We start from the raw sequence: 901,716 nt of genomic DNA, 5'->3' as shown, positions 1-901,716 counted from the left end.
CGCAGCTGGCGGAAGAACAGCCAGAACATTGATCTCTTCGGCCGCACATGCGGCGCGGCGTTAAGGATGACGCCGGATCAACACCGTTTTACTCTCCTCCGGCATCGCATAAATGCGATAAAACCCCGGGGTAAATTTCTGGCATGATAGGCGTTTACCGGCAAGAGACCGCGCCCACACGGCGCCCGCCACTGCGGCGGCCGGCTTTTGCCATGGCATCATTTTAATCGGTGTTAGCGGGGTCAGCACTAACATCGTGTAATGCAATTAATTGAATTTAAAGGTTATACGCGATATGGCTACTGTAGGCATTTTCTTTGGCAGCGACACTGGCAATACCGAAAACATTGCCAAAATGATCCAGAAAATTCTCCAGAAACAGTTTGGCGACGAGGTGTCTGAAGTGCACGACATCGCCAAAAGCAGCAAAGAGGATCTGGAAGGTTTCGATATCCTGCTGCTGGGTATCCCAACCTGGTACTACGGTGAAGCGCAGTGCGACTGGGATGACTTTTTCCCGACGCTGGAAGAAGTCGACTTCAACGGCAAGCTGGTTGCGCTGTTCGGCTGCGGCGACCAGGAAGACTACGCGGAATACTTCTGTGATGCGATGGGCACCATCCGCGACATCATCGAACCCCACGGCGCCGCCATCGTCGGCCACTGGCCAACCAAGGGCTACCATTTCGAAGCGTCCAAGGGCCTGGCGGACGACGACCACTTCATCGGCCTGGCTATCGACGAAGATCGCCAACCGGAGCTGACCAACGAACGTGTCGAAGCCTGGGTCAAACAGATCGTCGAAGAACTGAGCCTGGCCGACATCGTCGGCTGAGGCCATTGTTGCCTAAAGGTTGAACAAAGGCCCTGCAAAGTGCATAGTGTGGCCAGCAGGGCCGTCATCGGCAGCATGGATTGCTGCAATAGAAGCTACATATTGGTAACTTCCCACATCGTCACGGTAGACTGAGATATCGGTTTATCCCATCCATCAAGGCGTTGCATGTGTACCATGCAATAGTGCAATTATATCTTTGTTAACAACCGGCGGTTTCCATTTAGGGCAACCGGTTCTATAATGAGACGCAATTAACTCTTTGTGCCGACCGATGCCACAGGCGAGAACGCCTCAACTTGATTAGCATAGTAACAGGACTGAATCCGCATGACTGACAACAACACCGCATTGAAGAAGGCCGGCTTAAAAGTCACGCTTCCGCGACTCAAAATCCTGGAAGTACTGCAAAATCCGGAATGCCATCACGTCAGTGCGGAAGATTTGTATAAAAAACTGATAGATATGGGCGAAGAAATCGGACTGGCGACGGTTTACCGCGTGCTGAACCAGTTTGATGATGCGGGCATTGTGACTCGTCACAATTTCGAAGGCGGCAAGTCCGTATTCGAACTGACCCAGCAGCACCACCACGATCACCTGATCTGCCTGGACTGCGGCAAAGTGATCGAATTCAGAGATGAATCGATCGAAGCGCGTCAGCGCGACATCGCCAAGCAACACGGCATCAAACTCACCAACCACAGCCTGTACCTGTACGGCCACTGTGAAACCGGTGACTGCCGCGAAGACGATACGCTGCACGACGCCAAGTAATCCTCCGGGATTGAACAACCGCCTCAGGGCGGTTTTTTTGTGCCCGTCGCCGGCGGGAAAAAAAGCCCCGGCAGCGCCGGGGAAGGTTCACTTGACGAAATACCACAATTGCAGCGGCGTAACTCCACCGACTTCTCTCACTTCACCCTCGGCCCGCCGCCGACACGCAGCGGGCCGCATCAGCCGGCTTAAACCTTCTCGGCGCGGCTGTAACGCTTGCCGTCCGGGCTGACCGCACGCACCAGCACCTCGCCGGAGACCGCCGGCCCGGCGTTGGCGTCATAGCGCTGCCATTGCTTACCGCCGTCGGTGGAGTACTCGATGCCCAGCCCCGGCAGAGAGATATTCGCCTCCAGCTTGCCGCCGGTGACGCGCGCGCCCGGCACCGGCAGGCGATAGCTGACGCCGCCCTTGTCCAGCTTGGCCAGCTCGCGCTGGCCGAGCAGGTTGGCGAAGCGCAGCCAGTCCTGATCCAGAGCCTTGCCGTCGACAAAGTGCGTTTTCCCGCCCCGGTACTCGCGGCCGGCCCGGTAATCCTGCTCCCAGGAGGCGCGATGCCAGGCGCGTTCGGCTACCGACAGCGAACGCGGGAAGATCATGTATTCCATTTGCGGGTCGGTGCGCTGGGTTTCGCTCCACAGCTGGGCGGAGATGCCGTAGGCGCCCGGCCAGGGTTTGTCGCTTCTGGCGGTGAAGCGATTGCCGTCGCGGTCCACCGAGGTTTCGGCGTTCTGCGGCAGGTTGTCCGGCGCGAAGCTGAACATCTTCCGTTCGTCGCTGAAGCGGGTGCCCCAGTAATAACCGCGCTCGTCCGGATTCACCTCGTAAGGGAAGTCCATATAAACGTAATCCGGGTTGGAGATGATCACCTCGTAGCCCTTGTTCGCCCAGTCATTGGCGCTGTCGAAACCGCCCCAGTACAGGGTGTCCCAGAAGTTCACGCCCACGCGCGGCGTGGCGAACGCGCCGGCGTCCTGCGCATCTTTCAGGCCATCCTGCCAGGCCTGCATTCTGCCGATGCCGTGCGCCTTCACCAGTTGGCTGACCTCCAGCCCGAAGTAGCTCGGCAGATGCGCCATATCGGCCACCTTGCCGTCTTCGATCATCGCCTGGCACACCCGGGATTTCGCCCAGGGCTTGTCTTCCTTGCTCTGGTCGATTATGCCCTTGCCCGCTTCAGGTTTCAGGCGATCGGTATACCCCGCCCCCAGGCGAATATTTTTCGCTTCGTCACCGCCGAAATGCCAGGTGTTCAACGGCTGGCCGGCCTCTCGATGCATTTGGGCAATCTCGCCGATCACCTTGTCGACAAAGCGTTTGGAGGAGTCCAGGCACGGGTTCAGATAGCTCTGGCGGTTGAAGTACTGCACCGAAGTCGTGTTGGAAGTATCGGTCGGATCGACCAGGCGGAACTCGTTGGCCTCGCGCTCTTTGCCCGCCGCATGCAGTTTTTTGTAACGCGCCTCCATGGAAACCACCGCCGCGCGCGCGTGCGCCGGCATGTCGATTTCCGGGATCACCTCAATCTGGCGCGCCTGCGCGTATTTGACGATGTCGATATAGTCCTGCCGGGAGAAGAAGCCGCCGTATGCCTCCGGCCCCTGGCCATACTGCGGCAGCAGGCAGGCGGTTTCGCTCAGGTCGTGGCAGCGCCGGCCCCCGACGTCGGTCAGTTCAGGCAGGCCCGGGATTTCGATGCGCCAGCCTTCGTCGTCGCTCAGGTGGAAGTGGAATTTATTCAGCTTGTAGGCCGCCATCTGATCCAGCAGGCGCAGCACCGCGTCTTTATGATGGAAGTTGCGCGCCACGTCGAGAAAGATGCCGCGATACGGGAAACGCGGCGCGTCTTTGGCGTCCAACGTGGCGATGTCGCTGCCGCCATCGCTCGGCACCAGCGACAGGATCGACTGCAGCCCGTTGAATACCCCCGCCTGATCGAAGCCGATCACGCGCGCTTCCTGCCTGCCGATTTTCAGCTCATAGGCGCCCGACACCGCCAGCGGGCCTTTGAACCTGCCCGGTTGGATCGCGGTGTTGATCGGATAGCCCTGCGCGTTAGCGGCCACGCCCAGCAGCGCGAAGCGCTGGCCTACGGCCTCGGCCGCCGGTTTGGCCAGCGCGCTCAAATCCAGCGCCACGCCCTTGCTCAGGTCGACATCCTGCGGATGCACCTTCACCTCCCGCGGCGTCGGCACAATCTGGCCGCGCAGCGCGGCGGCCGGCAGGGTTTTCAGCGCGGCGTTGTTGATAAAGCGCGAAGCCGGCGTCATCAGAACGTTGTTGTCGTCCTTGGTGCGCTTCCACTGGTCGCCGGTAAAGGGCGCCACGAAGCGGCTCAGATCTTCGGTATCGGTATTGCGCAGAATTTTCGGTTTGGCGTCGCCGGACGCGGCGTACCAGCGCGGTACGAAATCGGTTTTAAACAGTTGCCAGTATTCGGCGACGATCGGGATGGTCACCGCCTGCCCTGCCGGGAAACCGCTGAACGTCGCGGTCGGCTCCAGTTTGTACAGATCGCCGGTCAGGTGCGTTATCCTGAATTGTTCGTTATCCACCTGCAGGGTTTGGCGCGCGCTGTGGAAATAAATCGCCCAGTCGCCGCCGGTGATCGCCTGGCCGTCGTTGCTCAGGGTGATCAATACCCGATTGCACGCCGCCCAGTCGGCGCCCAACGCGGCGCAGTCCAGGCCGCCGTCGGCGGCGCGGTTGTCGACCATTTTCACATTCAGCTTCAGCTGGCTCAGTTGATCCACCAGCTGCTGATTGGCCAGCGCATTCCCCGCGCCGCCAAACAGCCCAAGGGTTGCCGTCAGCGCGGCAAGCGCACTCAGTTTGAATCGGTTCATCTGCTTCATCCTTAATTGTTGTTGTCGCGGATCTCTTGCCAAATCTTGCCGCACCTGGCGTCATACGCCTGACCGTTGCCGCTGTGCACCGCCTGAAGGCAGTTCTGATAATCCATCACCCGCACCGTTTCTTTCTCGGCGAACTGCCGGTGCCGTTTCTCTTGCTTCAGCACGTTCAGCACCGCCCGGCACGACTGCAGTTTTTCCGGCGATCCCTCTGCGGTATTGATGCAGGCGCTGTAGGCCTGTTTCAGTTTGGCGTCTTCCGGCGGCGCGGCCGGTTGCGCGCAGGCGCTCAGCGCAGCGGCGGCGGCCAATATCAGCATGATTTTTTTCATCGTTATATTCCCGTTCAGTTGCCCCGGCGCAATCGCCGGGGAACGCATCAGAAAATGGTGAATGGCGCGATGACCATAAATTTGACGTCTTTCTCGTCCTGGAAGATGTTGCCGTAACCGCCGCCCCAGCTCGGGATATTGGTGTGGTTATCGTATTGGGTGTAGTGCAGCTTGAGCAGCGTGCCTTTGGCGCGCCCTTCCTGGATGGTGTACAGCGCGTCCAGGCTCCAGGCGCTCTCTTTCAGGCGCTGGCTCTGATCGTAAATCGGGTTGGTGCTCGGCTTGGCGTCCCAGGCGTAGACGTAGGAGCCGCCGACCGCCATGCCCGGCAGGTTCCAGTTGCTCAGGTCGTACATCACGCCGGCGTAGACCGCCTTCTCGCCGTTGGCGTTGAAGTCGGAGCGGTTATCCCACCACACGTCGAGGCGGCCGTTGGAAGAGGCGTAGGTCGGCGTCATGCGCTGCAGGAAGAAGCCCTGATTGCCTTCCGCCTTGACCATGGTGCCTTCCAGACGCCAGTTGAACTGACCGGTGGTATAGCCGAAGGTCAGTGCCTGCAGCCAGGCCAGGCCGTCGTAGATGCTGTTCGGATCGTTCTTGTCGCCGATGCGGTCTTCCGCACCGTAGAACTGGTAGCTGGTGGTCAGCGGATTGCCCAGCAGGTCGAATTTGTAGGATGCCTTGGTGAAATACTGATTCACATAGCCTTCCGCCTGACCAAAGGCGGCTTCCAACACCAGATCGTTTTTGAAGTCGTACTTGGCGCCCAAAGAGTGCAGATAGGAGACGCCGGTTGTTTTATCGTTTTGGCGGAAGTCATCCATCTCGATATGCCACGGCGCCTTGTATTTGTCCGCCCACATGTAGGAGAAGCTCAGAGCGCCGGCGTCGCCGTAGTCAAAGTTGGCGCCCGCCTCCGCGCCGCGATAGGTTCCCGGCATAAAGCTCCAGTGCGGGGCGATCAGCGTCTGGCCGCTGGGTTGGATGTAACCGGCGCGCGCCCAGATCGGGCCGTATTTGAATTTACCGGCGGCTTTATACAGGCTGATGCCGCCTTTATCGCCGGAATAGTCTTCGTCGTAGGTCCGGTTTTTCGAGGAAAAGGCGATTTCATTCGGGTGGCCGCTGGCGCTGGACTCGGCCAGCTCGATAGCGGTAAAGGCCCCGACGTCCAGACCGAACATGTCCCAGGCGTAGCCCGAGGCGAAGTCCAGGCTCAGGTTGGCGGTGGAGTGCGACAGGTTGGTGGTGTATTTATTGTAATCGTCGCTGGTCGGGTCGAGATCTTTGCGGTCACGCTCACGTTGCCAGTAATAAATGCCGCCGGTCAGCGTGGAATCATCGATAAACCCTGCGGCTTTCGCCCCAGGGGCCATGGCAAACCCTGTTCCCAACAGCGCGCCCGCGACAGCGAGCGCCAGCGTTTTACGCTGAGCACCGTGCGTACCCATATGAAATTCCTCTTTGACTTAACTTTAAAAGTTGCAGCCGCCTGTGTTTACCACTGCCCTGCGCGACCGCTAATAAAAAACCCAACCGGGTAAAAAATATCGCCGCAGGGTTGAATCCCCACAGCACTTATTGCTACAGACAGACTATTTTTCGCGTCGCGAATTATCAAATGAAAAATGACAGAGATTTGTCAAACTATGACAAGGAGCACATATCGATGAGATTTTGTTACGACATTGTGCAAACAGAGTGTTGAATAAAAAATTCAATAAAATCAGAATAAAAATCAATATCAGGTCAACCAAAGACGATTAATGGTTTCAGCCCGTTAAATATTGTCAGCCAGAAGAAAAAATATGAGAGCGCTCTCCAAATGACATTAATTCGCATCGCGAATATATAAAAAAGGATTATGCAAATCACGCCATGTATCAAGCAATTGATGATTAAAATGACGAAGGGGAATGAAGCGGCAGAAAGGAAAATAAAGCGCGAAAAACAATACCGGCTGATGAAATAAAAAAAGCGCAGCCTAAGCTGTAATGCTTGTCAGTTAGCGTTTTCTGCAGGCGTCCGTGAAATTTTCGGTCGATAAAGGGGAGATGCGCCATGAGGATCACGCGCCTCGACCGAGCAAGGGACCGTGGGCGCGGCCCCTTGCAACCCGCGCCTTTGCCCAATCAGACGGTTGGCTGTGCCAACGTTACTCGGCCCATCCTGGGCCTCGCCCCTTCGGGGCCGCTGCAAGCAGCGTTCAAATCTGTTCCTGACAGATTTGTCCTCCCTCCGTCTCAGCGCATCATGGCCGGCTACGACAGGCGTCCCTGCCTGTCTCGCCTGAAACCGCCGTCCTTGGCGGTTTCGCCTATGCGCCGCTCCTGCGTTCGGCGTCTTCAAGGGCGCCTAACATCGTGCTCATCCCATCATTTTCACTGTCTTCCATAACGCAATATCAAACGGAGGGGACAAGTTGCCCGGTGGCTGCAGATTCGGGTGTTGACCTTGGGCGCGCATCGCCGGCTGCCGAGCAAGACGGCGTTGTCAGGGGCAACCGGCCAGGGAAGGCCGGTTGAGGCGAGACTAACAGGGACGTTTGTCGTAGCCGACCCGCCCGACAACGCGGGTGCAGCGAGGACAAATCTGCCGGGAGCAGATTTGAACGCTGCTTGCAGCGGCCCCGAAGGGGCGAGGCCCAGGACGGGCCGAGTAATTCCCGCAGGGCAGACGGTGTTAAGCGAAGGCGCGGGTGGAGGGGTCGCGCCTTCGGCCCCTCCAATTGCCGTACATTGCGGTAGCAGAGAAATGCAGGGTATTTACGGCAATTCCGCCTGCACGGAGCGTACAGAAATTGGATAAAAAAATGCCAGTCAGGCTTAACTGACTGGCATTACAGCCTAAGCTGCGCTTCCATGCATTACCGGGACGACGTTAAGGCTCAGGCCCCAATTTTAGCCCAGGTGTCGCGCAGGCCGACGGTGCGGTTGAACACCAGATGCTCGGCCGAAGAGTAACGGCTGTCGGCGCAGAAATAGCCTTCGCGCTCGAACTGATAGGCTTTCTCCGGCTGCGCCGTCGCCAGGCTCGGCTCGACGAAGCCGTGCTTGATAATCAGCGATTCCGGGTTGATGGTGGCGAGGAAGTCTTCCGCCGCCGCCGGGTTCGGCACGCTGAACAGGCGATCGTACAGGCGGATCTCGGCCGGCAGCGCGTGCGCGGCGGAAACCCAGTGGATCACGCCCTTCACCTTGCGCCCGTCGGCCGGATCCTTGCTCAGCGTCTCGGCGTCGTAGCTGCAGAAGATGGTGGTGATTTCGCCTTCGGCGTCCTTTTCGACCCGCTCGGCCTTGATCACGTAGGCGTTGCGCAGGCGCACTTCCTTGCCCAGCACCAGACGCTTGTACTGCTTGTTGGCTTCTTCGCGGAAGTCGGCGCGGTCGATATAAATCTCGCGGCTGAACGGCACTTCGCGGCTGCCCATCTCCGGCTTGTTCGGGTGGTTTGGCATGGTGACCAGCTCCACGCCTTCGCGCATGTTCTCGATGACGATTTTCACCGGATCCAGCACCGCCATGGCGCGCGGGGCGTTCTCGTTCAGATCGTCGCGGATGCAGGATTCCAGCGCCACCATTTCGACGTTGTTGTCCTGCTTGGTCACGCCGATACGCTGGCAGAACTCGCGGATCGAAGCGGCGGTGTAGCCGCGGCGACGCAGGCCGGATACGGTCGGCATGCGCGGATCATCCCAGCCTTCGACAATCTTCTCGGTCACCAGCAGGTTCAGCTTGCGCTTCGACATGATGGCGTATTCAAGATTGAGGCGCGAGAACTCGTACTGGCGCGGGTGGCAAGGAATGGAGATGTTATCCAGCACCCAGTCATACAGACGGCGGTTGTCCTGGAACTCCAGGGTACACAGCGAATGGGTGATCCCTTCCAGCGCATCGGAAATGCAGTGGGTGAAATCGTACATCGGGTAGATGCACCATTTGTTGCCGGTCTGGTGGTGTTCGGCGAACTTGATGCGGTACAGCACCGGATCGCGCATCACGATAAACGGCGAAGCCATGTCGATCTTGGCGCGCAGGCAGGCGGTGCCCTCGGCGAATTCGCCGTTGCGCATTTTCTCGAACAGCGCCAGGTTTTCTTCCACGCTGCGGCCGCGGTACGGGCTGTCTTTGCCCGGCGAGGTCAGGCTGCCGCGGTATTCGCGGATCTGCTCAGGCGACAGTTCGTCGACGTAGGCCAGCCCCTTGGCGATCAGCTCCACCGCATACTGGTGCAGCTGGTCGAAATAATCGGAAGAGTAACGGACGTTGCCGCTCCACTCGAAGCCCAGCCACTCCACGTCGTGCTTGATCGAATCCACGAACTCGATGTCTTCTTTCACCGGGTTGGTGTCATCGAAACGCAGGTTGCACTGACCCTGATAGTCTTTGGCGATGCCAAAGTTCAGGCAAATGGATTTGGCGTGGCCGATATGCAGGTAGCCGTTAGGCTCCGGCGGGAAACGGGTATGGACCGACGTATGTTTCCCTGACGCCAGATCTTCATCGACGATCTGACGGATAAAATTGGTTGGGCGGGCTTCAGCCTCACTCATTTCACTATTCCTCAATGCAAAGCGCTACACATAACCGCCTATGATCCAACAAGCCACGCCCGGAAACAACCGTTTGTTTCACGAAAAATGCGCCGTGCTGCACCGCCATCGCGCAACGCCCCCTAATGGGGCGCGCACAGATAAAAAAAGCGGGAAGAGATTGCTCTCTTCCCGCCAAAATAAGGGTGAACGCCGTCATGACGCGTGAACACCCCGGGCACTGCTCAGGTAAAACCCGTTACTTCTGGATCTCGAACAGCGTGGTCTGGCCGGCGACTACGGAGCCGCTCGCCAGCGCCGCCAGGCCGGCATAGTCGTCGGAATTGCTGACCACCACCGGGCTGATCATCGAACGCGCGTTGGCGTTCAGGTACTCCAGATCCAACTCCAGGATCGGCTGGCCGGCTTTCACCTCCGCGCCCTCTTCCACCAGACGTTTGAAGCCCTGGCCGTTCAACGCCACGGTATCGATGCCCATGTGCACCACGATCTCGGCGCCCTTGTCGGTTTCCAGACAGAACGCGTGGTTGGTGTTGAAGATTTTCACCACGGTGCCGTCGGCCGGCGCCACCACGGTCTTGTCGGTCGGGCGGATCGCCAGACCGTCGCCGACCGCTTTGCTGGCGAAGGCTTCGTCAGGCACCTGATCGAGCGCCACCACTTCACCGGTCACCGGCGCCACCAGCGTTTCGAAGGCCGCTTTAGGCGCATTAGGCACCGCCTGCGGCCTGGCTTCTGCGGCCGGCGCAGCGGCTGGAGCGGCGGCGGCCGCGACCGGGCCGGCGGCGACCACGTTGCGCATGGCGCTGGCGATCAGTTCGGCGCGGGTGCCGACAATCACCTGTACGCTCTGTTTGTTCAGGCGGATCACGCCGGATGCGCCCAGGCGTTTCGCCAGCGCGTCATTCACCAACGCGGAGTCTTTCACGTTCAGGCGCAGACGGGTGATGCAGGCGTCGATGCCGGTCAGGTTGTCGGAACCGCCGATGGCGCCCACGTAGCGACGCGCCAGGGTGGTGGTTTCGTTTTCGTCTTTACCGGTCTGGGTATCGACGTTGACGTCGTAACCGTCGGTTTCGTCGCCGGCTACCGCCAGTTCACGGCCCGGGGTCATCAGGTTGAACTTGTTGATGGTAAAGCGGAACACCAGATAGTAGATAACGAAGAACGCCAGGCCCTGCGGGATCAGCATGTACCAGTGGGTCGCCAGCGGGTTGCGCGACGACAGCACCATATCCACCAGGCCGGCGCTGAAGCCGAAACCGGCGATCCAGTGCATGCTGGCGGCGATGAAGACCGAAATCCCGGTCAGCACGGCGTGGATCACGTACAGCACCGGCGCCACGAACATGAAGGAGAATTCCAGCGGTTCGGTGATGCCGGTGAAGAAGGCGGCGAAGGCGGCGGCCAACATGATGCCCGCCACTTTGGCTTTGTTTTCCGGACGCGCGCAGTGATAGATGGCCAGCGCCGCACCCGGCAGGCCGAACATCATGATCGGGAAGAAGCCCGCCTGATAACGGCCGGTGATGCCCACCACCGCCTTGCCGGCTTCGATAGACTGCTGGCCGCCGAGGAAGTTAGGGATATCGTTAATGCCGGCCACGTCGAACCAGAACACCGAGTTCAGCGCATGGTGCAGACCGACCGGGATCAGCAGACGGTTGAAGAAGGCGTAAATGCCCGCGCCGACGGAGCCCATTTTCTGAATGTATTCGCCGAAGCTCACCAGACCGTTGAAGATGACCGGCCAGATGTACATCAGGATAAAGGCCACCAGGATCATCAGGAAGGAGATCAGGATCGGCACCAGGCGGCGTCCGCTGAAGAACGACAGCGCCTTCGGCAGCTCAACGCTGCTGAAGCGGTTGTAGATCTCGGCGGAGATGATGCCCACCAGAATACCGACGAACTGGTTTTGGATTTTGCCGAACGCGGCCGGGACCTGATCGAGAGGGATTTTTTGAATCATCGACACGGCGGCCGGCGAACAAAGGGTGGTCAACACCAGGAAACCGACGAAGCCGGTCAGCGCGGCGGCGCCGTCCTTGTCTTTCGACATGCCGTAGGCCACGCCGATGGCGAACAGCACCGACATATTGTCGATGATGGCGGAGCCGGACTTAATGAAGAAAGCGGCGAGCGCGTTGTCGCCGCCCCAACCGACAGGGTCGATCCAGTACCCGATCCCCATCAAGATGGCGGCGGCGGGCAGCGTGGCGACCGGCACCATCAGGGCCCGCCCCACTTTTTGCAAATAACTAAGAATGTTCACCTTTTCCCCCTATGTCGTCCGCGGACGGACCCTATTAGTAGTTTATTTGACGCTCTCACTACCTTTTAGAAAAAACGCATGGCACGTATCACTCATGCGGAGTGTAAAAAAATTATTTTGTATCGCAAATTAAAACCTCCTTTTTTGTGATTTATATCACCAAAAAGTAGTCTTAAACTGCCAGATTGCTAGCCATCACACAAAACTTATTTTATCATTCAAAAAATCAACTGGACGGACGATTCACGCGAGAATCATAAAGCTGGTTTACGCTTAGGACTCTCCATCAGGCCCGTACAGTATAGCTTTAGTTTACTTACCCAAAGAGGTGTTAGATGAGACTTATCCCACTGAAAGATACCGCACAAGTCGGCAAATGGGCCGCCCGCCATATCGTTCAACGCATCAACGCATTCAAGCCAACCGCAGAGCGTCCGTTTGTCCTCGGCCTGCCAACCGGCGGCACGCCGCTGGAAGCGTACAAACATCTGATTGCGATGCACAAAGCAGGTGAAGTAAGCTTTAAGCATGTTGTGACTTTCAACATGGATGAATACGTTGGCCTGCCGCAGGAACACCCGGAAAGCTATCATACCTTCATGTACCGTAATTTCTTTGATCACGTTGATATCCCACGTGAAAATATCAACCTGCTGAACGGCAACGCCGCCGACGTCGACGCCGAATGCCGCCAGTATGAAGAGAAGATCAAGTCTTACGGTAAAATTAACCTGTTTATGGGCGGCGTCGGCATCGACGGCCACATCGCGTTCAACGAGCCGGCGTCTTCACTGGCTTCGCGCACCCGCATCAAAACGCTGACCGAGGACACCCGCATCGCCAACTCGCGCTTCTTCGGCGGCGACGTCAGCCTGGTGCCGAAATATGCGTTGACCGTCGGCGTGGGCACGCTGCTGGATGCGGAAGAAGTGATGATTCTGGTGACCGGCCACGCCAAGGCCCAGGCGCTGGAAGCCGCAGTGGAAGGCAATATCAACCACATGTGGACCATCAGCTGCCTGCAGCTGCACGCCAAGGCGGTGGTGGTATGCGACGAACCGGCCACCATGGAACTGAAAGTCAAAACCGTTAAATACTTCCGCGAGTTAGAAGCGGAAAGCGTTAAGAGTCTTTAATCTTTGCAGGGGGCTACGATGTTCGCTTTAACCCAAGGCCGGATTTTTACCGGCCACGACGTACTTGATGACCATGCAGTGATTATCGCTGATGGGCTGATTGAAAGAGTCTGCCCGGTGGCCGAATTGCCCGCCGGCATCGAAACGCGCGATCTGGGTGGCGCTATCCTGGCCCCCGGACTGATCGACGTGCAGCTGAACGGCTGCGGCGGCGTACAGTTCAACGATTCGCTGGAGGCCATTTCGGAAGACACGCTGGAGATCATGCAGCGCGCCAACGAAAAGTCCGGCTGCACCAGCTATCTGCCGACGCTGATCACCAGCAGCGACGAATTTATGAAGCACAGCATCGAAGTGATGCGCGCTTATCTGAAAAAGCACCGTAACCAGGCGCTCGGTTTGCACCTGGAAGGGCCATACCTCAGCCCGGTGAAAAAAGGCACCCACAACCCGGCGTTTATCCGCAAGCCGACCCGGGAAATGATCGACTACCTGTGCGCCAACGCCGACGTGATAACCAAAGTGACGCTGGCGCCGGAAATGGTGGAGCCGCACTTTATCAAGCAGCTGACCGAGGCCGGCATCATCGTCTCCGCCGGCCACTCGAACGCCACCTACGATCAGGCCCGCACCGGCTTCGCCGCCGGCATCAGCTTCGCCACCCACCTGTACAACGCCATGCCGTACATCACCGGCCGCGAACCGGGGCTGATGGGCGCGATCTTCGACACGCCGGAGGTCTATACCGGCATCATCGCCGACGGCCATCACGTGGCCTGGGCGAGTATCCGTAACGCCAAACGCCTGAAAGGTGATAAGTTGGTGCTGGTCACCGACGCGACCGCTCCGGCGGGAGCCGATATTGACCAATTTATTTTCGCCGGTAAAACAATATACTATCGTGACGGGCTGTGCGTGGATGAAAACGGCACCCTGAGCGGCTCTGCGCTGACCATGATCGAAGCGGTGCGGAACAGCGTGGAACACATCGGCATCGCGCTCGACGAAGCGCTGCGCATGGCGACGCTGTATCCGGCGCGCGCGATCGGCGTTGACCGCCTGCTGGGCACCATTGAAGCCGGCAAAGTGGCTAACCTGACCGCCTTTACCGGTGATTTTAACATCACCAAAACGCTCGTTAACGGTAACGAGGTTTAATTCAATGAACAGCGAGTAAAATTATTGATGAGCACCGGCGGACAAGCACAGATAGGGAATGTTGACTTAGTCAAACAACTCAACGGCGCGGCAGTTTATCGCCTGATCGACCAGCAGGGTCCGATCTCGCGCATTCAGATTGCCGAACTCAGCCAGCTAGCGCCCGCCAGCGTCACTAAAATTACTCGCCAGCTGTTGGAGCGCGGGCTGATCAAGGAAGTCGATCAGCAAGCCTCCACCGGCGGCCGCCGCGCCATCTCCATCGTTTCCGAAACCCGTCATTTCCATACCGTCGCCGTGCGCCTCGGGCGCCACGACGCCACCATTACCCTGTACGACATGAGCGGCAAATCGCTGGGCGAGGAACACTACCCGCTGCCGGAGCGCACCCAGGAAACGCTGGAAAACGCGCTGTTCGCCGCCATCGCGCAGTTTATCGAGAGCAACCAGCGCAAGCTGCGCGAGCTGATCGCCATTGCGGTGATCCTGCCCGGCCTGGTGGATCCTGCGCTGGGCGTGGTGCGCTACATGCCGCACATCAGCGTCAACAACTGGGCGCTGGTGGACAACCTGCAGCAGCGCTTTAACGTCACCAGCTTCGTTGGCCACGATATCCGCAGCCTGGCGCTGGCGGAACACTATTTTGGCGCCACCCGCGATTGCGAAGACTCTATTCTGGTGCGCCTGCACCGCGGCACCGGCGCCGGCATCATCGTCAACGGCCAGATCTTCCTCGGCAACAACGGCAACGTCGGCGAGATTGGCCATATCCAGATCGATCCGCTGGGCGAGCGCTGCCACTGCGGCAACTTCGGCTGCCTGGAAACCGTGGCCGCCAATGCGGCGATCGAGCACCGGGTGCGTCAGCTGCTGACGCAGGGCTACCCGAGCAAGCTGACGCTGGACGACTGCAGCATCGCCGCCATCTGCAAGGCCGCCAACCGCGGCGACCTGCTGGCCGGCGAAGTGATCGAACACGTCGGCCGCTACCTGGGCAAGGCGGTGGCCATCGCCATCAACCTGTTCAACCCGCAGAAGGTGGTGATCGCCGGTGAAATCACCGAGGCGGAAAAAGTGCTGCTGCCGGCGATCCAAAGCTGCATCAACACCCAGGTGCTGAAGGACTTCCGCAAAAATCTGCCGGTGGTCACCTCCGAACTCAATCATCGCTCGGCGATCGGCGCTTTCGCCCTGGCCAAGCGGGCGATGCTCAACGGCGTGCTATTGCAGCGATTGCTGGAAAGCTGATCCGCCGCTTCTGGCAGGTGTGCTATCGTCGCTTTTTGCCTGCCGCAATCATGAGAAACAGCAACAATGACAATCAAGAACGTTATATGTGATATCGACGGCGTGCTGCTGCATGACAACACGCCGGTTCCCGGCGCCGATCTGTTCCTGGCGCGCATTCAGGAACAGGGCATGCCGCTGGTGGTGCTGACCAACTATCCGTCGCAGACCGCGCAGGATCTGGCGAACCGCTTCGCCGCCGCCGGCCTTGAGGTGCCGGAAAGCGCGTTTTACACCTCGGCGATGGCCACCGCCGATTTCCTGCGCCGTCAGGAAGGCAAGAAAGCCTATGTGGTGGGCGAAGGCGCGCTGATCCACGAACTGTACAAGGCCGGTTTCACCATCACCGACATCAACCCGGACTTCGTGATCGTCGGCGAAACCCGTTCCTACAACTGGGACATGATGCACAAGGCCGCCTACTTCGTGAACAACGGCGCGCGCTTTATCGCCACCAATCCCGACAGCCATGGCCACGGCTTTACGCCGGCCTGCGGCGCGCTGTGCGCCCCGATCGAAAAGATCACCGGCCGCAAGCCGTTTTACGTCGGCAAGCCCAGCCCGTGGATCATCCGCGCCGCGCTGAACAAAATGCAGGCGCATTCGGAAGAAACGGTGATCGTCGGCGACAACCTGCGTACCGATATCCTGGCGGGCTTCCAGGCCGGTCTGGAAACCGTGCTGGTGCTGTCCGGCGTCTCCACGCTGAACGACGTCGAAACCATGCCGTTCCGCCCGAGCTATATTTTCCCTTCGGTCGCCGATATCAATATCTTTTAATGGCGGCGGCGGCGCCGGCCGCCCTGCCCATTCGCCCTTCCGTTTGAATTTAATTTATTATTGGCCGCCAAAGGTTTCATTCTCCCCTCGTTAAAAAACCGCACTATGTATTTACGCCCCGCCAATAACCGTATCGGCGGCGTGTGGAAATACTCTTACCCCAAAAATAACGAGGCCACTATGAGCACCCATAATATTATCAATGCGCAAGCCGCAGACGACGCAGCCGCCATGCCGGACATGGCCAACAAAAAAATCATGATGGGTTTCTGGCATAACTGGGCCGCCGGCGCCAGCGACGGTTATCAGCAAGGCCAGTTCGCCAATATGAACCTGACCGACATCCCGCCCGAGTACAACGTGGTGGCGGTCGCCTTTATGAAGGGCCAGGGCATCCCGACCTTCAAGCCGTACAACCTGTCCGACGCCGAATTCCGCCGCCAGGTAGGGGTGCTGAACGGCCAGGGGCGCGCGGTGCTGATTTCTCTGGGCGGCGCCGATGCGCATATCGAACTGAAAACCGGCGACGAAGAGCCGCTGGCCAATGAAATTATCCGCCTGGTGGAAACTTACGGCTTCGACGGGCTGGATATCGATTTGGAACAGGCGGCCATTGGCGCGGCCAACAATAAAACCGTATTGCCGGCCGCGTTGAAAAAGGTAAAAGCGCACTACGCCGCACAAGGCAAAAACTTTATTGTCAGCATGGCGCCGGAATTCCCTTATTTGCGCACCAACGGCAGCTATCTCGATTATATTAACGCGCTTGAGGGATATTATGACTTTATCGCGCCGCAATATTATAACCAGGGCGGCGACGGCATCTGGGTGGATGAGCTCAACGCCTGGATCACCCAAAACAACGACGCCATGAAGGAAGACTTCCTGTACTACCTGACGGAAAGTCTGGTGACCGGCACCCGCGGCTACACCAAAATCCCGGCGGCGAAATTCGTCATCGGCCTGCCGAGCAACAACGACGCCGCAGCCACCGGCTATGTGGTCGACAAACAGGCGGTCTACAACGCCTTTGCGCGGCTCGACGCCAAAAATCTGTCGATCAAGGGATTGATGACCTGGTCGGTGAACTGGGACAACGGCAAAAGCAAGGCCGGCGTGGCCTACGGCTGGGAATTCAAAACCCGTTACGCCGCACTGATCCAGGGCGGAGTCACCCCGCCGCTGCCGGGAAAGCCTGAGGCGCCCACGGCGTTGAGCGCCAGCGCCCTCACCTCGAGCTCGCTGACGCTGAACTGGCGCGCCGCCGCCGGCGCCAAACCGATAAGCCACTACAGCGTTTATCGCAACGGCGCCGCCATTGGCCAAACCGCCGGCCTGTCGCTGCAGGACAGCGGCCTGACGCCGGCTACCCAGTACAGCTATTTTGTCACCGCCACCGACGGCGAGGGCAATACCTCGCTGCCGAGCGGCGCGCTGGCGGTGAAAACCGCCGACGGCGGCACGCCGCCCGATCCGGGCGTGGCCGAGTGGCAGAATAACCACGGCTATAAAGCCGGCGACCGGGTGAGCTATAACGGCAAAAAGTATGCCTGCCTGCAGGCGCATACGTCTAACGCCGGCTGGACGCCGGACGTCGCCTTCACCCTGTGGCAACCGACCGTCTGATAGTCGGCAATGAGTTGCCGGTAAAATTGGCCGGCAACTCATCCATTACGGAAAAAATTGAACAATCGATAATTTTTAACGCCATTAACTGAAAATCCGCTAAAAAACGCATCCCCCCTGACAACTATTTTTCAGCGCCACGTTAAAACGCTTGCATCCCCCGCGGCTTTTGACGCATTTTCATAAACACAGCGCGGCAACGCCGGCTCGTCATTGATAAACCGGCAATGCTGCCCATAACAGCAAAAACAACATCACAGTCAAAAAAGTCGTTAGGAGAGTGGTATGTGTTCTATTTTCGGTGTGCTCGATCTGAAGTCCGATCCCGTTGAACTGCGTAAAAAAGCGCTGGAGCTGTCGCGTCTGATGCGCCATCGCGGCCCGGACTGGTCCGGCGTTTACGCCAGCGATAAAGCCATTCTGGCGCACGAGCGCCTGTCGATCGTCGACGTCAACAATGGCGCCCAACCGCTGTACAACGCCGCGCACACCCACGTTCTGGCGGTCAACGGCGAAATCTATAACCACCAGGCGCTGCGCCAACGGCTGAGCGAGCGTTATGAGTTCCAGACCGGTTCAGACTGTGAAGTGATCCTGGCGCTGTATCAGGAAAAAGGCCCGGACTTCCTCGACGACCTGCAGGGCATGTTCGCCTTCGCCCTGTACGATACCGAGAAAGACGCCTACCTGATCGGCCGCGATCACCTGGGCATCATCCCGCTGTACATGGGCCACGACGAACACGGCAACCTGTATGTCGCCTCTGAAATGAAAGCGCTGGTGCCGGTGTGCCGCACCATCAAGGAATTCCCGGCCGGCAGCTACCTGTGGAGCCAGGACGGCGAGATCCGCGAATATTACCAGCGCGACTGGTTCGACTACGACAACGTCAAAGACAACCTGACCGACGCCAACGCCCTGCGCACCGCGCTGGAAGACTCGGTGAAAAGCCACCTGATGTCCGACGTGCCTTACGGCGTGTTGCTGTCCGGCGGGCTGGATTCTTCGGTGATCTCGGCGATCACCAAGAAATACGCCGCGCGCCGGGTGGAAGATCAGGAACGCAGCGAAGCCTGGTGGCCGCAGCTGCACTCCTTCGCCGTCGGTCTGGAAGGATCGCCGGATCTGCGCGCCGCGCAGGAAGTGGCTAACCATCTGGGCACCGTGCACCACGAGATCCACTTCACCGTGCAGGAAGGCCTGGACGCCATCCGCGACGTGATTTATCACATCGAAACCTACGACGTCACCACCATCCGCGCCTCCACGCCGATGTACCTGATGTCGCGCAAGATCAAAGCGATGGGCATCAAGATGGTGCTGTCCGGCGAAGGGGCGGACGAAGTGTTCGGCGGCTACCTGTACTTCCACAAGGCGCCGGACGCGCGCGAATTCCACGACGAGACGGTGCGCAAACTGCTGGCGCTGCACATGTTCGACTGCGCCCGCGCCAACAAGGCGATGTCCGCCTGGGGGGTGGAAGCCCGCGTGCCGTTCCTGGACAAGAAATTCCTCGACGTGGCGATGCGCATCAACCCGAAAGACAAGATGTGCGGCAATGGCAAAATGGAAAAGCATATCCTTCGCGAATGTTTTGAGTCCTATCTGCCGGCCAGCGTGGCCTGGCGCCAGAAAGAGCAGTTCTCCGACGGCGTGGGTTACAGCTGGATTGACACGCTGAAAGAGGTCGCTGCGCAGCAGATCAGCGATCAACAGCTCGAAACCGCACGTTTCCGCTTCCCGTACAACACGCCGACCTCGAAAGAAGGCTATCTGTACCGCGAAATTTTCGAAGAGCTGTTCCCGCTGCCGAGCGCGGCCGAATGCGTGCCTGGCGGCCCGTCGGTGGCCTGTTCTTCGGCCAAGGCCATCGAGTGGGACGAATCGTTCAAGAAGATGGACGATCCTTCTGGTCGTGCAGTTGGCGTGCACCAGTCCGCCTACCAATAATCGCGCTGCGGTTTATCACCCGGGCGGGCCTTTCGGCCCGCCTTTTTGTTGATGTTTTCTACCGACAATTGCCTGAATTGATGCTTTTATCGCCATAATGTTCACAACCCAGACAAACGGCACTTCTGCCCGCTTTTTCGGGAAAAAACTTGTTGACGCAAATCGGTCATATACGCATAATGCGCCCCGCAACGCCGATGAAGGCAAAGCAAAAAAAGATGGCTACGTAGCTCAGCTGGTTAGAGCACATCACTCATAATGATGGGGTCACAGGTTCGAATCCCGTCGTAGCCACCATATTTTTGCGGGAGTGGCGAAATTGGTAGACGCACCAGATTTAGGTTCTGGCGCCGCAAGGTGTGCGAGTTCAAGTCTCGCCTCCCGCACCATTTCTCTTCATCGTCGATGCCTATGTTGATGGGGTATCGCCAAGCGGTAAGGCACCGGTTTTTGATACCGGCATTCCCTGGTTCGAATCCAGGTACCCCAGCCATATTCCTTCGGGAAGGGGTGTTCAGCATAAGATTTGTCAGCAGGTGGGGTATCGCCAAGCGGTAAGGCACCGGTTTTTGATACCGGCATTCCCTGGTTCGAATCCAGGTACCCCAGCCATAACAAACTGCTTGCAGATCAAATAAGTAGATAGTAACATCGGCTACGTAGCTCAGCTGGTTAGAGCACATCACTCATAATGATGGGGTCACAGGTTCAAATCCCGTCGTAGCCACCAACTATTGGGGTGTCGCCAAGCGGTAAGGCTCTGGTTTCTGATACCAGCATACCCAGGTTCGAATCCTGGCACCCCAGCCACATTTAGAAAAGCCCGCTTCGGCGGGCTTTTTGCTGTCTGTCATTCGGCGAGGCGAACGGGTCCAGCTGGCTGAACCCGTTTCCGTTATAAGCCCAGCGCGTATTTCAACGCATGCTCCTTCAGCTTGCCGGCCCGCTGCGCCGCCATCAGCGCGAAGTTGCGCGCCACGCTCAACGGCGCCAGATTATTGCTGAACGCGGTGTAGAACAGATCCATGCCGCTCTGCATCAGCAGATTGTCGGTGCGGCGGCGGCGCTGATAGCGCAGCAGTACGGACTCGCTGCTGCCGTCTTCGCCCTGCTCCCGCGCTTCGCTCAACACGTTCAGCAAGGCGTCCACGTCGCGATAGCCCAGGTTGACGCCCTGCCCGGCCAACGGGTTGATGGTATGCGCCGCATCCCCCACTAACGCCAGCCCCGGCAACACGTAGCGCTGCGCATGGCGGCGCGCCAGCGGGAAAGAACCGGCGGCGTGCACCTTGACCGGCCCCAGCCGCGCCGGGAAAGCCGCGGCGATTTCACGCTCCAGCTGCGCCGGCGGCATCGCCTGCAGTTGGCGGATGCGCTGCGGGCTGTCGTACCACACCAGCGAAGCCCATTGATCGTACAGCGGCAGAAAGGCGCGCGGCCCCGACGGGAAAAACCGCTGCCAGGTGACGTCCTGCTGCGGCGCGCCGGTATCCACGGTTATCAGCATGCATGACTGGCGGTATTGCCAGCCGTTGGTGCCGATGGCGGCCAGCTTGCGCACCTGCGACTGCGCGCCGTCGGCGCCGACCACCAGACGCGCTTCAAGCGTCTCTGCGCCGTCGAGCGTCAGCTGCCAATGTTCGTCAACCCTCTGCAGCGACTGCAGCCGGGCCGGGCAGCGGAGCGTCAGGTTGGGGCACTGCTGCAGCCGTTGCCACAGCGCCAGCTGCAGCACGCGGTTTTCGACCATGAATCCCAGCTCCGGCAGGCCGAGGGACGCCGCATCGAACGCCACGCGCGACGATTCCCATTCCCAGGTTTCCAACCGGCGGTACGGCGCCATGCGCATCGCCTGCACCGCCGGCCAGGCGCCCAGCTGCTTCAGCAGCCCCACCGAGGTGCAGCCGATGGCGGAGATGCGCAGATCCGGCGGGCTTTGCGCGTCGAATGCCTGCGGCGCCTGATGTTCCAGCAGCGCCACCGTCCAACCCGCCTGCGCCAGCCCCAGCGCGGCCGCCGCGCCGACCATGCCGCCGCCCACCACCACTGCGTCATACCGTTCTAGAGATGTCTTCATATTGGCTATGTTTTCTTTGTGAATTATCGCCATCCCACCCGGCATGGCGTTTCCCAGCAGTGTACCGGATTTTTGATTCGGCTTCAGGTCGCATGCCGTTTTCCCCGCGCTGGTCACCGCGGCGCCAAATGATTACAATACGCGTCCTGCATGTCGCGTAACGCAACTTTCGCTCCGCACTGAGTAATGGCAAGTCAATGACGAAAAAACTACATATCAAAACCTGGGGCTGCCAGATGAATGAATACGATTCATCAAAAATGGCCGACCTGTTGAACAGCACGCACGGCTTCGAGTGGACCGAAAACGCCGAAGACGCGGACGTGCTGCTGCTGAACACCTGCTCCATTCGTGAAAAGGCGCAGGAAAAAGTTTTCGCCATGCTGGGACGCTGGAGACTGCTGAAAGAGAAAAACCCGGCGCTGATCATCGGCGTGGGCGGCTGCGTGGCTTCGCAGGAAGGCGAACTGATCCGCAGCCGCGCGCCCTGCGTCGACGTGGTGTTCGGCCCGCAGACCCTGCACCGCCTGCCGGAAATGATCAACCACGTGCAGGGCACCCGCAGCCCGGTGGTCGACATCAGCTTCCCGGAAATCGAGAAATTCGACCGCCTACCCGAGCCGCGCGCCGAAGGCCCGACCGCCTTCGTTTCCATCATGGAAGGCTGCAACAAGTACTGCACCTTCTGCGTGGTGCCTTACACCCGCGGCGAGGAAGTCAGCCGCCCGAGCGACGACGTGTTGTTCGAAATCGCCCAGCTGGCGGCGCAGGGCGTGCGTGAAGTGAACCTGCTTGGCCAGAACGTCAACGCCTACCGCGGCGCCACCTACGACGGCGGCATCTGTTCGTTCGCCGAACTGCTGCGCCTGGTGGCGGCCATCGACGGCATCGATCGCATCCGCTTCACCACCAGCCACCCGATCGAATTCACCGACGACATCATCGCGGTATATGAAGATACGCCGGAGCTGGTCAGTTTCCTGCATCTGCCGGTGCAGAGCGGCTCGGACCGCATTTTGACCATGATGAAGCGCGCGCATACCGCGCTGGAGTACAAGGCGATCATTCGCAAGCTGCGCAAGGCGCGGCCGAATATTCAACTCAGCTCTGACTTCATCATCGGCTTCCCGGGCGAGACCCAGGCCGATTTCGAGCAGACCATGAATCTGATCGCCGAGATCAACTTCGACGCCAGCTTCAGCTTCATCTACTCGTCGCGCCCGGGCACCCCGGCGGCGGATATGGTGGACGACGTCAGCGAAGAAGAGAAAAAACAGCGGCTGTATATCCTGCAGGATCGCATCAATCAGCAGGTGCTGCAGTTCAGCCGCCGCATGCTGGGCACCGTGCAGCGCATTCTGGTGGAAGGCACTTCGCGCAAGAGCCTGATGGAGCTGGCCGGGCGCACCGAATGCAACCGTATGGTGAACTTCGAAGGCACGCCGGACATGATCGGCCAATTCGTCGATGTGGAAATTACCGAGGTGCTGACCAACTCGCTGCGCGGCGCAGTGGTGCGCACCGAGCAGCAGATGGATCTGCGCGTACATGAATCCCCGCAGTCGGTGATCGCCCGTACCCGCAAAGAGAACGCGCTGGGCGTCGGCATTTACCAGCCCTCCCTTCATACTTGAAGCTGCATCACAACAAACCGTTGGTTTTGTTGTGATGCAACGCCAATTATTTGGGATGGCATCCAGCACAAATACATTATTTCTCCGGCGGGCGCTTGCGCCCGTTGATGTTCTTTTTTCTATTTAAGAGGCGACATAACATGCAACTGCCACACTGCCCGAAGTGCAATTCCGAATACACCTATCAGGACAACGCGATGTTTGTCTGCCCTGAATGCGCCCACGAGTGGAGCGACAGCGCGCCGGCGGAAGACGCGGACGCGCTGATCGTCAAAGACGCCAACGGCAACCTGCTGGCGGACGGCGACGCGGTGACCGTGGTCAAGGATCTGAAGGTCAAGGGCAGCTCTTCGATGCTGAAGATCGGCACCAAGGTGAAGAACATCCGCCTGGTGGAAGGCGATCACAACATCGACTGCAAAATCGACGGTTTCGGCCCGATGAAGCTGAAATCCGAGTTCGTGAAGAAGAACTGATCCCCGCCCGGCTTTCCCTGCGATGACGCGGCCCCGGCTGGCCGCGTTTTTTCCTTCCCACCCTTGAATTACGCCGTCGGCGCACAGATAGATCATGGGTAAACTTGCGCCAGTGCGGCGCACCATGAATAATTCAAGAAAGAGCACTCAGGTTCGCCCTGACCAACGACAGGCATCCCCCGTAAATTTCGGTTTGCAGCGTTGTTACCTGCGGCTTGAAAGACGACGGGGATTAACGTGACATCAACCAGGCCCGATGTGACCTAGAGGATTAGTTTGAACGTCGCAACACAAGAAATTTTGTTAGAGCCCGCAGACAACAAGCGTTTGCTCAGCCTGTGCGGCCCGTTTGATGACAACATCAAACAGCTCGAGCGCCGGTTGGGCATCGAAATCAACCGCCGCGACAACCGTTTCAAGCTGGTCGGCAAGAACCCGTGCGTGGTGGCCGCCGCCGATATCCTGCGCCATCTGTACGTGGATACCGCGCCGATCCGCGGCGCGATCCCGGATATCGATCCGGAGCAAATTCACCTGGCGATCAAAGAAAGCCGGGTGCTGGAACAGGTCGCCGAAAGCGTGCCGGACTACGGCAAGGCGGTGACCATCAAGACCAAGCGCGGCATGGTGAAGCCGCGCACGCCGAACCAGGCGCAGTACATCGCCAATATTCTCGACCACGACATTACCTTCGGCATCGGCCCGGCCGGCACCGGCAAGACCTATCTGGCGGTCGCCGCCGCGGTGGACGCGCTGGAGCGCCAGGAAATCCGCCGCATTCTGCTGACCCGCCCCGCGGTGGAGGCCGGCGAGAAGCTCGGCTTCCTGCCGGGCGATCTGAGCCAGAAGGTCGACCCTTATCTGCGCCCGCTGTACGACGCCCTGTTCGAAATGCTGGGCTTCGAGCGCGTGGAGAAGCTGATCGAGCGCAACGTGATCGAAGTTGCGCCGCTGGCCTACATGCGCGGCCGCACGCTGAACGACGCCTTTATCATTCTGGATGAAAGCCAGAACACCACCATCGAACAGATGAAGATGTTCCTGACGCGCATCGGCTTCAACTCGAAGGCGGTGATCACCGGCGACGTCACCCAGATCGACCTGCCGCGCAACCAGAAATCCGGCCTGCGCCACGCGGTGGAAGTGCTGTCGGACGTGGAAGAGCTGAGCTTCAACTTCTTCCACAGCGAAGACGTGGTGCGCCACCCGGTAGTCGCCCGCGTGGTTATCGCCTATGAAGCCTGGGAAGCCGCCGAACAAAAGCGCAAAGACGCCATTGCCGAACAACGTAAACGCGAGGCGAACGCCGCCTCCGAGCAGGAGACGCCATGAGCCGGGTGATTTTGGACTTGCAGATCGCCTGTGAAGACGGCAACGGCCTGCCGGATGAGGCCGCCTTCCAGCGCTGGCTGGAAGGCGTGCTGCCGCAGTTCCAGGCAGAGGCCGAAGTGACCGTGCGCCTGGTGGACGAAGCGGAAAGCAACGAACTGAATCTGACCTACCGCGGCAAGGACAAACCGACCAACGTATTGTCCTTCCCGTTCGAAGCCCCGCCGGGCATCGAGCTGCCGCTGCTCGGCGATCTGATCATCTGCCGCCAGGTGGTTGAACAGGAAGCCGCCGAACAGGGCAAGGCGCTGGAGGCGCACTGGGCGCATATGGTTGTCCATGGCAGTCTTCATCTGTTAGGGTATGACCACATCGAAGACGATGAAGCCGAAGAAATGGAGTCTTTGGAAACCGAAATCATGCACGGACTGGGCTACCCTGATCCGTACCTGGCGGAAAAAGACCCCGTCTGACGTCGGCCGTTTACCTCACAGCCCCTCGCGGGGCTGTCGCTGACGCCCCTTAACTCTGACATGAGTGACATTAACTAAAACGCCATGAGCGACGACCATTCACAAAGCAATGACAGCCCCAGTCCCAAGAAGGGGTTCTTTACTCTTATCCTTAACCAGCTGTTCCACGGCGAACCCAAAAACCGTGGCGATCTGGTAGAGCTGATCCGTGATTCAGAGCAAAACGACCTGATCGATCCCGATACCCGCGACATGCTGGAAGGCGTGATGGATATCGCCGAGCAGCGCGTGCGCGACATCATGATCCCGCGCTCCCAGATGGTGACGCTCAAGCGCAACCAGACGCTGGAAGAGTGCCTGGACGTGATTATCGAATCCGCCCACTCGCGCTTCCCGGTGATCAGCGAAGACAAAGATCACATCGAAGGCATCCTGATGGCCAAGGACCTGCTGCCGTTCATGCGCGCAGACTCCGAGCCGTTCAGCATCGACAAGGTGCTGCGCACCGCGGTGGTGGTGCCGGAAAGCAAGCGGGTCGACCGGATGCTGAAAGAGTTCCGCTCCCAGCGTTATCACATGGCGATTGTCATTGACGAATTCGGCGGCGTGTCCGGCCTGGTCACTATCGAAGACATTCTGGAACTGATCGTCGGCGAAATCGAAGACGAATACGACGACGAAGAAGATCTGGATATCCGTCAGCTCAGCCGCCATATGTACACCGTACGGGCGCTGGCGCCGATCGAAGACTTCAACGAAGCCTTCGGCACTCATTTCAGCGACGACGAGGTCGATACCATCGGCGGTCTGGTGATGCAGGCCTTCGGCCACCTGCCTGCGCGCGGGGAAACCATTGAAATCGAAGGTTACCTATTTAAAGTTGCGATGGCCGATAGTCGACGTATCATCCAGGTTCATGTAAAAATTCCGGACGATTCTCCGCCACCGAAACTGGAAGACTAAATCCAACATGGCTAAAGCCTCATTACTTGAACGCCAGCGGGTTCGCGCCCTGCTGGCGCTGTTGTCTGGTGCCAGCGGGACGCTGGCGTTTTCCCCTTACGATTTCTGGCCCGCGGCCATCGTTTCCCTGTTCGGCCTGCTGGCCGTCACCCTGAACCGCACCACCAAACAATCCGCCCTGCTCGGCTTCTGCTGGGGCTTCGGGCTGTTCGGCAGCGGCATCAACTGGGTATACGTCAGCATCGCCGACTTCGGCGGCATGCCGTTCGCCGTCAATATCTTCCTGGTGGCGCTGCTCGCCGCCTATCTGTCGCTGTATACCGGGCTGTTCGCCGGGCTGCTGACGCGCCTGTGGCCGGCCACCCGCTGGTGGCGGCTGGCGATCGCCGCGCCGGCGCTGTGGCAGGTGACCGAGTTCCTGCGCGGCTGGGTGCTGACCGGCTTCCCGTGGCTGCAGTTCGGCTACAGCCAGATTAACGGCCCGCTGAAGGGCGTGGCGCCGCTGCTGGGCGTGGACGCCATCACCTTCATGCTGATGGCGATCGCCGGCCTGCTGGTGTACGCCGTCAATCAGCGCCGCATCGCGCCGGCGGTGATTGCCGCCGCGCTGCTGCTGCTGCCGTGGCCGCTGCGCCAGCTGCACTGGTTCACCCCGCAGCCGGACAAGGCGGTGAACGTGGCCATGGTGCAAGGCAACATCGCCCAGTCGATGAAATGGGATCCCAATATCCTGGTCAGCACGCTGCAGACCTATCTGGACGAAACCCGCCCCTATATGGGCAAGGCGCCGATCATTATCTGGCCGGAGTCCGCCATTCCGGACTTTGAACCCCGCCAGAATGGCTTCCTGACCATGATGGACGACCTGATGCGCGCCAAGAACAGCAGCCTGATCACCGGCATCGTCGATGCGCGCGCCACGCCGCAGGGCGTGCAGGAGTACAACAGCGCCATCGTGCTGGGCGAGCCGACGCCATACCGTTATCCGGCTAAAAACCGCTACAACAAGCACCACCTGGTGCCGTTCGGCGAGTTTGTGCCGTTGGGCAACCTGCTGCGCCCGCTGGCGCCGTTCTTCAACCTGCCGATGTCCGGCTTCAGCCGCGGCGATTATGTGCAGCCGCAGTTGAGCGTGCGCGGCTATAACCTGACGGCCGCCATCTGCTATGAAATCGTGCTGGGCCAGCAGGTGCGCGACAACTTCCGGCCGGATACCAACTTCCTGCTGACCATTTCCAACGACGCCTGGTTCGGCCACTCCATCGGCCCGTGGCAGCATTTCCAGATGGCGCGCATGCGGGCGCTGGAGCTGGGCCGCCCGCTGTTGCGCAGCACCAACAACGGCGTCACCGCCGCGGTGGACGCCAACGGCGAGGTGATCGCCGAGCTCCCGCAGTTCACTCGCCGGGTGCTGGAAGTGAAGGTCACCCCAACCACCGGCATTACGCCATACGCCCGCTTTGGCGCCACGCCGCTGTGGGTCGTCACCCTGCTGCTCGGCGGCATCGCGCTGATGCTCGGCCTGCGCCGCAGGTGATCCCCCGGGGCGCGGCAGCCGCTGCGCCCCTTCATCCCCTTTCCTAAAAACCATTGCCAAATCAACGCTTCTGGCACACTCCTTGCTTTATTACTCCGGTGATCTGTTGCTGATTTACTTTTACTGACGTTTTGTCGCACTTGTGCGCAATTCGGGAGCGCCGGGCGCACCAGAGGGGTGCAGCGCCATTTTATTGCATTAATTTGGTGCGCGTGGCGTCTCAAAAAAAGAAACATTTTAGTTTCAATCCGTTCACAATCGGCTATTTTCTAACGGCAATCAGTTCTAAGACTATCTTTATAACTTGAGCAACAAATAGTCGTTTTAAACCTGACGCTCTTTAGTCAGAGCCACCACAACAGCAAAGGAGTTGGACCATGCAAATGCGTAAATTGGCGTTATCGTTACTGCTGATCGGTATGGCAGGTAACGTAGCCCATGCGGAAGAACTGACCGGTACGCTGAAAAAAATCAAAGACAACGGCGTGATCGTTGTCGGCCACCGCGAATCGTCAGTGCCTTTTTCCTACTACGATAACCAACAGAAAGTTGTGGGCTACTCCCAGGATTACTCCAACCAAATCGTTGAAGCAGTTAAGAAAAAGCTGAACCTGCCGAGCCTGCAGGTGAAAATGCTGCCGATCACTTCGCAGAACCGCATTCCGCTGCTGCAAAACGGCACCTATGACTTCGAGTGCGGCTCCACCACCAACAACGTCGAGCGCCAGAAACAGGCCGCCTTCTCCGACACCATTTTCGTGGTCGGCACCCGCCTGCTGGTGAAAAAAGGCTCCGACATCAAAGATTTCAAAGACCTGGCCGGCAAGCCGGTCGTCGTCACTTCCGGCACCACCTCTGAGGTGCTGCTGAACAAGCTGAACGACAAGGATCAAATGAAGATGCGCATCATCAGCGCCAAAGACCACGGCGACTCTTTCCGCACCCTGGAAAGCGGCCGCGCGGTAGCCTTTATGATGGATGACGCCCTGCTGGCGGGCGAGCGCGCCAAGGCCAAGAAGCCGGATCAGTGGGAAATCCTCGGCACGCCACAGTCGAAAGAAGCCTACGGCTGCATGATGCGTAAAGACGATGCCGGGTTCAAAAAGCTGGTCGATGACACCATCGCCCAGGCCCAGACCTCCGGTGAGGCCGCCAAATGGTTTGATAAGTGGTTCAAACAGCCTATTCCACCGAAAAACCTCAACATGAACTTCGAATTGTCCGACGACATGAAGCAACTGTTCAAAGAGCCTAACGATAAGGCACTGAACTAATAGCAAGAGAGCTGGGACGGCCGCCAGGCCAAACCAGCCCTGTTGATGACTGGGACAGACAGGAATGAGGGGGGCCGTTCCCCTCCCTCATTTTCCCCAGAGCGCATCGCCGACATCCGCAGACAAAAGCCAGCAAGACTGGCCGCGCGGCGATCGGCGCTGATAAGTCATCAATCTTAGGGGCGCCCTGCGTCCGCTTAACGGAGTTTGTTATGTCAATAGATTGGAACTGGGGTATCTTCCTGCAGCAGGCCCCGTTTGGGAATACCACCTACCTCGGCTGGATCTGGTCCGGCTTTCAGGTCACGGTGGCCCTCTCCGTCTGTGCATGGATTATCGCTTTTTTTGTCGGTTCGCTGTTCGGTATCCTGCGTACCGTGCCTAACCGTTTTCTTTCCACCCTCGGCACCTGCTACGTCGAACTGTTTCGTAACGTGCCGCTGATCGTGCAGTTCTTTACTTGGTATCTGGTGATACCGGAGCTGCTGCCGCTCGACATCGGCATGTGGTTCAAGACCGAACTCGACCCCAACGTGCAGTTCTTCGTCTCCTCCATGCTGTGCCTCGGGCTGTTTACCGCCGCCCGCGTGTGCGAACAGGTGCGCGCCGCCATTCAATCCCTGCCGCGCGGCCAGAAAGCCGCCGGGCTGGCGATGGGCCTGACCCTGCCGCAAACCTACCGCTACGTGCTGCTGCCGAACGCCTACCGGGTGATCGTGCCGCCGATGACCTCGGAGATGCTCAACCTGGTCAAAAACTCCGCCATCGCCTCGACCATCGGGCTGGTGGACATGGCCGCCCAGGCCGGCAAGCTGCTGGACTACTCCGCGCATGCCTATGAGTCCTTTACCGCCATTACGCTGGCCTATATCGGCATCAACGCCGTGATCATGCTGTTTATGCGTCTGGTTGAGAAGAAAGTGCAGTTGCCCGGCAATATGGGGAGTAAATAATGTACGAATTTGACTGGGCATCGATTGTCCCTAGTTTCCCTTATCTGCTGCAGGGCATGGTGATTACGCTGAAGATCACCGTTACCGCCATCATCGTCGGCATTCTGTGGGGCACCATCCTGGCGGTGATGCGCCTGTCGCCGATCAAGCCGATCAGCTGGTTCGCCACCCTGTACGTCAACCTGTTCCGTTCCGTGCCCCTGGTGATGGTGCTGCTGTGGTTCTACCTGGTGGTTCCAAGCTTATTACAACAGGTTCTAGGGCTGTCGCCGAAAACCGATATTCGCCTGATCTCGGCTATGGTAGCCTTTTCCCTGTTTGAAGCGGCCTATTACTCGGAAATTATCCGCGCCGGCATTATCAGCATTTCGCGCGGCCAGTCCTCCGCCGCGTTGGCGCTGGGCATGACCCACTGGCAGTCCATGAAGCTGGTGATCCTGCCGCAGGCGTTTCGCGCCATGGTGCCGCTGCTGCTGACCCAGGGCATAGTGCTGTTCCAGGATACCTCGCTGGTGTACGTGCTGAGCCTGGCCGACTTCTTCCGTACCGCCTCGACCATCGGCGAGCGCGACGGCACCCAGGTCGAAATGATCCTGTTCGCCGGCTTTGTCTACTTTGTTATCAGTCTCGCCGCCTCGGCGCTGGTAAGCTATTTGAAGAAAAGGACTGTTTGATGATATCCCTGAAAAATGTTTCTAAGTGGTACGGTCACTTTCAGGTTCTGACCGATTGCACCACCGAAGTGAAAAAAGGCGAGGTGGTGGTAGTCTGCGGTCCTTCAGGCTCAGGCAAGTCCACCCTGATCAAAACCGTTAACGGCCTGGAACCGATCCAGCAGGGCGATATCCTGGTGAACGGCACGCCGGTCAACAACAAGAAAACCAACCTGGCGCAGCTGCGTTCCAAAGTCGGCATGGTGTTCCAGCATTTTGAACTGTTCCCGCACCTGTCGATCATCGACAACCTGACGCTGGCGCAGGTCAAAGTGCTCAAACGCGACAAGGCCGCCTCGCGCGACAAAGGGCTGAAGCTGCTGGAGCGCGTCGGCCTTTCCGCCCACGCCAACAAATTCCCCGGCCAGCTGTCCGGCGGCCAGCAGCAGCGCGTGGCCATCGCCCGCGCGCTGTGCATGGATCCGATCGCCATGCTGTTCGATGAACCGACCTCGGCGCTCGACCCGGAGATGATCAACGAAGTGCTCGACGTGATGGTTGAGCTGGCGAACGAAGGCATGACCATGATGGTGGTGACCCACGAAATGGGCTTCGCCCGCAAGGTGGCGAACCGGGTGATCTTTATGGACGAAGGCAAAATCGTCGAAGACCGCAACAAAGACGACTTCTTCAACAATCCGGAATCCGACCGCGCCAAAGACTTCCTGGCCAAGATCCTGCACTAATCCCGCTTAATGCGCCCCGCCCGGGGCGCATTCTCTCCCCCCGCCCGGCACTAAAAGCGCTTGTGTCTCCCCGGTTTTGATCCGATCCTCGCGGGATAACAACAGAGGAGATAGACCATGCCCCGCCCTATAATCATCGATTGCGATCCCGGCCTGGACGACGCCATCGCCCTGGCCATGGCGCTGCGCTCGCCGGAGCTGGAGGTCCGCGCCATCACCACCTCCGCCGGCAACCAAACGCCGGAGAAAACCCTGCGCAATGCGCTCGGCCTGCTGACCCTGATGCGGCGCGAAGACATCCCGGTCGCCGCCGGCGCCTCCGGCCCGCTGATGCGCGAGCTGGTGATTGCCGACTATGTGCACGGCAAAACCGGCATGGGCAACACCCATTTGCCGACGCCCGCCATCAAACCGAGCGCCCACGGCGCCGTCGAGCTGATCGCCTCTCTGCTGCGCGCCGGCCCGGAGCCGATCACCCTGGTGGTGACCGGGCCGATGACCAATATCGCCCTGCTGCTGGCGCAGCACCCCGAGCTGAAAGGCAGCATCGAACGCATCGTATTTATGGGCGGCGGCATGAACGCCGGCAACACCACGCCGGTGGCGGAATTCAATATCTTCGTCGACCCGGAAGCAGCGGAAATGGTGCTGAAGTCCGGCGTGCCGCTGACCATGGCCGGGCTCAACGTCACCCACCAGGCGCTGGTGCTGCCGCAGGATATCGAACGCATCCGCCAAATCGACAATCCGGTGGCGCAGGCGGTGGCCGAGATGCTCGACTTCTACCTGCCGCTGTACCTCAGCCACCCGCGCGGCCTGCCCGGCGCGGCGATGCACGATCCCTGCACCATCGCCTGGCTGCTGGCGCCACAGCTGTTCACCAGCGTAGAGCGCTGGGTCGGCGTAGAAACCAAGGGGGAGTATACCCTCGGCATGACGGTGGTGGATTACTTCCAACAGAGCGGCAAACCGGCCAACGTGGAAGTGCTGACCGGCATCGACCGCGAAGGCTTTATCGCGCTGCTGACCGAACGCGTCGCACGCTATTGATCGCCGGGGCGCGCCCGGCGCCCCAACATTCAATTTTTTTGATTTAACTCAGCGAATTTTTGCGCTATCACTGCCCCAGGCTTGTCTCTAATATGCGGCTAAACGAGATTGAACGCTACAGCTTAGCATTAGCCTGGAGATAACCCAATGAGTCGCATACTGGTCCTGAAATCGAGTATCCTGGGTGATTATTCCCAGTCTGGAAAATTAGTCGATTTTTTTGTTGAACAATGGCGTGAAGCCCGCCCGGCAGACGGCTTTACGGTGCGCGATCTGGCCAACCCAACGCTGCCGGAGCTGGATGGCGAAGTGATTGGCGGCTTTAACGCCGGCGATACCCCCCTGACGCCGCGCCAGCAAAGCACTCTGGCGCTGTCCGACGAGCTGATTGCCGAACTGAAAGCGCATGACACCATCATCATCAGCGCGCCGATGTACAACTTCAATATTCCCACCCAGTTGAAAATCTATTTCGATCTGGTGGCGCGCGCCGGCCAAACCTTCCGCTATACCTCGGCGGGCGCGGAAGGCCTGGTGACCGGCAAGAAGGCGATCGTCATCTCCAGCCGCGGCGGCGTCCACGCCGGTACGCCGACCGATCTGATCACGCCTTATCTGAAGCTGTTCCTGGGCTTTATCGGCATCACCGACGTCGAGTTCGTGCTGGCCGAAGGCTTTGCCTACGGACCGGAAGCGGCGGAGAAAGCGGCGCAGGACAGCCGCAACGCCGTCGCGCAAAAGGTGCCGGCAGCAGCGGTATTGGCGGCCCCTCAGGCCACGGCGCCTGCCGCACCGGCCAGCGGCGGTTTCCTGAGCAATCTGCTGAAAAAATTGTTCGGTTAATGACGATGGCTCCCCACGCCGTCGGGCGCGGGGGTAAAACAATCAGGGCTCGAACGGCCGGCGCTGGAACTGGTCATGGCCGCATTTCGGGCAGCGCGGCAGCACTTCCGGCGTGTAGAACGCCAGATGATGATGGCACTGCTCACACACCAGATTGCCCAGCCCGACCACCTCGCCGCTGTGGTAAACCCCGTGGTGGCTGACGTCCTTGAACACCTCACGCCATTCCAGCTGGGTTTTGTCGGTGATGTCCGCCAGCTCCTGCCACAAACTTTCCTTAATCACCCGCATGAAAACGCTGTCGGTGAACTCATTCTGGCTCTCCTGATAGCTGCGCGCGAACTCCTCCAAATCGCGCCGCACCGCCTGCGTGACCTGCTGCACTTCCTCGCGCGTCAGCTCGCCCACCTCATTCAGCCGGTGTTCTGCGCTGGCGACCAATTCGTCGATGTCTCGTTCGCCGTTCTTCAGGCGTTCGGTCAGTGATGCCACCAATTCGCGGTAATACTGAGCAACCTTGTTCATAATCTCTCCTCGATGAACGTGCGTGACCGGGCTTGCCTTTAAGCTACCTGTTCTTATTTTAGCCGTAAATGCCTGATGTCAGTGCGAGATCCGCAGGTTGTGAGCGATATCATGCCGAGGTTTTTTTAAATGCGTCGAGTCGGGCGCTTGGTGTTGTTGCCGGGAGGTCTTATCAGCTATGCTATGCGGATCTACGAATACTAAATCTTCATTGCGTTATCTCTGACCGGGATAACGGTTTACACCTACAGGACCACCGGCCGCCATGCAAGAGCAATACCGTCCAGAAGACATAGAATCGAACGTACAGCTTCACTGGCAAGAGAAGCAAACTTTCAAGGTTACCGAAGACGCCAGCAAGGAAAAGTACTACTGCCTATCCATGCTGCCATACCCGTCCGGGCGTCTGCACATGGGGCACGTTCGTAACTACACTATCGGCGACGTGATCTCGCGCTATCAGCGCATGCTGGGTAAAAACGTGCTGCAGCCGATCGGCTGGGATGCGTTCGGCCTGCCGGCGGAAGGCGCTGCGGTGAAAAACAACACCGCGCCGGCCCCGTGGACCTACGACAACATCGAATACATGAAGAACCAGCTGAAACTGCTGGGCTTCGGCTACGACTGGGATCGCGAGATCGCCACCTGCCAACCGGAATACTATCGCTGGGAGCAGTGGTTCTTCACCAAGCTGTACGAAAAAGGCCTGGTCTACAAGAAAACCTCCGCGGTGAACTGGTGCCCGCACGATCTGACCGTGCTGGCCAACGAACAGGTTATCGACGGCTGCTGCTGGCGCTGCGACACCAAGGTCGAGCGCAAAGAGATCCCGCAGTGGTTCATCAAAATCACCGACTACGCCGATCAGCTGCTGAACGATCTGGATACGCTGGAAAGCTGGCCTGAGCAGGTCAAAACCATGCAGCGCAACTGGATTGGCCGTTCCGAAGGGGTGGATATCACCTTTAACGTGGCGGACAGCGACGAAACGCTGACGGTTTACACCACCCGTCCGGACACCTTCATGGGTGCCACCTATGTGGCGGTGGCCGCAGGCCACCCGTTGGCGCAGCAGGGCGCGCTCAACAACCCGGCGCTGACCGAATTCATCGAAGAATGCCGCAACACCAAAGTCGCCGAAGCGGAAATGGCGACGATGGAGAAGAAAGGCATGCCGACCGGCCTGTTCGTTATCCACCCGCTGAGCGGCGAAAAGCTGCCGATCTGGGTGGCCAACTTCGTGCTGATGGAATACGGCACCGGCGCCGTGATGGCGGTGCCGGCCCACGACCAGCGCGACTGGGAGTTCGCCACCAAGTATCACCTGCCGATCAATCCGGTGATCCTGAACCTCGACGGCAGCGAGCCTGACGTGCACGCCGCGGCGATGACCGAAAAAGGCGCGCTGTTCAACTCCGGCGAGTTCGACGGCCTGGACCACGAGGCCGGTTTCAACGCCATCGCCGACCAACTGGTCGCCAAGGGTGTGGGCCAGCGCAAGGTAAACTATCGCCTGCGCGACTGGGGCGTTTCCCGTCAACGTTACTGGGGCGCGCCAATCCCGATGGTGACGCTGGAAGACGGCACCGTGATGCCGACGCCGGAAGATCAACTGCCGGTGATCCTGCCGGAAGACGTAGTGATGGACGGCATTACCAGCCCGATCAAGGCCGATCCCGAGTGGGCGAAAACCACCGTTAACGGCCAGCCGGCGCTGCGCGAAACCGACACCTTCGATACCTTTATGGAATCCTCCTGGTATTACGCGCGCTACACCTGCCCGCAGTACGACCAGGGGATGCTGGATCCGGCCGCCGCCAACTACTGGCTGCCGGTCGATCAGTATGTCGGCGGCATCGAGCACGCCATCATGCACCTGATGTACTTCCGCTTCTTCCACAAGCTGATGCGCGACGCCGGCCTGGTGGATTCCGACGAGCCGGCCAAGCGCCTGCTGTGCCAGGGCATGGTGCTGGCCGACGCCTTCTACTACACCGGCAGCGGCGGCGAACGCGTTTGGGTTTCTCCGGCGGACGCCAGCGTTGAACGCGACGATAAAGGCCGCATTATCAAAGCCACCGATCCAGAAGGCCGTGAACTGGTCTATGCTGGCATGAGCAAAATGTCGAAGTCGAAAAACAACGGCATCGACCCGCAGGTGATGGTGGACAAATACGGCGCGGACACCGTGCGTCTGTTCATGATGTTCGCTTCCCCGGCGGAAATGACGCTGGAATGGCAAGAGTCCGGCGTGGAAGGGGCTAACCGCTTCCTGAAACGCGTCTGGAAACTGGCCTACGATCACGTTGAGAAAGGCGCGGTATCGCCGCTGGATGTAGCGGCGCTGAACGAAGACCAGAAAGCGCTGCGCCGCGATCTGCACAAAACCATCGCCAAGGTGACCGACGATATCGGCCGCCGTCAGACCTTCAACACCGCGATCGCCGCCGTGATGGAGCTGATGAACAAGCTGGCGCGCGCGCCGCAGGACAGCCAACAGGATCGCGCCCTGCTGCAGGAAGCGCTGCTGGCGGTGGTCCGCATGCTGTATCCGTTCACTCCGCACGTGTGCTTCACGCTGTGGCAGGCGCTGGGCGGCGAAGGCGACGTGGACACCGCAGCCTGGCCGATCGCCGATGAGCAGGCGATGGTCGAAGACTCCAAGCTGGTGGTGGTGCAGGTTAACGGCAAGGTTCGCGCAAAAATCACGGTAGCGGCCGATGCAACCGAAGAGCAGGTGCGCGCGCGCGCCGCCGAGGAACATCTGGTGGCTAAATATCTGGACGGGGTTACTATTCGTAAAGTGATCTATGTTCCGGGCAAACTGCTTAACCTGGTTGTGGGTTAACACAAGGAGGAGTTGTGCGACAACGTATTCTGACGCTGTTGCTGGGGTTGGCGGTGCTGGTCACCGCCGGCTGCGGTTTTCACCTGCGTGGCACCACGCAGGTCCCTCAGGAAATGAAAACGCTGATACTGGACAGCTCGGACCCTTACGGCCCGCTGACCCGTGCGGTGCGTGAACAGCTGCGCCTGAACGACGTAACCATCGTCAAAGATCCGAAGCGCAAGGACGTTCCTTCTCTGCGCATCGTCGGCGCGACCGAGAGCCAGGACACCGCTTCGATCTTCCAGGACGGTAAAACCGCCGAGTACCAACTGGTGCTGACCGTACAGGCGCAGGTGCTGATCCCTGGCCACGATCTGTATCCTTTGTCGGTGAAAGTGTTCCGCTCGTTCTTCGACAACCCGCTGACCGCGCTGGCCAAGGATTCCGAACAGGATATCATTCGCCAGGAAATGCGTGAGCAGGCCGCACAGCAACTGGTGCGCAAACTGCTGACCGTGCATGCGGCGGAAGAAGAAACCCAGCAGAAAGCCGCTGCCGCCGGTGAAAAAGCGGTCAGTGCCGACGCGCAATGATCCGTCTTTACCCTGAACAACTTGCCGCGCAGCTCCGAGAGGGGCTGCGCGCTTGTTATTTATTGAGCGGCAACGAGCCGCTGCTGCTGCAGGAAAGCCAGGATCTGATCCGCCAGGCGGCGCAACAGCAGCAGTTCAGCGAGCACTACAGCATTGCGCTCGACGCCCACACCGACTGGGATGCCATTTTCAGCATCTGCCAGGCGATGAGCCTGTTCGCCAGCCGCCAGACGCTGCTGCTGATCTTCCCGGAAAACGGCCCGACGGCGCCGATCGGCGAACAGCTGGTCAAGCTGTCTGCGCTGCTGCATGAGGATATCTTGCTGATCCTGCGCGGCCCGCGTTTGACCAAGGCGCAGGAAAACGGTGCCTGGTTCAAGGCGCTCAGCCCGAACGGCGCCTGCGTCAGCTGCCAGACGCCGGAGCAGGCTCAGCTGCCGCGCTGGGTGGCTTCTCGCGCCAAGGTCCTGAAGCTGGAGCTGGACGACGCGGCCAATCAGCTGCTGTGTTATTGCTACGAAGGCAACCTGCTGGCGCTGTCGCAGGCGCTGGAAAGGCTGTCTCTGCTGCATCCGGACGGCAAACTCACCCTGCCGCGCGTCGAACAGGCGGTTAACGATGCCGCTCACTTTACGCCGTTCCATTGGCTGGACGCCCTGCTGGCGGGCAAGAGCAAGCGCGCCTGGCATATCCTGCAGCAATTGCGGCAGGAAGACGTCGAGCCGGTGATCCTGCTGCGCACCCTGCAGCGCGAATTGCTGCAGCTGCTGACCCTGCAGCGCCGCATGGCCTCGGTGCCGCTGCGCACGCTGTTCGATCAGCACAAGGTCTGGCAAAACCGCCGCAGCCTGATTACCCAGGCGCTGCAGCGGCTGTCGGGCGCTCAGCTGCAACAGGCGGTGCAACTGCTGACGCAGATTGAACTGACCCTCAAACAGGATTACGGCCAGTCGGTTTGGCCGGAGCTGGAAACCCTGTCGATGCTGCTGTGCGGCAAACCCCTGCCTGCGAGTTTTACCGATGCCCACTAATCCGGCAAACGCCACCGTACTGCACGCCCTGTTCGGCGGCACCTTTGATCCTATCCACTACGGCCACCTGCGGCCGGTTGAGGCGCTGGCCGCCGAGGTGGGCCTGAACCGGGTCACCCTGCTGCCGAACCACGTGCCGCCGCACCGCCCGCAGCCTGAAGCCAATGCGCAGCAGCGGCTGAAAATGGTCGAGCTGGCGATCGCCGGCAACCCGCTGTTTGCGGTGGACGATCGCGAACTGCACCGCACCACCCCCTCCTACACCATCGAGACGTTGGAAACGATTCGTAAAGAGCGTGGCGCCGCGCAGCCGCTGGCGTTTATCATTGGCCAGGACTCGCTGTTGACGCTGCATAAATGGCACCGCTGGCAGGCGCTGCTGGACGTATGCCACCTGCTGGTGCTGGCGCGCCCGGGCTACAATGACCGGATGGATACGCCGGAGCTGCAGCAGTGGCTCGAACGCCATCGCGTCACCGACGCCGCGTCGCTGAGCCGGCGCCCGCACGGCCACATCTACCTGGCCGATACGCCGGAGCTGGAGATTTCCGCCACCGAGATCCGCCAGCGCCGCCATCGGGGGCTGAACTGCGACGATCTGCTGCCGCGCTCGGTGCAGCGCTATATCGAGTTACAGGGTTTATATCGCTAGCGGGAGCCGCATGATATACTGCGCCGCTATTTTTCAGGTATCCGCTGAAAGCCCCGGAAACCTTAGCCGGCCGGGCCGTCATCAGAAGGCGCAACAGCGGCATCCTGCCGACACCATCATCAGGTTGAGCTGCACGCGGGCATTGGCCCGCCGCCGCCGACTGAACAGAACACACCCGAGGGGGAACCTTTGCAAGGTAAAGCGCTCCAAGATTTCGTCATCGATAAAATTGATGACCTGAAAGGCCAAGACATTATCGCTCTGGATGTACAGGGCAAATCCAGCATCACCGACTGCATGATCATCTGCACCGGCACCTCTACCCGTCACGTGATGTCGATCGCCAATCACGTGGTGCAGGAATCCCGCGCCATCGGCATGGAGCTGTTCGGCATGAAAGGCCAGGAAGCCTCCGACTGGATCGTGGTTGATCTGGGCGAAGTGATCGTGCACGTGATGCAGGAAGAGAGCCGTCGCCTGTACGAGCTGGAAAAACTCTGGAGCTAAGCGGTGAAACTGCAACTGGTGGCGGTCGGCACCAAAATGCCAGACTGGGTGCAGACCGGCTTTATGGATTACCTGCACCGTTTTCCCAAAGACATGCCGTTTGAGCTGACCGAAATCCCGGCGGGCAAGCGCGGCAAGAATGCCGACATCAAACGCATTCTGGAAAAGGAAGGCGAGCAGATGCTGGCGGCGGTGGGCAAAGGCAACCGCATTGTCACGCTGGATATCCCCGGCACCCCGTGGGAAACGCCGCAGCTGGCGCAGCAGCTCGAGCGCTGGAAGCAGGACGGCCGCAACGTCAGCCTGCTGATCGGCGGCCCGGAAGGGCTGGCCCCGGCGTGCAAAGCCGCGGCGGAACAGAGCTGGTCGCTCTCGCCGTTGACATTACCGCATCCTTTGGTGCGCGTCCTGGTGGCTGAAAGCCTCTATCGCGCCTGGAGTATTACGACCAATCATCCTTACCACCGGGAATAATAGCCGGTGGTGACCGTGACAGAGTGAAATAAAGCAGCGGGATGAAAATAGAACGTAACCCTTTTCGCGACTATACGGCTGAATCCGCCCTGTTTGTACGCCGCGCCCTGGTGGCGTTCTTGGGCATCCTGGCGCTGACCGGCGTCCTGATCGCCAATCTGTATAATCTGCAAATTGTCCGCGTTGAGGATTATCGCACCCGTTCTAACGAAAACCGCATCAAGCTGGTGCCCATCGCGCCCAGCCGCGGCATCATCTACGATCGCAACGGCACCCCGCTGGCGCTCAACCGCACCATCTATCAGCTGGAGCTGATGCCGGAAAAGGTCGACGACCTGAAGGGCACGCTGCAGGCGCTGCGGCCGGTGGTCGATCTGACCGATGAAGACATCGCCAACTTCGAAAAAGAGCGCAAGCGTTCGCGCCGCTTCGTCTCGATCCCGGTGAAAACCGCGTTGAACGAAGTGCAGGTCGCCCGCTTTGCGGTCAATCAGTTCCGCTTCCCCGGCGTGGAGGTGAAAGGCTACCAGCGCCGCTATTACCCTTACGGCTCCGCCCTCACCCACGTCACCGGCTACGTCTCGAAGATCAACGATCGCGACGTCGAACGGCTCGACAAGGACGGCAAGCTGGCCAACTACGCCGCTACCCACGATATCGGCAAGCTGGGCATCGAACGCTATTATGAAGACGCCCTGCACGGCAAAACCGGCTATGAAGAGGTCGAGGTCAACAACCGCGGCCGGGTGATCCGTCAACTGCACGAACAGCCGCCTTCCGCCGGCCAGGACGTTTACCTGACGCTGGATCTCAACCTGCAGCGCTACATCGAACAGCTGCTGGTCGGCAGCCGCGCGGCGGTGGTGGTGAGCGATCCGCGCACCGGCGGCATTCTGGCGATGGTATCCAACCCCAGTTACGATCCGAACCTGTTCGTCGACGGCATCTCCAACAAGGATTATCAGGGGCTGCTGAACGATCCGAACCGCCCGCTGATCAACCGCGCCACCCAAGGGGTCTACCCGCCGGCGTCGACGGTAAAGCCTTATATCTCCGTCTCGGCGCTCAGCGCCGGGGTGATCACCAAGAATACCGTGGTGTTCGATCCCGGCTGGTGGCAATTGCCCGGCTCGGAAAAACGCTTCCGCGACTGGAAAAAATGGGGCCACGGCCGCCTGAACGTCACCAAGGCGCTGGAGGAATCCGCGGATACCTTCTTCTATCAGGTCGCCTATGACATGGGCATCGACCGGCTGTCGAGCTGGCTGACCAAGTTCGGCTACGGCGAATATACCGGCATCGATTTGTCCGAAGAGCGTTCCGGCCTGATGCCGACCCGCGAGTGGAAGCTCAAGCGCTATAAAAAGCCGTGGTATCAGGGCGACACCATCCCGGTGGGCATCGGCCAGGGCTACTGGACCGCTACGCCGATCCAGATGTCCAAGGCGCTGAACACCCTGATCAACGACGGCAACGTCAAAACGCCGCATCTGCTGCAGAGCACCCGCATCAACGGTGCCCTGGTGCCCTTCCGGCAGGAAGAGAGCACCCAGATCGGCGATATCCATTCCGGCTTCTGGGAAATAGCCAAAGACGGCATGTATGGTGTCGCCAACCGCCCTAACGGGACGGCGCGCAAGTATTTTGCGGACGCACCCTACAAAGCCGCGGCGAAATCGGGTACCGCACAGGTATTCGGCTACGAAACCTACAACGCCCATAAACTGGCAGAACACCTGCGTGACCATAAGCTGATGACCGCCTTTGCGCCGTACAACAACCCTACGGTGTCGGTCGCCATCATTCTGGAAAACGGCGGCGCCGGTCCGGCGGTCGGGACGATTACCCGTCAGATCCTCGACCACATCCTGCTGGGCGACAACAATACGCAATTACCAGCCGAGGCCCCGCTGCCGCCTGGTGTAGAAGGTGATTAAGGTAGAACATGACTGAAAGCCAACAAAAAGGCTCGATCTGGACCAAAATTCACATCGACCCCACGTTCCTGTTATTCATCCTGGCCCTGCTGGTGTACAGCGCGTTCGTGATGTGGAGCGCCAGCGGCCAGGATATCGGCATGATGGAGCGCAAAATCGGCCAGATCGTGATGGGCCTGATCGTGATGGGCGTGATGGCGCAGATCCCGCCGCGGGTCTACGAAAGCTGGGCGCCCTATCTGTATATTTTCTGCGTGATCCTGCTGATCCTGGTGGACGCCTTCGGCCAGATCAGTAAAGGCGCGCAGCGCTGGCTGGACCTGGGCTTCGTGCGCTTCCAGCCGTCGGAAATCGCTAAAATCGCCGTGCCGCTGATGGTGGCGCGCTTTATGAACCGCGACGTTTGCCCGCCTTCGCTGAAGAACACCGGCATCGCGCTGGTGCTGATCTTCCTGCCGACCCTGCTGGTGGCCGCGCAGCCGGACCTGGGCACCTCGATCCTGATCGCCGCCTCCGGCCTGTTCGTGCTGTTCCTGTCCGGCATGAGCTGGAAGCTGATCGCGGTCGCCGCCCTGTTGCTGGCGGCCTTTATTCCGGTGCTGTGGTTCTTCCTGATGCACGGCTATCAACGCGATCGCGTAATGATGCTGTTGGATCCGGAAAGCGATCCGCTCGGCGCCGGCTATCATATTATTCAGTCGAAGATCGCCATCGGCTCCGGCGGTTTGTCCGGCAAGGGCTGGCTGCACGGCACCCAGTCCCAGCTGGAGTTCCTGCCGGAACGCCACACCGACTTCATCTTCGCGGTTTTGGCCGAGGAGTTGGGCCTGGTGGGGGTATTGGTGCTGCTGGCGCTCTACCTGCTGGTGATCATTCGCGGGCTGATGATCGCCGCCAAGGCGCAAACCACCTTCGGCCGGGTGATGGTCGGCGGCCTGATGCTGATTCTTTTCGTTTATGTGTTTGTTAACATTGGTATGGTCAGTGGCATTTTGCCGGTAGTTGGCGTACCTTTGCCTCTGGTCAGTTACGGGGGGTCGGCGCTGATCGTGTTGATGGCCGGCTTCGGCATCATCATGTCGATCCACACGCATCGGAAAATGCTGTCTAAAAGTTTATAAGGGGTGAGAAATGCGTAAGGAATGGCTTTGGGTCGGCGTAGTGGCTGTGTTGCTTTCCGCCTGTACCGCCCCGACCACGGAACAGCAGGCGCCGCCGCAGCCGTACAACGGGCCGGTGGTGGAAATCGGCGGCGTCGAGCCTCAATATGAACCCTATAACCCTAATAACATGCAGGATTATAAGGTTAATGGCGATACTTACCGCATCGTGAAAGACCCGCAGAACTTCTCGCAGAGCGGCCTGGCCAGCTGGTATGGCGAAGAAGCCAGCGGCAACACCACCGCGCTGGGCGAGCAGTTCGATCCCAATGCGTTGACCGCCGCGCATCCGACGTTGCCGCTGCCAAGCTACGTGCGCGTCACCAACCTGGCCAACGGCCGGCAGCTGGTGGTGCGCGTCAACGATCGCGGTCCTTACGCCAAGGGACGCATCATCGACCTGTCGAAAGCCGCCGCCGATCGCCTCAACCTGTCCAACAACACCAAGGTCAAGGTTGATTTCATCAACGTGGCGCCGGACGGTACGCTGAGCGGCCCCGGCACCATCGGCACCACAGTCGCGAAACAGAGCTATGCCCTGCCGGCGCGTCCGGATCTCGGCGCCAGCGGCATGGGCACGCCGATGCAGCAGGAAACCCCGGTCGCCAACGGCGCGGCGGTGCGCCCAATCGATAACGGCAGCCTGAACGCCGGCGACGATGCCCCGGCTACGGCCGCGGGCAACGGCCGCAGCGGCTTCCTCGGCGCGCCAAGCGCGGTGCCGGCCGGCGTGCTGGAAGGTGCCGAAGCCGAACCCGCCGCTGCCGCGGCGGTCGCCGCACCGGTCGCCGCCACTGCGGTGGCGGCAGGCAGCGTCGCCTCAGCCGGCGGCTACGTGGTGCAGGTCGGCGCGCTGAGCAGCGCCGAACGCGCCCAAAGCTGGCAACAAAGCCTGAGCCAGCAGTTCGGCGTGCCGGGCAAGGTCGCGGCGGGCGGCAACGTCTATCGCGTACAGCTTGGCCCGTTCAGCAGCCGCCAGCAGGCTAGCCAGCTGCAGCAGCGCCTGGCTACCGAAGCGCAACAACAGTCTTTCGTCACCGCTGCACCCTAAACCTGAAACCCCGGCGGGTATTCATGGCCGATAAACGCTTATTTAGCTGTAACGTTTTCTTGCAGCTAAAATGTCATTAAGCGCAATTAGTCAGATGAATGGATAATGCCTGCCGGGATCTCATCTGTTATAGTGTGGCTCGATTTTAACTTTACCCTCACGGATGTTGTAGTCCCGATCATGAAACATGTAACTTCTTTTCGCTTAATCAAGAGCATAGCGCTCGGCACCGTTATCGCGATGAGCGCAGCTACCGTTGCGCATGCCGATGACGTTAATATCAAAACCATGATCCCAGGTGTTCCGCAGATCGATGCGGAAGCGTACATCCTGATTGATTACAACTCCGGCAAGGTTCTGGCTGAAATGAACGCCGACGCGCGCCGCGATCCGGCCAGCCTGACCAAGATGATGACCAGCTACGTCATCGGCCAGGCGCTGAAAGCGGGCAAGATCGGCCAGGAAGACCTGGTTACCGTGGGGCAGGACGCGTGGGCGACCGGCAACCCGGTATTCAAAGGCTCTTCGCTGATGTTCCTGAAGCCCGGCGATCGCGTACCGGTCTCCAAGCTGACCCGCGGCATCAACCTGCAGTCCGGCAACGACGCCTGCGTGGCGATGGCCGACTACGTGGCCGGCAGCCAGGACGCGTTCGTCAACCTGATGAACACCTACGTCAGCAAGCTGGGCCTGCAGAACACCCATTTCCAGACGGTTCACGGTCTGGACGCGCAGGGCCAGTACAGTTCGGCGCGCGATATGGCGCTGATCGGCCAGGCGCTGATCCGCGACGTGCCGGACGAATACGCGATTTACAAAGAAAAAGAATTCACCTTCAACAATATCCGCCAGATGAACCGCAACGGTCTGCTGTGGGATAACAGCCTGAACGTCGACGGCATCAAAACCGGCCACACCGACGCGGCGGGTTACAACCTGGTGGCTTCGGCGACCGAAGGCCAGATGCGGCTGATCTCCGCCGTGATGGGCGGCCGTACCTACAAGGGCCGCGAAGCCGAAAGCAAAAAACTGCTGACCTGGGGCTTCCGCTTCTTCGAAACCGTCGCGCCATTGAAAGTCGGTAAAGAGTTCGCTTCCGAGCCGGTCTGGTTCGGCGACGCGGACCGCGTCGAGCTGGGCGTGGACAAAGACGTTTACCTGACCATTCCGCGCGGCCGCATGAAAGACCTGAAGGCCAGCTACGTGCTGAACACCCCGGAAATTCACGCGCCGCTGGCGAAGAACCAGGTGGTCGGCAGCATCAACTTCCAGCTGGACGGCAAGACCATCGATCAGCGCCCGCTGGTGGTGATGAACGAAGTGAAAGAAGGCGGTTTCTTCAGCCGCATCGTGGACTACATCAAACTGATGTTCCATCATTGGTTCGGTTAACGGTTGAATCGGGCGAAATCGCCCCCATATACTGAATAACATTAACTCCCGCTCAGGCGGGAGTTATAATTTATAGATTAGCTATACCCATAGCAGCACTACCCATAGCAGCACTCTGGAGCGCACATGCAAAAAACCAAACTGAACGAACTGCTCGAATTCCCTTGCTCGTTTACCTACAAGGTAATGGGCCTGGCGCAGCCGGAGCTGGTTGACCAGGTGGTTGAAGTGGTGCAGCGCCATGCTCCCGGGGATTATAACCCGCAGGTTAAACCGAGCAGCAAAGGCAACTACCACTCAATTTCCATCACCATCAACGCGACCCATATCGACCAGGTGGAAACCTTGTACGAAGAGCTGGGCAACATTGAAATTGTCCGCATGGTGCTGTAATTCCAGCACAAACCTCTACTTATCGACCCGGGACAGCGGATCCTCTGCCCGGGTTGCGCATTTTTGGTCAGCTATAGCCAAAATGATTGGAGCTGCATCAAGGCGGCAAGCGGTCGAATCCCGCTGAGCTTACTTAAGTAAGTGATTCGGGTGAGAAAGCGTAGCCAACACAGAGGCAGCTTCAAGCATGAAGGGTATAAATGCTGGCCGCAGGCCGGGGCGCTCGGTATAATGGCTTTACCACTTCTGTAACCTGACGATGACTCTTTTGCAACCAGACAAGATCATTTTGCGTCAGCTGGGGTTGCAGCCCTATGAGCCTGTATCCCAAGCCATGCACAACTTCACCGACAACCGCAGCGAAACCACGCCCGACGAGCTGTGGCTGGTGCAGCATCAGCCCGTGTTTACCCAGGGGCAGGCCGGTAAGGCGGAGCATCTGTTGATGCCGGGCGATATTCCGGTGATCCAGAGCGATCGCGGCGGCCAGGTGACCTACCACGGTCCGGGGCAGCAGGTGATGTACGTGATGATCGATCTGAAACGCAACAAGGTTGGCGTGCGCCAGCTGGTCACGGCGATAGAAGATACCGTTATCAATACCCTCGCCCATTTTCGCATCGAATCGCGCGCCCGTCCGGATGCGCCCGGCGTGTACGTGGGTGAGCAAAAAATCTGTTCGTTGGGTTTGCGGATCCGCAAAGGCAGCTCATTCCACGGCCTGGCCCTGAATGTGGCGATGGATCTCACCCCCTTCCAACGCATCAATCCCTGCGGTTACGCCGGCATGCAGATGGCGCAGGTCAGCGCGCTGGCGCCCGGCGTTGGCATTGAAGACGTACACCCAGTCCTGGTACAGGAATTTGTTCATTTACTCGGCTACCAGAGGGTCGAGCTTCGTAACTGGAACCTGCACGATTATGAGTAAACCAATTCAGATGGAACGCGGCGTCAAATACCGCGATGCAGACAAAATGGCGCTGATCCCGGTGAAAACCGTGGTCACCGAACGGCAGGAGCTGTTGCGTAAACCCGAGTGGATGAAAATCAAACTGCCTGCCGACTCAACGCGCATTCAGGGCATTAAAGCCGCGATGCGTAAAAACGGCCTGCATTCGGTGTGCGAGGAAGCCTCTTGCCCGAACCTGTCTGAGTGCTTCAACCATGGCACCGCTACCTTCATGATCCTCGGCGCCATCTGTACTCGCCGCTGCCCGTTCTGCGACGTGGCCCACGGCCGCCCGGTCGCCCCGGACGCCAACGAACCGGAAAAGCTGGCGCAGACCATTGCCGATATGGGCCTGCGTTACGTGGTGATCACCTCGGTTGACCGCGACGATCTGCGCGACGGCGGTGCTCAGCACTTTGCCGACTGCATCGCCGCCATTCGCGCCAAGAACCCGACCATCAAGATAGAAACCCTGGTGCCGGACTTCCGCGGCCGTATGGACCGTGCGCTGGAGATCCTGACCGCAACGCCGCCGGACGTGTTCAACCACAACCTGGAAAACGTACCGCGCGTTTACCGCCAGGTCCGCCCGGGCGCCAACTACGAGTGGTCGCTGAAGCTGCTGGAACGCTTTAAGGAAGCACATCCGCATATTCCAACCAAATCCGGCCTGATGGTCGGCCTGGGGGAAACCAATGCGGAAATCGTCGAAGTGATGCGCGACCTGCGCCGCCACGGCGTCACCATGCTGACGCTGGGCCAGTACCTGCAGCCAAGCCGCCACCACCTGCCGGTGCAGCGTTACGTCAGCCCGGCCGAGTTCGATGAGATGAAAGAAGAAGCGATGGCGATGGGCTTTACCCACGCGGCCTGCGGCCCGTTCGTTCGTTCGTCCTACCATGCCGATCTGCAGGCGAAAGGGATGGAAGTGAAATAAAAGCGGTAACAGTTTGTTACGCTTCAAACGGCGGAAACGCCAAAAAACGGATGTCCTGATGGCATCCGTTTTTTATTGCTCAACCTGAGGCGGGTTTAAACGTCTTTCTTCTCGACGCTCTGCTGCTGGGCGGACTGGCTTTCCGCAGCGTTATTGGCTGCCGGCGGCGTGCTGTCGTCGCCGACCGCTTTTTTGAAGCCCTTCAGCGCCGCGCCCAGATCGGCGCCCAGCGTGCGCAGTTTGCTGGTCCCGAACAGTAAAATGACCAACACCGCGATCACCAGAAGTTTGGTAATGCTAATACCTTCCATACTCACCTTCTTATTCATATAGCGCTGCGTATGCAGCGAGAAAAACAAAGCTTGCCTGCAAATATTTAGCTACTTTCCCTGGGCTAAAACAACAACAACATGTAACAGAGTGAGATCTTTCGGCACAGCCGCCGGTTAAAGACCCGGCGCGCGGCGGGCCAGACGTTGACGACCTCAGCCAGCCAGCTTAATCACTTAATAACTTGGCAAAATACTTGGGCGCCTCAAAAAAGCCTTCTCGCTGATAGAAGGCGTGCGCCCGTTCACGCCGGCTGTGGCAATGCACCTCCAGACGATCGCAGCCGCGCCGCCGCGCCAGCGCCTCGCCCTCGGCCAGTAAACGTTGGCCAACCCCCGCCCCGCGCGCCCGATCGTCCACGCAAAAATAGCTGATGCGGCAAATATCGCCGGCCAACGCCAACTGCGGCAGAAAATGCAGCGACAATACGCCCAGCACGCCTTCTTCATCGGCGGCCACCAGCACGGCTTCGTCCGGATGCGCCAGCAGCTGCGCCAGGCGCGCCTCGATAAACGCTTCGGTTCCGGCGTAATCCAGCGCCGCCATCAGCGCCGCGATAGCTTCCCGGTCCGCCATGACGGCGTTTCTGATTTCCATTTTGCACTCTCCAATATTTGCAGATACTACAAAATAGGCCGGGTTGGGTGTAACATCCACCTGCGCGGCAAAAAAACGCGCAAAGCCATGGAGATGACATTCCTCCCGAACCGCCTTTGCAGGCTGATGATGTCTACGTAACCTCTCAGAGAGGGGAGCGTAGCATTGCGCCTGAACCTTTCTGAGTATTCTCTATCCCGTTTATGAAAGGGTAATGCACCATGTTGAGTTCTTTAGTGGCCGTGTTTATTGGCGGCGGCATCGGCAGCGTATTGCGCTGGGCGGTTAGCATGAAGATGAACCCGCTTAATGCGCATATTCCGCTCGGCACGCTGACGGTCAACCTGGTCGGCGGCTTTGTCATTGGGCTGGCTATCGCCATATTTACCCGCATGACGCATCTGGACGCCGGCTGGAAACTGTTGATCACCACCGGTTTTTGCGGCGGCCTGACCACCTTCTCCACCTTTTCGCTGGAGGTGGTGTACCTGATGCAGGATGGGCGCTTCGCCTGGGCGTTGGCGAATATGCTGCTTAACCTGGCCGGCTCGCTGGCGATGACCCTGCTGGCGTTTATGCTGGTGACCTGGGTAAGCGGCCGATAATGTCTTCCCGCCTGCCGTCTTAATGTTTCCTTAATCTTGCATGCGCATAATCTCATCCAGTACCCCTGACTGGATGAGAGCCTTTGATGTTTAGCCTGCCAAAAACCGCCGCTGAAATTATCGCCACTCTGCTGTGCGTATTGATTATCGCCGCCTTTATCAAGGCCTATCTGTTCGCCTGATCCTTCCCACGCGCCCTGCCCGCATTAAAATTTCCTTTGCCGCTACTTCTGCATTACAATTGAGAATGAACGTTCACACCCAGACCAGAATGAACAACCCTCACTGTTGGCAAAGGATCGGGGATATGGCAACCACTCTCGACGGCAGGCAAGCCAAAGCGCAGGCCCGCCGGGATCAGATCGTGTCGGCGGCGAAAATATGCTTTCGCCACCGTGGCTTCCACGCCGCCAGCATGGCGGAAATCGCGCAGGGCTCCCAGCTCAGCGTCGGCCAGATTTATCGCTATTTTGCCAATAAAGACGCGATCATCGAAGAAATCGTTAACCGCATCATCGCCAATAAAATGCAGCGGCTGGAAAATCTCGGCGATCACATCAACCTGATCGCCGACACGCTGGCGGCGCGCACCCTGTTCCAGCAGCCGGGCGAAAACGAAACCGACCATATGCTGATGCTGGAAGTCACGGCCGAAGCCACGCGCAACCCGGTGGTGGCCAAGATGCTCAGCGATGCGGAGGCACGGCTGTTCCGCCACGTCTGCCATAACCTGCAGCGGCTGTATCCCCACTTCAGCGCGGAAGAAATCGCCGCGCGGGTGGAGTTTATCGCCGTGATGAGCGAAGGCACCGGTTACCGCATCCTTACCACGCAAAAAGCCGATGTCACCCTGTTGCGCGAGCTGTATCAGCAAGCAATCTCCCACCTGTTCAGGAAACCTTGACTCCCCATGACCAGACACTTGGCCAGACAACGTCTGGTGTACGCCGTAGTGCTTGGCCTGCTGGCCGCACTTGGGCCACTGTGCACCGATCTTTACCTGCCCGCCCTGCCGGAGATGGCCGGCGAGCTGAATACCTCCACCGCCAGCGCGCAGCTTAGCCTGACCGCCGGCCTGCTCGGCCTGGGGGTCGGGCAGCTGATTTTCGGCCCCTACAGCGATAAGCTGGGCCGCATGCGTCCCTTGCTGCTGTCGCTGGTGCTGCTGCTGGCCGCATCGCTGTGGTGCGCGCTGGCGCCGACTATCGATCAGTTGCTGATAGCCCGCCTGCTGCAGGGATTGGCCGGCGCCGGCGGCGCGGTGATTTCACGCGCCATCGCCCGCGATCTGTATGCCGGCCATGAGCTGACCCGCTTCTTCGCCCTGCTGATGCTGGTCAACGGCCTGGCGCCGATCGTCGCCCCGGTGCTGGGCGGCGCCATGCTGCAGCTTATGGACTGGCGCGGCATCTTCGGCGTGCTGGCGGCCATCGCCGTGCTGCTGTTCACCCTTTCCAGCCTGAAGCTGAGCGAGTCGCTGCCGCCGGAGCGCCGCAGCCAGGGCGGCATTCTGGCGATGCTGCTGTCGCTGGGCGGGCTGCTGACCCAGCGCCAGTTTATGGGCCTGTGCCTGACGCAGGGCTTCGTGATGGCCGGCATGTTCGCCTATATCGGCGCCTCCCCTTTCGTTCTGCAGCAGATCTACGGCCTTAGCCCGCAGATGTTCAGCCTGTGTTTCGCCATTAACGGCGTGGGGCTGATTATCTCCGCGCAGCTGGCCAGCCGCCTGAGTTCGCGTTGGGGGGAGATCCGGGTGCTGAAAGGCGGTTTGACGCTCGCCGCCGCCGCGTCGCTGCTGCTGTTGCTGGCCGCCCTGCTGCAGGCGCCGCTGGTGTTGCTGCTGGTGCCGCTGTTCTTCTCGGTAGCGGTGATCGGCATCGTCGGCCCGACCGCGTCTTCGCTGGCAATGCAGAGCCAGGGGGATAAAGCGGGCAGCGCCTCGGCGCTGATCGGCGTATGCATGTTCGCGCTCGGCGCCTGCAGCGTGCCGATTACCGGGCTGGGCGGCACCTCGAGCGTATCGATGGCGCTGACCATCGTCGGCTGCTACGCCATCGCCATCCTGCTGTTCAGGCTGCTGGCGCGCAAAACGCCGGCCTGAGGCGCGGCAAAAAACGGCAATAAAAAACCCGCTCGGTGAGCGGGTTTTAAGAATTTCGGCTACTGTAGCTTAGATAGCGATAACGTTAGCAGCAGATGGCCCTTTGGCACCGTTCGTGATTTCAAATTCTACACGCTGGCCTTCAGCAAGAGTTTTGAAACCATTGCTAGCGATGGCAGAGAAGTGAACGAAAACGTCCTTGCTACCATCTTCCGGAGTAATGAAGCCGAAACCTTTGGATTCATTAAACCACTTAACGCTACCTTTAATCTTAGACATCAAACTTACCTTTAACGTGAATGTAAGACACAAGAAGTGTGTCCATTACAGTACAGCAATTGGGCCGGTTTTTGTCCACAACCTGGATCACATAAAACCGATAAAAAGTGAAAAAATCCGTATGGCGCGCTGTAAATTGCCCGCACCGCTTGCCATCGCTTTGCGCAGCAGCCCAATCCACTGGCAACGCCGGCAAACAACGGTCGAACGCCTGTCGCACCCCGCCAAACGTCGCATTGACGGCCCGATGCAGACGCAATCGCTATGAAATATAACCAGATGGTCTTTTTGCTTCGGCCCGCCCTGCACTAGGGTTAATGATTATTTACCACTGTGAGCCAAGCCTATGACCAGCCAACTGGCCGAGAAGATTGTCGCCTACCGTCGCGAACTGCATCAGAACCCGGAACTTTCCAACCGCGAATTCGCCACCACCGCCCGTATCACCCGCTGGCTGCAAGAGGCCGGCATCCGCATCCTGCCGCTGGAACTGAAAACCGGCGTGGTGGCGGAGATCGGCAGCGGCCAGGGACCGATCATCGCGCTGCGCGGCGACATTGACGCCCTGCCGATCGAAGAAATTTCCGGCGTGCCCTTCAGCTCGCAAAACAGCGGCGTCATGCACGCCTGCGGACATGATTTTCACACCTCGGTGATGCTCGGCGCCGCGCTGCTGCTGAAGGCGCGCGAGGCCACCCTGCCCGGCACGGTGCGCATCTTCTTCCAGCCGGCCGAGGAAACGTTCAACGGCGCGCAGCACCTGATCGACGCCGGCGCATTGGATAACGTGGCCGCGGTGTTCGGCCTGCACAATGCGCCGGAGCTGCCCACCGGCACCTTCGCCACCCGCGCCGGGCCGTTCTACGCCAACGTCGACCGATTCCAGATCCTGATCACCGGCAAAGGCGCGCACGCCGCCAAACCGGAGCAAGGCGTGGACACCATCGTTACCGCCGGCCAGATCGTCGGCGCACTGCAAACGCTGCCGAGCCGCAGCTTCAGCTCCCTCGAGTCGCTGGTGGTCAGCGTCACCCGCATCGAAGGCGGCAATACCTGGAACGTGTTGCCGCAAACCGTGGAGCTGGAAGGCACGGTGCGCACCCACAGCGACGCGGTGCGTCGCCAGGTGCCGGAAAAAATCCGCCAGGTGATCGGCGGCGTCGCCGCCTCGCTGGGCGCCCAGGCCGAGTTGCGCTGGCAGCCGGGGCCGCCGGCGGTCATCAACGACGCGCGCTGGGCCGCCTTCAGCAAAACCGTCGCCGCCGAAGCCGGCTATCGGGTGGAGGAAGCCGACCTGCAGATGGGCGGGGAAGACTTCGCGCTCTACCTGCATCACGTGCCGGGGGTCTTCGTCAGCATCGGATCCGCCAGCGAGTTCGGCCTGCATCATCCGCGTTTCAATCCGGACGAGCGGGCCATCTTCCCGGCTTCGCAATATTTTGAACTGCTGGCCGAACGTACGCTGCAGCAATTAACCGCCACAGTAACGGAAAAAGCCACCAGCAACGCCTGAATATCGGCAATTATTATTTCCTCGGCGCGGTAAATACCGTGCCGGGGTTTATTGTTTTCTTCGCCTGGATATTTGCTGTTTTCAACATTTGAATATGCTGTTTTGTTGTTTTACATCCCGCCAGCGCTCATCAATAGTGTTGACATCAGACGCAGCGCGCCCCTGCGGCGCATTACAGGATGAAAGCAATGAGCAACAGCGCTAACCCCCAACGGCAACTTCGCCTTGGCGCCATTCTGCATGGCGCATCGGGAAATATGTCCGCCTGGCGGCACCCGGACGCCACCGCCGACGCCAGCATTAATCTCGATTTTAATATCGCTGCGGCTAAAAAGGCCGAACAGGGTAAATTCGACTTCGTGTTCGTGGCCGACGGGTTATATATTAACGAGAAGTCCATTCCGCATTTTCTTAACCGATTCGAACCGCTGACCCTGCTGGCCGCGCTGTCCGCCGCCACCGATAAAATCGGCCTGGTCGGCACCCTGTCCACCTCCTACAGCGATCCCTTTACCGTGGCCCGCCAGTTCGCCAGCCTGGATCACCTGAGCAAGGGGCGCGCCGGCTGGAACGTGGTGACCTCGCCGCTGGAAGGATCGGCCAAAAACTTCTCGCGCGACGCGCATCCGGAGCACAGCCTGCGTTACCGCATCGCCGGCGAATTCCTCGACGTCGCCAAAGGGCTGTGGGATTCCTGGGAAAACGACGCCTTCGTTCGCGACAAAACCAGCGGCGAATTTTTCCGCGCCGGCAAGCTGCATACCCTGAATCATCAGGGCGAGTTTTTCTCGGTGCAGGGGCCGCTGAACATTGGCCGCACCCCGCAGGGCCGCCCTATCCTGTTTCAGGCCGGCGCCTCCGAAGACGGCAAACGGTTGGCGGCCGCACATGCCGACGCCATTTTCACGCATCATGAAACCCGCGAACTGGCGCAGGCGTTTTATCAGGATGTGAAGCGCCAACTGGCGGAACAGGGGCGCGAACCGGACGACCTGCGCATCTTCCAGGGGGTCAGCGTGATCGTCGGCGACGACCAGGAAGACGTCGAGCGCCAATATTGGGAGACCGCCCGCCTGGTCAGCATCGAGAACGCCCTCAACTACCTCGGCCGTTACTTCGAACATTACGATTTCTCTCGCCACCCGCTGGATGAGCCTTTTCCGGATATCGGCGAGCTGGGGCAGAACAGCTTCCGCAGCACCACCGACGCCATCAAGCGCAATGCGCGCGAGCGCAATCTGACCCTGCGCCAAGTGGCGCTGGAAGCCGCTTCGCCGCGCCCGGTATTCGGCGGCACGCCGGAGGCGGTGGCGGACGGCCTGCAGAGCTGGTTCGACGGCCGGGCCGCCGACGGCTTTATCATCAGCGGCGGCACGCCGAATTCGTTCGGCCACTTCGTTGATCGGGTGGTGCCGCTCCTGCAGCAGCGCGGCCTGTTTCGCAGCGATTATCACGGCGAGACGCTGCGTGAACACCTTGGGCTGAAACAGCCGCTGAACCGCTTTACCCAATAATAAGAATATTTTTCGGGGATATCCGCTATGCAGAGAACCTTTACCGCCACGGTATTGCCGGCTGCGCTGGACGATTAGGGGAACATGTCGATGGCTAATGACGTTTTTATTCAGACGCTGCCGGACGATCCGCTGATCGCGCCGGTGATTGAGGGGTTGTTCGGCGAATATCGCCGGCGCTACGGTGACTATTTCGGTGACCAGGAGCAGGAATCGCTCGACCTGTACGCCCCGCCGCAGGGTGCCTTTATCGTGCTGCTGCGCGGCGGCGCGCCGATCGCCATGGGCGCTTTCAAACGCTATGACCCGCAAACCGCCGAACTGAAGCGCATCTGGACGCGCAGCGATCTGCGCCGCCAGGGGCTGGCGCAGCGGGTGCTGCAGCAGCTGGAAACGCTGGCGCTCGGGCAAGGCTACCGCCAGCTTTATCTGACCACCGGCTTTCGCCAGCCCGAGGCGGTGGGCCTCTATCTGAACAACGGTTATCAGCCGCAGTTTGACCCGAGCATCGACAGCGAGATCTACAGCCGCCCGCCCTACGATGGCCGGCTGCCGTTTCGCAAAAACCTGATAACAGAGGACGCGCTCTGTTGCGCGTCCGAGAGGAAGATCGCCTAAGGCCCCGTTATCTGTTTCAGGAGAATTGAGATGTCCAAACAAGAAGTATTGAAAGTGGTGCCCGCACGCTACCCGCTGCGGCTGGTGGGCGCGCTGTTTTCGCTGTTTATTCTGGCGGCGATAATACAATCGGTAGCGGCCAACGAACGTTGGGAATGGCCGGTATTCGCCGAGTGGTTCTTCGCCCCCGCAGTGCTCTCCGGGCTGGGGCAAACCTTGTTGCTAACGCTGCTCGGCACGCTGTTCAGCATCATCTTCGGCACCCTGTTGGCGCTGGCGCGGCTGTCGCGATCTTACCTGCTGGCCTCGCTGGCCTGGGGCTATATCTGGCTGTTCCGCTCGCTGCCGCTGATCCTGGTGCTGATCATTCTGTACAACTTTTCATACCTGTACGATTCTATCTCACTGGGTATCCCCTTTACCTCGCTGGCGTTCGCCAGCTACCCGACCATTGATATTCTCGGCCAGTTTTCCGTCGCGGTGCTGGGCCTGACCCTGGTGCAATCGGCTTACACCGCCGAGATCATCCGCGGCGGCATTCTCGGGGTGGATTACGGCCAGCACGAAGCGGCGGCGGCGCTCGGCCTGCCCGGCTATCGCCGAACCTTCCGCATCATTTTGCCGCAGGCGCTGCGCTCAATCATCCCGACCGGCTTCAACGAAATCATCAGCCTGGCGAAGGGCACCTCGATCGTCTACGTGCTGGCGCTGCCGGAACTGTTTTACACCATTCAGGTTATCTATAACCGCACCCAACAGGTGATACCGCTGCTGATGGTCGCCACCGTTTGGTACCTGTTCATCACCACCGCGCTGTCGGTGATCCAATATTACATCGAACGCTACTTTGCCCGGGGCGCAGTGCGCGAATTGCCGCCGACGCCGTGGCAGCGTCTGGCCGGCTGGCTAAAACGTTAGGAGAGTCTCTATGTCTGAAGCCATTGATTATTATGCATTACGCGAACAACCGGTGCGCCACGTCAACCCGGTGCCGGCGCGCGGCCTGATTGAAATCAGCAACGTGAGCAAGTATTTCGGCAAGCACAAGGCGCTGGACGACGTCAGCCTGACGCTGCAGCCGGGCACGGTAACGGTGATCCTCGGCCCCTCCGGCTCCGGCAAGTCGACCCTGTTGCGGGCGATCAATCACCTGGAGCGCGTCGACGAAGGCTTTATCCGCATCGACGGCGACTACGTCGGCTACCGCCGCAAGGGGGATCGGCTGTACGAGCTGAAGGAAAAGGCCATCCTCCGCCAGCGCATCAACGTCGGTTACGTATTCCAGAACTTTAACCTGTTTCCGCACCTGACGGTGCTGGAGAACATTATCGAAGCGCCAGTAGTGCATAAGATCCACCGCCGCGAACGGGCGAAAGAGGTGGCTTATGAATTGCTGGACACCGTCGGCCTGCGCCACAAGGCGGACGCCTATCCGCGCCATCTGTCCGGCGGCCAGCAGCAGCGCATCGCCATCGCGCGCGCGCTGGCGCTGAACCCGAAGGTGATCCTGTTTGACGAGCCGACTTCGGCGCTCGATCCCGAGCTGGTCGGTGAAGTGCTGGACGTGATCAAGGGGTTGGCGGATCTGGGGGTTACCCTGGTGGTGGTGACGCATGAGATCGGCTTTGCGCGCGAGGCGGCGGATCGGGTGGTGTTTATGGTCGACGGTCAGGTGGTCGAACAGGGCGACGCCCGCCAGGTATTGAACCACCCGCAGCACCAGCGCACCGTCAATTTCCTCAACAAAGTGCTGTAACCGGCGGGGGCGCCGCAGCGCCCCGGCAGATTAGACCGCGAAGCGGCGTTTTTCAGCGGCGTATTCCCATCGATTTTCCCTTTCAGCATTGAATGAAATCAGGATGAAAAATAGCCTGTGGCGGAAACCCCGTTAAATGCCGTTATCGCATGATCAAATGCCGCTGCGCGCAATCTGTCGCTGACGGGCATTCCGCGCTATCATAGGCAGCATAAATATTGTATCGAACGAACCTACGAGAATGACGATGAACGGCAAGATAACGACTTTTTTTGAAGACAAAGGCTTCGGCTTCATTACCGACGAGAACGGGGAAAATCGTTACTTTCACGTGATTAAAGTGCAGAACCCAGAGCTGATCAAGAAAAACGCAGCGGTGACCTTCGAACCGACCAACAACACCAAGGGCCCCTCCGCCTATGCGGTTAAAGTGCTGGCCGCGAGCAAATACATCATCATCGCCAACGAAAGAATCAAGATTTCCAGCATCAAGTCCTTCAATACCTTCACCAGGGAAGTGCCGGTGAAGGCCGAGGTGGACAAGGAAAACACCGTGCTGTCGGTAGGCCTGTTGATGAACCGCATTCGCCCGCAGTCCGAAGACGCGCCACAGGCCATGCAGACGCTGCGCATGCTGACCATCACCACCTTCCAGAATGCGACCCATACCTTCTCCGAGCATGAGATCGATATGGACGAAACCGTCAAAGCGCTGAAAAGCCTGTAAGCCCGTCGGTATAAAAAACAATCGGGGCTATTTGATACTGCCTGTGTTAGCGTGGGTTTTCACCTGACACAGGCCGCCGATATGTCTGACACCCCTAGCGTTAAAGGCTTTATCAACCGCTCCACCCAAATCGCCTGCCCCAAATGCGCCTACGTCACCCACCAGAAATGCGCGACGCTGCAGCAGAAAGTCATGCTGATCTGCCCTAACTGCGGCGCCGAATTCGAACCCCGACAGGGTTAAAGCGCTTAGCGGAACATGATGTGCCCGACGCTGTTGCCGCTCACCACGTTGAACGACTCCACCCGGTTGCGCCCCTGCGTCTTGGCGCGATAAAGCGCGATATCCGCCATATTCATCAGCTGCTCCAGCGACTTCACCTCGTTCATCGCCAGGCTGGCGACGCCGACGCTGATGGTGATCTTCTGCGGCGCTTTGCCGCCCGGCAGCAGATCGGCCTTTTCCACCAGCTGGCGCAAATGTTCGCCCAACGCCACGCCCTGCGCCGCCAATGCGCGCGGCAGCATGATGGCGAACTCCTCGCCGCCCAGCCGGCCGAACAGCTGATCGTGCCGCAGCTCGCGCCGCACGATATGGGCGAACGACGCCAGCACCTGATCGCCGAGCACATGGCCATGGGTGTCGTTAATCAGCTTGAAGTGATCGATATCGATCAACAGCAGCGAAACCGCCTCTTTGGACCGGTGCTTATGCTCCAGCAATTCGCCGGCCTTGCGCGTCAGCGCGCTGCGCGACAATACCCCGGTCAAAAAATCGTGATTGGCGCTGTGCTCCAGCCGCCGCATCAGTTTGCGGTTGCCGGCGATGGAGCTGGCGAGGATCAGCGGCCCCATCACCAGCATGGCGATCCCCAGCCGGGCGGACATCAGGGTATCGAGGAAGGCATTGTGGTTGTTCGGCGTTTCATACAGCATCAGATTGGCCGAGATGCTGCTGATCTCGGTCATGCCGGTCAGTAACGTCAGCAGCGTTACGGTAAACAGCTGGTAGCGCACCGCGCACCACAGCAGCGCCGGAATGGGGAACGCGATAGCGCCGGGGCCGCCGATATACACGCTGAACACCAGGGACAGCAACAGCGCCAGCAGCGGCATGCCGGCGCGCAGCCGCCAGTTTATCTGCAGGCTCAGCAGCTGTTTCAGCCGCGGCGCCGCCAGGATCACCGGCAGCAACAGCAGGTTGGTGGAAAACTGCTCGCTGAACCACGCCAGCCAGGCGACGGCCACGGTGTTGTTGTACAGGCTGTCGTTGCGCAGTATCGACAGCGTCGACGCCACCGCCGCGCCGGCCAGGCTGGCGCTGAACATATAGAGTATCGCCTGGGGCTTGCCCATCCGCCGCTGCGACTGCGGCAGCATCAGCATGATGCCGTAGCCGGTGGCGATCAGCGACATGTTGCAGGCGTTCAGCCACATCGCCAAAGCCAGCCCTTCGCCGGCGCTGAGATCGGCGGCGATCATGCCCAAATAGGTGGTCAGCCACCCCAGGGGCGTGGCGTAAGCGGGTTTGCGCAGTAGCAGGCCGAGCAGAATAGTATTCACCGGCCAAAACAAGGAAAGCGAACCTATTGGCCGGGTAAGTATACCCAGCAGAGAAAGCAAAAAGGCCAGCATGAAAAGATTGATCAGCTGGACGGTGACCGGCAAGCCATGTTTGGCATTTATTCTGGCGCTCATCGCCGTGCCCATATATTGATAATAACCAGAATAATAATATGCATACTCTCTCGCCCGGCATCATGAGGGGATGAACAATCCAGATTTCAACCAAAAAAGCCAGACAAATCAATAATAAAACGTATTAACCTTTATTTAACGGAATCTTCTTACGCCATAACGCCCCAAGTTTAACCCGCAGCCTCATAACGGAAAATACGGTTAGCTTCTCTGACAGCATAGCGTAAACGACGGCGCACCTGCGCAAAGATAATAACAACAAAAAATAAATGGTTATTAATCTTTATGGTTTTGATCGGGTTGCCGGCTATTATTTTCCTGCAACTGACTCGCCAGCGCAATTGGAAGCAAAAAAAGCCCGCACGGAGCGGGCTTGCTTGAACAACAGCAAATTGACAGTGACGACACAGCCATTGCATGTCTGTGCTGCCGTTCAGTGTATCGATAAAGGCTTAAGTGAACCTTAGCAACAAAAAACCCGGTCTAGGAACCGGGAATATTCGTACGAAATGCAGTGTTAGCCCAAGCGGGCTAATAACACATCGCAATATACGCGCCAATTGTGCAGAAAAAATGAACGGCGGGAGGCCCGGGCGAGGAAAACCTCTGGGAATATTCCCCCCATCGCGGCGGATGAGGGGAGCGGCATCACGCCAGCTTGGCGGCGAAACCCGCAACGCGCTGGCCATAAAGCCTGGCGGTATCCAGATCGCCAGACAGCATTTCGTCCACCCCGGCGTCGGCCGGCGTTTGCACCAGCAGGCCCACCGAACCGCCCAGGTTATTGACGTCGGTACGCTGCGCCGATTTGGTATTGGCCGGCAACAGCCCCAGGCTGACCCATAGGCCGCCGTGCTGCGACGCCAGGGTCTGCAATGCAATCAGCGTCACCTGTTTGTCGCCGTTCAGGCTGGCGCTGTTGGTGAAACCGCCGAACACCTTATCCTGCCATTTGCGGCCGAACCACGCCTTGGAGCTGGCGTCGGCAAATTTCTTGAACTGCCAGGACGGGCCCCCCATGTAGGTCGGCGAGCCAAAGATGATGGCGTCGGCCTCATCCAGTTTTTGCCAGGCTTCATCGCTGATATTGCCTTCCTGATCGATGGCGATCAGTTCCGCTGCGGCGCCTTCCGCCACCACTTTCGCCAAACGTTCGGTATGGCCGTAGCCGGAATGAAAAACAACTGCTGTCTTCGCCATAGAAACTCCCCGGTAGCTGCATAAGGGCGCCGACGGCGCCCATGGAACCTCCAATCTAGTCAACCTGCCGGCGGCTGAATACCAAATTTAACTGACGGTGTTATTCAAAAAAACCGCGCTACGGCTCCGCCCGCTGTTGCTGGCGGGCAAAATCGATAAAGGCGCGCAGCGGGCGCGGCATTTGACGGTTGGCGGGGTAATACAGATAGAACCCGGGAAACGGCGGCGACCAGGCTTCCAGCAGCGGCAGCAGGCGCCCCTCGGCCAACCCGGCGGCGACCTGATGCTCAAACAGATAGGCGATGCCGACGCCGTCCAGCGCCGCCTGCACCAGGATTTCCGGCTCATCGACAATCACCGGCCCTGCCACCGCCACCTCCAGCGCTTCGCCGTCGCGCTCAAATTCCCATCGGTACAGAGTGCCGCTGGTCGGCCAGCGGCAGTTGAGACAGCGATGATCGCGCAGTTCGCGCGGCGTTTGCGGCCGACCGTGACGCGCCAGATAGTCCGGCGACGCCACCACCCGCATGCGCAGGTCGCCGCCGAGTTTGATCGCCACCATGTCTTTCGGCAGCTTTTCATGCAGGCGCACGCCGGCGTCGAAACCGCCGGCGACGATGTCCACCAGCCGGTCCTCCACGTTGAGATCGAGGGTGATGTCCGGATATTGCCGATGAAACGGCCCGATCATCGGCGCCAGACAGTGCAGCGCGGCGACGCGGGTGACATTGAGCCGCAGCCGGCCGGTGGGCTGCTGGCGCTGATTGACCGCCTGCTCGACCGCCGCATCGATTTCGGCGATGGCCGGCAGCAGGCGCGCCAACATCTGCGCGCCGGCCTCGGTGGGCGCCACGCTGCGGGTGGTGCGGTTCAACAGGCGCAGCCCCAGGCGGCTTTCCAGATTGCGCAGCGTCTGGCTCAGCGCAGAAGCGGACATCCCCAGCTGTGCGGCGGCGCGGGCGAAGCTGCCATGTTCGACAATGGCGGCAAAGGCGCGCAATTCGGCGAACTCACTGCCTCTCATTATGCTCTGCTCCCTTAATAATTCATGAAGATTATAGCGTATTCCGTGAACTGGCCGCCGGGACTATCTTGAGATCGACATCAACAGGAGAACGCCAATGAACACCGCTTTATCGCTGGACAGTTACCGCCTGCTGGGCCGTTCAGGCCTGCGCGTTTCGCCGCTGGCGCTCGGCACCATGACCTTCGGCGCCGACTGGGGTTGGGGGGCGGAGCAGGCCGAGGCCCGCCGCCTGTTCGACGCCTATGTCGATCGCGGCGGCAATTTTATCGATACCGCCAACCGCTATACCGAAGGCAGCGCCGAGCGCTTTGTCGGCGAGTTCGCCGCCGGCCGCCGCGATCGGCTGGTGATCGCCACCAAATACACCCTGCCGACGCAGCCCGACAATCCGAACTCCGGCGGCAACCACCGCAAGAGCATGGTGCGCTCGGTCGAGGAAAGCCTGCAGCGGCTGAACACCGATTACATCGACCTGCTCTATCTGCACGCCTGGGATTTCACCACGCCGGTGGAGGAGATTATGCGCGCCATGGACGATTTGGTGCGGGCCGGCAAGGTGCTGTATCTGGCGGTATCCGACCTGCCCGCCTGGCAGGCATCGAGAATGCAGATGCTGGCGGATTTGCGTGGCTGGTCGCCGCTGATCGCCCTGCAGATCGAATACAGCCTGCTGGAGCGCACCGTAGAGCGCGAACTGATGCCGATGGCGCAGGAGCTGGGGCTGGGCGTGATCCCCTGGTCGCCGCTGGCGGGCGGGGTATTGAGCGGAAAATACCGCCGGCGGGATCTGCAGGCGACGGGCGATGAAACCGGCACCCGACGCGAAGTTGTGCGCACCAAGGGAACGCTGACCGCGCACAACCTCGACATCGCCGACGCCGTGGGCGATGTCGCCCGCGAAAGCGGCTATAGCGCTTCGCAGGTTGCGCTGGCCTGGACGCTGCGCAATACGGCGGTCACCGCGCCGATCGTCGGCGCCCGCACGCTGCCGCAGCTGGAAGACAACCTCGGCGCGCTGGAGGTGCGGCTGGCGGAAGAACACTGGCAGCGGCTGGACAACCTCAGCGCGATAGAACTGGGGTTCCCGCATGATTTTCTGGCGCTGTCGACCACCCGCAACATCATGTTCGGCGATCTGAACATCGCCAGGCGCAGATAAAAAAAATCCCGCACAAGGCGGGATAAACTTAACAGGGATGGGGTACTGCACTACAGGGAATGGATAACACACAACATCATCGGGTAGAGCTACAGTACCAATCCCAATGTATAGAACTGTCATCCCTGAGTAAGTTTGCTCCGGCAGATGTAACGCCGAATGGGAAATATGACATTCTTCGCCGCCGCGCCGCGCGGGCAGATCTTGCGCGCTGCGCGGCGCCCTCGCAAAAATGATTGATAAATAAACTATTACCCGCATTAGGTGCTAGTCTGAGGGTTCACGCATCTCACCGGTAAAAGATATGTCTATCTTCGATGCCTTCAAGATGTTCAGCGCCTCAACGGTAAAGGTCACCTGCCCGCAGTGCGCTTATGTTTCTACCCAGAGCCGCAGCAAGATACGCCAGAATGTCACCCTGATCTGCCCTAAATGCGGGCATTATTTCCTGCCAAAAGAAAAGTAGCCGAACGTCAGCGCGCCCGTTGAGTGGTGTAATTGGCGGCGACCCAATCGCCCTCGCGCGCCACCTGCGCCAAAAGGCCTCGCGCTGGCTGCAGGAGACCATCCGGGCATTGACGCAGTGACGGGCCTTAGCGGATTTCAATGCTGATATCGGGGTAGGCTTTCTCGCCGTCGCTGAGGTAGTGGCCCAGCGCCCGATAGGCCAGCACGTAGAGCGCCGCCGCGGCGCACAGGCAGAGTAAGGTCACAAACAAGAATCTTGATTTACGCACCATGAGCTCCAAATTTGCATTTGGGCCTATTTTAACGCGGCGGGATAAACCAAGGCTCAATTGCCCGCACATCGGGCAAAAACGAAAAGCCCCGGCGCGGTGCCAAGGCTGCAACGGCGGATTATTTCTTCAGCATGTAGATAAACGCATCGAACTAACAATTACTTTCCGGGCATTGCATATCCACCAATGATGAACCAAGCCAGAAGCACTACAGCCGCTACGATGATAGCGACGGGAAACAGGTATCCAATTTTCATATTGTTCTCGTTGTTGGAGCCAACTCAGACTCTGCTTAACAACCACCCTCACCCTGCATTCTGCTCAAAGTATGCTCATACTGATGGCCGCATTTATGACAGATGAAATCATAAAGACACAACCCAAGATGAGGAAGGTTTTTTCTTTCTTATTCACTGCAAAAAAAAACATAATCACAGATAGGATCATGAAAGGGGTAGAACGAGATTCTTGGAGAATACTAGGATTACTGGGGATGAGCGGACTTTAGTAGACGTTGGGGCCCTACAGGAGTCGATAAAAGAATGTAAACAACTATTATAAATTGATATTTTTAAGTTCATTATCAATACATACCCCCAAATGTACCCCCATATGTTTTTGCGCACCTGGTTTACGCTTAGAAAACACCCAAATAAATTGGCGTGCTAACTTACTTTTCGTTTCTTACTGTTACTTAGTAATACGTCGGCGGATCGCCGGTCTTTGTCTCTCAATCCATTGGTCTATCGCTTCTCTGTTGTACATGATGGGATTGTTCATCTTTGGGTTTAGGTCAGGGGCTACATGTCGGTACTCGCGCCCCTCAAGCCATGTGGTTCTTCGTGCATGCTGGATCATGTGCTTGCTCATACCACTCAAAGCCATCAGTAACTGCTCTGAAACCCATTTGTTTGGTACAAGTTGAAATATGCGGTTCTCATCCATATCTGGCTCTCAATTCATTAGTGATAGGAATAATGCGTTGCTCTTATTGAAGCTCACCACGTGGGGCTTCTTGGAGCGTCTATACCTGTCGCATTTTTCATCGAAGAGATCCAGCTCAAAATGCCAAAAGCATCGAAGATGAGCCGTAGCCCAACTCACGAAACGTGTATATATACAGAAAATGTGTCAGTTCAGTTGGTTCAGTTGGTTCACGGGCATCTAGCCCTTACCACGCCTGGGTTTGACTGAACCAACACACACGAAAAAATGTTGGTTCAGTCCATAGAGATGTTGGTTCACGGGGTTCACATATGCTTTTCTCGCCTAGGAATTGCGGTAGGTAACCCCTCAATCCACCTATCAATGGCCTCTCGATTGTAAAAACACATGCTGTTGCTCCTTGGGTATCCGTCGGGAGATAGATGCTTATATTCTCGCCCCTCCATCCAAGACTGCTCTCACGCCGTTTTGATTGTGTTTTTCTTCAGACCGGTGATGGACATTAAAATTGATTCAGATACCCACTTATTGGGCACTAATTGAATTATTTGCATCTCGCCCATATCAACTCCTTAGCCCGATTAGTACCAGTGACGATGGTAGAACCTTTAACATGCTCCATCCCCTTACCGTAACCTTACCGTCATGCATTTTTGCACTCTTGCCCCTCCCCCAAAAACCTTGCTGTAATCTTGCTGTACTCATGGGGTAAGTATTTTAGAAAGAGCGTTTTGGGGCGTACCGAACGTAGTATGGCCTTAGGGCAATCTTAGGATGGTTTTATTGCGTCCAGTCGGATGAGGCGTGAGTTTTCGGACCCCATAAAAAAGACGAGTTACCCCTCCGTCCCCCTCATCTTGGATCGCGAACAACTAAAGTGAAAAGTCAGGTTTTGTGAGGTTCTCACCCAAGTTTTATACGCTACCTAAAATGCTTTTTTATGGACTCGCAAAACTCTTTGACAACCCACCAGCGCAACTACACGTAAGAACTCGTCCCTAATGAGATGGTCACCCCCACCCTGTGAGCGGTACGCTGGCAGGGTGTTTTTCTTTTCGAAGGGGATCATCATGCAAAACATCACACTTATCGGTATCGACCTCGGCAAGCATACCTTCCATGTCCACGCTCAGGATAAAAACGGCCACGCTCTGTTGCGCAAGAAGTTTTCCCGTACCCAGCTCACCGCTTTTCTTTCCACCTGCAGCACAGCCACCGTCGTCATGGAGTCCTGCGCCGGCGCTCACTTTATGGCGCGCCATATCACTCAGCTCGGCCATCAGGTTAAACTCATCTCGCCCCAGTTTGTCCGGCCATTCGTCAAGAGCAACAAGAACGACTTCATCGACGCTGAAGCCATCTGCGAAGCCGCTTCACGCCCCTCTATGCGCTTCGTGACGCCGAGAACCGAAGACCAACAGGCGATGGCGGCGCTGCATCGCGTCCGGGATCCTCTTGTCAGAGAACGGGTCAAAACCACCAATCAGATGCACGCCTTTCTGCTTGAGTTTGGCATCAGCATGCCGCGAGGAACGGCCGTTATCCGACGCCTGGCTGCGGTACTTGAAGAGCATTCACTCCCGCCTTATTTAACCCGGCTGCTTATGCGCCTCCAGCAACATTACACCTATCTCAGCGAGCAGGTTGAGGGACTCGAACAAGAGTTAAAAACGCATATGGCGGATGACGAGGCTACGCAGCGTCTGCTGACCATCCCCGGTGTCGGCATGATAACCGCCAGCCTGCTGGCCACAAAGCTGGGCGACGGGAAAAACTATGTCGGCAGCCGGGACTTTGCGGCATCGACGGGATTGGTCCCGCGGCAATACAGCACCGGCGGGAAAAATACGCTGATGGGCATCAGCAAGCGGGGAGATAAAAATCTGCGCCGCCTGCTGGTTCAATGTGCGCGGGCCTTTATGCAGCGACTTGAACATCACCCGGGGCGTCTGGCTGAATGGGTGAAGGTCCAGTTGACACGGCATCACTCGAATGTGGTGGCCTGTGGACTGGCGAACAAGCTGGCACGGATAGCCTGGGCGGTGACGGCGCATCGCACCGTATTTAGCCAATAAAAAGCGCCGACAGTTAGCCGCTGTCAGCGCTTTGGATAACCCAGTTACGACCTGGTTTTGCGACGACTGATGATGATGACATGAACGGCACAGCGACCTGCTGATGAACCTGACATAAAAAATGGCTCTTTGAAGCCGGGACCCTTTTCAGGTTCAGCAGGTGCGGACTTCATCGTGGCGCGGGTAACGCAGTGTTACCCATCAGACGCCGTATAGATTTACGCAAGCCCATCATAAATCAAAATCGGTGTTGCAAAAACGGGGGTGACCATAGATTTTTTATGGCCTCCGAAAACTCGTCCTAACTTCGCCATTCCGTTATGCGTACTACAGCAGCACGGCTTCACGGTAAGTCTAGCCATTTTCACATCAGTATAACGAAAAGGTAGTTAGCCAGTATCATGATACATGCGGGCACTTATATCCAGTGCATAAGGAAATCGGTCCCCCATCGTTGAAGTATTATAGATAGCAAAATAGAATTCCACTCATGTGGGTTTGTTATGCTTAATACTAGTTTTTGGTGCTATTCTGTCGCTATGTGATTATTTTTGCAAAATATAGGTGTTATAAACCCTTTCCATTTCTTGTTGAATGATTAACTAGCATAACATCTTATTTATATTTACGACTAAAAAAAACCGACAAATCAGCATGCATATAACAATCAATAATAATTTAAGAAAACCTACACTCACACACAAAACGCTTCCAGTTGATACCCAAAGCCAATAAAAATAGGATGCTCCATGTTAAAAAAGAAACATGTATTGAATCAGCCATAATTAAAACTCAATTCGCTGAGCGGGAATTGAGTTCAAAATCCAACATTCTTGGTGAACATAATGTGCAGAAAGACTATTTTGATATTTATTATGTGCTGCCTCTAAGTTGAGTTGATTATCCATATCTATACTTGGATCTCCTGTGGGGGCTTGAACTCTTTCATGCAGTACTTTGTATGCCTGATGCTGATCTAACATATCGATGAAGCTTTGAGTTTTGAACTGCTTATTATGCATATTCGCATGAACACCTGCATATTTATAAGAATCCATCACCGTCACTCGTCCATCACCGTCTACATCAGTAGGGGAGGAAATCCATTTAAATACATGTAGCAAAAACAGGTTGGCAGGCCAAGGAAAGGGACCGGAGATGAAATCTTCTGAAGTTGGGTGGCTAAGGCTTTCATGAAGGTTTGTTGCACCAATAAAAATTATATCAACACCTTCTTTACCTTTAGCCGCATTGACATAATTAAATAGCCCCGCAAAACACTGCCCTAGATATACAATTGCGTTATTCAGACCAGGGATATTTTTTAAAGTACTAACAAGTCTATTGGGCGTGATGTCTTCACCAGCATCAATACCATTGGGGCTACCATGACCAGTGATAAACATCACTAAGTTTTCATATACATTTTGTGTCGAGTCGTTGAAAAATTCTTCGGAAGATTTAATCTCATATCGGTTTACCGTTCCTAGTGAAAAAACCTTTTCCAAAAGGTCAGTTGGCCCATCAACATAAATAAATATATCCTGAGGACGAACACCCGAACGCTCCAAGCACATTAAACCGAATACAAGATCAACTACGTGTCGAAACTCTGGAACAGCATTTGAACTTGATAAAAACAAGATCCACTTTGTTCTTTGACTTCTTAATTTCATAAACAGCCCCTTTTACAACGCTACACATTAAGAAATCAATGTTTAAATGCAATAGCATTACTCAGGGAAATTGGTTTAGGTATATCAGAGAAATAATATAATTCATTCATTTCAACACCTTCTACAGGAGTTGATGTCAAAACTTTCCCACTCTTACCTAAAGCATATAGATCTTTATCTGTTTTAAGATAGAAAAAAACATTAGCATCCTCAGAATGCGCCTTAAAAAGCAACCACTGCCCGAGGTTCACACACTCTTTGACAAGCTCCGTGATTTCCGGCAGCGCTGACGACTGTATAGTTACAAATTTCATAATTAATCCTCAACAACGCAAGGCTCTTCAGTCCATTAGGTATGAGAGTGACCTTCCAATCCCCCCTCTCTTTTTTGTGAAGTGTATTACCTTAATGGTAATCTTTCAACGTAGACCGTTCGTTTTGTTTACCGTAAATTGTCTTAAAATGCGCTCAATGGCTTTGTAGTGCGTCAAACAACACCACCATACACCTACATGGACAGAAAAATCGTTTTCTGAATCGTTTTCTGTTTCGCTTATGCGGTATCGTTTTTTTTTCCACGCCTTATAATTATTACAAAAAAATCAATCCATTAAACGAAACTCATCTTAAACTCCCTGACTTCTTCCAATGGTATGTCGGTGAGTTCATCCTCTGGCGATGTCGCTCCTTCGCTGCCAATGTCATAGCAACCCTTGTGCGCAGCTCTAGCATGTCCTTCCGATCCAAGGTGACGCCGTTCTCTTTGGCCAAAAGGGCAATGGTCTGTTCTATAGTTTTATGGTCTAGCATGGTGTGCCACCTTTTGCTTTCTTAGCTTCTAACCAGCGATAGAAGCCCTCTAACTGCCTCGCCTTACCATCGACAGTCTTTGCGCCAGTTGAGAGGCCGCCATGGAGCTTGCATCGTCCATTAGCGTATATAGCGCGCATCTTGCAGGGTGTGCCTGCTCGCGTTTTTGCACCACACGTCTGCTCTGCCAGTTCTGTGGGAAATTGGCACGCTGGTGGCGGTGGATAGCGATAACCGCGATCTGCCCACGCCTGAAATTCTGCCTCTTTTAGCTCGAACCACGTATTCCGACGCTTTAGTCGCTCTGCTTTGTCACTCATGGAAACGCCCACCAACGTTAACTTTTATCAACATCTCATGGGGTAGGCTCCAGACAGAACCATTCCCCCTGCCAGCCTACAGTTAGATCCCGGAGGTTTGTGCCTTGCTGATCATCCTCTGGTTGTAGTTATGGACGGTGATCAACTCCAGGAAATCCCATAGGTCCTCCGTACCATAGATAGTGTCGAGCTCGTACTTTGTGGCGAGCCTGAGTTTGTGCTCGAGGATGGCACTGATCGTCTTGGGAATGTTAACGCACTCAATCAAACCAGACGGACCATCACTCATCATTGGCGGAATGTCTAAGCGGCATCTGCGAAAAAAAAATCGACATGCAATTTCAGCGTTTCAGCTTTGAGCTTCAGACGCGTGGCCACTTCTTCGATATCCGACTCAATGAGCGGACGTGCCACCTTCCTGTTACTCGGGTCTGGTACATACTGAATACAGGACATCAATTCTTCCATCAGGGGCTTGGCGTCCTCCGGGTTCATTTTGGAAAGTAGAGAGAAACCAAATGTGGCTAACCCAACCAGCCCCATATCCTTCAGATTATCAGGCACCTCAAAACCACTTTTTGACATACCCATAAACGCCCGGACAGCCCACCACTCGCCCTGAGAGGAAGTCATCTCCTGGATATAGAACACCTTGCCTTCATCACGCCCCTTAGTACCACTAATGGTGTAGAACAATTCTTTGCGTGCCATGTTGTCGTCTCTCCGTAATCGGCTTTATTGTTGCCTATTTGACGCTGTTGTAATCGCTCAGGTAGTTCTCTGGCTCTTCCAGACAATTCCTGTAGTAAGGCATGATGAAATCAACGTCGCCTGTATCTCTGAAAAGGCGGCGAAAATTCTTATCCTTGTAGACTCGGTCAATAACGCTTTGAGCAAAGCGTTTACCCGCTTCAGGTGGGTTGGTTTCTGGCGCATAGGGCAGCAATTGCTGCTCTGACATTTCCTTATTGGGGTAAAAACCTGCCGCAGTATTAGCAATGATGTGGAATGCCCGCGCATGCGACATGCAATCCTGCTGAATTTCAACCTGCCCGGCATGAGCCAAGGCAGGGAAAGTTAACATGAATACGCAAAGTAGCTTTTTCATTGTAATAACCCCACCAACTCCTTCACCGCAGCATCTAACTGAGCTTTACCGCCCTGCCCCAATACAGCTTTCTCGACAGTTGTTGCAACCTTGGTGGCCGCTGCCGGGATTTGCTTCTTGATAGAGGCAATTGCCGCGTTCACTTCATCGAGAGTGGCATCTGGCGTCCCTGCGCGACCGCCATCCTGCGTAATGAGATTCGGGGATTTGGCGTCCTGACTCGGATCAACCTTATTTGACTTGGCTGTGACCTGGACAGCCTGAAAAACCAAGTTCACCGTCAATAGCGTAATGCCATCTTGAGAGTTGACCTTGTAGTCGTATCGCGACAAGTCGTAGCTCTCGTAAGTGGTATCCGGAGTCTCTATGTCATAGATTTCAGTGCTGGATATCATCTTATCCAGAGTCGCTAAAAACTCAGTCCGGCTGCCGGTAGTGAAATTGGTGAGATTGGGGACTGAACCACTGAATCCCGTCCAACCTTCAAACACGACAATGGCGTTAATCTCAGCAGGTCGCTGGACCTTGTTGTAGCTCTCATAATCCCCCTTCTCAAGCGGAGCCGTCGTGATGGACGCTTCTTTCACGCGTGAAACGTCGATGAAACTGGTTGGTTCCAGAGCGTAGGAGCTTGCCTTGGATTTTGTCTTCGTCAACGGGCTGTAGTAGACACCATAACTCGGAGACAAAGAGCTGTTGATAACGGACAACAGGCCGCCGCCACTGATAGCGTTGAGCAATGTTGTTTCGTTTAACGATATGGCCATAAGGTTCTTAGCTCCTCTGCTCGCCGACAGGGAAGACGAGCATGGACGTTAACCATGCACCCCCAGGCGTTTTAGTTGAAATGTTATGTTCCATCGTTCTGATGGTGAAAAGACCATTGGCAGCCTTGTTACCGCTCTTAATATTCACGCGGTTCAATCGACGCAATTTGGGGCTGAACACCATGTTCACCAACACTCCCGAATTAGTTACCGTGGGGTATCCAATAAGACCTGTCTCCGGGGAGATTTCGGTTACGACATCACTGAGGAAATCCCCTTTCCTGGATATCTCTACTACCCCGTTATGGATGGTACAGCCAATATCAGCGGCATCGACGCAATCCATAATCTGCTCAATGGCGCTACCGCACAGGTACATATCCTTCAAAATCACACTTACCCCGTGATTTACGAATGTGTAGTTACATGCCTTAGCCAGCCCCTTGATCACCTCAGCAACGTCAACACCGTTGATATAGCTGTTGGGAGCCGCAGGCTTGACCCGGTAAAAATAAGTGCTGGTGGATTTGATGCGTAAAGGCACGTCTGGCATCTGGTTGTAATCGACAAAGGCATCGTAAATAGTCCCTTGGTAAATCTGAGTTTGCTCGTTCGCTGCCCCCGCTAATACAGAAACAACAGCATTGGTAATCCGTGGCGTACTGAACCCCTGACCGACTATCATCTGAGTCAGATCCTGGTTAACGTTGAAAATCGAAAGGTCGATTTGGCTTTGGCTCCTGCCGCCAGCATTACTCATTGACAGGGCGCAACGATAATCAGAAAGGCGAACCGGCTCCTTCTGGTTATAGAGTTTAAACTCGACGGTGATCAGCTTTTCAGAGTATGTGTTCATTACTATTCCTCTTAAGCCACCGGTTTCCCAGTATTAAAACCGCCAGACTCCACACCACCATGTTCATGCTCAGACAGTGGGATCCCCTTACCCGTCACTTCGCCAATAGCGGTAACATCACCACTCACACTTAAATTGCCTACCAGCTCGACCTCAGGAGCCTCAATGGTGACTTTTGATGGAGAGTGAATGACGATCCCCCCATTTTTGAACCATAGGTATTGAGACGGCGTACCATTGAGGAAGCCGCCAACATACAGTCCATCAGAGAAGTGATTACGGCGCTTTGAACCAGGCGCACCAGCTTGACGAGTTTCTTTCACAACCGAGATATCTCGATCGGCGAATATCGCCACGCCGATATCACCGACAACCGGATCAATCACCACGGCATTAACTCCACCCTGCAGGCGAAAATATGGAAGGTTGTAGATTTTGTTATGAGGCATCACTGCCCCATCCGCCTGGACCTGATGAACCATCGGTTTAACTGTCACCATACCGACAGGCGACAGGGCGTCTGGCACGGTAATGGACTCCACAACTACCAGCCCAGAGAAGCACTTCTGGCCGATGAAACGTCGCATCATGGCAAAGAGCACGTTCTCTTCAGTAGCCATGTCTTCGACACTCAACTCCCCCTGAAAGCTTTCCTGATCACTCATGACTGCCCCCCGTTCATCGCGCCAATAAGTGGATTCTTACCCAGCTCCCGACGCGCATCGTTAACAATCCCTTGGGCGTCTGTAGCCTGCGTGTAGATATTCAGATTGCCGATATTGGTTTCGGTTTGAACATTGCCCAAACCTCGCGTATTAGTACCGCCCCAGGCTGCGCCAGCGCCTAACTGAATACCGCCGGCGATATCATTGTCACTGACATACCCCTTCCCATTCTCATGGTTGATGATGCCCTTCATGAGGCTAAAGATTGTGGTCATGTCGTCAGAGCTCAGTAATTCGTTCGCTCCCTTGCCGGTGGCTTTAACAAGTGACTGGATATAGGCAGCAACGTTATTGTTGTCACCCTCTGGCGCATACTTTCTGATGATCTCGTCAATGGTGTCCGTGCCACGCTGGAAATACATCATGAGTTGGCGATAGAGCGCGGCAACCCCTTCCGTCATCGACTGGAATACAGCAAAGCGACCATTCGGGCCCTCTTCTTTCGTAGCTCCACTCTGCTTTGCATAATTGAGATTACCCGGGTTGTTATTACGCACACCGCGCGGCAATGCTTTGTCTGGAAGACGCTGCCAGTTACCCTGGGCATCTTTAGAAAGATGATTTTCACCGTTAAGAGAATCCCAGAACTCCCCCCAGTCTTTTGCCGTACGGACGTTCTGGAACCACTGATTCTTACCAAAGGCCGCATTCATGGCTTTATCAATGTAAGGTTCGCTTAGGTAAGCCGCCGCGCCAGCAACCCCAGCTTTACCGACAATCCCGCCACCAGCCCTGAGGGCAATACTGTTCACCATCCCCGTCAGCGCCACACCAACACCCACGATGCTAGAAATGAGCCCTGACGCCCAACTGGCCAGAGAGAAGCCAATCAGAATTTTTATCGCGTTGCCCCATCCGCCCACAGCCTCGACGGCTTTCTCGATATCTTTTTCAAGCTCATTAAAGAACGTGGTGATCTCCGCCTGATGTGCGTTAACCCAGTCGCTAAATTTCCCCAACAGCTTGTTCAGAGATTCCAGCACCGGCATTAAACCAATGAGGATTTTCTGCTTAGTCACATCAAAGCGCGCAGACAAGTCAGCCAGCTGCTGCTCGTACTTTTGCGCTTTCTTCGTCGACTCTTCAGTGGCGTTGGAAAGGTTGGTGTAATGCTTCACCTGCTGAGAAACAGACTGACCGCCTTGCGACAGCATGTTCACCATTTCTGGGGATAAGCCGATATCACGTCCATACATGGTGCGTGTTGCCGCATCCATGTTTTTAAAACGCTCCGCCAGCTCCAGGTAGATGTCCTGGACGTTTTTGAACTCACCCTTGGCATTCTGCAGGTTGATACCAAGACGCCCTGTCAGACTGACTAGCCCTTCGCTCAGTTGACCTTTGTTGCGGAACAATGCCAGATCGTTCTGCAGACTCAACATTGAGCCACGAACCTGTTCTGCCGAGACACCAAAACGGGAAAACGATTTCTGCCAACCATCCAGCTCTTTCGAACTCATCCCTAAGGTCTGGGACGCATAACCGAGTTTGCTGAGCGAATCCGCTGTGCCGGTAATGAAGTTTTTCACTCCCTGAGCAGTTAACGCTACGCCTGCAAGAGCCAGGATTTCATTACGGATAGAACCGAAGAAGCTCGCAGCACGTTTACCGGCAATCTCCATATCCTTGCCGGTTTTGTCTGCATCCTTTTTGGTCTTATCAAGACTTTCCCGAGCCTGCTCTTGCCCCTTCTTAAACTCAGAAGCATCAAGCCCAAGCGTGACTACCAGAGCGTCGATAATGGTCGCCATTATCTAGCCTCCAGAACCAGCGCCTTGTTCATCAGCTCACGGGCTATGGCGTGGATGCTTGGAGCCAACCCAAGTGGCGAACTCTTCCGTTCCCGCTCTTGGATTTCACGCAGAATCTCTATCTGCTCGGTACTGAGTAGTACTGGCTTCATATTATTTTTAGTTGTCATAGCCACCACCCTACTGATTATTTATACAGCAACCATTATTTCACATGTGGGGATGATTACAATTTATATTGCATTTTTTGAAATGATATTTTTCGATCGTAACGATCGAGATTGCTGGTGGTTTAAGGAGTTAATCAGGCGGAAGAAAAGAAAAATACACTACTTAAGTGCAAGCCAAATCTTGGTGGGAAAGACTTTATAGATGAGATGAGCAGAGAAGCCATCTCTAAGGCCGCCATGGCAAAGCGAAAATCTCTAGAGCGACTTTTTTACTTGAACCAGGTACAGGTCGGGTAGAAGCAAACTAAATATAGGGGAGCAGGTCAGCCCGGCCATCATAGAAATGACCGGGCCTTTTTCAAAGCGGGTTACTTGTTAAAATTACTGAGTACCTTGTACCGAATCGACTGATTGGTAGCCTCTAATACTTCGAGCCTCGCCCCTTTATAACCAATGACGTTTGACTCAGAGAGATCATACTCGACATCATTGTTGAAGGCTGGGCGCGCCACACTGTTACTAGACTCGCGATAGCCAATATTGATTTTTTTTCCAACCCTACCGTTATAAAGCAATGTTTGCTGGAAATCGCTTTCGGCACTCATGTTCAACTTTATACGTTGGAACGGCATGCCATTTTCGCATGTTGAAATGGAGAAAACCGTTATAACACACAGCGTTTGAGAGCCTTTCTTGGCCATAACAGCTTGCCACATATCAGCCAGCACTGCCTTATCCACTCCCCCCGAAGAGGCCCCAGGAGTCGGCATATAAAACTCATTCTGCCCATCCTCTCCAATTTTCTTGAACTCGCCAGGAGTTACTGTATACCCCCAAGAAACTCGGGCAGGAGCAGTGACCTTAATACCATCCAATTGCGCAGAAATCCCCTGTCTTAACAAAGAGTCCCCCACATAGGCTGTATTGGTACTACCGATAGGTGGCTCGCTAATTTGCTGTGTAGCTGGTGTGTAGTTGTATTTTGGTGATGTGCATCCTGCAAGCACGAGAGCTGCGGCACATACAATAGTCATTTTTTTCATTTTAAGATTATCCCCAAAGACCAGTAACAAGCCGTCCCATCGAAAAGTACACGCTGGACAAAGCAATGGAAAAAACGCCCAACGAGCAAGCGGAAAAGTGACGATAAGAAGATTTGTAAACGTTACGAAGGTAGCCACAAGGACGCTATCGGCCTATATGTCACAAAGTCAGGTTATCTCCAGCATGAAACGCAAACAAGGGTTACGGACAGTTACATACTGAAATGAGATTTTCCTCAGACAAATAGAGTTCCAAAGCGAGGTAAGATATCAAGAAAGGTTGGCTTTGAAACTGGACGGTGGGTATGTATTCGAGGATTGTTGATCTTGATGATGATATTTATCTAGCCATTGGGCGTGCTGTTTTTGAAGTGATTAAAGTCGGCAACCAAATCCATACTGCTACCGTGATGGATGCTATAGAAGGTTTCATCGAACGCCAAACAGGAAGTGAGTATGCAGTGGCTATGGCTGACGACGCACTTGATTTGATAGCTTATTTATCAAACAAGAAGTAAGCACTTCACAGTTTTGAAGCACAAAAAACCCGGCTCGGTGGCCGGGTTGGGCATTTCTAGCATCCCGAATTAGTTCGGGTAAGAGCGGAAGTGTTGGCGAACATTTTCTACTTCACCGAAACGAATTCGACAGTAACTGCGTACATATACTGGCTTATCGTGTTCATAGATGTAGTCATCGCGATTAACGTCATGAATCATCATGATGTCATATCCTCAAACGTCAACAATCCTGTAATCCTATACAGTCTTGTATTGGCCCCGGATAGCCGCTATCCTAAGTGTGCTTAGTACAAAGGTGTAGCGGGTTTTCCTGCCACCAAGAAGAGAGTCCAATCTCTTCCCCCTATGAAGCCCCGCTGCAAACGGGGCTTTATTCTTTTCCAAACCCTTCTGGCAGTGCGAACGATTCGACAATATTGCTGATTCGCTTCGCTTCTTCTTGTGTGAGATCGCGCGGTAGATTACCGATAGTCACGATGATGTCGCCTCGCAAGGGAATAGGTAACTCAAATGTTTTAACCTCACCTTCACTAGAAGTATTTGCCTTTTTCTTAAGGACCAATTTCCTGCGCTCCTTTTTCAACTCGGGTTGAGTGGGGGTGGCATTCGAGGTATTCCCTGTCTGGTAAGCCAGAAACTTATCAATAGCGCTTTGCATACGGCTCTTGTAAGCGTTCAGAGTGGCCTCTGAAGGAATAGGATCGGCATTGTCGCTGTAACTGTCGAGTAGCGTGTCAATTTTAATATCACGGATATCCATGTGCGTTTGGTTTTGAATTGATGAAATCAAACGCATTGATGCATCCTTAAGATTCCTGGCCGTAGCATCATTATTAACAATGTTGAGTTCTGGTAGGCACTGTAAGAAGAGGATGAACTCTCCCAGAGTGAAATTGTTATCTTGCATAGCATTCCCCTAATAAGTCCTCTAACCAAATACTACGATCGATCGGCCATCTCTATCAAGAAGATTTTAACGATCGTTGGATTCTTTTTTAAAAAAACACCAAAATGGTAATTTGGATGGGTCATTGCTGGATTCATTTTGATTCATTTGGCTTCGTTGTGATTTATTCCACTTAATTATCATTGACTTACATTAATACCAATAGATTATCCCACACTATCGGACTTGAACTTGGTGTTTTTCACTCAATCACCAATGTACTGGACATAAAAAAAGGCCGCATCTCTGCGACCTTACCCAGCCATCACCAACTCGGCCAAGATAACCCCTACGGCATGACGTCCTGCATAACGAACGGCTTACACCCCGAGCCCATGACTAGCATGATTACGAACATGATGGCTAGTGTGATATGTAGAGCATATTTATCCATTGCTGCCTCAAGCTTTGATTGCCCGTAGCGTGCCACCCAGCTCATCAGCCCACTGGCTACCCGAAGAAGCAGCCATGCTTGTCAGTACGTACAATCTCCAGCGCATCGGCTAGCGTCTTGGCTTTCTCGTACAGCTCCCACTTAAGGCTTGCTCGCATCCAGTAGACATTCCATGTCTTCTGAGAGCGGACATAGGTTATCTTAGCTGTGGCGTGCTCCACCATTTCACCAGGCTCGCCATTCCATAGCGGGCGTACTTCCAAGATTTCGATGGTCTGGTCATCAATTTTGTAGGCGATATCCAGCTCAGGCCTGATATGTATTGGCGGACGTCTGCTTTCCACAAACGCCTCGACTTCCTTTTTGACTGCGTGAAATTCTAAATCGTTAAATGCCATTATCCCTCCCTACCCATCTCATCAGGCCATTGGAATACTAAGACTAACGATCCCAGTAGTGACAGGTTCCACAAATACCAGAGGTCATCAACGACAAATCTTCTTCGACTTGCTGATCGAACCATCTTTGCAGACGAACTTCTCTCCGGAGCAATGAGATATACCGCCCTTCTTACCAGAGCATGGTTTGTTTGCTGCGGTTGCTGTGAATGCAAAAAGTGACAAGCATGCCACCAAAATAACTTTCTTCATGATTTGCCCCTCTATGGGCCCATAGATTTGTTTTATGCCTACTATGCTCAGCTGGCGTTCACATAGCTATACCAAAGTGATCAACGTTCGATCAATGCCACATAAACAAAAGCCTGCTAAAAAACAGGCCTCATCATATAGCTAGCTAATATTTAATAACCAACATCATTTAGTATTCATCTATTATTCCTATCCGCTTAAAGAACTCCATAACCTCTTTGTAACGATACTGCTCACCGCCCCTGATTGGATTAGTGCCAGGGGCTGGGGAAGGGAATGGCGTTCCCTGAGCCTCCCATTGCTGGCGCCGACGCCAGAAGGTAGTTTTCGACATTCCGCCAAGAAGAAACTGAACAGTTTTACGGGTAATCAGTAATGGCTGAAGATTTGTCTGGGTCATCTTTCCCTCTTCTGGTCGGTTTAAAACCCAACGTTGTGTGGGTATAGGAAAGATTAGCCATGAATATTCATAGTGGGAGCGCTGCTTTTGCGGAGAGAATCACGAATTTGTTGGTTCAAAACGCGTATTTTTTGGTTCAGTGTTGGTTCAGAACATAAAATAATTATTATATAGAACAATTACTTTAACATAATGAACCAACTGAACTGACTGAACCAACACACTTACTACGTACGTGAGAAATTACTCTTCTGGTTGTTTCTCCTCGGGCATGTAGTGCAGGACATAGACGTTAACCTGTTGGCCATTCACTCTTGGAGACTTCCTCTGGTAACCACGGCCACTGCTTGGCGGTGTGAGCATGCCGGACTCCAGTAAAACCTTGGCAAAGTGCTTCGCATTGAACCCGGCTGCAATCTCTTTTTCAAACGCAGATTTGAAGGTATGGAACACCATCTTGTCTGTATCGTGCTTGCCACGCTCTCTGTAGCCAGCCATATCGCGAATCATCAGACTTTGCGGATCATAGGGTAACGGTGCAAACCGACTCATGCCAAAGGAGTTCAAGAACGCCTCCGCCTGATCAACGATTTGTTGATGCTCCTTGTTACCCGTGCCGAACTCCTTCACCCAGGCATTAAAGCTGTACTGGATAGCGTCCTGGCAAGTCTTATCATCCCATCCAGTGATGACGCGCCCAAAGCTCAAAGCCGCTTCAAGAATGGCGAACCTCGCTGCTACACGATGAACCTGTTCACCATAGTCACTAGGGACTAATGACCTCCAGCGCTCCTCAGCAGCCCTTACAGCCTCGACCGCTTCCTGCTGGTGGTTGGCCAAATATTTAATCCATTCTCGCCCAGCAGCTCCGTAGTGGCTCTGGTAGGCATCTTTGAGAGCATCAGCATGTTGCTTCCCGGTGTGGAATTCATGAAAGCGTACAGTCTTGCTTAGTGGAATATTCAGCAAGCGCACCAACTGGCCAGCTTTGATACGTCTTCCTGCAGACGCAATGAAAGTTTCCATATCCATTTCACCAGTGCTGATCGCCACCGTACGCCAGCGCTTCAAATCGCGGTTACCGCCTTCTTTGGCTCCCTGGAGCTTCCCTACACCGTTAAACAGGGCATAGGCGGACTGAGCCACACCTGCAGGATCTGCGCCCTGTCCGACCTCATCCAGTGGCATCAACGCATCATTGTGGGCTGCAGCCTCATTGGCTAAGCCGAGAGCAGTTCCGTACCAAGTCAGGCGTAGTAAATCCGGATTACCGTAGAGGCTACTAGCTACGTTGGCGGTAGTGGTTTTACCGGCACTAGACTGCTCGTAGAAATGGATGCCAAACCCATCGGTACCAGACAAGCCAATTAGCGGAGCGGCCAGTGAGGCTGCGATACCCGTCATCATGGAGTAATTGCCAAAAGCCAGGCGAGCCACGTTATCACGCCAGCTATCTGCGGAACCTTTGATGGTATAACCTGCAGCGGCTGAACTTCGGCCATTGAATAACACTGGCATTGTCGGTGCGCCGATGATTTCGCCATCCGGCATGATGTATGCCCCGCACTGCCAGCCAGTCGCATGCGCTACACGCCAAACCTCCCGAGAGCCACTACGCTGTAGCCAGTCAGCCAGGATGGCGCGTAGTGAACCCGTAGTAACGACGTTCACGCCACCAGCCTTGAGAGCTCTCCAACCCTCACGCTCACCAATATCAGCCAGTGGAATAGCTTGGGTCGTTTCAGTCTCAGAACCCTGAGCCAGCCAGCGGAGGATCATGTATTGGTCTTTATCATCACGACCAATACCAACCACACCCAATGGCGAGCATAACCAGCGTTCGTTACTGGTGGTTTTGCCGCTGTCGTTGTCTACCTTTGAGGTGACGTAGAACACGCCACCCTCTCGGCTGATTACGCGTGGTTTTAACGGGTCCTCATCCGGTTGAGCATCGTTACCTCCGTGAATCACTTTTAGCTGTACGGCGACCCCTTCTCCACGCTCAGCCTCCGCCTTAAGTCGAGGAAGTTGATTCGTCCAATCCTCCAGTAGTTCGTAGCTTTCGGAGTAGAGATGCGCCTGAGTCACCCCGGCTAATGCCAAACGTGTCGCAATGGCTGTAACCTGCAGCTCACTTAGCCTCCCTGCACGATAGACACGCACAAAGCGACGCCCCTCATCAACGATACGGATAGCTCCGAGGGAAGAAAGCTCCTTATCAGACAGAACAACAGGAGGAGTAGTATCACGAGCTGGATTCCCCGCCTGCCAATGCTTGGCATGGATCCACGCATCTGAGCCTGCAAATATGACCGCCTCAGTGAAGGTATCAACTGGGATATGCTTGACGTTCGGAGCATTTCTCATGATTGCCCCTCCAGTTTACCGTGAGCCCTTTGCGCATTGAGATCGTCATTAACAACCTTTTCTAAAGCCCTAATAGCATCATGAACAATGCTATGAGCTGTCGAAATTGCCCATCCGTAATCTTCATTTTCGGCATCATTAGGGAGAGCATCAACGACCAGACTGAGCACTGCACGCGCTTTTTTTAGCTGACTTGCCTGCGAGTCGATATCAGTGAAGGAAATAGCCATTATTTGTTCTCCTTCAGTGCTAACTCTTCCACCAGCCAAGCTGCCACATTGCCGGTCAGCTTACCGAGCAGTGAAACAATCGCATCAATCTCATAGGTATCCATCGGGTTTGGGTAATGCTCCAAGATCCGACATATAACTTCCGCCTGACGCGCACGCTCAGTCGCCTGTTCTAAAGTGATATCAGCCATGGCTCACCGCCTGTGCCGCAATACGACTAGCTAGAACAAGGACAAAATCACGCACAAGAATTTTGCGGGCCTCACGCTCAGTACAAGCGGTAACTCGACGTTGTTCGTGCTTCAGTTGTGGGGAGGTACGGCGAATGGCCACGAAAACATAGGTAAACGATGGCTGAGTTTGGGTATGCGTATTCCGCCCTTGCGGGTGTGTGGTATGATTTAACATAGCTGCCTCGATACTTTCTCTATCGTTGGTAGTAAGAGGCCCGGTTAGTGTTGACGCACTGCCGGGCTTCGTTATTTTATGTATTTCTTGTGCCTTACCTGTGGATAAGGTGTGCGCCCACCTTACATTTTGGTGTGCTCCCACGTCAAGAGTTTTACTATGTCTTTTTTTGTTGTATGGTGTGCTACCACCACAAACAGAAATATGAGCACTAGCAATGGCTACAGGAAACACAAATAACAAGTCAGATAAAAAGGCTATACGCTTCCCGCATGAACTTATCGCTGACATAGAGGCCAGCGTAGAACGCGAGAAAGAAGAAAATCCCGGTGCTAGTTTCTCCTCTTGGGTACTAGATGCATGTGGGCGTAAGCTCAAGAACGAACAGCGAAAGAAGCCTAAAGAGTAATTTACCCGCCCGCGTAGCCAACGAGCAGCATTCACTGTGCTGCCCTTTTTTATGGACTCGCAAAACTCTCGACACTTATTGGTCGCGAAACTCGACTGATAAACATTTGTCGCTTCGCCTTTTTTTATGGCCTCCGAAAACTCTGCGCGTGTATTGGTCGCGAAACTCCCCCCATCAAACGAAATGACCGCCGAAAAACCTCCTGCAGTGCCAGCAACATATTTCCCAATGTCTGGTTTTGTGAGGTTCATAGCGCTGAGAACGTCATCATTTGTCATCATTCTCGCTCCCCAAGCGCTTGGTTAACCAACGTTGTGATAGGCGCATTAACTCGGCTTTACGTGGCTCGTAATCCATACCCATATCAATCAGAGTGATGTTGGTACTTTCCAAGTAGGAGAGGTGCTCTAGCTGTTCGGCACTCATGTTGTCACGAGGATCGCCATCTAATCCGTTAGCCAACACCCACTGCTTGGCAGTAATACCTCCCAGGACGATACGAGCAATCATGTTGCTTTCGTTAGTGTAGTGATTCTGAGAGGTTTGCTTGCCCTGTTCGGCACGAGCAGCCTCTAAGGCTGCACACATCGCTTTAAACATATTGGCTGCCCCAATGCGCGTCTTAAGCTGGTGGCGTAAACGTGCGGCTACCTCTGGAACGCTGCGGTATAACTCTTCCTCACACTGGATGAAGTAACGGCGAATGGCTCGGCCCTGGTCGTTGCGCTCAACCATAGCCAGCTCTTTAGCCATGTTCAGAGTGATAGCGTAATCTTTGCTACGTCTGTCGCCACCCCGAGATGTTTGCACTCGCGCCGACTTTACTTGATCGATATTTGGACATTGAAACACCGAAATGGGTGTATCAGACTCAACATAATCAACCGCGCTTTTGAAGTCGTATTCTTCCACTCGCGCATTAAACCAGCTGGAAAAGACGCGCCCTACCCCTAGCGATTTATGCAATGCCTTGGCGCTCACGATATTACTTTCACGCCCACCTATCTGACCGGCAATAACCGGGACCAGAGACGCAAAGTCATTGCTGTTAATAATGCCGAGGCTTTCTTTGGGGTGAGTTTGGCCCCGACCAGTGTTGGCCGTATTTTTCATGTTCATATTGTCAGGCTCCGTTAAGCGGCGGTGAAGGCTTCAGGGTACAAGGTCAGGATGTTGGCTATGTCGCTCTGAGATAGGCCGTGATAGCCACCAGCAGCGGCGTTATGGTTGACCAACTGGATCACGCGCAGAACGTCAGCACAGCTCACAAAGCGATATCGGAAATGGCTGTCGATGCCGTCTGGATTCTTCTCGTCGATACGCTCCAGTTGAATATCAAGACAGCGCTCCAGCTCACTTGCGTAGTTGCGGCCAGATGAGAGGTGGCAATACTTAAGAATGTCATTCTCTGTCCAGCCATTGATGCCGGTTTTCAGCATATAGACGCGAGCACGGTGCTTTTTCGGTGCTGGCTTGATGGTGGGGATAGCTCTATTTTCAGAGGTACCAACCTTCTGACTAGCCTCCTGCTGTACGGGGCGGTTTTTTATTTCCATTACGCGGCCTCCCCACGAGACTCAGCGATACGCTGATTAATCCAGGCATCTACCTCACTTTCGATGAAGGCAATTGAGCGAGTGCCAATCTTAACGGTTGACGGGAAGCGTTTCTGACTGATAAGACGATAAATCCACGCCTTGCTGTAACCTGTACGACGTTGAACTTCTGATATACGAATAAGAGATTGCGTATCTTTCAGCATTCTGCCCACCTGTTTCTGTTAAACGCCCTGAGTGGACGTAAGTAGATGACATGGACATATTCTCTTTAATCGGTATTTGGTGGAAGGCAACATTTTTTATTTTTTTCATACCGGAAAGAAAAAAATCAATTTTCATTCCGGTAATTATTTTGGAATCTTGTCTTCCGCAATAACTTTCTGCATCAGATTATCAAGGCAGTCTCCATCCACAACATCCTGCACTATCGGAATCAGCGTTTTCCTAACTTTTTCGGTAGTATCGACATCATATTCATCAAAGTATAAAGCATCACCGTACTGCTTTAGAGTCGGGCTTTGATGAAAAAATGAAGACAAAATTTTCATATCAAAGTAAGCTAATACACGAAGAACCTTCCATCTTTTTATAAGGGATGGTTTGAAATTACTTTTCACCTTACCTTTACTTACTTTTTTATCAAATACATTCCCATGCATTTCTCGTGCATGACCAATCCAGTTTTTGAAACCTTCAAATAGTATTTCATCGGGGGCGCTAAGATCAATTTCAGCCCAAATTGTAGACTTTCCTATGCCTCCTTCTTCCCATCCATATCCAAAGGGTATCTCTCTAGCTTTCTTCACAGTTTCAATGCTGGCGTTTTCCTTTAGCACATCTCCAATGACCTCATTGTACTCCTTATTATCCATCCCTCCCATAAAACCACCGTATCTATTTAAAAAAGCTATACGAGACATATCAATTGCATTTATTGTCGTCTTAGCTCTCCAATCATTTGCATACTTTAAGTCATCGCTCGTGATTTTTACGGCATCACCATAAAAAATTTTTTCTAAAAATATAGATGTATCCATCAGTTCACGTCTAACATCATCCTTTATTCCATCATAAAAATCCTCTTCTGGAACAGGGTAGGATGTAACATCATCTAAAATTTCATCATCAGTGAAATCAGACAAATACATTTCGTAACTCTCAGAGTCAAGTCTTTTAGCATATTCAATAGATGCTAATATTTCTATTCTTTTCTTAAATGCCACATAAAACTGGATTCCATCAAAATCCTTAGTAATCTCATCATACCTAATGACATCTATATTCTTCAAAACATCCTTTACACCAAAATCAAAACCTCTGATGTAATCAAAAAAATCATAGCTTTCAGTTATATTTTTGCAAACTCTTTCTATTTCCAGGTCCAGTTCTTCTGTACTTCTGAGTTCTGATTTCATTACGCCACCTCACGCCCTCTGAGTTTGGGGGCTATGTCAGCCAGTAGAGGTGTACTGGTTTTCGGGGATCAGCCTAGGCATAGCCTTATTCTTTTACTGTATACCAAAGTCTACTACCGTCCATAGATACTGTCTATTTGTACAGTTACGCACTCTTACCGAATGTGCCGTGAACCACATTATCGCCACGCTCCAGCGCATCCATATAATTGGCATACCATTGGAGCATGTCCCGGCGACCATCCAAGTACTGGGCATGATTGTAGGTACCACGGATAGAGTTTTTATCAACGTGCGCCAGCTGAGTTTCAATCCAGGCGGTGTTATACCCCTGCTCGTGGAGAATAGTACTCATTGTGTGGCGGAAACCGTGCCCGGTAGCGCGTCCGTGATAACCAATACGTTTTATTACCTGGTTGATGCTCGCTTCGCTCATCGGTTTTGTGCTGTCATTCCTCCCTGGGAAGACTAATTTGAAGCGACCAGTTATTTCTTGAAGCTGGTGGAGAAGCACCAGAACCTGCTCTGAAAGCGGCACCAAGTGCGGTCTGCGCATTTTCATTCTGCTTTTAGGCACTTCCCAGAGCCCTTTATCCAAATCGAACTCAGCCCACTCGGCAGCACGGAGTTCAATCGTGCGCACACCCGTCAGCAGGAGCAAACGTGTCGCTATTTTGGTGACAGAACTACCGGTGTAATCATTGAGGCACTGTAGAAACTCAGGAAACTCTGAGGCAACGAGATGGGGGTAATGCTTATGCTTCTGGATAGCCAACGCACCGGCTAATTCGCTGGCCGGGTTATTCTCCGCTCTTCCGGTAACGATGGCATAGCGGAAAGTCTGACTGCAGGCTTGGCGGATCTTACGCATCTTATCCAGAACGCCACGCTTTTCTAACTTGCGTAGCGCCTCCAAAACTTCAAGCGGCTTAATATCAGCGACAGGTCTTCTACCGATGTAAGGGAAGATATCTTTCTCGAAAGACTCCATCAGGTCTTCGGCATAGCCTTTGGACCAGTTGGGTTCTTTATAGGCATGCCATTCTCTGGCCAGCGCTTCGAAGGTGTTTTCAACGCTAACCTTCTTTGCCTGTCTCTCGGTTTTCTTTTCTTCCCCCGGATCTCCACCAGCAGCCAAAAGACGTTTCGCTTCATCTCGTTTGGCCCTGGCATCAGCGAGAGATACATCTGGATATACCCCCACGGCTAAAAGCTTCTCTTTGCCAGCAACGCGGTATTTCAAGCGCCAATAGCGGGCACCGGTAGGGTTAACCAATAAATAGAGGCCACCGCCATCAGAGAGCTTGTAAGGCTTATCCTTCGGCTTGGCAGTATCGACTTGCCTGGCATTGAGCTTCATCTGGGGGTATCTCACTTTATTGAACCTGCGAATACCCCCAAATGTACCCCCACTTGAGTGTAGATTTCAATAGACGTTAGGAGACATTGGTAGAATGAGATTTTTGGAGAATACTAGGATTACTGGGGATGAGTGGACTTTAGTAGACGTTGAGAGAAGTGAAAATGGTACGCCCTACAGGGCTCGAACCTGTGACCTACGGCTTAGAAGGCCGTTGCTCTATCCAACTGAGCTAAGGGCGCATTGGGATGCGGCAACCTGGGGTTGCGGGTGGGATTATACGGTCAGAGATCATTGAGTCAATGCCTTTTCATGACGTTACGGCGGCAGCCGTGCTTTATGGCGTTTTTTCAGCCAGCGGCCGCGCGCCGCCGGGTTAACGCCGTCATTTCACCCAGGCGAAATCCGGCGGCAGGCCAGTTTATTCATCCGCGCAGCCTGCGGCGCAGCGCGTTCAGGCGCATTCGCCATGCGGGCTTGGCCGCGTGCCTGCCGAGCGGGCGCAAAAGCGTCGACTGCGCCGCCTCCGCCGGGTGCAGCGACGAGTCGAACACCGTTTCCCCCACGTGCTTAGGCGGTTCCGGCGGGCTATCCGCCGGGTGATGCAAAGGGTAAAGCCGGGTGATGAGCATCATGATTTGTCCCCCATGACCTTGATGGCAACGATCTCAGCCTACCCAGCCGCAGGTAAAAAAGACGTAGAGGATCATTCTGTTGGTATAAAAAAAGCGTAAATCGACGCCGGCAAACGGCGCCGGGGATGATTCAGAGCCTGACAGCGCGCTCAGCTTCTGACAAAATAGCGCCATCCCCGCTTTTCTTAATTGATGGATTTCCTCACCGATGGCAGCAAAGATTATTGATGGTAAAACGATTGCGCAGCAGGTTAGAAACGAAGTGGCTGAGCAAGTTAAACAACGTCTGGCGGCCGGTAAACGCGCCCCGGGCCTGGCGGTAGTGCTGGTCGGCGAGAACCCGGCCTCGCAGATTTACGTCGCCAGCAAGCGCCGCGCCTGCGATGAAGTGGGCTTTCTCTCCCGCTCCTACGATCTGCCCGCCACCACCAGCGAAGCCGAGCTGCTGGCGCTGATCGACCAGCTGAACGCCGATGCGGAAATCGACGGCATTCTGGTGCAGCTGCCGCTGCCGGCCGGCATCGATAACGTCAAGGTGCTGGAGCGCATCCATCCCGATAAAGACGTCGACGGTTTCCACCCGTACAACGTCGGCCGCCTGTGCCAGCGCGCGCCCAAGCTGCGCCCCTGCACCCCGCGCGGCATCGTCACCCTGCTGGAGCGCTATGACATCGACACCTACGGCCTGAACGCCGTGGTGGTTGGCGCATCCAATATCGTCGGCCGCCCGATGAGCATGGAGCTGCTGCTGGCCGGCTGCACCACCACCGTCACCCACCGTTTCACCAAGGATCTGCGCCATCACGTCGAGAACGCCGATCTGCTGGTGGTGGCGGTTGGCAAGCCGGGCTTTATTCCGGGCGACTGGATCAAACCGGGCGCCATCGTGGTGGACGTCGGCATTAATCGCCTGGAAAGCGGCAAAGTGGTCGGCGACGTGGATTTCGAGGCCGCCAGCGAACGCGCCGCCTACATTACCCCGGTTCCGGGTGGCGTTGGCCCGATGACCGTTGCTACACTGATCCAAAATACCTTGCAGGCCTGCGAGGAATATCACGACGTTCAACCTAAATAAGTAAGGCAGTATGGAAATTTTTAATCTGGATAATCACCCCCACGTCGAACTCTGCGATCTGCTGAAGTTCCAGGGCTGGTGCGAAAGCGGCGGCGCCGCGAAAGAAGTGATTGCCGAAGGGCAGGTTAAGGTCGACGGCAAGGTCGAAACCCGCAAGCGCTGCAAGATCGTCGCCGATCAGGTGGTGGAATTTGCCGGCGGCAAGGTTGTGGTCAAACCCTAATCCCCTGCCATAGAAAAAGGCGCTGAATTCAGCGCCTTTTTTGTTTGCCTGCCGCGCCGAATTACTTGCGGCGCCAGGTGGTGCCCTGCGGGCCGTCTTCCAGCACGATGTTCATCTCGTTCAGCCGATCGCGCGCGGCATCCGCCAGCGCCCAGTCTTTGGCCTTGCGCGCGTCGTTGCGTTGCTTGATCAGCGCTTCGATTTCCGCCACTTCGCCGTCGTCGACCCTGGCGCCGCTTTGCAGGAACTGTTCAGGCTCCTGCTGCAGCAGGCCGAGCACCTTCGCCAGCTTGCGCAGCTCCGCCGCCATGCCGTTGGCCGCCGCCATGTCTTCGTTCTTCAGGCGGTTAACTTCACGCGCCAGATCGAACAGCGCCGAGTAGGCTTCCGGGGTGTTGAAATCGTCGTCCATCGCCTCGCGGAAACGGGCCTCGAAGGCTTCGCCGCCGGCCGGCTGCGCCGTTGCGTCGGTGCCGCGCAGCGCGGTGTACAAACGCTCCAGCGCGGTGCGCGCCTGCTTCAGGTTCTCTTCGCTGTAGTTCAGCTGGCTGCGGTAATGGCCGGACATCAGGAAGTAACGCACCGTTTCGGCATCGTAATGGCCGAGCACGTCGCGGATGGTGAAGAAGTTATCCAGCGATTTGGACATCTTCTCTTTGTCGATCATCACCATGCCGGAGTGCATCCAATAGTTGACGTACGGGCCGTCGTGCGCGCAGCTGGACTGGGCAATCTCGTTCTCGTGGTGCGGGAACATCAGGTCGGAACCGCCGCCGTGGATGTCAAAATGGGTACCGAGCTGCTTGCAGTTCATGGCGGAGCACTCGATATGCCAGCCCGGGCGCCCTGCGCCCCACGGCGACTGCCAGCTCGGTTCGCCCGGCTTGGACATTTTCCACAGCACAAAGTCCATCGGGTTGCGCTTCACGTCGTCGATTTCAACGCGCGCGCCGGCCTGCAGCTGGTCCAGATCCTGGCGCGACAACAGGCCGTATTGCGGATCGCTGTCGATCGAGAACATCACGTCGCCGTTGCTGGCCACGTAGGCGTGATCGCGGTCGATCAGCCGTTGGGTGATCTCGATGATTTCGGCGATATGCTGGGTGGCGCGCGGCTCCAGATCCGGGCGTTCAATCAGCAGCGAATCGAAGTCGGCGTGCATCTCCGCCAGCATGCGCCCGGTCAGTTGATCGCAGGTTTCGCCGTTCTCCGCCGCGCGGCGGATAATTTTGTCGTCGACGTCGGTGACGTTGCGCACGTAGTTCAGCGAGTAACCGAGATAGCGCAGGTAGCGCGCCACCACGTCGAAAGCGACAAAGGTACGCCCGTGGCCGATATGACACAGGTCATAGATGGTTACCCCGCACACGTACATGCCGACTTTTCCGGCATGAATGGGTTTGAATTCCTCTTTTTGACGACTCAGGGTATTAAAAATCTTTAGCATCGGGACATTCCGTGGTGTGCGTGATAACAAAAATGGTAACCAGGCTCAGGTTGTTCACCCGGTAGCGTATTGAAACCCGAAGCCTGATCTAATGCAAGGTTAAGGCCATGCTTTGCCGACTCTGCCGATGGAAAACGGTGAAAAATCAGCGTTCGGCATGAGTGTTATAATATAACAAATTTAGTTTTTCCACAGCCGGCGCGCGGTTTAGCCGCTGCTGACTCGCTCTGGGAGATATGTTATAAGGTCGGTCTGAATGTTCACTCGCTCTACGTGACGTCTCACTTCATCTTGTTAGGACTAAAACTATGGTTACTTTCCACACCAATCACGGCGACATCGTTATCAAGACCTTTGCTGACAAAGCGCCGGTTACCGTTGAAAACTTCCTGAACTACTGCCGCGCAGGCTTCTACGACAACACGATTTTCCACCGTGTCATCAATGGCTTCATGATCCAGGGCGGCGGTTTTGAGCCTGGCATGAACCAGAAAGCCACCAACGCGACCATCAAGAACGAAGCCAACAACGGTCTGAAAAACACCATCGGCACCCTGGCAATGGCGCGCACCAACGATCCGCACTCCGCCACCGCGCAGTTCTTCATCAACGTGGCAGACAACGACTTCCTGAACTTCCGCGGCGAAAACGCGCAGGGTTGGGGCTACTGCGTATTCGCAGAAGTGGTTGAAGGCATGGACGTGGTCAACAAGATCAAAGGCGTGAAAACCGGCCGCAGCGGCATGCACCAGGACGTGCCGGTAGAAGACGTCGTGGTCAACAGCGTTACCGTCAGCGAGTAATCGCGGCTGCATGAGTACGCTGTTCATCGCAGATCTGCACTTGTGCGCACAGGAACCGGCAATCACTGCCGGTTTTCTGCGTTTTTTACGGCGTGAAGCCGTCCACGCCGACGCGCTGTACATCCTCGGCGACCTGTTTGAAGCCTGGATCGGCGATGACGATCCGGAGCCGCTGCACGGTGAAATCGCCGCGGCGCTGAAGGCGCTGCAGCAGACCGGCGTGCCCTGCTACTTCATCCACGGCAACCGCGATTTTCTGTTGGGCAAGCGCTTTGCCCGCGCCAGCGGCATGCAGCTGCTGCCGGAAGAAAAAGTGCTGGAACTGTACGGCCGCAAAATTCTGATCCTGCACGGCGACACCCTGTGCACCGACGATCAGGCCTACCAGCAGTTCCGCCGCAGGGTGCACAATCCGCTGATCCAAAAGCTGTTCCTGGCCCTGCCGCTGCGCTGGCGCCTCAAGATCGCCGCCAAAATGCGCGCCCGCAGCCAGCAAACCAACCGGTACAAGTCGGAAGCCATCATGGACGTCAACCCGCAAGCGGTTGAGCAGGCGATGCGGCGCCACGGCGTGCGCTGGATGATCCACGGCCATACCCATCGGCCGGCGGTGCATCGGCTGAGCCTGAACAACGGCGAAGCCCACCGCGCGGTGCTGGGCGCCTGGCACGTTGAAGGCTCGATGATCAAAGTCAGCGCCGACGCCGTCGAACTGATCCAATTCCCGTTCTAACTCCCTGACTTGCCGCGCGAGTGAAAAAATTCGCGCTTTCGACGGCGAAAACCGGCGACGCAACCGTTTTCCTCGCCGTGCGCTCATGGTATGCTCTACGCCCTCATTCGGCCCCTGCGGCCGACGCTTGCACAATCACAGGAGCCTTACACCCATGGGAGCCAACGCCGCTTCAGCCACCCCCGCTGAGGTTAAAATCGCAATTGTAATGGGATCGAAAAGTGACTGGGCCACCATGCAGTTTGCCGCCGAAGTCCTGACCATGCTCGATGTCCCCTTCCATGTCGACGTCGTTTCCGCTCATCGCACGCCAGATAAACTGTTCAGCTTCGCCGAACAGGCCAGCGCCAACGGTTTTGACGTGATCATCGCCGGCGCGGGCGGTGCGGCGCACCTGCCGGGCATGCTGGCGGCGAAAACCCTGGTTCCGGTGCTGGGTGTGCCGGTACAAAGCGCCGCGCTGAGCGGCGTGGACAGCCTGTATTCCATCGTTCAGATGCCGCGCGGCATCCCGGTCGGCACCCTGGCGATCGGCAAAGCCGGCGCGGCCAACGCCGGGCTGCTGGCGGCGCAGATCCTGGCGCTGCACGACGGCGCACTGGCGCAGCGTCTGGCGGACTGGCGCCGCGCGCAGACCGAAGACGTGCTGAACAACCCGGATCCGCGGGAGGAAGCATGAAGCCGGTTTGCGTACTGGGCAACGGCCAGCTGGGGCGCATGCTGCGCCAGGCCGGCGAACCGCTGGGCATCGCCGTTTATCCGGTCGGCCTCGACGCCGAGCCGGAGGCGGTGCCTTATCAGAACAGCGTCATCACCGCCGAGATCGAGCGCTGGCCGGAAACCGCCTTAACCCGCGAGCTGGCGACCCACGGCAGCTTCGTGAACCGCGACATCTTCCCGCGTCTGGCCGATCGCCTGACGCAAAAACAGCTGCTCGACCAGCTCGGCCTGGCCACCGCGCCCTGGCAACTGCTGGCGAGCGCCGCCGAGTGGCCGCAGGTATTCGCCACCCTGGGCGAACTGGCGATTGTCAAACGCCGCGTTGGCGGTTACGACGGCCGCGGCCAGTGGCGCCTGCGCCCGGGCCAGCAGGCTGAACTGCCGACCGACGCCTACGGTGAATGCATCGTCGAACAGGGCATCAACTTCTCCGGCGAAGTGTCGCTGGTCGGCGCGCGCGGCCACGACGGCAGCGCGGTGTTCTATCCGCTGACCCACAACCTGCATGAAGACGGCATCCTGCGCGCCAGCGTGGCGCTGCCGCAGCCCAATCCGGCGCTGCAGCGGCAGGCCGAGCAGATGCTGGCGGCGATCCTGAACGAGCTGAACTACGTCGGCGTGATGGCGATGGAGTGCTTTATCGTCGGCGATCGCCTGCTGATCAACGAGCTGGCGCCGCGGGTGCACAACAGCGGCCACTGGACGCAAAACGGCGCCTCCATCAGCCAGTTCGAGCTGCACCTGCGCGCCATCCTCGGGCTGCCGCTGCCCAAGCCGGTGGTGAGCACCCCTTCGGCGATGGTCAACCTGATCGGCACCGCGGTGGATCCGCAGTGGCTGGCGCTGCCGCTGGTGCATCTGCACTGGTACCAGAAAGAGGTGCGCGCTGGCCGCAAGGTGGGCCACCTGAACCTGAACGATCCGAGCGCCGCCGCCCTGCGCCAGACGCTGCAGGCACTGGCGCCGCTGCTGCCGGACGAGTATCAGAGCGGCCTGGCCTGGGCGCAGCGGAAGCTGGCTTAAGGTCGGTCGCCGACGAAAGGAAAAGGGTTCAGTTCGCATTCAGAACTGAACCCTTTTTTGTTGCCGCAGAGATCAACGCGAGCCGATTTTACGCAACGGTTTGCCGGCCATCAGATTGCGTTCGATATGTTCCAGCGAGATATTTTTGGTTTCCGGGATCAGCGCCAGCGTGATGAAGATAAACAGCACGTTGAGCGCCGCGTAAACCCAGAAGGTGCAGGCGCTGCCCAACGAATTGAGCATGGTCAGGAAGGTCGCCCCGACGATCATGTTGGCGATCCAGTTGGTGGCGGTAGAACAGGTAATGCCGAAATCGCGGCCTTTCAGCGGCTGGATCTCCGAGCACAGCACCCAGATCAGCGGGCCGGCGCTCATGGCGAAACCGACGATAAACATCAGCAGCATGATGATGGCGAAGTATTGCGTCGCCGGCGTGCTCATGCCGAGGCTCATCATGGTCCCCAATGCGCCCATGCCCACCGCCATTACGATAAAGCCGAGGATCAGCGTCGGTTTACGGCCCCAGCGGTCGACCAGGCCAATCGCGATAAAGGTGGCCAGCACGTTGACCAACCCGACGATCACCGTCCCCCACATCTGCTGCTCGGTGCTGGCGAAGCCCGCCAGGCCAAATATTTTCGGCGCGTAATACATGGTGACGTTCATGCCGGTGAACTGCTGCATCACCTGCAACAGAACGCCAAGGAACACCGCGCGGCGGAAGTTTTTATTGTCTTTGAACAGCGCCCAGCCGCTCTGCTTCAGCTTGAGGCTTTCGCGAATTTCATTCAGCTCATGCTGGGCCTGCGCGCTGCTGTCGCGCAGCTTTTCCAGCACCTGCCGCGCCTGTTCATGGCGATTGCGCGAGGCCAGCCAGCGCGGGCTGTCCGGCAGGAAAAACACGCCGACCAGCAGCAGCCCGGCGGGAATGGTGATGACCCCCAGCATCCAGCGCCAGGCGCCGGTATAGCTGAAGGCGGTGTCAGACAGATAAGCCGCCAAAATGCCGATGGTGATCATCAGCTGATACATGGAAATCATGCTGCCGCGAATTTTCTCCGGCGCAATTTCAGACAGGTAAATCGGCGCGGTATAGGAGGCGATGCCCACCGCCAACCCCAGCAGCACGCGGGAAACGATCAGTATTTCCACGTCGGGCGCGAACGCCGAACAAAGCGACCCCGCCACAAACAGGATCGCGCCGATCATCAGGCTGTATTTGCGCCCCAGGCGGAAGTTCATCCAGCCGCTGCCGACCGCGCCGACCGCCGCCCCAAACATCATTGAGCTGACCACCCACTCCTGCTGGGAGCTGGTGATATTAAACGACTCGGTAATAAACGGCAAAGCGCCCGCAATCACGCCGATATCCAGGCCAAACAGCAACCCGGCTAGCGCAGCCAGAAAACAGACGAAAAAAGTCATACCGGCATTAGCCTGGCCTTTTGCAGCCGGTGCAGCTTTGGCGGTAGCACTCATACAGCCTCCAATAGGTAACGTTCATCAGTTAACGCCATGATAGGAGGCAATCGCCCGACGGTAAGTGAGTGCGATCACATTAGTGGAAACGGTTACATTATTTTTTCTTTGCAAAAAAAACGCCGCATCGGCAAAAAGTAGCCGTAAGTCACTAATAAAATGCCACTTACTTTACTCATGCGGTTTGAAAAATAAACCCCGCGGAACGTCAATCCGGGGCGATTAGCGTATTCCCGGGGCCGATTTCGGTAAACTTGTAAGCGATTTCACTCACATTCCAAGGGCTGCCGGCAGGAAGAACCTGGGATCGGGGGACTCGGGGCGACGGAGCGGAAAGAGGAGCTGAAGCGGATCCGGCCTGGCGACGGGCCGGATCCATGCCGAGGGCGGTTACCCGTCGTAGCTGCGGAACAACGCCCGCCCGCGCAGCAGGCGCACGCCAAGCCAGCCACCGCACAGCGACAGCAACAGCGCGCTGAACAGCGGCAGCGCCCACCACAGCACCGGCGTCGGCGCCCAGGGGAAATCAAACACCTGGCTTTGCAGCAGCCACAGCGCCGCTTCCGCGCCAACCGCCGCGGCGACGCCCGCCACCAGCCCCAGCAAAGCGAATTCACACCACAGCGTGCTGCGCAACAGACGCTTGCCGGCACCCAGCGTTCGGTACACCACCAGCTCCTGTCGCCGCTGCCGCATGCCGACCTGCACCTGCGCCATCAGCAACAGGCCGCCGCACAGCACCACCAGCACCACCATCACCTCCAGCGCACGACTGACCTGCTGCAGCACGCCGCCGACCTGTTTCAGGATCGATCCGATGTCCAGCAGGCTGAGCGTCGGGAACTGGCGGTTAAGCTGGGTCAGCATCTGGCCGTCGCCGTCATAACGGAAGCTGGTCAGCCAGGTTTGCGGCTGGCCGTCCAGCGCGCCCGGCGGGAAAATGAAGTAAAAGTTCGGCTTCAGGCTTTCCCAGTCCACCTGGCGCAGGCTGGTGACTTTGGCGCTGAACGACTGGGTATCGCCGCTGAAGGTCAGCGTGTCGCCCAGCTTGATCTTCAATCGTCCGGCGATGCCTTGATCCATCGACACCTCCCCGGCCTGCGGCGGCCAACTGCCGGCCTGCAGCGGGTTGTGATCCGGCAGCTGCGCCAGCCAGGTCAGGTTCAGCTCGCGGTTGACCGCCTCGCCGCCCGGATCGTCCTCATGCACCCGTTCGGTAGCCACCTGCTGGTTAATCTCGGTCAGACGCACCCGCACGATCGGGTAGTACGTCTCCGGTTTGATCTGCCGTTGCTGCAGGAAAGCCTGCACCTGCGGCACCTGCGCTTCGGTCATGTTGAGCAGGAAGTAGTTCGGACTGTCCGGCGGCAGCTGCTGCTGCCAGCGATCCAACAGATCGCCGCGCAGCACCAGCAACAGGGCCAGCAGCATGAACGACAGCGAAAACGCCGCCAGCTGGCTGACCGTCACCCACGGCTGATGCAGCAAACGGTTAACCGCCAGCCGCAGCGCCAGGTTCTTCAGCTGGATGCGGCGCAGCAGCAACAGGCTGCCCCAGCCAATGCCGCCCAGCAGCAACGCCAGCACCAGAATGCCGGCCAAAATGGCCCACAGCAGCGTGCTGGCGCCCATCAGCGCGGTCAGCAGCGCCACCACGATCACCGCCGTGGCCGGCAGGAAATAGCGCAGCGGCCAGACGTTGGCCACCACGTCGCGGCGCAGCACGCGCAGCGGCTGGGTGGCCAGCAGTTGTCGATACGGCCGCAGCCCGACCAGCAGCGAAATCAGCACCAGCGCGCCCAGCGCCCACAGCCACGGCCAGCCCCCGGCGGCGGGCAACGCCGCCGGCAGCACCGGCGCCAGCAGGCGGATCAGCGCCGCCTCGAAGGCCAAACCTATCGCCCCGCCGCACGCCGCCGCCAGCAGCATTACCGCCAGCCACTGGCCGACGATCAGCTTGCGCAGCGCGCCGCGGCCGGCGCCGAGCGTTTTCAGCACCGCAATCAGATCATAACGGCTGCGGCAGTAGTGGCTCATCGCCACCGCCACCGCGGCGATCGACAGCAGCAGCGTCAATAACGCCGACAGCAGCAGGAACTGTTGAGAACGCTGCAGCGATTTGCCCAGCGCGCTGCCGGACTCCTGCAGCCCGAACCAGCGCTGGTCCGGCTGCAGCTGCGGCGTCAGGCGCGTTTCGTAACCCTGGAGATCCTGCGCCGCACCGGCGAACATGTAACGATAGGTCAGGCGACTGCCCGGCTGCACCGCGCCGGTTTTATCGACGTCCGCCAGGTTGATCATGATGCGCGGCGCGGTCTGGAACGGATTGAAGCCGGAATCCGGCTCCTGAATGATTTCACCGGCGATGCGCAGGCGGGTGTCGCCGACCTCGAGCATGTCCCCGACCTTCACGTTGAGCAGCGCCAGCAGGCGCGGCGCCACCAGCACGGAGCCCGGCTCCGGCTTGACGTTGGCCGGTCGCGTTTCCAGCTTGCCGTACAGCGGATAGGCCAGATCGGTAGCCTTAACGTCCGCCAGCTGCGGCCGATCGCCGGCGTAGGTCATGGTGGTGAACGACAGCTGGCGGCTGAGTTTCAGCCCTTCCTGCTGCGCGTCCAGCAACCACCCCTCCGGCACCGGCCGGGCGCTGCGCAGCACCCGATCGCCGGCGATAAAGTCGCGGCTCTGCTGGCTCAGCCCCTTGTCCATGCGGTCGCTGATGCTGCCCAGCGCCAGCACGCAGGCGACCGACAGCGTCAGCGCCAACCAGACTATCAGCAATGACGGGGAGCGCCATTCCCGCCAAAACCAGCGCCAGATCATGCTTCCTCCCACAGCTTGCCTTCGCGCAGCCGCAGCCGCCGCTGGCAGCGCGCCGCCAGCGTTTCGTCGTGAGTCACCAGTATCAGGGTGGTGGCGAAATCCCGGTTGAGGGTGAACAGCAGGTCGGCGATGCGTTCGCCGGTCTGGCGATCGAGGTTGCCGGTCGGCTCATCGGCGAACAGCACCCGCGGCCGGCCGCTGAAGGCGCGCGCCAACGCTACCCGCTGCTGCTCGCCGCCGGACAGCTGCGCCGGCAGGTGATCGAGCCGCTTGCCCAGCCCCAGCTGTTCCAGCAGTTGCACCGCCTGCTCGCGGCTTTGGCGGTCGCTCTCGCCGCGCAGCAGCGCCGGCAGCTGCACGTTTTCCAGCGCGTTCAGCGTCGGCACCAGCATGAACGACTGGAACACGAAGCCGACGTTTTTGGCGCGCAGCGCGGCGCGGCCCTCTTCATCCAGCGCGGTCAGCGACTCGCCCAGCAGCTGCACCTCCCCTTCGCTGCCGTCGTCCAGCCCGGCGAGGATGCCCAGCAGCGTCGATTTGCCCGAGCCGGATTCGCCGATCAGGGCGATCGTCTGCGCGGGTTTGACAACCAGCTCGACTCCGGTAAGGATGGAGAGCCGATGCTCACCCTGACCAACGTGTTTACTAAGATGATGAACTTCAAGAACGTTTTCCGCTGGCATCTTCCCTTCCTTTTGCTGTTGGGATTATTCAGTTTACGCGCCGTCGCCGCCGATACCTTATTGATTTTGGGCGACAGTTTAAGCGCCGGCTATCGCCTGCCGGTGGCGCAGGCCTGGCCGACGCTGTTGGCCGATCAATGGCAGAAAAAACCGGGCGAGCCGCAGCTGGTCAACGCCAGCATCAGCGGCGACACCGCCGCGCAGGGCCTGGCGCGTCTGCCAGCGCTGCTGAAACAACATCAGCCGCGCTGGGTGCTGATCGAGCTGGGGGCCAACGACGGCCTGCGCGGGTTCCCGGCGCAGGATGTGCAACGCGATCTCGGCCAAATCATCACCCTGGTGCGGCAGGCCGGCGCCCAGCCGCTGCTGATGCAGATCCGCATTCCGCCGAACTACGGCCGCCGCTATACCGAGGCGTTCAGCGCGATTTACCCGACGCTGGCCAAGCAGTTCGATATCCCGCTGCTGCCGTTCTATATGGAGCAGGTGGTGGTGAAAGCGGAATGGATGCAGGATGACGGATTGCACCCCAATCGGGACGCCCAGCCGTTTATCGCCACCTGGATGGCGGAACGTCTGGAACCTCTAGTAAAACATGAGTCTAACTAAATAGGGTTGTACACTAGGTAAAGTTATGCAAAAAGCGGTATTGATAACCGGCTGTTCCAGCGGGATTGGACTGATTGCGGCGCAGGACTTGCGCAACCGCGGTTACCGGGTGCTGGCCGCCTGCCGCAAGCCGCAGGACGTGGAAAACATGCGCCAGCTCGGGCTGGAAGGCATCGAGCTGGATCTCGACGACAGCGCCAGCGTCGAACGCGCCGCGGCGCAGGTGATCGCGCTGACCGAAGGCCGCCTGTACGGCCTGTTCAACAACGGCGGCTTCGGGGTTTACGGCCCGTTGAGCCGCATTTCCCGCCGCCAGCTGGAACGGCAGTTCGCCACCAACCTGTTCGGCACCCATCAGCTGACCCAGCTGCTGCTGCCGGCGATGCTGCCGCACGGCGAGGGGCGCATTATCCAGACCAGTTCGGTGATGGGGCTGGTGTCCAGCGCCGGCCGCGGCGCCTACGCCGCCAGCAAATTCGCGTTGGAAGCCTGGTCCGATGCGCTGCGCATGGAGCTGCACGGCAGCGGCATTCAGGTGAGCCTGATCGAACCGGGGCCCATCGCCACCCACTTTACCCAAAACGTCAATCAGGCGCAGAGCGACAAACCGGTGCATAACCCCGGCATCGCCAAACGCCTGACGCTGCCGCCGGAGGCCATTCTGCCCAAGCTGCGCCACGCGCTGGAAAGCCCGAAGGCCAAATTGCGCTATCCGGTCACCCTGCTGGCGCACGCGCTGAGCGTGCTGCGCCGCATTCTGCCGGGGCGCTGGCTGGACTGGCTGCTGCGCAGCAACGGTTAATTTGGCCGTCGGGGTTGAAGAATGCCGGCGCGCCCCCATCTACAAGCCAATGGCTCCGCAAGATCAGAGAGAAAATACATGCTAGCTCAAGCTGTTGTTGATATTAACGAAACTAACCTGCACCAGACGCTGGAACAGTCGATGTCCATCCCGGTGCTGTTCTACTTCTGGTCGGAGCGCAGCCAACACTGCCTGCAGCTCACCCCGCTGCTGGACAAACTGGCGGCGGAATACGCCGGGCAGTTCGTGCTGGCCAAGGTCGACTGCGACGCCGAACAGATGATCGCCTCCCAGTTCGGGCTGCGATCCATCCCGACGGTGTACCTGTTCAAAGACGGCCAGCCGGTCGACGGCTTCCAGGGCCCGCAGCCGGAAGAGGTGATCCGCGAATTCCTGCAGCGTTTCCTGCCGAAGGAAGAAGATCTGAAGCTGGCGCAGGCGATGGAACTGCTGGCGGACGATAAGGCCGCCGAAGCGCTGCCGCTGTTGAAAGACGCCTGGCAGTCAAGCCAGCAACGCAGCGACATCGGCCTGACGCTGGCCGAGACCCAAATCGCGCTGAACCGCAGCGAAGACGCCGAAGCGGTGCTGGCGACCATTCCGTTGCAGGACCGCGACACCCGTTACCAGGGCCTGGTGGCGCAGATTGAGCTGCTGAAGCAGGCGGCCGACACCCCGGAAATCCAGCAGCTGCAGCAACAGGTTCAGCAGCAGCCGGACAACGTGGATCTGGCGGTGCAGCTGGCGCTGCAGCTGCATCAGGTCGGGCGCAACGAAGAAGCGCTGGAACTGCTGATCGGCCATCTGAAGAAAGATCTGGCCGCCGCCAACGGCAACGCGCGCAAGACGCTGATGGATATTCTGGCCGCGCTGGGCACCGGCGACGCGCTGGCGGCCAAGTATCGCCGTCAGCTGTATTCTTTATTATATTAACCCGCCATCCCCAATGGATTTTTCGTCGCATTTAGGCGGCAAACGCGAGAAGCCCTGGGAGCTTAGATAACTAAGTGACCAGGGTTCGAACGTGCAGCCAACAACGATGCGGCGGGAAAGACGAGGGGGATTAGCGGTAAACCCGAACACCGCCTTCTATACCTTTCGGGCTGAACACCACCTGCCACAGCTGAATGTTGCGCGAGCGAAACGCGCCGGCGCAGGCATTCAGATAGTAAGTGAACATCCGCTCGAAGCGTTCGGAATAGCGCCCTGACAAGGCCGGCCACGCCTGCTTGAAATTCGCCAGCCACGCCATCAGCGTGCGGTCGTAATCCGCGCCGATATTGTGCCAGTCTTCCATCACGAAACGCCCTTCGCTGGCTTCGGCGATGTGCCGCACCGACGGCAAACAGCCGTTGGGGAAAATGTATTTGTCTATCCAGGCGTCGACGTTGAGATCGGTCTGGTTGGAGCCGATGGTGTGCAGCAGGAACAGGCCGTCGGGCTTCAGGTTGCGCGCCGCCACCCTGAAGTAGGTGTCGTAGTTTTTCGGCCCGACGTGTTCGAACATGCCGACCGAAACGATGCGGTCAAACTGACGGTTCAAATCGCGATAATCCTGCAGCAGGATCTCGACGTCCAGCCCGCGGCAGCGTTCCTGCGCCAGCTTTTGCTGCTCGGCCGAAATGGTCACGCCGTGCACCGAAACCCCATAGTGCTGCGCCGCATACTGCGCCAGCCCGCCCCAGCCGCAGCCGATGTCCAACAGCGACATGCCCGGCTTCAGCTGCAGCTTCTCGCAGATCATCTTCAGCTTGTCCTGCTGCGCCTGCTCCAGCGTTTGGGCCTCTTTCCAGTAACCGCAGGAATATTGCATATAGGGATCGAGCATCGCCCGAAACAGGTCGTTGCCGATATCGTAATGCTCTTTGCCCACCTGCCAGGCGCGTTTGCGCGACTGGCGGTTGAACAGCCGGGCATAGGCGATGCGCGCGATGTCGCTCAGGCTTTTCGGCAGCCGCTCATCGACGCCGGCCTGCAATATGCGGGTGAATAACGCATCCAGCCGATCGCAGTCCCACCAGCCGTCCATATAGCTTTCGCCAAAGCCGAGCGAGCCTTCCTGCAGGATGCGCTTGAACAGCGCGGGATTATGCACCCGGATGTCACAGGCGCGATTGCCGTTGATGGCGACGCCGGCTTCCGCCAGCATTTCTTCCACAATGCGATACCAGCGATCTTTTTTTGAGGCGAGTTCATCAACACTGATCGAATCCATAACAATCCTTGGCGCGAGATGTCATTTCAAAAAGCATAGTCGCAAATAAAAATGACAAATATTTGAAGTTAAAAGCGGCGAGACTTTTACTCTAACCAAGCCGGACAACGTCATGAAATGAATTAAAATTATTGGAAACATGCCAATTTGGCATATTCACCGCCAACTCCCCCCTGAATGATTAGTCTTTACCCGGCCGCTGGCGTAATATTCGTTTACATATGTCTGACAGGAGGTTTGCCATGTTTACTTTTATTCCGATCGTGATTGTCGTCGCGCTGATCGTGGTGTTCGCCGGCGTCAAAATTGTGCCGCAGGGGTTCCAATGGACGGTGGAACGCTTCGGCCGCTACACCAAAACGCTGATGCCCGGCCTCAATCTGGTGGTGCCGTTTATGGACCGCATCGGCCGCAAGATCAACATGATGGAACAGGTGCTGGATATTCCTTCGCAGGAAATCATCTCGCGCGATAACGCCAACGTCGCCATCGACGCGGTGTGTTTCATTCAGGTGGTCGATCCGGCGCGCGCCGCCTACGAGGTCAGCAACCTCGAGCAGGCGATCGTCAACCTGACCATGACCAACTTCCGCACCGTGCTCGGCTCGATGGAGCTGGACGAAATGCTGTCGCAGCGTGACAGCATCAACAGCCGCCTGCTGCACATCGTCGACGAAGCCACCAATCCCTGGGGCGTCAAAATCACCCGCATCGAGATCCGCGACGTGCGCCCGCCGGCCGAGCTGATCGCGTCGATGAACGCCCAGATGAAGGCCGAGCGTACCAAACGCGCCGATATTCTGGAGGCCGAAGGGGTACGTCAGGCGGCGATCCTGCGCGCCGAAGGCGACAAACAGTCGCAGATCCTGAAGGCCGAGGGGGAGCGGCAGTCGGCGTTTCTGCAGGCAGAGGCGCGCGAACGCGCGGCCGAAGCCGAAGCGCGCGCCACCCAGCTGGTTTCCGACGCTATCGCCAGCGGCAACATTCAGGCGGTGAACTACTTCGTGGCGCAGAAATACACCGATGCGCTGCAGAAGATCGGTTCGTCCAATAACAGCAAGGTGGTGATGATGCCGCTGGACGCCAGCAGCCTGCTCGGCTCCATCGGCGGCATCGCCGAGCTGTTGAAAGAAAGCAAGGGCAAATAACCATGGTCGAGCTCATTGCGGCAAATCCGCACGGGTTCTGGCTTTCCCTCGGCGGGGTGCTGCTGGCGGCGGAAATGCTCGGGGCCGGCGGCTATCTGTTGTGGAGCGGCGTGGCGGCCCTGCTCGTCGGGGCGCTGGTCTGGCTGCTGCCGCAGCTGCCCTGGGCATGGCAGGGGGCGATCTTCGCCGCGCTGACCGTGCTGGTCGCCTATCTGTGGTGGTACTGGCTGCGTCGGCGGCCGGCCGCCGCCGCCAACGGCTCGCAGGTGCTGAACCAGCGCAACCGCCAGCTGATCGGCACCCGCGCCACCCTGACCGAAGCGATGCACAACGGCATGGGGCGCATCAACATCGGCGACGGCAGCTGGCGCGCGCAGGCCACTGAAGATCTGCCGGTCGGCACCGAGGTGGAAGTGATCGCCGTAGAAGGCGTCACCCTGGTGATCCGCGCCGTCAGCCGTTAAGCCTGCCGGCAGCAACCCGCCAGGTTATCGATGATCGGGCAGTCGGCGCCGTCATCGCCCGGGCATTGTTCCGCCAGCGCCAGCAGGCGTTGGCGCATCTCGCCCAGCTCGCCGATGTGCTTTTCGATTTCCGCCACCTTCTGCAGGGTGCGGGTCTTCACGTCGGCGCTGTGGCGGGCCGGATCGTTGAACAGCGCCACCAGTTCGCGGCACTCGTCCAGATTAAAACCCACCTGCCGCGCCTGGCGCAGCAGCGTCAGCTCTTCGATATGCTTGGCGGAATAACTGCGATAGCCGTTATCGGTGCGGATAGGCGCGGTCACCAGCCCCTTCTCTTCATAAAAACGGATCGCCTTGCTGGTTAAACCAGTTTTTTTCGCCACGTCGCTGATATTCATTTTCGCTCCTTGACCTTCCCCTTGCCGGAAGATCCATTAACCATCAACCAGTTGATTTTAAATCAAATAATCAATTTAGATACTTTAAAGGTCCCCATAAAGACCTCCAAATATGGCGCCGCGTATTTTCATTAACTCGCCAAAATACGAAACGCTACAGGAGACCTTCCACAGTCTCTGCGGCATGAACATTGTAACTTCGCGTTTGTTTCGTTATAACCATTAAAACCACTATCTATCAAGGGATTGAAATTTTGCGGTTAATTTATTTAATTTCAGATGCACTAGAGCCAGAAAAATTCTCACGAATACTCTCACCGCACGATGCGCGATATGAATTAAGTCGAGGTTATCTCTTTGGCGGTACCGCTGGCATGTCAATATGCAGCCGACGGCATATCACGCGCAACACTCAATCCGGCATCGGTGTGTCAAGCTACCAAGAGGACACCCAAATGAAAAGGGCCGTCTTTGACGATATAAACCAGGGAAGTCTGCTTGCTATTGGCAATAGCTTCGGCGCGTGGTCATCTGCAAAACATGTTTTTTACATCGACGCCGACGGCAAGCTGCAACGCTATCCCGGCTCCCACCTTCCTGCGCTATACCCTGTAGCACACGTCATCGAACGCTATGAAGACATGGTACACCGCTACGGGCAACGCCCCAAGCCCACAGTACTCCCCCCACGTCAGAACATCACCCGCCGCCCGCCACTGCAACAGGCGATTGCTACGGCGGCTGCAACAGTAACGGCAACCTTGCAAGCAATGCGTCCCATGACCAAGGCCGAACGCTGGCAAGAACGGCAATACCTGATTGGACGCGGGAAACGCAGTATCTACCCCGATGCCCGTATTGCCGCACAACGGCTGGCCGATAACAACATCGCCGTAGAAAAAGCCAAACTAGCGGAAAACATCTACAAAACCACCGGCCCGCTACAGACAGTGCCAAATGTGCCCGAAGGCTGGAAAGACATCAGCAACAATGAGGCCAGTCTGAATAAAATGGGGTTAAGCAGTAAAATGCTTTATGACGACGATCTTTCACCTGATTTTTTGGCCCGCGTGTACCAGCCGGATGAAGAGATCTTTGGCAAGGCGATGAATCCAACCGTCGTTTTTCGGGGATCCAGAGCTCCGGAATTTCCCGGCCTCAAGGATGCCGCCATGGCACTCGCCAAAGGTGATACACCGGACATCAAGAACTTTGCAGACTGGAGTAATAACCTGACTCAAGGAGGCGGAATGCACTCCGAATACTATAAACGTGCTGTTGAGATTGGCGATAGTATATCGAAGTATCCTGACGTTGACATTGCCGGGCATTCGCTAGGTGGTGGAATGGCGTCCGCCGCGTCCATTGCCAGTGGTAACCCCGCGTGGACCTTCAACGCCGCCGGGCTGCATAAAAACACCGTAGAAATGTACAGTGGTAGCCGGCTCGGCGACACCAGCAATATCCACGCTTACCGCGTCGAAAATGAATTACTCACCACAATTCAGGAAGTGAATTTACCGGCTGATTATCGCCTCGTAAAAGGTAATCTTTTTGCTCTCGCGGCCAAAGAAGCTGTTTCCGTAAACACCCCTAACGCCGCAGGGATAACGTATGCTCTTCCCGGCGGAGCTGGCTCCCTGTTAGATAAGCACGGTATCGACCAAGCCATTAACTGCATTGAAGAACAGAAAGACGATGATATAGCCACCATTAAAGGCCGGATATGAAAAATTTAATCAGTATTGCAGTAATGTTATTTTCAGTGTTAATACTACAAGGATGTAAAGAGGGTATGGATTTGAAACCGCAGGATTATTTTGAAGGTAAGCAGTTAACTATTGCCGAAGTGATTTATCACGGGGATGAAGCAACATTAAAAAAAATACTTCCGACCTTCAGCAAGGAGGAGCTTAACCGTCCGGCGAAAGAAGACATAACGCTGTTATTCTGGGCGCTCAACAATGCAATCTTCGAAAAAAAGACGCCAGAGTACTTGCGGATCATTACAGCATTAGTCAAAGCTGGGGCCGACCCGTTGCAACCCCGTCCAAATGGAGGAAGCTGTCCAGCAGAATTTATGCTGAAAGCCGATGATGGCATCTGGATCAAGGCGATGCTAGACGGCGGGCTATCGCCTAATGCGCTGGATAAAGTTCACAACCAGCCCATTATATTTGAAGCATTCAAAGCCAAAAACATCGAGACACTCAAAGTCATGCTGGAATACGGCGCCGATATTAACACCAAAAATTCATTAGGTAATTCATTGCTTATTGACGCCCTTGATTCCCGAGCCTATGACCATGTTATTTACCTGCTAGACAAAGGGGCTGACAGTAGTATACAAGGCAACTCAGGCTGGACAATGGGCAACCAGTTACAACGTTTTATTAACCGAACCCAAGAAGGGACGGAAACTTGGGATAAACTGGAAGAAATAAAAACAACCTTAATCAAACACGGCGGAGAATGGCCGCCAAAGCCAGTAAAAAAATAACCCCCATTATCTTAAATACAGCAACCAAACTCACCGGTTGCTGTACTCCCCTATGCTCCTTTTAAAAAAACCATTGTAAGTATCTCGCCTAACCGAACTTTACCCGCCCGATACCCGGCGTGATGAACCGGTGATCCTCCATAGGGGCAATCTCAGTAGACAAAAGTAGAATGGTAAAGGGTGTGGTTCCAGTTCTGGCGGGCTTTAAAAGGTAACAAGGTCGACAGTGAATGACGTAGAGATATTTATTTGACCTTCCCCTTGCTGGAAGGTTTAAGCTTCATTCTTAGTGAAAACGGGTCAAGCGGTCAACCTTTAAACACCGCCCTTGAGCGAGGAATCGAATCATGTCACAAACTACCGTGTTGGCATTGCAGGGGCTGTCCTGCATGAACTGCGCGCAGCGGGTGAAACAGGCCCTGGAAAGCCGCAGCGACGTCGAGCAGGCCGAGGTTAACGTGCATTACGCCAAGGTGACCGGCGACGCGCCGGACAGCGCGCTGATCGACAGCGTGGCCGCCGCCGGCTATCAGGCCGAAATCGCGCAGCGGCCCGATACCGCGCTGCAGTTGAGCGGCCTGAGCTGCATGCACTGCGTCGGCAGCACCCGCAAGGCGCTGGAAGCGGTGCCGGGCGTGATCGCCGCCGACGTCAGCCTCGACGCCGCCAAAATCTATGGCGAGGCCGAACCGCAGGCGCTGATCGCCGCGGTGGCGCGGGCCGGCTATCAGGCCAGCCTGGCGGGCGCCATCGCCCCAAAATCTGAGCCGTTGACTGAAGCAACCCCTGAGTTGCCGGACGTTCAGCCAGCGGCGCAGCCTTCCCTTCCGGCAACCGACAGCGATGACGACAGCGTGCAGCTGCTGCTCAGCGGCATGACCTGCGCCAGCTGCGTCAGCAAGGTGCAGCACGCCCTGCAGGGGGTGCCCGGCGTCGAGCAGGCGCGGGTCAACCTGGCGGAGCGCAGCGCGCTGGTGACCGGCGGCGCCGATCCGCAGGCGCTGGTGGCGGCGGTGGAAAAAGCCGGCTACGGCGCCGAGATGATCCAGGACGAAACCGAACGCCGCGAACGCCAGCAGCAGACCGCGCGCGCCAACATGAAGCGCTTTAGCTGGCAGGCGGCGCTGGGGTTGGCGCTGGGCATCCCGCTGATGGCCTGGGGGCTGTTCGGCGGCAGCATGTCGCTGACGCCGGAAACCCAGCGCCCGTGGCTGGTGGTCGGCATTATCACGCTGGCGGTGATGGCGTTCGCCGGCGGGCATTTCTACCGCAACGCCTGGCGCGCGCTGATGAACGGCAGCGCCACCATGGATACCCTGGTGGCGCTGGGTACCGGCGCCGCCTGGCTGTATTCGATCGGCGTCAATATCTGGCCCGATTTCTTCCCGATGGAGGCGCGACACCTGTATTACGAGGCCAGCGCGATGATCATCGGCCTGATCAACCTCGGCCACGCGCTGGAGCAGCGGGCGCGCCAGCGTTCTTCGCAGGCGCTGGAGCGGCTGCTGGATTTGACGCCGCCCACCGCCCGGCGGGTGACCGACGACGGCGAGCGCAATATTCCGCTGGCGGAGGTGCAGTTGGGCATGACGCTGCGCCTGACCACCGGCGATCGGGTGCCGGTCGACGGCGAGATCGTGCAGGGCGAAGCCTGGCTCGACGAAGCGATGCTGACCGGCGAAGCGGTGCCGCAGCAGAAAGGCGCGGGCGATACCGTGCATGCCGGTACGGTGGTGGACGACGGCAGCGTGCTGTTCCGCGCCGCCGCCATCGGCAGCAAAACCACCCTGGCGCGCATCATCAAGCTGGTGCGGCAGGCGCAAAGCAGCAAGCCGGAAATCGGCCAGCTGGCGGACCGCATCTCGGCGGTGTTCGTTCCGACGGTAGTGGCGATCGCGCTGTTCAGCGGCGCCCTCTGGTACTTCTTCGGCCCGCAGCCGCAGCTGGTTTACACGCTGGTGATCGCCACCACGGTGCTGATCATCGCCTGTCCTTGCGCGCTGGGCCTGGCGACGCCGATGTCGATCATTTCCGGCGTCGGCCGGGCGGCGGAGTTCGGCGTGCTGGTGCGCGACGCCGACGCGCTGCAGCAGGCCAGCCAGCTCGACACCCTGGTGTTCGATAAAACCGGCACCCTGACCGAAGGACGCCCGCAGGTGGTGGAGATCCTGACCTTCAATCAGGTCAGCGAACAGCAGGCGCTCGGCTGGGCCGCCGCGCTGGAACAGGGCTCCAACCACCCGCTGGCGCGCGCCATCGTCGAACGCGCCGCCGGGCAGACGCTGCCGCCGGTGGAGCAGTTCCGCACCCTGCGCGGCGCCGGCATCAGCGGCGACGTGGGCGGCGTGAAGCTGCTGCTGGGCAACGCCGCGCTGCTGCAGCAGCATCAGGTGGCCATCGGCGCGCTGGAAGCGCAGATGCGCAACCAGGCCGAACGCGGCGTGACGCCGGTGCTGCTGGCCGCCGACGGCCAACCGGCGGCGCTGTTCGCCATCCGCGATCCGCTGCGCGGCGACAGCGTTGAGGCGTTGCGACGCCTGCACCGCCAGGGCTACCAGTTGGTGATGCTGACCGGCGACAATCCGCTGACCGCCAACGCCATCGCCAAAGAGGCCGGCATCGACCGGGTGATCGCCGGCGTGCTGCCGGACGGCAAGGCGGAAGCGATCAAACGGCTGCAGGCGCAGGGGCGGCGCGTGGCGATGGTCGGCGACGGCATCAACGATGCGCCGGCGCTGGCGCAGGCCGACGTAGGCATCGCGATGGGCGGCGGCAGCGATGTCGCCATCGAAACCGCCGCGATCACCCTGATGCGCCACAGCCTGCACGGCGTGGCCGACGCGGTGGAGCTGTCGAAAGCGACGCTGCGCAATATGAAGCAGAACCTGTTCGGGGCGTTTATCTACAACAGCCTGGGCATCCCGATTGCCGCCGGCCTGCTGTATCCGCTGACCGGCACCCTGCTCAGCCCGGTGGTGGCCGGCGCGGCGATGGCGCTGTCCTCGATTACCGTGGTCAGCAACGCCAACCGGCTGCTGCGCTTCAAACCCAAAGGGTAACCCTCCCGGGGCGCCGCGCGCCGCCGTGGCGCCCCGTTCGTTTTGACATAATTGCTTCACTCTTCAGGCTTTCTTGTGCGGCGGATAGCGTTTAGCATGGGGTTGTCGATATGCCCTCACCTTTCCCCCCGAAAGGCGAACACGTTATTCAGGAGCCACGCCGTATGGGTCAACTGTTACGCCGCATCGCCGCCTTTCTCGGCCTGATCGCCCCGATGCGCTATGCCTACCCGGCGCTGGACATCAGCCTGCCGGGCGATCGTCGGCTGCATCTGGTCGGCAGCATTCATATGGGCACGGTGGACATGTCGCCGCTGCCGGCCAGGCTGGCCGCTCGCCTGCAGCAGGCCGACGCGCTGATCGTCGAGGCCGACATCACCGGCTCCGCCTCGCCGTTCGACCATGCCGAACTGCAGCCGACGCTTGAAGAGCGCCTGTCCAGCGAGGAATTCCACCGGCTGCTGGCGCTGTGCCGGGAGCTGGGCGCCGACGCCCGGTCGTTCTCGACCCTGCCGGGTTGGCAGGTGGCGCTGATGATGCAGGCGCGCCAGGCTCAGCGGCTGGGGCTGCGCGCCGAGTACGGCGTGGACTACCAGCTGCTGCAGGCGGCCAGGGCGCAGGACAAAAAGGTGATAGAACTGGAAGGCGCGCAGCAGCAGCTGGCGATGCTGGAACAGCTGCCGGAAGGCGGCATCGCGCTGTTGCGCGATACGCTGGAGCACTGGCACACCAATGCGCGGCTGCTGCAGACCATGGTGAGCTGGTGGCTCGACGCCAAGCCCAGCGGCGGGTTGGAAACGCTGCCCGCCACCTTCAGCGCCGGGCTGTACGATGTGCTGATGCATCAACGCAACCGCGACTGGCGGCAAAAGCTCGAGGCGTTGCCGGCCGGCGACTACGTGGTGGCGGTAGGCGCATTGCATCTGTACGGCGAGGATAACTTGCCGGCGATGCTGCAGCCGCAGCCGCAGCCATAAAAAAGTGGCCAATATCGCTATTGGCCAGTCAAAGAGGAATTTCTTGTATTCTAGTTATACGCATAGCAACCGTGTTAACGGTTACAAGAGACAGGGTAGCAACCCGGTGAACACCTTGGCAACTCGCTTTATGTAACAGCCGCCCAGCTTGCCGACCGGACGCTATTTTTGTATTTTTACCCTTTACCGCCGCAAGCCCCCCTCGCCGGGGACATTTTGGAAAAAACATCATGACGCCCGCAGTGGTTCTGCTCGAAAAACAACAGGTCGCATTTACCCTTCATCCCTATCACCACGACAGCGACGAAACCCACTTCGGTGACGAAGCGGTGCGCAAGCTGGGGCTGGATGCCGATCGGGTCTATAAAACCTTGCTGGTGGCGCTGAACGGCGACGCCAAGCGCCTGGCGGTGGCGGTCACGCCGGTCGCCACTCAGCTGGATCTGAAAAAGGTCGCCCGCGCCCTCGGCGCCAAGAAGGCCGACATGGCCGATCCGCAGCTGGCGCAGCGCGTCACCGGTTACCTGGTGGGCGGCATCAGCCCGCTGGGGCAGAAGAAACGGCTGCCGACGGTGATCGACAGCCCGGCCCAAACGTTCGCCACCATCTATGTCTCTGGCGGCAAACGCGGGCTCGATATCGAACTGGCGGCCGAGGATCTGTGCCGGCTGTTGGCCGGCAGCTTCGCCGACATCGCCAAGCGCGACTGACCGACGTTAAATCACGCCCGCGCCGCTTAGCGGCACACTACCCTGGCGTCGCAGGCCGCCAGCGTCTCCACCATGCGGTCCTCCAGCGCTTTGATTTCCGCGCCGGATGTCAGGTAGTTGTTATTGATGATGGAAAAGACCAGCGGCCGTCCGGTTGCCGAATCGACATAGCCGCTGAGCGACGACACGCCGGTCAGCGAACCGCTTTTCGCATAGGCTCGCCCCGCGGCCGCGGTCTTCACCATGCGGTTGCGCAGCGAGCCCCCCACCATCAGGCCCGGTTCGCCCGCCACGGGCAAGGCGTTATGCCAGGCCGCAAACCAGGGTTGTTTTCTGGCGGCCAGCAGCAGCGTCGTCAATTGATGCGGCGTCACCTGGTTCATCCGCGACAGCCCGGAACCGTCCACCTGCCGAAACGCCGCCGGGTCAACGCCCAAGCCTTGCACAAAATGGCCGATCGCCCGCAGCCCGCCAGGCCAATCGCCCTTGCCCTGCGTTTTGCGCCCCATGGCCTTGGTGAGGACCTCGCCATAGCCGTTGTTCGACACCTTCAGGAAGGTGACCGCCAACCGGGAAAGCGGCGCCGAGGTTTTGCCGGCCAGCGCCCAGGCCCCGGCAGGCGCCGTCCCCTCGCCCACCCCGCCGCTCAGCGTAATGCCGTGGGCGCGCAACGCCGCCTGCAGCAGCGCGCCCACCGCCTTGGCCGGCGCGTCGATGGTGACAAGTTTTGAATCCGTTGCGGCCCGCATGCCAATGGTACCGCTGACCACAATCCGGTTGCTGCCCGGCCGCCGTTCGAACGCCAGCGCAGTCGTCTCGCCGGTGGTGGTGTCATTGACGATTTCCACCGGGCTGGCGGCGGGATAAAACGCCACCTTGCCCGGCGCGCCCTGCCGGCTGCCCGGCTGCACGTCAACGCGCACCACGTTGATGTCGCCGCCGGGGGTAAAGGCATAGTTCAGCGCCGAGACCGGCGCGGCGAAGGCGAAGGTTTCATCGTCCCAGCTCCAGCCTGCGCCGAAGGGGGCGTTATCGAACGCGCTGGCGTCCAGCATCAAACGCCCGCGGATATGCCTGATGCCGCGCTGCGCCAGCGCCGCGGCAAACCCGTCAATATCGTCCGGATGCAGGCTGGGATCGCCGCTGCCCTGCAGATAAATATCGCCCAGCAGCCGGTCTCCGCGCTGTTTGCCCAGCGTCAGCACGCGGGTTTCGAAACGGTAATCCGCGCCCAGCACCCCAAAGGCCGCCAGAGAGGTGAGCAACTTCATGTTGGAGGCCGGTACCAGACGCCGATCGGCATCGGCCTGATACAGTACGCTGCCGCTGGCGGCGTCGCGCACCATAATGCCGCTCGAAGCCCCCGCCAGCGCCTTATTCTGGCCGATGGCCGCCAGCGCCTCGTTCAGGGTTTGGCCGCGCTGGCCTCCAGGCCCGGAGGCGGAGCACCCCGCCAGCATCATGATGGCGGGCAACAGCCATCCTGCGGTTTTCAACATGTTATCTTCCTGTTTCCTTTATCAAAACGTCGCTATTTATCAGGCTATCACAGGAAGGCGTTGGCGGCGGCGTTTCACTCCGCCTGACGAACAATTTTTTGGTGGCGACAGCGGGCGGTTTATCGCGCGTCGGGCAAGATAAACCGCCTTGGTGGGCATTACTGATAGACGATCTCGCCCTTCGGCTCGTAGGCCGCCGCGTCCAGCGGCGAGTGTTTCTCAATGTATTGCTTCAGCACTTCGGCGTCGATAAAGCCGGTGTTGACGTAGCTCGGCAGCCCATCCAGCTTCGGATAGCCGTCGCCGCCCAGCGCGTTGAAGTTCAGCGTCGCCATGCGGTAGGTTTTGTCCGCCTGCAGCGGCTGGCCGTTGATCTTCACGTTGCGCACGCCCTGGCCGTCCGCCACCAGGCTGACGTTGGCGAACTGGGCGTAGGCGCCGGAATCCACCTTCATATTGGCCACCACCGCCAGATACCGCTCAACCTCGCGGCCTTGCATATCGACATGCACCAGGGTATTGCCGAACGGCTGCACCTTGAGCACGTTTTTGTAGGTGATGTCGCCGCTTTCGATCGAATCGCGCACCCCGCCGCCGCTCATCACCGCGAAGTCGGCGTCGGCGCGCTCCATCTGCGCCGCCAGCATCACCCGCGCCAGATTGGTTTGCACAAAGCGCACCTTGCTGCGGTCGCCCTCCAGCTTGCCGTTAACGCTGCCGATCTTCACTTCCAGCTGCGCTTTGCCTTTATCCTGGAACGGCGTCAATAGCTTCATCATCCCCGGATCTTCCGCAATCCGCTGGGTATAGTAGACGCGTTCGCTGGTGCCGTCGGCCTTCTCCACCTTCTTCTTCAGGTTCACCGGGATCAGCTGATAGTGCACCAGCTTCAGCTCGCCGTTGCGGAACTGGAAGTCGGCGCGACCGACGTATTTGCCCCATTCGTGGGCCTGCACGATCCAGGTGCCGTTCTGACGATCCGGCGAACACGGGGTGCCCGGCACGTAATCGACCTGCTTGTGATTTTCGCCGGCCATGCACACCGGATCCTGCGAGTGGCCGCCGACGATCATATCCAGGTAGCCGGCGGGCAGGCTGCGCGCCATCTCGACGTCGCCCGGCGCGTTGGAGCCGTGGTTGCCGTCGTCGTAGTGGCCCATGTGGGTGGCGGCGATGATCACATCCGGCTTCTCGTCCTGACGCAGCTGTTCCACCACCTGCTTCGCTTCCTGCGCCGGCACGCGGAATTCGATGTCGGTGAAGAATTCCGGGTTGCCGATCTTGGCGGTGTCGTCGGTGGTCAGGCCGATCACCGCAATCTTGATGCCCTGCCTGTCGAACAGCGCATAGGGTTTGAACAACCGCTGCCCGGTGCTTTTCTGATAGATGTTGGCCGACAGCAGCGGGAAGGTCGCCCATTTTTCCTGCTGACGCAGTACGCTGAGCGGGTTGTCGAATTCATGGTTGCCGATCGCCATCGCGTCGTAGCCCACCAGGTTCATGCCGCGGAAATCCGGCTCGGCGTCCTGCAGATCGGACTCCGGCACGCCGGTGTTGATGTCGCCGCCGGAGAGCAGCAACAGGCTGCCGCCCTGGGCCGCCACTTCCTGGCGAATGCCGTCCACCAGCGTTTTCTGCGCGCCCAGGCCATATTCACCGTGATCGTTCTGCCAGAAATGGCCGTGATGATCGTTGGTGTGCAGGATGGTGATGGCGTAGGTTTTATCCTTTTCCCAGGCACTGGCGGTTCCCGACAGGAAAGTCAGGGAAACGGCCAACGCGCATGCGGTGGTCTTCAGCGAAAAGCGCATGGCGGATCTCCGTGTAATTAAGTGACTTTTTTGATGTGGCCGAAATTGTAGCGCGAATCAATAACATCTGATTTCAAATTTTTGCGATGTACGTCAGATTATTTCGGATATGGTAAAAATTGAACAAGCTGCCTAAGATGTCAACTCGGTACTCAACAACTTATCAGGCTAATAATAATATGACCGACAGTAGCCAAAGCGCTGCACCGCCGGCCAAGGGCAGTGCGGTGAAAGGCACCGCGTTTTCCATCCTTGGCGCCATCAGCGTGTCTCACCTGCTCAACGACATGATCCAGTCGCTGATCCTGGCGATTTACCCGATCCTGCAAGCCGACTTCCACCTGAGTTTCGTGCAGATCGGCATGATTACCCTGACCTATCAGCTGACCGCGTCCCTGTTGCAGCCGCTGATCGGTCACTACACCGACAGGCACCCGCAGCCCTACTCCCTGCCGATCGGCATGGGCTTCACCCTGTCGGGCCTGCTGCTGCTGGCGGTCGCCAACACCTTCCCGCTGGTGTTGCTGGCGGCGGCGCTGGTGGGCACCGGTTCCTCGGTGTTCCATCCGGAGTCCTCCCGCGTGGCGCGCATGGCCTCCGGCGGCCGACACGGCCTGGCGCAGTCGTTGTTCCAGGTCGGCGGCAACTTCGGCAGCTCGCTCGGGCCGTTGCTGGCGGCGTTGATCATCGCCCCTTACGGCAAAGGCAACGTCGCCTGGTTCTCGCTGGCGGCGCTGCTGGCGATCGTGGTGCTGCTGCAGGTCAGCAAATGGTATCAGCAACAGCACCGGGCGGCGAAAGGTCAGCCCAAAAGCCCTTCCGCGTTGAAAGCGCTGCCAAAACGTACGGTCGCCTACTCGCTGGGCATCCTGCTGGTGCTGATTTTTTCCAAATACTTCTACTTGGCCAGCATCAGCAGCTATTACACCTTTTATCTGATACATAAGTTCGGCGTTTCGGTGCAGAACGCCCAGATACACCTGTTCGCCTTCCTGTTCGCCGTCGCGGCCGGAACCATCATCGGCGGGCCTCTCGGCGACAAGATAGGGAGAAAATACGTAATTTGGGGCTCAATCCTTGGCGCAGCGCCGTTCACGCTCATTTTACCCTACGCATCGCTCTACTGGACCGGCATTCTGACGGTGATCATCGGGGTAATTCTCGCCTCGGCCTTCTCGGCGATCCTGGTCTACGCACAGGAGCTGATCCCCGGTAAAGTCGGCATGGTTTCCGGTTTATTCTTCGGTTTTGCTTTCGGTATGGGCGGTTTAGGTGCGGCGGTTCTTGGTTATGTCGCAGATTTGACCAGCATCGAGCTGGTCTACCAAATCTGTGCTTTCCTGCCGTTAATCGGCATCATCACCGCACTATTGCCTAATATGGACCATAAAGCGCAGTAATCTCGCAGACGGCCCGGGAGAAATACATTATTCACCCGGGTTATCTACCAGATAAATCAATGTTATTTTAGTTATATAGTGGTAAATCCCCTTATTGGCCCCCGCCAAGTGAAATCCTCTGCCTTTTCACAAAAAGGCTCAATTTAGCCAAGCAAGACGCGAACAAATGCAATAAACTAAATGTATCTTTTCGTAACTTTGTTGCGTTTCTCCCTTGCCGCGATGCATAGCTAGAAGGAGTCTGGATGCATAATTCAACACCGCTAATCACCACCATTGTCGGAGGGTTAGTATTGGCCTTCCTCCTCGGCATGCTGGCGAACCGCCTGCGCATTTCCCCCCTGGTGGGGTACCTGGCCGCAGGGGTGCTCGCCGGCCCGTTTACCCCCGGTTTCGTCGCCGACACCTCACTGGCGCCGGAACTGGCGGAAATCGGTGTGATCCTGTTGATGTTCGGTGTTGGCCTGCATTTCTCTCTGAAAGACCTCCTCGCAGTAAAATCTATCGCTATCCCCGGCGCCGTGGCGCAGATTGCCGTCGCCACCCTGCTCGGCATGGGCCTGTCGAAGCTGTTGGGCTGGGATTTGGTCTCCGGGCTGGTGTTCGGCCTCTGTCTGTCCACCGCCAGCACCGTGGTGCTGCTGCGCGCGCTGGAGGAACGCCAGCTGATCGACAGCCAGCGCGGGCAGATCGCCATCGGCTGGCTGATCGTCGAAGACTTGGCGATGGTGCTGACGCTGGTGTTGCTGCCGGCCTTCGGCAACATGATGGGCAACGACAACGCCAGCAGCGGCCAACTGCTGATCGAGCTGGCGATCACCATCGGCAAGGTTATCGCCTTTATCGCGCTGATGATCGTGGTCGGCCGCCGCCTGGTGCCGTGGATCCTGTCGAAAACCGCCAGCACCGGCTCGCGTGAGCTGTTTACCCTGGCGGTGCTGGCGCTGGCGCTCGGCATCGCCTATGGCGCGGTGAAGCTGTTTGACGTCTCCTTTGCGCTGGGCGCCTTCTTCGCCGGCATGGTGCTGAACGAATCCGAGCTGAGCCACCGCGCCGCCCACGACACGCTGCCGCTGCGCGACGCGTTCGCGGTGCTGTTCTTCGTCTCGGTCGGCATGCTGTTCGACCCGATGATCCTGATCAACGAGCCGCTGGCGGTGCTGGCGACGCTGGCGATCATCGTGTTCGGCAAATCCGCCGCCGCGTTCCTGCTGGTGAAGATGTTCGGCCACTCCAAACGCACCGCGCTGACCATCTCCGCCAGCCTGGCGCAGATTGGCGAGTTCGCCTTTATCCTCGCCGGGTTGGGCATTTCGCTGGGCATGATGTCGGAACACGGCCGCAATCTGGTGCTGGCCGGCGCCATCCTGTCGATCATGCTCAATCCGCTGCTGTTCACCCTGCTGGAGCGTTACCTGGCCAAGACCGAAACCATGGAAGACCAAATCCTGGAAGAGGCGGTGGAGGAAGAAAAGCAGATCCCGGTCGACATGTGCAATCATGCGCTGGTGGTCGGCTATGGCCGCGTGGGCAGCCTGCTGGGCAGCAAGCTGGCCGAGGCCGGCATTCCATTGGTGGTGATCGAGAACTCCCGCCCGCGGGTCGAGGCGCTGCGCGAACAGGGCATCAAGACGGTGCTGGGCAACGCCGCCAATCCCGAGGTGATGGACCTGGCGCGGCTGGACTGCGCGCGCTGGCTGCTGCTGACCATCCCGAACGGCTACGAAGCCGGCGAGATCGTCGCCTCGGCGCGCACCAAGCGGCCGAATATCGAAATCATCGCCCGCGCCCACTACGACGACGAGGTGTCTTACATCTCCGATCGCGGCGCCAATCAGGTGGTGATGGGCGAACGGGAGATAGCCAACAGCATGCTGAATATCCTCAAGCTGGATACGCTGAGCGAAGAAGAGAAATTGGGCGGCTGCCCGATCTGAAGCGGCAATCAATAATCAAAAAGGTCCGGCTTGCCGGACCTTTTGCTTTTAACGTTCCCAGTAAGACTCTTCCAGGCTGTCTTCCCGCTCGGGCAGGCCGCGCGTCAACCGCGGCGAATGCTGGTTCAACACCTGATAGCTGACGCGGTTGGCGTATTTGCACACCTGCGCCAGCGAGGAATAGGTCAGGTAGCTGCGCACGTGCTTGCTGGAATTCGGCACGTTGTTGCGGTGGAAGCCGTTGGCGGCGATATCGTGCAGCAGCGCCGACAGCGCGCCGTCGCCTGCGCCGTTGGTGTTCATGATTTTTTCCGGCCCGCCCATATAAGGGGCGATGTGCGAATAAACGCGGAACGGATTTTCGCAGCTTTCGCGGCGCATGGCGCGGCTGAACTCGTAGCGGTTGAATTCGGCGATATGCCCCGGCAACAGCGGATGCTGGGTTTCGCGCTTGTTGGCCTCTTCGGTGTAGCCCGCCATATACAGGCCGCTCGGCCCGGCGGTGCACAGCACCAGATCCACCCACTCCAGCGCCATATCCGAGGCGGTGAGCGGATCGCTCAGCCCGGTCAGCTCCAGCGCCTCATCTTCGTTCATCGCCAGAATCGACACGTGCTGTTTCAGGAAGTCGCGCCACCACTGCGGGTTGTCGGCAATCACGTATTTGGTGCCCAGCGTCAGCACCACCGGCACGTCGTGCTTTTTGGCGTATTCGATCGCCTGCATGGTGGCGGCCGGCATCGGCTCCCCTTCCTTGCAGCGCACCAGATAAGAGGTCAGCACCAGCGCCGATGCGCCGGCAATCACCTCTTCCGGCACGCTTTCCGGCCGCAGCTGGTTCATCTGCCCGGGGCTGATGGCGAAGGTGCGCTCGCCGCTTTCGTTAATCAGCGTAAAGCAGCGGCCGATCGCGCCATCCACCGCCTGCAGATAGTTGAGGTCGGTGCGGCTCGAGGTGTTGCACAGATAGCGGTAGGCGTAACTGCCGATTTTGACGTTGCTGCACATCACGCCGAGCAGCACCGAGCGGTCGTCCGCCAGCACCGAATAGTTGTGCAGGGTATTGCCGATGGTGCCGCCGGCAAACTGATGGGCGATCAGGTTGTTTTCACTCAGTTCCTGGTACAGCGCCTCGGCGACGGCGTCCTCAATCACCAGCGAATGCCCCAGGCTCAGGCCGTAGCGCTCGACAAAGGCGTCGTCCACCCTGGCCTCGATATCCACCAGCGTCTGGTCGATGCCGACGACATAAGAGGTGCTGACCTCGCTTTCGGGCTGCGTCTGCTGCAAAAGCGGATCGCGGGCGTTCACCGGAAAATAGTGTTTGGACTTGCGTTTACCAGGAAATTTCATGTGATTGGCGGTTGTGGCAGTTAACAGGCAGAGAATGTTAACACATTCCTGCCTGATGATGATGAATGCAATTATGTAGATTATTAGTGATTAAAAACGCTGCGCCACCAGCTGCTGCATCATATCAATATGCGCCGGCTCGTCGTTCAGCGCGGAAATGTACTCAAACTTCTCGCCGCCGGCCTCGAGGAAGATCTCGCGGTTCTGCTCCTTGATCTCCTCCAGCGTTTCCAGGCAATCCGCCGAAAAACCGGGGCAAATGAGCTGAATATGCTTCACGCCCTGCGCCGGCAGGCTTTTCAGCGTTTCGTCGGTATAAGGCGTCAGCCAGGGTTCGCGGCCGAAGCGCGACTGATAGGTCATCATTACCCGGTCCGGCGACAGCGGCAGCGCGGCGCTCAGCGCCCGCAGCGTATCTTCGCAGCGCTGCGAATAATCGTCGCCCAGCCGCACATAACGCTTGGGAATGCCGTGGAACGACAGCACCAGCCGGTCCGGCTGGCCGTGCTCGGCAAACGAACGCTCGACGCTCTGCTGCAGCGCGGCGATATAGGCCGGGTGTTCGGCGTAGTCGCGGATAAACGCGGTCGACGGCAAGCGGCGATACCCCTTGAGGACGCGCGCCACGCCATCCCATACCGCGGCGCTGGTCGAGCACGAGTATTGCGGGTACAGCGGCAGCACCACCAGGTTGGTCACGCCCTGCGCCAACAGCTTGTCGATGGCCTCCGCCAGGCTTGGCGAACCGTAGCTCATGCCCAGCTCCACCGGGGTGTTCGGCATGCGCGCCGCCAGCGCCCGCTGCTGACGACGGCTGTATACCAGCAGCGGCGAGCCTTCCTCCATCCACACCGACTGATAGAGTTTGGCGACGCGCGGCGAACGGATCGGCAGGATCGCGCCGTTGAGGATGGGCCACCACAGCAGCGGTGAGGTATCGACTACGCGGTCGTCACTGAGGAATTCTTTCAGATAGCGTCTTACCGCGGATGAGGTCGGAGCATCTGGCGTGCCCAGGTTCACCAGCAATACGCCGTGTTTCTCTTGCTTCATCTCAGTTCCTCTCGTTTCCTTTCCGGCCGGTATCCCGTTCTGGGTCAGGATGCCGACAGCCACTAATGCGGTCTATTGTAACGGAAAAGCTCTTCGTCGGAACCGATATCAGCAACAGGCGCCGCCCATGACGGCGCCATTCGGCCTCAGCCCTGCGCCAGCCGCCATACCGCCGCTACGTTGCGCGCCGTGACCTCCAGATTGCGCGCCGCGCCCGCCAGCGCTTCCTCCAGCGTGACGATGCGATCGAGCACCGAAAATGCCGCGTCGATGCCGTGCAGGTGCACCACCTGATAATCCGGCGCCAGGCTGCCGGCGATGCCGATCACCGGCAGGCCGTGGCGCTTGGCCACCCGCGCCACGCCGATCGGCGTTTTGCCGTGGATCGACTGGCTGTCCAGCCGACCTTCGCCGGTGATCACCAGGTCGGCGCCGCGCACCGCCTCTTCCAGCCGCAGGGTTTCAATCACGATCTCGATGCCAGGCCGCAGCCGGGCGTCGAGCATGCCGAGCAACGCCGCGCCCATTCCCCCGGCCGCCCCGGCGCCCGGTTGGCGGACGATCTCGCGGCCGATAACCTGCTCCATCAGTTCGCCGTAGTGGCGCAGCGCCGCATCGAGCTGCGCCACCATCTGCGGCGTGGCGCCCTTCTGCGGCCCGAATACCGCCGAAGCGCCCTGCTCGCCGCACAGCGGATTGTCGACGTCGCAGGCGGCGGTGATGCTCAGCTGCCGCAGGCGCGGGTCCAGCCCGGCCAGATCGATATGCGCCAATTGCGCCAGCGCCGCGCCGCCCGGCGGCAGCGGCTGACGCTGCGCATCCAGCAGCCGGGCGCCGAGCGCCTGCATCATGCCGGCGCCACCGTCGTTGGTGGCGCTGCCGCCGATGCCGAGAACGATCGCCTTCACCCCGTGCGCCAGCGCCGCCAGCATCAGTTCACCGGTGCCGTAGCTGGTGGTGATGCGCGGGTCACGCTGGCCGCTCGGCGCCAAATGCAGGCCGGAAGCGGCGGCCATTTCAATCACCGCGGTTTCGCCGTCGCCCAGCAGGCCGTAAAACGCCCGCACCGGCCGCCCCAGCGGCCCGGTCACTTCGAGTTCGATAATTTCGCCGCCGGTGGCCGCCACCATCGATTCCACCGTGCCCTCGCCGCCGTCCGCCATCGGCAGCTTGACATACTGCACCTGCGGGAAGATTTGGCTGAAGCCGCGCTCAATCGCATCGGCCACCTCCAGCGCGCTCAGGCTCTCCTTGAAAGAATCCGGTGCTATGACCACTTTCTTCAGCGTTTTCATTACTATTCCTTATCCCGCCAGATTAAATACGCCAAACATCAGCGCCGAGACCGCCGCGATGGTAAAACCCACCAGCGTTTCGTACGGCAACAGTTTCAACCGCGCGTGCACCGCCATATTGACGCTGCCGCCGGTCGCATGGAAGAAGCTGCCGTGCGGCAGGTGGTCCAGCACGGTGGCGCCGGCGTGGATCATCGCCGCGCCGGCCAGCCCGCTGACGCCCAGCTCCAGCAGCGTGCCGCTGAATACGCCGGAGGCCACCGCGGTGCCGGCGGTGGTCGAGGCGGTGGCCATCGACATCAGCGCGCCGGACAGCGGCGCCAGCAGCCAGGCCGGCAGGCCGGTGTGCGTCAGGCCGGTGATCAGCGCGTCCTTCAGCGCCGAATTGGCGATGATGCCCGCCAGCGTGCCGGTGCCGAGCAGCATGATCGCCACCGGCGCCATGCGGCTGAGGCCGGAGACCATAAACTGGTTGCACTGACGGATGCGCCCCATCAGCAGCGCCCCCGCCAGGCCGCCGACCGGCAGCGCGATCAGCGGATCGACCGCGATGCCGGCAATCGGCCGCAGTGACAGCAGCAAAATCGCCACCAGCGGTGCGCCGATCGCCGCGGCAAACCGCGGCCGCGCGCCTTCGGCGTGCTGCGTCAGCTCTTCCTCCATCACCCGGTCGCCCTTGTCGCTCAGGCGCCGGGCCAGCAGATAAGCCACCGCCAGCCCGCACAGCCCCGGCACGATACCGGCGAGCATCACCGAGGTGAGCGGCACGTGAAAGTTGTCGGCCGCCGCGATGGTATTGGGGTTCGGCGACATCACGTTGCCGGCTTTGCCGCCGCCGATCATCGCCAGCAGGATCGCCGCGCGCGAGATCCCGGCCTTCTGCGCGATGGACAGCGCGATCGGCGCCACGGTAATCACCGCCACGTCGATAAACACGCCCACCGCCGTCAGGATCAGTGTAGCTATCGCCAGCGCCAGCAGCGCCCGGGTTTCACCGACTTTGCGCACGATGGTTTCGGCGATGGTGTGCGCCGCGCCGGATTCGATCAGCACCCCGGCCAACACGCCGGCCGCCAGAATGCGCATCACGGCGTTGGTGATGCCCTGCGCGCCGCCGATCATCAGCGTAACGGTCTGCACCAGATCGGCGCCGCCGCACAGCCCGCCCGCCAGCGCCCCGGCAATCATGCCGTAGGCCGGCGGAACCTTGCGCAAGATCAGGACGATGGCGACGGCTAACGCCACCAGCGCCCCCAGAGTGGATACGGTTGTCATTGTTGTTTTCCCCGTGGTTGATGTGCCGGCAACCTTATCCCGGCCGCCGGCCATAAGCCTGAGAGGAAACGACAAAAAACCGCCGGCAAAACGGCGGCGAAATTGTGGGTTGGCACAACTCAGTCGTGCATCAGCATGCCGATATACAGCCGCAACGAGTCGGTTAACTGATTGATTTTTAGTCCGGTAATCGCTTCGATCCGCTGCAGCCGGTAGCGCAGGGTATTGACGTGGATATGCAGCTGCGCGGCAGTCTGCGTGTGATCACAATTTTGCGAAAAATAGTGCCGCAGGGTGGCGCGCAGCACCCCTTTTTCATCCTGCGCGCCCAAGATCTGCCAGGGGCGACCCAGCTCCTGCGCACGCCAGTCTTCACCCAGATCGCACAACAGCGCCGGCAGCGGGTAGTCATGATAAAACAGCGTGGCGTGACGCAGCTTCAGCCGCTGCGCCAGCGCCTGGGTGGCGCGCGCCGTCAGGTTTGAACGACAGGCCCCCTGCTCGCCGGCAAAAAAACCGCCGACGATCAGGCGTACCCGGAAACGTTGCTTCAACCGGCTCTGCAGCGCCTGAGCCTGCTGCCGCTCCAGCTTCGGGCTCCACGCCCCCTGCGCCATGCAGGCCGGGCGCAGCAGGATCATCTCGTCGAATCCGGTGATGGCGATCAGCGCCTCGCGCTGGGCCGTCTCCAGCTCGGTCAGCAGTTCGCGCAACCGCTGCGGCTGCGACTCCTGCAGCTCGACAATCCAGACGATGCGCGGCTGCTGGAGCTCCAGCCCCAGGTAGGCCGCCATCGCCTCCAGCGACGCCGTGTTCGCCTGCGGCTGCAGCAGCTGGTTCGCCAACTCTTCCCGGTAGCGTTTTTCCCATTGGTTCTGATCCAGCAACGCCGCCTGCTCCACCATCAGTTCCGCCGCCATCTTCACCAGTTCAGCATAGGCGCGCACCTCGGTCGGCTCGCCGGATATGCCGATCACCCCCACCCGCTGGTTGCGAAAACTGAACGGCAGATTGATGCCGGGGCGCACGCCTTTCAGGTGCTCGGCGGTGACGTTGTCGATCTCCACCACCCGGTTTTCCGTCAGCGCCAGCACCGCCCCTTCATGGCGCTGAAACAGGCGCGACGGGTTGCCGGAGGCGATGATCACGCCGTTGCTGTCCATCACGTTGACGGAGTGGCTGATGATGCCCATCGCCCGCTGCACGATCTGGCGCGCGGTGGCCTCCGCCAGAAAATTGGTCTGTCCGAACATACCCTGCTCCCTGCTGCTGATGAAAATGCAGGCAGTTATACGCCATTTGCCGCGGGATATTAAAGGGCGCGGCCGCAACAAGCTGCGGCGATCACAATTCGGTGGAAGAATGGCAAAAAAAAACGCCAGACCTGAGGTCTGGCGCTATGCAAGCAACGACATCGATCAGCCGAGGATGGTCGCCAGCTCGGCGCTCACTTCGCTCACCTTGCGGGTGCCGTCGATTTTACGATAAGCGGTGTTGCCCGCTTCAGCTTCTTTGCTGTAGTAGGAAATCAGCGGCGCGGTCATCTGATGGTATTCCACCAGGCGCTTGCGCACGGTTTCTTCCTGGTCGTCCTTACGGGTGGTCAGCTCTTCGCCGGTCACGTCGTCTTTGCCTTCCACCTGCGGCGGATTGAATTTCACGTGGTACACGCGACCGGATGGCGCATGCACGCGACGGCCGACGATGCGATCGACGATCAGTTCGTCCGGCACGTCGAACTCCAGCACGTAATCCACCTTGATGCCGGCTTCTTTCATCGCGTCGGCCTGTGGAATGGTGCGTGGGAAACCGTCCAGCAGGAAGCCGTTGCGGCAATCTTCCTGGGCGATGCGTTCTTTGACCAGCGCGATGACCAACTCATCGGTCACCAGCTTGCCGGCGTCCATGATTTCTTTCGCCTGCTTGCCCAGTTCACTGCCGGCCTTCACGGCTGCGCGCAACATATCACCGGTGGAGATCTGCGGAATGCCGTATTTCTCCATGATGAATTGAGCCTGAGTACCTTTACCAGCGCCCGGAGCGCCCAGCAGAATGATACGCATTGCGTAAATCCCCTTGCTATTATTCCCTTCATCTTTCAAACCGCAGCGCCGTTGGCTGGCCGCAATTTGAAATTTTTTGGGTATTAAGTTTTTATAAAATTGCGAAAACGCTCAACCATACCATTTCAGAGGGGGGCGGCTCAAGATACGCGAGGAAATCGATTGCGGATCCCGCGGGACAAAAATGCGGCTAAAAGAGGTGAAAATGCAGAAAAAAGCGAGAAATACGCCCCTAACCTGCAGATTAAGGGCGTATAAATTCGGAATTATGCGGACAGCAACTTATTCATTCGGCGGATGAACTGGTTCGGATCCTCCAGCGTGCCGCGTTCAGCCAGCAGCGCCTGATCCAATAACAGGTCGACCCATTCAGCGAATTGTTCGTTATCACCCACGTCGGATGCGCGTTTGACCAGCGCATGCTCCGGATTCAGCTCGAAAATGTATTTCACCTCCGGCGCCTGCTGGCCGGCAGCGGCGAACAGCTTCGCCATTTGGGTGCTCATCTCGTCGGCGTCGGTGACGACGATCGCCGGCGTATCGGTCAGGCGATGCGTTAAACGCACGTCCTTCACTCGCTCGCCCAGCAACGTCTTCACCCGGTCGATAAACGGCTCCAGCTGCTTCTCGGCGGCCTTCTGCTCTTCGGTTTCATCCGCCAGCTTGTCCAGCGCCTCATCGGCCTTGCTCACCGACTGGAACGGCTTGCCGTCGAACTCGGTCAGGTAGCTCATCATCCACTCGTCGATGCGATCGGACAACAGCAGCACTTCGATGCCTTTTTTGCGGAACAGCTCCAGGTGCGGGCTGCTCTTGGCGGCGGCGTAGCTGTCGGCGGTGATGTAGTAAATCTTTTCCTGCCCTTCAGCCATGCGGCCGACGTACTCCTCCAGCGACAGGGTTTGCGCCGAGCTGTCGCCGCGGGTGGAGGCGAAGCGCAACAGCCTGGCGATCGCTTCCTGATTGCCGTTGTCTTCCGCCGGGCCTTCTTTCAGCACCAGGCCGAACTGCTGCCAGAACTTCTGGTAGCCTTCGGCGTCGTCTTTCGCCAGCTTGTCGAGCATCTGCAGCACGCGCTTGGTCAGCGCGCCGCGCAGGTTCTGGGTCACGCGGCTGTCCTGCAGGATTTCACGCGAGACGTTCAGCGGCAGATCGTTGGAATCTATCAGGCCGCGCACGAAACGCAGGTAGTTCGGCATGAACTGCTCGGCGTCGTCCATGATGAACACGCGCTGCACGTACAGCTTCAGGCCGTGTTTGTGATCGCGGTTCCACATGTCCCACGGCGCCTGGGCCGGGATATACAGCAGGCTGGTGTACTCCTGCTTGCCTTCCACCCGGTTGTGGCTCCAGCTCAACGGATCGGTGAAGTCGTGGGCGACGTGCTTGTAGAACTCTTTGTACTCTTCGTCGGTCACGTCAGCCTTGCTGCGGGTCCACAGCGCCTGGGCCTTGTTGATTTTTTCCCAGGTGACGGTGCCGTCTTCTTCGTTTTTGCTCTCGATTTCCACCGGCAAGGCGATGTGATCGGAGTATTTGCCGATCACCGAGCGCAGGCGCCAGGCGTCGAGGTACTCATCTTCGCCTTCGCGCAGATGCAGGGTGATTTCGGTGCCGCGGGTTTCTTTGCCGATGTCGGCGATGCGGTAGTCGCCCTCGCCCTCGGACTCCCAGAACACGCCCTCATCGGCGGCGGCGCCCGCTGCGCGCGTGCGCACCGTCACTTTGTCCGCCACGATGAACGCGGAGTAGAAACCGACGCCGAACTGGCCGATCAGCTGGCTGTCTTTGGCCTGATCGGAGCCGATGGATTCGAGGAAGGCCTTGGTGCCTGATTTGGCGATGGTGCCGAGGTTCTCGATCACTTCCTCGCGGCGCATGCCGATGCCGTTATCGGCAATGGTCAGCGTGCGCTGCTCTTTATCGAACGACAGACGCACGCGCAGCTCGCCGTCGCCCTCATACAGATCCGGCGCGGACAGCGCGCGGAAACGCAGCTTGTCGGCGGCGTCCGAGGCGTTGGAGATCAGCTCGCGCAGGAAAATTTCTTTGTTGGAGTACAGCGAATGAATCATCAAATGAAGCAGTTGTTTTACTTCAGACTGGAACCCGCGGGTTTCTTGACCTTTCATACTCATTGATTACCTCAAAGACAATTGCTACCAAAAGCGGACAATGAGGATCAGGTGGGGGTCAGGGCATTGTTTTTCAAGCGGCTGGCGGGAAATTTTTGCGAAATGACTAACGGGGCCGCACGGCCCCGCCAGGGGAAAACATCAGAACTTGATGGCGTGACGCCCGGCCAGAGAGTGCGACAACGTGGTGCCGTCGACCATCTCCAGCTCGCCGCCCACCGGTACGCCGTGGGCGATGCGGCTGGCGAGCACCCCGTACTGGCCGCACATCTCGGCGATGTAGTTGGCCGTCGCATCCCCTTCCACCGTCGGATTGGTGGCGAGGATCACTTCGGTAATGCTTTCCTTTTCCAGCCGTTGCTCCAGCCGATCCAGGCCGATATCGCCTGGCCCGATGCCGTCCAGCGGCGACAGGTGGCCCATCAGCACAAAGTAGCGCCCGGCGAACTGGCCGGTCTGCTCGATGGCGTGAATATCGGCCGGCGTCTCCACCACGCAAATCTGGCCGTTTTGCTGACGGCGCGGATTGGCGCAGATGGTGCAGATGTCCTGCTCGGTAAAGGTACGGCAGTCGGCGCAGTGGCCGATTTCCGACATGGCGCGCGTCAGCGCCTGCGCCAGGCGCATGCCGCCGCTGCGATCGCGCTGCAGCAGCTGAAACGCCATGCGCTGCGCCGACTTCGGGCCGACGCCCGGCAGGCAGCGCAGCGCCTCCATCAATGACTCAAGGAGCGGGCTGGTTTGCATCAGAACGGCATCTTGAAGCCAGGCGGCAACTGCATGCCGCTGGAAACGGACGCCATTTTCTCTTTCTGGGTTTCGTCGATGCGGCGCGCGGCGTCGTTAAACGCGGCGGCGATCAGGTCTTCCAGCATATCCTTGTCGTCTTCCATCAGGCTGGGATCGATCTCCACGCGACGGCAGTTGTGCGCACCGTTGATGGTCACTTTCACCAGGCCCGCGCCAGATTCGCCAGTCACTTCCAATTTGGCGACTTCTTCCTGCATCTGCTGCATTTTTTCCTGCATTTGCTGGGCTTGCTTCATCAGGTTGCCCAGACCGCCTTTACCAAACATAGTCGTCTCTCGTCGCTAGGGCCGCGCACTTTGCGCAGCGTTTAAATGGGGCGAATACTCTCTTCATCCAGATCCGCGTCAAAGAAACGACGCAGCGTCTGGATGTTGGTATCCGCAACGATGGACTGGCGCGCCTGCGCCAGCTTTTCTTCATAAATGGCTTGCCGCCATTCCAGCGGAGTCCGCTCCGCCGGGTTATCGTCTTCCACCACGGTCAGTTCGACCGGGCCGCCGTACAGCTCGCCGAGCGCGTCGGCCAGCGTCTTCTGCGCCGACGGCGAATTCAGATGGCGCTGCGAAGGCCGCAGGTGGAGACAAATCTTGCCCGCTTCCGGCTGCTGCTTAAAGGCGTTCAACGCCAGCTGCTGCACCAGCTTCGGGATCTTCAGCTTATCGATTTCCGCCGCCCAGGGATCGCGCTCCAGCGACTCCACCACCAGCTTGGCCGACAGTTCCGGGGTCTTCTCGTGCTCCAGCGCGGTGCGCAGCGCCTTCGGCGTCGCCAGCGGCTCCGGCGCGGCCTCCGGTTCGCTCAGGGCGCGCCAGCGGTAGGCCTCCGGCTTGGCCGGTTTTTCCGGCACGATCTTTTCCGCCTGGCGCTGCTGGCTGCGCTCAGTCACGGAAGCTAATCGCTCCAGCGCTGAGTTTGCCGGCCGCGCTCTTCCTGGCGCCGCCGGCTCACTCTTTTTTGGCGTGGATGCTCCCTGCCGCAACAGCTGGGTTCGCGCTTTCAACAGCTGGGCGGTGGCATCCGGTAAATTCGTCGATTGATGATTTTGCGGCGCGGCGGCCTGCCCTAACGGCGGCGGCGCGTCCTGAAACTGCGGCTGTTGAGCCGGCTGCGCCAACGGCGCCGGCGCGGTCTGCACCAGCGCCACCGGCTCCGGGATCACCGCTTTCGGGTGAAACGCCAGGGCGCGCAGCAGGGTCATTTCCACCCCCATGCGGCGATCCGGCGCGTAAGCCAGCTCTTTGCGGCCAATCAGCAGCGTCTGGTAATAAAGCTGCACGTCCGCCGGCGGCAAGGTGCGCGCCAGCTCACGCAGCCGCTGTTCAACGGCGGCGTAGTGGTTGTCGAGCATCGAAGGCAGCAGTTGCACCATCGCAATGCGGTGCAGCAGCGCCAGCGTCTCCACCAACAGGTTTTCCCAGTCCACGCCGCGCGAGGCGGCCTGCGCGACCTGCGCCATCACCTTCTCGCCGTCGGCGCTGACCAGCGCTTCGAGGATCGCCAGCGGCTGTTCGTCATCGAGGGTGCCGAGCATCTGGCTGACGGTGGCGGCGGTGACCTGCCCCTGCCCCATGGCGATCGCCTGGTCGGTCAGGCTCAGCGCGTCGCGCATGCTGCCGTCGGCGGCGCGCGCCAGCAGCTGCAGCGCGCGGGCGTCGCTGGTTATCTGCTCAGCCTGCAGTACCGTTTCAAGCTGGTGGCGGATCTGATCGACGTCCAGCGCCTTGAGATGGAACTGCAGACAGCGGGACAAAATGGTGACCGGCAATTTTTGCGGATCGGTGGTGGCCAACAGGAATTTGACGTGCGCCGGCGGCTCTTCCAGCGTCTTCAACAGCGCGTTGAAGCTGTGACGCGAGAGCATGTGCACTTCATCGATCAGGTAGACCTTGAAGCGGCCGCGGGCCGGCGCGTACTGCACGTTGTCCAGCAGATCGCGGGTGTCTTCCACCTTGGTTCTGGACGCGGCGTCGATCTCGATCAGATCGACAAAACGCCCCTGCTCAATCTCGCGGCAGTTGTCGCATTGGCCGCACGGCGTGGCGGTGATGCCGGTTTCACAGTTCAGGCCTTTGGCCAGCAGGCGCGCAATGGTGGTTTTACCCACGCCGCGCGTGCCCGAGAACAGATAGGCGTGATGGATCCGCCCCAGCGAGAGGCCGTTAGCCAGTGCGGTCAGAACATGTTCCTGTCCGACGACATCTGCAAACGTTTGAGGGCGCCACTTACGGGCAAGAACCTGATAGCTCATTAATACCGGAGAAGTCGAGTAATCTGGAGGGTCATGCTAACACAGCCCCGCGGCGATCCGCGAGGCCGTTGTGGTAATGCGCTACGGCAGTATCAGTGACCGGCGAAGTCGACCAGGCAGTAGCATTCGATGCCCAGCCGGTTCAAACGCGCTTCACCGCCCAGATCAGGCAGGTTGATAATGAAAGCGGCGTCTTTCACTTCACCGCCCAGACGGCGGATCAGCTTGGTGGTGGCTTCGATGGTGCCGCCGGTGGCCAGCAGATCGTCGACCACCAGCACCTTGTCGCCGGCGACGATGGCGTCGGTGTGGATCTCCAGCCGATCGGTGCCGTATTCCAGCTCATAGCTTTCGCTGAGGGTGGCGCGCGGCAGTTTGCCCGGTTTGCGCACCGGCACAAAGCCGACGCCCAGCGCCAACGCGACGGGCGCGCCGAACAGGAAACCGCGCGCTTCGGTACCCACCACCTTGGTCACGCCCGCTTCGCGATAGCGCTCAACCAGCAGTTCGATGCTGGCGGCGTAAGCCAACGGATTTTCCAGCAGGCTGGTCACGTCGCGGAACAGGATGCCCGGCTTTGGGTAATCCGGGATGGTTTTGATACTGTCTTTAATAAACTGAAGCTGCTGCGCGGTAGCGGTCATAATTGTTGCCTGATAAAACTGCCTGAAAACTGGCGCGCAGGCCGCCCGAAGTCCCGCTTCACCCTCAGGCGAAGTCCGTCAAACTGGAATAAGGGAGGCAACCCGCACACGAAAACGCCCAAATCTATGCAAACTGGCTCAAGAATGCAACTCTCCCCTGCATCTTTTAAGGTACGATCAGCGCCGTTTTTGTTGCGACAGGTCAATAACCGGCAGGCGCAGCATAAAGAGCAGCAAAACGGCCATCATCAGCAACAGCAGCGCACGCACCCACCAGATTTTCACCAGCCACAGCGATACCGCAAAGGTCAGTACGATCGCCAGCACCGCCTTCCATTTCGCCCCCGGCGGCAGGGCACGATGCTGCTGCCAGTGGCGCAGATAAGAACCGAACCAGGAGCGGTACAGCAGCCAATGATGAAACCGCGGCGACGAGCGCGCGAAGCACCAGGCGGCCAGCAGCAAGAACGGCGTGGTCGGCAACAGCGGCAGCACCACGCCCAGCGTCGCCAGCACCACCGACAGCCACCCGAGGATTATCAATAGCCAACGCGTCATGCCCAACCTTTATCCCGCTATCCATTGCCGGCCACTTTACCACCGGCATCCCCCTCGTCACCAGCCGCCGCGGCGGAATATGCGCGCGACGCTTGTTTCACGGCGGGATCGCGGGCAAGCTTAGGCCTGTTAACGTCATGATGGAGCCTATGTGAGCACTCAGCGTCTATTACAGCTGTTGGAACAACAAATTGCGGCCTTGGCCGCCGAGGTGACGCCGCGCGGCGACGCCCCGATCCCGCAGGCGCGCTTCGACGCCGCGCTGTTCGCCAACCGCGGCACGCGGCTGCGCGATTATCTGACCGAGGTGCAAAAGAACTTCGCCCAGCTGCAAACCGCCGCCAACGGCAGCCGCACCAGCCAGGTGGCCTTTTTGGCCGAGAAGCTGGTGGCGCAGATCGCCGCGCTGCAGCGCGAACTGGCGACCCAGGCGCTGCGCCGTAAAAATCAGCCGAAAGAAGCGGTGGCGGTCGATCTGTACCATAAACTGGCCGAGCATCAAGATTATGAACGCCGGCTCATCTCCATGATTCAGGATCGGGAGAGCCTGTTGGGGCGCCAAACCACGCTGGCGGCGCAGCAAAAGCTGCAGCACGAACTGGCGGCGCTGGAGGGCCGGCTGATGCGTTGCCGCCAGGCGTTGGCGCGCATCGAGCGCAGCATCGAACGAAAAGAAAACGGTTTTTGAAGATTTATCACATTATTTTAATGAATATTCCCCACGCTACACCTTGTTCACTATACTCAGCGATGCACGCCTCTATTCATTCATCTCAATACTAATGCGGGTTTTATGTCTCTGGAAAACGCCTCACCGGAATTACAGCTGGCGGTAGATTTGATTTACCTGCTGGAATGCAACGAAATAGATCCGGCCACCGCGCTGGCGGCGCTGGATATCGTCAAACGGGACTATCAGGAAAAGCTGCAGCGCACCGGCGTCACCTCCCCTTACCTGCCAACCGGCCAATAAGCAGGGCCAGCGTCGGCCGCCCCTTGTCGCCCGCGCTTTTTATCCCGCCGACGGGCAACGAACAACCACGCGCTGCCGATGACCGGCCGCCGCAAAGCATCAGAAGGTCAGCACTTTCTCCGCCGCCAGCGTCCATTGCGCCAGCTCCACCAGCGTGCCGATGGTGACGCCGTCCGCCAGCGGCAGCCGGCTGACGCCGCGCGCGTCGGCGCAGGTTTTGCACAGTTTGACCGGCACCTGCTGCGCGGTGAGGATTTCGAGCATCTGCTGCAGATGGTAGCCTTCGTGCGGCTGTTGCCCGGCGAGGCCGGCCACCACCGCATCGGACATCAGGAACAGCCGCAGATCGAGCTCTGCCTGCTGCTCTTTCAGCGCGATGGCCAGGCGCAGGGCATTGAACAACGATTCCTGGCCGTAGGCGGCGCCGTTGGCGATCATGACGACTGATGACATGCTGTCTCTCCTTGATGATGAGGTGGCGGGTTAGCCGGCCGTCTGCTCTTCCGGCCGGAGCCGCAGCGTCGGACAAAACTGCAGCATTTCGAGGAAGCTGTCCACCAGCGCGCCGGCTTCAGCCCGCAGGTCAAAGCTTTCGGGCATAAACAGCCAGTTTTCCATCAGGCCGCTGATATAGGCGCGCAGGATCACCGCCGCGCGGCGGGTGTGAAGGTCGACGGGCAGTTGGCCGTGATGCACGCAATTATACAACACCGCCTCGATGCGCTCGTAGCCGGCAAGGTACAGCACTTTTCGCGAGTCCAGCAGCGGCATCATTTCGCCAACAAATTCACATTTGTGGAATATAATTTCCATCAAGGCTCTGCGGCGCGCGTCTTCAACCGTAGACGTCAGAATGTAAATCAGAATTTCTCTGATAACGCGCAGTGGATTATCCGGGTACTTTGCCTGATACTCTGTTTCGAGTTCGTCTATTTTCGGCTCTGTAGATTCCCAAACTTCATTAAACAGGTCTACCTTATTCTTGAAGTGCCAGTAAATTGCACCACGCGTAACCCCGGCAGCGGTGGCAATATCTGTCAGTGACGTTGCAGAAACGCCACGCTCAGAGAATTCTCTCACCGCAGCATCAAGAATATGCTGTCGAGTTTCTTGCGCCTGCTGTTTGGTTTTTCGTGCCATGACGTCGTCATTTAGGGGGAGTGTGATTTACATACATTCGCGAATGTATGTACCATAGCACGCACATATAATTAACGCAGCAATGGGTTTTAAAGCTTGTGATCCATTGATCATTTTGAAATCGGACACTTGAGGTTTTTCTATGAACAAAAACAGAGGGTTAACGCCTCTGGCGGCAGTTCTGATGCTTTCAGGCAGCTTAGTGCTAACAGGATGTAACGATAAAGAAACCCAACAGCAAGGCGCCCAACAACCGGCTCCCGAAGTGGGCGTAGTGACCTTGAAGGCAGAGCCCCTCAACATTACTACCGATCTTCCTGGCCGTACTGCTGCGTATCGTATCGCCGAAGTTCGCCCTCAGGTCAGCGGCATCATCCTGAAGCGCAACTTCGTTGAAGGTAGCGACATCAAAGCCGGCACTTCCCTGTATCAAATCGATCCTGCCACCTATCAGGCCACCTACGACAGCGCCAAAGGCGACCTGGCCAAGGCGCAGGCCAGCGCGTCGATCGCGCGTACCACGGTGAACCGCTACAAGCCGTTGCTGGGCACCAGCTACATCAGCAAACAGGATTACGATACCGCCGTGTCCAACCTGCAGCAGGCTGACGCCGCCGTAGTGGCCGCGAAAGCCGCGGTGGAAACCGCGCGCATCAACCTGGCCTACACCAAGGTGACCTCCCCGATCTCCGGCCGCATCGGCAAATCCGCCGTGACCGAAGGCGCGCTGGTCAGCAACGGCCAGACCACCGCGCTGTCGACCGTGCAGCAGCTGGATCCGATGTACGTCGACGTGACCCAATCGAGCAACGATTTCCTGCGCCTGAAGCAGGAACTGGCCAGCGGCTCCCTGAAACAGGAAAACGGCAAGGCCAAGGTGAAACTGCTGCTGGAGAACGGTGCGGAGTATGCGCAGGAAGGCACGCTGGAATTCTCTGACGTCACCGTCGACGAGACCACCGGCTCCATCACCATCCGCGCCTTGTTCCCTAACCCGAACGATACGCTGCTGCCGGGCATGTTCGTACGCGCCCGCCTGGACGAAGGCGTGCGCAGCGATGCGCTGCTGGTGCCGCAGCAGGGTGTGACGCGCAACCCGCGCGGCGAAGCGACCGCCATGGTGGTGGGTGCAGACGATAAGGTCGAACTGCGCACGCTGAAGGCGGATCAGGCGATTGGCGACAAATGGCTGGTAACCGACGGCCTGAAAGCCGGCGACCGCGTGATTGTCACCGGCCTGATGAAGGTTCGCCCGGGCGCCCAGGTAAAAGCGCAGGAAGTTGACACTCAGGCGCAAAAACAGCCGCAGGCTGAAGCGCAGAAGTCATAAAAAGGAGCCGGTAATACATGGCTAAGTTCTTTATAGATCGCCCGATTTTCGCCTGGGTAATCGCCATCATCGTCATGTTGGCGGGGGTGCTTGCAATAATGAAACTGCCGATCGCGCAGTATCCCACTATTGCACCACCGGCGGTGAGTATTTCCGCCACCTACCCGGGCGCAGATGCCACGACGGTGCAGGACACCGTGACGCAGATTATCGAACAGAACATGAACGGTATCGATAATCTGATGTACATGTCCTCCACCAGTGATTCCTCTGGTAGCGTCACCATTACCCTGACGTTTGACTCCGGCACCGATCCTGACATCGCGCAGGTGCAGGTCCAGAACAAACTGTCGTTGGCCACCCCGCTGTTGCCGCAGGAAGTGCAGCAACAGGGCCTGAAAGTAGAAAAATCCAGCAGCAGCTTCCTGATGGTGGCCGGCTTCGTTTCCGACGATCCGAGCATGACTCAGGATGACATTGCGGACTACGTGGCCTCCAACATCAAGGATCCCATCAGCCGTTCGTCCGGCGTGGGTGAAGTGCAGCTGTTCGGCGCCCAGTACGCCATGCGCATCTGGCTGGACCCGAACAAGCTGAATAACTTCCAGCTGACCACCACCGACGTGACCTCGGCCATCACCGAGCAGAACAACCAGATCGCCGCAGGGCAGCTGGGCGGCATGCCGCCGGTGCCGGGGCAGCAGCTTAACGCCTCGATCATCGCGCAGACCCGCCTGACCTCGCCGGAAGAGTTCGGCAAGATCCTGCTGAAGGTGAACGCCGACGGTTCTCAGGTTCGCCTGCGTGACGTGGCGCGCATTGAGCGCGGCGGTGAAAGCTATGCCGTAACCGCGCGTTACAACGGCAAACCGGCTGCCGGCCTGGGTATCAAACTGGCCACCGGCGCCAACGCCCTGAACACCGCCCAAGGTGTGAAAGACGCGCTGACCAAGATGCAACCTTTCTTCCCGCAGGGGATGAAAGTGGTTTATCCGTACGACACTACGCCGTTCGTTAAAATCTCCATCAACGAAGTAGTGAAAACGCTGATCGAAGCCATCATCCTGGTGTTCCTGGTGATGTATCTGTTCCTGCAGAACTTCCGCGCCACGCTGATCCCGACCATCGCGGTGCCGGTGGTGCTGCTGGGGACCTTTGCGATCCTGGCGGCGTTCGGCTTCTCGATAAACACCCTGACGATGTTCGGCATGGTGCTGGCGATAGGCCTGTTGGTGGACGACGCCATCGTGGTGGTGGAAAACGTCGAGCGCGTGATGTCCGAAGAGGGGCTGCCGCCGAAAGAAGCCACCCGCAAATCGATGGGCCAGATCCAGGGCGCGCTGGTGGGCATCGCCATGGTGCTGTCGGCGGTATTTATCCCGATGGCGTTCTTCGGCGGCTCCACCGGCGCCATCTACCGTCAGTTCTCGATCACCATCGTTTCCGCGATGGCGCTGTCGGTGCTGGTGGCGATGATCCTGACGCCGGCGCTGTGCGCCACCATGCTGAAACCTATCCCGAAAGGCGACCACGGGGTTAAAACCGGCTTCTTCGGCTGGTTCAACCGCATGTTCGAAAAGAGCACCCACCACTACACCGACAGCGTGGGCAGCATTCTGCGCAGCACCGGCCGTTATCTGGTGATCTACCTGCTGATCGTGGTTGGCATGGGGCTGCTGTTCCTGCGCCTGCCTTCCTCGTTCCTGCCGGACGAAGACCAGGGCATCCTGCTGACCATGGTGCAGCTGCCTGCCGGCGCCACCGAGGCCCGTACCTCCAAGGTGCTGGAAGAAGTCACCGACTACTTCCTGACCAAGGAAAAGGACAACGTGGTGTCGGTGTTTACCGTCGCGGGCTTCGGCTTCAACGGTAACGGCCAGAACAACGGTCTGTCGTTCGTCAGCCTGAAAGACTGGTCCGAACGTAGCGGTGAACAAAATAAAGTGCCGGCGATTGCCGGGCGTGCGATGGGCGCTTTCTCGCAGATCAAAGACGGCCTGGTGTTCCCGTTCAACCTGCCGGCGATTATCGAGCTCGGCACCGCGACCGGTTTCGACTTCCAGCTGATCGACCAGGGCGGCCTGGGGCACGAGAAACTGACCGAAGCGCGTAACCAGCTGTTGGGCATGGCCGCTCAGCATCCGGACGTGCTGGTGGGCATGCGTCCCAACGGCCTGGAAGATACGCCGCAGTTCAAACTGATCATCGATCAGGAAAAAGCCAAGGCGCTGGGCGTGAGCATCACCACCATCAACAGTACGCTGACCACCGCGCTGGGCGGTTCGTACGTCAACGACTTCATCGACCGCGGCCGCGTGAAGAAGGTGTACGTACAGTCCGACGCGCCGTTCCGTATGTTGCCGGAAGACATCAACAAGTGGTTTGTCCGCGGCACCAGCGGCCAGATGGTTCCTTTCTCCGCCTTCTCGTCGGCGAAATGGGAATACGGCTCGCCGCGTCTGGAACGCTATAACGGTCTGCCTTCGATGGAGATCCTGGGCCAGGCGGCACCGGGCAAGAGTACCGGTGAAGCGATGAGCCTGATGGAAGAGCTGTCGTCCAAACTGCCAAGCGGCATCGGCTACGACTGGACCGGCATGTCCTATCAGGAACGTTTGTCCGGCAACCAGGCCCCTGCCCTGTACGCCATCTCGATTCTGGTGGTGTTCCTGTGTCTGGCGGCGCTGTATGAAAGCTGGTCGATTCCGTTCTCGGTCATGCTGGTGCTGCCGCTGGGGGTAATCGGCGCGTTGCTGGCGGCCACCATGCGCGGCATGAACAACGACGTTTACTTCCAGGTGGGGCTGTTGACCACCATCGGCCTGTCGGCGAAGAACGCCATCCTGATCGTGGAATTCGCCAAGGATCTGATGGAGAAAGAAGGCAAAGGTCTGATCGAGGCGACGCTGGAAGCGGTGCGCATGCGTCTGCGCCCCATCCTGATGACCTCGCTGGCGTTCATCCTCGGGGTACTGCCGCTGGTTATCAGCAGCGGCGCGGGCTCCGGCGCGCAAAACGCGGTAGGTACCGGCGTAATGGGCGGGATGATTACCGCCACCGTGCTGGCTATCTTCTTCGTACCGGTGTTCTTCGTGGTGGTTCGCCGCCGCTTCAGCAAGAAGTCTGAAGACCTGGAACACAGCCATTCGGTTGACCATCACTGATAGTGCGATGGATCTCATCCGCTAATAAAAAGGCCGCTTATGCGGCCTTTTTCTTTGGTGTGACCCGTCCTAAATAGCGTTGACACATTTTACTCACACACTGAGGAAAATGTGATGAACCAGTATGTTAAACGCACGCAACGCGATTACTCTCTATCCTTTAAATTGGCCGTCGTCGAACAGGTCGAAAAAGGCGAGATGACTTACCGCCAGGCACAAGACCGCTACGGTATCCAGGGCAGTCATACCGTCATGAACTGGCTGCGTAAATATGGCCAACTCGACTGGCGCTCTTCCCCTTCTACCCGACTGTGCGGAGACAATATGCCTAAGTTACCCCTGACTCCCGAACAACGAATCAAAGAACTCGAACAGCAACTGGCTGAATCGGAAGTCAAAGCCCAGTTCTTTGAAGCGGTCGTGAAAGTGATGAATACCGAGTTCGGAGCCTCCCTGACAAAAAAGCAGTTGGCTGCCTTATCGCGCAAACACAAGCGCCACGGCTCACAGTAGCGCGTGCCTGCCGGTTGATGGGTATCAGCCGACAGGCGTGGTATCAGTCTTTGCAACGTGAACGTGGGAGAGAGGAGCAAGCCCATCATATCGTGGAGCAGGTGACCGCCATCCGCTTGCACCAGCCCCGACTGGGAACACGTAAGCTGCACCACTTGCTGCGACAACAGCCGCAAGCCCCCGCGCATGTGGGGCGAGACCGCCTGTTCCGGATACTGCGCTGCGCCCGTTTACTGGTGATGCCTAAACGGGCGTATCACAAGACAACGAACAGCCATCATCGTTTTTACCGTCATCCCAACTTGTTGAAAGCGGGAGAAAATCAGGTGATAGCCAGCCGCCCGGAACAGGTGTGGGTAGCGGATATTACTTATCTTCCCCTGCGAACAGGGACGGCGTACGTGAGTCTGGTAACGGATGCGTGGTCGAGAAAAATCGTGGGTTATCATGTCCATGACAGCCTGCATGCCCGGCACGTCGCTGGCGCGTTCAAAATGGCGCTGGCCGGCAGGCGCACAGCAGCTCCGCTGGTGCATCACTCAGACCGGGGTATCCAGTACTGCTCACAGGAATATCAGTCGTTACATCAACGACATGGCGTTATCTGTTCGATGACGGACGGGTATGACTGTTACCAGAATGCGCTGGCGGAACGAGTAAACGGGATACTGAAAATGGAATACCTGCTCAACAGACCGAAAGATATCGGACAGGCAAGGAAAATGGTCAGGCAGTCTGTGGAAATCTACAACACGCGGCGACCGCATCTGTCGCTACAATACAAAACGCCCGATGAAGTTCATCGGGCGTTATAAGGCTGAAAAGTGTCAACCTATATCAGGACTAGTCAGTCTTTCCCGCTTGATGCAAACCGCTCTCATTAATTCGCCCGCATATGCATTTTATTCTTGATCCCGCGACGGAGGCGGCGCATAATTATTGTTATAGTATAACATTGCATTGGAGTGCATCATGAAAGCAGGCATCCATCCTGACTACCGAACCGTGGTGTTTCACGATCTGAGCGCCGACGCCTATTTCAAGGTGGGATCGACCATCAAAACCGATCGCACCATCGAGCTGGACGGCGAAAGCTGGCCGTATGTCACCCTCGATATCTCTTCCGCTTCGCATCCGTATTACACCGGCAAGCAGAAAGAGTTCTCCAAAGAAGGCAGCACCGCGCGCTTCCAGCAGCGTTTTGGCCGCTTTCTCGGCGCCAAGAAGTCATAAGGGATCACTATGCAGGTTTTGAGTTCATTGCGTTCGGCGAAGAATCGCCATCCTGATTGCAAAGTCGTGCGCCGTAAAGGCCGCATCTATGTGATCTGTAAAAGCAACCCGCGCTTTAAGGCGGTACAGGGACGTAAGAAAAAGCGTTAACCCCGAGATGTCATCTGTCGCAAAGCCCCGTTGCTGCTCAACGGGGCTTTTTTTATGGAGAAAACGAAACCTCGTTCATCGCCCCGCCGCGGCGGCGGGGCATATCACTTATTTCATGCTGCCGAGCAGCGTATCGACATTGTGCCGGAACGCCTGCACATAGGTAGCCGCCGGGCCATCGGCTTTGGACAAGGCTTCCGGATACAGCTCCCCGCCGGCCTTGGCGCCGGTGGCCGCCGCAATCTGCTTCACCAGGCGCGGGTCGGTTTGGTTCTCGATAAAGTAGGCGTTAACCCGTTCCTGCTTGATCTGTTTGATCAGGCCCGCCACGTCGCTGGCGCTGGCTTCGGCCTCGGTAGAGAAACCGACCGGGGCAAGGAAGGTGACGCCATATTCTTGCCCAAAATAACCAAAAGCGTCATGACTGGTCAGCACCTTGCGCTTCTGCTGCGGCACTGCGGCAAACTGCGTTTTGGCCCACAGATCCAACTTTTGCAGCTGCTGGATATAGTCCGCGCCGCGCTGGCGGAAATAGTTGGCGTCTTGCGGATCGGCGGCGATCAACGCATTCATCACGTTGGTGGCGTACTGCACGCCGTTTTTCATGCTGTTCCAGGCGTGAGGATCGGTGACCTGCTTGCCCTCTTCCTCCATCTGCCGTGAGTCAATGCCCTGCGACGCGGTGACCACCGGCCCCCGGTAACCCGAGGCGCTGACCAGGCGATCGATCCAGCCTTCCAATCCCAGGCCGCTGACGAACACCACGTCGGCCTGGGACAGCAGCTTGCTGTCTTTCGGTGAGGGTTCAAAACCGTGCGGATCGCCGTCCGGCCCCACCAGCGTGCTGACGTTGACGTGCTCTCCCCCCACCTGCTTGACGATATCGCCGAGGATGGAAAAGCTGGCGACGGCGTCGACGGTCTTCGCCATCGCCAATGGGCTGGACAGCAGAGCAGCGACCGCCAGCGATATAGGTAAACGTTTCATATTTTCTCCTTGCAGATAGCACTTCTCAACGGCGCGCGAGCGAATAGATCCCGCCGCGCGTCCCAAACAGAATCGAAACAAAAAAGATCGCGCTGGCGCTGAGCACGATCGCCGGGCCGGCAGGCAGCGAGGCGTAATACGACCATTCCAGCCCAATCAGGCTGGCCAGCATGCCGATCCCCATCGCCACCGCCAGCATCTGCGGCAGGTTACGCGCCCAGAAGCGCGCGCCGGCGGCCGGCAGCATCATCAGCCCGACCGACATCAGAGTGCCGAGGATCTGAAACCCCGCCACCAGATTGATCACCACCAGCGCCAGAAACAGCCCGTGGATCAGCGCCAGCCGGCGCGGCGCGCTGACGCGCAAAAAGATGGCGTCGAACGATTCGATAACCAGCGCGCGATACAGCGCCGCCAGCGCCAGCAGCGAAAAGCTGGCTATCGCGCCGACCATCAGGATGGCCCGAGTGTCTACCGCCAGAATCGAGCCAAACAGCACGTGCAGCAGATCGACGCTGGAACCGCGCAGCGACACCAGCGTCACCCCCAGCGCCAGCGAACCGAGGTAGAAACCGGCGAAGCTGGCATCCTCCTTTAACGGCGTGCGGCGGCTGACCAGCCCCGACAGCATCGCCACCGCCAACCCGGCGATAAACCCGCCGACGCCCATCGCGACCAGCGACATGCCGGAAATCAGATAACCGATAGCCGCGCCGGGCAGCACTGCGTGGGACAGCGCATCGCCGACCAGGCTCATGCGCCGCAGCAGCAGGAAAACGCCCAGCGGCGCCGCGCTGAGCGACAGCGCCAGGCAGGCCACCAGCGCGCGGCGCATAAAGCCGAAAGAGGCGAAAGGATCGAGCAACAGATGCAACAGCGTCATGGCGCCACCGCCTTCACGCACTGCGACGGGGTGGCGACGTTCAGCGCCGGAATATGCTCCAGCACCCGATCGGCCTCCCCCCAGTGGCAGCATTGCGGGGTCAGCAGCAGCGCCTGCGGGAAGTGAGTGGCCACCATCGCCATGTCGTGCAGCACGGCGATCAGCGTGCGCCCCTGCCGATGCAGCTGCGCAATCACCTGCAGCAACAGCCTAGTGGTGGCGCCGTCGATGCCGGTAAAAGGTTCGTCCAGCAGGATCAGCGGCGCCTGTTGTACCAGCAGGCGTGCGAACAGCACCCGCTGCAGCTGACCGCCGGACAGCTCGCCGACCGGGCTGCGCGCCATCGCCGCCATGCCGACGCTTTCCAGCGCTTCGGCTATCCGCTGCGCCGCGCCTTTGCTCAAGCCGCCGAACATGCCGCTCTGCGGCCAGTTGCCCATCGCCACCAAATCGCTGACCAGGATAGGAAACTGGCGATCGAGCTCCGCCTGCTGCGGCAGATAGGCCATGCGCGGCGGCGCGTCGCCGCTGAAATGCAGGCTGCCGCCCTGCAGCGGCTGCAATCCGGCCAGCGTCTTCAGCAATGTCGATTTTCCGGCGCCGTTCACGCCGACCACCGCCGTCAGCGAACCGGCACTGAAATGGCCGCTGAGCGGCGGGAACAGAGGCGCGGCGCCATAGCCGATCTCGGCCTGCTGCAAAGCGATCATGGCAGCGATACCGCCCAGTGAATGCCCTGCCACAGCAGAAGCAGTAGCCCGGCGGCGATGCCGCAGCGCGCCGCCGCCGAGGCGGTGAACAGCGAATTCAGCGACGGCGCGCCGCCATCTCGTGGTGTAGGTGTCAATTTCATGGCCAATGCGGAAGGATTTAAGTGTTACAATATAACATCACAATCATGATATCGACTCAAGTCATTCCCCGGCAATAATGCAACCGAACGTAACAGCGGCGGGCTGCGCCCACCCGGGCGCACCCAGGGCACCTCGCCGTATATACCGAATGAAATCAGGGTTAATCTCGCGTATTGGAAATGTTGGCTTAGGGTAAAACAATGTCTGTAAAGTGAAAATTTCAGCGGCTCAGGGCAAAAAGGAGTAAGATAATCAGATAAATTTCTTTCAGGCCCGTCATTAATGCGCATAACCCTAGCCTGCGATCTGAAAATCAACGCACTTTCTGTTAAAGAATTAAAGAAAGTGATTAATGATAAAATATCCGAGTTAGTGCCGGCGCTAACCAGCGGGCTGAGTTTTTATTCCGAGAGCGCGCGCTACGCAGAAGATTCATTAGAAATACTTGATATAGAAAATGCAGGCAATGGCGATTATTCAATGAGTTATCGCTATAAGTGGACCCTTTTCAACGCCTGTCTGGATATCAACGCCGAGGAATTCATCAGCGACAGCGTCAGGTTCAGCTTGACGGAACGGGGAGTCGTCTTCGACATCATTGATAACTCACGCCCATCGACCGCAGATGAATTGTAAGTTTACGTAATAACAGCAGGTCAAATGCGAAAAAATGATTTATATTCATTATACGGTAAGTTTATTTAGTCACCGTTAAGCTGCCTCCGTCCATGATGTAAATCAGCTTACTCACATAGTGTTATCAACACCGAAATTAAGTCTTACGGAGGGGATGATATGGATGAGTATTCGCCTAAGCGGCATGATATTGCTCAACTCAAATTCTTGTGCGAAAATTTGTATGATGAAGGCATCGCAACCCTGGGAGACAGCCACCACGGTTGGGTGAACGATCCAACGTCTTCCGTCAACCTCCAGCTTAATGAGTTGATTGAACATATTGCTTCGTTTGTGATGAGTTATAAAATTAAATACATGGACGAATCAGATCTGTCGGAGTTAGTCGAAGAATATCTCGACGATACCTATACGTTGTTTAGCAGCTACGGTATCAATGACTCCGACCTTCGCCGCTGGCAAAAAACCAAGGCGAGATTATTCAGAATGTTCTCAGGAGAGGACATCTGTACGACAATGAAAACTTAGGGGATAATTATTCCCCAACTTATTTTACGGTTTATAAGATTAAAGGCCATCATGACAAAAATCGACTATCTGATGCGTTTACGTAAATGCACCACGATTGACACGCTTGAACGTGTTATTGAGAAAAATAAGTATGAACTTTCCGATGATGAGCTGGAGCTGTTTTACTCCGCCGCCGATCACCGCCTGGCAGAGCTCACCATGAACAAACTGTACGATAAAATCCCCACCGCCGTTTGGAAGTATGTACGTTAATCCGGGCAGCAACGCGTTGAGCCGATGCTTTTGTCGGCTTCAATGCCAGCGTTAATTTAGTCTTTATCCTATTGACTTGTTAAGCTTTCATCTTCCGCTGGAAATCCTGCAATAATAACTGGAAACAATCCTCTATTAATGGCGAGCGACTTTGGGTTGCGCTGCGCATTAATGCAATAGTGCGGCTAAGTAAGGGTTGCTGCAGGTGAACGACGGTTAATTCATCATCCTGAAGATGCGTCGTATAAAGCTGAGGCAAAATAGCCACGGCTAAATTTGAACGCACTAATCCATATAACGTCTCAAGAAAGTCCACCTGGTAAGACGCCGTTAAATTCAGGCGATGGCTTTCCGCCAGCGCCGACACCAACCGGCTGATATTCCCCTTGGAAAAAACGGCGATATTACGCCGAGCAAGCTGCCGCCAGGGTAAATGATGCGATTCCGCCAGAGGATCGTCGCGCCGCATAATCACCACGAAAGGATCTTCCTGCAGCGGATGAATTTCCAACGAATCCGGCACCGAGCTGTCGAGCGCGCCAAAGCCAAAATCAATCAGGCCGTTCTCCAGCTGTAACAGCAGCGAGTCGTTGGTCTGATCGTGAAATTCGATGCGCAGCCGGGGAAAATGCGCCGCCAGCCGCTGCGGCACCGCAGGAAAAAGCAGGCTGCCGACCGAAGGCACCAGCCCGATGCGCAAGGTGCCGTCACCGCCCGCCAGCATGATGCGCTGCATATCGTCAAACGCGCCCTGCGCCACGTTCAGCAGGCGTTCGGCATGCGGCAAAATCGCCGCCCCCAGCTCGGTCAGCGTCACCGCCGAGGCGGTGCGGTTCACCAGCTTGCCCCCCAGCACCGATTCGATCTGCCGCAGCGCGCTGCTCAGCGCCGGCTGGCTGATCGCCAAACGGTTGGCGGTATCGGTAAAATGCCGCAGTTGCGCCAGCGTCACGAAATATTGGATCTGTTTCAGAGAGAGCGCGGGCAGCCGGCGCCAGGGTTCGGACATATCAGCCTTCCGTCAGCTGTCGGGGAAACGTTTGCCACAGCATAAACGTTTCTTATCACGCAATAAATTAAATCATCTGGGCAAAGCCCGGCCTCCCGCCTAGAGTAACTTCCCTGTCATTATGCAGGTAAATACCATGACCCCTTATTCCCTCAGCGCCGGCGAACGCCAGCGCGCCGTGCAGGCCGCCCTGGGCCAAACGCCTTACGACCTGTTACTGACCAACGCGGCAGTGATCGACATGGCGACCGGTGAAATTCGCCCGGCGGACGTCGGCATCGTCGGCTCGCTGATTGCCAGCGTTCATCCCTGCGGCACTGCGGCAGAGGCCGCGGAAACGCAAGATCTGGCCGGCGCCTACCTCAGCCCCGGCTTGATCGACACCCACGTGCACCTGGAGAGCTCGCATTTGCCGCCGGAGCGCTACGCCGAGATCGTGGTCGCCCAGGGCACCACCACCGTCTTCTGGGATCCGCATGAGCTGGCCAACGTGCTCGGCGTCGCCGGCGTGCGTTACGCCATCGACGCCAGCCGCGGCCTGCCGCTGCGGGTCATCTGCGCCGTGCCGTCCAGCGTGCCCTCCACGCCCGGCCTGGAGATGTCCGGCGCCGACTTCGGCGGCCAGGAAATGGCCACCATGCTGGCCTGGCCGGAAGTGGCCGGCGTCGCCGAAGTGATGGACATGCACGGCGTACTCAACGGCAGCGAACGCATGCTGGAAATTCTCAACGCCGGCCTCGACAGCGGCAAGCTGATCGAAGGCCACGCCCGCGGGCTCAGCAGCGCCCAGCTGCAGGCTTACCTGGCGGCCGGCGTCACCTCGGATCACGAATTGACTTCCGCAGCCGATGCGCTGGAGAAGCTGCGCGCCGGCCTGACGCTTGAGATCCGCGGCTCCCATCCTTACCTGTTGCCGGAGATTGTTGCGGCGCTGCTGACGCTGCCGCATCTGTCTTCGCAAATCACCCTGTGCACCGACGACGTGCCGCCGGACATCCTGTTGGAGAAAGGCGGCGTCATCGCCCTGCTCAACCTGCTGATTGAGCAGGGTCTACCGGCGACCGATGCGCTGCGGATGGCGACGCTCAATGCCGCAATCCGCCTGCAACGCAACGATTTGGGGCTGGTTGCCGCCGGGCGCACCGCCGATCTGGTGGTGTTCGATTCGCTGTCTCGGCTTCAGGCACGGGCGGTCTACGTGGCGGGAAAACTGACGGCGCGACGCCATAAATTGCTGGCGCCGCTCGGCGCCAATCCGGCAGTGAAGGCGCCGCGCGATACGCTGCGCTTGCCGCCGCTGGCCGCCGCAGACTTCGCGCCGAAGGTGCCGGGCATTCGCCACGGCCAGGCCAGGCTGCGCAATATCAAAGGCGCGCGCTTCACCCAATGGAGCGAAGTCACGGTCGAGGTGCGCGAAGGTGAAGTGCAGGTCCCGCCGGGTTTCAGCCTGATCTGGGTACAGCACCGCCATGGCCGCCATCCGGCCAAGCCACAGCTGGCGTTGCTGGAAGGCTGGGGAGAACTGCGCGGCGCCATCGCCACCAGTTATTCGCATGACTCGCACAATTTGGTGGTGCTGGGGCGCGATGCCGCCGATATGGCGCTGGCCGCCAATGCCCTGATCGCCAGCGGCGGCGGCATGGCTCTCAGCCAACGCGGCGCGCTGCTGGCGCAGGTGGCGATGCCGATCGCCGGCATGCTGTCCGACCTGCCCGCCGCTGAACTGGCGCAGCAATTTAAAAACCTGCGTGAACTCAGCGCGCAGGTTGCCGACTGGGAACCGCCCTACCGCGTTTTCAAGGCGATAGAGGGCACCTGCCTGGCATGCAACGCCGGGCCGCACCTGACCGATCTCGGCCTGACCGACGGCGCGACGCGCCAGATTGTCGAGCCGCTGATCGCCTGCTGGGAAACGCCGGCACAACCATAATCATAAGACTGCACGGGGAGATGCCGACGAAATGGCGGATAATTCAGTAAATGCTCCAACAGCGGGGAGCTGGCTGCAGCGGCGTTTTCAACTGCGCGCGCGGCAAAGCAGTGTCAGAACCGAATGCCTGGCCGGGGTAACCGGCTTTCTGGCCGCCGCTTATCTGCTGGTGGTTATTCCCGGCCTGCTGGCGGTAGGCGGCATGGACAAGGGCGCGGCGACCACCGGCACCATTCTGGTGTTTGTGGTCGGCACGCTGCTGATGGCGTTTTACGGCAACCTGCCGTTCATCGTCGGGCCCGGCATCGGCGGTTCGGTGCTGGTCGGGGTGACGCTGGCGGGCAGCGAGGGCGTCAGCTGGCAAATTGGTCTTGGCATCGCCTGCTGGTCCGGCATTTTGTTCTTTGCGCTGACCCGGCTCGGGCTGCGCGAGGTGGTGACCCGCTCGGTGCCGCAGTCGATCAAGCTGGGGCTGACCGCGTCGATCGGGCTGTTCGTGGCGATGCTCGGCTTCCGCAACGCCGGCCTGGTGCTGGCCAACGCCAGGTCGAACGCGCTGATGCTGGGGGACTTCACCGCCCCCGGCGCGCTGATCGCCCTGTGCGGCCTGTTCCTGGCGATCGCGCTGCAGGCCCGGCGCATACCGGGCGCTATCCTGTGGGCAATTCTGTTCGCCACGCTGGTCGGCATTCCGTTCGGCGTTACCCGCCTGCCGGACAGCCCGATCGCGATGCCGCATTCGCTGGCGCCGGTGCTCGGCCAGGTCGATATGATCGGCGCGCTGAATATCGTCTTTTTGCCCTACCTGTTTGTGTTTTTCGCCTCGGAATTTTTCTCCACCATGGGCACCACCCTGGCGGTGGGCGGCGAAGCCGGGCTGTTGGACGAACACGGCAATATGCCGCACATCAACCGGCCCTTTATGGTGGATTCCATCGCCGCGGCGCTTGGCCCCTGGGTCGGCATTCCCGCCGCCACCGCGCTGATCGAATCTTCCGCGGCGGCCGAAGCCGGCGGCAAAACCGGCCTGACGGCGTTAGCGGCGGCGATGATGTTCCTGCTGATGCTGCTGTTTACCCCGATAGCCCTGATGATCCCGAAAGAGGCCACCGCGCCGGCGTTGATCCTGATCGGCCTGAACATGTTCAGCGGGCTGCGCAAGGTCGATTTGGCCAGCTTCACCGACGGGCTGCCGGTATTGATGATGGTGATGATCACGTTGATCGCCAACAGTTTCGGTACAGGTATCGCCGGCGGGTTGCTGTTCTATATCGTCATCAAGGCGATCGCCGGCAAATGGCGGGAAGTGCCGTTTGGGCTCTATCTGCTGGCAATACCGCTGGTCTATTACTTCGCCACGCTGGTAAGGCACTGATCGATGTGCGGCGCCGGGCATGGTGCGCCCCGATAGCCAGTGGCCGATTGACGGTTCGACAGGAAAAACGGGGGAAAAATGACGGGGCCGAAATTGGTGGAGGCCCTGCCAGCTACATCCCGGCACACACGTCACCTGCTGCGGCTGCTTCCTTCCGGATCTGACCGAGTTCACAAGTTAGTGTTGCGGGAGAACCAACAGGGCCCCCATTGACGGCTTCTGTACTTCGAAGCGGGGGGCATTATCGGCGATGGCCCGCCAAATAGCAAGCCAGCCCGGTCCAACCGCTGTTTTCTTACCCACCTCGCCTGTGGCACACTCTCTGGCTGGGGTTTTATTCGCGCAGGAAGAGAGAAATGGAACCAGAAGACGCCTCCTTCAGCCAACGCGTATTTCACGTGGTGGCCGCCATTCCTTACGGCAAAGTCACGACCTATGGCGAAGTGGCGCAGCTGGCGGGTTCGCCGCGCGCCGCGCGCCAGGTCGGCGGCGTATTGCGGCGTTTGCCCGAAGGCAGCACCCTGCCCTGGCACCGGGTGATTAATCGCCATGGGCAAATCTCGCAGCAGGGTGAAGACTTTCAGCGCCAGCGGCAGGCGCTGCTGGCGGAGGGGATCATTTTCGGGCCGCACAGCACGGTGGACCTTCAGCGGTACGGCTGGCGCGGATAAAACAAAACAGCCTTTGGCCGAAGCGCAAAGGCTGTTGATATCAGGCTCGTTCAGGAAAGCGACGTTACGGCATCGCCGTCGGCGTCGTCTGAACCGGCACGCCCTGTACCGGAACCAGCAGCAGGTCGGCACGGGTGCCGTTGCGGTTGATCACTTCCTGGATGGTATCGGTGATAAAGATCATTTGGCCATTCACCGTCACCGCCGCACTCAGAATGATGCGCGCGTTCGGCTGAATATCGGCCGGGTTATACGGCAGCACAAAGTTGAACGGCGCCTGGGTACCTTCGGTGCGCACCGCGCGCTGGGCGATGACTTTCGATGGCGCATCCGCCAGCGAGGCGTCAGAGAGGGTGACCGTCAGTACGGCATCCGGCGGCAGCGCAATGCGCTGGCGAATGTTCACCGAACCAGTCACCGCCGGCCCCTGGATCTGCGTTTGCGCCGCCGCCGGATTTCCCGCCGCCGGGGTAGGCACATCCGCACTCTTTTGGGCACAACCCGCCAGCGTGATCGTCAATGCTGCTGCTCCACCTACGATTTGCCAGAGTTTCATGGATCGGTCTCCTTTTTATTATCAACATGTTGGTGGCTTTCACCGCCTCACTCAATAAACTTAGCACAAAATACTGAGAAATCCATTTTGCTCCGCCTATTAATCACTTCCGCCGCTGATAATGCTCACTATTAAGACAATTTTAGCGCCCCTATAACGCAAGATGTTGACGTCATGCCGTGATATTCCGCACACTGCGCAAAATCATTATTAGAAAGGTAATAACTTTATGAGCCAGGCATTGCAAAACCTCCTCGATCTGCTGGATCTGGAGAAAATCGAAGAAGGGCTGTTCCGCGGCCAAAGCGAAGATCTGGGTCTGCGCCAGGTGTTCGGCGGCCAGGTCGTGGGCCAGGCGCTGTACGCCGCCAAACAAACCGTGCCGGCGGAACGCAACGTCCACTCGTTTCACAGTTACTTCCTGCGCCCGGGCGACAGCAGCAAGCCTATCGTGTATGACGTGGAAACCCTGCGCGACGGCAACAGCTTCAGCGCCCGCCGCGTCAGCGCCATCCAGCACGGCAAGCCGATCTTCTACATGACCGCCTCCTTCCAGAGCCCGGAAGCCGGTTTTGAGCACCAGAACCGCATGCCGGACGTGCCGCCGCCGGAAGGCTTGATGTCGGAATCGGAAATCGCCCAGAAGCTGGCGCATATGCTGCCGGAAAAGGTGCGCGATAAGTTTATCGGCCAAAAGCCGCTGGAAATGCGGCCGGTGAAGTTTCACAACCCGCTGAAAGGCAGCGTTGAGGAACCGCATCGCTACGTCTGGTTCCGCGCCAACGGCAGCATGCCGGAAGATCAGCACATTCATCAGTATCTGCTGGGCTACGCCTCCGATTTCAACTTCCTGCCGACGGCGCTGCAGCCGCACGGCGTCGGTTTTCTTGAGCCGGGCATGCAGGTGGCCACCATCGATCACTCGATGTGGTTCCACCGCCCGTTCCGCCTGGATGACTGGCTGCTGTACGCGGTAGAAAGCTCCTCCGCCTCCGGCGCGCGCGGCTTCGTGCGTGGCCAAATCTACAGCCGCGACGGCGTGCTGGTCGCCACCACGGTGCAGGAAGGGGTGATCCGCCAACGCGACGCTTGAGCCAATAAAAAGGGCGATGTCGCCATCGCCCTTTTTGCATCATCATTATTTTATTATTGGTTAGCGCACTGCCCTTCTTCAGGCCTTATTGGTTGTAGGCGCTCTCGCCGTGGCTGTTGACGTCCAGGCCTTCGCGCTCCTGCTCTTCCGGCACGCGCAGCCCGACGATGGCCCCGGCGACCTTGAAGGCGATAAAGGCGGCGACGCCCGACCACACCAGGGTGATCACCACGCTCAGCAACTGCACCCAAACCTGGTGGCCCATGGTCACGCCTTCCGCGTAGCCGGTGCCGCCCAGTGAAGAGGCGGTGAACACGCCGGTCAGCAGGCAGCCGACGATGCCGCACACGCCATGCACGCCGAACACGTCGCAGGTGTCGTCCACCTTCAGCCATTTCTTCAGCGTCACCACGCCCCACAGGCCGGCAATGCCGCCCACCAGGCCGATGATCAGCGCCCCGCCGACGCCGACGGTGCCGGCGGCCGGCGTTACCGCAACCAGCCCGGCGATGCAGCCGGAGCAGGCGCCCAGCAGCGAAGGCTTACCGCGCACGATCCACTCGGCGAAGGTCCAGGAGAGGATGGCGCCCGCGGTGGCAACCACGGTGTTCAGGAATGCCAACGCCGCAATGCCGTTCGCCGCGCTGGCGGAGCCGGCGTTGAAGCCGAACCAGCCGATATACAGGATCGACGCGCCGGTAAACACCATCGGCAGGTTGTGCGGTTTGAACGCTTCCTTGCCGAAACCGGCACGTTTGCCCAACAGGTACGCGCCGATCAGGCCCGCGCTGGCGGCGTTGATGTGCACCACGGTGCCGCCGGCGAAGTCCAGCGCGCCGTCGGCCGCCAGGAAACCGCCGCCCCATACCATATGCGCAATCGGCAGGTAAGAAATGGTGAACCAGATGGCCGCGAAGATCACCACCGCCGAGAAGCGGATGCGTTCGGCGAAGCCGCCCACCACCAGCGCCACGGTAATGCAGGCGAAGGAGCATTGGAACGCGACGTGGATCATCTGGTTAAAGGTGCCGGTCAGGCTGTCGATGCCGATGCCTTTCAGCATCGCCGTCTGGAAACCGCCGAAGAAGGCGTTGCCCTCGCTGAAGGCCAGGCTGTAGCCGTACAGCACCCACAGCACGCACACCAGCGCGAAGGTGACGGTGACCTGGGTCAGCATCGACAGCACGTTCTTGGAACGCAGCAAACCGCCGTAAAACAACGCGACGCCGGGCAGCGTCATAAACAGCACCAAAGCGGTGCAGATCATCATGAACGCGTTGTCAGCCTTGTCTGCGACCGCCGGAGCGGCCAGGGCCAAAGAAGGAACCATGGTTACCGTACTCAGGCCCAACATGGATAAAAGTTTTTTCATTATCAATCCATCCCCATTACTTAACTGAGCCTGTGATTACAGTGCTGCTTCGTCGGTTTCGCCGGTGCGAATACGAATGACACGTTGCAATTCGGCAACGAAAATTTTGCCATCACCGATTTTGCCGGTGTAGGCAGCTTTGCTAATGACATCAACCACTTCATCCAGCTGGTCGTCGGCAATAGCGATATCGATTTTGACTTTCGGTAAGAAGTTGACGCTGTATTCAGCCCCGCGATAGAGCTCTGCGTGCCCCTTCTGGCGACCAAAGCCTTTCACTTCGGTTACGGTCAGCCCCTGAATACCGACAGAGGATAGGGCTTCACGCACGTCCTCCAGCTTGAATGGTTTTATCACCACGGTCACCAGCTTCATATTGCCCCTCCACGAATTAAGCCCAAACTCACCCCTGGTACTGGTTCTTATAAAGCAAAGGCTATGCCACAAATGATTTTGCATGCGGATTCAGCCAATTAACGGCAAGGAGAGCGAACACCGGGCCGCCGCCTGGTCTGCGATGCGGCCCGCAGCAACTTATCGGTCAAATATTGCGCACTATTTTGGTGCGCGACGCGTCGAAAAAGTGCAGAAGAAGGGATTTGAAAAGGATCGCTGCCTGTTTATGGTGCGCGAAGGGAAAGACAGGGGCCAGATGATGGCCCCTGAGGATCAGGCGGGCTGGCTTTCTTCGCGGGTCGCCGCCGCCAGCTCTTCGCCCACCAGCTGCAGCTGGTACATTTGGTAGTAACGGCCCTGCTGCGCCAGCAGCTGCTGATGGTTGCCCTGCTCCACCGCCTGACCGCGGTGCAGCACCAGAATCGAATCGGCGTCGACGATGGTCGACAGGCGGTGAGCGATCACCACCAGCGTGGTGTGTTCGCGGATCAGGCGCAGCGCGCGCTGAATAGCCTGTTCGGTCCCCGAGTCGATATTGGCGGTGGCCTCGTCGAGGATCAGGATCTGCGGCGCCTGCACCAGCACGCGCGCCAGCGCCAGCAGCTGCTTCTGGCCGACCGACAGGTTATTGCCCTGCTCGCCCAGACGGGTGTGGATGCCCTGCGGGAAGCCGCGCACCAGCTCCGCCAGCTGCACCGTCTCCAGCGCCCGCCACACCGCCTCTTCCGCGATGTTGCGCCCCAGCGTCACGTTGGCCAGCACCGACTCGGCGATCACCACCGGATCCTGCTGCACCATCGCCACGCCCTGGCGCAGCGTGCGGTGCGACAGGCCGGACAGCGGGCGACCGTCGAGGCGCACCTCACCCTCGCTGACCGGGTAATAGCCCATCAGCAAATTGGCCAGCGTGCTCTTGCCGCTGCCGGTATGGCCGACCAGCGCCACAAAGCCGCGCGAAGGCACCGACAGCGAAATATGCTGCAGCACCTTTTTGTCCGCCCGATAGGCGAAGCTCAGGTTTTCGATGTCGATGCGGCCGCTGGCCAACGGACGATCGTCGGCGCCATAGCTTTGCTGGCTGCGATCCATCAGCTCGAAGATGCGCTCACCGGCCACCACCGCCTGCTGCAGGATCGATTGTTGCGAGGTCAGTTCGATCAGCGGTTCGTTCAGACGGCCCAGATAGTTGATAAAGGCATACAGCACGCCGACGCCGATCACCCCTTCGCCGCTGAAGCCGAACAGCATCAGCAGGCCGCACAACACCAGCGCCGAAAACAGGCTGAGCAGCGGCCGCAGCAGGAAACCGTCGAGGCGCAGGGTCTGCATGCGCGCGGTGTAATGCGAACGGCTGGCGGCGCTCATGCGTTCGCCGAAGCGGATCTGCTGGCGGAACTGCTGGATCACGCCCATGCCGTTGATCACTTCGTTGAAGCCGTCGTTGATGTCCGCCAGGTAGCTGCGCACCCGACGCACGATCGGCGTGCTGTAGTACTGATAGATGCCCATCACCACAAACACCGCCGGGAAGATGCAGATAGCCACCAGCGCCATGCGCCAGTCCAGGCTGAACATCGCCACCAGCATGGCGCCGATCAGCGCGGCGCTCTTCAGCACCGTGGAGACCACCATCACGTACAGGTCCTTGATCACCTCGGTGTCGTTGGTCACCCGCGAGATCAGCTGGCCGACCGGCTGGGTGTCGAAGGCGCTGAGCGGCTGACGCAGCGCGGCGTCCATCACGTCGGTGCGCAAACGCTGTACCACCCCCACCGCCGCCTGATTGAACAGCAGCGCCTGAAAATAGTGCAGCGCCGCCGCCAGCAGCTCCAGCAGCACGTAGGCCGCCGCCAGGCCGCCGACGATCATCAGCGGCAGTTGCCCTTTGGCGACGTAGTTGTCGATAAAATAGCTGACCAGGATCGGGCCGGCGACCTCCGCCGCCACCGCCACCCACAGCATCAAAACCGCGATGCCGAGCGGTTTGCGGTACGGCGAGCCGTAAGCCAGCAGCCGTTTCAGCGTCGGCCACAGCTTTTGCACTTTATTCATTGACTAACGCCTCCTCACCCGCTTCCGGCGCTTCATCCAGCGCCGCTTCCAGCTGCTGGTAGCGATACATGTCGCGATACCAGCCCGGCTGCGCCGCCAGCGCCGCATGCTCGCCGCGCTGGGCCACGCCGCCGTGCTGCATCACCAGTATTTCGCTGGCCTCGGTCAACGCCGACAGCCGGTGCGCGCTGATAATCACCGTGCGATTCTGCCCCCAGCTGCGCAGGTTATGCAGGATCTGGTGCTCGGTGCGGCCGTCCACCGCCGACAGCGCGTCGTCGAGGATCAGGATCTCCGCGTCCAGCAGCAGCGCGCGGGCGATGGAAATGCGCTGTTTCTGCCCGCCGGACAGCATCACGCCGCGTTCGCCCACTTCGGTTTCATAGCCCTGCGGCAGCCGCAGAATATCCTCATGCACGCTGGCCAGCCGCGCCGCCTGCTCGATCTGCTCCTGCGTCGCGCCCGGGTTGCCCAGCGCGATATTGTTCGCCACGCTGTCGGAGAACAGGAACGGCGTCTGGCTGACCACCGACAGCCGCGAACGCCAGTCGTCGAGCTTCACCTGGGTCAGCGGCAGGCCGTGATAACTGATTTGCCCTTCGTCCACGTCGAACTGGCGCTGGATAAGAGACAACAGCGTCGATTTGCCGGCGCCGGTCGGGCCGCACAGCCCCAGCATCTGCCCCGGCGCCAGCTTGAACGCCACGTCATGCAGCGCCGGATGCGAATTCTCCGGATAATGAAACGCCCGGATCTCCGCCGCCAGCACGCCGCGCCCGGCCGGCAGCGCCTGCTGGCCGTCCTGCACCGCCGGCGCCTCTTCGAGCAGGCTGCGAATGCGGCTGTATGCGGCGCTGCCGCGCTCGACGATGTTGAACATCCAGGCCAGCGCCAGCATCGGCCAGATCATCAGGCCGAGATACATCACGAAGCTGGTCAGCTGCCCCAGCGTCAGAGAGCCGTTGACCACCATCCAGCTGCCGCCGCCGATGGCCAGCAGGTTGGAGGCGCCGATGGCGATATAAATGGTCGGATCGAAGCGCGCATCCACCCGCGCCACGTGCATGTTTTTGGCGCCGGTCTGCGCCGCCACCTCGGCGAACTGATTGGACTGATGATCCTCCAGCCCGAAGGCCTTGATCATGCGGATGCTGGTCATGCTCTCCTGCGCCTGATCGTTCAGGCTGGAAAACGCCGCCTGCGCCGATTTAAAGCGCTGGTGCAGCTGGTCGCCGTAATATTTGATGGCGATCGCCATCAGCGGCATCGGGATCAGCGACAGCAGCGTCAGCTGCCAGCTGATTTGGGTGCTCATCACCACCAGCACCACCAGCCCCATCACCAGCGAATCCACCAGCGTCAGCACCCCCTCGCCGGCGGCGAACACCACCCGATCCACGTCGTTGGTGGCGCGCGCCATCAAATCGCCGGTGCGGTGGCGCAGGTAGAAAGCCGGGTTCTGCCGGCTGAGCTGGCGGTAAAAGTTCTCGCGCAGCTCGACCGCCAGCTGGTAAGACGCGCCAAACAGCAGTACCCGCCACACGTAGCGCAGCAGGTATACGACGATCGCGGTGGCGATCATCAGCCCCAGCCATGCCATCAGCACGCCGGTGGTCATCTGTTTTTCAGTAACGCCGTCCACGATGATGCCCACCAGCTTGGGCGGCAGCAGCTGCAGAATGGCGATGACGATCAGCAGCACCACCGCCCCCAGGTAGCGGCGCCACTCCCGGCGGAAATACCAGCCGATTTGAGCAAATAATCTCACGCAGTTTGTTTCCAGGATTTTATGGGAATTATCTCTTGTTCTGTCTCAACGGAGCAGGATACCACCGTTGCATCGCCAATTCGGTGAACTTTTCACTCTGGCACCGGCAGCGCGGTAGTGTATTTGATTTTTTCCATGGCGAAGCTGGAGGTGACGTCGATCAGGCCCGGCACGCCGTTGACCAGCCGCTTGTAAAAGCTGTCGTAGCTCTTCATGTCCGCCACCTCGACCTGCATCAGGTAATCGTATTCCCCCGCCATGCGGTAGAACGCCAGCACCTCGGGCATCTGGGCGGTCAGTTGAACGAACGCCTGATACCACTCGCTGCTGTGCTGCTGAGTTTTGATCAACACAAACGCCGTCAGCCCCAGGCCCAGCTTTTCGTTGTCCAGCAGCGCCACCCTGCCGCGGATATAGCCTTCGTCCTCCAGCCGCTTCAGCCGTTTCCAGCACGGCGTGGAGGTCAAATTGACCGCATCGGCCAGCGCCTGCAGCGACTGGGTGCAGTCCTGCTGCAGCATGCACAGCAGTTTACGGTCTGTTTTATCTAACATAACGCCAACCCGGAGAAAATTTTTCTCCCATTAGGCGATTAAACAGGAAAAATGGCAATCCTTTTTTCCCGCTGACAGGCTATGCTACGCCATAAACCAGCCCCCTATTTTGAGGCCAAACGATGATAAACTCTTGGGTAAAATATGCTATCGGTGAAATAGAAGCGGATTTTCAGCGCTCCGCCGACACCCACCTGATTCGCCTGAACCTGCCGGCCTTTCCCGGCATTTGCCTGTACCTGAAGGATGAAAGCACCCATCCGACCGGCAGCCTGAAACACCGCCTGGCGCGCTCGCTGTTTCTCTATGGCCTGTGCAACGGCTGGATCACCGAGAACACGACGATCATCGAAGCCTCTTCCGGCAGCACCGCGGTGTCTGAAGCCTACTTCGCCCGGCTGATCGGCCTGCCGTTCATCGCCGTGATGCCGTCCTGCACCGCGCGCCGCAAGGTGGAACAGATCGCCTTTTACGGCGGCCGCTGCCACTTCGTCGACCATGCGGCGCAGATTTACGCCGCTTCGGAACAGCTGGCGAAGGAGCTGAACGGCCACTATATGGATCAGTTCACCTACGCCGAGCGCGCAACCGACTGGCGCGGCAACAACAACATCGCCGACAGCATTTTCCGCCAGATGGCGCGCGAACCTTTCCCGGTGCCGAAACACATCGTGATGAGCGCCGGCACCGGCGGCACTTCCGCCACCCTGGGGCGCTATATCCGCTATCAGGGGCATGACACTCAACTGACGGTGGTCGATCCGGAAAACTCGGTGTTCTACGACTGCTTCCATCACGGCGATCGCACCCTGATCGGCAGCTGCGGCAGCCGTATCGAAGGCATCGGCCGCCCGCGCGCCGAGCCGTCGTTTATCCCTTCGGTGGTCGACAGCATGCTGCGGGTGCCGGACGCCGCCAGCGTCGCCACCATCCACTGGCTGGAAAGCGTGTTGGGGCGCAAGGTCGGCGCTTCCACCGGCACCAATGTCTGGGGCGCGCTGCAGCTGGCGAAACAGATGCGGGAAAATGGCGAACAGGGATCGATAGTCACCCTGTTGTGCGACAGCGGCGAACGCTATCTGGACACCTATTACAACGAAGCCTGGGTCAGCGAGAATATCGGCGACCTGCAGCCGTACCTGGCGCAGCTGGCCGATTTATAAAAAAAGCCGGGTAGCGATACCCGGCCGGCTGTAATAAACCTCATAATTCGGGGGAATAGGTGAGGCAAGGTGAACGCAGCCAATGTTGTAAATAGTGGGCCACCGCCTGCTGTTGGCAGTGGCCGATAACCGGCAGCTGCGGCAGCAAGGATTTCAGCTGCGGCAGGGCGTTGCCCATCACCACGCCGTGCCCGACCGCCGCCAGCATCTCTTTATCATTCATCGCATCGCCAAACGCCATGCAGTCGGCCAGCGTTAACCCCAGATGTCGGCTCAGCCTGTCCAGCGCCGTGCCCTTGTTGCAGCCGAGCGGCAGCACCTCCAGGCACTCATAGGCGGAGAAGCACAGGTCCGCGGCGTCGCCAAGCTGCGCCTGCAGCTGCAACTGCAGCTCCAGCAGCGTCTCGTGCGGCGCCACAAAACAGACCTTGCTGTTGCCGAACGCCGGCAGACCACGCAGTTCGGTCAGTTGGTAACGGAACCCGCTCAGATGGTGGGCCCGCAGCATTTCCTCCGGCACCGCAACTTCGGTCATCCAGCCTTCGTCGCGAAACACGTGCATGCTGGCGTCGGTGCGCCAGCGGGTATTCAGCACCTGCTCGGCGACCTCTGCCGGCAGGTCGGTGGCGTGCAGCCGCCGCCCCTGATTGTCATACACCCGCGTGCCGTTGCCGGTGATCAGATAACCCCGCAGGCCAAGCTGCGCCATGATCGGCTGGGCATCGAGATAATGCCGGCCGGTGGCGAAGGTCACCGCCATCTCTCGCTCCACCAGCTGGTTCAGCACCGCCAGCGTTTCCGGGCCAACCCGGTGATCCGGCATCAGCAACGTGCCGTCCATGTCAAAAGCTGCCAGGCGATACATAGAGACCTCTTGAATGTGAAGACGATTACAATCACTGCAGTATGAGATGGCATTTACGGAAGTAATAGTGAACAATTTGAAAAAACTGTTCCGGATTTAACTTCATGCGCCTGGTTCATCGTCTCAGCCAATATCAACGCCTGTATCAACAGCTCGGCAGCGCACCGGCGGCCATTACCATCGGCGAGCTGGCCGCGCTGTTTTATTGCAGCGAGCGCCATGCCCGCACGCTGGTGCAGCAGCTGCAGGATCAGGGCTGGCTGAGCTGGCAATCGCAGCCGGGCCGCGGCAAACGCGCGCGCCTGCACTGCCTGAAAACGCCGGACGAACTGCGGGCGCTGCTGCTGCAGCAACTGCTGCTGCAGGGCAATCATCAGGGCGCGCTGGAGATGGCGCAGCTGGATCCGCAGCATCTGCAGGATCTGCTCAGCCCGCACCTCGGCGGCCAGTGGCAGGCCGGCAGCCCGACGCTGCGCATCCCCTACTACCGCACGTTGGAAACCCTCGATCCGCTGACGCTGACCGGCCGCGCGGAACAGCATCTGGTTTCCACCCTGCACGCCGGGCTGACGCGCCTGACCACCGGCAACCCCGAGCCGCAGCCGGACCTGGCCCACCACTGGCAAATCGGCAATAACGGCCGGCGCTGGCAGTTCTTCCTGCGCAGCCAGTTGCGTTGGCATAACGGCGAGCCGTTAACCGGCCAGCAGCTACTGCAAACGCTGGAGAAACTGCGGCGCCATCCGTGCAGCCAGCCCAGCCTGAGCAACCTGGCCGCCGTCAGCCTGCCGCACCCGCTGTGCATTCAGTTCGACCTGCAGCTGCCGGATTACTGGCTGGCGCATCGGTTGGCCGAGCTGCCCTGCCTGATGACCCATCCCGAGCTGCCGGCCGTCGGCGCCGGGCCGTTCAAGCTGGCGCTGAACGAACCGCACCTGGTGCGGCTGGAGCAGCACGCCTTCTACCACCTTCAGCACCCTTATCTGGAAAATATCGAATACTGGATCACCCCCGACCTGCCGGCCGACGACGCTTACACCAGCTGCCAGCACCCGGTGCGCATCACCATCGGCCAGCAGGACGAGCTGGCGCAGGCCAGGCCGGTGCAGCGCAGCATGAGCCTGGGCTGGTGTTATTTGGCGATCAACCTCAGGCACGGCGTGCTCAGCGAGGCCCAGGGACAAAAATTGCTGATGCTGATCCAGCAGTCCGATCTGCTGAGCAACCTGCCGATCCCCAACAGCGTGATTACCCCCAGCCGCGAAATGTTGCCCGGCTGGCATATCCCGCGCCAGCGGATTGATGAAGACGTCGCCTTGCCCGCCAGGCTGACGCTGCTGTACCGCCCGCCGGTCGAGCTGGAAACGGTCACCCTCGCCCTGCAACGGCTGTTGGCGCAGCACGGCTGCGAACTGGACGTACGCTACTATTCGGGTAAGCGCTGGCAAAGCGCGGAACAGATCGCCCAGGCGGACCTGCTGCTGGCGGATAACCTGATCGGCGAAGCGCCGGAAGCCACGCTGGAAAGCTGGCTGCGGCAGGATACCCTGTGGCGCGGCATTCTGCCCGAGCCGCGCTGGCGGCTGCAGCAGGATACCCTGCAGCGGATCCAGCAGCTTCAGGCGCAGCAATCGCGCTTTGCGCAGCTGAAAGATTATTATCAGCGGCTGATGGCCTCCGCCATCATCACGCCGCTGTTTCACTACCAGTACCAGATCAGCGCGCCGCCGCGCATCCATGGCGTTACCTTGACCGCCCACGGCTGGTTCGATTTTTGCCAGGCCTGGCTGCCGCCGCCGGTGGAGAATTAGCGCGCTATTTCAGTAAACCGAGCATGCCCGATCCTGCGGCGAACAGCCATTTCTGCTACCATTGCTGCCGCAACGCATTTTTATCCTGCCGCCCGAATGTGTCTCGGGAAAGGCCAAAGCCCATAAGGTGATTTTATGAAGCGCGCGGTTGTCGTTTTCAGCGGTGGACAAGATTCCACCACCTGCCTGATCCAGGCATTGCAACAGTATGACGAAGTTCACTGCGTCACATTCGATTACGGCCAGCGCCATCGCGCCGAGATTGAGGTGGCTCAGGCGCTGTCGGCGGCCCTCGGCGCCAAAGCGCACAAGGTGCTGGACGTCACGCTGCTCAATGAGCTGGCCGTCAGCAGCCTGACCCGTGACAACATCCCGGTTCCGGCCTACGACCCTAATCAGAAAAACGCGCTGCCGAGCACCTTCGTGCCGGGCCGCAACATCCTGTTCCTGACGCTGGCGGCGATCTACGCCTATCAGGTCGAGGCGGAAGCGGTGATCACCGGCGTCTGTGAAACCGACTTCTCCGGCTACCCGGACTGCCGCGACGAGTTCGTCAAAGCGTTGAATCAGGCGGTGGTGCTGGGCATCGCCAGGGATATTCGTTTCGAAACGCCGCTGATGTGGCTGAACAAGGCCGAGACCTGGGCGCTGGCGGACTACTACCACCAGCTGGAGCGGGTTCGCCAGGATACCCTGACCTGCTACAACGGCATCAAGGGCGACGGCTGCGGAGAATGCGCCGCCTGTAACCTGCGCGCCAACGGTCTGCAGCAGTACCAAGGCAACCGGGCGGAAGTGATGGCCAGCCTGAAGCGGAAAGCCGCTCTGGCCTGAGTGCATAACGGCGGCAACCGCCGCCGTCCCTGTTTCACCGTTCCGCTTCCGGCGGCAGCAGCGCCTGCAGGTGTTCGCGCAGCTGCCCCTCAATCGGCAACGCCCGCTGGGTTTTCAGATCGACGCACACGAAGGTCAGCATCGCGTCCGCCACCGGCGTCCCCGCCGGATCCTGCGTCACCTTCTGGCTCAGCACGCCGCTTTTGCCGTTTAGCTGCACCATCTGGCTGTCGATGCGCAGCTTGTCCCCCAATACCGCCGGGCTACGGTAGTTGATGTTGATGTTCACCACGATGAAGGCGATGTTGTTTTCCGTCATCCAGCGAAAGCCTTCTTCATGTTCCAGCCACTCCCAACGCGCCTCTTCCAGAAACTCCAGATAGCGGGCGTTGTTGACGTGCTGGTAGACATCCATGTGGTAACCGCGGACTTTGATAAAGGTTTGCATAAGAAGCGACGACTCCTGCCTGGTGATTACAGAAAGAAGGGGCCGGCTGCGGCCCCCTCGCCCGTTTGGTCAACGCGCCAAACTGGTAAGACCTGTAAAATGTAGCAGAGGAAAAACGGCTGCAAAGGCACTTTGCCACGCAGCCGCGATCGGGATCACATTTTCAAGCGCGCCCGGTTTTTTTCAAACAGCGCCGGCCCGATGCCCGGCACCTCCTGCAGCTGCTCAATCTGGGTGAAAGGCCCGTTCTGTTCGCGGTAGCGCACGATGCCCTCCGCTTTTTTCAACCCAACGCCCTTGAGCATGCTGGCCAACTGTTCGGCGTCCGCCTGGTTGATGCTCACCGTCATCTCATCCGCGGCAGACGCTCCCGGCCCGGCGGCCGCTGGCGACGTCGACAGGATCGGCGGCGGCGCGGCGGGTTTCTCCGCCGCCATCAGCGGCCCCGTCAGGCACAGCAGACAGGCCGCGAGCGCCGCCCTTGCACAGTGACCATAACCATAACGCGCTTTTTTCTCTGTATGTTGCATGCTGTATCCTCCTTGTGTTTGACAGCAAGCTCACCTTGCCGCGGCGGCGGATATTCAGCAATCGACGGATTTCAGATATGGAAAAGGCCGCGAAAGCGGCCTTTGATTATTGCATTGCGTTGCAGAGAAATGCGGCGGTTACTGAGGCTGTTGCTGCTCGGCGGCGCCCATCTTGATCTTGGCGTCCTTACGCAGGCTCGCCAGCAGCGAGTCGAAGGAAACGCCGGTGGCGCCTTCTTCCATCTTGCCCACGAAGGTTTTCATTTCTTCCGCCGGCAGGCTGCCGGGCTTAACCGCGTCGAGCGCGATCAGCACCACGTTGTCCTGACGGTCCTGCGACATGCCGTAAACCGGTTTGCCTTCCTGCGGGTGCGGCAGCGCGAACACGCTCTCCACCAGCTGGCTGTCTTCCGGCGCGCGCGCCATTTTCTGCACGCTGCCGAAGCTCAGGCCGGCGGCTTTCATCGCTTCGTCGCCTTTGCCCTGCTTCAGCTCAACCAGCAGCTTCTCGCCCTGCAGCTTCGCTTCCTGAACCGCTTTGTTGCGCTTCACCAGCTCCGCCACGCGATCCTTGACCTGGTCGAAAGGTTCGATGCCTTCCGGCTTGTGACCGGTCACGCGCACCACGAAGGCGCGGTCGCCGTCGACGGTAATCACGTCGGAGTTGCTGCCCGGCGCGCCGTTCTCGCCGATCAGCGAGCCGTCGAAGATCGACTGCACCACCGGCTTGAAGTTCAGCGCGGCGGGGATGTTGTCGCGGGTGAACCAGTCGGTTTGCGCCGCCTTCACGCCGGCCGCTTCCTCGGCCGAGGCCAGGGATTCGTTATCGCTGGTCGCCGCTTCGCTCACCTTCTGCTGCAGCGCGTAATAGGCGTCTACCGCTTTCTCCTGCTGAACCTGCTTGGCGATGGCGTCATGCACTTCGCTCAGCGGCTTCACTTTCTCAGGCTCGATGTCGTTCAGGCGCACGATCAGGTAGCCGACGGAGGATTTCACCACGCCGGACAGCTGGCCTTTCTCGGTGAGGTCAGCCTGCTTCAGCTCGTCGGCGGTGGTTTCCGGCTCCAGCCAGCCCAGCTCGCCGCCGGTGCGGCGCGAGATGATGTCGGTGGATTTATCCTTCGCCAGGGTGGCGAAATCGCCGCCCTTTTTCAGCTCATCCAGCACCGCATTGGCTTCCGCCTCGGTTTTCAGCTGGATCACGCTGTAGTTCTTGCGCTCCGGCTGGCCATAGCTGCTCTTGTGCTGATCGTAGTAGGCGCTGACGTCGGCGTCGGTAATCTTTACCTTGTCCTGCATGGACGCGGCGTCCATCGGGATATAGCTGACCTTGACCTGCTCAGGCGCGATAAAGCTGTTCTTGTTCTGGTCGTAATAAGCTTTCAGTTCGTCGTCGCCGGCGCTCTGCTTGGCCTGCAGCGCTTTCAGATCGAGCGTAGCCAGGCGCACGTCGCGCTCCTGCAACACCAGCGCCGCCATGGATTGGGACTCGGCCGGCAGCACGAAGCCCGACTCGCCGAAGGCCTGGATCACCTGCTGGTTGACCAGCTGCTGGCGCATTGACTGCGCGAAGTTATCCGCGGTGTAGCCCATGCGGCCGATCAGGTCGAGGTATTTGGCGTTATCGAACTGGCCGTTGGTCTGGAAGTAAGGCGCCTTGCGGATGGCCTCCTTGATCTGATCGTCGCTGACGCTCAGACCTAATTTCTTGGCGTATTGGTCCAGCAGCATGTTGTCGATCAACTGGGACAGCACCTGGCGGCGCATCTGCTGCATGTAGCCTTCGTTGCCCGCCAGCGCGGAGAACTGGTCACCCAGCTGCTGCTGCATGCGGCTGCGTTCGCTTTGGAAAGCCTGTTCCAGCTGAGCGCGTTCGATCGTCTGGCCATTTACTTTCGCAGCATAATCGCCGGAACTCCCCTGATAGCTGACCACCCCAGTCAAAAGAAATGACAAAATGATCAGGCCCAGGATGATTTTGAGCACGACGTGATTAGCAGCCGCGCGTAAATTGTCCATCATAGTGTGACAACACTCCGCTGTGATGTGGATTAAAAACCCTTGTGCAGGCGCGTTCCCTGCGACAAAAATAAAAAAAGCGCATCAATCCGATGCGCCTTGTATCTTACCTTACCAGCACCGTTGCGTCAGGTGATTGTTTATTACAAAACCCTGTCTCGCTAAACGGTTAGACGCAAACTATCAGTTTACTGCGTCTTTCAGCGCTTTCCCTGCACGGAAGGCCGGAACTTTGGCTGCCGCGATTTTGATCTCTTTACCGGTTTGCGGGTTACGGCCGGTACGGGCCGAACGCTCACGAACGGTGAAGGAGCCGAAACCAACCAGGGCCACGTCATCCCCTGCCTTCAAGGAGTCGGTAACAGAAGCAATTACTGCATCTAAAGCGCGTCCAGCTGCCGCTTTGGAAATATCAGCACCTGCGGCAATCTTGTCGATCAGTTGTGACTTATTCACTCTATCATCCCCTCTAGAATTCAATCGTCGCACCGAAAAATCCCTACGGTTGCGACAGCGCAGCTGTTATATCAATCCCATCGGACCTTGGCAAGCCACCGTCTGGGAGGCAAAACACAGGCCGACAGCTTACTAACTTAGCGGTACAAAAAAATGCTGGCAAGTCCGAAATGGCTTGCCAGCATAAGTTTTATCAATGGTTTTTGCGATTCGTCACTATTTTACCGCGACCGGCAGTGCGCCGAAGGCCGGGTTTTGCAACGCAATGTTCAAAACTTCATCGATTCGCTGCACCGGATGAATCTCCAGATCGGCGATAACATTGTCCGGAATTTCTTCCAGATCGCGCTTGTTCTCGTACGGGATCAGCACGGTTTTGATGCCGCCGCGATGCGCCGCCAACAGCTTCTCTTTCAGGCCGCCGATCGGCAACACCTGACCGCGCAGCGTGATCTCGCCGGTCATCGCCACATCGGCGCGCACCGGGTTGCCGGTCAGGCAGGAAACCAGCGCGGTGCACATCGCAATACCGGCGCTCGGCCCGTCTTTCGGCGTCGCCCCTTCCGGCACGTGAACGTGGATATCGCGCTTTTCATAGAAATCGGCGTTGATGCCCAGTTTTTCCGCCCGCGCCCGCACCACGGTCAACGCAGCCTGAATCGACTCCTGCATCACCTCACCCAGGGAACCGGTGTAGGTCAGCTTGCCCTTGCCCGGTACGCAGGCGGTTTCGATGGTCAGCAGGTCGCCGCCCACTTCCGTCCACGCCAGACCGGTCACTTCGCCCACGCGGTTTTCGGTATCCGCACGGCCGTAGTCGACGCGCTGCACGCCCAGGTAGTCTTTCAGGTTGTCGCCGTTGATCTCGATGTGCTTGATCTTCTTGTCCATCAGCAGCGCTTTCACCGCTTTGCGGCACAGCTTGGAGATTTCGCGCTCCAGGCTACGCACCCCGGCTTCGCGGGTGTAGAAGCGGATAATGCCGACGATGGCGCTGTCGTCTACCGTCAGTTCGCCTTTCTTCAGCGCGTTGCGCTCAAGCTGCTTCGGCAGCAGGTGCTGCTTGGCGATGTTGAGCTTCTCGTCCTCGGTGTAGCCCGACAGGCGGATCACTTCCATACGGTCCAGCAGCGGCGCAGGAATGTTCATCGAGTTCGAGGTGGCCACGAACATCACGTCGGACAGATCGTAATCCACTTCCAGGTAGTGATCGTTAAACGCCACGTTCTGTTCAGGATCCAGCACCTCAAGCAGCGCCGAAGCCGGATCGCCGCGCATGTCGGAAGACATCTTGTCGATCTCGTCCAGCAGGAACAGCGGGTTTTTCACCCCGACCTTGGCCATTTTCTGGATCAGCTTGCCCGGCATGGAGCCGATGTAGGTGCGACGGTGGCCGCGGATTTCCGCTTCGTCCCGCACGCCGCCCAGCGCCATGCGCACGTACTGGCGGCCGGTCGCCTTGGCGATCGACTGGCCCAGCGAGGTTTTACCCACCCCCGGCGGCCCCACCAGGCACAGGATCGGCCCCTTGATTTTGCTGACGCGGCTCTGCACCGCGAGGTACTCGAGGATGCGATCCTTGACGCGCTCCAGGCCGTAGTGATCGATATCGAGCACTTCCTGCGCCTTGACCAGGTCTTTTTTCACCTTGCTGCGCGCATTCCACGGCACCTGCAGCATCCAGTCGATATAGCCGCGCACCACGGTCGCTTCCGCAGACATCGGCGACATCATTTTCAGCTTTTGCAGTTCCGCTTCGGTTTTTTCGCGCGCGTCTTTCGGCATTTTCGCCGCTTCGATCTTGCGCTTCAGCGCTTCGTGTTCGTCCGGCGCGTCGTCCATCTCGCCCAGCTCTTTCTGAATCGCCTTCATCTGCTCGTTCAGATAGTACTCGCGCTGGCTTTTTTCCATCTGTTTCTTGACGCGGTTGCGGATGCGTTTCTCGACCTGCAGCAGGTCGATCTCCGACTCCATCATCGCCATCAGGTACTCCAGACGCTCGGTAATGTCGAACATCTCCAGCACCGACTGCTTGTCGCTGAGCTTCAGCGGCATATGCGCGGCGATGGTGTCCGCCAGGCGCGCGGCGTCGTCGATGCTGTTCAGCGAAGTCAGCACCTCCGGCGGGATCTTTTTGTTCAGCTTGATGTAGCCTTCAAACTGGTTGATCGCGGTGCGCACCAGCACTTCTTGCTCGCGCTCGTCGATCGCCGGCGACTCGAGGTATTCCGCCTGGGCGGCAAAATGCTCGCCGCTGTCGGAAAGCGTGGTGATGCGTGCGCGCTGCAGGCCCTCCACCAGCACTTTTACCGTGCCGTCCGGCAGCTTCAGCATCTGCAGGATCGACGCTACGGTGCCGACGGAGAATAAATCGTTAATGCCAGGTTCATCCGTTGAGGCCTCTTTCTGTGCCACCAGCATGATCTTTTTATCATGATCCATTGCTGCTTCGAGGCACCGAATCGATTTTTCCCGGCCAACAAATAACGGGATCACCATGTGCGGATAAACCACCACGTCGCGCAACGGCAAGACGGGGATTTCAATGCGTTCGGAACGCTCAGGGTTCATAGAGCTCTCTCTTAGTTTAATTTCCGCCAGGTTGAGGGGGAATCTCATGAGACGCAAGCATCAAACGTTTCACAAAATCTGGTTAATGAGTATATGGGGATGAATCTCTTACATTCAACGGCAAGAATGCAGGAAAAAGAAATGGGGGATAAAATCCCCCATTTTGCTATTAACGTTCTGGTTTGACTGGCGAATTATTCGCCTGAAGCCTGCGCTTCCGGCTTGCCGTAAATCAACAGCGGCTTAGACTGGCCGGCGATCACCGACTCGTCGATCACCACTTTGTCTACGCTGTCCATCGACGGCAGATCGTACATGGTGTCGAGCAGCGCGCCTTCCACGATGGAACGCAGGCCGCGGGCGCCGGTTTTGCGCGCCATGGCCTTTTTGGCGATGGCGTTCAGCGCTTCGTCACGGAACTCCAGCTCGACGCCTTCCAGGTTGAACAACGCCTGATACTGCTTGGTCAGGGCGTTTTTCGGCTCTTTCAGGATCTGGATCAGCGCGTCTTCGCTCAGTTCGCTCAGCGTCGCCACCACCGGCAGACGGCCGATGAACTCAGGGATCAAACCGAACTTGATCAGATCTTCCGGTTCGGCCTGCAGCAGCAGCTCGCCTTCGGTCGCCTTCTCGGATTCGCCCTTGACGGTCGCGCCGAAGCCAATGCCGGAACCGGTATTGACGCGCTGACCGATCACCTTATCCAGGCCGGCGAAGGCGCCGCCGCAGATGAACAGGATCTTCGAGGTGTCGACCTGCAGGAATTCCTGCTGCGGATGCTTGCGCCCACCCTGCGGCGGCACCGCGGCGATGGTGCCTTCGATCAGCTTCAACAGCGCCTGCTGCACGCCCTCGCCCGACACGTCGCGGGTGATTGACGGGTTGTCCGACTTACGAGAAATCTTGTCGATTTCATCGATATAGACGATGCCGCGCTGCGCTTTCTGCACGTCGTAGTCACACTTCTGCAACAGCTTCTGGATAATATTCTCCACGTCCTCACCCACGTAACCGGCTTCGGTCAGCGTGGTGGCGTCGGCCATGGTGAACGGCACATCCAGGAAACGCGCCAGCGTTTCCGCCAGCAGGGTTTTACCGCTGCCGGTCGGGCCAATCAGCAGAATGTTGCTCTTGCCCAACTCGATACCGTTGCTGGTGTCGCCGTTGCGCAGACGTTTGTAGTGGTTGTACACCGCAACCGCCAGCACTTTCTTCGCCTGCTCCTGGCCAATGACGTAGTCATCCAGGTGATGGCGGATTTCGTGCGGCGTCGGCAGCGCACTGCGCTCACGATGCGGGGCAACTTCTTTAATCTCTTCGCGAATAATGTCGTTACACAGGTCAACACATTCATCGCAGATATACACTGACGGACCGGCAATCAGCTTACGCACTTCATGCTGGCTTTTGCCGCAGAAAGAGCAGTACAGCAGCTTTCCTGAACCGTCTTTGCGCTTATCTGTCATCAGTAAACCTCTTCTTTAGTCTTTGTCCCGCAGGAAAATCACGGCGGCAGTGCGCCCAAACTCATATCGGGAACGCCGATAATCCTCAACAGAGCGAGCCGCGCCCACTCTGATTACTATAGTCTATCGGCGCCGCGTGGTTCTAGCTGCGGTGTGTCAGAATGCCGTCAACCAGACCGTATTCCACGGCTTCTTCCGCGGTCATAAAGCGATCGCGCTCGGTGTCGCGTTCGATCTGCTCCAGCGACTGGCCGGTATGTTCCGCCATCAGCTCGTTCATCCGCGCCTTCACCTTCAGGATTTCACGCGCATGGATTTCGATGTCCGTCGCCTGCCCCTGATAGCCGCCCAGCGGCTGGTGAATCATCACCCGCGAGTTCGGCAGGCAGAAACGCTTGCCCTTGGCGCCGGCGGTCAGCAGGAAGGAGCCCATCGAGCACGCCTGGCCCATACAGATGGTGCTGACGTCCGGCTTGATGAACTTCATGGTGTCATAGATTGACATGCCTGCGGTGATCACGCCACCCGGCGAGTTGATATAGAGGAAAATGTCTTTTTCCGGGCTTTCCGCTTCGAGGAACAGCATTTGCGCCACAATCAGGTTGGCCATGTGGTCTTCAACCTGACCGGTCAGGAAAATGATGCGCTCTTTCAGCAGGCGGGAATAGATGTCGTAAGAACGCTCCCCGCGTGAAGTCTGCTCTACCACCATCGGCACCAGGGCCATGTTAGGTGCAAATTGATCTCGTTCGCCACTGTATGACATTACCGTCTCCTAATAGAAATTGCCTTGGCGGCCAGGGTTACACCCTAATACACCGATTCTACTTGAGAACGGTCATGATGACTATGCTCAAGCATTCGACCCGCGCCACACGTACCCGACGGTTATTTCATCCCGCGCACTCTGGCAAACAGCCCCTAGATTCTTTTTTACAGATTGGGGAACGACGGCGGAATTTCAAGCCCAGGCGGCGATTTTCTCCACGCGCCCGCGCACATCCCGTTCGGCTGACCCTATCATGCCAGCCCCTTCCCGATGCAACAGGGTAAATATAGTGCATATTGCTACGCTTAACCTGAGATTAATCAGCAACGTGGCAAAAAGAAAAGCCCGCAACCGAAGGTTACGGGCTTTTTTATCATGCAGGGGTTCGAAGGCCGAACCCGCGGGCGCAACGGAGTGCGCCCCCGCACGCAGACATTACGCCTGTTGAGTCTGGTTCATCAGCTCGCTGAAGGTAGTGGCTTTCTCAGTCACTTTCGCTTTCGCCAGCAGGGCTTCAACCGCTTGTTCTTCCAGAGCGACGTTGCGCATGTTGTTCATCAGCTCTTTGTTTTTGCTGTAGAACTCAACGACTTCGCTCGGATCTTCGTAGGCGGAAGCCATTTCTTCGATCAGCGTTTTCACGCGGTCTTCGTCAGCTTTCAGATCGTTGGTGCTGATCACTTCGCCCAGCAGCAGACCGACCACCACGCGACGCTTGGCCTGCTCTTCGAACAGTTCGCGAGGCAGTTCCAGCGCTTGCTTCTCGTTGCCGCCGAAACGCTGTGCCGCCTGACGGCGCAGAACGTCAACTTCGCCGTCGATCAGCGCAGCAGGAACGTCGATTTCGTTAGCGCTGACCAGGCCGTCGATCGCCTGAGTCTTGATGCGGTTGCGCACCGCGCCTTTCAGCTCGCGCTCCATGTTTTTACGCACTTCGGCGCGCAGACCGGCGATGGAACCATCAGCCACGCCGAAACGCTTGATGAATTCTTCGGTCAGTTCCGGCAGCTCGCGCTCTTCAACTTTCTTCAGAACGATAGCGAATTTAGCCGCTTTGCCCTTCAGGTTTTCCGCGTGGTAGTCTTCCGGGAAGTTGACGTCGATGGTGAATTCTTCACCGGCTTTGTGACCGACCAGGCCTTCTTCGAAGCCCGGGATCATGCGGCCCTGGCCCATGGCCAGAACGAAATCAGAGGCTTTGCCGCCTTCGAACTCTTCGCCGTCGATAGAACCGGTGAAGTCAACGGTCACGCGGTCTTCAGCTTCCACTGCGCGGTCGCTGTCTTTCCAGCTCGCCTGCTGCTTGCGCAGGGTGTCCAGCATGGTGTCGACGTCAGCGTCGTTAACTTCAACCACCGGCTTCTCGACTTCGATGCTGTCCAGGCCTTTCAGCTCAACTTCCGGATACACTTCGAACTCAACGGCGAAGGTGAAGTCTTCACCCTCTTTGTACTCGCCCGGCACGTAGTTTGGCGCGCCGGCCGGATTAATCTTTTCTTTGATGATCGCGTCAACGAAGCTGCGCTGCATCGCTTCGCCCAGCACGTCCTGACGAACAGAAGCGCCGTAACGCTGTTCAACGATGTTCATCGGCACTTTGCCTTTGCGGAAGCCGTCGATACGAACGCTTTTCGCCGCGTTGATCAGCTCTTTCTTCACAGCCTGATTGATAGTATCAGCCGGTACAGTAATAGAGAGACGGCGCCCAAGGCCTTGAGTGGTTTCTACTGAAACTTGCATCTTGTTACCTCAAAAAAATCACAGTGCTCGGTCAACTCCGTTCCAAGAACCAGGACGGCTACATTACAGAACCGAGTTCCCTGATGACAGAAGCGTCCCGAAACCATTCCGGAAAAATAAGACGCGACATTATAGCGGCGCATGCGTGGCGAGTCGAGGAAAGCAAGGCGGCGCAGGCGCGCTAAAACTCACACTTTTGCCGATTTGATCGCCAAAAGGCCTCAAAGCCGACCGCCGTTTGGCCGCATTGCGCCTCGGCCGTGTCGTCGTCAAAAACAGAAACGGCCCGCAGGCCGTTCCAAAATTCGTCAGTAGTAATACCCCAAATCATGGGCAAAGTTCCACTGATTACCGCAAATTTTAGCCGTCAGGCCAGCGTGCCGGCCCCGCGACAGGGTGGCGAAGCCGGCACCGTGTCCTGCAGCCCCTCCCACTCTTTCAGGGTATAGGTGTGCAGCGCCAGCGCATGCACGCCGTCCGCCAATTCGTCCGACAGCACGCCGTAAATCGAACGGTGACGCGTCAGGAAACGTTCGCCGACAAAGCGATCGCTGACCAATACCACCTTGAAATGGCTTTCTGAGCCCGCCGGAACGTTATGACGATAGCTTTCATCAACGACTTCCAGATACGCGGGCTCAAACGCCGCCCTTAACTTTGCTTCTATTTGCTCGCGAATCATAGGATCTCCTTACAACACCGGCAGAGGACCGTGCCCATCTAGTTCAATATTAGCCGGTTTTGTTCCGTTTAGACCATCGCCGGGATAAATTTCTGTTTCTTGGCGGGCAAACAATGGCCAACCTCGCCCGCCGCTTGAGGTTAATCCGATTGAGCCGGCCAAAAAAGCATGTTTTTATCAACGACAGGTAAAAATTTGTCACTCGGGCGCGTTCCGCGCTTCCACCGGGCAGCGGCGATGCTATGATGTCGGCAATTTGTTGTTGGCTATCCCGCTCTGATTACGACTAAATCCATCGAGAATGAGACAGTAAACATGTTAAAAAAACTTTGTCTTCCTTTGCTGGCCGCGCTGATGCTGGCCGGCTGCGCGACCAGCAGCAATACCCTGAACGTCACGCCCAAGATTGTCCTGCCGCTGCAGGATCCGACCCTGCAGGGCGTGACCGTCAGCATTAACGGCGCGGATCAACGCAAGGATCAGGCGCTGGCCAAAGTGAATCGCGACGGCCAACTGGTTACCCTGACGCCATCGCGCGATCTGCGCTTCCTGCTGCAGGAAGTGCTGGAGAAGCAAATGGGCGCGCGCGGCTACATGATCGGCGCCGACGGCGCGGTAGACCTGCAAATCGTGGTCAACAACCTGTACGCGGACGTCTCTGAAGGCAACCTGCGCTACAACATCACCACCAAGGCCGACATCTCGATCATCGCCCAGGCGAAGAACGGCAACAAACAGGTGAAGAACTACCGCTCAACCTATAACGTGCAGGGCGCCTTCACCGCCACCAACGAGAAGATCACCGATGCGGTCAACTCGGTGCTGGGCGACGTGATCGCCGATATGGCGCAGGACACCAGCGTCAACGACTTCATCAAGCAAAACGCGCGTTAACCCGCGGACGCCGCGTGCCGCCCGGAACGCCGGGCGGCGCCGACAGGGAACTCATGTCGAAACAGTATCTGAACATCTTCACCCAGCGTAATTCCGCCATTCTCCTGCTGCTGGGCTTTGCATCGGGCCTGCCGCTGGCATTGACCTCCGGCACGCTGCAAGCTTGGATGACCGTCGAAAACATCGATCTGAAAACCATCGGCATCTTCTCGCTGGTCGGCCAGGCCTATGTGTTCAAATTCCTCTGGTCGCCCTTTATGGACCGCTACACCCCGCCGTTCCTCGGGCGGCGTCGCGGCTGGCTGCTGATCAGCCAACTCCTGCTGGTGGCGGCGATCGTGGCGATGGGCTTCATGCAGCCGGCGGAACACCTCTGGTGGCTGGCGGCGCTGGCGGTGCTGGTGGCGTTCTGCTCCGCTTCGCAGGATATTGTGTTTGACGCCTATAAAACCGATCTGCTGAACGCCGAAGAGCGCGGCGCCGGCGCGGCGATCTCGGTGCTCGGCTACCGGCTGGCGATGCTGGTTTCCGGCGGGCTGGCGCTGTGGCTGGCGGATCGCTACTTCGGTTGGCAGGCCACCTACTGGTTGATGGCCGGGCTGATGCTGATCGGCATCGCCGCCACGCTGATGGCGCCGGAACCGGACGAAAGCATCCCGGCGCCGCGCACCATGGAACAGGCGGTCGTCGCGCCGCTGCGCGATTTCTTTGCGCGCAACAACGCCTGGCTGATCCTGCTGTTGATCGTGATGTACAAAATGGGCGACGCCTTCGCCGGCAGCCTGAGCACCACCTTCCTGATCCGCGGCGTGGGTTTCGACGCCGGCGAAGTGGGGCTGGTGAACAAAACCCTCGGCCTGTTCGCCACCATCGTCGGCGCGCTGTTCGGCGGGGTGCTGATGCAGCGCCTCAGCCTGTTCCGCGCGCTGATGCTGTTCGGCATCCTGCAAGCGGTTTCCAATTTCGGTTACTGGATCCTGGCGGTGACCGACAAAAACATCATCACCATGGGCAGCGCCATCTTCCTCGAGAACCTGTGCGGCGGCATGGGCACCGCGGCGTTCGTTGCGCTGCTGATGACGCTGTGCAACCGCTCTTTCTCCGCGACGCAGTTTGCGCTGCTTTCCGCGCTGTCCGCAGTTGGCCGCGTCTACGTCGGGCCAATCGCCGGCTGGTTCGTCGAAGCCAACGGCTGGGCGCTGTTCTATTTATTCTCCATCGCCGCCGCCCTGCCCGGCCTGCTGCTGCTGGGCATCTGCCGCCAAACGCTGGAGCACACGCAACGGACCGGCGAGTTTATGCCGCGCAACGCCTTCGCCGGCGCCTATCGTTGGGCGCTGCGCCTGCTGACGCTGGGATGTTCGCTGCTGGGGCTGTGGCTGCTGTTGCTGATTGCCAACGCTCTGGCGTGGACGCAGGCGCCGTCGCTGGCCGATAGCCTGCTGCAGTTCGGCGCCGCGCTCAGCCTGGTGGGCATCCTGATGGGCAGCCTGCTGGACTACCTGGCGCTGCGCCGCACCCGGCCGACATGAGGGACCGGCCGGCGTTCGCGCCGGCCGGCAAAAGAGCCGCGGCGCGAGGTGTTTATTTGGTTAAAAAAATATTAATTGGCCTTGAAATTATTTTTTATCCGAGCGACCCACGCGGAATAAAATTAAATTCACCTTTAATACACAATTATTTTACATTAAATAAACCTTTCCTGCGTATTTCAAAAAAGCGTTTTTTCTGCCCGGATTCATCATACCTTTAGTTTTCCTTAACATACGAACGACCCGGCACGATTCAGCGCGCCAACGCGTTGTTGCCATTGGTAAATTGTCACGCTGGGTGACATCTGTGACCCCCTTAACATAAAGTGTCAACAAGGCGCTGACACTCCCTTAAGCAGGTTTACAGTACTGCAACCTTCCCGTAAAATGCCCGCACACATGAAACGACAATAGAGCCTTTGTAATTGAGGTCGTTAGATGAGACTTAAGAAATACAATAAAAGTATTGGGATGATGTCATTAATTGCGGCAACTGTAATGCTCAGCGGCTGCAATATGGTATTGATGAACCCCAAAGGAGCAATTGGTGTTGAGCAACGGACACTGATTATCACCGCAATCGCCTTGATGTTGATCGTGGTGATACCCGTTATCTTCATGGCGTTCGCCTTTGCTTGGAAGTACCGTGCTTCCAACAAAAACGCCAAGTACAGCCCGAACTGGGCGCACTCCAACAAGATCGAAGCGGTCGTCTGGACCATTCCTATCATTATCATCGCCATCCTTGGCACCATTACCTGGAAGACTACCCACGAGCTCGATCCGTTCAAGCCGATTGTCACCGACAAGAAGCCGATGACGATCGAAGTGGTGTCGCTCGACTGGAAATGGCTGTTTATCTACCCGGAACAAGGCATCGCGACCGTTAATGAGCTGGCTTTCCCGAAAGATGTTCCAGTCGAATTCAAGATCACCTCTAACTCGGTAATGAACTCGTTCTTTATTCCTCAGTTAGGTGGGCAGATTTATGCGATGGCCGGGATGCAGACCAAACTGCACCTGATCGGCAACGAAGCGGGCAAATACGACGGTATTTCCAGCAGCTTCAGTGGCCGCGGGTTCTCCGGCATGAAATTCACCGCGATTGTGACCCCGACCGAAGGCGACTTCGATCAGTGGGTTGCCAAGGTGAAAGAATCGTCTAATAACCTAAACGCCACCAGCGACTTTAACAAACTGGCAGAACCGAGTGAAAATAACCCGGTCGAGTACTTCTCCAGTGTCAAACCGAATTTGTTCAAAGAAACTATTGCCAAATTCATGGGTGATATGGACATGCACAAAGGCGCTGCCGCGCACGAAGGTATGGACATGAGCCAGGGTATGGACATGGGTGAACATGCTCACGCCGGAGCCGAGGAATAAACTGATGTTGGGAAAATTAACGCTTGATGCGGTTCCGTACCACGAACCGATCATCATGGTCACCGTTGCTGCAATTGTTATTGGAGGCCTGGCACTGCTGGCGCTGATAACCTATTTCGGCAAATGGAAATGGCTGTGGAAAGACTGGCTGACTTCGGTCGACCATAAAAAAATTGGTATCATGTACATCATCGTGGCAATGGTTATGCTGCTGCGTGGTTTCGCCGATGCCATCATGATGCGTAGCCAGCAGGCGCTTGCGTCCGCCGGCGAGGCAGGATTCCTGCCGCCGCACCACTACGACCAAATCTTCACCGCCCACGGCGTCATCATGATCTTCTTCATGGCGATGCCTTTCGTGGTCGGCCTGATGAACGTCGTGGTGCCGTTGCAAATCGGTGCGCGCGACGTCGCCTTCCCGTTCCTGAACTCCCTGAGCTTCTGGTTCTTCGTGGTGGGCGTGGTGCTGATCAACATCTCCCTGGGGGTCGGTGAGTTCGCGCAGACCGGCTGGCTGGCGTATCCGCCGCTGTCGGGCAAGGAGTACAGTCCTGGCGTCGGGGTCGATTACTGGATCTGGAGCCTGCAGATTTCCGGTTTGGGTACCTTGCTGACCGGCGTGAACTTCTTCGCCACCATCATGAAGATGCGCGCGCCTGGCATGCCTCTGATGAAGATGCCGGTGTTCACCTGGGCGGCGCTGTGCACTAACGTCCTGATCATCGTCTCTTTCCCAATTCTGACCGTCACCATCGCGTTGCTGACCCTGGATCGCTATCTGGGCACCCATTTCTTTACCAATGATATGGGCGGCAACATGATGATGTACATCAACCTGATTTGGGCCTGGGGTCACCCAGAGGTGTATATTCTGGTGCTGCCGGTGTTCGGCGTGTTCTCCGAAGTGACCGCGACCTTCTCCAGAAAACGCCTGTTCGGCTATACCTCACTGGTATGGGCAACCATCGCGATTACCGTTCTGTCGTTCATCGTATGGCTGCACCACTTCTTCACCATGGGGTCCGGCGCGAACGTCAACGCCTTCTTCGGTATCGCCACCATGATCATTTCCATCCCGACCGGGGTGAAAATCTTCAACTGGCTGTTCACCATGTATCAGGGCCGCATTCAGCTCAACTCCGCGATGCTGTGGACCATTGGCTTCATCATCACCTTCTCCGTGGGTGGGATGACCGGGGTTCTGCTGGCGGTGCCGGGCGCGAACTTCGTGCTGCACAACAGCCTGTTCCTGATTGCTCACTTCCATAACGTGATCATCGGCGGTGTGGTGTTCGGTTGCTTCGCCGGCCTGACCTACTGGTTCCCTAAATCCTTCGGCTTCACGCTGAACGAAAAATGGGGCATCCGCGCGTTCTGGTTCTGGATCATCGGCTTCTTCGTTGCCTTCATGCCGCTGTACGCTCTGGGCTTTATGGGCATGACGCGTCGTATCAGCCAGAACATCAACCCTGAGTTCCACCCTCTGCTGCTGGTCGCAGCCGGCGGTGCGGCGCTGGTTGCCTGCGGTATCCTGTGCCAGCTGATTCAGATCTTCGTCAGCGTGCGCGACCGCGATCAGAACCGCGATCTGACCGGTGACCCATGGGGTGCTCGTACGCTGGAGTGGTCAACGTCGTCTCCACCGCCGTTCTATAACTTTGCCGTAGTGCCGCAGATCCACGACCGTGATGAATTCTGGGACATGAAAGAAAAAGGCGAAGCCTATAAGAAACCGGCGAAATACGAGCCGATTCATATGCCGAAAAATACCGGCGCCGGCGTGATTATTGCTGGTTTCAGCCTGGTATTCGGTTTCGCGATGATCTGGGACATCTGGTGGATGGCGATCGCTGCCTTCGTGGGCATGATCGTGACCTGGATTGCCAAGAGCTTCGATGAAGATGTTGATTACTATGTGCAGGTTGATGAAATCGAGCGCATTGAGAACCAACACTATGAACAAATCAGCAAAGCAGGCGTGAAACATGTCAACTGATACTCTGACTAACCATAACGCAGCCCATGCAGAGCATGGGCACCACGACGCGGGAGAGACCAAAGTCTTCGGATTCTGGATCTACCTGATGAGCGACTGTATTTTGTTCGCGAGCTTGTTCGCGACCTATGCAGTACTGGTGAACGGGACCGCTGGCGGTCCCTCTGGCAAAGACATCTTCGATCTGAAGTTTGTCCTGGTTGAAACTTTCCTGCTGTTGTTCAGCTCCATCACCTACGGCATGGCGATGATCGCCATGAACAAAGGCAAGGTTGGCGGCGTAAACACCTGGCTGTTCCTGACCTTCCTGTTTGGTCTGGGCTTCGTCGCGATGGAAATCTACGAGTTCCATCACCTGATCGCCGAAGGCTTCGGTCCGGATCGCAGCGCGTTCCTGTCCAGCTTCTTCGCGCTGGTTGCGACCCACGGTCTGCACGTGTCTACCGGCCTGGTCTGGATCATCATCATGATGATTCAGGTGAGCAAACGCGGCCTGACCTCAACCAACAAAACCCGTCTGATGTGCCTGAGCCTGTTCTGGCACTTCCTGGACGTGGTGTGGATCTGCGTATTTACCGTTGTTTACCTGCTGGGGGTTATGTCATGAGCCATTCATCCCATGAAACTTCTCACGGCGGCGCAAGCCACGGTAGCGTTAAGTCATATCTGATCGGCTTTATCCTGTCGATCATCCTGACGGTAATTCCATTTGCGATGGTGATGAACGGCACAGCCTCTCATTCAACCATCCTGGCGGTTGTTGTCGGCATGGCGGTCATTCAGGTGGTAGTTCACCTGATTTACTTCCTGCACATGAACACCTCATCGGAAGAGCGCTGGAACCTGGTGGCATTGCTGTTCACCGCTATGATCATCGGTATCGTTGTTGTGGGTTCACTCTGGATTATGTACAACCTCAACATCAATATGATGGTCAGTTAAGAGTCGAGCTGCACGTGATGATTAAGCAATACCTGCAAGTCACTAAACCAGGAATTATTTTCGGCAATTTAATTTCTGTCGTTGGGGGATTCCTGCTTGCTTCCAAAGGAAGCATCGATTATCCCCTGTTTCTCGCCACCCTGCTGGGTGTCTCGTTGGTTGTCGCCTCGGGCTGTGTGTTTAACAACTACATTGACCGCGACATCGACAAGAAAATGGAGAGAACGAAGAACCGGGTGCTGGTAAAAGGCCTGATCGCGCCGAGTGTAACCCTGGTTTATGCTACCGTTTTGGGTATTGCGGGCTTTGCGTTGCTGTATATCGGCGCCAACCCGCTGGCCATGTGGCTGGCGGTGATGGGCTTCGTGGTTTATGTCGGCGTTTACAGCCTGTACATGAAACGCCACTCGGTATACGGCACGCTGATCGGCAGCCTGTCGGGCGCTGCGCCGCCGGTTATCGGTTACTGCGCGGTGACCAACGAGTTTGACGCCGGCGCGTTGATCCTGCTGGCTATCTTTAGCCTGTGGCAGATGCCGCATTCCTATGCGATCGCCATCTTCCGCTTTAAAGATTACCAGGCGGCCAACATTCCGGTGCTGCCGGTGGTGAAAGGCATTTCCGTCGCCAAGAACCACATCACGGTCTATATCGTGGCCTTTATGGTCGCCACGCTGATGCTGACCCTCGGCGGCTACGCCGGCTACAAATACCTGATCGTCGCTGCGGCGGTGAGCGTGTGGTGGCTGGGCATGGCGCTGCGCGGTTACAAGACCGAGAACGACAGCATCTGGGCGCGCAAACTGTTTGTGTTCTCCATCGTCGCCATCACCTCTCTGAGCGTGATGATGTCGATCGACTTCAGCGCCACGGCGGCGCCTGAAGCGCTGGTGACCTACGTTTGGTAAGCCAAATCGTCTGTGAATGGGCCGCTTCTGCGGCCCATTTTATTTGCCCGTCCAGAAATCCGTTTTTCCCGACATGACTGGCACCGCAGCCAACGCCGCTGCGACGTCAAGCCTGCAAGGAAAGCTGTAATATCTGTTAAACAACATTAGATTTACCCCCCCTGCCCTTCACACTAAAATGACGCAGCTTTTACAGAGGCCATTCCCTCAGGCGCTCTATCCAGTACCTGACGGAATAGTTTTTACCGAGGTTTGATGTGAACGATAATTCAATGACCCCACTGGAGCTCCGCGCCACCTGGGGGCTGGGCACCGTATTTTCACTGCGCATGCTCGGCATGTTTATGGTGCTGCCGGTGTTGACCACCTACGGCATGGCGCTCAACGGCGCCAGCGAGGCGCTGATCGGCATCGCCATCGGCATCTACGGCCTGGCGCAGGCGATTTTCCAGATCCCGTTCGGCCTGATTTCCGATCGCATCGGCCGCAAGCCGCTGATCGTCGGCGGGCTGCTGATCTTCGCGCTCGGCAGCGTGATCGCCGCCGCCACCGATTCTATCTGGGGAGTGATCCTCGGCCGTGCGCTGCAGGGCTCCGGCGCCATTGCGGCGGCGGTGATGGCCCTGCTGTCGGACCTGACCCGCGAGCAGAATCGCACCAAGGCGATGGCCTTTATCGGCGTCAGCTTCGGCATCACCTTCGCCATCGCCATGGTGCTGGGGCCGATCGTCACCCACGCCTACGGCCTGCATGCGCTGTTCTGGATGATCGCCGTGCTGGCGCTGGCCGGCATCGCCATCACCCTGGCGGTGGTGCCTTCCGCCAGCCACCACGTGCTGAACCGCGAGTCGAGCATCGTGCGCGGCAGCTTCAGCAAGGTGCTGAGCAACTCGCGGCTGCTGAAGCTCAACTTCGGCATCATGTGCCTGCATATTCTGCTGATGTCGAGCTTTGTCGCGCTGCCGCTGGCGATGGAAAAAGCCGGGCTGGCGGCAAGCCGGCACTGGATCGTTTATCTGGTGACCATGCTGGTGTCGTTCGTCGCCGTGGTGCCGTTCATCATCTACGCCGAGAAATACCGCCGCATGAAGCAGGTATTCATGGGCTGCGTGGCGGTGCTGTTCTGCGCCGAAGTGCTGCTGTGGCTGTCCGGCGCGCACCTGTGGGGCATCATCGCCGGCGTGCAGCTGTTCTTTATGGCGTTCAACGTGATGGAGGCCATTCTGCCTTCGTTGATCAGCAAAGAGTCGCCGGCCGGCTATAAGGGCACCGCGATGGGGGTTTACTCCACCAGCCAGTTTATCGGCGTGGCGATCGGCGGCAGCCTGGGCGGCTGGCTGTACGGCCTGCAGGGCGCAGGATTGGTGTTCGTCGCCGGCGCGGTACTGGCCGCGCTGTGGTTCCTGGTCAGCGGCACCATGAAGGAACCGCCTTACGTCAGCAGCCTGCGCATTACGCTGTCGGCGCTGGCGGTGAAGGACTCGGCGCTGGAAAGCCGCCTGAAGGCCCAGCCGGGCGTGGCGGAAGCGATTGTGGTGCCGGAGGAGCGCAGCGCCTACGTCAAGGTCGATACCAAACAGACCAACCGCGGGCAGCTTGAAGCCCTGGTGAACTCACTGTAAAAAACAGGGCCGGCATGCCGGCCCTGATGTTTTTAATCGCGGAAGTTCTTGAACTGGAACGGCTGCCCCAGATCCGCGCCGCGCACCAGCGCCATCACGCTTTGCAGATCGTCGCGCGATTTGCCGGTCACCCGCACTTCATCCCCCTGGATCTGCACCTGCACTTTCAGCTTGCTGTCTTTAATCAGCTTGACGATTTTTTTCGCCTGGGTGGTTTCGATCCCCTGCTTCAGCTTGGCTTCCACGCTGTAGGTTTTGCCGCTGTGGGTCATTTCTTCCGGGATCTCCAGCGCGCTGCCTTCGATATTGCGCTTGCTCAGCTTTTCACGCAGGATATCCAGCAGTTGCTGCACCTGGAAATCAGACTCGCTGGCGACCTTGATGCTTTCGTTTTTCTCGTTCAGCTCAAAGCTGGCCGGCACGTTGCGAAAATCCCAGCGGGTGCCGAGATCGCGCGAGGCGTTCTCAACGGCGTTACGTACTTCCTGCATATCAATTTCGGAAACGATGTCGAAAGATGGCATACTTCTTCCTCCTGAATTAATGCCTAACAGCTTAGGCGATTTTGATGCCGAGCATGATAACCGCTTTGCCTCCTCAGGCAAAATCTGCTGAATGCCCCCATAGAGACTCCCCCGGTAGCAGGAAAGTCTATATTTAAATGACGGTAATTGAGCGGTATTCCCGTGTTCCCAAGGAGACCGGATGAAAATAACAATTCTTGGTTGCGGCGCGCTCGGACAACTGTGGCTCTCCCGGCTTTATCGGCAAGGCCACGATGTGCAGGGATGGCTAAGGGTGCCGCAGCCCTTCTGCGCGGTGAACGTAATCGAACCCGAAGGCGATTCGTTCAACCGCAATTTGCCCACCAACGATCCCGAACATTTGGCGCAGAGCGAGCTGCTGCTGGTCACGCTGAAGGCCTGGCAGGTTTCCGGCGCGGTCGGCGCGCTGCTGCCGAAGCTGAACCCCCGCTGCGCCATTCTGCTGCTGCACAACGGCATGGGCACCCAGGATGAGCTGCCGCCGAACAATCTGCCGATCCTGCAGGGCACCACCACCCATGCGGCGCGGCACGACGGCAGCACCATTGTCCATGTCGCCGGCGGCACCACCCATATCGGCCCGACGTCGCCGGCGGCGCAGCCCCTCAGCCATCTGGCGGAGGTGCTGCATCAGGCCCTGCCCGACGTCGCCTGGCACAACAATATCGCCTCGGCAAACTGGCGCAAGCTGGCGGTCAACTGCGTGATCAACCCGCTGACGGCGCTGTACGATTGCCGCAACGGCGATCTGCAGCGTTACCCCGAACAGATCGAGGCGGTGTGCCGTGAAGTCGCCGGCGTGATGGAAATGGAGGGCTATCACACCTCCTGCGAAGGGCTGATGCAGTACATCATGGAAGTGATCCAGAGCACCGCGGACAACGTATCGTCGATGCTGCAGGATATCCGCAGCCAGCGACACACCGAGATCGACTATATTACCGGTTATCTGCTGCGCCGCGCACGCAGCCACGGCGTCACCCTGCCGGAAAATGCGCGGCTGTTTGAACTGATTAAGCGAAAGGAAAATGAATATGAGCGTATCGGCGCTGGTTTGCCTGGCACCTGGTAGCGAAGAAATCGAAGCCGTCACCGTCATCGATCTGCTGGTGCGGGCGGGCGTCAACGTCACCACCGCCAGCGTGGCCGGCGACGGCGATCTGACCCTCGTTTGCTCGCGCGGCGTTAAGCTGCTGGCCGACGCGACGCTGGTGTCTATCGTCGACGACCCGTTCGACGCCATCGTGCTGCCCGGCGGCCTGCAGGGGGCGGAATGCTTCCGCGACAGCCCGCTGCTGGTCGAGAAGGTGCGCCAAATGCACCTGCAGGGCAACATCGTCGCCGCCATTTGCGCGGCGCCGGCGCTGGTGTTGCAGCATCACGATCTGTTCCCGATCGGGAATATGACCGGCTTCCCGGGGCTGAAGGATAAAATTCCGGCGGATAAATGGATCGAGCGCCGGGTGGTGTACGACCCGCGCGTCAACCTGCTCACCAGCCAGGGGCCGGGAACCGCGATGGAGTTTGCGCTGAAACTGATCGACCTGCTGCTCGGCAAGGCCAAAGCGGCGGAAATAGCGGCGCAGCTGGTGCTGATCCCGGGGATGTACGACTTCCGCGACTAAATCCCTTCGCCTTCCGAGCCGTAGCGTTATTGGCTGATCTCACCCCGTTCACTGAGCTGAGTCAGTGAACGGGATGCGGTTGCCGCTTTAAGCACGATGGGGATTTAAGGGCGATAGACTTTGACGTTGGTGAAGCCCTGCTCCAGCAGGTACAGCGCCTGCAGGCGGCTCATCACGCCGCGCTCGCAGTACAGCAGGTAGGTCTTGCTTTGATCCAGGTCGCCAAACTGGGTGCCGAGCTTATAGAACGGCAGCGGTTTGACCTCCACCTGCTCCAGCTGCAGCGGTTTGTCTTCCTGTTCGTCGTTCGAACGAATGTCGAGGATCACCTCATCGGCGCCGAAGGCCGCGACGGTTTCCACTTCGGCCACCTGCTCCTGCGCCTGCTCGGCGATGGTGCGGATGTCGACGTTCTTCGCTTCGCTCACCACCCGATCGAGAATGGCGAAATCGAAATGGCTTTCTTCTTCTTCGATTCTGGCTTTGATGGCCTTCACCGTCGGGCTTTTCGAAATCACGCCGCAGTATTCGGGCATGGTCTTGGCGAAGTCTTCGGTGCCGATCTCGCGCGCCACCTTAATGATGTGCTCTTTGTCGTGAGAAATCAGCGGACGCAGGATCAGCGTATCGGAAGCGTTGTCGATCAGGCGCAGGTTGGTCAGCGTCTGGCTGGATACCTGCCCCAGCGCTTCGCCGGTCACCAGCGCCTGTACGCCATAGCGCTCGGCCACCCGGGAAGCGGCGCGCACCATCATGCGTTTGAGCACCACGCCCATCTGGCCGTCGTCGACCTTTTCCAGGATCTCGCCCACCACTGGTTCGAAGTCGATGGCGACGAAACGCACCTTGTGCGAGCTGGCGAAGCGGTTCCACAGGTAATGAGCCACCTGTTTTACGCCGATTTCATGCGCCGCGCCGCCCAGGTTGAAGAAGCAGAAATGCACGCGGCAACCGCGGCGCATCAGCATATAGCTGGACACGCCCGAGTCAAAGCCGCCGGAGATCAGCGACAGCACGTCTTCCTGGGTGCCGACCGGGTAGCCGCCGATGCCCTCGCGGCGCGCCTTGACCAGCATCAGCTTGTCGTCTTCGATCTCCAGGTTCACCGTCACCTGCGGGCGGGAAAGATTCACCCGCGCGCTGTCGATGTGCTGATTCAGCCCGCCGCCAACGTAGCGTTCTACGTCCTGCGAATTGAAATCCTGCTTGCCGCGGCGTTTAACCCGCACGCAGAAGGTTTTCCCTTCCAGCTGTTCGCGGTAAGCTTCCAGCGTCTGCTCGAAGATGTGGTGAATATCGCGGTAGGCGCGGTCTTCCACTTCCAGGATATGGTGGATGCCGGGAATGCGCGTCAGCGCGTCGGCAATCACCGGCCGTTGATTTTCATCTTTGGCGCGAACTTCGATATGATCCCAGTGACGGACTACCGCCAGCGTTTCATCATACTGCTTCAGGACGTTGCGAATATTGGTCGAGAGGATCTTGATAAAGCGCAAGCGCACAGATTGGCTCTTGATGGTGATTTCCGGGAACAATTTAATGATAAACTTCATGGCGGTCTTTGTTGTCAGATAAGAATTACGGCGCGGAGTATATCACCATATCGCCGGGCTCTGCGCACAAAACCATACAAGCGCGCCATGATTTGCTAATCAAGATCCGCTAGGATAGGCTCTGGCGCCACTGTTCACATGATGACGTAAAAAGAAAATTATGCCGAAAAAACCAGCACAATCAGACAGTACAGAGCAAAATGTCAGCTTTGAAAGCTCCCTCAGCGAACTGGAAAGCATCGTCACGCGTCTGGAATCAGGTGAATTGCCGCTGGAAGACGCGCTGAATGAGTTCGAACGCGGCGTACAGCTGGCGCGCCAGGGCCAGCAAAAGCTGCAGCAGGCGGAGCAACGCGTGCAAATTTTACTTAACGACAGCGCCGAAGATGCCCCTCTGGCGCCTTTCACTCCGGATGCCGAGTAACCACCATGTCTGAGATCGCCCAATCCGCCGCCTTTGCCGATCGGCTGCAGGCTTTCCGCCGGCGTGCCGATCGCACGCTGTTGGATTTCATCGCGCCACTGCCGTTCAATGACGGTAATATGGTGGCGGCCATGCGTCACGGCGCGCTGCTGGGCGGCAAGCGCCTGCGCCCGTTCCTGGTTTATACCACCGGGCAGATGTTTGGCGTGGCGTTGAATAACCTGGATGCGCCGGCCGCTGCGGTAGAGTGCATTCATGCTTACTCGCTGATCCATGACGATCTGCCGGCGATGGACGATGACGATCTGCGCCGCGGCCAGCCGACCTGCCATATCAAATTTGGCGAGGCCAACGCGATTCTGGCCGGCGATGCGCTGCAAACCCTGGCGTTCTCCATTCTGGCCGACGCCGAGATGCCCGAGGTGGCGCTGCGCGATCGCCTGGCGATGGTGTCCGAACTGGCGGCCGCCAGCGGCGTAGCCGGCATGTGCGGCGGCCAATCGCTGGATCTGGCTGCCGAAGGCAAGCAAATCGGCCTGGCGGCGCTGGAGCAGATCCACCGCCACAAGACCGGCGCGCTGATCCGCGCGGCGATCCGCCTGGGCGCGCTGGCCGCCGGTGAACCCGGCCGGGCGGCGCTGCCGCAGCTCGACCGTTACGCCGCCGCCATCGGCCTGGCGTTTCAGGTGCAGGACGACATTCTGGACGTTGTCGGCGAAACCGAAAAAATCGGCAAACGCCAGGGAGCGGACCAACAACACGGAAAGAGTACCTATCCAGCTTTGCTCGGGCTTGACAGCGCGAAAGCAAAAGCGTGGGATCTCTATCAGGAAGCATTAGCTGCATTGGATACTTTGGCAGCGCAATCTTATAACACAGCGCCATTGCGAGCGTTAGCCAGCTTCATTATTGAACGCGACAATTAACGTGTGACGTTATGCCCAAAAGATTTCACGGGCGGCCAACGCCGCTGCAGCGTGAAAGATGGAGGGTAAACTCCTCTGATATGAGTATCGAATGAGTCTTGATATAGCCAAATACCCGACCTTGGCGCTAGCGGAAAATCCCGATGAACTCCGCTCGCTGCCCAAAGAGAGTCTGCCGAAGTTGTGTGACGAACTGCGGCAATACCTGCTGGACAGCGTCAGCCGCTCCAGCGGCCACTTCGCCTCCGGGCTGGGTACCGTCGAGCTGACGGTGGCATTGCACTACGTCTACAATACGCCGTTCGATCACCTGGTGTGGGACGTCGGCCACCAGGCCTACCCGCATAAAATTCTGACCGGCCGCCGCGATCGCATCGCCACCATCCGCCAGAAAAACGGTTTGCACCCTTTCCCATGGCGCGCCGAAAGCGAATACGACGTGCTGTCGGTCGGCCATTCGTCGACCTCGATCAGCGCCGGTCTCGGCATGGCGGTGGCGGCGGAGCGTGAAGGCAAAGGCCGCCGAACGGTCTGCGTGATCGGCGACGGCGCCATCACCGCCGGCATGGCGTTTGAAGCGATGAATCACGCCGGGGATATCGATCCGGACATGCTGGTGGTGCTGAACGACAACGAAATGTCGATCTCGGAAAACGTCGGCGCGCTGAACAACCACCTGGCGCAGCTGCTTTCGGGCAAGCTCTACTCCACGTTGCGCGAAGGCAGCAAAAAAGTGCTTTCCGGCCTGCCGCCGATCAAGGAGCTGGTGAAACGCACCGAAGAGCACCTGAAAGGCATGGTGGTCCCCGGCACGCTGTTCGAAGAGCTGGGCTTCAACTATATCGGCCCGGTCGACGGCCACGACGTTCAGGGACTGGTCGCCACGCTGAAGAACATGCGCGACCTGAAAGGCCCGCAGTTGCTGCACATCATGACCAAGAAAGGCCGCGGCTATGCGCCGGCGGAAAAGGATCCGATCAGCTTCCACGCGGTGCCCAAGTTCGATCCGGCCAGCGGCACCCTGCCGAAGAGCGCCGGTGGCCTGCCGAGCTATTCGAAAATCTTCGGCGATTGGCTGTGCGAAACCGCCGCCAAAGACAGCGCCCTGATGGCCATCACGCCGGCGATGCGCGAAGGTTCCGGCATGGTGCAGTTCTCGCGTGACTATCCGCAGCAATATTTCGACGTGGCGATCGCCGAGCAGCATGCGGTGACCTTCGCCGCCGGATTGGCGATCGGCGGCTACAAGCCGGTGGTGGCGATCTATTCCACCTTCCTGCAGCGCGCCTACGATCAGCTGATCCACGACGTGGCGATCCAAAAACTTCCGGTGATGTTCGCCATCGACCGCGGCGGCATCGTCGGCGCCGACGGCCAGACGCACCAGGGCGCCTTCGACCTGTCGTTTATGCGCTGTATCCCGACCATGGTGATCATGACGCCGAGCGACGAGAACGAATGCCGCCAGATGCTGTACACCGGCTATCACTACAACGATGGCCCGAGCGCGGTGCGCTACCCGCGCGGCACCGGCACCGGCGCCGTGCTGGAACCGCTCAGCGCGCTGCCTATCGGTAAAGGCGTGGTGCGCCGCGAAGGCGAGAAGATTGCCATCCTCAACTTCGGCACCCTGCTGCCGGAAGCCGCACAGGCGGCGGCGGCCCTCAACGCCACGCTGGTGGACATGCGCTTCGTCAAACCGCTGGACGAGCAGCTGGTGCTGGAGATGGCCGCCAGCCACGAGGTGCTGGTCACGCTGGAAGAGAACGCCATCATGGGCGGCGCCGGCAGCGGCGTCAACGAACTGCTGATGGCCAAGCGCCGTGCGGTGCCGGTGCTGAATATCGGCCTGCCGGACAGCTTCGTGCCGCAGGGCAGCCAGGAAGAAGTTCGCGTCGATTTGGGCCTGGACGCCGCCGGCATCCAACGCCGGATCGAAAGCTGGCTGGCGCAGTAATTTTCCCCTCCGCCGGGCCGACGCCTCCGCTTGCGGGGGCGTTTTCGTCTCTGCCGCCCGAGATCCGCGCTACAGTTAATGTCTGAGCCGTAAATGGGAGGCTAGCATGAAGTACCTGAAACTGGGCAATACCGATCTGAACGTCTCGCGCATCTGTCTGGGCTGCATGACCTATGGCGAGCCGGACCGCGGCAACCACGCCTGGACGCTGCCGGAGGAGAGCAGCCGCCCGCTGCTGAAGCAGGCGCTGGATGCCGGCATCAACTTTTTCGACACCGCCAACAGCTATTCCGACGGCAGCAGCGAGGAAATCGTCGGCAAGGCGCTGCGCGATTACGCGCGCCGCGATGAGGTGGTGATCGCCACCAAGGTCTATTTCCCGCTGAGCAACCTGGAACGCGGCCTGTCGCGCGGCAAAATCATGCAGTCCGTCGACGACAGCCTGCGGCGGCTGGGCACCGACTATGTCGACCTGCTGCAGATCCACCGCTGGGACTATGAAACGCCGCTGGAAGAAACGCTGGAAGCGCTGCACGACGTGGTTAAAGCCGGCAAGGCGCGTTATATCGGCGCATCCTCGATGTATGCCTGGCAGTTCGCCAAAGCGCTGTATACCGCCGATCTGCACGGCTGGACGCGCTTTGTCAGCATGCAGGACCAGTACAACCTGATCCAGCGCGAAGAAGAGCGCGAGATGCACCCGCTGTGCGCCGCCGAAGGCATCGCCGTGTTGCCCTGGAGCCCGCTGGCGCGCGGCAGGTTAACCCGCCCCTGGGGGGAAACCACCGCGCGGCTGGTCTCCGATCGGGTCGGCAAAGAGCTGTACGATGAAACCGAAGGCATCGACGGCATCATCGCCGAGCGCGTGGCCACCCTCGCCGAAGAGCACGGCGTGTCGCGCGCGCAGATCGCCCTGGCCTGGCTGTTGAGCAAACCGGCGGTCAGCGCGCCGATCGTCGGCGCTTCGCGCAGCGAGCAGTTGGCGGACGCCATCGCCGCCGTCGATCTGAGCCTGACGCCGGAAGAAGTGGCTGAACTGGAGACGGCCTATGTGCCGCACCGCGTGACGGGGTTTGAATAACGCAGACAGGGCGCGGCGCACCGCGCCCTGCTATCAGAACAACCCTACCGGCCAGTGGTGGCCAATCAGGTAGATGATGCCGGCGGACAGCACCCCGGCGACGATGTCGTCGATCATGATGCCCATGCCGCCGTGCACGTTGCGATCGAACCAGCGGATCGGCCAGGGTTTCCACATATCCAGAATGCGGAAAATCACGAAGCCGGCGGCGACCCAGCGCCAGTCGTTGACCGGCAGCGCCATCAGCGTGATCCACATGCCGACGAATTCGTCCCAAACGATGCTGCCGTGATCGTGTACCCGCATGTCTCTGGCGGTCTGATGGCACAGATACACGCCGATGCAGATGCTGAACATCACCACCAGCGAATACAGTTGCCACGGCAGCTGGATCAGCAGCAGCCAGAACGGGATGGCCGCCAGCGAGCCCATGGTGCCCGGCACTATCGGCGACAAACCGCTGCCGAAGCCGGTGGCCAGCAGGTGCCACGGATTGCTCATCCGCAGGCGGCGTTTGGCCTCATCCATGGTTGCCCTGCTCCGCATTGAAATGGTCGAAACCTTTCCACGCCAGCTCTACCGCCTCATCGTTGCGGTAAAACTTGATGCCTTCCGCCAGCGGGCCAATCTGGCCGATGCAGGTGTAATCCGCGCCGAGATGGCTCAGCGCCACCTCCAGCGCACCGCGATTGATTTCCGGCACGGTGAAGCACAGCTCGTAGTCTTCGCCGCCGGCCAGCGCCCAGCGCAACGCCTGGTCGGCATCCGCCTGGCTGCTCAGCGCCTGCGACAGCGGCAGCTCATCCAGATCGATGCGCGCACCGCACTCGCTGGCCTTCAGCACGTGCTTCAGGTCGGAGATCAGGCCGTCGGAGATGTCGATCGCCGAGCTGGCCAAATCGCGCAGCGCCTGGCCCTGCAATACCCGCGGCTGCGGCCGCAGGTGGCGGCCGATCAGGTAGCCGCGCGCCGTCGCATCAGCAACCTGCAGGCGATCCTGAATGATCGCCAGGCCGGCGGCGCTGTCGCCCAGCGTACCGGTCACGTAGATCCAGTCGCCGATGCGCGCGCCGCTGCGGGTCAGGGCCCGGCCGGCCGGGATCAGTCCCTGAATGGTCAACGTCATGCTCAACGGGCCGCGCGTGGTGTCGCCGCCGATCAGCTGCATGCCGTAGTAATTAAGCTGTTCGAACAGGCTATCGCTGAAGGCCTTCAGCCAGGCCTCATTCACGTCGGGCAGGGTGAGCGCCAGCGAAAGCCAGGCCGGATCGGCGCCCATCGCCGCCAGATCGCTCAGATTTACCGCCAGCGCCTTGTAGCCGAGATCGGCCGGATCGATATCCGGCAGGAAATGAACGCCAGCCACCAGGGTGTCGGTACTGACGGCCAAAAGCTGTTTTTCTGCCACTGTCAGAAGTGCGCAGTCATCTCCAATGCCCAACTGTACGTCCCGGCGTACGCTCTTAAACCGGTCAAAATAGCGGGCAATGAGGTCAAATTCGCCGCATGCCATGGTCGATATTCCACTAGAAGAAATTAAGGCCGGGGATACCGGCCTTAATTTTTTTATTTTTTCTTGCGAATGGTGGGTGCCACTTTATCCAGCACGCCGTTCACAAACTTGTGGCTGTCTTCAGCGCCGAAGGTTTTCGCCAGTTCGATCGCTTCGTTGATAGCCACTTTGTAAGGGACATCCTCACGCATTTTCAGCTCAAACAGCGCAATGCGCAGAACCGCACGCTCCACCTGGCCCAGTTCATCGAGCTGGCGCGACAGGTAGGGAGCCATCAGCTCGTCCAACATACCTGCATTCACCGCCGCGCCGGACAGCAACTCGCGAAAATAGGCGACGTCAACATCTTTGACATCCTGCTCCGTCAGGAACTGGTGTTCAACATCGGCAATGTCATTTTTAGACAACTGCCAAGAGTAAAGCGCTTGAACAGCGCACTCACGAGCGCGGCGACGAGCAGCAGGTTTCACGGAATTCCCCTTAACTAAATTCAGGCTTTAATAGCTTTGATAACATTAATCATTTCAAGTGCGGTCAGAGCAGCTTCAGCGCCCTTGTTGCCCGCTTTGGTGCCGGCACGTTCGATAGCCTGTTCGATGCTCTCGGTGGTCAGCACGCCAAAGGCAACCGGGATTTCGGTGTTCAGAGAAACATTGCCGATGCCGGAACTGGCTTCGCCCGCCACATATTCGAAGTGCGCGGTGCCCCCACGGATAACGGTACCCAGCGCGATAACCGCGTCGTATTTGCCGGTGTTGGCCAGCACGCGCGCAGTCAGCGGCAGCTCGTAAGCGCCCGGGACCCAGACAACGGTGATGTTGTCGTCAGCAACCTGGCCGATGCGCTTCAGTGCGTCGATGGCACCTTGCAGCAGGCTGTCGTTGATGAAATTGTTAAAACGTGCAATTGCGATCGCCACACGGGCATTTGGAGTAGCAACAACACCTTCGATAACTTTCATGGGCTTTCCTTAAAAATGGGTTCAATACCCCGCAGGGGGGCGGATTCTATCATATTCTTTATACCCGTCATACTTGAAGCTGCATCTGTGTTGGCTGCGCGCGCTTACCCGGCTAAACTCATCGGGATAAGCGCCTTGGCCGCCTGGCCGCAACTTCAATTATTTAGGGCGCCGCTGCCTGCGCGGGCGGTTTTGCCACGGGGCAACCCAACCGGCAGGCAAAGGTGGCAATCAGTGTTTGGCCCGCAGGATCAGGCGCAGATCGGGGCCAACCTGCCGCACTTCGCTGAAGACAAACTCAGGGGCGTCGGCCAGCCGCTCCAGCCCCGGCAGATGGCACAGGCCCCGGCCATTATCGCCCAACAGTTTTGGCGCGATGTACAAAATGAGCTCATCCACCAACCCGGCCTGCAGCAGCGCGCCGGCTAACCGAGCACCCGCCTCGACCCAGATGGAATTCACCTGGCGCTTCGCCAGCTGCATCATCATCACCACCAGATCGACGCCGCCGCCGTGCGCCGGGAAAGTCAGCTGCTCCACCTCCGGCGGCCACGCCTGCTGGTCCGGCTGCAGGCGCGCCAGCCAGGTGGCGCCCGCCTGTTGCACCACCCGGTGCTGCGGGGTGACCCGGTTTTGGCTGTCGAGAATAATGCGCAGCGGCTGGCGCAGGTGCTCTCGCGGATAAATGCGCTGCGTTTCGGCATCCAGCTCGTCCCAGCGCACCGTCAGCGACGGATCGTCCGCCAACACGGTGGCGCTGGTGCTGAGAATGGCGGCGCTTTGCGCGCGCAGACGCTGTACGTCTTGCCGCGCCTGCGCAGAGGTGATCCACTGGCTCTCGCCGGAAGCCATCGCCGTACGGCCGTCCAGCGAAGCGCCCAGCTTCAGCTGCAGATAGGGGAAACCGGTGCGCATGCGCTTCAGGAACCCCAGGTTCACCGCCTCGGCTTCGGCCAGCATCAGCCCATGGCGTACCTCCAGGCCGGCCTGCTGCAGCTTGTACAGCCCGCGCCCCGCCACCTGCGGATTGGGATCCTGCATCGCCGCGACCACCCGGCTGACCCCGGCGGCCACCAGCGCATCGGCGCAGGGCGGCGTGCGGCCATGGTGGCTGCAGGGTTCGAGCGTCACATAGGCGGTCGCGCCGCGCGCCTTCTCGCCCGCCATGCGCAGCGCGTGCACTTCCGCGTGCGGTTCGCCGGCGCGCAGATGGTAACCTTCACCGACGATTTCGCCATCGCGCACGATAACGCAGCCGACGTTCGGGTTGGGCGCGGTGGTAAAACGCCCCAGCCGCGCCAGTTCAAAGGCGCGCGCCATGTAAAATTCGTCGTTGTGCATGAAAGCTCCTCAGTCCTGCAGGCGGGCGATCTCTTCGCCGAACTCGCGAATATCTTCAAAACTGCGGTAAACCGACGCGAAGCGGATATAGGCGACCTTATCCAGCTTTTTCAGCGCGTCCATCACCAGATTGCCCACCAGCTTGGTCGGCACTTCCCGCTCGCCGGTGGCGCGCAGTTGGGATTTGATATGGTTGATCGCGTTTTCCACGTCGTCCGAGCTGACCGGCCGCTTTTCCAGCGCTTTCAGCATGCCGCGGCGCAGCTTGTCTTCATTGAACGGTTCGCGCACCTCATCGCTTTTAATCACCCGCGGCATCACCAGCTCGGCCACCTCAAAGGTGGTGAAGCGCTCGTTGCACACCAGGCACTGGCGGCGGCGGCGCACCTGAGAGCCATCGCCCACCAGGCGGGAATCAATTACTTTGGTATCAACGGCGGCGCAGAAAGGGCAATGCATAACACGTCCTGATAAACGTTTTCATAGTTAAGAACAGTTTAACCCGAAGTGCAGCCACAACAAAGGCCGCCGGCCATTTGTTGCGATCGGCCGCGCCGAACCGCCCGCCGGCATGACTTTCCCCGCCGGGCGGACTAAGCTGATAACAGGAGCCACGGAAGAGGGAATCGCCGCCATGACAATCAGTTATCCGAAAGTTTGCCTGCTCGCCGCCGCCGTTCTGCTGGCGGGCTGTGCCAAAAACCCTGAGGCGCCGAAGCTGCGCAGCCAGGTGATCGAACTGAACCAGAAAGTGAGCCAGCTGACCGACCAGGCCACCGCGCTGGAGCAGCAGAACCGGCTGAATCTGGATTCAGAGGACGGGGTTTATCTGCTGCCGGCCGCCGGCAACGCCGCCCGCCTGAACAGCGCCATCGGCGAGCTGAGCGTATCGCTGAGCCACGTCAAGAACGAGGCCAACGGCACTCAGGCGCAGCTGCACGTGCGCATCCTCTCTCAGGCCAGGCTGCCGGCCTTCAAAGCGGTGGTGGAATGGGGCCAACTGGACGCCGCCACCGGCAAGCCGCTGACCGCCGACGCCCTGACTCAGCCGATCGCCAGCGCAGACTCGCTGCTGCCGAAGCCCGCGCAGGCGTTCGAACTGCGTTTCAGCGGCCTGACGCCGGACCAGCTCGGCTATGTTCGCCTGCACGGCGTGGTGCCGACCGCTCAACCGGCGGTGGTGCGGCAGCACTGAGCCCCGGCCCGCCAGGCGTGCAAAAAAAAGGAGCGCCAACCGGCGCTCCTTTTCGTTTCGCTGAATGCCGCTTTGCTTACGGCAGAATCGAAGGCTGATCCGCACCCTCTTTTTCCACTTTCTGCTGCAGCATGTGCTCGCGTTTCATCCCCAGCTTCAACGCCAGCGCGGACGCCACGTAGATGGAGGAGACGGTACCGATCGACACGCCGATCAGCATCGCCAGCGAGAAGCCCTGCAGCATCGCGCCGCCGAAGATGTACAGCATCAGCACCACCATCAGGGTGGTACCGGAGGTCATCAGCGTACGGCTCAGCGTCTGGGTCAACGACACGTTCATGATTTCGTAAGGCGTTCCGCGGCGGATCTTGCGGAAGTTTTCACGAATACGGTCGGAAACCACGATGCTGTCGTTCAGCGAGTAACCGATAACCGACATCAGTGAAGCGACGATGGTCAGGTCAATCTCGATGCGGAACAGCGACAGCACGCCCATGGTGATGATCACGTCGTGCGCCAACGCGATAACCGCCCCCAGCGCCAGGCGCCATTCGAAGCGGAACCCGACGTAAATCAGGATGCAGATCAACGCCACCAGCAGCGCCATGCCGCCGGTTTGCGCCAGCTCGCTGCCCACGCTCGGGCCGACGAACTCGATGCGTTTCACGGTGGCGTTCTTATCCACCGCGTCGTTGATCACGCCGATCACTTTATTGCCCAGTTCCTGGCCTGCGGTGCCGGTCGCCGGTGGCATACGCACCATCACGTCGCGGCTGCTGCCGAAGTTCTGGATAATCGGGTCCTGGAACCCGGCTTTCTCCAGCGTATCGCGCATCAGGTCGAGGTTGGCCGGTTTTTCCAGGTTGATTTCAATTACCGTACCGCCGGTAAAATCCAGGCCCCAGTTAAACCCGCGCACCGACATGGTGGCGATTGACGCGACCAGCAGCAGCAATGAGATGCCGAAGGCCACGTAATCCCAGCGCATAAAGTCATAGACTTTACGGCCGTAGTTGAGTTGTTCAACAGTATAATCCTGTGCCACAACGCACTCCTCAGATAGACAGCTTGTTAATGCGTTTGCCGCCGTAAAGCAGGTTGACGATGGCACGGGTACCGACAATCGCGGTGAACATGGACGTCGCCACACCGATTGCGGTGGTAATCGCAAAGCCCTTGATCGAACCGGTGCCCACTGCGTACAGAATGATCGCGGTGATCAGGGTGGTGATGTTGGCGTCGACGATACTGGAGAACGCGCCTTTATAGCCCTCGTGGATCGCCTGCTGAACGGAACGCCCGTTCTTCAGCTCTTCCTTGATACGTTCGTTTATCAGTACGTTGGCGTCTACCGCCACCGCCAGCGTCAGCACAATACCGGCAATGCCCGGCATGGTCAGCGTCGCCCCCGGCAACAGGGACATCACGCCGACGATCAGCACCAGGTTGGCGACCAGCGCCGTGGTGGCGATCATGCCGAATTTGCGGTACCAGACCACCATGAAGACGATGGACGCCACCAGGCCCCACAGACAGGCTTCCAGGCCCTGGGTGATGTTCTGCTGCCCCAGGGTTGGGCCGATGGTGCGCTCTTCAACGATCTGAATCGGCGCAATCAGCGCACCGGCGCGCAGCAGCAGCGAAAGCTGACGCGCTTCGTTCGGGTTGCCGATGCCGGTAATGCGGAAGCTGTTGCCCAGACGCGACTGAATGTTCGCCACGTTGATCACTTCTTCCTGCTTCACCAGAACCGCACGGCCGTTGGCGTCTTTCTTGCCGCTGTCCTTATACTCCACGAACAGGGTCGCCATCGGCTTGCCGATGTTGTCCTTGGTGAAGTTGGACATCGAGGTGCCGCCGGCGCTGTCCAGCGAGATGTTAACCTGCGGCTGGTTGTACTCGTCGGTGCTCGAGGTGGAATCGGTGATGTGATCACCGGTCAGGATCACGCGCTTGTACAGCACGATCGGCTGGCCGTCGCGGGAGTATTTCACCTCGGAGTCGCCCGGCACGCGGCCGCTGGCCGCCGCAGTCGCATCCGCGTTGGTGTTCACCAGACGGAATTCCAGGGTCGCGGTAGCGCCCAGGATTTCCTTGGCGCGCGCCGTGTCCTGGATACCCGGCAGCTCGACCACGATGCGGTCGGCGCCCTGACGCTGCACCAGCGGTTCGGCAACGCCGAGCTGGTTAACGCGGTTACGCAGGATGGTGATGTTCTGCTGCACCGCATATTCACGCGCTTCGCTCAGGCGGGCGTCCGTCAGGTTGGCTTTCAGGGTGTTGCTGCCGTTGGCTGACAGCACCAGATCGCGCTGACGCGGCCCGATGTAGCTGATGGCCTGATCGCGGGCGGCGTCGTCACGGAAGCGAACTTCCACGCCGTTGTTGTCCAGCTTGCGGATAGACGCGTAAGGAATGCCCTTCTCGCGCAGCTCGCTGCGCAGGGTATCCATGGTCTGTTCCTGCAGCTTGCTCAGGGCGGTGTCCATGTCGACTTCCATCAGGAAGTGCACGCCGCCGCGCAGGTCAAGGCCGAGTTTCATCGGCTCTGCGCCCAGCATCGCCAGCCAGGTTGGCGTGGCCGGGGCCAGGTTCAACGCGACGACGAATTTGTCACCCAGCTCCGCCATCAGGGCCTCACGGGCGCGCAGCTGAACGTCGGGATCTTTAAAGCGAGCCAGGATGGCGCCGTTTTCCAGCGCAATCGACTTGCTCGCGATATGGTCTTTTTCTAATACGGTACGGACCTGGTCCAGCGTAGTTTCACTGGCGGCGACGCCGCGCGCGCCAGTGATTTGTACGGCCGGATCCTCACCGTAGATGTTGGGAAGCGCATAAAGCAGACCGACGAGGATCACCACGATCAACATCAGATACTTCCACAAAGGATAACGGTTTAGCACGGCAATTCCCTTAGGGAAAAAAAATTACAGGGCCTTCATGGTACCTTTCGGCAGAACGGCCGCCACGAAGTCACGCTTGATCATCACTTCCGTGGTGTCGTTCAGCGCAATGGCGATGATGCCGGTGTCGGCCACCTTGGTCACGCGGCCAATCAGGCCGCCGGTGGTCAGCACTTCGTCGCCCTTGCCGATCGAGTCCATCAGTTTTTTATGATCTTTCGCGCGTTTCTGCTGTGGACGCAGGATCATGAAATAGAAAATCAGGCCGAACACAACCAGCATAATGATCAGAGAGTACGGGCTTCCCTGAGCCGGAGCCCCTGCGGATGCGACGGCGTCAGAAATGAAAAAGCTCATTGAAATTCCCTCATTAAGTTATCAATTATTAGATCAAGCGTTTAAAGGTGGAATCGGCTTGCCGATCCGACCGTAGAAATCCGCAACAAACAGCTCTAATTTACCCTCTTCAATAGCCTGGCGTAAACCCGCCATCAGGCGTTGGTAGTGGCGCAGGTTATGAATAGTGTTCAATCGGGCACCCAGTATTTCGTTGCAACGATCGAGATGATGCAAGTAGGCGCGGCTGTAATTGCGACAGGTGTAGCAATCACAGTCTTTATCCAGCGGAGAAGTATCATCCTTGTGCTTGGCATTACGGATTTTTACCACACCGTCAGTCACGAACAGATGGCCGTTGCGGGCGTTGCGCGTCGGCATGACGCAGTCGAACATATCTATGCCGCGGCGCACGCCTTCCACCAAATCTTCCGGCTTGCCGACGCCCATCAAATAGCGTGGCTTATCTTCCGGAATTTGCGGGCAAACGTGTTCGAGAATGCGATGCATATCCTCTTTTGGCTCGCCTACAGCCAAGCCGCCAACAGCGTAACCATCAAAGCCGATATCCACCAGCCCTTTTACTGAAACATCACGTAAATCTTCGTAAACACCGCCCTGAATAATGCCGAATAACGCATTTTTATTCTTCAGTTCGTCGAAACGCTGGCGGCTGCGCTGCGCCCAGCGCAGCGACATCTCCATCGAACGCTTGGCGTAGTCCCAGTCGGCCGGGTACGGCGTGCACTCGTCGAAGATCATCACGATGTCGGAACCCAGGTCATACTGGATTTCCATCGATTTTTCCGGGCTCAGGAACACCTTGTCGCCGTTGATCGGGTTGCGGAAGTACACGCCTTCCTCTTTGATCTTACGCATCGCCCCCAGGCTGAACACCTGGAAGCCGCCGGAGTCGGTAAGGATCGGGCCGTGCCACTGCATGAAATCGTGCAGGTCGCCGTGCAGCTTCATGATCTCCTGGCCCGGGCGCAGCCACAGGTGGAAGGTGTTGCCCAGCAGGATCTGCGCGCCGGTCTCTTTCACTTCTTCCGGCGTCATGCCCTTGACCGTGCCGTAGGTGCCGACCGGCATGAAAGCCGGGGTTTCCACGACGCCGCGGTCAAAGATCAGGCGGCCGCGGCGAGCGCGGCCATCGGTTGTCTGTAATTCGTACTTCACAAAGCCTCCAGCATCAGAGAAACAGTCTGATGTCGTTGAAACGGGGCCGCGCCGTGCGCGCAGCCCGGGAATTTAGCCGCCGACGGACTCGTTTTCCGCCTGCGGGTTGCGGCTGATGAACATCGCATCGCCGTAGCTGAAGAACCGGTATTGCTCGGCCACCGCCTGCCGATAGGCGTTCATGGTGTTTTTATAGCCGGCAAAGGCCGACACCAGCATGATCAGCGTCGATTCCGGCAGGTGGAAGTTGGTCACCAGCGCGTCGATCACCTGATAGCGGTAACCCGGATAAATAAAGATGCTGGTGTCGCCGAAGAACGGCGCAATCAGCGCCCCTTCGCTGGCGTTGGCGGCGCTTTCCAGCGAACGCACCGAGGTGGTGCCCACCGCGACCACGCGCTTGCCGCGCGCCTTGCAGGCCAGCACCGCGTCAACCACCTCCTGCGGCACCTCGGCGTACTCGGCGTGCATCACGTGTTCTTCGATGGTTTCCACCCGCACCGGCTGGAAGGTGCCCGCGCCGACGTGCAGGGTCACGAAGGCCATCTCGATGCCTTTGGCGCGCAGCGCGGCCAGCAGCGGTTCGTCGAAGTGCAGACCGGCGGTCGGCGCGGCGACCGCGCCCGGCTTCTCGCTGTATACCGTCTGATACAACTCGCGATCGGCGGCGTCGTCCGGGCGATCGATATACGGCGGCAGCGGCATATGGCCGGCGGCGTTGAGGATGCCGAACACGTCGCGATCGTCGTTGAAGCGCAGTTCGAACAGGGTATCGTGACGCGCCACCATGGTGGCGGCGATGCTTTCGTCATCGCCCAGCAGCAGCTCGGCGCCCGGCTTGGGCGCCTTGGAGGCGCGCACGTGCGCCAACACGCGATGGTCGTCCAGCACGCGCTCCACCAGCACTTCAATCTTGCCGCCGCTGACCTTGCGGCCAAACATGCGCGCCGGGATCACCCGGGTATTGTTGAACACCAGCAGGTCGCCGGCTTCCAGATTGTCCAGCAGATCGGTGAATACGCCGTGCTTCAGCTCCCCGCTCGGCCCATCCAGCTGCAGCAAGCGGCAACCGCTGCGCTCAGGCTGGGGATAACGGGCAATCAGGGATTCGGGAAGTTCAAACGAAAAATCGGCGACGCGCATGGGTATTCACTTCTTCAATATGGGACGGGTTGGTAAAAAACAGGCGGCCTAGTCTAAAGCCGCGGGCGGTCAGCAGCAAGAAATAAGGAGGATTTACCTGACTTCAGGTATAGTTGCCGGATGAATTTTCTCGCTCATCTCCATTTGGCCATGCTGGCCGACAGCTCGCTGCTGGGCAACCTGCTGGCGGACTTCGTGCGCGGCAACCCGGCGGGCGAGTATGCCCCCGAGGTGGTCGCCGGCATCATGATGCACCGCCGCGTCGACGTGCTGACCGACGGCCTGCCGCAGGTGAAAGCCTGCCGCGACTACTTCAGCGCCGCGCATCGCCGGGTGGCGCCGATCACCCTCGACGTGGTGTGGGACCATTTCCTGGCGCGCCACTGGCAGCAGTTAGAACCGTCGCGCAGCCTGCACGGCTTCGTTCAAGAGGCGCGCGGCCAGATTGTGCCCCAGCTGCCCCAGACCCCGCCGCGCTTCCAGAATCTGAACGGCTACCTGTGGTCGGAACGCTGGCTGGAGCGCTACGCCGAGCTGCCGTTTATCGCCGAGGTGCTGCGGGGCATGGCCAGCCGCCGTCCGCGACTCGCCGCCCTGGCGGGCTCCTTCGCCGACGTCGAACGCCACTATCATCAGCTTGAAACAGAGTTCTGGCAGTTTTATCCGCAGATGATGCAGCTGGCGAAAAGCAAAGCGCTGTAGGTCAAGGCCAACATGTTGAAATTGCAGCGCCTTGCAAGAAAATACGTTTTCGCCCTTGCCCTTTTATGAGAAAAGGTTATTTTTAAAGCTCGCTAAAATTAATTAACGACTTTGATAGGTAAAAACTATCTCATCGATTGGTCTTTTACCCTTTATTCGCCAAGTCACGGCCCCTATACTGGCCCCTGCTTTTACATCAACCCTTTAACACCTATTACAGGAGTAATTATGGTCCTGGTAACTCGTCAAGCCCCTGACTTCACTGCTGCTGCCGTACTGGGCAACGGCGAAATCGTTGAAAACTTCAACCTGAAGAAGCACCTGAACGGCAAACCGGCCGTCCTGTTCTTCTGGCCAATGGACTTCACTTTCGTCTGTCCTTCTGAGCTGATCGCTTTCGATAAGCGTTATGAAGAGTTCCAGAAGCGTGGCGTTGAAGTGGTTGGCGTTTCCTTCGACTCAGAGTTCGTCCACAACGCATGGCGTAAAACCCCTGTCGAAAACGGCGGCATCGGCGAAGTGAAATACGCAATGGTTGCCGACATCAAGCGCGAAATCCAGAAAGCTTACGGCATCGAGCACCCGGAAGCCGGCGTTGCGCTGCGCGGTTCTTTCCTGATCGACAAAGAGGGTGTGGTTCGCTCTCAGATCGTTAACGACCTGCCAATCGGCCGTAACATCGACGAGATGATCCGTACCGTCGACGCACTGCAGTTCCACGAAGAGCACGGTGAAGTTTGCCCGGCGCAGTGGGAAAAAGGCAAAGCGGGCATGGGCGCGTCTCCAGACGGCGTCGCTAAATACCTGTCCGAAAACGCTTCCAAGCTGTAATTTCAGCCTGCAGGTGAATAACCGGCCCGCGCGGCCGGTTTTTTTTTGCCCTTTTTTAGGGCACCCTGCCCGCATTCCGTGCTTCATTTCCCTGTTTCCGCTCACATTTCCCAGCCTGATTACCGCGTAATCCCTCATCAGTGGCTACTATCAATAACGCTGGCCCGCGCTTTGCAGGCAAGGCGAACACAATAAGAAAACTGACAGGGTAGGAATAACTATGTTTTTACAGAAATGGAGCAAGCCCCTGACCATGGCGGCGCTGTTGGTCAGCGGCAGCCTGTATGCGGCATCCAATCCGGCGGTAGAAGCCAGGAACGGCATGGTGGTGACCTCGCAGCACCTAGCCTCGCAGGTTGGCGTCGACATTCTGAAAATGGGCGGCAACGCCATCGATGCGGCGGTGGCGGTCGGCTATGCCCAGGCGGTGGTCAACCCCTGCTGCGGCAACATCGGCGGCGGCGGCTTTATGACCGTGCACCTGGCCGACGGCACAGATACCTTTATCAACTTCCGTGAAACCGCCCCGGCGGCGGCCAGCGCCAACATGTACCTGGATGCCGACGGCAAGGTGAAGAAAGACGCCAGCCTGTACGGCTATCTGGCCTCGGGCGTGCCGGGCACCGTGCTGGGCATGGAAACCGCGCGCCAGAAATACGGCAAGCTGAGCCGCGAGCAGGTGCTGGCGCCGGCGATTAAGCTGGCGCGCGAAGGCTTTGTGCTGACCCGCGCCGACACCGATATCCTCGACACCACCATCGCGCGCTTCAAGCAGGACCCCGAATCCGCCAAAATCTTCCTGCGCCCGGACGGCACGCCGCTGCAGCCGGGCGATCGGCTGGTGCAAAGCGATTTGGCCAATACGCTGGAAGCCATCGCCAAAGGCGGCACCGACGCCTTCTATAAAGGCAAAATCCCGCAGGCGGTAGAGGCGGCGGCCAAACAGGGCGGCGGCATTCTGACGGCGGCCGATTTCGCCAACTACAAGGTCACCGAAACCCCGCCGATCGCCTGCAGCTACCGCGGCTATAAGTTCGTTTCGGCGCCGCCGCCGAGCTCCGGCGGCGTGACGCTGTGCGAAATCCTCAACGTGGTGGAAGGCTACGACCTGAAAAACATGGGCTTCAACTCGGCGGCGGCTATTCATACCCTAATCGAAGCGATGCGCCACGCCTATATGGACCGCAACACCTATCTCGGCGATCCCGAGTTCATCAAAAACCCGATCGATCGCCTGGTCAGCAAAAGCTACGCCGAAGAGATCCGCAAGAAAATCGTCGCCGACAAGGCCACGCCGTCGGAGAAGGTGCAGCCGGGCATGGAACCGCATGAAAAACCGGAAACCACCCATTATTCGATCGTCGATCACGACGGCAATGCGGTCTCCACCACCTACACCGTCAACGGCCGCTTCGGTGCGGTGGTGATCGCGCCGGGCACCGGCTTCTTCCTCAATGACGAGATGGACGACTTCACCGTGAAGGTGGGCGAGAAGAACCTGTACGGCCTGGTGCAGGGCACCGCCAACAGCATTGCCCCCGGTAAGCGCCCACTATCGTCGATGAGCCCGACGCTGGTGACCAAAGACAATAAAATCTTCATGGTGCTGGGTTCGCCGGGCGGTTCGCGCATCATCACCATCACCCTGCAGACCGCGCTGAACGTGATCGACCACGGCATGGCGCCGCAGGAAGCGGTGGATGCGCCGCGCATCCATCATCAGTGGCTGCCGGATGAGGTGTATTACGAACAACGCGGGGTGTCCGCCGACACGCTGAAACTGCTGAGCGGCATGGGCTACAAGATGGTCGAGCAGACGCCATGGGGCGCCGCCGAACTGATTCTGGTCGGCCTGCCGGGCGCGGCGGGCGTGAGCCCGGCCAACTCCGGCAACGATTCGGCCGTATCCGGCAAGGTGCGCGAAGGCTACCTGTATGGCGCCAACGACGTACGCCGCCCGGCGGGCTCGGCAGTCGGTTACTAATGATGTAAACGCCCACTCACCCTACCAGGGGGCGGTTCAACGCCCCCTTTTTCCCTTATCCTTCACGCCGCCACAGGGTGACCGACTCCTCCGCCAACCGCAGGCCGATGGCGCCTTGCCGCTCGCTCAGTTCCCCTTCCCCTTCCAGGCGTCGCCATGGCCCCGCCGCCAGCAGCGGGCTAAGCGGCAACGCCAGCTCACCGTCGCCGCCGCGCCGCAACGCCACCAGCACCTGCTCCTGCTGATACATGCGCACGAACACCAGCGTTTCGCCCTCGGCATGCAGCACCTGGCAGCCGCCGCGCCGCAGCGCCAGGCTCCGTTTGCGCAGCGCCGCCATGCGCTGGAACAGCGCCAGCAACGGCCGATCCCAGCGGCTTTCGTCCCAGGGAAACGGCCGGCGGCAGAACGGATCGTTGGCGCCGTCCAGGCCGATTTCATCGCCGTAGTACAGACAGGGCACGCCGATCCAGCTCAGCAGCCACACCGCCGCCATGCGCATGCGCGCCTGATTGCCCTGCAGCAAAGTGATAAAACGCGCGGTGTCGTGGCTGTCCAGCTGGTTGAACTGAATCAGCTGGCGGCCGTGCGGCAACCCCGCGCGGTAGTCGTCCATCCAGCGCGCGCAGTCGGCGGCGTCCAGCCGCACCGGGTGATGCGCCACGTCCAGCCCGGCCAAAAAGGCGCGCACCGGCAGCGCAAAGCCCATATAGTTCATCGCCGCGTCTTCCACCCCGGCGTGCAGCCAGCGGCGCGCGTCGCCGAAGTGCTCGCCCAGCACGTAGGCCTGCGGGTTTTCCTGCTTTGTCGCCCGATAGATGCCCGCCAGATGCCGCAGGTTGCCGGCGGCGCCGCCGTTTTCCCCCAGCATATGCACCACATCCAGCCGCCAGCCGTCGATGCTGTACGGCGGACGCAGCCAGTGGCGCACCACGCTGCCTTCGCCGCGGTAAATCGCTTCCGCCACCTGCGGCTCGGCGAAGTTGAGCTTCGGCAGGCTGGCGTTGCCCTTCCAGCACAGCGCCCGGCCGTCAGGGTAGAAATTGAACCAGTTGCGGTAAGGGGAGTCCGGGTGATGGCAGGCGCCGCTCTCGCCCTGCCGGTGCCGATCGAACCAGGGGTGTGAGTCGCCGGTATGGTTGAACACCCCGTCCAGCACCAGCTTCATGCCCACCTTGTGAGTGCTCACTCGCAAACGCTGCAGCGCCGCGTTGCCGCCGAAGTGCGGGTCGACCCGGTAATAGTCCTCGGTATCGTATTTGTGCACGCTCGGCGCGGTGAAGATCGGATTCAGATACAGCGCCGTCACGCCCAACTGCTGCAGATACGGCAGCCTTTGGCTGATGCCGTCCAGATCGCCGCCGTAGAAGGTGGAAGCGGCGTGATGGTCCTCCAGCGGGTGCTGCCAGTCGCGGCGCACCGTCTCGGCCCCCGCCGCATGATGGCGGTAGCTGCCGCTTTGGATGCCGTGCTCGCCGCCGCTGCTGGCGAAGCGATCGGGGAAAATCTGGTAAAACAGCTGATCCGCCACCCAGGCGGGGCCGCGGTCCGGCTCATCGACGGCGAACTGCGCCAGCTGGCCCGGCGGCGTCGGCGACCGGCCCTGCGGGCCAAACCACTGCTGGCGGTCGGCCCACAGCAGCTTGAAGCAATAGCGGCGGGTCGGTTCGCCTTCCTGCAAGGTCAGGCTGGCCTGATAGCGATGCATGCCGTCGTGGCGATGCGCCTTCATGAGCAGCAGCCACTCCTCGTTATCCGGCTCGGCGCGTAAAAACACCTGCTCGGGAACTTCATCACCCTGTAACCACAGCGTGATATCCAGACGTTGCCCCTTCTTCACCACGAAAGGCGGGACCGGTTGATGCCAGGCGTTAAGCATACTGTTCTCCTGCTGTAGCAAACGAAATCGACGATGTTCTTCAGTGCCACGAACAATGCCACGTTGCGTGCGGCGCCCCCTCCTCTCTGGCCGCAAAACCCAGGGATGAGCCGGGGGGCGGAGAGCGAAAAACAGCGATAACCCTATGTAAAAAAAGGTAAACAGCGACAAATAGTACGGCTTAACCTTTAGGCTAACGCGTTTCGAGTGTAGTGGATATTTTTTGCGTATTTTTTAAGGAGCGGCAATGCAACAACGGATAACGCGCTGGCTGGAGCAGTTTGGGCTGGAATTCGGCGGGATGATGTCTCTGCTGATGGTGCTGGGGTTGATTCTGCTGATTTCGGTGGTGATACACCTGGTGCTGCACCGCGTGGTGCTGGCCGCCATCCAGCGCCGCGGCCGGCAGTCGCAGCGGGTCTGGCAGCAGGCCATCACCCAGTACAAGCTGTTCCAGCGCATGGCGCTGCTGCTGCAGGGGGTGATCATCAACGTGCAGGCGATGCTGTGGCTGCAGGCCGGCAGCCAGACCCAGGCGGTGATCGCCACCGCCGCGCAGGTATGGATCCTCGGCTTCGCCCTGCTGTCGCTGTTCTCCTTGCTGGATACCCTGCTGGCGATGCTGCGGCAGAATCCCATCTCCAACCAGCTGCCGCTGCGCGGCATTTTCCAGGGGCTGAAGCTGGTGGCGGCGATCCTGATCGGCATCATGATCGTCTCGCTGCTGATGGGCAAGTCACCGTTGCTGCTGCTCAGCGGCCTTGGCGCCATGACCGCGGTGCTGATGTTGGTGTTCAAGGATCCGATCCTCGGGCTGGTGGCGGGCATTCAGCTTTCCGCCAACGACATGCTGAAGATCGGCGACTGGCTGGAAATGCCGAAATACGGCGCGGACGGCGCGGTCACCGATATCGGCCTGACCACCGTCAAGGTGAAAAATTGGGACAACACCGTCACCACCATTCCCACCTACGCGCTGATCTCGGACTCGTTCAAGAACTGGCGTTCGATGGCGGAATCCGGCGGGCGACGCATCAAGCGCAGCATCAATATCGATACCGCCAGCGTGCATTTCCTGTCGGATGAAGAACAGCTGCGTTTGAAGCGCAACCCGCTGCTGCAAAGCTACCTGCACGATAAAGACCAGGAGCTGAGCCAACATAATCAACAAATTGAGGTGGACCTGGCTTCGCCGCTCAACGGCCGCCGCCTGACCAACCTCGGCACGCTGCGCGCCTATTTGACGGCTTACCTGCGCGCTCATCCGCGCATTCACCAGAATATGACCCTGATGGTGCGCCAGTTGGCGCCGACGCCGGAAGGCCTGCCGCTGGAAATTTACGCCTTCACCAACACCACGGTCTGGGCGGAGTACGAAAGCATCCAGGCGGATATCTTCGATCATATGCTGGCGGTGATCGGCGAATTCGATCTGCGCATTCACCAGACGCCGACCGGCAACGATATGCGCAGCATGCTGCGACAGACGCTTCCTGACGCCAACTGACAAAATGGTTTCCGTCGGTAACGATCCTCAATCGACGGCAAACGGATGTCTCGTGCCGCTTCTCTTTCGGCGTAAAAACGGCGTTAATGCGTGCATTATCGCCGACCGGAGGAAAGAGGATTGCTGAAACGGTTACGTCACCGGCTGTTTACCCTGCTGGCCACCCTGCTGTTCGTCGGCTGTCTGCACAGCGCCTCGCTGGATGAAAGCCGCATGAGCCACAACCTGCAGCCGGCGCTGAGCGCCCTCAGCAACAGCATGCAGGATATCCGCGAAGTGCTGGCGCGCTGCGCCGGCGAGGATAGCGAGGAACGGCTGAACGACGGCTGCCCGCGTCTCGAAGCGCGCGCTTCGGGTGACGATGAGCCGGAGGAAAAGCGATAAAAAAACACCGGCGCCCGGCCGGTGTTGTTATTTTCAGTCCTGCTGTTGCGCCAGCAACGCCCGCTTCTTCTGGCGGTTAACCTTGAAGTAGTATCCCGCCAACAGCACCGCCACCCACACTAACCCGGCATACAGGGAGATGCGGGTCGTCGGGAAGTAGCCGATCAGGCCGATGATAAACACCAGGAAAATGATCGCCACAGCGGAAGTGAACACCCCGCCGCGCAGCGGGAACGCCAGCTTTTTCACCTGGTCTTTGCTCAGGCTGCGGCGGAAGGCTATCTGTGAGAACAGGATCATGATCCATACCCACACGGTGGCGAAGGTAGCCAGCGACGCGATCACCAGGAACACGTTTTCCGGCATGATGTAGTTGAGATACACCGCCAGCAGCAGCGCCAGCATCATCACCATCACCGTCACCCACGGAATGCCGCGTTTGGAGACCTTGCTGAAGATCTTCGGCGCATGCCCCTGATCGGCCATGCCGTGCAGCATGCGGCCAACGCCGAACACGTCGCTGTTAATCGCCGACAGCGACGCGGTGATCACCACGAAGTTGAGAATGCCCGCGGCCACGGTGATGCCCATGTGCTGGAAGGTCAGCACGAACGGGCTGCCGTTGGTGCCCACCTGATCCCACGGATAGATCGACATGATGACGAACAGCGTGCCGACATAAAACACCAGAATGCGCCACGGCACCGAGTTGATGGCCTGCGGAATCGACTTTTTCGGGTCCTTGGCTTCGCCGGCGGTGATGCCGATGATTTCGATGCCGCCGTAGGCGAACATCACCAGTTGCAGCGACAGGATCATGCCGATGAAGCCGTTGCTGAAGAAGCCGCCGTTGGACCACAGGTTATGGATGCCGGTCGGTTGCCCGCCGTTGCCAATCCCCCAGATGATGATGCCGATACCGGCGGCGATCATGATGATGATGGTGGCGACCTTGAAGAACGAGAACCAGAACTCCAGCTCACCGAACACCTTGACGCTCATCAGGTTGATGGCGCCGATGATCAACACCACGCTCAGCACCCAGATCCAGTGCGGCACCTCCGGGAACCAGACGCCCATATAAATGCCGAAGGCGGTCACGTCGGCGATGGCGACGATCAGAATTTCGAAACAGTAGGTCCAGCCGGTGATATACCCGGCCATCGGCCCGAGGTAATCCTGCGCATAGCGGGAAAACGAGCTGGCCTGCGGGTTGTGGACCGACATTTCTCCCAACGCGCGCATGATGATAAAGGCCACGATGCCGCCGATCAGGTAAGCCAGCAGCACGCTGGGGCCGGCCATTTTGATGGCGTCCGCCGAACCGTAAAACAGCCCGGTGCCGATCGCCGAGCCGAGCGCCATAAAGCGAATGTGGCGCGTGCTGAGACCGCGTTTCAGCCTATTGGCGGGAGGGGTGGTGGGTGACTGTTGTTGCATGGAAATGACCCGTAGTTTTAAACGTAAAAAAGCCACGGACAAGTCCGTGGCCCAAAATTCAGACCGGTGTGTTACTGGTGCGCGGTCACTTCAGAACGCGTGCACACCCGATCATAAATCGCGACCAGCACCAGCATCAACAGCGAAGGCGACAACCATGCCAGACCCTGTTCCGCCAGCGGCAGATGATGGGCCCAGGCCGGCAGCAGATGCTGGAGGCTTGACCCTTTCACCGCGTCAAGGATACCAAACAACAGGCTGACTAACATCACCGGCGCGATGATGCGCGGCGCGCTGTTCCACCAGCGCAGGGTGAAGCTCAGCACCACCAGCACGATGCACGGCGGGTAAATCGCGGTCAGCACCGGAATGGAGATCTGGATCAGATGGCTCAGGCCCAGGTTGGACACCACCATTGAGAACAGGCCCAGAATGAACACCAGCGTTTTGTAGGAGAACGGCAGGTATTGGGCGAAGAACTCGGCGCAGGCGCAGGTCAGGCCCACCGCGGTCACCATGCAGGCGATAAAGATCAGCGCCGCCAGGAAGAAGCTGCCCAGGCCGCCGAAGGTATTCTGTACGTAAGCGTGCAGGATCTGCGCGCCGTTGGTGGCGTCCGGCACCAACACGCCGCTGCCGGAACCCAGCTTGAACAGGCTCAGGTACACCAGCGTCAGGCCGACGCCGGCGATCAGGCCGGCCAGAATGGTGTAACGGGTCAGCAGGCCGGCGTCTTTCACGCCGCGGGAACGCGCCGCATTGACGATGACGATGCCGAACACCAGCGCGCCCAGGGTATCCATGGTCAGATAGCCGTTAACGAAGCCGGAAGAGAAAGGCACATTTTGATAGATATCGGTCGCCGGAATTGGCGCACCCGCCGGCCACAGCAGCGCGGCGATGCCCAGCGCGCCCAGCGCCACGATTTTCAGCGGCGCCAGCACGTGGCCGACGGTGTCGAGCAGGCGGCCCGGATACAGGGAAATGCCGATCACCAGCGCGAAATACACCAGGCTGTAGATAAACAGCGGCATGGCGCCGTCGCCGGTCAGCGGGGCGATGCCCACCTCAAAGGACACGGTGGCGGTGCGCGGCGTGGCGAACAGCGGCCCGACCGCCAGATAACAGACGGTCGCCAACAGCAGGCCCGCGCTGCGGCCAATCGGCGTGCTCAGGGCGTCGATGCCGCCGCCGACGCGCGCCAGCGCGATCACGGTGATCACCGGCAGACCGACGGCGGTGATCAGGAAGCCGAACGCCGCGGTCCAGACGTGTTCACCGGACTGTAAGCCGACCATCGGCGGGAAAATGATGTTCCCGGCGCCGACGAATAAGGCAAAGGTCATGAAACCCAATGCCATAATATCTTTTGACGTTAAACGATGACTCATACGATGTCGTGTTGCCTGTTCAAATGAAAAAAAGTGCCCGATAGCGTGGTGGCGTTACGCCCCACCCGGTTGCCGGCTTGCCGCTTCATCGCGAGAACCATAAGGGCAAAAAACGCATGACGTCCGGCGTTTAGTCCTTATTCGAAAGTGACCGCTCATGATGATGGACAGAGTTTTAGGAGTTATAAAATGGAGGTTTAGTCCGACAACGAGGGGTAAGTTAAACGTTTATAGCGCTTCAAGGCAAGGCGCACGGCGAAAAGCAGAGTTATCGACCAGATAAACTTTCACCACTAGTCGATCATATTGGCTATCAATAAATATACACTACATGATTTGTATCATTTTTGAGCAACCGCCTCACGAAACGTGAAGCATATCCCCAGTTACCGCGCGAAAACGCCAATAAATCCGCCATTTTCGCGCGGTATGCGCTGGTTTTTTGCCCTTACCAGAGCTGGCCGGCAAGCGTCACCACGCTTTGCAGCTTATCCCACTGCTGCTGCTCGCTCAGGCTGTTGCCTTCTTCGGTGGAGGCGAAACCGCACTGGGTGCTCAGGCACAGCTGGCGACGATCGACGAACTGCGCGGCCTCTTCGAAGCGCTGTTTCACCTGCTCGATATCCTCCGGCTCGCCGTTCTTGGTGGTGATCAGGCCCAGCACCACCTGCTGTTTGCCCGGTTTGATAAAGCGCAGCGGCTCGAAACCGCCGGAGCGCTCATTGTCGTATTCCAGGAAGAAGGCGTCGATATTGACCTGGCCGAACAGGATCTCCGCCACCGGCTCATAGCCGCCTTCAGAGATCCAGGTGGAGCGGAAATTGCCGCGGCAAACGTGCAGGCCAATGGTCAGATCCTCCGGCTTGCCGGCGATCGCCGCGTTCAGCACCCCGGCGTAAATGCGCGCCAGCGCATCCGGATCCTCGCCGCGTTCGCGGATCTGGCGGCGCTGATCGTCGGAACACAGGTAGGCCCAGACGGTGTCGTCCAGCTGCAGATAGCGGCAGCCGGCGTCATAGAACGCCTTGATCGCATCGCGATAGGTCTGCGCCAAATCATCAAAATAGGCCTGGAGATCCGGGTAGACCCGGCTGTCGATCGCCTCGCGCCCGCCGCGGAAGTGCAGCACGCTCGGGCTGGGAATGGTCATTTTCGGTACGGCGTCGCCGGCCACCGCCTTCAGGAAACGAAAATCCGCCAACATCGGATGCTGCGGGTTAAAGCCCAGCTTGCCGACCACCTTGATGCTGCGCGCCTTGGTTTGCACGCCGCTGAATTGGATCCCCTGCGGCGCATCGTAGCCCTCCACCCCGTCCAGCCCTTCCAGGAAATCAAAGTGCCACCAGGCGCGGCGGAATTCACCGTCGGTCACCACCGCCAGGCCGAGATCTTGCTGTTTCGTCACCGCCAGGCGGATCTGCTCATCCTCAACGGCCCGCAGCCGTGCGGCGTCGATTTCACCGCGCTGGAACTGCTGACGAGCGGTTTTCAGCGCCGCGGGGCGCAGCAGGCTGCCGACGACGTCGGCGTGAAAGGCGTGATTGCAGTTGCACATTTTTTGAACTCCCGAAGACGCGCGGCCGGAACGAACCGTCCGCTTCAATGATTTACAGGTTGAACTATTACGCCGGGTTATCATGGACATCCGGACGTCTAAAAGTCTTATTGAAGGGCATCCTGTCATGCGCATCGGCGGGCGGCAATGGAAGAAATTTCATCGCTGTTGAGAAGAATTCATGTTGGCCGCCGGGCGGCGGCCTCAGGAAGGCGCGACGTTATTTCAGTCCCAGCGCCTGACGGGTTTTCTGCAGCGTGGCGGGCGGCAGCGGCAGATAGCCGTCGTGGTTGACCAGCCCCTGCCCGGCGTCCGACAGCACCCGGTCGAGGAAGGCGGCGGTCAGCGGCTCCAACGGCTGGCTGGGCGCCTTGTTGATGTAGATATACAGATAACGCGACAGCGGATAGCTGCCGTTGCGCACGTTGGCGTCGGTGGGGGCGATGTAATCCTCGCCCGACTCGGCCAACGGCAGCAGGCGCACGCCGCTGGCGCGGAAACCGATGCTGGCGTAACCGATGCTGTTCAATGACCCCGCCACCGCCTGCACCACCGAAGCCGAGCCCGGCAGCTCGTTGACCCGCGGCATGAAGTCCCCGCCGCACAGCGCGCGCAGCTTGAAATAACCGTAGGTGCCGGAAGCGGAGTTGCGGCCGAAGCGCTGCAGCGCGCGCGGCGCCCAGTCGCCGCTGAGCCCCAGCTCGCCCCAGCGCGTCAGCGGGCGGCTTTCGCCGCAGCGCCGGGTGGCGGAGAAGATCCGGTCGAGCTGCGGCAGATTAAGGCCGCGCAGCGGATTGTCCTGATGCACCAGCACCACCAGCGCGTCCACCGCCACCGGCACCGCCAGCGGCGCATAGCCGTAACGGTGTTCGAACGCCGACACCTCCGCCGCCTTCATCGGCCGGCTCATCGGCCCAAGCTGAGCGGCGCCCGCCGCCAGTGCGGTCGGCGCGGTCGAGGAACCGGCGGCCTGGATCTGCAGATTGACGTTGGGATAATGCTGGCTGAAATCCTGCGCCCACAGCGCCATCAGATTGGCCAGGGTATCGGAACCGACGCTGGACAGGTTGCCCGACAGCATGCCGTCAGGCTGCGCCAATGCGCCGCGACCGGCCAGCAGCGCCAGGCAAAGCAACAGCCATCGGGAAATTCGGGTCATACCGGTGTCTCGCGCGTTAATTTTTCACCGCATTCTCTGATAAAGCGGCGGGAACAATCAACCGGTTAGGCAAGGTAAAGATGAATCGCGTGCCGCTCCCCGGCTCGCTGAGGATTTCCAGCCGCGCATCGTGGTGGCTGAGCGCGTGCTTGACGATCGCCAGCCCCAGCCCGCTGCCGCCGGTCTGGCGCGAGCGCGCCTTGTCGACGCGGTAAAAGCGCTCGGTCAGGCGCGGTATATGTTCGGCGGCGATGCCCGGCCCGTTGTCGCTGACCTGGAACTGCGCGCCCTGCGGCGTCTGCTGCCAGCTCACTTCGATATTGGTGCCCTTCGGCGTGTGATTGACCGCGTTATACACCAGGTTCGACACCGCGCTGCGCAGCTGATCGTCGTTGCCGAACACCTTAAGCTGCTCGTTCACCCGGAAGGTGATTTCGTGGTTGCCGCCGCTCAGCGACTGCGCTTCGCGCTGCAGCACCCGCAGCATCAGCGGAATGTCCACCCGTTCATTCATTTCCACGTTGGGCGCCGCCTCGATGCGCGACAGCGTCAGCAGCTGCTTGACCAGCCCGTCCATGCGCCGGGTCTGCTCCTGCATGGTGCCCAGCGCCCTGCCGCGCAGCGAGCCGTCCAGCTCTTCGTCGCTCATCATCTCCAGGTAGCCCTGCAGCACCGTCAGCGGCGTGCGCAGCTCGTGGCTGACGTTGGCGAAGAAGTTGCGCCGCGCGCCTTCCAACTGGCGCATTTGGGTGACGTCGCGCGCCACCATCAGCAGCTGCCCCTCGGAATAGGGCATCACGCGGAATTCGACGTAGTGTTCGTTATTCAGCTGCAGCGTCAGCGGGCGCGAGAACTCCTGCTGTTGCAGGTAGTGGGTGAATTCGGGGTAACGCAGCAGGTTGAGGATATGCTGGCCGTTGTCTTCCGGCCAGCGGAAGCCCAGCAGGTGTTGCGCCAGCCCGTTGCACCAAAAGATGTTGCCTTCGACGGTGGTCATCACCACCGCATCGGGCAGCGATTCGGCTCCGCTGCGGAAACGCTTGATCAACAAGGCCAGCTCGCGGCGGCGGCGGCGATTGCGCTGCTGCATCTGGTACAGCCCGTAGAACAGCGGCTCCCAGCTCCAGCGCCCCGGGGGCGGCGTCATGCTGCGATCGACCCACAGCCAGTGAGAGAGTTTGAGTTGGTTATAAAAATTCCAGGCCAGCGCCGCCAGCGCGGACGCCAGCAGGAACCAGGGCAGATAACCGAAAATCAGGCCCAGCAGCAAGGCGGGCAGACAGAAAAGGGCCAGCTCCAGGGCCAGCCTCTTCCACGACAGACGTTCTAACACGGCATATTCTCCAGCGCGGCGCGATCAGTAGCGCGTTGAGAACCGGTAGCCGGTGCCCCGAACGGTTTGAACCATTTTATCATGACCACTGGTCTCTAACGCCTTGCGGAGCCGACGGATATGCACGTCAACGGTACGGTCTTCCACATAAACGTTAGTGCCCCAGACGTGATTAAGCAACTGTTCGCGGCTATAAACACGCTCCGGATGGGTCATAAAGAAGTGCAGCAGTTTGAACTCGGTCGGCCCCATATCCAGCGCCTGATCGTTGGCCATCACGCGGTGTGAGGAAGGGTCCAGGCTCAGCCCTTGCATTTCAATCACTTCTTCCACCGCCATCGGGGAGATGCGGCGCATTACCGCCTTGATGCGCGCCACCAGCTCCTTGGGCGAGAAAGGTTTGGTGATGTAATCGTCCGCCCCCACTTCCAGGCCGCGCACCCGATCTTCTTCTTCGCCGCGCGCGGTCAGCATCATCACCGGAATGTCGCGGGTCAGCGCTTCGCGCTTCATATGTTTGATAAACTGAATGCCGGAACCTCCGGGCAACATCCAGTCGAGCAACACCAAATCAGGGAACGGCTCAGACAGGCGCGTCACGGCGCTGTCATAATCCTCGGCTTCCAACGGTTGGTAACCATTCTGTTCCAACACAAAGCACACCATCTCACGGATCGGCGCTTCGTCTTCCACCACCAGTATGCGTCTTGCCATCGTCAATCCTGCCAATGTGTTAGCGATCACAGTTGATTGCGGGCGCCATTATGCGTCAGTTTTGTGACACTTTTATGAAAAAAAGGGATGGTTATAGGCAGTAAGCATAGCGATTATTTTTTACATAAAAGAAAAATCATTCGGTTGTCATAATGATTGCGTCACGACAGCCGCTGCCGCGCCCTTTATAATCCTCGCCATTACCTTATCGCCCCGGGAGTGTCATGCGCCTGATCCACACCTCTGACTGGCATCTTGGCCAGTACTTTTTCACCAAGAGCCGCGCCGCCGAGCATCAGGCTTTCTTGCGCTGGCTGATCGAACGGATCGAACAACAGCAGGTGGATGCGCTGATCGTCGCCGGCGACCTGTTCGATACCGGCTCCCCGCCCAGCTACGCCCGCGAGCTGTATAACCGCTTTGTGGTGGAGCTGCGGCGCACCGGCTGCCAGCTGGTGGTGCTGGGCGGCAACCACGACTCGGTGGCGACGCTGAACGAATCGCGCGAGCTGCTTTCCTGCCTGAACGCGACGGTGATCGCCAACGCGCAGAGCGACATCGAACGGCAAATTCTGGTGCTGAACCAACGCGACGGCCAGCCGGGCGCGGTGTTGTGCGCCATCCCGTTCCTGCGGCCGCGCGACCTGCTCACCAGCCGCGCCGGCGAATCCGGCGCGCAGAAGCAGCTGGCGCTGCAGGAAGCGATCGCCGAACATTATCAGGCGCTGTATCGGGCGGCCTGCGACCGCCGCGACCAACTGGGATTGCCGCTGCCGATCGTCGCCACCGGCCACCTGACCACCGTCGGCGTCACCGCCTCCGACTCGGTGCGCGATATCTACATCGGCACGCTGGACGCCTTCCCGGCGCAGGCGTTTCCCCCCGCCGACTACATTGCGCTGGGCCATATTCATCGCGCGCAAAACGTCGCCAAGTCGGAGCATATTCGCTACAGCGGCTCGCCTATCCCGCTCAGCTTCGATGAACTGGGCAAGGCCAAAAGCGTGTTCATGGTCGACTTCGCCGCCGGCGCCCTGCAGCAGGTGACGCCGCTGGAGATCCCCAGCTTCCAGCCTATGCGGCTGATCAAGGGCGATTTGCCGCAGATAGAGCAACAACTGCGGCAGTTCGCCGATTATCAAGGCGAATTGCCGGTATGGCTGGATATCGAGGTGGCGACCCAGGACTACCTCAGCGACATTCAGCGCCGCATCCAGCTGCTGGCGGATGAGCTGCCGGTGGAGGTGGTGCTGCTGCGGCGCAGCAAGGAGCAGCGCCGCCAGGCGATCGAACAGCAGGATAAGGAAACGCTCAACGAGCTGAGCGTCAGCGAAGTGTTTGAACGGCGGCTGGCGCAGGAGCCGGAGATGGCCGAAGCGCGTCAGCAGCGGATGCGCCAGATGTTCCATCAGGTGGTCGATGAGGTGCGGCATCCTCAACGGGAGGCGGACCAATGAAAATTCTCAGCCTGCGGTTAAAGAACCTCAACTCATTGCAGGGTGAGTGGAAAATCGACTTCACCGCCGAACCTTTCGCCAGCAATGGGTTATTCGCCATCACCGGGCCGACCGGCGCGGGCAAGACCACCCTGCTGGACGCCATTTGCCTGGCGCTGTATCACCAGACGCCGCGCCTCAACGTGACCCCGAGCCAGAACGAACTGATGACCCGCCACACCGCCGAGTCGCTGGCGGAGGTGGAGTTTGAGGTGAAGGGGATCGGCTACCGCGCCTTCTGGAGCCAGCGCCGGGCCAAAAACGCCCCGGACGGCAACCTGCAGGCGCCGAAGGTCGAGCTGGCGCTGCGCGAGGACGGCAAGATCCTGGCGGACAAGGTGCGCGACAAGCTGGAGCTGACCGCCGCCATCACCGGGCTGGATTTCGGCCGCTTCACCAAGTCGATGATGCTGTCCCAGGGGCAGTTCGCCGCCTTCCTCAACGCCGACGCCAATGACCGCGCCGAGCTGCTGGAAGAGCTGACCGGCACCGAGATTTACGGCCGCCTGTCGGAGCAGGTGTTCGAACGGCACAAGCAGGCCAAGGCCGATCTGGATGCGCTGCACCAGCGCGCCAGCGGCATCGAGCTGCTGAACGACGAGCAGCGCCAACGGTTGGCAACCCTGCAGGCGGAGCTGGCGACGGAGGAGCAGGCGCTCAGCCGGCAGAATCAGCGGCAGCAACAGGCGCTGGGCTGGCTGCAGCAGTGGCAGCGCCTCCGGCTGCAGCGGGATAACAGCCAACGGCAGCTGGACGGCGTGCAGCGCGAACAGGCCGACGCCGCCCCGCAGCTGCGGCAATTGGCGCGCAGCGAACCGGCCGAACAGCTGCGCCCGCTGCGCAACGAACGCGATCGCTGCCGTGCCGAGCTGCAGACGATACAACAGCAGGCAGCCCTGCTGACGCAGCAACAGGAACGGCACTCGGCGCAGCTGACGCCGCTGCAGCAGGCGGTGGAGAAAACCCGCCTGGCGCAGCAAGCCCATGCCGAACGGATGCGGCAACAGCAACGACTGATCGATGAGCAGGTCGCGCCGCTCGATCACCAGATAGCCCAACTGCAGTCGACGCAGGCCGAGCGGCGGCAGGCCGGCGATACCGCCGCGCAGCAGTGCGCCCAGCAGCGGGCGGCGCTGGAGCAGCTCAGCGTCCAGCGCGGCCAGCTGACGACGCAGGGGGCGCAGCATCAGCAGCGCCTGAACGCGCTGACCGAAGCGCTGGCCGTTCAACAACGGCAGCAGCAAACGCTGGAGACGCAAACGCCGCTGGCCCCGCTGCGCCAGCGCCTGAGCGCCCTGGCGGATCTGCGCCCGACGCGCCAGCAGCTGTTCACGCTCTCTTCCTTATCACAGCAAACCGTTAAACGACTGGAACAGCAGCGGCAAGAGTTGCACACCGGTCAAAGTGAACTGACCCGGTTGGAGCCACAGCTGGAACTCGTCCGTCAGCAATTTAAGCAGCAGAAAACCCATCAGGCCGATGTTGAAAAAACGTATGCGCTGGAACAACGGATCGTTGGTCTGGAAGCCGAGCGCGCACGTTTGCAGCCCGACGCTCCCTGCCCACTGTGCGGCTCGTGCCGGCATCCGGCGGTAGAACAATATCAAGAGGTAAAGCTGTCAGAAACTGCGCAACGTCTGGAACAAATGAAAATCCAGACCGAAGCATTGCAAAAACAGGGCGTCGAACTGCGAGCCCGTTACGACAACTTGCAACAGCAATTGCAGCGCCAGCAACAGGCTATCGCGCAGGATGAACAGCAGCTGGCCGCCCAACGGCAACAGTGGCAGCAGCTCAGCGCGCCGTTGGCATTCGACTTTGCGCTGGCGGATGGCGAGCAACTCAGCGCCTGGCTGAACGGCTGCGACGATGAAGAGCGGCGCGGGCAACAGGCGCTGCAGCAGCATGAACAGGCGGCACAGGCGGTACAACAGGCGAAAGACGCGCTCGCCGCTCTGCAAACGCAACAGCAGCAGGCGCAGCAACAGCTGGCGCTGCTCGAAGAGCGCTTTACGCTGCTGCAGAAAACCCATGCCGACAGCCTGCAACAGCAGCAAGACCTGCAACAACGCTGGCAAGAAGGCGAGAAAACCCTCGCCGAACGTCGCGCACAGCGGCTGGCGCTGTTCGGCGAACAGCAGGTCGCTCAGGTGCGCGAACAGCTGCGCGCCAAACAAACCACCTGCGAACAGGCCAGTGCTCAGGCCGCCGAGCAGTGGCAAAAGGCGCAGGAACTGCGCGAACGCCTGGCCGGCCAGCAGGCCGGGCTGCAACAACAGCACAGCCAGATGCAGGAGCGGCTGCGACAGGCGGAACAGCACTGGCTGCAGGCGCTGGCCGACAGCGAATTCGCCGACGAAGCCGCCTTTAGCGCCGCACTGCTGGACGACGCCCTGCGCCGCGAATTGCAGCAGCGCAAAGAGCGGCTGCAACAGCGGCAGGTGGAGGCCGCCGCGCTGTTGGCGCAGGCCGCGCAGTCTCTGGAGCAGCTGCTGCAAAACCGCCCTGAAGGGATGGATGAAACCGTCGCCGACGCCGACGCCCTCAACCAGGCGCTGGCCGCACTGGCGCAGCAGTTGAAGGCGCTGCAGCTGCGGCAAGGCGAGGTGCGCAACCAGCTGGAGAGCGATGCCGCCCGCCGCCTCAATCAGCAGTCGCTGTTCGAGCAAATCACCCAGAGCCAACGGCAGTACGACGACTGGAGCTATCTCAACCAGCTGATCGGCTCCAAAGAGGGCGACAAATTCCGCCGCTTCGCCCAGGGGCTGACGCTCGATCATCTGGTTTACCTGGCCAATAACCAACTCGGCCGGCTGCACGGGCGCTACCTGCTGCAACGCAAAACCAGCGACGCGCTGGAGCTGCAGGTGGTGGATACCTGGCAGGCGGATGCGCTGCGCGACACTCGCACCCTGTCCGGCGGCGAGAGCTTCCTGGTCAGCCTGGCGCTGGCGCTGGCGCTGTCCGACCTGGTGAGCCACAAAACCAGCATCGACTCGCTGTTCCTCGACGAAGGCTTCGGCACGCTGGACGCCGAAACCCTCGATACCGCGCTGGATGCGCTGGACAGCCTCAACGCCTCCGGCAAGACCATCGGCGTGATCAGCCACGTCGAAGCGATGAAGGAGCGTATTCCGGTGCAAATCAAGGTGAAAAAGGTCAACGGCCTCGGCATCAGCCGGCTGGAGCCTCAGTTCCGACTGGAATAGCAGTTCAAACCGGCGCCTGTCGCCACTGGCGCGGGCTGATGCCAAACCAACGGCGAAAGGCCCGCGAAAACGCGCTGACCTCGGAATAGCCCAACAGCAGCGCCAGTTCGGAAATCGGCAGGTGCCGCTGTTGCAAATAATGGGTCGCCAGCTCACAGCGCACCTTATCCACCAGCGAGGTGAAAGTCAGCCCCTGTTCGCGCAAGCGGCGTTGCAGCGAGCCGGCAGACATGCCGAGCTTTTCGGCGATGTTTTCCAATACCGGCTCGCCGCTCAACAATGCCAGGCGCAGCTGTGCGCGGGTGCCGTCCACCAGCGTCTGTGCCGGCGTATGGGCATTCAGCCGGCAGATAGCGTCTTGTACCACCATCAACAAAATACCGTCTTGTTCCGGCATCGCCCTACCGAGATCGCGCTTCGGCAGAAGCAACGAATTATAGGGTTGATCGAAATACACCGGCGCGTCGAACCGTTTACAGTGCTCATGCCAACTGGCCGGGCGCGGATGTTCAAAATGGACCTCTCGCGGCGACCAGCGTTTACCCAGTGAGTGGCGAATCAGATTCATCACCATCCCCAATGTCAGTTCGGCATCCTGCCGCTTACATAAAATTCCGCCATGCTGTACCTGGTAGTCGAAGCGATAGTGATCTCCCCGGTCCACCAAGCGCGTCAGCGTGCTGTGCTGATGATGGGGGAAAGCCGCCACCAGATTCTTCAACGCCGACTCCACGGTAGGCGAACACAGGCCGACATAGCCGATCAGGCCTAACGATTGCGGCCTGAACTGCTGCCCGTAGTGCAAACCGAAATTATCACAACCGGAATAGCGCGCCGCCTGCTCCAGCGCCTGACAATAGTTGCTCAGACCAATGCTGAGTGTCGGGCAACTCAGCATCCGCTCGTCAATGCCGGCAATGCCGAAAATCCGATCGGCATCCCCTCCCTTGTGCCGAATAAACTCGCTCAGGCCGCTGGCGGCGGCGGCCAGAACGCCGCGATTGCCTTGCATCAGGCCGGCTTCCAGATGAGTGACCACTCCCGGTTGGCGGGAAAGCGCCGTCTGCATGTTTCACCCCACGGTGGTTGTCAGGTTGCAGAAAGAAAAGCAACTTCCATACCAGCTTGGCGCGCCACTCTTGAGCCTCTCACCGGCGGAAGACAAATCACCAAAAATGCGCATTTTCGCCGCCGTGCCGCCTACTTTTGGTGCGCTCTTAGAGGGAGCCGACGGGCAGAAGGTCGGTTTCCAGGTAGCGGCGACACAAGCGCACGCTGTCCGTCGCCCAACCATCGCCCAGGCTACGCGCCATTTCAGTTTCCGCATGGGAACCCGCCCAGGCTAAAAGCTGAATGCGCCGCTGGATGATAAACGTTGGCACCATAGCCAGATCGCGCTCATCTAACGGGCAGATATGTTGATAGCCTGCCAACCAATGCGCGACCCACTCCTGCGCCCGCGGATGATGTTCGACAAAGCTGATCGCCGCCGCCAGATCATGCAAATACCAGCCAAAACCACAGTCATCGAAGTCAATGACCCGCGTTTCCTCCCCTTGCAACAGCAGATTGCTCAACCGCAGGTCGGCGTGGATCAGCCCGTAACGCTGGGGTGCCTGACCATAGGCCAACAGTTCGTCATTCACCCGCACCAGCGCTTCTTCAATGAGCCGATGGCTGGCCCTCGCCAGATACGGCGCCTCCCGCCAACAACCCCAGTGCCCTTTTTCTCCGATCATCGAGGGATGATCCCAGACAATCCGCCTGAACCCCGCCGGCGGCCGCCAAGTGCGGCTATGTTGATGCAACTGCGCGGTGATCTCGCCAAGCCGCAAGAAGGCTCGGGGATCAACCCCGGTAGTCGGCATTTCACCGTCGATCCAATCGAAAATCACCAGGTGGCGCACGGATCCATCCTCCAGAACCACGTTTTGCACCCGCTCGCCGTCGGCTCCGCGAACCGCCTGTGGCACCTGGATGCCCTGTTCGTTCAGCGCGTCCAGCCAGCTCAACTCGCTTTCGATCTCATCGCGCCGATGGTAATTAGCGCGGTGAAGGCGCAGCGCAAAACGCCGACCATCATCGCTATCCAGCCGGAAGGTGGCATTTTCAGAACGGCACAGCAACCTCAGCCGGCCATTGAGCGATAAGGGGTAATGCCGCAGGCCCCGTTCGGCAAGCTGCTGCAGCGTCTGGTTATCCAAAGTGTCGTACTGTGTTGCTGTCATAGGGCGTACTCCATGAATCAGTGGCCTTCCAGCATGAAATGCCCCCTCTCACCTCGCTTGACCTCGGAACCCCAAATTTTGACTTTATGGCCCAGCGATCGGCGGATCGGACAAAAGTTGACCGCCAATGCCGCCGGTCGCCCATCCGGGGTCAAGTCTTGCCCTTGCCTCATGGGCATTATCAAACGACCCGCCTCGATGGGGGCAAGCCTTCATCTTTGCCTTGCGGACCTACAAACTGGAGATTTCCCCATGCTGAAAACCAATGCCTTTGACGCGGCCGCCGGTAGCGGTCTCGCGCCGGCCACCCTGGCGATGATCGAACGCCGCCGCCGACTGCTCGGCCCGGCCTACGAGCTGTTTTATCAGAACCCGTTGCATCTGGTGCGCGGCGAAGGCGTCTGGGTGCATGACGCCGAGGGGCGGCGTTATCTGGACGTGTACAACAACGTGCCGTCGGTTGGCCACTGCCATCCGCACGTGGTGGCGGCGCTGTGTCGCCAAGCCTCGCTGCTCAACACGCATACCCGCTATCTGCATGAGAACGTACTGGACTTCGCCGAGAAATTGCTTGGCACCATGCCGCCGGCGTTGAGCCAGGTGATGTTTACCTGCACCGGCAGCGAGGCCAACGATCTGGCTCTGCGCATTGCGGAAGACTACACCGGCGGTACCGGCGTGATCGTCACCGAGTACTCCTATCACGGCATGACCGCCTCTATCGCGGCGCTTTCCGCCTCTATGGGCCCCTACGTAAAGGTGGGGCGTGACGCCAGAGTGATCCCGGCACCGGTGCATAATCCCGCTAATCCTGCCGAGGTGGGCAAACGTTTCGCCGCCGACGTACGCACCGCTTTGGAGGACATGCGCCGTCATGGCATAAAACCTGCAGCATTGCTGGTGGACACCTTCTTTACCAGCGATGGGGGTTTTTTCGATCCGCCAGGTTTTCTGCGCGAGGCGGTGGACGCGGTTCGCCAGGCCGGGGGGCTGTATATCGCCGATGAAGTGCAGCCGGGCTACGGCCGCTCCGGCGAACATATGTGGGGCTTCCAGCGCCATGGGCTGGTGCCGGACATCGTCTCGCTGGGCAAGCCCATGGGCAACGGCCATCCGATGGCGGGCATCACCATCAAGCCGGAGATCCTGCAGCGCTTCGGCAGCGAATCGAGCTACTTCAACACTTTTGCCGGCAATACCGTTTCTTCGGCGGTCGGTCTGGCGGTGCTGGAAGTGATCGAGCAGGAAAACCTGATCCCGAGCGTGCGGCGCGCAGGTAACGCGATTGTCGAGGGCATTCGCGCACTGCAGTCGCGTTTTGCTGCCATTGGCGATGTTCGAGGCGCCGGGCTGTTCGTCAGCGTAGATTTTGTTGACGCCGAGGGCCGACCGGACTCTGCGGCAGCGCTCAGGACGGTGAACGCCCTGCGGGAAGAAGGCGTGCTGATCGGCGCCTCGGGCCCCGATGCCAACATATTGAAAATCCGCCCCCCGCTGGTGTTTAACTGTGAGCACGCGGAGATTCTGGTGAGCAGTCTGGAGAAAGTGTTGAGCAAATGACAACCACGGCGCCGGCGCAGCGCTTCGGCCGGTTATGCACCCTTTTCGATCGGGAGAGCGACATGACAATGCAACTTAAGCCCACTCTGGGCACCCTGCACCTTTGGGGGATTGCCGTTGGGCTGGTGATTTCCGGGGAGTATTTTGGCTGGAGCTACGGTTGGGGGGTGGCGGGAACGCTCGGTTTTCTGATCACTACCCTGCTGGTCGCCACCATGTACGGCTGCTTTATCTTCAGCTTTACCGAGTTGACCACCGCCATTCCTCACGCAGGCGGGCCTTTCGCCTACAGCCGTCGCGCCTTTGGCGAAACCGGCGGCCTGATCGCCGGACTGGCGACGCTGGTGGAGTTCGTATTCGCGCCGCCGGCGATCGCCGTGGCGATCGGAGCTTACCTCAACGTGCAATACCCGGCGCTCAATCCCAAATGGGCGGCCGTAGGCGCCTATGCAATCTTTATGACGCTGAATATTCTCGGCGTAAAACTGGCGGCGCTGTTTGAACTGTGCGTCACGGTATTGGCGGTATTCGAACTGCTGGTATTTATGGGCGTTGTGGCACCGGGCTTCAGTTTCAGCAATTTCGTTCTCAACGGTTGGGCGGGCAGCGATCATTTCGGCGGCGCTGCGTTATCCGGCATCTTCGCCGCCATCCCTTTCGCCATCTGGTTCTTCTTGGCTATCGAAGGGGCAGCCATGGCGGCGGAAGAGGCGAAGGATCCCAAGCGCACCATTCCACGCGCCTATATATCCGGTATTCTGACGCTGGTGGTATTGGCCTTGGGCGTGATGCTGCTGGCGGGCGGCGCCGGTGACTGGAGCAAGCTGTCAAACATCAACGATCCGCTGCCGCAGGCGATGAAAATGGTTGTCGGTGAAAACTCCGGCTGGATGCACATGCTGGTATGGATTGGCCTGTTCGGCCTGGTAGCCAGCTTCCATGGCATTATTCTCGGCTATTCACGCCAGTTCTTCGCACTGGCGCGCGCCGGGTATCTGCCGACCTCTTTGGCCAAACTGTCACGATTTCAAACGCCGCACCGCGCAATCCTGGCCGGCGGCGCGATCGGCATCGCCGCCATCTTCAGCGATGGCTGGATCAATCTCCAGGGCATGAGCCTGACCGCGGCGATGATCACGATGGCGGTGTTCGGCGCCATCGTAATGTATCTGATGAGCATGCTTAGCCTGTTCAAACTGCGCCGTATCGCACCGGAACTGGATCGCAGCTTTTTGGCTCCCGGGTATCCGTTGGTGCCGGCGATCGCGCTGGTATTAGCGCTGATCTGTCTGATCGCCATGCTGTGGTTTAACCCGGTCATTGGTGGGCTGTTCATTGCTCTGATGGCCTGCGGCTACCTCTATTTCCTGCTGACCAAAAACCAGCGTCGCAATGCGCCCCGGGACCTGATGCTGTCCGGCAGTGACTGAGAAATGTGACCGCGGCGGCAGTCCGCGGTGAAAACCGTTGAGCCGGCATCGCCAAGGGTTATCATGCCTTGATAACAGGATTGTTACTGTAGATAACCCAAGATACAGGCAAAACCTGACGCCCGGGATCGCTTCCGGGCGTCGGGTTTTTTGGTTTTCAGCGCGCTGAAACATCCGGGAATAACCATGAAAATCGCTAAAATACTCAATAATAACGTGGTGATTACGCTGAACGACCGTCAGGAAGAGACGGTGGTGATGGGGCGAGGCATCGGCTTTAAAAAGAAGGCCGGCGACGCGCTGGACGAAAGCCTGATCGAAAAGGTGTTTTCCCTCAATGGCGGCGAGATGGCCGAACGCTACAAGGAGCTGCTGGCGGAGATCCCGCTGGCCTGCGTGGCCACCGCCGACCAGATCATCACCCTCGCCCGCCAGCGCCTGCCGGGCAAGCTGCACAACATCGTCTACATCACGCTGACCGACCATATCCACTTCGCGCTGCAGCGCCATGCGCAGGGGCTGGATATCAGGAACGCGCTGCTGTGGGAGATTAAAAAGCTCTATCCGGCCGAATTCGCCGTCGGGCGGGAGGCCCTGGCGCTGATTGCCCAGCGGCTGGAAACGGCCCTGCCGGAAGACGAAGCCGGCTTTATCGCGCTGCACCTGGTCAACGCCCAGCTCAACGACGAAATGCACAACACCCTGCACATCACCCGCGTGATGCAAGAGATCCTCAACATCGTCAAATACCATTTCCGTTTCGATTACAACGAAGAGGCGTTGAGCTACCACCGCTTTGTCACCCATCTGAAATTCTTCGCCCAACGGCTGCTGGGGAAAAACTACGTCGACAGCGACGACGATTCGCTCTATCAGGTAGTGAAGGAAAAATACCGCGAGTCATTCGCCTGCGCCGGAAAAATTAACCGGCACGTCGAAAAAAATTATCAGCACCGGCTGACCAGCGAAGAGACGATGTTCCTGACCATCCATATCGAACGGGTGCGCAGCGAAAGCGAGGTGAAATAATCTTCGGCGATGCCCGCCGACGCGCGCTGAGTGGATTTGGCTGCGTGCCTGTTGGCGCGAACAAGAAGCGCGAGCGGGCCCGCGCCTTAAGCCGGAATTACAGCTGCGGCCACAGCCAGGCCGCGCCGCGCACGCCGCTGGAATCGCCGTGGACCGCCTTGCGGATCGGCGTCTCGCATTCACCGCCGAACACCCAGGACTTCACCCGCTGCGGGACGTTTTGATACAGGCGATCCACATTGCTCATGCCGCCGCCGAGCACCACCACGTCGGGATCGAGAATATTGATCACCTGAGCCAGCGATTTCGCCAGGCGCATTTCATAACGGCCGATCGCCCGCTCCGCCAGGGCATCGCCGCGCCCGGCCAGCGCCATAATTTCATGGCCCGGCAGCGGATTGCCGCTCAGGCGCGCATAGTCGGTGGCGAAGCCGGTGCCGGAAATAAAGGTCTCGATGCAGCCCTGTTTGCCGCAGTAGCACGGCACTTCGCTGCGGTAACGCAGCTCGTCTTCATCCATCCAGGGCAGCGGATTGTGCCCCCACTCGCCGGCGATGCCGTTGCCGCCCGAATGCGCCTGGCCGTTAAGCGCCACTCCGGAACCGCAGCCGGTGCCGATAATCACCGCAAACACGGTTTTCTTGCCGGCGCCGGCGCCGTCGGTGGCCTCCGATACCGCCAGGCAGTTGGCGTCGTTGGCGATGCGCACCTCCCGCGCCAGCATCGCCGACAGGTCCTTATCCAGCGGCTGGCCGTTGAGCCACACCGAGTTGGCGTTTTTCACCAGCCCGGTAAACGGCGACAGCGTGCCGGGAATGCCGACGCCGACCGAGCCCTGCTGGCCGGTACTGTCCTCCGCCAGCCTCACCAGGCTCACGATAGCCTCCAGCGTTTGCCGATAGTCGTGGCGCGGCGTGGCGATACGATGGCGGAACAGCTCCCGCCCGTCGTTCGCCAGCGCGATCACTTCAATTTTAGTGCCGCCCAAATCGATACCAATGCGCACGTTTTTTCTCCTCAATGCACCACAGCGTTGCCACAGCCTAATGTAACCGGCTTTCGGGATCACTCAATTACCGTCGAGTGTGACGGCGATGGCAATTTCCGCATCAGATCCCCGCCCGGCTACCGCTTATTAATTAGCCATCGGGTACACTGTTTTTAACCATCCGATAACATTCTTCATAATAAAATCCGGAGAGCAGCGATGAAACCTGCCGTATTGATCGTCGATGACGATCCCGCCATTTGTGACGTGCTCCGCGACGTGCTCAATGAGCACGTCTTTACCGTTCACGCCTGCCACCGGGGCAGCGACGCTTTAACCTTGCTCGATCAGCAGCCGGACATCGCGTTGGTGCTGCTCGATCTGATCCTGCCGGACACCAACGGCCTGCTGGTGCTGCAGCAGATCCACCGCCAGCGGCCGGATCTGCCGGTGGTGATGCTGACCGGCCTCGGTGCCGAATCAGATATGGTGGTCGGCCTGGAAATGGGCGCCGACGATTACATCGCCAAGCCGTTCAACCCGCGCGTGGTGGTCGCCCGCGCCAAGGCGGTGCTGCGCCGCACCGGCGCGCTGGCGCTGGAACCGGCCGCCGGCCACAAGGCCGAGGGTTGGCAGTTCAACGGCTGGTGCCTGGATACCGCCCGCTGCACCCTGCGGAACCCGCAGCGGCAAACCGTCGATCTCACCCAGGGCGAATATGGCCTGCTGCTGGCGTTGGTGCAGCACGCCCGCAAGGTGCTGACGCGCGATCGTCTGCTGGAACTGACCCACAGCGAAACGCTCGAGGTGTTCGATCGCACCATCGACGTGCTGATCATGCGGCTGCGGCGCAAGATCGAGATCAATCCCCACCAGCCTGAGCTGATCCGCACCATTCGCGGATTGGGCTACGTGTTCGCCGCCGACGTCAGCCAACCGGTGGCCGCCGCCTGATAGCGCCCGGCCGCTCCGGCATGCGCCGGTGAAATCAGCGCCCTCTCGTCGTCCTTCAGTCGATAAAGCGCAAATATTCATGGCACAGCAGCCACTGCGGCGGCTGGTCCTCTTCAATCGGGCTATAGCGGGAAAGCGGCGTCAGGAAGCGGTTATCGTGGTCGTCGTCGTTCACCGAAGACACCTCGCCCACCAGCACGTCGCCAAAGCCTTCCTCGCCCCAGAAACTGTGGTAAATCCCCGGCGTCAGGCAGATGCTTTCCCCCGGCGCCAGCCGCAGGCGCGACCCCGCGGCATGGGTCTGGCGGCAGCCGTCCAGCGTAACGGTCACCGCCCCCTCGGCCAGCCGCTCCTGCCCATCGGCGTTGTGCAGCTCCACGATCAGGTTGCCGCCGCCGCGGTTGATGATGTCTTCCCGCTTGCGCCAGTGAAAATGCATCGGCGTCACCTGCGCCTCGCGGCAGTGCATCACCTTCTCCGCATAGCCTTTGGCATAGGGCTGGCCGCCGGGCGAGCCGTTGCGCAGGGTAAACAGCGTCAGCCCGCAGCGGGCGAAATCCTCGTCGCCAAAGGCGGTGACGTCCCAGCCCAACTTCAGGTCGAACACCTCTTGCCACGACTGTCTGTCGAGCCGGCGCCATGCCGGCGGGCTGAAGTGGGCAAAGGGCGGCAAATGGACATCGAAACGGGCGAAGAAGTGCTGGGTTTGCTGCAGGATCCGGTTCACTTCGGAACGATTCATGGCACCTCCGGAAGCGGTAAAGCGGGCCCGCTGCGCGCAGGCCCCGAGCGGCAGGAGGTTATTTCACCGTCCAGCCCTTGTAGGTGGCGATATTGTTTTTGTCGATCATCGTCACCGGGATCAATACCGGGGCGGTCGGCGCCGGCTTGCCCTGCAGAATGTCGTAACCGATCTCGACCGCCTTGGCCGCCATCACCTGCGGATCCTGCGCCGGCGTCGCCACGAACAGCGAATTTCCGCGCTTCAGCGCCTCTTCGCCGTCCGGCGAACCGTCCACGCCGACGATAAAGAACTCGCTGCGCTGCGCCTGCTTGGCCGCCAGATCGGCGCCGATCGCCGTCGGATCGTTGATGGCGAATACGCCGTCGATCTTCGGATTGGCCGCCAGCAGCGAGGTCATGATCTCCAGGCCGCCCTCGCGGCTGCCCTTGGCGTTCTGGTTATAAGACAGCAGCTTGATCTGCGGGTGCTTTTTCAGCTCGGTCATGCAGCCTTCCACCCGGTTTTGCACCGCAGAGACCGGCGGGCCGTTGATGATCACCACGTTGCCTTGCTCCTTCAGGCGATCGCTGATGTATTTGCAGGCCATCGCCCCGGCCTGGGTGTTGTCCGACGTGATGGTGGCGTCGGCGCCTTCGGCCGCCACGTCGACCGCCACCACCACGATGCCGGCGTCTTTGGCGCGTTTCACCGCCGGGCCGATGCCCTTGGAGTCCGCCGCGTTGAGGATGATCATATCGACCTTGGCGGCGATGAAGTTATCAATCTGCGCCACCTGCTGGCCGAGATCGTAGCCGCTCGACACCAGCGTGACGTTGACCTTGTCGCCCGCCAGCTCGCGCGCCTTCATTTCGGCGCCCTTGGTGATCTGCACAAAGAACGGGTTGGCCAAATCGCCCACCGTCACCCCGATCGACTTCAGCTCTTTCGCCTGCGCCAGCGAGGCGCCGCCGAGCGCGGCGGTCACCAGCAAGGCGGTAATCAATGGCTTGAAACGCATAGTGTTTTCCTCGTTATTATCCGGTGTTTGAAGCTCTGCTGCCTAATGTTGATAGTTGCGGGTACGGTATTTGTCGATCAGCACCGCTATGATGATCACCGCCCCTTTGATCACCAATTGCCAGAAGTAAGAGACGCCCATCAGCGTCATGCCGTTGTTCAACGTCGCGATGATCAGCGCCCCCACCAGCGTGCCGGTGATGGTACCGATGCCGCCGACGAAGCTGGTGCCGCCGAGGATCACCGCGGCGATGGCGTCCAGCTCATAACCCATGCCGAGGTTGCCGTTGGCGCTGTACAGCCGCGAGGCGCTCATCACCCCGCCGAGGCCGGACAGCAGGCCGCTCATGCCGTAAACGAACAGCAGCACCGCGCCGACCTTGATGCCGGTCAGGCGCGCCGCCTGCATGTTGCCGCCCACCGCGTAGATGTGCACGCCCAGCGTGGTGCGGCGCAGGATGAACCAGCACAGCGCGATCACCGCAAAGGCGATGATCACCAACCAGGGGATCGGCCCCAGATAGGCGTTGCCGATCCATTCAAAGCCGATGTTGGAGTTGATGATGGTGGTGCCGTCCGCCAGCAGATAGGCGGCGCCGCGCAGCGCGGTATAGGTGCCCAGGGTGACGATGAACGGCGGCAGCCCGGCGTAAGCCACCAGAATGCCGTTGAACAGCCCCATGCCCAGGCCGGCCAGCAGCGCCAGCGGAATCGACAGCCCGGCCATGCCGGGCATCAGCGAAACCGCCATCGCCACCACCGCGGTGGTGCCGAGCATCGAGCCCACCGACAGATCGATGCCGCCGGTCAGAATGATAAAGGTCATCCCCGCCGCCAGCACGATATTGATCGACGCCTGCCGGGCGATATTCAGCAGGTTGGCGTCGGTAAAGAAGTTGGGGGCGACAAAGCCGAAAACGGCGACGATCAGGATCAATATCGGCAAAATGCCGACGGTTTGCATCATATCGCCCAACAATGCTCGTTTGAGCGTCGGGGCTTTGGCGCCTGGCGGCAGCGGATTTGAAGTCATGACAGGCTCCTTGAGCGTAGGGGTGGAATTATTCATGGGGGATCGCCTGCGGCTGGCCGGCTTCGACGCCGGTGGCCAGCGTCATGATGTTTTCCTGGCTGATGTCCGCGCCGCTCAGCTCACCGACGATGCCGCCTTCGTGCATCACGTAGACCCGATCGCTCATGCCGACCACCTCCGGCAGCTCGCTGGAGATCATCAGGATCGCCACGCCCTGCTGCGCCATCTGGCTCATGATCCGGTAGATCTCGCTCTTGGCGCCCACGTCGACGCCGCGCGTCGGCTCGTCGAGGATCAGAATGCGCGGGCCGATCGCCACCCAGCGCGAGATCAGCAATTTTTGCTGGTTGCCGCCGGAAAGCCCGCCGGCCCGCACCTGCGCGTGCGGCACGCGAATGTTCAGCAGGCCAATCGCGTCGCGCGAGATGTCCTGCGCCTTGCGCCGGTTGAGCAGGCCGTAGCGGCCATCGCGCTCCAGCGTCGCCATCACGATATTTTCATGCGCCGCCAGATCGAGGAACAGCCCCTGCTCCTTGCGGTTCTCGGTCAGGAAGCCGATGCCGAGGGCGATGGCGTCGCGCGGCGAGCCGATGCGCACCGGTTTGCCGTCGATCGCCACCGTGCCGCCGGTGGCGCTGCGCACGCCAAAGATCAGCTGCGCCAGCTCGGAGCGCCCGGCGCCCACCAGCCCGGACAGGCCGACAATCTCGCCGGCGCGCACCTGCAGGCTGACCGGCCCGATCTTCTTGCCGTCGGTCAGGCCCTGCAGCGTCAGCCGGGGTTCGCCCACCGCCACGCCCCGCGCCTTGTTGAACAGGTCGCTCAGCGGCCGCCCCACCATCATGCGCACCAGTTCGCCGGCGGAAAGCCGGTCGCGCAGCAGGCTGCCGACGTACTGGCCGTCGCGCAGCACGCTGACGCGATCCGACAGCTCGTACACTTCGGCCATCCGGTGACTGATGTAAATGATCGCCATGCCCTCGTCGCGCAGCCGTTTGATCAGCGCGAACAGCCGCTGCGTCTCGCGCGAAGACAGCGCCGCCGTCGGTTCGTCCATGACCAAAATGCGGCTGTTGCGGTGCAGCGCGCGGGCGATTTCCACCTGTTGCTGTTCGGCGATGGTCAGCTTCATCACCCGGTCGCCGGCGCTGAACTGCGCGCCCAGCCGGTCGATCACCTGTTGCGCCTCCAGCAGCATCTGCCGGCGCTGCACCAGGCCGCCGCGCTGGATCTCGCTGCCCAGGAAGATGTTCTCGGCCACCGTCAGATTAGGCGCCAGGTTCATTTCCTGATAAATCAGCGTGATGCCTGCCGCCAGGGCGTCTTTTGGCCCTTTGATGGCGAACGGCTGCCCATCGATAAAGATTTCCCCGCTGCTGGCGATATAGGCGCCGGCCAATATTTTCATTAAGGTGCTTTTACCCGCGCCGTTTTCCCCCATCAGCGCGTGGATCTCACCGCGATACACCGTCAGGTCGACGCCCTTCAGGGCATAGAACTGACCAAAACGCTTGGAGATGCCGTGCATTTCCAGGATCGGCGTCGCGCTCATTGTCATCCCTCGGGTTGCGGTTCGGATTAAGCGCAGTTAACCACGGGCAGATAAATGCAAAATGTCAGCATCCGTTCATCTTTGTCATATTGTTAATGGAGCGCGGATTTATACTGCGAACAGTCGGTTACGGGGGAATACCATGCGCAGACTGCCTTTCCTAGCCGGTGCGCGCGGGCGCCTGCTGATGTTCAACCTGCTGGTGGTGGCGGTAACGCTGATGGTCAGCGGCGTGGCGATCGTCGGTTTTAACCATGCGGGCAAACTGCAGGAGCAGGTGCAGGCGCAAACGCTGAAGGAAATGAACGGCAGCATGGCGCTGAGCCGCGACACCTCGAACGTGGCGACCGCCGCCATTCGGCTGTCGCAGGTGGTCGGCGCGCTGGAATACCAAAGCGAATCCGCCCGGCTGAAACAGACCCAATTGGCGCTGCAGGCCTCGCTCACCCGGCTGGCGGACGCCCCGCTGGCGCGCAGCGAGCCGGAGCTGGTCCAGCGCATCATCAGCCGCAGCAACGCGCTGGAAACCAGCGTCACCCGCATGCTGGATCTCGGCCACGCGCGCCACCTGCAGCGCAATATCCTGCTCAGCGGGCTGTACCAGACCCAAAGCACGCTGCGCCATATCGCCGGGCTGAATCAGCTCGGCTCGCCGCCGCAGCCGTTGCTCAGCCAGATAGACCGGCTGTTGTCGATCGCCATCCAGACCCCGACGCCCAAGGCCGCCGCGCAGCAGTTGGACGCGGTGATGGCCTACTGGCCGCCGCACAGCCCCGATGCGCTGATGAATGAAAAAATGCAGCAGTTCCGCGCCAGCGAGCGGCGCCTGCTGCCTGAAACCCTGGAGCTGGAACAGAGCGACCTGGCGCTGGCCTATTACACCTACCACATCAAGGCGCTGGTCGCGATGCTCAACGACGACATAAACCTCTATGTGCGGAAGGTGGCCGGCGAATCGGACCTGCGCACCCACCAGACGCACCGCGAGCTGAACTCCATCAGCATTTTTATCGCCCTGTTCGCCCTGCTGGCGCTGGTGATCACCGGTTTTGCCGGGCTGTACATCTACCGTAACCTCGGCTCCAACCTGACGGCGATCGCCAACGCCATGACCCGGCTGGCGCGCGGCGAACGCGACGTCGGCGTACCGGCGTTGCAACGCCGCGACGAGCTGGGGGAACTGGCGCGGGCGTTTAACGTGTTTGCGCGCAACACCGCTTCGCTGGAGCAAACCTCCCGCCTGCTGAAAGAAAAAAGCACCCAGCTGGAAACCACCTTTCTGGCGATGCGCGACGGCTTTGCGCTGTTCGACAACGCCGGCCAGCTGGTGGTGTGGAACCCGCAGTACCCGCTGCTGCTGGGGCTGCATGAGCACCAGCTGCACCGCGGCCAGCACTACCGCGAGCTGCTGCAGCACGTGACGCCGCCGCCGGGCCAGCGCTGGGAAGCGGTGCTGGCCAACCTGACCAGCGAGCTGCCGCAGCCGCAGGAGCTGCGCCTAAGCGACGGCCGCACCGTCGAGCTGCGTTTCAGCCCGGTGCCCAACCGCGGGGTGGTCAACGTGGTGCTTGAACGCACCGAGCGCAAGGCGCTGGAAGAGGCGTTGCTGCACAGCCAGAAAATGAAAGCGGTCGGCCAACTGACCGGCGGCCTGGCGCATGACTTCAACAACCTGCTGGCGGTGATTATCGGCAGCCTCGAGCTGACCACCCGCCAGACGCAGGACGCACAGACCGAGCAGCGCATCGCCCGGGCGCTGAAGGCCGCCGAGCGCGGCGCGCAGCTCACCCAGCGGCTGCTGGCGTTCTCCCGCAAACAGGCGCTGCATCCGCAGGCCATCGCGCTGCGCAGCCTGGTGGAAAACCTGCAGGAGCTGCTGAGCCATTCGCTGCCGGCGACGCTGACGCTGACCATCGAAGCGCAGCAACCCGGCTGGCCGGCGTGGATCGACGCCAATCAGCTGGAAAATGCGCTGATCAACCTGGTGGTCAACGCCCGCGATGCGATGGCGGGCCGCAGCGGCGAGGTGAAGATCCGCATCTATAACCAGCGGGTGGTGCGCAGCGACGGCAAAAAGCAGGACATGGTGGCGCTGGAGGTGATCGACAGCGGCAGCGGCATGTCGGAAGAGGTCAAGGCGCAGGCGTTCGAGCCGTTCTTCACCACCAAGGCGGTCGGCCGCGGCAGCGGGCTCGGGCTGTCGATGGTGTACGGCTTCGTGCGCCAGTCCGGCGGGCGGGTGCAGATTGAAACCGCGGCGGGCGAAGGCACGCTGGTGCGGCTGCAGCTGCCGCGCGCGCCCGCGCAAACGGCGACGGCGCCTCCTCCCCCCTCGGCAGAAGACGGCGACAGCGCCGATCATCTGGTGCTGGTGCTGGAAGACGAAAACGACGTGCGGCATACGCTGTGCGAACAGCTGCATCAGTTGGGCTACCTGACGCTGGACTGCGCGGACGGCCGGGAAGCGCTGGCGCTGTTGAGCCAGACGCCGGACATCGGGCTGTTGATCAGCGATTTGATGCTGCCCGGCGAGCTGAACGGCGCCCAGGTGATCGCCCAGGCGCGCGCGCTCAATCCGCAGCTGACCGCGCTGCTGATCAGCGGCCAGGACATGCGCCGGCATGGCGCCGGCGATCTGCCGGACATCGAGCTGCTGCGCAAGCCGTTCAGCCAGCGGCAGTTGGTGCTGGCGCTGCAACGGGCGCGCCGGCGAAACGCAATTAGGCGGGAATGAGGCGATTTTTCGTCGTCAATTCGTTATCATGCCGCCCTGCTTTTGACGAATCAGCGTGCCAAACGCACGCCCAGCCAGGGATAACATTATGCTGTGGTTTAAGAATTTGATGGTTTACCGTTTGAGCCGCGAAGTGGCGCTAAATGCGGATGAAATGGAAAAACAGCTCAGCGCGTTTGCCTTCACCCCGTGCGGCAGCCAGGACATGGCGAAAACCGGCTGGGTCTCCCCGATGGGTTCGCACAGCGATGCATTGACGCATTCGGTCAACGGCCAGATCGTCATCTGCGCGCGCAAGGAAGAAAAAATCCTGCCGTCGCCGGTGATCAAGCAGGAGCTGCAGGCCAAGATCGAACGCCTGGAAGGCGAGCAGCACCGCAAACTGAAGAAAACCGAGAAGGACGCGTTGAAGGACGAAGTGCTGCACAGCCTGTTGCCGCGCGCCTTCAGCCGCTTCAACCAGACCTTTATGTGGATCGACACCGTCAACGATCTGATCATGGTCGACGCCGCCAGCGCCAAGCGCGCCGAAGATACCCTGGCTTTGCTGCGCAAGAGCCTGGGCTCGTTGCCGGTGGTGCCCCTGACCATGGAAAGCCCGATCGAGCTGACGCTGACCGAATGGGTGCGCTCCGGCGAAATGCCGGCCGGTTTCGCCATTCAGGACGAAGCGGAGCTGAAGGCGATTCTGGAAGAAGGCGGCGTGATCCGCTGCAAGAAGCAAAACCTGATCAGCGATGAAATCGCGGTGCACATCGAAGCCGGCAAGCTGGTGACCAAGCTGGCGGTGGACTGGCAGGAACGCATTCAGCTGATGCTGTCGGACGACGGCTCGCTGAAGCGCCTGAAATTCGCCGACACGCTGCGTGAGCAGAACGACGATATCGATCGCGACGACTTCGCCCAGCGTTTCGACGCCGACTTTATCCTGATGACCAGCGAGCTGGCGGCGTTGATCAAAAACACCGTCGAAGCGCTCGGCGGCGAAGCCCAGCGTTAACCGCCCCCAGAAACAATCAGGGCTCAGCGTCTGCCGAGCCCTGCGTTCCCGCCGAACAAAGACCTTATTTGCTCAGGTAACGGCACAGATAGGCGGTCGCGTCGGCCACCTGCAGGTTGAATTCGCTGTGCCCCGGCACGAAGAACTTCTCACCCTGCGTAAACACCTGCCAGTCCGGCGACCCCGGCAGCAGCACTTTCAGCGCCCCGGTGATCACCGTCATTTCTTCCGGCTGTGCGGTGCTGAAGGTGTATTCGCCCTCTTCCATTACCCCCACGCTGGTAAGACCGATGCTGCTACTGTCAAAACCGATAGACTTCACTTTTCCGGCAAAATATTCATTTACTTTCAGCATAGACTGGCACCCGCGTAATCATCTTGATGGAAAAACCATATTGGGGGATTACGGTTGATCTGTCACTGGTTTTTGACGCGAAATGCGATCGCGGCGCAGAGTAAGGCACGGCGGGCCTCAGCGGCGTGAAGCCTCGATGGGAAACCGGCACGACGCCGGTTTCGATTGCGGCAGGTTAATCCTCCAACGCCGGATCCTCATAACGGTGCTTGGCGTCGAGCGCTTCCTGCTCGGTTTCATGTTCACTGAGCAGCGTATTCGGCTCAATGTCGTCGGTGCGCACTTCGAAACGGCGCATTTGCAGACTGGGGTCTCCCCGAAAAACCGCCACCACGCGGGCGCTTCTTGGGTAGCCGGGTTGGTCATTTTCGCGCATGCTGTTCTCCCCTGTGATCCACACAGTAGCAAGTATAGCAGCCGGTCTCAGTCCGACACGCGTGAACCGAGATCGCGATCGCCGTGCGCGCCCTCCAGCAGCTCGGTCAGCTCGTCGCAGGCGCGGATGCGGCCGTCACGCACGGTGAAATGCGCCAGCACCCGCACCAGGCTGCGAGTGCCGTCGCGTTTTTCCACCCGCACCCGATGGTGAGTCAGCACCGCGTCGCCCTGCGCCGCCGCCGCGATAACCTCCAGCGCCATGCTGCGCGTTTGCTGCTTCAGCAGCGCCATATGCCGAACGAACTGCGCGTAGTCCAGCGTATGGCCGTCTACCCGCTGGCGATAATCCGCGCTGAAAAATTCGGCGATCAGCGCCGGCTGGTGCTGCGGGTGGGCGACGATCTGCTGCAGGGCGTCGAGCACCCGATGTAATGGGGTTGGCGGGTTCATGCTTTTTCTCCGAAATGGGATGAATGATGATCCTATCGCGCAACCTTGCTGGCATAATAACCGCATTCAGACTTTCAATAACGCTAAACGGCCAAAGATGACGGCGATACGCAGCCAACGGCTGCAGCATGAAAAAAAGCACCTGACCCCGTGGCATCGCCATGCCGACGGGCAGATCTACCTGCTGACGCGCGGCATGCTGGCGCTGGAGCTGCCCGGCCGGCAGTGGGCGATCACCGCCGGCAACCTCGGCTGGCTGCCGCCGCACTGCGCGCATCAGGCGCTGGCCTGCGGCAGAGTGGCGGGCTGGAGCCTGTATCTGCCGGCGAATAGCGCGCCTGGGCTACCGCCGCAGCCGCGGCTGCTCACCGCCACCCCGCTGATGCAGGCGCTGGTCGAACGCATCGCGCAATTTGCCGAGGGCCCGGCGGGCGCCCCGCAGCAGCGGATGCTGCAGGTGTTGCTGGATGAGATGCACAGGGAAGACAGCCCGCCGCTGCAGCTGCCGCTGCCGCAGGACGCCCGGCTGCTGAACATCGCCCGGGCGCTGTTGAACGATCCGGCCAGCGAACGCAGCCAAAACGCGTGGGCCGGCTGGGCCGGGCTGAGCCCGCGCACCCTGAGCCGCCGTTTTATGCGCGAAACCGGCGTCAGCTTTGCGCGCTGGCGCCAGCAGGCGCGGGTGCTGCGATCGCTGGAGCCGCTGTCGCGCGGCGAACCCGTCAACCGGGTCGCCAGCGCATGCGGCTATGACAACGTCAGCGCCTTTATCGCCGCCTTTCGCCAGCGTTTCGGCACCACGCCGGGCAGCTATTTCTGCTCTGGATCCGGCGACGTCAGCGCCTGACGCGCCGCATCGAGAAACTGTTCAGACAGCGCGTCGCCGCGGGTGGCGCGCGCCAGGGTCAAGGCGCCCACCAGCATCGCCATCTGCGCCAGCGCCTGCTGCCGCTCCTGCCCGGGCGACAACGATTGCAGCCGCGCCAGCATCGCTTGCACCCCGCTGAGGTAGGCCTGACGCACCGGTTTGTCCTCCCCCTCGCGCGCCACATCGCCGGCCAATGCGGCGACCATGCAGCCCTCCGCCGGGCAGTCGCGGTGTTTGACATCCAGATAACCGTCGACCAGCGCCTGCAGGCTGCGTTCGCCCGGCAGGTTTTCCCAGCGCCGGCTGGACTCTTCGGCCGCCCGGCGGCTGGCTACCGCCGCCAGTTGGTCCTTGGAGGCGAAATGGCCGTAGAAACCGCCGTGGGTCAGCCCCACCGCCGCCATCAGATCGTTGACGCTGACGCCGTTCAAACCGCGCTCGCGAAACAGTTGCGAGGAAACCTGCTCAATCGCCTCGCGATTGCGCTCCATCTGCTGTTTTGACACCCGGGCCATGCTGTTCTCCTTATCAATCAGGCACCATCTTAGGCCATCCTCCTATGCCGCTCAATAGATGATGCCCTTCATCAAAAAGGTCAGGCGCGCGGCGCGAGCAAAGGGATGAAGCGGCTGCTGTCGCCGCCCTGCGCCCGCGCCAGCGTTTCGGCAATTTGCCGGTGCGGCGTGCCGAGCTCGATGGCGCTGATCTGATCCAGCCGCGCCGCCTGCGATTCGCTGAGGGTCAGCGCCAGCGCCGCCAGCGTGTCGTCCAACTGTTCCCGGGTGCGTGAGCCGAGGATCGGGATCAGGCTGGTGGCGGCCTTCGCCGCCCGATGGCGCAGCCAGGCTATCGCCACCTGCACCGGCTGCGCCTGCAGCTCCTGCGCGATCGCCAGCACCTCATCCAGCAGCCCGGTATCGCGCTCGGTATGCACCAGCCGGCCCGCCAATCCGGTCAGGCGGCCGGCGTCGCTGTGCCGATACTTGCCGGTCAGCAGGCCGCCGCCCAACGGCGACCACAGCGCCGCGGCCATGCCCAGCGCTTCGGCCATCGGCAACAGCTCCCGCTCCGCGCTGCGTTCCACCAGGCTGTACTCCACCTGAATGCCGGCGATGCGCGACCAGCCGCGCAGTTCCGCCAGCGTATCCGCCCGGGCGATGCGCCAGGCGGGGAAATTGGACAACCCCGCATACTGGATCTTGCCGGCGCGGATCAGATCGTCGAAGGCGCGCACGATCTCCTCCATCGGCGTCAGGTTATCCGAGAAATGCGCCCACAGCAGATCGATGCGATCGGTATTCAGGCGTTTCAGGCTGGCCTCGACCGCAGCGATCATCGTCTTGCGGCTGTTGCCGGTCAGCCCGATGCCGCCGGCCGGCGAAGCGTCCAGCGTGTATTTGGTGGCGACCACGAAACTGTCGCGCTCGGCGGCGATAAACTCCCCCACCATCTGCTCCGACTGGCCAAACTGATAGCCGTCGGCGGTGTCGATAAAGTTGCCGCCGGCTTCCGCATAGCGGTCGAAAACCTGTTTGGCCTCGTGTTTTTCCGAGCCGTAGCCCCAACCGGTGCCGAAATTGCCGGTGCCCAAAGCCAGTTCGGAAACGCGCAGGCCGGTATTGCGGCCAAAGGTGGTGTATTTCATGCCGGTGCCTCATAACGTGGATGACGGTTAATAGATGACGATTGTCATTTATTTATATATGACACCCATCATTTATAAAGGCAAGCGCCATGGACAAACATTTTGTGCGCCATCGGGAAAGCAGATCGGGGATTGGGCACCCATGCGGCGCCCAAAGGAATAAGCGGCGGGGTTTATTTTACCGTTTCGCGCTGCAGCACCGCGAGGATCTGCGCCACCACCTGCTGCGGGTTGCCGGTGCCGTCCATCACATGATGCGCCGTTTCCTGATACAGCGCCTCACGCGCCGCCAGCACTTCGCGCATTTCTTCGGCGATCGGCCTGCCGGTCAGCGTCGGACGCTGCGCATCCTCGGGGTACTCTTCCAGCCGCTGCGCCAGCACGCTGGCCGGGGAGCGCAGATAAATGACCGTGCCCTGCCGGCGCATGAACTGACGGTTTTCTTCCGCCAGGATCGCGCCGCCGCCGGTGGCAATTATAGTTGACGGTTTTGTCACGGTCTGCAGAGCGATGCTCTCGCGGCGGCGGAATCCCAGCCAGCCTTCGCGCTCGACCATTTCCGCCACGCTCATTTGCGCCGCCTGCTGCATAAACAGATCGGTATCGACGAACTGATAGCCCAACGCCAGCGCCAGCGCGCTGCCTACCGTGGTCTTGCCGGCTCCGCGAGCGCCTACCATGAACAGGGTTTGTGTCATTACGGGTTGTCCCTTATACGGTGACTTGAGTGCATTGCATATCGAAATACCGGCGAACCGAGCGTGCGATGGCGTGGATGCTGCATCATACCGCCCTCAGCCTGTATTTCAATATTTACGATAGTGTAAATTCCATGGCACAGCGACTGTCGGCGGCGAATCCGTGCGCCGCATCGGCGGCCAGGTGCCGCCGCAGTTCGGGCGAAAGCTGCGGCTCCTCGATCGGCAGGAAGCCCAGCCGCCGATAATAGGGCGCATTCCACGGCACCGCGGCGAAGGTGGTCAGCGTCAGGCGGTGGGCGCCCCGCCGCTTGGCCGCATCGGCCACCGCGGCGATCAGCTGACGCCCCACGCCCCGTCGCTGCCAGTCATCGGCCACCGACAGTTCGGCGATGTGCCAGTCGGCCTGCTGCGGCTGCACGGCGATAAATCCGGCGATCGCCCCCTCCCGGCTTTCCGCCAGCCACTCGCTCCGCCGTTCGATAAAATCGGCGTGCCGTTGCGCGCTCATGACCTCGCCATCGGCGATAAACCGCCATTCAGGCAGCCGGCGGAACAGCTGCGCCGCCGAGCGTTCGACCGCCATCAGCAGCGGGATATCGCGCCGCTGCGCCAAACGAATCTGCAGGCTCATGGGTTCTCCTTAACGTCGGGGCCGGCCATTTAACCAGATTTCACCGCCGGCGGACTAGAAATCGATGCTGCCGCGCAGCACCACCTCGCGCGGTTCCCCTACCGCCACGCGCAAATTGCCGCCGCTGGAAGGGTAATACGTCTTGTCGAACAGGTTTTTCACGTTCAGCTGCCATTTCACCCGGTAACCGTTGATCGGCATAGTATAGGCGGCGAAGGCGTCGGCGACGGTGTAGTTGCTCAGATAGAAGCTGTTGGCGGCGTCGCCCGGGCGGCGGCCCACGTAGCGCGCGCCGGCGCCGATGCGCACCTCGTCGCCGCTGTACAGGCCCGGCGATCCCAGATTCTGCGTCAGGAACAGCGAGGCGGTATGGCGCGCCACGTTGGTCATTTCCTTGCCTTTATTGTCCGGATCGTCCACCACCCGCGCGTCGGTATAGGCATAGGAGCCGATCAGGCTCAGCGAATCGGTGAGGTTGCCGGCCACGTCCAGCTCCACGCCCTGCGAACGCACGCGGCCGGCGGTGCGGGTGACGGTTTCGCCATCCACCAGTTCGCTGACCATCACGTTGCGTTTGGTGATGTCGAACAGCGCCAGGGTGCCGGTAACGCCGTTCGGCAGCGCTACCTTGCCGCCCACTTCCCAGGACTTGCCCTGTTCCGGCGGCAGCGAGCCGATCTGGGTGGCGATGGAAGAGTTCGGCTTAAAGGATTCGGTATAGCTGCTGTACAGCGAGACGTAAGGCGTCAGCTTGTACACCACGCCGGCGCGCGGCACCAGCTTGCTGTCCGAGCTGTCGGTATTGGTGACGAACGGCCGCCCCTTGCCGGCGAACACGTCGAAGGTATCGTAACGCAGGCCGCCCATCACCAGCCATTTGTCGGTCAGTTGAATGGAGTCCTGCATGAACCAGCCGTAGCTGGTGAGATTTTCGCGCTGGTCGCTGTCGGCCGCGCTGACGCTGGTCGACGCCGGCATCAGCCCATAGACCGGGTGGTAGATGTTGAAATCGCTGTTTTTCTTGCCGCGGATCATATCGCCGCGGTAAGTGCGGTTGTCTTCGAAGTCGAAGCCGAACAGCATCTGGTGATTGACGCTGCCCCAGTCGAGGTCGCCGTTGAGCGTCAGCTGCACCGCATTGGCGTGGCTGACGGCGTTGGCGGTCGCGTCGGCCTGGCGCGTCAGCACGCCGGTTTCCGGGTTCAGCGCCGTGGCGCGCGCCTGATTGTCGCTGTAGCTGTTGCGGCTGTAGGCATAGGTCAGCGAGCTCTTCCAGCTTTCGTTCAGCACCCGATCAATCTGCAGGGTGACGCTGTCCTGATCGCCGCGGGTGGCGTTATAGCCTTCGTCGAAGCGGCGGTCGCGCGGCGTATTCACCGGCTTGCCGGTGCGCGAATCGATAATGGTGCCGCGATCGAACGGCACCAGGTATTCCATATGTTCGTAAGCGAGGCGCACGGTGGTGCTTTCGCCGTACCACATCAGCGAGGGCGCGATCACCGTCTGGCGGTTGCGGCCGAAGTTGCGCCAGTAATCGGTCTCGTCGTGATCGACTATCATCCGGTAGGCGAAGCCGGAGGTGCCGAGCGGCCCGGTCACGTCGAGCTGGCCGCCGCCGCCGTTGAAACTGCTGCCCCAGCCTTCCACATGGGTATGCTGCTGCAGCTGCGGCTTCTTGGTGATCATGTTGATCATCCCGCCCGGCTCGCCCATGCCGTAGAGCATCGAAGCCGGCCCCTTCAGCACCTCAACCCGTTCGGTGGTCGGGGTAAAGTTGCGCGCCTGCACCGAACGCACGCCGTCGCGCAGGATCGAGCCGTCGCGGTTATCGCCGAAACCGCGCTTCATCACGGCGTCCTGGGTGCCGCCCAGCGTATTGGCCTGGGTGATGCCGCTGACGTTGTACAGCGCCTCATCCAGACTGTTGACCGCCTGATCGGCAATCACCTGCGGCGGCACCACGTCGATGGCCTGCGGCACGTTCAGCAGGTAGGTTTCGCTGCGGGTGCCGGTAACGCTGGTCAGCGGCTGATAGCTTTGTACGCCGTCGGCGTCTTGCTGGCCGACCACCTCCAGGGTTTCCCCTTTCTCCGCCGCGATCGCCGGCGCAACCGCACAGGCCGCCAGCGGCAGTGCGCTCAGCCAGCGACGCTTGTTGTTATTCATTATCTAACTGACTCCAATAGGTCCCTGAAAAAGGTAACGGCAAAAACTGTTGGTACAACTGGTTGAAGGTCTGCTGCGGGTTGAGGTCGGCAAACAGATCCGGATAAAAAGTTTTGGCGAACATCTCAACCGCCACCACGTGGTACGGGCTGAGATAAAAGTTGTGCCAGATGCTCCAGGCCTGGCGGTTTTGCACCGCCCGCAGGCTGCCGAGCAGCGGCTGTTTGGCCATCAGCTGGCGGAAGCTGGCGTCGGCGTCCCGCTGGGTGACCAGCGGCCCCAAACGCAGGTCGGAGACCCGCTTGCCCTGCGGCCCGGCCATGCCGGTGGCGATATAGATATCGGGGTTGGCGGTCAGGATGGTTTCCGGGTTCAGCTCGCCGTACACCCCTTTGATGCTGGCGGCGGCGATGTTATCGCCGCCGGCGAAGGCCAGCAGATCGCCGAGGTTGCCGTGCGCGGCGGTGGTGCAGCAGGTGGCGCGCCGCCCCAGATGCAGATGCAGCATCACCTTGGGCTTCGGCCCCTGATAGCCCGCCAGCCGTTGTTGGATCACCGCCATGTGCTGCTGATAGAAACGGATGAACCGTTCTGCGCGCTGCTGACGGTTGAGCACCTCGCCCAGCAGCCGCACGCTGGGCACGGTGTTGTGCAACAGATCGATGCGCAAATCGACGTAGATAGCCGCAATGCCAGCCTTGCTGAGCGCCTGCAGCAGCAGATCCTGGTCGCCATCTTCCCGCGCATAGCGCGCCAGGATCACCAGATCCGGCTTCAGCTGCAGCAGGCTCTCGATATTGACCTGGCGGAAGTTATTGCCGCTGATGACAGGGATGGCGGCGATCTGCGGAAACTTTTGCGTATACAGCTGCCAGCTTTGCGCGTCGTAGCGCGCCAGATCCGCCGGCCAGCCGACGATGCGCTGCGCCGGATTGCCCGGCTCCAGCAAAGCCAGCGTGTACAGCATGCGGCTTTCCCCCACCACGATGCGCTGCGGGTTGTCCGGCACCGCCACCTGCCGGCCGGTAATGTCGGTGACCGTTTTCGCCAAGGCGGGGAAAAGGCCAAACAGCAGGGAAAGCAGCAGGAAAATGAGGGGATTGCGCATGATTGAGCCAAGACGTAAAAAACAGTCTGCGCATGATAATCACTCTCATTGGCACTTTCAATCGCAACCCATGCCTGCGCGATGAAATCTGTTGAATCACGCAGTTTCAGCGCAGATGCATGCAAAACCGCTGCTATTGCGGCTTTAAAAAGTTAAAAAACCGGTGTGAAAACCGCTTAAATAGACCCGAGCGTTAAAAACAGGAGGTGTGCATGAGCCTACGTATTATCCCGCTGACCGAGTGCCCGCAGTTTGCCGACGTTTGCGCCGCCTGGGCCTTTGGCGAATGGGGGTCGCAACGCGGCGGTTCGCTGGACCGCACCCGGCAGCGCTTCCTGCTGTGCGCCCAGGCAAGCGAAGACCACCTGACGCTGATGGCCGTCGACGGCGAACGCCCGCTGGGCATGGCCAGCCTGTGGCCAAGCGACGATCGTCAGCGCATGGACCTGTCCCCCTGGCTGGCCGGGGTGTTTGTGCATCCGCATCATCGCCGGCGGGGCATCGCCCAGCAGCTGGAAGCGGAAATCGTGCGGCAGGCGCGCCGGCGCCATCACCCCCTGCTGCACCTGATCACCGACAAATCCGAGGCGCTGTATGCCGCCTGGGGCTGGCGGCCTATCGAGCGCAGGCGACAAGATGACGGCGAAGTGGTGGTGATGGAGAAAATACTGTAGCTAGCGCGGGGTGCAGATATACACCAACGCCGGCGGAAAGTTGCGCACCACCCGCACGCGTTTCCAGTGGAAGTAGCGCGACAGCAGCTTTTCCGACAGATGGCTGTACTGGAACAGCACCAGCGTGCCGCTGCGCGCCAGCAAGCGCCGCCGCGCCTGCTGCAGAATGCGTATGCTGATCCTGATCGGGATCGACAGCAGCGGCAGGCAGGAGAACACCACGTCGTAATCGGCCTCCATTTCCTCCGCCGAGCGCGCCATCACCTGCAGCCGGCGATCGTCGATATTGCGCAGCCGATGCACGAAGTTGGGCTGGATCTCAAACGCCTCCAGCGCGGCATCGGCCCGCATGCGCCCCAAAATACGTTTGGTGAGCACGCCGTCCGCCGCGCCCAGCTCTGCGATCGACAGCGCCCGGGTCCACTCGACCTGATTCAGCATCGCCTGGCACAGCCAGGGCGAAGAAGGCGCCAACGTGCCAATGGTGCGCGGTGAAGCCATAAACTGCTGGAGATAGGAAAAGTGGTTCTTCAGTTGCAGCCGGGTCGCATTTAACATTAGGGCCTCCTGGGGTTGAGACCCCTCAATCTGAGCCTAATTTCTTAAGTATTCATTAACATGATTCCGAAAGCGACCGACAGAGTTGTAATAAAATGCAACCGTCCGCAGGCAGACAGCAAGAAAAACGGCCGTAATAATCACCCGAAAATAAGCCGATAATCGCTTATGGTCAGATTATTATTACAGCCGTTTATTTTATTGACCGCGTTAATGCGGTTAGCAATATAGCGCCACGCGGGAATTAACGATAAATTTCCGCATTGCCGCGCCAGTTGCTGGAATCCCCGGGGGTGTCCAGACCGATAATACGGTAATGGCTGGCGCCGTCCGCCGCCGCTTTTTCTTTCAGCGCGTGGATCGCGTCAGCCGGTGAACCGCTGACGCCGGAGATCGACACCACGCCGATGCTTTGCAGATTGCTGGCCTGCTCGCTGTTGACCTGCTTTACCGACGACAGCGGCGCGGCGAAGGTGGAAAACGAAGCGGCGGCAATCAGGACTGCTGCGATGCTGGGTAATAGTTTCATGATTGACTCCAGATGTTTTTGTTTATTAGCTCGTGGTCAGTGATGTTAATTATCAGCTAATTAATGAAAACGGACGTCATGCAACGTAAAGAACATCAATCATTGTGAGGAAAATAAGGAGGAAGTGCGTGCGGGTGTGTCTTAATTAATGCCGGGGGCGCCGTATGATTGAAACCTTACCCCTAATTTATGAAGAATTAAAGACGGTTTGGCGCAAAGCGCGAACCTGACGCGATTTTAAGATTTTTTACCCGCCGCGCGCCGCTGAGCTACGCTGTTTCTGTGACTTATCACTTCAGGAAGAACGCTTATGTCGCAAGCCTTACTGCGTGTGCGCGATGGTCGTGGCGCCTCGGTTTCGTTCTCGGAACTGCTCTTCGACCTGATCTACGTTTTTGCCGTTACCCAGCTTTCCCACTATTTGCTGCATCACCTGACGCCCACCGGCGCGCTGGAGACGCTGCTGTTGTGGTTCGCCGTCTGGCTGGCCTGGCAATATACCGCCTGGGTCACCAACTGGTTTAATCCGGATACCCGCCAGATCCGCCTGTTGCTGTTCGCCATCATGCTGCTGGGGCTGTTCGCCGCCTCGGCGCTGCCGCAGGCGTTTGGCGAGCGCGGGCTGATTTTCGCCCTGTTTTACGTGGCGATCCAGGTCGGGCGCTCGGCGGTGGTGCTGGCGCTGCTGGAACACGGCCATCCGCTGAAGCAAAACTTTCGGCGCATTCTCGGCTGGCTGTGCATCGCCGCGGTATTCTGGATCGGCGGCGGGCTGGCGGAAGGCCATGCCCGCCTGCTGCTGTGGGCGATCGCCGTACTGTGCGAATACGTTTCACCGATGTTCGGCTTCCGCCTGCCGGTGCTGGGCCGCTCCGACAGCGGCAGCGAATGGACCATCGAGGGTCACCATCTGGCGGAACGCTGCCAGCTGTTCGTGATCGTCGCGCTGGGGGAAACCATTCTGATCACCGGCTCCACCCTGAGCGAAATGGACGCCTGGAGCGCGCCGACGCTGATCGCGTCGCTGGTGGCCTTTATCGGCAGCCTGGCGATGTGGTGGGTGTATTTCGACACCAGCAGCAAGGCCGGCAGCCACGCCATCAGCCAGGCGGAAAACCCCGGCCAGCTGGGCGCCTATTTCCACTATGTGCACGTGGCCCTGGTCGGGGCGATTATCGTCTGCGCGGTGGCCAACGAACTGGTGATCGCCCATCCAGACGGCAGGGTGCAAAACGCCACGGCGGCGGTGCTGATCCTCGGCCCGGCCATCTATCTGCTGGCCAATGCGTTGTATAAACGGCTGGTGTACCGCCGCTTCCCGCTGTCGCACCTGGTAGGGTTGATCGCGCTGGCGCTGCTGGCACCGGCCGCCTATCTCACCGATCTGCTGATGGTCAACGGCCTCACCACCTTGATCATGGTGGGGGTCGCGGTGTGGGAGAGCGTTTCGCGCGGCAGAACGCCGCGCGCCGGGGGCGGTGCCTGAGCTTGACGGGGGCATTGCCCCCGCCATCAGGTTACTTCAGCGCCTGGGGCAGCGTCAGCACCCAGAGTTCGCTCAGCGATTCCGGCTGCTCCAGCGGCCGCAGTTCGATGCGGCTCGGCACCTTTTCGCCCTCCAGCCGCAGCTGGCCCTGCTCGCCCAACTGGTAATCACCGATTTTCTTGCCCTGCGGCTGCGGATCAATCAGCCTGGCCTGCAGGCCGAAATCATTGTCGTTGATCACCGCCAGCGTGCGATCGTCGATTAACGCCAGCCCTTCCACCTTCTCCTGGCGCCAGCCCAGTTTGCGCAGATCGGCCACTTGCCGTTTTTGCGCCAGCTTCACGCCGCGCCTGGCCAGATCTTTCGCATCATCGAACTCCAGCGCCTTGCCCTGGCCGTCGAATTTGCTCAGGTCGCTGGCCTGAGCGAGATCGACCAGGTAGATCTTGTTGATCATCTGCCGGTCTTTATTCGTGCCCTGCTCGATCAATAAAATACGCTGATTATCCAGCGCGACGATGTCGCCAATCTTGGCGTCCTTGGCTTTCTTGTAGCTGTCGACATCGATCGGGTAACCGTACATGGCGGTCTTGCCGCTGGCCGGATCGAAACTGACCAGCCGGGTGAACTGCGCCTTGTTCTTGCTTTTGCCGTCGACGTCCAGCGTGCTCTGCACCGCCGCCAGAATGCGGCCGTCCGGCAGGCGGGTTAGCCCTTCAAAGCCGCGGTTCGGCTGGCGCCATTTGATGATGTTCGGCAGGCCGCCGGCCACCGCCTGCTCGCCCGGCTGCGCCGTCGGGCCATATTTGGCGAGGATCTTGCCCTTGCCGTCGATATGGATCAGGAAGGGGCCATATTCATCGCACAGCCAGTAACCGCCCTGGCCGTCGCCGACAATCCCCTCGGTATCCAGGCCGCGGCGGTCGCTCGGCAACCTTTGCAACGCATCGCTCAGCGCCACTTCATTGGTGCTGCCGATCAGCTCCGCCGGCAACGGCAGCCCGCCGATCGGCCCCCGCTCATCATGCAGCGGGCGCGGGTTGCCTGCGGTGGCTTTGCCGCCGCCGATGCGGATATCCATCAGCAACGGGACAAACTGCGGGTTGGCGAAAATTTTCGCTTCCCGCTCACCCACCTTCGGCGCATCGGCGTTGGGGCCGCGATCGGTTAACGTCGTCAGCAGCAAATCTCCCCCCTGCCTGCCGTTGAACACCAGGCCGGAGCCGATCCCCACCGGCAATCCCTGCGGGAAATTTTTGGCGAACTCACCCTGATAACTGACGCGCTCGCCGCCGGGAAAGCTGACGACGTAGCGCGCCACCGCGATGTCTGCGGCATGGGAAAACACGGGAAACAGCGCGGCGATGAGCAGCGAGGACAATTTTATTTTCATGGTTCCTGCTTAAGCGGTGAAGGAGAAATAAGTAACTTGCCAAGGTATTAATCTAGCATGACATTTTGATGACAGCGGCGCCCCCGCCGGCGGCGTGAGCAGCATTATCCGCGCTGGCAAATCGGAATGAGCAATTAACCGCAATAAATTGAATGGGGAAAACGAATGGAAAATTATTGTGAATAGCCGCGACGATCGGCACCAATACATCGCCTTCTCTGGCTTAGGGTAAATTCTTATATGAAAGACAAAAAAAGCGGCAATCGCGCGCCAGCAAAGCGAAAATCAGTGGTTTTCGCATAGACAAAATAAATCGTTGAGGATTTAATACCGACCGTTATTCAAGGTGCATTAAGAAAATTCTATAGAAACCTGCATTAATTGAAAAAGGGTTCTATAGTTTTTAGTGCTAACGCCCGTTAGTATTTTCCGTGGGATGGAATCTATGTCAAAGCGACTTTTTGCTGAATTTTTTGGTACATTTTGGTTGGTGTTCGGTGGTTGCGGCAGCGCTGTATTAGCCGCGGCATTTCCACAACTGGGTATTGGTTTTCTCGGTGTAGCGCTCGCTTTCGGCCTTACCGTGGTTACCATGGCCTATGCCGTTGGCCATATTTCTGGCGGGCACTTTAACCCGGCAATTACCGTGGGGTTATTCGCCGGCGGCCGTTTCGCGGCTAAAGACGTTATTCCTTACGTTATTGCGCAGGTGATTGGCGGTATTGCCGCCGCCGCGGTGCTGTATTTGATCGCCAGCGGTAAAGCAGGATTTGATGTCACCGGCGGCGGCTTTGCTTCCAATGGTTACGGCGAACATTCGCCGGGCGGATATTCGCTGCAATCCGCAATCGTTATTGAATTGGTGCTGACCGCATTCTTCCTGATCGTTATTCACGGCGTTACCGATAAGCGCGCGCCGGCGGGATTCGCGCCATTGGCCATCGGCCTGACGCTGACGCTGATTCACCTGATCAGTATTCCGGTTACCAATACTTCAGTTAACCCGGCGCGCAGCACCGGCGTGGCGATCTTCCAGGGCACCTGGGCATTGCAACAGCTGTGGGTGTTCTGGCTGGTGCCGTTGGTCGGCGGCGTTATCGGCGGCCTGATTTATCGCTGCCTGCTGGAAGACAAAAAGTAATTCAGGGGTATTCGATCACCTTTAGCAGGGCAGCCCTTATCGGCTGCCCTGCTGTTTTTTAGCCCTTCACCGCTTCAAACATCATGATGTCGCTGGTAAAAGATCCGTCCGGCTGGATGGCGAAATGCCCGGCTACTTCGTCGGACGCCGCCTGCTGCAGCGCGCGGATCGCCGTAACGAAATGCTCCGGGGTGCGCATGCGCGCCACCCAACTGCTGAACTCCAGATACAGCCGATCGGAAGTCACCTCCCGCACCACCAGCCCGGCCTCGGTCAGCAGCGCCAGCCATTCGCCGGGGGCGTAATTGCGTACGTGCGAGGTATCGCGCAGCACTTCGACGGTCTGCAGGTAAATATCCAGCAGCGGATGCCCGGGCGACACCACGTCCATAAAGATCGCTTTGCCGCCCGGCTTCAGCACCCGTTTGACTTCGCGCAGCGCCCGGCCCACATCGTGCCAGTGGTGAGCGGAATAACGGCTGATCACCACCTCGAAGCTGGCGTCTTCGAACGGCAACGCCTCCGCCACGCCCTGCTGCAGCTGAATATTGGCCAGGCCTTTGTCCGCCGCCGCCTGGCCGACCACCGCCAGCATCTGCGCCGACAAATCGTAGGCCATCACCTGCGCGACCCTGGCCGCCGCCGTGAAGCTGGCGTGCCCGGCGCCGCAGCCCAGATCGAGCAGCCGGGCTTCGGCATGCGGCTCCAGCAGGCGCGCCAGGCGCTGCAGATCCTGCCCCTGCGCATGTACCGCGCTGGTTAAATAAGCGTTGGCTTGTTCGCCAAACTGACGGTCTACCGCATTTTTATGGCTGTGGCTGATGCTCATGTTTGCTCCTGTTATTGTCGGGCTTGCGCCTGTGCCGGCTGGCATTCAGCTACTATAATCAGGGTAATATACGGGTACAATATAAGCAGTTATCCTAGTATCTACAGGTACCACGCTATGCAATCCGAAGCCTTATCCGGGCCAAAAGCCCTCGGCGCGTTCCTGCGCGCGCACCGCGAACGCATCACGCCGGAGATGCTGGGGCTGCCCAGCGCCCCGCGTCGCCGCACCAGCGGCCTGCGCCGCGAAGAACTGGCGCAAATCAGCGGCATCAGCGCCACCTGGTATACCTGGATAGAACAGGGCCGCGAGGTGTCCATCTCTCCCTTCACCCTGGCGCGCATCGCCAAGGCGCTGCGTCTCGGGCACGCTGAGCGGCACTACCTGTTCACCCTGGCGCGGGTGGCCGACCCGGAGCAGGAACAACATCAGGAGACGGCCGACAGCGCGGTGCTGCAAAGCGTGCACCAGATGACGGTGCCCTGTTACCTGCTGGACCCGACCTGGAATATCGTCGCCTGGAACCCGCAGGCGGAAGCCTTGTTCAGCGGCTGGCTGGGCCAGGCCAACACGCCCAACCTGTTGCACTTCATGTTCTTTCACCCGCTGGCGAAAACCCTGGTCCGCGACTGGGAAGATCGCGCGCGGCGGATCGTGGCCGAGTTCCGCGCCGAAACCAGCCATCATCAGAATACCGAGGAGATGCGCGCCCTGGTGCGCAATATGACCCACAACAGCGAGGCCTTCAATCGCTGGTGGAAACAGCACGACGTGCTGGCGCGCGAGGGCGGCGAGCGGGCGTTCGAGCACCCTCAGCAGGGGCCGCTGCGCTATCGCCAGCTGACCTTCCACCCGGCGGAAAACCCCAGCCTGAAGCTGGTGATGCTGATCCCTTTGCCGCAATTGGTAACAAATTCATAGACAGGTTTACCCAGCATTTATTTATTGGTTCATATAAACGCGCTAGGGTGATCGCTGCCGATGATAGTTATCATCCAGTACCAATATTCATCTCCTAGAGGTAATCCTATGCAATCCGAAGAACAACGTCTTATTGATGGTCTGTTTGGCCGCCTGAAAGAAGCCGAGACCAAGACGGGCCCGAGGGATCTCCAGGCAGAGCAGCAAATCAACCAGCACATCCGCGAGCAGCCCTCCGCCCCTTACTATATGGCGCAGGCGATGATCATTCAGGAAGCGGCGTTGAAGCAGCTGGATCAGCGGGTTAAGGATCTGGAGGCTCAGATTGCCCAGCTGCAGCAAAACGGCCATGGCCAACAGAGCAGCGGCGGTTTCCTGGCCGGCCTGTTCGGTGGCGGCAGCCGCAGTGCGCCAAGCCCGCGCGAGCAACTTCAGGCGCAGCAACAAAACAACGCGGCGTGGAACGGCCAACCGCAGGGGGGTTATGCGCCGCAGCAGCAGCCGGCATACGCCCAGCCGCAGCAGGCGGCGCCCTCGCGCGCCGGCGGCTTCCTCGGCGGCGCGTTGCAAACCGCAGCCGGGGTGGCCGGCGGGGTGGTATTGGCCGACATGCTGACCGGCATGTTCCGCCATTCGCAGCCGCAGGAGATCGTTAACATCATCGACGAAACGCCGGCGCCGGTGGACGACAGCGCGATGCGTAATTTCGACGCTTCCAACAATCTCGACACCTTCAACAACGGCGACGGCAGCTTCCTGAACCAGGATAACGGCTTCCAGAACGCGGACTATCAGAACGACGACTCTGATTTCGCCGACGACTACAGCGACGACGACGATTCGTTTATCTGACGATCCTCCCCTCCTCTCGGGGAGGGGTTTCCCGCCCCGCCTGTCTGGTCTACAGTTAACCCTGTCCATTCATCCAGTCAGGGAAAACCATGCCCGCATTTATCCCGTCACAGCCCGTTGTCAGCGCACGCCTGCTGATGCGCCCGCCTGTCGCCGCCGATTTCGCCCGCTACTACGCCATTTACGGCGATCCGCAAACCCAACGCTTCAACCCGGCCGGCCCGCTGACCGACCCGGAGCAGGCCCGGCACATTTTTACCGAGCGCGCCAATCGCTGGCAGCAACGGGGCTACGACTCCTGGGCGATCGCGCTGCGTGAACAGCCCGAACGGGTGATCGGTTTCGGCGGACTATCCTGGAAGCCGCTCGGCGCGCAGCGCACCGTCAACCTGGGCTATCGCTTCGACACCCGGGTATGGGGCATGGGGTTGGCCACTGAAATGGCGTTGGCGGCGCTGAAATTTGGTTTCGAGGGGTTGGGGCTGGATGAAATTTCCGCCGTGGTGCGGGAAAACCACCGGGCCTCACGGCGCGTGCTGGAGAAGGCGGGATTGCATTTGGTGGATACGCTGAACGACGTGCCCGGCGCGGCGCCAAGCCTGGTATATACGCTGATGCGCAGCGACTATCAGGGCTGATCGTCGCCGATTTTCGCCAGCGCCATGCGGTAAGATTTGACCTTCCGCCGCTTTTTCAGCCAGGTGGTGCCGGCAACGAGAGCGATGGCGCCGGACATGGTCAGCACGCCGATCGGATGGCCGTAAAATACCATCAGAATAAAATACACCGCGGACACGATCGCCACCCACTTCGCCGCATTGCCCACGGCATTTTTTTCCTGGGTTAGACGGCGGATCCGCTCTTCTTCACTGATTCCCATACGCGCTCCTTGTTGGCTGAACGTTTCATTATATGGGGGCAGACTGCTGATATTTCAATCGATTAAACGGTAAAGAAGCGTAAAGCTCACCCCGGCGGATCGCCGCGCCGCCCGAGATAACGCCCCGGCTGGTCAGCGCCGGGCAAGGCCGTGCCGTCATTGCGGCCAAACAGCCGGTAGCGATTACGCGCGACGGCGTTATAGACGCCATCGGCCAAACGCGTCGGCAGAAAACGCGCCGACGCCAACAGCCGCCAGGGCCAGCCAAGCTGGCTCAGCGCCCGAAAAAACGCCGCCGATCGCAGCCAGTGCCCGCGTTGATCAACATACAGGATGGAATCGAACCGCTCGGTCGGCAGCCCGCACCGCCGCAGGATAGCCTGGCCCTCGGCAGACTGCACCGTAGCCAGCAGGATGCGCCGGTGAGCATCGGCGCGGACTAAAAATCTCACCAGCCCGTGGCAAAGATTGCATTCGCCGTCGAACAGCAGCAGCCGATCGTCGGGCCGGAGATAACGGGTGAGCGGTGGGGAATTCATCCTGCCTCCTGAGCGATGGAGATCTCAGCCTAGCGCGCATTGCGCGCCGGGGCCAGCAGGATGGAGACCGTTAAGCTTTCGGCGGTGCCGGCGGCGCATCAGGCACCGCCACCACAGAGACGCGCACCTCATAGTGCTTGGCGTTGCCGGCCGGGATCACCGACGTCAGCTTGTTGATGGTTTCGACCGGATTATCGCTGGCCGAGGTGGCGCAGAACAGTTCTCCGCCGTGACAGAAGCCGGGCTTAGGCGGGTGCCCGCCGGGGAAAGGCGGCAGGTGCGGCCCCTGCCCTGCGGACGGCGGCGCATTGTGGGCCTCCGACGCCGGAGCGGACATCGCTCCCGCGCTGAACAGCATCGCTGCGCCGAGGAATGGCAGAGTCAGAACTTTAATGGCGTGTTTCATGTTATTAGCCTCATTGACCGGAATTGGCTCTAACCTACCCCGCCGCCGGTCAATGAGAAAGGCGCTTTTCGGCACCTTTTCATCCTGATGATCTTTGCTTACATCCCGGGGTTAACGTGATGAAAGGCTAAGGATTTTGTAAGAGTTATGGCCATATCTTTCAGCGCGTACGCCGAGCCAACCGGAAGGCTACAAGGATCAAGCTCCCGCGGCTGATATGAAACAGCAATCGCAGAAGCCCATCCTGCCAAGTACAATCTAACTACCTGGCTTGTCTTTTTTCTTCTGCCTGAAGTTTTCGTCATCAGTACAGTAATGATAAGAATCAATGATCAACCCAGTCAATCGCAAGATATTTTCTGGGCGATCGATGATGATATGCCCCCCAGCGGCAAGCTCCAGACCTGCCCGGGTGATTTCCGCGTGCCGGGCATCATTGATCTCCAGCGGAAGTAAAATTGTGGGCCGTTGCTTATTGTCGAAGTAACGCAAGATCCATCGCGTCGTTTTGCCTTGAAACAGAATACTGTAATAGCTCTCGGTATCTTTGGCGCTGAGATCGGCTTCGCCACCCAGGATCATCGCTACATTATCGAATAGCGCCCTTTCAGCGTAGGTCGTCACTATTTTGCTGTTTTCTGGATCAATAATGGGGGCTAAGGGATCAGGTTGGTTCACATCGCCACTTTCCGAAGCCAATCCCGCTGCGTTTTCCGTAGTCACTGACAGCCCGGAAACGACCATCGCACTAACGGCTTTTTCGACTGCAAGACGCACCAACGGAGTGATTGTTTCAAGAAAACGCTGGTTCAGTTGGCGCTGTACATTGGAACGATTCGCTACATACCTGACAAAATCCAGGTCAACATCTCTTAAGCTGGCGCTAATTGTTTTTGTAAACGATGTCAGATAGATACTTTCTTCCGCCAAAGTTCTCAACGCTTCCGGTTGGAACTGGTCATGTCTGAATCTATAAAGTTGTTCAATATCAGAATCATTTAAATCACTAAAATCTATCTTCAAAAATGGCGCATCATCCATGATGTTTTTATCTTTCAGATCGGTGAAGAATCTCCACTCTTTGCCATTCGTTATCGCGGAAACCGTCACTTCTGGGGTGGCGTTAAAATAACGAGAAAGTTGAGGGCTGTGGTTTGTTAAATTTTGGCTGAAGGACTTGGCTTCGATAAACATGACCGGGACCGCATGGCAAAAAAGAGCGTAATCCACTCGTTCACCAACCTTTACCCCAGGGAAATCAGCGCCATACTCAGCTTTGACCTTCGTGGGATCATAGGGGTGAAAACCCAGTGTTTCTAATAACGGTAAAATTAGCGCCTGCTTGGTCGTTTCTTCCGTATTGCAATGCTGCCCTACCGAGGCCACATGATGAACATGAGCCTTAAGTTTATCTCTGAATGCATTCATTACTCATCCCTCTTGCTGTGTCGAAATGCTGTAGTCTTAATTTCTTATGTCCATACACCTTGTTTACAAAAAAACAGGTGAGAACAATAAAACCTGTTTTATTTATTAAAATTTTTCTTAAACATGAGTTATATAGCAGATGGCATTGGCTAAATCAAAACCAGATGGAAAAGTCTGACAACAAATCACAAAGAGCAAAAAGATATATTGTTACCTAAAGAAATTTATAGCTAATCAATCATTGAAGTAATTGATAAAATTCCAGAATGATTCTTGGCAGGGGAAAATGCGGAGATTGAAAATACGCGAATAAAGACAAGCTGTTAGCGGAGACAACGCAGATTTTTATCTAAAGAGTGGGGCAACTGAACGTTGCCCCGAACAACATTACTTGCCGCCGGTCAGTTGGCCGTAGCTGGTCATCAGATTGCGGTAATCCGGGATATGGTTGGAGAACAGCGCCCCCAGGCCTTCCACATCGTTGCGCCAGTCGCGGTGCAGCTCGCAGGCCACGCCAAACCAGGTCATCAGCTGTGCGCCCGCCGCTTCCATGCGGCTCCAGGCCGACTGCCGCGTCAGCTCATTGAAAGTGCCGGAGGCATCGGTGACCACAAACACCTCGAAACCTTCGTTGAGCGCCGACAGCGCCGGAAACGCCACGCACACTTCGGTAACGACGCCGGCGATAATCAGCTGTTTGCGGCCGGTGGCCTTGACCGCCTTGACGAAGTCGTCGTTATCCCAGGCGTTGATTTGGCCGGGGCGCGGAATAAAGGGGGCGTCGGGGAACCGAGCCTTCAGCTCCGGCACCAGCGGGCCGTTCGGGCCGTTCTCGAAACTGGTGGTCAGAATGGTCGGCAGGTTGAAATACTTCGCTAAATCACCCAGTGCCAGCACGTTGTTTTTAAAACGATCGGGTTCGATATCACGCACCAGAGAAAGCAGCCCTGCCTGATGATCCACCAGCAATACGGCGGCCTGATCCTTGTCGAGGCGTTGGTAATTTGCAGCCATGGTTTACTCCTGTGGGGGTTTGATTGTTGCGGTTGTGAATGCCCCCGGCCGCAGGGCCGGGAGCACGAGGTTTAACTGTAGCGCCAGGCCCGGAGCTCGTCTCCCGGGCCGGGTTTTCGCGCTTAGCCGGCGTCGGCTTCAACCGCCATGCTGCCGAACTTGCCGCCGTTGAAGTCGCGGAACGCCTGCTGGATTTCCGCGTCGCTGTTCATCACGAACGGCCCGTAGCCGACGATAGGCTCGTCGATCGGTTCACCGCTCAACACCAGCAGCGCGACGTCGTTGTTGGCTTCGATAGTGACCGAATCCCCCGCACGGTCGAACCGCACCATTTGGGTTTCACGCACCACTTCCTCGCCGTTGACCAGGATGGCGCCGTGCAACATCACCAACGCCAGCGTATGGCCTTCCTGCACCCGCAGGGTGGTGGTATGGCCGGCGTTCAGCTTCATATCCCAGACGTTAAGCGGGCTGAAGGTGCGCGCCGGGCCGGCCTGGCCGTCGAAGTTACCGGCTATCACCCTGACCTGGCCGGCGCCATCCGCCAGCGGAACCACCGGGATGTCGGCGTTCAACAGCGTCTGGTAACCCGGCGCGGCCATTTTGTCCCTGGCCGGCAGATTGACCCACAGCTGCACCATTTCCATGGTGCCGCCGTTGCGCGAGAAGTCCCGGGAATGGAATTCTTCGTGCAGAATGCCGGACGCGGCGGTCATCCACTGTACGTCGCCGGGGCCAATCACCCCGCCGCTGCCGGTGGAATCGCGATGCTCCACTTCCCCCTGATAAACGATGGTCACCGTTTCAAAGCCGCGGTGCGGGTGTTGGCCCACGCCACGGGTGCCGGAGGCGGAGCGGAATTTAGTGGGCGCCGCATGATCCAACAGCAGGAACGGGCTCATTTCCGCCCCCAAATCGTTATAGGAGAACAGCGAATTCACCAGGAAACCGTTGCCGACCCAATGGGCTTCAGGGCTGTTGTAAATACCGAGGATCTTTTTCATCTTGAACTCCTGTTTCAGGTCTCACGACCTTACGTTGATGGCAGAAGTTTAATCCAGCGGGGTTTGCTGCAGTAGTAGGCAAGATGTACACTCAGCGTTCTATTGGTAGAACGATGGGAGCGAAGATGTTCACCGATCTGAATGACCTGTTTTTCTTCGCCAGCGTGGTCGATCACCAGGGGTTCGCCCCCGCCGGGCGCGCCCTGGGCATTCCCAAATCCAAACTCAGCCGCCGCGTGGCGCTGCTGGAGGAACGGCTGGGGGTGCGGTTGATCCAGCGTTCGACGCGCCGCTTCTCCGTGACCGAGGTCGGGCAGAACTATTACGCGCACTGCAAGGCGATGCTGATCGAGGCGGAAGCCGCCCAGCAGGCGATTGAGCAAACCCGCGCGGAGCCCTGCGGCACCGTGCGCATGTCTTGCCCGGTGGCGATCCTGCATACCCGCGTCGGCAGCATGGTGGCGGCTTTTATGGCGGATTACCCCAAGGTCACGGTGCATCTCGAGGCCACCAACCGGCGGGTAGACGTGGTGGGCGAAGGGTTGGATCTGGCGATCCGCGTGCGGCCGCCCCCGCTGGAAGACAGCGATCTGGTGCTGAAAATACTGGCGCAGCGCAGCTGGTGCATAGCCGCCAGCCCGGCGCTGGTGCGCACTCTCGGCCCGGTGCAGCAACCGGACGATCTGCGCAGGTACCCGACGCTCGATCTCGGCCCGGCGCGCGCGCAACACCTGTGGCGCCTGACCGGGCCGCAGGGAGAAAAAATGGAATGGGAACATGCGCCGCGGCTGGTGACCGACGACATGCTGATGCTGCGCACCGCCGCCATCGCCGGCGCCGGGATCGTGCAGCTGCCGTCGATGATGATGCGCGACGACATGCTGCGCGGCGAGCTGGTGCAGCTATTACCCGGCTGGCAGCCGCAGGGCGGCGTGGTGCACGTGGTCTATCCGTCGCGCCGCGGCCTGCTGCCGGCGGTGCGGCTGCTGCTCGACTATCTGGGGCAACGCTTCGCCGACATCGAAGAAGAGTAATCAGGCGGTGATTTCGATGGCTCTGGCGTTCGGAAAGCCGCCGGCCTCCCGAGCGTTCCGGCGTCTTGCCGGCAATACCCGGCGCATCAATGAATGCTCAAGCGCTCAATGACGCACGCAAACGTCCGAAACCGTACAATTATTTTCGCTGAAGAAAATACCGATGAGGGATTTTAGCCCGCGAGATGTTGGCTATACTGAGGCAAGCAACGTTACCGTAGACGTAACGTCTTGGGCGCTAAGGGAAAATGATGTTATCGACAATCGCAAGGTGGCTGTTTCAATTACCGGGCAGGCTGTTTGGGCTGATTCTTAAAAATCGCCTGACGATTTTTATCTTCTTCATGCTGGTGGCCATGGGAGTGTTCAGCGGTAAACGCTATCTGCGCGCTCATCAGCATGACGACGAAGCGGTGGCCACTTCACCCACCGATTACAACCGCGCCATCAGGCGCGAAATGCCGCTGCGCGAAGCCCGCGAGCAGTGCGGCGGCCCGCTGCACGACAACGCCGGGCAAGCCTGGCCAGCGTCGGCCGGCTATCTGCATCAGCCGGAACGCCCGCCGGCCGGCCACGCGCATCGGCTGACGCTGGACAACCAAGGCAACGATTTCGCGGTGTTGGTCAGGCTGGAAACGCCCGCGGCGCCGCAGCAGCTGGCGGAGGTGTTCATTCCCGCCGCCGGCAGCTTCGACGTCAAAATCGACTCCGCCGCGGACCACGTGATGAAAATCAAGAACATCAAAAGCGGGTGCAACTTCCGCTCCCGCGCGTTCACCCTGGGCAAAGACAGCGACTGGCGGATGCCGCTCAAGCTGCACGCGAACAGCGGCATCGCGTTCCAGCCCATCAGCGACCGCGAGTTCTGACGCGCGCCGCAGCCGTTACTTCTTCACCGGATGATCGCGGCGGAACAGTTCCCAGCTCTCGATTTCCTGCCCGTTCGGCAAGGTGCAGGTGGAATACTGGCCGGCGGCGTTTTGCCTGGCGTTCAGCTTGCCGCCGATCTCGCTGCAGTACACGTCAGCCGGGTTGGCCATGCCGATCGATTTTACCTGCGGCGGTGGCGGCGCGTCGTTGGTTTTCATGGCGCACCCCTGTAGCGCTGCCGTCCCTGCAAGCAGGGAGATGATCAGAGTTTTTTTCATTTTTCAGCTTATTCAGAATAGAAGGCGGCGGATTGCCCCGCCGCCCGGACAATCAGGAAATAAAGGACTGGCCTTGCTTCAGCACCAGATCGCAGGCTTTTTGCTTCACCTTCTCGGTGATTTGCGAGGTGCCCAGGTTATTCAGATCCAGGCTCTTGCCTTCGCCGGTCTGCAACAGGCCGCCCAGCCCCTGCTGGTAGTCCTGGCTCTTGGCGTTTTCAGTGCCGCTGATGCCCAGCTTGCTGAGCAGTTGGTCTTTCACCCCTTCGGCGCCGTTAGCCGACAGCACGTTGTTTTTGACGCAGTACTGCAGGATGCCGGCGGCGTTGGTCATGCTGCTCGAGCTCAGCGCCTTGTCGCCACCGTTCAGCAGGCCGGTCAGCGAAGACAGTGAAGTGGCGCCGTCGCCGCTGCCCGATGATTTGCTCAGCTCACCGGCTGCGCTGCTCAGAGAATCCATCAGCCCGGCGGCCTGGGATGCGCCGCTGGCCAGGGTTGCGGTCAAGGTCAGCGCCAGCAGTAAACGATGTTTGGTGTTCATGGTGGTAAAACTCCTGTAATAACGGCGTGCAATCAGCGCAATGCGCCGGGTCATTTCCTCCGACGCCGCCAGCGGCGACAAGTTCCTTTTCGCTGGCGATATGGCTGTTTTTCGGAATGTCGGCAATCTTCGCCGCGGATTAAAACTGCCAGCGCAGCCAGGCGAAGAATACGTTGCCGTTGTTATAGGTGCCGGGAATGTAAGTGGCCTGGAAGGTCAGCCGCCGGTAGCCGATGGAGGCCAACGGCAGCGGCGCCGGAATAGGAATATAGTTCCAGTTGTCGCGCGCGGTGACGCTGGCGGTGAACCCCAGCCCCAGGCGGAAATCCTTGTCGTCCAGCGGACGCCAGATCTTCTCGTAGGCATAGCCGCCGATCGGCTCCCACTTGTTGAACGAATCCTTGAACGCCATCAGATAGATGCCGTGCCAGTCGCCGTCGCTGTCGTAGCGGGAAATGCCGTAACCGGCGCCCCAGGGGCGTTCGTTGTACTTATCGATGTGCTCGTCGTCGTAAGTCCAGCGGTTGTGCCAGGTGATGGCCGGTATATAGAGGTCGTGATTGGGCGAGTTGTTCCAGGTCTCCGCCACGTTGTCGGTGAAACGCTGCCAAAGACCCGGTTTTTCAGCCTGCGCGGCGTTGCTATTTTCTGCACCAACCTCAGCGTAAGAAGGCAGTGTAGGAAATATCAACGCCAGAGAACATGCCAAAATAGTCCGTTTGAAAAACATCATAAAGCTCCTGTAAAAAATACGGCCGGGGATTCTTGCCGATTGGCCGGGCAAGATCAAGCTGTATCTAATTTATCCAATGCGCCGTTGTCACTTGGTTAAGTTTAGCCGCTGTGCCGCCCCGGCAGGTTCCGGGCGCCAGCCTACCGCCCGCGCGCAGGGCCGTCTGTCGGAAAACTCCGCATTGCCGGCGTCGCCGCGCGTAGCGAAAAGTTTACGTTCGGCGCGGCGCATTATGTGATGGCCAACACGTTATGTCGGCGGCCTGCCGCGCGCTTTTCAGCCTTGGCTGGGCGCCCCGCCGCCCGCGGGCGTTGTAAAGTTGCAATGCCATCGCCAGCGCCGGCCGCGCTCGCAATTGTTAATTATTTGTTCACACAAGGTTGCGCATTGGTGCCGTGCGATTTTTTGCCGTTCCGCGCTTAACGTTATTTTTGCCATGCCGCCAAACGACGGAGCTCGCCGGCGGGGATTTAACCGCCCAGCAAAAGTACCGGCGAGTCATACGCCCGTCGTTATGCTGCCCGGCACTCAGCCATTTCTTGCGCCAATCAGCCGCAAATGAAAAATACCATGGGCCTGCAACCGCAAATAACCTCACGTTTAATGCAGGAAAATAACGCCGTAAACCGCCGGATACGTTCGGCTATTTTGCCGCCTGCCCGGTGCGGCTTGAACAACCCCGCGGTTTAAATAACTGTTAAAGCTAACGTGAACGGCCCTCACCTGCATCAGGGCCGCGTCGATGAATTACCGGCAGCACAACATCGCCAGCAATTTATTTTGCTGTTTTTCGCCTGAAAAAATAAAAGATAAATAATCCGGAGCAATCAATGAAAATAACTATCGGGTCATTCATTCTGCAACAACTTCGCACCCTGAATATCGATCGCATCTATGGCGTGCCCGGCGACTATAACCTGAGCCTGCTGGAATTGCTGGAACGGGACGAACGGCTGGCGTTTATCGGCAACTGCAATGAGCTGAACGCCTCCTACGCCGCCGACGGCTACGCCCGGCTGAGAGGCGCCGGGGCGTTAATCACCACCTATGGCGTAGGCGATCTGGCGGCGCTGTCCGGCATCGCCGGCGCCTACGCCGAGTCTGCGGCGGTGGTGTGCATTTCCGGCACGCCGCCGCTGCACGCGATGAAAAATCATCAGTTGCTGCACCACACCCTGGCCGACGGCAATTTCGACAACGTGATGAACTGTTTTAAGCAATTCACCGTCGCACAGGCGTTAATTACGCCGGAAAATGTAGCGCAGGAAATTCCGCGGGTTATTTCCCGCGCCTGGATAGAAAAAAAGCCGGTCTATTTGCAACTGCCCTCGGATATTTGCGAGGTCGAAATTGAGCTTGCCGCCGCCCCCACGCCGCCGCAGCTGCCGGCCAGCGATAAATACAATGTGCAGTTGGCCGCCATGGCGCTGCTGGCGCGCATCAAACGCGCGCAGCGCCCGATTATTCTGGTCGATCAAATGGTGGATCGTTATCGGCTGCAGCGGTTGGTGATCGCGGTGGCGCACCGCTTCGGTATCCCATTGACCAATATGCCGACCGCCAAATGCATCATTCCGGAAACCACCGCCGGCTGGATGGGCGGTTACAGCGGCAATCTGTCGCGCCCCGAGCTGTATGAACATATGGCTCACGCCGACTGCGTGCTGAGCTTTGGCGTGCGGCTGGTGGATTCCACCACCGGGTATTTCTCGCACCAAATCCCCGCCGCCGCCCAGGTGGATATCCAGCCGTTCTCAATGAAGCTGGATAACACCTCCTACCCGGCGGTAGCGGCGGCGGACCTGCTGCAGGCGCTGCTGGAACTGGACGAGGAGCCGGCAGCCAGCCCGCAGGCGCCGCTGCCCAACCCGCGCGACAAGCTGGCCACGCCGGGCGACGCGGCGCTCGATCAGGCCTATTTCTGGCAGCGGATGCAGCGCTTCATTCAGCCTGATGACGTGCTGGTGGTGGAAAACGGCACTTCGGGCGCGGCCATCGGCGGCATGCGCATGCCCGACGGCGTACAGGTGGTCAATCAGCCCATCTGGGGCTCGATCGGCTATACCCTGCCGGCGCTGCTGGGCGCCATGATGGCGGCGCCGGAGCGTCGGCACCTGCTGTTTATCGGCGACGGCTCCTTCCAGCTGACCGCCCAGGAAGTCTCCACCCTGCTGCGTTGCGAACAAAAGCCGATCATCTTCCTGATCAATAACGACGGCTACACCATCGAACGCTATATCCTCGGGGAAAGCGCGTCTTACAACGACATCGGGCCCTGGGACTACGCCAGACTGCCGGCGGTATTGAACACCGGCGCCAAACCGTTCAGCGTAGCGGTGGAAACCACCCAGCAGTTGGAGATGGCGCTGGAACACGCGACGCGTCAGGACAGCCTGACGTTTATCGAAGTGAAAGTGCCGATGATGGATACCCCGCCGGTGATGAAAGAGTTCTGCAACCGCTGCAATAGCTTCAACTTCGGCCTGACCAACCCGCGCCGCAGCGCATAGCGCCATTGCACCCTGAGCGGTGAACCTTATCACTCAGGGCACGCCGCTCTCGTTTAACCGCCGGCGCGCGCCATGCAGCGCTGCCGCCGCTCATCCACCCGCTTGGCGAACCAGGCGGTGGTCAGCTTGCGGGTGATTTTCGGGCTTTCCAGCTGGATGCCCGGCAGCATCTCGCGCGGCAATTTACCGCCGGTGGTTTGCTCCGCCAGCGCATAAACCCGTTCATACAGGCTGGTATCGGCAAAGTCGAGCCGATCGCCCTTTTCCAACGCCCGCCGAATGCTGGAGTCGCTCATGTCCAGCCGTTTGCCGAGGGTGCGCGCCGCCAGCTCGGTGGAGCCGGGCTTGTCGGTGCCGTAGTTGATCAGGTCGCCGTCCAGCGCCAGCGGAATGCCGCTCGCCCGGCTGACCGCGCTCTGGAACGCCGCATTGCGGCTGGCGTACCAGCCGGCGTTGAAATCGGCGAAGCGGTAAATCGGCCGGCTGTAGTCGGCCGGATAGCCCAACAGATGCGCGATGCCGAAATACATGCCGCCGCGGCGGCTGAACACTTCACGGCGGATCGAACCGTCGACCGGATACGGGTACCCTTTCGCATGCGCTTCGGCGAAGGCGATGCTCACCTGCATCGGGCCGCCGGTATGCACCGGATTCAGCTTGCCGAACAACGTTTGCCCCATCGGCACCCGGTTGATCATGTCATCGAAGATATCGCTCAGGTCTTTCTCGGTGCGCACCTTGTCCAGCCGTTCGCTGTAGCTCTTGCCGTTCGACGATTTGATCAGCAAGGCGGTGTGCACCAGGAAGTTCGGTATATGCAGCTGGTCGGCGCGCCGGTCGATCTCTTTCCAGGCGATTTTCGACAGCCCCGGCACCTGCGGGCTGGCCTGGAAGGTCGACTCCTGTTCGGTAACCGCCAGCACGGAACACAGATTCTCGTTGCTCGGTTCGATGCCCTGGGCGGCGAACGCGGCGGTGATGTCGGTGGCCCAGCCCTGACGATCGCCGGCGTTGGCCGGCATCAGCCGCACCAGCTGCGCCTTCACGTCGGCGGGGCGCGCCGCAGGGGAAGTGGGGGTGGTTTTACTGGCACAACCCGCCAGCACCAGCAGCGCGGCCAGGCTCAGCGGGCGGAAGAGTTTGGATTGAGTCACACGGCGTAATGGCATCTTTTCCCTGATCGTTATGCATAGGCTGCAGTGAAGTTAGCCCAGCCGGCGGGCACAATCCAGTTTAAATATGCCGCCGCCCACACATAGGCTAGTCTGTAAAAGGAAAATAACTCAAGGAATAACAAGATGATCGAACTCAGGGAAATGACGGAGCAGGAGCGCGAGCGCTACCGCGCGGGCGGCGGGGGCGCAATACGCCGAGCTGACGGTCTTCAACGATAATCCGACGGCGGCGCGGCTGTACGCCCGTCTCGGTTTCAGGGCGGTCACTACCCGCATGCGGCGGCGGCTATAAGCCGCTTTCATGATTTCAGGCATGTTCAAGGCGCATTAAAAGATGTATTTTATATGCATCATATTAAATCGCTTTGACCGCCAAGCTTGAGGAGAGCGTTATGGATCAGCTGCTTTGTTATAAAACCCTGCCCGAATGGGACGCCGCCACGCTGCCGGAGGCATTTCGCCAGCGGCATAACACCCAAAGCGGCACCTGGGCGAAGCTGACGCTGCTGAGCGGCAGCCTGACCTTCGCCATGATGACCGAAGACGGCGCCACCCGCGAAACCTGGCAATTCAGCCCGGCAAGCCAGCCGCCGTTTATCGAGCCGCAGCAGTGGCACCGCATCGTCGCGTTCTCGGACGACATGACCTGCCAACTGGCGTTCTACTGCTCGCCGGAAGATTACTACCATAAAAAATATGAGCTTACGCGCACCCACTCCGAGGTGATTGAGGCCGCAGCGCGCATCGCGCCGGGCAAAGCGCTGGATCTGGGCTGCGGCGGCGGGCGCAACTCGCTGTATCTGAACCTGAAAGGCTTCGACGTCACCGCCTGGGACAAGCACGCGCCGTCGATTGAACGCCTCAACCAGATTATCGACGCGGAACGGCTGTCGAACCTGAACGCCGGCGTGCGGGACCTCAATACCCAGCGTTTCAGCGGCGAGTACGACTTCATCCTCTCTACCGTGGTGCTGATGTTCCTCGATCGCCGGCAAATCCCGACTATCGTGCAAAACATGCAGGACAGCACCCGCCGCGGCGGCCATAACCTGATCGTCGCGGCGATGGACACGCCGGACTACCCTTGCCCGCTGCCGTTCCCCTTCACCTTCAAACCGGGAGAGCTGAAGAACTGTTATCGCGATTGGGAAATTCTCAAGTACAACGAGGAGGTGGGGCAGCTGCACAAGACCGACGCCGCCGGCAACCGCATCTCCCTGCGTTTCGCCACGCTGCTGGCGCGCAAGCTATAAGGCGCCGTGGGATATCCCCCACGCGGCGCCTCATTCATCCGGTTGTCACCTCGCGCGCCCCGCTCCGGCCGGCGCCCCCCTCACAGAGGGGGCTGTCGGTCGGCTTTTTCATCATCCGTTTCTCACGGCGGCTTATCGGTGTTGAGCAGCATGGCCGCGGGGCAGCGCGCTACGACAAATTTCAGCCAACAACATGAAGTTTATTACGTTGCCAACCCGCCTGCACGGCGTTAGGATCGCGGCCGGCCACCGGCGTGGCCAGTGTTTTTGCCTGATTGTTGCGCGCATGGAGAGGTTATTGTGTTAGAGAGTTTTGGCGTCCTGAATCTTTGGACCTATTTAGCCGGAGTGGTTTTCATCATCATCCTGCCGGGGCCGAATACGCTGTACGTGCTGAAAACCGGCGTGTCGCGCGGCGTGCGCGCCGGCTACACCGCCGCGCTGGGGGTGTTTATCGGCGATGCCGTGCTGATCTTCTGCGCCTATATCGGCGTGGCCTCGCTGATCCGCACTACGCCGTTCCTGTTTACCCTGGTGCGTTTCCTCGGCGCAATCTACCTGCTGTTCCTCGGCGCAAAAATCCTCTACGCCACCTTTATCCAAAAGGCGGCGACGCAACAGCAGCAGATTGAAGGCGGCCACAGCATCCTGCGCAAATCGCTGACGCTGAGCCTGACCAATCCGAAGGCCATCCTGTTCTATGTGTCGTTCTTCGTGCAGTTTATCGACTTCAACTATGCGCATACCGGCCTGTCGTTCACCATCCTGGCGCTGATCCTCGAGTCCGTCAGCTTCGTCTACATGACCACGCTGATCTTCTCCGGCGCGATGCTGGCGCACTTCTTCAACCACAAGAAAGGCCTGGCGAAACTCGGCAACGGCCTGATTGGCCTGCTGTTCCTCGGCTTCGCCACCCGCCTGGCGACCCTCAGCTCATAATCCCCCGGCGCCACGGCCGGCGAACGCCGGCCGCTATCGCCAAAGTGTCACGCAGCGCAAACCGAATGTCAGGCAGACCAAAGCCGCTTTTTGGCGGCTGATATAGACTTTGCGGGTTAACCCCAACCCCATATGTCTGACAGGAGGGCGTATGCCTGACAATACCCTGACCGTGCTGGATAGCGTGTCGCGTTTTCTCGAACGTCAGCATGGCCTTTATATCGACGGCCAATGGCGCGGCTCCGCCGCCGATGGCCGACTGGCGGTGTATAACCCGGCCAACGGGCAGCAGATCGCCTCCACCGCCGACGCCAACGAGCACGACGTCGCCCTGGCGGTACAATCCGCCCACCGGGCGTTCAGCGAAGGCGTGTGGGCGCAGCGTCTGCCGGCCGAGCGCGAGCGCATTTTGCTACGTTACGCCGATCTGGTCGAGCAGCATGCCGAAGAGCTGGCGCAGCTGGAAACGCTGGAACAGGGCAAATCGATCAACATCGCCCGCGCGTTTGAGGTCGGCAGCACGCTGAACTGGATGCGTTACACCGCCGGCCTCGCCACCAAAATCACCGGCCAGACGCTGGACGTGTCGATTCCGATGCCGCCGGGCGCCAAATATCAGGTTTATACCCGCAAAGAGCCGCTCGGCGTGGTCGCCGGCATAGTGCCATGGAACTTCCCGCTGATGATCGGCATGTGGAAAGTGATGCCGGCGCTGGCGGCGGGCTGTTCGATCGTCATCAAGCCTTCGGAAACCACCCCGCTGACCCTGCTGCGCATGGCCGAACTGGCGACCGAAGCCGGTATTCCGCCCGGGGTGTTCAACGTCGTCACCGGCAGAGGCACGGTTTGCGGCAAGGCGCTGACCCAGCACCCGCTGATCGCCAAGGTCAGCTTCACCGGCTCGACGCCGGTAGGCAAAAGCATCGCGCGCGCCGCAGCCGACCGCCTGACCCGGGTAACCCTGGAGCTGGGCGGCAAAAACCCGGCCATCGTGCTGAAAGACGCCGATCCGCAGCAGGTGGTGGAAGGCCTGATGTTGGGCAGCTTCCTCAACCAGGGCCAGGTGTGCGCCGCCAGCTCGCGGATTTACATCGAAGCGCCGATATACGACCAACTGGTCGCCGGCTTCGAGCAGGCGGTAAAATCACTGTCGGTCGGGCCGGGGATGGACGCCGGCGCGCAGATTAACCCGCTGGTGTCGCGCGACCACCGCAATAAGGTGGCGGCCTACCTGGACGACGCCCGGGCGAAAAATGCCGAGCTGATCGTCGGTTCCGCCGGCCCGGACGCCAACGGTTTTTATATTCCGCCGACGCTGGTGATCAACCCGGACGACCGGCTTGACCTGACGCGTGAGGAGGTGTTTGGCCCGGTGGTCAACCTGATCCGCGTGGCGGACGCCGAAGAGGCGCTGAGCAAGGCCAACGATACCGACTATGGGCTGACCGCCAGCCTGTGGACCACCAGCCTGCAGAAGGCGATGGCCATGACGCCGCGCATTCAGGCCGGCACGGTATGGGTCAACACCCATACGCTGATCGACGCCAACATGCCGTTCGGCGGCTTCAAGCAGTCGGGCAGCGGCCGCGATTTCGGCCCGGACTGGCTGGACGCCTATACCGAAACCAAATCGGTGTGCATTCGTTACTGAGCGAAAACAACCGGGGCCGGCTCATCGTCAGCCCCGCCAATCGGTTACCGGTATTGCCTGCGGTATTCGCTCGGGGTAACGCCGAAACGCTGTTTGAAGGCGGTCGAAAAATGGCTGTGATCGGTAAAGCCCCAGTCGTAGCCGATGCCGGCCAATTTTTCCTGCCCGTCGGCGCTGCGCAATGCCTGCGCGCACAGGTCCAGCCGACGGTTTTTGATGTACTGCGCCACCACCAGCCCCTGGCGGGCAAACAGGCGATACAGGCTGCGTAAAGAGACGCCAAGCTCCATCGCCACCCATTCCGGCCGCAGCTGCGCCGATTGAATATGCCGGTCGATCAACGCCAGCGCCTGGTTGAATACCGGCTGCCGGCCCGCCGGACGCGCCTGGGCGCCCGCCAGCGCCGGCTGCAGCAGCGCCGCCAGCGCGTTCAATATCGCCTCGCTTTCCGCGCCGTCGATCTGCGGGTCCTGCATGCTGCCGAGCACCAACTGCCGGCTGAGCCGCACCGCGCCGTTTTCCGCCCCCAGCCTGCGCGCGCAGGGCGGCGGCAACGGCAGGCAGCTGCGCGGCAACAACAGCGAAATTTGGCGCGAATCGCGCTGAAAGGTGAAACTGCTGGGCTGCGAGGCGTCGATCAGCGTGGCGTCGCCGGCGGAAAGCACCGCCTGCCGCCCGCCCTGTTCCATCAACGCGGTGCCGCGCAGTTGGAAAACGGTAAAGAAGTGCCCGCCGTCGCTGCGGGCTATCTCGCGCGGGGTGCGGTACAACCGGGCCTGGGCCACGTCAACCACGCTCAGGCGCAGCGCATGGGCGCGGAATTCCTGCATGGCGCCGCTGAAGCCCGGCCCCAGCGTTTTGGCGCAAAACCTGCCGCAGGCGGTGTTGATTTTACCCAGCCATTCTTCAAAGCCGGCGTCCCTGAGCTGCGTCGACACCATCATGTCTCTCCCCTTTCAAACAGCAGCAACGCTGCGCCGTTGAACAGAAAATCAACATAACAATCCGCCAACCCACAAGCAATGGCGGGCCGGGGTTTTGGCGGCGCGATCACAGATCGTCGGCATCGAACAGAAGCGACCCGGCCGCAGCCGGATCGCTTGCGTAGGAACGCGATTACAGAACGTTAAAGTTGATATCGCCGATATAGAGCGATCCGTTGAGCGGCAGATTGGTCAGGTCGATATAAAACAGTAACCATTGCTGGCTGCCGTCGGCGATATTGCGCGGCGCTTGGCCGCTGCCGACGTTGAAGTCGCTGGCGTTGCCGAACATGCCGATCGCCGTTTTCGGCTCGGTGGTCACGGCGATTGAACCGTAATTCCACGTGTTTTTCACGTTGGAGAAATAGTACCCCGCAGGCCCTGAAGTGCTGCGCACGCCCTCACCGGCAAACGCATAACCGGCGGAGGCATTAAACGCTTCACTTCCCATGACCCGCAGGTTGCAATAAGGCACCCGTCCTTCGCCCATCGGCATCGGCACGGCGATGCGCTGGCTGCCGCTGGTCGGAGCGGTCTTCCGGATTTCAATGACCTTACCGGTAAAGCCGGATCCGGCCGGCGCCTGCACCGTTTGCACCAGATAACTGCCGCCGGTAAACGCATAGCCATACAGCGTAGCCAGATAGGAGGTAACCTGTTCGGCGGTCTGCAGCCGCAACATTCTGTTATTGGCTGAAGTCAGCGGCTGCAAGACCGGGCACTGGTTCTGGTTAACCATAAAGCAACCCTGAGCGTGCAGTTGGCCATTGCCGGAAAGCAGTGAAGCATGCCCGTAGGTGTTCTCAAATTCGCAATCCTGCAGATTGACCCGGCTGTGATATTGCTGAGCATCGAAATAAGAAGGGGCGGTAATAGGCACGTTGATGGTGCCGTAGAATTTAGTGCCGACGGCGTTAAAACGGCCGCTGCCGGTGATCACCACGCGGCTGCCGACGTTGGTGCTGTTAATCTCCATATGCCCGCCGAGCATGCAAACGCGGGCATTTTTGATGAGAAAACCGACCTGTTGGTAATCGATGGAGCAGTTAACGAAGTTATGCGCGCCGCCTTCCAGATTGATCACGCCGCCGTTGCCAAAGGTGCAATTGGTGTAGCTGAAATTCTCACCGGCATCGGCAATCCCCGCGGGGTAATAAAGATCGCCCCCCGCATTCTGAGAAAAATAGGTGTCATAAAAACGAACCAGATAAGCGCGGGCGCCGTATTGCACCGCCGGCGCCGTGCGGAAATTGTAGAACTTGGCTTCGCGGATCACACAGCGACAAAAACGGAAATCCCCCGCCGCGCCGTCGCCTTCAAACAGCATCGCCGTCACGCCCAGGTTGCCGGTGCCGCTATCGATGCGATTAGGACTGCAGGGGTACATTTCCAGCTTTTCCAACGTGCACTCAATCGTCGGACGGTTCTTCTCGTTATACAACCGCAGCAGCGCCTTGGGCGCATCGGCATTCTGATTGAAGCCCTCGTTGGCGAAGATCGCGCCGCCGTTGGCGTAAAGATTGATGCGCGTATTCCAGGTAACGGTGGCGCTCAGGCCATACTGGCGATTGCCCTTGAAACGCACGCCTGCCGGTTTAGGCGTCCAGTTGATATAGGTGCCGCCCGGCGCATCCCCTGACGCGGCCGGGGGAATAACCAGGGTATCGATCAGCCAGTTCAGCATGCGGCTGAATGCGGGGGCATTGTCGTGACCGTCATTGACGAAACTGCCGGTCTTGCTGCGATAGAACGGCTTGGCGCCCCACCACTCTGGATCGACGCAGTCTTCAAAGACCCGTTCCCAGATTGTCCCGTTGGCGTCCTTAATCAGCATGACGCCGTCGACATTCCAGCGATCTGCCGTCGGGCTGGCGAGTTGCTTGATAAATCGTCCGCCGGTACCGCTGTCCGTAACGACAATTTCTTCGGTATTGGTGGTGTTTGACGCAACGTCATCCAGCGTGGCGACGTAATAGATAGAACTTTGTGCAGGCAGTGCCATAGATGATTCCTCAGTGATATGCCGGAAACCGCAGTTCCCGCCGGGAATTCAACTATATCGATCCGAAAAAGAACGGGTTAACACCGCCCGCACGCTGGCGCATGACAGGACATCGCGCCCGCTTAAGGCTGCGTATCCAGCAGGTAGCGCACCACCGCGGCATACTCTTTGGCATAGCCGTCGACGCGGGTGCTGGCCATGCCGGCGTTGTCGATCTTGTACTTGCCGGCAACGTAGAACGACGGCGTGGCGCGCACGTCCAGCGCCTTCACCGCTTCGTTTTGTTTGGCGACCAGCCCCTTCACCAGCAGGCTGTGGCGGGCATTTTCGTAGGTGGCGGCATCCACGCCCGCCGCGGCGAACACCCGCTGAATATCTTCCACGCCGTTGATGGCGCGCTTCTTCTGCACCGCTTCGAACAGCGGGCCTTCGATCTGGTCTTCGATGCCCAGCGTCATCGCCACCGCCCAGGCTTCGGTCAGTTCATGGCCCAACTTGCCCATCAGGCCGACGTGATACTTGGCCAGCTTGGTGCCGGCGGGCAACGCCTGGCTGACGGTGCTGCCCACGCGGTAGGTTTCGGCAAACTGATAGCAGGGGCCGCAGTAGAAAGAGAAAAACTCCACCACCGCGGGCGCGGCGGCCACCGGCTTGTCCAGCCGGGTATACTGTTCACCCGCACGGTAATCCGCCGCCTGAGCGGCGGGCAACAACAACATCAGTAACGCAACGGCAATCGAAGGCTTCAACATAAACACTCCAGGTTCAGATTTGGACATCGTCCTTAACGGCGGTGTTTATAATCAAATAAGCGGCCGATGACCAGCCTGTATTACCTGTTGTTTATGTGGGATTAAGCTCAACGCCCTTCGTAGCCGTCCCAGAAAGCGCCCACCGCTTCCTGCGACAATACCTGCTTGTATTTGGCATTGGCGGTGCTGCTGTAGGTATGGTTGATAAATACGCTCTTCCGCTCCATCCCCTGCTGGAATTCAGGGCTGGCCAGATAATCGGCTTTTTTCTGGGCTTCACCGCGGGCCACGCCCGCAGCCCGGTCTTTTTTGCCCAGCTGGTAGAATTGCTCGAACATCGGAATGGCGTTTTTGATGCTGCTGTTAACATCGGTGCGGAACTGCGGATCGAAATCGTCGCGGGTCTGGTAAACGTAGTGCCTGGCGTGTTGCTCCGCGCTGCCGGCGTGGTTGGCGCAGGCGCCGAGCGCCAGCAAGGGAAGCAACATGGCGCTTTTCAATATTCTCATCTTTCCGAGTCCTTATCAGCGAATGAAATGTCCTTTTAACGCCCCACGATTATAAAGGCGGCGGGGCGCTCGTCAATCGGCGAGATAACGCATAGCGTATTGTTTTAAATTAATATTATATACACCGATTGGTATTTGTCGGCTGAAACACTATGCTTTAGACAGGACATTGAAAGACGCGGAGCCCCCCTGACACCGAGGCAACCAATGAAACCGATCGATAAAAACGTGGGGGAGTATGACCTCACGGCGGAAAAGAAAGCGGGCATGATCACCGGCACCATCAGCGGCGAGCTGCCGGACAGCGACGCCAATTTGCCGCTGGTGCCTTTCTCCGGCACCTTCGCCGGCTCCAGCGTGGCCGAAGCCATCGCGGATATTCAACAGCAGTTCCCGGACATCGAGCCGGCGATTATCGACGATCTGCGTGAAGAGCTGCTGAAAGCCGGCTACTAGAGCGCGTTACCGGTGGCGGACAAACGGGCTGTATTCCGGTGCGCCGGGCCGCAGCGCCAGCTCGGCGGTAAAATCCTCGTTGCGGTTGAACGGCACCTCCGGCCAGCTGCGTTCCTCGGCCAGTCTTGCCCGATAGTCTCGCACCACCTGCGCCAGCCGGCGGTCTTGCGCCTGCCGCTCCCCGGCGGCCAGCCCGCCGCGCACCCCGTAAACCAGAAAAGGCTCGAGGATGCCGAAGCCGATATAATGCAAAGCGTGCATGATCGGCCACAGCATCAGCCGCATATCGCCATCTCGCCCGTCGGGTGCGCAGGCTTGCTCGGCGGCGCCGGCGGTAACGGTCAGCAGCGCCCGTTTGCCGCGCATCACGCCATTTTCATGCCGATGCCGGCTGTCGTACAACCCGCCGTAAACGAACACCCGATCCATCCAGCCCTTAATGATGGCCGGCGCGCCGAACCACCAAAACGGGAACTGCAGGATCAGCCGATCGGCCTGCCGCAACAACGCGATATGGCGCTGAACCTCGGCCGGCAAGGCCCGGTTATCCCAGTGGTGGCGCTGCTCCTGCATCGGATCGAACCTGTCCCGGTCCTTTCTGTTGGCGTAGTTGCCCGCCGCTTCACGCGGGTCGAAGTCTTCCTGATAGAGATCGATCGTCGTCACCCGGTGCCCCTGCGCCCGATAAACCTGCCGCGCCTGGGCCGCCAGGTGCGCATTGAAGGACTGCTTTTCGGGATGAGCCAGTACAATCAGAACGTTCATGATGCCTCTCCAAAAATGGGGGTGTGCTGTTATGCTGGGGTTTTCCGCAGCCGCTTTCAATTACGCACCTTGAGGTAACCACCCTATGGCGTTCCCCGGCGACGTGTATTCCAGCAAGTGTTCTGCGCGCGATGCGTTGGCGTTGATTTCCGGCAAGTGGGTCATGCTGATCTTGCCGGCGCTGGCCGCGCGCCCGATGCGCAACGGCGAGTTGCTGAGGCGTATAGAGGGCATCTCGCAAAAGGTGCTGACGCAGACGCTGCGGCAGCTGGAGCGCAGCGGCCTGATTGAACGGCTGGACTTCAGCGAGCGAAAGGCGGCGCACGTCGAATATCGCCTGACCGCCGTCGCTCATTCGCTGGTAGATACGCTGGTGGCGCTGGATAAATGGGCCGAGCACCACTTTCCCGAGTTGGATGCCGCCCGTGAGCGCTACGATGCAGAAAAATAGCTTAAAAATGAAAAGAGCGGTGAATTAGCCGGCAATATGGCGATATAGAATATTCTTACTTACGTAATCTTTGCGGTTTCCATACTATTCCCATTATTGTCAACCCGACGCTCCGCGGACGATACTGTCCACCTCGATTTTATTATTAAGGTTATATTATGCGTCGTATTCTGATGTTAGTCAGCGCGCTGTGCATTGGCGCCATGCTGTCCGGTTGCTTATTCCCACCGCCGGGTGGCGGCGGTGGCGGTGGCGGGCGCGGCGGCCCGGGCCATCACTTCAACGGCCCACGCTAAATAACAAGCCCTTTCATCGGGGCTTTATTGTTCATTTTATTCCGCCCCTGGCAGCCAACCCACAGGATATAATAATGAAAAAATTAATGCTTATTATCACCGCCGTCCTGGCGTTAAACAGCGCACAGGCTTTTTCCGCGCCGCCGGTGAATGATCATCACGATAAACCGCGCTTGCAGCAAGAGGTGCGGAAAAAACCGCATCACAATAAAAAGCCGCGCCCGCCTAAAAAGAGCCCGGCAAAACGCCCGGTGGAGACCCACCCCGAGCGCCATAAATAATTGCCGCTACGGCTGCGCCCTGCCGCCGTCCCGGGCCGCCAAGCAGGATCACGCTCATCGAGGCACCGCCGTGACGCGGGGGATGTTGATAATCGGTATATAGCACCTTATTGAATTGTGATAATTTTATGGGCACTCGCACCCTTTGGTGTATTGCAGTGACATGGAAGATAAGGACACCCGATGATTTATCGTTCGCTAAATCTCGATGAGGCAAGGAATGGCGGCCAACCTGGCTCTCTTCGCCACTATGTTATCGGTACGTTTCAGGCTGTAGCGGCAATCAAAATCAGCCTGCGGTCAGGTTCGATATGAAACTGACCTACCTCACCTTTGAACACACAGCGCCGGAGAGTTTTCCCTGGATACTTGGCCCCGCGGAAGCTCGTTACGCGTTGGAACGCAACTACCTGTTCGGCGGCGCGGCCGGTATGTCGATATGCAGCCGACATCACATCACCCGCAATACCCAGTCCGGTATTGGCATAACCGATTATCGTGAGGACGCGGCCATGAAACGCCAGGTGCTCGATGATATCAATTGCGGTAGATTGCTGGCAATCGATGAAAGGCTCGGGGCCTGGTCGCCGACGAAAAATGCATTTTACGTCAATACGGAAGGCCGGTTACAACGCTACCCGGGCAGCCAGCTTCCGGCCCTCTATCCCACCGAGCGCGTGATAGCCCGTTACGAAGACATGGTCAGACGCTATGGCTACCGAGCAAAACCGACCGTTCTGCCGGCGGGCCAGAATACGACCCGGAACACGCCACTACAGCAGGCAATAGCCACGGCAGCAGCAGCCGTCGCCGCCACGGCGAAAGCCATCCGCCCGATGACCAAGGCGGAACGTTGGCAAGAGCGCCAGTACCTGATAGGGCGGGGCAACCGCAGTATTTACCCGGATGCGCGCATGGCGGCACAACGATTGGCAGAAAATAACGTGGCGGTCGAGAAGGCGAAGCTGGCTGGGAATATTTACCAGACCACCAATCCGCTAGAGCGCTCTCCAGACATACCAGAAGGCTGGAAAGATATCAGTAATAATGATGGGGCGTTGAGCAAACTGGGCTTAAGCAAAGATATGCTTTATGACGATGAGAATACGCCAGGCTTTTTAGCTCGGGTCTATCAACCAGACGAAAATATCTTTGGCAAAGCGATGAATCCGACGGTGGTATTCAGAGGATCCCGGGCACCGGAGTTCCCGGAAGGAATAAGGAGCGCGGCCCAAAAAGCCTTATTAAAAGGTGACCTGTCAGGCGTTAACAATCTCGATGACTGGGCAAATAATGGCGCTCAGGGTGCAGGTTTTAACTCGGGGTATTACAAAAAAGCAGTCGATATCGGTAAAGCTGTTAAGGGTGATGTTGATATCTCCGGACATTCTCTAGGAGGAGGCATGGCCTCTGCGGCCTCTATCGCCAGCGGCAAACCGGCATGGACGTTTAATGCCGCGGGGCTGAATGCGGGGACGGTGGAAAAATATGGTGGCTCGATAATAGGAAGTACGGACAATATCCAAGCCTATCGCGTGAAAGGAGAGCTGCTGACTAAACTGCAGGAAGTTGATTGGTGGGAAGATGCCAAAGATGTCAACTTCTACCCGCCCGCCGTAGTCGCTAAAGAGCAGCTATCCATGCTGGCGCCCGACGCTGCGGGAATAAAACACACGCTTTCGGGCGGAACCGGCTCATTGCTGGACAAGCACGGTATAGATCAGGCGATAAGATGCATTGAAGATGAAAAAGACGATGATATCGCCACAATCAAGGGGAGAATATGAAAAAGCTCATTCTCATTATTACTATGGTGCTGTCTACGCTCATCATGCAGGGATGCGAACAAGGTATGGATCTACAGCCGCAAGATTATTTTGAGGGCCAACAGCTGGAAATGGCCAAAGCCATTTATGATGGTGACAAAAAGCAGTTGGACAGGATGCTGCCATCAGCAAACAACGATGTGTTAAATCGCCCGGCCAAGGCAGAAATTACCCTGTTGTTCTGGGCGATAAATAATGCCATCTATGACAAGAATACGCCGGAAAGGCTTCAGATTATCACCGACCTGGTAAAGGCGGGGGCCGATCCATTACAGCCAAGGCAGGAAGGAAGAAGTAGCCCTGCTGAATTTGTTATAAAAGCTGACAAAGGCGTCTGGATACAGGCCATGCTGGATGGGGGACTTTCTCCTGACGCAAGAGACAGAATAAACAATCAACCAATAATTTTCAAAAGTTTTCAATCAGTTAACACCGAAACATTAAAAGCGTTGATAGCCTATAAAGCAGACGTCAATATCAAAGGTGCAATGAATAGAACCCCATTAATAAATGCATTGTATAATAGCAGCACAGATCACATTAAGGTTTTATTGGCTAACGGGGCGAACCCATTAACCAAAGATGATTTTAATGACAGTTTCCTCTCCTTGATTTCCGCGGAAATATCGAAAGGAGATAAAAACAACGAGTACATCAAGAAGCTAATTAAAATTAAAGCAGGCATCAAGCAGCAATAATAACCAGGCATTTGCAACGCGCATACCCAGTACGGGGCTTGAAGCACTTAGACCATAAAGCCGGCCACAGGCCGGCAAAACGCCCGGTGGAAACCCACCCCGAGCGCCATAAATAATTGCCGCTACGGCTGCGCCCTGCCGAGCGGCCGCGCTTACGGCGCTTTGGCCCGCAGGGTGTCGCCGCTGCGAATAAAATTGCCGGCGCCCAAATGATGAATGGTGTGCAGGCTCGCATTGGCGTCGGCGAAATTCCACCGGCCATTCTGGAACACCCGCTCATCCGCCGCCGCACTCAGCACCTCGCCAAAGCAGGTGTCGTATTTTTCCTGCGCCCCGCTCTCCGGCAGCAGCCGGCACTCCAGCCAGGCCACGCACCCTTGCTCGATCAGCGGTACATTCAAGGTGGCGCTGGGGACTGCGGTGATGCTGAAGCGGGAAAACTTGTCCTCCTCCGCCCCGGAAACGCTGCCGACCGCATAGGTGGTGTCGATAAACATCGCCGCCGGCACGCAGATGCCGAACGCCCCGCTTTCTTCGATCATCAGCCGGGAATGCGCCCCCTTGTCGACCACGATGGCGATGCGCGGCGGGCTGAATTCCACCGGCATCGACCAGGCCGCCGCCATTAGGTTGCGCCTGGCGCCATCGCGGCTGCGGCTGGTGATCAGCACCGTCGGACCATGATTGAGCAGGCGGCTGGCGTGTTCGAGCGCGACGGGACGAAAATAAGTCATGACAAATCCTTGGACATGGGGCAAGTGCCCGCAGTGTAGATCTGCGCCGCAACCACGATCAATGGCGCCGACGGTGGCGCCGCACAGAATGAACAGGTTCACGTCCCGCCATCCATTATCTATAGTTAACTCAGTTCGCCTCACGGCCCTAACCAACCAGAGAGAATCCCGTCTTGATGCCATTAAAACACCCTACCGCCGGTTTGCTGCTAGCGAGCGCCGGCCTGCTGAGCGCCGGCAGCGCGCTGGCCGCCGCCGATTCCCTGGTGTACTGCACCGTGGCGTCGCCGGAATCATTCAACCCGCAGCTTTCCACCTCCGGGCCGACCTTTATCGCTACCTCACAGGTGCTGTACAACCGCCTGGTGACGCTGCGCGAAAGCGATAAAACCCCGGCGCCTTCGCTGGCCACCGAGTGGGCCATCAGCCCGGACGGCAAAACCTACACCTTTACGCTGCGCAAGGGCGTAAAATTCAACAGCAACAAATACTTCACCCCGACGCGCGACTTCAACGCCGAGGACGTGGTGTTCACCGTGATGCGCCAGAAGGACGCCAATCATCCGTATCACAAGGTGTCCGGCGGCAACTACGAGTACTTCACCGACATGGGGCTGGACAAGCTGATCACCAAGGTGGAAGCGGTGGACGACAACCACGTGCGCTTTACCCTGAGCCAGCCCAACGCCGCCTTTCTGGCCGACTGGAGCATGGATTTCGCCTCGATCCTGTCCGCGGAGTACGCCGACGCGATGCTGAAAAAAGGCACGCCGGAATACGTCGACAACTGGCCGATCGGCACCGGTCCGTTCGCCCTGCAGCAATACAAGCAGGACTCGCTGATCCGCTATGTGGCCAACCCGCACTACTGGCAGGGCGAGGTGGCCAGCAAACACCTGATCTTCTCCATCACCCCGGACCCGCAAACCCGGCTGGCCAAGCTGAAAACCAACGAATGCCAGATTATCCCGGCCCCGCTGCCGGAGCAGTTTGACGCCATCAAGGCCGATAAAAACCTGCAGTTGCATAACATTACCGGCCTTAACGTCGGCTATCTGGCGTTCAACACCCAGAAAAAGCCGTTCGATAACCTGCTGGTGCGCCAGGCGCTGAGCTATGCGGTGGATAAAAAGGCGATCGTCGCCGCGGTATTCAAAGACAGCGGCACCCCGGCCTATTCGGTGCTGCCGCCGGGCATGCTGGGCTACAACGAGAAGCTGCCGGAATACGCCTACGATCCGCAAAAGGCGCGCGAGCTGCTGAAGCAGGCCGGGCTGGAACAAGGCTTTGAGACCGACATCTGGTCAATGCCGGTGCAGCGCCCTTACAACCCCAACTCGCGGCGCATCGCCGAGATGATCCAGAGCGATTGGGCCAAGGTGGGCGTGAAGGCCAAGATTGTCACCTGGGAATGGGGCCAGTATCTGGCCGGGCTGCGCAAAGGCGAGCAGCAGAGCGCACTGTACGGCTGGGTGTCGGATAACGGCGACCCCGACAACTTCGCCACCCTGCTCGGCTGCGCCGGCGTGCAAAGCGGCGCCAACGTCGCGCGCTGGTGCGACCAGGGCTACGATCGGCTGATCCAGCAGGCGATCCAGGTCAGCAAGCCCGAAGAACGCGCCAAGCTTTACCGGCAGGCGCAGACGATCTTCGCCAAACAGGTGCCCTGGCTGCCGCTGGCGACCGGCAAGGTGTTCTACGCCACCCGCGGCAACCTCAGCGGCTACGTGGTTGACGTGAACGGCAGCGATTTCGCCAAGGCCAAGCTGAACTAGCGGCCTGCTTCGCCCCCGTCGCCGGCGGGGGCGGCAACGCTATCGATATCACCGATACCCATGCGCCGGCGCTTTCCTCGGCCGTAACATTTGGTTACCATCGGCAGACATGCGATTTAACCTCAAAAGGTAACCCGGTGCAGAACACTTATATGCCGATGCAGATCCGTCTGCACTGGCTGGTCGCGATCCTGTTGGTCATCACCTGCACCACCATTGAGCTGCGCGGCTTTGCCGAACCCGGCACCCCGCTGTGGTACGTGCTGGTCGTCACCCATTTCAGCTGCGGAGTAACGGTGTTCGCCTTGATGATTGCCCGCCTGCTGCTGCGCTGGCGCCACGCCTCCCCCGCCATCACCCCCAAACCGCCGAAATGGCAGACCGGCATGGCGCATCTGGTGCATACCCTCATCTACCTGCTGTTGCTGACGCTGCCGGTGCTGGGCGTGTATTCGCGCTACCTGGGCGGCAAAGAGTGGTTTCTGTTCGGCCTGCCGATGCCCTTTGCCGACGTGGCGGATCGGCCGCAGGCGCGGATGATTATCGGCTGGCACAAGACGCTGGCGTCATTCGGCTATTGGCTGATTGGCCTGCACGCCGCCGCCGCGCTGTTCCATCATTATATCGTTAAGGACAATGCGCTGGTGCGCATGCTGCCGCTGATGAAAAAGCGCTGAATAGAGCAAATCAAAGGGGGAACTGATTACCGTCAGCAGTGTGAAAAAGTGCGCGACGAGCTGATTTCCCTCGGGGTCGCATGGCCGCCAGAGCCCCGTTAATAACCGAGACAGGGCCGAGCCGAAGATGCGCTGGCGCCCCCTGCCGATAAAGGGGCGCCGCCGCGGAGAAACTTAAATCAACCCGGGATTGTATTTCTGGTTGAACTTGTCTTCCGACTGGAAGAGATAGTAGATGCCTTCAATAAAGCCGACAATAGACGGGATCCCTGTCCAACAGAAGATCAGATAGAACAGCCCCCACCATTTCATTCCCAAATAAAACTTGTGAATGCCCAGGCCACCTAAAAATATGGCCAACAGGGCCGCAGCGAGCTTGTCTTTTCTGCTCATTTCTCACTTCTCCTTAGCTATCACCGAACCACCGGCATGACCAAATGCCGCGCCGCAGATCGCGGCGCGGCAACACGGGCTTGCGAAGCAACGGCAAACGCCCGCGCTCGCAACGCCAAATCAGGTTAATGATAGCAGCAGATAAGTAAACGGCTGTTTAACCGGCAACAGGCTGGCGGGGGCTAGCCGCCGGCCAGGCAAAGCCGCACCCGAGATCGGGCGCGGCTTTTCGGCATTACCGCAGGTTGGCTTTAAAGAACGAGCTCAGCTTATCGAAAGGGATCAGATCGACGCGATCGTAGAGATCCACATGGCCGGCCCGCGGAACGATGTACAGCTCTTTCGGCTGCCCCGCACGTTTGTAGGCATCTTCACTAAACTCTTTCGAGTGCGCCCGCTCGCCGGCAATAAACAGCATGGGGCGCGGTGAGATGGTCTCGATGTCATTAAACGGGTAGAAGTTCATAAACTTGCCGATACTGCTCAACATCGGTTTTGTCGTCAGCTCGGCCTTCTCGCCCGGCGGGGTATAAGCGCCGCGCGGGGTGCGATAGAAATCGAAGAACTCACGCTGAATCGCAGGCGTTGAATCATCAAGTTTGTTAAGGGTGCCGGGAATATAAGCTGTTTCTTCGCCCTTAAACTCGGCCAGCCGTTGCTTCGCCGCCGATTCAATAAAGGCTTTGCGCTGCTCTGGCGTAACGGAATGCTGCAGGCCATTACGGAAAGCCGCCCCCATGTCATACATGCTGACCGTGGCGATAGCCTTCATGCGCGGATCAATTTTCGCCGCGCTGATGACGAAGCTCCCGCTGCCGCAGATCCCCAAGACGCCAATGTTTTCCGGCGAGACGTAGGGCCGGGTGCTCAGATAATCGACCGCGGCGCTGAAGTCATCCGCATAAATTTCCGGAGAAATCAGATGGCCGGGCTTGCCTGCGCTTTCGCCCCAGAAAGACAGATCGATCGCCAGCGTGACGAATCCCTGCTCCGCCAGTTTTTGCGCATACAGGTTTGAGCTCTGCTCCTTTACCGCCCCCATCGGGTGGCCGACGATGATGGCCGGCAGCCGGGCGTTGTGGCTCATGCCTTTCGGCATAAACAGGTTGCCGGCGACATTCATCCGGTATTGATTTTTAAAGCTGACTTTTTGCCGGCTGACCTTGTCGCTTTTATAGAAATTATTCGCGCCGTTGGACATATCGGCGCCTGTGGCGGCAAATGCGCTGATTAACAGCCCAAACAGCAAGGTGAAGGTTCTCATTAAAGCTTCCTCAGTGGGTTAACGATCTTTGCGCGACGTCCAGAGCGTCAGGGCGGCAGCCATCGCCAGTAACATGGCGCTCAGGGTGAATGTGCTTTGATAACCGCGGTGATCAAAGGCCAGGCCGCCGAGGGTGGACCCCAGCGCGATGGACAGCTGCACGACCGCGACCATCAGGCCGCCGCCCGCTTCGGCGTCGTTCGGCAAGGTTCTGGCGAGCCAGGTCCACCACCCCGTCGGCGCTGCGGTGGCGATAAGCCCCCAGAAACCGAACAGCGGCGCGACAATCCATACGCTGTGGCCGAAAGCCATCAGCCCCCCGGCAATGGCGGCCATCAGCAAAGGGATGGCGATAAGCGTGGGGTAAAAACCCGCCTGCAGAAACGCGCCGATCAGCAGAGTGCCGATAAATCCCGTCACCCCGATGGTCAGCAGAATGAAAGACAACGCCGGGATATCTACCCGCGTCACCGTTTCCAGAAAGGGGCGAACGTAGGTAAACAGAGCAAATTGCCCCATAAAGAACAGCCCGCAGGCCGCCAGGCCAACCGCCACCAACGGATCCGCCAACAGGCGAAAAACCGCGCCGCCGGGTTGCGCGCCTGTAGCCGCCTTCATCTTCGGCAGGCTGAACCACTGCCAGACAAAGGCGAACAGCGCCACGGGAACCAGGCAGAAGAAGGCACCGCGCCAGCCGATAAGCGCCCCCAGATAACTGCCGAGCGGCGCGGCGACAACGGCGGCCAGCGCGTTGCCGCCGTTAAAAATGGCCAGCGCACGCGGAACCTGAGGCTGCGGCACCAAACGAATGGCGGTCGCCGCAGACAGCGACCAGAAACCGCCAATGGCCACGCCGATCAGGGCGCGGCCGGCCATATAGATGAGGTAGCTTGGCGCCAGTGCGATAACGGCGCCGGAAAACGCCATCAGCGCCGTCATACCCAACAGCAAGACTTTGCGATCGAGATTGCCGGCAAGCGTTGAGATCGACAGGCTGGTCAGCACCGCCAACGCGCCGGAGATGGCGATCCCCTGCCCTGCCAGCCCTTCGCTGACGCCCAAATCCCCTGATATCGGCGTCAGCAGGCTCACGGGCATAAACTCCGACGCAATCAGGACAAACACGCACAGCGTCATGGCGAATACGCCGCTCCAGTAGGCGCGTTCCCGGCGGGATACCTCGCTCGACAGCGTGGACATAAATACGACCTCCAAATAGTGGCCCGGCAATTTCAGGCAAGCCGGGGCCGGACGCTAGGGATGGGAATAACGTCAAAAAGAATGTGGTGAGAATAAAGAGAGGCGGCGTGTATTCGCTGCGGGGTAACGATCTCTTGCTTGAAATTCTACACGCAGGGCGTAGGGTGACTAGCTAATGAATGCTTAATGAGCTTATAAGCTCAGGTTATTAATCAACAGGGCCAATCCGATGAGACGCAATTTGAACGACCTGCTCTATTTCGTTACGGTGGCGCGCGAGGGCAGCTTTACCCGCGCTGCCGCGCAGTTGGGCGTAACCCAGCCGGCGCTCAGCCAGGCGATTTCCGGGCTGGAGGAACGCATGCAGATCCGCCTGCTGACCCGCACCACCCGCAGCGTTTCCCCCACCGCGGCCGGAGAGCGCTTGCTGCAGGCCATCGGCAACCGCATCGACGAAATTGAAACCGAGCTGGATATGCTGACCGAATTGCGCGACAAGCCTGCCGGCACCGTGCGCATCACCTGCGGCCCGAACGTGTTGCGCACCACGCTGCTGCCGAAGCTGACGCCGCTGCTGCGCGAATATCCGGATATCCGCATCGAGTTCGATGCCAATCATGGTTTCAGAGATATTGTGGCGGACCGCTTTGATGCCGGAGTGCGGCTCGGCGACACCATCGATAAAGACATGATCGCCGTGCCTATCGGCCCCAGACTGCGCATGGCGGCGGTCGCCTCGCCGGACTATTTTGCGCGTTATCCCCTGCCCCAAACGCCGCAAGAGTTGACGCAACATCTGTGCATCAATCAGCGGATGATCAAATCTGGCGGGCTATACGTGTGGGACTTTGATCAGGATGACGGCGACCTGAAAGTGCGCGTCGGCGGCCAGCTCACCTTTAACACTTCGGAACATATTGTCGATGCGGCACTGGCGGGGCTGGGTATCGCCTTCTTGCCCGAAGAGGAATTTGGCGCGCATATCGCCGAAGGACGGTTGATCCGCGTGCTGGAGCCCTGGTGCCGCCCTTTCCCCGGCTATTACCTGTATTACCCCAGCCGCAAGCAGCCTTCACCGGCATTTTCGCTGGTTGTGGATGCGCTGCGAATGTTCGAGCCTGGCAGGGGCCGCCGGGCTCGCTAAACGGCGGATTCGTCAGCCGGCCGAAAATTGGTTATTATCCGCTCCCGCTCTTCACCCGGCAGCCCGATGTCTACGATTTTCGATAGCTTTATCGCCCCGCCGTGCCATGACCAGATAGAAATCCTCTATCAGGACGCGCACCTGGCGCTTATCAATAAACCCGCCGGGCTGCTTAGCCTTTCGGGGAAAAATCCGCAAAATCTGGATTCGGTGCATCACCGGCTGGTGCAGATATTCCCCGGCTGCACCCTGGTGCACCGCCTGGATTTCGGCACCTCCGGCCTGATGGTGATCGCCCGCAATAAGGCTATCAATGCCGCCCTTTGCCGGCAGTTCAGTCAACGCACGGTGACCAAGGTGTACAGCGCGCTGCTGTGCGGGCACTTGGCCGACAACGAAGGGGTGATAGACGCCGCGATCGCCAAAGACCCGGCGCTGTTTCCGCTGATGTCGATTTGCGCCCTGCGCGGCAAGCCCGCGCGCTCCCGCTATCGGGTGGTCGAACGCTTTTACCATGAGCCGGCGGAGGGGAGATTGCTGCCATTGACGCGGGTGCGGCTAACCCCGGAAACCGGGCGCACGCATCAACTGCGCATCCATTGCCAGCAGTTGGGCCACCCGATTTGGGGCTGTGACCTGTATGGCGGCCGCCTGCCGCCAGGCACCGAGCGCACCCCGCGGCTGATGCTGCACGCCAGCGAGCTGCATTTTGTTCACCCCATCAGCGAAGAGTGGGTCAAAGCCCAGCATGCCAGCCCGTTCTGAGAGCCAAAGCCGACCGGGGTATGGGTTACCACATCAAATCATCGGGCACTTTAAAGTCGGCATAAGGATCGTCTTCATCCTGCTCTTCCTGGCTCAGCGCGCTGTTTAATACGATACTGTCCGCATCCCGCTGCGCAATTTTATCGGCGACGCTCGCCGGGATGATGGCATATTGGCTCTCGCCGCTGTTATCCGCCACCAAACGGGCAATCGCCAGGCGGCCGCTGATCAGCTGGGCCTGCGTCGGCTTATCCACAACGATTTTTTTAATTAAATTGTTGTCGGTGAAGTTAAAACCGATATCGCCTTTTGAAATGTCGATTCTGTTCATTTCAATCAGCTGCTTCACCTGCGCTTTATATTCTTTGGATAACGCTGCTTGTTTTTGCTGCTCGTTTAGCTGCTTATCACGCTCGAGCTGGGCTTTTTTATTTTCTTCCACCGCCTCTCTGGCCTCGCGCGCCTGAACGCGCGATTTTTTAGCCGTTCTTTGGACCTTGGCCATTTTTTTGCTGGTCACTAAACCCGCTTTTAGCATCTGCTCTTGTAAGGTGAGTTTTGTCATCTTCGCTTCTGAATCCGTTGAATAATTGGTGGGATTATACCTGCAATTTTTGAGGCTGCGCCAGGTTGCAGGCCCCGATCGCCACGAGGCTTGGATCTGCAAGAGTCTATCAGAGGCTGGCGGGCCACGCTCTCTGGATTAGTCCCTTGCAGGCAGAGATTAAGCCGCCATAAACCGATACGGCAAAAGTTGCCGCGCCTTTTCTATAATAACAAGCAAGCGCGCTGCGGGTGGGCGCGGCAACCCTTTGATTGCGGGGAAACAAACCCGATGTTGTTTGCAGTAGACTGCGGGAGCAGGGTTATGCCGATAGAAGACACCGATCTCAACCTGTTTCAGGCTACCGGGGCGCCGCCCCTTCCCCCGGCCGCAGTTGCAGGCCGGCTGGAGCATGAGGGGGCGCGTATCTGGTATGCCACCTGCGGTGACGGCCCGCCGGTTTTCCTGCTGCACGGCGGATTGGGCCACTCCGGCAATTGGGGCTATCAGGTGCCGGCGCTCGTCAACGCCGGCTACCGCGCGGTGCTGATCGACAGCCGCGGCCATGGCCGCAGCTCGCGCGATCGCCGGCCCTATTCTTATGAGCTGATGGCCGGCGACGCGCTGGCGGTGATGGACAGGTTGGCTCTGGAACAAGGCTATTTCGTAGGATGGAGCGACGGCGCCTGCACGGCCCTTACCCTTGCCGCCACGCAGCCCAGCCGAACGGCCGGGGTGTTTTTCTTTGCCTGCAACATGGACCCCACCGGCGCCAGAGAAATGCAGCCGGCCCCCAGGATAGATCGCTGCTTTGCCCGGCACCGGCAGGACTATGCGGCGCTCTCGGCCACGCCTGACGGCTTCGAGGATTTTGTCGCGGCAGTCACCGAGATGATGCGGACCCAGCCCAACTATTCGGCAGACGACCTGAGAGCCATCGCCGTGCCGGTCGACATTGTGCTGGGAGAACAGGATGAGTTCATTAAACGCGACCATGCGGTTTATCTCGCCTCAAACATTCCCGGCGCAACCCTGACCATCTTGCCCGGCGTGAGCCATTTCGCCCCCTTGCAGCGGCCCGCGCTTTTCAATCAGGCGGTGCTCAGCTTCCTGGACAGGCTCACGGCGACTCGCTAGGTGACTTATCTTGCTGCTGGAATATTTTTTTGATTGGAGAGGGAGGCGGACTTACCAGTCCGCTTATAGTTAAGGTACATCGGCTACTAACAACTCTTTATGCTAATCGATGTGCCACAGCTCAGATAAAGCAATGAACATAACGAAAGTGCTATCTTCAATGGCATCCTTAAAATTACTTAAAAATTTGGATTAATACGGGCAGATACGCCGGCGTGCTCCTTTAAGAGATAAAGAAGACCTCCGCCATCAATGAGTTCTATGGGTTTATCCTCACAAAATCGATAAGCGTCTTTGCCGTACTGACTGGTACAGACCAAAATACCTTTGTTCGCGCCCTCGTTCATCATTGTACCGTACAGATCTCTGACGGAGCTGACACCGACCGTGTCTTTATATCTTTTGGCTTGAATGACAACTTTACCGCCTAGAATTGGACGTGTATCAAATGCAACCGCATCAACACCACCGTCTTTTGTGCCCCTGGTAAGTTTCGTATCTAATCCCATTTGCGTAAACAGGTTTGAAACCAATACTTCGAACTCAGATGGAGAAAGCTCCATAAGGTTTGGGCGAGTTTCAAGTCCAGAAAGAGCATCACCTTGATCAATGAAGCGTTTATCAACCATATCAAACTCAAGAATGGGCTTGACTGCCTGGAGTTCATCAGGTCGTCCTGAAACTTGAGCCCCCAGACTTCGGAGACATGCAACTTTTTCAACTCGTTCAAGTTTGATTTGCATAAAATCATCTTTATGCGCTCGAGCTGAAACCAACGTAACGACGATATCATGGCCACTGGTCGGATCAACGGTCTCGATAACACCGTTAAAAAGAACAGATGTTAAAGCTGAGGCCTTATCTGCTTCGAACAGCTCATGCAAAGTTCGAAGTGTAATTGCTGCAATTATATTCTGATAAAGTTCTTTGATTTCGTTAGCCTTTCTAGGCTTTGCCTCGATGGCATCTCTTGTCTTAACATACTTATACTCAAGCTGACTTGGGACAATAGATATCTCTGGCAAGCTATATTCAACTACCAATTCTTTATTTTCAGGTAAGTATGCGAGTCTAAATGATTGAGGAAACCCAACCTCTGGATATTCAGAGCGTGTCAAAACCATTCCACAATAAGCCTGTACGCTGTCAGGAACACATTCCAAATAATCTAGTTCAAACTGATTAACTTCCTCATGCTGCCTTTCAACTTCTTCGAAATAGGCTGTTCTATGCTTTTGATATTCCTCAACCAACGAATCTAACTCAATCTTCTGGTTGGAGGCCCTTCGCAGATATTCTTCTTTTTTCCTAGAAAAAGTATCTTCTGAAATTTGTAATTCTCGTTGATACTTTCTCTGCACCCACGGAAAAATCATTTTCCATGCAGGAGGAACACTCACAATTTTCAGCTCAGGCTCTGCCTCAGGTAATAAGTGCTTAGGCGTTTTGAAATCTTCGAACTGAGGCACCTTTTTTAAAGCGGTGAAATCTATCGAATCATCAAAATCAAGTGTATGTTCAAGTAGGGTTGAAAGGGAAATGATAACCTCTTCCAGTTCAGCGTTCAGGTCGGATACCTCATCCTGTCGCCCTTCTAAGTACGCGACTTTAGCTGCTTTTTCAGCCGCCTTATGTACGCGTAATATTTGAGCGTTTTCTCTTTCAACCTCACGTTCTAAACGCCGAACCTCAGCAAAATGATTTCTTTCTGACCTCTTCCGCTCACGCTCTGCTGCTGCTACCGCTCTAGCTGTCGCACGAATAAAACCTTCAAATCCCGATCTGCGTCCCATCTCTGTCCTCAAGAGTCTCCTACTGAAAATCAATCTATGACTTTAGCAAAGTTGCCACAGGCAAGCATAGATTTCCTTTAAGTTATTCTCAATTTACTTCATTGACATTCACACGATCCAGAAAACAAGTAAAACTACCCACTACCAGTGATTAGTTAGCTTTCAATTAATTAACAAAATTAAGAAAATTAAGAAAACTGATTTTTATTGCTGAACAACCTGCGTGACATTAGGGCTGCTTCGAGCGAAGAGCGGACGTTAATTTGAAGAGGAGAATATCGAAGTCAATACGTTGGATGTCAGTTCCAGAGTTATCGGTTAGAAACTAAGGATGATAAAAAAGCCCGGATATTTTCCAGGCTATAGCAAAAGCATTAATAAAATACTGCGGTAAGAATTACTCTACGACCACAACTATTTTGCCTACCTGGCCATTGGCCTCCATATAGCGCTGGGCGTCCGCAATCTCGTCGAGCGGGAACGTTTTATCGATGACCGGCTTCAGTTTGCCGACTCGTAAACCTTCGCTGACGAAGGATTTTGCGCGCGCCATTTTTTCAGAGTCCGTCGTGATTTCAAACAGCTCATATCCACGCAGAGTGAGATGCTTACCGAGAATATCAAATACAGGCACAAGCATGTCGCGGCTGTCGAGCGCGCCATACTGAAAGAGCATGCCCTGCGGTGCCATCACCTGAGTCAGTTTTGCCACGTCCGGGCCGCCGACGGGATCAAAAACAATATGGGCTCCCGCACCATCCGTTGCACGAGTGATTTCGGCAACCATATCCTGCTCCGCTGTAGCAATGACGACGGCTGCACCGGCTTTCAGGAGCATTTCGCTTTTTTCAGCAGTACGCGTAAGCGCAATGGGTTTTGCACCCAGCATGTTAGCTATCTGTATGGCAGCCAGGCCCACGCTGCTTGATGCTGCGCGGATCACGACATTCTGACCAGCCTGAAGGTTGCCATATTCAACCAGCGCACCATAAGCGGTGACATACATCATCCAGCTTGCGGCTGCTTCCTCGAAGGAAAGATTTTCAGGATGCTTCACGACAGCGTGCACCGGTGCGTTGACCAGTTCGCCGTACATGCCGTATTCATTAAACATAAATGAAGGGATCACGCTTACCCGATCTCCCCTGGCAAACTCTTCAACATTCTCACCGACGGCCTGTACAACGCCAGCGGCTTCATAACCAAGACGTGCCGGAAATTCCGGCTCGATAACATACTGACCATTGCGGTACATGATTTCTGCACGGTTGAGACCAATCGCATGTACGCGAATCTGCACTTCACCCGCTGCCGGCGCGGGCACCTGTATATCAACAACTTTCAGCACTTCCGGACCGCCGGTGCGGTTAAAGGTAACAATTTTAGACATATTCAGCTCTCGTTGGTTAATGGCGCACCTTCAGAATAATGCCGAAGGGATGCCCGAATCATTTGTGAACAATCTACGTTGTTATAAACGCACCAGAAATAGCCGACAGGGAACTTCAGTATTAATTATCCATTAACAATCCGTCTGCTTCAGCGGAGCTGCGTGGCCAGAACATCGCTGAACCAGTCGATAAAGACACGCACTTTTGGAGAAAGGTAGCGTCTGTCCGGATACATCACTGACACCGGCTTTGACACCGATGGGTATTGCGGCAGAATCTCTTCAAGTGCACCGGAAGCAATATGGGGAGCAACGGCATCTAAGGTAGCCTGGATAATGCCCAAACCAGCCAAGCCACAGGAAAGCAGAATATCGGAATTATCAACCAGCAGGCTGCTCGCAGGACGCAGCGAAACAATGCTCCCGTCTTCGATAAACTTCCATTCCATGACGTCACGACTGTGGTCGCTAAAAAAGTTAATTGCCCGATGCTTATCCAGATCCGCAAGTGTTTCCGGCCGATCATGCCGCTGCAGGTAGGACGGGGCTGCGCAGGTAACCATCCTGATGTCGCCAAGACGTTTGGATATAAAACTTGAATCCTGGAGCGCGCCCAGGCGGACAAGGCAATCTACGCCTTCCGTAATCAAATCAGTTTTTTTATCCGATGAAACCAGCACGACTTCAATACCTGGGTACAGCGCCTGAAAATGCTGGAGATTAGGGATCAATATGGCATGCGCCAGCGCCAGGGGCACATCAAGCCTCAGACGTCCTCGCGGTGGAAGAGTCGGTGAAAAACTGGCCATCATGTCATTAACTTCGGCCAGAACATGCCTGGCATGATGATAGAACTCATCCCCTTCGGCAGTAACGCTCAGCTTTCGGGTTGTGCGATGAATGAGTTTTACACCCAGATCGTTCTCTATCTGTTGTATCGCTTTGCTCACGGTGGGGCGATGGATCTGAAGTACATCGGCGGCTTTTGTGAAGCTACCCTGTTCAACAACCTGTATGAAAATATTAAGGTATTCAATCATGTTGGTATGCACGTGATCACCTGTTTTTTAGGCTGTTTAAAACTGGCATTGTAAAGTAAACCATCCCAACGACATTAATTCTTTTGGTTCAGATAAGGACTTCCAGGCTGTCAAAATGTCCGTTTTTGGCACATAGCAGACTCCGCCCTGCTCCCAAGCAACTTTAAGCGCTCTTCACCCGCCTTTATGAAACCACATTCCTTATCAGCTGGAAGCAACTCGTCAGAAATGGCGCTGTAGTGAGATGTTGAACATGCCGATGCATCGCTGCCAAATCTGCTCCGCCACAATTTTGCTACACCCACAGCGCGCAAAGACGCACCTCAGTGCTGAACAAGGCCAAACACTGAAAATTTAACTTGATGGTTTCATGAAGAAAGATGGTGCCGATAATAGGAGTCGAACCTACGACCTTCGCATTACGAATGCGCTGCTCTACCAACTGAGCTATATCGGCATAAGCCGGCCGGCGGGGCGCGGCGATGTGCGTTGAACAACTTAGACCTGCGCGCGAAGTGAGTCAATAGTCACCGGGTCGCTTGATTGTTTTGCCGGCAATGGTTAATTGAAAATCGTGCCGCACAGTCATCAAGTGCGGCACATGCAGCTCCCATCATTCGCCACGCATCGCATCAGCATAGCGGGAAGGCCATATTTCCGATGGCGGCAGCTCCAGCGCTTCGGCGATCAACCGCTCCCCTCTCGGCCAACGTCGAACCAGAGCGTTAGCCAAGGTTGAAGATGCCAGCCCCGCCTCTCTGGAAACTGCCGCCAACGTCGTGCCCTCCTTCTTTAAAGCGGCGATAACGTCCGCCGGGTGCCAATCGTGTTTATCCATCATGCTTAATCCTCCTGGCTACCTCTCCCCGCAATTATCCCGTTTTGGGATAATTGCGGCAATCGCAGATATTCGATTTTGGGATATCACTCGCGGAAAACCTCATGACCTCAGTTTATTCGGCAGAATATCAATTGATTATCAAAACACTTCGGGATGCTCGCGTAGAGAAGGGCATAACACAGGCGAAGCTGGCAGAAGAACTGGGGCGTCCGCAATCTTTTATCGCCAAGGTCGAAAATGGCGAACGAAAATTGGATGTCGTGGAATTTGCGCTGATCGCGCGATTACTGGATGTGGATACCGGCCCGATTATGGAACGTATTGGGCGCAAAACCGAAAAGCTGGCATAGAGGGAACGGGCTCACCGCTGCCCTTCAACGGATAAAGGCCCGGCTCGATCATTCCCGACCGCTCCCCCCTCAGAAACAATCAGGGCGCAGCAAGCTGCGCCCTGACATCGTCAATACCGCAACGCGGTCTTAGCTGCGCACCAGATCATCGCCGTAGCCAATCCACTTGTAGGTGGTCAGCGCGTCCAGGCCCATCGGCCCGCGGGCGTGCAGCTTCTGGGTGCTCACCGCCACTTCGGCGCCCAGGCCGAACTGGCCGCCGTCGGTGAAGCGGGTGCTGGCGTTCACGTACACCGCCGAGGAGTCCACCGCACGCACGAAGTGCTCGGCACTGCCCAGCGAGCGGGTGAGGATCGCGTCGGAGTGGCTGGTGCCGTGGGTGCGGATATGGTCGATGGCCTGATCGATGTCATCCACCAGCAGCACGTTCAGATCCAGCGAAAGCCATTCGTCATCATAATCTTCCGCGTTCACCGGCACGACCGTCGCCGGGCCATCTTGCAGCAGCGGCAAGGCGTTCTCGGCCGCGTGCAGCGTCACGCCCGCCGCCGCCATGCGCGCACTCAGCGCCGGCAGGAACTCGGCGGCGATGCTGCGGTTCACCAGCAGCGTTTCCAGCGAGTTGCAGGCGCTTGGGCGCTGTATTTTGGCGTTGTCGATCACCGTCAGCGCCTTGTCGAAATCGACGCTGTCGTCCACGTAGGTATGGCAAACGCCGATACCGCCGGTGATCACCGGAATGGTCGACTGTTCGCGGCACAGCTTGTGCAGGCCGGCGCCACCGCGCGGGATCAGCATGTCGACGTAACGGTCCAGCCGCAGCAGTTCGTTCACCAGCGCGCGGTCCGGGCTGTCGATCGCCTGCACCGCCGCCGCCGGCAGGCCGCACTGTTCCAGCGCCTGCTGGATCACTTTCACCGTCGCCTGGTTGGTGTGGTGGGTTTCTTTACCGCCGCGCAGGATCACCGCGTTGCCGGTCTTCAGGCACAGGCTGGCGACGTCGATGGTGACGTTCGGCCGCGCCTCGTAAATCACCCCGATCACCCCGAGCGGCACCCGGCGGCGTTCCAGCTTCAGCCCGCTGTCCAGCAGGCTGCCGTCCAATACGTGGCCGACCGGGTCGTTCAGGCGGCACACCTGGCGCACGTCGTTGGCGATCGCCGCCAGCCGCGCCGGGGTCAGCAACAGGCGATCGAGCAGCGCCTCGCTCATGCCGGTGGCGCGCGCCTGCGCCATGTCCCGTTCGTTAGCCAGCAGGATAGCTTCGCCGTTGGCTTCCAGCATGTCGGCCATCACCGACAGCACCTGGTTTTTCTTCGCCGTGCTCAGCACCGCCAGTTGCCAGGAGGCCTGCTTGGCGGCCTTCCCCATCTGCTCGAGCATGCTCACTCCTTAACTGACAATCATGTCGTCGCGGTGGACTGCCACCGGACCGTATTCGTAACCGAGGATCTCGCTGATTTCCTGCGAGTGGTGCCCGGCGATAATGCGCATCGCGTCGCTGTTATAACGGCTGACGCCGTGCGCCAGATCACGCCCCGCCAGGTTGCGGATGCGGATCACTTCGCCGCGCGAAAAGTCGCCCTTCACTTCGCGGATGCCCTTCGGCAGCAGCGAGCTGCCGCGCGCCATCATCGCCTCCACCGCGCCGTCGTCGACGGTGATCTCACCGGCCGGCGGCGCGCCGAAGATCCAGCGCTTGCGGTTTTCCAGCGGGGTTTCCAGCGCGTGGAAGCGGGTACCCACCGGCTTGCCTTCAATCACGTCCGCCACGACTCCCGGCTTGCTGCCGGCGGCGATCACCACGTCGATGCCGGCGCGGCAGGCCACGTCGGCCGCCTGCAGCTTGGTGCCCATGCCGCCGGTGCCCAGGCCGGAAACGCTGTCGCCGGCGATGGCGCGCAGCGCGTCGTCGATGCCGTGCACTTCACGGATCAGCTCGGCCTGCGGGTTGTTGCGCGGATCGGCGGTGTACAGCCCCTGCTGGTCGGTCAGCAGCAGCAGCTTGTCGGCGCCGGCCAAAATGGCCGCCAGCGCCGACAGGTTGTCATTGTCGCCCACCTTGATTTCCGCGGTGGCGACGGCGTCGTTCTCATTGATTACCGGCACGATGCGGTTGTCCAGCAATGCCGTCATGGTGTCGCGCGCGTTGAGGAAGCGCTCGCGGTCTTCCAGATCGGCGCGCGTCAGCAGCATCTGCCCGACGTGAATGCCGTAAATGGAAAACAGCTGCTCCCACAGCTGGATCAACCGGCTCTGCCCAACCGCCGCCAGCAGCTGCTTGGAGGCGATGGTGGCGGGAAGCTCGGGGTAGCCCAGGTGCTCGCGGCCGGCGGCAATCGCGCCGGAGGTGACGATAACGATGCGGTGGCCCGCTGCATGCTGTTGTGCGCACTGGCGCACCAGTTCGACAATGTGGGCGCGGTTCAGGCGCAACGATCCGCCGGTCAACACGCTGGTGCCCAATTTCACAACCAATGTCTGGCTGCCGTTCATAGTATTTCTGCCGTGTAGATGAGAATGAGAGTGCAAAGGACTTTGTAACAGGAGAGACGCGTTATGCCAACAGGCACAACGCGAAATCAGCACAATACTGTGGTCAAACGGGGTCAGGCGGAGAGTTTGATCAGTTTTTCTTTGAAATCGGCGGCGGGTTCCAGCGCCAGTTCCATGGTCGCCAGCAGCTCGCCCAGGCGGCGATGGAAATCGCGCAGCGTGGTTTCCAGCTTGGTTTTTACTTCAGCATCCTTAATCTTTTCCGCCGTCCACTGCCCTTCTTTATCGAACAGGCCGAACTGGTAGGAATAGGTAAAGCGCGCATCGTCCGCCTGCAGCTCCATCCACCAGCCCCAGAACTCGCGCTTCTCCGGCGCAGGCTTTACATTGACGCAGACGGCTAAACAATCAAAGAAAAAACGGTCGTTTTCACATTGCCCTTCACGCAGGTACGGCCCCAAGCTGGCGAAACGTTTCATTAGTCGGCTTTTAGGGTGACCACTCGGTAACGTCATTCTCTAACCTCCTCAATGTAGACCACTCTTTTTAACAAACTGTTAAAATTTAGCAACTAATTAACGCATTTTATCTTTTAGCCAACCGGACATCTGCAGCAACGCCTTGTGGAAACCGTCGTAAACCGGCGTGCGCGGAATGGCCAGCAGCTTGCCGCGCAGCGAGGAAGAGGCGATCAGTTGCGATTCCTCTTTCGGGCTGAGCGGATCGCGCTCCCAGTAGCCGGAAAGCATCGGCGTCGGGCAGCGGCGGCCCAGCAGGCCCTGGGTTTTCAGCGAGTAGCTGTTCAGCTCCACCTTCAGCACGTTGTCCGAGGCGTTGGCCATCCCCATCCGGCTGGCCAGCACGTCCATATACATGTCCGGCACGTTCTTCTGGATGCCGCCGTCGCACAGCAGGCGATGCACCACCGGCCCCAGGCAGGCCACGCCGCGCAGCCGCTGCGGCTCCAGGTAGCCCAGCCGCACCGCCACGTTGGCGCCGAAGCGGAAGCCGAAGGCGGTGACCCGCTGATGGTCCACCCAGGCCACCGAAGCCAGCTGAATCAGCACCTGCTGGTGCAGGTAGCTGGAGTCCTGCGTCAGCTTCCATTTGCAGGAGGATCCGATCGACGGCATGTCGAGGGTCAGCATGGCGATGCCGTGCGGCGCCAGATATTCGCGGAACAGGCGGTGATAGTCGGTCTGCAGGGTGTCCAGGCTGCCGCACATCAGCACCGTCGGGAACGGCGCTTCGCCCCTGGCCGGCAGGTGCAGAAAGCCGGTGACGCTGCCGCCGCCCTCGATGCGGAACTCCAGCTCTTTCAGCTGATACGGCAACAGCAGCGCCGCTTCTTCATAGGCGCGGTTGGCCAGCATTTCCGCCTGCTCGGCCAGCTCGTCGCCCTTCAGGTGCGGGTAGCCGGCGATGCTGTAGAAGTTGACCGCCTTCAGCCAATACTGGCCGCCGATCAGCGGGTCCTGCTGCTCCAGCGCGCGTTGCTGCCACTGCATGCCCTGGTGAACCCACTCGTAGATCCAGTTGCCGTTGCGGTAACCCACCACGGTATCGAGGTGCTGCGGCTTGCTGCGTTCGGCGTCCGAGGCGGCGATGCGCGCCAGCACCTCGTTGATTTCGATCGGATCGACGCCGCGCCAGGCCCACAGCAGCGGGTTCAGCATGCGGTACCAGTTGCCGGTGGTGTCGCCTTCCAGCGCGGAATGCAGATCGGCGCTCACTTTATTGCGCGCGCGCAGCACCAGCGTCGAGGTTTCGGGGTGTTTGAATGAGGGTTTGAACAGGATTTCAGAAAGGTTGGCCTGTGCCATGGTAACAACAGCCTCCGTAAATCTGGCCGTAGGCCGCAAACAGCCTACTTAACTGGAGGTAGTGTACCTAACTCTGTCTCAAGAAACCAAAATAACGAAAACGCCCGGCATAACCGGGCGTTTTACGGGAGCGAGCCGGGATTAACGGCCGCCGATCGGCGGCACGAAGGTCACCGCCATATCCCACGGCTGTTCGATCCAGGTGTCCTGCGGGATGTCGACCACGTAGTCGTCCACCAGCGGGCGGCCCGCCGGCTTGGCGAAGATGGTGACGAAGTGGGCTCTCGGGTACATCTCGCGGATCGCTTTCGCGGTGCCGCCGGTATCCACCAGGTCGTCCACCACGATGAAGCCTTCACCGTCGCCTTCGGCGCGCTTGAGCACCTTCATTTCGCGTTGGTTGTCATGGTCATAGCTGGAAATGCAGACGGTATCCACGTGGCGGATGCCCAGTTCGCGCGCCAGCAGGGCCGCCGGCACCAGGCCGCCGCGGCTAACGGCAATAATGCCCGTCCATTGGTCAGCAGGCAGCAGGCGATGCGCCAGCTTGCGCGCTTGCATTTGCAACATGTCCCAGGTAACAACGTATTTTTCGCTCATAGAATGGTGTCCCAGCCAGCAGTGATGTGGCTTACTCAGTAGTCAGGGGAAAAAAGGTTGCGCGAGATTATAGAGACTGGCCGCGCCGAATACCAGTTGTACCGAGGAAATCATAAGTATTTCCTCTGGCGCGGATACTGGTGATTGATGCTGGCAAAGTGAACAAGTTCGCGGCAAAGCCGTGTGATCAAGCGCTTAAACCGCACAATAGGGTGCGCGCACCCGCTGAAATAAAGTGATATTCTCTGGGGATCGTGCCGCCGCGCACAGATGCCCACTTACCCTAACCGCACGGTATTGCCGCCCCGCCGGACATGCCGTTACAGGAGACTTATAGTGTCTGAATTGTCTCAACTTTCGCCACAGCCGCTGTGGGATATTTTTGCCAAGATCTGCTCTATTCCGCACCCTTCTTATCATGAAGAAGCGCTGGCGCAGCACATCCTCGACTGGGCGAAAGAGAAAAACCTGCACGCCGAGCGCGACCAGGTCGGCAACATCCTGCTGCGCAAGCCCGCCACCAAAGGCATGGAAAACCGCAAGCCGGTCGCCCTGCAGGCGCACCTGGACATGGTGCCGCAGAAGAATAACGACACCCTGCACGACTTCACCAAGGATCCGATCCAGCCGTACGTCGCCGGCGAGTGGATCAAGGCGCGCGGCACTACCCTGGGCGCCGACAACGGCATCGGCATGGCGTCCGCGCTGGCGGTGCTGGCCGACGACAGCGTCGAGCACGGCCCGCTGGAAGTGCTGCTGACCATGACCGAAGAAGCCGGCATGGACGGCGCGTTCGGCCTGCAACCCAACTGGCTGCAGGCGGACATTCTGATCAACACCGATTCCGAAGAGGAAGGCGAAATCTACATGGGTTGCGCCGGCGGTATTGACTTCATCACCACCCTGCCGCTGCAGCGCGAAGCGGTGCCGGCCGGTTACCAAACCCTGAAGCTGACCCTGAAAGGCCTGAAGGGCGGCCACTCCGGCGCGGAAATCCACGTCGGCCTGGGCAACGCCAACAAGCTGTTGGCGCGCTTCCTGTTCGCCCATGCCAACGCACTGAAACTGCGCGTGCTGGATCTGAACGGCGGCACCCTGCGCAACGCCATCCCGCGTGAGGCTTCGGCGATCGTCGCCGTGCCGGCCGATCAGGCCGACGCGCTGAAAGCGCTGGGCCAGGAATACCTGGCGACCCTGCAGAACGAGCTCGCCGCCAAAGAGAAGAACATCACCGTATTGCTGGAGCCGTCCGACAGCAGCGCGCAGGCGCTGACCGCCGACAGCCAGCAGCGTTTCCTGGCGCTGCTGAACGGCACGCCGAACGGCGTGATCCGCATGAGCGACGCGGTGAAAGGCGTGGTGGAGACCTCGCTGAACGTCGGCGTGGTCACCACCAGCGAGAACGAAGCGGAAATCATCTGCCTGATCCGTTCGCTGATCGACAGCGGCAAAGACTACGTGGTCGAGATGCTGACCGCGCTGGGCCAGCTGGCCGGCGCCAAGGTGGCGCCGAAGGGCGGCTACCCGGGCTGGCAGCCGGACGCGGCCTCGCCGGTCATGAAGCTGGTGCGCGAGCTTTACCAGGACCTGTTCGACAAGACGCCGAACATCATGGTGATCCACGCCGGCCTGGAATGCGGGCTGTTCAAGAAGCCGTACCCGAACATGGACATGGTGTCGATCGGCCCAACCATCACCGGCCCGCACTCGCCGGATGAGCAGGTGCATATCGAAAGCGTCGGCCTGTACTGGAAGCTGCTGACCGCACTGCTGAAAGCGATCCCTGAACGCGCCTGACCGCCGCGTTTAACCGCATCAGGCCGGCTTTCGCCGGCCTTTTTCATTCCCACGGCAGCAGCAGCTGCCGCTCCAGCTGCGGATCCAGCAGCGTCACGTGCAGCCCCACCAGCCGCACGCCGCGCCCTTCCCGCCGCTCGCGCCACGCCTGCCGCGCCACCTCCAGCAGATCCTGCCGATTCAGCACCGGGAATACGTGCTCCTGGGTGGTTTGCTGAAAATCCTGAAACTTCAGCTTCACCCCCTGGCGGGCGATATGCAGATCCGGCTTCACCTTGCGCAGCCGCAGCTCCAGTTCGGGGTAGAGCTTATCGACAATCAGCGCCTCGCAGTCTTCCCAGTCGTGGATGTCTTCCGCCAGCGTGCGCTCCACCCCTACCGACTTACGCAGCCGCTCCGAGGAAACCTCGCGCAGGTCAATGCCCTGGCAGCGCTCCCACAGCACCCGGCCAAACTTGCCGAAGCGCTTGAGCAACAGCGCCAGATCGTACTGCTGCACGTCGGCGCAGGTGGTTAACCCCACCTCTTCCAGCCGCTTGGCGGTCACCTTGCCGACGCCGGGGATCTTGCTCAGCCGCAGCTGCTGCAAAAACGCCGGCACCTGCGCCGGCGTGATCACATACTGCCCGTTCGGCTTGTTCAGCTCGGAGGCGATCTTGGCGAGGAATTTGATTGGCGCGATGCCGGCCGAGGCGGTGAGGTTCAGTTCATCGGCGATCGCCTGGCGAATTTCCTGGGCGATCAAGGTTGCCGATCCGTTGCACTGGGGGCTGTCGGTAACGTCCAGATAGGCTTCGTCCAACGACAGCGGCTCGATCAGCGGGGTGTAGCGGGCGAAGATCTCGCGGATATGCAGCGAGGCTTCCTTGTAGGCCGCCATGCGGCCCGGCAGCAGGGTGAGATGCGGGCACAGTTTGAGCGCCATCGCCGTCGACATCGCGCTGTGCACGCCGTAGCGGCGCGCCGGGTAGTTGGCGGTGCTGATCACCCCGCGCCGATCGGCGCTGCCGCCAATCGCCAACGGAATATCGCGCAGGCTGGGATCGTCGCGCATTTCCACCGCGGCGAAGAAGCAGTCCATATCGACATGAATGATTTTACGCATCGCACCCTCCAACAATACTGTATAAGTATACAGTCAGTTATTGAAAGCTCAAGGCTCGGTTGGCTCGGGGAAAACGGCGTTTTCGCCAGATATTTTCGCGTTGTTAAAAAAGCTTAATTTTTCAATAGTATGATTTCCGCAGCTTCGCCATTCGCTTCCTCATAAAGGTATCCCGCATGATCAGGTTTTCCCGTTTGCTGTTGGCCTCCGCGCTGTCGCTCTGCGCGCTGGCCGCAGGCGCCGACGCCGGCCATGCGCCGGCGATTGTCGCCCACCGCGGCGGCACCGCCGATGCGCCGGAAAATACCCGCATCGCCATTGAAACCGCGCTGAAAAACGGCGCCGACGCCGTCTGGATCACCCTGCAGCAGTCCAAAGACGGCGCCATCGTGCTGTACCGCCCATCGGATCTGCAGGCGTTGACCAACCAACGGGGGCCGGTCTCCGCCTACAGCGCCGAGCAGCTGGCCAAGGCCGACGCCGGCTGGTCGTTCGCCAAAGGCGAGGCTCATCCGTTCCGCGGCCAGGGCATCGGCATCCCGCGGCTGGACGAGGTACTGAAGGCCTTCCCGCGCGTCACCTTCTATCTGGACATCAAATCGCCGGACGCCGATCCGGCGCGGTTCGGCAAAGCGCTGCTGGCGACGCTGCAGGAGACCGACAGCCTGAACCGCACCCGCGTCTACTCCACCGACGCCCGCTACCTGCAGGCGCTGCCGCCGCAGATCAAACGCTTCGAGAGCCGCGACCATACCCGCAGCCTGCTGGCCAATATCACTATGGCGCACCAGTGCGACGTTAAGCCGGGCGCCCCGCAGCCGCGTTGGTACGGGCTGGAGCTGAAGCGCGAAGTGGAGGTTGTGGAGAAATACACCCTGGGCGAGGGGCGCTCCAGGGCGTTTCTGACATGGGATAAGGAATCGATGGACTGCTTCCGTTCGCAAGGCCCGGCGCATATCATTCTGTTCGGCGTCAATTCGCCGCAGGAGTACCAGCAGGCGCTGGCGCTGGGGGCAGATGGGGTGATGGTCAACTCGCCGGCCGAGGCGAAAAGCTTCCGCAAGGCGAAATAAACCACCGGCTAACGGCATAAGGCGGTTCGACAAATCATCCTTATGCCTGCCTGGCTTTCAACGTCCGTTAGTGAGCAGGAACCACCTGGATGATGCCATTTTCATTGCGCACACTAAACCCAGCCCCGAATAGCCGGGCGGCAGGTTCAATGCCTTTACTTCGTTTCTCCCGCGACAACAGCGTCACCGATACCCCGTAAGACTTCCCGTCTTCGAATTTATAGTTAAAATCAGGAATGCATTTATCCGATGTTACCGCGGGCATCTCGTTATCAATGAAATTCTTGCCAAAGATAGCGTTGGCGTTGCCGAGTTCCTCGATAATAATGCCTGATAGCCGCTCATCGCCTTCAGGTTGAACCCGCACACAGACTTGATTATCAAAGGCAGTGACGTCGGCCGTGTAGTTCCTGGGCCTAGGATCGTTTATGTGCATGCAGCCGGAAAGCAACAAAGTCAGAGTTCCTGAGAAAATAATGCGGTTCATCCTGTTACCTCTGCTTAAGAAACTGAGAAAGCGTGCGCTCGTATTTGCCGATTATATTTTTATCCGTCACGCCCTGAAAATTCACGCCATTGTTAATCGTACCCAGCCAGATTTTCATGTGCCTTTCGGCAAGGCCCAATAAAAAACCCGACCTCGGCCGGGTTTTCGCTACAGAATGCGGTGCTTGTCCAGTTGCTCTCGCCGCAGCGCCTCTTTGGCTTCGCGCTTCTTGCGCGCGTCGCAGGGTTCCGGGCAGTCGCATACCTTGTCCATCCCCAGCGCGGTGATGCCGCCGCAGCTGCCCTGCAGGCTCTTGCGTTTAAACACGTAGCCCAGCGACATGCCGCCGATAATCAGCAGAAACAACACGAAGGTGGCGACAAATACCGTCAGCATAGCGGCCTCACGAACTCTTTTTCAGATAAGGCTTGAAGGCGTCGGAATAGCGCTCTTCAAAGCCGTCGGCGGTTTTCACAATCATGAATACCGGGATCCCCAGCAGGTTGGCCAATGCCATGCCGCGCTCCGGCCCCAGCACGTTCAGCCCGGTGGACAGGCCGTCGGCGGTCATGCAGGTTGGGCTGAGCACGGTGATCGACACCAGCCGATGATGGATCGGCCGGCCGCTGATCGGATCGATAGTGTGCGAGTAGCGCACGCCGTCCTGCTCGAAGTAATTGCGGTAATCCCCCGAAGTGGCGATCGACATTTCGCCCGGCTGGATCACCAATTGCGCCTGTTGCCGCGCGCCGGCGGTCGGCCGCTCGATGGCGATGCGCCAGGGTTTTCGCTCGCCGCTATGCCCGCGGGTGCGCACCTCGCCGCCGATATCCACCATGTAGTTTGTGACCTGCCGCGACTGCAGATAGCCGGCAATCACGTCCACGCCGTAGCCTTTGGCGATCGACGAGAGATCGACATACAGCTCGGGAATGCGCTTCACCAGCGCATTGCCCTGCACCGCCAGCTTATCCGCGCCGGTCCAGGCGCGGCGCCGCTCCAGTTCGGCGCCGCTCGGCACTTTGTCCGGCCGCCCTTCCGGGCCGAAGCCCCACAGGTTGACCAGCGGCCCGACGGTCACGTCCAGCGCGCCGTCGGTCACCCGATTGATGCGCAGCGCCTCCAGCACCACCTCGGCGGTGGCCGGCGAAACCGGGAAAGGCTTATCCACCGCGCGGCTGGCGTTGAAGCGGCTCAGCTCGGAATCCGGCCGGTAGGTGGACATCCGATCGTTCACCTGCTCCAGCCGCTTGTCGATCTCCGCCTGCATCTCCCGCGCCGGCGGCGTGCCGTCGCCGGTCACGTAGCGGATCGAATACGCGGTGCCCATGGTTTTGCCTTCCAGGTTCACCTGCTCCGGCCCGCAGCCGGTCAGCAGCAGGGTGGCGCCCAGCGCCACCGTGGTCAGCCAAGCTTTCATCGCCAATGCGCGCATTTAGCCACCAAAGTCATCCAGCATGATGTTTTCGTCCTCGACGCCCAGATCTTTCAGCATCTTGATCACCGCGGCGTTCATCATCGGCGGCCCGCACATATAGAACTCGCAGTCCTCAGGCGCCGGATGGTTGCGCAGATAGTTCTCCAGCAGAACATTATGGATAAAGCCGGTGTAACCGGTCCAGTTATCCTCGGGCTGCGGATCGGACAGCGCCACGTGCCAGGTGAAGTTTTCATTCTCCGCCTGCAGCTGGTTGAAGTCATCCTCGTAGAACATTTCACGCAGCGAACGCGCGCCGTACCAGAAGGTGATCTTGCGCTTCGAGTTCAGGCGCTTCAGCTGATCGAAGATGTGCGAACGCATCGGCGCCATGCCCGCGCCGCCGCCGATGAAGATCATTTCGGCATCGGTGTCCTTGGCGAAGAACTCGCCGAACGGCCCGGAGATGGTCACCTTGTCGCCGGCCTTCAGCGACCAGATGTACGAAGACATGATGCCCGGCGGCACGTCCGGATTGTTCGGCGGCGGCGTGGCGATGCGCACGTTGAGCATGATGATGCCCTTTTCGTCCGGGTAGTTGGCCATCGAGTAGGCGCGCACCGTGGTGTCGGCAACCGTCGAGCGGTAGCGGAACAGGTTGAACCTGTCCCAGTCGCCGCGGTACTCCTGCGGCACCTCGAAGTCGGCGTAGCGGACGTCGTGGGCCGGCGCTTCGATCTGGATAAACCCGCCGGCGCGGAACGGCACGTCTTCGCCGTCGGGGATTTTCAGCTTCAGCTCTTTGATAAAGGTGGCTTTGTTATCGTTGGAGATAACCTCGCACTCCCACTTCTTCACGCCGAAGATCTCTTCCGGCAGCTCGATTTTCAGGTTCTGCTTCACGTTCACCTGGCAGGCCAGGCGGCAGCCCTCTTTCGCTTCGCGCTTGTTGATGTGCGAAAGCTCGGTCGGCAGGATGTCGCCGCCGCCCTCTTTGATCACTACCCGGCACTGGCCGCAGGAGCCGCCGCCGCCGCAGGCCGAGGACACGAAGATCCCCTGGCTGGAGAGCATGTTGAGCAGCTTGTCGCCCGCCGGCGCGCTGAAGCTTTTATCCAGATCGCCGTTGATTTCCACCGCGATGTCGCCGGTGTTCACCAGCTTCGATTTGGCGAATAAAATCAGCAATACCAGCACCATCACGATGCCGGTAAACATGGCCACGCCTAAAATGATTTCCATAAATTCTTCCCGCCTTTACAACTGAACACCGGAGAAGGACATAAAGCCCAGCGCCATCAGCCCGGTGGTGATAAAGGTAATGCCCAGGCCGCGCAACCCTGCGGGGACATTGGCATACTTGAGTTTTTCGCGGATCCCCGCCATGGCGACAATCGCCAGCATCCAGCCGGTGCCGGAGCCGAAGCCGTACACCACCGATTCGGCGAAGTTGTAGTCGCGCTGCACCATAAAGGACACGCCGCCGAAGATGGCGCAGTTCACGGTGATCAGCGGCAGGAAGATGCCGAGCGCGTTGTACAGCGACGGGAAGAAGCGATCGAGGATCATCTCCAGGATCTGCACCAGCGCCGCAATCACGCCGATGAAGGTGATGAAGTTGAGGAAGCTCAGATCGACGCCTTCCACCAGCGCGCCGTCGCGCAGCACCAGGTTGTAGACCAGGTTGTTGACCGGCACCGAGATGCCGAGCACCAGGGTGACCGCCACGCCCAGGCCAAAGGCGGTCGACACCTTCTTCGACACCGCCAGGAAGGTGCACATGCCGAGGAAGAACGCCAGCGCCATGTTCTCAACGAACACCGCGCGCACAAACAGGCTGATATAGTGTTCCATCCGCCATTACTCCTTTTCGATCTGTGCGGGCTTCAGGGTGCGCAGCACCCAGATCAGCAGGCCGATGATAAAGAACGCGCTCGGCGCCAGCAGGAACAGGCCGTTCGGCTGATACCAGCCGCCGTTCTGCACCGTCTCCAGCACCGGAATGCCGAACAGCTTGCCGGAGCCGATCAGCTCGCGCAGGAAACCCACCAGCACCAGGATCACGCCATAGCCCAGCCCGTTGCCGATGCCGTCCATAAAGCTTTCGATCGGCGGCGACTTCATGGCGTAAGCCTCGGCGCGCCCCATCACGATGCAGTTGGTGATGATCAGGCCGACGAACACCGACAGCTGCTTGGAAATCTCGAACGCGTAGGCGCGCAGCACCTGGTCCACCACGATCACCAACGAGGCGATGATCGCCATCTGCACGATGATGCGCACGCTGTTCGGAATGTGGTGGCGGATCAGCGAGATGAAGAAGCTGGAGAACGCCGTCACCAGCGTCACCGCGATGGTCATCACCACCGCCGTTTCCAGCTTGGTGGTCACCGCCAGCGCCGAACAGACGCCCAACACCTGCAGCGCGATCGGGTTGTTGTCGAACAGCGGCCCCAGCAGGACCCGCTTAATTTCTTGGGAATCAGCCATTTTTCAGCGCTCCTTCACGAACTTTTTTCAGGAACGGGCCAAAGCCGTGCTCGCCCAACCAGAAATCAAAAGTATGCTGCACGCCGTTGGAGGTCAGCGTGGCGCCGGACAGCCCGTCCACCCCATGCTCATCCCCCGGGCGCGCCCCGCCTTTCACTACGCGGATCGCCGGTTGCCCATCGGCGTCGAACAGCTTTTTGCCGACCCACTGCTGGCGCCAGCCGGGGTTCTCGACCTCACCGCCCAGCCCCGGGGTCTCACCCTGGTCGTAATAGGTGATGCCTTTTACCGTATTGCCGTCGCTGTCCAACGCCACGAAGGCGTACATCATCGACCACAGGCCGGTGCCGTAAACCGGCAGTACGATCTTGCTCACCGCACCGCCTTCGTCGCGCACCAGATAGATTTCCGCCTGGTTGCTGCGACGCTTGATGCCGGCCGGATCGTCGCTCGCCGCCAGCGCCGCGCTCTTGCCGTCGTCGCGCAGCGCGGCCGCCAGATCGAACGCCGCCGCCTTGCCGGCCACAAACTCGCCGCTGTTCAAATCCAGCAGGCGCGGTTCGATGCGCTGGCTGAACAGGCTCTTCACCTGCTCGCCTTCCATTTTCGGCTGCAGCAGGCCGGCCACGTCGAGGATATTGCGCTGCTTGTCGAGCAGCTTCTGCTCCTGCTGTTTGGACTTCAGGCCGACGGCGGAACCCGCCACCACCACCGAACACACCAGACACAGCAGCAGCACCACCAGCAATGTTTTGCCGATGCCGTCGTTTTTAGATTCATTCGCCACGGGCTTTTCTCCGCTTGATGTTGGCCTGCACCACCAGGTAATCGAACAGCGGCGCGAACAGGTTGGCGAACAGGATCGCCAGCATCATGCCTTCCGGGTAGGCCGGGTTGACCACTCGGATCAGCACGCACATCACGCCGATCAGAATGCCGTACCACCATTTCCCCTTATTGGTGAACGAGGCGGAAACCGGGTCGGTCGCCATAAAGATCATGCCGAAGGCGAAGCCGCCCAACACCAGGTGCCAGTACCACGGCATGGCGAACATCGGGTTGGTGGCGGAGCCGATGGCGTTGAACAACATGGCCGAGGCCACCATGCCGAGCATCACGCCGGCGACGATGCGCCAGGAAGCCACGCGGCCGAACAGGATAATCGCCCCGCCGATCAGGATCATCAGCGTGGAGACTTCACCTACCGAGCCGGGAATGTTGCCGAGGAAGGCGTCCATCCAGCCGATCGACTGCCCGGTGGCGACGTTGCTCAGGCTGTGCGCCCCGCCCGCGCTCCACTGCGCCAACGGCGTCGCGCCGGAGAAGCCGTCGGCGGCGGTCCACACCAGATCGCCGGAGATCTGCGCCGGGTAGGCGAAGAACAGGAAGGCGCGGCCGGCCAGCGCCGGGTTGAGGAAGTTGCGCCCGGTGCCGCCGAAGATCTCCTTGGCCACCACCACGCCGAAGGTGATGCCCAGCGCGGCCTGCCACAGCGGCAGGGTCGGCGGTACGATCAGCGCGAACAGGATCGAGGTGACGAAGAAGCCTTCGTTGATCTCATGCTTGCGGATAACCGCGAACAGCACCTCCCAGAAGCCGCCGACGATAAACACCACCGCGTAGATAGGCAGGAAGTAGCAGGCGCCGAGCACCATTTTGCTGATCCAGCCGGCGTCCGCCGCCAGCGAGGCGCCCAGCCACTGCGCCAGGCGATAGTGCCAGTCGCCCGCCAATGCCTGCTGCAGCTGATCGCCGCCGTACAGGTGATGCAGCGCCGGGATCGCCTGCTGGCCGACGTTGTACATGCCCCAGAACATCGCCGGGAATACCGCCAGCCACACCAGGATCATCATGCGTTTCAGGTCGATGGCGTCGCGCACGTGCGAAGCGCCGCGCGTCACCGTGCCGGGGGTGTAGAACACCGTGGTGGTCGCTTCGTACAGCGGGTACCACTTTTCCAGCTTGCCGCCCGGCGTGAAGTGATGCTCAATCTTCTCAAAAAAATTCTTCAGGCCCATCGGTTATCCTTCCTGCTCAATCTTGGTCAGCACGTCGCGCAGCACCGGCGCGTACTCATACTTGCCGGGGCAAACGAAGGTGCACAGCGCCAGATCTTCCTCGTCCAGCTCCAGACAGCCCAACGCCTGGGCGCTGTCGCTGTCGCCCGCCAGCAGATCGCGCAGCAGCAGGGTCGGCAGGATATCCAGCGGCATCACCCGCTCGTAGTTGCCGATCGGCACCATCGCCCGCTCGCCGCCGTGGGTGGTGGTCGAAAAGGCGAACAGCTTGCGCTTCAGGAAGTGGCCCAGCGTGGTGCGGGTAATGGAGAATTTGTTCGGCGAAGGCGCGATCCAGCCGAACAGCTCTTTCTCGCGCCCCTCTTCCAGCACCGAGACCTGCGAATGGAAGCGGCCAAGCCAGGCGTTTGGCCCGCTGGCCTGCACGCCGTTCAGCACCGAGCCGGAGATCACCCGGTTTTCGCCGGCCTTCAGCCGCCCGGCGGTCAGCTCATCGAGGCTGGCGCCCAAACGGGTGCGCAGCAACGCCGGCTGCGCCACCTGCGGCCCGGCCAACGCCACCACCCGACGGGTGTCGAGATTGCCGGTGGTGAACAGGGTGCCGATGGCGATCGCGTCCTGATAACCGATATGCCAGACGGTTTTCTTCAGGCTGACCGGTTCGAGGAAGTGAATGTGCGTGCCCACCAGCCCGGCGGGGTGCGGGCCGGCGAATTCGTTGTAGGTTATCTGGCCGCCGGACGATTGGCCCAGCTTGGCGCCGGCGGCGTGGCAGACGTGCACCTTGCCGTCGGTCAGGCGCGCCAGCACCGCCAGCCCGGCGTTAAACGCCGCCTGCCGTTCGGCGATGATCACCTGCGGATCGGCGGCCAGCGGCTGGGTGTCCATGGCGGTGACGAAAATGGCGCGCGGCGTGCTGCCGGGGCGCGGCGTTTTGCTGAATGGCCGGGTGCGCAGCGCGGTCCACAGGCCGCTGGCGATCAGTTCGCTCTCCACCTGTTCACGCGGCAGCACCGCCAATTCGCCGACCGGATAATGCGCGAACGCCACTTGCTCGTCGCCGCCGTTTTCCAGCGCAATCACCACCGACTGCAGCACCCGGCGTTCGCCGCGGTTAATGGCGAGGATGCGGCCGCTGGCGGGAGCCGTGAAGAAAACCCCGGGGTTCTTTTTATCTTCGAACAGCGCCTGGCCTTTCTTAACGGTATCGCCTTCCTGCACCAGCATGGAGGGGCGCATTCCGACATACTCTTCCCCAAGCAGGGCGACATGCTGAATGTTTGGGCCGTCGTGGATCGCCTGAACCGGTGCGCCGGCGATTGGCAGATCTAACCCTTTTCTGATTTTAATCATAGGATTTATACGATGTTTTATGGTTTTACACGTCTCACCGGCCCCAGAGGCAGGTGCTGACGATGCCAGGATGATGAGGCGATGCGGACTGCCTCAGGGTTGAGCGCGCTGACAGTACGCCCAACGTGAACTCTCTCGCGCCGACAACATGGGGTAACGCGCATTCCCTTGATCCTCTCCCCGCTCCGTTGCCAACGTTGTTAACGACCAGCGGTAAAATAGCCATTAGAACAGCCGGGGTTTATTGAACCATCCCTGCGGCTTCAATCATCACGGCGCGTTAAATCGAAGCCGGAATATTAACATTTTTCGCAACATTGTTCTGCGCCGCGCAGTGACTTGGGTCAAGCAAACGCAATTAAATTTTGCCGGTTTTCCGCTACCTATCGTTAAAATCTGCCCGTCGATTCACTTTTATCGAGGTTTGTCGTTTTTTTATACATATCGCATATTGCTAAAAATAAACACGCTGGTAATCTGACGGTGTTTTGCAGCAGTAAAACAATAATCAGTGGCACGTTGGCCTGCATTCATTAAGCCAGCACATAAATATAAGCAGGAATAATAATGAGCAAAATCGCGCTGTTGTTTGCGATGCTTGTTTCCATGCCGATGATCACGGCCTGCAGCGCCAGCGAGCAGGTACCCGAGACGCCGGTAGTTAAACAGCAATTATTGGGTTCGCCGGTCTATATTCAGATCTTCAAAGAGGAACGCAGGTTGGAATTGTATGCCAAAATGGGCAACGAATTCCGTCTGGTCAACGCGTTCCCCATCTGTAATTTCTCCGGCGGCCTGGGCCCAAAACGCCGTGAAGGCGACTTTAAAAGTCCTGAAGGCTTTTATAGCGTCGACGCACGCCATCTGAAACCCGACAGCAAGTATTATCGGGCGATCAATATCGGTTTCCCAAATGATTATGACCGGTCGCAGGGTTATTCCGGCGCCTATCTGATGATCCACGGGGAATGTAAATCGATTGGTTGTTACGCCATGACCAACACCTATATGGACGAGATTTACCGCTACGTTGAAGCCGCATTCGCTTATGGCCAAAGCCGCGTCGACATCAGCATTTATCCGTTCCGCATGACCGAGCAGAACCTGAAGCGCCACGGCTCATCGAGCTATATCGCCTTCTGGCGCCAGCTGAAGCCGGGCTATGACTACTTCGCCAAAAACCATCAGCCGCCGATGGTGGGCGTGGCTAACGGCCAGTATGTGCTGGGGCAACCGCTGATGAGCAGCGGCCAGATGACGCAGTACGCGTCAGCCAGCCCGACGCCCAACACCAATCCCTTCGCCCAGAACAAGCCGCTCACCGAAGTGAAATAACGCGAACTCGCCTGGCTCGATTTTGTGCCAGGTTTCGTTGGCGGTCAGCGGCTGGGTGGCGATCACCGTGACCACATCGTTAGGCGTGGTCTGCCGCTGAAAATCAATCTCAACGTCCTGATCGAGCAGCGTGGCCTTGCCGAACGGCGCGCGGCGGGTGATCCAATACAGGTTGGTGGAGCAGTAGGCCATCACGAAGCGCCCGTCCGACAACAGCATATTAAATACCCCTTTCTTGCGCAGCTGATCCGCCAGCAGCCCGATATAGCGGAATACCGCCGGCCAATGGCTGGGGGTGCGCGGGTATTTCAGCGCCAGCTGATGCAGCAGCCAGCAGAAGGCGTATTCGCTGTCGGTCTGGCCGACCGGGCGGAAAGTGCCGGTTTCCAGCCGGCGATAGCCCTTGAGCTGGCCGTTGTGCGCGTAGGTCCAGTTGCGGCCCCACAGCTCGCGGGTAAAGGGGTGGGTGTTCTCCAGCGCCACTTCGCCGCGGTTGGCCTGGCGAATATGGGACACCACCGCGCAGGATTTTATCGGGTAGTCCTGCACCAGGCGGGCAATCGGCGAGTTGTAGCTCGGCTGCGGATCCTTGAACGTGCGGCAGCCGTTCCCTTCATAGAAGGTAATGCCCCAGCCATCCTTATGCGGCCCGGTGCGGCCGCCGCGCTGTACCAGCCCGGTAAAGCTGAAGCAAATATCGGTGGGTACGTTTGCGCTCATCCCGAGCAGTTCACACATCGCCAGCACTCCTTAACCACACTGACACCGTCTATCTGTACGGACGCGGCATAAGGCGCCCGGACTCTAATTAATGAGGGGCCGCGGCCCCCCGGAGGCCATTAAGCCTTAACCATCTCTTTTTCGATCAGTTGAATCAAGATGTGAATCGCTTTGATGTGGATTTCCTGAATGCGGTCGGCGTAGCCGAAGTGCGGCACGCGGATTTCCACGTCGGCGGAACCCGCCATCTTGCCGCCGTCTTTGCCGGTCAGGGTGATCACCTTCATCCCTTTGGCGCGCGCGGCTTCAATCGCCTTGATGATGTTGCCCGAGTTGCCGGAAGTGGAAATGCCCAGCAACACGTCGCCTTCACGGCCGACCGCTTCCACATAGCGTGAAAACACGTAGTCGTAACCGAAGTCGTTGCTGACGCAGGACAGGTGGCTAACGTCGGAAATCGCGATTGCCGGGTAGCCCGGGCGGTTTTCGCGGTAGCGGCCGGTCAGCTCTTCGGCGAAGTGCATCGCGTCGCAATGGGAACCGCCGTTGCCGCAGGAGATCACCTTCCCGCCGGCTTTAAAGGAGTCCGCCAGCAGGACGGCGGCGCGTTGAATGGCATCGATGTTGGCGTCGTCGCTGATAAATTTCGCCAGGGTATCGGCCGCTTCGTTCAGTTCACTGCGAATAAGGTCGTGGTACATGAGGAACCTCTTGTTATCGTCAATCTTCCGCTCCGCAGTGTACCGGATCGAGGAAAAACCGAGAAGCACTGTCCACCAAACAGCGCCGCGGTTGAGGGGCCGGTGAGGTTTTTGATGATTGGTGCTGTCGGTTTGTGACCTGAGTTGTAATTAAACTGTAAATGCATTGATAAAAATCTGGGCTTGTACTAAAACCTATTACATATACACAACAGGTCAGACCTCTTACTACTTCGGAGCTTCTTATGATGGTTCTTAGTATTGTCGTTTTACTGGCACTCATTGGCGTGGTGTTTTACCACCGAGTGAACCTTACCCTCAGCAGCCTGATCCTGGTGGCCTACACCGCCGCCATGGGCGCCATCGGCCTGTGGAGCTTCTGGCTGTTGCTGCCGCTGGCGATTGTCCTGCTGCCGCTGAACCTCACCTCGCTGCGCCGCTCCCTGCTGTCTGCGCCGGCGCTGCGCGCTTTCCGCAAGGTAATGCCGCCGATGTCCACCACCGAGAAAGAGGCGATCGACGCCGGCACCACCTGGTGGGAAGGCGATCTGTTCCGCGGCGCGCCGGACTGGAACAAGCTGCACAACTACCCGAAACCGCAGCTGACGGCGGAAGAGCAGGCGTTTATCGATGGCCCGGTGGAAGAAGCCTGCCGCATGGCCAACGACTTCCAGATTACCCATGAACTGGCCGATCTGCCGCCGGAGCTGTGGGCGTACCTGAAAGAGCACCGCTTCTTCGCGATGATCATCAAGAAAGAGTACGGTGGCCTGGAGTTCTCTCCTTATGCTCAGGCGCGCGTGCTGCAAAAGCTGGCCGGCGTTTCCGGCATCCTGGCGATCACCGTCGGCGTGCCGAACTCCCTCGGCCCGGGCGAACTGCTGCAGCACTACGGCACCGATGAACAGAAAGATCACTACCTGCCGGGCCTGGCGCGCGGCGACGAAATCCCCTGCTTCGCCCTGACCAGCCCGGAAGCGGGCTCGGATGCCGGCGCCATTCCGGACGTCGGCACCGTGTGCATGGGCGAGTGGCAGGGCCAGCAGGTACTGGGCATGCGCCTGACCTGGAACAAACGCTACATCACGCTGGCGCCGGTCGCCACCGTACTGGGCCTGGCCTTCAAGCTGTACGACCCCAACCACCTGCTGAGCGACAACGCGTCGCCGGGCATCACCTGTGCGCTGATCCCGACCGGCACGCCGGGGGTGGAAATCGGCAACCGCCACTTCCCGCTGAACGTGCCGTTCCAGAACGGCCCGACCCGCGGCACCGACGTGTTCGTGCCGATCGACTACATCATCGGCGGCCCGAAAATGGCCGGCCAGGGCTGGCGCATGCTGGTTGAATGTCTGTCGGTCGGCCGCGGCATCACCCTGCCGTCCAACTCTACCGGCAGCCTGAAGTCTATCGCGCTGGCGACCGGCGCCTACGCGCACATTCGCCGTCAGTTCAAGATTTCCATCGGCAAGATGGAAGGCATCGAAGAGCCGCTGGCGCGCATCGCCGGCAACACCTACGTGATGGACGCCGCCGCTTCGCTGATCACCTATGCCCTGGTGCAGGGCGAGAAACCGGCGGTGCTGTCGGCCATCGTTAAATACCACTGCACCCACAGGGGCCAGCAGTCGATTGTCGACGCGATGGACATCGCCGGCGGCAAAGGCATCATGCTGGGCGAATCCAACTTCCTGGCCCGCGCCTATCAGGGTGCGCCGATCGCCATCACGGTGGAAGGCGCCAACATCCTGACCCGCACCATGATGATCTTCGGCCAGGGCGCCATCCGCTGCCATCCGTACGTACTGGATGAAATGGCGGCGGCGCAAAGCAACGATCTGAACGCCTTCGACAAGCTGCTGTTCGGCCACCTGGGCCACGTCGGCAGCAACAAGGTGCGCAGCTTCTGGCTGGGCCTGACCAACGGCCGCACCAGCGCCACGCCGACCAAGGACGCGACCCGCCGCTATTACCAGCAGCTGAACCGCCTGAGCGCCAACCTGGCGCTGCTGTCGGACGTTTCCATGGGCGTGCTGGGCGGCAGCCTGAAGCGCCGCGAGCGCATCTCCGCCCGCCTGGGGGACATCCTCAGCCAGATGTACCTGGCTTCGGCGGCGCTGAAACGCTTTGACGACGAAGGCCGCCAGAAGGAAGACCTGCCGCTGGTGCACTGGAGCGTACAGGACAGCCTGCACAAGGCTGAACAGGCGCTGGATGACCTGCTGCGCAACTTCCCGAACCGCTTTATCGCCGGGGCCATGCGTCTGGTGGTGTTCCCGTTCGGCCGCGTGCACACCGCGCCGTCCGATCGTCTGGACCACCAGCTGGCTAAAATCCTGCAGGTGCCTTCCGCCACCCGCAGCCGCCTGGGCCGCGGCCAGTACCTGACGCCGAGCGAGCATAACCCGGTCGGCCTGCTGGAAGCCGCGCTGGCGGACGTGATCGCCGCCGAGCCAATCCACGAACGCCTGTGCAAAGCGGCCGGCAAAAACCTGCCGTTCACCCGCCTGGATCGCCTGGCCGAACGCGCGCTGGAAGAAGGCAAGATCAGCGCCGACGAAGCGCAGATCCTGGTGAAAGCCGAGGAAAGCCGCCTGCGCTCCATCAACGTCGATGACTTCGCGCCGGATGCGCTGGCGGCCAGCAAGCCGGAAAAGCCGGCGGCGCCGTCTAAGCGCCAACAGCATACCGAAGCGGCATAACGGCGTTAAGCCGGTTCACCCAGGGGCGATAATTATCGCCCCTGTTTCTTTTTCGGCTCCGCCCGTTGGTGGTGTCGGACCAGCCCCATGAGCAGCCGCCTTGTCAGCCGTGCTGCCGGATACGCGCCAGCAGGGCATCGATATGCTCAATCTGCGGCGCATTGACGATCAGCGCGCGGCCCAGCCCCAGCGCATTGCGCTGGCATTCGAGACGCATCTCGGCGTCGCCGATGCTGTCCAGATCGGCGACGTGGGCCAGGCCGATGGTGCGGCGGATCAGCTCGCTGCCGCAATACCCCACCGCATCAGCCCACACCTGCTGCAGGAACTGTTCGGCGTAACCCGGCGTCGCCAGCGCCGCTTCGCGGCTGCGCTGATGACACAGCGACAGGAAGCGATCGGCGAAAATCAGCCACAGCTCGCGCACGTCCTGCAGGCGCTGTTCGCGCCCGGCGGCGGCGTCGCGCGGCCCGAACAGGCCCGGCAGCCCGCAATAATTCAGCAGCAAATTGCCCAACGCGGTGCCGACGTCAAAGCCGATCGGGCCGTAGAAACCGAACTCGGCGTCGATCGCCTTCAGCCGGCCTTCGCCGACAAAGATCGAACCGCTGTGAATATCCCCGTGCAGCAGGGCCTCCGCCTTGCTCAGGAAGCGGTGCTTAAGCCCGGCGATCGCCAGCTTCAGCGCCGCATCGGTGCGCAGCTCCTGCACCTGCGGCAGCAGCGCCGGGTCAAACTGATTGCGCTCGTGCTCGACATAAGGATCGGTAAAAAACAGGTCTTCGGTGATCTGGCACAGTTCAGGGTTGGTAAAGCGGCTGACGTCGGCCTTCTTCTGCTGGGCCGGCTGGTAAAAGTCGGAGGTGTGGAACAGGGTTTGCGCCAGATATTCCGCCAGCTGCCCCGCCGCCAGCGGATGGTAGTTGCCCTGCACCAGCTCGCTGCGCCAGATGCGAAGGTCGGAAAGATCTTCCTGCACCATCACCGCCAGCTCAGGATCGTGATGCAGTACCTTCACCGTGTGCCGCGGGCAGAAGCCGCCGTGGATCAGCAAGGTTTCCGCCTCGATGCGCGCCCGGTCCAGGGTCAGCGGCCAGGATTCGCCCACGCAGCGGACATAGGGCAGCGCCTGCTTGACGATCACCCGGCTCACGCCGCCGCGGTCGCGGATCTTGAACACCAGATTCAGATTGCCGTCGCCAATTTCATCGGCGCTCACCAGCGCCTGCGGATCGGCCACCTGCCCATATTGACGGGCATACTCAACGGCATCGGCAGCAGTAAACGTACGATAAAGCGACATTCCCAACCCCTCTGTTCTCTCTCGCTCACGGACACGGCGACAGTATTTTTTAGACGTAAAAGCATTTGGACGTCTATACATCCGGAAGTCATGTTGGCAGAATAGCTTTCCAGATGCAATAACTACGCAACAAGGAATTAACTGCCGATGCAAGCGCTTAACACCACCAGTTTGACCCTGCGTGACAACCGACTTTGGATCCTCGATCAGCAAGCCCTGCCGCAGGAAAAGCAGTGGCGCGCCTGCGACAGCGTGGAAGAATTGGTGGAGCATATCCACAGCCTGCGGGTCCGCGGCGCGCCGTTGATTGGCCTGTCCGCCAGTCTGCTGCTGGCGCTGCTGGCGGAGCGCGGGCTGCCGCGCGGCGAGCTGGAGCAGGCGTTGCAAACGCTGCGCGCCGCCCGGCCGACGGCGGTGAACCTGATGAACAATCTGGACCGCATGAAGCAGGCGCTGGAAAGGCCGGACTGGGCGCCGGCGATGGCGGAGGAAGCGCTGCGGCTGGTGGAGGAAGACCGCCGGTTGTGCGATCGCATCGCCGATCACGGCGCAGAGCTGGTACCGCCCGGCAGCCGTCTGCTGACCCATTGCAACACCGGCGGGCTGGCGACCGCCGGCATCGGCACCGCCATCGGCGTGCTGCTGCGCGCCCATCAACAGGGCAAGGTGCAGCAGGTGTGGGTCGATGAAACCCGGCCATTATTGCAGGGCGGCCGCCTGACCGCCTGGGAGCTGGGCGAACTGGGCATCCCCTACCGGCTGATTTGCGATTCGATGGCCGCCGGCCTGATGGCGCAGGGCCAGGTCGACGCCGTGTGGGTCGGCGCGGACCGCATCGCCGCCAACGGCGACGTGGCCAATAAAATCGGCACCTACAGCCTGGCGGTGCTGGCGCGCTATCACCGCATTCCGTTCTACGTCGCCGCCCCGCACACCACCCACGATCCGCACTGCCCGAACGGCGCGGCCATTCCGATCGAGCAACGCGCGGCAACCGAGGTCACCGGCGTGTCCGGCAGCTTCGGCACATGCCAATGGGCGCCGCTCGATGCGCCGGTGTATAACCCGGCCTTCGACGTGACGCCGGCGGCGCTGATCGACGGTTGGGTATTCGACAGCGGCGTGATTACGCCACAGCAGGTCAAGGACGGGATTTTTCAGCGGGCGTTAGGGTAACGCCCGCGCAGGTGACTCAGTCGAGACGCGGGTAGGCGTCGGCGATGTTGTCGCCGGTGAAATGCGCCACCCAGCCTTCCGGGTTATCGAATACGCGGATCGCCGTGAAGTTGGGCGCCGATCCCATATCGAACCAGTGGCGGGTGTTGGCCGGCACCGAGATCAGATCGTTCTTCTCGCACAGGATCTGGAAGATCTTGCCGTCCAGATGCAGGCAAAACAGCCCCGCGCCTTCGACGAAGAAGCGCACCTCGTCTTCGCCGTGGGTGTGTTCCGACAGGAACTTGTCGCGCAACGCCTGCCGCTGTTCGTTGTCCGGCCGCATGCTGATCACATCCCAGCTCTGATAGCCTTTTTCCGCCACCAGCCGGTCGATTTCATGCTGATAGGCGGCGATCACCGCCGCCGGTTGCGGGTTATCGCCCAGCTCGCGATCCGCCTGCCAGCGCTCGAAACGCACGCCGATTTGCGCCAGCCGTTGCTGAATAGCCTCCGCATCCTGGCTCTGCCACAGCGGCTGCTGCGGCTGCCGATCGCTAAAAATGGTCAATCCACTCATGAGGCAAACTCCCCTAAATCAATCTGATCAAAACGGTTAACCTGCGGGTGCCGGCTCTGTGCGTCCGCCTGATCGCGGATCAGCTGGCAGGTATGCCAACCGGCGGCCTGGGCGGCGTCCAGCTCCTGATGAATGTCGGACAAAAACAGCAGCTCATCGGGCGCCAGGCCGATGGCCTGGGCGATATTGCGGTACGAAGCGGTTTCGCGCTTGGCGCCGACGCGGGTGTCGAAATAGCCGCTGAACAACGGCTGCAGATCGCCGGCTTCGCTGTAGCCGAACAACAGCTTCTGCGCCTCCACCGAGCCGGAGGAGTAAACGTACAGCCGCAGCCCCTGCCGCTGCCAGGTCGCCAGTTGGCCGGCCACCTCCGGGTACAGATGGCCGCGGAAATCGCCGCTGAGATAGCCGCTGCGCCAGATGATGCCCTGCAGCGCCTTCAGCGCGGTGGACTTGCGATCTTCATCCATAAAGCGGTACAGCGCGGCTGTCAGCGATTCGATGCCCGCCTCGGGTTGCCCAAGCTCCTGACGCAGGGCGGCCAGCGGCGCGGCCACCTCGCGGTCATCGGCGTGTTGGCGCAAAAAATCCGCCAGCCGCGCGCGCGCATAGGGAAACAGCACCTGGTGCACAAAGCGGATATCGCTGGTAGTGCCTTCAATATCGGTCACGATGGCGCGGATCATTTCGCCTCCAGTAAGCGGCGTTGCAGTTCACACTGGAACAGGAATTCCAGCCCTTCAAGATGACGGCGGGCTTCCGCCACCTGGCGGCCCCAGCAGTACAGACCGTGGCCGCGCACCAGAAAACCGTACTGCAGCGGCGTGGTTTCCGCATAGGCCGCCACGCGCGCCGCCAGCCGCGGAATATCCTGATCGTTGTCGAAGATAGGGATCGCCACGCGATCCAGGTGGCTGTTCTGCCCGCCGAGCGATTTTTGCATCTCATAGCCCTGCAGCACCAGCGCTTCGCTGCGCTCGACGCGCGACAGCACGGTGGCGTTGACCGAATGGGTATGCAGCACCGCGCCAATCTGCGGGTACAGGCGGTAAATCAGGGTATGCAGACCGGTCTCCGCCGAGGGCGTGCGGCCGCTCGGCACGTGGTTGTCGGCGATATCCACCCGCAGGAAGTCCGCCGCCGTCAGGCTGCCCTTGTCCTTGCCGGATTCGGTGACCAGGCACTGCTCATCGTCGAGGCGCAGCGACATGTTGCCGCCGGTCGCCGGGCACCAGCCCTTTTCGCCAATCCAGTGGCAGGCGGCCAATAGTGCTGTAAGTTGCGGATTATCCGTCATTATCGTATCCCGATCTGTGAAGTCGCCAGCCGATGCGGCTTAGAATGACCGGCGTCGCGGCAAGATCCGCCCCGCATTTAGCCATCTAAGCGTCTTGATTGCCAAATACTAACATCGTGTTATATTGACGGCAACATAAGCGCCAGGAGTTTAAGCCGACCATGAGCACTTCCGCATTGATTCCCGAAAGCAAACTGCCTGCACTGGGCACCACCATCTTTACCCAGATGAGCGCGCTGGCGCAGCAGCATCAGGCGATCAACCTGTCGCAGGGCTTCCCCGATTTCGATGGCCCGGACTACCTGAAAGAGCGCCTCGCCTGGCACGTCGCCCAGGGCGCCAACCAATATGCGCCGATGACCGGCGTCGCGCCGCTGCGCGAGGCCATCGCCGAGAAAACCGCCCTGCTGTATGGCTGGCAGCCGGACGCCAATAGCGAAGTGACCGTCACCGCCGGCGCGACCGAAGCGCTGTTCGCCGCCATCAGCGCGCTGGTGCGGCCCGGCGACGAGGTGATTTGCTTTGATCCCAGCTACGACAGCTATGCGCCCGCGGTCACGCTGGCCGGCGGTACGCTGAAACGCATCGCCCTGCAGCCGCCGGCCTTTAGCGTCGACTGGCGGCAGTTCGCCGGGCTGCTGTCGCCGCGTACCCGTCTGGTGATCGTCAATACGCCGCACAACCCGTCCGCCACCGCCTGGCAGGCGGAAGATTTGCAGCAGCTGTGGCAGGCCATCGCCGAGCATGAAATCTACGTGCTCAGCGACGAGGTCTACGAGCATATCTGCTTCGCCAGGGGCGGACACGCCAGCGTGCTGGCCCACCCGCAGCTGCGCCAACGGGCGATCGCCGTCTCTTCGTTCGGCAAAACCTTCCACATGACCGGCTGGAAAGTCGGTTACTGCGTGGCGCCGACCGCGCTGAGCGCCGAAGTGCGCAAGGTGCACCAATACCTGACCTTCGCGGTCAATACCCCGGCCCAGCTGGCGCTGGCGGATATGCTGCGCGCCGAACCGCAGCACTGGCAACGGCTGCCGGCGTTCTACCGCGCCAAACGCGACCGCTTTGTGCAGGCGCTGGCGAACAGCCGACTGGAAATTTTGCCCTGCGAAGGTACATACTTCCTGCTGGCGGATTACGGCGCCATCTCCGATCTGGACGATGTGGCGTTCTGCCGTTGGTTAACCGAGCACGCAGGCGTGGCGGCCATTCCGCTGTCGGTCTTCTGTGCCGATCCTTTCCCCCATAAATTGATCCGGCTGTGCTTCGCCAAACAGGACGACACGCTGGATGCAGCTGCGGAGCGGTTATGTCGACTTTAAAAATCACCCTGTTGCAGCAACCGCTGGTCTGGCGCGACGGCGCCGCCAACCTGCGCCATTTCGACGCCCTGCTGGCCCCGATCGCCGGCCGTGACCTGATCGTGCTGCCGGAGATGTTCACCACCGGCTTCGCCATGGACGCCGGCGAAAGCGCGCTGCCTGAACAGCGGGTGATCGACTGGCTGCATGGCTGGGCGGTGAAAACCCACGCGCTGGTAGGCGGCAGCGTGGCGCTGAAAACCGCCGAGGGCGCGGTCAACCGCTTCCTGCTGGTGGAGCCGGGCGGCCGGGTGCATGCCTATGACAAACGCCATCTGTTCCGCATGGCCGGCGAACACCTGCATTATCAGGCCGGTAAACGCCGCGAGATTTTCGAATGGCGCGGCTGGCGCATCCTGCCGCAGATTTGCTACGACCTGCGCTTCCCGGTGTGGTCGCGCTACCAGCAGGATTACGATCTGGCGCTGTACGTCGCCAACTGGCCGGCGCCGCGCAGCAGACACTGGCAAACGCTGCTGGCGGCGCGGGCGATTGAAAATCAGGTCTACGTGGCCGGCTGCAACCGCGTCGGCGCAGACGGCAACGGCCTGGACTACAGCGGCGACAGCCTGATCCTCAGCCCGCAGGGCGAAATCCTGGCCGATGCCGAAGCCGGCGCGGCCGCGCGGCTGGACGCCGAGCTGTCGCTGGAAAACCTGCAGGGCTACCGCAGCGCCTTCCCCGCCTGGCGCGATGCCGACAGCTTCCTGCGCCACGACTGATATCCCGCCCGGGCGCAGCCCGCTGCGCCCGCACCTTTCAGGAAAGCTCCTCTTCCGCCGCGTTTTTCTCCGCAGGGCCGACCCGGTTGAACAGCAGATTCAGCAACAACGCCGCCAGGCAGGCCGCGCTGATGCCGGAATGCAGCAGGGTGCGCACCCAGTGCGGGAACCGATCGTAGAACGTCGGCATCACGATCGGGATCATGCCGAAGGCGATGGACGTCGCCACCACCACCAGATTCATGTTGTCCTTGTAATCGACTTTCGCCAGCGTGCGAATGCCGCTGGCGGCCACCGAGCCAAACAGCACCACGCCGGCGCCGCCCAACACCGGCAGCGGAATGCAGGCCACCAGCCGGCCCAGTACCGGCAACAGCCCCAGCAACACCAGGATCGCGCCGCCGGCGCTGACCACGAAGCGGCTCTTCACGCCGGAGATCGCCACCAGCCCGATATTCTGCGCGAACGAGCTCTGCGGAAACGAATTGAACACCGGCGACAGCGCGCTGGACAGCATATCGGCGCGCAGGCCGTTGGCGATGCGGCGCGAGTCCACCGGCGAACCGACGATCTCGCCGACCGCCATCAGGCCGGCGGTGGTTTCCGTCAGCAATACCAGCACGATCAGCAGCATCGACAGAATGGCGCTGGGCTCGAAGGTCGGCCAGCCGTAGGCGAACGGCTCGGGAAACGCCAGCCAGGGCCCTTCGCCCAGCGCAGCGAAGCTCAGCTTGCCCGCCAGTGCCGCCGCCGCGCAGCCGGCCACCATCGCCAGCAGCACCGACAGCCGCTTCAGCGCCGGTGACCCGACCTTGTTCAGCAGCAAAATCACCGCCAGCGTGAAGGCCGCCAGGCCGATATTGCCGGTCGATCCCCAGTCCGCCGCGCCGGCCTTGCCGCCCATCGCCCAGCGCACCGCGACCGGCATCAGCGACAGGCCAATCGCCGTCACCACGCAGCCGGTCACCACCGGGGGAAAGAAGCGGATAATCTGCGCAAAGAACGGCGCGATCAGCAAGCCGACCACCGAAGCGGCGATCACCGCGCCGAACACCGCCGGCAGCCCGCCGTCGCCGGTCGCTATGGTCACCATGGCCGCCACCCCGGCGAAGGAAACGCCCTGCACCAGGGGCAACCGCGAGCCGAAGCCGCGCACGCCCAGGGTCTGCAACAGCGTCGCCAGCCCGCTGACGAACAGCGCCGCCGTCACCAGCATGCCGATCTGCGGCGCGTTCAATCCGGCGGCGGAGCCGATGATCAGCGGCGGCGCGATGATGCCGCCGTACATGGTCAAAATATGCTGCAGGCCGTAGGCAAAGGTTTTTCCCAGCGGCAGTTTTTCATCTTCCGGGCAGCACGAAGCCGCGCCCTTATCCTGAGACAGAGCCATAGGCACCTCGTCAATTGGGTTAACCGCAGTGGGGCGTTAGCTGCCCCGGTAGGTTGAATACGAATAGGGGCCGATAAGCAACGGCAAATGGTAATGCTGCGCCGCATCGCGGATGGCCACCTCGATAATCGCCGTGCGGTACAGCGTTTCTCGCCCGTCGGCGGCAAAGTAAGCGCCAAGGTCGGCATGCAGGCGATAATGCCCGGCGCCGGCGCCCTCCGGCGTCAGATCGCGAACGCGGCCGTCGGCGTCGGTGCGGCTTTCCGCCTGCTTCAGCCACTGGCCGTCGCATTCGCGCTCCAGCCATACCCGCACGTTGGCCGCAGGTTTGCCGACCGAGGTATCCAGAATATGGGTGCTGATGTTACTCATCGCTCAATAACTCCTTCAAACGCAACAAGGTGATTTCACGCAGCTGCTCGGCGGTTTCACGCTGTTCCTGCTGCGGGTCGTTATGCAACCGGCGCTCCAGCTCTTGCAGGATGCTCTGCCCATCGCGGCCGGCGGCGCGGATCAAAAATACCCGTTCAAACTGCTGTTCATAACGGCGATTGGCCGCCAGCAGCGCCTGTTGCAGCGCCGCGTCCTGCGCGTTTACCGCCGATTGCTCGCGCCGGGAAAACGCCGCTTCTCGCCCGGCCCCCTGCGCGCGCTCGCCGATGCGCGGATGCTGCGCCAGCGCCTGGGCCACCTCTTCCGGCCGCCAGCGCAAGGCGGCCTGGCGCGCCGTCGCCAACGCGGCGTCTACGCCGCTGAACGGCCGCGCGGCAATCAGCGCCGCGATCCAGCTGTCGATGTCCACGCAGGGGCGCAGCAGGCGCTCCGCCTCCGCCGCCGACAGCCGGTTAAAACGTTGCAGCTTCATCAGCCGTTCTCCCAGCTGGCGACCGTCTGGCAGTAGGCCTGAATGGCCAGCGCCACGTCCGCCGGCGTGACGGCTTCCGCCGGGTGATGGCTGATGCCGCGGTCACAGCGCACGAACAGCATGCCCACCGGCCAGTCCGCCGCCACGGCGATGGCGTCGTGCCCGGCGCCGCTCGGCAACGCCATGCTGCGCCCCTGCACCCGCTGCACGCCGTCATGCCAGCGCCGCTGCAACCCGGCGTCGCACGCCGTCGCGTCGATACGGTAAAACTCTTCGCTGGCAAACCGCAGCCCGCGCCGCGCGCAGATCGCCTGCGCCTGCCGCAACAGCTGCGCCAGCAGCGTCGCCAGCGCGCCATCTTCCGGACCGCGCACGTCGAGCGTCAGCTTCACCTCGCCGGGGATCACGTTGACCGCTCCCGGCAGGCTGTCAATGCACCCCACCGTCGCCACCAGATGCGGATCGGCGGCGCGGGTGATGCCCTCGACCGCCACCATCCACTCCGCCGCCGCCGCCAGCGCGTCTTTGCGCTGCCCCATCGGCACGGTGCCGGCATGGCCGGCCTCGCCGCTGAAGGTGCAGTTAAGGCGGCGAGCGCCGTTGATCGCCGTCACCACGCCCAGCGCCAGCCCGGCGGCCTCCAGGCAGGGGCCCTGTTCGATGTGCAGCTCCAGATAGGCGCAGATATCGCCTGGCGCGCGGCGCGCCTGCGCAATGGCCGCCGGATCCAGGCCGAAATCGCGCAGCGCCTGCGCCACGGTAACGCCGTCGGCATCGGTGCGCGCCAGCCATTCCTCCGGCCACCGGCCGGTGATGCCGCGGCTGCCCAGCAGGGCCACGCTGAAACGCGTGCCTTCTTCATCGGCAAAGCCGATCACCTCGACCGCCACCGGCAAACGGCGCTGCCGGCGGTGCAGCTGCGCCACCACTTCCAACGCGGTCAGTACGCCGAGCATGCCGTCGTAACGCCCGGCGTTGCGCACCGTATCCAGATGCGAGCCGAGCAACAGCGCCGGTGCGCCGGGCGTCTGGCCCTCATAGCGGCCGCAGATATTGCCGACGCCGTCTTGCCACACCTCCATGCCGATGCTGCGCATCCAGTCCCCCACCAGCAGGTTGGCGCGCCGATGTTCCGGGGAGAGATAGGTGCGCGTCAGCTGCCCCGGCGTGGCCGAGATCGCCGCCAGCGCGTCGCAGCGCGCCATCACCCGCGCCGCCGCCTGTTCCGCCTCCTGGGCGGTTAACAGCGCCGTCATCAGCGGCTCCCGGCGTCGTAAGTATTCCAGGCCGCCTGCAGCGCTTCCCCCTGCTGGCTGGCGAAGCCCAGGCGGTTCAATACCGCCTCCAGCGCGGTCAGGGTCTGCAGCACGCAGTCTTTGCGCGCGTTGTAGCCCATGGTGCCGATGCGCCAGATCTTGCCCTGCAGCGGGCCGAACGAGGTGCCGATTTCGATGGCGAAGTCGTTCAGCATCATCTGCCGCACCTGCTCGCCGTGCACCTGCGGCGGGATCACCACCCCCAACACGTTGTTCATGCGGTGGTCGAGATCGCCGAACACCTCCAGCCCCATGCCCTGAATGCCGGCCAGCATCGCCGCGCCGTGCAGCCGATGGCGGGCAATGGCGTTATCCAGCCCTTCTTCGAGGATCACCCGCGCGCATTCGCGGGCGGCGAACAGCATGCTGGTGGCTTCGGTGTGGTGATTGAGCCGTTCGGGGCCCCAGTAATCCATGATCATGCCGAGGTCGAAATAGTTGGAGTAGATCATCTCGTCGTCGCCGTCGGCGTGATCGGCGGTGCGAATGCCCTGCTCCACGCATTTGCGGCGGCGCACGATCTCTTCAAACTGCGGGCTGAGGGTGACGGGCGAGCTGCCGGACGGGCCGCCCAGGCATTTTTGCAGGCCGGCGGACACCGCATCCAGCCCCCAGGCGTCGGTTTCCAGCGGGTTGCCGCCAAAGGAGGCGGTGGCGTCGGTGTAGAACAGCACGCCGTGCCGACGGCAGATTTCGCCCAGCTGCTCCAGCGGCTGCAGCATGGTGGTGGAGGTGTCGCCCTGCACCGTCAGCAGCAGGCGTGGGCGCACCTTCTTGATGGCGTCTTCGATGCGATCGGCGCTGAACACTTCTCCCCACGGCGCCTCGATGCTGTGCACTTCGGCTCGGCAGCGGCGGGCGATTTCGCACAGCAGGTGGCCGAAGCGGCCGAATACCGGCACCAGCACCTTGTCGCCGGGGCGAATGGCGGAGACCAGCATCGCCTCGATGCCGGAGCGCGAGGTGCCGTCCACCAGCATCGTCCAGCGGTTTTCGGTGCGGAACAGCGCGCGGTACAGCGCCATCACCTGATTCATGTAGCCGGTCATCGCCGGATCGTACTGGCCGATCAGCTGGCTCGACATGGCGCGCAGCACGCGCGGGTCGGCGTTGATCGGCCCCGGCCCCATCAGCAGACGGGCGGGGGGGTTAATCTGATCGAATTGAGTGATATCCAGCATGTTAATTCCTTACCAGCTTAATAACTTGTTATTTTGAGCGTCGAAATCAGGCCTCAGACAGCCCGCGGACCGAAGCGATAAACTGTTTTAATTCCTGCGTTTGCGGGTTGGCGAACAGCGTGCGGCTGTCGCCCTGCTCCCACACTTTGCCCTGGTGCATAAACACCACCCGGTCGCCCACCTCGCGGGCGAAGTTCATCTCATGGGTCACCAGGATCAGGGTCATGCCTTCCTTCGCCAGCTGTTCGAGCACCTTCAGCACCTCGCCCACCAGCTCGGGATCCAGCGCCGAGGTGATCTCGTCGCACAGCAGCACCTTAGGCTTCATCGCCAGCGCCCGGGCGATCGCCACCCGCTGCTGCTGCCCGCCGGAGAGGTTGGCCGGCGCATAGTGCATGCGCTCCCCCAGCCCGACCTTGTTCAGCATCTCTTCCGCCAGCCGGCGGCATTCGGCCGGGCTTTTTTTCAGCACCCGGCGCGGCGCCAGCATCACGTTTTCCAGCGCGCTCATGTGCGGGAACAGGTTGAAGTTTTGGAACACCATGCCGATCGAACGGCTGATTTCACGCGCCTGCGAATCGCGGTCGGTGATGGTCATGCCGCCCAGCTTGATGCTGCCTTCCTGGTAGCCCTCCAGCCCATTGATGCAGCGCAGCAGCGTGCTTTTGCCGGATCCGCTGCGGCCGATGATGGAAATCACCTGCCCCATGTCGATATCCAGATCCACGCCTTTCAGCACATGGTTCTGACCGTAATATTTTTGAACCTGATTAATTGTGATGAGCGGCATGGAATTTTTTCTCCAGATAATGACTGTAGCGCGACAGCGGATAACACATCAGGAAATAGCCCAGCGCCACCAGGCCGAAGACTTTAAAGGGTTGATAGGTCACGTTATTCAGCATGGTGCCGGCCTTGGTCAGCTCGACGAAGCCGATGATCGACGCCAGCGCGGTGCCCTTGATCACCTGCACCGAAAACCCGACGGTCGGCGCGATGGCGATGCGCACCGCCTGCGGCACGATCACCCGCAGCAGGGTCTGGCCGAAGCTCAACCCCAGGCAGCGCGAGGCTTCCCACTGCCCCTTCGGCAGCGCGGCGATGCTGCCGGACCAGATATCCACCAGAAAGGCGCTGGTGAACAGCGTCAGCGCCAGCGCGGCGGCGGTCCAGGGGCTGACGTCGATGCCGAACAGCGCCAGGCCGAAAAACGCCAAAAACAGCTGCATCAGCAGCGGCGTGCCCTGAAACAGCTCGGCGTAAAAGCGGACAAACCGCAGCGCCCAGCGCCGTTTGCTCAGGCGCAGCAGCAACAGCGGCAGCGTCACCAGCGTACCGCCGAAGAACGCGGTCAGCGACAGCAGCAGCGTCCAGCGCGCCGCCAACAGCAGGTTGCGCACGATGTCCCAGTCGGTAAAGGTCAGCATCAGCCCTGGCTCCCCAAAAAGCGTCGTCCGGCGGCCAGCAGCAGCTGGCGCATCAGCACCGACAACAGCAGATAAAACAGCGTCGTCACCAGATAGACCTCAAAGCTGAGGAAGGTGCGCGACTGGATCAGGTTGGCGGCGAAGGTCAGCTCTTCGAACGAGACCTGCGACACCACCGATGACCCCAGCATCACGATAATGCACTGGCTGACCAGCGCCGGATAAATGCGCTGCAGCGACGGCGGCAGCACGATGCGCAAAAAGGTCTGGCTGCGGCTGAACCCCAGCACCCGCCCCGCCTCCCACTGGCCCTTCGGCGTCACCTGAATGCCGGCGCGGATAATCTCGGTGCTGTAGGCGCCGAGGTTAATCACCATCGCCAACAGCGCCGCCTGCCCGGCGGTCAGCTTCCAGCCCAGGCTCGGCAGACCGAACACGATAAAAAACAGCTGCACCACGAACGGCGTGTTGCGCACCGCTTCGACGTAAAGGCCCCAGATGCGGCTCAGCAGGGTGGTTTTGCCGCTGCGGATCGCCGCGCCGCAAATCCCCAGCGCCACGCCCATCAGGGTCGCCATCGCCGTCAGCTCGACGGTGGTCAGCAGCCCCGCCAGCAGCTCCGGCAGATAGGGCCACAGGGCGGGAAAATTCAGCTGATAGGTCATCGGACGCTCCCGTTAGGCGCCAAGGTTGGCGGGCAGCGGCGCTTTCAGCCATTTTTCCGACAGGCCATTCAGGGTGTTGTCCTGCAGCGCCTGCCCAATCAGCTCGTCCACCCTGGCCTTCAGCGCCGGTTCGCCCAGGCGCAGGCCCACGTAGCACGGCGAATCCTTCAGCATGAACTTGGCGACCGGCGCCTTGCCCGGATTCTGCCGCGCCAGGGCGCTCACCACCAGATTGCCGGTGGCGATGTATTGCACCTGGCCGGACAGATAGGCCGACAACGTGGTGTTGTTATCCTCATAACGTTTGATCTGCGCGCCCTTCGGCGCGCTATCGCTCAGCACCATGTCTTCCACCGCGCCGCGCGTCACGCCGACGGTTTTGCCGGCCAGCTGCGCGGCGTCGCCCAACGCGGCGTCCTGCGGACCGAACACGCCGAGGAAGAACGGCGCATAGGCGCGGCTGAAGGCGATGGTCTTCTCGCGCTCCGGGTTTTTACCCAGGCTGGAGATCACCAGATCCACCTTGTTGGTCTGCAGGTAAGGCACGCGGTTGGCGCTGGTCACCGGCACCAGCTGCAACTTAAGTTTCATTTTGTCGGCCAGATAATGCGCCATGTCGATGTCATAACCCTGCGGCTGCAGATCGGTGCCGACCGAGCCGAACGGCGGGAAATCTTGCGGCACCGCCACGCGCAGCACGCCGCGCCGCTGGATCTCCTGCAGCTGGTCCGCCATCGCCGAAGCCGCCTGCGCCATCAACGCGACCGCAGCCAAGGCAACCCACAGTGTTTTCTTGATGTTCATAGAGTATCCCCGATGGTGAAATGATGAAACAAAAGATTCTTTGCGTATCACTCTGCAACTAATGTGCCAACCGGGGATGCGATGAACGATCTGCTTTAATGCCCGCAGGTTATCGGATGACCATCGCTATTTCCCCGCGCTCGCTGCGGCGGGGAGGGGAACAACATGGGGAAGAGAAAGCACCATTAAAGTGCACAAGCACCAAAACGGCGCCGGATTCAGCGCTGTTCCAGTTCGTCCAGCTCCTGGTACAAATCGGCGATTTGATGGATGCGCTGCCTGCCCTGCGCCAGCGTCTCGTGCAGCAGCGCGTTGCTGAGCAGATTGGCCAGGCTCATGGCGGCGGAGTAGCTGTCGAAGGCCGACACGCTGTCGAGCGACGCGGCCAAATGCCAGCTGGCCAGCGGGATCAGCGCCTGCGCCTGCGGCTCGCAGATCAACAGCGTCGGCACCCGTTGAGTTTGCAGCCGGGTCAGGATCGCCCTGAGCTGGCGCGGACGGCGGCGAAACGCCACCACCACCGCCACGTCCTGCGGCGCCAGATCGGCCAGCTCTTCCGCCAGGGTTTGCCCCGGCTGCGGCACCAGCAGCACCCTTTCGCGCACCTGCAGCAGCTGTTGGCGCAGGTGCATCGCCACCGGGTAACTGTTGCGGAACCCCATCAGCACCACGCGCCGCGCCTGCACCAGCGCGGCGATCACCGCATTGAACTGGTGCGCATCGATATGGTTCACCCAGTGAGTCAGGTTGGCCATCTCCTGCTTGTAGTGGCGCGCCAGCAGGGTGTTGCCCTGCACCGCGTCCCGGTTGTCGGTCAGCGGCATGCCGCTCTGGCGCAGGGTGCGCAGCTCATCGCGCATATCGCGGTAGCTGCGGTAGCCCAGGCGCTTGAACAGCCGGCTGACCGTGGCTTTGGATACGCCGCTCAGGCGCGCCAGTTCGGCGCTGTTGTAGCCGAGCAGGTCATCGAAGTGGTCGAAGATAAAATCGGCCACCCGCTGCTCCAGCGGCGTCAGCTGCGGATATTCGCCGCGCAGGCGCTCATCAATCTGTTGCATCGTTACTCCTGCTTGCCCCTGCCGTTCAGCGCGCAGCCAACGCCGCCGCACGCTGAAAAGATGACGGGGATGTAACCTTTGTTTCAGCGGAACATAGCACGCTTCGGCCACCCGCTGGCAAGCGATTATTGTCCGGCGGGAAAAGTGGAACGCCTCTTGCTTGTCCTTAATCAGATGCGACCTCAGAAAAGGGCCAAGAGATGATTAACAGCAACACCGCGCCATTGGGCATGGCGGTCACTCCCCATCACCTCGCCAGCGAAAGCGCGCTGGCGGTGCTGCGCGCCGGCGGCAACGCCATTGAAGCGATGGTGGCCGCGGCGGCCTCCATCGCCGTGGTCTACCCGCATATGAACGGCATCGGCGGCGACGGCTTCTGGCTGATTGTGCCGCCGCAGGGGGACCCGGTGGCGATCGACGCCAGCGGCGCGGCGGGATCGCTGGCGTCGCTGGATTTCTACGCCGGGGAAAGCCGCATACCTCACCGCGGCCCCAGGGCGGCGCTGACCGTCGCCGGCACCGTCGGCGGCTGGCAAGCGGCGCTGGACTATTCCACCGAACTGGGCGGCGAACAGCTGCCGCCGTCGCGCCTGCTGGCCGACGCCATTCGCTATGCGGCCGACGGCATCCCGGTCACCGCGTCCCAGGAGGCGGCGACGCGCAGCAAGTATCATGAGCTGGCGGAGGTGGAACACTTCGCCCGCACCTACCTGCCGCAGGGGGAGATCCCCCAGGCCGGCCAACGCTTCTGTCAGCCGCGCCTGGCCGATACGCTGATCGCCCTGGCCGAAGACGGGCTGGACAGCTTTTATCGCGGCCCGCTGGCCCGCAGCATGGCGGCGGACATGGCGACGCTGGGCATGCCGCTCACCGCCCAGGATCTGGCGGATTACCGGCCGCGTCGCCGCGTTCCGCTGCGGCTGGAGCACCAGAAAGGCGAGATCTTCAACCTGACGCCGCCGACCCAGGGGCTGGTGTCGCTCGCCATCCTCGGGCTGACCGATCGCCTGCCGCTGGTCGGCCAGCCCGAAGGCGCCGTGGTGCATAGCCTGGTCGAAGCCACCAAGCTGGCGTTCGGCCTGCGCGACCGATACATCACCGATCCGCGGCATATGACGCAGGATCCGCAGGCGCTGTTGGCGGCCGAACATCTGGATTCGCTGGCGAAACGCATCGATCCGCAGCAGGCGGCGCCCTGGGGCGCGGGCAAAGGGCCGGGCGACACCGTCTGGATGGGCGTGATGGACAGCAGCGGCCTGGCGGTGTCTTTCATTCAGAGCATCTATCATGAATTTGGCAGCGGCGTGGTGCTGCCGCAAAGCGGCGTGCTGTGGCAAAACCGCGGCGCGTCCTTCAGCCTGGACGCCGACCACCTGCTGGCGCTGGCGCCGGGCAAGCAGCCGTTCCACACCCTGAATCCGGCCGCCGCCAGGCTGTACGACGGCCGCACGCTGGTGTACGGCTCGATGGGCGGCGACGGCCAGCCGCAGACCCAGGCGGCGCTGTTCGTGCGCCATGTGGTGCAGGGGCTGCCGCTGCAGCAGGCGATCAGCGCGCCGCGCTGGCTGCTCGGCCGCACCTGGGGCGAAAGCTCCGACGCGTTGAAACTGGAAGGCCGCTTCAGCGCGGAAACCCTCGATTACCTGCGCCGACGCGGCCACGAGGTTGAACTGCTGCCGGACTTCAGCGAAGCGGTCGGCCACGCCGGCGCCATCGTGCGGCATACCAACGGCATGCTCGAAGGCGCCTTCGATCCGCGCAGCAACGGCAGCGCCGCCGGCTTCTAGCCACTTTTGATTACCGGGAGAACCTATGGACCACCACACCGCCGCCGACTGGGCGACCTACATTCGCCAGATGGAAACCATCCTGGCGCTGGAGCTGGACGATGCCCGCCGGCAGGAACTGCTGACCCAGTTCCGGCGCATCGCCGCCATGGCCGAGCCGCTGATGGCCTTTCCGCTCGACCAGCGGCTGGAGATCGCGGGGGTATACCGCGCATGAATTCGCTAAGCTCACTGTCGATCGCCGAGATCCGCGCGGCGCTGAAGCAAGGCGCCATCTCCGCCCGCGAGATAGCCCAGCAAACGCTGGACGATATCGACCGGCACAATCCCGCGCTGAATGCCTATACCCACGTCACCCGTGAACGCATGCTGAGCGAGGCCGATAATCTCGACCGCGCCCGCGCCAAGGGCCTGCCGCTGCCCGCCCTGGCCGCCATTCCCTATGCGGTAAAGAACCTGTTCGACGTGACCGGGGAAACCACCCTGGCCGGCGCCAGCCTGTTCAGCGACCGGCCGCCGGCCAAACGGGACGCCTGGGCGATAACCCGGCTGGCCGGGCAAGGCGCCCTGCTCTCCGGCATGCTGAATATGGATGCCTATGCCTACGGCTTCACCACCGAAAACAGCCATTACGGCGCCACCCGCAATCCGCATGACGCCACCCGCATCGCCGGCGGTTCCTCCGGCGGTTCGGCGGCGGCGGTGGCGGCCGGGCTGGTTAATTTTTCACTCGGCAGCGACACCAACGGGTCCATCCGCGTGCCCGCTTCGCTGTGCGGCATTTACGGCTTGAAGCCGACCTTCGGCCGCCTGTCGCGCAGCGGCAGCCAGCCGTTCGTCGCCAGCCTGGATCATCTCGGCCCGTTCGCCCGCCGGGTGCGCGACTTGGCGGCGGTCTACGACGTGATGCAGGGGACCGACATTGAAGACCGTTTCCAGGCCGACAAGCCGGTAACCCATACCGAAGCGCTGCTGCCGCGCGGCCAGCAAGGGTTGCGCTGCGCGGTGCTGGGCGGATACTTCCAGCAGTGGTGCGACGACGACGCCAAACAGGCCGTACGGCGGGTGGCGCAGGCGCTGGAGGCGATCGCCGACGTCGAACTGCCGCAGGCCGAGCTGGCGCGTTCGGCGGCCTTTATCATCAGCGCCGCCGAAGGCGGCAATCATTACCTGCCGCAGCTGCGCAGCCAGCCCGAACGTTTTGAACCGCTGTCGCGCGAGCGGCTGCTGGCCGGCGCCATGCTGCCCGCCGCCTGGTACGTGCAGGCCCAGCGTTTCCGCGCCCATTTTCAACAGCAGGCATCGCCGCTGTTCGAACACTGGGACATCCTGATCGCCCCGGCCACGCCGTGCGGCGCCACCCCGATTGGCCAGGAGACGATGCGCATCAACGGCGTCGATCTGCCGACCCGCGCCAGCATGGGCATGCTGACGCAGCCGATTTCGTTCCTCGGCCTGCCGGTGGTGAGCGTGCCCTTGACGACCGCCGCCGGCCTGCCGCTGGGCGTACAGCTGATCGCCCCGCCGTGGCGCGAAGATCTGGCGTTGCGCGCCGCCTATGCGCTGGAACAGCGCGGCGTGACCGCCTGCGTGTTACCGCAAAAACAGGATTAATCCATGAAAAGTGAATATATCGACCGGCCGGCGGTGCTGGCAGAGGTGAACGCCGCTTTCTATCGCTATGAGCAGGCGCTGATCGGCAACGATATCGAGGTGCTGGATGAGCTGTTCTGGCACGACGGCCGCACGGTGCGCTACGGCGCCGGCGAGAATCTGTACGGCATCGATCAGATCCGCGACTTCCGCCTGCGGCGCCCGTCGCAGGGGCTGGATCGGCAGTTGGAAAACACCCAAATCACCACCTATGGCGACGACATGGCGGTGGCCAGCACCGAATTTCGCCGCCCGGGCAGCGACAGCGTCGGCCGGCAGATGCAAACCTGGGTGAAGCTGCCCTGCGGCTGGCGCATCGTGGCGGCGCACGTCAGTTTGATCGGGTAATTCAGCGGGCGCCGCCGTGAGCAGTCAGCACCAGTAGGCCATAAAGTTGACGGTTGAGCGGTCCAAATCGCATTCGCCGATCAGATAACGCCGCAGCGATTTCACCGCCGAGGATTCGGCCGCCACCCAGGCGTAGAAGCTTTTCGCCCCCTCGGCGCGTTCCCACAACAGATCGCCGCCCAGGCTGTTCTCCGCCAGCGACTGCGCTTCGGCGCGCGCCGAAGCGGGGATCGCCACCCGCTGGCGCACCGCTTCCACCAGCAGCGTGCCGTGCATCTGCTGGTGCCCGACGTCGCGCGGCAGCCAGTACACTTCGGCGAACGGGAATTGCTCCAGCGCCAGGCAATCGCCCGCCACCGGCACTTCGAAGAACGCCTGCACCCGCGGCGGGTTGGCCTGGCGCGCCAGCTGCTCCAGAATGCCCATCGCCGCCGGCACCGCCGTTTCATCGGCAATCAGCAACGCCTGCTGCAGCTGCGTCGGCGGCGCCCATTCGTAACCGCCGCTGTCGCCGGCGAAGTCGCCGTTGGGCGCCACCACCTGAATGGCGTCGCCCGGCGCGGCATGGGTCGCCCAGGCGGAGGCCGGGCCGTTCACCCCGTGCAGCACGAACTCCACGTCCAGCTGATTTTGCGCCCGACGCAGCGCCCGCAGCGTATAGGTGCGCATCACCGGGCGCCGCTCTTTCGGGATCGCCATATAATGGCTGTACCAGTCCGCGCCGTTTTCCAGCTGCGGGATCTGGCCGTCGGCGGCCGGGAACAGCAGCTTGATGCGCTGATCCGGCGCCTCCAGCTTCATGCGATGCACCTCCGGCCCCTCGAACACGCAACGCAACAGCGAAGGCGAGACGTTTTCTTTGCTTTTCAATTTGATGTCAAAAATTCTGTAGCTTGATGCGCCGGACATGTCGATTACTCTCCCGCGGAATTGATCGTTATGCGATGCCGGCGCCACAGCCAGCCGCTGACGCCGCCCAGCAGGACGGCCATCGCCAGCGCCGCAGCGATCAGCTGCGACTCGCCATAAAACTTCGCCACCACCGGCACCATCAGCGCGCTCAGGCCGTAGCCCAGCGTGTGGCTGGTGGCTATCGCGCCGGATCCTTTGCCGGTGGACAACTTGTCGTTCAGCATCAGCTGATAGCCCGGCGTCGCCATCGCCGCGCCGAAGGAAGCCAGCGCGCAGCCGACATAGAACAGCGCCAGCGGTGGCGTGCACATCAGCGCCAGCCCCGCGGCCATCAGCACGGCGGCAATCAACAGCAACCGGGGGGCGCTGAAACGCTGCGGGCGCACCACCAGGAACTGCGCCAGCAGCGTACAGCCCGCCGCCACGCTCAGCAACACCGCCACATGATGGCTGACGGCGATGGCGGAATGGCTGAACAGCCGGGCCAAATGCGGCGACAGGCCAAGCTGCATCAGGCTGACCGACGCCGCCAGCAGCACCGCGCACAGCAGATACGGCGCCATGCTGAGGCGCAGACGATTTTGCTGATGCGCCACCGGCGGCAGCGGCGGATCGTTATGCTGCCGGCAGACCACCAGCAGTGCGATCAGCGGCGCGATGGCCATCAGCCACAGCGGCGCCATCGGATGGATCGACAGCGCCAGCGCGGCGCACAGCGGCCCGAGCAGGCGTCCGCAACTCAGCCCCGAACTGATGGTGGCCAGCGCCGACATCCGCTGTTCATAACCTGCGCGCTGCAGCGCCCAGGTTTGGCTGGCCGGCACCATGCCGGAAACCGTCAGCCCATAGATAATGCGCGCCGCGATCAGGCCGCCCAATCCGACCATCGGCGGCAGCCAGCCGGCCGAAAGCCCCCACACCGCCAGCGCCAGTAAAGCGAAACTGAACAAATACCCCGCTAACGCCATGGTTACCACAAACTTGCAGCCGCGAATTTCCGACTGCCGCCCCCACCAGGGCGAGCCGACCAGAAACAGCATCGAACCGAGCGTCAACAGCCCAGCCCAGACGGACAGCGACAGCTGGGTCATGCCGACTAACATCGGCAGCGCGACCAGCAATCCGTTTTGCCCAATGCCCAGCAAACCGGCGCAAAACGCCAGCGGCCAATTGGAAGGCGACGCATTGCCAATTGTCGGTGATTTTATGGAGGAAAAAATACGCATCGAACGTAAAGATACCGTTAATAAAATTATGGGTTTATGTTAGATTCATTGAAAAATTGTATCATAGCGCAATTGATAACAATAAATATTATTGATATAAGAATCATTCTCAATTGATTCAACAGTGAAATGGGATCATGACAATCCAGTTTGAAACCGCGGCAACAGACGTGGCTGCGCAGTGCTTTTTGAACGCATTAATGCGTGAAACCCGGGACTGGCAAATCGTTCCGGCCACCGATCATCGACAACATCCGCAGCTTCACATTCCTCTTTCACCGACCCAAGCCATTCGCATCGCTTTACGCCATATTTCGCCAACCCAGCATCACCAATACCTGTTCCCCGCCCGCCTGCATCGGCAGGATGACGGCGCCGGCGAAGCGCTGAGCGTCGAACGGCTGGTGAGCCTGCTGCTGGAAAAGCCGGCGGTGAAAGGCGAATTGCCCGCCGAGGCGGTCGAACGTTTCCGCCAGCGGGTGCTGGAAAGTCATGATAATACCCAACGGGCGATCGCGGTCCGTCTCGACTGGCCGGCGCTGCGCGACCGGCCATTGAATTTCGCCCAGGCGGAACAGGGGCTGTTGGTGGGCCACGCCTTCCATCCGGCGCCCAAATCCCACGAACCCTTCGACGAACGCCAGGCGCACCGTTACCTGCCGGACTTCGCCGCCCGGTTCCCGCTGCGCTGGTTCGCCGTCGACCACCGCTTCCTGTGCGGCGAAAGCCTGAACCTGACGCTGCAGCAGCGCCTGCAGCGCTTCGCCGCCGAGAGCGCGCCGCAGTTGCTGACGCACTTCACCGACGATGTCTGGCTGCTGCCGATGCACCCCTGGCAGGCCGACCATCTGCTGAGCCAGCGCTGGTGCCGGGAGCTGGTTAGCCAGCATCTGCTGCGCGATCTGGGCGAGGCCGGCGAACGCTGGCTGCCGACCAGTTCGTCCCGCTCGCTGTACAGCGCCGGCAACCGCGACATGATTAAATTTTCCCTCAGCGTGCGCCTGACCAACTCGGTGCGCACCCTGTCGGTCAAGGAAGTGAAGCGCGGCATCCGCCTGGCTCGCCTGGCGCAAACCCCGCGCTGGCAACGGCTGCAGGCGCGCTACCCGACCTTCCGCGTGATGCAGGAAGACGGCTGGGCCGGCCTGCGCTCCGTCGAGGGCGTCATTCAGGAAGAGAGCCTGATGGCGCTGCGCGACAACCTGCTGTTCGAACAGCCGGAAAGCCAGACCAACGTGCTGGTGACCCTGACTCAGGCCGCGCCGGACGGCGGCGACAGCCTGCTGGCCGCCGCGGTGCGCCGCCTGGCCGCCCGCCTGAACCTGCCGCTGCGCCAGGCGGCGCACTGCTGGCTGGACGCTTACTGCCAACAGGTGCTGCTGCCGCTGTTCAGCGCCGAAGCCGACTACGGCCTGGTGCTGCTGGCGCACCAGCAAAACATTCTGGTGGAGATGCAGCAGGATCTGCCGGTCGGCATGCTGTACCGCGACTGCCAGGGCAGCGGCTTCACCCGCGACGCCGCCCCCTGGCTGGAGGAGATCGGCGAAGCCGAGGCGGAAAACCGCTTCAGCGAGCAGCAACTGCTGCGCTACTTCCCTTATTATTTGCTGGTGAACTCCAGCCTGGCGGTCACCGCCGCGCTGGCAGCCGCCGGCTTCGACAGCGAAGGATCCTTGATGGCCCGGGTGCGCGACGCGCTTGGCGGCCTGCGCGCCACCGCCAGGAATACCCTGTGCCTGGACTACGTGCTCGACAGCCCGCACTGGAACTGTAAAGGCAACTTCTTCTGTTACCTGCACGATCATAACGAGAACACCATCGTCGATCCGGCGGTGATCTACTTCGATTTCGTCAACCCACTGTTTACGGGGGCCGCCCAATGACGCCGTCCGCCAAACTGACGCATGCCGGCAGCGCTTTCCGCTGCGAACGGCTGGAACGGGATCTGCAGCTGGGCCTCGGCCTGGACGGCAGCGCCGTGCTGCATTACCCGGGCGCCCTGCCGCAGGGCTGGCTGGTGCAGGCGCTGGATCAATTGCTGGTCGCCGCGCCGCAGCTCAGCGGCGTGGCGCTGCCCTACGCCGAATGGCGGGAAGAACCCCAGGCTCAGGCGCTGTTCGCCCTGGCCAGCGGCGACTACCTGGCGCGCGAAGTTTTCTACCAGCTGCCGCTGTGGCTGAGCGGCGAACGCAACCGCGCCTCCGGCCAGATGCACTATGACGCCGAACGCCAGATCTGGTTCCCGCAGCGCCCGGCGCGGCCGAACGGCGAGGTTTACCGCCGTTACGATCCGCAGCTCAAACACACCCTGAGTTTCCGCCTGCCGGAGGTCGAACGCGACGCCGAACAGTTCACCCGCTGGATGAATTCGCCGCGCGTCGATGCCTTCTGGGAAATGAGCGGCCCGCTCGAGGCGCAGGCCGCCTATCTGCGGCGCCAGCTGGACTCCAGCTACTGTTATCCGCTGCTCGGCTGTTTCGACGATCGCCCGTTCGGTTACTTCGAGGTCTACTGGGCGCCGGAAGACCGCATCGGCCGCCACTACCGCTGGCAGCCGTTCGATCGCGGGCTGCATATGCTGGTGGGCGAAGAGGACCGCCGCGGCGCGCAATACATCCGCAGCTGGCTGCGCGGCCTGACCCATTATCTGTATCTGGACGAACCGCGCACCACCCGGGTGCTCGCCGAGCCGCGCGCCGATAACCAGCGGCTGTTCCGCCACCTGCCGGCCGCCGGCTATCACAGGGTGAAGGAGTTCGACTTCCCGCACAAACGTTCGCGCCTGATCCTCAACCAACGCGATGCGTTCTTTCGGGAGGCGTCGGTATGATCGCTCATGACTACGCCGACTGGCAGCGCGTCAACCGCCAGATGATCGCCAAGATGCTGGCCGAACTGGAATACGAACGCACGCTGCAGGCGGAATCGCACGACGGAAAATGGCGCATCGCCCTGGGCGACGCCAGCTACGGCTTCAGCGCCACCCGCGGCATCTGGGGCTGGCTGCACATCGACCCCGCCACGCTGAGCTGCGATCGGTTGCCGCTGGCCGCCGACCAAACGCTGCGTCAGCTGGCGCAGGTGCTGAAAATGGACGATGCGCAGATAGCCGAACATCTGGAGGATCTGTACGCCACGCTGCGCGGCGACATGCAGCTGCTGGCCGCACGCCACGGCATGAGCGCGCAGGATCTGATCGCCCTCGATGCCGACGCGCTGCAATGCCTGCTGGCCGGCCACCCGAAGTTCATTTTCAACAAGGGCCGTCGCGGCTGGGGCCTGAACGCGCTGCAGCAGTATGCGCCAGAGTATCAGGGCCAGTTCCGCCTGCACTGGATCGCGGCCAAACGCGACGGCTTCGTTTGGTGCGCCGACGCGCAATTCCCGCTGGACAGCCTGCTCGACAGCGCCATGGATCAGGGCGAACGCCAACGCTTCGACCGCCGCTGGCGCGAGCTGAAGCTGAGCGACGACTGGATCCCGGTGCCGCTGCACCCCTGGCAATGGCAGCAAAAAATTGCGCTGCATTTCCTGCCGCAGCTGGCCGCGGGCGAGCTGATCGAACTGGGCGAATTCGGCGACCATTACCTGGCGCAGCAATCGCTGCGCACCCTGACCAACGTCAGCCGCCGTTCGGCGTTCGACATCAAGCTGCCGCTGACCATTTACAACACCTCGTGCTACCGCGGCATTCCGGGCAAGTACATCAGCGCCGGCCCGGCCGCCTCGCGCTGGCTGCAGGACATCTTCGCCGAGGACCCGACCCTGCGCGCCAGCGGCGCCGAGATCCTCGGCGAACCGGCGGCGGGTTACATGACTCACCCAACCTACGCCTCGCTGGCCAAAGCGCCGTATCGCTATCAGGAAATGCTTGGGGTGATCTGGCGCGAGAATCCGTCCTGTTACCTGCAGGAGGGCGAACACGCCATCTTGATGGCGACGCTGATGGAAACCGACAACCACGGCGAGCCGCTGATCGCCGCCTATATCGCTCGCTCCGGCCTGAGCGCCGAAGCCTGGCTGCAACAGATGTTCAGCGCGGTGGTGCTGCCGATGTACCACCTGATGTGCCGTTACGGCGTGGCGCTGATCGCCCACGGCCAGAACATCACGCTGGTGATGAAGGATCATGTGCCGCAGCGCGTGTTGCTGAAGGATTTCCAGGGCGACATGCGCCTGGTGGATCGGGACTTCCCCGAAGCGGCCTCGCTGCCGCAGGGGGTGAAGGACGTTACCGTGCGCCTTTCCGCCGACTACCTGATCCACGATCTGCAGACCGGCCACTTCGTTACCGTGCTGCGCTTCATCTCACCGCTGATGGCGTCCTGCGGGGTGAGCGAAGCGCGTTTCTATCAGCTGCTGGCGCAGGTGCTGCAAGGTTATATGGCGCGGCATCCGGCAATGGCGGATCGCTTCGCGCTGTTCGACCTGTTCAAGCCGCAGATTATTCGCGTGGTGCTTAACCCGGTCAAACTCACTTATTCAGAGCAGGACGGCGGCAGCCGCATGTTGCCCAACTACCTGCAGGATCTCGATAACCCTCTCTATCTGGTCACCAAGGAGCTTGCCCAATGAATCAGCCTCTGGATTTCATCGGCATCGGCATCGGCCCGTTCAACCTCAGCATCGCCGCGCTTGGCAGCGAAGTGAACGGTTTTAACAGTAAATTCCTTGAGCGCAAACCGCACTTTTCCTGGCATCCCGGCATGATGGTGCCGGATTGCCACATGCAAACCAGCTTCCTGAAGGATCTGGTGAGCGCGGTGTCGCCGACCAACCCGTACAGCTTCCTCAACTATCTGGTTAAACGGAAAAAGTTCTACCGTTTCCTGACCACCGAACTGCGCACGGTGTCGCGCGAAGAGTTCGCCGACTACCTCGACTGGGCCGCCAACGGGCTGAATTCGCTGGAGTTCAGCCAGGACATCCAGAGCGTGGATTTTGACGACCAGCAGCGCCAGTTCGTGGTCACCACCCAGCGCAATGTCTACCGCGCGCGCCACGTCTGCCTCGGCATCGGCAAGCGCATCAAGCTGCCGGACTGCGTTACCGAACAAAACGACCGCTGCTTCCACGCCAGCGAAATGGCGCTGCGCAGCCCGGATCTGGCCGGCAAACGCGTTACCCTGGTGGGCGGCGGCCAGAGCGGCGCCGATCTGTTCCTGAACATTTTCCGCGGCGAATGGGGCCAACCGGCGCAGCTCAACTGGATCTCGCGCCGCAACAACTACAACGCGCTGGATGAAGCGGCCTTCGCCAACGAATACTTTACGCCGGACTACGTCGACGGCTTCTACGGCCTCAACGACGGCGCCAAGCAGCGCATGCTGACCGAGCAGAAGATGACCTCCGACGGCATTACCGGCGAGTCGCTGCTGGCTATCTACCGCGCGATGTATCACCGCTTTGAAGTGCTGCGAGAAAAGCCCTGGGCGCGCCTGCTGCCAAGCCGTTCGCTGGCGGCGATGCACGCCGACGGCGACGGGTATCGGCTGGTGACGCACCACCATCTCGATCAGGGCCGGGAAACCTTCGATACCGACGTGACGATCTTCGCCACCGGTTACCAGCAGGATCGGCCGGCTTTCCTGGCGCCTTTGGCCGATCGCCTGCTGACCACCGCCGATGACCAGTACCGCATCGCCCCGGACTTCACCCTGGAGTGGCAGGGGCCGCAGGAAAACTGCCTGTTCGCCGTCAACGCCGGCATGCACAGCCACGGCATTGCCGAACCCCAGCTCAGCCTGATGGCCTGGCGCTCGGCGCGCATTCTCAACCGGGTTTTAGGACGCGACCAGTTCGATTTAACGTCCACCCCGGCGGTGATCCAATGGCGCAGTCAGCAAGCGGGCACGCCCGCCCGCGCTGAACACGTCATGCTCAATTACACCGAGTTTTAACCACACGCAACCTGGGAACACTGGAAAAATAACGATGAAACGCAAACACCTTTGGGTATTGAACCCGTGTCTGCTGGCGATGCTTGCGCCGGCGGCCTGGGCAGAAGAGCAAAAAAACAATGATGAGCAGGTGGTGGTTTCCGCCAGCCGTTCACACCGCACCGTCGCTGAAATGGCGCAGACCACCTGGGTTATCGAGAGCCAGGAGATTGAGCAACAGGTGCAGGGCGGCAAGGAAATCAAGGACGTGCTGGCGCAGCTGATCCCCGGCATGGACGTCAGCGGCCAGGGGCGCACCAACTACGGCATGAACCTGCGCGGCCGTTCGATGATGGTGATGATCGACGGCGTGCGCCTGAACTCCTCACGCAGCGACAGCCGCCAGCTGGATTCGATCGACCCGTTCAATATCGACCACATCGAGGTGATCTCCGGCGCCACCGCGCTGTACGGCGGCGGCAGCACCGGCGGCCTGATCAATATCGTCACCAAAAAAGGCCAGAAAGAGCAGCAGGTTGAGCTGCTGGTCGGCGGCAAAACCGGCTTCGGCGGCCACAACGACCACGACGAAAACGTCGCGGCGGCGGTCAGCGGCGGCAACGACAACGCTTCGGGGCGGCTGTCGGTCTCCTATCAGCGCTACGGTGGCTGGTACGACGGCAAGGGCAACGAGGTGCTGATCGACAATACCCAAACCGGCCTGCAGTATTCCGATCGCCTCGACGTGATGGGCACCGGCACCATCAATATCGACGATCACCAGCAGCTGCAGCTGACCACCCAATATTACAAGAGCCAGTCCGACGGCGATCACGGCCTGTATCTGGGCAAAGACTTCTCGGCGGTCACCGGCGACGCCAGGGCGTACAACGGCGGCAACCTGAACGCCGACCGCATTCCGGGCACCGAACGTCACCTGATCAACCTGCAATATTCCAACACCGACTTCCTCGGCCAGGATCTGGTGGCGCAGGTCTACTATCGCGACGAGTCGCTGACCTTCTACCCGTTCCCGACGCTGAACTCGGCGGGAAATGCCGTCACCAGCATCGGCGCCTCCCAGCAGAAAACCGACTTCTACGGCGGCAAGCTGACGCTGAACAGCAAGCCTGTCGACGCCCTGACGCTGACCTATGGCATCGACGCCGAACATGAGAGCTTCAATGCCAACCAGCAGTTCTTCGATCTGGCGAAGGCGAAGCAATCCGGCGGCATGGATTTGGAAAACGCCTACAACACCGGGCGTTATCCGGGCTACACCACCACTAACCTGGCGTCGTTCCTGCAGGCCAGCTACGACATCAACCCGATCTTCACCCTGAGCGGCGGCGTGCGTTACCAGTACACCGAAAACAAGATCGATGACTTCGTCGGCTACAACCAGCAGCAAGCCATCGCCACCGGCGCGGCAACCTCCGCCGACGCCATCCCGGGCGGCAAGACCGACTACAACAACGCGCTGTTCAACGCCGGCCTGCTGGCGCACCTGACCGAGCGCCAGCAAACCTGGTTCAACTTCTCGCAGGGCTTCGAGATCCCGGATCCGGGCAAGTATTACGGCAACGGCACCTATGCGCTGAACAACGGCCACTATCAGCTGAACAATAGCGTCAACGTCGGCGACTCCAAGCTGGAAGGCATCAAGGTCAACGCCTACGAGCTCGGCTGGCGCTACACCGGCGACAACCTGCGCACGCAGGTCGCCGCCTACTATTCGCTGTCCGACAAAAGCATCTCCATCAACAAAACCGACATGACCATCAACGTCAACTCGGACAAGCGCCGCATCTACGGGCTGGAAGGCGCGGTGGATTACTTCTTCGAAGACAGCGACTGGAGCGCCGGCACCAACTTCAACCTCATTCGCTCCGAGACCAAGGTCAACGGCGAATGGAAAAAGTTGGTGGTCGACACCGCCAGCCCGTCGAAAGTCACCGCTTACGTCGGTTGGGCGCCGGGCGACTGGAACCTGCGCCTGCAGTCGCAGCAGACCTTCGACGTGTCGGACGACGGCGATTACACCAAGGCCAACTCCACCCAAGGACGCAAGATCGACGGCTACAACACCATCGACTTCCTCGGCAGCTACAACCTGCCGGTGGGCAAGCTCAGCTTCAGCGTGGAAAACCTGTTGGACAAGCAATACACCACCGTTTGGGGCCAGCGCGCGCCTATCCTGTATAGCCCGACCTACGGCTCGTCTGAGCTGTACAGCTATAAAGGCCGCGGCCGCACCTTCGGCCTGAACTATTCGGTATTGTTCTGATCCTATGCAAAAGGGCCGGCAATGCCGGCCCTTATCATTTGCTGAACGGATGATGCTCCGCCCAATGCTCGGCGATATCCTGCCGCCGGCATATCCACACCCGATCGTGCCGCTGAATATAATCCAGGAAGCGCTGCAGCGCGCGAAACTTGCCGGGGCGCCCCAGCAAGCGGCAATGCATGCCGATCGACAGCATCTTCGGCGAGGTTTCGCCCTCGGCGTACAGGACGTCGAAGCTGTCCTTCAGATAGGTAAAGAACTGCTCGCCGGTGTTGAAGCCCTGCGGCGACGCAAAGCGCATATCGTTGGCTTCCAGCGTATAGGGCACAATCAGATGCGGCCTGCTCTCGCCGGTGGCGCACCGTACCTCGGTCCAGAACGGCAAATCGTCGCCGTAATAGTCGCTGTCGTATAAAAAGCCGCCTTGTTCCACCAGCAGCCGGCGGGTATTCGGGCTGTCGCGGCCGGTATACCAGCCGATCGGCGCCTGGCCGAACAGCTCGCGCAGCGTCGCGATCGCCTGCCGCATATGCTGGCGTTCGCTAACCTCATCCATCTGCTGGTAATGGATCCAGCGCCAGCCATGGCTCACCACGTCATAGTCGGCCTCTTTGATCGCCTGCACCACCTGCGGATTGCGCGCCAGCGCCATGGCGACGCCAAACACCGTCAGCGGCAAAGCGCGGCGCTGAAACTCCTGGTGGATCCGCCAGAAGCCGGCGCGCGAGCCATATTCATACAGTGAATCCATCGACATATGCCGATCCGGATAGCTGGCCGCGCCGACGATGTCGGAAAGAAACTGTTCAGAGCCGGCGTCGCCGTGCAGCACGTTGTTTTCCGCGCCCTCTTCATAGTTGAGGACAAACTGCACCGCGATGCGGGCGCCTCCCGGCCAGCCCGCGTGCGGCGGGCGGCCGCCGTAGCCGATCAGATCGCGCGGGTAGTCTTTGTCAAATTGGTACTGATTCATCGCCGCTTCCCATTAAAATTACGAATTAAAACCGTCGAACCTGCCGGACAGCGGCTTGGCCAACGGAAAATCCAGATCGCCGTGCTTGCTGGTGCTCAACCCCAGCGCATGCAGCGACTCGATCATTTTGACCGCCGCGCTGACGCCGTCGATCACCGGGATCCCCAGCTCGCGCGTCAACTCACGCGCCAGATCCGCCATGCCGCCGCAGCCGAGCACGATCGCCCCGCTGCCGTCCTGCCGCTTGGCCTGCAGACATTGCTGACGCACCTTTTGCTGCGCCGCCCCGCTGCCGTCTTCCAGCGCCAACACCGGCAGATCGATGGCGTGCAGCGCCGCGCAGTGGCGTTCGAAACCGTATTGATGCAATAAATGACGGGCGATGATCAGCGTGCGCGGCAGCGTGGTGACGATGGAGAAACGCGTCGCCAGCAGCGTGGCGGTATGCATCGCCGCCTCGGCGATGCCAATGACCGGCGCGCGCGCCAGCTCCCGCGCCGCCAGCAACCCCGGATCGCCAAAGCAGGCGATGATATGGCCGCTGACGCCGGCTTCGCGGCCAAGCTTCACCTGCTGCAGTACGCCGACGGCGGCGATCGCCTCGTCAAAATGCCCTTCGATGGACGGCGCGCCCTCCTGCGGACACACCGCCAGGATTTCCGTATCCGCCGCGGCCACGGCGCGTGCGGCGGCGCCGATGGTGGCCGTCATCGCCTGGCTGGTATTGGGGTTGATCACCTGGATCACGCAGCGACCGCTCATTGCGCCCCCTTTTCTTCCGCCGTAAAGAGCCGCGCAAAATCGGGCGATTCGTCGTCGCCCTGGGTAAAGCGCAAATGGGCCAGGATATCGTCAAAATGGCCGGCCATCCGCTGCGCCAGCGCCGCGGCGTCGCGCTGTTGCAACAGCGTCAGCAGATCGCGGTGATCGTGGCAGCGGCAGCCTTGCTGCCAGGGCGCGCCATAGACGGCGATCACCAGCGATGAACGCAGCGTCAGCTGCGACACCAGCTCGGTCAGCACCGCGTTGCCGGCGATCGCCTGCAGCTGAACGTGAAACGCGGCGGACAGCCGGATCGCCGCCGCGCCGTCCCGCTCCTGGTGCGCCCGCTGTTCCTGCTCGACGATGGCCACCATCGCCTGCAGCCGTTCAGGGCCGCAGTGGGCGATCACCTGCGGCAGGTTGGCGCACTCCAGCATTTTGCGCGTCCGGAACACATCGATCGCCTCTGCTTCCCCCGGCCTGGCGACCTGTGCACCACGTTTGGGCAGCTGGCTGACCAACTGCACTGCGGCAAGGCGCTGCAGCACCCGACGGATGCCGGTGCGGCTGACGCCGAAGGTCTCCGCCAGCGCTTCTTCCGGCAATTTGCTGCCGGGCAGCAGCCGGTGTTCAACGATAGCTTTTACCAGCGAGTTATAGATGTGATCGTCCTGATCCTCAATGAAATAGGCGGCGGATTGCCCATGCTGTGCGGCGTTGGCGCCGATCGTCGTGCCGATCATCTTGCTGCTCCGTATACCCTTAGATAATCAAATCGTATACAAGAACAAGATATTTTGTATACAAAAAAGATAAATTTGGCCTGAATCCTGCAAAAGCCCTGTCAACGACCTTTGCCAACCGTCCTGGCGCCCGTTCTTGAGAGGAGCACGATTTATGCCAAACCCCAATGACAACTACAGCCCCAAGCTGTGCAACGACGATCTGGCGCCGACGCGCGACCAGAACTGGAGCTGGTACAACATTTTTTCTTTTTGGATGTCGGATGTGCACAGCATGGGCGGCTATGTGGTGGCCGCCAGCTTCTTCGCCCTTGGGTTGTCGAGCTGGCAGGTGCTGATCTGCCTGCTGGTGGGGATTTGCATCGTGCAGCTCTGCGCCAATCTGGTGGCCAAACCCAGCCAGATGGGCGGCGTGCCTTATGCGGTGCTGAGCCGCCAGGCATTCGGGGTGTTCGGCGCCAATATTCCGGCGGTGATCCGCGGCATGATCGCCTTTGCCTGGTATGGCATACAAACTTACCTGGCGTCCAACGCGCTGATGCTGACGCTGTTGAAGTTCTTTCCGTCGCTGGAGCCGATGACCGTGCCGCATTTTCTTGGCCTGTCGCAGCTCGGCTGGGGATGTTACATCACCATGTGGCTGCTGCAGGCGATGGTGTTTTGGCACGGCATGGAGGCGATCAAACGCTTTATCGATATCGCCGGTCCGGCGGTCTATGTGGTGATGTTCGTGCTGGCGGGCTGGATTGTTTATCGGGTGGGGTTCTCCAACCTCTCTCTGACGCTGGCCAGCAAGAATCTTGGCGCCGGTGAACAAGGCTGGCTGATGCTGACCGCCACCGCGCTGGTGGTTTCTTACTTCTCCGGGCCGCTGCTGAACTTCGGCGATTTCACGCGCTACGGCAAAAGCTTTGCCGAGGTGCAGCGCGGCAACCGTTGGGGGCTGCCGTTCAACTATTTGCTGTTCTCGCTGGTCACCGTGGTGATCGTCTCCGGCACCCTGCCGCTGTTCGGCCAGCTGATCACCGATCCGATCGAAACCGTAACCCGCATCGACAGCGACATCGCCGTGGCGCTCGGCCTGCTGACGATGATCGTCGCCACCATCGGCATCAACATCGTGGCCAACTTCGTGTCGCCGGCGTTCGATTTCTCCAACTGTTCGCCGCAGAAAATCAGCTTCCGCACCGGCGGCATGATCGCCGCGGTCGGCTCTTTCCTGCTGACGCCGTGGAACCTGTTTCAGTCGCCGGAGCTGATCCACTACACGCTGGACGTGCTGGCCGCCTTTATCGGGCCGCTGTTCGGCATCCTGCTGGTGGATTTCTACGTCATCAAACGCGGCGAACTGCACGTGGACGACCTGTACAACGCCACGCCGGGCGGGCGCTACTGGTACAAGAACGGCTTCAATCCGAACGCCATCTGGGCGCTGGTGCCGTCGGTTGCCATCGGGTTAGCCATCAGCTTTACGCCGAGCCTGCATGAGGTGGCCAACTTCAGCTGGTTTATCGGGGCGGCGCTGGGCGGCGGCTGTTACCGCATTATCGCCCGCCGCGAATGGGCGGCCAATCAGGCGGTGCGCTTCGCCAAAACCGAATTGAGCAAGGATTAGAAACGACGAAGCCCTGAGTTATCGCTAACTCAGGGCTTCTGAATAGTGGCGGAACGGACGGGGCTCGAACCCGCGACCCCCTGCGTGACAGGCAGGTATTCTAACCAACTGAACTACCGCTCCGCGCCATTCCCTCTTGCGGGGGAACGAGGCGCATATTACGGACGCCCCTCAATTCCGTCAACGCCTTTTTCTCACCAAATGAACCGTTTGCACAGTTTTTCAGCGACGGCGCGCCGCGAGCGATTATTCGGCCGCTTCCGCGCGCCACAGGCAGCTGCCGCCCTTTTTCGCCACCAGATCCAGACGCGCCTCATGGGCCTGCACTTCTTCATCGCTGGCGTAAACCACCTTCATGGCGGTCGCCGGGCGAACGATGCGCTGGATATCCTGGGCGGAGTCGGTCTGCTGGGTGTCGCCCTCCATCTGAAACGCCATCGATGTCTGGCCGCCGGTCATCGCCAGATAGACTTCCGCCAGGATCTCGGCATCGAGCAATGCGCCGTGCAGCGTACGCTTGCTGTTGTCTATCTCATAGCGGCCGCACAGGGCGTCGAGGTTGTTGCGCTTGCCCGGGAACAGGCGGCGCGCCATCAACAGGCTGTCGGTAATGGTGCAGAAGGTCTCGGTCTTCGGGATCCCCTGCTGCAGCATGCGGAATTCGTGATCCATAAAGCCGATGTCGAACGTCGCGTTATGGATCACCAGCTCGCCGCCGCGGATGAAATCGAGGAACTCGTCGGCTATCTGATCGAAGGTCGGCTTGTCGGCCAGGAACTCGTCGCTGATGCCGTGTACCCCATAGGCTTCCGGGTCCACCAGCCGGTCCGGCTTGACGTAAACGTGATAATGACGCCCGGTCAGACGGCGGTTAATCACTTCCACCGCACCGATTTCGATGATGCGGTGACCTTCGTAATGCACCCCGAGTTTGTTCATACCGGTGGTTTCGGTATCGAGGACGATCTGTCTGGTAGTGGTGGTTGAGATCATATTGCAGTGCTCGCAGCGCTCGTTTATGTCAGACTTGGCTTTTATAAAACTGATAGGAAGAGTCTACCAGAGATGCTTAAACAGGTAGAAATTTTCACCGACGGCTCCTGCCTCGGCAATCCCGGCCCCGGTGGTTACGGCGCAATCTTGCGCTATAAACAGGTTGAAAAAACCTTCAGCGCGGGCTATCGCCTGACCACCAACAACCGCATGGAGCTGATGGCGGCGATCGTGGCGCTGGAAGCGCTGACCGCGCCCTGCGAAGTGGTTCTCAGCACCGACAGCCAGTATGTGCGCCAGGGCATTACCAGCTGGATCCACAACTGGAAAAAGCGCGGCTGGAAAACCGCCGACAAGAAGCCGGTCAAAAATGTCGATCTGTGGCAGCGTCTCGATCTGGCCATTCAGCGCCACACCATCAAATGGGAATGGGTCAAGGGCCACGCCGGCCACCCGGAGAACGAACGTTGCGACGTCTTGGCGCGCGACGCCGCCGGCAATCCGACCCAGGCAGACGTCGGCTACAAGCCGGAAGCCTAAGGCAGTTTGCGGTAACTCTTGGTCGCGCCCACCGCGCGGCTGAGAGACGGTTTTCTCGCCCCCATCTTCATCGGCGTCGGCGTCAGCGGCAAAGTGCGCTTGCGCGCCACGATCACGCTCATGGTTCCCAGCGCCGGCAGATGAGTACACAAAAACTTGCCGCCCTTACGGTGCCACGGCAGCACGTGAAACCGCGCCTGATGCAACACCTCGTAATTCAGCAGGCTGAGCCAATCCAGCAGCCGCATCTGGGTAAACATGCGGCTGGCGTAGGGTTGGCGATGGCGCAACCCGGGCACCAGCTTGCCCAACCCCAGCAGGCTGAACGGATTGAAGCTGCTGACCACCAGCCAGCCGTCGTCGATCAACACCCGGTCAACTTCGCGCAGCAGCCGGTGCGGATCGTCCGCATAGGACAGCGTATGCGCCAACAGGCAGGCATCGACCGACTTGGCGGCGAACGGCAGCCGATAGGCGTCGGCGATCACCTGCAGCCCCTCGCCCTCCAGGCCCACGTTGACCTGATGCGAGATGGCGCACTTGTCCGTCGCCAGGCCGGCGCTGAGGGTGCCGAGCTTCAGCAGGTGGAAACCGAACAGCTTTGGCCACCAGGGTTGCAACTGCCGCTCGAGCGCCTCACGATAGTATTCCCCCCACGGCAGCTCGGCCCATGACCGTGGGCCGGTGAGCTTTTGTAGAGTATGGGCTGGTTTCATGATTTATTATCTTCTTTCAAGCCGTTGCCAACGAGAGGTACAACATGAATCTTATCAGCATTCCCGCCTTCCAGGACAATTACATTTGGTTATTGGATGACCGGCGGGGCCACTGCGTGATCGTCGATCCGGGCGAGGCGCAGCCGGCGCTCGACGCTTTGCGGCGCCTGCAGCTGACGCCGGATGCGATTCTGCTGACCCACCATCATCAGGATCACGTCGGCGGCGTGGCGCAGATGGTGGCGCAGTATCCTGGCCTGCCGGTATACGGCCCGCAGGAGACGGCCGACAAAGGGGCGAATCATATCGTCCGCGACGGCGAAACCTTCGAAATTAACGGCCGCCGATACGCCACCATCGCGGTTCCCGGGCATACCCTGGGCCATGTGGCATTCTATAGCGCCCCTTATTTGTTCTGCGGCGACACGATTTTCTCCGCCGGCTGCGGCAGATTATTTGAAGGCACGGCGCAGCAGATGCACGACGCATTTCAACAACTCGCGCAACTTCCCGATAACACCTTAATTTGCTGCGCGCATGAATATACTCTTTCAAATCTTAAGTTTGCACGGGCTATTTTGCCGCAAGATCGAGAGATTGAAACATATCAACAACATGTTGAAGCGTTACGGGCAAAAGGCCAACCCAGCGTGCCGACCACGCTGCAATTAGAGCGAAAAATTAACCTTTTCTTACGCTGCCATGACACTGATTTACAAAACAAATTAGGCTTTAATTCACCGCCAAAAAGCCTTCATTCGGTTTTTTCCGAATTACGCCTGCGGAAAGATAACTTCTGAGCTTTTAGTTGTGTTATTTGACGAAGCAAAGTATGATTGCTCGTCTTTTAAGCAACTATATTGACACACACATGAAGGCTAAAGCGATATTTCTCGCCTCAGTCTTGCTAGTGGGGTGCCAGTCGTCCAGGCAGGACGCGCCGGCTCCAGAACAGCATGCACAGAGTTTGTCTTCGGCAGGTCAAGAGAGTGAAGCAGGAGAGTACACAGCGAATGGTCGAGCGAGCTCGGCGCGGTGGCTAGATAATAATAGCCCGGCCGCACAGCAGAACCTGTGGAACTTCATTAGCGACGAGCTGAAGATGGAGGTTCCGGAAAATTCCCGGATCCGTGAACAAAAAAGAAAGTACCTAAAAAATAAGAGCTATCTCCACGATGTAACATTACGGGCAGAGCCGTACATGTACTGGATAGTCGGGCAGATTAAGAAACGCAATATGCCGATGGAACTGGTACTGCTACCCATAGTGGAGAGCGCTTTTGACCCCCACGCCACGTCAAGTGCCAACGCCGCAGGGCTATGGCAAATCGTGCCGCAGACGGGTCGCAATTATGGTTTGAAAAACAATCAGTGGTATGACGGGCGACGCGATGTCGTAGCCTCGACGACCGCTGCGCTTAACATGATGCAATACTTAAACCGTATGTTTAACGGCGACTGGTTACTGACCATTGCCGCTTATAACAGCGGTGAAGGTCGCGTGATGAAAGCGGTTAAGGCAAACAAACGCCAGGGTAAGCCAACCAATTTCTGGGCACTGTCGCTTCCGCGTGAAACGTCGATTTATGTCCCGAAAATGCTGGCGCTGAGCGACATCGTCAAACACAGCAAGAAGTACGGCGTCAATCTTCCGAAGACGGATGAAACCCGTGCGCTGGCGCGTATCGATGTCGGGCAGCAAATACGGTTGACTCAGGCGGCTGAGATGGCTGGGCTTTCGGTCACCAAGATGAAGGCTTACAACCCAGGCTACAAGAAAGGCGTTACGGCACCCAACGGGCCCCATTACATCATGGTTCCCAAAGGAAATGCCGATCAGCTGAAAGACTCGCTGGCCGATGGCCAGATCGCCGTGACTCAGCCAACCACCCAGTTGGCGAAAAACAGCGGTCTGACCGGCGGCAGCTCGTATAAAGTTCGCTCCGGCGACACCTTGTCGGGCATTGCGAAGCGGTTGAACATCAAGACCAGCGATTTGCAGAGTTGGAACAACTTGCGCGCCAAGAGCGCCTTAAAAGTTGGGCAAACCCTGCAGGTGGCCAGCAATACCGGCAGCAACAGCAGCATCACCTATCAGGTTCGCCAAGGTGACTCGCTGGCCAGTATCGCACGTCGTCACGGCGTCGACATTAACGACGTGATGCGTTGGAACTCGACGCTCGGCAAAGGCAACAGCCTGCAGCCCGGTCTGAAGCTGACCCTGTTCGTCGACAACAAAATGACGCCGGACACCTAAATTTCCGGCAATAAAAAAGCACCCTCCGGGGTGCTTTTTTATTGCCTGTGACCCGTCCTAAATAGCGTTGACACATTTTACTCACACACTGAGGAAAATGTGATGAACCAGTATGTTAAACGCACGCAACGCGATTACTCTCTATCCTTTAAATTGGCCGTCGTCGAACAGGTCGAAAAAGGCGAGATGACTTACCGCCAGGCACAAGACCGCTACGGTATCCAGGGCAGTCATACCGTCATGAACTGGCTGCGTAAATATGGCCAACTCGACTGGCGCTCTTCCCCTTCTACCAGACTGTGCGGAGACAATATGCCTAAGTTACCTCTGACTCCCGAACAACGAATCAAAGAACTCGAACAGCAACTGGCTGAATCCGAAGTCAAAGCCCAGTTCTTTGAAGCGGTCGTGAAAGTGATGAATACCGAGTTCGGGGCCTCCCTGACAAAAAAGCAGTTGGCTGCCTTATCGCGCAAACACAAGCGCCACGACTCACAGTAGCGCGCGCCTGCCGGTTGATGGGTATCAGCCGACAGGCGTGGTATCAGTCTTTGCAACGTGAACGAGGGAGAGAGGAGCAAGCCCATCATATCGTGGAGCAGGTGACCGCCATCCGCTTACACCAGCCCCGACTGGGAACACGTAAGCTGCACCACTTGCTGCGACAACAGCCGCAAGCCCCCATGCATGTGGGGCGAGACCGCCTGTTCCGGATACTGCGCTGCGCCCGTTTACTGGTGATGCCTAAACGGGCGTATCACAAGACAACGAACAGCCATCATCGTTTTTACCGTCATCCCAACTTGTTGAAAGCGGGAGAAAATCAGGTGATAGCCAGCCGCCCGGAACAGGTGTGGGTAGCGGATATTACTTATCTTCCCCTGCGGACAGGGACGGCGTACGTGAGTCTGGTAACGGATGCGTGGTCGAGAAAAATCGTGGGTTATCATGTCCATGACAGCCTGCATGCCCGGCACGTCGCTGGCGCGTTCAAAATGGCGCTGGCCGGCAGGCGCACCGCAGCTCCGCTGGTGCATCACTCAGACCGGGGTATCCAGTACTGCTCACAGGAATATCAGTCGTTACATCAACGACATGGCGTTATCTGTTCGATGACGGACGGGTATGACTGTTACCAGAATGCGCTGGCGGAACGAGTAAACGGGATACTGAAAATGGAATACCTGCTCAACAGACCGAAAGATATCGGACAGGCAAGGAAAATGGTCAGGCAGTCTGTGGAAATCTACAACACGCGGCGACCGCATCTGTCGCTACAATACAAAACGCCCGATGAAGTTCATCGGGCGTTATAAGGCTGAAAAGTGTCAACCTATATCAGGACTAGTCACTGACGATCACCAGTGCGGCTTGTCTTTCTCCGGGTGGAACTCCACCAGCAGCGGGTTATGGTCCGAAGCGCTGGTCACCAGTACCGAGGCTTCGGCCACGCCCAGGTTGCGGTAGAACACAAAGTCCAGCGGGCGGCCGAAGGCCTTGCGGCGATGGTCGTCGGTAAAGCTCACCTCGCGCAGCGCCATGTCGCTGGCGAATTCATACAGCGCATTGATGCGTTTGCGGCTCCAGGCGTTAAAGTCCCCGGCCATGATCACCGGCCCCTGATGATTGGCGATCTGCTCGCCAATCGGCCCCAGCTGCTTGCTGTACACGTCGACGCCCAGGCTGAAGTTTACCGCATGGATATTCACCACCATCAGCAGTTGGCCGTTGAACAGCGGGTAAACGGTGATCAGCGCCGATTTGGCCAGCCGCAGCAAAGGTTCACGCTCCCGCAGCGGGCAGCAATATACCGGATGCGCCGCCGCCAGCGTCATTACGCCGGAAGGGTGCTGCGGCAACGCGAATGCCGGCACCTGATCGGCCGCCAGATAGTTGGCGGTGGCGAAGCTCACCAGCTCCGGGGTGGTTTGCGCCTCCTGCAGCAGCACCAGCTGCGCATCCTTACCGTGGCTTTTCAGCACCGAAAGCCAGTCGGCCCGCTGCTGCTTGAAGATATTCCATACCATCACCCGCAGGGCGCCGGCCGTAGGCAATGCGGCCCCAGGCGGCAAAGGGTGATTGATGGCGCCAGGGAAAATTCGCTCAACCGGCTGGCCTGCAACATACCTCATTGCATAAGTTCGTTTCGGCACGCTATTCGCCTATTTCCCATTAGGATGAAACTGGCGGTCAGATCGCCGCCAACGATGAATTGATTATACGCCCGCCCTGCGCCGACGGCATGGCTTTTACCGGCATACCCTTCCAGTTATAGGGGCGACGGAGAGGGAATTCAATCTTCTGAGGGTATAGGTGTGTAAAGGTAGGCGCCGTTAAACGAGAAATGCGAAAAGGCCCGCAAAAGCGGGCCAGATTCACGATCGTCGGGATACATCAGGCGGTCTGGGGCTGATACTTTTTATCCAGCCGGCCGCTGAGGCCGACCAGCAACAGGGCGACCAGCACAATCAGCGCGCCAATCCACGGCGTCTGCGCCAGCCCCAGCGAGGCGACGGTCTGGCCGCCAATCACCGATCCGAGGGCGATGCCGACGTTAAAGGCCGCGATGTTCAGACCGGAGGCCACATCCACCGCATTCGGCGTGTACTGCTCGGCTTTTTGCACCACGTAAACCTGCAGGCCCGGCACGTTGCCGAAGGCGAATACCCCCATCACGATCACCGTCGCCAGCGCGGCGATGCTGTGGCTGGCGGTGAACTGGAATACCAGCAGCAGCGCGGCCAAAGAGGCAAAGATAAAGCTCAGCGCGCGCACCGCGCCGTGGCGATCCGCCAGCTTGCCGCCCCAGATATTGCCGATGGCCACCGCGATGCCGTACGCCAGCAGGATCCAGCTTACCGTCGGGGCGGAGAAGCCCGCCAGCTCTTGCATCATCGGCGCCAGGAAGGTGAAGGTGGTAAACACCCCGCCGTAGCCCAGCGCGGTAATGGCGTAAATCAGCAGCAGGCGCGGGTGGGTCAGCACTTTCAGCTGCTCGCCGATGCCGGCGCCGGCCTGATTCTTAATGTTGTTCGGCACCAAAATAATGCTGGCGACGGTGGCGATCGCGCCGATCAGCGATACCGCCAGGAAGGTTTCACGCCAGCCGAAGTGCTGGCCGATGAAGGTGCCCAGCGGCACGCCGGTCACCAGCGCCACGGTCAGGCCGCCGAACATGATGGCGATGGCCGACGCCGCCTTCTCTTTCGCCACCAGGCTGGTGGCGATGGTAGAGCCGATTGAGAAGAACACGCCGTGCGCCAGGCCGGTCAGCAGGCGGGCCACCACCAGCGACTCATAGCTCGGCGACTGCCAGGCCAGCAGGTTACCGAGGGTGAACAGCGCCATCAGCCCCACCAGCAGCAATTTGCGCGGCACGCGGCCGGTCAGGGCCGTCAGCACCGGTGCGCCGATCGCCACGCCGATGGCGTAGAGGGTCACCAGCAGCCCGGCGGACGGCACCGTCACCCCAAGCTGTTCCGCGATGGTCGGGATCAGGCCGACGATCACGAACTCCGTGGTGCCGATGGCAAAGGCGCTGATGGTTAATGCAAGTAATGCGAGTGGCATTTTTTACTCCAAAATAGCGTTCAGGTTGATGACGGCTATTATCGGCCTATGCTTAAATGATAAAAATGCTCAAAATTTCAAATAAATTTTGCCACCGGAGCAACAATGAAAGCGAATTCCGACGAGTTGATCACCTTTGTGACCGTGGTGGAAAGCGGCAGCTTCAGCCGGGCGGCGGAGCGGCTGGAACAGGCGAATTCGGTGGTGAGCCGCACGGTGAAGAAGCTGGAAAACAAGCTGGGCGTCACCCTGCTTAACCGCACCACGCGGCAAATCAGCCTGACTCAGGAAGGCGAGAATTATTTCCGCCAGGTGCAAAAGGTTTTGAGCGACATGGCCGCGGCGGAAAACGCGCTGATGGAGAGCCGCCGGCGCCCGCAGGGGCTGCTGCGCGTCGACGCCGCCACGCCGGTGGTGCTGCACGTGCTGACGCCGCTGGTGGCGGAGTTCCGCACCCGCTATCCGGAAATGTCGCTGTCGCTGGTGTCGTCGGAAAACTTTATCAATCTGATCGAACGCAAGGTGGACATCGCCATCCGCGTCGGCGAACTGACCGATTCCAGCCTGAAGGCGCGCAAACTGATGACCAGCTACCGCCGCGTGCTGGCCTCCCCCGCCTACCTGGCGCAGCACGGCACCCCGCAGCGGGTGGAAGATCTGGAACGGCATTGCTGCATCGGCTTCAACGATCTGCCCAGCCTGAACCGCTGGCCGTTGGCCTGCGCCGATGGCCGCCAGCTGGAAATCACCCCGGGGCTGACCACCAACAGCGGTGAGACCCAACGCCACCTGTGCCTGCACGGCAACGGCATCGCCTGCCTGTCGGACTTTATGATTGGCGAAGACATTAAGCGCGGCGATCTGGTGCCGCTGCTGGTGAAAGAAACCCTGCCGGTCGCCATGCCGATCAATGCGGTGTACTACAGCGACAGCGCGGTCAGCAACCGCCTGCGCAGCTTTATCGATTTTGTCAGCGAACATCTGCAGCCATGAAAAAGGCGCCCGATGGGGCGCCCTGAGTTGCCGCACGCGGGGAATCAATCCCAGTCTGGCGCCAGACCTTCCGGGCTGACCAGGCGGCCGTTGTTTTCCAGCGCGGCGATCTGCGCCATATCTTCGTCGGTCAGCTGCAGCTGCTGCGCCAACAGGTTGCTGGCCAGGTTTTCGCGCTTGGTGGATGACGGGATCACCGCATAGCCCAACTGCAACGCCCAGGCCAGGATCACCTGCGCCGGGGTGGCGTTATGGCGCGCGGCAATGCCTTTGATGGTCTCGTCCTGCAGCGCCTGGCCGTAGGCCAGCGTCATGTAAGAGGTGACGGCGATGCCGTGCTGCCGGGCAAACTCCGCCACCTTGCGGTTCTGCAGATACGGCGACAGCTCAATCTGGTTGGTGGCGATCTGCTCGGCGCCGACGGCGTCGATCGCCCGCTGCATCAGATCCAGGGTAAAGTTGGAGATGCCGATTTGGCGGGTCAGCCCCAGCTGCCTGGCCTCAACCAGTTCGGCCATAAACTCCGCCACCGGCACCTCGTCATTCGGCGACGGCCAGTGGATCAACGTCAGATCGACGTAAGAGGTCTGCAGCTTGTTCAGGCTTTCCTGCAGGCTGGGGATCAGTTTGCCTTTCGCCAGGTTGGCGATCCAGATCTTGGTGGTGATGAACAGCTCTTCGCGCTTGACGCCGCTGGCGGCGATGGCCTGGCCGACGGCCGCTTCATTCTCGTAAATCTGCGCGGTGTCGATCGCGCGGTAACCCAGCTCCAGCGCGGTGCGCACCGAGTCGATCACCACTTGATCCTGAAGACGGAAAGTGCCTAAACCAAATGCGGGGATGCTCATAATATTTTTCTCTCGTTAGCGGGTAGATGCGGTATGGCGGAGATTATGGCAACTGTTTTGTTGATCACAAACGCCCTATTGCGCATAAGACTTTTGACTAACCGGCAACAATAGCCGGAGCGGGCGCTCCGGCCGAAAGAAAGATCAGGCCCAGCGCCGCAGAATCAGCGAAGTATTGATGCCGCCGAAGGCGAAGTTGTTCGACTGGACAAACTCGGTATCAATCGCGCGATGCTCACCCATGATGTAGTCCAGCTCACCGCAGGCGCTGTCCGGCTCGCTCAGGTTGATGGTCGGCGCAAAGCTGGCGTCACGCATCATTTCCAACGTCATCCAAGCTTCCAGCGCGCCGCAGGCGCCCAGGGTATGGCCAAAATAGCTTTTCAGCGAGGAAATCGGGGTGCGGTTGCCAAAAATGGCCGCCGTGGCCTGGCTTTCCGCGACGTCGCCGCGATCGGTGGCGGTGCCGTGAGCGCTGATGTAACCGATATCGGCACCGGCGATCCCGGAGGCTTTCAGCGCCTGCCGCATGCAAATCTGCATGGTTTCCTGCTGCGGCTGGGTGATATGCGCCGCGTCGCAGTTGGTGGCGAAGCCGATAATTTCGCCGTAAATGGCGGCGCCGCGCGCCAGCGCATGATCCAGTGATTCGAGGATCAGCGAGCCGGCGCCTTCGCCGATCACCAGGCCGTCGCGCCGGCGATCGAACGGCCGCGGCGACAGCGCAGGCGCGTCGTTCCGCTGGCTGGTGGCGAACAGGGTGTCGAACACCGCCGCCTCCGACGGGCACAGTTCTTCCGCCCCGCCCGCCACCATCACCGTTTGGTAACCGTGGCGGATGCTTTCATAGGCGTAGCCGATCGCCTGGCTGCCGGAGGTGCAGGCGCTGGAGGTGGGGATCACCCGACCGCGCAGGCCGAAAAACAGTCCGGCGTTAACCGCGGTGGTGTGCGGCATCATCTGCACATAGGTGGTGCCGGTGATATTGCCGGTGTGCTTTTCGGTCAACATGGTGGCGAACTCGCTGACCGGCTTGGTGCTGCCGGTGGAAGATCCGTAGGCGATGCCGGTTTCGCCGTTGGTCAACACCGCCTCGCCCAGCAGCCCCGCCTGCTCCAGCGCCAGCTCGGTCGCCCGGGTGGCCAGCAGCGAAACGCGGCCCATCGAGCGAATGCGCTTGCGGGTATAGTGTTCCGGCAAGGTGAAGTTGTCGATCGGCGCCCCCAGCCGCGAATTCAATCCCTGATACTCCTCCCACGGCGCCATGTAACGCACCGCGTTTTTTCCCTGTTTCAAACGGCCGGACACTTCCGCCCAGCTATTGCCGAAGGCGGTAACGCCCGCCATGCCGGTAACCACCACGCGCTGCGTCATGCCATGCCCCCATTGATGGAGATCACCTGTCGCGTCACGTAGCCGGCGATATCCGACATCAGATAGCTGGCCAGCCCGGCCACCTCTTCCGCCGTGCCGATGCGCTTGAGCGGGATGGCGCGCATCGCTTCGTCCAGCGCCGCCGGTTCCAGGTCGATCATGCCGGTGTCGATCAGCCCCGGGGCGATGCAGTTGACGGTAATTTTGCGCTTGGCCAGCTCGATCGCCAGCGCCTTGCAGGCGCCGATCACCCCGGCCTTGGCCGCGCTGTAGTTAACCTGCCCGCGATTGCCCATCACGCCGGATACCGAGGACAACGCAATGATGCGGCCGCCCTGGCGCAGGCCGATCATCGGCATCACGCAGGGGTGCAGCACGTTATAAAAGCTGTCGAGGTTGGTGTGGATCACCCCATCCCAGTCGCTGTCGCTCAGCGCCGGGAATGCCCCGTCGCGGGTGATGCCGGCGTTGTTCACCACGCCGTAATAGGCGCCGTGGGTTTCGATATCCTGCTCCAGCGCCGTACGGCACTGCTCGCGGTTGCTGATATCGAACCGGATCAGCCGCCCCTGGCCGCCGGCGGCGACAATCTGCTGCAGGCTGCGTTCGGCCCCGGTTTTATCGCTGTGGTAGTGAACGACGATCAAAAAGCCATCCGCGGCCAGGCGGCAGGCGATGGCCTGACCGATCCCTTTACTGGCGCCGGTGACTAAAACGGAACGCGTCATGCGTCTCCCCTTAAGCTGGTCAATTGAACTATTTCTTGTTGATCAGGCTGATAGGTATTCAACCTGCCGTGCGCGACGCGCACATTATCGATGCTGATTTCACACTCGAAGCTGGCCAGCTTCTCGTCTTTCAGCAGTTGCTGCACGCTGACCCGCAGTTCGCTGCCTGGCGGAAACGCCGGCAGTTCACAACGGATGGCCCGGCCGCCGAGCAGCATGCCGAGCTGCGGCGGCTGAGCGGCCTGCCGCCCGTGCCAGCCGCTCCAGACGCCGATCGCTTGCGCCATCAGCTCGATGCCGAACCAGCCCGGCAGCGCGCCCTGCGGATCCAGGAACGGCGCCAGCACGCCGTCGGCGCTGACCGTTACCGCGCACTGCGCATGCTCTTCGCCCACCGCCAGCACCCGTTCCAGCAGCACCATAGGCGCGGCGTGGGGCAGATAATATTCCGCATTGCGGTAATGATTCACGGCGCGTCTCCCAGCAGCAGGCAGGCATTGTTGCCGCCAAAGGCAAATGAATTTGACAGGATCGCCCGCTGACGCAGCGCTTGCTGCGGCCGGCACACCAGGCCAATCTCCGCCAGCCGATCGTCATGCGGCGCAGCGCTGAAGTCCTGCTGGGGCAGCGGCAGCGGCTGGGTCAGCAGCAGCCAGCTCAGCGCGGCTTCCACCGCCCCGGCGGCGCCCAGCGTGTGGCCGGTAAGATGCTTGGTGGAGCTGCAGGGCGTCTGCGCGCCAAACAGGCGGTTGATCACCTGCGCCTCCACCCGATCGTTCAGCCGGGTGGCGGTGCCATGCAGATTAATATAACCGATCTGCCCGGCGCTCATGCCGGCCTGCTTCAGCGCCATAGCGATGGCTCGCTCCGCGCCCGCGCCTTCGGGATGCGGCGCCGACATATGCCAGGCATCGGAGGACTCGCCGGCCCCCAGCAACGCCACCGCCGCCGGTTCGCGCGTCAGCAGCATCAGCGCCGCCGCCTCGCCGATATTGATGCCGCTGCGCCCGGCGGCGAACGGCGTGCAGCGTTCCAGCGACAGGGATTCCAGGCTGTTGAAACCGTTGATCGGCATGCGGCACAGGCTGTCGGCGCCGCCGACGATCGCCGCATCGGCCAGCCCCGCCGCGATCAGGCGCTGGCCGCTGATAATGGCCCGCGCGCTGGAGGAACAGGCGGTCGACAGGGTGTAAGCCGGGCCGGCGGTGCCCAGATAGGCGCTGAGAAACAGGCTCGGGTCGCCCAGCTCCTGTTGGCGATAATGGTAGTCCGGCGGCCAGGCCCCGTTCTGCCGCTGCGACAGCGCCCGTTCCCCTTCGTCGATGCCGGAGGTGCTGGTGCCGAGGATCACCGCCACCCGATCGGCGCCGTAGCGGGCGATCGCCTCACGCACCGGCGCATCGATTTGCGCCAGCGCCGCCAGCAGCAATCGATTGTTGCGCGAATTGTGCCGCCACAGCGCCCGCGGGATCGCCGGCAGCTCGCCCTGCACGTTGCCGAACCAGGAGGACGCGCCGCCGATCAGCCAGCGATCCTGCCGCTGCATGCCGGGCGCGGCGCCCAGCGCCAGGTTATGCGCGATCTGCGGCAGATTGTCGCCCAGCGCGTTGACCATGCCGACGGCCGAAAAGTAGATCACCCTGCCTCTCCCAGATTCTGAATGCTGATGCGGTAGTGGAAAGCGGACTGCGCGATCGAGACCGGATCGCGACGGCCTTCCCCCAGCTGATAGCGGATTTCGCTGACGATCGCGCCGCGCTCGTCGTACAAACGGCGCACCTCCGGCCGATCCTCCAATCGCCAGCCCGCCGGCAGCAGCGGCCGCCAGGCGTTGACCGGCCAGTAGCTGAGCATGATATCGGCCAGCACCTGGCTGGCCGGCGGCAGTTCGCCGACCTTGATCAATTGCTCGGTATGGATCCCCTGCCGATCGTAAGTCAGGTTGAACAGGCGAATGCCCAGCGGCGACATGCCCACCAGCGTCAGCCGTTGGCCGTCGGCATTCAGCAGCACCAGCATCGAATGCCGCTGCCCTTTGACCTCCGCCGTCAACAGCTGCTGCTGGGCGACGGGCTGCGCCAAGGCGGGCGGCGGCAGCGTCACCCGGGCCCCCGGCTTCAGCCAGGCCTGCGGCGCCACCGAAGACGGCGAACCGGCGCAGCCGGCCAGCGCGGCGGCCAGCGATAACAACACTATGCGTAAGCCATGCATCAGGCTTTTCCTCTTGTTCGGGTGGCCAGCGTCAGCGGCGCCAGCAGAAACGCCACGGCGATGCCGCTGCTTAATACGATGCCGAAGCTGCTGATGGCCTGAGTATGGCTCAGCACCAGCATGCCAAACGTCAGTTGGGTGGTGATCACCGCCATAAAGATGGCGAACATCGAGGTGGTTGGCGTGCCGCGCGGGTTGGTAAAGAACAGGGTGTAGTTGATGCCGATCCCCAGCACCAGAACCAACGCCAGCAGCGAAAACAGGTTCAGCGTGTGGCCGCTCAGCGCCAGCGTGGCAACGCCGGCGCCCAGCGACAGCAGCGTTGGCACCATGCAGCGCAGCGCGTGCCGCCAGCCGAAACGCCACAGATAGATAAGCCCGATCGCCGCCACCGACAGCGCCAGCAGGTAGGACAGGTACAGACGATACTGGCCGAACAGCTCGCTGAATTCGGTTTTGCGATCGATCCAGCCCGTGCCAGGCACCTGCCGCGCCAGCGCCAGCATCGCCGCGCTGTTTTGCACGCCGCTGACCGGCACCAGCGCCGCGCTGCGCCCGTCGGGCAGCGTCAGCCACAGCAGCCGCCAGCCTTCGCTGACCACGCTGCCCAGCCACGCCTGCGGCGTGACCCAGTCGGCGGTTAAATCCGGCGTTTTCAGCGCCACCTCCGCCTGCTGCAGGCGTTCAATCACCCGCGGCGCCTCCCGCTGCAGCAAAGCGATATTTTCCCGTTGGCGGCGCTGCGAAGGCAACGGCAGCAGGCGGTAATCCGCCAGCAGGCCCTGCCGTTGCGCCTGCGCCAGCTTGGGTTGCAGCTGCTCGAGGCGCTGCAGCAGCCGTTCGTCGTTGGCGCCGTACACCACCAGCCATTTCTGATCGTTATGCTGGCCGGTCAGCGCGGCGATGTGTTTTTCCTGCTGCTGCAGCCCGGCCGGCAGGGCCTGCAGCTGGCCGATGTCGTCGTCGACCTTCAGTTGACTGAAACCGACGACGATCGCCAGCAACACCGCGCAGGGCAAGCCGTAGCGCAGCGGCTTCCAGTGACGCCAGGCATGCAGCCAGCGCAGGATCAGAGCCAGCCCCGGCGCCGGATGCACCGGCAGGCGGCGCGACAGCCGCGGATACCAGCAAATCACGGTCATGCAGGCGGCGCTCAGCCCGGCGGCGGCGAACACCGCCAACTGCCGCAGCCCGGGGAAAGGCGCGATCAGCAACGCCAGATAGGCGACCACGGTCGTCAGCAGCGCCATCGACAGCGCCGGCAGCAGCTTTTGCAGGCTGGCCAGCGGCGTCGCCTGCCCGCCGTGCACCCGGCGCTCGGTCAGGAAATAGAGCGTATAGTCGGCGGAAATGCCGACGATGCTGATGCTCAACACCAGCGTCATCAGGTGGATTTCGCCAAACGCCAGCAGCGTGGCGACGGCGCCGGCCAGCGCGCCGATCCCCACCGACAGCGCGCACAGCAACAGCGGCAGCGGCGAGCGGAACATCAGCAGCACCAGCAGGAACACGCCAATCACCGACGCCAGGCCGATGGTGGAAATATCCCGCTCGGCCTGCTGGCTGGCGTAGTTGCTGTAGAACAGCGTGCCGCGGTTCAGCACCTCGGCCCCCGGCCAGCGCTGCTGCAGCTGCCGCTGCAGCGTCGTCAGTTTATCCACCGTGCGGCGCGCGCTGTTGATGTCATAAGACGAAGCGCTCAGCTCGGCATGCAGCAGGTACCAGCTGCGGCCCTGCGCATCGCGCGCCACCAGCCAGCCGTCGGCCAGGTTGAGGCCGCCGCCGTTGCGCTGCTGCGCCAGCTGCGAGCCGCGCACCAGCATCAGCGGATCGTTCGCCAGCTCTTTGCCGCTCACCCCGGCGAAAGCCGAGTAAAGCTGGCCGAGGATCCACTGGCTCTGCGCGTCCGCCCCCTGCGCCAAGCGTCGGCGGGTGGCGTCGTCCAGCAGCACGTTGCGGTGCCGGTAGAAAAACGCGCCCCACTGCTGCTGACGCCGGGCATCCATCGGGCCGCCCACCTGCTGCAGTTCCGGCAGTTGCCGCAGCTGCTGCCACCACCAGTCGACCGCCGCCGCATCGGCGCCCGGCGGAGGGCTGACCAGCCACATCAGCTGACGATCGAGCCGCCGGCTGAAGCCATCGGCCAACGCATCAGGCACGCCCGCCAGCTGTTGTTTCGGCAACAGCGCCAGCACGCTGCTGTTGATCTGGCTGCGCGGCAGCAGCCAGCACAGCGCCGCCAGCAGCAGCACAACGATGGCCAGCCAGCCAAAGGCCAGCCGCCGGTACAGGTCAGGACGCAAAACGCTGCCGCTCCTCGGCCGTCAACGCCGCCGGCCGGGTGCGCTGATTAAAGAAACGGATATGGGTGGCGTCACCCTGCAAATCGTCAATATCGATGGTCTCGAGGAATTCCCCGCCGTGCAGGGTGATGCTTTTAAACAGCCGGTCGAGCGGCGTGGTTTTCGGCTTCAGCACCAGTCGCCATCGCTCGCTGCCCAGATCGCTGAACTGCAAAGCGAAATTCTGTTCCAGCGCCTGGCTGTCGGCATGGAACAGCGCGGTCAGCAGGCGATTGAACTGGAACATCTGCGGGTTGTTGTCCGCCGTCACCACCTGCGGCGCCTGCCCGGCCAGGGTTTGCACCATGCGCCGGTCGTCCAGTAACAAGGTCAGCGGGAAAGGCTGCCGTTGCGCCCACCACAGCCCTTTCTGTTGGGAGATCAGCAATTCGCCGCTGGATTTCAGCGGCCTCGCCATGCCGCTGATGCTGCGCTGCTGTGCGAATTCGGCGCGCAGCACCGGCTGTTCGCCGAATCGCTGTTGCAGGTCGGCCAGGGTAACCGCCTGCGCGCCAAGGCTGAAAACGCAGAGGATACACAGCAACCAGGCTTTCATGACGCCCCCTCGATATTGTCCAGCAACGCCTGCGGCGAGACGAAGCACATCTCTTGGCTGGCGATGTCCACCGCCACCTGAATGGTATGCCCGCGGGTGGTTTGCTGCCCGCTCTGCGCGTCAAGGATGCGATACCCGATGCGCAGACGGTTCTCATACTCTTCCAGCTCGGCGCACACGATGATCTGCTGCTCAAACCGCACCGGCGCGATGTATTTCACCCGCGTGTCGACGATCGGCCAGACGTAGCCCGAAGCCTGCATCTGGCGGTAGCCGTAATTGAACTGCTTCAGCAGCGCCTCGCGGGCGATTTCAAAATAGCGGAAGTAGTTGCCGTGCCAGACTACGCCCATCGGATCAACATCGTGAAACGGGATGGTGATCGCCACCCGCACGGAAAAACGCGCATCGTCGTTCAGCTTCATGTCTCAGGCTCCTGTTGCGCTGACGGCGCGGCCGTCAGCTGCCAGAAATCGAAAAAATTAAACCAGTCGAGCGGCGCCAGCAGACAATAGTGCTCCAGCCGGGCGGCGTAGCGATCCACCGCCCGCTGCAGCGCCTGTTGGCGTTCGGCGCGCGGCAATAACAGCGGATCGGCGAAAGGTTCGAAGTGGACCTTCAGCCGCCCCCGCTGCTTCAGGCCGAACATCAGAAATACCGGGCAGCGCAGCGCGGCGGCCAATACGAACGGCCCCTGCGGGAAAGGCGCAGGCTTGCCGAGAAAATCGCTCCATATCACCCGCGGCTGCTCACCGCGCTGATAGCCGCCGGCCGAGGTGCGATCGCCGACGATAGCCACCCATTCACCGGCGTTTAACTTATCCTGCAGCCGCATGGCGGTCTCCGGCCCCAACGTGGCCACCGGGATCAGATGCAGGTTGGCGCGCGGGTTGACCTCTTTCATCACCCGATTGAAACGCTCGGCGTGCTCGGTAAACACCAGCGCATTCACCGTCACGCCGGAATCCAGCTCTCCCAATGCCCGGCAGGATTCGATATCCCCCAGGTGGGAAGCCAGGATCAAGGTGCCCTTGCCGCCGGCGATCTGCCGTTCGCACCGCGGGCGATCCGCCAGCTCGATGTCATGCCATTCCCCTTGCCAACTTGCCAGCTTATCAAGCATGGCGTCGCCAAAGCGCATGAAGTGACGGAAGCTGCTGAGCGGAGCAGGCAGCGGCTGCCGCCGGCTATCGGCAAACTGCCGCAGGCGCTGCAGATAGTCACGCGACGCCTCACGCTGGGTGCGGCCGGTCAGCCAGAAATAGCCGACCACCGGATACAGCAGCAGCTGAAAAGCCCGCCGGCCGAACAGGCGATAAACCCGCAGCATCAGCCGGATGCCCCACAGGCCGTGCCGCTCTTGCGTCGCCGACCAATGCCGCTGCGATGCCGCCAGGCGCCGCCGCTGGCGCAGCAGACGAGGAATGCGCGGCAGCATGCCGAAAAACAGCCGGGTGTGCATCCAGGAAATACGCAGGTTATCGCGCAGCGCATCGAAATGGGAAACGCCATCGGCCGGATAGGTGACGCGCGTCGGCAAGAAACGGCTGGGCACGCCTCGCCAGTACAATCGCACCATCACTTCGGTGTCGAAATCCATGCGCTTGCCCAGCGGATGACGCGCGGCCAGCGCCAGCGTCGGCGCTAGCGGGTAGACGCGGAAACCGCACATGCTGTCCTTCAGCGACAGCGACAGCGTTTCGATCCACACCCAAACGTGCGTGACGTAACGGCCATACAGCCGCGCCTTCGGCACCGAGCTGTCGTACACCGGCCGACCGGAAATCAGCGCCCCGGGATAGCGGCGCGCTTCGGCGATCATCGCCGGGATATCGCTCAGCTGGTGCTGGCCGTCGGCGTCCACCTGCAGCGCGTGAGTAAACCCTTGCTGTTGCGCCAGCCGCAGCCCGGCAATCACCGCCGCGCCCTTGCCCTGATTATGCTCGAGCCGCAGCAGCGTCACCCACGGCAGGCGCTCCGCCAGCCGCCGCAGCTGCGCGGCGGTAGCGGCATCGCTGCCGTCATCCACCACCAGGCACGGCAGCTGGAAATCGGCCAGCGCAGCCAACACCGCGGCCATCGTCTGCCCATGGTTGAAACAGGGAATAACCAGGCAGGGGGTAAAGCGTTCGTTCACCGACATAGCGCGATCTTCCCGCTGCTGGCGGTGGCGCCGCCCACGCGGTAGCTGAACAGCAGCTTGCCGCGTTCGGGCTGCCACTCCAGCAGCAGCCGCACCTGCTGTTCCGGCAGCAGCGGCTGCTGAAACTTGACCACCTCGACCCCCTTGAAGGCGGCCTCGATGCCCAACAGCTGATGAGCATACTGCATGGCCCAGTTGATCTGGGTGACTCCCGGCAGGATCGGATGCCCGGGGAAATGGCCGCGAAACCACAGCAGCCCGGCGGGTAAACGCAGCTGCAGGCTGGCGTGCGTGGCGTCGTCCCGCTGCTGTTGCAGCACCTCAGGTTGCATCATAAAAACAGTTCCCGTAGTTCAGCGTAAGCGCGTTTGCCCTGCGGATTAAGCGGCATGGCGGCAATGATGCGCCAGCGACGCGGCAACGCCACCGGCTCCAGCCAGGCGCGCAACGCCTGACGCAGCTCACGCGTAAATTCCCCCTCGGTGAGCGCCCGCCTGCGGGCCTGCCCCAGCGGGGTCAGTACGATAACCGCCGCCAGCAGGGTACGCCCATGTTGCTGCAGGGTCAGTACCGAGGCATCGGCGATCGCGGGCAGCGATTGCAAACGGCGTTCGATCTCCGTCAGCGACAGGCGCTTTTCTTCCACCTTGATAATTCGATCGGCTCGCCCCTCCAGCTGAAATTGCCGGCCATCCGGGGCCAGCGCAATAATATCGCTCAGCCGCATCCCGGCTTCGCCAATCAGCGGGGAGCGCACGCTGACGCCGCCATCCGGCTCGCGGCTAAGCGCGATGGGCTCGAACAGCTGCCACGGGGTCTCTGCCTGCCGCTGCATGCGCCAGGCCAGCATGCCGGTTTCGGTCGTGCCGTAGATTTCCAGCGGCAATACGCCGAGCATCTGTTGCGCCAGCTGCGCCTCAGCCAAGGATAGCGGACCGCCGGCGGAAAACACCTGCAGACATTCCGAAAACGCCAATCGGTTGTCCAGCCGTTTCAGCCAGGCCGGGCTGCTGATAAAAATCAGCCGACGGCCCTGACGGCGGGCAATCAGCTGTTCGTGATATTCGGTCGGTTGGGCGTCGAACGGCAGGCCGAAAGCCAACGGCAGGAACAGGCGAAAGCTCAAACCGTACATGTGCTGATGGGAAACCGAAGCCGCGACGCAGCCGCCCTGAAAAGCCGGGAGCCAGCGGGCGGCCAACAGTTCGCTTTCGCTTTCCATGCAGGCGACAGATTTAACCACCGCCTGCGGCTGGCCGGTAGAACCCGAGGTGTAGAGTATGAATTGAGGATCCCGGGGCCACTCGGGCAATGCGCGCGCGCGTTCGGTATCCTCTTCCACCGCCATGACCGGCGCGCCGGGATCGAGCGGCAAATCGGTCAGCAGCGCATCGAAATCCCGCCGCTGTTCTTTGAGAATGGCTTCCCGCTGATGGCCGAAAATCACCGGCAGCTTTTTGGCATACAGCGCGGCCAGCAGCGCCACGGCAAAGCGGTAGCTATCGTCAAAACACAGCGCCCAGCGGGTTTCTGGCCGCGCAGTCAATCTGGCCGCCAAGGCGGCGACGTCGCGCCGGAACTGGCCGAGGGACAATGCCCGTTCACCGCGCCAGGCGACAAGCGTGGCGTCATCCCGGTCTGCGCTTAGCCAACGGCGCATCGGCAAACTCAGCCGCGCCGGATCCTTTTCCTGACTATCCATTCAATACCCATTAATGCCCCGATCAGCAGATAGCTGATGCCGCCGTTGTACAGCGTCCAAAGCGCTATATCCCCCGACAGGCAGGTTGCCAGCGCGACGGCGCCATTGATCGTAAAGAATCCGCACCAGACCTGGGTGACCCGCCGGGTATAAGCCACGCCCGCGGCGTCCAACTGCGGCTCGGTGAGCCGCGCCAGTCTTTCGATCACCGTCGGCGGCGAATACAGCGAGGAGGCGAACAGCCCCAGCAGCAAGAGGTTAACCAGCACCGGGTAATACAACAGCCAGTGGGTTTGCTGCAATCCCCAGCTGGCGAACGCCAGCAGAATGCCGACCCATGCCAGCGCCTTGCCCAGCCACAGCTGCTGACGCAGCCGGCTTCGCAATGCGACTAATCGCAGGGTGAACACCACGGCCAGCAACGGCGCAAGGATGGCCTCTCCCCAGCGCGTCAGGCCAAGCCAAACCGCCAGCGGATAAAGCGCCAGCGCCGCCCAGGTTAGCCCCTGCAGCAGGCGCACAGCCGGTTTCGCCACCTTCACCCGGCGGGCTTAGCTCTCGGACTTCAGCAGTTGATCGATAGCGTCAACCACATCCTGCACGGTGCGTACCGATTTGAACATTTCCGGCTTGATCTTCTTGCCGGTCACTTTCTGCAGATGCACCACCAGATCCACCGCATCGATGCTGTCGAGCTCCAACTCTTCGTACAGGCGAGAGTCCGGCTTGATGTCTTCGGCGTTCAGTTCAAACAGTTTGACCAACAGCGCCTGAATCTGCTGGAAGATTTCTTGCTTATCCATGAAAGATCCTCAGTTGCCACGCTGTGCCGAAACAAACTTCGCCAGCGTTTCCACGGAATAAAAGTGTTGGCGCATGTCTTCGCTTTCGGCCGACAGCACCACGCCATAACGGTTTTTTAATGCCAGGCCCAGCTCCAGCGCATCGATGGAGTCCAGCCCCAACCCTTCACCAAACAGCGGCGCTTCGGCGTCAATCTCCTCCGGCGTCATACCTTCAAGATTGAGCGTATCAATGATCAATTGCTTGATTTCGGTGCTCAATAAATTCATTCCACTATTTCTCATTATTTATAAGATCTGACTGTAAGGCGTCAGTTAAATGCTGGGTTAATCTTCTTGCCGCAAGGGCGGGAGAAACGTCATCCGCATGGATGAATGCGCGGGTGTCGATCTTATCCTGAACAGTTATCTGAAACTGCGGTTTTATCGCCGGGATATTATACCATTTGCCCTGCTTCGTCAGCATGGGCGGCTGACAGCGAATATGCACCACGCGGATCTCGCACTGGCTTCGCAGCGCAATATTCGCCGCGCCCCGTTGCAAAGACAGCGGCTTGCCGGGCGTGGTGCGCGTGCCTTCAGGAAAGACCAGCAGGGTGCCGCCGGCCGCCAGCCGCTGCTGACACTGCTCCAGCAAACGATCCGACTGTGCGTTGGCCAGATAGCCCGCCGCCTTGATCACCCCACTGACAAACGGGTTGCTCAACAGAGCCTCCTTGACGATGCAATCGCAGCGCGGCATGCGCGATGCCAGCAGCACATAGTCCAACAGGCTGGGATGATTGGCGATCACCAGACAGCCGCGATCCTGATTAAAACGTTCTGCATGGTCGAAACGGTAATCCAGCACGCCGAAAAAGCGCGTCGTCGCCAGGAAAAAGCGGAAGCTGTGGCGAATGGAATTTTGCGTGAGCTGGCTGCGGCGCGCCGGATCCCGTACCGTCAGACGCATCAGGGTAAACCACACGCCTGACAACAACAGCCCGCCGATGCCGAACAGCGCAAAACAAAAACCGGTGGCGACCACCCGCCAGGCCCGGTTGAACCAGGAGGAGCGCGCCGGGGGCATCGCATTCATCCGCGTTCCCACCGCCAACTCTGGCGCAGCCCCGGCACCCGAAAGCAGGCTTCCCGGCTTAGCCAGCCGCGTAAAAACGACAGGCTTTGCGGCTGAGCAAGCGGCGCCGGCTCGGCGGGCTCCGGGCGACAACGCAGTTGGTCCCCGCCTTCAAGCAACAGCGCCACGGCATAGGGAAAACGACTTTCCGGCGCAAAGGGCTGATACGCCCCGGGCAGCACGCCATCAAAGTCGACCAGCAACACCCGTTCAGCACCGCCGGCCAGCACCGCCTGCGCCTCGATCATTCCCTGCTGGAAACTGTCTTCACCGGCGGCGATTGAGGTGGTCGGCAAGGTGTTTTGGGCGATAATGGTCAGCCAGCCCGCCGCCGTATTATGGACTGACATGGCGAAATCGGTGGGAGACAGCGCCTGCTGCTGCTGAAGGTGGCCCAGAATTTTGTGCGTGCGATCCAGCTCGCCGTGACGACTGGTAAAAATCGCCATATCCGCCGGCCGCTCCGCCAGCAAATGCAAACCGCTCTCTACCGCCAGGCGCGTTCCTGCGCTCATACGGCGCAGCGACATCATTGGAATATGCCTGCAGGCAGGCAACCCCCCCTGAGACCGGTCAGCGTTTTCAGTCTCTATAGCCCATTGGCGCCACGCATCACGCGTTCCACGATCGGGAGCCATCGCCCACCAACTGAGTATATTCATGCCGCCCGCCATTGATGCCATTATCGACCTAAAAAATTCCGTGCGTAAATTTATTATATTTAACCGCAGAATGCATGCTCAAAATTCCTATTTTTGCTCGGAATATTCACTCGAATGATTAAATTTGGTTATATCCAGAGGGCAGGACGTTTCCATCGGATAAAAATTATCATGCTGAAAAGCAGCAATATTTGTCGATAAAGCGCAACAGGAGTATCTTTGACCGCCTGAGGCCGGGAGCGATACCTGGCTTCAGGCTAATATATTTCTTATTACCTTTTACTCATGGAGAAGAGGATGAAACCCGTTAAGTTTATTTTGGCCGGCGTCATCGCCGCAGCGGCGCTCAGCGGCTGCGCCGGGACCGCCCCGGTGCAAAACGTCAGTCAAAGCGTGGTCGGCGCCCATACTTCACAGCAGGTGCGCCAGGCCATTCTCTATGCCGGCCTGAACCGCGGTTGGATCATGAACCAAACGGCCGAAGGGGTGATCGACGGCAAGATCCTGTTGCGTGGCCACACCGCCGAGATACGGATCACCTACAACCAAAATAGCTATCAAATTAATTATGTCGGCAGCAGCAATATGGATGCCAAAAACGGCAAAATCCACTCGAACTATAACCGCTGGGTGGCGAATTTGAATAAGGATATACAGCTAGAACTGGCGCGGCAGAATATCAGCTAACCAAGAACCGGCCATATTACCCGGCACAGATAATGATGCCGGGTATATTATTCTGTTTATTGCGGTTAATTTTGGATAATGATTTATGAAAGGCGTTATTAAACATATAAAAAAATTCAACACCATTGAATTTTACATATGAAAAAGCCCTGAGTCAGAGACTCAGGGCTTATCAATTAAGTGGCGGAACGGACGGGGCTCGAACCCGCGACCCCCTGCGTGACAGGCAGGTATTCTAACCAACTGAACTACCGCTCCACCGATTCTTTTACGTCGCACCTTTCGATGCCGGCAAAACCGCCTCGGCGATTTCGCTCATTACCAGGTGTCAGGCTGATAACGTTTATTTGATGCCTGGCAGTGTCCTACTCTCGCATGGGGAGACCCCACACTACCATCGGCGCTACGGCGTTTCACTTCTGAGTTCGGCATGGGGTCAGGTGGGACCACCGCGCTATTGCCGCCAGGCAAATTCTGTTTCATTCTCGGCCGTTACTCGCGTAACCACCAGAACCAATCTAAGAACTTCGCTGAAAATTATTCGTCTCTCTAAAAACACCTTCGGTGTTGTAAGGTTAAGCCTCACGGATCATTAGTACTGGTTAGCTCAATGCATCGCTGCACTTACACACCCAGCCTATCAACGTCTTAGTCTTAAACGTTCCTTCAGGGGCCTTAAAGGCCCAGGGAAGACTCATCTCGAGGCAAGTTTCGCACTTAGATGCTTTCAGCGCTTATCTTTTCCGCACTTAGCTACCGGGCAGTGCCATTGGCATGACAACCCGAACACCAGTGGTGCGTTCACTCCGGTCCTCTCGTACTAGGAGCAACCCCTCTCAATCTTCCAACGCCCACGGCAGATAGGGACCGAACTGTCTCACGACGTTCTAAACCCAGCTCGCGTACCACTTTAAATGGCGAACAGCCATACCCTTGGGACCTACTTCAGCCCCAGGATGTGATGAGCCGACATCGAGGTGCCAAACACCGCCGTCGATATGAACTCTTGGGCGGTATCAGCCTGTTATCCCCGGAGTACCTTTTATCCGTTGAGCGATGGCCCTTCCATTCAGAACCACCGGATCACTAAGACCTACTTTCGTACCTGCTCGAGCCGTCACTCTCGCAGTCAAGCTAGCTTATGCCTTTGCACTAACCTCACGATGTCCGACCGTGATTAGCTAACCTTCGTGCTCCTCCGTTACTCTTTGGGAGGAGACCGCCCCAGTCAAACTACCCACCAGACACTGTCCTCACCCCAGATTATGGGGCCGAGTTAGAACATCAAACATTAAAGGGTGGTATTTCAAGGTTGGCTCCACGCAGACTGGCGTCCACGCTTCAAAGCCTCCCACCTATCCTACACATCAAGGCTCAATGTTCAGTGTCAAGCTATAGTAAAGGTTCACGGGGTCTTTCCGTCTTGCCGCGGGTACACTGCATCTTCACAGCGAGTTCAATTTCACTGAGTCTCGGGTGGAGACAGCCTGGCCATCATTACGCCATTCGTGCAGGTCGGAACTTACCCGACAAGGAATTTCGCTACCTTAGGACCGTTATAGTTACGGCCGCCGTTTACTGGGGCTTCGATCAAGAGCTTCGCCTTGCGGCTGACCCCATCAATTAACCTTCCAGCACCGGGCAGGCGTCACACCGTATACGTCCACTTTCGTGTTTGCACAGTGCTGTGTTTTTATTAAACAGTTGCAGCCAGCTGGTATCTGCGACTGGCTTCAGCTCCATCCGCAAGGGACTTCACCTACGCGCCAGCGTGCCTTCTCCCGAAGTTACGGCACCATTTTGCCTAGTTCCTTCACCCGAGTTCTCTCAAGCGCCTTGGTATTCTCTACCTGACCACCTGTGTCGGTTTGGGGTACGATTCTGTGTTACCTGATGCTTAGAGGCTTTTCCTGGAAGCTTGGCATCAACTACTTCTGCACCGTAGTGCATCGTCATCACGCCTCAGGGTTGACAGCGTTCCGGATTTACCAGGAACACCCCCCTACACGCTTAAACCGGGACAACCGTCGCCCGGCTAGCCTAGCCTTCTCCGTCCCCCCTTCGCAGTAACACCGAGTACAGGAATATTAACCTGTTTCCCATCGACTACGCTTTTCAGCCTCGCCTTAGGGGTCGACTCACCCTGCCCCGATTAACGTTGGACAGGAACCCTTGGTCTTCCGGCGAGCGGGCTTTTCACCCGCTTTATCGTTACTTATGTCAGCATTCGCACTTCTGATACCTCCAGCAACCCTCACAGGCCACCTTCAACGGCTTACAGAACGCTCCCCTACCCAACAACGCCTAAGCGTCGCTGCCGCAGCTTCGGTGCATGGTTTAGCCCCGTTACATCTTCCGCGCAGGCCGACTCGACCAGTGAGCTATTACGCTTTCTTTAAATGATGGCTGCTTCTAAGCCAACATCCTGGCTGTCTATGCCTTCCCACATCGTTTCCCACTTAACCATGACTTTGGGACCTTAGCTGGCGGTCTGGGTTGTTTCCCTCTTCACGACGGACGTTAGCACCCGCCGTGTGTCTCCCGTGATAACATTCTTCGGTATTCGGAGTTTGCATCGGTTTGGTAAGCCGGGATGGCCCCCTAGCCGAAACAGTGCTCTACCCCCGAAGATGAGTTCACGAGGCGCTACCTAAATAGCTTTCGGGGAGAACCAGCTATCTCCCGGTTTGATTGGCCTTTCACCCCCAGCCACAAGTCATCCGCTAATTTTTCAACATTAGTCGGTTCGGTCCTCCAGTTAGTGTTACCCAACCTTCAACCTGCCCATGGCTAGATCACCGGGTTTCGGGTCTATACCTTGCAACTATTCGCCCAGTTAAGACTCGGTTTCCCTACGGCTCCCCTATACGGTTAACCTTGCTACAAAATATAAGTCGCTGACCCATTATACAAAAGGTACGCAGTCACACCACGAAGGTGCTCCCACTGCTTGTACGTACACGGTTTCAGGTTCTATTTCACTCCCCTCGCCGGGGTTCTTTTCGCCTTTCCCTCACGGTACTGGTTCACTATCGGTCAGTCAGGAGTATTTAGCCTTGGAGGATGGTCCCCCCATATTCAGACAGGATGTCACGTGTCCCGCCCTACTCATCGAACTCACAGTTAATGCATTTTAGTGTACGGGGCTATCACCCTTTACTGCGCGACTTTCCAGACGCTTCCACTAACACAAGAACTGATTCAGGTTCTGGGCTGTTCCCCGTTCGCTCGCCGCTACTGGGGGAATCTCGGTTGATTTCTTTTCCTCGGGGTACTTAGATGTTTCAGTTCCCCCGGTTCGCCTCGTTAAGCTATGTATTCACTTAACGATAGTGCAACGAATTGCACTGGGTTTCCCCATTCGGGTATCGCCGGTTATAACGGTTCATATCACCTTACCGACGCTTTTCGCAGATTAGCACGCCCTTCATCGCCTCTGACTGCCTAGGCATCCACCGTGTACGCTTAGTCACTTAACCTCACAACCCGAAGATGTTTCCATCGTTCGCGCTGCAAACATTTGAGAGACTCTATGACAGGTTACTCCTCATCCCAATATTTCTACGGAGGGACAAGTTTCAGCCGTCATGTTTCAATTTTCAGCTTGTTCCAGATTGTTAAAGAGCAATATCTTAAACACGACTCGCAAGAGTCATCTTTAAGATTTTTTGGTCACGCATGACCGGTGATAATGTCTTTCACTCATTATCGGAATGGCGTCCCCAAGGGGATTCGAACCCCTGTTACAGCCGTGAAAGGGCAGTGTCCTAGGCCTCTAGACGATGGGGACACAAAATCCGATTAAACCAGGGTTTAACCGTTTCTCGTATCAGCATGAGTCAGAGACTCATTACATCAACAGGTAGCGCTTTGCTCGTTACTTTCTATCAGACAATCTGTGTGAGCACTTCACGCGAATCGATATCATTAGGTAAGGAGGTGATCCAACCGCAGGTTCCCCTACGGTTACCTTGTTACGACTTCACCCCAGTCATGAATCACAAAGTGGTAAGCGCCCTCCCGAAGGTTAAGCTACCTACTTCTTTTGCAACCCACTCCCATGGTGTGACGGGCGGTGTGTACAAGGCCCGGGAACGTATTCACCGTAGCATTCTGATCTACGATTACTAGCGATTCCGACTTCATGGAGTCGAGTTGCAGACTCCAATCCGGACTACGACGTACTTTATGAGGTCCGCTTGCTCTCGCGAGTTCGCTTCTCTTTGTATACGCCATTGTAGCACGTGTGTAGCCCTACTCGTAAGGGCCATGATGACTTGACGTCATCCCCACCTTCCTCCGGTTTATCACCGGCAGTCTCCTTTGAGTTCCCGACCGAATCGCTGGCAACAAAGGATAAGGGTTGCGCTCGTTGCGGGACTTAACCCAACATTTCACAACACGAGCTGACGACAGCCATGCAGCACCTGTCTCAGAGTTCCCGAAGGCACCAATCCATCTCTGGAAAGTTCTCTGGATGTCAAGAGTAGGTAAGGTTCTTCGCGTTGCATCGAATTAAACCACATGCTCCACCGCTTGTGCGGGCCCCCGTCAATTCATTTGAGTTTTAACCTTGCGGCCGTACTCCCCAGGCGGTCGATTTAACGCGTTAGCTCCGGAAGCCACGCCTCAAGGGCACAACCTCCAAATCGACATCGTTTACAGCGTGGACTACCAGGGTATCTAATCCTGTTTGCTCCCCACGCTTTCGCACCTGAGCGTCAGTCTTCGTCCAGGGGGCCGCCTTCGCCACCGGTATTCCTCCAGATCTCTACGCATTTCACCGCTACACCTGGAATTCTACCCCCCTCTACGAGACTCTAGCTTGCCAGTTTCAAATGCAGTTCCCACGTTAAGCGCGGGGATTTCACATCTGACTTAACAAACCGCCTGCGTGCGCTTTACGCCCAGTAATTCCGATTAACGCTTGCACCCTCCGTATTACCGCGGCTGCTGGCACGGAGTTAGCCGGTGCTTCTTCTGCGAGTAACGTCAATGCGCTGCCGTATTAAGACATCGCCCTTCCTCCTCGCTGAAAGTGCTTTACAACCCGAAGGCCTTCTTCACACACGCGGCATGGCTGCATCAGGCTTGCGCCCATTGTGCAATATTCCCCACTGCTGCCTCCCGTAGGAGTCTGGACCGTGTCTCAGTTCCAGTGTGGCTGGTCATCCTCTCAGACCAGCTAGGGATCGTCGCCTAGGTGAGCCATTACCCCACCTACTAGCTAATCCCATCTGGGCACATCTGATGGCGTGAGGCCCGAAGGTCCCCCACTTTGGTCCGTAGACGTTATGCGGTATTAGCTACCGTTTCCAGTAGTTATCCCCCTCCATCAGGCAGTTTCCCAGACATTACTCACCCGTCCGCCGCTCGTCACCCAGAGAGCAAGCTCTCCTGTGCTACCGCTCGACTTGCATGTGTTAGGCCTGCCGCCAGCGTTCAATCTGAGCCATGATCAAACTCTTCAATTAAAAGCTTGATTTGCTTCAACTCGTGAAGCGATGCTCAAAGGTTACTGCATGAATTTTACTTCAGTTAGTCACTCTTCAAGACTTGATATTTTTTCGCATCCGAAGATGCTGGATATCGTCTTGTGGAGTGCCCACACAGATTGTCTGATAAATTGTTAAAGAGCGTTGGCTACTGAGAGATAACTCTCGGTAACGCGGGAGGTGCATATTACGCTTTCCCGCTGAAGAGTCAAGCTTTTTTCTTATTAAGAAACGGCGTTTTCACCGGCTTGCTTCTTCCTGGCTGGGCGACTGGTTCTCGTTAGAGGAGTCGTTGTTCCCGGTCAGTGGAGGCGCATTATAGGGAGTTCTCAGAACGCCGCAACCCCTAAATGCAAAAAACTTTTCAAGCGTTCAAATAATCGCCAACGACGTCATTTTAGGATGTTTATTAGCCAGAAAAACGGCTTTTAGGCGTGGTTAGAGCAGCAAACCCGGTAAAGCCTACAGAATAGAGATAAAGAAAAGGGAGCGGTTGCCCGCTCCCTTTTATCTTTATTACTCTTAATCGCCGTTACTGACGGGCAACGATGTGCTCGCCTTCCACGTCCAGCGTCACCGGCAACCCCGGGACCAGCTTGCCGGAAAGGATTTCCTGCGCCAGCGGGTTTTCGATCTCCTGCTGGATGGCGCGTTTCAACGGGCGCGCACCATAGACTGGGTCGAAACCGGTTTTACCCAACAGTTCCAGCGCCGGCTCGGTCATGGTGACTTCGTAACCGCGCTCTTCCAGACGTTTATACAGACGCGCCAGCTGAATCTTGGCGATCTCGGCAATGTGTTTCTGGCCGAGTGGGTGGAACACCACCACTTCATCTATACGGTTGATGAATTCCGGACGGAAGTGATGGCTCACCATTTCCATGACGGATTCTTTCATCTGCGCGTAGTTCATCTGACCGAAGTGCTCCTGGATCAGATCGGAGCCCAGGTTCGAGGTCATGATCACCACGGTATTGCGGAAGTCGACGGTGCGGCCCTGGCCATCGGTCAGGCGCCCGTCATCCAATACCTGCAGCAGAATGTTGAACACGTCCGGGTGCGCCTTCTCCACTTCATCCAGCAGGATCACCGAATAAGGTCTGCGGCGCACCGCTTCGGTCAGGTAACCGCCCTCTTCATAACCGACATAGCCTGGGGGGGCGCCCACCAGCCGCGATACCGAGTGTTTTTCCATAAACTCGGACATGTCGATGCGCACCATGGCGTCGTCGCTGTCGAACAGGAACGAAGCCAACGCCTTGCAAAGCTCGGTTTTCCCCACCCCCGTCGGGCCGAGGAACAGGAACGAACCGATCGGCCGGTTAGGATCGGACAGCCCGGCACGGCTGCGGCGAATCGCATTGGATACCGCACTGACCGCTTCATCCTGGCCAATGACCCGCGAATGCAGCTCTTGCTCCAAGCGCAGCAGCTTATCGCGCTCGCCCTCCAGCATTCTGGCTACCGGAATACCGGTGGCGCGCGCCAGCACTTCGGCGATCTCCGCATCGGTGACCCGGTTGCGCAGCAGCTTCATGGTTTTGCCTTCGGCCTGGGTAGCGGCTTCGAGCTGTTTCTCCAGCTCGGGGATCTTGCCGTATTGCAGCTCGGACATCCGCCCCAGGTCGCCGGTACGGCGGGCCTGCTCCAGAGTTATCTTGGCCTGCTCGAGTTCGGCCTTGATATTTTGAGTGCCGGAGAGCGAGGCCTTTTCGGCTTTCCACTCTTCTTCCAGCTCTGAGTATTCGCGCTCTTTCTGCTCCAGCTCGCTGCTGAGCATTTCCAGACGTTTCTTGCTGGCGTCATCAGACTCTTTATTCAGCGCCTGCTGTTCCAGCTTCAGCTGAATGATGCGGCGTTCCAGGCGATCGAGCGATTCCGGTTTGGAATCCATCTGCATGCGAATGCTCGACGCCGCCTCATCGATCAGGTCGATGGCCTTGTCCGGCAGTTGGCGATCGGAAATATAACGGTGCGACAGGGTCGCCGCCGCCACGATGGCCGGATCGGTGATCTGCACATGGTGGTGCAGCTCATAGCGCTCTTTCAGGCCGCGCAGAATGGCGATGGTGTCTTCAACGGTCGGCTCCGCCACAAACACTTTCTGGAAACGACGTTCGAGCGCCGCATCCTTCTCTATATATTGGCGATATTCATCCAGCGTGGTGGCGCCGACGCAGTGCAGCTCCCCGCGCGCCAGCGCGGGTTTCAGCATGTTGCCGGCGTCCATGGCGCCGTCGGCCTTGCCCGCGCCAACCATGGTGTGCAGTTCGTCGATGAACAGGATCACGCTGCCTTCCTGTTTCGCCAGGTCACTCAGCACGCCTTTCAGACGTTCTTCAAATTCACCGCGATATTTGGCCCCGGCGATCAGCGCGCCCATATCCAGAGACAATACGCGCTTGTGCTTCAGCCCTTCCGGCACTTCGCCATTAATGATGCGCTGCGCCAGGCCTTCGACGATGGCGGTTTTACCCACGCCAGGTTCGCCGATCAGCACCGGGTTGTTTTTGGTACGACGTTGCAGCACCTGAATGGTGCGGCGGATTTCTTCGTCACGGCCGATAACCGGATCGAGTTTGCCCTGCTCGGCGCGCTCGGTCAGATCGATAGTGTACTTTTTCAATGCCTGACGCTGATCTTCAGCCCCTTGATCTTCCACGCTGTCACCGCCCCTCATTTGTTCAATGGCTTTGCTGATCTTGTCGGCTGTCGCGCCGGCCGCTTTCAACAGGTCGGTCAGCGAACCGCGATCTTCAAGCACCGCGAGGACGAACAGCTCGGAAGAAATGAATTTGTCCGCGCGTTTCTGCGCCAGCTTGTCGCACAGGTTCAGTACGCGCACCAGCTCGTGGGACGGTTGAACGTCGCCACCGGTGCCCTCGACCTGAGGTAAACGGGACAATGCCTGTTCGATTTCGGTGCGCACGCGCCCGGCGTCGATACCGGCGGAAGTTAACAGTGGGCGAACCGTGCCCCCTTCCTGATTGAGCAGGGCGCTCATCAGATGTAACGGTTCAATAAACTGGTTGTCGTGCCCAAGGGCTAGGGATTGGGCATCGGCGAGGGCAAGCTGGAATTTGTTGGTAAGACGATCCAGACGCATAACACCTCCAAGATGGGTCGAAATTGCTACTGGAGATTAAATGAGGTCATCCCTCAAATTTTCAAGGTTATCTCGACTCTATATTTTCGGTACTGCAATCATGCGTCGTTGGATCGTCCTAATTCAATAGGTTATATCAGCCAGATTAAACTTGCCAGACGTCCGGTTATTCCATCGCGTCGATAGGAGAAAAAATGACTCGTTTCGCTTAGCGTACAGCGGTCGCCACCGTAAACGGCGTTAACGCCGGCGCGCTGCAACCGCTGGCGGGCCAATAAATAGATATCCGCCAGGAATTTATCGCCGCCGCGCGGGGTAAACGCGGCGGCGGCGGCGGTGTCCGCCTCGATAAAGGCGGCGCGCACTTCCGGCCCGACCTCAAACTGCCGGGGACCGATCGCCGGGCCCAGCCAGGCGCTGATACTGCCGGGCTCAGCGGCGAACGCCGCCAGAGTTTGCTCCAGCACGCCATGGCACAGCCCACGCCAACCGGCGTGCGCGGCAGCCACCTCATCGCCGTTTTCGGAACAGAACAGCACCGGCAAACAATCCGCCGTCATCACGGCGCACACCTGCCCCGGCACATTGCTGTATACCGCGTCCGCCCGCAGGTCGACGGGCGTTTGCCCCTCCAGCCGCAGTACACGGGTGCCATGCACCTGCTCCAGCCAGACCGGCATCTGCGGCAGGCCTGCGCCGGCCACCAGCCGCTCGCGGTTGCGCGCCACCGCCTGCGCCTCGTCCCCCACGTGGGTGCCGAGGTTGAGCGAATCGTAAGGCGGCAGGCTAACGCCGCCGCCGCGGGTGGTGCTGCAGGCGTTAACGCCCGCAGGCAACGGCCAGTCGGGCAGAATGAGCGACGTCATTACCAATCCATCTGATCTTTGAACTCTTCGGTATCGACCTTCAGCGCGTTGATCAGATCGACCATATCCTGCGGCAGCGGCGCATGCCACTCCATCTGGATGCCGCTGATCGGATGGTATAAACGCAGCATGGTGGCGTGCAGCGCCTGGCGGTCGAAGCCGCGCAGCGTGTTGATAAAGGCTTCCGAGGCGCCTTTTGGCGGACGCGGACGGCCGCCGTACAGCGGGTCGCCCACCAGCGGATGGCTGATATAAGACATATGCACGCGGATCTGGTGCGTACGGCCGGTTTCCAAACGCAGGCGCAGGCGGGTATGGGCGCGGAAGTGTTCCATGATGCGGTAGTGAGTCACCGCCGGTTTGCCCATCGGGTGAACCGCCATGTGGGTGCGCTTGGTGGAATGGCGCGAAATAGGCTCGTCGACGGTACCGCCGGCGGTCATGGTGCCAATCGCCACCGCTTCGTATTCGCGCGTGATTTCACGCGCCTGCAGCGCTTCCACCAGCCGGGTTTGCGCCGGTACGGTTTTCGCCACCACCATCAGACCGGTGGTGTCTTTGTCCAGACGGTGCACGATGCCGGCGCGCGGCACATCGGCGATTTCCGGGTAGTGGTGCAGCAGCGCGTTCAGCACCGTGCCGTCCGGGTTGCCGGCGCCAGGGTGAACCACCAGGCCGCGCGGCTTGTTGATCACCAGAATGTCGCTGTCTTCGTAGACGATATTCAGCTCAATGTCTTGCGGTTCCCAACGGGCGTCTTCTTCTATCTGTGCATCAATGGCGACCGTCTCTCCCCCCAGCACCTTCTCTTTCGGCTTGTTTGTCGTTTTGCCATTGACCTGCACCCGATCGTCCAGGATCCACTCTTTTATGCGAGATCGTGAATAATCAGGGAACAATTCGGCCAAAGCCTGATCTAAACGTTGTCCGAGTTGAGATTCGGCCACCGTTGCGGTGAGTTGTACTTGTTGTGCCATATGCAGCTTCTTCGTTAACGTTGGGTTTTCACGGCGATGCCGTTTAATATAATGTGCTATTGTACCTAGTCTTTGTCGGGAGCTTAACGGACAGTCTCCCGGAATAACACCCTGAGGATAATCAAAACGTCATGACGCGTATGAAATATCTGGTGGCGGCAGCCACGTTGAGCCTGGCGCTGGCAGGTTGCTCCACATCCAAGGATGCGGTTCCCGACAACCCACCTTCGGAAATCTATGCTACTGCCCAGCAAAAACTGCAGGACGGTAACTTTAAGGGCGCGATTACGCAACTCGAAGCGTTAGATAACCGCTATCCTTTCGGGCCGTACTCTCAGCAGGTCCAGCTGGACCTGATTTACGCCTACTATAAATCTGCCGATTTACCGCTGGCTCAGGCCTCTATCGATCGCTTCATGCGTCTGAACCCGACGCACCCGAACATCGATTACGTGATGTACATGCGTGGGCTGACCGATATGGCGCTGGATGACAGTGCGTTGCAGGGCTTCTTCGGGGTCGACCGTTCAGACCGCGATCCACAGCACGCCCGCGCTGCGTTCCGCGACTTCAGCCAGCTGATTCAGCAGTATCCGAACAGCCAGTACGTAACCGACGCCAACAAGCGTCTGGTGTATCTGAAAGACCGCCTGGCCAAGTATGAGCTTTCGGTGGTGGAATACTACACTAAACGCGGTGCTTACGTCGCGGTCGTTAATCGCGCCGAACAGATGTTGCGCGAATATCCGGATACCAAGGCGACGCGCGACGCGCTGCCGCTGATGGAAAACGCCTACAAGCAGCTGCAGTTGAGCGGTCAGGCCGATAAAGTGGCCAAAGTGATCGCCGCCAACCCGCAGTAATCTGGCTGGCAACGGCAGGAAAACCAAACGGCAGCCGAGGCTGCCGTTTTCATTGGCGATGACGCTGCGTTGCACTGGACAAATACACAAGCAAAAACACGTTGTTAGCAACACTGCAACGCCGGTCATCCTATCGATAATGCGCCATCCGGCGACAAGACTCAAGCCCTAGATGACCGATTCAGATGCTGAATCACAGATTGAACTAACTTTGCAAAAAGTGACAAAAAAACGTGATTTTCATCACGCATTTAAGCAAAAAGCGGGGTATGCTGGATTCACCAAGACGGAAAGACAGAGAGGTAAGTTATATGACATTGAACATTACCAGCAAACAAATGGATATCACTCCCGCAATCCGTAGTCACGTCGAAGACCGTCTCACCAAACTGGATAAATGGCAGGCTCAGCTAATCAACCCGCATATCGTTTTATCCAAAGAACCTAAAGGGTTTGTGGCCGACGCCACCATCACCACACCTAACGGCCCGCTGGTCGCCAGCGCCAAACATGACGACATGTATACCGCCGTTAACGAACTGATCGCCAAGCTGGAGCGTCAGTTGAACAAAGTGCAGCACAAGGGCGAAGCGCGCCGCGCCGCCGCCAGCGTGAAAGACATCGTTCCGGAAGTGGAGCCGGAAGAGGAATAACCGTTTAACGGCTGTTTCGCATCAAACGCGCCTGAGGGCGCGTTTTTTGTCTGGTTTTCTGTTGACGAGCCAAAGGCCAGCGGTTACTTTAAAACCTGTTCGCACCGACTCTGGATGAAACATGACACGCACACCGTTCTTCTTCGCATTCTTTTTTACCTTCCCCTGATTGGGAGGCGTTTCGTCGTGTGATAAAGAATGCGAAGACGAACAGCAAAGCCTCCTGGAAACAGGGGGCTTTTTTTATGGCTATTTTACAACGTATAAGAACAGAAGGCGGAAGCTGATTATGACTGACAACCCGTTACTGGTGCTGCGCGAGCGCATCAGCGCCCTGGACCTGAAGCTGCTGGCCCTGCTGGCGGAGCGCCGTGAGCTGGCGGTGGAAGTGGGCAAGACCAAGCTGCACTCTCACCGGCCGATCCGCGATAAAGAGCGCGAACGCGACCTGCTGGATGCGCTGATCGCCGCCGCCAAACCCTACGATCTCGACGGCTTCTACGTCACCCGCCTGTTCCAGCTGATCATCGAAGACTCGGTGCTGACCCAACAGGCGTTGTTGCAGCATCAGTTAAACCCCGTCAGCCAACACTCGGCCCGCATCGCCTTCCTCGGGCCAAAAGGCTCCTATTCGCACCTGGCGGCGCGCCAATACGCCGCTCGCCACTTCGATCAGCTGATTGAGTGCGGCTGCCAGAAGTTTCAGGATATCTTCGCCCAGGTGGAAACCGGCCAGGCGGATTACGCTATCCTGCCGATCGAAAACACCAGTTCGGGGTCGATTAACGACGTCTACGATTTGCTGCAGCACACCAGCCTGTCGATCGTCGGCGAACTGACCAACCCTATCGACCACTGCGTACTGGTGGCCGGCGACAGCACCCTGGAGCAGATCGAAACCGTTTACAGCCACCCGCAACCCTTCCAGCAATGCAGTCAGTTCATCAACCGTTTCCCGCATTGGAAAATCGTCTACACCGAAAGTACCGCCGACGCGATGGAGAAAATCGCCAAGCTGAATTCACCGAAGGTGGCGGCCCTGGGCAGCGAAGCCGGCGGCGCGCTGTACGGCCTGCAGGTGCTGGAGCATAACCTGGCCAATCAGCAGCAGAACATCACCCGCTTTATCGTGCTGGCGCGCAAGGCGATTGAGGTTTCCGAACAGGTCCCGGCCAAAACCACGCTGATCATGGCCACCGGCCAGCAGTCTGGCGCATTGGTCGAAGCGCTGCTGGTGCTGCGCGACAACGGCATCATCATGACCAAGCTGGAGTCGCGCCCAATCAACGGCAATCCGTGGGAAGAGATGTTTTATATCGATGTGCAGGCCAACCTGCGTTCTGAGTCGATGCAAAAAGCGCTGCGGGACTTGGCGCCGATCACCCGTTCGCTGAAGGTGCTGGGCTGCTACCCGAGCGACACCGTGGTACCGGTCAACCCGTCCTGAATGCCATGAATAAGGGTTCGGCATGCCGAACCCTGTTGTCTTACTGCCGGCTGTCGTTGGCCTGCCGCAACAGCGTGCGGCTCTCCACCAGGAAGCGCTGGGCGTAGTCGCCGAACCAGTGCTCCACTTTCTGGAAGCTCTCGATAAACGCCTGTTTATCGCCGTGCTCCAGCAGCTGTATCGCTTCGCCGAAACGCTGGTAGTAGCGTTTGATCAGCGCGATATTTTCTTCGGAAGACATGATGATGTCGGCGTACAGCTGCGGATCCTGCGCAAATAGCCGGCCGACCATCGCCAGTTCCAGTCGATAGATAGGTGAAGACAGCGCCAGCAGCTGTTCCAGCTGAACGTTCTCCTCCGCCAGATGCAGGCCGTAGGCAAAGGTCGCGAAATGGCGCAGCGCCTGAATAAAGGCCATATTCTGGTCGTGCTCCACCGCGCTGATGCGGTGCAGGCGCGCGCCCCAAACCTGCAGCTGCTCCAGCAGCCACTGATAGGCTTCCGGCTGGCGCCCATCGCAATAGACCACCACCTGCTTGGCCACGCTGCCCACGTCCGGGCCGAACATCGGGTGCAAACCGACCACCGGGCCGCCGTGCGCCGCCAACATCGCATTCAGCGGGCGGTTTTTTACCGACGCCAGATCGACCAGGATACAGTCGTCCGGCAGCGGCGGCAGGCGGCTAATCACCTGCTCGGTCACGTGGATCGGCACGCTGACGATCACCATGCCGGCATCCGCCAGCAAGCGTTCCGCCTGCGGCCAGTCTTCCCGATCCAATACCCTGACCTGATAGCCCGACAGCGTCAGCAGGCGGTTGAACAACCGCCCCATTTGCCCGTCGCCGCCGATAATGACGATGGGGCGCAGTTCAGGATTCAGGGTTTTAAAGCCTTTGTCGTTCTCACTGACGTAGGACTCGCGCATCACGCGGCGCAACACGTCTTCGATCAGATCCGGCGGCACGCCAAGGTTTTCCGCCTCTTTACGGCGTGAGGCCAGCATCGCCGCCTCGCGCTCCGGCACATAAACCGGCAGTCCGTGGCGGCTTTTCACCTCACCCACTTCCGCCACCAGATGCAGGCGTTTCGCCAGCAGATCCAGCAGCGCCTTGTCTACCTCGTCGATTTGATCGCGCAACGCGGTCAGTTCAGCCACCATAACTCACTACTCTCCAGTGCGGGCCGTCAGCGCAGCGCCGAGTTCCTGATGCATATGGCGCAGCAGGGTCTCCGTGCTCTCCCAGTTGATGCAGGCGTCGGTAACGGAAACGCCGTAACGCATGTCCGCACGCGGCTGCTCGGAAGACTGGTTGCCTTCATGCAGGTGGCTTTCCAGCATGATGCCGGTGATCGAACGGTTGCCCGCTTTGATCTGCTCAACCACGGACTCGGCAACCGCCGGCTGACGGCGATAATCTTTATTCGAGTTGCCATGGCTGCAATCTATCATCAAGGACGGATGGAGTCCCGCATCCAGCATCTGTTTTTCGCAGGCCGCAACGTGTTCAGCGCTGTAGTTTGGCGTCTTGCCGCCGCGCAGGATCACGTGGCCGTCCGGGTTGCCCTGGGTCTGCAACAGGCACACCTGCCCCGCCTGGTTGATACCGACGAAACGGTGCGGCATGGCGGCGGCGCGCATGGCGTTGATGGCGGTGCCCAGACTGCCGTCGGTGCCGTTTTTGAAACCGACCGGCATCGACAGGCCCGAGGCCATCTCGCGGTGCGTCTGCGATTCAGTGGTGCGCGCGCCAATGGCCGACCAGCTGAACAGATCGCCGAGGTATTGCGGGCTGTTGGGATCCAGGGCTTCGGTCGCCAACGGCAGGCCCATGCCCACCAGGTCCAGCAGCAGGCGACGCGCGATGTGCAAACCGGCCTCAACGTCAAACGAACCATCCATGTAAGGATCGTTGATCAAGCCTTTCCAGCCGACAGTGGTTCTGGGTTTTTCAAAATAGACGCGCATAACGATATACAGCCGATCGCTCAATTCAGCCGCCAGGGTTTTCAAATGACGGGCGTAATCCAGCGCCGCATCCGGATCGTGGATGGAACAGGGCCCGCACACCACCAGCAGGCGGTGATCGCGCCCCTGCAGAATATCGGCGATGGTTTTGCGCGCGGAGGCGATTTCATTTTCATCGTCGGCGCTGAGCGGGAACTGGTTCTTCAGCTCTTCCGGCGTGATTAAAACCTGTTCGGCACTGATGTGTACGTTATTGAGCGCGTCTTTTTGCATGATGCTATTCCTGTCGTTTGCCGTTATGCGTTGAAATGGAACATTGAGCGTTTCAGGGCTCTACCTTACCATGCGATGTAAAGTTTTCAATCCGATATGCGTAAATAAAAAATTACCCTCTTGATTACGCAGGCTAAAACCTCGTTTCATGCAGAGGAGAAATTAAATCAATTGATTGATATTAAACAAAATAAACCCTCACCTCCGCCCAAGACACCCTCTCCTTGCCGTTTTGATCCTTGCGGGTAATCGCACTCAAATCCGTAAACTAAATTGTACAATAAATTTTACATCGCCGCCCTCCCCACAGAGAATGCCAGCCGGCCGCAATGTCCGGAATAACACTCAGGGCACTCAGCATGATATGCCGCGGGAAGCGATTAATTAAGTAGAAGAAAAGTGAATAAGTAAGGTGATGAAATTAAAAACTTAAGCTAATGGAGGCTATTTTTGTCCCAGAGGCGAATCGATATAATGTGACCGTCATCACCTATAACCACCCCTAACAACTGGATCCAAAATGCTCTCTTTACGCGCTCGTCGCGCTATTCCGCTGTATATTTGCTGCTTAACGACCATCACCAGTGTTTCAGCCTTTGCCGACAATACGCTTTTCACCGCGATGGACGATCCGGCCACCGCCAAGAAGCCGTTTGAAGGCAACGTTCAAGCGGGTTACAACGCCCAGTCCGGCAACTCGCAAAGCTCTACCTTGCTGGCCAACACCAACATGACCTGGTTCAACAGCGACGCGGCGTACAGCCTGTGGGGGGCGGCCAACAACACCACCTCCTCCAACGTGCGCTCATCCGAAAAATACCAGGCCGGCGGCCGTACCCGCTACAACCTGACCGACCGCAACTATCTGTTTGGCCAGGCCAGCTGGCTGAGCGATCGCTTCAACGGTTACGATTCACGCTCCACGCTGACCGGCGGTTACGGTCGCCAGATCCTCAACGGGCCGCTCAGCGATCTGCGGGTGGAATTGGGTCCCGGCGTGCGTCATGACGAATACCATGGCGGCGGTCGCGCCACCAAAGCGCTGGCCTACGGCGCGGCCAACTATTCCTATCAGCTGACTGACAACACCAAGTTTATCCAGGGCGTCTCCGCGCTGGCGAACGAAGAAACCACGCTGAACTCGGAAAGCGCCCTGAACGTGGCGATTAACGATAAATTCTCGCTGCGCGTGGCCTACACCGTGACCTACAACAGCAAACCGCCGGCCTCGGCGCCAAAGAACACCGATACCACCACCTCGGTAACGCTGGTCTACGGCCTGTAGGCCCCCTTCCTCGCCTTTTCTGTAAGCCCATCATAGATGGGCTTTTTTTATGCCCCAGTCGACCAATTGTACAATTTGCTAAAAATATTCATCGCGCTATTGACGACTTTAGCAAATAGCTTAATACTGTATGCATATACAGTAATTATTGCACAGGATCGGAGCATGAAAAATTCAAATATCACAGGACCTGCAGCTCCGTACCTTATCGATGCCGCGCGCCAGGATCCGGCGCAGGGCAGAGAAGAGCGAGGATAAGCCATGGAGAAGATCACCTCATTTATCACCTATGCCATGGCGTTGTTTCTCGCCTGGCTGGGCAAGCTTTCACCCCAGGATATCGCCTTTCTGGTAGGCGCAGCGGTAGGTATCGGCACCTTCCTGGTGAACTGGTATTACCGGCGCAAAAGCCTGCAGGTATTGAAGGCCATCGAGCGCGACGCGGCATCACGGGGGAGGATCTACGATGAGTGCAATCGCTAAACGCTGCAGCATCGCCGCCGTGCTGGCGATAGCCATGCTGCTGCCGCAGGCCGCAGAGCTGAAAACCTCAGAGGCCGGCCTCAGGCTGATCGCCGATCTGGAAGGATGCCAGCTTTCGCCCTATCAGTGCAGCGCCGGCATATGGACTCAGGGCATAGGCCATACCGCCGGCGTGGTGCCGGGTGCCATCATCAATGAACATCGAGCCGCGGCGGACTTAGTGGCTGACGTTCGGCGCACCGAGCGCGGTATGGCCGCCTGCCTGCCGCCGGATCTCCCGCAGGAGACCTATGATGCGATTATCGCCTTTGCCTTCAACGTCGGCGTCAAAGCCGCCTGCGGCTCTACGCTGGTTTACTTTCTTCGGCAACATCAATGGCGGCAAGCCTGCGACCAGTTGCCACGCTGGGTTTATGTCAAGGGCAAGACCAACAAGGGACTGGAGCGACGACGTGCAACGGAACGCGCACTGTGCCTGAAAGGCATCGAGGCCACATGACGATGAACGCAGCGTTTCACTTCGGCCCATGCCAAGCCAACTTTCACTTACTTTGTTCAAGGGGGTTTTTATGATGCACTGTCCACTCTGCGGTAACGTGGCCCATACTCGCTCCAGCCGCTACCTGAGCGAATCGACCAAGGAACGCTATCATCAATGCCAGAACATTAACTGCAGCTGCACTTTCGCCACGCACGAGTCCGTCGCGCGGGTGATAGTCAAACCGGGGGACATCATTCCGGCGCAGCCGCACCCGGAGAAAAGCAAGCAGCGCGCCGCGGCGCTGTAAGCGAAAAGAGCCTGCGCCAGCGGGCTTTTTTATGCCCATCGCCAGATGGCCCTCTGGGTTTCAGGGCATAAAAAAAAGGGGTTGGCGTAATGCCAACCCCTTCATAGCTATTAACTTTTGGATGCAGCGTTAGCCTACGCGGTTCAGGCGCTCTTTGATACGAGCAGCCTTACCAGTACGCTCACGCAGGTAGTACAGTTTGGCTTTACGAACGGCACCACGACGTTTAACAGTAATGCTGTCGATTACTGGGGAGTGAGTCTGGAATACGCGCTCAACACCTTCGCCGTTGGAAATCTTACGAACAGTGAATGCAGAGTGCAGACCGCGGTTACGGATAGCGATAACCACGCCCTCGAATGCCTGCAGACGTTTTTTGCTGCCTTCAACGACCCATACCTTAACTTCCAGGGAATCACCTGGACGGAATGCAGGTACGTCTTGCTTCATCTGCTCTTGTTCGAGTTGCTTAATAATGTTGCTCATAATATGTCTCTTACCCTAGGTAAACTGATTATATCGGTCTCGTCTGATGTCAGACGTTCCCTTCATAGTCCTGTTGCCTGGCCTGATGTTCCCGTTGGAACTCAGCCAGCAACACCGCTTGCTCGTCAGTCAGAGCTAGGCTTTCTAGAAGTTCAGGTCTTCTAAGCCAGGTACGGCCCAGCGACTGCTTTAAGCGCCAGCGACGTATCTCGGCATGGTTGCCCGACAGCAGAACCGGCGGAACCTCCATCCCTTCCAACACCTCGGGGCGGGTATAGTGCGGGCAGTCCAGCAATCCGTCGGCGAAAGAATCTTCTTCCGCTGAGGCCTGATGGCCCAGCACACCCGGTATGAATCGGGCGACTGAATCAATCAGGGTCATCGCCGGCAGTTCCCCGCCGCTGAGAACGTAATCGCCGATTGACCATTCTTCGTCAATTTCGGTTTGGATCACGCGCTCGTCTATCCCTTCGTAGCGACCGCACACCAGAATCATCTTCTGATGGGTCGCCAGTTCGCACACGCCGGTTTGATCCAGCTTGCGCCCCTGAGGTGACAGATAAATCACCTTTGCTCCCTCGCCTGCCGCTGCTTTCGCTGCATGAATGGCTTCCCGCAAGGGTTGCACCATCATCAGCATTCCCGGGCCGCCGCCGTATGGGCGATCGTCCACGGTACGATGCCGGTCGTAGGTGAAGTCACGCGGACTCCAACACTGCACGCTCAGCAGGCCATTTTTTACTGCCCGGCCCGTCACTCCGTAATCGGTGATTGCGCGGAACATCTCGGGAAACAGGCTTACAATACCAATGAACACAAGCCAATCCCCATACTGTTATTCCACTTGCTTCGACCGTCTGATCCGGAGATCAAAAACCAGGATCCCAATCTGCTTCGATAACTCGAGCAGCGAGATCGACTTTCTTGATAACCTGCCCATGAAGAAACGGAATCAACCGCTCCTTCATGCCGAACGCATCTTTCAGGTTCGCTTTCACAACCATCACATCGTTCGAACCGGTTTCCATCATATCGACGACTTTACCCAGTTCGTAGCCGGTGGTGGTGACTACCTGGCAGCCCATAAGGTCTTTCCAGTAGTAATCATCACCCTCCAGCGGAGGAAGTTGCTCAGAATCCACCATAATCTCGCGATTAGTCAGCAGATTCGCCGCGTCCCGATCGTCAATGCCTTTGACCTTGATGATCAGATCCTGACTGTGGCGCTTCCAGTCTTCCAACTCGACAAGCTGCCACTGACCCGCCTGCTGGATAAACCAGGGCTGATAGTCAAAAATGCTTTCGGCGTTCTCGGTGGATGAAAACACTCTGAGCCAACCACGAATGCCGTAAGTAGACCCCATTTTACCGAGTACGATCGGCTGCTTAGGTGCTACCGGTTTGAGTTGCTTGCTCATTGCCACCACCGCGACAGATTAAGCTGCTTTCTTGGCGTCTTTGATCAGCGCGTGAACGCGATCAGAAACGGTTGCACCCAGACCGACCCAATGTTCGATGCGGTCCAGGTCCAGACGCAGTGCTTCAGCCTGACCAGATGCGATCGGGTTGAAGAAGCCTACGCGCTCGATGAAACGACCATCACGAGCGTTGCGGCTGTCGGTCACTACTACTTGATAGAACGGACGCTTTTTAGCGCCGCCACGTGCCAAACGAATTGTTACCATAACATCCTCTTTAGTTAATAAAACAGCCGGGCCCCATTGAGGGACGGGGCCCGGTTGCAATATAAAAAGCCCGAAAATTTTACTCATTTTGGCGCAAAAAGCAATCTAAAGCGTAGATCGCGACGGACAACTTTTGCAGCCAGTCAAATTTCGGGCGGTTTTCACCGCGAACGGCAAATGCTGAACGCGCTCGCACTCAGGGTGCGTGCGCCTGTCAGCGGCCCGGGAAGCCCGGCGGCATCATACCCTTCATGCCGCGCATCATCTTCGCCATACCGCCTTTTTTCATCTTCTTCATCATGCGTTGCATTTCGTCAAACTGCTTCAGCAAGCGGTTGACGTCCTGCACCTGCATGCCGGAACCCATCGCGATGCGGCGCTTGCGCGACCCCTTGATGATTTCCGGCTTGGCGCGCTCTTTCAGCGTCATCGAGTTGATGATGGCCTCCATGCGCACCAGTACCTTATCGTCCATCTGCGACTTCACGTTGTCAGGCAGTTGGCCCGCGCCGGGCAGCTTGCTCAACATGCTGGCCATGCCGCCCATGTTGCGCATCTGCTTCAGCTGCTCGAGGAAGTCGGTCAGGTCGAAACCGTCGCCCTTCTTCAGCTTGTTGGCCAGTTTCTCCGCCTGCTCGCGGTCGACTTTGCTTTCGATATCTTCAATCAGCGACAGCACGTCGCCCATGCCCAGGATGCGCGATGCCACGCGGTCCGGGTGGAACGGCTCCAGCGCGTCGGTCTTCTCTCCCACGCCGAGGAACTTGATCGGCTTGCCGGTGATGTGGCGGATGGACAGCGCGGCGCCGCCGCGCGCGTCGCCGTCGACCTTGGTCAGCACCACGCCGGTCAGCGGCAGCGCTTCGTTAAAGGCTTTTGCGGTATTGGCGGCGTCCTGGCCGGTCATGGCGTCGACCACAAACAGGGTTTCCACCGGCTTGATCGCCGCGTGCACCTGCTTGATCTCGTCCATCATCGCTTCGTCAACGTGCAGGCGGCCGGCGGTATCGACGATCAGCACGTCGTAGAACTTCAGCCTGGCCTGCTGCAGCGCGCGGTTGACGATGTCGATCGGCTTTTCTTTGACGTCAGACGGGAAGAAATCGATGCCGACGCCTTCCGCCAGCGTCTCCAGCTGGCGGATCGCCGCCGGGCGGTAAACGTCCGCCGACACCACCAACACTTTTTTCTTCTGTTTTTCTTTCAGGAACTTGCCGAGCTTCGCCACGCTGGTGGTTTTACCGGCGCCCTGCAGGCCCGCCATCAGCACCACCGCCGGCGGCTGGGCCGCCAGGTTCAGCTCGGTGTTCACTTCGCCCATCGCGGCAATCAGCTCGCTCTTGACGATTTTGACGAATTCCTGCCCCGGCGTCAGGCTCTTGTTGACTTCATGGCCAACCGCGCTTTCTTTGACGCGGTTGATGAAGTCGCGAACCACCGGCAGCGCAACGTCCGCTTCCAGCAACGCCATGCGCACTTCACGCAGGGTTTCCTTGATATTCTCTTCGGTCAGCCGCCCACGGCCGCTGATATTGCGCAGGGTGCGCGACAATCGATCGGTTAAATTTTCAAACATCGTCTCATGCTCAACGTGTAATGACAGGCCGCACTGGCGACACAATTGCGGCGATTATAACACGAAGCGGCGCGGATCTCTGCCTCAGCGTTGGAGATCGGTTGGAGTGGGGCGCGCACAACGCTATACTGACCATCCAATTAACCACGCCGAAGCAAAATTAAACGCTATGCCAGTTTTCTCCATTGTCGCTTTGATGGCCTACCTGCTCAGCCTTGGACTGATCATTCCCAGCTTGTTGCGGAAGAACAGCGCATACCGTCGGCTTGCCCTCGTCTCGGCGGTGGTGGCGCTGATCTGCCACGCCATCGCGCTGCAGCAGCGCATCTTTGACGTCAGCGCCGGGCAGAACCTCAGCCTGCTGAATATCGGCTCGATCGTCAGCCTGATTATCTGCTCGGTAATGACCTTCGTCGCTTCCCGCGATCGCGGCTGGTTCCTGCTGCCGATCGTCTACAGCTTCGCGATGATCAACCTGGCGTTCGCCAGCTTCATGCCCGGTGAGTTCATCACCCACCTGGAGGCCAGCCCGGAGCTGATGGTGCATATCGGCCTGGCGCTGTTCTCCTACGCCACGCTGATTATCGCCGCGCTGTATGCGCTGCAGCTGGCCTGGCTGGATTACCTGTTGAAAAACAAAAGGCTCACCTTCAGCGCCGATATGCCGCCGCTGATGAGCATCGAGCGCAAAATGTTTCACATCACCCAGATCGGCGTGGTGCTGCTGACGCTCACCCTGTGCACCGGTCTGCTGTATATGGATAACCTGTTCAGCAAAGAGAACGTGCACAAAGCCGTGCTGTCGATCATGGCGTGGTTCGTGTATATCGTGTTGCTGTGGGGCCATTATCATGAAGGCTGGCGCGGTCGCCGCGTTGTCTGGTTCAGCTTGGTGGGTGCCTTCCTGCTGACGCTCGCCTACTTCGGCAGCCGTCTGATTCAGCAGGTGATGGTGCGCTAAGCCGCCTCAGGCTATCTTTTCCCTCATATAAGGAATACCGCGTTGGAGCACGTGTCGACAGGGACCCTGATCGTTATCCTGGTGGTGATGATTGTGGTTTCCGCATACTTCTCTGCCTCCGAAACCGGCATGATGACGCTCAACCGTTATCGGCTGCGCCACTTGTCCAAGCAGGGCAACCGCTCTGCCCGCCGGGTGGAAAAGCTGCTGCAGAAGCCGGACCGCCTGATCGGCCTGGTGCTGATCGGCAACAACCTGGTGAATATTCTCGCTTCCGCGCTGGCGACCATCGTCGGCATGCGGCTATATGGCGATCTCGGCGTGGCGATCGCCACCGGCGTGCTGACCTTCGCCGTGCTGCTGTTCGCCGAGGTGCTGCCTAAAACCTTCGCCGCGCTGTACCCCGAACGCATCGCCTTCCCGAGCAGTATGCTGCTGGCGCCGCTGCAAAAGGTGATGTTCCCGCTGGTCTGGCTGCTGAACGGCATCACCAGCCTGGTGCTGCGGCTGTTTGGCATCCGCACCAACGTGCGCATCAGCGACGCCGTCAGCAAGGATGAGCTGCGCACCATCGTGAAGGAATCGCAGTCGCAGATTTCACGCCGCAATCAGGACATGCTGATTTCGGTGCTGGATCTGGAGAAGGTGACGGTCGACGACATCATGGTGCCGCGCAACGAGATCGTCGGCATCGACGTCAACGACGACTGGAAATCGATCATGCGCCAGCTCACCCACTCGCCGCATGGCCGCATCGTGCTGTACCGCAGCTCGCTGGACGACGCCATCGGCATGCTGCGGGTGCGCGAGGCCTACCGCCTGATGACCGAGAAAAAAGAGTTCAACAAAGAGAACCTGCTGCGCGCCGCCGACGAAATCTATTTCGTGCCGGAAGGTACGCCGCTCAACGTGCAGCTGGTGAAGTTCCAGCGCAACAAGGAGAAGGTCGGCATCGTGGTCGACGAGTACGGCGATATTCAGGGGCTGGTGACGGTGGAAGACATCCTCGAAGAGATCGTCGGCGACTTCACCACCTCGATGTCACCGACGCTGGCGGAAGAGGTCAACCCGCAGAGCGACGGTTCGGTGTTGATCGACGGCACCGCCAACGTGCGCGAACTGAACAAGGCGTTCAACTGGACCCTGCCGGCCATCGAGGCGCGCACCATCAACGGCATGTTGCTGGAGGAGCTGGAGGAGATCCCGCAGGTCGGCACCCGAGTGCGCGTCGGCCATTACGAGGTGGAGATCCTCGACGTGCAGGACAATATGATCAAACAGGTGCGGGTGACGCCGATCAAGTCGCTGCAGTCCAGCGTAGAAAGCCACTGACCGGCAGCCGTGACTAGTCCTGATATAGGTTGACACTTTTCAGCCTTATAACGCCCGATGAACTTCATCGGGCGTTTTGTATTGTAGCGACAGATGCGGTCGCCGCGTGTTGTAGATTTCCACAGACTGCCTGACCATTTTCCTTGCCTGTCCGATATCTTTCGGTCTGTTGAGCAGGTATTCCATTTTCAGTATCCCGTTTACTCGTTCCGCCAGCGCATTCTGGTAACAGTCATACCCGTCCGTCATCGAACAGATAACGCCATGTCGTTGATGTAACGACTGATATTCCTGTGAGCAGTACTGGATACCCCGGTCTGAGTGATGCACCAGCGGAGCTGCGGTGCGCCTGCCGGCCAGCGCCATTTTGAACGCGCCAGCGACGTGCCGGGCATGCAGGCTGTCATGGACATGATAACCCACGATTTTTCTCGACCACGCATCCGTTACCAGACTCACGTACGCCGTCCCTGTCCGCAGGGGAAGATAAGTAATATCCGCTACCCACACCTGTTCCGGGCGGCTGGCTATCACCTGATTTTCTCCCGCTTTCAACAAGTTGGGATGACGGTAAAAACGATGATGGCTGTTCGTTGTCTTGTGATACGCCCGTTTAGGCATCACCAGTAAACGGGCGCAGCGCAGTATCCGGAACAGGCGGTCTCGCCCCACATGCATGGGGGCTTGCGGCTGTTGTCGCAGCAAGTGGTGCAGCTTACGTGTTCCCAGTCGGGGCTGGTGTAAGCGGATGGCGGTCACCTGCTCCACGATATGATGGGCTTGCTCCTCTCTCCCTCGTTCACGTTGCAAAGACTGATACCACGCCTGTCGGCTGATACCCATCAACCGGCAGGCGCGCGCTACTGTGAGTCGTGGCGCTTGTGTTTGCGCGATAAGGCAGCCAACTGCTTTTTTGTCAGGGAGGCCCCGAACTCGGTATTCATCACTTTCACGACCGCTTCAAAGAACTGGGCTTTGACTTCGGATTCAGCCAGTTGCTGTTCGAGTTCTTTGATTCGTTGTTCGGGAGTCAGAGGTAACTTAGGCATATTGTCTCCGCACAGTCTGGTAGAAGGGGAAGAGCGCCAGTCGAGTTGGCCATATTTACGCAGCCAGTTCATGACGGTATGACTGCCCTGGATACCGTAGCGGTCTTGTGCCTGGCGGTAAGTCATCTCGCCTTTTTCGACCTGTTCGACGACGGCCAATTTAAAGGATAGAGAGTAATCGCGTTGCGTGCGTTTAACATACTGGTTCATCACATTTTCCTCAGTGTGTGAGTAAAATGTGTCAACGCTATTTAGGACGGGTCACCGGAAAGAAAAAAGACGCGATGTTCGCGTCTTTTTTTATCGCTGCGTTACGGCGCCGGACTAGATGTGCAGTTCCTGCAGTTTTTCTTTCGGCAGCGCCAGCTCTTCGTTGTGGTTCACCACCACGTCGTGATCGAGGATGTGCTTGGCGATTTCCTGCGCCTCTTCCAGCGAGTGCATATGGTAAGTGCCGCACTGGAATTCATTCAGCTCAGGAATTTTGCGCTGGTCGGTCACCTTCAATACGTCGCCCATCGCCGCTTTCCAGGCATCGGCCACGCGCTGCTCTTCCGGCACGCCGATCAGGCTCATATAGAAGCCGGTGCGGCAGCCCATCGGGGAGATATCGATAATCTCAACGCCCTGACCATTCAGGTGGTCACGCATAAAGCCGGCAAACAGGTGTTCCAGCGTATGAATGCCGCGCTCAGGCATCACTTCCAGGTTCGGCCGGCAGAAGCGCAGATCGAACACGGTGATGGTATCGCCATGAGGAGTTTTCATGGTTTTCGCGACGCGGACAGCCGGGGCTGCCATGCGGGTATGGTCTACGGTAAAGCTATCCAGCAGTGGCATTTCGTTACCTCCTCGTAAAAGGGTATTTATTTCGAAACTTTTTTATCTAACCAGGAAACCTTTTCCAACCCAGCGAGTCTGAGTATGTGAAAGACGCGCATTTGTTATCATCATCCCTGTCATCAGAGATGCATATTTGGCCACATTGATGTGGCCTTTTCTTTATTCAGCTCCCGCCGTTTTGTTTCAGGAACTCTTCAAAGCTTAGCGTATCCGCCGCTTCTATGTTGCGCTGGCGCTGCCATGAGGCTTCCTGCTCCTTGGCCAACGCGGCTTCATCCAGAATTTCCAGCGGCTCTTCGATCAGCATCTTGCGATACTGCTCCGCCAACGCCAGGCCGACTCTGCCGGTGCCCTCTTCCTTCATTGCCCGCAGAATGCGCGCCGAGAAGGTCAGCTCCGGATCGTCAAACGCGGCGACCAGCTCATCGCAAACCTGCTGGTATTGACGGTTGCCCGCCTCGCCATCCAACACTTCCGCCACGCGGCGCAGGTCGTCAAACAGCGCCTTGCCCACTTTCTCCAGCGGCTCGCGGCTGTCGTCGCAGCCGATGCCGATGGTCTGGCCCGGTTTGCGTCCTTCCAGGATCACCCGATTCCAGTTTTTCCGCGTGCACAGCAGTTCATCGCTGTTCATCTCCGGCGCATCCGCCAACACGCACCACACCAGGAACAGGTCCAGGAAGCGCGCCTGCACCGCATCCACGCCGATTGGCGAGAATGGGTTGATGTCCAGCGAGCGAACTTCGATATACTCGATGCCGCCGCGCAGCAGCGCATCTGACGGCGTCTCGCCGCTTTCGGTCACGCGCTTCGGCCGGATCGGCGCATACAGCTCGTTTTCAATCTGCAGCACGTTGCTGTTCAGCTGCAGGTAACGATCGCCATCCTTCACGCCCAGCCTGGCGAACTCTTCGGAAGGCGTCACTATCGCCCGCTTCAGACCCGCCACATAGCTGTGCAGATCGTTGAAGGTGATGCCCAGGTTGCTCTGCGACTTGTTGGTATAGCCGAGATCGCTCAGGCGCAGCGAGGTGGCGTACGGCAGGTAACACATGCCCTGCTCGGTGCGTTCGAACGGCAAATCGGTCTCGCGCCCTTTCAGGAACGAAGAACAGATCGCCGGCGAAGCGCCGAACAGATAGGGGATCACCCAGCCAAAGCGGTAATAGTTGCGGATCAGGCGGAAATAGCCCGCGGAGATCTGTTCTTTGCCGCTCTCAGCGTCTTTCACGCCCGCCCACGCCTGCCAGAATTCCAGCGGCAGCGAGAAGTTGTAATGCACGCCGGAAATGGTCTGCATCAGCGCGCCATAGCGGTTCTTCAAGCCTTCGCGATACAGCGTTTTCATGCGGCCGATATTCGACGCGCCGAACTGCGCCAGCTCGATGTCCTGCTCGGCCTCGATAAAACACGGCATGCTGAGCGGCCACATGCGCTCATCACCCAAATTGCGCGCCACATAACGGTGGATATCGCGCAGGAACGTCAGCAGGTGATCGAGGTTGTCGTCAACCGGCGTAATGAACTCTAACAGCGCTTCGGCAAAGTCTGTGGTGATCCAATGGTGCGTTAATGCCGCCCCCAATTTTTCCGGATGTCCGGTTGTCGCCAGCGTGCCGTCTGGGGTCACTCGCAGCGTTTCGCGCTCGATGCCGCGACGGATGCCTTTTAATGCCTGGGGGTGGGCTTCCAACCAAGAAAGCGCCTGTGATACGTCCGGGATCAAATTGACCTCCCGCTTCTAAAAACAATAACTCGTAAGCATACTGAATCCGCACCCGAGAGAATATTGAGTTATATTCACTTGGTTAATGCCACCAGGCGATACCCTGTACCGTTATCATAGCCAAAACGATGTAACGCAGCGCCTTTCCGATACACAGAAACAGCGCGACAGAGCCCCATGGCATGCGCAACCAACCTGCCAACACGCACAACAAATCGCCCACTACCGGTACCCAGCTGAGCAACAGCGCAGCCGGGCCAAAGCGTTGCAGCCACCCGAGCGCCGTTTCCAGCCCCCGCTGCGGTTTCAACGCCGGTAACAGGCGCCCGATAATGACATTGGTCAATCCGCCGAGAGTGTTGCCCAACGTCGCGGCCAGCACCAACACTTCCGGTGAGACGCGGCTGTTGGCCAGCAAAGCGACCAAAACAACTTCTGAATTTCCCGGCAGCAGCGTCGCACTGAGGAAGCTGCTGCCGAATAACGACAGTACGGCTAGCGTACTACTCACAGCGTACGAACGTCTACCACGGCCATATTGGCGCTTTTCGCCGCCTGAATGCCGAAGTCGGCGTCTTCAAACACCACGCATTTTTCCGGCGGCACGCCGATCAATTCAGCGCAGCGCAGGAAGGTGTCAGGTTCAGGCTTATGGCGCTGAACGTCGTCGGCGCCGACGATCGCATCGAAACAGTGAAGCAGGCCCAGATGGCGCAGCAGCGTTTCCGCCATGCGGTGCTCGCTGCCGGTGCCGACCGCCATTGGGCGGCGGCCGTGATAGGCTTTGACCACCTCGATCAACGGCAATGGACGCACGCTGTCCAGCAGCATCGCCTCCACCGCGCGCGTTTTTTCTGCGGCCAGGTGATGGGGATCGAGATCGGCCTCATGGCTGGCGATAATCGCCTGAGCGATGCGCCAGGTTGGGGAGCCGCTCAGCGCCACCATCGCCGCCTCATCAAACGTCATACCGTAACGAGACAGCACCTCATGCCACGCTTTGCGGTGCGTGGGTTCGGTGTCCAGGATGGTGCCGTCCATGTCGAAAATAAGACCCTGATAGCGGTCGTACATCGTTACTCCATGATCGTGAGGAAAGAAAACTACTTTAGCGTAAAGCCGCAGGGTTGTCGCTGACTGCGTAATGGCGGAATGTGCTGCGCTTCGCGGGGGAAGAATAGGCGGTGGCGGGAACCGAAAAGCGAAAAACCCGCCGAAGCGGGTTTTTCTTAGATGGTGCATCCAGGAGGATGATTCGGCTGCGCCTCTCCCTGCGGGCCGTTGCTGACGCAACGTTGTCTCGCTACGCTCGGCTCGAACCTCCTACCGCTCTCCTCGCGGTCGGAAAAGCGAAAAACCCGCCGAAGCGGGTTTTTCTTAGATGGTGCATCCAGGAGGATTCGAACCTCCGACCGCTCGGTTCGTAGCCGAGTACTCTATCCAGCTGAGCTATGGATGCAGTCTATTTGTTACAGCGAACAGTTTCATTCCATGAAACATCACTTGAAAGAATGGTGCATCCAGGAGGATTACTCAGCGTAACCGCTTCGCCCTTCGGGCCGTTGCCGAAGCAACGTTGTCCTCCTTTGAGCTATCTTTCAGCTCGCATTTATCTGTAAGCCGAAACTTGCTGATAAACGCGTTTTAAGAATGGTGCATCCAGGAGGATTCGAACCTCCGACCGCTCGGTTCGTAGCCGAGTACTCTATCCAGCTGAGCTATGGATGCACAGGAATTCTTTTTTGATACCGTATGGTACGTTGTTGCTACCCCACCATACTGCAAAATATGGTGCATCCAGGAGGATTCGAACCTCCGACCGCTCGGTTCGTAGCCGAGTACTCTATCCAGCTGAGCTATGGATGCAAATGGCGGTGAGGCGGGGATTCGAACCCCGGATGCAGCTTTTGACCGCATACTCCCTTAGCAGGGGAGCGCCTTCAGCCTCTCGGCCACCTCACCATACGCTTCTTTCGAATTGTGCCTAACTCGCTTTAGATAAGCTCATCGGCACTGCGTGGCGCACATATTACTTTCTCCGACTTGTAAGTCAAACAATTTTTCCCAACTCATGCGTGTTTGCACAATTCACACCCAACATGAGCGATTTCACGGCAAAAAGGGTGTTTTATCAACAGGCAACCGCAGGGGTACCGCAAGCAAAGCGCAAAACAAAGGGGAAAAAATAATGGGAAGAAAAGCGGGAAAGCGGCGGGATGGGCGCAAAAAAGCGCAGTAGCGTCTCGCCAAGCAACGAGACGCTGCTTCGAAATCAGTAAGTCGTCTGTTGAGACTTCTCTGCCTGAATGCGTTGATAGATTTCTTCGCGGTGCACCGACACCTCTTTGGGGGCATTCACACCAATACGCACCTGGTTGCCTTTCACCCCTAGCACTGTGACCGTGACCTCATCGCCAATCATGAGGGTTTCACCAACTCGACGAGTCAGAATTAACATTCTTTGCTCCTTGAAAGATTAAAAGAGTCGGGTCTCTCAGTTTCCCCGTCATTATCCATCATATGTTGTGAAAACGTAAGCCGTGTAAGCCACAATAAGTGTAAGCAGACTTGGTCTCACCTCAGATAATGATAAGTTTAGCCGACCTGAAAAACTTTGTTCCCGCAATTGTAACTACATTGTGTTAGCACAGTATGAAAACGCCATAATCAACAAAGAGTTATGGCGTTTACGCGTGCTATTTATTTATATTCACAGCTTCGAGGCCACCCAGGCTTCTACGCTGTTCAACGCCGCTGGCAGGGCGCTGACATCCGTTCCCCCCGCCTGCGCCATATCAGGGCGCCCACCGCCCTTGCCGCCCACCTGCTGCGCTACGCTGCCGATCAGCTCACCGGCTTTCACCCGGTCAGTCAGATCCTTGGTCACGCCGGCAATCAGGCTAACCTTATCATCAGCGGTGGTCGCCAGCACGATAATGGCCGAACCCAGCTGATTTTTCAGGTCATCTACCATGGTGCGCAGCATTTTCGCCTCAACGTTATCCAGCTGGCTGACCAACAGCTTCACGCCGTTAACCACTTTAGCCTGGCTGGACAAGGACGCGCTTTCCTGCGCCGCCTGTTGATCTTTCAGCTGCTGCAGCTCTTTCTCCAGCACGCGGGTGCGATCCAGCACCGCGCGCACTTTGTCGGTCAGGTTGCTGCTGTCGCCTTTTACCAGCTGCGCAACGTCCTGTAACAGATCGTTTTGCTGATGCAGCGTGGCGATGGCGCCTTCACCGGTCACCGCTTCGATACGGCGAATGCCCGCCGCCGTACCGGATTCGGTCAAGATGCGGAACAGGCCGATATCCCCGGTGCGGCCGGCATGGGTGCCGCCGCACAGCTCGGTGGAAAAATCGCCCATGGTCAGCACGCGCACGTTGTCGTCGTACTTCTCGCCGAACAACGCCATTGCGCCTTTCTCTTTGGCGTCATCCAGCGCCATTTCCTCGGTTTGCACCGGCAGGTTGCGACGCACCTGCCGGTTCACCAGGTCTTCTACCGCGCGAATTTGTTCCGGCTTCATCGCCTCGAAGTGCGAGAAATCGAAACGCAGATACTTGTCGTTAACCAGCGAGCCTTTTTGCGCCACGTGGTCGCCCAGCGTCTGGCGCAGCGCGGCGTGCAGCAAGTGGGTCGCCGAGTGGTTCAGGCGAATGCGGTTGCGGCGCGCGGTATCGATCTGCGCATCGACGCGATCTTTCACCTTCAGCGAGCCCTGCGACAGCTTACCCTGGTGGCCGATAGCCTGGCCGTATTTCTGGGTGTCGCTCACCACAAAGTCAGCGCCGGCGGCTTTCAGCACGCCCTTATCGCCCACCTGGCCGCCGGATTCGCCATAGAATGGCGTCTCGTCCAGCACCACCACCGCCTCTTCGCCGGCGTTGATCTGCTCCACCGGCTGGCCGTCGCGGAACAGCGCGATCACCGTCGCCTGCTGCTCTTCATGATCGTAGCCGCTAAACTGGCTGCTGCCGTCCACGCGGATCATGCTGTTGTAGTCTGCGCCAAAGCCGCTGGACTCACGCGCACGGCGGCGCTGCGCTTCCATCGCCTGCTCGAAGCCGGCTTCGTCGACCTTCAGGCCGCGCTCGCGGCACACGTCGGCGGTCAGATCGACCGGGAAGCCGAAGGTGTCGTACAGGCGGAAGGCGGTTTCGCCGTCCAGGGTATCCCCCTGCAGCTTGGTCAGCTCTTCGTCCAGCAGCGCCAGACCGCGTTCCAGCGTACGGGCAAACTGCTCTTCTTCGGTTTTCAGCACCTGCTCCACCAGCGACTGCTGGCGCTTCAGTTCGTCGGCCGCCGGGCCCATCACTTCGATCAACGGCGCCACCAGCTTGTAGAAGAAGGTGTCTTTCGCGCCCAGCATGTTGCCGTGGCGGATAGCGCGCCGAATGATGCGGCGCAGCACATAGCCGCGGTTTTCGTTCGACGGGATCACGCCGTCCGACACCAGGAAGGCGCAGGAGCGGATATGGTCGGCGATAACGCGCAGGGATTTGTTGTCCAGATCGGTAGCGCCGGTCACTTTCGCCACGGCGGCGATCAGCGTGCGGAACAGGTCGATTTCATAGTTGGAGTTCACGTGTTGCAACACCGCGGCGATACGCTCCAGGCCCATGCCGGTATCTACCGAAGGCTTCGGCAGCGGCAACATGGTGCCGTCGGACTGACGGTTGAACTGCATGAAGACGATGTTCCAGATCTCAATGTAACGATCGCCGTCTTCTTCCGCGCTGCCCGGAGGGCCGCCCCAGATGTGGTCGCCGTGATCGTAGAAAATCTCGGTGCACGGGCCGCATGGGCCGGTGTCGCCCATCTGCCAGAAGTTGTCGGAGGCAAAGGCCGCGCCTTTGTTGTCGCCGATGCGGATAATGCGCTCGGCCGGCACGCCAATCTGCTTCTGCCAGATGTCGAAGGCTTCGTCATCGGTTTCATAGACGGTGACCCACAGCTTCTCTTTCGGCAGGTTGAACCAGTTTTCCCCGGTCAGCAGCTCCCACGCATAGCTGATGGCGTCGTGTTTGAAATAGTCGCCGAAGCTGAAGTTGCCCAGCATTTCGAAGAAGGTGTGGTGACGTGCGGTATAACCGACGTTCTCCAGATCGTTATGCTTGCCGCCGGCGCGCACGCAGCGCTGCGAGGTAGTGGCTCGGGAATAGGCTCGCTTGTCCAGCCCCAGGAAAACATCTTTAAATTGGTTCATGCCGGCATTGGTAAACAGCAATGTCGGATCATTGTTAGGCACCAGGGAGCTGCTTGCTACAACCTGGTGGCCCTTACTATGAAAGAAATCGAGAAACGCTTGACGGATCTCAGCGGTGCTCTTGCTCATAATTTTCCCGGAAAGGCTAGAATAACGACACATGAACCAGCGGCGCGACATCCTGACGATGGCGGCTAGCTCACGAACAAAAAGTGGGGATAAGATAAATTTTCTTCAGAGGGAAGTAAAACCCCGTGTGCGCTCATTGCGCAAAATCACGGTAAATTGACTGAATTTCTTCCTGGAAGAAGCCGCGATAGAGCAGATAGCGCTGCACTTTGGCTTTCTCTTTCCAGTCGGTCGGCAGCGCGTCGCCAAATTTTCGCTGCGCCACCTGTTTCGCCTGTTCGCACCAGTCGATATCGCATTCCGCCAACGCCGCCTGCACCCGTTCTTTGTCCACGCCTTTCTGCATCAGTTCGGAGCGGATGCGCTGTGCGCCGTATCCTTTACGGCTGCGGCTGCCAATATAGCTGCGGGCAAAGCGCGGGTCATCCAGCCAGTTATGCTGGTAGCAGTAAGCGATAACCTGTTCGATAACGGCGGGGTCGACGGGTTCTTCCGCAACGGGGGTGGAGGCATTCGGCGTTTTTCCGCCAAATCTGGCTTTCGCCATAAACGGCTGCGCCGCAAGCTTGCGGCGCAGTTCAGCTTCACTATGATCGCGTTGCGACAGCAGGCGCATGGCGCGGCTTAGCAAGTCATTCATCATTCGAACCTGATTATAGGATGCGTGCGCCCACGCAGGGGGCGCACCATCGTCAGCGATTAAAACTGCTCGCTGGTTTCCGCTTCGTCATCACCGAAGTCTTCATCGGCGGCGGCAACCAGTTCGCCGGTGTTATGCAGCAGCAGATCGCGCAGCTTTTTGTCCAGCTCGGCGGCGATGGCCGGGTTTTCTTTCAGGAAGTTGCAGGCGTTCGCCTTGCCCTGCCCGATTTTCTCGCCGTTGTAGCTGTACCAGGCGCCGGCTTTTTCGATCATCTTGTGCTTCACGCCCAGGTCGACCAGTTCACCGCGGCTGTTGATGCCTTCGCCATACATGATTTGGAATTCGGCCTGTTTGAACGGCGCGGCGATTTTGTTTTTCACCACTTTAACGCGGGTTTCGCTGCCCACCACTTCGTCGCCTTCCTTGATAGCGCCGATACGGCGGATATCCAGGCGAACGGAAGCATAGAATTTCAGGGCGTTACCGCCGGTGGTGGTTTCCGGGTTACCGAACATCACGCCGATCTTCATGCGGATCTGGTTGATGAAAATCAGCAGGGTATTGGCGTTTTTCAGGTTGCCGGCCAGCTTGCGCATCGCCTGGCTCATCATACGCGCCGCCAGGCCCATGTGGGAGTCGCCGATTTCACCTTCGATTTCCGCCTTCGGCGTCAGCGCCGCTACGGAGTCGACGATGATGACGTCGACCGCGCCGGAGCGGGTCAGCGCATCGCAAATTTCCAGCGCCTGCTCGCCGGTGTCCGGCTGGGAACACAGCAGGTTGTCGATGTCGACGCCCAGCTTTTTCGCGTAGATAGGATCCAGCGCGTGCTCGGCGTCGATGAACGCACAGGTTTTGCCTTCGCGCTGAGCGGCGGCGATAACCTGCAGGGTCAGGGTCGTTTTACCGGAGGATTCCGGGCCATAGATCTCGACGATGCGGCCCATCGGCAGGCCGCCGGCGCCCAGTGCGATATCGAGTGACAGTGAGCCGGTGGAGATCGTTTCCACGTCCATGGAACGGTCTTCACCCAGACGCATGATGGAGCCTTTGCCGAACTGTTTCTCAATTTGGCCCAGTGCCGCAGCTAACGCCTTTTGCTTGTTCTCATCAATAGCCATTTTTGCTCCTTCGTTTCGCAATGCCGGTGTTACCCCACACTGCCACTGAATGTATGTTGTGCAGGAAATGTCACTAATTATACTGTATGGTCATACAGTATCAAGACTAATTTTACAAAAATTCCTCAATGGCGGTCTGCAGCGCGAAAATCGTCGCCTGAAGCCGCACCGCATCGCGATCGCCGGCAAACTGCATCTTGCGCGCCAGCACCCGGCCGGCACCGTCGGCGAAGCCGAACCACACCGTGCCCACCGGCTTTTCCGCGCTGCCGCCTTCCGGGCCGGCAATGCCGCTCACCGAAAGCGCCAGATCGGCCTTCGCCGCATGCAGCGCCCCCACCGCCATCTCGCGCACCACGGCTTCGCTGACCGCGCCGTGGGCCGTCAACGTCGCTTCCGCCACCCCCAGCAAATCGTGCTTGGCCGCATTGCTGTAGGTGACGAAACCGCGATCGAAATAAGCGGAGCTGCCGGCGATGTCGGTGATGGCCTTGGCGATGCCGCCGCCGGTGCAGGATTCCGCGCAGGTGATCCAGCGGCCGTCGGCCTTCAATTTTTCCCCCGCCAGCACGCTGAGTTGACGCAGTTGGCTTTCACTCATGACCCCTCCTTCGCGAATCAGGTATATGCGCCCGATAGTAGCATTTATCAAGCCGGCCTGAAGAACCGCCGTCAGAAATGCGCGGCGCCTCGCGGGCGATGCGGTTTTAAGCGCCTGACCAAACTGCTAGTATCAGGGAAAGCGTTCCGCAAGGGAGGGGGCGCGTCAACACAGGGAATATCACGGAGGCTGCGCGCCGGCGGCGGCGGCCTCGAGGCGCATCAGACCGAGATTAGGATGATAGAGTGAAAAAAACGTTAGGCGTATTCTTTCCGTTGTACACCACCACCCTGCTGTTGCTGCTGGGTTCCGGCTTGCTCACCACCTACGTTTCGCTGCGCCTGACCTCTATCCACGTCAGCGGCGCGCTGATCGGCGCCATCATCGCCGCCAACTACATCGGTTTGGTGATCGGCGGCAAGGTCGGCCATTTCCTGATCGCCCGCGTCGGGCATATCCGCGCTTACGTCGCCTGCGCCGGCATCATTACCGCCGCCGTGCTGGGCCACGGCCTGACGGACTATATTCCTGTCTGGGTGGTGCTGCGCCTGATTATCGGCCTGTGCATGATGTGCCAGTTTATGGTGCTGGAAAGCTGGCTGAACGACCAGTCGGAGTCCGACCAGCGCGGCCTGGTGTTCGGCTTCTACATGGCGGCCACCTACCTCGGCATGTCGCTGGGCCAGGTGGTCCTGATGCTGCAGAGCAACCTGGGCATCACCACCCTGCTGGTGATCGCGCTGTGCTTCGCCCTGTGCCTGGTGCCCATCGCCCTCACCACCCGCACCAACGCCCGCCACATGTCGCCGGCGCCGATGGAGCTGCGCTACTTTGTCGGCGCCATTCCCAAGGTGCTGGCCACCACGCTGGTGATCGGCATGGTGGTGGGGTCGTTTTACGGTCTGGCGCCGGTTTACGCCAGCCTGCAAACGCTGACCACCCAGCAGACCGGCCTGTTTATGGCGATTTCGATTTTTGCCGGGCTGGTGGCGCAGTTCCCGCTCAGCTGGCTGTCGGACCGCTATAACCGCACCTTGCTGATGCGCATCAACGCCATTTTGCTGATCGTGGCGGCGCTGCCGCTGGCGCTGGTGCCGCATATCGATTTCCCGGTGTTGCTGGCGGTGGGCTTTGTCGTCAGCATGCTGCAATTCACGCTCTATCCGCTGGTGGTGGCGCTGGCCAACGACCTGATCGAACCGGAGCGCCGCGTCTCGCTGGCCGCCTGTTTGCTGATGGCGTTCGGCGTCGGCGCCAGCATCGGGCCGCTGGCGGTGGGCGCGCTGATCCAGCCGCTGGGCGGCAATATTCTGTATGCGTTCTTCGCGTTGTGCGGGGTGCTGCTGGTGACCTTCAGCCGCACGGTCAAGGAAGACGAATCGCAGTTTGTGCAGGATGCGCCGGTGCCGCATATTCCGCTGCCGGACAGCCTGACCAGTTCGCCGCTGTCGCCGGCGCTTAACCCGACCTTCGATGAGCAGATCATCCACGACACCATGCCGCCGCCGGAGGCCGCGCCCGATCCGGAAGAACCCCCGGCGCCTGAAGAAGCGGAAAGCGCCGAATTGCCGCCTCAGGGCGCCGATCCCGATGACGATACCGGTCTGAAAAAGGCGCACGCCATGCTGTAAGCCGCGTCACAGATCCCGGAAAGAACCCAGGCGATAACCGCGTTCGGCGATCGCCTGTTTCAGCGTCGGCGAGGTCAGTACGTCCACCTCGGCGAGCCGCGGATAACAATACTTGCTCGCCAGTATCGTGCGGTCGAGAAATGCCGGATGGCACATCATTTCTACCGAATCCGCGCCCTGTTGATCGGCGCGCGCCAGCGCCTGCAGGAACAGCGCCTCGGAGATGGCTTCGCCATAGAAACCGGAATCGAAGGCGGCGGTGCTGCGCGGATAACGCAGCGGAATGCCGCGCTGCCGCGCCTCGTCGCGCCCGATGCGCAAAGGAAGCGCCCTGGCCTCGGCAAACGCCTCCACCAGCGGATAAATTTGCGGCAGCATGTGCGCATGGTGGTGGCTGTCGATATGCGTCGGCGGTTTGCCGAACAGCGCGGTAAACCGCTCGAACTGGCACTGCAGCTCCAGGCGAATTTCCTCCAACGCCAGCGGGCCCGCTTCGGCTTTGGCCCACAGCCATTTGCCCAGTTCGCCCCGCTCGTTGACCAGCGAGGCCATGGCGCTCAGCGGGCGGCCGTGGGTCAACACGAAATGCAGGCCGATCGGCAACGCCGGATATTGCCGGCTGAGCGCCGCCGCATGCTCCGCGCCCTCCCCATTCACCATCGCGGTGGTCGAAGAAACAACCCCGTAGTGAAACGCCTCGATAACGCCATAGTTTTGGCCCTTGCTCAGACCAAAATCATCGGCATTCACTATCAGCAATTTTTCCATTTAGCTACCCGTTTAACCCATTTTCGGCATGGGAATGCCGTCCGTCAGACGCGGCATTCCCCTTGGTTTAGGCACAGCGACTTATTGCATCAGGCGAAGGGCGGCCTGAAGCTGTGTGGCGTGTCGGCGTTAATGCTGATCGGGAGCGGCCCTAAATAGGGCCGTAGAACTTTTTTCGGTAATTGCCCGGGGTCACGTCGGTGAGCCGTTTAAAGTTTTTAATGAACAGGCTCACGTCGCCGTAGCCGGAGTCGAAAGCGATGTCGGACACCGAAGCGTTGGTGACCTCAAGCTGCGTTTTGGCGAAGTTGATGCGGATTTCATTAATCACCTGCATCGGCGTCTTATGGTAATAACGGCGCATCGCGCGAGTCAGATATTCCTGCGTTTTCCCCGACAGTTCGACCATATTCAGCAACGCCTTTTCGCCAAACATCGTTTTATCGTGCATGCCCGTCAGGGTGTTTTTCAGCCACTGGGGGATCGCCTCCCCTTCGTCGGACTCTTCCTTGTAGTGACGGATGCGGCTGATGACATAAAAGGTCAGGGTTTCCAGAAATTCGGCGAAGTCATCCTCGCGAAACTGCGGCGAGCCGACCACCGACTCGATGTAGGCCAAAAACTCGCTCCTCAGGCTATAGGCCTGCGACGCGACGAAGCAACGCGGCAGCTGCTGCAGATAATGCTCTTCGAAGAAGGCCTTGCTGACCGCCACGTTGAAGATTTTCGCCGCGCCGAACTCATAAAAGCTCTGATGATGCGAACCTATCGGAATGAAGACGAAGTCCCCGCGCTCCAGCAGCACCCGCTTGCCGTTGATCTCCTGGTAGCATTTGCCGCTCAGGACGATGGTGAACTCGTAGTAATCATGCTGGTGCAGCCCAGTGGCGCTCTCCACCTTGTTATAGATAAACAGATGAAAGTCTTTGCAGTTGAAAAAATCCTGCTCGCGAATCAGCTTCACGTCGTTCGCATTCAGCGAAACCAGGTTATCAGACACAGCGTGCGCTCCCCGTTAATCAAAACCGTTTTGCCTGGCCGTCTCGGCGAACCAGTAACCGCTCTTTTTGATGGTGCGCCGCTGGCTCGCCAGCTCCAGCCGCACCAGCCCATAGCGATTCTTGTAGGCGTTCAGCCAGGACCAGCAATCGATAAAGGTCCATAAATGGTAGCCTTTGCAGTTCGAACCTTCTTGCAACGCCCGGTGCAGCCATTGCAAATGATCGCGGATGAAATCGATGCGATAATCGTCCGCCACCCGGCCATCGGCGCCGATGAAGGCCTCTTCCCCCTCGACCCCCATGCCGTTCTCCGAAATATAACAGGGCACATTGCCGTAGTTCTCTTTCAAATCCATCAGAATGTCGTACAGCCCCTTTTCATAAATTTCCCAGCCGCGGTGCGGGTTGATTTTGCGGCCCGGCATCTCGTAGTAACTGAACAGATCTTCCGGCAGCGCGACCGGATCCTCAGGCCGATAGCCCTCTTTCGCCATGACCCTGCGCGGCTGATAGTAATTGACGCCCAGCAGATCCACCGTGCCGGCGGCGATCAGCTGCGCGTCCTGCGGTTGGCAGTGCGGCAGCAGCCCGTGCCGTTCCAGCAGCGCCAGCAGCGCCGCCGGATAGCGCCCTTTGGTAACCGGATCGAGGAAGCTTTTGTTGAGCAGCAGATCGGCATGGTGCGCGGCCTGCCGATCTTCCTTCGAGTCCGAGCGCGGGTAGGTCGGGCTCAGGTTCAGAATAATCCCGATCGTCCCCGGCAGCCCCAGCGCCCGGTAATGGCTGACCGCCAGCGCGTGCGCCAGCAGGCTGTGGTAAGCCACCGTCACCGCCCGTTTGAAATCCACCACGCAGGGATAGTGCAGGTCGTTGAGGTAACCGGCTTCAACCGGCACGATCGGTTCGTTGAAGGTAAACCAGTGAGTCACCCGATCGCCGAACAGGCGGAAACAGATCCCGGCATAGCGGCCATAGGCCTCGACCACCTCCCGGCTTTCCCAACCGCCTCGTTGCTGCATGCACCAGGGCATATCGAAATGATAGAGGTTGATAAAGGGAGCAATGCCCTGCGCCAGCAGGCCGTCGATCAGCTGATTGTAAAAAGCCACCGCCTGCGGATTTACCTCGCCGTCGCCGCCCGGGATCAGTCGGGACCAGGAGAGGGAGGTTCTGAAGCTGTTGTGGCCCAGGGTTTTCAACAAACCGATGTCGTCGCGGAAACGATCATAAAAAGTCGAGGTTTCGGCGGGCCCCACCCGGCGATGAAATCGCTCGGGAGCTGTCTCGTACCAGTAGTCGAAGACGTTGCGGCTCTTGCCGCCCCGTGCGGCCGCGCCTTCAGACTGCGGCGCGGAAGTGGCGCTTCCCCACCAAAAATCATCGGCAAATTGATAGTTCATCCACGCATCCTCAAGCGGGGCGGCAGCGTCGCCCCGCGCTGACAGTTAGAATTTCAGCGCCCTGGCGATGTCTTCTTCGCTTTCGGTCGCCTCATCGATCTGGCTCTGCGCCTTGTTGGAGATCATCACGAACGGCAGGTAAATCACGGTGGCCACCGCCAGGTTGAAGAAGCTCAGCAACATGGCGACGATGCTGCCGTTGGTGTTGAAGAACGCGCCAAGCCCGACCGGCATGGTCCAGGGAGCGATATTGGTGATCGGCGGGATCAGCCCGGTGTAGTACGCCAGCGTGGTGATGATGGTCAATACCGGCTGCACCAGAATGAACGGGATAAACATCACCGGGTTCATGATCACCGGCAGGCCGAACAGAATGGGTTCGTTGATCTGGAAGATGCCCGACGGCGTAGCCAGCTTGGCCACCTGGCGATAGTCTTCCCGGCGCGAGGCGATGAAGATGGCGATGATCAGCCCCAGCGTCGAACCGGTGCCGCCCAGATAAATATAGGAATCGACGAACGGCTTGGCCCACATGTGGAACTCTTTGCCGGCGGCCACCGCGGCCTCGACCGAACCGTACTTGTTGTACAGCTCGACGTTTTCCAGCGCGAACGGCGTCATGATGCCGCTGTCCAGCGCCGCCAGCGCCATCGAGCCGTGCACCCCGAAGAACCACAGCAGCGAGGAGAACATCACGTACACCCAGCCCACCACGCTGCCCATCTTCGCCAGCGGCGCCGAGATGCTGTCCATGATGATCTGGTGAAAGTTGGTGCCCCACAGCTGCAGGCAGTAGGCGATCACCCCCATAATGGAGAGGATGACAAAGCCGGGGATCAGCGCCGAGAACGAGCGCGAGACCGAGGCCGGCACGCTGTCCGGCAAGCTGATCACCCAGTTGCGCCGCACGATAAAGGTGAACATCTCGGCGACCGCCAGGCCGATCACCATACCGGAGATAATGTTGGCGCCACCCAGCCAGTTGGCGCCGACCGCATAGGCTTCACCCACGCTGAACGGCGTCACGGTCATGAAAGCCGCCACCGCCAGCAGCGCGGCCGCCAGCGGATCGACCTTGCGCTCTTCCGCCAGCGCCATGCCGATAAAGAACGGCGTCATCAGCGACATAATGCCCAGCGTACCGTTGTAGACGCTGCCGCCGATGCTCTTCAGCCCGTTCAGCGTTTCAATGGTGGAAGCGTCGAGGCGCACCCCCAACGAAAAGAAGAAGGAGCCTTCGCCAAAACTCAGAAACACGTTGTTGATCAACACGAACATCGCGCCGGTCAGCGTCAGCGGCATCAAGCGGATAAAACCGTTTTTGATGGCGTTGACGTGGGGCTGCTTGCCGATTTTGACGGCAAAAGGCAGTATCACCTTCTCAAGCGAGGCAATTAAGGTATTCACGGCGGCCCCCTTACTGGTTGGCTTTCTTGATGGCGGCAACCGCCGCCTTCAGCACGCCCAGGCCATCGACCTTGCCGTACAGAAGAGGATCAATCACTTCAACGGGCTTGTTCGGCAACTGTTTTTGCACTTCCGGCAACGTATAGGCTATCTGCGGCCCCAGCAGGATTAAATCCGCCTCAACCCCTTTTTCCGCGGCCAGCGCCTCCGGATAGGCGGCGATGATCACCGGCACTTCGTATTTCTCGGCCTGCGCTTTCATTTTTGAAACCAGCAGGGAAGTGGACATACCGGCAGAACAAAACAGATAGATTTTTTTCTTTTCCATACCAAGCACCTCAAGATAATCAAAAAACCCCATGTCATTTGTATGCCAGATGCAATCACGATTGCCTCACGCACATTCCTTATGAAATTTCCGTTACGTTGCCCTGGTTACCGCCAGTATACGGAGGCGCGGCAGCGGACCGGTAAGCCATCGGCCACTGGAATCGTCTATCCTTGACCTGCCGGATTGACCCTCTTCACAATTCACATAAAAAAATAGTGTGACCCAGCTCTCAAATGCCCTGTTAAAATCAAAAACAATCAACGGAAATAGAGAAATTACAATTATAAACAACACGTTAAAAACACATAGTATATTTATGGGTTAAATGCGCTTGATACGCGGCCATCAGCCAAGGAATGTTTAACAATAGTGCGCCCTTGATTAGGCGATGTCATCGCGAGCGGCGAATGCGCCCAGAAGGAAAGAGGCCGATGCGGGGACGATTTCAAGCGGATCGCCTGCGGGGTGGCGGCGCGCGGCGCCGATATGAAAACGGCTCTCCGCCGATCGCCGGGCTGACCGGGAACCTGCAAAGAGCCGTTATGGCGGGGCAAAATGCGGCGTTATCCCGTTACCCGGGGAGCCTCGCCTTATTCTTATTTATCAAACACAAACTGGATATGATCATCGTCCAGGTACTTGATATCCACCTCGCAGCCTTTCTGCACCTTCGAGGAGTAAAAGGCGGGGATGGTCTCTTTGCCTTCAACCTGCTTGGTGACGCCGTTTTCATGCCATGACAGCCGGTATTTTATGTTGGTGGTGCCGTTATCATTGGCGCTGAGGTAGCGAACCTCCTCCACCCGCGCCTGCACGTCCCGCCCCTGCGACTGGATCTTATGGTCGCGTTGGAAAAGATAGGCAATATAGGCGATGGCGCCGGCAAAAAGAATAATGGAAATAATGATCGCAAACTTCATCGATGCGTCCCTCACATAAACATTGTCATACCATAGACCGATGCCATCATTTGTCCATACTGCGCCAGAGCGCTGGCAAATGACGCCCGCCCTTCGCTGGTTGCAAGATCAAAGGCCGTTTTATCGAACTTCATATTGGTCAAGCCTATTTTCCCTCCAGCCGTTACGCTCATCGAAAATCCTTCCGTAACGACTTTCGCCGCGGTGAAATCAAAAGAAAACATCGAAGCGGTCTCTTTGTGATCTTTGTATTCAAAAGCATGCGGCGTCTTGATGCTCACCTTTTCCGCACTGTCGATGGTGATCATTTTCGGCGAGGTGATAGATACGCCACCTTTGACCTTCTGGGTCCAGGTGCCCTGAATATCAGTATCCACGTTCTTGGTCACGGTTTGAGTCAGGTTTCCCTGAAGTTCGTCTTTGACGTCCTGGGTGACGACATTATGACGATTCCCGTCCACTTTGTCATAGCGATCCCCGGTGAGGAAAGCATCCATCCCGGCGCCATATTTGCGGGTCACCTTTTCCGAAACGTGGTGTTCCTCTTCTCCGATCGTCTCGGCGTAGCGTTTTCCCTTCACCTTCACCGTTTCCCCGCCGCTGGTAATATCCGATGTTCGCCCGTTGGTGATGGTGACCTTCTCGCCGTCTTTAAAGGTCTTGGTTTCCGGCTTGTCGACCGTGGTGGTGCGCGTGCCGTGGAACAGGAAGGTGGCGTTGCCGAACACCTCATCCTTCTGCTCTTTTTGGATCGTAGTGGTGCGGTTGCCGTCCACCGCCACCGTTTTATCGTTCTCCACCGAGATGTTCATGTCTTTTTCGGCGTGCAGCTGCACCATCTCCGAGCCGGCTTTATCTTCAAAGAACAGATGGCTGGAATTGTCGCTGTGGCCGTCTTTGGAGCGCGTCATAAAGCCCATCATGGTCGCGCCGGCCGGCAGCGTCCACGGCGGCATGCTGGCTTCGTTGTACACCCGGCCGGTGACCATCGGGCGATCCGGGTCGCCGTTGATGAAGTCGATCACCACCTCATCCCCGACGCGCGGGATCTGCACGCCGCCAAAGCCCTGCCCGGCCCAGGCGCTGGAAACGCGCACCCAGCTGGAGCTGGTTTCATCGCCTTTCGCCAAGCGATCCCAATGGAACTTCACCTTCACCCGGCCGTATTTATCGGTCCAGATGGATTCCCCCTGCGGCCCCACCACCCGCGCGGTCTGCGGACCGTGGGTGCGCGGCCATGGCGTGCGCTGCGCGGAACGGAACGGCGTGCTGGCCGGGATCACCACGAAATCGATGCGGTGCACGGCATCTTCTCCGCCGCTGGCGTAGCTGTTCTCCTGCAGCGCGTAGCGCGCGCTCAGGACCAGGTATTCCCCGCCGTCGCTGACAAACGGCGGATTGAGCAGCGTAAAGGTGCAGCCCGGCACGATGCCCAGCGCGGTGGCGGTGGCGTCGATGCGTTGATGCTCCGCCTGCCACTCCTCCTGGCGCACCCGAGCGTAAAATTCGCCGTGGCTGTGCTCCACAAAGTGCCCGGGCCAGTCGTAGTAATCAATCTGGCCCGGCGAGGGGGAGGTCGGATTCTGCCGCGCCTGGAACAGCCAGGCGTTAGGCTTGCGGAAATCATAGTCGTCGATGCTGTAGATCCCCGGCGTCACCCGCTCGGATATCGCCCACTGGCCGATCCCCTCTTCACCGGTGCTGCCGCCGGAAGGGGTGGCGTGGTAAGGGATGCCTTCATAACCGCTGAACGGCTGATGCTGCTGGGGCCCGTCATACAGCACCAGCGTATGTTGATCCGCCTGGTGGCGGAAGAAGAAGTAGATCCCCTCCAGCTCCATCAGGCGCGAAATAAAGTCGTAGCTGCTCTCCTGGTATTGCACGCAATATTCCCAGCTGCGATAGCTGCCGGTGAGCTTGCTCTCCAGCTGCACGCCGTACTCGCCAAGCACCGTTTTCAAGATGTCCGGCACGCTCTGGTTCTGGAAAATGCGCTGGTTGCGGTCCCGCTTCAGCGGCCACAGATCCGACTCCATGGTCAGCGTATAAACCGCGTAGCGCTCGCCGTTAATGTCGGCGCTGTGCACGTTGACCGAGGTGATTTTACCGTTGAGATGGCGCGGGGCGGCCAACAATCCCTGGGTGGGGATCGTCAGGGTAATCGGCTGCCCCAGCATGGCCCGCCGATCGAGACGGGCGTCGGTGCTGAGCAGCGTCACGCTCAGCTCGAACGAGCGCGATACCGCCTCCGTTCCCTCCAGCTTCCAGAATTTCAGTGTTCCCTCGCCCGCCGGCGTGGTTACCGTGATACGGTTTAACATGGCTTCTCCCCCGAACTAAGATTGCATTATGTCGTGCGCCGCTCAGGGAGCCAGCATCAGGACTTTGAACTGGCTGGGCACCGCGCGCATCCCCAGGGTATTGGTTGAATTCTGCAGGCTGACGCTGGTCAGGCGCGTCGCCGGCGTGCCCTTCACCAGCACGGTAAAGGCGCCGGTGAGATGGCGTGACGGCCCCATCACCGTGCCCGAGGCCACCCCCGTGGCGACGCCCGGGTTATCCCCGTTGGTCAGCGGCGTCACCGTGGCCATGTTATGCGCGGGCATGCCCATAAACAGAATATTCAGCGCATTCGGCACCGCCGTTGGCCCAAGCGCGATATCCGGATAGGGTATCGGGGTTGGCGTCGGCATCGGCGTCAGGCAAACATCGGGAAACGCCAAATCCATGCCCATCAGTTGACAGTTGGCAAACATCGCGGCCTCCTCAGCCCATATGGATCTGTTCGGCGTCCACTTTCGTAATCGCCTTCGACGTGATAACGGTATTTTGCGCATGCAGGCGGGCATAGTCTTCCGCCTTCATATCCAGCTGGCCGGCGCGGACCTGTTCAGTCTGGCGCGTGGTGCGCAACAGGTTGTGGCTCACCTGAGTGATGGTCTGCCACACCGACTCCGCCTGTTTGCCCACAATGCGCGACAGGCTCACCCAGGCGGAAAGCTTGTCGCCGCTGTACTGCATTTCGCCGATGTGGCAATCGCCCTGGCCGGCGCTGACGCGCAGGGCTGCACTGCTGAGGCTGAGTTCGCCGTCGCTGCGAATGTGCAGGTCCCCCGGCACGCTCAACTCCGCCGCTTCCGGGTTGGCGCGCTCCAGCACCGCCAGCAGCCATACCTGATGATCGACGCCGGCGATCAACACGCGATCGCCCGGCTGCGGCGCGATAACGCAGCTGGCGGCGCGTTGACAATGCCAGCCGCGCCCTTCGCTCTCCACGCTCAGGCTGCCGTTGGCAAAGCAGTGAGTGACAATCCCTGCGCTCTGTAACGGCGGCGCCGCGCTCTGCGCCAACTGGTGATGGATATTGTTCATCTTCTCTCTCCTTAACGGCGACTCTGATGCTGAATGCTCCAGGCCTCGGCGGCCAGCAGCTCTTCATCGTATTCAAGGATGCCCCGACGGTCGGAAAACTGGGCGCCCTCCTGCTGCGCCCGGTGGAACCGGGTGCGGGAAAATGTAGCGCTGCGGAAATCGGCCCGGCGCAGGTCGGCGCCGGAAAAGTCGCTGTAGGTCAGGTCGCTCATGGCAAAGCTGCCGCCCGCCGCCCTCACCTGCTGCAAAATGCTCTGGAACAGGCGGCTGCGGCTAAAATCAGCCTGCTCTAACGTGGCGCCGATAAACAATGCCTGATCGAACAGGCTGCCCTGGCAGCTGGCGCCGGTGAGGTCCGCGCTCATAAACAGCGCCTGGCTGGCGTTGACCTTGCGCAGCTGGGCTTTTTTCAGCGAAGCGCCCTTGAAATTGCACTGCGTCAGCTGCGCCCCGTTGAAGTTCACCTCATCAAGCTGGTTGTCGGTGAACTGACAGCCGCTGAAGCGCTGCTGGGCATAGTTCTTGCCGCGCTGATCGCAGTTAAAAAACACCGCCCGGTCGAATTGGCTGCGCTCCAACCGGGTGGCGCGCAGATCGATATTGAAAAAGGTGGTCAGCAGGCAGCTGCACTGATCCAGCAGCGCCGCATCCAACGGGCACTCAAAGAAGGTGGTGCGTTCCAGCGTGGACTGGCTGAAGCGGCTGCCCTGCAGCGGGCTGCGCATGAATTGCGTGGCGTCGAGCTTGCTGCGGGAAAAATCGCCGTCGCCAAGCTCGCACCGATTAAAGATGCACTGCGCCATCAGGCTGTCGCCGGCGCCGATCGCCGACATGTCGCAGTCGTTGAACACGCTCTGCTGCAGCTGCGCGCCGCTCAGGGTCGCGCCCTGCAGTTGGCACTCATTGAACACCGTTTCATGCAGATTGGCCGCCCGCAGGTTCGCGCCGTTCAACGACACCTCCTGAAAGATGCCGCCGGAGAGGTCGCACCCTTGCAGATCGAGGCCGTCGAGATCGCACCCGGCGATCATCTCGCCGCTTTTGATTTTCTGCTGCAGCTGCGCCGCGCGCGGGGCCGTCATACCAGATCTCCATCGCGTTTCGGCAGCGTTTTCACCCGCTGGGTGAAGGCGTTATCCAGCCGCGTCTGCGTATTGGTGAAGGATTGCGACAGATCGGCGCGGAACAGGTTGGCGTGGCTAAAATCGGCGCCGCCAAGCAGGGACTTCTGCATCAGCGCGCCCATCAGGTTGGCGCCGGTCAAATTGGCCTGCCGAAAATCGGTGCGCACAAACAGGCTGCCGACCAGATTGGCGCGGGTGAAGTTCGCCCGCTGGCAGTCGGCTTCGCTGAGGTCGCTGTTTTCCAGCTTCGCCAAGGTAAAATTCGCGCCGCTCAATAACGCCTGCCGCAGGTTGCTCTCTTTTAACGTCGCCTCGCTAAAATCCGCACCGCTCAGGTCGCTGCCCATCACGGCGGCGCAGGTCAGCAGCGTGGCGCCGTTAAACCGAGCCTGCGGCAGCCGGCTTTCCACCCAATTGCAGCTCTCCAGCCGCGCGCCGTTGAAGATTGCGGCGGGCAATTCACACTGATTGAATACCGTTTTATGCAGCCGGGCCGCGCTGAAGTCGAGCCGCGGCAACGTCAACTCCATGAAGATGCAGCCTTCCAGCTCCGCGCCCTGGAACCGGCAGTGGCTAATGCCCACCTGCCGCAACAACAGCGTTTTCAACGTGGCGCTGCTGAAATCGCACGCGTCGAACAGCGCGTCTTCCAGCTGGGTTTCGGTCAGGTTGGCGCCGCTGAAATCGCTCTGCCGGCACTGCGCCAGCGCCAGGCTGGCTTTGGTCAGGTTGCACTCGCGCAGCGAAGCGTCGCGCAAATCGGCGCGCGCCAGCACCGCCTCGCTGAAATCGGCGCCGTCCAGCCGGCAGCCGCGGAGATCGGCGTTTTCCAACAACGTTTTACGGAAGTTGGCGCCGCTAAAATCCATGCCGGAGAGATCCGCGCCGGTGAAATCCAGCTCGCTGAAATCGCCCCCCTTCGCCATCGCGCTCGCGGCGCGCTGGCGAATGATCTGCGCGATATCGCCGGTCATGCGTATCGCCGGCGGCTGGTGCTGAACCGCCATCAGATACAGGTTATGCAGCGACTCGCGGCTTTGCGCCAGCTTCTTGGCCGTCATGCCGTCCGCGTGCCGATGCAACATCTCCTGCATGCGATGCATCGACTCCGGCCCGCGCGGGCGAGAGTCTGCCATGGCGCCCTGTCGGGCTTCCACTTCGGCCCGACGCGCTTCGGCCTGCGCCTGCATCTCTTCGGCCTGACGCTCCATTCGCTCGATAAACTCCGGCAGCTCGTCCAGGCTCGGCATGCTCTGCGGGAGGGTGCCCGCCAGCAGGTCATCAACGTCCGTGCCGTTTTCTTCAAGCCGCGCGCGATGCTGCTCGCGCAGTTGATCGACCCGATTTTGCATATTGTTGCGCATCGGGCTTTCGTTATGCTGAATGTCGCTGTCAATCCAGGGGCCGATAGCCTCTTCCGGCACCAGATCCTTTTCCCGGAAGGCGAACAGCGCCCCTTTCTCTTTATCCAGGCGCTGCGCCAGCACTTTCCGATAATGGTTAACCGAGCGCCCGGCGCCGTTTTTTTCCAACGCCGGCATCAGCTGCAGCACGTCCGCCGCATCGTCTTCATTGATGCGGCAATGGCCCTGCCAAATCAGCATCATCTGTTCCAGATGCGGGAAAAACCAGACGGTGGTGGCGCGCAGCGCTATCTCCTCAAACAGCGTCTCGTCGCCGCGTTGACGATTGATAAAGCAGCGCGCCCGCCACGGCGGCAGCTTGCCCGTCTGCAGCGGTTTCTCCGGGTGCATGTTCCAGATGCGCCACTCGGCTTCGGGCGGCAGCGAATCCTGTTCGGGCCACCATTGATCCGGGCTGGCGGCATTGAATACGCGCCAGTCGGCGTCGCGGGCAAGGCCGGGAAAGTCGTTCTTCAGCCAGTCGGCATCGTAGGCTTTGCCCATGCGTTTAAAGCGGCGCGGCCAGGCGATGTCCAGCGGCCCGAAGCTCGCCGGCTCCGGCTGTTGGCGCGGGGAGGCGATGCGCGCCTGCGGCGCTTCTATATTCGGCAGGCGGCGATATGCCACGCCGTCATGCTGTTCTTCAAGGGTGCCGATGCCGTGCGGGTTCTCTTCGTGGCCCGGGCCGCCAAAAGCGCGGCTCCAGTCAAGGCGCATCGCCTCGAAATTACGTGGGGGGGTAGGATGAGAACCGGACCAGAAGCGATCGCCGAAGGCCAACAGGGTTTTGCCGAGCTGCTCCACCTCGATGCGCACCGCGCAGGCGTTTTTTTCGCTCTGGTGGCGCGTATATGCATTGCCCGTCGCCAGGAACTCCGCCCGCGCTTTGGGCACCGCCAGATCAATCACGCCGCCGCTGGTTTGCAGCTCCGCCGCGGCCAGCTGCCACAGCTCAACTTCCGGGCGCAGCTGCGGAGAGGCGCCCATATCCAGCAGCGCTATCACCGAAACGCCAAGATGGTTCTTACCCTGCAAGCGTAAAGGTCGATTCAATACGCTCAGACGCAGGGGCTTGATAAGCTTCATGTAATGCGTCCTTTGGCAAACCGTTGATAAGTACATGACTGTGTGCATAAACATACTTTCTGCTGTGTGTTTTTCAGCAATATGCCTATAAAAAAATCAATCAGTTACAACAGTATCGCCGGCGCGCACCGCGCATCCATTTAGCCTGTTTAATCACAACCAACCGAATGAATTGACACAATCCTCTATGTATTCAACCAAGTATGCATGCGCTTAATGAAGCTTTGATGATTCGCCCAATCCGCTGCGCCTGGCCTAAAAACGGGATTTTGATGTGTAGCCATGGTTGGTATTCTATCCGCCCCGTTACGTTTCTCTGCTCCGCGCTACCGAACAAGATCTGCCCGTCGGATCGCCCTGAGCCGGTGAAATATATCAATTGCCCTAACCTTTCCTTGTATAAAAATCATTCGTCAGTGAGACTACAAGAGAAATAAAATGGTTACCAGCAGAAATTAAAGCGGCGCCGCCCCGAGCTTTCTCCCCAATTCGTCTCTGTGATCCGCATCACCTTCAGCGCTGGCCGATGGGCTTTCCGCCGGGTTGTATTACGCTTCCTTCTGGTTGCCGCCCGGGCAGAATTGCGGCGCGCATCGCGTGCCTGGCGAATACTGAAAAAATCGGACGCATCGCTCGCCGCCGATCTGATAACCTCGGCAGAACGTTTTCCTGATGATGACGCTTGCGGACTCGGCATCTCTGAACGCCGCCACCGCAACCGACGGATGAATCGCTGCGGTTGTCGGTGATAAGATACGGTTTTCTGTCTGAATTGAATCGGTGGAGCGCCTGTTGAGGGCCATCGGCCGATTGAGCGCATTTTCATGCATTCGCCCACAGGCGGGCCACCCTAAGCGGATCCCTTTTGCAGGGGGCCGGCGGGGCCGCCTGAGTACACAAAAGACTTATAGAACGAGTAAAATCAATATGAAAGAGTCTATTGACAAGGATTTCACCAGCCACACGCCGATGATGCAGCAGTACCTGCGCCTCAAGGCGCAGCACCCCGAAATCCTGCTGTTTTACCGCATGGGCGACTTCTACGAGCTGTTTTATGACGACGCCAAACGCGCGTCCCAACTGCTGGATATCTCGTTGACCAAGCGCGGCGCCTCGGCGGGTGAACCGATACCGATGGCCGGCGTGCCCCATCATGCGGTGGAAAACTACCTGGCCAAGCTGGTGCAGCTCGGCGAATCCGTCGCCCTCTGCGAACAGATCGGCGATCCGGCCACCAGCAAGGGGCCGGTCGAACGCAAGGTGGTGCGCATCGTCACCCCCGGCACCATTACCGATGAAGCACTGCTGCAGGAGCGCCAGGACAATCTGCTGGCGGCGATCTGGCAGGATGCGCGCGGCTTCGGCTACGCCACGCTGGACGTCAGCTCCGGCCGCTTCCGCGTCGCCGAGCCGCAGGATGTTGAAACCATGGCCGCCGAGCTGCAGCGCACCAATCCGGCCGAACTGCTCTATCCGGAAACCTTCGAACAGATGGCGCTGATCGAACAGCGCCACGGCCTGCGCCGCCGGCCGCTGTGGGAGTTTGAGCTCGAGACCGCGCGCCAGCAGCTCAACCTGCAGTTCGGCACCCGCGATCTGACCGGGTTCGGCGTAGAGCAATCGCATCAGGCGCTGCGCGCCGCCGGCTGCCTGCTGCAGTACGTCAAGGATACCCAACGCACCTCGCTGCCGCATATTCGCGGCATCACCATGGAACGGCAGCAGGACGGCATCATCATGGACGCCGCCACCCGCCGCAACCTGGAACTCACCCAAAGCCTGTCCGGCGGCAGTGAAAATACCCTGGCGGCGATCCTCGACCGCACCGTAACGCCGATGGGCAGCCGCATGCTGAAACGCTGGCTGCACATGCCGACCCGCGATATCAAGGTGCTGAACGATCGCCAGCAGGCGATAGGCGCGCTGCAGGATCTGTATGGCGACCTGCAGCCTTCGCTGCGCCAGGTGGGCGATCAGGAACGCATTCTGGCGCGCCTGGCGTTGCGCACCGCTCGCCCGCGCGATCTGGCGCGCATGCGCCACGCCTTCCAGCAGTTGCCGGACATAAGGCAGCTGCTGCAAAACGTGCAAACGCCGCACGTGCAGCATTTGCTGTCTCAGGTCGGCCAATTTGACGAGCTGCTGGATCTGCTGGAGCGCGCGATGGTCGAAGCCCCGCCGGTGCTGGTACGTGACGGCGGCGTCATCGCCCCAGGCTACAACAGCGAGCTGGACGAATGGCGCGCGCTGGCGGACGGCGCCAGCGACTATCTGGATCGGCTGGAAATCCGCGAACGCGAAAAGCTGGGGCTGGATACCCTGAAGGTCGGCTTCAACGGCGTGCACGGCTACTATATTCAGGTCAGCCGCGGCCAGAGCCATCTGGTGCCGATTCACTACGTTCGCCGCCAAACGCTGAAAAACGCCGAGCGTTATATTATTCCCGAGCTGAAAGAGTATGAAGACAAGGTTCTGACCTCCAAAGGCAAGGCGCTGGCGATCGAAAAAGGCCTGTACGACGAGCTGTTTGATCTGCTACTGCCGCACCTGGCGGAGCTGCAGCAAAGCGCCGCCGCCCTGGCCGAACTGGACGTGCTGGCCAACCTGGCCGAGCGCGCCGACACCCTGAATTACGCCTGTCCGACCATGAGCGAGCAGCCGGGCATCCGCATCGCCGAAGGCCGCCACCCGGTGGTGGAACAGGTGCTGAGCGAACCCTTCATCTCCAACCCGCTGTCGCTGTCGCCGCAGCGCCGCATGCTGATCATCACCGGCCCAAACATGGGCGGCAAGAGCACCTATATGCGCCAAACGGCCTTGATTGTGCTGATGGCGCACATCGGCAGCTACGTGCCGGCCGCCAAGGCCAGCATCGGCCCGGTAGACCGCATCTTTACCCGCGTCGGCGCGGCGGACGACCTGGCCTCCGGCCGCTCCACCTTTATGGTGGAAATGACCGAGACCGCCAATATCCTGCACAACGCCACCGAGCACAGCCTGGTATTGATGGACGAAATCGGCCGCGGCACCTCCACCTACGACGGTTTGTCGCTGGCCTGGGCCTGCGCTGAAAACCTGGCCAGCCGCATCAAGGCCATGACGCTGTTCGCCACCCACTACTTCGAGCTGACCACCCTGCCGGAGAAAATGGAAGGCGTGGTCAACGTGCATCTGGATGCGTTGGAGCACGGCGACACCATCGCCTTTATGCACAGCGTCCAGGACGGCGCGGCGAGCAAAAGCTATGGCCTGGCGGTCGCCGCGCTGGCCGGCGTGCCGCGCGACGTGATCAAACGCGCGCGCCAAAAGCTGCGGGAATTGGAGTCGCTCTCCAATCACACCGCCGCCGGCACCGTCGACGCGACCCAGATGACGCTGCTGAATGAGGAAACTTCACCGGCGGTAGAAGCGCTGGAGACGCTGGATCCGGACTCCCTGTCGCCGCGTCAGGCGCTGGAATGGATCTATCGGCTGAAGAACATGCTGTAGCGGGCCGTGAATGTCAGGCATAAAAAAACGGTGAGCAATGCTCACCGTTTTTATTTGATGCGGTCAAATCGCCGACGTTACTCGCGGAACAGCGCCTCGATGCTCAGGCCCTGCATCTGCAGAATTTCGCGCAGGCGGCGCAAACCTTCTACCTGAATCTGACGGACGCGTTCACGCGTCAGGCCTATCTCCCGGCCCACGTCTTCCAACGTCGCCGCTTCGTAGCCCAACAGGCCGAAACGGCGCGCCAACACTTCACGCTGCTTGGCGTTCAGTTCAAACAGCCACTTGACGATGCTTTGTTTCATATCATCGTCTTGCGTGGTGTCTTCAGGCCCGTTGTCTTTCTCGTCGGCCAGAATATCCAGCAGCGCTTTCTCAGAATCGCCGCCCAGCGGGGTGTCGACCGAGGTAATGCGCTCATTCAGGCGCAACATGCGGCTGACGTCATCAACCGGCTTGTCGAGTTGCTCGGCAATCTCTTCAGCGCTCGGTTCATGATCCAGTTTGTGAGAAAGCTCGCGCGCGGTGCGCAGATAGACATTCAGTTCTTTGACGATATGGATCGGCAATCGAATGGTACGGGTTTGATTCATAATCGCCCGTTCAATCGTCTGGCGGATCCACCAGGTTGCGTAGGTGGAGAAACGGAAACCGCGTTCCGGGTCAAACTTTTCCACTGCGCGGATCAGGCCGAGGTTGCCCTCTTCAATCAGATCCAGCAGCGCCAGGCCGCGGTTGCTGTAGCGGCGGGCGATTTTCACCACCAGCCGCAGGTTGCTTTCGATCATGCGGCGGCGGGACGGCACGTCACCGCGCAGAGCACGCCGCGCAAAATAGACTTCTTCTTCTGCGGTAAGCAGGGGCGAATAACCGATCTCACCCAGATAGAGCTGCGTCGCATCCAATACGCGTTGGGTAACGCCTTGAGACAACAGCTCTTCTTCCGCTAAATCATTCTCGCTGGTCTCTTCTTCTACCAGCGCTTTTTCGTCGAACGACTCAGCTTCAGTTCCATTCTCGTCGAAGTCCGCATCATCATGTAACTCGTTAACTTTCAGCGTATTTTGGCTCATAAGCTGCTCCTACCCGTGATACCGCGAGCAGAATACAGCGTATTCTGCCCAATCTATCGCTGCGGAAGATAACGCAGCGGGTTTACGGATTTCCCCTTGTAACGAATTTCAAAATGCAAACGTACTGAACTGGTTCCGGTGCTACCCATGGTGGCTATTTTTTGACCCGCCTTCACTTCTTGTTGTTCCCGGACCAGCATTGTGTCGTTGTGAGCGTAGGCGCTCAGGTAATCATCATTGTGTTTGATGATGATTAGATTACCGTAACCCCGTAAGGCGTTGCCTGCATACACTACGCGGCCATCGGCGGTAGCGAAGATAGACTGCCCACGGGAACCGGCGATATCGACCCCCTTGTTCCCACCTTCTGATGAGGAAAAGTTATCGATAATCTTGCCGTCAGTCGGCCATCTCCAGGCACTTACCGGAGCGCTGTTGCTGACGGTGCTGCTCACTGGCGGAGCCGCTGCCGGGGCGGTAACAGGCGCTGCCGCGGTCCCAACCGCTGCGGTTCCTGCTGCAGGTAACATCTTACCTACATTCTGTTTACCCGAATTATCAGAATACGCGTTAGTTGATGGAGAATCAACCGTTGCCGTTTGTATCTGGGTGCTGGACGGCGGCTGAGGAACGCCCCCTTTGGTGGCGTCGGTTGCCGCCAGCATGCCGCCGTTTCCATTGGCAGACCCATTACCAAGTTGAATGCTTTGGCCAACATTCAGGCTGTAAGGCTCGGGAATATTGTTGCGCTGCGCCAGATCGCGGAAATCATTGCCGGTGATCCAGGCGATGTAAAACAGCGTGTCGCCGCGTTTTACCGTATAGGTGTTGCCGTTATAGCTCCCTTTGGGGATCGACTCGTAACTGCGGTTGTAGACGATGCGGCCCTCAGGGCTGCCCTGCTGCGCGCCGGCATTGCCGGATGCAGCGGCCCCACCGCCACCGCCCACGCTACTGATAGGGGCTGATGTCGACGCATCATTCGTACAACCCGCCAACCACAAACTTACCATCGTACACACCGCAACCCGGCGTAAAGTAATCATTGGGCTTCCCGTGCTCATGCTTCCCCCATGACAGCAATATCAGCGATATATCCAAAATTCCCTTTACATCGTAGCTGAGCTTTTACCGCTCTCTCAGTTTCCGCGATGAAAAGGCGCCCCCGGCCGATCCCTGAACGCCAGGTAATCTCCCGCCGGAGCATCAAAACAGCGCGCCAATGCTAACCACATTAGCGCTGCCGCACCATAAGACAACTACGCAGAAAGGCAATTGTATTGAAAATTAGTCTTATTGAAACAATAAAACCTTATCCAGACGTTATGAAAGTGCAACAGATTTCACGGCCGGCTGAAAAATCAGACAATCGCTAGGCCAGTTCGCCTTTCACCAGCGGCACAAAACGCACCGCCTCGACGGCGTCGATGGCGAACTCATGGCCATGGCGCTGGATGCGTTTGAGAGTTTGGGCCTGTTCGCCCACCGGCAACACCAGTATGCCGCCGTCGTCCAACTGCTCCATCAGCGCCTGCGGAATTTCCGGCGGCGCGGCGGTGACGATAATCGCATCGAACGGACCGCGCGACGCCCAACCCTGCCAGCCATCGCCGTGACGGGTGGAAACGTTATGCAGATCGAGCTGTTTCAGCCGGCGTTTGGCCTGCCATTGCAGGCCCTTGATGCGTTCGACGGAGCAAACGTGCTGAACCAGGTGCGCCAGAATGGCGGTTTGATAGCCGGAGCCGGTGCCGATCTCCAACACCCTTGAGGTAGGCGTCAGGTTCAACAGCTCGGTCATGCGCGCCACCATATAAGGCTGGGAAATGGTTTGGCCCGAGCCAATTGGCAGCGCGGTGTTTTCATAGGCCTTGTGATCGAGCGCCTCGTCAACAAAGCGCTCGCGCGGCACCGCCTCGATCGCCTGCAGCAATCGCTCGTCCCGGATCCCCTGCTGACGCAGCTGCGTCAGCAATGTTTGCATGCGCTTGTTCACCATTCCCCGCTAACCTCTGCTTTGGTTAACCACGTTTGTACCACTTCCAGGGCGGCGTAGGCGGTCAAATCCACCTGCAGCGGCGTGATCGCCACATAGCCCTGCTCCACCGCCGCAAAGTCAGTATCCGGCCCGGCATCAAACTTATCACCCGGCGGCCCGATCCAATAGAGATTTTGCCCGCGCGGATCCTGCTGACAAAAAACCTTGTCGGCCGGATGCCGGCTGCCGCAGCGGGTCACCCGCAGGCCCTTGATCTGATCCAGCGGTAAATCCGGCACGTTGATATTCAGGATTTTTCCGGTGCGCAGCGGTTCGCGCTGCAACGCTCGCAGTATGCGGCAGGTAACCACGGCCGCGGTCGCGTAGTGCTGGTGGCCGTTCAGCGACACCGCCAGCGCGGGCAGGCCAAGGTGGCGGCCCTCCATGGCGGCCGCCACGGTGCCGGAATAGATCACGTCATCGCCAAGGTTCGGCCCCGCGTTGATGCCGGCCACCACGATATCCGGCGCCGGGCGCATCAGCGCGTTGACGCCCAGGTATACGCAGTCGGTCGGCGTTCCCTGCTGCACCGCAATGTCGCCGTTGGCCAGCGTCAGGGTGCGCAGCGGCGACTCCAGCGTCAGCGCATTGGAGGAGCCGCTGCGATTGCGATCCGGCGCCACCACCTGCACCTCGGCAAACTCCCGCAGCGCCGCCGCCAGCACCTGAATGCCCGGGGCGGTAACGCCGTCATCGTTACTCAGCAATATCCGCATCACTGTTATCCTGCTGCATGATTTCGCGAACGACGCTGGTGGCGAAGCTGCCTGCCGGCAACCAGAAGCGCAGTTCAACGGTGACATCATCCCACCAGTTCCACAGCATATTTTGCGGCTGCAACAGCAGGGCCCGACGAGCGGGTTCAACGCGCTCGCGCTTTAAAAGCGTAAGCAATTCCGGCTGCTCCGCCAAGCATTGTTGTTCAAATTTCAACGCTTCACCGGCGGTGCCCGGTTCGCCGTCCCCCGGCAACGGGGCGGTGACGTTCAGCTCGCCGGCATCCAGGCGCAGCTGCAACCCGTCCAGTTCTTCCGCCTTGGCGACGAACCAGCTGCCGCGGCCGCTGAGCTGCAGGGCATCGCCCTCCAGCACGGTGCGCTGCAGGCCGTCGGCCAAACGCCGGCTGGCCGTCTGATTGAACAACGCGCTGCGGCTGGCGGAGAGGTAGAAGCTGCGCTTGCTGCGCTCCTTGACGCGGATCTCGTCATTCGCCCAGCGGCGAGCCATCACCAGGTTATTGCCGCCGCGGCCGAAACGCTGGCTGCCGAAGTAGTTAGGCACGCCGTTGGCGGCGATCGCCTGCAAGCGCCGCTCAACGTCATCGCGGTCGGAGATCTGGCGCAGCACCAGGGTAAAGGCATTGCCCTTCAGCGTGCCGATGCGCATTTTGCGCAGGTGGCGGGCACAGGACAGTACCTCGCAGCCTTCCAGCGCAAACTGTGAGAAATCAGGCGTTTCCTTGCCCGGCAGGTGCAGGCAGAACCACTGTTCGGTCACCGCGTGGCGATCTTTCAGCCCCGCATAGCTGACGGAACGGGCATGGATGCCGGCGAAGCGCGCCAGATAATCGGCCACGAACTGGGTGTTGCAGCCGTTTTTGCGGATGTTCACCAGCACGTGTTCGCCTTCGCCGTCCGGCGCAAAGCCCAGGTCTTCCACCACCACGAAGTCTTCCGGATCCGCTTTCAGCACCCCGGTGCTCTGCGGCCGGCCGTGCAGCCAGGTCAGGTTAGCCATATCCATGCGCTTATTCCTTGATCAGCAAGGCAACCGCTTCGCAGGCAATGCCCTCGCCGCGCCCGGTGAAACCGAGCTGTTCGGTGGTGGTGGCCTTGACGTTAACGTCGTCCATATGGCACTGCAGGTCTTCCGCCAGGAAAATGCGCATCTGCGGAATGTGCGGCGCCATCTTCGGCGCCTGCGCGATAAGGGTGATGTCCAGGTTACCCAGGCGGTAGCCCTTGGCGCGGATGCGTTTCCAGGCTTCACGCAGCAGTTCGCGGCTGTCGGCGCCCTTGAATGCGGGATCGGTATCCGGGAACAGCTTGCCGATGTCCCCCAGCGCCGCGGCGCCCAGCAGGGCATCGGTCGCCGCATGCAAAGCGACGTCGCCGTCGGAGTGGGCCAGCAAACCTTTTTCATAAGGGATGCGAACGCCACCGATCACCAGCGGCCCTTCGCCGCCGAATTTATGTACGTCAAAACCGTGACCGATACGCATGATGCGCTCCTTAATTGTCCAACTGAGTCAAATAGAACGCCGCCAGCGCCAGATCTTCCGGCCGCGTCACTTTAATATTGTCTGCACGCCCATTCACCAACAGCGGATGATAACCGCAGTGTTCCAGCGCCGAGGCCTCGTCGGTGACGCTCGCGCCTTCGTCCAGCGCGCGCTGCAGGCACTGCTTGAGCAACGCCAGCGGGAACAGCTGCGGCGTCAGCGCATGCCACAGATCCTGGCGCTCGACGGTGTGGGAAATGGCGTTTTGGCCGGGTTCGGCGCGCTTCATGGTATCGCGCACCGGCGCGGCGAGAATGCCGCCGACCTTGCTGTGTTCGGTGATCGCCAGCAGGCGCTCGAGATCGTCGGCATGCAGGCAGGGGCGCGCGGCGTCATGCACCAGCACCCACTCCACGTCGCCGGCCAGCCGCAGCCCGGCCATCACCGAGTCGGCGCGCTGCCGGCCGCCGATAGCCACGCTCACCCGGGGATCCTGAGCGATAGGCAGTTGGGCGAACTGGTCGTCGTCGGGGCCAATGGCCACAATCACCCGCTGAATGCGCGGATGGCGCAGCAACGCATGGATAGCGTGTTCAAGAATGCTGTGCCGGCCGATGGTGAGATACTGCTTCGGACAATCGGCCTGCATGCGGCTGCCGACACCGGCAGCGGGCAGGACGGCAATCACCGATGGAAAGGTTCCTGCGGAGTGATTCATGCGTTACTTTTGTACGTTATTTTGCGAGGAGGACGCCGCGTTGCGTCTGGATTGGTCGGGAACCAGACGATAGAAAGTCTCACCGGGCTTGATCATGCCCAGTTCATTACGCGCACGTTCTTCGATCGCTTCCTGACCACCGTTCAAATCATCGATTTCGGCAAACAGCTGATCGTTACGCGCTTTCAATTTGGCATTGTTGCCCTGTTGGACCGCAACGTCTTCATTGACCCGCACGTAATCGTGAATACCATTTTTGCCCAGCCACAGTGAATACTGTAACCAACCGAGCAATGCCAGCAATAGCAGCGTAAGTTTTCCCATCTCCGCCCCCTGAAAAACCGACCAATCATCCCACAACTTTTCGTTGGACTCCACACCGAGAGCGGCTTTTCAGCGCCAAATTCAGAATACGGATGAGTATTTCCTGAGTTTATAACCTAAATCCGCCGCGAAAGCGGCAAAAAAAGCCACTTTGGCCGCAGAAAATCCACCGGCCGCCGATAAAGCCTCTCGCTGCCCAAACCGGGTTATGCAGTAATAAAAACTGGGCCTGCGCCATTTCGCCGGCGCTTGCGCCGCCCTTGCAACAAAACTGCATATTTAACACTTTTAAAAAGTAAATCATCATGCAGCGGTTGTATTTTCATGCATTGAAGCTTATTTTTATGCATTCATAGTGCATAAATAAATCCAATATATAACCTTTCATTATCGGGGATCGCGATGTTAAAACCTTTAGTTCTGATTGGCGCCTGCCTGGCCGCCACCCTGTCCGCGTCGGTTCTGGCGGCTGAACCCACCTACGTTGTCGGCTCCGGCGGCACCTATCGCCCGTTCGAATTTGAAAACAGCCAAAAACAGCTGGAAGGTTTCGATATCGACATCATCAAAGCGGTGGCCAAGGCCGAAAACTTCCAGGTCAAGCTGGTCAATACCCCCTGGGAAGGCATCTTCGCCACCTTGAACTCCGGCGATCGCGACATCATTATTTCCGGCATCACCATCACCGACAAACGCAAGCAAATGGTCGATTTCTCCGCGCCTTACTTCCCGGCGGAACAGGCGATCGTGGTGCCGAAGGATTCCAGGGTGGATTCCATCGCCGCGCTGAAAGCGCTGAAGGTCGGCGTGGTGAATTCCAGCACCGGCGACATCGTGGTTTCCGACACGCTGGGCAAAAACAGCACCGCCATCAAACGCTTCGACAATACGCCGCTGATGCTGCAAGAGCTGTATGAAGACGGCATCGGCGCCGCGGTCGGCGACGTCGGCGTAGCCAAGTTCTACATCAAGACCCACCCGGAAAAAGAATTCAAACTGGTGTCCGACGCCAAGTTTGAACGCCAGTATTTCGGCATCGCCGTCGCCAAAGGCAACGACGAACTGCGCGGCAAAATCAACGCCGGCCTGAAGAAAATCGTCGCCGACGGCACCTACGCCAAAATCTACCAAACCTGGTTCGACAGCAACGTACCGACGCTGCCGGCTGAATAATCGATCGGCGCTCGTCTGCGCAGCAGGCCCCAACACTCTTAAATAAGGATCAGACCTTGAATTTCCGCTGGGAGATCATCCAGGAATACGCCCCGCTGTTTATGGAAGGCGCCTGGATGACCATCAAATGCACCATTATCTGCGTGCTGCTGGGCACCACCTGGGGGTTGATCCTCGGGCTGGGCCGCCTGGCGCAGGCGCCGCACGGCATCTGGAAACCCATCCTGCACTACGGCGTTCAGTGGCCGGTGCGCATCTACATCAGCGCCTTTCGCGGTACGCCGCTGTTCGTGCAAATCATGGTGGTGCACTTCGCGCTGGTGCCGCTGTTTATCAACCCGCGTGACGGCCTGCTGGTGACCGGCGGCCTGATGAGCACCGATTTCGCCCGCGCGCTGCGTTCCGACTACGGCGCGTTCCTGTCCTGCGTGGTGGCGATTACGCTCAACGCCGGGGCTTACGTTTCGGAGATCTTCCGCGCCGGCATACAGTCGATCGATCGCGGCCAGATGGAGGCCTCCCGCTCGCTGGGCATGAGCTACGGCAAAACCATGCGTCAGGTGATCCTGCCGCAGGCTTTCCGCCGCATGCTGCCGCCGCTGGGCAATAACGCCATCGCCATCGTCAAGGATTCGTCACTGGCTTCCGCCATCGGCCTGGCCGACCTGGCCTACGCCGCCCGCACCGTTTCCGGGGCCTACGCCACCTATTGGGAGCCCTACCTGACCATTTCGCTGGTCTACTGGGTCATCACCTTCCTGCTCTCGCTGATGGTGCAACACATGGAAAAGAGGTTCGGCAAAAGTGATTCGCGTACATAACCTGCAAAAGCAATTCGGTGAAAGCCACGTGCTGCGCGGCATCTCCTGCGAGATAGCCCCGAATGAAGTGGTCTGCATCATCGGCCCATCCGGCTCGGGAAAAAGTACCTTCCTGCGCTGCATCAACGCGCTGGAGACGCTGTCCGGCGGCGAGATCGACGTGAACGGCTTCGCCATTCACCAGCAGAAAACCGATCTGAACAAAATGCGCGAAAGCGTCGGCATGGTGTTTCAGCGCTTTAACCTGTTCCCGCATATGACGGTGCTGGAAAACATCATCATGGCGCCGATGGGCGTGAAAAAGCTGCCGCGCGCGGCGGCCATCGAGCGGGCCGAACGGCTGTTGCGCAAGGTCGGGCTGCTGGACAAGATCGACGCCTATCCCAACAGCCTGTCCGGCGGGCAGCAACAGCGGGTGGCCATCGCCCGCGCGCTGGCGATGGAGCCGAAGATCATGCTGTTCGATGAACCGACCTCGGCGCTCGATCCAGAACTGGTGGGGGAAGTGCTGGCGGTGATGAAATCGCTGGCCCACGAGGGCATGACCATGGTGGTGGTAACGCACGAGATGGCTTTCGCCCGTGAAGTGGCGGATCGGGTGCTGTTTATCGATCAGGGGATCATTCAGGAAGAAGGCACGCCGCAGCAGATTTTCGGCCATCCGGCCAACCCGCGCACCCAGGCGTTTCTAAGCAAAGTTTTGTAACTTTCAGCACCGCTTTGCAATCCCTCGGGCGCCGCCAACGGCGCCCGCTCTCTCACCAGCCGGTCAGGAAACTGAACACCAGCCAGAACAGGCACAGCACGACGGCGCCGGTCAGCAACAGCGTCAGGATCAGCCGGCCGCGCAGCAGCATGCTGAGCGTGATGCCGATCAGCACCGAAACCGGCATCAGCGCCAGGAAGAACGGCCAGGTATAGAGCAGGAAAAACAGGGTATTGGAGCCGTAGACCAGAAACGGCACGGCGAACGCCAGCCAGTAGAAAACAAAGCCGCAGACGCCGCCCAGGAAAGAATAAGAGGGTTCCTCTTTCTCCCGGTTTGAGTCAATCAAGATAGGCGTGACATTTTGCATAGTAATCCCTGGTTATTCGGCGCGCTCTGCGGCGGGCTTAGCGTAAAAAGCGTATGGCGCAGAACGCCACACGCTTTTTTGAATTCAGGGTTTGATAATAGCCTGACCACGCAACACGTCTAACAATTGCGCAATCAAATTTGTTACCAATTGTTGGCCATCCAGGTGAATATCAGGCCGCTGCGGCGCCTCGTAAACCGCGTCAATGCCGGTGAAGTTTCGCAGCTCGCCGGCGCGCGCTTTTTTGTACAATCCCTTCGGATCGCGCGCCTCACAGATCGCCAGCGGCGTGTCGACATACACCTCGATAAAGCGATCGGCATCGAGCATTTCACGCACCATCTGCCGTTCGGCGCGGTGCGGCGAAATGAATGCGGTCAGCACCACCAGCCCGGCGTCGACCATCAGCTTGGCCACTTCCCCGACCCGGCGGATATTCTCGCGGCGATCGTCGTCGGAGAAGCCCAGATCGCGGCACAGGCCGTGGCGCACGTTATCGCCGTCCAGCAGATAGGTGCTGACCCCCAGCCCGTGCAGCGCCTGTTCCAGTGCGCCGGCGACGGTGGATTTGCCCGAGCCGGACAGCCCGGTAAACCACAGCACCACCCCTTTATGGCCGTTGCGCGCCTCGCGATCCGCCCGCGCTACCGCGTGCGGATGCCAAACCACGTTTTCGTCCTCCGGCCCGGTCGGCCGCAGTTCGACAGCGGCCACCTTATTTGCCCCCAAGCAGATCACGCGCGCCCCAATGCGGGAAGTGCTTGCGCACCAGCGCGTTCAGTTCCAGCTCGAAGGCGCTGAATTCGCCGGCCTGCGCCTGCGCATCCTGCAGCGTTTCGCGGATCAAACCGGCGCCGACCGTTACGTTGCTCAGGCGATCGATAAATATCAGCCCGCCGGTGTCGTGGTTGCTCTGATAGCTGTCCAGCACCAGCGGCTCGTCGAAGGTCAGCTCCACCAGGCCAATGCCGTTCAGCGGCAGCGTATCCGCCTGATGCTGCGCCAGCGAGTTGATCTCCACCTGGTGGCGAATGCCTTCCACCCGTGCGCGGGTTTTCTTGCCGGCCACCTTGATGTCGTAACTCTGGCCCGGCAGCAGCGGCTGCTCGGCCATCCACACTACGTCCACCAGCGCGCTTTGCGCCGCCTTCAGGGTTTCGCCGGCGTCGACCAGCAGATCGCCGCGGCTGATGTCCACTTCATCCTGCAGCACCAGCGTGATGGCTTCGCCCGGCACCGCCTGTTGCAGATCGCCGTCGAAGGTAACGATGCGCGCCACGGTAGATTCCACGCCGGAAGGCAGCACCTTCACGCGCTGCCCCACCCGCACCACGCCGGCGGACAGCGTACCGGCATAGCCGCGGAAATCCAGATTGGGGCGATTGACGTACTGCACCGGGAAGCGCAGCGGCTGGGTTTCCCGCTCGCTGATCACGTCCACGCTCTCCAGCACTTCCAGCAGCGTCGGGCCGCTGTACCACGGCATGTGCGCGCTTTCGCTCGCCACGTTGTCGCCGTCCAGCGCCGACAGCGGCACGAACTTGATGTCCAGATCGGTCGGCAGCTGCTGTGCGAAGCTCAGGTAGTCCTGCTTGAACTGCTCGAACACCGATTCCCGATAGTCCACCAGGTCCATTTTGTTCACCGCCACCACCAGATGACGAATGCCCAACAGGGTGGCGATAAAACTGTGGCGGCGGGTCTGATCCAGCACGCCTTTGCGCGCGTCGATCAACAGGATCGCCAGATCGCAGGTGGAGGCGCCGGTGGCCATGTTGCGGGTGTACTGCTCATGCCCCGGGGTATCGGCGATGATAAATTTGCGTTTTTCGGTCGAGAAATAGCGATAGGCCACGTCGATGGTGATGCCCTGCTCGCGCTCGGCCTGCAGGCCGTCCACCAGCAGCGCCAGATCGAGCTTTTCGCCCTGGGTGCCGATGCGCTTGCTGTCGCTGTGCAGCGTAGACAGCTGATCTTCGTAGATCTGGCGGGTATCGTGCAACAGACGCCCGATCAGGGTGCTCTTGCCGTCGTCGACGCTGCCGCAGGTCAGGAAGCGCAGCAGGCTTTTATGTTGCTGCGCATGCAGGTAAGACTCGACGCCGCCCTGTGCAGCGATTTGTTGTGCGATTGCGTTGTTCATCCGGCGGCTCCTTAGAAATACCCTTGACGCTTCTTCAGCTCCATCGAGCCGGACTGATCGCGGTCGATCATCCGTCCCTGGCGCTCACTGGTGGTGGACACCAGCATCTCTTCGATGATCTCCGGCAGCGTTTGCGCCGCCGAATCCACCGCGCCGGTCAGCGGCCAGCAGCCCAGGGTGCGGAAACGCACCATGCGCTGGCTGACAACCTCGCCCGGCTGCAGATCGATGCGATCGTCGTCCACCATCAGCAGCATGCCGTCGCGCTCCACCACCGGGCGCGGTTTCGCCAGGTACAGCGGCACGATGTCGATCTTCTCCAGGAAGATGTACTGCCAGATATCCAGCTCGGTCCAGTTCGACAGCGGGAAGACGCGGATGCTCTCGCCCTTGTTGATCTGGCCGTTGTAGTTGTGCCACAGCTCCGGGCGCTGGTTTTTCGGATCCCAGCGGTGGAAGCGATCGCGGAAGGAATAGATGCGCTCCTTGGCGCGCGACTTCTCTTCGTCGCGGCGAGCGCCGCCGAACGCGGCATCGAAGCCGTATTTGTTCAGCGCCTGTTTCAGGCCTTCGGTTTTCATGATGTCGGTATGCTTGGCGCTGCCGTGCACGAACGGGTTGATGCCCATCGCCACCCCTTCCGGGTTTTTGTGCACCAACAGCTCAAAGCCGTATTCTTTCGCGGTACGGTCGCGGAACTCGTACATTTCGCGGAATTTCCAGCCGGTGTCCACGTGCAGCAGCGGAAACGGCAGCGTACCGGGGAAGAACGCCTTGCGCGCCAGGTGCAGCATCACCGAGGAATCCTTGCCGATGGAATACAGCATCACCGGGTTGCCGAATTCAGCGGCGACTTCACGGATGATATGGATACTCTCCGCCTCCAATTGCCGCAAATGAGTGAGTCGTTTTTCGTCCATAACAGATCCTTAAAAGCCTTGCCTAAGCCAAATTCACGACGGCCGGGCGCGTTGCCCCTTCCGCCTGCGGTTGATGCCCGAACCAGGCGATTTGATGGTGCAGTTCCACCACTTCGCCGATCACCAGCAGCGCCGGCAGCGGCGCGCCCTGGGCCAATTCTTCGAGTTGCTGCAGCGTGCCGGTCTGCACGAGCTGATCGGCGCGGGTACCGCGGCTGATCACCGCCACCGGCGTAGAGGCCGCGCGGCCGTGGGCAATCAGCCGCTGGCTGATGTCCGCCGCCTTCATGGTGCCCATGTAAATGGCCAGCGTTTGCCGCGCCCGGGCCAAATCGGCCCAGTCCAGGCCATCGCCGTCGGGGCGGCAGTGCCCGGTGATGAAGGTCACGCTCTGCGCATGGTCGCGGTGCGTCAGCGGGATGCCGGCGTAGGCGGTCGCCCCGGCGGCGGCGGTAACGCCCGGCACCACCTGGAAAGGAATGCCCGCCGCGGCCGCCACCTGCAGCTCTTCGCCGCCGCGGCCGAAGATGAACGGGTCACCGCCCTTGAGGCGCACGACCCGCTTGCCCTGCTGCGCCAGTTCCACCAGCAGCCGGTTGGTCTCTTCCTGAATAACCGAGTGCGCGCCGGCGCGTTTGCCCACGCAGATGCGTTCGGCGTCGCGGCGCACCAGATCGAGGATCTCGTCGCTGACCAAATGGTCATACAGCACCACGTCCGCCTGCTGCATCACCTGCAGCCCGCGCAGGGTCAGCAGGCCCACGTCGCCCGGCCCGGCGCCCACCAGCGCTATCTCGCCCTGCAGGCCTTCGCCGCCTTGAGCGAAGCGCCGTAAATCCTGTTCCAGCTGTTGTTCCGCCTGCGCCGGCTGGCCATTCGCCACCAGCGTAGAAAAGCGGCCGCCAAAGGTTTTTTCCCAGAAGCGGCGGCGCTCGCCGATCGACGTCAGCCGCCGTTTGACCTGGCCGCGCCAGCGGCCGGCGAGCTGCGCCATCTGGCCCAGGCTGGCGGGCAGCAGCGCCTCCAGCTTTTCGCGCAGCATGCGCGCCAGCACCGGCGCCTGGCCGCCGGAAGAGACGGCGACCACCAGCGGTGAACGATCGATAATCGACGGGAAGATAAACGAGCAGCGCGGCTGATCGTCCACCACGTTGGCCAACACCCGCCGTTGGTCCGCTTCGGCGAACACCTTGGCGTTCAGGGCGCTGTCATCGGTCGCGGCGATCACCAGGAACACTTCGTCCAGCTGGCCGGGCTCAAAAGCCGTCCCCAGCCAGAGCACCCGGCCCTGCTGACGTTGTTGTTCAAGTTCCGGTGAGAGCGACTGCGCAACTATCCGTATTTCAGCCCCGGCGCGCTGCAGCAGATCGACTTTGCGCGCAGCCACTTCACCGCCGCCAACGACCAGCACCGGGCGTTGTTTCAGGTCGGCAAATATTGGTAGATAGTCCACAACAGCCTTTTCATATAACAGAAAGATAGTGTGACTATACGGGCTGAGATTTAGCCTCTGAAATGACGAAAAGGAATGACTAGTTACTTTATGGAATATAGGCCGCAGCACAGGGGTTAAGCGGTGATAACCCGGGCGAAAGATTGCGCGTTCGCGCCAAAATTAGGAGCCGGAGAAATTGTGTAATCCCGCGCGGCGTCTCATACTGGACACCGCAGAAAAATAATCGGCACCGCCGATATCAGAGAAGGATTTTCCGGTATGTTTTCCCGTTCTTACCTGAAGACCAGCCTGCTGGCCCTCGCCCTTAGCGGCGTCTTCAGCGTTTCAGCCGCCGCACAGCCTGTAAAAGACGCCCCAATCGGCAAATTCGCCGCCGACCAGATTCGCCATATCGCCACCTACTTCCCCGGCCGCATGGCGGGCAGCCCGGCCGAGTTGCTCACCGCCGACTACCTGAAGCAGCAGTTCAGCAAAATGGGCTATCAGAGCGATATCCGCAGCTTCAACACCCGCTATCTCTACAGCAGCAAAGACGGCAAGAAGAACTGGAACAACGTCACCGCCAGTTCGGTGATCGCCGCCAGAAACGGCGACCGCCCCAAACAGATTGTGATCGTCGCCCATTTCGACACCTATACCCCGCAGAGCGACGCCGATCTGGACAATAACCTCGGCGGCCTGACGCTGCAGGGGGTCGATGACAACGCCTCCGGCATCGGCGTGATGCTGGAGCTGGCGGAACGCCTGAAAAACATCCCCACCGCTTACGGCCTGCGCTTTGTCGCCACCAGCGCCGAAGAGCTCGGTTCGCAGGGCGCGCTGAATTACCTGCAGCGCATGAGCGTGGAAGAGAAACAGAATACCCTGCTGGTGATTAACCTCGACAGCCTGATTACCGGCGATCGCCTGTACTTCAACGCCGGCCGCAACACGCCGCCGCAGATGGCGAAGCAGAGCCGCGATCGCGCGCTGGACATCGCCCACCGTTACGGCATTGCCGCCGCCGTCAATCCGGGCAGCAAACGGCACCCGAAAGGCACCGGCTGCTGTTCCGATCAGGAGGTGTTCGATACCGCCGGCATTCCGGTGCTGTCGGTGGAAGCCACCAACTGGTCGCTGGGCGACAAGGACGGCTACCAGCAGCGCGCCGTCAGCCCGCATTTCCCGCAGGGCGTAACCTGGCACCGGCCGCAGTACGACAACCTGCAGTATCTCGAACGCTACCTGCCGGGGCGCATCGATAAACGCAGCCGCGAGAGCGTGCAGATCCTGCTGCCGCTGATCAAGGAACTGGCGCAGGCCCATCCGCCGAAAGCGCCAAAGAAAAAGTGATCCTCAGGGGATAAAATTCAGTACGAATCGTTCTCCGCCGCCGGGGCGAGCCGCCATCCCCGCCAGGGTATCGGTGCCGCGCCGTGGCGGCATATGCGGTTAAATTGCCCAGGCCCAGCGTCTGCCGGGCCTGAAATAATTTACCGCATTCAGCCTTCGTGCAGGCCGCACTCGCGCTTCAGGCCGAAGAAGCGGGTCTCTTCCTCACTCATGCCCGGTTCCCATTTCTGGGTGGTGTGGGTATCGCCGACCGACAGGTAGCCCTGCTCCCACAGCGGGTGATAGCTCAGGCCGTGCTCGGTCAGGTACTGGTAAATCTTGCGGTTGTCCCAGTCGATGATCGGCAGGATCTTGAATACCCCGCGCTGCACCGCCAGCACCGGCAGGTTAGCGCGGCTGCCGGACTGCTCGCGCCGCAGGCCGGCGAACCAGGTCTGCGCGCCCAGCGTTTCCAGCGCGCGGTTCATCGGCTCAACCTTGTTGATCTGATTGTATTTTTCTATGCCCTCAACGCCCTGCTCCCACAGCTTGCCGTAGCGCGCTTCCTGCCAGGCCGGCGAGTGCTCGGCGCGGAACACCTGCAGATTCAGCTTCAGCTTGTCGGCCAACTGGTCGATAAACTGATAGGTTTCCGGGAACAGATAGCCGGTATCGGTGAGGATCACCGGAATATCCGGCCGGATGCGGGTGACCAAGTGCAGGCACACCGCCGCTTGAATGCCAAAGCTGGAAGAGAGCACAAACTCGCCCGGAAGGTGCTCCAGCGCCCACGCTACCCGCTGCTCGGCGGAAAGGGTTTCCAGCTGACCGTTGACGACCGCCAATGCCAGCGCCTGCCCGGATTTAGGCAGCGCATTCAGCGCCGCCAGATCGAATTCAGCCATGTTGCCTGCCTCCTGATGCTTGTACGCTATAGGGTATGCGGCCCCCTGCCGGGGGCCGCATACCCTCAGTCCCAGAAATCCTGCGCCGAATCCACCACCGGCCGTACGATGCCGGCGCGGATGGTGAAGTCGCCAAAGCCTTCGCCGGCGTGGCGCTCTTGCGCCCAACGGCCCACCAGCTGGTCGATCTCCCGCAGGATTTCTTCTTCGTTGATATTTTCGCGATACATGCGCGGAATGCGCGTGCCTTCACGGTTGCCGCCCAGATGCAGGTTATAGCGGCCGACCGCCTTGCCTACCAGCCCAAGCTCCGCCAACAGCGCGCGGCCGCAGCCGTTCGGGCAGCCGGTAATGCGCAGTACGATATGCTCGTCACCCACCCCATGCTGATGCAGGATCCCTTCCACCCTGGTGACGAACTCCGGCAGGAAGCGTTCGGCTTCGGCCATCGCCAGCGGGCAGGTCGGGAACGATACGCAGGCCATAGAATTCTTGCGTTGATCGCTGACGCCGTCGTCGATCAGCCCGTGATCGCGCGCCAGCGCTTCGATCTTCGCCTTCTCGCTTTCCGGCACGCCGGCGATAATCAGGTTCTGGTTGGCGGTCAGCCGGAAATCGCCCCGGTGGATCTTGGCTATCTCAGCCACGCCGGTTTTCAGCGGGCGGCCCGGATAATCCAGCAACCGGCCGTTCTCGATAAACAGCGTCAGGTGCCAGTGGTTGTCGATGCCCTTGACCCAGCCGATGCGATCGCCGCGGCCGGTGAATTCGTACGGGCGGATCGGTTCAAAGGTAATGCCGGCCCGTTTTTCCACTTCGGCGCGGAAAACATCCACCCCGACCCGCTCCAGGGTGTATTTGGTCTTGGCGTTTTTACGGTCGGTGCGGTTGCCCCAGTCGCGCTGGGTGGTCACCACCGCCTCCGCCACCGCCAGCGTATGCTCCAGCGGAATGTAGCCAAACTCGCTGGCCTTGCGCGCATAGGTCTTCTTGTTGCCGTGTTCGATCGACAGCCCGCCGCCCACCAGCAGGTTGAAGCCCACCAGCTTGCCGTTTTTGGCGATCGCCACGAAGTTCATGTCGTTGGCGTGCAGATCCACGTCGTTCTGCGGCGGGATCACCACCGTGGTCTTGAACTTGCGCGGCAGATAGGTGGCGCCGAGGATCGGCTCCTCATCGGTCGTCGCCACCTTTTCCTGATCCAGCCACACCTCGGCATAGGCGCGGGTGCGCGGCAACAGGTGCTCGGAGATCTTCTTGGCCCATTCGTAGGCTTCCTGATGCAGCTCAGACTCCACCGGGTTGGAGGTGCACAGCACGTTGCGGTTGACGTCGTTGGCGGTCGCCAGCGCGTCGAGCCCCAGCCGATTCAGCAATTGATGCACCGGCTTGACGTTGCCCTTCAGAATGCCGTGAAACTGGAAGGTCTGACGGTTGGTGATGCGAATGCTGCCGTACAGCGTGCTTTCCTGCGCGAATTTGTCGATGCCCAGCCACTGCTGCGGGCTGATGATGCCGCCCGGCAAACGGCAGCGCAGCATCATCGCATGGCGCGGCTCCAGCTTCTGCTCGGCGCGTTCGGCGCGAATGTCGCGATCGTCCTGCTGATACATGCCGTGAAAGCGGATCAGCAGGAAATTGTCGCCGTTGAAGCCGCCGGTCAGGCCGTCATTCAAGTCTTCGGCGATGGTGCCGCGCAGGAAGTTGCTTTCCTTCTTCATGCGTTCGGCGTCGGCCAGTTTGCCTTCGACCACCAGAGGCCCCGGGTGTTTATCACTCATCAGTAAACATCTCGCTGATAACGGCGCTCGAGGCGCAGCTCACTTAAAAATTCGTCCGCCAGCTCGGTATCCATGCCACCGTGCTCGGCCACCAGTTCCAGTAATGTGTTTTCCACGTCTTTCGCCATGCGGTTGGCATCGCCGCAGACGTAAATGTGCGCGCCTTCCTGGATCCAGCGCCACACTTCCGCGCCCTGTTCGCGCAGTTTGTCTTGTACGTAGACTTTATGTTGCTGATCGCGTGACCAGGCCAGATCGATGCGGGTCAGCAGGCCGTCTTTCACATAGCGCTGCCATTCGACCTGATACAGGAAATCTTCGGTAAAGTGCGGATTGCCGAAGAACAGCCAGTTTTTGCCGCCCGCGCCTTCGGCGTCGCGCTGCTGCATAAAGGCGCGAAACGGCGCAATGCCGGTGCCCGGGCCTATCATGATCACCGGCGCATCCGGGTTGGCCGGCAAACGGAAGTTGTCGTTATGCTCGATAAACACCCGCACGTCGCCGTCCTCTTCCAGGCGATCCGCCAGGAAGCTCGAGGCGCCGCCGGCGCGGGCGCGGCCGTCGATGTCGTAGCGCACCACGCCAACGGTGATATGCACTTCGTTTTCGGTCTCGGCCTGCGAAGAGGCGATGGAATACAGGCGCGGCGTCAGCGGGCGCAGCAGGCCAATCAGCTGCTCAGCGTTGAGATCGGCCGGCGCCTGGCGCACCATGTCGACGATCGGCGTATTGTGCGCGTAACGCTGCAGCGCGGCTTTGTCCGCCAGCAGGCCGATAAGCTGCTCGTCGCGCGACAACGCGGCGTATTTATCGACGATCGGCGTGGTGTTCTGCGTCAGCTCGAAGTGGCTGCGCAGCGCTTCCGCCAGCGGCAGGGTCTTGCCCTCCACCTCAACCGGTTCGTCGCCTTTCAGCCACAGCAGCTGCACCAGTTCATCCACCAGCGCCGGATCGTTGTCGAACCACACCCCCAGCGCGTCGCCCGGCCGGTAGCGCAGGCCGGAGTCGCCGAGGTCGATTTCGATATGGCGCACGTCCTTATCCGAGCCGCGGCCGGTGATTTTTTGCTTCACCGCCAGTTGGGCGGTCAGCGGCTGTTCCTTGCTGTACGGGCTGCTGTCGAGCAGATCGACCGCCCCGTTGGCAAGCTGGCCCGGGGCGGCGTTTTCCGCCGGCGCGCGCGCCTTCAGCACCTCCACCACCTGCTTGCGCCAGGCGGCGGCCAGTTCTTGATACTCCACATCGGCGTCGACCCGCTCCACCAGGCGTTCGGCGCCCAGCTCGGCCAGCTTGCCGTCAAAGTCTTTGCCCGACTGGCAGAAGTTCTCATAAGAGGTGTCGCCCAGCCCGAATACCGCGAAGGCGGTGTCGTTGAGCTTCGGCGCTTTTTTCGAGAACAGGAATTTATGCAGCGCGACCGCTTCTTCCGCCGGCTCGCCTTCCCCCTGGGTGGAGGCGACGATCACCAGCAGGCGCTCTTGCGCGATCTGCTTGAATTTGTAGTCGCCGGCGTTGACCAGCGTGGCGCTCAGCTTGGCGGCCAGCAGGTCGTCACGCAGCTGTTCCGCCAGGCGGCGCGCATTGCCGGTCTGCGAAGCGGAAATGATGGTGATGCCGGCGGCGGCAGCGGGGGCGGCAGGCGCACTGGCTACGGCTCCAGGCTGTTGATTAACCATTCCCCAGAAATAGCCTGACAGCCACGCCAGCTGCGTCGGGGAATATTCACCGATCGCCGCCTGCAGGCGCGCCAGCTGTTCGGGCGTCAGCGGGAGCAAAGATGTTGGAGGAGCCTGAGTCGTCATTGCAGTACTTGTTTCCTATACTTGGCGCCTATCCGGAGTGGCGCTCGCCAGTGTCAGTCGCTGTCTCTTCGTTCAGTCGGAGGTCCTGAAAAGATCAGGAGAGTTTGTAAGGTTACCGAGCAGAATAGCAACGAATAAATAAGGGATAGCAATAATTAATAACCAAAATGACTAAGCTGTTTTTCTGGTAAGGCATAACGCTTAAAGCGTTAAACAATGTTTTTCATCCCGCTGAAATATAACCTGTTTTTTTTGCCGTTTTTGAATGAATCGCATTTACAGCTCATTACCCCAGCCGATAGGTCCCTGTGCGACCAAACAAAAAAAGTGTTAACCGGGCAGGTTGCCGCCGGCGGTAGACCAAAGCGGTATAAATGGCAAGCAGGCGCGCTTTCCGGTACTATGCGGCGGTTTTTGAGTCAATGAGGCCGTAATAATGGCAACCACGCTGTTTAAAGATTTTCAGTTTGAAGCCGCACACCGTTTGCCGCACGTGCCGGAGGGCCATAAATGCGGCCGTCTGCATGGGCATTCGTTTATGGTGCGTCTGGAAGTAACCGGTGAAGTGGACGCCCACACCGGTTGGGTGATGGATTTCGCCGAGCTTAAGGCCGTGTTCTCGCCAATTTGGGAGCGCCTGGATCACCATTATCTGAACGATATTCCAGGATTGGAAAATCCCACCAGCGAAGTGCTCGCCGCCTGGATCTGGCAGCAGCTCAAACCTCAGTTGCCGGAACTGACTGCGGTGATGGTGAAAGAGACCTGTACCGCCGGATGCGTATATAAAGGTTGATCCCCTTCATCTTTCAAGCTGCAGCGTTGTTGGCTGCAGTTTGAAAGCTTTTGACTCAGGCAACTAAGCAATATTCAAATATTTGTGGGTTTGCATCGACAGGCGCCAGTTGCGCGCGATGCAGGTCTCGATGCACAGGCGGGTCGCCTCTTCCTTCTGGCTGATCGGCTGCAGCGCGATAATGCGCGCCTTGTCATCCTGCAGCGTCGCCAACAGCGCGTCCAGCGCCTCGATATCCCGTTCACGCGCCACCGGATGCTTCACTTCGTCGGCGCGCTGCAGCGCCTGATCCAGCACCTTCATACCGCCGCGCATATTCACCTTGGGTGAAACCGTCACCCAGGTTTTGGCCGAACAGCGGATCTCGTGGGTGCCGCTGGTTTCGATCTGGCAACCGTAGCCCTGCTGCTCGAACAGCTCGGTCAGCGGCGTCAAATCGTAGATGCACGGCTCGCCGCCGGTGATTACCACGTGGCGCGCGGTATAGCCCTGTTGGCGCATCACCGCCAGCAGCTGCTCGGCGCTGGCGCTGCCCCAGGCGTCGCTCTCTGCGGTTTTGACCAGGATCCGCTGCATGTCGACTTCCCGATTGGCTTCCTTTTCCCAGGTATGCTTGGTGTCGCACCAGCTGCACCCTACCGGGCAGCCCTGCAGGCGGATAAATATGGCCGGTACGCCGGTGAAAAAGCCTTCGCCCTGCAAGGTTTGGAACATCTCATTAATCGGGTACTGCATCGGTTTCTCAATCTGGAAAGGTAAAACGCGATTATCGCAGATTCCGGCCCGGCGACCAAATGGCCAAAATTGTATTAAATTTTATCCCAGCCCCCGGCGCCAGCATATCTCACCGGCTATAAGGCCCATTTAATTGGCTTTCTGAAGCTGCGCCGTTGATCCGCGATGCAACCTGCTCCGTCAAAAACAACACTCAGGTAACAAATAAGATAAATATATTTGACATAAAGCGGCGAGACGCAGATGTATATACAAGCAAACACAAGCCGGGCGACAGTTCCGGCAACGTCTCCATCACCACTACATCTGCGTTTAGAGGGTGCCATGACTCATTCCAGCGAGTTGAATATTCAACAGGCTATCGACGACAGCAAGTTTTCGCTGTTCCACTGGACCTTGATCATTCTCGGGTTCCTGATCCTCGCCATCGACGGTTTCGACACCGCCGCCATGGGGTATATCGCCCCCTCGGTCGCCAAAGACTGGGGGATCGTCAAACAGGATCTGGGGCCGGTGCTGAGCGCCGCGCTGCTCGGCCTGTCGCTCGGCGCGCTGGTCGCCGGGCCAATCTCGGATCGCATCGGCCGCAAACGGGTGCTGGTATTCTCCTGCCTGTTCTTCGGCCTGTCGAGCCTGGCCACCGCCTACGCCGGATCGCTCAACAGCCTGACGCTGTGGCGCTTTCTCACCGGCCTGGGGCTGGGCGCGGCGATGCCTAACGCCATCACGCTGATCTCGGAATATGCGCCGCAGCGCTGCCGTTCGCTGGCGATCAACACCATGTACTGCGGCTTCCCGCTGGGCGCGGCCGGCGGCGGCGCCATTTCATCCTGGCTGATCCCGGCCTACGGCTGGCACAGCGTGCTGCTGCTGGGGGCGATTGCGCCGCTGGTGCTGACCGTGCTGCTGATCCTGTTCCTGCCGGAGTCGGTCAAATACATGGTCAACCGCGGCCAGGACGCGATGAAAATCAAACGCATCGCCCAACGGTTCGTCAGCCGCAACCTCGACAGCGTGACCCGTTTCTCTCTGTATGAGGAAAAGCTGGCGCAGTCGAAGACCAGCGTCGGCCTGCTGTTTACCCGCCCCTACCTGCTCGGCACGCTGATGCTGTGGCTCACCTATTTTATGGGACTGGTGATCTACTACGTGCTGCTGAGCTGGATGCCGATCCTGATGCAGGGGTTGGGCTATCAGCTGGAACAATCGGCGATCCTCACTTCGCTGTTCACCTTCGGCGGCACGCTGGGCATTCTGGTGGCCGGCTGGCTGATGGACCGCTGGAATGCGCATAAGGTGGTATCGAGCGGCTTCGTCATCACCGCTCTGCTGATTGTGGCGATGGCCACCGAGGACAGCCATATCGTGCTGTTGGGCGCCTTCATCTTCCTGATGGGCATCACCATGAACGGCGCCCAGTCCGGCCTGCAAACCCTGGCGGCCACCTTCTATCCCACTCACAGCCGCGCCACCGGCATCGCCTGGATGCAGGGCATCGGCCGCTTCGGCGGCGTCGCCGGCACCATGATGGGCGCGCAGTTGCTGGCCATGCAGTGGGAGGTGCAAAGCATCCTGATGTTCCTGTGCGTTCCGGCGCTGATCGCCGCCATGGCGACGGTGTTCAAAATGACCCGCAGAGCGGTGCTGCAACCGGCCACCTGATCCCTCGCAACCCCGCAAAAGCCCGCCCCCGGCGGGCTTTTGGCTTTCCGGCGATAGGATTTATTTATCGCTGACGGCCAACTGTAACCAGCATGTAAAAATATTGTGATTTGACGCTCAAAAATGACTCAATTTTAATTCATTTTTGTTGAATAGCTCACTGTTCTCCCGCGTGCGGCTAATGACGCCGGCGACACAAACCAATTCAATTTATTGATAAATAAAACAAATAATTTTCTCTTATGCCATTTCCAATCGCAACTGGTCAGTGTTGCATATGCTTGTACATACAAGTATATGTTAATAAAACCCTACGCATTGTTATGCCGTGGTGATTACCCCACCGCGTCATGGGATCTGCACCGATACTGTTTGAGGAAAACGCTGTGACTACAAATAACAAAGTTCGCAATGTCGATGTACGCGCGCCACGCGGCACACAATTAAATGCAAAAAGCTGGCTGACCGAAGCGCCGTTACGCATGCTGATGAACAACCTCGATCCGGAAGTGGCGGAAAACCCGCATGAGCTGGTGGTGTACGGCGGCATCGGCCGCGCCGCGCGCGACTGGGACTGCTACGACAAAATCGTCGCAACCCTGAAAACGCTGGAAGACAACGAAACCCTGCTGGTGCAGTCCGGCAAGCCGGTCGGCGTGTTCAAAACCCACAGCAATGCGCCGCGCGTGCTGATCGCCAACTCCAACCTGGTGCCGCACTGGGCCACCTGGGAACACTTTAACGAGCTCGACGCCAAAGGTCTGGCGATGTATGGCCAGATGACCGCCGGCAGCTGGATCTACATCGGCAGCCAGGGCATCGTGCAGGGCACTTACGAAACCTTCGTCGAAGCGGGCCGCCAACATTACGACGGCAGCCTGCAGGGCCGCTGGGTGCTGACCGCCGGTCTGGGCGGCATGGGCGGCGCGCAGCCGCTGGCCGCGACCCTGGCCGGCGCCTGTTCGCTGAACATCGAATGCCAGCAAAGCCGCATCGATTTCCGTTTGAAAACCCGCTACGTCGATGAGCAGGCCACAGATCTGGACGACGCGCTGGCCCGCATCAAGCGTTACACCGCCGAAGGCAAAGCCATCTCTATCGCGCTGTGCGGCAACGCGGCGGAAATTCTGCCGGAGCTGGTGCGCCGCGGCGTGCGCCCGGACATGGTCACCGACCAGACCAGCGCCCACGACCCGTTGAACGGCTACCTGCCGAACGGCTGGAGCTGGGAAGAATACCGCCAGCGCGCCCAGACCGAGCCCGCCAAAGTGGTCACCGCCGCCAAGCAATCGATGGCCGAACACGTGAAAGCCATGCTGGCGTTCCAGCAGATGGGCGTGCCCACCTTCGACTACGGCAACAACATCCGCCAGATGGCGAAAGAAATGGGCGTCGACAACGCCTTCGATTTCCCGGGCTTCGTGCCGGCCTATATCCGTCCGCTGTTCTGCCGCGGCATCGGGCCGTTCCGCTGGGCCGCGCTGTCCGGCGACCCGCAGGACATCTACAAAACCGACGCCATGGTCAAAGAACTGATCCCGGACGACGAACACCTGCACCGCTGGCTGGACATGGCGCGCGAGCGCATCAGCTTCCAGGGCCTGCCGGCGCGCATCTGCTGGGTTGGCCTGGGCCAACGCGCCAAGCTGGGCCTGGCGTTCAACGAAATGGTACGCCGCGGCGAGCTGTCGGCGCCGATCGTCATCGGCCGCGACCACCTCGACTCCGGCTCGGTCTCCAGCCCTAACCGCGAAACCGAATCGATGAAAGACGGCTCCGACGCGGTATCCGACTGGCCGCTGCTCAACGCCCTGCTGAACACCGCCAGCGGCGCGACCTGGGTTTCTCTGCACCACGGCGGCGGCGTCGGCATGGGCTTCTCCCAGCACTCCGGCATGGTGATCGTCTGCGACGGCACCGATGAAGCCGCCGAGCGCATCGCCCGCGTACTGCATAACGACCCGGCCACCGGCGTAATGCGCCATGCCGATGCCGGCTACGACATCGCCATCGACTGCGCCCGCGAGCAAGGCCTGAACCTGCCGATGGTCGCCGCCACTCAAGGAGGCAAAGCATGAAAGCGCTGACTATCCGCCCTGGGCAATTGACGCTGGCGCAGCTGCGCGACGTGTATCGGCATCCGGTCACCCTGCAGCTGGACGACAACGCCTACGCCGCCATTCAGCAAAGCGTCGCCTGCGTGGAACGCATTGTGGAGGAAAACCGCACCACCTACGGCATCAACACCGGCTTTGGCCTGCTGGCCTCCACCCGCATTGCGCGGGAAGATCTGGAGAACCTGCAGCGTTCGATCGTGCTGTCTCACGCCGCCGGCGTGGGCGCACCGACCGACGACAGCCTGGTTCGCCTGATCATGGTGTTGAAGATCAACAGCCTGTCCCGCGGCTTCTCCGGCATTCGTCTGGAGGTGATCCAGGCGCTGATCGCGCTGGTCAACGCCGAAGTGTACCCGCACATTCCGCTGAAGGGCTCGGTGGGCGCCTCCGGCGACCTGGCGCCGCTGGCGCACATGAGCCTGCTGCTGCTGGGCGAAGGCAAGGCGCGCCATCAGGGCGAATGGCTGCCGGCGACCGAAGCGCTGGCCAAGGCGGGCCTGAAACCGCTGACGCTGGCGGCGAAGGAAGGCCTGGCGTTGCTGAACGGCACCCAGGTTTCTACCGCCTTCGCCCTGCGCGGCCTGTTCGACGCGGAAGACCTGTACGCCGCCGCCACCGTGACGGGCAGCCTGACGGTGGAAGCGGCGCTGGGTTCGCGCAGCCCGTTCGATGCGCGTATCCACGAGGTGCGCGGCCAACGCGGCCAAATCGACGCCGCCGTCGCCTATCGCCATCTGCTCGGCGAGCGCAGCGAGGTGTCCGATTCGCACCGCAACTGTGAAAAAGTGCAGGACCCCTACTCCCTGCGCTGTCAGCCGCAGGTGATGGGCGCCTGCCTGACGCAAATTCGCCAGGCCGGCGAAGTGCTGGAGACCGAAGCCAACGCGGTATCCGATAACCCGCTGGTGTTCGCCGAACAGGGCGACGTGCTGTCCGGCGGCAACTTCCACGCCGAGCCGGTGGCGATGGCCGCCGACAACCTGGCGCTGGCGTTTGCCGAAATCGGCTCGCTGTCCGAACGCCGCATCTCGCTGATGATGGACAAACACATGTCGCAGCTGCCGCCGTTCCTGGTGGAAAACGGCGGGGTGAACTCCGGCTTTATGATAGCCCAGGTTACCGCCGCGGCGCTGGCCAGTGAAAACAAGGCCCTGTCGCACCCGTCCAGCGTTGACAGCATCCCGACCTCCGCCAACCAGGAAGACCACGTTTCCATGGCGCCGGCCGCCGGGCGCCGCCTGTGGGAAATGGCCGACAACGTGCGCGGCATTCTGGCGGTCGAATGGCTGGCCGCCTGTCAGGGCCTGGATTTCCGCACCGGCCTGAAAACCACCGCAGGGCTGGAGCAGGCGCGCCGTTTGTTGCGCGAGCATGTCAGTTTCTACGACAAGGATCGTTTCTTCGCCCCCGACATTGAAGTCGCCAGCCAGCTGCTGGCGGCCGGTCACCTGACATCGCTGCTGCCTGCGGCGCTGCTGCCTAGCCTGGCGTAACCACAAAATCTGACCACGCAGTTTGTTCTGTCCCCACCGGGTGCGTTCCACCCGGTGCGGGCAGCGCGTGCCTGTTCGGCAAAAAACTCAACGGGAAGCAACATGCGTAACGACACGACACAACTCAGACGCGGACTAAACGCGCGGCACATCCGCTTTATGGCCCTCGGCTCGGCGATCGGCACCGGCCTGTTTTACGGCTCCGCCGGCGCCATTCAGCTGGCCGGCCCGGCGGTGCTGCTGGCCTATCTGGTGGGCGGCGCGGCGGTGTTCATGGTGATGCGCGCGCTGGGTGAAATGGCGGTGCATCAACCGGTTTCCGGTTCGTTCGGCCACTACGCCAGCCACTATCTCGGCCCACTGGCCGGCTTCCTCACCGGTTGGACCTACACCTTCGAAATGGTGATCGTCGCACTGGCGGACGTCACCGCCTTCGGCATTTATATGGGGCTGTGGTTCCCGGACGTCGCCCAGTGGGTGTGGGTGCTCAGCATCATCATGTTTATCGGCGCGCTCAATCTGTGCAGCGTCAAGGTATTCGGCGAGATGGAGTTCTGGCTGTCGCTGATCAAGGTCGCCGCCATCGTCGCCATGATCGTCGGCGGCGCGGCGGTGATGCTGTTCGGCTTCGGCCAAACGCAGCACGCCACCGGCATCAGCAACCTGTGGCAACACGGCGGCTTTATGCCTAACGGCATCGGCGGCGTGATCGCCTCGCTGGCGGTGGTGATGTTCGCCTTCGGCGGCATTGAGATTATCGGCATTACCGCCAGCGAGGCGAAAGACCCGGCCAAGGTGCTGCCGAAGGCGATCAACGCCGTGCCGGTACGCATCCTGCTGTTTTACGTGCTGACGCTGCTGGTGCTGATGGCGATTTATCCGTGGAACAGCATCGGCCAGAACGGCAGCCCGTTCGTCGAGATCTTCAGCAACCTCGGCATCAGCTCCGCCGCCAACGTGCTGAACGTGGTGGTGATCACCGCCGCCATTTCGGCCATCAACAGCGATATCTTCGGCGCCGGCCGCATGATGTACGGCATGGCGCAGGATGGTCAGGCGCCGAGAAGCTTCTCCAGACTGACCGCCAACGGCGTGCCCTGGATGACGGTGCTGGTGATGTCGGTCGCCCTGCTGCTGGGGGTGATCCTCAATTACCTGATCCCGAAACAGGTATTTATGATCATCGCCTCTATCGCCACCTTCGCCACCGTCTGGGTATGGCTGATGATCCTGCTGTCGCAGATAGCCATGCGCCGCACCCTGTCGCCGCGGGAGGTCAGCCAGCTGAGCTTCCCGGTGCCCTGGTGGCCGGTAGCGCCCGCCTTGGCGACGGCGTTCATGCTGTTCGTCATCGGCCTGCTCGGCTACTTCGAGGAAAGCCGCATCGCCCTGTACGTCGGGCTGGTGTGGGTCGCCTTCCTCACCCTGGCTTACTGGCTGTGGGTGCGCAAAAAAGGCGGGGGTTCACCCGTCGCCGCCACGCCGCAAAGCTATTAAAAACCATGAGCCCGCCGTTCCCGGGCTCTTTGTCATTAACGCGGAGTATCACTATGCAAACACGACACAAAATATGGCTACCGTTAATCGCGCTGGGCCTGATGACCGGCAGCCTCTCGGCCCGCGCAGCAGGCTGGTGCGAATCCGGCAAGCCGGTAAAATTCGCCGGCCTGAACTGGGAAAGCGGCATGCTGCTGACCGACGTCATGCAGTACGTGCTGCAAAAAGGCTATGACTGTAAAACCGATTCGCTGCCCGGCAACTCCATCACCATGGAACAGGCGATCGGCACCAACGATATTCAGGTGTTCGCCGAAGAGTGGATCGGCCGCAGCGAAGTGTGGAACAAGGCCGAGAAAGCCGGCAAGGCGGTCAGCGTCGGCGCCCCGATCGTCGGCGCGGTGGAAGGCTGGTACGTGCCGCGCTACGTGATCGAAGGCGACGCCAAGCGCAAGCTGAAGCCGCTGGCGCCGGATCTGAAAAGCATCCCGGACCTGGCCAAATACGCGCAGGTGTTCCGCGATCAGGAAGAACCGGAAAAAGGCCGTTTCTACAACTGCCCGGCCGGCTGGACCTGCGAGCTGGACAACACCGCCATCCTGAAAAAATTCAAGCTGGACGACAAGTTCACCAACTTCCGCCCCGGCACCGGCCCGGCGCTGGATACCGCCATCCTCTCCAGCTACCGCCGCGGCGAGCCCATCCTGTTCTATTACTGGTCGCCGACCCCGATCATGGGCCAGCTCGATCTGGTGAAGCTGGAAGAGCCGGGCGTGGACAAAAACATTCACATCAAGGTCGGCCTTTCCAGCGTGTTTAACCAGCAGGCGCCGGAGTTGGTGCAGGTGTTGGCGAAAGTGAACCTGCCGCTCGATCTGGTTAACCAGAATCTGGCGCGCATGAGCAAGGAACGCATCAGCTCGCAGAAGCTGGCGCTGGAGTTCTTCAAACAGCACCCGGACATCTGGAAACAGTGGGTGAGCGAAGACGCGGCGAAAAAAATTCAGGCTTCCTTGTAGGCATTCTCAGCTTTCAGTAAACACGCTCCCGGCGCCTGCATGGCCCGGGCCGGACAGGGGAAAAATTTATGTTTCCAGAACGCTTTACCTTCTCCATCGCCGATTGGATCAACGGCTGGGTCGATGTGCTGGTCACCCACTATGGCGATATGTTCCGCAAGATCTCCGACACCCTGCTGTGGGCGGTGATCCATCTTGAAAGCCTGCTGCGCGCCACCCCCTGGTGGCTGATGCTGGCGGTGGTCGGGCTGCTGGCCTGGCACGCCACCCGCCGCTGGCTGCCGACGCTGGTGATTGTCGGCCTGCTGCTGCTGGTCGGTACCGCCGGCATGTGGGACAAGCTGATGCAAACCCTGGCTCTGGTGCTGGTGGCCACGCTGCTGGCGGTGATTATCGGCATTCCTCTGGGCGTGCTGGCGGCGCGCAACGACCGGGTGCGGGCGGTGATGATGCCGCTGATGGACGTGATGCAAACCATGCCGAGCTTCGTGTACCTGATCCCGGTGCTGATGCTGTTCGGCCTGGGCAAGGTGCCGGCGATCCTGGCGACGGTGATCTACGCCACGCCGCCGCTGATCCGCCTGACCGACCTGGGGATCCGCCAGGTCGACAAGGAAGTGATGGAGTCGGTCACCGCCTTCGGCGCCAATCGCTGGCAGAAACTGTTCGGCGTGCAGCTGCCGCTGGCGCTGCCGAGCATCATGGCCGGCATCAACCAAACCACCATGATGTCGCTGTCGATGGTGGTGGTGGCTTCGATGATCGGCGCGCGCGGCCTAGGCGAAGACGTGCTGGTGGGCATCCAGACGCTGAACGTCGGGCTGGGGCTGGAGGCTGGCCTGGCGATCGTCATTCTGGCCGTGGTTATTGACCGTATCACTCAGGCCTATGGCCGCTCCGCCGTTGCGAGGTAATCCCAATGAACAAAATCGAAATCCAAAACGTTTACAAGATTTTCGGCCACAAAACGGCGGCGGCGCTGGCGATGAGCCGGCAGGGCAAAACCAAGCAGGAAGTGCAGGCGGCCACCGATTGCGTGGTCGGGGTGCACGATCTGTCGATGTCGATCGCCGCCGGCGAGATCTTCGTGATCATGGGGCTGTCCGGATCCGGCAAGTCTACGCTGGTGCGCCACTTCAACCGATTGATCGACCCCACCAGCGGCCAGATCCTGGTGGACGGCGAAGATATCCTGCGCTACGACGAGAAGCAGCTTGAGCACTTCCGCCGCCACAAGATCAGCATGGTGTTCCAGAGCTTCGGCCTGCTGCCGCACAAAACGGTGCTGGACAACGTCGGCTACGGCCTGAAGGTGCGCGGCGAAGCCAAAGAGGTCTATCAGGAACGGGCGCGCCACTGGATCGACACCGTCGGGCTGAAAGGCTATGAGAAATCCTATCCGCATCAGCTGTCCGGCGGCATGCGCCAGCGCGTCGGCCTGGCGCGCGCGCTGGCGACCGACACCGACATCATTCTGCTGGACGAAGCCTTCAGCGCGCTCGATCCGCTGATCCGCGCCGAAATGCAGGATCAGCTGCTGGCGCTGCAAAAAGAGCTGCATAAAACGCTGGTGTTCATCACCCACGATCTGGACGAGGCGGTGCGCATCGGCAACCGGATCGCGATCCTGAAAGACGGCAAGCTGATCCAGGTCGGCACCCCGCAGGAGATCCTTAACAATCCGGCGGATGAATACGTTAACCGCTTCGTGCAGCGCCGTCTGGCGCTGGATGAAAACGTGCAGAAGCCGCGCCCGACTATCATGGCCAGCGCCTGAGGAGAACCTGATGAATTACCCTTCTTCCGTTACCCTCGACAGCCAGCCGCTGTGCTGGCGGGACGTCGTGGCGGTAGCGCGTTATGGCGCGCCGCTCAGCCTGTCTGACGCCGCCTGGGCGCGCATCGACAACGCCCAGGCGATCGTGCAAAAGATCGTCGCCAGCGAGCGGCGCGCCTACGGCGTCAATACCGGCCTGGGCGCGCTGTGCAATCAGGCGCTGCACGGCGAGCAGCTGGCGCAACTGTCGCGCAATACGCTGATGAGCCACGCCTGCGGCGTCGGCGCGCCGCTGAGCGACGAACAAACGCGCGCCATTATCTGCTGCGCCATCGTCAATTACAGCCACGGCAAATCCGGCATCCAGCGCCCGCTGGTGGCGATGCTGTTGGGGTTGCTCAACCGCGGCATCACGCCGCAGGTGCCGGCGCAGGGCTCGGTCGGCTATCTGACCCATATGGCGCACGTCGGCGTCGCCCTGCTCGGCCTGGGCGAGGTCAGTTACCGCGGCCGGCTGGTGAGCGCCGCGCAGGCGCTGGCGGCCGAGGGGCTGGAATTGCCGCCGCTGGGCGCCAAAGACGGGCTGTGCCTGGTCAACGGCACCCCCTGCATGACCGGGCTGAGCTGCCTGGCGCTGGCCGATGCGACCCGGCTGAGCCGCTGGGCCGACGTGCTGGGCGCCATGAGCTTTGAAGCGCTGCGCGGGCAGATCGCCGCCTTCGACGCGGAGATCCTGGCGCTGAAGCCGCACCCCGGCATGCAGGCGGTGGGCGAGAACCTGCGTGCGCTGCTGAACGGCAGCGAAGCGATCGCCGCCAGCGAGGGCATCCGCACCCAGGATGCGCTGAGCATTCGTTCGATCCCGCAGGTGCATGGCGCCTGCCGCGACCAAATCGCCCATGCCGAGCGGCAAATTGACACCGAGCTGAACGGCACCAGCGACAATCCGCTGTTGCTCGGCACGCCGGATGACTTCCGGGTGATGTCGCAGGCCAACCCGCACGGCGAGTCGGTGGCGATGGCCGCCGATCTGCTGGCGATCGCCATCGCCGAGCTGGGCGGCATCGCCGAACGGCGCATCGATCGGTTGATCAATCCGCTGGTCAGCGGCCTGCCGGCGTTTCTGGTCAGCGAGCCGGGGGTCAACTCCGGCATGATGATCGCCCAGTACGTTTCGGCCGCGCTGTGCGCCGAAAACCGTCAGCTGGCCCAGCCCTGCGTGGTGGATAACTACGTCACCTCGGCGCTGCAGGAAGACCATCTGAGCATGGGCACCGGCGCGGCGCTGCGGCTGCGGCGTGCGCTGGATAACTGCAACCAGATATTGGCGATCGAATATCTGCTGGCGGCGCAGGCTTTCGAATTTTTGCAGCCGCAACGTTTTGGCGAGGGCACCGGGCGCGCCTGGCGACAGCTGCGACAAAAGGTGGCGCCTTATCATCAGGATCGCTGGCTGGCGCCCGATATCGCCGCCGCCGCCGCGCTGCTGCGCGACGAGGCGGTTCTGGCGGATATCGCTCCCGCCCTGCGTTAACCCCCTCCCCGCCGTCGGCCGTCGGCGGGGCGGCTTACTCGGCGCGCTCCAGCGCCTGCAGGATATCCGCCTGCAGATCCTCAAACGCCTCCAGCCCGGCGGACAGCCGAATCAACCCGTCGCTGATATGGTGGCGCCGCCGCTCTTCGGCGCTGTAGGCCGAGTGGGTCATGCTGGCCGGGTGCTGCGCCAGGCTTTCGCAATCCCCCAGGCTGACCGCCCGCAGTATCAGCCGCAGCGCGTTGAGGAAGCGGATACCCGCCGCCATGCCGCCCTTAAGCTCGAACGCCAGCATGCCGCCGGGGCGCGCCATTTGCCGCTGCGCCAGGGCGTGCTGAGGGAAGGTGGCCAGGCCGGGATAGTCGACCCGCGCCACCGCCGGATGCCGCGCCAGCATCTCCGCCAGCCGCTGGGCGTTGTCGCAGTGGCGCTCCATGCGCAGCGGCAGCGTCTTCAGGCCGCGCAGCAGCAGCGCCGCATCCTGCGCCGACAGCACCGCGCCGTTCATGTCCTTCAGCCCCACCAGCCGGATATCCTGCGCCAGAGCCTGGGTGGTCACCGCCAAACCGGCCAGCAGATCGCCGTGGCCGCCGAGGTATTTGGTGGCCGAGTGCACCACGATGTCGGCGCCCAGCGTCAATGGCCGTTGCAAATACGGCGTGCAGTAGGTGTTATCCACCAGCAACAGCGCCTGTTGACGGTGGGTAATCTCCGCCACCGCGGCGATATCGATCAGCCGCATATTGGGGTTGGCCGGCGTCTCGCAGTACACCAGCCGGGTACGCGGCCCGATCGCCGCCGCCAGCCGCTCCGGCCGGGTCAGGTCGACATGGGTTATTTTCACGCCGTAGCGCGCCAGGCCCTGATGAAAATAGCTGAAGGTGCAGCCATAAATGGTTTCATCGACGATCAGCTCGTCGCCCGGGCTGAGCAAGGTCCAGCAGCAGGCGGTGATCGCCCCCATGCCGGAGGAAAACGCCACCGCCGCCTCCCCGTCTTCCAGATTGGCGATGCGCTGTTCCAGCAGGTTCAGCGTCGGGTTGGCGATGCGCGAATAGAAATAGCCCGGTTCGGTGCCGGCAAAGCAGGCGCCGCCGTATTCCGCCGTGGGGAAGGTGAAGGTGGAACTCATATACACCGGCGGGCACAGCGCGCCCTGATGCTGCTGGGGATCGTAGCCGTGGTGAATCGCACGGGTGGCGAAGGCGTGGCCAAAAGTGGCAGACATAACAACTCCTTACCTGAGTGAGTAAAGCCAATTCGATTACTCGTCGGCGGCATCCGGCGGCAGTGCGCCGTTGCGCGTGCGCTGGCCGATGATTTGCAGGGTGCGCAGCACCAGCATCAGGCCCAGCAGGGTATCCGGCTGCCGCAGCAGGGCGTACAGCGCGCGAAAGTTGGCGGCCTGCGGGTTCAGCTGCAGTTCGCCGTGCGCCATCTTCAACGCCGTGCCGCCCTCCCACCCCAGCGTCACCAGCCCTTCAAACACGCCGGCCAGCTTTTCCACCAGCGCGTTGTCGGCGATATCCACCAGGTCCGACAACAGCGACAGCAGATCGACCACGTTGTCCAACCTGCCGCCGGCCAGCAGCGGCTGCAGCTTGTCCAGCAGCGCCGCCAGCGGTTCGTGTTCCGCGTTATCGCTCATATCAGCCCCCTCACCGTGGCCCAATAAAGGCCGCGGTTAAAACCGTTGCGCAGCATGCCGCCCGCCTTGGTGGCCGGCGTCGGCAGCACGTCGTGACGATAGTCGTACACCAGCGGCATGCCGGCGTGCAGCCCCATCTGCGCAATCGCCTGCACTTTGCCGTCGTAATGACTGACGGTGCGCCCCAGCCGCATTTCCGCCACGATATTGTCGGCGATCACCGGCGCCTGATTGTGGCAGGAACCGCCGGCCTTGCTGACCGGCAGATCCACGGTATCGCCGATCACGTAAACCCCCTGCTGGCCGTACACCTGCAGCGTCTGGTGGTCGGTCGGCAGCCAGCCCTCGCCGTTTTGCAACTCGCTCAGCCCGGTATTGCGCACCGCTTCGACCGCGCGGATCGGCGGCGTCGCCATCAGGATGTCGAACGGCTGCTCCTCGCCTTCGGCGGAGTAAGCGATTTTCCGCTGTTCATCCACCCGGCTGAGGGTAAAGCCGCGCTGGTGGCGAATATCGCGCGCGGCGAAAATGGCCGGCAACGCTTCGCCGGTCGGGCGCTGCAGGAACAGGCAATTGCGCAGCAGTTGGGAGATGGTCGGGTAGGTGTAAACAATTTCCACCGCTTTGCGTACCCCGCGCCGCCGCAGGTAATCATCCAGCATCAGGGTGGTTTCGATCGGCGCGATGCCGCACTGATGCGGTACGTTGGGGGTTTCAGGGAAGGAGACGGTGATGAAGATGCGGCCTTTCTCGATGGTCGCCAGCCGCTGCGCCAACCGGCGCGCGGCCTGATATTGGTAAAAATGGTCACCCGCTTGCGCCAGCCCCTCGATGCGTTCCGGCCAGGGCACGCAGCCGGTGGCGAACACCAGAAAATCATAGGAATAACTTTTTCCGCTGCGGGTGGTAATAAGGCGCTGTTGGAGATCGAAAGCCTCGGCCCTGTCGACAACGAATTTTATTTCCGGCCGCAGCAAACTTTGCTGGGAGCGCATTAATTCCTGTTTGAAAAACGCGTTGAACGCCACATACATAAACGCCGGCTTATAATAATGCACCGGCGAATCCGAAAGCATTAATAACTCGACTTTATTATTCAATATTTCCCGATGCAGCTTGGCGGCCAACAAATTGGCTAATATGGTGCCCCCGGTTCCGCCACCGACTATCACAATTCTTTTTCGCATCAAGCCCTCACCCAACCGGCCGCTGAACCGGCAGTTTCAAAGCACTACGCTTAAGGGAATGGTTCGGCAGGACGACGGGTAATAACGCTGCCTCATTGGCAGTCTAGTAACTAAAAGATATAAATCAAATAAAATCGGAATATAAAAACAAGAATATGATTATAACAATGAAATTATCGGGTTAAATCGGCAAAGGTAAAACACGATGAAAATATAAATAACTTATTATTTATAACATAAGGTTTATTGTTTTTGTCGCATAAAAAAACCCGCCGCAGCGGGTTTTCATTCAGCAACCGCTCAGCGGTTATTTACTGGCCTTTAACTTCTTTCAGGCCGTTGAACGGCGCACGGTCGCCCAGCGCTTCTTCGATGCGAATCAGCTGGTTGTATTTGGCAACGCGGTCAGAACGGCTCATGGAACCGGTTTTGATCTGGCCAGCCGCAGTACCTACCGCCAGGTCGGCGATGGTAGCGTCTTCGGTTTCACCTGAACGGTGAGAGATCACCGCGGTGTAGCCGGCGTCTTTCGCCATCTTGATAGCCGCCAGAGTTTCGGTCAGGGAACCGATCTGGTTGAACTTGATCAGGATGGAGTTGGCGATGCCTTTCTCGATGCCTTCTTTCAGGATCTTGGTGTTGGTCACGAACAGATCGTCGCCAACCAGCTGGATTTTGTCGCCCAGCACTTTGGTCTGGTAAGCGAAACCGTCCCAGTCAGATTCGTCCAGGCCGTCTTCGATGGATACGATTGGGTACTGTTTGGTCAGCTCTTCCAGGAAGTGGGTGAACTCTTCGGAAGTGAAGGCTTTGTTGCCTTCGCCGGCCAGCACGTATTTACCGTCTTTGTAGAATTCGGAAGCCGCACAGTCCATCGCCAGGGTCACGTCTTTGCCCAGCTCGTAGCCCGCCGCTTTTACCGCTTCGGCGATAACAGCCAGCGCTTCGGCGTTGGAGCCCAGGTTTGGCGCGTAGCCGCCTTCGTCGCCTACTGCGGTGTTCAAGCCTTTGGCTTTCAGCACTTTCGCCAGGTGATGGAACACTTCGGAACCGATGCGCACCGCTTCTTTCAGGGTTTTCGCGCCAACCGGCTGGATCATGAATTCCTGAATGTCGACGTTGTTGTCGGCGTGCTCGCCGCCGTTGATGATGTTCATCATCGGCAGTGGCATAGAGAATTTGCCCGGAGTGCCGTTCAGTTCAGCGATGTGCTCATACAGCGGCATGCCCTTGGAAGCGGCGGCAGCTTTAGCGGCAGCCAGGGAAACCGCCAGGATGGCGTTAGCGCCGAATTGGGATTTGTTCTCGGTGCCGTCCAGCTCGATCATGATCTTGTCGATGTTCGCCTGGTCTTTGGCATCTTTACCCAGTACTGCCTGTGCGATCGGACCGTTTACTGCGGCAACGGCTTTCAGTACGCCTTTACCCAGGAAACGAGACTTGTCACCGTCACGCAGTTCCAGTGCTTCACGGGAACCGGTGGAAGCACCTGACGGCGCAGCAGCCAGACCGACGAAACCGCCTTCCAGATGAACTTCGGCTTCTACAGTCGGGTTACCACGGGAGTCGATGATTTCACGACCGATGACTTTAACGATTTTGGACATTAGGTTTTCCTCAGTACAAGTTAAACTAAAACTCCAGACAAACAGCGCACCGTTCTCACCGTGCGCCGCCCACCAAATATTTTATTTCACCTGGCGCTTCTGATGCTCACCGGCGGCCTTCACAAAGCCGGCGAACAACGGATGCCCATCACGCGGCGTTGAAGTAAATTCCGGGTGGAACTGACAGGCCACAAACCACGGGTGATTCGGCAGTTCAATGATCTCAACCAGCTTGTTGTCGGCGGAACGGCCGGCTACGCGCAGCCCGGCGGCTTCGATCTGCTTCAACAGCATGTTGTTAACTTCGTAACGGTGACGATGGCGCTCAACAATGGTCGGTTCGCCGTACAGCTGGCGCACCAGGCTATTGTCGGTCAGATGGCATTGTTGGCCACCGACGCGCATCGTGCCACCCAAATCGCTTTCTTCGGTGCGCACTTCGACGTTGCCGTCTTCGTCGCGCCATTCGGTGATCAACGCCACCACCGGGTACTTACAGTCTGGCATAAACTCGGTCGAGTTGGCGTTTTCCATGCCGGCAACGTTGCGAGCGAACTCCATCAACGCCACCTGCATGCCCAGGCAGATGCCCAGGTAAGGGATGTTGTTCTCGCGCGCATAGCGTGCGGTCATCACCTTGCCTTCTACGCCGCGGTAGCCGAAGCCGCCAGGGATCAGGATCGCGTCCAGCCCTTTCAGCACTTCCACGCCGCGGGTTTCCACATCCTGCGAGTCGATCAGCTTGATGTTCACGGTCAGACGGTTTTTCAACCCGCCGTGCTTCAGCGCTTCGATCACCGACTTGTAGGCGTCCGGCAGTTCGACGTATTTGCCGACCATGCCGATAGTCACTTCGCCGCCCGGGTTGGCTTCTTCGTAAATCACCTGTTCCCATTCGGCCAGGTTGGCTTCTGGCGCGTTCAGGCTGAATCGTTTACAAATATAATCGTCCAGCCCCTGAGATTTCAATAGGCCGGGGATTTTATAAATGGAATCAACATCTTTCAGAGAGATAACCGCCTTTTCCGGCACGTTGCAGAAAAGTGCGATTTTCGCGCGTTCGTTAGCAGGAACTGCGCGATCGGAACGGCAGATCAGCACGTCCGGCTGAATACCAATCGAAAGCAGTTCTTTTACGGAATGCTGAGTCGGTTTGGTTTTCACTTCACCGGCAGCCGCCATGTAAGGCACCAGCGTCAGGTGCATGTACAGGGTGTGTTCGCGGCCCACTTCCACCGCCATCTGGCGAATGGCTTCGAGGAACGGCAGCGATTCGATATCGCCGACGGTGCCGCCGATTTCCACCAGCACCACATCGTGGCCTTCGCCGCCTTCCAGGATGCGTTCTTTGATAGCATTGGTGATGTGCGGGATAACCTGTACGGTAGCGCCCAGATAGTCGCCGCGGCGTTCTTTACGCAGAACGTCGGAGTAGATGCGACCGGTGGTGAAGTTGTTGCGACGCGACATTTTGGTGCGAATGAAGCGCTCGTAGTGACCCAAATCCAGATCGGTTTCTGCGCCGTCTTCGGTGACGAAAACTTCCCCATGCTGAATCGGGCTCATGGTGCCCGGATCCACGTTGATGTACGGGTCCAGTTTCATGATGGTAACGTTGAGGCCACGGGCTTCAAGAATAGCCGCCAGAGAGGCTGCGGCAATGCCTTTACCCAGAGAGGATACGACCCCGCCGGTCACAAAAATATAATTAGTTGTCATGCTGAACCTGAGAGTTTAGGTTTAAAGACGATGGAAGAACCAAGACGGGAAAGTAGTATACCCGAACCTCTCTTGACCTACAAACGATCGTTTTGCTGTCCATCATCTCTGCCACCATCGGGTGTTCATCAGGGTTTAATCCAGCGGCGCCTCCCCAACCCTCTTTTAAAAACAAAGGGTTAACAGAGAAAGTTTTAGTTTACCGCCCCTCTTTGACGATAAAACGCCTTAGATTTCAGTTTGTTGGCATTTCCCTGCCGCCAAATCACACTTCAGCTTGGCATGACCTCAAGCTTAACCGTTTCAGCTTGATTGAACCTTGTCGCCGATCAACATTGCGACACTGATAGGACAACGCCCGCGCGGATTAGTTTTCCCGACGTTTCACCTGCTGCCAGGCCGCTTCCATTTGCTCCAGCGTAGCGTCCTCCATCCGCAACCCGCCCCGCGTGACGATCTCTTCCACCTGGCGGAAGCGGCGCTCAAACTTGCGGTTGGCGGCCTGCAGCGCGTTTTCGGCCTTGTGGCCGAGGTGGCGCGACAGGTTCACCGTGGCGAACAGCAGATCGCCAATCTCTTCCTCCAGTTTCTGCTCGTCGACCACCGCCTGTTGCGCCTCGTGCATCACTTCGTCGATCTCTTCGTACACCTTGTCCAGCACCGGGCCCAGCGTATGCCAGTCGAAGCCCACCGCGGCGCAGCGCTTTTGTATTTTATGCGCCTTCATCAGCGCCGGCAGCGCCTGCGGGATATCGTCCAGCGCCGAATGCAGCGCTTTCTCGGCGCGTTCGCCGGCCTTCAGCCGCTCCCAGCGCGCCGCTACGGCCTCGCTGTCTGCGGCATCGGCGTCGCCGAAGATATGCGGGTGACGCCGCTCCAGCTTGTCGCTGATGGCGTTGCACACCTCATCGAAATCGAACAGCCCCTGCTCCTGCCCCATCTGGGCGTAAAACACCACCTGGAACAGCAGGTCGCCCAGCTCATCGCGCAGGTCGGCATAGTCCCGGCGCTCGATGGCGTCCAGCACTTCGTAGGTTTCTTCCAGCGTGTAGGGCGCGATGGTGGCGAAGGTCTGCTTGCGATCCCACGGGCAACCGTTCTGCGGGTCGCGCAGCGTTTTCATGATGTTCAGCAGGCGCTGCAGCGGAGTGGATTGGGTCATAAAAAATCTCTGAGAAAAAGGGGGCGCACTAGCCCGTTCGCCGGAACTCATGGATTTCGAGCCGCATCCGATATCGACGCGGCTCGAAAGACGCAGGGGATTTAGCTGCCGTGCAGGCGCTTGGCGTCTATCACGTCCGGCAGCTGATTCAGCTTCGCCAGCACCCGGCCCAGCACCTGCTGGTTGTAGATTTCGATATCCATATCGATGGTGGCCAACTGCTTTTTGGTGTCGCTCCGGCTGGCGACGCCCAGCACGTTGACCTTTTCGTTGGCCAAAATGGTGGTGATGTCGCGCAGCAGGCCGCTGCGATCGTTGGCCATCACCCGCACCACCAGCGAGTAGCCGCTGGAATAGCTTTCGCCCCACACCGCATCGACGATGCGCTCCGGCGCATGCGACTGCAAATCGACCAGCTGATCGCAATCGGCGCGGTGGATCGAGATGCCGCGGCCCTGGGTGATAAAACCGATGATGTCGTCGCCGGGGATCGGCTGGCAGCAGCGGGCGATGTGGTGCATCAGGTTGCCCACCCCTTCCACCACCACCCGGCCGTTGTCCTTGCTGCGGGTCGGCGGCGGCGCTTTCTGCTGTACCAGCTGGCGCAGCGCTTCGCGATCCTGCTCTTCGGCGCTCGGTTTGTTGAACTTGCCCTGCAGGAAGTTCACCATCTGGTTGAGGCGAATGTCCCCGCCGCCGATCGCCGCCAGCACTTCATCCAGCGAATTCATGTTGTAGCGCGGGATCAGCAGTTTTTCGGCCTCTTTCAGGCTGATGCCCAGATGCTCCAGTTCGCTGTCCAGCATCTGGCGGCCGGCCAGGATATTCTTGTCGCGATCCTGCTTGCGGAACCAGTTGTGGATCTTCGATCGCCCGCGGCTGGTGGTGACGTAGCCCAGGTTCGGGTTCAGCCAGTCGCGGCTCGGGTTCGGCTGTTTCTGGGTGATGATTTCAATCTGATCGCCCATCCGCAATTGATAGGTGAACGGCACGATGCGCCCGCCAATCTTGGCGCCGATGCAGCGGTGGCCGACGTCGCTGTGGATATGGTAGGCAAAGTCGAGCGGCGTGGAGCCGGCCGGCAGATCCACCACGTCGCCTTTCGGCGTAAACACGTAGACCCGATCGTCGAACACCTGGCTGCGCACTTCGTCGAGCATCTCGCCGGAGTCCGCCATCTCTTCCTGCCAGGCGATCAGCTTGCGCAACCAGGCGATGCGTTCCTCGTAACCGGAACGCACGGTCGCCACCGCGCCCTCTTTGTACTTCCAGTGCGCGGCCACGCCCAGCTCGGCGTCTTCGTGCATCTGGCGAGTGCGGATCTGAATTTCCAGCGTTTTGCCGCGCGGGCCCAGCACCACGGTATGAATCGACTGATAGCCGTTCGGTTTCGGGTTGGCGACGTAGTCGTCGAACTCGTCCGGCAGATGGCGGAAGTGGGTATGCACGATCCCCAGCGCCGCATAGCAATCCTGCAGGCGTTCGACCACCACGCGCACCGCGCGCACGTCAAACAGCTCGTCGAAGGCCAGGTGCTTTTTCTGCATCTTGCGCCAGATGCTGTAAATGTGTTTTGGTCGGCCGTAGATTTCGGCCTTGACGCTTTCAGCGGCCATCGCGCCGCGCAGCGAGGCGACGAAGTCGTCGATAAACTGCTCGCGATCGATGCGGCGCTCGTGCAGCAGTTTGGCGATGCGCTTGTATTCTTCCGGGTGCAGATAACGGAAGCAGAAATCCTCCAGCTCCCATTTCAGCTGCCCGATGCCGAGGCGGTTGGCCAGCGGCGCATAGATGTTGGAACACTCTTTGGCCGCCAGCACGCGCTCGTCTTCCGGCGCGTCCTTCACCTCCCGCAGGTGGGCGATGCGCTCCGCCAGCTTGATGACCACGCAGCGGAAGTCCTCCACCATCGCCAACAGCATGCGCCGCACGTTGTCGACCTGCTCGGAGGCCATCGAGTCGTTTTGGGTGGCTTTCAGTTGGCGGATGGCGTCCATATCGCGCACGCCGTGCACCAGGTAGGTGATGCCCTTGCCGAACTCCTCGGTCAAGACCTCTTCCTGCACGATGCCGGCATCCACCAGCGGGAACAGCAGCGCGGCGCGCATGCTGTCGTTGTCCATGCTCAGGGTGGAGAGGATCTCGACCATTTCGAGGCCGCGCCACAGCAACAGCGGCGCGTTGGGATGGTTCTGGGTCTGCTGCTCACAATAACGCCAGGTTGCGGCTAATCGCTCACATGACTGCGGGTTAGGTAGCCCCAAGCTGGCGATCCACTCATCGAGAGCGAATTCACCCGCCGTATTCAGATGTGCACTTCTTACCGCAACCATAACCTCTCCCTACTATGCAGCGACCTCTGGCGCAGTGTCGTTGATAAACAGCGCCATTGACTCAAGATGCCCCGTGTGCGGAAACATATCCAGCATCCGCACGCGCGCAAGACGATAACCGGCGTCCAGCAACACTTTGCTGTCGCGAGCCAGCGTGGTGGGGTTACAGGAAACGTAAACCACCCGCCCTGGCGCCAGTTTTACAATGTGTGACATCACTCCAGCCGCACCGGCACGGGCAGGATCCAGCATCACTTTATCAAATCCTTGTGCTGCCCAAGGTTGCCGCGCAACGTCCTCCTCCAGGTTCTCGTGGAAGAAGGAGGCATTATTCAGCATATTCTTATGTGCATTATATTGCCCATTCGCCACCAGCGTGGCAACACCTTCTATGCCCACCGCCGCCGCGGCGCGCCGCGCCAGCGGCAGGGTAAAGTTGCCCATGCCGCAGAACAGGTCCAATACCCGATCATTGGGCTGAACCTCGAGCCATTCAAGGGCCTGCGCCACCATTTGCTGATTTACCGCGTCATTGACCTGAATGAAGTCCCGCGGGCTGAAGTCTAAGCGTAGCCCGTCGACCTGATAATACGGCGTTTCACCGCACAGTTTTTCCAGCCGATCGCTGTCCGGCGCCAAATAAATGGTTACGCTTTTTTGCTGCGCAAACGCCAGCAGCGCCTGGCGATCCTCCTCCTTCAGCGCGTCGAGATGACGCAGCACCAGCACCGGCCCGTTGTCCGCCAACACCAGCTCGGCGTGGCCCAGACGCCGCACGGCCTGCAACCCGCTCAGGCAATCGCGCAGCGGCGCCAGCAGCTGTTCCAGTTCGGGACGCAGCACCGGGCAATGGCTCACCGGCACCAGCTCGCTGGAGGCCGCCTGGCGAAAGCCCATCGCCAGCCGCTGCAGCTTCGGCTGCCAGGCCAGGCCCAGGCGGGCGCGGCGGCGATAGCCGTATTGCGGCCCGGCGATCACCGGCTCCTGCGGCGGCGTAACGCCGGTTTCGCGGGCGATCATGCGCACCAGCGCCGCCGCTTTGCTCTGCTGCTGCAGCGCCTCATCCGCATGCTGCTGCTGGCAACCGCCGCAAACGCCAAAGTGCGGGCAGCGCGGTTCAACCCGCTGCGGGCTGCGGGTCAGCAGACGCTTCAGCTTGCCCTTGGCGAACTGACGCTTGTCTTCCGTCAGCTGAATTTCCGCCTGTTCGCCGGGCAACACGCCCGCCACGAACACCGCCTTGCCGTTGTGGCGCGCCACGCCCTGGCCGAAGGGATCGAGGTCGCTGACCGTCACGGTCAATATTTGTAAGCTCTGCCGGGTCGTCACGCGGCGTTTGGGAGAGTAGAATTGCGCCATATTTGTCGATTGTGTGCTGGTTCATTAAGCTAGTGTCAGCCGTCAATTCTCCCACATTGGAATCCCATGACCAAATACAGCCTGCGTGCGCGCATGATGATCCTGATTCTGGCCCCGACCCTGCTGATTGGTTTGCTGCTCAGCACCTTCTTCGTGGTGCACCGCTACAACGAGCTGCAGGAGCAATTGGTGGACGCCGGCGCCAGCATCATCGAGCCGCTGGCGGTGGCCAGCGAGTACGGCATGACGTTCCGCAGCCGCGAATCGGTCAGGCAGTTGGTCAGCCTGTTGCACCGCCGCCATTCGGACATCGTGCGTTCGATTACGGTGTTCGATGCGCAGAATAACCTGTTTGTCACGTCCAATTATCATCACAACTTCGCCCAGTTGCAGCTGCCGAAAGGTGTGCCATTCCCCACCGATCTGATGCTGACCCGGCGCGGCGATTCGCTGATCCTGCGCACGCCGATCCTGTCGGAAAGCCAATATCCGGACGAAACCGCCGACGGCGGCAGCCATCCGGACAACAACCTGGGCTATGTGGCTATCGAGCTGGATCTGCAGTCGGTGCGGCTGCAGCAGTACAAAGAGGTGTTCGTCTCCACCCTGTTGCTGCTGCTGTGCATGTGCATCGCCATCCTGTTCGCCTACCGCCTGATGCGCGACGTGACCGGCCCGATCCGCAATATGGTGAATACCGTCGACCGCATCCGCCGCGGCCAGCTCGACAGCCGCGTCGAAGGTTTCATGCTCGGCGAATTGCATATGCTGAAGAACGGCATCAACTCGATGGCGATGTCGCTCACCGCCTACCACGAAGAGATGCAGCAGAATATCGATCAGGCTACCTCCGATCTGCGTGAAACGCTGGAACAGATGGAGATCCAGAACGTCGAGCTGGATCTGGCGAAAAAACGCGCCCAGGAAGCGGCGCGCATCAAATCCGAATTCCTGGCCAACATGTCGCACGAACTGCGCACCCCGCTGAACGGCGTTATCGGCTTTACCCGTCAAATGCTGAAAACCGACCTGAGCGTCACCCAGGCCGACTATCTGCAAACCATCGAACGCTCGGCCAATAATTTGCTGACCATCATCAACGACGTGCTGGACTTCTCCAAGCTGGAAGCCGGCAAGCTGGTGCTGGAGCACATCCCCTTCTCGCTGCGCGAAACGCTGGATGAGGTGATCGTGCTGCTGGCCCCCAGCGCCCACGATAAAGGGCTGGAACTGACGCTGGACGTGCACAACGACGTGCCGGAACAGGTGATCGGCGACTCGCTGCGCCTGCAGCAGATCATCACCAACCTGCTGGGCAACGCGGTCAAGTTTACCGAGACCGGCAACATCGACATCCGCGTCGAGCTGCGCAAACAGCTGGAGCGTCGGGTGGAGCTTGAAGTGCAGATCCACGATACCGGCATCGGCATTTCCGAGCGCCAGCAGTCGCAGCTGTTCCAGGCGTTCCGTCAGGCCGACGCCAGCATTTCCCGCCGCCACGGCGGCACCGGCCTCGGGCTGGTGATCACCCAAAAGCTGGTGAAGGAAATGGGCGGCGATATCTGCTTCCACAGCCAGCTGAACCGCGGCTCGACCTTCTGGTTCCATATCCAGCTCGACCTGAACGAGAGCATGCTGTCGCTGCCGCCAAGCCTGCCGGACCTGCGCGGCAAGACGCTGGCCTATATCGAATCCAACCCGACCGCGGCGCAGGCGACGCTCAACATGCTCAGCATCACCCCGCTGGTGATCACCCACTCGCCGACGCTGGCCCAGCTGCCGCAAAGCGAATACGACTTCCTGCTGGTCGGCGTGCCGATCCCATTCCGCACCAATATGGCGCAGCATGAGGACAAGCTGCTGGCCGCGCTGAAGGTCGCCGGCCGGGTGATCCTGGCGCTGCCGTGCCAGTCGCAAATCAACGCCGAACGGCTGAAACAGCTGGGCGCGCTCGGCTGCCTGATCAAACCCATCACCAGCAACCGTCTGTTCCCGCTGCTGCGGATGGAGGCGCCGCTGCGCCTCAGCGCGCAGCCGGAGCGTAAACGCCTGCCGCTGACGGTGATGGCGGTCGACGACAACCCGGCCAACCTGAAGCTGATCGGCACGCTGCTGGCGGAACAGGTGGAGAAAACCCTGCTGTGCGAAAGCGGCGAAGAGGCGCTGGAGCTGGCGCGCGACAACGTGCTGGACCTGATCCTGATGGATATTCAGATGCCGAAGATCGACGGCATTCGCACCAGCGAACTGATTCGCCAGCTGCCGCACCACAATTCGACGCCGATCGTCGCCGTTACCGCCCATGCGGTCAGCGGCGAGCGTGAACATCTGCTGCAGGCCGGCATGGACGATTACCTGGCCAAACCGATCGACGAAGCGATGCTGACCCGGGTGCTGTCGCGCTACCACAGCGGCGAGCCGCCGGCCGCGCCGCGGCAGGCCGGTGAGCCCCCCCTGTCGCTCGACTGGCCGCTGGCGCTGCGCCAGGCGGCCAACAAGCAGGATCTGGCGCGCGATCTGCTGCAAATGCTGCTCGACTTCCTGCCGCAGGTTCGCGAGCGGGTGCAGGCGCTGCTCGACGGCCAGCCGGACGACGACATCCTCGACCTGATCCACAAGCTGCACGGCAGCTGCAGCTACAGCGGCGTACCGCGCCTGAAGCAGCTGTGCTTCTACCTTGAGCAACAGCTGCGCCTGGGCGTCGGCCACGACCAGCTGGAGCCGGAGTGGCTGGAGCTATTGGATGAAATAGAGCTGGTTAGCCAGGCGGCGCGCGCCCATTTGGGCAACGACGCCACGGCCCGAGCGGGAAATATCGCCCCGCGGGATTGAGGGGCGTAACGATTAAGGCCGCTGCGCCAGCAGCAAGGTGGCGGCGATATTGCGCGCGGTCATGCGCACATTGTCTGCGGCATTGGCCAGCGCCTCCTCCAGCGTGCAGATGCTGTAAAGCACGCTGAAAACCGCGTCCAGCCCATGCTGATGCACCACGCCGACGTCGGCCGTCAGGCTGCCGGCAATGCCGATCACCGGTTTATGATGGCGCCTGGCGACGCGCGCCACGCCGATCGGCACCTTGCCGTTGACGCTCTGACTGTCGATGCGCCCCTCGCCGGTGATCACCAGCGTGGCGTCGCGCACCAACGCATCCAGGCCCAGCGCTTCGGTGACTATCTCGATGCCCGGCCGCAGCTCGGCGTGGCAAAACGCCAGCAGCGCCGCCCCCATGCCGCCGGCCGCCCCGGCGCCGGGCACTTCGCCGACCTCGATATGCATATCCCGCGCTATCGCCCGGGCGTAATGCCGCAGCCCGCGATCGAGCTGCTCCACCATCTGCGGCGTCGCCCCCTTTTGCGGGCCGAAAATCGCCGAGGCGCCCTGCCGGCCGGTTAACGGGTTGGTCACGTCGCAGGCCACTTCGAACCGGCACTGCGCGATGCGCGCATCCAACCCGCTGAGGTCGATGGCGGCGAGCTGCTCCAGGCAGCCGCCGCCAAACCCTATCGCGTTGCCGTCTTTATCCAGCAGCCTGGCCCCCAGCGCCTGCACCATTCCGGCGCCGCCGTCATTGGTGGCGCTGCCGCCGATGCCGATGATGCAGTGCTTTACCCCACGATCCAGCGCCGCGCGGATCAGCTCGCCGGTGCCGTAAGAGGTGGTGTTCAGCGGGTTGCGCTTGCGCCCCGGCACCAATGCCAAACCGCTGGCGGCGGCCATTTCGATGAAGGCGCTCCGCTCGTCGCCGGACAGGCCGAAAAAGGCCCGCACCCTTTCGCCCAGGGGACCGGTGACCTCAACGTCCACCTTGCGCCCGCCGGTGGCGGTCACCATCGCCTCCACGGTGCCTTCGCCGCCGTCGGCGAGCGGCAATTTGATGTATTCGGCATCGGGAAAGATTTCGCGAAACCCCGCTTCAATCTGGGTCGCGACCTCCAGGGCCGACAAACTTTCTTTATATGAATCCGGCGCGATCACTATTTTCATAAACTGCCCGCTTCCTCAACTGCCCAGTTCCTTGACGACAACGCTCGGCGGCATCGACGCTCCGTCAACGCTGACGCGCCACTTCCACCCGCGCCAACCGCTCGTAATAGCGGGCCAGCGCGCTGTGATCCGCCGCCCCCAGCCCATCGGCCTGCAGCACCTGCATCATTTCCATCACCGCGCCGGTCAGCGGCAGCGGCGCGCCGATTTCCCGCGAGGTGTCCAAGGCATTGGCCAAATCCTTGATGTGCAATTCAATGCGGAAACCCGGTTTAAAATTGCGGTCCATCACCAGCGGCGCTTTGGCGTCCAACACCGTGCTGCCCGCCAGTCCGCCGCGAATCGCCTGATACACCAGATCCGGCTCCACCCCGGCCTTGGTCGCCAGCACCAGCGCCTCGGACATGGCGGCGATATTCAGCGCCACGATCACCTGGTTCGCCAGCTTGGTGACGTTGCCGGCGCCGATCTCCCCGGTGTGCACCACCGAGCCGGCCATCGCTTTCATCACCTCAAAACAGCGGTCGAACACCGCCCGGTCGCCGCCGACCATCACCGACAGCGTCGCGTCTATCGCTTTGGGTTCGCCCCCGCTGACCGGCGCATCCAGCATGGCTATCTGTTTTTCCGCCAGCGCGGCGCTGATTTCCCGGCTGGCGAGCGGCGCGATCGAGCTCATGTCGATCAGCACCAAGCCGGGTTTGCCGCCTTCGATGATGCCGTTTTCCCCCAGCGCCACCTGCCGCACCTGCGGCGAGTTGGGCAGCATGGTGATCAGAATATCGCTCTGCGCCGCCACCGCCTTGGGCGTATCCGCCGCGGTTGCGCCCAGCGCCGCCAGCTCGGCGGTGGTGTCCGCATGATGGTTGAGCACCACCAGCGAATAGCCGGCCTTCAGCAGGTTTTTGCTCATCGGTTTGCCCATGATGCCCAGGCCAATAAATCCAATTTTCATTCGGTTACCTCATTTTCCATCAGCAATAGGTTATTTTTTAAAGCGATCGCACAGCGCCTGGGTGGCGCCGCGCAAGACGCCGAGATCGCTGCCGACCGCGACAAAGCGCGCGCCCCATTCCAGATAGCGACGCGCATCGGCTTCGGCCGGCGCCAAAATGCCGCTCGGTTTGCCGTGCGCCGCCGCTCGCTCCAGGATATGGCGAATGGCCGCTTGCACCTGCGGATGATTCGGCTGGCCGAGATAGCCGAGCGCCGCGGAAAGGTCGCCCGGGCCGACAAAAATGCCGTCGACGCCCTCCACCGCGGCGATCTCGTCCAGATTGGTCACCCCCGCCTGGCTTTCGATCTGCACCAACACGCTGATGTTGTCGTTGATGGCGGCGAAGTAATCCGGCACCGTGCCGTAACCGTTGCTGCGATGCGAAACGGACACGCCGCGGATGCCCGCCGGCGGATAGCGAGTCGACGCCACCGCCAATCGCGCCTGCTCCGCGGTCTCGACGAACGGGATCAGGAAATTGTCGAAACCGATATCCAGCAGGCGTTTGATGATCACCGGCTCATTGCACGGCGGGCGCACCACCGCCGCGCTGTCGCTGTCCTTCAGCGCCATCAGCTGCGGTATGAATGTGGCGACGTCGTTGGGCGCATGCTCGCCGTCCAGCACCAGCCAGTCGAACCCGGCCAACCCCAGCACTTCGGTGGTTATCGGGCTGCCCAGCGCCGACCAGCAGCCGATCAGGGTTTCTCCCTGCAGCAACGAACGGCGAAAGCGATTGGGAAGCAGGCGACTTTTCATGGCGTATCCTTGTAGTTGAACGTGAAATAGAAGGTTGGCGGCGCTAGCGCACCAGGCACGGACGTTTGGCGTCGAAGGCCCAGTCAGTGACCAGGTACTGCATGCCCTGGGCGTCGTTGCGCGCGCCCAGCCCATGCGTCTTGTAGAGTTCGTGAGCCTTCATCAGCCGATCGCGGTCCAACTCAATCCCCAACCCCGGCTTTTTCGGCACCTCAACCCGCCCGCCGATAATCTGCAGCGGCTCATGCGTCAGGCGCTGGTTGCCTTCCTGCCAGATCCAGTGGGTATCGATAGCGGTGATGCGCCCCGGCGCGGCGGCGGCGACGTGGGTGAACATCGCCAGGGAAATGTCGAAGTGGTTGTTGGAATGCGATCCCCAGGTCAGGCCGAACTCGTGGCACATCTGCGCCACCCGCACCGACCCCTGCAGGGTCCAGAAATGCGGGTCGGCCAGCGGGATATCCACCGCCTGCAGCTGCAGCGTATGCCCCATCTGCCGCCAGTCGGTGGCGATCATGTTAGTGGCGGTCGGCAACCCGGTGGCGCGGCGGAACTCCGCCATCACCTCGCGGCCGGAGAAGCCCTGCTCGGCGCCGCACGGATCCTCGGCATAGGCCAGCACGTTGCGCAGCTGTTTGCCGAGGGAAATCGCCTCGTTCAGCGACCAGGCGCCGTTCGGATCCAGCGTAATGCGCGCCTGCGGGAAACGCTCCGCCAGCGCGCTCACCGCTTCGGCTTCCTCACCGCCGGCCAGCACGCCGCCCTTGAGCTTGAAGTCGTTGAAGCCGTATTTTTCATACGCCGCCTCCGCCAGCCGCACTACCGCCGCCGGCGTCAGCGCCTCTTCATGCCGCAGCCGATACCAGTCGCAGCGCTGATCCGGCTGGCTCTGATAAGGCAGCGGCGTTTTATTGCGATCGCCGAGATAAAACAGGTAGCCGAGCATTTCCACCGAATCGCGCTGCTGGCCGTCGCCCAGCAGCGCCGCGACCGGCACCTCGAGCAACTGGCCGAGCAGATCCAGCATCGCCGCCTCGATGCCGGTAACCACATGGATGGTGGTGCGCAGATCGAAGGTCTGCTGGCCGCGCCCGCCGGCGTCGCGTTCGGCGAAGCGGCTGCGCACCGCCGCCATTACGTTCTTGTATTCGCCCAGGGTTTTCCCCACCACCCAGGGCCGGGCGTCTTCCAGCGTGCGGCGGATGTTTTCGCCGCCCGGCACTTCCCCGACGCCGGTATGGCCGGCGTTGTCCTGCAGGATCACGATGTTGCGGGTAAAAAACGGCGCATGCGCGCCGCTCAGGTTCAACAGCATGCTGTCATGGCCGGCGACCGGCACCACCTGCATGGCGGTAATTTTGGCTGCGCTACTGAGTGTGGTCATCAGGGTCTCCTCGAGAAAAATCAGCGGCCAAAGGCCGGGCGTTTACGATCAAACTGCCATCCTGGCACCAGATACTGCATGGCGGCCGCGTCGTTGCGCGCGCCGGAAGGCAGTTGCTGATGCAGGCGGTGCGCCTGTTCCAGCGCGTTCCAGTCCAGCTCCACCCCCAGGCCGGGACGATCCGGCACCGCGATGCGCCCATTGACTATCTGCAGCGGATTGTGGGTCAGGTGCTGCCCTTCCTGCCAAATCCAGTGGGTATCGATGGCGGTGGGTTTGCCCGGCGCGGCGGCGCCGACGTGGGTGAACATCGCCAGGGAAATGTCGAAGTGATTGTTGGAATGGCAGCCCCAGGTCAGCCCCCAGTCATCGCACAGCTGGGCGACGCGCACCGCGCCGTGCATGGTCCAGAAATGCGGATCCGCCAGCGGAATGTCCACCGCCTGCAGCATTACCGCATGGCTCATCTCGCGCCAGTTGGTGGCGATCATGTTGGTGGCGACCGGCAGCCCGGTGGCGCGGCGAAACTCCGCCATCACCTCGCGGCCGGAAAAGCCCCGTTCGGCGCCGCACGGATCCTCGGCGTAGCTGAGGATGCCGCGCATGTCCTTGCACAGTGCGATCGCCTCGTCCAGCAGCCAGGCGCCGTTGGGATCGACGGTAATGCGCGCATCGGGAAAGTTTTTCGCCAGCGCGCAAACCGCGTCGATCTCCCGTTCGCCCGGCAGCACGCCGCCCTTCAGCTTGAAATCCCGGAAGCCGTAGCGATCTTGCGCCGCCGCGGCCAGCTCGACGATCGCCGCCGTGTCCATCGCCTGCTGGTGTCGCAGGTGATACCAGGGATGGCGCCCCCGCTCACCGGGTTGGTACGGCAAGTCGGTTTTTTGCCGATCGCCGATATAGAACAGGTAACCCAGCACCTCAACCTCGTCCCGCTGGCGGCCCGGCCCGAGCAGTTCCGCAACCGGCACGCCGAGGAACTGCCCCATCAGATCAAGCAGCGCCGCCTCCAGCGCCGCCACCGCGTTGACCCGCAGCTCAAAGGTCCAGGCGCCCTGGCCAAAGGCGTCGAAATCGGCTGATTGATTGCCGCAGTGAATATCGTGCACCAGCCGGTTCATGCGAGCCAGCTGCTGGCCGATCACCCGCGGCGCGGCGTCCGCCAGCGTGCGGTAAATCACCTCGCCGCCGGGCGCTTCGCCCACGCCGGTATGCCCGGCGCTGTCGGTCAGCACCAGGATGTTGCGGGTAAAACAGGCCCCGTGCGCGCCGCCGATGTTCAACAGCATGCTGTCGTGGCCGGCGACCGGAATGACGCGCATATCGGTAATGATCGGCGTGCTTTGCGTGTTGCTCATGATGCTTTCCTTAACTCCGCAGCGGTTTCAGTTCGATACGTTTGATTTCGCCGACGATGAACAGATAGCTCACCACCGCCAGCAGCGCGTGAATGCCGACAAACACCAGTGCGCCGTTAAACGATCCCGTGGTGCCGATGATGTAACCGATGGCGATCGGCGTGACGATGCCGGAGATATTGCCGAACATATTGAACAGCCCGCCGCTCAGGCCGCTGATTTCCTTCGGCGCGGTGTCCGCCATCACCGCCCAGCCGAGCGCCCCGATGCCCTTGCCGAAGAACGCCAGCGCCATGATGCCGACCACCATCCATTCGGCGCTGACGTAGTTGCAGAACACCATCGACATCGACAGCAGCATGCCGAGAACGATCGGCGTCTTGCGGGCGAAGGTCAGCGACTGGGTGCGGCGCATCAGATAATCGGAGATCACGCCGCCCAGCACGCCGCCGAGGAAACCGCAGATGGCCGGCACCGAGGCCACCATCCCGGCCTTGAGGATCGACATGCCGCGCGCCTGCACCAGATACACCGGAAACCAGGTGATGAAGAAGTAGGTCAGCGCATTGATGCAGTACTGGCCGATATAAACCCCGACCATCATGCGCGATCGCAGCAGCTGCTTGATCTGATGCCACTTCTCGCCTTTGGCCTGGCGCTTTTTCAGCTGCGGTTGATCCATGTTGATCAGCGCGCCGCCGGCTTCGATATAGTCCAGTTCGGCCTGGTTGATGCCCGGATGATCCTGGGGATCGTGCAGCACCTTCAGCCAGATGAAGCTGAGCACAATCCCCAGCCCGCCCATAAAGAAGAACACGTGCGACCAACCGACGGCGTGCGTCAGCCACCCCATGATCGGCGCGAAGATCACCGTGGCGAAGTACTGCGCCGAGTTGAATATCGATACCGCGGTGCCGCGCTCATGCGCCGGAAACCAGGCGGCGACGATGCGGCTGTTGCCGGGGAAAGACGGCGCCTCGGCCAGCCCCACCAGGAAACGCAGCGCGAACAGCGCCGCCACGATGCCGAAGCCGCTGAAGATATCCACAAAGCCCTGCAGCAGGGTGAACAGCGACCAGATGAAGATGCTCCAGAAATAGACCCGTTTCGAACCGAAGCGGTCCAGCAGCCAGCCGCCGGGGATCTGCCCGATGACATAGGCCCATGAGAAAGCCGAGAAGATGTAGCCCATGCCCACCGGATCCAGACCGATATCCTTGGCCATGGCGGATCCGGCTATCGACAGGGTGGCGCGATCGCCGTAGTTGAACGAGGTCACGATGAACAGCATCACCACGATCCAGTATCGGGTGTGGGTTCTCTTGATCGAACTCGCTGCGGAGCTGATTGTCGACATTGTGTTCTCCTGAATGATAGCGGCTTGCTATATTCATCCTGAACTACGGATAGAGTTAATATCTCAGAATGAAATCGATTGAATTAAATTGCGGCCAACATTGAGCGGTGCGGTTAATACCTCAGCGGCAATGTTTATATCCAATGAATTTCACTACGTAGAAAAGTATATTCGCCCCGACCGGCGAGCTCATCGGGCAATATGCCAAGGATAACGACAATATCTTCGGCAATTTATGGCATCTGCCCAAGGGAATGGCGGCTGGCTCACGAAAAGCCGCCGCAGCGCCCCGTAACGTGAGCGGCCTCACAATCGGCTGGTCCGATGCCAAATAATTCGCCGCCAACGCACGCCAATCCCGGTCATTTGCATAATGCCGCGCGCCAACGCCGCGCTTATACTGATTAATGAGCAAACGTGCCGGTTATTATTTACAGCGCCCACCAAGAATAATCAGACCCAGGATAATGAGCATGTCTGAAATTAATAACAACGATGAAACACCTCTTTATATAAAAGTCCATGAGGACGATAACGTCGCCATCGTCGTCAATAACAATGGGCTCGCCAAAGGCGCCCGGTTCCCCTGCGGATTGCAGCTGCTGGAACATGTGCCTCAGGGCCATAAGGTGGCGCTGCGCGATATTCCCGCAGGCGGCGATATTGTCCGCTACGGCGAAATCATCGGCCATGCGCTGCGCGCCATTGCACGCGGCTGCTGGATAGACGAGTCGCTGGTGTCGTTGCCCGCGGCGCCGGAGCTGCATCGCCTGCCGCTGGCCAATAAGGTGCCCGCCGCGCTGCCGGCGCTGGAAGGCTATAGCTTCGACGGCTACCGCAACGCCGATGGCAGCGTCGGCACCCGTAACCTGCTGGGGATCACCACCAGCGTGCACTGCGTCGCCGGCGTCGTCGATTATGCGGTGAAGATCATCGAACGCGACCTGCTGCCGCGCTATCCGCAGGTGGACGGCGTCGTCGCCCTCAACCACCTCTATGGCTGTGGCGTGGCGATCAACGCCCCGGCGGCGGCGGTGCCGATCCGCACCCTTCACAATCTGGCGCTCAATCCCAACTTCGGCGGCGAAGTGATGATTGTCGGGCTGGGGTGCGAAAAGCTGCAGCCGGAACGGCTGCTGCAGGGCACGCCCGACGTTCAGGCCATTTCGCTCGACGAACAGCGCATCGTGCGCCTGCAGGATGAAAAACATGTGGGTTTCAAATCGATGATCGACGACATCCTGAGGGAAGCCGAACGCCATCTGCAGCGCCTGAACGCTCGCCGCCGCCAACGCTGCCCGGCCTCTGAGCTGGTGGTCGGCATGCAGTGCGGCGGCAGCGACGCCTTTTCCGGCGTCACCGCCAACCCGGCGGTGGGCTACGCCGCCGATCTGCTGGTGCGCTGCGGCGCGACCGTGATGTTCTCGGAGGTCACCGAAGTGCGCGACGCGGTGCATCTGTTGACCCCCAGGGTGGCGGATGAACAGGTTGGCAAGCGCTTGCTGGAGGAGATGGCCTGGTACGACGCCTATCTCGAAGCCGGGCAAAGCGATCGCAGCGCCAACCCCTCGCCCGGCAACAAGAAGGGCGGATTGGCCAACGTGGTGGAAAAGGCGCTGGGCTCCATCGCCAAGTCCGGCAGCAGCGCCATCGTCGAGGTACTGTCGCCCGGCCAGCGCCCCAGCAAACGCGGGCTGATTTTCGCCGCCACCCCCGCCAGCGACTTCGTCTGCGGCACGCAGCAGCTGGCCTCCGGCATGACGCTGCAGGTGTTCACCACCGGCCGCGGCACCCCCTACGGCCTGGCGGCGGTGCCGGTGATCAAGATGGCGACCCGCAACGCGCTGGCGGAGCGGTGGTACGATCTGATGGACATCAATGCCGGCACTATCGCCAGCGGCGAAGCCACCATCGAGCAGGTCGGCTGGCAGCTGTTTGAACTGATGCTGGATATCGCCAGCGGGCGCAAGCAAACCTGGTCGGATCAATGGGGGCTGCACAATGCGCTGGCGGTGTTCAACCCGGCGCCGGTGACCTGAAGCGCTCAGGCATCGGCATCCAACTGCAGGCTGATGTACAACAACAGCCGATCGTCGAAGCTGGCCAGGTTGAGCCGGGTCAGCTCCGCGATGCGATTGAGGCGATACTCCAGCGTATTGCGATGAATATACAGCGCCTTGGCGGTCGCCGTCGGCTGTACGTTATGCAGGAACCAGGCGGCCAGCGTACGCAACAGCAGGCCGTTGCCGTCCATCGACTTGAGCCGCGCCAGCGGGCGCGTCAGCTCATCCGCCTGCCAGCCGCCGCGCAGGCTGTCCAGCAGCACCGGCAACATCAGATCCTGATAGTAGTAGGTGCGCTGTTCCGGCATGCGCTGCTTGCCGACCGCCAGCGTGGTGCGCGCGGTGCGGTAAGAACGGGCGATGCTGCCCGGGCCGGTAAAGTAGTTGCCCAGCGCGATGCGCACCCGCAGCCGGCTGCTTTCATTCATTCTCGACAGCAGATTGTCGACCCGCCGTCGATGCTCTTCGGCCTCCCAGCGCCCATGGCCGTTGAGCGCCGGTTTCAGCACCACCATTTCGCTCAGCGAAACGATGGCGATTAAGTTGTCGCGCTCCGGCATGGTCAGCAGCGTTTGCAACTGCTGCAGCTCGGCCATGGCGCTGTCGACGCCCAGCTGGCCGCTGTCGACCTCCACCACCGCCGCCACCCGCGGTTGGTTCGGATCGATGCCCAAACGCTGCGCCCACTCCATCAACGCCGGCGAGAGTTCGTCGGTGCGGATCAGATTCAGCACCAATTCTTCGCGCAGCCGGCTGTCCTGCGCCAGCATATGCAGCAACCGCGCCTGTTCCAGCATCATTTCGGCGGTCATGCACACCAGTTCGCCATATTGGCGCAGCTGGCCCGGATTGCCGGTCAGGCCGATGACGCCAACGATGCGCCCGCCGATGCGCAGCGGCAGATTCACGCCGGGACGCACGCCGTGCAGATGCCGCGCCACCCCTTCGTCGATATCCACGACCCGCGCCTGCGACAGCACCAGCAGCGCCCCTTCATGCAGCTCCCCCACCCGTTCACGATCGCCACTGCCGATAATCTTGCCGCGCGCATCCATCACGTTGACGTTGCTGCCGATGATTTTCATGGTGCGCGCGACGATTTCCTGCGCCAGTTTGCCATCGAGATGGTATTCCGACATGCCTATCTCCTGCCCGGAAAAGTGCCAAACGCCCAGCATAGCGACGGCGATCGTCGGGCACATTGTGCAGTTGCCCAAAGCTGGGCGGCAGCCGCTGGAGTTGTGGCGAGGTTCACAGTTTCGCTTTTATGGCATGAAAAAGGCACGCCGAAGCGTGCCTTGCGTTGCCTGCCGGGGGCGATTACTGCATCAGCAGATACAGCTGGCTGTCGCCGCGCTGGATATTCAGCGCCAGCACCGACGGTTTGCTGTCGAGGATTTTGCGCAGTTCGCCCAGATTTTGGATCGGCTGCTGGTTCACGCCCAGGATCACATCGCCTTTTTTCAGGCCGATGCGCGCAGCGGCGCTGCCGGCCTTGACGTTGTCCACCTTGACGCCTTTCTGCGCGCCGAGCTGGGTATTGCTCAACTCGGCCCCTTCGATGCCGGTATAGATATTGCCGGACTCCACCTGAGTCTGGGCGCTCTGCTCCAGCGTCACGTCGACGGTCAGCGGTTTGCCGTCGCGGATGATGCCCAGCGACATCTTGCTGCCGACCGGCTGGGTGCCGATCTCCGCCCGGAACGAGGCGAAGCTGGAAATGGCCTTGCCGTTCATGGTGACGATCACGTCGCCGGCCTTGATGCCCGCCTTGGCGGCGGAAGATTTCGGCATCACCTGGCTGACGAACGCCCCGCGCTGCGCGTCGACCTTCATCGCCTTGGCCAGCTCGGAGTTCAGCTCGGTGCCCATAATGCCCAGTTCACCGCGTTTCACCTGACCATACTCGACCATCTGCGCGGTCAGGTTTTTCACCATGTTGCTCGGGATGGCGAAACCGATGCCGATATTGCCGCCGTCCGGCGCCAGGATCGCGGTGTTGATGCCGATCAGCTCGCCGTTCAGGTTGACCAGCGCGCCGCCGGAGTTGCCGCGGTTAATCGCCGCGTCGGTCTGAATGAAGTTCTCGTAGTTTTCGATATTCAACCCGCTGCGGCCCAGCGCGGAAACGATGCCCGAGGTGGCGGTTTCACCCAGCCCATACGGGTTGCCGATCGCCACGGTGTAATCGCCGACGCGCAGCCGATCGGAATCCGCCATCTTGATGGCCGTCAGATTCTTGAAGTCTTTCAGTTGGATCAGGGCGATGTCGGAACGCGGATCCTTGCCGATCACCTTGGCGTCGAAGCGGCGCCCGTCGCTCAGCTGCACCTGGATTTTATTGGCGTTGTCCACCACGTGGTTGTTGGTCACCACATAGCCTTTAGCCGCATCGATCACCACCCCGGCGCCCAGCGCCTGGAATTTTTGCTGCGTGCCCTGCGGCTGGCCGTCCGGGCCGGTCTGCCCGCCCTGACACATCGGCGAGCCCTGGAACGGCGAACCGTCCTGGCAGAACGGCGAGTCTTCCCCGAAGAACTGCTGGAACTGCTGCGGCATTCTCGGCGTATTGACCGTGGTGCTGCCTTCGACGTTGATGCTCACTACGGAAGGCATCACCTTTTCCAGCATCGGCGCCAGGCTCGGCAACTGCTGGGTGCTGGAAGAGGCGGTTTCGGCGGCGTTGGCCGTCACCGGGCCCATCGCCATGCCGATACTGAATGCCAGTGCGCTCAGAACTAATGCGGTTTTTTTCATCTGTGTGTCTCTTATAAAGTCGTGCAGAAAAGTATTACGGTCTTGTGCATAGTCAGAGTTAATTAATACACTGAAGTTCCGGCGCAGATTATGGGTAATAGTAAACAAATATTGTCTGTCTTTACAAAACTCGAGACAGACAACCGTTTGGAATCGCTGGTAATTATTGAATGTATGAATTATTCCGCCGCCATTAATCTGCGGTATTCATCGTAAGCATAAAGGTCCGTCATTCCGCTGATGTAATCCTGCAATAAACGCGCGCGGAAATAATATTCTCTGATCGCCTGCTGGTCCTGCGACAAATGCTGCAGCCCTTCAACCGCTTCGACATACGCCAGCCGGTGCTTGGTGGAAAGCTTGTGGAACAGCCGCGTTTCAATCGGGTAGGCGCGGTGGCTGTCTTCCTGCACCAGCTGGGTAAAATCGCCCAGCGGCATCGCCAGCAGCGGGCTGTAAATGTCCAGCAGGCCGCTGATCACCCGATACCCCTGCAGCTCGAGCTGCTCCACCTCCGGGTGGTTGAATACGTGCTTGAACGCCACATTCTTGAATATTTTCAGCAGTTGGTAGGCCGGGCTGGAGTCTTCCAGCAGCGCCTGATTGAAGTGGCCCTGGTACACCGCGTCCAGGTTGTCGATAAAGCGCTGCGCCGCGTGCGGCACCAGCCGCGCTACGGTAAATACCCGCAGATACATGAAGAACTGATCTTCCGCGCTGCGCCGCGCGCCGCCCTTATCGATTTTACGGAAGGCGCTGGCGACGGTTTTATCGAATAGATCCCCCGGCGCAATGTCGCCCCACTCTTGAATAAGATGCTGATACAGCTGCTCGACGGTGAAAATATTTTTTTCCACCGCGTCTTCGAGATCGGCAATGCAATAAGAAATATCGTCGGCGGCCTCCATAATATAGGTCAGCGGGAAACGATCGAATTCGCCCATATGCAGTTCGCGCCGCAGCCGATCGACGAAGGCTTCCTCCGCCAGATAATAACCGGGCTTTTTCATCAGGTAGCTGCGGCCGGCCGGGATCTCGCTCGCCCAATAGGCCGGGCGGGTATATTTCAGGATGCAGCCCACCTGGGCATAGGTCAGATTGAGCTTCAGCAGGGTATAGACCATGCGGATCGCCTGAGCGTTGCCTTCAAAATGGCTCAGGTCCTGACGGATGCGGCTGCGCAGCCGATTAAGATCGCTCTCTCCTTCGTGCAGGCGCAGCACCGCGACCTGACAGCGATCGTGGCTGCCCGGCTCGCTGCCGCAGCTGGCGGGATCGAGCCGCTGGGCGAACCAGTCGTTGATCGCCGACTCGCCGAAGTGGCCGAACGGCGGATTGCCGATGTCATGCATCAGGCAGGCCATTTCTACGATGCTTTCGAAGGGCGCGAGCAACCGGGCCAGGCCGAGCTCGTCGATGCGCCCATCCTGCTTGAAGCGGTTGAGGATCTCTTTGGCGATATGCCGCCCCACCTGCTGCACCTCCATCGAGTGCGTCAGGCGGCTGCGCACCGCCGCGTTGCGTTCCAGCGGAAACACCTGGGTTTTCTGCTGCAGACGGCGGATCGCCGCCGAGTTGACGATGCGCCCGCGATCGCTCTCGAACTGCCGCACGATGTCGTACTCTTCCTCGGCCTCGATCGGTTTGCTGAATGGCCGCTGGAAGCTGATTTTTTGTTTGAAGTCGATCCCGGACATCTGTTTCTCCGCGGTTGCGCCCAGCCCCCGTGATAACAATTCCCGACGGCGGATGCAACGGATTATCTCTCTCTGACAGCCATGATAGACTATGGCGCAATTCCCACACCCCAACAGCGAGTGTTATTTATGAAAGTAGGCATCATCGGCGCCATGGAGCAGGAAGTCACCCTGCTGCGCGATCAAATAGAAAACCGTCAGACCATTCAACGTGCGGGCTGTGAAATCTATACCGGCCAGATCGGCGGCGTTGAGGTTGCGCTGCTGAAGTCCGGCATCGGCAAAGTCTCCGCGGCGATGGGCACCACCCTGCTGCTGGAACATTGCCAGCCGGACCTGGTGATCAATACCGGCTCCGCCGGCGGCCTGGCCAGCACCTTGAAAGTGGGCGACATCGTGGTCTCCGAAGAGGTGCGTTACCACGACGCCGACGTGACCGCCTTCGGCTATGAGCCGGGCCAGATGGCCGGCTGCCCGGCGGCTTTCGTGGCGGACGACGCGCTGATCGCCCTGGCGGAAAGCTGCATCAAACAGTTGGATCTGAACGCGGTGCGCGGCCTGATCTGCAGCGGCGACGCCTTCATCAATGGCGCGGAACCGCTGGCGCGCATTCGCGCCACCTTCCCGCGCGTTGCGGCGGTTGAAATGGAAGCCGCGGCGATCGGCCACGTCTGCCACCTGTTCGGCACGCCGTTCGTGGTGGTGCGCGCCATCTCCGACGTCGCCGACAGCGAATCGCACATGAGCTTTGACGAGTTCCTCTCCGTGGCCGCCAAGCAGTCCACGCTGATGGTCAACGCCATGCTGCAGACCCTGGCCAAGCGCGGTTGATGTGAAGCCGGGCTGCATTCTCCTGCCGTGGCTGCTGGCGCTGTGGATGGCGCTGCCCGCAGCCGCCGCCCAACGCGTAGTCAGCCTGGCGCCGAACGCCACCGAACTCGCCTATGCCGCCGGCATGGGCGAGACGCTGTTGGCGGCCAGCGCCTTTTCCGATTATCCGCCGGAGGCCGGCAGGCTCGAGCAGGTGGCCTCCTGGCAGGGCATCAACCTCGAGCGGGTGCTGGCGCTGAAACCGGATCTGATCCTGGCGTGGCGCGGCGGCAACCCGCAGCGGGTGCTGGATCAGCTCGCCTCGTTCGGCATTCCGATCTTTTACGCGGACGCCGGCAATATCGACGAGATCGCCCGCTCGCTGGACAGCCTGGCCCAATACAGCCCGCATCCGCAGCAGGCGCATCAGGCGGCGGACGCCATCCGTCGGCAAATCGCCGATCTGAAACAAAAATACGCCCACAACCCGCCGCGCCGCGTGCTGCTGCAGTTCGGCACCCAGCCGCTGTTCACCAGCTCCGGCGCCACCCTGCAAAGCCAGGTGCTGTCGCTGTGCGGCGCAGAAAATATCTTTGCCGAGAGCCGCATGCCCTGGCCGCAGATCAGCCGCGAACAGGTGCTGGCGCGCCGCCCGCAGGCCATCGTCATCACCGGCGGCGAAGCGCAGATCGCCAGCGTAAAAGCCTTCTGGGCGCCGCAGCTGCAGGTGCCGGTGATCGCGCTGAACGAGGACTGGTTCAACCGCGGCGGACCGCGCATCGTGCTGGCGGCGCAGCAGCTGTGCCGCCAACTGGCGGAGATGCCTTAATGCTGGTGTTCTGGCTGGATATTCTCGGCACCGCGGTATTCGCCATTTCCGGCGTGCTGCTGGCCGGCAAACTGCGTATGGATCCGTTCGGCGTGCTGGTGCTGGGGGTAGTGACCGCGGTCGGCGGCGGCACCATCCGCGATATGGCGCTGGCCAACGGCCCGGTGTTTTGGGTCAGGGATCCTACCGATCTGGTGGTGGCGATGATCACCTGCGTGCTGACGCTGCTGCTGGTGCGCCAGCCACGCCGCCTGCCCAAGTGGATCCTGCCGGTGCTGGACGCCGTCGGCCTGGCGGTGTTCGTCGGCATCGGGGTCAACAAGGCTTTCGCCGCCGGCACCGGCCCGCTGGTGGCTATCTGCATGGGGGTGATCACCGGCGTGGGCGGCGGCATTATCCGCGACGTGCTGGCACGCGAGATCCCGATGATCCTGCGCACCGAGATTTACGCCACCGCCTGCATCATCGGCGGCATCGCGCACGCCACCGCGTTTCACACCTTCGGCATGCCGCTGCAACAGGCGATGATGCTGGGCATGGTCATCACCCTGGCCATCCGGCTGGCGGCCATCCGCTGGCACCTCAAGCTGCCCGCGTTCATTCTCGAACGCTAAGGGCATAAAAAAACCCGCGAGCCGGAGCGGCTGGCGGGCTGATCATGCGGCGAGGGGCTTCAGATGCTGAACGAAGAGCCGCAGCCGCAGGTGGTTTTGGCGTTGGGGTTGGTCACCACGAAGCGCGAACCTTCCAGGCCCTCGGTGTAGTCCACCGAACCGCCCACCAGATACTGCAGGCTCATCGGATCGACCACCAGCGCCACGCCTTGCTTCTCGATGGTCATGTCGCCATCGTTGACCTTATCGTCAAAAGTGAAGCCGTACTGGAATCCGCTGCAGCCGCCACCGGTAATGTAAACCCGCAACTTCAGGTTCGGATTTTCTTCGTCAGCAATCAGGAATTTAACCTTGCTTGCCGCTGCCTCGGTAAATTGCAGGGGCAGTGCTGTTTCATCACTCATACTCTTTACTCCCAACATTGTTCAGCATCAGAACGCTACAATGGCAGCCTGATTAATATTAACGATTATCCGATACCTGAGTGTTGCGTTCAAGTATTCACCGCATTTGTTGTATTTTCTTTACCTGTTTTCTCCGCCGCTTCGCGCTCCCGCAGCGCCTCCTGCTTTTGCAACGTACGGGCCAATATGGAGGAATACAACGGCTTACCGCCCAGGAACTGCGCCACCAGCGTGGCGCCGAGGCAGGTAATGATCATCGGCAGGATCAGCTGATAATTGTCGGTCATTTCCAGCACCAGCACGATGCCGGTCAACGGCGCGCGCACCGTGGCGGCGAACAGCGCCCCCATGCCGGCGATGGCGAAGGTGCCCGCCTCCAGGCCGTACTGCGGAAACAGATGCGCGCCCGCCAGGCCAAAGGCGGTGCCGAACAGCGTGCCCAGCGCCAGCATCGGCGCAAAAATGCCGCCCGGCGCGCCGGAGCCGAAACACAGCAACGTGGTGAACACCCGGGTAATGAAAATGAACATCAGCATGCCGACGCTGTAATTGCCCGCCGCGGCGATCGGGATCAGTCCGAAACCGCCGCCCGCCGCCTCCGGCTGGATCAGCCCCAGGATGCCGCAGACGCCGCCGAGCAGCCCGCCCATCAGCAGCACGTTGCGCATTTTGCCGCCGTGCAGACGCGCGAACATGTCCTGGGTGCGGAAAATCAGCGCGTTGAACATCACGCCCACCGCGCCGAATATCGCCCCCAGCACCAGATACAGCCACAGGGTGTTAATCGGCGCCGAAGAGAGCCTGCCGACCGCGATCACCGAGCCCTCGCCGTTAAACAGCTGAAACACCACGCTCGACATGATCACGCCGATGAACACCGCTTTAATCGAGATCAGGTTGTAGCGGAACTGCGGGCGCATCTCTTCGATAATGAACAGAATGCCCGCCAGCGGCGCGTTGAACGCGGCGGACAGGCCGGCGGCTGCGCCGGTGGCCAGCAGCGAATGGCGCGCCTCGGCGCCGCGCATGCGGAAAATGTCCAGCACCATGCGGCCGACGTTGCCGCCCATCTGCACCGTAGGCCCTTCCCGCCCCAGCACCATACCCGCCCCCAGCGTGCCCATGCCGCCGATAAACTTCACCGGGATCACCCGCCACCAGCGCACCGGCCGCAGCTCTTCCAGCGCGCCTTCGATTTCCGGAATGCCCGAGCCGCCGGCTTCGGGCGCATAGCGCCGCACCAGGTAATAGCCCAGCGCCGCCAGCGCGGCCGACAAAATAAACGCCAGCGGCCACACCAGGATCCAATAATCGGCCACCTGAACCAGCGCGCTCAGCCGCTGTTGCTGCACCCACTCCACCGCTTTGTCGAAGGCCACGCCGAGCAGGCCGGCCAGCGTGCCCACCAGCGCGGCCATGATCAATACCGCGACCGGCGTCTTGTCGCGGCGGATAAACTGGCGCACCGCATCGCTGCGCTTCAGGCGCGGCGCCGCCGCTGAAGGCTGTTGCTGCATTTCAGTCATAACGGGTTATTCATTCGCGTGATCAAAGGTAATACAAATAGGTAAGACGGCTATTCTACCTTACCCCCATTCCGGCCGCCGCTGTTAATAGGTATCTGACTGTGATCGTTTCATAACGCGCCGCACTCCTCTAGAATAGCGCGGGTCAAATCATTCAAAGAGAATCCAGGAGCCGATTTATGAGCTTACACAGCAAGTCCGAAAGTCTGTATGCCCAGGCGCAACAGTTGATCCCCGGCGGGGTTAACTCTCCGGTGCGTGCATTCACCGGCGTCGGCGGTGTGCCGCTGTTTATCGAGCGGGCAGACGGGGCTTACCTGTTCGACGCCGACGGCAAGGCCTACATCGATTACGTAGGCTCCTGGGGACCGATGGTGCTGGGGCACAACCACCCGGCGATCCGCGACGCGGTGATCGAAGCGGCGCAGCGCGGGCTGAGCTTCGGCGCGCCGACCGAAATGGAAGTCAAAATGGCTCAGCTGGTGACCGAGCTGGTGCCGACCATGGATATGGTGCGCATGGTGAACTCGGGCACCGAGGCCACCATGAGCGCTATCCGCCTGGCGCGCGGCTACACCAACCGCGACAAGATCATCAAGTTCGAAGGCTGCTACCACGGCCACGCCGATTGCCTGCTGGTGAAAGCCGGCTCCGGCGCGCTGACCCTCGGCCAGCCGAACTCGCCGGGCGTGCCGGCGGACTTCGCCAAGCACACCCTGACCTGCACCTATAACGATCTGGACTCGGTGCGCACGGCGTTCGAGCAGTACCCTTCGGAGATCGCCTGCATCATCGTCGAGCCGGTGGCCGGCAACATGAACTGCGTGCCGCCGCTGCCGGAATTCCTGCCGGGCCTGCGCGCGCTGTGCGACAAATACGGCGCGTTGCTGATTATCGACGAAGTGATGACCGGCTTCCGCGTGGCGCTGGCCGGCGCGCAGTCTTATTATGGCGTTGAGCCGGATCTGACCTGCCTGGGCAAAATCATCGGCGGCGGCATGCCGGTAGGCGCCTTTGGCGGCCGCCGCGAGGTGATGGAAGCGCTGGCGCCGACCGGCCCGGTTTATCAGGCGGGCACCCTGTCCGGCAACCCGATCGCCATGGCTGCGGGCTACGCCTGCCTGACCGAAGTGTCGCAGGCGGGCGTTCACCAAACGCTGACCGAACTGACCGAAATGCTGGCGGAAGGCCTGCTGCACGCGGCGAAAGAAGAGAACATCCCGCTGGTGGTGAACAACGTCGGCGGCATGTTCGGCCTGTTCTTCACCGACGCGCCGGCGGTCACCTGCTACCAGGACGTCATGCGGTGCGACGTGGAGCGCTTCAAGCGTTTCTTCCACCTGATGCTGGAAGAAGGGGTCTATCTGGCGCCTTCGGCCTTTGAAGCGGGCTTTATGTCCGTGGCCCACAGCAAGGAAGACATCCAGCGCACTATCGACGCCGCGCGCCGCTGCTTCGCCCGGCTGTAAGCTCCACATCAAAAACAACGGGCGCCGCGGCGCCCGTTTCGTTTGCTGCGATGTCGATTTACAGCAACGTGCCGTAAATGGTCAGCACCGCCACCACCACCACGATAATCATCGTCACCTTGCGCGCCAGCGTCACCGCCGCGCGCGGCGTTTGCACCGGATCCGTATGCGGATCGCGCGCCAACGAGAACTGCGCCAGCCGCGTCAACACCTGATACGACGAAGAATGACCATCGCCCAGCGAGGCGAACCAGGCCGGCAGCGCCTTCTCGCCGTGCCCGAACAGCGCATAGGCTACCCCGGCCAAACGCACCGGGATCCAGTCCAGCCAGTTCAGCAGATGATCGATACCCGACTGCGAACGTTCCAGCGGCGTATTGTGCCGCGCCAGCCAGGTTTGATAGGCGCGCAGGAAAGAGTACCCCGCCAGCGCAATCGGCCCGTAAGGCCCGCAAACCACAAACCAGAACAGCGGCGCCAGATAGTAGCGGAAGTTAATCCACAGCAGCGCATTTTGCAGCTCGCGCAGCCGCAGCTCTTCGCTGCAGTCCACCGGCAAACCGTGGATCAGCGCCAGCTCTTCCGCCATCTGATCGCTGGCGTGGGAATCCCCCTGCCGCGCCGCCTTCAGATAGGCGCGATAATGCTTGCGCTTGATGCCGGCGCCGACGCACAGCAGATCGATGACAATCCACAGCAGCAGCGTCACCACGCCGAAGAACAGCCCCTGAGACAGCCACAGTATGCCCCACACCACCACCATAAAGGCCAGGGTCATCGCCAGCGTTTGCGCCAACGACACCCGGTGCAGACGCTGGAACACCACCTCCAGACGGTGGTCCAACTGCCAGTGCTCACCCAGTTTGAACAGGCGCTCCCATGCCAAAACCAGCAACAGCGTAAACAGCGTCATTAGCGACTCCTCTCCCTTTTCCTTTTCTCAAGCATAGCGTTAGCCGCCCCCTCGCGTTGTTCCAGAGATGCCAGATAGCGATCCCAGTCGAATGCCGGGCCGGGATCGGTTTTGCGGCCGGGGGCGATGTCGCTGTGCCCGGCAATGTGCGCCGCCAGCGACGGGTACTGCCCAATCAACAACGCGCTGACCGCCTGCAGGCCATGATATTGCTGCGGGGTATAGGGCAGCAGATCGGTGCCCTCCAGCTCGATGCCGATGGAGAAGTCATTGCACTTTTCACGCCCCCGATACGCGGAAACGCCGGCGTGCCAGGCGCGCCGATCGAAAGGCACGTACTGAACGATTTCGCCGTCGCGGCGGATCAGGCAGTGCGCCGAAACCCGCAGCTGATGAATAGCGGCGAAATAAGGATGATCCGCGGGATCGAGCGTGCCGGTAAACAGCCGATCGATATAGGGGCCGCCAAATTCGCCGGGCGGCAGGCTGATGTTGTGGATCACCAATAACGAAGGCGGCTCATCGTCCGGGCGCCGATCGCAATGCGGCGAGACCACCCGCGTGACCCCGACAATCCAGCCATTTTCCAACTGCATCAGACACCTCTCTGCGGTGGTACTTGTTCCTGCAACAGAGTAGCATGTTCCCCTACGATCCAACCGTCCATTTCGGAGTTTTCCATGCCGACACGCCGCTACAGTGCCGACAGTCGCCGCACCGAGCTTCTTGAACGAATTGAAAGTGATATCCCCTATGCCGTCGCCCAGGCGCTGCGTGAAGATCTGGGAGGCGCAGTCGACGCCGACCGCGATATTACCGCGCAATTATTACCGGCCGACAAGCAGGCCGAGGCCACCGTCATCACCCGCGAGGCCGGCGTGTTCTGCGGCCAACGCTGGCTGAACGAAGTCTTTATCCAGCTGGGCAATCAGGTAAAGGTGGAATGGTTGGTGGCGGATGGCGAGCGTCTGGCGCCGGATCAGCCGCTGTGCCATCTGCGCGGCCCGGCCCGGCTGTTGCTGACCGGCGAACGCACCGCGCTGAACTTTGTGCAGACGCTGTCCGGCGTGGCGACCGAAGTCAGCCGCTACGTGGCGCTGCTGGAGGGCACCCAAACCCGCCTGCTGGACACCCGTAAAACCCTGCCCGGCCTGCGCACCGCGTTGAAATACGCCGTACTGTGCGGCGGCGGCGGCAATCACCGGCTGGGGCTGTCCGACGCTTTCCTGATCAAGGAAAACCATATCATCGCCTCCGGTTCGATCAAAAATGCGGTGGAGAAGGCCTTCTGGCTGCACGCCGATGTGCCGGTTGAGGTGGAAGTGGAGTCGCTGGACGAACTGCGGCAGGCGCTGGACGCCGGCGCCGACATCGTCATGCTGGACAATTTCAGCGTCGAAATGATGCGCCAGGCGGTGGCCCAGACCCGGGGCCGCGCCCAGCTGGAAGTGTCCGGCAACGTCACCGGCGAAACGCTGCGCACCTTCGCCGAAACCGGCGTGGACTACATTTCGGTCGGCGCGCTGACCAAGCACGTGACCGCCCTCGATCTGTCGATGCGCTTCAAATAATCCTCGCCTTCCCGCCGCGGCGGGAAGGCCCTTTCCCCGCCTGAATTGCGCGCTGCCCCCCAGATTTTTTCATCCCGCTGCAAGCGAAACCGCCTGCGCGGGAAGCGCCCCGAGAAACGCGCCGAAGGCGCTCGAAGCCCGCCTGCAGACCGGTTACCGTCCCCTCCATACCGACATGGAGGAAACGAAAAATGGCAACGCAACGCGGCTTTACCCTGATAGAACTGATGGTGGTGATCGCCATCATCGCGATACTGAGCGCCATCGGCATTCCGGCTTATCAGCGCTACATCCAGAAAGCGGCGATGACCGACATGCTGCAGGCCATGGCACCCTATAAAATGGCCGTGGAGCTGTGCGTGCTGGACGACGGCGCGCCGACCGACTGCAACGCCGGCAGCAAAGGCATCCCCGCCGGCGGGACGTCGCGCTACGTCAGCGCCCTAGAGGTCGGCAAGGGGACTATCTCGCTCACCGGCGCTCAGACGCTGTCGGGGCTGAAGGTGGTGCTGACGCCCACGCAAAATGCCGGCGGCCAAACCCGCTGGGCTCGCCTGTGCACCAGCGAGAATGCCAATCTGACTGAGGTGTGCCAGCAGGTATTCCGCTTTGACAACGCTGCGGAGTAACGACGATGAGTGAAACGATCAGCGAAGAAGTGCACGCGCTGTGCCAACGCTACCAGACGCTGGCGCTCAGCGCAGACGCGTCGACCCTGACCATCGCGCTCAGTGAAGACGCGCCGCAGGGGCTGCTGGCGGCGCTGCGTTTCGCCACCGGCAAACGCATCCATCTGGAGCAATGGCCGGCGGCCCGGCTGGAACAGGCGCTGAACCGGCGTCATCTGCAGGCTGAACCCTCGGCGCCGGCAACCGAAAAGCCTGAGGCCGGCGGCGCCTCCCTCGACGACGAGAGCGACGCGCCGGTGGTGCAATTTATCAACCAGACGCTGCGCATGGCCATCCAGCGCCGCGCCTCGGACATTCACTTCGAGCCTTATCAACAACGCTTTCGCGTTCGCTTGCGCATTGACGGCGTGCTGCAGGCCATCGCCTCGCCGCCGTCGGAACTGGCGGCGCGCCTGAGCGCCAGGTTGAAGATCATGGGGCAGCTGGACATTGCCGAGCGCCGGTTGCCGCAGGACGGGCAGCTCAGCCTGTGGCTGGACAACGCCCGCTATTCGATGCGCATCGCCACGCTGCCGACGCTGCACGGCGAAAAAGTGGTGTTGCGCATCCTGCAAACCGAGCGGCAGGAGCTGCCGCTGGATCGCCTGGGCATGAGCCAGGCCGCGCTGGCGCGCTATGCCGCGGCGCTGAGCAGCCCGCAGGGCATGATCCTGGTGACCGGGCCGACCGGCAGCGGCAAAACGGTGACGCTGTACAGCGGGCTGCGCCAATTGAACGACGCGCAGAGCAACCTGTGCAGCGTCGAAGATCCGATCGAAATCCCGCTGTTTGGCGTCAATCAAACCCAGATTAACGTCAAAACCGAACTGAGTTTTTCCCGCGTGCTGCGCGCGCTGCTGCGGCAAGATCCGGACGTCATCATGATCGGCGAGATACGCGATAAGGAAACCGCAGAAATCGCCGTCAAGGCCGCGCAAACCGGCCATCTGGTGTTGTCGACGCTGCACACCAACTCCACCGGCGAAACCCTGACGCGCCTGACGCACATGGGCATTCCCGGCTATCTGATCGCCGCCAGCCTGAAGCTGGTGATCGCCCAACGGCTGGTGCGCAAACTGTGCGAGCACTGCCGCTACCCGCATGGCCAGGCGGTGCGTTTCCCGGCGGCGATATGGCCGGAGCCGCTGACCGCCTGGCGCGCCGACGGCTGCGAACACTGCTTCGGCGGCTACTATGGCCGCATCGGGGTCTATGAGCTGTTGAGCGTCACGCCGCAAGTGCAGGCCGGCCTGCTGGAGAACGCCTCGCCCGGCCAACTGGCGGACATCGCCCGTGACCAGGGACAGATCACGCTGCTGCAGGCGGGGCTGGCCCAGGTTGCCGCCGGCGTCACCTCGCTGGAAGAGCTGTACCGCGTGGTGGATACGGCGGCAAATGCGCAGGAACGCGCATGAAAGCCCGGCGCCTGTTTCTGTGGCAGGCTATCGATGCCCAGGGAGTGGTCCGTCACGGCGAGCTGATGAGCAGCGCCAAAAGCCGGGTCAGCCGGCAGCTTATCGAGCAGGGGCTGCAACCCTGCCGGATTAAGTACCGCGGGCGCATCGCGCCCGGGCAGTGGCGCGGCGAACCCTTGATTCACTTCACGCGCCAGCTGGCCACGCTGCTGCAGGCCGGCCTGCCGCTGGTCAACGCGTTGCAGTTGCTGGCCGCGGAGCACCCCGCTGCGGCCTGGCGCTGCCTTTTACGGCTGCTGAGCGAACGGGTGCGGCAGGGCCACCCCTTTTCGGAAGCCATCGCCGAACAGCAGGCCGTCTTCCCGCTGATTTACCGCCAGCTGATCGCCATCGGCGAGTTGACCGGCAACCTGGACCGTTGCTGCCTGCAGCTGGCGCAACAGCAGGAGTCTCAACGGAAGCTGCGCAACAAGGTGCTCAAGGCATTGCGCTATCCGCTGTTTATCTGCGCGGTGGCGCTGCTGGTCAGCGTGTTGATGCTGGTGCTGGTGCTGCCGGAATTCGCCGGCGTTTATCAATCCTTCGACGCGCCGCTGCCCTGGTTTACCCAGGGCTTGCTGCATCTTTCTGCCCTGCTGATCGCCGCAGGGCCTTATCTGGCGCTGTTGCTGGGCACTGTGATCTTCGGCTACCGCCGCTGGCTGCACCCGCGGCCCCGCTGGCGACGCCGCGAACAGGCGGCCCAGCTGCGGCTGCCGCTGATCGCCCGCCTGATCGAAGGCAGCGCGTTAAGCCAAATCTTTCGCATTCTGGCCATGACCCAGCAGGCGGGATTGACGCTGGTCGACGGCTTGAACGCCGCGGCAATGGCGGTGGACAACCTGTTTTATCGACAGGCGCTCGAACACGTGCAACGCCAGATTGCCCAAGGGGAAACCTTCCATCATGCGCTGAGCCAACAGCCGCTGTTCCCCGCGCTGTGCCGGCAGCTGGTGCGGGTGGGGGAAGAGTCCGGCTCGCTGGACAGCCTGCTCGACAAGCTGGCGCAGTGGCACGAGCGGCAAACGCTCGAGCTGGCCGATACGCTGGCGCAAACCCTGGAGCCATTGCTGATGTTGGTGGTCGGCGGGATCGTCGGCGCGCTGGTGATTGCCATGTATCTGCCGATCTTTCAGTTGGGAAACGTTTTGGGGTGAGGATAGCGGGCGCAGCAGACTGCGCCCGGCATGCAGCGCGGCGCGCGGGTTACCTGGCGCCGAAGACGCGGTTTTCCTGCTCCGCCACGCGGATGAAGGTGGTGCGCTTGGTCAGCTCCTTCAGGCGCTCTGCACCGACGTAGGTGCAGGCGGAGCGCAGGCCGCCGAGGATATCGCGCACGGTGAATTCAACTTCGCCGCGCAGCGGCAGCTTGACGGTTTTCCCCTCGGCCGCGCGGTATTCGGCCACGCCGCCGACGTGACGCTTCATCGCCGATTCGGAGCTCATGCCGTAGAACAGCATGAATTTCTCGCCGTTCTCTTCCACCACCGTGCCTTCGCACTCGTCGTGGCCGGCCAGCATGCCGCCCAGCATCACGAAGTCGGCGCCGCCGCCGAAGGCCTTGGCCACGTCGCCCGGTACCGAGCAGCCGCCGTCGCTGACGATCTGCCCGCCCAGGCCATGCGCGGCATCGGCGCACTCGATCACCGCAGACAGCTGCGGGTAGCCCACGCCGGTTTTCACCCGGGTGGTGCACACCGAGCCCGGGCCGATGCCCACTTTAACGATGTCGGCGCCGGACAGGATCAGCTCTTCCACCATTTCACCGGTGACCACGTTGCCGGCGCAGATGACGTGATTAGGGCAGGCCTCGCGCGCTTTCTGCAGGAAGGCGACAAAGTGCTCCGAGTAGCCGTTGGCCACGTCGATGCAGATGAACTTCAATGCCGGGGAGAGCGCCAGAATTTGCTTCATCTTGGCGAAATCGGCCTCGGAGGTGCCGGTGGACACCATCACGTGGCGCAGCACCGACTCGGGCGCGCGCTGCACGAAAGCGGCCCATTGCTCGACGCTGTAGTGTTTGTGAACGGCGGTGAGAACGTCGAAGGAAGCCAGGGCCTCCGCCATGCGGAAGGTGCCGACGGTGTCCATGTTGGCGGCGATAACCGGCACGCCGGACCAGCCGTAGCCAGAATGCTTGAAGGTGAACTGGCGCTCCAGTTCCACTTCAGAACGGCTTTTCAGCGTGGAGCGCTTAGGGCGGATCAGCACATCTTTAAAGCCTAACTTCAAATCTTCTTCAATACGCATGACTAATGATTTCCTGGTTTATGGCGACGGATCGCAGAGAATATTCGAACCTATACCCTATGAATTTCAAGTTGCAGCCAGGCGACCCGATCGCTCATCCCCAGGAGCTTGCGTCAGTAAGTGACAGGGGATGGGCCTGCGGCTTGAAGAATGGCGGGTATAGAGTAATGCCAGTTCCAGTGACGCTATCATACGCGCTAATAATTGCCGGACAAGACTGCGAATTCTCGATTATTTACGCTACAATCCGACAAATTTACCTGCGAAACCGCAGTGTGACCTCTCGCTCACTTTCCCTTTTCGGCTGCGCTTTTTATCACCGAATAGCGCAGGCTCTCAGGCAAGCGCCGCCTGCCGACTTGCACTTCTGCGCGATCGCTTTATGATTCCTCTATTATTTTTTTATGAATTCGGGTGCATCTAACAGCATGGCCTATATTGTTGCGTTGACCGGGGGAATAGGCAGCGGCAAGTCGACCGTAGCGGACGCCTTTGCGCGCCACGGCGCAGCCATCGTCGATGCCGATGTGATCGCCCGACAGGTTGTCGAACCGGGCACCCCTGCCCTGGCCGCGATCGCCGAACGTTTTGGTAATGAAATGTTGCTGGCGAACGGTACGCTGGATCGCGCCGCGCTGCGTCAGCGAATCTTCAGCCAGCCTGATGATAAAAGCTGGCTGAATCAATTGCTGCATCCGTTGATCCACCGGGAAACCCAGCGCCAGCTGGCGCAGGCCGCCAGCCCTTATGCGCTCTGGGTGGTGCCGCTGCTGGTGGAGAATAACCTGCAGGATCGCGCCGATCGGGTACTGGTTGTCGACGTCGACGTCGAAACCCAGTTGGCCAGAACCCTGGCGCGCGACGGCATCAGCCGCCGGCAGGCGCATAGCATTCTTGCCGCACAGGCCACCCGCGAGCAGCGTCTGGCCGTGGCAGATGACATTATTGACAACAGCGGCACCGCTCAGGGGATAGAGCCATTGGTCGCCGCACTGCATCGCCGCTATCTTGAACTGGCGGCATCAGCGACCCAACAGGATTAAACTGCATGAGTGATGTTTCCCCAAGCGTTCTCTTTGAACATCCGCTGAATGAAAAAATGCGCACCTGGCTGCGCATCGAATTTTTACTCCAGCAGCTGCACGGCCAACGCGCCCTGAGCGAAACCGCCATCGCCCTGACCTTCTTCCGCACCCTGTCCGACCTGCTGGACGTGCTGGAACGCGGCGAAGTGCGCACCGAACTGTTGAAAGAGCTGGAGCGCCAACAACAGAAATTGCTGGCCTGGGCCGATGTGCCGGGTGTCGATATGTCGTTGATCGAACAACTGCGCGGCCAATTGAAAGCGCGCGCGGCGGCGCTGATGTCGGCGCCGCGTCTCGGCCAGGCGCTGCGTGAGGATCGGCTGATCGGCCTGGTGCGCCAGCGGTTGAGCATCCCCGGCGGTTGCTGCAGCTTCGATCTGCCTACGCTGCATATGTGGATGCACGCCCCCCAGCAAGAGCGCGACGCCGACGTCGTGGCATGGCTGCAGACGCTGGAGCCGCTCAATCAGGCGTTGACCATGGTGCTGGATTTGATCCGCCAATCAGGGCCGTTCCGCAATCAAATCAGCCTGAACGGCTTCTTCCAGGATAATGCCGAAGGGGCGGATTTGCTGCGCCTGCGCATCAGCCTGGCACCGCAGCTCTACCCGCAGATTTCCGGTCACAAGACGCGCTACGCCATCCGCTTCCTGCCGCTGGACAACGAACACGGCGTGGTGCCGGAACGCCTGACCTTCGAACTGGCCTGTTGCTGAATTATTGAGATGAAACCCTTTCTGATCGGGAGGGAGTAAGGAACCGTTATGACGACCGTAGTGAAATGCCCGACCTGTGGCAAAGGCGTAGTATGGGGCGAAGTGAGCCCATTCAGACCGTTCTGCAGCAAACGCTGCCAGCTGATCGATCTCGGCGAGTGGGCCGATGAAGAGAAGCGTATTCCGAGCAACAACGAACGGTCGGAAAGCGATGACTGGAGCGAATGAAAAATCGGTCGGGAACAGATTTGAACGCTGCTTGCAGCGGCCCTGAAAGGGCCTGGCTCATGGACGAGCCGAGTAGCCATCGTTGATCGCCTCTGCCGGCCCGGCGCCCCGCCGGGCCGGTTGTTTTATTGCGCAGCGTTGGCCTGATCCACCAACAGCTTGATAATGCTGATGTTGGCCTCGGGAAACTCTTCCTCGCGCAGATCCGCCTGCTTCACCCAGCGCATCGGCTGGCCTTCGCGGCCGAACGGCTCGCCCTGCCAACCTTCCACCAGATAAAAGTTCAGCGTGACGATGCGATCGCTGAAGCGATGCTCCAGCACCTCCAACAGCGTTGCGCGTTCGGTTTCGATGCCGGTCTCTTCGCGCAGCTCGCGGCTCAGCGCCTGTTCCGGCGTTTCGCCCTGCTCGATTTTACCGCCGGGAAACTCCCAAAAACCCGCCATATGTGAATCGGCGGCGCGGCGGGTAATAAAGATCTCCTGCCGATCGTTACGGATAATGCCCACGGCGATGTTCAGATGTTTCATCACATCCTCCTGTTTGATGCCAAAAAATAGGGGTTCAGCATGCTGAACCCCTGACGTACCGCGTTAAACCCGACTCAGCTTACTTCTGCAGGCGGCCGTGGCACTGTTTGTATTTCTTGCCGGAACCGCACGGGCAAGGATCGTTGCGGCCCACCTTACGCTCGGCGCTCGCCGGCGCGTTAGGATCTTCGGTAACCAGCGAGTTCTCTTCGTAATGGCTCAGCTGCTGCTGCTGCGCCAGACGTTCGGCTTCTTCGCGACGCTGCTGTTCCAACGCTTCAACCTCTTCCGGCATCCGCACCTGCACCTTGCTCAGCACGCTGATCACTTCGTATTTCAGTGATTCGAGCATGGTGGCGAACATGTTGAAGGACTCGCGTTTGTACTCTTGCTTCGGATCCTTCTGCGCATAGCCGCGCAGGTGGATGCCCTGACGCAGGTAATCCATCGCCGCCAGGTGCTCTTTCCACAGGGAATCCAGCGTTTGCAGCATCACGCCCTTCTCGAAGTTGCGCATCATCTCGGTGCCGACCACTTCTTCCTTGCGCAGATACTGTTGCTTGGCGTTATCCAGAATGCGCTCACGCAGCGTCTCTTCGTGCAACTCGGGCTCTTTGTCCAGCCACTGGGCGATCGGCATATCCAGGTCGAAATCGTTCTTCAGCCGCTCTTCCAGCCCCTGAATGTCCCACTCTTCTTCCAGCGACTGCGGGGTGATGTAGTTGTCGATGGTGCTCTTGAACACGTCTTCGCGGATGCTGGCGATGGTTTCGCTCACGTCAGACACGTCCAGCAGTTCGTTACGCTGGCTGTAGATGGCGCGGCGCTGATCGTTGGCCACGTCGTCGTATTCCAGCAGCTGCTTACGGATGTCGAAGTTGCGGCTTTCCACCTTACGCTGGGCGTTGGCGATCGCCTTGGTCACCCATGGGTGCTCAATCGCTTCGCCTTCTTTCATGCCCAACTTGCGCATCATGCCGGAAACGCGATCCGAGGCGAAGATACGCATCAGGGCGTCTTCCATCGACAGGTAGAAGCGGGATGAACCGGCATCGCCCTGGCGACCGGAACGGCCGCGCAGCTGGTTGTCGATACGGCGCGATTCATGGCGCTCGGTACCGATGATGTGCAGGCCGCCGGCTGCCAGTACCGCATCGTGGCGCACTTTCCAGGCGTCCTTGATGGCGGCGATTTGCTCTTCGGTCGGCGCTTCCAGCTGAGCAACCTCAGCCTGCCAGCTGCCGCCCAGCACGATATCGGTACCACGGCCCGCCATGTTGGTGGCGATGGTTACCGCGCCGCTCTGGCCGGCCTGGGCGACGATATCCGCTTCCATGGCGTGGAATTTGGCGTTCAGCACCTTGTGGTCGATGCCCGCTTTGGTCAGTTCGCGCGACACCACTTCGGATTTCTCGATCGAGATGGTGCCCACCAGCACCGGCTGGCCGTTGGCGGTGCGCTCACGAATGTCTTCGATGATCGCGCCGATTTTCTCCAGCTCGGTCATGTAGACCAGATCCGGCATGTCCTTACGGATCATCGGCCGGTTGGTCGGCACCACGATGGTGTCCAGCTTGTAAATGGAGCTGAATTCGAAGGCTTCGGTGTCGGCGGTACCGGTCATGCCGGCCAGCTTCTCGTACAGACGGAAGTAGTTCTGGAAGGTGATGGAGGCCAGCGTCTGGTTCTCGTTCTGGATCTCCACGCCCTCTTTCGCTTCCACCGCCTGGTGCAAACCGTCGGACCAGCGGCGCCCCTGCATGGTGCGGCCGGTGTGTTCGTCGACGATGATCACTTCGCCGTCTTTCACGATGTAGTCAACGTCGCGGGTGAACAGCACGTGGGCGCGCAGCGCGGCGGTCACGTGGTGCATCAGCATGATGTTGGTCGGCGAGTACAGCGACTCGCCTTCTTCCATGATGCCGGCTTCCACCAGCATCTCTTCGATCAGGATCAGGCCGCGCTCGGTCAGGTGCACCTGACGCGCTTTTTCATCCACCGAGAAGTGACCTTCGCCCTGGAAGGAGTCGGAGTCTTCTTTTTCCTGGCGGATCAGTTTGGGGATCAGCTTGTTGACCTTGATGTACATCTCGGAGCTGTCTTCAGCCGGGCCGGAGATGATCAACGGAGTACGGGCTTCATCGATCAGGATGGAGTCCACCTCATCCACCAGCGCATAGTGCAGCTTGCGCTGAACCCGCTCTTCCGGGCTGAACGCCATGTTGTCGCGCAGGTAGTCGAAGCCGTATTCGTTGTTGGTGCCGTAGGTGATGTCCGCGGCGTAGGCTTCACGCTTGGCCGGCGCCGGCATGCCCGGCAGGTTGATGCCGATGCTCAGGCCGAGGAACTCGAACAGCGGGCGGTTGTTTTCGGCGTCACGCTGCGCCAGATAGTCGTTGACGGTCACCACGTGCACGCCGCGGCCGCTCAGGGCGTTCAGGTAGGCAGGCAGGGTAGCGGTCAGGGTTTTACCTTCACCGGTGCGCATCTCGGCGATGCAGCGGTCGTTCAGCACCATGCCGCCCAGCAGCTGCACGTCGAAGTGGCGCATGCCGAATACGCGCTTGCTGGCCTCGCGCACCACGGCGAAGGCTTCAGGGATCAGGCTGTCCAGCGCTTCGCCTTTTTCCAGGCGCGCGCGGAATTCGTTGGTTTTGGCTTTCAGCTCGTCATCGGACAGCTTTTCCATGTCCGGTTCCATGCGGTTGATCTGCTCAACCACTTTGCGCATGCGGCGCAGCGTACGATCGTTGCGGCTACCAAAAACTTTGGTCAATAATTTCACTAACATGATGTTTGATATCTCTGTCATGACGGCCAAAAGTGGCCGTCAACTTGCTGTTATTTTATCGGTTTTTTGTCGCCCTGCGGGCAGAATCAGCTGAGCGCGCCTGGCCCGGCGCGGATGCCCTGCACCTGCGCCAGCCACAGGCCAGTCTGATGCTGCGCCTGAGCGGGCAGCAGCGCACGATGCGTATGGCGAATGATGGTCGGCGGCTTCGGCTCGTGCGTCAGCAGCGCGTTGAGGGTGGAAAGCAGCGCCAGTTGCGCCACCTGCAAAGGAGGTTCGGCCGCTTCGGCTTCGCTTTCCTGCACCCGCGCATAGACCGCCTGCGGCGCCAGCGCGAAAGAAAGGTGACGAATGACGGTGCGAAGCGCATGCTGTTGCCAGTAGTCGACGCTGAAGGTCGGGCGGCGGTGCGCTTCCTGCAGCAGCGCCAGGCTATTGAAGGCGCCGCTGGCTGAATTTTGCCGGTTGAGGCTGGACGAGGTACTTGGCAGAGCGGCCTGATCGGGTGCGCCGGACAGATTTGAAGGTACGCCAAGCGTGGCCGCGACCATCCCTAACAGGAGATGGGGCCAGAAATAACGTCTGCCAAATTGTCGCCAACGATTTAGAATACCGATCACGAGTTTATAATCCGCCGGAGCCCATTATGCGCGATAGCCGTCCACAATTATTAGATGTCCTGTTCGACGACGCGTCTGCAGAAGACAAAGGGCCGCTGCATAACGTCCAGCAACGCGCGGTGGCGCTGCTCAAGCTTAACCGTGCAGTGAAGGGCCTGCTGCCCGTTCAACTGCATCCCTGGTGCCGCGTCGCGAATTTCCGACAGGGTATTTTAGTGCTAGAAACGGCAAATGCCAGCTGGATGATGCGCTTGCGCTACGAACAACCCGCCTTGCTGTCTGCACTACGAGCGCAAATTCTACCATCATTGTCATCGATCGACATCAGGATTAATCCGGGCTTGATGGCGAAAGGGTACAATCAGGTGCAGAACGCGGAGAAAAAGCCGGAAAAAGCGGCGCCGCTGCGTCATTTGAGCCAGGAAAGCGCGGAAGAGTTGAGAGTTTTGGCGAGCCGCAGTCCGGAAAAACTGCGCAAGATATTGGAACGACTGGCGGCATTGGCCGGAGAGGGTGCCAACGCAACCAGTCGTGATAAGTAGCCAGCGACACGGCATTTGACCTGCAAGGGTTACCCGCAGCCGACGTCCATCGTACCCAGAGCCTGGTTGCCAGGCTCTCGGGATCAGGTGTCGCCCGCCGGTATTCCTAAGGCGATGGGGCCCGGCTTTACGCCAATACGGTGGACGGCGCCTTGAATGCCAAAGGCATTTCCGCTTCGTCCTGGAAAGTCACGTATTCCCACGCTTCCTGCTTGGCCAGCACGGCCTGCAGCAGTTTGTTGTTCAGCGCATGGCCAGACTTGTACGCGGTGAACGCGCCAATGATGTTGTGGCCGCACATGAACAGGTCGCCGATGGCGTCCAGCATTTTGTGACGTACGAATTCGTCTTCGAAACGCAGGCCGTCTTCGTTCAGCACGCGGTAGTCATCCACCACGATGGCGCAGTCGAAGCTGCCGCCCAGGGCCAAACCGCGGGACTGCAGGTATTCGATATCACGCATGAAACCGAAGGTACGCGCGCGGCTGATTTGGCGCACGAACGAGTCGGCGGAAAAATCAAGGCGATAGCGCTGCGTGCTCGCGTCGATGGCCGGGTGGTTGAAGTCGATGGTGAAGTCCAGGCGGAACCCGTTATGCGGGGACAGCTCGGCCCATTTGTCGCCATCTTCAACACGCACGGTGTCTTTCAGACGCAGGAATTTCTTCGCTGAGTTCAGTTCTTCGATGCCGGCATCCAGCAACAGGAACACGAACGGACTGGCGCTGCCGTCCATGATCGGGATCTCGGCGGCGTCGACTTCAATGATGATGTTGTCGATGCCAAGCCCAGCCAGTGCGGCGTTAAGGTGCTCAACGGTAGAAATACGCACGTCATGCTCATTCACCAGGCAAGTACAGAGCATGGTATCACGCACGGATTTTGCATCAGCCGGAAAATCAACCGGTGGATTCAAGTCAGTGCGACGATAGATGACCCCGGTATTAGCCGGCGCGGGGCGCATGGTCAGCGTGACTTTCTTGCCGGTATGCAAACCGACGCCAGTCGCCTGAACAATACGTTTTAATGTCCTTTGTTTGATCATCGTTTTATCTCGCAATGTTATCCATCCTACCGGCCAAGCATACAGCATGGCCGGCGGGACAGTTTAGCACAAAGAGCGGAGATTCCAAATTCTCAGGATATTCTTAGTCCGCCTGCTTGCGCAGGAAGGCTGGAATATCAAGATAGTCGGGCTCTTTATTCGGCTGCGCAGCTTGATCGTTAACCACCTTGGCGGCAGGCTTCACTTCCTGCGGCAGCGGTGACATGCCGTGCTGCTGATAACGGTGATCCATCACCGGCTGGCTGGCCTGCTTGTTGGTAACCAGCGTGATTTCAGGACGCTTGTCCATACCGATACCGGTCGCCACCACGGTGACGCGCAGTTCGTCGTTCATTTCCGGATCCAACGAGGTACCGATAACCACGGTGGCGTTGTCGGAAGCGAAGGCGCGGATGGTGTTACCCACGGTTTCGAACTCATCCAGACGCAGGTCGAAGCCGGCGGTGATGTTGACCAGCACGCCGCGCGCGCCGGACAGGTCGATGTCTTCCAGCAGCGGGCTGGAGATCGCCATTTCGGCCGCTTCTTCAGCGCGGTCTTCACCACAGGCAATGCCGGAACCCATCATCGCGTAGCCCATTTCGGACATCACGGTGCGCACGTCGGCGAAGTCGACGTTCATCAGGCCCGGGCGGGTGATCAGCTCGGCGATACCCTGCACCGCGCCTTTCAGCACGTCGTTGGCCGCGCCGAACGCGTCCAGCAGAGAGATGCCGCGACCCAGAACTTTCAACAGCTTGTCGTTCGGGATAGTGATCAGTGAGTCCACATGCTTGGACAATTCTGCGATGCCCTGCTCAGCGAACGCCATGCGTTTCTTGCCTTCGAAATTGAAAGGCTTGGTAACCACGGCCACTGTCAGAATACCCAGATCTTTGGCAACTTCAGCCACCACCGGCGCCGCACCGGTACCGGTACCGCCGCCCATGCCGGCTGCGATGAAGACCATGTCTGCGCCGTCCAGCGCTGCGCGCAGGGCTTCGCGGTCTTCTTCCGCTGAATTGCGACCCACTTCAGGGTTCGCGCCCGCACCCAGACCTTTGGTAATACCGCTACCAATCTGGATGGTTTGGCCAACTGCCGTTTTACGAAGCGCCTGAGCGTCTGTATTAACGGCGAAGAATTCAACACCTTCGATGCGCTCGCGCACCATGTGTTCAACGGCGTTGCCGCCGCCACCGCCGACGCCGATGACTTTAATCACCGCGTCATTGGTTAGTTCCATTGGTTCAAACATAGTTTCTCTCCGTTTTGTGCCTGTCGCTGCGAGATCATAAAAAGATTACTCAGCATGATCTCTTTGTTGAAACATTAAAACTCTTTTCTCAGCCAGCTATTGATGCGTTTAAACCAATTGCCCACCGAGGCGCGTTTTTCTACTTCTGCCTCACCGCTCAGGTGAGACTCTTTTCCATAGTGCAGCAGACCTACCGCCGTAGAGTAGTAAGGCTCCTGCGCATAATCCGTCAGACCCGTGATGTTCAAGGGTTGGCCGATGCGTACCTGAGTGTGGAACACCCGTTGCGCACAGGCTGCCAGGCCATCAATCTGGGCGGCGCCACCGGTCAGCACGATACCCGCTGCCAGATGATGCTTCACCCCTTGCTGACGCAGTTGCTCCTGCAATTGCAAAATTTCATCGTTAACCAGATTCAACAGTTCGGTGTAGCGTGGCTCAATGACTTCAGCCAGCGTCTGTCTTTGCAGACTGCGCGGAGGACGTCCCCCGACGCTAGGCACCTCTACACTCTCATCCTTGCTAACAATCGACCCAAGCGCACAGCCGTGCCGAACCTTGATCGCTTCCGCATCTGTCGGCGGCGTGCCGAAGGCGTAGGCGATATCGCTGGTGACCACGTTCCCGGCGTAAGGGATCACTTTGGTGTGGCGCAGCGCACCGCCGGTGTACACCGCCATATCCATGGTGCCGCCGCCGATATCCACTACGCAGACGCCGAGTTCGCGCTCATCTTCGGTCAGCACCGCATAGCTGGCGGCCAGACCGGCGAAAATAAGTTGGTCAACTTTCAGACCGCAACGTTCCACGGCCTTGACAATGTTCTTCGCCATATCGTTATGGCAGGTGATCAGGTGCACCTTGGCCTGCATGCGCACGCCGGACAGCCCAACCGGGTTCTTGATGCCTTCCTGATAGTCGATGGCGTATTCCTGAGGAATAACGTGCAGGATGCGGTGTTCGTCGCGGACGCGTACCGATTTAGCGGTATGCACTACGTTCTCCACATCTTCCTGAGTCACTTCCTCTTCTGAAATAGGAACCATCCCTATTTCGTTCTGACAGCTGATATGTTTCCCCGATAATGCGAGGTACACCGAAGAAATCTGGCAATCCGCCATCAGCTCGGCCTGATCGATGGCGCGCTGCACGCACTTCACCACCGACTCCAGGTCGTTTACGCCACCCTTATCCATGCCGCGAGACGGGCAGCTGCCCACCCCGATAATGTTGACCATGCCATCGGGCAGAACTTCCCCTACCAATGCGGAGACTTTTGCAGTACCGATCTCCAGTCCAACTACCAGTTTTCTGTCCGTCGACTTGATCATTGTTGTTTTGCCTGTGCCTGATTCTGTTGCTGATTACTGTTTTGCTGACCGCCTGCCGCCTGCGGGTCGACGAGCACCGGGGCCCAACCTACCGAGGCGCCGGACTCATAGCGCAAATCGACGTAGCTGACGCGCTTGCTTTCCGCCTGGCCCTGCTGCTGCAGCACCGGATACAGCTCGATAAACCGCTGCAGACGCCCGGCGCGATCGTCGCGCCCCAGCTCCAGCCGAACATCGTTATCCAAAGCCAGCTGCCACGAATGGCGAGCGCTCATCGCCACCATTTTCAACGTAAACTTGCTGGCCGTTAACATGCTGCTCATGGTTCGATAGCCTTCCAGAACGTCCTGTTCGCTGCCTTCCGGACCATAGAGCAACGGCAATTTCTGTTTGCCGGCCCGTTCTGCCGGCACGCTGAATGATTTGCCGTCGGCATCCACCATGTGCAAATCATTCCAGCGCGCCACCGGCACATACTCCACCAGGTGGATCTTCAGCTCATCCGGCCACTGCTTGCGCACGCTGGCCTGTTTGATCCACGGCAGGCGTTCAATCTGTTGCTGGATAACGTCCACATCCTGGGTCATGAACGTCCCCGGCGCGCCCAGCGCCAGGATCGCCTGACGAATATCATCGTTGGTGGTGTAGTGCCGTTCACCGGTCACCACCAGTCGCGAGAGCGGCAGGCGGCTGGCGTCTTTCATCCAGCCAATCACCGCCCACCCGCTCCACAGGACCGTTCCCAACACCATCAGCAGGAAGACCATTCCCGCCAACTGGGTTCCATTGCTGCGGCGCGGGCCGTTGTCCACCTCGCGTTCGCGCGCATTCAGGGCAGCTTGCGACATATCAGTCGGCCAACTCCAAAATTCTCGCTACCAGCTGCGAGAAGCTTAATCCAAACTGGCGCGCCGCCATCGGCACCAGGCTATGACTGGTCATGCCCGGAGAGGTATTCACCTCAAGCAGATAGAAGCTGCCATCGCTGTCTTGCATCACGTCCACGCGGCCCCAGCCGCTGCAGTCCAGGCCGCGGTAGGCGCGCAGCGCCAGCGCCGCCATCTCGGCTTCCTGCTCGGCGCTTAAACCGCTCGGGCAGAAGTACTGCGTGTCGTCCGAAATGTACTTGGCCTGATAGTCGTAGAACACGCCGGCCGGCTGAATGCGGATCGACGGCAGCACCTGGTCGCCCAGCATCGCCACGGTGTATTCCGGCCCGCTCAGCCATTTCTCCACCAACACGTCGTCGTCGTGACGGAAGGCTTCTTCCAGCGCCGCTTCCAGCGCGGCGCTTTCGGTGACCTTGCTCATGCCGACGCTGGAACCCTCGCGGCTCGGCTTGACGATCAGCGGCAGGCCGAGCGACGCGACGCGATCCAACAGCGCCGCTTTCTCGCCGCCGAGGTACAGCTGACGATTCAGCGCCACATAAGGCGCCACCGGCAGGCCCATCGACTGCCACACCATCTTGGTGCGCCATTTGTCCATGGTCAGCGCCGAAGCCATCACGCCGCTGCCGGTATAAGGCAGCGCGAGAAACTCCAGCAGCCCCTGCAGGGTGCCGTCTTCGCCGCCGCGCCCGTGCAGCGCGATAAATACCTTGGTGAACCCCTGCTCTTTCAGCTGGGTTACCGGAACGTCGCGGGTGTCGACGCCGTGGGCGTCGATGCCGGCTTCGCGCAGCCCGGCCAGCACGGCGGCGCCGGATTGCAGCGATACGTCACGTTCAGCGGAGGTGCCACCCAGCAGTACGGCAACTTTATCAGCCATGATGCTCCTCCTCCTTTTTCTGCGGCTGCAGCTTCAGCTCGGCCAGTTTGCGGGCGATTTTGCCCACGTTGCCGGCGCCCTGCACCAGCACCAAATCATCGGCCTGCAGCAGCTGCGCCAAGGTTTCCGACAGGGTATCGGCGTCGGAAACCAGGATCGGATCCAGCTTGCCGCGGTTGCGGATGGTGCGGCACAGCGAACGGCTGTCCGCGCCCGGGATCGGCGCTTCGCCGGCGGCGTAGACGTCGAGCATCAGCAGCACATCCACCTGCGACAGCACGTTGGCGAAGTCGTCGTACAGGTCGCGGGTGCGCGTGTAGCGGTGCGGCTGGAAAATCATCACCAGCCGCTTGTCCGGCCAACCGGCGCGCGCCGCTTTCAGCGTGGCGTCCACCTCGGTCGGGTGGTGGCCGTAGTCGTCCACCAGCATCGCGCTGCCCGCGTTGCCGTTGACCGGCTCGAGCGGGAACTCGCCCAGGAAATCGAAGCGGCGCCCGGTGCCCTGGAAGCCCGCCAGCGCACGCAGAATATCTTCGTCGTCGATACCTTCTTCGGTCGCCACCGCCACCGCCGCCGCGGCGTTCAGCGCATTGTGGCGGCCCGGCGCGTTCAGGGTCACCGTCATCAGCGGCTTGTCCTGACGGCTCAGGGTAAAGTGCCCCTGCGGCCCCACCTGGCTGTAGCTCTCGATGCGCACGTCGGCATCGTCGCTGAAGCCGTAGGTGGTGATATGGCGGCCCACGCGCGGCAACAGCTCACGCACCACAGGATCATCGACGCACATCACCGCGCGGCCGTAGAACGGCAGGTTGTGCAAGAAATTGATAAACGTCTGCTTCAGGTTCTCGAAGTCGCCCTGGTAAGTGTCCATGTGGTCGGCTTCGATGTTGGTGACGATCGCCACCATCGGCTGCAAATGCAGGAACGACGCGTCGCTCTCGTCCGCTTCCGCGATCAGGTAACGGCTGGAGCCCAGACGCGCATGGGTACCCGCCGCCTTCACCAGCCCACCGTTGACGAAGGTCGGGTCCAGCCCGGCTTCGGCGTAAATGCTCGACACCATCGCCGTGGTGGTGGTCTTGCCGTGCGTGCCGGCGACGGCGATGCCGTGGCGGAAACGCATCAGTTCGGCCAGCATTTCGGCGCGGCGGATCACCGGGATGCGCGCTTCACGGGCGGCGACGATCTCCGGGTTATCGGCGGAAATGGCGGTAGACACCACCACAACGCTCGCATCCAGCACGTTTTCCGGGCGGTGATTGAAGTAAATCGTCGCCCCGAGCGCGCTCAGCTGTTGGGTTACCGGGTTCGGCGCCAGGTCGGAGCCGCTGATCTGATAACCTTCGTTTGCCAACACTTCGGCGATACCACCCATGCCGGCACCACCGATGCCGACAAAGTGAATGTGCCGGACGCGTCGCATCTCGGGCACTATAGTACGTAGTTTCGCCAGTTGTTGTGTATTCATCAGTCTCTCTAATCCAGGTCCGGTTAGCCGAACCCCTACAGATTCTTCAATTCAGGCCCGACATACCGAGCCCCTGCATATTATTTGGCGACCCGCACCAGCTCCGCCGCCACCCGTTCGGTCGCGTCGGGGATGGCGACCGCGCGCGCCTTTTCGGCCATCGCCAGCAGCGTCGGGCGGTCCCAGCTCGCCAGCAGTTCCGCCACCGCATCGGCGCTGAACTGCGGCTGTTCGATAATCTTCGCCGCGCCGGCTTCTTCCAGCGGACGCGCGTTCCAGTACTGCTGGCGGTCCTTGTGCATAAACGGCACAAAAATCGCCGGCAGGCCGGCGGCGGCAATTTCGCTGACGGTCAAAGCGCCGGAACGGCACACCACCACGTCGGCCCAGGCGTAGGCGGCCGCCATGTCATCGATAAACTCGGTCACCTTGTGCTGCGTCTGCCCTACCCTCTCGTAGTCGCGCAGCACCGTATCCAGTGCGCCTTTGCCTACCTGATGCCAGAGCGTAATTCTATCGCCCAAACGCGCCGCGACTTCAGGAACTGTCTGATTCAGCACCCGGGCCCCCTGACTTCCGCCAATGACCAGCACGCGGATCGGGCCTTCACGCCCGTTCAAACGCTCCGCCGGCAGCGGCAGGGCCAGCACGTCGGTGCGCACCGGATTGCCCACCACTTCGGCGTTCGGAAACGCGCCGGGGAAGGCTTGCAATACCGTTTTGGCCACGCGCGCCAGCCAGCGGTTGGTCAGCCCGGCGATGCCGTTCTGTTCGTGCAGCACCACCGGAACGCCGCACAGCCAGGCGGCCAGACCGCCCGGGCCGGAAACGTAACCGCCCATGCCCAGCACCACGTCCGGCTGGTAGTTGCGCATGATCGCCTTCGCCTGACGCACCGCGCTCCAGATGCGCAGCGGCGCGCTCAGCTGGGCCTTCAGCCCCTTGCCGCGCAGGCCGGAAATGCGGATAAAATCAATTTCGATCCCGTGCTTCGGCACCAGATCGGCTTCCATTCGGTCTGCGGTTCCGAGCCAGCGCACCTGCCAGCCCTGCGCCATCAGATGATGCGCGACCGCCAGCCCCGGGAACACATGCCCGCCGGTACCGCCTGCCATCACCATTAAACGCTTAGCTTTCCCGCTCATCCCTTACCTCTTCACGAACGCCTGGGCTTTGGCCAGACGCGTTTCAAAATCAATACGCAGCAACAGCACGATCGCCGTCGACATGATCAACAGGCTCGAACCGCCGTAGCTGATCAATGGCAGCGTCAGGCCTTTGGTCGGCAGCATGCCGGCGGCGGCGCCGACGTTAACCAGCGCCTGGAAGCTGAACCACACGCCGATCGAGCAGGCCAGGAAGCCGGAAAAGCGCTGATCGATCTCCAATGCGCGGCGGCCGATCGACATCGCGCGAAAAGCGACGAAGAATACCATTAACAGGGCTAAAACCACACCGATATAGCCCAGTTCTTCGCCCAAAATCGAGAAGATGAAGTCGGTGTGCGCTTCCGGCAAATACTCGAGTTTCTGCACCGAGTTGCCCAGCCCTTGCCCCCAGAATTCGCCGCGGCCAAACGCCATCAGCGACTGGGTCAGCTGGTAGCCGCTGCCGAACGGATCGGCCCACGGGTTCCAGAACGAGGTCACGCGGCGCATACGGTAAGGCTCCGCGATGATCAACAGCACCACCGCGAAGGCGCCCGAACCGATGATCGCCAGGAACTGCCACATTTTGGCGCCGGCCAGGAACAGCATCGCCAGGGTGGTGATGAACAGCACCACCACGGTGCCGAGGTCCGGCTGCGCCAGCAGCAGCACCGCCAGCACCACCATCACGCCCATCGGCTTGCAGAAGCCCCAGAAGTTGCTGCGCACCTCTTCCACCTTGCGCACCAGATAGCTCGCCAGGTAGCAGAACAGCGACAGCTTGGACAGCTCCGCCGGCTGAATGCGCAGCGGGCCCAGCGCAATCCAGCGCGATGCCCCGTTTACCGAGCTGCCGACCACCAGTACGATCAGCAGCATCACAATCGACATCAACAGCATCACGTTGCTGTAGCGCTGCCAGACTTCCATCGGAATGCGCAGCGTCACCATCGACAGCCCGAAGGCCAGGCCGAGATACAGCGCGTCGCGCTTGGCGAACAGGAAGGGATCGTCCGCCAGACGCTGGCCGATCGGCATCGAGGCCGAGGTCACCATCACGAAGCCGACGATCGCCAGCCCGAAGGTCAGCCACAGCAGCGTGCGGTCGTACAGCACCATGTTGACCGAATCGTTGTCGCGCGATCCCATCACCCAGTCTTTCAGCCGTTCTGTCAGCCCGAAGTTCGGCATGCGTAGTCTCATCCGCCAAGCTCCTGTGCCAGGCGGGCGAATTCATCGCCGCGCGCTTCAAAATTACGGAACTGATCGAGGCTGGCGCACGCCGGCGACAGCAGCACCATATCGCCAGGCTGCACCCGGCCGGCGATAACGCGCATCGCCTGCGCCATGGTTTCGGTCAGCGTCGCCACTTCCGGCCGCAGCTGCGCCAGCTGTTGGCCGTCGCGGCCGAAGCAGTACAGGCGCAGGTTGTCGCCCTGCAGATAACGCGCCAGCGGCGAGAAGTCGGCGGATTTGCCGTCGCCGCCCAGCAGCAGATGCAGCGAGCCGTCCACCTGCAGGCCGTTCAGCGCCGCTTCGGTGCTGCCGACGTTGGTGGCTTTGGAATCGTTGATCCAGCGCACGCCGTTGTGTTCCCACGCCAGCTGGAAGCGGTGCGCCAGGCCGGTAAAGGTGGTCAGCGCCTTCAGGCTGGAGGCGCGCGGGATGTTCACCGCGTCGGCCAGCGCCAGCGCCGCCAGCGCATTGGTGTAGTTATGGCGGCCGGTCAGTTTCATCTCGCGGGTATTCAGCACTTTCTCACCCTGCACCCGCAACCAGGTTTCGCCCTGCTGTCGGTTCAGGTGGTAGTCGCCCACGTCGGCGCCGAAGCTGACGCAGCGCGCGTCGGCGCCGCGCACCGGCATGGTCAGCGCGTCGTCCGCATTCACCACGCAGACGCCGGCATTTTCATAAACGCGCAGTTTGGCGCCGCGATACTGCTGCAGGCCAAACGGGTAACGATCCATATGGTCTTCGGTAACGTTCAGGATGGTCGCCGCCGCCGCCCGCAGGCTGTGGGTGGTTTCCAGCTGGAAGCTCGACAGCTCCAGCACGTACAGCCGGCATTCCTGGCGCAGCAGGCTCAACGCCGGCAGGCCGATATTGCCGCCGACGCCCACCGCCCAGCCGGCCGCCTGCGCCATCTCGCCCACCAGGGTGGTGACGGTGCTCTTGCCGTTGGAACCGGTGATCGCCACGATCGGCGCCTGGGCTTCGCGGCAGAACAGCTCTACGTCGCCGACGATTTCCACCCCGGCGTCCGCCGCGGCGCTCAACGCCGGGGTCGCCAGGGCCACGCCCGGGCTGGCGACGATCAAATCCGCCGCCAGCAGCCAGTCCTGATGCAGATCGCCCAGATGGCGTTCTACGCTGTCCGGCAGCTTGTCCAGCCCAGGCGGTGAGACGCGGGTATCCATAACGCGCGGCGTCACGCCGCGCGCCATAAAGAAATCAACACAGGACAGGCCGGTAAGGCCCAGCCCGATGATGACCACTTTCTTACCCTGATAGTCTGCCATGATTACCGCACCTTCAGCGTCGCCAGGCCAATCAGCACCAGCATCAGCGAAATGATCCAGAAGCGCACGATCACGCGCGGTTCCGGCCAGCCTTTCAATTCATAGTGGTGGTGAATCGGCGCCATGCGGAAAATGCGTTGTCCGCGCAGCTTGAACGATCCCACCTGCAAAATTACCGACAGCGTTTCAACCACGAACACGCCGCCCATAATCAGTAACAGAAACTCCTGACGCAGCAGCACCGCGATGGTGCCCAGCGCGCCGCCCAGCGCCAGCGAACCGACGTCGCCCATAAACACCTGCGCCGGGTAGGTGTTGAACCACAGGAAACCGAGGCCGGCGCCGACGATGGCGGTACACACGATCACCAGCTCACCGGCATGGCGCAGATACGGAATATGCAGGTAGTTGGCGAAGTTCATGTTGCCGGTAGCCCAGGCCACCAGCGCAAAACCGGCGGCCACGAACACCGTCGGCATGATCGCCAGGCCGTCCAGCCCGTCGGTCAGGTTGACCGCGTTGCTGGTGCCGACAATCACGAAATAGGCCAGCAGCACGTACAGCAGCCCCAGCTGCGGCATGATGTCCTTAAAGAACGGCACAACCAGCTCGGTGGCTGGCGTGTCTTTTCCTACGGCGTACATGGCGAATGCGACAATCAGCGCAATCACCGATTGCCAGAAGTACTTCCAGCGGGCGATCAGCCCCTTGGTATCCTTGCGCACCACCTTGCGGTAGTCGTCGACAAAGCCGACGATGCCGTAACCCACCAGCACGAACAGCACGCACCACACATACGGGTTGGACGGGTAGGCCCACATCAGCACCGAGATGGTGATGGAGGTCAGGATCATGATGCCGCCCATGGTCGGCGTGCCGCGCTTGCTGAAGTGCGACTCCGGGCCGTCGTTGCGCACCACCTGCCCGAAGGACATTTCCTGCAGGCGCTTGATCACCCGCGGGCCCATCCACAGCGACAGGAACAGCGCGGTCAGCAGGCTGACAATGGCTCGGAACGTCAGGTAGGAAAAGACGTTGAAGCCTGAGTAATACTTGACCAAATGCTCGGCCAGCCAAACTAGCATGGTGATCTCTCCTGTAACGCGCGTACTACCTGCTCCATTGCGGCACTACGTGAACCCTTGATTAACACGGTAATTACCGCATGTTCCGACAGTAATTCCGCCACGCGCGCGATCGCTGCCGTCTTGTCCTGATAATGCTCGCCGTTGCCGGACGCCGCGCTCAGCACCCGGCTCAAACCGCCGACGCTGATCACCTTGTCGACGCCGGCCAGACGGGCGGCTTCGCCCACCTGACGATGGCATTCTTCGGCCTCTGCCCCCAGTTCGGCCATATCGCCCACCACCATCACGCGGTAGCCCGGCATATCCGCCAGCACCTGCGCCGCCGCGGTCATCGACCCGACGTTGGCGTTGTAGCTGTCGTCCAACAGCAGCTTGCCGGCGCCCAGCGCCACCGGGAACAGACGCCCCGGCACCGCTTCCAGCTGTTGCAGCCCCTGGCGCACCGCCTCGAGGGTGGCGCCCACCGACATCGCCAACGCCGTCGCCGCCAGGGCATTGGCCACGTTGTGGCGCCCCGGCAACGGCAGCCTGATCTCGGTGCGGCCAAACGGGCTATGCAGTTGGAACTGCGTGCCGTCGCCGTTAACCCGCACCTCTTCAGCGAAGAAATCTACGCCTTCCGCCGCCTGCGGCGAGAAGCGCCAGACGGTCTTGCCGCCCAGCATGCTCTGCCAGTGCGGCCAGTCGTTGTTGTCGGCGTTGATGATCGCCACGCCGTCGTCCGGCAAGCCGGCAAAAATTTCACCTTTCGCCTGGGCGACGCCGGCCAACGAGCCGAAGCCTTCCAGGTGGGCCGCCGCCAGGTTGTTCACCAGGGCGGTCTGCGGCCGCGTCAATGCGGTGGTGTAAGCAATCTCGCCAATATGGTTAGCGCCCAGCTCAATCACGGCAAAGTCATGCTGCGGCTGCAGACGCAGCAGCGTCAGCGGCACGCCGATGTCATTGTTGAAGTTGCCGGCGGTATACAGCACCTCGCCGCATTCACGCAGAATGGCGGCGGTCATTTCTTTCACCGAGGTCTTGCCGGAAGACCCGGTCAGCGCCACAACGCGCGCCGGCACCTGCTGACGCACCCAGGCGGCAAGCTGCCCCAGCGCCAGTCGGGTATCCGCCACCACCAGCTGCGGTACGTCCACCAATAAGCGCTTACTTACCAGCAACGCCCCAGCGCCCGCGGCTACGGCGTCAGCTGCAAAATCATGAGCGTCAAAACGCTCGCCTTTCAGCGCCACAAACAGGCAACCGGCGGTCACCTTGCGGGTATCTGTCGTCACCTCAACGATTTGGCAATCGGCGCCGTAAAGCTCAGCGCTCAATACCTCAGCCAGTGCCTGAAGGGAGACAGGGATCATGCCAACACCCCCAGCAGCCGGGCGACCGTGGTGCGGTCGGAGTAATCCAGGCGGCGGTTGCCCACCAGTTGGTAATCCTCGTGGCCTTTGCCCGCCACCAGCACCACATCCTGCTCTTGCGCCTGCATGATGGCGCTGGTCACCGCCTCGGCGCGGCCGTGGATCACCAGCGCCTGCCCGGCGTCCAGCAGCCCGGCAAGAATATCGGCGATGATCGCCCGCGGCTCTTCGGTGCGCGGGTTGTCATCGGTGATCACCACCCGATCGGCGAACTGTTCGGCGATGCCGCCCATCAGCGGGCGCTTGCCCTTGTCGCGATCGCCGCCGCAGCCGAACACGCACCACAGCTGCCCCTGGCAGTGCAGGCGCGCCGCTTCCAGCGCTTTTTCCAACGCATCCGGGGTGTGGGCGTAGTCCACCACCACCGTCGGTTTGCCCGGCGCGTTAAACACTTCCATCCGGCCGCAGACCGGCTGCAGACGGTTGCCGGTTTCCACCAGCTGATCCAGCGGATAACCCAGCGACAGCAGCGTCGCCAGCGCCAACAGCAGGTTGCTGACGTTGAAGGCGCCCATCAGGCGGCTTTCGATTTCGCCGTCGCCCCAGCTGGAGCTGAAGCGAATGGTGGCGCCGTTGTCGTGATAGCTGACCGCGGTGGTTTTCAGCCAGCGGCCGTGACAGCCCGGCTGCAGGTTGTCGTGCAGGGTGACCGCCACCGCATCCGGCAGCTTGCTCAGCCAGCGCTGGCCGACTTCATCGTCGGCGTTGATGATCGCCTGGCCCACGTCGTGGCCGGCGAACAGCGACCATTTGGCGGCTTCGTAATTGGCCATGTCGCCGTGGTAATCCAGGTGATCGCGGCTCAGGTTGGTGAACACCGCCGCGGCGAACGGCAATGCCGCCACCCGGTGCTGCACCAGCCCGTGGGAAGACACTTCCATGGCGGCGAAGGTCGCGCCCCGCTCAGCCAGATCGTTTAATACGTGTTGAACATCCACCGCAGAACCGGTGGTATTCTCCGTCGGGCACACCTGGCCCAGCAGACCGTTGCCGACGGTGCCCATCACCGCGCTGGTCTCGCCCAACAGTTGGCTCCACTGCGCCAGCAGCTGGGTGGTGGTGGTTTTGCCGTTGGTGCCGGTGACGCCCACCAGGCGCAGACGCTCCGCCGGCTGGTGGTAAAAACGCCCGGCCAGCGCGGAAAGGCGCTGGTTCAGTTGGCTCAGGTAGATAACCGGCACGCCGTGCATTTCGACGATGGCGCCGTCTTCGGCCTGGCCGTCAGCTTCGGCGATCACGGCGGCGACGCCCTGCGCGATGGCCTGCGGAATATAGCGGCGGCCATCCGTTTGATGGCCGGCAACGGCGACAAACAGATCCCCGGCAGCCGCAATACGGCTGTCTAATGTCATTTCCCGCAGCGCGCGCCCGGGTGCCGTCGGCACCCACGGGGCGAGTAAGTCGCGCAAATTACGATCTGCCACCTGAACCCTCTTTTTTGTTAGTCACTAATTCGCTTTTATCGCTGGTAGGCAATGCGTCCGGTTCGACGTTCATGGTGCGCAATACGCCGCCCATGATGGCGCCAAACACCGGCGCGGAAATTGCGCCGCCATAGTACTTCCCGCCCTGCGGGTCGTTGATGACCACCACCAGAGCAAAACGGGGATTACTGGCCGGCGCGACGCCGGCGGTATAAGCGAGGTATCGGTTGACGTATTTGCCGTCCGGACCGACCTTTTTGGCGGTACCGGTTTTAATGGCGATACGGTACCCCTTGATGGCGGCTTTCACGCCGCCGCCGCCCGGCAGGGCCACGCTTTCCATCATGTGCACCACGGTGCGCACCAGTGGTTCAGGGAAAACGCGTTCGCCGGCGACCGGCGGGTCAACCTTGGTGATCGACAATGGGCGATACACGCCCAGGCTGCCGATCGTTGCGTAGACTCGCGCCAACTGTAACGGAGTTACCATTAGCCCGTAGCCGAAAGAGAAGGTGGCCCTCTCTATGTCAGACCACCGTTGTTTTTTTGGGTATATGCCACTGCTTTCTCCGACCAGCCCCAAATTGGTCGCCTTTCCCAGTCCAAAACGAGAGTAAGTATCTACTAACGCCGAGGACGGCATCGCTAACGCCAGCTTGGTAACGCCGACGTTACTCGACTTCTGCAAGATCCCGGTTACCGACAGCTCCGCATAGCGCGCCACGTCTTTAATTTCGTGGCCCTGAATGCGGAAAGGAATGGTGTTCAGCACGCTGTTCTCTTTCACCACGCCATTCTGTAAGGCGGTCATCACCACCATCGGTTTTACGGTAGAACCAGGCTCAAAAATATCGGTGATAGCGCGGTTACGCATGGTGTCTTTCGGCGTACCGGCCATGTTGTTCGGGTTGTAGGACGGGCTGTTGGCCATCGCCAACACCTCGCCGGTGTTCACGTCTATCAGCACCGCGGTGCCGGACTCGGCCTTGTTGAAGGCCACGGCGTTGTTCAGCTCGCGGTACACCAGCGCCTGCAGGCGTTCATCGACGCTCAGCACCAGGTTATGCGCCGCCTGGCTGTCGACCGAGGAGATGTCCTCAATCACCCGGCCATAGCGGTCCTTGCGCACGGTTCTTTCGCCCGGTTGCCCGGTCAGCCAGCGGTCGAAACTCTTCTCGACGCCTTCGATGCCCTGGCCGTCAATGTTGGTGACGCCGATGATGTGCGAGGTGACCTGCCCGGCCGGGTAGTAACGGCGCGATTCCTGCCGCAGGTTAATCCCCGGCAGCTTCAGCTTGCGGATATAATCGCCGACCGCCGGGTTCACCTGACGCGCCAGGTAAACGAAGCGCCCTTTCGGGTTGGCGTTGATGCGGTTGGAGAGCTGATCCAGCGGGATATTCAGCGCGTCGGACAGCGCCTTCCAGCGGCTGTCCAGCGTAATGCCGCCGCGTTCGTTCAGCTCTTTCGGATCGGCCCAGATGGCGTTGACCGGCACGCTCACCGCCAACGGCCGGCCGGCGCGATCGCTGATCATGCCGCGCGCGGTAGGCACTTCCTGCACCCGCAGCGAACGCATGTCGCCTTCTTTCACCAGGCGATCCGGGTTGATGACCTGCAGATAGGCCACGCGCAGCATCAACCCCACCAGCGCCAGTAAAATACAGCCGCACAGCAACGCAAAACGCCAGCTTACAAAGCTGGCCTGATCTTCCTGGCGTTTCAACTTACCGGGGCGCGCTGCTTTCATGCGTTTCCTTTCTACTCCGTGTCATTATTCCGGTTAAACCATTCATTGTTTAACGATGATATTTTCCTGCGATGGATCAACGTGTTGCATCTGCAGTTTTTCGGTAGCGATACGTTCAACCCGGCTATGGTCGCCGAGGGCGTTCTCTTCCAGAATCAGGTTGCGCCACTCGATATCCAGCGCATCCCGCTCAAGCACCAGCTGCTCGCGTTCGGCGGTCAGCAGGCGGGTGCGGTGCGCGGTGGTCACCACAAAAACGGCGGAGACCAGGGCGGCAACCAGTAAAATCAATGGGATCTTGGCGTTGCGCAGCAGATCACCGCCAATCACCCCGACCAGGCCGTGACGTTCGTTGCCGATCACGCGGGCATCCTCTCTGCAATGCGCAGCACCGAGCTGCGGGCGCGTGGGTTGTCCGCCACTTCGGCTTCCGACGGCATCATCTTGCCCAGCGCTTTCAGCGTGCGTCCGCCCATGCTGCGCAGTTGCTCTTCGGTCAGCGGAATGCCGGCCGGCACCTGCGCGCCGCGGCTGTGGTGACGCATAAAGCGTTTGACGATGCGGTCTTCCAGCGAGTGGAAGCTGATGATCGACAAACGGCCCTTGGGGGCCAACACTTCCAGCGCGCCGTCGAGCGCGCGCTCGATCTCTTCCAGCTCGCTGTTGATATAGATGCGGATCGCCTGGAAACTGCGCGTCGCCGGGTGCTTGTGCTTCTCGCGGAACGGGCTGGCTTCGGCGATCAGATCGGCCAGTTGCTTGGTGCGGGTCATCGGCTCGACGCGGTTTCTCTCCACGATGGCGCGCGCGATGCGCTTGGCGAAACGCTCCTCGCCAAAGGTTTTCAGCACCCAGGCGATGTCGTCGGCTTCCGCCTTCATCAGCCATTCGGCGGCGGAAAGGCCGGTGGACGGGTCCATGCGCATATCCAGCGGACCGTCGCGCATAAAGGAGAAACCGCGCTCCGCGTCGTCCAGCTGCGGCGAAGAAACGCCCAGATCGAGCAGAACGCCGTCGATCTGCCCCACCAGCTCGCGTTCCCGCACATAGTGTGACAAATCGGAAAATGGGCCGTGTACGATAGTGAAACGAGGATCTTCAATAGAATTGGCGGCTGCAATCGCCTGAGGATCGCGGTCAATTGCCAGCAAGCGTCCTTCCGGCCCCAGCTGGGACAGAATCAGACGAGAATGGCCACCGCGACCAAAAGTACCGTCGATATATATGCCGTTGCTGCGGATGTTGAGGCCGTTAACCGCCTCATCCAACAGTACGGTGGTGTGTTTATAGTTTTCCAACATGCTTATAGCGACAAGTCCTGTAGCCGCTCAGACAACGGTTCCTGAGTCGACTGTTCAGCGTCAATATCATCCTTGACTTGTTGATACCAGGTCTGTTCATCCCACAGTTCAAACTTGTTGAACTGCCCGACCAGCATCACTTCTTTCGTGAGTCCGGCGTGTTGCCGCAGCGTACTGGCTAACAGCAAACGGCCGGCGCTGTCCATCTGACACTCACTGGCATGCCCCAACAGCAAGCGCTGAACGCGGCGCTCGGCGGGATTCATGCTCGACAGACGGGACAATTTTTGTTCAATAATTTCCCATTCGGGTAAAGGATAAAGCAGCAGGCAGGGCTGATGGAGGTCAATGGTACAGACCATTTGGCCTTGCGATTCCTCGTTCAGCAAATCCCGATATCGGGTTGGTACGGCAAGCCGCCCTTTGCTGTCGAGGTTGACCATCGTTGCCCCACGGAACATTCCTGAGCTACCCCTTCATGACCGTTTTCACCACTTTACCCCACAAATTCCCACATAATGGAGTTTACGGAGGGTATGAAAACCTTGTCAAGCCAGAGCGGCAGCGCTTTGGCAATATTTCTCTGGTCATTTTGGGAGCTGACTCGCGAAAGGAACTCTATTTGTTCGACGATTAAAAATTAACACCATGATAAACGGAGAGAATTTTCTAAGCGGAAAGAGCCTGATTAAAAACCTGACAAATTGGCGATTAATTAACTCATTACTTCCTTCTGCAATCGATGTCTCATTTTTCAGCTCGGCAATCGCATGCCTGTATCTCATGCCGCTCCGCGCCAGCCAAGGCTCGGCGCAGCGCGCCCCGGTCGGCGAAATAGGGCATAACCCCTTGAGTTAATAACGCTCAACGGTAATTGCCGTCGGGGCCGCGCGCTATTTTACTTCAATTGAAGCGGCAATGATGAGGCCGGAGAAAAAATAAATGGCTCGGATATTACGAGCAGAGCCAATTTCGATTTAAATCAACTCGGTAAGATTATTCCCAAAATACCTGTTTACAATTATGGTTTCATTTTCTTACACCTTTATTCCCACAATTTTTTCTTTGAAAAACCGCCGTTGAAACCGAAAAAATGCAACGTGTTGTTTTTAATCGACTTATTTAAAAAACTCGATTTTAATCCCTTCGCGCCAGATTTAGCCGACCGCTATCAGCATAAAAATCAGCCAGATGTTAAAAATAAAAACATCCCGCTAGTTAAAAAACCACCATCAGATTAGTACACTATAAATTGACGCAAAAACCAAAATTAACCACCACACACAACGCAATTAACAGAATATTAACAATAAAAAGTCGAGGATGCACCATGCTTTCGCCCACCGCCCGCTGGCGCAGCGCCGCCGCCGATACCTTTGCGCTGGTGGTGTACTGCTTTATCGCCGGTATGGCGATAGAAGTGTTGATCTCAGGCATGAGTTTCCAGCAGTCCCTTTCCTCGCGCCTGTTGTCGATCCCGGTCAATATCCTGATCGCCTGGCCCTATGGGCGCTACCGCGACCTGTTTATCCGCACCGCCCGCCGTAGCCCACGCGGCCAGTTTCTATTGCGCAACCTCGCCGACCTGCTGGCCTACGTCAGCTTTCAGTCGCCGGTTTATGCGGCGATCCTGTGGAGCGTCGGCGCCGACGGGCAGCAAATGGCCGCGGCTGTCGCCAGCAATGCGGTCGTGTCGATGGCGATGGGCGTGGCGTACGGTTATTTTCTGGAATATTGCCGACGGCTGTTTGGCGTGACGGGATACGTTTGAGATACCGGGCCTCACGCGGGAGGCCCGGCGGCGGGCATTACTTGCGGCTGAGGCTGCCGCGGCGGAACAGGTTGCGGCGAATGCGCGTCAAACCCGGTTTGGGTTTGCGCGGCTCATCGAGGCTGGCCAACACCAGCTCCAACACGCGTTCCGCAACGTCGCGGTGACGCTGCGCTACCGCCAGCACCGGACACTCCAGGAAATCCAGCAGCTCGTGGTCGCCGAAGGTGGCGATCGCCAGATCGGTCGGCAAGCGGCCGCGCTGCTTCAGGGTGACGTCCATCACGCCCTGCAGCAAAGAGAACGAGGTGGTGAACAGCGCCTGCGGCATCGGGTGCGTTTTCAGCCATTCGGCAAACAGCGCACCGGCGGCTTCGCGCTCATAGCTGTTGGCATACAGATAATCGACATGGCGCGGATCGTCTTGCCAGGCCTGACGGAACCCCTGCTCGCGCAGGAAGCTGACGGACAGCTCCGGCAACGCCCCCAGGTACAGCACCGACTCCGCCGGGAAGCTGCGCAGCTCCTGCGCCAGCGCAAAGGAGTCTTCCTGATCGGCCCCCACCACGCTGATGAAATGCTCGCGATCCAGCGCGCGGTCCAAGGCGATGATCGGCAGCGGATCCTTGGCCCAGCGTTGATAGAACGGGTGTTCCGGCGGTAAGGCGGTGGAGACGATGATCGCGTCCACCTGGCGCTGCAGCAGATGTTCGATGCAGCGCATTTCGTTGTCCGGCTGGTCTTCCGAACAGGCGATCAACAGCTGGTAGCCACGCTGGCGCGCCTGGCGCTCCAGATAATTGGCGATGCGGGTGTAGCTGGTGTTTTCCAGATCCGGTATCACCAGGCCGATAGAGCGGGTCCGCCCGGCGCGCAGCCCTGCCGCGACGGCATTCGGGTGATAGTTGTGCTCCCTGACCACGGCCATCACTTTCTCGACGGTTTTATCGCTGACACGATACTGCTTCGCCTTGCCGTTGATGACATAACTGGCCGTGGTGCGCGAAACGCCCGCGAGACGCGCGATTTCATCCAGTTTCACATTAACCCCTTAATGACGCTGAAAATAGAAGTGTAAGCTGGGCTCGGATTAACCATCGCATCCCGTGCGGTTATTCAATCCAGCTTCTGCGATCTAACAGCAGAAAACACTGCCTAGCAACCGCTTTTGCCGAAAGGTGCCGGCAAACAGGCAAAAAACGCCGAAAAACAAAGGGCGCAGCCATGCCGCGCCCTTAAATTATACCAATCCGAACTTCAGCGCATGATTTTGTCGCCGCGCGACACGCCGACCACGCCGGAGCGCGCCACTTCCACGATCTCCGCCACTTCGCGCACCGCGTTCAGGAAGGCGTCCAGCTTGTCGCTGGTGCCCGCCAGCTGAACGGTATACAGCGTCGCGGTGACGTCAACGATCTGGCCGCGGAAAATATCGGCGCAGCGCTTCACCTCTTCGCGGCCGTAGCCGCTGGCCTGCAGCTTCACCAGCATGATTTCGCGTTCGACGTGGGCGCCCTGCACCAGTTCGCTGACGCGCAGCACGTCCACCAGCTTGTGCAGCTGCTTTTCGATCTGCTCCAGCACCTTCTCGTCGCCGACGGTCTGGATGGTCATGCGCGACAGCGTCGGATCGTCGGTCGGGGCCACCGTCAGGCTTTCAATGTTGTAGCCGCGCTGGGAGAACAGCCCGACCACGCGCGATAACGCGCCGGATTCGTTTTCCAACAAGACAGATAAAATACGGCGCATGATCAGGTCCTCTCCGTTTTGCTTAACCACATCTCGTCCATGCTTCCACCGCGGATCTGCATTGGATAAACATGTTCGGTCTCATCGACGGTCACGTCGACGAACACCAAGCGTTCTTTCTCGGCCAACGCCTGCGCCAGCTTGCTTTCCAGCTCATCCGGGGTGCGAATGGCGATGCCGACATGGCCGTAAGCCTCCGCCAGCTTGACGAAGTCCGGCAGCGAATCCATATAGGATTGCGAGTGGCGGCCGGAGTAGATCATGTCCTGCCACTGTTTCACCATGCCCAGATAGCGGTTGTTCAGATTCACCACCACCACCGGCAGGTTGTACTGCAGCGCGGTGGACAGTTCCTGGATATTCATCTGAATACTGCCGTCGCCGGTCACGCAGACCACGGTTTCCTCCGGCAGCGCCAGCTTGACGCCCAGCGCCGCCGGCAGGCCGAAGCCCATGGTGCCGAGGCCGCCGGAGTTGATCCAGCGGCGCGGTTTGTCGAACGGGTAGTAAAGCGCGGCGAACATCTGGTGTTGGCCCACGTCGGAGGTCACATACGCGTCCCCCTTGGTCAGGCGATGCAGCGTTTCAATCACCGCCTGCGGCTTGATGGTGCCGCTGTGTTTGTCATAGCCCAGGCAGTCGCGCGCCCGCCACTGTTCGATAGACTGCCACCAGTCGCGCAGCGCATCGAAGTCCTGCGCCTTGTCGTCCTGCGCCAGCAGCTCCAGCATCTGGGACAGTACCTGTTTGGCGTCGCCGACGATCGGGATGTCGGCATCCACCGTTTTGGAGATCGAGGTCGGATCGATATCGATGTGCAGCACGGTGGCGTCCGGGCAGTACTTGGCCAGATTGTTGGTGGTGCGGTCATCGAAGCGCACGCCGACGGCGAAGATCACGTCGGAGTGGTGCATGGTCTTGTTGGCTTCATAGGTGCCGTGCATGCCCAGCATGCCGACGCTCTGGCGATGGGTGCCGGGGAAAGCGCCCAACCCCATCAGGGTGCAGGTGACCGGCAGGTTCAGTTTCTCCGCCAGCGCCAGCAGTTCGCCGTCGCAGGCCGCGTTGATCGCCCCGCCGCCGACGTACATCACCGGCCGCTTGGCCGCCAAAATGGTTTGCAGCGCGCGCTTGATCTGCCCGCGATGCCCCTGGACAGTCGGGTTATAGGAACGCATGCTCACGTCCTGCGGATAGGCGTAAGGCAGCCTGACCGCCGGACCGACGATGTCTTTCGGCAGGTCGATCACCACCGGGCCTGGCCGGCCGGTCGACGCCAGATAGAACGCTTTTTTCAGCACCCCGGGAATGTCTTCGGTGCGTTTCACCAGAAAGCTGTGTTTCACTACCGGGCGCGAGATGCCCACCATGTCGCACTCCTGAAAGGCGTCGTAGCCAATCAGCGAGCTGGGAACCTGGCCCGACAGCACCACCATCGGAATGGAGTCCATATAGGCGGTGGCGATGCCGGTGATGGCATTGGTGGCGCCGGGGCCGGAGGTGACCAGCACCACGCCGACCTCGCCGGTGGCGCGCGCATAACCGTCGGCCATGTGCACCGCCCCCTGCTCGTGGCGCACCAGAATATGATCGATTCCCCCCACCGTATGCAGGGCGTCGTAGATATCGAGTACCGCCCCGCCCGGATAGCCGAATACATGCTTAACGCCCTGATCGATCAACGATCGAACGACCATCTCGGCTCCTGACAACATCTCCATGGTTTTGCCTCCAGGCTTGCTTATTCTTGTCGGGCGCCGGAACGTGGCGCCTGCTGCGGCTAATGCCCCAACGTTTTTATGGATTGACTATAACTGATTAACATAACGTCAGAATATGGGGCAGGCAAACGGCAAAATGGCTTAAAGATGCCAGGGTTATTGCCAAGCGGCTGGAGATTGGCGCTTTATAAAAACAATGCACTAGCCCCGTGGCTATCAGGCTAGGCATTGTTTCAAACCGGTGGGGAATTACAGAACTATATCAGGCGGAAAATCTGCCGATTTTTTCGCCGGGCAGGCTGCCCGGTGGCGGTTTCAGGCCTGCTCCCGGTACATCGAATCGATTTCTCGCCGGTAGCGTTGCAGGATCACCCTGCGGCGCAGCTTCAGGGTCGGCGTCAGCTCGCCCAGCTCCATCGAAAAGGCCGCCGGCAGCAGGGTAAACTTTTTCACCTGCTCGAAACGCGCCAGCTCTTTTTGCATGTCGCGCAGGCGATTTTCGAACATCTCGATAATATGGCTGTGGCGCAGCAGATCCAGCCGATCATGATATTTCAAATTGACCGACTTGGCGTATTCTTCCAGGGATTCGAAACAGGGCACGATCAGTGCGGAAACAAACTTGCGCGCGTCGGCGATGATCGCCACCTGTTCGATAAAGCGATCCTGCGCCAGCGTGCCCTCCAGCATCTGCGGCGCGATATACTTGCCGCCGGAGGTTTTCATCAGGTCTTTCAGCCGTTCGGTAATGAACAGGTTGCCCTCCTCATCGAGCGCGCCGGCGTCGCCGGTCTTCAGCCAGCCGTCGCCGGTGAAGGCGGCGGCGGTTTCCAACGGCTTGTTGAAATAGCCGCGCATGACGATCGGCCCGCGCAGCTGGATCTCGCTCTCCTCGCCAATGCGCACTTCCACGCCCGGCAAGGGCTTGCCGATCGAGCCGAAACGGAAGTTGCCCTCTTCCCAGCAGGACACGGTGGCGCAGGTTTCGGTCATGCCGTAGCCGTATTTGATGTTGACGCCCATCGCCTGGAAAAACAGGATCACGTTGTCGTCCAGCTTGGCGCCCGCCGCGGGCAGAAATCGCACCCGCCCGCCGAGAATGCCGCGCAGCTTGCTCAGCACCAGCTTATCGGCCCAGCGGTGAGAAAGCGCAAACAGCTTGCCCAACGGCTTACCGGCGCGCTCCTGCAGGAACTTGCGTTCGCCGCAGACCATCGCCCAATGGAACAGAGCGCGGCGCAGCCAGGGCGCGCGCGCCACCTTTTCCTGCACCGCGCTGAAGATCTTTTCGTAGAAGCGCGGTACCGCGCACATCAGCGTCGGGCGCACCTGCGCCATCGCCTCGCGTACCCAGTCGGTATTCGGCAAATACACGTTTTGCGCGCCTGAATGCATGATGAAGAAGCTCCAGGCGCGTTCGAATACGTGCGACAGCGGCAGGAAGCTGAGTGAAACGTCTTCCTCATTGACCGTCAGCCGCTCATCGTGCAGCGAGAGCTGCGCCGCCAGGTTGCGATAGTCCAGCATCACGCCCTTGGGCTCCCCGGTGGTGCCGGAGGTGTAAATCAGCGTAAGGAGATCCTGCAGGTCGCAATCGGCGATGCGCTGCCGCCGCTGCGCTTCATAGGCCGCCGGTTCGGCTGCCCGCTCGAAGGCGCTCAAAGGGCGGGCGATTTCGCAGCCGCGCAGATCGGCCGCGTCATCAAACACGATGATGTGGCTCAGCTGCGGACACACGCCGCGCAGGGCTATCGCCGCATCCAGCTGCGCCTGTTCGCCGACGAACAGGATGCGAATATCGGCGTCATTAATGATAAAGGCGGCCTGGGCCGGCGTGTTGGTGGCGTACAGCGGCACGCTGACCGCGCGCAGCTGCAAAATGGCCAGGTCGGCCAGCGACCAGGCCATGCTGTTGTTGGCGAATATCGCGATGCGCTCCTGCACCTCGGCGCCCAACGCCAACAAGGCGCTGGCGATGCGGGTGATGCGAACGTCGGCCTGCTTCCAGGTCAGTTGCGTCTCCCCCTGAGGAGACCATTGGCGAAAAGCTGTGCGATCGGCACGGTGGGAGACATGGTGCTGTATACGATGAGTCAGATGGTAGTGCAGCAGATTATTGATCATAGCGCTCTAAGCCTGAAATGAATCAAACAGTTAACCTTGCGCAGGGGCCTTACCCCGCGTCTCAGCTTACAGGTGTGTACTTTTTTTCGCGCAGTCTACCTACTCTCCGGCAGCGGGAAAAGGTATTTCAGCGTAGAAGTGTGAGCTAAAACTCAGGCTAACTTCACCGCACCCACCGCTTGGACAAAGGGGCGGCGAAAAGGTTTTATGCCGGCGACAAAAGGCGGCCCCCGCGGGCCGGACCTGACGCCAGATAAAAACACCAGTAAAAATCAAATAATCAGAATATAACTTCATATTAATTGTTTTTCATAAATTCATCATCGCATGACGAAAAACAATTAAATCCCCGCCCTTTCCCCAAGAAATATCTTAATAAAAATACAGATAGTTCTTACCTTTTCGCTCCCCCTCCTCCATCGTCATGGTTATTGTCACGCCTTGTTTATAAGCAAACGGCGGTTTATTTATAGGCGCCCGCCTCGGACAATACGGCCTTCATCCATTGATGCCCTTTATCTCGTTCAGAAGAATCATGCCAGGTCAGATAGCAGGTCGCCTTATTTTCTTCCGGCCATAAAGGCAACGCCTTTATTTTCAGCGACGTCGCCAGCTGACGCACCAGCCAGGCCGGAGCAATGGCGATCATCTCCGTGAGGGAAACCATATTCAATACGCTGTATAAATCGGTGCACTGCTGGATAACGGCGCGCTGCATAAATTCATCGGTATAGTAAGGTTTGCTGAACGATCCGAAACTCTCCAGGGAAACGACCGCATGCCGTTCCGTTAAAACCTGATCCCGCGTAACGCGGTCGGCGATTCGCGGATGTTCCTGCGCCGCCGCCAGCACTAACTCATCGTCAAATAATGCCACATTGCGAAACTCCTCCGAGTCAAAACGACTGTAGCCGATGACGAATTCCACGTTCTGATAACGCAATTGATGCTCGATGTTATGGTTAATATATGACTTCATTTGCAAATTCAGCAGAGGCGCTATCTGTTTTAGATGATTTATTATGTTTGCGCCCAGGCGTAAATCGAGCGGGCTGCACAGCGACAGCGAGAAAACGCGCGTGCTGTTCAGCGGTTCGAATTCTGCCCCGGGCAGTTCATTTTGCACCAGCTGCAGCGCCTGGCGCACCGGCCCAAACAGCTGTCTGGCGCGCATGGTGGGTTGGATCCCGCGCCCGCAGCGCACGAACAGTTCGTCGTTAAACATCACCTTCAGACGCGCGACGGCGTTGCTCACCGCCGGCTGCGACATCCCCAGCGAATTGGCGGCCCGCGTAATATTCTGCATTTGCATGACCGAATCGAAAACGGTCAACAAATTAAGATCGACGCTGCGCAAATGAATATCCGACGGTTCTTTAACCCTGATCACTTCTGAATCATATTCAGCCATATCTCACTCCACTCTATCCTGTGTAGTTAATCCAATCCCTATGCAGAAGAAACAATGATAAGCCGCATTGATTTATTCACACACGACACAACCATCACCCTTCAATTCAGTTGATAAATGTCATGCCATAACACGAATACAGGGCGCACGGCAGAGGCCGCTCATTCAACCGAGAGAGGCTCAGCCAATGTCATACTAATAAATAGGTAGCAATAATCATGAGGCGCTAAAATCGGCCTCGTCTTATAAGACAAACTATAAAAACACATCATGAACCATCAAACTACTTAAAACCCATCAATAATTTATGTAAACACACCGCGACGGAGGGTTTTATTCTCAAGGCAATAAATAAAACACATGCATTTTCATTAAAGCATTTGCTAAAACAATAAAAAGCCTCTCATTCTCCGCAGTCGATGCCACTTATTGCCTCCCATAAATTTTAACCCAATTAGAAGTAGAAGCAATTGCCGCCGTATATATTCGATTCGTTTATGCTAAGCAGCGCGCAAACCGCCCCCTTCTTTTACGCTGACCCATCGCTTTTTCACCGAACTATCCTCTGCTTTCATCCGGCGCCAATTTGCCCGCGGCGAATTACCCGTGCATTCAATCAGGTGTTGACATCGCCAGGCCAATAAAGTATCAAATTAGGCAACGACACAAATTTAAGAGAAGCTGAACCCTCATGATCCGTACTCACCGTCTACTAGGCCTACTACTTAACGCATCTTGTTTGCGCGGTATGCTGGTGGACGGAGTTCAGAGCTGACTCAGCCCATCATCCATAAGAAACCCGCGCTACTGCGCGGGTTTTTTTTTACCCGCTTAGCGTGAAATCAACACGATAAGGAACGCCCCGATGAGCCAACAAGTCATTATTTTCGATACCACGCTGCGTGACGGTGAACAGGCGCTGCAGGCCAGCCTGAGCGTAAAAGAAAAGATTCAGATCGCGATGGCGCTGGAAAGAATGGGCGTCGACGTGATGGAGGTCGGCTTCCCGGTCTCCTCGCCGGGTGACTTCGAATCCGTGCAGACCATCGCCCGCCAAATCAAGAACAGCCGCGTCTGCGGGTTGGCCCGCTGCGTCGATAAAGACATCGACGTGGCCGCCGAAGCGCTGCGCGTCGCCGAAGCCTTCCGCATCCACGTTTTCCTGGCCACTTCGACCCTGCACATCGAATCGAAACTGAAGCGTTCGTTCGACGAAGTGCTGGAGATGGCGGTGCGCTCGGTCAAACGCGCCCGCAACTACACCGACGACGTGGAGTTCTCCTGTGAAGACGCCGGCCGCACGCCGATCGACAACCTGTGCCGGGTGGTCGAAGCCGCCATCAACGCCGGCGCCACCACCATCAACATCCCGGACACCGTCGGCTACACCACACCGAACCAGTTTGGCGGCATCATCACTACCCTGTATGACCGGGTGCCAAACATCGACAAAGCCATTATTTCCGTCCACTGCCACGACGATCTGGGCATGGCGGTCGGCAACTCCATCGCCGCGGTGCAGGCGGGCGCACGCCAGGTCGAAGGCACCCTGAACGGCATCGGCGAACGCGCCGGCAACTGCTCGTTGGAAGAGGTGATCATGGCGATTAAAGTGCGCCAGGACATCATGAACGTGCACACCAACATCAATCACCAGGAAATCTTCCGCACCAGCCAAATCGTCAGCCAGCTGTGCAACATGCCCATTCCGGCCAACAAGGCCATCGTCGGCTCCAACGCCTTCGCCCACTCCTCCGGCATTCACCAGGACGGCGTGCTGAAGAACCGCGAAAACTACGAAATCATGACCCCGCAGTCGATCGGCCTGAAAGACGTGCAGCTGAACCTGACCTCGCGCTCCGGCCGCGCGGCGGTGAAACATCGCATGGAAGAGATGGGCTACCAGGAGCAGGACTACAACCTGGATACCCTGTACGCCGCCTTCCTGAAGCTGGCCGACAAAAAGGGCCAGGTATTCGATTATGACCTGGAAGCCCTGGCCTTCATCAACAAGCAGCAGGAAGAGCCGGAGCATTTCGGCCTGGATTACTTCAGCGTGCAGTCCGGCAGCAGCATTATGGCCACCGCCTCGGTGAAATTGGTCTGCGGCGGCGAAGAAAAAGCCGAAGCCGCCACCGGCAACGGCCCGGTCGATGCGGTCTACCAGGCGATCAACCGCATTACCGGCTACCCGATCGAACTGGTGAAATACCAGCTGACCGCCAAAGGTCAGGGCCGCGACGCGCTGGGCCAGGTCGACATCGTGGTGTCCTATAACGGCCGCCGCTTCCACGGCGTGGGCCTGGCGACCGACATCGTCGAATCTTCCGCCAAGGCGATGGTTCACGTATTGAATAATATTTGGCGCTCACAGCAGGTAGAAAAAGAAAAGCAGCGCTTGCAGCAAAGCAAACATCAAAATAATCAGGAAACGGTGTGAACATGACGAAGACTTACCATATTGCCGTCTTGCCCGGAGACGGAATCGGCCCGGAAGTAATGGCCCAGGCGCACAAGGTGTTGGACGCGGTGCGTCAGCGTTTTGACATCCGCATCACCACCGCAGAATACGACGTCGGCGGCATCGCCATCGACCGCCACGGCAGCCCGCTGCCGCCGGCGACCCTGGCCGGCTGCGAGCAGGCGGATGCGATCCTGTTCGGCTCGGTGGGCGGCCCGAAATGGGAGCACCTGCCGCCGGCCGAGCAGCCTGAACGCGGCGCCCTGCTGCCGCTGCGCAAGCACTTCAAACTGTTCAGCAACCTGCGCCCCGCCCGTCTGTATCAGGGGCTGGAGGAGTTCTGCCCGCTGCGCGCCGATATCGCCGCCCGCGGCTTCGATATCCTGTGCGTGCGGGAGCTGACCGGCGGCATCTACTTCGGCCAGCCGAAGGGCCGCGAAGGCCAGGGCATGCAGGAGCGCGCCTTCGATACCGAGGTCTATCACCGTTTCGAAATTGAACGCATCGCGCGCATCGCCTTCGAATCCGCCCGCAAGCGCCGCAACAAGGTCACCTCTATCGACAAGGCCAACGTGCTGCAAAGCTCCATCCTGTGGCGCGAAGTGGTCAATCAGGTCGCCAAAGACTATCCGGACGTGTCGCTGTCGCACATGTACATCGACAACGCCACCATGCAGCTGATTAAGGATCCGTCCCAGTTCGACGTGCTGCTGTGCTCCAACCTGTTCGGCGACATCCTGTCCGACGAGTGCGCGATGATCACCGGCTCGATGGGCATGCTGCCTTCCGCCAGCCTGAACGAACAAGGCTTCGGCCTGTATGAGCCGGCGGGCGGCTCCGCGCCGGACATCGCAGGCAAAGGCATCGCCAACCCGGTGGCCCAGATCCTGTCCGCCACCCTGCTGCTGCGTTACAGCCTGGGCGCCTTCGAGGCGGCCGACGCCGTCGAGCGCGCCATCAACCAGGCGCTGGAACAGGGCTACCGCACCGCCGATCTGGCCGGTGAAGGCAAAGCCATCAGCACCGATGAAATGGGCGACATCATCGCCCGCTTTGTAGCTCAGGGGGCATAACATGGCCAAAACCTTATATCAGAAGCTGTACGATGCCCACGTGGTCTACGAAGCGCCGAACGAAACGCCGCTGCTGTATATCGACCGCCATCTGGTGCACGAAGTCACTTCGCCGCAGGCGTTCGACGGCCTGCGCGCCATGGGCCGCAAGGTGCGCCAGCCGGGCAAGACCTTCGCCACCATGGATCACAACGTCTCGACCCAGACCAAAGACATCAACGCCAGCGGCGAGATGGCGCGCATCCAGATGCAGGAGCTGATCAAGAACTGCGCGGAGTTCGGCGTCTCGCTGTACGATTTGAACCACCCGTTCCAGGGCATCGTGCACGTGATCGGCCCCGAGCAGGGCATGACGCTGCCGGGCATGACCATCGTCTGCGGCGACTCGCACACCGCCACCCACGGCGCGTTCGGCTCGCTGGCGTTCGGCATCGGCACCTCCGAAGTGGAGCACGTGCTGGCCACCCAGACCCTGAAGCAGGGCCGCGCCAAGACCATGAAGATTGAAGTGACCGGCGACGCCGCCGAAGGCATCACCGCCAAGGACATCGTGCTGGCGGTGATCGGCAAAACCGGCAGCGCCGGCGGCACCGGCCACGTGGTGGAGTTCTGCGGCAAAGCCATTGAAGCGCTGAGCATGGAAGGCCGCATGACGTTGTGCAACATGGCGATCGAAATGGGCGCCAAGGCGGGCCTGGTGGCGCCGGACGACACCACCTTCGATTACCTGAAGGGCCGCCAGTTTGCGCCGACCGGCAGCAACTGGGAGCAGGCGGTAGAATACTGGCGCACGCTGAAGTCCGACGACGACGCCAAATTCGACGCCGTGGTCACGCTGCGCGCCGAAGACATCGCGCCGCAGGTTACCTGGGGTACCAACCCCGGCCAGGTGATCGCCGTCAATCAGGCGATCCCGGCGCCGGAATCGTTCAGCGATCCGGTCGAGCGCGCCTCGGCCGAAAAGGCGCTGGCGTATATGGATCTGAAACCGGGCATCAAACTGACCGAGGTGCCGATCGATAAAGTGTTTATCGGCTCCTGCACCAACTCGCGCATCGAAGACCTGCGTGCGGCGGCGGCGATCGCCAAGGGCCGCAAGGTCGCCAGCGGCGTGCAGGCGATCGTGGTACCGGGCTCCGGCCCGGTGAAGGCGCAGGCGGAAGCCGAAGGGCTGGACAAAATCTTTATCGAAGCCGGTTTCGAATGGCGTTTGCCGGGCTGCTCGATGTGCCTGGCGATGAACAACGACCGCCTGAACCCGGGCGAGCGCTGCGCATCCACCAGCAACCGTAACTTCGAAGGGCGTCAGGGCCGCGGTGGGCGCACCCACCTGGTCAGCCCGGCAATGGCCGCCGCGGCCGCCGTTGCCGGCCATTTCGCCGATATTCGTGATATTCACTAAGGGGCTACCGTGGCTAAATTTACTCAACATACCGGTTTAGTGGTGCCCTTGGATGCGGCAAACGTCGACACCGACGCCATCATTCCCAAACAGTTTTTGCAGAAGGTGACCCGCACCGGTTTCGGCCAGCACCTGTTCAACGACTGGCGTTTCCTCGACGACGCCGGCCAGCAACCGAACCCGGAATTCGTGCTGAACAAACCGCGCTACAAAGGGGCCAGCATCCTGCTGGCGCGGGAAAACTTCGGCTGCGGCTCTTCGCGCGAGCACGCGCCCTGGGCGCTGACCGACTACGGTTTCAAGGTGGTGATTGCACCGAGCTTCGCCGATATCTTCTACGGCAACTCGTTCAACAACCAGCTGCTGCCGGTCACCCTGAGCGAACAGCAGGTCGATGAGCTGTTCAAGCTGGTGGCGGAGCGCGAAGGCGTCGAGTTCGTGGTCGATCTGGAAAACCAGACCGTCAACGCCGGCGGCAAGAGCTACCCGTTCGAGATCGACAGCTTCCGCCGCCACTGCATGATCAACGGGCTGGACAGCATCGGCCTGACGCTGCAGCACGAAGCGGACATCTCCCGCTACGAAGCGCAGCAGCCGGCGTTTCTGAACTGATCATCGGCGTATACCCTAAATAATTGGAACTGCGGCAAGGCGGCAAGTAAGTTAATCCCCTGGAGCTTAGTGTACTAAGTGACAGGGGTGCACTTACGCAGCCAACACGGCGGCAGTTTCAAGTATGACGGGTATCACCAGTAACCCAACCACTTCCACCATGCCCCGCCGATCAGCATCCAGATCAGCAGGTTGATTACGCTCATCACCAGCCCCGCCTTCCACCACTCGCCCAGCGTCACATAGCCGGAACCGAAGATAATCGGCGCGGTGCCGGTGCCGTAGTGGGTCAGCGACATCATCAGCGAAGAAGAGAACGCCAGAATCAGCCCCAGCAGCGCCGGCGGCGCGCCAAGCGCTATCCCGGCGGCGAAGAAGGCGGCGAACATCGCGGTAACGTGCGCGGTGGTGCTGGCGAAGAAGTAGTGAGAATACAGATAAATAATGGTGAGCAGCACGGTGCCGCCGACCCAGCTCATGCCAATATGCGCGATGCCGCCGCCCACGGTCTGCGACAGCCAGCCGATCAAGCCCAGCTTGCCGAGGAAGCTGGCCATCATCACCAGCGCCGAGAACCACACCACGGTGTCCCAGGCCCCTTTGTGTTTCAGCACGTCTTCCCAGCTCAACACGCCGGTGGCCAGCAGCGCCGCCAGGCCAATCAGCGCCGCGGTGGTCGGATGCACCGCCAGCGCCGGCCCGAAGATCATCGCCGGAATGCCGGCCCACAGCACCAACAGCAGCGCGAACACCGCCAGGGTGATTTTCTCCGGCAGCGTCACCGGCCCCAGCGCCTGCAGTTTCTCGCGGGCGAAACGCGGCGCATCCGGGGTGCTTTTCACCTCCGGCGGATACAGCAGGTAAATCACCAGCGGCATGACGATCAGTGAACACAGCCCGGGCACCAGCGCGGCCACCGCCCACATCGACCAGGAAAGCTCGAAGCTGCCCTGAGTGCCTTTGGCGATCAGGCTGACGATCAGCGGGTTAGGCGCGGTGGCGGTAATAAACATCGCCGAGGTGACCGGGTTGATGTTGTAGTTGACCAGCGACAGATAGCGGCCGATTTTGCCGGAGGTATTCAGCTCGGGCCTGGAGCCGAAGCTGTCGGCGATCGACTTCATGATCGGGTGAATAATGCCGCCGCCGCGCGCGGTGTTGCTGGGGGTCACCGGCGCCAGGGTGGTTTCCGCCAGCGTCAGCGCATAGGCGATGCCCAGCGTTTTTTTGCCGAACAGCGAAATGAAATAGTAACCGATGCGCGCCCCCAGGCCGGTTTTGTTCAGGCTGAGGGAGATCATGATAGAAAAGCCGATCAGCCAGATCAGCGGGTTGGAGAAGCCGCTGAGCGCGTCGTCCAGCGCCGCGCCCGGCTTGCCGGGGTGGGTTACGCCGGTCACCGCCACCAGCGCGATGGCGATCACCGCAACGGCGCCGATCGGCATCGCCTTGCCGATGATGGCGATGATGGTGCCGATAAACAGCGCCAGCAGCTGCCAGGCATTGGGCGCCACGCCTTCCGGCACCGGAATGAAGAACCAGACGATCAGCGTGGCGGCGACGGCGCACAGGGAAGGAACGGGCTTGAGCGGTGTCAGTTTATCCATAACGTACCCACTTTTCTAAACGGATCGGCATCTCAACGGCAAGATGGGCGAGAACGCGGCGATCGCGCTCTGTGTCCGTTTAGCTTGGGCGTGTGGCTTAAGCTTCTCAATGACTTGCGTCAATAATGACGGCGTTCGATCTCACACTTCGCGCACCCGGGCGCTGATCCACAGCGCCGCCACCGCCAGCAGCGCCGCCAGCCAGTAAACCGCGTAGTGCCCCAGGTTTTCCACCAGCGCCCCCTGCAGCACCCCGGCCAGGATCACCCCGGTGGAAATGCTGTTGGTGAACAGCGTGGTGGCGGCGCCCGGCCGCCCAGGCATCAGGTCCTGGAAATAGAGCATGCCGATACCGGCGATAATGCCGATAAAAACGGCGTTGAGCAGCTGCAGCGCGATCAGCGCCAGCTTGACCTTGAACACCACCAGCCCGAGGTAAAACAGCACGCCCGCCGCGACCGCGAACAGCATCATGTTGCGCTTGCCGAAGCGTTTGACGTAATAACCGGCCAGCAGCATCGCCGGGATCTCCAGCCCGGCGGCGGTACCCATCAGCAGCCCCGCCAGGCTCTCCGGCAGGCCGAGATCGGCGGTGATGTACAGCGGCATGTCGATGATGTACATGGTGTTGCAGGTCCACATCAGCATCGAGGCGATAAACAGCAGCCGCACGTCGCGGTTGCGCCAGGCGCTGGCGGGCGCGATCGGCGCGGAGGCGCCGCCCTGCAAACTATCGCCCGCCTCTTGTGCACGCGGCACCGACGGCAGGGTGAACCACACCAACAGCGTACACAGGGCAAAGGTGGCGGCGGCGATCAGGAACATCGCCGTGAAGCCGTAGCTCAACGCCAGCGCGAAGGACAGCGGCGGGCCCACCACCCAGGCCAGCGACAGCTGCGCGCGCATCACCGAACTGAACATCACCACCTCGCGCGCTTCGCTGTCGGCGTATTCGCGCGCCAGTGCGAAAATCTGCGGCATGGCGGTGTTGGCGACCGCCGACATCAGCACCCCGGCGGTGATCAACGTCAGGTAGTCGCGGTTGAAGGCGAACAGCAGGCAGTTGCCGACCGCCATCAGGCAGCACAGCAGGATCAGCATGCGGCGATCGCCGCGGGTGTCGGAACGCTTGGCCAGCAGGAAGCTGACGGCAATGCCGGCGACGGCGTTGGCGGTATAGAACAAACCGACCCACAGCGGCCGCACCTGCACCTCGGTGGTGAGAAACAGGCTCAGCGTCGGCGCCAGCAAGGCGCCGGCGATGCCCGAAAGAAAGGCGATCAGCAGGAAAGCGGCAAAAATGGGATTAAAACGTCGTGACAGCCAGCTCAGGTGTTGCATATCTTCGTCCCTGACCCTAAAGCAGAAGTGAAAACCTTAGGCTACGCGCTGGAAATTGCAAGGAGATGGCGTTGCCGACGATAAAAAAACCAGTGGGTTGCCCCACTGGCTGGTGAAATTGCACCATTACTCAGAAACTCTTTTGCCCTGCCTATTTCAAGCCGCAGCGTCGTTCAAAGATGTTCGCGGTACTGCTTTTCGGTCATTTCCTTGATATTCCACTGGGTCAGGTGGGCCAGCATCTCCAGCCGCGCCTGCTCAGGCACCAGGCCCAGCCAGTCGGCGTGCTGGCGGCGCACCGCGCTGAAATAGCGCTGATAGAACTGTTTTGACAAGAAAGCTTTCATCATTCGCCCTCCCCCTTTCATTGAGGAAAATTATCGGCGTAATATAGGGAAAGATAAATTGACGGATTGATGCGGGAGCGTTCCTCTTTTATGTCCACCTCCAGATTGCAGCAGCAGTTCATTCGCCTGTGGCAACGCTGCCACGGCGAAGCCACCGAAACCACGCTGCAGGAGCTGGCGGAAGTGCTCAGCTGCTCGCGGCGCCACGTGCGTTCGTTGCTGAGCGCCATGCAACAGCAGGGCTGGTTGACCTGGCAGGCGGAGTCGGGGCGCGGCAAACGATCCCGGCTGACCTTTCACTACACCGGCCTGGCGCTGCAGCAGCAGCGGGCCGAGGAGCTGCTGGAGCAGGACCGCATCGATCAGCTGGTGCAGCTGGTCGGCGACAAAAACGTGGTGCGCCAGATGCTGCTGTCCCAGCTGGGCCGCAGCTTCCGCCAGGGCAAACACATCCTGCGGGTGCTCTACTATCGCCAACTGTACAACCTGCTGCCCGGCTCGGCGCTGCGGCGTTCGGAGACCCACCTGGCCCGCCAGATTTTCAGCGGCCTGACGCGGATAAACGAGGAAAACGGGGAACTGGAGTCCGATCTTTCCCATCATTGGCAGGCGCTGACGCCGCTGCACTGGCGTTTTTATCTGCGGCCGGCAATTCATTTCCACCACGGCCGCGAGCTGGAAATGGAAGACGTCATCGGCACCATCAACCGCCTGACGCCACAGCCGCTGTTCTCGCATATCGACCGCGTGACCTCACCGACGCCCTACGTGATCGACGTGCATCTGCGCAGCCCCGATCACTGGCTGCCGTGGCTGTTGGGCAGCGTGCATGCGATGATCCTGCCGCGCGAATGGCCGAGCCTGCCGGATTTTGCCCGCCACCCCATCGGCACCGGGCCTTACAGCGTGGTGCGCAACCACCGCAGCCAGATGAAAATCCACGCCTTCGACGACTACTTTGGCTACCGGGCGCTGATCGATGAGGTGAATATCTGGGTGCTGCCGGAGGTGACCGAAGAGCTGGTGCACTCCGGCGTGCAGCTGCAGGGCGACGATACCGGCAAAAACGAGCTGGAAAGCCGGCTGGAGGAGGGCTGCTACTTTCTGCTGTTCGACCAGCGCTCCCCGCTGGCGGCCGATCCGGCCATCCGCAGCTGGCTGTGCGAACTGATCAATCCGATTGCGCTGCTGGCCAACGCCGGTCCGGTCTACCAGCGCTACTGGTCGCCGGCCTATGGCCTGCTGCCGCGCTGGCACCACAACCGCGCGCTGGCGCAGCAGCCCAAGCCGGCGGGCCTGACCGAGCTGACCATGACCCATTTCAACGAGCACTCGGAGTTCCACGCCATCCGCCAGGCGATCGAGCCGCTGCTGGCGCTGCACGGCATCAAACTGATCGTGCAGAGCGTCGACTACGAGGTCTGGCATAAAGGCGATGCGCAGAGCGATCTGTGGCTCGGCAGCGCCAATTTTTACCTGCCGCTGGAGTTTTCGCTGTTCGCCACCCTGTATGAGCTGCCGCTGATGCAGCACTGCATGAGCGAGGATTTAGCCCAGGACGCCGCGCTGTGGCGCGCCAACCGCCTGCCGCTGGCGGAATTCTGCCAACGGTTGGTCAGCCGCCACCATCTGCATCCGCTGTTCCACCACTGGCTGCAGCTGCACGGCCAGCGCAGCATGCGCGGGGTACGGATGAACACCCTCGGCTGGTTCGACTTCAAATCCGCCTGGTTTGCGCCGCCGGAGGCATAAGCGCCTTTCGTCGGCGTCGGTTAGTCTTTACAATAGCGCCGTCTCAACGGGGTGCGGAAAATGAGCTGGCGCGACCGGCCGCTTTTCCGCTGAGAGCACACCCGTCGAACCTGATCCGGTCAATACCGGCGGAGGGATTTGAGCCCAGCGATCCGGCGTAACCGCCCCCGCCCCCTCAGATGCCTTGCCCCTTATTTCTCAGGAGTGCAACGTGGTCAAAAAATACCTGCCCTGCTTACTGCTGCTGTGCGCCGCGCCGGTTCTCGCCAAGCCGACGCTGACGGTCTATACCTACGATTCCTTCGCCGCCGACTGGGGCCCCGGCCCGGCGGTGAAAAAGGCCTTCGAGGCCGAATGCGGCTGCGCGTTGAAATTCGTCGCGCTGGAAGACGGCGTATCGCTGCTGAACCGCCTGCGCATGGAGGGCAAGAACAGCGCCGCCGACGTGGTGCTGGGCCTGGACAACAACCTGTTGCAGGCCGCCCGGCAAACCGGCCTGTTCGCGCCGAGCGGCGTCGATGTCGGCAAGCTGGCCGTACCGGGCGGCTGGCAGGATAAAACCTTCGTGCCTTACGACTACGGCTACTTCGCCTTCGTCTACAACAAGGACAAGCTGAAGAACCCGCCGAAAAGCCTGCAGGAACTGGTCAACAGCGATCAAGACTGGAAGGTGATCTATGAAGATCCGCGCACCAGTACGCCGGGTCTTGGCCTGCTGCTGTGGATGCAGAAGGTCTATGGCGACAAGGCGCCGGCGGCCTGGCAGCAGCTGGCGAAGAAAACCGTCACCGTCACCAAGGGCTGGAGCGAAGCCTACGGCCTGTTCCTGAAAGGCGAAGGCGACCTGGTGCTCAGCTACACCACCTCCCCGGCCTACCACCTGATTGAAGAGAAAAAAGACGGCTACGCCGCCGCCAACTTCAGCGAAGGCCATTATCTGCAGGTCGAGGTGGCGGGCAAGCTGAAGGCCAGCAAGCAGCCGGCGCTGGCGGAGCGTTTCCTGCAGTTTATGGTGACGCCGGCGTTCCAGAACAGCATTCCCACCGGCAACTGGATGTACCCGGCGATCAAAACCGCGCTGCCGGCCGGCTTTGAACAGATGATCGTTCCGCAGACCGCGCTGCAGTACAGCGCCGAAGAGGTGGCCAAGCAACGCGGCAGTTGGATCCGGGCATGGCAAACCGCCGTCAGCCAGTGATCCCCCGCTGGCTGTGGCCGGGGCTGCTGGCCGCCGCGTTGATGCTGACGCTGGCCGCGCTGGCGATGGGCTCGCTGTGGCGCCATGCGCCGGACAGCGACTGGCGCGCCCTGTGGCAGGACAGCTATCTGTGGCATGTGGTGCGCTTCACCTTCTGGCAGGCGCTGCTGTCGGCCTTGATCTCGGTGTTGCCGGCCATCCTGTTGGCGCGCGCGCTGTTCCGGCGCCGCTTCCCCGGCAGGCGGCTGCTGCTCAGGCTGTGCGCCATGACGCTGGTGCTGCCGGTGCTGGTGGCGGTATTCGGCCTGCTCAGCGTCTATGGCCGCCAGGGCTGGCTGGCGACGCTATGCGGCTGGCTGGGCCTCGATTACGGCTTCTCGCCCTACGGCCTGCAGGGCATTCTGCTGGCGCACATGTTCTTTAACCTGCCGCTGGCCAGCCGGTTGCTGCTGCAGGCGCTGGAAAACATCCCAGTCGAGCAGCGCCAGCTGGCGGCGCAGCTGGGCATGAACGGCTGGCAGCAGTTCCGCTTCGTCGAATGGCCGGCGCTGCGCCGCCAGATCCTGCCGAGCGGCGCGCTGATCTTCATGCTGTGCTTCGCCAGCTTCGCCACCGTGCTGTCGCTGGGCGGCGGGCCGCAGGCCACCACCATCGAGCTGGCCATCTACCAAGCGCTGAGCTACGACTACGATCTCAGCCGGGCCGCGCTGCTGGCGCTGATCCAACTGACATGCTGCCTGGGGTTGGTGTTGCTCAGCCAGCGGCTGAGCCAGGCGCTGCCGGTGGGCCATACCCATGCGCAGATCTGGCGCAACCCCGAAGACAGCCTGTGGCGGCGCGTCAGCGACGTGGTGCTGATCGCCGCCGCCCTGCTGCTGTTGCTGCCGCCGCTGCTGGCGGTCATGGTCGACGGCGTCAATCAGGCGATGCTCAGCGTGCTGCAACAGCAGCTGCTGTGGCAAGCGCTGTTCACTTCGCTGCGCATCGCGATCGGCGCCGGGCTGCTGTGCGTGGCGCTGACCATGATGCTGCTGTGGAGCAGCCGTGAGTTGAAGCTGCGGCAACGGCTGCGCGCGGGGCAACGGCTTGAGCTGAGCGGCATGGTGATCCTGGCGATGCCGGGCATCGTGCTGGCCACCGGCTTCTTCCTGCTGCTGAACGACACCGTCGGGCTGCCGCAGTCGCCCTATGCGCTGGTGATCCTCACCAATGCGCTGATGGCGGTGCCCTATGCGCTGAAGGTGCTGGAAAACCCGATGCGCGACCTGGCCGAACGCTATAATCCGCTGTGCCTGTCGCTGGACATACGCGGCTGGCGGCGGCTGCGCCTGATCGAACTGAAAGCGCTGCGCCGCCCGCTGTCGCAGGCGCTGGCCTTCGCCTGCGTACTGTCGATCGGCGATTTCGGCGTAGTCGCCTTGTTTGGCAACGAACATTTCCGTACCCTGCCGTTCTACCTGTATCAGCAGATTGGCGCCTACCGCAGCAACGATGGCGCGGTGACCGCGCTGTTGCTGCTGGGACTGTGCTTCCTGTTGTTTACCCTGATCGAACGCTTACCGGGCCGCGCTGCCCAATAGGTTTCAAGCTAAATGACAGGCAACCCACACCGCGGCGACTCGAAAGATGAAGAACCTATGCTGACGCTTGAAAAACTGACTTATCTGTATGAACACCTGCCGATGCGCTTTGATCTGCGCATCCAGCCGGGCGAGCGCGTCGCGGTGCTCGGGCCAAGCGGCGCGGGCAAAAGCACTCTGCTGAGCCTGATCGCCGGTTTTCTGCCGGCCGCCAGCGGCAGGCTGCTGCTCGACGGCGAGGAAAGCACCGCCACGCCGCCGGCCCAGCGGCCGGTGTCGATGCTGTTTCAGGAAAATAACCTGTTCGCCCACCTGACGGTGGCGCAGAACATCGGTCTGGGCCTCGATCCCGGCCTGCGGCTGAATGCCCAGCAGCAACGGCAGCTGGCGCAGATCGCCCGGCAGGTGGGATTGGAGGAACATCTGCCGCGCCTGCCGTCGCAGCTCTCCGGCGGCCAGCGGCAGCGCGCCGCGCTGGCGCGCTGCCTGATCCGCCAACGGCCGATCCTGCTGCTCGACGAGCCTTTCTCGGCGCTCGATCCGGCGCTGCGCAACGAAATGCTGCAGCTGCTGCAGGAAGTGTGTGAACAGCGCAATCTGACGCTGCTGATGGTGTCGCACAACCTGGACGACGCCGCGCGCATCGCGCCGCGCACGCTGCTGGTGGTCGACGGCCGCATTTACTACGACGGCCCGACGCAATCCCTGTTGGACGGCAGCTCGCCGGCAGCGCAGGTGCTGGGCATTTCGCATAAAGCGTGATCCGCCGCGCGTTTTTTATGCTGTGCAAATAAACCTGTTGTGCGAATTTTGCGCCTGTGTTTTTATAAAAACCTGACTTTTTTTACTGATGATAAGGTTCCCTGTGATCGCATCCTCGCTGACTTCGACCCTACTAGTTACCGCGCTACCAGCCGCGGTGGTCGTCGTGCGTGTGGTGGTGGTCGTCGGCAATGCGCCGTAGGGTCCGAATCAACGCATCGATTCCCAAACCCCGCCGGCGCAAACCGGGCGGGGTTTCTAGTTTTAGCCCCCTGCCCAGGAAAGCTCACCGGCCTTGAGAAAGGACAGGAACAATGGCAATTTCGGGCACGCCTCACCCAGGCAAACGCTTTACCGGCGCGCAGCTGATCGTTCATCTGCTGGAGCGTCAGGGCATCACCACCGTCGCCGGCATTCCCGGCGGCGCCGCGCTGCCGCTGTATGACGCGCTGAGCCAAAGCACCCGCATCCACCACGTGCTGGCGCGCCACGAACAGGGCGCGGGCTTTATGGCGCAGGGCATGGCGCGGGCCAACGGCAAAGCGGCGGTGTGCATCGCCTCCAGCGGGCCGGGCGCCACCAACCTGGTCACCGCCATCGCCGACGCCAAGCTCGATTCCATTCCGCTGGTGTGCATCACCGGCCAGGTGCCTTCCTCGATGATCGGCACCGACGCCTTCCAGGAAGTGGACACCTACGGCATCTCGATCCCGATCACCAAACATAACCATCTGGTGCGCGATATCCGCGAGCTGCCGCAGGTGATCTGCGACGCCTTCCGCATCGCCGAATCCGGCCGGCCTGGCCCGGTGTGGATCGATATTCCGAAAGACGTGCAGACCGCGGAGATTGAGCTGGACGAACTGCCGCCGATTGCGGTGCCCGATGCGGCGCCGGCCTTCGAACCGGCGCAGGTGGCGCAGGCCGCCGCCATGATCAACCGGGCCAAGCGCCCGATCCTCTACCTCGGCGGCGGCATTATCTGCGCTGAAGCCCACCAGCAGGCGCTGGAACTGGCGGAGCGCGCCAGCCTGCCCACCACCATGACGCTGATGGCGCTGGGCGCGATGCCGGTTGAACACCCGCTGTCGCTGGGCATGCTGGGGATGCATGCCGCGCGCAGCACCAACTTTATTCTGCAGGAGGCCGATCTGCTGATCGTGCTGGGCGCGCGCTTCGACGACCGGGCGATCGGCAAGACCGAACTGTTCTGCCCCAACGCCGCCATCATCCATGTGGATATCGACCGCGCCGAACTGGGCAAGGTGAAACAGGCCAATATCGCCATTCATGCCGACGTGGGTCAGGTATTGCGGCAGCTGCTGCCGCTGATCGAGACGCAGCCGCGCAGCGCGTGGCTGAACACCGTGAGCGACCTGAAGCGCGAGTTCCCGTTCAACATGCCGAACGCGGAAGATCCGCTGAGCCACTACGGGCTGGTGCAGGCCGCCGCGCGCTGCGTGGACGACAGCGCCATCATCACCACCGACGTGGGCCAGCATCAGATGTGGGTGGCGCAGGCTTATCCGCTGAGCCGACCGCGCCAATGGCTGACCTCCGGCGGTTTGGGCACCATGGGCTTCGGCCTGCCGGCGGCGATCGGCGCGGCGCTGGCCGAACCGCAGCGCAAGGTGCTGTGCTTCTCCGGCGACGGCAGCCTGATGATGAACATTCAGGAGATGGCCACCGCGGTCGAACAGGATCTGGACGTGAAAATCATCCTGATGAACAACCAGGCGTTAGGGCTGGTGCATCAGCAACAAACCCTGTTCTACCAGCAGCGCATCTTTGCCGCCGCCTATCCGAAGCGCACCGACTTCCTCAAGATCGCCGCCGGTTTCGGGCTGGATACCTGCGATCTGAACGCCGCGGAGGATCCGCAGGCCGCCCTGGCCGAGGCGATCCGCCGCCCGGGGCCATGCCTGATCCACGCGCTGATCGATATCAATGAAAAAGTGTTCCCGATGGTGCCGCCGGGCGCCGCCAACATCGACATGATTGGAGAATAAGCCATGCTGCAACAACAAGATAAACCACAGGTGATCCTGGAGCTGGCGGTACGAAACCATCCCGGCGTGATGTCGCACGTCTGCGGCCTGTTCGCCCGCCGCGCCTTCAACGTCGAGGGCATTCTGTGCATGCCGCTGAAAGACGGCCAGCAGAGCCGCATCTGGCTGCTGGTGGCCGACGATCAGCGGTTGGTGCAGATGATAAGCCAGGTCGAAAAGCTGGAGGACGTGCTGCAGGTGAAGCGCCACGGCGAGGACCTGCGGGTATTCGAACAGCTGGAGGCGTTCTTCCAGTAAAGCGAACGGGGGCAAACGCCCCCGTTGTCATTGCCCGGACAACACCTTCCACAGCAGATGCCGATACACCGGCATCAGCGGCTGTTGGCTCAGCAGGTAACAGCTGGCCAGCGCCGCCAGCCAGCTCAGCGAACAGGCCGCGCGCAGCCGCCCCGGCGACAGCCAGCGGCTCAGCCGATCGGCGCTGCGCTTGCCTTCGCGCCACCAGCGCCAGCTTAGCCAGGCGGCCAGCCAGAGCAGCATCGCCGCCGCAAACAGCAGCCATTTGAACATGGCGCTGTCGGCGCTGGTGGGAATGTCGATCGCCACGCCGGCCAGAATGCCGGGGAAGAAATAAACCGGCGGCCAGGTGATGCAGCCGATGACGTTCGGCAGGGCGAATTTGTACGGCGGCAGATCGAGCATGCCGGCCACCATCGGCACCAGCGGGCGCGTCGGGCCGACAAAGCGGCCAATCAGAATGGTGGCCATGCTGTGCTGATGCAGCGCGTGCTCGGTTTTGTCGAGCATCGCCTTGTTCTTCTTCAGAAATGACCAGCGGTGCAGCGGCCCCTTGAAGGCGCGGCCGATAAAATAGGAGATCCAGTCCCCCAGCAGACAACCGACGATACCGGCCGCCCAGGCGTAATAAAAATCCACCTGCCCGCTGCCGATCAGCGCACCGATGCTGGCCATCATCACCGTGCCGGGCAGCAGCAGCCCCACCAGCGCCAGCGACTCCAAAAATGCGACCAACATGACGACCATCAGGGTGAAAGCCAATGACTGGGTGATCAAATGTTGTAAATAGGCTTCCATTAAACCTCTGTTCGTTAGGCAAAGCGCACGGGCCGAGGATTGTCCGGTGCCGCCGGAGACGAGTCAATCGATGAATTGTATGCGTTTTTGGCAACGCCGCACAGCCGTGGACAACCCCTGTATAAAAACCCATACTATGATTCATCTATATTGGCATTAGCGCCAAAAACGACATCACGCTGAATGTCGCGCACGCCGCCCGGCGGAGAACGAAGGGGTTATGACAGCACTGCAACAGGGTTTCCTGCTCACTCGCCACTGGCGCGACACGCCCGCCGGCACCGAGGTTGAATTTTGGCTGGCGACCGACGCCGGGCCGCGGCAACTGCGCCTGCCGCCGCAGACCTCGGTGGCCTTTATTCCCGCGGAACAGCGCCGGCGCGCTGAGCCGTTGCTGCGCGAAGAGCGGCAGGTGGAGCTGAAGCCGCTGGCGTTGACGGATTTCCATCACCGCCCGATGATCGGGCTGTATTGTCGCCAGCACCGTCAGTTGATCAAGCTGGAAAAGCTGCTGAAAGAAGGCGGCGTCACGGTTTACGAAGCCGATGTCCGGCCGCCGGAACGCTACCTGATGGAGCGTTTCATCACCGCGCCGGTCTGGTTCAGCGGCCAGGCCAACGGCGGCGGCCCGTTGCTCAACGGCCAGATGAAGCCGGCGCCGGAATACCGCCCGGCGCTGAAGCTGGTGTCGCTGGATATCGAAACCACCGCCCACGGCGAACTCTATTCCATCGCGCTGGAAGGCTGCGGCCAGCGGCAGGTTTACATGCTGGGGCCGGCCAACGGCGGTGACGAAGCGCTGGATTTCGATCTGGAGTACTGCATCAGCCGCCCGCAAATGCTGGAACGGCTGAATCAGTGGCTGGAACGGCACGATCCCGACGCCATCATCGGCTGGAACCTGGTGCAGTTCGATCTGCGGGTGCTGCAAAAGCACGCCGAACGTTACCGGATCCCTCTGCGGCTGGGGCGCGGCGGCAACCTGCTGGAGTGGCGCGAGCATGGCTTCAAGCAGAATCACTTTTTCGCCTCCGCCGCCGGCCGGCTGATTATCGACGGCATCGAAGCGCTGAAATCCGCCACCTGGAACTTCCCCTCCTTCAGCCTGGAATACGTGGCGCAAGATTTGCTGGGCGAAGGCAAGTCGATCGATAACCCCTATCAGCGCATGGCGGAGATCGACCGGCGCTTCGCCGAAGACAAACCGGCTTTGGCCCGCTACAACCTGAAAGACTGCGAGCTGGTGACGCGCATTTTCGCCAAAACCGACCTGCTCAACTTCCTGCTGGAGCGCGCCACCGTCACCGGGCTGGCGGCCGATCGCAGCGGCGGCTCGGTGGCGGCGTTCAGCCATTTGTATATGCCGCGCATGCACCGGCTGGGCTTCGTGGCGCCCAACCTCGGCGAACAGCCGGAGGAGCACAGCCCCGGCGGCTTCGTGATGGATTCGCAGCCCGGCCTGTATGACTCGGTGCTGGTGCTCGATTACAAGAGCCTGTACCCGTCGATCATCCGCACCTTCCTGATCGATCCGGTCGGGCTGGCGGAAGGCATGCGCCATCCGGACGATGCCGATTCGGTGCCCGGCTTTCGCAACGCGCGCTTCTCGCGCAGCAAGCACTGCCTGCCGGCGATCGTCGAGCAGATCTGGCAGGGGCGCGAGACGGCCAAGCGCCAGCAAAACAAGGCGTTGTCCCAGGCGCTGAAGATCATCATGAATGCGCTGTACGGCGTGCTGGGATCGAGCGGCTGCCGCTTTTTCGATCCGCGGCTGGCGTCTTCCATCACCCTGCGCGGCCATGAGATCATGCGCCAGACCCGCGAACTGATCGAAGCCGAAGGCTATCAGGTGATCTACGGCGATACCGACTCCACCTTCGTCTGGTTGAAACAGCCGCACGATGAACGGCAGGCGGCGCAGATTGGCCGCGCGCTGGTGCAGCAGGTCAATCAGTGGTGGCAACGGCATCTGCAGCAGCAATACGGGCTGGAAAACGCGCTGGAGCTGGAGTTCGAAACCCACTACTCGCGCTTCCTGATGCCGACCATCCGCGGCGCCGAGCAGGGCAGCAAAAAACGCTACGCCGGCCTGGTAGCCCGCCCCGACGGCGGCGAAGAAATGGTGTATAAAGGACTGGAAACGGTGCGCACCGACTGGACGCCGCTGGCGCAGCAGTTCCAGCAGCAGCTGTATCAGCGCATCTTCAAACGCCAACCCTATCAGGACTACGTGCGCGACTACGTCAGCAAGACGCTGAACGGCGAGTTCGACCAGCAGCTGATTTACCGCAAGCGCCTGCGCAGAAAGCTGGACGAATACCAGCGCAACGTGCCGCCGCACGCCCGCGCCGCGCGCATCGCCGACGATTACAATCGCCGACAGGGGCGGCCGCTGCAGTACCAGAACGGCGGCTGGATCAGCTACGTAATGACCGTCGCCGGGCCGGAGCCGCTGGAAACGCGCCATTCGGCCATCGACTACCAACATTATCTGGAGCGCCAGCTGCAACCGGTGGCAGACGCTATACTCCCTTTTCTGCACGACGATTTCACCACGCTGGTCACCGGTCAGATGGGGCTGTTCTGAGATCGCGAAGGGTTAAGAAAAATCATCGGGTTTTGCAGGTGACGAACGCGCCGCCTTCCATTACCATAGCGCCCTTCCCAATTTCTGAATCACCCCCCGCGCCGTCCGACGACGATGGCATGGGAGCTATAGCTATTGCCCGCCGAATTAAAATAAATCGGGTTTAATACAGGTCGCTGCGCCGTAGCGACAGGACTTACTTACAAAGAATCGAGCCGACAATATATGCCTTTTACACTTGGTCAACGCTGGATCAGCGATACGGAAAGCGAATTAGGACTGGGAACCGTCGTGGCGCTGGATACGCGCATGATTACCCTGCTTTTCCCCGCCACCGGTGAAAACCGCCTCTACGCCAGAAACGATTCGCCGATCACCCGCGTGATGTTTAATCCGGGCGATACCATCAGCAGCCACGAGGGATGGCAGCTGCAGGTGGAAGAGGTCAAAGAGGATAACGGTCTGTTGACCTACATCGGCACCCGCCTGGACACGCAGGAAAGCGGCGTGGCGATGCGCGAAGTCTTGCTGGACAGCAAGCTGACCTTCAGCAAACCGCAGGATCGCCTGTTCGCCGGCCAGATAGACCGCATGGATCGCTTCGCCCTGCGCTTTCGCGCGCGCAAATACCAGAGCGAGCAATATCGCCTGCCGTTCGCCGGCCTGCGCGGCATGCGCGCCAGCCTGATCCCGCACCAGCTGCATATCGCCTACGAAGTCGGCCAGCGCCATGCGCCGCGCGTGCTGCTGGCGGATGAAGTCGGCCTGGGCAAAACCATCGAAGCCGGCATGATCATTCACCAGCAGCTGCTGGCCGGCCGCGCCGAACGCGTGCTGATCGTGGTGCCCGAAACCCTGCAGCACCAGTGGCTGGTCGAGATGATGCGCCGCTTCAACCTTTATTTCTCGCTGTTCGACGACAGCCGCTATGCCGAGGCCAAGCTCGACAGCAGCAACCCGTTCGAGACCGAACAGCTGGTGATCTGCTCGCTGGACTTCGTGCGCCGCAACAAGCAGCGCCTGGAAGAGCTGGCCGACGCCCAGTGGGACCTGCTGGTGGTCGACGAGGCCCACCACCTGGCCTGGAGCGAAGAAGCCCCAAGCCGCGAGTACCAGGTGATCGAACAACTGGCCGAGCACATTCCCGGCGTGCTGCTGCTGACCGCCACCCCGGAACAGCTTGGCCAGCAGAGCCACTTCGCCCGTCTGCGCCTGCTGGATCCGAACCGTTTCCACGACTATCACGAGTTCGTCGCCGAGCAGCAGAAGTACCGCCCGGTGGCCGACGCCGTCACCCTGTTGCTGAGCGGCGAGCGCCTGGCCGACGACAAACTGAACCTGCTGGGTGAGCTGATCGACGAACAGGACATCGAGCCGCTGCTGAAAGCCGCCAACAGCGACGGCGACAACGCCGAGCAGGCGCGCCAGGAGCTGGTGACCATGCTGATGGACCGCCACGGCACCAGCCGCGTGCTGTTCCGCAACACCCGTAACGGCGTGAAGGGCTTCCCGCACCGCAACCTGCATCAAATCAAGCTGCCGCTGCCGACCCAGTACCAGACCGCGATTAAAGTGTCCGGCATCATGGGCGCCAAGAAAACCGTCGAGGCGCGCGCGCGCGACATGCTGTACCCGGAGCAGATTTATCAGGAATTTGAGGGCGAAAACGCCACCTGGTGGAACTTCGACCCGCGCGTGGAGTGGCTGCTGGATTACCTGATCGCCAACCGCCACGAGAAAGTGCTGGTGATCTGCGCCAAGGCGGAAACCGCGCTGCAGCTGGAGCAGGTGCTGCGCGAGCGTGAAGCGATCCGCGCGGCGGTGTTCCACGAAGGGTTGTCGATCATCGAACGCGACCGCGCCGCCGCCTACTTCGCCTCCGAAGAGGAAGGCGCCCAGGTGCTGCTGTGCTCCGAGATCGGCTCCGAAGGCCGCAACTTCCAGTTCGCCAGCCAGCTGGTGATGTTCGATCTGCCGTTCAACCCGGATTTGCTGGAGCAGCGCATCGGCCGCCTGGACCGCATCGGCCAGATGCACGATATCCAGATCATGGTGCCGTACCTGGAAAATACCGCGCAGGCGGTGCTGGGGCGCTGGTTCCACGAAGGGCTGGACGCCTTCGAACACACCTGCCCGACCGGCCGCACCATCTACGACAGCAGCTATGAGCAGCTGATCGGGTATCTGGCTTCGCCGACCGAACAGGAAGGGCTGGACGAATTCATCCACGCCTGCCGCCAGCAGCACGACCAGCTGAAAGCGCAGCTGGAGCAGGGCCGCGACCGCCTGCTGGAGATGCATTCCAACGGCGGCGATAAAGCCCAGGCGCTGGCGGAAGCCATCGCCGCGCAGGATAACGACGTCAACCTGGTGGGCTTCGCGCTCAACCTGTTCGACATCGTCGGCATCAACCAGGACGATCGCAGCGATAACCTGATCGTGCTGACGCCGTCCGACCATATGCTGGTGCCGGACTTCCCGGGCCTGCCGCAGGACGGCTGCACCGTGACCTTCGACCGCGATCAGGCGCTGTCGCGCGAAGACGCGCAGTTCGTCAGTTGGGAACACCCGATTATCCGCAACGGGCTGGATCTGATCCTGTCCGGCGATACCGGCAGCTGCGCGGTATCCCTGTTGAAAAACAAGGCGCTGCCGGTCGGCACCCTGCTGGTTGAGCTGGTGTACGTGGTGGAGGCGCAGGCGCCGAAACACCTGCAGCTGACCCGCTTCCTGCCGCCGACGCCGATCCGCATGCTGATGGATCGCAAAGGCACCAACCTGGCGGCGCAGGTGGAGTTCGAAAGCTTCAACCGCCAGCTCAACGCGGTCAACCGCCACACCTCCAGCAAGCTGGTCAATGCGGTGCAGCAGGACGTGCACGCCATGCTGCAGCAGGCGGAAGGCCTGGTCGAAGCGCAGGCTCGCCAGCTTATCGAGCAGGCGAAACAGGAAGCGGACGACAAGCTGAGCACCGAACTGGCGCGGCTGGAAGCGCTGAAGGCGGTCAACCCGAACATCCGCGACGACGAAGTCGAAGCGCTGGAGTTCAACCGCCGTCAGGTGCTGGCCAACCTCAACGAAGCCGGCTGGCGTCTCGACGCCATTCGTCTGGTGGTGGTCACCCACCAGTAACCGGCGCGACGCGGGGAGCCACGGCTCCCCGTTCAGCCCCTTTAGCGGAGCCGAGATGGAACCCTACAATCCCCCGCAGGACCCGATGCACATCCTGTATCAGGATGAGCACATCATGGTGGTCAACAAGCCCAGCGGCCTGCTGTCGGTGCCCGGCCGGGCGCCGGAGAACAAAGACAGCCTGATGACGCGCATTCAGGCCGATTTTCCGGCCGCCGAGTCGGTGCATCGGTTGGACATGGCCACCAGCGGGGTGATCGTGGTGGCGTTGAACAAGCCCGCCGAACGCGAGCTGAAGCGCCAGTTCCGCGAACGCGAGCCGAAGAAGTGCTATATCGCCCGCGTCTGGGGGCATCTGGAACAGGATGAGGGACTGGTGGATTTGCCGCTGATCTGCGACTGGCCGAACCGGCCGCTGCAGAAAGTGTGCTTCGACACCGGCAAGGCGGCGCAAACGGAATATCGCGTGCTGTCGCGCGACGCCGACGGCAGCACGCGAGTACAGCTGACGCCGATCACCGGCCGCTCTCACCAGCTGCGGGTGCATATGCTGGCGCTGGGGCATCCGATCCTCGGCGACGGTTTCTACGCGCCTCCCGAAGCCAAAGCGATGGCGCCGCGGCTGCAGCTGCACGCGCAGGAGCTGCGCATCACCCACCCCGCCTTCCAGACGCCGATGCATTTTCGCGCCGAGCCGGATTTCTGAGCTCATCGCCAACGAATACCTTAAATAATTCGAGTTGCAGGAAGACGGCAACTAAGCGCAGCCCCGGGAGCGTACAAAAAGTACGTGACCGGGGTAAGCGCAGGCAGCCAACACACCTGCGGCTCGAAGTATGACGGCGCTATCCCCCTGGGGTTATTTGAAGCCTTTCTCGCGTTTGATCAGATCGTATGCCGCCTGGATCTCCTGCGCTTTTTGCTTGGCCATCTCCATCATTTGCGGCGGCAGGCCTTTCGCCACCAGCTTGTCCGGATGATGTTCGCTCATCAGCTTGCGGTAAGCGCGCTTGATGGTGGCGGCGTCGTCGCCGCTGCTGACGCCCAGCACCTTGCAGGCATCCTCCAGCGTCGGCCCGCGCTGCGCCTGCTGGTAGCCGCCCTGCCGACCGCCGCCGAACTGGCGCCCGCCCTCCATCATGCTGAGGAACTGATCGAACTGCGCATGCGAGATGCCCAGCTCCTCGGCGATCACGTAGAGTACCTGGCGCTCGTTCGGATGCAATGAGCCGTCGGCGAACGCCGCCTGGATCTGGATTTCCAGAAACATCCGAATCAGGTCGAAACGGCCGAAACAGATGCTGCGGAACTGCTGCAGCGTCTCTCTCAGCGGAAACTGGCTCTGCTTGCCTTCACGAAACGCCTGCTGCGCCGCGGTGCGCGCCTCGCCATGCAGCTGCAGGCGATCCATAAACAGGCTGGCGATCTGAATATCCGCCTCGGTAACACGCCCTTTCGATTTGGTCAGGTGACCCATCACCTGAAAAGTGGTGCGGAAAAACAGCGTTTGCCGCGTTTGCTGGTCGGCGAAGAAACCCCGGCTGCGCTTATTGCCGCGCGCAGTATCGATCATATGACCGACAATCAGCCCCAAAACTACACCCCAGAATCCCGCGCCAGACCAAATGGCGACGATGACCCCGAGCAGTTTTCCCCAATACTGCATATACTCCTCAATTATCATGCCGAAAGCCGCACTATCCCTTCCGTCTTAGGTAAGGGTTAAGGCGATTTTTCCCAGGATTTGGATTATCATACCTGTCATTTATCTTTGCGCCTAACGACGACGCAAGTAAACGGCAGGATTTAACACTAGCGCAACGCAGATGAGTGATATAGTCTCTGACCGTTTGCCGGACATGACGCCTCTGATGACGGAACACCAAAACCGCGTATGAAAAAAAGTTTCCCAACACTGCTGGCCACAATGATTTGGACGGCACTCTACAGTCAGCACGCGCTGGCTGATCTGGCCGAGCAATGCATGCTTGGCGTCCCCGTTTACGACAAACCCTTGGTCAGCGGCGATCCCAACAGCCTGCCGGTCACCATCAATGCCGACGATTCGCGCACTGATTACCCGAAAAGCGCGCTGTTCACCGGCAACGTCAACATCGAGCAGGGCAACAGCACCCTGACCGCCAAGCAGGTGGAACTGAACCAGACGCAGGATCCGGGGCAGGCCGATCCGGTGCGCACCGTGACCGCCACCGGCGACGTGCACTACAGCGACAATCAAATCAAACTGAAGGGCCCGAAAGCCTGGTCGAACCTGAACACCAAAGATACCGATGTCTATGAGGGCGACTACCAGATGGTCGGCCGTCAGGGGCGCGGCGACGCCGATAAAATGAAAATGCGCGGCGCCAATCGTTACACCATTCTGGAAAACGGCACCTTTACCTCCTGCCTGCCGGGTGACGACAGCTGGAGCGTGGTCGGGTCCGAAGTGATCCACGACCGCGAAGAACAGGTGGCGGAAGTGTGGAACGCCCGCTTCCGCATCGGCGGCGTGCCGGTATTCTACAGCCCGTATCTGCAGCTGCCGGTCGGCGACAAGCGTCGCTCCGGCTTCCTGATCCCGAACGCCAAATACGGCAGCAACAATGGCTTTGAGTTCATGTTGCCGTACTACTGGAACATCGCGCCGAACTTCGACGCCACCATCACGCCGCACTATATGTCGAAGCGCGGGCTGCAGTGGCAGAACGAGTTCCGCTACCTGGTGCAGCCGGGCCTTGGCCTGATGGAGTTCGACTGGCTGCCGGACGATAAGGAATACAGCAAGGACAACCCCGACGACAGCACCCGCTGGCTGTTCTACTGGAACCACAACGGGGTGATGGATCAGGTGTGGCGCTTCAACGTCGACTACACCAAGGTCAGCGATTCCAAATACTTTACCGATCTGGATTCCAAATACGGCTCCACCACCGACGGCTACTCGACGCAGAAGTTCAGCCTCGGCTACGCCAACGAAAACTGGGACGCCACCCTCAGCTCCAAGCAGTTCCAGATCTACGACGATACCGACCGCACCCAGTCGGATTCTTACAAGGTACAGCCGCAGCTGGACCTGAACTATTATAAAAACGACCTGGGCCCGTTCGATTTCCGCATTTACGGTCAGGCGGCCAAGTTCACCAGCGTCAACCCATACAGCCCGGACGCCACCCGTCTGCATATGGAGCCGACGCTCAGCCTGCCGCTGACCAACGGCTGGGCCAGCCTGAACACCGAAGCCAAGCTGCTGGCGACCCATTATCAGCAGGATATTCCCGACGGTTTCGCCGCCAACTACCAGAGCCGCAAAGGCAGCGCCGCGCCGGATCTCGATGATTCGGTCAACCGCGTGCTGCCGCAGTTCAAGGTCGACGGCAAGCTGGTGTTCGAACGGCCGATGATCTGGTCGGAAGGCGCCACGCAAACGCTGGAACCGCGCGTGCAGTACCTGTACGTGCCGTACCGCGACCAGAGCAACATCTATACCTACGACACCACGCTGCTGCAGACCGACTACTCCGGCCTGTTCCGCGACCGCACCTACAGCGGCCTGGATCGCATCGCTTCGCAGAACCGCGTGTCCACCGGTTTGACCACCCGAATTTATGATGACGCCCTGGTTGAACGTTTTAACGCTTCCGTGGGTCAAATCTACTACTTCAGCCGTTCACGCACCGGCGACCAGACGACGGGTTACGACAACAACGATGATACCGGCAGCCTGGCCTGGGCTGGCGATACCTATTGGAAGCTCGACGATCGTTGGGGCCTGCGCGGCGGTCTGCAGTATGATACGCGCCTGAACAGCGTTTCATTGGGCAACGGCGTGCTGGAGTACCGTCAGGATTCGGAACGCGTGGTGCAGTTGAACTACCGCTACGCCACGCCGGAATATATCGAGACGGCGCTGAACACCAAGTCGGTGCCGGCCTATCAGGACGGTATTTCTCAGGTGGGCATCACCGGCAGTTGGCCAATCGCCGATCGCTGGGCGGTGGTGGGCGCGTATTACTACGACACCCGCGCCAAGCAGTCCGCCGATCAGCTGCTGGGAGTGAAGTACAACACCTGCTGCTGGGCGGTGACCCTGGGCTATGAGCGCAAGATCACCGACTGGAACGACAGCAACAATAGCAGCGTTTACGACAACAAAGTTTCATTCAACATCGAACTGCGCGGCCTGAGCAGCAACCAGAGCCTCGGCTCTGAGGAAATGCTGCGATCCGGCATTCTGCCGTACCAGCGTGGGTTCTGATACTTTGTAACACTTTGAAAACGAGAACTTTCACCCGCATTTGCGGATTACATAATGGGAAATGTATGAAAAACTGGAGAACGCTTATTCTCGGATTGGTGGTTTGCGCCAATGCCGCGTTCGCAGCACCCCAAGAAGTGGATAAAGTCGCCGCCGTCGTGGATAACGGCGTGGTACTCGAGAGCGACGTCAACAGTCTGTTGCAGTCGGTGAAACTCAACGCGCAACAGGCCGGCCAGCAACTGCCGGACGACAATACGCTGCGTCACCAGATCCTTGAGCGTCTGATCATGGATAACATCCAGCTGCAGATGGCCAAGAAAATGGGCATCAACGTTTCCGATGCCGATCTGGACAAAGCGATCGGTAACATCGCCGCGCAAAACAAAATGAGCGTCGATCAGCTGCGCAGCCGCCTGTCTTACGACGGCCTGAACTACAACACCTATCGCGCGCAGATCCGCAAAGAAATGCTGATCACCGAAGTGCGCAACAACGAAGTGCGCCGCCGCGTGACCATCCTGCCGCAGGAAGTGGACGCGCTGGCGAAGCAGGTTGGCGCCCAGAACGGCAGCGATACCGAAATGAACATCAGCCACATCCTGATCCCGCTGCCGGAGAACCCGTCGCAGCAGCAGGTTGACGAAGCCGAAACGCTGGCGAAGCGCCTGATGGGCGAGATCAACAGCGGCGCCGACTTCGGCAAGCTGGCGATCACCTATTCGGCCGACTCGCAGGCGCTGAAAGGCGGCAACATGGGCTGGGGCAAGCTGCAGGAGATCCCTACCCTGTTCGCCGAACGCCTGGTCAGCGCCAAAAAAGGCGACGTCGTCGGCCCTATCCGTTCCGGCGTCGGCTTCCACATTCTGAAGGTGAACGACATCCGCGGCGCCAGCCAGTCGGTTTCCGTCACCGAAGTGCACGCCCGCCACATCCTGCTGAAACCTTCGGTGGTGATGACCGACGATCAGGCGCGCGCCAAGCTGGAAAGCGTGGCGCAGGAGATCAAGAGCGGCCGCGCCAAGTTTGCCGATGAAGCCAAACAGCTGTCTCAGGATCCGGGCTCTGCCCTGCAGGGCGGCGATCTGGGCTGGGCTTCGCCAGACATCTATGATCCGGCGTTCCGCGACGCGCTGCTGAAGCTGAGCAAGGGCGAAATCAGCGCACCGGTTCACTCTTCCTTCGGCTGGCATCTGATCCAACTGGTCGATACCCGCCAGGTGGACAAAACCGACGCCGCGCAGAAAGATCGCGCGTACCGCATGCTGTTCAACCGCAAGTTTGCCGAAGAAGCGCAGACCTGGATGCAGGAACAACGCGCCCAGTCCTACGTGAAGATCCTCGATGGCAGCAATGCACAGCAATAAACGCATCGTCATTACCCCCGGCGAACCCGCCGGGGTGGGGCCGGATTTGGTGGCGGCGCTGGCGCAACAGGATTGGCCTGTTGAGCTGGTGGTGTGCGCGGATCCGGCCTTGTTGCTTGCCAGGGCCCGCCAACTGGGCCTGCCGCTGACGCTGCGCGACTACCAGCCGCAGCAGCCGGCTCAGCCGCAGCGCGCCGGCACGCTGACGGTGCTGCCGGTGGCCACCGCGCAACCGGTGGTCGCGGGCGAGCTGAACGTCGGCAACAGCGCCTACGTGGTGGAAACCCTGGCGCGCGCCTGCGACGGCTGCCTGAACGGCGAATTCGCCGCGCTGATCACCGGCCCGGTGAACAAGGGCGTGATCAACGACGCCGGCGTGCCTTTTATCGGCCATACCGAATTCTTTGCCGATCGCAGCCATTGCGATCGGGTGGTGATGATGCTGGCGACCGAAGAGCTGCGCGTGGCGCTGGCGACCACCCACCTGCCGCTGCTGGCGGTGCCGGGCGCCATTACCCGCCAAAGCCTGTTCGAAGTCATCCGCATTCTCGATAACGATCTGAAAACCAAATTTGGCATCCCCCAGCCGCAGATTTACGTTTGCGGGCTGAACCCGCATGCCGGGGAAGGCGGCCACATGGGGCGCGAAGAGATAGACACCATCACGCCGGCGCTCGAGGCGCTGCGCACCGAAGGCATCCATCTGATCGGCCCGCTGCCGGCGGACACCCTGTTCCAGCCCAAGTATCTGCAACATGCCGATGCGGTGCTGGCGATGTATCACGATCAGGGTCTGCCGGTGCTAAAATACCAGGGGTTCGGCCGTGCGGTGAATATCACCCTCGGTTTACCTTTTATTCGCACCTCGGTCGACCACGGCACCGCTCTGGAACTGGCCGGCACCGGCACCGCCGATGCCGGCAGTTTCAAAACGGCCTTGAATCTCGCCATTAAAATGATAATTAATTGTAATGAATAACAGAGTCCACCAAGGGCACTTTGCCCGCAAACGCTTTGGACAAAACTTTTTAACCGATCAGTTTGTCATCGATAGCATAGTCTCCGCCATTCACCCGCAGCCGGGCGAAGCGGTCGTGGAGATCGGCCCCGGCCTGGGCGCATTGACCGAGCCGGTCGGCGCGCGCATGGACCGCATGACGGTGATTGAGCTGGACCGCGATCTGGCGGCCCGCCTGGCCAACCACCCGCAGCTGAAGGACAAGCTGACCATTCACCAGCAGGACGCCATGACGGTGAATTTCGCCGAAATGGCCGAGCAGGCTGGCCAACCGCTGCGCGTATTTGGTAACCTGCCGTACAATATTTCGACGCCGCTGATGTTCCACCTTTTCAGCTATACTCAGGCAATCCGCGACATGCACTTCATGTTGCAGAAAGAGGTGGTCAACCGTCTGGTTGCCGGCCCGAACAGCAAGGCCTACGGGCGTTTGACCGTGATGGCGCAGTACTACTGCAACGTCATCCCGGTGCTGGAAGTGCCGCCAACCTCATTCACCCCGGCGCCGAAAGTCGATTCCGCCGTGGTGCGCCTGGTGCCGCACAGCGTGATGCCGAACCCGGTGGGCGACGTGCGCATGCTGAGCCGCATTACGACTCAGGCATTCAACCAGCGTCGGAAAACCATCCGCAACAGCCTGGGCGATCTGTTTACTCCGGAACAGCTGACGGAGTTGGGCATTGATCCTTCGCTCAGAGCAGAGAATATTTCTGTGGCGCAGTACTGCAAGCTGGCGAACTGGCTGTCAGCCAATCCCGCGCCGCAGCAATAAGGAGTTGTTGTCATGATTGATTCGCCCCGTGTATGTATCCAGGTTCAGAGCGTCTATGTGGAATCACAGTCGATACCTGAAGAAGAACGCTATGTCTTCGCCTATACCATCACCATCCGCAACCTGGGGCGTTTCAACGTGCAGCTGCTGGGCCGTTACTGGCTGATCACCAACAGCAACGGTCGCCAGACCGAAGTTCAGGGTGAAGGCGTGGTCGGCGAGCAGCCGCTCATTCCGCCCGGCGGCGAATTCCAATACACCAGCGGCGCCATTCTCGAAACGCCGCTGGGCACCATGGAAGGCCATTACGAAATGGTTGACCACCAGGGTCAGCCGTTCCGCACCGCTATTCCCGTGTTCCGCTTAGCTATTCCAACGCTGATCCATTAATTATGTCGACATACCTTATCGGCGACGTTCACGGCTGTTTCGATGAACTGCAGTCGCTGTTGGCCCAGGTTTCTTTCGATCCCGAGCGCGATCGGCTGTGGCTGACCGGCGATCTGGTGGCCCGCGGCCCCGGTTCGCTGGACGTGCTGCGCTACGTGCGTTCGCTCGGCCCGGCGGTGCGCATGGTGCTGGGCAATCACGATCTGCATCTGCTGGCGGTCTACGCCGGCATCAGCCGCAACAAACCCAAAGATCGCATCACGCCGCTGCTGGAAGCGCCGGACGCCGATGAGCTGATCAACTGGCTGCGCCGCCAACCGGTGCTGCAGGTGGATGATGAGCTGAAGCTGGTGATGGCGCACGCCGGCATTACGCCGCAGTGGGATATCGAGACCGCCAGGATCTGCGCGCGCGAAGTGGAAGCGGTGCTGAGCAGCGACAGCTACCCGCTGTTCCTCGACGCCATGTACGGCGATATGCCGAACAACTGGTCGCCGGAACTGAGCGGCCTGGCCCGCCTGCGCTTCAGCACCAACGCCCTGACCCGCATGCGCTACTGCTTCCCCAACGGCCAGCTGGACATGATCTGCAAAGATGCGCCGGGCACTGCGCCCGCGCCGCTGAAGCCGTGGTTCGAATTGCCGCGCCGGGTGGATGCCGAGTACAGCATCATCTTCGGCCACTGGGCGTCGCTGGAGGGCAAAGGCACGCCTGAAGGCATCATCGGCCTGGATACCGGCTGCTGCTGGGGCGGGGATCTGACCATGCTGCGCTGGGAAGACCGCCGTTACTTTACCCAGCCCGCCAACCGCGGCGAAATGCCCGACAGCACCGCCCGCCTGGTCGCATCCTGACGATTGAGGCGGCCGCCCGGCCGCCTCAATCACGCATTACGCCCCAATCACCCCGCCGTCTTCACGCGTGATCATCAGTACCGATGAACGCGGGCGCGGGCTGTTGTGCGGAAAATGGGAATCCCCCTCCTCGCCCGGATGCTGCACGTTGACGAACATCGTTTTATAGTCCGGCGCAAAGGTGATGCCGGTCAGCTCGCAGGATTTCGGGCCGACCATAAAGCGGCGAATCTCCCCGCTCTGCGGGTCGCCCACCAGCATCTGGTTGTTGCCCTGGCCGGCGTAATCGCCCTGGTTGCTGTACTTGCCGTCGGTCAGGATCCACAGGCGGCCGGCCTGATCGAAGCCCAGCCCGTCCGGGCTGTTGAAGGTGTTTTCCGCAGTGATGTTCGGCGTGCCGCGGTTGACCCCTTCCGGGTGGGCGATCGGGTTGCCGCACAGCGCGTAGATATCCCAGGCGAAGCTCTCCGCCGTGGCGTCGCCGCCTTCGTCCCAGCGGATGATCTGGCCATAAACGTTGTTCGGCCGCGGGTTGGCGGCGTTGAGCGGCATCCCTGCCTCGCCGCGCTTGCTGTTGTTGGTCAGGGTGCAATAGGCGCGCCCGTCATGCGGGTTCACCGCGATCCATTCCGGGCGATCCATCTTGGTGGCGCCCACCTGCGCCGCCGCCTTGCGGGCGAAGATCAGCACCTCCGCCGCATCGCGAAAGCCGTTCTCCGGCGTCAGGCCGTTCTTGCCGAACTCCAGCGCAATCCAGCGCCCGGTGCCCTTCAGCGGCGTGCCGCCGGCGTCGCCGTCGAATTGCGCCACGTACAGGGTGCCTTCGTCCAGCAGGCTGCGGTTGTTAGCCGGGTTGGCGGCGTCCACCACGCCTTTGGAAACGTATTTATAGATATGTTCGCCGCGCTCGTCATCGCCCATGTACACCACCAGGCGGCCGTCTTTGGCCAGGGTAACCGCGGCGTTCTCATGCTTGAAACGGCCCAGCGCGGTGTGTTTGATCGGTGTCGACGTCGGGTTCAACGGATCGATTTCCACGATCCAGCCGTGGCGGTTGAATTCGTTCGGGTTCTTCGCCACGTCGAAACGCTCGTCGTAATCCGGCCAGTTGCGCTCCGGCTCGCTGACCTTCAGCGTATAACGCTGCTGCTCCGGCGTGGTCTGGTAATCGGCCTGATGCGTGCCGAAATAGGTGTCGAAGTTCTCTTCGCAGGTCAGATAGGTGCCCCACGGCGTTTTGCCGTTGGCGCAGTTACCGAAGGTGCCCAGTACCTTGCGCCCGCTCGGATCGGCGGCGGTCTGCAGCAGCGGATGGCCGGCGGCCGGGCCGCTGAAGCGCATTTCGCTGTTGGCGGTAATGCGGCGGTTATAGCGTGAAGGGCGCTCCACCTCCCAACGCTGGCCGTCGCCGATGCGCTTCACCGCCACGATGGAAACGCCGTGCGCCGCCTGTGACTTGCGCACGTCCTCCAGGCTGGTGGCCTTGGCGCCGCCGTGGGCGAACAGGTATTGTTCGTTGACGTATTCGTTGTTGATGGCCATCACGCCGTGGTGGTCATCGATCGGGAAGAAGCTCATGCCGTCGTTGTTGTCGCCAAACTGTTTTTCCTGATCGGCGGCGCTGTTGTTGCCCTGCGGATCGAAGGCGGGAGCGCCATCCACCAGCGGCTCTCCCCAGGAGATCAGCACCTCGGCGCGGTAGCCCGGCGCAATCGCCACCTCGTCGGCGGTGGAGGCGGCGATGCCCTTGAAACCGAGCAGCCTGTTGGGCGGCAGATCTTCGGCCAACGCCTCGGCGGATACCGTCCAGATGCCGCCGCCGAGAAAACCGGCCAGGCCAACCGCCCCGGCGCTGCCGAGCAGCAGCTTACGGCGGGCGGGATCCTTCAGGCGGTCGGCGTCTAATTGCTCAATGTGGGTCGTCATGGCTTTGCTTCCTTTTATGAATGGCGCCGCGATCGAAATTCACCAGAGTTGCCGGGGCGCTCAGAGTTGGGCTTCATACTAATCAGGAAGTGTGACGAAAATGTTACGGCAGGCGGGAACGGCAACGACAAAGGGCGCAATCTCTTGCGCCCTCAGGAAGATCAGGTTAACGCCCGAACGTCAGCGGCGTTCCAGGATCTCGAAACAATAGCTGTGAGAATTCAGCTCGTCCGCGTCGTGGAACTCACTGAATGAGGTTTCCCATTCATCCGGCTCATAATCCGGGAAATGCGTGTCGCCGCCGACTTCGGCGTCGATATGCGTCAGGTACATGCGGTTGGCGCGCGCCAGGAACTGGGTGTAAATGCGCCCGCCGCCCATCACCATCACTTCTTCCACCTCGCCGGCCGCGGCCAGCGCTTCGTCCAGCGAAGTGGCCCAGGTCACCCCGGTCTCGCTGCCCGCACGGCTGCTCAGGACGATGTTATGGCGGCCCGGCAGCGGGCGGCCAATAGATTCGAAGGTCTTGCGGCCCATAATGACCGGCTTATTCAACGTGTTACGTTTAAACCACGCCAGGTCCGCCGGCAGGTGCCAGGGCATGGCGTTTTCCATGCCAATAACGCGATCCGCCGCCAAGGCAGCGATCAGGCTGATAATCATTGTTTAACCCTGTGTAGGCAGCAAAATTGCTCACACTATACGTAAAGGCCTATCTGCCGTCGATAGGCTAATCAAGCAAGATGAATATATAAGATAGCTCTTATCAGTATATCTAATAACCAGCAATCGATTGCCGTTGCCGTTACACGCCGGGGCGTTTTCGGTACAGCCACAGCCCCGGCAACGACAGGCCAATCGACAGTGCGCCGACGATAAAACTGGCCTTCAGAAAGTGGGTGATCATGGTCTCCATCAGGGCTTCGCTGTAGCCCAGATGCGAGATTTCCACCACCGTGATCATCGCGGTATAGGCGGAAATGCCGGGGAACATCGGGATCACCGCCGCCACGGTAAACACCTTCGGGTGCGCCAGCAGCCAGCGCGACCAGTAGATGCCGATGATGCCGATCAACATCGCCGCCAGCAGCGACGCCCACTCGATGTTCATGCCGGCGTGCATCATCAGCATGCGCGAACCGCGGCCCACCGCGCCGAGCAGCGCGCAGTAGCGCAGCGCGCGCACCGGCACGTTGAACACCATGGCGAAACCCAGCGCCGGCACCGCCGCCAGCAGCATCTCCTGCAGCAGGGCCCACGGCAGGTTCATGACCACCCCCGCAAGTTCCACAGCGACATCGCCATCACCACGCCGATGCAGGTGGCCAGCGTCAGCAGGCTGGCCATCGCCCAACGGGCCAGCCCGGTATTCACATGGCCTTTGAACATATCCGCCACCGCGTTGATCAACGGGAAGCCCGGCACCAGCAACAATATGCTGGCGGCCATCGCCACGCTGGAGGTTGCGCCGAAAGCCGGCAGGCGCAGCAGCAATCCCGACAGCGAGGTGGCGACAAACGCCGTCAGGCAAAAGTTGATCAGCGGATTCATATGGCGCGCGGTGAGCATTTGGCGCACCAGCATCGCCGCGCCGCTAGCGATGAAGGTCACCAGAAAGGCGTCGCCGCCGCCGCCGTTGAGCATGCTGAAGCAGCCGCAGGACAAGCCCACCATCAGCACCACCAGCCAGCGCGGGTAGCGCAGCGGGCGGAGCCTATCAAAGCGCCGGGCTACGTCATGCGCATCGGCCAGGCGGTGTTCGGCCAAGATCACGATGTGCTGCACCTCGGTCACCATTTGCATATTGATGCCGCGGTCGACGTTCTTGCGGGTGGTGGTCAGGCAGGCGCCGTGGCTGAGAGTGGTCAGCACCACCGCGTTGGCCGAGATGGAGCTTTCCACGCTGTCCATCCCCAGCGCCAACCCCAGCCGGGTCGACAGTTGCTCCACCACCGTGCTTTCAGCGCCGTGCTGCAGCAACAGCAACGCGCACTGGATGCACAGCCGGGTGATTTCTCTCTGTTGCCGGTGCGGCTCCGGCAGATCTGTCGCCTGAATTTGCTGCATAATGCTCCGTGGTTAGCCCTGAGTGAAGATTCATCATAGTGCCAAAGATTACCTCATTGGGTTGATGCGCATCAGGGGAAGCGGCGTTATTATCACCTCCATCACGCCTTTTTCGCAGAGACGCCAACCATGCTTGAAACTTCGCTGTTCGTCGCCGGCATCGCCACCCTGGGCATGCTGTCACCCGGCCCGGATTTTTTCCTGGTGATCAAGAACGCCGCCCGCTATCCGCGCCTGGCGGCGATGATGACCGCTTTCGGCGTGATCTGCGGCGTCGCCACCCATATGTCCTACTGCGTCGCCGGTCTGGCGGTGGTGATCACCACCACGCCGTGGTTGTTCAACCTGCTGAAATACGCCGGGGCGGTCTACCTGATTTGGGTCGGCATTCAGGCGCTGCTGTCGCGTGGCGGCAGCAAGATGAACGTCGGCAATCTGCCGCGCCAACAGGTCAGCCTGAAGAGCGCCTTTGTGCAGGGTTACCTGTGCAATCTGCTGAACCCGAAGGCCACGCTGTTCTTCCTGGCGGTATTTACCCAGGTGCTGCAGATCGATTCCGGTTTGGGGGAGAAGCTGTGGTACGCAGGGATTATTCTCGGCCTGTCCGCCGTTTGGTGGCCGGTGCTGGTGTTCCTGATCCAGAGCGGGCCGGTGCGCCGCGGGTTGGAGAAGACGCAGAAGATAGTCGACAAGCTGCTGGGCGGCATGTTGATCGCGCTGGGCATCAAGGTCGCGCTAAGTTAAGCAAAAAAATGGGGCGCCATCGCGGCGCCCCTTCCCTTATCCCTTCGCTTCCACCACCTCGTCTTCCGGCGCTTTGCCGTCGATGCTGCCGCGCCAGCCGGTTTGCTGCACCCGCGCCAGCCGATTCTGATCCTGCTCGATGGCCGCGCTGAGCATTTCCTTGGCGCGCTGCAGGCTGGCGATGCGGAACTCGGTATCCTGGTAGTTCTCCAGCGTATCTTCCAGCATCTTCAGGTTGTAGCGGCGGAAGGTGTCCGCCTTTTCCCGCGCCTCGTAGGCATCCAGCCCCAGCAGCTCCAGCGTTTCGCGCCCGATGCGCAGCGAGCTTTCGAAGGTCTCGCGCTCCGGGTTTTCCACTCCCAGCTGACGCAGCTGATACCAGTGATCGACGTCGCGCGCGCGCGCCACCACCTTCAGGTGCGGGAAGTGGCGCTTGGCCAGCTCGGTCAGCTGCAGGTTGGCCTCCACGTCGTCGATGGCGTTGATCAGCACCTTGGCGTGCGCGGCGCCGGCGGCCTCCAGCAGATCGGCGCGGGTGGCGTCGCCATAGAACACCTTGGTGTCGAACTTGCGCAGCGTTTCGATATGGTCCGGATCGTGGTCCAACACCACGGTATGCACGCCGTTGGCCAACAGCAAGCGGCCGGCGATTTGGCCGAAGCGGCCGAAACCGGCGATGATCACGCTGGCGTTCTCGTCGTCGATCACGTCCGCCGGGCGCTCTTCCTTCGGCGCGTTTTTCTCCAGCCGCGCGGCGATCACCAACAGCAGCGGCGTGGCGGCCATCGACAGCGCCACCGCCAGCGTCAGCGACTTGGCCCAGTCCGGCGGCAGCACGCCCGCCAGCTGCGCCGCGCCGAAGATCACGAAGGCGAACTCACTGCCCTGGCCCAGCAAAATGGCGAACATGCCGCGCTGGCGTTTCGGCACCCCGAGCAACGGACCGATCAGCCACAGCAGCGCCGCCTTGATCAGCATAAAGCCCAGCAGCAGCGAGGCGATCAGCAACGGATGGTGGAACAGCGTGCCGAAGTCGATCGACATGCCGACGCCGATAAAAAACAGCCCCAGCAGCAGGCCCTTGAACGGCTGAATATCGCTTTCCAGCGCGTGGCGATACTCCGAGCTGGCCAGCAGCACCCCGGCGAGGAAGGCGCCCATCGCCATCGACAGCCCGGCCATCTCCAGCAGGATGCCGAAACCGAACACCAAAAACAGCGCCACGGCGCTGAACACCTCGCGCATGCCCGAACGGGCCACGAAGTGCAGCAGCGGGCGGGTGACATAGCGGCCGAGCAGCACCACCATCGCCAGCGCGCCCACCACCTTGGCCGCCGACATGCCGAAGGCGCCCAGCGTGGTGGCGGCGCCGCTGCTGGCCAGCAGCGGGATCATCGCCACCAGCGGGATCGCCGCGATATCCTGGAACAGCAGCACGGCAAACGCGCTGCGGCCGATCGGCGACGGCGTCAGGTTGCGCTCGCTCATCGCCTGCATGGCGATGGCGGTGGAAGACAGCGCCAGCGTCAGGCCGATCAGCAGCGCCACCTTCCAGTCGAGCCCGAGGAAGTAGCAGAAGGCGCTCAGCGCCAGCCCGCAGCCGGCCATCTGAATGCTGCCGCCGCCGAATACCGAGGCGCGCAGCGTCCACAGCCGCTTGGGATCCAGCTCCAGGCCGATGATAAACAGCATCAGCACCACGCCGATTTCGGCGAAGGTGAGGATAGACTCGGCGTCCGACACCAGCTTCAGCCCCCAGGGGCCGATAATGCAGCCGGCGATCAGGTAGCCCAGCACCGAGCCCAGCCCGAGACGCACCGCGATCGGCACGAACAGCGCGGCGGAGCCGAGATAAATCAGCCCCTCGATCATCAGGTTGTGATTATCCATGGCTGGCTCCCCGTTCCGCCGCTTCGCTGTTTTCCATCAGGTATTCGACCAGCCGCTGGCGGTAGGCCTCGCCGGCGGCAATCAGCGCCGGCTCGTTGCAGGTAAAGGTATTATGCACCGCGAAATAGGGCTGCCAGTTCATGCCGCAATAGAGCGCCGTCGCCTGCAGCGGCTGCGCCAGTGCGGCGAAGTTCGGGAAATCCCCCAGTGCGAAATGGTGTTCGTCACCGCCGCTGGTCACCGCCCACAGGCAGTCCTTGCCCACCAGCGCGTCGCCTTCGTGGCCGTAGGCCCAGCCGTGCTCCAGCACCTTGTCGATCCACAGCTTCAGCAACGGCGGAAAGCTGTACCACTGCATCGGATGTTGCAGCACCAGCATGTCGGCGCGCTCCAGCGCTCGCTGCTCGGCGTTGATATCGATATTGAAGTCGGGATACAGCTCATACAGCGAGCGCACCTCTACCTCGGGAAGATCCCTGACCGCCTGCAGCAGGCGATGATTGGCATGGGAATGCCGGGGGTAAGGATGGGCGTAAATAATCAGAATCATGGGGGTCGTCGTTCCTTCGTTCCTTGCCAATAGATCAAGCATATACCAACCACACAGGGTGACAGTTCGCTGATTGATTGATAGCGGAAATTTTTAATGCGTGGCAACAAATTAGCTGAATAAGATAAAAAAAGGGCGCTGCATTGCAGCGCCCTCTGGCGTCACGGCATGGCGATGTTACTTGCCGATGCGCGCGTGCATTTCCTGCACCGACGTCACCTGCTCGGTCGGGTCGGCCTTCAACGCCATCGCGGTGGCGAAGCCGCCGTTCAGCGTGGTGTCGTAGTGCACCTTGTACTGCAACGCGCTGCGGCGAATCAGCTTGGAGTCTTCAATCGCCTGCCGACCGGCCGTGGTGTTGACGATGTAGGTGTACTCGCCGTTTTTGATGCGGTCCTGAATGTGCGGACGACCTTCATGCACCTTGTTGACCAGGCGCGGGTTGATGCCCGCCTCGCCCAGCACCACCGCGGTGCCGTGGGTCGCATCCAGCTCGAAGCCCTGCTTCAACAGGCTGGCGGCCAGATCCACCACCCGCGCCTTGTCGCCTTCGCGTACCGACAGCAGCGCGCGGCCCTGTTTCTTCATGCCGGACTGGCTGCCGAGCATCGCTTTGGAGAAGGCTTCGGCGAAGGTGCGGCCCACGCCCATCACTTCCCCGGTGGAGCGCATTTCCGGCCCCAGGATCGGGTCGACGCCCGGGAACTTGTTGAACGGCAGCACCACTTCCTTCACCGAGTAGTACGGCGGGATAACCTCTTCTGTCACGCCCTGCTCGGCCAGCGTTTTGCCCGCCATCACCCGGGCGGCGACCTTGGCCAGCGGCACGCCGGTGGCTTTGGAGACGAACGGCACGGTGCGCGCGGCGCGCGGGTTGACTTCAATCAGGTAAACTTCGTTGTTCTTCACCGCGAACTGCACGTTCATCAGACCGCGCACCTGCAGCTCGAACGCCAGTTTCTCAACCTGCTGACGCATCACGTCCTGAATTTCTTTGCTCAGGGTGTAAGCCGGCAGCGAACAGGCGGAGTCGCCGGAGTGCACGCCCGCCTGCTCGATGTGTTCCATGATGCCGCCAATCAGCACGCGCTCGCCGTCGCAGATGGCGTCGACGTCCACTTCCACCGCGTCATCCAGGAAGCGGTCCAGCAACACCGGCGCGTCGTTGGATACGCTGACCGCATTCTGGAAGTAACGGCGCAGGTCGACTTCGTCGTAGACGATTTCCATCGCCCGGCCGCCCAGCACGTAGGAAGGGCGCACCACCAGCGGATAACCGATGCCGGCCGCTTTCTCTACCGCCTGCTCGATGGCGGTGACGGTGGCGTTGGCCGGCTGCTTCAGGCCCAGGCGGTTGACCGCCTGCTGGAAGCGCTCGCGGTCTTCGGCGCGGTCGATGGCGTCCGGGCTGGTGCCGATGATCGGCACGCCTGCGGCTTCCAGCTCGCGCGCCAGCTTCAGCGGGGTCTGGCCGCCGTACTGCACGATCACGCCCTTCGGCTTCTCGATGCGCACGATTTCCAGCACGTCTTCCAGCGTCACCGGCTCGAAGTACAGACGGTCCGAGGTGTCGTAGTCGGTAGAGACGGTTTCCGGGTTGCAGTTGACCATAATGGTCTCGTAACCGTCTTCGCGCAGCGCCAGCGAGGCGTGCACGCAGCAATAGTCGAATTCGATGCCCTGGCCGATACGGTTCGGACCGCCGCCCAGCACCATCACTTTCGGGCGGTCGTTGGTCGGGTTGGATTCGCACTCTTCTTCATAGGTGGAATACATGTAGGCGGTGTCGGTGGCGAATTCCGCCGCGCAGGTGTCCACGCGCTTGTAAACCGGGTGCAGACCGTAACCGTGGCGCAGCTTGCGGATTTCGCTTTCGGCGACGCCGGCCAGCTTGGCCAGGCGCGCATCGGCGAAGCCCTTGCGCTTCAGGGTGCGCAGGAATTCCGGCGTCAGGCCGTTGATGCCGGCCTCGGCCACCTGCTCTTCCAGGCGCACCAGCTCTTCAATCTGCACCAGGAACCAGCGGTCGACGTTGGTCAGGTTGAACACGCCGTCGACCGACAGGCCGGCGCGGAAGGCGTCGGCGATGTACCAGATGCGGTCGGAGCCGGCGTCTTTCAGTTCGCGGCGAATTTTGGTCAGCGCTTCCGGGTCGTCCAGACTCACTTTCGGGTCGAAGCCGGTGGCGCCCACTTCCAGGCCGCGCAGCGCTTTCTGCAGCGACTCCTGCTGGGTGCGGCCGATGGCCATCACTTCGCCGACCGATTTCATCTGGGTGGTCAGGCGGTCGTTGGCGCCGGCGAATTTCTCGAAGTTGAAGCGAGGGATTTTCGTTACCACGTAGTCGATGGACGGTTCGAACGACGCCGGGGTGCGGCCGCCGGTGATGTCGTTCATCAGTTCGTCGAGGGTGTAGCCCACCGCCAGCTTGGCGGCGATCTTGGCGATCGGGAAGCCGGTGGCTTTCGACGCCAGCGCCGAAGAACGCGACACCCGCGGGTTCATTTCGATGACGATCAGGCGGCCGGTTTTCGGGTTGACCGAGAACTGCACGTTGGAGCCGCCGGTTTCCACGCCGATTTCACGCAGCACCGCCATCGAGGCGTTACGCATGATTTGATATTCTTTGTCGGTCAGGGTCTGAGCCGGCGCCACGGTGATCGAGTCGCCGGTGTGGATGCCCATGGCGTCGAAGTTTTCGATCGAGCAGACGATGATGCAGTTGTCGTTTTTATCGCGCACCACTTCCATCTCGTACTCTTTCCAGCCGATCAGCGATTCGTCGATCAGCAGCTCTTTGGTCGGCGACAGGTCGAGGCCGCGCTCGCAGATTTCTTCGAACTCTTCGCGGTTGTAGGCGATGCCGCCGCCGGTGCCGCCCATGGTAAAGGAAGGGCGGATGATGCACGGGAAGCCGACGTCGGCGGCCACCGCCAGCGCTTCTTCCATGGTATGGGCGATGCCGGAACGCGCGGTATCCAGGCCGATCTTCTTCATCGCCACGTCGAAACGGCGGCGGTCTTCGGCTTTATCGATCGCATCGGCGGTGGCGCCGATCATGGTCACGCCGAACTCGGCCAGCACGCCCTGGCGCTCCAGCTCCAGCGCGCAGTTCAGCGCCGTCTGGCCGCCCATGGTCGGCAGCACCGCGTCCGGGCGCTCTTTCTCGATGATCTTGCGCACCACTTCCCAGTGGATAGGTTCGATGTAGGTGGCATCGGCCATTTCCGGGTCGGTCATGATGGTGGCCGGGTTGGAGTTGACCAGAATGACGCGGTAACCCTCTTCGCGCAGCGCTTTACAGGCCTGGGCACCCGAGTAGTCGAACTCACACGCCTGGCCGATGACGATCGGGCCAGCGCCGAGGATCAGGATGCTTTTTATATCGGTACGTTTTGGCATTTTTTTTGCTCCTGATTATTTGGCGTTAGAACGGTAAGTCTCAATCAGTTCGATAAAGTGATCGAACAACGGCGCCGCGTCGTGCGGGCCGGGGCTGGCTTCCGGGTGGCCCTGGAAGCTGAACGCCGCCTTGTCGGTGCGGTGGATGCCCTGCACCGTATGGTCGAACAGCGATTTGTGCGTCACCCGCAGGTTGGCCGGCAGGTTGTTCTCGTCTACCGCGAAGCCGTGGTTCTGCGCGGTGATCATCACGGTGCTGTTGTCCAGATCTTTGACCGGGTGGTTGCCGCCGTGGTGGCCGAGCTTCATCTTCACGGTTTTCGCCCCGCTGGCCAACGCCAGCAGCTGGTGGCCCAGGCAGATGCCGAACACCGGAATGTCGGTCTCCAGGAACTGCTTGATAGCGGCGATGGCGTAGTCGCACGGCTCCGGGTCGCCCGGGCCGTTGGACAGGAAGATGCCGTCCGGCGCCATCTTCAAGACATCGTCAGCCGGGGTCTGCGCCGGCACTACCGTCAGGCGGCAGCCGCGATCCACCAGCATGCGCAGGATGTTGCGCTTGGCGCCGTAATCGTAGGCCACCACGTGGAACGGCAGTTCCTCGGCGGTTTTGGCTTCCGGCAGCTCGCCTTCAAGCGTCCAGCTGCCCTGCTGCCAGCTGTAAGACTCCTGGGTGGTCACTTCCTTCGCCAAATCCATGCCTTTCAGGCCAGGGAAGCCCTGCGCCTTGGCCAGCGCCAGCGCGGCGTCCGGCGAGTCGGCGGCGATGATGCAGCCGTTCTGGGCGCCCTTCTCGCGCAGCAGACGGGTCAGCTTGCGGGTATCGATATCGGCGATCGCCACGATGTTATGGCGCTTGAGGTATTCGGACAGGCCTTCTTCGTTGCGGTAGTTGCTGGCAATCAGTGGGAGGTCGCGAATGACAAGGCCTTGGGCGTGAACGGCGGAGGATTCTTCGTCGGAAGCATTGGTGCCGACATTGCCGATATGAGGATAAGTAAGAGTAACGATCTGGCGGGAGTAGGAAGGATCAGTGAGGATTTCTTGATAGCCGGTCATCGACGTATTGAAGACCACTTCCCCCACTGCCGTACCCTCTGCCCCGATGGCCCGACCGTGGAATTGGGTTCCGTCTTCCAGAACCAATAGCGCTGACTTAATCAAAACACCCTCCGAGGAATAATCAATCACAATATTTGCATATTAATTCAGATATCGCGATCTAAATCAATGCAAAAACCGTCCGCGAGGCCAATTTTTGGCAAATTGGGCGCATTTTAATGATGAGTGCCTGCCTTGTCTACCCAAAGCGCCATTTTTTCTCTTATTTTTGCAGTTTTCGCGGTTTAATGGGCTCAGCAGCCATAAAAACACAGCTAAACTTGGGTTGGTAAACGGTTGCGAGACACAATGACAGAAATTTGCGGCCTGACGGGCTAAAACAAGGTTAAAAAATAACTCTCGCGCGAAAAAAGGCGTGCAAAGCCAACTTAAACACACGAAAACAAGACTTACACTGCGAAAGTAAAATAAGATTGGTGTTTTTGATGTTAAAAAAAAGGACAATAAAATTATTGTCCTATTATCATAGCATTATGATTAATATAACCACATCACGATGGTATTCAGATTAATTATAACCGGTCAAGATTGAGCACGTCTCGCATATCAAACAGACCTTTATCATGGCCATGCAGCCAAGAGGCCGCCTTGACCGCGCCGCTGGCAAAAGTCATGCGGCTGGAGGCTTTATGCGTGATTTCCACCCGCTCGCCGATATCGGCGAACATCGCGGTATGCTCGCCGACGATATCCCCGGCGCGAATGGTGGCGAAGCCGATGCTCTTCGGATCGCGTTCGCCGGTGTGGCCTTCACGCGCATAAACCGCGCAGTCTTTCAGGTTGCGCCCCAGCGCGCCGGCGATCGCTTCGCCCATCGCCAACGCCGTGCCTGACGGGGCATCCACCTTGTGGCGGTGGTGCGCTTCAACAATTTCGATATCGGTGTAGTCGCCCATCACCTGTGCGGCCTTCTCCAGCAGCTTCAACACCAGGTTGACGCCCACGCTGAAGTTGGCGGCGAACACGATACCGATATGCTGCGCCGCATCGCGGATCGCCTGTTTGCCGGCGTCGTCGAAGCCGGTGGTGCCGATCACCATCGCCTTGCGATGCGCCACGCAGAAATCCAGATAGCCCAGGGTGCTTTCCGGCCGGGTGAAGTCGATCAGGATATCGAAGTCATTCGCCACCTGGTCCAGGCCGTCGCTGACGGTAACGCCCACCGCGCCGATGCCCGCCAGTTCACCGGCGTCGACGCCGATCAGGCTGGACCCCGGGCGCGACAGCGCCGCGCCCAGCACTACGCCTTCCGCCTGCTGCACCGCCTGGATCAATTGGCGCCCCATGCGGCCGCCGGCGCCCGCAATCGCAATGCGGATATGTGAATCAGTCATGCTTGCTCTCTTGTTGATTTAACGCCTATCCCTGCAGGCTTATTCCTCAGGGTAACTGCCCCACCTGACCATCGCCAGAGGATTCATTTCATAATTAGAAAATTATGATATCCCCCGATTTTCATCAGCAACGCTGTCAATGGGTTAACATTCAGCCAGCCGAGCTGCCTGAGACGATTGTACATAATCATGCAGTTTCCATGCAGAAAAAAAGCATAAAAAAGGCGCCGCGAACGGCGCCTGGGGCTGCGGCTAACAGCGGTTACGCCGTGATGGCGGCCACTTCGGTGGCGATAGCCGCCAGCGCGTCGTGGCGGGCAAAGTCGTCACGCACCAGCGCCGCACGCTGCCGATAGGCCGGCTGCCGCAAAATGCGGCTTGCCGCCGCCTGCAGCTGGGCGCGGTCCGGGTGGCTGGTGTGCAGGTTGATGCCGCAACCGGCCGCCACCACCCGCATAGCCGCCTCCGGCTTATCCTCGCCGGTGCCGGCGACAATCAGCGGCACGCCGTGGTCCAGCGCGTAGTTGATCGAGCCGTAGCCGCCGTTGGTGATCAACAGCGCCGCCTCCGGCAGCCAGCGTTCGAAAGAGATAAACTCCCGCACTCTGGCGTTGTCGGGCAGCGAGTCCATCAAGCCCTCGGTCGCCCGGCCGCCGGTGGTGGCCAACACCCTCACCGGCAACTGCGCCAGCGCGTTCAGCGCGGGAACGATCAGCTGATGCAGATCCACGTTGGCCAGGGTGCCCTGCGTGACGATCACCAGCGGCCGATCGTCGGCCGGCTCCCAGTCGATATCCTCAACCGCCGGCTGGCCGCCGCCGCGCAGCGGACCGACCAGGCGCACCCCGGGCGGCAGATCGTCACGCGGGTACTCCAGCGCGCCGGTCGACAGCTGCAGGAAACGCTCGCAGCCGCCGATCAGCTCATCGGTGAACTGGCGGTGCAACGGTCGCCCCCCCGCCTGCGCCAGCGCGGCATTGAAGCCGTGCTGCACCTGGTCAATCAGCCGCTGGGTCGCTTCGTCCACCAGCTGCTCGCGGCGCAGGTCCTGCGGCAGCAGCGCCGGCGGAATACGCGGCCCGTAGAAGACAGAATCGCGCGATGAATACGACAGCGGCGTGACGCCGATGCCGAACACCGGCGGCCGCCCGCTCGACTGCAGCAGCGGCAGCACGCCGTAGAAGCAGTTCTCCACCATCAGCAGATCGGTCGCCTCGGCGGCGATCGCCGCGCGCAGCTGGCGGTCCAGCAGCGGGATCGGCGCGGCGAAGAAGTCTTTCAACGCCAGCGCCATTTGCGCATTGCCCGGCGGCAGCGCGGCGCGCTCGGGGAAGTGCCGCTCCAGGTGGCGGTAATCGAAATCCACCAGCGCGTCGAAGGGCACAAACTGCGCGCCCGCCGCCTCGGCGCGTTCGCGGAACAGCGCGCCGGTCATGACCCGCACCCGATGCCCTTGCGCAATCAGGTAGCGGGCGATGCTCAGCATCGGGTAAACGTGCCCGGGGGTGGCGACCGCCGCCATCAGTATCCTTGCCATAAGCGTCCTTTAAGCCTCTGCGTTGGCCGGCTTCAGCGCCGGATTGGCGCACACCGGGTTGCTCTGAATATGCACGCGCTGCAGGTGGCGGGCGGAGCGGGCGGTGAAGCCCTCGCGGCCGTGCAGCAGCGAGAAGTTGTCCGCCACCACCACGTCGCCCTGCCGCCATTGATGGGCGTAGTAATGACGCGGATCGTACAGATGTTGCTGCAGGGTATGATGGAACTCCTCCTGCTGCTCCGCCGGCACGCCGTGGTATTCCAGCGCATGCTGATTGAGGAACTTTTTGCCCTCCGTCGGCGGTTCATTGTAGCGCATGATCCGCCCCCTGCCGTTCGGGTGCTCCACCACCAGCGGTGAATGCACCTCGCCGCCGTAGTGCACCACCTGCTTGATGCGGTAGGTGATCGACACCGCCCGCCACAGGGCCAGCAGCGCCTCGTCCGCATTGGCCAGCAGCCGGGTGGTGTCGACGAAGGTGGTGCGCCCGCCTTCGTCCTGCGACGGCGCCGCCACGCAGTGGAACAGCTGAAATTCCGGAACGGTCGGCTTGTACATGCCGTCCCAGTGCAGCGGCACGTAGCTGCTGTCGAAGATATGGTCTTTGGCGTCCGGATGCTCCTTCACGTCCAGCACCGCGCCGAACGGCCACATCATGATTTCGCCCCACAGATCGGCGTAGCGGGTCAATACCTGCGGATCGTCAAACCCCGAACTGAAGCCGCGCAGCACCAGCAGATGGTGCTGTTGCGCCAGCGCGCGCAGCGCCGCCACCGGCAGGGAGGCTATCTGCTGCCCGGGGTGTTGCGGGGTCAGTATGGCGCCAAACGGGGCGTTCAGCTGGATATGGCAATTGAGCGGTGGGTGGTTCATGGTGGTTCTCCTTGCATCGAATGGGCTGCTCACAGGGCAACGGTGCCGTTAAAAACGCGCCCGCCAGGGTTGCGGGAGCAAATCAGGCCGCTTACGGCTGTTCGATCCGGTAATGGCTGGGTTCGCCGCGAATTTCCACCAGCTCGCCGGCCAGCTGCTGCGCGTCTTTGCGCTTCATCAGCACAAACTGGCCGTTGACATTGGCCGCCACGCCGTGCCACGGCGTCAGCCAGTCGTCTTTGGTCGGCATCATGTGGATGCCCATTTTCAGGCTATCGGCGGGCTGCGGGTGGATCGACAGCCGGATCGCCGCCGGGAAATGCTGCGCCAGCAGATTGCCCCAGGCCCAGCTGCGCTGGATCACGCCGCAGGCTCGCCGCTTGGCGTCTTTCTGCAGAGCGGCGTTGGAGCCGCTGTAGCCCGGCAGTTGGCTGTCTTCGTACAGGAAGCGGGTGATGGCGCGGTACAGCATCAGTCCCTGCTCATCCTGCATCAGCCGCTGTTTGATCGTCTCCTCCGGCTCGGCATAGCCGCTCACCAGCAGCTGGCGCAACAGATCGCAGTCATCGGTATGCTCCGCCAGCCCTTCGACGTCCCCCAGGTTGAACAGGCTCAGATGCGTGGCCCCCACCTCGTGCAGCAGGTTTTCTATCGCGCGTTGATAACGGTTGATGGCGTCGTCGCCGACGCGGATCAGATCGCCGAACACATGGCCGTCGGAACAGATCACAATGTGCGCGCCCGGCGGGTAATAAAGCTGAATGCGCTGGCAGAGAGAGTTGAGGAAGATCAACGACAGCCGCTCCGCCATGTCCGGCATCGCGCCGATCACTTTATGGGTGTTGGGCGATTTGGTTGGAAACGCCGGCAGCACAAATTCAATGCGCCGGTCATTTTCAATAAATGCCCGAATACGCGGTAATTGCACCTGGGTGACCTGCCGTTCCTGTTCGGCAATCGGCGTTTCATCGCCGGGAAAACGCCGACGGTATTGCAATAACTCATGCAGGATTTTTGACGCTATTTTATCTATAGGGGTGCTGTCCACAATTAGCTCCTGTTGCGATGCGGCGCGGCTGCATTATGAATAAACGCAATGAGACTTTTCAAAAAGAAGAAATCCGGCGAATAAAAATAATGGCTAACCCGCGGTTTATATGCTTCAGGCAATATAGAAGAGATGGTGCTATATTATTAGCCCATATAATTTACAATCTTGGTTAAGTTGTGCTTAACAAACTATGAGTAATATTCTAAAACGCATGGCCATTTTCTCAAAAGTTGTCGATTGCGGCGCGTTCAGCATGGCGGCAAAAGAATTGGGCATTACCACTTCCGCCGTCAGCCAGCATATCCGCCAGCTGGAGAATCACCTGGGCATTCAATTGTTGTTGCGCTCCACGCGCTCGCTGAGCCTGACCGAGGCCGGACTGTGCTTTTATGAAGACTGTCTGCTGATGATCCACGCCGCCGAACGCGGCCAGCAGCGCATTGCCGCACTGCGCGGTGAACTGGTGGGCGAGCTGCGCGTAGCGACCTCTACCGAGTTCGCCACCCATTACCTGGTGCCGGCGCTGCAAAGCTTCCTCGATGAACACCCGCGCCTCACGCTGCGGCTGGAGATCCACGATGAAAAGATCGACCTGATTGGCCAACGCATCGATCTGGCGATCCGCGGCGGGGTGCTGGCCGATTCCAGCTACGTCTCCACCCGCCTGGCGCGCTTTCGCGAAGTGCTGTGCGCCTCGCCGGCCTATCTGAACAGCCATGGCGTGCCGGATCAGCCGCAGGCGTTGCTGCGCCATCAGTGGGTCACCTTCACCCCGTTGGGCAATCCGCAGTTTGTGCGCCTGCTCCATCAGGACGGCGGTGAACACCGGCTGCGCCTGACCGGCCGCCTGTTTACCAATAACGGCATGGCGATGAAAGAATTGGCCCTGGCCGGCAAAGGCATCATTCGTAATTTCTTCGCCAACGTCGAGCGTGAATTGCGCAATGGCGAGTTGATCGAGGTGTTGCCCGACTGGCGATTGCCGGAAATTAATTGCTACGCGATTATGCCGCGTCGTGAGATCCAGCCATTAAAGGTTCGGCGCCTGTTGGAACACATGAAGGTTTATTTACAAGAAAAAGGATTGAGCGCTTTAGACCATCCTTACGCCAAATAAAATAAGAAACATCTGCAACATCAGGTTTTGTAATTATTGTTTTTAACGTGCCAACGCCAGCATTTATTTAGATCGCAGACTAATGATATTTATATTAATGACTTTACCTTCGCTCATATAATTAATTTTCCGATTTTAATTCAAATACTCAGAATAAATTTAACTTAAATTAGCAGAAAATTTGAATATCATAATGAATAGGGTTTTTCTCCCGCCTGCCTGCCGCCAAACGTAAAACGGGGAGCCAAGGCTCCCCGTTGCAACAGCGGGTTGATCCGCTCACTCGACCTGCCTGATATCCACACGCAGCTCTTTCGGCACTTCAAACACGATGTTCTCTTCACGGCCGCTGATTTCATGCACGTCTACGCCGCCCAGCGCCTTCAGGCGGCTGATGACGTCCTGCACCAGCACGTCGGGCGCCGACGCCCCGGCGGTAACGCCGATGTTGCGCGCGTTGCTCAGCCAGGCTTCCTGAATGTCCGCCGCGGAGTCGATCAGATAAGCCGGCTTGCCGACGCGCTGGGCCAGTTCCGCCAGGCGATTGGAATTCGACGAGTTCTTCGAACCGACCACCAGCACCACATCCGCATCGCCGGCCAGGTTGCGCACCGCTTCCTGACGGTTGGTGGTGGCGTAACAGATGTCGTCCTTGCGCGGCCCGATAATGCTCGGGAAACGCTGACGCAGGGCGTCGATCACGTCGGAAGTGTCATCCACCGACAGCGTGGTTTGGGTCATAAAGCACAGGTTGCTTTCGTCCTTCACCTGCAGCTGCCAGACGTCTTCCGGCGACTCAACCAGGTACATGCCGCCCTTCGGGTTGCTGTACTGGCCCATGGTGCCTTCCACTTCCGGATGGCCGGCATGGCCGATCAGGATGGCTTCTGTGCCGCGCCGGCTGGCGCGCGCCACTTCCATATGCACCTTGGTCACCAGCGGACAGGTGGCGTCGAACAGCATGGTCAGATCGCGCGCCTTGGCTTCGGCGCGCACCGCCTGCGACACCCCGTGCGCCGAGAAGATCAGAATCGACCCGTCCGGCACTTCGGCGATCTCTTCGATAAATACCGCGCCGCGCTCGCGCAAGCTGTCGACCACGTAGCGGTTGTGCACCACCTCATGCCGCACGTAGATAGGCGCGCCGTAAATCTCCAGCGCGCGCTCGACGATACTGATCGCACGATCAACCCCGGCGCAGAAGCCGCGCGGGTTAGCCAGCAATATTTGCATGCGTCTCCTCCTGCTGCGGATCGATCTCCAGCACTTCGATATCGAAGGTGACCGGATGGCCCGCCAGCGGATGGTTGAAATCAACGGTAATCGACTCTTCCGCCACTTCACGCACCACGCCCGGCATTTCGCTGCCGTCGATGGCGGTAAACAGCATGATGGTGCCGACGTCCGGCACGCCGGTTTCGGCGAAGTCGCGGCGCGAAAAGAACTGGATCAGATCCGGGTTCTCCGCGCCGAACGCCGCTTCCGGCTGCAGCGTAAAGGCGCATTTGTCGCCGGCGCGCAGGCCGAGCAGCTGCGCTTCCAGCGGCGCCGACAGGCTGCCGTCGCCCAGCCGGAACAGCGCCGGCTTGCCGCTGCTGCGGGTGGATTCGGCGGTCGAACCGTCTTCCAGTTTCAGCGTAAAGTGAACCAGCACTGCGCTGTCACCGATAACCTGAGCCGTCATATTACTCACCTTTACTCTTTGCGCCTTTGTTCGCCGGCGACAGGAAACCTTCCAACACGATCATCGCCGCCCCGACGCAGATAAAGCTGTCCGCCAGGTTGAAGGTCGGGTAATGCCAGTTGCCGACGTAGAAGTCGATAAAGTCGACCACGAAGCCATGCCACAGACGATCGAACAGATTGCCGAGCGCGCCGCCGATGATGAAAGCATAGGCGATGTTGTTCAGCTTCTGCTGCGCGCTGCTGCGGTACATCATCACCAGCAGCACCGCCACGATGGCGACGGCGATGCCGGCGAAGAACCAGCGCTGCCAGCCGCCGTGATCGGCCAGGAAGCTGAACGCCGCGCCGTAGTTGCGCGCATAAAACAGGTTGAACGACGGGATCAATGGCTGGGACTGGCCCAGCACAAAGTTACCGAGGATCCACTGCTTGCTGGCGAAATCCAGCACCAGCACCACCAGCACCAGCCACAGCCAGCGCAGGCCGGTCGAACAGATTGGTTTACTCATCAGGCAAACTTACGCTTTTCGCCGTCGCCGGCTACGTTGGTCACACAGCGGCCGCAGAGGTCTGCGTGTTCCGCCACCAGGCCGATATCGGTGGTGTAATGCCAGCAGCGCGGGCACTTCTCACCTTCAGCGGTGCCGAAGGCGATTTTCAGGCCTTTCAGCGATTCCGCGGTCTGTGCGTCCGCCGGCGCATCGGCCAAAGGCGCGACGCGCGCCGCGGAAGTCAGCAGCACGAAGCGCAGCTCGTCCTGCAGGCTGTTCAGACGCGCAGCCAGCTCGCCGTCGGCGTACAGCGTTACCGCCGCTTCCAGCGAACCGCCGAGGCGTTTGTCGGCGCGCGCCTGCTCCAGCACCTTGTTCACTTCGCCGCGCACTTTCAGCAGCTCGGCCCAGTAGGCGTCGTTCATGCTTTCGCCTTCCGCCAGCCCGAACAGGCCGTCGTACCACTCTTCGGTGAACACGTACTGCGCGCGTTTGCCCGGCAGGAAGCCCCAGATTTCATCGGCGGTGAACGACATGATCGGCGCCATCCAGCGCACCAGCGCTTCCGCGATGTGGTACAGCGCGGTCTGGCAGCTGCGGCGCGCGACGCTGTCGCTCTTCGCGGTGTACTGGCGATCCTTGATGATATCCAGGTAGAAGGAACCCATCTCGACCGAGCAGAACTGCATCAGGCGCTGCACCACTTCGTGGAAGTCGTAGCTGGCGTAAGCCTGCTCGATATCCCGCTGCGCCGCCAGCGCGCGGCCGACCGCCCAGCGATCCAACACCACCATGTCTTCCGGCGCCACGCAGTCGGTGCCTGGCTCAAACCCGTTCAGGTTGGCCAGCAGGAAACGCGCGGTGTTGCGGATACGGCGGTAAGAATCTGCGGAGCGCTTGAGGATCTCGTCGGACACCGCGATTTCGCCGGTGTAATCGGTCGACGCCACCCACAGGCGCAGAATGTCGCCGCCCAGCTTGTTCATCACGTCCTGCGGACTGATGGTGTTGCCGATCGACTTGGACATCTTGCGGCCCTGGCCGTCGACGGTGAAGCCGTGGGTCAGCACTTCCTTGTAAGGCGCCTTGCCCTTCATGGCGGTGGAGATCATCAGCGATGACATGAACCAGCCGCGGTGTTGGTCGGAGCCTTCCAGATACATGTCGGCGCCATGACCGTTGAACTCGGGGCGCACGTCGACCACCGAGGCGTGGGTCGAACCGGAGTCGAACCACACGTCGAGGGTGTCGGGCACTTTCACGTAGTCGGCGGCGTCCGCGCCGAGGATATCGGCGGCGTCCAGATCCCACCAGGCCTGAATGCCTTCCTGCTCAACGCGCTTGGCCACTTCTTCCATCAGCTCGACGCTGCGCGGGTGCAGCTGCTCGGTGTCTTTGTGCACGAACAGCGACATCGGCACGCCCCAGGTGCGCTGACGCGAGATGCACCAGTCCGGGCGGTTGGCCACCATCATTTCGATGCGCGCCTGGCCCCAGTCCGGGATCCACTGCACGCCCTTGATCTCTTCCAGCGACTGTTGACGCAGGCCCTTTTGGTCCATGCTGATGAACCATTGCGGCGTGGCGCGGAAGATGATCGGCGTCTTGTGGCGCCAGCAGCATGGGTAGCTGTGCACCATTTTTTCCACGTGCAGCAGCGCGCCTTGCTCGCGCAGCAGCTCCACGATCGAGTCATTGGCCTTGAACACGAACTTGCCGTCCAGCAGCGGATGCGTGCCGGTCAGGTAGCAGCCGTTCGGCCCCACCGGATTGGCGATCTCCAGACCGTATTTCTGGCTGATCACGAAGTCGTCCGGGCCGTGGCCGCCGGCGGTATGCACCGCACCGGTGCCGGCATCCAGCGTCACGTGCTCGCCCATGATGGCCGGCACGTCGAAATCCATGAACGGGTGCCGGAAGCGCAGCAGCTCCAGATCCGCGCCCTTGCAGCTGCCCAGCACCGTCCATTCGGTGATGCCGGCGCGTTTCATCACGCTCTCCACCAGCTCGGCCGCCAGGATCAGGCATTGGCCGTCCACCTGCACCAGCTGATAGCTGAATTCCGGATGCAGCGAGATGGCGCGGTTGGCCGGCAGGGTCCACGGGGTGGTGGTCCAGATCACCAGCGAGATGGCGCCGCTGAAGTGGCTCACGCCAAACTTGGCCGCCACCGCGGCCGCGTCGGCCGCATGGAAGGTGACGTCGATCGACGGCGACGTTTTGTCGTAGTACTCGACTTCCGCTTCGGCCAGCGAAGAGCCGCAGTCGGTACACCAGTGCACCGGCTTGGCGCCTTTCAGCAGGTGGCCGTTGCTGATGATCTTGCCCAGCGCGCGGATGATGTTGGCTTCGGTTTTGAAGTCCATGGTCAGGTACGGGCGATCCCAGTCGCCCAGCACGCCCAGGCGGATGAAGTCTTTCTTCTGGCCTTCAACCTGCTCGGCGGCGTATTCGCGGCATTTCTGGCGGAATTCGGCCGCGCTCAGCTTCTCGCCCGGCTTGCCGTACAGCTGCTCAACCTTCAGTTCGATCGGCAGACCGTGGCAGTCCCAGCCCGGAACGTAAGGCGAGTCGAAGCCGGCCATCCCTTTCGACTTGATGATAACGTCTTTGAGAATCTTGTTAACCGAGTGACCGATGTGGATGCTGCCGTTCGCATACGGAGGGCCGTCATGCAGAATGAAGGATTTTTTGCCCTTTTTGGCAGTACGAATCATCCCGTACAGATCCTGTTCATACCAACGTTGCAGCATGCCAGGTTCGCGCTTGGCCAGATCGCCGCGCATCGGGAACCCTGTTTCCGGCAAGTTCAGGGTATTCTTGTAGTCACTCATGAGATTCTCGTTTCCGTTTTCGGCTATTTACCCGTCGCACGGCTCAGCGTGCTCGGGGTAAACGATTAAACCAGTGTTTTTAACCCGAAGAACTTCCGGGCCGTCACCACATCATTGGCGATTTGCTGCTTCAGGGCATCGAGCGAAGCAAAACGCTGTTCATTGCGCAATTTCGCGCGGAGCACCACGTCAATATGGCGCCCGTAAAGATCCATCGTGACATCCAGCAGATGCACTTCCAGCTGCTGGCGCACGCCGGCAACGGTCGGGCGCGTGCCGATATTGGCCACGCCCGGGAGCGGATCGGCCCCCAGGCCGTACACCTCCACCGCATACACCCCCTTCACCGGCGCAACCAGGCGCTTCAGCGGCAGGTTGGCGGTAGGAAAGCCGATGGTGCGGCCCAGTTCGTCGCCGTGCACGACCCGGCCAGAGATGCTGTACGGATGGCCCAGCAGATTTTCCGCCAGCGGCAGGTCGTCGTCGCGCAGCGCATTGCGGATCGCGGTGCTGCTGATGCGCCGATCGCCTTCGCGGAAGGTCGGCGTGCTGACCACCTCGAAGCCGTACTCTTTTCCGGCCTGCTGCAATAGCGGAAAATCGCCCTGGCGGCCTGCGCCAAAGCGAAAATCATCCCCGACCATCAGGAATTTCACGCCGAGTTTTTCCACCAGCAGCTCGGCGACGAACGCCTGTGCGGTGTTGGCGGCGAAACGCGGATCAAACTTGACGCACAGCAGGTAGTCTACCCCCGCCTGCGCCAGGTATTTGGCCTTGTCACGCAAGCGCGTGAGACGGGCCGGCGCCTTGTCCGCTGCGAACATTTCCAGCGGTTGCGGCTCAAAGATCATGACCATCACCGGCAGCCCGAGGCGTTGCCCCTCTTGCTTCAGCTGCTCCAGCAACGCCTGATGACCGCGGTGTACGCCGTCAAAGTTGCCGATGGTGAGCACGCAACCATGGTGGCGCGCCCGGATATTATGGATGCCGCGAATTAGCTGCATAGCTGGCTCAAAACAGTGGAAATCGGCGGATTATACCTTGTACAGCCGGTAAGGTTAACCCGCGATTGGTGCCTTTATGTAATAGACATACCATACCGGAGATAATCTGCGGGTGAAACGGCTTCGCCGCAGTTTATCCCGCGTCCCGCCGCCGATAATCGACCGCCGCCAACGGCTTGCGCTCATCGCGGCAAATCATTGGTGAATTTTCTCGCGAAACACTGTATTCCCATGACCGAAGCTGGTAAAATCCTGCGCCATCACAACGTAGCAAGTGCCGCCCGTACAAACGGCGCTTATTTGCACAAATCCATTGACAAACGAAGGCTAAAAGGGCATATTCCTCGGCCTTTGAATTGTCCTCAATAGAATATATTTGGGAGTTGGACCTTGGCTAATATCAAATCAGCTAAGAAACGCGCCGTACAGTCTGAGAAACGCCGCAAGCATAACGCTAGCCGTCGCTCAATGGTGCGTACCTTCATCAAGAAGGTAGACACAGCTATCGCAGCTGGCGACAAAGAAGCAGCACAAACCGCATTCCTGGTAATGCAACCACTTGTGGACCGTCAGGCAGCTAAAGGTCTGATCCACAAAAACAAAGCAGCGCGTCATAAGTCAAACCTGACTGCACGCATCAACGCAATGCAATAAGCATTTCGTTATCTGCTTGGTAAAAAAACCGGCCTAGGCCGGTTTTTTTATATCCTGCGTTTGCCGCCAGGCTAGCAGGAAAACAGCGCCGAAAAGTCCTTGTTGCACACCCGCTGCACCGCCGGATGCTGGATCATGCGCTCGGCAAAGATGATGTAGTACTCTTCCTGCACGCTATCAATCCGCCCGATCTCCACCACGTTGTCATCGTTATAGGTATCCTGCGCATACAGCGTCGGCGCCACGAAGATCGCGTTGTGGTACATGCCGAAGGCCTTCATCAGCGCCGCATCGTCGAACTCGCCCAGGATCTCCACCTGGATGCCCTGGGTGTTGAACCAGTTGAGCAGCTTGCGCCCCAGCATCGAGCGGCGGCCGGGGATCAGCAGCTTGCGCTGCTCCAGGCAGGCGGGGAACGGCAAATCCGGCGCCGGCTGGCGACAGAAGAAGCTGATGCCGCACTCCCCCAGCTTCAACGAGAACAGCCCCTCTTGCTGGCTGGAATCCACCGGGCAATCCGACAGGATCATATCCAGCTTATGCTGGCTGAGCTGCTCCAGCAGCATCTCGTGGGTCGATTCGAAGCAGCGCAGGTGAATTTGCTCGTTGTCCACCACCACCGCGGTTTCCAGCACCTGGCTGACCAGCCGTTTGGACAACGCATCCGCCACCCCGACGTCGAACAGCAGGTTGGACTCCTTGCGATAATTGACGATATCCAACATTTCCTGGCTGAGCATGAACATTTTATCGGCGTAACGGAAAACCAGCTGCCCCAGCTCTGACGGCACCAGCCCGCGCCCCTGCCGTTTGAACAGCTTGCCGTCCAAACGCTCCTCCAGCGCCTTGATCTGGCCGGTGATGGTCTGCGGCGTCAGGAACAGCGCTTCGGCGGCGCCCACCACCGAGCCTTCCTTGCAAACCTGCCAGAAGTAGTAAAGGTGATTAAAGTTGATATGCGACATCCTCACGAGCGGCTCTCCTTAACGTTTCGCATCGACAGACGTTCTGCCGTGACGAGCGACAAACTTCCTTTCCCTGTTTCAGACAACGTGCAGCCCCATTAGTCCCCACACGGAACGGCCGGCGCTGCACATATTTTACACTGCACAGCTCCGACCAGCCATTGTATTGTTTTTTCCTTCGTCGGGGATAGCCCGAAAAGCGTTATCTGACCCGCGGCAACGACATGCGCAGCAAGCCATAGCCGACCACCGCCGCCGCGGTGGAGCCCAGCAGGATCCCCAGACGGGAATAGGTGCCGAGCGCGGCATCCGCATCGCCGAACGCCAGCGAAGCGATGAAAATCGACATGGTGAAACCAATACCACAGAGCACGGAAACGGCAAACACCTGTTTGAAGCCGATGCCTTCCGGCAGCCGGGCAATGCCTATCTTCACCGCCAGCAGGCTGAAGATGAAGATGCCCAGCGGCTTGCCGATAAACAAACCGGCCGCGATGCCCATCGGCAACAGCGAGGTCAGCCCGTCCAGCGACACGCCCTGCAGGGAAACGCCGGCGTTGGCGAAGGCGAACAGCGGCAGGATCATGAACGCCACCCAGGGGTGCAGCTCATGCTCCAGCGTCTCGGACGGCGAAGGGCCTTTCTTCACCTTCAGCGGGATCATAAAGCCGACGATCACCCCGGCCAGCGTCGCGTGCACCCCGGATTTGAGGATCGCCACCCACAGCACCAGCCCGACCATCATATACAGCGAGGTTTTGCCCACCCCGCGCCAGTTCATCAGCCCCAGCAGCGCAATGGCCGCCGCCGCCACGCCCAGCGCCGCCAGCGACACCTCATGGGTATAGAACAGCGCGATAATCACAATCACGCCCAGGTCGTCGATAATCGCCAGCGCCAGCAGAAACACTTTCAGGCTGGTCGGCACCCGGTTGCCCAGCAGCGCCATCACGCCCAGCGCAAAGGCGATGTCGGTTGCGGCCGGGATCGCCCAGCCCTGGCGGGTAACCTCGTCCGCGCCGTTGAACAGCAGGTAGATCAACGCCGGCGCCAGCATGCCGCCCAGCGCGGCGATCGCCGGGAATACCGCCTTGTCGCGCCCGGCCAGCGAGCCCTGCATCAGCTCACGCTTGACCTCCAGCCCCACCACCAGGAAGAAGACTGCCATCAGGCCATCGTTGATCCACAGCAGCAGCGGCTTGGCGATTTCCAGCGAGGAGATTTTCACCATCACCGGCAGGTTCAGGAAGGCGTGGTAAATTCCCTGCACCGGCGTATTGGCCATGATCAGGGCGACGATCGCCGCCAGGATCAGAATGACGCCGCCGGCGGCTTCCTGACGTAAAAATTGACGAATAATGTTGGTCACAATACGTCTCTCCAGATTTGAACGGGGGTTTCTCGGCCCCCGCATGCAAAACAATGGATTGAGTATAGACGGCGTTTCACTTCGATAAAATACGTTTATAAATGCTAAATGGCTCGTCAAAACCGATCTGTTTGCTGTATAAGTCACATTATCGCCTTGGCGAAAATCCTGACCGCAACCCAATAAAAACCCCGGGTCAAAAGCCCGGGGTTGCCAGAGTGCGCCAACAGAAACAGCAGCTTAGCGCGTCAGGTCGTCAAAGAACTTTTTCACCCCGTCGAAGAAGCTCTTCGAGCGCGGGCTGTTCTTGTCACCGGACGGGCCTCCGAGGCTTTCTTCCAGCTCTTTCAACAACTGCTTCTGCTTGTCGTTCAGATTAACCGGGGTTTCCACCACCACGCGGCACAGCAAGTCGCCCTGGCTGCCGCCGCGCACCGATTTAACGCCCTTGCCGCGCATGCGGAACAGCTTGCCGGTCTGGGTTTCCGCAGGCACTTTCAGCTTCACCCGGCCGTCCAGCGTCGGCACTTCAATCTCGCCGCCCAACGCCGCCATGGCGAAGTTGATCGGCACTTCGCAGTACAGGTTGTTGCCTTCACGCTCGAAGATCGGGTGAGCCTTCACCTGGACCTGTACGTACAGATCGCCAGCCGGCGCGCCGTGCTCGCCCGCTTCGCCCTCACCCGCCAGGCGGATGCGGTCGCCGGTATCCACGCCTGCCGGGATTTTCACCGACAGCGTTTTGGCTTTTTCTACCCGGCCGTGGCCGTGGCATTTGTTGCACGGGTCTTTGATTATCTGGCCGCGACCGTGACAGTGCGGACAAGCCTGCTGTACGGTAAAGAAGCCCTGGCGCATCTGCACCTGGCCCTGACCGTGGCAGGTCGGACAGGTCACCGGCGAACTGCCGGGCTTGGCGCCGCTGCCGTGGCAGACGTCGCACTCTTCCAGCGTCGGGATGCGGATCTCTTTGGTGACGCCACGCACCGCTTCCTCGAGGGACAGCTCCATGTTATAGCGCAGATCGGAACCGCGGCTGGCGCGCTGACGGCGACCCCCGCCGAAGATGTCGCCAAACACGTCGCCAAAGATATCGCTGAAGTCAGCGCCGCCGCCGCCGAAGCCGCCGCCGCCCATGCCGCCTTGCTCAAAGGCCGCGTGCCCGTATTGATCGTAGGCCGCGCGCTTCTGATCGTCGGTCAGGACTTCATACGCTTCCTTGATCTCTTTAAATTGACTCTCGGCGTCTTTTTCCTGGTTACGGTCAGGATGGTATTTCATCGCCAGGCGTTTATACGCCTTTTTTATCTCGCGTTCATCCGCCGTTTTGCTGACGCCGAGAATCTCGTAATAGTCTTTCTTGGCCATTCTTTTGCTTACCCTTAACATGCGTGCACGGGCGTAGAGTTGCCTCGACGCCCGTGCTGGTTTCCGGTGGCGGCCTCGCGGCCGCCCCGTGCCCGCTTAAGGGCGATTATTTTTTGTCTTTAACTTCTTCGAACTCGGCGTCAACCACGTCGTCGTCTTTCTGCGCCGCGTTGTCGGCACCGGCGTCAGCGCCTTGCTGAGCCTGCTGCGCCTGAGCCATTTCCAGCAGCTTGCCGGACACCTGCACCAGCGCCTGGGTCTTCGCTTCGATCTCGGCTTTATCTTCGCCTTTCACCGCGGTTTCCAGATCTTTCAGCGCCGCTTCGATAGCCGTTTTGTCTTCCGCCGGCAGTTTGTCGCCTGCTTCTTCCAGCTGCTTACGGGTGCCGTGGATCAGGTGATCCGCCTGGTTGCGGGTCTGCACCAGCTCTTCGAACTTGCGGTCAGACTCGGCGTTCAGCTCGGCGTCGCGCACCATTTTCTGGATTTCTTCTTCGTTCAGGCCGGAAGACGCCTTGATGGTGATCTTCTGCTCGCGGCCGGTGTTCTTGTCTTTGGCGGACACGTGCAGGATGCCGTCGGCATCGATATCGAAGGTCACTTCGATCTGCGCCATGCCGCGCGGTGCAGCCTGGATGCCGTCCAGGTTGAACTGGCCCAGAGACTTGTTGTCGTTGGCGCGCTTGCGCTCACCCTGCAGCACGTGGATGGTTACCGCAGACTGGTTGTCTTCAGCGGTAGAGAACACCTGGCTGTGCTTGGTCGGGATGGTGGTGTTTTTGGTGATCAGCGGCGTCATCACGCTGCCCATGGTTTCGATACCCAGCGACAGCGGGGTAACGTCCAGCAGCAGAACGTCCTTCACATCACCGGCCAACACGCCGCCCTGCACCGCAGCGCCTACGGCAACCGCTTCGTCCGGGTTAACGTCTTTACGCGGTTCTTTGCCGAAGAAGTCAGCGACTTTCTTCTGTACCATTGGCATACGGGTCTGGCCGCCGACCAGGATCACGTCCTGAATGTCGGAAACCGACAGGCCTGCGTCTTTCAGCGCCACTTTCAGCGGCTCGATGGAGCGCGCAACCAGATCTTCAACCAGCGACTCGAGTTTCGCACGGGTCACTTTGATGTTCATGTGTTTTGGACCGGTCGCGTCTGCAGTGATGTACGGCAGGTTAACGTCGGTCTGCTGAGCGGAAGACAGTTCGATCTTCGCTTTCTCGGCGGCTTCTTTCAGACGCTGCATCGCCAGCGGATCGTTGCGCAGATCGATGCCTTGCTCTTTCTTGAACTCTTCCACCAGATAGTTGATCAGGCGGCTGTCGAAGTCTTCGCCACCCAGGTGGGTATCACCGTTGGTCGCCAGCACTTCGAAGGTTTTTTCGCCGTCAACGTCGTCGATTTCGATGATGGAGATATCGAAAGTACCGCCGCCCAGGTCATAAACCGCGATGGTGCGGTTGCCGACTTCTTTGTCCAGGCCGTAAGCCAGGGCCGCAGCGGTCGGTTCGTTGATGATGCGTTTTACTTCCAGACCTGCGATACGGCCGGCGTCTTTGGTCGCCTGACGCTGTGCGTCGTTGAAGTAAGCAGGTACGGTGATAACCGCTTCGGTTACCGGTTCGCCCAGGTAATCTTCAGCCGTTTTCTTCATTTTCTTCAGCACTTCGGCAGAGATCTGCGGCGGTGCCATTTTCTGGCCTTTCACTTCCAGCCAGGCGTCGCCGTTGTCGGCCTCGATAATTTTGTACGGCATGATGCCTTTATCGCGCTGCGCTTCTTCATCCTGGAAGCGACGGCCAATCAGGCGTTTGATCGCGAACAGCGTGTTCTGCGGGTTAGTCACAGCCTGACGCTTAGCCGGCTGGCCAACCAGAATCTCACCGTCTTGGGTATAGGCGATAATAGAAGGAGTGGTGCGGTCGCCCTCGGCGTTTTCCAGCACGCGTGCCTTGGCACCATCCATAATTGCTACGCAAGAGTTGGTAGTACCCAGGTCGATACCAATAATTTTGCCCATCTAAACGTCTCCACTAATAAATTCATAATCGGTCAGGTTGCTAACCTATATGCGGGCGATTTTTTGCTTTTCAACTGCCCGATATTTCAGTCTTACCCGCGGTTAGCAACTGCGGTTGCAAATAAGATGGGGCCATCCGACTCAGCATCAAGGGGCAAGGCGAAAAAAATTTCTTTTTTATCGTCATCCAGATCATTGTTTCCTGTTCCGGGGATCATTATGATGCCGCGCGCTCTGATGGAAATCCTGGACTTTTCGGCCATTCAGACCATTTATGATTTTAATTAGCTGTTTCCGTTAACTTTCTGTTATCGCAGAGGACTTATGCACACCAACAAGTTGGCGAATCCCGGCCCTCTCGGCCTGATGGGCTTCGGGATGACCACCGTCTTGCTGAACCTGCACAACGCGGGCTTTTTCCCACTGAACTCCGCCATCATCAGCATGGGGATCTTCTTCGGCGGGCTGGCCCAGATCATGGCCGGCCTGCTGGAATACCGGAAGGGCAACACCTTCGGCATGACCGCCTTCATCTCTTACGGCAGCTTCTGGCTGAGCCTGGTGGGCCTGCTGCTGCTGCCGCGCCTGGGGCTGGCCGACGCCACCGAAGCCCGCGTGCTGGGCATCTATCTGGCGCTGTGGGGCGTCTTCACCCTGTTCATGTTCTTCGGCACCCTGCGCGCCAATCGCGTGCTGCAGTTCGTGTTCGCCAGCCTGACGCTGCTGTTCGCCCTGTTGGCCGTCGGCAACATCACCGGCAATCAGGCGCTGCTGAACTTCGCCGGCTATGAAGGCATTGTCTGCGGCGCCAGCGCCATTTATCTGGCGATGGCCGAGGTGCTCAACGAACAGCTGGGCCGCAAGGTGCTGCCGATCGGCGAAGTGAACGCCCCACCGAGCGTCGCCGTGCCGGCCATGGCGTAATCGCCTGTCGCCCGACATAAAACAGCCCTGCGTCGCAGGGCTTTTTTTTAGCCGCAGGAGCCGGCTGGCCGCTCCCTTGCCTCGCTGTTCAAATCGCGGTGCAGGTAGATGCCCAGCAGCAGCCCGATGACCGACAACGCCAGCACGTAGTAAGCGGGCGCTAACGGGGTTAATTTCATGATCAAGGTCACAAATATCGGGGTTAAACCGCCAAAAATAGCGTACGAAACGTTATATGAGAACGAAATGCCGGTAAATCGCACTTCCGCCGGAAACGCCCGCACCATCACGTACGGTACCGCCCCCACCACGCCCACGCTGAAGCCCACCAGCGCATAGCAGGCGAACAGCATTTCCGGGTGAACGCCCACCGTCCGATAGAACAGCCAGCTGCAGCCGGCCAACAGAAGGCTGCCGACCACCAGCGTTTTGCTGGCGCCGAAGCGATCGGCCGCCAGCCCGGCGGCGATGCAGCCGGCGATCAGCATGACGGTGGCGATGCTGTTGGCCTGCAGCGTCAGCGCCGGCGCTATGCCGAACTGTTTCTGCAGGTAGGTCGGGGTCATCAGGATCACCACCACGATGCCGGCGGACAGCAGCCAGGTCAGCAGCATCGACACCGCCACCTCTTTCTTGTGGTTGAGCACCACCGACTTCAGCGGCAGCTCTTCCGCCAAGGCTTTGCGCGCCTGCATTTCGATGAAGATCGGCGTCTCCTGCAGCCAGCGGCGCAGGTACATCGCCACCAGCCCGAACATGCCGCCCAGCAGGAAAGGAATGCGCCAGCCGCCGTCGATGATGGTCTGCTGGCTGAGCGTGGTGTTGATCACCGTCGCCACCACCGAGCCGAGCAGGATGCCGACGGTCAGGCCGGCGGTCAGCGTGCCGCAGGCAAAGCCGATGCGGCGGCGCGGCACGTGCTCGGCGACGAACACCCAGGCGCCCGGCACCTCGCCGCCGATCGCCGCCCCCTGCAATACGCGCATCAGCAGCAGCAACAGCGGCGCGGCGATGCCGATGCTGGCGTAGGTCGGCAGCAGGCCCATCGCCAGCGTCGGCAACGCCATCAGCAGAATGCTCAGGGTAAACATCTTTTTGCGGCCGACCAGATCGCCGAAGTGCGCCATCACGATGCCGCCCAGCGGGCGGGCCAAATAGCCGGCGGCGAAGATGCCGAAGGTTTGCACCAGCCGCAGCCATTCCGGCATGTCCGCCGGGAAGAACAGCTCGCCGACCACGGCGGCGAAGAAGACGAAAATGATGAAGTCGTAGAACTCCAGCGCGCCGCCCAGCGCGGCCAGCGTCAACGTTTTATAGTCTTGCCGGTTTAACCGGCGATTATTGTCGTGAGGCATAGGGTACCGTCGGAGAAGGCTGTAAAAATAAAAGCCGCAGGCTTTCTGTAAAAGAATCCTTACTATAGCGGCAAATTATTTTCACACCAGACGGCCTGAAGCTAATCGCTCAGATCGCTGAAATTTAGAGGTTTATCTCGCGGCGCGCGTTCTTCGGACGAAATGCTGCTACCACCGCGCTCTGCGTTTCCACATAAGGCCCTTCCAGCAGTTGAATGCAATAAGGCACGCTGGCGAAAATGCCGTGCACCCGCGTATTGCCCTGCTCGTCCTTCACCCCTTCCAGCGTTTCCTTGATCGACTTCGGCTGCCCGGGCAGGTTGATGATCAGCGCCTGCTTGCGGATCGCCCCCACCTGGCGTGAAAGAATCGCCGTTGGCACATAGTGTAGGCTGATTTGGCGCATTTGCTCGCCGAAGCCGGGCATCACGCGATCGGCTACCGCCAGGGTCGCGTCGGGGGTCACGTCGCGGCGCGCCGGGCCGGTGCCGCCGGTGGTCAGCACCAGATGGCAGCCCATTTCGTCCACCAGCTCGCAGAGCGTCTGCTCGATCAGCGTTTGCTCATCGGGGATCAGCCGGGTTTCGAGCTTGAACGGCGTCGCCAACGCGCCGGTCAGCCACTCTTCCAGCGCCGGAATGCCCTTGTCCTGGTAAACGCCGCCGGAAGCGCGGTCAGAAACGGAAACCAAACCAATACGTAATATGTCCATGCGTAACCTCTACAGCCTGATGGGTCCGGGCGGGTTCGCTCCCGCCCTGTCATTGATCCTGAGAGTATAAGGCGTCAACCGGCCGCAGGGATCTGCAGGCATAAAAAAAGGCGGCCTGAGCCACCTTTTTATTGCGCTGTCTGCCGGAATTACAGCAGATCGGCGATCATTTTTTCCAGCTTGCCCTGGTCTACGGCGAACTTGCGGATGCCGTCGGTCAGTTTCTCGACCGCCATCGGATCCTGGTTGTGCTGCCAGTAGAACTCAGGCTCGGTCAGCGCAGCGGGGCGCGCCTTCACTTCGCCGGTGTAAGACAGTTTGCGTTCCAGCGCGCCTTCGCTTTCCGCCAGCTCTTTGAGCAGCGCCGGGGCGATGGTCAGACGGTCGCAGCCGGCCAGCTCGATGATCTCGCCGACGTTACGGAAGCTGGCGCCCATCACCACGGTGTTGTAACCGTGTTCTTTGTAGTACTGATAGATCTCGGTAACTGAAACCACGCCCGGATCTTCGTGCGGAGCGAACTCTTTCTTGTCGCCGTTGGCTTTGTACCAGTCGAGGATACGGCCAACGAACGGGGAGATCAGGTAAACGCCGGCTTCGGCGCAGGCGCGCGCCTGGGCGAAGGAGAACAGCAGCGTCAGGTTACAGTTGATGCCTTCTTTCTCCAGCTGCTCCGCCGCGCGGATGCCCTGCCAGGTAGAGGCCAGTTTGATCAGGATGCGCTCGTTGCTGATGCCGGCTTCGTTGTACAGCTTGATCAGGCGCTTGGCCTTGGCCACGCTGGCGACGGTGTCGTAAGACAGGCGAGCGTCCACTTCGGTGGAGATGCGGCCCGGAACCAGTTTGAGGATCTCCAGACCGATATTTACCGCCAGCTTGTCGGCGGCGTCGGCGATCTGCTGCTCGCGATCGCCGCTCTGCTCACGCGCCCAGGCGATGGCTTCGTCAATCAGTTTGCGGTATTCAGGAATTTGGGCTGCATTGAGGATCAGCGAAGGGTTGGTGGTGGCGTCTTGCGGTTGATACAGCTTCATTGCCGCGATATCGCCGGTGTCCGCAACCACCGTGGTGAGCTGGCGCAGGGAAGTTAATTTGTCGGTCATGTTGGCATTATCTCATCGTTTGTGCATGAACTTTTGGCATTGTTCAACCATGCCCTTCCCTGATAATAACATGCGCAAGGCCCGGCGCAAGGCTGGAAAATCCCGCCCCGGCGGCGCCTGTTTTATCCTTGGGCGAGCAACCGTTTACGCCGATATCTTTCGTCATTCCCGAGGCGATGAAAAGGCAATAACGTGCTATCGGTAGAAGAAATTATGTTAAATTCGCAAAAAATGATGCAATTCGTTTGGCGATCTGCGAAAAATCTCAATTCTCTGGCGCCGATCTGATTTCGGCTAAGCTCTTGTAAAAACTGGCCCAATGCTTTTCACCCGCGGTGGATGTTGCCGGGTGTGCGTGACATGTCGACGAAGGAGGGATCCCGTGACGGACCTGATGAATTTTATAAACAATATTTTGTGGGGTTCGGTACTGATCTATCTACTGCTCGGCACCGGCATTTATTTCACCCTGCGCACCCGCTTTATCCAGCTTCGCCACTTCAGCCATATGTTCTCGGTGCTGAAACACAGCAACAAAAGCGACAGCGCCGGCATCTCCTCTTTTCAGGCATTGTGCACCACCCTGGCGGCGCGCGTCGGCACCGGCAACCTGACCGGCGTGGCCATCGCCCTCACCGCCGGCGGCCCCGGCGCCATCTTCTGGATGTGGGTAGTGGCCTTTATCGGCATGGCCACCTCCTTTATCGAAAGCACCTTGGCGCAGCTGTACAAAACCAAAGACGACAACGGCAACTATCGCGGCGGCCCGGCCTACTATATGGAAAGGGGGCTGGGGATGCGCTGGATGGGGGTGATGTTTTCCGTCTTCCTGATCCTCGCCTTCGGCCTGGTGTTCAATGCGGTGCAGGCCAACTCCATCGCGCAGGCTTCCGCCGTCGCGTTCAATTTGCAACCGCTGCACGTCGGCATCGGGCTGGTCTTGCTCAGCGGCGTGGTGATCTTCGGCGGCATTCGCTCCATCGCCCGGGTGGCCGAGCTGGTGGTGCCGCTGATGGCCGGCGCCTATCTGCTGCTGGCGCTTTGGGTGATTGGCCACAACATTGAGCATATGCCGGCGATCCTGGCGCTGGTGTTCAAAAGCGCCTTCGGCCTGCAGGAAGCGGCGGCCGGCGCGGTCGGCTACGGCATTTCTCAGGCGATGACCCAGGGGGTGCAGCGCGGGCTGTTCTCCAACGAGGCCGGCATGGGCTCGGCGCCCAATGCGGCGGCCTCCGCTTCCCCTTATCCGCCCCATCCCGCCTCGCAGGGCTACGTGCAAATGCTCGGGGTGTTTATCGACACCATCGTCATCTGCAGCGCCACGGCGGCGATCATTCTGTCCTCCGGCATTCTGGACCAGCCGAGCGCCACCGTCAGCGGCATCGATCTGACCCAGCGAGCGCTGTCCGCCGCCGTCGGCAGCTGGGGCACGCCGTTTGTCGCCATCGCCATTTTCTTCTTCGCCTTTACCTCGATCATCGCCAACTACGCCTATGCGGAGAACAACCTGGTATTCCTCGAACATAACCACCCTGGCGGGCTGCTGCTTTTCCGCTGCGTAGCGCTGGGCATGGTGATGTTCGGCGCGCTGGCCGAGCTGCCTGTGGTGTGGAAAATGGCGGATACCTCGATGGCGCTGATGGCGATCACCAACCTGACGGCGATCCTGCTGCTGTCGCGGGTGGCGCTGAAGCTGGCCGATGACTATCACCGCCAGCGCCGGCTGGGCAAGCTGCCGACCTTTGACGTCAACCGCTATCCGGAGCTGAAGCCGCAGCTGGAGCCGGGCGTTTGGGACACCCCCAAGCCGCCGCGCTGATGCGGCAGGGGCGTCAACCGCACGCCCCGCCTATCAGACCTATTGCCCCTTTTTGCCGCGCTTTTTGTTACAGTATCAGCACTTGGAAAAACAGGATCTGGCCATGCTCGTTATTATTTCACCTGCTAAAACTCTTGATTATGAAAGCCCGCTGGCGACAGAACGCTTCACCCAGCCTGAGCTGCTGGACAAGTCTCAGCGGCTTATCAAAATTTGCCGCGAGCTGACGCCGGCGCAAATCTCCAGCCTGATGGGCATCAGCGACAAGCTGGCCGGGCTGAACGCCGCGCGCTTCAGCGACTGGCGGCCAAAATTCACCCCGGACAACGCGCGCCAGGCGCTGCTGGCGTTTAAGGGCGACGTCTATACCGGCCTGCAGGCGCAGGACTTCAGCGAAGCGGATTTCGATTTCGCCCAACAACATCTGCGCATGCTTTCCGGCCTGTACGGCGTGCTGCGCCCGCTCGATCTGATGATGCCTTACCGCCTGGAGATGGGTATCCGGTTGGAAAACCCCAAGGGCAAAGACCTGTACAGCTTCTGGGGCGACCAAATCACCCAAAAGCTGAACGAAGCGCTGGCGCAACAGGGTGATGACGTGGTGGTGAATCTGGCTTCCGACGAGTATTTCAAATCGGTGAAGCCGGCCAAGCTGCACGGCACGCTGCTCAAGCCGGTGTTCCTCGACGAGAAGAACGGCAAGTACAAGGTGATCAGCTTCTACGCCAAGAAGGCGCGCGGATTGATGAGCCGCTTCATCATCAAGAACCGCCTGACCCGCAGCGATCAGCTGGCGGACTTCAATCTGGAAGGTTACGCCTTCGACGAAGCCGGCTCGCAGGGCAGCGAACTGGTGTTCAAACGCCCCGAGCAATCATAAAAAAAGCCGTCGCAAGACGGCTTTTTCATTATGGGCGGGGAGACTCAGGCCGGCAGCGCCATCAGGAACTTGCGCAACTCGCCGAAGCCGGCAGGCAGGCTGTGGGACAGCAGCGGCAAATCGGCCCGCAGCGCCAGCGCCTTGGGCAGCGGCAGCTCCTGGCCGAGGATCGCTTCCACGCTCTCTTTGAATTTGGCCGGATGCGCGGTGCCGAGGAACAGGCCGAACTCCCCTTCCTGCAGCCGATCGCGCAGCGCGCGGTAGGCGATAGCCGCATGCGGTTCTGAGACATAGCCCAACTCGGCCAGCTCGCGCATCGTATCTTTGGTGGTTTCGTCGCTCACCGCCGCGTGGCCCAGCTCTTTCAACTGCCAGATCTTGCGGCGGAACAGCTCTTCCACCCGCGGCCAGTTGTTCGGCTGGCTGACGTCCATGGCGTTGGACAGCGTCGCCACGGTGGCATGCGGCTGCCATTGGCCGTTGGTCAGGAAGCGCGGCACGGTGTCGTTGGCGTTGGTGGCGGCGATGAAACGCTTCACCGGCAGGCCCAGCGACTTCGCCAGCAGGCCGGCGGTCAGGTCGCCGAAGTTGCCGCTCGGCACCGAGATCACCAGCTGATTGCGCGCTTCCTGCGGCAGCTGCGCCACCGCTTCGAAGTAGTAGCAAATCTGCGCCAGCAGGCGGCTGATGTTGATCGAGTTGGCCGAGTTCAGGTGCAGCGCCTCTTTCAGCTCCGCATCGTCAAACGCCTGCTTCACCAGCGCCTGGCAGGCGTCGAAGTCGCCGTCGATCGCCACGGTGTGGATGTTGCCGCCCAGGGTGCAGAACAGCTTTTCCTGCAGCGGGCTGATCTTGCCCTGCGGATAGAGGATCACCACCCGCACGTTCTTCAGGCCGTAGAACGCGTGCGCCACGGCGGCGCCGGTGTCGCCCGAAGTGGCGGTCAGAATGGTCACCGGCTGATCGCCGGCCACTTCCGCCAGCATCTGCGCCATGAAACGGCCGCCGAAGTCCTTGAACGCCAGCGTCGGGCCGTGGAACAGCTCCAGGCAGGCCACGTCATCCTCCACCTGCGCCACCGGCGCCGGGAATTCAAACGCCGCCGCCACGCGTTTGTGCAGCGCCGCTTCCGACACTTCGTCGCCGATAAACGCCGACAGAATGCGGCTGCTGCGGGTGACAAAGTCCTGCTCCAGCAACTGGTCGATTTCGGTCAGTTCGAACTCCGGCAGATCCAGCGGGAAAAACAGCCCCTGCTGTTTGCCCAGGCCCTGTTTGATCGCCTGTGCGAAGCTGACCTGCTCGTTGTGATCCTTAAGGTTGTACAGTTTCATGCGTTATCCCAGTAGTCGAGCGCCTGCGGTATCCAGACGGCAAATATGAACAAAACCTTCGTCGTTTTGCAGATAGTGATTTTTCAGCCAGTCGGCCATGCGTTGCGCGGTGGCGCCGTCGTTGCACACGGCGAACAGCGTCGGGCCGGAGCCGGAGATGCCGCAGGCCAGCGCGCCGATGTCCTGCGCGGCCTTGCGCGCTTCGGCAAAGCCCGGCAGCAGGCGGGTGCGGTACGGCTCGGCGATCACATCCTGCATCAGCTTGGCGGCCAGCTGCGGTTGCTGGGTGTGGCAGGCATGGATAAAGCCCGCCAGATAGCGGCCATGGCTGATGCAGTCCTGACGACGGTACTGCGCGGGTAAAATCGCGCGCGCCTCGGCGGTGGAGACCTTGATGCCCGGATAGGCCATCACCCACAGCCAGTCGTTAAAGCATGGCACTTCCTGGCTGATGAAGCCTTCTTCTTCCAGCATCAGCTGCAGCCCGCCGAGATAGCAGGGGGCGACGTTGTCGTAATGCACGCTGCCGGAAATGCGCCCTTCCAGCTCGCCCATCAGGCCGAGCAGCGTCATCTTGTCCAGCGGGCGGTCGCAGAATTCGTTCATCGCCATCAGGCCGGCGACCACCGAACAGGCGCTGGAGCCCAGGCCGGAACCGATAGGCATGTTTTTCTCCAGCCGCATCGCCACCGGAATTTCGCGGCCAATCTCCTGGCAGAAACGCTCCCAGCACTGATACACGATATTTTCTTTCGGATCGTCCGGCAGCTTGCTGACGAAGCGGCCGGCGTTCTGCAGGCTGAACGCGTCGGCGGCTTCGACGCTGACGCAATCGCCCAGCAGAGTGCCGTCGATCGGCGATACCGCCGCGCCCAGCACGTCGAAACCGACGCTGACGTTGCCAATCGAGGCCGGTGCATACACCTTAACCATATTAAACTCCCAACTTCCATGACAGTGTGCGCAGCAGGTCGGCGAAGACCCCCGCCGCAGTCACATCGTTACCCGCGCCGTAGCCGCGCAACACCAGCGGCAGCGGCTGATAATAGCGGCTGTAGAAGGCCAGCGCGTTCTCGCCGTTCTTCACTTTATACAACGGATCGTTGCCGTCTACCGCATCAATGCGTACCTGGCAGCGCCCCTCTTCAATCACCCCGACGTAGCGCAGCACCTTGCCCTGTTCGGCGGCGTCGGCCACGTTGCGCGCAAACGCCTTGTCCAGCTCGGGCAGCCGCGCCATAAAGGATTCCACGTCGCCGGACGCGTCGAAGGACGGCGGCAGCACCGATTCGACCTCGATGTCATCCAGCTCCAGCTTGTAACCGGCTTCGCGCGCCAGGATCAACAGCTTGCGGGCCACGTCCATGCCGGACAGGTCGTCGCGCGGGTCCGGCTCGGTGTAGCCGTTGGCCTTGGCCTGCCGGGTGGCCGCCGACAGCGACATGCCCTCGTCCAGCTTGCCGAAGATGAAAGACAGCGAACCGGACAGGATGCCGGAGAAACGCGTCAGCTCGTCGCCGGCGTTCAGCAGGTTTTGCAGGTTTTCGATCACCGGCAGGCCGGCGCCAACGTTGGTGTCATACAAAAACTTGCGGCGTGAACCGGCGGCCGCGGTGCGCAGTTGCTGATAATAGTTCATCGACGAGGTGTTGGCCTTCTTGTTCGGCGTCACCACGTGGAAGCCGTCGCTCAGGAAGTCCGCGTACTGATCCGCCACCGCCTGGCTGGAGGTGCAGTCGACGATCACCGGGTTCAGCAGGTGGTACTCCTTCACCAGGCGGATCAGGCGGCCCAGGTTGAACGGCTCCTGCGCGCCGGCCAGCTCATCGCGCCAGCTGTCCAGCGCGATGCCGTGCACGTTGGTCAGCATGGCGCGCGAGTTGGCGATGCCGCACACCCGCAGGTCGATATGCTTTTGCTTCAGCCACGGCTGCTGGCGGTAGATCTGCTCGATCAGCGCGCCGCCGACGCCGCCGACGCCGATGACGAACACTTCGATCACCTGGTCGGTGTTGAACAGCATCTGATGGCAAACGCGCACGCCGGTGGTGGCGGAATCATTGCTGACCACCACCGAGATGGAACGCTCGGAAGACCCCTGGGCGATGGCGACGATATTGATGTTGGCGCGCGCCAGCGCGGAGAAGAAGCGGGCGGAGATGCCGCGCAGGGTGCGCATGCCGTCGCCGACCACCGAAATGACCGCCAGCTGCTCCATGACGTCCAGCGGCTCCAGCACCCCGTCTTTCAGCTCCAGATAGAACTCGTCTTCCAGCGCGCGACGCGCCCGCTGCAGCTCGCCCTGCGGCACGCAGAAGCTGATGCTGTATTCGGAAGAGGACTGGGTGATCAGCACCACCGAGATGCCGGCGCGCGACATCACGGCGAACACCCGGGCGGCCATGCCGATCATGCCCTTCATGCCCGGGCCGGAGACGTTGATCATCGCCATGTTGTTCAGGTTGGTGATGCCCTTCACCGGCATCTCGTCGTCCGAGCTGTCTCGGCCAATCAGCGTGCCCGGGGCCTGCGGGTTGGCGGTGTTTTTGATCAGGCAAGGGATTTGGAACTGGGCGATGGGGGCGATGGTGCGGGGGTGAAGAACTTTGGCGCCGAAGTAGGAAAGCTCCATCGCCTCCCGGTACGACATCGATTTCAACAGCCTGGCGTCCGGCACGGTGCGCGGATCGCAGGTATAAACGCCGTCGACGTCGGTCCAGATCTCGCAGCAGTCGGCGCGCAGGCAGGCGGCCAGCACCGCGGCGGAATAGTCGGAGCCGTTGCGGCCCAGCACCACCAGCTCGCCCCTATCGTTGCCGGCGGTGAAACCGGCCATCAGCACGACGTGATCGGCCGGGATCGCCGCAGCGGCGATGCGCAGCGTGGATTCGGCGATGTCCACCGTGGACTCCAGGTAGTGGCCCTGCGCCAGCAGTTTCTCCACCGGATTGATCACCGTCACCGGGAAACCCTTGGCCAGGAACACGCCTTCCATGATGGCGATGGAGAGCTTCTCGCCGCGGCAGATGATCGCGGCGTTGACGCTGTCCGGGCACTGCCCCAGCAGCGCCACGCCGTGCAGCACCTGCTTGAGCTGGGCGAATTCCTGCTCGACGGCGGCCTTCAGGCGATCGTATTCAAAGCCGGGCAGCGCCTGGGCCAGGCCGCTCAGCAGATCGGCGAAGATGCGTTCGGCGTCGCTCATATTCGGCAGAATGTCTTGTCCAGCCACCGTTTTTTCAATCATCGCCACCAGGTGGTTGGTGATCTTGGCGGGCGCGGACAATACCGTGGCCACCTGTCCCTGACGCGCATTACTTTCCATGATGTCGGCGACGCGCAGAAAACGTTCCGCATTCGCTACCGAGGTTCCGCCAAATTTCAGCACTCGCATTTCTGATCTCTCCCGAATTTAAGCCGAAAAAAAAGCCCGCACTGGTTAGGTGCGGGCTTTTTTCTGTGTTTCCTGTACGCGTCAGCCCGCCCCGTTACCTGTGGTATCGGTGGTGGTAATAATTGTGGTGTTCAGGCTGATGTTTCGCATGTTTTCTGTCTGTCTCATTAAATACTCTGTCCCCTCTATTGGTTAAAGCAATCGCGATCCCAAGTCAAATTATTTCTTATTTTCGCTTATTTCCTGTTCAGCCGCCCGATTGAGCGAAGCGACAGTGGAAAAGCGAAATGACAGAACAAAAAAACAACCTGACGGCGATTTTGCAGTGGATCACACTGGATATCCGCCAGAGAGTGTGGGTATCACTTGGTGAGTTTTTTTTCGATGTCATGCAGCAAAGTGTGCAGCATGGCCGTATCCCGCTGTTGCAACGCGCCAAGCCGCTGGTGCAGCCAATCGCGCAATTTTTGATCGTCGCTCACCCCCAGCGCGCTCAACAGCCCCTCGGCGCGCTGACGCAGCGCGTTGAGCTGCCCGGCGTTGGCCGACGGCTCCTGCGGCGCGCCGATCTGCATCAGCTCGGCCAGCTGATAGCAGTACACCATCACCGCCTGGCCGAGGTTCAGCGAGGGATAGTCCGCCTGCATCGGCACGCCGGTCAGCAAATCCGCCAGCGCCAGCTCTTCGTTGGTCAGCCCGGAATCTTCACGGCCGAACACCAGCGCGGCCTGATTCACCCACTCCCGGCGTTCGGTCAGCTGTTCCAGCAGCTGCGGCGGCGTGCAGTAGTAGTGAAAGCGCGCACGGCTGCGGGCGGTGGTGGCGACGGTAAAATCCACGTCCGCCAGCGCCTGTTCCAGGGTGGCGAAGGTTTGCACGCCGTCGAGGATCTCACCGGCGCCGTGCGCCACCCAGCGCGCCGCCGGCTGCAGGTGCGCTTCGCTGTCGACGATGCGCAGCGAAGTGAAGCCCATGGTTTTCATCGCCCGCGCTGCGGCGCCGACGTTTTCCGGCCGGGCCGGAGCCACCAAAACAATATGAAGCTGCATCAATACTCCACCGAAAATAGGAGGCGCGGTTTTGACTGTTCAACCTGGCCCGCTTATATTTACAATTGCGCAACAAAGAAAGCCTTAATTGCTACAAACGAGAGTAAACAGGTTATTGGCCGAATAAACCGTGCGTAATAGACATTATTATCGCTTATGTTTTACTGTACTTATTAATCAATGCGTTAAAACAACACGCCGATCAATAAGCGGCTAATTGTACCCTATTGGGCCCGAGGATGCTGAATCGTTCACAGAATTTGAGCTTCTGTGACTTAAGCTGGCATTCCTGTAAGTGTTTTTCACAAATCTGTTAACGTGCTACAATTGAATTTGATATATGTCAACAAACCGTAGTTTTGTTGGGTGATGAATTCGGCACGCGCTGTTATATTGCTGTTAATAGGGTTAGGATATGCGCCGTTTCGGCACCTTTGGGGTTGTAGGGAATAGCATCCCCACCAAGCTAGCGATCTTGTTGACATGAGATGGAAAGTGCATCAAGAACGAGTTTACGTACTTTAGTCATTTGCTGAGAGGGAACGTGGCGCTATCTCTGCCCTCCTCTGAGAAAACAAAGACTTCTGTACTTCCTATTTTCTATTTTGTTGGCAATTTTAGGTAGCAAATATGCAGACCCCGCACATTCTGATTGTCGAAGACGAGTTAGTCACTCGTAACACCCTGAAGAGCATTTTCGAGGCGGAAGGCTACATTGTTCATGAAGCCAATGATGGTGCAGAGATGCACAATATCCTGTCTGAAAATGATATCAATCTGGTCATCATGGACATCAATCTGCCAGGCAAAAACGGCCTGCTGCTGGCGCGCGAACTGCGTGAACAGGCCAGCGTGGCGCTGATGTTCCTGACCGGCCGCGATAACGAGGTCGATAAAATTCTCGGCCTGGAAATCGGCGCCGACGATTACATCACCAAGCCGTTCAACCCGCGTGAATTGACCATTCGCGCGCGCAACCTGCTGTCGCGCACCATGAACCTCGGCAGCGTCGGCGAAGAACGCCGCCTGGTTGAAAGCTACAAATTCAACGGTTGGGAGCTGGACATCAACAGCCGCTCGCTGATCAGCCCGGCGGGCGAACAGTACAAGCTGCCGCGCAGCGAATTCCGCGCGATGCTGCACTTCTGCGAAAACCCGGGCAAGATCCAGTCCCGCGGCGAACTGCTGAAGAAAATGACCGGCCGTGAGCTGAAGCCGCACGACCGCACCGTTGACGTGACCATCCGTCGCATTCGCAAACATTTCGAATCGACCCCGGACACGCCGGAAATCATCGCCACCATTCACGGCGAAGGCTACCGTTTCTGCGGCGAACTGGAAGAGTAATTCCCGCGGCGAAACGAAACGGGGTTCAGCATGCTGAACCCCGTTTTTTTATTTGGCCTCACCCCAGGGGATGATCGGCACCGCGCTCAACGCATTCTTCGGCGAGCCGTCGACCACCCGGTCAGAGTAGCTCAGGTAGATCAGCGCGTTGCGCTTGGCGTCATAAAAGCGCACCACCTGCAGCTTCTTGAACACCAACGACGTGCGCTTCTGGAACACCACCGTGCCTTCCGACTTGCCGTTCTTGATCTTGTCGCTCAGCGCGATCGGCCCTACCTGCTGGCAGGAAATCGCCGCATCGGCGGTATCTTCCGCCAACCCCAGCCCGCCTTTGATGCCGCCGGTTTTGGCGCGGCTGATATAACAAGTTACATTTTTAACATCCGGATCGTCGAACGCTTCCACCACAATTTTGTGGTCTGGACCAAACAGTTTGAATACCGTATCCACCGACCCTACCTGTTCCGCCTGCGCGCTGTTTACCGTGGCGCAAACTAAACCAAACAAAAATATCCATCCTTTTTTCATTCACTTAACTCCAACAAAAACTGGCCTATGAAAACAGGCCCAGTAATCAAAATTATTTATGTTTCAGCTCACAGAATCAGGCTTTTACTGGTCCGCACCGTCCCTTTTAGCACAGAGCGTGAAAAAAATCTTTGGGAGTCTCGGAGGAAAAAAATTGCTATTATGCGGCGTCGTTATTTCTTTGCGCCCACCCAGGTGTGCCCCAATCCAACTCTTGCGCAGTGCGCGTAGTAAGAGGCAAAGAGTGCAACGCAAAATGGCTCATGGATCGGTCTGATAGCGCAAGCACCAGCGTGATGAATCAACAGTTCGGGTTCCTACCCTAAAGCTCTACGAGGAAGATCTATGGATCAAGCCGGTATCATTCGTGATCTGCTTAGCTGGCTGGAAAGCCATTTGGACCAACCCTTGTCGCTGGACAACGTCGCGGCGAAAGCGGGCTACTCCAAATGGCATCTGCAAAGGATGTTCAAAGATATTACCGGTAACGCCATCGGTGCTTACATCCGGGCCAGAAGGCTGTCCAAAGCCGCCGTGGCGCTGCGTTTAACCAGCCGGCCCATTCTGGACATCGCCCTGCAGTATCGCTTCGACTCGCAACAGACCTTCACTCGCGCATTCAAGAAACAGTTTGCGCAAACGCCGGCGCTCTATCGCCGCGCCGAGGACTGGAATTCATTCGGCATCTGCCCGCCCATCCGCCTGGGGGCCTTTACCCTGCCGCAGCCGGAGTTCGTCACCTTGCCGGAGCAGCACCTGATTGGCCTGACCCAGAGCTACTCCTGTACGCTGGAGCAAATTTCCACGTTCCGCACCGAGCTGCGCTCGCAGTTCTGGCGCCAGTATCTGGGCGACGTCGACACGCTGCCGCCGGTGCTGTACGGGTTGCACCATTCGCACCCGAGCCAGGAAAAGGACGACGAACAGGAAGTGTTGTACACCACGGCGCTGGAGCCGCATCACGTGCCGGAAAAGGTGCAGGAGGGCCAACCGCTGGTGCTGCAGGGCGGCGAGTACGCCATGTTCAGCTACGAGGGGCCCACTTCAGGCCTGCAGGACTTTATCCTGATGGTCTACGGCACCTGCCTGCCGGCGCTCAAGCTGACGCGCCGCAAAGGGCACGATATCGAGCGCTTCTATCCGAAGGGTGACCGGCGGCCACCCCAGCCGCCCACCGAGATCAGCTGCGACTACCTGATCCCGATCCGGCGTTAACGCTGCAGTTCGTCCAGCGCGGGCATGTCCAGATGCGTGACATCGCCCGCGGTTTCGACGATCCAGCCGGAAGCCAGCCACGGGCTTTGCTGGTGATCGACGCGCGACAGCGAACAGTTGCGCAAACGCAGGCGGCGTTCCGCATAGGCCGGCAGCCCCAACACCGTACTGATCAAGCACCCCAGCGCAATGCCATGGCTGACGATCAGCGGTTTGCTGCCTTCCGGCAGCATCAGGCAGCTTTCCAGCGCGGCGCGCATCCGCTCGCCCAGCTCTTCCATGGATTCACCTTGAGGGATACGGCCGTCAGGAGTACCATCGACCATCTGTTTGCGCCACTGTTCTTCCTGCGGCGTCAGGCTGTCGATCAGGCGTTCCTCCAGAACCCCCATATGCAACTCACGCAAACGTGAATCGTCAATCACCTCGCAGCCGCAGGCGTCTGCGATGATTTGCGCGGTGCGGCGGGTACGCCCCAGATCGCTGGTGATAACGTGCGTGATGCCCTCTTTGCTGACGCGCCCGGCCACCAGATGGGCCTGGTGTTCACCCTTGGCGGTTAACGGGCTGTCAGACTGGCCCTGGATGCGGCGAGCCGCATTCCATTCCGTTTCGCCATGGCGAACGAGGTATACCTGTAACATTTTTGTTTTCCGTTATACTGCGTGAAACTTGAGTTTGTCTCCGCCCGGCGGTCGCTTGCGCACTCGCCCGGCGTATCGGATAGAAGGATATCAAACCCGTTATGTACCATGTTGTCGCTGCAACTACCAACCCGGCAAAGATCAAGGCTATTCAATTGGCTTTTGACGACGCCTTTGGCGCGAACCAATGCCGCATTGAATCCGTCGACGTCGCCAGCGGCGTTTCGCTGCAGCCGATAGGCAACCACGAAACCCGCACCGGCGCGCGCCAGCGGGTGATGGAAGCGCGTCAGGTGCGGCCGGAAGCCGATTTCTGGGTCGGCGTAGAGGCCGGAATTGAAGAGAACATGACCTTTGCCTGGATGACGATAGAAAACCCGCTTACCCGCGGTGAATCGCGTTCAGCCAGCCTGATGCTGCCCGAGGCCATTTTACAGGGTATCCGCGCCGGCCGCGAGCTGGGCAGCGAAATGGCGAACATCACCGGCAACGCCGAAGTGAAACGCCAGGGCGGCGCGATTGGCGTCTTTACCGACGGGCGGCTGAGCCGCACCAGCGTCTACCACCAGGCCCTGCTGCTGGCGCTGGTGCCGTTCCACAACGCCATCTACCAGCAGCACCAGCAGTAACGCGCGTTACTGCGCATCGCCCAGCAGCTGTTGCTCCAGCCACTGTTTCAACGCCGGCGAGGCCGCCTTCAGGCTGTTCGAACCGCGGGTGATGGTGGCTATTCCCGCCCCCAGTTCGTTCTTCAGCTCGCGCTGGCTCATTTCGCCGCGCATCAACTCCTGAATAATCCGCACCCGGGTGCCGAGCGCAGTGCGCTCGTCCGGCGTCAGCAGGAGCTGCATCAGCGGCTGGTGCAGCTCCTGCGCGAACGAATTCTGCAGCAGCGCGACGAAGCGCAGCCAATCCTCATTGCCTTGTTCTGAAAGAGCGGGGTCGTTTAGCGATAATTGCGTCATGGCAGCCACCATACTATTTAACTAGTACAGCAGCATACCATAGGGCGACAAAAATCAATAACGCCGCTGCCACTCGGCGTCGGTCAGCACCTTGGCCGGCCGGTGCGTCAGGTAGCGGTAAAATGCGTCGTAAGCCAGCACGTTCTTGACGTAGCCGCGGGTTTCCGAGAACGGAATGCTCTCGACGAACGCCACCGGGTCGATGCGCCCCGCACTGTTGCCCAGCCAGGTATTCACCCGCGACGGGCCGGCGTTATAGGCCGCCGTCGACAAAATGCGGTTGCGGCCGAACTGCTGATAGACGTATTCCAGGTAGCGGGTGCCGATGGTGATGTTGGTCTGCGGATCGAACAGCTGGCTCGGGCCGCTGTACCCCGGAATATTGAACATCTGCACCGTATGCTGCGCAGTGCGCGGCATCACCTGCATCAGGCCGGTGGCGCCCACCGGCGACTGCGCCTTCGGGTTCCAGGCGCTCTCCTGACGGGCGATCGCCATCGCATAGCTCGGGGTGATCCCCTTGTCGTCGGTCGCGCGCCGGAACTCCTGCGGCCAGGCGACCGGGAAGCGTTCTTCGAGATGGTCCCACAGCTTGCCGACGATGGTGGCCTGCACGCTGAGATCGGCCCATTTCTGCTCGAAGGCGTAGCGGGCCAGCGCTTCTTGTTCAGGGCGGCTGCGGCTGACGACGAACGAACTCCACTCGCTGCGCGCCAGATTATCCATATTCCAGTACATCAGCTCGCGCACCCGGGCGATTTCCGGCCCGTCCACCAGCGAGGCGCGCGGCTTGGCCGCTACCGCCACCATCACCGGATAAGTGGCGTTCAGCCTTTGCGCCGCCACCATCGGGTAGAAGCCGCGTTCGGTCATCAGGTTGCGCAGGATCTCTTCACCCTCGCTGCGCTTGCCGTCGTCCAGCAGCATGCTGGCGCGCCAGTAGCGCCATTCATCCTTATTGCGCGACTCCGTCGGCAGGCGCGCCAGCCAGGTGGCCACGCCCTGACGATCGCCGTTGCCCAGGGCCATGCGCACCCGCCGCTCCAGCAACGCCGGCGACTGGCTGCGCAAAATAACCCGATCGCGCCACTGGGTCTGTTCATAGGTAGCGTCGTTGCCCATCAGGCGCCAGGCCACCGCTTCTTCCAGCCCCAGACGTTCGCTGTCGCTCATCTTCTGCAGGCGGGCGATGGTCGGGATCATCGCCCGGGCATTCTCGGCGTCCTGCCGCGCCAGGCGCTCGAACGCAATGCCGGTAGCGGCGCGGGTAAAGTCGGTCGGCCCCACGCTGCGGGCGAAGGCTTCCACCGTGGTCGGATCGTTCTGCAGGCGCACCAGCGCATCGCCCATGGTTTGGTACTCGGACGGCAGCTGGCGGTACAGGCTGTTGACCAACGCGCTGTTGCCCTCTTTCAGCGCCAGCTTCATGCGCTCCAGCGTGCTCAGCGGCGTTTGCTTGCCCGCGCCGCGCCACACGTTAAACAGTTTGTCGCAGGCGCCCGGCAGCGTTTTGCCGCTCATCCACAGGTCGTCGGCACCGTTCCAGGCCGCCTGCCGATCGCCGGTGGCCCACTTGGCGTAGTAATAATTGCAGCGGGCCGCCACCGGTTTCGGGGCCTGCGGGCTGAACGCCAGCAGGGTACGCCAGTCTTCACGGCGCGCCAGCTCATTGACGAAGCGCGGCGTCAGCGACCTGGCCGGCGGCAGCGTCGGATTTTTCTTGATGAAGTCGTTCACTTCGGAGAACCCGGCCTGACTGAGATCCTGCGTCAGTTCGCGGTATTGCAAATAGGGGTAAAGCGGGTAATCGCGCAGCGTCGGCATCAGCTGCGCCACCACGTCCATACGATTGCTGTCCCACGCCTGTTTGATTTGCTGGTAACGCTGGCGTTGGGCGTCCAGAGAGTCCGCCAGCGCCGCGCCGGAAAACGCCGTCAGGCACAGCCCTACCGCCAACAGCCGCCGCTTGTCTACCTTGACCATACTCGCTCTTTCCTCGCTGGTTATGCTGTCGAGAGCCGGTTCACCCCGTCGCCGCGCGCGTCAGCGGCCAACGGCGGATGAGGCAGGCTCCCCAACGTTGCCTGCCCGGCCGCGCTTGGGCGCCACCAGGCAAAAAAGGCCGGGCCGCTAGCCCGGACGCTGGTATCTACCATAGACAGCGCAATCGCTTATCCATTCAATACTGTAGAAGAAGAAGTGTATCGTCACGACGGGCGCCAGGTAAAAAACGTTTACCTTGGCTGACAAATCAGCGCGCCGTTCGCCGCCGATATCCTCGTTGAGGTTAATGACGGCCCGCCCGGTAATTTCCGTGAAATAACCTCAAATCATTCGCCACCAAATTAGCTAAAAACGCACCTCATCGCCTGCCGGCCAGCCAAACGCGGCAACTTTTCGGAAAAGCGGTGGCAAACCCCGCAAGGCATTTTTATACTGTTAAAAAGAAGTAAGATAAATCCGAGAAAACGGCACATAAAGCGCGCAACCGAGGCATCTTATAATACAATCCGCGCCAATTACGGGTGAGACAGCGTTCATTAGACAGTGCGGATCACAGCTTTCAGCAAGACGATTATCCCTTCGGCCGGGCCAGATTTCTCATTGTCAGGTTTCCGCCCGCGGGCGACGAACCCAGGCGGGAATGGCAGATGAAGATGGCGAAAAATGCCGCGATATTGGCGAGTTGCGCAAAAGGCCCATGGCGGGCTTTCCTTGGCGCACGTCTGAATTCCGGCCGTCTGCTGTTCGTTCTGCTGGCGTTGTTGGCTTTTCCCGGCCTGGCGCGCCCCGGCACCGCCGATCCTTATCAAAAACGCACCCATGCGGTAACCACCGTGGTGGTGGGCATTATCAGCTACGCGCGTTGGACCAGCAATCCTGACCCCATCCGGCTGTGCGTCACCGCATCGACCCACTACGCCGAAGGCCTGTTCGATCCGATTCTGCTGAGCGCCCCCCGTCCGATCAAGGTCGACCGCGTTCCCTTTGACAGCCCGCTGCTGAGCGCCGGTTGCGACGTGATTTATCTGGGAGAGATCACTTCCGCACAGAGACAGAATTTTATGCAGCGCATTTCCGGCCACTCTATTCTCAGCATCAGCGAGAACGATATCGAATGCTCCGCCGGCAGCGCGTTTTGCTTGCAGATTGACGGTGACCAGGCCAGCTTCAAGGTCAACCTGGACGCCCTGGCGCGCAGCGGGGTGCGCGTTCACCCTAACGTGCTGCAGCTGGCGCGCAAGCAGGCGCCGCCGCTATGAGGCTGTTGCGCAAAAACCGCACCGGCCATTCGCGCCCGACGCTCGGCCGGGTGCTGCAGCGGGTGCATCTTGGCCTGGCGCTGATCGCCGTGGGCACCGCGGGCATTTTCCTGACGCTGGTGGCGCTGTTTGCGCTGCGCGCCTACGCCAACCATAACCTGCACCTGATCGCCCGCTCCATCAGCTACACCGTCGAAGCCGCGGTGGTGTTCGAAGACCGCACCGCCGCCCGCGAGGCGCTGATGCTGATCGCCTCCAACGAAGAGGTGTCGGAAGCGCGGATCCTGGACAACAGCGGCAAGGTGCTGGCCAGCTGGCGCCACCCCAAAGACGGCCCGCTGCACGGCCTGGAACAGGTCGTCGCCCACTGGGCGCTGCCGGAGCCGGTGATCTTGCCGATCGCCCACGAAGGCAAACAGGTCGGCAAGGTGTGGCTGAGCGGCCACGGCGGCAGCCTGCTGCGTTTCCTGCTGCGCGGCATGGTGGGCATGATAGCCTGCCTGGTGCTCAGTACCCTGTGCGCCTTGGTGCTGTCCCGCCGGATGCTGGTCGGCATCGTCCGCTCGCTGGACGATATCGCCAAGGTGGCGCACGCGGTGCGCCGCGATCGCACCTTCGGGCTGCGGGTGCCGTCGGCGCCGATCGCCGAACTGCACGAACTGAGCGGCGACTTCAACGGCCTGCTCGACGAGCTGGAAGCCTGGCAGGCCCATCTGAAACAGGAAAATGATTCGCTGACCCACCGGGCGACGCACGACAGCCTGACCGGGCTGCCGAACCGCGCCTTCTTCGAGGGGCGGCTGAGCCGCGCGCTGGGGGATATCGAACCGCCCGAGAAACTGGCGGTGCTGTTTATCGACGGCGATCGCTTCAAGGAGGTGAATGACAGCTATGGCCACGCCGCCGGCGACGCGGTGCTGACCACCATCGCCGGCCGTATTCGCGCACAGCTGCGCGATAGCGATCTGGTCGCGCGTTTGGGCGGCGACGAGTTCGCCGTACTGCTGGCGCCGGTCCACAGTACGGAAGATGTGTTGCAGATCGCTGACAACATCATCGACTGCATGACCCAACCGGTAATTTTGCCGAACGACGAGGCGGTGATCACCTCTCTGAGCATCGGCATTGCACTTTACCCTGAGCACGCGGTAACGCCTCAGGGACTTTTGCACGAAGCCGACGATGCGATGTACCAAGCCAAGCATCGTTATAATGGAGGCTGGCGGCTGGCAATACATAAATAAGAGCCCCAGCCATAAAATTTAAACTAGGGATTTGATTATGATACAGCAAACACTAAAACGCCGTTTTTCACTGTTGACGATGATGTTCATCGCCCTGCTGGCGCTGGCCGGCTGCCAGGGAAAACCGCAGGGCCTGACGGCCGAGCAGATTGCGCTGCTGCAGTCTCAAGGCTTCAAGCTGACGGATAACGGCTGGGAATTCGGCATGTCGGACAAGGTGCTGTTCGGCAACAATATCGGCAAGCTGAACCCGGAGAGCACCGAGGCGGTGCAAAAGATGGGCCGCGCGCTGCTGAGCGTCGGCATCACCCAGTTCCGCCTGGACGGCCATACCGACAATTACGGTGAAGACAGCTATAACGACCAGCTTTCCCTGCGCCGCGCCGATGCGGTGGCCGATCTGCTGGCCAGCGTCGGCATCCCGCGCTCCAACATTGAAACCCGCGGCATGGGCAAACGCGATCCGGTCGCCGACAACCGCACCTCCAGCGGCCGCGCGGAAAACCGCCGCGTCGCGATCGTCGTCACGCCATAACGCCTCGCCTTTATGCGTCTGGATAGGCGCATAAAGGGTTATACTGAGCTATCGGCTGGGATCCTCGTTTGAAACGGGCTACACTCCGCAGCCAGACATCCTATAAAAACTGATATAGAGAGGCTAAGAGCAACGTGGCTCAATACGTCTATACCATGCATCGCGTCGGCAAAGTGGTTCCGCCGAAGCGTCACATTCTGAAAAACATCTCCCTGAGCTTCTTCCCCGGCGCCAAAATCGGCGTGCTGGGCCTGAACGGCGCCGGTAAATCCACCCTGCTGCGCATCATGGCCGGCATCGATACCGATATCGAAGGGGAAGCGCGCCCGCAGCCCGGACTTAAAATCGGTTATCTGCCGCAGGAGCCGCAGCTCAACCTGGAACATACCGTGCGCGAGTCGGTAGAAGAAGCGCTGGCGGAAGTGGTCGGCGCGCTGAAACGCCTGGATGAAGTGTACGCGCTGTACGCGGAAGAAGGCGCCGACTTCGACAAGCTGGCCGCCGAGCAGGGCCGCCTGGAAGAGATCATCCAGGCCCACGACGGCCACAACCTGAACGCCCAGCTGGAGCGCGCCGCCGATGCGCTGCGCCTGCCGGAGTGGGACGCCAGGATAGCCAACCTGTCCGGCGGTGAGCGCCGCCGCGTGGCGCTGTGCCGCCTGCTGCTGGAAAAACCGGACATGCTGCTGCTGGACGAACCGACCAACCACCTGGACGCCGAGTCCGTGGCCTGGCTGGAACGCTTCCTGCACGACTTCGAAGGCACCGTGGTGGCGATCACCCACGACCGTTACTTCCTCGACAACGTCGCCGGCTGGATCCTCGAACTGGACCGCGGCGAAGGCATCCCGTGGGAAGGCAACTACTCTTCCTGGCTGGAGCAGAAAGACGCGCGTCTGGCGCAGGAAGCCTCCGCCGAAGCCGCTCGCCGCAAGTCGATCGAGAAAGAGCTGGAGTGGGTGCGTCAGGGCGCCAAAGGCCGTCAGTCCAAGGGCAAGGCCCGTCTGGCGCGCTTTGAAGAGCTCAACAGCACCGAATACCAGAAGCGTAACGAGACCAACGAACTCTTTATTCCGCCTGGCGCGCGCCTGGGCGATAAAGTGGTCGAAGTCAGCAACCTGCGCAAGTCTTACGGCGACCGCGTGCTGATTGACGACCTCTCCTTCTCGGTGCCGAAAGGCGCCATCGTCGGCATCATCGGCCCGAACGGCGCGGGTAAATCCACGCTGTTCCGCATGATGTCCGGTCAGGAACAGCCTGATTCCGGCAGCATCGTGCTGGGCGACACCGTCAAGCTGGCCTCGGTCGATCAGTTCCGCGACAGCATGGATAATTCGAAAACCGTGTGGGAAGAAGTGTCCGGCGGTCAGGACATCATGCGCATCGGCAACACCGAAATGCCAAGCCGCGCCTACGTCGGCCGCTTCAACTTCAAGGGCGTCGATCAGGGCAAACGCGTGGGCGAGCTGTCCGGCGGTGAACGTGGCCGTCTGCACCTGGCCAAGCTGCTGCAGGTTGGCGGCAACGTGCTGCTGCTCGACGAACCGACCAACGACCTGGATATCGAAACCCTGCGCGCGCTGGAAAACGCCCTGCTGGAATTCCCCGGCTGCGCCATGGTGATCTCGCACGACCGTTGGTTCCTCGACCGCATCGCCACCCACATTCTGGATTACCAGGATGAAGGCAACGTAGAGTTCTTCGAAGGCAACTTCACCGAATACGAAGAGTACAAGAAGCGCACTCTGGGCGCGGAGGCGCTCGAACCGCACCGCATCAAGTACAAGAAGATCGCCAAGTAAGCCGGAAGGCGCCGCATGCGGCGCCTTTTTTTATTCCCGCGCCAGCTCCCGGGCATAGTCGTCGAACACCGGATGCTGCAGCACCACGTCGATAAAACAGGCCAGCGCCGGCGAGTTCAGCTTGCGGCTCGGGTACACCAGGTACAGCTCATTGCCCTCCGCCCGCCACTCCGGCAACACCTCCGCCAGCTGCTTTTGCGCCACCACCTCGCGGCTGAGAAACGCCGGCAGCAGCGTAATGCCGGCGCCGGAAATGGCGCACTCGCGCGCATACAGCAGGTTGTCGGTGGTGTGCCCCATCGGCAGCTGCCAGCGGTAGAATTCATCACCGCGGCGCAGGCTCCAGGCCGTCCAGGCGCGGTGGGCGATGCAGCGATGCTGTTGCAGCTGCTGCGGATGCAGGATCGGCGGGTGCTGCGCCAGGTAGGCCGGCGCCGCCAGCAGGTAGCGCGGCGCATGGCCCAACCGACGGCCGATCAACGAAGAATCCTGCGGCTTGCCGGTGCGCAACGCGGCGTCGAACCCCTCCTGCACCAGATCCACCATGGCGTCGGACACCGACACCTCCAGCGAGACGTCCGGATACTGGCGCTGAAAATCCGCCGCCAGCCGCGCCAGCAGCGTTGCCCCCAGCCCGGCGGGGGTCGAAATGCGCAGCCGGCCGCTCGGGTTGTCGCGCAGCCGCTGCAGGGCCAGATCGGCCCGCTCGGCGGCGGACATCATCTCCTGACAGTGCTCCAGATAGCGCTCGCCGGCGAAGGTCAGATTCAGCTGGCGGGTGGTGCGGTTGAGCAATCTCAGGCCCAGCGCCTGCTCCAGCTGGCTGACGCGCTGGCTGACGCTGGACTTCGGCAACCCGGCGCGCCGGGCGGCGGCGGTGAAGCTGCCGCACTCGGCCACCAGCGCGAACAGCGCCATATCCTGCAGCTGCTTAAACCTCATTGTTCACCTCAAACGAACGCTTCGTTAGTTATTGTCCATCTTATCACCCTACTCCCGAGGGGCTACACTGAGTTATACATTCGAAAGGAGCATAGTCATGTCGATTAAAGCCATAGCCGTAGACCCGAAAAACCCCGCCGGATTCATTGAAATCACGCCGGAGCGCCCGGTTCCCGGCCAGTTCGATCTGCTGGTGGAGGTGAAAGCGGTATCGGTCAACCCGGTGGATACCAAGGTGCACGCCGGCCTGCAAAAGAGCGGCCTGCAGCAGCCGCGCATCCTCGGTTGGGACGCCAGCGGCGTGGTGGTCGAGGTGGGCAGCAGCGTCAGCGGCTTCGAACCGGGCGATGAGGTCTGGTACGCCGGCGACATCACCCGCCCGGGCAGCAACAGCAGCCACCAGCTGATCGACTCGCGCATCGCCGCACTCAAGCCGCGCAGCCTGAACTGGGCCGAGGCCGCCGCGATGCCGCTGACCGCCCTCACCGCCTGGGAAGCGCTGTTCGAGCACCTGCATATCCAGGATGCGACGGAAGATCAGACCCTGCTGATCATCGGCGGCGCCGGCGGCGTCGGTTCGCTGGCCATCCCGTTCGCCGCGCTGCGCAGCAAGGTGAACGTGATCGCCACCGCCTCACGTCCGGGATCCGCCGCCTGGTGCCGCGAACGCGGCGCCGATCGGGTGGTGGACTATCGCGATCTGAAAGGCAATCTGGCGCAGCAGGGCATTGAGCAGGTGGATTACATTCTGTGCCTGAACGACACCGACGGCCACTGGAAAGCCATTTCCGAGCTGATCGCCCCTCTGGGCCACATCTGCACCATCGTCGAAAACGCGCAGCCGCTGGATCAAAGCGCGCTGAAGCTGAAAAGCGCCGCGCTGCACTGGGAATTGATGTTTACCCGCAGCATGTTCACCACGCCGGACATCGCGCAGCAGGGCAAGATCCTGCAGCAGGTGGCAGCGTTGCTGGACGAAGGGAAGCTGAGCACCACGCTGAGCGAAACCCTGCACGGGCTGACGGTCGATACGCTGACCGCCGCGCACCAGAAGCTGCTCGACGGGCATATGCAGGGCAAACTGGTGATTGCTTACTGACGGGATGAAGCCCCGGCTGCTCAGAGCGGCAGCGCGCCGACCAGCCGGCTGGCGTCCGCCGCCAGCAGCTGCTTCACCAGCTCAACGCAGCGCAGGAAACGCTCTTCGTAATCGCTGGACTCGACGTGCGCATACTCGATGTTGTTGGCGCGCAGCATCTCTTCCAGCAGGTGCTGGAACGCTTTGCGATCGGTCGGCGCGCCGAGGCTGCGCAGGCCGTCCGCCACCCAGGGGGTGTTGTTTTCCAGCAGGATCACCAGATCGAAACGGTATTCGTCGATCAGCGCCTGCACGAACGGATGCTCACGCCCCTCATACTTTTTACAGAACGCCTGAGTGGTGACGAAATCGGTATCGATAAACGCCACCTTGTTGGCGTACTTCACCGCAAAGTCGACGTACTGCGCCTGACCGAGCGCTATCTTGTCGTAGTCGGAATACTGCAACGCCATCTCATCGCCGCCAAGGTGCGAAAACACATAGTCGCGGCCGTATTCCCAGGCGCTGGTGGTGTTGAATATGTTCGCCAGCTTGTTGACCAGGGTCGATTTGCCGCTCGATTCACCGCCGAGGATCGCTACGGTGCGCACAAAGAACGGCTTGACCTCGGTGGGGATGTAATCCCAGTAGCGGAACGGATCCTGGCGGATCTGGCCGCCGCTGATGTTCATGAACGAGCGCTCGGGATCGATGAGTATGGTTTCGATACCCAGATGTTCGCGATAACGCGGGGCGTCCTGCGCTTCGCTGGAGTAGATAAAGCTCGGCACTATGCCCTTCTGCTCCATAAAGGCCTTCATGCCGTCGCTCCATACGTTCCAACCGTGCGGATAGGGTTCGATCCCCTGTTCGTCGAACGAATGGATATGGATGTTTTTCTGGTACTTGAAGGTTTGCAGCAGCCAGCGCAGACGATCGCTGACCGTCGGCTGCTGCGACATGGAGCTGTTTTCAAACAGCGCGCGATCGCGCGGCTCGTCGTGGCACAGCATCACGTGCAGTTCGTCCACCTGGCTGCAGGCGCGCTGGATCAGGTAAATGTGGCCGGTGTGCAGCGGGTAAAATTTACCAAACACTACCCCGACTTTTTTCTCGCGACGCGGGAATTCCAGCCCGAGAAAACGGTGCAGCGCTTCCAGCTTCTGGGCGCTCGGGCTTTTGATTTTGTCGTTCAACAGCTGGCTGAGATAGCCCTTGGTCATGCCGCTGGCATCCGCCACCTGCTGCAGAGTACAGCCCTTCTGCTTAATCGACGCCTTCAGGTAATCAAATTGCCGCATTGCCACCTCCGTTTAATATGCTAAACACAATAGCATATTCCGCGCATCAAATGGCGGTTAATAGAACTCTTCCAGTACGTCCAGCGCATCCGCCAGCTTCTTCACCCCGAACACCTGCATATTGGCCGGCGGCTTCTTCGGCATATTGCCGTGCGGCACGATGGCGCGCTTGAAGCCGTGCTTGGCCGCTTCGGAAATGCGCTCCTGGCCGCTCGGCACCGGGCGGATTTCCCCCGCCAGGCCCACTTCGCCGAACACCACCAGATCGTTCGGCAACGGCCGATCGCGCAGGCTGGACACCAGCGACATCAGCAGCGCCAGATCGGCGCTGGTCTCGCTGACCTTCACCCCGCCGACCACGTTGACGAACACGTCCTGATCGGACATCTGCAGGCCGCCGTGGCGATGCAGCACCGCCAGCAGGATCGCCAGTCGGTTCTGCTCCAGACCGACCGCCACCCGGCGCGGGTTGGACATCATCGAGTGATCCACCAACGCCTGGATCTCCACCAGCAGCGGCCGGGTGCCTTCCCACACCACCATCACCGAACTGCCGGAGGTCACCTCGTCGCCGCGGCTGAGGAAAATCGCCGAGGGGTTGCTGACCTCGCGCAGGCCCTGTTCGGTCATGGCGAATACCCCCAGCTCATTGACCGCGCCAAAGCGGTTCTTGTGGCTGCGCAGGGTGCGGAAACGGGAGTCGGCGTCGCCGTCCAGCAGCACCGAACAGTCGATGCAGTGCTCCAGCACCTTCGGCCCGGCCAGCGAGCCGTCTTTGGTGACGTGGCCGACCATCACGATCGCCACGCCGCGCGTTTTGGCGAAGCGCGTCAGGTAGGCGGCGGTTTCGCGCACCTGCGCCACGCTGCCCGGCGAAGACTGGATATCGGCCATGTGCATCACCTGGATCGAGTCGATCACCATCAGCTTCGGCTGCTCCTGCTCGGCGATCAGGCAGATCTGCTCGATGCTGGTTTCCGACAGCATGTTCAGGCCGCCGGTCGGCAGCCCCAGGCGGTGGGCGCGCATCGCCACCTGCTGCAGCGACTCCTCGCCGGTGACGTACAGGGTTTTCATCTGTTCCGAGAGCTTGCACAGCACCTGCAGCAGCAGGGTACTTTTACCGGCGCCGGGGTTGCCGCCGATCAGAATGGCGCTGCCGGGCACCACGCCGCCGCCCAGCACCCGGTCGAACTCGAGAAAGCCGGTGGTGAAGCGCGGCAGCGCTTCCAGGCTGATATCCGACAGTTTCTGCACCTTGCTGATGCCGGCGTCGCCGGCATAGCCGCTGAGGCGCTCGTTGCGCGCGGCGGCGGGGGAAGCGGCCAGGCGCACTTCCGTAATGCTGTTCCAGGCGTGGCAAGCGCTGCACTGGCCCTGCCAGCGCGGATAGTCTGCGCCGCACTCATTACATACAAACGCCCGTTTTGCCGCTTTTGCCACGTGTTACCTCAATCTTTGGTTTATACCCTAACTAATGACGGGGTTATCGCACTTCGTGTTTCAGGCTGCCGGTCAATACGCACAGCACGCCCATCAGGTCGGCGTGACGAATCGACACCTGCGCCTTTTCATACACTTTCGGCTTGGCGTGGTAGGCGATGCCCAGCCCCGCCACCTGCATCATTTTCAAATCGTTGGCGCCGTCGCCGATGGCCACGGTCTGCTGCGGCGCAATGCCCAGCTTTTCCGCCAGCCGCACCAGCGTATCGGCCTTGAACTGCGCATCCACCACCGGGCCCAGCACTTCGCCGGTCAGCTTGCCGTCGCGGATCTCCAGCTCGTTGGCCGCCACCGCCACCAGCTTCAGCCGGTCGCGCAGGTATTCGGCGTAGTAGGTGAAGCCGCCGGAGGCGATCGCCACATGCCAGCCCATCGCCTGCAGCTTGCTCACCAGGCTGGTCAGCCCGGGCATCAGCGGCAGCGCGTCGCGCACCTGCCTGAGGATATTGGCGTCGGCGCCTTTCAGCGTGCCCACGCGCTGGCGCAGGCTGGCGGTAAAGTCCAGCTCGCCGCGCATCGCGCGCTCGGTGACTTCCGCCACCTGTTCGCCGACGCCCGCCAGCTTGGCTATCTCATCGATGCATTCGATCTCGATGGCGGTCGAGTCCATGTCCATCACCAGCAGGCCCGGCGTGCGCAGGTGCGGGATCTTGCCCAGCGGCGCCACGTCCAGCCCATTTTCCGCCGCCAGCTGCTTGGCGCGCGGCGTCAGCGTGCCCGCCAAACGCACCACCTGATAATCCTCCACGGCCCAGGCGGTGACGATCACCATCGCCGCGCCCAGCTTGCGCTGGAACTGAGTGATGCGCGTCTTGTCCAGTACCTTGCCATACAATAGCCACCCGGTATGGCCCGCCCGGTAGTCCAGCGGCATCACTTCATCGCCGCTCAACGAAAGGGGAAGACCCGGCCATTGAGAGATCTCCGCCGGGAGATCGCAATAGGTCAGACTGTTCGACATCATTAACTCCTGAATAATGGGGCGCACCCTGCTGCTGCACGATAAAACGACGCATCAAGCTATCCTATCGCCATTGGTTCTGGCAACATAAAGTGTCCAAGATGCCCAAGGAACCTGCATGGCTCGCGCTAAACTGAAATTTCGCCTGCACCGCACCGCTATTATCCTGATTTGCCTGGCTTTGCTGGTGCTGCTGATGCAGGGCGCCTCCTATTTTAGCCTGAGTCATCAAATGGCGCGATCCGAGCAGGTGGAGGAGCTGGCGCAAACGCTGACCCAACAGGTCGCCTACAGCCTGGCGCCGCTGCTGGACGACGACAGCGACGTCGACAACCAGCGCGTCGACGCCATCCTGAAACGGCTCACCGATCACAGCCGCATTTTGGACGCCAGCGTCTATCAGCTGGACGGCACCCTGGTTTCCCACGCCGGTGAACAGATAAGTATACGCGATCGCCTGTCGCTCGACGGCAAACGCGCCGGCAGCTATTTCAATCATCAGCTGGTTGAGTCGATCCAGGGCAAAGACGGCCCGATCGGCTTTATCCGCATCACCCTGGACACCCACGTGCTGGCGACCGAGTCCAAGCAGGTGGACAACACCACCAACCTGCTGCGCCTGATGATCCTGCTGGCGCTGGCGATCGGCATTATTCTGGCGCGCACCCTGCTGCAGCATCGCCGCAGCCGCTGGCAGCAGTCGCCCTACCTGCTGACCGCCAATACGCCGCTGGAAGAAGGCAACACGGTGGAAGACGACGATGATGAACCGCCGAAGGAAGAGGTGAAAAAAACCTGAGGATGGGGAGCGTTCCAAACGCGGGCGCAGCGAGCTGCGCCCGTTTGATTATCAGGCTTTGTCGCCCAGCAGTACCGACTCCAGCGCGATAACGATCATCTCGTTGAAGGTGGTCTGGCGCTCCGCGGCGGTGGTCGCTTCGTGGCGCAGAATGTGGTCGGAGACGGTGCAGATGGTCAGCGCCTTACAGCCGAACTCTTCGTACAGCTCAGCCGCCACGCCGTAGATGCCGGCCGCTTCCATTTCCACCCCCAGGATGCCGTACTTCTTCATCACCTGGAACATGTCCGGATCCGGCGTGTAGAACAGATCGGCGGAGAAGATGTTGCCCACGCGCGCCGGGATGCCCTGCGCCGCCGCGGCGTCCACCGCATTGCGCACCATATCGAAGTCGGCGATCGCCGCATAGTCGTGGTCTTTGAAACGCAGGCGGTTCACCTTGGAATCGGTGCAGGCGCCCATGCCGATCACCACGTCGCGCAGTTTGATATCGTCGCGCACCGCGCCGCAGGACCCCACGCGGATGATCTTCTTCACGCCGAACTCGGCGATCAGCTCACGCGCATAGATGGAGCAGGACGGGATGCCCATGCCGTGGCCCATTACCGAGATGCGGCGGCCCTTGTAGGTGCCGGTGAAACCCAGCATGCCGCGCACGTTGTTCACTTCCACCGCGCCTTCCAGGAAGGTTTCGGCGATATATTTTGCGCGCAGCGGATCGCCCGGCATCAGTACTACGTCAGCGAAATCACCCATTTCAGCATTAATGTGCGGCGTAGCCATAATTCTCTTCCTTCAAATCGTCGTCATGAATAAAAAAATGCGCCGGGCAACCGCCCGGCGCCAGCAAAGTGTTACAGCATTGACTTGCCGTAGTCCATCGGCGACACGCCGAAATAGCCGGCCACGGTCTGGCCGATGTCGGCGAAGGTGTCACGGTGGCCCAGCGAGCCCGGTTTCACTTTCGGGCCGTAGACCAGCACCGGGATGTGTTCGCGGGTGTGATCGGTGCCAGGCCAGGTCGGGTCGCAGCCGTGGTCGGCGGTGAAGATGATGATGTCTTCGTCTTTCACCAGCTTCAGCAGCTCCGGCAGGCGGCGGTCGAACAGCTCCAGCGCGGCGGCATAGCCCGCCACGTCGCGGCGGTGGCCGTAGGAGGAGTCGAAGTCGACGAAGTTGGTGAACACGATGGTGTTGTCGCCGGCCTGCGCCATTTCAGTCAGGGTGGCGTCGAACAGCGCGTCGATGCCGGTGGCCTTCACTTTCTTGGTGATGCCGACGTTGGCGTAGATGTCGGCGATTTTACCGATCGACACCACTTCGCCGCCCTTCTCGTCCACCAGCTTTTTCAGCACGGTTGGCGCCGGCGGCTCTACCGCCAGATCGTGGCGGTTGCCGGTGCGCTGGAAGTTGCCCGGCTTGTCGCCGACGAACGGACGCGCGATGACGCGGCCGATGTTGTAGCCGCCTTCGGTCAGCTCTTCACGGGCGATTTCGCAGAGTTCGTACAGACGCTCCAGGCCAAAGGTGTCCTCATGGCAGGCGATCTGGAATACCGAGTCGGCGGAGGTGTAGAAAATCGGCTTGCCGGTTTTCATGTGCTCTTCGCCCAGCTGATCGAGGATCACCGTGCCGGAAGAGTGGCAGTTGCCCAGGTAGCCCGGCAGCTTGGCGCGCTCGACCAGCTTGTCCAGCAGCGCCTGCGGGAAGCTGTTGTGCTCGTCCTTGAAGTAGCCCCAGTCGAACAGCACCGGCACGCCGGCGATTTCCCAGTGGCCCGACGGGGTGTCCTTGCCGGAAGAGAGCTCGCTGGCGTAGGCGTAAGCGCCGATAATATCCGCGTCGCGGTCCAGCCCCTGCGGGAATTTGCCGGTAGACTCCTCCGCCGCCTTGCCCAGGCCCAGGCGGCTCAGGTTAGGCAGCGTCAACGGGCCCTGACGGCCAACGTTGGCTTCGCCGCGCGCGCAAACCTCGGCAATGTGGCCCAGGGTGTCGGAACCCCGATCGCCAAAACGCTCGGCGTCTTCGCTGGCGCCGATGCCGAATGAGTCCAAGACCATAATAAATGTACGTTTCATCTGTGCTCTCCTGTATACCCGTCGTCTTTCAAGCCGCAGGGGTGTTGGTTGCCTTCACTCACCCCAGTCACTTGGTTCACCAAGTGACTGGGGATTCCTTCAGTTACCGCCTACCTGCATCTTGAAATCCATTGGGTATAGTGGCAGCGAGTTTTGCTGCCGCTATAAATGTGGTAAAGGTAATACTTATTCCGACACTCGTTTGTAAACTACCGGCGTCGCTTCGGGCGCGTTGTCGCTCAGCGTCATGGCGCCGCGCACCGCTTCGGCCGCCTGCTGCCAGCTCTCTTCGTCGTTGGCGTGGATCACCGCCAACGGCTGCCGGGTATCCAGGTTGTCGCCCAGGCGCGCCATCTCGGTCAGGCCGACGCTGTAATCGATATTGTCGGTCGCGCGGCGGCGCCCGCCCCCCAGCGACACCACCGCCATGCCCAGCGCCCGGGTATCCATCGCGCTGATGATGCCCGGCTTCTCGGCGTAAACCGGCTTGCTGAGGGTCGCCGCCGGCAGGTAGCTGTCGTAACGCTCGACGAAATCCGCCGGGCCCTGCTGCGCCGCCACCATGCGGCCAAACACCTCCGCCGCCTTGCCGTTGTCCAGCACCGCCTGCAGCTTGGCGCGCGCATCGGCGTCGTCTTTCGCCAGCCCGCCGGACAGCAGCATCTCCACGCACAGCGCCAGGGTCACTTCCAGCAGGCGCGGGTTGCGGTATTCGCCGGTCAGGAAACGCACCGCTTCGCGCACCTCCACCGCGTTGCCGGCGCTGGACGCCAGCACCTGGTTCATGTCGGTCAGCAGCGCGGTGGTTTTGCAGCCTGCGCCGTTGGCCACGCCAACGATCGCCTGCGCCAGATCCTGCGAAGCCGCATAGGTTGGCATAAAGGCGCCGGAGCCGACCTTCACGTCCATCACCAGCGCATCCAGGCCTTCCGCCAGCTTCTTCGCCAGAATAGAGGCGGTGATCAGCGGAATGGAATCCACGGTGGCGGTAATGTCGCGGGTGGCGTAGAAGCGCTTGTCCGCCGGCGCCAGCGAGCTGGTCTGGCCGATGATCGCCACGCCCACGTCCTGAATGATTTTGCGGAAGGCGTTGTCGTCCGGGAAGATGTTGAAGCCCGGGATCGCCTCCAGCTTGTCCAGCGTGCCGCCGGTATGGCCCAGGCCGCGGCCGGAGATCATCGGCACATAACCGCCGCAGGCCGCCACCATCGGGCCGAGCATCAGCGAAGTGACGTCGCCCACGCCGCCGGTCGAGTGTTTATCGACGATCGGGCCGTTCAGCGACAGGCTCTTCCAGTCCAGCACGGTGCCGGAGTCGCGCATCGCCATGGTGAGCGCCACGCGCTCCGGCATGGTCATGTCGTGGAAATAAATGGTCATCGCCAGCGCGGCGATCTGCCCTTCGGACACCGCGTTATCGCGGATGCCGTTGATGAAAAAACGGATCTCGGCTTCGCTCAACGGCTGGCCGTCGCGTTTTTTACGAATTATTTCTTGTGCCAGGAACAAGGCATCCCCCTGTGTAACCTAGAATCGGATGAAGGCAGGCGCCACGCGGCGCCCGGCCATCGGAATCGATCAGTAGCCGCCGCCGCCGGCCTGAGCGCGGTGGCCCAGGGTGGTCAGCAGGCTGGCCAACAGGCTGGACGCGCCGAAGCGGAAATGCCGCGCATCGGCCCAGCCTTCACCCAGAATACGATCGGCAAGTTGCAGATAGTGCAGCGCGTCCTCCGCGCTGCGCACGCCGCCGGCCGGCTTGAAGCCGACCGTTTCCGCCACGCCCAGATCGCGGATCGCCGACATCATCAGCTCGGCGCTTTCCAGCGTGGCGTTGACCGGCACCTTGCCGGTGGAGGTCTTGATAAAATCGGCGCCGGCGTTGATGGCGATTTCGGACGCTTTACGGATCAAATCGGCCCGCTTCAGCTCGCCGGTCTCGATGATCACTTTCAGCAGCACGTTGGCCGCCTGGCAGGCTTGTTTGCACTGCTTGACCAGCTCGAAGCCCACCTGCTCGTTGCCGGCGATCAGCGCGCGGTAGGGGAACACCACGTCCACTTCATCCGCGCCGTAGGCGATCGCCGCGCGGGTTTCGGCCAGCGCGATGTCGATATCGTCGTTGCCATGCGGGAAGTTGGTCACGGTCGCAATGCGGATGTCCGGCGTGCCCTGCTCGCGCAGCGCCTTGCGCGCCACCGGGATAAAACGCGGGTAAATGCAGATGGCCGCGGTGTGGCCGGCCGGGCTGTTGGCCTGACGACAGAGCGCGATCACTTTCTCATCGGTGTCGTCGTCATTCAGCGTGGTTAAATCCATTAAATTCAGCGCACGTTGCGCTGCTGCGGTTAGTTCGGTCATAAAACTCTCCAACTGAGAACCTGGATGTTGGCGAGCGGACTTGGTTCCATGAAGATAGCGCTGGGGAACGGATTCCCGCGGCGGCAACTGAGATCCTTCTCACCGCACAGAGCCACCCGCGATGCGGCTGGCCAGTAATAGCTATTTTAACCGGATCGCCCGGGGCAATTCGCGTTAGGCGTCACACCATATGAAATAGCACTGTAACAGGATGGAATTATATGTGAAGAGCATCACAAAATAACGCGATATCGTTCACAAATTCGCTAAAGAAACCGCTGAAGATCACGGGCGCGCAGCGCACGCCCGCGTTTTTGAGAGTTTAGCTTACAGCGCCAAAAAGAACCCGGCGATAGTGGCGCTCATCAGGTTGGAGAGCGTGCCGGCCACCACCGCTTTCAGGCCGAAGCGCGCGATGTCGTGGCGACGGCTGGGCGCCATGCTGCCCAGGCCGCCCAGCAAAATGGCCACCGACGACAGGTTGGCGAAGCCGCACAGCGCGAAGGAGATGATCGCCTTGGTATGGGCAGACAGCACCTGCAGCCCCTCGGCCGCCACCACCTCGTCAGGGCGCAGATAGGCGCCGAAGTTCATGTAGGCGACGAATTCGTTGACGATAATTTTCTGGCCGATAAACGAGCCGGCGGTCATCGCTTCGCTCCAGGGCACGCCGATCAGGAAAGCGATCGGTGAGAACAGCCAGCCGAGCAGCAGCTCAAGCGACAGCTGCGGGTAGTCGAACCAGCCGCCGATGCCGCCGAGAATGCCGTTCAGCAGGGCGATCAGGGCGATGAACGCCAGCAGCATCGCGCCGACGTTCAGCGCCAGCTGCATGCCGGAAGCCGCGCCGGAAGCCGCCGCGTCGATCACGTTGGCCGGGCGGTCCTCTTCGGCGATCAGCTTCATCGCATCGTCTTTGTCATGGGTCTTTTCGGTTTCCGGCACCATCAGCTTGGCGAACAGCAGCCCGCCCGGCGCGGCCATGAACGAAGCGGCGATCAGGTACTCCAGCGGCACCCCCATCTGGGCATAGCCCGCCAGCACCGAACCGGCCACCGAAGCCAGGCCGCCGCACATGACGGCAAACAGCTCGGACTGGGTCATGGTGGCGATATACGGGCGAACCACCAGCGGCGCTTCGGTTTGACCGACGAAGATATTGGCGGTCGCCGACAGCGACTCGGTGCGCGACGTGCCCAGCAGCTTCTGCAGGCCGCCGCCCAGGACGCGGATCACCAGCTGCATGATGCCCAGGTAGTAAAGCACCGCGATCAGCGAGGAGAAGAACACGATCACCGGCAGAACGCGCAGCGCGAAGACGAAGCCGCCGCCGCCGAACACCTCGAACATTTTGTCGGAGACCAGCCCGCCGAAGATGAACGAAATGCCCTGATTGCCGTAGGCGATCACGTTGGCCACCCCGGCCGACATGCCGCCGAGCATGCTGCGGCCGACCGGCACATACAGCACCAGCGCGCCGATGGCGATCTGAATGACGAACGCCCAGACCACGGTGCGCATGTTGATGGCGCGCCGGTTGCTGGACAACAGCACCGCGATGGCAATAAGCACCGCCATGCCGACCAGGCTCATGATGAGTTGCATGAAAAGTATCCCTGTTGCGAAAAATGAAATGCATCCCTGCTCATTGCGAGAGGTCTGCTGAAAGGCGTTATACGGGCGCGATTATACTGAGCGAGCGCTCACCCGCCCCGATTTATGTCACAAATGCATACAACAGGAAGCAAATGAAAATCTTATAACGTGACCTGCATCACATTATGAGGGGTTTAGACGGGGAAATCGAACAACGCCTGGGCATTGCGTTGCAAAGCGTCGGCTATCTCGTCGGCCGGTTCGGGCCGCAGGCCGCACAATACCTGAAACACTTCCGCCGCGCGTTCGGGGCGGTTCGGCTGCCCCTGATAGCCGGCCAACGGCATGTCCGGCGCGTCGGTTTCCAGCAGCAGCGCGCTCAACGGCAGCTGCGCCATCACCCCGCGGGTTTTCTGCGCCCGCGGGTAGCTGATGGTGCCGCCCACGCCGATGCGATAGCCCAAACGAACGAACGCCTGCGCCTGCGACAGGCTGCCGGCGAAGCCGTGCACCACGCCGCGGCGCGGCAGCTGCGCCTGGCGCAACAACGCCGCCAGCCGATCGTGCGTGCGGCGGGAATGCAGGATCACCGGCAGGTCATGCTGCTTCGCCAGCTTCAGCTGGGCCTGCAACAGCCCCCACTGGCGCTCGAACTGCGGGTTTTCCATATACAGGTCGAGGCCTATCTCCCCCACCGCCACCAGCTTGGGCGGTCGGCTGGCCAGCAGCGCCGCCAGCTGTTCCAGCTGCGGTTCACCATGCTGGGCGATATACAGCGGGTGCAGGCCCAGCGCGGCGAACAGCGGCGGATGATCCTGCGCCAGCGTCAGCACCCGCGCAAACCGCTCGGCGGTGACCGTCGGCACGATAATTTTCCGCACCCCGGCCTGCGCGGCCAACGCCAGGCTTTCGGCCTCCCGCCCGCTAAACGGCGGGAAGTCGAAATGGCAATGGGTGTCGGTAAACTCGCGGTTCACAGGGCGCCCCCTTCCCCCGGCGGCAGATCGCCCGGCAGGATGATTTTCGGCGCCGCCAGATTGGCTTCCGGCTGCGCGGCAAGATCGTGCGGCAGGTTGATATCGGTGACGATCGGCGAAGGCATCCTGACATTTTCCGGTTGGATCAGCCGACGCGACAGCGCCTTTTTCACCTTCATGCCGTCCAGTTTTTCCTGCTCCAGCAGCCAGTGGCCGACGGTCGCCAGGAAGTAGCGGCCGCAGCGGCGCCCCAGGTGGTAATCCTGGTTGAGCGAGGTCAGCCGGCTGCCCAACGCGTTGCTGGCCAGCGGCTTCGGCGGGAATATTTCGAAGATGCGCAGCTTGCCCGGCGGCTTCTCGATAAACTGCTGGATGCGGTGGTAGCTTTGCTCGTGATGCTGCAGGATGCGCACCATCTGCTGCAGGCTGCTCTCGCTCAGCCAGTGCTCCATGCGCTTCATCCACTGCGGCGTATAGTACATCTGCGAGGGCACGGTGCGGATCACCACGATGGTGTCGGCGCCGCGGCGATAGGCCTCTTCGACCGGGATCGCATCGCTGATGCCGCCGTCCTGATAGCTGACGCCGTCCAGCTCCACCCCGAGGCGGTAAAAGCCGGGAATGGCGCTGGAAGCCTTGATGGCCGGCAGCCAGCTGTCGCGCTGCGCCGGCAGGTAGGTCGGTGCGAAGTCGTCGCTGCGGCAGGCGCACATCAAGAATTCACGCCCGTCGATCAGCTGCTTTTCCGCCACGTCCATCGCCAGCGGCAGCTGCTGCGAGGTAATGTCGACCAGCCAGTCGAGATCGATCAGGTGCCCGCCGCGCACGAAGCGCAGCGGGTTAAAGAATTGGGCCGAGGTGGTGTAGCGGGTGATCACCCGCCGCGCATAGCCCATCTGCCCGCAGACGTAAGCCGACAGATTTTGCGCGCCGGCGGAGGTGCCGATCATCAGATCGAAGGGGTTAAAGCGGGCTCGCTGGAACTCGTCCAGCACGCCGGCGGTAAATATCCCGCGCTGCCCGCCCCCTTCACATACCAGCGCCATCTTGCCGGGCCGGTAAGGTTTATACGCCAGCGGTTCTATATTGCCGAGCGTGATGGGTATTCTGTATCCCAACGCTGCTTCCTCAGTGAGACGTTTTCTCCGAGGATACCGCGTCTTGCTCTCTTCCGTAATCCTCTTGCAGTACGCCAGAGAGGAAGTCATTGCTGCCGGTCAGCCAGGCGCAATCACTGCCGGACCACTCCGCCCATGCCTGCCATACCTGGCCTTTCAGCTGTTTCCAGCGTCCGAGAATGATGTCGCTGTTCATGACTTGCCTCCCTACTGCGGGAAAAGGAATTAAGCTTTGTTACACTTTGAAGGAAAGCTAAGGACGTCGGCGGCCGGTAAACAGGCTGACCAGGAACAGGATGATACCCACGACGAACACGATTTTCGCGGCCCAGGCGGCGGTCCCCGCCAGCGTACCGAACCCCAATGCCGCCGCGATCAGTGCGATAACTAAAAAGATAATGCCCCAACGAAACATAAGCCTCTCCTTACCATAGTGAAAAAACACATCGCAACCTGCGCCCTTCACAGGGCGGCAACGGGCTGCGGGTCAGTTCTTTTTTTGGTGGTGCATTCCGGGCCGGCGCAGGGCCGGCCCGGAATTTAGTGCTTGTCGTTGCGCATGCCGGCCAATATTAAGGCTTCACCGCCAGATCGTTCTTCACGCTTTTCACGCCGTCGATCGCTTTGGCGATGCTTTCCGCACGCTCGGACTGCGCCTGAGTTTTCACTTCGCCGGAAAGCTGCACCACGCCGTCGGTGGTTTCCACTTTCACGTTGCGTGAAGGCACGATGTCATCGGCCAGCAGTTTGGCTTTCAGTTCGCTGGTGGTCGCGGTATCGCCCGCATACGCCTTCACGGACTGCTTGGCTTCGTCTTTCACGTGCAGCTTGTCGCTGACGGACTTGACGCCTTCCACTTTGCCGGCCACTTCAACCGCGTGCTCGGCCTGCGCCTGGCTGCCGACGAAACCGCTCAGGGTAACCACGCCTTGTTCGGTTTTCACCGAAATGTCGGTGCTTTTGATGGTGTTATCATCGACCAGGGCACTTTTAACTTTAGCCGTTGTTGCGCTGTCATCCATGTAGCCGTCGACTTTTTTCATGGAGCTATCGATTTTGGCACCCGCACTATCAGCGGCGCTTGATGCTTTGTTGAGCAAGCCGTCTTCAGCCAGCGCGCTGCCGCTCACCAGAACGGAACCCAAAACGACAGCCATCAGCGATTGTGCAAATTTAGTATTTTTCATCGATCTCTTCCTTTTGTTGTGAAGCCCAAACAGGCTGGGCTCCTGCAGCCGCCATAACGCGGCCCATTCGGTAAACACTTCACGATTTCTATACAATAAAACGTTCACGCCAAGACTATTGCAATGCCTGTGCCAATCTAAAAAAACCTTTAAAAATCAATACAAAAATAAAATTCGCACATTATTCAGGCTAAAAACCGTCGCCGATTGACGACAGTCATTTCCCCTCTGCGCAGTGATTTTGTTATCTCTTTGATTTTAAAGGAAACAATATGTCGCCGATTGACAACACGACCGAATAACTTGCTGAGTAATTAAAAAATAGCAGTGATTTAATCTTAGTCTGCGCGACGTACCCTGTTAAATATAGACCATAGGGCGAAAATTGCAGCCGATGCCGGGCGCCGCCAGGCGACGGCAAGACAGGGGAAGACAGGTGAGAGGGGTTAATTAATTAGCGGGATGAAAACAGGGCGCCCTGAGGCGCCCCGCGCTAGCCTTAGTGTTCGCGCGTTTTGCGGAACACCACTTCCGGATAACGATCCTGCGTCAGGTTGAGGTTAACCATGGTCGGCGCGATGTAGGACAGATTGTCCCCGCCGTCCAACGCCAGGTTCAGCTCGTTTTTGCGCTTGAACTCTTCGAATTTTTTCACGTCGCTGCACTCGACCCAGCGCGCGGTCGACACGTTGACCGACTCATACAGCGCTTCCACGTTGTATTCGCTCTTCAGTCGCGCCACCACCACGTCGAACTGCAGCACGCCGACCGCGCCAACGATCAGATCGTTGTTGGCGATCGGGCGGAACACCTGCACCGCGCCCTCTTCAGACAGCTGCACCAGGCCTTTCAGCAGCTGTTTTTGCTTCAGCGGATCGCGCAGGCGAATGCGGCGGAACAGCTCAGGGGCAAAGTTCGGAATGCCGGTGAACTTCATGTCTTCGCCCTGGGTGAAGGTGTCGCCGATCTGAATGGTGCCGTGGTTGTGCAGACCGATGATGTCGCCCGGGTAAGCTTCTTCCACGTGCGAACGGTCGCCGGCCATAAAGGTCAGCGCGTCGGAAATCACCACGTCTTTGCCGGTGCGCACCTGGCGCAGCTTCATGCCTTTTTCGTAACGGCCGGACACCACGCGCATAAAGGCCACGCGGTCACGGTGCTTGGGATCCATATTGGCCTGGATCTTGAACACGAAGCCGGTGAATTTCTCTTCAGAGGCGGTCACTTCACGGGTGTCGGTTTTACGCGGCATCGGCGCAGGCGCCCAGGCCACCAGGCCGTCCAGCATGTGATCCACGCCGAAGTTGCCCAGCGCGGTGCCGAAGAACACCGGCGTCAGATCGCCGCTCAGGAAGGCTTCCCGATCGAATTCGTGCGACGCGCCCTGCACCAGCTCCAGCTCTTCGCGCAGCTGCGCCGCCAGATCTTCGCCCACGGCGGCATCCAGCTCCGGGTTGTCCAGGCCTTTGACGATGCGCACTTCCTGGATGGTGTGGCCTTTACCGGTCTGATACAGGTAGGTTTCATCCTTGTACAGATGATAAACCCCTTTAAACAGCTTGCCGCAGCCGATTGGCCAGGTGATCGGCGAGCAGGCGATCTTCAGCTCGCGCTCGACTTCGTCCATCACTTCCATCGGATCGCGGATATCGCGGTCCAGCTTGTTCATGAAGGTCAGGATCGGCGTGTCGCGCAGACGGGTCACTTCCATCAGCTTGCGGGTACGATCCTCAACGCCCTTGGCGGCGTCGATCACCATCAGACAGCAGTCGACGGCGGTCAGGGTGCGGTAGGTATCCTCGGAGAAGTCTTCGTGCCCCGGGGTATCCAGCAGGTTGACCAGGCTGTCGCGGTACGGGAACTGCATCACCGAGGTGGTGATCGAGATCCCGCGCTGCTTCTCCATTTCCATCCAGTCGGATTTGGCGTGCTGGCTTGAGCCACGGCCTTTTACCGTACCGGCGGTCTGGATCGCCTGTCCGAACAGCAACACTTTTTCGGTAATGGTGGTTTTACCGGCATCGGGGTGCGAGATGATGGCGAAGGTTCTTCTTTTCGAGACCTCGCGGGCAAATTCACTAGGAGACATGTTTTCAGGTTCTACGGTTAGTCCGCCCTGCGACATCATCAGAACGCGCCGTAGCGGCGCCAGGCAAAGCGGTAAATAAAAGATAATAGCCGGGCATTTTCGCTGATTTGCCAACCGGTGACAATCAATGGTTTTCCCGGCGAGGAAGATAAAGGCCGCGCGGCGGCTACGCCAGCGGCAGCGCCATCACGATCGCGTCTTCGCGGCCGTTGGCGCTCGGGTAGTAATTGCGGCGCAGGGTCACTTCGTTGAAGCCGAGATCTTCGTACAGCGCGATCGCCGCGCCGTTGGAAGCGCGCACTTCCAGCCACAGCGTCACCACGCCGCGGCTCTCCAGCTGCGCGATCAGCGCGTTCAGCAAGGTGCGGCCAAAGCCCCGGCGCTGCCAGTCCGGATGAATGGCGATGTTGAACAGCGTGGCTTCATCCAGCACGATCTGCGTGATGGCGAAGCCCGCCATCTGCCCGTCGGCGTTCAGTTTCAGGTTGAGGTAGCGATCGCCCTGGTTGCTGGCGAAGGTGGCCTCCGTCCAGGGAAAGGCATGGCTGGCCCGTTCAATCTTGAAGGCCGTGGCCAGGTCGGCCGCTGTCAGGGTAGAAATACTGTTCATGATGACAAATCTGCTGCCAGAGGGCGCGTTTGGCCCCCGCATCTTGAGAAAGCTCGGCCAGCGCCGGGCTGTGTAGCTGCGCGCCGGCCACCGCAAGCGGCTCCGCGACGCCCAGCCGCCAACTGTTGCATTCGGTTTCTTCAGGCAGCATCGCCACCTGCTCCGGCGTCAGGCCGTAGGTTTGCGCCGGCGTCAGCCCCAGGCTGCGCAGCACGTCGCAAAACAGCGGGTCGTTGGGCTCGGGCAGCGCCTGCGCCACCACCAGCAACCGCACCTCGGGCGGCAGGCTGACCGCCACTTCGCCCTGCAACACGCCCGGGCGGCGCAATGTCCACTGCGTGATACCCAGTTGTTGTAACAGCCAGTCGCGTTTTGATGCCATGCCGATCCCTACCCGTTGTGGTGCGCCATGCCTGCCATGCGCCGCGCTATGCTAACAAACCCGCGCAGCCCGCGCCAACATCCCCTGCATCTTTCCGGCGACGGCGGGATCGGCAAAGCCATTGGATATAAACCCGTCGAACATATCGCCGCAAAGCTCTATAATCCCCGGTCTAATTTCTAGGAGCCAAAACCTGATGTCTGCATTAACCCCCGCCAGTGAAGTCATGCTGCGCCACAGTGATGAGTTTATCGAACGCCGCGTTCTGTTCGCCGGCGACCTGCAGGATGCCCTGCCGGCCCAATTCGAGGCCGCGGATGTGCGTGTCCATACCCAGCAATACCATCACTGGCAGTTACTGAACCGGGCGATGGGCGACAATGTGCAGTTCGGCCTGACGGTAGACGCCGCCTTCGTTGCCGAGTGCGATACGCTGATCTACTACTGGCCGAAGAGCAAACAGGAAGCGCAGTTCCAGCTGTGCAACATTCTGGCGCTGCTGCCGGTGGGCGCGGAGGTGTTCGTGGTCGGTGAAAACCGCAGCGGCGTGCGCAGCGCCGAACCCACCCTGGAAGGGCACGTCCAGTTGGTCAAAATCGACAGCGCGCGCCGCTGCGGCCTGTACCACGGCCGCGTGGATGCGCAGACCGAATTCAGCCTGGACGACTGGTGGGAAAGTTATCAGCTGCACGATCTGACGGTGAAAACCCTGCCGGGCGTGTTCAGCCGCGACGGGTTGGACGTCGGCAGCTCGCTGCTGCTGTCGACCCTGGAAAAACACATGAAGGGCAAAGTGCTGGATATCGGCTGCGGCGCCGGCGTGATGGCTTCGGTGCTGTCCAGGCTGTCGCCGAAGGTGAAGCTGACCCTGAGCGACGTCAACGCCGCCGCGGTGGAGTCCAGCCGCGCCACCCTGGCCGCCAACGGCATTGAAGGCGAAGTGATCGTCAGCAACGTCTACTCCGACATTACCGGCCGTTTCGACATGATCATCTCCAACCCGCCGTTCCATGACGGTCTGCAGACCAGCCTGACCGCGGCGGAGACCCTGATCCGCGGGGCGCTGAAACACCTGCCGATCGGCGGCAGCCTGCGCATCGTGGCCAACGCCTTCCTGCCGTACCCGGACATTCTGGACGCCACCTTCGGCAGCCACGAAGTGCTGGCGCAAAACGGCCGCTTCAAGGTGTATCAGGCGACCGTCGGCCGCCCGCCGCGCGATCCGAAAAAGAAAAAGAAATAACCCCGTCCGCGGGTGAAAACAGGGCGCGGCCACAGGCTGCGCCTTTTTTTCAACCGTTGATATAGGTCATCGATTCCGCGCCGTAACGTTCGCCGGCCGCCGCCTGCAGCGGGAATACCGCTTCAATCGCCGCCAGTTCGGCGTCGTTCAGCGTCAGCGCCGCCGCGGCGACGTTCTCCTCCAGATAGCGGCGGCGCTTGGTGCCCGGTATCGGCACGATGTGTTCGCCCTGCGCCAGCACCCAGGCCAGCGCCAGCTGCGAAGGCTTGACGCCCTTCTGCGCCGCCAGCTCCGCCACCTTTTCCACCAGCGCCAGGTTGCGGGCGAAGTTTTCGCCCTGGAAACGCGGGTTGCCGCGGCGGAAATCGTCGGCGGCCAGATCCTCCGGCCGTTGGATGGCGCCGGTCAGGAAGCCGCGCCCCAGCGGGCTGTAGGGCACGAAGCCGATCCCCAGCCGTTCGCAGGCCGCCAAAACGCCCTGTTCTGCGTCACGGGTCCACAGCGAATATTCGGTCTGCAGCGCGGTGATCGGATGCACCTTGTGCGCCCGTTCCAGCGTGGCGACCGAGGCTTCGCTCAGCCCGATATGGCGGATCTTCCCTTCGCGGATCAGATCCGCCATGGTGCCCACCACGTCTTCAATCGGCACCTGCGGGTCGACCCGGTGCTGATAATAGAGGTCGATTTCATCCACCCCCAGCCGCTGCAGGCTGCCCTCCACCGAACGGCGGATATATTCCGGCCGACTGCTGACGCCGCGGGCGGAAGGATCGGCGGGATCGCGCAGGATGCCGAACTTGGTCGCCAGAAACACCTGCCGCCGTTTGCCCTTGATCGCCTTGCCCACCAGCCGTTCGTTGGTGTGCGGGCCGTACATGTCGGCGGTATCCAGCAGGGTGACGCCCAGCTCCAGCGCCCGATGCAGGGTGGCGATGGCTTCCTGTTCGTCGGCGCCGGTGGAATAGAAGTCGCTCATGCCCATGCAGCCTAATCCCAGAGCGGAGACGACCGGCCCGTTGGAGCCTAATTGACGCTGTTGCATTGTGTTGCCCTCATGCCGTGAATGGATAACGCAACAAAGTCTGGTTGTTTACCCTGCAAAGATAAATAATGCGAATTACTCATCACTGTTCAAAAATCGCTAACAATACGGAGGGGAGAATGGATCAGGTTCAGGCCATGCGCATTTTCACCCGCATCGTGGAGCTGGGCAGCTTCAGCCGGGCGGCCGAGCGCCTGCAGCTGCCGCGCGCCACCGTCAGCAATACCCTGAAGCGGCTGGAGCAGCGCCTCGGCGTGCGGCTGCTGATCCGCACCACCCGTCAGGTGCAGGTCACCCACGAAGGCACGCTGTATTACCAGCGCTGCGTGCAGCTGCTGGGGGCGCTCGAAGAAGCGGATACGCTGTTCAGCCACCAGAAACTGCAGCCCTCCGGCAAAGCGCGCATCGATATGCCGCACTCGCTGGCGCGCGAGATAGTCATTCCGGCGCTGGATGATTTTTACCGGCGTTATCCGGACATCACCCTGGCCCTGGGCGCCAACGACACCCACGTCGACCTGCTGCGCGAAGGCGTGGACTGCGTGCTGCGCGCCTGGGAAACCGAAGACGACAGCCTGGTGGCCCGGCGCATCGCCCAACTGCCGCAGCTGACCTGCGCCTCCCCGGCCTACCTGCGGGAACGCGGCGTGCCGCAGTCGATCGATCATCTGCAGCGCCACCGGGCGGTGGGCTATTTCTCGCTCGCCAACAACCGCGATTATCCGCTGGAGTTTTGCCGCGACGGCAAGCTGGAGCTGCGCGAGCTGCCCGCCCGGCTGAGCGTCAGCGGCGCAGACGCCTATACCAGCGGCGCCCGCGCCGGCATGGGGCTGATCCAGGCGGCGCGCTATTCGCTGGCGCCCTGGCTGGAAAAGGGGGATTTGGTCGAGGTGCTGGCGGCAACGCCGCCTCCGCCGATGCCGATTTACATCATGTATCCGCCCGGCCGCTTCCTTGCGCCGCGGGTCAGAGTGTTGATTGACTGGCTGATTTGGCTGTTTGAGCCTCACAAAAGCAGCGATATGGCTGTTTTTCCAGCAAACGCCCGCAAACAGGGGAAATAACTATTGACGTGTCCGCCAAAATCTCTAGAATTCGCCTCCGTGGTAACGTTACTCCGGTAATGTTTCTGGTATGCGAAGGTGGCGGAATTGGTAGACGCGCTAGCTTCAGGTGTTAGTGTCCTTACGGACGTGAGGGTTCAAGTCCCTCTCTTCGCACCAAATAACCACATGATTTATATTGCACGCAGCATCGATGCGAAGGTGGCGGAATTGGTAGACGCGCTAGCTTCAGGTGTTAGTGTTCTTACGGACGTGAGGGTTCAAGTCCCTCTCTTCGCACCACGCTGGCGACGTAATATAAATCAGGATACAAGCAACAACATCGACTGTGCGAAGGTGGCGGAATTGGTAGACGCGCTAGCTTCAGGTGTTAGTGTCCTTACGGACGTGAGGGTTCAAGTCCCTCTCTTCGCACCAATTGATGACCTCTCCGGCAAGCCCCCCCGAAGCAACTCCCCAACGATACGATGACCAACACGCCGAAGCGTGGTTTTTGCGTTTTCAGCCGAGGTTGAAATTCAGGCTGATGGCCGCCAAACCGCCCGCTAACGCCATGCAGGAAGGCAGCAGCAGGTAGTGGCGCAGGCGGCTGTTGAACAGCATCACCAGCGTCGCCAGCATGGCGATCACGATCAGCGTGCGCAACTGCATCATGTCCAGGTCGATCAACGCCAGCAATGGCATCAGGGCGCAAGGCAACAGCACGCCCCAGGCGCTGGCCAGGCGATCGCCCAGGCACCAGCTGACGCCCCACAGGCCACACGCGGTAATCATGGCTGCAATCATGATAACCCTACCCTTCAAGTGATAATGAGAACCAATATCATATACCACTTTTTTTCGACGTGCATCATTTTCGCCGCCGCGGCCAAACCGCAGATGACACCAAGGCTAAAAAATGCTAGTTTGATATAAGAAAATTCCTAGTCTCATTCGCAGGTTAATAATCACAATCAACAACCATGCAATTCGGGTGTCTATTTCACGCCGAGGGAATACTTCTCAACCTTAATTATCCGACAGATCGATTTGGTAAAGAGTGAACTCCGTATGAACGCCCGTTCTTATCAGGAATTGCTGAACAGCAAACAGCGTCTATCAGTATTTCTTTTCTTATTGATGAATGCCGCCTCTTCCGTATTTACGCTATTGGTCCCGTTCAACAACAAACCGTCGCTTACCCTGCCTTTATTAAGCATACCGATATTTTGTTTGGCCGCATTGCTATTTACCCTGCAATCTCCCCGGCAGTACATTAAAAAGCTCAACCAGTTCGCCATCGTGGTCGGCCTGCTGTGGGCGGCGCATATTTATGTCAAGAGCCAATACTGTGCGCCGAACAACCAAAGTTTTTTATTAATTAGCCTGTTCAGCATATTTTTTATCAGCGCCATCGCTTTGACGGATAATTTCATCGCCTTCTGTTTGCATGCAGTGCCATCCGCCATGGTGATCTTATTACTGGACGGCATGCATAACACCATGCGGATATTATTCACCATCGTCTTGCCGATTATCGCTTTTTCAATCCATCATTTGATGTTGAAACGCAGCGAGATTTTTACCCGAACGCTGGTCGCCAACCTGTACCATGAAAGGGACAGATTCAATAATTTAAGCATGCTGGATCCGTTAACCGGCCTGTATAACCGCCGCGGGCTGGAGAACAAGATCACCATGCTGCCGGAACCCCAGACCGGCCGGCATTTCGTGCTGTTGCTCGATATCGATCGCTTCAAGGCCTACAACGACAACTACGGCCATGCGATGGGCGATCGGGCGCTGGTGCAGGTGGCGGTCGCCATTCGCGACGCGGTGCGCTCGCGGGATATCGTGGCGCGCTACGGCGGGGAAGAGTTTCTGGTGCTGCTGACCAACGTCGACGAAGAGTACGCCGCCCGGTTAGCCGAGCGGGTGCGGCAACGGGTGCTGGCGCTGGAGATCCCCCATCAGTTCAACCAGCTGGAAACCACCACCGTCACGCTCAGCGCCGGCATCTCGGCGCTGGAGAAGCTGGACGTCGAATCGGCGATCGGCGCGGCCGACGCCGCGCTGTATCTGGCTAAAAACAGCGGCCGCAACACCATTCAGCTGGCGCAGAACGCGCCGCCCGCCGCCGGCTGAAGCGGCGGGCCGGCCGCTCAGCTGCGGCGCTGCCGCAGGCCGTAGACGAACACCACCGCGAAGCACAGCAGCGGCAGCAGATAAGACAGCGCGGTGCTGTAACGATCGGCCAGCGCCCCCATAAAGTACGGCATGATGGCGCCGCCGACGATCGCCATAATCATGAACGAGCTGGCGCGTTTGGTGTGCTTGCCCATGTTTTTCACCCCAAGGGCGAAAATGGTCGGGAACATGATCGACATAAAGAAGAACACCGCGATCAGCGCCACCACCGATACCCCGTCGAGGCTCAGCATCACCACGCCGCACAGCGCAATGTTGACCAGCGAATAAACCATCAGCAGGGTGGCGGGCTTGACGCGCCCCATCAGCCAGGTGCTGAAGAAGCGCCCGACCATAAAGCAGATCATGGCGATCGACAGCAGGTAAGATGCGCTCTGGTTGGAAACGTCGCGCCAGTGCTCGGTGGCGTAATTGATAAAGAACGCCCCCACTCCGACCTGCGCGGCCACGTAGAAGAACTGGGTGATCACCCCGCCGACGAAGTGCGGGTGCTGCCACAGCCCCCGCGCGATAACGCCGTGCACCGGCTTTTCCTCCTCGCGGATGTCCGGCAGCCGGGTGCGGCTGAACAGAAAGGCGATCAGTAACACCAGCACGGCGATCGCCACGTAGGTCATCTTCACCATGCCCTGATCGCCGCCGGCCGGCTGGCTGGCGGAGAAGAACAGGGTGCCGCCGATCATCGGGCCGATAAACTGCCCGAGACCGTTGAACGACTGGGAAAGATTGAGCCGGCGCTCGGCGCCCCGCGCGTCCCCCAGCACCGTGGCGTAGGGGTTGGCCGCCGTTTCCAGGCAGCCCAAACCGCAGGCGATGACAAACAGCGCGAACAGAAACGCGCCGAAGCTGTTGGCCGACGCCGCCGGCACAAACAGCAGCGCGCCCAGCGCATACAGGCACAGCCCCACCAGAATGCCCGCCTTGTACCCCTTCTTGTCCATAAAATACCCGGCGGGCAGCGCGACCAGGAAATAAGCGCCGAAATAGGCCGCCTGCAGCAGCCCCGACTGCGCCTTGGTGACGTGCAGCGTTTCCTGAAAGTGTTTGTTTAATACGTCCAGCAGGCCGTAAGACAGCCCCCACATGAAGAACAGACTGGTGACCAGGATAAATGCCCAGCGCAGGTTGGCGGTCGCACTGACGCCCGGCTGCACTGCGGCCGCACTTTTTTCAGCAAGCATTGATGTATCCTCAGATTATTGTTGTTGCAACGAGAATATCCGCTCCATCACCACCCATTTTTCGCCCTGCGGCGTCCAGGGGGTGGCGGCCTGGTATTGCCACATCAGCGCTTCCCAACGCTGTACCTCGGGATGGTTCAGGCTGGCGGCGTCAAAACGCGCGGCGTCAAAGTCGGCGCCGACCTCCACAATCATGAACAGCCGGGTGCCCAGCCGGTAAATTTCCATCTCCAGGATGCCGTGCCGGCGCAAATGATCGGCGATGGCCGGCCAAATGCGCCGGTGATGGCGCTGGTATTCCTCGATCAGCGCCGGTGAATCGATCAGATCCAGCGCCTGACAGAAGCGCCGCCGCCCCGCCGCCGGGCCGTTCACGTGATGGCCCGATCGAGGTGCAGATAACCGCCGTCCACCGACAGCCATTGCCCGGTGGTGTGCGACGAGCGCGCGGAGAGCAGGAAGGCCACGGTATTGGCGATCTCCTGCGGCGTGGTCATACGCCGGCCGAGCGGAATGCGCGCGGTGATCGCCTCCAGCTGCCGCTGCGGCTGTTCGAAGCTGTTGATCCAGCGCTGGTACTGCGGGGTGATCACCTCGGCGGGCACCACCGCGTTCACCCGCACGCCATCGTGGCGCAGCGCTACCGCCCACTCGCGCGTCAGCGCCAGCACCGCGCCCTTGGCGGCGGTATAGCCGCTGGTACCGCCCTGGCCGCTGAGCGCCGTTTTGGAGGCGATGTTGACGATGGCGCCGCGGCTGCTTTGCAAGGCCTGCTGGCACAGATGCGCCATCAGGTAGTAGTGCACCAGGTTTTTCTCCAGCGAGCCGACAAACGCCTCGCGGCCGGCCTCCAGCCCGACGCCGTCATTGACCCCGGCGTTGTTCACCAGCCCGTCGACGCGGCCGAAGCTCGCCAACGTGCGGCTCACCGCCTGGCGGCAGCTGGCCTCTTCGCACAGCTCGGTGAGGATCACTTCGCTCTTGGGCTGCAGCCGCTGCAGCTCGGCGAGAAACGCCGCGTCCGGCTCGGCGTTGGTGACCAGCACCGGGATCGCCCCCTCTTCCGCCAGCAGGTGAGAAATCGCCGCGCCGATGCCGGAGCCGCCGCCGGTGACAATCACCACTTTATTTTTCAGATACAGATCCATAACCAGACTCCGTTAAACCATAAACCCGACAGGCGGTGCCGCCCCAAATCGCCGCCTGCTGCGCAGGCCCCAGCGCCGCAATCGCCTGCTCGCACAGCTGATAAACCTGGCGGTAATCCCCCGCCAGCAGGCACACCGGCCAGTCGGAACCGAACATCAGCCGCTGCGGGCCGAACGCCTCGAGCGCCGCCTCGAAAAACGGCAGCAGCTGCCGGGGCCGCCACTGCCCGCCCGGCGCCTCGGTGATCAGCCCGGACAGCTTGCAGGCCACGTGCGGCAACGCCGCCAGCGGCCGGATCTGCTGCGCCCAGTGCTGTGCGCCGCGGGCGATATCCGGCTTGCCGAGATGATCCAGCACCAGCCAATAATCGTCGTGGCGGGCGGCGAACTGCGCCGCGGCCGCCAGATCCCGGTGCGTCACCAGCATCTCGTACACGTAACCCCGGCGCTGCAGCTCTCGCATGCCGCGCTGCACCGCCGGCCGCGCCAGCCACTCCGCCGGCTGCGCCTCATCCTGCACCTGGTGCCGCAGCCCGCGCAGCGCGGAGCGCTGCCCGATGTCCTCCAGCCGCTGCGTCAGCTGCGGCGCGGCGATGTCCAGCCAACCCACCACGCCGCTCGGGCCGCCGATCGCCTCCGCCTGCGCCAGCAATTCCAGCGTTTCCCGCTCGCTGTGACGCGCCTGCACCGCCAGCGCGCCGTCGAAGCCATGGCGCTGCAGCAGCGGCTGCAGCTGCGCCGGGCCAAAATCCTGCCGCAGCGCGGTCATCTGCTCGCCGATCCACCCATAGTCCTGCGGACGGTAGCGCCAATAGTGCTGATGAGCGTCGATGCGCAACATGGCCGCCCCCCGCTTCAACCGCGGAACCGGTACTGTTCGATCGAAGACGGATGCATCTCGATCGAATAGCCGGGCCGGCTCGGCGGCATATAGGCCGCCCCGCGGATCACGCAGGGATCGACAAAGTGCTCGTGCAGATGATCGACGTACTCGATCACCCGGCCGTCGTGAGTGCCGGCGATGCACAGGAAATCGATCATCGACAGGTGCTGCACGTACTCGCACAGCCCGACGCCGCCGGCGTGCGGGCACACCGGCAGGTGATGCTTGGCCGCCATCAGCATCACCGCCAGCACCTCATTAACCCCGCCCAGGCGGCAGGCGTCGATCTGCACCACGTCGATCGCCCCGCGCATGATGAACTGCTTGAACATGATGCGGTTCTGGCACATCTCGCCGGTGGCCACCTTGACCGGGCGCACCCCTTCGCGGATGCGGCGGTGCCCTTCGATATCGTCCGGGCTGGTCGGCTCTTCGATAAACCAGGGTTCGGCGAACGCCAGGTGGTTGACCCAGGGGATGGCGTCGTTGACTTCCCACACCTGATTGGCGTCGATCATCAGCCGGCGATCCGGGCCAATCACCTCGCGGGCGATGCGCACCCGGCGAATGTCATCCTCCAGATCGCGCCCGACCTTCAGCTTCAGGTAGGAAAAACCGGCGTCCACCGCCTGCTGGCACAGCCGGCGCAGCTTGTCGTCCGGGTAGCCCAGCCAGCCGGCCGAGGTGGTGTAACAGGGGTAGCCTTCTTCCAGCAGGCGTTCCAGACGCTGCGGCTTGCCTTCGGCCCGTTGTTGCAACAGGCTGAGCGCCTCCTGCGGCGTGATGCAGTCGGTGATGTAGCGGAAATCGATGCAGCGCACCAGCTCTTCCGGCGTCATGTCCGCCACCAGCCGCCACACCGGCTTGCCGAGCGATTTGGCCCACAGATCCCAGACCGCGTTGATCACCGCGCCGGTGGCCAGGTGGATAGCCCCTTTGTCCGGCCCGATCCAGCGCAGCTGGCTGTCGCTGGTGAAGCGCCGCCAGAAGGCGCCCATATCGGCGGCGATCTCTTCCAGCCGCACGCCGACGATCTGCTGCTCCAGCGCGCGGATCGCCGCGCAGCAGATCTCGTTGCCGCGGCCGATGGTGAACGTCAGCCCATGGCCGCTGAGATCGCCGCGATCGGTTTCGAGGATCACGTAGGCGGCGGAATAGTCGGGATCCGGATTCATGGCGTCGGATCCGTCCAGCCCCAGCGAGGTGGGGAAACGAATGTCTTCAACCCGCAGTGCGGTAATGGTGGTCATCAAGCTGCTCCCGGTTAAGCCTGTACGGTCTGCTGGCGCTGCTCGCCCAGCCCTTCGATGCCCAGCCGCATCGTCTGGCCCGCCCGCAGGTAAACGGGCTGCGGCTTCTGCCCCATGCCGACGCCCGGCGGCGTGCCGGTGGAGATCACATCCCCCGGCTGCAGGCTCATAAAGCGGCTCAGGTAGCTGACGATCTGCGGAATGCGGAAAATCATGGTGCTGGTATTGCCGTCCTGATAGCGCTTGCCGTCCACCTCCAGCCACAGGTTCAGGCGGTGCGGATCGGCGATTTCGTCGGCGGTCACCAGCCAGGGGCCGGTCGGCCCGAAGGTATCGCAGCCCTTGCCCTTGTCCCAGGTGCCGCCGCGTTCGATCTGGAACTCACGCTCGGAGACGTCGTTGATCACGCAGTAACCGGCGACGTGGCGCATGGCGTCCCGTTCGCTGATATAGCGCCCGCCCTGGCCGATGATCACCCCCAGTTCCACTTCCCAGTCGGTTTTGAGCGAATCGCGCGGGATTTCCACCGCATCGTTCGGCCCGACCACCGCGCTGGTCCATTTGCTGAACACCACCGGCTCGCTGGGGATCGCCGCGCCGGTTTCCGCCGCGTGATCGGCGTAGTTCAGGCCGATGCAGATGAACTTGCCGATGTTACCGACGCAGGCCCCCAGCCGCGGCTGGCCAGGCACCAGCGGCAGGCTGGCGAGATCCAGCGCGCGCAGCGTGTCGAGCGCGGCAGGCAGCAGCGCTTCGCCGCCGATGTCGGCGACATGCTGCGAAAGATCGCGAATCTGGCCGTTATTATCGAGAATGCCGGGGCGTTCTTGCCCGGGTTGGCCATAGCGTAAAAGTTTCATGCGTTCCTCTCTAAAAAATGACGGGATGGTTCAGTTGCTCCAGCCGCCGTCGATAATCTGCACCGTGCCGGTGGTGTAGGAGCTGGCGTCGGAAGCCAGGTACAGCGCCAGCTGGGCAATCTCTTCGGTGGTGCCGATACGGCCGATCGGCTGGCGGGCGACGAATGCCTGGTACACCTCCTGCTCGCTGCGGCCCTGCTCGCGCGCCTGCTCAGCGATGCGCTGGCGCAGCGACGGCGATTCCACCGTACCCGGGCAGATGGCGTTGCAGCGGATGCCCTCAGTGACGTAATCCGCCGCCACCGAGCGCGTCAGGCCGATCACCGCCGCCTTGCTGGCGCCGTAGGCGAAGCGGTTAGGCACGCCCTTGATGCTGGAGGCCACCGAAGACATGTTGATAATCGAGCCCTTGCCGCGCGCCAGCATGCCGGGCAGGAAGGCGCGGATGGTGCGGTACATCGCGGTGACGTTGAGATCGAGGGCAAACGCCCACTGTTCCTCGCTGCACTCGAGGATAGAGCCGCTGTGCACCACCCCAGCGCAGTTGAACAGCACGTCGATCGGGCCGATGCTTTCCGCCGCCGCGGCGATGGCCGCCGGATCGGTGACGTTCAGCTGCAGTGCGCGAATGCCGGCGCTGCCCTGCAGCTGCGCGGTGTCGATATCGCTGGCGATCACCTCGGCGCCGGCGGCGGCGAACAGCCTGGCGGTGGTGAAGCCGATCCCCTGCCCGGCGGCGGTGATCAGCACGCGTTTCCCGGTTAAATCCATCTTGGCTCCTTGGCGTCAAAGGTCTAATGGTCAGGCCACTAAAGGCGATTAAAGGTCAGGCCTTTAACATGACAAAAGACGCTTTACGCGTTATCGTTTGGATGAGAAGTTAATGAAACACATTTGAAACAGCATTTCGATTAACCAATTTTTTACACTTGAATAACCATTACTCAAGCGGCTTGAGCAATATTTGTGCGCAACATCACTTAACATCGACCAGCCTAAGGTAAAAAATGCCGATCACTCGACTGGAAAACCCGCGTATTTACAGACAGATAGCCGACCAGCTAAAACGACTGATCGAGAATAACGAATTTCCGCCCGGCAGCCGGCTGCCGTCGGAGCGCGACCTCGCCCAGCAATTGCAGGTCAGCCGCGCTTCGGTGCGCGAGGCGCTGATCGCCCTGGAAGTGATCGGCCTGGTGGACGTCAAGGTCGGCAACGGCGTGATCGTGCGGGCGCAAACCGCGGCGTCGCAGGAGCCGGTCATGGCCCAGGCCGGCCGCGATCAGTGGGCGGAGATCGACGATGAGCTGAATATCGAACTGGATTTCAACGCCGAGCTGCCGCCGTTCTCGCTGCTGCAAACCCGATTGTTGATCGAGCCGGAAACCGCCGCGCTGGCGGCCCGCCACGCCACCGACGAAGAGCTGGCGGGCATCCGCGCCGCCTACGAGCAGAACTGCCGCGATAACCGCGCGGGCTCCGCCACCCACCCCGGCGATCGCCTGTTCCACATCCGCATCGCCCAGGCCAGCGGCAATCCGGCCTACGCGTTCATCATCGGCCACCTGCTCGGCCACCGCTACGGCAGCATGTTCCGCGTGCTGCAGCGCCACTACACGCCGGACGATATGCCGCACCGATCCGAACTGGAACACCGGGCGATCCTGGCGGCGATCGAAGCGCGCGACGTGCGCGGCGCGCGCAAGGCGATGAAGGCGCACCTGGATGAAGTGATCGCCATCTTCACCCGCGCGCCCTAGGCCGGAAAGCGCCAAAAAAATTTCGCCGAATGGCTCTTTTTTCCACATGCAGGCACCGCCCTGGCGCATTACACTGAGGGGAGCATTTCGCCCTTTCGCTGCTGCATTTTTAAATGGATAACGACCGTTGAAGAACTCTGTCCCCGCTTTATTGCTGGCGCTGGGCCTGTGCGCCGCGCCGCTGGCCGTGATGGCCGCGCCCCCGCAGCTGGCTTCGCAAATCGTCGACCAGTATGCCGAACACATTTTTTATAACAGCGGCGCCACCGGCATGGCGCTGGTGGTGATCGACGGCAATCAGGTGGTGAACCGCAGCTTTGGCGACACCCGCCCGGGCAACAACCTGCGCCCGCGCCCGGATTCGCTGATCCGCATCGCCTCGATCACCAAGCTGATGACCAGCGAAGTGATGGTCAAAATGGCGGCGGATGGCCAGGTCAAACTGACCGATCCGCTGCGCAAGTACGCCCCCAGGGGCGCCTACGTGCCGGCCTATAATTCGCGCCAGCCGATCACCCTGCTGAACCTGGCCACCCATACCAGCGCGCTGCCGCGCGAACAGCCGGGCAAAAAGCCGCCGAAGACGCCGGTGTTTACCTGGCCGACCAAGGCGCAGCGCTGGCAGTGGCTGGAACACGCCAACGTCACGGTGCCGCCGGGCGTGCGGGCCTCTTATTCCAACCTGGCCTATGACCTGCTGGCCGATGCGCTGTCGCGCGCGGCGGGCAAACCCTACAGCCTGCTGCTGAAGGAAAAAATCACCGCGCCGCTCGGCATGGTCGATACCACCCTGACGCCCAGCGCCGAACAGTGCTCGCGCCTGATGGTCGCCTCGGCCGGGCCAAGCGCCTGCCGCGACACCACCGCGGCGGCCGGCAGCGGCGGCATTTACTCCACCCCGCGCGACATGCAGCGCTGGATGCAGCAGTTCCTCTCCTCCAATGTCGGCGGCCCGCGCAAATCCACCGCCGCCAGCGAGCAGACCATGTATTTCCAGCGTAACGATCTGGTGTCGCTGAAGGGCATGGACGTGCCGGGACAGGCGGATGCGCTGGGGCTGGGCTGGGTGTATATGGCGCCGAAGGAGGGCCTGCCGGGCATTATTCAGAAGACCGGCGGCGGCGGCGGCTTCATCACCTATATGGCGATGATCCCGCAGAAAAACGTGGGGGTGTTCGTGGTGGTTACGCGTTCGGAACTGAGCAGGTTCACCAACATGAGCGATCCGGTCAACCGGTTGGTGGGCGATCTGGCGGCCAACAAGAGTTGAGCCAAAGGGGCGCGGCGCCGCGCCCCCGATCGTTTACGCCAGCGCCGCCATCTGGTGGATCACCGGATGGAAGTTGCGCTTGAAGTAGATCAGCCCGTTGCCGGCTTCGCCCAGCGCGATCTGTTTGATCTGCACCAGATACACCTGGTGGGTGCCGATGATCTGGATCTGTTCGATCTCGCCCTCCAGGCTGGCCAGGGTATTGCGCAGCACCGGCTGGCCCAGCGCGCCGCGCTGCCACTCTTCCAGCCGGAAACGCTCCTCCATGCTGACCCCGGTCATGCCGGCGAAGTGACGCGCCATCAGTTCCTGCTCATGGTTCAGCACGTTGACGCACAGCCGCCGGTTGCCTTCAAACACCGGATTCATCGCGCTGTTGCGGTTGATGCACACCAGCAGCGTGGGCGGCGTATCGGTCACCGAGCACACCGCGGTGGCGGTGATGCCGCAGCGCCCCGCCGGGCCGTCGGTGGTGACGATATTCACCGCCGCCGACAGGCTGGCCATGGCGTCGCGAAAGCGTAAGCGCTGTTCATTTTCCTGAGACATACCATCTTCCTCCTGAATTACTTCAGCAGATTATCCAGCTGATTAATATCGCCATTGTTATGCAGGTGCGGCACCTTCCAGCCGTGCTGATCGTAGTCCGCCAGGCACTTGTCGACCATCTGCATCATCCGATCCATGGTGCCGGATCCCTGAGCGTGACGCAGGCACTGCAGGCGGATCTCATCCTGGCTGCCGGCGTAGTTGATCTCGTACAGCTCATGGCGGCCGCCGAATTCGCTGCCGATCGCATCCCACATCAGCTTGAGGATCTTGATGCGTTCGACGTGATCCATGCCGTCCGATCCGCGCACGTAGCGGGACAGGTACTTGTCGATCTGCGGGTTGTTCATGTCGCGCACGCTGGACGGCAGGTAGATCAGGCCGCTGGTGACGTTCTTCTCGATGATGTGCTTCACCTTGGTGTAGGCCATCGGCGCCATTACCCGATAGGTCTGCAGCGCGGCGGCATCCGGCAGGTAGGCGCCGTTTTCCCATTGGGTGGCTTCGGCGCACATCGCGTCGCTCAGCGACCAGAACAGGTTGCGCCAGGCCACCACTTCGCCCAGATCGGCCTGCACGCCGCGAAACTCCAGCACCCCGGTGCAAGACAGGCTCTTTTGCAGCAGCGCGGTGATGAAGTCCATCTTCACCGCCAGGCGCACGCAGGCCTGCAGCGGGAACAGCCGGGCGAAGCCGCCCTGGGTGCTCCAGCGGCGGCAGCGGTCGAAATCGCGGTAGATCAGTACGTTTTCCCAGGGGATCAGTACATGATCCATGATCAAGATCGCGTCGTTCTCGTCGAAGCGGCTGGAAAGCGGGTAGTCGAACGGCGATCCGGTGGCGCCGGCCACCAGTTCGTAGGAGGCGCGCGAGATCAGCTTCACCCCTTCGGCGTCCATCGGCGCCACGAACATCAACGCGAAGTCCGGATTATCGCCCATCACCTGCGCCGAGCCGAAGCCGATAAAGTTGTAGTGGGTCAGCGCCGAGTTGGTGGCCACTACCTTGGCGCCGCTGACGACGATGCCGGCGTCGGTCTCTTTCTCCACCTGGATGTAGACGTCCTTCACTTCGTTGACCGGCTTGTGGCGATCGATCGGCGGGTTGACGATGGCGTGGTTGAAGTACAGCCCGGTTTCCTGAATGCGTTTGTACCAGTGGCGGGCGTTATCGGCGAACTGGCCGTAGAATTCCGGATAGGCGCCCAGCGCGCAGCCGAACGCCGCCTTGTAGTCCGGGGTGCGTCCCATCCAGCCGTAGCTCTGGCGCGACCAGTCGGCGATGGCGTCGCGCTGCTGGCGCATCTCTTCCGGGCTGCGGGCGTAGCGGAAGAATTTGTGGGTGTAGCCGCCGTTGCCGGTGTCGGTATTCCAGCACAGGCGATCCTGGCTGGCCGGATCGTGCAGCGCGTCGTACAGCTGGCCCACCGAAGCCGCCGCGTTGCGGAACGCCGGGTGGGTGGTGACGTCTTTCACGCGTTCGCCGTAAATGTAGATTTCGCGGCTGTCCTGCAAACTTTTCAGGTACTCGGCGCCGGTGAACGGGCGTTTGCTGTCGGCACGAAAGTCTTCTGGTTTCATCGGGTCTTCCTCGTAATCGGCATTTTACCGGCCGTGAATGCGGCCTTTTGTTAACGAAATGTTTTCTTTTGGTTGCTTAATTGAAGCCCCCAATGCCGGTTTCGAGAAGAGACTTTTGCGGCAATCGCCGGTACTTTTCAGGCCAGCCTGCCGCAATCGCTGCGAATTGTGATCCCGGTTACGAAAGGGCGTGCTGCGCCGCGCGGTAGGTCGAGGGGGAACAGCCTTCCAGCCGATTGAAAAAGCGGGCGAAATAGGCCGGATCCTTGAAGCCGAGGCTATAGGCGGTTTCATGCACCGTGCAGGCGCTGAACAGCAGCATGCGCTTGGCCTCGCGCAGCAGCCGGTCGAAGATCAGCCGCTTCGGCGGCCGGTTGGCGAAGCGCCGGCACAGGTCGTTGAGGCGCGATTCGGTCACCCCCAGCGCCTGAGCGTACTCCGGCACCGGCAGATGTTCGCGAAAGCGTTCGTCCACCATCTTGTTGAAGCGCTGGAACAGCTTCAGCTCGCCGCGCACCCCGCTGTTGGCGCTGTCCTCCAGCGCGGTGTTGCGCAGCAGCAGGGTAAACACCGCCTGCGCCAGCAGCGCCAGCGTCTGCCCGCGCCCGGCCAACCCCTGGCTGAACTCGCGGCGGATCAGCGCCCAGTAATGGCTGAGCGCCGTCAGCTCCTGCGGCGCGTCGGCCAGCGACAGGCAGATGCCCGGCATGTCCAACGCCAGGTTGCTGCCGGGGTACAACCGCTCCAGCAGCGGCCAGATCAGCTCCTGGCGCACCGTCAGCACGTGGCCGTCGCTGTCCGGCTCGGTGAAGAACGCATGCGGCACCGACGGCGGCGTGAGGATAAACAGCGGCGCCTGCACCGAATAGTGCTGATCGTCGAGCTGCAGCTCTATCTTGCCGGTCTCCAGAAAGTGCACCTGAAAAAAGCGATCGTGCCAGTGCACCTGCATGTCGCGGCCGAAGAACGCCGCCAGCCCGGCGAAGGTTTCGTAATGCACCTCATCAGCGGCGTAACGCGCGTCGTACTCTTTGCAAATATCGATATTGGCGATAAAGCCGGTACTTTTCTGCACGCAGTCCTCCTCAAAATTCAGTCGACTAAGGCGTCGCCCTTGGGCGGGATCCCGCCATCGGAATGCGCCACACCAGCACGGCGCCGACGATCAACAGCGCCGAAACGAAATACAGCCCGGAATTGAAGCTGCCGGTCAGATCCTTGAACCAGCCGATCAACAGCGGGCTGACCGCCGATCCGATGTTGCCGGTGGCGTTGATCACCGCGATCCCCACCGCTCGCGCTTCCAGGCTGATCGACCGATCCGGCGTAGTCCAGAAGATAGCCATGGCGGTAAAGGAGCCGACCGAGGCCATCACGATCCCCAGCAGTTGGATCAGGCTGTGATCGGTGGCCGAAGCCAGCAGCCAGCCGGCGGCGGCGAACAGATACGGCAGCGCGGTATGGTGCTTGCGCTCCTGCAGGCGATCGGATCTTTTGCTCCACCACACCATGCCGGCGATGGTACAGATCTGCGGGATCGCCGCCAGAATGCCGATCACGATGTTGCTGCTGCCCTGGTTAAAGCTCTGCAGGATCTGCGGCGTCCAGATATTGATGGCGCTCAGGGTGTTGGTCAGGCAGAAGTAGGCCAGCGTGTACATCAGCACCACCGGCGTCAGCACTTCGCGCCACAGGCCGCGCTGCCGCAGCGCGCGCTGGCTGCTCGGGCCGCCGGGCTGCACCAGCTGCAGCTTGTCGGCGTCCATCATCGCCTGCAGGCTGGCTTTTTCTTCGTCGGTCAGCCACCTGGCCTTGGCCGGCGTATCGTCGAGATAGAACCACACCGCCACGCCCAGCAGCACCGACGGAATGCCCTCCAGCAGGAACAGCCACTGCCAGCCCTTCAGGTTCATCACCCCGTCCAGCGCCAGAATGTAGCCCGAGACCAGCGAGCCGATCGCCATGGTCACCGGCATGGCGATCATAAACAGCGCGTTGGCGCGGGCGCGGTAAAACGCCGGGAACCAATAGGTGAGATACACCAGAATGCCCGGCAGGAAGCCGGCCTCGGTAATGCCGACGATCATGCGCAGCAGGTACAGGCTGGTCGGCCCGGTGGCGAACAGGGTGCAGGTGGAGGCGATGCTCCACAGCACCATGATGGTGGCGATCCAGCGCCGCGCGCCGACGATCCCCAGCATGATGTTGCTCGGAATGCCGAAGATCACGTAGGTGGCGTAGAACAGCGTCGCCGCCAGGCCGAACATGGTCGAACTGAGGCCGAGATCCTTGCCCATCGTCAGCCCGGCGAAGCCGATATTGATGCGGTCGAGAAAAGAGAAAACAAACAGCACAAACAGGAAAATAATCAGGCGCCGAAATAACTTTTTAATCACCGATTGCTCGGCGGCGGTTAACGCTTTATGTTGCTGCGCCGGGTTGGCCGGCGGCAGCGAATCGACGTGGTTCATGGCTTAATAGACTCCCGATGATGGCGTTTCCGCCCCGCCCTGTTTGAACTCGCTCGCCAGGGATCCCGCCGCGCGCGCCAGCAGGGTGGTGTCCACCCCGACGGCGACGAACAGCGCGCCGGACGCCAGATAGCGCTGCGCCAGCGCCCGGTCGGCCATCAGGATGCCCGGCGCCTTGCCGGCGGCGCTGATGCGCGCGATGGCGTCGTCGATGGTGCGCTGCACCTCGGGGTGCTGCGGATTGCCGGCGAAGCCCATGTCGGCGCTCAGATCCGCCGGGCCGATAAACACCCCGTCCACCCCCTCCACCTGCAGAATGGCGTCGAGGTTTTTCACCGCTTCGCGGGTCTCGATCTGCACCAGCACGCACATTTCTTCGTCGGCCAGCTGCAGGTAATTCGGCACCCGGTTCCAGCGGGAAGCGCGCGCCAGCGCGCTGCCGACGCCGCGGATGCCATGCGGCGGATAGCGGGTGGCGCGCACCGCATCGCGCGCCTGCCCGGCGTTTTGGATCATCGGGATCAGCAGGGTTTGCGCGCCCACGTCCAGCAGCTGTTTGATCATCACCGCATCGTTCCACGGCGGGCGCACCACCGGGTGGCTCGGATAAGGCGCGATAGCCTGCAGCTGGCCCAGCACCGTCTGCACGTTGTTGGGCGCATGCTCGCCGTCGATCAGCAGCCAGTCGAAACCGGCGCCGGCCAGCAGTTCGGCGCTGTAGCTGCTGCATAGCCCGAGCCACAGGCCGATCTGCGGGCGTTTTTCCTGCAGCGCCCGTTTGAAGTGGTTGGTTAACATCGGTTTTCTCCTAAACGAAGCGGCAACTGATGCAGCCCATCGGGCCGTAGTCCACGTGGAAGGTGTCGCCGCGCCTGGCCGGCACCGGCCGGGTAAAGGAGCCGCCGAGGATCACCTGCCCCGCCTCCAGCGCCACCTCATAAGGCGCCAGCTTGTTGGCCAGCCAGGCCACGCCGTTGGCCGGATGATTGAGCACCGCCGCCGCCACGCCGGACTCTTCGATCACCCCGTTGCGGTACAGCAAGGCGGAAATCCAGCGCAGATCCAGCGCGTCCGGCCTGATGGGCCGGCCGCCCATCACCACGCCGGCGTTGGCGGCGTTGTCGGAAATGGTGTCGAACACCTTGCGCGGCCGCTGGGTCTGCGGATCGACGTTGTGGCTGCGCGCGTCGATGATTTCCAGCGCCGGGATGACGTAGTCGGTGGCGTTATACACGTCGAACAGCGTGCAGTTCGGCCCGCGCAGCGGCTTGGCCAGCACGAAGGCCAGCTCCACCTCCACCCGCGGCACGATAAAGCGATCGAAAGGAATATCGCCGCCGTCGTTGAAGAACATGTCGTCCAGCAGCGCGCCGTAGTCCGGCTCGGAGATCTGCGAGCTGACCTGCATGGCGCGCGAGGTCAGGCCAATCTTGTGGCCTTTCAGCGTGCGCCCCTCGGCTATCTTCAACGCCACCCACTGGCGCTGAATGGCGTAGGCGTCTTCGATGGTGATCTCGGGATGATCGAGCGACAGCGCACGGATCTGTTCACGGTTTTGCTCCGCCTGATGCAGGCGCTGCACCGCACGGTTAATCAGCTGTTTATCCAGCATTTACGACCCCTTCTCACTCTTTGCGAAATAGCGCGTGAACGTTGTTCTGCTTGTAGTTCAGCAGCGGATCCAGCTCTTCCATGGTGAAAGAGAGCGCCAGATAACGCTGCGCCATCAGCGCGGCGAAGTGTTCCTTTATCAGCGCGAACAGCATCTCGCCGACCTGCTCGCGGCTTTCCGGGCTGCGGCCGTGACCGATCTTCAGCGTCATATGCACGAAGGCGTAATCCTGCTTGCCGTCGGCCATCTGCCAGGTGTCCAGCCAGATGGCGCGGCTGCGCACCCCGGCCAGCGGGAAGATGCCGGTGTCCGCCAGCGCCTGATTGACCCTGGCGAACAGGGCGGGAAGATCGGCCTCTTCGCGGATGTTGTTGGTGCATTCAGCATAAAAATGCGGCATAGCAATCTCCGAACGGCGAATTCGCGCGGGCAAGCCGCCCGCGCGGCGATGGTTACAGGGTGTTGCCGAGCTTGAAGCCCTTTTCCGTATCGCCCTCGCGGGTGTAGGAAAAACCGTCTGCGCCGATGGTGACGGCCATTTCGCTTGGCGCGCTGCGTTCGATAACCGGCTGCGGCCGGCCGTCGAGATCCAACACTTGCGATCCCTCGGTGTACCAGCTCGGCACCACCGGGTTGCCCCACCAGTCGCGGCGCTGGTTGTCGTGCACGTCCCAGCTCACGGTCGGGTTATCCGGATCGCCGGTGTAGTAATCCTGGGTGTAGATTTCCACCCGGTGGCCATCGGGATCGCGCAGGTAGAGATAGAAGGCGTTGGAGACGCCGTGGCGGCCGGGGCCGCGTTCGATCAAATCGGATTTACGCAGCGCGCCGAGCTTGTCGCAGATGGCCAGAATGTTGTGCTTTTCATGGGTGGCAAAGGCGATATGGTGCATGCGCGGCCCGGCGCCGCCGGTCATCGCGGTATCGTGCACCGTGGCTTTGCGGCGCATCCAGGCGGCGTAAACCACGCCGTTTTCATCGCGGATATCTTCCGTCACGCGGAAACCCAGCCCCTGGATGTATTCCACGGCCTTCGGGACGTCGGGCGTAATTTGGTTAAAGTGATCGAGGCGCACCAGCGCGCCCGGCGTGTAGAGATCGTAACGCCAGGCCAGGCGTTCGACGTGCTGCACGTCGTAGAAAAACTCGTACGGAAAGCCGAGCGGATCTTCAACCCGCACCGCATCGCCGATGCCTTTGACGAAGCCGTTCACCCGGCGCTCGGTGCGGCAGCCCAGCGCATTGAAATAGGCTTCGGCGCGGTCGACGTCTTCCGGCGTGCGCACGCGGAAGGCAAAGGCCGCAACGGCGGCCACCGGGCCTTCGCGCAGCACCAGGTTGTGGTGGATAAACTCTTCCATCGAACGCAGGTACAGGGTGTTCTCGTCCTCGGCGGTGACCACCAGGCCAAGGATGTCGACGTAGAATTCGCGCGCCGCTTTGAGGTCCGTTACCTGAATTTCCATGTAGGCGCAGCGCACGACGTCGGGAGCAGGGGCAGCATGGGTGGTAAGTTTTGTCGTCATCGTTCTCATCTCTTTCGTTTTTGTTGTGGCCAGAGGCTTAGACGCCCCATTTCGGGATTGGGTGGTCACCCATGGAAATGCACACGTTCTTCATCTCGGCGAACACCTCGAAGCTGTATTCGCCGCCCTCGCGGCCGGTGCCGGAGGCTTTGACGCCGCCGAACGGCTGGCGCAGGTCGCGCACGTTTTGGGTGTTGACGAACACCATGCCCGCTTCAATGCCGCGCGCCAGACGCAGAACCTTGCTCACGTCCTGCGTCCAGATGTACGACGCCAGACCGTACTCCACGTCGTTGGCCATGCGCAGGCCGTCTTCTTCGGATTTGAACGGCAGCAGGCAGGCCACCGGCCCGAAGATTTCCTCCTGCGCGATGCGCATCCGGTTGTCGACGTCCGCCAGCACCGTCGGGCGCAGGAAGTTGCCGTGGCTCAGGCCGGCCGGTTTTTCCGGGCCGCCGGCCAGCAGGGTCGCCCCTTCCTCCACCCCCAGGCGGATATAGCCGGAGACCTTTTCCCAGTGCTGCCGGCTGATCAACGCCCCCACCTGGGTGTTGGGATCCTGCGGATCGCCCACCCGCAGGCGGTTGGCGCGCTCGGCGAAACGCTTGACGAATTCCGGGTAGATGCTTTCCTGAATGAAGATGCGCGAACCGGCGGTGCAGCGTTCGCCGTTGATCGAGAAGATGGTGAACAGCGCGGCGTCCAGCGCGCGTTCGATATCGGCATCCTCGAAGATCAGCACCGGCGATTTGCCGCCCAGCTCCATGGAGAATTTCTTCAGCCCGGCGCTCTCGATGATGCGGCGGCCGGTGGCGGTGCCGCCGGTGAAGGACACCGCCCGCACGTCTTTATGGCGCACCAGCGCGTCGCCGGCGGTGGCGCCGTAGCCCTGCACCACGTTCAGCACCCCGGCCGGGATGCCGGCTTCCAGCGCCAACTCGCCCAGGCGATCGGCGGTCAGCGGCGACAGTTCGGACATCTTCAGCACCGCGGTATTGCCCAGCGCCAGACAGGGCGCGGTTTTCCAGGTGGCGGTCATGAAAGGCACGTTCCACGGCGACACCAGCGCACACACCCCGACCGGCTGGATCAGCGTGTAGTTGAGCATCTTGTCGTCCACCGGGTAGGTTTTGCCGTTCATCTGCTGGCAAATTTCGGCGAAGAACTCGAAGTTGTGCGACGCGCGCGGGATCAGCACGTTTTTGGTCTGGTGGATCGGCAGGCCGGTGTCGGCGGTTTCCAGCTCGGCGATTTGCGGCACGTTTTCATCGATCAGCTCGCCCAGGCGGCGCATCAGGCGCGCGCGCTCTTTCATCGGCGTGTTGGCCCACTTGGGGAACGCCGCTTTGGCGGCGGCCACCGCCCGATCGATCTCCAGCTGGCCGCCGGACGCCACCTCCGCCAGCACCTCGCCGTTGGCCGGGTTGCTGGTGGTGAAATAGTCTTTGCTGGCGACGCTCTTGCCGTCGATCCAGTGGTTGATGGTTTTCATCGCAGGCTCTCCTCGTAATCTTTTTCACTGATGATGTGGTTAACCAGACGGCCGATGCCTTCGATCTCCACCACCACTTCGTCGCCCGGCAGCACGTCGGCCAGCCCTTTCGGCGTGCCGGTGGCGATCATGTCGCCCGGCTGCAGCGTCATGAATTCGCTCAGGTAGGCGATCAGGAACGGGATATCGAAAATCATGTCGGCGGTGCTGCCGCGCTGGCGCAGCTCGCCGTTGACATAGGTGCTGAGCGCCAGCCGATGCGGATCGGCGACGTCGTCGCGGTCGACGATGTACGGACCGATCGGCGTCAGGGTGTCGCGGCTCTTCACCCGCAGGTTCGGGCGGTAGTAGTTTTCCAGGTAGTCGCGGATGGCGTAGTCGTTGCACAGGGTGTAGCCGGCCACATGGTCCATGGCGTCTTCGCGGCTGACGTTGCGCGCGGTCTTGCCGATCACCGCCACCAGTTCGGCCTCGTAGTGCATATATTCCACGCCGGCCGGCCGTACCGACACCTGGCGGTGGCCGGTCAGGGTGTTAGGCGCCTTGAGGAACACCAGCGGCTCCTCCGGCGCCTTGAATTCCAGCTCGCTGGCGTGGTCGGCATAGTTCAGCCCCAGGGCGAATACCGTGCCCTGCGCCGGCGGCAGCCACTCGACGTCTTGCTCATCCAGGATGTTGCCGTCCGGCAGGGTAACGTGCAGCTGCTCATCCACGCTGACGTTAACAATCTGGCCATGATGGCGAATACGGGCGTGTCTCATGATTATTCTCCTGCCTGGCTCACGCGGTTGGTCAAAGTGGGCAGGCCGGCGGCGCGCACCCTCACCTCATCCCCCGGTTTGATCTCCACCCGCCGGTGCGGGGTGCCGATCAGCACCGCATCGCCCGGTTGCAGGGTAATGAAATCGCTGATGGCGGCGATCAGTTCCGGCACCGAACGCAGCAGATCGGCGGTCGACCAGCGATCCTGCTCCACGCCGTTGATCTCGGTGACGATCTCCAGCCGGTCGGTCGCCGCCAGCTGGCCGATATCCCCCAGCGGGCAGAAGCCGTCGCGGCATTTCGCCTTGATCGCCGGGCGATAGAAGCTGGTTTCCGGCAGGCTGACGTCGTTGGCCAGCGCATAGCCGGCCAGATACTCGCTCACCTTGTCGGCCGGTACCTTGCGCGCGGTATCGCCGACGATCACCGCCAGCGTGCCGCCGCTCTGCACCGTTTCACCGGCCGGGAACGGGATCGCCCCGCCGTTGGCGAGGTGGGTATTGCGCGGTTTGATAAACCACACCGGGGTTTTGGGCGGGGTTTTATAGGGTGGCTGGTGAAACGCCTGATCCCAGGCGTCCAGCTGGCTGCGATGGTTCAGCGCAACGGAAAATACGGTGCCTTTCATGCGAACTCCTTCAGTGACAGAACATGACAACCGGCATTCATTAATATATTAACGATTACTTTTATACGCTGTGCGGCTTTTACGCAACGTGCGTGGGGCGATTTGTGATCGCGATAACAAAATATTCACAAACCGCCAACATAAGCGTTGTTATTCAACACATTAAGCGTTTTTAGCCGTCTTTTTCGCCGCCGAGCGCATTTTCGCTTTATCCCGCGGGTGAAATTTGGCTACTATTAAGTTATTAACGATACCCGGGCGCCCGCGCCCCCCTGCGGCACTGAAGCAGGCCGGCGGCGCGGACCGAACACCTTGATAGCTAAGGCCAAACCTATGCATGAATCTTTAACCATCGCCCTGCTGCAGGCGCGTGAAACCGCCATGGGGTTCTTCCGCCCGATCCTGAAAAGCCATAATCTGACCGAACAGCAGTGGCGCATCATTCGCGTGCTGGCCAACAGCCGCTCGATCGAATTCCACGAGCTGGCGGCGGAAACCTGCATCCTGCGCCCCAGCCTGACCGGCATCCTGTCGCGCATGGAGCGCGACAGGCTGATCTTCCGCCTGAAGCCGGTCAACGATCAACGCAAGCTGTACGTCTCGCTGACCCAGCAGGGCCAGGAGCTGTACGAGGTGGCGCGCCATCAGGTGGAACAGGGATATGCCGAGATTGAAGCCGCGTTCTCGCAGCAGAAGATGGAACAGCTGATGACGCTGCTGGACGAGCTGATCACCCTGGGCGACCGGCTGCCCGCCAACGTGACCGCCCATCCCGCCAAGAAATGATTCAATGAATCGGCATCCTCAAATGAACGGGCGTTGCAGCTAGGCGGCCAACAACGCTGCAGCGTCAAGTAAGCAGAGAATTCGCTTCCGGCAGCAAGGCGCCGCCGTCCACCACCAGCGTCTGGCCGGTGATATAGGCCGCCGCCGGCGAAGCGAGAAACACCATCGCCGCGGCGATGTCTTCCGGCTCCCCCAACCGCCCGAGCGGCACCGCGGCGGCGATCGCCCGGTTGACCTCGGCGCCGCCCAGATTGGCCATCGCCGGGGTGCGGATCATCCCCGGCTCCACCCCGTTGACCCGAATGCCCGCCGCCGCCAGCTCCAGCGCCGCCGCGCGGATAAAGCCGTTCACCCCGGCTTTGGACGCCGCATAGTGCGCCAGCCCCGGATAGGCCACCCGCGGCCCGGTCACCGACGAGGTCACCAGAATGCTGCCGCCGCCCTGCCGGCGCATCCACGGCAGCGCCGCCTGCGCCAGGAAGAACGGCGCCATCAGGTTGACGCTCAGCGTGCGTTGCAGCAGCGCGGCGTCGATGTCGCTGAAGGGCGTCAGCGGGAAATAGGCGGCGTTGTGGATAACCACGTCCAGCCGCTGGTGCAGCGCACCCGCCGCCGCCACCAGCTCGGCGATCTGCCCGGGGTCGGCCAGATCGCAGGCCAGCGCCTGCACGCGCCGGCCCTCGCGCCGCAGGCTTTCCGCCGCCGCCTGCGCCTTCGGCAGCTGCAGGTCCGCCATCACCACATCGGCGCCCAGCCGGGCGAAGGCGCCGACGATCGCCAGCCCGATGCCCTGGGCGCCGCCGGTCACCAGCACCGTCTGCCCCTCGAACGCATCGGCCGCATAGGTTGCGTTCATCGGCTTATCCCCGTGGATGGCGAGTGGTGTTCAGCACCTGCGCGTGGGCGCCGACGGCGAAATTGCTCAGCGCGCTGAAGTCGCTGCCCTGGTAGCCGAGGATCTTGCCGTCGGTGCGCATGGCCTGCAGATCGATCGCCACCACCCCCAGCGTCGGGATAATCTTCTCGCGCCAGACGAACAGGTAGAGTTGCTCGGCCACCTTCACGTAGTGGCAGCGGTCGACGTCCGCCAACCCTTTTTCCACCCCGTCCAGACACTGCCAGGCGTAGAAGTCGTCGTTCAGGTAAATGTGTTCGTAACGTTCGGTCGGGCTGTAGGTGTACATGTTGCGCATGCCGATCAGCTCGTCGGTAAAGCCCGGCGGCGTGGCCTGCGCGTCGTCCAGCGTGCCGAAACGGAACTCGGCTTCTACCGCCGTCAGCGGCAGCCCCTGCTCTACCCGGCTGAAGGCGTCCAGCCGCGCCTGGCTCTCGTTCGGCAACTGGCCGTACACTGCGGTAAAGTTGCCCTGATGGCGGTCGCACACCAGCGTAATGCTGGCGTTAGCGCGCTGAGGATCGAGGAAATCGATAAACAGCACGCCGGGGCGAATGCTGGTGGCGCGGTAGGCGACGCCGCGCTGTTCGCCCCATTCCAGCGTGCTTGCGTCGTTGAACCGGCAGCGCAGCGATTCGCCGTCGCTAAAGCGCAGCGTCAGCTGGGTTCCCGCCAGCCCGTGCTGCTGTTCCAGCGTGTTGCCGCGCGGCGCAAAGCCTTCGGCCAGCGCACCGACCTGAATAAATACCGCTTCTGAACTCATTTGCTGCTCCTTACGGGGAAGTGAAAGCCAGGGTTGGCACGTCGACGATGGTGGAGCCGCCGTCGGCCACCAGCGCCGCGCCGGTAATGATCGAGGCGTCCGGCGAACAGAGAAAACGGCAGGCGCGGGCGATCTCCTCGGCGCTGGCCGGGCGGCGCAGCGGTACGTCGCGGCACACCATCCGGTAGGCCTGCGCCAATGAAATGTGATGGGCGTCCATCAGCAGCTGCATCTCCTCATCCGCCATCGGCGTGGTCACCCAGCCGGGGCATATTGCGTTGGCGCGCACCCCCTGCGGGCCGTAATCGCGGGCGATGGAGCGCATCAGGCCGATCAGCGCGTGCTTGGCGGTGACGTAACCGCACACCTCCGGGCCGGCGGCCAACGAAGCGATAGACGCCACCAACAGCAGGTTGCCGCCGCTTTTCACCAGCGCCGGCAGGCAGGCGCGCGCGCTGGCGAAGGCGCTGTTGAGGTTGCTGTCCATCGCCTGCTGCCACTGTTGGTCGGTCATCTCGGTAATGCGCTTGAACCCCATGCCGCCGGCGCTGCCGATCAGGCAGTCGATGCGCCCGGCCTGCCGCAAAATGGCCGGCAATAGCTGCGTGTTCCAGCTTTCACCGCTCGAGGCGTCGCCCACCAGCGCCTGCGCGCCGATCTCGGCCGCCAGCGCCGCCAAGGGTTCAGGCCGGCGGCCGATGATAAACACCCGATCGCCGTCCGCCGCCAGCAGGCGGGCGCAGGCGGCGCCCACCCCGGTGCCGCCGCCGGTAATCACTACGACTCTACTCATTGAGCTTCTCCATCAGTTGGCCGATCATCAGCAGGCTGCTCAGCAACAGCCGCCGCTGTTCGGCGTCCAGCCGCAGATAACGGCGGCCGGCCGGCAAACGGCTGACCACCTCCGACGCGGCGAAAGGTTCGATGTCCAGCGTCCAGCGCCCGGCGTCTACCGCCAACCGAACGCGGCGAAAATCCAGCTGCGCCAGGGTTTCGCCGATCTGCGGATAGCGCCGCAGCGCGTCATTCAGCCGCTGCGCTTCAGGGTGCTGTTGGCGGCTGCGGTAGATAACCCCGCGCCGCCGCAGCCAGCCGCCGGCCACCACGTTCAGCACCAGCGGCGTCTGCAAAGCGCAGTTCCCCTGCAGCCGAAAGCGGTGGCTGACGATGTGCGCCATAAACAGCGCCTGAACCCGCTCGCTGACCTCGATCAGCGGCCCCTGCGGCAGTTGCAGCCGCAGCAGGGACGGCGCCAAACGTTCGCAGGCATAGGGCGGCAGGCTCTGCGCCAGCCGGTCGAGGGTGGCGCCCGGCCGATAGCCCGCCGGCGCCCGCCGCCAGGCGCGATTAAGTGAGGGAAGTAAGCCGGTCAAACTGTGCCTCCCCGTTTTCCGCTTTGGCGAAGGCGTTTTCCAGCACCTGCTCCACCGGCACCGGTTTGAACGGATTGACCTTCTGTACGCACAGCGTCCAGAACAGCGCGTAGGCGGCGGTCAGGCCAAGCATCCAGCCGAAGGGAATGTAGACGTCGCGCGGGTTCATGCCCGGCGGGGTGATATAAAGGATCGCCAGCACGATGCCGACGCTGGAGACTATCTGCGGCAGCGGGAACCACGGCGATTTGTATGCGCGCGGCAGGTCCGGCCGACGCATGCGCAGGATCACCACCGAGCAGGTCACCAGCAGATAGGCCACGCCCCAGGCGCACACCGCCGCCAGCACCAGCGGAATGATGCGGTCGAGGTTGCCCTGAATGGCGAAGGCGTGCACGCAGGGGATCAGCACCGCCGCCAGAATGCCGACCACCGGCGTTTTGAAGCGCGGATGCAGATAGGCGAACATGCGCGGCAACGCGCCGTCCAGCGCCATGCCGTACAAAATGCGCGGCACCGCCGCCATCAGCGTGTTGATGGTCGCCGCGCCGGCCAGCAGCAGGCCGATGCCCAACCAATATTTGCCGAACTGGCCCATCACCTGGCCGGCAAAGGCCGGAATGGCCATCGGCGTATCCAGCAGGCGCACGCCGGCGGCGGCGTCCACCACCGCGTTTTCCACCTGATGGCTGAGCGCCGCGCCGTACAGCGCCATGCACACCGCCACGCCGCACAGCCCCAGCGCCATGGCGCGCGGGATCACCCGCGCCGAGCGCTTGATCTCCGGCGCCATCGGCGTCACCAGCTCGCAGCCGACGAACATGAACATCGCCATGCCAATCAGGCTGAACACCGCAAAGGGATCGTCCAGGCTCAGCGTGCTGCCGAACCAGCCCTCCAGCGGCACCGCATGCGGCGACAGCAGCCCGACGACGCCGAAAACGACCAGCGTGCTCCACATGGCGAAGGTCAGCACGATCTCCGCCTTGCCGAAGGCCTCGATGCCGAATGCGTTGAGCAGGCCGAATATGATCACCAGCCCGACGCCGACCATCCATGAGCTGTTGTGGGTTTCCATCAAGGTGTTGAGGTGTTCGAAGTTCACCAGCGCCATGATGCCCGAGAGGATGGTTTCGGCGGTGCCGGCGAAGATGTGCACGATCAGGTAGGCGGAAAGCGCCCCGGTGATGGCGAAGAAGCGCCCCATGCCGCAGGCGATATAGTCGTACACCGAACCTGAGGTCGGCAGCATCGCCGCCGCTTCGGAGAAGGTGGTGAGCTGGGCCTGCATCATGACGAAGGCGATCAGCATCGCCAGCGCGAAGGTATCGCCGCCGATGCCGAAGCCGCTGGTGACCGTCAGGATCACCGGACTGGCCATAATCACGCCGACCGAACTGGCCAGCGTGGTGGGGAATCCGACCTTGCCCCGCTCAAGATGGGCGTGCAGCCGCGACGACAGGTTCATGGTTATTTCCTCTTATGGTTTTCGCCCTGGTGTTTGCAGGTTTTTTCACCGCCAGCGGCGGCAATCTCACTATAGAGAGGAAAGGAAAATACTGACTATCGTCCTTAAGGACGAGGGGGGCTCACCGGCAAGCGCGCGTTGTGGCACGCCGAACGGTCGGTTGGCGTCGGTGGATTAATGATAGGAAACCGCTGTAAATTCAGCGGGAAAACGTCACAAAAATTTCATTAACCTATTAACGAAGCAAGAATGAAACGCCGCCAAACAAGCTCGCCATCAGGGGTTGGCGGCTTGTTATTTATGTATTTTATTGCAATCGGGCTCACGTTGTTAATATGTTTTTATTGTGTTGCCAAATTGCTACAACTATGCTTGTATCGTTCATATATTGACCACTGAAACCCGGCTTCAGGGGGCGAGAAGACGGCGAGAAAACGCCGCCGACACCTCTGCACCTTGAAAGATGAAGAGGATAAAGGGAGGGACATGAATCATGCATACCGCAGCATCCGATGCCTTTATCAACAGCTGTCTGCATACCATCGCGCATCTGATCCCGGTGTCCGCCGGGGTGTTTTATTTGGTCAATCCGGACCTGCGCCCCGACCACTATATTTTGCACGGCATCTCCGATAAAACCCACCAGCAGTATCTGAACCATTTCCAGCATATCGACCCGCTGAAGCCGGCCAATTTTCATCGGCAGGACATTACCATGGTCGGCATGAGCCCGGCGGCGATCGCCGATAACCGCCATTATTACCACGACTTTATGCTGCCGAATGACATGCGCGATATGACGGAAATCTTCATCCGCCAGCGCAAACGCATCATTGCCGGGGTATCGCTGATCCGCGATACCCCGTTTACCGAGCTGGAACGCGGCCGCCTGCGGGCGGTGCTGCCGCTGATCGAACTGGCTACGCGCGACCTGCTGCCCGGCGGCGAGGCGCAGCTGCTGACCGCCAAGGAGCAGGAAATCGTCAATATGGTGCGCGAAGGCGCCAGCAATAAACGCATCGCCCTGAAGCTGGGTATTTCCCTTTCCACGGTGAAAACCCACATGCGCAATATCTTCGCCAAAACCGACGTGGTGAACCGCACCGAATTGGTGTCCAGCGGCTTTATCGCCCACGGCTGAAGTAAATCACCGCCAGTTCGACCTGTAATAGCCCGGGGGCAGCATCTGCCGCCCCTGACAACTCCCCGCGGTGCCACTACGCTGAATAGGACTTCCGATGCACCTACCCTGAGAAAAATACTATGTCTGAACAAAAAGTCAGCTTTATCAAAGGCGGTCATGGCGATATTGCGGTACATGACTGGGGAAACGATCGGCCGCGCTATCTGGCGCTGCTGGTGCACGGCTACGGCGAGCACCTCGGCCGTTATCAGTACGTGGCGCGCACGCTGCAGGCGCAGGGCGCGCGGGTGTTCGGCCCCGACCATCTCGGCCACGGGCTGTCGCAGGGGGAGCGCGTGCTGATCGAAGATTATGACCAGGTGGTCGACGACGTTCAGCGCGTGGTGAGCCATTTTCAGCGATTGCATCCCGGCGTGCCGCTGGTGGTGATTGGCCACTCGATGGGCGGCATGATCGCCACCCGCTACGTGCAGCGCCATGGCGACGGCGTGCGCGCGCTGGTGCTGTCCGGCCCGCTGATCGGCGAGAGAACGCTGATCTCGGACCTGCTCAACCTGCCGGAAATTCCCGACCAGCCGCTGGACATCGCCACCCTGTCGCGCGATCCGGCGGTCGGCGCCGCCTACCAGGCCGATCCGCTGGTGTGGCACGGGCCGTTCAAGCGCCCGACGCTGCGCGCCATGCAGCAGATACTGGCCAAAATCAACGCCGGGCCGGGGTTCGGCGCTCTGCCTACCCTGTGGATCCACGGCGATGACGATCGGCTGGTGCTGATGGCGGAGTCGCGGACCGCCATCGATCTTCTGCAGGGCAGCGATTTCGACAGCATGATCAACCCGGGCGGACGCCACGAGAGCTTTAACGAGACCAACAAGGATCAGATCCTGCAGCGGGTGACCGATTTTATCGCTCGGGCGCTGGGATAACGGGGGTATTCCCCGCGCCGGCCGGCGCGGGGAAGCGGGGGATCAGCCCTCGACGATGGCCAGGTAATGTTTAACAAAACGGTCTGAGGTGATTTCCCAGCGCACCGGCGTGCCCTTCTCGACAAACCAGGCGTCGCCGGCCCGGTACTCCACCGACTCGCCGGTGCGTTCGTCGGTCAGGACGGCGCTGCCTTCCCATACCGTGGCGTGTTCGGCGAACGGGTAGACCATCACGAAGGTGCCGCGGGTGCAGCTGAAAACGCCGCAGTTCAGGTTATCGGTCGGTTCGCCGAAGATGCTCGCCACGCCGACGCTGGGCGTACCGGCGATCACCGTGGCGCCCAGGTTGCTGACGCTGCCGATGTCCTGCAGCGCCGGCAGCGGTTGCTTGAGCAGTAAGGGTTTCATGTTTTTCTCCTCTGAGGGTTAACGGCGGCCTTTCCAGTAGCCGGATGTCTGGTGCCAAACCTTGCCGGCGGTGGTCATCACCCGCCGCAGCTTGTCCTTGCCGAAGATATTGACGTGCGGGATCGCGCTCATCAGATCGTAACGATCGGATCCTTCGCCCATGCCCTCCGCCAATACCTTGCAAACGATGTGGCTCGGCGTGACGCCGAAGCCGGAATAGCCCTGCACATAGAACACGTTGTCGTGATCCGGCAGGGTGCCAATCTGCGGAAACAGGTTGGCGCTGCAGCACAGCGGGCCGCCCCAGGCCAGATCGATCTTCACGTCTTTCAGGTACGGGAACACCTTCAGCATCAGGTTGCGGTTCCAGGCCTTGAGATCTGACGGGAAATACTCGATCAAACGGGTGGCGCTGCCGAACAGCAGCCGGTTTTCGTTGGTGACCCGGTAGTAGTCGATCACCGGGCGGATGTCGCTGTAGGCGCCGCGGATCGGGCTGATCCGGCGGATCAGCTCGTCGGACAGCGGTTCGGTGGCCAGCTGGAAAGCGTAGGTATTGATGGTTTTGCCGTAAATGAACGGATCCATGCCGTTGAGGAAGCCGTTGCACGCCCACAGCATCTTGTTGGCGCGCACCGATCCCATGGCGGTGCGTACGGTGACGCGCGATCCGTATTCCACGTTCAGCACGCGGCTGTTTTCGAAGATCTTCATGCCATAGTCGCTCAACGCCCTGGCCTCGCCCAGCAGCAGATTGAGCGAATGCACGTGGCCGCCGCCCATGTGTTTCAGCGCGCAGCTGTAGGCCTCGGAGCCCACCACCTGCTGCACCTCCGCGCCGGTGTAAAGTTCGATCTCTTCGTCGGGCGAGACCGCCCGGAACTCCTTCAGCCAGCCGCGCAGGGTTTTCTCCTGGCGCGCATTGCTGCCGAGGTAGCCGTAGCCAAAGCAGAAGTCGGCGTCGATGGCGTATTTCTTGATGCGCTCGCGAATAATGCCCGCGCCGAGATTACTGATTTTAAAGATGGTTTCCAGCCCGGCCGGGCCGACGTGGCGCTTGATCTTCTCCAGATCGTGGCCGATGCCGGCCATCACCTGCCCGCCGTTGCGGCCGGTGCCGCCGTAGCCCAGATAGCGGCCCTCCAGGATGGCGATGTTGGTGATGCCCTTCTCCGCCAGCTCCAGCGCGGTGTTGATGCCGGAGAAGCCGCCGCCGATGATCACCACGTCGACGTCCAGATCCTCTTCCAGCGTCGGGAAGCGCAGATCGTATTTTTTGGTCGCCGCGTAGTAGGTTAAGGACTCGATTTCGTTGTTCATTGCCGCACTCCCGATTGCCTATGCCATGACATCGGATTATCGGGAGCGGGAGGCGGGGTTGCCATGTCCCCTTAGGGACATTTGATACAAAAAATTAACATTCAGGCGCTGCGGCGATTGGGCGCGGCCAGCAGCAGGCTGAACAGTTCGGCCTGCGAGCCGATATTCAGCTTGCCGTAGATGTTCTTGCGGTGATTTTTTACCGTGCCCAGGCTGATGAACAGCCGTTCGGCAATGTGCTGCGAACCGCAGCCGGCGAGGATCAGATCGACGATTTCCCGCTCGCGCGGCGTCAGCGAATAGCGCGCCTGCACCCCGTCGTCGCTCACCCGCTCTGCGCGCGCCGGCGCGGCCACCACTTCCCCGTGCAGCCGCGCCACGCTTTTCACCAGCGTCAGCGCGCCGCTCAGCGTGGCCGGCTGCGGGTAGCGCACCGCCACCGCCCGGCGCGCCGAACCGAAGAACACCCCCAGCCCGCGCTGCGGCGTCAGCGGCAGCAACACCCCGGCCTCGTCATGCCAGCCGGTCTTGCGGTAAAAGTTGCGGTAATAATCGCTGTGGTAAAAGCCGCAGGGCGCCAGCTGGCGCAGCGTGAACACATCGCCCGCGCCGCCGTTCAGCGCCTGATAAAACGGATCCTGCAGGTAAGCGCCCTGCTGGTAGAGCTGATTGACCGCGTCGCTGTTTTCCCGCTCGGTTTTCATCAGGCAGCGCGGCGCCTGCCCGCGTTCGAAGGCGTAGACGATGGCGTTATCAAAGGCGAAATAGCCTTCCAGCCAGTTCAGCAGGTTGGGATAGAAACGCGGGCTGGCCACCGCGTCGATCACCGCAGACAAGCGTTCCACCTGAATATCCATACCCGCCTCGCCATTATTAATACATTAACAATCAACCGACGCCGGGCAGCCCCGGCCGCACGGCGGCCCTGGAGGTTATAAAAAGCACCCGCCGGGCTAAAATGCAAGGTTTTGATTGTTTACATGTTAAACAAATCACAGCTTTATCCGCCGCTCCCCCGACGCAGGGTTAACATGTTAACGACGTGCGGAAAGCAGTGGTCCCCCCGCCAGAGCTGGCTTATGCTGTGCGTTCCGTCCGTTTCGCCGCCAAGGAGCCCTCATGACCCTCAACCAGATCATCGCCAATCGCCACACCTGGTTCGGCCAAGGCAGCATCAATCAGCTGCTTCCGTTATTGCTCGCCGATCCGCAACCGACATTGCTGTTCAGCTGCCGCTCGTTCCTCAGCGGCCCGGTGCACGCGGCGCTGAGCGATGAATTGTCGCCGCTGCTGATCGGCACGGAAATCGTCAGCCACGAAGCGTCGCCGCAGGAGCTCGACGCCTGGGTGGCGCGCTGGCGCGGCCAGCCGCGACGGGTGGTGGCCATCGGCGGCGGCAGCGTGATCGACGCCGCCAAGGCGTTCGCCGCGCTGGTGGAGCACCCGCTGCCGACGCTGCGCTATATGGAAAAGGTCGGCGACAGCAAAATCAGCGGCGCCACCCTGCCGCTGATCGCCGTGCCGACCACCGCCGGCACCGGCAGCGAGGTGACGCAGAACGCGGTGATCACCGACACCCGGGTCAGCAAGGTGAAGGCCTCGCTGCGCCATAACGACTTCGTGCCGCACACCGCCATTCTCGACCCGCAGCTGCTGGCGGGCGCGCCGGACAAGGTGCTGGCTTACTGCGCCATCGACGCCTTCACCCACCTGTTCGAGGCCTATTTGTCGAAAACCGCCGGCGCCATGACGCGCGAAATGTCGCTGACCGGCATCCGCCACTTCCTCGACGCCTGGCCGGCGCTCAACCGCAGCGACGCGGCGCGCGAAGCGATCATGCAGGCTTCTTATCTGGGCGGGCTGACGCTGAGCGCCGCCGGGTTGGGGGTGATCCACGGCATCGCCGGCGAGATCGGCGCATTGCGCGATTATCACCACGGCCAGGTGTGCGGCCGCCTGCTGCTGCCGTTCCTCGAGCTGCTGGCCGACAGCGAGCAACCGCAGCAACGCACGCTGATGGCCGAGCTGGCCGCGCGCCTGTTCCCGGAGCAGCGCGACAGCCCGGAACGCTATCTGATCGACTTCATCACCCGCAACGCCATCGCGCCGTTCTGGCAGGATGACCTGCCGATCGGCGCCGACGAGCTGGCGATCGCCCTGGAGAAATCCAACAGCAAGAATTCGCTGATCGCCTATTCGCCGCTGCAGCGGCGGCAGATGATCGAAGGGGCTTTCCGCGTCGAATGATTATATAATCAGATCAACGCAGTAGCAGGAGGAAGCAAATGGGTATCATCAGCTGGATTTTCGCCGGCATCGCAATCGGCATTCTGATTGGCGTGCTGCTAAAAATCTTCGGCAAGAAGAAAGACCGGTAAGGCTAGGCTGTTCCATGGGCCGCCAGCAGGCACTCGTGGAACAGTTTCACCACCCGTTGCGGGATCGGCGAACGGCGCAGCACGCTGGAATACTCGCAGTGGTAGCGGAACAGCTCAGGCTTGATTGCCCGCATCATGTTCTGCGCGACAAAAAACGCCGCATAGTGGTCAGGCAAAAAGCCGACGTACTTGCCGGAAAGAATTAAGGTGGCGATAGATTCCTGGGCGAAACCCGTCGCCTTGCGGTGCAAATGCTGCTGCAGGCTCAATTCCATATTCGGCGAATGGTAGCCCAATCCGGCAAAGGCGTAATTGTGCAACAGCGCCCAATTTAATGCATCGTGATTGGCGGAAAATAATTCATGCTGCGCGCCGCAATATAAGAACATCCTCTCACTGAATAAAGAACGATAAGCTAAACTTTCCGCGCTGCGGTGCATGGGAATAATGCCGATTTGAAATTGGCCGTCAATGACTCCGCGCTCGATGGTATTAATCGGTTCGACGTACATTTGCAAAGAAACTTCCGGCGCACGCTCGCTGAATAAGGCAATCGCCCGGCCTATTTGCGCCTGCGGGTTGCTGACCGTATGGTCGAATATCGCCACGTGCAGCTGGCCGCCCATGCGCTGGTGCACCTCATCCACCCCGCGGCGGAAGGCCTCGGTGGCCGCCAGCAGGTTGACGGTTTCCTGGTAGACAAGCAACCCCTCATCGGTCACCGCAAAGCCCTCGCGCCCGCGCTGGCACAGCGTCAGCCCCAGCCGTTGCTCCAGGTCCTTGATGTGCTTGCTGATGGTCGACAGGCTGATATTCAGCTCCAGCTCGGCGGCGCTCATGCCGCCGCAGTCGACCACCGCTTTGAATACCCGCAGCAAACGCAGATCCATATCCGACAATTGCCCGAGCAGCGCGCGCTTTTTTACTTGCATAAAACCTTAAGTAAGTTTCGACATATGATTATTCACATTAGAGAAGAAGCGGAACATAGTCAATTTCGCACAACATTTCATTAACACTACAGGTTATTGAATATATCGACATTATTTTCCTGCCCGGAGGAAAACATGGCTGCTGAAAAACACCCGATTAATAGACTCGATGCCGAATGGTTAGAGGCGCACTGGATGCCCTTTACCGGAAATAGAAACTTTAAAGCCAACCCGCGCATCATCAGCCGGGCTGAGGGGGTTTATTACACCAGCCAGGACGGCCGCAAAATTTTTGACGGCCTGTCCGGGCTGTGGTGCTGCGGATTGGGGCATGGCCGCCAGGAAATTACCGACGCCGCCCGGCGCCAGCTGGCGCAGCTGGATTATTCGCCGGCATTTCAGTTCGGCCACCCGCTGTCGTTCGAGTTGGCTAACCGAATCAAAGAGATGACGCCGGCCGGCCTCGACTACGTGTTTTTTACCGGCTCCGGCTCGGAGGCGGCGGACACCTCGCTGAAAATGGCGCGCGCCTACTGGCGGGCCAGGGGCCAGGCGGGCAAAACCTGCTTTATCGGCCGGGAAAAAGGCTACCACGGGGTTAACTTCGGCGGCATTTCGGTCGGCGGCATCGCCGGCAACCGCAAAGCGTTCGGCGCCGGCGCCGAAGCGGATCACCTGCCGCACACCCTGCTGGCGGGCAATGCCTTTTCGCGCGGCATGCCGCAGCAGGGCGCCGAGCTGGCCGAGGAGCTGAACCGCATTATCGCGCTGCGCGACGCCTCGACCATCGCCGCGGTGATCGTCGAACCCTTCTCCGGCTCCGCCGGGGTGATAGTGCCGCCGGTCGGCTACCTGCAGCGCATTCGCGAGATCTGCAGCCAGCACAACATCCTGCTGATTTTCGACGAGGTGATCACCGCCTTCGGCCGCTGCGGCGCACTGACCGGCGCCGCAGCGTTCGGCGTGACGCCGGACATCATGAATATCGCCAAGCAGGTGACCAACGGTGCGCAGCCGATGGGCGCGGTGGTGGTGCGGCCGGAGATTTACCAGACCTTTATGGCCACCGACGAACCCGAGTACCAGCTCGAATTCCCGCACGGTTACACCTATTCCGCCCACCCGGTCGGCTGCGCCGTCGGGCTGGCGACGCTGGAACTCATTCAGCGTGAACATATGGTGGAGCGCGTGCAGGCGCTGGCGCCCTATTTTGAACGGGCGGTGCATAGTCTGCAGGGCTGCCGGCACGTCAGCGACATCCGCAACTTCGGCCTGGCGGCGGGCATCACGCTGGCGGCGCGGCCGGGCGAACCGGCGCGCCGGCCTTATGAAGCGGCGATGCGTTGCTGGGATAAGGGGTTCTACGTGCGCTACGGCGGCGACACCCTGCAGCTGGCGCCGCCGTTTATCAGCAGCGAGGCGCAGATCGACGCGCTGATCAACGCCCTCGGCGACGCCCTCAACGCCACGGAATAAGGAAAAAACGCCATGACTATCGTCCATTGGATCAACGGAGAAGCCGCCAGCGGCGGCGCCCGCAGCCAGCCGGTGTTCGATCCGGCCACCGGCCAATCGCGGCAGGAAGTGCAGCTGGCGGACCGCGCCACGGTGGAGCGGGCGATCGCCGCCGCCGAGCGGGCCTACCCGGCCTGGCGCGACACCCCGCCGCTGAAGCGCGCGCGCATCATGCTGAAACTCAAGACCTTGCTGGAACAGCATGCCGACGCCATCTGCCGCCTGATCACCGCCGAACACGGCAAGGTGCACGGCGACGCCATGGGCGAACTGCAGCGCGGCATAGAAAATATCGAATACGCCGGCTACGCGCCGGAGCTGCTCAAGGGCGAACACGGCAAGGACGCCGGGCCGGGCATCGACAGCTGGAGCGAGTTCCAGCCGCTGGGGGTGGCGGCGGGCATCACGCCGTTCAACTTCCCGGCGATGGTGCCGCTGTGGATGTGGCCGATGGCGGTCGTCTGCGGCAACACCTTCGTGCTGAAACCCTCCGAACGCGTGCCCTCCTCTACGCTGTATATCGCCCGGCTGGCGTCGGAGGCCGGGCTGCCGCCGGGGGTGCTGAACGTGGTCAACGGCGATCGCGAAGCGGTGGAAACGCTGCTGCATGACGATCGCGTCAAGGCCGTCAGCTTCGTCGGCTCGACGCCGGTGGCTGAGCACGTCTATCACACCGGCTGCGGCCAGAACAAACGGGTGCAGGCGCTGGGCGGCGCCAAGAATCATGCGGTGGTGCTGCCGGACGCCGATATCGCCGGCGCGGTCAGCGCGCTGATGGGCGCGGCCTTCGGCTCCTGCGGCCAGCGCTGCATGGCCATTCCGCTGGTGGTGGCGGTGGGCGACGACACCGCCGAGGCGTTGATCGCCGGGCTGCGCCGACAGATGGCCGCGATGCGCGTCGGGCCGGGCAACGACGGCGGCAACGATATGGGGCCGCTGGTCACCCTGCAGCATTACCAGAAGGTCAAAGGCTATATCGATCGGGGCGTGGCCGAAGGCGCAGCGCTGCTGGTCGACGGGCGAGAGCTGCAGGTGCGGGATGCCGACGGGCGGCCCAGCGCGGGCTATTTCCTCGGCCCGACGCTGTTCGACCGCGTTACGCCCGACATGCGGATTTATCGGGAGGAGATCTTCGGTCCGGTGCTGGGCGTGGTGCGCGTCAACCGGCTGCAGGAAGCGATGGACCTGATCGACGCCCACGAATACGGCAACGGCACCTGCCTGTTCACCCGCGACGGCGCGGCGGCGCGCCACTTCTCCAGCCGCATTCAGGTCGGCATGGTGGGAATTAACGTCGCGCTGCCGGTGCCGGTGGCCTACCACTCGTTCGGCGGCTGGAAACGCTCGCTGTTTGGCGATCTGCATGCCTATGGCCCGGACGCGGTCAGGTTCTACACCAAACGCAAAACCATTACCCAACGCTGGCCTTCATCCGGCGACGCCCGGCACGCCAGCTTCAGTTTCCCGTCCGGTTAAGGGAGCCCAATAACAATATCCGGATTTCAGGCCGACGGCCAACGACGCTGCGGCGTGAAAGCCGCGGGGGATCCGCGCGCTCCATTTAATTCCTGCGCAGTGCCTGGCGGCAAGAAACGACTCACTAACGCGTTAATGGAGTAGTTCACCATGCAAGAGCCCGAAGCAGAACATACTTTCAAAGGCAATCTCAGCGTCCTCGACGTGGTGATGATTACCGCCTCCGGCGTGACGCCCGCCAGCTCGATCTTCGTCATCGCCCCGCTGGCGATCGCCAGCGCCGGCAGCGGCGCGTTCCTGTCTTTTCTGGTCGCCGCCCTGGTCGCCGCCGCCATCGCCCTGTGCTATGCCGAACTCGGTGCCGCGCACCCCAGCGCCGGCGGCGAATACAGCATCATCAAACGGCTGTTCGGCACCCTGTGCGGGCTGCAGACCTACCTGTTTATCCTCAGCGCCTCGCTGTTCGTGCCGGCGGTGCTGGCCACCGGCGCGGTGCCCTACCTGAACACCGCGCTGGGCACCCATTTTGACGCCTCCACCGCCGGCATGCTCACCGTGCTGGTCGGCGGCGCCTGCGCCATTTTCAACATCAAGGCCAACGCCCTGCTGACCGGCGCGTTCCTGGTGGTGGAAGTGGCGGTGCTGGCGCTGATCGCCTGGCTGGGCTTCAGCAATCCGCACCAGAGCGGCGAAATTCTCGCCGCGCCGGTGATGCTGGATCTGCAAGGGGTACTGTCGCCGGTTTCCCTGCCCCCGATCGTCGCGATGGTCGGCGTGGCGCTGTTCTCCTACAACGGTTACGGCGCGGCGGTGTATATGGCGGAAGACATGCGCGAGCAGGGCAAGCCGATGGCGCTGGCCATCATGCTGACGCTGTTCATCGTGGTGCTGGTCGAGCTGGTGCCGTTCACCGCGCTGCTGATCGGCTCGCCGTCGCTGAGCGAGATGGCCAGGCAGGCCGATCCGGTCGGCTACGTGGTCACCCAGCTCGGCGGGGCGACGCTGGCGCGGGTGGTCAGCGGGGCGATTTACCTGTCGGTGTTCAACGCCATCATCGCCATCGTGGCGCAGTTCAGCCGCATGATGTTCTCCAGCGGCCGCGACGGTTTCTGGCTGCCGGCGGTCAACCGGGCGCTGAAAATCATCCATCCGCGTTTCGGCACTCCCTGGGTCGCCACCCTGCTGTTCGGCGTGCCTTCGGCGCTGCTGGCGTTTTGCTCCAACCTCGGCGATCTGACCTCCTTTACCGTGATCCTGCTGCTGCTGGTGTACATCATCATGGCGATCGCCGCGCTGATCAGCCGCCGCCGCCGGCGTTTCCACCACCCGTACCTGATGCCGCTGTGGCCGCTGCCGGTGGTGATAGCGCTGATCGCCTGCCTGTACGTGCTGTGGACGATTTCGATCGCCAGCAGCCTGAAAGACTTTATTATCATTGCCGGCATCGTCTGCTTTGGCCTGACGCTGAGCTATATGCGCGGCCGCCAGCCGGCGCCCTTAGCTGAACCCACACCAGAAGGAGAATGACCATGACGCAGCGCGCGCAGGATCTGGGCATCACCATCGGCCAGGGCACGCCCGGCCCGCTGAACGCCATCACCGACGTGCCCGGCGTGCGCGTCGGCCATGCCAGCATTCATGCCGATTTGGCGGACGGACGCAGCGTGCGCACCGGCGTGACGGTGATCGAACCGCGCGCCGGGCTGGCGCGGCAGTCGCCCTGCTTCGCCGGGGTGCACGTGCTGAACGGCAACGGCGACGCCACCGGCCTGGAATGGGTGCGCGAAGCGGGCCTGCTGACCAGCCCGATCGCCTTCACCAACACCCACAGCGTGGGCGTGGTGCGCGACAGCCTGATCGCGCTGGAGCGCGAAGCGCTGCCGGCAGACGACCGGGGGCTGTACTGGAATATGCCGGTGGTGATGGAAACCTTCGACGGCCTGCTCAACGACATCAACGGCTTTCACGTCAAACCCGAGCACGTGCGCCAGGCGTTAGCGGCGGCCGGCGACGGGTTGCCGCAGGAAGGCGCGGTGGGCGGCGGCAGCGGCATGATCTGCCATGAATTCAAAGGCGGCAGCGGCACCGCGTCGCGGCGGCTACCCGCCGAGCAGGGCGGCTGGACGGTCGGCGCCATCGTGCAGGCCAACCACGGCAAGCGCGAGGCGTTGCTGGTGGGCGGCTACCCGGTGGGCCGGCATCTGGGGCATCTTCCCTCGCCGTTCCAGCCGCAGCTGCCACACCCGGGCATGGGCTCGATCGTGGTGGCGCTGGCGACCGACGCGCCGCTGCTGCCGCACCAGTGCGCGCGGTTGGCGCAGCGCGCCGGCATCGGCATCGCCCGCACCGGCGGCGGCACCGAGGATTCGAGCGGCGATATCTTTATCGCCTTCGCCACCGGCAACGACGGCCTGCCGCCCGCCGACTACGCCAATAAAGGCGCCTTCACCACGCCGCTGCGCATGGTGAACAACGACCATATTTCGGCGCTGTTCGCCGCGGCGGCCGAGGCGGTGGAAGAGGCGATCGTGAATGCGCTGCTGGCGGCCGACACCGTCAGCGGCAACGGCCATCGGGCGGAAGGCTTGAGCGCCGAACAGCTGGTGACGGCGCTGAAAGCGGCCGGCTGGCGCCGCTGAAAAACCCAGGGCGCGGCGGCCGACCGCGCCCTGACGATCAGGACTCGCCGCCCGGCTTCGGCGCCGGGTAGTCATAGTCCAGCCGCAGCGGTTCGGCGTAGACGCTGCCCCACAGCTGGCTATACAGCGCATCCAGCCGCCGGCTCATCGCCGCGCTGTGCAGCACCAGCTCCAGGTTGCGCGAGTTGTCCAGATAACCGCCGGTCCAGTTGCTGGTGCCGATCCAGGCAATCTCATCGTCGATGGTCATCAGCTTGCTGTGGATCACCCGGGCGAACGGAATAAAACCGCTGCTGGCCGGCGGAATGGTCACCACTTTGATCTGCACGTTCGGCACCAGCGCCAGGCTCTTCAGCCAGGCGATGTCCGGCTTTTTGGTGTTCCAGTTGGCCACCATCAGCTCGATCTGCACGCCGCGCGCCGCCGCCGCGCGCAGGGCGTTGTCGATGGTCGCATAATAAGGCCGGCTGCGCGCCGGGCCGAACGACAGCGGCGCGTAGTCCATCACCTGCACCCGCACCCGCCGCTTGGCGCCGGCCAGCAGGCGCGGCAGCTCCACCTGCGAATCAGTCACCCCGGCCGGGTTATAGGCGCGCGGGCTGGCGGCCAGATAGTTGCCCTGCGGCGTTTCCGCGGCGGGCCGATACGGCAGCGCCGGCACCGGTCGATCCTGCGCCAACAGCGCCTGCGCCCGCCAGTCCTGTTCGAAGATCGCCTGGATCTGCCCCACCACCTTGGCGTCGCTGATGCGCAGCCCGATTTCGTGAATGTGTTCCAGCGCGCGCCAGTCGAAATTCTGGCTGCCGACAAACGCCTGTTCGCCGTCCACCAACAGATATTTGGCGTGCAGGATGCCACCGCTCAGCTTCTGGTAAGGAATGATGCGCAGCTCCAGATTGGGGATCGCCTTCAGCTGTTCCAGCGTCTCGGCGGTGGAAATGCGAACGCCCTTCTCTTCCATCAGGAAGCGGATTTTCACCCCGCGTTCGCCGGCCGCCTTCAGGTGCCACAGCACGCCGTCCAGCAGTGAACCGCTCTGGTTCGCCACGTAAAACTGCCCCAGATCGATGCGGGTTTTCGCCGCATCGAACATCTGCCCCCACACCTCGGCGGTGTTGCGCAGATCGTCGGCCTGCAGCGCGGTTTCCGCCGGTGCGGTATAGACCAGCTCGTAGCCGGGAATGTCAAAACGCGCCGCGGCGCTCTGGCTCAACATCAACAAACAACTGCCCCACAATGCCTTATAAAGGCGGCCCAACGGCCGCCGTGATGGATGGCCATTAGGCATAGCGCGGCGCTCCGCTGTCAACCCATTGCTCGCGGCCGTCGTTTTCCGGGCGGCTGGCCGGCGCGCCGGCGCGGATCAGCAAAACCTTCAGCAGTTCGTTGATGCGTTCCATGCGGCTCTGCAGGAAATTGTTGCCCACCAGGCACAGCAGCGCGATGGCGATGCCCAGCCCGGTGGCGTACAGCGCGGTGCCCATGCCGGCCGACACCAGGCTCGGCTCGGAAACGCCGGAAGCGGCCAGCGCCTTGAAGGTCTCGATAATCCCCATCACCGTACCCAGCAGCCCCAGCAGCGGCGCGGCGGTGACCACGGTTTCCAGCAGCCACAGGCCGCGCGCCATCAGCGGTTTGCTCAGCAGATACTGGGCGTCGATCAGATCGCCGATCGCTTCGCGGTCGCCGGCGCGGTGTTTCTGCTCCAGCACCGGCATGATCACCGCCAGCGGCAGGCTGTTGCGCTGGGTCAGATCGTCCGGCAGCTCGGCGGCGCGGCGCACCTCCGGCGTCAGCGCCCGCTCCAGGCGGCGTGCCTGGCGCTGGGTGTAGGCGAAATACAGCGTGCGTTCGATAATGATCACCAGCGCAATCGCCAGCGCGGCGTACATCACGTAGAAAATAATGTCGTGCAACAGATTGGCGTCCATACAGGGTTCCTCTTCCCCGCCGTCGTGCAGGACGGCGGGGTATTCAGTTAAAAGGTGGCTTCCAGCGAGACGCTGAAGGTTCGTTCTTCCCCGACGTTGTAATACGGCGTGCTGGCCTTCACGTCGCCGTAAGGCGCGGCGTTGAAGGTGGTGGTGCGCACCGAGGTCAGGTATTCCTTGTCAAACAGGTTGCTGACGCCGAAACGCAGCGCCGCGCTTTTGACGATCTTTTTGTCTACCGGCAGATGCACCCCCGCCGCCAGATCGAACACCGTGCGGCCGCCGATCTTCTCGTCGTTGGTCAGATCGCCGTAGAACGCGCTGACGTATTTGCCGCTGACGCTGCCGTAATACAGGCCGTCGTCATAACCCAGCGTCATGTTCAGCAGGTTTTTCGGTACGTTCGGCACTTCCTTGCCGGAGGTCGGCAGCGGCAGGCCGCCGTTGCTGACGATGTCGTTCTTTTGCTTCGACTGGGTGTAGGTGTAAGCGGCGTAGTAGTTGAAGTTGTGCGGCAGTTGGCCGCTCCACTCCAGCTCCAGCCCCTTGTTCTCCACGTTGCCGATGTTCATCATCTCGTAGTCGCCGGACGCGTTGGTGGTGGAAATTTGGCGGTCGCTGTAGCGCATATAGAACAGCGTGGCGCTCAGCAGCATGTCCTCCTGCTGGAAACGCCAGCCCAGCTCGTGGTTCCAGCTCAGCTCCGGCTTGGTGCTGATCGAGTCGCCGACGTTGTACAGCACGTAGTTCGGCGGGGTGCGCATGTTGCGCGTCAGGTTATAGAACAGCTGGTTGTCCTGGTTCAGCTTGTAGCTGGCGCTGAAGTTCGGCAGGAACTCGTGATATTTGGCGTTGCGCTTTTCCGGCGCGTTGTACAGGCTGCCGCGGTTATCCCCCTTGCGCTCGACGTACTGATAGGCCAGGCCGCCGACGAAGGTCCAATCCGGCGTGGCGTACCAGGTATCCTGCAGCCACACCTTCTGCGCCGGGGTGATGGTGTACTGATTGCGCCCCTGCACGGTGTTGCCGTTGGCGTCCTTCACCTGATCGGAACCGCCCGGCTTGCCGGAGATCTGCGCCGGGTTGCCGTCGCCCTTGATGCTGATGAACGGCTGAGTCTGCAGCTGACGCGCGCGCTCGTACCAGTAGCCGATATCCAGGCTGTGCTGGTCGTTGATGTCCCACTTCAGCTTGGTGGTGATGCCCGGCCGCCAGGTTTGGGTCCACGACGGGCGGTAATAGGTATTGGACTGCAGGTTGCCGAGATCGTACTGCCCGGCCTTATCCGAGGTGCTGGACAGCACCGAAGCGGTCTGCCCGTTGAAGCTGCCGCCGTTGCCCCAGTAGTAGTAGGGCTGCAGGGTCAGCGACAGGTCGTCGCGCAGCTGCAGCTTCTGGCTGAACGACAAGGTGAAGGTTTCGAACGGGTTGCGATCGAGTTTATAGTACTTGTTCAACTGGCCCTTGCCGTTGTATTCCGGCGTGGTGGCGTAGTCGGTATAGCGGCCGTCGTTGTCGAACTGCGCCTTGCTCAGGGTGTTGTAGTTCATGTTGTTCTGACGGTTGTACTTCATGATCAGGTTGCTGCTGTTGCCGTTGCCGTCTTCGTACAGCGAATTCATCTCGAACTTGTCGGAATACTCGCGCCCCTCGCCGCGCCACTTTTTCGCTTCGGTGTGCGAGTAGGAGATCCAGTTGCTGAAGCCGTTGTACTCGCCGGTCTCCAGACGGGCGAAGGTTTTGCTCAGGTTGTTGCTGCCCAGCGTCTGCTTGACGAAGCCGCCAAAGTCTTTCGACGGGCGACGCGTCACCAGCCCGATGTTGCCGCCGCTGGAGCCGATGTGCGGGCCGTCGGCTTCGGAGGATCCTTGAGTGACGAACACTTCTTCCAGGTTTTCCGCGTCGCCCAGCAGGTTCGGGTACACCGCGTAGTTGCCGGAGTCGTTGATCGGGATGCCGTCCATCGACAGGCCAATCTGATCCGAGTTCATGCCGCGCATGGTGTAGTCGACGCCGCTCAGGCCGCTGGCGTCGTTGCTGTTGACGTTAAGGCCCGGCGTGTACTTCAGCTTGTCGATGGCGTTGCCCGCCGCCGGCATTTTATCCATCGCCTCTTTGGTGACGGTGGAGCGCGCCTTGGCGCTGTCGTCCTGCACCATCATGCCGCCGCCCAGCGACTGCCCCTTGACGCTGATGGTGCCGACGTCGGCGCTGTCCGCCGCCAGCGCGGCGCCCGGCGCCATCGCCGACATCACCGCCAGATAAATCCCAGATCGATTAACAGATTTCATTGTGTGCATCCCATAAAAATCAAACGATTAATCCTGACGCTAAGGCGCCTGATAATTGAACGTGGCGGTAAATCTTTTGGTTGTTTGCCCGGCGAACGCCTCGCTGGGGAACGGCTTCACTGCACCGAGGCTTTGCAGGCTGCTCATCGCCGCACGGTTCAGCAGCATGCTGGCGGCCTTGTTGGCGATGCCGGAAGACAGCACCCGGCCGCTGCGATCGACCTCCAGCCACACCTCGACGTTGCCCTGCGGGCGCTCGAGCGAGGCCTGGCGCCCGCTGGGGTAGCGCTTGCGCTGTTCCAGCTCGCGACGCAGCGCCTGCAGGTAGCCGTTTTCAATCGCCTGGGCGTTGACCTTCGGCGCGGCCGGAGCGGGCGGTGCCGCCGGCTTGCTGACCAAGGCGCGCGGCGCGGGCCGCACCGGCGCCGGCTTGGCTTGCTCCACCGGTTTGGCCTTCTCTTTTATCGGTTTGGGCTTGGGTTTCGGCTTCGGCTGCGGTTTTGGCACCGGCCTGGCCTCGACGATCGGCTCCGGGGCCGGCACCGCCGGTTCCGGGATAAGTTCAGGCTCCGGCGGCGGTTCGGGCTGCGGCGGCGTTTCCGGTTGAGGCTCCGGCGCAGGCTCAGGCTCGACCAGCGCCAGCTCGATGGCGGTTTCGTCATAGTGCGGCTGGATCTTCAGTGCCGCCTGCCGGCTGGCGAACAGCAGGCAGCCGACGACGATCAGCGCCGGCAGCCAGCTGAAGAGGTGACGCGAACGATAGAGCAGATACATGTCACAGTTTCCGTGTGGCGATCGAGACGGAGAAGAATCCGCCCTGACGCAGGTTGTCCATCACCGCCACCAGCCGTTCTACCGCCACGCCCTTGTCGCTGTTGACGATAATGGTGGTGGTTTGATTTTCCTGCCGCTGCTGCTTCAGCGTGCCGACCAACGCATCGAGCGCGATCGGCTGCCCGTCCAGCTGCAGCTGATCATCGGCGCCCAGGGTGATGATGGCCTTCTTCTGCGGCTTGAGCTGCTGCGCGCTGCCGGCGGACGGCAGCTGGGTTTTCAGCCCTAGAGCCGGGATGACGTTCAGACTGATCAACACAAAAAACACCAGCAAAAACATCATCACGTCGATCATCGGGATCAGTTCGATGTGCGCTTTGTTCTTCTTCGGTTCGTTCCAGTTACGCATGACACTCCCTCCCAAAAGCGAAGCAGCCAATATAGGAGCGCTTTGTTTACTTTTTGTTACGTTTGTGTGATCTTATTTTCACAGCGCGGAGTTTTTGCGAGGATTTTTTCAATGGCAGGCGATGACGGAGGAGATATAATTTATTAATTAGCGATAGTTTTTATTGGAATAATTGCGATATTGGCATTTCAGAGAGCCAAAGCCAGAGAGGACAATGTGAGAATAGTGACAACCCAAAGGGTCACTACAACAAGACCTGAAGCCCGTGCTTGCGTACGATCGAAAGCAGCTTAAGCGACACGCCGCCCGGCCGTTTCACCCCCGTCTCCCATTTCTGTATGGTCGACACGCTGGTATTCAGATAACGGGCAAAAACCGGTTGGCTTAAACATAGCTGCTCGCGCAACGCTTTGATCTCCTGGGGCTGCAACATCTCGACCGGAGCAAGGCAAGACTCGTCGAAACTACGTAGAGTTTCCAGAGAAATGGCGCCAGTACGATGCAATCCTTCAGCCGCGCTGTGAATCGCTTCAAAGGCCGGACTCCGAAACGTTTTTTCCTTCTTCATGGCAAATCTCCATCCATTCGTTCTTCACGACCAAGGGCTGGAGCATTTCGTCGCTCAACGCGCCAAAATGCACCGCCAACTTGCGAAAAGCTTGCAATTCCGCCCCAGTGATATTGGCCTGGACCTGCTTGGCAAACAAAAAAACATATACCCAATGCCGACCGTTTTTCGCTAATACCAACGCCCGATCCCGATTGTGATTAAGACGTTTTTTAAATACGCCACCGCCTAAATCCACAGCCAAACCCCGTTGCACATCGTGTACCGCCCGACATAATGCCTTGTCGGTAATGCCGTGCGCCTGAGCCTTCTTGCCAAACCAACGAGTTTTAAATGTACGCATTGCGATGGGTTTCCCGTAAAAACATAGCACTTAGTGAAACACTTTTCCAGAGCATTCCTTCTCGTCAGCATCACTTCAAACGTTGATGATGCCACCATGAAAAACCCGATTTGCATGATGGCGCGCATCATGACTTCTTTATGTGCAACGCTGAGGGCATCATGGCGAACGCACACGCAACAACATGTTTTACAGGCATAAAAAAGGCGCCCGCAGGCGCCTTCTTGGTATTCTCACTGAGGCCCGAGGCGATCAGTTCACCTTCACCGGCATGCCGGAGCGGGCTTTGACCGCCGCGTCCACTTCGCTCTGGTTAACCGCGGTGTCCATCAGCACTTTGCCGACCGGGGCGGAGATGGTCAGCGGCACCGGATCTTTGGACTGCAGCTGCTCTTCGTTAGCCGACAGCGGGTTGTGCACTTCCAGGTAACGCGAACCGTCCGGCTCCACGGTGGCCTTCACCGGCTCGTTGATGAACTGCACGCGGGTGCCGACCGGCACGTTGTCGAACAGGTATTTGATGTCATCGGCGCGCAGGCGCACGCAGCCGTGGCTGACGCGCAGGCCGATGCCGAAGTTGGCGTTGGTGCCGTGGATGGCGTACAGGCGGCCGACGTACAGCGCATACAGCCCCATCGGGTTGTCCGGGCCGGCCGGGAATACCGCCGGCAGGATCTCGCCGTCGGCGGCGTATTCCTCGCGCATCTTGGCGGTTGGCGTCCAGGTCGGGCCGTCTTTCTTGCGCTGCACGCTGGTGGTCCAGTTCAGCGGGGTGTCTTTACCCAGCTGGCCGATGCCGATAGGCAGCACGATCACGGTGTTGGTGCCCTTCGGGTAGTAGTACAGACGCATCTCGGCGCTGTTGATGATGATGCCCTGACGCGGCGCGTCCGGCAGGATCAGCTGCTGGGGGATGGTCAGAGTGCTGCCGGCCTTCGGCAGGAAGGGATCCACGCCCGGGTTGGCTTCCAGCATGTTGCTGAGGCCCATCTGGTATTGAGCGGCGAAGCTCTCCAGCGGCAGCTTGCTGTCTTCCGGCACGGTGATCTGGATGTTCTCCCCCACCAGACGGCTGTCTTTTGGCGGCAGAGGGTATACAACGGCGAAGGCAGCCTGGCTGAATGCAACCAGTGCCGTAAACAGGGTTAGGAACGCGCGAATGCTCATTTTCATCTTCGTGTTGGTTGAGGCCACTGGCAGTTATTGATATCGGTTATTGTCGGCCATAGATGACCGGATGCGCATTATATGTGCACATCAGCCAAAGTGTGAAACATTACCGATGCAATATCGCAATTTTTTGTAACCTGGTGCGGCGCGAAGATGACCTGTTGTGAGTACCGCCGCTAACCGGCGGCGGCCAGCGGCGCCGCGCGGCGGATCGGGATCAGGTATTCGCAGCGGATCGCCGCGCCGCCAAACGGGCAGTTTCGCCCCTGCACCGGGTAGAAACGCTCGATATCCTGCCCCGGCCGGCGAATGGCGTTCATCTGCGGCATCGCGGTGTCGTACAGCCGGGCGATAAAGTGTTGTAACCCCTCCGCCCGCCCCTGATAGGCGAAGCTGGCGTAATCGCCCTGCTCGATGATCACTCGCTCGCCCTCCGCGCCTTCGTCCGGCAGCGCGACGGTATAGGCCATGCGCTGGCTGCCGCTGCGCTGGCGATCGGCCTCCAGGCTGGTGAGGCCGTAGACCACCGCCGGCGGCGTCTGCGGCCGCAGCATCTGGCGCCAGGCGTGGCGGCGCAGCTCGCATTTCGAATCCGGCAGCTGGCTCAGCGTGCAGCTGCGGCGCTGGGTATGGCCGACCAGCCGCATCGCCGGCAGCGTAATGATATCGGCCTGCGGCAGCGGCTCTTCCGTCAGCCGCAGCGGCGGCTGCAGGCCGTAGCTTGACCAGTCCTGGCTGCGGCGGTAAACCGCCGGCGGCAGGCCAAACTGCTTGCGAAAACCGCGGGTAAAGGTCTGCTGCGAATCGAACTGGTAAGTATCGGCGATGCAGGCCACGCTGGTGCTGGTCAGCCGCAGCTCGCGCGCGGCGGCGGTCAGCCTTCTGCGCCGGGCGTAGGTGCCGAGAATATGCCCGGTCTGCTGTTTGAACATGCGCTGCAGGTGCCATTTGGAATAACCGGATTTGGCGGCGATATCGTCCAGCGTCAACGGCTGATCCAGACTCTGCTCGATCCAGGCCAGCAGTTGCGCAATTACCTGTTGCTGATGCATCGGCATCTCCTCGTTAGCTCAGTAAAGTGACGGCCAGCAGCCGCGCCCGCGCCTCGTCGGCGGCGACCAGCACCGGGTAGCCCCAGAATTTGGCGGCGTATTCGGCGAAGGCTTCGGCCGCAGCGCATTGCGCGGCGTCCGGCTCGAGCATGATCATGCCCTTCACCCACAGCTTCAGCGCCTGGCGGTTATCGCGCTTCCACAGCGCCACCCGGGTGCGTTCGTCGCGGTTGGGTTCCTCCCCGGCGATCGGACAAAATGACGAAGGGCTCGGCGCGCGCCAGCAGGGCGCTGAACGCGGCCAGCTCGGCCTGGGTATCGCGCCCGCTTTGGCGCATCCACACCAGCGGAAAGTGAGCGGTATCTAATGCCATTATTAGTCTCCTGAAAAAGCGCTTGCCGCAGGCGCTTACTTTATCGGCGACGGCGCTGGACCGCATTGCGCAATCAGGACATAATATTTTTCATTTACGCCAAAGTGAGAATAGTTCTCATGACAGTACAGATCACCCGCCCGCGCTTTGACATCGATCGGGTACCGCGCGCCATCTTTGCGGTGCAAAGCTCCACCATTGATCAAGACTGGGAAGTGGCCCCGCATCGCCACCAGAAGGCCCAGCTGATCTACACCGTGCGCGGCATGATCCGCTGCGAAGTGGAGAACGGCCTGTGGCTGGTGCCGCCGCAGTGTGCGCTGTGGATGCCGGGCAACGTGCTGCACAACGCCCAGGGGGCCGGCTCGACCGAAGCCTATTGCCTGTTCGTCGATCCCCGCGCCGCCGCGCATCTGCCGCAGAACTGCTGTACGCTGGCGGTCTCGCCGCTGCTGCGCGAACTGCTGCTGCAAACCAGCACCTTCGACCCATTCTATGATGAGCAGGGACCGGAGGGACGGCTGACGGCGGTGCTGCTGGATCAGCTGGCGGCCGCGCCGATAGAGAACCTGCACCTGCCGGTGTCCGACGATGCGCGCATCCGCCAGTTGACCGAAGGCATGCTGAGCTGCCCGGCGGACAAATCGACCCTCCGCCAGTGGGCGCAGCGCATCGGCATGAGCGAGCGCTCGCTCAGCCGCACGCTGCAGCAACAGATGGGCATGAGTTTCGGCCACTGGCGGCGCCAGCTGCACGTGATGCTGGCGCTGCAGCGGCTGACCCGGGGGGAAAGCGTGCAAACGGTGGCGCTGGATCTGGGCTACGAAAGCGCCAGCGGCTTCGTCACCATGTTCAGAAAGGCGGTGGGGAAACCGCCGGCGCGTTATCTGGCCGAGAGAAGCGCCTCGAGCCAGGCGGCCGACGGCGCCATCACCATGTAAAAAAGCCGGCGTTTCGCCGGCTCGAGTGACGCCTCAGAAGTCGTAAAACACCGTGATCCAGGTGGAGTCCGGCTCTTGGTCGCTGCTGTTGGCCAGGGTGCGTTCGAGGTACACCGACAGCCCATAACCGATGGTGGTGCCCGCGCCGAGGTAAACGTGGTTGGCGTGGTATTCTTCGTCGCCCTTCAGCTGCAGCGAATCCGCCGCCACGTAAGGCTGAATGGACTTCAGGAACGGCTTGTCGATGTTGAAGGTATAGCCGACGAAGCCCTCTAGGCCATAGCCGTCGCCGGCGAAGAAGTGCGACAGCGTGCGTTCGCGGGTGCTCGGCACGTAGTCTTTGTAATAGCTGGCGGTGCCGACGATATACCAGTTGTTCGGCTGCCAGGTCAACGCGGTGCCGGACAGCTGCTGGTGATAGTCTTTCTCGTTATACAGGTTGTCTTTAATCTTCGCGTCGGTGTAGCTGTAGGCCGCGCTGAAGGTCAATGCCTTCGTCACCTTATAATCTAAGCCCAACCCGCCGCCGCCCTTGCGCCGGTAGCTGAGATTATCGGCGGTGTGCAGATCGTCTTCCGGCAATAAATAGTTGGCGTATAAGGTGACCGGCCCGAAATCGTTGGTGTATTTGATGCTGTTCTTCGGTTTATTGCCGCCGTCGTAGTCGCCGGAAATACCGATGCCGGTGCCGCCCGCATGACCGTCGTTATCCCAGACGTCGCTTTTGATGCCGACCACGGAATAATAAATGCCGTATTGATGGCCATAGGTCAGGGTGCCGTAGCGATCGTCTTTAAAGCCGGCGTACAGCTGGCGCTGATAGTCGCGCTTGCCGTCTTCGTTGTAGTGGCCGTCCCAGCTCAGCGCGTGCGCCAGGTCGACGCCCCACTCGTAGTAGCCGATGATCGAGGTGTCCTGCGTCAGCGCATAGTCGCCGCTGAAGCGAAAACGCGTGCCGCCGTCGTGGCCGTTTTTGTAATAGCCCGGCTCCGGGCCGTTATTGAAGATCCATTCGGGGCGAATGCTGCCGCCCACTTTTAAACTGAGCGGCGCCAGCAACACATTGCTCTGCGGGTTTTTATCTAAAATGGTGATCTCGGCCTGCGCGCCGGCGGATAACGCCGACAGCACGACGCCGCCAATGAATATTGGCGCTGTTATATTTCTCATTATTACCCCTGCCCGAAAAAGTTATTTTTATAAATACGGTGGTCTAAAGCCACGCATAAACAATTACCCGATGTGTGCGAATGGCGCAAGAGTTAAAAATTCATGTCATAACCTATGGTTATTGGCAGGAAGAATTAATTTTAACCGTATAGGTGTTCAACTGTAACCGGAAGAAAGGGAATGTAATAAATCGAACGCGAAATAAACCAATCGGCATTTTTTGAACCGATAAAACCGGCGTTATTACCCGGGAATGGCTCTAACTAATAACAAATAAATATTATTACGCCCGGTAAATCATCACGCATGAATATTATTACGGAGCGCGGCAGCGCGCTCCGGAGGGGAAATTACTGCGCCAACCAACCGCCGTCCATGTTCCAGGCGGCGCCGCGCACCTGCACCGCCGCCTCGCTGCACAGGAACAGCGCCAGCTCGCCAAGCTGCTGCGGGGTAACGAACTCCTGCGAGGGCTGCTTCTCCGCCAGCAGATCGTCGCGCGCCTGCTGCGGATCCACCCCGGCGGCGATGCGCTGGTCGATTTGCTGCTGCACCAGCGGCGTCAGCACCCAGCCGGGGCAGATGGCGTTGCAGGTGATCGGCGTGCGGGCGGTTTCCAGCGCCAGGGTTTTGGTCAGCCCCACCACGCCGTGCTTGGCCGCCACGTAGGCCGATTTGTCCTTCGAGGCCACCAGCCCGTGCACCGAGGCCAGGTTGATGATGCGCCCCCAGTTGCGCCGGCGCATGCCCGGCAGCGCCAGCCGGCTGGTGTGGAACACCGACGACAGGTTGATGGCGATAATCGCGTTCCATTTGTCGACCGGAAACCGATCCGCCGGCGCCACGTGCTGAATGCCGGCGTTATTGACCAGAATGTCCACCCCGCCGAACTCCCGTTCGGCATAACGCATCATGTCGGCGATCTGCTCGGGATCGCCGAGATCGGCGCCGTGATAGCCGGGCTGCGCGCCCAGCCGGGCGATCTGTTCCCGCGCCTGCTCCACGTCGCCGAAGCCGTTGAGGATCACGCGTGCGCCGGCGGCGGCCAGGCTGGCCGCCAGCCCGAGGCCGATGCCGCTGGTCGAGCCGGTCACCAGCGCGGTTTTGCCTTGTAAACTCATGGTATCGCTCCTTTAAACAATGCCGGTCAGGTAGAACACGCCGATAACGAACAGCACTGCGGCGCTCTTGATCAGGGTGATGGCGAAGATGCCGCCGTAGGCCTGCCGGTGGCTGAGGCCGGTGATCGCCAACAGGGTGATCACCGCGCCGTTGTGCGGCAGGGTATCCATGCCGCCGCTGGCCATCGAGGCCACCCGGTGCAGCACCTCCAGCGGAATTTGCGCCGCATGGGCGGCGGCGACGAAGCTGTCGGCCATCGCCGCCAGCGCGATGCTCATGCCGCCGGAGGCCGAGCCGGTGATGCCGGCCAGCAGGGTGACGCTGATCGCCTCATTCAGCAGCGGATTGGGAATGGCCGCCAGCGCGTGCGACAGCACCATAAAACCCGGCAGCGCGGCGATCACCGCGCCGAAGCCGTATTCCGAGGCGGTGTTCATCGCCGCCAGAATCGCCCCGCTGACCGCGGTTTTGCTGCCCTCCGCCAGCCGCCCGCGAATATTGCGGAAGCCGAAAATCACCACCAGCAGAATACCCGACACCAGCGCCGCTTCCACCGCCCAGATGGCGGTGATCTTGCCGACGTCGGTGACGACCGGCTGGGCCAGCCCCGGCAGCAGCAGCGCGTGGCTGGCGCCATACCACTGCGGGATCCAATGGGTGAAACCGAGGTTGAGCAACCCGACCAGGATCAACGGCATGATGGCGATCAGCGGATTGGGCAGGTTGATGTTGTCCGGGGTTTCCGGCTCGTTCTGCAGCTCGCTGCCGTAGCCCTCGCCGTTCAGCTGCGCCTTGCGCCGCTGGCGTTCAAGATACAGCAGCCCGACCGCAATGATGAACAGCGAGCCGATCAGCCCCAGCCAGGGCGCGGCCCAGGCGTTGGTGCCGAAGAAGCTGGTCGGGATGATGTTCTGGATCTGCGGCGTGCCGGGCAAGGCATCCATGGTGAAGGAGAACGCGCCGAGCGCCACCGTCGCCGGGATCAGCCGCTTGGGAATGCCGCTCTGGCGGAACAGCTCGGCGGCGAACGGATACACCGCGAACGCCACCACGAACAGCGATACGCCGCCGTAGGTCAGCAGCGCGCACACCAGCACGATCACCGGGATGGCGTGGCGGCGGCCGAGGAGGTTGATCGCCGCCGCGACGATCGAGCGGGAAAAACCGGACAGCTCAATCAGCTTGCCGAACACCGCCCCCAGCAGGAACACCGGGAAGTAGAGTTTGACGAAGCCGACCATTTTTTCCATAAACAGCCCGGTGAAGGTCGGCGCCACCGCGCCGGGGTCGGTCAACAGTACCGCGCCCAGCGCGGCGATCGGGGCGAACAAAATCACGCTGTAGCCGCGGTAGGCGGCCAGCATCAGTAATCCCAGTGCTGCCAGGGCAATCAAAACGCTCATCGGTCACCTCAGTCTCATTGTTATTGTCAGGTACGGAGTGAGAAATTAAGGTTTCAGGGCAAAGCGCAGCTGGTGCACTCGCCTCTGTTGGATGCGCTCCCTGCGCGCTTCATCCCAGCGATAAAACCCCTGGCCGCTGCGCAGCCCGGTATGGCCCTGTTGCAGCCGCTGCGCCACCAGCGCCATCATGCCGCTATCGGTCGCCAGCTCCGGCAGCAGGTGACGGGCGATATCCGCCACCGTTTCCAGCCCGGTCATGTCGGCGGCCTCCAGCGGGCCGACCATCGCATAGCGCCGCCCCAGCGAGGCGCGCATCACCTGATCCACCACCTCGGCGCTGGCGATGCCGCTGTGTACGATGTGCAGCGCCTCGCGCAGCACCGCAAACTGCAGCCGGTTGCCGACAAAACCCGGCGCGGCGCGATCCAGCACTACCGCCTCCAGCGCCATGCCGCTCAGCAGCGCCTGCACCGCCGCCAGATGACGCGGCTCGGTGGCGCTGCCGGGCACGATCTCCACCAGCGGGATCAGGTGCGGCGGGTTCCAGAAATGGGCGATCAGCAGCCGCTGCGGATGGGTCATGCGCACCGCCAGCTCGTCCGGCGGCAGACCGCTGGTGTTGCTGGCGATCACCGCGTCGTCGGCGATCAGCCCCTCCAGCTGCTCGTACAGCGCGTGCTTCAGCTCGAGCCGCTCGGGGATCGCTTCGATCAGCAGCCGGGCGCGCGCCACGTCGTTCAGTTGGCCGCTCACGCTCAGCCGCGCCAGCACGGCGTCACGATCGGCGGCGGCGAACTGCCCCACCGCGCTCAGCTCCGCCAGAATGCCGCCCGCTACCGCCGGCGCTTCCGCCAGCCGCTGCGGATCCGGGTCATACAGCAGCACCGCGTGGCCGTGGCGGGCAAAGTGGCTGGCGATGCCAACCCCCATCAGCCCGGCGCCCAGCACCACATACTCAGGTGAACGCATCAAGATCTCCTCGGGTTATCCAACGCGCTCAACCGCCAGCGCCACGCCCTGCCCGCCGCCGATGCACAGCATCGCCAGCCCCTTGTTCACTTCACGGCGCTGCATCTCGTGCAGCAGCGTGACCAGAATGCGGCAGCCGGAAGCGCCGATCGGGTGGCCCAACGCTATCGCCCCGCCGTTGACGTTAACCCGCTCCGCATCCCAGCCCAGTTCCTTACCCACCGCCAGCGCCTGCGCGGCGAAGGCTTCGTTGGCTTCGATCAGATCGACCTCGCCCAGCGACCAGCCGGCCTGCGCCAGACAGCGGCGCGCGGCGGGCACCGGGCCGATGCCCATGAACGCCGGATCGACGCCCGCGGCGGCATAGCCGGCAATGCGCGCCAGCACCGGCAGCCGCAGCTCGGCGGCCTTTTCGGCGCTCATCAACAGCACCGCCGCCGCGCCGTCGTTCAGCGATGACGCATTGCCGGCGGTCACCGTCCCCTTTTGGCGAAACGCCGGGCGCAGCCGCGCCAGCCCTTCCAGGCTGGTGTCGCCGCGCGGCTGTTCGTCGCGCTCGACGCGCAGCGCTTCGCCCTTCGGCTTCGGCACCGTGACCGGAGTTATTTCCTGCGCAAAGCGCCCGGCCTGCTGCGCCGCCTGGGCCTTCTGCTGCGAAGCCAGCGCAAACCCGTCCTGCTCTTCGCGGCTGATGGCGTATTTCACCGCCAGGTTCTCGGCGGTGATGCCCATGTGGTAATCGTTGAAGGCGTCCCACAGGCCGTCGTGGATCACGCTGTCGACCAGCTGGGCGTGGCCGAGGCGCAGGCCGGCGCGCGCGCCGTTCATCAGGTAGGGCGACTGGCTCATGCTCTCCTGGCCGCCGGCGATGACGGCTTCGGCGTCGCCGCAGCGGATGGCCTGCACCGCCAACTGAACGGCCTTCAGGCCCGAGCCGCACACCTTGTTGACGGTCAGCGCCGGCACCGCATCGGGCAGCCCGGCGTTCAACGCCGTCTGCCGCGCCGGGTTCTGGCCGCAGCCGGCGGTCAGCACCTGGCCGAGGATCACTTCATCCACCTGCTGCGGCGGCACGCCGCTGCGTTCCAGCAGCGCTTTCACCACCACGGTGCCGAGTTCCACCGCCGTCAGCGGCGCCAGCGCGCCGTGAAAGCTGCCCACCGGGGTGCGGGTGGCGGCCACGATAACCACTTCACGTTGTTGCACATTCACCTCCAGTTTTAGAAACGCATTTCAGCCACCGTCGGCGGCACAATCAGCCGGCCGGCGGTTTTGGCGACGATCTCTTCCACGCTGACGCCGGGCGCGCGTTCGCGCAGCACGAAGGCGCCGTCTTCGATTTCCAGATAGGCCAAATCGGTCAATACCTTGCGGATGCAGCCGGCGCCGGTCAGCGGCAGCGTGCAGCGCGGCAGCAGCTTGGATCCGCCGCCCTTGGAGGCGTGGGTCATCACCACGATGATGTTCTCCGCCCCCGCCACCAGATCCATCGCGCCGCCCATGCCCTTGACCATCTTGCCGGGGATCATCCACGAGGCGATGTTGCCCTCGACGTCCACCTCGAACGCCCCCAGCACGGTAAGATCGACGTGGCCGCCGCGGATCATGGCGAACGACTGCGCCGAGTCGAAGATCGACGCGCCGACGCGCGCGGTCACGGTCTGTTTGCCGGCGTTGATCATGTCGGCGTCCAGCTGTTGTTCGGTCGGGAACTCGCCCATCCCCAGCAGGCCGTTTTCCGACTGCAGCATCACGTCCATGCCCGGCGGCACGTAGTTGGCCACCAGCGTCGGGATGCCGATGCCCAGGTTGACGTAGTAACCGTCCTGCAGCTCCTGCGCCACGCGCTGCGCCATTCGTTCACGGGTAAGCATGCCTGTTCTCCTTATGCCCGCAGGGTGCGCTGCTCGATGCGCTTTTCGAAGCTGCCCTGGATCAGCCGGTCGACGTAAATGCCCGGGGTGTGGATCGCCGCCGGATCCAGCTCGCCCGGCGCGACGATCTCTTCCACCTCCACCACCGTGATCCGCCCGGCGGTGGCCATCAGCGGGTTGAAGTTTTGCGCGGTATGGCGGTAGATGACGTTGCCGAAGTGGTCGGCCTTCCAGCCTTTGATGATGGCGAAGTCGCCGGTGATGGCGGTTTCCATGATGTAGGGGCGGCCGTTGAACTCACGCGCCTCTTTGCCTTCCGCCACCGGGGTGCCGTAGCCGGTGGCGGTGAAGAACGCCGGAATGCCGGCGCCGCCGGCGCGGATTTTCTCCGCCAGCGTGCCCTGCGGCGTCAGCTCCACCTCCAGCTCGCCGCTGAGCGCCTGCTGCTCGAACAGCGCGTTCTCGCCGACGTAGGAACCGACCACCTTGCGGATTTGGCGGGTTTCCAGCAGCAGCCCAAGGCCGAAGCCGTCGACGCCGCAGTTGTTGGAGACCACCGTCAGGCCGCGCGCGCCGCGGCGGCGAATTTCCATGATCAGGTTTTCCGGGATGCCGCACAGGCCGAAACCGCCCGCCAGCACCGTCATGTTGTCCGTCAGGCCAGCCAGCGCTTCCTGATAGCTGCCGACGCGTTTGTCGAACCCTGCCATATCGTTGCCCCTGAATTCTGTGGCGCAGAGCGAAATGCCCTTGCTTACGCCAAGGCATCTTCAGGTCACAAAAATGATTTGTTAATTTTGTTTTTATGCCCCATTCATTTAGAATTTTTATTAATCAATCGTTAACCTTAAATTTACAAAGAGTTAACCAAAACAAAAATGAAAATGAGCATCAAACAGTTACGCGCGTTTTTAGCGGTAGCTCACACTCTTAACTTCGCCCAGGCCAGCGAGCGGCTGAATATTTCCCAGCCGGCGCTCAGCCTGGCGATCCGCGGGCTGGAAGAGGCGCTGGGCGGCCCGCTGCTGCTGCGCACCACCCGCCGGGTAGCGCTGACGCCGGAGGGGGAAAGCTTCTTCCCGATGGCGCGCCAGCTGCTGGCGGACTGGGACAATGCGGAAGAGGCGATGCGCCAGCGTTTCACCCTGCAGCGGGGCAAGGTGGCGATCGCCGCCATGCCGTCGTTCGCCGGCAACCCGCTGCCGCCGATCCTCAAGGCGTTCCGCGATCGTTACGCCGGCATCAACGTGGCGGTGCACGACGTGATTAACGAGCAGGTGTTTGAAATGATCCGCGAAGGCCGGGTGGAGATGGGCATCGCCTTCGAACCGGAGCCGAGCGACAGCCTGCACTTCACCCCGCTGTGCAGCGACCGGTTTATGGCGGTGGTACCGAAGGATTCGGCGCTGGCGCACCGGGCGCAGGTGAGTTGGAAAGAGCTGCTGACGCTGGATTTCATCACCCTGCAGCGCCCTTCGGCGGTGCGCCTGCTGCTGGAGCAGGAGCTGGCCCGCAGCGGCAGAAAGCTGGAAGTGGCGTTCGAAAGCCATCAGCTGGTGACGGTCGGCCGCATGGTGGCCAACGGCCTCGGCGCCAGCGCGGTGCCGGCGCTGTGCGAACGGCAGATGGGCGAGCTGGGGGCGGTGTGCGTGCCGCTGTTTGGCCCGCTCATCGAACGGCGGGTGGGCCTGATCCGCCTGGCGCAGCATCAGCTCTCTTCCGCCGCCCAGGCGCTGGCGACGGTGATCGAGCGGGAAATGGCGGGGAGTAACGGCACGGTCAGTAAACATCCGCCAGGCGAACTACAGTAAAGCTATCGACGGAGCGGCTTGCGCCCCCACTTACAGGAGCGTCCTTATGATACTCAATCTCCCCACCAACGCCGCCGGACGGGACTTTGCGGTCGGCGACCTGCACGGCTGCCTGCCGGCGCTGCAATCGCTGCTCGACCACGTCGGCTTCGACATCGGCAAAGATCGCCTGCTGGCGGTCGGCGATCTGATCGACCGCGGGCACGCCAGCCTGCAGTGCCTGGAGCTGCTTAGCCAACCCTGGTTTTATGCCGTGCGCGGCAACCACGAAGCGCGGGCGCTGGAGTGGTTCGCCCAGCCGGGCTCGGTCGATCTGGAGCTGATGTGGCATATCGACGGCGGTGCCTAGTTCTTCCAGCTCGACGCCCGGCAGCGCCAGCATTGCCGCACATTGATGCTGGCGATGCCCTGGGTGATGCGGGTCACCGCCGGGCAGCGGCGCTATGCCATTTTGCACGCCGAAGTGCCGCCGGAAATCGACGATCTGGCGACCTTTCTGCAGCGATTGCAAGCCGGCGACGACGCGGTGAAACAGGCCTGCATCTGGGGCCGGGAGCGCTATCTGAACAACTCGGCCGCCAGGGTGCGCGGCGTGGATTGGGTGATCGGCGGGCATACGCCCGGCGAGCCGAAAAACGCGCTGCACGGCAACTGTTTGGATATCGACTTTTGCGCCTTCGCCATGGAAAACGGCGGCGCGCTGGGGATGCTGGAGCTGGGCAGCGAGCGGTTGTACCTGCGCGATAAGCGACGGATTACGCAGCTGGCGCTGGGGAATTTGGCGGGGTGACTCCGGACTTTCGGAGAATTCTTCCCCCGAGAGCGTGAGCCAGAACCTGTTCTCACTCTGCAGAAAATGTTAAGTTTCCGGAAAAAACAGGGAGATCAATTCGACATGGAACAGAAGTCCAGCAAGATAGCTCCGGGCTATTGCATCGCTCAGCAGGCAGGCCCCCTTTCCTATCATGCCAATTACCTGTTTGGCGGCAAACCGTCGGAAGCGGCCAACTTCTTCATGCAGCTCAATGCCGATACGCCAACGGTACAACCCGGGCAGATGTTGATTGTCGCCGATCCGCGTAACCCCAATCAGTCCGTGCAGCTCGCCATGCTGATGCAGGCCAAGACTCGCACCAGCAAGGCGGTAAAAGCCGGAGACAGTAACTTCTCCGCATTCTTGCACCGTAACTACGCCGCCATCGCCGCTTTCACCAGCTATGGCGATACCGTGGTCGGGCTGGCCTCTGATGCCGGTGATCGCTACTTCAGCCAGATCAAAAACATCCTGATCGACATTGAAAAAACCTACCAGAATCAGTTCCGCATGAGCGGCACGCTGATCGGCACGCAGTTTCAGGTAGAACGGGCGCGGCTGTTCGGTACATTAAAACCGTTACTGAATCGCCTTACCCGTGCCCAGCTCAATATGAAAGAATATGCGCAGATCAAACACGCGCTGGGGCTTTCCAGCAAATCGCTGGTGCATGAATGGAGCACCGCCGGGGTAGGCGCTATCAAGGGCTATTCCAACTATGTCGACAGCGCCAGCCGCGCAGCCAAGTTTATGAAAACCGGCGGCTGGGTTGGCATCGGGCTCAGCGGGTTGAACACCACCAATGACGTTTATAATGCCTGCACCAGCGGCCGTGAACAGGAATGCACCAAGATAGCGGTTAAGGGGTACAGTAATTTTGCTGCGAGTACAGCAGCGGGGATTTGGGCAGGGAATGCAGGTGCAGGTCTTGCTATTGCAGCCTGTTCAATTGTGTTGGGTGTAGCAACAGCAGGAACAGGTGTGATCGTTTGTGGTATCGCTGGAGCCGCTATAGGAGGCGCCGCAGGATCCACACTGGGTGGCATGGGTTCCGATTATTTGACGACGTTAGTAGTAGGTGAATGATGAAATTTATCGTCATATTGTGTTTGATACTGCTGGCTTTAAGCGCCTTCATCCAGTTCATTGGCTACCGTCGCCATAAAAAAGAGTTTGACGCTTTCTATCGACGTTACGCCGGCAGCGGACATTTTATTCCGCCCTACGTCGCCTTTGCCGATAGCCTCGGCATGCTCGGTACCTCATTGAAAGCACAGTGGTTTCTTTGGATCCTGAAGAGGAAAAAAATAAAAATAAGGGATCAAGTTTGGCTCGATGCGAAAACCTACGATTTCGTGCAAAAAATAGCCTCCCCTGAGCTACAGAAGTGGCTGGCGATGGACTTTATACTTTTGCTCGTAGAGGCCATTATTATCACCGTGGGTTGTACTTTTATTTATCTCATCAAAATCAATATATAAAAACCAATGATCAATTATGTTGAGCCTTACATAAAAGAGATAAAACTCTTGGTGGTATTACTATTCTTTCTATGCCTTCTTATCGCTATTATCCAATTTATTTACTATCGACTTCACAAAAAAGAGTTTGATCTCTTTTATCAACACTATGTGGTGAGTAAACACCCTGTTCCACTTTTTGTCGTGGTGGCGGACAACCTTAACTTCATCGGTATTTCACTAAAAGCCCAGTGGTTTCGTTGGATTTTGAACAACCGGAAATTAAAACTGACTCGCAACGTTTGGGTAAGCCCCAAAACCTACGATTTCGTTCGAGCTGCTTCATCACCCAGGTTACAAAATTGGATCCGTAATGATTTCAGACTATTAGTATTACAAGGAACACTCTTAATCATCATGTGTCTCCTGAACTATCTCCTGAAGTCGGTCTAATCCCCCTCCACCGCCTGCACCGCCGCCTTCTGCGTGGCGCGCTGATATAAACACAGCTCCCTGCCCGACTTATTCTTCATAAACGGCTGCGGGTAGCGGCCGCCGATAAACAGCGCCGAATAACCGACGTCGTCGCCGTAGTGAATAATCTCCCCTTCCACCCTGGCGTTTTTTAGCCCGCTGGCTTTCAGGCAGGCGGCGCGCATCGCCCGTTCGCTCTTGGCCCACGCCTGTGGGGAAGACGCAGTGGCGTTGAACGCGGCCAGCGCGGCGATAAGCAGCCCTATTCTCTTCATCGTTATCTCTCCTTCTACGGCCCGTCTCGCCAGTATAGACCGTGCCGACCCGGTCAACCCGCCGCGCTCTTTACGGCATTTTTATTCCGCGGCCCGTTAACGTTACGGCGTTTTTACAGACAGTTATGCGCGCCGCAGATACCCTTTTCACATCGCCAATATGGCCTCACAAGAGTGGTTGTCTCATGCGTTTATCCCTGCCTCTGGCCGTTATTCGCCTTCGATTCGGAGGGCGCCATGCACGCTAATATCATCGGTTTCAACCCTATGCTGGCGGAGCTGCCCGCCCTGCACGGCCGTTCATTCCGCAAAGAGCTGGAGCAGTATCTGCAGCGCCATCCGGATACCGAACAGCTCGATATTTACCTCAACGATCTCAACGGCCAGCTGCGCGGCAAGCGGCTGCCGATCGCCGAGGCGTTCTCGCTGGAGAAAGGCTGCTATTTCCCGCTGTCGATTTACGCCATGGACCTGCACGGCAGGGTGATTGAAGAGAGCGGGCTGGGGCAGCAGGCGGGCGAACCGGATCGCCTGTGCCTGCCGGTGCCCGGCACGCTGCGCCCCTGCGCCCGCGATCCGCAGCGCCATGCGCAGCTGCTGCTGACGATGCAAAACGCCGACGGCGGCGCCTGCGAGCTGGAGCCGCGGGTGGTGCTGCAGCAGGTGCTGAAACGCCTGCACGCCCGCAACTGCTTCCCGGTGGTGGCGGCCGAGCTGGAGTTTTATCTGCAGGATCCGCAGCAACCGGCGGACGCCGCCTCGTGCCCGACGCAAAGCTTCGCGGTGGATGCGCCCGAGCGCCACCACGCGCTGCTGCACGACATCGAACAACACGCCCGCCTGCAGGGGCTGCCGCTGAGCGGGGTGGTGGCCGAGGCCGCCTCCGGCCAGTACGAGCTGAATCTGCACCACAGCCCGCGGGTGCTGGAGGCCTGCGACCAGATCCTGGCGCTGAAAAGGCTGACGCGGCAGATGGCGGAACGGCACCGCCAGCACGCCTGCTTTATGGCTAAGCCCTGCGCGCACGCCGCCGGCAGCGGTCTGCATTTCCACATCAGCCTGCAGGGCGAGCACGGCGAAAACCTGCTGACCGGCGCGCCGGGCGAGCTGAGCGACAACATGCAGCAGGCGATGGCCGGCATGCTGGCGCTGATGCCGGCGTCGATGGCGATCCTAGCGCCCAACATCAACGCCTTCCGCCGTTTCCGCCCCGGCATGCACGTGCCGCTGCGCGCCTCCTGGGGCCACAACAACCGCACGGTGGCGCTGCGCCTGCCCTGCGCCGACGGCGCCAATCAGCGTATCGAATACCGGCTGGCGGGCGCCGACGCCAACCCCTATCTGGCGCTGGCGGCGATACTCGGCGGCCTGCTGCACGGGCTGGAACAGCCTTTGCCGCTGCCGCCGGCCACCAACGGCTACGAGAACGACGGCGCCGCGCCGCTGCCGCTCAGCCAGCAAGAGGCCCTGGCGCTGTTCCGCCACAGCCAGCCGCTGCGCGAGCTGCTCGGCCCGGCGTTCTGCAGCCTGTGGCACACCTGCAAAAGCGCCGAGCTGCACCGCTTTGAAGAGCAGGTGACCGCCGCGGAGCTCGGCTGGATGCTTTAACGCCCCCTTGTTGCGCCGCCCGTTTTCGCTGCGGGCGGCAGGATATGCTTGCCCGAAAAAGGATAACCATGAACATGCAGTCGCTACCGATCCTCACTGAACATCTACCGATCCTGTGCTGGCGCAAAGGCGCCTTTCATATCAGCACCGACCGGCGATTATTGGACGCCGATTTCGTGCGCCGCTGCCTGCGGCAGGACATCGATCCGGCCGCGCTGGATAGCCGCAACCTGTGCTTTGGCCTGTACCGCAAGCGCCACCAGCTCGGCTTCGCCCGGGTGGTGACCGACTACGCCACCCGGGCGTCGGTCAGCCTGCTGTTTATCAGCGCCGAATACCGCGGCGTCGGGCTGGGCAGCTGGCTGATGCGCTGCTGCCTGGCGCACCCGGCGATGCGCGGCCTGCGCGTGAGCTCGCCGGCCGGCCTGTCGCCGTGGCGGGCCTGCGGCGCGCAGCAAACCGCCCGATCCATTCACTGAGAAGGAGGCTACCATGTCCCGTTTGGTGTTGATCTCGAATAAGCCGTACGACAGCCAGGATCTGGCCTGCGCCAGCCAAAGCTTGTCGGCGGGCGGCCTGGTGGATGACGATCAGGGGCTGTGGCTGGGCTGGAACGGCGAGGTGCAGAACTTCGGCCGGCGGCCGGTCAGCTACCGGCACAGCGCCGGCTATGAACAGGTGACCTTCCCGCTGTCGATCGAGGAATTTTGCCGCCACTATCAGGGCTACTACCACGACGGCCTGTGGCCGGTGTTCCATAACCAGCCGGAGAAAGCGCACTTCACGCCGGAGAACTACCGCGCCTACCGCCAGCTCAACCGGCGCTTCGCCGATATCGCCAGCGAGTACCTGTGCCCGAACGACATCATCTGCATCGACGATTATCAGCTGCTGCCCTGCGGCCAGGCGCTGAAGGAGCAGGGGCTGCTGAACGCCTGCGCGTTCTTCTTCCACCTGCCGTTCCCGTCGGCGGCGCTGCTGAAGCGGATCCCGGAGCATCACGGGCTGATCGCGTCGCTGTTCTATTACGATCTGCTCGGCTTCCCTTCCATCGACGATCGCAACAACTTCCTCAACTATCTGGCCGGGGAATATCCGCTGGAGATGCTGCCCGACGAGCATATCCAGGTGGACGGGCACATCTTCGCCACCGGCATTTTCCCCGCCGGCATCAACGCCAGGAAGATTTACTGATCTCAGGCCGCGGCCCGCCGGCGCTCCAGTTCGCGCACCAGCGGGATCACTTCGCGGCCGAAGAACTCCACCTCTTCCTGGAAGTGCAGGAACGCCAGCAGCATCAGGTCCACCCCGGCGTCTTTCAGCGCGATGATGCGCTCGGCGATCTGCTGCGGCGTGCCGATCAGGTTGGTTTTAAAGCCGTCGTTGTACTGCACCAGATCCTCGAACGAGGATTTGGCCCAGTTGCCCTCGCCCTCCGGCGAAGCCGCCCCGGCGTTTTTCACCTCGTGGCCGAATCCTTGCACCGCCTCCGGGTTGGCGTGGTCGATAATCTCCTGCAGCACCGCCTGCGCTTCCTGCTCGGTATCGCGGGCGATGACGAAGCCGTTCACCCCCACTTTGACCCGGTGCCGGTTGGCCCTGGCCTTGGTCTGCAGATCGTCCACCTGCCGGCGAATGCCCTCCACGCTGTTGCCGTTGGTGAAATACCAGTCCGACACCCGCGCCGCCATGTCGCGCGCCGCCCGCGAGCTGCCGCCCTGGAAGATCTCCGGCAGCGGATCCAGCGGCTTGGGCTTCAGCGAGTAATCGCGATAGCGATAAAAATCGCCGGCGAAGGTGAAGCTGGGCTCGGTCCAGATGCCGCGCAGGCAGCGGATGAACTCCTCCGAGCGCAGATAGCGCTCTTCGTGGTCCAGCCAGGGTTCGCCGATGGCCTTGAACTCGCCGCGGAACCAGCCGCTGACGATGTTGACCGCGATGCGCGCATCCGACAGGTGGCTGATGGTGGCGATCTGCTTGGCCGCCAGCGTGGGGTTCCACGGCCCAGGCAGCAGCGCGGCGATCACCTTCAGCTTCTCGGTGGAATCCAGCAGCGCCTGCGAGAACGACACCGATTCGTGCTGGTTGTCGGCGCCGTAACCGGCGGTGAAGCGGATCTGGGTGAGCGCGTAGTCGAAACCGGCGCGCTCGGCGATCTGCGCCAGCTTGCGGTTGTAGCCGATATCCCAACCGGTGCGCTGCGGAATGTTGCTGATCACCAGCCCGCCGGACACGTTCGGCACCCAGTAGGCGAACCGTATGGGCTGCTGCGAGTTGTTTGCTGCTGACATGCTTCCTCTCCCTATGAACGTCGGCGCCGTTATGCGGCGTGCATATAACCATTGTTGATTTACAGATAATGCAATCAGTGTTTTGGTTATAAATCCTTTAGCAGGATGCGTGCCAACCGCCCGCCGGGGAGATGTGGTTGAAAAACCGCAGGTTGAGCAAGCACGGGATACATCGCCTGCTGCATTGGCAGCAGCGGCTGTCGGGTAGGTGTTGCCTATGCAGCAAACCGCTCACCGCGCGTTTCCAACCGTTCACCCGGCGGATTGAACCGCTGACTGAAATTCGCATGTCTTCCCTTCACGCCGCCGGCGATGATGAGCTGTCGCTGAACCAAGCACGCGACCGATATCCGCACCAAATCCTGAAACATCTTATAAGCGGATGAACCCATTCATTTTTTGCAGACTGGAATTAAGGATACCTCAATGAAACGAGAGGGGATTTTAAAGCACCTGCCCTGGATGCTGCTGGGGATACTCGGCGCCGCCTGCCTGGGCGTGGTGGCGCTGCGCCGCGGTGAAAGCGTCAGCGCGCTGTGGATAGTCGTCGCTTCGGTGGCGGTGTATCTGGTGGCCTACCGTTACTACAGCCTGTACATCGCCAGCAAGGTGATGAAGCTGGACGCCGGCCGCGCCACCCCGGCGGTGGTCAACAACGACGGCCTGAACTACGTGCCGACCAACAAGAACGTGCTGTTCGGCCACCACTTCGCCGCCATCGCCGGCGCCGGGCCGCTGGTGGGCCCGGTGCTGGCCGCGCAGGTCGGCTACCTGCCCGGCACGCTGTGGCTGCTGGGCGGCGTGGTGCTGGCCGGGGCGGTGCAGGACTTTATGGTGCTGTTCATCTCCTCGCGCCGCAACGGCGCCTCGCTGGGCGAGATCATCAAAAAGGAGATGGGGCCGATACCGGGCACCATCGCGCTGTTCGGCTGCTTCCTGATCATGATCATCATCCTGGCGGTGCTGGCCCTTATCGTGGTGAAAGCGCTGGCGGAAAGCCCGTGGGGCGTGTTCACCGTTTGCTCCACCGTGCCGATCGCGCTGTTTATGGGCATCTACATGCGCTACCTGCGCCCCGGCCGGGTGGGCGAAGTGTCGGTTATCGGCATCGTGCTGCTGGTGGCTTCCATCTGGTTCGGCGGCGTGATCGCCCACGACCCGTTCTGGGGCCCGGCGCTGACCTTTAAAGACACCACCATTACCTACACGCTGATCGGCTACGCGTTCGTCTCCGCCCTGCTGCCGGTGTGGCTGATCCTGGCGCCGCGCGACTATCTGGCGACCTTCCTGAAAATCGGCGTGATCGTCGGGCTGGCGATCGGCATCGTGATCCTCAACCCCGAGCTGAAAATGCCGGCGGTGACGCAGTTCGTCGACGGCACCGGCCCGGTGTGGAAAGGCACGGTGTTCCCGTTCCTGTTTATCACCATCGCCTGCGGCGCGGTCTCCGGCTTCCACGCATTAATCGCTTCCGGCACCACGCCGAAGCTGCTGGCCAATGAAACCGACGCGCGCTTTATCGGCTACGGCGCGATGCTGATGGAATCCTTCGTCGCCATCATGGCGCTGGTGGCGGCCTCGATCATCGAGCCGGGCCTGTACTTCGCCATGAACACCCCGCCGGCGGCGCTGGGCATCACCATGCCGGATCTGCACCGCCTGGGCACCGAAGACGCGCCGATGATCATGGCCTCGCTGAAGGACGTGACCGCGCACGCGGCGGCGACCGTCAGCTCCTGGGGCTTCGTGATCAGTCCGGAACAGATCCTGCAAACCGCCACCGACATCGGCGAACCTTCGGTGCTGAACCGCGCCGGCGGCGCGCCAACGCTGGCGGTGGGCATCGCCCACGTGTTCCACCAGATAATTCCGGGCGCCAACATGGGCTTCTGGTACCACTTCGGCATTCTGTTCGAGGCGCTGTTCATCCTGACCGCCCTGGACGCCGGCACCCGCTCCGGCCGCTTTATGCTGCAGGACCTGCTGGGCAACTTCGTGCCCTTCCTGAAGAAAACCGACTCGCTGGTGGCCGGTATCGTCGGCACCGCCGGCTGCGTGGGGCTGTGGGGCTACCTGCTGTATCAAGGGGTGGTGGATCCGCTCGGCGGCGTGAAGAGCCTGTGGCCGCTGTTCGGCATCTCCAACCAGATGCTGGCCGCCGTGGCGCTGGTGCTGGGCACCGTGGTGCTGATTAAGATGAAGCGCGCCCAATACGTTTGGGTGACCCTGGTGCCGGCGGTGTGGCTGCTTATCTGCACCACCTACGCGCTGGGCCTGAAGCTGTTCAGCGACAACCCGCAGCTGGAAGGCTTCTTCTTCCTGGCCGGCGAGTATAAGCGCAAAATCGCCGAGGGCGGCGCCGAGCTGAGCGCGCAGCAGATAGCCAACATGAACCACATAGTGGTGAACAACTACACCAACGCCGGGCTGAGCATTCTGTTCCTGCTGGTGGTGTACAGCATCATCTTCTTCGGGGTGAAAACCGCCATGGCGGCGCACAAGAACCCGAAACGCACCGACCAGGAAACGCCATACGTGCCGGTGCCTGAAGAAGCGCCCGCCGATGGCGTAACCGAGGGGGGCGTCAAAGTTTCACCACAACATTGATGTGATTTAGCGGATACCCTGCATATACCCTTCATCTTTCAAGTCGCAGGGGTGTTGGCTGCCTTCGCTCACCCCAGTCACTTGGTGGACCAAGCTCCTGGGGACTCGTTCAGTTGCCGCCTACCTGCAACTTGAAATCTATTGGGTATAATGAGATCTATTACGCAGGGTATTCTCTTCAATCAATAAGGACAGGCTATGTTCGGAAATCTCGGCCAGGCGGGTAAGTATCTCGGGCAGGCGGCGCGCATGTTGGTGGGCGTGCCCGACTACGATACCTACGTCCAGCACATGAAAGACAACCACCCGGACAAGCCGGTGATGACCTATAAAGAATTTTTCCGCGAACGCCAGCAGGCGCGCTACGGCGGCGACGGCAAAGGCGGCATGCGCTGCTGTTGATTTGCAGTGAATAAGGACCCGTAATGAAACCCATCGCAGTCACCATTCTGACCGGCTTTTTGGGCGCCGGCAAAACCACCCTGCTGCGCCATATCCTGAACGCCGAGCACGGCTACCGGATTGCGGTCATCGAGAACGAATTCGGCGAAGTGCCGATCGACAACGCGCTGATCGGCGACCGCGCCAGCCGCATCACCACCCTGAGCAACGGCTGCATCTGCTGCAGCAAATCCAACGAGCTGGCGGATGCGCTGCTGGACCTGCTGGACGGCGCAGACAGCGGCCAGCTGGCGTTCGATCGGCTGATCATAGAATGCACCGGCATGGCCGATCCCGGCCCGATCGCCCAGACCTTCTTCTCGCACGAGATCCTCTGCGAGCGTTTCCTGCTGGACGGCATCATCACCCTGGTGGACGCCGCGCATGCCGACCAACAGCTGACCCAGTTCAGCATCGCGCAGGCGCAGGTGGGCTACGCCGACCGCATTCTGCTGAGCAAAACCGACGTGGCGCCGGACTGCGAAGCGCTGATCCAACGCCTGCAGCGGATGAACGCCCGCGCACCGGTGCACAAGGTGACACACGGCGATATCGAGCTGGGCCTGCTGTTCGACATCGAAGGCTTTGTGCTGAACGACAAGCTGGCCCTGACGCCGCCCGCCCCGCTGTTCCGCCGCATTCCGCAAGCGCAGAACGACATTGGCTCGATCGTGGTGTACCACGACCAGCCGCTGGAGCTGATGCAAATTTCCGAAGTGATGGAAGGCCTGCTGCTGGAATACGCCGACAGCCTGCTGCGCTATAAGGGCATTTTGGCGATTAAGGACGAACCGCGCCGCCTGCTGTTCCAGGGCGTGCAGCGGCTGTATAACGCCGACTGGGACCGCGAGTGGCTGCCGGATGAGGAGCGCCGCAGTACGCTGGTGTTTATCGGCGTGGACTTGCCGGAGGAGGAGATCCGGCAACGGATTGGCGGGTTGGGTTGAGTGCGCATGCGGCACGGTTTTCGCCGCGTACCAGGGTCCACGCCAGCAGCAGCGCGCAGGCGCTGCTCGCCATCAGCACGATGCCCGGCCGCTGCGCCACCCCGGCCATCACCAGCCCCGCCGCCAGCATCAGGTAATACATCAGGCCAAGGATTGCGCCAGCGGTGCCCATGCAATCCTTATAATTCCGCAGCGCCCTGGCCAAAATATTGGGGATCGCGATGCCGTAGGCCATCACCACCAGCATCATCGGCAGCACGAACCACAGCTTATCTTCCAACAGGAACACCAGGCCCCCGCCGACCAGCGCCAATACGCAGGCCAGCATCAGCAGCGGCGTAAACAGCCACTTCCTGGCGATGAGAAACTTGTTGATTGCCGCGCCGATCCCAACGCCGGCGGCCAGCACCAACCCGGTATAGCCAAACCACTGCGGCGGAATACCCAGCGCTTCAAACCGAAACGGCGCCAGCTGGTAATAGCTGAACATGCAGACGTTGAACAGGGCCACCAGCCATGCGCTGCGCCAGATATCGCCGTCTTTCGCCATGCGGCCCAACGTGCCGAAGAACGAGCTTTTCACCACCTGCGCCGGGCGCGTTTCCGGCAGCCGCCATGCGGCATAGGCCAGCAGCAAGGCGGCCAACGCCGCCAACCCGGCGAACACCCCCTGATAGCCCCAGTAATGGGTCAACAGGGCGCCGCTCAGCACCCCCACCGCAGGGCTAACCGCCATCGCGATCCCCATCACGGAAAACACCCGCGCCAGCTCATAGCCGTCGAACCGATCGCGAATGGCGGTCTGGGTGCCTACGGACCCCACCGCCGCGCCAAACGCCGCCAGCACCCTGGCCGCCAACAGCAGGGTAAAGCCGGTGCTGAAAATGGCGATGATCGACGCCAGCAAATACAGCGCCAGACCGGCCAATATGGTGGGTCGCCGGCCGATCACGTCACACAACCGGCCCCAGACGACCACCCCGAAAGCAAAAGCGAAAAAGTAACAGGACAGGGTTTGCGCCGCGGCCTCCGCGCTGACGTGAAAACCGTCGGCAATGTGCGTGAGCGCCGGGCTATAGATCGTTTCCACAATCTGGGGAAACATCATCATCAGTGTCGCTAGGGTGAGGGTCAGTCTGCGTTGCATGGTACATCCCGTATCCAAAAAGAAAGTAGGCCACAAAGTAGCACCTTCCCCACCCCGACTATTACAATATAAAAGACAAAAAACTTATAAAATCGGACAGACTTATGGCATGGCTCAGCGCACAGGACGAATTTGACCCCGATGCTATCGACAATAGCGTGTTAGGCATTGCGGCCGAGCTGGCGCAGCATGATTCCGGGCCGCACTGGCATCGCATGGGGCAGCTGCTGTTCAGCCAGCGGGGCTGCATGCGCATCACGCTCAACGAGAGCATTTGCCTCCTGCCGCCGGCGCGCATTGCCTGGATCCCACCCAAGGTGGTGCACCGCGTGCAGGTTACCGGGGTGGCGGGTTATCGCTCGGTTTATCTCGACACCCGGCGCTACCCCGGCCTTTCGCCCCGGCTGGAAGTGCTTTCGGCCTCTTCTTTGCTGCGGGAAGCGCTGGAGCGCATCGCCCTCGCCGACTTCGCCACCCGGTGGGAAAGCGGCCCCAGCGCCAATATTCTTGCCGTATGCCTGGACGAAATACGGCAAGCGCAGCGCGAGCCGACCTTGCTGCCGCTGCCCAAGGACCGCCGCCTGCGGCAGTTGGCCGGCATGGAGGAGGTGCCGCCGCTCAATGAGCTGGCGCGCTACAGCGGCGCTTCGCAGAAGACCATCAGCCGCATCTTTCGCAAGGAGACCGGATTGAGCTACCAGCAGTGGCGCCAGCAATGGCGTTTGATCAAAGCCATCGAGCTGCTGGCGGAGGGATGCGGCCTGTCCGATATCGCCGGCAAGCTTGAGTTCTCCAGCGACAGCGCCTTCTCGACCTTCTTTAAAAATATGACCGGCAGCTCGCCGCGCGCCTATATGCCGAGCCGCCGTTAACCGCGCGCCTTATCCGCCGGGCAGTGCGGCCCCGCCGCCACCGACTCGCGCTCGATCAGGCTGGCCGGGAAGGCCGGGCGCTTGCTCAGCTCGCCGCCGTCCAGCATCGACACCAGGCGGTTGATGGTTTCCTTGATCATCTCGGTGACCGGCATTTTCATGCTGGACAGCGAGGGGACGGTATAGGGCGCCAGCGGGATATCGTCGAAGCCGATCACCGACACCGCGGACGGCACCGGGATCCGGCATTCGGTCAGGCGCTTGATCGCGCCGATGGCCATTTCGTCGTTGCCGGCGACGATGGCGCTGAACGCCTGGCCGCCGGCCAGCAGCGCATCGACCGCCGCCATGCCGCTTTGCGCGTTCCACTTGCCTTCGACAATCAACCCGTTGTTGAGCGCGATGCCCTGCTGCGCCAGCGCGGATTTATAGCCGGAAAGGCGCTCCAGCGCGGTGGGCGAATCCAGCGAGCCGGTGATGAAGGCGATATCGCGGTGGCCGCGTGCAATCAGGTGCGCCACCGCCGCCGCGCTGGCGGCGTGCTGATCGCTGAAGATGCAGTAGCTGTCGTTCAGCCGCAGGCGGCGGTTGATGACCAGTATCGGCTGCCGGTGCCGGGAAACGATCTCGTCCATTTCCGCGATCGACAAAAAGCGCGGGTAGATGATCACGCCGTCGCAGCGCAGATCCAGCAGAAACTGAATGGCGGCCCGCTCTTCTTCGGCGGTGTGTTTGCCGTCCGCCAGGATCAGCTGGCGGCCGTTTTCTTCCATGATGCGCGCCGACTGTGCCATCAGCTCGCTGAAGTAGTTGCCGCTGTAGAGGGTGTTGGTGACCACCAGGCCGATGGTCTGGGTGGTTTTGGTCGCCAGGTTGCGCGCCAGCAGGTTGGGCCGGTAGCCGGTCTCTGCGATGGCCCGATCCACCAGCGCACGCTTCGCTTGGCTGACATAGCCGCTGCCGGACAAAACGCGCGACACCGTCGCCTTTGAAACGCCGGCCTTTTTCGCCACCTCAAGTATTGTTGCCATCTGTGCGCCGTTAAAATCCATGGTTCACCGCAGTCTACCCAAGACGCCCCGGGTTTGAAACGTTTTCACTCTCGCCCGCTCCCTGGCCCTGCCTCCTGCGGCGATCCAGATCACGAAAATGAAAACCCAAAAATCATAATTCTTGCCAGATAAATAATACCACTTCATGATTTTGTGAAACCGGTTTCTTATGGGCGTTTCATTCAGATGGAACGGCGGATCGCCCAGGCAGTAAAAATTCGCCTTTAGGCAATCCGAATTCCTGAAAAGAGACGACAACTTTATGCCGAAAAACTACGCAGAGATCTCGCGCCGCATCGTGCAAGCGCTGGGCGGCCTCGGCAATATCGACGCCGTGACGCACTGCATGACCCGCCTGAGATTCGTTGTTAAGGACCGAGCGCTGATCGACACGCCCGCGCTGAAAGCCATCGACGGCGTGCTGGGCGTGGTGCACAGCGGCGAGCAGTGCCAGGTGATCATCGGCAACGAGGTGGCCAGGGCTTACCAGGCGGTGCAGGCGCTCGGCATGCCGGGTGCGGCGGCCCCCGCCGCACCGGTAAAACGCCAGCTCACCCTGAGAGGCATCGGCGCCGGCATTCTCGACGCGCTGGTGGGCACCATGTCGCCGCTCATCCCCGCCATCATCGGCGGATCCATGGTGAAGCTGCTGGCGATGATCCTGGATATGGCCGGGGCATTCGAAAAAGGCTCCTCGACCCTGATCATCCTGAACGTGATCGGCGACGGCGCGTTCTTCTTCCTGCCGGTGATGGTCGCCGCCTCTGCGGCGCTGAAGTTCAAAACCAACATGTCGTTGGCGATCGCCATCGCCGGGGTGCTGGTGCACCCCAACTTTATCGATCTGATGGCCAAGGCGGCGCAGGGCCAGGCGGTGGAGTTCGCCTTCATCCCGGTGACGGCGGTGAAATACACCTACACGGTGATCCCGGCGCTGGTGATGACCTGGATCCTGTCGCACATCGAACGCGGGGTAGACCGCATCACCCCGGCGGTGACCAAGAACTTCCTCAAGCCGATGCTGATCGTGCTGATTGCCGCGCCGATCGCCATCCTGATTATCGGCCCGCTGGGCATCTGGATCGGCAGCGGCATCTCTGCGCTGGTGTATACCGTGCACGGCTATCTGGGCTGGCTCTCCGTCGCCATTATGGGGGCGATTTGGCCGCTGCTGGTGATCACCGGCATGCACCGGGTGTTCACCCCGACCATCATCCAGACCATCGCCGAAACCGGCAAAGAGGGCATGGTGATGCCTTCGGAGATTGGCGCCAACCTGTCGCTCGGCGGCTCTTCGCTGGCGGTGGCGTTCAAAACCAAGAACCGCGAGCTGCGCCAGACCGCATTGGCCGCCGCCGCCTCCGCCATTGTGGCGGGGATTTCCGAACCGGCGCTGTACGGCGTGGCGGTGCGGCTGAAACGCCCGCTGATCGCCAGCCTGATCAGCGGCTTTGTCTGCGGCGCGGTCGCCGGCATCGGCGGGCTGGCCAGCCATTCGATGGCCTCGCCCGGGTTGTTCACCAGCGTGCAGTTCTTCGACCCGGCCAACCCGATGAGCATGGTGTGGGTGGTGGCGGTGATGGCGCTTTCCGTGGTGCTGTCTTTCGTACTCACGCTGATTTTGGGCTTCGAAGACATTCCGGAAAGCGAAGCGGCCCCAACGGCGGCCACTGCGCCTGCGGCGAATACCGCTAACGCGACCCATTAACGCACTATTTTTTACCCTAAATAATTGGAGTTGCATCACGGCGGCAAGGCCGTATATCCCCAGGAGCTTAGTCAGCTAAGTGACTGAGGTGTGCGGGCGCAGCCAACACAGAGGCAGCTTCAAGTATGACGGGTAATTATTGAGGATTGCATGTCTGATTCAACATTCCCGCAAGGGTTCTTATGGGGCGGCGCCCTGGCCGCCAACCAGGCGGAAGGCGGCTATCGCGAGGGCGGGAAAGGGCTGACCACGGTCGATATGATCCCGCACGGCGCCAACCGCATGGCGGTCAAACTCGGCCTGGAGAAGCGCTTTAGCCTGCGCGACGACGAGTTCTACCCCAGCCACGACGCCATCGATTTTTACCACCGCTACCGCGACGACATCGCGCTGATGGCGGAGATGGGCTTTAGCGTGTTCCGCACCTCCATCGCCTGGAGCCGGATTTACCCCAACGGCGACGAGCTAACGCCCAACCCCGAGGGCATCGCCTTCTACCGCAGCCTGTTCGAAGAGTGCCGCAAATACGGCATCGAACCGCTGGTGACCCTGTGCCACTTCGACGTGCCGATGCACCTGGTGACCGAATACGGCTCCTGGCGCAGCCGCAAGATGGTGGAGTTTTTCACCCGCTATGCCCGCACCTGCTTCGAAGCCTTCGACGGGTTGGTGAAATACTGGCTGACCTTCAACGAAATCAACATCCTGCTGCACAGCCCGTTTTCCGGCGCCGGGCTGGTGTTCGAGGCGGGCGAAAACCCCGAGCAGGTGAAATACCAGGCCGCGCACCACGAGCTGGTGGCCAGCGCGCTGGCGACGCGCATCGCCCATGAAGTGAACCCCGCCAACCAGGTGGGCTGCATGCTGGCCGGCGGCAATTTCTACCCCTGGTCCAGCAAGCCGGAAGACGTGTGGGCCGCGCTGGAGAAAGACCGCGAGAACCTGTTCTTTATCGACGTGCAGGCGCGCGGCGCTTACCCCTCCTACGCCGCCCGCGTCTTCCGCGAGAAAGGCGTGAGCATCGCCATGGCGCCGGAAGACGCCGACATCCTGAAACACACCGTCGACTTCGTTTCCTTCAGCTATTACGCCTCGCGCTGCGCCTCTGCCGATATGAACGACAACAACAGCAGCGCCGCCAACGTGGTGAAATCGCTGGCGAACCCGCACGTACCGCGCAGCGACTGGGGCTGGGGCATCGATCCGCTGGGGCTGCGCATCACCATGAACATGATGTACGACCGCTACCAAAAACCGCTGTTCCTGGTGGAAAACGGCCTGGGCGCGCACGATGAGTTCAACGCCAACGGCGAGATAGAAGACGACTACCGCATCAGCTACCTGCGCGAACACATCCGCGCCATGGCCGACGCCATCGCCGACGGCGTGCCGGTGATCGGTTACACCACCTGGGGCTGCATCGACCTGGTGGCCGCCTCGACCGGCGAAATGAGCAAGCGCTACGGCTTTGTGTACGTCGACCGCGACGACCAAGGCAACGGCACCCTCGCCCGCACCCGCAAAAAATCCTTCTGGTGGTATAAGAAGGTGATTGCGAGTAATGGGGGGGATTTGGGGTAGGTTGGCTTTGCCCCAGGGGCCTGAGAAGTTCGGGCGCCTGGGGGTTAGTGTGGGGCGGAGGAGTGCTTAAGTTCGTTTGAGCTGTTCCAGCTTTTGCGCTGCTTTCCGTTGCAGCATGGCAAAGAGCTCTACCGCCGTAATATCCCAACTCTCCGGTACAAACTCATTTGGAAAATGCTCCGCCATTCCTTCGTCTATACGCCCTGCATAGGTAGCCTGAAACGCTTTCGCTTCCTCGAGGATATCGCGGATGATTTGACTGCCGTGTTGCTCAAGAAAGCCGTCTATCACTCCCTCTGTAGTTTCGGCGTCAGTAAACAGGTCATAATCCTGCCCGAAGTAAATGCAGAATAAGCTACTGAGCTCGCTGAAGTGATTGCGCATCACGATGGTGCTCAAAGCGCTTTCACAGCGGCGCTTCTGGCCTGCTGCAAGAATGCGGGAACCGTGGTTCCCCATAGCTCGGGGCTGAAGGTAAAGCCGAAACGTTGGTTGAATAATGACTCCACATTATCCTGCGCCAGTAACGCATCTATCTCATCGGCCAAAGCCTGGCGCTGCTGATGAGTCGCCAGACGAATGTACTCTGCGATCAGTGCGGCAATATCGCCGTCTTCGTTTATCAGGTCATAATCTTGACCGAAATAAACGACGATCAGGTTATCAAGTTCGCTGGTTTTCATCGGCTTAGTCTTTCGCCTTCAGTGACACTCGCATCAGACAATACCGCCGCAAGCTGCACCGGCGATAGGGCAACGCGCAGCTCATCTTCATTCGCCATGTTCGTTCATCCATGAATCAGCAAAACCCTATGATTAACATAAGCCCGGAAAAGGATAAATACTGAAACGGGTAACGCCAAATTAACCTGCAGCGCCCGACATCTTACTGACAGAGAACCGATGCTGCTGAACCGCCCCATTATTTCAATGGAGCGCCCTGCTGTGGCCATTTTCGATAACATAGCGATTATTAATCTTTTTTACGTGGAAGTGAGCGATAAAGGCTCTGCCAGAGACATCTTGCAGATCTTTACGCTTCTCTACCGGGACAACATTTACCCTCATGCTATAGGAATGATTTCCCTGGAATGGGTAGTCCTTTTGAGTGACGCAAATGCCCTTCTTCATATCCTGATTTGCTACATCAATCAACTTCCCATCCGTTTCACCGCTGATATGGAGCGTATCTGGCCTTTCGTTTTCCTTTGATGACGGATAAATGCAGATGTCGCCATTATCTCGAGCATAAGCAGTTATAGGGATATCCGGCGCATAACGCTGGTCCAGGCGCTCACCTACACAGGCACTCAACAAAGTCACACCTGCGACAACTAACAATATATTACCCTTCATAATATTCCTTTAGCTATGAGATGGGCCATTAAATATACACCTAGTGTATATATAGGAAATATTTCGATTACCTAAGGCTACTATGAATAACTGCGATCTGTATTCCAATCTTAAAAGTAAATTAACTGTAATTCCATACAGGTTATTCTTTCATTCTATCGATAACGTTATAGTTTTCTTGCTGCGGTAAAATCCGCAGCCGGAGTTAGCGTTCCGAATCTGACATAATACCGTGGCATTGTGTAATAATGCCGCAGCTTTAGCTTACCTCAAATTATGGTAGCTCAGGCGGGGGCTTCGCAAGAAGCGCCGGTTCCTATGTCCCGGTGACGCTAACCCCATCTGAGCTACCACCCGAGTTTAGCGTCTCTGGTGATAGTCATTATCCAATGACATACGGAGATGTAATCATGGCTGATACTTTCACCTCTAAGCCCCACCCTGAGAACACCCTAACCCTCTACCGTGATCTGTTTAACCTGCTCGACCTCGATGCCTTAAATACTACGCAGCTCTTAGATCTAGCCGCCTTATCTGCCGAGCAGGCAGAAGGGTTGTGTCATGGTCTGATGCTGTTCGGCGGCCTGCTGCAAAAGAACCCGCAGCTCGATGCCGACGGTTGGGAACAGCTAAATCACTATCTCAACGCTACCGCTCATCTGGTTCCTGCCCTGTGTAATCTGTATGGGCGTGCGCTGCGGGAAATGGAGTGTCAGGAGCTGGCAGGCTAGCGATTATAAGCAATAAAACAGGACAATATTTATATAACATTGTCCTTCCTCAAAATACTTCATCGATTAAACTAAAAAAAACCATAAAATATATCATCAATTACTCCGATATAATAAAAATGAATGTGCCTTTTTTAAATATAATTAAAATACCACTCTAACCAATTAATCCTCCCACTCAATTAGCCCCTATAAAAATTTCAGACAACTAGGCACACTCCAATCAACAACATAATTACCAAGTAAATAGTAACGATGGTTATAATTAGCAATTATATAAAATATAAAAGATTTTTGCCACGAAGCATTGTGTATAGAAAAGTCAAAAGTATATAATTCAACTATCGCCTTACAGATTATATAGTTAGCTAAAGTTATTATAAATTTATCAGTGAAAAATAAAACACTTAAAAATCAATTAGTTAAGTGTTTATGGGACAATCAAAGAAAAGCTGCCATTTATACGATAGGTGCTCTATGGATAATAAAGAAGTCAAACTTCCCTTTCGACCTCGGGCAAGATTGCTACAGCTATTAGGAGATCAGCTAATCGGTTCTTCACGCTTGGCTGTTTTTGAGCTAGTAAAGAACGCGTATGATGCTGATGCAGAAGAGGTAACGGTTACACTAGCCAATCTTGATTCAGATACACCCAGTATAGTTGTTTACGATAATGGCGATGGAATGTCATTAGAAACGATATGCAATATCTGGTTAGTCCCTGCGCATGATCACCGAGAACTGCAACGGAACTCTTTGAAGAGAACACGTTTACAACGATTGCCTCTCGGTGAAAAAGGGCTTGGTCGCTTCGCTGTACACAAGTTAGGTGATTATATAGAGTTAGTTACGCGGGCCCATGATAATTTAGAGTGCATCGTGACCATCGACTGGGATGATATAGTTCATAAACCATTTTTATCTGATGCTCCAGTGACTGTAACGACTCGCAAACCTATAATTTTCACAGAAGATAAAACAGGCACGCAAATAACGATAAAAAAATTACGTGAGTCAACGTGGACACGAGGAGAAGTTCGACGATTACTACGACAAATAACATCCATTTCATCTCCTTTCAGCAATCGATCCGATACATTTAAAACAATATTAAAAGTGCCTGAGCATTCTGATTGGGTTGATGGAGTCCCCGATGTTGACATTCTATTGAAAAGAGCACCATGGTTTTTCGAGTTTACCTTCCATAATGGAGTTTTTAATTGGAATTATTCATTCAATGGTGTTCCTGGAATAAAGTTAAATAAACGAGAACATTTTGGTATAAATGAAAAGTTATTATTACCACCGGATCGCCGTGAAATTAGCGATGACTTACAAAAGCTAACAAAACCCAAAAGAATTACAGCTGATGAAAAAACATCTGAAGGCATTGGTCCAGTTGAAGGGGCATTTTATGCATTCGACCGTGATCGAGATATAATTTCAAAATTCGCTGATAGTCAGTTAATTCAAAATTTTCTAGATGAAAATGGCGGAGTAAGAGTATATAGAGATAGTATTCGTGTTTACAACTATGGCGAGCCTGGCGATGATTGGTTAGGTCTTGATCTTCGTCGAGTAAATACCCCTGGAAGAAATTTAAGTAGAAACATAATAATAGGTGCTGTAGATCTTAAGCTTGAGTCAAGCAATCAGTTAAAAGAAAAAACAAATCGTGAAGGATTTGTAGAGAATGATTCATATGAGAGATTACAAAAAATAGTTCTAGGTGCATTATCAATCTTTGAGATAGAACGTAAGCTAGACAAGGATAATATAAAAAAAATAACAAACAGTGGCAAAAATCCAGAAAATGATAATATAACAAAACCGTTAGATGCGTTAAGAAAGGCAGCAAAGAAACATAATTTGTCTTCTGAGCTAGATCCATTAATAAGTAAAGCTGAAAAGAACTATAATGAAATGCGTGACACAATGTTGCGCGCTGGGCTGTCTGGAATGGGATTGGCAATAGTTTTTCATGAAATTGAACAAGGCGTACGAGTATTATACAGCGCAATTGAAGCTGGAGGTAATGGAAAATCCTTACAGCAGCAAGCTCATGAATTAGTTCGTATATTAGATGGTTTTTCTGAGTTACTTCGTAAAGGTGAAAGACAAAGTAATAGCATAAAACATTTGGTAAAAAGGGCTCGAGATATAAATAAAGTTCGTTTTAGATTCCATAATGTCACTCTAAATTGTCCTGCATTGGAGGATAATGCCGACGATTTCAAAAGTGTATTTTCATTTGGATTATTACTTGGCACTTTAAATAATCTACTCGACAATGCCTTCTATTGGCTTCAGGTTAGGTGGCCCGATAATGATCATGAACAAAAAATTTATCTTAATATAGAGCCTGATTTTCATGGTGGCCCAGCAATAATTATCGCTGATAATGGACCTGGCTTCCAAGATGATCCTGAAAGATTAACCCACCCGTTCTTTAGTCGTCGTCCAGATGGCATGGGTGTCGGATTATACTATGCCAATATGGTAATGGAATTAAACGGTGGGAGACTAATTTTCCCTACTGCAGAAGATGCTAACATTCCTGAAGGCTTTGACGGTGCAATAATTGCTTTAGTTTTTGGAAAAGGAGAAGAACTTTGATTTTTACCCCCCCACGTTTCATTGTCTTAGATGATACAAAAGAGCATCTATCGGCGATTACGGATGCTTTTCAAAAATTAGGTTCACCTTGTCTAGGAGTTCATTTTGAAGCATCTGCAACATTAGATAAGAATCTCTTCCAAGGAGTAAGAGCGTTGTTTATTGATCTACATTTATTGGGTGGTCAAGCATCTACCGATCAGCGTCAAAATTATGGAATTATATGTGGAATCCTTGAAGATAATATTAACCCTGACGGAGGGCCATATATATTAGTTCTATGGACTGAATATCCTGAATATTGCGAACAGCTAAAAGAATATATAGAAAGAATAGAATCACATGCAAAGCCACTTGCTGTCATTAGTTTGTCTAAAATAGACTTTATCAATACAGAAGATGGTATAGCAAATAACCCAGAAAAACTCCGTACATCGGTACGAGAAGCTGTGTATTCAAACCCGCAATTAGCTGCAATGTTAGAGTGGGAAGCAGGGGTTTTAAATGCTGCAAGTGCAACTTTGTGTTCCTTATTAAATCTGATACCAAACAAAGACAAGAATGGTAGTAGTTACTCAGAAAATATAGATGTATTGTTAAGCCGCCTTGCACAAGAAGCTGTAGGTAAAAATAACATATCAAATGATCATAGAGCTGCTGTAAACAACGCTCTTTCTCCAATATTATTCGATAGGATAATGAATCAAAAGAAAACTGAAGGTTCAGATGATTTGTGGGCTCATGCTATAACAAAATATAATGGACGTTTATCAAGCGCTACGCAAGAAGAAGCTGGATTAATAAATAAAATGCTTCACTTCGCTGATCCTGAATATGAAAATATCAGACCAACTGATTGGGGTGCTGTTGTAAGCTGGCCATTTGGGAATCAGCCAGATGATATAATAAGAATCCTAGGTATAACTTTAAAAGAGTTCATATGCAACGAGTTGAAAATGCGTAGCTCAGCAATTGATGTCTGTAAATTATTGTTAATTAGAGTGGGTGCTGTTTGCGATCATGCCCAAAGTAACTCAGGAAGGATTACATATTTAGTTGCTGTTGAGATTCCAACTCATGCGGACAGATGCGTAGATAGCAGTGGCAAAGAAATTAAAGCATCCGATTCGATATGGAAATCTCCAGTTTATAAAAACAAAGATTCTGATGTTATTTCAAATATATATGTTCACATACGTTTTCCGATAACAACAACAAAAAATGAATGTAATAATTGGAATGCAATATATAGAGTGAGAGAACAGTTATTAATGAGTCTTCTATCTACCTCAAGTAATTATATGTCTAGACCAGGAATATTGCAGTTGCCCGTTTACTAAAATCATCGAGCTTCTTTCATACAAAAAGAAGCTTGATTAAATTCTTTCCAACCAGTTATTCAACTCTTTTATTCCTCCTATTTTTTCCTTAACTTTATTGGCTATGTCAATTGCTGATATCACTACTACTGGGTGATTATCGTTAATCAACTCCTCATAAGCTTGTTTATCAATATATGAAGTAGTGACAATTATTCCGAATTGGCGATGTCTTAATCTTGATATTAAGCGAGAAACAGCTTGCACTCCAACACCTGAATTCAATTTATAACATTTAGCCTCCAATGCAAACTCAACGTCAATAGATCCTGCATCCAGTCCTAGCCTATAAGTTCCAATAGCATCTCTTCCGCCATCTCTCCATTGCCTAGTTATTTCCCAGCGATGTATATTTGGCATGAAGAATCTCGCGATCTCCATTGCACACTTTTCAAAGTCATATGGATTACTTTTATAATATGAGTAAATGCAATTAATATATGCTATTAAATCATTTGACGTAGGTATTTGCTGGGCCTTAGTTCTTGCTTGCTTGGATAATTTAGTTCTGAGGGGTGTTAATTTACGACTATTAACCCAATCAAGCCAAGGTTTAGGAGCATATATTGAATTAACCGCATTACCAAGTTGTATATCTTTTATCCATTGTCTAGTGATTTTTGGAATATCTAAAATTGTAAAGATTGCTCTGTAGTTTTGAAATCTATTCCCTTCCTCACTCTTTCTCCACACAGCGATCAAATCATCATCAGGGCTTAGGCCAATAGCCCCGGGAACTGCAAGCCCTAGGAATACAACATCTCGATAAACACCACTATTTGAAAATACAAAAATAGGCGGAAAATGGACGCTTGATTTATTCGAACTAGCCTCGTTAAATAGATTTTTAAGAATTAAATTACCTTGTCTGTTAGTTTTATGGATATCTCCCGGTTTTCTATTGTCTCCATAATAGATAAAGGTTCCATTCTCTTTATCTATCATATCAGGCCAGCTAGAATCTGATAAGTTTGTTTTTAAAACCAATAGTTTTAAAGTATCTACATTTGGTCGTTTCCCTAAATGTCTGAAACCAGCACCATTATCAACAGATAATAGTTGTGGTAAGGGATCATCTGATGCGTTGCCATTTCTCGAACCACCATATGTTTCATCGACATATAAATCTGCTAAATGTAGATCAGAAAAAATCATTATATATCACCACTATCGCTCTGTTTTAAATTTATCCATTTAAATATTGAAGTCATAACATCAGAACAAACACCATTGCCACATAACTTGACTTTATTACGTCTACTCCCAAAAGGGAGTATATGTTCCTTACCTCCCCCCATAGCCAACAGTAACTCGTCCGGTTGAAGCATCCTAATGAATGGCTCGTCATTTTCCCAGGTAACTAAGCCAAAGCGATCTATTGTTGTTATGGTCCTCAATGGTACATCTAATGATTGCCATCCACCGGCATAATCTGAACCATAATAAACTATTATAAAAGGAACGTTCTTACCTAGTTCAGAAATTGCTCGTTCAGCTCGTTCTATTGTCGCCTTAGCTCGCTTAGGAATGTATAGTTTATTTTTCTTATAATTGGCCTTCCAGTTTATTACATCCATAGCTATTTTTTTATTAGGTGAGAATTTTTTTAATAATTCCTCCTGCGTTACAGTTGAGCCTTTTCTATCGCAAATAAGAAACATTCTTTTACGTGCCTGTGGCGATCCAAAATCGGAGGAATTAAGCAATAAATCACTAACTTTATATCCTAGTCCCTCGATAGTTTTTACTAATTCATCGTGTCGATTCCATTTTTTCATCCTGTTAACATTTTCAACAATGACCCAACGGGCATCCATAGCTTTTATCCACGGCACTATACCTAAAGCTGTTTCTCGACTACTTTCTGAGCCTTCTTTAGCCCCCTTGGCTATAGAATGTGCTGTACACTCCGGTGAAGTTAGCAAGACATCAGGTTTGTATTTTCTGCCAAGGTTATCAACATCGACATCCTCTATGAAACTTGTAATGATGTCAGCGCCAGGAAAATTGGCTTTATAAGTTTGAGTGGCTAGCTCCCAAGCATCAAGGCCCAGTAGAGGTTGGCCTCCTCCTCTAACAGCACCACGCGCACCAAATCCGCCACCACAGAACAAATCAACAAAAGTTACCATAATTAAACTTCTTTTGAGAAAGCATATGGTTGAAGATTACCAGGCATTTGGTCGGTTTGCTAGCTTCATATGGAACTCCCAGGCTACGATTCAACCTTGCTCGATTGTTTTGAACACAGCTGGTAAGCAGCTGAAATGCCTCCGACTCCATAGATATAGCCTGTCCTCACAACAATGCCTTATCGAAAGCCTCCGCGAATAAGCTCGCTGTCCGGCAGCAGGTTGTCGAAAAAGTTATACACTGCGTCACCGCGAAACGGCTCTGGTTGTAACGGCAGGGATAACGATATGGCGCGTGCACCGGCTTGTTCTAGCCACTCTTCCTGATACACAAACGACATCGCGCCGCCCGCATGCTTTTCCAGCGTCCCAACAACAGTGCCATTCAGCGCCACACGTAGCTTTTCCATGCTCACCACTCCTGATCCCAGGTTTTGGGATCGACCGGCTTGCCGCGCGGGGTAACCTGCAGCTCCAAGTCCAGCGCAGCAAGCAGTTTGAACAATGTCTCCAGCCGGGTACCGTCCGGGTTGTTTTCAAAGGCAGAAACCGTCGCCTGCTTTAACCCAATGCTGTCAGCGGTTTTGCTTTGGCTTTGGTTACGCTTTTTACGCTCGTTGCGTAATGCATGCGCCAACATCTTTGCCGAGGTGATTTTCATTTTATCCTCCCAAGCGGATGAAACGAGTATTATCCCCTATAGCGGATAAAGCAAATATTATCCTCTATAGGGGTAAAAATGACACCGGAGGGCAACAAAGCAAAAATTCCTGAGTGGCTAACTCATCTCATCACGCAGCCCGTTTAAAGCTAGTTTGGTTTCAACACGATGCCTTCACCTTTTTTCCATACGGAAAATCCGGCTCTGTATGAGTTCAGCGGCGTCTTAACCAGAACGGTGTACCCTTCACCGGCGATAAAATTAAACTCGCCAATGCCAGGGACACATTTCCCGGCTTCCAACGCCAGCGGGCTGTAGGCATATGATTTTTCGTAAACGTAGTCATCACCACCCTGTTTCCAGATGGCTATCTTCAAAATAGATTCATTTCTTACTATTTCGTTATCATCAAAAAAGACGCAGACTTTGCCGTCTACAACCTTGCTTTGCGCTGGGTATAAGTTGAACCTATCCCCCATAGGGCAGCCAGAGAGAAAAACAGGCAAAAGAAGTGATAAATATTTACTCATAACGGCAGCCCTGCGCTTCTGATTATTGGTTAAGAATTTAGCAGTGAGCTTTTGCCAACAATCCCCCTGCAATTTCTTTTGGCAGAGTGAAGACGGCATTCATGCCAATAATCCGTCATTATCGATGCCTCGCCTTCCATGCAATGGTGGCCTGACAGTACCTTCACCCGCTAATAATTCGCATCATCACATTAAAACCTAATTCGGTTTCAACATGACTTCCTGCCCTTTTTTCCACACGATAAATCTGGCTTCATAGGGATGCAAAGGTGTACTAACAAGGACGCTGTACCCTTCACCAGGGATAAAATCATACTCATCGACTCCAGGAACACACTTCCCGGGTTTCAACGCTACCGGGGTGTTGGCATATGATTTTTCATAGACATAATGATCATTTCCATACCTCCATATGCCTACTTTTAGAATGGATTCTTCTCTTACCATGTCATTTGTATCGACAAAAACGCAGACCTTCTTACCGACGATAGTCGCTTGTGCCGGGTGTAAGTTAACCTTATCCCCCATCGGGCAACCAGAGATCAAAAGGGGAAGAAGGAGTAAGAAAATTTTTCTCATAGCGGCAGCCCTGCGCTTCTGATTATCGGTTGAAATTTTGACAATGTACTTCTGTCGACTATCCCTGCGTAATTCCTACCATATAAGCTGATGAAGTCTCTAACGCCAAACTTCTTGAGGTAGAAATAGTCTGCAATTATCGATGCTTGCTGCTCCATACCATAGCGGCTCAACAAGGGTTTATCGAGCCGATATTGATAACTCACCGTCCAGCTTAGGAGCCCACGAGTGCGCACCCACATACCTCTTTGGTACTGCCATACGTACGCCATTTCATGAATAAACAAATGCTGTGTCGAAGGTAACGTTTCGTTCGCATAGTCGCTGCGATATAAAGCCTTGCGAAAGTACAACTCTCCGTTAGGGCTCATCGCGGTAAGCGGGTTCTGCAACCCAAACGGCAGATAGCTGTCGCAGTGAACGAACACTTTCTCATAGAAAACCGAGCTGCCGAACACCGAGCGGGCCAGGTTAACCTCGCCTGGCGTTAGCGCCCGTTTTATTCCTTCCCGTTGTTGCTCCATCCTGGAACTCCATGATCCGAAAGAAGCCTATAAAACGCGGTTTTAACCTTCAAGGTCAATCGGATAGCACTTAGGAAGTTATCAGGAAGATCCTGTTTTTACTGAAGTGAGAAGCGCATCAACCCGTGGCTGACAATTGAAAGGAGACTGACGGGGCCAAACCCCAGGCACAAAAAAACCACCTTTCGGTGGCTTCTTGTTCGCGCTGTACTAATGGTGCCGAAGGCCGGACTCAAATCACCAATCAATGCACTGAAAAATATAATATTATTAAAAACAAAGCAAGATTATGCCCCCTTTTGTGCCCCCAGTATAAATTTCGTGAAACGCTGGAGGATTAGACTATTGCTCTGAAAACAGCATAAAATTCAACCATACAAAGAACTCGGTTAGGTTCCGTGTCACGAACCCAAACCAAAAATCTTGTTACGCATAAATTTACCGTCGCCATTTTCTGATCGCAGCATTCATTTCTTGGACTTACAGCCAAAAAAAGATTTATAGAAAAACTGTTCACCCTATACACATTTTTATTTTATCCTTTTATTTCAATGAATTGATGGGTGTATAGCGACCTTCGCAGTGTACACCCCTGTTCACCCACAGGGTGAACAGTCTGAATCGTAGGCACAAAAAAACCGGCCTGAGCCGGTTTGGGGAGCGCTTGTCGTTATGATATTGGCCGTTCAGCGGCCGATAGGATGCCCTGGTGTTGCTGCGTGTATTAAAGTCACTGCCACTATAGGCGGCGTAGCGATTGAGCGTCCAATGGGTTCGGCAGATCAATCATGGCCTATTGATCGGCCTGGCCGATCGATGTGTAATTGCATCTGACTTGACTACCCGTTTGCATTTTACTTGGCAATTGTTTGCAAATTACTTGACCATCACCAACAAGATCTGACCGTACGCATTCGATGGTGAAAGAGTTTCGTCTGAATCTTTGCTGTGTGCCAGGAGCGGAAGTTAACCGTTTTAGAAATCATGCTAATTAGCATAAAATCTCTCAACTGATGGGATCTGGGGCAGCAGAAATAAATGACTACAAGGCAGTATGCGCAAAAATCAATCTTCGATCTGGAGGCAATTTTCGAGCGGTCACGCAACAACGCTAGTGAACTTGAAGTGCTGTTGAACGAGCTGACCTTCCGCAACACTGCCAAGGCCCGAACGTTGACAACTAAAATCGAGCAAGCCCGAACTGCACTTAGCGGTCACTGCGTGGTCTCAATGTCGGGTTCCAGTCCATCAGCGCGTCATCCTGGCTCAGCGTCCACGCAATCCTCCCAAGTTTCGTCCCGGGATGCGCCAGCAACGGTAGTGCAACAGCGACCAAAGGCTAATCCAGCTCCTGTCGTGCAACAGCAATTCGGCGAAGACCAGATCGACCTAGGTCCACCCCCCTCTTTCTCTCCAACAGGTAAGTCGAATGATGCACCCGCGATTCTGGCAGCATGGACAGCCCTCGAAGCACTATCGCCTCAAGGTTATAAACGCCCAGAGGATATGGCAACCGGCGACCGCTCCAGGGTTGCTCTATTGGAGCGAGGTGTTCCATGGGGACCAAATGCCCGCAGCAAGCCCAGTTATAAGCTTTATTTCGAGGTCGTCCTCGGCTCCATCGCTCTCGACAAGGCGACGGACGAGCTGGTCAAGGTTTTTGGCGAGGATGAGGAGCGTTCACGCCCGGACGGTAAGAAAGCGGCCATCGGCTCGATCCTGATCGACAAAGAAGGCTATGTGCTTGAGGACAAAGGCGTTGCCGTTTCCAGTTTTGCCTGGGCACTCAAGCCGGCTCTCGATCTGAAGCTTGGGAGCTTAGGGAATTGGCCGAATGTTGAGCCGCGCATTATCGAGCATCTGGATCGAATAGTTCGCCGCCACAACGAGGATGGAGAAGCCATACCGATCGATTTGGATGTCGTTCTTAACGCTTATAAATGGCTTGTGTCTCAGTTCGGTGTACCCGAGCATTTGGTTGAGCCACCCACATTCGCGATTAAGGTGTTTCATCATTTCAAAGCCAAGACGCCGCCTGAACCTTCGTTACTGAATTCTTTCTATCTTGAAGATCTCGGTGAAGCAACTAAATTGCTCGAGACGGGCAAAGCCGGAACCGGTTTGCGCCGCTACATGGGAATTGGCAGGCCTGACCAGAAAATCGACGTGCTATCGCCCATTTCCGCAGTTGAGCCGTTCGTCGCACCGTCGCTCATGCCGCAGGCTCGTTGGCCTTCGAAAGGCGGCTATCCATTGGTACTGCTTCAACAGGCTGCCGTGAATGCGGCGCGTGCTGAGCTGAATGATGCTCCAGGTATCATCGGTGTCAATGGGCCACCGGGTACTGGAAAGACCACTCTTCTGCGAGATATTGTCGTTGGGTGCATTCTTGATCGGGCCACGGCGATGTGCGGCTTCAATAAACCGCAGGATGCCTTTTCCACAACAGGCGAGAAGCTGGCATTCGGTTCCAATGCATTCCTGCACTTCTACAAGTTACATGCATCCTTGAGGGGCCATGAGATCGTCGTAGCCTCCTCCAATAACAAAGCGGTCGAAAACGTCAGTAAAGAGCTTCCTCTCAAGGAAGCCAATGGTCGCCATGAACAGATCGCCTACTTCCGGTCCATCAGCGACCTGATTGCGAATCCCAAACGCGCCGGCTATTTCAAAGCCGAGGCCGAGGCCGAGGGGGACATCCCCTCCGACCCTGTCGAAACCTGGGGATTGATCGCCGCGGCTCTCGGCAAGAGCAGCAACCGAGGCGCGTTCCAGCAAAGTTTCTGGTGGAATGAAGACGGTGGTTTCCTTACCTACCTGAAAGCAGCTCGCGGCTTAAACGTCTTGCGTGAGATCAAGGACGAACAAACTGGCGAAATCATCGATCGCGTGATGCCCAGCGTGGTCGTCAATGAGCGGCCCAGCACCAACGAAGTGGACGCTTTAGCGGCCTGGCGGAAAGCGCGAACCGTTTTCCTTAAACTCAAGGAGACGGTAGACGCTGAAATCGCCAGCATCGAAGAAATGCGACGGGATATCCAGGCGCTCAAGGGAGCGACCACCGAACTTCAAAGTGTGGAACAGCGTCGTCCGAGTCTGAATGAAGCCGTCGAAGAGGCACACCAGACTGCTGAATCCTGCCAACGGGAGCATGAGAAGGCAAAATCGCAGATCGAGCAGGATAAGATCATGCTCGACAGCCATCTTGCTGGCCGTCCAGGTTTCTTCTCCCGTTTGTTCGCGACTGCGGCCTGGAAGTCGTGGAGATCGACACTGCAGAAGCTCTCGGCGACCTTACAGCAATCAGTCTTACGGGCGCAGGAGACAGACGGTGCCCTGGAGCTTGCAAGGACTGAGTGGAGCAATACTGAGTCCCAGTTACAGCAACTCGACCAGGAAATTTCCAGCAAATGTCAGGCTGTCTCGAAATTGAAGGCAACCGAGGCAAAGGCACGAAACCGCATGGGTGACAGGATCGTTGATGAGAGATTCTTCGAGCGCGAGCACGAGGCTATCCACCTGACTGCGCCATGGCTTCCCGATGAGGTTCATCGTCTGCGGGAGGATCTTTTCGCCGCTGCCCTGACTGTGCATAAAACGTTCATCGATGCTTCGGCCAGCCGCTTGCAACACAATCTTGGGCTATTGATGTCGGGCATGGTGGCTGGTGCCTTCCAGTCTTCCGCTCACCGTGAACTTCTCCCTGATCTTTGGTCGAGCCTTTTCATGGTGGTGCCGACTGTGTCCACAACGTTTGCCTCTGTACGGACGATGTTCGGAGATCTGCCACCAGAGAGTATTGGCTGGCTTCTGATTGATGAAGCGGGCCAGGCCGTTCCTCAAGCGGCAGTTGGAGCAATCATGCGGGCAAAACGCTCCATCGTGGTGGGCGACCCGTTGCAAATCCCACCTGTGGTATCGCTACCCGAGAAGCTGAACGCCGAAATCTGCAAGTTCTTCAACATTGACCAGATCGAATGGTCTGCCCCCGCCGCATCTACGCAGACCCTTGCTGATCAGGCATCGCGCTTCAAATCCACCTTCGTCATGGATGTAGGTGATCGAGAAGTCGGGCTGCCACTGCTCGTTCACAGGCGTTGCCAGAACCCAATGTTCGATGTTTCTAACTCCATCGCCTATGCCGGGCAGATGGTCCATGCTGTCGGGCCTAAAAAACCTGGATCTATCGGCTCGGCTTTGGGGAGATCTCACTGGGTGGATATCAATGGCGATGCTGAGACGAAGTGGTGCCCCGACGAGGGCGAAGCGGTTGTACGAATGCTCAAAGAGCTGGCAGCAACGGGCATTACAAATCCGGACGTATTTATCATTACACCATTCAAGATCATAGAGCAGAACATGCGTCGGCGTCTCGACAGTGAAACTGATCTGCTGCGGGCGTTCGGCGTAAAGTTGGATGAGTGGTGCCGTGATCGTGTTGGCACGATCCACACGTTCCAGGGCCGAGAGGCAGACACGGTCATCCTGTTGCTGGGTGCGCCGAAAGCTAGCCAGCAAAGGGCGCGTCAGTGGGCAGCGAGCCCACCAAATATAATCAATGTAGCCGTCTCGCGCGCCAAGCAAAACCTGTATATTGTCGGCTCGGCTGCTGCATGGGCAGGGGCGGGAACTAGTCTGCAGGTCCTGCATCGGCAATTGGCGCAATCAGCCTGACAATCTCCGAGGTGGCCCTCATTATTGAGGGCGCATCGCGAACAATCTGCAACCTACTTCAGTATCGGACCGGTTGCTACATCTCAAAAACTGACATTGCTCACATAATAATCTAGTAGTCATTACCCACCGCCCATCCTAGCTTGATAATTCGTACAGCACCCGTTATATCCACACTGAGGAATAACCTCTGACAAGGCTAATGAGTACGATTATGGGGCTTAAACCTGGTCCAAAACCAATTGCAAAATCAACAGGAAAACCCGATCAACGCAGACGTGATAATAAGGATACACCCGGCAATACCCCAGGACTGAAACCAAGCAAATCAACTGGGAAGTAATCGTTCAAGGGTATGGAGAATTCATCTATACCCTTATCTCGTCAAATCTGTCAGATTTAGCCCGTTTAGTGCCAGAAGCGGACGTCATATACGCTACGGCACGTTAGGTCAGATATCTAAAAGCACATAGTCCACTTAGGTGAGAGATTTACAGTAAAACTCCTTGCTTGATCTATTGCTGTTCCAATGACTAGAAATCGGAAATGTCGTTTGCTCTCAACCCAAGCCACTTTTCGAGATATCTAAGCAGCGTTAGCAGGGCCTCTTCATGCTCAGGGAACTGGGCGGGATTAATCGCATCACACTTAGCCTTCGCCACATCAATGCCAATAAAGTCGTCAATTGTCTCTTTATTGAAACTGTTGTGCTGCGTGGAGACGCGATCACCGTAAGTATGGCTCGTACCTCGGCTCATCAGGCGTGTGACCATGGTTACGAAGCCTTGGTTGGTTTGAATGGCTTTCCTCACCCACTCTCGAGGTTCGTCCATTGAATCTGTATAGTTTTTCCAGCGATAGAGCAGTGATATGAGATCCGGTTCAGCAATCAGCGCATCGCCGTCTGCTGCGCGGATCCTTATCAACCGCAACCATTCAGCTTTCATTGCGACAACGGTGTTGAGATCTAACGCTGGCTCGAAGGCTCCACTCTCACCCTCATTCCGATCGGTGGGATCGCTGAGATGGATCAGGATTGAGGCAACGGATAGCGCTTCAGTTTTACGGAGTGCTTCAAGAGCTAAACCGCCTCGAATATCCTCAGAAATTCGCTTCAAGTACCAACTTGTCGCTCGCCATGCTGCTACATATAACGAGTCGAAAGAGCCGCTGTTCGTGCCTGCGAGTTTTTCAGCAATTCTGAACATTCCTGGGAGCAGAACAACAGCGTTCTCGGTTGGTAATCGGTCGACGGATTCATCGAGCCTCGCAACGAGCGAATTCAGCAGCCCGTCAGCTTCGACGGCTGTGATTTCAGCAAAGAGCTCGTCATCTGTCGCTGTTGCATTGAGAAAATCAACGAAACGGCGCTCAGATATTTCTCCAACCGACGTCTGCAGTTCAAAGTAACGTGGGAAGTAGCGCGAAGTGCATACTCGTTTCTCCGTCAACCACCGGCGATGGAAGCCGTCTGCATAGTTCGTCCCCCCATACGCCCATTCGAGGGGAGGAAATAAGTCTTTAAGCGCTTCACAAATGATATTGCGGCGCTCTTCTGAGACGATCTCCAGAAGTTCCTTAGCTACTGTTTGGTCCACCTCCCGTCGGCCATCACGGAAGAAGCGCCCTTCCTGGAGAACCAATCCTCTCTCACGGAACAGAGCATCGTGGAGGTCAGGTTCGAAGACCCTGAGTGTTTCCAAAAGCAGGAAATCTACAATGTTCACCTCGAACACATCGCCGACCACATGCAGTGGCATGTGTACAGCAATGGAAGAGATGAGACGACGTGCATCACGCATGTTGCGAAGGAGGGGCTGGATGCAGCCAATACAAGCGTTACCCCAGCGTCTCTGAGAAAACCCGTTGGCCTCAGTCGCGTATGGGCCCGCTATTTCAGAGAGTTCTTCCTCGAACATACGATGCACGAAAGATGTCGGTACGGCCGGTAAATCAAAGCTAGCCTGCACGACCTTTTCAAGGAAGGCTCGGCCGTCATTGTCAGCAACCGGATCTAGTGCTCGTTCTACTATACTGGGCTGGAACAGGAGCACAAAAACAATATTAGGTAGATTAGCATTCGCCTTTACCTGCCGAAGCAACATCCTGATCTGCTCAGGTTCGAGCCGGTCAATGTCGTCGACGAAGACAACCAGCGGCCGGTCAAGTTCGCGAAGACGAGCCTCAAGCGCTGTGCGTACCTTGTCGAGAGACTCGCCGCTATGGTCTCGCCCGAGATAAGATAGCACGCGTCCGAGAAGAGGTACTCCGACCGAGAGAAAAGCAAGAACAGCTGCAACCTTTGCAACTGTCGGAAGGTCATATCCAATAGCCGACGCGATCGCTATAACCGAGGCGTTTGTGAGAACTGTCGATATTAGAAGGCCTGAACTCCCTGCCTCTTTAAGAGGCTTACTAACCCCTGTAAGGATCGCTCCGTAACGTCGCAGTGCTTGGGCACGGTCGAGTGCTGCCTTCGAATGCTCGCCTCCCAAACGATCTGCTATCTGGCCAAATAGAGCGCGGGCGATTGAGTCACCGTCTCCCCATTGCCATGGGTTAAAGTCGAGCCAGTCCGCTCCACTGCTCTTAGCATCGAGCCGTTCGGTGATTAGGTTTTTCAGTGATGATTTGCCGAAGCCCCATCCCCCACGAATAGCGAACACTCGGCCTTCGCGCAAACTAAGCTCCGAAAGCACGTCGGCTATACGAGCCGCGAATCCAGCCCTTCTAAGGCGATCTTCGGATGCTGCCCGAATCGGAGCCTCAGCCCCAATCCCTCCGTCTGGCCTTTCGTTCCTTATCACGTCAGCATTGGGCTTCGCGCAACGACGAGCGCGCCATGTCGCCAGACGAAAAAATAGCTTACTCATCGCACACCATCCCCTAAGAACGCATGTACCAATTCAAATTGCCCTTTTGCTAGAAGCTTCATTGGTTAAATTTTGTTTACGCTAGCTAACTAAAGAGAGCTCGCAGCTACAATTGCGGGACAGTATAGCGGTTTTGGCTTTTCAACGTGTAATGGAGCTCGGGCAACTAAATGAACTATAGGGCAGGATCGTCTACCGGGGCGGGGTCAGTCCAGACTGAGCGGAACAATGTGTTCTTCTTTCATCTTCATACCACGATGGGAATAGCGTACGCCTTCTATTTCTTTCCGCTTTGCAGGTATGCGCCAGCAAGCTTTATCAAAATCGAACTCACCCCAGCGAGTAAAACGCATCTCACTAGAACGCACAGAGGTGAGTAAGGAAAGCTCTACTGCAGTACGCGTCATCATACGACCACGATAAGCGGCAAGACGGTCAAAAAACTCAGGAAGGCGCTGTGGGGGTAATGCTGGATAGTGCCGGGCTTTGGCCGTTGCCAATGCCCAGCCATGTCGCTGATCAATACAACAGGGAGCAGGTCAGGCTGCGGTGGCCCCACCGCCCGAATATTCCGTGACATAGAGCCAGGTGCTGTCGCTAAGCTGTTACGAACTCACCAGCCTGGTCTCTGCCAGCTCATCCCCATCAGCATTGAGCACCACAAAGCCAATAACAACGTTCAGCAAGACAGTAGTCAGGGCATAATGAAATCACTTAATAACCGTTTTCAACGGCATATTTGACGTCTATCCAATACTGCTCCATGAGGTCGCCCGCATAGGGCGGATCTTTACATCATATTCCCCATGCCAATATTGATATCTGCTATCACTACATGATTAATATTAATTATAAATCCACCGCCCAGCCCTCGCCGATTCCACCAGCATTTGAATCGTCAGAGGTTTCGGTTCTACATCAGGCACCTTTTGAGATTTAGTACGCAGAAAATTAGGCCACAACCCTTTCTCATAGGGCCAATACGTCAGGAAATTAAAGTCACGGCTATCCACTTTAAACCGCTCAAAATAATCCTGCATAATCTCATCCCCAGTCTCCCGTGCCCAAGGATATTTACCGGTAGAAAGGCTGGTTTCCAACGTTAGAACGGGCTTGCTCTTGGCAAAGAGTGGCTTGGTATTATAGGTGCTTTCATACCATTCCAGCACCGCCTCTTCTATTGAGTCCTTCACCATAGCTTGTCACCCTCCCTCGCTATCAAGTTGAAGTTGCGAGTGGCTTTCCATGCAATCTGCATAACATCATTCATAATGAAAACAATCCCAAGAATAGGGATCCAACGGCCGACAAAAGCGCCAAGATTATTCACATAAGAGAACTTCAAACGTTTGATGCTCTCGGTCGTCAAAGTAGGCCATCGCGACACACGAATTTTTAACCATCCCCTAAGGTTTTCACTCAAAATGGAGGTCCCCTTGGTTGTTTTGGCTGGCTTTCCCCTCGTGTTTTGTGTCGGCTGCCCTAAAATAATCAAGGCGAGGACTGCGATGTCTTTAACACCAAGCTGTTTTTGAGCCTCTTCCAAAAAGATAAAGAAAAATAACTCTCCAGCGGTAAGGTTGAACATCCCTTTGTAAAAGTAAGTATTGCCCAGCTCTTCAACAGTATCCATGTTGTTAATGCCTCCTGCACACAGTGTAACCATACCTTATCTGGTGAATTAATGTTCGTCCAGCGTCAAGATCCCACAGTATTCAAATAGAAACATCAGCATCTGTAGGCGGGAGTTTGTTGGGGACGAGTGGGAAGTAAGAAGGGACTAACATCGCAGAAAAACAGCGGCAACACCAAACCCCAGGCACAAAAAAACCACCTTTCGGTGGCTTCTTGTTCGCGCTGTACTAATGGTGCCGAAGGCCGGACTCGAACCGGCACGTATCTCTACGGTTGATTTTGAATCAACTGCGTCTACCGATTTCGCCACTTCGGCACTGAAGTAGTATGCGGAAAACGGGTGCATTATACCTTCCAGCGATCCGCGCGCAACACTTATCCGTTGTTCAATGAGTTAAGTGTTGAAAAAAGCGCCGACCGGGCCGCGTCGGGCGCTTTGCCCGCGCTGCGCCTGGCCCAATATCGCTACCGGCCCCAAATTCGCCCCTCAGCCCGCGCTGCGCGCCCAAACGAAAAAAGGCGCAGCCCAACGGCCGCGCCTTTCAACCATGCCCTGCTGCCCCGTTACCGGCGTTTCAGCAGCATATATACGCTGATCAGCAGGAACAGCATGCTCGGCAGCAGCGCGCCCAGCACCGGCGGCATGTTGTACACCAGGCTCAGCGGGCCGAAGATCTGGTCCAGCACGTAGAACAGGAAGCCGAAGCTGATGCCGGTCACCACGCGGATGCCCATCGGCACGCTGCGCAGCGGGCCGAAGATGAACGACAGCGCCATCAGCATCATCACCGCCACGGAAAGCGGCGAGAAGATTTTGCTCCACATGTTCAGCTGGTAGCGGTTGGCTTCCTGGCCGCTCTGCTTCAGGTACTTCACGTAGTTGTGCAGCCCGCTGATGGAAAGCGAGGTCGGATCCAGCGCCACCACGCCCAGCTTGTCCGGGGTCAGGTTGGTTTTCCATTCGCCGGTCAGCGTCTGGGTGCCGGTCACCTGTTTTTCGTTGGTCAGGTCGGAGGTATCCACCTGCGAAAGCTTCCACACCCCGTCTTCAAAGCTGGCGGTGGCGGCGTAGCGCACCGTCTCCAGCCTGCGCTGGTCGTTGAAGTGGTAGATGTTCACGCCGGAAAGCTCTTTCTCGCCGGAGACGCGCTCGATGTAGATGAAGTCGTTGCCGTCCTTCGCCCACAGCCCGCTCTTGGTGGAAAGCAGCGAACCGCCGTACATCTGCTGCGCGCGGTAGTTGCGCGCCATCTGGTCGCCCTGCGGCGCCACCCACTCGCCGATCGCCATGGTCAGCAACACCAGCGGAATGGCGGTTTTCATCACCGAGCCGGCGATCTGCATGCGGGTAAAGCCGGAGGCCTGCATCACCACCAGTTCGCTGCGCGTCGCCAACTGGCCCAGGCCGAGCAGCGCGCCCAGCAGCGCCGCCATCGGGAAGAAGGTCTCGATGTCTTTCGGCACGCTCAGCAGGGTAAACATGCCGGCGCCCAGCGCGGAGTAATCGCCCTGGCCCACCTTGCGCAGCTGGTCAACGAACTTGATGATGCCGGACAACGACACCAGCATGAACAGCGTCATGATGATGGTGTTGAAAATCGTTTTGCCGATATAACGGTCCAGTACGCCAAACATCAGGCCGCTCCTCTCAGGCGTGCGCGCAGCTTGCGCATCGGCACGGTATCCCACAGGTTCAGCGCCAGCGCGATGACGAAGTAAACGGCGTTAACCGTCCACAGCCAGATCATCGGGTCCAGCTTGCCCTTGCCGGCGTTGGAGCGCAGCGAGGTCTGCAGCAGGAAGAAAATCAAATACAGCAGGATGGCCGGCAGCATGCTCAGCACGCGGCCCTGGCGCGGGTTCACCACGCTGAGCGGCACCACCAGCAGCGCCATCAGCACCACCGAAAGCACCAGCGTCAGGCGCCAGTGGAACTCGGCGCGGGCGTCCGGATCCTCGGATGCCCACAGCGTCTGCATCGACATCTGCTCGGCCTCGGAGTTGTCCACCGCCACCGTGCGGTGGCCCACCACCGCCTTGTAGTCTTTGAAGTCGGTAATGCGGAAGTCGCGCAGCAGCGCGGTGCCCTCGAAGCGGGTGCCCTTGTCGAGCGTCACCACCTGCGAGCCGTCTTTCTGCTGAATGATGTTGCCGTGCTCGGCCACCACCACCGAAGGGCGCTGGTTGCCGTTCGGCCGCAGCTGCGCCAGGAACACGTCATTGAAGGTGCTGCCCTTCACGTTGCCGATGAACAGCACCGCGTTGCCGTCCTGCGAAGGCTTGAACTGCCCTTCCGCCAGCCCGGCGATGCTCGGGTTGGCCTTCGCTTCGCTCACCACCACGTCCTGATAGCGCGAGGCCATCGGCCCGGCCCAAAACACGTTCACCGCGGCGACCGCGGAGGTGAGCAGCGCCAGTATCATGGCGGCGATAATCAGGGTGCGTTTGCCCAGCCCGCAGGCGTGCATAACGGTGATTTCGCTTTCGGTATACAACCGCCCAAGCGTCATCAACAAGCCGAGAAACAGGCTTAAAGGCAGGATTAGCTGCGCCATCTTCGGCACACCCAATGCGAGCAGAGAAAGTACTAAGTTTGTCGGGACATCGCCGTCCACCGCGTCGCCTAACACCCTGACCAGATTCTGACAAAAGAAGATCAGAAGCAGGATGAACAGGATGGCGATTTGGCTCTTTAGCGTTTCCCGTACCAGATATCTTATGATGATCACGCTTATTACGCCTGTGAAAACTTGTCTTTTTGCAGGAAAATCGATAGTTTCATCGCTAATCCGCCATTTATTCTCATCATATGGCAACCTTCACAGCTAAAATAGTATTACAACATCTAGCGTTTGGGTGTCCTATAGGAACTTGCTTATAGTCGCCAAAACAGAGCAATTTACGCCGTTCAGGTTAACATAGTTGGTTAACTCAAATGGCGGGAGATCGTTACGGAGTTGGTCATTCTAGCCGTAGCTTCCGCCTTTGTCTTTAAGATTCAGGAGAGTGCATGGAGTTCAGTGTAAAAAGCGGTAGCCCGGAAAAACAGCGCAGCGCCTGTATTGTAGTCGGTGTTTTCGAGCCGCGCCGCCTGTCACCTATCGCAGAACAACTCGACAAAATCAGTGATGGTTATATCAGCGCATTGCTGCGCCGTGGCGAACTGGAAGGCAAAGTCGGGCAGACGTTACTGCTGCACCATGTGCCTAACATTCTCTCCGAGCGCATCCTGTTGATCGGCTGTGGCAAAGAGCGCGAGCTCGATGAACGCCAGTACAAACAGGTGATTCAGAAAACCATCAATACCCTCAACGACACCGGCTCCATGGAAGCGGTCTGCTTCCTCACCGAGCTGCACGTGAAAGGCCGCAACACCTACTGGAAGGTGCGTCAGGCGGTGGAAACCGCCAAAGAGACGCTCTACACCTTCGATCAGCTGAAAAGCAACAAGGTCGAGCCGCGCCGCCCGCTGCGCAAAATGGTGTTCAACGTGCCGACCCGCCGCGAGCTCACCAGCGGCGAACGCGCCATCCAGCACGGCCTGGCGGTGGCTTCCGGCATCAAGGCGGCCAAAGATCTCGGCAACATGCCGCCGAACATCTGCAACGCCGGTTACCTGGCCTCGCAGGCGCGCCAGCTGGCGGATGCCTTCAGCACCAACATCACCACCCGCGTCATCGGCGAACAGCAGATGAAAGAGCTGGGGATGAACGCCTACCTGGCGGTTGGCGCAGGTTCGCAGAACGAATCATTGATGTCAGTGATGGAATATAAGGGCAACCCGAACCCGGACGCTAAGCCGATCGTGCTGGTGGGTAAAGGCCTGACCTTCGATTCCGGCGGCATCTCGATCAAGCCGGCCGAAGGCATGGACGAGATGAAGTACGACATGTGCGGCGCCGCGACGGTGTACGGCGTGATGCGCGTGGTGGCGGAGCTGAACCTGCCGCTGAACGTGATCGGCGTGCTGGCCGGCTGTGAAAACATGCCGGGCGGCCGCGCCTATCGCCCGGGCGACGTGCTGACCACCATGTCCGGCCAGACCGTCGAGGTGCTGAACACCGACGCCGAAGGCCGCCTGGTGCTGTGCGACACCCTGACCTACGTCGAGCGCTTCGATCCGGAGCTGGTGATCGACATCGCCACCCTGACCGGCGCCTGCGTGATCGCCCTGGGCCACCACATCACCGGCCTGATGTCGAACCACAACCCGCTGGCGCACGAGCTGATCGGCGCCTCCGAGCAGGCCGGCGACCGCGCGTGGCGCCTGCCGATGGCCGACGAGTACTACGAGCAGCTGGACTCCAACTTCGCCGATATGGCGAACATCGGCGGCCGTCCGGGCGGGGCTATCACCGCAGCCTGCTTCCTGTCGCGTTTCACCCGCAAGTACAGCTGGGCGCACCTGGACATCGCCGGCACCGCCTGGCGCTCCGGCAAGGCCAAAGGCGCCACCGGCCGCCCGGTCGCGCTGCTGTCTCAATTCTTATTGAACAGGGCCGGACTCAACGGCGACGATTAAATACCCTTCATCTTTCAAGCCGCAGCGTTGTTGGCCGCATTTAGTTACATGGCCCATCCATGGGCCATGCCCCGTAAGGGGCCGCTGCAAGCAGCGTTCAAATCTGCTCCCGGCAGATTTGTCACCCCAGTCACTGACCTTATGTCAGCTCCTGGGGATGAACGAACTTGCCGCCTAGCTGCAACTTGAAACCTATTGGGTATATAATCCTTTCAGCAGCGAAGGGGCAGAGTTATCTGCTTCGTCCCAAAAGGGCGCAACCAACACGTTGTGCCCTGTTTTTTTATCGGCAGCGGTGGATCCTTAATGAAACAGGCAACGTTCTATCTAATCGAACAGGCGGAACCGGCGGGCGCGCTCAGCGCCCATGAGGCCGTAGCCTGCGCCGTTGCCGCCGAGCGTTGGCGTTCCGGCAAGCGGGTGCTGATCGCCTGCGAGAGCCAGGAACAGGCCCAGCGGCTGGACGAAGCGCTGTGGCAGCGCGAGCCCCATCAGTTCGTGCCGCACAACCTGGCCGGCGAAGGGCCGCACTACGGCGCCCCGGTGGAGCTGTGCTGGCCCGGCAAACGCGGCAATGCCCCGCGCGATCTGCTGATCGCCCTGCTGCCGCAGTTTGCAGATTTTGCTACCGCTTTCCATGAAGTGGTAGACTTCGTCCCTTACGAAGACACCCTGAAACAGTTGGCGCGCGACCGTTACAAAGCCTATCGCAGCGTCGGCTTCCATTTGACCACGGCTACGCCGCCAACTCACTGAACAACGATATAAAATGGAAAAGACAAACAGTCAGCTCGACACCGCATACGACCCAAAACAGATCGAACAGAAGCTGTACGATCACTGGGAAGGCCAGGGTTACTTCAAGCCGAACGGCGACACCAGCCAGGAAAGCTTCTGCATCATGATCCCGCCGCCGAACGTCACCGGCAGCCTGCACATGGGCCACGCGTTCCAGCAGACCATCATGGACACCATGATCCGCTACCAGCGCATGCAGGGTAAAAACACCCTGTGGCAGGCCGGTACCGACCACGCCGGCATCGCCACCCAGATGGTGGTGGAGCGCAAGATCGCCGCGGAAGAAGGCAAAACCCGCCACGACTACGGCCGCGATGCGTTCATCGAAAAAATCTGGCAGTGGAAAGCGGAATCCGGCGGCACCATCACCCGCCAGATGCGCCGCCTGGGCAACTCCGTGGACTGGGAGCGCGAGCGCTTCACCATGGACGAAGGCCTGTCGAACGCGGTGCGCGAAGTGTTTGTCCGCCTGCACAAAGAAGATCTGATCTACCGCGGCAAGCGCCTGGTGAACTGGGATCCTAAACTGCGCACCGCCATCTCCGATCTGGAAGTGGAAAACCGCGAGTCCAAAGGCTCCATGTGGCACCTGCGCTACCCGCTGGCCGACGGCGCCAAAACCGCCGAGGGCAAAGACTATCTGGTGGTGGCCACCACCCGTCCGGAAACCGTGCTGGGCGACACCGGCGTGGCGGTCAACCCGGAAGACCCGCGTTACAAGGACCTGATCGGCAAAGAGATCGTTCTGCCGCTGGTCGGCCGCCGCATCCGCATCGTCGGCGACGAGCACGCCGACATGGAAAAAGGCACCGGCTGCGTGAAGATCACCCCGGCGCACGATTTCAACGACTACGAAGTCGGCAAACGCCACGGCCTGCCGATGATCAACATCCTGACCTTCGACGGCGACATCCGCCAGGAAGCCGAGGTGTTCAACACCCTGGGCGAAGTCTGCGCCGACTACTGCAGCGAGATCCCGGCCGAGTTCCGCGGCCTGGAGCGTTTCGCCGCGCGCAAGGCGGTGGTGGCGGCCTTCGAGCAGCTGGGCCTGCTGGCAGAGATCAAACCGCACGACCTGACGGTGCCTTACGGCGACCGCGGCGGCGTGGTGATCGAGCCGATGCTGACCGACCAATGGTACGTGCGCACCGCGCCGCTGGCCAAAGTGGCGGTGGAAGCGGTCGAGCAAGGCGAGATCCAGTTCGTGCCGAAGCAGTACGAAAACATGTACTTCAGCTGGATGCGCGACATTCAGGACTGGTGCATCTCGCGCCAGCTGTGGTGGGGCCACCGCATCCCGGCCTGGTACGACGTGAACGGCAAAGTCTACGTCGGCCGCAGCGAAGAAGAAGTGCGCAGCGAGAACAACCTGGGCGCCGACGTGGCGCTGACCCAGGACGAAGACGTGCTGGACACCTGGTTCTCCTCCGGCCTGTGGACCTTCTCCACCCTGGGCTGGCCGGAGCAGACCGAAGCGCTGAAAACCTTCCACCCGACCAGCGTGATGGTCAGCGGCTTCGACATCATCTTCTTCTGGATCGCGCGCATGATCATGCTGACCATGCACTTCATCAAGGATGAAAACGGCAAGCCGCAGGTGCCGTTCAAGACCGTCTACATGACCGGCCTGATCCGCGACGACGAAGGCCAGAAGATGTCCAAGTCCAAGGGTAACGTCATCGATCCGCTGGACATGGTCGACGGCATCTCGCTGGAAGACCTGCTGGAAAAACGCACCGGCAACATGATGCAGCCGCAGCTGGCGGAGAAAATCCGCAAGCGCACCGAGAAGCAGTTCCCGAACGGCATCGAGCCGCACGGCACCGACGCCCTGCGCTTCACCCTGGCGGCGCTGGCCTCGACCGGCCGCGACATCAACTGGGACATGAAGCGCCTGGAAGGCTACCGCAACTTCTGCAACAAGCTGTGGAACGCCAGCCGCTTCGTGCTGATGAACACCGAAGAGCATGACTGCGGCTTCAACGGCGGCGATAAAGTGCTGTCGCTGGCGGACCGCTGGATCCTGGCCGAATTCAACCGCACGGTGAAAGCCTACCGCGAAGCGCTGGACACCTATCGCTTCGATCTGGCGGCCAACATTCTGTACGAATTCACCTGGAACCAGTTCTGCGACTGGTACCTGGAGCTGACCAAGCCGGTGGTGAGCAACGGCAGCGAAGCGGAACAGCGCGGCACCCGCCACACGCTGATCACCGTGCTGGAAGCGCTGCTGCGCCTGGCGCACCCGATCATTCCGTTCATCACCGAGACCATCTGGCAGCGCGTGAAGCCGCTGACCGGCAGCGCCGCAGACACCATCATGCTGCAGCCGTTCCCGGCCTACGACGCCGCGCTGGAAGACGAGCAGGCGCTGAACGATCTGGAGTGGATCAAGCAGGCGATCACCGCGGTGCGCAACATTCGCGCCGAGATGAACATCGCGCCGAGCAAGCAGCTGGACGTGCTGCTGCGCAACTGCAGCGCCGACGCCCAGCGCCGCCTGCAGGAAAACCAGAGCTTCATCGCCCGCCTGGCGCGCCTGTCCTCCATCGCGCCGCTGCCGGCCGGTGAGAAAGGCCCGGTCTCCGTCACCAAGCTGGTGGACGGCGCCGAGCTGCTGATCCCGATGGCCGGCTTTATCGACAAAGACGCCGAGATCGCGCGTCTGGCGAAAGAGATGGGCAAGCTGGATGCGGAAATCGCCGCCATCGAAGGCAAGCTGGCCAACGAAGGCTTCGTGGCGCGCGCGCCGGAAGCGGTGGTCGCCAAAGAGCGCGACCGTCTGGCGGCCTGCAAGGAAGGCAAGGTGAAGCTGCAGGAACAGCAGGCGACCATCGCCGCGCTGTAATTTGCCGGCTTGCGCCAACGGTTGAAAACAGCGGGGATTTCCCCGCTGTTTTTTTATCGCCGTTGCGTCTGGCCCAGCTTCAGTGTTATTACAAAGTACTCATGAATGCCGCATGGACGCCGCCGGGAAATAAACCCGGCGCGTTTCGCGCTGCGATAAAAATAAACCAGGTCTCTGTTAATTTATGGCGAGTGTAAACATGACAACAGCAACCCCAGTGCGTTTTCTGGTGCGCCCAATAACGGCTGAAGACAATGCCGCTATTGCTAACGTCATTCGCGAAGTCTCCGCCGAGCATGGCCTGACGGCGGATAAAGGCTATACCGTCTCCGATCCCAACCTGGACGCCCTGTATCAGCTCTACAGCCTGCCGCGCAGCGCTTACTGGGTGATCGAGGTCGACGGCCGGATCGCCGGCGGCGGCGGCGTTGCGCCGCTGCAGGGCGGCGAAGACGACGTTTGCGAACTGCAGAAAATGTATTTCCTGCCGATATTGCGCGGCAAGGGATTGGCGAAACGCCTGGCGCTGCAGGCGCTGGACTTCGCCCGCCAGCACGGCTTCCGCCGTTGTTATTTAGAAACCACCGCCAGCCTGACGCAGGCCGTCGGGCTGTATGAGCATTTGGGCTTCGAGCACATCGGCCACGCCATGGGCGCCACCGGCCACGTCGACTGCGAAGTCACCATGCTGAAAACCCTGTAAGCGCAGGGCGCGTTCAACGGGGGCGCAGCCTGCCGCGCCCCTTTTTCATTAACATGAACATCAATCGGAAAAATTCGCGATAACCTCGTTTTTCAAGCAGATAAACTGAGCTTAAAATCAACGAGGCAAATTTAATGTGAAGTTCGTTAATAAATTAACGATCGCAAATTGACCACCTTCCTCCCTGCGTTACTCTGCCAGCATCCCTATCGCGCACGGAGAGCTGTCATGTCGGAAAACTCATTTGATTACATTATCGTTGGCGCCGGTTCCGCCGGCTGCGTGCTGGCGGCGCAGCTGATCCGCCGCACCCAGGCGCGGGTGCTGCTGCTGGAGGCGGGCGGCGACGACAATAACCTGTTTATCAAAATGCCGGCCGGCGTGGCGAAGATCATCGCCAAGAAAAGCTGGCCGTACGAGACCGAGCCGGAGCCGCACGCCAACAACCGCCGCATGCAAATCGCCCAGGGCAAGGTGCTGGGCGGCAGCAGCTCGGTCAACGGCATGATCTACATCCGCGGCCAGCGGCAGGATTACGACGAATGGGCCGAGCGCTACGGCTGCGCCGGCTGGGGCTATCAGGACCTGCTGCCCTACTTCAAGCGCGCCGAGGCCAACGAAAGCCTGTCCGACGGCTATCACGGCGGCGAAGGGCTGCTGCCGGTCAGCGAGAACCGCTACCGCCACCCGCTCAGCATGGCGTTTATCCGCGCCGGCCAGGAGCTGAACCTGCCCTACCGCAACGACTTCAACGGCGACAGCCAGCACGGCGTCGGCTTCTACCAGACCACCACCCGCAACGGCGAGCGCGCCAGCACCGCCCGCACCTACCTGAAGGCGGTGCGCGACGAGCGGCGGCTGGTGGTGAAGCTGAACGCGCTGGTGCACCGGCTGACCTTCGACGGCAACGTCGCCACCGGCGTGGTCTACAGCCAGAACGGCGGCGCCGAGGTCGGCGCGCAGGCCACGCGGGAAGTGATCGTCAGCGCCGGGGCGGTCGGCTCGCCGAAGCTGCTGATGCTGTCGGGCATCGGCCCGCGCGAACACCTGCAGCAGCTGGGCATCGAGGTGCGGGCGGATCTGCCGGTCGGCAAGAACTTCCACGATCACCTGCATATGTCGATCAACGTCAGCACCCGCGAGCCGATCAGCCTGTTCGGCGCCGATCGCGGCCTGCAGGCGCTGGGCCACGGCGCGCAGTGGCTGGCGTTCCGCAGCGGCGTGCTCAGCTCCAACGTGCTGGAAGGCGCCGCCTTCAGCGACAGCCTGGGCGACGGCCGGCCGGACGTGCAGATCCACTTCCTGCCGCTGCTCGACAGCTGGGACGACGTGCCCGGCGAGCCGCTGCCGAATATCCACGGCTTCACGCTGAAGGTCGGCTATCTGCAGCCGAAGGCGCGCGGCGAGGTGCAGCTGCGCAGCCGCAACCCGGCCGATCCGGTCAAGCTGCAGGCCAACTACCTCGGCCACCCGGAGGATCTGGCCGGCAGCGTGCGCGCGGTGAAGTTCGGCCTGCGTTTCCTGCAGACCGAGGCGCTGAAACCGCTGATCAAAGACCTGTTGATGCCGCAGCCGGAATGGACCCGCGACGAGGCGCAGCTGGAGGCGTTCGTGCGCAACTTCTGCAAGACGGTGTATCACCCGGTGGGCAGCTGCCGCATGGGCCCGTCGCCGCAGGACTCGGTGACCGATCTGCAGCTGCGGGTGCACGGTTTTGAACGGCTGCGGGTGATCGACTGCTCGGTGATGCCGCAGGTGACCAGCGGCAACACCAATGCGCCGACCATCATGCTGGCGGAAAAGGCGGTGGATTTGCTGCTGGGCGCCCCGCAATAACCGAGCGCCCGGGCAATCAGGCGGCGGCGGGCACGCCGCTGTGGAAGCGCAGCTCGCTGTCCGGCGCCAGGATCAGCTCGGCTTCGATGCGGCCGAAATGCGCCACCCGTTCGCTGATGTCGCCGCCGGCGATCTGTTCCGCCAGCTGCAGGTAATCCTGGTAATGGCGCGCTTCGGATCGCAGCAGCGAGACGTAAAAGCGGTTGAGCTCGTCGTCCAGATGCGGCGCCAGCCTGGCGAAGCGCTCGCAGGATCGCGCCTCGATGTAGGCGCCGCAGATCAGTTTGTCGATCAACGTGGCCGGATCGTGGGTGCGGATCTCGCGGATCATGCCCTTGGCGTAGCGGCTGGCGGTGATCTTGCGGTACGCGATGCCGCGCGCCTGCATGATCTCCAGCACCTGCGAGAAGTGATGCAGCTCTTCTTTGATCAACAACACCATTTTATCCGCCAGATCCTGGCCGTAGGCCGAGCCGTTTTTCGGCAGGATTTTGCGGGTGAACTGGCCCTGCCGGAACAACGCCTCCGGCACGCCCTGCGCCTCGTGCAGAAACGCCTCGTAGGGCCGCAGCAACGCCAGCAGCGCGTCGCCGCTCTCTTTGTCCGCCACGTAGCGGCGGATCAGCCACATGCCGGTCTGCGCCGCCTTCAGCTCGCACACCATATGGTCGGTCAGCAGCAGCTGCAGGTTTTCCGGGCGGCGCGCGGCGTCGATCCAGGCATCTGGGGTTTCGCAGTGCAGGAAGTTTAAAATCGGGGCTAACAGGGATCGGTATGTCATGTCGTTTATCAGGGGCCGACGAGAGCCGGCCCGCAGGGTTAATTAGTGGCGTTTGCCGTCGTCGTCTTCGTCGATGAAGTCACCGTCTTCGTCATCCTCGCCGTCGTCTTCGCCGTTCGGATCTTCAAAGTAGGTGCCCCAGCCGTCGTAGTTGACGCCGCAGCGTTCCGCCAACGCCACCAGCTGCTCGACCTGGGTGTCGATCAGCTCGGCGTTCAGGCCGACTTCGCTGATCACGTCGCAGCACATCACCAGTGAACCGTCTTCCACTTCCAGCTCTTCGGCGTCGGTCACTTCGTAGCCCAGCTTGAAGGCTTCAACGGCGGCCTGCTCCAGAACTTCAAACTTCTCGGCGGAGAGATGGTGCTCGATAGTGTAGAGCGCGTCCGGATCGCTGCCGTCTTCCAGCAGTTCTTCGATGATCAGGCGGGTCTCTTCACGTTGTTCTTCCAGCAATTCGCGGTTTGCCATGCCTATATCCTCAAGTCAAATGGCCTTTATTCCTTCTATTTTCACACAGCGCCGACATTGCTTCCACGATAAACGTGAAAGATTTCTCCCTCGGGGTTGAAATTGAATATTCATACATATAAAGTGAATTTTAATTCAATTAAACAATCAGGACATCCGGCAATGAGCACCAGCAACCCGTTCTACAGACGTCACTTTCTGAGGTTAATGGATTTCACCCCCGCGGAGCTGCAGGCGCTGCTGGCGTTGGCGGCCGATCTGAAGCAGGCCAAGCGGCAGGGCCGGGAAAAACGCCGGCTGCAGGGCAAAAACATCGCGCTCATCTTCGAAAAAGACTCGACCCGCACCCGATGCTCTTTCGAAGTTGCCGCATTCGATCAGGGCGCCCAGGTGACCTACCTCGGCCCGAGCGGCAGCCAGATCGGCCATAAGGAGTCGATGAAGGACACCGCCCGGGTGCTGGGCCGCATGTACGACGGCATTCAGTACCGCGGCTACGGCCAGCAGCTGGTGGAAACCCTGGCCAACCACGCCGGCGTGCCGGTGTGGAACGGGCTGACCGACGAGTTCCACCCGACCCAGCTGCTGGCGGACCTGCTGACGGTGCAGGAGCAGCTGCCGGGCAAGGCGCTGAACCAGGTGAAGTTCGCCTACGTCGGCGACGCGCGCAACAACATGGGCAACACCCTGCTGGAGGCCGCCGCGCTGGCGGGCATGGATCTGCGGCTGGTGGCGCCGAAGGCCTGCTGGCCGCAGGCGGAGCTGGTGGCCGAGTGCCGGGCGCTGGCGCAGCGCACCGGCGCCAAGATCACCCTGACCGAAGATATCGCCGAAGGGGTGAAGGACGCCGACTTCCTGTATACCGACGTATGGGTGTCGATGGGCGAGCCGAAAGAAACCTGGCGCGAGCGCATCGCGCTGCTGAAGCCGTATCAGGTCAACATGGCGATGGTGAAGCTGACCGGCAACCCGAACGTCAAGTTCCTGCACTGCCTGCCGGCCTTCCACGACGACCAGACCACCCTCGGCAAGCAAATGGCGGAACAGTACGGCCTGCACGGCGGCATGGAGGTCACCGACGAGGTGTTCGAATCGCCGCACAGCGTGGTGTTCGATCAGGCGGAAAACCGGCTGCACACCATCAAGGCGGTGCTGGTCGCCACCCTCAGCGACACGATTTAAAACCTATTGCCGGGGCGCGTCACGCAAAGGCAACGGGGAGCGCAGGCGACATCGCGCTCCCTGCCCCCCTCCGCCCTTCCGGCAACCTTCCCCAATGCGCCCAGGCAATTCCCGGCATATCAAATAACCGCTAGACCTTTGCCAACCTAGGGCTAAGCTTCTACTCTGATGCGAAAAACAACGATAACAAACACTTCTCGGCGCCATGCCTGGCGCCTTCAGGGGATACACATCGATGAAAACCAAAATCTTGCCGCTGTTAATGCTTGCCGCCCTGCCCGCCGCCGCACCGGCCGCGACCCCGCCGAACACCCTGGTGGTGGTGCAATCGCTGGATGACATCGTCAGCCTCGATCCGGCGGAAGCCAACGAACTCTCCAGCATCCAGACGGTGCCGAGCCTGTATCAGCGGCTGGTGCAGGCGGATCGCGATAACCCGGCCAAGGTGGCGCCGGTGCTGGCGGAGAGCTGGCAAAGCGACGCCGCGGCGAAAACCCTGACGGTGAAGCTGCGCCCGCAGGCGGCGTTCGCCTCCGGCAATCCGCTGACCGCCGACGACGTGATCTTCTCCTACGGCCGCGCGGTGAAAATGAACAAGTCGCCGGCGTTTATCCTCAACGTGCTCGGCTGGCAGCCGGACAATATCGACGCGCAGCTGAAGAAGATCGACGCGCATACGATCCAACTGAGCTGGAGCGCCGACGTCAGCCCGGCGGTGGCGCTGAACATTCTCTCTACGCCGATCGCCTCGATCGTCGACAGCAAAGCGGCGCTGGCCAACGTTAAAGACGGCGACTACGGCAACGCCTGGCTGAAAATGCACTCAGCCGGCAGCGGCCCGTTCAAGATGCGCGTCTACCAGCCGCATCAGGCGATCGTGCTGGACGCCAACCCAGGCTCGCCGGGCGACAAGCCGCAGCTGAAGAGCATCATCATCAAAAACGTGCCGGACCCGGCCACCCGCCGCCTGCTGATCCAGCAGGGCGACGCCGACATCGCGCGCGAGCTGGGCGCCGACCAGACCGACACGCTGAAGAACCAACCGGGCGTTAAGGTGCTGGAGATCCCGTCCGCCGAGCAGAACTACCTGGTGTTCAACACCGGCAACGGCGCCAACCCGCTGCTGAACAACCCGGCCTTCTGGGAAGCGGCGCGCTACCTGATCGATTATCAGGGCATTACCCAGGATCTGCTGAAGGGCCAGTACTTCGTGCATCAAAGCTTCCTGCCGGTCGGGCTGCCGGGCGCGCTGGAAACCAACCCGTTCAGCTTCGATCCGGCCAGGGCCAAGGCGATCCTGGCCAAGGCCGGCATCAGCGACGCGTCCTTCACGCTGGACGTGGAGAACAAGCCGCCGTTCATCACCATCGCCCAGGCGCTGCAGGCCAGCTTCGCCGCCGCCGGCGTGAAGGTGGAGCTGCTGCCGGCCGCCGGCAGCCAGGTGTATTCGCGGGTGCGCGCCAAGCAGCATCAGGCGGCGATCCGCCTGTGGATCCCGGATTACTTCGACGCCCACTCCAACGCCAGCGCCTTCGCCTACAACGACGGCAAGGCCAGCACGGTCGCCGGGTTGAACGGCTGGCGGATCCCACAGCTGAACCGGCAGACGCTGGCGGCGGTGGCCGAAGCCGATCCGGCCAAGCGCAGCGCGCTGTATGCCGCCATGCAGCAAGAGCTGCAGCGCAGCTCGCCGTACGTGTTTATCGACCAGGCCAAGACCGAAGTGGTGCTGCGCGACAACGTCAAGGGCTACCGGCAGGGGCTGAACGCCGACATGGTCTACTACGATCGCGTCAGCAAATAAGCGCCGGCCAATCGATTGCGAAAGCGCAAAAATCGACGTTTTAGCGCTTGCAGTGGCGAAAAGCGCGAGTATAATGCGCGACAATTTGCCAGGAGAAAGCATGAAAAACGACGTTTGTTTTGTTAGCCACAACCGACAAAACCGACTGCCAATCGGCGGCCAGCTGCCGTTGTTTCTCCTGTTGCCAAACCGATCGTTTCAAGCCCCTCGTTGAGGGGCTTTTTTTTGCCTTAAGAATATCGAAAAGAAGTCCCGCGCCACGGGCACGCGTCGAGGAGAGTGAAAAATGGCCAACCCGCTGTATCACAAACATATCATCTCTATTAACGATCTCAGCCGCGAGGATCTGGAGCTGGTGCTGCGCACCGCCGCCAGCCTGAAGGCGCACCCGCAGCCGGAGCTGTTGAAACACAAGGTGATCGCCAGCTGCTTCTTCGAAGCCTCGACCCGTACCCGCCTGTCGTTCGAAACCTCGATGCACCGCCTGGGCGCCTCGGTGGTGGGCTTCGCCGACGGCAGCAACACCTCGCTGGGCAAGAAAGGCGAAACTCTGGCCGACACCATCTCGGTGATCGGCACCTACGTCGACGCCATCGTGATGCGTCACCCGCAGGAGGGCGCGGCGCGCATGGCGTCCGAGTTTTCCGGCGGCATTCCGGTGCTCAACGCCGGCGACGGCGCCAACCAGCACCCGACCCAGACCCTGCTGGACCTGTTCACCATTCAGGAAACCCAGGGCCGCCTGAACAACATCAACATCGCCATGGTGGGCGACCTGAAATACGGCCGCACCGTGCACTCGCTGACCCAGGCGCTGGCCAAGTTCGAAGGCAACCGCTTCTACTTTATCGCCCCGCCAGCGCTGGCGATGCCGACCTATATCCTGAAGATGCTGGAAGAAAAAGGCATCGAATACAGCCTGCACGGCAGCATCGAAGAGGTGGTGCCGGAGCTGGATATTCTCTACATGACCCGGGTGCAGAAAGAGCGTCTCGACCCTTCCGAATACGCCAACGTGAAGGCGCAGTTCGTCCTGCGCGCCGCGGATCTGGCCGGCGCGCGCGACAACCTGAAGGTGCTGCACCCGCTGCCGCGCATCGACGAGATCACCACGGACGTGGACACCACGCCGTACGCCCACTACTTCCAACAGGCGGGCAACGGCATCTTCGCCCGCCAGGCGCTGCTGGCGCTGGTATTAACCGCAGATTTGGCTCTTTAAGGGGGGAACCGTCATGACTCACGATAACAAACTGCAGGTCGAAGCGATCAAATGCGGTACGGTGATTGACCATATTCCGGCGCAGGTAGGCTTCAAGCTGCTGACGCTGTTCAAGCTGACCGCCACCGATCAGCGCATCACCATCGGCCTGAACCTGCCCTCCAACGAGCTGGGCCGCAAAGACCTGATCAAGATCGAGAACACCTTCCTGACCGAGCAGCAGGCCAACCAGCTGGCGATGTACGCGCCGAAGGCCACGGTAAACCGCATCGACAACTACGAGGTGGTGCGCAAGCTGACCCTCAGCCTGCCGGACCATATCGACGGCGTGCTGACCTGCCCGAACGGCAACTGCATCAGCCGCAGCGAGCCGGTGGCCTCGAGCTTCAGCGTTAAATCGCGCGACGGCGACGTGCACCTGAAGTGCCGCTACTGCGAGAAAGAGTTCGAGCATCAGGTGGTGCTGCAGGCGGATTGAAATCTGCTCATTTACCGGGGCGGCGCTGTTAATCCGTGCGTCACTCCCTATAATGGAATGCCGTAGAGAACGCATGTATTCGTCCCCTACGGTGATCGCACGCAGCCAACAACGCTGCGGTTTGAAAGACAAATGGCATACCCAAAATAATTGGAGTTGCATCAAGGCGGCAAGGGAGCGCATCCCGATGAGCTTACTGGAGTAAGTGATTCGGGTAAGTGAGCGCAGCCAACACAGAGGCAGCTTCAAGTATGACGGGTATATATAGGAGAAAAAATGTCACGTAACATCAGCACTGAACTCGCCCCGGCAGCCATTGGTCCTTACGTGCAGGGCGTTGATCTGGGCAGCATGATCATCACTTCCGGCCAGATCCCGGTCGATCCGAAAACCGGCGCAGTTGCCGACGACGTCACCGCTCAGGCACGCCAGTCGCTGGAAAACGTGAAGGCGATCGTCGAAGCCGCCGGCCTGAAAGTGGCCGACATCGTGAAAACCACGGTGTTCGTCAAAGACCTGAACGACTTCGCCACCGTCAACGCCGCATACGAAGCCTTCTTCAGCGAGCACAGCGCGCCGTTCCCGGCCCGTTCCTGCGTCGAAGTGGCCCGTCTGCCGAAAGACGTGAAGATCGAGATCGAAGCCATCGCCGTTCGTCGTTAATCCACGATAGCGCACAACGGTCAGCCCCGGCTGGCCGTTTTCATTTGCCGACGCTGAACCATCAACGACCATCCACGCCCCCATTCGCCCCGTTTCAAGGCATCCCCACCCGGCCTTGCACCCAAAGCGTGCTTTTTGCCGCCTGAAACGCGCCATTTCCGCCCCTTTCTCACCTTGGCACATTTTATGCTCGATTGATTGACAGCCTGCAATGTCGACGAGGTGACGATGCTGAATATCAATCTGTCCGCTTCACCGTTTTTTGATGAGATGCTTCTGGCTGAGGGGAAACACCGGGGCCATTACGCAGCTTACTGGCATTGGCTGCAGCAGGCCGACCACCAGGCCGTGCAACGCAAGCGGGAAGAGGCCGCGCTGCTGTTTCACCGGGTGGGCATTACCTTTAACGTCTATGGCGAAGACGACGGCGCCGAGCGGCTGATCCCGTTCGACAGCGTGCCGCGCATCATCCCGGCCGCCGAATGGGCGATGCTCGATCGCGGCATTCGCCAGCGCGTGCAGGCGCTGAACGCCTTCCTGCACGATATCTACCACCAGCAGCACATTCTGAAAGCCGGCATCATTCCGGCGGAGCAGGTGCTGGCCAACGATCAATATCAGCCCTGCATGCAGGGCGTCGATCTGCACCGCAATATCTATGCGCATATCGTCGGCGTGGACATGGTGCGCAACAGCGACGGCCAGTACTACGTGCTGGAGGACAACCTGCGCACCCCGTCCGGGGTTTCCTACATGCTGGAAAACCGCAAAATGATGATGCGGCTGTACCCCGAGCTGTTCGCCCGGCAGCGCATCGCGCCGGTGGAGCGCTACCCCTCGCACCTGCTGCAGACCCTGCGCGAAAGCTCGCCGAAAAACGATCCGACCGTGGTGGTGCTGACGCCCGGCCGCTTCAACAGCGCCTACTTCGAGCACAGCTTCCTGGCGCAGCAGATGGGGGTGGAGCTGGTGGAAAGCGCCGACCTGTTCGTCAAGGACGGCGCGGTGTTTATGCGCACCACCGCCGGGCCGTGCAAGGTCGACGTGATCTACCGCCGGGTGGACGACGCCTTCCTCGATCCGCTGGCGTTCCGCCCGGATTCGATGCTCGGCGTGCCGGGGCTGCTGTCGGTGTACCGCGCCGGCAACGTGGTGCTGGCCAACGCCATCGGCACCGGGGTGGCCGACGACAAGTCGATCTACCCCTATGTGCCGGACATGGTGCGTTTCTATCTGCAGGAAGAGCCGATCCTCAACAACGTGCCGACCTGGCAGTGCCGGCACCCGAACGAGCTGTCGTACGTGCTGGCCAACCTGGAGCAGATGGTGGTGAAAGAGGTGCACGGCGCCGGCGGCTACGGCATGCTGATCGGCCCGGCGGCCAGCAAGGACGAGATCGCCACCTTCCGCGCGCTGCTGCAGGCCCGGCCGCAGAACTACATCGCGCAAAACACCCTGGCGCTCTCCACCTGCCCGACCTTCGTCAACGACGGCCTGGCGCCGCGCCATATCGACCTGCGGCCGTTCGCCCTGAGCGGCGCGGAGATCCGCCTGGTGCCCGGCGGCCTGACCCGGGTGGCGCTGGCGGAAGGTTCGCTGGTGGTGAACTCGTCGCAGGGCGGCGGCACCAAGGACACCTGGGTATTGGAGGACGACGCATGCTGAGCCGCACCGCCAGTGAACTCTATTGGATGGCCCGCTATCTGGAGCGGGCGGAAAGCATCGCCCGGGTGCTCGACGTTACCAACAAGCTGTCGATGATGCCGATCCGCGACGGCGGCGATCGGGATCTGCAGGTGCCGCTCGATCTTACCGGCACCGGCCAGCTGTACGCCGCCGCCTACCCCGAGCTGACGATGGCCAACCTGGTGAGTTTCTTCGCCCTAGACAGCCGCAACCACAGCAGCATCTACAGCTGCCTGCAGATGGGCTGGAACAACGCCCACGCGGTGCGCGGCAGCCTGTCTTCCGAAGTCTGGGAGAGCATCAACGCCACCTGGATCGAGATGAAGCTGATCCGCCGCCAGGGCATCGGTTCGGTCGGCGCCGACGCCTTCTTCGACTGGGTGAAGGAGCGCTCGCACCTGTTCCGCGGCGCGATGTTCGGCACCCTGCTGCGCAGCGACGCCATGTGCTTTATTCGCCTCGGCACCCTGCTGGAGCGGGCCGACGGCACCGCCCGCCTGCTGGGGGTGAAGAACGCGCTGATGGACGGCGACGGCGACCCGGTGCGCGAATACTACCGCATGGACACGCTGCTGCGGGCGGTGAGCGCGCGCGAAGCCTATCACAGCATCTACAAGCAGCAGCTGAGCCGGGAAACCATCGCCGAGCTGATGATCCTGCGCAACGAGATCCCGCGCTCGCTGCTGGCCTGCGTCGGCGACATGGTGCAGCAGTTGGAGCAGATCGGCGGCGACAGCGCCAATCGGCCGCGCCGCCTGGCGCACACCCTGCACGCCGAGCTGCGCTTCAGCAGCATGAAGGATCTGAACCGGATCGGCCTGAACGACTGGCTGGACGCCTTCCTCGGGCAGGTCAGCGGCATTGCCGAAAGCATTCACCACACCTATCTGGAGGCGCAATGAAACTGAACATTGAGCACAGCACCCATTACCGCTACGCGCAGCAGGTGCAGCGCAGCACCCAATACCTGCGGCTGACGCCGCAGAATTCCCGGCACCAGCGCATTCTCTCCTGGCAGCTGACGCTGCCGGAGCACGCGGTGCGCACCACCGACGCCTTCGGCAACGTGCTGCACGTGCTGACGCTCGACGAGCCGCATCAGGCGATCACCATTCAGGCGCAGGGGGTGGTGGAAATCGAAGACGACGTCGACGATCTGGCGCTGGGCCATCTGTCGCCGCTGGTGTTCCTGCGCTACAGCCCGCTGACCCAGCCCGACGCCGCCATCCAGGCCTTCGCCCTGCGCTACCACCAGCCGCAGGCGGTGCTGGCCGGGTTGGAACGGCTGATGGGCGAGCTGCTGCTGAAAATGCCCTACAGCCCGGGCGCCACCCAGGTGACCGACAGCGCCGTCGACGCCTTCGCCACCGGCAGCGGGGTCTGCCAGGATCATACCCACGTATTTCTGGCCTGCTGCCGCAGCCTGAACATTCCGGCGCGCTACGTCAGCGGCTATCTGTACAGCGAAGACTCCACCCACGTCGCCACCCACGCCTGGGCGGAGGCCTGGGTGGAAGACCGCTGGCACAGCTTCGACATTACCAACAACACCCGCCTGCCGAATCAGCACCTCAAACTGGCGGTGGGCATCGATTACCTGGACGCCTGCCCGGTGCGCGGCATGCGGCTGGGCGGCGGCTGCGAGGACATGCGCACCGTCGCCGCGGTGCAGATGATGCCGGCCGGCCAGTAGCCGCTTGCCGCCGGCGCAAGTTTCGGGCACGCTGGCGTTTGGCGGCGTGCCAGTCTTGTATCGAGGAATTGTGGTATGACCTATTGTGTGGCCATGCGCTTGTCGTCCGGGCTGGTCTTTGCTTCCGATTCGCGCACCAACGCCGGGGTGGACCATATCTCCACCTTCCGCAAACTGCACGTGTTCCAGCAGGACGGCGAACGCACGCTGGTGCTGCAGAGCGCCGGCAATCTGGCGACCACCCAGAGCATCATCAGCCTGCTGCTGCGCCGCAGCCAGGACGCCGAGCGCCCCAGCCTGCTCAACGCGCCCAGCCTGTACGAAGCCGCCAGCCTGGTGGGCGAAACGGTGCGCGAAGTGATCCAGCGCGACAGCGAGGCGCAGCAGAGCGGCAGCACCACCGACTTCAGCTGCAACCTGCTGCTCGGCGGCCAGATCCGCGGCGAAGAGATGCGGCTGTTCCATATCTACCCGCAGGGCAACTTTATCGAAGCCACCCGCGACACCCCCTACTTCCAGATCGGCGAAAGCAAATACGGCAAGCCGATCATCGACCGGGTGCTGAACTACGACACCCCGCTGGAGCAGGCGATGCAGTGCGCGCTGATCTCGCTGGATTCGACCCTGCGCAGCAACCTGTCGGTCGGCCTGCCGCTCGACGTGATGATCTACCCGCGCGGCAGCTTCAGCAGCGCCCAGCAATACCGCATCACCGAAGATCACCCGCACTTCAGCGCCATCCGCAAAGGCTGGGGCGAAGGGCTGGTCAGCATTTTCAAACAGCTGCCGCCGCTGGCGCTTTAAGGGCTCGGCCTGCCGCGCCCCGCCACGGTTATTCCGCCCGCAGGCCGCGCAGCAGCGCCTCCAGCGGATACACCGCCGCGATCACCACCTCGTCGCGCACCTGCGCCGCCGCATCCAGCTGCCGCTGTGCCTGTTCGGCCTCGGCGCCGCTCAGCGGTTTGCCCTGCCGGTAGCGCTCCAGCAGCATCAGCCCCAGCGTCGACAGCGCGCCGACGTCCTGCGCCACCGGCGCCAACGCCTGCATCACCCGGTTGCCGGCGATCGACGTTTTTGCCGGCGCGCCGTTCAGCTGCCAGCGCAGCAGGCGTTCGCGCAGCGCCTGCGCCGCCGCCCGGTTGTTCTTGTCCCGCAACAGCGCCGCCACCTGCTGCCCCATCTCGCGCACCGCGTTGCTTTCCGGCGGCAGGGCGTCGGCGAAGCGATTGAGCGGCTCGAACTGATGATAATTGCCCGCCTTGAACTTCAGGTGCTGGCGGGTGTAGTACTGCGCCGGCTCCAGCGCCTCGGCCAGGATCTGCAGCGGCGCGATCTCCACGCTGTTGGCCAGCCGGGTGAACTCGCGCGCGGTTTCGGCGTGCTGCTGCAGGCCGACCGACACCACCGACCAGGCGTCGATCGCCGCCAGCCGCCGGTACATGTTGCTTTCGTCGGTGACGTCTTTAGCCGACCACAGCCGCTCCGCCACCGCAAAGCCGCGCGGCCACAGCTTGAGATCGAGCAGCGGCGCGCGAACGTTTTCCGCCCACAGCGCCGCCTCGCCGCCGAGAATATTGGCCTGCCGCTTCTCGCCCGGCAACACCGGCGCTTTGCCCGGCGGGACAGCCGCCAATTTGCTGCCGCTGGTGGGGTAACGCACGTTGCCGACCAGCGTGTAGCCGCTGAGCTTATCCTGCTGCAGGGTGAATACCGGCCGCGTGTCGCCCATCCAGGTGTCGAGACGGAAGCTGACCTGCTGCGGCGTGCGCCAGACGATGTCGTGCAGCGCGCGGCGCGACTTGCCGTCGAAGTCGATAAAACCGCGCCAGCCCTGCCGGCCCTCGATCAGGGTAAAGCTGCCCGCCACCGCGCTGCCCTTCAGGCGCGGCATGCTGAACCGCCAGCTCTGCGCCTGCTCGCCGGGCTGTACCGCGGTTTCCACCCCCAACGGCTGCGGCAGGATTTCATTGCGGTAGTGATAGGCGGTGCTCTGCGGCTGGTCGACGTAGAAACCGGTCGACAGAATGCCCTGATAGCCGTCCTGCGCGCTGGCGCCGAGCGAATCCTGTCCCTGCCAGGACTGGATCACGATCGAACGCGGCAGCGACGGGTGATAAATCTCGTCCCAGCCGACCATCTGCCGCTGGTGCTTCTCGAGGATTTTTTCCAGCCGCTGGTTGAAGTAGGCCTGCAGCGCGTGGGTATCCGCCAGCTGATGTCGCCGCATGAACGCCTGAATGGACGGCGACGCTTTCCACTGGCTGGCGTCGACCTCATCGCCGCCGATATGCAGATAAGGATCCGGGAAGATCGCCGCCAGTTCGCCGATGATCGTCTCGACAAACCGATAAACCTCGTCGCGGGTCGGATCGAGCGTCGGCTTGTGTACGCCCCACTGGCGCTCCATGCGGTACGGCCCCGGCGCGCTCATCAGCGCCGGGTAGGCCACCGCGATGCTCGCGGCGTGCCCCGGCAGGTCGATCTCCGGCACCACGCGGATGCCGCGCGCCGTGGCGTAGGCCACCACCTGCCGCATCTGCTCGCGGCTATAGAACTGGCCGTCGCTGGCCAGCCGTTGCAGTTTGGGGTAACGCTGCGAGGCGAAGCGCCAACCCTGATCGTCGGTCAGGTGCCAGTGGAAGACGTTGAGCTTGGCCGCCGCCATGCCGTCGAGCTGGCGCAAAATATCCGTCACCGGCAGGAAATGGCGCACCGAATCCAGCAGCACGCCGCGCCACGGGAAACGCGGCACGTCGGTGATGTTCACCAGCGGCAGGAAGGTGTTTTCTCCGTCGGTCTGCAGCAGCTGCAGCAGGGTTTCCATGCCGCGCAGCGCGCCGAAGCGGGTGTTGGCGGTGAGGGTAACCCCCTGCGGGGCGACCGTCAGCCGGTAGCTCTCGTCGCTGCCCGGCAGCGGCTGCGCCGCCACTTTGTCTTTGATGACGATGTCGATGGCCGCGCCCCCGGCGCTTTCCGCCTGCGGCGCCAGGGTCCAGCCGGTTTGCAGTTCGATGCGCTGGCGCCAGCGCGGCAGCGCGTCGCCCAGGTCGTCGCCCTGCAGGCTTAACGACAGCCGGTGATCCAGCGCCAGCCTGCCCGCCGGTTGAGCCGGCTCAACCTGCTGCGGCCAGGGCATCAGCGGCAGCTCGCCGGCCGGCTGCGCCAGCACGCCGCAAGAAAACCATAACGATGAAGCCAGTAGCGTATAACGGAAAGGTCTGCGCATCGGAAATTCCTCAGAGGAAAACATCAATAAAAACAGCCAACGCTGTAGATAAAGACCGAGGATAAAACCGATGTCCAACTGCGGCGGTGAAAAAGCGGGCTGGATCACAATCGCCCCTCTTCCGTGCGGAAGAGAGGCGCGGAGATTATTGCCAGCCGTAGCGGCGCACGAACCAACCCTTCACGCACTGGGTCAGCACCATGTAGCCCGCCAGGATCAGCACCAGCCATGGGAAGTAGCCGAGCGGCAGCGCCTGCAGCTGCAGGAAACCGGCCAGCGGCGAGAACACCAGGCCGATGCCGGTCACGATCACCGCCAGGGTCATGATGCACAGCGGCCAGGACGGGCGGCTCTGGATAAACGGAATTTTGCGCGTGCGGATCATATGCACGATCAGCGTCTGCGACAGCAGCCCTTCAACGAACCAGCCGGACTGGAACAGCGTCTGCATTTCCGGCGTATTGGCCTTGAACACCCACCACATCAGGCCGAAGGTCAGCACGTCGAAGATCGAGCTGATCGGCCCAAAAAACACCATAAAGCGCCCGATATCGCCGGAGTTCCAGCGCTGCGGCCGGGTTATCTGATCGTCGTCGACGTTGTCGAACGGGATGGCGATCTGCGAAATATCGTACATCAGGTTCTGGATCAGCAGGTGCAGCGGCAGCATCGGCAGGAACGGCAGGAAGGCGCTGGCGATCAACACGCTGAACACGTTGCCGAAGTTGGAGCTGGCGGTCATCTTGATGTACTTCAGCATGTTGGCGAAGGTGCGGCGCCCTTCAATCACCCCTTGTTCCAGCACCATCAGGCTTTTTTCCAGCAGGATGATGTCCGCCGCTTCCTTGGCGATGTCCACCGCCGAGTCGACGGAGATGCCGATATCGGCCGCGCGCAGCGCCGGCGCGTCGTTGATGCCGTCGCCCATAAAGCCCACCACGTGCCCCTGGCCGCGCAGCAGTTTAACGATGCGTTCCTTATGCAGCGGCGTCAGCTTGGCGAACACCGTGGTGTGCGCCGCCGCCTGCGCCAGCTGCTCGTCGCTCATCCGTTCGATTTCCGGCCCGCACAGCGGATGATCCGCCTCCAGCCCGACGTCGCGACACACCTTGGCGGCCACCAGCGCGTTGTCGCCGGTGAGGATCTTCACCCTGATGCCGTTTTGCTTCAGCGCCGCCAGCGCCGGAGCGGTGCTCTCTTTCGGCGGATCGAGAAAGGCGACGTAACCTTCGAGGATCAGATCCGACTCATCCGCCACGCCGTATTCATGGGGTTGCGCCGGCAGGATCTTGTTGGCCACCGCCACCACCCGCAGCCCCTGCTGGTTGAGAGCGTCGGTAATGCGGCGAATGCGCGCCAGCAGCGCCTCGCTGAGCGGCTGAACCTCATCGCCCTGCCGCACGTGGCGGCAGACAGCCAGCATTTCCTCCAGCGCGCCCTTGCACACCAGCTCGTGATAGTGGTTGTCCCTGGCCACCACCACCGACATGCGGCGGCGTTCGAAATCAAACGGGATCTCGTCCACTTTGCGGTAGTGCTGCAGCGCCTCCGGCTGGCGGTTTTGCTCCGCGCAGCTCAGCACCGCCACGTCGAGCAGATTTTTCAGCCCGGTCTGGTAGAAGCTGTTGAGCCAGGCGTAGCGCAGCACCCGCTCGCTGCTGGCGCCAAACACGTCGGTGTGGCGCTCCAGCACGATTTTGTCCTGGGTCAGGGTGCCGGTTTTATCGGTGCACAGGATGTCCATGGCGCCGAAGTTCTGGATGGCGTCCAGCCGTTTGACGATCACCTTCTGGCGCGACAGCTTCACCGCCCCTTTGGCCAGCGTCGAGGTGACGATCATCGGCAGCATTTCCGGCGTCAGCCCGACCGCCACCGACAGCGCAAACAGCGCCGCCTCCCACCAGTCGCCCTTGGTGTAGCCGTTGATCAGCAGCACGATCGGGGTCATCACCAGCATAAAGCGGATCAGCAGCCAGCTGACCTTGCCGATGCCGGTCTGGAAGGCGTTCGGCTGCTCGTCCTGGCTGGTGACGCGCTGCGCCAGCTGGCCGAAGTAGGTGTCGCCGCCGGTGCCGATCACCATCGCCAGCGCGGTGCCGCTCACCACGTTGGTGCCCATGAAGCACAGGTTGCGGCAGTCGAGCGGATCCTCCGCCCGCTCGCCCGGCGCGGCGCCCTTCTCCACCGGCAGGGATTCGCCGGTCAGCGCCGCCTGGCTGATAAACAGATCCTTGGCCGACAGCACGCGCAGATCCGCCGGGATCATGTCGCCGGCCGCCAGCTTGATGATGTCGCCCGGCACCAGCTGCGAGATCGGCAGTTCAACATGCTCGCTTTTGCCGGTGATCGCGTCGCTGCGGTAAACCGTGGCGGTATTGCTGACCATCGCCTTCAGCGCATCCGCCGCCCGGTTGGAGCGCGCCTCCTGAATGAAATTCAGCAGCGTGGAGATCGCCACCATCAGGGCGATCACCAGCGCGCCGGTCAGATCCTCGGTGGCGTAAGAGATCATGCCGAGCGCGGTCAGCAACAGGTTGAACGGGTTGCGATAGCAGTGCCACAGGTGTTGCCACCAGGCCTCTTGCTGCCGATCGTCGATGATGTTTTCGCCGCAGCGCCGGCGCGCCAGCTCCGCCTCGTGGGCGGTGATGCCTTCCGGGTGGCTGTGAAAACGTTCGTACAGCGCCATGGCATCGGCGGCGGCGCACGCCAGGCGCTGCTGCGCCAGACCGGCCGGCATGGCGGCATTCGCCGCGCCACTGACGCCATCGAGCAGGCTGTCGCGCCGCACCAGGCGGCGCGGCAGGTTGCGGCTGAGCATGCCCAGCAGCTGACGGGGAAGTTTTTTGAGTTTCATGGTTCGCACCTCGTCGCCCGGCGCCTCACGGCGGCGGGTGAACGCGGGACCGCCCGGGGCCAGGTTTTGGGCGCGCCAAAAACCGCTGCCGGAGCAGATCCTTGTTTTTCATAACAGCAGGAGCGAACGACAGAGCGTGCGCTACCGGTTACCGTTTACATCACCGGTAAAACAGCAGCGCCAGGCGGAGAGGTTTTACCGGTAAACCGAGTGAGTGTCTAAAGCGGTCGGATCGGGGTCCATATGGGGAATAACCTCCGGTAAATGAAAAGATCGAACGACAGGAGCGGCCGTTCAGCGCAGTGCCACAATCGCCGCATTGCATCAAGATCCCGGGGGGAAAATAGGCTATGCTGACGAGCATTAATCACAGGCGGCAAGTTTACGCCTGTTAACCTCAACGAAATGTAAACCATGCAAAACCGGCTGACCATCAAGGACATCGCACGCCTGAGCGGCGTAGGAAAATCCACCGTATCGCGCGTGTTGAACAACGAAGGCAGCGTGAGCCCGCAGACCCGCGAACGGGTGGAAGCGGTGATCCGTCAGCAGGGGTTTACCCCCTCCAAGTCGGCGCGCGCCATGCGCGGCCAAAGCGACAAGGTGGTGGGCATTATCGTTTCGCGCCTCGATTCGCCGTCGGAAAACCAGGCGGTGCGCACCATGCTGCCGCTGCTGTATCAGCAGGGCTTCGACCCGATCGTGATGGAGAGCCAGTTCGAAACCCGCCTGGTGCAGGAACACCTGCACGTGCTGCAGCAGCGCAACGTCGACGGGGTGATCCTGTTCGGCTTCACCGGGCTGAGCGCGGCGATGCTCAGCCCCTGGCAGGAAAAAATGGTGGTGATGGTGCGCGAGTACGACGGCTTTTCTTCCGTTTGCTACGACGACGCCGGCGCGGTCAACCTGCTGATGGACCGCCTGCATAAACAGGGGCATCGACATATCAGCTACCTCGGCGTGCAGCTGAGCGACGCCACCACCGGCCAGCGCCGCTATCAGGCCTATCTCGCCGCCTGCGAGCGCCTGCAGCTGGCGCCGCGCGCGGCCCTGGGCGAACTGAATTACCAGAGCGGCTTCCAGCGCGCCGCCGAGGTGATCGACCCGCAAACCAGCGCGCTGATCTGCGCCTCCGACAGCATCGCCCTGGGCGCCATCAAATACCTGCAGCAGCAGCCTGCGCAGCGCATTCAGGTGTGCGCCATCGGCAACACCCCGCTGCTCAGCTTCCTGTTCCCCGACACCCTGTCGGTCGAATTCGGCTACGGCAGCGCCGGCTTGCAGGCGGCGCAACAGCTGCTGGCTCAGCTCAGCGGCGAGCAAGGCATTCGGCGCATTGTGGTGCCCAGCAAACTTTCCTGAGTGAAAAATGCACATATTTTGTCATTTTGTGATCCTCGCCCCAAACCGGGAACGTTCCCATTTCATAAAAAAAGCCGAATGACTAAGCTTTGATCATTACTCAGCCAACACCTCTGCGCCTTAGCCAATAAAGGTATCCAATAATGAGCAAAGTAAAACAGCAGGACATCGATCGCCTGATTGTTTTGGTGGGCGGCCGCGAGAATATCGCCACCGTCAGCCATTGTATTACCCGATTACGTTTCGTCCTCAACGATCCCAACCAGGCCAAACCGAAAGAAATCGAAGAGCTGCCGATGGTCAAAGGCTGCTTCACCAACGCCGGGCAGTTCCAGGTGGTGATCGGCCCCGAGGTCGACGATTACTACCAGGCGCTGATCGCCACCACCGGCCTCAACGAGGCCGACAAGGAACAGGCCAAGGTCGCCGCGCGTCAGAATATGACCTGGAGCGAGCGCGCCATCGCCCACTTCGCTGAAATCTTCTTCCCGCTGCTGCCGGCGCTGATCAGCGGCGGTCTGATCCTCGGCTTCCGCAACGTGATCGGCGACATTCCGATGTCCGGCGGCCAAACGCTGGCGCAGATGCACCCGGCGTGGAAAACCATCTACGACTTCCTGTGGCTGCTCGGCGAAGCGATCTTCATGTTCCTGCCGGTGGCCATCTGCTGGTCGACGGTGAAGAAAATGGGCGGCACGCCGGTGCTCGGCATCGTGCTGGGCGTGACCCTGGTGTCGCCGCAGCTGATGAACTCCTATCAGCTCGGCCAGCAGATCCCGGAAGTGTGGAACTTCGGCTGGTTCGCCATTCAAAAAGTCGGCTATCAGGCGCAGGTGATCCCGTCCATGCTGGCCGGCATGGCGCTGGGTTGGATTGAGACCCGGCTGAAAAAGATCGTGCCCGACTACCTGTATCTGGTGGTGGTGCCGGTGGTGTCCCTGCTGCTGGCGGTGTTCCTGGCGCACGCGCTGATCGGGCCGTTCGGCCGCATGATCGGCGACGGCGTGGCCTGGGCGGTGAAAGCGGTGATGACCGGCAGCTTCGCGCCGATCGGCGCCGCGCTGTTCGGCTTCCTGTATGCGCCGCTGGTGATCACCGGCGTGCATCAGACCACCCTGGCCATCGACATGCAGATGATCCAGAGCATGGGCGGCACCCCGGTGTGGCCGCTGATTGCGCTCTCCAACATCGCGCAGGCCTCGGCGGTGCTGGGCATCATCATCATCAGCCGCAAAGCCAACGAGCGCGAGATTTCGGTGCCGGCGGCGATCTCCGCCTACCTGGGCGTCACCGAACCGGCGATGTACGGCATCAACCTGAAATACCGCTTCCCGATGCTGTGCGCGATGATCGGCTCGGCCTTCGCCGGCCTGATCTGCGGCCTGGACGGCGTGATGGCCAACGGCATCGGCGTCGGCGGCCTGCCGGGCATCCTGTCGATCAAGCCGCAGTTCTGGCTGATTTACTCGCTGGCTATCCTGGTGGCGGTGGTGATCCCAATGCTGCTGACCATCATGGTCTACAAGCGCAAAGCCGCCCGCGGCGAGCTGCCGGTTTAATTTACGCGATATGAATGTAGGGGCTGGAAATACCCAACAGCTTTCAGGCTGCGGCAAGCGCGCCGCGGTTTGAAAGATGAAGGGTACGGCCCGTTGTCACGATTCAAAGGTATACAGCTATGAGCAACCCAACCCCCTGGTGGCAGAACGGCGTCATCTACCAAATTTACCCGAAGAGCTTTCAGGACAGCACCGGCAACGGCTACGGCGATCTGGCCGGCGTCACCCGGCGGCTGGACTATCTGCAGGAGCTGGGCGTCGACGCCATCTGGCTGACGCCGGTGTATGTCTCGCCGCAGGTGGACAACGGCTATGACGTGGCGGACTACTGCGCCATCGACCCGGCCTACGGCAGCATGGCGGATTTCGACAATCTGATCGCCGCCGCCCACCGGCGCGGCATCCGCATAGTGATGGACATGGTGTTCAACCATACCTCCACCGAGCACCCCTGGTTCCGGGCCGCGCAGGACCGCGACAGCCCTTACCGCCAGTTCTATGTCTGGCGCGACGGCGAAGGCGACGCACCGCCGAACAACTGGCGCTCCAAGTTCGGCGGCAACGCCTGGCAGTGGCACGCCGACAGCGGCCAGTACTACCTGCACCTGTTCGCCACCGAGCAGGCGGACCTGAACTGGGAGCACCCGCCGGTGCGCGAGGAGCTGAAGAAGGTCTGCCAATTCTGGGCCGACAAGGGCGTCGACGGCCTGCGCCTCGACGTGATCAACCTGGTCTCCAAGCGGCAGGATTTCCCGTCCGACAGCCAGGGCGACGGCCGCCGCTTCTATACCGACGGCCCGCGCATTCACGAGTTCCTGCAGGAGATGAGCCGCGAGGTGTTCCAACCGCGCGGCCTGATGACCGTGGGCGAGATGTCCTCCACCACGCTGGCGCATTGCCGGCAATACGCGGCGCAGAGCGGTGAAGAGCTGTCGATGACCTTCAACTTCCACCACCTGAAGGTGGACTACGCCGGCGGAGAAAAATGGACGCTGGCGGCGCCGGACTACGTGGAGCTGAAGCGGATTTTCCGCCACTGGCAGCAAGGCATGCACGCCCGCGCCTGGAACGCGCTGTTCTGGTGCAACCACGATCAGCCGCGCATCGTTTCCCGCTTCGGCGACGAAGGCGAGCTGCGGGTGCCGGCCGCCAAAATGCTGGCGATGGTGCTGCACGGCATGCAGGGCACGCCGTATATCTATCAGGGGGAAGAGATCGGCATGACTAACCCGGGCTTCCGCGACATCGGCCAGTATCGCGATGTGGAAAGCCTGAACATGTACGCCGAGCTGAGCGCCCAGGGCAAGAGCGACGCCGAGCTGCTGGCGATCCTGGCCGGCAAATCGCGCGACAACGGCCGCACGCCGATGCAGTGGAGCGCGGCGGCCAACGCCGGTTTCACTCAGGGCACGCCCTGGCTGGGCTGCGCGGAAAACTATCCGCAGATCAACGCCGAAGCGGCGCTGGCCGATCTGGACTCGGTATTTTACGCCTACCGCCAGCTGCTCACCCTGCGCAAGCAGTACCCGCTGCTGACCCACGGCGACTATCAGGATCTGGCGCCGTCGCACCCGGCGCTGTGGTGCTACCAGCGCAGCTGGAACGGCCAGCGCCTGCTGGTGGCGGCCAACCTCAGCCGCGAACCGCAGGCGTGGGGCGCGGAAGGCGTGGAGCCCTCCGCCCAGTGGCGCCCGCTGATGAGCAACTACGCCGATGCGGCGGACCAGCCGCAGGCGCTTACTCTGCGGCCGTTCGAAGCGGTATGGTGGCTGCTGGAAGACTAAAGCGTTCCCTCACGGGCGCAGCCCCCCGCTGCGCCCTACAATTTTTGCAGCAGTTGCACCACGCCGGCGGCCTCTTGCGCCAGCCGTTCGTCGCTCATGTCAAACACCCCTTGCACCAAATGCGGCGGCAGGTAATCCATGCCGGTCAGGTTGGCCATGGCGTTGAACGGGCGCAGCAGATCCGCCACCGGATAACGGTTGTAACCTTCCGGCGTATAGGCCTGCGCGTTGCCGCCGGTGCTCACCACCAGCTGCAGCGGTTTGCCGTGCAGCCGGGTGCCTTCGCTGCCGTAGGCGAAACCGTAGGTTAATACCGCGTCCTGCCATTCGCTGAGGATCGCCGGCGAGCTGTACCAGTAGAACGGGAACATCATCACTACCGCGTCATGGGCTTCCAGCAGTTCCTGCTCGCGCGCCACGTCGATGCGATAATCCGGATAAGCGCGGATCAGCTCATGCAGGGTAACGTTCGGCAGCGGGCGCTGCGCTGCGATCAACGCCTGGTTGATGCGCGATTCGTCGGGCGTGCGGTGGGCGGTCAAAACTAAAATGCGTGACATACAACATCCTTGGTTGAGATTTGATAACGCATTTTTCCATTTCCGCCGCCGCGGGTGTAGGCTGTGATGGGTTACATCAATTTCAACTAAAAGTATCAACCGCCATGTCGCTGCCCTTTGACGTACATCGTCTGCTGCCGGCGTTTCTCGCCGCCGCCCAGACGCAAAACTTTTCCGCCGCTGCGCGCCAGCTGGGCGTCACCCCGGCGGCGGTCAGCAAAAACATTCGCGTGCTGGAAGAAAAGCTGGCGCTGCGTCTGTTCCAGCGCAACACCCACAACGTGGTGCTGACCGACGAAGGCAAAGCATTGCTGGCGCAGGTGGCGCCGCTGTGGCAGGCGCTGTCCGCCACGCTGGAAAACGCCGGCGGCGTGCGGCAGGCCCCTGCCGGCACCGTGCGCGTCAGCATGATCCCCGGCTTCGGCCGCCAGATGCTGATGCCCTTGATCCCGCTGTTTCTGCAACGCTACCCGCAGATCGATCTCGATCTTTCGCTGGATGCGCGGGTGGTTAATCTGGTGGGCGAAGGCTTCGACGTCGGCATCGGCAGCCGGATCGATCCCGACAGCCGGCTGGTGGCCCGGCCGCTGTACCCGATGCGGATGGTGCTGGCGGCCTCGCCGGGCTATCTGGCGCAGCGCGGCGCGCCGCAGGATCCTCAGGATCTGCCGCAGCACGACTGCCTGCTGCACCGCAACCCGGCCAACGGGCGCAGCGTAAAGTGGCAGCTGCAGCGACGCGGCCAACCGCTGACGCTGGATCTGCACGGCCGCCTGATGGCCAGCCGCCCGGAGATGCTGCTGGACGCGGCGCTTGCCGGCCTGGGCATCGCCAACCTGGCGCACTGGTACGCCGAAAAGCACTTCGCGCAGGGCACCCTGCAGCCGGTGCTGCCCGCCTGCTGGCCGCGCCCGGTTCAGCTGTGGCTGTATTACGCCTCGGCGGATCTGCCGCCGCGCGTCCGCGTCTGGGTCGATTTTTTGCTTGAACATTTCCGCCCGCAGCCGGCGGGCGATTGACGTCTGTACAGCTTGCGCCCGCCGTTGAATTTTCCTTGTCCTACATCAAAAGAATCCCGCCGATATCTATATATAGTGCATTAATAATCGTAAACACCTATATATAGTAGTTATCCACAAAATCATCCACACGCCGCCGCAGCCCTTGCGCGCTGCGGCTTCGCCCTGTGGATAACCTATCCTTCGGGAAACAAGGAGTCACAACGTGAAACCAGTAGTGATTAAACGGGACGGTTGCCAGGTACCTTTTGACGAAGCGCGCATCGCGCAGGCGATTGAACGCGCCGCCCTGGCGGCCGGGGTGGTCGACGCCGACTACTGCGCCACCGTCGCCCGCGTGGTCGCTCAGCGCATGGAGCGGCGGCAGCACGTTGATATCCATGAAATTCAGCAGGCGGTGGAAAACCAGTTGATGGCCGGCGAATACAAACAGCTGGCGCGCGCCTACATCGAATACCGCCACGATCGCGACGTGGCGCGCGAGCTGCGCGGGCGGCTGAACCAGGAGATCCGCGGCCTGGTGGAACAAAACAACCGCGCGCTGCTGAACGAAAACGCCAACAAGGACAGCAAGGTGATCCCGACCCAGCGCGATCTGCTGGCCGGCATCGTCGCCAAACACTACGCCAAGCAGCACATCCTGCCGCGCGACGTGGTGCTGGCCCATGAGCGCGGCGAAATTCACTACCACGACCTCGACTACGCGCCGTTCTTCCCGATGTTCAACTGCATGCTGATCGACCTGAAAGGCATGCTGACCAACGGCTTCAAGATGGGCAACGCCGAGATCGAACCGCCGAAGTCGATCTCCACCGCCACCGCCGTTACCGCGCAGATCATCGCCCAGGTCGCCAGCCATATTTACGGCGGCACCACCATTAACCGCATCGACGAGATCCTGGCGCCCTTCGTCAGCGAAAGCTTCCGCAAGCACCGCGAAGTGGCCGAACAATGGCAGATCCCGGACGCGCAGGGCTACGCCATGGCGCGCACCGAGAAAGAGTGTTACGACGCCTTCCAGTCGTTGGAATACGAGGTCAACACCCTGCACACCGCCAACGGCCAGACGCCGTTCGTCACCTTCGGCTTCGGCCTCGGCACCTGCTGGGAATCGCGCCTGATCCAGCGTTCGATCCTGAAAAACCGCATCGCCGGGCTGGGCAAGAACCGCAAGACCGCCGTGTTCCCCAAACTGGTGTTCGCCATCTGCGACGGCCTCAACCACCAGTACGGCGATCCGAACTACGACATCAAACAGTTGGCGCTGGAGTGCGCCAGCAAACGCATGTATCCGGACATCCTCAATTACGATCAGGTGGTGAAGGTCACCGGCTCGTTCAAGACGCCGATGGGCTGCCGCAGCTTCCTCGGCACCTACGAGGAAAACGGCGAGCTGGTGCACGACGGCCGCAACAACATCGGCGTGATCAGCCTTAACCTGCCGCGCATCGCGCTGGAGGCGATGGGCGACGAGGCGCGCTTCTGGAGCCTGCTCGATCGGCGCCTGCTGCTGGCGAAAAAGGCGCTGATGACGCGCATCGCGCGGCTGGAGGGCATCAAGGCGCGGGTGGCGCCGATCCTCTATATGGAAGGCGCTTGCGGCGTGCGGCTGAAGGCCGACGACAACATCGCCGACATCTTCAAGAACGGCCGCGCCTCTATCTCGCTGGGCTATATTGGCCTGCACGAAACCATCAACGCGCTGTTCGGCAACGGCACCCACGTTTACGACGACGAAACTCTGCGCGCCAAGGCGGTGGCGATCGTCGAACGGCTGCGCGCCGCCACCGACGGCTGGAAGGCGGAAACCGGCTACGGCTTCAGCCTGTACAGCACGCCGAGCGAAAACCTGTGCGACCGCTTCTGCCGGCTGGACACCGCCGATTTCGGCGTGGTGCCGGGCGTGACCGACAAGGGCTACTACACCAACAGCTTCCACCTCGACGTGGAGAAAAAGGTCAATCCGTACGACAAACTGGACTTCGAGGCGCCCTATCCGCCGTTGGCCAACGGCGGCTTCATCTGCTACGGCGAATACCCCAACCTGCAGCACAATTTGAAGGCGCTGGAAGACGTGTGGGACTACAGCTACAGCCGGGTGCCTTATTACGGCACCAACACGCCGATCGACGAGTGCTACCAATGCGGCTTCACCGGCGAGTTTTCCTGCACCAGCAAGGGCTTCACCTGCCCGAAATGCGGCAACCACGAGCCGTCCAAGGTGTCGGTCACCCGGCGGGTGTGCGGCTACCTCGGCAGCCCGGACGCCAGGCCGTTCAACGCCGGCAAGCAGGAAGAGGTGAAACGGCGGGTGAAGCATCTCGACAACGGGCGGCTCGGCTGAGGTGCCCCGTTTAACCCTGATGAGCGGGTTCAGTATACAGAGCTCTGATAAAGCCAATTATTAGGGAAAGCGTGCCGAAGGGGTCGTAGCGGCTTGCCGCCGGAGCGCCCCTCGGGGCGCTAAGCCCGGGTATCTCGGGCGAAAAGACAACTTTGCCACTAAACATACACTGAACCCCTGCAACCAGAAAAAATGATAAATTATCACCAGTACTATCCCTTAGATGTGGTCAACGGCCCCGGCACCCGCTGCACGCTGTTCGTCGCCGGCTGCGTGCACCAGTGCCCCGGCTGCTACAACAAGAGCACCTGGCGGCTCAACTCCGGCCTGCCGTTTACCCCGGAGCTGGAAGACCGCATCATTGCCGATCTGAACGATGCGCGCGTGCCGCGCCAGGGGCTGTCGCTGTCCGGCGGCGATCCGCTGCACCCGGCCAACGTGCTGGCCATTCTGCAGCTGGTGAAACGGGTGCGCGCCGAGTGCCCCGGCAAGGATATCTGGCTGTGGACCGGCTACCGGCTGGCGGAGCTGGACGCGCAGCAAATGCAGGTGGTAGACAGGATTAACGTATTGATTGACGGCAAGTTTGTGCAGGATTTGAAAGACCCAGCGCTGATCTGGCGCGGCAGCAGCAACCAGGTGGTGCATAAGCTGCGATGACAATGCTAGTTTGGAAATTTCTCACGCTGGTGGGCAATCGAGAAAACCTTAATAACGTCATCAACGATGATATACACCAGCAACAGGGAGGCCTTGTTAATTAGCAGCTTACGTGCCTTCCCATACCAGGGCTTACCTAACTCAGGATGATCCAGCAGGCGCTTTACCGCTTTATCGATCTCGTTATCAGCCTGCTCTGCCGCCTGTGGATTGAAAATATAAAGAAACTCAAAAATACGTTCCCTGTCCCGTAGCGCTGCATTATCCCATTCGATACGCATAACGATCCCTATTTTCGGTCGTATTTCGCTCTAATTTTTGCCTTAAAGGCATCCATGCTTTCTTCTACTTCTTGTTGGCTAAGGTAGACAGCATTACCTTCATGCAGACGGGAAAAAGCTGCATCCACCTTATCTTTCAGCCAGTTTTCGTGCTCCTCCGCGGCCCGTTGCTCATCAGCCATTTGCTCCGCTAAGCGGCGGCAGGCTTCACTCAATGTCGTTCCTTTAGCCTCAGCGGCCTTCTGCGCCAAACGCTTGGTTTCATCTTCGATGCGAAACTGGATACGACTTTCCATCTTTGCTCCTCCTGCAATCGCACGATGGCGACACTGAATATTGAACAGACACGTTAGCACATTTGTGACAACAACATCGAGATGAAAGGTCATTTTTTGAACATTTTACACCAACCCCATCCCCAGCACGCCGGTCGCTACGCCGCACAGCGCCACCAGCGCCGCGGTCAGGCACAGTGCCCGAGCGGTAAACACTTTGTTCAGCATCAGCAGCGAAGGCAGGCTGACCGCCGGCAGGGTCATCAGCAGCGCCAGCGCCGGGCCGGCGCCCATGCCCGCCAGCATCATGGCCTGCACGATCGGGATTTCCGCCGCGGTGGGGATCACGAACAGGCAGCCGACGATCGCCAAACCGATGATCCACAGCAGGCTGTTGTCGACCGCGCCGTCGGCGTGCGGGAACAGCCAAACCCGCGCCGCGCCCAGCGCCAGCACCGCCAGGATGTAGATCGGAATGGTCGACCAGAACAGCGCCCACAGCGCCTTCAGCCAGCGGCCGAGGAACGGCCGATCTTCGGTTTTCGCCGGCGGCATCGGCGGCTGCCGCAGCGCGGCCGGCTGCGGGTCATTGGCGGTAACGCGCTGCACCAGCCAGGCGATGCCCAACACCATCACCACCCCGGCCACCAGCCGAATGGCGGCGAACGGCCAGCCGAGCACGAAGCCCATAAAAATCAGCGTCGCCGGGTTCAGCACCGGGTTGCTCAGCCAAAAGGCCAGCGCCGCGCCGCTGGATACCGACTGGCGACGCAGCCCGGCGGCCACCGGCGCCGCGCAGCAGGTGCACATCATGCCCGGCAGCGCGATCAGCGTGCCCAGCAGGGTGCCGGAAAAACGCGGGTGGCCAAGCGTGCGCAGCAGCCAGTCGCGCGGGATCAGCACCTGCACCAGCGACCCCAACAATACGCCGAGCAGCGCCGCCTTCCACACCGCGGTGAAATAGATCAGCGCATAGTGCCAGGCCGCCAGCCAGGGGCTGCCGTCGGCTCCGGCCAGTATCGATTTGCCGATCGAATGGGTGTCCGCCGCCAAAAAGGCCTTGCCGTAGTAAGGCTGCCATTTGACGTAGTAGAGGCCGACGGCCACCACCAGCAGGAACAGGATCGGTTTCCACAGCGGCCAGGCGCGGGGCGTGCGGTCAGGGGCGGTAATAGGTTGCGGCATGGTGTCGGCCAGAGTCAGTCACGGGTGCCCCAGCATAGCGCGCCGCGCCCGGCCGCGCATCCCCGGGCTGTCCAAAATAGTTCATCTGTTCGCCACCGACGCGTAACGCGATTGTCATCTGCGCCCGTCACCATGATGCCGACGAGAAAACCACAGGGTAGACGCACGATGAAACGCACCGCTTCCGCCTTCATCGCACCGCCATCGGCACGACGAGGTTTTTATTATGATGGACTTATCTAGACATCCGACCAGTTACCCCACCCGCTACCAGCAGATCGCCGCCCAGCTGGAACAAGAGCTGCGCACCCAATACCGCTGCGGCGACTATCTGCCCTCCGAGCAACAGCTGGCGGAACGTTATCAGGTCAATCGCCACACCCTGCGCCGCGCGGTGGACCAGTTGGTGGAGCGCGGCTGGCTGCAGCGCCGCCACGGCGTCGGCATTCTGGTGCTGATGCGCCCCTACGACTACCCGCTGCACGCCAATACGCGGTTCAGCCAGAACCTGCTCGAGCAGGGCAGCCACCCCACCAGTGAGCGCTTACTCGCAGTATTGCGCCCGTGCAACGGGCATATCGCCAGCGCGCTGTCGCGTGAAGAAGGCGAGATGGTGATCCACCTGCGCACCCTGCGCCGGGTCAACGGCGTGCCGATGAGCGTGATCGACCATTACCTGCCCGATCTGGACTGGTGGCCGGCGCTGCAGCAGTTCCACAGCGGCTCGCTGCATGAGTTTATCGAACGGCACATTCGCCAGCCGCTGACCCGCAGCCAGACGCGCATCAGCGCGCGCCGCGCACAGGCCAAAGAGAGCCGGCTGCTGGCGATCGCCACCCACGCGCCGCTGCTGTGCGTGCGCACCCTGAACGTCTGCAACGGCAGCGACCGCGTGGCGGAATACTCCGTCAGCCTGGCCCGCGCCGACATGATCGAACTGACGATGGAGCACTGAATGCAATCCTTACAGTCAAGACAGCGCTGGATGTCGGTGCTGGCGCACAGCCAGCCGGCCCAGCTGCGCAGCCACTGGCAGGCGCTGAATATCAGCCCGAGCTACCGCAGCATCCGCGCGCCGGAGATTGGCCTGGCGCAGCTGCAGGGGCGCATGGGCGCCACCGGCCGCCGCTTTGTGCTGGGCGATATGACCATCACCCGCGCGGTGGTGCAGCTGGAGAACGGCGGTTACGGCTACAGCTATATCGCCGGGCGCGACAAGGCGCATGCCGAGCTGTGCGCGCTGGCCGACGCGCTGCTGCAACAGCCGGAGCACGGCGAGCGGCTGCAACAGCGGCTGATAGCGCCGCTGGCCGCGCTGCAGCACGAGCAGCGCCAGCTGCGCGCCCGTGCGGTGGCCTCCAGCCGGGTGGATTTCTTTACCTTGGTGCGGGGGGATTGAGCATGAGTTTATTGACCGGTTTTGACCAACCCATAGAGCAATCGCAACACAGCTTCCGCTTGATCCTCAAGGCGTTAAGCGAGCCAGGCCATTGCGTCACGCTGCAGGGCGGCCCCGCCTGGGGCGCGCTGAACGCCGCCAGCACCGCCGCGCTGCTGACGCTGGCGGATCAGGAAACCCCGCTCCAGCTGTGTGAGGCGCTAAAAAGTGAGCAAGTGCTAACAAACATTCGCTTCCACAGCGGCGCGCCGCTGGCCGCCAATGCGCAAGAGGTCGGCTTTGCGCTGTTCGATGCGCAGCTGCAGGCCGCCGATCTGCAGGCGTTGCCGCACGGCAGCGAGATTTCGCCGGAATTCGGCGCCACGGTGGTGGTGCAATTGGCCGGGCTGGAACAGGGCGCTGCGCTGCGCCTGAGCGGCCCCGGCATTGAACATCAACGGGTTATCTCGCCGCAGCTGCCGCCGGCGCTGCTGGATTACCTGATCACCCGCCCGCAGCGCTTCCCGCTCGGGCTGGATTTTCTACTGACCTGCGGCGATCGCCTGCTGGCGATCCCGCGGACCACCCGCGTGGAGGTGTGCTGATGTACGTAGCGGTAAAAGGGGGCGAAAAAGCCATCGAGGCCGCCCATCGGCTGCAGGAACGGCTGCGGCGCGGCGACGACGGCCTGCCGGCGATCGGCGTGGAGCAAATAGAACAGCAGCTGGGGCTGGCGGTGGACCGGGTGATGACCGAAGGCGGCATCTACGATCCCGAGCTGGCGGCGCTGGCCATCAAACAGGCCAGCGGCGATCTGGTCGAGGCGATTTTCCTGCTGCGCGCCTATCGCACCACCCTGCCGCGCCTGGCGATCAGCGAACCGCTGGCGACCGAAAACATGCGGCTGGAGCGGCGCATCTCGGCGGTTTACAAGGACTTGCCCGGCGGGCAGGTGCTGGGGCCGACCTACGATTACACCCACCGGCTATTGGACTTCGCGCTGCTGGCGGAAGGCGAAACGCCCCACGCGCCGCAGGCCGACGAGCCGCTGCCGGAAAGCTGCGCCCACGTGTTCGAACTGCTCGGCAAACAGCAATTGGCGCTGGCGGAACAGGACGACGGCAGCGCGCCGGACGACATTACCCGCAACCCGCCGGTTTATCCCTGCTCGCGCTCGGCGCGCCTGCAGCAGCTGGTGCGCGGCGACGAAGGTTTTCTGCTGGCGCTGGGCTACGCCACCCAGCGCGGCTATGGCCGCAACCACCCGTTCGCCGGCGAGATCCGCACCGGCTACGTTTCGCTGGAGATAGTGCCTGAAGAGCTCGGTTTCGCGCTGGATATCGGCGAAATCCTGCTGACCGAGTGCGAGATGGTCAACGGCTTCGTCGATCCGCAAGACCGCCCGCCGCACTTCACCCGCGGCTATGGCTTGGTGTTCGGCCGCGCCGAACGCAAAGCGATGGCGATGGCGCTGGTGGATCGCGCGCTGCAAAGCCCAGAGTACGGCGAAGGGGTCGCCGGCCCGGCGCAGGACGAAGAGTTCGTGCTGGCCCATGCCGACAACGTGGAGGCCGCCGGCTTCGTCTCCCATCTCAAGCTGCCGCATTACGTCGACTTCCAGGCCGAACTGGAGCTGCTCAAGCGGCTGCGACAGGAATACAGCGAGCGTCAGGAGGCCCGCGATGAGTGAAGTATTGACCGGCTATAACCTTGGCTATCTCGACGAGCAGACCAAACGCACTCTCCGCCGCGCCATTCTGAAGGCGGTGGCCATTCCCGGCTATCAGGTGCCGTTCGGCGGCCGCGAGATGCCGATGCCTTACGGCTGGGGTACCGGCGGCATTCAGATCACCGCCAGCATCATCGGCCGCGCCGACGTGCTGAAGGTGATCGACCAGGGCGCCGACGACACCACCAACGCGGTGTCGATTCGCCGCTTCTTCCAGCGCGTCGTCGGGGTGGCGACCACCGAGCGCACGCCGGAGGCCACGCTGATCCAGACCCGCCACCGCATCCCGGAAACCGCGCTGCGCGAGGACCAGATCCTGATTTATCAGGTGCCGATCCCGGAGCCGCTGCGCTTTATCGAGCCGCGCGAAACCGAGACCCGCAAGATGCACGCCCTGGAAGAGTACGGCGTGATGCAGGTGAAGCTGTATGAGGACATCTCGCGCTACGGCCACATCGCCACCACCTACGCCTACCCGGTGAAGGTGAACGATCGCTATGTGATGGATCCGTCGCCCATCCCGAAATTCGATAACCCGAAAATGCACATGATGCCGGCGCTGCAGCTGTTCGGCGCCGGGCGCGAGAAACGCATCTACGCCCTGCCGCCGTTCTGCAAGGTGGAGAGCCTGGACTTCGACGACCATCCGTTCAGCGTGCAGCAGTGGGACCAACCCTGCGCCCTGTGCGGCTCGCGCCACAGCTACCTGGACGAGGTGGTGCTCGACGACCAGGGCAACCGCATGTTCGTCTGTTCGGACACCGACTACTGCCGGCAACGGCTGGCGCAACCTTCGCAAGAGGCGCAGCACTGATGACTTCTACCCCACTGAGCACCACGCCGCTGCTGTCGGTGAGCCGCCTCACCCATCTGTATGCGCCCGGCAAAGGCTTCAGCGACGTGTCGTTCGACATCTACCCCGGCGAAGTGCTGGGCATCGTCGGCGAATCCGGCTCCGGCAAAACCACGCTGCTGAAATCCATTTCGGCGCGGCTGGCGCCGCAGAGCGGGCAGATCATTTATCGCCCGCAGGCCGACCGCCGGCACGACCTGTACGCCATGGCGGAGAGCGATCGCCGCCGCCTGCTGCGCACCGACTGGGGCGTGGTGCACCAGCACCCGCTCGACGGGCTGCGGCCGCAGGTTTCCGCCGGCGGCAACATCGGCGAACGGCTGATGGCCATCGGCCAGCGCCACTACGGCGATATCCGCCGCCAGGCCGGCCAGTGGCTGGAAGACGTCGAGATCCCGCTGTCGCGCCTCGATGACCTGCCCACCACCTTCTCCGGCGGCATGCAGCAGCGGCTGCAGATTGCCCGCAACCTGGTGACCCACCCCAGGCTGGTATTTATGGATGAGCCGACCGGCGGGCTGGACGTGTCGGTGCAGGCGCGCCTGCTCGATCTGCTGCGCAACCTGGTGGTGGAGATGCAGCTGGCGGCGGTGATCGTCACCCACGATCTCGGCGTGGCGCGGCTGCTGGCGCACCGGCTGCTGGTGATGAAGCAAGGGGAAGTGGTGGAAAGCGGCCTCACCGATCGGGTGCTGGACGACCCGCACCATCCTTACACCCAGCTGCTGGTTTCTTCGGTACTGTCGTAACCCAAGGCGATAACAGATGACCATTCAAATTCGAGTTGAACACCTGAGCAAAACCTTCGTGCTGCACCAGCAGCACGGCATCCGGCTGCCGGTGCTGCAAGACGCCAACATGACGGTCGGCAGCGGCGAATGCGTGGTGCTGCACGGCCACTCCGGCAGCGGCAAATCCACCCTGCTGCGCTCGCTGTACGCCAACTATCTGCCCGACAGCGGCCATATCTGGGTCAACCATCAGGGGGAGTGGCTGGATATGGTGCGGGCCGAAGCGCGCCAGATCCTGGCGGTGCGCCGCCATACCCTCGGCTGGGTCAGCCAGTTCCTGCGGGTGATCCCGCGCATCAGCGCCCTCGAGGTGGTGATGCAGCCGCTGCTGGAACAGGGCGTCGACCGCGCCGAATGCCGCCAGCGCGCCGAAACGCTGCTCGACAAGCTCAACGTGCCGCAGCGCCTGTGGCAGCTGGCGCCGTCCACCTTCTCCGGCGGCGAGCAGCAGCGGGTCAACATCGCCCGCGGTTTTATCGTCGACTACCCGATCCTGCTGCTGGACGAGCCGACCGCCTCGCTCGACAGCCGCAACGGCGCGGCGGTGGTGGCGCTGATAGAGCAGGCCAAGGCGCGCGGCGCGGCCATCGTCGGCATTTTCCATGATGAAGCCGCCCGCCGGCAGGTCGCCGACCGGTTATATGACATGCAGGCGCCACAGGCGCTGGAGAGCCTCTGATGATCATCAACAACGTTAAGCTGGTGCTGGACGACCAGGTAGTGGCCGGTTCACTGGAGATGCACGAGGGCGCGATCCGCAGCTTTGCCGATACCCCCAGCCAGCTGCCGCAGGCGCTGGACGGCGACGGCGGCTGGCTGCTGCCCGGGCTTATCGAGCTGCACACCGACAATCTGGACAAGTTTTTCACCCCGCGGCCCAACGTCGACTGGCCGGCGCATTCGGCGATGAGCAGCCACGACGCGCTGATGGTGGCCAACGGCATCACCACGGTGCTGGACGCGGTGGCGATCGGCGACGTGCGCGACGGCGGCCACCGGCTGGAGAACCTGCAAAAAATGATCGACGCGGTGATCCACAGCCAGCGCGCCGGGGTGAACCGCGCCGAGCATCGGCTGCACCTGCGCTGCGAGCTGCCGCATGAAAGCACCCTGCCGCTGTTCGAACGGCTGATGGACAAGCCCGGGGTGTCGCTGGTGTCGCTGATGGACCATTCGCCGGGCCAGCGCCAGTTCGCCTCGCGCGAAAAGTACCGCGAGTATTATCAGGGCAAATATCACCTTAACGACCAGCAGATGAGCGAGTTCGAAGAGCAGCAGGTCGGGCTTTCCGCCCGCTGGGCCGCGCCGAACCGCGAAGCGATCGCCGCCCACTGCCGGGCGCGCCATATCTCGCTGGCCAGCCACGACGACGCCACCGCCGAGCACGTGGCGGAGTCCTGCGCGCTGGGCAGCAATATCGCCGAGTTCCCCACCACCGAGGCGGCCGCCCGCGCTTCGCACCGGCAGGGGCTGCAGGTGCTGATGGGCGCGCCGAACATCGTGCGCGGCGGTTCCCATTCCGGCAACGTGGCGGCGCATCACCTGGCGGCGCTGGGGGTGTTGGATATTCTCTCTTCCGACTATTACCCGGCCAGCCTGCTGGATGCGGCGTTCCGCATCGCGGCGGACGATCGCAACGGTTACGACCTGCCGCAGGCGGTGCGCATGGTCACCCGCAACCCGGCGCGTGCGCTGGATCTGCAGGATCGCGGCACCATCGCCGAAGGGCTGCGGGCCGATCTGGTGCTGGCGCGGCCGCACGGCGAGCATATTTACGTGCAGAACGTCTGGCGCCAGGGCAGGCAGGTGTTCTGATGGCGCAGCTTATCTATCTGATGGGGCCTTCCGGTGCGGGCAAGGACAGCCTGCTCGAGCGGCTGCGCGGCTGCGCCGACCGCGCGCCGCTGGTGGCGCACCGCTACATCACTCGGCCGGCGGACGCCGGCTGCGAGAACCATATCGCGCTCAGCGAGCCCGAGTTTCTGCGCCGCCGCGCCAAGGGGTTGTTCGCGCTGGACTGGCAGGCGCATCAGCACCGCTACGCCTTCGGGATCGAGGTGGATCTTTGGCTGCTGCAGGGGATCGACGTGGTGGTCAACGGCTCGCGCGCCCACCTGCCGCAGGCGCAGCGGCGCTACGGCGCGCAGCTGTTGCCGGTGTGCCTGCAGGTCAGCGCCGGGGTGCTGCGCCAACGCCTGCAGCGCCGCGGGCGGGAGAACGCCGCGCAGATTGAGCAGCGGCTGGCGCGGGCGGCGGAGTATCAGCACCGCCTGCCCGCCGGCTGCCGGTGGCTGGATAACGACGGCCCGCTCGAAGACACCCTGGCGGCGCTGCTGGCGCTGTTGCCCGCCGCCGCCGCACAACCTCAGGACGCCATGCCATGACCGACCTTGCCCAGCCGAAAATCGGCGACCACGTGATCCTTAACCGCACCCGGCTCGGCCAGTATGTGCATCTGGCCGACGATGCGATCCTGGAAGAGGTGGAGATGGGGGACTACTCCTACACCGCCGGCCACAACCAGATTTTTTACGCCACCATCGGCAAGTTCGTCTCCATCGCCTCCTACGCGCGCATCAACCCGGGCAACCACCCGACCTATCAGCGCATCGCCCAGCACCACTTCACCTACCGCGCCGCCGACTACGGCCTGGGGGAAGACGACGCGGCGTTTTTCGACTGGCGGCGCCAACACCAGGTCACCGTTGGCCACGACGTGTGGATCGGCCATAACGCCATCCTGATGCCGGGCGTCAGCGTCGGCAACGGCGCGGTGATCGGCAGCGCGGCGGTGGTGACCAAAGATGTGGAGCCGTACAGCATCGTCGCCGGGGTGGCGGCCAAAAAGATCGGCATGCGCTTTGACGACGCGCTGATTGAACGCATCGAGCGCAGCCAGTGGTGGCACTGGGATCATCAAACATTGCAGGAAAGATTGGCGGATTTCCGCGATATCGACCGCTTTGCGGAGAAGTATCTTTAACGGAGAGTGGCCTATGAAATTGACCTTTCTCGGCACCGGTGGTGCACAGCAGGTGCCGGCATTCGGTTGCGACTGCCTGGTCTGCCAGCGGGCGCGGCGTGAACCGGCATTTCGGCGGCGGCCGTGCAGCGCGATGATCGGCTATCAGGGGGAAACGACCTTGCTGGATGCGGGATTGCCGTCTTTGGAGCGGCGGTTTTCGGCGGGGCAAATTCAACGTTTTTTACTGACACATTACCACATGGATCACGTTCAGGGGTTATTTCCTTTGCGCTGGGGGTGCGGAAATTCCATTCCGGTCTACGGCCCGCCGGATGAGCAAGGCTGCGACGACCTGTTCAAACACCCCGGCATTTTGGCGTTTCAGCCGCCGCTGCAGGCCTTCGAAACCGTCAAGCTGGGCGGCATGCGCATCACGCCGCTGCCGCTGCAGCATTCCAGACTGACCCACGGTTATCTGATCCAGGCGGGCGGAGCATCGCTGGCCTATCTCACCGATACCCTCGGCCTGCCGCCGGCTACCGCAGATTTTTTACAGCGGACGCCGCTGGATCTGCTGGTGCTCGACTGCAGCCTGCCGCCGCAGCCGCAGGTGCCGCGCAACCACAACGATCTGACCCGCGCACTGGAAACGCAACGGCGGTTGCAGCCGCGGCGCACGCTGTTGACGCACATCAGCCATCATCTCGATCTGTGGCTGATGGACAACGAGCTGCCGGCCGGGCTGGAGCTGGCGTTCGACAACCTCAGCATCAGCTGCGATAGCAATGCAGCCGGTCCGACTCCAGCACCCTGACGCCTTCGCCGGGGCCGAATGCCTGCTGCAACAGGCTCTGCGCCACGTCTTTGGCGGCGACGGCCCGCCACTTGCCGGGCAGCAGTTTGAACAGCGGCAGGGAAAGCCGCTCCGTCAGCCGCGGTGAGCGGCGTTCGCCCAGCAGCATCGACGGCCGCGCCAGCGTCAGGCGCGGCCAGTCTTGCTCGCGCAGCGCCTGCTCCATTTCGCCCTTGGTGCGGTTATACAGGAAGGAAGAATTCGGATTGGCGCCCAGCGCGCTGACCACCAGACAATGCTGCGCGCCGAGCCGCCGCCCGGTCAACGCGCTTTCGACCACCAGCTGATAATCGACATAGCGAAACGCATCGGCGCTGCCGGCCGCGCTGCGGGTGGTACCCAGGCAGCAAAAGACCAGTTCCACCGGCTGCCGCAGGGTGCTCAGCAATTCGAACAGGTCATCGCCCACCGGGTTGGTCAGTTTGGCGTGCGGCGGCAGCGGCGCGCGCGTCGGCGCCACGATCGCCGTCACCTGCGCATCGTCCTGCAGCAGCTGCAACAGCGCCTTCCCCACCAGGCCGGTGGCCCCCACTATCAGTGCCCGCGCCATCAGATCTCCCGTGCCAATCGATTGTTCAGCTTACAGTATAGACCGCGTCCAATGCAGCTTCTTGCCGAAGCCGAGGGTGTTGTCGGTCATCTTCACCTCCTGCAAACTCAGTTGCCACACCGGCGCCTTCATCGCTTTGGCGATCGGGAAACGCCGGCAGTAGCGGGCGCGCGCCTGCGCGTCTTCCTCGCCGCTCAGCATCACCGCCTCGGCGCGGTACTGCACGCCGCGGATCAACGCAATGGTCTTCGGCTTCGGCGCGATGGTGCCCACCACCCCGGCGTTCTGCAGCATCAGCTCGCCATGGCGGGTGTGCGGCTCGGTCATCAGCCACAGCGCCATGCGCTCGGCGTCAAACACGTAAAAACAGTTGGCGCACCACATATCCATGCCGTTGCCGGCGCACAGCGTCAGCACGTGCTGCTTGCCGATGAAATGGCGGATGTGTTCTAACTCTTCTGGCTGATTCAACGCAGTTCTCCCCTCGTCTCCAGCGCCTGATAATAGCCTGATATGCTACGATTAGGCTCTGTTTCAACCCGATTTGATGTGCAAATGACCGAGAATAACTGGCATCTCTACATGCTGCGCCTGCCCAACGGCATGCTGTATACCGGCATCACCACCGACGTGGCGCGGCGGCTGGCCCAGCATCAGGCGGGCAAAGGCGCCAAGGCGCTGCGCGGCAAAGGGGAACTGACGCTGGCGTTTCACCGGCCGGTGGGGGATCGCTCGACGGCGCTGAGGCTGGAATATCGGGTAAAGCAGTTGAGCAAAGCGCAAAAAGAGCGGCTGGTGAAGCACCCGCCGCTGTCATTGGAGTATTTGCTGCCGGCGGTTACAGCCGGTTAAACGGCGCCGAGTATGCGACTTCACCGCTGACGCCACTCAGGGCGTCTTCCGCCAGCGGATAAACCTGGAACGCGGCTTCCGCGCCCGGCCAACGGCAGTGCAGGCCATAGGCCGCCGCCGGTTTGAAGCCGAAACGGCCGTAATAAGCCGGATCGCCCAGCACCACCACCGCGGCGTAGCTGAACTCATTGAGCGAATCCAGCCCTTCGTAGATCAGCTTTTCGCCCAAGCCCTGGCGGCGCAGGCTTTCGTCCACCGCCAACGGCGCCAGACCGACCCATTGGCGATCTTCGCCCGCCACATCGACCGGGCTGAAGGCGGCGTAGCCCACCACCCCGCCTTCGTCGTCGGTGACGACGATGCCCAGAGTCAGCAGGCCGTCTTCGCGCAGTTGCTGCACCAGATCGGCTTCGTCGTCGCGGCCAAAGGCGCGGCGCAGCAGTGCGTCGATGCCCGCCGCATCTACCGGGATCTCTACGCGGATCAGCATGATACCGGTACACGGGAAGCCTGCGCCGTGCCCTCCTGCTGCCCTGCTTCGACAAAATCGGCCAGCTGCAGCAGCCCCATGCGCAGCGGCGCAGGCATGCTTTCCAGCTCAATGGCGTCCATCAGATTTTTTACATACAGGCCCAATTCGGTATCCCCTTCAATCTGCAGCCGACGCTGAAAGAACAGCGTATCAGGATCTTGCTTGCGCGCAGCGATCAGGATCAGATCGTTGGCGTCGCCGCTGAAGCTGACGTCCGCTTCGGCGTGCTGGCTGACAACCAGTTTGTCGTTTTCAACCGTCATAAACCAGTGTAGCGCCAGATCGCGAACTTCGATCTTTAACCAGCGCGACGCGAGAAATTCCAAATCGCCATCCGCCAGCGCCTGGCGGAACTGCCAGCCCAGCACCTGTTGCAGAAGCTGGCGCTGCAGAGCAAACGGCGTGAATTTTAGCGGTACGCGCAGCAGCGACGGCCCTTGGCGCACAATGCGTGCTCGTAGTTGTTCCAACACGGTCATTCACTCCTTTCAACACAGACTAACGCTATTTTGCCACAACGGCGCGCCGCTTCAGCGGTCTATATCAACAAATAGTGCATTTCGCCGCCATGTCTATCAATACGCCAGAAGCTGCCCCAAATCAAAACCTGTTCACCCGCCTTTCACTAAAATTGCCTCCCCGATTCGCGTTTGCCGGCGGGAAAGGGTCGCCGGCAACCTTATGACCGCCCATGCCCGGCCGGGCGCGGGCTGAGTCAGGATAAATCTATGGAGCTGCTTTGTCCCGCCGGCAACCTGCCGGCCCTGAAGGCCGCGGTGGATAACGGTGCCGACGCCGTTTACATCGGCCTGAAAGACGATACCAACGCGCGCCACTTCGCCGGTCTCAACTTCACCGAGAAAAAGCTGCGGGAGGCGGTCGACTACGTGCACCGCCACGGCCGCAAGCTGCACATCGCCATCAACACCTTCGCGCATCCGGACGGCTATGCGCGCTGGCAGCGGGCGGTGGACATGGCGGCGCAACTGGGCGCCGACGCGCTGATCCTGGCCGATCTGGCGATGCTGGAATATGCCGCGGAGCGCTATCCGCAGCTGGAGCGCCACGTGTCGGTACAGGCCTCCGCCACCAACGAGGAGGCGATCCGCTTCTATCAGCGCCACTTCGACGTGAGCCGGGTGGTGCTGCCGCGCGTGCTGTCGATGCATCAGGTCAAACAGCTGGCGCGCACCAGCCCGGTGCCGCTGGAGGTGTTCGCCTTCGGCAGCCTGTGCATCATGGCCGAAGGCCGCTGCTACCTCTCTTCCTATCTGACCGGCGAATCGCCGAACACCGTCGGCGCCTGCTCGCCGGCGCGCTACGTACGCTGGCAGCAAACCGCGCAGGGCATGGAGTCGCGGCTGAACGACGTGCTGATCGACCGCTATCAGGAGCATGAAAACGCCGGTTACCCGACGCTGTGCAAGGGGCGTTATCTGGTGGACGAGCTGCGCTACCACGCGCTGGAGGAGCCCACCAGCCTGAATACCCTGGCGCTGCTGCCGGAGCTGCTGGCCGCCAATATCGCCTCGGTGAAGATCGAAGGCCGCCAGCGCAGCCCGGCCTACGTCAGCCAGGTGGCGCGCGTCTGGCGCCAGGCGATCGACCGCTGCCTGGCCGATCCGGCCGCCTATCGGGCCGACGCCGCCTGGATGGAAACGCTGGGGGCGATGTCCGAAGGCACCCAGACCACATTGGGCGCCTATCACCGCAAATGGCAGTAGCCGGAGGAAGCATGAAATACGCACTGGGGCCGGTGCTCTACTACTGGCCAAAAAACGATATCGCGGCGTTTTATCGGCAGGCGGTAAACAGCAGCGCCGAGATCATCTACCTCGGCGAGAGCGTCTGCACCAAGCGGCGCGAGATGAAGGCCGGCGACTGGCTGGCGCTGGCGCAGGAGATCGCCCGCAGCGGCAAGCAGGTGGTGCTCTCCACCCTGGCGCTGCTGCAGGCGCCTTCCGAACTTAACGAGCTGAAGCGCTACGTGGAGAACGGCGAGTTCCTGATCGAAGCCAACGATCTGGGTACGGTAAATATGGCGGCGGAGCGCGGCCTGCCGTTCGTCGCCGGCCACGCGCTGAACTGCTACAACGCCTATACCCTGCGCCTGCTGCGCCGCCAGGGCATGATGCGCTGGTGCATGCCGGTCGAGCTGTCGCGCGACTGGCTGGCCAATCTGCTGACGCAGTGCGAAGAGCTGGGTTTCCGCCACGACTTTGAGGTGGAAGTTCTGAGCTACGGCCACCTGCCGCTGGCCTATTCGGCCCGCTGCTTCACCGCCCGTTCGGAAAACCGCGGCAAGGACGAATGCGAAACCTGCTGCATCAAGTATCCGCAGGGCCGCATGATGCGCTCCCAGGAGCAGCAGCGGGTGTTCGTGCTCAACGGCATCCAGACCATGAGCGGCTACTGCTACAACCTGGGCAACGAGCTGCAGAGCATGCAGGGGCTGGTGGACATCGTGCGGCTTTCGCCGCAGGGCGCCGAGACGCTGGCGCTGATCGCGCGCTTTCGCGCCAACGAACGGGGCGAGCAGCCGCTGGCGCTGACCGAAGGCGCCGACTGCAACGGCTACTGGCGCCGGGTCGCCGGGCTGGAGTTGATGGGGTAATTGCGATAAAACAGAGGCTTTTGTACCAGGGTGAACAGCCGCCGAGAACAAGATTTGTTCACCCCTGCCTGTGCGGCAATGAATGCCCGTACTCAAACACTGCCAGCACACATTCTCGCAAAGGATATACCCGCTGTTTCAATCGGGAGATGCGATCCGGAATTTCAAATATCAGTTCGGATACATCATCGCCAACTCCTCCGACTTTTCTTACCATGCTTTTAAGTTCGCCTGCCGACGCGAAACCTTTGTAGAATACCGGCATGCGATATGTAAATCGCGATGAATTCTCGCCAGTAAAAACAAGGAAATGAAATGCTGGAACTGTTTGATGTCAGTTTTGAAGAACTGAAAATGACGCACTCAAATGAACTTTACCGACTGAGAAAAAAAACGTTCAGTGATCGGCTGAGATGGGACGTCGTGTGCAACCTCGATATGGAGTTCGATGAGTTCGACACTCCCGGTACCCGTTATATTCTTGGACTGTGCCAAGGGCAGCTGATCTGCAGCGTCCGTTTTACGGGTCTGGATCAACCCAATATGATCACCCACACGTTCCGCACCTGTTTTGATTCGGTGCCTCTTCCTCACGCCGGCATTGAGTCCAGCCGTTTTTTCGTCGACAAGGCACGTGCGCGTCACCTGTTGGGTGAGCGTTACCCGATCAGCCAGGTACTGTTTCTCGCCATGATCAATTGGGCACGCCACCATCGGCGTAACGGAATTCATACCATCGTGAGCCGAGCCATGCTGACCATCCTTAAAAGGTCGGGATGGCAAATCAAGCAGCTTAAGGAGGCTTTTCTCAGCGAGCGGGAACGTATCTATCTGGTGTATTTGCCGACGGAACAGGCGGAACAAACGCGAATGGCAGAGGGAGTCATTACCGAACTTAACTGCCCTGCATCATCGGTTATCACTTGGCCAATGTCGTTGCCGGTGTGATCAACCCCAACTCAACGCCTAGTCGCACAGCCTGACGGGCGTTGCTGACCCCCAATTTGGTGACAATGTTGCCCATGTGGAACTTCACCGTGCTCACGGAAATACCCACGATGAGAGCCACCTCAGCATAGGTTTTCCCCATGCTTGCCCAATACAGCACTTCATTCTCACGGGCGGTAAACATGGCCTTGTCGTCGATTTCCGCTGGAGGTTTTTGCTTGCCGAACTTGCCGTATAAGACGGGTTCGGTCAGACGATACATCTGCTCATTAATATCTATTAACCACATTTGCAGACACCCTCCTTCAGACGAAAGACGCGCCGCCAACTCACTCTGCTCCTTGCTGTCGATAATAACGGACAACAATGCCAGATTGTTCATCTGGTCGTGCAACACAAAGGTGAAGCCATTGATAATGTTATATTGTTTCGACAACGAAAATATTCGGGTGAGCTTCAAATTAGACATCAGGGTGATGTTTTCGTCCCAGGAAAACGGCGAGGTACGTTTGAATGCGGTTAAAATCACCGGATCGGTAAGCTGAAAGTTGTTGGCTCGGTAGAGATTGACCCATTCATCTGGATAGCTGGAAATAATAAGTACATTTGATGGATTTTTTTTACTGATGACCGTGTAGGCGTACTCAGGACTACCGAGCGAAGAAATTTTTCCGTCGATATAGTCCCGCAGCTTTTCCGTGATTGTCTGATTCTCATTGAAAACAGAAAACATGAAGGCTCCATCGCGGTCAGATGCATCCCTTATGGCGACAACATGCCCCTAATCGCAGGTAAAACATAAGTAAAAAATATAAATTTGAGGCTAAAAACTATGACAATACTTATCAGTATAATAAAAACCTGACCTATGCGGTCAGGTAGCCAAATTAGCCAACACCAGGGAAAAATCCAGTCAGGCTGGGTAAAAATCACCACAGCCGACCGCCACAATTACGTTAGCATTTCTAATAGAACATTTCAAACGTGCCGCCGTTTGCGGAACATGCTGCGCAGCGCCACGCTGTTGCGTATAAAGCCGACGCCGAAGCCCAGCAGGGTGTAAATGATCCCCAGCACCAGCAGCATCACCACGTCGCCCCACACCTCGTTCAGCGCCAGCCCCATCTGGTTCACCCCGGCGACCGCCTTGGTGGCCCAGGTGGAGGGAATGCTGTAAGAGATGGTGCGCACCCAGCCCGGCATCGCCTGCAGCGGCCAGATGGTGCCCGACAGATAGAAGATCGGGGTGGTGATAAACGCCAGCGTCAGGTAGATCATCTCGACGCTGCGCAGGCACTCGGTCACCAGCTTGCCCAGCCCCAGCACCGCCAGCAGGAACGGGAAGGTCAGCAGCAGGATTTCCGCTATGCCCGCCGTTTGCCGGTAGCCCAGCACCCAGGGCCACAGCACGAACAGCACGATCGACAGAAACAGCCAGATCGGCAGCAGCGCCGTCAATCCGCCCAGGTGCGCCGCGAACGGCGCTTTGCCGCCGGGCAGGTTTTTCATGGCGATGCTGACGCGGATACAGGCAATCAACAGCGAGTGCTGCAACAGCATCACCAGCAGGCCGGGGAAAACGATCGCCGCAAAGCTGATGCCGGGGTTGAACACGTCCAGCGTCTGCCCCCGTATCGGCGTCAGTATCACCTGCGCCTGCCGTTCGCTGAAACCGCTGCGCAACAGCAGCCCGTTGTTGTACTCGCCCAGCAATTGCTGGTAGGCCGCCACCACGTCCTGCTGGATCTGGCCGTTGGCCAGCCGGTTGGTGGCGTCGCCGTACACCGGCACCACGATATTCTGCCCGCTCAGGATCTTCTTCTCCAGATCCACCGGCATGATGATCACCGCGAACAGCTTGCGCCAGCCGAGATCGCGCTGCGCCTGCTCCAGGCTGTCATAGGTTTCAATGGCGATCTTGGAGGTGGCGTCCAGCTGACGGATCAGCTGGCGGCTGGCGGTGCTGTGGTCCTGATCGACCACCCCCACCGGCAGATCCCACACCGTGCGGTTGGCGTACACCAGGCTCATGATGCACAGCGAGAGGATCAACATCAGCCACATCGGCCGCTCCAGCATGCCGAGCAGCACCCGTACGAAGGTTTGCCAATAGAGCTTCATCCCGCGCCCCCTTCTTTCAGCAGCCGCACCAGCAGCCGTTTACGCACCAGCAGCGCGGTCACCAGCGGATAAACCGCCAACAGCGCGCAAACGCTGAAAATGGCGCTGGCCGGCACCTGCCGCAGGAACACGTCGAACATGGCATACAGCGCATGGGTCAACGGTTCGATGTTGGAAATGATGCGCGCCGGCAGCGGCATCGACAGCTCGGGCACCGCCATGCCGGAAAAGGTCATCGCGATGCTCACCAGGATGCCGATCAGGCTGTAGGCGGTGATGATGCTGCCGGTAAAGGTAAACAGCAGCAGGCCGATGCTCTGCGCCGCCATCACGTAGAAAAAACCGATCATCAGCATAAACAGCGGGTTGCCGCTTACCCTGGCGTCGAAAATGCCCACCAGCGCGGCGATCTCGATCATCAGCAGGCTGGTGAAGCACAGGGTGTAGGGCGCCAGCTTGCCGAGCAGCGCCAGGCTGAAGGGCCTGGCCTTCAGCAGCGACTTGCTGCGCGCCAGCACGTAGATCATGCAGGTCACCACGAACAGCTGCAGCAGGTGAATGGTGGCGGCGAACTGCTGGTAATAGATATAGCTGCCGCTGGCGTTGAACAGGCTGCCGTAAGACAGCGTCACGTCCGCCAACGGCGGCAGCGTCTTGCCCATCTCACCGGCGATGATGCTGCGATAGCCGGCGTTGATCTCGGTCATCAGGCCGCTGAAATCCTGGGTGGAGTACAGCCCGGCGCCGTAGAACAACGCGTTGTAGTACATCACCACGCTCGGCTGCTTGCCCGCCAGCGCATTGGCCTCGAAATCCGGCGGAACGTACAGCAGCGCGTAGTCCTGCGCGCTGCGCAGGCGGTGCAACGACTCTTGCAACCCGCCGCCGTAGGCCTCGACGTGGGCATGCGACCCGGCGTCCAGGCGGCGCGTCAGCGATTTGGACAACGGGCTGTGATCGCTGTCGACCACCGATACCGGCAGATCGAGCAGCGTCCCTTCGGAAAAGTTGCTGCTGATCAGCCCGAACAACATCAGCGGAAAGATCCAGCTCAGCCAGTGAACCACCGGGCTGCGGAAGGCGACGCGGCACTCGTTGTCAAACGCGTGGCTGAAGCAGCGCCAGCCGGCCCTTACTCTTTCCATTGCCATAAGCTGCTCATCCCCGGACGCAGGCCGTCCACCGGCTGTGACGGATACAGGCGAACCTCAAAGGTTTTCAGATCGAAGTCGCCGGTGGCGCGGGTGGCGCGTTTGGTGGCGTAATCCCCCAGCGGCGCGATGTAACGCACCTCGGTTTCGATCGTTTTGTCTTTCAACGCCGGCACCCGCAGCTTGACCTTGTCGCCCTTGCGCACGTGGGCCAGGATGTCTTCACGCAGGTTGAACACGAAGTAGGCGTCCGGCACGCGGATCAGCGTCAGCAGCGGGCTGCCGGCGTTCAGCAACTCCCCCACTTCGGCCGGGATCGGCCCCACTTCGCCGTCGACCGGCGCCTTGACCTGCAGATCGTCGGTCTGGGCTTTGACCTGCAGCAGATTTTCTTCCGCCGCGCGCAGCGCCGCCGCGTATTGCTGCCGCAGCTCGACGCGATCGCCGTTGACGCCTTCATCCAGGTTGGCCTTGGCCGCCTGCACCTGCTGGAAGGCGGTATCGCGCGCCCGGCGCGAACTGTCCAGCTCGGACTTCGAGATATAGCCTTTGCCGGCCACGCTCAGATTGCGGTTGTAATCGTTCTGCGCATTGCGGTATTGCGCCTCGGCCTGCGCCAGATTGGCGCGCAGGTTGCGAATGCTTTCCTCACGGGTGCCGTGCAACGACTGATCGAGCTGCGCCTTGGCCTCGTCGCGCGACGCCTGCGCGGAACGCAGCTGCGCCATCAGCTCCGGGCTGTCGAGCTGGATCATCAATTGCCCGTTTTTCACGTCGTCGCCGCGCTCTATCAGGCGTTCGACCACGCGTCCCTTGGCCTTGGAGGCCACGATCACCTCGGGCGCATCGACTTCGCCCTGCAGCAGCAAATCCTGATTATGCGCGCGGAACAGCACCGCCAGGGCGATGGCTACCACCATCAACAACAGGGTAAACAGCGTCTTTTTTTTCATTATGTCGGCTCCCGGAAGGGTAAGCGGCAGGCGGGGGTCATCATGTCCATATCTCGGTTTGCTCCTAAAAAACCATTATTCTCATAAGGATATCACAAGCACATATATCCTCTTTTATAACTATAAATTGGATTATGCTTTTAACACTAAAAAGCATCTATTTTTAGCTTTGTAGTTTGCAGACGCCTGCAATCGCCCTTTAAGCGATCAACCCTCTGATGGACGATGTTATGACCGAAAAAACTGCCGTACCGCTGTCGGTACTGGACCTGTCCCCCATCCCGCAAGGGGCCAAAGCGCGCGACGCCTTTCACTGCTCGCTGAACCTGGCGCAGCACGCCGAAACATGGGGCTACCAGCGTTACTGGCTGGCGGAGCACCACAACATGACCGGCATCGGCAGCGCCGCCACCTCGGTGCTGCTGGGCTACCTGGCCGCCGGCACCCAGAGCATCCGCCTCGGCTCCGGCGGCGTGATGCTGCCCAACCATGCGCCGCTGGTGATCGCCGAACAGTTCGGCACGCTGGAATCGCTGTACCCCGGCCGCATCGATCTGGGGCTGGGCCGTGCGCCGGGCACCGATCAGCGCACCATGATGGCGCTGCGCCGCCACCTGTCCGGCGAGGTGGATAACTTCCCGCGCGACGTACAGGAACTGCAAAATTATTTCTGCGACGCGCAGCCCGGCCAGCCGGTGCAGGCGGTGCCGGGCCAGGGGCTGCACGTGCCAATCTGGCTGCTGGGCTCCAGCCTGTACAGCGCGCAGCTGGCGGCACAGCTTGGCCTGCCGTTCGCCTTCGCCTCGCACTTTGCGCCGGACATGCTGTTCCAGGCGCTGCAGCTGTACCGCGAAAACTTCAAGCCGTCCCAACAGTGCGCGCAGCCGCACGCCATGGTGTGCGTCAACGTGGTGGCCGCCGACAGCGACAACAATGCGCGTTTCCTGTTCAGCTCGATGCAGCAGCAGTTCATCAACCTGCGCCGCGGCTCGCCCGGCCCGCTGCCGCCGCCAGTGGACAACATCCACGCGCTGTGGACCGCCGGGGAGCAGTATGGCGTGGAACAGGCGCTGCGGATGTCGATCGTCGGCGACGAAAATACCGTGCGCCACGGGCTGCAGGCGCTGCTGCGCGAAACCGGGGCCGACGAGATCATGGTCAACGGCCAGATCTTCGATCATCAGGCGCGGCTGCGCTCGTTCGAGATTGTCGCCGGGGTAAAAGGGGATTTACTGCGAGGTTAAGCCGGTGGGGGAGCGCACCTCCCCCACCTTGCTTCACGAACGGCAGGGCTGCTTCAGCGCCGCCTGCCGCCGATCGGCGCGCAGCACCAGCAGCGTGCGCGACAGCAACGCCAGCATCAGCACCAACTCTACCGCCACCGCCGTCAGCAACGCGCTCAGATAATTTCCCTGCGTCACATGCAGCACCTGCACCAGCACCGTGCCCAACAGAATCGGCCCCAGACCGAGTGCAGTTTGCTGCACGGTGGCCAGCATGGCGCTGCCGGAACCCGCGTGTTCGGGCGGCACGTCGGACAAACCGATGCGGAAGAAGCTGCTGACGATAAACGCCTGGCCGAAGCCGATCAGCAGCGTCGCCGGGATCAGGTTGAAGATCCCCGGCTGCGGCCACACCAACCGCAGGGTCAGCATCAGCGCCAGCAGGCCCGCCATCTGGATCAGGCAGCCGAACATCAGGGTACGCACCTTGCCGAAATGCTCGACCACCGCGCTGCTCAGCAGCGACGAGGCGAAATAGGCCACCCCCAACGCGATAAACGCATTGCCCGACTGGAACGAGCTCAACCCGGCCCCGGCCTGCAGCGTCAACGCCATCACGAACATGAAACCGCTCCAGCAGGCGAAGAACAAAATGGCGATGGTCAGCCCGAAACGCACGCTGGCCAGCCGCAGCAACGCCGGCGGCAATAGCGGGAAGTTATTTCGCCGCTCCTGCCGCCGCTCCACCCGCCACAGCCATGCCAGCAGGGGCAGGCTGGCGGCCAGCAACGCCAGGCACGGCCATGGCCAATGCCACACCGGCCCCAGCGCCAGCGGGAACAGCAGGCAGGCGATGGTCAGCCCCAGCAGCAGCGTGCCGGGCAGATCGACGCTCACCGGTTTTTCGCCGCGGGTGTCCGGCACCCAACGATGCGCGCAGGCCAGCACCAGCAGGCAGATGGGAATGTTGATCAGAAACACGCTGCGCCAACCGGAACCCGCCACGTTGAGGGAAATCAGCAAGCCGCCCAGCACCTGACCGACGATAAACGCCAGCCCGCCGATGGCGCCGTACAGCCCCAGCGCCCGGGCGTGCTCGCGGCCGCGCAGGCAAACGTGAATGGTGGCGAGAATTTGCGGCACTATCAGCGCCGCCCCTGCCCCCTGCAGCACCCGCGCCACCAGCAGCAGCCAGACCGAGTTCGCCAGCCCGCACATCAGCGAGGCGATGGCGAACAGCCGCACGCCCCACAGGAACAGGCGGCGGCGCCCCAGGTTATCCCCCAGCCGGCCGCCCATCGCCAGGCAGACGGCGAAGGCCACGCCGTACACCGCCACGATCAGCTCCAGCTGCGCCGGGCTGGCGCCCAGCGATTGCGCCATCGAGTCCAGGCCGACGTTGACGATGGAAAAATCGATCATCGGCAGCAACTGCCCGGCCAGTAAGATAATCAGCCCCGCGCGGCCCAAAGAGGCCGCAGGTGATGCCATGTTCATCGTGTTCAACCATTGTGTTAACCCAGGAATGTGATTAGCATCACCCTTAAATCAAACGGGTACCAGTTCTTGGTTATCATGGTATAAAAACTACCGGTCTCGTTGCAGGAGTAAACTGTTTATGCCCGTAACTACCCGCCTTTCCGCCACCGCTCACGCCGACAACCGCAAGCTGCTGGGCGCTTTTCTGCGCACGCGCCGCGAGAGCCTGGACCCCAATCGGCTCGGCCTGCCGCGCATGCGCCAGCGCCGCACGCCCGGCCTGCGCCGTGAAGAAGTGGCGCAGTTGGCCGACGTCGGCATCACCTGGTACACCTGGCTGGAACAGGGGCGGCCGATCCAGGCCTCGCCGAAAACCCTGACCGCCATCGCCAATGCGCTGCAGTGCAACGAAGCGGAGACTCACCACCTGTTCCGGCTGGCGGGGCAAAGCCTGCCGGCGACGCCGCAAAACGAGGGCTGCGAGCAGCTGTCGATATACGGGCAAAAAATTCTCGACCAGCTCGATCCGCTGCCGGCGATTATCTCCAACGCCCGCTTCGATATTCTGGGCTTCAACCGAGCCTATTGCCTGCTGATGGGCGTCGATCTGGCCGAGCTGCCGCCGGAGGATCGCAACTGCATCTATCTGGCGTTTACCCACGAGCAGTGGCGCGCCAGCCAATTGGACTGGGACGAAGTGATGCCGAAAATGGTGGCGCTGTTCCGCGCGCAGATGGCCGAGCATTTGGGCGATCCGCTCTGGGAGCAACAGCTGGCGCGCTATCTGGCGGTCTCGGAGGATTTCCGCACCCTCTGGGAGCGGCACGAGGTGCGCAGCATCGACAACAACGTCAAGTGCTTCCGACATCCGTCGGTGGGGGTGATGAACCTGCGGCAGAACAACTGGTGGTCGGCGCCGCGCAACGGCGACCGCATGCTGGTGTATGTGCCGGCGGATGAGCCGAGCGAGCGCCGCCTGCATCAGTTGACCGGCGGCGCAGAGTAACCCGGCGCTCAGCGCTGGATCAGGTAGCGGATGGTCGGGCCGTCCTGCTGGATATCCAGCACCTTGTAGCCGTGATTGCGCGCGTCGAGCGGGATGTTGTTGATCGACTGCGGGCAATCGCTGATCACCTCGAGGATCTCGCCCGGCTTCAGCTGCGGCATCGCCTCCAGGGTCGCCACCGCCGGGTATGGGCAGGGCTCGCCCAGCATATCCAGCCGGTAATCCGGCACTATCGCCGTCGCTTTCATGGCATGCTCCTTAAATTGACCACCTGCGCCGCAGGTTTGGCGCGGAAAAAGCGTTTCTCCCACCACAGCATGGCGGCAAAGGCCAACGCCAGCAGCAGGTAGGTCACCAACAGGCCGCCGATCGGGCCGAAGGTGTCCAGCAGGTTGACCTTGTCATAATCGGTGGCCAACGCCGGGGCCAGATCGTCCCAGTAATAGGCCAGCAGCGTGGCGCCGATGATGTTGCCCAGCCCCACCCACCAGTAATGCACCTGGCCTTCTACCGCCCGGTACATCCAGCCGGTCTCGCAACCGCCGGCCAGCACGATGCCGAAACCGAACAGCAGGCCGCCCAGCACCGCGTTCGGCCCGGCCCACATGATTTTCGGCGCGACGCCGAGCTGCACGTAGCTGAAGATGCCGACGGCGCTGACCGCCATGCCGATGATGATCGCCTTCGCCATGTGGGTGCGGCCGGTGATCCACAAATCGCGGAACGCCGAGGTGAAACAAATCTGCGCGCGCTCAATCAACAGGCCAAAGCCGATGCCGAACAGCATGGCGATGCCCAGCTTGGGCGCATCGAACAGCGTCCACAGCGACCAGGCCACCGCCAGAGCGAAAATCGCCATGCCGAGACGGAAGCGCCGGCGCGCCTGCGCCGGCTTTTGCGTCAGCGGCGCGGCGGCCTTCACCTTTTGCAGCCTGACCGGAATGCGGAACATCGGCAGCAGGGTGAATTTGGCGCCAAAATAGGAGCCTGCGGCGGTCGCCAGCGCGAAGAACCAGGCGTGCAGCGAGAACTGCGGGATACCGGTGAAGAAGGCCGCCAGGTTGCAGCCCATCGCCAGGCGGGCGCCAAAACCGGCGATAATGCCGCCCAGCAGCGCCTGCACGATGCGGATGCGATGCTGCGGCTGGCGCAGCTTGATGTTGTTGGCCCACAGCGCGGCGGCGATGCAGCCGGCGAACATGCCGATAATCATCCGGCCGTCGATGCGCTCAAGCGGCGTGCCTGCCAGACCGATAACCTTGAAATACCCCCACTGCTCGGGGTGCAGGCCGAACCACTGCAATACGTGGCCGCCCCAGCGGGTGAATTCGCCGGTCACCGCCCAGAAGGTGCCGGTCATGCCGAAGTAGTAGGTAGAGAGGATCCCGGCGGCGATCACCGCCGGTAACGGTGCCCAAAAGCGCACCAGGTATTGAGATTTAAATTGCTGCCAACTCATGGCATCTCCCGTGCATATCATCCATAAGAAAAAACCTTATGAATAATACGCCATTCAACGTCGTTTGACGGTAAATTTCAGGCATAAAAAAACCAGCCCGAAGGCTGGTTTTCAGTGCGACTGACCGCGAAGGGTCAAATCAGCGATTATGCATCACCGAAACGGCGACGTGGAGCCGTTGGCGCTGAGTCATCACGACGCGGAGCCGGCTTGCCGTCACGATTGAAGTTGCCGCCACGGCGCTCGCCGCCGGCGTTGCCGCCTTCGCGACGTTCACCGAAAGAACGACGCGGAGCGCCTGCGCCTTCACGGCGTTCGCCGTTGAAAGGACGACCGTTGCCACGGCGCTCGCCGGCGCCGCCTTCACGACGCTCACGACGTTCGTGCGGCTGTGCATCGCCCAGCAGTTGCATGTTCATCGGCTTGTTCAGGATGCGGGTGCGAGTGAAGTGATTCAGGATCTCGCCCGGCATGCCTTTCGGCAGCTCGATGGTGGAGTGGGAAGCGAACAGCTTGATGTTACCGATGTAACGGCTGCTGATGTCGCCTTCGTTAGCGATAGCGCCAACGATATGACGAACTTCCACGCCGTCATCACGGCCCACTTCGATGCGGTACAGCTGCATTTCGCCGACGTCGCGACGTTCACGACGCGGGCGGTCACCGTCACGGCTGTCTGGACGCGCATCGCGACGACGGTCGTTGCCGCGATCGTCACGATCGTTGAACTCACGGCGCTGACGCGGTTTGAACACCGGATCCGGCGGCAGGATCAGAGGGCGTTCGCCCTGGGCCATTTTCAGCAGCGCTGCGGCCAGGGTTTCCATTTCCAGCTCTTCTTCCGGCTGCAGTTTAGCCAGCAGCGCACGGTACATGTCCAGATCGCTGCTTTCCAGCTGCTGCTGTACTTTCGCGGCGAACTTGGCCAGACGACGCTGACCCAGCAGCTCTGCGTTTGGCAGCTCGACTTCCGGAATGGTCAGCTTCATGGTGCGTTCGATGTTGCGCAGCAGGCGGCGTTCGCGGTTTTCCACGAACAGCAGCGCGCGGCCGGCACGACCGGCACGGCCGGTACGGCCGATACGGTGAACGTAAGACTCGGAATCCATCGGGATGTCGTAGTTCACAACCAGGCTGATGCGCTCAACGTCCAGACCACGCGCCGCAACGTCGGTGGCGATCAGGATGTCCAGACGACCGTCTTTCAGGCGCTCCAGAGTCTGCTCACGCAGCGCCTGGTTCATGTCGCCGTTCAGCGCGGCGCTGCTGTAACCGCTGCGTTCCAGCGCTTCGGCCACTTCCAGGGTCGCGTTTTTGGTGCGCACGAAGATGATCGCCGCGTCAAAGTCTTCCGCTTCCAGGAAACGCACCAGCGCTTCGTTCTTGCGCATGCCTTGCGCAGTCCAGTAGCTCTGGCTGATGTCTGGGCGGGTGGTGATGCTGGATTGGATGCGCACTTCCTGCGGCTCTTTCATAAAGCGGCGGGTAATGCGACGGATCGCTTCCGGCATGGTGGCGGAGAACAGCGCGGTCTGATGTTCAGCCGGGATCTCAGCCATGATGGTTTCTACGTCTTCGATAAAGCCCATGCGCAGCATTTCGTCGGCTTCATCCAGCACCAGGCCGCTCAGGTTAGAGAGGTTCAGGGTGCCGCGTTTCAGGTGGTCCAGCAGACGGCCTGGGGTACCCACCACGATTTGCGGGCCCTGACGCAGGGCGCGCAGCTGCACGTCATAACGCTGGCCGCCGTACAGGGCCACGACGTTTACGCCATGCATGTGTTTGGAGAAATCGGTCATTGCTTCGGCAACCTGAACCGCCAGTTCGCGGGTCGGCGCCAGCACCAGGATCTGAGGCGCTTTCAGGTCTGCCTGCAGGTTATGCAGCAGCGGCAGCGAGAACGCTGCGGTTTTACCACTACCGGTCTGTGCCATGCCCAGCACGTCGCGGCCGTTCAACAGGTGAGGAATACACTCAGCCTGGATCGGTGATGGTTTTTCATAGCCCAGATCGGTCAGGGCGGAAATGATTGGAGCAGACAGCCCCAGGTCAGCAAAAGAGGTTTCAAACTCAGTAGTCATGTACACGTGCCTCATTAATAATGGCAGCCAGTCTACATAACTCGTCGAGAAAATTTTCAGTCATTTTCATTGAAAAGTGTGAACCGGCTCAAATTAGATTATAAAACGAACAAAAAAGCCCTCGCCCGTGAAGGCGATAACTTTGGCTGTAAAACCAATGTCGATCAGGCTGATTACCCTTCATCTTCCAAGCTGCCGCTGCGTTGGCTGCTCTCCCTCATCCTCGTCACTTAGTGAACTAAGCTCCCAGGGATTCGTTCGATTGCCGCCTTGCCGCAACTTGAAATCTATTGGGTAGAGGTGTTCGTCAGCTATTGCTGGTCCGATTCCGATAGGTCGTCTTGCTCTTGGCCCAAAAGCGCCAATTCCAACAATGCATAGCGGTGCTCAACGAAGTTATGTACGTTGTTAGCAACCGTCAGTTTGAACAGCGCCGAAGCGGTGTCCTTGTCCCCCAGACTCAGGTAGTGTTTACCTAAATAGAAGTCAGTTTCACTGAGATGCTCAGCGAGCGAAGTGTTATCCGTTGCATCTGCCTTGAGGCGTTCCATCAGCGTTTTCTCGCTAATGTTGCCCAGGTAGAATTCGACAATATTCCATCCCCATTGCCCTCTGTCCGCTTTGTCATAACGCTGCTTGAGCGCTACGTCAGCCTTCTTGGGATCGATTTCTCGCTCCACAAGATACAGCCACAACGAACGGAAGGGATCGTTTGGGTCGTCTTGATAAAACGCCTGCAGATCATCCTGCGCCAACGGGAAGCGGCCGCCATAGTACAGTGCGATGCCCCGGTTTAAACGCGCGTAATTGTAAGTTGGATCAAGCTCTAGTACAGAATCAAACGCTTCATAGGCAGCATCAAAATTGCCTGCCTGCGTTAAGTAAATGCCCAGGTAGTTGAAAACTTCCGGCATATCAGGACGTATCGCCAGCGCTTGCGAGAAATCATTGCGCGCCAGTGCACGTAACCCAAGGCTATCATACAGCACACCGCGCTCATATAAAAGCTGCGCACGCTCATCGTCCGTCAGTGCCCGGCTGGCAAGTATTTGTTCCATGCGCGCCAGGATCACTTCCTGCTGCAACGTAGGCTGCAACGGGATCGCCAAAACTTCGTCTTTACGCCAATCATGGTTGCTGCATCCTGCCAGCATGAGTGCTGTCGCAACGTAACACCAGCGCAAGAAAGGCTTCATTTCCCACTCCCGAAGACAAACATTGGATGAACGTCCTGCCATCCGTTTGCTAATACGCAAGCATCCTACCCGCGCGATACGAACAGCTCCCAACCCCATGGCGGGGAGCTGTAAAACTATCTATACAGTTATTCTGCTTCAGGCGCAGGCGAACCCGCTTCCGGCGCCGTCGCTTCTTTGATGCTCAGACGCACGCGGCCCTGACGGTCAACTTCCAGTACCTTAACCGGCACTTCCTGACCCATCTGCAGATAGTCGGTCACTTTCTCAACGCGCTTGTCGGCGATTTGAGAGATGTGCACCAGGCCTTCTTTACCCCCGCCGATAGCGACGAACGCGCCGAAATCAACGATGCGGGTCACTTTACCCTGGTAAATGCGGCCAACTTCGATCTCCGCAGTGATCTCTTCGATACGACGGATAGCGAATTTCGCTTTCTCACCGTCGGTCGCAGCGATTTTAACTGTACCATCATCTTCGATCTCGATGGTAGTGCCAGTCTCTTCGGTCAGCGCACGGATCACCGAGCCGCCTTTACCGATCACGTCTTTGATCTTATCCGGGTTGATGCGGATAGTGTGAATGCGCGGTGCGAACTGAGAGATATCGCCGCGCGGGGTGCTGATAGCCTGTTCCATCACGCCCAGGATGTGCAGACGCGCGCCCTTGGCCTGGTTCAGTGCCACCTGCATGATTTCGCGGGTGATGCCTTCAATTTTAATGTCCATCTGCAGCGCGGTGATACCGTCGCGGCTACCGGCCACTTTGAAGTCCATATCGCCCAGGTGATCTTCGTCACCCAGAATGTCGGACAGAACCACAAAGTTGTCGTCTTCTTTCACCAGGCCCATCGCGATACCCGCAACGGCGGCCTTGATTGGCACGCCCGCGTCCATCAGCGCCAGAGAGGCGCCGCAGACCGAAGCCATGGAAGAAGAACCGTTGGACTCGGTGATTTCGGAAACCACGCGCACCGTGTACGGGAAATCTTCCGGTTTAGGCATCATAGCCAATACGCCGCGTTTCGCCAGGCGACCGTGACCGATTTCACGACGCTTAGGTGAACCGACCATGCCGGTTTCGCCCACGGAGTACGGAGGGAAGTTGTAGTGGAACAGGAAGCTGTCGGTCTTTTCGCCCATCAGCTCGTCCAGGTTCTGCGCGTCACGCGCGGTGCCCAGGGTCGCGGTAACCAGCGCCTGAGTTTCGCCGCGGGTGAACAGTGCGGAACCGTGGGTGCGCGGCAGTACGCCGGTGCGCACGTCCAGGCCGCGGATCATGTCTTTTTCGCGGCCGTCGATGCGCGGCTCGCCGCGCAGTACGCGGCTACGCACCACGTTTTTCTCTACGCTGCCCAGGATGTCCTGAATTTCAGACGCGTCCAGCGTTTCGTCCTGCGCCAGCAGGGTCTCGACCACGCTGTCCTTGATCGCATCTACCTGAGCGTAACGCTCTTGTTTCTCGGTGATGTGATAAGCGTCGCCCAAGCGAGCTTCGGCCAGCTCGGCCACGCGCGCGTGCAGCGCTTCGTTGACCGCAGGCGCCTGCCAGTCCCACTTAGGTTTGCCGGCTTCGGCCACCAGGGAGTTGATGTTCTCGATCACGATCTGCTGCTGCTCGTGGCCAAACACCACGGCGCCCAGCATCTGATCTTCGCTCAGCACGTCGGCTTCGGATTCAACCATCAGCACCGCGCCGGCGGTACCGGCAACCACCAGGTCCAGGCTGCTGGTTTTCAGCTCGTCGGTGGTTGGGTTCAGTACGTACTGGTCGTTGATGTAACCTACGCGCGCTGCGCCGATTGGGCCGTTGAACGGAATACCGGACAGGCTCAGGGCTGCAGAGGCGCCGATCATCGCAACGATGTCCGGGTTAACCTGCGGGTTAACGGAAACCACGGTCGCGATCACCTGAACTTCGTTCAGGAAGCTGTCCGGGAACAGAGGACGGATCGGACGGTCGATCAGACGGGAAGTCAGGGTTTCGCCTTCGCTCGGGCGGCCTTCACGACGGAAGAAACTGCCCGGGATACGGCCGGCAGCGTAGGTACGCTCCTGGTAGTTAACGGTCAGCGGGAAGAAGCTCTGGCCCGGTTTGGCTTTTTTCTGGCCAACCACGGTAACGAAAACGGCGGTGTCGTCCATGCTCACCATAACGGCGGCGGTGGCCTGACGCGCCATCATACCGGTCTCGATGGTGACGGTGTGCTGGCCATATTGGAATTTGCGAATGATCGGTGTCAGCAAAATTATATCCTTGATTAACGGCGCGCAATCGTATTGACGACTCGACACGCCAGTGACTCGATTTGCCTTCTCACTACATCCTCGCGACTAATGACAATCCTTATCTCAAGCCTGAGACAAAGCCTCTCATTAGCCGCGCGAACCTCTGTAACGGAAGAACCTGTTTGGAAACATCAGTAATACATTAACCTGATTTGCTTATGCTTCCTAGAAGAAAGGGGCCAAAATAGGCCCCTTTCCACTGAAACTTGCTAGATTAGCGACGCAGACCCAGACGCTCGATCAGGCTGGTGTAACGTGCTACATCTTTACGCTTCAGGTAGTCCAGCAGCTTACGACGCTGAGAAACCATACGCAGCAGACCACGACGGCTGTGGTGATCTTTTTTGTGCTCGGAGAAGTGGCCTTGCAGATGGTTGATCTGCGCAGTCAGCAGGGCAACCTGAACTTCGGTAGAACCGCTGTCGTTAGTACCACGACCGAAATCAGCTACGATTTGAGCTTTAGCTTCAACACTTAGAGACATTGTAATACTCCAGATTATAGATAATAAAAACAGGCGCCGATCTCTAATTCAGCAACCCAATGCATAAGCTGCGCCATTCTACTCTCAGCGCAGTGCGATCGCAAGGCAGCGCGTGTGCCTTCCCTCAGTCGAAATGCTCGACCACCAGGCGGCGCGGCGCCACGCGACCGTCGTCGGCGATGTCGCCTACGCCGATGAATTTGCGCTCTTCGCCTTCGGTGATGCGCACCATACCCGAGGCCGGCGCGCCGGCAACCTGCACCGGCTGCCCCTGCTTGACGTAACCCGCCACCACCGGCAACAGGTTCACTTCCGGATAATTCTCAACCGGACTGTCCATCGGCATCAGCAGCGGATCGAGCAGTTCGCCCGGCGCAGTTTCCTGCGCTTGCGCCTGCTCCAGCAACGCGTTCAATTGCTCCAGCGTCACCATGCGCTTTATGGGATAGGTCGCCACCTGCAGACGGCGCAGGTAAATCACATGCGCGCCGCAGCCCAACAGCTCGCCGAGATCGTCGGTGATGGTGCGGATGTAGGTGCCTTTCGAGCAGTGAATTTCCAGCTCCAGTTCGTCCCCTTCCCAGCGGATGAACTGCAGTTCGTAAACGGTGATGCTGCGCGCTTCACGCGGCACTTCGATGCCCTGGCGCGCATACTCGTAGAGCTTCTTGCCCTGATACTTCAGCGCCGAGTACATCGAAGGCACCTGCCGGATATCGCCGCGGAAGCTGTCCAGCGCCGCATCGAGCTGCGCCTGGGTGAAGTTTACCGGGCGCTCCTGCACAATCTGGCCGTCGGCGTCCGAGGTATCGGTGCGCTGGCCCAGCCTGGCGATCACCCGATAGCGTTTGTCGGAGTCGAGCAGGAACTGCGAGAACTTGGTTGCCTCGCCCAGGCAGATCGGCAGCATGCCGGTCGCCAGCGGATCGAGCGCACCGGTATGGCCCGCGCGGTTGGCGTTATACAGGCGCTTCACTTTTTGCAGGGCGTCGTTGGACGACAGGCCCTGCGGTTTGTCCAACAGCAGTACGCCGTGGATATCACGGCCGCGGCGGCGAGGGCGACTCATTAAGCCTCCTCGTCATCGCCTGATGCGGAACGGCGCTCGGCGTCGTTCTTCACGACGTTGGTCACCAGGTTGGACATGCGCATGCCCTCCACCAGGGAGTTGTCGTAGGCGAAGGTCAGCTCAGGCACCACGCGCAGGCGCATGGCCTTGCCCAGCAGCGTGCGGATATAGCCGGCGGCGTCCTGCAGCGCTTTGATGCCGTTGGTCACCAGATCCGGATCGTGATTTTCGGTCAGCACGTTCAGGAAGGTGACGTAAACCTTGGCGTACGCCAGGTCGCGGGACACTTCGACGCCGGAAACGGTGGCCATGCCGATGCGCGGATCTTTGACTTCACGCTGCAGAATGATCGCAATCTCTTTCTGCATCTCTTGCGCCACGCGTTGGCCGCGGCTGAATTCTTTTGCCATTTTGGATTCTCCAGACAAATCGGGGGGCACAAAGGCCCCCCGTAAACAGATTTAAGCAGATGTGCAATCGTTAAGCGATGGTGCGTTGAATCTCAATGATTTCGAACACTTCGATCATGTCGCCGACGCGCACGTCGTTGTAGTTCTTGACGCCGATACCACATTCCATGCCGTTACGGACTTCGTTGACGTCATCTTTGAAGCGACGCAGGGATTCCAGCTCGCCTTCATAGATAACCACGTTGTCGCGCAGAACGCGGATTGGGTTGTGACGTTTGATCGTCCCTTCGGTAACCATACAGCCTGCGATGGCGCCGAACTTCGGTGATTTGAACACGTCGCGCACTTCGGCCAGGCCGATAATCTGCTGTTTGTACTCAGGTGCCAGCATGCCGCTCATCGCCTGCTTCACTTCGTCGATCAGGTTATAGATCACGGAGTAATAACGCAGATCCAGGCTTTCCGCTTCAATCACGCGGCGCGCAGAAGCGTCGGCACGGACGTTGAAGCCCAGGATGATGGCGTTGGACGCTGCCGCCAGGGTGGCGTCGGTTTCGGTGATGCCGCCTACGCCGGAACCCACAATCTTCACCTTCACTTCGTCGGTGGAGAGTTTCAGCAGTGAATCGCAAATCGCTTCGCAAGAACCCTGTACGTCGGACTTCAGTACGATGTTCAGCTCGGAAACTTCGCCGTCGGTCATGTTGGCGAACATGTTTTCCAGCTTGGATTTCTGCTGACGCGCCAGTTTGACTTCGCGGAACTTGCCTTGACGATACAGCGCAACTTCACGCGCTTTCTTCTCGTCACGCACCACGGTCGCTTCGTCGCCCGCGGCGGGAACGCTGGACAGGCCCAGGATTTCCACAGGGATAGAAGGACCGGCGGAGGTCACTTCGCGACCCAGTTCGTCACGCATCGCACGCACGCGGCCGTATTCGAAGCCGCACAGCACGATGTCGCCCTTGTTCAGCGTACCTTCCTGAACCAGAACGGTAGCGACCGGACCACGGCCCTTATCCAGGAAGGATTCGATCACCACGCCGCTGGCCATGCCGCTGCGCACCGCTTTCAGTTCGAGAACTTCGGCCTGCAGCAGGATAGCGTTCAGCAGTTCGTCGATACCGGTACCGGCTTTCGCGGATACGTGAACGAACTGCGCTTCGCCGCCCCACTCTTCCGGCATGACGCCGTACTGAGACAGTTCCTGCTTAACGCGGTCCGGATCGGCTTCCGGCTTGTCGATTTTGTTAACGGCAACCACCAATGGCACCTGCGCCGCTTTCGCGTGCTGGATAGCTTCGATGGTTTGCGGCATCACGCCGTCGTCCGCCGCCACCACCAGAACCACGATGTCGGTCGCCTGAGCACCGCGGGCACGCATGGAGGTAAAGGCGGCGTGGCCTGGGGTATCCAGGAAGGTGATCATGCCGTTGTCGGTTTCTACGTGGTAGGCGCCGATGTGCTGGGTAATGCCGCCGGCTTCGCCCGCCGCCACCTTGGTGGAGCGGATGTAGTCCAGCAGAGAGGTTTTACCGTGGTCAACGTGGCCCATGATGGTCACGACCGGCGCGCGCGGCTCTGCGGCGGCACCGGTGTCGCGATCGCTCATCAGCGCTTCTTCCAGCTCGTTCTCACGACGCAGGATAACCTTGTGGCCCATCTCTTCGGCAACCAGCTGTGCGGTTTCCTGGTCGATGACCTGGTTGATGGTGGCCATTGCGCCCAGCTTCATCATCGCTTTGATGACCTGAGAGCCTTTCACCGCCATCTTGTTGGCCAGTTCGGCCACGGTGATGGTTTCGCCGATAATAACGTCACGGTTAACCACCTGAGCCGGCTTGTTGAAGCCCTGCTGCAGGCTGCTTGGCTTACGCTTGCCTTTACCGCCACGGGTAACGGCGCGCGCTTCTTCACGGTCCGCTTTAGACTCGGAAAGCTTGTTGCCTTTTTTCTGCTTGGTGGCTTTACCGCCGCGGGTGCGGCTGCGGCGCTCGCCTTCAACCTTGGCGTCGTTTTCGTCTTCGGCTGCACGGGCGTGCTGAGAGGTGGTCACGTGGTAATCGGCGGTTTCTACCGCAGCGCTTGCTGCTTCAGCTTCGGCCCATTTCTCACCGTTCTCTTCGGCCATGCGGCGGGCTTCTTCCGCCACGCGCTTGGCTTCCTCTTCAACCTTACGGCGCACTTCCTCTTCCGCTTTACGTTTCAGTTCAGCGGCTTCGGCTTCACGGCGTGCTTTTTCTGCCTGAGCTGGCTTGGTCATTTCGTCGGTATGTTGATTGGTCACTTTTTCTTTTTCCGCTGAATTACGCTTAGCAATCTCCGCGGCCTCACGTTTGGCTTGCTCTTCGGCTGCGCGCTTCGCTTCTGCTTCGCGTTTCGCTAGCTCTTCCGCTTCGCGCCGTGCCTGCTCTTCCGCTTCACGCTGTGCCTGCTCTGCCGCTTCAGCCTGCTGGGCTTCCTGCGTATCGCGATTTACATAAGTGCGTTTCTTGCGGACCTCGATTTGCACCGATTTACTTTTACCGCCGGTGCTCGGAATATTCAAGGTGCTGCGCGTTTTGCGCTGCAAAGTGAGTTTACCCGGCGCACTGCCGTGTTCACGGTTCAGGTGCGCCAGCAATGTTTCTTTTTCTTGCTGGGTCACAGAGTCCGACTCGGACTTGTTGATCCCTGCATCAGCAAACTGCTGTACCAGGCGATCAACCGGAGTCTGAATCTCTGCTGCCAGCGATTTTACGGTTACATCTGTCGTCATGCTGTTCCTTCCTGCTACAGTTTATTACGCGTTGTCGCCAAACCAACAGATATTACGTGCGGCCATGATCAGCTCGCCGGCTTGCTCGTCGCTAAGCCCTTCAATATCAGCCAGATCGTCAACACCCTGCTCGGCAAGATCTTCCAGCGTACAAACCCCACGCGCGGCCAGTTTAAAGGCCATGCTGCGCTCAAGACCCGGCAGGTTGAGCAAATCGTCAGCAGGTTTTTGGTCGCCCAGGCTCTCTTCTTGGGCCAGGGCCAGCGTGGTCAATGCAGCTTTGGCGCGATCGCGCAACGCTTCAACCGTATCTTCATCCAGACCGTCGATTTCCAGCAGCTCTTTGATTGGCACGTAGGCCAGCTCTTCCAGAGTGGAGAAGCCTTCTTCAACCAGTACGGTGGCGAAATCTTCGTCGATATCAAGATACTTGGTGAAGGTATCAATGGCGGCATGAGCCTCGGCCTGGTGCTTGGCCTGCAGATCGTCCGCCGTCATCACGTTCAGTTCCCAACGGTCATCATCACGATGCTGTTTCAACAGCTGGGAAGCCAAACGCACGTTTTGGCCATTACGGCCGATCGCCTGTGCCAGGTTGCTGGCTTCAACGGCGATATCCATGGTGCAGTTATCTTCATCAACCACGATCGAGGCGACGTCTGCCGGCGCCATGGCGTTGATGACGAACTGCGCAGGGTTGTCATCCCACAGGATGATGTCGATGCGTTCGCCGCCGAGCTCGCTCGACACGGCCTGAACGCGCGCACCGCGCATACCTACGCAGGCGCCGACCGGGTCGATGCGCTTGTCGTTGGTTTTCACTGCAATTTTCGCACGGGAGCCGGGATCGCGGGCCGCCGCTTTAATTTCGATCACTTCTTCGCCGATTTCCGGCACTTCGATGCGGAACAGTTCTTTCAGCATTTCCGGGCTGGAGCGGCTGACGAACAGCTGCGCGCCGCGGGCTTCAGGACGCACGGCGTACAGCACGCCGCGGATGCGGTCGCCCGGACGGAAGTTTTCGCGCGGCAGCATGTCTTCACGGCCAATCACCGCTTCCGCGTTGCTGCCCAGATCCAGCGCGATGCTGTCGCGGTTAACCTTTTTCACCACGCCGGTGACGATCTCGCCTTCGTGTTCACGGAAAGCGTCAACCACCATCGCGCGCTCGGCTTCGCGCACTTTCTGCACGATAACCTGCTTGGCGGTCTGGGTGGTGATACGGTCGAAGGTCACGGATTCGATCTGATCTTCGATGTAGCCGCCCAGCTCGATGCCCGGCTCTTCATACTGCGCCGCTTCCAGCGTGATTTCACGCGTAGGCTGAGTCACTTCATCTACGGCGACCCAGCGGCGGAAGGTATCGAAATCGCCGGTTTTGCGATCGATGCTGACGCGTACGTCGATTTCCTGCTCGTATTTTTTCTTGGTTGCGGTGGCTAATGCGGTTTCCAACGCCTCGAAAATCTTCTCACGCGGAAGGGATTTTTCATTGGAAACTGCTTCAACAACAGCCAGAATCTCTTTATTCATCCTAGTTGCCTCATCCAAACTTTAAAAGTGGGGTACCAGGTTCGCTTTCTGGATATTGCTCAGCGCGAACACTTCATCTTTCCCTTCCACAGTAACCGTGATCATCTCGCCGTCGACAGACTTGATAATGCCCTGCCACTTGCGGCGGTTCTGTACCGCCATGCGCAGGACCAGGCTGACTTCTTCACCGAGGAAACGAGTATAGTGCTCTGCGGTGAACATCGGGCGATCAAGGCCAGGAGAGGAGACTTCCAAGTTGTAAGCGACCGTGATTGGCTCTTCGACGTCCAATACAGCGCTGACCTGGTGGCTGACATCAGCACAATCATCAACGTTGATGCCGTTTTCACTATCAATATAGATGCGGAGCGTCGATTGGCGCGCACGAATAAATTCGATGCCTACAAGCTCAAAGCCCAACGCTTCTACCGGTGCCGAAAGCATCTCTGTTAACTTTTGCTCTAATGTGGACAAGCCCACCCCCAAGACATAAAAAAAGGGCTTAATAGCCCAGTGATTCTGTTGCCAAATAACAAAAAACCCCGAAAATTCGGGGCTTTATGCAACTGGACCCTGTTTGCCGCTACGCGGCTTCGGTGCAACTTTCAAGCAAGTGTCATTTTCAAATGTTGTTCGAGAAAAGCGGATTTCATTCGAAAAGTGTATTTGAAAATAAACACTTAAAGGAAAGTGGTTGCGGGGGCCGGATTTGAACCGACGACCTTCGGGTTATGAGCCCGACGAGCTACCAGGCTGCTCCACCCCGCGTCCGAAAACGTGGCAAATATTACGCCGATAATCGCAAAATTGCAAGTTATCTCTGGGATTTGGTACCGAGGATGGGACTCGAACCCACAAGCCCGTTAGGGCACTACCACCTCAAGGTAGCGTGTCTACCAATTCCACCACCTCGGTACTGATTTTTACTGCCAACGGCCGTTGATCCTTCGAGTTCACAACCACCGTTTTCAAACTCTGTCGCTGCTTAGCGGCTTACTGCGGGATATCGCTGCTCGGCTTGGCTGGTGCCGCCGGCGCGGTAGTCTGCTCAGATTTTACTGGCTGACCCAGATTTTCCCACTCGCTGCCTTTCTTGCTTTGGTTGCTGCTGAGGTTGCCCAGAATCAGGCTGATGACGAAGAACAGCGTCGCCAACACAGCGGTCATGCGGGTCATAAAGTTACCGGAACCACTCGAACCGAACAATGTGCCAGATGCACCTGCTCCGAAAGAGGCTCCCATATCAGCGCCTTTACCTTGCTGCAGCATAATCAGAGCTACCAGCCCGATTGAGATCAGCAGGAAAATTACCAGAAGAGCTTCGTACATAGTAGTACCCGTATCCTTGCGGCTTCACCGCATGCCAAATGCTTCTCACCAATAAAGCAGGCGTTTTTTACAAACTGCCTACTGAAGCGGGTGTGAATACTAACCAAAGCCGCCAGAGCGCGCAAGGGCAATTTGCTGCCGCCGGCGCGTTTGCGGAAAAAAACGCCAACAATCGTTTTTCCGGGCCCTGGCCGGCAGAACCCGTGGGATAACCGTCTGTTTTAACCGGCGGATTTCACCGCGTCGGCGATGCGGTGCGCCAGCGCCGTCACCTGCTGTTCGTCCTCGCCTTCCACCATCACGCGGATCAATGGCTCGGTGCCGGATTTGCGCAGCAACACCCGGCCGCGGCCGGCCAGTTCCGCCTCGACCTGTTCGGTGATTTTGCGCACCTCGTCAGATTCCAGCGGGTTGTGTTCGCCGGCGAAGCGCACGTTGACCAGGATCTGCGGCAGCAGCTTCATGCCGCTGCACAGGTCGTGCAGGCTCATGTGGTTGCGCACTATCGCGGTCAGCACCTGCAGCCCGGCCACGATGCCGTCGCCGGTGGTGGTTTTGTCCAGCAGGATCACGTGGCCGGAGTTTTCCGCGCCGATGCGCCACCCCAGCTCCTGCAGCTTCTCCAGCACATAGCGGTCGCCCACTTTGGCGCGCGCGAACGGAATGCCCAGCTGCTTCAGCGCCAGCTCCAGCCCCATGTTGCTCATCAGCGTGCCGACGGCGCCGCCGCGCAGCTGCCCCTGACGCAGGCCTTCGCGGGCGATGATATACAGGATCTGGTCGCCGTCCACCTTGTTGCCCAGATGATCCACCATCATCACCCGGTCGCCGTCGCCGTCGAACGCCAGGCCGACGTGGGCCTTCTCCTGCAGCACGCGCTCCTGCAGCTGGCGAACGTCGGTGGCGCCGCATTTCTCGTTGATGTTCATGCCGTCCGGCTCCACGCCGATGGCGATCACCGTGGCGCCCAGTTCGCGCAGCACGCTCGGCGCGATGTGATAGGTGGCGCCGTTGGCGCAGTCGACCACGATTTTCAGCCCCTTCAGGCTCAGCTCGCTCGGGAAGGTGCCTTTACAGAATTCGATATAGCGGCCGGCGGCGTCGATGATCCGGCTGGCCTTGCCCAGTTCGGCGGACTCCACGCAGGTCAGCGGCTTTTCCATCTCGGCTTCGATCGCCTCTTCCACGTGATCCGGCAGCTTGGCGCCGTCGATCGAGAAGAACTTGATGCCGTTATCGTAGAACGGGTTGTGCGAAGCGGAGATGACGATGCCGGCTTCGGCGCGGAAGGTGCGCGTCAGGTAGGCCACCGCCGGCGTCGGCATCGGGCCGGTGAAGGAGGCGGACAGCCCCGCGGCCGCCAGGCCGGCTTCCAGCGCAGACTCCAGCATATAACCGGAGATGCGGGTATCCTTGCCGATGATGATCTTACGAGAGCCGTGGCGCGCCAGCACTTTGCCGGCCGCCCAGCCGAGCTTCAGCACGAAGTCCGGGGTAATTGGGCTATCACCGACCTTGCCACGAATGCCGTCGGTGCCAAAATATTTGCGCTCGCTCATGTTTCTACTGTCCCTTAGCTGAAAGTGTTGCCTCGACGACACGCATCGCCTCGACGGTTTCTTTAACGTCATGCACTCTGACAATCTGCGCGCCCTGCATCGCGGCGATCACCGCGCAGGCCACGCTACCGATGACCCTCTGGTCAGGCGGCACGTTCAGCAGTTGTCCAATCATCGACTTGCGCGACATGCCCACCAACAGCGGCAGACCGAAGCGATGAAATTCCGACAACCGGGCCAGAAGCTGATAGTTGTGCGCTAAATTTTTACCGAAACCGAAGCCTGGGTCGAGCAGCAATTTCTGATTTGTTATCCCTGCATCATTGCAGCGCTTGATGTGGCGCTCAAAAAAGGCATTCACGTCGGCGATCAGGTCATCGTAGCGGGGAGCCTGCTGCATGGTGCGCGGCTGCCCCTGCATGTGCATCAGGCATACCGGCAGGCCACTTTCCGCGGCGGCGGCCAGCGCGCCGGGCTCCTGCAGCGAGCGAATATCGTTGATCAAATGCGCGCCCGCCCGGGCCGATTCGCGGATCACCCCGGCTTTCGAGGTGTCGACCGAGATAAACACCTCGAAACGCTGCGCCAACGCCTCCACCACCGGCACCACCCGCGCGATCTCTTCCTCCTCGCTGACCTCCGCCGCCCCGGGCCGCGTCGATTCGCCCCCCACGTCAATCATGGTGGCACCGGCCGAAATCAGCGCATGCGCGTGCAGCAGCGCCTGATTGAGGCTGTTGTGACGGCCGCCGTCGGAAAACGAATCCGGCGTCACGTTGAGGATGCCCATCACCTGCGGATGGGAAAGATTGAGCGTCATGTCGCGCACGGTTAACTGCATGCTTTATCCACCTTACTGTTCTGCCCGCCGGGCAATAAAAAACCCCGGCATGCCGGGGTTTGATGTTATTGCACAGCGAGACTTACTTGTCGAGCTGTTCAGACAGGGTATTGCCTGGGTTCGGCGTACGCGGCTCATCTACCGGCGTCGGGGCTTTTGGGGTACCGCCGTTGTCGGAGCTGTTGCCTTTGTTCGCATCGTCCCAACCCGCCGGCGGACGCACGTCTTTGCGGTTCATCAGATCGTCGATCTGCGGTGCATCGATGGTTTCATATTTCATCAGCGCATCCTTCATCGAGTGCAGGATGTCCATGTTTTCCATCAGCAGCGCACGAGCGCGCACGTAGTTGCGTTCGATCAGGGATTTCACTTCCTGGTCGATGATGCGTGCGGTTTCGTCCGACATGTGTTTCGCCTTGGCGACGGAACGGCCCAGGAACACTTCGCCCTCTTCTTCCGCATACAGCAGCGGCCCCAGCTTCTCGGAGAAGCCCCATTGGGTCACCATGTTGCGGGCGATGGAGGTCGCCACTTTAATGTCGTTCGACGCGCCGGTAGAGACTTTTTCCGGACCGTAGATGATCTCTTCCGCCAGACGACCGCCGTACAGGGTGGAGATTTGGCTCTCCAGCTTCTGACGGCTGGCGCTGATCGCATCCCCTTCCGGCAGGAAGAAGGTCACGCCGAGCGCGCGGCCGCGAGGAATGATGGTCACCTTGTGAACCGGATCGTGCTCAGGAACCAGACGGCCGATGATGGCGTGGCCTGCCTCGTGATACGCGGTCGACTCTTTCTGCGCTTCGGTCATCACCATGGAGCGGCGTTCCGCACCCATCATGATCTTGTCTTTGGCTTTTTCGAACTCAACCATCGACACCACGCGTTTGTTGCCGCGGGCGGCGAACAGCGCCGCTTCGTTGACCAGGTTGGCCAGATCGGCACCGGAGAAGCCCGGGGTACCGCGCGCAATGACGGAGGCGTCGATATCGGCCGCCAACGGCACGCGGCGCATGTGCACCTTCAGGATCTGCTCACGGCCGCGCACGTCCGGCAGGCCGACCACCACCTGACGGTCGAAACGGCCCGGACGCAGCAGCGCCGGGTCAAGCACGTCCGGACGGTTGGTTGCCGCGATGACGATGATACCTTCGTTGCCTTCAAAACCGTCCATCTCGACCAGCATCTGGTTCAGCGTCTGTTCGCGTTCGTCGTGACCGCCACCCAGACCGGCGCCACGCTGGCGGCCGACGGCGTCGATTTCATCGATAAAGATGATGCAAGGTGCGGCTTTCTTGGCCTGCTCGAACATGTCGCGCACGCGGGAAGCGCCCACACCGACAAACATTTCTACGAAGTCGGAACCGGAAATGGTGAAGAACGGCACTTTCGCTTCGCCGGCGATCGCTTTCGCCAGCAGCGTTTTACCGGTCCCCGGCGGGCCAACCATCAGCACGCCTTTAGGGATCTTGCCGCCCAGCTTCTGGAAACGGCTCGGTTCGCGCAGGTATTCCACCAGTTCGCTCACTTCTTCTTTCGCTTCGTCACAACCGGCGACGTCGGCAAAAGTGGTCTTGATCTGATCTTCGGTCAGCATGCGGGCCTTGCTCTTGCCGAACGACATCGCGCCCTTGCCGCCGCCGCCCTGCATCTGGCGCATAAAGAAGATCCAGACCCCGATCAGCAACAGCATCGGGAACCAAGAAATAAAGATAGAGGCCAGCAGGCTCGGCTCTTCAGGCGGCTCGCCGACAACTTTCACATTCTTCGTTAACAACGTATCCAGCAACTTGGGATCGTTGACGGGGATGTAGGTCGTGTATTTGTTACTGTCTTTCTTGGTAACGTTAATCTCACGTCCGTTAATTCGCGCTTCGCGAACCTGGTCCTGGGTCAGTTCGGACATGAAGGTAGAATAATCTACCCTACGGCCATTCGACTCGCTGGGCCCAAAGCTCTGGAATACAGACATCAACACTACCGCGATGACTAACCAGAGAATTAGGTTTTTCGCCATGTCACTCAAGGGATTAACCTCATATTACAACTGTGTTAACAAACAGCGTTAGGGTACTACAGCTTGCGCCCTGTCGCTACAATGTACACTTCGCGCGAACGTGCGCGGGAAGCGTCTGGCTTACGAATCTTAACCTTCGTAAACAGGGAGCGAATTTCCCGTAGGTACTCGTCAAAGCCATCTCCCTGGAACACCTTCACCAGGAAACTTCCGCCTGGTGCGAGGACATCACGACACATCTCCAGTGCTAACTCCACCAGATACATCGATCTTGGAATATCGACGGCCGGAGTGCCACTCATATTCGGGGCCATATCGGACATGACCACCTGAACCTTACTCTCACCTACACGTTCCAACAGCGCTTTAAGCACCAGTTCATCACGAAAATCGCCCTGAAGGAAATCGACGCCAACGATAGGATCCATTGGCAAAATATCACAGGCGATGATGCGACCGGTACCGCCGATTTGGGTGACCACGTATTGCGACCAGCCGCCCGGCGCTGCTCCCAGGTCCACTACGGTCATGCCCGGCTTGAACAGTTTGTCACTCTGCTGTATTTCATCAAGTTTAAACCAGGCGCGGGAACGCAGCCCCTTTTTCTGCGCCTGCTGCACATATTTATCGCTAAAGTGTTCCTGCAACCAGCGACTGGAGCTAGCAGAACGCTTTTTATTAGCCATCTCGTTTTCCAACTATCATAAAAAGAGTCTTATGTCAGGTTCGCTGCTCACGTAGACTCACACCGGTGAAGACCGATTTGGTGATACACATGAGATGGCGGTAGAATGTACCGTTTTCAATCCCAACTTAAGTAAAAAAGACAATGAATCTGAATAATAAACAAAAACAGCACCTGAAAGGCCTGGCGCATCCGTTAAAACCGGTTGTCATGCTGGGTAATAACGGTCTCACCGAAGGGGTGCTGGCTGAAATTGAACAGGCTCTGGAGCATCATGAGCTGATCAAGGTAAAAATCGCCGCTGAAGATCGCGAAACCAAAACCCTGATCGCCGACGCTATCGTGCGTGAAACGGGCGCCTGCAACGTGCAAGTCATCGGCAGTACGCTTATTCTTTACCGCCCGTCTAAAGAGCGCAAGATCAGTCTACCGCGTTAATAAACGTCAGGTTAACGAAAAGGTGCCATGCACCCGATTCAGATAAAAGGCCGCACGCGGCCTTTTTCCTTTCTTTACAAAACACTGGCGCATTTCTGACCGATCAGAGGTAGTCGACCTTCAGGATCTCGTAATCCACGTCGCCGCCCGGCGTTTTGATCACCACCACGTCGTCCTGCTCTTTGCCGATCAGACCGCGCGCCATCGGTGAATTTACCGAAATCAGATTTTTCTTGAAATCGGCTTCGTCGTCGCCAACGATGCGGTAGGTCACCTGCTCTTCGCTATCCAGATTCAGCACCGATACGGTAGCGCCGAAAATCACGCGGCCGGTATTAGGCATTTTGGTGATATCGATCACCTGCGCGTTCGACAGCTTGGCTTCAATTTCCTGGATACGCCCTTCACAGAACCCCTGCTGCTCACGCGCGGCATGGTACTCGGCGTTTTCTTTCAAATCGCCGTGCTCGCGGGCGTCAGCGATGTCGGCAATAATCTTGGGACGGCGTACGCCCTTCAGATATTCAAGCTCTTCGCGCAGTTTTTCAGCGCCAAACAAGGTCATCGGAATTTGTTTCATATGGTAAATACCTCTAAATCTTTCCTGTTCAAATAACCGTCATCCTGACGTATTCGTATGAAAATACGGTTGGCTCATCGCCCCCCGCCTCCAGGCGACAAACAAAAGAAACCTGACTCGGAACGGAGCCCAAGTCAGGATCGATTTTGCATTTTGATACGTATTTTAGCCTAGAGTTCCTTGAGGGTCATCGTTTACTTTTTCCCTGAATGCACCGTAGTATGACGACACGTTATCCAGCTGTTATCCCGAGATTATGCGTTTTTCACGAATTGTCAGTGCATTGGCTTGCGCATTTGTTCTGAATGCGAATGCGGCCCCGGTTGAAGATTACACACAATATTTGCCTGATGGGGCCAACCTTGCCCTGGTAGTTCAGAAGATCGGCGCCACCGCGCCGACCATCGATTATCACTCTCAGCAAATGGCATTGCCGGCCAGTACCCAAAAGGTGCTGACAGCGCTGGCGGCGTTGCTGCAGCTCGGGCCGGACTACCGCTTCACCACCACGCTGGAGAGCCAGGGCAACATCAGCGACGGCGTGCTGCGCGGCAATCTGATCGCCCGCTTCGGCGGCGATCCGACCTTCAAGCGCCAGAGCCTGCGCAACATGGTGGCGGCCCTGAAGAAACAGGGCGTGCGCCAGATCACCGGCGACGTGCTGGTCGACACCTCGGTGTTCGCCAGCCACGACAAGGCGCCCGGCTGGCCGTGGAACGACCTGACGCAGTGCTTCAGCGCACCGCCGGCGGCGGCGATTGTCGATCGCAACTGCTTCTCGGTGTCGCTGTACAGCGCGCCGAACCCGGGCGAAATGGCGTTTATCCGCGTCGCCTCCTATTATCCGGTCAACATGTTCAGCCAGGTGCGCACGCTGGCGCGAGGCTCCGCCGACGCGCAATACTGCGAGCTGGACGTAGTGCCGGGCGAGCTGAACCGCTTTACCCTGACCGGCTGCCTGACCCAGCGCAGCGATCCGTTGCCGCTGGCCTTCGCCATTCAGGACGGCGCCAGCTACGCAGGTGCTATCCTGAAGGATGAGCTGACGCAGGCCGGCATCCAGATCGACGGCCACCTGAAGCGCCAGACGCAGCCAGGCCTGACCGGCACGGTGATCGCCCAGACCCAGTCCGCGCCGCTGCATGACCTGCTGAAAATCATGCTGAAAAAATCGGACAACATGATTGCCGATACCGTATTCCGCACCATCGGCCACGAACGCTTTGGCGTGCCTGGCACCTGGCGCGCGGGCGCCGACGCGGTGCGTCAGGTGCTGCGCCAGAAGGCCGGCGTCGATCTGGGCAACAGCATCGTGGTGGACGGCTCCGGCCTGTCGCGCCATAACCTGCTGGCGCCGGCGACCATGATGCAGGCGCTGCAGTACATTGCGCAGCACGACAACGAGCTGAACTTCATCTCGATGTTGCCGCTGTCCGGCTATGACGGCACCCTGCGCTACCGCGGCGGCCTGCACGAAGCCGGCGTCGACGGCAAGGTGTCGGCCAAGACCGGCGCGCTGCAGGGAGTCTACAACCTGGCGGGCTTCATCACCACCGCCAGCGGCCAGCGCATGGCCTTCGTGCAATACCTGTCCGGCTACGCCGTGCCGCCGGAAGATCAAAGGCAGCGCCGCGCGCCGCTGGTGCGTTTCGAAAGCCGCCTGTACCGGGACATTTATCAGAACAACTGAGGATCGCCATGAAGCTGTTGATAGTGGAAGACGATGAGCTGCTGCAACAGGGACTGGCGTTAGCGCTGACCGGCGACGGTTATGCCTGCGACTGCGCAGGCACGGCGGCCGAGGCCGGCAGCCTGCTCGTCACCAGCCAGTACAGCATGGTGATCCTCGATCTCGGCCTGCCGGATATGGACGGCGCCAGCCTGCTGCGGCAGTGGCGCCGGCAGCAGATTGACCTGCCGGTGCTGATCCTCACCGCCCGCGATGCGCTGGCGGACCGCGTGGACGGGCTGGACGCCGGCGCCGACGACTATCTGGTCAAACCCTTCGCGCTGGTCGAACTGCAGGCGCGGGTGCGGGCGCTGATACGCCGTTATCAGGGCCACAGCGACAACCTGATGCAGGTGGACTCTCTGCAGCTCAACCTCTCCAGCCAGCAGGTTTACCTGCAGCAGAAGCCGGTGGAGGTCACGCCTAAAGAGTTCGCCATTCTGTCGCGGCTGATGATGCGCGCCGGGCAAACGGTCAACCGCGAGCTGCTGCAGCAGGATCTCTACACCTGGCAGGACGATTTGGGCTCCAATACGCTGGAAGTGCATATCCATAACCTGCGCCGCAAACTGGGCAAGGACCGCATCCGCACCGTACGCGGCATCGGCTACCGTCTGGAACCGGCATCATGATCAGCATGCGCCGCCGTCTGTTGCTGATGCTGGCGTTAATCCTGCTGGTCACTCAGCTTATCAGCGCCTTTTGGTTGTGGCACGAAAGCCAGGAGCAAATCAGCTTCCTGGTGGATGAAACCTTGTCCGCCAAGGTGCGCACCGAGCGCGTCGACACCGAAATCGCCGAGGCCATCGCCTCGTTGCTGGCCCCTTCGCTGATCATGATGATCGTCACGCTGTTGGCCTCTTTTTGGGCCATCAGCTGGATTATTCGCCCGCTCAACCAGCTGCAGCAACGGCTGGAGAAACGCTCCGCCGATAATCTCACCCCTCTGCCAATCAGCAGCGACAGCCGAGAAATGGTGGCGGTCACCACGGCGCTCAACCAGCTGTTCTCGCGCCTGGACAACACCATCCGGCAGGAGCGGCTGTTCACCGCCGACGCCGCCCACGAGCTGCGCACGCCGCTGGCCGGGATCCGGCTGCATCTGGAGCTGATGGAAAAACAGGGCGTAGGGGAAAGCCGCGCGCTGATCGCCCGCATCGACCAACTGATGCACACCGTCGAGCAGCTGCTGATGCTGTCACGCGCCGGGCAAGACTTTGCCAGCGGCCACTATCAGCATTTCGACTGGGTGGCCGAGGTGATCCAGCCGCTGCGCGAAGAGCTTGACGAGCTGGTCGCCCAGCGCCGGCAGACGCTGCGCTGGCAATTGCCGGCAGAGGCCCGGGTGCACGGCGATCCGGTGCTGCTGCGCCTGCTGCTGCGCAATCTGGTCGAAAATGCCCACCGCTACGGCCCGGAAGGCAGCGCCATCCAGGTACGGCTGGCCGCGGGGGATAACGGTCACCTGCTGCAGGTGATCGACGAAGGGCCGGGAATTAAGGAAAACATGGTGGGGGAACTCACCCAGGCGTTTCGCCGCATGGACCAGCGCTATGGCGGCAGCGGGCTGGGGCTGAACATCGTCATCCGCATCGTGCAGCTGCATCAGGGGCGTTTGACGCTGGAAAACCGGCGGGACACCAGCGGGCTGAATGCGCAATGCTGGCTGCCTGACAAGGCCTGGAAATAAACAGGGCCCAGCGTTGCTGAGCCCTGTCGGGAGGATTATTTCTGGTAGATGATTTCGACGCCTTCGTCGTCATCTTCGTCCCAGTCGTCATCCCAGTCGTCTTCCGCTTCGGCTTCCACTTCCGCGATCTGCTCACGGTGGTAGTCGTCCCACATGAATTCGACCTTCTCCGGCGCGCTTTCTTCGATCGCCATCGCTTTCGGCTGGCTGTTGATGAATTTCATCACGTCCCAGCACAGCGCGTTGACGCCTTCGCGATTGACTGCGGAGATCATGTAGTACTTACCTTCCCAGCCCATGGCCTCTACGATCGCCTTGGCGCGTTCGGCGGCTTCTTCCTCGCCAATCACATCAATCTTGTTGAAAACCAGCCAGCGTGGCTTCTGCGCCAGATTTTCGCTGTATTGGTTCAGCTCGTTGATGATGATTTTGGCGTTTTCCACCGGATCGGATTCGTCGATCGGCGCGATGTCCACCAGATGCAGCAACACGCGGCAGCGCTCCAGGTGCTTCAGGAAGCGGATCCCCAGCCCGGCGCCGTCGGAAGCGCCTTCAATCAGCCCCGGAATGTCGGCGACCACAAAGCTCTGCTCGTGGTCCATGCGCACCACGCCCAGGCTTGGCACCAGCGTGGTGAACGGGTAGTCGGCCACCTTCGGCTTGGCGGCGGATACCGCGCGGATAAAGGTCGACTTGCCGGCGTTCGGCAGGCCCAGCATGCCCACGTCGGCCAGCAGCAGCAGCTCCAGCAGGAGATCGCGCGCTTCGCCGGCGGTGCCCAGCGTCTTTTGACGCGGCGCACGGTTCACCGAAGACTTGAAGCGGGTGTTGCCCAGGCCGTGCCAGCCGCCTTTGGCGACCATCAGCTGTTGCTCATGACGGGTCATGTCACCGAGGATCTCGCCGGTGCCCTGATCCTTCACGCGGGTGCCGACCGGCACCTTGATGATGATGTCTTTGCCGCGCTTGCCGGTACAGTCGCGGCTCTGGCCGTTTTGGCCACGCTCGGCGCGGAAGGATTTCTCAAAGCGGTAATCGATCAGCGTGTTGAGGTTTTCGTCCGCCAGCAGATAGACGTCGCCGCCGTCGCCGCCGTCGCCGCCGTCCGGCCCGCCGTTCGGGATATATTTTTCGCGGCGGAAGCTGACGCAACCATTACCACCGTCACCTGCAACGACCAAAATCGCTGCTTCATCTACAAACTTCATTTACCGTCTCCGTAAATCATTCACCGGGCTGCTTCAAAGGAGCAACCAGGCTGGTTTCTGCCCGTCGCGGCCACCACCGGTGACCAATTGCGGAAAACATGGCGCCCGCCACCACCACAAAAGCGCCGACATAACCGACGACGTTCAAGGTCGGCGCAGCGAATGCCTGTGGCCAGGCCAGCGCCAATAAATCTGAAAACAGCAGGGTAAACAGCGGTGTCAGCGTCACTAACGCACTCACCTGCGCCGCCTGCCAGCGCGCCATCGCCTCCGCCAGCGCGCCATAGCCAATCAGCGTGTTGGCGCCGCAGAACAGCAGGCAAGCCAACTGCCAACCGCTGAGCTGGAAAATCACCTCGGGCCGGGCCAGAGGGAATAACGCGATTGCACATAAAGTGTACAACATTACCAGGATCTGCGGCGAGGCCAATCGACGCAGCAACACCTTCTGCGCCACGCCGTAGCTGACCCAGACCGCCGCCGCGCACACGCCAAGCAGCACCCCGAGGGTGTAATCCGTCAGGCGGGTGAAGATCTCGATCAGGCTGACGTTGAAAAACAGCATCAGCCCGCAGATCAGCATCAGCGCGCCAATCACCTGCGTGATGCGCATCCGTTCTTTTAAAATCAGCACGCTGGCGAACATCATGCCGACCGGCGACAGCTGGCCAATCACCTGCGACGCCGTCGGGCTGAGATACTGCAGCGACGAGCTGAAGAACACAAAGTTGCCCAACAGGCCCGCGGTGGCTATCGCCAGCAGCAGCAGCCAGCGCGGCTGGCGGAACATCTTCAGCGGCGGCAGCCTGCCGCGCACCGCCAGGATCAGCCCCAGGCCGATAGCGGCGATGGTAAAGCGATACCAGACGATGGTAAACGGCTCCATCACCGCCAGCACTTCTTTCATCGCTATCGGCAATGCGCCCCAGCAAACCGCCGTGGTTAACGCCAGCGAAATGCCTACACCGACCTGCTGTTTCGTGTCCATATTACCTTTGCCAGCGCTGACATGCCTGCGGTCTGAAGTATGACGGGTATAAATGTAAAAAGCCCCGCAACGAATTGCGGGGCTTACATCTATTTCGTAAGGCTCGAAAAATTATTCAGCTTCGATGCTGATGAATTTACGATTGCTCGGGCCTTTAACTTCGAATTTGACTTTACCGTCTTTCAAAGCAAACAGAGTGTGGTCTTTGCCGCAACCCACGTTGGTACCAGCGTGGAATTTGGTGCCGCGCTGACGAACGATGATGCTGCCTGCCAGTACTGCTTCGCCGCCAAAGCGTTTTACGCCCAGACGTTTAGCTTCTGAATCGCGACCGTTACGAGTCGAGCCGCCAGCCTTTTTGTGTGCCATTAATCCGCTCTCCTAACTTAAGCGCTGATGCCGGTGATTTTAACGTCAGTGAACCACTGACGGTGGCCCTGCTGCTTACGGTGGTGCTTACGACGACGAAACTTAACAATCTTAATTTTCTCGCCACGACCGTGAGCAACGACTTCAGCTTTGATCTTACCGCCATCGACGAAAGGAACGCCGATTTTGATATCTTCGCCATTAGCGATCATCAGAATCTGGTCAAACTCAACCGCTTCACCAGTTGCGATGTCCAGCTTTTCCAAGCGAACGGTCTGACCTTCGCTTACTCGGTGTTGTTTACCACCACTTTGGAAAACCGCGTACATATAAAACTCCGCTTTCCGCGTGCTCAACTGTGTTAGTACAGAGCGCGCTATAAATATTCACAATAGGGCGCGAATTCTACGCAAAAAACCGACGCATGACAAGAGCAGAATAAGACCAGAAGCAGAAAAAAGAAGAAAAAAACCACAGTTTCTTTCGTGGCGTTTATCTGAACCGTTTTTCAAGTACAATCAGGGGGACAGTTACCGCCATGTACCGATGTGAGCAGCGATCTCAACGCGGTGAAGAGAAACACAGCTGAAAAAAATACAATGAACCTAGAGCAAATTACCGAGTTAACCGCGCAAGATATGGCGGCCGTGAACGCAACAATTCTCGAACAGCTGAACTCCGATGTCACACTCATCAATCAGCTTGGCTATTACATTATCAGCGGTGGCGGTAAACGCATCCGACCGATGATCGCCGTGCTGGCTGCACGGGCGTTGGGCTATGAAGGCCACAAGCACGTGACCGTTGCGGCGCTGATCGAATTCATTCATACCGCCACGCTGCTGCATGACGACGTGGTGGATGAATCCGATATGCGCCGCGGCAAAGCCACCGCCAATGCCGCGTTCGGCAACGCCGCCAGCGTGCTGGTCGGCGACTTTATCTATACCCGCGCTTTCCAGATGATGACCAGCCTGGAATCGCTGCGCGTGCTGGCGCTGATGTCCGAGGCGGTCAACGTGATTGCCGAAGGCGAAGTGCTGCAGTTGATGAACGTGCACGATCCCGACATCACCGAAGAAAGCTATATGAGGGTGATCTACAGCAAAACCGCGCGCCTGTTCGAAGCCGCTGCGCAATCTTCGGCGATTTTGTCCGGCGCCAGCGAGGCGCAGGAAAAAGCGCTGCAGGATTACGGCCGTTACCTCGGCACCGCCTTCCAATTGATCGACGATCTGCTCGATTACAGCGCGGACGGCAGCACCCTGGGCAAGAACACCGGTGACGATCTGAATGAAGGGAAGCCCACCCTGCCGCTGCTGCACGCCATGCACAATGGCGACGAAGCGCAAAGAACGATGATCCGCGCAGCGATTGAACAAGGCAACGGCCGCCACCTGCTGGAGCCGGTGCTGCAGGCCATGCAGCAATGCGGTTCTTTGGCGTACACCCGTCAGCGCGCCGAGGAAGAAGCCGACAAGGCGATCGCCGCGCTGCAGGCGCTGCCGGCGTCCGCGCACCGCACCGCGCTGGAGGGCCTGGCCCATCTGGCGGTGCAGCGCGATTTTTAAGAAACTTGAATTTCCGCTTATCCCCTACAGGCCCGCGCTGCGGGCCTGATTACTTCTCTTCGGTGATGCGCGCCAACAGGCCGCCGATCCCTTCCCGCATCAAAAACGACAGCATTTTCTCGCGCTCGCTTTCCGTCAGGTGATAATAATACTCAATCCACACCGTCAAAGGATCCTGTCTTTCCACTTCGTACACCGCCGCATCTTCTTTCAGCAACAGCAGATTTCGGGCGCCGTGCGGCAAGCTGTTGATATGATACTCCAACGCTTTTCCCTGCACGCCTTTGCGCCTGCGACTGATCCATCCTTCGCGCCGGGCCATCAGATTTATTCCCTGTGGTGAGGAAGGTAATCCTGCGATGCCTGTAAGCTCCTTGGCGGCAAACCACTCATTTTTCATAGCCATTATCTCTGGGCAATAGTGGGCAAAGTCATTTTTTAGAAATCATTGAGATATTTTTTAGGAAATTTAGTGGTATCCTGATTTCCGTATAAGCGTTTCATGTTGTTCAAACGATTAATCTTGACCTGTTAGTTATACCACTAACAGAACTTTCGCTAATCAAAAAAGGAATGTAAACATGAATACAAGGGATCAGGATTGGCATCCGGCGGATATCATCGCGGCACTGCGCAAGAAGGGAACGACGCTGGCGGCGGTATCGCGCCGCGCCGGGCTGAGTTCGTCAACGCTGGCCAATGCGTTGTCGCGCCCCTGGCCGAAAGGCGAGTGGCTGATCGCCGAAGAGCTCGCCATTCATCCTTCGGAGATCTGGCCGAGCCGTTATTATGATCCGCACAGCGATCGCCTGCTGGATCGCAAGGCGCGCATCAAGCCGAAGGCATGAATAAAAAGCAAAAAAAACCGCCGGAACCAGGTCCGGCGGCTTCTGCATGCACAGGCTGTGCGGCAATCAGTTGTTGATAAACTTCTCGCCCAGCTCGATATCTTTGTGCAGCACGTCCAGCATCTCATTCAGCGCTTTCTGCTCGAAGGCGCTCAGGGTGCCGATGTCTTTGCGTTCTTCAACGCCGTTTTTGCCCAGCACCAGCGGCTGTGCGAAGAAGCGCGCGTATTTGCCGTCGCCTTCAACGTAGGCGCATTCAACCACGCCTTGCTCACCCTGCAGCGCACGCACCAAAGACAGGCCGAAACGCGCAGCCGCCTGGCCCATGGACAGGGTCGCGGACCCGCCGCCGGCTTTGGCTTCAACCACTTCGGTGCCCGCATTCTGGATGCGCTTGGTCAGATCGGCCACTTCCTGTTCGGTGAAGCTCACGCCCGGGATCTGCGACAGCAGAGGCAGGATGGTCACGCCAGAGTGGCCGCCGATGACCGGCACGTTCAGCGCTTCCGGCTGCTTGCCTTTCAGCTCAGCCACGAAGGTGTTGGAGCGGATGATATCCAGCGAGGTCACGCCGAACAGTTTGTTTTTATCGTAAACGCCGGCTTTTTTCAGCACTTCCGCCGCGATGGCGACGGTGGTGTTGACCGGGTTGGTGATGATGCCGATGCAGGCTTTCGGGCAGGTTTTCGCCACTTGCTCGATCAGGTTACGCACGATGCCGGCGTTAACGTTGAACAGGTCGGAACGGTCCATGCCCGGCTTGCGCGCGACGCCGGCGGAAATCAGCACCACGTCGGCGCCGTGCAGAGCAGGAGTAGCGTCTTCGCCACTGAAGCCTTTGATTTTAACTGCGGTTGGGATGTGGCTTAAGTCGACGGCAACGCCAGGGGTAACAGGGGCAATGTCGTAGAGAGAGAGTTCAGAACCTGAAGGAAGCTGGGTTTTGAGTAGAAGGGCGAGGGCCTGGCCGATACCGCCAGCAGCACCGAGAACTGCAACTTTCATCCTATACTCCTTTATTATCTTAAATATATAAAGCGCCGTGAATGTGTTGGTTACGGACCTTAAATTATTACACCTTTGAAAACAATCTCTTAACGATGTGTTTGCGAGCTGGGGCAATAAACCGGCCGATGCCGCGCCCATTTTAGATTAAATCGCTTACGCATGAAGGGCATAGCGCACACTAATCAAAAATAATGCGAGGTTATTCACGAGCAAGTTAACCGGCGGTTACATTACACCCTTACGCAACATCAGAACAACATCATTTTAATAACATTTTCTTTACCGCTGGGGGCCATGATTTCAGTCGCTGAAAGGGCATATTCATGAGGGGCGGATTTTGTTAAAATGCCGTCCTTTCCTCGCCGCCCGGGCACGATTATTTTATTTGGGCAGGCTTTATTGCATAAAAATTCAATTATATGCATAATCATCACTTCTATTGTCAACATTCCACGGTGCAAAATGCGTAATCCCGCAAAGCAGGAAGATCTGATCAAGGCGTTTAAAGCGTTATTGAAAGAAGAAAAATTCAGTTCTCAAGGCGAGATCGTTTTGGCGCTGCAAGAAGAAGGCTTCGAAAACATTAACCAGTCCAAAGTATCGCGCATGCTGACCAAGTTCGGCGCGGTGCGTACGCGCAATGCCAAAATGGAAATGGTGTATTGCCTTCCGGCCGAACTCGGCGTGCCGACCACCACCAGCCCGCTGAAGAACCTGGTGCTGGACGTCGACCACAACGACGCGGTGGTGGTGATCCACACCAGCCCGGGCGCGGCGCAGCTGATTGCCCGCCTGCTGGATTCGCTGGGTAAATCCGAAGGCATTCTCGGCACCATTGCCGGTGACGACACCATTTTCGTCACCCCCTCCAGCACCTTTACCGCTCAGAAGTTACATGAAGCGATCCTGGGTGTGTTCGAACAAGAACTGTGAGGCGCGGCGCTAACAAAATGCGGCCAAGGGTCGCGTTTCGTTAGCGCTTATTTAACCCTTCCTTTACCTTTCCACGCTGCCCTACCACGTTTAATACTGCCTTTTCGCCCATCTGCAACACATTCCAATGACATTTCCATGTCGCCAGCGTTAGCGACTGCGATCTTCCGCACTTTTGGTCAAAAGCACTTACCCTATTGAAATTACATAAATTTAACATCGAAAGATCGTTTTATAAGCGTTTTTTATTCCATCCGGTTATTAAAAATAAGGATCGCCAGATTAAAGTTTCACTAGAAACTGTTAGCCAACTATTAATTTTTCGAGTTACTAGATGTATACTCATTTCCGTGACGTAAATCACAGTTCATTGGAACTGATAAAAGAATACGATGAGGTGAGATGATGAATACTAAAACTACCGTTGCAGCCATGAGCCTTCTATCAATGCTTTCTTTCGGCGCATTTGCAGCACAATCTGTTGATGCCTCCCAGGCGGAAAAACTGCAGCCGGCCGGCGTGATTACCGTGAGCGGCGTCGCCGCCGCACCTTCGGACATTCGCCAGGCGCTGTCTGATAAAGCCGACGCCAAAGGGGCCACGGCGTACCGCGTGATCGAAGCGCGCAACGAAGGCAGCTTCCACGCGACCGCTGAAATTTACAAATAAGTACCGGGCGTTACCCGTAAACGGGCAATAAATCTCTGGAATTTCGCACCACCGATAACGGTCTTCAAGAATAAAAACCGCTACCAAGCCCTTCCAGGCTGTTATCGCCAAAGGACCCATACCATGAACATGAAAACCACCATCGCCGCGCTCAGCCTGCTGTCAGCCGTGTCTTTCGGCGCTTCGGCCGCCCAACTGGTCACTAACGATCAGGTCGGCAATCTGCAATCCGTCGGCACCATCACCGTCAGCGGCATCGACGGCGCGCCTTCCGACATTCGCCAGGCGCTGTCGGATAAAGCGGACCAACAGGGCGCCACAGCCTACCGCGTGATCGAAGCGCGCAATGAAGGCAGCTACCACGCTACCGCCGAGATCTACAAATAACAACGCTGGGGAGCGCGTTTGCAGAGCTGATTACCCTCGTCACTGCCACTGCCGAGTTCTGACGCAAACGCCGACTCTCCGGCGCCCCTATCGTCGTCCTATCCGACGAAACCCCGTTGCCCTCGCTCGCGAGGGCTTTTTTATGGGCGCAAAAAAGGGCCGCCGGCGGCCCTTATGCTGAAATGACGCGATCCCGCTGGCGATCAGTAGGTGACTTTCGGCTCCTGCTTCTTCGCCAGCGCTTCCAGCAGGCGATCGTGAATGCCGCCGAAGCCGCCGTTGCTCATCACCAGAATGTGGTCGCCCGGCTGCGCGGTTTTCACGATCATCTCCACCAGCGCATCGAGATCGGCGCTCCAGTGCGCCGGCTGTACGCAGGCTTCGGCCACTTCCGCCACCTGCCAGGGAATATGGTGCGGCTGGAACAGGAACACTTCGTCGGCGCGGCCGAGCGAAGGCGCCAAATCATTTTTGCTGATGCCCATTTTCATGGTGTTGGAGCGCGGCTCCAGCACCGCCAAAATGCGCGCCGTGCCGCCCACCTTGCCGCGCAGCGCGGCCAGGGTAGCCAGGATCGCCGTCGGGTGGTGGGCGAAATCGTCGTACACCGTGACGCCGTTGGCTTCGCCGCGCAGTTCCAGGCGGCGGCGGGCGTTGATGAAGTCGCCCAGCGCGCGGCAGGCGTCGGCCGGCTGCACGCCCACGTGGCGGGTGGCGGCGATGGCCATCAGCCCGTTATGCATGTTGTGCTCGCCCACCAGCGCCCAATTCACCTCGCCGACCTGCTCGCCGTTGAGGAACACCGCATAGCGGCTGGCGTCCGGCGTCAGCTTTTGCGCGCGCCATGCGCCCTCTTCGCCGACCTGTTCCTGCTCGCTCCAGCACCCCATCGCCATCACCTGCTTCAGGTGATTGTCGTTATCCGGCAAGATGATTTTGCCTTTGCCCGGCACCAGACGCACCAGGTGGTGGAACTGTTTCTGGATCGCCTTCAGATCGTCAAAGATATCGGCATGATCGAACTCCAGGTTGTTCATGATCAGCGTACGCGGGCTGTAGTGGACAAACTTGGAACGCTTGTCGAAGAACGCGCAGTCATATTCATCGGCTTCGATCACGAAGAACGGGCTGCCGCCGAGGCGGGCGGACACGTCGAAGTTGCCCGGCACGCCGCCGATGACGAAGCCTGGCTGGTAACCGCAGGCTTCCAGGATCCAGGTGGCCATGCCGGCGGTGGTGGTTTTGCCGTGGGTGCCGGCAACCGCCAGCACCCAGCGATCGCGCAGCACGTAGTCGTGCAGCCACTGCGGGCCGGAAACGTAAGGAATGCCCCGCTCCAGCACCGCTTCCACGCACGGGTTGCCGCGCGTCATGGCGTTGCCGATGATCACCAGATCCGGCGCCGGATCCAGCTGGGCCGGATCATAGCCCTGAATAAGATCGATCCCCTGGTTCTCCAACAGCGTGCTCATCGGCGGGTAGACATTGGCGTCCGAACCGGTGACTTCATGCCCCAGTGAACGAGCCAGCACCGCCAGCCCGCCCATAAAGGTGCCGCAGATCCCAAGAATATGTATGCGCATTAGGTTTCTCATCTGAGTGCTTCGATTTAGAGCTTATTCTAACGCTCAGAATCGTCCAGAAGAAATGGATTTGCCTATGAATAGCGCGTGGCTTTGGGCTACACTGCTCGCGAAAACGTTGGCGGTTTGTTAACAGACCGCTATCCATCCGTAGATTCAGGGATTGTGTCATGAAAACGTTAGGCGAATTTATCGTCGAGAAACAGCACGACTTCTCTCACGCCACCGGCGAGCTGACAGCGTTACTTTCTGCAATTAAACTGGGCGCCAAAATCATCCACCGCGATATCAACAAGGCCGGTCTGGTTGATATTCTGGGGACCAGCGGCGTTTCCAACGTACAGGGCGAAGTTCAGATGAAACTGGACCTGTACGCTAACGAAAAGCTGAAAGCGGCGTTGAAAGCGCGCGGTGAAGTTGCGGGCATCGCTTCTGAAGAAGAAGATGAAATCGTGATATTCGACGGCGAACGTGCAGAAAATGCCAAGTATGTGGTGCTGATGGATCCGTTGGACGGCTCGTCCAACATTGATGTCAACGTCTCGGTCGGTACGATTTTCTCGATCTATCGTCGCATCACCCCGGTCGGCACTCCGGTGACCGAAGAAGACTTCCTGCAGCCGGGCAGCGCTCAGGTGGCGGCGGGCTACGTGGTTTACGGTTCATCCACCATGCTGGTGTACACCACCGGTTATGGCGTGCATGCCTTTACTTACGACCCTTCTCTGGGCGTGTTCTGCCTCTCCCACGAGAAAGTTCGCTTCCCTGAAACCGGCAACATGTATTCCATCAACGAAGGCAACTACATCAAGTTCCCTCGCGGCGTGAAGAAATACATCAAATATTGCCAGGAGCAGGATGAGGCGACCCAGCGCCCTTATACTTCGCGCTACATCGGTTCTTTGGTTGCCGACTTCCACCGCAACCTGCTGAAGGGCGGCATCTACATCTACCCAAGCACCGCCAGCCACCCGCAAGGCAAGCTGCGCCTGCTGTATGAGTGCAACCCGATGGCCTTCCTGGCCGAGCAGGCCGGCGGCAAAGCCAGCGACGGTAAAAACCGCATTCTGGACATCACCCCGGTGAAACTGCACCAGCGCGCGCCATTCTTCGTCGGCACCCGTTCGATGGTCGAAGACGCCGAGCGCTTTATCGCCGAGAACCCGGACGAGTAAAGCCGCTGTACGGGAGGGCGGCCCACCGCCCTCCCGTCTTCTTTCGCTTAGAGTTTGAACGCAGCCATGCTCTGCGCCAGCAGCTGGGCCTGATCCTCCAGCGAACGCGTCGCCGCCGCCGACTCTTCCACCAGCGCCGCATTCTGTTGCGCCACCCGATCCATCTGCGCCACCGCCAGATTCACCTGTTCGATGCCGCTGCTTTGCTCGCGGGTCGCCGCCGAAATCTCGCGCATCAGCGCCGTCACCCGGCCCACTTCACCGGTAATGCCGCTCATGGTTTTCGCCGCCGATTCCGCCATCTGCTCGCCTTCCTGCACCCGGTTCTGCGAAGCCTCGATCAGCCCCTTGATTTCTTTGGCCGACTGGGCGCTGCGCTGCGCCAGATTGCGCACCTCTCCGGCCACCACCGCGAAGCCGCGCCCCTGTTCGCCGGCGCGCGCCGCCTCTACCGCCGCATTCAGCGCCAGAATGTTGGTCTGGAAGGCGATGCCGTCCATCACGCTGATGATATCGGCAATGCGCCTGGAGCTGTCGGTGATCGCCTGCATTTTGCTCATCACCTGGCTCACCACGTCGCTGCCCCGATTGGCGATGTCGGACACGCTCAGCGCCAGCTGATTGGCCTGCTCGCAGTTCTCGGCGTTCATCTTCACCGTCGAGGTCAGCTGCTCCATGCTGGCGGCGGTCTCTTCCAGCGACGCGGCCGACTCTTCGGTGCGCTGAGCCAGATGCAGGTTGCCGGCGGCCAGCTCGCGCGAGCCGGTATCGATTTGGCTGCTGGCGTCGCGCACCTTGCTGACCGAACCGGCCAGCGCCTGCTGCATGCGCTGCATCGCCCGCACCAGGCGGCCCATTTCGGTATCCCCTTCGCCGCTGATGTGATGGGTCAGGTCGCCGCCGGCGATATGTTCCAGCTGGGCGATGGAATCATCCAGCGGCCGCAGGATAATGATCCGCAGCGCAAACCAGGCCAGCACCGCCAGCAGCACGCTGAGCAGGCCGGCCACCACGATCAGGCTAATCTTGGCGCTGGCGTTGCTTTTCGCCTCATCCACCCGCTGCTCGCCGATTTTCATGGCGAAGCTGCGGAAATCGCCGAGGTCCTTTTCAAAGGCGATGCTCAGCGCGGAGATTTTGGTTTCCTGGATCCGGTAGTAATCGTCGACCTTGCCGGCCTTGATGGCGTCCGCCATCGGCGCCACGCCCTGTTCCAGATAGGCACGATAGCTGTTTTGCAGGCGGCCGGACAGCACGCGCCCGCGTTCGGTCACGGTGCCGACGCCCACGAAGCGCGCCATTTCGCGCTTCGACTGCTCAAGATAGCCGTAGATGCGGCTGACGGTCGCGTCGGACACCTCAATCTGGCCGATTTCCCGCTGGCGCACCGCCAGCGAGGCGGCGGTCCTGGCGCGCAGCGTCAGGTTGGAACTGTTGGCCAGCGATCCCAGCTCTTCGCCGAGGATCTGGTTCAGAGTATGTAGCGAGCGCGATCCTTCGTTAATCGCGTTTACGCCGATAACGCTGACCATAATCAACAGCATGGTCATCAGGCTCAGCAAGGCGATAAGCCCGGCCTTCACCGTAATCTTTTTTAGCATGAGTTCTTCCCGGCTTCAGAATAGTGAGATCAACGTAGGGGAGGCAAAACGCGGAGCCAGCCTTTGCCGGCTCATTATTATTTGCGGAAGTTATCGGCATCCCCGGGGAAAACTTCACGCCGACGGTGGATTAATCTGGAAATTATCGCCATGGCCCCCGGCCGGGCTCCGGGTGATGAAAAGGGCAGGAAATCGCAAAAGAGTCCGCTATAATAGCCGCCACTCCATTTCTGGTTTGAAGATTAAGGAAACCGACATGAGCTTGAACCTGGTCCCCGCTGGCAAAGACCTGCCGGAAGACATCTACGTAGTTATCGAAATCCCGGCCAACGCCGATCCGATCAAATATGAAATCGACAAGGACACCGGCGCGCTGTTCGTTGACCGCTTCATGTCCACCGCGATGTTCTACCCGTGCAACTACGGCTACATCAACCACACCCTGTCTCTGGACGGTGATCCGGTTGACGTGCTGGTGCCGACCCCTTACCCGCTGCAGCCAGGTTCCGTGATCCGCTGCCGCCCGGTTGGCGTACTGAAGATGACCGACGAAGCCGGTGAAGATGCGAAGCTGGTTGCCGTTCCGCACAGCAAGCTGACCAAAGAATACGATCACATCAAAGATGTGAACGACCTGCCGGAGCTGCTGAAAGCGCAGATCGCCCACTTCTTCGAGCACTATAAAGATCTGGAAAAAGGCAAATGGGTGAAAGTGGAAGGCTGGGCAGACGCTGCCGCGGCTAAAGCGGAAATCATCGCCTCTTTCGAACGCGCCGCCAAGAAGTAATTCCTGCCGCCGTCCGATGAAAAAACACCGCTCGGTGAGCGGTGTTTTTTTATTACTTTTCGTCGAGACGCTTCAGCCAATCACCGCTGTCGATCCGCGGGTAACCGTCTACGCTGTGTTTATACAGGTAGATCCACGCACTCCCATAAGGCGTCTGAATCAGCTCGCGCTTATAGTCCTTGGTGTTGCTTTTCAGTTCGTCCAGCTCTGCCAGAATCGATGAGTTAATACGATACACCTCGCAATGTATCGTGCCCTCTCCAGGGATCGCCGCCGGGTAATGGCCCAGATTATAAATCTGATAGCCTTCGAGCTCATGCTCGCCGAGCCATTGGGCGTTGGTCATCCAATGGCTGTTTCCCTGTTTGCGTCGTAAACTGCCGTAGACAATTATTCGCATCGCTAAAACTCAAACTGATAGAGCAAATCTAATGCCTGATCGAGACCAGACACCGCTTCAAGATACAACTTAGGCATCAGGCGGTAACGCAACGTCAGCGTGGCCAGCGAGTCGAAAATGCCCACCCCATATTTTACTTGTAAGCCTGGGAGAACATAGCCGCTCACGACAACCTGGGAGCTGTCGCCAACCCCCTGGGTATCCAGGGCCAAATTACTCACGCCAAACGCCTCGCCGATTTTACCCACAAGTTGACCACTTTGTGCAACCCCCATGCCAATTAACATTGAGGTCATGGCGTTGCCGTCGGCGCCGGAGCTGTTCAATCCCTGGCCGCGAAGCAGGTAGGACAAGGCTTCCTGCTGCGATTTGGCCGGATCCGAGAACACCTCAAGCTTGGGCGCATCCGCCAGGCCGGTCACGCGCACCCCGGCGGTCACGTCGTCTTCGGTCGATTCGGGGTTACGGATCGCCTCAATGTTGAGCAGCGGCTGATCCGGCGGGCCGGAGAACATCAGTTGCCCCTTGCGAACGATCAGATCCTGACCATAAGCATGGAAGCGGCCGGAAGGGATGTCAATCTGGCCATTGAGCCCCAGCCCCTGCTTGTCCTGCACCACCTTCAGGTCGCCCTTCAGCCTGGCCTTCAGGCCAAAGGCGTCCAGCCGCACATCGTCGCCGACGTGGATCATCAGGTTGCTGTTGATCGGGATCCCCGCCGTCTTCGGCTGGATCGGCTTCAGTTGGTCATCCAGCATCACCTCGTCGGAAGAGACGCCCACCGCGCTTTCCGGCAGTTCCTGCACCGTGATGCGCGCCCAGGGAATATCCACCGAACCGTTGAGCGAGAACAGCTGCGGCGTGGCTTCAAACACCAGATCCGGCGACACGTCGATGCGGATCATCGGCGGCACCGTCACCCGCAGCTTGTCGCCCTTGGCGGCGATGCGCGCGCGCCAGGCGTTGATGTCGCGCCAGTCGGCGTCGCCCGCCAGGTTAAGCTGGCCGCGGGTGGTGCTGACCAATCCTTCCAGCGTCGAGGTCATGCCGTTGAAATTGATCGCCAGCCGGCCGTCGGTCATGTCGAACGGCATCCAGTGGCCGTCGATATCCACCTTGTCCAGCGCCAGCCGGCCGAACACCAGCGGTTTCTCCGCGCTGCCGCCCAGGCGCAGGTTGGCGTTCAGCATGCCCGCCGCCTTTTCGCCCTGCATCAGCGCCGGGTTGATCATCGCCAGCGAGATATTGGCGATGTTGACGTTGCCGCTGATAGCGCGCCGCACCTGCGGATCGGTCACCTGGATCTTGCCGTCGAACTGACCGTTGTTGGTCAGCTTGATCAGCCAGTCCGCCTGTGCGCGGCCGTTGTTGAGCCCGGCGTTGAGGGTCAGGGTGTCGAAGGCGATCGGCAACGCGTTGCCCTGCACCTGCTGCACCACCTTCACGCCGTTGCCGGCCAGCGACACCTTGGCCTCCGGCAGCGCGCCGCCCGGTTTCCAACTGACGTCGGCCCGGCCGGTAAATACGCCGCTCAGCGCGGTTTCCGGGCCGAGGAAAGGTTTGATCATCGCCAGATCGAAGCGGTTAAGCACCACGCTGGCCTGGCCGCTCTGGCCGGCCTCGATGGTTTTCGGCACGCACAGCTCGGCGTTCGGGTTCTGCCAGCAGTGCGGCCCGACGCTGATTTTCTGCGCGGTATTCAGGTAATCCAGCGCGATAGCGCGCGTCAGGCGCCATTCGCCGACCGGGGTATCGAAGCGAGTGTTGTTCAGGTTGCCGCGCCAGCGCTGTTGCTGGCGATCGAAGCTGCCCTGCAGCGCCAGCTGGCCGGAGACCGGCTTGCCGTCAATCTTCAGCTGCAGCTGATGCTGCTTCTCGCTGCCCTTGGCGTCCAGGGTCAGCAGGCTGACCTCCAGCGCGTCCTGCTTCAACTGCTCAACGCGCACCGCCAGCTGCCCCTGGATCTGGTCAGTAGAGCGCACGTCGCCGTCGATTTTCACCCGGTTGATGCGCAGCGCCTGCCATTGCAGGCCGGAGGCGGTCAGGTCGGCCAACACCTGCGGCGCCTGCAGGTTGCCGCGCAGCTTGACCAACCCTTTGGCGGTGCCGCCCAGGCCCGGCAGCGCGCCGTCGAGATGCGGCGCGTCGATATTGGCGTCCAGGTTCCAGCTTTTCTCATCCAGCTGGCCTTTGACGTTGAGCTGATTGCGCCCCAGCGTCAGGTCGATGCCGGGTATCTTCCACTGCCCGGCGGCGTTGCCGCTCAGCGCACCGCGCGCCGTGACCTTGTTCTGCTTCACGTTGCCGTCCAGCTGCAGCACCGGCACCTGCAGCTGCCAGCTGCCGCCGTACAAACTGCCGCGGGTGGTGATTTTGCCGTCGAGCCGGGCCGGCCATTCCGGCCATTGTTTGGCGGTGTTGATGCCGCTCAGCGTCAGCTGCGAATTCCAGCTGATGGCCTTGCTCCAGTCCACCAGCGCGGTGAGGTCGGTATTGCCCTGCAGCGCGGCCAGTCGCAGGCGCTCCAGCTTGAACTGTTCGACATTGCCCTTGCCATCCAGCGTCAGCACCGCCGGCGGCAGGTCCTGCCCCTTGATATTGGCGCGGGTGGACAACGCGTAGTCGGTCGCCTTGCCGTTAAAGCGCAGGCGGAAATCATTGACCTGATATTGCGATTCGCCGCTCAACGGCCATTTCAGCTGTTTGCTTTGCAGCGTCAGCGCCAGCGGCAGGCCAGCCTCGGCCAGGCGCGTCTGTACGTCGAGCTGCGCGCCGACCGGCCCGGACAGGTTGAGCGCCACCTTCAGCTCTTCGCGCAGCCCGCCGCCGACGTTGAGCTTCACCTTCTCGCCCTTCAGCGGATCGATGTTCAGCGTGCTGTTGGCCACCATGCTCACCGGCCACTCGCCGGTCAGCGTCGCCTGCCCCTGTGCGGACAGCGTGCCCTGCGGCGACTTGACGTCAAAATTATCCAGTTGGATATGTTGATCCTTGGTGCTGGCCTGCAGCAGCAGGCGGGTGATCAGCACCTCGGTATCGCCGGTCAGGCGCAGCTGTTCGCCGCTGATTTCCTTGACGGTGATATCCAACGGCAAGCGAATTTCCGGCAGGTCCGGCAGCAGCGGCTTGGCAAACAGCGCTTTCAGCGTTTCGCCCAGCGGCTGTTCTGCCGGCTGCGGCGCCGGTTTGGCCGCCTTGTCGACCTGCTCGCCAACCTGTTTCGCCACCTCTACCGCCGGCTGCACCGCCTCCGGCAAGGGGTTCTGCGGCGTCTTCGGCAGGGCAATCAGCAGCGCGCTGATTTTGGTCGGCATCAGGGTCAGCGCGCGTTCCTGCCACTGGGCGCCGGTGCGGAACTCGCCCAGGGAAATCGCGGTGTCATCGACGCTGACCTTGACGTTGTTCAACGCCAGCATGCGCAGGGTAATCGGGTATGGCGTGCTGAGATTGGTGGTCGGCTCGCTGGTCTCCTCGACCGGCGCAGACGGCGCCATCTCTTTGGTTTTCACCACCACGTCCACGTCCTGCGCGGTCAGGGCATTGACGCACAGCGAGCTGCGCTTGAAGCAGGACAGATCGAGCGACAGGTGGAACTGCCCGGCATTTACCGTCACGCCCGGCATCTGGTATTTGACGCCTTTCAGCGTCAGATCGCGCCAGCCGCCGCTGACGCCGGCGATATCCAGGCCCGGCACCCAGCGCGCCGCGCCGTTAATCACCATATGCAAACCGCTGGTGGTGCCCAGCAGGAAAGCGACTCCGCCGATCAGCAACAGCAGAACGATCAGGGATCCGAGACAAATCTTTTTCACCAGGCTCATAGTTCAGGCCCCAAACCGATGTAGAACTGCACGCCATGGGTCTCCTTGTCACCCACCGGCGCGGCGATATCCAGCTTCACCGGGCCGACCGGCGACTGCCAGCGCACGCCCACGCCTGCGCCGGTCTTGAAGTTGCTTTGCTTGATATCGTTCACCGCCTCGCCCGAGTCGACGAACACCGCGCCCCACCATTTGCCGGTCACGTTGTATTGGTATTCCAGCGAGCCGGTCATCATCTTGGAGGCGCCGGTCAGCTTGCCGTCGTCGTCGCGCGGCGAAATGCCCTTGTACTTATAACCGCGGATGCTGCGGTCACCGCCGGCGAAGAAGCGCAGGTCCGGCGGCACCTTGTCGAAGTCGTTGGTTTCAATCCAGCCCACCTGGCCGCGCGCCACGAAACGGTGCTTGTCGGCCAGGGTGCGGATCCACACGTTCTGCGCCTGCATCAGCGCAAAGTCCACCCCGGAGCCCCAGGTGGTGTCGGAGACATCGATGGAGTAACGCTGGCTGTCGCCCCAGGTCGGCATCAGGCCGCCGCGCGAGCGGGTGCGGTTGATGCTGACGCCGGGATACAGCAGCATGGTGGTGTTGGTGACGGTGCCCTGGGTAAAGTGGTCCCAACGCCAGGTCAGGTTCAACGCCCGTTGCCAGCCGCTGGAGAGATCCCAGTTGCGCGACGCCACCACTTTGGACGTGACGGATTTGGTGTCGTTGAGATCGACGTTCTTGAAGCCGCCCTGCAGCAGGTAATACTGTTCCAGCGGGTTCTTCAGCAGCGGGATCTTATAGGTCAGATCCAGTTGCTGCTCCGGCGCCGAAATGCTGGCGCTGGTTTCCAGGCTGTGGCCGCGATCGTTGAGCCACGGTTTTTTCCAGGTGCCCTTGACCCGCGGGCCGACGTCGGTGGAATAGCCGACCCCGGTTTCGATGGTGTTGCGGGTGCGCGGCGTCACCAGCGCCTCTAGCGGCAAAATCTTGTTCTCTTTGGCATCTTTGAAATCAGGCGACACCACCACCGAGTTGAACCAGTTGGTGGCGGACAAACGCCGGTTCAGCTCGGCCAAATCCTCCGAGCTGTAATAATCCCCCTGATGAAAGGGCACCAGATTTTGCAGATAGTCTTCGCGAATTTGCGACCCTTCGAACTTTACCTTGCCGAAGCGATAGCGCTCGCCGCTGTTGAAGTCGATATCCCAAAAGGCCTTGTGCAGCTCTTCGGCAACGCCGAGCTGGCTCTTGGCCATATCGGCGTCGAAATAGCCCTTGCGCAGCGCCAGGCCGCTCAGCGATCCCTTAAAGCTGTCGTACTTGCCGTGATTGAGGATCTCGCCGATGGTCGGCCGGCCCTTTTTGACCAGCGTCTGGTAATCTTCGTCGGTGCGGGCGCCGCCGCGCAGCACGATGTTGGCGCCGGCGATGCGCACCGGTTCGCCCGGATCCACCTTGGCGTGCAGCACCGGGCGCGAAAGGCCGGGCCGGTTGTCGAGCGTGAAGTTGATGGTCGGCTCATAGTAGCCGAGCGCCCGCAGCCCCTGGCGCACCGCTTCGTCCACGCGCGCGCGGAAGCGGCCGTCGGTGCCGACCTCTTCGGGGGTGATCGACGACAGCCGCACCCGGACGTTTTTTTCCAGTTCCCCGCTAAGACCTTCCACCTGCAGACGCACATTCGCCGCGTACGCCGCAGGAGCCGCAAGCAGCACAGATAACAAGCACATGACCGGGTATCGTGGCACGCGTTCTCCTTATTTATTTTACTTTCCTGTAAATGGTGTTCGCTCTGGGGCCAGGGCAGACTCCGCGCTATCAGGACGGCAGCCCTCTTCAACCTTATTCCAGACGCGGCCCGCGACGGTTTGACTCTCACCGTTCATCGGGCGCATTCTTCACTTTTGGCGCTCAAAATACTGCGTTAAGCTTATGCTAAATCCAATATGCCGCTTATTGTGGGCAAAGACGCGGTTAGATACAACCGAACCGCCCCGACTTGCGTCAATTCTTACTGTGACAACAGGAGACAACCGTGGTGCCATTTTTTGATAAATCACAAACCGTCGACCCGGCGAGCGCGCTGCCAGGCCGCACCACGCCTATGCCGGTCGCCACGCTCAACGTGGTTACCGAGCATTCGATGACCCAGGTGCCGGACGGCATGGAAGTGGCGATCTTCGCCATGGGCTGCTTCTGGGGCGTAGAGCGTCTGTTCTGGCAACAGCCGGGCGTTTACAGCACCGCAGCCGGCTACAGCGGCGGCTCTACGCCGAACCCGACCTACCGCGAAGTGTGCAGCGGCCAGACCGGCCATGCCGAAGTGGTGCGCGTGGTGTTCGACCCGCAGGTCGTCAGCTACCCGCAGCTGCTGCAGGTATTCTGGGAAAACCACGATCCGGCGCAGGGCATGCGTCAGGGCGGCGACATCGGCACGCAGTACCGCTCGGCGATTTACACGCTGAGCCCGGAGCAACAGGCCGAAGCCGAAAACAGCCTGCGGCGCTTCCAGCAGGCGATGGACGCCGCGGGCGACCGGCGCGCGATCACCACCGAGATCGCGCCGGCCCTGCCGTTCTACTACGCCGAAGACGATCACCAGCAGTATCTGCATAAAAATCCGGAAGGCTATTGCGGCCTGGGCGGCATCGGCGTCTGCCTGCCGCCGCAGGGCTAACCCGCTGGCCGGCGGCAATTTTTTAACCGCTGGCGGCCCCTGTGGGGCAACTGCTATACTGTGCGGGGTCGCATTTGCGGCCCCGCTTTTTGGTAAAGCTCTGGCGGGCGCGGCGTATCGCGCCCCTACGACTCTTTTTTTACAATGTACTACCCTTCCTCAAGAGCGCCGTCATCCCGTCGGCACGTATGGATAGATTATGTTAAACAGTATTTTACTGATTCTTTTTCTGATCGCGGTGAGCGCGTTTTTCTCACTGTCGGAAATCTCTCTGGCTGCGTCACGCAAGATCAAACTGAAGCTGATGGCTGACGAAGGTAACGTCAATGCCGCCAAAGTGCTCAAACTGCAAGAAACCCCCGGCCTGTTCTTTACCGTGGTGCAAATCGGCCTGAACGCCGTGGCCATTCTCGGCGGTATCGTCGGCGATGCGGCCTTTTCTCCCTCTTTCAAACTGCTGTTCGACCGCTTCCTCTCGCCGGAACTGGCGGAGCAGGTCAGCTTTATCTGCTCCTTCGTGCTGGTCACCAGCCTGTTTATCCTGTTCGCGGATTTGACCCCGAAGCGCATCGGTATGATTGCACCAGAGACGGTCGCCGTCCGGATCATCAACCCGATGCGTTTCTCGATCATGATTTTCCGGCCGCTGGTGTGGTTCTTCAACGGCATGGCCAACCTGATCTTCCGCCTGTTCAAACTGCCGATGGTGCGCAAGGACGACATCACCTCCGACGATATCTATGCGGTGGTGGAAGCCGGCGCCCTGGCGGGCGTGCTGCGCAAGCAGGAGCACGAGCTGATCGAGAACGTCTTCGAGCTGGAATCGCGCACCGTGCCTTCCTCCATGACCTCGCGTGAAAGCGTGGTGTACTTCGACCTGCGCGAGAGCGAAGAGAGCATTATCGAGAAGGTCTCGACCCACCCGCACTCCAAGTTCCTGGTGTGCGACGGCCATATCGATCAGGTGGTCGGCTACGTCGATTCCAAAGACCTGCTGAACCGCGTGCTGGGCAACCAGAGCCTGGTGCTGAGCAGCGGCGTGCAGATCCGTTCGGCGCTGATCGTGCCGGATACCCTGACGCTGTCGGAAGCGCTGGAAAGCTTTAAAACCGCCGGCGAAGACTTCGCCGTGATCCTCAACGAATATGCGCTGGTGGTGGGCATCATCACGCTCAACGACGTGATGACTACGCTGATGGGCGATCTGGTCGGCCAGGGGCAGGAAGAGCAGATTGTCGCGCGCGATGAGAGCTCATGGCTGATCGAAGGCGGCACGCCGATCGACGACGTGATGCGCGTGCTGCATATCGACGAGTTCCCGCAGGCGGGCAACTACGAAACCATCGGCGGCTTTATGATGTATATGCTGCGCAAGATCCCCAAACGCACCGACTTCGTCAAATACGCCGGCTACAAGTTTGAGGTGGTGGATATCGACAGCTACAAGATTGACCAGCTGCTGGTCACCCGGCTGAGCGACAAGCCGGCGGCCACGCTGCCGAAGGCGCCGGACGAGAACGTCCCGGCCTGACGGCCATACGGCAGAAACATCAGCGGCCCCATCGGGGCCGCATTTTTTTACCGGCTCAGGCCTGGCTTTATCCCATTTCGGACTGCAGCAACAGCACCTGGCGGTTGACCTCTGACATCACGCTGAAGTGGCGCTTGTCGCGAATTTTCGGCAGCAGGATTTTTCCTTCGTCGAATTCGAACGCGCCCACGTCCTTGATATACAGCCGGCCACGAAACAGGGTCTTAACGTACTTCGCCACTTTCAATGGGTTATAACGCTGGAAGATTCTCATTCTTTTACGCTCCTCCCGTTTGATCCATGCGCTCAGCGAGCCGCCAAGGTGGCAGCCTCGAAATTCAGAACGCAACTTGATTGCATGTAGTAGACCCAGTAAAGACCAGAACGTTCATTTTCGCTCGGATTTCTACGCTGGATTTACACTTTTTGACAGAATTGTATATGATAATTTATAACGTTTTCAGTATATCCCTTCAAAATCTGGTGATTAGCGGAACGAGGGGAAAACTGCGATCCGGTTAACAGGACAGACCTCTGATCACAACCTATGCTTTAGGCTGTTGAGTGCTGTCGCACTATTTCCCCCATTACAAGGAGAAAGCATGAAAAAAAGACACATGCTGATGGTATCCCTGCTGCTCGCCCCTCTTTTCGCCTCCGCGCACAACTTCCAGCTCCAGCAACGCGTGGCGCCGGTCGGCGTCAGCGACAAAGGAGAGTTAAATTATGCTAATGATAATTTTAGCTACAAAAACTGGAATAGCGCGCAACTTAGTGGAAAAGTGCGAGTTATACAGCATATTGCCGGCCGCAGCTCCGCCAAGGAGATGAACGACCCGCTGATAGAAGCCATTAAGAAAGCTAAACTACCACAGGATCGTTACCAAACGACGACAATCGTCAACACCGACGATGCACTGCTGGGCACCGCGATGTTCGTACGCAGCAGCATTGAAGACAGCAAGAAAGAGTTCCCGTGGTCGCAGTTTGTCGTCGACAGCAACGGCAACGTGCAAAAAGCCTGGGATTTACAGCCGAAAAGCTCCACCATTGTGGTATTGGATAAGCAGGGCAGGATCCAGTTCGCCAAAGACGGCGCGCTGACGCCGGAAGAGGTGCAGCAGGTCATGACCAAGCTGCACCAGCTGTTGGCGAACTAACTCAGAACAGCGAAACCCGGAAGCCGGGGTTGAGGAAAGATTCACGCGGGGCGTACAGCAACGGCCGGCCCTGCCAATCGTGGATCTGCGCCCCGGCGGCCACCGCCACCGCATGCCCTGCGGCGGTATCCCAGATATTGGTCGGCCCAAAGCGCGGATAGAGCTGCGCCTTGCCTTCCGCCACCAGGCAGAATTTCAGGGAAGAGCCGACCGAAATGGTCTGGTGCTCGCCAAGCTGCTTCAGGTAGTCCTTCAGCTCATCGTCGATGTGCGAGCGGCTCACCACCACCAGCGGCGGTTGCGCATTGCTGACGGCGATCGGCTGGCGCTGCCCCTTTTCTTCCTTCCAGGCCTTGCCGCGCTCCGCCAGATACAGCACGTCTATCGCCGGCGCATACACCACCCCCATCACCGCCTCGCCGTGCTCAATCAGCGCGATGTTGACGGTAAACTCGCCGTTGCGGTGCAGGAACTCCTTGGTGCCGTCCAGCGGGTCGACCAGCCAGTAACGCGTCCAGCTCTGGCGCTCTTCCCAGGCCGGCGGATCCTCCTCCGACAGCAGCGGCACCTCCGGCGTCAACGCCGCCAGGCCGCGCTTGATGATATGATGCGCCGCCAGATCGGCTGCCGTTACCGGTGAATCGTCTTTTTTCTGTGCGACATCAAGCGGTTGTTCACCGTCATACACCGCCATGATCGCCGCCCCCGCCTCGCGGGACAGTTGGCAAATTTGCTCTAACATCATGCACCTCAGATACGCAGTTCCGTGGGAAATTTCCCCCTGTCTCTGCTAGCAGACTAGTTTTTTTTACGCCGAATATCCATCTCAACTGGCTAACCTACGGTAATTGCTCAGGTCTTGTTCCACACAACTGTGAACTTACCCGCGTTACATCCGGCCATTTTCTGCCACACTTCACAGTTTACTGTGGCAACCAATGTTAATTACATTTCCCTCTGCGATAACACTCGAATAATGGAATGGAGAGAGTCAAAAATGATCAAGCGTCCGCTGACGTTGTCCGCCCTCGCTCTGCTGGTTTGCGCTTCGGCGCAGGCGGCGACCGTCGACCTGCGCGTGCTGGAAACCACCGACCTGCACAGCAACATGATGGACTTCGATTACTACAAGGATAAGCCGACCGACAAGTTCGGCCTGGTGCGCACCGCCAGCCTGATCCAGCAGGCCCGCCAACAGGCCGCCAACGCGGTGCTGGTGGATAACGGCGACATCATTCAGGGCAGCCCGCTGGGCGACTACATGGCGGCCAGCGGGCTGAAACCGGGCGACGTGCATCCGGTATACCAGGCGATGAATACGCTGGATTACGTGGTCGGCAATATCGGCAACCATGAGTTCAACTACGGGCTCGACTACCTGAAGAACGCCATCGCCGGCGCCAAATTCCCCTACGTCAACGCCAACGTCATCGACGCCCAAACGCAAAAGCCGCTGTTCACCCCCTACATTATCGTCGATACCCCGGTAAAAGACCGTGACGGCAAAGCACATACGCTGCGCATCGGCTATATCGGCTTTGTGCCGCCGCAGATCCTGGTGTGGGACAAGGCTAACCTGCAGGGCAAGGTGACGGTCAACGACATCACCGAAACCGCCAAACGCTACCTGCCGGAAATGCGCAAGCAGGGCGCCGACCTGGTGGTGGCGATCCCGCACTCGGGCCTGTCCAGCGACCCCTATAAAGCGATGGCGGAAAACTCGGTGTACTACCTCAGCCAGGTGCCGGGCATCGACGCCATCATGTTCGGCCACGCCCATGCGGTCTTCCCGAGCAAAGACTTCGCCAACATCAAGGGCGCAGATATCGACCAAGGCTTGCTGAACGGCGTGCCGGCGGTGATGCCGGGCCAGTGGGGCGATCACCTCGGCGTGGTCGACCTGCAGTTGAGCAACGATTCCGGCAGCTGGAAGGTGACCGGCGCCAAAGCGGAAGCCCGGCCGATTTACGACAAGGAACACAAGAAATCGCTGGCGGCGGAAGATGCCGCGCTGGTGAAGGTACTGGCCGACGCCCACCAGGGCACCCGCGAATTCGTCAGCCAGCCGGTCGGCAAGTCTGACGGCAACATGTACAGCTACCTGGCGCTGGTGCAGGACGACCCGACGGTCCAGATCGTCAATAACGCCCAGAAAGCCTACGTCGAGCACTATATTCAGGGCGATCCGGATCTGGCGGACCTGCCGGTGCTGTCGGCCGCCGCGCCGTTCAAGGTCGGCGGGCGCAAAAACGATCCCGCCAGCTTCGTCGAAGTGGAAAAAGGCCGGCTGACCTTCCGCAACGCCGCCGATCTCTATCTCTACCCCAATACCCTGGTGGTGGTGAAAGCCAGCGGCAAAGAGGTGAAAGAATGGCTGGAGTGCTCCGCCGGGCAGTTCAATCAGATCGACGTCAACAGCGGCCAGCCGCAGGGCCTGATTAACTGGGACGGCTTCCGCACCTACAACTTCGACGTGATCGACGGGGTGAATTACCAGATCGACGTCAGCCAGCCGGCGCGCTACGACGGCGAGTGCCAGTTGATCAACGACAAAGCCGAGCGCATCAAGCAGCTGACCTTCAACGGCAAGCCTATCGATCCGAAGGCCACCTTCCTGGTCGCCACCAATAACTACCGCGCCTACGGCGGCAAGTTCGCCGGCACCGGCGACCAGCACATCGCCTTCGCTTCGCCGGACGAAAACCGTTCGGTGCTGGCGGCCTATATCAGCGCGGAGACCAAACGGCGCGGTGCGGTGCAACCGCAGGCCGACAATAATTGGCGCCTGGCCAGCTTCAGCAGCGAACAGCCGCTCGATATTCGCTTCGAGACGTCGCCTTCAGACCAGGCGACGGCGTTTATCAAGCAACACGCACAATACCCGATGAAGGCTGAAGGCAACGACAGCATCGGTTTTGCGGTATATCGGATAGATTTACAGAAGAAGTAAACAATCAGGGCGCCGAGAGGCGCCCTTATCACTGCCGTGATGGATTACAGAATTTCCAGCAGTTCGACGTCAAACACCAGCGCGCTGAATGGCGGGATGGAGGCGCCGGCGCCACGCTCGCCGTAGGCCAGGGTGTGCGGGATGTACAGCTGCCATTTGGAGCCGACCGGCATCAGGGTCAGCGCTTCGATCCAGCCCGGGATCACGCCGCTAACCGGGAATTCCGCCGGCTGGCCGCGCTCTACGGAGCTGTCGAACACGTCGCCGTTGATCAGACGGCCGGTGTAGTGCACGCGCACGCGGTCCTGACGGGACGGAATTGGGCCATTGCCCTGCTCCAGCACGGAGAACTGCAGGCCGGACTCGGTCAGCGTCACGTCATCACGCTTGGCGTTTTCGTCCAGGAACTGCTGGCCTTCAACGGCCATCGCCTGCTGGCGCTCACGACGCACGGCGTCCGCACGTTCGTGGATCTCACGCAGCGCACGGTGCACCACGTCAACCGGAACCGCCGGGGCATTCCCTTCCAGCGCGTCACGCAAACCCGCCAGCAAAGCTTCCGGTTGCAAACCTTCCAGACCGGACTCTTGCAACTGCTGACCGACCTGTAAACCGATCCCGTAACTTGCTTGCGCTTCAACGCTGTCAAAAGAAGGGGTTGTCATGGGGTTTTCCTTAAGTCTCTAAAAAGTCGAAAGCGCAGCATAACAGCGCGGGAAAGCCGGGTAAAATCTTGTGTGGAGAATGATGACTTTTGTCGTAGAAAAAGAAACAATAACCTTCTGTTAACGCCCCTAGCCGCGATCCCGGGCCCAAAGCCCACCGCCGCCGGCGTTGAAACGCAGCCGCCTTTCACTTCAATCAGTTAGCGGACTATACTGAAAGCAGGAAACCGGGCCGACGGTACAGCCTTTTGTATCGTGTTATTTTTACGCCGTTGAAGAGAGGTCACCATGGGCAGAATCTCGCCCAGGAGAAGGAAAACCACCCGCATCTACCAGCCGTTGCTGCGTACCTGGCTGAACGTCAGCCAACGCCTGAAACCTGGCGCCGCGCCAGAGGCGGCAGATCCGGAATCAGAGCAACCGCCGGTGAACGGCAAAGGACAGGGAATCAAAGCGTTACTGCTGAAGATCTGGCACCTGCCGGACGGCTTCGGCTGGATGGAGCCGCTGCCCTATTTTCATCGCCGCTGGACCCTTATCTTCGGCGCCATGCTGCTGCTGGCGTTGCTGTGGCCCTATTCGCCCGAGAAACAGGCGTTCCCGGTCACGCAGCAGGCCAACGGCGTGCCGCAGCAAGGCAGCGAGCCGCCGCCGGCCGCGGAGCCCGAGCCATCGGGCAACTGGCAGCGCTATCAGATCCAGCCGGGCCAGACGCTGGCGCAGCTGTTCCGCGACAACGGCCTGCCGGTGAATGAAGTGTTCGCCATGGCGCAGGTCGAGGGCAACGACAAGCCGCTGAGCAATATGAAGGCCGGCCAGGAAGTGCGCATCGAGCGCGACGCCAACGGCGTGATCGGCGCGCTGTCGGTGACCACCGCCGATAACAGCCAGGCGCTGTTCCGCCGCCAGGCCGACGGCAGCTATCGCCGCGAGCGTTAAATCTGCGCCAGCAGAAAATCGCGCAGCACCACGCCCTGATTGTGCTCGGTGTCTTTACTGCCATACAGCAGGGTCAGCGATTGGCCCTGCCGCAACAGCGCCGCCAGCGGCCGCCAGGCGTCGTTCTCCGCCAGCTGCCGCCGGTAGCGCCGTTCAAACGCTTCCCACTGGTCGGAATGCTGATGAAACCACTGGCGCAACTCGGTATCCGGCGCCACCGCTTTCAGCCACTGCACGCCCTTCAGCCTTTCCTTGCTGACGCCGCGCGGCCACAGCCGGTCAATCAGGTAGCAGTGTTCCGGCGCCGGCGCGCTGAAATCGTAGACCCGCTGCAAGATAATCGTCGCCATATCCCCCCTCCCCGGTCAGATAACCACAGGGTAGCGCGTTTCGCCGGGCGCAGAAAAGCAAAACGCCAGCACGAGGCTGGCGTTTTAACTTGGTTAACAGACGCGTTGTTACGCTTCTGGAACCACAACTACATTCAGCTGTGCGAACACGTCGCTGTGTACCTGGAAGTGCACTTCGTGCTCACCGGTGGTACGCAGAACGCCGTTCGGCAGACGAACTTCGCTCTTGGCAACTTCAACGCCTGCCGCAGTAACTGCGTCAGCGATGTCGCGGGTGCCGATAGAGCCGAACAGTTTACCTTCGTCGCCTGCTTTAGACGCGATGGTGACCGTTGCCAGTTCGTTGATCTTGGTTGCGCGAGCTTCAGCGGCAGCCAGAACGTCAGCCAGTTTGGCTTCCAGTTCAGCACGGCGTGCTTCGAAGAACTCTACGTTTTTCTTGGTAGCAGGAACAGCTTTGCCCTGTGGTACCAGGAAGTTACGGGCATAGCCCGCTTTAACGTTAACTTGATCACCCAGGCTGCCCAGGTTTGCTACTTTATCAAGCAGAATAACTTGCATTACCTTATCCTCTCAAAGTCGTTAATGGACAGTGGCCGATTACTGATGACGATCAGTGTACGGCAACAAAGACAGGTAGCGCGCGCGCTTGATAGCACGGGCCAGCTGGCGCTGATATTTTGCACGAGTACCGGTGATACGGCTCGGTACAATTTTACCACTTTCAGTGATGTAGTTTTTCAGCGTAGCGATGTCTTTATAGTCAATCTCTTGAACGCCTTCCGCGGTGAAACGGCAGAACTTGCGACGACGGAAATAACGTGCCATTTGGCTAGTCTCCAGAATCTATCAATTCAATCTGCTCGGCATGCAGAACCAGTTTGTTCAGCCCGTTGCGCCCTTGATGGCAACTTACGAAGCCTTGCACGGTAACCTGACTGCCGACCGTTAATCTTTGAGTTAGTGCTTGTGACTGGTGTCCACTGACAACCACGGGCATTCGGCACCATGCTTGCCTGTTGAATCCGGCTTCCATCTGCTGCGAACGGTGCTCAAGCACGAATTGGCAGTGCGGTATCCCGGAAGGACTCACTTTTCGAACCGGCGCCTTGCACAGGGTGCCCGACAAAACCAGACGATTAGCCGTCACGGCGGCAATTACTCTTCAGAATCCCCAGCATCTGCATCATCTGCGGTTTCGTTAGCGAAGTCTTCGCGGCGATCGCCACGACGTTCGTCTTTCGCTTTAACCATCGGAGATGCTTCAGTTACCGCGTGCTTAACGCGCATAACCATGCTGCGGATAACGGCGTCGTTGAAGCGGAAGTTAGTTTCCAGCTCATCGATCGCTTCCTGCGGAGCTTCAACGTTCAGCAGAACGTAGTGAGCTTTGTGCAGTTTGTTGATCGGATAAGCCAGCTGACGGCGGCCCCAGTCTTCCAGACGGTGAATCTGACCTTGCGCGTTAGTGATGGTAGCACTGTAACGCTCGATCATGCCCGGAACCTGTTCGCTTTGGTCAGGATGGACCATAAAAACGATTTCGTAATGACGCATCGAATTGCTCCTTACGGATTATTCAGCCTCCTGTCAGGGTCAACCGCGGCCCATGGAAGCAAGGAACGTGTTTAGTGTGCGGCTGAAAAATGACGCGTAATCATACTGGCGCAGGGGGGGAAACTCAAGGACCGCGTGGGATTTATTCACGGGAATGAGAGCGGACTGTGGAAATAGCACGATTTGCCGCCTGATAAACCTATGTATGCCGATCCATCAGTTTCAAAAATCTTTCAATGAAATCATCGGCGAGTCGTAAATGTTTTTCATTTATTTTGAATGAGCGCATCAAAAGCCCGCGCTTTTTAATCCTGCGCGAGGGTCTAAAATTAACCCTATCCGCCGCAGACAGCGCGACGAAAAAGATCTCAGCTTATTCAATGCAGATAAATAACTTTTTGCTGCACTGGCACCCGCTGTCAGGCCGTTGAAGCAAACAGTTAAGAGAGGCACCTATGAAACGCATTACCCTCGCCACCGCCGTTGCTTTACTGTTTTCCGCCAACGTCATGGCCGCCACCGAGGTCTCTTCGCACCAGGCCGATGGGTTGCAGAGCGTCGGCTTCGTGACGCTGAACCAGAACCTGGTGTCGCCGGATGACGCCAGCAGCCAGGTGAGCAAGCTTGCCGACCAGCGCGGGGCGACCGCCTACCGCATCATCGCCCTGCATGAGCCGAACAACAACAGCACAATACATGTCAGCGCAGAACTGTACCGTTAAACGCCCTGCCGGCACCGGGAAAACGAGCCGCAGATAAAAGCGGCGAATTAAAACGCGTAAGCCATCATCGGCCCCCTGCCTGCAGGGGGCTTTTCCGTTGCCGCTACAGCACCCGCTGGAAAAAATCGGCGGTGGCCCCAAGCGCCCACGGAGTGATGCGATGCTTGACGTCCGGCTCGCTGAGGAAGGTCAGCCGGCTGTCCCAGCCGCGCTGGCGCAGCTCGGTCGCCAGCCGCAGGCTTTCCGCCGCCGGCACCACGTCATCCGTTTCACCATGCCACACCAACAGCGGCCGATCGGCGATTTTTTCCAACTGCTGTTCCAGCCCGAACTCCGCCAGCGCGGCGATGCGCGCCTGGAAGGCGGCCGCGCTCAGCGGCTGCCCTTGTGGGCCCAACGGCGGGAACAGCGTCTGCGCCAGCGAGCTGTAATAGCCGGACCCCATCAGGCTGGCGGCCGCCTTGATCCACGGATAGCGCGCAAAGCTACCCAGCGTGGTCATGCCGCCCATCGAGGCGCCGGCCACGCCGATACGCCCGTCGGCGATCAGGCCACGCCGTTCAAAATGCGTTTTGATGGCCGGCAGCTCCTCGATATTGCGGCGCAGGATCTCCCAGAAGCTGGCCAGCCGCCGCTGCTCATCACCATCGAAACGCTCGCCGTGCTGGTCGGTGTCCGGCAGCACCACGCGAAAACCGACGCGCGCCAGCGCATAGGCGAAGTAGGCGTACACCTCCTTCGATGAGGTATAGCCGTGGTAGAAAAACACCGTCGGCAGCGGCTGATGGCAGCGCCCCGCCGGCACCGCATGGATAGCCGCAATGTCACCCACCCGTTCGTCATGTATTTCGATCATTCGTTTATCCTCGGCAGCCTCTTGCCTCCATCATGGCAAACTTGCGCGGGGGAGCGTTAGCTCAATATGTTCCAGCATATATTGCGTTACACTGAAGCCATAACAACCGGCTTTCCCGAGGTCTGCATGACGTTTTCCCGCCTGTTTACCGTCCTGACGCTTTCCGCCCTGCTGTCGGCCTGCGGCATCATGACCGTCACGCCCAAACCGCCGCCGCCGCCCACCGCTCAGGCGCAGGAGATCACCCGCGCGCAAACCGGCGAGCTGGTCAAAATGGGCACCACCAGCGCCCTGGTCTACGGCAGCCCGATGGACGTGGAAGCGGCGATCCAGAGCAAGGCCAACGCCAGCGGCGCGCGCTATTACATGATCATCATGAACAGCGAAACCATCGTGCCCGGCCAGTGGTATTCCCAGGCGATCCTGTACCGTTGACGGCGGTGTTTTAAGCAGATTTACATTGGCTTTGCACTGGCTGAAGTTGATTGCGGCACACTGCTGAACAACATGCCGCATTCTGCGGGTTTTGATTCAGGATCTGACGAAGGGGAACGCCATGAAACGCTCCGCCGCACTCACCTCCCTCTTGCTCTCCATGGGGCTGCTCAGCGCCGGCGCGCAGTCCGCCGAGCTGGCGCCCGCCGATCGCGTTACGCCGCTCAGCGAAATCGCCGAGATCACCCTAAACGATCTGCCCGGCTCGCCGCAGGAGGCGGAGCAGGTCATTGCCCGTAAAGCCGATGAACACGGCGCCAGCTACTACCGCATTCTGCGCATGGAGGAACAGGCGCACCAGCCCGGCTGGCATGCCTCGGCGATCCTTTATCTCTAGTAGCTCATGCAGGCCGCATTCAATACGCCGCCGCTGACGGATACGCCCCCCAGGAAGATGCCGGCGGCCAGGTGGTTCGCCTCGATCTTGTCGCTGATGCGCGGCATGTAGATCTTCACCGCGGCAAACAGCAGCAGCTGCACCACCAGCGCCACCACGCCCCACAGCAGATAATCCAGCAGGCTGATCGAGTTGATCGCCGCGCTGGCCAATGGGATCACATAGCCCAGACAGGCGCCGATGAACGCCAAGGCGGCGGACTGATTGTCGGCCTTGATCAGCGCCCATTCATCATGCGGGGTGATACGGGTGTAGACGAACAGAAATACCAAAACCATGGCGAAGCCACTGAAGAAATACGAGGCGAACGCCGCCAACGCGCTGAGAATATCCATGTTAATTTTCCTGGTCCGGGGTGACAGGCCCTTGCGGGTCATAGCCTGAATTAAAAAGGTTTTCCCATCTGGGCGCCACTGTTTTCCCTAACCGCCGATCGCGCGGCCTAGCAACTGGTCGCAGACCTCGGCCGACAGCGGGCTTTCGCCGCGGTGATCCAGCGTCAGATGGCACCAGGCGTCGGCGATCTGCGGGCTGGCGTGCTGCAGCAGCTGTGCGGCGCAGCACAGGTCGAACAGCTGTTGAGTCAGCAACCGCCCCATCTCCTCGCGCGGCTGGCGAGCGCGCTGCTGCCACTGGCGCCAGGCATGGTCAAACAACCGATTCTGGCCGCGCACCGGCTGCAGCTCGAACTGCAGCATTTCAAGCGCGCCAGGCAGTTTGTGCAGGCTGCGCAACACGTCCAGGCACATGATATTGCCGGAACCCTCCCAAATGCTGTTCACCGGCATCTCGCGATACAGACGCGGCAGTTCGCTCTCTTCGCAATAGCCGATGCCGCCCAGCACCTCCATCGCCTCGGCGATAAAAGGCATCCCCTGGCGGCAGATGCTGTATTTGGCGGCCGGCGTCAGCAGACGGCTGTAAATCCGCTCCCCTTCGCTGTCGCGGCTTTCCCAGGCGCGCGCCAGCCGGAACAACAGCGCGGTGTGCCCTTCCAGCCGCAGCGCCATGCGCGCCAGCACCTGACGCATCAGCGGCTGCTCAATCAGCGTCTTGCCAAACGCCTGCCGCTGCAGCGCGTGGTACAGCGCCACCGACAGCCCGCGCCGCATCAGGCCATGGCTGCCCAGCGAACAGTCGAAACGCGTCAGGCCGCCCATTTTGAGGATATGCCGCACGCCGTCGCCTTCGTCGCCCAGCAGCCAGGCGGTGGCGTCCTGAAACTCCACTTCACCGCTGGCGTTGGAGCGATTGCCAAGCTTATCCTTCAGCCGCTCGAGGCGGATGGCGTTGCGGTTGCCGTCGGGCAGAAAACGCGGCAGGAAGAAGCAGGACAGACCGCCCTCGGCCTGCGCCAGCACCAGATGCGCATCGCTCTGCGGCACCGAGAAAAACCATTTATGCCCCACCAGCCGGTAGGCTTCCCCCGGCCCTCTCGCGCCCAGCGACGCGGCGGTGGTGGTATTGCTCAGCACGTCTGAACCGCCCTGCTTTTCGGTCATGCCCATACCGATCAGCAGCCCGCGTTTTTGCCCGCCCGGCAGCAAATGGGCGTCGTAGCGGTCGGACAACAGCGGCGTCAGCCAGGCGTGAAATTCCGGCGGCAGCGCCTGTTGCAGCAGCGGCGTGGCGCCGAAGGTCATGGTAACCGGGCACAGGGTGCCGGCCTCCACCTGGGCGTGCAAAATAAAGCGCGCGGCGCGCGCCACGAAGGAGCCGATGCGCGCATCCTCCTGCCACGGCAGGTTATGCACCCGGTTGGCGATCAGCCCCTGCATCAGGATATGCCAGGCGGGATGGAAACGAACGTCGTCCAGCCGCTGGCCGGTGGCGTCGTAACGCAGCAGCTCCGGCGGATTGGCGTTGGCCAGCCGCCCCAGCTCCAGCGACTCCTGGGTGCCGAGCTGTTGGCCCAGCGAAGCCAGAACGTCGGCGTCCCAGCCGGCCTGTTCGCGCTGCACCGCCTCGCGCAGCGGCGTGTCGGAAAGAAACAGGTTGCTGTTGCCCAGCGGCTTGGGTTGATTGAACACGGTGTGCGTAGTCCAGACCATCGTCTTGCTCCCCGATCAAAGCGTCAGGGGTAATTATGGTCGGTGGGGAGATTTCTGCCTGAGGCGGGATCACAAGATGGCGGATTGGCGGGGACGAAAACGCCCCCGCCGGTCAATCAGCTGCGCTGGCGCACCGCTTCAAACAGACAAATGCCGGTGGCGACCGAGACGTTCAGCGAGGAGACGGTGCCGGCCATCGGGATGCTGATCAGCTCGTCGCAGTGCTCGCGCGTCAGGCGGCGCATGCCTTCGCCTTCCGCCCCCATCACCAGCGCCATCGGGCCGGTCATTTTGCTCTGGTACAGCGTATGGTCGGCTTCGCCGGCGGTGCCCACCACCCAGACGTTCATTTCCTGCAGTAGGCGCAGGGTGCGCGCCAGGTTGGTGACGCGGATCAGCGGCACGTTCTCCGCCGCGCCGCAGGCCACTTTTTTGGCGGTGGCGTTCAGCTGGGCGGAGCGGTCGCGCGGCACGATCACCGCGTGCACGCCGGCGGCGTCGGCGCTGCGCAGGCAGGCGCCGAGGTTATGCGGGTCGGTTACGCCATCCAGCACCAGCAGGAACGGCGTATCAACGCTTTCCAGCAGCGTCGGCAGGTCGTTTTCCTGGTACTGCCGCCCCTCGCGCACCCGGGCGATAATCCCTTGGTGCACTGCGCCTTCGACCTTCTCATCCAGCCATTGGCGGTTTGCCACCTGGATGACGATGCCGGTGGCTTCCAGTTCGGCGATCAGCGGCTGCAGGCGGCGATCGTCGCGCCCCTTGAGGATAAACACTTCCAGGAAGCGTTGCGGGTCGCGCTCTAACAGGGCTTTGACGGCGTGGATGCCGTAAATAATTTCGCTCATGATGCTCTTTTAACTGTGCGGCTGGCGGTTGCCAGCCGGTGATAATGAGGTGCCGCAGGTCAGGCCTGCTCGGCACCTTTCTTCTTGGACGCGCGCTTGGCTTTGGTCGCCGCCGCTATCTTCCGGGTTTTGTCGGACGGTTTCTTGGCTTTCGCCTTTTTGTCCTTCTTCACCTTGTCGGCGGGTTTGTCGCCGTCTTTGCGGAACGCGCTGTCCGGCTCGAAATTGGCCGGCGGCTTGCCGCCGCGGCGCTTGCGTTGCGCCTGGCCGCGGCCGGCGCCGGCCCCGTCGCGCAGGGTACGCTGCCCGCCGTTCTTGGCGCGATCGCGCTCGGTTTTGCCTTCGCCACGCGGTTTGCGGGTGCTGGAAACCAACGCGAAATCGATTTTGCGCTCGTCCATATGCACCGCTTCAACGCGGATTTCCACCGTATCGCCCAGGCGATAAACCATGCCTGAGGATTCGCCGATCAGACGCTGGCCGATATTATCGTAGCGATAGTAATCGTTATCCAGCGACGAAACGTGCACCAGGCCGTCGATAAACAGATCGTTCAGGCGCACGAAGAAGCCGAAGCCGGTGACGCTGGCGATGATGCCGTTGAACACTTCCCCGACGTGATCCTGCATAAAGTCACACTTCAGCCAGTCGGCGACGTTGCGCGTCGCTTCGTCGGCGCGGCGTTCGGCCATCGAACAGTGCTCGCCCAGCTGCAGCATTTCTTCGAACTCGCTGTGCCAGCCGCCGGTCGGCGTCCAGCGCTCTTTCGGCTGGCCGTGCTCTTTGGCCAGCAGGTATTTGATGGCGCGGTGCAGCGCCAGGTCCGGGTAACGGCGGATTGGCGAGGTAAAGTGGCCATAAGAGGCCAGCGCCAGACCAAAGTGGCCGCGGTTTTCCGGATCGTAAATCGCCTGCTTCATCGAACGCAGCAGCATGGTCTGCAACATTTCATGATCGGGACGTTCGGACACTTCGTCCATCAGGGTGGCGTAATCTTTCGGTTGCGGCTTGTTGCCGCCGCCCAGCGTCAGGCCCAATTCGCTCAGCACGCTGCGCAGCGCGGAGATATGATCGTCGCTTGGGCGATCGTGCACGCGATACAGCGCCGGCTCGTTATTCTTCTCGACGAAGCGCGCCGCCGCGACGTTGGCCATGATCATGCATTCTTCGATCAGCTTGTGGGCGTCGTTGCGCACCGTCGGCTCGACGCGCTCGATGCGGCGTTCGGCGTTGAAGATGAACTTGGCCTCTTCGGTTTCGAAGGCGATGCCGCCGCGCTCGGCGCGCGCCTTATCCAGCACCTTGTACATCGTATGCAGCTCTTCCAGGTGCTTGACCAGCGGGTGATAATGCTCACGCAGCTCCTGATCGCCCTGCAGAATGTGCCACACCTTGTTGTAGGTCAAACGCGCGTGGGAACTCATCACCGCTTCGTAGAACTTGGCCGTCGACAGGCGCCCCTGGGCGGAGATGGTCATCTCGCACACCATGCACAGGCGATCGACCTGCGGGTTCAGGGAACACAGGCCGTTGGACAGCACTTCCGGCAGCATCGGGATCACCTGCGACGGGAAATACACCGAGGTGCCGCGGTTGCGCGCTTCGTCATCCAGCGCGGTGCGCGGGCGCACGTAGTAGCTGACGTCGGCGATGGCCACCCACAGGCGCCAGCCGCCGCCGCGTTTTTTCTCGCAGTACACCGCGTCATCGAAGTCGCGCGCGTCTTCGCCGTCGATGGTCACCAGCGGCAGCTTGCGCAGATCGACGCGGCCTTTCTTGGCCGCTTCAGGCACCTGCTCGCTGAGATCGGCCACCTGCTTTTCCACCTGCGGCGGCCAGGTATGCGGGATCTCATGGGTGCGCAGCGCGATGTCCACCGCCATGCTGGTGCCCATCTTGTCGCCGAGGATTTCGACGATCTTGCCGACCGCCTTGGTGCGGCGGGTCGGACGCTGGGTCAGCTCCACCACCACCATGTAGCCCATGCGCGCGCCGCTGACGGCCTCGGCCGGGATCAGGATATCGAAGCTCAGGCGGCTGTCGTCGGGCACCACAAAGCCGGTGCCGGCGTCCATGAAGAAGCGGCCGACGATCTGGCTGGTCTTCGGCACCAGCACGCGCACGATGCGCGCCTCGCGGCGGCCCTTGCGATCGGCGCCCAGCGCCTGCGCCAGCACCACGTCGCCGTGGATCGCCATTTTCATCTGCTCGGCGGAAAGATACAGGTCATCCTTGCTGCCTTCGATGCGCAGGAAACCATAGCCGTCGCGGTGGCCGATGACGGTGCCGCGCAGCAGGTCCAGGCGTTCCGGCAATGCATAGCACTGGCGGCGGGTAAAGATTAACTGACCGTCACGCTCCATCGCGCGCAGGCGGCGGCGCAACGCTTCCAGCGGCTCTTCGCCGCTTAGCCCCAGCTCTTTGGCCAGCTCTTCGCGGCTGGCCGGCGTTTCACGTTTCGCCAGATGGGCCAGAATGTATTCACGGCTCGGGATGGGGGATTCATATTTTTCTGCTTCTCGTTCCAGGAATGGATCTTGTGACATTGCGGTTCCTCCGTTGTCATCAGCAGGGTGTCGCTGAGCCTTGTCTTCTCAACGACGCTTTATTCGACAAGCAATAGCTTGTAGAGCGGCGGATTGTCTTCGACCATATCGGCCAGGGTGTGGTTATCCAGCTCTTCAAGGAAATTCTGTACGCCCTGATGGAGCACCTGCTTCAGGCGGCAGGCAGGGGTTATGTGGCAAAAATCACTGCTGCAGTTGACCAGTGAGAGCGGCTCCAGCGCTCTGACCACGTCGCCGAGGCGAATGGTTTCGGCCGGCTTGCCCAAACGGATGCCGCCGTTTTTCCCGCGCACCGCGGTGACGAAGCCGACACGGCTTAACTGATTGATGATCTTAACCATATGGTTGCGGGACACGCCGTAGACCTCGGTCACTTCCGAGATGCTGGTCATTTTGTCCGGTGGCAGCGAAGCCATGTAGATCAACGCCCGCAGGCCATAATCAGTAAAACTTGTTAACTGCACATCTACCTCTGGGTATCACTTTACCCGTCTGATACGCCGCTTTTCGGCATTTTTCAAAAGATTACTCATTGGATAATAAACCAGCCGGAGAGTTCGCCGCTAATTATTTAGCGCATGACAGGCTCTGAGACGGGATTAAGAAAGGATTTTTTGACGTGAAACCGCAAATGGGGAGAACAAACGATAAAAACAAACCGGGACGCGCCCGGTTCGTTTATGGCAAAAAGCCAGATTATGCGTCGAACGGGTCGCGCAGGATCATGGTTTCGCTACGGTCCGGGCCAGTAGAGATAATGTCTACCGGTACGCCGGTCAGTTCTTCGATGCGCTTGATGTAGTCCAGCGCCGCCTGTGGCAGCTTGTCGTGCTCTTTCACGCCAAAGGTGGTTTCGCTCCAGCCCGGCATGCTTTCGTAGATAGGTTCGATACCTTCCCAACCTTCGGCAGCCAGCGGAGTGGTGGTCATTTCGCGGCCGTCCGGCATGCGATAGCCCACGCAGATCTTCACTTCTTTCAAGCCGTCCAGCACGTCCAGCTTGGTCAGGCAGAAGCCGGACAGCGAGTTGATCTGCACTGCGCGGCGAACCGCCACCGCGTCCAGCCAGCCGGTGCGACGACGACGGCCGGTCGTGGCGCCGAATTCGTTGCCCTGCTTGCACAGGTATTCGCCGGTTTCGTCGAACAGTTCGGTCGGGAACGGACCCGCACCCACGCGAGTGGAGTAAGCTTTAACGATGCCCAGCACGTAATCCACATAACGCGGACCAATGCCTGAACCCGTCGCCACGCCGCCGGCGGTGGTGTTGGAAGAGGTCACGTACGGATAGGTACCGTGGTCGATATCCAGCAGGGTGCCCTGAGCGCCTTCGAACATGATCAGGTCGCCACGCTTGCGCGCGCCGTCCAGCAGTTCGGAAACGTCTACCACCATGCCGGTCAGGATGTCGGCGATAGACAGCACGTAGTCCAGGGTGGCCTGGTAATCCACGGCTTCGGCTTTGTAGTAGTTGACCAGCTGGAAGTTGTGGTATTCAACGATTTCCTTCAGCTTAACGGCGAAGGTTTCTTTGTTGAACAGGTCGCTGACGCGCAGACCGCGGCGAGCCACTTTATCTTCGTAAGCCGGGCCGATGCCGCGACCGGTGGTGCCGATGGCTTTCGCGCCGCGCGCTTTCTCACGCGCGTTGTCCAACGCGACGTGGTAAGGCAGGATCAGCGGACAGGCTTCGGACAGTAACAGACGTTCGCGTACCGGGATGCCGCGCGCTTCGAGTTCACCCATTTCCTTCATCAACGCGTCTGGCGCCAGAACCACACCGTTGCCGATGATGCTGGTGACGTTTTCACGCAGGATGCCTGAAGGAATTAAATGAAGGACGGTTTTTTCACCGTTAATAACCAGAGTGTGGCCAGCGTTATGGCCACCTTGGTAGCGCACAACATATTGAGCCCGTTCAGTCAGCAGGTCTACGACCTTGCCCTTACCTTCGTCACCCCATTGGGTGCCCAGTACGACGACGTTCTTACCCATTTTTCAAAATCACCGGTTGCTTAAAAATGGATTCTACCACCGTAATTTTCGATTTTCAGCACTTTTAGCATACGATTGCGTAATTTTTAGTCTAAACTTTAAACCCCGGTGCGACTGCGCAACATGTAGTAGATCACGCAGCCCGCAACCACTATTCCGCCGCCAAATCGCCGCAGCGTGGCGTCCGGCAATTGGCTCATCGCCAAGATCATTTTGCGCCACGCCTGTGGAAACAGCATCGGCCCCAGCCCTTCCAGCACCAGAACCAGCCCAAGCGCCAGCCAGATCGTTGAATTCATGCATCCCCCAAAACAACAAAGGGCCCGCGATTAAACGGGCCCCCGATAATTTACCTGTCGCGGTTACTTGCGCGTGGATTCAGGCGATTTCATATAGCGGAAGAAATCGCTGTCCGGGCTCAGTACCATCACGTCCTGGTTGTTCTTGAAGCTGGCTTCATAAGCACGCAGGCTACGGATAAAGGCGTAGAAGTCCGGATCCTGGCTGAACGCGTTGGCGAACAGCTTGGCCGCTTCGGCGTCGCCTTCACCGCGGTTGATACGGGCCTGGCGCTCGGCCTCCGCCAGAGTACGGGTCACTTCGTAATCCGCGCTGGCGCGCAGCTTCTCGGCTTCTTCCTGACCCTGCGAACGCAGACGACGGGCTACCGCTTCACGCTCGGCGCGCATACGCTGGTAGATGGCGTCGGACACTTCGGCCGGCAGGTTGATCTGCTTGATGCGCACGTCGATCACTTCGATACCCAGCGCCGCCATGCTGTTCGGGTTAACCTGCGGCTGTTTTCCGGTGGTTTCCCGCTCAACGCGCGCCGCTGCGGAGGCGATAGCGTCATCGGCTTCGGTGGTCGCCACTTCTTCGCCATCACCCACGGTGCCGGTGTTCAGCGCGTCGCGCACGTCTGACATCAGCTTGCCGCGCGAGTCGGTCACGATGTCTTTCACGTCCAGACGGCCGATCTCGGAACGCAGACGGTCGCTGAATTTACGCTTCAGCAGCACTTCGGCCTGGGAGACGTCGCCGCCGCCGGTCGCCAGATAGTAACGGCTGAAATCGCTGATGCGCCACTTCAGGTAGGAGTCGACGATCAGGTCTTTCTTCTCGCTGGTCACGAAACGATCGGCCTGGTTGTCCATGGTCTGGATACGCGCATCCAGGTTCTTCACGGTTTCAATAAACGGGATCTTGAAGTGCAGACCCGGCGCATACACCAGCGGTTTGTTTTCGCTGTCGCGCAGTACCTTGCCGAAGCGCAGCACGATGCCGCGTTGGCCTTCCTGCACCACGAACAGTGAAGCGTACAGCGCCACCAGCACCACGAGGACGATAACTACAAAAGACTTACGCATTGATTACTCTCTCCCTACGCGAGTGGTGTCGTCACGCTGCGCATTCGCCCGGCGTTGGTCCATGACCGAGCCGTTGCCGGTGCGTTGGCTGCTGGAGCCGCCGTTGGCAGACGGGGCGGGGTTGAGGCGAATCAGGCTAGAGTCCTTATTGCCGCCGTCCGCCGCATTGGCCTGGCCGCGCAGCATTTGATCCAGCGGTAACATCATCAGATTGTTGCCTTTGTCGCTCACCAGCACCTTACGGGTATGGCTCAGGACTTTCTGCATGGTTTCGATATACAGGCGCTCGCGGGTAATTTCCGGGGCGGATTTGTATTCCGGCAGCAGCTTGGCGAAGCTGGCCACCTCACCCTGGGCTTCCAGGATGGTACGGTCTTTGTACGCCTTGGAGTCTTCCAGCAGGCGCTGCGCCTGGCCGTTCGCACGCGGCTGCACTTCGTTGGCGTAAGCTTCCGCCTCACGGATGTACTGCTGCTCGTTCTCACGCGCGGCGATGGCGTCATCGAACGACGCTTTGACCTCTTCCGGCGGACGCGCCGCCTGGAAGTTGACGTCCAGCAGCGTGATGCCCATGTTGTAAGGACGAATGGTCTCTTCCAGCATGCGTTGAGTATCGTTACGCACCACGGTACGGCCTTCGGTCAGGATGCGGTCCATCGAGTACTTGCCGATCACGCCGCGCAGGGCGCTGTCGGTCGCCTGGCTCAGGCTGTCGTCGGCATTCACTACGCTGAACAGATAGGCTTCCGGATTGGTCACGCGGTACTGCACGTTCATTTCCACGCGCACCACGTTCTCGTCGGAGGTCAGCATCACGCCGGACGCCGCCAGTTCACGCACCGATTCCACGTTGACCGGGCGCACTTCGTCGATGAAGGTCGGCTTCCAGTTCAGGCCCGGCTGCACCAGGTGGCTGAACTTGCCAAAGCGCGTCACCACGCCGCGTTCGGCTTCCTTGATGGTGTAGAAGCCGCTGGCGGCCCAGATCACCACCACGGCGACCGCCGCGATACCGATAATGCGGCCGCTGAAGCCCGGACCAGAGGTGCCGGTGCCGCCGCTATTGCCGCTGGAGCCTTTGCCCCCGCCCAGGCCGCTCAATTTCTTGCTCAGCTTGCGGAAGATATCGTCCAAATCAGGTGGTCCTTGATCACGACCGCCTTTGTTGTTACCGCCAGAGTTGCCGCCATTATTATTGCTGCTCCCCCACGGGTCGCGGTCCTGTCCGTTATTACCGGGCTGATTCCACGCCATGTTTTAGCTCCATATTCTGTGATTGGGTACTTCAGGCTTACGCGAAGCATAAATGTAACAGGATATGATCATACGATAAAGCTAATCAGGTCCTGTTCCTGTTTACAGAGGCGGCGCCACTCGACGATGGGCATACGCACCACCACGCCGATGCTGCCGTCTTCTTCGTTCCACTCTTTCTCAATTGCCTGAAGCTGGTAAAAACGGCTACGAAGACGGCCTGCCTGTGGCGGTAAGCGCAGCTCATAATGCGCGATTTCCCCCGATAAGCGCTCCGTCAACGCCTGATACAGCAACGGGATACCTTCTCCGCTGGCGGCGGACAGCCACACCCGGATCGGTAAGTTTTCGTCGTTGCGGTCGATACGCGGGACAAAGTCATCCAGCATATCTATTTTGTTCATCACTAACAGTGTAGGGATCTCATCCGAATCAATCTCCGCCAGCACGGTATTGACCGCTTCCATGTTTTCATCGACGCGAGCATCCGCGGCGTCGATGACATGCAGCAGCAGAGACGCCTGGCGCGTTTCCTGCAGCGTCGCCTTGAAGGCGGCCACCAGGTCGTGCGGCAGGTGCCGGATAAAGCCTACGGTATCCGCCAACACGGTATCGCCCACGTCCGCCACGTCGATGCGCCGCAGGGTGGGATCCAGGGTGGCAAATAGCTGGTCCGCCGCATAGACCTCGGCAGACGTTATTCGGTTAAACAGGGTGGATTTGCCGGCGTTGGTGTAGCCCACCAGCGATACGGTCGGCACATCTGCACGGGTACGCGCCCGTCGGCCTTGTTCACGCTGCTTCTCTACCCGCTCCAGGCGGCGCAGAATCAAGCTGATGCGATCGCGCAACAAACGACGGTCGGTCTCTAATTGGGTTTCCCCCGGCCCGCGCAGGCCAATCCCCCCTTTTTGGCGCTCCAGGTGCGTCCAGCCGCGCACCAGACGCGTGGCGATGTGGCGCAACTGCGCCAGCTCTACCTGCAGCTTACCTTCATGGGTACGGGCACGCTGGGCAAAGATGTCTAGAATCAACCCGGTGCGATCGATCACCCGGCATTCACACAGGCGCTCAAGGTTTCTCTCCTGCGCCGGGGAAAGGGAGTGATCAAACAGGACAACAGACGCGCCACTGGCTTTTACCGCATCTGCAATTTCTTCGGCCTTTCCTTCACCTACAAAGTACTTGGGATGCGGGGCTTTGCGGCTACCAGTCACCACTTGCAAAGCTTCGACACCCGCCGAGGACACCAGGGATTCGAACTCACTGAGATCTTCGGTATCTTTGTCTTGCGAGAAATAGATATGAACCAGTACGGCCTGCTCACCGGCTTCATAACGGTCAAACAAGCGTGCAACCTCTCAAACGGACACAAACCGCTAGTGCGGGGGACATAAACAGCGCACGGCTGCTTATGCTCCCCGTCATGGTTGACTTGCAACGCGCTTTATTCAGCGTCATCGCTTTCCTGCTGCGGCTGTTGCGGCGCAGACGGGTTGTTACCATGGTGATAGTTACTGGTGCCGCCGCTCGGGTTGTTGCTGTGGTGCGAAACCGGGCGTGACGGGACAACGGTAGAGATAGCGTGCTTATAAACCATCTGGCTCACCGTGTTTTTCAACAGGATGACAAACTGGTCAAAAGACTCAATCTGGCCTTGCAGCTTAATACCATTCACCAAATAAATAGAAACCGGAACACGTTCACGACGCAATGCGTTCAGGAACGGATCTTGCAAAGATTGCCCCTTAGCCATTCTATCTTTTCCTTATTTGCTTGTTGTTTGTAACTAAGAACCTGTCGGCTCTAAAATAAACGACGTAAAAAATTTGCGCGCTGAATACTCATCAATTGTACACAATCACTCGACCTATGCACTAACAACCTGTATTACCGAGTCCAAAGCCTCTCCCGGCTTCTCGCTGTCCAGCCAATGTACCGAGTTCCAGCCCCGTAACCAGGTCATTTGGCGCTTGGCCAACTGACGCGTTGCGCAAATACCACGATAAACCATCTCATCGTAACTAATTTCGCCAGACAAATATGACCACATCTGGCGGTAACCGACACAGCGAATGGAAGGCAAATCCGTATGCAAATCACCCCGTGCAAAAAGTGCACGCGCTTCCGTCTCAAAGCCCGCCGCCAACATTTGATGGTACCGCTGCTCGATGCGTTGATGGATCAACTCACGGCTGGACGGCGCTATCGCAAATTGGTGAACATGATACGGCAACGATTCACCCGAAATTTTAGTCAGTTCCGTTAAAGTTTTACCCGAAATAAAAAAAACTTCCAGTGCTCTGGACAGTCTCTGCGGATCATTCGGATGAATTCTTAATGCCGCAACCGGGTCAATCTCCTGTAACCGGCGGTGCAAAGCCTCCCAGCCCTGCTCCGCCGCCTGCTGTTCTATACGCTCGCGCACCGCCGGATCGGCGGAAGGCAGCGGCGATAATCCCTCCAGCAGCGCCTTGAAATACAGCATGGTGCCGCCCACCAGCAGCGGGATGCGCCCGGCCGCGGTGATGTCGGCCATTTCTTGCAGCGCGTCGGCGCGAAAATCCGCCGCCGAATAGGCCTGCGCCGGATCGCGAATGTCGATCAAACGGTGCGGCGCCTGCGCCAGCTCTTCTGCGCTCGGCTTGGCGGTGCCGATATCCATGCCGCGATAAATCAGCGCGGAATCCACGCTGATCAGTTCCACCGGCAGACGTTGGCGCAGCGCGATCGCCAGCGCGGTCTTGCCCGAGGCGGTCGGCCCCATGATAAAAATAGCCGGGGGACGTGGTGTCATTTCAGTGTCAGTCATGCTTAAGGGCCGCCAGTGCAGCCTGTAAATCAACGGGTTGTAAAAGTCCGCTCGGTGGCGATTTGACCAGCTGCGGGCAAAGTCGTTCAACGTCGGTCAGCAATTGTATCGCTTGCGAGGTGTTCCACTGCTCATGTTCGCTGCCTAAACGGCGGGCGATCCAGGTGGCCAGCACTGCGGGCGACATCTCCTGATGCTCGGCCAGATAGCCTAACAGCTCGGGTATCAGTTTTTGTAAATTTTGTTGGCGTAATGGTAAAGGCACTGCGCGCAGCGTCACACGGCCGCTCCCCGCCTGCAGATCCAGCCCCATGGTGGCCAACAGCGCCTGATGGCGCGCGATCGCCGCCGCTTCATTTTTGTTCAGCGTCAGCTTGATGGGGATCAGCAGCGGCTGCGGCCGCAGCCCCCCTTCCGGCGGATTGAGCTGCGCCTGGCGCAGCCAGCGCTCCGCCACCGGCAGGTTGAGCAACACCGGCTGATGCTGGCGTTCGATCAGCGCGTAGCACGGCGGGTAGATCATCAGCACCCGGCCAAAGCTGTGCTGGCCGCCCGCCAGCGGCGTTTCCGCTGCCGGCTTCACCGGCGGGAACAGCGGCGGCTTCGGCGCGGGTTCCTGCGGTTGCGGCTCCGCGGCCTGCAGCAGCTTGCCGTACAGCTCGCCTTCGCGCTTCTGGTAGCCGCTCCCCGCCGGATAAGGCGGCTGCGGCGCACGCTCGCGGGCGGGCGCCGCCGGCGGTGGCGTTTCGCGCCGCGGCGCGGGCTGAGAAAAATGGTTGCCGCCGGCGGCGATGCGGTTTTCCGGCTGCCAGGTCGGCGCCGCCTCTTCGTCCGACGTCTCGGCCAGCGCCAGCGGCGCTGAACCGGTCTGCTGCAGCACGGTGGTCACCGCCTGATAAATAAAATCGTGCACCAGCCGCGCCTGATGGAAACGCACCTCGTGCTTGGCCGGGTGGACGTTAACGTCCACCTGATGCGGATCCACCTCCAGATACAGCACATAGGCGGGCTGCTGGTCGTCCTTGAGCTGGTCCTGATAGGCCTGGCGGATGGCGTGGTTGATCAGGCGATCGCGCATCATGCGGCTGTTGACGTAGCAATACTGCATCTCCCCCAGCTGGCGCGCGCCGGCCGGGTCCGCCACCCAGCCGCGAATGGTCAGATCGCCGTGCTGCCAGGAGATATTCAGCGCGTGCTGCAAAAACGCCGGGCCGCAGATGCTGCCCAGCCGGCGTTCATGCTGGCTTTCCTCTTTCGCCGCGCGGTATTGGCGAATCAGCTTGCCGTTGTGGCTGAGGTTGATCGCCACATCGAAGCGCGCCAGCGCGATACGCCGCACCACTTCATCGATATGGCCGAATTCGGTTTTTTCGGTGCGCATGAACTTGCGGCGCGCCGGGGTATTGTAAAACAGGTCGAGCACTTCCAGCGTGCTGCCGATCGGGTGCGCGGCGGGTTTTACCGTCACCGCCTGCTCGCGGCCTTCGGCGTAGGCCTGCCAGGCTTCGGCCTGTTCTGCGGTGCGTGAGGTCAGGGTCAGGCGGGAGACCGAGCTGATGCTGGCCAGCGCTTCGCCGCGGAAACCGAGGCTGACGATGGCTTCCAGATCGTCGAGCGTGCTGATTTTACTGGTGGCGTGGCGCGCCAGCGCCAGCGCCAGGTCGTCCTTGCCGATGCCGCAGCCGTTGTCGCGAATGCGGATCAGCCTGGCGCCGCCGCGCTCGATGTCGATATCGATGCGCGTTGCGCCGGCGTCCAGGCTGTTTTCCACCAGCTCCTTCACCACCGACGCCGGTCGTTCGACCACTTCCCCGGCGGCAATCTGGTTGGCGAGCTGTGGCGGTAACACCTGGATAGGCATGCTGACTCCTGTGATGATGGCGCTAGGCCTGCGGAATGGTCAGCGTCCGATCCAGCGGCGCGACGTCCGACTTCAATTTATTGACCCGCTTCAGATCGCTGACGCTGACGCCATAACGTGAAGCTATAGACGACAGCGTATCACCGCGAGTCACTTTATGTTTAGACGGTTTCTGCGCCGGCGCTTTCGCCTTGGCGACGGCGGCGGTTTTCCCCGCCGGCACCTTGAGACGTTGGCCGACCCATACGCCGTCTTTTTTCAGTTTGTTCAGGTCACGCAGCGCGGCCATGGAAGTGCCGTAGCTGTCGGCGATGCCGGACAGCGTTTCCGCCCGCTTCACCACGTGGATCCGGGTCTTGCCGCTAACGCTGCGGCCTGCGCCGGCCGAACTGACGATCGGCGCGGGGGTACTGACGTCTGGTGTTGAGGAGTTAACCGCCGCTGCGACGTCCAGCGGTCGGTTTTCCACCTTTGGGTCGGCTTGTAGCGGATGCGCCAGGAAATAATTGCGCAGGCCGCTATGGATGGCCCTGGCAATCTTCTCCTGATACGCGCTACTGCCCAGCAGCCGCTCCTCCGTGCTATTACTGATAAATCCTGTTTCCACCAGCAGCGATGGAATATCCGGCGAACGCAATACGCCCAGACTGGCGTGCTCCGGCCGGCGTTTATGCAATGAACCGACGCTCTGCATCTGTTGCAGCACTTTCACCGCCACGTCGTAGCCCACGCGCTGCGAATGGCCGAACTGCAGATCCAGCACCGCCTGGCTCAGATAAGGGTCAGCCTGGCTGTTGGCCAGCAGGTCGCCTGCGCCGCCGAGCAGTTCGGACTGTTTCTCGTGCTGTTCGAGCCAGCCGGCCATTTCGCTGTTGGCGCGCCGGTTGGACAGCACCCAGACCGAGGCCCCATTCGCGCTGCGGTTCGGCGCGGCGTCGGCGTGGATCGAAACCAGCACGTTGGCGCCCTGCTTGCGCGCCACGTCTGAACGGCCCATCACCGAGATGAAGTAGTCGCCGTTGCGCGTCAGCACCGGCTTGAACAGCGGATCGTCATTCAGCATCGCCTGCAGGCGGCGCGCAATGGCGATAGTGACATTCTTCTCTTTCAGCCCGTTCGGGCCAATGGCGCCCGGATCCTGCCCGCCGTGGCCGGCGTCGATCGCCACCACCACCCGGTCGCCCGAGCCGGCGGATACGCGGCTGCTGCGCGGCGTCACCTCAGAGGCGGTGCCGGAAACCACGGTCGGTTTGTTGGTGAACGGATTGGCGCCGCTTGGCGCTTTGCGCACCGGCGGCTCGCTGACCACCGCCGGCGCCGGCGCCTGACGCGGCGGCTGGCTGACCGCAACCGGCGCAGGGGCCGGTGCCTTGCGCACCAGGTTGGTTTTTGCGCCGCCCTCGGCGGCGATGGTGAACACCACGGTATACGCGCCGCCGTTCTGGCGCGTCGCTACGCGGGTCTTGGCTCGCTGGGTCAAATCAAACACCAGACGCACGCTTTGCGCGTCTTTCGGCGCGCTGGAGCGGATGCTCTTCACCAGGTTCTGCCCGCTGAAGTTCAGCGGCAGGCCGCCGACCTTGCCCGGCTGATTGACGTCCAGCACCACGCGTTCCGGCCCGTGCAGCGGGAAGAAAGCATAATCCGGCGGGCCGTTGAAGCTCACCGAGACCGTCGCTTCGCGCTGGGCATTCGACACCTTGATGTCGGACAGCGATGAGGCCAATGCACTGGCCGCGCCCAAGGGCTCCAGTACGGCGATAAGGGCGATTAAGACTAGTTTTCTCAACGCATACGTCATTGCGGCGTCATCCCTGTGGCCCGTGAATACGGTCTAAAAGCTGGCTGCCATAAGCGGAAACCGCCTGAATCTTCGCTTCTCTGCCCTGATCCTGATAGCTGAGATGCAGCTCCAGATCCGGATCCGGCAGCACGCCGGTGCCCTGTTGCGGCCATTCGACCAGGCAAATGGCATCCTGCGCAAAATAATCGCGAATGCCCATAAATTCGAGTTCTTCCGGATCGGCCAAGCGATACAGATCGAAGTGATAAACCGCCAGCGGCGCCAGCGCATACGGCTCCACCAGCGTATAGGTCGGGCTTTTCACATTGCCCCGGTGACCCAATGCCTGCAGAAAACCACGGCTGAAGGTGGTTTTACCGGCGCCCAGGTCACCGTAAAGATAGATTACGCTGGCGCGATCGCACGCCTTGGCCAAGGCGGCGCCCAATGCGACAGTCGCTGCCTCATCCGGCAGAGGTAAAACGAGTTCTTTCATTCGATTAAGTCTATTTTGCCCACTCAGGGTTAACGAAATGAAGGATGTCCGGCAATAAATCCGTCGCCAACATGCCTCTGGTTCCTTGTCTTTCCGCCAGGCGATCGGCGGCTGCGCCATGTACCACACAGCCCGCACAGGCGGCATCATACAGCGAGAGCTTTTGCGCCAGCAAACCGCCGATCACGCCCGACAGCACATCGCCCATGCCGCCGGAGGCCATGCCGGCGTTGCCGACGTCGGCGATCGCCATTTGGCCCTGCTCATCGGCAATCAGCGTGCCGGCGCCTTTCAGCACCGCCACGCCGCCATAACGAGACACCAGGTTGCGCACCGCAAGTAAGCGATCACTCTCAATGTCGGCGGTGCGGCAGCCCAACAGCCGCGCCGCTTCCCCAGGATGCGGGGTCATGACGCGATTCTGACGCTTCTCGGGATTTAATGCCAGCAAGTTCAGCGCATCCGCATCCCATAACGCCGGTTTATCACTGGCTTGCAGCACTTTCAGCGCATTCTTACCCCATTCGCCCTGGCCCAGCCCCGGCCCCACCACCAGCACATCCGCCCAGTCCAGCGCCTGATCCAGCGTTTCGCCGTCCAGCGCCTGCGCCATCAGCTCCGGCCGGGCGGCCAGCAGCGGTGCGATATGCTCAATGTGAGTAAGCACTCGCACCAAACCGGCACCGCTGCGCAGTGCGGCCTCCGCCGCCATACGAATAGCCCCGCCGAAGCCGCGATCGCCGCCGACCAGCAACAGGCGCCCGTGGTCGCCTTTATGAGAGCAAGGACGGCGCGGCTGCAGCCACTGCGGCAGCGTTTCTGCGGTAAACCGCTGAATCGGCACCCGTTGCTTTGCCAGCCAGTCAGCTAATCCTAGCGTACTCTGGTGAAGTTGCCCGACCCAGTCGCGCGCCTGGCCGGTCAGCAGCCCCGGCTTGAGGCCGATAAAAGTGACGGTGTGCGCGGCGCGGATCACCGCCCCGGGCGCCGCGCCGCTTGCCGCCAACAGCCCAGAGGGGATATCCAGCGCCACCGTCGGCGCGCGGTGGCGGTTGGCGGCTTCAATCAGCGCATCGTACGGCGCGCGCGGCGCGGCGCCCAGGCCGGTACCGAGCAGGCCGTCGATAATCAGATCGATCGTTTCCGGCCAGCGACCGTTGACCGGTTCAACGGCGCCGCCGCAGGCCAGCCAGTCCCGCCGGGCCGCGGCGGCCTCAGGCGGCAGCGGCCTTGCGCCTTCGCAGGCGATCAGCGTGACCGCAACGCCCGCTTCTGCGGCCAGGCGCGCCACCACGTAGCCGTCGCCGCCGTTGTTGCCATGGCCGCACAGCACCAGCCAGTGGCTGCTGGCCGGATATTCGTCGCGCGCCAGGTCGTAAGCCGCTTTGCCGGCGCGTTGCATCAGGTCGTAGAGTGAAATGCCCAGCGACGCCGCCGCCGCGGGCTCCGCCTGACGGATCCAGTCCGCAGGCCAGACAGAGTGTGGTAAACTGTCGGAGTATGCTCTCTTACTGTGGCCCGTCATGACGCACCCCCTCGATCTCAATCAACTCGCCCAACATATCAAGCAATGGGGGCAATCGCTAGGATTCCAGCAGGTGGGCATCTGCGACACCGATCTGAGCGCCGAAGAGCCCAGGCTGCAGGCGTGGCTGGACAAACAGTACCATGGCGAAATGGCATGGATGGCGCGCCACGGCATGCTGCGCGCCCGGCCCCACGAGCTGTTGCCGGGGACGCTGCGGGTGATCAGCGTGCGCATGAACTATCTGCCGGCCAAGGCGGCGTTTGCCAGCACGCTGCAAAACCCTGAGCTGGGCTATGTCAGCCGCTATGCGCTGGGCCGCGACTACCACAAGCTGTTGCGCCAGCGGCTTAAAAAGCTGGGCGACCAGATCCAGGTCTACTGCGGCGAGCTGAACTTCCGCCCGTTTGTCGACTCGGCGCCGGTGATGGAGCGCGCGCTGGCGTCCAAAGCCGGCATCGGCTGGGTTGGTAAACACTCACTCATATTGAACCGCGAGGCCGGCTCCTGGTTTTTCCTCGGCGAGCTGTTGATCGACCTGCCGCTGCCGGTGGATAAACCGCAGGAAGAACAGTGCGGCCGCTGCGTCGCCTGCATCACCACCTGCCCAACCGGCGCTATCGTCGCGCCCTATACCGTAGACGCGCGCCGCTGCATCTCCTACCTGACCATTGAGCTGGAAGGGGCGATCCCGGAAGAGTTCCGCCCGCTGCTCGGCAACCGCATCTACGGCTGCGACGACTGCCAGCTGATCTGCCCGTGGAACCGTTTCTCGCAGCTGACCGATGAGGACGATTTCAGCCCGCGCGCCGCGCTGCATGCGCCGCAGCTGATCGATTTGTTTGGCTGGACGGAAGAAAAGTTTCTGCGCATCACCGAAGGCTCGGCCATTCGGCGCATCGGCCATCTGCGCTGGCTGCGCAATATCGCCGTGGCGTTGGGCAATGCGCCCTATCAGGATGAGATAGTGATCGCGCTGCGCGCGCGCCTCAAACAGGACGCCATGCTGGACGAACACATCGACTGGGCGCTGGCGCAGCAGTTGGCCCGCCGCGAAGCGCAGGGCGTCGAGGTGCAAACGGCACAGAAAAAGCGGCTGATACGGGCTGTGGAAAAAGGTTTGCCGAGGGATGCCTAAAGCCAATGCCAGACCTATCATGCCAAGCGGCAAAGTCTGTCTGTGGACTTGTGCATAAAAATAAAAACACGTTGTCTTTCAACTGCAACAAAAAGAGCAAGTGATCGGCATAACGTTTTCACATAAATAAATATGCATACAAATCAATGCAATAAATATTTCATTTGCGTGGCGTTGATTTTTTAAACTGGCGACGTTATGTACGCAAGCTGTGGATAACTCTGTTTACAACATTTTTAGGGGGTGTGTAAAACGGGACAAAGAACCGCGCCGGAGAAGGCGTTGAACTGAGTTTGAAACGAAGAGAAAATTGGAGCGGGAAACGAGACTCGAACTCGCGACCCCGACCTTGGCAAGGTCGTGCTCTACCAACTGAGCTATTCCCGCATTGAGATGCTTTGGGCATCCGGCCATCAAACAACAGCATGGCCTTTGAATTTTTTTGGAGCGGGAAACGAGACTCGAACTCGCGACCCCGACCTTGGCAAGGTCGTGCTCTACCAACTGAGCTATTCCCGCGTCGCATGGGTACTGCCTGACACTTTTTTTATTCATCACGCCGCATCAGCAGCATTGTTGAATTTGGAGCGGGAAACGAGACTCGAACTCGCGACCCCGACCTTGGCAAGGTCGTGCTCTACCAACTGAGCTATTCCCGCCCGGCGTATCGATGTCGGAACTTAACGAAATTCTTCATCGGTACGGGGTGCGCATTATACGAGAAATCCTTTTTGCCGCAAGCCCCTGAAAGCAAAAAAACGCGATTTTTGTTTGATTGCCGATTAAAGCGCCAAACTGGCGAATTAAGCGGCGGAATCGGGCGTTTTTCAGCGCGCACGGGCCCCGTAGCCACTACAGCTGAATGAAATGCTCGCGGTAATAGGCCAGTTCGGCCACCGATTCGCGGATGTCATCCATCGCCTGGTGGGTGCCCTGCTTCTTGAAGCCGCCGAGAATTTCCGGCTTCCAACGCCGCGCCAGCTCTTTCAGCGTGCTGACGTCCAGATAGCGGTAATGGAAGTAGGCTTCCAGCTCCGGCATGTAACGGAACAGAAAACGGCGATCCTGGCCCACGCTGTTGCCGCAGATCGGCGATTTGCCGGCCGGCACCCACTGCTGCAGGAAGGCGATGGTTTCCAACTCGGCGGCGCGGTCGTCGAGGCGGCTGGCTTTCACGCGCGCCACCAGTCCGCTGCCGGTGTGGGTGCGCACGTTCCAGTCATCCATCAGGCCCAGCTGTTCATCGGACTGATGGACGGCAATCACCGGCCCCTCGGCCAGAATGTTCAGGTTGGCGTCGGTGACCAGCGTGGCGATCTCGATGATGCGGTCGCGTTGCGGATCCAGGCCGGTCATCTCCAGATCGATCCAAATCAGGTTGTTTTCGTTTCCTGTCATGATATTTCCTGCATAAAAGCCGAAAGATAAACAATGCGCGGGCAAGGCGGCGAGCGACGCCGGTGGCGCCGCGCCGTACATGGCGGCTAACAACGGTTATTTAATATAAAATAGCGTGTATCATAGTCTTTTTGGTCGCCATGGGCGATAAAAGCCGATTCAAGTGAGGCGCAGTGAGCAAGAACAAACTGTCCAAAGGTCAACAACGCCGCGTGCAGGCGAACCATCAGCGCCGCCTGAAGCGCACTGATAACAAACCCGAGCTGGATGATTCCCAATTGGGCGAGCCGCAGGACGGCATCGTGATCAGCCGCTTCGGGATGCACGCCGACGTTGAAGCGGCGGATGGCTCCCAGCACCGCTGCAACATTCGTCGCACCTTGCGATCGCTGGTGACCGGCGATCGCGTGGTGTGGCGCCCCGGCGTCGGCAGCCATGAAGGGGTTAAGGGCATCGTCGAAGCGGTGCACGAGCGCAGCTCGGTGCTGACCCGTCCCGACTTCTATGACGGCGTAAAACCGATCGCCGCCAATATCAATCAGATCGTCATCGTTTCGGCGATCCTGCCCGAGCTTTCGCTGAACATCGTCGATCGCTATCTGGTGGCTTGCGAAACGCTGGAAGTCGAACCGCTGATCGTATTGAACAAAATTGATCTGCTGGACGCCGAAGCGCGCAAGCGGGTCGACGGCATGATGGATACCTACCGCAAAATCGGTTATCGGGTGCTGGAAGTCTCCAGCCAGACGCGTGAAGGCATGGAGGCGTTTGAACAGGCGCTGGTCGGGCGCATCAGCATCTTCGCCGGCCAGTCCGGGGTCGGCAAGTCCAGCCTGCTGAACGCCCTGCTGCCGCCGTCCAAAGAGCAAATTCTGGTAAATCAGGTTTCCGACGTGTCGGGGCTGGGGCAACATACCACCACCGCCGCGCGGCTGTACCATTTCCAGCACGGCGGCGACGTGATCGATTCGCCGGGCGTGCGTGAGTTTGGCCTGTGGCACCTGGAGCCGGAACAAATCACCCAGGGCTTTGTCGAATTCCGTGACTATTTAGGCGGTTGCAAGTTCCGCGACTGCCGCCACGACACCGATCCAGGCTGCGCCATCCGCGCGGCGATGGAAAAAGGCGATATCGCGAAAGAGCGTTTCGACAACTACCACCGCATACTGGAAAGCATGGCGCAGGTGAAGGTTCGCAAGAACCTGACGGACGCCGCAGACTGATCATGACGGGCGGCGTTGACTGTGGCGGAGCCAGGGTTACAATGCGCGCCCTTTACCCTTATTCAAGAGGTTAACGTGCTGGATAGCATCAAGATTAAATTGCAGTATTGGCTACCGAAGCTGGCTCTGACTCGCCTGGCGGGCTGGGGCGCGGATAAACAGGCCGGCTGGCTGACCCAGTTGGTGGTGAAGGCCTTCGCCCGCTATTACCGCGTGAATATGCAGGAAGCGCAAAATCCGGACCTGACCTCCTACGCCACCTTCAACGACTTCTTCGTGCGTCCGCTGCGCGACGGCGCGCGGCCCATCATCGAAGACGCCCGCTGGCTGGCGCTGCCCGCCGACGGCGCCATCAGCCAGCTCGGCCCGATCCGCGACGATCAGATCTTCCAGGCCAAAGGCCATCACTACAGCCTGGAAGCGCTGCTGGCCGGCAACCATATGCTGGCGGAGCCGTTCCGCCACGGCCTGTTCGCCACCACCTACCTGGCGCCGCGCGACTACCACCGCGTGCACATGCCCTGCGCCGGCGTGCTGCGCGAAATGATCTACGTACCGGGCGATCTGTTCTCGGTCAACCCGCTCACCGCCGCCAACGTGCCGAACCTGTTCGCGCGCAACGAGCGCGTCATCTGCCTGTTTGATACCGCCATCGGCCCCATGGTGCAGATCCTGGTCGGCGCCACCATCGTCGGCAGCATTGAAACCGTCTGGGCCGGCACCGTCACGCCGCCGCGCGAAGGCATCATCAAACGCTGGACCTACCCCGCCGAAGGGGAAGAAGGCGCCGTCGCGCTGGAGAAAGGCGCCGAAATGGGCCGCTTCAAGCTCGGCTCGACGGTGATCAACCTGTTCACCGCAGACAGCGTGCAGTTCGCTCCGCAGCTGAATAACGGCACCGTCACCCGCATGGGCGAAGCCTTCGCCGAAATCGCGGCCGCGCCTGCCACCGCTGAATCACCGCAGATCTGAAGGAATTGACGCTGTGCGCCTGATTATCACGCTACTGCTCGGTTGTTTGCTGTTTCAACCGGCGCTGGCCGCCACGGTACCCACCGAGAATCAGCTCAAACAAGAGTTGAAGCAGGCGGAGGGCAACAAGAACGCGCCTAATCAGGCGGAAACCACCGAGGCGCTGCAAAGCGCTCTCAACTGGCTGGCGGAACGCAAGGAGTCGATGACGCGTTCCGAGCAGTATCAGCGGGTGATCGATGATTTCCCCAAGATGACGCAGGAGCTGCGCCGTCAGCTGACGCTGGAAGAAAACAAGATCCTGCCGAACGGCGAAAACCTGCCGGCCAGCGATCTGGAACAGCAAATCCTGCAGGCCAGCAGCCTGCTGCTGGAACAGGCGCGCCTGTTGCAACAGGAACAGGACCGCACGCGGGAGATCAGCGATTCGCTGGGCCAGCTGCCGCAGCAGCAGACCGACGCCCGCCGTTCGCTGACCGAAGTGCAGCGCCGTCTGCAGGCACAGCCCGCCAACCCGACCACCCCGCACGCCCAGGCGGCGCTGGCGCTGCTGCAGGCCGAAGCCGCGGCGCGCAAGGCCAAAGTGGACGAGCTGGAGCTGGCGCAGCTGTCGGCCAACAACCGCCAGGAGCTGGCGCGGATGCGCGCCGACGTTTACAAAACGCGCCATGAGAAGATCGACATCCAGCTGCAGGCGCTGCGCAACAATCTCAATGCCCAGCGCCAACGCGAAGCCGAACTGGCGTTGGAAAAAACCGAACAGTTAGCCGAGCAGAATGGCGATCTGCCGAAAAGCATCAGCCAGCAGCTGCAGATCAACCGCCAGCTTTCCGCCGCGCTGAACAGCCAGGCCCAACGCATGGACCTGATCTCATCCCAGCAACGTCAGGCCGCGGCGCAAACGCTGCAGGTGCGGCAGGCGTTGAGCACCATCATCGAACAGGCCCAGTGGCTCGGTTCCTCGTCGGCGCTGGGGGAAACCCTGCGCGCCCAGGTCGCCACCCTGCCGGAAATGCCCAAGCCTCAGCAGCTGGACGGCGATATGGCCCAGCTGCGCGTGCAGCGGCTGCAGTTCGAGAGCCAGCTGGAGAAGCTGTCGCAGCGCGAATTCAAGCGCGACGACGGCAGCGAGCTGAGCAGTGCGGAACGCCGCATCGTCGAGGCCCAGCTGCGCACCCAGCGCGAGCTGCTGAATTCGCTGCTGTCCGGCTGCGACACCCAAATCCTCGAGCTGACCAAGCTGAAGGTGGCCAACACCCAGCTGATTGAAGCGCTGAACGAAATCAGGGACGCCACCCACCGCTATCTGTTCTGGGTGCCGGACGTCAATCCGGTCTCCCTGTCCTACCCGATTAACGTCGCGCACGATCTGACGCGCCTGCTGTCGCTGGATACGCTGGCGCAGCTCGGCGGCGCCTTTATGATGATGGTGACCAGCCGCGAAACCCTGGTCCCGATCTTCGGCGCTCTGCTGCTGGTGATTTTCAGCATCAGCTCGCGCAAGCACTATCACGCCTTCCTGGCGCGCGCCAGCAGCCGGGTGGGCAAGGTGACGCAGGATGAGTTCTTCCTGACGGTGCGCACGGTATTCTGGTCGATTCTGGTGGCGCTGCCGCTGCCGGTGCTGTGGGCGGCGCTCGGTTTTGGCCTGCAGAGCGCCTGGAACTACCCGGTGGCGGAGGCGATCGGCAAAGGGGTTACCGCCACGCTGCCGATCCTGTGGGTGTGCATGATCTGCGCCGCCTTCGCTCATCCGCAGGGGCTGTTTATCGTTCACTTCCGCTGGCCGGTGAAGCAGGTTTCGCGCGCCATGCGCTACTACAAGATGTCGATCTGGCTGATCGTGCCGCTGATCATGGCGCTGATCACCTTCGACAGTCTGAAAGAGCGCGAGTTTGCCAATACCCTGGGCCGGCTGTGCTTTATCCTGCTGTGTCTGGCGCTGGCCATCGTCACCAACAGCCTGAAACGCGCCGGCATTCCGCTGTATCTGGACAAAAACGGCTCCGGCGAGAACATGGTCAACACCGCGCTGTGGGGGCTGCTGCTGTCGGCGCCGCTGCTGGCCGCGCTGGCCTCCTGCGTCGGCTACCTCACCACCTCGCAGGCGCTGCTGGCCCGACTGGAAACCTCGGTGGCGATCTGGTTCTTCCTGCTGGTGGTTTACCATATCATTCGCCGCTGGATGCTGATCCAGCGGCGACGCATCGCCTTCGACCGCGCCAAACAGCGTCGCGCCGACATTCTGGCCCAGCGCGCCCGCGGCGAAGAAGAAACGCCGCACACGCCGAACAGCACCGAAGGCGCGATGGATACGGATTATTCAGAGATCGATCTGGACACCATCAGCGCGCAGTCGCTGCGGCTGGTGCGCTCGATCCTGACGATGATCGCGCTGGTGTCGGTGATCGTGCTGTGGTCGGAGATCCATTCCGCCTTCGCCTTCCTGGAAAACATCTCGCTGTGGGATGTCACCTCGACGGTCAACGGCGTGGAAACGGCGCATCCGATCACCCTCGGCGCGATATTGATCGCCATCCTGGTGCTGATCGTCACCATGCAGCTGGTGCGCAACCTGCCGGCGCTGTTGGAGCTGGCGGTGCTGCAGCACCTGGATTTGACGCCGGGCACCGGCTACGCCATCACCACCATCACCAAATATTTGCTGTTGCTGTTCGGCGCCATCCTCAGTTTTTCCTGGATCGGCATCGAATGGTCGAAGCTGCAGTGGGTGGTGACCGCGCTCAGCGTGGGGTTGGGCTTCGGCATGCAGGAGATCTTCTCCAACTTCATCTCCGGCCTGATCATCCTGTTCGAGAAACCGATCCGCATCGGCGATACGGTGACGATCAGGAATCTGACCGGCACCGTCACCAAGATCAACACCCGCGCCACCACCATCTCGGACTGGGACCGCAAAGAGATCATCGTGCCGAACAAAGCCTTTATCACCGAGCAATTCGTCAACTGGTCGCTGTCGGACAACCTGACTCGCGTGGTGCTCACGGTGCCGGCCCCGGCCGATGCCAACAGCGAAGAGATCACCAAGATCCTGACCAACGCCGCCGAGCGCTGCTCGCTGGTGCTGGACAACCCGGCGCCGGAGGTATACCTGGTCGATCTGCAGCAGGGCATTCAGATCTTCGAGATGCGTATCTACGCGGCCGAAATGGGCCACCGCATGCCGCTGCGCCACGAGATCCACCAGCTGATCCTGGCGGGCTACCGCGAACACGGCATCACCCTGCCGTACCCGCCGTTCCAGGTGCGCAGCGAAACGCTGTCGCGGCTGACCAGCAATGGCCGCACGCCGGCTTCCACCCCGCCGCCCAACACCAAACGCGAATCCGGCGGCCTGTAAGCGCATAATGCAAAAAGGGTTCGGCGTGCAATGCAACACCGAACCCTTTTATCACCACAAGATATCCTATGCGCGCCCTACCGGGAAGGCGAGCACCTCGCTCAGGCTCTCGGCGCCCAACGCCAGCATCACCAGGCGGTCGACGCCCAGCGCCACCCCGGAACATTCCGGCATGCCGTGTTGCAGCGCGTCCAGCAGGTTGTTGTCGATCGGGTGCTGCGGCAGGCCGCGCTCCGCGCGCTTGCGGTTGTCCTGCTCGAAGCGCTGGCGCTGTTCGCGACTGTCGGTCAGTTCACGGAAGCCGTTCGCCAGTTCGATACCCTTGAAATACACCTCGAAACGTTCCGCCACGCGGTGGTCCTCGGTGCTGATCTCCGCCAACGCCGCCTGGCTGGCCGGGAAGTGATAAACAAAGGCCGGCTTTTCGCGGCCGATGTGCGGCTCCACCCCAACGGTGAACAGCAGCTGCAGCAGCGTGTCGCGGTCTTCTTCGGTATCGGCGATGTTGCTCAGATCGAGCTTGGCCGCCGCTTCCCGCAGCTGCGCCTTCTCCGCCGACAGCGGGTCGAGATCCAAATGGCGCAGGAACGCCTGCTGATAAGACAGGGTTTCCGCACTGTCGCAGTCCAGCACCTGCTGCAGCAAATCGTCCACTTCATTCATCAGCCGGTACATGTCGTAATGCGGACGGTACCATTCCAGCATGGTGAATTCCGGGTTGTGATGCCGCCCGGCCTCTTCATTGCGGAAGCTGCGCCCCATTTGATAGATCGGGCCGCTGCCCGCCGCCAGCAGGCGCTTCATGTGATATTCCGGGCTGGTCATCATGTACAGCGTCAGGCCGTCCGCCGCGCCCGGCCCGACGAAGCGCGTCTGGAACGGGAACAGGTGAATATCGGTAACCGTCGCCTGGCTCATGGTGGGCGTCTCAACTTCCAGCACGCCACGATCGGCGAAGAAACGCCGGATCTCAGCCAGGATCGCTGCGCGTTTCAACAAATTGGCGATGGGTGCACTTGGCTGCCAGCTTGCCGTTTCGCTCATGGTAATTACTCCGAAATCAAACAGGGGATGCAGTCTACTCGTATCCCGGCACGCAAACAAATTCTTCAGGGTCGGCGGGCCGCAGCGGCGTCGATTTCCGACAATCGGGCGGCAAAAAGGGCGATAAAAAGGCGAACGCACGCTGAACGCGCCGTCATGGCAGAACAGCCTGTCGGCTAACGATTAATCGACAAAACAATCGATCACATCAAATTTCCCCTACTTAACTTTAGGTATAGTTAATTCCCCACAAATGGTGGGAGATACCTATCCTTAACCTTTAATTAACATCAATCGGTTCAATTAGTTAGCACCCGAAGCGTTTCATTAAATTTTAAGCATAGATATTTAACTTGCCGTTCTTAACCGAACATTGGAGGAATGCAGTGCAAACCTTTAACGCCGATCTTGCCATTATTGGGGCCGGGGGCGCTGGTTTACGTGCAGCAATAGCCGCAGCGGAAGCCAACCCTCAACTGAAAATCGCGCTGATCTCTAAAGTCTATCCGATGCGCAGCCATACGGTCGCCGCCGAGGGGGGCTCCGCCGCCGTCACTCAGGATCACGATTCTTACGACTACCACTTCAACGACACCGTCGCCGGCGGCGACTGGCTGTGCGAGCAGGACGTGGTCGACCATTTCGTGCACCAGTGCCCGCGTGAAATGACCCAGCTGGAACAATGGGGCTGCCCCTGGAGCCGCAAACCGGACGGCTCGGTCAACGTGCGGCGCTTCGGCGGCATGAAGATCGAACGCACCTGGTTCGCCGCCGACAAAACCGGCTTCCATATGCTGCACACCCTGTTCCAGACCTCGCTGAAATACCCGCAAATCCAGCGTTTCGACGAGCACTTCGTGCTGGACATTCTGGTGGACGACGGCCAGGCGCGCGGCCTGGTGGCAATGAACATGATGGAAGGCACCCGCGTGCAGATCCGCGCCAATGCGGTGGTGATGGCCACCGGCGGCGCCGGGCGCGTGTACCGCTACAACACCAACGGCGGCATCGTCACCGGTGACGGCATGGGCATGGCGTTCCACCACGGCGTGCCGCTGCGCGATATGGAGTTCGTGCAGTACCACCCGACCGGCCTGCCCGGCTCCGGCATCCTGATGACCGAAGGCTGCCGCGGCGAAGGCGGCATCCTGGTCAACAAGGACGGCTACCGCTACCTGCAGGACTACGGCATGGGGCCGGAAACGCCGCTGGGCGAACCGAGAAACAAATATATGGAGCTGGGCCCGCGCGATAAAGTTTCGCAGGCCTTCTGGCACGAATGGCGCGCCGGGCGCACCGTCGCCACCCCGCGCGGCGACGTGGTCTATCTGGACCTGCGCCACCTGGGCGAGAAAAAGCTGCTGGAGCGGCTGCCGTTTATCTGCGAGCTGGCCAAGGCCTACGTCGGCGTCGATCCGGTGAAGGATCCGATCCCGGTGCGCCCCACCGCGCACTACACCATGGGCGGCATCGAAACCGATCAACACTGCGAAACCCGCATCAAGGGGCTGTTCGCGGTCGGCGAATGCTCTTCCGTCGGCCTGCACGGCGCCAATCGCCTCGGCTCCAACTCGCTGGCTGAACTGGTGGTATTCGGCCGGGTGGCCGGCGAACACGCCGCGCGCCGCGCGCTGGAAAGCGGCCCGGCCAACGGCAACGCGCTGGACGCCCAGGGCCGCGACGTCGAAACCCGGCTGAGCAACCTGATGAAACAGGAAGGCAGCGAAAACTGGTCGAAAATTCGCGACGAAATGGGCCTGTCGATGGAAGAAGGCTGCGGCATCTACCGCACGCCGGAGCTGATGCAAAAAACCATCGATAAGCTGGCCGAGCTGAAGGAACGTTTCAAACGGGTCAAAATCACCGACAGCTCCAGCGTGTTCAATACCGATCTGTTGTACAGCATCGAGCTGGGCTACGGCCTGGACGTCGCCGAATGCATGGCGCACTCCGCCTTCAACCGCAAGGAATCGCGCGGCGCGCACCAACGTCTGGATGAGGGCTGCACCGAGCGCGACGACGTCAACTTCCTCAAACATACGCTGGCGTTCCACAACCCGGCCGGTGCGCCGCGGCTGGAATACAGCGAAGTGAAAATCACCAAGCTGCCGCCGGCCAAACGCGTTTACGGCGCCGAAGCCGATGCGCAGGAGAAAAAGGATAAGGAGCAGGCCAATGGCTGAGATGAAAACCCTGAAAATCGAAGTCATGCGCTATAACCCGGAACGCGACGCCGAGCCGCATTTCGAGACCTACGCCGTGCCTTACGATGAACAGACCTCGCTGCTCGACGCGCTGGGTTACATCAAGGACAACCTGGCGCCTGACCTTTCCTACCGCTGGTCCTGCCGCATGGCGATCTGCGGCTCCTGCGGCATGATGGTCAACCGGGTGCCGAAGTTGGCGTGCAAAACCTTCCTGCGGGAATACACCGGCGGCATGAAGGTCGAGGCGCTGGGCAATTTCCCCATCGAGCGCGATCTGGTGGTCGACATGACCCACTTTATCGAGAGCCTGGAGGCGATTAAGCCCTACATCATCGGCAACGACCGCACACCGGAAGAAGGCCCGAACGTACAGACTCCGGCGCAGATGGCAAAATATCACCAGTTCTCCGGCTGCATCAACTGCGGCCTGTGCTACGCCGCCTGCCCGCAATTCGGCCTCAATCCGGAGTTTATCGGCCCGGCGGCGATCACCCTGGCGCACCGTTACAACCTGGACAACCGCGACCGCGGCAAGAAACAGCGCATGCCGCAGCTCAACGGTCAAAACGGCGTCTGGAGCTGCACCTTTGTCGGCTATTGCTCCGAAGTCTGTCCGAAACACGTCGATCCGGCCGCCGCCATCCAGCAGGGCAAGGTGGAAAGCGCCAAAGACTTCATGATCGCCATGCTGAAGCCGCAATAAGGGAGAAAAATTGCCATGACAACACAACGTAAGCCCTATGTGCGCACCATGACGCCCACCTGGTGGCAGAAACTCGGCTTCTATCGCTTCTACATGCTGCGTGAAGGCACGTCGGTATTGGCGGTGTGGTTCAGCATCGTGCTGCTGTACGGCGTGTTCGCGCTGAAGGGCGGCGCGGAAAGCTGGGCCGCTTTCGTCGGTTTTTTGCAAAACCCGCTGGTGCTGCTGCTCAACATCGTCGCGCTGCTGGCGGCGGCATTGCATACCAAAACCTGGTTCGATCTGGCGCCGAAAGCCGCCAATATCGTGGTTAACAGCGAAAAAATGGGGCCCGGACCGATCGTCAAAGGGCTGTGGGCGGTCACCCTGGTGGTCAGCGTGATCATTCTGGCCGTCGCCCTGATGTAATCCGGAGGAAACATGATAAATCAAGCACCTAAACGCTCCGACGAGCCGGTTTTCTGGGGGTTGTTCGGCGCCGGCGGCATGTGGGGCGCGATAGTCGCGCCGGCCATCGTGCTGCTGGTCGGCATACTGCTGCCGCTGGGGCTGTACCCCGGCGAGGCGCTGGACTATGAGCGGGTGCTGGCGTTCTGCCAGAGCCTGATCGGCCGCCTGTTCCTGCTGCTGATGATCATTCTGCCGCTGTGGTGCGGCCTGCACCGCATCCACCACGCCATGCATGACCTGAAGATCCACGTGCCGGCCGGCAAATGGGTGTTCTACGGGCTGGCGGCGATCCTCAGCGTCGTAACCCTGATCGGGGTCGTCACCCTGTAAACCGCTGCGGCGGCCAATGTCCGTTGGCCGCCTGTTTTAGGTAGGTGACTGGAGTTATCAGTGGCTGCTGAACTTCAGGCCAAGTATCCCGACCACAATCAGGCACAGGCTGATGATGCGCGCGATATTGGTCGATTCGCCCAGCAATATCATCCCCATAATCGCTGCCCCCACCGCGCCGATGCCGGTCCAGACCGCATAGGCGGTGCCGGCGGGCAGCGTTTTCATGGCGTTGGCCAGCAGCAACATGCTGACCACCATCGCGGCGACGGTAATGATGCTGGGCGTGAGGCGGGTGAAACCCTGGGTGTATTTCAGACCGATAGCCCATACCACTTCGAGCAAACCGGCGATAAGCAGAATAATCCAGGCCATGAGACGGCCTCCATAAGCATGGGGTCGTCCCCGATGTAATGACGCGTGAACAGGTCGTCCCGTTCAGCTTGATGACAAATGCCGGGCAATTATAACGCAGCAAGACAAACGCGGAAAGGCGGGCATAAAGCGGTATTCCACAAAACGAACCGGGCGTTACTGCTTATGGAATACCACCGGAGTCTGGAAACACGCTTATTCCGCGCTGCGCTGAATGGCCTGGCCCCCGGCCTGGATATCTTCACCCACGCCCTTGGTGGTGTTGCATGCGGTCAATGAGCTCAAAATCATCAAAGAGAAAATGGCGATAATACTTTTCTTCAGCATAGGAAAGTCCTTATTTGTCGTGATGAAAAAGTACGGCCTTCTAAGCTTAGTAAACATTGACGCACGCCGCTGTTTAAAATGGCGTTTTTTTGGTCTAAATGATAAGTGGAGTTAATGCTTTTAGCTGGCCGTGCGCGAGATAGCGCCGCCAAGGTGTTGAACGTCTTCGCCAAAGCCGCGAAACGTATTACAGCCGCTTAGGGATGCCAGCAGCAACAGGGAGATCACGGCCAACAGCGTTTTCTTCATCATGCGAATTTTCTGCCAACGGTCGACGGGAAGGGATAAAACAGAGGAACCGCGGGGGTTCCTCTGCCTTGAAACTTATTTAACGCGAGATACGTATTCGCCAGAGCGGGTGTCAACGCGGACAACTTCGCCAATCTGCACGAACAATGGCACTTTAACCACGGCGCCGGTGCTCAGGGTCGCAGGCTTGCCGCCGGTACCGGCGGTATCGCCTTTCAGGCCTGGATCGGTATCAGTGATTTCCGCTTCGATGAAGTTCGGCGGCTGAACGGCGATAGGACGGCCGTCCCACAGGGTGATGATACATTCCGCATTGTCCTGCAGCCATTTTGCCGCGTCGGATACGGTTTTGCCGTCGACCTGATGCTGTTCGAAGGTCTCTGGGTGCATGAAGTGATAGAACTCGCCGTCGGTGTACAGGTAGTTCATGTTGGTGTCTACTACGTCCGCGCCTTCGCAAGAGTCGGTAGATTTAAAGGTTTTTTCCACGCGGGTGCCGGTCAGCAGACGGCGCATTTTTACGCGGGCGAACGCCTGGCCTTTACCAGGTTTAACGAACTCGCTTGACTCGACGGCGTAAGGTTCGCCCTCGAACATGATTTTAAGACCCGGACGGAAATCGTTGCTAGAATAAGTCGCCATGATGGCCCTCTGAATATTTGAACTGGTAGCTTAGCCAAAAAAATGGCACACATTATAACCCGAACTACGGCATATAGAGAAGATTGGTTGCATCAACTCGCCGATGTTATTACCGATCCTGATGAATTACTGCAGCTTTTGTCACTGAATACGCACCCGGAACTGCCGCAGGGGCGCGATGCCCGCCGGCTATTCGCGCTGCGAGTGCCGCGCGCCTTTGCCGCGCGCATGCGGCCGGGCGATGCCAATGACCCCCTGCTGCGCCAGGTGCTGACCGTCAAAGAAGAATTCATCAACGCTCCCGGCTTCACCACTGACCCGCTGGATGAACAGCGCAGCGTGGTGCCCGGCCTGCTGCACAAATACCGCAATCGCGCGCTGCTGCTGGTCAAGGGCGGCTGTGCGGTCAACTGCCGCTACTGTTTCCGCCGCCATTTCCCGTATCAGGACAACCAGGGCAACAAGGCCAACTGGCGTCAGGCGCTGGATTATATCCGCCAACACCCGGAACTGGATGAAATTATTTTCTCCGGCGGCGATCCGCTGATGGCGAAAGACAGCGAACTGGACTGGCTGATCGGCGAGCTGGAAGCCATCCCGCACCTGAAGCGCCTGCGCATTCACACCCGGCTGCCGGTGGTGATCCCGGCGCGCATTACCCCCGATCTGTGCCGGCGGCTGTCGGCATCGCGCCTGCAGGTGCTGATGGTGACCCATATCAACCACGCCAACGAGATCGACCGCGAGCTGCAGGCCGCCATGGCGCAGCTGAAGCTGGCCGGGGTGACGCTGCTCAATCAAAGCGTGCTGCTGCGCGGCATCAACGACGACGCCGACACGCTGGCGGCGCTGAGCAACGCGCTGTTTGACGCCGGCATTCTGCCCTATTACATCCACGTGCTGGACAAGGTGCAGGGCGCGGCGCATTTCATGGTCAGCGACGACGAAGCGCGCGCCATCATGCAGGCGCTGCTGAGCAAGGTTTCCGGCTATATGGTGCCGCGCCTGACGCGCGAAGTGGGCGGCAAACCGAGCAAAACGCCGCTCGACCTGCACCTGATGCAGAACTGAAGCGCCGCGAGGGCAACAAAAAGAGGAATGCCTGGGCATTCCTCTTTTTTTATTTGTTCGCTGCTATCGGCGCCGGTGCCTTATGGGCACTTATAAACCTGGCCGACCATTTTGCTGTCCAGCGGGGCGAAGCTCGAGAGCAGGTTTTGGCTCGGGCTGTTGGCGCCGTAAATCACGTTGCCGCCCATTTCCGCCGCCTTGTTGCGCAGATCGTTAGCCGCACCGCGCATCGAGCTGCCTTCGCCGCCGTTGCCGGACAGCCAGTTGCTCTGGGTGCCGGTCACTTCACCCAACAGTTGGCATTCCGCCGCCGGTTTGGTGTCGGTGAACTTAATCTGCTGACCTGCAGCGGTCAGTTGATGAGTGTTGCTGCAACCCGCCAGCAGTACGGCTGCCGAGAGACCCAGTAAGGCTTTAATCCGCATCTTGTTCCCCATATGATGTTGAGAATTACGCAAAATCTTATACCCGTCGTCTTTCAAGTTGCAGCCTTGTCGACTGCTTACAAGCCCATCCATGGGTCTTGCCCCTCCGGGGCCGCTGCAAGCAGCGTTCAAATCTGTTCCCGACAGATTTGTCGCTAACCCCAGTGACTTACTCAAGTAAGCGCCTGGCTGTCACTTGAAATTCATAGGGTATATCAGAAAGCGTTGCCACCTCTTAAGCATCCGTTGCCACCGAACGCTGGCCAACGTCTTGAGCGACAGCTGAGACCGATCAGTTTACCAGCTAAATCGCCTCGGGCTGCAAAAATATCATCAAATACAGTGCGGCAAAAAGCACAAAATAAAAAACCCCGGCCAGAAGACCGGGGTTTCTCAACACGCGTGAGCGCGGGGGATGATTACATCATGCCGCCCATGCCACCCATGCCGCCCATGCCGCCGGCGCCGCCTAAGTCAGGCGCGTCAGCTTTAGGCAGATCGGTAACCATGCACTCGGTGGTGATCATCAGGCCAGCCACGGAAGCCGCGTACTGCAGAGCAGAACGGGTGACTTTGGTCGGATCCAGGATGCCCATCGCGATCATGTCGCCGTATTCTTCGGAGTAAGCGTTGTAGCCGTAGCTGCCTTCGCCCGCTTTCACGTTGTTAGCGATAACAGAGGCTTCTTCACCGGCGTTGATCACGATCTGACGCAGTGGAGATTCCATCGCGCGCAGCGCAACTTTGATACCGACGTTCTGGTCTTCGTTGTCGCCTTTCAGGCCGGCAATTTTGCCCGCCACGCGGATCAGCGCAACGCCGCCGCCGGCAACCACGCCTTCTTCCACCGCAGCACGGGTTGCGTGCAGGGCGTCTTCAACGCGGGCTTTCTTCTCTTTCATTTCAACTTCAGTGGCTGCGCCAACTTTGATAACGGCAACGCCGCCGGCCAGTTTAGCTACGCGCTCCTGCAGTTTTTCACGATCGTAGTCAGAGGTCGCTTCTTCGATCTGCTGACGGATCTGGGTAACGCGGCCCTGAATGGTGGCTTCGTCGCCCACGCCATCGATGATGATGGTGGTGTCTTTGTTGATCACAACGCGTTTTGCCTGACCCAGATCTTCCAGGGTGGCTTTTTCCAGCTCCAGGCCGATCTCTTCAGAGATAACGGTACCGGCAGTCAGGGTAGCGATGTCCTGCAGCATGGCTTTACGACGGTCGCCGAAGCCAGGCGCTTTAACCGCAGCCACTTTCACGATGCCGCGCATGGTGTTGACCACCAGGGTAGCCAGCGCTTCGCCTTCAACATCTTCAGCGACGATCAGCAGCGGTTTGCCGGCTTTCGCCACGGCTTCCAGCACTGGCAGCAGTTCGCGGATGTTGGAGATTTTTTTGTCAGCCAGCAGGATGAACGGGCTTTCCAGCTCGACAGAACCGGTTTCCGGCTTGTTGATGAAGTAAGGGGACAGGTAGCCGCGATCGAACTGCATACCTTCAACCACGTCCAGCTCGTCTTGCAGGCCGGTGCCTTCTTCAACGGTGATGACGCCTTCTTTGCCCACTTTTTCCATCGCTTCTGCAATCAGTTTACCCACGGTTTCGTCGGAGTTTGCAGAGATGGTGCCTACCTGTGCGATGGCTTTGGAGTCGGAGCAAGGTACGGACAGTTTTTTCAGCTCTTCAACCGCAGCGACCACGGCTTTGTCGATGCCGCGCTTCAGATCCATCGGGTTCATGCCGGCAGCCACGGCTTTCAGGCCTTCGGTGATGATGGATTGGGCCAGTACGGTTGCGGTGGTGGTGCCGTCGCCTGCAGCGTCGTTCGCTTTGGAGGCAACTTCTTTCACCATTTGCGCACCCATGTTTTCGAACTTGTCTTCCAGTTCGATTTCACGGGCAACGGATACGCCGTCTTTGGTGATGGTCGGCGCGCCGAAGGATTTATCCAGCACTACGTTGCGGCCTTTCGGGCCCAGGGTCACTTTTACTGCATCAGCGAGAACATTCACGCCGCGGAGCATTTTCACGCGAGCGTCGTTGCCGAATTTTACGTCTTTAGCTGCCATTGGTATTTCCCTTCAACTCGTTCAGTTCAGAAGATAAAGCGCAATTACGCTTCAACAATTGCCAGAATGTCGCTTTCGGACATGATCAACACTTCTTCATTGTCGATCTTCTCTGCTTTCACGCCGTAGCCGTCGTTGAAAATCACGATATCGCCAACTTTCACATCCAGCGGTTGGATGTTGCCGCTTTCCAGCACACGCCCCTTACCCACTGCAACCACTTCACCACGAGTAGATTTACCCGCTGCAGAGCCAGTCAGAACGATGCCGCCAGCAGATTTTGATTCAACTTCTTTGCGCTTGACGATAACGCGGTCATGCAATGGACGAATACTCATTGAACGCTCTCCTGTAAGAAGGTCTCTATCAGATTTAGGGTTGTTCACCGGAATTTTTGTTATTACCGGCCTCGTGGAATTTGAGATGGGGGCATTCCATCCCCCTTCAAGGGGCCAGCTAAAAAAATTTTCGCTTTTGAGGACAATCCTCAGCGGCGGAAACAAAAAACGCGGCCCGAGCCGCGTTTTTTTAGCGATCGTTGCGCTTGTCGCGCTCATCGGGCTGGTGCTCCAGCCTGTAGCGATCGTCATCCTTACGCTGGAACTCGCCGTCGAAGGTGTTGCCGTTGGCGGCGTCGCCGCCGGGGCCCCATCCGCCTGGGCGGTAGACCGACAGATGCGGCATCAGCTTCAGCGTCAGCGTTTTTTGCACCGGCGGCAGCAGCAGCAACAGGCCGAGGAAATCGGTGAAGAAGCCCGGCACCAACAGCAGGAAGCCCGCCAGCACCAACGAAACGCTTTTCACCATTTCCGCCGCCGGGCTTTCGCCGGCAGCCAGTTTTTGCTGCATTTGCACGAAGGTTTTCATGCCCTGATTGCGCACCAGCGAAATGCCGACGCAGGAGGTAAACACCACCAGCAACAGGGTGACAGCCACGCCAAGCACGGCGGCGACTTTGATAAATAAGGATATTTCTATGTAAGCCAGCAGAAATATCAGCAGTAGCGGTAACCAGCGCACCTGGTTCTCCTATCGGTAGGTAAGGCGCAGCCGCTCTAAGGCGGCTGCGCGAAAAGGGAGGCCGTTCAAGGCCGACCCGAATAGAATGGGGACATCCGCCGGCCATTTCAACCAAAGGCCCTTTTTTATTGCTAAAGTTAGCAAACGTGAAAGAGATCACAGAACCGGAAAAGTGCGTTTTTATAAGCATCATAAGGTGATCTGGATTCAGTCATTTATTACTGACCAGCATATGATCTGGGCAGCAACGGGCGATATGGTTAATCGTTTCATGCCCCAAGCCTTCGGCAACATAAATTAGTTACCTGACAAATTATTAATTCGGCAGCAACACATAGAGAAGGTTCTCATGTCAAACAACATTCGTATCGAAGAAGACCTGTTAGGAACACGTGAAGTCCCCGCAGAAGCCTACTACGGTGTTCACACTCTGCGTGCGATTGAAAACTTCTATATCAGCAACAGCAAAATCAGCGATGTTCCCGAGTTTGTGCGCGGCATGGTGATGGTGAAAAAAGCCGCGGCGATGGCGAATAAAGAACTAAAAACGATTCCGCGCAAGATCGCCGACGTCATCATTCAGGCCTGTGACGAAGTGCTGGATAAAGGCAAATGCATGGACCAGTTCCCGGTGGACGTGTTCCAGGGCGGCGCCGGCACCTCGCTGAACATGAACACCAACGAAGTGCTGGCCAACATCGGCCTGGAGCTGATGGGCCACCAGAAAGGCGAATACCAGTACCTGAACCCCAACGACCACCTCAATAAATGCCAGTCCACCAACGACGCCTACCCGACCGGTTTCCGCATCGCGGTGTACGCCTCCAATCAAAAACTGATCGACGCCATCAACCAGCTGCGCGAAGGCTTTGACCGCAAGGCGAAAGAGTTCGAGACCATCCTGAAGATGGGCCGCACCCAGCTGCAGGACGCGGTGCCGATGACTCTCGGCCAGGAATTCCACGCTTTCAGCGTGCTGTTGAACGAAGAAACCCGCAACCTGCACCGCACCGCGGAGCTGCTGCTGGAGGTCAACCTGGGCGCCACCGCCATCGGCACCGCGCTCAACACCCCGGAAGGCTACCAGCCGCTGGCGGTGCAGAAGCTGGCCGAAGTCAGCGGCCTGCCGGTGGTGCCGGCGGAGGACCTGATCGAAGCCACCTCCGACTGCGGCGCCTACGTGATGGTGCACAGCGCGCTGAAACGCCTGGCGGTCAAGCTGTCCAAAATTTGCAACGACCTGCGCCTGCTCTCTTCCGGCCCGCGCGCCGGCCTGAACGAAATCAACCTGCCGGAGCTGCAGGCGGGTTCTTCCATCATGCCGGCCAAGGTGAACCCGGTGGTGCCGGAAGTGGTCAATCAGGTGTGTTTCAAGGTGATTGGCAACGACACTTGCGTTACCATGGCGGCCGAAGCTGGCCAGCTGCAGTTGAACGTGATGGAGCCGGTGATCGGCCAGGCGATGTTCGAGTCTGTCCATATCCTGACCAACGCCTGCTATAACCTGCTGGAAAAATGCATCAACGGCATTACCGCCAATAAAGAAGTGTGCGAGCACTACGTCTTCAACTCTATCGGTATCGTGACCTATCTGAACCCGTTCATCGGCCACCACAACGGTGACATCGTCGGGAAGATCTGCGCCGAAACCGGCAAGAGCGTGCGCGAAGTGGTGCTGGAACGCGGCCTGCTGACCGAAGCCGAGCTGGATGACATCTTCTCCGTAGAGAACCTGATGCACCCGGCCTACAAAGCCAAACGCTATACGGATGAAAATGAACAATAACAGCCCTACCCGGTAGCCCGAAAGGCACGCTGAATCCCCTGGATAGCGTGCCTTTTTACTTTCCGGCGCCCACAAAATTTTAACGTTTGATTTTCAATTTATTTCATTTCTTAAGGAGTAGACACTATGTTAGCCGTGGAATTGGTTATCGTTCTGCTGGCCATCTTTTTAGGTGCCAGGCTGGGCGGTATCGGTATCGGGTTCGCCGGAGGGCTGGGGGTATTGGTCCTGGCGTTGATCGGCGTCAAGCCGGGCAGCATCCCCTTCGACGTGATCTCCATCATCATGGCGGTGATCGCCGCGATCTCCGCCATGCAGGTCGCCGGGGGGATGGATTATCTGGTGCAGCAAACCGAAAAATTGCTGCGCAAGAACCCCAAGCACATCACCATACTCGCCCCCATCGTGACCTATTTTCTGACCATCTTCGCCGGCACCGGCAATATCTCGCTCTCTGCGCTGCCGGTGATTGCCGAAGTGGCGAAAGAACAGGGCATCAAGCCTTGCCGCCCGCTGTCGACCGCGGTGGTGTCCGCCCAGATAGCCATCACCGCTTCGCCGATTTCCGCCGCGGTGGTGTACATGTCTTCGGTGATGGAAGGCCACGGCGTCAGCTACCTGCATTTGCTGATGGTGGTGCTGCCTTCAACCTTCTGCGCCGTGCTGGTGATGTCGCTGCTGGTCACCTGGCTGTTCGACTCCAGGCTGTCTGACGACCCGGTTTACCTGAAGCGCCTGGAAGAAGGCCTGATCACCCTGCGCGGCAACAACGCGCTGGCGATCAAACCGCGCGCCAAGACCTCGGTGCTGCTGTTCCTGCTGGGGGTGCTGTGCGTGGTGGCCTACGCCATCATCAACAGCCCGGGCCTGGGCCTGGTGGCCAAACCGCTGATGAACACCACCAACGCCATTCTGATCATCATGCTGAGCGTCGCCACCCTGACCACCCTGCTGTGCCGCGTCGATACCGACATGGTGCTCAACTCGAGCACCTTCAAAGCCGGCATGAGCGCCTGTATCTGTATCCTGGGCGTCGCCTGGCTGGGCGACACCTTCGTGCAGGCCAACATCGACTGGATCAAAGAGACGGCCGGCAGCGTGATTCAGGCGCATCCGTGGCTGTTGGCGGTGATCTTCTTCTTCTGCTCGGCGCTGCTGTACTCGCAGGCCGCCACCGCCAAGGCGCTGATGCCGATGGCGCTGGCGCTGAACGTGTCGCCGCTGACCGCCGTCGCCTCTTTCGCCGCCGTATCCGGCCTGTTCATCCTGCCGACCTACCCGACGTTGGTCGCCGCGGTGCAAATGGACGACACCGGCACCACGCGCATCGGCCGCTTCGTGTTCAACCACCCGTTCTTCATCCCCGGCACCATCGGCGTGATATTGGCGGTGGTATTCGGCTTCCTGCTGGGCAGCCTGATGTTGTAATCCCCGACCGGGGCTGCGGCCCCGGTTTCCCCTTTGGCGATAAACTCGCCTTCTAGCCAATCCGCCTTCGGGGTATAGTGCCCACACGACTCAATGAGAGGGCTGAAGATGTCTGATTGCGAAGCTGTCGTCATACTTTGTACCGCACCCGACGAAGCCAGCGCCCAGGAACTGGCGGCGCGGGTACTGGGCGAAAAGCTGGCGGCCTGCGCCACGCTGCTGCCCGGCGCGACGTCGCTGTATTACTGGGAAGGGAAACTGGAACAGGAATACGAGGTGCAGATGCTGTTCAAAAGCGATCGCCGCCATCAAGAGGCTCTGCTCAACACCCTGAAACAACATCACCCGTACCAGACGCCCGAACTGCTGGTGCTGCCGGTGATGGCCGGAGATAAAGACTACCTGTTATGGATCAACGCCTCATTAAACTGATTTTGCTGCTCTGCAGCCTGTTTTTCCTGCCGCAGGCGGCGCAGGCCTCGCTGTTCGGCCAGAGCGGCGGCAGCCAGTTCGTGCCCGTCGATCAGGCTTTCGCCTTCGATTTCAAACAGCAAGGCAGCCAGCTGACGCTGAACTGGCAAATTCGCCCCGGCTATTACCTGTATCGACAGCAGATCAAGCTGGTGCCGCAGCGGGCGGAGCTGGGCGCCTTTACGCTGCCGGACGGGCTGAGCCACCGGGATGAATTCTTCGGCGAGGTCGCCATTTTCAAGCAGCAGCTTAACCTGAGCATTCCGCTGCGGCAGGCGGCGGCCAACGCCAGCCTGAGCGTCACCTATCAGGGCTGCGCCGAGGCCGGCTTCTGCTACCCGCCGGAAACCCGCACGATCCCGCTGGATGCGGTGAGCGCCGCCGTACTGCCGACGCCCGTACCCGCAGAGCCGGCGCCCGCCAGCCTGCCGTTCTCGCCGCTGTGGGCGCTGCTGATCGGCATCGGCATCGCCTTCACCCCCTGCGTGCTGCCGATGTATCCGCTTATTTCCGGCATCATCCTCGGCCGGGAAAGGCCGCACGGCAGCGGGCGCATTCTGGCGCTGGCGCTGGTTTACGTGCAGGGCATGGCGTTGACCTACACCCTGCTCGGGCTGGTGGTCGCCGCCGCCGGGCTGCAGTTCCAGGCGGCGCTGCAGCACCCCTACGTGCTGATCGGCCTGTCGGTGCTGTTTATCGCCCTGGCGCTGTCGATGTTCGGCCTGTACTCGCTGCAGCTGCCTTCCGCGCTGCAGACCCGCCTGGCCAACTGGAGCAACACCCAGCGCGGCGGCTCGCTGGCCGGAGTATTCCTGATGGGCGCGCTGGCCGGGCTGATTTGTTCGCCCTGCACCACCGCGCCGCTGAGCGCCATCCTGCTGTATATCGCCCAGAGCGGCAATATGTGGGCCGGCGGCGGCACGCTGTATCTTTACGCGCTGGGAATGGGCATTCCGCTGGTGATCGTCACCCTGTTCGGCAACCGCCTGCTGCCGCGCAGCGGCCCCTGGATGCAGTATGTCAAAGAGGCCTTCGGCTTCGTGATCCTGGCGCTGCCGGTCTTCCTGCTGGAGCGGGTGATCGGCGAGCTGTGGGGATTGCGGTTGTGGAGCCTGCTCGGCCTGGCGTTCTTCGGCTGGGCCTTCGCCCTGAGCCTGAAATCTTCCCGCGGCTGGGCCAGAGCGCTGCAGCTGCTGTTGCTGGCGGTGGCGGTGATCGCCGCACGGCCGCTGCAGGACTGGGCGTTCGGCGCCACTGGCGCGCAACAGGCCAACCTGCCGCACCTGAACTTCACCCGCATCGAGAACGTCGGGCAGCTCGACCAGGCACTGCAGCAGGCGCAGGGCAAGCCGGTGATGCTGGATCTGTACGCCGACTGGTGCGTCGCCTGCAAGGAGTTCGAGAAATATACCTTCAGCGATGCGGCGGTTCAGGCTAAGCTGGCCAACGTGGTGCTGCTGCAGGCGGACGTTACCGCCAACAACGCCGAACAGGCGGCGCTGCTGAAGCGCCTGCAGGTCCTCGGATTGCCGACCATTCTGTTCTTCAACGGCGCCGGCCAAGAGCTGACCGCACAGCGGGTCACCGGCTTTATGAATGCGCCGGCGTTTAACGCGCATTTGCAGAAAGCGGTGCGACATACGCTATAGCTTTCGAGTTGCAGCTAGGCGGCAAGCACGGGAGTCCCCAGGAGCTTACTAAAGTAAGTGACTGGGGTGAGTGTGAGCAGCCAACAACGCTGCGGCTCGAAAGATGACGGGTATAGTAAATAACACTGATGATCTGAACCGAATTGGAGGAAGCACAAGTGCAACGTGAACACGTCCTTGATACGGCACTGGGGCTGTTGGAACAACAGGGCCTGGCGACCACCACGCTGGAGATGCTGGCGGAAAAACTTGCGGTGCAGCCCAGCGATCTCAAACGGTTTTGGCCGGACCGCGAAGCGCTGCTGTATGACTGCCTGCGCTATCACGGCCAGCAGATCGACACCTGGCGCCGCCAGCTGCTGCTGGACGAAACCCTGAGCCCGCAGCAAAAGCTGCTGGCGCGCTATGACGTGCTGGCGGAATACGTGCAGCATGACCGCTATCCCGGCTGCCTGTTTATCGCCGCCTGCAGCTTCTTCCCGGAAACGGATCACCCTATCCACCAGCTGGCGGAACAGCAAAAGCTCACCTCGCTGGAGCTGACCCGCGACCTGCTGCGCGAAATGGACGCCGACGACGCCGATATGGTGGCGCAGCAGATGGAACTGATCCAGGAAGGCTGCCTGAGCAAACTGCTGGTAAAACGTCAGCTCCAGGACGTATCGGTCGCCAAACGGCTGGCCGAAGACATCTTGCAGGTGGCGCAGTGCCGCAGGAACGGCGCTCTGGGCTGAGCGGCCGATTCACCCGGGCCAATCGGCCCGCGGTTACGGCCTGTGCGGGCGCATTTTTACGCCCTTTGACTGAAAAGCCAGCAACCGGACGCATTTTCAGGTATTTCACGCATAAAGCCGTTGACGGCCCCCGGCCAATACGGTTTAATGCTGCCCGTTGCCCGGATAGCTCAGTCGGTAGAGCAGGGGATTGAAAATCCCCGTGTCCTTGGTTCGATTCCGAGTCCGGGCACCACTAATTCTGCATGAAAGTACGCTGGTTAGGGGTACACCCTTTAACGGGCGGAACAAAGGAACTAGCAAGTTGATATCGCAGTGTTTTTCGAATTTGCACACTCGATGTTAATAACTAGGTTCCTCTTAAAAAGGATGCCTGTGTGACAGCACAGGCATCCTTTTCTCGATCACTGTTGATTTTTACAGCTTGTTAAAGTTATGTCAAGGCTAGCCTGCCGTCTTCTTCACGCATTGGTATTACATCCATATACAGTGATAATTCATCCTCTAACGCTTGTCCTGTGATCTTTAAATCCAGTTCGACATACTCCATCGTTGTACTGACACTCCGATGGCCAAGTAGACCTTTCACCATGGCCAAATTTCGGTCTGGAGACTTCATCATTTCGGTTGCCAGAGTATGTCTGAATCGATGTGGACTCACCTTAAAACCACATTCTTTCGTTAGTCTGCTGAAGAATGAGCGAACAGGTTGGATTGCAGGTTCTGAGTCAACTTCACCTAATGGATTCAAGAATCGCTCTACATCAAATAGATAATCAGCTGGTTCGGCCCCTTGCGCTATAGCGCGGTCAAAAAGTATTCGCATCCTTTCCCGGACAAAGCTCACAATAGGAACTAACCACTCGCGATGTGTTTTACTGCCTTCTTTACACAGCAACATCGAGTTAGTCTCCAGGTCTACATCCATGAGCCGTATATGTAATAACTGATTTTGCCGCATCCCAGTCGAACGCAACACATCGATGACGGTCCGCCAATACCACACAGGGAACAGCGCGCAGGGACGGCATTTACCTACCCGTAATTTTTCTCGCTCTTCAAATTGTTCTAACACCAGATTCACTTTTATCAGTTGGTCACGGTTCAATACTTTTTTACGCTTGCTACCCGGCGGTACTTGCGTTTCATTCAGCGGATTCTCCTCTAAATTGAGCCATTTTTTCTTGATCCCCTGATTGTAGATAGCACGCAAATGCCGAGCTTTATTATTCCATGTACTTGTTGTTAACCCTCTTCCCAGCATATCCCTACGCCACAAAATCAGTTCACGGTTCGTGACCTCTTCTGGTAACGTGTCATACCCAATAAATTTCCTGAAAACAGCAACCACCCGGCGATAGCTCCTTTCAGTTTCAGGACGTAACGCCTTCGAGAAAAAATACTCTTCGAGCAAAGTATCCCAATCCATAGCACGCGATTTATGCATGATATCCCCCTAGTTTAAATAGAAGCCTTGCGAACATTCTGTGATCACAAAACACGATTAATCCCTATCAAGGGATCACCAGTACCGGACTGTCGGCAGGTACGCTTTTACCCCGATAGAGCAAACTTGCTTTAACGAGATATCCTTTGGTTCGTTTAAACGCACCTGTGCGCTCTGATGTTTCATACAGGTGTGCAAAATAAAATCTTTTACCCTTTACCCGGCGATGTTTCTCTAGGCGTTCAAAATCTTCCTGAAGGGATTCTCGTTGAGAGCCATCCAGACCAGCTTGTTTCAGGTACAAATAAAAAATCCCAGGGACCGTGATAAAAACAAAGCCAGAAACAAGATGAACCCGCGCACCGACGGAGTTAATGGGGATCTCATTAGAATTGAGCCCCTCGGTTAACCAATACCAAAAGGCTTCTCCGGGAGTTGTGGCTCCATCGCCTTCAATACCCAGTTTTTGTGATTGCGAGGGAGCAGGGTCAGTAGTTTGAGGGAAGCAGACTTCGGTTGTTGAAAATGCCGCTTCGGGAGCGATATTATTGATGTCGTCTGACTCCTGGTTTATTTCGGCAGCCTCAACTACCTGAGTCATTTCAGCTGTAAACGCAGGACTATCGACAGGCATAGGGCCTTCATCTTCGTGAGGGGCGTCCCCGAACTCCTGTTCTGTCTGATTCACCGGAGCAGACACCTCAACCGACAATAATGACAATAGGGCCTGCATATCCTCTTCCGCACCAACCGCCGTTTCAGGCACGAGGATCATCTCAGCCAAAGGCCTATCGTTGACCGGCGTGTCCAGGGCCGAGCTGAGTAACACCTCCGTTGCTGACGCTGCATTTTCTTCGGTTTGAGTTAATGTCTCTGCTGGCTGTTGCCCCTCGATGAGCGGTGAGTGGGTGTCGCTGACTGCACTTTGCAAATCAACTTCGGGCGCTGAAGAGGGGATATTTTCTGTAGTCGGGGCCACCGACTGTAAAGGAACGGTCAATGTGCTGGAGATGGACGCCGGCGAGAAAGATACGGCCAGGCTATCGCCGCGCGCCAGTTTGACCGCGTCCTGGATAATGTCGTCGATTACCGGTAATGCGCTGGGCTGTCGGGACGCAATCGTCATCAACGTGTGTGTAGCTGTCGGCAGTGTTGATAACCAGTCGATGACTTCAGCAGGCAGAAGCCGTGCCGCAATCAACGCACTTTGACTCGTCGCCAATGTCGGGGCTGACGGGCTCGCACCGAAACGAAAACGGTAGGGAGCACCCGGCACCGTCAAACCGGGTAACCAGGCTCGTCCACTTTGGAGTTCCCCCTGCAACTGGCTCAACAGCGGCAGGTAGTGCCATAGCGCAGCGTAAAACACCACGACATTCCACTGTACATTCTGGGCTGATTGTTCTTCGGGCGCGGCACCTGGCGGAAGCATATGCCCTTTGGCCAGACGCACCGCATACGTCGTCGTCTGAAGAGTGACATCAACCAATCCCCCTTCCCTGGCATACTCACCCTGCGGTGCTGCCGGCAGCACCTGCATCAACGCAATGAGCTGCTTCAGTGGTTGCAAATAGAATTGTTCATAAAGGTCTTTGGGAAGCGCACAATTTTCCCATAACTGCTGTAAACACTGCTTACGCGATGCCGTGCTCAACAGCTGTTCTGCGGATACTGTCATATAGTAACCAGCAGGTCCTTTTGAGCCTGAAGAGCTTGCTGTTGGCTTTACCGGCATATCCCGGGTCCCAACCAGCAGCTCTTTGATGGCCTTCAGCATGCAGGGCCTCCAGCGATATCTCCTTCGCCGTCCATCAACACCTGCAGTAAATCATTCAGTACCAATGTTTGCTGAGCCCGGGTAACAGCGACATACAGCAGATTCGCTTCATCAGTACGTTCGCTGTCAACCATCAGGGGGTCGGTGATATCCGCAAAGTCATCGTTCAACATCACTACAGGCCACTCCAGGCCTTTGCTGCGATGTGCTGTCGAAACGGTCACCTGCGCCTGGCTTTCATCTGTGACCGCATGCTCACGCATGACCTGCAGCTTTTGTGGCAGCGGGAAGTACTGGTCGAGTAATCGAAGACCCTGGTTCATTTCAGCGTCTTTGGTTGCCCTGGCCACCGACTCAAATTCCTCAAAATTACGGTATTCTCGCGCCAGCAACGGGGATTGCATTCGTTCAGGCATATCAGCCGAAAACCAGTACAAATCCTCAAGCTCCTCTGTTTTGTAGCCGGCAATACCGCCAACCCAATACACTTTTTTGCCCGCAAGACTGGCTTCAAGCGCCCTACCAATCACGCCAGCGACAGTCCGACTGAGTACAGCAATGTGTGTTGATTTGTCCTGTTCCGGCAAGCTCGTCACGACGTTGTCTTCACCGCCGTTCCCGACCAGGGGCAGTGTTTCCCCCTGGCGTTTAAGCAGCATATTCGCCACCCTGGCCACTCCAGGGCCAAACCGGAAGCTGTGTGTCAGACACAGCTGCTGAGCATCTGCCAGTTGCTCAGCGTCGAGCGCATTCTCCGCCCCGCGGAACCGGTAAATTTGTTGATGGCGATCACCGACCATGACCACATTACAGCGCTGGGACAGCACCAGGGCTTGCGTGACTGGATTGGCGTCTTGCCCCTCATCAAACAGTACGGTCTGCCAGCGTTTGGCGAGATCTGGCTCGGAGAGCTGATACAGTTTGAGGTAAACATCATGGGTGACAGGGAATACGCCGTCCTGACGAGCTGATTCGCGCCAGAGCAACTGCGCGGCCGCCAGAATTTTTTCAGATGACAACCCGCTGCGCACGTTCTCATCAGGCAGGTGTTGCGTGCCAAACTGGGTATCTGCACTGCAGAGAAAAGCATTGAGGGTGATGGTGGCCACGCGAGCCAAAGGCCAGTGACGCGTATTGAGTTGACGGGCAACGTCGGTGATCCGCAGATTGCCTGTCAACCGTTGTTGATAGTGCCGTCCGAAGTTGGGCCAGGCCAGTTGATGGGAGGTTTTACATTCCACATTGAATGGGAATTTTTGCTCTGCTTCGTCCCTGACAGCCCGGTTATAAGCAAGATAGAGCATCCTGCTGTTCGGATTTGCTAACGCGAACCGCACCAGTGTGGACGTTTTTCCAGTGCCGGCAAAAGCCCTAACCACCAGTTTTCTTCCAGACCAACCGATGATGGCGGCCTGTTCAGGTGTATCACAATAAGACATCAGCAGAACTCCGTAAAACTTGACCGGCGCTTATGCTGCGCAGGTCAATACGGCAATCACCACAGGAAATCCTTTTCCCAGTTGAAAAGGTTTCCTGTGGTAAGCCGTTTTCAGGTTGATAGACAGTTATCAACCCCGCATTGCTGGAGTCTGTTAAGTCAAAACCATGGGATGTCTCGATACTTCCGAAGACAATCCCAAAGCTAAATTTCAGGTTTCCCTGGTGCAAAGACTACAAGGTTCAGGTGAATTTATTTCGGGGTGCTTTAGCCATTCACAAGCATTCATTACTTGTGAAAGCACACCCTCACTGTTATTGCGCATCCGTCTCAATGTAGGGAGTAATCCCCCACGTTGAGTTGGCGCTTTCTCTGGTGTTGTGCGCTGTAGCTTCACCTGAGCGTTATGCTCATCCGAAAAGCGATAAGCATAACGCTCAGAAACTTCAGTTCAGCAGCGCTGGCCCCCACACTCAGGCATCTTTTTAACAACTAACATTAGTGCACGTCAACATAATTGATACTTTTATGACTTTAAATATCGCTTTGCGACACAGTAAATGGCGTTTTCTTTGAAAAACACAACTTTGAGTGTAAAGTTGTGGCTGATTTTTAAACTGAAATTGAACGAAGGTGGGAGATGGATATCAACAATAAAACTGCCCTGGGGGAGATCATTGCAAAAGCGCTAGCGATGAAGGGTATACCAAAGCAGAAGCATATCAGCCACACCAGCCGTGTACTGGATATCACAACAGCTGCAGCACAAAAGAAGATGACCGGCGCATCGAACTGGGAAGTATCACAGCTGGTAAAAGTGATCGATTCCATTGATATGAAGATGAGCGATTTTTTCGACATATTTAACTATTCAGTTAATGAGGTTCATACTGCTACATGGCATGATGGAAAAGCTAATATTAAATGCAAAATCTACTTATCAACTGCAAACAGTAATGAACCAACGGAATATTCAGCCTTAAAAATCAATGATGAATGGGTTGTTTTTCACACCGATGATATAAAAGATGAGGTTTTATTTGAGTCAAAACGAAACATTGAAATAATTCAACTATATCCACAAAAACATAATGTAAAAAAACATAGAATTGCAATTCTTGATGACGACAAAAACATTGTTGATAGTCTACAGGAAATAATTGGTCATGGTCAGTACATAGTAGATTCGTTCTATAACATTGAATCCTTAGAGGAGAGCTTGAAACGCAGCCCTTATGACGCCTATATTCTGGATTGGGTTGTTGGGACGAAAACTGTTTTTAACACAATCAAAGAAATAAGAAAGTCAGAAAATAAAAATGCAATGGTTCTGGTTCTTACCGGACAGCTATCTGGCATAGTAGACAGAGAAATAGCAAGTGCAATAAATGACTATGATATCACTGGCCCCCATGAAAAGCCGATCAAAGCCAGTGTGATAAAATCAATTATTGATAAACACTTCCCCAAGTGAATCATTATGAATAATACTTTATTAACATATACAGGCAGTCTCTTACTTGATGGAAGATACATCGTTTCACCCTATGGGGTAAGTAAAGAAGAACCCGGCGGGGAAATATCCCCATTGAGTAACGCTATTATTCATAATAACGCAATCAATAAAATTTCCGTAGACTACTCAAAAGTTAAAAGCTTGACTGTCATCAATGGATTAGGGGTGACCCTGGGAGATTCAGTAGTCGGTATATCTGCACTACATGCAATAAAAAAAATAAATCCCAACATCGTCATTAGAGTCATTCGTCCAGAGAACTGCCATAATTACGTCAATGAAATTTACACGCTCACAAAGAACATAATAAATGAAATCCACTTCATGCCATTTGATATTACCAAAGCGACAGAAGCAGAGATAATAATAGATATTGGAAACCAACTGTATTGGGAAGATTTTAACAAGTGGGAAATGCATGACTTCTTTTTAAGAAATCTTGGTCTCGAGCATATCTTTACTCCTGCTGAGGTCAAAAGCAACTCATGGTTAAAAGATGCCCCCCTTATTGAAATCAACCTGGGCGAGTATGTACTCTTCTGCCCTCACGCAAGTACAAAAATAAGAAGTATACCGGAACAGTACCATAAAAAAATAATATCTTACTTAAGCGACAAATTTAATATTAAAGTGCTTGGGTTCAGTGATGTTGAGCATGAAAATTACACGAATATATCTGAAATATCAAAAAGTACTGCTTGCTTTGCATCTATAATAAAACATGCCAAACACCTCTACACATGTGACTCTGCTGCCTTACATATTGGTGCTGGTTTTGACATCCCAACTACATGTATATTTACAACTGTGAAGCCTGAATTTCGTAGTCTATACTATACTCATTGCGATTCTGTTTATATCGGAAATGATAAAACAGTAGGGATCCATAATAGTGAAGATATCAATTTAATCAATTCAATAAGTAAAGAATTCGAGGTTTATTATGCATAAATCAAAATCCCTATCGATACTATTCATAGTCGCTGTGTTTTTTTCAGCATCGGCCTTTGCAAAGATAGGCGATCTCTATATAGATGGTGATATTGCAAATAAAAATAATAATGACGGCTATCTGTTAACTGCTGATGATTTTAATAAACTTAAAAAATCCCATATAAAAACCACCACATCCTGGACCGAGCCTGGACACGTGGTGGATTTCGAAGGTGTCAAATTCAAGGATTTATTGACACTTGTCGGTGCTCATGGAAAAACGTTAAGAATGAGAGCATTGAATGACTACTGGGTCGATATACCTTTCTCTGATGTAGAACAATACGATATTTTACTTGCAAATAAAATGGACGGGAACCCTCTGAAAGTAAGAGATTTTGGTCCCTATTTCGTCATTTACCCTTTAGATGAGTTTTACGACAAACTTAATAGCCCCACGTATCAGGCTCGCCATATCTGGCAAGTAGACAGCATAACGGTAATAGATAAATGAAGCTAAAACGGATCCTAATCCAGTATATCGTCGGTTTTTTGATTCTAACCGGTGGTTTTGTGTGGATGTATGAACAGTATTTTTCCACAAACCATAATATGAACTCGGCTGGCCCACAAGAAAACTATGCGTGGGCAATAGCTAAATTCACGATCAGACTGGCAGGATTTAATGCGAAAGTTGAGCGCCAGCTGCGATTGGGTAACAATGATAAAGAGGAATTACAAACAGAGCTTGATCTCCTGTTCTCGAGCTCTAATGTCCTGCTACATAAAAGTGTTTCGACCAGATACTTATATGAAGAAGCTGGCTATGCTAATACTGTGGCACAAATAAATTCTAATCTAGAAAAGATTGATGTCGAGTTACATAAAGAGACTCCTGATTACTCTATCATTCTTAAAAGTATTGAATTAATCGGACAGGACAATAAAAATCTCGTTGTAATTTCAGATCATGCTGAAGTAAGGCAAAGAAATATCATCCAGCAAGACTACCTTAACAAAGGGAACTCTATGAAGTTTCCTATTGCAACTCTGTACTTCCTTTTCTTGCTGATGCTATTCATTTCATATCGACAAGTAAAATCCATTAACAACCAATTAGAATCCGAAAAAAAATCTTTCAACAACAAAAATGCGTTCCTGGGGGTTTTGGGCCATGAATTAAGAACTTCCCTACAGGCGATAATTTCATCTGTAGAGGTGATTATCCAGAAAAAAGACGGTACTGCATTCAATCACTTTGAACGTTTAGAAAATGCCGCCATGAAAATGGAACGTCAGATGAAAGACCTTGCTGAATTTGCAAAGGTTGATAATGGTAACGTCGAAATAAAAATAGCATCATTCAAATTACGTAAGATTGTGCAAGATACCGTTGATCAAAGCATTTCGATATTAAATAAAAAGTCTGTTTCTGTAAGTTTAGGTGACATCTCTGATGTGTATATAAAGAGTGATCCTTCGCGGGCTATGCAAATCATTGAAAACATTGTCACCAATGCTATCAAATACACAGAAAACGGTAATGTGCAGGTCAGTGCAGTTGTTCACGAAAAATCCAAACTAATTATTAAGGTCGAAGATACGGGACAGGGTATCCCGAAAGATAAAATAGACACTATATTTTCGCCGTTTGTCCGAGTCGGCAACGACAACAAAGTGCCCGGCTTCGGGATGGGGTTAGCTATCGTCCATGGTGTTGTTAAAGCCATGAATGGGACTATTGATGTAAAAAGTGATGTTGGTAAAGGAACTGTATTTACCGTTTCATTACCTATTGAG

844 protein-coding genes, 25 tRNA genes, 3 rRNA genes, 2 other RNA genes, 5 pseudogenes, 2 riboswitches and 3 other annotated features (2 of these 884 running past the window's edge) are annotated in these 901,716 nt (G+C 60.0%); of the genes and pseudogenes, 350 read left to right on the top strand and 529 right to left on the bottom strand.

The genetic code is table 11. The annotated features are described in order from the left end of the window. The 3 genes from ybfE to fur form a co-directional block, all read left to right on the top strand. A protein-coding gene (gene ybfE / locus CKW09_RS06445; RefSeq protein WP_004939936.1) for a LexA regulated protein crosses the window boundary here: on the top strand, positions 1-32 show its final stretch. The gene continues 256 nt to the left of window position 1, outside the view; 32 of the gene's 288 nt are visible here — the last part of the coding sequence; the start codon falls outside the window, past its left edge; the stop codon is at positions 30-32. A gap of 263 nt (positions 33-295) precedes the next feature. After that, a complete protein-coding gene (fldA, locus tag CKW09_RS06440) occupies positions 296-835 on the top strand; it encodes a flavodoxin FldA (RefSeq protein WP_061799957.1) in 540 nt (179 codons plus the stop codon). 330 nt (positions 836-1,165) lie between these two features. Beyond that, positions 1,166-1,612, top strand: coding sequence for a ferric iron uptake transcriptional regulator (gene fur / locus CKW09_RS06435; protein ID WP_061799956.1), 447 nt, complete (start codon positions 1,166-1,168; stop codon positions 1,610-1,612). A 188-nt stretch (positions 1,613-1,800) separates the two neighbouring features. Here the strand turns inward: fur and CKW09_RS06430 are convergent, their stop codons facing one another. From CKW09_RS06430 to nagE, 5 genes are all read right to left on the bottom strand, one after another. Continuing rightward, a complete protein-coding gene (locus CKW09_RS06430) occupies positions 1,801-4,458 on the bottom strand; it encodes a beta-N-acetylhexosaminidase (RefSeq protein ID WP_095100039.1) in 2,658 nt (885 codons plus the stop codon). An 11-nt stretch (positions 4,459-4,469) separates the two neighbouring features. Further along, a complete protein-coding gene (chiQ, locus tag CKW09_RS06425) occupies positions 4,470-4,796 on the bottom strand; it encodes a ChiQ/YbfN family lipoprotein (RefSeq protein WP_061799955.1) in 327 nt (108 codons plus the stop codon). 47 nt (positions 4,797-4,843) lie between these two features. Further along, complete coding sequence (gene chiP / locus CKW09_RS06420) at positions 4,844-6,247, bottom strand: chitoporin ChiP (RefSeq protein WP_061799953.1); 1,404 nt, start codon at positions 6,245-6,247, stop codon at positions 4,844-4,846. Between the two features lie 1,436 nt (positions 6,248-7,683). Next, entirely contained in the window at positions 7,684-9,348 is a 1,665-nt protein-coding gene (glnS, locus tag CKW09_RS06415; RefSeq protein ID WP_095096249.1) for a glutamine--tRNA ligase, read from the bottom strand. A gap of 238 nt (positions 9,349-9,586) precedes the next feature. Continuing rightward, on the bottom strand, positions 9,587-11,623 hold the full coding sequence (gene nagE / locus CKW09_RS06410; protein WP_061799308.1) for an N-acetylglucosamine-specific PTS transporter subunit IIBC: 2,037 nt from the start codon (positions 11,621-11,623) through the stop codon (positions 9,587-9,589). 335 nt (positions 11,624-11,958) lie between these two features. Here nagE and nagB point away from each other — a divergent pair, with 335 nt between their 5' ends. The 12 genes from nagB (at position 11,959) to CKW09_RS06350 (ending at position 20,370) form a co-directional block, all read left to right on the top strand. Continuing rightward, positions 11,959-12,759 carry a glucosamine-6-phosphate deaminase gene (gene nagB, locus CKW09_RS06405; RefSeq protein ID WP_004939952.1) on the top strand — a complete coding sequence of 267 codons (801 nt, stop codon included), beginning with the start codon at positions 11,959-11,961 and terminating at the stop codon, positions 12,757-12,759. An 18-nt stretch (positions 12,760-12,777) separates the two neighbouring features. Beyond that, positions 12,778-13,917 (top strand): N-acetylglucosamine-6-phosphate deacetylase, encoded by a 1,140-nt coding sequence (gene nagA, locus CKW09_RS06400; RefSeq protein WP_061799306.1) that lies wholly within the window; start codon positions 12,778-12,780, stop codon positions 13,915-13,917. Between the two features lie 27 nt (positions 13,918-13,944). Then, positions 13,945-15,165, top strand: coding sequence for a DNA-binding transcriptional regulator NagC (gene nagC, locus CKW09_RS06395; protein ID WP_095096247.1), 1,221 nt, complete (start codon positions 13,945-13,947; stop codon positions 15,163-15,165). Positions 15,166-15,231: 66 nt separating this feature from the next. After that, positions 15,232-15,984: an HAD-IIA family hydrolase gene (locus tag CKW09_RS06390; protein ID WP_061799304.1), complete on the top strand. Its 753-nt coding sequence runs from the start codon at positions 15,232-15,234 to the stop codon at positions 15,982-15,984. A gap of 180 nt (positions 15,985-16,164) precedes the next feature. After that, entirely contained in the window at positions 16,165-17,610 is a 1,446-nt protein-coding gene (locus CKW09_RS06385) for a carbohydrate-binding protein (protein WP_095096245.1), read from the top strand. 285 nt (positions 17,611-17,895) lie between these two features. Continuing rightward, complete coding sequence (gene asnB, locus CKW09_RS06380) at positions 17,896-19,560, top strand: asparagine synthase B (RefSeq protein WP_061799303.1); 1,665 nt, start codon at positions 17,896-17,898, stop codon at positions 19,558-19,560. Between the two features lie 220 nt (positions 19,561-19,780). Further along, positions 19,781-19,857, top strand: a tRNA-Met gene (locus CKW09_RS06375). Positions 19,858-19,864: 7 nt separating this feature from the next. Further along, positions 19,865-19,949 (top strand) — tRNA-Leu (locus tag CKW09_RS06370). Between the two features lie 29 nt (positions 19,950-19,978). After that, a tRNA-Gln gene (locus CKW09_RS06365) sits at positions 19,979-20,053 on the top strand. A 44-nt stretch (positions 20,054-20,097) separates the two neighbouring features. Next, positions 20,098-20,172, top strand: a tRNA-Gln gene (locus CKW09_RS06360). A gap of 41 nt (positions 20,173-20,213) precedes the next feature. Beyond that, a tRNA-Met gene (locus CKW09_RS06355) sits at positions 20,214-20,290 on the top strand. Between the two features lie 5 nt (positions 20,291-20,295). Further along, positions 20,296-20,370, top strand: a tRNA-Gln gene (locus CKW09_RS06350). Positions 20,371-20,455: 85 nt separating this feature from the next. On the opposite strand, the gene ubiF is transcribed toward CKW09_RS06350, so the two are convergent. Next, positions 20,456-21,637, bottom strand: coding sequence for a 3-demethoxyubiquinol 3-hydroxylase (gene ubiF / locus CKW09_RS06345; RefSeq protein ID WP_061799313.1), 1,182 nt, complete (start codon positions 21,635-21,637; stop codon positions 20,456-20,458). Positions 21,638-21,834: 197 nt separating this feature from the next. On the opposite strand from ubiF, the gene miaB reads away from it, so the two are divergent. From miaB to CKW09_RS06285, 12 genes are all read left to right on the top strand, one after another. After that, positions 21,835-23,271 carry a tRNA (N6-isopentenyl adenosine(37)-C2)-methylthiotransferase MiaB gene (miaB, locus tag CKW09_RS06340; protein WP_061799302.1) on the top strand — a complete coding sequence of 479 codons (1,437 nt, stop codon included), beginning with the start codon at positions 21,835-21,837 and terminating at the stop codon, positions 23,269-23,271. A gap of 140 nt (positions 23,272-23,411) precedes the next feature. Beyond that, on the top strand, positions 23,412-23,747 hold the full coding sequence (locus tag CKW09_RS06335) for a zinc ribbon domain-containing protein YjdM (RefSeq protein WP_061799300.1): 336 nt from the start codon (positions 23,412-23,414) through the stop codon (positions 23,745-23,747). 276 nt (positions 23,748-24,023) lie between these two features. Beyond that, positions 24,024-25,079, top strand: coding sequence for a PhoH family protein (locus CKW09_RS06330; protein WP_061799299.1), 1,056 nt, complete (start codon positions 24,024-24,026; stop codon positions 25,077-25,079). Then, on the top strand, positions 25,076-25,549 hold the full coding sequence (gene ybeY, locus CKW09_RS06325; protein ID WP_095096243.1) for an rRNA maturation RNase YbeY: 474 nt from the start codon (positions 25,076-25,078) through the stop codon (positions 25,547-25,549). Before CKW09_RS06330 ends, ybeY begins: the two co-directional genes overlap by 4 nt. A gap of 84 nt (positions 25,550-25,633) precedes the next feature. Beyond that, positions 25,634-26,512, top strand: coding sequence for a CNNM family magnesium/cobalt transport protein CorC (corC, locus tag CKW09_RS06320; protein WP_061799297.1), 879 nt, complete (start codon positions 25,634-25,636; stop codon positions 26,510-26,512). 7 nt (positions 26,513-26,519) lie between these two features. Further along, entirely contained in the window at positions 26,520-28,049 is a 1,530-nt protein-coding gene (gene lnt / locus CKW09_RS06315; RefSeq protein ID WP_095096239.1) for an apolipoprotein N-acyltransferase, read from the top strand. 377 nt (positions 28,050-28,426) lie between these two features. After that, positions 28,427-29,323, top strand: a complete 897-nt coding sequence (locus CKW09_RS06310; RefSeq protein WP_061799294.1) for an amino acid ABC transporter substrate-binding protein — start codon at positions 28,427-28,429, stop codon at positions 29,321-29,323. 212 nt (positions 29,324-29,535) lie between these two features. Continuing rightward, positions 29,536-30,276, top strand: coding sequence for an amino acid ABC transporter permease (locus CKW09_RS06305; protein WP_061799293.1), 741 nt, complete (start codon positions 29,536-29,538; stop codon positions 30,274-30,276). Beyond that, a complete protein-coding gene (gene gltK / locus CKW09_RS06300) occupies positions 30,276-30,950 on the top strand; it encodes a glutamate/aspartate ABC transporter permease GltK (RefSeq protein WP_061799292.1) in 675 nt (224 codons plus the stop codon). Before CKW09_RS06305 ends, gltK begins: the two co-directional genes overlap by 1 nt. Next, the gene (locus CKW09_RS06295; RefSeq protein ID WP_061799290.1) at positions 30,950-31,675 is read left to right on the top strand and encodes an amino acid ABC transporter ATP-binding protein; all 726 of its coding nucleotides are present in this window, start codon (positions 30,950-30,952) and stop codon (positions 31,673-31,675) included. Before gltK ends, CKW09_RS06295 begins: the two co-directional genes overlap by 1 nt. 117 nt (positions 31,676-31,792) lie before the next feature. Further along, entirely contained in the window at positions 31,793-32,725 is a 933-nt protein-coding gene (gene rihA / locus CKW09_RS06290; RefSeq protein WP_061799289.1) for a pyrimidine-specific ribonucleoside hydrolase RihA, read from the top strand. 147 nt (positions 32,726-32,872) lie between these two features. Further along, positions 32,873-33,568: an FMN-dependent NADH-azoreductase gene (locus tag CKW09_RS06285; RefSeq protein ID WP_095096236.1), complete on the top strand. Its 696-nt coding sequence runs from the start codon at positions 32,873-32,875 to the stop codon at positions 33,566-33,568. 42 nt (positions 33,569-33,610) lie between these two features. Here CKW09_RS06285 and CKW09_RS06280 read toward each other — a convergent pair whose 3' ends face one another. Further along, a complete protein-coding gene (locus CKW09_RS06280) occupies positions 33,611-34,093 on the bottom strand; it encodes a zinc ribbon-containing protein (protein ID WP_061799286.1) in 483 nt (160 codons plus the stop codon). A 265-nt stretch (positions 34,094-34,358) separates the two neighbouring features. Here CKW09_RS06280 and leuS point away from each other — a divergent pair, with 265 nt between their 5' ends. The 13 genes from leuS to lipA all read left to right on the top strand — a co-directional run bounded on the left by leuS (position 34,359) and on the right by lipA (position 47,999). After that, positions 34,359-36,941, top strand: coding sequence for a leucine--tRNA ligase (gene leuS / locus CKW09_RS06275; protein ID WP_095096232.1), 2,583 nt, complete (start codon positions 34,359-34,361; stop codon positions 36,939-36,941). 14 nt (positions 36,942-36,955) lie between these two features. After that, the gene (gene lptE / locus CKW09_RS06270; RefSeq protein WP_061799284.1) at positions 36,956-37,516 is read left to right on the top strand and encodes an LPS assembly lipoprotein LptE; all 561 of its coding nucleotides are present in this window, start codon (positions 36,956-36,958) and stop codon (positions 37,514-37,516) included. After that, on the top strand, positions 37,513-38,547 hold the full coding sequence (gene holA, locus CKW09_RS06265) for a DNA polymerase III subunit delta (protein WP_061799283.1): 1,035 nt from the start codon (positions 37,513-37,515) through the stop codon (positions 38,545-38,547). Before lptE ends, holA begins: the two co-directional genes overlap by 4 nt. Continuing rightward, positions 38,537-39,199 (top strand): nicotinate-nucleotide adenylyltransferase, encoded by a 663-nt coding sequence (gene nadD / locus CKW09_RS06260; RefSeq protein WP_095096229.1) that lies wholly within the window; start codon positions 38,537-38,539, stop codon positions 39,197-39,199. Before holA ends, nadD begins: the two co-directional genes overlap by 11 nt. Before the next feature lie 189 nt (positions 39,200-39,388). Then, positions 39,389-39,706 carry a ribosome silencing factor gene (gene rsfS, locus CKW09_RS06255; RefSeq protein WP_061799280.1) on the top strand — a complete coding sequence of 106 codons (318 nt, stop codon included), beginning with the start codon at positions 39,389-39,391 and terminating at the stop codon, positions 39,704-39,706. Between the two features lie 3 nt (positions 39,707-39,709). Continuing rightward, on the top strand, positions 39,710-40,180 hold the full coding sequence (gene rlmH, locus CKW09_RS06250; RefSeq protein ID WP_004949595.1) for a 23S rRNA (pseudouridine(1915)-N(3))-methyltransferase RlmH: 471 nt from the start codon (positions 39,710-39,712) through the stop codon (positions 40,178-40,180). Between the two features lie 41 nt (positions 40,181-40,221). Continuing rightward, positions 40,222-42,117 carry a peptidoglycan DD-transpeptidase MrdA gene (gene mrdA / locus CKW09_RS06245; RefSeq protein ID WP_061799279.1) on the top strand — a complete coding sequence of 632 codons (1,896 nt, stop codon included), beginning with the start codon at positions 40,222-40,224 and terminating at the stop codon, positions 42,115-42,117. A gap of 8 nt (positions 42,118-42,125) precedes the next feature. Continuing rightward, positions 42,126-43,238, top strand: coding sequence for a peptidoglycan glycosyltransferase MrdB (gene mrdB, locus CKW09_RS06240; protein WP_061799278.1), 1,113 nt, complete (start codon positions 42,126-42,128; stop codon positions 43,236-43,238). A 10-nt stretch (positions 43,239-43,248) separates the two neighbouring features. Next, positions 43,249-44,328: an endolytic peptidoglycan transglycosylase RlpA gene (rlpA, locus tag CKW09_RS06235; RefSeq protein ID WP_095096226.1), complete on the top strand. Its 1,080-nt coding sequence runs from the start codon at positions 43,249-43,251 to the stop codon at positions 44,326-44,328. A 180-nt stretch (positions 44,329-44,508) separates the two neighbouring features. Continuing rightward, complete coding sequence (gene dacA, locus CKW09_RS06230) at positions 44,509-45,720, top strand: D-alanyl-D-alanine carboxypeptidase DacA (RefSeq protein ID WP_061799275.1); 1,212 nt, start codon at positions 44,509-44,511, stop codon at positions 45,718-45,720. Positions 45,721-45,846: 126 nt separating this feature from the next. Beyond that, positions 45,847-46,113, top strand: coding sequence for a DUF493 family protein YbeD (gene ybeD / locus CKW09_RS06225; RefSeq protein WP_095096223.1), 267 nt, complete (start codon positions 45,847-45,849; stop codon positions 46,111-46,113). 259 nt (positions 46,114-46,372) lie between these two features. Continuing rightward, positions 46,373-47,041, top strand: coding sequence for a lipoyl(octanoyl) transferase LipB (lipB, locus tag CKW09_RS06220; protein WP_167387238.1), 669 nt, complete (start codon positions 46,373-46,375; stop codon positions 47,039-47,041). Continuing rightward, entirely contained in the window at positions 47,034-47,999 is a 966-nt protein-coding gene (gene lipA, locus CKW09_RS06215; protein WP_095096217.1) for a lipoyl synthase, read from the top strand. Before lipB ends, lipA begins: the two co-directional genes overlap by 8 nt. 95 nt (positions 48,000-48,094) lie before the next feature. Here lipA and tatA read toward each other — a convergent pair whose 3' ends face one another. Continuing rightward, positions 48,095-48,310: a Sec-independent protein translocase subunit TatA gene (gene tatA, locus CKW09_RS06210; RefSeq protein WP_095100038.1), complete on the bottom strand. Its 216-nt coding sequence runs from the start codon at positions 48,308-48,310 to the stop codon at positions 48,095-48,097. Between the two features lie 187 nt (positions 48,311-48,497). Further along, positions 48,498-48,926 (bottom strand): GNAT family N-acetyltransferase, encoded by a 429-nt coding sequence (locus CKW09_RS06205; RefSeq protein WP_095096214.1) that lies wholly within the window; start codon positions 48,924-48,926, stop codon positions 48,498-48,500. 80 nt (positions 48,927-49,006) lie between these two features. Next, a riboswitch (Fluoride riboswitch) is annotated at positions 49,007-49,069 on the top strand. 78 nt (positions 49,070-49,147) lie between these two features. On the opposite strand from CKW09_RS06205, the gene crcB reads away from it, so the two are divergent. The 3 genes from crcB to CKW09_RS06190 all read left to right on the top strand — a co-directional run bounded on the left by crcB (position 49,148) and on the right by CKW09_RS06190 (position 51,632). Then, a complete protein-coding gene (crcB, locus tag CKW09_RS06200; RefSeq protein ID WP_095096211.1) occupies positions 49,148-49,531 on the top strand; it encodes a fluoride efflux transporter CrcB in 384 nt (127 codons plus the stop codon). 307 nt (positions 49,532-49,838) lie between these two features. Next, complete coding sequence (locus CKW09_RS06195; protein WP_061799268.1) at positions 49,839-50,435, top strand: TetR/AcrR family transcriptional regulator; 597 nt, start codon at positions 49,839-49,841, stop codon at positions 50,433-50,435. Positions 50,436-50,441: 6 nt separating this feature from the next. Beyond that, positions 50,442-51,632 (top strand): Bcr/CflA family efflux MFS transporter, encoded by a 1,191-nt coding sequence (locus CKW09_RS06190; RefSeq protein ID WP_095096208.1) that lies wholly within the window; start codon positions 50,442-50,444, stop codon positions 51,630-51,632. 69 nt (positions 51,633-51,701) lie between these two features. On the opposite strand, the gene cspE is transcribed toward CKW09_RS06190, so the two are convergent. Then, a complete protein-coding gene (gene cspE, locus CKW09_RS06185) occupies positions 51,702-51,911 on the bottom strand; it encodes a transcription antiterminator/RNA stability regulator CspE (RefSeq protein WP_002210315.1) in 210 nt (69 codons plus the stop codon). A gap of 346 nt (positions 51,912-52,257) precedes the next feature. Here cspE and CKW09_RS06175 point away from each other — a divergent pair, with 346 nt between their 5' ends. From CKW09_RS06175 to CKW09_RS24685, 7 genes are all read left to right on the top strand, one after another. Then, complete coding sequence (locus CKW09_RS06175) at positions 52,258-53,424, top strand: M20 peptidase aminoacylase family protein (protein ID WP_061799266.1); 1,167 nt, start codon at positions 52,258-52,260, stop codon at positions 53,422-53,424. Between the two features lie 188 nt (positions 53,425-53,612). Next, positions 53,613-54,938, top strand: coding sequence for an LLM class flavin-dependent oxidoreductase (locus tag CKW09_RS06170; protein WP_095096202.1), 1,326 nt, complete (start codon positions 53,613-53,615; stop codon positions 54,936-54,938). 90 nt (positions 54,939-55,028) lie between these two features. Continuing rightward, on the top strand, positions 55,029-55,556 hold the full coding sequence (locus CKW09_RS06165; protein ID WP_061799263.1) for a GNAT family N-acetyltransferase: 528 nt from the start codon (positions 55,029-55,031) through the stop codon (positions 55,554-55,556). A 30-nt stretch (positions 55,557-55,586) separates the two neighbouring features. Further along, the gene (locus CKW09_RS06160) at positions 55,587-56,474 is read left to right on the top strand and encodes an amino acid ABC transporter permease (RefSeq protein ID WP_061799262.1); all 888 of its coding nucleotides are present in this window, start codon (positions 55,587-55,589) and stop codon (positions 56,472-56,474) included. 10 nt (positions 56,475-56,484) lie between these two features. Continuing rightward, positions 56,485-57,312, top strand: a complete 828-nt coding sequence (locus CKW09_RS06155; protein WP_095096199.1) for an amino acid ABC transporter ATP-binding protein — start codon at positions 56,485-56,487, stop codon at positions 57,310-57,312. A gap of 247 nt (positions 57,313-57,559) precedes the next feature. Beyond that, complete coding sequence (locus CKW09_RS06150) at positions 57,560-58,039, top strand: cold-shock protein (protein WP_061799311.1); 480 nt, start codon at positions 57,560-57,562, stop codon at positions 58,037-58,039. 81 nt (positions 58,040-58,120) lie between these two features. Further along, a complete protein-coding gene (locus CKW09_RS24685; RefSeq protein WP_165283096.1) occupies positions 58,121-58,282 on the top strand; it encodes a YnfU family zinc-binding protein in 162 nt (53 codons plus the stop codon). Positions 58,283-58,287: 5 nt separating this feature from the next. Here CKW09_RS24685 and CKW09_RS06140 read toward each other — a convergent pair whose 3' ends face one another. From CKW09_RS06140 to CKW09_RS06130, 4 genes are all read right to left on the bottom strand, one after another. Continuing rightward, entirely contained in the window at positions 58,288-59,736 is a 1,449-nt protein-coding gene (locus tag CKW09_RS06140) for a sensor domain-containing diguanylate cyclase (protein WP_061799310.1), read from the bottom strand. Between the two features lie 170 nt (positions 59,737-59,906). Then, the gene (locus CKW09_RS24490) at positions 59,907-60,155 is read right to left on the bottom strand and encodes a hypothetical protein (RefSeq protein WP_145957243.1); all 249 of its coding nucleotides are present in this window, start codon (positions 60,153-60,155) and stop codon (positions 59,907-59,909) included. Positions 60,156-60,384: 229 nt separating this feature from the next. Then, on the bottom strand, positions 60,385-60,936 hold the full coding sequence (locus CKW09_RS06135) for a flavodoxin family protein (protein ID WP_061799260.1): 552 nt from the start codon (positions 60,934-60,936) through the stop codon (positions 60,385-60,387). 118 nt (positions 60,937-61,054) lie between these two features. Next, positions 61,055-61,960, bottom strand: a complete 906-nt coding sequence (locus CKW09_RS06130) for a LysR family transcriptional regulator (protein ID WP_061799258.1) — start codon at positions 61,958-61,960, stop codon at positions 61,055-61,057. 97 nt (positions 61,961-62,057) lie between these two features. Between CKW09_RS06130 and CKW09_RS06125 the strand changes: the two genes are divergently transcribed. After that, positions 62,058-63,122 carry an aldo/keto reductase gene (locus tag CKW09_RS06125; RefSeq protein WP_095096196.1) on the top strand — a complete coding sequence of 355 codons (1,065 nt, stop codon included), beginning with the start codon at positions 62,058-62,060 and terminating at the stop codon, positions 63,120-63,122. A 304-nt stretch (positions 63,123-63,426) separates the two neighbouring features. Continuing rightward, positions 63,427-63,588, top strand: coding sequence for a YnfU family zinc-binding protein (locus tag CKW09_RS24855; RefSeq protein ID WP_169801386.1), 162 nt, complete (start codon positions 63,427-63,429; stop codon positions 63,586-63,588). Between the two features lie 432 nt (positions 63,589-64,020). Here CKW09_RS24855 and CKW09_RS24485 read toward each other — a convergent pair whose 3' ends face one another. The 3 genes and pseudogenes from CKW09_RS24485 to xisR all read right to left on the bottom strand — a co-directional run bounded on the left by CKW09_RS24485 (position 64,021) and on the right by xisR (position 65,310). After that, on the bottom strand, positions 64,021-64,119 hold the full coding sequence (locus CKW09_RS24485; protein WP_031221779.1) for a YoaK family small membrane protein: 99 nt from the start codon (positions 64,117-64,119) through the stop codon (positions 64,021-64,023). A 433-nt stretch (positions 64,120-64,552) separates the two neighbouring features. Beyond that, the gene (locus CKW09_RS06115; RefSeq protein WP_095096190.1) at positions 64,553-64,807 is read right to left on the bottom strand and encodes an excisionase family protein; all 255 of its coding nucleotides are present in this window, start codon (positions 64,805-64,807) and stop codon (positions 64,553-64,555) included. A gap of 305 nt (positions 64,808-65,112) precedes the next feature. Further along, a pseudogene (xisR, locus tag CKW09_RS06110) lies at positions 65,113-65,310 on the bottom strand (excisionase family protein). A 567-nt stretch (positions 65,311-65,877) separates the two neighbouring features. Between xisR and CKW09_RS06105 the strand changes: the two are divergent. Further along, positions 65,878-66,882, top strand: a complete 1,005-nt coding sequence (locus CKW09_RS06105) for an IS110 family RNA-guided transposase (protein WP_095100036.1) — start codon at positions 65,878-65,880, stop codon at positions 66,880-66,882. A 785-nt stretch (positions 66,883-67,667) separates the two neighbouring features. On the opposite strand, the gene CKW09_RS06100 is transcribed toward CKW09_RS06105, so the two are convergent. The 12 genes from CKW09_RS06100 to CKW09_RS06045 form a co-directional block, all read right to left on the bottom strand. Next, positions 67,668-68,558: a hypothetical protein gene (locus CKW09_RS06100; RefSeq protein WP_095096186.1), complete on the bottom strand. Its 891-nt coding sequence runs from the start codon at positions 68,556-68,558 to the stop codon at positions 67,668-67,670. Positions 68,559-68,593: 35 nt separating this feature from the next. Then, positions 68,594-68,872: a hypothetical protein gene (locus tag CKW09_RS06095; protein ID WP_095096183.1), complete on the bottom strand. Its 279-nt coding sequence runs from the start codon at positions 68,870-68,872 to the stop codon at positions 68,594-68,596. Between the two features lie 307 nt (positions 68,873-69,179). Further along, positions 69,180-69,368 (bottom strand): hypothetical protein, encoded by a 189-nt coding sequence (locus tag CKW09_RS24850; RefSeq protein WP_095096180.1) that lies wholly within the window; start codon positions 69,366-69,368, stop codon positions 69,180-69,182. Next, complete coding sequence (locus CKW09_RS24930) at positions 69,362-69,508, bottom strand: HGGxSTG domain-containing protein (RefSeq protein ID WP_269458461.1); 147 nt, start codon at positions 69,506-69,508, stop codon at positions 69,362-69,364. The genes CKW09_RS24850 and CKW09_RS24930 overlap by 7 nt, the downstream gene beginning before the upstream one ends. A 483-nt stretch (positions 69,509-69,991) precedes the next feature. Further along, a complete protein-coding gene (locus CKW09_RS06075) occupies positions 69,992-70,399 on the bottom strand; it encodes a hypothetical protein (RefSeq protein WP_095096176.1) in 408 nt (135 codons plus the stop codon). 34 nt (positions 70,400-70,433) lie between these two features. After that, on the bottom strand, positions 70,434-70,796 hold the full coding sequence (locus CKW09_RS06070; protein WP_095096172.1) for a hypothetical protein: 363 nt from the start codon (positions 70,794-70,796) through the stop codon (positions 70,434-70,436). Continuing rightward, entirely contained in the window at positions 70,793-71,563 is a 771-nt protein-coding gene (locus CKW09_RS06065; protein ID WP_095096169.1) for a phage baseplate protein, read from the bottom strand. The genes CKW09_RS06070 and CKW09_RS06065 overlap by 4 nt, the downstream gene beginning before the upstream one ends. Positions 71,564-71,570: 7 nt before the next feature. After that, on the bottom strand, positions 71,571-72,419 hold the full coding sequence (locus CKW09_RS06060; protein WP_095096166.1) for a baseplate hub protein: 849 nt from the start codon (positions 72,417-72,419) through the stop codon (positions 71,571-71,573). A gap of 11 nt (positions 72,420-72,430) precedes the next feature. Next, on the bottom strand, positions 72,431-73,084 hold the full coding sequence (locus CKW09_RS06055) for a Gp138 family membrane-puncturing spike protein (RefSeq protein WP_095096161.1): 654 nt from the start codon (positions 73,082-73,084) through the stop codon (positions 72,431-72,433). Then, positions 73,081-74,895: a hypothetical protein gene (locus CKW09_RS06050; RefSeq protein ID WP_095096155.1), complete on the bottom strand. Its 1,815-nt coding sequence runs from the start codon at positions 74,893-74,895 to the stop codon at positions 73,081-73,083. Before CKW09_RS06050 ends, CKW09_RS06055 begins: the two co-directional genes overlap by 4 nt. Beyond that, a complete protein-coding gene (locus CKW09_RS24680; RefSeq protein WP_167387237.1) occupies positions 74,895-75,065 on the bottom strand; it encodes a hypothetical protein in 171 nt (56 codons plus the stop codon). Before CKW09_RS24680 ends, CKW09_RS06050 begins: the two co-directional genes overlap by 1 nt. Positions 75,066-75,433: 368 nt before the next feature. Further along, positions 75,434-76,108 (bottom strand): putative periplasmic lipoprotein, encoded by a 675-nt coding sequence (locus tag CKW09_RS06045; RefSeq protein ID WP_095096150.1) that lies wholly within the window; start codon positions 76,106-76,108, stop codon positions 75,434-75,436. Positions 76,109-76,413: 305 nt separating this feature from the next. Here CKW09_RS06045 and CKW09_RS06040 point away from each other — a divergent pair, with 305 nt between their 5' ends. Further along, the gene (locus tag CKW09_RS06040; RefSeq protein WP_095096147.1) at positions 76,414-76,626 is read left to right on the top strand and encodes a hypothetical protein; all 213 of its coding nucleotides are present in this window, start codon (positions 76,414-76,416) and stop codon (positions 76,624-76,626) included. Positions 76,627-76,999: 373 nt separating this feature from the next. Here the strand turns inward: CKW09_RS06040 and CKW09_RS24845 are convergent, their stop codons facing one another. From CKW09_RS24845 to CKW09_RS05970, 15 genes are all read right to left on the bottom strand, one after another. Next, the gene (locus CKW09_RS24845; RefSeq protein ID WP_231922128.1) at positions 77,000-77,536 is read right to left on the bottom strand and encodes a hypothetical protein; all 537 of its coding nucleotides are present in this window, start codon (positions 77,534-77,536) and stop codon (positions 77,000-77,002) included. Positions 77,537-78,025: 489 nt separating this feature from the next. Beyond that, positions 78,026-78,367: a DUF3024 domain-containing protein gene (locus CKW09_RS06030; protein ID WP_095096144.1), complete on the bottom strand. Its 342-nt coding sequence runs from the start codon at positions 78,365-78,367 to the stop codon at positions 78,026-78,028. A gap of 87 nt (positions 78,368-78,454) precedes the next feature. Next, a complete protein-coding gene (locus CKW09_RS24840; protein ID WP_231922127.1) occupies positions 78,455-78,619 on the bottom strand; it encodes a YdcA family protein in 165 nt (54 codons plus the stop codon). A 169-nt stretch (positions 78,620-78,788) separates the two neighbouring features. Next, positions 78,789-79,019 (bottom strand): hypothetical protein, encoded by a 231-nt coding sequence (locus CKW09_RS06025; RefSeq protein WP_095096141.1) that lies wholly within the window; start codon positions 79,017-79,019, stop codon positions 78,789-78,791. 243 nt (positions 79,020-79,262) lie between these two features. Next, a complete protein-coding gene (locus CKW09_RS06020; RefSeq protein WP_095096137.1) occupies positions 79,263-81,386 on the bottom strand; it encodes a DUF927 domain-containing protein in 2,124 nt (707 codons plus the stop codon). Beyond that, a complete protein-coding gene (locus tag CKW09_RS06015) occupies positions 81,383-81,616 on the bottom strand; it encodes a hypothetical protein (RefSeq protein ID WP_095096134.1) in 234 nt (77 codons plus the stop codon). Before CKW09_RS06015 ends, CKW09_RS06020 begins: the two co-directional genes overlap by 4 nt. Then, positions 81,616-81,807 (bottom strand): hypothetical protein, encoded by a 192-nt coding sequence (locus CKW09_RS06010; protein WP_095096131.1) that lies wholly within the window; start codon positions 81,805-81,807, stop codon positions 81,616-81,618. The genes CKW09_RS06015 and CKW09_RS06010 overlap by 1 nt, the downstream gene beginning before the upstream one ends. Next, positions 81,800-82,714 carry a host cell division inhibitor Icd-like protein gene (locus CKW09_RS25025; RefSeq protein ID WP_167387236.1) on the bottom strand — a complete coding sequence of 305 codons (915 nt, stop codon included), beginning with the start codon at positions 82,712-82,714 and terminating at the stop codon, positions 81,800-81,802. Before CKW09_RS25025 ends, CKW09_RS06010 begins: the two co-directional genes overlap by 8 nt. After that, positions 82,701-83,552 carry an antA/AntB antirepressor family protein gene (locus CKW09_RS06000; RefSeq protein WP_095096122.1) on the bottom strand — a complete coding sequence of 284 codons (852 nt, stop codon included), beginning with the start codon at positions 83,550-83,552 and terminating at the stop codon, positions 82,701-82,703. The genes CKW09_RS25025 and CKW09_RS06000 overlap by 14 nt, the downstream gene beginning before the upstream one ends. Before the next feature lie 14 nt (positions 83,553-83,566). Next, positions 83,567-83,989 (bottom strand): hypothetical protein, encoded by a 423-nt coding sequence (locus CKW09_RS05995; protein WP_095096119.1) that lies wholly within the window; start codon positions 83,987-83,989, stop codon positions 83,567-83,569. Beyond that, positions 83,989-84,195: a helix-turn-helix transcriptional regulator gene (locus CKW09_RS05990; protein ID WP_095096117.1), complete on the bottom strand. Its 207-nt coding sequence runs from the start codon at positions 84,193-84,195 to the stop codon at positions 83,989-83,991. Before CKW09_RS05990 ends, CKW09_RS05995 begins: the two co-directional genes overlap by 1 nt. A gap of 144 nt (positions 84,196-84,339) precedes the next feature. After that, positions 84,340-85,407: a DUF6387 family protein gene (locus CKW09_RS05985; protein WP_095096112.1), complete on the bottom strand. Its 1,068-nt coding sequence runs from the start codon at positions 85,405-85,407 to the stop codon at positions 84,340-84,342. Between the two features lie 145 nt (positions 85,408-85,552). Beyond that, positions 85,553-86,767 carry a tyrosine-type recombinase/integrase gene (locus tag CKW09_RS05980; RefSeq protein WP_095096109.1) on the bottom strand — a complete coding sequence of 405 codons (1,215 nt, stop codon included), beginning with the start codon at positions 86,765-86,767 and terminating at the stop codon, positions 85,553-85,555. Between the two features lie 165 nt (positions 86,768-86,932). Then, positions 86,933-87,009: transfer RNA gene (locus CKW09_RS05975), tRNA-Arg, on the bottom strand. A gap of 183 nt (positions 87,010-87,192) precedes the next feature. Further along, entirely contained in the window at positions 87,193-87,402 is a 210-nt protein-coding gene (locus CKW09_RS05970; RefSeq protein ID WP_167387235.1) for a hypothetical protein, read from the bottom strand. A 208-nt stretch (positions 87,403-87,610) separates the two neighbouring features. Here CKW09_RS05970 and folD point away from each other — a divergent pair, with 208 nt between their 5' ends. Further along, complete coding sequence (gene folD, locus CKW09_RS05965) at positions 87,611-88,477, top strand: bifunctional methylenetetrahydrofolate dehydrogenase/methenyltetrahydrofolate cyclohydrolase FolD (RefSeq protein ID WP_095096107.1); 867 nt, start codon at positions 87,611-87,613, stop codon at positions 88,475-88,477. A 10-nt stretch (positions 88,478-88,487) separates the two neighbouring features. Further along, positions 88,488-88,700 carry a ribosome-associated protein YbcJ gene (ybcJ, locus tag CKW09_RS05960; protein WP_061799446.1) on the top strand — a complete coding sequence of 71 codons (213 nt, stop codon included), beginning with the start codon at positions 88,488-88,490 and terminating at the stop codon, positions 88,698-88,700. Positions 88,701-88,761: 61 nt separating this feature from the next. Here the strand turns inward: ybcJ and cysS are convergent, their stop codons facing one another. Continuing rightward, complete coding sequence (gene cysS, locus CKW09_RS05955; protein WP_061799444.1) at positions 88,762-90,147, bottom strand: cysteine--tRNA ligase; 1,386 nt, start codon at positions 90,145-90,147, stop codon at positions 88,762-88,764. Positions 90,148-90,455: 308 nt separating this feature from the next. Here cysS and ppiB point away from each other — a divergent pair, with 308 nt between their 5' ends. From ppiB to purK, 4 genes are all read left to right on the top strand, one after another. After that, complete coding sequence (ppiB, locus tag CKW09_RS05950; protein ID WP_061799443.1) at positions 90,456-90,950, top strand: peptidylprolyl isomerase B; 495 nt, start codon at positions 90,456-90,458, stop codon at positions 90,948-90,950. A gap of 10 nt (positions 90,951-90,960) precedes the next feature. After that, positions 90,961-91,683: a UDP-2,3-diacylglucosamine diphosphatase gene (gene lpxH / locus CKW09_RS05945; RefSeq protein ID WP_095096104.1), complete on the top strand. Its 723-nt coding sequence runs from the start codon at positions 90,961-90,963 to the stop codon at positions 91,681-91,683. Between the two features lie 154 nt (positions 91,684-91,837). Continuing rightward, positions 91,838-92,362 (top strand): 5-(carboxyamino)imidazole ribonucleotide mutase, encoded by a 525-nt coding sequence (gene purE, locus CKW09_RS05940; RefSeq protein ID WP_061799441.1) that lies wholly within the window; start codon positions 91,838-91,840, stop codon positions 92,360-92,362. Next, positions 92,359-93,426 carry a 5-(carboxyamino)imidazole ribonucleotide synthase gene (gene purK, locus CKW09_RS05935; protein WP_095096102.1) on the top strand — a complete coding sequence of 356 codons (1,068 nt, stop codon included), beginning with the start codon at positions 92,359-92,361 and terminating at the stop codon, positions 93,424-93,426. Before purE ends, purK begins: the two co-directional genes overlap by 4 nt. A 72-nt stretch (positions 93,427-93,498) precedes the next feature. On the opposite strand, the gene CKW09_RS05930 is transcribed toward purK, so the two are convergent. From CKW09_RS05930 to ybbA, 3 genes are all read right to left on the bottom strand, one after another. Next, a complete protein-coding gene (locus tag CKW09_RS05930; protein ID WP_061799438.1) occupies positions 93,499-94,905 on the bottom strand; it encodes a sugar porter family MFS transporter in 1,407 nt (468 codons plus the stop codon). A 390-nt stretch (positions 94,906-95,295) separates the two neighbouring features. After that, on the bottom strand, positions 95,296-97,728 hold the full coding sequence (gene ybbP, locus CKW09_RS05925) for a putative ABC transporter permease subunit YbbP (protein ID WP_061799437.1): 2,433 nt from the start codon (positions 97,726-97,728) through the stop codon (positions 95,296-95,298). After that, a complete protein-coding gene (gene ybbA / locus CKW09_RS05920) occupies positions 97,725-98,411 on the bottom strand; it encodes a putative ABC transporter ATP-binding protein YbbA (protein WP_061799436.1) in 687 nt (228 codons plus the stop codon). The genes ybbP and ybbA overlap by 4 nt, the downstream gene beginning before the upstream one ends. Between ybbA and tesA the strand changes: the two genes are divergently transcribed. The 3 genes from tesA (at position 98,382) to CKW09_RS05905 (ending at position 100,755) form a co-directional block, all read left to right on the top strand. Beyond that, complete coding sequence (gene tesA / locus CKW09_RS05915; RefSeq protein ID WP_161990696.1) at positions 98,382-99,020, top strand: multifunctional acyl-CoA thioesterase I/protease I/lysophospholipase L1; 639 nt, start codon at positions 98,382-98,384, stop codon at positions 99,018-99,020. The two genes, ybbA and tesA, sit on opposite strands and share 30 nt — an antisense overlap. A 25-nt stretch (positions 99,021-99,045) precedes the next feature. Continuing rightward, positions 99,046-99,822: an SDR family oxidoreductase gene (locus CKW09_RS05910; RefSeq protein ID WP_061799434.1), complete on the top strand. Its 777-nt coding sequence runs from the start codon at positions 99,046-99,048 to the stop codon at positions 99,820-99,822. Positions 99,823-99,900: 78 nt separating this feature from the next. After that, positions 99,901-100,755, top strand: coding sequence for a co-chaperone YbbN (locus CKW09_RS05905; RefSeq protein ID WP_061799432.1), 855 nt, complete (start codon positions 99,901-99,903; stop codon positions 100,753-100,755). Between the two features lie 130 nt (positions 100,756-100,885). Here CKW09_RS05905 and cfa read toward each other — a convergent pair whose 3' ends face one another. Further along, entirely contained in the window at positions 100,886-102,037 is a 1,152-nt protein-coding gene (gene cfa / locus CKW09_RS05900; RefSeq protein WP_061799431.1) for a cyclopropane fatty acyl phospholipid synthase, read from the bottom strand. A 242-nt stretch (positions 102,038-102,279) separates the two neighbouring features. Between cfa and CKW09_RS05895 the strand changes: the two genes are divergently transcribed. Together CKW09_RS05895 and CKW09_RS05890 are read left to right on the top strand one after the other, a co-directional pair. After that, positions 102,280-103,185 carry an SPFH domain-containing protein gene (locus tag CKW09_RS05895; RefSeq protein ID WP_061799430.1) on the top strand — a complete coding sequence of 302 codons (906 nt, stop codon included), beginning with the start codon at positions 102,280-102,282 and terminating at the stop codon, positions 103,183-103,185. 2 nt (positions 103,186-103,187) lie between these two features. Further along, a complete protein-coding gene (locus CKW09_RS05890) occupies positions 103,188-103,649 on the top strand; it encodes an NfeD family protein (protein WP_095096099.1) in 462 nt (153 codons plus the stop codon). Here the strand turns inward: CKW09_RS05890 and cueR are convergent. After that, a complete protein-coding gene (gene cueR / locus CKW09_RS05885; protein ID WP_061799427.1) occupies positions 103,646-104,047 on the bottom strand; it encodes a Cu(I)-responsive transcriptional regulator in 402 nt (133 codons plus the stop codon). The genes CKW09_RS05890 and cueR overlap by 4 nt on opposite strands. 245 nt (positions 104,048-104,292) lie before the next feature. On the opposite strand from cueR, the gene CKW09_RS05880 reads away from it, so the two are divergent. The 5 genes from CKW09_RS05880 to ybaK all read left to right on the top strand — a co-directional run bounded on the left by CKW09_RS05880 (position 104,293) and on the right by ybaK (position 111,293). After that, positions 104,293-105,777 carry an alpha/beta hydrolase family protein gene (locus CKW09_RS05880; protein ID WP_231922149.1) on the top strand — a complete coding sequence of 495 codons (1,485 nt, stop codon included), beginning with the start codon at positions 104,293-104,295 and terminating at the stop codon, positions 105,775-105,777. Beyond that, positions 105,774-106,547: an ankyrin repeat domain-containing protein gene (locus CKW09_RS05875; protein ID WP_095096094.1), complete on the top strand. Its 774-nt coding sequence runs from the start codon at positions 105,774-105,776 to the stop codon at positions 106,545-106,547. Before CKW09_RS05880 ends, CKW09_RS05875 begins: the two co-directional genes overlap by 4 nt. A gap of 347 nt (positions 106,548-106,894) precedes the next feature. Continuing rightward, positions 106,895-109,606 carry a copper-exporting P-type ATPase CopA gene (gene copA / locus CKW09_RS05870; protein ID WP_061799424.1) on the top strand — a complete coding sequence of 904 codons (2,712 nt, stop codon included), beginning with the start codon at positions 106,895-106,897 and terminating at the stop codon, positions 109,604-109,606. Between the two features lie 164 nt (positions 109,607-109,770). Further along, complete coding sequence (locus CKW09_RS05865) at positions 109,771-110,583, top strand: TraB/GumN family protein (RefSeq protein WP_095096091.1); 813 nt, start codon at positions 109,771-109,773, stop codon at positions 110,581-110,583. Between the two features lie 230 nt (positions 110,584-110,813). Continuing rightward, positions 110,814-111,293, top strand: a complete 480-nt coding sequence (gene ybaK, locus CKW09_RS05860) for a Cys-tRNA(Pro)/Cys-tRNA(Cys) deacylase YbaK (RefSeq protein ID WP_061799422.1) — start codon at positions 110,814-110,816, stop codon at positions 111,291-111,293. Positions 111,294-111,319: 26 nt separating this feature from the next. Here the strand turns inward: ybaK and dacB (CKW09_RS05855) are convergent, their stop codons facing one another. Both dacB (CKW09_RS05855) and ushA read right to left on the bottom strand, forming a co-directional pair. Further along, positions 111,320-112,792: a D-alanyl-D-alanine carboxypeptidase/D-alanyl-D-alanine endopeptidase gene (dacB, locus tag CKW09_RS05855; RefSeq protein WP_095096088.1), complete on the bottom strand. Its 1,473-nt coding sequence runs from the start codon at positions 112,790-112,792 to the stop codon at positions 111,320-111,322. Positions 112,793-112,950: 158 nt separating this feature from the next. Continuing rightward, positions 112,951-114,603 carry a bifunctional UDP-sugar hydrolase/5'-nucleotidase UshA gene (ushA, locus tag CKW09_RS05850; protein WP_061799417.1) on the bottom strand — a complete coding sequence of 551 codons (1,653 nt, stop codon included), beginning with the start codon at positions 114,601-114,603 and terminating at the stop codon, positions 112,951-112,953. A 179-nt stretch (positions 114,604-114,782) separates the two neighbouring features. On the opposite strand from ushA, the gene CKW09_RS05845 reads away from it, so the two are divergent. Both CKW09_RS05845 and ybaL read left to right on the top strand, forming a co-directional pair. After that, positions 114,783-116,003, top strand: a complete 1,221-nt coding sequence (locus CKW09_RS05845; RefSeq protein ID WP_095096085.1) for an MFS transporter — start codon at positions 114,783-114,785, stop codon at positions 116,001-116,003. Between the two features lie 245 nt (positions 116,004-116,248). Then, the gene (gene ybaL / locus CKW09_RS05840; protein ID WP_061799414.1) at positions 116,249-117,940 is read left to right on the top strand and encodes a YbaL family putative K(+) efflux transporter; all 1,692 of its coding nucleotides are present in this window, start codon (positions 116,249-116,251) and stop codon (positions 117,938-117,940) included. 48 nt (positions 117,941-117,988) lie between these two features. On the opposite strand, the gene CKW09_RS05835 is transcribed toward ybaL, so the two are convergent. From CKW09_RS05835 to CKW09_RS05780, 12 genes are all read right to left on the bottom strand, one after another. Further along, positions 117,989-119,293 (bottom strand): inosine/guanosine kinase, encoded by a 1,305-nt coding sequence (locus tag CKW09_RS05835; RefSeq protein ID WP_095096082.1) that lies wholly within the window; start codon positions 119,291-119,293, stop codon positions 117,989-117,991. 90 nt (positions 119,294-119,383) lie between these two features. After that, positions 119,384-120,346: a ferrochelatase gene (gene hemH, locus CKW09_RS05830; RefSeq protein ID WP_095096079.1), complete on the bottom strand. Its 963-nt coding sequence runs from the start codon at positions 120,344-120,346 to the stop codon at positions 119,384-119,386. Between the two features lie 146 nt (positions 120,347-120,492). Beyond that, positions 120,493-121,641: a glycerate kinase gene (locus CKW09_RS05825; protein ID WP_095096076.1), complete on the bottom strand. Its 1,149-nt coding sequence runs from the start codon at positions 121,639-121,641 to the stop codon at positions 120,493-120,495. A 9-nt stretch (positions 121,642-121,650) separates the two neighbouring features. Continuing rightward, the gene (locus tag CKW09_RS05820) at positions 121,651-122,916 is read right to left on the bottom strand and encodes a GntP family permease (protein ID WP_061796374.1); all 1,266 of its coding nucleotides are present in this window, start codon (positions 122,914-122,916) and stop codon (positions 121,651-121,653) included. A gap of 119 nt (positions 122,917-123,035) precedes the next feature. Beyond that, the gene (locus CKW09_RS05815) at positions 123,036-124,169 is read right to left on the bottom strand and encodes a sugar diacid recognition domain-containing protein (protein ID WP_061796372.1); all 1,134 of its coding nucleotides are present in this window, start codon (positions 124,167-124,169) and stop codon (positions 123,036-123,038) included. A 165-nt stretch (positions 124,170-124,334) separates the two neighbouring features. Continuing rightward, on the bottom strand, positions 124,335-124,979 hold the full coding sequence (gene adk, locus CKW09_RS05810) for an adenylate kinase (protein WP_061796370.1): 645 nt from the start codon (positions 124,977-124,979) through the stop codon (positions 124,335-124,337). 266 nt (positions 124,980-125,245) lie between these two features. After that, complete coding sequence (htpG, locus tag CKW09_RS05805) at positions 125,246-127,111, bottom strand: molecular chaperone HtpG (protein ID WP_167387234.1); 1,866 nt, start codon at positions 127,109-127,111, stop codon at positions 125,246-125,248. A 144-nt stretch (positions 127,112-127,255) separates the two neighbouring features. After that, positions 127,256-127,861 carry a recombination mediator RecR gene (gene recR, locus CKW09_RS05800; RefSeq protein WP_061796368.1) on the bottom strand — a complete coding sequence of 202 codons (606 nt, stop codon included), beginning with the start codon at positions 127,859-127,861 and terminating at the stop codon, positions 127,256-127,258. Then, the gene (locus tag CKW09_RS05795) at positions 127,861-128,190 is read right to left on the bottom strand and encodes a YbaB/EbfC family nucleoid-associated protein (protein ID WP_061796367.1); all 330 of its coding nucleotides are present in this window, start codon (positions 128,188-128,190) and stop codon (positions 127,861-127,863) included. Before CKW09_RS05795 ends, recR begins: the two co-directional genes overlap by 1 nt. A 41-nt stretch (positions 128,191-128,231) precedes the next feature. Further along, on the bottom strand, positions 128,232-130,172 hold the full coding sequence (dnaX, locus tag CKW09_RS05790) for a DNA polymerase III subunit gamma/tau (protein ID WP_061796365.1): 1,941 nt from the start codon (positions 130,170-130,172) through the stop codon (positions 128,232-128,234). Beyond that, positions 128,835-128,899 (bottom strand) — a sequence feature (DnaX frameshifting element). Its footprint overlaps the gene before it by 65 nt. Positions 130,173-130,264: 92 nt before the next feature. Next, positions 130,265-130,816: an adenine phosphoribosyltransferase gene (gene apt, locus CKW09_RS05785; protein ID WP_061796363.1), complete on the bottom strand. Its 552-nt coding sequence runs from the start codon at positions 130,814-130,816 to the stop codon at positions 130,265-130,267. A gap of 177 nt (positions 130,817-130,993) precedes the next feature. Next, positions 130,994-131,374 (bottom strand): DUF454 family protein, encoded by a 381-nt coding sequence (locus CKW09_RS05780; protein WP_061796362.1) that lies wholly within the window; start codon positions 131,372-131,374, stop codon positions 130,994-130,996. A 151-nt stretch (positions 131,375-131,525) separates the two neighbouring features. On the opposite strand from CKW09_RS05780, the gene priC reads away from it, so the two are divergent. Then, a complete protein-coding gene (gene priC / locus CKW09_RS05775) occupies positions 131,526-132,062 on the top strand; it encodes a primosomal replication protein PriC (RefSeq protein ID WP_061796360.1) in 537 nt (178 codons plus the stop codon). Between the two features lie 105 nt (positions 132,063-132,167). After that, positions 132,168-132,347, top strand: a complete 180-nt coding sequence (gene rsmS, locus CKW09_RS05770; protein ID WP_061796359.1) for a pleiotropic regulatory protein RsmS — start codon at positions 132,168-132,170, stop codon at positions 132,345-132,347. Positions 132,348-132,446: 99 nt separating this feature from the next. Here the strand turns inward: rsmS and CKW09_RS05765 are convergent, their stop codons facing one another. Further along, positions 132,447-132,800 (bottom strand): DsrE/DsrF/TusD sulfur relay family protein, encoded by a 354-nt coding sequence (locus tag CKW09_RS05765; RefSeq protein ID WP_061796356.1) that lies wholly within the window; start codon positions 132,798-132,800, stop codon positions 132,447-132,449. A gap of 30 nt (positions 132,801-132,830) precedes the next feature. Beyond that, the gene (gene acrR / locus CKW09_RS05760) at positions 132,831-133,487 is read right to left on the bottom strand and encodes a multidrug efflux transporter transcriptional repressor AcrR (RefSeq protein WP_061796354.1); all 657 of its coding nucleotides are present in this window, start codon (positions 133,485-133,487) and stop codon (positions 132,831-132,833) included. Positions 133,488-133,629: 142 nt separating this feature from the next. Between acrR and sdeX the strand changes: the two genes are divergently transcribed. The 5 genes and pseudogenes from sdeX (at position 133,630) to ykgO (ending at position 139,877) form a co-directional block, all read left to right on the top strand. After that, positions 133,630-134,817 carry a multidrug efflux RND transporter periplasmic adaptor subunit SdeX gene (gene sdeX, locus CKW09_RS05755; protein WP_061796351.1) on the top strand — a complete coding sequence of 396 codons (1,188 nt, stop codon included), beginning with the start codon at positions 133,630-133,632 and terminating at the stop codon, positions 134,815-134,817. Between the two features lie 17 nt (positions 134,818-134,834). Then, a complete protein-coding gene (gene sdeY / locus CKW09_RS05750) occupies positions 134,835-137,981 on the top strand; it encodes a multidrug efflux RND transporter permease subunit SdeY (RefSeq protein WP_095096069.1) in 3,147 nt (1,048 codons plus the stop codon). A 114-nt stretch (positions 137,982-138,095) separates the two neighbouring features. Continuing rightward, positions 138,096-139,341, top strand: a pseudogene (locus CKW09_RS05745) (IS3 family transposase). Positions 139,342-139,466: 125 nt separating this feature from the next. After that, positions 139,467-139,727 (top strand): type B 50S ribosomal protein L31, encoded by a 261-nt coding sequence (locus CKW09_RS05740; RefSeq protein WP_095096066.1) that lies wholly within the window; start codon positions 139,467-139,469, stop codon positions 139,725-139,727. A 9-nt stretch (positions 139,728-139,736) separates the two neighbouring features. Further along, a complete protein-coding gene (gene ykgO, locus CKW09_RS05735; protein WP_073970263.1) occupies positions 139,737-139,877 on the top strand; it encodes a type B 50S ribosomal protein L36 in 141 nt (46 codons plus the stop codon). A 108-nt stretch (positions 139,878-139,985) separates the two neighbouring features. On the opposite strand, the gene CKW09_RS05730 is transcribed toward ykgO, so the two are convergent. The 4 genes from CKW09_RS05730 to CKW09_RS24670 are packed head-to-tail and all read right to left on the bottom strand — an operon-like array spanning position 139,986 to position 142,600. Further along, positions 139,986-140,864 (bottom strand): metal ABC transporter substrate-binding protein, encoded by an 879-nt coding sequence (locus tag CKW09_RS05730; protein WP_061796346.1) that lies wholly within the window; start codon positions 140,862-140,864, stop codon positions 139,986-139,988. A gap of 25 nt (positions 140,865-140,889) precedes the next feature. Further along, the gene (locus CKW09_RS05725; protein ID WP_061796344.1) at positions 140,890-141,747 is read right to left on the bottom strand and encodes a metal ABC transporter permease; all 858 of its coding nucleotides are present in this window, start codon (positions 141,745-141,747) and stop codon (positions 140,890-140,892) included. Continuing rightward, on the bottom strand, positions 141,744-142,457 hold the full coding sequence (locus CKW09_RS05720; protein WP_095096062.1) for a metal ABC transporter ATP-binding protein: 714 nt from the start codon (positions 142,455-142,457) through the stop codon (positions 141,744-141,746). Before CKW09_RS05720 ends, CKW09_RS05725 begins: the two co-directional genes overlap by 4 nt. Then, positions 142,454-142,600, bottom strand: coding sequence for a hypothetical protein (locus CKW09_RS24670; RefSeq protein ID WP_167387233.1), 147 nt, complete (start codon positions 142,598-142,600; stop codon positions 142,454-142,456). The genes CKW09_RS05720 and CKW09_RS24670 overlap by 4 nt, the downstream gene beginning before the upstream one ends. Before the next feature lie 283 nt (positions 142,601-142,883). Here CKW09_RS24670 and CKW09_RS05715 point away from each other — a divergent pair, with 283 nt between their 5' ends. From CKW09_RS05715 to CKW09_RS05705, 3 genes are all read left to right on the top strand, one after another. Further along, entirely contained in the window at positions 142,884-143,237 is a 354-nt protein-coding gene (locus CKW09_RS05715) for a hypothetical protein (protein WP_095096059.1), read from the top strand. Between the two features lie 159 nt (positions 143,238-143,396). Next, positions 143,397-143,765: an Hha toxicity modulator TomB gene (tomB, locus tag CKW09_RS05710; protein WP_004940312.1), complete on the top strand. Its 369-nt coding sequence runs from the start codon at positions 143,397-143,399 to the stop codon at positions 143,763-143,765. A 51-nt stretch (positions 143,766-143,816) separates the two neighbouring features. Next, positions 143,817-144,020 carry an HHA domain-containing protein gene (locus CKW09_RS05705; RefSeq protein WP_061796337.1) on the top strand — a complete coding sequence of 68 codons (204 nt, stop codon included), beginning with the start codon at positions 143,817-143,819 and terminating at the stop codon, positions 144,018-144,020. 79 nt (positions 144,021-144,099) lie between these two features. Here CKW09_RS05705 and CKW09_RS05700 read toward each other — a convergent pair whose 3' ends face one another. Then, a complete protein-coding gene (locus CKW09_RS05700; RefSeq protein ID WP_061796335.1) occupies positions 144,100-145,029 on the bottom strand; it encodes a LysR family transcriptional regulator in 930 nt (309 codons plus the stop codon). A gap of 136 nt (positions 145,030-145,165) precedes the next feature. On the opposite strand from CKW09_RS05700, the gene CKW09_RS05695 reads away from it, so the two are divergent. Next, positions 145,166-146,959 carry an adenine deaminase gene (locus tag CKW09_RS05695; RefSeq protein WP_095096056.1) on the top strand — a complete coding sequence of 598 codons (1,794 nt, stop codon included), beginning with the start codon at positions 145,166-145,168 and terminating at the stop codon, positions 146,957-146,959. A gap of 31 nt (positions 146,960-146,990) precedes the next feature. Beyond that, positions 146,991-148,334: an NCS2 family permease gene (locus CKW09_RS05690; RefSeq protein WP_095096053.1), complete on the top strand. Its 1,344-nt coding sequence runs from the start codon at positions 146,991-146,993 to the stop codon at positions 148,332-148,334. Positions 148,335-148,437: 103 nt separating this feature from the next. On the opposite strand, the gene ffs is transcribed toward CKW09_RS05690, so the two are convergent. Next, positions 148,438-148,534, bottom strand: an RNA gene (gene ffs / locus CKW09_RS05685) — signal recognition particle sRNA small type. 156 nt (positions 148,535-148,690) lie between these two features. Here ffs and CKW09_RS05680 point away from each other — a divergent pair. Then, positions 148,691-149,005, top strand: coding sequence for an MGMT family protein (locus CKW09_RS05680; RefSeq protein WP_061796310.1), 315 nt, complete (start codon positions 148,691-148,693; stop codon positions 149,003-149,005). 64 nt (positions 149,006-149,069) lie between these two features. Here CKW09_RS05680 and CKW09_RS05675 read toward each other — a convergent pair whose 3' ends face one another. Then, positions 149,070-149,561, bottom strand: a complete 492-nt coding sequence (locus tag CKW09_RS05675) for a YbaY family lipoprotein (protein WP_061796308.1) — start codon at positions 149,559-149,561, stop codon at positions 149,070-149,072. Between the two features lie 229 nt (positions 149,562-149,790). Here CKW09_RS05675 and tesB point away from each other — a divergent pair, with 229 nt between their 5' ends. Continuing rightward, the gene (gene tesB, locus CKW09_RS05670; RefSeq protein WP_061796307.1) at positions 149,791-150,654 is read left to right on the top strand and encodes an acyl-CoA thioesterase II; all 864 of its coding nucleotides are present in this window, start codon (positions 149,791-149,793) and stop codon (positions 150,652-150,654) included. A gap of 85 nt (positions 150,655-150,739) precedes the next feature. On the opposite strand, the gene amtB is transcribed toward tesB, so the two are convergent. From amtB to CKW09_RS05645, 5 genes are all read right to left on the bottom strand, one after another. After that, positions 150,740-152,026: an ammonium transporter AmtB gene (gene amtB, locus CKW09_RS05665; RefSeq protein WP_061796306.1), complete on the bottom strand. Its 1,287-nt coding sequence runs from the start codon at positions 152,024-152,026 to the stop codon at positions 150,740-150,742. Between the two features lie 36 nt (positions 152,027-152,062). Further along, positions 152,063-152,401: a P-II family nitrogen regulator gene (glnK, locus tag CKW09_RS05660; RefSeq protein ID WP_004949337.1), complete on the bottom strand. Its 339-nt coding sequence runs from the start codon at positions 152,399-152,401 to the stop codon at positions 152,063-152,065. A gap of 294 nt (positions 152,402-152,695) precedes the next feature. Further along, positions 152,696-154,474 (bottom strand): multidrug efflux ABC transporter permease/ATP-binding subunit SmdB, encoded by a 1,779-nt coding sequence (gene smdB / locus CKW09_RS05655; RefSeq protein ID WP_095096048.1) that lies wholly within the window; start codon positions 154,472-154,474, stop codon positions 152,696-152,698. Beyond that, positions 154,467-156,242, bottom strand: coding sequence for a multidrug efflux ABC transporter permease/ATP-binding subunit SmdA (gene smdA, locus CKW09_RS05650; RefSeq protein ID WP_095096045.1), 1,776 nt, complete (start codon positions 156,240-156,242; stop codon positions 154,467-154,469). The genes smdB and smdA overlap by 8 nt, the downstream gene beginning before the upstream one ends. 92 nt (positions 156,243-156,334) lie before the next feature. Then, entirely contained in the window at positions 156,335-156,796 is a 462-nt protein-coding gene (locus tag CKW09_RS05645; RefSeq protein WP_061796300.1) for an Lrp/AsnC family transcriptional regulator, read from the bottom strand. Positions 156,797-156,918: 122 nt separating this feature from the next. Here CKW09_RS05645 and CKW09_RS05640 point away from each other — a divergent pair, with 122 nt between their 5' ends. Beyond that, positions 156,919-157,959 carry a PLP-dependent cysteine synthase family protein gene (locus CKW09_RS05640; RefSeq protein WP_061796298.1) on the top strand — a complete coding sequence of 347 codons (1,041 nt, stop codon included), beginning with the start codon at positions 156,919-156,921 and terminating at the stop codon, positions 157,957-157,959. A 40-nt stretch (positions 157,960-157,999) separates the two neighbouring features. Here the strand turns inward: CKW09_RS05640 and cof are convergent, their stop codons facing one another. Then, a complete protein-coding gene (cof, locus tag CKW09_RS05635; protein WP_061796296.1) occupies positions 158,000-158,824 on the bottom strand; it encodes an HMP-PP phosphatase in 825 nt (274 codons plus the stop codon). A gap of 104 nt (positions 158,825-158,928) precedes the next feature. Here cof and CKW09_RS05630 point away from each other — a divergent pair, with 104 nt between their 5' ends. Both CKW09_RS05630 and queC read left to right on the top strand, forming a co-directional pair. Beyond that, complete coding sequence (locus CKW09_RS05630) at positions 158,929-160,635, top strand: SgrR family transcriptional regulator (protein WP_095096042.1); 1,707 nt, start codon at positions 158,929-158,931, stop codon at positions 160,633-160,635. A 135-nt stretch (positions 160,636-160,770) separates the two neighbouring features. Continuing rightward, a complete protein-coding gene (gene queC, locus CKW09_RS05625; RefSeq protein ID WP_061796290.1) occupies positions 160,771-161,469 on the top strand; it encodes a 7-cyano-7-deazaguanine synthase QueC in 699 nt (232 codons plus the stop codon). 34 nt (positions 161,470-161,503) lie between these two features. Here the strand turns inward: queC and CKW09_RS05620 are convergent, their stop codons facing one another. The 9 genes from CKW09_RS05620 to bolA all read right to left on the bottom strand — a co-directional run bounded on the left by CKW09_RS05620 (position 161,504) and on the right by bolA (position 172,150). Then, complete coding sequence (locus tag CKW09_RS05620) at positions 161,504-161,917, bottom strand: acyl-CoA thioesterase (protein WP_061796289.1); 414 nt, start codon at positions 161,915-161,917, stop codon at positions 161,504-161,506. Between the two features lie 155 nt (positions 161,918-162,072). Beyond that, a complete protein-coding gene (locus CKW09_RS05615) occupies positions 162,073-162,447 on the bottom strand; it encodes a ComEA family DNA-binding protein (RefSeq protein WP_095096039.1) in 375 nt (124 codons plus the stop codon). Between the two features lie 138 nt (positions 162,448-162,585). Further along, positions 162,586-164,469 carry a peptidylprolyl isomerase gene (gene ppiD, locus CKW09_RS05610; RefSeq protein ID WP_061796285.1) on the bottom strand — a complete coding sequence of 628 codons (1,884 nt, stop codon included), beginning with the start codon at positions 164,467-164,469 and terminating at the stop codon, positions 162,586-162,588. A 180-nt stretch (positions 164,470-164,649) separates the two neighbouring features. Continuing rightward, a complete protein-coding gene (gene hupB / locus CKW09_RS05605; RefSeq protein WP_004940351.1) occupies positions 164,650-164,922 on the bottom strand; it encodes a nucleoid-associated protein HU-beta in 273 nt (90 codons plus the stop codon). A 216-nt stretch (positions 164,923-165,138) separates the two neighbouring features. Continuing rightward, positions 165,139-167,493: an endopeptidase La gene (lon, locus tag CKW09_RS05600; RefSeq protein WP_061796283.1), complete on the bottom strand. Its 2,355-nt coding sequence runs from the start codon at positions 167,491-167,493 to the stop codon at positions 165,139-165,141. Between the two features lie 194 nt (positions 167,494-167,687). Beyond that, positions 167,688-168,959 (bottom strand): ATP-dependent protease ATP-binding subunit ClpX, encoded by a 1,272-nt coding sequence (gene clpX / locus CKW09_RS05595; protein WP_004940354.1) that lies wholly within the window; start codon positions 168,957-168,959, stop codon positions 167,688-167,690. A 142-nt stretch (positions 168,960-169,101) separates the two neighbouring features. Continuing rightward, positions 169,102-169,725, bottom strand: coding sequence for an ATP-dependent Clp endopeptidase proteolytic subunit ClpP (gene clpP / locus CKW09_RS05590; protein WP_061796281.1), 624 nt, complete (start codon positions 169,723-169,725; stop codon positions 169,102-169,104). A 438-nt stretch (positions 169,726-170,163) separates the two neighbouring features. Further along, positions 170,164-171,468: a trigger factor gene (gene tig / locus CKW09_RS05585; protein WP_061796279.1), complete on the bottom strand. Its 1,305-nt coding sequence runs from the start codon at positions 171,466-171,468 to the stop codon at positions 170,164-170,166. Positions 171,469-171,835: 367 nt separating this feature from the next. After that, on the bottom strand, positions 171,836-172,150 hold the full coding sequence (gene bolA / locus CKW09_RS05575) for a transcriptional regulator BolA (RefSeq protein ID WP_004949296.1): 315 nt from the start codon (positions 172,148-172,150) through the stop codon (positions 171,836-171,838). A 315-nt stretch (positions 172,151-172,465) separates the two neighbouring features. Here bolA and CKW09_RS05570 point away from each other — a divergent pair, with 315 nt between their 5' ends. The 8 genes from CKW09_RS05570 (at position 172,466) to CKW09_RS05535 (ending at position 181,430) form a co-directional block, all read left to right on the top strand. Then, the gene (locus CKW09_RS05570) at positions 172,466-173,044 is read left to right on the top strand and encodes a lipoprotein (protein WP_061796277.1); all 579 of its coding nucleotides are present in this window, start codon (positions 172,466-172,468) and stop codon (positions 173,042-173,044) included. Between the two features lie 53 nt (positions 173,045-173,097). Then, positions 173,098-174,576: a muropeptide MFS transporter AmpG gene (gene ampG, locus CKW09_RS05565; protein ID WP_061796275.1), complete on the top strand. Its 1,479-nt coding sequence runs from the start codon at positions 173,098-173,100 to the stop codon at positions 174,574-174,576. A 438-nt stretch (positions 174,577-175,014) separates the two neighbouring features. Further along, positions 175,015-175,962 (top strand): cytochrome o ubiquinol oxidase subunit II, encoded by a 948-nt coding sequence (gene cyoA / locus CKW09_RS05560; RefSeq protein WP_061796273.1) that lies wholly within the window; start codon positions 175,015-175,017, stop codon positions 175,960-175,962. 4 nt (positions 175,963-175,966) lie between these two features. Next, positions 175,967-177,958, top strand: a complete 1,992-nt coding sequence (gene cyoB / locus CKW09_RS05555) for a cytochrome o ubiquinol oxidase subunit I (RefSeq protein WP_095096036.1) — start codon at positions 175,967-175,969, stop codon at positions 177,956-177,958. Further along, entirely contained in the window at positions 177,948-178,565 is a 618-nt protein-coding gene (locus CKW09_RS05550; RefSeq protein ID WP_061796269.1) for a cytochrome o ubiquinol oxidase subunit III, read from the top strand. The genes cyoB and CKW09_RS05550 overlap by 11 nt, the downstream gene beginning before the upstream one ends. Beyond that, positions 178,562-178,900 carry a cytochrome o ubiquinol oxidase subunit IV gene (locus CKW09_RS05545; RefSeq protein WP_061796267.1) on the top strand — a complete coding sequence of 113 codons (339 nt, stop codon included), beginning with the start codon at positions 178,562-178,564 and terminating at the stop codon, positions 178,898-178,900. The genes CKW09_RS05550 and CKW09_RS05545 overlap by 4 nt, the downstream gene beginning before the upstream one ends. A 17-nt stretch (positions 178,901-178,917) precedes the next feature. Next, complete coding sequence (cyoE, locus tag CKW09_RS05540) at positions 178,918-179,808, top strand: heme o synthase (RefSeq protein WP_061796265.1); 891 nt, start codon at positions 178,918-178,920, stop codon at positions 179,806-179,808. Positions 179,809-180,065: 257 nt separating this feature from the next. Further along, entirely contained in the window at positions 180,066-181,430 is a 1,365-nt protein-coding gene (locus CKW09_RS05535; RefSeq protein ID WP_161990695.1) for an MFS transporter, read from the top strand. 32 nt (positions 181,431-181,462) lie between these two features. On the opposite strand, the gene CKW09_RS05530 is transcribed toward CKW09_RS05535, so the two are convergent. Continuing rightward, positions 181,463-181,954, bottom strand: coding sequence for a YajQ family cyclic di-GMP-binding protein (locus tag CKW09_RS05530; RefSeq protein WP_061796263.1), 492 nt, complete (start codon positions 181,952-181,954; stop codon positions 181,463-181,465). Positions 181,955-182,135: 181 nt separating this feature from the next. Between CKW09_RS05530 and panE the strand changes: the two genes are divergently transcribed. Both panE and yajL read left to right on the top strand, forming a co-directional pair. Continuing rightward, positions 182,136-183,047, top strand: a complete 912-nt coding sequence (gene panE, locus CKW09_RS05525; RefSeq protein WP_061796262.1) for a 2-dehydropantoate 2-reductase — start codon at positions 182,136-182,138, stop codon at positions 183,045-183,047. Beyond that, a complete protein-coding gene (yajL, locus tag CKW09_RS05520) occupies positions 183,010-183,600 on the top strand; it encodes a protein deglycase YajL (protein ID WP_061796260.1) in 591 nt (196 codons plus the stop codon). Before panE ends, yajL begins: the two co-directional genes overlap by 38 nt. Before the next feature lie 104 nt (positions 183,601-183,704). On the opposite strand, the gene thiI is transcribed toward yajL, so the two are convergent. Continuing rightward, positions 183,705-185,153, bottom strand: coding sequence for a tRNA uracil 4-sulfurtransferase ThiI (gene thiI / locus CKW09_RS05515; protein WP_061796259.1), 1,449 nt, complete (start codon positions 185,151-185,153; stop codon positions 183,705-183,707). 160 nt (positions 185,154-185,313) lie between these two features. Between thiI and xseB the strand changes: the two genes are divergently transcribed. The 4 genes from xseB to CKW09_RS05495 all read left to right on the top strand — a co-directional run bounded on the left by xseB (position 185,314) and on the right by CKW09_RS05495 (position 189,541). After that, entirely contained in the window at positions 185,314-185,577 is a 264-nt protein-coding gene (gene xseB / locus CKW09_RS05510) for an exodeoxyribonuclease VII small subunit (protein WP_061796258.1), read from the top strand. A 5-nt stretch (positions 185,578-185,582) separates the two neighbouring features. Then, on the top strand, positions 185,583-186,503 hold the full coding sequence (gene ispA / locus CKW09_RS05505) for a (2E,6E)-farnesyl diphosphate synthase (RefSeq protein WP_061796256.1): 921 nt from the start codon (positions 185,583-185,585) through the stop codon (positions 186,501-186,503). Between the two features lie 91 nt (positions 186,504-186,594). Continuing rightward, complete coding sequence (gene dxs / locus CKW09_RS05500) at positions 186,595-188,460, top strand: 1-deoxy-D-xylulose-5-phosphate synthase (protein WP_095096033.1); 1,866 nt, start codon at positions 186,595-186,597, stop codon at positions 188,458-188,460. A 106-nt stretch (positions 188,461-188,566) separates the two neighbouring features. Beyond that, on the top strand, positions 188,567-189,541 hold the full coding sequence (locus tag CKW09_RS05495; protein ID WP_061796253.1) for an aldo/keto reductase: 975 nt from the start codon (positions 188,567-188,569) through the stop codon (positions 189,539-189,541). A gap of 33 nt (positions 189,542-189,574) precedes the next feature. Here CKW09_RS05495 and pgpA read toward each other — a convergent pair whose 3' ends face one another. The 6 genes from pgpA to nrdR all read right to left on the bottom strand — a co-directional run bounded on the left by pgpA (position 189,575) and on the right by nrdR (position 193,815). After that, the gene (gene pgpA / locus CKW09_RS05490; RefSeq protein WP_061796252.1) at positions 189,575-190,069 is read right to left on the bottom strand and encodes a phosphatidylglycerophosphatase A; all 495 of its coding nucleotides are present in this window, start codon (positions 190,067-190,069) and stop codon (positions 189,575-189,577) included. Continuing rightward, entirely contained in the window at positions 190,062-191,054 is a 993-nt protein-coding gene (thiL, locus tag CKW09_RS05485) for a thiamine-phosphate kinase (RefSeq protein WP_061796251.1), read from the bottom strand. Before thiL ends, pgpA begins: the two co-directional genes overlap by 8 nt. Before the next feature lie 53 nt (positions 191,055-191,107). Next, positions 191,108-191,524: a transcription antitermination factor NusB gene (nusB, locus tag CKW09_RS05480; protein ID WP_061796250.1), complete on the bottom strand. Its 417-nt coding sequence runs from the start codon at positions 191,522-191,524 to the stop codon at positions 191,108-191,110. Positions 191,525-191,544: 20 nt separating this feature from the next. Next, a complete protein-coding gene (ribH, locus tag CKW09_RS05475; RefSeq protein ID WP_061796248.1) occupies positions 191,545-192,015 on the bottom strand; it encodes a 6,7-dimethyl-8-ribityllumazine synthase in 471 nt (156 codons plus the stop codon). A 231-nt stretch (positions 192,016-192,246) separates the two neighbouring features. After that, on the bottom strand, positions 192,247-193,356 hold the full coding sequence (gene ribD / locus CKW09_RS05470) for a bifunctional diaminohydroxyphosphoribosylaminopyrimidine deaminase/5-amino-6-(5-phosphoribosylamino)uracil reductase RibD (RefSeq protein WP_095096030.1): 1,110 nt from the start codon (positions 193,354-193,356) through the stop codon (positions 192,247-192,249). 9 nt (positions 193,357-193,365) lie between these two features. Beyond that, positions 193,366-193,815: a transcriptional regulator NrdR gene (gene nrdR / locus CKW09_RS05465; RefSeq protein WP_004949256.1), complete on the bottom strand. Its 450-nt coding sequence runs from the start codon at positions 193,813-193,815 to the stop codon at positions 193,366-193,368. A 175-nt stretch (positions 193,816-193,990) separates the two neighbouring features. Between nrdR and CKW09_RS05460 the strand changes: the two genes are divergently transcribed. Then, the gene (locus CKW09_RS05460; protein WP_061796246.1) at positions 193,991-194,551 is read left to right on the top strand and encodes a SadB/YajI family lipoprotein; all 561 of its coding nucleotides are present in this window, start codon (positions 193,991-193,993) and stop codon (positions 194,549-194,551) included. Positions 194,552-194,627: 76 nt separating this feature from the next. On the opposite strand, the gene secF is transcribed toward CKW09_RS05460, so the two are convergent. The 5 genes from secF to queA all read right to left on the bottom strand — a co-directional run bounded on the left by secF (position 194,628) and on the right by queA (position 200,112). Beyond that, positions 194,628-195,596 (bottom strand): protein translocase subunit SecF, encoded by a 969-nt coding sequence (secF, locus tag CKW09_RS05455; protein ID WP_061796244.1) that lies wholly within the window; start codon positions 195,594-195,596, stop codon positions 194,628-194,630. Positions 195,597-195,606: 10 nt separating this feature from the next. Then, positions 195,607-197,454, bottom strand: coding sequence for a protein translocase subunit SecD (secD, locus tag CKW09_RS05450; protein WP_073970258.1), 1,848 nt, complete (start codon positions 197,452-197,454; stop codon positions 195,607-195,609). A 24-nt stretch (positions 197,455-197,478) separates the two neighbouring features. Beyond that, positions 197,479-197,811, bottom strand: coding sequence for a preprotein translocase subunit YajC (gene yajC, locus CKW09_RS05445; RefSeq protein WP_004940391.1), 333 nt, complete (start codon positions 197,809-197,811; stop codon positions 197,479-197,481). Between the two features lie 33 nt (positions 197,812-197,844). Next, positions 197,845-198,969, bottom strand: coding sequence for a tRNA guanosine(34) transglycosylase Tgt (gene tgt / locus CKW09_RS05440; protein ID WP_061796240.1), 1,125 nt, complete (start codon positions 198,967-198,969; stop codon positions 197,845-197,847). A 72-nt stretch (positions 198,970-199,041) separates the two neighbouring features. Further along, entirely contained in the window at positions 199,042-200,112 is a 1,071-nt protein-coding gene (gene queA / locus CKW09_RS05435; RefSeq protein ID WP_061796238.1) for a tRNA preQ1(34) S-adenosylmethionine ribosyltransferase-isomerase QueA, read from the bottom strand. 120 nt (positions 200,113-200,232) lie between these two features. Between queA and CKW09_RS05430 the strand changes: the two genes are divergently transcribed. The 3 genes from CKW09_RS05430 to ggt all read left to right on the top strand — a co-directional run bounded on the left by CKW09_RS05430 (position 200,233) and on the right by ggt (position 203,629). Beyond that, positions 200,233-200,814: an ACP phosphodiesterase gene (locus CKW09_RS05430; RefSeq protein ID WP_061796237.1), complete on the top strand. Its 582-nt coding sequence runs from the start codon at positions 200,233-200,235 to the stop codon at positions 200,812-200,814. Positions 200,815-201,042: 228 nt separating this feature from the next. Continuing rightward, positions 201,043-201,645: a peroxiredoxin C gene (locus CKW09_RS05425; protein ID WP_061796235.1), complete on the top strand. Its 603-nt coding sequence runs from the start codon at positions 201,043-201,045 to the stop codon at positions 201,643-201,645. Positions 201,646-201,865: 220 nt separating this feature from the next. After that, positions 201,866-203,629 (top strand): gamma-glutamyltransferase, encoded by a 1,764-nt coding sequence (gene ggt / locus CKW09_RS05420; RefSeq protein ID WP_095096027.1) that lies wholly within the window; start codon positions 201,866-201,868, stop codon positions 203,627-203,629. A gap of 55 nt (positions 203,630-203,684) precedes the next feature. Here ggt and malZ read toward each other — a convergent pair whose 3' ends face one another. Continuing rightward, positions 203,685-205,508 carry a maltodextrin glucosidase gene (gene malZ / locus CKW09_RS05415; RefSeq protein ID WP_061796232.1) on the bottom strand — a complete coding sequence of 608 codons (1,824 nt, stop codon included), beginning with the start codon at positions 205,506-205,508 and terminating at the stop codon, positions 203,685-203,687. 247 nt (positions 205,509-205,755) lie between these two features. On the opposite strand from malZ, the gene CKW09_RS05410 reads away from it, so the two are divergent. Together CKW09_RS05410 and CKW09_RS05405 are read left to right on the top strand one after the other, a co-directional pair. Next, on the top strand, positions 205,756-207,015 hold the full coding sequence (locus CKW09_RS05410; RefSeq protein ID WP_095096025.1) for a mechanosensitive ion channel family protein: 1,260 nt from the start codon (positions 205,756-205,758) through the stop codon (positions 207,013-207,015). Positions 207,016-207,135: 120 nt separating this feature from the next. After that, entirely contained in the window at positions 207,136-207,399 is a 264-nt protein-coding gene (locus tag CKW09_RS05405; protein WP_095096023.1) for a hypothetical protein, read from the top strand. A gap of 33 nt (positions 207,400-207,432) precedes the next feature. Here the strand turns inward: CKW09_RS05405 and proY are convergent, their stop codons facing one another. The 6 genes from proY to phoB form a co-directional block, all read right to left on the bottom strand. Further along, complete coding sequence (gene proY / locus CKW09_RS05400) at positions 207,433-208,839, bottom strand: proline-specific permease ProY (RefSeq protein ID WP_061796227.1); 1,407 nt, start codon at positions 208,837-208,839, stop codon at positions 207,433-207,435. 71 nt (positions 208,840-208,910) lie between these two features. After that, positions 208,911-210,230, bottom strand: a complete 1,320-nt coding sequence (gene brnQ, locus CKW09_RS05395) for a branched-chain amino acid transport system II carrier protein (protein WP_061796226.1) — start codon at positions 210,228-210,230, stop codon at positions 208,911-208,913. 448 nt (positions 210,231-210,678) lie between these two features. Further along, positions 210,679-211,785, bottom strand: coding sequence for a cobalamin-independent methionine synthase II family protein (locus tag CKW09_RS05390; RefSeq protein WP_061796225.1), 1,107 nt, complete (start codon positions 211,783-211,785; stop codon positions 210,679-210,681). Between the two features lie 220 nt (positions 211,786-212,005). After that, on the bottom strand, positions 212,006-212,944 hold the full coding sequence (locus tag CKW09_RS05385; protein ID WP_095096020.1) for a PstS family phosphate ABC transporter substrate-binding protein: 939 nt from the start codon (positions 212,942-212,944) through the stop codon (positions 212,006-212,008). 16 nt (positions 212,945-212,960) lie between these two features. Continuing rightward, a complete protein-coding gene (gene phoR, locus CKW09_RS05380; RefSeq protein ID WP_095096017.1) occupies positions 212,961-214,277 on the bottom strand; it encodes a phosphate regulon sensor histidine kinase PhoR in 1,317 nt (438 codons plus the stop codon). Positions 214,278-214,301: 24 nt separating this feature from the next. Next, positions 214,302-214,991, bottom strand: a complete 690-nt coding sequence (phoB, locus tag CKW09_RS05375; RefSeq protein WP_004940438.1) for a phosphate response regulator transcription factor PhoB — start codon at positions 214,989-214,991, stop codon at positions 214,302-214,304. A gap of 224 nt (positions 214,992-215,215) precedes the next feature. Here phoB and sbcD point away from each other — a divergent pair, with 224 nt between their 5' ends. Both sbcD and sbcC read left to right on the top strand, forming a co-directional pair. Continuing rightward, entirely contained in the window at positions 215,216-216,448 is a 1,233-nt protein-coding gene (gene sbcD / locus CKW09_RS05370; protein WP_095096014.1) for an exonuclease subunit SbcD, read from the top strand. Further along, the gene (gene sbcC, locus CKW09_RS05365; RefSeq protein ID WP_095096012.1) at positions 216,445-219,696 is read left to right on the top strand and encodes an exonuclease subunit SbcC; all 3,252 of its coding nucleotides are present in this window, start codon (positions 216,445-216,447) and stop codon (positions 219,694-219,696) included. Before sbcD ends, sbcC begins: the two co-directional genes overlap by 4 nt. A gap of 4 nt (positions 219,697-219,700) precedes the next feature. Here sbcC and qhpR read toward each other — a convergent pair whose 3' ends face one another. After that, positions 219,701-220,765, bottom strand: a complete 1,065-nt coding sequence (gene qhpR, locus CKW09_RS05360; protein WP_083950352.1) for an AraC-like transcriptional regulator QhpR — start codon at positions 220,763-220,765, stop codon at positions 219,701-219,703. Between the two features lie 148 nt (positions 220,766-220,913). Next, the gene (locus tag CKW09_RS05355; RefSeq protein ID WP_061796219.1) at positions 220,914-221,924 is read right to left on the bottom strand and encodes a phosphotransferase enzyme family protein; all 1,011 of its coding nucleotides are present in this window, start codon (positions 221,922-221,924) and stop codon (positions 220,914-220,916) included. Between the two features lie 252 nt (positions 221,925-222,176). On the opposite strand from CKW09_RS05355, the gene CKW09_RS05350 reads away from it, so the two are divergent. The 3 genes from CKW09_RS05350 (at position 222,177) to licT (ending at position 225,943) form a co-directional block, all read left to right on the top strand. Further along, entirely contained in the window at positions 222,177-223,484 is a 1,308-nt protein-coding gene (locus CKW09_RS05350) for an aspartate aminotransferase family protein (RefSeq protein ID WP_061796218.1), read from the top strand. A 62-nt stretch (positions 223,485-223,546) separates the two neighbouring features. After that, the gene (eat, locus tag CKW09_RS05345; protein ID WP_095100025.1) at positions 223,547-224,914 is read left to right on the top strand and encodes an ethanolamine permease; all 1,368 of its coding nucleotides are present in this window, start codon (positions 223,547-223,549) and stop codon (positions 224,912-224,914) included. 186 nt (positions 224,915-225,100) lie between these two features. Continuing rightward, complete coding sequence (gene licT / locus CKW09_RS05340) at positions 225,101-225,943, top strand: BglG family transcription antiterminator LicT (protein WP_061796217.1); 843 nt, start codon at positions 225,101-225,103, stop codon at positions 225,941-225,943. A 97-nt stretch (positions 225,944-226,040) separates the two neighbouring features. On the opposite strand, the gene mak is transcribed toward licT, so the two are convergent. Further along, entirely contained in the window at positions 226,041-226,949 is a 909-nt protein-coding gene (mak, locus tag CKW09_RS05335; RefSeq protein WP_061796215.1) for a fructokinase, read from the bottom strand. A gap of 201 nt (positions 226,950-227,150) precedes the next feature. Here mak and CKW09_RS05330 point away from each other — a divergent pair, with 201 nt between their 5' ends. Further along, positions 227,151-227,885, top strand: coding sequence for a response regulator (locus tag CKW09_RS05330; protein WP_095096009.1), 735 nt, complete (start codon positions 227,151-227,153; stop codon positions 227,883-227,885). 55 nt (positions 227,886-227,940) lie between these two features. On the opposite strand, the gene CKW09_RS05325 is transcribed toward CKW09_RS05330, so the two are convergent. Genes CKW09_RS05325 through CKW09_RS05310 form a run of 4 tightly spaced genes read right to left on the bottom strand, consistent with a single transcriptional unit; the run spans position 227,941 to position 232,211 of the window. Further along, on the bottom strand, positions 227,941-228,627 hold the full coding sequence (locus tag CKW09_RS05325) for a D-lyxose/D-mannose isomerase (protein ID WP_095096006.1): 687 nt from the start codon (positions 228,625-228,627) through the stop codon (positions 227,941-227,943). 58 nt (positions 228,628-228,685) lie between these two features. After that, on the bottom strand, positions 228,686-229,627 hold the full coding sequence (locus tag CKW09_RS05320; RefSeq protein ID WP_061796212.1) for an ABC transporter substrate-binding protein: 942 nt from the start codon (positions 229,625-229,627) through the stop codon (positions 228,686-228,688). Positions 229,628-229,669: 42 nt separating this feature from the next. After that, positions 229,670-230,659 (bottom strand): ABC transporter permease subunit, encoded by a 990-nt coding sequence (locus CKW09_RS05315; RefSeq protein WP_061796210.1) that lies wholly within the window; start codon positions 230,657-230,659, stop codon positions 229,670-229,672. 28 nt (positions 230,660-230,687) lie between these two features. Then, positions 230,688-232,211, bottom strand: a complete 1,524-nt coding sequence (locus CKW09_RS05310) for a sugar ABC transporter ATP-binding protein (protein WP_061796209.1) — start codon at positions 232,209-232,211, stop codon at positions 230,688-230,690. Between the two features lie 142 nt (positions 232,212-232,353). Between CKW09_RS05310 and CKW09_RS05305 the strand changes: the two genes are divergently transcribed. After that, entirely contained in the window at positions 232,354-234,945 is a 2,592-nt protein-coding gene (locus CKW09_RS05305) for an ATP-binding protein (RefSeq protein ID WP_095096003.1), read from the top strand. 88 nt (positions 234,946-235,033) lie between these two features. Further along, on the top strand, positions 235,034-235,945 hold the full coding sequence (rdgC, locus tag CKW09_RS05300) for a recombination-associated protein RdgC (RefSeq protein WP_061796207.1): 912 nt from the start codon (positions 235,034-235,036) through the stop codon (positions 235,943-235,945). 64 nt (positions 235,946-236,009) lie between these two features. Here the strand turns inward: rdgC and ppnP are convergent, their stop codons facing one another. The 3 genes from ppnP to CKW09_RS05285 form a co-directional block, all read right to left on the bottom strand. Continuing rightward, complete coding sequence (ppnP, locus tag CKW09_RS05295; RefSeq protein WP_095096000.1) at positions 236,010-236,300, bottom strand: pyrimidine/purine nucleoside phosphorylase; 291 nt, start codon at positions 236,298-236,300, stop codon at positions 236,010-236,012. 175 nt (positions 236,301-236,475) lie between these two features. After that, positions 236,476-236,676 (bottom strand): YaiA family protein, encoded by a 201-nt coding sequence (locus CKW09_RS05290; protein WP_061796205.1) that lies wholly within the window; start codon positions 236,674-236,676, stop codon positions 236,476-236,478. A gap of 47 nt (positions 236,677-236,723) precedes the next feature. Then, positions 236,724-237,128 carry a nuclear transport factor 2 family protein gene (locus CKW09_RS05285; RefSeq protein ID WP_095095997.1) on the bottom strand — a complete coding sequence of 135 codons (405 nt, stop codon included), beginning with the start codon at positions 237,126-237,128 and terminating at the stop codon, positions 236,724-236,726. A 97-nt stretch (positions 237,129-237,225) separates the two neighbouring features. On the opposite strand from CKW09_RS05285, the gene CKW09_RS05280 reads away from it, so the two are divergent. Further along, positions 237,226-237,975 carry a helix-turn-helix domain-containing protein gene (locus CKW09_RS05280; RefSeq protein WP_095100023.1) on the top strand — a complete coding sequence of 250 codons (750 nt, stop codon included), beginning with the start codon at positions 237,226-237,228 and terminating at the stop codon, positions 237,973-237,975. Here the strand turns inward: CKW09_RS05280 and CKW09_RS05275 are convergent. The 6 genes from CKW09_RS05275 to CKW09_RS05250 form a co-directional block, all read right to left on the bottom strand. Continuing rightward, entirely contained in the window at positions 237,939-238,511 is a 573-nt protein-coding gene (locus tag CKW09_RS05275; protein ID WP_095095994.1) for a TetR/AcrR family transcriptional regulator, read from the bottom strand. The genes CKW09_RS05280 and CKW09_RS05275 overlap by 37 nt on opposite strands. Positions 238,512-238,591: 80 nt before the next feature. After that, the gene (locus CKW09_RS05270; RefSeq protein ID WP_095095992.1) at positions 238,592-239,641 is read right to left on the bottom strand and encodes an aldo/keto reductase; all 1,050 of its coding nucleotides are present in this window, start codon (positions 239,639-239,641) and stop codon (positions 238,592-238,594) included. A gap of 173 nt (positions 239,642-239,814) precedes the next feature. After that, positions 239,815-240,339 (bottom strand): shikimate kinase AroL, encoded by a 525-nt coding sequence (gene aroL / locus CKW09_RS05265; RefSeq protein WP_061796200.1) that lies wholly within the window; start codon positions 240,337-240,339, stop codon positions 239,815-239,817. 115 nt (positions 240,340-240,454) lie between these two features. Then, complete coding sequence (locus CKW09_RS05260; RefSeq protein WP_095095990.1) at positions 240,455-240,973, bottom strand: GNAT family N-acetyltransferase; 519 nt, start codon at positions 240,971-240,973, stop codon at positions 240,455-240,457. A 54-nt stretch (positions 240,974-241,027) separates the two neighbouring features. Then, complete coding sequence (locus CKW09_RS05255) at positions 241,028-243,139, bottom strand: TonB-dependent siderophore receptor (protein ID WP_095095987.1); 2,112 nt, start codon at positions 243,137-243,139, stop codon at positions 241,028-241,030. After that, positions 243,132-244,247, bottom strand: a complete 1,116-nt coding sequence (locus CKW09_RS05250; RefSeq protein ID WP_095095985.1) for an ABC transporter substrate-binding protein — start codon at positions 244,245-244,247, stop codon at positions 243,132-243,134. The genes CKW09_RS05255 and CKW09_RS05250 overlap by 8 nt, the downstream gene beginning before the upstream one ends. Before the next feature lie 212 nt (positions 244,248-244,459). Here CKW09_RS05250 and CKW09_RS05245 point away from each other — a divergent pair, with 212 nt between their 5' ends. Next, positions 244,460-244,921: a GNAT family N-acetyltransferase gene (locus CKW09_RS05245; protein WP_095095982.1), complete on the top strand. Its 462-nt coding sequence runs from the start codon at positions 244,460-244,462 to the stop codon at positions 244,919-244,921. Here CKW09_RS05245 and CKW09_RS05240 read toward each other — a convergent pair whose 3' ends face one another. Further along, the gene (locus tag CKW09_RS05240) at positions 244,922-245,479 is read right to left on the bottom strand and encodes a class I SAM-dependent methyltransferase (protein ID WP_061796192.1); all 558 of its coding nucleotides are present in this window, start codon (positions 245,477-245,479) and stop codon (positions 244,922-244,924) included. Positions 245,480-245,723: 244 nt separating this feature from the next. Continuing rightward, positions 245,724-246,008: a YdgH/BhsA/McbA-like domain containing protein gene (locus tag CKW09_RS05235; RefSeq protein WP_061796191.1), complete on the bottom strand. Its 285-nt coding sequence runs from the start codon at positions 246,006-246,008 to the stop codon at positions 245,724-245,726. A 310-nt stretch (positions 246,009-246,318) separates the two neighbouring features. On the opposite strand from CKW09_RS05235, the gene CKW09_RS05230 reads away from it, so the two are divergent. Next, on the top strand, positions 246,319-247,494 hold the full coding sequence (locus CKW09_RS05230; RefSeq protein ID WP_095095979.1) for a low temperature requirement protein A: 1,176 nt from the start codon (positions 246,319-246,321) through the stop codon (positions 247,492-247,494). Positions 247,495-247,525: 31 nt separating this feature from the next. Here CKW09_RS05230 and CKW09_RS05225 read toward each other — a convergent pair whose 3' ends face one another. Continuing rightward, entirely contained in the window at positions 247,526-248,887 is a 1,362-nt protein-coding gene (locus tag CKW09_RS05225) for an esterase-like activity of phytase family protein (RefSeq protein ID WP_095095976.1), read from the bottom strand. A gap of 445 nt (positions 248,888-249,332) precedes the next feature. On the opposite strand from CKW09_RS05225, the gene aqpZ reads away from it, so the two are divergent. Next, entirely contained in the window at positions 249,333-250,028 is a 696-nt protein-coding gene (gene aqpZ, locus CKW09_RS05220; protein WP_061796187.1) for an aquaporin Z, read from the top strand. A gap of 58 nt (positions 250,029-250,086) precedes the next feature. On the opposite strand, the gene CKW09_RS05215 is transcribed toward aqpZ, so the two are convergent. Further along, complete coding sequence (locus CKW09_RS05215; protein WP_061796186.1) at positions 250,087-250,857, bottom strand: class I SAM-dependent methyltransferase; 771 nt, start codon at positions 250,855-250,857, stop codon at positions 250,087-250,089. Positions 250,858-250,974: 117 nt separating this feature from the next. On the opposite strand from CKW09_RS05215, the gene CKW09_RS05210 reads away from it, so the two are divergent. The 3 genes from CKW09_RS05210 (at position 250,975) to CKW09_RS05200 (ending at position 253,268) form a co-directional block, all read left to right on the top strand. Beyond that, entirely contained in the window at positions 250,975-251,778 is an 804-nt protein-coding gene (locus tag CKW09_RS05210; RefSeq protein ID WP_061796184.1) for a helix-turn-helix transcriptional regulator, read from the top strand. A 108-nt stretch (positions 251,779-251,886) separates the two neighbouring features. Further along, entirely contained in the window at positions 251,887-252,630 is a 744-nt protein-coding gene (locus CKW09_RS05205) for a DUF2076 domain-containing protein (RefSeq protein WP_061796183.1), read from the top strand. Between the two features lie 89 nt (positions 252,631-252,719). Beyond that, positions 252,720-253,268, top strand: a complete 549-nt coding sequence (locus tag CKW09_RS05200) for a GNAT family N-acetyltransferase (protein WP_095095973.1) — start codon at positions 252,720-252,722, stop codon at positions 253,266-253,268. On the opposite strand, the gene CKW09_RS05195 is transcribed toward CKW09_RS05200, so the two are convergent. The 6 genes from CKW09_RS05195 to CKW09_RS05170 form a co-directional block, all read right to left on the bottom strand. Next, complete coding sequence (locus CKW09_RS05195) at positions 253,259-253,510, bottom strand: hypothetical protein (protein ID WP_061796181.1); 252 nt, start codon at positions 253,508-253,510, stop codon at positions 253,259-253,261. The two genes, CKW09_RS05200 and CKW09_RS05195, sit on opposite strands and share 10 nt — an antisense overlap. An 86-nt stretch (positions 253,511-253,596) precedes the next feature. After that, positions 253,597-254,049, bottom strand: coding sequence for a thiol-disulfide oxidoreductase DCC family protein (locus tag CKW09_RS05190; protein WP_095095970.1), 453 nt, complete (start codon positions 254,047-254,049; stop codon positions 253,597-253,599). Between the two features lie 70 nt (positions 254,050-254,119). Next, complete coding sequence (locus tag CKW09_RS05185) at positions 254,120-254,455, bottom strand: hypothetical protein (protein WP_061796178.1); 336 nt, start codon at positions 254,453-254,455, stop codon at positions 254,120-254,122. A gap of 258 nt (positions 254,456-254,713) precedes the next feature. Continuing rightward, positions 254,714-255,883: a type I restriction endonuclease gene (locus tag CKW09_RS05180; RefSeq protein ID WP_095095967.1), complete on the bottom strand. Its 1,170-nt coding sequence runs from the start codon at positions 255,881-255,883 to the stop codon at positions 254,714-254,716. Positions 255,884-256,270: 387 nt separating this feature from the next. Then, positions 256,271-256,897 carry an isochorismate family cysteine hydrolase YcaC gene (gene ycaC, locus CKW09_RS05175; protein ID WP_061796177.1) on the bottom strand — a complete coding sequence of 209 codons (627 nt, stop codon included), beginning with the start codon at positions 256,895-256,897 and terminating at the stop codon, positions 256,271-256,273. Between the two features lie 122 nt (positions 256,898-257,019). Beyond that, entirely contained in the window at positions 257,020-257,901 is an 882-nt protein-coding gene (locus CKW09_RS05170) for a pirin family protein (RefSeq protein WP_095095964.1), read from the bottom strand. 125 nt (positions 257,902-258,026) lie between these two features. On the opposite strand from CKW09_RS05170, the gene CKW09_RS05165 reads away from it, so the two are divergent. Further along, a complete protein-coding gene (locus CKW09_RS05165) occupies positions 258,027-258,935 on the top strand; it encodes a LysR family transcriptional regulator (RefSeq protein WP_061796174.1) in 909 nt (302 codons plus the stop codon). A gap of 251 nt (positions 258,936-259,186) precedes the next feature. Further along, a complete protein-coding gene (locus tag CKW09_RS05160; protein WP_095100020.1) occupies positions 259,187-259,804 on the top strand; it encodes a hypothetical protein in 618 nt (205 codons plus the stop codon). 15 nt (positions 259,805-259,819) lie between these two features. Here CKW09_RS05160 and CKW09_RS05155 read toward each other — a convergent pair whose 3' ends face one another. The 3 genes from CKW09_RS05155 to pagP form a co-directional block, all read right to left on the bottom strand. Beyond that, complete coding sequence (locus tag CKW09_RS05155; protein ID WP_061796172.1) at positions 259,820-260,083, bottom strand: putative hemolysin; 264 nt, start codon at positions 260,081-260,083, stop codon at positions 259,820-259,822. A gap of 52 nt (positions 260,084-260,135) precedes the next feature. Beyond that, positions 260,136-260,624, bottom strand: a complete 489-nt coding sequence (locus CKW09_RS05150) for a DUF2501 domain-containing protein (protein WP_061796384.1) — start codon at positions 260,622-260,624, stop codon at positions 260,136-260,138. A gap of 139 nt (positions 260,625-260,763) precedes the next feature. Further along, positions 260,764-261,357: a lipid IV(A) palmitoyltransferase PagP gene (pagP, locus tag CKW09_RS05145; protein WP_174524344.1), complete on the bottom strand. Its 594-nt coding sequence runs from the start codon at positions 261,355-261,357 to the stop codon at positions 260,764-260,766. An 830-nt stretch (positions 261,358-262,187) separates the two neighbouring features. Here pagP and CKW09_RS05140 point away from each other — a divergent pair. Next, positions 262,188-263,867 (top strand): alpha-keto acid decarboxylase family protein, encoded by a 1,680-nt coding sequence (locus CKW09_RS05140; RefSeq protein ID WP_095095961.1) that lies wholly within the window; start codon positions 262,188-262,190, stop codon positions 263,865-263,867. A 53-nt stretch (positions 263,868-263,920) separates the two neighbouring features. Here CKW09_RS05140 and CKW09_RS05135 read toward each other — a convergent pair whose 3' ends face one another. Next, a complete protein-coding gene (locus tag CKW09_RS05135) occupies positions 263,921-265,036 on the bottom strand; it encodes a DUF1615 domain-containing protein (RefSeq protein WP_095095958.1) in 1,116 nt (371 codons plus the stop codon). Positions 265,037-265,434: 398 nt separating this feature from the next. Here CKW09_RS05135 and tehB point away from each other — a divergent pair, with 398 nt between their 5' ends. The 3 genes from tehB (at position 265,435) to CKW09_RS05115 (ending at position 268,885) form a co-directional block, all read left to right on the top strand. Continuing rightward, positions 265,435-266,295: an SAM-dependent methyltransferase TehB gene (gene tehB, locus CKW09_RS05125; RefSeq protein WP_095095955.1), complete on the top strand. Its 861-nt coding sequence runs from the start codon at positions 265,435-265,437 to the stop codon at positions 266,293-266,295. 300 nt (positions 266,296-266,595) lie between these two features. Beyond that, positions 266,596-267,234, top strand: coding sequence for a leucine efflux protein LeuE (gene leuE / locus CKW09_RS05120; RefSeq protein ID WP_061796167.1), 639 nt, complete (start codon positions 266,596-266,598; stop codon positions 267,232-267,234). Positions 267,235-267,385: 151 nt separating this feature from the next. Then, on the top strand, positions 267,386-268,885 hold the full coding sequence (locus CKW09_RS05115; protein ID WP_061796166.1) for an aldehyde dehydrogenase family protein: 1,500 nt from the start codon (positions 267,386-267,388) through the stop codon (positions 268,883-268,885). Positions 268,886-268,929: 44 nt separating this feature from the next. On the opposite strand, the gene feaR is transcribed toward CKW09_RS05115, so the two are convergent. The 4 genes from feaR to CKW09_RS05095 all read right to left on the bottom strand — a co-directional run bounded on the left by feaR (position 268,930) and on the right by CKW09_RS05095 (position 273,131). Then, positions 268,930-269,829 carry a transcriptional regulator FeaR gene (gene feaR / locus CKW09_RS05110; protein ID WP_061796165.1) on the bottom strand — a complete coding sequence of 300 codons (900 nt, stop codon included), beginning with the start codon at positions 269,827-269,829 and terminating at the stop codon, positions 268,930-268,932. 172 nt (positions 269,830-270,001) lie between these two features. Next, positions 270,002-271,870 carry a hypothetical protein gene (locus CKW09_RS05105; RefSeq protein WP_095095952.1) on the bottom strand — a complete coding sequence of 623 codons (1,869 nt, stop codon included), beginning with the start codon at positions 271,868-271,870 and terminating at the stop codon, positions 270,002-270,004. Positions 271,871-271,992: 122 nt separating this feature from the next. Then, positions 271,993-272,622 carry a DsbA family protein gene (locus CKW09_RS05100; protein WP_095095950.1) on the bottom strand — a complete coding sequence of 210 codons (630 nt, stop codon included), beginning with the start codon at positions 272,620-272,622 and terminating at the stop codon, positions 271,993-271,995. 107 nt (positions 272,623-272,729) lie between these two features. Next, on the bottom strand, positions 272,730-273,131 hold the full coding sequence (locus tag CKW09_RS05095) for an Exc2 family lipoprotein (protein WP_061796161.1): 402 nt from the start codon (positions 273,129-273,131) through the stop codon (positions 272,730-272,732). Positions 273,132-273,338: 207 nt separating this feature from the next. Here CKW09_RS05095 and CKW09_RS05090 point away from each other — a divergent pair, with 207 nt between their 5' ends. Further along, on the top strand, positions 273,339-273,587 hold the full coding sequence (locus CKW09_RS05090) for a hypothetical protein (RefSeq protein WP_061796159.1): 249 nt from the start codon (positions 273,339-273,341) through the stop codon (positions 273,585-273,587). Positions 273,588-273,593: 6 nt separating this feature from the next. Here the strand turns inward: CKW09_RS05090 and CKW09_RS05085 are convergent, their stop codons facing one another. Then, complete coding sequence (locus CKW09_RS05085) at positions 273,594-274,352, bottom strand: NAD(P)H-dependent oxidoreductase (RefSeq protein WP_095095947.1); 759 nt, start codon at positions 274,350-274,352, stop codon at positions 273,594-273,596. An 85-nt stretch (positions 274,353-274,437) separates the two neighbouring features. Between CKW09_RS05085 and CKW09_RS05080 the strand changes: the two genes are divergently transcribed. From CKW09_RS05080 to CKW09_RS05065, 4 genes are all read left to right on the top strand, one after another. Further along, entirely contained in the window at positions 274,438-274,803 is a 366-nt protein-coding gene (locus tag CKW09_RS05080) for a winged helix-turn-helix transcriptional regulator (protein ID WP_095095944.1), read from the top strand. Between the two features lie 370 nt (positions 274,804-275,173). Continuing rightward, on the top strand, positions 275,174-275,380 hold the full coding sequence (locus CKW09_RS05075; protein WP_061796155.1) for a hypothetical protein: 207 nt from the start codon (positions 275,174-275,176) through the stop codon (positions 275,378-275,380). A gap of 311 nt (positions 275,381-275,691) precedes the next feature. Continuing rightward, positions 275,692-277,167 carry a phospholipase gene (locus tag CKW09_RS05070; RefSeq protein ID WP_095095942.1) on the top strand — a complete coding sequence of 492 codons (1,476 nt, stop codon included), beginning with the start codon at positions 275,692-275,694 and terminating at the stop codon, positions 277,165-277,167. Then, positions 277,164-277,904 (top strand): ankyrin repeat domain-containing protein, encoded by a 741-nt coding sequence (locus CKW09_RS05065; protein WP_061796152.1) that lies wholly within the window; start codon positions 277,164-277,166, stop codon positions 277,902-277,904. Before CKW09_RS05070 ends, CKW09_RS05065 begins: the two co-directional genes overlap by 4 nt. A gap of 152 nt (positions 277,905-278,056) precedes the next feature. On the opposite strand, the gene CKW09_RS05060 is transcribed toward CKW09_RS05065, so the two are convergent. Continuing rightward, positions 278,057-278,638, bottom strand: a complete 582-nt coding sequence (locus tag CKW09_RS05060) for a flavin reductase family protein (protein ID WP_061796151.1) — start codon at positions 278,636-278,638, stop codon at positions 278,057-278,059. A 176-nt stretch (positions 278,639-278,814) separates the two neighbouring features. Here CKW09_RS05060 and CKW09_RS05055 point away from each other — a divergent pair, with 176 nt between their 5' ends. Both CKW09_RS05055 and cybB read left to right on the top strand, forming a co-directional pair. Continuing rightward, on the top strand, positions 278,815-280,413 hold the full coding sequence (locus tag CKW09_RS05055) for an ABC transporter substrate-binding protein (protein WP_095095939.1): 1,599 nt from the start codon (positions 278,815-278,817) through the stop codon (positions 280,411-280,413). 152 nt (positions 280,414-280,565) lie between these two features. After that, the gene (gene cybB, locus CKW09_RS05050) at positions 280,566-281,090 is read left to right on the top strand and encodes a cytochrome b561 (protein ID WP_095095936.1); all 525 of its coding nucleotides are present in this window, start codon (positions 280,566-280,568) and stop codon (positions 281,088-281,090) included. 174 nt (positions 281,091-281,264) lie between these two features. On the opposite strand, the gene CKW09_RS05045 is transcribed toward cybB, so the two are convergent. The 3 genes from CKW09_RS05045 to CKW09_RS05035 form a co-directional block, all read right to left on the bottom strand. Beyond that, on the bottom strand, positions 281,265-281,483 hold the full coding sequence (locus CKW09_RS05045) for a TM2 domain-containing protein (protein WP_061796147.1): 219 nt from the start codon (positions 281,481-281,483) through the stop codon (positions 281,265-281,267). 235 nt (positions 281,484-281,718) lie between these two features. After that, complete coding sequence (locus tag CKW09_RS05040) at positions 281,719-282,747, bottom strand: alpha/beta hydrolase (protein WP_061796146.1); 1,029 nt, start codon at positions 282,745-282,747, stop codon at positions 281,719-281,721. An 18-nt stretch (positions 282,748-282,765) separates the two neighbouring features. Beyond that, positions 282,766-283,947 (bottom strand): MFS transporter, encoded by a 1,182-nt coding sequence (locus tag CKW09_RS05035; protein WP_095095933.1) that lies wholly within the window; start codon positions 283,945-283,947, stop codon positions 282,766-282,768. A gap of 229 nt (positions 283,948-284,176) precedes the next feature. Between CKW09_RS05035 and CKW09_RS05030 the strand changes: the two genes are divergently transcribed. Both CKW09_RS05030 and CKW09_RS05025 read left to right on the top strand, forming a co-directional pair. Next, positions 284,177-285,091, top strand: coding sequence for a LysR family transcriptional regulator (locus tag CKW09_RS05030; protein WP_095095930.1), 915 nt, complete (start codon positions 284,177-284,179; stop codon positions 285,089-285,091). A 66-nt stretch (positions 285,092-285,157) separates the two neighbouring features. Next, positions 285,158-285,856, top strand: coding sequence for an RluA family pseudouridine synthase (locus CKW09_RS05025; protein WP_061796142.1), 699 nt, complete (start codon positions 285,158-285,160; stop codon positions 285,854-285,856). 25 nt (positions 285,857-285,881) lie between these two features. On the opposite strand, the gene CKW09_RS05020 is transcribed toward CKW09_RS05025, so the two are convergent. Beyond that, on the bottom strand, positions 285,882-286,421 hold the full coding sequence (locus tag CKW09_RS05020) for a DUF2058 domain-containing protein (RefSeq protein WP_095095927.1): 540 nt from the start codon (positions 286,419-286,421) through the stop codon (positions 285,882-285,884). Between the two features lie 303 nt (positions 286,422-286,724). On the opposite strand from CKW09_RS05020, the gene CKW09_RS05015 reads away from it, so the two are divergent. Next, positions 286,725-287,537 carry an alpha/beta fold hydrolase gene (locus CKW09_RS05015; protein WP_095095924.1) on the top strand — a complete coding sequence of 271 codons (813 nt, stop codon included), beginning with the start codon at positions 286,725-286,727 and terminating at the stop codon, positions 287,535-287,537. 179 nt (positions 287,538-287,716) lie between these two features. On the opposite strand, the gene CKW09_RS05010 is transcribed toward CKW09_RS05015, so the two are convergent. From CKW09_RS05010 to CKW09_RS04990, 5 genes are all read right to left on the bottom strand, one after another. Continuing rightward, on the bottom strand, positions 287,717-289,330 hold the full coding sequence (locus CKW09_RS05010) for a restriction endonuclease (protein WP_095095922.1): 1,614 nt from the start codon (positions 289,328-289,330) through the stop codon (positions 287,717-287,719). A gap of 397 nt (positions 289,331-289,727) precedes the next feature. Next, a complete protein-coding gene (locus CKW09_RS05005) occupies positions 289,728-290,720 on the bottom strand; it encodes a zinc-dependent alcohol dehydrogenase family protein (protein ID WP_095095919.1) in 993 nt (330 codons plus the stop codon). A 149-nt stretch (positions 290,721-290,869) separates the two neighbouring features. Beyond that, positions 290,870-291,760 carry a LysR family transcriptional regulator gene (locus CKW09_RS05000; protein WP_061797467.1) on the bottom strand — a complete coding sequence of 297 codons (891 nt, stop codon included), beginning with the start codon at positions 291,758-291,760 and terminating at the stop codon, positions 290,870-290,872. Positions 291,761-292,141: 381 nt separating this feature from the next. After that, positions 292,142-292,217: transfer RNA gene (locus CKW09_RS04995), tRNA-Thr, on the bottom strand. 156 nt (positions 292,218-292,373) lie between these two features. Continuing rightward, positions 292,374-292,598, bottom strand: coding sequence for a helix-turn-helix domain-containing protein (locus CKW09_RS04990; RefSeq protein ID WP_061796381.1), 225 nt, complete (start codon positions 292,596-292,598; stop codon positions 292,374-292,376). A 104-nt stretch (positions 292,599-292,702) separates the two neighbouring features. Between CKW09_RS04990 and CKW09_RS04985 the strand changes: the two genes are divergently transcribed. Further along, positions 292,703-292,951: a helix-turn-helix domain-containing protein gene (locus CKW09_RS04985; RefSeq protein WP_095100017.1), complete on the top strand. Its 249-nt coding sequence runs from the start codon at positions 292,703-292,705 to the stop codon at positions 292,949-292,951. 129 nt (positions 292,952-293,080) lie between these two features. Here CKW09_RS04985 and proA read toward each other — a convergent pair whose 3' ends face one another. The 5 genes from proA to gpt all read right to left on the bottom strand — a co-directional run bounded on the left by proA (position 293,081) and on the right by gpt (position 297,870). After that, complete coding sequence (proA, locus tag CKW09_RS04980) at positions 293,081-294,334, bottom strand: glutamate-5-semialdehyde dehydrogenase (RefSeq protein WP_061796135.1); 1,254 nt, start codon at positions 294,332-294,334, stop codon at positions 293,081-293,083. A gap of 9 nt (positions 294,335-294,343) precedes the next feature. Further along, complete coding sequence (gene proB, locus CKW09_RS04975; protein ID WP_061796133.1) at positions 294,344-295,447, bottom strand: glutamate 5-kinase; 1,104 nt, start codon at positions 295,445-295,447, stop codon at positions 294,344-294,346. 113 nt (positions 295,448-295,560) lie between these two features. Further along, complete coding sequence (gene crl / locus CKW09_RS04970; RefSeq protein ID WP_061796132.1) at positions 295,561-295,962, bottom strand: sigma factor-binding protein Crl; 402 nt, start codon at positions 295,960-295,962, stop codon at positions 295,561-295,563. Between the two features lie 60 nt (positions 295,963-296,022). Further along, on the bottom strand, positions 296,023-297,270 hold the full coding sequence (gene frsA / locus CKW09_RS04965; RefSeq protein WP_095095913.1) for an esterase FrsA: 1,248 nt from the start codon (positions 297,268-297,270) through the stop codon (positions 296,023-296,025). Positions 297,271-297,411: 141 nt separating this feature from the next. Then, a complete protein-coding gene (gene gpt, locus CKW09_RS04960; protein ID WP_061796129.1) occupies positions 297,412-297,870 on the bottom strand; it encodes a xanthine phosphoribosyltransferase in 459 nt (152 codons plus the stop codon). A 336-nt stretch (positions 297,871-298,206) separates the two neighbouring features. Here gpt and pepD point away from each other — a divergent pair, with 336 nt between their 5' ends. Continuing rightward, complete coding sequence (pepD, locus tag CKW09_RS04955; protein ID WP_095095911.1) at positions 298,207-299,667, top strand: beta-Ala-His dipeptidase; 1,461 nt, start codon at positions 298,207-298,209, stop codon at positions 299,665-299,667. Between the two features lie 43 nt (positions 299,668-299,710). Here pepD and dinB read toward each other — a convergent pair whose 3' ends face one another. Then, complete coding sequence (gene dinB / locus CKW09_RS04950) at positions 299,711-300,772, bottom strand: DNA polymerase IV (RefSeq protein ID WP_061796127.1); 1,062 nt, start codon at positions 300,770-300,772, stop codon at positions 299,711-299,713. Positions 300,773-300,948: 176 nt separating this feature from the next. On the opposite strand from dinB, the gene CKW09_RS04945 reads away from it, so the two are divergent. Beyond that, positions 300,949-301,845, top strand: coding sequence for a glycerophosphodiester phosphodiesterase family protein (locus tag CKW09_RS04945; RefSeq protein ID WP_095095908.1), 897 nt, complete (start codon positions 300,949-300,951; stop codon positions 301,843-301,845). A gap of 67 nt (positions 301,846-301,912) precedes the next feature. Here the strand turns inward: CKW09_RS04945 and CKW09_RS04940 are convergent, their stop codons facing one another. The 9 genes from CKW09_RS04940 to CKW09_RS04895 all read right to left on the bottom strand — a co-directional run bounded on the left by CKW09_RS04940 (position 301,913) and on the right by CKW09_RS04895 (position 309,610). Beyond that, the gene (locus CKW09_RS04940) at positions 301,913-302,332 is read right to left on the bottom strand and encodes a putative T6SS immunity periplasmic lipoprotein (RefSeq protein WP_061796124.1); all 420 of its coding nucleotides are present in this window, start codon (positions 302,330-302,332) and stop codon (positions 301,913-301,915) included. 168 nt (positions 302,333-302,500) lie between these two features. Beyond that, on the bottom strand, positions 302,501-302,728 hold the full coding sequence (nqrM, locus tag CKW09_RS04930; RefSeq protein WP_061796123.1) for a (Na+)-NQR maturation NqrM: 228 nt from the start codon (positions 302,726-302,728) through the stop codon (positions 302,501-302,503). A 7-nt stretch (positions 302,729-302,735) separates the two neighbouring features. Further along, positions 302,736-303,767: an FAD:protein FMN transferase gene (locus CKW09_RS04925; RefSeq protein WP_095095899.1), complete on the bottom strand. Its 1,032-nt coding sequence runs from the start codon at positions 303,765-303,767 to the stop codon at positions 302,736-302,738. Then, positions 303,768-304,991 carry an NADH:ubiquinone reductase (Na(+)-transporting) subunit F gene (gene nqrF, locus CKW09_RS04920; RefSeq protein WP_095095897.1) on the bottom strand — a complete coding sequence of 408 codons (1,224 nt, stop codon included), beginning with the start codon at positions 304,989-304,991 and terminating at the stop codon, positions 303,768-303,770. A 15-nt stretch (positions 304,992-305,006) separates the two neighbouring features. Then, complete coding sequence (gene nqrE / locus CKW09_RS04915; RefSeq protein ID WP_061796119.1) at positions 305,007-305,603, bottom strand: NADH:ubiquinone reductase (Na(+)-transporting) subunit E; 597 nt, start codon at positions 305,601-305,603, stop codon at positions 305,007-305,009. Positions 305,604-305,609: 6 nt separating this feature from the next. Next, positions 305,610-306,239, bottom strand: coding sequence for an NADH:ubiquinone reductase (Na(+)-transporting) subunit D (locus CKW09_RS04910; protein WP_061796117.1), 630 nt, complete (start codon positions 306,237-306,239; stop codon positions 305,610-305,612). After that, entirely contained in the window at positions 306,232-307,026 is a 795-nt protein-coding gene (locus CKW09_RS04905) for a Na(+)-translocating NADH-quinone reductase subunit C (RefSeq protein ID WP_061796116.1), read from the bottom strand. Before CKW09_RS04905 ends, CKW09_RS04910 begins: the two co-directional genes overlap by 8 nt. Continuing rightward, positions 307,016-308,257: an NADH:ubiquinone reductase (Na(+)-transporting) subunit B gene (locus CKW09_RS04900; RefSeq protein ID WP_061796115.1), complete on the bottom strand. Its 1,242-nt coding sequence runs from the start codon at positions 308,255-308,257 to the stop codon at positions 307,016-307,018. Before CKW09_RS04900 ends, CKW09_RS04905 begins: the two co-directional genes overlap by 11 nt. A gap of 3 nt (positions 308,258-308,260) precedes the next feature. After that, entirely contained in the window at positions 308,261-309,610 is a 1,350-nt protein-coding gene (locus CKW09_RS04895) for a Na(+)-translocating NADH-quinone reductase subunit A (RefSeq protein ID WP_061796114.1), read from the bottom strand. A 567-nt stretch (positions 309,611-310,177) separates the two neighbouring features. Here CKW09_RS04895 and dpaA point away from each other — a divergent pair. Further along, positions 310,178-310,945 carry a peptidoglycan meso-diaminopimelic acid protein amidase gene (gene dpaA, locus CKW09_RS04890; RefSeq protein WP_061796112.1) on the top strand — a complete coding sequence of 256 codons (768 nt, stop codon included), beginning with the start codon at positions 310,178-310,180 and terminating at the stop codon, positions 310,943-310,945. Here dpaA and CKW09_RS04885 read toward each other — a convergent pair. Then, positions 310,880-311,683: a class II glutamine amidotransferase gene (locus tag CKW09_RS04885; RefSeq protein ID WP_061796109.1), complete on the bottom strand. Its 804-nt coding sequence runs from the start codon at positions 311,681-311,683 to the stop codon at positions 310,880-310,882. The two genes, dpaA and CKW09_RS04885, sit on opposite strands and share 66 nt — an antisense overlap. A 101-nt stretch (positions 311,684-311,784) precedes the next feature. After that, entirely contained in the window at positions 311,785-312,366 is a 582-nt protein-coding gene (gene lpcA / locus CKW09_RS04880) for a D-sedoheptulose 7-phosphate isomerase (RefSeq protein WP_015671083.1), read from the bottom strand. A gap of 245 nt (positions 312,367-312,611) precedes the next feature. Here lpcA and fadE point away from each other — a divergent pair, with 245 nt between their 5' ends. Beyond that, positions 312,612-315,068, top strand: a complete 2,457-nt coding sequence (gene fadE / locus CKW09_RS04875) for an acyl-CoA dehydrogenase FadE (protein WP_061796107.1) — start codon at positions 312,612-312,614, stop codon at positions 315,066-315,068. A gap of 103 nt (positions 315,069-315,171) precedes the next feature. Here fadE and mtnK read toward each other — a convergent pair whose 3' ends face one another. Beyond that, positions 315,172-316,371, bottom strand: a complete 1,200-nt coding sequence (gene mtnK / locus CKW09_RS04870) for an S-methyl-5-thioribose kinase (protein ID WP_061796088.1) — start codon at positions 316,369-316,371, stop codon at positions 315,172-315,174. 147 nt (positions 316,372-316,518) lie between these two features. On the opposite strand from mtnK, the gene mtnA reads away from it, so the two are divergent. Continuing rightward, positions 316,519-317,547, top strand: a complete 1,029-nt coding sequence (gene mtnA, locus CKW09_RS04865) for an S-methyl-5-thioribose-1-phosphate isomerase (RefSeq protein ID WP_095095894.1) — start codon at positions 316,519-316,521, stop codon at positions 317,545-317,547. A 16-nt stretch (positions 317,548-317,563) separates the two neighbouring features. On the opposite strand, the gene CKW09_RS04860 is transcribed toward mtnA, so the two are convergent. Genes CKW09_RS04860 through CKW09_RS04850 form a run of 3 tightly spaced genes read right to left on the bottom strand, consistent with a single transcriptional unit; the run spans position 317,564 to position 319,403 of the window. Further along, positions 317,564-318,106 carry a 1,2-dihydroxy-3-keto-5-methylthiopentene dioxygenase gene (locus CKW09_RS04860; RefSeq protein WP_061796085.1) on the bottom strand — a complete coding sequence of 181 codons (543 nt, stop codon included), beginning with the start codon at positions 318,104-318,106 and terminating at the stop codon, positions 317,564-317,566. Beyond that, complete coding sequence (gene mtnC / locus CKW09_RS04855) at positions 318,103-318,792, bottom strand: acireductone synthase (protein WP_061796083.1); 690 nt, start codon at positions 318,790-318,792, stop codon at positions 318,103-318,105. The genes CKW09_RS04860 and mtnC overlap by 4 nt, the downstream gene beginning before the upstream one ends. Further along, the gene (locus tag CKW09_RS04850) at positions 318,789-319,403 is read right to left on the bottom strand and encodes a methylthioribulose 1-phosphate dehydratase (protein ID WP_095095891.1); all 615 of its coding nucleotides are present in this window, start codon (positions 319,401-319,403) and stop codon (positions 318,789-318,791) included. The genes mtnC and CKW09_RS04850 overlap by 4 nt, the downstream gene beginning before the upstream one ends. A gap of 161 nt (positions 319,404-319,564) precedes the next feature. Here CKW09_RS04850 and CKW09_RS04845 point away from each other — a divergent pair, with 161 nt between their 5' ends. Next, positions 319,565-320,725, top strand: a complete 1,161-nt coding sequence (locus CKW09_RS04845) for a pyridoxal phosphate-dependent aminotransferase (protein WP_095095888.1) — start codon at positions 319,565-319,567, stop codon at positions 320,723-320,725. Continuing rightward, entirely contained in the window at positions 320,713-321,486 is a 774-nt protein-coding gene (locus CKW09_RS04840) for an amidohydrolase (RefSeq protein ID WP_061796077.1), read from the top strand. Before CKW09_RS04845 ends, CKW09_RS04840 begins: the two co-directional genes overlap by 13 nt. A gap of 37 nt (positions 321,487-321,523) precedes the next feature. Here CKW09_RS04840 and CKW09_RS04835 read toward each other — a convergent pair whose 3' ends face one another. The 10 genes from CKW09_RS04835 to CKW09_RS04790 form a co-directional block, all read right to left on the bottom strand. Next, a complete protein-coding gene (locus tag CKW09_RS04835) occupies positions 321,524-322,876 on the bottom strand; it encodes a nucleobase:cation symporter-2 family protein (protein WP_095095886.1) in 1,353 nt (450 codons plus the stop codon). A gap of 36 nt (positions 322,877-322,912) precedes the next feature. Continuing rightward, on the bottom strand, positions 322,913-323,248 hold the full coding sequence (gene uraH, locus CKW09_RS04830) for a hydroxyisourate hydrolase (RefSeq protein ID WP_061796073.1): 336 nt from the start codon (positions 323,246-323,248) through the stop codon (positions 322,913-322,915). Beyond that, entirely contained in the window at positions 323,241-323,741 is a 501-nt protein-coding gene (gene uraD, locus CKW09_RS04825) for a 2-oxo-4-hydroxy-4-carboxy-5-ureidoimidazoline decarboxylase (RefSeq protein WP_061796071.1), read from the bottom strand. Before uraD ends, uraH begins: the two co-directional genes overlap by 8 nt. Continuing rightward, the gene (gene hpxK / locus CKW09_RS04820; protein ID WP_095095883.1) at positions 323,741-324,997 is read right to left on the bottom strand and encodes an allantoate amidohydrolase; all 1,257 of its coding nucleotides are present in this window, start codon (positions 324,995-324,997) and stop codon (positions 323,741-323,743) included. The genes uraD and hpxK overlap by 1 nt, the downstream gene beginning before the upstream one ends. Further along, the gene (locus tag CKW09_RS04815; protein WP_095095881.1) at positions 324,997-326,238 is read right to left on the bottom strand and encodes a pyridoxal-phosphate-dependent aminotransferase family protein; all 1,242 of its coding nucleotides are present in this window, start codon (positions 326,236-326,238) and stop codon (positions 324,997-324,999) included. Before CKW09_RS04815 ends, hpxK begins: the two co-directional genes overlap by 1 nt. A gap of 46 nt (positions 326,239-326,284) precedes the next feature. Continuing rightward, entirely contained in the window at positions 326,285-327,028 is a 744-nt protein-coding gene (locus tag CKW09_RS04810; RefSeq protein WP_061796067.1) for an amino acid ABC transporter ATP-binding protein, read from the bottom strand. Next, positions 327,009-327,665 (bottom strand): amino acid ABC transporter permease, encoded by a 657-nt coding sequence (locus CKW09_RS04805; RefSeq protein WP_061796065.1) that lies wholly within the window; start codon positions 327,663-327,665, stop codon positions 327,009-327,011. Before CKW09_RS04805 ends, CKW09_RS04810 begins: the two co-directional genes overlap by 20 nt. Next, on the bottom strand, positions 327,665-328,330 hold the full coding sequence (locus tag CKW09_RS04800; protein WP_061796064.1) for an amino acid ABC transporter permease: 666 nt from the start codon (positions 328,328-328,330) through the stop codon (positions 327,665-327,667). Before CKW09_RS04800 ends, CKW09_RS04805 begins: the two co-directional genes overlap by 1 nt. Before the next feature lie 12 nt (positions 328,331-328,342). Continuing rightward, positions 328,343-329,134 carry a transporter substrate-binding domain-containing protein gene (locus CKW09_RS04795; RefSeq protein WP_095095878.1) on the bottom strand — a complete coding sequence of 264 codons (792 nt, stop codon included), beginning with the start codon at positions 329,132-329,134 and terminating at the stop codon, positions 328,343-328,345. Positions 329,135-329,352: 218 nt separating this feature from the next. After that, entirely contained in the window at positions 329,353-330,192 is an 840-nt protein-coding gene (locus CKW09_RS04790; protein WP_095095874.1) for a MurR/RpiR family transcriptional regulator, read from the bottom strand. A 200-nt stretch (positions 330,193-330,392) separates the two neighbouring features. Between CKW09_RS04790 and CKW09_RS04785 the strand changes: the two genes are divergently transcribed. From CKW09_RS04785 to hpxZ, 4 genes are read left to right on the top strand one after another with little or no spacing between them, the layout of a single operon-like run. Then, complete coding sequence (locus CKW09_RS04785; RefSeq protein WP_095095871.1) at positions 330,393-331,979, top strand: gamma-glutamyltransferase family protein; 1,587 nt, start codon at positions 330,393-330,395, stop codon at positions 331,977-331,979. A gap of 25 nt (positions 331,980-332,004) precedes the next feature. Further along, the gene (hpxX, locus tag CKW09_RS04780; protein WP_095095869.1) at positions 332,005-332,196 is read left to right on the top strand and encodes an oxalurate catabolism protein HpxX; all 192 of its coding nucleotides are present in this window, start codon (positions 332,005-332,007) and stop codon (positions 332,194-332,196) included. Next, complete coding sequence (locus CKW09_RS04775) at positions 332,193-333,593, top strand: AtzE family amidohydrolase (protein WP_095095866.1); 1,401 nt, start codon at positions 332,193-332,195, stop codon at positions 333,591-333,593. Before hpxX ends, CKW09_RS04775 begins: the two co-directional genes overlap by 4 nt. A gap of 3 nt (positions 333,594-333,596) precedes the next feature. Further along, a complete protein-coding gene (hpxZ, locus tag CKW09_RS04770; protein ID WP_061796055.1) occupies positions 333,597-333,980 on the top strand; it encodes an oxalurate catabolism protein HpxZ in 384 nt (127 codons plus the stop codon). 24 nt (positions 333,981-334,004) lie between these two features. Here hpxZ and CKW09_RS04765 read toward each other — a convergent pair whose 3' ends face one another. Next, complete coding sequence (locus tag CKW09_RS04765; RefSeq protein ID WP_095095863.1) at positions 334,005-334,889, bottom strand: siderophore-interacting protein; 885 nt, start codon at positions 334,887-334,889, stop codon at positions 334,005-334,007. Between the two features lie 5 nt (positions 334,890-334,894). Then, a complete protein-coding gene (locus CKW09_RS04760; protein ID WP_061796051.1) occupies positions 334,895-336,118 on the bottom strand; it encodes an MFS transporter in 1,224 nt (407 codons plus the stop codon). Between the two features lie 137 nt (positions 336,119-336,255). Here CKW09_RS04760 and CKW09_RS04755 point away from each other — a divergent pair, with 137 nt between their 5' ends. Genes CKW09_RS04755 through CKW09_RS04735 form a run of 5 tightly spaced genes read left to right on the top strand, consistent with a single transcriptional unit; the run spans position 336,256 to position 344,284 of the window. Next, complete coding sequence (locus CKW09_RS04755; RefSeq protein WP_095095860.1) at positions 336,256-338,001, top strand: IucA/IucC family protein; 1,746 nt, start codon at positions 336,256-336,258, stop codon at positions 337,999-338,001. After that, positions 337,998-338,948 carry a GNAT family N-acetyltransferase gene (locus tag CKW09_RS04750; RefSeq protein WP_095095857.1) on the top strand — a complete coding sequence of 317 codons (951 nt, stop codon included), beginning with the start codon at positions 337,998-338,000 and terminating at the stop codon, positions 338,946-338,948. The genes CKW09_RS04755 and CKW09_RS04750 overlap by 4 nt, the downstream gene beginning before the upstream one ends. Then, the gene (iucC, locus tag CKW09_RS04745; protein ID WP_061796046.1) at positions 338,945-340,693 is read left to right on the top strand and encodes an IucA/IucC family protein; all 1,749 of its coding nucleotides are present in this window, start codon (positions 338,945-338,947) and stop codon (positions 340,691-340,693) included. The genes CKW09_RS04750 and iucC overlap by 4 nt, the downstream gene beginning before the upstream one ends. After that, positions 340,690-342,018, top strand: coding sequence for a lysine N(6)-hydroxylase/L-ornithine N(5)-oxygenase family protein (locus tag CKW09_RS04740; protein ID WP_061796045.1), 1,329 nt, complete (start codon positions 340,690-340,692; stop codon positions 342,016-342,018). Before iucC ends, CKW09_RS04740 begins: the two co-directional genes overlap by 4 nt. Before the next feature lie 34 nt (positions 342,019-342,052). After that, on the top strand, positions 342,053-344,284 hold the full coding sequence (locus tag CKW09_RS04735; RefSeq protein WP_095095854.1) for a TonB-dependent siderophore receptor: 2,232 nt from the start codon (positions 342,053-342,055) through the stop codon (positions 344,282-344,284). Between the two features lie 34 nt (positions 344,285-344,318). Here the strand turns inward: CKW09_RS04735 and puuE are convergent, their stop codons facing one another. From puuE to CKW09_RS04720, 3 genes are read right to left on the bottom strand one after another with little or no spacing between them, the layout of a single operon-like run. Beyond that, positions 344,319-345,257: an allantoinase PuuE gene (gene puuE, locus CKW09_RS04730; protein ID WP_095095851.1), complete on the bottom strand. Its 939-nt coding sequence runs from the start codon at positions 345,255-345,257 to the stop codon at positions 344,319-344,321. 18 nt (positions 345,258-345,275) lie between these two features. Next, positions 345,276-346,019: an allantoin racemase gene (gene hpxA / locus CKW09_RS04725; RefSeq protein WP_061796040.1), complete on the bottom strand. Its 744-nt coding sequence runs from the start codon at positions 346,017-346,019 to the stop codon at positions 345,276-345,278. Then, positions 346,016-346,762 (bottom strand): GntR family transcriptional regulator, encoded by a 747-nt coding sequence (locus CKW09_RS04720; RefSeq protein WP_095095848.1) that lies wholly within the window; start codon positions 346,760-346,762, stop codon positions 346,016-346,018. The genes hpxA and CKW09_RS04720 overlap by 4 nt, the downstream gene beginning before the upstream one ends. A 154-nt stretch (positions 346,763-346,916) precedes the next feature. Between CKW09_RS04720 and CKW09_RS04715 the strand changes: the two genes are divergently transcribed. Continuing rightward, complete coding sequence (locus CKW09_RS04715) at positions 346,917-348,377, top strand: NCS1 family nucleobase:cation symporter-1 (protein ID WP_061796036.1); 1,461 nt, start codon at positions 346,917-346,919, stop codon at positions 348,375-348,377. A 46-nt stretch (positions 348,378-348,423) separates the two neighbouring features. Here CKW09_RS04715 and CKW09_RS04710 read toward each other — a convergent pair. Both CKW09_RS04710 and dnaQ read right to left on the bottom strand, forming a co-directional pair. Continuing rightward, positions 348,424-348,500 (bottom strand) — tRNA-Asp (locus CKW09_RS04710). A gap of 123 nt (positions 348,501-348,623) precedes the next feature. Beyond that, entirely contained in the window at positions 348,624-349,367 is a 744-nt protein-coding gene (gene dnaQ, locus CKW09_RS04705) for a DNA polymerase III subunit epsilon (protein ID WP_095100014.1), read from the bottom strand. Between the two features lie 75 nt (positions 349,368-349,442). Here dnaQ and rnhA point away from each other — a divergent pair, with 75 nt between their 5' ends. Beyond that, a complete protein-coding gene (rnhA, locus tag CKW09_RS04700; protein ID WP_061796033.1) occupies positions 349,443-349,910 on the top strand; it encodes a ribonuclease HI in 468 nt (155 codons plus the stop codon). Here rnhA and CKW09_RS04695 read toward each other — a convergent pair. Further along, the gene (locus CKW09_RS04695) at positions 349,907-350,626 is read right to left on the bottom strand and encodes a class I SAM-dependent methyltransferase (RefSeq protein WP_061796031.1); all 720 of its coding nucleotides are present in this window, start codon (positions 350,624-350,626) and stop codon (positions 349,907-349,909) included. The genes rnhA and CKW09_RS04695 overlap by 4 nt on opposite strands. A 44-nt stretch (positions 350,627-350,670) precedes the next feature. Here CKW09_RS04695 and gloB point away from each other — a divergent pair, with 44 nt between their 5' ends. The 3 genes and pseudogenes from gloB (at position 350,671) to CKW09_RS04680 (ending at position 354,231) form a co-directional block, all read left to right on the top strand. Then, positions 350,671-351,426 (top strand): hydroxyacylglutathione hydrolase, encoded by a 756-nt coding sequence (gloB, locus tag CKW09_RS04690; RefSeq protein ID WP_095095845.1) that lies wholly within the window; start codon positions 350,671-350,673, stop codon positions 351,424-351,426. A gap of 71 nt (positions 351,427-351,497) precedes the next feature. Beyond that, positions 351,498-352,883: a murein transglycosylase D gene (gene mltD, locus CKW09_RS04685; RefSeq protein WP_174524347.1), complete on the top strand. Its 1,386-nt coding sequence runs from the start codon at positions 351,498-351,500 to the stop codon at positions 352,881-352,883. Between the two features lie 102 nt (positions 352,884-352,985). Beyond that, positions 352,986-354,231, top strand: a pseudogene (locus tag CKW09_RS04680) (IS3 family transposase). Between the two features lie 10 nt (positions 354,232-354,241). Here CKW09_RS04680 and CKW09_RS04675 read toward each other — a convergent pair. Together CKW09_RS04675 and CKW09_RS04670 are read right to left on the bottom strand one after the other, a co-directional pair. Next, complete coding sequence (locus CKW09_RS04675; RefSeq protein WP_061796027.1) at positions 354,242-355,015, bottom strand: endonuclease/exonuclease/phosphatase family protein; 774 nt, start codon at positions 355,013-355,015, stop codon at positions 354,242-354,244. A gap of 262 nt (positions 355,016-355,277) precedes the next feature. Continuing rightward, positions 355,278-356,453, bottom strand: a complete 1,176-nt coding sequence (locus CKW09_RS04670; protein WP_061796025.1) for an MFS transporter — start codon at positions 356,451-356,453, stop codon at positions 355,278-355,280. 105 nt (positions 356,454-356,558) lie between these two features. Here CKW09_RS04670 and yafC point away from each other — a divergent pair, with 105 nt between their 5' ends. Beyond that, positions 356,559-357,446: a DNA-binding transcriptional regulator YafC gene (gene yafC / locus CKW09_RS04665; RefSeq protein ID WP_061796023.1), complete on the top strand. Its 888-nt coding sequence runs from the start codon at positions 356,559-356,561 to the stop codon at positions 357,444-357,446. 44 nt (positions 357,447-357,490) lie between these two features. On the opposite strand, the gene dkgB is transcribed toward yafC, so the two are convergent. The 17 genes from dkgB to CKW09_RS04580 form a co-directional block, all read right to left on the bottom strand. Beyond that, entirely contained in the window at positions 357,491-358,294 is an 804-nt protein-coding gene (gene dkgB / locus CKW09_RS04660; RefSeq protein ID WP_061796021.1) for a 2,5-didehydrogluconate reductase DkgB, read from the bottom strand. 144 nt (positions 358,295-358,438) lie between these two features. After that, positions 358,439-359,668 carry a beta-ketoacyl-ACP synthase gene (locus tag CKW09_RS04655; protein ID WP_061796019.1) on the bottom strand — a complete coding sequence of 410 codons (1,230 nt, stop codon included), beginning with the start codon at positions 359,666-359,668 and terminating at the stop codon, positions 358,439-358,441. Next, entirely contained in the window at positions 359,665-360,396 is a 732-nt protein-coding gene (locus CKW09_RS04650; RefSeq protein ID WP_095095842.1) for a 3-ketoacyl-ACP reductase FabG2, read from the bottom strand. The genes CKW09_RS04655 and CKW09_RS04650 overlap by 4 nt, the downstream gene beginning before the upstream one ends. Beyond that, on the bottom strand, positions 360,393-360,818 hold the full coding sequence (locus CKW09_RS04645) for an ApeP family dehydratase (protein WP_408640537.1): 426 nt from the start codon (positions 360,816-360,818) through the stop codon (positions 360,393-360,395). The genes CKW09_RS04650 and CKW09_RS04645 overlap by 4 nt, the downstream gene beginning before the upstream one ends. A 44-nt stretch (positions 360,819-360,862) precedes the next feature. After that, positions 360,863-362,035, bottom strand: coding sequence for a beta-ketoacyl-[acyl-carrier-protein] synthase family protein (locus CKW09_RS04640; protein WP_061796013.1), 1,173 nt, complete (start codon positions 362,033-362,035; stop codon positions 360,863-360,865). Next, positions 362,032-362,607, bottom strand: a complete 576-nt coding sequence (locus CKW09_RS04635) for a DUF3261 domain-containing protein (protein ID WP_095095839.1) — start codon at positions 362,605-362,607, stop codon at positions 362,032-362,034. The genes CKW09_RS04640 and CKW09_RS04635 overlap by 4 nt, the downstream gene beginning before the upstream one ends. Then, entirely contained in the window at positions 362,607-364,910 is a 2,304-nt protein-coding gene (locus tag CKW09_RS04630) for an MMPL family transporter (RefSeq protein WP_095095836.1), read from the bottom strand. Before CKW09_RS04630 ends, CKW09_RS04635 begins: the two co-directional genes overlap by 1 nt. After that, entirely contained in the window at positions 364,900-365,505 is a 606-nt protein-coding gene (locus CKW09_RS04625; RefSeq protein WP_095095833.1) for a LolA family protein, read from the bottom strand. Before CKW09_RS04625 ends, CKW09_RS04630 begins: the two co-directional genes overlap by 11 nt. Next, the gene (locus CKW09_RS04620; protein ID WP_061796005.1) at positions 365,502-365,930 is read right to left on the bottom strand and encodes an acyl-CoA thioesterase; all 429 of its coding nucleotides are present in this window, start codon (positions 365,928-365,930) and stop codon (positions 365,502-365,504) included. Before CKW09_RS04620 ends, CKW09_RS04625 begins: the two co-directional genes overlap by 4 nt. Continuing rightward, positions 365,927-367,648 (bottom strand): glycosyltransferase family 2 protein, encoded by a 1,722-nt coding sequence (locus tag CKW09_RS04615; protein WP_061796003.1) that lies wholly within the window; start codon positions 367,646-367,648, stop codon positions 365,927-365,929. Before CKW09_RS04615 ends, CKW09_RS04620 begins: the two co-directional genes overlap by 4 nt. Continuing rightward, complete coding sequence (locus tag CKW09_RS04610) at positions 367,639-367,983, bottom strand: 3-hydroxyacyl-ACP dehydratase FabZ family protein (RefSeq protein WP_061796000.1); 345 nt, start codon at positions 367,981-367,983, stop codon at positions 367,639-367,641. The genes CKW09_RS04615 and CKW09_RS04610 overlap by 10 nt, the downstream gene beginning before the upstream one ends. After that, on the bottom strand, positions 367,980-369,350 hold the full coding sequence (locus tag CKW09_RS04605; protein WP_095095830.1) for an AMP-binding protein: 1,371 nt from the start codon (positions 369,348-369,350) through the stop codon (positions 367,980-367,982). Before CKW09_RS04605 ends, CKW09_RS04610 begins: the two co-directional genes overlap by 4 nt. After that, positions 369,317-369,886: a COG4648 family protein gene (locus tag CKW09_RS04600; RefSeq protein ID WP_231922123.1), complete on the bottom strand. Its 570-nt coding sequence runs from the start codon at positions 369,884-369,886 to the stop codon at positions 369,317-369,319. The genes CKW09_RS04605 and CKW09_RS04600 overlap by 34 nt, the downstream gene beginning before the upstream one ends. 15 nt (positions 369,887-369,901) lie before the next feature. Then, positions 369,902-370,153: an acyl carrier protein gene (locus tag CKW09_RS04595; protein WP_061795995.1), complete on the bottom strand. Its 252-nt coding sequence runs from the start codon at positions 370,151-370,153 to the stop codon at positions 369,902-369,904. 9 nt (positions 370,154-370,162) lie between these two features. Next, positions 370,163-370,423, bottom strand: a complete 261-nt coding sequence (locus CKW09_RS04590) for a phosphopantetheine-binding protein (RefSeq protein ID WP_061795993.1) — start codon at positions 370,421-370,423, stop codon at positions 370,163-370,165. A gap of 4 nt (positions 370,424-370,427) precedes the next feature. Then, a complete protein-coding gene (locus tag CKW09_RS04585; protein ID WP_095095827.1) occupies positions 370,428-371,231 on the bottom strand; it encodes a lysophospholipid acyltransferase family protein in 804 nt (267 codons plus the stop codon). After that, the gene (locus CKW09_RS04580) at positions 371,228-371,944 is read right to left on the bottom strand and encodes a beta-ketoacyl synthase chain length factor (protein ID WP_061795988.1); all 717 of its coding nucleotides are present in this window, start codon (positions 371,942-371,944) and stop codon (positions 371,228-371,230) included. Before CKW09_RS04580 ends, CKW09_RS04585 begins: the two co-directional genes overlap by 4 nt. A gap of 285 nt (positions 371,945-372,229) precedes the next feature. Between CKW09_RS04580 and CKW09_RS04575 the strand changes: the two genes are divergently transcribed. Beyond that, positions 372,230-372,619, top strand: a complete 390-nt coding sequence (locus tag CKW09_RS04575) for a hypothetical protein (protein WP_061795986.1) — start codon at positions 372,230-372,232, stop codon at positions 372,617-372,619. A gap of 181 nt (positions 372,620-372,800) precedes the next feature. On the opposite strand, the gene CKW09_RS04570 is transcribed toward CKW09_RS04575, so the two are convergent. The 8 genes from CKW09_RS04570 to rluD form a co-directional block, all read right to left on the bottom strand. Beyond that, positions 372,801-372,877, bottom strand: a tRNA-Asp gene (locus CKW09_RS04570). Between the two features lie 94 nt (positions 372,878-372,971). After that, positions 372,972-373,087: ribosomal RNA gene (rrf, locus tag CKW09_RS04565) — 5S ribosomal RNA — on the bottom strand. Positions 373,088-373,190: 103 nt separating this feature from the next. Then, positions 373,191-376,098 (bottom strand): 23S ribosomal RNA (locus CKW09_RS04560). 235 nt (positions 376,099-376,333) lie between these two features. Then, positions 376,334-376,409: transfer RNA gene (locus tag CKW09_RS04555), tRNA-Glu, on the bottom strand. Between the two features lie 142 nt (positions 376,410-376,551). Further along, positions 376,552-378,093 (bottom strand): 16S ribosomal RNA (locus CKW09_RS04550). Together the 16S, 23S and 5S rRNA genes with 2 tRNA genes alongside form the textbook arrangement of a ribosomal RNA operon. A 553-nt stretch (positions 378,094-378,646) precedes the next feature. After that, on the bottom strand, positions 378,647-381,220 hold the full coding sequence (gene clpB, locus CKW09_RS04545; RefSeq protein ID WP_061795071.1) for an ATP-dependent chaperone ClpB: 2,574 nt from the start codon (positions 381,218-381,220) through the stop codon (positions 378,647-378,649). Positions 381,221-381,351: 131 nt separating this feature from the next. Continuing rightward, entirely contained in the window at positions 381,352-382,086 is a 735-nt protein-coding gene (gene yfiH, locus CKW09_RS04540; RefSeq protein ID WP_061795070.1) for a purine nucleoside phosphorylase YfiH, read from the bottom strand. Further along, positions 382,086-383,063: a 23S rRNA pseudouridine(1911/1915/1917) synthase RluD gene (rluD, locus tag CKW09_RS04535; protein ID WP_061795069.1), complete on the bottom strand. Its 978-nt coding sequence runs from the start codon at positions 383,061-383,063 to the stop codon at positions 382,086-382,088. The genes yfiH and rluD overlap by 1 nt, the downstream gene beginning before the upstream one ends. A 131-nt stretch (positions 383,064-383,194) precedes the next feature. Here rluD and bamD point away from each other — a divergent pair, with 131 nt between their 5' ends. From bamD to pheA, 4 genes are all read left to right on the top strand, one after another. Next, a complete protein-coding gene (gene bamD / locus CKW09_RS04525; protein WP_061795068.1) occupies positions 383,195-383,926 on the top strand; it encodes an outer membrane protein assembly factor BamD in 732 nt (243 codons plus the stop codon). Between the two features lie 311 nt (positions 383,927-384,237). Then, positions 384,238-384,579 (top strand): ribosome-associated translation inhibitor RaiA, encoded by a 342-nt coding sequence (gene raiA, locus CKW09_RS04520; protein ID WP_061795067.1) that lies wholly within the window; start codon positions 384,238-384,240, stop codon positions 384,577-384,579. Between the two features lie 120 nt (positions 384,580-384,699). Continuing rightward, positions 384,700-384,826: a sequence feature (Phe leader region), on the top strand. Beyond that, entirely contained in the window at positions 384,701-384,748 is a 48-nt protein-coding gene (gene pheL / locus CKW09_RS24465; protein WP_103946649.1) for a pheA operon leader peptide PheL, read from the top strand. (Overlaps the previous feature by 48 nt.) Before the next feature lie 42 nt (positions 384,827-384,868). Further along, positions 384,869-386,026, top strand: coding sequence for a bifunctional chorismate mutase/prephenate dehydratase (pheA, locus tag CKW09_RS04515; RefSeq protein WP_061795066.1), 1,158 nt, complete (start codon positions 384,869-384,871; stop codon positions 386,024-386,026). Between the two features lie 40 nt (positions 386,027-386,066). On the opposite strand, the gene tyrA is transcribed toward pheA, so the two are convergent. Together tyrA and CKW09_RS04505 are read right to left on the bottom strand one after the other, a co-directional pair. Next, the gene (gene tyrA / locus CKW09_RS04510; RefSeq protein WP_095095824.1) at positions 386,067-387,188 is read right to left on the bottom strand and encodes a bifunctional chorismate mutase/prephenate dehydrogenase; all 1,122 of its coding nucleotides are present in this window, start codon (positions 387,186-387,188) and stop codon (positions 386,067-386,069) included. A 6-nt stretch (positions 387,189-387,194) separates the two neighbouring features. Continuing rightward, positions 387,195-388,268 (bottom strand): 3-deoxy-7-phosphoheptulonate synthase, encoded by a 1,074-nt coding sequence (locus tag CKW09_RS04505; protein ID WP_061795064.1) that lies wholly within the window; start codon positions 388,266-388,268, stop codon positions 387,195-387,197. A gap of 520 nt (positions 388,269-388,788) precedes the next feature. Between CKW09_RS04505 and CKW09_RS04500 the strand changes: the two genes are divergently transcribed. From CKW09_RS04500 to CKW09_RS04485, 4 genes are all read left to right on the top strand, one after another. Beyond that, positions 388,789-389,553, top strand: a complete 765-nt coding sequence (locus CKW09_RS04500) for a DUF481 domain-containing protein (protein ID WP_061795063.1) — start codon at positions 388,789-388,791, stop codon at positions 389,551-389,553. A 261-nt stretch (positions 389,554-389,814) separates the two neighbouring features. Further along, positions 389,815-390,036 carry an HP1 family phage holin gene (locus tag CKW09_RS04495; RefSeq protein ID WP_061795062.1) on the top strand — a complete coding sequence of 74 codons (222 nt, stop codon included), beginning with the start codon at positions 389,815-389,817 and terminating at the stop codon, positions 390,034-390,036. Beyond that, the gene (locus CKW09_RS04490; protein ID WP_061795061.1) at positions 390,020-390,535 is read left to right on the top strand and encodes a lysozyme; all 516 of its coding nucleotides are present in this window, start codon (positions 390,020-390,022) and stop codon (positions 390,533-390,535) included. The genes CKW09_RS04495 and CKW09_RS04490 overlap by 17 nt, the downstream gene beginning before the upstream one ends. A gap of 70 nt (positions 390,536-390,605) precedes the next feature. Beyond that, positions 390,606-390,824 carry a DNA-binding transcriptional regulator gene (locus CKW09_RS04485; protein WP_061795060.1) on the top strand — a complete coding sequence of 73 codons (219 nt, stop codon included), beginning with the start codon at positions 390,606-390,608 and terminating at the stop codon, positions 390,822-390,824. Positions 390,825-390,953: 129 nt separating this feature from the next. Here the strand turns inward: CKW09_RS04485 and rplS are convergent, their stop codons facing one another. The 5 genes from rplS to ffh all read right to left on the bottom strand — a co-directional run bounded on the left by rplS (position 390,954) and on the right by ffh (position 394,571). Continuing rightward, the gene (gene rplS, locus CKW09_RS04480; protein ID WP_061795059.1) at positions 390,954-391,310 is read right to left on the bottom strand and encodes a 50S ribosomal protein L19; all 357 of its coding nucleotides are present in this window, start codon (positions 391,308-391,310) and stop codon (positions 390,954-390,956) included. 49 nt (positions 391,311-391,359) lie between these two features. Next, positions 391,360-392,127, bottom strand: coding sequence for a tRNA (guanosine(37)-N1)-methyltransferase TrmD (gene trmD, locus CKW09_RS04475; RefSeq protein WP_061795058.1), 768 nt, complete (start codon positions 392,125-392,127; stop codon positions 391,360-391,362). A 52-nt stretch (positions 392,128-392,179) separates the two neighbouring features. Continuing rightward, entirely contained in the window at positions 392,180-392,728 is a 549-nt protein-coding gene (rimM, locus tag CKW09_RS04470) for a ribosome maturation factor RimM (RefSeq protein ID WP_061795057.1), read from the bottom strand. An 18-nt stretch (positions 392,729-392,746) separates the two neighbouring features. Further along, positions 392,747-392,995, bottom strand: a complete 249-nt coding sequence (rpsP, locus tag CKW09_RS04465; RefSeq protein WP_004932501.1) for a 30S ribosomal protein S16 — start codon at positions 392,993-392,995, stop codon at positions 392,747-392,749. Between the two features lie 214 nt (positions 392,996-393,209). Then, positions 393,210-394,571, bottom strand: a complete 1,362-nt coding sequence (ffh, locus tag CKW09_RS04460; protein WP_061795055.1) for a signal recognition particle protein — start codon at positions 394,569-394,571, stop codon at positions 393,210-393,212. Positions 394,572-394,740: 169 nt separating this feature from the next. Between ffh and CKW09_RS04455 the strand changes: the two genes are divergently transcribed. Together CKW09_RS04455 and CKW09_RS04450 are read left to right on the top strand one after the other, a co-directional pair. Then, on the top strand, positions 394,741-395,532 hold the full coding sequence (locus CKW09_RS04455; protein ID WP_061795054.1) for a cytochrome C assembly family protein: 792 nt from the start codon (positions 394,741-394,743) through the stop codon (positions 395,530-395,532). Positions 395,533-395,574: 42 nt separating this feature from the next. Next, positions 395,575-396,864, top strand: a complete 1,290-nt coding sequence (locus CKW09_RS04450; RefSeq protein WP_061795053.1) for an HlyC/CorC family transporter — start codon at positions 395,575-395,577, stop codon at positions 396,862-396,864. 13 nt (positions 396,865-396,877) lie between these two features. Here CKW09_RS04450 and CKW09_RS04445 read toward each other — a convergent pair. The 15 genes and pseudogenes from CKW09_RS04445 to pncC form a co-directional block, all read right to left on the bottom strand. Continuing rightward, positions 396,878-398,123: pseudogene (locus CKW09_RS04445) on the bottom strand (IS3 family transposase). 114 nt (positions 398,124-398,237) lie between these two features. Continuing rightward, on the bottom strand, positions 398,238-398,753 hold the full coding sequence (gene luxS, locus CKW09_RS04440; protein WP_037424812.1) for an S-ribosylhomocysteine lyase: 516 nt from the start codon (positions 398,751-398,753) through the stop codon (positions 398,238-398,240). A 166-nt stretch (positions 398,754-398,919) separates the two neighbouring features. Next, positions 398,920-400,482 (bottom strand): glutamate--cysteine ligase, encoded by a 1,563-nt coding sequence (gshA, locus tag CKW09_RS04435; RefSeq protein WP_061795052.1) that lies wholly within the window; start codon positions 400,480-400,482, stop codon positions 398,920-398,922. A gap of 82 nt (positions 400,483-400,564) precedes the next feature. After that, entirely contained in the window at positions 400,565-400,993 is a 429-nt protein-coding gene (locus CKW09_RS04430; protein ID WP_061795051.1) for a YqaA family protein, read from the bottom strand. Next, on the bottom strand, positions 400,990-401,556 hold the full coding sequence (gene yqaB, locus CKW09_RS04425) for a fructose-1-phosphate/6-phosphogluconate phosphatase (protein ID WP_061795050.1): 567 nt from the start codon (positions 401,554-401,556) through the stop codon (positions 400,990-400,992). Before yqaB ends, CKW09_RS04430 begins: the two co-directional genes overlap by 4 nt. Positions 401,557-401,716: 160 nt before the next feature. Then, positions 401,717-401,836: non-coding RNA, RtT sRNA (locus CKW09_RS04420), on the bottom strand. Between the two features lie 28 nt (positions 401,837-401,864). Continuing rightward, a tRNA-Arg gene (locus CKW09_RS04415) sits at positions 401,865-401,941 on the bottom strand. Positions 401,942-402,133: 192 nt separating this feature from the next. Next, positions 402,134-402,210: transfer RNA gene (locus CKW09_RS04410), tRNA-Arg, on the bottom strand. A 61-nt stretch (positions 402,211-402,271) separates the two neighbouring features. Beyond that, positions 402,272-402,348 (bottom strand) — tRNA-Arg (locus CKW09_RS04405). Between the two features lie 3 nt (positions 402,349-402,351). After that, positions 402,352-402,444, bottom strand: a tRNA-Ser gene (locus CKW09_RS04400). Positions 402,445-402,754: 310 nt separating this feature from the next. Beyond that, on the bottom strand, positions 402,755-402,940 hold the full coding sequence (gene csrA, locus CKW09_RS04390; protein ID WP_004091602.1) for a carbon storage regulator CsrA: 186 nt from the start codon (positions 402,938-402,940) through the stop codon (positions 402,755-402,757). Between the two features lie 252 nt (positions 402,941-403,192). Next, a complete protein-coding gene (alaS, locus tag CKW09_RS04385; RefSeq protein ID WP_095095818.1) occupies positions 403,193-405,820 on the bottom strand; it encodes an alanine--tRNA ligase in 2,628 nt (875 codons plus the stop codon). A 133-nt stretch (positions 405,821-405,953) separates the two neighbouring features. Beyond that, entirely contained in the window at positions 405,954-406,460 is a 507-nt protein-coding gene (gene recX / locus CKW09_RS04380) for a recombination regulator RecX (RefSeq protein WP_095100008.1), read from the bottom strand. 59 nt (positions 406,461-406,519) lie between these two features. Next, positions 406,520-407,584: a recombinase RecA gene (recA, locus tag CKW09_RS04375; protein ID WP_061795048.1), complete on the bottom strand. Its 1,065-nt coding sequence runs from the start codon at positions 407,582-407,584 to the stop codon at positions 406,520-406,522. A 112-nt stretch (positions 407,585-407,696) separates the two neighbouring features. After that, positions 407,697-408,185, bottom strand: coding sequence for a nicotinamide-nucleotide amidase (gene pncC, locus CKW09_RS04370; RefSeq protein WP_095095814.1), 489 nt, complete (start codon positions 408,183-408,185; stop codon positions 407,697-407,699). 245 nt (positions 408,186-408,430) lie between these two features. Between pncC and CKW09_RS04365 the strand changes: the two genes are divergently transcribed. After that, a complete protein-coding gene (locus CKW09_RS04365) occupies positions 408,431-409,816 on the top strand; it encodes an MFS transporter (protein ID WP_061795046.1) in 1,386 nt (461 codons plus the stop codon). 6 nt (positions 409,817-409,822) lie between these two features. Here CKW09_RS04365 and chbG read toward each other — a convergent pair whose 3' ends face one another. The 12 genes from chbG to CKW09_RS24460 form a co-directional block, all read right to left on the bottom strand. Beyond that, entirely contained in the window at positions 409,823-410,584 is a 762-nt protein-coding gene (gene chbG / locus CKW09_RS04360; protein ID WP_061795045.1) for a chitin disaccharide deacetylase, read from the bottom strand. Between the two features lie 151 nt (positions 410,585-410,735). Further along, the gene (gene chbR / locus CKW09_RS04355) at positions 410,736-411,584 is read right to left on the bottom strand and encodes a transcriptional regulator ChbR (RefSeq protein WP_061795044.1); all 849 of its coding nucleotides are present in this window, start codon (positions 411,582-411,584) and stop codon (positions 410,736-410,738) included. A 15-nt stretch (positions 411,585-411,599) separates the two neighbouring features. After that, on the bottom strand, positions 411,600-412,985 hold the full coding sequence (locus CKW09_RS04350) for a glycoside hydrolase family 1 protein (RefSeq protein WP_095095811.1): 1,386 nt from the start codon (positions 412,983-412,985) through the stop codon (positions 411,600-411,602). A gap of 45 nt (positions 412,986-413,030) precedes the next feature. Further along, on the bottom strand, positions 413,031-414,392 hold the full coding sequence (gene chbC, locus CKW09_RS04345) for a PTS N,N'-diacetylchitobiose transporter subunit IIC (protein WP_061795042.1): 1,362 nt from the start codon (positions 414,390-414,392) through the stop codon (positions 413,031-413,033). A 10-nt stretch (positions 414,393-414,402) separates the two neighbouring features. Further along, positions 414,403-414,720 carry a PTS sugar transporter subunit IIB gene (locus CKW09_RS04340; RefSeq protein ID WP_004932561.1) on the bottom strand — a complete coding sequence of 106 codons (318 nt, stop codon included), beginning with the start codon at positions 414,718-414,720 and terminating at the stop codon, positions 414,403-414,405. A gap of 599 nt (positions 414,721-415,319) precedes the next feature. Beyond that, positions 415,320-415,643, bottom strand: coding sequence for a hypothetical protein (locus CKW09_RS04335; RefSeq protein WP_061795041.1), 324 nt, complete (start codon positions 415,641-415,643; stop codon positions 415,320-415,322). A gap of 11 nt (positions 415,644-415,654) precedes the next feature. Next, entirely contained in the window at positions 415,655-417,964 is a 2,310-nt protein-coding gene (locus CKW09_RS04330; protein WP_061795040.1) for a type VI secretion system Vgr family protein, read from the bottom strand. Between the two features lie 42 nt (positions 417,965-418,006). Then, positions 418,007-418,399 carry a DUF4150 domain-containing protein gene (locus tag CKW09_RS04325; protein WP_061795039.1) on the bottom strand — a complete coding sequence of 131 codons (393 nt, stop codon included), beginning with the start codon at positions 418,397-418,399 and terminating at the stop codon, positions 418,007-418,009. Between the two features lie 10 nt (positions 418,400-418,409). Continuing rightward, a complete protein-coding gene (locus CKW09_RS04320; protein WP_061795038.1) occupies positions 418,410-419,015 on the bottom strand; it encodes a DUF3540 domain-containing protein in 606 nt (201 codons plus the stop codon). An 11-nt stretch (positions 419,016-419,026) separates the two neighbouring features. Next, on the bottom strand, positions 419,027-420,097 hold the full coding sequence (locus CKW09_RS04315; RefSeq protein ID WP_061795037.1) for a pentapeptide repeat-containing protein: 1,071 nt from the start codon (positions 420,095-420,097) through the stop codon (positions 419,027-419,029). Continuing rightward, positions 420,094-422,628, bottom strand: coding sequence for a DUF2169 family type VI secretion system accessory protein (locus tag CKW09_RS04310; protein ID WP_095095808.1), 2,535 nt, complete (start codon positions 422,626-422,628; stop codon positions 420,094-420,096). The genes CKW09_RS04315 and CKW09_RS04310 overlap by 4 nt, the downstream gene beginning before the upstream one ends. Before the next feature lie 548 nt (positions 422,629-423,176). Further along, positions 423,177-423,458 carry a hypothetical protein gene (locus CKW09_RS24460; RefSeq protein WP_145957241.1) on the bottom strand — a complete coding sequence of 94 codons (282 nt, stop codon included), beginning with the start codon at positions 423,456-423,458 and terminating at the stop codon, positions 423,177-423,179. A gap of 97 nt (positions 423,459-423,555) precedes the next feature. Between CKW09_RS24460 and mutS the strand changes: the two genes are divergently transcribed. Continuing rightward, complete coding sequence (gene mutS, locus CKW09_RS04305) at positions 423,556-426,117, top strand: DNA mismatch repair protein MutS (RefSeq protein WP_095095804.1); 2,562 nt, start codon at positions 423,556-423,558, stop codon at positions 426,115-426,117. Positions 426,118-426,194: 77 nt separating this feature from the next. Here the strand turns inward: mutS and rpoS are convergent, their stop codons facing one another. The 8 genes from rpoS to ftsB form a co-directional block, all read right to left on the bottom strand. Continuing rightward, a complete protein-coding gene (gene rpoS, locus CKW09_RS04300) occupies positions 426,195-427,193 on the bottom strand; it encodes an RNA polymerase sigma factor RpoS (protein ID WP_061795034.1) in 999 nt (332 codons plus the stop codon). Between the two features lie 53 nt (positions 427,194-427,246). Then, positions 427,247-428,239, bottom strand: a complete 993-nt coding sequence (nlpD, locus tag CKW09_RS04295) for a murein hydrolase activator NlpD (protein ID WP_061795033.1) — start codon at positions 428,237-428,239, stop codon at positions 427,247-427,249. A 326-nt stretch (positions 428,240-428,565) separates the two neighbouring features. Beyond that, positions 428,566-429,192 (bottom strand): protein-L-isoaspartate(D-aspartate) O-methyltransferase, encoded by a 627-nt coding sequence (locus tag CKW09_RS04290; RefSeq protein WP_061795032.1) that lies wholly within the window; start codon positions 429,190-429,192, stop codon positions 428,566-428,568. Then, positions 429,186-429,947, bottom strand: a complete 762-nt coding sequence (surE, locus tag CKW09_RS04285) for a 5'/3'-nucleotidase SurE (RefSeq protein WP_167387232.1) — start codon at positions 429,945-429,947, stop codon at positions 429,186-429,188. Before surE ends, CKW09_RS04290 begins: the two co-directional genes overlap by 7 nt. Then, the gene (gene truD / locus CKW09_RS04280; RefSeq protein ID WP_095095795.1) at positions 429,928-430,974 is read right to left on the bottom strand and encodes a tRNA pseudouridine(13) synthase TruD; all 1,047 of its coding nucleotides are present in this window, start codon (positions 430,972-430,974) and stop codon (positions 429,928-429,930) included. Before truD ends, surE begins: the two co-directional genes overlap by 20 nt. 4 nt (positions 430,975-430,978) lie before the next feature. Beyond that, positions 430,979-431,452 carry a 2-C-methyl-D-erythritol 2,4-cyclodiphosphate synthase gene (gene ispF / locus CKW09_RS04275; protein WP_061795029.1) on the bottom strand — a complete coding sequence of 158 codons (474 nt, stop codon included), beginning with the start codon at positions 431,450-431,452 and terminating at the stop codon, positions 430,979-430,981. Between the two features lie 10 nt (positions 431,453-431,462). Next, positions 431,463-432,170, bottom strand: a complete 708-nt coding sequence (ispD, locus tag CKW09_RS04270) for a 2-C-methyl-D-erythritol 4-phosphate cytidylyltransferase (protein ID WP_095095792.1) — start codon at positions 432,168-432,170, stop codon at positions 431,463-431,465. A 3-nt stretch (positions 432,171-432,173) separates the two neighbouring features. Beyond that, the gene (ftsB, locus tag CKW09_RS04265) at positions 432,174-432,494 is read right to left on the bottom strand and encodes a cell division protein FtsB (RefSeq protein WP_061795078.1); all 321 of its coding nucleotides are present in this window, start codon (positions 432,492-432,494) and stop codon (positions 432,174-432,176) included. 402 nt (positions 432,495-432,896) lie between these two features. On the opposite strand from ftsB, the gene CKW09_RS04260 reads away from it, so the two are divergent. The 3 genes from CKW09_RS04260 (at position 432,897) to CKW09_RS04250 (ending at position 435,194) form a co-directional block, all read left to right on the top strand. Then, positions 432,897-433,667, top strand: coding sequence for a basic amino acid ABC transporter substrate-binding protein (locus CKW09_RS04260; RefSeq protein WP_061795027.1), 771 nt, complete (start codon positions 432,897-432,899; stop codon positions 433,665-433,667). A 101-nt stretch (positions 433,668-433,768) separates the two neighbouring features. Then, a complete protein-coding gene (locus CKW09_RS04255; RefSeq protein WP_061795077.1) occupies positions 433,769-434,488 on the top strand; it encodes an amino acid ABC transporter permease in 720 nt (239 codons plus the stop codon). Beyond that, positions 434,472-435,194: an amino acid ABC transporter ATP-binding protein gene (locus CKW09_RS04250; RefSeq protein WP_061795026.1), complete on the top strand. Its 723-nt coding sequence runs from the start codon at positions 434,472-434,474 to the stop codon at positions 435,192-435,194. Before CKW09_RS04255 ends, CKW09_RS04250 begins: the two co-directional genes overlap by 17 nt. Before the next feature lie 52 nt (positions 435,195-435,246). Here CKW09_RS04250 and CKW09_RS04245 read toward each other — a convergent pair whose 3' ends face one another. The 5 genes from CKW09_RS04245 to cysG form a co-directional block, all read right to left on the bottom strand. Further along, positions 435,247-435,564, bottom strand: coding sequence for a DUF3561 family protein (locus CKW09_RS04245; RefSeq protein ID WP_061795025.1), 318 nt, complete (start codon positions 435,562-435,564; stop codon positions 435,247-435,249). Between the two features lie 84 nt (positions 435,565-435,648). Continuing rightward, entirely contained in the window at positions 435,649-436,278 is a 630-nt protein-coding gene (gene cysC / locus CKW09_RS04240; protein WP_061795024.1) for an adenylyl-sulfate kinase, read from the bottom strand. Position 436,279: 1 nt separating this feature from the next. Then, positions 436,280-437,707, bottom strand: a complete 1,428-nt coding sequence (cysN, locus tag CKW09_RS04235) for a sulfate adenylyltransferase subunit CysN (protein ID WP_061795023.1) — start codon at positions 437,705-437,707, stop codon at positions 436,280-436,282. A gap of 11 nt (positions 437,708-437,718) precedes the next feature. Continuing rightward, positions 437,719-438,627 carry a sulfate adenylyltransferase subunit CysD gene (cysD, locus tag CKW09_RS04230; RefSeq protein WP_061795022.1) on the bottom strand — a complete coding sequence of 303 codons (909 nt, stop codon included), beginning with the start codon at positions 438,625-438,627 and terminating at the stop codon, positions 437,719-437,721. 22 nt (positions 438,628-438,649) lie between these two features. Then, entirely contained in the window at positions 438,650-440,080 is a 1,431-nt protein-coding gene (gene cysG / locus CKW09_RS04225; RefSeq protein WP_061795021.1) for a siroheme synthase CysG, read from the bottom strand. A 261-nt stretch (positions 440,081-440,341) separates the two neighbouring features. On the opposite strand from cysG, the gene CKW09_RS04220 reads away from it, so the two are divergent. Continuing rightward, positions 440,342-441,415: an aminopeptidase gene (locus tag CKW09_RS04220; RefSeq protein WP_061795020.1), complete on the top strand. Its 1,074-nt coding sequence runs from the start codon at positions 440,342-440,344 to the stop codon at positions 441,413-441,415. A gap of 149 nt (positions 441,416-441,564) precedes the next feature. Here CKW09_RS04220 and cysH read toward each other — a convergent pair whose 3' ends face one another. The 3 genes from cysH to cysJ form a co-directional block, all read right to left on the bottom strand. Then, a complete protein-coding gene (cysH, locus tag CKW09_RS04215) occupies positions 441,565-442,299 on the bottom strand; it encodes a phosphoadenosine phosphosulfate reductase (protein WP_061795019.1) in 735 nt (244 codons plus the stop codon). A 65-nt stretch (positions 442,300-442,364) separates the two neighbouring features. Then, complete coding sequence (gene cysI, locus CKW09_RS04210) at positions 442,365-444,080, bottom strand: assimilatory sulfite reductase (NADPH) hemoprotein subunit (RefSeq protein ID WP_061795018.1); 1,716 nt, start codon at positions 444,078-444,080, stop codon at positions 442,365-442,367. Continuing rightward, positions 444,080-445,882, bottom strand: coding sequence for an NADPH-dependent assimilatory sulfite reductase flavoprotein subunit (gene cysJ, locus CKW09_RS04205; RefSeq protein WP_095095787.1), 1,803 nt, complete (start codon positions 445,880-445,882; stop codon positions 444,080-444,082). Before cysJ ends, cysI begins: the two co-directional genes overlap by 1 nt. Positions 445,883-446,318: 436 nt before the next feature. Here cysJ and queD point away from each other — a divergent pair, with 436 nt between their 5' ends. Then, positions 446,319-446,678, top strand: a complete 360-nt coding sequence (gene queD / locus CKW09_RS04200) for a 6-carboxytetrahydropterin synthase QueD (protein WP_020825254.1) — start codon at positions 446,319-446,321, stop codon at positions 446,676-446,678. Positions 446,679-446,741: 63 nt separating this feature from the next. Here the strand turns inward: queD and queE are convergent, their stop codons facing one another. Further along, positions 446,742-447,413 (bottom strand): 7-carboxy-7-deazaguanine synthase QueE, encoded by a 672-nt coding sequence (gene queE / locus CKW09_RS04195; RefSeq protein WP_061795016.1) that lies wholly within the window; start codon positions 447,411-447,413, stop codon positions 446,742-446,744. A gap of 324 nt (positions 447,414-447,737) precedes the next feature. Here queE and CKW09_RS04190 point away from each other — a divergent pair, with 324 nt between their 5' ends. The 8 genes from CKW09_RS04190 (at position 447,738) to CKW09_RS04155 (ending at position 458,512) form a co-directional block, all read left to right on the top strand. Beyond that, entirely contained in the window at positions 447,738-449,075 is a 1,338-nt protein-coding gene (locus CKW09_RS04190; protein ID WP_061795015.1) for an MFS transporter, read from the top strand. A gap of 386 nt (positions 449,076-449,461) precedes the next feature. Next, on the top strand, positions 449,462-451,153 hold the full coding sequence (gene hutU, locus CKW09_RS04185) for a urocanate hydratase (protein ID WP_095095785.1): 1,692 nt from the start codon (positions 449,462-449,464) through the stop codon (positions 451,151-451,153). Continuing rightward, on the top strand, positions 451,150-452,685 hold the full coding sequence (gene hutH, locus CKW09_RS04180) for a histidine ammonia-lyase (protein ID WP_061795013.1): 1,536 nt from the start codon (positions 451,150-451,152) through the stop codon (positions 452,683-452,685). The genes hutU and hutH overlap by 4 nt, the downstream gene beginning before the upstream one ends. Positions 452,686-452,787: 102 nt before the next feature. Continuing rightward, complete coding sequence (locus CKW09_RS04175; protein ID WP_061795012.1) at positions 452,788-454,182, top strand: amino acid permease; 1,395 nt, start codon at positions 452,788-452,790, stop codon at positions 454,180-454,182. A gap of 53 nt (positions 454,183-454,235) precedes the next feature. Further along, complete coding sequence (locus tag CKW09_RS04170; RefSeq protein WP_061795011.1) at positions 454,236-455,201, top strand: ABC transporter substrate-binding protein; 966 nt, start codon at positions 454,236-454,238, stop codon at positions 455,199-455,201. Between the two features lie 68 nt (positions 455,202-455,269). Further along, positions 455,270-456,115, top strand: a complete 846-nt coding sequence (locus tag CKW09_RS04165) for an ABC transporter permease (RefSeq protein WP_061795010.1) — start codon at positions 455,270-455,272, stop codon at positions 456,113-456,115. Between the two features lie 5 nt (positions 456,116-456,120). Next, complete coding sequence (locus CKW09_RS04160; RefSeq protein WP_061795009.1) at positions 456,121-456,978, top strand: quaternary amine ABC transporter ATP-binding protein; 858 nt, start codon at positions 456,121-456,123, stop codon at positions 456,976-456,978. Between the two features lie 10 nt (positions 456,979-456,988). Then, positions 456,989-458,512 carry an HAL/PAL/TAL family ammonia-lyase gene (locus CKW09_RS04155; RefSeq protein ID WP_061795008.1) on the top strand — a complete coding sequence of 508 codons (1,524 nt, stop codon included), beginning with the start codon at positions 456,989-456,991 and terminating at the stop codon, positions 458,510-458,512. 34 nt (positions 458,513-458,546) lie between these two features. On the opposite strand, the gene CKW09_RS04150 is transcribed toward CKW09_RS04155, so the two are convergent. The 8 genes from CKW09_RS04150 to rlmD all read right to left on the bottom strand — a co-directional run bounded on the left by CKW09_RS04150 (position 458,547) and on the right by rlmD (position 469,527). Further along, a complete protein-coding gene (locus tag CKW09_RS04150; RefSeq protein WP_095095782.1) occupies positions 458,547-459,740 on the bottom strand; it encodes a methionine gamma-lyase in 1,194 nt (397 codons plus the stop codon). A 36-nt stretch (positions 459,741-459,776) separates the two neighbouring features. After that, positions 459,777-460,160: a hypothetical protein gene (locus tag CKW09_RS04145; RefSeq protein WP_061795006.1), complete on the bottom strand. Its 384-nt coding sequence runs from the start codon at positions 460,158-460,160 to the stop codon at positions 459,777-459,779. Then, the gene (locus tag CKW09_RS04140; RefSeq protein WP_061795005.1) at positions 460,157-461,347 is read right to left on the bottom strand and encodes an NAD(P)/FAD-dependent oxidoreductase; all 1,191 of its coding nucleotides are present in this window, start codon (positions 461,345-461,347) and stop codon (positions 460,157-460,159) included. The genes CKW09_RS04145 and CKW09_RS04140 overlap by 4 nt, the downstream gene beginning before the upstream one ends. 311 nt (positions 461,348-461,658) lie before the next feature. After that, positions 461,659-462,954, bottom strand: coding sequence for a phosphopyruvate hydratase (gene eno / locus CKW09_RS04135; protein ID WP_061795004.1), 1,296 nt, complete (start codon positions 462,952-462,954; stop codon positions 461,659-461,661). A gap of 81 nt (positions 462,955-463,035) precedes the next feature. Then, entirely contained in the window at positions 463,036-464,673 is a 1,638-nt protein-coding gene (gene pyrG, locus CKW09_RS04130) for a glutamine hydrolyzing CTP synthase (protein WP_061795003.1), read from the bottom strand. Positions 464,674-465,040: 367 nt separating this feature from the next. Next, positions 465,041-465,835 (bottom strand): nucleoside triphosphate pyrophosphohydrolase, encoded by a 795-nt coding sequence (gene mazG, locus CKW09_RS04125; protein WP_095095779.1) that lies wholly within the window; start codon positions 465,833-465,835, stop codon positions 465,041-465,043. A gap of 101 nt (positions 465,836-465,936) precedes the next feature. After that, positions 465,937-468,168 (bottom strand): GTP diphosphokinase, encoded by a 2,232-nt coding sequence (gene relA / locus CKW09_RS04120; protein ID WP_061795001.1) that lies wholly within the window; start codon positions 468,166-468,168, stop codon positions 465,937-465,939. Between the two features lie 12 nt (positions 468,169-468,180). Beyond that, a complete protein-coding gene (gene rlmD / locus CKW09_RS04115) occupies positions 468,181-469,527 on the bottom strand; it encodes a 23S rRNA (uracil(1939)-C(5))-methyltransferase RlmD (protein WP_061795000.1) in 1,347 nt (448 codons plus the stop codon). A gap of 66 nt (positions 469,528-469,593) precedes the next feature. Between rlmD and barA the strand changes: the two genes are divergently transcribed. Continuing rightward, positions 469,594-472,359, top strand: coding sequence for a two-component sensor histidine kinase BarA (barA, locus tag CKW09_RS04110; RefSeq protein ID WP_061794999.1), 2,766 nt, complete (start codon positions 469,594-469,596; stop codon positions 472,357-472,359). A 12-nt stretch (positions 472,360-472,371) separates the two neighbouring features. On the opposite strand, the gene CKW09_RS04105 is transcribed toward barA, so the two are convergent. From CKW09_RS04105 to CKW09_RS04080, 6 genes are all read right to left on the bottom strand, one after another. Next, entirely contained in the window at positions 472,372-473,511 is a 1,140-nt protein-coding gene (locus CKW09_RS04105; protein WP_061794998.1) for a glycerate kinase, read from the bottom strand. A 64-nt stretch (positions 473,512-473,575) separates the two neighbouring features. Then, a complete protein-coding gene (garR, locus tag CKW09_RS04100; protein WP_095095777.1) occupies positions 473,576-474,466 on the bottom strand; it encodes a 2-hydroxy-3-oxopropionate reductase in 891 nt (296 codons plus the stop codon). Positions 474,467-474,496: 30 nt separating this feature from the next. Then, positions 474,497-475,267, bottom strand: coding sequence for a 2-dehydro-3-deoxyglucarate aldolase (gene garL / locus CKW09_RS04095; protein ID WP_061794996.1), 771 nt, complete (start codon positions 475,265-475,267; stop codon positions 474,497-474,499). A 43-nt stretch (positions 475,268-475,310) separates the two neighbouring features. Further along, on the bottom strand, positions 475,311-476,651 hold the full coding sequence (gene gudD / locus CKW09_RS04090; RefSeq protein WP_061794995.1) for a glucarate dehydratase: 1,341 nt from the start codon (positions 476,649-476,651) through the stop codon (positions 475,311-475,313). 20 nt (positions 476,652-476,671) lie between these two features. Beyond that, on the bottom strand, positions 476,672-478,009 hold the full coding sequence (locus CKW09_RS04085; RefSeq protein WP_095095775.1) for an enolase C-terminal domain-like protein: 1,338 nt from the start codon (positions 478,007-478,009) through the stop codon (positions 476,672-476,674). 10 nt (positions 478,010-478,019) lie between these two features. Then, positions 478,020-479,366, bottom strand: coding sequence for an MFS transporter (locus CKW09_RS04080; RefSeq protein WP_061794993.1), 1,347 nt, complete (start codon positions 479,364-479,366; stop codon positions 478,020-478,022). Positions 479,367-479,839: 473 nt separating this feature from the next. Here CKW09_RS04080 and garD point away from each other — a divergent pair, with 473 nt between their 5' ends. After that, a complete protein-coding gene (gene garD / locus CKW09_RS04075; RefSeq protein ID WP_095095773.1) occupies positions 479,840-481,405 on the top strand; it encodes a galactarate dehydratase in 1,566 nt (521 codons plus the stop codon). A 5-nt stretch (positions 481,406-481,410) separates the two neighbouring features. Here the strand turns inward: garD and CKW09_RS04070 are convergent, their stop codons facing one another. The 3 genes from CKW09_RS04070 to dgt all read right to left on the bottom strand — a co-directional run bounded on the left by CKW09_RS04070 (position 481,411) and on the right by dgt (position 485,883). Beyond that, positions 481,411-482,568 carry a CdaR family transcriptional regulator gene (locus CKW09_RS04070; RefSeq protein WP_061795076.1) on the bottom strand — a complete coding sequence of 386 codons (1,158 nt, stop codon included), beginning with the start codon at positions 482,566-482,568 and terminating at the stop codon, positions 481,411-481,413. Positions 482,569-482,749: 181 nt separating this feature from the next. Further along, complete coding sequence (degP, locus tag CKW09_RS04065) at positions 482,750-484,186, bottom strand: serine endoprotease DegP (RefSeq protein ID WP_061794991.1); 1,437 nt, start codon at positions 484,184-484,186, stop codon at positions 482,750-482,752. A gap of 179 nt (positions 484,187-484,365) precedes the next feature. Then, positions 484,366-485,883 (bottom strand): dGTPase, encoded by a 1,518-nt coding sequence (dgt, locus tag CKW09_RS04060; RefSeq protein ID WP_061794990.1) that lies wholly within the window; start codon positions 485,881-485,883, stop codon positions 484,366-484,368. 129 nt (positions 485,884-486,012) lie between these two features. On the opposite strand from dgt, the gene mtnN reads away from it, so the two are divergent. Genes mtnN through CKW09_RS04045 form a run of 3 tightly spaced genes read left to right on the top strand, consistent with a single transcriptional unit; the run spans position 486,013 to position 488,136 of the window. After that, the gene (mtnN, locus tag CKW09_RS04055; protein WP_061794989.1) at positions 486,013-486,714 is read left to right on the top strand and encodes a 5'-methylthioadenosine/S-adenosylhomocysteine nucleosidase; all 702 of its coding nucleotides are present in this window, start codon (positions 486,013-486,015) and stop codon (positions 486,712-486,714) included. Positions 486,715-486,760: 46 nt separating this feature from the next. Then, a complete protein-coding gene (gene btuF, locus CKW09_RS04050; RefSeq protein WP_231922146.1) occupies positions 486,761-487,522 on the top strand; it encodes a vitamin B12 ABC transporter substrate-binding protein BtuF in 762 nt (253 codons plus the stop codon). Further along, entirely contained in the window at positions 487,522-488,136 is a 615-nt protein-coding gene (locus CKW09_RS04045) for a TRIC cation channel family protein (RefSeq protein WP_095095772.1), read from the top strand. Before btuF ends, CKW09_RS04045 begins: the two co-directional genes overlap by 1 nt. Positions 488,137-488,195: 59 nt before the next feature. Here CKW09_RS04045 and erpA read toward each other — a convergent pair whose 3' ends face one another. Both erpA and clcA read right to left on the bottom strand, forming a co-directional pair. Further along, positions 488,196-488,540 carry an iron-sulfur cluster insertion protein ErpA gene (gene erpA, locus CKW09_RS04040; RefSeq protein ID WP_095095769.1) on the bottom strand — a complete coding sequence of 115 codons (345 nt, stop codon included), beginning with the start codon at positions 488,538-488,540 and terminating at the stop codon, positions 488,196-488,198. Positions 488,541-488,629: 89 nt separating this feature from the next. Continuing rightward, the gene (gene clcA / locus CKW09_RS04035; protein WP_061794985.1) at positions 488,630-490,066 is read right to left on the bottom strand and encodes a H(+)/Cl(-) exchange transporter ClcA; all 1,437 of its coding nucleotides are present in this window, start codon (positions 490,064-490,066) and stop codon (positions 488,630-488,632) included. 179 nt (positions 490,067-490,245) lie between these two features. Between clcA and hemL the strand changes: the two genes are divergently transcribed. Then, complete coding sequence (gene hemL, locus CKW09_RS04030) at positions 490,246-491,535, top strand: glutamate-1-semialdehyde 2,1-aminomutase (RefSeq protein ID WP_061794984.1); 1,290 nt, start codon at positions 490,246-490,248, stop codon at positions 491,533-491,535. A 58-nt stretch (positions 491,536-491,593) separates the two neighbouring features. Here the strand turns inward: hemL and ampE are convergent, their stop codons facing one another. Both ampE and ampD read right to left on the bottom strand, forming a co-directional pair. Then, positions 491,594-492,448 (bottom strand): beta-lactamase regulator AmpE, encoded by an 855-nt coding sequence (gene ampE, locus CKW09_RS04025; RefSeq protein ID WP_061794983.1) that lies wholly within the window; start codon positions 492,446-492,448, stop codon positions 491,594-491,596. Next, positions 492,448-493,044, bottom strand: coding sequence for a 1,6-anhydro-N-acetylmuramyl-L-alanine amidase AmpD (gene ampD, locus CKW09_RS04020; RefSeq protein ID WP_061794982.1), 597 nt, complete (start codon positions 493,042-493,044; stop codon positions 492,448-492,450). The genes ampE and ampD overlap by 1 nt, the downstream gene beginning before the upstream one ends. An 84-nt stretch (positions 493,045-493,128) precedes the next feature. Here ampD and nadC point away from each other — a divergent pair, with 84 nt between their 5' ends. The 4 genes from nadC (at position 493,129) to hofC (ending at position 497,298) form a co-directional block, all read left to right on the top strand. After that, positions 493,129-494,019, top strand: coding sequence for a carboxylating nicotinate-nucleotide diphosphorylase (gene nadC / locus CKW09_RS04015; RefSeq protein WP_061794981.1), 891 nt, complete (start codon positions 493,129-493,131; stop codon positions 494,017-494,019). Between the two features lie 191 nt (positions 494,020-494,210). Beyond that, positions 494,211-494,648 carry a prepilin peptidase-dependent pilin gene (ppdD, locus tag CKW09_RS04010; RefSeq protein WP_095095766.1) on the top strand — a complete coding sequence of 146 codons (438 nt, stop codon included), beginning with the start codon at positions 494,211-494,213 and terminating at the stop codon, positions 494,646-494,648. Positions 494,649-494,653: 5 nt separating this feature from the next. Continuing rightward, the gene (gene gspE / locus CKW09_RS04005; protein ID WP_095095763.1) at positions 494,654-496,102 is read left to right on the top strand and encodes a type II secretion system protein GspE; all 1,449 of its coding nucleotides are present in this window, start codon (positions 494,654-494,656) and stop codon (positions 496,100-496,102) included. Then, the gene (gene hofC, locus CKW09_RS04000; protein ID WP_095095760.1) at positions 496,099-497,298 is read left to right on the top strand and encodes a protein transport protein HofC; all 1,200 of its coding nucleotides are present in this window, start codon (positions 496,099-496,101) and stop codon (positions 497,296-497,298) included. The genes gspE and hofC overlap by 4 nt, the downstream gene beginning before the upstream one ends. 49 nt (positions 497,299-497,347) lie before the next feature. On the opposite strand, the gene CKW09_RS03995 is transcribed toward hofC, so the two are convergent. Then, on the bottom strand, positions 497,348-498,391 hold the full coding sequence (locus CKW09_RS03995; protein ID WP_061794977.1) for a GMP reductase: 1,044 nt from the start codon (positions 498,389-498,391) through the stop codon (positions 497,348-497,350). A gap of 428 nt (positions 498,392-498,819) precedes the next feature. Here CKW09_RS03995 and coaE point away from each other — a divergent pair, with 428 nt between their 5' ends. Genes coaE through yacG form a run of 3 tightly spaced genes read left to right on the top strand, consistent with a single transcriptional unit; the run spans position 498,820 to position 500,420 of the window. Then, positions 498,820-499,434: a dephospho-CoA kinase gene (coaE, locus tag CKW09_RS03990; protein ID WP_095095757.1), complete on the top strand. Its 615-nt coding sequence runs from the start codon at positions 498,820-498,822 to the stop codon at positions 499,432-499,434. Between the two features lie 5 nt (positions 499,435-499,439). Beyond that, positions 499,440-500,192 (top strand): cell division protein ZapD, encoded by a 753-nt coding sequence (gene zapD / locus CKW09_RS03985; RefSeq protein WP_061794975.1) that lies wholly within the window; start codon positions 499,440-499,442, stop codon positions 500,190-500,192. Between the two features lie 48 nt (positions 500,193-500,240). Then, positions 500,241-500,420 (top strand): DNA gyrase inhibitor YacG, encoded by a 180-nt coding sequence (gene yacG, locus CKW09_RS03980; protein WP_061794974.1) that lies wholly within the window; start codon positions 500,241-500,243, stop codon positions 500,418-500,420. Between the two features lie 125 nt (positions 500,421-500,545). Here yacG and mutT read toward each other — a convergent pair whose 3' ends face one another. From mutT to secM, 3 genes are all read right to left on the bottom strand, one after another. Beyond that, positions 500,546-500,950, bottom strand: a complete 405-nt coding sequence (mutT, locus tag CKW09_RS03975) for an 8-oxo-dGTP diphosphatase MutT (RefSeq protein WP_095095754.1) — start codon at positions 500,948-500,950, stop codon at positions 500,546-500,548. 79 nt (positions 500,951-501,029) lie between these two features. Next, on the bottom strand, positions 501,030-503,741 hold the full coding sequence (gene secA, locus CKW09_RS03970; protein WP_061794972.1) for a preprotein translocase subunit SecA: 2,712 nt from the start codon (positions 503,739-503,741) through the stop codon (positions 501,030-501,032). An 86-nt stretch (positions 503,742-503,827) separates the two neighbouring features. After that, complete coding sequence (gene secM / locus CKW09_RS03965; RefSeq protein ID WP_061794971.1) at positions 503,828-504,361, bottom strand: secA translation cis-regulator SecM; 534 nt, start codon at positions 504,359-504,361, stop codon at positions 503,828-503,830. 26 nt (positions 504,362-504,387) lie between these two features. On the opposite strand from secM, the gene CKW09_RS03960 reads away from it, so the two are divergent. Then, positions 504,388-504,903 carry a DUF721 domain-containing protein gene (locus tag CKW09_RS03960; RefSeq protein ID WP_095095751.1) on the top strand — a complete coding sequence of 172 codons (516 nt, stop codon included), beginning with the start codon at positions 504,388-504,390 and terminating at the stop codon, positions 504,901-504,903. Positions 504,904-505,030: 127 nt separating this feature from the next. On the opposite strand, the gene lpxC is transcribed toward CKW09_RS03960, so the two are convergent. The 16 genes from lpxC to mraZ all read right to left on the bottom strand — a co-directional run bounded on the left by lpxC (position 505,031) and on the right by mraZ (position 522,878). Beyond that, a complete protein-coding gene (gene lpxC / locus CKW09_RS03955; RefSeq protein WP_061794969.1) occupies positions 505,031-505,948 on the bottom strand; it encodes a UDP-3-O-acyl-N-acetylglucosamine deacetylase in 918 nt (305 codons plus the stop codon). 103 nt (positions 505,949-506,051) lie between these two features. Beyond that, positions 506,052-507,206, bottom strand: coding sequence for a cell division protein FtsZ (gene ftsZ, locus CKW09_RS03950; protein WP_061794968.1), 1,155 nt, complete (start codon positions 507,204-507,206; stop codon positions 506,052-506,054). A 74-nt stretch (positions 507,207-507,280) separates the two neighbouring features. After that, entirely contained in the window at positions 507,281-508,537 is a 1,257-nt protein-coding gene (gene ftsA, locus CKW09_RS03945) for a cell division protein FtsA (RefSeq protein WP_004950148.1), read from the bottom strand. Further along, positions 508,534-509,385 carry a cell division protein FtsQ gene (gene ftsQ / locus CKW09_RS03940; protein WP_061794967.1) on the bottom strand — a complete coding sequence of 284 codons (852 nt, stop codon included), beginning with the start codon at positions 509,383-509,385 and terminating at the stop codon, positions 508,534-508,536. Before ftsQ ends, ftsA begins: the two co-directional genes overlap by 4 nt. Position 509,386: 1 nt before the next feature. Further along, positions 509,387-510,307: a D-alanine--D-alanine ligase gene (locus CKW09_RS03935; RefSeq protein WP_095095748.1), complete on the bottom strand. Its 921-nt coding sequence runs from the start codon at positions 510,305-510,307 to the stop codon at positions 509,387-509,389. After that, positions 510,300-511,775, bottom strand: a complete 1,476-nt coding sequence (gene murC / locus CKW09_RS03930) for a UDP-N-acetylmuramate--L-alanine ligase (RefSeq protein WP_095095745.1) — start codon at positions 511,773-511,775, stop codon at positions 510,300-510,302. Before murC ends, CKW09_RS03935 begins: the two co-directional genes overlap by 8 nt. An 80-nt stretch (positions 511,776-511,855) precedes the next feature. Next, positions 511,856-512,920, bottom strand: a complete 1,065-nt coding sequence (gene murG, locus CKW09_RS03925; protein ID WP_095095743.1) for an undecaprenyldiphospho-muramoylpentapeptide beta-N-acetylglucosaminyltransferase — start codon at positions 512,918-512,920, stop codon at positions 511,856-511,858. A 3-nt stretch (positions 512,921-512,923) separates the two neighbouring features. Beyond that, complete coding sequence (gene ftsW / locus CKW09_RS03920) at positions 512,924-514,126, bottom strand: cell division protein FtsW (RefSeq protein WP_061794963.1); 1,203 nt, start codon at positions 514,124-514,126, stop codon at positions 512,924-512,926. Further along, the gene (murD, locus tag CKW09_RS03915) at positions 514,123-515,442 is read right to left on the bottom strand and encodes a UDP-N-acetylmuramoyl-L-alanine--D-glutamate ligase (protein WP_095095740.1); all 1,320 of its coding nucleotides are present in this window, start codon (positions 515,440-515,442) and stop codon (positions 514,123-514,125) included. The genes ftsW and murD overlap by 4 nt, the downstream gene beginning before the upstream one ends. Before the next feature lie 2 nt (positions 515,443-515,444). Further along, a complete protein-coding gene (gene mraY / locus CKW09_RS03910; RefSeq protein WP_061794961.1) occupies positions 515,445-516,527 on the bottom strand; it encodes a phospho-N-acetylmuramoyl-pentapeptide-transferase in 1,083 nt (360 codons plus the stop codon). Next, positions 516,521-517,882 (bottom strand): UDP-N-acetylmuramoyl-tripeptide--D-alanyl-D-alanine ligase, encoded by a 1,362-nt coding sequence (gene murF, locus CKW09_RS03905; protein WP_095095738.1) that lies wholly within the window; start codon positions 517,880-517,882, stop codon positions 516,521-516,523. The genes mraY and murF overlap by 7 nt, the downstream gene beginning before the upstream one ends. Further along, complete coding sequence (murE, locus tag CKW09_RS03900) at positions 517,879-519,366, bottom strand: UDP-N-acetylmuramoyl-L-alanyl-D-glutamate--2,6-diaminopimelate ligase (RefSeq protein WP_061794959.1); 1,488 nt, start codon at positions 519,364-519,366, stop codon at positions 517,879-517,881. The genes murF and murE overlap by 4 nt, the downstream gene beginning before the upstream one ends. Further along, complete coding sequence (locus CKW09_RS03895) at positions 519,353-521,116, bottom strand: peptidoglycan glycosyltransferase FtsI (protein ID WP_061794958.1); 1,764 nt, start codon at positions 521,114-521,116, stop codon at positions 519,353-519,355. Before CKW09_RS03895 ends, murE begins: the two co-directional genes overlap by 14 nt. A 42-nt stretch (positions 521,117-521,158) precedes the next feature. Further along, on the bottom strand, positions 521,159-521,479 hold the full coding sequence (gene ftsL / locus CKW09_RS03890) for a cell division protein FtsL (protein ID WP_061794957.1): 321 nt from the start codon (positions 521,477-521,479) through the stop codon (positions 521,159-521,161). Beyond that, positions 521,476-522,417 carry a 16S rRNA (cytosine(1402)-N(4))-methyltransferase RsmH gene (gene rsmH / locus CKW09_RS03885; protein WP_061794956.1) on the bottom strand — a complete coding sequence of 314 codons (942 nt, stop codon included), beginning with the start codon at positions 522,415-522,417 and terminating at the stop codon, positions 521,476-521,478. The genes ftsL and rsmH overlap by 4 nt, the downstream gene beginning before the upstream one ends. Before the next feature lie 2 nt (positions 522,418-522,419). Beyond that, positions 522,420-522,878, bottom strand: a complete 459-nt coding sequence (gene mraZ, locus CKW09_RS03880) for a division/cell wall cluster transcriptional repressor MraZ (RefSeq protein WP_061794955.1) — start codon at positions 522,876-522,878, stop codon at positions 522,420-522,422. 869 nt (positions 522,879-523,747) lie between these two features. Between mraZ and CKW09_RS03875 the strand changes: the two genes are divergently transcribed. After that, entirely contained in the window at positions 523,748-524,188 is a 441-nt protein-coding gene (locus tag CKW09_RS03875) for an L-alanine exporter AlaE (RefSeq protein WP_095095735.1), read from the top strand. Positions 524,189-524,225: 37 nt separating this feature from the next. Here the strand turns inward: CKW09_RS03875 and cra are convergent, their stop codons facing one another. The 5 genes from cra to leuO all read right to left on the bottom strand — a co-directional run bounded on the left by cra (position 524,226) and on the right by leuO (position 531,193). Next, a complete protein-coding gene (gene cra, locus CKW09_RS03870; RefSeq protein ID WP_061794953.1) occupies positions 524,226-525,230 on the bottom strand; it encodes a catabolite repressor/activator in 1,005 nt (334 codons plus the stop codon). 215 nt (positions 525,231-525,445) lie between these two features. After that, positions 525,446-525,937, bottom strand: a complete 492-nt coding sequence (ilvN, locus tag CKW09_RS03865; protein WP_004950121.1) for an acetolactate synthase small subunit — start codon at positions 525,935-525,937, stop codon at positions 525,446-525,448. 2 nt (positions 525,938-525,939) lie between these two features. Beyond that, positions 525,940-527,658 (bottom strand): acetolactate synthase 3 large subunit, encoded by a 1,719-nt coding sequence (gene ilvI / locus CKW09_RS03860; RefSeq protein WP_061794952.1) that lies wholly within the window; start codon positions 527,656-527,658, stop codon positions 525,940-525,942. A gap of 315 nt (positions 527,659-527,973) precedes the next feature. After that, positions 527,974-529,782 carry an AMP-dependent synthetase/ligase gene (locus CKW09_RS03855; protein WP_095095731.1) on the bottom strand — a complete coding sequence of 603 codons (1,809 nt, stop codon included), beginning with the start codon at positions 529,780-529,782 and terminating at the stop codon, positions 527,974-527,976. A 463-nt stretch (positions 529,783-530,245) separates the two neighbouring features. Further along, the gene (leuO, locus tag CKW09_RS03850) at positions 530,246-531,193 is read right to left on the bottom strand and encodes a transcriptional regulator LeuO (RefSeq protein WP_061794950.1); all 948 of its coding nucleotides are present in this window, start codon (positions 531,191-531,193) and stop codon (positions 530,246-530,248) included. Positions 531,194-532,058: 865 nt separating this feature from the next. On the opposite strand from leuO, the gene leuA reads away from it, so the two are divergent. Genes leuA through leuD form a run of 4 tightly spaced genes read left to right on the top strand, consistent with a single transcriptional unit; the run spans position 532,059 to position 536,741 of the window. After that, positions 532,059-533,633, top strand: coding sequence for a 2-isopropylmalate synthase (leuA, locus tag CKW09_RS03845; protein WP_061794949.1), 1,575 nt, complete (start codon positions 532,059-532,061; stop codon positions 533,631-533,633). A gap of 2 nt (positions 533,634-533,635) precedes the next feature. After that, positions 533,636-534,727 (top strand): 3-isopropylmalate dehydrogenase, encoded by a 1,092-nt coding sequence (gene leuB / locus CKW09_RS03840; protein ID WP_061794948.1) that lies wholly within the window; start codon positions 533,636-533,638, stop codon positions 534,725-534,727. 1 nt (position 534,728) lies between these two features. Further along, complete coding sequence (gene leuC, locus CKW09_RS03835; protein ID WP_061794947.1) at positions 534,729-536,129, top strand: 3-isopropylmalate dehydratase large subunit; 1,401 nt, start codon at positions 534,729-534,731, stop codon at positions 536,127-536,129. A 9-nt stretch (positions 536,130-536,138) separates the two neighbouring features. After that, entirely contained in the window at positions 536,139-536,741 is a 603-nt protein-coding gene (leuD, locus tag CKW09_RS03830) for a 3-isopropylmalate dehydratase small subunit (RefSeq protein WP_061794946.1), read from the top strand. A 134-nt stretch (positions 536,742-536,875) separates the two neighbouring features. Here leuD and CKW09_RS03825 read toward each other — a convergent pair whose 3' ends face one another. The 3 genes from CKW09_RS03825 to sgrT all read right to left on the bottom strand — a co-directional run bounded on the left by CKW09_RS03825 (position 536,876) and on the right by sgrT (position 540,039). After that, positions 536,876-538,348 (bottom strand): DASS family sodium-coupled anion symporter, encoded by a 1,473-nt coding sequence (locus tag CKW09_RS03825; protein WP_061794945.1) that lies wholly within the window; start codon positions 538,346-538,348, stop codon positions 536,876-536,878. A gap of 141 nt (positions 538,349-538,489) precedes the next feature. Continuing rightward, positions 538,490-539,689: an MFS transporter gene (locus CKW09_RS03820; RefSeq protein ID WP_061794944.1), complete on the bottom strand. Its 1,200-nt coding sequence runs from the start codon at positions 539,687-539,689 to the stop codon at positions 538,490-538,492. A 173-nt stretch (positions 539,690-539,862) separates the two neighbouring features. Then, the gene (sgrT, locus tag CKW09_RS03815; RefSeq protein WP_083950329.1) at positions 539,863-540,039 is read right to left on the bottom strand and encodes a glucose uptake inhibitor SgrT; all 177 of its coding nucleotides are present in this window, start codon (positions 540,037-540,039) and stop codon (positions 539,863-539,865) included. A gap of 87 nt (positions 540,040-540,126) precedes the next feature. Here sgrT and sgrR point away from each other — a divergent pair, with 87 nt between their 5' ends. From sgrR to ilvN (CKW09_RS03785), 7 genes are all read left to right on the top strand, one after another. After that, positions 540,127-541,788: an HTH-type transcriptional regulator SgrR gene (gene sgrR, locus CKW09_RS03810; protein WP_061795075.1), complete on the top strand. Its 1,662-nt coding sequence runs from the start codon at positions 540,127-540,129 to the stop codon at positions 541,786-541,788. A gap of 37 nt (positions 541,789-541,825) precedes the next feature. After that, positions 541,826-541,943: riboswitch (TPP riboswitch) on the top strand. Between the two features lie 56 nt (positions 541,944-541,999). Next, positions 542,000-542,986: a thiamine ABC transporter substrate binding subunit gene (gene thiB / locus CKW09_RS03805; protein WP_095095728.1), complete on the top strand. Its 987-nt coding sequence runs from the start codon at positions 542,000-542,002 to the stop codon at positions 542,984-542,986. Continuing rightward, positions 542,962-544,566 carry a thiamine/thiamine pyrophosphate ABC transporter permease ThiP gene (thiP, locus tag CKW09_RS03800; RefSeq protein ID WP_061795074.1) on the top strand — a complete coding sequence of 535 codons (1,605 nt, stop codon included), beginning with the start codon at positions 542,962-542,964 and terminating at the stop codon, positions 544,564-544,566. Before thiB ends, thiP begins: the two co-directional genes overlap by 25 nt. Before the next feature lie 57 nt (positions 544,567-544,623). Continuing rightward, positions 544,624-545,328, top strand: coding sequence for a thiamine ABC transporter ATP-binding protein ThiQ (gene thiQ, locus CKW09_RS03795; protein WP_095095725.1), 705 nt, complete (start codon positions 544,624-544,626; stop codon positions 545,326-545,328). Positions 545,329-545,416: 88 nt separating this feature from the next. Next, positions 545,417-545,530: an ilvB operon leader peptide IvbL gene (gene ivbL / locus CKW09_RS24450; RefSeq protein ID WP_154747116.1), complete on the top strand. Its 114-nt coding sequence runs from the start codon at positions 545,417-545,419 to the stop codon at positions 545,528-545,530. 112 nt (positions 545,531-545,642) lie between these two features. Further along, entirely contained in the window at positions 545,643-547,337 is a 1,695-nt protein-coding gene (gene ilvB / locus CKW09_RS03790) for an acetolactate synthase large subunit (RefSeq protein WP_061794941.1), read from the top strand. Positions 547,338-547,340: 3 nt separating this feature from the next. Next, a complete protein-coding gene (gene ilvN / locus CKW09_RS03785) occupies positions 547,341-547,634 on the top strand; it encodes an acetolactate synthase small subunit (RefSeq protein ID WP_061794940.1) in 294 nt (97 codons plus the stop codon). A 27-nt stretch (positions 547,635-547,661) separates the two neighbouring features. Here the strand turns inward: ilvN (CKW09_RS03785) and CKW09_RS03780 are convergent, their stop codons facing one another. After that, positions 547,662-548,432: a DedA family protein gene (locus CKW09_RS03780; RefSeq protein WP_095095722.1), complete on the bottom strand. Its 771-nt coding sequence runs from the start codon at positions 548,430-548,432 to the stop codon at positions 547,662-547,664. Between the two features lie 220 nt (positions 548,433-548,652). Between CKW09_RS03780 and CKW09_RS03775 the strand changes: the two genes are divergently transcribed. From CKW09_RS03775 to rluA, 3 genes are all read left to right on the top strand, one after another. After that, the gene (locus CKW09_RS03775) at positions 548,653-551,019 is read left to right on the top strand and encodes a DNA polymerase II (RefSeq protein ID WP_095095718.1); all 2,367 of its coding nucleotides are present in this window, start codon (positions 548,653-548,655) and stop codon (positions 551,017-551,019) included. 225 nt (positions 551,020-551,244) lie between these two features. Further along, entirely contained in the window at positions 551,245-554,151 is a 2,907-nt protein-coding gene (gene rapA, locus CKW09_RS03770; RefSeq protein WP_095095716.1) for an RNA polymerase-associated protein RapA, read from the top strand. Positions 554,152-554,206: 55 nt separating this feature from the next. Then, entirely contained in the window at positions 554,207-554,857 is a 651-nt protein-coding gene (rluA, locus tag CKW09_RS03765) for a bifunctional tRNA pseudouridine(32) synthase/23S rRNA pseudouridine(746) synthase RluA (protein WP_061794936.1), read from the top strand. A 153-nt stretch (positions 554,858-555,010) separates the two neighbouring features. On the opposite strand, the gene djlA is transcribed toward rluA, so the two are convergent. Then, complete coding sequence (gene djlA, locus CKW09_RS03760; protein WP_095099998.1) at positions 555,011-555,817, bottom strand: co-chaperone DjlA; 807 nt, start codon at positions 555,815-555,817, stop codon at positions 555,011-555,013. Positions 555,818-556,045: 228 nt separating this feature from the next. Here djlA and lptD point away from each other — a divergent pair, with 228 nt between their 5' ends. The 6 genes from lptD (at position 556,046) to apaH (ending at position 562,810) form a co-directional block, all read left to right on the top strand. Then, positions 556,046-558,409, top strand: a complete 2,364-nt coding sequence (lptD, locus tag CKW09_RS03755) for an LPS assembly protein LptD (RefSeq protein WP_061794934.1) — start codon at positions 556,046-556,048, stop codon at positions 558,407-558,409. 65 nt (positions 558,410-558,474) lie between these two features. After that, positions 558,475-559,776: a peptidylprolyl isomerase SurA gene (surA, locus tag CKW09_RS03750; protein WP_061794933.1), complete on the top strand. Its 1,302-nt coding sequence runs from the start codon at positions 558,475-558,477 to the stop codon at positions 559,774-559,776. Then, positions 559,763-560,755 (top strand): 4-hydroxythreonine-4-phosphate dehydrogenase PdxA, encoded by a 993-nt coding sequence (gene pdxA, locus CKW09_RS03745; RefSeq protein WP_061794932.1) that lies wholly within the window; start codon positions 559,763-559,765, stop codon positions 560,753-560,755. The genes surA and pdxA overlap by 14 nt, the downstream gene beginning before the upstream one ends. Further along, entirely contained in the window at positions 560,748-561,566 is an 819-nt protein-coding gene (gene rsmA / locus CKW09_RS03740) for a 16S rRNA (adenine(1518)-N(6)/adenine(1519)-N(6))-dimethyltransferase RsmA (RefSeq protein WP_061794931.1), read from the top strand. The genes pdxA and rsmA overlap by 8 nt, the downstream gene beginning before the upstream one ends. A gap of 12 nt (positions 561,567-561,578) precedes the next feature. Continuing rightward, positions 561,579-561,956, top strand: coding sequence for a Co2+/Mg2+ efflux protein ApaG (gene apaG / locus CKW09_RS03735; protein ID WP_061794930.1), 378 nt, complete (start codon positions 561,579-561,581; stop codon positions 561,954-561,956). A gap of 2 nt (positions 561,957-561,958) precedes the next feature. Then, a complete protein-coding gene (gene apaH / locus CKW09_RS03730) occupies positions 561,959-562,810 on the top strand; it encodes a bis(5'-nucleosyl)-tetraphosphatase (symmetrical) ApaH (RefSeq protein ID WP_061794929.1) in 852 nt (283 codons plus the stop codon). Between the two features lie 36 nt (positions 562,811-562,846). Here the strand turns inward: apaH and CKW09_RS03725 are convergent, their stop codons facing one another. From CKW09_RS03725 to CKW09_RS03710, 4 genes are all read right to left on the bottom strand, one after another. Continuing rightward, entirely contained in the window at positions 562,847-564,736 is a 1,890-nt protein-coding gene (locus CKW09_RS03725) for a PhoX family protein (protein ID WP_095095713.1), read from the bottom strand. Positions 564,737-564,916: 180 nt separating this feature from the next. Then, positions 564,917-565,399, bottom strand: coding sequence for a type 3 dihydrofolate reductase (folA, locus tag CKW09_RS03720; protein ID WP_061794927.1), 483 nt, complete (start codon positions 565,397-565,399; stop codon positions 564,917-564,919). 142 nt (positions 565,400-565,541) lie between these two features. Beyond that, positions 565,542-566,006 (bottom strand): threonine/serine exporter, encoded by a 465-nt coding sequence (locus CKW09_RS03715; RefSeq protein WP_061794926.1) that lies wholly within the window; start codon positions 566,004-566,006, stop codon positions 565,542-565,544. Beyond that, positions 566,003-566,803 carry a threonine/serine exporter family protein gene (locus CKW09_RS03710; RefSeq protein ID WP_061794925.1) on the bottom strand — a complete coding sequence of 267 codons (801 nt, stop codon included), beginning with the start codon at positions 566,801-566,803 and terminating at the stop codon, positions 566,003-566,005. The genes CKW09_RS03715 and CKW09_RS03710 overlap by 4 nt, the downstream gene beginning before the upstream one ends. A 129-nt stretch (positions 566,804-566,932) precedes the next feature. Here CKW09_RS03710 and CKW09_RS03705 point away from each other — a divergent pair, with 129 nt between their 5' ends. Next, positions 566,933-567,547, top strand: coding sequence for a LysE family translocator (locus CKW09_RS03705; RefSeq protein ID WP_061794924.1), 615 nt, complete (start codon positions 566,933-566,935; stop codon positions 567,545-567,547). A gap of 36 nt (positions 567,548-567,583) precedes the next feature. Here CKW09_RS03705 and kefC read toward each other — a convergent pair whose 3' ends face one another. From kefC to pvcA, 8 genes are all read right to left on the bottom strand, one after another. Continuing rightward, complete coding sequence (gene kefC, locus CKW09_RS03700) at positions 567,584-569,437, bottom strand: glutathione-regulated potassium-efflux system protein KefC (protein WP_061794923.1); 1,854 nt, start codon at positions 569,435-569,437, stop codon at positions 567,584-567,586. Continuing rightward, complete coding sequence (gene kefF / locus CKW09_RS03695; protein ID WP_061794922.1) at positions 569,430-569,987, bottom strand: glutathione-regulated potassium-efflux system oxidoreductase KefF; 558 nt, start codon at positions 569,985-569,987, stop codon at positions 569,430-569,432. Before kefF ends, kefC begins: the two co-directional genes overlap by 8 nt. 177 nt (positions 569,988-570,164) lie before the next feature. Continuing rightward, complete coding sequence (gene carB, locus CKW09_RS03690; RefSeq protein ID WP_061794921.1) at positions 570,165-573,389, bottom strand: carbamoyl-phosphate synthase large subunit; 3,225 nt, start codon at positions 573,387-573,389, stop codon at positions 570,165-570,167. A 15-nt stretch (positions 573,390-573,404) separates the two neighbouring features. Beyond that, a complete protein-coding gene (gene carA / locus CKW09_RS03685; RefSeq protein WP_073970226.1) occupies positions 573,405-574,553 on the bottom strand; it encodes a glutamine-hydrolyzing carbamoyl-phosphate synthase small subunit in 1,149 nt (382 codons plus the stop codon). A gap of 470 nt (positions 574,554-575,023) precedes the next feature. Beyond that, the gene (dapB, locus tag CKW09_RS03680) at positions 575,024-575,845 is read right to left on the bottom strand and encodes a 4-hydroxy-tetrahydrodipicolinate reductase (protein ID WP_061794919.1); all 822 of its coding nucleotides are present in this window, start codon (positions 575,843-575,845) and stop codon (positions 575,024-575,026) included. 262 nt (positions 575,846-576,107) lie between these two features. After that, positions 576,108-577,367 (bottom strand): glycosyltransferase, encoded by a 1,260-nt coding sequence (locus CKW09_RS03675; RefSeq protein ID WP_095095707.1) that lies wholly within the window; start codon positions 577,365-577,367, stop codon positions 576,108-576,110. A gap of 24 nt (positions 577,368-577,391) precedes the next feature. After that, on the bottom strand, positions 577,392-578,255 hold the full coding sequence (locus tag CKW09_RS03670; RefSeq protein ID WP_061794917.1) for a TauD/TfdA dioxygenase family protein: 864 nt from the start codon (positions 578,253-578,255) through the stop codon (positions 577,392-577,394). 91 nt (positions 578,256-578,346) lie between these two features. Next, a complete protein-coding gene (gene pvcA / locus CKW09_RS03665) occupies positions 578,347-579,303 on the bottom strand; it encodes an L-tyrosine isonitrile synthase (protein ID WP_061794916.1) in 957 nt (318 codons plus the stop codon). 256 nt (positions 579,304-579,559) lie between these two features. Here pvcA and CKW09_RS03660 point away from each other — a divergent pair, with 256 nt between their 5' ends. Further along, positions 579,560-580,423: a LysR family transcriptional regulator gene (locus CKW09_RS03660; RefSeq protein WP_231922121.1), complete on the top strand. Its 864-nt coding sequence runs from the start codon at positions 579,560-579,562 to the stop codon at positions 580,421-580,423. Between the two features lie 279 nt (positions 580,424-580,702). Here CKW09_RS03660 and ispH read toward each other — a convergent pair whose 3' ends face one another. The 5 genes from ispH to ribF form a co-directional block, all read right to left on the bottom strand. Continuing rightward, positions 580,703-581,656 carry a 4-hydroxy-3-methylbut-2-enyl diphosphate reductase gene (gene ispH, locus CKW09_RS03655; RefSeq protein WP_061794914.1) on the bottom strand — a complete coding sequence of 318 codons (954 nt, stop codon included), beginning with the start codon at positions 581,654-581,656 and terminating at the stop codon, positions 580,703-580,705. Continuing rightward, complete coding sequence (gene fkpB / locus CKW09_RS03650; protein ID WP_061794913.1) at positions 581,637-582,107, bottom strand: FKBP-type peptidyl-prolyl cis-trans isomerase; 471 nt, start codon at positions 582,105-582,107, stop codon at positions 581,637-581,639. The genes ispH and fkpB overlap by 20 nt, the downstream gene beginning before the upstream one ends. A 1-nt stretch (position 582,108) precedes the next feature. Then, complete coding sequence (gene lspA / locus CKW09_RS03645; RefSeq protein WP_061794912.1) at positions 582,109-582,618, bottom strand: signal peptidase II; 510 nt, start codon at positions 582,616-582,618, stop codon at positions 582,109-582,111. Then, on the bottom strand, positions 582,618-585,434 hold the full coding sequence (gene ileS / locus CKW09_RS03640; protein ID WP_061794911.1) for an isoleucine--tRNA ligase: 2,817 nt from the start codon (positions 585,432-585,434) through the stop codon (positions 582,618-582,620). Before ileS ends, lspA begins: the two co-directional genes overlap by 1 nt. A gap of 65 nt (positions 585,435-585,499) precedes the next feature. Next, on the bottom strand, positions 585,500-586,438 hold the full coding sequence (gene ribF, locus CKW09_RS03635) for a bifunctional riboflavin kinase/FAD synthetase (RefSeq protein ID WP_061794910.1): 939 nt from the start codon (positions 586,436-586,438) through the stop codon (positions 585,500-585,502). A gap of 390 nt (positions 586,439-586,828) precedes the next feature. Between ribF and rpsT the strand changes: the two genes are divergently transcribed. Then, positions 586,829-587,092 (top strand): 30S ribosomal protein S20, encoded by a 264-nt coding sequence (gene rpsT, locus CKW09_RS03630; protein ID WP_061794909.1) that lies wholly within the window; start codon positions 586,829-586,831, stop codon positions 587,090-587,092. 71 nt (positions 587,093-587,163) lie between these two features. On the opposite strand, the gene nhaR is transcribed toward rpsT, so the two are convergent. The 4 genes from nhaR to dnaK form a co-directional block, all read right to left on the bottom strand. Then, a complete protein-coding gene (gene nhaR, locus CKW09_RS03625) occupies positions 587,164-588,063 on the bottom strand; it encodes a transcriptional activator NhaR (RefSeq protein WP_061794908.1) in 900 nt (299 codons plus the stop codon). 196 nt (positions 588,064-588,259) lie between these two features. Next, entirely contained in the window at positions 588,260-589,426 is a 1,167-nt protein-coding gene (gene nhaA, locus CKW09_RS03620) for a Na+/H+ antiporter NhaA (protein ID WP_095095703.1), read from the bottom strand. Between the two features lie 240 nt (positions 589,427-589,666). Beyond that, a complete protein-coding gene (gene dnaJ / locus CKW09_RS03615; RefSeq protein ID WP_095095700.1) occupies positions 589,667-590,794 on the bottom strand; it encodes a molecular chaperone DnaJ in 1,128 nt (375 codons plus the stop codon). A gap of 106 nt (positions 590,795-590,900) precedes the next feature. Then, complete coding sequence (dnaK, locus tag CKW09_RS03610; RefSeq protein WP_061794905.1) at positions 590,901-592,814, bottom strand: molecular chaperone DnaK; 1,914 nt, start codon at positions 592,812-592,814, stop codon at positions 590,901-590,903. Between the two features lie 324 nt (positions 592,815-593,138). Here dnaK and satP point away from each other — a divergent pair, with 324 nt between their 5' ends. Continuing rightward, positions 593,139-593,738: an acetate uptake transporter gene (satP, locus tag CKW09_RS03605; RefSeq protein ID WP_095095697.1), complete on the top strand. Its 600-nt coding sequence runs from the start codon at positions 593,139-593,141 to the stop codon at positions 593,736-593,738. A 47-nt stretch (positions 593,739-593,785) separates the two neighbouring features. Here satP and CKW09_RS03600 read toward each other — a convergent pair whose 3' ends face one another. The 3 genes from CKW09_RS03600 to tal form a co-directional block, all read right to left on the bottom strand. Further along, positions 593,786-595,093 carry an MFS transporter gene (locus CKW09_RS03600; RefSeq protein WP_061794903.1) on the bottom strand — a complete coding sequence of 436 codons (1,308 nt, stop codon included), beginning with the start codon at positions 595,091-595,093 and terminating at the stop codon, positions 593,786-593,788. A 124-nt stretch (positions 595,094-595,217) separates the two neighbouring features. Then, positions 595,218-595,805 carry a molybdopterin adenylyltransferase gene (gene mog, locus CKW09_RS03595; RefSeq protein WP_061794902.1) on the bottom strand — a complete coding sequence of 196 codons (588 nt, stop codon included), beginning with the start codon at positions 595,803-595,805 and terminating at the stop codon, positions 595,218-595,220. Between the two features lie 149 nt (positions 595,806-595,954). Further along, entirely contained in the window at positions 595,955-596,908 is a 954-nt protein-coding gene (tal, locus tag CKW09_RS03590; RefSeq protein WP_061794901.1) for a transaldolase, read from the bottom strand. Positions 596,909-597,290: 382 nt separating this feature from the next. Here tal and CKW09_RS03585 point away from each other — a divergent pair, with 382 nt between their 5' ends. Both CKW09_RS03585 and yaaA read left to right on the top strand, forming a co-directional pair. Then, positions 597,291-598,727, top strand: a complete 1,437-nt coding sequence (locus CKW09_RS03585) for an alanine/glycine:cation symporter family protein (protein ID WP_061794900.1) — start codon at positions 597,291-597,293, stop codon at positions 598,725-598,727. A gap of 103 nt (positions 598,728-598,830) precedes the next feature. Beyond that, on the top strand, positions 598,831-599,607 hold the full coding sequence (gene yaaA, locus CKW09_RS03580) for a peroxide stress protein YaaA (RefSeq protein WP_095099995.1): 777 nt from the start codon (positions 598,831-598,833) through the stop codon (positions 599,605-599,607). Positions 599,608-599,651: 44 nt separating this feature from the next. Here yaaA and thrC read toward each other — a convergent pair whose 3' ends face one another. From thrC to CKW09_RS03555, 5 genes are all read right to left on the bottom strand, one after another. Beyond that, on the bottom strand, positions 599,652-600,941 hold the full coding sequence (gene thrC, locus CKW09_RS03575; protein ID WP_061794899.1) for a threonine synthase: 1,290 nt from the start codon (positions 600,939-600,941) through the stop codon (positions 599,652-599,654). Between the two features lie 3 nt (positions 600,942-600,944). Next, a complete protein-coding gene (gene thrB, locus CKW09_RS03570) occupies positions 600,945-601,874 on the bottom strand; it encodes a homoserine kinase (protein ID WP_061794898.1) in 930 nt (309 codons plus the stop codon). A gap of 1 nt (position 601,875) precedes the next feature. Then, positions 601,876-604,335 (bottom strand): bifunctional aspartate kinase/homoserine dehydrogenase I, encoded by a 2,460-nt coding sequence (gene thrA, locus CKW09_RS03565; protein ID WP_061794897.1) that lies wholly within the window; start codon positions 604,333-604,335, stop codon positions 601,876-601,878. A 25-nt stretch (positions 604,336-604,360) separates the two neighbouring features. After that, positions 604,361-604,478 (bottom strand) — a sequence feature (Thr leader region). Beyond that, complete coding sequence (gene thrL, locus CKW09_RS03560) at positions 604,417-604,485, bottom strand: thr operon leader peptide (RefSeq protein ID WP_071998276.1); 69 nt, start codon at positions 604,483-604,485, stop codon at positions 604,417-604,419. Its footprint overlaps the feature before it by 62 nt. Before the next feature lie 212 nt (positions 604,486-604,697). After that, entirely contained in the window at positions 604,698-605,384 is a 687-nt protein-coding gene (locus CKW09_RS03555; protein WP_061794896.1) for a tRNA/rRNA methyltransferase, read from the bottom strand. Positions 605,385-606,014: 630 nt separating this feature from the next. Here CKW09_RS03555 and arcA point away from each other — a divergent pair. Further along, positions 606,015-606,731, top strand: coding sequence for a two-component system response regulator ArcA (gene arcA, locus CKW09_RS03550; protein ID WP_061794895.1), 717 nt, complete (start codon positions 606,015-606,017; stop codon positions 606,729-606,731). Positions 606,732-606,779: 48 nt separating this feature from the next. Here arcA and creA read toward each other — a convergent pair whose 3' ends face one another. After that, complete coding sequence (gene creA, locus CKW09_RS03545) at positions 606,780-607,259, bottom strand: protein CreA (RefSeq protein WP_095095695.1); 480 nt, start codon at positions 607,257-607,259, stop codon at positions 606,780-606,782. Positions 607,260-607,604: 345 nt separating this feature from the next. Here creA and robA point away from each other — a divergent pair, with 345 nt between their 5' ends. Continuing rightward, positions 607,605-608,474 (top strand): MDR efflux pump AcrAB transcriptional activator RobA, encoded by an 870-nt coding sequence (robA, locus tag CKW09_RS03540; RefSeq protein WP_061794893.1) that lies wholly within the window; start codon positions 607,605-607,607, stop codon positions 608,472-608,474. On the opposite strand, the gene gpmB is transcribed toward robA, so the two are convergent. Next, a complete protein-coding gene (gene gpmB / locus CKW09_RS03535) occupies positions 608,471-609,118 on the bottom strand; it encodes a 2,3-diphosphoglycerate-dependent phosphoglycerate mutase GpmB (RefSeq protein WP_061794892.1) in 648 nt (215 codons plus the stop codon). The two genes, robA and gpmB, sit on opposite strands and share 4 nt — an antisense overlap. 101 nt (positions 609,119-609,219) lie before the next feature. Here gpmB and yjjX point away from each other — a divergent pair, with 101 nt between their 5' ends. Then, positions 609,220-609,747 (top strand): inosine/xanthosine triphosphatase, encoded by a 528-nt coding sequence (yjjX, locus tag CKW09_RS03530; protein ID WP_061794891.1) that lies wholly within the window; start codon positions 609,220-609,222, stop codon positions 609,745-609,747. A 6-nt stretch (positions 609,748-609,753) separates the two neighbouring features. On the opposite strand, the gene trpR is transcribed toward yjjX, so the two are convergent. After that, positions 609,754-610,083 (bottom strand): trp operon repressor, encoded by a 330-nt coding sequence (gene trpR / locus CKW09_RS03525; protein ID WP_061794890.1) that lies wholly within the window; start codon positions 610,081-610,083, stop codon positions 609,754-609,756. A 54-nt stretch (positions 610,084-610,137) separates the two neighbouring features. Then, entirely contained in the window at positions 610,138-612,066 is a 1,929-nt protein-coding gene (gene sltY, locus CKW09_RS03520) for a murein transglycosylase (protein ID WP_061794889.1), read from the bottom strand. Between the two features lie 668 nt (positions 612,067-612,734). Here sltY and CKW09_RS03515 point away from each other — a divergent pair. From CKW09_RS03515 to ettA, 4 genes are all read left to right on the top strand, one after another. Further along, positions 612,735-613,346 carry a YfiR family protein gene (locus CKW09_RS03515; protein WP_061794888.1) on the top strand — a complete coding sequence of 204 codons (612 nt, stop codon included), beginning with the start codon at positions 612,735-612,737 and terminating at the stop codon, positions 613,344-613,346. After that, positions 613,343-614,590 carry a diguanylate cyclase domain-containing protein gene (locus CKW09_RS03510; protein WP_061794887.1) on the top strand — a complete coding sequence of 416 codons (1,248 nt, stop codon included), beginning with the start codon at positions 613,343-613,345 and terminating at the stop codon, positions 614,588-614,590. Before CKW09_RS03515 ends, CKW09_RS03510 begins: the two co-directional genes overlap by 4 nt. A gap of 37 nt (positions 614,591-614,627) precedes the next feature. Further along, the gene (locus CKW09_RS03505) at positions 614,628-615,125 is read left to right on the top strand and encodes an OmpA family protein (protein ID WP_061794886.1); all 498 of its coding nucleotides are present in this window, start codon (positions 614,628-614,630) and stop codon (positions 615,123-615,125) included. 134 nt (positions 615,126-615,259) lie between these two features. Next, positions 615,260-616,927: an energy-dependent translational throttle protein EttA gene (ettA, locus tag CKW09_RS03500; protein WP_061794885.1), complete on the top strand. Its 1,668-nt coding sequence runs from the start codon at positions 615,260-615,262 to the stop codon at positions 616,925-616,927. A 30-nt stretch (positions 616,928-616,957) separates the two neighbouring features. Here ettA and CKW09_RS03495 read toward each other — a convergent pair whose 3' ends face one another. Further along, positions 616,958-617,869, bottom strand: coding sequence for a LysR family transcriptional regulator (locus tag CKW09_RS03495; protein WP_061794884.1), 912 nt, complete (start codon positions 617,867-617,869; stop codon positions 616,958-616,960). 97 nt (positions 617,870-617,966) lie between these two features. On the opposite strand from CKW09_RS03495, the gene CKW09_RS03490 reads away from it, so the two are divergent. Continuing rightward, entirely contained in the window at positions 617,967-618,968 is a 1,002-nt protein-coding gene (locus CKW09_RS03490) for a zinc-binding alcohol dehydrogenase family protein (RefSeq protein ID WP_061794883.1), read from the top strand. Between the two features lie 20 nt (positions 618,969-618,988). On the opposite strand, the gene nadR is transcribed toward CKW09_RS03490, so the two are convergent. The 3 genes from nadR to serB are packed head-to-tail and all read right to left on the bottom strand — an operon-like array spanning position 618,989 to position 622,712. Further along, the gene (gene nadR / locus CKW09_RS03485) at positions 618,989-620,248 is read right to left on the bottom strand and encodes a multifunctional transcriptional regulator/nicotinamide-nucleotide adenylyltransferase/ribosylnicotinamide kinase NadR (RefSeq protein WP_061794882.1); all 1,260 of its coding nucleotides are present in this window, start codon (positions 620,246-620,248) and stop codon (positions 618,989-618,991) included. Positions 620,249-620,305: 57 nt separating this feature from the next. Further along, complete coding sequence (gene radA, locus CKW09_RS03480; RefSeq protein WP_061794881.1) at positions 620,306-621,691, bottom strand: DNA repair protein RadA; 1,386 nt, start codon at positions 621,689-621,691, stop codon at positions 620,306-620,308. A 43-nt stretch (positions 621,692-621,734) separates the two neighbouring features. After that, positions 621,735-622,712, bottom strand: coding sequence for a phosphoserine phosphatase (gene serB, locus CKW09_RS03475; RefSeq protein ID WP_061795072.1), 978 nt, complete (start codon positions 622,710-622,712; stop codon positions 621,735-621,737). A gap of 118 nt (positions 622,713-622,830) precedes the next feature. Between serB and CKW09_RS03470 the strand changes: the two genes are divergently transcribed. Further along, positions 622,831-623,511 (top strand): YtjB family periplasmic protein, encoded by a 681-nt coding sequence (locus CKW09_RS03470; RefSeq protein ID WP_061794880.1) that lies wholly within the window; start codon positions 622,831-622,833, stop codon positions 623,509-623,511. Positions 623,512-623,562: 51 nt separating this feature from the next. Here CKW09_RS03470 and deoD read toward each other — a convergent pair whose 3' ends face one another. The 13 genes from deoD to CKW09_RS03405 form a co-directional block, all read right to left on the bottom strand. Beyond that, positions 623,563-624,294: a purine-nucleoside phosphorylase gene (gene deoD, locus CKW09_RS03465; protein WP_061794879.1), complete on the bottom strand. Its 732-nt coding sequence runs from the start codon at positions 624,292-624,294 to the stop codon at positions 623,563-623,565. Positions 624,295-624,365: 71 nt separating this feature from the next. After that, positions 624,366-625,589 (bottom strand): phosphopentomutase, encoded by a 1,224-nt coding sequence (gene deoB, locus CKW09_RS03460; protein ID WP_061794878.1) that lies wholly within the window; start codon positions 625,587-625,589, stop codon positions 624,366-624,368. Positions 625,590-625,775: 186 nt separating this feature from the next. After that, positions 625,776-627,098 carry a thymidine phosphorylase gene (gene deoA, locus CKW09_RS03455; RefSeq protein WP_095095692.1) on the bottom strand — a complete coding sequence of 441 codons (1,323 nt, stop codon included), beginning with the start codon at positions 627,096-627,098 and terminating at the stop codon, positions 625,776-625,778. A gap of 69 nt (positions 627,099-627,167) precedes the next feature. After that, positions 627,168-627,947, bottom strand: coding sequence for a deoxyribose-phosphate aldolase (deoC, locus tag CKW09_RS03450; protein ID WP_095095689.1), 780 nt, complete (start codon positions 627,945-627,947; stop codon positions 627,168-627,170). Between the two features lie 327 nt (positions 627,948-628,274). Next, positions 628,275-629,552, bottom strand: a complete 1,278-nt coding sequence (locus CKW09_RS03445) for a NupC/NupG family nucleoside CNT transporter (protein WP_061794875.1) — start codon at positions 629,550-629,552, stop codon at positions 628,275-628,277. 185 nt (positions 629,553-629,737) lie between these two features. Further along, on the bottom strand, positions 629,738-630,520 hold the full coding sequence (locus CKW09_RS03440; protein WP_061794874.1) for a TatD family hydrolase: 783 nt from the start codon (positions 630,518-630,520) through the stop codon (positions 629,738-629,740). After that, the gene (locus tag CKW09_RS03435) at positions 630,517-631,638 is read right to left on the bottom strand and encodes a patatin-like phospholipase family protein (RefSeq protein WP_061794873.1); all 1,122 of its coding nucleotides are present in this window, start codon (positions 631,636-631,638) and stop codon (positions 630,517-630,519) included. The genes CKW09_RS03440 and CKW09_RS03435 overlap by 4 nt, the downstream gene beginning before the upstream one ends. Before the next feature lie 10 nt (positions 631,639-631,648). After that, positions 631,649-631,834, bottom strand: coding sequence for a CsbD family protein (locus tag CKW09_RS03430; RefSeq protein ID WP_061794872.1), 186 nt, complete (start codon positions 631,832-631,834; stop codon positions 631,649-631,651). A gap of 57 nt (positions 631,835-631,891) precedes the next feature. Next, positions 631,892-632,053 carry a DUF1328 domain-containing protein gene (locus CKW09_RS03425; RefSeq protein ID WP_004955572.1) on the bottom strand — a complete coding sequence of 54 codons (162 nt, stop codon included), beginning with the start codon at positions 632,051-632,053 and terminating at the stop codon, positions 631,892-631,894. A gap of 157 nt (positions 632,054-632,210) precedes the next feature. Further along, a complete protein-coding gene (gene osmY / locus CKW09_RS03420; RefSeq protein ID WP_061794871.1) occupies positions 632,211-632,825 on the bottom strand; it encodes a molecular chaperone OsmY in 615 nt (204 codons plus the stop codon). Positions 632,826-633,324: 499 nt separating this feature from the next. After that, on the bottom strand, positions 633,325-634,914 hold the full coding sequence (prfC, locus tag CKW09_RS03415; RefSeq protein ID WP_061794870.1) for a peptide chain release factor 3: 1,590 nt from the start codon (positions 634,912-634,914) through the stop codon (positions 633,325-633,327). 166 nt (positions 634,915-635,080) lie between these two features. Then, positions 635,081-635,524 carry a ribosomal protein S18-alanine N-acetyltransferase gene (gene rimI, locus CKW09_RS03410; RefSeq protein WP_061794869.1) on the bottom strand — a complete coding sequence of 148 codons (444 nt, stop codon included), beginning with the start codon at positions 635,522-635,524 and terminating at the stop codon, positions 635,081-635,083. Then, complete coding sequence (locus CKW09_RS03405; protein ID WP_095095686.1) at positions 635,469-635,906, bottom strand: DNA polymerase III subunit psi; 438 nt, start codon at positions 635,904-635,906, stop codon at positions 635,469-635,471. Before CKW09_RS03405 ends, rimI begins: the two co-directional genes overlap by 56 nt. Positions 635,907-636,102: 196 nt before the next feature. Between CKW09_RS03405 and rsmC the strand changes: the two genes are divergently transcribed. Continuing rightward, the gene (rsmC, locus tag CKW09_RS03400) at positions 636,103-637,149 is read left to right on the top strand and encodes a 16S rRNA (guanine(1207)-N(2))-methyltransferase RsmC (RefSeq protein ID WP_061794867.1); all 1,047 of its coding nucleotides are present in this window, start codon (positions 636,103-636,105) and stop codon (positions 637,147-637,149) included. A gap of 49 nt (positions 637,150-637,198) precedes the next feature. Here rsmC and CKW09_RS03395 read toward each other — a convergent pair whose 3' ends face one another. Then, positions 637,199-638,191, bottom strand: coding sequence for an aldo/keto reductase (locus CKW09_RS03395; RefSeq protein ID WP_061794866.1), 993 nt, complete (start codon positions 638,189-638,191; stop codon positions 637,199-637,201). A gap of 119 nt (positions 638,192-638,310) precedes the next feature. Here CKW09_RS03395 and CKW09_RS03390 point away from each other — a divergent pair, with 119 nt between their 5' ends. The 4 genes from CKW09_RS03390 (at position 638,311) to CKW09_RS03375 (ending at position 639,672) form a co-directional block, all read left to right on the top strand. Then, positions 638,311-639,255 carry a LysR family transcriptional regulator gene (locus tag CKW09_RS03390; RefSeq protein ID WP_095095683.1) on the top strand — a complete coding sequence of 315 codons (945 nt, stop codon included), beginning with the start codon at positions 638,311-638,313 and terminating at the stop codon, positions 639,253-639,255. Positions 639,256-639,327: 72 nt separating this feature from the next. Further along, positions 639,328-639,414 (top strand) — tRNA-Leu (locus tag CKW09_RS03385). A 36-nt stretch (positions 639,415-639,450) separates the two neighbouring features. Next, positions 639,451-639,537, top strand: a tRNA-Leu gene (locus tag CKW09_RS03380). Positions 639,538-639,585: 48 nt separating this feature from the next. Beyond that, positions 639,586-639,672: transfer RNA gene (locus CKW09_RS03375), tRNA-Leu, on the top strand. 84 nt (positions 639,673-639,756) lie between these two features. Here the strand turns inward: CKW09_RS03375 and CKW09_RS03370 are convergent. Next, positions 639,757-640,041, bottom strand: coding sequence for a DUF1435 domain-containing protein (locus CKW09_RS03370; protein WP_061794860.1), 285 nt, complete (start codon positions 640,039-640,041; stop codon positions 639,757-639,759). Between the two features lie 264 nt (positions 640,042-640,305). Between CKW09_RS03370 and CKW09_RS03365 the strand changes: the two genes are divergently transcribed. Next, positions 640,306-641,379, top strand: coding sequence for a GGDEF domain-containing protein (locus CKW09_RS03365; RefSeq protein ID WP_095095679.1), 1,074 nt, complete (start codon positions 640,306-640,308; stop codon positions 641,377-641,379). A gap of 17 nt (positions 641,380-641,396) precedes the next feature. On the opposite strand, the gene fucP is transcribed toward CKW09_RS03365, so the two are convergent. Genes fucP through CKW09_RS03330 form a run of 7 tightly spaced genes read right to left on the bottom strand, consistent with a single transcriptional unit; the run spans position 641,397 to position 647,535 of the window. Then, positions 641,397-642,623 carry an L-fucose:H+ symporter permease gene (gene fucP, locus CKW09_RS03360; RefSeq protein WP_061794858.1) on the bottom strand — a complete coding sequence of 409 codons (1,227 nt, stop codon included), beginning with the start codon at positions 642,621-642,623 and terminating at the stop codon, positions 641,397-641,399. A gap of 15 nt (positions 642,624-642,638) precedes the next feature. After that, positions 642,639-643,046: an L-rhamnose mutarotase gene (locus CKW09_RS03355; RefSeq protein WP_390900832.1), complete on the bottom strand. Its 408-nt coding sequence runs from the start codon at positions 643,044-643,046 to the stop codon at positions 642,639-642,641. Then, on the bottom strand, positions 642,995-643,771 hold the full coding sequence (locus CKW09_RS03350) for an L-fucose dehydrogenase (RefSeq protein ID WP_061794856.1): 777 nt from the start codon (positions 643,769-643,771) through the stop codon (positions 642,995-642,997). Before CKW09_RS03350 ends, CKW09_RS03355 begins: the two co-directional genes overlap by 52 nt. After that, positions 643,749-644,612, bottom strand: a complete 864-nt coding sequence (locus tag CKW09_RS03345) for an amidohydrolase family protein (protein WP_061794864.1) — start codon at positions 644,610-644,612, stop codon at positions 643,749-643,751. The genes CKW09_RS03350 and CKW09_RS03345 overlap by 23 nt, the downstream gene beginning before the upstream one ends. Before the next feature lie 14 nt (positions 644,613-644,626). Continuing rightward, a complete protein-coding gene (locus CKW09_RS03340) occupies positions 644,627-645,904 on the bottom strand; it encodes an L-fuconate dehydratase (protein WP_061794855.1) in 1,278 nt (425 codons plus the stop codon). Positions 645,905-645,918: 14 nt separating this feature from the next. Further along, on the bottom strand, positions 645,919-646,764 hold the full coding sequence (locus CKW09_RS03335; protein ID WP_061794854.1) for a fumarylacetoacetate hydrolase family protein: 846 nt from the start codon (positions 646,762-646,764) through the stop codon (positions 645,919-645,921). A gap of 30 nt (positions 646,765-646,794) precedes the next feature. Continuing rightward, positions 646,795-647,535, bottom strand: coding sequence for an SDR family oxidoreductase (locus tag CKW09_RS03330; protein WP_061794853.1), 741 nt, complete (start codon positions 647,533-647,535; stop codon positions 646,795-646,797). Positions 647,536-647,771: 236 nt separating this feature from the next. Here CKW09_RS03330 and CKW09_RS03325 point away from each other — a divergent pair, with 236 nt between their 5' ends. Both CKW09_RS03325 and ampH read left to right on the top strand, forming a co-directional pair. Beyond that, positions 647,772-648,524, top strand: a complete 753-nt coding sequence (locus CKW09_RS03325; protein WP_061794852.1) for a FadR/GntR family transcriptional regulator — start codon at positions 647,772-647,774, stop codon at positions 648,522-648,524. Positions 648,525-648,651: 127 nt separating this feature from the next. Next, the gene (gene ampH / locus CKW09_RS03320; protein ID WP_095095672.1) at positions 648,652-649,794 is read left to right on the top strand and encodes a D-alanyl-D-alanine-carboxypeptidase/endopeptidase AmpH; all 1,143 of its coding nucleotides are present in this window, start codon (positions 648,652-648,654) and stop codon (positions 649,792-649,794) included. Between the two features lie 33 nt (positions 649,795-649,827). Here the strand turns inward: ampH and hpaC are convergent, their stop codons facing one another. From hpaC to CKW09_RS03265, 11 genes are all read right to left on the bottom strand, one after another. Continuing rightward, positions 649,828-650,343, bottom strand: coding sequence for a 4-hydroxyphenylacetate 3-monooxygenase, reductase component (hpaC, locus tag CKW09_RS03315; RefSeq protein ID WP_061794850.1), 516 nt, complete (start codon positions 650,341-650,343; stop codon positions 649,828-649,830). A 17-nt stretch (positions 650,344-650,360) separates the two neighbouring features. Beyond that, the gene (gene hpaB, locus CKW09_RS03310; protein WP_061794849.1) at positions 650,361-651,923 is read right to left on the bottom strand and encodes a 4-hydroxyphenylacetate 3-monooxygenase, oxygenase component; all 1,563 of its coding nucleotides are present in this window, start codon (positions 651,921-651,923) and stop codon (positions 650,361-650,363) included. 178 nt (positions 651,924-652,101) lie between these two features. Then, complete coding sequence (hpaA, locus tag CKW09_RS03305) at positions 652,102-652,998, bottom strand: 4-hydroxyphenylacetate catabolism regulatory protein HpaA (protein ID WP_061794848.1); 897 nt, start codon at positions 652,996-652,998, stop codon at positions 652,102-652,104. Between the two features lie 25 nt (positions 652,999-653,023). After that, positions 653,024-654,394, bottom strand: a complete 1,371-nt coding sequence (gene hpaX, locus CKW09_RS03300; RefSeq protein ID WP_095095671.1) for a 4-hydroxyphenylacetate permease — start codon at positions 654,392-654,394, stop codon at positions 653,024-653,026. Positions 654,395-654,397: 3 nt separating this feature from the next. Further along, the gene (hpaI, locus tag CKW09_RS03295; protein ID WP_095095669.1) at positions 654,398-655,192 is read right to left on the bottom strand and encodes a 4-hydroxy-2-oxoheptanedioate aldolase; all 795 of its coding nucleotides are present in this window, start codon (positions 655,190-655,192) and stop codon (positions 654,398-654,400) included. 10 nt (positions 655,193-655,202) lie between these two features. After that, positions 655,203-656,006 carry a 2-oxo-hept-4-ene-1,7-dioate hydratase gene (gene hpaH / locus CKW09_RS03290; RefSeq protein WP_061794845.1) on the bottom strand — a complete coding sequence of 268 codons (804 nt, stop codon included), beginning with the start codon at positions 656,004-656,006 and terminating at the stop codon, positions 655,203-655,205. Between the two features lie 13 nt (positions 656,007-656,019). Continuing rightward, positions 656,020-656,406, bottom strand: a complete 387-nt coding sequence (locus CKW09_RS03285) for a 5-carboxymethyl-2-hydroxymuconate Delta-isomerase (RefSeq protein WP_061794844.1) — start codon at positions 656,404-656,406, stop codon at positions 656,020-656,022. Positions 656,407-656,458: 52 nt separating this feature from the next. Next, positions 656,459-657,532 carry a 3,4-dihydroxyphenylacetate 2,3-dioxygenase gene (hpaD, locus tag CKW09_RS03280; RefSeq protein ID WP_095095666.1) on the bottom strand — a complete coding sequence of 358 codons (1,074 nt, stop codon included), beginning with the start codon at positions 657,530-657,532 and terminating at the stop codon, positions 656,459-656,461. Positions 657,533-657,569: 37 nt separating this feature from the next. Continuing rightward, positions 657,570-659,024, bottom strand: coding sequence for a 5-carboxymethyl-2-hydroxymuconate semialdehyde dehydrogenase (gene hpaE, locus CKW09_RS03275; protein WP_061794842.1), 1,455 nt, complete (start codon positions 659,022-659,024; stop codon positions 657,570-657,572). Then, positions 659,021-659,785 (bottom strand): fumarylacetoacetate hydrolase family protein, encoded by a 765-nt coding sequence (locus CKW09_RS03270; protein WP_061794841.1) that lies wholly within the window; start codon positions 659,783-659,785, stop codon positions 659,021-659,023. Before CKW09_RS03270 ends, hpaE begins: the two co-directional genes overlap by 4 nt. Positions 659,786-659,787: 2 nt before the next feature. Then, positions 659,788-660,414, bottom strand: a complete 627-nt coding sequence (locus CKW09_RS03265; protein WP_095095662.1) for a fumarylacetoacetate hydrolase family protein — start codon at positions 660,412-660,414, stop codon at positions 659,788-659,790. Between the two features lie 333 nt (positions 660,415-660,747). Between CKW09_RS03265 and hpaR the strand changes: the two genes are divergently transcribed. Then, on the top strand, positions 660,748-661,200 hold the full coding sequence (hpaR, locus tag CKW09_RS03260; protein ID WP_061794839.1) for a homoprotocatechuate degradation operon regulator HpaR: 453 nt from the start codon (positions 660,748-660,750) through the stop codon (positions 661,198-661,200). A gap of 64 nt (positions 661,201-661,264) precedes the next feature. On the opposite strand, the gene CKW09_RS03255 is transcribed toward hpaR, so the two are convergent. Genes CKW09_RS03255 through CKW09_RS03235 form a run of 5 tightly spaced genes read right to left on the bottom strand, consistent with a single transcriptional unit; the run spans position 661,265 to position 665,699 of the window. After that, positions 661,265-662,056 carry an SDR family oxidoreductase gene (locus CKW09_RS03255; protein ID WP_095095658.1) on the bottom strand — a complete coding sequence of 264 codons (792 nt, stop codon included), beginning with the start codon at positions 662,054-662,056 and terminating at the stop codon, positions 661,265-661,267. 4 nt (positions 662,057-662,060) lie between these two features. Next, entirely contained in the window at positions 662,061-662,858 is a 798-nt protein-coding gene (locus CKW09_RS03250) for a MoaF C-terminal domain-containing protein (RefSeq protein ID WP_061794837.1), read from the bottom strand. A gap of 10 nt (positions 662,859-662,868) precedes the next feature. Continuing rightward, entirely contained in the window at positions 662,869-663,651 is a 783-nt protein-coding gene (locus tag CKW09_RS03245; RefSeq protein ID WP_061794836.1) for an SDR family NAD(P)-dependent oxidoreductase, read from the bottom strand. Then, entirely contained in the window at positions 663,644-664,231 is a 588-nt protein-coding gene (locus CKW09_RS03240; RefSeq protein ID WP_095095655.1) for a DUF3156 family protein, read from the bottom strand. The genes CKW09_RS03245 and CKW09_RS03240 overlap by 8 nt, the downstream gene beginning before the upstream one ends. Further along, entirely contained in the window at positions 664,206-665,699 is a 1,494-nt protein-coding gene (locus tag CKW09_RS03235; RefSeq protein WP_061794834.1) for an APC family permease, read from the bottom strand. Before CKW09_RS03235 ends, CKW09_RS03240 begins: the two co-directional genes overlap by 26 nt. A 493-nt stretch (positions 665,700-666,192) precedes the next feature. Between CKW09_RS03235 and CKW09_RS03230 the strand changes: the two genes are divergently transcribed. Next, positions 666,193-666,840, top strand: a complete 648-nt coding sequence (locus CKW09_RS03230) for a helix-turn-helix transcriptional regulator (protein ID WP_061794833.1) — start codon at positions 666,193-666,195, stop codon at positions 666,838-666,840. A gap of 122 nt (positions 666,841-666,962) precedes the next feature. After that, positions 666,963-667,769, top strand: coding sequence for an alpha/beta fold hydrolase (locus tag CKW09_RS03225; RefSeq protein WP_095095652.1), 807 nt, complete (start codon positions 666,963-666,965; stop codon positions 667,767-667,769). 42 nt (positions 667,770-667,811) lie between these two features. Here the strand turns inward: CKW09_RS03225 and CKW09_RS03220 are convergent, their stop codons facing one another. From CKW09_RS03220 to CKW09_RS03210, 3 genes are all read right to left on the bottom strand, one after another. Next, a complete protein-coding gene (locus tag CKW09_RS03220) occupies positions 667,812-668,177 on the bottom strand; it encodes a cupin domain-containing protein (RefSeq protein ID WP_095095649.1) in 366 nt (121 codons plus the stop codon). A gap of 18 nt (positions 668,178-668,195) precedes the next feature. Further along, positions 668,196-669,497 carry an NAD(P)/FAD-dependent oxidoreductase gene (locus tag CKW09_RS03215; protein ID WP_095095647.1) on the bottom strand — a complete coding sequence of 434 codons (1,302 nt, stop codon included), beginning with the start codon at positions 669,495-669,497 and terminating at the stop codon, positions 668,196-668,198. 101 nt (positions 669,498-669,598) lie between these two features. After that, positions 669,599-670,354 carry a helix-turn-helix transcriptional regulator gene (locus CKW09_RS03210; RefSeq protein WP_095095644.1) on the bottom strand — a complete coding sequence of 252 codons (756 nt, stop codon included), beginning with the start codon at positions 670,352-670,354 and terminating at the stop codon, positions 669,599-669,601. 262 nt (positions 670,355-670,616) lie between these two features. Between CKW09_RS03210 and CKW09_RS03205 the strand changes: the two genes are divergently transcribed. Continuing rightward, a complete protein-coding gene (locus CKW09_RS03205; protein ID WP_095095642.1) occupies positions 670,617-671,744 on the top strand; it encodes an iron-containing alcohol dehydrogenase in 1,128 nt (375 codons plus the stop codon). 133 nt (positions 671,745-671,877) lie between these two features. Here CKW09_RS03205 and CKW09_RS03200 read toward each other — a convergent pair whose 3' ends face one another. Next, positions 671,878-672,807, bottom strand: coding sequence for a LysR family transcriptional regulator (locus CKW09_RS03200; RefSeq protein WP_061794827.1), 930 nt, complete (start codon positions 672,805-672,807; stop codon positions 671,878-671,880). A gap of 135 nt (positions 672,808-672,942) precedes the next feature. Between CKW09_RS03200 and CKW09_RS03195 the strand changes: the two genes are divergently transcribed. From CKW09_RS03195 to CKW09_RS03180, 4 genes are all read left to right on the top strand, one after another. Beyond that, positions 672,943-674,283, top strand: coding sequence for an aspartate aminotransferase family protein (locus CKW09_RS03195; protein WP_061794826.1), 1,341 nt, complete (start codon positions 672,943-672,945; stop codon positions 674,281-674,283). A 12-nt stretch (positions 674,284-674,295) separates the two neighbouring features. Further along, on the top strand, positions 674,296-675,798 hold the full coding sequence (locus CKW09_RS03190) for a CoA-acylating methylmalonate-semialdehyde dehydrogenase (protein ID WP_061794825.1): 1,503 nt from the start codon (positions 674,296-674,298) through the stop codon (positions 675,796-675,798). Between the two features lie 150 nt (positions 675,799-675,948). Further along, complete coding sequence (locus tag CKW09_RS03185) at positions 675,949-677,325, top strand: APC family permease (protein ID WP_095095640.1); 1,377 nt, start codon at positions 675,949-675,951, stop codon at positions 677,323-677,325. A gap of 2 nt (positions 677,326-677,327) precedes the next feature. After that, a complete protein-coding gene (locus CKW09_RS03180; RefSeq protein WP_095095637.1) occupies positions 677,328-678,437 on the top strand; it encodes a DmpA family aminopeptidase in 1,110 nt (369 codons plus the stop codon). A gap of 37 nt (positions 678,438-678,474) precedes the next feature. Here the strand turns inward: CKW09_RS03180 and CKW09_RS03175 are convergent, their stop codons facing one another. From CKW09_RS03175 to CKW09_RS24820, 11 genes are all read right to left on the bottom strand, one after another. Further along, a complete protein-coding gene (locus CKW09_RS03175) occupies positions 678,475-679,725 on the bottom strand; it encodes a phospholipase D-like domain-containing protein (protein WP_095095635.1) in 1,251 nt (416 codons plus the stop codon). Continuing rightward, positions 679,718-680,368 carry a MotA/TolQ/ExbB proton channel family protein gene (locus tag CKW09_RS03170; RefSeq protein WP_061794821.1) on the bottom strand — a complete coding sequence of 217 codons (651 nt, stop codon included), beginning with the start codon at positions 680,366-680,368 and terminating at the stop codon, positions 679,718-679,720. The genes CKW09_RS03175 and CKW09_RS03170 overlap by 8 nt, the downstream gene beginning before the upstream one ends. A 47-nt stretch (positions 680,369-680,415) precedes the next feature. After that, on the bottom strand, positions 680,416-682,659 hold the full coding sequence (locus CKW09_RS03165; RefSeq protein ID WP_061794820.1) for a TonB-dependent receptor family protein: 2,244 nt from the start codon (positions 682,657-682,659) through the stop codon (positions 680,416-680,418). 39 nt (positions 682,660-682,698) lie between these two features. Then, complete coding sequence (locus CKW09_RS03160; RefSeq protein WP_095095632.1) at positions 682,699-683,433, bottom strand: energy transducer TonB; 735 nt, start codon at positions 683,431-683,433, stop codon at positions 682,699-682,701. A 1-nt stretch (position 683,434) separates the two neighbouring features. Next, the gene (locus CKW09_RS03155) at positions 683,435-683,842 is read right to left on the bottom strand and encodes an ExbD/TolR family protein (protein ID WP_061794818.1); all 408 of its coding nucleotides are present in this window, start codon (positions 683,840-683,842) and stop codon (positions 683,435-683,437) included. Positions 683,843-684,086: 244 nt separating this feature from the next. Then, positions 684,087-684,410, bottom strand: coding sequence for a helix-turn-helix domain-containing protein (locus tag CKW09_RS03150; RefSeq protein WP_061794817.1), 324 nt, complete (start codon positions 684,408-684,410; stop codon positions 684,087-684,089). Then, positions 684,373-684,753: a type II toxin-antitoxin system RelE/ParE family toxin gene (locus CKW09_RS03145; RefSeq protein WP_061794816.1), complete on the bottom strand. Its 381-nt coding sequence runs from the start codon at positions 684,751-684,753 to the stop codon at positions 684,373-684,375. The genes CKW09_RS03150 and CKW09_RS03145 overlap by 38 nt, the downstream gene beginning before the upstream one ends. Before the next feature lie 252 nt (positions 684,754-685,005). Further along, positions 685,006-685,926: a L,D-transpeptidase family protein gene (locus CKW09_RS03140; RefSeq protein WP_095095629.1), complete on the bottom strand. Its 921-nt coding sequence runs from the start codon at positions 685,924-685,926 to the stop codon at positions 685,006-685,008. Between the two features lie 173 nt (positions 685,927-686,099). Continuing rightward, positions 686,100-686,975 (bottom strand): helix-turn-helix domain-containing protein, encoded by an 876-nt coding sequence (locus tag CKW09_RS03135; protein WP_061794814.1) that lies wholly within the window; start codon positions 686,973-686,975, stop codon positions 686,100-686,102. A 13-nt stretch (positions 686,976-686,988) separates the two neighbouring features. Next, a complete protein-coding gene (locus tag CKW09_RS24825) occupies positions 686,989-687,186 on the bottom strand; it encodes a hypothetical protein (RefSeq protein ID WP_231922119.1) in 198 nt (65 codons plus the stop codon). Further along, positions 687,164-687,349, bottom strand: a complete 186-nt coding sequence (locus CKW09_RS24820; RefSeq protein ID WP_231922117.1) for a hypothetical protein — start codon at positions 687,347-687,349, stop codon at positions 687,164-687,166. The genes CKW09_RS24825 and CKW09_RS24820 overlap by 23 nt, the downstream gene beginning before the upstream one ends. Positions 687,350-687,468: 119 nt before the next feature. Here CKW09_RS24820 and CKW09_RS03125 point away from each other — a divergent pair, with 119 nt between their 5' ends. Next, complete coding sequence (locus CKW09_RS03125; protein ID WP_095095625.1) at positions 687,469-688,290, top strand: AraC family transcriptional regulator; 822 nt, start codon at positions 687,469-687,471, stop codon at positions 688,288-688,290. A 33-nt stretch (positions 688,291-688,323) separates the two neighbouring features. Here the strand turns inward: CKW09_RS03125 and CKW09_RS03120 are convergent, their stop codons facing one another. The 7 genes from CKW09_RS03120 to CKW09_RS03090 form a co-directional block, all read right to left on the bottom strand. After that, complete coding sequence (locus CKW09_RS03120; RefSeq protein ID WP_061794811.1) at positions 688,324-689,460, bottom strand: porin; 1,137 nt, start codon at positions 689,458-689,460, stop codon at positions 688,324-688,326. A 350-nt stretch (positions 689,461-689,810) separates the two neighbouring features. Then, positions 689,811-690,581, bottom strand: coding sequence for a 3-hydroxybutyrate dehydrogenase (locus tag CKW09_RS03115; protein ID WP_095095622.1), 771 nt, complete (start codon positions 690,579-690,581; stop codon positions 689,811-689,813). 12 nt (positions 690,582-690,593) lie between these two features. Then, positions 690,594-691,985 (bottom strand): GntP family permease, encoded by a 1,392-nt coding sequence (locus CKW09_RS03110; RefSeq protein ID WP_095095619.1) that lies wholly within the window; start codon positions 691,983-691,985, stop codon positions 690,594-690,596. Between the two features lie 45 nt (positions 691,986-692,030). Further along, positions 692,031-692,954, bottom strand: coding sequence for a 3-hydroxyacyl-CoA dehydrogenase family protein (locus CKW09_RS03105; RefSeq protein WP_095095617.1), 924 nt, complete (start codon positions 692,952-692,954; stop codon positions 692,031-692,033). 15 nt (positions 692,955-692,969) lie between these two features. Further along, a complete protein-coding gene (locus CKW09_RS03100) occupies positions 692,970-694,160 on the bottom strand; it encodes an acetyl-CoA C-acetyltransferase (RefSeq protein WP_095095614.1) in 1,191 nt (396 codons plus the stop codon). 14 nt (positions 694,161-694,174) lie between these two features. Further along, complete coding sequence (locus CKW09_RS03095) at positions 694,175-694,828, bottom strand: CoA transferase subunit B (RefSeq protein WP_095095611.1); 654 nt, start codon at positions 694,826-694,828, stop codon at positions 694,175-694,177. A gap of 11 nt (positions 694,829-694,839) precedes the next feature. Next, positions 694,840-695,538, bottom strand: coding sequence for a CoA transferase subunit A (locus tag CKW09_RS03090; RefSeq protein WP_061794805.1), 699 nt, complete (start codon positions 695,536-695,538; stop codon positions 694,840-694,842). A 168-nt stretch (positions 695,539-695,706) separates the two neighbouring features. Between CKW09_RS03090 and CKW09_RS03085 the strand changes: the two genes are divergently transcribed. The 5 genes from CKW09_RS03085 to CKW09_RS03065 all read left to right on the top strand — a co-directional run bounded on the left by CKW09_RS03085 (position 695,707) and on the right by CKW09_RS03065 (position 698,934). Next, the gene (locus tag CKW09_RS03085; protein ID WP_095095608.1) at positions 695,707-696,639 is read left to right on the top strand and encodes a LysR family transcriptional regulator; all 933 of its coding nucleotides are present in this window, start codon (positions 695,707-695,709) and stop codon (positions 696,637-696,639) included. A gap of 46 nt (positions 696,640-696,685) precedes the next feature. Continuing rightward, positions 696,686-696,988, top strand: coding sequence for a metallophosphoesterase (locus tag CKW09_RS03080; RefSeq protein WP_095095605.1), 303 nt, complete (start codon positions 696,686-696,688; stop codon positions 696,986-696,988). 45 nt (positions 696,989-697,033) lie between these two features. Continuing rightward, positions 697,034-697,429 carry a metallophosphoesterase family protein gene (locus CKW09_RS03075; RefSeq protein WP_095095602.1) on the top strand — a complete coding sequence of 132 codons (396 nt, stop codon included), beginning with the start codon at positions 697,034-697,036 and terminating at the stop codon, positions 697,427-697,429. 105 nt (positions 697,430-697,534) lie between these two features. Continuing rightward, positions 697,535-698,539 (top strand): hypothetical protein, encoded by a 1,005-nt coding sequence (locus CKW09_RS03070; protein ID WP_061794862.1) that lies wholly within the window; start codon positions 697,535-697,537, stop codon positions 698,537-698,539. Continuing rightward, the gene (locus CKW09_RS03065) at positions 698,536-698,934 is read left to right on the top strand and encodes a hypothetical protein (protein WP_371415254.1); all 399 of its coding nucleotides are present in this window, start codon (positions 698,536-698,538) and stop codon (positions 698,932-698,934) included. The genes CKW09_RS03070 and CKW09_RS03065 overlap by 4 nt, the downstream gene beginning before the upstream one ends. Positions 698,935-699,362: 428 nt before the next feature. Here CKW09_RS03065 and CKW09_RS03055 read toward each other — a convergent pair whose 3' ends face one another. Beyond that, positions 699,363-699,662 (bottom strand): hypothetical protein, encoded by a 300-nt coding sequence (locus CKW09_RS03055; protein ID WP_061794800.1) that lies wholly within the window; start codon positions 699,660-699,662, stop codon positions 699,363-699,365. 237 nt (positions 699,663-699,899) lie between these two features. On the opposite strand from CKW09_RS03055, the gene CKW09_RS03050 reads away from it, so the two are divergent. The 3 genes from CKW09_RS03050 (at position 699,900) to CKW09_RS03040 (ending at position 702,464) form a co-directional block, all read left to right on the top strand. After that, on the top strand, positions 699,900-701,270 hold the full coding sequence (locus CKW09_RS03050) for a glutamine synthetase family protein (protein WP_095095596.1): 1,371 nt from the start codon (positions 699,900-699,902) through the stop codon (positions 701,268-701,270). Between the two features lie 74 nt (positions 701,271-701,344). Beyond that, positions 701,345-701,749, top strand: a complete 405-nt coding sequence (locus CKW09_RS03045; protein ID WP_154899203.1) for a GNAT family N-acetyltransferase — start codon at positions 701,345-701,347, stop codon at positions 701,747-701,749. Positions 701,750-701,762: 13 nt separating this feature from the next. Beyond that, positions 701,763-702,464, top strand: a complete 702-nt coding sequence (locus CKW09_RS03040; protein WP_061794797.1) for a trehalose-6-phosphate synthase — start codon at positions 701,763-701,765, stop codon at positions 702,462-702,464. A 2-nt stretch (positions 702,465-702,466) separates the two neighbouring features. Here CKW09_RS03040 and sfnG read toward each other — a convergent pair whose 3' ends face one another. Beyond that, on the bottom strand, positions 702,467-703,561 hold the full coding sequence (gene sfnG, locus CKW09_RS03035) for a dimethylsulfone monooxygenase SfnG (protein WP_061794796.1): 1,095 nt from the start codon (positions 703,559-703,561) through the stop codon (positions 702,467-702,469). Positions 703,562-703,987: 426 nt separating this feature from the next. Between sfnG and CKW09_RS03030 the strand changes: the two genes are divergently transcribed. The 3 genes from CKW09_RS03030 to yjiA all read left to right on the top strand — a co-directional run bounded on the left by CKW09_RS03030 (position 703,988) and on the right by yjiA (position 707,556). Continuing rightward, complete coding sequence (locus CKW09_RS03030; protein WP_095095593.1) at positions 703,988-706,168, top strand: carbon starvation CstA family protein; 2,181 nt, start codon at positions 703,988-703,990, stop codon at positions 706,166-706,168. Between the two features lie 198 nt (positions 706,169-706,366). Beyond that, a complete protein-coding gene (locus CKW09_RS03025) occupies positions 706,367-706,570 on the top strand; it encodes a YbdD/YjiX family protein (RefSeq protein ID WP_004953088.1) in 204 nt (67 codons plus the stop codon). A 23-nt stretch (positions 706,571-706,593) separates the two neighbouring features. Continuing rightward, on the top strand, positions 706,594-707,556 hold the full coding sequence (gene yjiA, locus CKW09_RS03020) for a GTPase (protein WP_095095590.1): 963 nt from the start codon (positions 706,594-706,596) through the stop codon (positions 707,554-707,556). Here the strand turns inward: yjiA and CKW09_RS03015 are convergent. Beyond that, positions 707,498-708,703, bottom strand: coding sequence for an MFS transporter (locus CKW09_RS03015; RefSeq protein WP_231922115.1), 1,206 nt, complete (start codon positions 708,701-708,703; stop codon positions 707,498-707,500). The genes yjiA and CKW09_RS03015 overlap by 59 nt on opposite strands. A 104-nt stretch (positions 708,704-708,807) precedes the next feature. On the opposite strand from CKW09_RS03015, the gene CKW09_RS03010 reads away from it, so the two are divergent. Next, positions 708,808-709,575 (top strand): AraC family transcriptional regulator, encoded by a 768-nt coding sequence (locus tag CKW09_RS03010; protein ID WP_095095587.1) that lies wholly within the window; start codon positions 708,808-708,810, stop codon positions 709,573-709,575. Here CKW09_RS03010 and CKW09_RS03005 read toward each other — a convergent pair. After that, on the bottom strand, positions 709,572-710,606 hold the full coding sequence (locus tag CKW09_RS03005; protein ID WP_145957240.1) for a LacI family DNA-binding transcriptional regulator: 1,035 nt from the start codon (positions 710,604-710,606) through the stop codon (positions 709,572-709,574). The genes CKW09_RS03010 and CKW09_RS03005 overlap by 4 nt on opposite strands. Before the next feature lie 283 nt (positions 710,607-710,889). Between CKW09_RS03005 and ascF the strand changes: the two genes are divergently transcribed. Both ascF and CKW09_RS02995 read left to right on the top strand, forming a co-directional pair. Beyond that, complete coding sequence (gene ascF / locus CKW09_RS03000) at positions 710,890-712,335, top strand: PTS cellobiose/arbutin/salicin transporter subunit IIBC (protein ID WP_061794789.1); 1,446 nt, start codon at positions 710,890-710,892, stop codon at positions 712,333-712,335. 150 nt (positions 712,336-712,485) lie between these two features. Then, on the top strand, positions 712,486-713,916 hold the full coding sequence (locus tag CKW09_RS02995) for a 6-phospho-beta-glucosidase (RefSeq protein ID WP_095095581.1): 1,431 nt from the start codon (positions 712,486-712,488) through the stop codon (positions 713,914-713,916). A 66-nt stretch (positions 713,917-713,982) separates the two neighbouring features. Here the strand turns inward: CKW09_RS02995 and CKW09_RS02990 are convergent, their stop codons facing one another. The 3 genes from CKW09_RS02990 to CKW09_RS02980 form a co-directional block, all read right to left on the bottom strand. Next, positions 713,983-714,315 (bottom strand): contact-dependent growth inhibition system immunity protein, encoded by a 333-nt coding sequence (locus CKW09_RS02990; RefSeq protein ID WP_095095578.1) that lies wholly within the window; start codon positions 714,313-714,315, stop codon positions 713,983-713,985. Next, positions 714,312-714,599: a contact-dependent growth inhibition system immunity protein gene (locus CKW09_RS02985; RefSeq protein ID WP_061794786.1), complete on the bottom strand. Its 288-nt coding sequence runs from the start codon at positions 714,597-714,599 to the stop codon at positions 714,312-714,314. Before CKW09_RS02985 ends, CKW09_RS02990 begins: the two co-directional genes overlap by 4 nt. 243 nt (positions 714,600-714,842) lie before the next feature. Continuing rightward, the gene (locus CKW09_RS02980; protein ID WP_095095575.1) at positions 714,843-715,271 is read right to left on the bottom strand and encodes a putative T6SS immunity periplasmic lipoprotein; all 429 of its coding nucleotides are present in this window, start codon (positions 715,269-715,271) and stop codon (positions 714,843-714,845) included. Between the two features lie 410 nt (positions 715,272-715,681). Here CKW09_RS02980 and CKW09_RS02975 point away from each other — a divergent pair, with 410 nt between their 5' ends. From CKW09_RS02975 to CKW09_RS24435, 3 genes are all read left to right on the top strand, one after another. After that, positions 715,682-716,002 (top strand): hypothetical protein, encoded by a 321-nt coding sequence (locus CKW09_RS02975; protein ID WP_095095570.1) that lies wholly within the window; start codon positions 715,682-715,684, stop codon positions 716,000-716,002. Positions 716,003-716,479: 477 nt separating this feature from the next. Then, entirely contained in the window at positions 716,480-718,618 is a 2,139-nt protein-coding gene (locus tag CKW09_RS02970) for an ATP-binding protein (protein WP_095095567.1), read from the top strand. After that, positions 718,615-719,958: a hypothetical protein gene (locus tag CKW09_RS24435; RefSeq protein ID WP_145957239.1), complete on the top strand. Its 1,344-nt coding sequence runs from the start codon at positions 718,615-718,617 to the stop codon at positions 719,956-719,958. The genes CKW09_RS02970 and CKW09_RS24435 overlap by 4 nt, the downstream gene beginning before the upstream one ends. A 36-nt stretch (positions 719,959-719,994) precedes the next feature. On the opposite strand, the gene CKW09_RS02965 is transcribed toward CKW09_RS24435, so the two are convergent. The 7 genes from CKW09_RS02965 to CKW09_RS02935 form a co-directional block, all read right to left on the bottom strand. Continuing rightward, positions 719,995-721,152 carry a restriction endonuclease gene (locus tag CKW09_RS02965; RefSeq protein ID WP_095095564.1) on the bottom strand — a complete coding sequence of 386 codons (1,158 nt, stop codon included), beginning with the start codon at positions 721,150-721,152 and terminating at the stop codon, positions 719,995-719,997. Next, on the bottom strand, positions 721,152-722,129 hold the full coding sequence (locus CKW09_RS02960; RefSeq protein ID WP_095095561.1) for a DNA cytosine methyltransferase: 978 nt from the start codon (positions 722,127-722,129) through the stop codon (positions 721,152-721,154). Before CKW09_RS02960 ends, CKW09_RS02965 begins: the two co-directional genes overlap by 1 nt. A gap of 179 nt (positions 722,130-722,308) precedes the next feature. Beyond that, positions 722,309-722,539 (bottom strand): HipA N-terminal domain-containing protein, encoded by a 231-nt coding sequence (locus CKW09_RS02955; RefSeq protein ID WP_231922114.1) that lies wholly within the window; start codon positions 722,537-722,539, stop codon positions 722,309-722,311. 2 nt (positions 722,540-722,541) lie between these two features. Then, complete coding sequence (locus tag CKW09_RS02950) at positions 722,542-722,790, bottom strand: helix-turn-helix domain-containing protein (protein WP_004953056.1); 249 nt, start codon at positions 722,788-722,790, stop codon at positions 722,542-722,544. 149 nt (positions 722,791-722,939) lie between these two features. Further along, entirely contained in the window at positions 722,940-723,320 is a 381-nt protein-coding gene (locus tag CKW09_RS02945) for a putative T6SS immunity periplasmic lipoprotein (protein ID WP_095099992.1), read from the bottom strand. A 198-nt stretch (positions 723,321-723,518) separates the two neighbouring features. Further along, positions 723,519-723,899, bottom strand: a complete 381-nt coding sequence (locus CKW09_RS02940) for a putative T6SS immunity periplasmic lipoprotein (protein ID WP_095095558.1) — start codon at positions 723,897-723,899, stop codon at positions 723,519-723,521. Next, the gene (locus CKW09_RS02935) at positions 723,896-724,423 is read right to left on the bottom strand and encodes a type IV secretion protein Rhs (RefSeq protein ID WP_095095555.1); all 528 of its coding nucleotides are present in this window, start codon (positions 724,421-724,423) and stop codon (positions 723,896-723,898) included. Before CKW09_RS02935 ends, CKW09_RS02940 begins: the two co-directional genes overlap by 4 nt. A gap of 1,038 nt (positions 724,424-725,461) precedes the next feature. Here CKW09_RS02935 and CKW09_RS02930 point away from each other — a divergent pair. After that, positions 725,462-729,097: a DEAD/DEAH box helicase gene (locus CKW09_RS02930; protein WP_095095552.1), complete on the top strand. Its 3,636-nt coding sequence runs from the start codon at positions 725,462-725,464 to the stop codon at positions 729,095-729,097. A 533-nt stretch (positions 729,098-729,630) separates the two neighbouring features. Here CKW09_RS02930 and CKW09_RS02925 read toward each other — a convergent pair. The 7 genes and pseudogenes from CKW09_RS02925 to lptF all read right to left on the bottom strand — a co-directional run bounded on the left by CKW09_RS02925 (position 729,631) and on the right by lptF (position 736,334). Further along, entirely contained in the window at positions 729,631-731,970 is a 2,340-nt protein-coding gene (locus CKW09_RS02925; RefSeq protein WP_095095549.1) for a KAP family P-loop NTPase fold protein, read from the bottom strand. A 215-nt stretch (positions 731,971-732,185) separates the two neighbouring features. Beyond that, positions 732,186-732,473, bottom strand: a pseudogene (locus CKW09_RS02920) (tyrosine-type recombinase/integrase); the annotation flags it as partial. Positions 732,474-732,815: 342 nt separating this feature from the next. Further along, positions 732,816-733,166: a DUF1493 family protein gene (locus CKW09_RS02915; protein ID WP_095095547.1), complete on the bottom strand. Its 351-nt coding sequence runs from the start codon at positions 733,164-733,166 to the stop codon at positions 732,816-732,818. Then, positions 733,160-733,603, bottom strand: a complete 444-nt coding sequence (locus CKW09_RS02910) for an STM2901 family protein (protein WP_095095544.1) — start codon at positions 733,601-733,603, stop codon at positions 733,160-733,162. The genes CKW09_RS02915 and CKW09_RS02910 overlap by 7 nt, the downstream gene beginning before the upstream one ends. A gap of 233 nt (positions 733,604-733,836) precedes the next feature. Next, positions 733,837-733,921, bottom strand: a tRNA-Leu gene (locus CKW09_RS02905). 248 nt (positions 733,922-734,169) lie between these two features. Further along, entirely contained in the window at positions 734,170-735,240 is a 1,071-nt protein-coding gene (gene lptG, locus CKW09_RS02900) for an LPS export ABC transporter permease LptG (protein ID WP_095095541.1), read from the bottom strand. Then, positions 735,240-736,334: an LPS export ABC transporter permease LptF gene (gene lptF, locus CKW09_RS02895; protein ID WP_061800568.1), complete on the bottom strand. Its 1,095-nt coding sequence runs from the start codon at positions 736,332-736,334 to the stop codon at positions 735,240-735,242. The genes lptG and lptF overlap by 1 nt, the downstream gene beginning before the upstream one ends. Positions 736,335-736,615: 281 nt before the next feature. Here lptF and pepA point away from each other — a divergent pair, with 281 nt between their 5' ends. The 5 genes from pepA to CKW09_RS02870 all read left to right on the top strand — a co-directional run bounded on the left by pepA (position 736,616) and on the right by CKW09_RS02870 (position 744,312). After that, a complete protein-coding gene (pepA, locus tag CKW09_RS02890; RefSeq protein ID WP_061800569.1) occupies positions 736,616-738,127 on the top strand; it encodes a leucyl aminopeptidase in 1,512 nt (503 codons plus the stop codon). A gap of 306 nt (positions 738,128-738,433) precedes the next feature. Further along, positions 738,434-738,883, top strand: coding sequence for a DNA polymerase III subunit chi (locus CKW09_RS02885; RefSeq protein WP_095095538.1), 450 nt, complete (start codon positions 738,434-738,436; stop codon positions 738,881-738,883). A gap of 13 nt (positions 738,884-738,896) precedes the next feature. Further along, positions 738,897-741,773, top strand: coding sequence for a valine--tRNA ligase (locus tag CKW09_RS02880; RefSeq protein ID WP_095095535.1), 2,877 nt, complete (start codon positions 738,897-738,899; stop codon positions 741,771-741,773). Between the two features lie 199 nt (positions 741,774-741,972). Then, complete coding sequence (locus CKW09_RS02875; protein ID WP_061800574.1) at positions 741,973-742,476, top strand: GNAT family N-acetyltransferase; 504 nt, start codon at positions 741,973-741,975, stop codon at positions 742,474-742,476. A gap of 228 nt (positions 742,477-742,704) precedes the next feature. Then, positions 742,705-744,312 carry a GMC family oxidoreductase gene (locus CKW09_RS02870; protein WP_095095532.1) on the top strand — a complete coding sequence of 536 codons (1,608 nt, stop codon included), beginning with the start codon at positions 742,705-742,707 and terminating at the stop codon, positions 744,310-744,312. Between the two features lie 16 nt (positions 744,313-744,328). Here the strand turns inward: CKW09_RS02870 and miaE are convergent, their stop codons facing one another. Further along, complete coding sequence (miaE, locus tag CKW09_RS02865) at positions 744,329-745,093, bottom strand: tRNA isopentenyl-2-thiomethyl-A-37 hydroxylase MiaE (protein WP_061800578.1); 765 nt, start codon at positions 745,091-745,093, stop codon at positions 744,329-744,331. Between the two features lie 42 nt (positions 745,094-745,135). Then, complete coding sequence (gene rraB / locus CKW09_RS02860) at positions 745,136-745,564, bottom strand: ribonuclease E inhibitor RraB (RefSeq protein ID WP_061800579.1); 429 nt, start codon at positions 745,562-745,564, stop codon at positions 745,136-745,138. 162 nt (positions 745,565-745,726) lie between these two features. Between rraB and argF the strand changes: the two genes are divergently transcribed. The 9 genes from argF to CKW09_RS02815 all read left to right on the top strand — a co-directional run bounded on the left by argF (position 745,727) and on the right by CKW09_RS02815 (position 755,096). Beyond that, entirely contained in the window at positions 745,727-746,746 is a 1,020-nt protein-coding gene (gene argF / locus CKW09_RS02855) for an ornithine carbamoyltransferase (protein ID WP_061800580.1), read from the top strand. A gap of 235 nt (positions 746,747-746,981) precedes the next feature. Then, the gene (locus tag CKW09_RS02850) at positions 746,982-748,550 is read left to right on the top strand and encodes an ABC transporter substrate-binding protein (RefSeq protein WP_061800581.1); all 1,569 of its coding nucleotides are present in this window, start codon (positions 746,982-746,984) and stop codon (positions 748,548-748,550) included. A 286-nt stretch (positions 748,551-748,836) separates the two neighbouring features. Continuing rightward, entirely contained in the window at positions 748,837-749,772 is a 936-nt protein-coding gene (pyrB, locus tag CKW09_RS02845) for an aspartate carbamoyltransferase (protein WP_061800583.1), read from the top strand. 13 nt (positions 749,773-749,785) lie between these two features. Then, a complete protein-coding gene (gene pyrI / locus CKW09_RS02840; RefSeq protein ID WP_061800584.1) occupies positions 749,786-750,250 on the top strand; it encodes an aspartate carbamoyltransferase regulatory subunit in 465 nt (154 codons plus the stop codon). Positions 750,251-750,526: 276 nt separating this feature from the next. Next, complete coding sequence (gene ridA, locus CKW09_RS02835; protein ID WP_095095529.1) at positions 750,527-750,913, top strand: 2-iminobutanoate/2-iminopropanoate deaminase; 387 nt, start codon at positions 750,527-750,529, stop codon at positions 750,911-750,913. Between the two features lie 228 nt (positions 750,914-751,141). Then, positions 751,142-752,578 carry a circularly permuted type 2 ATP-grasp protein gene (locus CKW09_RS02830; RefSeq protein WP_061799793.1) on the top strand — a complete coding sequence of 479 codons (1,437 nt, stop codon included), beginning with the start codon at positions 751,142-751,144 and terminating at the stop codon, positions 752,576-752,578. Next, positions 752,572-753,501 (top strand): alpha-E domain-containing protein, encoded by a 930-nt coding sequence (locus CKW09_RS02825; RefSeq protein WP_095095527.1) that lies wholly within the window; start codon positions 752,572-752,574, stop codon positions 753,499-753,501. The genes CKW09_RS02830 and CKW09_RS02825 overlap by 7 nt, the downstream gene beginning before the upstream one ends. Then, a complete protein-coding gene (locus tag CKW09_RS02820; RefSeq protein ID WP_095095525.1) occupies positions 753,498-754,292 on the top strand; it encodes a transglutaminase family protein in 795 nt (264 codons plus the stop codon). Before CKW09_RS02825 ends, CKW09_RS02820 begins: the two co-directional genes overlap by 4 nt. Before the next feature lie 75 nt (positions 754,293-754,367). Further along, entirely contained in the window at positions 754,368-755,096 is a 729-nt protein-coding gene (locus tag CKW09_RS02815) for a proteasome-type protease (RefSeq protein WP_061799797.1), read from the top strand. A 28-nt stretch (positions 755,097-755,124) separates the two neighbouring features. Here CKW09_RS02815 and CKW09_RS02810 read toward each other — a convergent pair whose 3' ends face one another. Together CKW09_RS02810 and mgtA are read right to left on the bottom strand one after the other, a co-directional pair. Beyond that, positions 755,125-757,518 carry a beta-N-acetylhexosaminidase gene (locus CKW09_RS02810; protein WP_095099989.1) on the bottom strand — a complete coding sequence of 798 codons (2,394 nt, stop codon included), beginning with the start codon at positions 757,516-757,518 and terminating at the stop codon, positions 755,125-755,127. Between the two features lie 145 nt (positions 757,519-757,663). Next, a complete protein-coding gene (mgtA, locus tag CKW09_RS02805) occupies positions 757,664-760,375 on the bottom strand; it encodes a magnesium-translocating P-type ATPase (protein WP_095095521.1) in 2,712 nt (903 codons plus the stop codon). 414 nt (positions 760,376-760,789) lie between these two features. On the opposite strand from mgtA, the gene treR reads away from it, so the two are divergent. The 3 genes from treR (at position 760,790) to treC (ending at position 765,080) form a co-directional block, all read left to right on the top strand. Further along, a complete protein-coding gene (gene treR / locus CKW09_RS02800; protein ID WP_095095518.1) occupies positions 760,790-761,737 on the top strand; it encodes a trehalose operon repressor TreR in 948 nt (315 codons plus the stop codon). Positions 761,738-761,880: 143 nt separating this feature from the next. Then, a complete protein-coding gene (treB, locus tag CKW09_RS02795; protein ID WP_095095514.1) occupies positions 761,881-763,296 on the top strand; it encodes a PTS trehalose transporter subunit IIBC in 1,416 nt (471 codons plus the stop codon). A 119-nt stretch (positions 763,297-763,415) separates the two neighbouring features. After that, a complete protein-coding gene (gene treC, locus CKW09_RS02790; protein WP_095095511.1) occupies positions 763,416-765,080 on the top strand; it encodes an alpha,alpha-phosphotrehalase in 1,665 nt (554 codons plus the stop codon). A gap of 35 nt (positions 765,081-765,115) precedes the next feature. Here treC and CKW09_RS02785 read toward each other — a convergent pair whose 3' ends face one another. After that, on the bottom strand, positions 765,116-765,640 hold the full coding sequence (locus CKW09_RS02785) for an NAD(P)H-dependent oxidoreductase (protein ID WP_095095508.1): 525 nt from the start codon (positions 765,638-765,640) through the stop codon (positions 765,116-765,118). A gap of 104 nt (positions 765,641-765,744) precedes the next feature. On the opposite strand from CKW09_RS02785, the gene CKW09_RS02780 reads away from it, so the two are divergent. The 3 genes from CKW09_RS02780 to nrdG all read left to right on the top strand — a co-directional run bounded on the left by CKW09_RS02780 (position 765,745) and on the right by nrdG (position 769,663). Continuing rightward, positions 765,745-766,659: a LysR family transcriptional regulator gene (locus CKW09_RS02780; protein WP_095095506.1), complete on the top strand. Its 915-nt coding sequence runs from the start codon at positions 765,745-765,747 to the stop codon at positions 766,657-766,659. A 205-nt stretch (positions 766,660-766,864) separates the two neighbouring features. Then, positions 766,865-769,003 carry an anaerobic ribonucleoside-triphosphate reductase gene (nrdD, locus tag CKW09_RS02775; protein ID WP_095095503.1) on the top strand — a complete coding sequence of 713 codons (2,139 nt, stop codon included), beginning with the start codon at positions 766,865-766,867 and terminating at the stop codon, positions 769,001-769,003. Positions 769,004-769,198: 195 nt separating this feature from the next. After that, positions 769,199-769,663 (top strand): anaerobic ribonucleoside-triphosphate reductase-activating protein, encoded by a 465-nt coding sequence (gene nrdG / locus CKW09_RS02770; protein ID WP_095099987.1) that lies wholly within the window; start codon positions 769,199-769,201, stop codon positions 769,661-769,663. A gap of 5 nt (positions 769,664-769,668) precedes the next feature. Here the strand turns inward: nrdG and CKW09_RS02765 are convergent, their stop codons facing one another. From CKW09_RS02765 to CKW09_RS02755, 3 genes are all read right to left on the bottom strand, one after another. Further along, positions 769,669-769,944, bottom strand: coding sequence for a type II toxin-antitoxin system RelE/ParE family toxin (locus tag CKW09_RS02765; RefSeq protein ID WP_061799809.1), 276 nt, complete (start codon positions 769,942-769,944; stop codon positions 769,669-769,671). 8 nt (positions 769,945-769,952) lie between these two features. Then, positions 769,953-770,240, bottom strand: a complete 288-nt coding sequence (locus CKW09_RS02760; protein WP_013811307.1) for a type II toxin-antitoxin system RelB/DinJ family antitoxin — start codon at positions 770,238-770,240, stop codon at positions 769,953-769,955. A 105-nt stretch (positions 770,241-770,345) separates the two neighbouring features. Continuing rightward, the gene (locus CKW09_RS02755) at positions 770,346-771,404 is read right to left on the bottom strand and encodes a permease (RefSeq protein ID WP_095095501.1); all 1,059 of its coding nucleotides are present in this window, start codon (positions 771,402-771,404) and stop codon (positions 770,346-770,348) included. 226 nt (positions 771,405-771,630) lie between these two features. On the opposite strand from CKW09_RS02755, the gene phnF reads away from it, so the two are divergent. From phnF to phnP, 11 genes are read left to right on the top strand one after another with little or no spacing between them, the layout of a single operon-like run. Beyond that, the gene (gene phnF, locus CKW09_RS02750) at positions 771,631-772,359 is read left to right on the top strand and encodes a phosphonate metabolism transcriptional regulator PhnF (RefSeq protein WP_095095498.1); all 729 of its coding nucleotides are present in this window, start codon (positions 771,631-771,633) and stop codon (positions 772,357-772,359) included. Beyond that, positions 772,360-772,803 carry a phosphonate C-P lyase system protein PhnG gene (gene phnG, locus CKW09_RS02745; protein WP_095095495.1) on the top strand — a complete coding sequence of 148 codons (444 nt, stop codon included), beginning with the start codon at positions 772,360-772,362 and terminating at the stop codon, positions 772,801-772,803. 2 nt (positions 772,804-772,805) lie between these two features. Continuing rightward, positions 772,806-773,387 (top strand): phosphonate C-P lyase system protein PhnH, encoded by a 582-nt coding sequence (phnH, locus tag CKW09_RS02740; protein ID WP_095095492.1) that lies wholly within the window; start codon positions 772,806-772,808, stop codon positions 773,385-773,387. Then, positions 773,387-774,472: a carbon-phosphorus lyase complex subunit PhnI gene (locus CKW09_RS02735; protein ID WP_095095488.1), complete on the top strand. Its 1,086-nt coding sequence runs from the start codon at positions 773,387-773,389 to the stop codon at positions 774,470-774,472. Before phnH ends, CKW09_RS02735 begins: the two co-directional genes overlap by 1 nt. Beyond that, complete coding sequence (locus tag CKW09_RS02730) at positions 774,465-775,325, top strand: alpha-D-ribose 1-methylphosphonate 5-phosphate C-P-lyase PhnJ (protein ID WP_095095485.1); 861 nt, start codon at positions 774,465-774,467, stop codon at positions 775,323-775,325. Before CKW09_RS02735 ends, CKW09_RS02730 begins: the two co-directional genes overlap by 8 nt. Continuing rightward, positions 775,325-776,113 (top strand): phosphonate C-P lyase system protein PhnK, encoded by a 789-nt coding sequence (phnK, locus tag CKW09_RS02725; RefSeq protein WP_095095481.1) that lies wholly within the window; start codon positions 775,325-775,327, stop codon positions 776,111-776,113. Before CKW09_RS02730 ends, phnK begins: the two co-directional genes overlap by 1 nt. Positions 776,114-776,129: 16 nt before the next feature. Next, on the top strand, positions 776,130-776,834 hold the full coding sequence (gene phnL, locus CKW09_RS02720) for a phosphonate C-P lyase system protein PhnL (protein WP_095095476.1): 705 nt from the start codon (positions 776,130-776,132) through the stop codon (positions 776,832-776,834). Further along, a complete protein-coding gene (gene phnM / locus CKW09_RS02715; RefSeq protein WP_095095473.1) occupies positions 776,834-777,970 on the top strand; it encodes an alpha-D-ribose 1-methylphosphonate 5-triphosphate diphosphatase in 1,137 nt (378 codons plus the stop codon). The genes phnL and phnM overlap by 1 nt, the downstream gene beginning before the upstream one ends. Next, the gene (gene phnN / locus CKW09_RS02710; RefSeq protein WP_095095470.1) at positions 777,970-778,539 is read left to right on the top strand and encodes a ribose 1,5-bisphosphokinase; all 570 of its coding nucleotides are present in this window, start codon (positions 777,970-777,972) and stop codon (positions 778,537-778,539) included. Before phnM ends, phnN begins: the two co-directional genes overlap by 1 nt. Then, complete coding sequence (locus CKW09_RS02705) at positions 778,536-779,138, top strand: DapH/DapD/GlmU-related protein (protein WP_061799825.1); 603 nt, start codon at positions 778,536-778,538, stop codon at positions 779,136-779,138. The genes phnN and CKW09_RS02705 overlap by 4 nt, the downstream gene beginning before the upstream one ends. A 13-nt stretch (positions 779,139-779,151) precedes the next feature. Next, positions 779,152-779,934, top strand: a complete 783-nt coding sequence (phnP, locus tag CKW09_RS02700) for a phosphonate metabolism protein PhnP (RefSeq protein ID WP_095095467.1) — start codon at positions 779,152-779,154, stop codon at positions 779,932-779,934. Here phnP and CKW09_RS02695 read toward each other — a convergent pair. Beyond that, on the bottom strand, positions 779,891-780,523 hold the full coding sequence (locus CKW09_RS02695; protein WP_061799828.1) for an NAD(P)H-binding protein: 633 nt from the start codon (positions 780,521-780,523) through the stop codon (positions 779,891-779,893). The genes phnP and CKW09_RS02695 overlap by 44 nt on opposite strands. Before the next feature lie 30 nt (positions 780,524-780,553). Beyond that, positions 780,554-780,994: a YhbP family protein gene (locus CKW09_RS02690; protein WP_095095463.1), complete on the bottom strand. Its 441-nt coding sequence runs from the start codon at positions 780,992-780,994 to the stop codon at positions 780,554-780,556. An 84-nt stretch (positions 780,995-781,078) separates the two neighbouring features. Here CKW09_RS02690 and CKW09_RS02685 point away from each other — a divergent pair, with 84 nt between their 5' ends. Further along, entirely contained in the window at positions 781,079-781,375 is a 297-nt protein-coding gene (locus CKW09_RS02685; protein ID WP_061799830.1) for a GIY-YIG nuclease family protein, read from the top strand. On the opposite strand, the gene CKW09_RS02680 is transcribed toward CKW09_RS02685, so the two are convergent. Together CKW09_RS02680 and ubiT are read right to left on the bottom strand one after the other, a co-directional pair. Next, positions 781,362-781,865 (bottom strand): GNAT family N-acetyltransferase, encoded by a 504-nt coding sequence (locus tag CKW09_RS02680; RefSeq protein WP_095095456.1) that lies wholly within the window; start codon positions 781,863-781,865, stop codon positions 781,362-781,364. The genes CKW09_RS02685 and CKW09_RS02680 overlap by 14 nt on opposite strands. Then, complete coding sequence (gene ubiT / locus CKW09_RS02675) at positions 781,859-782,380, bottom strand: ubiquinone anaerobic biosynthesis accessory factor UbiT (protein ID WP_061799872.1); 522 nt, start codon at positions 782,378-782,380, stop codon at positions 781,859-781,861. Before ubiT ends, CKW09_RS02680 begins: the two co-directional genes overlap by 7 nt. A 255-nt stretch (positions 782,381-782,635) precedes the next feature. Here ubiT and ubiU point away from each other — a divergent pair, with 255 nt between their 5' ends. The 3 genes from ubiU (at position 782,636) to CKW09_RS02660 (ending at position 785,469) form a co-directional block, all read left to right on the top strand. Beyond that, positions 782,636-783,631, top strand: a complete 996-nt coding sequence (gene ubiU / locus CKW09_RS02670) for a ubiquinone anaerobic biosynthesis protein UbiU (RefSeq protein WP_061799834.1) — start codon at positions 782,636-782,638, stop codon at positions 783,629-783,631. An 11-nt stretch (positions 783,632-783,642) separates the two neighbouring features. Then, positions 783,643-784,521, top strand: a complete 879-nt coding sequence (locus tag CKW09_RS02665) for a U32 family peptidase (RefSeq protein ID WP_095095452.1) — start codon at positions 783,643-783,645, stop codon at positions 784,519-784,521. Positions 784,522-784,836: 315 nt separating this feature from the next. Continuing rightward, complete coding sequence (locus CKW09_RS02660) at positions 784,837-785,469, top strand: acyl-homoserine-lactone synthase (protein WP_061799837.1); 633 nt, start codon at positions 784,837-784,839, stop codon at positions 785,467-785,469. Here CKW09_RS02660 and CKW09_RS02655 read toward each other — a convergent pair. From CKW09_RS02655 to CKW09_RS02640, 4 genes are all read right to left on the bottom strand, one after another. Continuing rightward, on the bottom strand, positions 785,441-786,202 hold the full coding sequence (locus CKW09_RS02655) for a helix-turn-helix transcriptional regulator (protein ID WP_061799838.1): 762 nt from the start codon (positions 786,200-786,202) through the stop codon (positions 785,441-785,443). The genes CKW09_RS02660 and CKW09_RS02655 overlap by 29 nt on opposite strands. Before the next feature lie 245 nt (positions 786,203-786,447). Further along, complete coding sequence (locus CKW09_RS02650) at positions 786,448-787,590, bottom strand: ABC transporter permease (protein ID WP_095095449.1); 1,143 nt, start codon at positions 787,588-787,590, stop codon at positions 786,448-786,450. Next, positions 787,587-788,741 (bottom strand): ABC transporter permease, encoded by a 1,155-nt coding sequence (locus CKW09_RS02645; RefSeq protein WP_061799840.1) that lies wholly within the window; start codon positions 788,739-788,741, stop codon positions 787,587-787,589. The genes CKW09_RS02650 and CKW09_RS02645 overlap by 4 nt, the downstream gene beginning before the upstream one ends. Beyond that, on the bottom strand, positions 788,723-789,694 hold the full coding sequence (locus CKW09_RS02640; RefSeq protein ID WP_061799842.1) for an HlyD family secretion protein: 972 nt from the start codon (positions 789,692-789,694) through the stop codon (positions 788,723-788,725). Before CKW09_RS02640 ends, CKW09_RS02645 begins: the two co-directional genes overlap by 19 nt. Before the next feature lie 230 nt (positions 789,695-789,924). On the opposite strand from CKW09_RS02640, the gene CKW09_RS02635 reads away from it, so the two are divergent. Beyond that, positions 789,925-790,938 carry a luciferase-like monooxygenase gene (locus CKW09_RS02635; protein WP_174524376.1) on the top strand — a complete coding sequence of 338 codons (1,014 nt, stop codon included), beginning with the start codon at positions 789,925-789,927 and terminating at the stop codon, positions 790,936-790,938. Positions 790,939-790,971: 33 nt separating this feature from the next. Here the strand turns inward: CKW09_RS02635 and CKW09_RS02630 are convergent, their stop codons facing one another. Next, positions 790,972-792,414, bottom strand: coding sequence for an MFS transporter (locus tag CKW09_RS02630; RefSeq protein WP_061799845.1), 1,443 nt, complete (start codon positions 792,412-792,414; stop codon positions 790,972-790,974). Positions 792,415-792,535: 121 nt separating this feature from the next. Here CKW09_RS02630 and CKW09_RS02625 point away from each other — a divergent pair, with 121 nt between their 5' ends. Next, entirely contained in the window at positions 792,536-793,402 is an 867-nt protein-coding gene (locus CKW09_RS02625) for a helix-turn-helix transcriptional regulator (protein WP_095095447.1), read from the top strand. 8 nt (positions 793,403-793,410) lie between these two features. Here the strand turns inward: CKW09_RS02625 and yedF are convergent, their stop codons facing one another. The 15 genes from yedF to secG all read right to left on the bottom strand — a co-directional run bounded on the left by yedF (position 793,411) and on the right by secG (position 808,009). Beyond that, a complete protein-coding gene (gene yedF, locus CKW09_RS02620) occupies positions 793,411-793,650 on the bottom strand; it encodes a sulfurtransferase-like selenium metabolism protein YedF (RefSeq protein ID WP_061799849.1) in 240 nt (79 codons plus the stop codon). Next, positions 793,647-794,861, bottom strand: coding sequence for a selenium metabolism membrane protein YedE/FdhT (gene yedE, locus CKW09_RS02615; RefSeq protein ID WP_061799851.1), 1,215 nt, complete (start codon positions 794,859-794,861; stop codon positions 793,647-793,649). The genes yedF and yedE overlap by 4 nt, the downstream gene beginning before the upstream one ends. A gap of 146 nt (positions 794,862-795,007) precedes the next feature. Beyond that, entirely contained in the window at positions 795,008-796,942 is a 1,935-nt protein-coding gene (locus tag CKW09_RS02610; RefSeq protein WP_095095444.1) for a DEAD/DEAH family ATP-dependent RNA helicase, read from the bottom strand. After that, the gene (yrbN, locus tag CKW09_RS24980; RefSeq protein WP_223499600.1) at positions 796,932-797,006 is read right to left on the bottom strand and encodes a protein YrbN; all 75 of its coding nucleotides are present in this window, start codon (positions 797,004-797,006) and stop codon (positions 796,932-796,934) included. The genes CKW09_RS02610 and yrbN overlap by 11 nt, the downstream gene beginning before the upstream one ends. Positions 797,007-797,253: 247 nt before the next feature. Then, a complete protein-coding gene (gene nlpI, locus CKW09_RS02605) occupies positions 797,254-798,138 on the bottom strand; it encodes a lipoprotein NlpI (protein ID WP_061799855.1) in 885 nt (294 codons plus the stop codon). Positions 798,139-798,266: 128 nt separating this feature from the next. Continuing rightward, on the bottom strand, positions 798,267-800,384 hold the full coding sequence (pnp, locus tag CKW09_RS02600; RefSeq protein ID WP_061799858.1) for a polyribonucleotide nucleotidyltransferase: 2,118 nt from the start codon (positions 800,382-800,384) through the stop codon (positions 798,267-798,269). 256 nt (positions 800,385-800,640) lie between these two features. Further along, a complete protein-coding gene (rpsO, locus tag CKW09_RS02595; protein WP_004933502.1) occupies positions 800,641-800,910 on the bottom strand; it encodes a 30S ribosomal protein S15 in 270 nt (89 codons plus the stop codon). Positions 800,911-801,034: 124 nt separating this feature from the next. Further along, positions 801,035-801,979, bottom strand: coding sequence for a tRNA pseudouridine(55) synthase TruB (gene truB / locus CKW09_RS02590; protein ID WP_061799860.1), 945 nt, complete (start codon positions 801,977-801,979; stop codon positions 801,035-801,037). Further along, on the bottom strand, positions 801,979-802,389 hold the full coding sequence (rbfA, locus tag CKW09_RS02585; protein ID WP_061799862.1) for a 30S ribosome-binding factor RbfA: 411 nt from the start codon (positions 802,387-802,389) through the stop codon (positions 801,979-801,981). Before rbfA ends, truB begins: the two co-directional genes overlap by 1 nt. 70 nt (positions 802,390-802,459) lie before the next feature. Continuing rightward, positions 802,460-805,147, bottom strand: a complete 2,688-nt coding sequence (infB, locus tag CKW09_RS02580; protein ID WP_061799864.1) for a translation initiation factor IF-2 — start codon at positions 805,145-805,147, stop codon at positions 802,460-802,462. Between the two features lie 24 nt (positions 805,148-805,171). After that, positions 805,172-806,680 carry a transcription termination factor NusA gene (gene nusA / locus CKW09_RS02575; protein WP_061799866.1) on the bottom strand — a complete coding sequence of 503 codons (1,509 nt, stop codon included), beginning with the start codon at positions 806,678-806,680 and terminating at the stop codon, positions 805,172-805,174. Between the two features lie 21 nt (positions 806,681-806,701). After that, positions 806,702-807,154 (bottom strand): ribosome maturation factor RimP, encoded by a 453-nt coding sequence (gene rimP, locus CKW09_RS02570; RefSeq protein ID WP_004952852.1) that lies wholly within the window; start codon positions 807,152-807,154, stop codon positions 806,702-806,704. Between the two features lie 217 nt (positions 807,155-807,371). Beyond that, a tRNA-Met gene (locus tag CKW09_RS02565) sits at positions 807,372-807,448 on the bottom strand. A 60-nt stretch (positions 807,449-807,508) separates the two neighbouring features. Further along, positions 807,509-807,595 (bottom strand) — tRNA-Leu (locus tag CKW09_RS02560). A 78-nt stretch (positions 807,596-807,673) separates the two neighbouring features. Next, positions 807,674-808,009, bottom strand: coding sequence for a preprotein translocase subunit SecG (gene secG / locus CKW09_RS02555; protein WP_061799947.1), 336 nt, complete (start codon positions 808,007-808,009; stop codon positions 807,674-807,676). A 38-nt stretch (positions 808,010-808,047) separates the two neighbouring features. Here secG and CKW09_RS24660 point away from each other — a divergent pair, with 38 nt between their 5' ends. Beyond that, positions 808,048-808,221: a hypothetical protein gene (locus tag CKW09_RS24660; RefSeq protein WP_157079264.1), complete on the top strand. Its 174-nt coding sequence runs from the start codon at positions 808,048-808,050 to the stop codon at positions 808,219-808,221. Positions 808,222-808,230: 9 nt separating this feature from the next. Here the strand turns inward: CKW09_RS24660 and glmM are convergent, their stop codons facing one another. From glmM to rlmE, 4 genes are all read right to left on the bottom strand, one after another. Beyond that, entirely contained in the window at positions 808,231-809,568 is a 1,338-nt protein-coding gene (glmM, locus tag CKW09_RS02550; RefSeq protein WP_061799946.1) for a phosphoglucosamine mutase, read from the bottom strand. A 4-nt stretch (positions 809,569-809,572) separates the two neighbouring features. Continuing rightward, positions 809,573-810,409: a dihydropteroate synthase gene (folP, locus tag CKW09_RS02545; RefSeq protein ID WP_061799945.1), complete on the bottom strand. Its 837-nt coding sequence runs from the start codon at positions 810,407-810,409 to the stop codon at positions 809,573-809,575. Between the two features lie 82 nt (positions 810,410-810,491). Continuing rightward, positions 810,492-812,423, bottom strand: a complete 1,932-nt coding sequence (ftsH, locus tag CKW09_RS02540; protein WP_061799943.1) for an ATP-dependent zinc metalloprotease FtsH — start codon at positions 812,421-812,423, stop codon at positions 810,492-810,494. A gap of 56 nt (positions 812,424-812,479) precedes the next feature. Continuing rightward, positions 812,480-813,109: a 23S rRNA (uridine(2552)-2'-O)-methyltransferase RlmE gene (rlmE, locus tag CKW09_RS02535; RefSeq protein ID WP_061799941.1), complete on the bottom strand. Its 630-nt coding sequence runs from the start codon at positions 813,107-813,109 to the stop codon at positions 812,480-812,482. A gap of 143 nt (positions 813,110-813,252) precedes the next feature. Between rlmE and yhbY the strand changes: the two genes are divergently transcribed. After that, positions 813,253-813,546 (top strand): ribosome assembly RNA-binding protein YhbY, encoded by a 294-nt coding sequence (gene yhbY, locus CKW09_RS02530; RefSeq protein ID WP_004933536.1) that lies wholly within the window; start codon positions 813,253-813,255, stop codon positions 813,544-813,546. A gap of 103 nt (positions 813,547-813,649) precedes the next feature. On the opposite strand, the gene greA is transcribed toward yhbY, so the two are convergent. Next, complete coding sequence (greA, locus tag CKW09_RS02525; protein WP_061799939.1) at positions 813,650-814,126, bottom strand: transcription elongation factor GreA; 477 nt, start codon at positions 814,124-814,126, stop codon at positions 813,650-813,652. A 256-nt stretch (positions 814,127-814,382) separates the two neighbouring features. Here greA and dacB (CKW09_RS02520) point away from each other — a divergent pair, with 256 nt between their 5' ends. The 3 genes from dacB (CKW09_RS02520) to pmrB are packed head-to-tail and all read left to right on the top strand — an operon-like array spanning position 814,383 to position 817,545. Next, a complete protein-coding gene (gene dacB / locus CKW09_RS02520) occupies positions 814,383-815,816 on the top strand; it encodes a serine-type D-Ala-D-Ala carboxypeptidase (protein ID WP_061799937.1) in 1,434 nt (477 codons plus the stop codon). A gap of 8 nt (positions 815,817-815,824) precedes the next feature. Continuing rightward, positions 815,825-816,487, top strand: a complete 663-nt coding sequence (gene pmrA / locus CKW09_RS02515) for a two-component system response regulator PmrA (RefSeq protein ID WP_095095441.1) — start codon at positions 815,825-815,827, stop codon at positions 816,485-816,487. After that, the gene (gene pmrB / locus CKW09_RS02510) at positions 816,484-817,545 is read left to right on the top strand and encodes a two-component system sensor histidine kinase PmrB (RefSeq protein ID WP_095095438.1); all 1,062 of its coding nucleotides are present in this window, start codon (positions 816,484-816,486) and stop codon (positions 817,543-817,545) included. Before pmrA ends, pmrB begins: the two co-directional genes overlap by 4 nt. 35 nt (positions 817,546-817,580) lie before the next feature. Here the strand turns inward: pmrB and cgtA are convergent, their stop codons facing one another. From cgtA to rplU, 4 genes are all read right to left on the bottom strand, one after another. Then, a complete protein-coding gene (gene cgtA, locus CKW09_RS02505) occupies positions 817,581-818,753 on the bottom strand; it encodes an Obg family GTPase CgtA (protein ID WP_061799933.1) in 1,173 nt (390 codons plus the stop codon). A 16-nt stretch (positions 818,754-818,769) separates the two neighbouring features. Then, entirely contained in the window at positions 818,770-819,741 is a 972-nt protein-coding gene (locus tag CKW09_RS02500; protein ID WP_061799932.1) for a DMT family transporter, read from the bottom strand. Positions 819,742-819,852: 111 nt separating this feature from the next. Then, positions 819,853-820,110, bottom strand: coding sequence for a 50S ribosomal protein L27 (rpmA, locus tag CKW09_RS02495; protein WP_004933559.1), 258 nt, complete (start codon positions 820,108-820,110; stop codon positions 819,853-819,855). 17 nt (positions 820,111-820,127) lie between these two features. Beyond that, on the bottom strand, positions 820,128-820,439 hold the full coding sequence (gene rplU / locus CKW09_RS02490; protein ID WP_004933561.1) for a 50S ribosomal protein L21: 312 nt from the start codon (positions 820,437-820,439) through the stop codon (positions 820,128-820,130). 270 nt (positions 820,440-820,709) lie between these two features. Between rplU and ispB the strand changes: the two genes are divergently transcribed. After that, complete coding sequence (gene ispB, locus CKW09_RS02485) at positions 820,710-821,681, top strand: octaprenyl diphosphate synthase (protein ID WP_061799929.1); 972 nt, start codon at positions 820,710-820,712, stop codon at positions 821,679-821,681. A gap of 49 nt (positions 821,682-821,730) precedes the next feature. Here the strand turns inward: ispB and CKW09_RS02480 are convergent, their stop codons facing one another. Continuing rightward, the gene (locus CKW09_RS02480; protein ID WP_061799927.1) at positions 821,731-822,081 is read right to left on the bottom strand and encodes a DNA-binding protein; all 351 of its coding nucleotides are present in this window, start codon (positions 822,079-822,081) and stop codon (positions 821,731-821,733) included. Between the two features lie 181 nt (positions 822,082-822,262). Between CKW09_RS02480 and CKW09_RS02475 the strand changes: the two genes are divergently transcribed. After that, positions 822,263-822,529: a helix-turn-helix domain-containing protein gene (locus CKW09_RS02475; protein ID WP_061799925.1), complete on the top strand. Its 267-nt coding sequence runs from the start codon at positions 822,263-822,265 to the stop codon at positions 822,527-822,529. A 66-nt stretch (positions 822,530-822,595) separates the two neighbouring features. Here the strand turns inward: CKW09_RS02475 and mdh are convergent, their stop codons facing one another. Together mdh and CKW09_RS24655 are read right to left on the bottom strand one after the other, a co-directional pair. Next, on the bottom strand, positions 822,596-823,534 hold the full coding sequence (mdh, locus tag CKW09_RS02470; protein ID WP_061799923.1) for a malate dehydrogenase: 939 nt from the start codon (positions 823,532-823,534) through the stop codon (positions 822,596-822,598). A gap of 251 nt (positions 823,535-823,785) precedes the next feature. Beyond that, on the bottom strand, positions 823,786-823,962 hold the full coding sequence (locus CKW09_RS24655) for a hypothetical protein (protein WP_157079263.1): 177 nt from the start codon (positions 823,960-823,962) through the stop codon (positions 823,786-823,788). A 37-nt stretch (positions 823,963-823,999) separates the two neighbouring features. Here CKW09_RS24655 and argR point away from each other — a divergent pair, with 37 nt between their 5' ends. The 3 genes from argR (at position 824,000) to yhcN (CKW09_RS02455) (ending at position 825,526) form a co-directional block, all read left to right on the top strand. Then, positions 824,000-824,470 carry a transcriptional regulator ArgR gene (gene argR / locus CKW09_RS02465; protein ID WP_061799922.1) on the top strand — a complete coding sequence of 157 codons (471 nt, stop codon included), beginning with the start codon at positions 824,000-824,002 and terminating at the stop codon, positions 824,468-824,470. A 405-nt stretch (positions 824,471-824,875) separates the two neighbouring features. Then, positions 824,876-825,139: a peroxide/acid stress response protein YhcN gene (gene yhcN, locus CKW09_RS02460; RefSeq protein WP_061799951.1), complete on the top strand. Its 264-nt coding sequence runs from the start codon at positions 824,876-824,878 to the stop codon at positions 825,137-825,139. A gap of 123 nt (positions 825,140-825,262) precedes the next feature. Further along, positions 825,263-825,526, top strand: a complete 264-nt coding sequence (gene yhcN / locus CKW09_RS02455) for a peroxide/acid stress response protein YhcN (protein WP_061799921.1) — start codon at positions 825,263-825,265, stop codon at positions 825,524-825,526. A gap of 203 nt (positions 825,527-825,729) precedes the next feature. Here yhcN (CKW09_RS02455) and mpl read toward each other — a convergent pair whose 3' ends face one another. Beyond that, positions 825,730-827,109 (bottom strand): UDP-N-acetylmuramate:L-alanyl-gamma-D-glutamyl-meso-diaminopimelate ligase, encoded by a 1,380-nt coding sequence (mpl, locus tag CKW09_RS02450; protein ID WP_061799920.1) that lies wholly within the window; start codon positions 827,107-827,109, stop codon positions 825,730-825,732. 170 nt (positions 827,110-827,279) lie between these two features. Between mpl and fbp the strand changes: the two genes are divergently transcribed. Beyond that, positions 827,280-828,284, top strand: a complete 1,005-nt coding sequence (gene fbp, locus CKW09_RS02445) for a class 1 fructose-bisphosphatase (protein WP_061799919.1) — start codon at positions 827,280-827,282, stop codon at positions 828,282-828,284. A gap of 47 nt (positions 828,285-828,331) precedes the next feature. Here the strand turns inward: fbp and CKW09_RS02440 are convergent, their stop codons facing one another. Beyond that, a complete protein-coding gene (locus tag CKW09_RS02440) occupies positions 828,332-829,885 on the bottom strand; it encodes a methyl-accepting chemotaxis protein (protein WP_061799917.1) in 1,554 nt (517 codons plus the stop codon). 256 nt (positions 829,886-830,141) lie between these two features. On the opposite strand from CKW09_RS02440, the gene ppa reads away from it, so the two are divergent. After that, positions 830,142-830,672, top strand: a complete 531-nt coding sequence (gene ppa / locus CKW09_RS02435) for an inorganic diphosphatase (RefSeq protein ID WP_061799915.1) — start codon at positions 830,142-830,144, stop codon at positions 830,670-830,672. Between the two features lie 52 nt (positions 830,673-830,724). Here the strand turns inward: ppa and CKW09_RS02430 are convergent, their stop codons facing one another. From CKW09_RS02430 to tamA, 3 genes are read right to left on the bottom strand one after another with little or no spacing between them, the layout of a single operon-like run. Continuing rightward, positions 830,725-831,072: a gamma-glutamylcyclotransferase family protein gene (locus CKW09_RS02430; protein ID WP_061799913.1), complete on the bottom strand. Its 348-nt coding sequence runs from the start codon at positions 831,070-831,072 to the stop codon at positions 830,725-830,727. A 2-nt stretch (positions 831,073-831,074) separates the two neighbouring features. Continuing rightward, the gene (gene tamB / locus CKW09_RS02425) at positions 831,075-834,893 is read right to left on the bottom strand and encodes an autotransporter assembly complex protein TamB (protein WP_061799911.1); all 3,819 of its coding nucleotides are present in this window, start codon (positions 834,891-834,893) and stop codon (positions 831,075-831,077) included. Beyond that, a complete protein-coding gene (tamA, locus tag CKW09_RS02420; protein ID WP_061799908.1) occupies positions 834,890-836,626 on the bottom strand; it encodes an autotransporter assembly complex protein TamA in 1,737 nt (578 codons plus the stop codon). Before tamA ends, tamB begins: the two co-directional genes overlap by 4 nt. A gap of 287 nt (positions 836,627-836,913) precedes the next feature. On the opposite strand from tamA, the gene msrA reads away from it, so the two are divergent. Next, entirely contained in the window at positions 836,914-837,555 is a 642-nt protein-coding gene (gene msrA, locus CKW09_RS02415) for a peptide-methionine (S)-S-oxide reductase MsrA (protein WP_061799907.1), read from the top strand. Positions 837,556-837,754: 199 nt separating this feature from the next. Beyond that, a complete protein-coding gene (locus tag CKW09_RS02410) occupies positions 837,755-839,086 on the top strand; it encodes a hemolysin family protein (RefSeq protein ID WP_061799906.1) in 1,332 nt (443 codons plus the stop codon). A 67-nt stretch (positions 839,087-839,153) separates the two neighbouring features. Here the strand turns inward: CKW09_RS02410 and CKW09_RS02405 are convergent, their stop codons facing one another. Beyond that, complete coding sequence (locus tag CKW09_RS02405) at positions 839,154-839,360, bottom strand: DUF1107 domain-containing protein (RefSeq protein WP_061799905.1); 207 nt, start codon at positions 839,358-839,360, stop codon at positions 839,154-839,156. Between the two features lie 328 nt (positions 839,361-839,688). Between CKW09_RS02405 and CKW09_RS02400 the strand changes: the two genes are divergently transcribed. Continuing rightward, a complete protein-coding gene (locus tag CKW09_RS02400; protein WP_061799904.1) occupies positions 839,689-840,246 on the top strand; it encodes a YtfJ family protein in 558 nt (185 codons plus the stop codon). 1 nt (position 840,247) lies between these two features. Here the strand turns inward: CKW09_RS02400 and cysQ are convergent, their stop codons facing one another. Beyond that, entirely contained in the window at positions 840,248-840,988 is a 741-nt protein-coding gene (cysQ, locus tag CKW09_RS02395) for a 3'(2'),5'-bisphosphate nucleotidase CysQ (RefSeq protein WP_061799950.1), read from the bottom strand. Positions 840,989-841,243: 255 nt separating this feature from the next. Here cysQ and CKW09_RS02390 point away from each other — a divergent pair, with 255 nt between their 5' ends. Beyond that, positions 841,244-843,196 (top strand): bifunctional 2',3'-cyclic-nucleotide 2'-phosphodiesterase/3'-nucleotidase, encoded by a 1,953-nt coding sequence (locus CKW09_RS02390; RefSeq protein WP_095095432.1) that lies wholly within the window; start codon positions 841,244-841,246, stop codon positions 843,194-843,196. A gap of 44 nt (positions 843,197-843,240) precedes the next feature. On the opposite strand, the gene fklB is transcribed toward CKW09_RS02390, so the two are convergent. Then, entirely contained in the window at positions 843,241-843,861 is a 621-nt protein-coding gene (gene fklB, locus CKW09_RS02385) for an FKBP-type peptidyl-prolyl cis-trans isomerase (protein WP_061799901.1), read from the bottom strand. A 288-nt stretch (positions 843,862-844,149) separates the two neighbouring features. On the opposite strand from fklB, the gene CKW09_RS02380 reads away from it, so the two are divergent. Beyond that, positions 844,150-844,800, top strand: a complete 651-nt coding sequence (locus CKW09_RS02380) for an OapA family protein (protein WP_061799900.1) — start codon at positions 844,150-844,152, stop codon at positions 844,798-844,800. Here CKW09_RS02380 and CKW09_RS02375 read toward each other — a convergent pair. The 5 genes from CKW09_RS02375 to rpsF all read right to left on the bottom strand — a co-directional run bounded on the left by CKW09_RS02375 (position 844,797) and on the right by rpsF (position 846,707). Further along, a complete protein-coding gene (locus tag CKW09_RS02375) occupies positions 844,797-845,150 on the bottom strand; it encodes a DUF488 domain-containing protein (protein WP_061799899.1) in 354 nt (117 codons plus the stop codon). The two genes, CKW09_RS02380 and CKW09_RS02375, sit on opposite strands and share 4 nt — an antisense overlap. 108 nt (positions 845,151-845,258) lie before the next feature. Further along, positions 845,259-845,711 (bottom strand): 50S ribosomal protein L9, encoded by a 453-nt coding sequence (rplI, locus tag CKW09_RS02370; RefSeq protein ID WP_061799898.1) that lies wholly within the window; start codon positions 845,709-845,711, stop codon positions 845,259-845,261. A gap of 39 nt (positions 845,712-845,750) precedes the next feature. Then, a complete protein-coding gene (rpsR, locus tag CKW09_RS02365; RefSeq protein ID WP_000135199.1) occupies positions 845,751-845,978 on the bottom strand; it encodes a 30S ribosomal protein S18 in 228 nt (75 codons plus the stop codon). A 4-nt stretch (positions 845,979-845,982) separates the two neighbouring features. After that, positions 845,983-846,300 carry a primosomal replication protein N gene (priB, locus tag CKW09_RS02360; protein ID WP_073970356.1) on the bottom strand — a complete coding sequence of 106 codons (318 nt, stop codon included), beginning with the start codon at positions 846,298-846,300 and terminating at the stop codon, positions 845,983-845,985. A gap of 8 nt (positions 846,301-846,308) precedes the next feature. After that, a complete protein-coding gene (rpsF, locus tag CKW09_RS02355; protein ID WP_004933634.1) occupies positions 846,309-846,707 on the bottom strand; it encodes a 30S ribosomal protein S6 in 399 nt (132 codons plus the stop codon). Positions 846,708-847,162: 455 nt separating this feature from the next. Between rpsF and CKW09_RS02350 the strand changes: the two genes are divergently transcribed. Next, entirely contained in the window at positions 847,163-847,429 is a 267-nt protein-coding gene (locus CKW09_RS02350; protein WP_095095429.1) for a YdgH/BhsA/McbA family protein, read from the top strand. A gap of 103 nt (positions 847,430-847,532) precedes the next feature. Here the strand turns inward: CKW09_RS02350 and yjfP are convergent, their stop codons facing one another. After that, on the bottom strand, positions 847,533-848,285 hold the full coding sequence (yjfP, locus tag CKW09_RS02345; protein ID WP_095095426.1) for an esterase: 753 nt from the start codon (positions 848,283-848,285) through the stop codon (positions 847,533-847,535). Positions 848,286-848,411: 126 nt separating this feature from the next. Between yjfP and bsmA the strand changes: the two genes are divergently transcribed. Together bsmA and CKW09_RS02335 are read left to right on the top strand one after the other, a co-directional pair. Continuing rightward, positions 848,412-848,720, top strand: a complete 309-nt coding sequence (bsmA, locus tag CKW09_RS02340) for a biofilm peroxide resistance protein BsmA (protein ID WP_061799893.1) — start codon at positions 848,412-848,414, stop codon at positions 848,718-848,720. A 121-nt stretch (positions 848,721-848,841) separates the two neighbouring features. Then, a complete protein-coding gene (locus CKW09_RS02335; RefSeq protein WP_061799948.1) occupies positions 848,842-849,117 on the top strand; it encodes a YdgH/BhsA/McbA family protein in 276 nt (91 codons plus the stop codon). Here CKW09_RS02335 and CKW09_RS02330 read toward each other — a convergent pair. The 16 genes from CKW09_RS02330 to nnr all read right to left on the bottom strand — a co-directional run bounded on the left by CKW09_RS02330 (position 849,114) and on the right by nnr (position 867,736). Then, a complete protein-coding gene (locus CKW09_RS02330; RefSeq protein ID WP_061799890.1) occupies positions 849,114-849,512 on the bottom strand; it encodes a DUF350 domain-containing protein in 399 nt (132 codons plus the stop codon). The genes CKW09_RS02335 and CKW09_RS02330 overlap by 4 nt on opposite strands. Before the next feature lie 87 nt (positions 849,513-849,599). Then, on the bottom strand, positions 849,600-851,228 hold the full coding sequence (locus CKW09_RS02325; RefSeq protein WP_095095423.1) for an isovaleryl-CoA dehydrogenase: 1,629 nt from the start codon (positions 851,226-851,228) through the stop codon (positions 849,600-849,602). 116 nt (positions 851,229-851,344) lie between these two features. Next, the gene (rlmB, locus tag CKW09_RS02320) at positions 851,345-852,076 is read right to left on the bottom strand and encodes a 23S rRNA (guanosine(2251)-2'-O)-methyltransferase RlmB (protein WP_095095420.1); all 732 of its coding nucleotides are present in this window, start codon (positions 852,074-852,076) and stop codon (positions 851,345-851,347) included. Between the two features lie 59 nt (positions 852,077-852,135). Further along, a complete protein-coding gene (rnr, locus tag CKW09_RS02315; RefSeq protein ID WP_061799885.1) occupies positions 852,136-854,622 on the bottom strand; it encodes a ribonuclease R in 2,487 nt (828 codons plus the stop codon). Positions 854,623-854,681: 59 nt separating this feature from the next. Further along, positions 854,682-855,107, bottom strand: a complete 426-nt coding sequence (gene nsrR, locus CKW09_RS02310) for a nitric oxide-sensing transcriptional repressor NsrR (protein WP_061799884.1) — start codon at positions 855,105-855,107, stop codon at positions 854,682-854,684. 232 nt (positions 855,108-855,339) lie between these two features. Beyond that, the gene (locus tag CKW09_RS02305) at positions 855,340-856,638 is read right to left on the bottom strand and encodes an adenylosuccinate synthase (protein ID WP_061799882.1); all 1,299 of its coding nucleotides are present in this window, start codon (positions 856,636-856,638) and stop codon (positions 855,340-855,342) included. Positions 856,639-856,736: 98 nt separating this feature from the next. Further along, complete coding sequence (locus tag CKW09_RS02300) at positions 856,737-856,937, bottom strand: DUF2065 domain-containing protein (protein WP_061799880.1); 201 nt, start codon at positions 856,935-856,937, stop codon at positions 856,737-856,739. A gap of 63 nt (positions 856,938-857,000) precedes the next feature. Further along, positions 857,001-858,005 carry a protease modulator HflC gene (gene hflC, locus CKW09_RS02295; protein ID WP_061799878.1) on the bottom strand — a complete coding sequence of 335 codons (1,005 nt, stop codon included), beginning with the start codon at positions 858,003-858,005 and terminating at the stop codon, positions 857,001-857,003. A 3-nt stretch (positions 858,006-858,008) separates the two neighbouring features. Further along, positions 858,009-859,259, bottom strand: a complete 1,251-nt coding sequence (gene hflK / locus CKW09_RS02290) for an FtsH protease activity modulator HflK (RefSeq protein WP_061799876.1) — start codon at positions 859,257-859,259, stop codon at positions 858,009-858,011. A 68-nt stretch (positions 859,260-859,327) separates the two neighbouring features. Continuing rightward, the gene (gene hflX / locus CKW09_RS02285) at positions 859,328-860,608 is read right to left on the bottom strand and encodes a ribosome rescue GTPase HflX (protein WP_061799875.1); all 1,281 of its coding nucleotides are present in this window, start codon (positions 860,606-860,608) and stop codon (positions 859,328-859,330) included. Positions 860,609-860,706: 98 nt separating this feature from the next. Next, on the bottom strand, positions 860,707-861,015 hold the full coding sequence (hfq, locus tag CKW09_RS02280; RefSeq protein ID WP_004955988.1) for an RNA chaperone Hfq: 309 nt from the start codon (positions 861,013-861,015) through the stop codon (positions 860,707-860,709). A gap of 114 nt (positions 861,016-861,129) precedes the next feature. Continuing rightward, positions 861,130-862,071 (bottom strand): tRNA (adenosine(37)-N6)-dimethylallyltransferase MiaA, encoded by a 942-nt coding sequence (miaA, locus tag CKW09_RS02275; protein WP_095095417.1) that lies wholly within the window; start codon positions 862,069-862,071, stop codon positions 861,130-861,132. Continuing rightward, positions 862,064-863,932 carry a DNA mismatch repair endonuclease MutL gene (gene mutL / locus CKW09_RS02270; protein WP_095095414.1) on the bottom strand — a complete coding sequence of 623 codons (1,869 nt, stop codon included), beginning with the start codon at positions 863,930-863,932 and terminating at the stop codon, positions 862,064-862,066. The genes miaA and mutL overlap by 8 nt, the downstream gene beginning before the upstream one ends. A 22-nt stretch (positions 863,933-863,954) precedes the next feature. Continuing rightward, positions 863,955-865,733, bottom strand: coding sequence for an N-acetylmuramoyl-L-alanine amidase AmiB (gene amiB / locus CKW09_RS02265; protein ID WP_095095411.1), 1,779 nt, complete (start codon positions 865,731-865,733; stop codon positions 863,955-863,957). A gap of 7 nt (positions 865,734-865,740) precedes the next feature. Next, positions 865,741-866,211 (bottom strand): tRNA (adenosine(37)-N6)-threonylcarbamoyltransferase complex ATPase subunit type 1 TsaE, encoded by a 471-nt coding sequence (tsaE, locus tag CKW09_RS02260; protein WP_061800499.1) that lies wholly within the window; start codon positions 866,209-866,211, stop codon positions 865,741-865,743. Between the two features lie 10 nt (positions 866,212-866,221). Beyond that, a complete protein-coding gene (gene nnr, locus CKW09_RS02255; protein WP_061800500.1) occupies positions 866,222-867,736 on the bottom strand; it encodes a bifunctional ADP-dependent NAD(P)H-hydrate dehydratase/NAD(P)H-hydrate epimerase in 1,515 nt (504 codons plus the stop codon). On the opposite strand from nnr, the gene queG reads away from it, so the two are divergent. Beyond that, positions 867,735-868,874, top strand: a complete 1,140-nt coding sequence (queG, locus tag CKW09_RS02250; RefSeq protein ID WP_061800502.1) for a tRNA epoxyqueuosine(34) reductase QueG — start codon at positions 867,735-867,737, stop codon at positions 868,872-868,874. The two genes, nnr and queG, sit on opposite strands and share 2 nt — an antisense overlap. A gap of 311 nt (positions 868,875-869,185) precedes the next feature. Here the strand turns inward: queG and CKW09_RS02245 are convergent. From CKW09_RS02245 to orn, 4 genes are all read right to left on the bottom strand, one after another. Continuing rightward, positions 869,186-869,261, bottom strand: a tRNA-Gly gene (locus CKW09_RS02245). Between the two features lie 56 nt (positions 869,262-869,317). Beyond that, positions 869,318-869,393 (bottom strand) — tRNA-Gly (locus CKW09_RS02240). Between the two features lie 64 nt (positions 869,394-869,457). Continuing rightward, positions 869,458-869,533: transfer RNA gene (locus CKW09_RS02235), tRNA-Gly, on the bottom strand. A gap of 193 nt (positions 869,534-869,726) precedes the next feature. After that, complete coding sequence (gene orn / locus CKW09_RS02230) at positions 869,727-870,272, bottom strand: oligoribonuclease (protein ID WP_061800503.1); 546 nt, start codon at positions 870,270-870,272, stop codon at positions 869,727-869,729. A 173-nt stretch (positions 870,273-870,445) separates the two neighbouring features. Between orn and rsgA the strand changes: the two genes are divergently transcribed. The 3 genes from rsgA (at position 870,446) to mscM (ending at position 875,828) form a co-directional block, all read left to right on the top strand. Further along, positions 870,446-871,495 carry a small ribosomal subunit biogenesis GTPase RsgA gene (rsgA, locus tag CKW09_RS02225; protein WP_061800504.1) on the top strand — a complete coding sequence of 350 codons (1,050 nt, stop codon included), beginning with the start codon at positions 870,446-870,448 and terminating at the stop codon, positions 871,493-871,495. 75 nt (positions 871,496-871,570) lie between these two features. Beyond that, on the top strand, positions 871,571-872,467 hold the full coding sequence (asd, locus tag CKW09_RS02220; RefSeq protein ID WP_061800505.1) for an archaetidylserine decarboxylase: 897 nt from the start codon (positions 871,571-871,573) through the stop codon (positions 872,465-872,467). 13 nt (positions 872,468-872,480) lie between these two features. After that, a complete protein-coding gene (gene mscM / locus CKW09_RS02215; protein WP_061800506.1) occupies positions 872,481-875,828 on the top strand; it encodes a miniconductance mechanosensitive channel MscM in 3,348 nt (1,115 codons plus the stop codon). A 66-nt stretch (positions 875,829-875,894) separates the two neighbouring features. Here mscM and epmA read toward each other — a convergent pair whose 3' ends face one another. Continuing rightward, positions 875,895-876,872: an elongation factor P--(R)-beta-lysine ligase gene (gene epmA / locus CKW09_RS02210; RefSeq protein ID WP_061800507.1), complete on the bottom strand. Its 978-nt coding sequence runs from the start codon at positions 876,870-876,872 to the stop codon at positions 875,895-875,897. Positions 876,873-877,258: 386 nt separating this feature from the next. On the opposite strand from epmA, the gene frdA reads away from it, so the two are divergent. The 4 genes from frdA to frdD are packed head-to-tail and all read left to right on the top strand — an operon-like array spanning position 877,259 to position 880,562. Further along, on the top strand, positions 877,259-879,055 hold the full coding sequence (gene frdA, locus CKW09_RS02205) for a fumarate reductase (quinol) flavoprotein subunit (protein ID WP_061800509.1): 1,797 nt from the start codon (positions 877,259-877,261) through the stop codon (positions 879,053-879,055). Continuing rightward, positions 879,048-879,782, top strand: a complete 735-nt coding sequence (locus CKW09_RS02200) for a succinate dehydrogenase/fumarate reductase iron-sulfur subunit (protein ID WP_061800510.1) — start codon at positions 879,048-879,050, stop codon at positions 879,780-879,782. The genes frdA and CKW09_RS02200 overlap by 8 nt, the downstream gene beginning before the upstream one ends. 15 nt (positions 879,783-879,797) lie before the next feature. Further along, on the top strand, positions 879,798-880,190 hold the full coding sequence (gene frdC / locus CKW09_RS02195; RefSeq protein ID WP_061800511.1) for a fumarate reductase subunit FrdC: 393 nt from the start codon (positions 879,798-879,800) through the stop codon (positions 880,188-880,190). Between the two features lie 12 nt (positions 880,191-880,202). Beyond that, positions 880,203-880,562 (top strand): fumarate reductase subunit FrdD, encoded by a 360-nt coding sequence (gene frdD / locus CKW09_RS02190; protein ID WP_061800512.1) that lies wholly within the window; start codon positions 880,203-880,205, stop codon positions 880,560-880,562. Between the two features lie 57 nt (positions 880,563-880,619). On the opposite strand, the gene sugE is transcribed toward frdD, so the two are convergent. The 4 genes from sugE to efp form a co-directional block, all read right to left on the bottom strand. After that, positions 880,620-880,937 carry a quaternary ammonium compound efflux SMR transporter SugE gene (sugE, locus tag CKW09_RS02185; protein WP_061800513.1) on the bottom strand — a complete coding sequence of 106 codons (318 nt, stop codon included), beginning with the start codon at positions 880,935-880,937 and terminating at the stop codon, positions 880,620-880,622. Between the two features lie 195 nt (positions 880,938-881,132). Then, positions 881,133-881,264, bottom strand: a complete 132-nt coding sequence (locus CKW09_RS02180; protein WP_061800515.1) for an entericidin A/B family lipoprotein — start codon at positions 881,262-881,264, stop codon at positions 881,133-881,135. 120 nt (positions 881,265-881,384) lie between these two features. Further along, complete coding sequence (locus CKW09_RS02175; RefSeq protein WP_061800517.1) at positions 881,385-881,516, bottom strand: entericidin A/B family lipoprotein; 132 nt, start codon at positions 881,514-881,516, stop codon at positions 881,385-881,387. A 72-nt stretch (positions 881,517-881,588) separates the two neighbouring features. Further along, complete coding sequence (gene efp / locus CKW09_RS02170; protein ID WP_061800519.1) at positions 881,589-882,155, bottom strand: elongation factor P; 567 nt, start codon at positions 882,153-882,155, stop codon at positions 881,589-881,591. A gap of 42 nt (positions 882,156-882,197) precedes the next feature. Here efp and epmB point away from each other — a divergent pair, with 42 nt between their 5' ends. Beyond that, positions 882,198-883,226, top strand: coding sequence for an EF-P beta-lysylation protein EpmB (gene epmB, locus CKW09_RS02165; protein WP_061800521.1), 1,029 nt, complete (start codon positions 882,198-882,200; stop codon positions 883,224-883,226). 80 nt (positions 883,227-883,306) lie between these two features. Here epmB and CKW09_RS02160 read toward each other — a convergent pair whose 3' ends face one another. The 4 genes from CKW09_RS02160 to CKW09_RS02145 all read right to left on the bottom strand — a co-directional run bounded on the left by CKW09_RS02160 (position 883,307) and on the right by CKW09_RS02145 (position 886,737). Continuing rightward, positions 883,307-883,651 (bottom strand): DUF4156 domain-containing protein, encoded by a 345-nt coding sequence (locus CKW09_RS02160; RefSeq protein ID WP_061800523.1) that lies wholly within the window; start codon positions 883,649-883,651, stop codon positions 883,307-883,309. 419 nt (positions 883,652-884,070) lie between these two features. Then, on the bottom strand, positions 884,071-885,717 hold the full coding sequence (gene groL, locus CKW09_RS02155) for a chaperonin GroEL (protein ID WP_061800525.1): 1,647 nt from the start codon (positions 885,715-885,717) through the stop codon (positions 884,071-884,073). A 44-nt stretch (positions 885,718-885,761) separates the two neighbouring features. Then, complete coding sequence (locus CKW09_RS02150) at positions 885,762-886,055, bottom strand: co-chaperone GroES (RefSeq protein WP_004952634.1); 294 nt, start codon at positions 886,053-886,055, stop codon at positions 885,762-885,764. A 190-nt stretch (positions 886,056-886,245) separates the two neighbouring features. Further along, complete coding sequence (locus CKW09_RS02145) at positions 886,246-886,737, bottom strand: FxsA family protein (protein WP_095095408.1); 492 nt, start codon at positions 886,735-886,737, stop codon at positions 886,246-886,248. A 349-nt stretch (positions 886,738-887,086) separates the two neighbouring features. Between CKW09_RS02145 and aspA the strand changes: the two genes are divergently transcribed. The 6 genes from aspA to CKW09_RS02110 all read left to right on the top strand — a co-directional run bounded on the left by aspA (position 887,087) and on the right by CKW09_RS02110 (position 893,040). Further along, positions 887,087-888,523 carry an aspartate ammonia-lyase gene (aspA, locus tag CKW09_RS02140; RefSeq protein ID WP_061800720.1) on the top strand — a complete coding sequence of 479 codons (1,437 nt, stop codon included), beginning with the start codon at positions 887,087-887,089 and terminating at the stop codon, positions 888,521-888,523. A gap of 126 nt (positions 888,524-888,649) precedes the next feature. Beyond that, positions 888,650-889,951, top strand: a complete 1,302-nt coding sequence (locus CKW09_RS02135; RefSeq protein ID WP_095095405.1) for an anaerobic C4-dicarboxylate transporter — start codon at positions 888,650-888,652, stop codon at positions 889,949-889,951. Between the two features lie 108 nt (positions 889,952-890,059). Further along, positions 890,060-890,383 carry a divalent cation tolerance protein CutA gene (cutA, locus tag CKW09_RS02130; protein WP_061800724.1) on the top strand — a complete coding sequence of 108 codons (324 nt, stop codon included), beginning with the start codon at positions 890,060-890,062 and terminating at the stop codon, positions 890,381-890,383. Next, positions 890,359-892,071, top strand: a complete 1,713-nt coding sequence (locus tag CKW09_RS02125; RefSeq protein WP_095095402.1) for a protein-disulfide reductase DsbD — start codon at positions 890,359-890,361, stop codon at positions 892,069-892,071. Before cutA ends, CKW09_RS02125 begins: the two co-directional genes overlap by 25 nt. Positions 892,072-892,229: 158 nt before the next feature. Then, the gene (gene dicD, locus CKW09_RS02115; RefSeq protein ID WP_061800727.1) at positions 892,230-892,805 is read left to right on the top strand and encodes a division control transcriptional repressor DicD; all 576 of its coding nucleotides are present in this window, start codon (positions 892,230-892,232) and stop codon (positions 892,803-892,805) included. Between the two features lie 159 nt (positions 892,806-892,964). Next, positions 892,965-893,040, top strand: a tRNA-Phe gene (locus CKW09_RS02110). Positions 893,041-893,238: 198 nt separating this feature from the next. Here CKW09_RS02110 and CKW09_RS02105 read toward each other — a convergent pair. The 3 genes from CKW09_RS02105 to CKW09_RS02095 all read right to left on the bottom strand — a co-directional run bounded on the left by CKW09_RS02105 (position 893,239) and on the right by CKW09_RS02095 (position 897,468). Beyond that, the gene (locus CKW09_RS02105; RefSeq protein ID WP_095095396.1) at positions 893,239-894,252 is read right to left on the bottom strand and encodes a tyrosine-type recombinase/integrase; all 1,014 of its coding nucleotides are present in this window, start codon (positions 894,250-894,252) and stop codon (positions 893,239-893,241) included. A gap of 67 nt (positions 894,253-894,319) precedes the next feature. Beyond that, complete coding sequence (locus tag CKW09_RS02100; RefSeq protein WP_095095393.1) at positions 894,320-896,029, bottom strand: TraI domain-containing protein; 1,710 nt, start codon at positions 896,027-896,029, stop codon at positions 894,320-894,322. Next, positions 896,023-897,468: a UvrD-helicase domain-containing protein gene (locus CKW09_RS02095; protein ID WP_095095390.1), complete on the bottom strand. Its 1,446-nt coding sequence runs from the start codon at positions 897,466-897,468 to the stop codon at positions 896,023-896,025. Before CKW09_RS02095 ends, CKW09_RS02100 begins: the two co-directional genes overlap by 7 nt. 639 nt (positions 897,469-898,107) lie before the next feature. On the opposite strand from CKW09_RS02095, the gene CKW09_RS02090 reads away from it, so the two are divergent. The 4 genes in view from CKW09_RS02090 to CKW09_RS02075 are tightly spaced (at most 6 nt apart) and all read left to right on the top strand, a layout consistent with a single transcriptional unit that may run on beyond the window. Beyond that, positions 898,108-898,941 (top strand): helix-turn-helix domain-containing protein, encoded by an 834-nt coding sequence (locus CKW09_RS02090; RefSeq protein ID WP_095095387.1) that lies wholly within the window; start codon positions 898,108-898,110, stop codon positions 898,939-898,941. 6 nt (positions 898,942-898,947) lie between these two features. Continuing rightward, positions 898,948-899,934 carry a glycosyltransferase family 9 protein gene (locus CKW09_RS02085; RefSeq protein WP_095095385.1) on the top strand — a complete coding sequence of 329 codons (987 nt, stop codon included), beginning with the start codon at positions 898,948-898,950 and terminating at the stop codon, positions 899,932-899,934. Continuing rightward, positions 899,927-900,430 carry a molybdopterin-dependent oxidoreductase gene (locus CKW09_RS02080; protein WP_095095382.1) on the top strand — a complete coding sequence of 168 codons (504 nt, stop codon included), beginning with the start codon at positions 899,927-899,929 and terminating at the stop codon, positions 900,428-900,430. The genes CKW09_RS02085 and CKW09_RS02080 overlap by 8 nt, the downstream gene beginning before the upstream one ends. Next, positions 900,427-901,716, top strand: the 5' portion of a protein-coding gene (locus tag CKW09_RS02075) for a hybrid sensor histidine kinase/response regulator (protein ID WP_095095379.1). It continues 423 nt past the right edge of the window; the window shows 1,290 of its 1,713 coding nt (coding positions 1-1,290); the start codon lies at positions 900,427-900,429; the stop codon falls past the right edge of the window. The genes CKW09_RS02080 and CKW09_RS02075 overlap by 4 nt, the downstream gene beginning before the upstream one ends.

It is taken from the genome of Serratia ficaria (genome assembly GCF_900187015.1).
In the GTDB taxonomy this organism is placed as follows: Bacteria; Pseudomonadota; Gammaproteobacteria; order Enterobacterales; family Enterobacteriaceae; genus Serratia; species Serratia ficaria.
The sequence above is the reverse complement of the archived record's forward strand: the minus strand, read 5'-3'. Positions and strand labels throughout refer to the sequence as shown.

What these genes read in the sequence shown, in the direction of transcription:
- CKW09_RS02810 (WP_095099989.1), bottom strand. Translation starts at nt 757,518, where the DNA reads ATGCGCAGACCTTTCCGTTATACGCTACTGGCTTCATCGTTATGGTTT.
- tomB (WP_004940312.1), top strand. Translation starts at nt 143,397, where the DNA reads ATGGATGAGTATTCGCCTAAGCGGCATGATATTGCTCAACTCAAATTC.
- CKW09_RS05980 (WP_095096109.1), bottom strand. Translation starts at nt 86,767, where the DNA reads ATGAAGCTCAATGCCAGGCAAGTCGATACTGCCAAGCCGAAGGATAAG.
- rsmH (WP_061794956.1), bottom strand. Translation starts at nt 522,417, where the DNA reads ATGTTGGAAAACTATAAACACACCACCGTACTGTTGGATGAGGCGGTT.
- CKW09_RS02405 (WP_061799905.1), bottom strand. Translation starts at nt 839,360, where the DNA reads ATGAGAATCTTCCAGCGTTATAACCCATTGAAAGTGGCGAAGTACGTT.
- CKW09_RS04160 (WP_061795009.1), top strand. Translation starts at nt 456,121, where the DNA reads ATGAACAAAATCGAAATCCAAAACGTTTACAAGATTTTCGGCCACAAA.
- tatA (WP_095100038.1), bottom strand. Translation starts at nt 48,310, where the DNA reads ATGGAAGGTATTAGCATTACCAAACTTCTGGTGATCGCGGTGTTGGTC.
- CKW09_RS06100 (WP_095096186.1), bottom strand. Translation starts at nt 68,558, where the DNA reads ATGAAATTAAGAAGTCAAAGAACAAAGTGGATCTTGTTTTTATCAAGT.
- CKW09_RS02655 (WP_061799838.1), bottom strand. Translation starts at nt 786,202, where the DNA reads ATGTTTTCTGTTTTCAATGAGAATCAGACAATCACGGAAAAGCTGCGG.
- yafC (WP_061796023.1), top strand. Translation starts at nt 356,559, where the DNA reads ATGAAAGCGAATTCCGACGAGTTGATCACCTTTGTGACCGTGGTGGAA.
- lpxH (WP_095096104.1), top strand. Translation starts at nt 90,961, where the DNA reads ATGAGTACGCTGTTCATCGCAGATCTGCACTTGTGCGCACAGGAACCG.
- CKW09_RS02915 (WP_095095547.1), bottom strand. Translation starts at nt 733,166, where the DNA reads ATGGTGAAGGACTCAATAGAAGAGGCGGTGCTGGAATGGTATGAAAGC.
- CKW09_RS05080 (WP_095095944.1), top strand. Translation starts at nt 274,438, where the DNA reads ATGGCGTTCCCCGGCGACGTGTATTCCAGCAAGTGTTCTGCGCGCGAT.
- CKW09_RS02735 (WP_095095488.1), top strand. Translation starts at nt 773,387, where the DNA reads ATGTACGTAGCGGTAAAAGGGGGCGAAAAAGCCATCGAGGCCGCCCAT.
- CKW09_RS24855 (WP_169801386.1), top strand. Translation starts at nt 63,427, where the DNA reads ATGTCTATCTTCGATGCCTTCAAGATGTTCAGCGCCTCAACGGTAAAG.
- hflC (WP_061799878.1), bottom strand. Translation starts at nt 858,005, where the DNA reads ATGCGTAAGTCTTTTGTAGTTATCGTCCTCGTGGTGCTGGTGGCGCTG.
- CKW09_RS04105 (WP_061794998.1), bottom strand. Translation starts at nt 473,511, where the DNA reads ATGAAAATAGTGATCGCGCCGGATTCATATAAAGAAAGTTTGTCGGCC.
- ybeY (WP_095096243.1), top strand. Translation starts at nt 25,076, where the DNA reads ATGAGCCGGGTGATTTTGGACTTGCAGATCGCCTGTGAAGACGGCAAC.
- CKW09_RS05740 (WP_095096066.1), top strand. Translation starts at nt 139,467, where the DNA reads ATGAAAGCAGGCATCCATCCTGACTACCGAACCGTGGTGTTTCACGAT.
- hpaB (WP_061794849.1), bottom strand. Translation starts at nt 651,923, where the DNA reads ATGAAACCAGAAGACTTTCGTGCCGACAGCAAACGCCCGTTCACCGGC.
- CKW09_RS05315 (WP_061796210.1), bottom strand. Translation starts at nt 230,659, where the DNA reads ATGACTTCAAATCCGCTGCCGCCAGGCGCCAAAGCCCCGACGCTCAAA.
- pgpA (WP_061796252.1), bottom strand. Translation starts at nt 190,069, where the DNA reads ATGGATGAGGCCAAACGCCGCCTGCGGATGAGCAATCCGTGGCACCTG.
- CKW09_RS05025 (WP_061796142.1), top strand. Translation starts at nt 285,158, where the DNA reads ATGTCTACGATTTTCGATAGCTTTATCGCCCCGCCGTGCCATGACCAG.
- CKW09_RS06140 (WP_061799310.1), bottom strand. Translation starts at nt 59,736, where the DNA reads ATGAGCGCCAGAATAAATGCCAAACATGGCTTGCCGGTCACCGTCCAG.
- CKW09_RS03345 (WP_061794864.1), bottom strand. Translation starts at nt 644,612, where the DNA reads ATGTTGCGCATCGACGCTCATCAGCACTATTGGCGCTACCGTCCGCAG.
- CKW09_RS02160 (WP_061800523.1), bottom strand. Translation starts at nt 883,651, where the DNA reads ATGCGGATTAAAGCCTTACTGGGTCTCTCGGCAGCCGTACTGCTGGCG.
- CKW09_RS05230 (WP_095095979.1), top strand. Translation starts at nt 246,319, where the DNA reads ATGTCGCAAGCCTTACTGCGTGTGCGCGATGGTCGTGGCGCCTCGGTT.
- CKW09_RS04340 (WP_004932561.1), bottom strand. Translation starts at nt 414,720, where the DNA reads ATGGAAAAGAAAAAAATCTATCTGTTTTGTTCTGCCGGTATGTCCACT.
- apaH (WP_061794929.1), top strand. Translation starts at nt 561,959, where the DNA reads ATGTCGACATACCTTATCGGCGACGTTCACGGCTGTTTCGATGAACTG.
- CKW09_RS04170 (WP_061795011.1), top strand. Translation starts at nt 454,236, where the DNA reads ATGCAAACACGACACAAAATATGGCTACCGTTAATCGCGCTGGGCCTG.
- CKW09_RS03995 (WP_061794977.1), bottom strand. Translation starts at nt 498,391, where the DNA reads ATGCGTATTGAAGAAGATTTGAAGTTAGGCTTTAAAGATGTGCTGATC.
- CKW09_RS03675 (WP_095095707.1), bottom strand. Translation starts at nt 577,367, where the DNA reads ATGGCGGCGGTCGCCACCCCCGGGCACGTTTACCCGATGCTGAGCATC.
- CKW09_RS06190 (WP_095096208.1), top strand. Translation starts at nt 50,442, where the DNA reads ATGACCAGACACTTGGCCAGACAACGTCTGGTGTACGCCGTAGTGCTT.
- eno (WP_061795004.1), bottom strand. Translation starts at nt 462,954, where the DNA reads ATGTCCAAAATCGTTAAAGTCATCGGTCGTGAAATCATCGACTCCCGT.
- ffh (WP_061795055.1), bottom strand. Translation starts at nt 394,571, where the DNA reads ATGTTTGAAAATTTAACCGATCGATTGTCGCGCACCCTGCGCAATATC.
- thiL (WP_061796251.1), bottom strand. Translation starts at nt 191,054, where the DNA reads ATGGCATGCGGCGAATTTGACCTCATTGCCCGCTATTTTGACCGGTTT.
- secG (WP_061799947.1), bottom strand. Translation starts at nt 808,009, where the DNA reads ATGTACGAAGCTCTTCTGGTAATTTTCCTGCTGATCTCAATCGGGCTG.
- csrA (WP_004091602.1), bottom strand. Translation starts at nt 402,940, where the DNA reads ATGTTAATTCTGACTCGTCGAGTTGGTGAAACCCTCATGATTGGCGAT.
- hflK (WP_061799876.1), bottom strand. Translation starts at nt 859,259, where the DNA reads ATGGCGTGGAATCAGCCCGGTAATAACGGACAGGACCGCGACCCGTGG.
- CKW09_RS05240 (WP_061796192.1), bottom strand. Translation starts at nt 245,479, where the DNA reads ATGTTAAATGCGACCCGGCTGCAACTGAAGAACCACTTTTCCTATCTC.
- sfnG (WP_061794796.1), bottom strand. Translation starts at nt 703,561, where the DNA reads ATGTCAGCAGCAAACAACTCGCAGCAGCCCATACGGTTCGCCTACTGG.
- glnK (WP_004949337.1), bottom strand. Translation starts at nt 152,401, where the DNA reads ATGAAGCTGGTGACCGTGGTGATAAAACCATTCAAGCTGGAGGACGTG.
- CKW09_RS06045 (WP_095096150.1), bottom strand. Translation starts at nt 76,108, where the DNA reads ATGAAAAAAATGACTATTGTATGTGCCGCAGCTCTCGTGCTTGCAGGA.
- CKW09_RS04255 (WP_061795077.1), top strand. Translation starts at nt 433,769, where the DNA reads ATGGAAGGCGCCTGGATGACCATCAAATGCACCATTATCTGCGTGCTG.
- CKW09_RS05260 (WP_095095990.1), bottom strand. Translation starts at nt 240,973, where the DNA reads ATGAGCCTGCAGATTCGTTTGGCGCAGCGGCGCGATATCCCGCTGCTG.
- CKW09_RS02500 (WP_061799932.1), bottom strand. Translation starts at nt 819,741, where the DNA reads ATGGACACGAAACAGCAGGTCGGTGTAGGCATTTCGCTGGCGTTAACC.
- CKW09_RS06050 (WP_095096155.1), bottom strand. Translation starts at nt 74,895, where the DNA reads ATGGCGACCATTATCGACGCTCTGGTAGTCACGCTTGGGCTTGATGCT.
- chiQ (WP_061799955.1), bottom strand. Translation starts at nt 4,796, where the DNA reads ATGAAAAAAATCATGCTGATATTGGCCGCCGCCGCTGCGCTGAGCGCC.
- mpl (WP_061799920.1), bottom strand. Translation starts at nt 827,109, where the DNA reads ATGCGCATACATATTCTTGGGATCTGCGGCACCTTTATGGGCGGGCTG.
- CKW09_RS02925 (WP_095095549.1), bottom strand. Translation starts at nt 731,970, where the DNA reads ATGAGTAAGCTATTTTTTCGTCTGGCGACATGGCGCGCTCGTCGTTGC.
- phnK (WP_095095481.1), top strand. Translation starts at nt 775,325, where the DNA reads ATGACTTCTACCCCACTGAGCACCACGCCGCTGCTGTCGGTGAGCCGC.
- fbp (WP_061799919.1), top strand. Translation starts at nt 827,280, where the DNA reads ATGAAAACGTTAGGCGAATTTATCGTCGAGAAACAGCACGACTTCTCT.
- CKW09_RS04500 (WP_061795063.1), top strand. Translation starts at nt 388,789, where the DNA reads ATGCTCTCTTTACGCGCTCGTCGCGCTATTCCGCTGTATATTTGCTGC.
- CKW09_RS03600 (WP_061794903.1), bottom strand. Translation starts at nt 595,093, where the DNA reads ATGCCTCACGACAATAATCGCCGGTTAAACCGGCAAGACTATAAAACG.
- adk (WP_061796370.1), bottom strand. Translation starts at nt 124,979, where the DNA reads ATGCGTATCATTCTGCTGGGCGCTCCGGGCGCTGGTAAAGGTACTCAG.
- ppiB (WP_061799443.1), top strand. Translation starts at nt 90,456, where the DNA reads ATGGTTACTTTCCACACCAATCACGGCGACATCGTTATCAAGACCTTT.
- deoD (WP_061794879.1), bottom strand. Translation starts at nt 624,294, where the DNA reads ATGGCTACGCCGCACATTAATGCTGAAATGGGTGATTTCGCTGACGTA.
- CKW09_RS04895 (WP_061796114.1), bottom strand. Translation starts at nt 309,610, where the DNA reads ATGATTAAAATCAGAAAAGGGTTAGATCTGCCAATCGCCGGCGCACCG.
- CKW09_RS03350 (WP_061794856.1), bottom strand. Translation starts at nt 643,771, where the DNA reads ATGGATCTGTATCTGAAAAATAAAGTGGTGATTGTCACCGGCGGCGGC.
- CKW09_RS04775 (WP_095095866.1), top strand. Translation starts at nt 332,193, where the DNA reads ATGAATTCGCTAAGCTCACTGTCGATCGCCGAGATCCGCGCGGCGCTG.
- ampD (WP_061794982.1), bottom strand. Translation starts at nt 493,044, where the DNA reads ATGCAGTTGGAAAATGGCTGGATTGTCGGGGTCACGCGGGTGGTCTCG.
- CKW09_RS02630 (WP_061799845.1), bottom strand. Translation starts at nt 792,414, where the DNA reads ATGAACATGGCATCACCTGCGGCCTCTTTGGGCCGCGCGGGGCTGATT.
- CKW09_RS05150 (WP_061796384.1), bottom strand. Translation starts at nt 260,624, where the DNA reads ATGAACACCAAACATCGTTTACTGCTGGCGCTGACCTTGACCGCAACC.
- CKW09_RS05680 (WP_061796310.1), top strand. Translation starts at nt 148,691, where the DNA reads ATGGAACCAGAAGACGCCTCCTTCAGCCAACGCGTATTTCACGTGGTG.
- CKW09_RS04845 (WP_095095888.1), top strand. Translation starts at nt 319,565, where the DNA reads ATGAGCACTTCCGCATTGATTCCCGAAAGCAAACTGCCTGCACTGGGC.
- CKW09_RS02135 (WP_095095405.1), top strand. Translation starts at nt 888,650, where the DNA reads ATGTTAGCCGTGGAATTGGTTATCGTTCTGCTGGCCATCTTTTTAGGT.
- frsA (WP_095095913.1), bottom strand. Translation starts at nt 297,270, where the DNA reads ATGGCACAGGCCAACCTTTCTGAAATCCTGTTCAAACCCTCATTCAAA.
- CKW09_RS24485 (WP_031221779.1), bottom strand. Translation starts at nt 64,119, where the DNA reads ATGAAAATTGGATACCTGTTTCCCGTCGCTATCATCGTAGCGGCTGTA.
- satP (WP_095095697.1), top strand. Translation starts at nt 593,139, where the DNA reads ATGCACACCAACAAGTTGGCGAATCCCGGCCCTCTCGGCCTGATGGGC.
- CKW09_RS02175 (WP_061800517.1), bottom strand. Translation starts at nt 881,516, where the DNA reads ATGATGAAGAAAACGCTGTTGGCCGTGATCTCCCTGTTGCTGCTGGCA.
- cyoB (WP_095096036.1), top strand. Translation starts at nt 175,967, where the DNA reads ATGTTGGGAAAATTAACGCTTGATGCGGTTCCGTACCACGAACCGATC.
- CKW09_RS05035 (WP_095095933.1), bottom strand. Translation starts at nt 283,947, where the DNA reads ATGTCCACGCTGTCGAGCGAGGTATCCCGCCGGGAACGCGCCTACTGG.
- leuB (WP_061794948.1), top strand. Translation starts at nt 533,636, where the DNA reads ATGACGAAGACTTACCATATTGCCGTCTTGCCCGGAGACGGAATCGGC.
- CKW09_RS03505 (WP_061794886.1), top strand. Translation starts at nt 614,628, where the DNA reads ATGATACAGCAAACACTAAAACGCCGTTTTTCACTGTTGACGATGATG.
- CKW09_RS06195 (WP_061799268.1), top strand. Translation starts at nt 49,839, where the DNA reads ATGGCAACCACTCTCGACGGCAGGCAAGCCAAAGCGCAGGCCCGCCGG.
- CKW09_RS02935 (WP_095095555.1), bottom strand. Translation starts at nt 724,423, where the DNA reads ATGGAGCAACAACGGGAAGGAATAAAACGGGCGCTAACGCCAGGCGAG.
- ftsQ (WP_061794967.1), bottom strand. Translation starts at nt 509,385, where the DNA reads ATGTCGCAAGCTGCCCTGAATGCGCGCGAACGCGAGGTGGACAACGGC.
- CKW09_RS02650 (WP_095095449.1), bottom strand. Translation starts at nt 787,590, where the DNA reads ATGAAGCTCTATTGGCAAACCTTCGTACGGGTGCTGCTCGGCATGCTG.
- frdC (WP_061800511.1), top strand. Translation starts at nt 879,798, where the DNA reads ATGACAACACAACGTAAGCCCTATGTGCGCACCATGACGCCCACCTGG.
- CKW09_RS03110 (WP_095095619.1), bottom strand. Translation starts at nt 691,985, where the DNA reads ATGAGCGTTTTGATTGCCCTGGCAGCACTGGGATTACTGATGCTGGCC.
- lon (WP_061796283.1), bottom strand. Translation starts at nt 167,493, where the DNA reads ATGAACCCTGAGCGTTCCGAACGCATTGAAATCCCCGTCTTGCCGTTG.
- yedE (WP_061799851.1), bottom strand. Translation starts at nt 794,861, where the DNA reads ATGAGTTGGCAGCAATTTAAATCTCAATACCTGGTGCGCTTTTGGGCA.
- puuE (WP_095095851.1), bottom strand. Translation starts at nt 345,257, where the DNA reads ATGAATCAGTACCAATTTGACAAAGACTACCCGCGCGATCTGATCGGC.
- CKW09_RS04840 (WP_061796077.1), top strand. Translation starts at nt 320,713, where the DNA reads ATGTCGACTTTAAAAATCACCCTGTTGCAGCAACCGCTGGTCTGGCGC.
- pyrB (WP_061800583.1), top strand. Translation starts at nt 748,837, where the DNA reads ATGGCCAACCCGCTGTATCACAAACATATCATCTCTATTAACGATCTC.
- CKW09_RS05895 (WP_061799430.1), top strand. Translation starts at nt 102,280, where the DNA reads ATGTTTACTTTTATTCCGATCGTGATTGTCGTCGCGCTGATCGTGGTG.
- CKW09_RS02885 (WP_095095538.1), top strand. Translation starts at nt 738,434, where the DNA reads ATGAAACAGGCAACGTTCTATCTAATCGAACAGGCGGAACCGGCGGGC.
- CKW09_RS25025 (WP_167387236.1), bottom strand. Translation starts at nt 82,714, where the DNA reads ATGATGACAAATGATGACGTTCTCAGCGCTATGAACCTCACAAAACCA.
- lspA (WP_061794912.1), bottom strand. Translation starts at nt 582,618, where the DNA reads ATGAGTAAACCAATCTGTTCGACCGGCCTGCGCTGGCTGTGGCTGGTG.
- CKW09_RS04320 (WP_061795038.1), bottom strand. Translation starts at nt 419,015, where the DNA reads ATGAACAATATCCATCACCAGTTGGCGCAGAGCGCGGCGCCGCCGTTA.
- CKW09_RS03405 (WP_095095686.1), bottom strand. Translation starts at nt 635,906, where the DNA reads ATGGCATCAAAACGCGACTGGCTGTTACAACAACTGGGTATCACGCAG.
- clcA (WP_061794985.1), bottom strand. Translation starts at nt 490,066, where the DNA reads ATGACTGAAATGCAGCAACAGCCTTCAGCGGCGGCGCCGCGCCTGAAG.
- rplI (WP_061799898.1), bottom strand. Translation starts at nt 845,711, where the DNA reads ATGCAAGTTATTCTGCTTGATAAAGTAGCAAACCTGGGCAGCCTGGGT.
- CKW09_RS04310 (WP_095095808.1), bottom strand. Translation starts at nt 422,628, where the DNA reads ATGAAGCTTATCAAGCCCCTGCGTCTGAGCGTATTGAATCGACCTTTA.
- CKW09_RS05165 (WP_061796174.1), top strand. Translation starts at nt 258,027, where the DNA reads ATGTTCACCGATCTGAATGACCTGTTTTTCTTCGCCAGCGTGGTCGAT.
- rlmE (WP_061799941.1), bottom strand. Translation starts at nt 813,109, where the DNA reads ATGGCTAATAAAAAGCGTTCTGCTAGCTCCAGTCGCTGGTTGCAGGAA.
- CKW09_RS06055 (WP_095096161.1), bottom strand. Translation starts at nt 73,084, where the DNA reads ATGAGTGATCAGGAAAGCTTTCAGGGGGAGTTGAGTGTCGAAGACATG.
- efp (WP_061800519.1), bottom strand. Translation starts at nt 882,155, where the DNA reads ATGGCGACTTATTCTAGCAACGATTTCCGTCCGGGTCTTAAAATCATG.
- CKW09_RS02780 (WP_095095506.1), top strand. Translation starts at nt 765,745, where the DNA reads ATGTCGCTGCCCTTTGACGTACATCGTCTGCTGCCGGCGTTTCTCGCC.
- hpxK (WP_095095883.1), bottom strand. Translation starts at nt 324,997, where the DNA reads ATGACGGCGCTGTTAACCGCCCAGGAGGCGGAACAGGCGGCGGCGCGG.
- ampG (WP_061796275.1), top strand. Translation starts at nt 173,098, where the DNA reads ATGTCGAAACAGTATCTGAACATCTTCACCCAGCGTAATTCCGCCATT.
- phnN (WP_095095470.1), top strand. Translation starts at nt 777,970, where the DNA reads ATGGCGCAGCTTATCTATCTGATGGGGCCTTCCGGTGCGGGCAAGGAC.
- CKW09_RS05275 (WP_095095994.1), bottom strand. Translation starts at nt 238,511, where the DNA reads ATGGCCCGGGTGTCAAAACAGCAGATGGAGCGCAATCGCGAGGCGATT.
- uraD (WP_061796071.1), bottom strand. Translation starts at nt 323,741, where the DNA reads ATGAAGCTGCAACGTTTTAACCGGCTGTCGGCGGCGGAGGCGGAGCGC.
- ggt (WP_095096027.1), top strand. Translation starts at nt 201,866, where the DNA reads ATGTTTTTACAGAAATGGAGCAAGCCCCTGACCATGGCGGCGCTGTTG.
- CKW09_RS02645 (WP_061799840.1), bottom strand. Translation starts at nt 788,741, where the DNA reads ATGGCAATGGAAAGAGTAAGGGCCGGCTGGCGCTGCTTCAGCCACGCG.
- CKW09_RS03085 (WP_095095608.1), top strand. Translation starts at nt 695,707, where the DNA reads ATGAAAATGAGCATCAAACAGTTACGCGCGTTTTTAGCGGTAGCTCAC.
- CKW09_RS03105 (WP_095095617.1), bottom strand. Translation starts at nt 692,954, where the DNA reads ATGCGTTCACCTGAGTATGTGGTGCTGGGCGCCGGGCTGATGGGGGTT.
- CKW09_RS04910 (WP_061796117.1), bottom strand. Translation starts at nt 306,239, where the DNA reads ATGGCTGATTCCCAAGAAATTAAGCGGGTCCTGCTGGGGCCGCTGTTC.
- nagB (WP_004939952.1), top strand. Translation starts at nt 11,959, where the DNA reads ATGAGACTTATCCCACTGAAAGATACCGCACAAGTCGGCAAATGGGCC.
- fldA (WP_061799957.1), top strand. Translation starts at nt 296, where the DNA reads ATGGCTACTGTAGGCATTTTCTTTGGCAGCGACACTGGCAATACCGAA.
- dpaA (WP_061796112.1), top strand. Translation starts at nt 310,178, where the DNA reads ATGAGCAAAATCGCGCTGTTGTTTGCGATGCTTGTTTCCATGCCGATG.
- holA (WP_061799283.1), top strand. Translation starts at nt 37,513, where the DNA reads ATGATCCGTCTTTACCCTGAACAACTTGCCGCGCAGCTCCGAGAGGGG.
- hemL (WP_061794984.1), top strand. Translation starts at nt 490,246, where the DNA reads ATGAGCTTACACAGCAAGTCCGAAAGTCTGTATGCCCAGGCGCAACAG.
- CKW09_RS04085 (WP_095095775.1), bottom strand. Translation starts at nt 478,009, where the DNA reads ATGAGCAACACGCAAAGCACGCCGATCATTACCGATATGCGCGTCATT.
- CKW09_RS06390 (WP_061799304.1), top strand. Translation starts at nt 15,232, where the DNA reads ATGACAATCAAGAACGTTATATGTGATATCGACGGCGTGCTGCTGCAT.
- thiQ (WP_095095725.1), top strand. Translation starts at nt 544,624, where the DNA reads ATGCTGACGCTTGAAAAACTGACTTATCTGTATGAACACCTGCCGATG.
- CKW09_RS05285 (WP_095095997.1), bottom strand. Translation starts at nt 237,128, where the DNA reads ATGAACCCGCCAACCCCATTACATCGGGTGCTCGACGCCCTGCAGCAG.
- CKW09_RS05160 (WP_095100020.1), top strand. Translation starts at nt 259,187, where the DNA reads ATGTTATCGACAATCGCAAGGTGGCTGTTTCAATTACCGGGCAGGCTG.
- carB (WP_061794921.1), bottom strand. Translation starts at nt 573,389, where the DNA reads ATGCCAAAACGTACCGATATAAAAAGCATCCTGATCCTCGGCGCTGGC.
- rdgC (WP_061796207.1), top strand. Translation starts at nt 235,034, where the DNA reads ATGCTGTGGTTTAAGAATTTGATGGTTTACCGTTTGAGCCGCGAAGTG.
- treR (WP_095095518.1), top strand. Translation starts at nt 760,790, where the DNA reads ATGCAAAACCGGCTGACCATCAAGGACATCGCACGCCTGAGCGGCGTA.
- sdeX (WP_061796351.1), top strand. Translation starts at nt 133,630, where the DNA reads ATGAACAAAAACAGAGGGTTAACGCCTCTGGCGGCAGTTCTGATGCTT.
- CKW09_RS02995 (WP_095095581.1), top strand. Translation starts at nt 712,486, where the DNA reads ATGTCTGATTCAACATTCCCGCAAGGGTTCTTATGGGGCGGCGCCCTG.
- phnG (WP_095095495.1), top strand. Translation starts at nt 772,360, where the DNA reads ATGCAATCCTTACAGTCAAGACAGCGCTGGATGTCGGTGCTGGCGCAC.
- CKW09_RS03895 (WP_061794958.1), bottom strand. Translation starts at nt 521,116, where the DNA reads ATGAAAGCAGCGCGCCCCGGTAAGTTGAAACGCCAGGAAGATCAGGCC.
- phoB (WP_004940438.1), bottom strand. Translation starts at nt 214,991, where the DNA reads ATGGCAAGACGCATACTGGTGGTGGAAGACGAAGCGCCGATCCGTGAG.
- thiP (WP_061795074.1), top strand. Translation starts at nt 542,962, where the DNA reads ATGGCAAACCGCCGTCAGCCAGTGATCCCCCGCTGGCTGTGGCCGGGG.
- ftsW (WP_061794963.1), bottom strand. Translation starts at nt 514,126, where the DNA reads ATGAGACTACGCATGCCGAACTTCGGGCTGACAGAACGGCTGAAAGAC.
- clpB (WP_061795071.1), bottom strand. Translation starts at nt 381,220, where the DNA reads ATGCGTCTGGATCGTCTTACCAACAAATTCCAGCTTGCCCTCGCCGAT.
- CKW09_RS02660 (WP_061799837.1), top strand. Translation starts at nt 784,837, where the DNA reads ATGCTGGAACTGTTTGATGTCAGTTTTGAAGAACTGAAAATGACGCAC.
- CKW09_RS03365 (WP_095095679.1), top strand. Translation starts at nt 640,306, where the DNA reads ATGAACGCCCGTTCTTATCAGGAATTGCTGAACAGCAAACAGCGTCTA.
- folP (WP_061799945.1), bottom strand. Translation starts at nt 810,409, where the DNA reads ATGCAGTTAACCGTGCGCGACATGACGCTCAATCTTTCCCATCCGCAG.
- CKW09_RS03555 (WP_061794896.1), bottom strand. Translation starts at nt 605,384, where the DNA reads ATGCAGCTTCATATTGTTTTGGTGGCTCCGGCCCGGCCGGAAAACGTC.
- CKW09_RS02930 (WP_095095552.1), top strand. Translation starts at nt 725,462, where the DNA reads ATGACTACAAGGCAGTATGCGCAAAAATCAATCTTCGATCTGGAGGCA.
- CKW09_RS03430 (WP_061794872.1), bottom strand. Translation starts at nt 631,834, where the DNA reads ATGAACAGCGACATCATTCTCGGACGCTGGAAACAGCTGAAAGGCCAG.
- CKW09_RS05460 (WP_061796246.1), top strand. Translation starts at nt 193,991, where the DNA reads ATGACAATCAGTTATCCGAAAGTTTGCCTGCTCGCCGCCGCCGTTCTG.
- CKW09_RS04655 (WP_061796019.1), bottom strand. Translation starts at nt 359,668, where the DNA reads ATGACGCAGCGCGTGGTGGTTACCGGCATGGCGGGCGTTACCGCCTTC.
- ilvN (WP_061794940.1), top strand. Translation starts at nt 547,341, where the DNA reads ATGCTGCAACAACAAGATAAACCACAGGTGATCCTGGAGCTGGCGGTA.
- yjiA (WP_095095590.1), top strand. Translation starts at nt 706,594, where the DNA reads ATGAAACCCATCGCAGTCACCATTCTGACCGGCTTTTTGGGCGCCGGC.
- CKW09_RS06155 (WP_095096199.1), top strand. Translation starts at nt 56,485, where the DNA reads ATGTCTGAAGCCATTGATTATTATGCATTACGCGAACAACCGGTGCGC.
- CKW09_RS06310 (WP_061799294.1), top strand. Translation starts at nt 28,427, where the DNA reads ATGCAAATGCGTAAATTGGCGTTATCGTTACTGCTGATCGGTATGGCA.
- CKW09_RS04985 (WP_095100017.1), top strand. Translation starts at nt 292,703, where the DNA reads ATGACCTCAGTTTATTCGGCAGAATATCAATTGATTATCAAAACACTT.
- yqaB (WP_061795050.1), bottom strand. Translation starts at nt 401,556, where the DNA reads ATGTACGACCGCTATCAGGGTCTTATTTTCGACATGGACGGCACCATC.
- degP (WP_061794991.1), bottom strand. Translation starts at nt 484,186, where the DNA reads ATGAAAAAAACCGCATTAGTTCTGAGCGCACTGGCATTCAGTATCGGC.
- thiI (WP_061796259.1), bottom strand. Translation starts at nt 185,153, where the DNA reads ATGAAGTTTATCATTAAATTGTTCCCGGAAATCACCATCAAGAGCCAA.
- CKW09_RS02125 (WP_095095402.1), top strand. Translation starts at nt 890,359, where the DNA reads ATGGATCAACGCCTCATTAAACTGATTTTGCTGCTCTGCAGCCTGTTT.
- dnaJ (WP_095095700.1), bottom strand. Translation starts at nt 590,794, where the DNA reads ATGGCCAAGAAAGACTATTACGAGATTCTCGGCGTCAGCAAAACGGCG.
- CKW09_RS02975 (WP_095095570.1), top strand. Translation starts at nt 715,682, where the DNA reads ATGGCTGATACTTTCACCTCTAAGCCCCACCCTGAGAACACCCTAACC.
- CKW09_RS24460 (WP_145957241.1), bottom strand. Translation starts at nt 423,458, where the DNA reads ATGCATGAAAATGCGCTCAATCGGCCGATGGCCCTCAACAGGCGCTCC.
- djlA (WP_095099998.1), bottom strand. Translation starts at nt 555,817, where the DNA reads ATGCAGTATTGGGGAAAACTGCTCGGGGTCATCGTCGCCATTTGGTCT.
- ftsA (WP_004950148.1), bottom strand. Translation starts at nt 508,537, where the DNA reads ATGATCAAGTCGACGGACAGAAAACTGGTAGTTGGACTGGAGATCGGT.
- raiA (WP_061795067.1), top strand. Translation starts at nt 384,238, where the DNA reads ATGACATTGAACATTACCAGCAAACAAATGGATATCACTCCCGCAATC.
- CKW09_RS03170 (WP_061794821.1), bottom strand. Translation starts at nt 680,368, where the DNA reads ATGGACGCCAATCTGTTGCACGACATTATTTTCTACGTGATGTACGCC.
- CKW09_RS04605 (WP_095095830.1), bottom strand. Translation starts at nt 369,350, where the DNA reads ATGGATAGTCAGGAAAAGGATCCGGCGCGGCTGAGTTTGCCGATGCGC.
- mutS (WP_095095804.1), top strand. Translation starts at nt 423,556, where the DNA reads ATGAAAGAGTCTATTGACAAGGATTTCACCAGCCACACGCCGATGATG.
- CKW09_RS03145 (WP_061794816.1), bottom strand. Translation starts at nt 684,753, where the DNA reads ATGCGTACATTTAAAACTCGTTGGTTTGGCAAGAAGGCTCAGGCGCAC.
- mtnC (WP_061796083.1), bottom strand. Translation starts at nt 318,792, where the DNA reads ATGATCCGCGCCATCGTGACCGATATTGAAGGCACTACCAGCGATATC.
- leuS (WP_095096232.1), top strand. Translation starts at nt 34,359, where the DNA reads ATGCAAGAGCAATACCGTCCAGAAGACATAGAATCGAACGTACAGCTT.
- mrdA (WP_061799279.1), top strand. Translation starts at nt 40,222, where the DNA reads ATGAAAATAGAACGTAACCCTTTTCGCGACTATACGGCTGAATCCGCC.
- CKW09_RS06070 (WP_095096172.1), bottom strand. Translation starts at nt 70,796, where the DNA reads ATGAAAAAGCTACTTTGCGTATTCATGTTAACTTTCCCTGCCTTGGCT.
- CKW09_RS03135 (WP_061794814.1), bottom strand. Translation starts at nt 686,975, where the DNA reads ATGCATCAGCAACAGGTAATTGCGCAACTGCTGGCCTGGATCGAGCAG.
- lipA (WP_095096217.1), top strand. Translation starts at nt 47,034, where the DNA reads ATGAGTAAACCAATTCAGATGGAACGCGGCGTCAAATACCGCGATGCA.
- CKW09_RS02640 (WP_061799842.1), bottom strand. Translation starts at nt 789,694, where the DNA reads ATGAAAAAAAAGACGCTGTTTACCCTGTTGTTGATGGTGGTAGCCATC.
- cysN (WP_061795023.1), bottom strand. Translation starts at nt 437,707, where the DNA reads ATGAACAACGCAATCGCACAACAAATCGCTGCACAGGGCGGCGTCGAG.
- CKW09_RS04455 (WP_061795054.1), top strand. Translation starts at nt 394,741, where the DNA reads ATGCCAGTTTTCTCCATTGTCGCTTTGATGGCCTACCTGCTCAGCCTT.
- rimM (WP_061795057.1), bottom strand. Translation starts at nt 392,728, where the DNA reads ATGAGCAAGCAACTCAAACCGGTAGCACCTAAGCAGCCGATCGTACTC.
- CKW09_RS03010 (WP_095095587.1), top strand. Translation starts at nt 708,808, where the DNA reads ATGGCATGGCTCAGCGCACAGGACGAATTTGACCCCGATGCTATCGAC.
- brnQ (WP_061796226.1), bottom strand. Translation starts at nt 210,230, where the DNA reads ATGAGTCATCGTTTAACGTCAAAAGATATTATGGCATTGGGTTTCATG.
- CKW09_RS03150 (WP_061794817.1), bottom strand. Translation starts at nt 684,410, where the DNA reads ATGAAGAAGGAAAAAACGTTTCGGAGTCCGGCCTTTGAAGCGATTCAC.
- CKW09_RS02980 (WP_095095575.1), bottom strand. Translation starts at nt 715,271, where the DNA reads ATGAAGGGTAATATATTGTTAGTTGTCGCAGGTGTGACTTTGTTGAGT.
- malZ (WP_061796232.1), bottom strand. Translation starts at nt 205,508, where the DNA reads ATGCTTAACGCCTGGCATCAACCGGTCCCGCCTTTCGTGGTGAAGAAG.
- CKW09_RS03095 (WP_095095611.1), bottom strand. Translation starts at nt 694,828, where the DNA reads ATGCTTACCCGTGAACGAATGGCGCAGCGCGTGGCGCAGGAGCTGCAG.
- rsmA (WP_061794931.1), top strand. Translation starts at nt 560,748, where the DNA reads ATGAATAACAGAGTCCACCAAGGGCACTTTGCCCGCAAACGCTTTGGA.
- CKW09_RS04740 (WP_061796045.1), top strand. Translation starts at nt 340,690, where the DNA reads ATGAATCAGCCTCTGGATTTCATCGGCATCGGCATCGGCCCGTTCAAC.
- cutA (WP_061800724.1), top strand. Translation starts at nt 890,060, where the DNA reads ATGTCTGATTGCGAAGCTGTCGTCATACTTTGTACCGCACCCGACGAA.
- CKW09_RS05930 (WP_061799438.1), bottom strand. Translation starts at nt 94,905, where the DNA reads ATGAGTGCTACCGCCAAAGCTGCACCGGCTGCAAAAGGCCAGGCTAAT.
- CKW09_RS04350 (WP_095095811.1), bottom strand. Translation starts at nt 412,985, where the DNA reads ATGAACTATCAATTTGCCGATGATTTTTGGTGGGGAAGCGCCACTTCC.
- CKW09_RS05060 (WP_061796151.1), bottom strand. Translation starts at nt 278,638, where the DNA reads ATGACTTATTTTCGTCCCGTCGCGCTCGAACACGCCAGCCGCCTGCTC.
- gudD (WP_061794995.1), bottom strand. Translation starts at nt 476,651, where the DNA reads ATGACCACACTCAGTAGCGCAGCCAAAATTACCGCCATGCAGGTGGTG.
- rihA (WP_061799289.1), top strand. Translation starts at nt 31,793, where the DNA reads ATGCCCCGCCCTATAATCATCGATTGCGATCCCGGCCTGGACGACGCC.
- CKW09_RS02765 (WP_061799809.1), bottom strand. Translation starts at nt 769,944, where the DNA reads ATGCGTATCGAATGGGATAATGCAGCGCTACGGGACAGGGAACGTATT.
- CKW09_RS05215 (WP_061796186.1), bottom strand. Translation starts at nt 250,857, where the DNA reads ATGAGCATCAGCCACAGCCATAAAAATGCGGTAGACCGTCAGTTTGGC.
- CKW09_RS03820 (WP_061794944.1), bottom strand. Translation starts at nt 539,689, where the DNA reads ATGCAACACCTGAGCTGGCTGTCACGACGTTTTAATCCCATTTTTGCC.
- nqrE (WP_061796119.1), bottom strand. Translation starts at nt 305,603, where the DNA reads ATGGAACACTATATCAGCCTGTTTGTGCGCGCGGTGTTCGTTGAGAAC.
- rpsO (WP_004933502.1), bottom strand. Translation starts at nt 800,910, where the DNA reads ATGTCTCTAAGTGTTGAAGCTAAAGCTCAAATCGTAGCTGATTTCGGT.
- ybaK (WP_061799422.1), top strand. Translation starts at nt 110,814, where the DNA reads ATGACGCCCGCAGTGGTTCTGCTCGAAAAACAACAGGTCGCATTTACC.
- CKW09_RS05155 (WP_061796172.1), bottom strand. Translation starts at nt 260,083, where the DNA reads ATGAAAAAAACTCTGATCATCTCCCTGCTTGCAGGGACGGCAGCGCTA.
- crl (WP_061796132.1), bottom strand. Translation starts at nt 295,962, where the DNA reads ATGACGTTACCGAGTGGTCACCCTAAAAGCCGACTAATGAAACGTTTC.
- CKW09_RS05690 (WP_095096053.1), top strand. Translation starts at nt 146,991, where the DNA reads ATGGCGGATAATTCAGTAAATGCTCCAACAGCGGGGAGCTGGCTGCAG.
- CKW09_RS05530 (WP_061796263.1), bottom strand. Translation starts at nt 181,954, where the DNA reads ATGCCATCTTTCGACATCGTTTCCGAAATTGATATGCAGGAAGTACGT.
- CKW09_RS04790 (WP_095095874.1), bottom strand. Translation starts at nt 330,192, where the DNA reads ATGCAACAGATTGATGAGCGCCTGCGCGGCGAATATCCGCAGCTGACG.
- CKW09_RS05095 (WP_061796161.1), bottom strand. Translation starts at nt 273,131, where the DNA reads ATGAGAATATTGAAAAGCGCCATGTTGCTTCCCTTGCTGGCGCTCGGC.
- CKW09_RS03705 (WP_061794924.1), top strand. Translation starts at nt 566,933, where the DNA reads ATGCTTGAAACTTCGCTGTTCGTCGCCGGCATCGCCACCCTGGGCATG.
- CKW09_RS05330 (WP_095096009.1), top strand. Translation starts at nt 227,151, where the DNA reads ATGAAACCTGCCGTATTGATCGTCGATGACGATCCCGCCATTTGTGAC.
- CKW09_RS02695 (WP_061799828.1), bottom strand. Translation starts at nt 780,523, where the DNA reads ATGGCGCGGGCACTGATAGTGGGGGCCACCGGCCTGGTGGGGAAGGCG.
- queC (WP_061796290.1), top strand. Translation starts at nt 160,771, where the DNA reads ATGAAGCGCGCGGTTGTCGTTTTCAGCGGTGGACAAGATTCCACCACC.
- CKW09_RS04765 (WP_095095863.1), bottom strand. Translation starts at nt 334,889, where the DNA reads ATGTCCGGCGCATCAAGCTACAGAATTTTTGACATCAAATTGAAAAGC.
- CKW09_RS06280 (WP_061799286.1), bottom strand. Translation starts at nt 34,093, where the DNA reads ATGAACAAGGTTGCTCAGTATTACCGCGAATTGGTGGCATCACTGACC.
- epmA (WP_061800507.1), bottom strand. Translation starts at nt 876,872, where the DNA reads ATGAGCGAAACGGCAAGCTGGCAGCCAAGTGCACCCATCGCCAATTTG.
- cspE (WP_002210315.1), bottom strand. Translation starts at nt 51,911, where the DNA reads ATGTCTAAGATTAAAGGTAGCGTTAAGTGGTTTAATGAATCCAAAGGT.
- aspA (WP_061800720.1), top strand. Translation starts at nt 887,087, where the DNA reads ATGTCAAACAACATTCGTATCGAAGAAGACCTGTTAGGAACACGTGAA.
- ubiU (WP_061799834.1), top strand. Translation starts at nt 782,636, where the DNA reads ATGGAGCTGCTTTGTCCCGCCGGCAACCTGCCGGCCCTGAAGGCCGCG.
- CKW09_RS02150 (WP_004952634.1), bottom strand. Translation starts at nt 886,055, where the DNA reads ATGAGTATTCGTCCATTGCATGACCGCGTTATCGTCAAGCGCAAAGAA.
- nagC (WP_095096247.1), top strand. Translation starts at nt 13,945, where the DNA reads ATGAGCACCGGCGGACAAGCACAGATAGGGAATGTTGACTTAGTCAAA.
- apaG (WP_061794930.1), top strand. Translation starts at nt 561,579, where the DNA reads ATGATTGATTCGCCCCGTGTATGTATCCAGGTTCAGAGCGTCTATGTG.
- fur (WP_061799956.1), top strand. Translation starts at nt 1,166, where the DNA reads ATGACTGACAACAACACCGCATTGAAGAAGGCCGGCTTAAAAGTCACG.
- CKW09_RS03855 (WP_095095731.1), bottom strand. Translation starts at nt 529,782, where the DNA reads ATGATCAATAATCTGCTGCACTACCATCTGACTCATCGTATACAGCAC.
- mltD (WP_174524347.1), top strand. Translation starts at nt 351,498, where the DNA reads ATGAAGGCTAAAGCGATATTTCTCGCCTCAGTCTTGCTAGTGGGGTGC.
- ppiD (WP_061796285.1), bottom strand. Translation starts at nt 164,469, where the DNA reads ATGATGGACAATTTACGCGCGGCTGCTAATCACGTCGTGCTCAAAATC.
- CKW09_RS04315 (WP_061795037.1), bottom strand. Translation starts at nt 420,097, where the DNA reads ATGACGGCCCCGCGCGCGGCGCAGCTGCAGCAGAAAATCAAAAGCGGC.
- nlpD (WP_061795033.1), bottom strand. Translation starts at nt 428,239, where the DNA reads ATGATTACTTTACGCCGGGTTGCGGTGTGTACGATGGTAAGTTTGTGG.
- aqpZ (WP_061796187.1), top strand. Translation starts at nt 249,333, where the DNA reads ATGTCAAAGCGACTTTTTGCTGAATTTTTTGGTACATTTTGGTTGGTG.
- recA (WP_061795048.1), bottom strand. Translation starts at nt 407,584, where the DNA reads ATGGCTATTGATGAGAACAAGCAAAAGGCGTTAGCTGCGGCACTGGGC.
- nqrM (WP_061796123.1), bottom strand. Translation starts at nt 302,728, where the DNA reads ATGCTGACGGTATTTGTCGCCACCTTCGTGTTGTTTCTGCTGATTATC.
- creA (WP_095095695.1), bottom strand. Translation starts at nt 607,259, where the DNA reads ATGAAAAAAGGATGGATATTTTTGTTTGGTTTAGTTTGCGCCACGGTA.
- fkpB (WP_061794913.1), bottom strand. Translation starts at nt 582,107, where the DNA reads ATGACGGCTCAGGTTATCGGTGACAGCGCAGTGCTGGTTCACTTTACG.
- CKW09_RS05645 (WP_061796300.1), bottom strand. Translation starts at nt 156,796, where the DNA reads ATGTTAGATAAAACAGACCGTAAACTGCTGTGCATGCTGCAGCAGGAC.
- CKW09_RS03140 (WP_095095629.1), bottom strand. Translation starts at nt 685,926, where the DNA reads ATGAAAATGAGCATTCGCGCGTTCCTAACCCTGTTTACGGCACTGGTT.
- CKW09_RS04755 (WP_095095860.1), top strand. Translation starts at nt 336,256, where the DNA reads ATGACAATCCAGTTTGAAACCGCGGCAACAGACGTGGCTGCGCAGTGC.
- proY (WP_061796227.1), bottom strand. Translation starts at nt 208,839, where the DNA reads ATGCAACAACAGTCACCCACCACCCCTCCCGCCAATAGGCTGAAACGC.
- CKW09_RS02880 (WP_095095535.1), top strand. Translation starts at nt 738,897, where the DNA reads ATGGAAAAGACAAACAGTCAGCTCGACACCGCATACGACCCAAAACAG.
- dgt (WP_061794990.1), bottom strand. Translation starts at nt 485,883, where the DNA reads ATGTCCGGGATCGACTTCAAACAAAAAATCAGCTTCCAGCGGCCATTC.
- hpxX (WP_095095869.1), top strand. Translation starts at nt 332,005, where the DNA reads ATGGACCACCACACCGCCGCCGACTGGGCGACCTACATTCGCCAGATG.
- CKW09_RS06020 (WP_095096137.1), bottom strand. Translation starts at nt 81,386, where the DNA reads ATGAGAAATGCTCCGAACGTCAAGCATATCCCAGTTGATACCTTCACT.
- CKW09_RS02400 (WP_061799904.1), top strand. Translation starts at nt 839,689, where the DNA reads ATGAAAAAAAGACACATGCTGATGGTATCCCTGCTGCTCGCCCCTCTT.
- CKW09_RS05210 (WP_061796184.1), top strand. Translation starts at nt 250,975, where the DNA reads ATGCAATCCGAAGCCTTATCCGGGCCAAAAGCCCTCGGCGCGTTCCTG.
- garR (WP_095095777.1), bottom strand. Translation starts at nt 474,466, where the DNA reads ATGAAAATTGGATTTATTGGCCTGGGCATCATGGGCAAACCGATGAGC.
- CKW09_RS05985 (WP_095096112.1), bottom strand. Translation starts at nt 85,407, where the DNA reads ATGAAATCAGAACTCAGAAGTACAGAAGAACTGGACCTGGAAATAGAA.
- CKW09_RS05825 (WP_095096076.1), bottom strand. Translation starts at nt 121,641, where the DNA reads ATGAAAACGCTGAAGAAAGTGGTCATAGCACCGGATTCTTTCAAGGAG.
- argR (WP_061799922.1), top strand. Translation starts at nt 824,000, where the DNA reads ATGCGTAATCCCGCAAAGCAGGAAGATCTGATCAAGGCGTTTAAAGCG.
- surE (WP_167387232.1), bottom strand. Translation starts at nt 429,947, where the DNA reads ATGCGGATATTGCTGAGTAACGATGACGGCGTTACCGCCCCGGGCATT.
- CKW09_RS05045 (WP_061796147.1), bottom strand. Translation starts at nt 281,483, where the DNA reads ATGAGCAGAAAAGACAAGCTCGCTGCGGCCCTGTTGGCCATATTTTTA.
- CKW09_RS04635 (WP_095095839.1), bottom strand. Translation starts at nt 362,607, where the DNA reads ATGCATGGCTTACGCATAGTGTTGTTATCGCTGGCCGCCGCGCTGGCC.
- CKW09_RS03255 (WP_095095658.1), bottom strand. Translation starts at nt 662,056, where the DNA reads ATGAACGCAACCTATGCGGCCGATGCGTTCGAGGGGCAGACGGTGCTG.
- CKW09_RS04140 (WP_061795005.1), bottom strand. Translation starts at nt 461,347, where the DNA reads ATGCGAAAAAGAATTGTGATAGTCGGTGGCGGAACCGGGGGCACCATA.
- rpoS (WP_061795034.1), bottom strand. Translation starts at nt 427,193, where the DNA reads ATGAGCCAAAATACGCTGAAAGTTAACGAGTTACATGATGATGCGGAC.
- uraH (WP_061796073.1), bottom strand. Translation starts at nt 323,248, where the DNA reads ATGAGTAACATCAGCACCCATATTCTGGATACCTCGGTCGGCAAACCT.
- rluA (WP_061794936.1), top strand. Translation starts at nt 554,207, where the DNA reads ATGGAACCCTACAATCCCCCGCAGGACCCGATGCACATCCTGTATCAG.
- phnM (WP_095095473.1), top strand. Translation starts at nt 776,834, where the DNA reads ATGATCATCAACAACGTTAAGCTGGTGCTGGACGACCAGGTAGTGGCC.
- CKW09_RS03710 (WP_061794925.1), bottom strand. Translation starts at nt 566,803, where the DNA reads ATGCAGCAAATTCAGGCGACAGATCTGCCGGAGCCGCACCGGCAACAG.
- CKW09_RS03065 (WP_371415254.1), top strand. Translation starts at nt 698,536, where the DNA reads ATGATGAAATTTATCGTCATATTGTGTTTGATACTGCTGGCTTTAAGC.
- iucC (WP_061796046.1), top strand. Translation starts at nt 338,945, where the DNA reads ATGATCGCTCATGACTACGCCGACTGGCAGCGCGTCAACCGCCAGATG.
- pyrI (WP_061800584.1), top strand. Translation starts at nt 749,786, where the DNA reads ATGACTCACGATAACAAACTGCAGGTCGAAGCGATCAAATGCGGTACG.
- CKW09_RS03200 (WP_061794827.1), bottom strand. Translation starts at nt 672,807, where the DNA reads ATGCAAGTAAAAAAGCGCGCGCTGCTCGGGCAATTGTCGGATATGGAT.
- relA (WP_061795001.1), bottom strand. Translation starts at nt 468,168, where the DNA reads ATGGTTGCGGTAAGAAGTGCACATCTGAATACGGCGGGTGAATTCGCT.
- tsaE (WP_061800499.1), bottom strand. Translation starts at nt 866,211, where the DNA reads ATGAAAGAACTCGTTTTACCTCTGCCGGATGAGGCAGCGACTGTCGCA.
- CKW09_RS02480 (WP_061799927.1), bottom strand. Translation starts at nt 822,081, where the DNA reads ATGAAAAATGAGTGGTTTGCCGCCAAGGAGCTTACAGGCATCGCAGGA.
- crcB (WP_095096211.1), top strand. Translation starts at nt 49,148, where the DNA reads ATGTTGAGTTCTTTAGTGGCCGTGTTTATTGGCGGCGGCATCGGCAGC.
- CKW09_RS02430 (WP_061799913.1), bottom strand. Translation starts at nt 831,072, where the DNA reads ATGCGAATAATTGTCTACGGCAGTTTACGACGCAAACAGGGAAACAGC.
- hpaX (WP_095095671.1), bottom strand. Translation starts at nt 654,394, where the DNA reads ATGAACCACGTCGATTCGCTGCCGCCGGCCAACCCGGCGCAGCAACAT.
- CKW09_RS05990 (WP_095096117.1), bottom strand. Translation starts at nt 84,195, where the DNA reads ATGCTGAAAGATACGCAATCTCTTATTCGTATATCAGAAGTTCAACGT.
- CKW09_RS03070 (WP_061794862.1), top strand. Translation starts at nt 697,535, where the DNA reads ATGGAACAGAAGTCCAGCAAGATAGCTCCGGGCTATTGCATCGCTCAG.
- mtnA (WP_095095894.1), top strand. Translation starts at nt 316,519, where the DNA reads ATGCAAGCGCTTAACACCACCAGTTTGACCCTGCGTGACAACCGACTT.
- dapB (WP_061794919.1), bottom strand. Translation starts at nt 575,845, where the DNA reads ATGACTGATTCACATATCCGCATTGCGATTGCGGGCGCCGGCGGCCGC.
- hpxA (WP_061796040.1), bottom strand. Translation starts at nt 346,019, where the DNA reads ATGAGCGGTCGCTGCGTGATCCAGGTGATCAACCCCAATACCAGCCAG.
- CKW09_RS03425 (WP_004955572.1), bottom strand. Translation starts at nt 632,053, where the DNA reads ATGTTTCGTTGGGGCATTATCTTTTTAGTTATCGCACTGATCGCGGCG.
- rpsP (WP_004932501.1), bottom strand. Translation starts at nt 392,995, where the DNA reads ATGGTAACAATTCGTTTGGCACGTGGCGGCGCTAAAAAGCGTCCGTTC.
- pheA (WP_061795066.1), top strand. Translation starts at nt 384,869, where the DNA reads ATGACTGACAACCCGTTACTGGTGCTGCGCGAGCGCATCAGCGCCCTG.
- CKW09_RS03395 (WP_061794866.1), bottom strand. Translation starts at nt 638,191, where the DNA reads ATGCAACAGCGTCAATTAGGCTCCAACGGGCCGGTCGTCTCCGCTCTG.
- CKW09_RS05280 (WP_095100023.1), top strand. Translation starts at nt 237,226, where the DNA reads ATGACGGCGATACGCAGCCAACGGCTGCAGCATGAAAAAAAGCACCTG.
- apt (WP_061796363.1), bottom strand. Translation starts at nt 130,816, where the DNA reads ATGACCGCTACCGCGCAGCAGCTTCAGTTTATTAAAGACAGTATCAAA.
- osmY (WP_061794871.1), bottom strand. Translation starts at nt 632,825, where the DNA reads ATGAAAAATACTAAATTTGCACAATCGCTGATGGCTGTCGTTTTGGGT.
- CKW09_RS24490 (WP_145957243.1), bottom strand. Translation starts at nt 60,155, where the DNA reads ATGCAATGGCTGTGTCGTCACTGTCAATTTGCTGTTGTTCAAGCAAGC.
- ppnP (WP_095096000.1), bottom strand. Translation starts at nt 236,300, where the DNA reads ATGCTGAAAGTAAATGAATATTTTGCCGGAAAAGTGAAGTCTATCGGT.
- CKW09_RS05310 (WP_061796209.1), bottom strand. Translation starts at nt 232,211, where the DNA reads ATGAGCGCGACGCCGATCCTGGAAATGCACGGCATCTCCAAGCGTTTT.
- CKW09_RS04625 (WP_095095833.1), bottom strand. Translation starts at nt 365,505, where the DNA reads ATGAAAGCCTGGTTGCTGTGTATCCTCTGCGTTTTCAGCCTTGGCGCG.
- ispA (WP_061796256.1), top strand. Translation starts at nt 185,583, where the DNA reads ATGTCTGAGATCGCCCAATCCGCCGCCTTTGCCGATCGGCTGCAGGCT.
- prfC (WP_061794870.1), bottom strand. Translation starts at nt 634,914, where the DNA reads ATGTCTCCTAGTGAATTTGCCCGCGAGGTCTCGAAAAGAAGAACCTTC.
- rraB (WP_061800579.1), bottom strand. Translation starts at nt 745,564, where the DNA reads ATGGCAAACCGCGAATTGCTGGAAGAACAACGTGAAGAGACCCGCCTG.
- CKW09_RS24840 (WP_231922127.1), bottom strand. Translation starts at nt 78,619, where the DNA reads ATGAAGAAAGTTATTTTGGTGGCATGCTTGTCACTTTTTGCATTCACA.
- CKW09_RS04590 (WP_061795993.1), bottom strand. Translation starts at nt 370,423, where the DNA reads ATGAATTTATTGAGCACCGAAATCAAGCAATTGATCATTGATACGCTC.
- CKW09_RS05000 (WP_061797467.1), bottom strand. Translation starts at nt 291,760, where the DNA reads ATGATTGAATACCTTAATATTTTCATACAGGTTGTTGAACAGGGTAGC.
- CKW09_RS24680 (WP_167387237.1), bottom strand. Translation starts at nt 75,065, where the DNA reads ATGACAACTAAAAATAATATGAAGCCAGTACTACTCAGTACCGAGCAG.
- rlpA (WP_095096226.1), top strand. Translation starts at nt 43,249, where the DNA reads ATGCGTAAGGAATGGCTTTGGGTCGGCGTAGTGGCTGTGTTGCTTTCC.
- pmrA (WP_095095441.1), top strand. Translation starts at nt 815,825, where the DNA reads ATGAAGCTGTTGATAGTGGAAGACGATGAGCTGCTGCAACAGGGACTG.
- rapA (WP_095095716.1), top strand. Translation starts at nt 551,245, where the DNA reads ATGCCTTTTACACTTGGTCAACGCTGGATCAGCGATACGGAAAGCGAA.
- nadD (WP_095096229.1), top strand. Translation starts at nt 38,537, where the DNA reads ATGCCCACTAATCCGGCAAACGCCACCGTACTGCACGCCCTGTTCGGC.
- CKW09_RS04150 (WP_095095782.1), bottom strand. Translation starts at nt 459,740, where the DNA reads ATGTCTGCCACTTTTGGCCACGCCTTCGCCACCCGTGCGATTCACCAC.
- CKW09_RS04670 (WP_061796025.1), bottom strand. Translation starts at nt 356,453, where the DNA reads ATGCCACTCGCATTACTTGCATTAACCATCAGCGCCTTTGCCATCGGC.
- lipB (WP_167387238.1), top strand. Translation starts at nt 46,373, where the DNA reads ATGACTCTTTTGCAACCAGACAAGATCATTTTGCGTCAGCTGGGGTTG.
- CKW09_RS05030 (WP_095095930.1), top strand. Translation starts at nt 284,177, where the DNA reads ATGAGACGCAATTTGAACGACCTGCTCTATTTCGTTACGGTGGCGCGC.
- epmB (WP_061800521.1), top strand. Translation starts at nt 882,198, where the DNA reads ATGGCACACATTATAACCCGAACTACGGCATATAGAGAAGATTGGTTG.
- cyoA (WP_061796273.1), top strand. Translation starts at nt 175,015, where the DNA reads ATGAGACTTAAGAAATACAATAAAAGTATTGGGATGATGTCATTAATT.
- CKW09_RS03040 (WP_061794797.1), top strand. Translation starts at nt 701,763, where the DNA reads ATGTCCCGTTTGGTGTTGATCTCGAATAAGCCGTACGACAGCCAGGAT.
- ftsH (WP_061799943.1), bottom strand. Translation starts at nt 812,423, where the DNA reads ATGGCGAAAAACCTAATTCTCTGGTTAGTCATCGCGGTAGTGTTGATG.
- CKW09_RS05780 (WP_061796362.1), bottom strand. Translation starts at nt 131,374, where the DNA reads ATGACGCGTTGGCTATTGATAATCCTCGGGTGGCTGTCGGTGGTGCTG.
- CKW09_RS06125 (WP_095096196.1), top strand. Translation starts at nt 62,058, where the DNA reads ATGAACACCGCTTTATCGCTGGACAGTTACCGCCTGCTGGGCCGTTCA.
- CKW09_RS03780 (WP_095095722.1), bottom strand. Translation starts at nt 548,432, where the DNA reads ATGGAAGCCTATTTACAACATTTGATCACCCAGTCATTGGCTTTCACC.
- dkgB (WP_061796021.1), bottom strand. Translation starts at nt 358,294, where the DNA reads ATGAGCATCCCCGCATTTGGTTTAGGCACTTTCCGTCTTCAGGATCAA.
- miaB (WP_061799302.1), top strand. Translation starts at nt 21,835, where the DNA reads ATGACGAAAAAACTACATATCAAAACCTGGGGCTGCCAGATGAATGAA.
- yjfP (WP_095095426.1), bottom strand. Translation starts at nt 848,285, where the DNA reads ATGATCGAAATACATGACGAACGGGTGGGTGACATTGCGGCTATCCAT.
- CKW09_RS02610 (WP_095095444.1), bottom strand. Translation starts at nt 796,942, where the DNA reads ATGACTACTGAGTTTGAAACCTCTTTTGCTGACCTGGGGCTGTCTGCT.
- cysJ (WP_095095787.1), bottom strand. Translation starts at nt 445,882, where the DNA reads ATGACGACTCAGGCTCCTCCAACATCTTTGCTCCCGCTGACGCCCGAA.
- CKW09_RS02085 (WP_095095385.1), top strand. Translation starts at nt 898,948, where the DNA reads ATGAATAATACTTTATTAACATATACAGGCAGTCTCTTACTTGATGGA.
- ispB (WP_061799929.1), top strand. Translation starts at nt 820,710, where the DNA reads ATGAACCTAGAGCAAATTACCGAGTTAACCGCGCAAGATATGGCGGCC.
- phnH (WP_095095492.1), top strand. Translation starts at nt 772,806, where the DNA reads ATGAGTTTATTGACCGGTTTTGACCAACCCATAGAGCAATCGCAACAC.
- CKW09_RS04835 (WP_095095886.1), bottom strand. Translation starts at nt 322,876, where the DNA reads ATGGCTCTGTCTCAGGATAAGGGCGCGGCTTCGTGCTGCCCGGAAGAT.
- cybB (WP_095095936.1), top strand. Translation starts at nt 280,566, where the DNA reads ATGCCGATGCAGATCCGTCTGCACTGGCTGGTCGCGATCCTGTTGGTC.
- rnhA (WP_061796033.1), top strand. Translation starts at nt 349,443, where the DNA reads ATGCTTAAACAGGTAGAAATTTTCACCGACGGCTCCTGCCTCGGCAAT.
- garL (WP_061794996.1), bottom strand. Translation starts at nt 475,267, where the DNA reads ATGAAAAGTCGCCTGCTTCCCAATCGCTTTCGCCGTTCGTTGCTGCAG.
- CKW09_RS04720 (WP_095095848.1), bottom strand. Translation starts at nt 346,762, where the DNA reads ATGATCGGCACGACGATCGGCGCCAACGCCGCACAGCATGGGCAATCC.
- bolA (WP_004949296.1), bottom strand. Translation starts at nt 172,150, where the DNA reads ATGATTCGCGAGCAAATAGAAGCAAAGTTAAGGGCGGCGTTTGAGCCC.
- rnr (WP_061799885.1), bottom strand. Translation starts at nt 854,622, where the DNA reads ATGTCACAAGATCCATTCCTGGAACGAGAAGCAGAAAAATATGAATCC.
- CKW09_RS04735 (WP_095095854.1), top strand. Translation starts at nt 342,053, where the DNA reads ATGAAACGCAAACACCTTTGGGTATTGAACCCGTGTCTGCTGGCGATG.
- treB (WP_095095514.1), top strand. Translation starts at nt 761,881, where the DNA reads ATGAGCAAAGTAAAACAGCAGGACATCGATCGCCTGATTGTTTTGGTG.
- CKW09_RS04990 (WP_061796381.1), bottom strand. Translation starts at nt 292,598, where the DNA reads ATGGATAAACACGATTGGCACCCGGCGGACGTTATCGCCGCTTTAAAG.
- CKW09_RS02910 (WP_095095544.1), bottom strand. Translation starts at nt 733,603, where the DNA reads ATGGATACTGTTGAAGAGCTGGGCAATACTTACTTTTACAAAGGGATG.
- CKW09_RS02625 (WP_095095447.1), top strand. Translation starts at nt 792,536, where the DNA reads ATGCCCGTAACTACCCGCCTTTCCGCCACCGCTCACGCCGACAACCGC.
- gloB (WP_095095845.1), top strand. Translation starts at nt 350,671, where the DNA reads ATGAATCTTATCAGCATTCCCGCCTTCCAGGACAATTACATTTGGTTA.
- CKW09_RS04080 (WP_061794993.1), bottom strand. Translation starts at nt 479,366, where the DNA reads ATGTCGACAATCAGCTCCGCAGCGAGTTCGATCAAGAGAACCCACACC.
- CKW09_RS02440 (WP_061799917.1), bottom strand. Translation starts at nt 829,885, where the DNA reads ATGCTAAAAAAGATTACGGTGAAGGCCGGGCTTATCGCCTTGCTGAGC.
- phnL (WP_095095476.1), top strand. Translation starts at nt 776,130, where the DNA reads ATGACCATTCAAATTCGAGTTGAACACCTGAGCAAAACCTTCGTGCTG.
- rlmB (WP_095095420.1), bottom strand. Translation starts at nt 852,076, where the DNA reads ATGAGCGAAATTATTTACGGCATCCACGCCGTCAAAGCCCTGTTAGAG.
- aroL (WP_061796200.1), bottom strand. Translation starts at nt 240,339, where the DNA reads ATGACACAAACCCTGTTCATGGTAGGCGCTCGCGGAGCCGGCAAGACC.
- CKW09_RS02090 (WP_095095387.1), top strand. Translation starts at nt 898,108, where the DNA reads ATGGATATCAACAATAAAACTGCCCTGGGGGAGATCATTGCAAAAGCG.
- CKW09_RS02955 (WP_231922114.1), bottom strand. Translation starts at nt 722,539, where the DNA reads ATGGAAAAGCTACGTGTGGCGCTGAATGGCACTGTTGTTGGGACGCTG.
- CKW09_RS02820 (WP_095095525.1), top strand. Translation starts at nt 753,498, where the DNA reads ATGAAACTGAACATTGAGCACAGCACCCATTACCGCTACGCGCAGCAG.
- CKW09_RS04505 (WP_061795064.1), bottom strand. Translation starts at nt 388,268, where the DNA reads ATGCAAAAAGACGCGCTCAATAACGTACACATCAGTGCCGAACAGGTT.
- surA (WP_061794933.1), top strand. Translation starts at nt 558,475, where the DNA reads ATGAAAAACTGGAGAACGCTTATTCTCGGATTGGTGGTTTGCGCCAAT.
- CKW09_RS06040 (WP_095096147.1), top strand. Translation starts at nt 76,414, where the DNA reads ATGTATTCGAGGATTGTTGATCTTGATGATGATATTTATCTAGCCATT.
- CKW09_RS05135 (WP_095095958.1), bottom strand. Translation starts at nt 265,036, where the DNA reads ATGCCATTACGCCGTGTGACTCAATCCAAACTCTTCCGCCCGCTGAGC.
- CKW09_RS05700 (WP_061796335.1), bottom strand. Translation starts at nt 145,029, where the DNA reads ATGTCCGAACCCTGGCGCCGGCTGCCCGCGCTCTCTCTGAAACAGATC.
- CKW09_RS06295 (WP_061799290.1), top strand. Translation starts at nt 30,950, where the DNA reads ATGATATCCCTGAAAAATGTTTCTAAGTGGTACGGTCACTTTCAGGTT.
- CKW09_RS05015 (WP_095095924.1), top strand. Translation starts at nt 286,725, where the DNA reads ATGCCGATAGAAGACACCGATCTCAACCTGTTTCAGGCTACCGGGGCG.
- CKW09_RS03370 (WP_061794860.1), bottom strand. Translation starts at nt 640,041, where the DNA reads ATGATTGCAGCCATGATTACCGCGTGTGGCCTGTGGGGCGTCAGCTGG.
- CKW09_RS05005 (WP_095095919.1), bottom strand. Translation starts at nt 290,720, where the DNA reads ATGTCTAAAATTGTTACCTTTAACCGCACCGGCGGTCCGGAAGTGCTG.
- CKW09_RS05820 (WP_061796374.1), bottom strand. Translation starts at nt 122,916, where the DNA reads ATGACAACCGTATCCACTCTGGGGGCGCTGGTGGCGTTAGCCGTCGCC.
- CKW09_RS05995 (WP_095096119.1), bottom strand. Translation starts at nt 83,989, where the DNA reads ATGGAAATAAAAAACCGCCCCGTACAGCAGGAGGCTAGTCAGAAGGTT.
- fklB (WP_061799901.1), bottom strand. Translation starts at nt 843,861, where the DNA reads ATGACAACCCCTTCTTTTGACAGCGTTGAAGCGCAAGCAAGTTACGGG.
- CKW09_RS05350 (WP_061796218.1), top strand. Translation starts at nt 222,177, where the DNA reads ATGCTGAAAACCAATGCCTTTGACGCGGCCGCCGGTAGCGGTCTCGCG.
- rbfA (WP_061799862.1), bottom strand. Translation starts at nt 802,389, where the DNA reads ATGGCAAAAGAATTCAGCCGCGGCCAACGCGTGGCGCAAGAGATGCAG.
- CKW09_RS04675 (WP_061796027.1), bottom strand. Translation starts at nt 355,015, where the DNA reads ATGAGGTATGTTGCAGGCCAGCCGGTTGAGCGAATTTTCCCTGGCGCC.
- CKW09_RS05105 (WP_095095952.1), bottom strand. Translation starts at nt 271,870, where the DNA reads ATGGCACTGCCTGCACAAAGTTCTATCTATTACGTCGCCACGCTGGAT.
- CKW09_RS04620 (WP_061796005.1), bottom strand. Translation starts at nt 365,930, where the DNA reads ATGAAGCTGAACGACGATGCGCGTTTTTCCGTGCGGGTGGCGATCACC.
- acrR (WP_061796354.1), bottom strand. Translation starts at nt 133,487, where the DNA reads ATGGCACGAAAAACCAAACAGCAGGCGCAAGAAACTCGACAGCATATT.
- CKW09_RS05410 (WP_095096025.1), top strand. Translation starts at nt 205,756, where the DNA reads ATGCAACAACGGATAACGCGCTGGCTGGAGCAGTTTGGGCTGGAATTC.
- CKW09_RS05970 (WP_167387235.1), bottom strand. Translation starts at nt 87,402, where the DNA reads ATGATGCTCATCACCCGGCTTTACCCTTTGCATCACCCGGCGGATAGC.
- CKW09_RS03195 (WP_061794826.1), top strand. Translation starts at nt 672,943, where the DNA reads ATGGCTGCTGAAAAACACCCGATTAATAGACTCGATGCCGAATGGTTA.
- CKW09_RS02970 (WP_095095567.1), top strand. Translation starts at nt 716,480, where the DNA reads ATGGATAATAAAGAAGTCAAACTTCCCTTTCGACCTCGGGCAAGATTG.
- CKW09_RS06015 (WP_095096134.1), bottom strand. Translation starts at nt 81,616, where the DNA reads ATGGCTATTTCCTTCACTGATATCGACTCGCAGGCAAGTCAGCTAAAA.
- btuF (WP_231922146.1), top strand. Translation starts at nt 486,761, where the DNA reads ATGGCGCTGCCCGCAGCCGCCGCCCAACGCGTAGTCAGCCTGGCGCCG.
- CKW09_RS03355 (WP_390900832.1), bottom strand. Translation starts at nt 643,046, where the DNA reads ATGGCTGTCGGTGGACGGCGGTTATCTGCACCTCGATCGGGCCATCAC.
- CKW09_RS24670 (WP_167387233.1), bottom strand. Translation starts at nt 142,600, where the DNA reads ATGAAATTGACACCTACACCACGAGATGGCGGCGCGCCGTCGCTGAAT.
- tamB (WP_061799911.1), bottom strand. Translation starts at nt 834,893, where the DNA reads ATGAGCCTGGTGAAAAAGATTTGTCTCGGATCCCTGATCGTTCTGCTG.
- CKW09_RS02300 (WP_061799880.1), bottom strand. Translation starts at nt 856,937, where the DNA reads ATGAATTCAACGATCTGGCTGGCGCTTGGGCTGGTTCTGGTGCTGGAA.
- CKW09_RS04940 (WP_061796124.1), bottom strand. Translation starts at nt 302,332, where the DNA reads ATGAACCGCATTATTTTCTCAGGAACTCTGACTTTGTTGCTTTCCGGC.
- CKW09_RS24820 (WP_231922117.1), bottom strand. Translation starts at nt 687,349, where the DNA reads ATGGCATTAGATACCGCTCACTTTCCGCTGGTGTGGATGCGCCAAAGC.
- CKW09_RS03270 (WP_061794841.1), bottom strand. Translation starts at nt 659,785, where the DNA reads ATGAGACACGCCCGTATTCGCCATCATGGCCAGATTGTTAACGTCAGC.
- CKW09_RS06010 (WP_095096131.1), bottom strand. Translation starts at nt 81,807, where the DNA reads ATGGCTGATATCACTTTAGAACAGGCGACTGAGCGTGCGCGTCAGGCG.
- CKW09_RS03935 (WP_095095748.1), bottom strand. Translation starts at nt 510,307, where the DNA reads ATGGCTGATAAAGTTGCCGTACTGCTGGGTGGCACCTCCGCTGAACGT.
- cueR (WP_061799427.1), bottom strand. Translation starts at nt 104,047, where the DNA reads ATGAATATCAGCGACGTGGCGAAAAAAACTGGTTTAACCAGCAAGGCG.
- mog (WP_061794902.1), bottom strand. Translation starts at nt 595,805, where the DNA reads ATGGACATATTACGTATTGGTTTGGTTTCCGTTTCTGACCGCGCTTCC.
- CKW09_RS02680 (WP_095095456.1), bottom strand. Translation starts at nt 781,865, where the DNA reads ATGCTGATCCGCGTAGAGATCCCGGTAGATGCGGCGGGCATCGACGCA.
- CKW09_RS05320 (WP_061796212.1), bottom strand. Translation starts at nt 229,627, where the DNA reads ATGCGTTTCAAGCCATTGATTACCGCCTTGCTGGTGACCGCCGCGCTC.
- CKW09_RS02305 (WP_061799882.1), bottom strand. Translation starts at nt 856,638, where the DNA reads ATGGGTAAGAACGTCGTCGTACTGGGCACCCAATGGGGTGACGAAGGT.
- yhcN (WP_061799921.1), top strand. Translation starts at nt 825,263, where the DNA reads ATGAACATGAAAACCACCATCGCCGCGCTCAGCCTGCTGTCAGCCGTG.
- murD (WP_095095740.1), bottom strand. Translation starts at nt 515,442, where the DNA reads ATGGCAGACTATCAGGGTAAGAAAGTGGTCATCATCGGGCTGGGCCTT.
- nnr (WP_061800500.1), bottom strand. Translation starts at nt 867,736, where the DNA reads ATGACGGGCCACAGTAAGAGAGCATACTCCGACAGTTTACCACACTCT.
- hpaE (WP_061794842.1), bottom strand. Translation starts at nt 659,024, where the DNA reads ATGAAAACCATCAACCACTGGATCGACGGCAAGAGCGTCGCCAGCAAA.
- CKW09_RS06170 (WP_095096202.1), top strand. Translation starts at nt 53,613, where the DNA reads ATGAGCAACAGCGCTAACCCCCAACGGCAACTTCGCCTTGGCGCCATT.
- clpX (WP_004940354.1), bottom strand. Translation starts at nt 168,959, where the DNA reads ATGACAGATAAGCGCAAAGACGGTTCAGGAAAGCTGCTGTACTGCTCT.
- CKW09_RS04245 (WP_061795025.1), bottom strand. Translation starts at nt 435,564, where the DNA reads ATGCAAAATGTCACGCCTATCTTGATTGACTCAAACCGGGAGAAAGAG.
- CKW09_RS06075 (WP_095096176.1), bottom strand. Translation starts at nt 70,399, where the DNA reads ATGGCACGCAAAGAATTGTTCTACACCATTAGTGGTACTAAGGGGCGT.
- ushA (WP_061799417.1), bottom strand. Translation starts at nt 114,603, where the DNA reads ATGCGCTTTTCGCTGAAGACCACCGCATGCGCGTTGGCCGTTTCCCTG.
- CKW09_RS05270 (WP_095095992.1), bottom strand. Translation starts at nt 239,641, where the DNA reads ATGAAATACACCACCTTTGGCCGCAATACCGGCCTGCGCGTTTCCGAA.
- CKW09_RS05845 (WP_095096085.1), top strand. Translation starts at nt 114,783, where the DNA reads ATGACCGACAGTAGCCAAAGCGCTGCACCGCCGGCCAAGGGCAGTGCG.
- lpcA (WP_015671083.1), bottom strand. Translation starts at nt 312,366, where the DNA reads ATGTACCACGACCTTATTCGCAGTGAACTGAACGAAGCGGCCGATACC.
- queA (WP_061796238.1), bottom strand. Translation starts at nt 200,112, where the DNA reads ATGCGCGTCGCCGATTTTTCGTTTGAACTTCCCGAATCCCTGATTGCC.
- ampE (WP_061794983.1), bottom strand. Translation starts at nt 492,448, where the DNA reads ATGACGCTGTTTACGCTGTTGCTGGTTTTGGCATGGGAGCGCCTGTTC.
- CKW09_RS02635 (WP_174524376.1), top strand. Translation starts at nt 789,925, where the DNA reads ATGACCGAAAAAACTGCCGTACCGCTGTCGGTACTGGACCTGTCCCCC.
- glnS (WP_095096249.1), bottom strand. Translation starts at nt 9,348, where the DNA reads ATGAGTGAGGCTGAAGCCCGCCCAACCAATTTTATCCGTCAGATCGTC.
- CKW09_RS04695 (WP_061796031.1), bottom strand. Translation starts at nt 350,626, where the DNA reads ATGAAACCAGCCCATACTCTACAAAAGCTCACCGGCCCACGGTCATGG.
- leuO (WP_061794950.1), bottom strand. Translation starts at nt 531,193, where the DNA reads ATGGCTGAATATGATTCAGAAGTGATCAGGGTTAAAGAACCGTCGGAT.
- CKW09_RS03025 (WP_004953088.1), top strand. Translation starts at nt 706,367, where the DNA reads ATGTTCGGAAATCTCGGCCAGGCGGGTAAGTATCTCGGGCAGGCGGCG.
- CKW09_RS05715 (WP_095096059.1), top strand. Translation starts at nt 142,884, where the DNA reads ATGCGCATAACCCTAGCCTGCGATCTGAAAATCAACGCACTTTCTGTT.
- CKW09_RS02825 (WP_095095527.1), top strand. Translation starts at nt 752,572, where the DNA reads ATGCTGAGCCGCACCGCCAGTGAACTCTATTGGATGGCCCGCTATCTG.
- CKW09_RS03015 (WP_231922115.1), bottom strand. Translation starts at nt 708,703, where the DNA reads ATGCAACGCAGACTGACCCTCACCCTAGCGACACTGATGATGATGTTT.
- CKW09_RS03055 (WP_061794800.1), bottom strand. Translation starts at nt 699,662, where the DNA reads ATGAAGAGAATAGGGCTGCTTATCGCCGCGCTGGCCGCGTTCAACGCC.
- CKW09_RS04490 (WP_061795061.1), top strand. Translation starts at nt 390,020, where the DNA reads ATGAGTGCAATCGCTAAACGCTGCAGCATCGCCGCCGTGCTGGCGATA.
- CKW09_RS02850 (WP_061800581.1), top strand. Translation starts at nt 746,982, where the DNA reads ATGAAAACCAAAATCTTGCCGCTGTTAATGCTTGCCGCCCTGCCCGCC.
- nadC (WP_061794981.1), top strand. Translation starts at nt 493,129, where the DNA reads ATGCCGACACGCCGCTACAGTGCCGACAGTCGCCGCACCGAGCTTCTT.
- infB (WP_061799864.1), bottom strand. Translation starts at nt 805,147, where the DNA reads ATGACGACAGATGTAACCGTAAAATCGCTGGCAGCAGAGATTCAGACT.
- CKW09_RS04805 (WP_061796065.1), bottom strand. Translation starts at nt 327,665, where the DNA reads ATGCTGACCTTTACCGACTGGGACATCGTGCGCAACCTGCTGTTGGCG.
- leuC (WP_061794947.1), top strand. Translation starts at nt 534,729, where the DNA reads ATGGCCAAAACCTTATATCAGAAGCTGTACGATGCCCACGTGGTCTAC.
- CKW09_RS02665 (WP_095095452.1), top strand. Translation starts at nt 783,643, where the DNA reads ATGAAATACGCACTGGGGCCGGTGCTCTACTACTGGCCAAAAAACGAT.
- CKW09_RS03515 (WP_061794888.1), top strand. Translation starts at nt 612,735, where the DNA reads ATGAAGATGGCGAAAAATGCCGCGATATTGGCGAGTTGCGCAAAAGGC.
- mtnN (WP_061794989.1), top strand. Translation starts at nt 486,013, where the DNA reads ATGAAAGTAGGCATCATCGGCGCCATGGAGCAGGAAGTCACCCTGCTG.
- CKW09_RS05355 (WP_061796219.1), bottom strand. Translation starts at nt 221,924, where the DNA reads ATGACAGCAACACAGTACGACACTTTGGATAACCAGACGCTGCAGCAG.
- CKW09_RS05290 (WP_061796205.1), bottom strand. Translation starts at nt 236,676, where the DNA reads ATGCGCGAAAATGACCAACCCGGCTACCCAAGAAGCGCCCGCGTGGTG.
- phnP (WP_095095467.1), top strand. Translation starts at nt 779,152, where the DNA reads ATGAAATTGACCTTTCTCGGCACCGGTGGTGCACAGCAGGTGCCGGCA.
- queE (WP_061795016.1), bottom strand. Translation starts at nt 447,413, where the DNA reads ATGCAGTACCCGATTAATGAGATGTTCCAAACCTTGCAGGGCGAAGGC.
- CKW09_RS05010 (WP_095095922.1), bottom strand. Translation starts at nt 289,330, where the DNA reads ATGGGACGCAGATCGGGATTTGAAGGTTTTATTCGTGCGACAGCTAGA.
- CKW09_RS04810 (WP_061796067.1), bottom strand. Translation starts at nt 327,028, where the DNA reads ATGCCGCTCATCACAATTAATCAGGTTCAAAAATATTACGGTCAGAAC.
- ispF (WP_061795029.1), bottom strand. Translation starts at nt 431,452, where the DNA reads ATGCGTATCGGTCACGGTTTTGACGTACATAAATTCGGCGGCGAAGGG.
- leuA (WP_061794949.1), top strand. Translation starts at nt 532,059, where the DNA reads ATGAGCCAACAAGTCATTATTTTCGATACCACGCTGCGTGACGGTGAA.
- argF (WP_061800580.1), top strand. Translation starts at nt 745,727, where the DNA reads ATGAGCACCAGCAACCCGTTCTACAGACGTCACTTTCTGAGGTTAATG.
- CKW09_RS05385 (WP_095096020.1), bottom strand. Translation starts at nt 212,944, where the DNA reads ATGACCCGAATTTCCCGATGGCTGTTGCTTTGCCTGGCGCTGCTGGCC.
- CKW09_RS05495 (WP_061796253.1), top strand. Translation starts at nt 188,567, where the DNA reads ATGAAGTACCTGAAACTGGGCAATACCGATCTGAACGTCTCGCGCATC.
- CKW09_RS05185 (WP_061796178.1), bottom strand. Translation starts at nt 254,455, where the DNA reads ATGAAACACGCCATTAAAGTTCTGACTCTGCCATTCCTCGGCGCAGCG.
- yacG (WP_061794974.1), top strand. Translation starts at nt 500,241, where the DNA reads ATGACGACCGTAGTGAAATGCCCGACCTGTGGCAAAGGCGTAGTATGG.
- folD (WP_095096107.1), top strand. Translation starts at nt 87,611, where the DNA reads ATGGCAGCAAAGATTATTGATGGTAAAACGATTGCGCAGCAGGTTAGA.
- ispH (WP_061794914.1), bottom strand. Translation starts at nt 581,656, where the DNA reads ATGCAAATATTGCTGGCTAACCCGCGCGGCTTCTGCGCCGGGGTTGAT.
- CKW09_RS06285 (WP_095096236.1), top strand. Translation starts at nt 32,873, where the DNA reads ATGAGTCGCATACTGGTCCTGAAATCGAGTATCCTGGGTGATTATTCC.
- mraZ (WP_061794955.1), bottom strand. Translation starts at nt 522,878, where the DNA reads ATGTTCCGTGGGGCAACGATGGTCAACCTCGACAGCAAAGGGCGGCTT.
- ubiF (WP_061799313.1), bottom strand. Translation starts at nt 21,637, where the DNA reads ATGAAGACATCTCTAGAACGGTATGACGCAGTGGTGGTGGGCGGCGGC.
- mdh (WP_061799923.1), bottom strand. Translation starts at nt 823,534, where the DNA reads ATGAAAGTTGCAGTTCTCGGTGCTGCTGGCGGTATCGGCCAGGCCCTC.
- yajL (WP_061796260.1), top strand. Translation starts at nt 183,010, where the DNA reads ATGAGCGTATCGGCGCTGGTTTGCCTGGCACCTGGTAGCGAAGAAATC.
- CKW09_RS02410 (WP_061799906.1), top strand. Translation starts at nt 837,755, where the DNA reads ATGTTAAACAGTATTTTACTGATTCTTTTTCTGATCGCGGTGAGCGCG.
- CKW09_RS05070 (WP_095095942.1), top strand. Translation starts at nt 275,692, where the DNA reads ATGAAACTGACCTACCTCACCTTTGAACACACAGCGCCGGAGAGTTTT.
- CKW09_RS05730 (WP_061796346.1), bottom strand. Translation starts at nt 140,864, where the DNA reads ATGAAACGTTTACCTATATCGCTGGCGGTCGCTGCTCTGCTGTCCAGC.
- CKW09_RS05425 (WP_061796235.1), top strand. Translation starts at nt 201,043, where the DNA reads ATGGTCCTGGTAACTCGTCAAGCCCCTGACTTCACTGCTGCTGCCGTA.
- tesA (WP_161990696.1), top strand. Translation starts at nt 98,382, where the DNA reads ATGAACTTCAAGAACGTTTTCCGCTGGCATCTTCCCTTCCTTTTGCTG.
- sgrT (WP_083950329.1), bottom strand. Translation starts at nt 540,039, where the DNA reads ATGATGAAAGCTTTCTTGTCAAAACAGTTCTATCAGCGCTATTTCAGC.
- ybbA (WP_061799436.1), bottom strand. Translation starts at nt 98,411, where the DNA reads ATGCCAGCGGAAAACGTTCTTGAAGTTCATCATCTTAGTAAACACGTT.
- CKW09_RS02100 (WP_095095393.1), bottom strand. Translation starts at nt 896,029, where the DNA reads ATGCTGAAGGCCATCAAAGAGCTGCTGGTTGGGACCCGGGATATGCCG.
- CKW09_RS06305 (WP_061799293.1), top strand. Translation starts at nt 29,536, where the DNA reads ATGTCAATAGATTGGAACTGGGGTATCTTCCTGCAGCAGGCCCCGTTT.
- CKW09_RS04650 (WP_095095842.1), bottom strand. Translation starts at nt 360,396, where the DNA reads ATGACGCGTTCCGTTTTAGTCACCGGCGCCAGTAAAGGGATCGGTCAG.
- CKW09_RS04800 (WP_061796064.1), bottom strand. Translation starts at nt 328,330, where the DNA reads ATGACCTATCAGCTGAATTTTCCCGCCCTGTGGCCCTATCTGCCGGAG.
- rsmC (WP_061794867.1), top strand. Translation starts at nt 636,103, where the DNA reads ATGTCTGCATTAACCCCCGCCAGTGAAGTCATGCTGCGCCACAGTGAT.
- CKW09_RS05100 (WP_095095950.1), bottom strand. Translation starts at nt 272,622, where the DNA reads ATGTTGAAGCCTTCGATTGCCGTTGCGTTACTGATGTTGTTGTTGCCC.
- CKW09_RS05140 (WP_095095961.1), top strand. Translation starts at nt 262,188, where the DNA reads ATGAAAATAACTATCGGGTCATTCATTCTGCAACAACTTCGCACCCTG.
- CKW09_RS05620 (WP_061796289.1), bottom strand. Translation starts at nt 161,917, where the DNA reads ATGCAAACCTTTATCAAAGTCCGCGGTTACCACATGGATGTCTACCAG.
- CKW09_RS03495 (WP_061794884.1), bottom strand. Translation starts at nt 617,869, where the DNA reads ATGAGGTTTAAGCAGCTGCAGGATATGGCGCTGTTCGCGCTGGTGGCC.
- CKW09_RS04585 (WP_095095827.1), bottom strand. Translation starts at nt 371,231, where the DNA reads ATGAATGCGATGCCCCCGGCGCGCTCCTCCTGGTTCAACCGGGCCTGG.
- murG (WP_095095743.1), bottom strand. Translation starts at nt 512,920, where the DNA reads ATGAGCGGGAAAGCTAAGCGTTTAATGGTGATGGCAGGCGGTACCGGC.
- luxS (WP_037424812.1), bottom strand. Translation starts at nt 398,753, where the DNA reads ATGCCACTGCTGGATAGCTTTACCGTAGACCATACCCGCATGGCAGCC.
- dacB (WP_061799937.1), top strand. Translation starts at nt 814,383, where the DNA reads ATGCGTTTTTCACGAATTGTCAGTGCATTGGCTTGCGCATTTGTTCTG.
- pmrB (WP_095095438.1), top strand. Translation starts at nt 816,484, where the DNA reads ATGATCAGCATGCGCCGCCGTCTGTTGCTGATGCTGGCGTTAATCCTG.
- CKW09_RS02815 (WP_061799797.1), top strand. Translation starts at nt 754,368, where the DNA reads ATGACCTATTGTGTGGCCATGCGCTTGTCGTCCGGGCTGGTCTTTGCT.
- CKW09_RS05835 (WP_095096082.1), bottom strand. Translation starts at nt 119,293, where the DNA reads ATGAAATTTCCTGGTAAACGCAAGTCCAAACACTATTTTCCGGTGAAC.
- CKW09_RS05815 (WP_061796372.1), bottom strand. Translation starts at nt 124,169, where the DNA reads ATGTTCGGACAGACCAATTTTCTGGCGGAGGCCACCGCGCGCCAGATC.
- greA (WP_061799939.1), bottom strand. Translation starts at nt 814,126, where the DNA reads ATGAAACAAATTCCGATGACCTTGTTTGGCGCTGAAAAACTGCGCGAA.
- pepA (WP_061800569.1), top strand. Translation starts at nt 736,616, where the DNA reads ATGGAGTTCAGTGTAAAAAGCGGTAGCCCGGAAAAACAGCGCAGCGCC.
- CKW09_RS05615 (WP_095096039.1), bottom strand. Translation starts at nt 162,447, where the DNA reads ATGCAACATACAGAGAAAAAAGCGCGTTATGGTTATGGTCACTGTGCA.
- CKW09_RS05640 (WP_061796298.1), top strand. Translation starts at nt 156,919, where the DNA reads ATGATAAACTCTTGGGTAAAATATGCTATCGGTGAAATAGAAGCGGAT.
- CKW09_RS03075 (WP_095095602.1), top strand. Translation starts at nt 697,034, where the DNA reads ATGCTGGCGATGCCCTGGGTGATGCGGGTCACCGCCGGGCAGCGGCGC.
- CKW09_RS05115 (WP_061796166.1), top strand. Translation starts at nt 267,386, where the DNA reads ATGCCTGACAATACCCTGACCGTGCTGGATAGCGTGTCGCGTTTTCTC.
- fucP (WP_061794858.1), bottom strand. Translation starts at nt 642,623, where the DNA reads ATGCTTGCTGAAAAAAGTGCGGCCGCAGTGCAGCCGGGCGTCAGTGCG.
- rimI (WP_061794869.1), bottom strand. Translation starts at nt 635,524, where the DNA reads ATGAACAGTATTTCTACCCTGACAGCGGCCGACCTGGCCACGGCCTTC.
- tehB (WP_095095955.1), top strand. Translation starts at nt 265,435, where the DNA reads ATGGATCAGCTGCTTTGTTATAAAACCCTGCCCGAATGGGACGCCGCC.
- CKW09_RS06025 (WP_095096141.1), bottom strand. Translation starts at nt 79,019, where the DNA reads ATGACCCAGACAAATCTTCAGCCATTACTGATTACCCGTAAAACTGTT.
- gpt (WP_061796129.1), bottom strand. Translation starts at nt 297,870, where the DNA reads ATGAGCGAAAAATACGTTGTTACCTGGGACATGTTGCAAATGCAAGCG.
- ftsZ (WP_061794968.1), bottom strand. Translation starts at nt 507,206, where the DNA reads ATGTTTGAACCAATGGAACTAACCAATGACGCGGTGATTAAAGTCATC.
- frdD (WP_061800512.1), top strand. Translation starts at nt 880,203, where the DNA reads ATGATAAATCAAGCACCTAAACGCTCCGACGAGCCGGTTTTCTGGGGG.
- CKW09_RS05545 (WP_061796267.1), top strand. Translation starts at nt 178,562, where the DNA reads ATGAGCCATTCATCCCATGAAACTTCTCACGGCGGCGCAAGCCACGGT.
- ribD (WP_095096030.1), bottom strand. Translation starts at nt 193,356, where the DNA reads ATGCACAACGACGAATTTTACATGGCGCGCGCCTTTGAACTGGCGCGG.
- CKW09_RS05865 (WP_095096091.1), top strand. Translation starts at nt 109,771, where the DNA reads ATGGGTCAACTGTTACGCCGCATCGCCGCCTTTCTCGGCCTGATCGCC.
- dacB (WP_095096088.1), bottom strand. Translation starts at nt 112,792, where the DNA reads ATGTTGAAAACCGCAGGATGGCTGTTGCCCGCCATCATGATGCTGGCG.
- murC (WP_095095745.1), bottom strand. Translation starts at nt 511,775, where the DNA reads ATGAATACACAACAACTGGCGAAACTACGTACTATAGTGCCCGAGATG.
- cgtA (WP_061799933.1), bottom strand. Translation starts at nt 818,753, where the DNA reads ATGAAGTTTGTAGATGAAGCAGCGATTTTGGTCGTTGCAGGTGACGGT.
- garD (WP_095095773.1), top strand. Translation starts at nt 479,840, where the DNA reads ATGTCTGAAATTAATAACAACGATGAAACACCTCTTTATATAAAAGTC.
- kefC (WP_061794923.1), bottom strand. Translation starts at nt 569,437, where the DNA reads ATGGATAATCACAACCTGATGATCGAGGGGCTGATTTATCTCGGCTCC.
- CKW09_RS03205 (WP_095095642.1), top strand. Translation starts at nt 670,617, where the DNA reads ATGACCCTCAACCAGATCATCGCCAATCGCCACACCTGGTTCGGCCAA.
- CKW09_RS04175 (WP_061795012.1), top strand. Translation starts at nt 452,788, where the DNA reads ATGCGTAACGACACGACACAACTCAGACGCGGACTAAACGCGCGGCAC.
- ybcJ (WP_061799446.1), top strand. Translation starts at nt 88,488, where the DNA reads ATGGAAATTTTTAATCTGGATAATCACCCCCACGTCGAACTCTGCGAT.
- yfiH (WP_061795070.1), bottom strand. Translation starts at nt 382,086, where the DNA reads ATGACGTCGCTCATTCTGCCCGACTGGCCGTTGCCTGCGGGCGTTAAC.
- deoB (WP_061794878.1), bottom strand. Translation starts at nt 625,589, where the DNA reads ATGAAACGTACATTTATTATGGTCTTGGACTCATTCGGCATCGGCGCC.
- yjjX (WP_061794891.1), top strand. Translation starts at nt 609,220, where the DNA reads ATGTACCATGTTGTCGCTGCAACTACCAACCCGGCAAAGATCAAGGCT.
- rplU (WP_004933561.1), bottom strand. Translation starts at nt 820,439, where the DNA reads ATGTACGCGGTTTTCCAAAGTGGTGGTAAACAACACCGAGTAAGCGAA.
- CKW09_RS04575 (WP_061795986.1), top strand. Translation starts at nt 372,230, where the DNA reads ATGAAACCCGTTAAGTTTATTTTGGCCGGCGTCATCGCCGCAGCGGCG.
- tyrA (WP_095095824.1), bottom strand. Translation starts at nt 387,188, where the DNA reads ATGGTGGCTGAACTGACCGCGTTGCGCGATCAAATCGACGAGGTAGAC.
- CKW09_RS02830 (WP_061799793.1), top strand. Translation starts at nt 751,142, where the DNA reads ATGCTGAATATCAATCTGTCCGCTTCACCGTTTTTTGATGAGATGCTT.
- CKW09_RS05890 (WP_095096099.1), top strand. Translation starts at nt 103,188, where the DNA reads ATGGTCGAGCTCATTGCGGCAAATCCGCACGGGTTCTGGCTTTCCCTC.
- smdB (WP_095096048.1), bottom strand. Translation starts at nt 154,474, where the DNA reads ATGAATAAAGTGCAAAAGCTGTGGCCGACGCTGAAACGGCTGCTGGCT.
- sdeY (WP_095096069.1), top strand. Translation starts at nt 134,835, where the DNA reads ATGGCTAAGTTCTTTATAGATCGCCCGATTTTCGCCTGGGTAATCGCC.
- pagP (WP_174524344.1), bottom strand. Translation starts at nt 261,357, where the DNA reads ATGATGTTTTTCAAACGGACTATTTTGGCATGTTCTCTGGCGTTGATA.
- CKW09_RS24845 (WP_231922128.1), bottom strand. Translation starts at nt 77,536, where the DNA reads ATGCAAGATAACAATTTCACTCTGGGAGAGTTCATCCTCTTCTTACAG.
- mtnK (WP_061796088.1), bottom strand. Translation starts at nt 316,371, where the DNA reads ATGTCGCTTTATCGTACGTTTACTGCTGCCGATGCCGTTGAGTATGCC.
- sbcD (WP_095096014.1), top strand. Translation starts at nt 215,216, where the DNA reads ATGCGCCTGATCCACACCTCTGACTGGCATCTTGGCCAGTACTTTTTC.
- CKW09_RS03030 (WP_095095593.1), top strand. Translation starts at nt 703,988, where the DNA reads ATGAAACGAGAGGGGATTTTAAAGCACCTGCCCTGGATGCTGCTGGGG.
- CKW09_RS03390 (WP_095095683.1), top strand. Translation starts at nt 638,311, where the DNA reads ATGGATCAGGTTCAGGCCATGCGCATTTTCACCCGCATCGTGGAGCTG.
- barA (WP_061794999.1), top strand. Translation starts at nt 469,594, where the DNA reads ATGACCAAATACAGCCTGCGTGCGCGCATGATGATCCTGATTCTGGCC.
- cysD (WP_061795022.1), bottom strand. Translation starts at nt 438,627, where the DNA reads ATGGACGAAAAACGACTCACTCATTTGCGGCAATTGGAGGCGGAGAGT.
- CKW09_RS05205 (WP_061796183.1), top strand. Translation starts at nt 251,887, where the DNA reads ATGCAATCCGAAGAACAACGTCTTATTGATGGTCTGTTTGGCCGCCTG.
- rlmD (WP_061795000.1), bottom strand. Translation starts at nt 469,527, where the DNA reads ATGGCGCAATTCTACTCTCCCAAACGCCGCGTGACGACCCGGCAGAGC.
- CKW09_RS06130 (WP_061799258.1), bottom strand. Translation starts at nt 61,960, where the DNA reads ATGAGAGGCAGTGAGTTCGCCGAATTGCGCGCCTTTGCCGCCATTGTC.
- CKW09_RS03050 (WP_095095596.1), top strand. Translation starts at nt 699,900, where the DNA reads ATGCACGCTAATATCATCGGTTTCAACCCTATGCTGGCGGAGCTGCCC.
- CKW09_RS06205 (WP_095096214.1), bottom strand. Translation starts at nt 48,926, where the DNA reads ATGGAAATCAGAAACGCCGTCATGGCGGACCGGGAAGCTATCGCGGCG.
- CKW09_RS03775 (WP_095095718.1), top strand. Translation starts at nt 548,653, where the DNA reads ATGACAGCACTGCAACAGGGTTTCCTGCTCACTCGCCACTGGCGCGAC.
- CKW09_RS03220 (WP_095095649.1), bottom strand. Translation starts at nt 668,177, where the DNA reads ATGAAACCCTTACTGCTCAAGCAACCGCTGCCGGCGCTGCAGGACATC.
- CKW09_RS03090 (WP_061794805.1), bottom strand. Translation starts at nt 695,538, where the DNA reads ATGGCAGGGTTCGACAAACGCGTCGGCAGCTATCAGGAAGCGCTGGCT.
- CKW09_RS05090 (WP_061796159.1), top strand. Translation starts at nt 273,339, where the DNA reads ATGAAACCGATCGATAAAAACGTGGGGGAGTATGACCTCACGGCGGAA.
- gpmB (WP_061794892.1), bottom strand. Translation starts at nt 609,118, where the DNA reads ATGTTACAGGTATACCTCGTTCGCCATGGCGAAACGGAATGGAATGCG.
- CKW09_RS03005 (WP_145957240.1), bottom strand. Translation starts at nt 710,606, where the DNA reads ATGGCAACAATACTTGAGGTGGCGAAAAAGGCCGGCGTTTCAAAGGCG.
- CKW09_RS04815 (WP_095095881.1), bottom strand. Translation starts at nt 326,238, where the DNA reads ATGCTGGATATCACTCAATTCGATCAGATTAACCCCCCCGCCCGTCTG.
- CKW09_RS05075 (WP_061796155.1), top strand. Translation starts at nt 275,174, where the DNA reads ATGAAAAAATTAATGCTTATTATCACCGCCGTCCTGGCGTTAAACAGC.
- CKW09_RS04290 (WP_061795032.1), bottom strand. Translation starts at nt 429,192, where the DNA reads ATGGTGAACAAGCGCATGCAAACATTGCTGACGCAGCTGCGTCAGCAG.
- CKW09_RS04070 (WP_061795076.1), bottom strand. Translation starts at nt 482,568, where the DNA reads ATGTCGGAATACCATCTCGATGGCAAACTGGCGCAGGAAATCGTCGCG.
- CKW09_RS03490 (WP_061794883.1), top strand. Translation starts at nt 617,967, where the DNA reads ATGTCGATTAAAGCCATAGCCGTAGACCCGAAAAACCCCGCCGGATTC.
- CKW09_RS06095 (WP_095096183.1), bottom strand. Translation starts at nt 68,872, where the DNA reads ATGAAATTTGTAACTATACAGTCGTCAGCGCTGCCGGAAATCACGGAG.
- alaS (WP_095095818.1), bottom strand. Translation starts at nt 405,820, where the DNA reads ATGAGCAAGAGCACCGCTGAGATCCGTCAAGCGTTTCTCGATTTCTTT.
- rpmA (WP_004933559.1), bottom strand. Translation starts at nt 820,110, where the DNA reads ATGGCACACAAAAAGGCTGGCGGCTCGACTCGTAACGGTCGCGATTCA.
- CKW09_RS02335 (WP_061799948.1), top strand. Translation starts at nt 848,842, where the DNA reads ATGAAACGCTCCGCCGCACTCACCTCCCTCTTGCTCTCCATGGGGCTG.
- CKW09_RS02080 (WP_095095382.1), top strand. Translation starts at nt 899,927, where the DNA reads ATGCATAAATCAAAATCCCTATCGATACTATTCATAGTCGCTGTGTTT.
- nqrF (WP_095095897.1), bottom strand. Translation starts at nt 304,991, where the DNA reads ATGGAAATCATTTTAGGCGTGGCCATGTTTACCGGCATCGTGATGGTG.
- CKW09_RS06385 (WP_095096245.1), top strand. Translation starts at nt 16,165, where the DNA reads ATGAGCACCCATAATATTATCAATGCGCAAGCCGCAGACGACGCAGCC.
- ilvN (WP_004950121.1), bottom strand. Translation starts at nt 525,937, where the DNA reads ATGCGCCGTATTTTATCTGTCTTGTTGGAAAACGAATCCGGCGCGTTA.
- lnt (WP_095096239.1), top strand. Translation starts at nt 26,520, where the DNA reads ATGGCTAAAGCCTCATTACTTGAACGCCAGCGGGTTCGCGCCCTGCTG.
- miaE (WP_061800578.1), bottom strand. Translation starts at nt 745,093, where the DNA reads ATGACATACCGATCCCTGTTAGCCCCGATTTTAAACTTCCTGCACTGC.
- CKW09_RS03210 (WP_095095644.1), bottom strand. Translation starts at nt 670,354, where the DNA reads ATGGATATTCAGGTGGAACGCTTGTCTGCGGTGATCGACGCGGTGGCC.
- CKW09_RS05910 (WP_061799434.1), top strand. Translation starts at nt 99,046, where the DNA reads ATGCAAAAAGCGGTATTGATAACCGGCTGTTCCAGCGGGATTGGACTG.
- CKW09_RS05040 (WP_061796146.1), bottom strand. Translation starts at nt 282,747, where the DNA reads ATGAGAACCTTCACCTTGCTGTTTGGGCTGTTAATCAGCGCATTTGCC.
- coaE (WP_095095757.1), top strand. Translation starts at nt 498,820, where the DNA reads ATGGCCTATATTGTTGCGTTGACCGGGGGAATAGGCAGCGGCAAGTCG.
- CKW09_RS24930 (WP_269458461.1), bottom strand. Translation starts at nt 69,508, where the DNA reads ATGCGCGCTATATACGCTAATGGACGATGCAAGCTCCATGGCGGCCTC.
- CKW09_RS04850 (WP_095095891.1), bottom strand. Translation starts at nt 319,403, where the DNA reads ATGACGGATAATCCGCAACTTACAGCACTATTGGCCGCCTGCCACTGG.
- treC (WP_095095511.1), top strand. Translation starts at nt 763,416, where the DNA reads ATGAGCAACCCAACCCCCTGGTGGCAGAACGGCGTCATCTACCAAATT.
- lptG (WP_095095541.1), bottom strand. Translation starts at nt 735,240, where the DNA reads ATGTTTGGCGTACTGGACCGTTATATCGGCAAAACGATTTTCAACACC.
- CKW09_RS03155 (WP_061794818.1), bottom strand. Translation starts at nt 683,842, where the DNA reads ATGCGTAACTGGAACGAACCGAAGAAGAACAAAGCGCACATCGAACTG.
- ileS (WP_061794911.1), bottom strand. Translation starts at nt 585,434, where the DNA reads ATGAGTGACTACAAGAATACCCTGAACTTGCCGGAAACAGGGTTCCCG.
- trpR (WP_061794890.1), bottom strand. Translation starts at nt 610,083, where the DNA reads ATGACGCAATTATCGCTAAACGACCCCGCTCTTTCAGAACAAGGCAAT.
- CKW09_RS04260 (WP_061795027.1), top strand. Translation starts at nt 432,897, where the DNA reads ATGTTAAAACCTTTAGTTCTGATTGGCGCCTGCCTGGCCGCCACCCTG.
- ppa (WP_061799915.1), top strand. Translation starts at nt 830,142, where the DNA reads ATGAGCTTGAACCTGGTCCCCGCTGGCAAAGACCTGCCGGAAGACATC.
- arcA (WP_061794895.1), top strand. Translation starts at nt 606,015, where the DNA reads ATGCAGACCCCGCACATTCTGATTGTCGAAGACGAGTTAGTCACTCGT.
- lptD (WP_061794934.1), top strand. Translation starts at nt 556,046, where the DNA reads ATGAAAAAAAGTTTCCCAACACTGCTGGCCACAATGATTTGGACGGCA.
- CKW09_RS05180 (WP_095095967.1), bottom strand. Translation starts at nt 255,883, where the DNA reads ATGAATGCATTCAGAGATAAACTTAAGGCTCATGTTCATCATGTGGCC.
- CKW09_RS06105 (WP_095100036.1), top strand. Translation starts at nt 65,878, where the DNA reads ATGCAAAACATCACACTTATCGGTATCGACCTCGGCAAGCATACCTTC.
- ascF (WP_061794789.1), top strand. Translation starts at nt 710,890, where the DNA reads ATGCCGAAAAACTACGCAGAGATCTCGCGCCGCATCGTGCAAGCGCTG.
- CKW09_RS05695 (WP_095096056.1), top strand. Translation starts at nt 145,166, where the DNA reads ATGACCCCTTATTCCCTCAGCGCCGGCGAACGCCAGCGCGCCGTGCAG.
- bamD (WP_061795068.1), top strand. Translation starts at nt 383,195, where the DNA reads ATGACGCGTATGAAATATCTGGTGGCGGCAGCCACGTTGAGCCTGGCG.
- nlpI (WP_061799855.1), bottom strand. Translation starts at nt 798,138, where the DNA reads ATGAAGCCTTTCTTGCGCTGGTGTTACGTTGCGACAGCACTCATGCTG.
- hemH (WP_095096079.1), bottom strand. Translation starts at nt 120,346, where the DNA reads ATGAAGCAAGAGAAACACGGCGTATTGCTGGTGAACCTGGGCACGCCA.
- qhpR (WP_083950352.1), bottom strand. Translation starts at nt 220,765, where the DNA reads ATGCAGACGGCGCTTTCCCGCCAACCGGGAGTGGTCACTCATCTGGAA.
- mutT (WP_095095754.1), bottom strand. Translation starts at nt 500,950, where the DNA reads ATGAAACATCTGAACATCGCCGTGGGCATTATCCGTAACGATCGGCAG.
- nagA (WP_061799306.1), top strand. Translation starts at nt 12,778, where the DNA reads ATGTTCGCTTTAACCCAAGGCCGGATTTTTACCGGCCACGACGTACTT.
- phnF (WP_095095498.1), top strand. Translation starts at nt 771,631, where the DNA reads ATGATGGACTTATCTAGACATCCGACCAGTTACCCCACCCGCTACCAG.
- amiB (WP_095095411.1), bottom strand. Translation starts at nt 865,733, where the DNA reads ATGACGTATGCGTTGAGAAAACTAGTCTTAATCGCCCTTATCGCCGTA.
- CKW09_RS02985 (WP_061794786.1), bottom strand. Translation starts at nt 714,599, where the DNA reads ATGAAAACCAGCGAACTTGATAACCTGATCGTCGTTTATTTCGGTCAA.
- chbG (WP_061795045.1), bottom strand. Translation starts at nt 410,584, where the DNA reads ATGGAAAAATTGCTGATAGTGAATGCCGATGATTTTGGTCTGAGCAAG.
- CKW09_RS24685 (WP_165283096.1), top strand. Translation starts at nt 58,121, where the DNA reads ATGTCTGACACCCCTAGCGTTAAAGGCTTTATCAACCGCTCCACCCAA.
- truD (WP_095095795.1), bottom strand. Translation starts at nt 430,974, where the DNA reads ATGGATATGGCTAACCTGACCTGGCTGCACGGCCGGCCGCAGAGCACC.
- CKW09_RS04925 (WP_095095899.1), bottom strand. Translation starts at nt 303,767, where the DNA reads ATGCGCGCATTGGCGATGAAAGCTTGGCTGACCACGGTGGCGCTGGGC.
- ykgO (WP_073970263.1), top strand. Translation starts at nt 139,737, where the DNA reads ATGCAGGTTTTGAGTTCATTGCGTTCGGCGAAGAATCGCCATCCTGAT.
- CKW09_RS05200 (WP_095095973.1), top strand. Translation starts at nt 252,720, where the DNA reads ATGCCCGCATTTATCCCGTCACAGCCCGTTGTCAGCGCACGCCTGCTG.
- folA (WP_061794927.1), bottom strand. Translation starts at nt 565,399, where the DNA reads ATGATTATCAGCCTGATCGCTGCCTTGGCGGCGGATCGCGTTATTGGC.
- amtB (WP_061796306.1), bottom strand. Translation starts at nt 152,026, where the DNA reads ATGAAAAAACTTTTATCCATGTTGGGCCTGAGTACGGTAACCATGGTT.
- CKW09_RS02180 (WP_061800515.1), bottom strand. Translation starts at nt 881,264, where the DNA reads ATGCTGAAGAAAAGTATTATCGCCATTTTCTCTTTGATGATTTTGAGC.
- CKW09_RS02330 (WP_061799890.1), bottom strand. Translation starts at nt 849,512, where the DNA reads ATGGATATTCTCAGCGCGTTGGCGGCGTTCGCCTCGTATTTCTTCAGT.
- CKW09_RS05065 (WP_061796152.1), top strand. Translation starts at nt 277,164, where the DNA reads ATGAAAAAGCTCATTCTCATTATTACTATGGTGCTGTCTACGCTCATC.
- CKW09_RS04155 (WP_061795008.1), top strand. Translation starts at nt 456,989, where the DNA reads ATGAATTACCCTTCTTCCGTTACCCTCGACAGCCAGCCGCTGTGCTGG.
- miaA (WP_095095417.1), bottom strand. Translation starts at nt 862,071, where the DNA reads ATGACTGACACTGAAATGACACCACGTCCCCCGGCTATTTTTATCATG.
- hpxZ (WP_061796055.1), top strand. Translation starts at nt 333,597, where the DNA reads ATGAAAAGTGAATATATCGACCGGCCGGCGGTGCTGGCAGAGGTGAAC.
- orn (WP_061800503.1), bottom strand. Translation starts at nt 870,272, where the DNA reads ATGACAGGAAACGAAAACAACCTGATTTGGATCGATCTGGAGATGACC.
- dnaX (WP_061796365.1), bottom strand. Translation starts at nt 130,172, where the DNA reads ATGAGCTATCAGGTTCTTGCCCGTAAGTGGCGCCCTCAAACGTTTGCA.
- mrdB (WP_061799278.1), top strand. Translation starts at nt 42,126, where the DNA reads ATGACTGAAAGCCAACAAAAAGGCTCGATCTGGACCAAAATTCACATC.
- ribF (WP_061794910.1), bottom strand. Translation starts at nt 586,438, where the DNA reads ATGCAGCTAATTCGCGGCATCCATAATATCCGGGCGCGCCACCATGGT.
- fadE (WP_061796107.1), top strand. Translation starts at nt 312,612, where the DNA reads ATGATGGTTCTTAGTATTGTCGTTTTACTGGCACTCATTGGCGTGGTG.
- CKW09_RS03165 (WP_061794820.1), bottom strand. Translation starts at nt 682,659, where the DNA reads ATGAAATCTGTTAATCGATCTGGGATTTATCTGGCGGTGATGTCGGCG.
- lpxC (WP_061794969.1), bottom strand. Translation starts at nt 505,948, where the DNA reads ATGATCAAACAAAGGACATTAAAACGTATTGTTCAGGCGACTGGCGTC.
- CKW09_RS04795 (WP_095095878.1), bottom strand. Translation starts at nt 329,134, where the DNA reads ATGAACATCAAGAAAACACTGTGGGTTGCCTTGGCTGCGGTCGCGTTG.
- bsmA (WP_061799893.1), top strand. Translation starts at nt 848,412, where the DNA reads ATGACGTTTTCCCGCCTGTTTACCGTCCTGACGCTTTCCGCCCTGCTG.
- CKW09_RS02875 (WP_061800574.1), top strand. Translation starts at nt 741,973, where the DNA reads ATGACAACAGCAACCCCAGTGCGTTTTCTGGTGCGCCCAATAACGGCT.
- CKW09_RS02960 (WP_095095561.1), bottom strand. Translation starts at nt 722,129, where the DNA reads ATGGTAACTTTTGTTGATTTGTTCTGTGGTGGCGGATTTGGTGCGCGT.
- CKW09_RS03340 (WP_061794855.1), bottom strand. Translation starts at nt 645,904, where the DNA reads ATGACCACCATTACCGCACTGCGGGTTGAAGACATTCGTTTCCCCACC.
- deoC (WP_095095689.1), bottom strand. Translation starts at nt 627,947, where the DNA reads ATGACCGAACTAACCGCAGCAGCGCAACGTGCGCTGAATTTAATGGAT.
- panE (WP_061796262.1), top strand. Translation starts at nt 182,136, where the DNA reads ATGAAAATAACAATTCTTGGTTGCGGCGCGCTCGGACAACTGTGGCTC.
- yhbY (WP_004933536.1), top strand. Translation starts at nt 813,253, where the DNA reads ATGAATCTGAATAATAAACAAAAACAGCACCTGAAAGGCCTGGCGCAT.
- CKW09_RS03045 (WP_154899203.1), top strand. Translation starts at nt 701,345, where the DNA reads ATGCAGTCGCTACCGATCCTCACTGAACATCTACCGATCCTGTGCTGG.
- copA (WP_061799424.1), top strand. Translation starts at nt 106,895, where the DNA reads ATGTCACAAACTACCGTGTTGGCATTGCAGGGGCTGTCCTGCATGAAC.
- CKW09_RS02730 (WP_095095485.1), top strand. Translation starts at nt 774,465, where the DNA reads ATGAGTGAAGTATTGACCGGCTATAACCTTGGCTATCTCGACGAGCAG.
- mazG (WP_095095779.1), bottom strand. Translation starts at nt 465,835, where the DNA reads ATGACCCAATCCACTCCGCTGCAGCGCCTGCTGAACATCATGAAAACG.
- CKW09_RS03265 (WP_095095662.1), bottom strand. Translation starts at nt 660,414, where the DNA reads ATGAAAGGCACCGTATTTTCCGTTGCGCTGAACCATCGCAGCCAGCTG.
- CKW09_RS05905 (WP_061799432.1), top strand. Translation starts at nt 99,901, where the DNA reads ATGCTAGCTCAAGCTGTTGTTGATATTAACGAAACTAACCTGCACCAG.
- recX (WP_095100008.1), bottom strand. Translation starts at nt 406,460, where the DNA reads ATGAATGACTTGCTAAGCCGCGCCATGCGCCTGCTGTCGCAACGCGAT.
- CKW09_RS05325 (WP_095096006.1), bottom strand. Translation starts at nt 228,627, where the DNA reads ATGAATCGTTCCGAAGTGAACCGGATCCTGCAGCAAACCCAGCACTTC.
- recR (WP_061796368.1), bottom strand. Translation starts at nt 127,861, where the DNA reads ATGCAAACCAGCCCGCTCCTTGAGTCATTGATGGAGGCGCTGCGCTGC.
- CKW09_RS03960 (WP_095095751.1), top strand. Translation starts at nt 504,388, where the DNA reads ATGCGCGATAGCCGTCCACAATTATTAGATGTCCTGTTCGACGACGCG.
- CKW09_RS02950 (WP_004953056.1), bottom strand. Translation starts at nt 722,790, where the DNA reads ATGAAAATCACCTCGGCAAAGATGTTGGCGCATGCATTACGCAACGAG.
- CKW09_RS05705 (WP_061796337.1), top strand. Translation starts at nt 143,817, where the DNA reads ATGACAAAAATCGACTATCTGATGCGTTTACGTAAATGCACCACGATT.
- CKW09_RS04220 (WP_061795020.1), top strand. Translation starts at nt 440,342, where the DNA reads ATGTTTTCCCGTTCTTACCTGAAGACCAGCCTGCTGGCCCTCGCCCTT.
- CKW09_RS02380 (WP_061799900.1), top strand. Translation starts at nt 844,150, where the DNA reads ATGGGCAGAATCTCGCCCAGGAGAAGGAAAACCACCCGCATCTACCAG.
- cyoE (WP_061796265.1), top strand. Translation starts at nt 178,918, where the DNA reads ATGATTAAGCAATACCTGCAAGTCACTAAACCAGGAATTATTTTCGGC.
- CKW09_RS04045 (WP_095095772.1), top strand. Translation starts at nt 487,522, where the DNA reads ATGCTGGTGTTCTGGCTGGATATTCTCGGCACCGCGGTATTCGCCATT.
- CKW09_RS05765 (WP_061796356.1), bottom strand. Translation starts at nt 132,800, where the DNA reads ATGTCATCAGTCGTCATGATCGCCAACGGCGCCGCCTACGGCCAGGAA.
- CKW09_RS02705 (WP_061799825.1), top strand. Translation starts at nt 778,536, where the DNA reads ATGACCGACCTTGCCCAGCCGAAAATCGGCGACCACGTGATCCTTAAC.
- CKW09_RS03160 (WP_095095632.1), bottom strand. Translation starts at nt 683,433, where the DNA reads ATGTATCTGCTCTATCGTTCGCGTCACCTCTTCAGCTGGCTGCCGGCG.
- rplS (WP_061795059.1), bottom strand. Translation starts at nt 391,310, where the DNA reads ATGAGCAACATTATTAAGCAACTCGAACAAGAGCAGATGAAGCAAGAC.
- CKW09_RS02965 (WP_095095564.1), bottom strand. Translation starts at nt 721,152, where the DNA reads ATGATTTTTTCTGATCTACATTTAGCAGATTTATATGTCGATGAAACA.
- yaaA (WP_095099995.1), top strand. Translation starts at nt 598,831, where the DNA reads ATGCTCGTTATTATTTCACCTGCTAAAACTCTTGATTATGAAAGCCCG.
- CKW09_RS05725 (WP_061796344.1), bottom strand. Translation starts at nt 141,747, where the DNA reads ATGACGCTGTTGCATCTGTTGCTCGATCCTTTCGCCTCTTTCGGCTTT.
- CKW09_RS04760 (WP_061796051.1), bottom strand. Translation starts at nt 336,118, where the DNA reads ATGCGTATTTTTTCCTCCATAAAATCACCGACAATTGGCAATGCGTCG.
- CKW09_RS02200 (WP_061800510.1), top strand. Translation starts at nt 879,048, where the DNA reads ATGGCTGAGATGAAAACCCTGAAAATCGAAGTCATGCGCTATAACCCG.
- dxs (WP_095096033.1), top strand. Translation starts at nt 186,595, where the DNA reads ATGAGTCTTGATATAGCCAAATACCCGACCTTGGCGCTAGCGGAAAAT.
- ftsB (WP_061795078.1), bottom strand. Translation starts at nt 432,494, where the DNA reads ATGGGAAAACTTACGCTGCTATTGCTGGCATTGCTCGGTTGGTTACAG.
- rpsF (WP_004933634.1), bottom strand. Translation starts at nt 846,707, where the DNA reads ATGCGTCATTACGAAATCGTTTTTATGGTCCATCCTGACCAAAGCGAA.
- CKW09_RS02350 (WP_095095429.1), top strand. Translation starts at nt 847,163, where the DNA reads ATGAAACGCATTACCCTCGCCACCGCCGTTGCTTTACTGTTTTCCGCC.
- CKW09_RS02870 (WP_095095532.1), top strand. Translation starts at nt 742,705, where the DNA reads ATGTCGGAAAACTCATTTGATTACATTATCGTTGGCGCCGGTTCCGCC.
- pncC (WP_095095814.1), bottom strand. Translation starts at nt 408,185, where the DNA reads ATGAGTGAAAGCCAACTGCGTCAACTCAGCGTGCTGGCGGGGGAAAAA.
- CKW09_RS05020 (WP_095095927.1), bottom strand. Translation starts at nt 286,421, where the DNA reads ATGACAAAACTCACCTTACAAGAGCAGATGCTAAAAGCGGGTTTAGTG.
- CKW09_RS06135 (WP_061799260.1), bottom strand. Translation starts at nt 60,936, where the DNA reads ATGGCGAAGACAGCAGTTGTTTTTCATTCCGGCTACGGCCATACCGAA.
- CKW09_RS03125 (WP_095095625.1), top strand. Translation starts at nt 687,469, where the DNA reads ATGACAGTACAGATCACCCGCCCGCGCTTTGACATCGATCGGGTACCG.
- CKW09_RS04325 (WP_061795039.1), bottom strand. Translation starts at nt 418,399, where the DNA reads ATGTTTGCCAACTGTCAACTGATGGGCATGGATTTGGCGTTTCCCGAT.
- thrB (WP_061794898.1), bottom strand. Translation starts at nt 601,874, where the DNA reads ATGGTTAAGGTGTATGCACCGGCCTCGATTGGCAACGTCAGCGTCGGT.
- CKW09_RS03470 (WP_061794880.1), top strand. Translation starts at nt 622,831, where the DNA reads ATGGCTCGCGCTAAACTGAAATTTCGCCTGCACCGCACCGCTATTATC.
- hpaI (WP_095095669.1), bottom strand. Translation starts at nt 655,192, where the DNA reads ATGTTAACCAACCACTTCAAACGGGCGCTGCAGGAAAAACGCCCGCAG.
- CKW09_RS03175 (WP_095095635.1), bottom strand. Translation starts at nt 679,725, where the DNA reads ATGCCTAATGGCCATCCATCACGGCGGCCGTTGGGCCGCCTTTATAAG.
- corC (WP_061799297.1), top strand. Translation starts at nt 25,634, where the DNA reads ATGAGCGACGACCATTCACAAAGCAATGACAGCCCCAGTCCCAAGAAG.
- CKW09_RS03510 (WP_061794887.1), top strand. Translation starts at nt 613,343, where the DNA reads ATGAGGCTGTTGCGCAAAAACCGCACCGGCCATTCGCGCCCGACGCTC.
- hpaD (WP_095095666.1), bottom strand. Translation starts at nt 657,532, where the DNA reads ATGACGACAAAACTTACCACCCATGCTGCCCCTGCTCCCGACGTCGTG.
- CKW09_RS05570 (WP_061796277.1), top strand. Translation starts at nt 172,466, where the DNA reads ATGTTAAAAAAACTTTGTCTTCCTTTGCTGGCCGCGCTGATGCTGGCC.
- CKW09_RS05055 (WP_095095939.1), top strand. Translation starts at nt 278,815, where the DNA reads ATGCCATTAAAACACCCTACCGCCGGTTTGCTGCTAGCGAGCGCCGGC.
- CKW09_RS02105 (WP_095095396.1), bottom strand. Translation starts at nt 894,252, where the DNA reads ATGCATAAATCGCGTGCTATGGATTGGGATACTTTGCTCGAAGAGTAT.
- CKW09_RS05190 (WP_095095970.1), bottom strand. Translation starts at nt 254,049, where the DNA reads ATGAATTCCCCACCGCTCACCCGTTATCTCCGGCCCGACGATCGGCTG.
- CKW09_RS02475 (WP_061799925.1), top strand. Translation starts at nt 822,263, where the DNA reads ATGAATACAAGGGATCAGGATTGGCATCCGGCGGATATCATCGCGGCA.
- CKW09_RS03445 (WP_061794875.1), bottom strand. Translation starts at nt 629,552, where the DNA reads ATGCAACTCATCATGAGCCTGGTCGGCATGGCGGTGCTTATTGCCATC.
- CKW09_RS05875 (WP_095096094.1), top strand. Translation starts at nt 105,774, where the DNA reads ATGAAAAATTTAATCAGTATTGCAGTAATGTTATTTTCAGTGTTAATA.
- CKW09_RS05550 (WP_061796269.1), top strand. Translation starts at nt 177,948, where the DNA reads ATGTCAACTGATACTCTGACTAACCATAACGCAGCCCATGCAGAGCAT.
- CKW09_RS03660 (WP_231922121.1), top strand. Translation starts at nt 579,560, where the DNA reads ATGGCGGCAAAAGAATTGGGCATTACCACTTCCGCCGTCAGCCAGCAT.
- CKW09_RS06160 (WP_061799262.1), top strand. Translation starts at nt 55,587, where the DNA reads ATGTCCAAACAAGAAGTATTGAAAGTGGTGCCCGCACGCTACCCGCTG.
- rluD (WP_061795069.1), bottom strand. Translation starts at nt 383,063, where the DNA reads ATGGCACAACAAGTACAACTCACCGCAACGGTGGCCGAATCTCAACTC.
- tal (WP_061794901.1), bottom strand. Translation starts at nt 596,908, where the DNA reads ATGACCGACAAATTAACTTCCCTGCGCCAGCTCACCACGGTGGTTGCG.
- CKW09_RS05235 (WP_061796191.1), bottom strand. Translation starts at nt 246,008, where the DNA reads ATGAAACTATTACCCAGCATCGCAGCAGTCCTGATTGCCGCCGCTTCG.
- CKW09_RS05305 (WP_095096003.1), top strand. Translation starts at nt 232,354, where the DNA reads ATGCGCAGACTGCCTTTCCTAGCCGGTGCGCGCGGGCGCCTGCTGATG.
- CKW09_RS06030 (WP_095096144.1), bottom strand. Translation starts at nt 78,367, where the DNA reads ATGGCATTTAACGATTTAGAATTTCACGCAGTCAAAAAGGAAGTCGAG.
- mgtA (WP_095095521.1), bottom strand. Translation starts at nt 760,375, where the DNA reads ATGAAACTCAAAAAACTTCCCCGTCAGCTGCTGGGCATGCTCAGCCGC.
- ilvI (WP_061794952.1), bottom strand. Translation starts at nt 527,658, where the DNA reads ATGGAGATGTTGTCAGGAGCCGAGATGGTCGTTCGATCGTTGATCGAT.
- tesB (WP_061796307.1), top strand. Translation starts at nt 149,791, where the DNA reads ATGAGCCAGGCATTGCAAAACCTCCTCGATCTGCTGGATCTGGAGAAA.
- kefF (WP_061794922.1), bottom strand. Translation starts at nt 569,987, where the DNA reads ATGATTCTGATTATTTACGCCCATCCTTACCCCCGGCATTCCCATGCC.
- CKW09_RS05170 (WP_095095964.1), bottom strand. Translation starts at nt 257,901, where the DNA reads ATGAAAAAGATCCTCGGTATTTACAACAGCCCTGAAGCCCATTGGGTC.
- ivbL (WP_154747116.1), top strand. Translation starts at nt 545,417, where the DNA reads ATGATAAGGTTCCCTGTGATCGCATCCTCGCTGACTTCGACCCTACTA.
- CKW09_RS05720 (WP_095096062.1), bottom strand. Translation starts at nt 142,457, where the DNA reads ATGATCGCTTTGCAGCAGGCCGAGATCGGCTATGGCGCCGCGCCTCTG.
- rsmS (WP_061796359.1), top strand. Translation starts at nt 132,168, where the DNA reads ATGTCTCTGGAAAACGCCTCACCGGAATTACAGCTGGCGGTAGATTTG.
- CKW09_RS02945 (WP_095099992.1), bottom strand. Translation starts at nt 723,320, where the DNA reads ATGAGTAAATATTTATCACTTCTTTTGCCTGTTTTTCTCTCTGGCTGC.
- CKW09_RS03670 (WP_061794917.1), bottom strand. Translation starts at nt 578,255, where the DNA reads ATGAACCACCCACCGCTCAATTGCCATATCCAGCTGAACGCCCCGTTT.
- gspE (WP_095095763.1), top strand. Translation starts at nt 494,654, where the DNA reads ATGAGTGAAACGATCAGCGAAGAAGTGCACGCGCTGTGCCAACGCTAC.
- erpA (WP_095095769.1), bottom strand. Translation starts at nt 488,540, where the DNA reads ATGAGTGATGAAACAGCACTGCCCCTGCAATTTACCGAGGCAGCGGCA.
- cof (WP_061796296.1), bottom strand. Translation starts at nt 158,824, where the DNA reads ATGTATCGCCTGGCAGCTTTTGACATGGACGGCACGTTGCTGATGCCG.
- CKW09_RS05430 (WP_061796237.1), top strand. Translation starts at nt 200,233, where the DNA reads ATGAATTTTCTCGCTCATCTCCATTTGGCCATGCTGGCCGACAGCTCG.
- eat (WP_095100025.1), top strand. Translation starts at nt 223,547, where the DNA reads ATGACAATGCAACTTAAGCCCACTCTGGGCACCCTGCACCTTTGGGGG.
- CKW09_RS06165 (WP_061799263.1), top strand. Translation starts at nt 55,029, where the DNA reads ATGGCTAATGACGTTTTTATTCAGACGCTGCCGGACGATCCGCTGATC.
- licT (WP_061796217.1), top strand. Translation starts at nt 225,101, where the DNA reads ATGAAAATCGCTAAAATACTCAATAATAACGTGGTGATTACGCTGAAC.
- CKW09_RS03235 (WP_061794834.1), bottom strand. Translation starts at nt 665,699, where the DNA reads ATGAACCTGTCGTCGCGGCTGCACGCCCATCTTGAGCGGGGCAAGGTC.
- ybaL (WP_061799414.1), top strand. Translation starts at nt 116,249, where the DNA reads ATGCATAATTCAACACCGCTAATCACCACCATTGTCGGAGGGTTAGTA.
- ispD (WP_095095792.1), bottom strand. Translation starts at nt 432,170, where the DNA reads ATGAATCACTCCGCAGGAACCTTTCCATCGGTGATTGCCGTCCTGCCC.
- CKW09_RS04750 (WP_095095857.1), top strand. Translation starts at nt 337,998, where the DNA reads ATGACGCCGTCCGCCAAACTGACGCATGCCGGCAGCGCTTTCCGCTGC.
- CKW09_RS06115 (WP_095096190.1), bottom strand. Translation starts at nt 64,807, where the DNA reads ATGGATGAGAACCGCATATTTCAACTTGTACCAAACAAATGGGTTTCA.
- cysS (WP_061799444.1), bottom strand. Translation starts at nt 90,147, where the DNA reads ATGCTAAAGATTTTTAATACCCTGAGTCGTCAAAAAGAGGAATTCAAA.
- groL (WP_061800525.1), bottom strand. Translation starts at nt 885,717, where the DNA reads ATGGCAGCTAAAGACGTAAAATTCGGCAACGACGCTCGCGTGAAAATG.
- CKW09_RS04785 (WP_095095871.1), top strand. Translation starts at nt 330,393, where the DNA reads ATGATTAACAGCAACACCGCGCCATTGGGCATGGCGGTCACTCCCCAT.
- truB (WP_061799860.1), bottom strand. Translation starts at nt 801,979, where the DNA reads ATGAGTCGCCCTCGCCGCCGCGGCCGTGATATCCACGGCGTACTGCTG.
- CKW09_RS04190 (WP_061795015.1), top strand. Translation starts at nt 447,738, where the DNA reads ATGACTCATTCCAGCGAGTTGAATATTCAACAGGCTATCGACGACAGC.
- gltK (WP_061799292.1), top strand. Translation starts at nt 30,276, where the DNA reads ATGTACGAATTTGACTGGGCATCGATTGTCCCTAGTTTCCCTTATCTG.
- CKW09_RS04145 (WP_061795006.1), bottom strand. Translation starts at nt 460,160, where the DNA reads ATGAGCGATAACGCGGAACACGAACCGCTGGCGGCGCTGCTGGACAAG.
- glmM (WP_061799946.1), bottom strand. Translation starts at nt 809,568, where the DNA reads ATGAGCGAGCGCAAATATTTTGGCACCGACGGCATTCGTGGCAAGGTC.
- CKW09_RS24655 (WP_157079263.1), bottom strand. Translation starts at nt 823,962, where the DNA reads ATGCATATAATTGAATTTTTATGCAATAAAGCCTGCCCAAATAAAATA.
- CKW09_RS03330 (WP_061794853.1), bottom strand. Translation starts at nt 647,535, where the DNA reads ATGGATTTAACCGGGAAACGCGTGCTGATCACCGCCGCCGGGCAGGGG.
- CKW09_RS05225 (WP_095095976.1), bottom strand. Translation starts at nt 248,887, where the DNA reads ATGAAAATAAAATTGTCCTCGCTGCTCATCGCCGCGCTGTTTCCCGTG.
- chiP (WP_061799953.1), bottom strand. Translation starts at nt 6,247, where the DNA reads ATGGGTACGCACGGTGCTCAGCGTAAAACGCTGGCGCTCGCTGTCGCG.
- CKW09_RS04885 (WP_061796109.1), bottom strand. Translation starts at nt 311,683, where the DNA reads ATGTGTGAACTGCTCGGGATGAGCGCAAACGTACCCACCGATATTTGC.
- dnaK (WP_061794905.1), bottom strand. Translation starts at nt 592,814, where the DNA reads ATGGGCAAAATTATTGGTATCGACCTGGGTACTACCAACTCTTGCGTA.
- hpaH (WP_061794845.1), bottom strand. Translation starts at nt 656,006, where the DNA reads ATGCTGGATAAACAGCTGATTAACCGTGCGGTGCAGCGCCTGCATCAG.
- ybeD (WP_095096223.1), top strand. Translation starts at nt 45,847, where the DNA reads ATGCAAAAAACCAAACTGAACGAACTGCTCGAATTCCCTTGCTCGTTT.
- cfa (WP_061799431.1), bottom strand. Translation starts at nt 102,037, where the DNA reads ATGGATTCGATCAGTGTTGATGAACTCGCCTCAAAAAAAGATCGCTGG.
- CKW09_RS02325 (WP_095095423.1), bottom strand. Translation starts at nt 851,228, where the DNA reads ATGGTCTGGACTACGCACACCGTGTTCAATCAACCCAAGCCGCTGGGC.
- xseB (WP_061796258.1), top strand. Translation starts at nt 185,314, where the DNA reads ATGCCGAAAAAACCAGCACAATCAGACAGTACAGAGCAAAATGTCAGC.
- CKW09_RS03215 (WP_095095647.1), bottom strand. Translation starts at nt 669,497, where the DNA reads ATGAACAACGAAATCGAGTCCTTAACCTACTACGCGGCGACCAAAAAA.
- CKW09_RS05245 (WP_095095982.1), top strand. Translation starts at nt 244,460, where the DNA reads ATGAGCCTACGTATTATCCCGCTGACCGAGTGCCCGCAGTTTGCCGAC.
- murF (WP_095095738.1), bottom strand. Translation starts at nt 517,882, where the DNA reads ATGATCCCTGTCTCCCTTCAGGCACTGGCTGAGGTATTGAGCGCTGAG.
- queD (WP_020825254.1), top strand. Translation starts at nt 446,319, where the DNA reads ATGGCAACCACGCTGTTTAAAGATTTTCAGTTTGAAGCCGCACACCGT.
- CKW09_RS03285 (WP_061794844.1), bottom strand. Translation starts at nt 656,406, where the DNA reads ATGCCGCATTTTTATGCTGAATGCACCAACAACATCCGCGAAGAGGCC.
- CKW09_RS03715 (WP_061794926.1), bottom strand. Translation starts at nt 566,006, where the DNA reads ATGAACCTGCCGTGGGCCCTGCTGCAGGAGATGCTGCTGGCGGCGGTG.
- ycaC (WP_061796177.1), bottom strand. Translation starts at nt 256,897, where the DNA reads ATGGCTGCAAATTACCAACGCCTCGACAAGGATCAGGCCGCCGTATTG.
- sltY (WP_061794889.1), bottom strand. Translation starts at nt 612,066, where the DNA reads ATGGTCAAGGTAGACAAGCGGCGGCTGTTGGCGGTAGGGCTGTGCCTG.
- sgrR (WP_061795075.1), top strand. Translation starts at nt 540,127, where the DNA reads ATGTCCACCTCCAGATTGCAGCAGCAGTTCATTCGCCTGTGGCAACGC.
- CKW09_RS02785 (WP_095095508.1), bottom strand. Translation starts at nt 765,640, where the DNA reads ATGTCACGCATTTTAGTTTTGACCGCCCACCGCACGCCCGACGAATCG.
- yedF (WP_061799849.1), bottom strand. Translation starts at nt 793,650, where the DNA reads ATGAAAGCGACGGCGATAGTGCCGGATTACCGGCTGGATATGCTGGGC.
- CKW09_RS02940 (WP_095095558.1), bottom strand. Translation starts at nt 723,899, where the DNA reads ATGAGAAAAATTTTCTTACTCCTTCTTCCCCTTTTGATCTCTGGTTGC.
- CKW09_RS03115 (WP_095095622.1), bottom strand. Translation starts at nt 690,581, where the DNA reads ATGAGTTTACAAGGCAAAACCGCGCTGGTGACCGGCTCGACCAGCGGC.
- nrdR (WP_004949256.1), bottom strand. Translation starts at nt 193,815, where the DNA reads ATGCATTGCCCTTTCTGCGCCGCCGTTGATACCAAAGTAATTGATTCC.
- CKW09_RS02390 (WP_095095432.1), top strand. Translation starts at nt 841,244, where the DNA reads ATGATCAAGCGTCCGCTGACGTTGTCCGCCCTCGCTCTGCTGGTTTGC.
- CKW09_RS05630 (WP_095096042.1), top strand. Translation starts at nt 158,929, where the DNA reads ATGCGCCTGGTTCATCGTCTCAGCCAATATCAACGCCTGTATCAACAG.
- CKW09_RS04595 (WP_061795995.1), bottom strand. Translation starts at nt 370,153, where the DNA reads ATGGATAAGCAAGAAATCTTCCAGCAGATTCAGGCGCTGTTGGTCAAA.
- queG (WP_061800502.1), top strand. Translation starts at nt 867,735, where the DNA reads ATGACGCACCCCCTCGATCTCAATCAACTCGCCCAACATATCAAGCAA.
- CKW09_RS03875 (WP_095095735.1), top strand. Translation starts at nt 523,748, where the DNA reads ATGCTTTCGCCCACCGCCCGCTGGCGCAGCGCCGCCGCCGATACCTTT.
- CKW09_RS05195 (WP_061796181.1), bottom strand. Translation starts at nt 253,510, where the DNA reads ATGGGAATCAGTGAAGAAGAGCGGATCCGCCGTCTAACCCAGGAAAAA.
- purE (WP_061799441.1), top strand. Translation starts at nt 91,838, where the DNA reads ATGGGAGCCAACGCCGCTTCAGCCACCCCCGCTGAGGTTAAAATCGCA.
- CKW09_RS03180 (WP_095095637.1), top strand. Translation starts at nt 677,328, where the DNA reads ATGACGCAGCGCGCGCAGGATCTGGGCATCACCATCGGCCAGGGCACG.
- ybbP (WP_061799437.1), bottom strand. Translation starts at nt 97,728, where the DNA reads ATGATCTGGCGCTGGTTTTGGCGGGAATGGCGCTCCCCGTCATTGCTG.
- CKW09_RS02755 (WP_095095501.1), bottom strand. Translation starts at nt 771,404, where the DNA reads ATGCCGCAACCTATTACCGCCCCTGACCGCACGCCCCGCGCCTGGCCG.
- CKW09_RS03725 (WP_095095713.1), bottom strand. Translation starts at nt 564,736, where the DNA reads ATGACGACCCACATTGAGCAATTAGACGCCGACCGCCTGAAGGATCCC.
- yajC (WP_004940391.1), bottom strand. Translation starts at nt 197,811, where the DNA reads ATGAGCTTTTTCATTTCTGACGCCGTCGCATCCGCAGGGGCTCCGGCT.
- CKW09_RS03825 (WP_061794945.1), bottom strand. Translation starts at nt 538,348, where the DNA reads ATGGATAAACTGACACCGCTCAAGCCCGTTCCTTCCCTGTGCGCCGTC.
- CKW09_RS04580 (WP_061795988.1), bottom strand. Translation starts at nt 371,944, where the DNA reads ATGGCGGGCGGCATGAATATACTCAGTTGGTGGGCGATGGCTCCCGAT.
- CKW09_RS02685 (WP_061799830.1), top strand. Translation starts at nt 781,079, where the DNA reads ATGACCGAGAATAACTGGCATCTCTACATGCTGCGCCTGCCCAACGGC.
- hutH (WP_061795013.1), top strand. Translation starts at nt 451,150, where the DNA reads ATGAAAGCGCTGACTATCCGCCCTGGGCAATTGACGCTGGCGCAGCTG.
- htpG (WP_167387234.1), bottom strand. Translation starts at nt 127,111, where the DNA reads ATGAAAGGTCAAGAAACCCGCGGGTTCCAGTCTGAAGTAAAACAACTG.
- CKW09_RS05250 (WP_095095985.1), bottom strand. Translation starts at nt 244,247, where the DNA reads ATGCGCAATCCCCTCATTTTCCTGCTGCTTTCCCTGCTGTTTGGCCTT.
- mutL (WP_095095414.1), bottom strand. Translation starts at nt 863,932, where the DNA reads ATGCCTATCCAGGTGTTACCGCCACAGCTCGCCAACCAGATTGCCGCC.
- CKW09_RS05255 (WP_095095987.1), bottom strand. Translation starts at nt 243,139, where the DNA reads ATGAATAACAACAAGCGTCGCTGGCTGAGCGCACTGCCGCTGGCGGCC.
- proA (WP_061796135.1), bottom strand. Translation starts at nt 294,334, where the DNA reads ATGCTCGAGCAGATGGGGAAGGCCGCCAAGCAGGCCTCCTGGCAACTG.
- CKW09_RS03190 (WP_061794825.1), top strand. Translation starts at nt 674,296, where the DNA reads ATGACTATCGTCCATTGGATCAACGGAGAAGCCGCCAGCGGCGGCGCC.
- CKW09_RS04615 (WP_061796003.1), bottom strand. Translation starts at nt 367,648, where the DNA reads ATGTCGGTGAACGAACGCTTTACCCCCTGCCTGGTTATTCCCTGTTTC.
- CKW09_RS04945 (WP_095095908.1), top strand. Translation starts at nt 300,949, where the DNA reads ATGATCAGGTTTTCCCGTTTGCTGTTGGCCTCCGCGCTGTCGCTCTGC.
- sbcC (WP_095096012.1), top strand. Translation starts at nt 216,445, where the DNA reads ATGAAAATTCTCAGCCTGCGGTTAAAGAACCTCAACTCATTGCAGGGT.
- CKW09_RS05390 (WP_061796225.1), bottom strand. Translation starts at nt 211,785, where the DNA reads ATGTGCAACTGCAATCACGCCTTTCACGCCGACGTCGTCGGCAGCCTG.
- CKW09_RS04485 (WP_061795060.1), top strand. Translation starts at nt 390,606, where the DNA reads ATGATGCACTGTCCACTCTGCGGTAACGTGGCCCATACTCGCTCCAGC.
- ppdD (WP_095095766.1), top strand. Translation starts at nt 494,211, where the DNA reads ATGGCAACGCAACGCGGCTTTACCCTGATAGAACTGATGGTGGTGATC.
- nadR (WP_061794882.1), bottom strand. Translation starts at nt 620,248, where the DNA reads ATGCGGCAATTTGATTACCTGAAGGCGTCGATTAAGCAGAAGGGCTGT.
- CKW09_RS06335 (WP_061799300.1), top strand. Translation starts at nt 23,412, where the DNA reads ATGCAACTGCCACACTGCCCGAAGTGCAATTCCGAATACACCTATCAG.
- CKW09_RS03250 (WP_061794837.1), bottom strand. Translation starts at nt 662,858, where the DNA reads ATGAGTTCAGAAGCGGTATTTATTCAGGTCGGTGCGCTGGCCGAAGGC.
- CKW09_RS04495 (WP_061795062.1), top strand. Translation starts at nt 389,815, where the DNA reads ATGGAGAAGATCACCTCATTTATCACCTATGCCATGGCGTTGTTTCTC.
- ilvB (WP_061794941.1), top strand. Translation starts at nt 545,643, where the DNA reads ATGGCAATTTCGGGCACGCCTCACCCAGGCAAACGCTTTACCGGCGCG.
- CKW09_RS06430 (WP_095100039.1), bottom strand. Translation starts at nt 4,458, where the DNA reads ATGAACCGATTCAAACTGAGTGCGCTTGCCGCGCTGACGGCAACCCTT.
- CKW09_RS04645 (WP_408640537.1), bottom strand. Translation starts at nt 360,818, where the DNA reads ATGGTGCTGCTGGAACGGGTGCTGGCGGTGGGCGAAGAGCATGCGCAG.
- CKW09_RS03120 (WP_061794811.1), bottom strand. Translation starts at nt 689,460, where the DNA reads ATGAGAAATATAACAGCGCCAATATTCATTGGCGGCGTCGTGCTGTCG.
- asnB (WP_061799303.1), top strand. Translation starts at nt 17,896, where the DNA reads ATGTGTTCTATTTTCGGTGTGCTCGATCTGAAGTCCGATCCCGTTGAA.
- CKW09_RS03230 (WP_061794833.1), top strand. Translation starts at nt 666,193, where the DNA reads ATGCATACCGCAGCATCCGATGCCTTTATCAACAGCTGTCTGCATACC.
- CKW09_RS04335 (WP_061795041.1), bottom strand. Translation starts at nt 415,643, where the DNA reads ATGAAGTTTGCGATCATTATTTCCATTATTCTTTTTGCCGGCGCCATC.
- cysH (WP_061795019.1), bottom strand. Translation starts at nt 442,299, where the DNA reads ATGGCTGAATTCGATCTGGCGGCGCTGAATGCGCTGCCTAAATCCGGG.
- CKW09_RS03245 (WP_061794836.1), bottom strand. Translation starts at nt 663,651, where the DNA reads ATGAGTAGAGTCGTAGTGATTACCGGCGGCGGCACCGGGGTGGGCGCC.
- ribH (WP_061796248.1), bottom strand. Translation starts at nt 192,015, where the DNA reads ATGAAAGTTATCGAAGGTGTTGTTGCTACTCCAAATGCCCGTGTGGCG.
- thrC (WP_061794899.1), bottom strand. Translation starts at nt 600,941, where the DNA reads ATGAAACTGTACAACCTTAAGGATCACAACGAGCAGGTCAGCTTCGCA.
- clpP (WP_061796281.1), bottom strand. Translation starts at nt 169,725, where the DNA reads ATGTCATACAGTGGCGAACGAGATCAATTTGCACCTAACATGGCCCTG.
- purK (WP_095096102.1), top strand. Translation starts at nt 92,359, where the DNA reads ATGAAGCCGGTTTGCGTACTGGGCAACGGCCAGCTGGGGCGCATGCTG.
- CKW09_RS04610 (WP_061796000.1), bottom strand. Translation starts at nt 367,983, where the DNA reads ATGATGCAACCTGAGGTGCTGCAACAGCAGCGGGACGACGCCACGCAC.
- CKW09_RS04330 (WP_061795040.1), bottom strand. Translation starts at nt 417,964, where the DNA reads ATGTTAAACCGTATCACGGTAACCACGCCGGCGGGCGAGGGAACACTG.
- secA (WP_061794972.1), bottom strand. Translation starts at nt 503,741, where the DNA reads ATGTTAGTGAAATTATTGACCAAAGTTTTTGGTAGCCGCAACGATCGT.
- proB (WP_061796133.1), bottom strand. Translation starts at nt 295,447, where the DNA reads ATGAACGGCAGCCAGACATTGGTTGTGAAATTGGGCACCAGCGTGTTG.
- sugE (WP_061800513.1), bottom strand. Translation starts at nt 880,937, where the DNA reads ATGGCCTGGATTATTCTGCTTATCGCCGGTTTGCTCGAAGTGGTATGG.
- CKW09_RS24660 (WP_157079264.1), top strand. Translation starts at nt 808,048, where the DNA reads ATGCTTCTCACCAATAAAGCAGGCGTTTTTTACAAACTGCCTACTGAA.
- tig (WP_061796279.1), bottom strand. Translation starts at nt 171,468, where the DNA reads ATGCAAGTTTCAGTAGAAACCACTCAAGGCCTTGGGCGCCGTCTCTCT.
- hofC (WP_095095760.1), top strand. Translation starts at nt 496,099, where the DNA reads ATGAAAGCCCGGCGCCTGTTTCTGTGGCAGGCTATCGATGCCCAGGGA.
- CKW09_RS03225 (WP_095095652.1), top strand. Translation starts at nt 666,963, where the DNA reads ATGTCTGAACAAAAAGTCAGCTTTATCAAAGGCGGTCATGGCGATATT.
- ridA (WP_095095529.1), top strand. Translation starts at nt 750,527, where the DNA reads ATGTCACGTAACATCAGCACTGAACTCGCCCCGGCAGCCATTGGTCCT.
- hpaC (WP_061794850.1), bottom strand. Translation starts at nt 650,343, where the DNA reads ATGTCTCAGGAAAATGAACAGCGCTTACGCTTTCGCGACGCCATGGCC.
- CKW09_RS24850 (WP_095096180.1), bottom strand. Translation starts at nt 69,368, where the DNA reads ATGCTAGACCATAAAACTATAGAACAGACCATTGCCCTTTTGGCCAAA.
- CKW09_RS06000 (WP_095096122.1), bottom strand. Translation starts at nt 83,552, where the DNA reads ATGAACATGAAAAATACGGCCAACACTGGTCGGGGCCAAACTCACCCC.
- hfq (WP_004955988.1), bottom strand. Translation starts at nt 861,015, where the DNA reads ATGGCTAAGGGGCAATCTTTGCAAGATCCGTTCCTGAACGCATTGCGT.
- CKW09_RS03335 (WP_061794854.1), bottom strand. Translation starts at nt 646,764, where the DNA reads ATGAAACTTTTACGCTATGGCCAACCCGGGCAAGAACGCCCCGGCATT.
- dacA (WP_061799275.1), top strand. Translation starts at nt 44,509, where the DNA reads ATGAAACATGTAACTTCTTTTCGCTTAATCAAGAGCATAGCGCTCGGC.
- CKW09_RS06175 (WP_061799266.1), top strand. Translation starts at nt 52,258, where the DNA reads ATGACCAGCCAACTGGCCGAGAAGATTGTCGCCTACCGTCGCGAACTG.
- CKW09_RS05085 (WP_095095947.1), bottom strand. Translation starts at nt 274,352, where the DNA reads ATGAACGTTCTGATTGTACTGGCTCATCCCGAAAAGCAGTCCTTCAAT.
- hpaR (WP_061794839.1), top strand. Translation starts at nt 660,748, where the DNA reads ATGCATGAATCTTTAACCATCGCCCTGCTGCAGGCGCGTGAAACCGCC.
- CKW09_RS05675 (WP_061796308.1), bottom strand. Translation starts at nt 149,561, where the DNA reads ATGAAACTCTGGCAAATCGTAGGTGGAGCAGCAGCATTGACGATCACG.
- serB (WP_061795072.1), bottom strand. Translation starts at nt 622,712, where the DNA reads ATGTCGAACAGTCTGACCTATTGCGATCTCCCGGCGGAGATCTCTCAA.
- CKW09_RS03185 (WP_095095640.1), top strand. Translation starts at nt 675,949, where the DNA reads ATGCAAGAGCCCGAAGCAGAACATACTTTCAAAGGCAATCTCAGCGTC.
- nusA (WP_061799866.1), bottom strand. Translation starts at nt 806,680, where the DNA reads ATGAATAAAGAGATTCTGGCTGTTGTTGAAGCAGTTTCCAATGAAAAA.
- CKW09_RS04715 (WP_061796036.1), top strand. Translation starts at nt 346,917, where the DNA reads ATGCCAAACCCCAATGACAACTACAGCCCCAAGCTGTGCAACGACGAT.
- CKW09_RS03325 (WP_061794852.1), top strand. Translation starts at nt 647,772, where the DNA reads ATGCCGATCACTCGACTGGAAAACCCGCGTATTTACAGACAGATAGCC.
- mraY (WP_061794961.1), bottom strand. Translation starts at nt 516,527, where the DNA reads ATGCTAGTTTGGCTGGCCGAGCATTTGGTCAAGTATTACTCAGGCTTC.
- robA (WP_061794893.1), top strand. Translation starts at nt 607,605, where the DNA reads ATGGATCAAGCCGGTATCATTCGTGATCTGCTTAGCTGGCTGGAAAGC.
- feaR (WP_061796165.1), bottom strand. Translation starts at nt 269,829, where the DNA reads ATGATGGTGTCGACGCAGCTCAGGGACGCCGGCTTTGAAGAATGGCTG.
- pyrG (WP_061795003.1), bottom strand. Translation starts at nt 464,673, where the DNA reads ATGACAACTAATTATATTTTTGTGACCGGCGGGGTCGTATCCTCTCTG.
- zapD (WP_061794975.1), top strand. Translation starts at nt 499,440, where the DNA reads ATGAGTGATGTTTCCCCAAGCGTTCTCTTTGAACATCCGCTGAATGAA.
- CKW09_RS05795 (WP_061796367.1), bottom strand. Translation starts at nt 128,190, where the DNA reads ATGTTTGGTAAAGGCGGTCTGGGCAACCTGATGAAGCAAGCCCAGCAA.
- dinB (WP_061796127.1), bottom strand. Translation starts at nt 300,772, where the DNA reads ATGCGTAAAATCATTCATGTCGATATGGACTGCTTCTTCGCCGCGGTG.
- CKW09_RS04900 (WP_061796115.1), bottom strand. Translation starts at nt 308,257, where the DNA reads ATGGGCCTGAAGAATTTTTTTGAGAAGATTGAGCATCACTTCACGCCG.
- CKW09_RS04165 (WP_061795010.1), top strand. Translation starts at nt 455,270, where the DNA reads ATGTTTCCAGAACGCTTTACCTTCTCCATCGCCGATTGGATCAACGGC.
- rpsR (WP_000135199.1), bottom strand. Translation starts at nt 845,978, where the DNA reads ATGGCACGTTATTTCCGTCGTCGCAAGTTCTGCCGTTTCACCGCGGAA.
- CKW09_RS03080 (WP_095095605.1), top strand. Translation starts at nt 696,686, where the DNA reads ATGATACTCAATCTCCCCACCAACGCCGCCGGACGGGACTTTGCGGTC.
- cysQ (WP_061799950.1), bottom strand. Translation starts at nt 840,988, where the DNA reads ATGTTAGAGCAAATTTGCCAACTGTCCCGCGAGGCGGGGGCGGCGATC.
- thrA (WP_061794897.1), bottom strand. Translation starts at nt 604,335, where the DNA reads ATGCGAGTGCTGAAATTTGGCGGAACCTCGGTAGCGAATGCGGAACGT.
- CKW09_RS06060 (WP_095096166.1), bottom strand. Translation starts at nt 72,419, where the DNA reads ATGAACACATACTCTGAAAAGCTGATCACCGTCGAGTTTAAACTCTAT.
- CKW09_RS06065 (WP_095096169.1), bottom strand. Translation starts at nt 71,563, where the DNA reads ATGGCCATATCGTTAAACGAAACAACATTGCTCAACGCTATCAGTGGC.
- CKW09_RS02375 (WP_061799899.1), bottom strand. Translation starts at nt 845,150, where the DNA reads ATGGCGACGATTATCTTGCAGCGGGTCTACGATTTCAGCGCGCCGGCG.
- CKW09_RS02095 (WP_095095390.1), bottom strand. Translation starts at nt 897,468, where the DNA reads ATGTCTTATTGTGATACACCTGAACAGGCCGCCATCATCGGTTGGTCT.
- CKW09_RS02760 (WP_013811307.1), bottom strand. Translation starts at nt 770,240, where the DNA reads ATGGAAAGTCGTATCCAGTTTCGCATCGAAGATGAAACCAAGCGTTTG.
- cysI (WP_061795018.1), bottom strand. Translation starts at nt 444,080, where the DNA reads ATGAGTGATAAACACCCGGGGCCTCTGGTGGTCGAAGGCAAACTGGCC.
- CKW09_RS04860 (WP_061796085.1), bottom strand. Translation starts at nt 318,106, where the DNA reads ATGAGTGGATTGACCATTTTTAGCGATCGGCAGCCGCAGCAGCCGCTG.
- pdxA (WP_061794932.1), top strand. Translation starts at nt 559,763, where the DNA reads ATGCACAGCAATAAACGCATCGTCATTACCCCCGGCGAACCCGCCGGG.
- yhcN (WP_061799951.1), top strand. Translation starts at nt 824,876, where the DNA reads ATGAATACTAAAACTACCGTTGCAGCCATGAGCCTTCTATCAATGCTT.
- CKW09_RS06150 (WP_061799311.1), top strand. Translation starts at nt 57,560, where the DNA reads ATGAACGGCAAGATAACGACTTTTTTTGAAGACAAAGGCTTCGGCTTC.